The 882164-nt window shown below is 65.9% G+C and carries 831 protein-coding genes, 12 tRNA genes, 1 other RNA gene, 20 pseudogenes and 1 riboswitch (2 of these 865 cut by a window edge); of the genes and pseudogenes, 389 read left to right on the top strand and 475 right to left on the bottom strand.

The window, feature by feature from the left end; genetic code table 11:
- Both ACMVY4_RS15510 and ACMVY4_RS15505 read left to right on the top strand, forming a co-directional pair.
- On the top strand, positions 1-1084 hold the 3' portion of the coding sequence (locus ACMVY4_RS15510) for a toll/interleukin-1 receptor domain-containing protein (protein WP_416896914.1). 542 nt of this gene lie to the left of the window's left edge; 1084 of the gene's 1626 nt are visible here — the last part of the coding sequence; its start codon lies beyond the left edge, outside the window; its stop codon occupies positions 1082-1084.
- A complete protein-coding gene (locus tag ACMVY4_RS15505; RefSeq protein WP_416896913.1) occupies positions 1081-1647 on the top strand; it encodes a hypothetical protein in 567 nt (188 codons plus the stop codon). Before ACMVY4_RS15510 ends, ACMVY4_RS15505 begins: the two co-directional genes overlap by 4 nt.
- 105 nt (positions 1648-1752) lie before the next feature.
- Here the strand turns inward: ACMVY4_RS15505 and ACMVY4_RS15500 are convergent, their stop codons facing one another.
- The 10 genes from ACMVY4_RS15500 to ACMVY4_RS15455 form a co-directional block, all read right to left on the bottom strand.
- Positions 1753-2511 (bottom strand): MBL fold metallo-hydrolase, encoded by a 759-nt coding sequence (locus ACMVY4_RS15500; protein ID WP_416896912.1) that lies wholly within the window; start codon positions 2509-2511, stop codon positions 1753-1755.
- A 2-nt stretch (positions 2512-2513) separates the two neighbouring features.
- On the bottom strand, positions 2514-3290 hold the full coding sequence (locus ACMVY4_RS15495; protein ID WP_416896911.1) for a TatD family hydrolase: 777 nt from the start codon (positions 3288-3290) through the stop codon (positions 2514-2516).
- Between the two features lie 48 nt (positions 3291-3338).
- Entirely contained in the window at positions 3339-4901 is a 1563-nt protein-coding gene (gene metG, locus ACMVY4_RS15490; protein WP_416896910.1) for a methionine--tRNA ligase, read from the bottom strand.
- 23 nt (positions 4902-4924) lie between these two features.
- Positions 4925-6049: a DNA polymerase III subunit delta' gene (locus tag ACMVY4_RS15485; protein ID WP_416896909.1), complete on the bottom strand. Its 1125-nt coding sequence runs from the start codon at positions 6047-6049 to the stop codon at positions 4925-4927.
- Positions 6046-6690 carry a dTMP kinase gene (tmk, locus tag ACMVY4_RS15480; protein WP_416896908.1) on the bottom strand — a complete coding sequence of 215 codons (645 nt, stop codon included), beginning with the start codon at positions 6688-6690 and terminating at the stop codon, positions 6046-6048. Before tmk ends, ACMVY4_RS15485 begins: the two co-directional genes overlap by 4 nt.
- Positions 6687-7826, bottom strand: coding sequence for a D-alanyl-D-alanine carboxypeptidase family protein (locus tag ACMVY4_RS15475; protein WP_416896907.1), 1140 nt, complete (start codon positions 7824-7826; stop codon positions 6687-6689). Before ACMVY4_RS15475 ends, tmk begins: the two co-directional genes overlap by 4 nt.
- A gap of 39 nt (positions 7827-7865) precedes the next feature.
- Positions 7866-8834 (bottom strand): septal ring lytic transglycosylase RlpA family protein, encoded by a 969-nt coding sequence (locus ACMVY4_RS15470; RefSeq protein WP_416896906.1) that lies wholly within the window; start codon positions 8832-8834, stop codon positions 7866-7868.
- A gap of 37 nt (positions 8835-8871) precedes the next feature.
- On the bottom strand, positions 8872-9891 hold the full coding sequence (locus ACMVY4_RS15465; RefSeq protein WP_416896905.1) for a lytic murein transglycosylase: 1020 nt from the start codon (positions 9889-9891) through the stop codon (positions 8872-8874).
- A 91-nt stretch (positions 9892-9982) separates the two neighbouring features.
- On the bottom strand, positions 9983-11221 hold the full coding sequence (locus ACMVY4_RS15460; protein WP_416896904.1) for a hypothetical protein: 1239 nt from the start codon (positions 11219-11221) through the stop codon (positions 9983-9985).
- A 128-nt stretch (positions 11222-11349) separates the two neighbouring features.
- Positions 11350-12393, bottom strand: a complete 1044-nt coding sequence (locus ACMVY4_RS15455) for a hypothetical protein (protein ID WP_416896903.1) — start codon at positions 12391-12393, stop codon at positions 11350-11352.
- 116 nt (positions 12394-12509) lie between these two features.
- On the opposite strand from ACMVY4_RS15455, the gene ACMVY4_RS15450 reads away from it, so the two are divergent.
- A tRNA-Ser gene (locus ACMVY4_RS15450) sits at positions 12510-12599 on the top strand.
- Positions 12600-12615: 16 nt separating this feature from the next.
- Here ACMVY4_RS15450 and ACMVY4_RS15445 read toward each other — a convergent pair.
- Complete coding sequence (locus ACMVY4_RS15445; protein ID WP_416896902.1) at positions 12616-13500, bottom strand: MBL fold metallo-hydrolase; 885 nt, start codon at positions 13498-13500, stop codon at positions 12616-12618.
- A 106-nt stretch (positions 13501-13606) separates the two neighbouring features.
- Between ACMVY4_RS15445 and ACMVY4_RS15440 the strand changes: the two genes are divergently transcribed.
- Positions 13607-14413 (top strand): sulfite exporter TauE/SafE family protein, encoded by an 807-nt coding sequence (locus ACMVY4_RS15440; RefSeq protein WP_416896901.1) that lies wholly within the window; start codon positions 13607-13609, stop codon positions 14411-14413.
- A 13-nt stretch (positions 14414-14426) separates the two neighbouring features.
- On the opposite strand, the gene ACMVY4_RS15435 is transcribed toward ACMVY4_RS15440, so the two are convergent.
- Positions 14427-14867 (bottom strand): DUF6691 family protein, encoded by a 441-nt coding sequence (locus ACMVY4_RS15435; RefSeq protein ID WP_416900327.1) that lies wholly within the window; start codon positions 14865-14867, stop codon positions 14427-14429.
- Complete coding sequence (locus ACMVY4_RS15430; RefSeq protein ID WP_416896900.1) at positions 14867-15316, bottom strand: YeeE/YedE family protein; 450 nt, start codon at positions 15314-15316, stop codon at positions 14867-14869. The genes ACMVY4_RS15435 and ACMVY4_RS15430 overlap by 1 nt, the downstream gene beginning before the upstream one ends.
- 187 nt (positions 15317-15503) lie before the next feature.
- Between ACMVY4_RS15430 and ACMVY4_RS15425 the strand changes: the two genes are divergently transcribed.
- Positions 15504-16343 (top strand): class I SAM-dependent methyltransferase, encoded by an 840-nt coding sequence (locus ACMVY4_RS15425; RefSeq protein WP_416896899.1) that lies wholly within the window; start codon positions 15504-15506, stop codon positions 16341-16343.
- A 9-nt stretch (positions 16344-16352) separates the two neighbouring features.
- Here ACMVY4_RS15425 and ACMVY4_RS15420 read toward each other — a convergent pair whose 3' ends face one another.
- The 5 genes from ACMVY4_RS15420 to ACMVY4_RS15400 all read right to left on the bottom strand — a co-directional run bounded on the left by ACMVY4_RS15420 (position 16353) and on the right by ACMVY4_RS15400 (position 21361).
- Positions 16353-16925: an NADPH-dependent FMN reductase gene (locus ACMVY4_RS15420; RefSeq protein WP_416896898.1), complete on the bottom strand. Its 573-nt coding sequence runs from the start codon at positions 16923-16925 to the stop codon at positions 16353-16355.
- 7 nt (positions 16926-16932) lie between these two features.
- Positions 16933-17724 carry an amino acid ABC transporter ATP-binding protein gene (locus ACMVY4_RS15415; protein ID WP_416896897.1) on the bottom strand — a complete coding sequence of 264 codons (792 nt, stop codon included), beginning with the start codon at positions 17722-17724 and terminating at the stop codon, positions 16933-16935.
- Positions 17725-17738: 14 nt separating this feature from the next.
- Positions 17739-19049, bottom strand: a complete 1311-nt coding sequence (locus tag ACMVY4_RS15410) for an amino acid ABC transporter permease (protein ID WP_416896896.1) — start codon at positions 19047-19049, stop codon at positions 17739-17741.
- A 1-nt stretch (position 19050) separates the two neighbouring features.
- Positions 19051-20265 (bottom strand): amino acid ABC transporter permease, encoded by a 1215-nt coding sequence (locus ACMVY4_RS15405; RefSeq protein WP_416896895.1) that lies wholly within the window; start codon positions 20263-20265, stop codon positions 19051-19053.
- A gap of 103 nt (positions 20266-20368) precedes the next feature.
- Positions 20369-21361 (bottom strand): amino acid ABC transporter substrate-binding protein, encoded by a 993-nt coding sequence (locus ACMVY4_RS15400; RefSeq protein ID WP_416900326.1) that lies wholly within the window; start codon positions 21359-21361, stop codon positions 20369-20371.
- A 284-nt stretch (positions 21362-21645) separates the two neighbouring features.
- On the opposite strand from ACMVY4_RS15400, the gene metC reads away from it, so the two are divergent.
- The 4 genes from metC to modC are packed head-to-tail and all read left to right on the top strand — an operon-like array spanning position 21646 to position 25324.
- Positions 21646-22818: a cystathionine beta-lyase gene (metC, locus tag ACMVY4_RS15395; RefSeq protein ID WP_416896894.1), complete on the top strand. Its 1173-nt coding sequence runs from the start codon at positions 21646-21648 to the stop codon at positions 22816-22818.
- A gap of 1 nt (position 22819) precedes the next feature.
- A complete protein-coding gene (modA, locus tag ACMVY4_RS15390; protein WP_416896893.1) occupies positions 22820-23590 on the top strand; it encodes a molybdate ABC transporter substrate-binding protein in 771 nt (256 codons plus the stop codon).
- Positions 23587-24285, top strand: a complete 699-nt coding sequence (modB, locus tag ACMVY4_RS15385) for a molybdate ABC transporter permease subunit (protein ID WP_416900325.1) — start codon at positions 23587-23589, stop codon at positions 24283-24285. Before modA ends, modB begins: the two co-directional genes overlap by 4 nt.
- Positions 24278-25324: a molybdenum ABC transporter ATP-binding protein gene (gene modC / locus ACMVY4_RS15380; protein WP_416896892.1), complete on the top strand. Its 1047-nt coding sequence runs from the start codon at positions 24278-24280 to the stop codon at positions 25322-25324. The genes modB and modC overlap by 8 nt, the downstream gene beginning before the upstream one ends.
- On the opposite strand, the gene ACMVY4_RS15375 is transcribed toward modC, so the two are convergent.
- Both ACMVY4_RS15375 and ACMVY4_RS15370 read right to left on the bottom strand, forming a co-directional pair.
- Complete coding sequence (locus tag ACMVY4_RS15375) at positions 25321-26613, bottom strand: adenylosuccinate synthase (RefSeq protein WP_416896891.1); 1293 nt, start codon at positions 26611-26613, stop codon at positions 25321-25323. The two genes, modC and ACMVY4_RS15375, sit on opposite strands and share 4 nt — an antisense overlap.
- 25 nt (positions 26614-26638) lie before the next feature.
- On the bottom strand, positions 26639-27775 hold the full coding sequence (locus ACMVY4_RS15370) for an ATP phosphoribosyltransferase regulatory subunit (protein WP_416896890.1): 1137 nt from the start codon (positions 27773-27775) through the stop codon (positions 26639-26641).
- A 179-nt stretch (positions 27776-27954) separates the two neighbouring features.
- Here ACMVY4_RS15370 and ACMVY4_RS15365 point away from each other — a divergent pair, with 179 nt between their 5' ends.
- The 7 genes from ACMVY4_RS15365 to ACMVY4_RS15335 all read left to right on the top strand — a co-directional run bounded on the left by ACMVY4_RS15365 (position 27955) and on the right by ACMVY4_RS15335 (position 33909).
- On the top strand, positions 27955-30522 hold the full coding sequence (locus tag ACMVY4_RS15365) for a helicase-related protein (protein WP_416896889.1): 2568 nt from the start codon (positions 27955-27957) through the stop codon (positions 30520-30522).
- Entirely contained in the window at positions 30519-30800 is a 282-nt protein-coding gene (locus tag ACMVY4_RS15360; RefSeq protein ID WP_416896888.1) for an RNA-binding S4 domain-containing protein, read from the top strand. The genes ACMVY4_RS15365 and ACMVY4_RS15360 overlap by 4 nt, the downstream gene beginning before the upstream one ends.
- A 178-nt stretch (positions 30801-30978) precedes the next feature.
- A complete protein-coding gene (locus ACMVY4_RS15355; protein WP_416896887.1) occupies positions 30979-31596 on the top strand; it encodes a class I SAM-dependent methyltransferase in 618 nt (205 codons plus the stop codon).
- Between the two features lie 29 nt (positions 31597-31625).
- Complete coding sequence (locus ACMVY4_RS15350) at positions 31626-32396, top strand: exodeoxyribonuclease III (protein WP_416896886.1); 771 nt, start codon at positions 31626-31628, stop codon at positions 32394-32396.
- Between the two features lie 7 nt (positions 32397-32403).
- The gene (locus tag ACMVY4_RS15345) at positions 32404-32592 is read left to right on the top strand and encodes a hypothetical protein (protein ID WP_416896885.1); all 189 of its coding nucleotides are present in this window, start codon (positions 32404-32406) and stop codon (positions 32590-32592) included.
- Between the two features lie 5 nt (positions 32593-32597).
- The gene (locus ACMVY4_RS15340) at positions 32598-33014 is read left to right on the top strand and encodes a hypothetical protein (protein ID WP_416896884.1); all 417 of its coding nucleotides are present in this window, start codon (positions 32598-32600) and stop codon (positions 33012-33014) included.
- Positions 33015-33018: 4 nt separating this feature from the next.
- Positions 33019-33909 (top strand): sterol desaturase family protein, encoded by an 891-nt coding sequence (locus tag ACMVY4_RS15335; RefSeq protein WP_416896883.1) that lies wholly within the window; start codon positions 33019-33021, stop codon positions 33907-33909.
- Positions 33910-33918: 9 nt separating this feature from the next.
- Here the strand turns inward: ACMVY4_RS15335 and ACMVY4_RS15330 are convergent, their stop codons facing one another.
- Positions 33919-34725 carry a crotonase/enoyl-CoA hydratase family protein gene (locus ACMVY4_RS15330; protein ID WP_416896882.1) on the bottom strand — a complete coding sequence of 269 codons (807 nt, stop codon included), beginning with the start codon at positions 34723-34725 and terminating at the stop codon, positions 33919-33921.
- A gap of 106 nt (positions 34726-34831) precedes the next feature.
- Between ACMVY4_RS15330 and cysD the strand changes: the two genes are divergently transcribed.
- Together cysD and cysN are read left to right on the top strand one after the other, a co-directional pair.
- Entirely contained in the window at positions 34832-35734 is a 903-nt protein-coding gene (cysD, locus tag ACMVY4_RS15325) for a sulfate adenylyltransferase subunit CysD (protein ID WP_416896881.1), read from the top strand.
- Positions 35734-37620, top strand: a complete 1887-nt coding sequence (gene cysN, locus ACMVY4_RS15320) for a sulfate adenylyltransferase subunit CysN (protein ID WP_416896880.1) — start codon at positions 35734-35736, stop codon at positions 37618-37620. Before cysD ends, cysN begins: the two co-directional genes overlap by 1 nt.
- 7 nt (positions 37621-37627) lie before the next feature.
- Here the strand turns inward: cysN and ACMVY4_RS15315 are convergent, their stop codons facing one another.
- Positions 37628-38635, bottom strand: a complete 1008-nt coding sequence (locus ACMVY4_RS15315) for an asparaginase (protein ID WP_416896879.1) — start codon at positions 38633-38635, stop codon at positions 37628-37630.
- Positions 38636-38686: 51 nt separating this feature from the next.
- Between ACMVY4_RS15315 and ACMVY4_RS15310 the strand changes: the two genes are divergently transcribed.
- On the top strand, positions 38687-39217 hold the full coding sequence (locus ACMVY4_RS15310) for an RNA methyltransferase (RefSeq protein WP_416896878.1): 531 nt from the start codon (positions 38687-38689) through the stop codon (positions 39215-39217).
- Here ACMVY4_RS15310 and ACMVY4_RS15305 read toward each other — a convergent pair.
- On the bottom strand, positions 39214-39969 hold the full coding sequence (locus ACMVY4_RS15305; RefSeq protein WP_416896877.1) for an EAL domain-containing protein: 756 nt from the start codon (positions 39967-39969) through the stop codon (positions 39214-39216). The genes ACMVY4_RS15310 and ACMVY4_RS15305 overlap by 4 nt on opposite strands.
- Positions 39970-40033: 64 nt before the next feature.
- Between ACMVY4_RS15305 and ACMVY4_RS15300 the strand changes: the two genes are divergently transcribed.
- A complete protein-coding gene (locus tag ACMVY4_RS15300) occupies positions 40034-40957 on the top strand; it encodes a ketopantoate reductase family protein (RefSeq protein ID WP_416896876.1) in 924 nt (307 codons plus the stop codon).
- A 6-nt stretch (positions 40958-40963) separates the two neighbouring features.
- Here the strand turns inward: ACMVY4_RS15300 and ACMVY4_RS15295 are convergent, their stop codons facing one another.
- Positions 40964-41809 (bottom strand): universal stress protein, encoded by an 846-nt coding sequence (locus tag ACMVY4_RS15295; protein ID WP_416896875.1) that lies wholly within the window; start codon positions 41807-41809, stop codon positions 40964-40966.
- Positions 41810-42047: 238 nt separating this feature from the next.
- Between ACMVY4_RS15295 and ACMVY4_RS15290 the strand changes: the two genes are divergently transcribed.
- Complete coding sequence (locus tag ACMVY4_RS15290; protein ID WP_416896874.1) at positions 42048-42776, top strand: Crp/Fnr family transcriptional regulator; 729 nt, start codon at positions 42048-42050, stop codon at positions 42774-42776.
- Here ACMVY4_RS15290 and ACMVY4_RS15285 read toward each other — a convergent pair whose 3' ends face one another.
- Positions 42777-43277, bottom strand: a complete 501-nt coding sequence (locus tag ACMVY4_RS15285) for a hemerythrin domain-containing protein (RefSeq protein WP_416896873.1) — start codon at positions 43275-43277, stop codon at positions 42777-42779.
- Between the two features lie 178 nt (positions 43278-43455).
- Between ACMVY4_RS15285 and ccoN the strand changes: the two genes are divergently transcribed.
- From ccoN to ccoS, 9 genes are all read left to right on the top strand, one after another.
- Complete coding sequence (gene ccoN, locus ACMVY4_RS15280) at positions 43456-45048, top strand: cytochrome-c oxidase, cbb3-type subunit I (RefSeq protein WP_416896872.1); 1593 nt, start codon at positions 43456-43458, stop codon at positions 45046-45048.
- A gap of 12 nt (positions 45049-45060) precedes the next feature.
- Positions 45061-45786, top strand: a complete 726-nt coding sequence (gene ccoO, locus ACMVY4_RS15275) for a cytochrome-c oxidase, cbb3-type subunit II (RefSeq protein WP_416896871.1) — start codon at positions 45061-45063, stop codon at positions 45784-45786.
- Positions 45787-45791: 5 nt separating this feature from the next.
- A complete protein-coding gene (locus tag ACMVY4_RS15270) occupies positions 45792-45956 on the top strand; it encodes a cbb3-type cytochrome c oxidase subunit 3 (RefSeq protein ID WP_416896870.1) in 165 nt (54 codons plus the stop codon).
- On the top strand, positions 45953-46822 hold the full coding sequence (gene ccoP / locus ACMVY4_RS15265; protein WP_416896869.1) for a cytochrome-c oxidase, cbb3-type subunit III: 870 nt from the start codon (positions 45953-45955) through the stop codon (positions 46820-46822). Before ACMVY4_RS15270 ends, ccoP begins: the two co-directional genes overlap by 4 nt.
- 4 nt (positions 46823-46826) lie before the next feature.
- A complete protein-coding gene (ccoG, locus tag ACMVY4_RS15260; RefSeq protein WP_416896868.1) occupies positions 46827-48302 on the top strand; it encodes a cytochrome c oxidase accessory protein CcoG in 1476 nt (491 codons plus the stop codon).
- A 2-nt stretch (positions 48303-48304) separates the two neighbouring features.
- Positions 48305-48643, top strand: a complete 339-nt coding sequence (locus tag ACMVY4_RS15255) for a FixH family protein (protein WP_416896867.1) — start codon at positions 48305-48307, stop codon at positions 48641-48643.
- Complete coding sequence (locus ACMVY4_RS15250; RefSeq protein ID WP_416896866.1) at positions 48627-48797, top strand: hypothetical protein; 171 nt, start codon at positions 48627-48629, stop codon at positions 48795-48797. The genes ACMVY4_RS15255 and ACMVY4_RS15250 overlap by 17 nt, the downstream gene beginning before the upstream one ends.
- A gap of 68 nt (positions 48798-48865) precedes the next feature.
- Positions 48866-51022: a heavy metal translocating P-type ATPase gene (locus tag ACMVY4_RS15245; protein ID WP_416896865.1), complete on the top strand. Its 2157-nt coding sequence runs from the start codon at positions 48866-48868 to the stop codon at positions 51020-51022.
- Complete coding sequence (gene ccoS, locus ACMVY4_RS15240) at positions 51019-51171, top strand: cbb3-type cytochrome oxidase assembly protein CcoS (protein ID WP_416896864.1); 153 nt, start codon at positions 51019-51021, stop codon at positions 51169-51171. The genes ACMVY4_RS15245 and ccoS overlap by 4 nt, the downstream gene beginning before the upstream one ends.
- Here ccoS and ntrC read toward each other — a convergent pair.
- The 3 genes and pseudogenes from ntrC to dusB form a co-directional block, all read right to left on the bottom strand.
- Positions 51168-52611, bottom strand: a pseudogene (ntrC, locus tag ACMVY4_RS15235) (nitrogen regulation protein NR(I)). The gene ccoS and the pseudogene ntrC sit on opposite strands and share 4 nt — an antisense overlap.
- Positions 52608-53699 (bottom strand): two-component system sensor histidine kinase NtrB, encoded by a 1092-nt coding sequence (locus tag ACMVY4_RS15230; RefSeq protein WP_416896863.1) that lies wholly within the window; start codon positions 53697-53699, stop codon positions 52608-52610. The pseudogene ntrC and the gene ACMVY4_RS15230 overlap by 4 nt, the downstream one beginning before the upstream one ends.
- Complete coding sequence (gene dusB, locus ACMVY4_RS15225; protein WP_416896862.1) at positions 53696-54676, bottom strand: tRNA dihydrouridine synthase DusB; 981 nt, start codon at positions 54674-54676, stop codon at positions 53696-53698. Before dusB ends, ACMVY4_RS15230 begins: the two co-directional genes overlap by 4 nt.
- A gap of 123 nt (positions 54677-54799) precedes the next feature.
- On the opposite strand from dusB, the gene ACMVY4_RS15220 reads away from it, so the two are divergent.
- The 3 genes from ACMVY4_RS15220 to ACMVY4_RS15210 are packed head-to-tail and all read left to right on the top strand — an operon-like array spanning position 54800 to position 56939.
- Positions 54800-55978 carry a bifunctional 2-C-methyl-D-erythritol 4-phosphate cytidylyltransferase/2-C-methyl-D-erythritol 2,4-cyclodiphosphate synthase gene (locus ACMVY4_RS15220; protein WP_416896861.1) on the top strand — a complete coding sequence of 393 codons (1179 nt, stop codon included), beginning with the start codon at positions 54800-54802 and terminating at the stop codon, positions 55976-55978.
- A complete protein-coding gene (locus ACMVY4_RS15215; protein WP_416896860.1) occupies positions 55975-56445 on the top strand; it encodes a phosphatidylglycerophosphatase A in 471 nt (156 codons plus the stop codon). Before ACMVY4_RS15220 ends, ACMVY4_RS15215 begins: the two co-directional genes overlap by 4 nt.
- On the top strand, positions 56445-56939 hold the full coding sequence (locus tag ACMVY4_RS15210; protein ID WP_416896859.1) for a CinA family protein: 495 nt from the start codon (positions 56445-56447) through the stop codon (positions 56937-56939). The genes ACMVY4_RS15215 and ACMVY4_RS15210 overlap by 1 nt, the downstream gene beginning before the upstream one ends.
- Here ACMVY4_RS15210 and ACMVY4_RS15205 read toward each other — a convergent pair whose 3' ends face one another.
- Complete coding sequence (locus ACMVY4_RS15205; protein WP_416896858.1) at positions 56940-58367, bottom strand: NAD-dependent succinate-semialdehyde dehydrogenase; 1428 nt, start codon at positions 58365-58367, stop codon at positions 56940-56942.
- A gap of 86 nt (positions 58368-58453) precedes the next feature.
- Here ACMVY4_RS15205 and ACMVY4_RS15200 point away from each other — a divergent pair, with 86 nt between their 5' ends.
- Positions 58454-58960, top strand: coding sequence for a DinB family protein (locus ACMVY4_RS15200; protein WP_416896857.1), 507 nt, complete (start codon positions 58454-58456; stop codon positions 58958-58960).
- A 6-nt stretch (positions 58961-58966) separates the two neighbouring features.
- Here ACMVY4_RS15200 and ACMVY4_RS15195 read toward each other — a convergent pair whose 3' ends face one another.
- The 3 genes from ACMVY4_RS15195 to ACMVY4_RS15185 are packed head-to-tail and all read right to left on the bottom strand — an operon-like array spanning position 58967 to position 61934.
- The gene (locus ACMVY4_RS15195; RefSeq protein ID WP_416896856.1) at positions 58967-60127 is read right to left on the bottom strand and encodes a cobalamin-independent methionine synthase II family protein; all 1161 of its coding nucleotides are present in this window, start codon (positions 60125-60127) and stop codon (positions 58967-58969) included.
- Entirely contained in the window at positions 60124-60672 is a 549-nt protein-coding gene (locus ACMVY4_RS15190; protein ID WP_416896855.1) for a cupin domain-containing protein, read from the bottom strand. Before ACMVY4_RS15190 ends, ACMVY4_RS15195 begins: the two co-directional genes overlap by 4 nt.
- Before the next feature lie 53 nt (positions 60673-60725).
- Positions 60726-61934 (bottom strand): winged helix-turn-helix domain-containing protein, encoded by a 1209-nt coding sequence (locus ACMVY4_RS15185; RefSeq protein WP_416896854.1) that lies wholly within the window; start codon positions 61932-61934, stop codon positions 60726-60728.
- Between the two features lie 146 nt (positions 61935-62080).
- Here ACMVY4_RS15185 and ACMVY4_RS15180 point away from each other — a divergent pair, with 146 nt between their 5' ends.
- On the top strand, positions 62081-62611 hold the full coding sequence (locus ACMVY4_RS15180; RefSeq protein WP_416896853.1) for a hypothetical protein: 531 nt from the start codon (positions 62081-62083) through the stop codon (positions 62609-62611).
- Between the two features lie 296 nt (positions 62612-62907).
- On the opposite strand, the gene ACMVY4_RS15175 is transcribed toward ACMVY4_RS15180, so the two are convergent.
- The 7 genes from ACMVY4_RS15175 to ACMVY4_RS15145 form a co-directional block, all read right to left on the bottom strand.
- The gene (locus ACMVY4_RS15175; protein ID WP_416896852.1) at positions 62908-64014 is read right to left on the bottom strand and encodes an ABC transporter substrate-binding protein; all 1107 of its coding nucleotides are present in this window, start codon (positions 64012-64014) and stop codon (positions 62908-62910) included.
- A 218-nt stretch (positions 64015-64232) separates the two neighbouring features.
- A complete protein-coding gene (locus ACMVY4_RS15170) occupies positions 64233-65402 on the bottom strand; it encodes an ABC transporter substrate-binding protein (protein ID WP_416896851.1) in 1170 nt (389 codons plus the stop codon).
- Positions 65403-65483: 81 nt separating this feature from the next.
- The gene (locus ACMVY4_RS15165; RefSeq protein ID WP_416900324.1) at positions 65484-67265 is read right to left on the bottom strand and encodes an AMP-dependent synthetase/ligase; all 1782 of its coding nucleotides are present in this window, start codon (positions 67263-67265) and stop codon (positions 65484-65486) included.
- Between the two features lie 127 nt (positions 67266-67392).
- A complete protein-coding gene (locus ACMVY4_RS15160) occupies positions 67393-68166 on the bottom strand; it encodes an ABC transporter ATP-binding protein (RefSeq protein WP_416896850.1) in 774 nt (257 codons plus the stop codon).
- A gap of 3 nt (positions 68167-68169) precedes the next feature.
- A complete protein-coding gene (locus ACMVY4_RS15155; protein WP_416896849.1) occupies positions 68170-68928 on the bottom strand; it encodes an ABC transporter ATP-binding protein in 759 nt (252 codons plus the stop codon).
- Positions 68925-70100, bottom strand: a complete 1176-nt coding sequence (locus ACMVY4_RS15150; RefSeq protein ID WP_416896848.1) for a branched-chain amino acid ABC transporter permease — start codon at positions 70098-70100, stop codon at positions 68925-68927. The genes ACMVY4_RS15155 and ACMVY4_RS15150 overlap by 4 nt, the downstream gene beginning before the upstream one ends.
- Positions 70101-70104: 4 nt before the next feature.
- Positions 70105-70989, bottom strand: a complete 885-nt coding sequence (locus ACMVY4_RS15145; protein WP_416896847.1) for a branched-chain amino acid ABC transporter permease — start codon at positions 70987-70989, stop codon at positions 70105-70107.
- A gap of 178 nt (positions 70990-71167) precedes the next feature.
- Here ACMVY4_RS15145 and ACMVY4_RS15140 point away from each other — a divergent pair, with 178 nt between their 5' ends.
- The 9 genes from ACMVY4_RS15140 (at position 71168) to ACMVY4_RS15100 (ending at position 81714) form a co-directional block, all read left to right on the top strand.
- Positions 71168-72061: an MBL fold metallo-hydrolase gene (locus ACMVY4_RS15140; protein ID WP_416896846.1), complete on the top strand. Its 894-nt coding sequence runs from the start codon at positions 71168-71170 to the stop codon at positions 72059-72061.
- Between the two features lie 10 nt (positions 72062-72071).
- On the top strand, positions 72072-73118 hold the full coding sequence (locus ACMVY4_RS15135) for a peptidase M29 (RefSeq protein ID WP_416896845.1): 1047 nt from the start codon (positions 72072-72074) through the stop codon (positions 73116-73118).
- Positions 73115-73888: an alpha/beta fold hydrolase gene (locus tag ACMVY4_RS15130; protein ID WP_416896844.1), complete on the top strand. Its 774-nt coding sequence runs from the start codon at positions 73115-73117 to the stop codon at positions 73886-73888. Before ACMVY4_RS15135 ends, ACMVY4_RS15130 begins: the two co-directional genes overlap by 4 nt.
- Entirely contained in the window at positions 73885-75111 is a 1227-nt protein-coding gene (locus tag ACMVY4_RS15125; protein WP_416896843.1) for an acyl-CoA dehydrogenase family protein, read from the top strand. Before ACMVY4_RS15130 ends, ACMVY4_RS15125 begins: the two co-directional genes overlap by 4 nt.
- Before the next feature lie 14 nt (positions 75112-75125).
- A complete protein-coding gene (locus ACMVY4_RS15120) occupies positions 75126-77261 on the top strand; it encodes an acetate--CoA ligase family protein (protein ID WP_416896842.1) in 2136 nt (711 codons plus the stop codon).
- A 69-nt stretch (positions 77262-77330) separates the two neighbouring features.
- Entirely contained in the window at positions 77331-78140 is an 810-nt protein-coding gene (locus ACMVY4_RS15115; protein WP_416896841.1) for a sterol desaturase family protein, read from the top strand.
- Positions 78137-78814: a TIGR04283 family arsenosugar biosynthesis glycosyltransferase gene (locus tag ACMVY4_RS15110; protein WP_416896840.1), complete on the top strand. Its 678-nt coding sequence runs from the start codon at positions 78137-78139 to the stop codon at positions 78812-78814. The genes ACMVY4_RS15115 and ACMVY4_RS15110 overlap by 4 nt, the downstream gene beginning before the upstream one ends.
- Entirely contained in the window at positions 78811-79398 is a 588-nt protein-coding gene (locus tag ACMVY4_RS15105; protein ID WP_416896839.1) for a TIGR04282 family arsenosugar biosynthesis glycosyltransferase, read from the top strand. The genes ACMVY4_RS15110 and ACMVY4_RS15105 overlap by 4 nt, the downstream gene beginning before the upstream one ends.
- 12 nt (positions 79399-79410) lie before the next feature.
- Positions 79411-81714 carry a xanthine dehydrogenase family protein molybdopterin-binding subunit gene (locus ACMVY4_RS15100; RefSeq protein WP_416896838.1) on the top strand — a complete coding sequence of 768 codons (2304 nt, stop codon included), beginning with the start codon at positions 79411-79413 and terminating at the stop codon, positions 81712-81714.
- A 29-nt stretch (positions 81715-81743) separates the two neighbouring features.
- Here ACMVY4_RS15100 and ACMVY4_RS15095 read toward each other — a convergent pair whose 3' ends face one another.
- From ACMVY4_RS15095 to ACMVY4_RS15045, 11 genes are all read right to left on the bottom strand, one after another.
- Complete coding sequence (locus tag ACMVY4_RS15095; RefSeq protein ID WP_416896837.1) at positions 81744-83837, bottom strand: acetate--CoA ligase family protein; 2094 nt, start codon at positions 83835-83837, stop codon at positions 81744-81746.
- A gap of 17 nt (positions 83838-83854) precedes the next feature.
- Positions 83855-85201, bottom strand: a complete 1347-nt coding sequence (locus ACMVY4_RS15090; protein ID WP_416896836.1) for an MmgE/PrpD family protein — start codon at positions 85199-85201, stop codon at positions 83855-83857.
- Positions 85202-85215: 14 nt separating this feature from the next.
- Complete coding sequence (locus ACMVY4_RS15085) at positions 85216-85998, bottom strand: enoyl-CoA hydratase/isomerase family protein (RefSeq protein WP_416896835.1); 783 nt, start codon at positions 85996-85998, stop codon at positions 85216-85218.
- Positions 85999-86006: 8 nt separating this feature from the next.
- Positions 86007-86465, bottom strand: coding sequence for a MaoC family dehydratase (locus ACMVY4_RS15080; RefSeq protein ID WP_416896834.1), 459 nt, complete (start codon positions 86463-86465; stop codon positions 86007-86009).
- Between the two features lie 31 nt (positions 86466-86496).
- Positions 86497-87678, bottom strand: a complete 1182-nt coding sequence (locus ACMVY4_RS15075) for an acyl-CoA dehydrogenase family protein (protein ID WP_416900323.1) — start codon at positions 87676-87678, stop codon at positions 86497-86499.
- A gap of 22 nt (positions 87679-87700) precedes the next feature.
- Positions 87701-88648, bottom strand: a complete 948-nt coding sequence (locus tag ACMVY4_RS15070) for a hydroxymethylglutaryl-CoA lyase (protein WP_416896833.1) — start codon at positions 88646-88648, stop codon at positions 87701-87703.
- 142 nt (positions 88649-88790) lie between these two features.
- Positions 88791-89594 (bottom strand): enoyl-CoA hydratase-related protein, encoded by an 804-nt coding sequence (locus tag ACMVY4_RS15065; RefSeq protein WP_416896832.1) that lies wholly within the window; start codon positions 89592-89594, stop codon positions 88791-88793.
- 24 nt (positions 89595-89618) lie between these two features.
- Positions 89619-90731 (bottom strand): CaiB/BaiF CoA transferase family protein, encoded by a 1113-nt coding sequence (locus tag ACMVY4_RS15060; RefSeq protein WP_416896831.1) that lies wholly within the window; start codon positions 90729-90731, stop codon positions 89619-89621.
- 57 nt (positions 90732-90788) lie between these two features.
- Positions 90789-92411 (bottom strand): FG-GAP-like repeat-containing protein, encoded by a 1623-nt coding sequence (locus ACMVY4_RS15055; protein ID WP_416896830.1) that lies wholly within the window; start codon positions 92409-92411, stop codon positions 90789-90791.
- 227 nt (positions 92412-92638) lie between these two features.
- Positions 92639-93031: an MAPEG family protein gene (locus ACMVY4_RS15050; protein ID WP_416896829.1), complete on the bottom strand. Its 393-nt coding sequence runs from the start codon at positions 93029-93031 to the stop codon at positions 92639-92641.
- A 107-nt stretch (positions 93032-93138) separates the two neighbouring features.
- Positions 93139-94782: a 3-(methylthio)propionyl-CoA ligase gene (locus ACMVY4_RS15045; protein ID WP_416896828.1), complete on the bottom strand. Its 1644-nt coding sequence runs from the start codon at positions 94780-94782 to the stop codon at positions 93139-93141.
- A gap of 168 nt (positions 94783-94950) precedes the next feature.
- Between ACMVY4_RS15045 and ACMVY4_RS15040 the strand changes: the two genes are divergently transcribed.
- From ACMVY4_RS15040 to ACMVY4_RS15030, 3 genes are read left to right on the top strand one after another with little or no spacing between them, the layout of a single operon-like run.
- The gene (locus tag ACMVY4_RS15040) at positions 94951-96291 is read left to right on the top strand and encodes an alpha/beta fold hydrolase (RefSeq protein WP_416896827.1); all 1341 of its coding nucleotides are present in this window, start codon (positions 94951-94953) and stop codon (positions 96289-96291) included.
- Between the two features lie 56 nt (positions 96292-96347).
- On the top strand, positions 96348-97061 hold the full coding sequence (locus ACMVY4_RS15035) for a DUF1194 domain-containing protein (RefSeq protein ID WP_416896826.1): 714 nt from the start codon (positions 96348-96350) through the stop codon (positions 97059-97061).
- Entirely contained in the window at positions 97054-97425 is a 372-nt protein-coding gene (locus ACMVY4_RS15030; protein WP_416896825.1) for a hypothetical protein, read from the top strand. The genes ACMVY4_RS15035 and ACMVY4_RS15030 overlap by 8 nt, the downstream gene beginning before the upstream one ends.
- On the opposite strand, the gene ACMVY4_RS15025 is transcribed toward ACMVY4_RS15030, so the two are convergent.
- Together ACMVY4_RS15025 and ACMVY4_RS15020 are read right to left on the bottom strand one after the other, a co-directional pair.
- Complete coding sequence (locus ACMVY4_RS15025; RefSeq protein WP_416896824.1) at positions 97426-97860, bottom strand: PaaI family thioesterase; 435 nt, start codon at positions 97858-97860, stop codon at positions 97426-97428.
- Positions 97861-97873: 13 nt separating this feature from the next.
- Positions 97874-99046 carry an acyl-CoA dehydrogenase family protein gene (locus ACMVY4_RS15020; RefSeq protein WP_416900322.1) on the bottom strand — a complete coding sequence of 391 codons (1173 nt, stop codon included), beginning with the start codon at positions 99044-99046 and terminating at the stop codon, positions 97874-97876.
- A gap of 66 nt (positions 99047-99112) precedes the next feature.
- Between ACMVY4_RS15020 and ACMVY4_RS15015 the strand changes: the two genes are divergently transcribed.
- Positions 99113-99427, top strand: coding sequence for an NIPSNAP family protein (locus tag ACMVY4_RS15015; RefSeq protein ID WP_416896823.1), 315 nt, complete (start codon positions 99113-99115; stop codon positions 99425-99427).
- Positions 99428-99487: 60 nt separating this feature from the next.
- On the opposite strand, the gene ACMVY4_RS15010 is transcribed toward ACMVY4_RS15015, so the two are convergent.
- Both ACMVY4_RS15010 and ACMVY4_RS15005 read right to left on the bottom strand, forming a co-directional pair.
- Positions 99488-100183: a phosphate/phosphite/phosphonate ABC transporter substrate-binding protein gene (locus ACMVY4_RS15010; protein ID WP_416896822.1), complete on the bottom strand. Its 696-nt coding sequence runs from the start codon at positions 100181-100183 to the stop codon at positions 99488-99490.
- Positions 100180-101085 (bottom strand): fatty acid desaturase, encoded by a 906-nt coding sequence (locus tag ACMVY4_RS15005; RefSeq protein WP_416896821.1) that lies wholly within the window; start codon positions 101083-101085, stop codon positions 100180-100182. The genes ACMVY4_RS15010 and ACMVY4_RS15005 overlap by 4 nt, the downstream gene beginning before the upstream one ends.
- Before the next feature lie 136 nt (positions 101086-101221).
- Here ACMVY4_RS15005 and ACMVY4_RS15000 point away from each other — a divergent pair, with 136 nt between their 5' ends.
- From ACMVY4_RS15000 to ACMVY4_RS14990, 3 genes are all read left to right on the top strand, one after another.
- A complete protein-coding gene (locus ACMVY4_RS15000; protein WP_416896820.1) occupies positions 101222-102064 on the top strand; it encodes a helix-turn-helix domain-containing protein in 843 nt (280 codons plus the stop codon).
- A gap of 61 nt (positions 102065-102125) precedes the next feature.
- The gene (locus ACMVY4_RS14995; protein WP_416896819.1) at positions 102126-102635 is read left to right on the top strand and encodes an L-2-amino-thiazoline-4-carboxylic acid hydrolase; all 510 of its coding nucleotides are present in this window, start codon (positions 102126-102128) and stop codon (positions 102633-102635) included.
- Positions 102636-102721: 86 nt separating this feature from the next.
- On the top strand, positions 102722-103447 hold the full coding sequence (locus ACMVY4_RS14990) for an SIMPL domain-containing protein (protein ID WP_416896818.1): 726 nt from the start codon (positions 102722-102724) through the stop codon (positions 103445-103447).
- Positions 103448-103454: 7 nt separating this feature from the next.
- Here the strand turns inward: ACMVY4_RS14990 and ACMVY4_RS14985 are convergent, their stop codons facing one another.
- From ACMVY4_RS14985 to pqqB, 5 genes are all read right to left on the bottom strand, one after another.
- The gene (locus ACMVY4_RS14985) at positions 103455-103832 is read right to left on the bottom strand and encodes a DUF4112 domain-containing protein (protein WP_416896817.1); all 378 of its coding nucleotides are present in this window, start codon (positions 103830-103832) and stop codon (positions 103455-103457) included.
- Positions 103816-104091, bottom strand: a complete 276-nt coding sequence (locus ACMVY4_RS14980) for a hypothetical protein (RefSeq protein WP_416896816.1) — start codon at positions 104089-104091, stop codon at positions 103816-103818. The genes ACMVY4_RS14985 and ACMVY4_RS14980 overlap by 17 nt, the downstream gene beginning before the upstream one ends.
- On the bottom strand, positions 104091-104327 hold the full coding sequence (locus ACMVY4_RS14975) for a hypothetical protein (protein ID WP_416896815.1): 237 nt from the start codon (positions 104325-104327) through the stop codon (positions 104091-104093). Before ACMVY4_RS14975 ends, ACMVY4_RS14980 begins: the two co-directional genes overlap by 1 nt.
- 64 nt (positions 104328-104391) lie before the next feature.
- Complete coding sequence (gene zapE / locus ACMVY4_RS14970; RefSeq protein ID WP_416896814.1) at positions 104392-105546, bottom strand: cell division protein ZapE; 1155 nt, start codon at positions 105544-105546, stop codon at positions 104392-104394.
- On the bottom strand, positions 105543-106472 hold the full coding sequence (pqqB, locus tag ACMVY4_RS14965) for a pyrroloquinoline quinone biosynthesis protein PqqB (protein WP_416896813.1): 930 nt from the start codon (positions 106470-106472) through the stop codon (positions 105543-105545). The genes zapE and pqqB overlap by 4 nt, the downstream gene beginning before the upstream one ends.
- A gap of 136 nt (positions 106473-106608) precedes the next feature.
- Here pqqB and ACMVY4_RS14960 point away from each other — a divergent pair, with 136 nt between their 5' ends.
- On the top strand, positions 106609-107676 hold the full coding sequence (locus tag ACMVY4_RS14960; protein WP_416896812.1) for an MBL fold metallo-hydrolase: 1068 nt from the start codon (positions 106609-106611) through the stop codon (positions 107674-107676).
- Between the two features lie 7 nt (positions 107677-107683).
- Here ACMVY4_RS14960 and ACMVY4_RS14955 read toward each other — a convergent pair whose 3' ends face one another.
- Positions 107684-108115 carry a CBS domain-containing protein gene (locus tag ACMVY4_RS14955; protein ID WP_416896811.1) on the bottom strand — a complete coding sequence of 144 codons (432 nt, stop codon included), beginning with the start codon at positions 108113-108115 and terminating at the stop codon, positions 107684-107686.
- A 212-nt stretch (positions 108116-108327) separates the two neighbouring features.
- On the bottom strand, positions 108328-108708 hold the full coding sequence (locus tag ACMVY4_RS14950) for an acyl-CoA thioesterase (protein WP_416896810.1): 381 nt from the start codon (positions 108706-108708) through the stop codon (positions 108328-108330).
- Positions 108709-108830: 122 nt separating this feature from the next.
- On the opposite strand from ACMVY4_RS14950, the gene ACMVY4_RS14945 reads away from it, so the two are divergent.
- Complete coding sequence (locus tag ACMVY4_RS14945) at positions 108831-109775, top strand: D-2-hydroxyacid dehydrogenase (protein ID WP_416896809.1); 945 nt, start codon at positions 108831-108833, stop codon at positions 109773-109775.
- Between the two features lie 12 nt (positions 109776-109787).
- Here the strand turns inward: ACMVY4_RS14945 and ACMVY4_RS14940 are convergent, their stop codons facing one another.
- The 33 genes and pseudogenes from ACMVY4_RS14940 to ACMVY4_RS14780 all read right to left on the bottom strand — a co-directional run bounded on the left by ACMVY4_RS14940 (position 109788) and on the right by ACMVY4_RS14780 (position 140541).
- The gene (locus ACMVY4_RS14940) at positions 109788-110060 is read right to left on the bottom strand and encodes a DUF1467 family protein (protein ID WP_416896808.1); all 273 of its coding nucleotides are present in this window, start codon (positions 110058-110060) and stop codon (positions 109788-109790) included.
- 4 nt (positions 110061-110064) lie between these two features.
- The gene (mce, locus tag ACMVY4_RS14935) at positions 110065-110469 is read right to left on the bottom strand and encodes a methylmalonyl-CoA epimerase (RefSeq protein ID WP_416896807.1); all 405 of its coding nucleotides are present in this window, start codon (positions 110467-110469) and stop codon (positions 110065-110067) included.
- A complete protein-coding gene (locus ACMVY4_RS14930; RefSeq protein WP_416896806.1) occupies positions 110469-112184 on the bottom strand; it encodes a ribonuclease J in 1716 nt (571 codons plus the stop codon). The genes mce and ACMVY4_RS14930 overlap by 1 nt, the downstream gene beginning before the upstream one ends.
- Positions 112181-112960 (bottom strand): type III pantothenate kinase, encoded by a 780-nt coding sequence (locus ACMVY4_RS14925; protein WP_416896805.1) that lies wholly within the window; start codon positions 112958-112960, stop codon positions 112181-112183. The genes ACMVY4_RS14930 and ACMVY4_RS14925 overlap by 4 nt, the downstream gene beginning before the upstream one ends.
- Positions 112961-112977: 17 nt before the next feature.
- A complete protein-coding gene (locus ACMVY4_RS14920) occupies positions 112978-113733 on the bottom strand; it encodes a biotin--[acetyl-CoA-carboxylase] ligase (RefSeq protein ID WP_416896804.1) in 756 nt (251 codons plus the stop codon).
- Entirely contained in the window at positions 113730-114218 is a 489-nt protein-coding gene (locus ACMVY4_RS14915; protein WP_416896803.1) for a GNAT family N-acetyltransferase, read from the bottom strand. The genes ACMVY4_RS14920 and ACMVY4_RS14915 overlap by 4 nt, the downstream gene beginning before the upstream one ends.
- Positions 114215-115651 carry an NADH-quinone oxidoreductase subunit NuoN gene (gene nuoN / locus ACMVY4_RS14910; protein ID WP_416896802.1) on the bottom strand — a complete coding sequence of 479 codons (1437 nt, stop codon included), beginning with the start codon at positions 115649-115651 and terminating at the stop codon, positions 114215-114217. Before nuoN ends, ACMVY4_RS14915 begins: the two co-directional genes overlap by 4 nt.
- Positions 115648-117210, bottom strand: a complete 1563-nt coding sequence (locus ACMVY4_RS14905) for an NADH-quinone oxidoreductase subunit M (RefSeq protein WP_416896801.1) — start codon at positions 117208-117210, stop codon at positions 115648-115650. The genes nuoN and ACMVY4_RS14905 overlap by 4 nt, the downstream gene beginning before the upstream one ends.
- A gap of 5 nt (positions 117211-117215) precedes the next feature.
- A pseudogene (gene nuoL, locus ACMVY4_RS14900) lies at positions 117216-119185 on the bottom strand (NADH-quinone oxidoreductase subunit L).
- Positions 119186-119195: 10 nt separating this feature from the next.
- Positions 119196-119504: an NADH-quinone oxidoreductase subunit NuoK gene (gene nuoK, locus ACMVY4_RS14895; RefSeq protein WP_416896800.1), complete on the bottom strand. Its 309-nt coding sequence runs from the start codon at positions 119502-119504 to the stop codon at positions 119196-119198.
- Positions 119505-119521: 17 nt separating this feature from the next.
- Positions 119522-120136, bottom strand: a complete 615-nt coding sequence (locus tag ACMVY4_RS14890) for an NADH-quinone oxidoreductase subunit J (protein ID WP_416896799.1) — start codon at positions 120134-120136, stop codon at positions 119522-119524.
- Positions 120137-120180: 44 nt separating this feature from the next.
- On the bottom strand, positions 120181-120669 hold the full coding sequence (nuoI, locus tag ACMVY4_RS14885; protein ID WP_416896798.1) for an NADH-quinone oxidoreductase subunit NuoI: 489 nt from the start codon (positions 120667-120669) through the stop codon (positions 120181-120183).
- A gap of 12 nt (positions 120670-120681) precedes the next feature.
- The gene (nuoH, locus tag ACMVY4_RS14880; protein WP_416896797.1) at positions 120682-121740 is read right to left on the bottom strand and encodes an NADH-quinone oxidoreductase subunit NuoH; all 1059 of its coding nucleotides are present in this window, start codon (positions 121738-121740) and stop codon (positions 120682-120684) included.
- Positions 121733-123802 (bottom strand): NADH-quinone oxidoreductase subunit NuoG, encoded by a 2070-nt coding sequence (gene nuoG / locus ACMVY4_RS14875; protein WP_416896796.1) that lies wholly within the window; start codon positions 123800-123802, stop codon positions 121733-121735. The genes nuoH and nuoG overlap by 8 nt, the downstream gene beginning before the upstream one ends.
- A 35-nt stretch (positions 123803-123837) precedes the next feature.
- Positions 123838-125116 (bottom strand): annotated as a pseudogene (nuoF, locus tag ACMVY4_RS14870) (NADH-quinone oxidoreductase subunit NuoF).
- A complete protein-coding gene (gene nuoE / locus ACMVY4_RS14865) occupies positions 125116-125733 on the bottom strand; it encodes an NADH-quinone oxidoreductase subunit NuoE (RefSeq protein ID WP_416896795.1) in 618 nt (205 codons plus the stop codon). The pseudogene nuoF and the gene nuoE overlap by 1 nt, the downstream one beginning before the upstream one ends.
- A complete protein-coding gene (locus ACMVY4_RS14860; RefSeq protein WP_416896794.1) occupies positions 125730-126905 on the bottom strand; it encodes an NADH-quinone oxidoreductase subunit D in 1176 nt (391 codons plus the stop codon). The genes nuoE and ACMVY4_RS14860 overlap by 4 nt, the downstream gene beginning before the upstream one ends.
- Before the next feature lie 2 nt (positions 126906-126907).
- Entirely contained in the window at positions 126908-127528 is a 621-nt protein-coding gene (locus tag ACMVY4_RS14855) for an NADH-quinone oxidoreductase subunit C (protein ID WP_416896793.1), read from the bottom strand.
- A gap of 27 nt (positions 127529-127555) precedes the next feature.
- Positions 127556-128110 carry a NuoB/complex I 20 kDa subunit family protein gene (locus ACMVY4_RS14850; protein WP_416896792.1) on the bottom strand — a complete coding sequence of 185 codons (555 nt, stop codon included), beginning with the start codon at positions 128108-128110 and terminating at the stop codon, positions 127556-127558.
- Positions 128101-128475 (bottom strand): NADH-quinone oxidoreductase subunit A, encoded by a 375-nt coding sequence (locus tag ACMVY4_RS14845; protein ID WP_416896791.1) that lies wholly within the window; start codon positions 128473-128475, stop codon positions 128101-128103. Before ACMVY4_RS14845 ends, ACMVY4_RS14850 begins: the two co-directional genes overlap by 10 nt.
- Before the next feature lie 176 nt (positions 128476-128651).
- Positions 128652-128728: transfer RNA gene (locus ACMVY4_RS14840), tRNA-Asp, on the bottom strand.
- Positions 128729-128869: 141 nt separating this feature from the next.
- Positions 128870-128945, bottom strand: a tRNA-Val gene (locus ACMVY4_RS14835).
- A 62-nt stretch (positions 128946-129007) separates the two neighbouring features.
- Positions 129008-129283, bottom strand: coding sequence for an HU family DNA-binding protein (locus ACMVY4_RS14830; RefSeq protein WP_416896790.1), 276 nt, complete (start codon positions 129281-129283; stop codon positions 129008-129010).
- Positions 129284-129438: 155 nt separating this feature from the next.
- Positions 129439-131862 (bottom strand): endopeptidase La, encoded by a 2424-nt coding sequence (lon, locus tag ACMVY4_RS14825; RefSeq protein ID WP_416900321.1) that lies wholly within the window; start codon positions 131860-131862, stop codon positions 129439-129441.
- Between the two features lie 107 nt (positions 131863-131969).
- Positions 131970-133235 carry an ATP-dependent Clp protease ATP-binding subunit ClpX gene (gene clpX / locus ACMVY4_RS14820; RefSeq protein WP_416896789.1) on the bottom strand — a complete coding sequence of 422 codons (1266 nt, stop codon included), beginning with the start codon at positions 133233-133235 and terminating at the stop codon, positions 131970-131972.
- Positions 133236-133394: 159 nt separating this feature from the next.
- Positions 133395-134030 (bottom strand): ATP-dependent Clp endopeptidase proteolytic subunit ClpP, encoded by a 636-nt coding sequence (gene clpP / locus ACMVY4_RS14815; RefSeq protein WP_416896788.1) that lies wholly within the window; start codon positions 134028-134030, stop codon positions 133395-133397.
- A 103-nt stretch (positions 134031-134133) separates the two neighbouring features.
- Positions 134134-135573, bottom strand: coding sequence for a trigger factor (gene tig, locus ACMVY4_RS14810; protein WP_416896787.1), 1440 nt, complete (start codon positions 135571-135573; stop codon positions 134134-134136).
- A gap of 121 nt (positions 135574-135694) precedes the next feature.
- Positions 135695-135779, bottom strand: a tRNA-Leu gene (locus ACMVY4_RS14805).
- Positions 135780-135874: 95 nt separating this feature from the next.
- Positions 135875-136120, bottom strand: a complete 246-nt coding sequence (locus ACMVY4_RS14800) for a hypothetical protein (protein ID WP_416896786.1) — start codon at positions 136118-136120, stop codon at positions 135875-135877.
- A 113-nt stretch (positions 136121-136233) separates the two neighbouring features.
- The gene (locus ACMVY4_RS14795) at positions 136234-137415 is read right to left on the bottom strand and encodes a malonyl-CoA decarboxylase domain-containing protein (protein WP_416896785.1); all 1182 of its coding nucleotides are present in this window, start codon (positions 137413-137415) and stop codon (positions 136234-136236) included.
- Positions 137369-137644 (bottom strand): hypothetical protein, encoded by a 276-nt coding sequence (locus ACMVY4_RS14790; protein ID WP_416896784.1) that lies wholly within the window; start codon positions 137642-137644, stop codon positions 137369-137371. Before ACMVY4_RS14790 ends, ACMVY4_RS14795 begins: the two co-directional genes overlap by 47 nt.
- Before the next feature lie 23 nt (positions 137645-137667).
- Positions 137668-139131 (bottom strand): NAD(P)H-hydrate dehydratase, encoded by a 1464-nt coding sequence (locus ACMVY4_RS14785; RefSeq protein WP_416896783.1) that lies wholly within the window; start codon positions 139129-139131, stop codon positions 137668-137670.
- Positions 139132-139134: 3 nt separating this feature from the next.
- Positions 139135-140541 carry an amidase gene (locus ACMVY4_RS14780; RefSeq protein ID WP_416896782.1) on the bottom strand — a complete coding sequence of 469 codons (1407 nt, stop codon included), beginning with the start codon at positions 140539-140541 and terminating at the stop codon, positions 139135-139137.
- A 162-nt stretch (positions 140542-140703) separates the two neighbouring features.
- Between ACMVY4_RS14780 and ACMVY4_RS14775 the strand changes: the two genes are divergently transcribed.
- Positions 140704-141837, top strand: coding sequence for an NAD(P)/FAD-dependent oxidoreductase (locus ACMVY4_RS14775; RefSeq protein WP_416896781.1), 1134 nt, complete (start codon positions 140704-140706; stop codon positions 141835-141837).
- A gap of 23 nt (positions 141838-141860) precedes the next feature.
- Positions 141861-142895, top strand: coding sequence for a cyclase family protein (locus ACMVY4_RS14770; protein WP_416896780.1), 1035 nt, complete (start codon positions 141861-141863; stop codon positions 142893-142895).
- A 9-nt stretch (positions 142896-142904) separates the two neighbouring features.
- Here ACMVY4_RS14770 and ACMVY4_RS14765 read toward each other — a convergent pair whose 3' ends face one another.
- Entirely contained in the window at positions 142905-146741 is a 3837-nt protein-coding gene (locus tag ACMVY4_RS14765) for a molybdopterin-dependent oxidoreductase (RefSeq protein ID WP_416896779.1), read from the bottom strand.
- A 219-nt stretch (positions 146742-146960) separates the two neighbouring features.
- On the opposite strand from ACMVY4_RS14765, the gene rimO reads away from it, so the two are divergent.
- Together rimO and ACMVY4_RS14755 are read left to right on the top strand one after the other, a co-directional pair.
- A complete protein-coding gene (gene rimO, locus ACMVY4_RS14760; RefSeq protein ID WP_416896778.1) occupies positions 146961-148277 on the top strand; it encodes a 30S ribosomal protein S12 methylthiotransferase RimO in 1317 nt (438 codons plus the stop codon).
- A gap of 3 nt (positions 148278-148280) precedes the next feature.
- Positions 148281-148928, top strand: coding sequence for a ferredoxin (locus ACMVY4_RS14755; RefSeq protein WP_416896777.1), 648 nt, complete (start codon positions 148281-148283; stop codon positions 148926-148928).
- Positions 148929-148936: 8 nt separating this feature from the next.
- Here ACMVY4_RS14755 and ACMVY4_RS14750 read toward each other — a convergent pair whose 3' ends face one another.
- Both ACMVY4_RS14750 and ACMVY4_RS14745 read right to left on the bottom strand, forming a co-directional pair.
- Positions 148937-149998 carry a M24 family metallopeptidase gene (locus ACMVY4_RS14750; RefSeq protein WP_416896776.1) on the bottom strand — a complete coding sequence of 354 codons (1062 nt, stop codon included), beginning with the start codon at positions 149996-149998 and terminating at the stop codon, positions 148937-148939.
- Positions 149999-150034: 36 nt separating this feature from the next.
- Positions 150035-150208, bottom strand: coding sequence for an aminopeptidase P family N-terminal domain-containing protein (locus ACMVY4_RS14745; protein WP_416896775.1), 174 nt, complete (start codon positions 150206-150208; stop codon positions 150035-150037).
- A gap of 135 nt (positions 150209-150343) precedes the next feature.
- Here ACMVY4_RS14745 and ilvD point away from each other — a divergent pair, with 135 nt between their 5' ends.
- The 6 genes from ilvD (at position 150344) to ACMVY4_RS14715 (ending at position 155543) form a co-directional block, all read left to right on the top strand.
- Complete coding sequence (gene ilvD / locus ACMVY4_RS14740) at positions 150344-152194, top strand: dihydroxy-acid dehydratase (protein WP_416896774.1); 1851 nt, start codon at positions 150344-150346, stop codon at positions 152192-152194.
- A 217-nt stretch (positions 152195-152411) separates the two neighbouring features.
- Positions 152412-152897 (top strand): hypothetical protein, encoded by a 486-nt coding sequence (locus tag ACMVY4_RS14735; protein ID WP_416896773.1) that lies wholly within the window; start codon positions 152412-152414, stop codon positions 152895-152897.
- Positions 152898-153241: 344 nt separating this feature from the next.
- Positions 153242-153547: a hypothetical protein gene (locus ACMVY4_RS14730; protein WP_416896772.1), complete on the top strand. Its 306-nt coding sequence runs from the start codon at positions 153242-153244 to the stop codon at positions 153545-153547.
- 299 nt (positions 153548-153846) lie between these two features.
- On the top strand, positions 153847-154350 hold the full coding sequence (locus ACMVY4_RS14725; RefSeq protein WP_416896771.1) for a PRC-barrel domain-containing protein: 504 nt from the start codon (positions 153847-153849) through the stop codon (positions 154348-154350).
- Between the two features lie 155 nt (positions 154351-154505).
- Positions 154506-154760, top strand: a complete 255-nt coding sequence (locus ACMVY4_RS14720; protein WP_416896770.1) for a hypothetical protein — start codon at positions 154506-154508, stop codon at positions 154758-154760.
- A gap of 252 nt (positions 154761-155012) precedes the next feature.
- Positions 155013-155543 (top strand): hypothetical protein, encoded by a 531-nt coding sequence (locus tag ACMVY4_RS14715; RefSeq protein WP_416896769.1) that lies wholly within the window; start codon positions 155013-155015, stop codon positions 155541-155543.
- A gap of 63 nt (positions 155544-155606) precedes the next feature.
- Here the strand turns inward: ACMVY4_RS14715 and ACMVY4_RS14710 are convergent, their stop codons facing one another.
- The 5 genes from ACMVY4_RS14710 to ACMVY4_RS14690 all read right to left on the bottom strand — a co-directional run bounded on the left by ACMVY4_RS14710 (position 155607) and on the right by ACMVY4_RS14690 (position 159649).
- Entirely contained in the window at positions 155607-156380 is a 774-nt protein-coding gene (locus ACMVY4_RS14710; RefSeq protein ID WP_416896768.1) for a polyphosphate kinase 2 family protein, read from the bottom strand.
- A gap of 7 nt (positions 156381-156387) precedes the next feature.
- Positions 156388-156702 (bottom strand): 2Fe-2S iron-sulfur cluster-binding protein, encoded by a 315-nt coding sequence (locus ACMVY4_RS14705; protein ID WP_416896767.1) that lies wholly within the window; start codon positions 156700-156702, stop codon positions 156388-156390.
- Positions 156703-156750: 48 nt separating this feature from the next.
- The gene (locus ACMVY4_RS14700; RefSeq protein WP_416896766.1) at positions 156751-157962 is read right to left on the bottom strand and encodes an NAD(P)/FAD-dependent oxidoreductase; all 1212 of its coding nucleotides are present in this window, start codon (positions 157960-157962) and stop codon (positions 156751-156753) included.
- 45 nt (positions 157963-158007) lie between these two features.
- Positions 158008-158880, bottom strand: a complete 873-nt coding sequence (locus ACMVY4_RS14695; protein ID WP_416896765.1) for a nickel/cobalt transporter — start codon at positions 158878-158880, stop codon at positions 158008-158010.
- A gap of 130 nt (positions 158881-159010) precedes the next feature.
- Entirely contained in the window at positions 159011-159649 is a 639-nt protein-coding gene (locus ACMVY4_RS14690; protein ID WP_416896764.1) for a DUF1007 family protein, read from the bottom strand.
- 237 nt (positions 159650-159886) lie between these two features.
- Here ACMVY4_RS14690 and wrbA point away from each other — a divergent pair, with 237 nt between their 5' ends.
- Positions 159887-160531, top strand: a complete 645-nt coding sequence (wrbA, locus tag ACMVY4_RS14685) for an NAD(P)H:quinone oxidoreductase (RefSeq protein WP_416896763.1) — start codon at positions 159887-159889, stop codon at positions 160529-160531.
- Here wrbA and ACMVY4_RS14680 read toward each other — a convergent pair.
- Positions 160491-160928 carry a hypothetical protein gene (locus ACMVY4_RS14680; RefSeq protein WP_416896762.1) on the bottom strand — a complete coding sequence of 146 codons (438 nt, stop codon included), beginning with the start codon at positions 160926-160928 and terminating at the stop codon, positions 160491-160493. The two genes, wrbA and ACMVY4_RS14680, sit on opposite strands and share 41 nt — an antisense overlap.
- Positions 160929-160982: 54 nt before the next feature.
- On the opposite strand from ACMVY4_RS14680, the gene ACMVY4_RS14675 reads away from it, so the two are divergent.
- Positions 160983-162008, top strand: a complete 1026-nt coding sequence (locus tag ACMVY4_RS14675) for a hydroxyacid dehydrogenase (RefSeq protein WP_416896761.1) — start codon at positions 160983-160985, stop codon at positions 162006-162008.
- Here the strand turns inward: ACMVY4_RS14675 and ACMVY4_RS14670 are convergent.
- Positions 162005-163198: a hypothetical protein gene (locus tag ACMVY4_RS14670; protein WP_416896760.1), complete on the bottom strand. Its 1194-nt coding sequence runs from the start codon at positions 163196-163198 to the stop codon at positions 162005-162007. The genes ACMVY4_RS14675 and ACMVY4_RS14670 overlap by 4 nt on opposite strands.
- A 146-nt stretch (positions 163199-163344) precedes the next feature.
- Here ACMVY4_RS14670 and ACMVY4_RS14665 point away from each other — a divergent pair, with 146 nt between their 5' ends.
- Positions 163345-164898, top strand: coding sequence for a sensor histidine kinase (locus ACMVY4_RS14665; RefSeq protein ID WP_416896759.1), 1554 nt, complete (start codon positions 163345-163347; stop codon positions 164896-164898).
- On the opposite strand, the gene ACMVY4_RS14660 is transcribed toward ACMVY4_RS14665, so the two are convergent.
- On the bottom strand, positions 164875-165336 hold the full coding sequence (locus ACMVY4_RS14660; protein WP_416900320.1) for a YHS domain-containing (seleno)protein: 462 nt from the start codon (positions 165334-165336) through the stop codon (positions 164875-164877). The genes ACMVY4_RS14665 and ACMVY4_RS14660 overlap by 24 nt on opposite strands.
- A gap of 156 nt (positions 165337-165492) precedes the next feature.
- Here ACMVY4_RS14660 and ACMVY4_RS14655 point away from each other — a divergent pair, with 156 nt between their 5' ends.
- Positions 165493-166260 (top strand): alpha/beta fold hydrolase, encoded by a 768-nt coding sequence (locus tag ACMVY4_RS14655; protein ID WP_416896758.1) that lies wholly within the window; start codon positions 165493-165495, stop codon positions 166258-166260.
- A 6-nt stretch (positions 166261-166266) separates the two neighbouring features.
- On the opposite strand, the gene ACMVY4_RS14650 is transcribed toward ACMVY4_RS14655, so the two are convergent.
- Positions 166267-167166, bottom strand: coding sequence for a metallophosphoesterase family protein (locus ACMVY4_RS14650; RefSeq protein ID WP_416896757.1), 900 nt, complete (start codon positions 167164-167166; stop codon positions 166267-166269).
- A 256-nt stretch (positions 167167-167422) separates the two neighbouring features.
- Here ACMVY4_RS14650 and ACMVY4_RS14645 point away from each other — a divergent pair, with 256 nt between their 5' ends.
- Complete coding sequence (locus ACMVY4_RS14645) at positions 167423-169483, top strand: methyl-accepting chemotaxis protein (protein ID WP_416896756.1); 2061 nt, start codon at positions 167423-167425, stop codon at positions 169481-169483.
- Between the two features lie 70 nt (positions 169484-169553).
- On the opposite strand, the gene ACMVY4_RS14640 is transcribed toward ACMVY4_RS14645, so the two are convergent.
- Both ACMVY4_RS14640 and ACMVY4_RS14635 read right to left on the bottom strand, forming a co-directional pair.
- Positions 169554-170579: a hypothetical protein gene (locus ACMVY4_RS14640; RefSeq protein ID WP_416896755.1), complete on the bottom strand. Its 1026-nt coding sequence runs from the start codon at positions 170577-170579 to the stop codon at positions 169554-169556.
- A gap of 80 nt (positions 170580-170659) precedes the next feature.
- On the bottom strand, positions 170660-171541 hold the full coding sequence (locus tag ACMVY4_RS14635) for an alpha/beta fold hydrolase (protein ID WP_416896754.1): 882 nt from the start codon (positions 171539-171541) through the stop codon (positions 170660-170662).
- Between the two features lie 224 nt (positions 171542-171765).
- On the opposite strand from ACMVY4_RS14635, the gene ACMVY4_RS14630 reads away from it, so the two are divergent.
- From ACMVY4_RS14630 to ACMVY4_RS14605, 6 genes are all read left to right on the top strand, one after another.
- Positions 171766-172944 carry a CaiB/BaiF CoA transferase family protein gene (locus ACMVY4_RS14630; RefSeq protein WP_416896753.1) on the top strand — a complete coding sequence of 393 codons (1179 nt, stop codon included), beginning with the start codon at positions 171766-171768 and terminating at the stop codon, positions 172942-172944.
- Positions 172945-172953: 9 nt separating this feature from the next.
- Complete coding sequence (locus ACMVY4_RS14625; protein ID WP_416896752.1) at positions 172954-173748, top strand: enoyl-CoA hydratase; 795 nt, start codon at positions 172954-172956, stop codon at positions 173746-173748.
- 7 nt (positions 173749-173755) lie between these two features.
- Positions 173756-175390 (top strand): tetratricopeptide repeat protein, encoded by a 1635-nt coding sequence (locus ACMVY4_RS14620; protein WP_416896751.1) that lies wholly within the window; start codon positions 173756-173758, stop codon positions 175388-175390.
- Positions 175391-175403: 13 nt separating this feature from the next.
- The gene (panB, locus tag ACMVY4_RS14615; protein WP_416896750.1) at positions 175404-176204 is read left to right on the top strand and encodes a 3-methyl-2-oxobutanoate hydroxymethyltransferase; all 801 of its coding nucleotides are present in this window, start codon (positions 175404-175406) and stop codon (positions 176202-176204) included.
- A 97-nt stretch (positions 176205-176301) separates the two neighbouring features.
- Positions 176302-177093 (top strand): dihydrodipicolinate synthase family protein, encoded by a 792-nt coding sequence (locus ACMVY4_RS14610; protein WP_416900319.1) that lies wholly within the window; start codon positions 176302-176304, stop codon positions 177091-177093.
- An 88-nt stretch (positions 177094-177181) separates the two neighbouring features.
- A protein-coding gene (locus ACMVY4_RS14605) for an IS5 family transposase (RefSeq protein ID WP_416896749.1) occupies positions 177182-177948 on the top strand; the annotation gives its coding sequence in 2 pieces (ribosomal slippage) (positions 177182-177506 and positions 177506-177948; 768 coding nt in all).
- Here the strand turns inward: ACMVY4_RS14605 and ACMVY4_RS14600 are convergent.
- Positions 177945-178517: a peroxidase-related enzyme gene (locus ACMVY4_RS14600; RefSeq protein WP_416896748.1), complete on the bottom strand. Its 573-nt coding sequence runs from the start codon at positions 178515-178517 to the stop codon at positions 177945-177947. The genes ACMVY4_RS14605 and ACMVY4_RS14600 overlap by 4 nt on opposite strands.
- Before the next feature lie 112 nt (positions 178518-178629).
- Here ACMVY4_RS14600 and ACMVY4_RS14595 point away from each other — a divergent pair, with 112 nt between their 5' ends.
- Entirely contained in the window at positions 178630-179226 is a 597-nt protein-coding gene (locus ACMVY4_RS14595) for a glutathione S-transferase family protein (protein WP_416896747.1), read from the top strand.
- 290 nt (positions 179227-179516) lie between these two features.
- Here ACMVY4_RS14595 and ACMVY4_RS14590 read toward each other — a convergent pair whose 3' ends face one another.
- The 20 genes and pseudogenes from ACMVY4_RS14590 to ACMVY4_RS14495 form a co-directional block, all read right to left on the bottom strand.
- Positions 179517-180164: a hypothetical protein gene (locus ACMVY4_RS14590; protein ID WP_416896746.1), complete on the bottom strand. Its 648-nt coding sequence runs from the start codon at positions 180162-180164 to the stop codon at positions 179517-179519.
- Positions 180165-180372: 208 nt separating this feature from the next.
- Positions 180373-182049, bottom strand: coding sequence for a formate--tetrahydrofolate ligase (locus ACMVY4_RS14585; RefSeq protein WP_416896745.1), 1677 nt, complete (start codon positions 182047-182049; stop codon positions 180373-180375).
- A gap of 68 nt (positions 182050-182117) precedes the next feature.
- Complete coding sequence (gene fdhF, locus ACMVY4_RS14580; RefSeq protein ID WP_416896744.1) at positions 182118-184892, bottom strand: formate dehydrogenase subunit alpha; 2775 nt, start codon at positions 184890-184892, stop codon at positions 182118-182120.
- Position 184893: 1 nt separating this feature from the next.
- On the bottom strand, positions 184894-185439 hold the full coding sequence (locus tag ACMVY4_RS14575; RefSeq protein WP_416896743.1) for a Spy/CpxP family protein refolding chaperone: 546 nt from the start codon (positions 185437-185439) through the stop codon (positions 184894-184896).
- Positions 185436-187129, bottom strand: a pseudogene (locus ACMVY4_RS14570) (NAD(P)H-dependent oxidoreductase subunit E). The gene ACMVY4_RS14575 and the pseudogene ACMVY4_RS14570 overlap by 4 nt, the downstream one beginning before the upstream one ends.
- Positions 187130-187258: 129 nt before the next feature.
- On the bottom strand, positions 187259-187750 hold the full coding sequence (locus tag ACMVY4_RS14565; RefSeq protein ID WP_416896742.1) for a hypothetical protein: 492 nt from the start codon (positions 187748-187750) through the stop codon (positions 187259-187261).
- Complete coding sequence (locus ACMVY4_RS14560) at positions 187743-190658, bottom strand: sarcosine oxidase subunit alpha family protein (protein WP_416896741.1); 2916 nt, start codon at positions 190656-190658, stop codon at positions 187743-187745. Before ACMVY4_RS14560 ends, ACMVY4_RS14565 begins: the two co-directional genes overlap by 8 nt.
- Before the next feature lie 151 nt (positions 190659-190809).
- A complete protein-coding gene (locus ACMVY4_RS14555; RefSeq protein ID WP_416896740.1) occupies positions 190810-191097 on the bottom strand; it encodes a sarcosine oxidase subunit delta in 288 nt (95 codons plus the stop codon).
- Between the two features lie 10 nt (positions 191098-191107).
- Entirely contained in the window at positions 191108-192358 is a 1251-nt protein-coding gene (locus ACMVY4_RS14550; RefSeq protein ID WP_416896739.1) for a sarcosine oxidase subunit beta family protein, read from the bottom strand.
- A 106-nt stretch (positions 192359-192464) separates the two neighbouring features.
- Entirely contained in the window at positions 192465-193130 is a 666-nt protein-coding gene (locus ACMVY4_RS14545) for an SDR family oxidoreductase (protein WP_416896738.1), read from the bottom strand.
- 9 nt (positions 193131-193139) lie between these two features.
- Positions 193140-195392, bottom strand: a complete 2253-nt coding sequence (locus ACMVY4_RS14540; protein ID WP_416896737.1) for an arylsulfatase — start codon at positions 195390-195392, stop codon at positions 193140-193142.
- A 118-nt stretch (positions 195393-195510) separates the two neighbouring features.
- Positions 195511-196317, bottom strand: a complete 807-nt coding sequence (locus ACMVY4_RS14535) for an enoyl-CoA hydratase/isomerase family protein (RefSeq protein ID WP_416896736.1) — start codon at positions 196315-196317, stop codon at positions 195511-195513.
- A 186-nt stretch (positions 196318-196503) separates the two neighbouring features.
- Positions 196504-196580, bottom strand: a tRNA-Pro gene (locus ACMVY4_RS14530).
- Between the two features lie 151 nt (positions 196581-196731).
- Positions 196732-196980 (bottom strand): annotated as a pseudogene (locus tag ACMVY4_RS14525) (MerR family transcriptional regulator); the annotation flags it as partial.
- A 16-nt stretch (positions 196981-196996) separates the two neighbouring features.
- Complete coding sequence (locus ACMVY4_RS14520; RefSeq protein ID WP_416896735.1) at positions 196997-197314, bottom strand: integration host factor subunit alpha; 318 nt, start codon at positions 197312-197314, stop codon at positions 196997-196999.
- A gap of 123 nt (positions 197315-197437) precedes the next feature.
- The gene (locus ACMVY4_RS14515) at positions 197438-198409 is read right to left on the bottom strand and encodes a beta-ketoacyl-ACP synthase III (RefSeq protein WP_416896734.1); all 972 of its coding nucleotides are present in this window, start codon (positions 198407-198409) and stop codon (positions 197438-197440) included.
- Positions 198406-199452 (bottom strand): phosphate acyltransferase PlsX, encoded by a 1047-nt coding sequence (gene plsX / locus ACMVY4_RS14510; protein WP_416896733.1) that lies wholly within the window; start codon positions 199450-199452, stop codon positions 198406-198408. The genes ACMVY4_RS14515 and plsX overlap by 4 nt, the downstream gene beginning before the upstream one ends.
- A gap of 25 nt (positions 199453-199477) precedes the next feature.
- Complete coding sequence (gene rpmF / locus ACMVY4_RS14505; RefSeq protein ID WP_416896732.1) at positions 199478-199663, bottom strand: 50S ribosomal protein L32; 186 nt, start codon at positions 199661-199663, stop codon at positions 199478-199480.
- Positions 199664-199688: 25 nt separating this feature from the next.
- Positions 199689-200228, bottom strand: coding sequence for a YceD family protein (locus ACMVY4_RS14500; protein ID WP_416896731.1), 540 nt, complete (start codon positions 200226-200228; stop codon positions 199689-199691).
- Between the two features lie 20 nt (positions 200229-200248).
- Entirely contained in the window at positions 200249-200800 is a 552-nt protein-coding gene (locus ACMVY4_RS14495; protein ID WP_416896730.1) for a ubiquinol-cytochrome C chaperone family protein, read from the bottom strand.
- A gap of 105 nt (positions 200801-200905) precedes the next feature.
- On the opposite strand from ACMVY4_RS14495, the gene ACMVY4_RS14490 reads away from it, so the two are divergent.
- A complete protein-coding gene (locus tag ACMVY4_RS14490; RefSeq protein ID WP_416896729.1) occupies positions 200906-201358 on the top strand; it encodes an outer membrane protein assembly factor BamE in 453 nt (150 codons plus the stop codon).
- Positions 201359-201379: 21 nt separating this feature from the next.
- On the opposite strand, the gene ACMVY4_RS14485 is transcribed toward ACMVY4_RS14490, so the two are convergent.
- The 4 genes from ACMVY4_RS14485 to ACMVY4_RS14470 form a co-directional block, all read right to left on the bottom strand.
- Positions 201380-202960: a lysine--tRNA ligase gene (locus ACMVY4_RS14485; RefSeq protein WP_416896728.1), complete on the bottom strand. Its 1581-nt coding sequence runs from the start codon at positions 202958-202960 to the stop codon at positions 201380-201382.
- Positions 202961-203030: 70 nt separating this feature from the next.
- Entirely contained in the window at positions 203031-203894 is an 864-nt protein-coding gene (locus tag ACMVY4_RS14480) for a hypothetical protein (RefSeq protein WP_416896727.1), read from the bottom strand.
- An 11-nt stretch (positions 203895-203905) separates the two neighbouring features.
- The gene (locus tag ACMVY4_RS14475) at positions 203906-204259 is read right to left on the bottom strand and encodes a DUF6285 domain-containing protein (RefSeq protein ID WP_416896726.1); all 354 of its coding nucleotides are present in this window, start codon (positions 204257-204259) and stop codon (positions 203906-203908) included.
- A gap of 87 nt (positions 204260-204346) precedes the next feature.
- Positions 204347-205465: a DSD1 family PLP-dependent enzyme gene (locus ACMVY4_RS14470; protein WP_416896725.1), complete on the bottom strand. Its 1119-nt coding sequence runs from the start codon at positions 205463-205465 to the stop codon at positions 204347-204349.
- 89 nt (positions 205466-205554) lie between these two features.
- Here ACMVY4_RS14470 and ACMVY4_RS14465 point away from each other — a divergent pair, with 89 nt between their 5' ends.
- The 7 genes from ACMVY4_RS14465 (at position 205555) to ACMVY4_RS14435 (ending at position 212942) form a co-directional block, all read left to right on the top strand.
- Positions 205555-206577, top strand: a complete 1023-nt coding sequence (locus tag ACMVY4_RS14465; protein WP_416896724.1) for a S1C family serine protease — start codon at positions 205555-205557, stop codon at positions 206575-206577.
- Positions 206578-206756: 179 nt separating this feature from the next.
- Positions 206757-208529, top strand: coding sequence for a putative bifunctional diguanylate cyclase/phosphodiesterase (locus ACMVY4_RS14460; RefSeq protein WP_416896723.1), 1773 nt, complete (start codon positions 206757-206759; stop codon positions 208527-208529).
- Between the two features lie 22 nt (positions 208530-208551).
- The gene (locus tag ACMVY4_RS14455; protein ID WP_416896722.1) at positions 208552-209418 is read left to right on the top strand and encodes a tetratricopeptide repeat protein; all 867 of its coding nucleotides are present in this window, start codon (positions 208552-208554) and stop codon (positions 209416-209418) included.
- A gap of 89 nt (positions 209419-209507) precedes the next feature.
- Positions 209508-210098 (top strand): gamma carbonic anhydrase family protein, encoded by a 591-nt coding sequence (locus ACMVY4_RS14450; RefSeq protein WP_416896721.1) that lies wholly within the window; start codon positions 209508-209510, stop codon positions 210096-210098.
- A gap of 8 nt (positions 210099-210106) precedes the next feature.
- Entirely contained in the window at positions 210107-211102 is a 996-nt protein-coding gene (gene dgcN, locus ACMVY4_RS14445; protein WP_416900318.1) for an N-acetyltransferase DgcN, read from the top strand.
- Entirely contained in the window at positions 211099-212079 is a 981-nt protein-coding gene (gene dgcA / locus ACMVY4_RS14440) for an N-acetyl-D-Glu racemase DgcA (RefSeq protein ID WP_416896720.1), read from the top strand. The genes dgcN and dgcA overlap by 4 nt, the downstream gene beginning before the upstream one ends.
- 11 nt (positions 212080-212090) lie before the next feature.
- Positions 212091-212942 carry a DMT family transporter gene (locus ACMVY4_RS14435; RefSeq protein WP_416896719.1) on the top strand — a complete coding sequence of 284 codons (852 nt, stop codon included), beginning with the start codon at positions 212091-212093 and terminating at the stop codon, positions 212940-212942.
- Between the two features lie 7 nt (positions 212943-212949).
- Here the strand turns inward: ACMVY4_RS14435 and ACMVY4_RS14430 are convergent, their stop codons facing one another.
- On the bottom strand, positions 212950-214707 hold the full coding sequence (locus ACMVY4_RS14430; protein WP_416896718.1) for an ATP-binding protein: 1758 nt from the start codon (positions 214705-214707) through the stop codon (positions 212950-212952).
- Between the two features lie 198 nt (positions 214708-214905).
- Here ACMVY4_RS14430 and ACMVY4_RS14425 point away from each other — a divergent pair, with 198 nt between their 5' ends.
- Both ACMVY4_RS14425 and maiA read left to right on the top strand, forming a co-directional pair.
- Positions 214906-215715, top strand: coding sequence for a phytanoyl-CoA dioxygenase family protein (locus ACMVY4_RS14425; RefSeq protein ID WP_416896717.1), 810 nt, complete (start codon positions 214906-214908; stop codon positions 215713-215715).
- Positions 215712-216356, top strand: coding sequence for a maleylacetoacetate isomerase (maiA, locus tag ACMVY4_RS14420; RefSeq protein ID WP_416896716.1), 645 nt, complete (start codon positions 215712-215714; stop codon positions 216354-216356). Before ACMVY4_RS14425 ends, maiA begins: the two co-directional genes overlap by 4 nt.
- A 4-nt stretch (positions 216357-216360) precedes the next feature.
- Here the strand turns inward: maiA and ACMVY4_RS14415 are convergent, their stop codons facing one another.
- Positions 216361-217239, bottom strand: coding sequence for a LysR family transcriptional regulator (locus tag ACMVY4_RS14415; protein WP_416896715.1), 879 nt, complete (start codon positions 217237-217239; stop codon positions 216361-216363).
- Between the two features lie 97 nt (positions 217240-217336).
- On the opposite strand from ACMVY4_RS14415, the gene ACMVY4_RS14410 reads away from it, so the two are divergent.
- Complete coding sequence (locus ACMVY4_RS14410) at positions 217337-217807, top strand: c-type cytochrome (protein ID WP_416896714.1); 471 nt, start codon at positions 217337-217339, stop codon at positions 217805-217807.
- 119 nt (positions 217808-217926) lie between these two features.
- Here ACMVY4_RS14410 and ACMVY4_RS14405 read toward each other — a convergent pair whose 3' ends face one another.
- Entirely contained in the window at positions 217927-218292 is a 366-nt protein-coding gene (locus ACMVY4_RS14405; protein WP_416896713.1) for a TfoX/Sxy family protein, read from the bottom strand.
- A gap of 67 nt (positions 218293-218359) precedes the next feature.
- Between ACMVY4_RS14405 and ACMVY4_RS14400 the strand changes: the two genes are divergently transcribed.
- From ACMVY4_RS14400 to ACMVY4_RS14360, 9 genes are all read left to right on the top strand, one after another.
- Positions 218360-218821: a DUF3291 domain-containing protein gene (locus ACMVY4_RS14400; RefSeq protein WP_416896712.1), complete on the top strand. Its 462-nt coding sequence runs from the start codon at positions 218360-218362 to the stop codon at positions 218819-218821.
- Positions 218822-218840: 19 nt separating this feature from the next.
- On the top strand, positions 218841-220373 hold the full coding sequence (locus ACMVY4_RS14395; protein WP_416896711.1) for a hypothetical protein: 1533 nt from the start codon (positions 218841-218843) through the stop codon (positions 220371-220373).
- Entirely contained in the window at positions 220370-221029 is a 660-nt protein-coding gene (locus ACMVY4_RS14390) for a class I SAM-dependent methyltransferase (RefSeq protein WP_416896710.1), read from the top strand. The genes ACMVY4_RS14395 and ACMVY4_RS14390 overlap by 4 nt, the downstream gene beginning before the upstream one ends.
- Before the next feature lie 10 nt (positions 221030-221039).
- Positions 221040-221951: a 4-hydroxybenzoate octaprenyltransferase gene (gene ubiA, locus ACMVY4_RS14385; RefSeq protein WP_416896709.1), complete on the top strand. Its 912-nt coding sequence runs from the start codon at positions 221040-221042 to the stop codon at positions 221949-221951.
- A complete protein-coding gene (locus ACMVY4_RS14380) occupies positions 221948-222976 on the top strand; it encodes a cobalamin-independent methionine synthase II family protein (protein ID WP_416896708.1) in 1029 nt (342 codons plus the stop codon). Before ubiA ends, ACMVY4_RS14380 begins: the two co-directional genes overlap by 4 nt.
- 102 nt (positions 222977-223078) lie before the next feature.
- Positions 223079-223435 carry a hypothetical protein gene (locus tag ACMVY4_RS14375; RefSeq protein WP_416896707.1) on the top strand — a complete coding sequence of 119 codons (357 nt, stop codon included), beginning with the start codon at positions 223079-223081 and terminating at the stop codon, positions 223433-223435.
- Positions 223436-223615: 180 nt separating this feature from the next.
- Complete coding sequence (locus ACMVY4_RS14370) at positions 223616-224710, top strand: LLM class flavin-dependent oxidoreductase (RefSeq protein WP_416896706.1); 1095 nt, start codon at positions 223616-223618, stop codon at positions 224708-224710.
- 144 nt (positions 224711-224854) lie between these two features.
- The gene (locus tag ACMVY4_RS14365; protein WP_416896705.1) at positions 224855-225637 is read left to right on the top strand and encodes a VOC family protein; all 783 of its coding nucleotides are present in this window, start codon (positions 224855-224857) and stop codon (positions 225635-225637) included.
- Between the two features lie 10 nt (positions 225638-225647).
- Positions 225648-226442 (top strand): enoyl-CoA hydratase, encoded by a 795-nt coding sequence (locus ACMVY4_RS14360; RefSeq protein ID WP_416896704.1) that lies wholly within the window; start codon positions 225648-225650, stop codon positions 226440-226442.
- Between the two features lie 49 nt (positions 226443-226491).
- On the opposite strand, the gene ACMVY4_RS14355 is transcribed toward ACMVY4_RS14360, so the two are convergent.
- The 3 genes from ACMVY4_RS14355 to ACMVY4_RS14345 all read right to left on the bottom strand — a co-directional run bounded on the left by ACMVY4_RS14355 (position 226492) and on the right by ACMVY4_RS14345 (position 234698).
- Positions 226492-233658 carry a FecR domain-containing protein gene (locus tag ACMVY4_RS14355; RefSeq protein WP_416896703.1) on the bottom strand — a complete coding sequence of 2389 codons (7167 nt, stop codon included), beginning with the start codon at positions 233656-233658 and terminating at the stop codon, positions 226492-226494.
- Positions 233558-234031, bottom strand: coding sequence for a hypothetical protein (locus ACMVY4_RS14350; protein ID WP_416896702.1), 474 nt, complete (start codon positions 234029-234031; stop codon positions 233558-233560). Before ACMVY4_RS14350 ends, ACMVY4_RS14355 begins: the two co-directional genes overlap by 101 nt.
- Before the next feature lie 226 nt (positions 234032-234257).
- Positions 234258-234698: a MarR family winged helix-turn-helix transcriptional regulator gene (locus ACMVY4_RS14345; protein WP_416896701.1), complete on the bottom strand. Its 441-nt coding sequence runs from the start codon at positions 234696-234698 to the stop codon at positions 234258-234260.
- A 125-nt stretch (positions 234699-234823) separates the two neighbouring features.
- Between ACMVY4_RS14345 and ACMVY4_RS14340 the strand changes: the two genes are divergently transcribed.
- The gene (locus tag ACMVY4_RS14340; protein ID WP_416896700.1) at positions 234824-235396 is read left to right on the top strand and encodes an inner membrane-spanning protein YciB; all 573 of its coding nucleotides are present in this window, start codon (positions 234824-234826) and stop codon (positions 235394-235396) included.
- A gap of 9 nt (positions 235397-235405) precedes the next feature.
- Here the strand turns inward: ACMVY4_RS14340 and ACMVY4_RS14335 are convergent, their stop codons facing one another.
- From ACMVY4_RS14335 to ACMVY4_RS14320, 4 genes are all read right to left on the bottom strand, one after another.
- A complete protein-coding gene (locus ACMVY4_RS14335; RefSeq protein WP_416896699.1) occupies positions 235406-236578 on the bottom strand; it encodes an iron-containing alcohol dehydrogenase in 1173 nt (390 codons plus the stop codon).
- A gap of 72 nt (positions 236579-236650) precedes the next feature.
- On the bottom strand, positions 236651-239308 hold the full coding sequence (locus ACMVY4_RS14330) for a TRAP transporter large permease subunit (RefSeq protein WP_416896698.1): 2658 nt from the start codon (positions 239306-239308) through the stop codon (positions 236651-236653).
- Positions 239309-239318: 10 nt separating this feature from the next.
- The gene (locus ACMVY4_RS14325) at positions 239319-240314 is read right to left on the bottom strand and encodes a TRAP transporter small permease subunit (protein WP_416896697.1); all 996 of its coding nucleotides are present in this window, start codon (positions 240312-240314) and stop codon (positions 239319-239321) included.
- Between the two features lie 137 nt (positions 240315-240451).
- Positions 240452-241546, bottom strand: coding sequence for a TRAP transporter substrate-binding protein (locus tag ACMVY4_RS14320; protein ID WP_416896696.1), 1095 nt, complete (start codon positions 241544-241546; stop codon positions 240452-240454).
- Positions 241547-241853: 307 nt separating this feature from the next.
- Between ACMVY4_RS14320 and ACMVY4_RS14315 the strand changes: the two genes are divergently transcribed.
- Positions 241854-242348 carry a rhomboid family intramembrane serine protease gene (locus tag ACMVY4_RS14315; protein ID WP_416896695.1) on the top strand — a complete coding sequence of 165 codons (495 nt, stop codon included), beginning with the start codon at positions 241854-241856 and terminating at the stop codon, positions 242346-242348.
- Here the strand turns inward: ACMVY4_RS14315 and ACMVY4_RS14310 are convergent.
- Complete coding sequence (locus ACMVY4_RS14310) at positions 242345-242866, bottom strand: acyloxyacyl hydrolase (protein WP_416896694.1); 522 nt, start codon at positions 242864-242866, stop codon at positions 242345-242347. The two genes, ACMVY4_RS14315 and ACMVY4_RS14310, sit on opposite strands and share 4 nt — an antisense overlap.
- A gap of 79 nt (positions 242867-242945) precedes the next feature.
- Here ACMVY4_RS14310 and ACMVY4_RS14305 point away from each other — a divergent pair, with 79 nt between their 5' ends.
- Both ACMVY4_RS14305 and ACMVY4_RS14300 read left to right on the top strand, forming a co-directional pair.
- Positions 242946-243719 (top strand): thermonuclease family protein, encoded by a 774-nt coding sequence (locus tag ACMVY4_RS14305; RefSeq protein ID WP_416896693.1) that lies wholly within the window; start codon positions 242946-242948, stop codon positions 243717-243719.
- On the top strand, positions 243716-245179 hold the full coding sequence (locus ACMVY4_RS14300; RefSeq protein ID WP_416896692.1) for a M48 family metalloprotease: 1464 nt from the start codon (positions 243716-243718) through the stop codon (positions 245177-245179). Before ACMVY4_RS14305 ends, ACMVY4_RS14300 begins: the two co-directional genes overlap by 4 nt.
- Before the next feature lie 3 nt (positions 245180-245182).
- Here ACMVY4_RS14300 and ACMVY4_RS14295 read toward each other — a convergent pair whose 3' ends face one another.
- The 7 genes from ACMVY4_RS14295 to ACMVY4_RS14265 are packed head-to-tail and all read right to left on the bottom strand — an operon-like array spanning position 245183 to position 249796.
- Entirely contained in the window at positions 245183-246346 is a 1164-nt protein-coding gene (locus ACMVY4_RS14295) for a pyridoxal phosphate-dependent aminotransferase (RefSeq protein ID WP_416896691.1), read from the bottom strand.
- Positions 246343-247293: a methylmalonyl Co-A mutase-associated GTPase MeaB gene (gene meaB, locus ACMVY4_RS14290; RefSeq protein ID WP_416896690.1), complete on the bottom strand. Its 951-nt coding sequence runs from the start codon at positions 247291-247293 to the stop codon at positions 246343-246345. Before meaB (ACMVY4_RS14290) ends, ACMVY4_RS14295 begins: the two co-directional genes overlap by 4 nt.
- The gene (locus tag ACMVY4_RS14285; RefSeq protein WP_416896689.1) at positions 247280-247570 is read right to left on the bottom strand and encodes an HPr family phosphocarrier protein; all 291 of its coding nucleotides are present in this window, start codon (positions 247568-247570) and stop codon (positions 247280-247282) included. Before ACMVY4_RS14285 ends, meaB (ACMVY4_RS14290) begins: the two co-directional genes overlap by 14 nt.
- Positions 247567-247974 carry a PTS sugar transporter subunit IIA gene (locus tag ACMVY4_RS14280; RefSeq protein ID WP_416896688.1) on the bottom strand — a complete coding sequence of 136 codons (408 nt, stop codon included), beginning with the start codon at positions 247972-247974 and terminating at the stop codon, positions 247567-247569. The genes ACMVY4_RS14285 and ACMVY4_RS14280 overlap by 4 nt, the downstream gene beginning before the upstream one ends.
- Positions 247975-248026: 52 nt before the next feature.
- A complete protein-coding gene (gene rapZ, locus ACMVY4_RS14275) occupies positions 248027-248911 on the bottom strand; it encodes an RNase adapter RapZ (RefSeq protein WP_416896687.1) in 885 nt (294 codons plus the stop codon).
- Positions 248908-249381, bottom strand: coding sequence for an HPr kinase/phosphorylase (locus tag ACMVY4_RS14270; RefSeq protein ID WP_416896686.1), 474 nt, complete (start codon positions 249379-249381; stop codon positions 248908-248910). Before ACMVY4_RS14270 ends, rapZ begins: the two co-directional genes overlap by 4 nt.
- A complete protein-coding gene (locus tag ACMVY4_RS14265; RefSeq protein ID WP_416896685.1) occupies positions 249359-249796 on the bottom strand; it encodes a PaaI family thioesterase in 438 nt (145 codons plus the stop codon). The genes ACMVY4_RS14270 and ACMVY4_RS14265 overlap by 23 nt, the downstream gene beginning before the upstream one ends.
- 303 nt (positions 249797-250099) lie before the next feature.
- Between ACMVY4_RS14265 and ACMVY4_RS14260 the strand changes: the two genes are divergently transcribed.
- Positions 250100-250357, top strand: a complete 258-nt coding sequence (locus tag ACMVY4_RS14260) for a ribbon-helix-helix domain-containing protein (RefSeq protein ID WP_416896684.1) — start codon at positions 250100-250102, stop codon at positions 250355-250357.
- A gap of 10 nt (positions 250358-250367) precedes the next feature.
- Here the strand turns inward: ACMVY4_RS14260 and ACMVY4_RS14255 are convergent, their stop codons facing one another.
- Complete coding sequence (locus ACMVY4_RS14255) at positions 250368-253505, bottom strand: AsmA family protein (RefSeq protein WP_416896683.1); 3138 nt, start codon at positions 253503-253505, stop codon at positions 250368-250370.
- A gap of 262 nt (positions 253506-253767) precedes the next feature.
- Between ACMVY4_RS14255 and ACMVY4_RS14250 the strand changes: the two genes are divergently transcribed.
- The 8 genes from ACMVY4_RS14250 to ACMVY4_RS14215 all read left to right on the top strand — a co-directional run bounded on the left by ACMVY4_RS14250 (position 253768) and on the right by ACMVY4_RS14215 (position 260602).
- Entirely contained in the window at positions 253768-254001 is a 234-nt protein-coding gene (locus tag ACMVY4_RS14250) for a DUF4169 family protein (protein WP_416896682.1), read from the top strand.
- 37 nt (positions 254002-254038) lie between these two features.
- Positions 254039-255697: an acetolactate synthase large subunit gene (locus ACMVY4_RS14245; protein WP_416896681.1), complete on the top strand. Its 1659-nt coding sequence runs from the start codon at positions 254039-254041 to the stop codon at positions 255695-255697.
- Between the two features lie 126 nt (positions 255698-255823).
- Complete coding sequence (locus ACMVY4_RS14240) at positions 255824-256405, top strand: YqaA family protein (RefSeq protein ID WP_416896680.1); 582 nt, start codon at positions 255824-255826, stop codon at positions 256403-256405.
- Positions 256406-256440: 35 nt separating this feature from the next.
- Positions 256441-256926, top strand: coding sequence for a disulfide bond formation protein B (locus ACMVY4_RS14235; protein WP_416900317.1), 486 nt, complete (start codon positions 256441-256443; stop codon positions 256924-256926).
- Positions 256923-257462, top strand: a complete 540-nt coding sequence (locus ACMVY4_RS14230) for a demethoxyubiquinone hydroxylase family protein (RefSeq protein ID WP_416896679.1) — start codon at positions 256923-256925, stop codon at positions 257460-257462. Before ACMVY4_RS14235 ends, ACMVY4_RS14230 begins: the two co-directional genes overlap by 4 nt.
- Before the next feature lie 14 nt (positions 257463-257476).
- Positions 257477-258085: a phytanoyl-CoA dioxygenase family protein gene (locus tag ACMVY4_RS14225; protein WP_416896678.1), complete on the top strand. Its 609-nt coding sequence runs from the start codon at positions 257477-257479 to the stop codon at positions 258083-258085.
- 3 nt (positions 258086-258088) lie between these two features.
- Entirely contained in the window at positions 258089-258289 is a 201-nt protein-coding gene (locus ACMVY4_RS14220; RefSeq protein ID WP_416896677.1) for a hypothetical protein, read from the top strand.
- A 96-nt stretch (positions 258290-258385) separates the two neighbouring features.
- On the top strand, positions 258386-260602 hold the full coding sequence (locus ACMVY4_RS14215; protein ID WP_416896676.1) for an ATP-binding protein: 2217 nt from the start codon (positions 258386-258388) through the stop codon (positions 260600-260602).
- Here the strand turns inward: ACMVY4_RS14215 and ACMVY4_RS14210 are convergent.
- Positions 260592-262016: an FAD-binding oxidoreductase gene (locus ACMVY4_RS14210; RefSeq protein ID WP_416896675.1), complete on the bottom strand. Its 1425-nt coding sequence runs from the start codon at positions 262014-262016 to the stop codon at positions 260592-260594. The genes ACMVY4_RS14215 and ACMVY4_RS14210 overlap by 11 nt on opposite strands.
- Complete coding sequence (locus tag ACMVY4_RS14205; RefSeq protein WP_416896674.1) at positions 262013-264028, bottom strand: hydantoinase/oxoprolinase family protein; 2016 nt, start codon at positions 264026-264028, stop codon at positions 262013-262015. The genes ACMVY4_RS14210 and ACMVY4_RS14205 overlap by 4 nt, the downstream gene beginning before the upstream one ends.
- A 129-nt stretch (positions 264029-264157) precedes the next feature.
- Here ACMVY4_RS14205 and ACMVY4_RS14200 point away from each other — a divergent pair, with 129 nt between their 5' ends.
- From ACMVY4_RS14200 to ACMVY4_RS14190, 3 genes are all read left to right on the top strand, one after another.
- The gene (locus ACMVY4_RS14200; protein ID WP_416896673.1) at positions 264158-265438 is read left to right on the top strand and encodes an acetyl-CoA hydrolase/transferase family protein; all 1281 of its coding nucleotides are present in this window, start codon (positions 264158-264160) and stop codon (positions 265436-265438) included.
- Position 265439: 1 nt separating this feature from the next.
- Positions 265440-266105: a class I SAM-dependent methyltransferase gene (locus tag ACMVY4_RS14195; RefSeq protein WP_416896672.1), complete on the top strand. Its 666-nt coding sequence runs from the start codon at positions 265440-265442 to the stop codon at positions 266103-266105.
- A gap of 89 nt (positions 266106-266194) precedes the next feature.
- Positions 266195-266830 (top strand): cytochrome P460 family protein, encoded by a 636-nt coding sequence (locus ACMVY4_RS14190; RefSeq protein ID WP_416896671.1) that lies wholly within the window; start codon positions 266195-266197, stop codon positions 266828-266830.
- 6 nt (positions 266831-266836) lie between these two features.
- On the opposite strand, the gene ACMVY4_RS14185 is transcribed toward ACMVY4_RS14190, so the two are convergent.
- From ACMVY4_RS14185 to ACMVY4_RS14175, 3 genes are all read right to left on the bottom strand, one after another.
- Entirely contained in the window at positions 266837-267289 is a 453-nt protein-coding gene (locus ACMVY4_RS14185) for a cupin domain-containing protein (RefSeq protein ID WP_416896670.1), read from the bottom strand.
- 52 nt (positions 267290-267341) lie between these two features.
- Positions 267342-267644, bottom strand: coding sequence for a hypothetical protein (locus ACMVY4_RS14180; RefSeq protein WP_416896669.1), 303 nt, complete (start codon positions 267642-267644; stop codon positions 267342-267344).
- A gap of 194 nt (positions 267645-267838) precedes the next feature.
- Complete coding sequence (locus ACMVY4_RS14175; RefSeq protein WP_416896668.1) at positions 267839-268228, bottom strand: metallopeptidase family protein; 390 nt, start codon at positions 268226-268228, stop codon at positions 267839-267841.
- Positions 268229-268318: 90 nt separating this feature from the next.
- Between ACMVY4_RS14175 and ACMVY4_RS14170 the strand changes: the two genes are divergently transcribed.
- From ACMVY4_RS14170 to ACMVY4_RS14160, 3 genes are read left to right on the top strand one after another with little or no spacing between them, the layout of a single operon-like run.
- On the top strand, positions 268319-269092 hold the full coding sequence (locus ACMVY4_RS14170) for a (Fe-S)-binding protein (protein ID WP_416896667.1): 774 nt from the start codon (positions 268319-268321) through the stop codon (positions 269090-269092).
- Complete coding sequence (locus ACMVY4_RS14165; RefSeq protein ID WP_416896666.1) at positions 269092-270513, top strand: LutB/LldF family L-lactate oxidation iron-sulfur protein; 1422 nt, start codon at positions 269092-269094, stop codon at positions 270511-270513. Before ACMVY4_RS14170 ends, ACMVY4_RS14165 begins: the two co-directional genes overlap by 1 nt.
- On the top strand, positions 270506-271015 hold the full coding sequence (locus ACMVY4_RS14160; protein WP_416896665.1) for a hypothetical protein: 510 nt from the start codon (positions 270506-270508) through the stop codon (positions 271013-271015). Before ACMVY4_RS14165 ends, ACMVY4_RS14160 begins: the two co-directional genes overlap by 8 nt.
- Positions 271016-271035: 20 nt before the next feature.
- On the opposite strand, the gene ACMVY4_RS14155 is transcribed toward ACMVY4_RS14160, so the two are convergent.
- On the bottom strand, positions 271036-271581 hold the full coding sequence (locus ACMVY4_RS14155; RefSeq protein WP_416896664.1) for a hypothetical protein: 546 nt from the start codon (positions 271579-271581) through the stop codon (positions 271036-271038).
- Between the two features lie 190 nt (positions 271582-271771).
- Here ACMVY4_RS14155 and ACMVY4_RS14150 point away from each other — a divergent pair, with 190 nt between their 5' ends.
- Positions 271772-272974 (top strand): pyridoxal phosphate-dependent aminotransferase, encoded by a 1203-nt coding sequence (locus ACMVY4_RS14150; protein WP_416896663.1) that lies wholly within the window; start codon positions 271772-271774, stop codon positions 272972-272974.
- A gap of 171 nt (positions 272975-273145) precedes the next feature.
- Here the strand turns inward: ACMVY4_RS14150 and ACMVY4_RS14145 are convergent, their stop codons facing one another.
- From ACMVY4_RS14145 to ACMVY4_RS14135, 3 genes are all read right to left on the bottom strand, one after another.
- Entirely contained in the window at positions 273146-274678 is a 1533-nt protein-coding gene (locus tag ACMVY4_RS14145) for an acyl-CoA carboxylase subunit beta (protein ID WP_416896662.1), read from the bottom strand.
- Between the two features lie 82 nt (positions 274679-274760).
- Positions 274761-275456: an ATP12 family chaperone protein gene (locus ACMVY4_RS14140; RefSeq protein WP_416896661.1), complete on the bottom strand. Its 696-nt coding sequence runs from the start codon at positions 275454-275456 to the stop codon at positions 274761-274763.
- Entirely contained in the window at positions 275453-276133 is a 681-nt protein-coding gene (locus ACMVY4_RS14135; protein ID WP_416896660.1) for an HAD-IA family hydrolase, read from the bottom strand. The genes ACMVY4_RS14140 and ACMVY4_RS14135 overlap by 4 nt, the downstream gene beginning before the upstream one ends.
- A 28-nt stretch (positions 276134-276161) precedes the next feature.
- Between ACMVY4_RS14135 and queF the strand changes: the two genes are divergently transcribed.
- The 5 genes from queF (at position 276162) to ACMVY4_RS14110 (ending at position 280136) form a co-directional block, all read left to right on the top strand.
- Positions 276162-276611 carry a preQ(1) synthase gene (queF, locus tag ACMVY4_RS14130; protein WP_416896659.1) on the top strand — a complete coding sequence of 150 codons (450 nt, stop codon included), beginning with the start codon at positions 276162-276164 and terminating at the stop codon, positions 276609-276611.
- Positions 276611-277480, top strand: coding sequence for a TauD/TfdA dioxygenase family protein (locus ACMVY4_RS14125; protein WP_416896658.1), 870 nt, complete (start codon positions 276611-276613; stop codon positions 277478-277480). Before queF ends, ACMVY4_RS14125 begins: the two co-directional genes overlap by 1 nt.
- A gap of 37 nt (positions 277481-277517) precedes the next feature.
- On the top strand, positions 277518-278015 hold the full coding sequence (locus ACMVY4_RS14120) for a PAS domain-containing protein (protein ID WP_416896657.1): 498 nt from the start codon (positions 277518-277520) through the stop codon (positions 278013-278015).
- A 95-nt stretch (positions 278016-278110) separates the two neighbouring features.
- On the top strand, positions 278111-278611 hold the full coding sequence (locus tag ACMVY4_RS14115; RefSeq protein WP_416896656.1) for a PAS domain-containing protein: 501 nt from the start codon (positions 278111-278113) through the stop codon (positions 278609-278611).
- Positions 278612-279299: 688 nt separating this feature from the next.
- Complete coding sequence (locus tag ACMVY4_RS14110; RefSeq protein ID WP_416896655.1) at positions 279300-280136, top strand: mechanosensitive ion channel family protein; 837 nt, start codon at positions 279300-279302, stop codon at positions 280134-280136.
- Positions 280137-280143: 7 nt separating this feature from the next.
- Here ACMVY4_RS14110 and ACMVY4_RS14105 read toward each other — a convergent pair whose 3' ends face one another.
- Entirely contained in the window at positions 280144-280287 is a 144-nt protein-coding gene (locus tag ACMVY4_RS14105) for a hypothetical protein (protein ID WP_416900387.1), read from the bottom strand.
- Between the two features lie 112 nt (positions 280288-280399).
- Positions 280400-280612 (bottom strand): annotated as a pseudogene (locus tag ACMVY4_RS14100) (PAS domain-containing protein); the annotation flags it as partial.
- A gap of 281 nt (positions 280613-280893) precedes the next feature.
- Between ACMVY4_RS14100 and ACMVY4_RS14095 the strand changes: the two are divergent.
- Both ACMVY4_RS14095 and ACMVY4_RS14090 read left to right on the top strand, forming a co-directional pair.
- Entirely contained in the window at positions 280894-283356 is a 2463-nt protein-coding gene (locus tag ACMVY4_RS14095; protein WP_416896654.1) for a mechanosensitive ion channel family protein, read from the top strand.
- Positions 283357-283374: 18 nt separating this feature from the next.
- Entirely contained in the window at positions 283375-283692 is a 318-nt protein-coding gene (locus tag ACMVY4_RS14090; RefSeq protein WP_416896653.1) for an NIPSNAP family protein, read from the top strand.
- Positions 283693-283708: 16 nt separating this feature from the next.
- On the opposite strand, the gene ACMVY4_RS14085 is transcribed toward ACMVY4_RS14090, so the two are convergent.
- From ACMVY4_RS14085 to ACMVY4_RS14070, 4 genes and pseudogenes are all read right to left on the bottom strand, one after another.
- Positions 283709-284863 carry a phytanoyl-CoA dioxygenase family protein gene (locus ACMVY4_RS14085; RefSeq protein ID WP_416896652.1) on the bottom strand — a complete coding sequence of 385 codons (1155 nt, stop codon included), beginning with the start codon at positions 284861-284863 and terminating at the stop codon, positions 283709-283711.
- 90 nt (positions 284864-284953) lie between these two features.
- Positions 284954-285847, bottom strand: a pseudogene (locus tag ACMVY4_RS14080) (NAD(P)-dependent oxidoreductase); the annotation flags it as partial.
- Positions 285826-287335 (bottom strand): annotated as a pseudogene (gene tcuA / locus ACMVY4_RS14075) (FAD-dependent tricarballylate dehydrogenase TcuA). The pseudogenes ACMVY4_RS14080 and tcuA, both read right to left, overlap by 22 nt.
- Before the next feature lie 72 nt (positions 287336-287407).
- The gene (locus tag ACMVY4_RS14070) at positions 287408-288124 is read right to left on the bottom strand and encodes a Crp/Fnr family transcriptional regulator (RefSeq protein WP_416896651.1); all 717 of its coding nucleotides are present in this window, start codon (positions 288122-288124) and stop codon (positions 287408-287410) included.
- 487 nt (positions 288125-288611) lie between these two features.
- On the opposite strand from ACMVY4_RS14070, the gene ACMVY4_RS14065 reads away from it, so the two are divergent.
- From ACMVY4_RS14065 to ACMVY4_RS14045, 5 genes are all read left to right on the top strand, one after another.
- Positions 288612-289745, top strand: a complete 1134-nt coding sequence (locus ACMVY4_RS14065; RefSeq protein ID WP_416896650.1) for a TIGR03032 family protein — start codon at positions 288612-288614, stop codon at positions 289743-289745.
- Positions 289742-290416: an NADPH-dependent F420 reductase gene (npdG, locus tag ACMVY4_RS14060; protein ID WP_416896649.1), complete on the top strand. Its 675-nt coding sequence runs from the start codon at positions 289742-289744 to the stop codon at positions 290414-290416. The genes ACMVY4_RS14065 and npdG overlap by 4 nt, the downstream gene beginning before the upstream one ends.
- 8 nt (positions 290417-290424) lie before the next feature.
- Positions 290425-291177 carry a coenzyme F420-0:L-glutamate ligase gene (gene cofE, locus ACMVY4_RS14055; protein WP_416896648.1) on the top strand — a complete coding sequence of 251 codons (753 nt, stop codon included), beginning with the start codon at positions 290425-290427 and terminating at the stop codon, positions 291175-291177.
- Positions 291174-292103 carry a 2-phospho-L-lactate transferase gene (gene cofD, locus ACMVY4_RS14050; RefSeq protein ID WP_416896647.1) on the top strand — a complete coding sequence of 310 codons (930 nt, stop codon included), beginning with the start codon at positions 291174-291176 and terminating at the stop codon, positions 292101-292103. The genes cofE and cofD overlap by 4 nt, the downstream gene beginning before the upstream one ends.
- Positions 292104-292178: 75 nt before the next feature.
- Complete coding sequence (locus ACMVY4_RS14045; protein ID WP_416896646.1) at positions 292179-293030, top strand: ABC transporter ATP-binding protein; 852 nt, start codon at positions 292179-292181, stop codon at positions 293028-293030.
- 10 nt (positions 293031-293040) lie between these two features.
- On the opposite strand, the gene gloA is transcribed toward ACMVY4_RS14045, so the two are convergent.
- From gloA to ACMVY4_RS13960, 17 genes and pseudogenes are all read right to left on the bottom strand, one after another.
- Complete coding sequence (gene gloA, locus ACMVY4_RS14040; RefSeq protein ID WP_416896645.1) at positions 293041-293442, bottom strand: lactoylglutathione lyase; 402 nt, start codon at positions 293440-293442, stop codon at positions 293041-293043.
- A complete protein-coding gene (gene lpxB, locus ACMVY4_RS14035) occupies positions 293439-294608 on the bottom strand; it encodes a lipid-A-disaccharide synthase (protein WP_416896644.1) in 1170 nt (389 codons plus the stop codon). Before lpxB ends, gloA begins: the two co-directional genes overlap by 4 nt.
- A gap of 1 nt (position 294609) precedes the next feature.
- Positions 294610-295440 carry an LpxI family protein gene (locus ACMVY4_RS14030; RefSeq protein WP_416896643.1) on the bottom strand — a complete coding sequence of 277 codons (831 nt, stop codon included), beginning with the start codon at positions 295438-295440 and terminating at the stop codon, positions 294610-294612.
- Positions 295430-296234 (bottom strand): annotated as a pseudogene (gene lpxA, locus ACMVY4_RS14025) (acyl-ACP--UDP-N-acetylglucosamine O-acyltransferase). Before lpxA ends, ACMVY4_RS14030 begins: the two are co-directional and overlap by 11 nt.
- 2 nt (positions 296235-296236) lie before the next feature.
- Positions 296237-296710, bottom strand: coding sequence for a 3-hydroxyacyl-ACP dehydratase FabZ (gene fabZ, locus ACMVY4_RS14020; protein WP_416896642.1), 474 nt, complete (start codon positions 296708-296710; stop codon positions 296237-296239).
- Positions 296707-297738 carry a UDP-3-O-(3-hydroxymyristoyl)glucosamine N-acyltransferase gene (gene lpxD, locus ACMVY4_RS14015; RefSeq protein WP_416896641.1) on the bottom strand — a complete coding sequence of 344 codons (1032 nt, stop codon included), beginning with the start codon at positions 297736-297738 and terminating at the stop codon, positions 296707-296709. The genes fabZ and lpxD overlap by 4 nt, the downstream gene beginning before the upstream one ends.
- Complete coding sequence (locus ACMVY4_RS14010) at positions 297738-298298, bottom strand: OmpH family outer membrane protein (RefSeq protein WP_416896640.1); 561 nt, start codon at positions 298296-298298, stop codon at positions 297738-297740. The genes lpxD and ACMVY4_RS14010 overlap by 1 nt, the downstream gene beginning before the upstream one ends.
- Before the next feature lie 9 nt (positions 298299-298307).
- Positions 298308-300563 carry an outer membrane protein assembly factor BamA gene (gene bamA / locus ACMVY4_RS14005; protein WP_416896639.1) on the bottom strand — a complete coding sequence of 752 codons (2256 nt, stop codon included), beginning with the start codon at positions 300561-300563 and terminating at the stop codon, positions 298308-298310.
- Positions 300564-300605: 42 nt separating this feature from the next.
- On the bottom strand, positions 300606-301727 hold the full coding sequence (rseP, locus tag ACMVY4_RS14000) for an RIP metalloprotease RseP (RefSeq protein WP_416896638.1): 1122 nt from the start codon (positions 301725-301727) through the stop codon (positions 300606-300608).
- A 2-nt stretch (positions 301728-301729) separates the two neighbouring features.
- The gene (locus ACMVY4_RS13995; protein WP_416900316.1) at positions 301730-302926 is read right to left on the bottom strand and encodes a 1-deoxy-D-xylulose-5-phosphate reductoisomerase; all 1197 of its coding nucleotides are present in this window, start codon (positions 302924-302926) and stop codon (positions 301730-301732) included.
- Positions 302927-302945: 19 nt separating this feature from the next.
- Complete coding sequence (locus ACMVY4_RS13990) at positions 302946-303746, bottom strand: phosphatidate cytidylyltransferase (RefSeq protein ID WP_416896637.1); 801 nt, start codon at positions 303744-303746, stop codon at positions 302946-302948.
- Positions 303739-304473: an isoprenyl transferase gene (locus ACMVY4_RS13985; RefSeq protein WP_416896636.1), complete on the bottom strand. Its 735-nt coding sequence runs from the start codon at positions 304471-304473 to the stop codon at positions 303739-303741. Before ACMVY4_RS13985 ends, ACMVY4_RS13990 begins: the two co-directional genes overlap by 8 nt.
- Positions 304473-305033 (bottom strand): ribosome recycling factor, encoded by a 561-nt coding sequence (frr, locus tag ACMVY4_RS13980; RefSeq protein ID WP_416896635.1) that lies wholly within the window; start codon positions 305031-305033, stop codon positions 304473-304475. Before frr ends, ACMVY4_RS13985 begins: the two co-directional genes overlap by 1 nt.
- A gap of 44 nt (positions 305034-305077) precedes the next feature.
- Positions 305078-305800, bottom strand: a complete 723-nt coding sequence (gene pyrH, locus ACMVY4_RS13975; protein ID WP_416896634.1) for a UMP kinase — start codon at positions 305798-305800, stop codon at positions 305078-305080.
- A gap of 22 nt (positions 305801-305822) precedes the next feature.
- Positions 305823-306749 (bottom strand): translation elongation factor Ts, encoded by a 927-nt coding sequence (gene tsf, locus ACMVY4_RS13970; protein WP_416896633.1) that lies wholly within the window; start codon positions 306747-306749, stop codon positions 305823-305825.
- Positions 306750-306814: 65 nt separating this feature from the next.
- Positions 306815-307675, bottom strand: a complete 861-nt coding sequence (rpsB, locus tag ACMVY4_RS13965) for a 30S ribosomal protein S2 (protein ID WP_416896632.1) — start codon at positions 307673-307675, stop codon at positions 306815-306817.
- A 201-nt stretch (positions 307676-307876) separates the two neighbouring features.
- Positions 307877-309205, bottom strand: a complete 1329-nt coding sequence (locus ACMVY4_RS13960; RefSeq protein ID WP_416896631.1) for a diguanylate cyclase — start codon at positions 309203-309205, stop codon at positions 307877-307879.
- Positions 309206-309352: 147 nt separating this feature from the next.
- Here ACMVY4_RS13960 and ACMVY4_RS13955 point away from each other — a divergent pair, with 147 nt between their 5' ends.
- Positions 309353-310477, top strand: coding sequence for a PQQ-dependent sugar dehydrogenase (locus tag ACMVY4_RS13955; protein ID WP_416896630.1), 1125 nt, complete (start codon positions 309353-309355; stop codon positions 310475-310477).
- A 1-nt stretch (position 310478) separates the two neighbouring features.
- Here ACMVY4_RS13955 and ACMVY4_RS13950 read toward each other — a convergent pair whose 3' ends face one another.
- Positions 310479-311606: an alpha-D-ribose 1-methylphosphonate 5-triphosphate diphosphatase gene (locus ACMVY4_RS13950; protein ID WP_416896629.1), complete on the bottom strand. Its 1128-nt coding sequence runs from the start codon at positions 311604-311606 to the stop codon at positions 310479-310481.
- A gap of 109 nt (positions 311607-311715) precedes the next feature.
- On the opposite strand from ACMVY4_RS13950, the gene ACMVY4_RS13945 reads away from it, so the two are divergent.
- The 4 genes from ACMVY4_RS13945 to ACMVY4_RS13930 all read left to right on the top strand — a co-directional run bounded on the left by ACMVY4_RS13945 (position 311716) and on the right by ACMVY4_RS13930 (position 315095).
- Entirely contained in the window at positions 311716-312570 is an 855-nt protein-coding gene (locus ACMVY4_RS13945; RefSeq protein ID WP_416896628.1) for a PhnD/SsuA/transferrin family substrate-binding protein, read from the top strand.
- Positions 312557-313351 carry a phosphonate ABC transporter ATP-binding protein gene (locus tag ACMVY4_RS13940; protein ID WP_416896627.1) on the top strand — a complete coding sequence of 265 codons (795 nt, stop codon included), beginning with the start codon at positions 312557-312559 and terminating at the stop codon, positions 313349-313351. Before ACMVY4_RS13945 ends, ACMVY4_RS13940 begins: the two co-directional genes overlap by 14 nt.
- On the top strand, positions 313344-314138 hold the full coding sequence (gene phnE / locus ACMVY4_RS13935) for a phosphonate ABC transporter, permease protein PhnE (RefSeq protein ID WP_416896626.1): 795 nt from the start codon (positions 313344-313346) through the stop codon (positions 314136-314138). Before ACMVY4_RS13940 ends, phnE begins: the two co-directional genes overlap by 8 nt.
- A 102-nt stretch (positions 314139-314240) precedes the next feature.
- On the top strand, positions 314241-315095 hold the full coding sequence (locus tag ACMVY4_RS13930; RefSeq protein ID WP_416896625.1) for a CmcJ/NvfI family oxidoreductase: 855 nt from the start codon (positions 314241-314243) through the stop codon (positions 315093-315095).
- A gap of 45 nt (positions 315096-315140) precedes the next feature.
- Here the strand turns inward: ACMVY4_RS13930 and ACMVY4_RS13925 are convergent, their stop codons facing one another.
- From ACMVY4_RS13925 to ACMVY4_RS13905, 5 genes are all read right to left on the bottom strand, one after another.
- Positions 315141-315566, bottom strand: a complete 426-nt coding sequence (locus ACMVY4_RS13925) for a GlcG/HbpS family heme-binding protein (protein ID WP_416896624.1) — start codon at positions 315564-315566, stop codon at positions 315141-315143.
- Positions 315567-315614: 48 nt separating this feature from the next.
- Positions 315615-316337, bottom strand: a complete 723-nt coding sequence (locus tag ACMVY4_RS13920) for a GNAT family N-acetyltransferase (RefSeq protein WP_416896623.1) — start codon at positions 316335-316337, stop codon at positions 315615-315617.
- 51 nt (positions 316338-316388) lie between these two features.
- On the bottom strand, positions 316389-316847 hold the full coding sequence (locus ACMVY4_RS13915; RefSeq protein ID WP_416896622.1) for a hypothetical protein: 459 nt from the start codon (positions 316845-316847) through the stop codon (positions 316389-316391).
- Between the two features lie 70 nt (positions 316848-316917).
- Entirely contained in the window at positions 316918-317433 is a 516-nt protein-coding gene (locus ACMVY4_RS13910) for a MarR family winged helix-turn-helix transcriptional regulator (RefSeq protein WP_416896621.1), read from the bottom strand.
- Positions 317430-318593 (bottom strand): Acg family FMN-binding oxidoreductase, encoded by a 1164-nt coding sequence (locus ACMVY4_RS13905; RefSeq protein ID WP_416896620.1) that lies wholly within the window; start codon positions 318591-318593, stop codon positions 317430-317432. Before ACMVY4_RS13905 ends, ACMVY4_RS13910 begins: the two co-directional genes overlap by 4 nt.
- Positions 318594-318726: 133 nt before the next feature.
- Between ACMVY4_RS13905 and ACMVY4_RS13900 the strand changes: the two genes are divergently transcribed.
- Together ACMVY4_RS13900 and ACMVY4_RS13895 are read left to right on the top strand one after the other, a co-directional pair.
- Entirely contained in the window at positions 318727-320295 is a 1569-nt protein-coding gene (locus ACMVY4_RS13900; protein WP_416896619.1) for a sulfatase-like hydrolase/transferase, read from the top strand.
- Positions 320296-320355: 60 nt separating this feature from the next.
- Positions 320356-320907: a phosphonate degradation HD-domain oxygenase gene (locus ACMVY4_RS13895; RefSeq protein ID WP_416896618.1), complete on the top strand. Its 552-nt coding sequence runs from the start codon at positions 320356-320358 to the stop codon at positions 320905-320907.
- Here the strand turns inward: ACMVY4_RS13895 and ACMVY4_RS13890 are convergent.
- Together ACMVY4_RS13890 and ACMVY4_RS13885 are read right to left on the bottom strand one after the other, a co-directional pair.
- Entirely contained in the window at positions 320904-321674 is a 771-nt protein-coding gene (locus ACMVY4_RS13890) for an enoyl-CoA hydratase/isomerase family protein (protein WP_416896617.1), read from the bottom strand. The genes ACMVY4_RS13895 and ACMVY4_RS13890 overlap by 4 nt on opposite strands.
- Positions 321675-321791: 117 nt before the next feature.
- A tRNA-Leu gene (locus ACMVY4_RS13885) sits at positions 321792-321878 on the bottom strand.
- A 184-nt stretch (positions 321879-322062) separates the two neighbouring features.
- Between ACMVY4_RS13885 and rpmE the strand changes: the two genes are divergently transcribed.
- Entirely contained in the window at positions 322063-322284 is a 222-nt protein-coding gene (gene rpmE / locus ACMVY4_RS13880) for a 50S ribosomal protein L31 (protein WP_416896616.1), read from the top strand.
- A gap of 251 nt (positions 322285-322535) precedes the next feature.
- On the top strand, positions 322536-322994 hold the full coding sequence (locus tag ACMVY4_RS13875) for an Hsp20 family protein (RefSeq protein ID WP_416896615.1): 459 nt from the start codon (positions 322536-322538) through the stop codon (positions 322992-322994).
- 75 nt (positions 322995-323069) lie between these two features.
- On the opposite strand, the pseudogene ACMVY4_RS13870 reads toward ACMVY4_RS13875, so the two are convergent.
- Positions 323070-323653 (bottom strand): annotated as a pseudogene (locus ACMVY4_RS13870) (2-hydroxychromene-2-carboxylate isomerase).
- 218 nt (positions 323654-323871) lie between these two features.
- Here ACMVY4_RS13870 and ACMVY4_RS13865 point away from each other — a divergent pair.
- From ACMVY4_RS13865 to ACMVY4_RS13840, 6 genes are all read left to right on the top strand, one after another.
- The gene (locus ACMVY4_RS13865) at positions 323872-326091 is read left to right on the top strand and encodes a marine proteobacterial sortase target protein (RefSeq protein ID WP_416896614.1); all 2220 of its coding nucleotides are present in this window, start codon (positions 323872-323874) and stop codon (positions 326089-326091) included.
- Positions 326088-326663: a class D sortase gene (locus ACMVY4_RS13860; RefSeq protein WP_416896613.1), complete on the top strand. Its 576-nt coding sequence runs from the start codon at positions 326088-326090 to the stop codon at positions 326661-326663. The genes ACMVY4_RS13865 and ACMVY4_RS13860 overlap by 4 nt, the downstream gene beginning before the upstream one ends.
- A 52-nt stretch (positions 326664-326715) precedes the next feature.
- The gene (locus ACMVY4_RS13855) at positions 326716-327495 is read left to right on the top strand and encodes a coniferyl-alcohol dehydrogenase (RefSeq protein ID WP_416896612.1); all 780 of its coding nucleotides are present in this window, start codon (positions 326716-326718) and stop codon (positions 327493-327495) included.
- A 10-nt stretch (positions 327496-327505) separates the two neighbouring features.
- A complete protein-coding gene (locus tag ACMVY4_RS13850; protein WP_416896611.1) occupies positions 327506-328300 on the top strand; it encodes a citryl-CoA lyase in 795 nt (264 codons plus the stop codon).
- Between the two features lie 4 nt (positions 328301-328304).
- Positions 328305-329390: an SDR family oxidoreductase gene (locus tag ACMVY4_RS13845; protein WP_416896610.1), complete on the top strand. Its 1086-nt coding sequence runs from the start codon at positions 328305-328307 to the stop codon at positions 329388-329390.
- A gap of 128 nt (positions 329391-329518) precedes the next feature.
- Positions 329519-330457: an aminotransferase class IV gene (locus ACMVY4_RS13840; RefSeq protein WP_416896609.1), complete on the top strand. Its 939-nt coding sequence runs from the start codon at positions 329519-329521 to the stop codon at positions 330455-330457.
- Between the two features lie 108 nt (positions 330458-330565).
- Here ACMVY4_RS13840 and ACMVY4_RS13835 read toward each other — a convergent pair whose 3' ends face one another.
- The 3 genes from ACMVY4_RS13835 to ACMVY4_RS13825 form a co-directional block, all read right to left on the bottom strand.
- Complete coding sequence (locus ACMVY4_RS13835) at positions 330566-332935, bottom strand: transketolase (protein WP_416896608.1); 2370 nt, start codon at positions 332933-332935, stop codon at positions 330566-330568.
- A 105-nt stretch (positions 332936-333040) separates the two neighbouring features.
- Entirely contained in the window at positions 333041-334111 is a 1071-nt protein-coding gene (ada, locus tag ACMVY4_RS13830; protein WP_416900315.1) for a bifunctional DNA-binding transcriptional regulator/O6-methylguanine-DNA methyltransferase Ada, read from the bottom strand.
- 55 nt (positions 334112-334166) lie between these two features.
- Positions 334167-335981, bottom strand: coding sequence for an acyclic terpene utilization AtuA family protein (locus tag ACMVY4_RS13825; protein ID WP_416896607.1), 1815 nt, complete (start codon positions 335979-335981; stop codon positions 334167-334169).
- 170 nt (positions 335982-336151) lie between these two features.
- Between ACMVY4_RS13825 and ACMVY4_RS13820 the strand changes: the two genes are divergently transcribed.
- On the top strand, positions 336152-337468 hold the full coding sequence (locus ACMVY4_RS13820; protein WP_416896606.1) for a mechanosensitive ion channel family protein: 1317 nt from the start codon (positions 336152-336154) through the stop codon (positions 337466-337468).
- A gap of 40 nt (positions 337469-337508) precedes the next feature.
- Here ACMVY4_RS13820 and ACMVY4_RS13815 read toward each other — a convergent pair whose 3' ends face one another.
- From ACMVY4_RS13815 to thyX, 5 genes are all read right to left on the bottom strand, one after another.
- Positions 337509-338501 carry an MDR family oxidoreductase gene (locus tag ACMVY4_RS13815; RefSeq protein ID WP_416896605.1) on the bottom strand — a complete coding sequence of 331 codons (993 nt, stop codon included), beginning with the start codon at positions 338499-338501 and terminating at the stop codon, positions 337509-337511.
- A 68-nt stretch (positions 338502-338569) separates the two neighbouring features.
- The gene (locus tag ACMVY4_RS13810) at positions 338570-339538 is read right to left on the bottom strand and encodes an ATP-grasp domain-containing protein (protein WP_416896604.1); all 969 of its coding nucleotides are present in this window, start codon (positions 339536-339538) and stop codon (positions 338570-338572) included.
- Between the two features lie 3 nt (positions 339539-339541).
- Positions 339542-341086 (bottom strand): acyl-CoA synthetase, encoded by a 1545-nt coding sequence (locus ACMVY4_RS13805; protein ID WP_416896603.1) that lies wholly within the window; start codon positions 341084-341086, stop codon positions 339542-339544.
- A 72-nt stretch (positions 341087-341158) separates the two neighbouring features.
- Positions 341159-341596, bottom strand: coding sequence for a YybH family protein (locus ACMVY4_RS13800; protein ID WP_416896602.1), 438 nt, complete (start codon positions 341594-341596; stop codon positions 341159-341161).
- Positions 341597-341731: 135 nt separating this feature from the next.
- Positions 341732-342664: an FAD-dependent thymidylate synthase gene (thyX, locus tag ACMVY4_RS13795; protein WP_416896601.1), complete on the bottom strand. Its 933-nt coding sequence runs from the start codon at positions 342662-342664 to the stop codon at positions 341732-341734.
- Between the two features lie 71 nt (positions 342665-342735).
- Between thyX and ssrA the strand changes: the two genes are divergently transcribed.
- From ssrA to ACMVY4_RS13775, 4 genes are all read left to right on the top strand, one after another.
- Positions 342736-343060: a transfer-messenger RNA gene (ssrA, locus tag ACMVY4_RS13790) on the top strand.
- A gap of 74 nt (positions 343061-343134) precedes the next feature.
- On the top strand, positions 343135-343635 hold the full coding sequence (locus ACMVY4_RS13785; protein ID WP_416896600.1) for an SspB family protein: 501 nt from the start codon (positions 343135-343137) through the stop codon (positions 343633-343635).
- Positions 343636-344080: 445 nt separating this feature from the next.
- Positions 344081-344809, top strand: coding sequence for a DUF4197 domain-containing protein (locus ACMVY4_RS13780; RefSeq protein WP_416896599.1), 729 nt, complete (start codon positions 344081-344083; stop codon positions 344807-344809).
- A 97-nt stretch (positions 344810-344906) separates the two neighbouring features.
- Complete coding sequence (locus tag ACMVY4_RS13775) at positions 344907-346133, top strand: response regulator (protein ID WP_416896598.1); 1227 nt, start codon at positions 344907-344909, stop codon at positions 346131-346133.
- Here the strand turns inward: ACMVY4_RS13775 and ACMVY4_RS13770 are convergent.
- Genes ACMVY4_RS13770 through ACMVY4_RS13745 form a run of 6 tightly spaced genes read right to left on the bottom strand, consistent with a single transcriptional unit; the run spans position 346130 to position 351284 of the window.
- Positions 346130-346918 (bottom strand): nitrilase-related carbon-nitrogen hydrolase, encoded by a 789-nt coding sequence (locus ACMVY4_RS13770; protein ID WP_416896597.1) that lies wholly within the window; start codon positions 346916-346918, stop codon positions 346130-346132. The genes ACMVY4_RS13775 and ACMVY4_RS13770 overlap by 4 nt on opposite strands.
- Positions 346897-347883 carry an aldo/keto reductase gene (locus ACMVY4_RS13765; protein WP_416896596.1) on the bottom strand — a complete coding sequence of 329 codons (987 nt, stop codon included), beginning with the start codon at positions 347881-347883 and terminating at the stop codon, positions 346897-346899. The genes ACMVY4_RS13770 and ACMVY4_RS13765 overlap by 22 nt, the downstream gene beginning before the upstream one ends.
- A 13-nt stretch (positions 347884-347896) precedes the next feature.
- Positions 347897-349033 carry an aminotransferase class V-fold PLP-dependent enzyme gene (locus ACMVY4_RS13760; protein WP_416896595.1) on the bottom strand — a complete coding sequence of 379 codons (1137 nt, stop codon included), beginning with the start codon at positions 349031-349033 and terminating at the stop codon, positions 347897-347899.
- Positions 349030-349500 carry a MaoC family dehydratase gene (locus tag ACMVY4_RS13755; protein ID WP_416896594.1) on the bottom strand — a complete coding sequence of 157 codons (471 nt, stop codon included), beginning with the start codon at positions 349498-349500 and terminating at the stop codon, positions 349030-349032. Before ACMVY4_RS13755 ends, ACMVY4_RS13760 begins: the two co-directional genes overlap by 4 nt.
- Positions 349497-350669, bottom strand: a complete 1173-nt coding sequence (locus ACMVY4_RS13750; protein WP_416896593.1) for an epoxide hydrolase family protein — start codon at positions 350667-350669, stop codon at positions 349497-349499. The genes ACMVY4_RS13755 and ACMVY4_RS13750 overlap by 4 nt, the downstream gene beginning before the upstream one ends.
- Positions 350670-350696: 27 nt before the next feature.
- Positions 350697-351284 carry a YqgE/AlgH family protein gene (locus tag ACMVY4_RS13745; RefSeq protein WP_416896592.1) on the bottom strand — a complete coding sequence of 196 codons (588 nt, stop codon included), beginning with the start codon at positions 351282-351284 and terminating at the stop codon, positions 350697-350699.
- 119 nt (positions 351285-351403) lie between these two features.
- Here ACMVY4_RS13745 and ACMVY4_RS13740 point away from each other — a divergent pair, with 119 nt between their 5' ends.
- Together ACMVY4_RS13740 and ACMVY4_RS13735 are read left to right on the top strand one after the other, a co-directional pair.
- Positions 351404-352216: a protein-disulfide reductase DsbD domain-containing protein gene (locus tag ACMVY4_RS13740; protein WP_416896591.1), complete on the top strand. Its 813-nt coding sequence runs from the start codon at positions 351404-351406 to the stop codon at positions 352214-352216.
- 104 nt (positions 352217-352320) lie between these two features.
- Positions 352321-352806 carry a peroxiredoxin gene (locus tag ACMVY4_RS13735; protein ID WP_416896590.1) on the top strand — a complete coding sequence of 162 codons (486 nt, stop codon included), beginning with the start codon at positions 352321-352323 and terminating at the stop codon, positions 352804-352806.
- Positions 352807-352873: 67 nt separating this feature from the next.
- On the opposite strand, the gene gshB is transcribed toward ACMVY4_RS13735, so the two are convergent.
- The 6 genes from gshB to rsmI all read right to left on the bottom strand — a co-directional run bounded on the left by gshB (position 352874) and on the right by rsmI (position 356600).
- Entirely contained in the window at positions 352874-353815 is a 942-nt protein-coding gene (gene gshB, locus ACMVY4_RS13730) for a glutathione synthase (protein WP_416896589.1), read from the bottom strand.
- A 62-nt stretch (positions 353816-353877) separates the two neighbouring features.
- A complete protein-coding gene (locus ACMVY4_RS13725; protein WP_416896588.1) occupies positions 353878-354060 on the bottom strand; it encodes a hypothetical protein in 183 nt (60 codons plus the stop codon).
- A complete protein-coding gene (locus ACMVY4_RS13720) occupies positions 354057-354671 on the bottom strand; it encodes a SirB1 family protein (protein WP_416896587.1) in 615 nt (204 codons plus the stop codon). Before ACMVY4_RS13720 ends, ACMVY4_RS13725 begins: the two co-directional genes overlap by 4 nt.
- A gap of 12 nt (positions 354672-354683) precedes the next feature.
- Positions 354684-355292 carry a BON domain-containing protein gene (locus ACMVY4_RS13715; protein ID WP_416896586.1) on the bottom strand — a complete coding sequence of 203 codons (609 nt, stop codon included), beginning with the start codon at positions 355290-355292 and terminating at the stop codon, positions 354684-354686.
- A 71-nt stretch (positions 355293-355363) separates the two neighbouring features.
- On the bottom strand, positions 355364-355738 hold the full coding sequence (locus ACMVY4_RS13710) for a YraN family protein (protein WP_416896585.1): 375 nt from the start codon (positions 355736-355738) through the stop codon (positions 355364-355366).
- Entirely contained in the window at positions 355725-356600 is an 876-nt protein-coding gene (gene rsmI / locus ACMVY4_RS13705; protein ID WP_416896584.1) for a 16S rRNA (cytidine(1402)-2'-O)-methyltransferase, read from the bottom strand. Before rsmI ends, ACMVY4_RS13710 begins: the two co-directional genes overlap by 14 nt.
- 20 nt (positions 356601-356620) lie before the next feature.
- Between rsmI and ACMVY4_RS13700 the strand changes: the two genes are divergently transcribed.
- Positions 356621-358018 (top strand): penicillin-binding protein activator, encoded by a 1398-nt coding sequence (locus ACMVY4_RS13700; protein ID WP_416896583.1) that lies wholly within the window; start codon positions 356621-356623, stop codon positions 358016-358018.
- Here ACMVY4_RS13700 and ACMVY4_RS13695 read toward each other — a convergent pair.
- Positions 358015-359412, bottom strand: coding sequence for a LysM peptidoglycan-binding domain-containing protein (locus tag ACMVY4_RS13695; RefSeq protein ID WP_416896582.1), 1398 nt, complete (start codon positions 359410-359412; stop codon positions 358015-358017). The genes ACMVY4_RS13700 and ACMVY4_RS13695 overlap by 4 nt on opposite strands.
- Before the next feature lie 92 nt (positions 359413-359504).
- On the opposite strand from ACMVY4_RS13695, the gene ACMVY4_RS13690 reads away from it, so the two are divergent.
- From ACMVY4_RS13690 to ACMVY4_RS13675, 4 genes are all read left to right on the top strand, one after another.
- Positions 359505-359831 (top strand): hypothetical protein, encoded by a 327-nt coding sequence (locus ACMVY4_RS13690; protein WP_416896581.1) that lies wholly within the window; start codon positions 359505-359507, stop codon positions 359829-359831.
- Positions 359832-359876: 45 nt separating this feature from the next.
- On the top strand, positions 359877-360461 hold the full coding sequence (locus ACMVY4_RS13685) for a TIGR00730 family Rossman fold protein (RefSeq protein WP_416896580.1): 585 nt from the start codon (positions 359877-359879) through the stop codon (positions 360459-360461).
- A 355-nt stretch (positions 360462-360816) separates the two neighbouring features.
- A complete protein-coding gene (locus tag ACMVY4_RS13680; RefSeq protein WP_416896579.1) occupies positions 360817-361857 on the top strand; it encodes a helix-turn-helix domain-containing protein in 1041 nt (346 codons plus the stop codon).
- 111 nt (positions 361858-361968) lie between these two features.
- Positions 361969-362793: a sterol desaturase family protein gene (locus tag ACMVY4_RS13675; RefSeq protein ID WP_416896578.1), complete on the top strand. Its 825-nt coding sequence runs from the start codon at positions 361969-361971 to the stop codon at positions 362791-362793.
- A 7-nt stretch (positions 362794-362800) separates the two neighbouring features.
- Here the strand turns inward: ACMVY4_RS13675 and ACMVY4_RS13670 are convergent, their stop codons facing one another.
- Entirely contained in the window at positions 362801-364138 is a 1338-nt protein-coding gene (locus ACMVY4_RS13670; protein ID WP_416896577.1) for a dihydroorotase, read from the bottom strand.
- Between the two features lie 44 nt (positions 364139-364182).
- Here ACMVY4_RS13670 and ACMVY4_RS13665 point away from each other — a divergent pair, with 44 nt between their 5' ends.
- Positions 364183-365361 (top strand): NAD(P)/FAD-dependent oxidoreductase, encoded by a 1179-nt coding sequence (locus ACMVY4_RS13665; protein ID WP_416896576.1) that lies wholly within the window; start codon positions 364183-364185, stop codon positions 365359-365361.
- Here the strand turns inward: ACMVY4_RS13665 and gcvA (ACMVY4_RS13660) are convergent.
- A complete protein-coding gene (gene gcvA / locus ACMVY4_RS13660) occupies positions 365358-366260 on the bottom strand; it encodes a transcriptional regulator GcvA (RefSeq protein ID WP_416896575.1) in 903 nt (300 codons plus the stop codon). The two genes, ACMVY4_RS13665 and gcvA (ACMVY4_RS13660), sit on opposite strands and share 4 nt — an antisense overlap.
- A 103-nt stretch (positions 366261-366363) precedes the next feature.
- Between gcvA (ACMVY4_RS13660) and ACMVY4_RS13655 the strand changes: the two genes are divergently transcribed.
- A complete protein-coding gene (locus tag ACMVY4_RS13655) occupies positions 366364-366561 on the top strand; it encodes a hypothetical protein (RefSeq protein ID WP_416896574.1) in 198 nt (65 codons plus the stop codon).
- A gap of 3 nt (positions 366562-366564) precedes the next feature.
- Here ACMVY4_RS13655 and purB read toward each other — a convergent pair whose 3' ends face one another.
- From purB to ACMVY4_RS13625, 6 genes are all read right to left on the bottom strand, one after another.
- Positions 366565-367869, bottom strand: coding sequence for an adenylosuccinate lyase (gene purB / locus ACMVY4_RS13650; protein ID WP_416896573.1), 1305 nt, complete (start codon positions 367867-367869; stop codon positions 366565-366567).
- A 90-nt stretch (positions 367870-367959) separates the two neighbouring features.
- Complete coding sequence (locus ACMVY4_RS13645; protein WP_416896572.1) at positions 367960-369138, bottom strand: HlyD family secretion protein; 1179 nt, start codon at positions 369136-369138, stop codon at positions 367960-367962.
- A 128-nt stretch (positions 369139-369266) separates the two neighbouring features.
- Entirely contained in the window at positions 369267-370151 is an 885-nt protein-coding gene (locus ACMVY4_RS13640) for a c-type cytochrome (RefSeq protein WP_416896571.1), read from the bottom strand.
- Entirely contained in the window at positions 370152-370571 is a 420-nt protein-coding gene (locus ACMVY4_RS13635) for a c-type cytochrome (RefSeq protein WP_416896570.1), read from the bottom strand.
- A gap of 133 nt (positions 370572-370704) precedes the next feature.
- Positions 370705-371016, bottom strand: a complete 312-nt coding sequence (locus tag ACMVY4_RS13630) for an AzlD family protein (RefSeq protein WP_416896569.1) — start codon at positions 371014-371016, stop codon at positions 370705-370707.
- Positions 371013-371696: an AzlC family ABC transporter permease gene (locus tag ACMVY4_RS13625; RefSeq protein WP_416896568.1), complete on the bottom strand. Its 684-nt coding sequence runs from the start codon at positions 371694-371696 to the stop codon at positions 371013-371015. The genes ACMVY4_RS13630 and ACMVY4_RS13625 overlap by 4 nt, the downstream gene beginning before the upstream one ends.
- Before the next feature lie 143 nt (positions 371697-371839).
- Between ACMVY4_RS13625 and ACMVY4_RS13620 the strand changes: the two genes are divergently transcribed.
- Positions 371840-373867 carry an ASKHA domain-containing protein gene (locus ACMVY4_RS13620; protein ID WP_416896567.1) on the top strand — a complete coding sequence of 676 codons (2028 nt, stop codon included), beginning with the start codon at positions 371840-371842 and terminating at the stop codon, positions 373865-373867.
- Positions 373868-374123: 256 nt separating this feature from the next.
- Here the strand turns inward: ACMVY4_RS13620 and ACMVY4_RS13615 are convergent, their stop codons facing one another.
- Positions 374124-374669 (bottom strand): carboxymuconolactone decarboxylase family protein, encoded by a 546-nt coding sequence (locus tag ACMVY4_RS13615; RefSeq protein ID WP_416896566.1) that lies wholly within the window; start codon positions 374667-374669, stop codon positions 374124-374126.
- Between the two features lie 72 nt (positions 374670-374741).
- Here ACMVY4_RS13615 and ACMVY4_RS13610 point away from each other — a divergent pair, with 72 nt between their 5' ends.
- Positions 374742-375089 carry a winged helix-turn-helix transcriptional regulator gene (locus ACMVY4_RS13610; RefSeq protein WP_416896565.1) on the top strand — a complete coding sequence of 116 codons (348 nt, stop codon included), beginning with the start codon at positions 374742-374744 and terminating at the stop codon, positions 375087-375089.
- Positions 375086-375442: a cupin domain-containing protein gene (locus tag ACMVY4_RS13605; protein ID WP_416896564.1), complete on the top strand. Its 357-nt coding sequence runs from the start codon at positions 375086-375088 to the stop codon at positions 375440-375442. The genes ACMVY4_RS13610 and ACMVY4_RS13605 overlap by 4 nt, the downstream gene beginning before the upstream one ends.
- 30 nt (positions 375443-375472) lie before the next feature.
- On the opposite strand, the gene ACMVY4_RS13600 is transcribed toward ACMVY4_RS13605, so the two are convergent.
- Both ACMVY4_RS13600 and pdxY read right to left on the bottom strand, forming a co-directional pair.
- Positions 375473-376063, bottom strand: coding sequence for a hypothetical protein (locus ACMVY4_RS13600; RefSeq protein WP_416896563.1), 591 nt, complete (start codon positions 376061-376063; stop codon positions 375473-375475).
- Between the two features lie 26 nt (positions 376064-376089).
- Complete coding sequence (pdxY, locus tag ACMVY4_RS13595) at positions 376090-376929, bottom strand: pyridoxal kinase (RefSeq protein WP_416896562.1); 840 nt, start codon at positions 376927-376929, stop codon at positions 376090-376092.
- 78 nt (positions 376930-377007) lie between these two features.
- On the opposite strand from pdxY, the gene ACMVY4_RS13590 reads away from it, so the two are divergent.
- Positions 377008-377886, top strand: a complete 879-nt coding sequence (locus ACMVY4_RS13590) for an HpcH/HpaI aldolase/citrate lyase family protein (RefSeq protein ID WP_416896561.1) — start codon at positions 377008-377010, stop codon at positions 377884-377886.
- Here the strand turns inward: ACMVY4_RS13590 and ACMVY4_RS13585 are convergent.
- From ACMVY4_RS13585 to ACMVY4_RS13575, 3 genes are all read right to left on the bottom strand, one after another.
- Complete coding sequence (locus ACMVY4_RS13585; RefSeq protein ID WP_416896560.1) at positions 377883-378389, bottom strand: PAS domain-containing protein; 507 nt, start codon at positions 378387-378389, stop codon at positions 377883-377885. The two genes, ACMVY4_RS13590 and ACMVY4_RS13585, sit on opposite strands and share 4 nt — an antisense overlap.
- A 64-nt stretch (positions 378390-378453) precedes the next feature.
- The gene (locus ACMVY4_RS13580; RefSeq protein ID WP_416896559.1) at positions 378454-380454 is read right to left on the bottom strand and encodes a hypothetical protein; all 2001 of its coding nucleotides are present in this window, start codon (positions 380452-380454) and stop codon (positions 378454-378456) included.
- 106 nt (positions 380455-380560) lie between these two features.
- Positions 380561-382075, bottom strand: coding sequence for a sensor histidine kinase (locus ACMVY4_RS13575; protein ID WP_416896558.1), 1515 nt, complete (start codon positions 382073-382075; stop codon positions 380561-380563).
- A gap of 156 nt (positions 382076-382231) precedes the next feature.
- Here ACMVY4_RS13575 and ACMVY4_RS13570 point away from each other — a divergent pair, with 156 nt between their 5' ends.
- Positions 382232-383509 carry an MFS transporter gene (locus ACMVY4_RS13570; RefSeq protein ID WP_416896557.1) on the top strand — a complete coding sequence of 426 codons (1278 nt, stop codon included), beginning with the start codon at positions 382232-382234 and terminating at the stop codon, positions 383507-383509.
- Here ACMVY4_RS13570 and ACMVY4_RS13565 read toward each other — a convergent pair whose 3' ends face one another.
- From ACMVY4_RS13565 to ACMVY4_RS13555, 3 genes are all read right to left on the bottom strand, one after another.
- Positions 383510-384292: an enoyl-CoA hydratase/isomerase family protein gene (locus ACMVY4_RS13565; protein ID WP_416896556.1), complete on the bottom strand. Its 783-nt coding sequence runs from the start codon at positions 384290-384292 to the stop codon at positions 383510-383512.
- Positions 384293-384299: 7 nt separating this feature from the next.
- Positions 384300-385259 carry a TauD/TfdA dioxygenase family protein gene (locus tag ACMVY4_RS13560; protein WP_416896555.1) on the bottom strand — a complete coding sequence of 320 codons (960 nt, stop codon included), beginning with the start codon at positions 385257-385259 and terminating at the stop codon, positions 384300-384302.
- Between the two features lie 103 nt (positions 385260-385362).
- Entirely contained in the window at positions 385363-385773 is a 411-nt protein-coding gene (locus ACMVY4_RS13555) for a FecR family protein (protein ID WP_416896554.1), read from the bottom strand.
- A gap of 16 nt (positions 385774-385789) precedes the next feature.
- Here ACMVY4_RS13555 and ACMVY4_RS13550 point away from each other — a divergent pair, with 16 nt between their 5' ends.
- From ACMVY4_RS13550 to ACMVY4_RS13540, 3 genes are all read left to right on the top strand, one after another.
- Entirely contained in the window at positions 385790-386329 is a 540-nt protein-coding gene (locus ACMVY4_RS13550) for an ATP-binding protein (protein ID WP_416896553.1), read from the top strand.
- 118 nt (positions 386330-386447) lie between these two features.
- Complete coding sequence (locus ACMVY4_RS13545) at positions 386448-388880, top strand: GcvT family protein (RefSeq protein ID WP_416896552.1); 2433 nt, start codon at positions 386448-386450, stop codon at positions 388878-388880.
- Between the two features lie 73 nt (positions 388881-388953).
- A complete protein-coding gene (locus ACMVY4_RS13540; RefSeq protein ID WP_416896551.1) occupies positions 388954-389685 on the top strand; it encodes a hypothetical protein in 732 nt (243 codons plus the stop codon).
- 6 nt (positions 389686-389691) lie between these two features.
- On the opposite strand, the gene ACMVY4_RS13535 is transcribed toward ACMVY4_RS13540, so the two are convergent.
- The 5 genes from ACMVY4_RS13535 to ACMVY4_RS13515 form a co-directional block, all read right to left on the bottom strand.
- Positions 389692-390135 carry an ester cyclase gene (locus tag ACMVY4_RS13535; RefSeq protein WP_416896550.1) on the bottom strand — a complete coding sequence of 148 codons (444 nt, stop codon included), beginning with the start codon at positions 390133-390135 and terminating at the stop codon, positions 389692-389694.
- Positions 390132-392459, bottom strand: coding sequence for a xanthine dehydrogenase family protein molybdopterin-binding subunit (locus ACMVY4_RS13530; RefSeq protein ID WP_416896549.1), 2328 nt, complete (start codon positions 392457-392459; stop codon positions 390132-390134). Before ACMVY4_RS13530 ends, ACMVY4_RS13535 begins: the two co-directional genes overlap by 4 nt.
- 13 nt (positions 392460-392472) lie before the next feature.
- On the bottom strand, positions 392473-392856 hold the full coding sequence (locus ACMVY4_RS13525; protein ID WP_416896548.1) for a RidA family protein: 384 nt from the start codon (positions 392854-392856) through the stop codon (positions 392473-392475).
- A 39-nt stretch (positions 392857-392895) separates the two neighbouring features.
- Positions 392896-393486, bottom strand: coding sequence for a VOC family protein (locus ACMVY4_RS13520; RefSeq protein WP_416896547.1), 591 nt, complete (start codon positions 393484-393486; stop codon positions 392896-392898).
- Positions 393487-393605: 119 nt separating this feature from the next.
- Positions 393606-394283 carry a hypothetical protein gene (locus tag ACMVY4_RS13515; RefSeq protein WP_416896546.1) on the bottom strand — a complete coding sequence of 226 codons (678 nt, stop codon included), beginning with the start codon at positions 394281-394283 and terminating at the stop codon, positions 393606-393608.
- A 280-nt stretch (positions 394284-394563) separates the two neighbouring features.
- Between ACMVY4_RS13515 and ACMVY4_RS13510 the strand changes: the two genes are divergently transcribed.
- The 6 genes from ACMVY4_RS13510 (at position 394564) to ACMVY4_RS13485 (ending at position 399829) form a co-directional block, all read left to right on the top strand.
- Positions 394564-395064, top strand: coding sequence for a PAS domain-containing protein (locus ACMVY4_RS13510; protein WP_416896545.1), 501 nt, complete (start codon positions 394564-394566; stop codon positions 395062-395064).
- A gap of 243 nt (positions 395065-395307) precedes the next feature.
- Positions 395308-396495, top strand: a complete 1188-nt coding sequence (locus ACMVY4_RS13505; RefSeq protein WP_416896544.1) for an acyl-CoA dehydrogenase family protein — start codon at positions 395308-395310, stop codon at positions 396493-396495.
- Between the two features lie 140 nt (positions 396496-396635).
- Positions 396636-398606: an acetyl/propionyl/methylcrotonyl-CoA carboxylase subunit alpha gene (locus tag ACMVY4_RS13500; RefSeq protein ID WP_416896543.1), complete on the top strand. Its 1971-nt coding sequence runs from the start codon at positions 396636-396638 to the stop codon at positions 398604-398606.
- Between the two features lie 3 nt (positions 398607-398609).
- Entirely contained in the window at positions 398610-398960 is a 351-nt protein-coding gene (locus ACMVY4_RS13495; protein ID WP_416896542.1) for a Lin0512 family protein, read from the top strand.
- Positions 398957-399295, top strand: coding sequence for a Lin0512 family protein (locus tag ACMVY4_RS13490; RefSeq protein WP_416896541.1), 339 nt, complete (start codon positions 398957-398959; stop codon positions 399293-399295). Before ACMVY4_RS13495 ends, ACMVY4_RS13490 begins: the two co-directional genes overlap by 4 nt.
- A gap of 33 nt (positions 399296-399328) precedes the next feature.
- Positions 399329-399829 carry a CinA family protein gene (locus ACMVY4_RS13485; RefSeq protein ID WP_416900314.1) on the top strand — a complete coding sequence of 167 codons (501 nt, stop codon included), beginning with the start codon at positions 399329-399331 and terminating at the stop codon, positions 399827-399829.
- A gap of 9 nt (positions 399830-399838) precedes the next feature.
- Here ACMVY4_RS13485 and ggt read toward each other — a convergent pair whose 3' ends face one another.
- The 3 genes and pseudogenes from ggt to ACMVY4_RS13470 form a co-directional block, all read right to left on the bottom strand.
- Positions 399839-401431, bottom strand: a complete 1593-nt coding sequence (gene ggt, locus ACMVY4_RS13480) for a gamma-glutamyltransferase (protein WP_416896540.1) — start codon at positions 401429-401431, stop codon at positions 399839-399841.
- A 65-nt stretch (positions 401432-401496) separates the two neighbouring features.
- On the bottom strand, positions 401497-403788 hold the full coding sequence (locus tag ACMVY4_RS13475) for a response regulator (protein WP_416896539.1): 2292 nt from the start codon (positions 403786-403788) through the stop codon (positions 401497-401499).
- 173 nt (positions 403789-403961) lie between these two features.
- A pseudogene (locus ACMVY4_RS13470) lies at positions 403962-404570 on the bottom strand (ATP-binding protein); the annotation flags it as partial.
- A gap of 82 nt (positions 404571-404652) precedes the next feature.
- Between ACMVY4_RS13470 and ACMVY4_RS13465 the strand changes: the two are divergent.
- The gene (locus ACMVY4_RS13465) at positions 404653-405432 is read left to right on the top strand and encodes a hypothetical protein (RefSeq protein WP_416896538.1); all 780 of its coding nucleotides are present in this window, start codon (positions 404653-404655) and stop codon (positions 405430-405432) included.
- Here ACMVY4_RS13465 and ACMVY4_RS13460 read toward each other — a convergent pair.
- A complete protein-coding gene (locus ACMVY4_RS13460; protein WP_416896537.1) occupies positions 405429-405659 on the bottom strand; it encodes a DUF6471 domain-containing protein in 231 nt (76 codons plus the stop codon). The two genes, ACMVY4_RS13465 and ACMVY4_RS13460, sit on opposite strands and share 4 nt — an antisense overlap.
- 103 nt (positions 405660-405762) lie before the next feature.
- On the opposite strand from ACMVY4_RS13460, the gene ACMVY4_RS13455 reads away from it, so the two are divergent.
- On the top strand, positions 405763-406716 hold the full coding sequence (locus tag ACMVY4_RS13455; RefSeq protein WP_416896536.1) for an IS1595 family transposase: 954 nt from the start codon (positions 405763-405765) through the stop codon (positions 406714-406716).
- Between the two features lie 393 nt (positions 406717-407109).
- Here ACMVY4_RS13455 and ACMVY4_RS13450 read toward each other — a convergent pair whose 3' ends face one another.
- The 3 genes and pseudogenes from ACMVY4_RS13450 to ACMVY4_RS13440 all read right to left on the bottom strand — a co-directional run.
- Positions 407110-407295, bottom strand: coding sequence for a hypothetical protein (locus ACMVY4_RS13450; RefSeq protein ID WP_416896535.1), 186 nt, complete (start codon positions 407293-407295; stop codon positions 407110-407112).
- Positions 407296-407385: 90 nt separating this feature from the next.
- Positions 407386-407808 carry a hypothetical protein gene (locus ACMVY4_RS13445; RefSeq protein ID WP_416896534.1) on the bottom strand — a complete coding sequence of 141 codons (423 nt, stop codon included), beginning with the start codon at positions 407806-407808 and terminating at the stop codon, positions 407386-407388.
- Between the two features lie 72 nt (positions 407809-407880).
- Positions 407881-408795: pseudogene (locus ACMVY4_RS13440) on the bottom strand (YifB family Mg chelatase-like AAA ATPase); the annotation flags it as partial.
- Between the two features lie 148 nt (positions 408796-408943).
- On the opposite strand from ACMVY4_RS13440, the gene ACMVY4_RS13435 reads away from it, so the two are divergent.
- On the top strand, positions 408944-409567 hold the full coding sequence (locus tag ACMVY4_RS13435) for a DJ-1/PfpI family protein (RefSeq protein WP_416896533.1): 624 nt from the start codon (positions 408944-408946) through the stop codon (positions 409565-409567).
- A gap of 9 nt (positions 409568-409576) precedes the next feature.
- Here ACMVY4_RS13435 and ACMVY4_RS13430 read toward each other — a convergent pair whose 3' ends face one another.
- From ACMVY4_RS13430 to ACMVY4_RS13410, 5 genes are all read right to left on the bottom strand, one after another.
- On the bottom strand, positions 409577-410008 hold the full coding sequence (locus ACMVY4_RS13430) for a hypothetical protein (RefSeq protein ID WP_416896532.1): 432 nt from the start codon (positions 410006-410008) through the stop codon (positions 409577-409579).
- A gap of 136 nt (positions 410009-410144) precedes the next feature.
- Complete coding sequence (locus ACMVY4_RS13425; RefSeq protein ID WP_416896531.1) at positions 410145-410522, bottom strand: hypothetical protein; 378 nt, start codon at positions 410520-410522, stop codon at positions 410145-410147.
- 157 nt (positions 410523-410679) lie between these two features.
- Positions 410680-411078, bottom strand: coding sequence for a hypothetical protein (locus tag ACMVY4_RS13420; protein WP_416896530.1), 399 nt, complete (start codon positions 411076-411078; stop codon positions 410680-410682).
- 95 nt (positions 411079-411173) lie between these two features.
- Positions 411174-412559, bottom strand: a complete 1386-nt coding sequence (locus tag ACMVY4_RS13415; RefSeq protein WP_416896529.1) for a glutamate--cysteine ligase — start codon at positions 412557-412559, stop codon at positions 411174-411176.
- 83 nt (positions 412560-412642) lie between these two features.
- A complete protein-coding gene (locus ACMVY4_RS13410) occupies positions 412643-413386 on the bottom strand; it encodes a 16S rRNA (uracil(1498)-N(3))-methyltransferase (RefSeq protein ID WP_416896528.1) in 744 nt (247 codons plus the stop codon).
- A 122-nt stretch (positions 413387-413508) separates the two neighbouring features.
- Here ACMVY4_RS13410 and ACMVY4_RS13405 point away from each other — a divergent pair, with 122 nt between their 5' ends.
- The 5 genes from ACMVY4_RS13405 (at position 413509) to ACMVY4_RS13385 (ending at position 417754) form a co-directional block, all read left to right on the top strand.
- On the top strand, positions 413509-414315 hold the full coding sequence (locus ACMVY4_RS13405) for an enoyl-CoA hydratase (protein WP_416896527.1): 807 nt from the start codon (positions 413509-413511) through the stop codon (positions 414313-414315).
- Between the two features lie 4 nt (positions 414316-414319).
- Complete coding sequence (locus ACMVY4_RS13400) at positions 414320-414826, top strand: CoA-binding protein (protein ID WP_416896526.1); 507 nt, start codon at positions 414320-414322, stop codon at positions 414824-414826.
- The gene (locus ACMVY4_RS13395) at positions 414823-415371 is read left to right on the top strand and encodes a carboxymuconolactone decarboxylase family protein (protein WP_416896525.1); all 549 of its coding nucleotides are present in this window, start codon (positions 414823-414825) and stop codon (positions 415369-415371) included. The genes ACMVY4_RS13400 and ACMVY4_RS13395 overlap by 4 nt, the downstream gene beginning before the upstream one ends.
- A 60-nt stretch (positions 415372-415431) precedes the next feature.
- Positions 415432-416718 carry an O-acetylhomoserine aminocarboxypropyltransferase gene (locus ACMVY4_RS13390; RefSeq protein WP_416896524.1) on the top strand — a complete coding sequence of 429 codons (1287 nt, stop codon included), beginning with the start codon at positions 415432-415434 and terminating at the stop codon, positions 416716-416718.
- Positions 416719-416800: 82 nt separating this feature from the next.
- A complete protein-coding gene (locus tag ACMVY4_RS13385; RefSeq protein ID WP_416896523.1) occupies positions 416801-417754 on the top strand; it encodes a ParA family protein in 954 nt (317 codons plus the stop codon).
- A gap of 3 nt (positions 417755-417757) precedes the next feature.
- On the opposite strand, the gene cysQ is transcribed toward ACMVY4_RS13385, so the two are convergent.
- Positions 417758-418543, bottom strand: a complete 786-nt coding sequence (gene cysQ, locus ACMVY4_RS13380; protein WP_416896522.1) for a 3'(2'),5'-bisphosphate nucleotidase CysQ — start codon at positions 418541-418543, stop codon at positions 417758-417760.
- A gap of 1 nt (position 418544) precedes the next feature.
- Complete coding sequence (locus ACMVY4_RS13375; RefSeq protein ID WP_416896521.1) at positions 418545-419291, bottom strand: SDR family oxidoreductase; 747 nt, start codon at positions 419289-419291, stop codon at positions 418545-418547.
- 99 nt (positions 419292-419390) lie between these two features.
- On the opposite strand from ACMVY4_RS13375, the gene fdhD reads away from it, so the two are divergent.
- Genes fdhD through ACMVY4_RS13355 form a run of 4 tightly spaced genes read left to right on the top strand, consistent with a single transcriptional unit; the run spans position 419391 to position 422463 of the window.
- Positions 419391-420266 carry a formate dehydrogenase accessory sulfurtransferase FdhD gene (gene fdhD, locus ACMVY4_RS13370; RefSeq protein ID WP_416896520.1) on the top strand — a complete coding sequence of 292 codons (876 nt, stop codon included), beginning with the start codon at positions 419391-419393 and terminating at the stop codon, positions 420264-420266.
- Positions 420263-420865 (top strand): molybdenum cofactor guanylyltransferase MobA, encoded by a 603-nt coding sequence (gene mobA / locus ACMVY4_RS13365; RefSeq protein ID WP_416896519.1) that lies wholly within the window; start codon positions 420263-420265, stop codon positions 420863-420865. Before fdhD ends, mobA begins: the two co-directional genes overlap by 4 nt.
- A 57-nt stretch (positions 420866-420922) precedes the next feature.
- A complete protein-coding gene (locus tag ACMVY4_RS13360; protein WP_416896518.1) occupies positions 420923-421702 on the top strand; it encodes a hypothetical protein in 780 nt (259 codons plus the stop codon).
- Entirely contained in the window at positions 421699-422463 is a 765-nt protein-coding gene (locus ACMVY4_RS13355; protein WP_416896517.1) for an FkbM family methyltransferase, read from the top strand. Before ACMVY4_RS13360 ends, ACMVY4_RS13355 begins: the two co-directional genes overlap by 4 nt.
- Here ACMVY4_RS13355 and ACMVY4_RS13350 read toward each other — a convergent pair.
- From ACMVY4_RS13350 to ACMVY4_RS13340, 3 genes are read right to left on the bottom strand one after another with little or no spacing between them, the layout of a single operon-like run.
- A complete protein-coding gene (locus ACMVY4_RS13350; RefSeq protein WP_416896516.1) occupies positions 422451-422918 on the bottom strand; it encodes an NUDIX hydrolase in 468 nt (155 codons plus the stop codon). The genes ACMVY4_RS13355 and ACMVY4_RS13350 overlap by 13 nt on opposite strands.
- The gene (locus ACMVY4_RS13345) at positions 422915-424318 is read right to left on the bottom strand and encodes an ATP-binding protein (RefSeq protein ID WP_416896515.1); all 1404 of its coding nucleotides are present in this window, start codon (positions 424316-424318) and stop codon (positions 422915-422917) included. Before ACMVY4_RS13345 ends, ACMVY4_RS13350 begins: the two co-directional genes overlap by 4 nt.
- Positions 424312-425031 (bottom strand): response regulator, encoded by a 720-nt coding sequence (locus ACMVY4_RS13340; protein WP_416896514.1) that lies wholly within the window; start codon positions 425029-425031, stop codon positions 424312-424314. Before ACMVY4_RS13340 ends, ACMVY4_RS13345 begins: the two co-directional genes overlap by 7 nt.
- Positions 425032-425214: 183 nt before the next feature.
- Here ACMVY4_RS13340 and ACMVY4_RS13335 point away from each other — a divergent pair, with 183 nt between their 5' ends.
- Complete coding sequence (locus ACMVY4_RS13335) at positions 425215-425730, top strand: Spy/CpxP family protein refolding chaperone (protein ID WP_416896513.1); 516 nt, start codon at positions 425215-425217, stop codon at positions 425728-425730.
- Between the two features lie 160 nt (positions 425731-425890).
- On the opposite strand, the gene ACMVY4_RS13330 is transcribed toward ACMVY4_RS13335, so the two are convergent.
- Positions 425891-426526, bottom strand: a complete 636-nt coding sequence (locus ACMVY4_RS13330) for a phasin family protein (RefSeq protein ID WP_416896512.1) — start codon at positions 426524-426526, stop codon at positions 425891-425893.
- A 143-nt stretch (positions 426527-426669) separates the two neighbouring features.
- The gene (locus ACMVY4_RS13325; protein ID WP_416896511.1) at positions 426670-427368 is read right to left on the bottom strand and encodes an orotate phosphoribosyltransferase; all 699 of its coding nucleotides are present in this window, start codon (positions 427366-427368) and stop codon (positions 426670-426672) included.
- 78 nt (positions 427369-427446) lie between these two features.
- On the opposite strand from ACMVY4_RS13325, the gene ACMVY4_RS13320 reads away from it, so the two are divergent.
- Positions 427447-429531, top strand: a complete 2085-nt coding sequence (locus ACMVY4_RS13320; protein WP_416896510.1) for a S9 family peptidase — start codon at positions 427447-427449, stop codon at positions 429529-429531.
- Positions 429532-429562: 31 nt separating this feature from the next.
- The gene (locus ACMVY4_RS13315; protein ID WP_416896509.1) at positions 429563-430357 is read left to right on the top strand and encodes a YgfZ/GcvT domain-containing protein; all 795 of its coding nucleotides are present in this window, start codon (positions 429563-429565) and stop codon (positions 430355-430357) included.
- Here ACMVY4_RS13315 and ACMVY4_RS13310 read toward each other — a convergent pair.
- Genes ACMVY4_RS13310 through purM form a run of 7 tightly spaced genes read right to left on the bottom strand, consistent with a single transcriptional unit; the run spans position 430344 to position 436247 of the window.
- Entirely contained in the window at positions 430344-431315 is a 972-nt protein-coding gene (locus tag ACMVY4_RS13310; RefSeq protein WP_416896508.1) for an alpha/beta hydrolase, read from the bottom strand. The two genes, ACMVY4_RS13315 and ACMVY4_RS13310, sit on opposite strands and share 14 nt — an antisense overlap.
- Before the next feature lie 10 nt (positions 431316-431325).
- Positions 431326-431946, bottom strand: a complete 621-nt coding sequence (locus tag ACMVY4_RS13305) for a glutathione S-transferase family protein (RefSeq protein WP_416896507.1) — start codon at positions 431944-431946, stop codon at positions 431326-431328.
- A 28-nt stretch (positions 431947-431974) separates the two neighbouring features.
- Complete coding sequence (locus ACMVY4_RS13300) at positions 431975-433138, bottom strand: MFS transporter (RefSeq protein WP_416896506.1); 1164 nt, start codon at positions 433136-433138, stop codon at positions 431975-431977.
- The gene (locus ACMVY4_RS13295; RefSeq protein WP_416896505.1) at positions 433135-433791 is read right to left on the bottom strand and encodes an NUDIX hydrolase; all 657 of its coding nucleotides are present in this window, start codon (positions 433789-433791) and stop codon (positions 433135-433137) included. The genes ACMVY4_RS13300 and ACMVY4_RS13295 overlap by 4 nt, the downstream gene beginning before the upstream one ends.
- Positions 433788-434513, bottom strand: coding sequence for an NUDIX hydrolase (locus ACMVY4_RS13290; RefSeq protein ID WP_416896504.1), 726 nt, complete (start codon positions 434511-434513; stop codon positions 433788-433790). The genes ACMVY4_RS13295 and ACMVY4_RS13290 overlap by 4 nt, the downstream gene beginning before the upstream one ends.
- A 40-nt stretch (positions 434514-434553) precedes the next feature.
- Positions 434554-435204, bottom strand: coding sequence for a phosphoribosylglycinamide formyltransferase (gene purN, locus ACMVY4_RS13285; RefSeq protein WP_416896503.1), 651 nt, complete (start codon positions 435202-435204; stop codon positions 434554-434556).
- Positions 435192-436247, bottom strand: a complete 1056-nt coding sequence (gene purM / locus ACMVY4_RS13280; RefSeq protein WP_416900313.1) for a phosphoribosylformylglycinamidine cyclo-ligase — start codon at positions 436245-436247, stop codon at positions 435192-435194. Before purM ends, purN begins: the two co-directional genes overlap by 13 nt.
- 63 nt (positions 436248-436310) lie before the next feature.
- On the opposite strand from purM, the gene ACMVY4_RS13275 reads away from it, so the two are divergent.
- The 5 genes from ACMVY4_RS13275 to pdeM all read left to right on the top strand — a co-directional run bounded on the left by ACMVY4_RS13275 (position 436311) and on the right by pdeM (position 440482).
- A complete protein-coding gene (locus ACMVY4_RS13275) occupies positions 436311-437408 on the top strand; it encodes a DUF2066 domain-containing protein (protein ID WP_416896502.1) in 1098 nt (365 codons plus the stop codon).
- The gene (locus ACMVY4_RS13270) at positions 437405-438487 is read left to right on the top strand and encodes an AI-2E family transporter (RefSeq protein ID WP_416896501.1); all 1083 of its coding nucleotides are present in this window, start codon (positions 437405-437407) and stop codon (positions 438485-438487) included. Before ACMVY4_RS13275 ends, ACMVY4_RS13270 begins: the two co-directional genes overlap by 4 nt.
- Positions 438484-439161, top strand: a complete 678-nt coding sequence (locus tag ACMVY4_RS13265; protein WP_416896500.1) for a chromosomal replication initiator DnaA — start codon at positions 438484-438486, stop codon at positions 439159-439161. The genes ACMVY4_RS13270 and ACMVY4_RS13265 overlap by 4 nt, the downstream gene beginning before the upstream one ends.
- Before the next feature lie 90 nt (positions 439162-439251).
- A complete protein-coding gene (locus ACMVY4_RS13260; protein ID WP_416896499.1) occupies positions 439252-439689 on the top strand; it encodes a DUF2147 domain-containing protein in 438 nt (145 codons plus the stop codon).
- A gap of 19 nt (positions 439690-439708) precedes the next feature.
- Positions 439709-440482: a ligase-associated DNA damage response endonuclease PdeM gene (gene pdeM, locus ACMVY4_RS13255; protein WP_416896498.1), complete on the top strand. Its 774-nt coding sequence runs from the start codon at positions 439709-439711 to the stop codon at positions 440480-440482.
- Here the strand turns inward: pdeM and pelG are convergent.
- The 10 genes from pelG to ACMVY4_RS13205 form a co-directional block, all read right to left on the bottom strand.
- On the bottom strand, positions 440390-441766 hold the full coding sequence (gene pelG / locus ACMVY4_RS13250) for an exopolysaccharide Pel transporter PelG (RefSeq protein WP_416896497.1): 1377 nt from the start codon (positions 441764-441766) through the stop codon (positions 440390-440392). The genes pdeM and pelG overlap by 93 nt on opposite strands.
- Positions 441766-443328 (bottom strand): GT4 family glycosyltransferase PelF, encoded by a 1563-nt coding sequence (gene pelF / locus ACMVY4_RS13245; protein ID WP_416896496.1) that lies wholly within the window; start codon positions 443326-443328, stop codon positions 441766-441768. Before pelF ends, pelG begins: the two co-directional genes overlap by 1 nt.
- Complete coding sequence (locus ACMVY4_RS13240) at positions 443321-444481, bottom strand: tetratricopeptide repeat protein (RefSeq protein ID WP_416896495.1); 1161 nt, start codon at positions 444479-444481, stop codon at positions 443321-443323. The genes pelF and ACMVY4_RS13240 overlap by 8 nt, the downstream gene beginning before the upstream one ends.
- Positions 444478-445986, bottom strand: a complete 1509-nt coding sequence (locus ACMVY4_RS13235; protein ID WP_416896494.1) for a GAF domain-containing protein — start codon at positions 445984-445986, stop codon at positions 444478-444480. The genes ACMVY4_RS13240 and ACMVY4_RS13235 overlap by 4 nt, the downstream gene beginning before the upstream one ends.
- The gene (locus ACMVY4_RS13230; protein WP_416896493.1) at positions 445986-448136 is read right to left on the bottom strand and encodes a tetratricopeptide repeat protein; all 2151 of its coding nucleotides are present in this window, start codon (positions 448134-448136) and stop codon (positions 445986-445988) included. The genes ACMVY4_RS13235 and ACMVY4_RS13230 overlap by 1 nt, the downstream gene beginning before the upstream one ends.
- Positions 448137-448306: 170 nt before the next feature.
- Complete coding sequence (locus ACMVY4_RS13225) at positions 448307-449236, bottom strand: homoserine O-acetyltransferase/O-succinyltransferase family protein (RefSeq protein WP_416896492.1); 930 nt, start codon at positions 449234-449236, stop codon at positions 448307-448309.
- Between the two features lie 3 nt (positions 449237-449239).
- Entirely contained in the window at positions 449240-450148 is a 909-nt protein-coding gene (locus ACMVY4_RS13220; RefSeq protein ID WP_416896491.1) for an ATPase, read from the bottom strand.
- A 79-nt stretch (positions 450149-450227) separates the two neighbouring features.
- Entirely contained in the window at positions 450228-451667 is a 1440-nt protein-coding gene (locus ACMVY4_RS13215; RefSeq protein ID WP_416896490.1) for a tetratricopeptide repeat protein, read from the bottom strand.
- Positions 451588-455286 carry a hypothetical protein gene (locus ACMVY4_RS13210; protein WP_416896489.1) on the bottom strand — a complete coding sequence of 1233 codons (3699 nt, stop codon included), beginning with the start codon at positions 455284-455286 and terminating at the stop codon, positions 451588-451590. Before ACMVY4_RS13210 ends, ACMVY4_RS13215 begins: the two co-directional genes overlap by 80 nt.
- A 673-nt stretch (positions 455287-455959) precedes the next feature.
- Positions 455960-458182: a polysaccharide deacetylase family protein gene (locus ACMVY4_RS13205; protein WP_416896488.1), complete on the bottom strand. Its 2223-nt coding sequence runs from the start codon at positions 458180-458182 to the stop codon at positions 455960-455962.
- A 140-nt stretch (positions 458183-458322) separates the two neighbouring features.
- On the opposite strand from ACMVY4_RS13205, the gene ACMVY4_RS13200 reads away from it, so the two are divergent.
- A complete protein-coding gene (locus ACMVY4_RS13200; protein ID WP_416896487.1) occupies positions 458323-459606 on the top strand; it encodes an MFS transporter in 1284 nt (427 codons plus the stop codon).
- Here the strand turns inward: ACMVY4_RS13200 and ACMVY4_RS13195 are convergent.
- The 3 genes from ACMVY4_RS13195 to ACMVY4_RS13185 are packed head-to-tail and all read right to left on the bottom strand — an operon-like array spanning position 459603 to position 461945.
- Positions 459603-460619 carry a fumarylacetoacetate hydrolase family protein gene (locus ACMVY4_RS13195; RefSeq protein ID WP_416896486.1) on the bottom strand — a complete coding sequence of 339 codons (1017 nt, stop codon included), beginning with the start codon at positions 460617-460619 and terminating at the stop codon, positions 459603-459605. The genes ACMVY4_RS13200 and ACMVY4_RS13195 overlap by 4 nt on opposite strands.
- Before the next feature lie 7 nt (positions 460620-460626).
- Entirely contained in the window at positions 460627-461706 is a 1080-nt protein-coding gene (hppD, locus tag ACMVY4_RS13190; protein ID WP_416896485.1) for a 4-hydroxyphenylpyruvate dioxygenase, read from the bottom strand.
- Positions 461707-461753: 47 nt separating this feature from the next.
- Positions 461754-461945 carry a hypothetical protein gene (locus ACMVY4_RS13185; protein WP_416896484.1) on the bottom strand — a complete coding sequence of 64 codons (192 nt, stop codon included), beginning with the start codon at positions 461943-461945 and terminating at the stop codon, positions 461754-461756.
- Between the two features lie 22 nt (positions 461946-461967).
- Between ACMVY4_RS13185 and ACMVY4_RS13180 the strand changes: the two genes are divergently transcribed.
- Positions 461968-462222, top strand: a complete 255-nt coding sequence (locus tag ACMVY4_RS13180; RefSeq protein WP_416896483.1) for a MarR family winged helix-turn-helix transcriptional regulator — start codon at positions 461968-461970, stop codon at positions 462220-462222.
- 3 nt (positions 462223-462225) lie between these two features.
- Here ACMVY4_RS13180 and ACMVY4_RS13175 read toward each other — a convergent pair whose 3' ends face one another.
- The 7 genes from ACMVY4_RS13175 to ACMVY4_RS13145 form a co-directional block, all read right to left on the bottom strand.
- Complete coding sequence (locus ACMVY4_RS13175) at positions 462226-462690, bottom strand: PAS domain-containing protein (protein WP_416896482.1); 465 nt, start codon at positions 462688-462690, stop codon at positions 462226-462228.
- A gap of 102 nt (positions 462691-462792) precedes the next feature.
- Positions 462793-463176: a DUF1499 domain-containing protein gene (locus tag ACMVY4_RS13170; RefSeq protein ID WP_416896481.1), complete on the bottom strand. Its 384-nt coding sequence runs from the start codon at positions 463174-463176 to the stop codon at positions 462793-462795.
- Positions 463177-463211: 35 nt separating this feature from the next.
- Positions 463212-463619 carry an HIT family protein gene (locus tag ACMVY4_RS13165; RefSeq protein WP_416896480.1) on the bottom strand — a complete coding sequence of 136 codons (408 nt, stop codon included), beginning with the start codon at positions 463617-463619 and terminating at the stop codon, positions 463212-463214.
- On the bottom strand, positions 463612-464370 hold the full coding sequence (locus ACMVY4_RS13160) for an HpcH/HpaI aldolase family protein (protein WP_416896479.1): 759 nt from the start codon (positions 464368-464370) through the stop codon (positions 463612-463614). The genes ACMVY4_RS13165 and ACMVY4_RS13160 overlap by 8 nt, the downstream gene beginning before the upstream one ends.
- A 19-nt stretch (positions 464371-464389) precedes the next feature.
- Positions 464390-465436, bottom strand: a complete 1047-nt coding sequence (locus ACMVY4_RS13155; protein ID WP_416896478.1) for an Ldh family oxidoreductase — start codon at positions 465434-465436, stop codon at positions 464390-464392.
- A gap of 9 nt (positions 465437-465445) precedes the next feature.
- Complete coding sequence (locus tag ACMVY4_RS13150; RefSeq protein ID WP_416896477.1) at positions 465446-465910, bottom strand: DUF3237 domain-containing protein; 465 nt, start codon at positions 465908-465910, stop codon at positions 465446-465448.
- A gap of 13 nt (positions 465911-465923) precedes the next feature.
- Positions 465924-466385, bottom strand: coding sequence for a DUF3237 domain-containing protein (locus tag ACMVY4_RS13145; protein WP_416896476.1), 462 nt, complete (start codon positions 466383-466385; stop codon positions 465924-465926).
- Positions 466386-466460: 75 nt separating this feature from the next.
- On the opposite strand from ACMVY4_RS13145, the gene ACMVY4_RS13140 reads away from it, so the two are divergent.
- The gene (locus ACMVY4_RS13140) at positions 466461-466835 is read left to right on the top strand and encodes an EthD domain-containing protein (RefSeq protein ID WP_416896475.1); all 375 of its coding nucleotides are present in this window, start codon (positions 466461-466463) and stop codon (positions 466833-466835) included.
- Between the two features lie 3 nt (positions 466836-466838).
- Here the strand turns inward: ACMVY4_RS13140 and ACMVY4_RS13135 are convergent, their stop codons facing one another.
- The 3 genes from ACMVY4_RS13135 to ACMVY4_RS13125 are packed head-to-tail and all read right to left on the bottom strand — an operon-like array spanning position 466839 to position 469258.
- Positions 466839-467696: a sulfotransferase domain-containing protein gene (locus tag ACMVY4_RS13135; protein WP_416896474.1), complete on the bottom strand. Its 858-nt coding sequence runs from the start codon at positions 467694-467696 to the stop codon at positions 466839-466841.
- Between the two features lie 5 nt (positions 467697-467701).
- Positions 467702-468430, bottom strand: coding sequence for a nitroreductase (locus ACMVY4_RS13130; RefSeq protein ID WP_416896473.1), 729 nt, complete (start codon positions 468428-468430; stop codon positions 467702-467704).
- 57 nt (positions 468431-468487) lie between these two features.
- Positions 468488-469258, bottom strand: coding sequence for a hypothetical protein (locus tag ACMVY4_RS13125; protein ID WP_416896472.1), 771 nt, complete (start codon positions 469256-469258; stop codon positions 468488-468490).
- A 95-nt stretch (positions 469259-469353) separates the two neighbouring features.
- Here ACMVY4_RS13125 and gtdA point away from each other — a divergent pair, with 95 nt between their 5' ends.
- Positions 469354-470385 (top strand): gentisate 1,2-dioxygenase, encoded by a 1032-nt coding sequence (gene gtdA / locus ACMVY4_RS13120; protein ID WP_416896471.1) that lies wholly within the window; start codon positions 469354-469356, stop codon positions 470383-470385.
- A 136-nt stretch (positions 470386-470521) separates the two neighbouring features.
- On the opposite strand, the gene ACMVY4_RS13115 is transcribed toward gtdA, so the two are convergent.
- Together ACMVY4_RS13115 and ACMVY4_RS13110 are read right to left on the bottom strand one after the other, a co-directional pair.
- Entirely contained in the window at positions 470522-471088 is a 567-nt protein-coding gene (locus ACMVY4_RS13115) for a UbiX family flavin prenyltransferase (RefSeq protein ID WP_416896470.1), read from the bottom strand.
- Between the two features lie 7 nt (positions 471089-471095).
- Positions 471096-472481 (bottom strand): FAD-binding oxidoreductase, encoded by a 1386-nt coding sequence (locus tag ACMVY4_RS13110; RefSeq protein WP_416896469.1) that lies wholly within the window; start codon positions 472479-472481, stop codon positions 471096-471098.
- 101 nt (positions 472482-472582) lie between these two features.
- Here ACMVY4_RS13110 and ACMVY4_RS13105 point away from each other — a divergent pair, with 101 nt between their 5' ends.
- From ACMVY4_RS13105 to ACMVY4_RS13090, 4 genes are all read left to right on the top strand, one after another.
- Positions 472583-473071, top strand: coding sequence for a DUF2244 domain-containing protein (locus tag ACMVY4_RS13105; protein ID WP_416896468.1), 489 nt, complete (start codon positions 472583-472585; stop codon positions 473069-473071).
- 69 nt (positions 473072-473140) lie between these two features.
- Positions 473141-473341 carry a (2Fe-2S)-binding protein gene (locus ACMVY4_RS13100; RefSeq protein ID WP_416896467.1) on the top strand — a complete coding sequence of 67 codons (201 nt, stop codon included), beginning with the start codon at positions 473141-473143 and terminating at the stop codon, positions 473339-473341.
- A gap of 144 nt (positions 473342-473485) precedes the next feature.
- Positions 473486-473968, top strand: a complete 483-nt coding sequence (gene bfr / locus ACMVY4_RS13095; RefSeq protein ID WP_416896466.1) for a bacterioferritin — start codon at positions 473486-473488, stop codon at positions 473966-473968.
- A 147-nt stretch (positions 473969-474115) separates the two neighbouring features.
- Positions 474116-474571 (top strand): DUF2306 domain-containing protein, encoded by a 456-nt coding sequence (locus tag ACMVY4_RS13090; protein ID WP_416896465.1) that lies wholly within the window; start codon positions 474116-474118, stop codon positions 474569-474571.
- Here the strand turns inward: ACMVY4_RS13090 and dnaE are convergent.
- The 7 genes from dnaE to alr form a co-directional block, all read right to left on the bottom strand.
- Positions 474568-478044 (bottom strand): DNA polymerase III subunit alpha, encoded by a 3477-nt coding sequence (gene dnaE / locus ACMVY4_RS13085; RefSeq protein WP_416896464.1) that lies wholly within the window; start codon positions 478042-478044, stop codon positions 474568-474570. The genes ACMVY4_RS13090 and dnaE overlap by 4 nt on opposite strands.
- Before the next feature lie 291 nt (positions 478045-478335).
- Positions 478336-479886, bottom strand: coding sequence for an amidophosphoribosyltransferase (gene purF / locus ACMVY4_RS13080; protein ID WP_416896463.1), 1551 nt, complete (start codon positions 479884-479886; stop codon positions 478336-478338).
- Positions 479887-479890: 4 nt separating this feature from the next.
- A complete protein-coding gene (locus tag ACMVY4_RS13075; protein WP_416896462.1) occupies positions 479891-480547 on the bottom strand; it encodes a CvpA family protein in 657 nt (218 codons plus the stop codon).
- Entirely contained in the window at positions 480547-481914 is a 1368-nt protein-coding gene (gene radA / locus ACMVY4_RS13070) for a DNA repair protein RadA (RefSeq protein WP_416896461.1), read from the bottom strand. The genes ACMVY4_RS13075 and radA overlap by 1 nt, the downstream gene beginning before the upstream one ends.
- Positions 481914-482690, bottom strand: a complete 777-nt coding sequence (locus tag ACMVY4_RS13065; protein ID WP_416896460.1) for an ABC transporter ATP-binding protein — start codon at positions 482688-482690, stop codon at positions 481914-481916. Before ACMVY4_RS13065 ends, radA begins: the two co-directional genes overlap by 1 nt.
- Positions 482687-483472: an MlaE family ABC transporter permease gene (locus tag ACMVY4_RS13060; RefSeq protein WP_416896459.1), complete on the bottom strand. Its 786-nt coding sequence runs from the start codon at positions 483470-483472 to the stop codon at positions 482687-482689. Before ACMVY4_RS13060 ends, ACMVY4_RS13065 begins: the two co-directional genes overlap by 4 nt.
- Positions 483469-484578 (bottom strand): alanine racemase, encoded by a 1110-nt coding sequence (gene alr / locus ACMVY4_RS13055; RefSeq protein ID WP_416896458.1) that lies wholly within the window; start codon positions 484576-484578, stop codon positions 483469-483471. Before alr ends, ACMVY4_RS13060 begins: the two co-directional genes overlap by 4 nt.
- A gap of 154 nt (positions 484579-484732) precedes the next feature.
- Between alr and ACMVY4_RS13050 the strand changes: the two genes are divergently transcribed.
- From ACMVY4_RS13050 to ACMVY4_RS13030, 5 genes are all read left to right on the top strand, one after another.
- A complete protein-coding gene (locus tag ACMVY4_RS13050) occupies positions 484733-485446 on the top strand; it encodes an SDR family NAD(P)-dependent oxidoreductase (protein ID WP_416900312.1) in 714 nt (237 codons plus the stop codon).
- 75 nt (positions 485447-485521) lie between these two features.
- On the top strand, positions 485522-485902 hold the full coding sequence (locus ACMVY4_RS13045; RefSeq protein WP_416896457.1) for a hypothetical protein: 381 nt from the start codon (positions 485522-485524) through the stop codon (positions 485900-485902).
- A gap of 86 nt (positions 485903-485988) precedes the next feature.
- Entirely contained in the window at positions 485989-487014 is a 1026-nt protein-coding gene (locus ACMVY4_RS13040; protein ID WP_416896456.1) for an NADP-dependent oxidoreductase, read from the top strand.
- A gap of 89 nt (positions 487015-487103) precedes the next feature.
- A complete protein-coding gene (locus ACMVY4_RS13035) occupies positions 487104-487730 on the top strand; it encodes a hypothetical protein (protein WP_416896455.1) in 627 nt (208 codons plus the stop codon).
- Positions 487731-487782: 52 nt separating this feature from the next.
- Positions 487783-489837 carry a CHASE2 domain-containing protein gene (locus tag ACMVY4_RS13030; RefSeq protein ID WP_416896454.1) on the top strand — a complete coding sequence of 685 codons (2055 nt, stop codon included), beginning with the start codon at positions 487783-487785 and terminating at the stop codon, positions 489835-489837.
- 12 nt (positions 489838-489849) lie between these two features.
- Here the strand turns inward: ACMVY4_RS13030 and ACMVY4_RS13025 are convergent, their stop codons facing one another.
- The 5 genes from ACMVY4_RS13025 to otsB all read right to left on the bottom strand — a co-directional run bounded on the left by ACMVY4_RS13025 (position 489850) and on the right by otsB (position 496138).
- Positions 489850-491286, bottom strand: a complete 1437-nt coding sequence (locus ACMVY4_RS13025; RefSeq protein ID WP_416896453.1) for a caspase family protein — start codon at positions 491284-491286, stop codon at positions 489850-489852.
- 101 nt (positions 491287-491387) lie between these two features.
- The gene (locus ACMVY4_RS13020) at positions 491388-492248 is read right to left on the bottom strand and encodes an ROK family protein (RefSeq protein ID WP_416896452.1); all 861 of its coding nucleotides are present in this window, start codon (positions 492246-492248) and stop codon (positions 491388-491390) included.
- Positions 492232-493617, bottom strand: coding sequence for an alpha,alpha-trehalose-phosphate synthase (UDP-forming) (locus tag ACMVY4_RS13015; RefSeq protein WP_416896451.1), 1386 nt, complete (start codon positions 493615-493617; stop codon positions 492232-492234). Before ACMVY4_RS13015 ends, ACMVY4_RS13020 begins: the two co-directional genes overlap by 17 nt.
- On the bottom strand, positions 493614-495389 hold the full coding sequence (locus ACMVY4_RS13010) for a glycoside hydrolase family 15 protein (RefSeq protein WP_416896450.1): 1776 nt from the start codon (positions 495387-495389) through the stop codon (positions 493614-493616). The genes ACMVY4_RS13015 and ACMVY4_RS13010 overlap by 4 nt, the downstream gene beginning before the upstream one ends.
- A complete protein-coding gene (gene otsB / locus ACMVY4_RS13005; RefSeq protein ID WP_416896449.1) occupies positions 495386-496138 on the bottom strand; it encodes a trehalose-phosphatase in 753 nt (250 codons plus the stop codon). The genes ACMVY4_RS13010 and otsB overlap by 4 nt, the downstream gene beginning before the upstream one ends.
- A 246-nt stretch (positions 496139-496384) precedes the next feature.
- Between otsB and ACMVY4_RS13000 the strand changes: the two genes are divergently transcribed.
- From ACMVY4_RS13000 to ACMVY4_RS12950, 11 genes and pseudogenes are all read left to right on the top strand, one after another.
- Complete coding sequence (locus ACMVY4_RS13000; RefSeq protein WP_416896448.1) at positions 496385-497179, top strand: cysteine hydrolase family protein; 795 nt, start codon at positions 496385-496387, stop codon at positions 497177-497179.
- Positions 497180-497319: 140 nt separating this feature from the next.
- Positions 497320-497991, top strand: a complete 672-nt coding sequence (locus tag ACMVY4_RS12995) for a GntR family transcriptional regulator (protein WP_416896447.1) — start codon at positions 497320-497322, stop codon at positions 497989-497991.
- Positions 497992-498325: 334 nt separating this feature from the next.
- Positions 498326-499945 (top strand): ABC transporter substrate-binding protein, encoded by a 1620-nt coding sequence (locus tag ACMVY4_RS12990; RefSeq protein WP_416896446.1) that lies wholly within the window; start codon positions 498326-498328, stop codon positions 499943-499945.
- A gap of 15 nt (positions 499946-499960) precedes the next feature.
- Positions 499961-500985 (top strand): annotated as a pseudogene (locus ACMVY4_RS12985) (ABC transporter permease).
- A 3-nt stretch (positions 500986-500988) separates the two neighbouring features.
- On the top strand, positions 500989-501831 hold the full coding sequence (locus ACMVY4_RS12980) for an ABC transporter permease (RefSeq protein ID WP_416896445.1): 843 nt from the start codon (positions 500989-500991) through the stop codon (positions 501829-501831).
- A 10-nt stretch (positions 501832-501841) separates the two neighbouring features.
- A complete protein-coding gene (locus tag ACMVY4_RS12975) occupies positions 501842-503590 on the top strand; it encodes a dipeptide ABC transporter ATP-binding protein (protein ID WP_416896444.1) in 1749 nt (582 codons plus the stop codon).
- Positions 503587-505005 (top strand): allophanate hydrolase, encoded by a 1419-nt coding sequence (locus ACMVY4_RS12970; RefSeq protein WP_416896443.1) that lies wholly within the window; start codon positions 503587-503589, stop codon positions 505003-505005. The genes ACMVY4_RS12975 and ACMVY4_RS12970 overlap by 4 nt, the downstream gene beginning before the upstream one ends.
- Positions 504947-505429, top strand: a complete 483-nt coding sequence (locus tag ACMVY4_RS12965; RefSeq protein ID WP_416896442.1) for a hypothetical protein — start codon at positions 504947-504949, stop codon at positions 505427-505429. Before ACMVY4_RS12970 ends, ACMVY4_RS12965 begins: the two co-directional genes overlap by 59 nt.
- Positions 505410-506093 (top strand): cysteine hydrolase family protein, encoded by a 684-nt coding sequence (locus tag ACMVY4_RS12960; protein ID WP_416896441.1) that lies wholly within the window; start codon positions 505410-505412, stop codon positions 506091-506093. Before ACMVY4_RS12965 ends, ACMVY4_RS12960 begins: the two co-directional genes overlap by 20 nt.
- Positions 506093-506296 (top strand): DUF4089 domain-containing protein, encoded by a 204-nt coding sequence (locus ACMVY4_RS12955; RefSeq protein ID WP_416896440.1) that lies wholly within the window; start codon positions 506093-506095, stop codon positions 506294-506296. The genes ACMVY4_RS12960 and ACMVY4_RS12955 overlap by 1 nt, the downstream gene beginning before the upstream one ends.
- Complete coding sequence (locus ACMVY4_RS12950; protein ID WP_416896439.1) at positions 506293-507687, top strand: AtzE family amidohydrolase; 1395 nt, start codon at positions 506293-506295, stop codon at positions 507685-507687. Before ACMVY4_RS12955 ends, ACMVY4_RS12950 begins: the two co-directional genes overlap by 4 nt.
- A 3-nt stretch (positions 507688-507690) precedes the next feature.
- Here ACMVY4_RS12950 and ACMVY4_RS12945 read toward each other — a convergent pair whose 3' ends face one another.
- The 9 genes and pseudogenes from ACMVY4_RS12945 to ectA all read right to left on the bottom strand — a co-directional run bounded on the left by ACMVY4_RS12945 (position 507691) and on the right by ectA (position 516224).
- Positions 507691-508608, bottom strand: coding sequence for an ABC transporter permease (locus ACMVY4_RS12945; RefSeq protein WP_416896438.1), 918 nt, complete (start codon positions 508606-508608; stop codon positions 507691-507693).
- Positions 508605-509678 (bottom strand): ABC transporter permease, encoded by a 1074-nt coding sequence (locus tag ACMVY4_RS12940; protein ID WP_416896437.1) that lies wholly within the window; start codon positions 509676-509678, stop codon positions 508605-508607. The genes ACMVY4_RS12945 and ACMVY4_RS12940 overlap by 4 nt, the downstream gene beginning before the upstream one ends.
- The gene (locus ACMVY4_RS12935; protein WP_416896436.1) at positions 509675-510397 is read right to left on the bottom strand and encodes an ATP-binding cassette domain-containing protein; all 723 of its coding nucleotides are present in this window, start codon (positions 510395-510397) and stop codon (positions 509675-509677) included. The genes ACMVY4_RS12940 and ACMVY4_RS12935 overlap by 4 nt, the downstream gene beginning before the upstream one ends.
- Before the next feature lie 391 nt (positions 510398-510788).
- A pseudogene (locus tag ACMVY4_RS12930) lies at positions 510789-511208 on the bottom strand (ATP-binding cassette domain-containing protein); the annotation flags it as partial.
- A 68-nt stretch (positions 511209-511276) separates the two neighbouring features.
- Positions 511277-512209: a BMP family protein gene (locus tag ACMVY4_RS12925; RefSeq protein ID WP_416900311.1), complete on the bottom strand. Its 933-nt coding sequence runs from the start codon at positions 512207-512209 to the stop codon at positions 511277-511279.
- A 316-nt stretch (positions 512210-512525) separates the two neighbouring features.
- Positions 512526-513953, bottom strand: coding sequence for an aspartate kinase (locus tag ACMVY4_RS12920; protein WP_416896435.1), 1428 nt, complete (start codon positions 513951-513953; stop codon positions 512526-512528).
- 2 nt (positions 513954-513955) lie between these two features.
- Positions 513956-514339, bottom strand: a complete 384-nt coding sequence (locus ACMVY4_RS12915; protein WP_416896434.1) for an ectoine synthase — start codon at positions 514337-514339, stop codon at positions 513956-513958.
- A 5-nt stretch (positions 514340-514344) separates the two neighbouring features.
- Positions 514345-515631: a diaminobutyrate--2-oxoglutarate transaminase gene (gene ectB, locus ACMVY4_RS12910; RefSeq protein ID WP_416896433.1), complete on the bottom strand. Its 1287-nt coding sequence runs from the start codon at positions 515629-515631 to the stop codon at positions 514345-514347.
- A gap of 41 nt (positions 515632-515672) precedes the next feature.
- Positions 515673-516224 (bottom strand): diaminobutyrate acetyltransferase, encoded by a 552-nt coding sequence (ectA, locus tag ACMVY4_RS12905; protein WP_416896432.1) that lies wholly within the window; start codon positions 516222-516224, stop codon positions 515673-515675.
- A 216-nt stretch (positions 516225-516440) separates the two neighbouring features.
- Between ectA and ACMVY4_RS12900 the strand changes: the two genes are divergently transcribed.
- The 3 genes from ACMVY4_RS12900 (at position 516441) to ACMVY4_RS12890 (ending at position 520425) form a co-directional block, all read left to right on the top strand.
- Positions 516441-516935, top strand: coding sequence for a MarR family winged helix-turn-helix transcriptional regulator (locus ACMVY4_RS12900; RefSeq protein WP_416896431.1), 495 nt, complete (start codon positions 516441-516443; stop codon positions 516933-516935).
- Between the two features lie 225 nt (positions 516936-517160).
- Positions 517161-518387 carry an ATP-grasp domain-containing protein gene (locus ACMVY4_RS12895; RefSeq protein WP_416896430.1) on the top strand — a complete coding sequence of 409 codons (1227 nt, stop codon included), beginning with the start codon at positions 517161-517163 and terminating at the stop codon, positions 518385-518387.
- Between the two features lie 37 nt (positions 518388-518424).
- The gene (locus ACMVY4_RS12890) at positions 518425-520425 is read left to right on the top strand and encodes a hypothetical protein (RefSeq protein ID WP_416896429.1); all 2001 of its coding nucleotides are present in this window, start codon (positions 518425-518427) and stop codon (positions 520423-520425) included.
- A gap of 28 nt (positions 520426-520453) precedes the next feature.
- Here ACMVY4_RS12890 and ACMVY4_RS12885 read toward each other — a convergent pair whose 3' ends face one another.
- The 5 genes from ACMVY4_RS12885 to ACMVY4_RS12865 form a co-directional block, all read right to left on the bottom strand.
- Positions 520454-522409: a methyl-accepting chemotaxis protein gene (locus ACMVY4_RS12885; RefSeq protein ID WP_416896428.1), complete on the bottom strand. Its 1956-nt coding sequence runs from the start codon at positions 522407-522409 to the stop codon at positions 520454-520456.
- A 176-nt stretch (positions 522410-522585) separates the two neighbouring features.
- Positions 522586-523455, bottom strand: coding sequence for a pirin family protein (locus ACMVY4_RS12880; RefSeq protein ID WP_416896427.1), 870 nt, complete (start codon positions 523453-523455; stop codon positions 522586-522588).
- Positions 523456-523511: 56 nt separating this feature from the next.
- Positions 523512-524732 carry a CaiB/BaiF CoA transferase family protein gene (locus ACMVY4_RS12875; protein WP_416896426.1) on the bottom strand — a complete coding sequence of 407 codons (1221 nt, stop codon included), beginning with the start codon at positions 524730-524732 and terminating at the stop codon, positions 523512-523514.
- A gap of 5 nt (positions 524733-524737) precedes the next feature.
- Positions 524738-525877, bottom strand: coding sequence for an FAS1-like dehydratase domain-containing protein (locus tag ACMVY4_RS12870; protein WP_416896425.1), 1140 nt, complete (start codon positions 525875-525877; stop codon positions 524738-524740).
- Between the two features lie 19 nt (positions 525878-525896).
- A complete protein-coding gene (locus tag ACMVY4_RS12865; RefSeq protein WP_416896424.1) occupies positions 525897-527459 on the bottom strand; it encodes an acyl-CoA synthetase in 1563 nt (520 codons plus the stop codon).
- Positions 527460-527584: 125 nt separating this feature from the next.
- Here ACMVY4_RS12865 and ACMVY4_RS12860 point away from each other — a divergent pair, with 125 nt between their 5' ends.
- Positions 527585-528364, top strand: coding sequence for an IclR family transcriptional regulator (locus tag ACMVY4_RS12860; protein WP_416896423.1), 780 nt, complete (start codon positions 527585-527587; stop codon positions 528362-528364).
- Between the two features lie 96 nt (positions 528365-528460).
- A complete protein-coding gene (locus ACMVY4_RS12855) occupies positions 528461-529441 on the top strand; it encodes an NADPH:quinone oxidoreductase family protein (RefSeq protein ID WP_416896422.1) in 981 nt (326 codons plus the stop codon).
- A gap of 9 nt (positions 529442-529450) precedes the next feature.
- Here the strand turns inward: ACMVY4_RS12855 and ACMVY4_RS12850 are convergent, their stop codons facing one another.
- Positions 529451-530542, bottom strand: a complete 1092-nt coding sequence (locus ACMVY4_RS12850; protein ID WP_416896421.1) for a GlxA family transcriptional regulator — start codon at positions 530540-530542, stop codon at positions 529451-529453.
- A 93-nt stretch (positions 530543-530635) separates the two neighbouring features.
- On the opposite strand from ACMVY4_RS12850, the gene ACMVY4_RS12845 reads away from it, so the two are divergent.
- Both ACMVY4_RS12845 and ACMVY4_RS12840 read left to right on the top strand, forming a co-directional pair.
- Entirely contained in the window at positions 530636-531067 is a 432-nt protein-coding gene (locus tag ACMVY4_RS12845; protein WP_416896420.1) for an EthD family reductase, read from the top strand.
- 146 nt (positions 531068-531213) lie between these two features.
- Positions 531214-532173, top strand: coding sequence for a LysR substrate-binding domain-containing protein (locus tag ACMVY4_RS12840; protein ID WP_416896419.1), 960 nt, complete (start codon positions 531214-531216; stop codon positions 532171-532173).
- Here ACMVY4_RS12840 and ACMVY4_RS12835 read toward each other — a convergent pair.
- The 8 genes from ACMVY4_RS12835 to ACMVY4_RS12800 all read right to left on the bottom strand — a co-directional run bounded on the left by ACMVY4_RS12835 (position 532109) and on the right by ACMVY4_RS12800 (position 541496).
- Positions 532109-533548, bottom strand: a complete 1440-nt coding sequence (locus tag ACMVY4_RS12835; protein WP_416896418.1) for an amidase — start codon at positions 533546-533548, stop codon at positions 532109-532111. The two genes, ACMVY4_RS12840 and ACMVY4_RS12835, sit on opposite strands and share 65 nt — an antisense overlap.
- Positions 533549-533559: 11 nt before the next feature.
- The gene (locus ACMVY4_RS12830; protein WP_416896417.1) at positions 533560-534366 is read right to left on the bottom strand and encodes an FAD binding domain-containing protein; all 807 of its coding nucleotides are present in this window, start codon (positions 534364-534366) and stop codon (positions 533560-533562) included.
- 11 nt (positions 534367-534377) lie between these two features.
- Positions 534378-536765 carry a xanthine dehydrogenase family protein molybdopterin-binding subunit gene (locus ACMVY4_RS12825; protein WP_416896416.1) on the bottom strand — a complete coding sequence of 796 codons (2388 nt, stop codon included), beginning with the start codon at positions 536763-536765 and terminating at the stop codon, positions 534378-534380.
- Positions 536762-537244, bottom strand: coding sequence for a (2Fe-2S)-binding protein (locus ACMVY4_RS12820; protein ID WP_416896415.1), 483 nt, complete (start codon positions 537242-537244; stop codon positions 536762-536764). Before ACMVY4_RS12820 ends, ACMVY4_RS12825 begins: the two co-directional genes overlap by 4 nt.
- A 16-nt stretch (positions 537245-537260) precedes the next feature.
- A complete protein-coding gene (locus tag ACMVY4_RS12815; RefSeq protein ID WP_416896414.1) occupies positions 537261-538364 on the bottom strand; it encodes an ABC transporter ATP-binding protein in 1104 nt (367 codons plus the stop codon).
- Positions 538365-538373: 9 nt separating this feature from the next.
- Positions 538374-539204, bottom strand: coding sequence for an ABC transporter permease (locus tag ACMVY4_RS12810; RefSeq protein WP_416896413.1), 831 nt, complete (start codon positions 539202-539204; stop codon positions 538374-538376).
- On the bottom strand, positions 539201-540064 hold the full coding sequence (locus ACMVY4_RS12805) for an ABC transporter permease (protein WP_416896412.1): 864 nt from the start codon (positions 540062-540064) through the stop codon (positions 539201-539203). The genes ACMVY4_RS12810 and ACMVY4_RS12805 overlap by 4 nt, the downstream gene beginning before the upstream one ends.
- Positions 540065-540149: 85 nt before the next feature.
- The gene (locus ACMVY4_RS12800; protein ID WP_416896411.1) at positions 540150-541496 is read right to left on the bottom strand and encodes an ABC transporter substrate-binding protein; all 1347 of its coding nucleotides are present in this window, start codon (positions 541494-541496) and stop codon (positions 540150-540152) included.
- 418 nt (positions 541497-541914) lie between these two features.
- Here ACMVY4_RS12800 and ACMVY4_RS12795 point away from each other — a divergent pair, with 418 nt between their 5' ends.
- Positions 541915-542493, top strand: a complete 579-nt coding sequence (locus ACMVY4_RS12795; RefSeq protein ID WP_416896410.1) for a VOC family protein — start codon at positions 541915-541917, stop codon at positions 542491-542493.
- A 30-nt stretch (positions 542494-542523) separates the two neighbouring features.
- On the opposite strand, the gene ACMVY4_RS12790 is transcribed toward ACMVY4_RS12795, so the two are convergent.
- On the bottom strand, positions 542524-542850 hold the full coding sequence (locus ACMVY4_RS12790) for an ArsR/SmtB family transcription factor (RefSeq protein WP_416896409.1): 327 nt from the start codon (positions 542848-542850) through the stop codon (positions 542524-542526).
- Between the two features lie 10 nt (positions 542851-542860).
- Positions 542861-543277 (bottom strand): hypothetical protein, encoded by a 417-nt coding sequence (locus ACMVY4_RS12785; RefSeq protein ID WP_416896408.1) that lies wholly within the window; start codon positions 543275-543277, stop codon positions 542861-542863.
- Here ACMVY4_RS12785 and ACMVY4_RS12780 point away from each other — a divergent pair.
- From ACMVY4_RS12780 to ACMVY4_RS12740, 9 genes and pseudogenes are all read left to right on the top strand, one after another.
- Positions 543276-544010, top strand: a complete 735-nt coding sequence (locus ACMVY4_RS12780; protein WP_416896407.1) for a cytochrome c biogenesis CcdA family protein — start codon at positions 543276-543278, stop codon at positions 544008-544010. The two genes, ACMVY4_RS12785 and ACMVY4_RS12780, sit on opposite strands and share 2 nt — an antisense overlap.
- 134 nt (positions 544011-544144) lie before the next feature.
- The gene (soxX, locus tag ACMVY4_RS12775) at positions 544145-544618 is read left to right on the top strand and encodes a sulfur oxidation c-type cytochrome SoxX (RefSeq protein ID WP_416900310.1); all 474 of its coding nucleotides are present in this window, start codon (positions 544145-544147) and stop codon (positions 544616-544618) included.
- A gap of 26 nt (positions 544619-544644) precedes the next feature.
- Complete coding sequence (gene soxY, locus ACMVY4_RS12770) at positions 544645-545094, top strand: thiosulfate oxidation carrier protein SoxY (protein WP_416896406.1); 450 nt, start codon at positions 544645-544647, stop codon at positions 545092-545094.
- A gap of 22 nt (positions 545095-545116) precedes the next feature.
- Entirely contained in the window at positions 545117-545443 is a 327-nt protein-coding gene (gene soxZ, locus ACMVY4_RS12765; protein ID WP_416896405.1) for a thiosulfate oxidation carrier complex protein SoxZ, read from the top strand.
- 36 nt (positions 545444-545479) lie between these two features.
- Positions 545480-546304, top strand: a complete 825-nt coding sequence (gene soxA, locus ACMVY4_RS12760) for a sulfur oxidation c-type cytochrome SoxA (protein WP_416896404.1) — start codon at positions 545480-545482, stop codon at positions 546302-546304.
- A gap of 96 nt (positions 546305-546400) precedes the next feature.
- Positions 546401-548086 (top strand): thiosulfohydrolase SoxB, encoded by a 1686-nt coding sequence (soxB, locus tag ACMVY4_RS12755; RefSeq protein WP_416896403.1) that lies wholly within the window; start codon positions 546401-546403, stop codon positions 548084-548086.
- Between the two features lie 70 nt (positions 548087-548156).
- A complete protein-coding gene (gene soxC, locus ACMVY4_RS12750) occupies positions 548157-549437 on the top strand; it encodes a sulfite dehydrogenase (protein ID WP_416896402.1) in 1281 nt (426 codons plus the stop codon).
- Positions 549418-550044 (top strand): annotated as a pseudogene (locus ACMVY4_RS12745) (c-type cytochrome); the annotation flags it as partial. The gene soxC and the pseudogene ACMVY4_RS12745, both read left to right, overlap by 20 nt.
- Before the next feature lies 1 nt (position 550045).
- Positions 550046-550942, top strand: a complete 897-nt coding sequence (locus ACMVY4_RS12740) for an alpha/beta hydrolase (RefSeq protein ID WP_416896401.1) — start codon at positions 550046-550048, stop codon at positions 550940-550942.
- 3 nt (positions 550943-550945) lie between these two features.
- Here ACMVY4_RS12740 and ACMVY4_RS12735 read toward each other — a convergent pair whose 3' ends face one another.
- From ACMVY4_RS12735 to ACMVY4_RS12715, 5 genes are all read right to left on the bottom strand, one after another.
- A complete protein-coding gene (locus ACMVY4_RS12735) occupies positions 550946-551893 on the bottom strand; it encodes an MBL fold metallo-hydrolase (protein WP_416896400.1) in 948 nt (315 codons plus the stop codon).
- Positions 551890-552981, bottom strand: a complete 1092-nt coding sequence (locus ACMVY4_RS12730) for a YeeE/YedE family protein (protein ID WP_416896399.1) — start codon at positions 552979-552981, stop codon at positions 551890-551892. Before ACMVY4_RS12730 ends, ACMVY4_RS12735 begins: the two co-directional genes overlap by 4 nt.
- An 18-nt stretch (positions 552982-552999) precedes the next feature.
- Positions 553000-553596, bottom strand: coding sequence for a thioredoxin family protein (locus ACMVY4_RS12725; RefSeq protein WP_416896398.1), 597 nt, complete (start codon positions 553594-553596; stop codon positions 553000-553002).
- Positions 553597-553669: 73 nt separating this feature from the next.
- Positions 553670-554941 carry an FCSD flavin-binding domain-containing protein gene (locus ACMVY4_RS12720; protein WP_416896397.1) on the bottom strand — a complete coding sequence of 424 codons (1272 nt, stop codon included), beginning with the start codon at positions 554939-554941 and terminating at the stop codon, positions 553670-553672.
- Positions 554938-555222, bottom strand: a complete 285-nt coding sequence (locus tag ACMVY4_RS12715) for a c-type cytochrome (RefSeq protein ID WP_416896396.1) — start codon at positions 555220-555222, stop codon at positions 554938-554940. Before ACMVY4_RS12715 ends, ACMVY4_RS12720 begins: the two co-directional genes overlap by 4 nt.
- A 400-nt stretch (positions 555223-555622) precedes the next feature.
- On the opposite strand from ACMVY4_RS12715, the gene ACMVY4_RS12710 reads away from it, so the two are divergent.
- Complete coding sequence (locus ACMVY4_RS12710) at positions 555623-556309, top strand: type II CAAX prenyl endopeptidase Rce1 family protein (RefSeq protein ID WP_416896395.1); 687 nt, start codon at positions 555623-555625, stop codon at positions 556307-556309.
- A 56-nt stretch (positions 556310-556365) separates the two neighbouring features.
- Here the strand turns inward: ACMVY4_RS12710 and ACMVY4_RS12705 are convergent, their stop codons facing one another.
- Both ACMVY4_RS12705 and ACMVY4_RS12700 read right to left on the bottom strand, forming a co-directional pair.
- Positions 556366-557904 carry a class I adenylate-forming enzyme family protein gene (locus tag ACMVY4_RS12705; protein ID WP_416896394.1) on the bottom strand — a complete coding sequence of 513 codons (1539 nt, stop codon included), beginning with the start codon at positions 557902-557904 and terminating at the stop codon, positions 556366-556368.
- Positions 557905-558082: 178 nt separating this feature from the next.
- On the bottom strand, positions 558083-559006 hold the full coding sequence (locus ACMVY4_RS12700) for an SMP-30/gluconolactonase/LRE family protein (RefSeq protein WP_416896393.1): 924 nt from the start codon (positions 559004-559006) through the stop codon (positions 558083-558085).
- 194 nt (positions 559007-559200) lie between these two features.
- Here ACMVY4_RS12700 and ACMVY4_RS12695 point away from each other — a divergent pair, with 194 nt between their 5' ends.
- The 4 genes from ACMVY4_RS12695 (at position 559201) to ACMVY4_RS12680 (ending at position 565060) form a co-directional block, all read left to right on the top strand.
- Entirely contained in the window at positions 559201-561378 is a 2178-nt protein-coding gene (locus ACMVY4_RS12695) for a TIR domain-containing protein (protein WP_416896392.1), read from the top strand.
- A gap of 108 nt (positions 561379-561486) precedes the next feature.
- Positions 561487-562464 (top strand): hypothetical protein, encoded by a 978-nt coding sequence (locus tag ACMVY4_RS12690; protein ID WP_416896391.1) that lies wholly within the window; start codon positions 561487-561489, stop codon positions 562462-562464.
- Between the two features lie 110 nt (positions 562465-562574).
- Positions 562575-563687, top strand: a complete 1113-nt coding sequence (locus ACMVY4_RS12685; RefSeq protein ID WP_416896390.1) for a zinc-binding dehydrogenase — start codon at positions 562575-562577, stop codon at positions 563685-563687.
- A 146-nt stretch (positions 563688-563833) separates the two neighbouring features.
- Entirely contained in the window at positions 563834-565060 is a 1227-nt protein-coding gene (locus ACMVY4_RS12680; RefSeq protein WP_416896389.1) for an MFS transporter, read from the top strand.
- Between the two features lie 104 nt (positions 565061-565164).
- On the opposite strand, the gene ACMVY4_RS12675 is transcribed toward ACMVY4_RS12680, so the two are convergent.
- On the bottom strand, positions 565165-565944 hold the full coding sequence (locus tag ACMVY4_RS12675) for an SDR family oxidoreductase (RefSeq protein WP_416896388.1): 780 nt from the start codon (positions 565942-565944) through the stop codon (positions 565165-565167).
- Positions 565941-566270 carry a nuclear transport factor 2 family protein gene (locus tag ACMVY4_RS12670; RefSeq protein ID WP_416896387.1) on the bottom strand — a complete coding sequence of 110 codons (330 nt, stop codon included), beginning with the start codon at positions 566268-566270 and terminating at the stop codon, positions 565941-565943. The genes ACMVY4_RS12675 and ACMVY4_RS12670 overlap by 4 nt, the downstream gene beginning before the upstream one ends.
- A 45-nt stretch (positions 566271-566315) precedes the next feature.
- Between ACMVY4_RS12670 and ACMVY4_RS12665 the strand changes: the two genes are divergently transcribed.
- From ACMVY4_RS12665 to ACMVY4_RS12640, 6 genes are all read left to right on the top strand, one after another.
- Positions 566316-566465: a hypothetical protein gene (locus tag ACMVY4_RS12665; protein ID WP_416896386.1), complete on the top strand. Its 150-nt coding sequence runs from the start codon at positions 566316-566318 to the stop codon at positions 566463-566465.
- Between the two features lie 54 nt (positions 566466-566519).
- On the top strand, positions 566520-567428 hold the full coding sequence (locus ACMVY4_RS12660) for a LysR family transcriptional regulator (protein WP_416896385.1): 909 nt from the start codon (positions 566520-566522) through the stop codon (positions 567426-567428).
- Between the two features lie 214 nt (positions 567429-567642).
- Positions 567643-568647, top strand: a complete 1005-nt coding sequence (locus ACMVY4_RS12655; protein WP_416896384.1) for an AraC family transcriptional regulator — start codon at positions 567643-567645, stop codon at positions 568645-568647.
- 103 nt (positions 568648-568750) lie between these two features.
- Entirely contained in the window at positions 568751-569578 is an 828-nt protein-coding gene (locus ACMVY4_RS12650; RefSeq protein ID WP_416896383.1) for an NAD(P)H-binding protein, read from the top strand.
- A gap of 33 nt (positions 569579-569611) precedes the next feature.
- Positions 569612-570022: a DUF4345 domain-containing protein gene (locus tag ACMVY4_RS12645; protein WP_416896382.1), complete on the top strand. Its 411-nt coding sequence runs from the start codon at positions 569612-569614 to the stop codon at positions 570020-570022.
- A gap of 67 nt (positions 570023-570089) precedes the next feature.
- The gene (locus ACMVY4_RS12640; protein WP_416896381.1) at positions 570090-570599 is read left to right on the top strand and encodes a DUF1772 domain-containing protein; all 510 of its coding nucleotides are present in this window, start codon (positions 570090-570092) and stop codon (positions 570597-570599) included.
- Positions 570600-570616: 17 nt separating this feature from the next.
- On the opposite strand, the gene ACMVY4_RS12635 is transcribed toward ACMVY4_RS12640, so the two are convergent.
- Complete coding sequence (locus ACMVY4_RS12635; protein WP_416896380.1) at positions 570617-571531, bottom strand: LysR substrate-binding domain-containing protein; 915 nt, start codon at positions 571529-571531, stop codon at positions 570617-570619.
- A gap of 117 nt (positions 571532-571648) precedes the next feature.
- On the opposite strand from ACMVY4_RS12635, the gene ACMVY4_RS12630 reads away from it, so the two are divergent.
- Positions 571649-572515, top strand: coding sequence for a pirin family protein (locus tag ACMVY4_RS12630; protein ID WP_416896379.1), 867 nt, complete (start codon positions 571649-571651; stop codon positions 572513-572515).
- 265 nt (positions 572516-572780) lie between these two features.
- Here the strand turns inward: ACMVY4_RS12630 and ACMVY4_RS12625 are convergent.
- Positions 572781-572857: transfer RNA gene (locus tag ACMVY4_RS12625), tRNA-Pro, on the bottom strand.
- A 75-nt stretch (positions 572858-572932) separates the two neighbouring features.
- On the bottom strand, positions 572933-573952 hold the full coding sequence (locus ACMVY4_RS12620) for a polyprenyl synthetase family protein (RefSeq protein ID WP_416896378.1): 1020 nt from the start codon (positions 573950-573952) through the stop codon (positions 572933-572935).
- Positions 573953-574079: 127 nt separating this feature from the next.
- Between ACMVY4_RS12620 and ACMVY4_RS12615 the strand changes: the two genes are divergently transcribed.
- The 3 genes from ACMVY4_RS12615 to ACMVY4_RS12605 are packed head-to-tail and all read left to right on the top strand — an operon-like array spanning position 574080 to position 575933.
- Positions 574080-574286: a DUF2007 domain-containing protein gene (locus tag ACMVY4_RS12615; RefSeq protein WP_416896377.1), complete on the top strand. Its 207-nt coding sequence runs from the start codon at positions 574080-574082 to the stop codon at positions 574284-574286.
- Positions 574270-575064: a tRNA1(Val) (adenine(37)-N6)-methyltransferase gene (locus tag ACMVY4_RS12610; RefSeq protein WP_416896376.1), complete on the top strand. Its 795-nt coding sequence runs from the start codon at positions 574270-574272 to the stop codon at positions 575062-575064. The genes ACMVY4_RS12615 and ACMVY4_RS12610 overlap by 17 nt, the downstream gene beginning before the upstream one ends.
- 5 nt (positions 575065-575069) lie before the next feature.
- Positions 575070-575933 (top strand): S49 family peptidase, encoded by an 864-nt coding sequence (locus ACMVY4_RS12605; RefSeq protein ID WP_416896375.1) that lies wholly within the window; start codon positions 575070-575072, stop codon positions 575931-575933.
- On the opposite strand, the gene ACMVY4_RS12600 is transcribed toward ACMVY4_RS12605, so the two are convergent.
- On the bottom strand, positions 575930-577384 hold the full coding sequence (locus ACMVY4_RS12600) for a sensor histidine kinase (protein ID WP_416896374.1): 1455 nt from the start codon (positions 577382-577384) through the stop codon (positions 575930-575932). The two genes, ACMVY4_RS12605 and ACMVY4_RS12600, sit on opposite strands and share 4 nt — an antisense overlap.
- A 49-nt stretch (positions 577385-577433) precedes the next feature.
- On the opposite strand from ACMVY4_RS12600, the gene phhA reads away from it, so the two are divergent.
- The 7 genes from phhA to infC all read left to right on the top strand — a co-directional run bounded on the left by phhA (position 577434) and on the right by infC (position 586665).
- Complete coding sequence (gene phhA, locus ACMVY4_RS12595; RefSeq protein WP_416896373.1) at positions 577434-578219, top strand: phenylalanine 4-monooxygenase; 786 nt, start codon at positions 577434-577436, stop codon at positions 578217-578219.
- A 26-nt stretch (positions 578220-578245) separates the two neighbouring features.
- Entirely contained in the window at positions 578246-580441 is a 2196-nt protein-coding gene (locus ACMVY4_RS12590) for a N,N-dimethylformamidase beta subunit family domain-containing protein (protein ID WP_416896372.1), read from the top strand.
- Between the two features lie 23 nt (positions 580442-580464).
- Entirely contained in the window at positions 580465-581136 is a 672-nt protein-coding gene (locus tag ACMVY4_RS12585) for an EthD domain-containing protein (RefSeq protein WP_416896371.1), read from the top strand.
- 62 nt (positions 581137-581198) lie between these two features.
- On the top strand, positions 581199-582611 hold the full coding sequence (locus tag ACMVY4_RS12580; protein WP_416896370.1) for a sensor histidine kinase: 1413 nt from the start codon (positions 581199-581201) through the stop codon (positions 582609-582611).
- Positions 582608-584005: a sensor histidine kinase gene (locus tag ACMVY4_RS12575; RefSeq protein WP_416896369.1), complete on the top strand. Its 1398-nt coding sequence runs from the start codon at positions 582608-582610 to the stop codon at positions 584003-584005. Before ACMVY4_RS12580 ends, ACMVY4_RS12575 begins: the two co-directional genes overlap by 4 nt.
- A 98-nt stretch (positions 584006-584103) precedes the next feature.
- Positions 584104-586047: a threonine--tRNA ligase gene (gene thrS / locus ACMVY4_RS12570; RefSeq protein ID WP_416896368.1), complete on the top strand. Its 1944-nt coding sequence runs from the start codon at positions 584104-584106 to the stop codon at positions 586045-586047.
- Between the two features lie 96 nt (positions 586048-586143).
- Positions 586144-586665: a translation initiation factor IF-3 gene (gene infC / locus ACMVY4_RS12565; RefSeq protein WP_416900309.1), complete on the top strand. Its 522-nt coding sequence runs from the start codon at positions 586144-586146 to the stop codon at positions 586663-586665.
- A 73-nt stretch (positions 586666-586738) separates the two neighbouring features.
- On the opposite strand, the gene rmuC is transcribed toward infC, so the two are convergent.
- Positions 586739-588133: a DNA recombination protein RmuC gene (gene rmuC / locus ACMVY4_RS12560; protein WP_416896367.1), complete on the bottom strand. Its 1395-nt coding sequence runs from the start codon at positions 588131-588133 to the stop codon at positions 586739-586741.
- A gap of 71 nt (positions 588134-588204) precedes the next feature.
- Between rmuC and ACMVY4_RS12555 the strand changes: the two genes are divergently transcribed.
- A complete protein-coding gene (locus tag ACMVY4_RS12555; RefSeq protein ID WP_416896366.1) occupies positions 588205-588381 on the top strand; it encodes a hypothetical protein in 177 nt (58 codons plus the stop codon).
- Between the two features lie 11 nt (positions 588382-588392).
- Here ACMVY4_RS12555 and ACMVY4_RS12550 read toward each other — a convergent pair whose 3' ends face one another.
- The 9 genes from ACMVY4_RS12550 to ACMVY4_RS12510 all read right to left on the bottom strand — a co-directional run bounded on the left by ACMVY4_RS12550 (position 588393) and on the right by ACMVY4_RS12510 (position 597258).
- The gene (locus tag ACMVY4_RS12550) at positions 588393-588770 is read right to left on the bottom strand and encodes a hypothetical protein (protein ID WP_416896365.1); all 378 of its coding nucleotides are present in this window, start codon (positions 588768-588770) and stop codon (positions 588393-588395) included.
- A gap of 68 nt (positions 588771-588838) precedes the next feature.
- The gene (ppa, locus tag ACMVY4_RS12545; protein WP_416896364.1) at positions 588839-589372 is read right to left on the bottom strand and encodes an inorganic diphosphatase; all 534 of its coding nucleotides are present in this window, start codon (positions 589370-589372) and stop codon (positions 588839-588841) included.
- 52 nt (positions 589373-589424) lie between these two features.
- Positions 589425-591374 (bottom strand): acetate--CoA ligase, encoded by a 1950-nt coding sequence (gene acs / locus ACMVY4_RS12540; protein ID WP_416896363.1) that lies wholly within the window; start codon positions 591372-591374, stop codon positions 589425-589427.
- A 42-nt stretch (positions 591375-591416) separates the two neighbouring features.
- A complete protein-coding gene (locus ACMVY4_RS12535) occupies positions 591417-592028 on the bottom strand; it encodes a hypothetical protein (protein WP_416896362.1) in 612 nt (203 codons plus the stop codon).
- A 24-nt stretch (positions 592029-592052) separates the two neighbouring features.
- A complete protein-coding gene (locus ACMVY4_RS12530) occupies positions 592053-592823 on the bottom strand; it encodes an ABC transporter ATP-binding protein (protein WP_416900308.1) in 771 nt (256 codons plus the stop codon).
- Between the two features lie 57 nt (positions 592824-592880).
- A complete protein-coding gene (locus ACMVY4_RS12525) occupies positions 592881-593636 on the bottom strand; it encodes an ABC transporter ATP-binding protein (RefSeq protein WP_416896361.1) in 756 nt (251 codons plus the stop codon).
- A gap of 10 nt (positions 593637-593646) precedes the next feature.
- Positions 593647-594792 (bottom strand): branched-chain amino acid ABC transporter permease, encoded by a 1146-nt coding sequence (locus tag ACMVY4_RS12520; protein ID WP_416896360.1) that lies wholly within the window; start codon positions 594790-594792, stop codon positions 593647-593649.
- Positions 594793-594796: 4 nt separating this feature from the next.
- Positions 594797-595825, bottom strand: a complete 1029-nt coding sequence (locus ACMVY4_RS12515; protein WP_416896359.1) for a branched-chain amino acid ABC transporter permease — start codon at positions 595823-595825, stop codon at positions 594797-594799.
- An 83-nt stretch (positions 595826-595908) separates the two neighbouring features.
- Entirely contained in the window at positions 595909-597258 is a 1350-nt protein-coding gene (locus ACMVY4_RS12510; protein ID WP_416896358.1) for a substrate-binding protein, read from the bottom strand.
- Between the two features lie 209 nt (positions 597259-597467).
- Between ACMVY4_RS12510 and ACMVY4_RS12505 the strand changes: the two genes are divergently transcribed.
- The 4 genes from ACMVY4_RS12505 (at position 597468) to ACMVY4_RS12490 (ending at position 602492) form a co-directional block, all read left to right on the top strand.
- A complete protein-coding gene (locus ACMVY4_RS12505) occupies positions 597468-599042 on the top strand; it encodes a helix-turn-helix domain-containing protein (protein WP_416896357.1) in 1575 nt (524 codons plus the stop codon).
- 88 nt (positions 599043-599130) lie between these two features.
- Positions 599131-599502, top strand: coding sequence for a response regulator transcription factor (locus ACMVY4_RS12500; protein WP_416896356.1), 372 nt, complete (start codon positions 599131-599133; stop codon positions 599500-599502).
- 13 nt (positions 599503-599515) lie between these two features.
- Complete coding sequence (locus ACMVY4_RS12495) at positions 599516-599773, top strand: hypothetical protein (RefSeq protein ID WP_416896355.1); 258 nt, start codon at positions 599516-599518, stop codon at positions 599771-599773.
- The gene (locus ACMVY4_RS12490; protein ID WP_416896354.1) at positions 599760-602492 is read left to right on the top strand and encodes an ATP-binding protein; all 2733 of its coding nucleotides are present in this window, start codon (positions 599760-599762) and stop codon (positions 602490-602492) included. The genes ACMVY4_RS12495 and ACMVY4_RS12490 overlap by 14 nt, the downstream gene beginning before the upstream one ends.
- A gap of 101 nt (positions 602493-602593) precedes the next feature.
- Here ACMVY4_RS12490 and ACMVY4_RS12485 read toward each other — a convergent pair whose 3' ends face one another.
- From ACMVY4_RS12485 to ACMVY4_RS12460, 6 genes are read right to left on the bottom strand one after another with little or no spacing between them, the layout of a single operon-like run.
- A complete protein-coding gene (locus ACMVY4_RS12485) occupies positions 602594-603823 on the bottom strand; it encodes a cytochrome P450 (RefSeq protein WP_416896353.1) in 1230 nt (409 codons plus the stop codon).
- A gap of 58 nt (positions 603824-603881) precedes the next feature.
- Positions 603882-604547: an HAD family hydrolase gene (locus ACMVY4_RS12480; protein WP_416896352.1), complete on the bottom strand. Its 666-nt coding sequence runs from the start codon at positions 604545-604547 to the stop codon at positions 603882-603884.
- Positions 604540-605499: an NAD-dependent epimerase/dehydratase family protein gene (locus ACMVY4_RS12475; protein WP_416896351.1), complete on the bottom strand. Its 960-nt coding sequence runs from the start codon at positions 605497-605499 to the stop codon at positions 604540-604542. The genes ACMVY4_RS12480 and ACMVY4_RS12475 overlap by 8 nt, the downstream gene beginning before the upstream one ends.
- On the bottom strand, positions 605496-606572 hold the full coding sequence (locus ACMVY4_RS12470; RefSeq protein WP_416896350.1) for a hypothetical protein: 1077 nt from the start codon (positions 606570-606572) through the stop codon (positions 605496-605498). Before ACMVY4_RS12470 ends, ACMVY4_RS12475 begins: the two co-directional genes overlap by 4 nt.
- Complete coding sequence (locus tag ACMVY4_RS12465; RefSeq protein WP_416896349.1) at positions 606569-607654, bottom strand: sulfotransferase family protein; 1086 nt, start codon at positions 607652-607654, stop codon at positions 606569-606571. Before ACMVY4_RS12465 ends, ACMVY4_RS12470 begins: the two co-directional genes overlap by 4 nt.
- Positions 607655-607659: 5 nt before the next feature.
- Positions 607660-607989, bottom strand: coding sequence for a DMT family transporter (locus ACMVY4_RS12460; protein WP_416896348.1), 330 nt, complete (start codon positions 607987-607989; stop codon positions 607660-607662).
- 76 nt (positions 607990-608065) lie between these two features.
- Between ACMVY4_RS12460 and ACMVY4_RS12455 the strand changes: the two genes are divergently transcribed.
- Positions 608066-608593 (top strand): gamma carbonic anhydrase family protein, encoded by a 528-nt coding sequence (locus tag ACMVY4_RS12455; protein ID WP_416896347.1) that lies wholly within the window; start codon positions 608066-608068, stop codon positions 608591-608593.
- Here the strand turns inward: ACMVY4_RS12455 and ACMVY4_RS12450 are convergent.
- Positions 608590-609024, bottom strand: a complete 435-nt coding sequence (locus ACMVY4_RS12450; protein ID WP_416896346.1) for a DUF3429 domain-containing protein — start codon at positions 609022-609024, stop codon at positions 608590-608592. The two genes, ACMVY4_RS12455 and ACMVY4_RS12450, sit on opposite strands and share 4 nt — an antisense overlap.
- Positions 609025-609159: 135 nt before the next feature.
- Here ACMVY4_RS12450 and ACMVY4_RS12445 point away from each other — a divergent pair, with 135 nt between their 5' ends.
- From ACMVY4_RS12445 to ACMVY4_RS12410, 8 genes are all read left to right on the top strand, one after another.
- Positions 609160-609315: a hypothetical protein gene (locus ACMVY4_RS12445; protein ID WP_416896345.1), complete on the top strand. Its 156-nt coding sequence runs from the start codon at positions 609160-609162 to the stop codon at positions 609313-609315.
- 100 nt (positions 609316-609415) lie between these two features.
- Positions 609416-610363, top strand: a complete 948-nt coding sequence (locus ACMVY4_RS12440; RefSeq protein WP_416896344.1) for a GNAT family N-acetyltransferase — start codon at positions 609416-609418, stop codon at positions 610361-610363.
- Between the two features lies 1 nt (position 610364).
- Complete coding sequence (locus tag ACMVY4_RS12435; protein WP_416896343.1) at positions 610365-610907, top strand: DUF1190 domain-containing protein; 543 nt, start codon at positions 610365-610367, stop codon at positions 610905-610907.
- Between the two features lie 13 nt (positions 610908-610920).
- Positions 610921-612075: a glutathionylspermidine synthase family protein gene (locus tag ACMVY4_RS12430; protein ID WP_416896342.1), complete on the top strand. Its 1155-nt coding sequence runs from the start codon at positions 610921-610923 to the stop codon at positions 612073-612075.
- Positions 612076-612177: 102 nt separating this feature from the next.
- On the top strand, positions 612178-613476 hold the full coding sequence (gene ugpB, locus ACMVY4_RS12425; RefSeq protein ID WP_416896341.1) for a sn-glycerol-3-phosphate ABC transporter substrate-binding protein UgpB: 1299 nt from the start codon (positions 612178-612180) through the stop codon (positions 613474-613476).
- A gap of 73 nt (positions 613477-613549) precedes the next feature.
- The gene (gene ugpA / locus ACMVY4_RS12420; RefSeq protein ID WP_416896340.1) at positions 613550-614428 is read left to right on the top strand and encodes a sn-glycerol-3-phosphate ABC transporter permease UgpA; all 879 of its coding nucleotides are present in this window, start codon (positions 613550-613552) and stop codon (positions 614426-614428) included.
- Positions 614428-615276, top strand: a complete 849-nt coding sequence (gene ugpE, locus ACMVY4_RS12415; protein WP_416896339.1) for a sn-glycerol-3-phosphate ABC transporter permease UgpE — start codon at positions 614428-614430, stop codon at positions 615274-615276. Before ugpA ends, ugpE begins: the two co-directional genes overlap by 1 nt.
- Before the next feature lie 14 nt (positions 615277-615290).
- Complete coding sequence (locus tag ACMVY4_RS12410) at positions 615291-616346, top strand: sn-glycerol-3-phosphate import ATP-binding protein UgpC (protein ID WP_416896338.1); 1056 nt, start codon at positions 615291-615293, stop codon at positions 616344-616346.
- 14 nt (positions 616347-616360) lie between these two features.
- Here ACMVY4_RS12410 and ACMVY4_RS12405 read toward each other — a convergent pair whose 3' ends face one another.
- From ACMVY4_RS12405 to ACMVY4_RS12390, 4 genes are all read right to left on the bottom strand, one after another.
- Positions 616361-617272: a class I SAM-dependent methyltransferase gene (locus tag ACMVY4_RS12405; protein WP_416896337.1), complete on the bottom strand. Its 912-nt coding sequence runs from the start codon at positions 617270-617272 to the stop codon at positions 616361-616363.
- Positions 617273-617433: 161 nt separating this feature from the next.
- Positions 617434-620763, bottom strand: coding sequence for a TIR domain-containing protein (locus ACMVY4_RS12400; RefSeq protein ID WP_416896336.1), 3330 nt, complete (start codon positions 620761-620763; stop codon positions 617434-617436).
- A gap of 15 nt (positions 620764-620778) precedes the next feature.
- Positions 620779-622377 carry a thiolase C-terminal domain-containing protein gene (locus tag ACMVY4_RS12395; RefSeq protein ID WP_416896335.1) on the bottom strand — a complete coding sequence of 533 codons (1599 nt, stop codon included), beginning with the start codon at positions 622375-622377 and terminating at the stop codon, positions 620779-620781.
- Positions 622378-622390: 13 nt separating this feature from the next.
- Positions 622391-623005 carry a glutathione S-transferase family protein gene (locus tag ACMVY4_RS12390; RefSeq protein ID WP_416896334.1) on the bottom strand — a complete coding sequence of 205 codons (615 nt, stop codon included), beginning with the start codon at positions 623003-623005 and terminating at the stop codon, positions 622391-622393.
- A gap of 160 nt (positions 623006-623165) precedes the next feature.
- Here ACMVY4_RS12390 and ACMVY4_RS12385 point away from each other — a divergent pair, with 160 nt between their 5' ends.
- Positions 623166-623978, top strand: a complete 813-nt coding sequence (locus ACMVY4_RS12385) for an enoyl-CoA hydratase/isomerase family protein (protein ID WP_416896333.1) — start codon at positions 623166-623168, stop codon at positions 623976-623978.
- Here ACMVY4_RS12385 and ACMVY4_RS12380 read toward each other — a convergent pair.
- Genes ACMVY4_RS12380 through ACMVY4_RS12355 form a run of 6 tightly spaced genes read right to left on the bottom strand, consistent with a single transcriptional unit; the run spans position 623975 to position 641958 of the window.
- On the bottom strand, positions 623975-625945 hold the full coding sequence (locus ACMVY4_RS12380) for a hypothetical protein (RefSeq protein ID WP_416896332.1): 1971 nt from the start codon (positions 625943-625945) through the stop codon (positions 623975-623977). The genes ACMVY4_RS12385 and ACMVY4_RS12380 overlap by 4 nt on opposite strands.
- Positions 625918-627603 carry an efflux RND transporter periplasmic adaptor subunit gene (locus tag ACMVY4_RS12375; RefSeq protein WP_416896331.1) on the bottom strand — a complete coding sequence of 562 codons (1686 nt, stop codon included), beginning with the start codon at positions 627601-627603 and terminating at the stop codon, positions 625918-625920. Before ACMVY4_RS12375 ends, ACMVY4_RS12380 begins: the two co-directional genes overlap by 28 nt.
- A complete protein-coding gene (locus ACMVY4_RS12370) occupies positions 627572-627874 on the bottom strand; it encodes a DUF3467 domain-containing protein (RefSeq protein WP_416896330.1) in 303 nt (100 codons plus the stop codon). Before ACMVY4_RS12370 ends, ACMVY4_RS12375 begins: the two co-directional genes overlap by 32 nt.
- Before the next feature lie 17 nt (positions 627875-627891).
- Positions 627892-639384 (bottom strand): beta strand repeat-containing protein, encoded by an 11493-nt coding sequence (locus ACMVY4_RS12365; RefSeq protein WP_416896329.1) that lies wholly within the window; start codon positions 639382-639384, stop codon positions 627892-627894.
- A 16-nt stretch (positions 639385-639400) separates the two neighbouring features.
- Entirely contained in the window at positions 639401-640291 is an 891-nt protein-coding gene (locus ACMVY4_RS12360; RefSeq protein ID WP_416896328.1) for an efflux RND transporter periplasmic adaptor subunit, read from the bottom strand.
- Between the two features lie 5 nt (positions 640292-640296).
- Positions 640297-641958: a TolC family protein gene (locus ACMVY4_RS12355; protein ID WP_416896327.1), complete on the bottom strand. Its 1662-nt coding sequence runs from the start codon at positions 641956-641958 to the stop codon at positions 640297-640299.
- 475 nt (positions 641959-642433) lie between these two features.
- Here ACMVY4_RS12355 and ACMVY4_RS12350 point away from each other — a divergent pair, with 475 nt between their 5' ends.
- From ACMVY4_RS12350 to ACMVY4_RS12295, 12 genes are all read left to right on the top strand, one after another.
- Positions 642434-642739, top strand: coding sequence for a hypothetical protein (locus ACMVY4_RS12350; RefSeq protein ID WP_416896326.1), 306 nt, complete (start codon positions 642434-642436; stop codon positions 642737-642739).
- Between the two features lie 231 nt (positions 642740-642970).
- Entirely contained in the window at positions 642971-644254 is a 1284-nt protein-coding gene (locus ACMVY4_RS12345; RefSeq protein ID WP_416896325.1) for a tyrosine-type recombinase/integrase, read from the top strand.
- 186 nt (positions 644255-644440) lie between these two features.
- Complete coding sequence (locus ACMVY4_RS12340) at positions 644441-644821, top strand: helix-turn-helix transcriptional regulator (protein WP_416896324.1); 381 nt, start codon at positions 644441-644443, stop codon at positions 644819-644821.
- A 228-nt stretch (positions 644822-645049) separates the two neighbouring features.
- The gene (locus ACMVY4_RS12335; RefSeq protein WP_416896323.1) at positions 645050-645391 is read left to right on the top strand and encodes a winged helix domain-containing protein; all 342 of its coding nucleotides are present in this window, start codon (positions 645050-645052) and stop codon (positions 645389-645391) included.
- Positions 645391-645624, top strand: coding sequence for a PC4/YdbC family ssDNA-binding protein (locus ACMVY4_RS12330; protein ID WP_416896322.1), 234 nt, complete (start codon positions 645391-645393; stop codon positions 645622-645624). The genes ACMVY4_RS12335 and ACMVY4_RS12330 overlap by 1 nt, the downstream gene beginning before the upstream one ends.
- Positions 645621-646439: a hypothetical protein gene (locus ACMVY4_RS12325; protein ID WP_416896321.1), complete on the top strand. Its 819-nt coding sequence runs from the start codon at positions 645621-645623 to the stop codon at positions 646437-646439. The genes ACMVY4_RS12330 and ACMVY4_RS12325 overlap by 4 nt, the downstream gene beginning before the upstream one ends.
- Before the next feature lie 3 nt (positions 646440-646442).
- A complete protein-coding gene (locus tag ACMVY4_RS12320; RefSeq protein WP_416896320.1) occupies positions 646443-646889 on the top strand; it encodes a DUF5681 domain-containing protein in 447 nt (148 codons plus the stop codon).
- Positions 646876-647094: a hypothetical protein gene (locus ACMVY4_RS12315; RefSeq protein WP_416896319.1), complete on the top strand. Its 219-nt coding sequence runs from the start codon at positions 646876-646878 to the stop codon at positions 647092-647094. Before ACMVY4_RS12320 ends, ACMVY4_RS12315 begins: the two co-directional genes overlap by 14 nt.
- Positions 647091-647453 carry a hypothetical protein gene (locus tag ACMVY4_RS12310; RefSeq protein ID WP_416896318.1) on the top strand — a complete coding sequence of 121 codons (363 nt, stop codon included), beginning with the start codon at positions 647091-647093 and terminating at the stop codon, positions 647451-647453. Before ACMVY4_RS12315 ends, ACMVY4_RS12310 begins: the two co-directional genes overlap by 4 nt.
- Positions 647454-647481: 28 nt before the next feature.
- The gene (locus ACMVY4_RS12305) at positions 647482-648801 is read left to right on the top strand and encodes a hypothetical protein (protein ID WP_416896317.1); all 1320 of its coding nucleotides are present in this window, start codon (positions 647482-647484) and stop codon (positions 648799-648801) included.
- Between the two features lie 9 nt (positions 648802-648810).
- Positions 648811-651495 (top strand): hypothetical protein, encoded by a 2685-nt coding sequence (locus ACMVY4_RS12300; protein ID WP_416896316.1) that lies wholly within the window; start codon positions 648811-648813, stop codon positions 651493-651495.
- Between the two features lie 21 nt (positions 651496-651516).
- Positions 651517-651756, top strand: a complete 240-nt coding sequence (locus ACMVY4_RS12295; RefSeq protein ID WP_416896315.1) for a hypothetical protein — start codon at positions 651517-651519, stop codon at positions 651754-651756.
- An 83-nt stretch (positions 651757-651839) separates the two neighbouring features.
- Here the strand turns inward: ACMVY4_RS12295 and ACMVY4_RS12290 are convergent, their stop codons facing one another.
- Positions 651840-652397 (bottom strand): ATP-dependent Clp protease proteolytic subunit, encoded by a 558-nt coding sequence (locus tag ACMVY4_RS12290; RefSeq protein WP_416896314.1) that lies wholly within the window; start codon positions 652395-652397, stop codon positions 651840-651842.
- A gap of 65 nt (positions 652398-652462) precedes the next feature.
- Between ACMVY4_RS12290 and ACMVY4_RS12285 the strand changes: the two genes are divergently transcribed.
- Both ACMVY4_RS12285 and ACMVY4_RS12280 read left to right on the top strand, forming a co-directional pair.
- Positions 652463-652678 carry a hypothetical protein gene (locus tag ACMVY4_RS12285; RefSeq protein ID WP_416896313.1) on the top strand — a complete coding sequence of 72 codons (216 nt, stop codon included), beginning with the start codon at positions 652463-652465 and terminating at the stop codon, positions 652676-652678.
- A gap of 51 nt (positions 652679-652729) precedes the next feature.
- Positions 652730-652816, top strand: a tRNA-Leu gene (locus ACMVY4_RS12280).
- A gap of 5 nt (positions 652817-652821) precedes the next feature.
- Here the strand turns inward: ACMVY4_RS12280 and ACMVY4_RS12275 are convergent.
- The 3 genes from ACMVY4_RS12275 to ACMVY4_RS12265 form a co-directional block, all read right to left on the bottom strand.
- Complete coding sequence (locus tag ACMVY4_RS12275) at positions 652822-653226, bottom strand: MucR family transcriptional regulator (protein WP_416896312.1); 405 nt, start codon at positions 653224-653226, stop codon at positions 652822-652824.
- Positions 653227-653354: 128 nt separating this feature from the next.
- Positions 653355-653699 carry a S24 family peptidase gene (locus ACMVY4_RS12270; RefSeq protein WP_416896311.1) on the bottom strand — a complete coding sequence of 115 codons (345 nt, stop codon included), beginning with the start codon at positions 653697-653699 and terminating at the stop codon, positions 653355-653357.
- Between the two features lie 161 nt (positions 653700-653860).
- On the bottom strand, positions 653861-654496 hold the full coding sequence (locus ACMVY4_RS12265; protein WP_416896310.1) for a hypothetical protein: 636 nt from the start codon (positions 654494-654496) through the stop codon (positions 653861-653863).
- Between the two features lie 110 nt (positions 654497-654606).
- Between ACMVY4_RS12265 and ACMVY4_RS12260 the strand changes: the two genes are divergently transcribed.
- From ACMVY4_RS12260 to ACMVY4_RS12250, 3 genes are all read left to right on the top strand, one after another.
- A complete protein-coding gene (locus tag ACMVY4_RS12260) occupies positions 654607-654831 on the top strand; it encodes a helix-turn-helix domain-containing protein (RefSeq protein ID WP_416896309.1) in 225 nt (74 codons plus the stop codon).
- Complete coding sequence (locus ACMVY4_RS12255; protein ID WP_416896308.1) at positions 654828-655295, top strand: hypothetical protein; 468 nt, start codon at positions 654828-654830, stop codon at positions 655293-655295. The genes ACMVY4_RS12260 and ACMVY4_RS12255 overlap by 4 nt, the downstream gene beginning before the upstream one ends.
- A gap of 395 nt (positions 655296-655690) precedes the next feature.
- Positions 655691-655930 carry a hypothetical protein gene (locus ACMVY4_RS12250; protein WP_416896307.1) on the top strand — a complete coding sequence of 80 codons (240 nt, stop codon included), beginning with the start codon at positions 655691-655693 and terminating at the stop codon, positions 655928-655930.
- 22 nt (positions 655931-655952) lie between these two features.
- Here ACMVY4_RS12250 and ACMVY4_RS12245 read toward each other — a convergent pair whose 3' ends face one another.
- On the bottom strand, positions 655953-656147 hold the full coding sequence (locus tag ACMVY4_RS12245) for a hypothetical protein (RefSeq protein ID WP_416896306.1): 195 nt from the start codon (positions 656145-656147) through the stop codon (positions 655953-655955).
- 197 nt (positions 656148-656344) lie between these two features.
- Here ACMVY4_RS12245 and ACMVY4_RS12240 point away from each other — a divergent pair, with 197 nt between their 5' ends.
- Both ACMVY4_RS12240 and ACMVY4_RS12235 read left to right on the top strand, forming a co-directional pair.
- Positions 656345-656872, top strand: a complete 528-nt coding sequence (locus ACMVY4_RS12240) for a hypothetical protein (protein WP_416896305.1) — start codon at positions 656345-656347, stop codon at positions 656870-656872.
- Positions 656873-656958: 86 nt separating this feature from the next.
- Positions 656959-657360 carry a thermonuclease family protein gene (locus ACMVY4_RS12235; protein WP_416900307.1) on the top strand — a complete coding sequence of 134 codons (402 nt, stop codon included), beginning with the start codon at positions 656959-656961 and terminating at the stop codon, positions 657358-657360.
- A gap of 648 nt (positions 657361-658008) precedes the next feature.
- Here ACMVY4_RS12235 and ACMVY4_RS12230 read toward each other — a convergent pair.
- The 7 genes from ACMVY4_RS12230 to hemC all read right to left on the bottom strand — a co-directional run bounded on the left by ACMVY4_RS12230 (position 658009) and on the right by hemC (position 664155).
- Positions 658009-658084 (bottom strand) — tRNA-Thr (locus ACMVY4_RS12230).
- Between the two features lie 107 nt (positions 658085-658191).
- Complete coding sequence (locus tag ACMVY4_RS12225; RefSeq protein WP_416896304.1) at positions 658192-659193, bottom strand: NADPH:quinone oxidoreductase family protein; 1002 nt, start codon at positions 659191-659193, stop codon at positions 658192-658194.
- Between the two features lie 10 nt (positions 659194-659203).
- Complete coding sequence (locus ACMVY4_RS12220; RefSeq protein WP_416896303.1) at positions 659204-659491, bottom strand: putative quinol monooxygenase; 288 nt, start codon at positions 659489-659491, stop codon at positions 659204-659206.
- Between the two features lie 81 nt (positions 659492-659572).
- The gene (locus ACMVY4_RS12215) at positions 659573-660973 is read right to left on the bottom strand and encodes a heme biosynthesis protein HemY (RefSeq protein WP_416896302.1); all 1401 of its coding nucleotides are present in this window, start codon (positions 660971-660973) and stop codon (positions 659573-659575) included.
- A 3-nt stretch (positions 660974-660976) separates the two neighbouring features.
- A complete protein-coding gene (locus ACMVY4_RS12210) occupies positions 660977-662167 on the bottom strand; it encodes a mitofilin family membrane protein (RefSeq protein ID WP_416896301.1) in 1191 nt (396 codons plus the stop codon).
- Between the two features lie 312 nt (positions 662168-662479).
- Positions 662480-663220 (bottom strand): uroporphyrinogen-III synthase, encoded by a 741-nt coding sequence (locus ACMVY4_RS12205; protein WP_416896300.1) that lies wholly within the window; start codon positions 663218-663220, stop codon positions 662480-662482.
- Positions 663217-664155: a hydroxymethylbilane synthase gene (hemC, locus tag ACMVY4_RS12200; RefSeq protein WP_416896299.1), complete on the bottom strand. Its 939-nt coding sequence runs from the start codon at positions 664153-664155 to the stop codon at positions 663217-663219. The genes ACMVY4_RS12205 and hemC overlap by 4 nt, the downstream gene beginning before the upstream one ends.
- Positions 664156-664212: 57 nt before the next feature.
- On the opposite strand from hemC, the gene tsaD reads away from it, so the two are divergent.
- From tsaD to ACMVY4_RS12175, 5 genes are all read left to right on the top strand, one after another.
- Positions 664213-665268, top strand: a complete 1056-nt coding sequence (gene tsaD, locus ACMVY4_RS12195; protein WP_416896298.1) for a tRNA (adenosine(37)-N6)-threonylcarbamoyltransferase complex transferase subunit TsaD — start codon at positions 664213-664215, stop codon at positions 665266-665268.
- Positions 665265-666242, top strand: coding sequence for a methylmalonyl Co-A mutase-associated GTPase MeaB (gene meaB / locus ACMVY4_RS12190; RefSeq protein WP_416896297.1), 978 nt, complete (start codon positions 665265-665267; stop codon positions 666240-666242). The genes tsaD and meaB (ACMVY4_RS12190) overlap by 4 nt, the downstream gene beginning before the upstream one ends.
- Positions 666243-666326: 84 nt before the next feature.
- Positions 666327-666686, top strand: coding sequence for a 50S ribosomal protein L28 (gene rpmB, locus ACMVY4_RS12185; RefSeq protein ID WP_416896296.1), 360 nt, complete (start codon positions 666327-666329; stop codon positions 666684-666686).
- 123 nt (positions 666687-666809) lie between these two features.
- Positions 666810-667307 (top strand): PAS domain-containing protein, encoded by a 498-nt coding sequence (locus tag ACMVY4_RS12180; RefSeq protein ID WP_416896295.1) that lies wholly within the window; start codon positions 666810-666812, stop codon positions 667305-667307.
- Between the two features lie 115 nt (positions 667308-667422).
- Entirely contained in the window at positions 667423-667968 is a 546-nt protein-coding gene (locus ACMVY4_RS12175; RefSeq protein ID WP_416896294.1) for a PAS domain-containing protein, read from the top strand.
- A gap of 3 nt (positions 667969-667971) precedes the next feature.
- On the opposite strand, the gene ACMVY4_RS12170 is transcribed toward ACMVY4_RS12175, so the two are convergent.
- Positions 667972-668685: a glutathione S-transferase family protein gene (locus ACMVY4_RS12170; RefSeq protein WP_416896293.1), complete on the bottom strand. Its 714-nt coding sequence runs from the start codon at positions 668683-668685 to the stop codon at positions 667972-667974.
- A gap of 13 nt (positions 668686-668698) precedes the next feature.
- A complete protein-coding gene (locus tag ACMVY4_RS12165; RefSeq protein WP_416896292.1) occupies positions 668699-669460 on the bottom strand; it encodes a dienelactone hydrolase family protein in 762 nt (253 codons plus the stop codon).
- 268 nt (positions 669461-669728) lie between these two features.
- On the opposite strand from ACMVY4_RS12165, the gene ACMVY4_RS12160 reads away from it, so the two are divergent.
- The 5 genes from ACMVY4_RS12160 to ACMVY4_RS12140 all read left to right on the top strand — a co-directional run bounded on the left by ACMVY4_RS12160 (position 669729) and on the right by ACMVY4_RS12140 (position 676563).
- Positions 669729-670976, top strand: a complete 1248-nt coding sequence (locus tag ACMVY4_RS12160) for a polyhydroxyalkanoate depolymerase (RefSeq protein ID WP_416896291.1) — start codon at positions 669729-669731, stop codon at positions 670974-670976.
- 12 nt (positions 670977-670988) lie between these two features.
- The gene (locus tag ACMVY4_RS12155) at positions 670989-672203 is read left to right on the top strand and encodes a hypothetical protein (RefSeq protein ID WP_416896290.1); all 1215 of its coding nucleotides are present in this window, start codon (positions 670989-670991) and stop codon (positions 672201-672203) included.
- 36 nt (positions 672204-672239) lie between these two features.
- A complete protein-coding gene (locus tag ACMVY4_RS12150) occupies positions 672240-673754 on the top strand; it encodes an acyl--CoA ligase (RefSeq protein WP_416896289.1) in 1515 nt (504 codons plus the stop codon).
- A gap of 86 nt (positions 673755-673840) precedes the next feature.
- Entirely contained in the window at positions 673841-675943 is a 2103-nt protein-coding gene (locus ACMVY4_RS12145; RefSeq protein ID WP_416896288.1) for a 3-hydroxyacyl-CoA dehydrogenase NAD-binding domain-containing protein, read from the top strand.
- Positions 675944-676125: 182 nt separating this feature from the next.
- Positions 676126-676563 carry a glyoxalase superfamily protein gene (locus ACMVY4_RS12140; protein ID WP_416896287.1) on the top strand — a complete coding sequence of 146 codons (438 nt, stop codon included), beginning with the start codon at positions 676126-676128 and terminating at the stop codon, positions 676561-676563.
- 161 nt (positions 676564-676724) lie between these two features.
- Here ACMVY4_RS12140 and ACMVY4_RS12135 read toward each other — a convergent pair whose 3' ends face one another.
- From ACMVY4_RS12135 to eutB, 4 genes and pseudogenes are all read right to left on the bottom strand, one after another.
- Positions 676725-677486, bottom strand: a complete 762-nt coding sequence (locus ACMVY4_RS12135; RefSeq protein WP_416896286.1) for a sulfite exporter TauE/SafE family protein — start codon at positions 677484-677486, stop codon at positions 676725-676727.
- A pseudogene (locus tag ACMVY4_RS12130) lies at positions 677483-678849 on the bottom strand (aspartate aminotransferase family protein). Before ACMVY4_RS12130 ends, ACMVY4_RS12135 begins: the two are co-directional and overlap by 4 nt.
- Positions 678850-678866: 17 nt before the next feature.
- Positions 678867-679856 carry a cyclodeaminase gene (locus ACMVY4_RS12125; protein ID WP_416896285.1) on the bottom strand — a complete coding sequence of 330 codons (990 nt, stop codon included), beginning with the start codon at positions 679854-679856 and terminating at the stop codon, positions 678867-678869.
- Positions 679849-680856, bottom strand: coding sequence for a hydroxyectoine utilization dehydratase EutB (eutB, locus tag ACMVY4_RS12120; RefSeq protein ID WP_416896284.1), 1008 nt, complete (start codon positions 680854-680856; stop codon positions 679849-679851). The genes ACMVY4_RS12125 and eutB overlap by 8 nt, the downstream gene beginning before the upstream one ends.
- 86 nt (positions 680857-680942) lie before the next feature.
- Between eutB and ACMVY4_RS12115 the strand changes: the two genes are divergently transcribed.
- From ACMVY4_RS12115 to ACMVY4_RS12085, 7 genes are read left to right on the top strand one after another with little or no spacing between them, the layout of a single operon-like run.
- Positions 680943-682136 carry a M24 family metallopeptidase gene (locus tag ACMVY4_RS12115; RefSeq protein WP_416896283.1) on the top strand — a complete coding sequence of 398 codons (1194 nt, stop codon included), beginning with the start codon at positions 680943-680945 and terminating at the stop codon, positions 682134-682136.
- Positions 682133-683671, top strand: a complete 1539-nt coding sequence (locus ACMVY4_RS12110; RefSeq protein ID WP_416896282.1) for a sensor histidine kinase — start codon at positions 682133-682135, stop codon at positions 683669-683671. Before ACMVY4_RS12115 ends, ACMVY4_RS12110 begins: the two co-directional genes overlap by 4 nt.
- A gap of 2 nt (positions 683672-683673) precedes the next feature.
- Positions 683674-684057: a response regulator gene (locus ACMVY4_RS12105; RefSeq protein WP_416896281.1), complete on the top strand. Its 384-nt coding sequence runs from the start codon at positions 683674-683676 to the stop codon at positions 684055-684057.
- Positions 684057-686531 carry a PAS domain-containing protein gene (locus tag ACMVY4_RS12100; protein WP_416896280.1) on the top strand — a complete coding sequence of 825 codons (2475 nt, stop codon included), beginning with the start codon at positions 684057-684059 and terminating at the stop codon, positions 686529-686531. The genes ACMVY4_RS12105 and ACMVY4_RS12100 overlap by 1 nt, the downstream gene beginning before the upstream one ends.
- On the top strand, positions 686528-687682 hold the full coding sequence (locus ACMVY4_RS12095; protein WP_416896279.1) for a PP2C family protein-serine/threonine phosphatase: 1155 nt from the start codon (positions 686528-686530) through the stop codon (positions 687680-687682). The genes ACMVY4_RS12100 and ACMVY4_RS12095 overlap by 4 nt, the downstream gene beginning before the upstream one ends.
- Positions 687683-687690: 8 nt before the next feature.
- Complete coding sequence (argE, locus tag ACMVY4_RS12090; RefSeq protein ID WP_416896278.1) at positions 687691-688845, top strand: acetylornithine deacetylase; 1155 nt, start codon at positions 687691-687693, stop codon at positions 688843-688845.
- Between the two features lie 38 nt (positions 688846-688883).
- Complete coding sequence (locus ACMVY4_RS12085; RefSeq protein WP_416896277.1) at positions 688884-689288, top strand: cupin domain-containing protein; 405 nt, start codon at positions 688884-688886, stop codon at positions 689286-689288.
- A gap of 7 nt (positions 689289-689295) precedes the next feature.
- Here the strand turns inward: ACMVY4_RS12085 and ACMVY4_RS12080 are convergent, their stop codons facing one another.
- Together ACMVY4_RS12080 and ACMVY4_RS12075 are read right to left on the bottom strand one after the other, a co-directional pair.
- Positions 689296-689781, bottom strand: a complete 486-nt coding sequence (locus ACMVY4_RS12080; RefSeq protein ID WP_416896276.1) for a PAS domain-containing protein — start codon at positions 689779-689781, stop codon at positions 689296-689298.
- A 47-nt stretch (positions 689782-689828) separates the two neighbouring features.
- Positions 689829-690812: a zinc-dependent alcohol dehydrogenase family protein gene (locus ACMVY4_RS12075; RefSeq protein ID WP_416896275.1), complete on the bottom strand. Its 984-nt coding sequence runs from the start codon at positions 690810-690812 to the stop codon at positions 689829-689831.
- Between the two features lie 150 nt (positions 690813-690962).
- Here ACMVY4_RS12075 and can point away from each other — a divergent pair, with 150 nt between their 5' ends.
- A complete protein-coding gene (can, locus tag ACMVY4_RS12070; RefSeq protein ID WP_416896274.1) occupies positions 690963-691598 on the top strand; it encodes a carbonate dehydratase in 636 nt (211 codons plus the stop codon).
- 1 nt (position 691599) lies between these two features.
- Here can and ACMVY4_RS12065 read toward each other — a convergent pair whose 3' ends face one another.
- Positions 691600-692034, bottom strand: coding sequence for a copper chaperone PCu(A)C (locus ACMVY4_RS12065; protein WP_416896273.1), 435 nt, complete (start codon positions 692032-692034; stop codon positions 691600-691602).
- 106 nt (positions 692035-692140) lie between these two features.
- On the opposite strand from ACMVY4_RS12065, the gene ACMVY4_RS12060 reads away from it, so the two are divergent.
- From ACMVY4_RS12060 to ACMVY4_RS12040, 5 genes are all read left to right on the top strand, one after another.
- Positions 692141-693016, top strand: a complete 876-nt coding sequence (locus ACMVY4_RS12060; protein ID WP_416896272.1) for a helix-turn-helix domain-containing protein — start codon at positions 692141-692143, stop codon at positions 693014-693016.
- A 19-nt stretch (positions 693017-693035) separates the two neighbouring features.
- Positions 693036-693467 carry a VOC family protein gene (locus tag ACMVY4_RS12055; RefSeq protein WP_416896271.1) on the top strand — a complete coding sequence of 144 codons (432 nt, stop codon included), beginning with the start codon at positions 693036-693038 and terminating at the stop codon, positions 693465-693467.
- Between the two features lie 79 nt (positions 693468-693546).
- Positions 693547-694707 carry an aromatic ring-hydroxylating oxygenase subunit alpha gene (locus ACMVY4_RS12050; RefSeq protein ID WP_416896270.1) on the top strand — a complete coding sequence of 387 codons (1161 nt, stop codon included), beginning with the start codon at positions 693547-693549 and terminating at the stop codon, positions 694705-694707.
- A 6-nt stretch (positions 694708-694713) separates the two neighbouring features.
- Complete coding sequence (locus ACMVY4_RS12045; protein ID WP_416896269.1) at positions 694714-695505, top strand: aromatic ring-hydroxylating oxygenase subunit alpha; 792 nt, start codon at positions 694714-694716, stop codon at positions 695503-695505.
- Between the two features lie 63 nt (positions 695506-695568).
- Positions 695569-695850, top strand: coding sequence for an SRPBCC family protein (locus tag ACMVY4_RS12040; protein ID WP_416896268.1), 282 nt, complete (start codon positions 695569-695571; stop codon positions 695848-695850).
- A gap of 162 nt (positions 695851-696012) precedes the next feature.
- Here ACMVY4_RS12040 and queG read toward each other — a convergent pair whose 3' ends face one another.
- Together queG and ACMVY4_RS12030 are read right to left on the bottom strand one after the other, a co-directional pair.
- Positions 696013-697167: a tRNA epoxyqueuosine(34) reductase QueG gene (gene queG, locus ACMVY4_RS12035; protein ID WP_416896267.1), complete on the bottom strand. Its 1155-nt coding sequence runs from the start codon at positions 697165-697167 to the stop codon at positions 696013-696015.
- Positions 697148-697819: a glutathione S-transferase family protein gene (locus ACMVY4_RS12030; RefSeq protein WP_416896266.1), complete on the bottom strand. Its 672-nt coding sequence runs from the start codon at positions 697817-697819 to the stop codon at positions 697148-697150. The genes queG and ACMVY4_RS12030 overlap by 20 nt, the downstream gene beginning before the upstream one ends.
- 102 nt (positions 697820-697921) lie before the next feature.
- Here ACMVY4_RS12030 and ACMVY4_RS12025 point away from each other — a divergent pair, with 102 nt between their 5' ends.
- Positions 697922-698728 carry an undecaprenyl-diphosphate phosphatase gene (locus ACMVY4_RS12025; RefSeq protein WP_416896265.1) on the top strand — a complete coding sequence of 269 codons (807 nt, stop codon included), beginning with the start codon at positions 697922-697924 and terminating at the stop codon, positions 698726-698728.
- A gap of 5 nt (positions 698729-698733) precedes the next feature.
- Here ACMVY4_RS12025 and ACMVY4_RS12020 read toward each other — a convergent pair whose 3' ends face one another.
- From ACMVY4_RS12020 to ACMVY4_RS12010, 3 genes are read right to left on the bottom strand one after another with little or no spacing between them, the layout of a single operon-like run.
- A complete protein-coding gene (locus ACMVY4_RS12020) occupies positions 698734-700098 on the bottom strand; it encodes a hypothetical protein (RefSeq protein ID WP_416896264.1) in 1365 nt (454 codons plus the stop codon).
- A complete protein-coding gene (locus ACMVY4_RS12015; RefSeq protein WP_416896263.1) occupies positions 700095-702359 on the bottom strand; it encodes a hypothetical protein in 2265 nt (754 codons plus the stop codon). Before ACMVY4_RS12015 ends, ACMVY4_RS12020 begins: the two co-directional genes overlap by 4 nt.
- A 4-nt stretch (positions 702360-702363) precedes the next feature.
- Positions 702364-702738 carry a hypothetical protein gene (locus ACMVY4_RS12010; protein WP_416896262.1) on the bottom strand — a complete coding sequence of 125 codons (375 nt, stop codon included), beginning with the start codon at positions 702736-702738 and terminating at the stop codon, positions 702364-702366.
- 155 nt (positions 702739-702893) lie between these two features.
- Between ACMVY4_RS12010 and ACMVY4_RS12005 the strand changes: the two genes are divergently transcribed.
- Both ACMVY4_RS12005 and ACMVY4_RS12000 read left to right on the top strand, forming a co-directional pair.
- Positions 702894-703646, top strand: a complete 753-nt coding sequence (locus ACMVY4_RS12005) for an SDR family NAD(P)-dependent oxidoreductase (RefSeq protein ID WP_416896261.1) — start codon at positions 702894-702896, stop codon at positions 703644-703646.
- 35 nt (positions 703647-703681) lie between these two features.
- Entirely contained in the window at positions 703682-704638 is a 957-nt protein-coding gene (locus ACMVY4_RS12000; protein ID WP_416896260.1) for an acetyl-CoA carboxylase carboxyltransferase subunit alpha, read from the top strand.
- Between the two features lie 3 nt (positions 704639-704641).
- On the opposite strand, the gene ACMVY4_RS11995 is transcribed toward ACMVY4_RS12000, so the two are convergent.
- Positions 704642-705445: a rhomboid family intramembrane serine protease gene (locus ACMVY4_RS11995; protein WP_416896259.1), complete on the bottom strand. Its 804-nt coding sequence runs from the start codon at positions 705443-705445 to the stop codon at positions 704642-704644.
- Between the two features lie 127 nt (positions 705446-705572).
- On the opposite strand from ACMVY4_RS11995, the gene ACMVY4_RS11990 reads away from it, so the two are divergent.
- On the top strand, positions 705573-706241 hold the full coding sequence (locus ACMVY4_RS11990; protein WP_416896258.1) for a DUF6134 family protein: 669 nt from the start codon (positions 705573-705575) through the stop codon (positions 706239-706241).
- Positions 706242-706387: 146 nt separating this feature from the next.
- On the opposite strand, the gene bmt is transcribed toward ACMVY4_RS11990, so the two are convergent.
- Positions 706388-707386, bottom strand: a complete 999-nt coding sequence (gene bmt, locus ACMVY4_RS11985; RefSeq protein ID WP_416896257.1) for a betaine--homocysteine S-methyltransferase — start codon at positions 707384-707386, stop codon at positions 706388-706390.
- 86 nt (positions 707387-707472) lie between these two features.
- Between bmt and ACMVY4_RS11980 the strand changes: the two genes are divergently transcribed.
- The 3 genes from ACMVY4_RS11980 to ACMVY4_RS11970 are packed head-to-tail and all read left to right on the top strand — an operon-like array spanning position 707473 to position 710754.
- Complete coding sequence (locus ACMVY4_RS11980; protein WP_416896256.1) at positions 707473-708654, top strand: acyl-CoA dehydrogenase family protein; 1182 nt, start codon at positions 707473-707475, stop codon at positions 708652-708654.
- A gap of 59 nt (positions 708655-708713) precedes the next feature.
- Complete coding sequence (locus ACMVY4_RS11975) at positions 708714-709871, top strand: CaiB/BaiF CoA transferase family protein (protein WP_416896255.1); 1158 nt, start codon at positions 708714-708716, stop codon at positions 709869-709871.
- Positions 709872-709881: 10 nt separating this feature from the next.
- Positions 709882-710754: an EamA family transporter gene (locus tag ACMVY4_RS11970; protein ID WP_416896254.1), complete on the top strand. Its 873-nt coding sequence runs from the start codon at positions 709882-709884 to the stop codon at positions 710752-710754.
- Between the two features lie 70 nt (positions 710755-710824).
- Here the strand turns inward: ACMVY4_RS11970 and ACMVY4_RS11965 are convergent, their stop codons facing one another.
- From ACMVY4_RS11965 to ACMVY4_RS11950, 4 genes are all read right to left on the bottom strand, one after another.
- Positions 710825-711238, bottom strand: coding sequence for a DUF2852 domain-containing protein (locus ACMVY4_RS11965; RefSeq protein WP_416896253.1), 414 nt, complete (start codon positions 711236-711238; stop codon positions 710825-710827).
- Between the two features lie 123 nt (positions 711239-711361).
- A complete protein-coding gene (locus tag ACMVY4_RS11960; protein WP_416896252.1) occupies positions 711362-712006 on the bottom strand; it encodes a TetR/AcrR family transcriptional regulator in 645 nt (214 codons plus the stop codon).
- Between the two features lie 87 nt (positions 712007-712093).
- Positions 712094-712181, bottom strand: a tRNA-Leu gene (locus ACMVY4_RS11955).
- Positions 712182-712233: 52 nt separating this feature from the next.
- Positions 712234-712320: transfer RNA gene (locus ACMVY4_RS11950), tRNA-Leu, on the bottom strand.
- A gap of 139 nt (positions 712321-712459) precedes the next feature.
- Between ACMVY4_RS11950 and ACMVY4_RS11945 the strand changes: the two genes are divergently transcribed.
- From ACMVY4_RS11945 to ACMVY4_RS11870, 16 genes and pseudogenes are all read left to right on the top strand, one after another.
- Positions 712460-713203, top strand: coding sequence for a phytanoyl-CoA dioxygenase family protein (locus tag ACMVY4_RS11945; protein ID WP_416896251.1), 744 nt, complete (start codon positions 712460-712462; stop codon positions 713201-713203).
- Positions 713203-713985, top strand: coding sequence for a TylF/MycF/NovP-related O-methyltransferase (locus tag ACMVY4_RS11940; RefSeq protein WP_416896250.1), 783 nt, complete (start codon positions 713203-713205; stop codon positions 713983-713985). Before ACMVY4_RS11945 ends, ACMVY4_RS11940 begins: the two co-directional genes overlap by 1 nt.
- A gap of 13 nt (positions 713986-713998) precedes the next feature.
- Entirely contained in the window at positions 713999-715201 is a 1203-nt protein-coding gene (locus tag ACMVY4_RS11935) for a glycosyltransferase family 4 protein (protein WP_416896249.1), read from the top strand.
- Positions 715201-716283: a glycosyltransferase family 4 protein gene (locus tag ACMVY4_RS11930; RefSeq protein ID WP_416896248.1), complete on the top strand. Its 1083-nt coding sequence runs from the start codon at positions 715201-715203 to the stop codon at positions 716281-716283. Before ACMVY4_RS11935 ends, ACMVY4_RS11930 begins: the two co-directional genes overlap by 1 nt.
- Positions 716283-716846, top strand: coding sequence for a histidine phosphatase family protein (locus tag ACMVY4_RS11925; RefSeq protein ID WP_416896247.1), 564 nt, complete (start codon positions 716283-716285; stop codon positions 716844-716846). Before ACMVY4_RS11930 ends, ACMVY4_RS11925 begins: the two co-directional genes overlap by 1 nt.
- Positions 716843-717958, top strand: coding sequence for a glycosyltransferase family protein (locus ACMVY4_RS11920; RefSeq protein WP_416896246.1), 1116 nt, complete (start codon positions 716843-716845; stop codon positions 717956-717958). The genes ACMVY4_RS11925 and ACMVY4_RS11920 overlap by 4 nt, the downstream gene beginning before the upstream one ends.
- A gap of 5 nt (positions 717959-717963) precedes the next feature.
- Positions 717964-718473 (top strand): hypothetical protein, encoded by a 510-nt coding sequence (locus ACMVY4_RS11915; protein WP_416896245.1) that lies wholly within the window; start codon positions 717964-717966, stop codon positions 718471-718473.
- Positions 718470-720365, top strand: a complete 1896-nt coding sequence (locus tag ACMVY4_RS11910) for an ABC transporter ATP-binding protein (protein WP_416896244.1) — start codon at positions 718470-718472, stop codon at positions 720363-720365. Before ACMVY4_RS11915 ends, ACMVY4_RS11910 begins: the two co-directional genes overlap by 4 nt.
- Positions 720362-722266 carry an ABC transporter substrate-binding protein gene (locus tag ACMVY4_RS11905; RefSeq protein WP_416896243.1) on the top strand — a complete coding sequence of 635 codons (1905 nt, stop codon included), beginning with the start codon at positions 720362-720364 and terminating at the stop codon, positions 722264-722266. The genes ACMVY4_RS11910 and ACMVY4_RS11905 overlap by 4 nt, the downstream gene beginning before the upstream one ends.
- A 23-nt stretch (positions 722267-722289) precedes the next feature.
- Positions 722290-723316, top strand: a pseudogene (locus tag ACMVY4_RS11900) (ABC transporter permease).
- Positions 723313-724485: an ABC transporter permease gene (locus tag ACMVY4_RS11895; RefSeq protein ID WP_416896242.1), complete on the top strand. Its 1173-nt coding sequence runs from the start codon at positions 723313-723315 to the stop codon at positions 724483-724485. Before ACMVY4_RS11900 ends, ACMVY4_RS11895 begins: the two are co-directional and overlap by 4 nt.
- 15 nt (positions 724486-724500) lie before the next feature.
- Positions 724501-726387, top strand: coding sequence for an asparagine synthase (glutamine-hydrolyzing) (asnB, locus tag ACMVY4_RS11890; RefSeq protein ID WP_416896241.1), 1887 nt, complete (start codon positions 724501-724503; stop codon positions 726385-726387).
- 13 nt (positions 726388-726400) lie between these two features.
- Positions 726401-727237: a class I SAM-dependent methyltransferase gene (locus ACMVY4_RS11885; RefSeq protein ID WP_416896240.1), complete on the top strand. Its 837-nt coding sequence runs from the start codon at positions 726401-726403 to the stop codon at positions 727235-727237.
- 92 nt (positions 727238-727329) lie between these two features.
- Complete coding sequence (locus tag ACMVY4_RS11880) at positions 727330-727968, top strand: DUF1194 domain-containing protein (RefSeq protein WP_416896239.1); 639 nt, start codon at positions 727330-727332, stop codon at positions 727966-727968.
- On the top strand, positions 727961-728815 hold the full coding sequence (locus ACMVY4_RS11875; RefSeq protein ID WP_416896238.1) for a 50S ribosomal protein L11 methyltransferase: 855 nt from the start codon (positions 727961-727963) through the stop codon (positions 728813-728815). Before ACMVY4_RS11880 ends, ACMVY4_RS11875 begins: the two co-directional genes overlap by 8 nt.
- Positions 728812-730575: an aminopeptidase P family protein gene (locus ACMVY4_RS11870; RefSeq protein ID WP_416896237.1), complete on the top strand. Its 1764-nt coding sequence runs from the start codon at positions 728812-728814 to the stop codon at positions 730573-730575. The genes ACMVY4_RS11875 and ACMVY4_RS11870 overlap by 4 nt, the downstream gene beginning before the upstream one ends.
- A 132-nt stretch (positions 730576-730707) precedes the next feature.
- Here ACMVY4_RS11870 and ACMVY4_RS11865 read toward each other — a convergent pair whose 3' ends face one another.
- The 3 genes from ACMVY4_RS11865 to ACMVY4_RS11855 are packed head-to-tail and all read right to left on the bottom strand — an operon-like array spanning position 730708 to position 732966.
- Positions 730708-731391 carry an SDR family oxidoreductase gene (locus tag ACMVY4_RS11865; protein WP_416896236.1) on the bottom strand — a complete coding sequence of 228 codons (684 nt, stop codon included), beginning with the start codon at positions 731389-731391 and terminating at the stop codon, positions 730708-730710.
- Positions 731388-732335 carry a hypothetical protein gene (locus ACMVY4_RS11860; protein WP_416896235.1) on the bottom strand — a complete coding sequence of 316 codons (948 nt, stop codon included), beginning with the start codon at positions 732333-732335 and terminating at the stop codon, positions 731388-731390. The genes ACMVY4_RS11865 and ACMVY4_RS11860 overlap by 4 nt, the downstream gene beginning before the upstream one ends.
- A 16-nt stretch (positions 732336-732351) precedes the next feature.
- Positions 732352-732966, bottom strand: coding sequence for an ABC transporter substrate-binding protein (locus tag ACMVY4_RS11855; protein ID WP_416896234.1), 615 nt, complete (start codon positions 732964-732966; stop codon positions 732352-732354).
- 102 nt (positions 732967-733068) lie between these two features.
- Between ACMVY4_RS11855 and ACMVY4_RS11850 the strand changes: the two genes are divergently transcribed.
- Both ACMVY4_RS11850 and hpnH read left to right on the top strand, forming a co-directional pair.
- The gene (locus ACMVY4_RS11850; protein ID WP_416896233.1) at positions 733069-735636 is read left to right on the top strand and encodes an MMPL family transporter; all 2568 of its coding nucleotides are present in this window, start codon (positions 733069-733071) and stop codon (positions 735634-735636) included.
- Between the two features lie 72 nt (positions 735637-735708).
- Positions 735709-736851 (top strand): adenosyl-hopene transferase HpnH, encoded by a 1143-nt coding sequence (gene hpnH, locus ACMVY4_RS11845; RefSeq protein ID WP_416896232.1) that lies wholly within the window; start codon positions 735709-735711, stop codon positions 736849-736851.
- Here hpnH and ACMVY4_RS11840 read toward each other — a convergent pair.
- Positions 736816-737535, bottom strand: coding sequence for a hypothetical protein (locus tag ACMVY4_RS11840; RefSeq protein WP_416896231.1), 720 nt, complete (start codon positions 737533-737535; stop codon positions 736816-736818). The two genes, hpnH and ACMVY4_RS11840, sit on opposite strands and share 36 nt — an antisense overlap.
- A 53-nt stretch (positions 737536-737588) precedes the next feature.
- Here ACMVY4_RS11840 and ACMVY4_RS11835 point away from each other — a divergent pair, with 53 nt between their 5' ends.
- Positions 737589-738506, top strand: a complete 918-nt coding sequence (locus tag ACMVY4_RS11835) for a DMT family transporter (RefSeq protein WP_416896230.1) — start codon at positions 737589-737591, stop codon at positions 738504-738506.
- Positions 738507-738517: 11 nt separating this feature from the next.
- On the opposite strand, the gene ACMVY4_RS11830 is transcribed toward ACMVY4_RS11835, so the two are convergent.
- The gene (locus tag ACMVY4_RS11830; RefSeq protein WP_416896229.1) at positions 738518-739807 is read right to left on the bottom strand and encodes a response regulator; all 1290 of its coding nucleotides are present in this window, start codon (positions 739805-739807) and stop codon (positions 738518-738520) included.
- A 203-nt stretch (positions 739808-740010) separates the two neighbouring features.
- On the opposite strand from ACMVY4_RS11830, the gene ACMVY4_RS11825 reads away from it, so the two are divergent.
- Genes ACMVY4_RS11825 through ACMVY4_RS11815 form a run of 3 tightly spaced genes read left to right on the top strand, consistent with a single transcriptional unit; the run spans position 740011 to position 743009 of the window.
- Positions 740011-741390 (top strand): class II 3-deoxy-7-phosphoheptulonate synthase, encoded by a 1380-nt coding sequence (locus ACMVY4_RS11825; protein WP_416896228.1) that lies wholly within the window; start codon positions 740011-740013, stop codon positions 741388-741390.
- Positions 741365-742543: a nicotinate phosphoribosyltransferase gene (locus ACMVY4_RS11820; RefSeq protein ID WP_416896227.1), complete on the top strand. Its 1179-nt coding sequence runs from the start codon at positions 741365-741367 to the stop codon at positions 742541-742543. Before ACMVY4_RS11825 ends, ACMVY4_RS11820 begins: the two co-directional genes overlap by 26 nt.
- Positions 742536-743009: a GNAT family N-acetyltransferase gene (locus tag ACMVY4_RS11815; RefSeq protein ID WP_416896226.1), complete on the top strand. Its 474-nt coding sequence runs from the start codon at positions 742536-742538 to the stop codon at positions 743007-743009. The genes ACMVY4_RS11820 and ACMVY4_RS11815 overlap by 8 nt, the downstream gene beginning before the upstream one ends.
- A 125-nt stretch (positions 743010-743134) precedes the next feature.
- On the opposite strand, the gene ACMVY4_RS11810 is transcribed toward ACMVY4_RS11815, so the two are convergent.
- Positions 743135-743923 (bottom strand): OmpA family protein, encoded by a 789-nt coding sequence (locus tag ACMVY4_RS11810; RefSeq protein ID WP_416896225.1) that lies wholly within the window; start codon positions 743921-743923, stop codon positions 743135-743137.
- Positions 743924-744211: 288 nt separating this feature from the next.
- Positions 744212-744952, bottom strand: a complete 741-nt coding sequence (locus ACMVY4_RS11805) for a GGDEF domain-containing protein (RefSeq protein WP_416896224.1) — start codon at positions 744950-744952, stop codon at positions 744212-744214.
- 160 nt (positions 744953-745112) lie between these two features.
- On the opposite strand from ACMVY4_RS11805, the gene purE reads away from it, so the two are divergent.
- The 4 genes and pseudogenes from purE to ACMVY4_RS11785 all read left to right on the top strand — a co-directional run.
- Positions 745113-745613 carry a 5-(carboxyamino)imidazole ribonucleotide mutase gene (purE, locus tag ACMVY4_RS11800; RefSeq protein WP_416896223.1) on the top strand — a complete coding sequence of 167 codons (501 nt, stop codon included), beginning with the start codon at positions 745113-745115 and terminating at the stop codon, positions 745611-745613.
- Complete coding sequence (locus tag ACMVY4_RS11795; protein ID WP_416896222.1) at positions 745610-746716, top strand: 5-(carboxyamino)imidazole ribonucleotide synthase; 1107 nt, start codon at positions 745610-745612, stop codon at positions 746714-746716. Before purE ends, ACMVY4_RS11795 begins: the two co-directional genes overlap by 4 nt.
- A 62-nt stretch (positions 746717-746778) precedes the next feature.
- Entirely contained in the window at positions 746779-747759 is a 981-nt protein-coding gene (locus ACMVY4_RS11790; RefSeq protein ID WP_416896221.1) for an NADPH:quinone oxidoreductase family protein, read from the top strand.
- A gap of 23 nt (positions 747760-747782) precedes the next feature.
- Positions 747783-748307: pseudogene (locus ACMVY4_RS11785) on the top strand (glutathione S-transferase family protein); the annotation flags it as partial.
- Positions 748308-748546: 239 nt separating this feature from the next.
- On the opposite strand, the gene ACMVY4_RS11780 reads toward ACMVY4_RS11785, so the two are convergent.
- The 9 genes from ACMVY4_RS11780 to ACMVY4_RS11740 form a co-directional block, all read right to left on the bottom strand.
- Entirely contained in the window at positions 748547-749746 is a 1200-nt protein-coding gene (locus ACMVY4_RS11780) for a multidrug effflux MFS transporter (RefSeq protein ID WP_416896220.1), read from the bottom strand.
- Positions 749747-749959: 213 nt separating this feature from the next.
- The gene (locus ACMVY4_RS11775) at positions 749960-750244 is read right to left on the bottom strand and encodes a hypothetical protein (protein WP_416896219.1); all 285 of its coding nucleotides are present in this window, start codon (positions 750242-750244) and stop codon (positions 749960-749962) included.
- 291 nt (positions 750245-750535) lie between these two features.
- Entirely contained in the window at positions 750536-753358 is a 2823-nt protein-coding gene (gene uvrB, locus ACMVY4_RS11770) for an excinuclease ABC subunit UvrB (protein WP_416896218.1), read from the bottom strand.
- A gap of 183 nt (positions 753359-753541) precedes the next feature.
- Positions 753542-754774, bottom strand: a complete 1233-nt coding sequence (locus ACMVY4_RS11765) for a bifunctional folylpolyglutamate synthase/dihydrofolate synthase (RefSeq protein ID WP_416896217.1) — start codon at positions 754772-754774, stop codon at positions 753542-753544.
- A complete protein-coding gene (gene accD, locus ACMVY4_RS11760; RefSeq protein WP_416896216.1) occupies positions 754771-755769 on the bottom strand; it encodes an acetyl-CoA carboxylase, carboxyltransferase subunit beta in 999 nt (332 codons plus the stop codon). Before accD ends, ACMVY4_RS11765 begins: the two co-directional genes overlap by 4 nt.
- Positions 755770-755777: 8 nt before the next feature.
- Positions 755778-756614 (bottom strand): tryptophan synthase subunit alpha, encoded by an 837-nt coding sequence (trpA, locus tag ACMVY4_RS11755; RefSeq protein ID WP_416896215.1) that lies wholly within the window; start codon positions 756612-756614, stop codon positions 755778-755780.
- Positions 756611-757831 carry a tryptophan synthase subunit beta gene (gene trpB, locus ACMVY4_RS11750; protein WP_416896214.1) on the bottom strand — a complete coding sequence of 407 codons (1221 nt, stop codon included), beginning with the start codon at positions 757829-757831 and terminating at the stop codon, positions 756611-756613. The genes trpA and trpB overlap by 4 nt, the downstream gene beginning before the upstream one ends.
- A gap of 14 nt (positions 757832-757845) precedes the next feature.
- A complete protein-coding gene (locus ACMVY4_RS11745; RefSeq protein WP_416896213.1) occupies positions 757846-759201 on the bottom strand; it encodes a phosphoribosylanthranilate isomerase in 1356 nt (451 codons plus the stop codon).
- A gap of 74 nt (positions 759202-759275) precedes the next feature.
- Positions 759276-760391, bottom strand: coding sequence for a ferritin-like domain-containing protein (locus ACMVY4_RS11740; protein WP_416896212.1), 1116 nt, complete (start codon positions 760389-760391; stop codon positions 759276-759278).
- A 152-nt stretch (positions 760392-760543) separates the two neighbouring features.
- Here ACMVY4_RS11740 and ACMVY4_RS11735 point away from each other — a divergent pair, with 152 nt between their 5' ends.
- Positions 760544-761887 carry an MFS transporter gene (locus tag ACMVY4_RS11735; RefSeq protein WP_416896211.1) on the top strand — a complete coding sequence of 448 codons (1344 nt, stop codon included), beginning with the start codon at positions 760544-760546 and terminating at the stop codon, positions 761885-761887.
- On the opposite strand, the gene ACMVY4_RS11730 is transcribed toward ACMVY4_RS11735, so the two are convergent.
- The gene (locus ACMVY4_RS11730) at positions 761884-763533 is read right to left on the bottom strand and encodes a thiamine pyrophosphate-dependent enzyme (RefSeq protein WP_416896210.1); all 1650 of its coding nucleotides are present in this window, start codon (positions 763531-763533) and stop codon (positions 761884-761886) included. The genes ACMVY4_RS11735 and ACMVY4_RS11730 overlap by 4 nt on opposite strands.
- A 169-nt stretch (positions 763534-763702) precedes the next feature.
- Here ACMVY4_RS11730 and ACMVY4_RS11725 point away from each other — a divergent pair, with 169 nt between their 5' ends.
- Genes ACMVY4_RS11725 through ACMVY4_RS11715 form a run of 3 tightly spaced genes read left to right on the top strand, consistent with a single transcriptional unit; the run spans position 763703 to position 767930 of the window.
- Positions 763703-764848, top strand: a complete 1146-nt coding sequence (locus tag ACMVY4_RS11725) for a TAXI family TRAP transporter solute-binding subunit (RefSeq protein ID WP_416896209.1) — start codon at positions 763703-763705, stop codon at positions 764846-764848.
- A gap of 14 nt (positions 764849-764862) precedes the next feature.
- Positions 764863-766905, top strand: a complete 2043-nt coding sequence (locus ACMVY4_RS11720; RefSeq protein WP_416896208.1) for a TRAP transporter permease — start codon at positions 764863-764865, stop codon at positions 766903-766905.
- Complete coding sequence (locus ACMVY4_RS11715; protein WP_416896207.1) at positions 766902-767930, top strand: ABC transporter substrate-binding protein; 1029 nt, start codon at positions 766902-766904, stop codon at positions 767928-767930. Before ACMVY4_RS11720 ends, ACMVY4_RS11715 begins: the two co-directional genes overlap by 4 nt.
- 14 nt (positions 767931-767944) lie before the next feature.
- Here ACMVY4_RS11715 and ACMVY4_RS11710 read toward each other — a convergent pair whose 3' ends face one another.
- A complete protein-coding gene (locus ACMVY4_RS11710; protein ID WP_416900306.1) occupies positions 767945-769252 on the bottom strand; it encodes an ABC transporter substrate-binding protein in 1308 nt (435 codons plus the stop codon).
- A 168-nt stretch (positions 769253-769420) separates the two neighbouring features.
- Between ACMVY4_RS11710 and ACMVY4_RS11705 the strand changes: the two are divergent.
- Both ACMVY4_RS11705 and ACMVY4_RS11700 read left to right on the top strand, forming a co-directional pair.
- Positions 769421-770440, top strand: a pseudogene (locus ACMVY4_RS11705) (GH3 family domain-containing protein); the annotation flags it as partial.
- Between the two features lie 70 nt (positions 770441-770510).
- Positions 770511-770936 carry a GH3 family domain-containing protein gene (locus tag ACMVY4_RS11700; RefSeq protein WP_416896206.1) on the top strand — a complete coding sequence of 142 codons (426 nt, stop codon included), beginning with the start codon at positions 770511-770513 and terminating at the stop codon, positions 770934-770936.
- Between the two features lie 26 nt (positions 770937-770962).
- Here the strand turns inward: ACMVY4_RS11700 and ACMVY4_RS11695 are convergent, their stop codons facing one another.
- The 10 genes from ACMVY4_RS11695 to ACMVY4_RS11650 form a co-directional block, all read right to left on the bottom strand.
- Positions 770963-771850, bottom strand: coding sequence for a 3-hydroxybutyryl-CoA dehydrogenase (locus ACMVY4_RS11695; RefSeq protein ID WP_416896205.1), 888 nt, complete (start codon positions 771848-771850; stop codon positions 770963-770965).
- Between the two features lie 44 nt (positions 771851-771894).
- On the bottom strand, positions 771895-772824 hold the full coding sequence (locus ACMVY4_RS11690) for an electron transfer flavoprotein subunit alpha/FixB family protein (RefSeq protein ID WP_416896204.1): 930 nt from the start codon (positions 772822-772824) through the stop codon (positions 771895-771897).
- Positions 772824-773573 carry an electron transfer flavoprotein subunit beta/FixA family protein gene (locus tag ACMVY4_RS11685; protein WP_416896203.1) on the bottom strand — a complete coding sequence of 250 codons (750 nt, stop codon included), beginning with the start codon at positions 773571-773573 and terminating at the stop codon, positions 772824-772826. Before ACMVY4_RS11685 ends, ACMVY4_RS11690 begins: the two co-directional genes overlap by 1 nt.
- A 208-nt stretch (positions 773574-773781) precedes the next feature.
- Positions 773782-774024, bottom strand: a complete 243-nt coding sequence (locus ACMVY4_RS11680; RefSeq protein ID WP_416896202.1) for a hypothetical protein — start codon at positions 774022-774024, stop codon at positions 773782-773784.
- A gap of 54 nt (positions 774025-774078) precedes the next feature.
- On the bottom strand, positions 774079-774993 hold the full coding sequence (locus ACMVY4_RS11675) for a DMT family transporter (RefSeq protein ID WP_416896201.1): 915 nt from the start codon (positions 774991-774993) through the stop codon (positions 774079-774081).
- Positions 774994-775017: 24 nt separating this feature from the next.
- On the bottom strand, positions 775018-776520 hold the full coding sequence (locus tag ACMVY4_RS11670) for a chloride channel protein (RefSeq protein WP_416896200.1): 1503 nt from the start codon (positions 776518-776520) through the stop codon (positions 775018-775020).
- Positions 776521-776633: 113 nt separating this feature from the next.
- On the bottom strand, positions 776634-777365 hold the full coding sequence (locus ACMVY4_RS11665; RefSeq protein WP_416896199.1) for a DUF1194 domain-containing protein: 732 nt from the start codon (positions 777363-777365) through the stop codon (positions 776634-776636).
- Between the two features lie 54 nt (positions 777366-777419).
- Positions 777420-778412, bottom strand: a complete 993-nt coding sequence (locus ACMVY4_RS11660) for an alpha/beta fold hydrolase (protein WP_416896198.1) — start codon at positions 778410-778412, stop codon at positions 777420-777422.
- A 95-nt stretch (positions 778413-778507) separates the two neighbouring features.
- A tRNA-Glu gene (locus tag ACMVY4_RS11655) sits at positions 778508-778583 on the bottom strand.
- Positions 778584-778630: 47 nt separating this feature from the next.
- Positions 778631-779263 carry a class I SAM-dependent methyltransferase gene (locus ACMVY4_RS11650; protein WP_416896197.1) on the bottom strand — a complete coding sequence of 211 codons (633 nt, stop codon included), beginning with the start codon at positions 779261-779263 and terminating at the stop codon, positions 778631-778633.
- A gap of 215 nt (positions 779264-779478) precedes the next feature.
- On the opposite strand from ACMVY4_RS11650, the gene ACMVY4_RS11645 reads away from it, so the two are divergent.
- Positions 779479-780942: a hydroxymethylglutaryl-CoA synthase family protein gene (locus ACMVY4_RS11645; RefSeq protein ID WP_416896196.1), complete on the top strand. Its 1464-nt coding sequence runs from the start codon at positions 779479-779481 to the stop codon at positions 780940-780942.
- A 280-nt stretch (positions 780943-781222) separates the two neighbouring features.
- Here the strand turns inward: ACMVY4_RS11645 and ACMVY4_RS11640 are convergent, their stop codons facing one another.
- The gene (locus ACMVY4_RS11640; protein ID WP_416900305.1) at positions 781223-782446 is read right to left on the bottom strand and encodes a PLP-dependent aminotransferase family protein; all 1224 of its coding nucleotides are present in this window, start codon (positions 782444-782446) and stop codon (positions 781223-781225) included.
- An 89-nt stretch (positions 782447-782535) separates the two neighbouring features.
- On the opposite strand from ACMVY4_RS11640, the gene ACMVY4_RS11635 reads away from it, so the two are divergent.
- Positions 782536-783015, top strand: coding sequence for a hypothetical protein (locus tag ACMVY4_RS11635; RefSeq protein WP_416896195.1), 480 nt, complete (start codon positions 782536-782538; stop codon positions 783013-783015).
- 160 nt (positions 783016-783175) lie between these two features.
- Here the strand turns inward: ACMVY4_RS11635 and ACMVY4_RS11630 are convergent, their stop codons facing one another.
- Positions 783176-783838 (bottom strand): DUF2161 family putative PD-(D/E)XK-type phosphodiesterase, encoded by a 663-nt coding sequence (locus tag ACMVY4_RS11630; RefSeq protein ID WP_416896194.1) that lies wholly within the window; start codon positions 783836-783838, stop codon positions 783176-783178.
- 101 nt (positions 783839-783939) lie between these two features.
- Here ACMVY4_RS11630 and ACMVY4_RS11625 point away from each other — a divergent pair, with 101 nt between their 5' ends.
- A complete protein-coding gene (locus tag ACMVY4_RS11625; RefSeq protein WP_416896193.1) occupies positions 783940-785664 on the top strand; it encodes an N-acyl-D-amino-acid deacylase family protein in 1725 nt (574 codons plus the stop codon).
- Between the two features lie 178 nt (positions 785665-785842).
- Here ACMVY4_RS11625 and cobO read toward each other — a convergent pair.
- The 5 genes and pseudogenes from cobO to ACMVY4_RS11600 form a co-directional block, all read right to left on the bottom strand.
- Positions 785843-786461, bottom strand: a pseudogene (cobO, locus tag ACMVY4_RS11620) (cob(I)yrinic acid a,c-diamide adenosyltransferase).
- Positions 786458-790285, bottom strand: coding sequence for a cobaltochelatase subunit CobN (gene cobN, locus ACMVY4_RS11615; protein ID WP_416896192.1), 3828 nt, complete (start codon positions 790283-790285; stop codon positions 786458-786460). Before cobN ends, cobO begins: the two are co-directional and overlap by 4 nt.
- 22 nt (positions 790286-790307) lie before the next feature.
- Positions 790308-791339 (bottom strand): cobalamin biosynthesis protein CobW, encoded by a 1032-nt coding sequence (gene cobW, locus ACMVY4_RS11610; protein WP_416896191.1) that lies wholly within the window; start codon positions 791337-791339, stop codon positions 790308-790310.
- A gap of 82 nt (positions 791340-791421) precedes the next feature.
- Entirely contained in the window at positions 791422-792057 is a 636-nt protein-coding gene (locus ACMVY4_RS11605; protein WP_416896190.1) for a HupE/UreJ family protein, read from the bottom strand.
- A gap of 35 nt (positions 792058-792092) precedes the next feature.
- A riboswitch (cobalamin riboswitch) is annotated at positions 792093-792311 on the bottom strand.
- A gap of 66 nt (positions 792312-792377) precedes the next feature.
- Positions 792378-793082, bottom strand: coding sequence for an SDR family oxidoreductase (locus ACMVY4_RS11600; RefSeq protein WP_416896189.1), 705 nt, complete (start codon positions 793080-793082; stop codon positions 792378-792380).
- Between the two features lie 110 nt (positions 793083-793192).
- Here ACMVY4_RS11600 and ACMVY4_RS11595 point away from each other — a divergent pair, with 110 nt between their 5' ends.
- The 6 genes from ACMVY4_RS11595 (at position 793193) to ACMVY4_RS11570 (ending at position 799416) form a co-directional block, all read left to right on the top strand.
- A complete protein-coding gene (locus tag ACMVY4_RS11595; RefSeq protein WP_416896188.1) occupies positions 793193-794707 on the top strand; it encodes an ABC transporter ATP-binding protein in 1515 nt (504 codons plus the stop codon).
- Positions 794704-795777, top strand: a complete 1074-nt coding sequence (locus tag ACMVY4_RS11590) for an ABC transporter permease (protein ID WP_416896187.1) — start codon at positions 794704-794706, stop codon at positions 795775-795777. The genes ACMVY4_RS11595 and ACMVY4_RS11590 overlap by 4 nt, the downstream gene beginning before the upstream one ends.
- The gene (locus tag ACMVY4_RS11585) at positions 795777-796697 is read left to right on the top strand and encodes an ABC transporter permease (protein ID WP_416896186.1); all 921 of its coding nucleotides are present in this window, start codon (positions 795777-795779) and stop codon (positions 796695-796697) included. The genes ACMVY4_RS11590 and ACMVY4_RS11585 overlap by 1 nt, the downstream gene beginning before the upstream one ends.
- A gap of 62 nt (positions 796698-796759) precedes the next feature.
- The gene (locus ACMVY4_RS11580; protein ID WP_416896185.1) at positions 796760-797833 is read left to right on the top strand and encodes a BMP family ABC transporter substrate-binding protein; all 1074 of its coding nucleotides are present in this window, start codon (positions 796760-796762) and stop codon (positions 797831-797833) included.
- A gap of 25 nt (positions 797834-797858) precedes the next feature.
- Complete coding sequence (locus ACMVY4_RS11575) at positions 797859-798254, top strand: rhodanese-like domain-containing protein (RefSeq protein WP_416896184.1); 396 nt, start codon at positions 797859-797861, stop codon at positions 798252-798254.
- A 43-nt stretch (positions 798255-798297) separates the two neighbouring features.
- Positions 798298-799416 carry a serine/threonine protein kinase gene (locus tag ACMVY4_RS11570; protein WP_416896183.1) on the top strand — a complete coding sequence of 373 codons (1119 nt, stop codon included), beginning with the start codon at positions 798298-798300 and terminating at the stop codon, positions 799414-799416.
- Here the strand turns inward: ACMVY4_RS11570 and ACMVY4_RS11565 are convergent.
- Positions 799398-800525 (bottom strand): iron-containing alcohol dehydrogenase, encoded by a 1128-nt coding sequence (locus ACMVY4_RS11565; RefSeq protein ID WP_416896182.1) that lies wholly within the window; start codon positions 800523-800525, stop codon positions 799398-799400. The genes ACMVY4_RS11570 and ACMVY4_RS11565 overlap by 19 nt on opposite strands.
- 163 nt (positions 800526-800688) lie before the next feature.
- Between ACMVY4_RS11565 and ACMVY4_RS11560 the strand changes: the two genes are divergently transcribed.
- The 7 genes from ACMVY4_RS11560 to ACMVY4_RS11530 all read left to right on the top strand — a co-directional run bounded on the left by ACMVY4_RS11560 (position 800689) and on the right by ACMVY4_RS11530 (position 812781).
- The gene (locus tag ACMVY4_RS11560; protein ID WP_416896181.1) at positions 800689-801894 is read left to right on the top strand and encodes an acyl-CoA dehydrogenase family protein; all 1206 of its coding nucleotides are present in this window, start codon (positions 800689-800691) and stop codon (positions 801892-801894) included.
- Positions 801895-802049: 155 nt separating this feature from the next.
- Complete coding sequence (locus ACMVY4_RS11555) at positions 802050-804335, top strand: NADP-dependent malic enzyme (RefSeq protein ID WP_416896180.1); 2286 nt, start codon at positions 802050-802052, stop codon at positions 804333-804335.
- 101 nt (positions 804336-804436) lie between these two features.
- Complete coding sequence (locus tag ACMVY4_RS11550; RefSeq protein ID WP_416896179.1) at positions 804437-806590, top strand: PAS domain-containing sensor histidine kinase; 2154 nt, start codon at positions 804437-804439, stop codon at positions 806588-806590.
- Between the two features lie 103 nt (positions 806591-806693).
- Positions 806694-808340 (top strand): Na/Pi cotransporter family protein, encoded by a 1647-nt coding sequence (locus ACMVY4_RS11545; protein ID WP_416896178.1) that lies wholly within the window; start codon positions 806694-806696, stop codon positions 808338-808340.
- Between the two features lie 44 nt (positions 808341-808384).
- On the top strand, positions 808385-809521 hold the full coding sequence (locus ACMVY4_RS11540) for an amidohydrolase family protein (RefSeq protein WP_416896177.1): 1137 nt from the start codon (positions 808385-808387) through the stop codon (positions 809519-809521).
- On the top strand, positions 809514-811196 hold the full coding sequence (locus ACMVY4_RS11535; protein ID WP_416896176.1) for an N-acyl-D-amino-acid deacylase family protein: 1683 nt from the start codon (positions 809514-809516) through the stop codon (positions 811194-811196). The genes ACMVY4_RS11540 and ACMVY4_RS11535 overlap by 8 nt, the downstream gene beginning before the upstream one ends.
- The gene (locus ACMVY4_RS11530) at positions 811189-812781 is read left to right on the top strand and encodes an acyl-CoA carboxylase subunit beta (RefSeq protein ID WP_416896175.1); all 1593 of its coding nucleotides are present in this window, start codon (positions 811189-811191) and stop codon (positions 812779-812781) included. Before ACMVY4_RS11535 ends, ACMVY4_RS11530 begins: the two co-directional genes overlap by 8 nt.
- A gap of 4 nt (positions 812782-812785) precedes the next feature.
- Here ACMVY4_RS11530 and ACMVY4_RS11525 read toward each other — a convergent pair whose 3' ends face one another.
- Together ACMVY4_RS11525 and ACMVY4_RS11520 are read right to left on the bottom strand one after the other, a co-directional pair.
- The gene (locus ACMVY4_RS11525; RefSeq protein ID WP_416896174.1) at positions 812786-813346 is read right to left on the bottom strand and encodes a tyrosine phosphatase family protein; all 561 of its coding nucleotides are present in this window, start codon (positions 813344-813346) and stop codon (positions 812786-812788) included.
- Positions 813347-813396: 50 nt separating this feature from the next.
- The gene (locus ACMVY4_RS11520; protein WP_416896173.1) at positions 813397-814683 is read right to left on the bottom strand and encodes a nucleotide sugar dehydrogenase; all 1287 of its coding nucleotides are present in this window, start codon (positions 814681-814683) and stop codon (positions 813397-813399) included.
- 562 nt (positions 814684-815245) lie between these two features.
- On the opposite strand from ACMVY4_RS11520, the gene ACMVY4_RS11515 reads away from it, so the two are divergent.
- The 5 genes from ACMVY4_RS11515 (at position 815246) to ACMVY4_RS11495 (ending at position 825069) form a co-directional block, all read left to right on the top strand.
- Positions 815246-817456: a hypothetical protein gene (locus ACMVY4_RS11515; RefSeq protein ID WP_416896172.1), complete on the top strand. Its 2211-nt coding sequence runs from the start codon at positions 815246-815248 to the stop codon at positions 817454-817456.
- Between the two features lie 487 nt (positions 817457-817943).
- Complete coding sequence (locus ACMVY4_RS11510) at positions 817944-820355, top strand: S8 family serine peptidase (protein WP_416896171.1); 2412 nt, start codon at positions 817944-817946, stop codon at positions 820353-820355.
- Positions 820297-821796 carry a calcium-binding protein gene (locus tag ACMVY4_RS11505; RefSeq protein WP_416896170.1) on the top strand — a complete coding sequence of 500 codons (1500 nt, stop codon included), beginning with the start codon at positions 820297-820299 and terminating at the stop codon, positions 821794-821796. The genes ACMVY4_RS11510 and ACMVY4_RS11505 overlap by 59 nt, the downstream gene beginning before the upstream one ends.
- A 23-nt stretch (positions 821797-821819) precedes the next feature.
- Entirely contained in the window at positions 821820-824144 is a 2325-nt protein-coding gene (locus ACMVY4_RS11500; protein WP_416896169.1) for a hypothetical protein, read from the top strand.
- 178 nt (positions 824145-824322) lie between these two features.
- Positions 824323-825069 (top strand): hypothetical protein, encoded by a 747-nt coding sequence (locus tag ACMVY4_RS11495; RefSeq protein WP_416896168.1) that lies wholly within the window; start codon positions 824323-824325, stop codon positions 825067-825069.
- Between the two features lie 18 nt (positions 825070-825087).
- Here ACMVY4_RS11495 and ACMVY4_RS11490 read toward each other — a convergent pair whose 3' ends face one another.
- Both ACMVY4_RS11490 and ACMVY4_RS11485 read right to left on the bottom strand, forming a co-directional pair.
- Positions 825088-826992 (bottom strand): HAD-IIIC family phosphatase, encoded by a 1905-nt coding sequence (locus ACMVY4_RS11490; protein ID WP_416896167.1) that lies wholly within the window; start codon positions 826990-826992, stop codon positions 825088-825090.
- A gap of 114 nt (positions 826993-827106) precedes the next feature.
- The gene (locus ACMVY4_RS11485) at positions 827107-827727 is read right to left on the bottom strand and encodes a hypothetical protein (protein ID WP_416896166.1); all 621 of its coding nucleotides are present in this window, start codon (positions 827725-827727) and stop codon (positions 827107-827109) included.
- Between the two features lie 99 nt (positions 827728-827826).
- Between ACMVY4_RS11485 and ACMVY4_RS11480 the strand changes: the two genes are divergently transcribed.
- The 5 genes from ACMVY4_RS11480 to ACMVY4_RS11460 are packed head-to-tail and all read left to right on the top strand — an operon-like array spanning position 827827 to position 833197.
- Complete coding sequence (locus ACMVY4_RS11480) at positions 827827-829284, top strand: SDR family NAD(P)-dependent oxidoreductase (protein WP_416896165.1); 1458 nt, start codon at positions 827827-827829, stop codon at positions 829282-829284.
- Between the two features lie 47 nt (positions 829285-829331).
- Positions 829332-829577, top strand: coding sequence for an acyl carrier protein (locus tag ACMVY4_RS11475; RefSeq protein WP_416896164.1), 246 nt, complete (start codon positions 829332-829334; stop codon positions 829575-829577).
- Between the two features lie 33 nt (positions 829578-829610).
- Complete coding sequence (locus ACMVY4_RS11470) at positions 829611-830474, top strand: hypothetical protein (RefSeq protein ID WP_416896163.1); 864 nt, start codon at positions 829611-829613, stop codon at positions 830472-830474.
- Entirely contained in the window at positions 830471-831751 is a 1281-nt protein-coding gene (locus ACMVY4_RS11465) for a hypothetical protein (RefSeq protein WP_416896162.1), read from the top strand. Before ACMVY4_RS11470 ends, ACMVY4_RS11465 begins: the two co-directional genes overlap by 4 nt.
- Positions 831752-831760: 9 nt before the next feature.
- Entirely contained in the window at positions 831761-833197 is a 1437-nt protein-coding gene (locus ACMVY4_RS11460) for a hypothetical protein (RefSeq protein WP_416896161.1), read from the top strand.
- Between the two features lie 58 nt (positions 833198-833255).
- Here the strand turns inward: ACMVY4_RS11460 and ACMVY4_RS11455 are convergent, their stop codons facing one another.
- Positions 833256-833489, bottom strand: coding sequence for a DUF1127 domain-containing protein (locus ACMVY4_RS11455; protein WP_416896160.1), 234 nt, complete (start codon positions 833487-833489; stop codon positions 833256-833258).
- 175 nt (positions 833490-833664) lie between these two features.
- Between ACMVY4_RS11455 and gcvA (ACMVY4_RS11450) the strand changes: the two genes are divergently transcribed.
- From gcvA (ACMVY4_RS11450) to ACMVY4_RS11440, 3 genes are all read left to right on the top strand, one after another.
- Positions 833665-834573, top strand: a complete 909-nt coding sequence (gcvA, locus tag ACMVY4_RS11450; protein ID WP_416900304.1) for a transcriptional regulator GcvA — start codon at positions 833665-833667, stop codon at positions 834571-834573.
- Between the two features lie 67 nt (positions 834574-834640).
- Complete coding sequence (locus ACMVY4_RS11445) at positions 834641-836065, top strand: sigma-54-dependent transcriptional regulator (protein ID WP_416896159.1); 1425 nt, start codon at positions 834641-834643, stop codon at positions 836063-836065.
- A 77-nt stretch (positions 836066-836142) separates the two neighbouring features.
- On the top strand, positions 836143-836784 hold the full coding sequence (locus ACMVY4_RS11440; RefSeq protein ID WP_416896158.1) for a hypothetical protein: 642 nt from the start codon (positions 836143-836145) through the stop codon (positions 836782-836784).
- Between the two features lie 6 nt (positions 836785-836790).
- Here ACMVY4_RS11440 and ACMVY4_RS11435 read toward each other — a convergent pair whose 3' ends face one another.
- Complete coding sequence (locus ACMVY4_RS11435; protein ID WP_416896157.1) at positions 836791-838206, bottom strand: pyridoxal phosphate-dependent decarboxylase family protein; 1416 nt, start codon at positions 838204-838206, stop codon at positions 836791-836793.
- Positions 838207-838296: 90 nt separating this feature from the next.
- Here ACMVY4_RS11435 and trxB point away from each other — a divergent pair, with 90 nt between their 5' ends.
- Both trxB and ACMVY4_RS11425 read left to right on the top strand, forming a co-directional pair.
- Complete coding sequence (trxB, locus tag ACMVY4_RS11430; RefSeq protein WP_416896156.1) at positions 838297-839259, top strand: thioredoxin-disulfide reductase; 963 nt, start codon at positions 838297-838299, stop codon at positions 839257-839259.
- A 62-nt stretch (positions 839260-839321) separates the two neighbouring features.
- Entirely contained in the window at positions 839322-840212 is an 891-nt protein-coding gene (locus ACMVY4_RS11425) for a LysR family transcriptional regulator (protein WP_416896155.1), read from the top strand.
- Positions 840213-840501: 289 nt separating this feature from the next.
- Here ACMVY4_RS11425 and ACMVY4_RS11420 read toward each other — a convergent pair whose 3' ends face one another.
- Entirely contained in the window at positions 840502-841674 is a 1173-nt protein-coding gene (locus ACMVY4_RS11420; protein ID WP_416896154.1) for a pyridoxal phosphate-dependent aminotransferase, read from the bottom strand.
- 95 nt (positions 841675-841769) lie between these two features.
- Between ACMVY4_RS11420 and ACMVY4_RS11415 the strand changes: the two genes are divergently transcribed.
- The 3 genes from ACMVY4_RS11415 to ACMVY4_RS11405 are packed head-to-tail and all read left to right on the top strand — an operon-like array spanning position 841770 to position 844636.
- Entirely contained in the window at positions 841770-842630 is an 861-nt protein-coding gene (locus tag ACMVY4_RS11415; protein ID WP_416896153.1) for an SDR family oxidoreductase, read from the top strand.
- Positions 842631-842639: 9 nt separating this feature from the next.
- Positions 842640-843449 carry a GNAT family N-acetyltransferase gene (locus tag ACMVY4_RS11410; protein ID WP_416896152.1) on the top strand — a complete coding sequence of 270 codons (810 nt, stop codon included), beginning with the start codon at positions 842640-842642 and terminating at the stop codon, positions 843447-843449.
- Positions 843446-844636 carry an MFS transporter gene (locus tag ACMVY4_RS11405; protein WP_416896151.1) on the top strand — a complete coding sequence of 397 codons (1191 nt, stop codon included), beginning with the start codon at positions 843446-843448 and terminating at the stop codon, positions 844634-844636. The genes ACMVY4_RS11410 and ACMVY4_RS11405 overlap by 4 nt, the downstream gene beginning before the upstream one ends.
- On the opposite strand, the gene ACMVY4_RS11400 is transcribed toward ACMVY4_RS11405, so the two are convergent.
- A complete protein-coding gene (locus ACMVY4_RS11400) occupies positions 844599-844802 on the bottom strand; it encodes a DUF1289 domain-containing protein (RefSeq protein ID WP_416900303.1) in 204 nt (67 codons plus the stop codon). The two genes, ACMVY4_RS11405 and ACMVY4_RS11400, sit on opposite strands and share 38 nt — an antisense overlap.
- A gap of 62 nt (positions 844803-844864) precedes the next feature.
- Positions 844865-846427: a hypothetical protein gene (locus tag ACMVY4_RS11395; RefSeq protein ID WP_416896150.1), complete on the bottom strand. Its 1563-nt coding sequence runs from the start codon at positions 846425-846427 to the stop codon at positions 844865-844867.
- Positions 846428-846503: 76 nt separating this feature from the next.
- On the opposite strand from ACMVY4_RS11395, the gene ACMVY4_RS11390 reads away from it, so the two are divergent.
- Positions 846504-847430, top strand: coding sequence for an SMP-30/gluconolactonase/LRE family protein (locus tag ACMVY4_RS11390; protein WP_416896149.1), 927 nt, complete (start codon positions 846504-846506; stop codon positions 847428-847430).
- A 3-nt stretch (positions 847431-847433) separates the two neighbouring features.
- On the opposite strand, the gene ACMVY4_RS11385 is transcribed toward ACMVY4_RS11390, so the two are convergent.
- Genes ACMVY4_RS11385 through ACMVY4_RS11375 form a run of 3 tightly spaced genes read right to left on the bottom strand, consistent with a single transcriptional unit; the run spans position 847434 to position 849411 of the window.
- Positions 847434-848054: a TPM domain-containing protein gene (locus tag ACMVY4_RS11385; protein ID WP_416896148.1), complete on the bottom strand. Its 621-nt coding sequence runs from the start codon at positions 848052-848054 to the stop codon at positions 847434-847436.
- Positions 848054-848803 (bottom strand): TPM domain-containing protein, encoded by a 750-nt coding sequence (locus tag ACMVY4_RS11380; RefSeq protein WP_416896147.1) that lies wholly within the window; start codon positions 848801-848803, stop codon positions 848054-848056. The genes ACMVY4_RS11385 and ACMVY4_RS11380 overlap by 1 nt, the downstream gene beginning before the upstream one ends.
- On the bottom strand, positions 848803-849411 hold the full coding sequence (locus tag ACMVY4_RS11375; protein WP_416900302.1) for a LemA family protein: 609 nt from the start codon (positions 849409-849411) through the stop codon (positions 848803-848805). The genes ACMVY4_RS11380 and ACMVY4_RS11375 overlap by 1 nt, the downstream gene beginning before the upstream one ends.
- 251 nt (positions 849412-849662) lie before the next feature.
- Between ACMVY4_RS11375 and ACMVY4_RS11370 the strand changes: the two genes are divergently transcribed.
- A complete protein-coding gene (locus ACMVY4_RS11370) occupies positions 849663-849974 on the top strand; it encodes a hypothetical protein (RefSeq protein ID WP_416896146.1) in 312 nt (103 codons plus the stop codon).
- Positions 849975-849993: 19 nt separating this feature from the next.
- Here the strand turns inward: ACMVY4_RS11370 and ACMVY4_RS11365 are convergent, their stop codons facing one another.
- Positions 849994-851232: an acyl-CoA dehydrogenase family protein gene (locus ACMVY4_RS11365; RefSeq protein ID WP_416896145.1), complete on the bottom strand. Its 1239-nt coding sequence runs from the start codon at positions 851230-851232 to the stop codon at positions 849994-849996.
- Positions 851233-851354: 122 nt separating this feature from the next.
- Here ACMVY4_RS11365 and ACMVY4_RS11360 point away from each other — a divergent pair, with 122 nt between their 5' ends.
- A complete protein-coding gene (locus tag ACMVY4_RS11360; RefSeq protein WP_416896144.1) occupies positions 851355-852257 on the top strand; it encodes a DMT family transporter in 903 nt (300 codons plus the stop codon).
- Positions 852254-852940: a 2OG-Fe(II) oxygenase gene (locus tag ACMVY4_RS11355; protein WP_416896143.1), complete on the top strand. Its 687-nt coding sequence runs from the start codon at positions 852254-852256 to the stop codon at positions 852938-852940. The genes ACMVY4_RS11360 and ACMVY4_RS11355 overlap by 4 nt, the downstream gene beginning before the upstream one ends.
- Before the next feature lie 5 nt (positions 852941-852945).
- On the opposite strand, the gene ACMVY4_RS11350 is transcribed toward ACMVY4_RS11355, so the two are convergent.
- The 6 genes from ACMVY4_RS11350 to ACMVY4_RS11325 form a co-directional block, all read right to left on the bottom strand.
- Positions 852946-853182 carry a hypothetical protein gene (locus ACMVY4_RS11350; protein ID WP_416896142.1) on the bottom strand — a complete coding sequence of 79 codons (237 nt, stop codon included), beginning with the start codon at positions 853180-853182 and terminating at the stop codon, positions 852946-852948.
- Between the two features lie 116 nt (positions 853183-853298).
- A complete protein-coding gene (locus tag ACMVY4_RS11345) occupies positions 853299-853928 on the bottom strand; it encodes a MarC family protein (RefSeq protein WP_416896141.1) in 630 nt (209 codons plus the stop codon).
- Between the two features lie 122 nt (positions 853929-854050).
- On the bottom strand, positions 854051-856363 hold the full coding sequence (locus tag ACMVY4_RS11340) for a xanthine dehydrogenase family protein molybdopterin-binding subunit (RefSeq protein ID WP_416896140.1): 2313 nt from the start codon (positions 856361-856363) through the stop codon (positions 854051-854053).
- 102 nt (positions 856364-856465) lie between these two features.
- Complete coding sequence (locus ACMVY4_RS11335; protein ID WP_416896139.1) at positions 856466-857317, bottom strand: carbon-nitrogen hydrolase family protein; 852 nt, start codon at positions 857315-857317, stop codon at positions 856466-856468.
- Positions 857314-857574, bottom strand: coding sequence for a glutaredoxin 3 (gene grxC / locus ACMVY4_RS11330; RefSeq protein ID WP_416896138.1), 261 nt, complete (start codon positions 857572-857574; stop codon positions 857314-857316). Before grxC ends, ACMVY4_RS11335 begins: the two co-directional genes overlap by 4 nt.
- Positions 857575-857612: 38 nt before the next feature.
- Complete coding sequence (locus ACMVY4_RS11325) at positions 857613-858356, bottom strand: ComF family protein (RefSeq protein WP_416896137.1); 744 nt, start codon at positions 858354-858356, stop codon at positions 857613-857615.
- A 45-nt stretch (positions 858357-858401) separates the two neighbouring features.
- On the opposite strand from ACMVY4_RS11325, the gene ACMVY4_RS11320 reads away from it, so the two are divergent.
- The gene (locus ACMVY4_RS11320) at positions 858402-859292 is read left to right on the top strand and encodes a methyltransferase domain-containing protein (RefSeq protein WP_416896136.1); all 891 of its coding nucleotides are present in this window, start codon (positions 858402-858404) and stop codon (positions 859290-859292) included.
- 9 nt (positions 859293-859301) lie between these two features.
- Here the strand turns inward: ACMVY4_RS11320 and boxB are convergent, their stop codons facing one another.
- From boxB to ACMVY4_RS11225, 19 genes are all read right to left on the bottom strand, one after another.
- Positions 859302-860750, bottom strand: coding sequence for a benzoyl-CoA 2,3-epoxidase subunit BoxB (boxB, locus tag ACMVY4_RS11315; protein WP_416896135.1), 1449 nt, complete (start codon positions 860748-860750; stop codon positions 859302-859304).
- 48 nt (positions 860751-860798) lie between these two features.
- Positions 860799-862460, bottom strand: a complete 1662-nt coding sequence (boxC, locus tag ACMVY4_RS11310; RefSeq protein WP_416896134.1) for a 2,3-epoxybenzoyl-CoA dihydrolase — start codon at positions 862458-862460, stop codon at positions 860799-860801.
- Between the two features lie 95 nt (positions 862461-862555).
- The gene (gene ureG, locus ACMVY4_RS11305) at positions 862556-863188 is read right to left on the bottom strand and encodes an urease accessory protein UreG (RefSeq protein WP_416896133.1); all 633 of its coding nucleotides are present in this window, start codon (positions 863186-863188) and stop codon (positions 862556-862558) included.
- Positions 863185-863868 carry an urease accessory protein UreF gene (locus ACMVY4_RS11300; RefSeq protein WP_416896132.1) on the bottom strand — a complete coding sequence of 228 codons (684 nt, stop codon included), beginning with the start codon at positions 863866-863868 and terminating at the stop codon, positions 863185-863187. Before ACMVY4_RS11300 ends, ureG begins: the two co-directional genes overlap by 4 nt.
- Positions 863858-864352 (bottom strand): urease accessory protein UreE, encoded by a 495-nt coding sequence (locus ACMVY4_RS11295; RefSeq protein WP_416896131.1) that lies wholly within the window; start codon positions 864350-864352, stop codon positions 863858-863860. The genes ACMVY4_RS11300 and ACMVY4_RS11295 overlap by 11 nt, the downstream gene beginning before the upstream one ends.
- Positions 864352-866064, bottom strand: a complete 1713-nt coding sequence (ureC, locus tag ACMVY4_RS11290; RefSeq protein WP_416896130.1) for an urease subunit alpha — start codon at positions 866062-866064, stop codon at positions 864352-864354. Before ureC ends, ACMVY4_RS11295 begins: the two co-directional genes overlap by 1 nt.
- Positions 866064-866372 (bottom strand): urease subunit beta, encoded by a 309-nt coding sequence (locus tag ACMVY4_RS11285; RefSeq protein ID WP_416896129.1) that lies wholly within the window; start codon positions 866370-866372, stop codon positions 866064-866066. Before ACMVY4_RS11285 ends, ureC begins: the two co-directional genes overlap by 1 nt.
- Before the next feature lie 14 nt (positions 866373-866386).
- Positions 866387-866689: an urease subunit gamma gene (locus ACMVY4_RS11280; RefSeq protein ID WP_416896128.1), complete on the bottom strand. Its 303-nt coding sequence runs from the start codon at positions 866687-866689 to the stop codon at positions 866387-866389.
- 22 nt (positions 866690-866711) lie between these two features.
- Entirely contained in the window at positions 866712-867434 is a 723-nt protein-coding gene (locus ACMVY4_RS11275) for an urease accessory protein UreD (RefSeq protein WP_416896127.1), read from the bottom strand.
- A gap of 133 nt (positions 867435-867567) precedes the next feature.
- Positions 867568-868263, bottom strand: a complete 696-nt coding sequence (urtE, locus tag ACMVY4_RS11270) for an urea ABC transporter ATP-binding subunit UrtE (RefSeq protein WP_416896126.1) — start codon at positions 868261-868263, stop codon at positions 867568-867570.
- Positions 868264-868266: 3 nt separating this feature from the next.
- Positions 868267-869019: an urea ABC transporter ATP-binding protein UrtD gene (gene urtD / locus ACMVY4_RS11265; RefSeq protein ID WP_416896125.1), complete on the bottom strand. Its 753-nt coding sequence runs from the start codon at positions 869017-869019 to the stop codon at positions 868267-868269.
- 4 nt (positions 869020-869023) lie between these two features.
- Positions 869024-870169 (bottom strand): urea ABC transporter permease subunit UrtC, encoded by a 1146-nt coding sequence (gene urtC, locus ACMVY4_RS11260; RefSeq protein WP_416896124.1) that lies wholly within the window; start codon positions 870167-870169, stop codon positions 869024-869026.
- Between the two features lie 4 nt (positions 870170-870173).
- Complete coding sequence (gene urtB / locus ACMVY4_RS11255; protein WP_416896123.1) at positions 870174-871781, bottom strand: urea ABC transporter permease subunit UrtB; 1608 nt, start codon at positions 871779-871781, stop codon at positions 870174-870176.
- Between the two features lie 116 nt (positions 871782-871897).
- The gene (gene urtA, locus ACMVY4_RS11250) at positions 871898-873172 is read right to left on the bottom strand and encodes an urea ABC transporter substrate-binding protein (RefSeq protein WP_416900235.1); all 1275 of its coding nucleotides are present in this window, start codon (positions 873170-873172) and stop codon (positions 871898-871900) included.
- A 227-nt stretch (positions 873173-873399) separates the two neighbouring features.
- Positions 873400-874209 (bottom strand): SDR family NAD(P)-dependent oxidoreductase, encoded by an 810-nt coding sequence (locus ACMVY4_RS11245; RefSeq protein ID WP_416900234.1) that lies wholly within the window; start codon positions 874207-874209, stop codon positions 873400-873402.
- Positions 874206-874769: a carboxymuconolactone decarboxylase family protein gene (locus tag ACMVY4_RS11240; RefSeq protein WP_416900233.1), complete on the bottom strand. Its 564-nt coding sequence runs from the start codon at positions 874767-874769 to the stop codon at positions 874206-874208. Before ACMVY4_RS11240 ends, ACMVY4_RS11245 begins: the two co-directional genes overlap by 4 nt.
- A gap of 67 nt (positions 874770-874836) precedes the next feature.
- Positions 874837-876156, bottom strand: coding sequence for a TRAP transporter large permease (locus ACMVY4_RS11235; RefSeq protein WP_416900232.1), 1320 nt, complete (start codon positions 876154-876156; stop codon positions 874837-874839).
- 1 nt (position 876157) lies between these two features.
- Positions 876158-876640, bottom strand: a complete 483-nt coding sequence (locus ACMVY4_RS11230; protein WP_416900231.1) for a TRAP transporter small permease — start codon at positions 876638-876640, stop codon at positions 876158-876160.
- 53 nt (positions 876641-876693) lie between these two features.
- Positions 876694-877518 (bottom strand): TRAP transporter substrate-binding protein, encoded by an 825-nt coding sequence (locus ACMVY4_RS11225; protein WP_416900230.1) that lies wholly within the window; start codon positions 877516-877518, stop codon positions 876694-876696.
- A gap of 389 nt (positions 877519-877907) precedes the next feature.
- Here ACMVY4_RS11225 and ACMVY4_RS11220 point away from each other — a divergent pair, with 389 nt between their 5' ends.
- Positions 877908-879017, top strand: coding sequence for a 5-methyltetrahydropteroyltriglutamate--homocysteine S-methyltransferase (locus tag ACMVY4_RS11220; protein WP_416900229.1), 1110 nt, complete (start codon positions 877908-877910; stop codon positions 879015-879017).
- 6 nt (positions 879018-879023) lie between these two features.
- Here ACMVY4_RS11220 and ACMVY4_RS11215 read toward each other — a convergent pair whose 3' ends face one another.
- The 5 genes in view from ACMVY4_RS11215 to pcaC are tightly spaced (at most 9 nt apart) and all read right to left on the bottom strand, a layout consistent with a single transcriptional unit that may run on beyond the window.
- The gene (locus tag ACMVY4_RS11215) at positions 879024-879365 is read right to left on the bottom strand and encodes a GYD domain-containing protein (protein ID WP_416900228.1); all 342 of its coding nucleotides are present in this window, start codon (positions 879363-879365) and stop codon (positions 879024-879026) included.
- Positions 879365-880693, bottom strand: a complete 1329-nt coding sequence (locus ACMVY4_RS11210; RefSeq protein WP_416900227.1) for a class-II fumarase/aspartase family protein — start codon at positions 880691-880693, stop codon at positions 879365-879367. Before ACMVY4_RS11210 ends, ACMVY4_RS11215 begins: the two co-directional genes overlap by 1 nt.
- A gap of 9 nt (positions 880694-880702) precedes the next feature.
- Positions 880703-881296 carry a protocatechuate 3,4-dioxygenase subunit alpha gene (pcaG, locus tag ACMVY4_RS11205; protein ID WP_416900226.1) on the bottom strand — a complete coding sequence of 198 codons (594 nt, stop codon included), beginning with the start codon at positions 881294-881296 and terminating at the stop codon, positions 880703-880705.
- Positions 881293-882003 carry a protocatechuate 3,4-dioxygenase subunit beta gene (gene pcaH, locus ACMVY4_RS11200; protein WP_416900225.1) on the bottom strand — a complete coding sequence of 237 codons (711 nt, stop codon included), beginning with the start codon at positions 882001-882003 and terminating at the stop codon, positions 881293-881295. Before pcaH ends, pcaG begins: the two co-directional genes overlap by 4 nt.
- Positions 882000-882164, bottom strand: the 3' end of a protein-coding gene (gene pcaC, locus ACMVY4_RS11195) for a 4-carboxymuconolactone decarboxylase (protein ID WP_416900224.1). Its footprint extends 225 nt past the window's final position; the window shows 165 of its 390 coding nt (coding positions 226-390); the start codon falls outside the window, past its right edge — the gene reads right to left on this strand; its stop codon occupies positions 882000-882002. The genes pcaH and pcaC overlap by 4 nt, the downstream gene beginning before the upstream one ends.

The raw sequence follows: 882164 nt of genomic DNA, 5'->3' as shown, positions 1-882164 counted from the left end.
CCGCCATGAACGGGACCGCCGCCGCCGCCGCGCCACCCTGGCCGGGCTCGTCACGGGCGCCGTCCTCTTCGCAACCGTGCTATCGGGCTACGCGATCTATCAGAGCAATCAGGCCGAGCTTGCATTGTCCCGCACGGGCTTCGCCATCTCGACGATGATGCGGATCTCCGAGAGCCTCGACGGTGATGAGGACGTGCGGCGGGACCTGTTGCTGGTTCAGTGCGATCTGCTGGAAGGGCTCAGCGGGAAGAAGGGCCTGCGGCTGCCGGCAGACCGCGCGACATGCGCGATCCAACGGGCCGTGGCTCATCTGGCCGTGGGGGAGGTGACAGAGGCGCGGGGACTACTTGAGACGCTCCATGCGGAACTTGAGTCCCTTGTTGCCCGCAGGATCTCCGAAGTGGCCGCGCAGAAGGGACCCGAACGCAGGACATCGGGCGAACACGAACTGGCGGTTGCCTTGCACAATGTCGGTCTCGCCCTCGACCGGATGCGTCAGGTCGTGCCGGAAATCGACGCGGGCCATCCCCGGCGGGCGTTCGAGAGCGTCAGCGACCTCGCAATGGCCTGGCCGGATCATGAGCAGCTCGTGTCGGCCTATGCCGGGATCGTCTGGCGACAGCTTTCGCATACGGATGGGGCTGCGGAAGAGATCGAAGTGATGCGCCGGGCTTCGCAGGTGCGGGAAACACAACTCGAAGCGGCTTTCGATCCGGACCGCGATCTGGTGCTCGACACAGTCGTGTTGAATCGGCGTCTTGCCTATTTCGTGCTCTGGGAAGGTGAGGGGGCCGCGGCGGCTTTGCCCCATGCCGAGCGCGCACTGGCACGTGCCGATGTTCTGATGTCGGCCCCGACAAGCGTCAACGACCTTATCCAGCTCATGCTGGCGCAGTCGGTGCTGGGTGTCGTGCAACGGCAGCTCGATATGCCGGATGCTGACGTGCGGTTGAGTGCTGCCGTGTCGACCGGCGCGAGGATCCTGGCGTCCGAGCACGCCTCACCGGACGAGCGTTCGACGGCCGAAGCAGAGATCCGTTACCTCAAAGAGAACTTCGGCGCGAGAGAACCGGGGGGCCAATGATCCTGCGTTTCCTGATATCGGCCACGGCCGTGTTCGCGGGTCTGACCGCTACCGGGATTGCGCTCGCCTGGGTGTTACTGCCTGCGGAACCCAACTACTACCGGACCCCGCATTTCGAACTCTCCGTGCCGCATGGCTGGGCGTGCTGGCAGGAGGGCGGGGAGTTCGTCTGCCTCGAGGAAGGCAAAATTCCGGCGTCCGAGATCATTGTCTTTGCATCAAAGGCGCGGAACGAAGACGACGATCTGGACGATTACGAGAGTCATCTGAAGACGCCGCGGATCTTCGAAGAGGACGGTGAGACCCGGCGCTCCGAGGTCGTTCATGTGCACCGACGGACGATCGACGGACGCAGCTGGGTCGACGCCATGCATCTCGGTTCCGAAGTTCCGGGCTACTACACGCGCTATCTGGCGACCGTGACGGCACAGACCGGGCTGGTCATCACGGTTTCAGCCCGCAAGTCCGGCATGGAGGATGTCGCCGATGAACTGGAACAGATGATCGGCAATATTCACGTCTATCAGAATGCGCTGCCCATCAGCGGGGCGCGGGCACGCTGAGCATACCTAAGGTCACCCCCCGTGGCGAAGTCTTTATCGTATAATATACATTATGGAATATATGGGCATGAGAAATGGAAACCCGCCCGAGCGAAAACGCCCGGCTCAGACGTCGACGATCATCCCGTCATAGGCAGGTTCGATCCCGTCCGGCAGTTCTGCCTTCAGGGTCTCGTAGTCCAGGTCCACATGCAGATTCGTCAGCACGGCCCGTTCGGGTCCCACACGCGCAATCCATTCGAGCGCCTGCTCGACGTTGGCGTGGGTCGGATGCGGCGTGTAGCGGAGCGCGTCGACAATCATCACCCGGGCCCCGGCCATGGCTTCGAAGGCGGCATCGTCGAGGCGCACGACATCATTGGCGTAGGCCAGATCGCCGATACGAAAGCCCAGCGATTTCATGGTGCCGTGATCCTGTTCGAAAGGAACCAGGTGCATGTTCCCGACCGCGAACGGTCCCTCGATCAGGTGATCGTTCAGGATTGCAGGGTAAGCGCCTGTCGTACCTTCGGGAAAGCAATAGCCGAACTTGGCTTTCAGCCGCCGTAGTGTCTCCGCATCGCCCCAGACATTCACCCGGCGGCGATGCCGGATTGCAATCACCCGGAGATCGTCGAGACCATGGGTCTGATCGGCGTGATCATGGGTCCAGACGACGCCGTCGAGATCGCCGACGCCGGCATCCAGCAGCTGCTCGCGCATGTCGGGCGCGGTGTCGATCAGAACCGTCGTCCCGGCATCCTCGACCAGGATGGAACAACGCCGCCGGCGGTTCTTCGGATTGGACGGATCGCAGGCGCCCCAGTCCCCGCCGATGCGCGGGACCCCGCCCGAACTGCCGCAGCCCAGAATGGTGACCCGCATGCTCAGATTTCCGCCTTGGCGAACAACCGGCGGAAGTTGTCGGTCGTGACCGAGGCAACCTCGGCGGCGCCGAGTCCCTTCAGTTCGGCGACCTTCGCGGCGGTATGCGCTGTGTATGCCGGTTCGTTCCGTTTGCCGCGTCGCGGCACCGGCGCCAGGTACGGGCTGTCGGTCTCGACGAGCAGACGCTCCGCCGGGACAGTGGCGATGACGGTGCGCAGGTCTTCCGCTGTCTTGAAGGTCACGATCCCGGAAACCGAAATGTAGAAGCCAAGGGCCAGTGCGGCGTCGGCAAGCCGTTGCGTGCCGCTGAAACAATGGATCAGCCCCGGAAACGGTCCCTTCCCCGTTTCCTCTTCCAGGATCCGGATTGTGTCCGCCTCGGCGTCGCGCGTGTGGATAATCAGCGGCAGTCCGGTCTCGCGGGCGGCTGAAATGTGGGCGCGGAACACGGCCTGCTGCACATCGCGCGGACTGTGTTCGTAGAAATAGTCCAGTCCGGTCTCGCCGATACCGATCACCTTCGGATGCGCGGCCAGCCGGATCAGTTCGGCGGCCGCGGTGTCGGGTTCGCTCTCGGCCTCATGCGGATGGACGCCGACCGAGCAGTAGATATCGCCCGCGCTCTCGGCGATCGAACGGACGACATCGAATTCCCGGAGCTTGGTCGAGATCGTCAGCATCGGCGAGACACCGGCCTCGCGTGCGCGCGCCAGGACCTCGTCCAGATCGCCGTCGCGGGCGAGATAGTCGAGATGACAATGGCTGTCGATCAGCATTTGGACTCCTTCCTGCCTGGGTCGGCCGGGCTCGTGCGGCCCCTGCCCTCAGGCCGCTTCCGAGTTGTAGCGCGGGAAGACCGGCGTCGGACGTGCGACCGGCGTGCCCGGCGCGAGACGCGCCTTGTCGCCCAGACTGTCGAAGCCGCGGCCGGCCTCGGGAATGTCCAACTGGCCCAGGATCGCCGCGCCGGAATCCGGCATGATCGGCTGAATCAGGATGCCCAGCTGCCGCACCGTTTCGGCGAGGACATAGAGCACGGTCTTCATCCGCTCGGGATCCTGCTTGCGCAACGCCCATGGCGCCTGGGCGTCGACATAGCGGTTGGCATCGCCGACGACCGTCCAGATCGCGCCGATGGCGCGGTGCAGCGCCTCGCGGTCGATTTCGGCCCGGACCTTGTCCAGAGCGCCATCGATCGTGGCCAGCATGGTCTCGTCCTCGGCCGTGTACGCGCCCGGTTCGGGCACGGCCGCGTCGCAGTTCTTGTGGACCATCGACAGCACGCGCTGACAGAGATTTCCCAGATCGTTGGCCAGGTCGCCGTTCACGCGGTGCACCATCGCGGCGTGGCTGAAGTCGCCGTCATTGCCGAACGGCACTTCGCGCAGCAGGAAATAGCGCGTCTGATCGAGGCCGTAGGTGGCCACGAGTTCCTCCGGCGCAATCACGTTGCCGAGCGATTTCGACATCTTCTGGCCTTCGATGGTCCACCAGCCATGGGCGAAGATCCGCTTCGGCGGCTCAAGCCCGGCCGACATCAGGAAGGCCGGCCAGTAGATGGCGTGAAAGCGGAGAATGTCCTTGCCGACCATGTGGACGTCGGCCGGCCAGTAGCGCGGATAGTCGCCGGTCTGTGTCTCGGGATGACCTATTGCCGTGATGTAGTTGGTCAGTGCGTCCAGCCACACATACATGATGTGCTCGTCGTCGCCCGGCACGGGGATGCCCCAGTTGAAGCTGGTGCGCGAAATCGAGAGATCGCGCAAACCCGACTTCACGAAGCTGACGACCTCGTTCCGCCGCGCCGCCGGCAGGATGAAATCCGGATTGGCTTCGTAGAATGCCAGCAGCCGCTCACCCCAGGCGGAGAGCCGGAAGAAATAGCTCGGTTCCTCGACCCACTCGACCTCGGCGCCGGAGGGCGCGATCCGCCGCCCGTCCTCGGTCTTCGTCAGTTCGTCCTCGCCATAGAACGCCTCGTCGCGGACGGCATACCAGCCGGAATAGGACCCCAGATAGATGTCGCCGGCTTCCTGCAGTTTGACCCAGAGCGCCTGCACGCTTTCGACGTGGCGCTGCTCGGTGGTGCGGATGAAGTCGTCATTGGAGATGTTCAGCACCGGCATCATGTCGCGGAAATTCTGCGAGACCCGGTCGCAGAAGGCCTGCGGATCGACCCCGGCGGCCTCGGCCGATTTCTCGACCTTCTGGCCGTGCTCGTCGGTGCCTGTCAGGAAATGCACGTCGAAGCCGTCGAGCCGCTTGAACCGGGCCAGCACATCGCAGGCCAGCGTGGTGTAGGCGTGCCCGATATGGGGCCGGTCATTCACATAGTAGATCGGCGTGGTGACGTAATAGCTCGGCTTGTTCGCGTCTGCGTCCGACATGGTGTCTTCCGGCTCTTGTGGCGTCAGGTCGCCGCGGCGCGGGCGGCGTCCTCGAACGCGGAAACGAGGGTCAGGGTTACCGCCTTGCGGTTCAGATTCACGGCAAGCGTGCGGGCCCGCAGGCGTTGCAGGTTGTCACACAAGTCGAACCATTGATCAAGACGACCCCCGGCCAGCCTTTCCCGCAGTCCCGCCTCCTCCGGCGGCCCGGGCCGATTCAGGATCAACCGCCTCAGCATGCCTTCCAGCAGTTCGGTGAACAGCACGAAACGGCGTTCGGCCTGCGCGCCCCGGTCCAGGCTGCCAGCCAGTTTCTGCGCCGCGGCGCGCGAGATCCTGGGCGCCGAGGCCAGCAGCGCCATCATTTCACGGTAGAGCGCCAGCCCGTCTTCCTCGGCCAGGCGCAGCGCCCGACCCGGAGACTGTTCCGACAGTTCCAGCAGCAGGCCCGCGGCGTCCCTGTCCAGCGCCGGCGCCAGCCGGGTCATCGCCTCCAGCGCCTGATCCGGCGACGGCGGACGGAGATCGAGCCGGCGGCATCGCGAGCGGATGGTGCCGATCAGCGCGCCGGGCTGATGGCAGATCAGGATGAAGACCGCGTTCGGGGGCGGTTCTTCCAGCGGCTTCAGCAGCGCGTTGGCGGCGTTCTCGTTCATCTCGTCGGCCGCATCGACCAGCACGACGCGGCGTCCTGCCCGGCTCGCGCTCTGCCCGAGGAAGCCGTGAAGCCGCCGGACCTCGTCTACGACGATCTCGGTTCTGTACTTCTTGGCCTTCCAGTCCCAGGGACGGGTCAGGCGCACCATGTTCGGATGCGAACCGGTCGCCACCTGGGTGAAAAGTTCGCGTTCGGGATCGGTATGCAGATCCGACGGCGGGTCGCCGAAGAGACCGCCGCCAGCAGCCTCCGGGTCAAGCAGGCGCCGCGCGAAACGGTAGCCCAAAGTCGCCTTGCCGATACCGAACGGACCGCTGATCAGCCAGGCGTGGTGCAAACTGCCGCCTGATACGGCCGCGGCCAGCGCCGCCTCCGCTTCGCGATGTCCGGAAAGGAACGTCGTTCGGGAAGGATGCAGGGCCTCCGAAACCTCGTCCGGCGCGGGCCGGTCGGGGGAGTTGGAAGCGCGGGGTTCGACGACGCGGCTCATCCGGACACCTCTTCCAGCCGCCGCTCGACCGTCTTTCGGACCGTTTCCCAGACGGCTTCAGGTTCCGGGGCGGCGTCGATCACCGTGACCCTTCCGGGCTCGCCGGCGGCGATCTCCAGAAAGGCCTGCCGCAGATCGCGGTGAAACGACATGTTCCGGGCTTCGAAGCGGTCGTCAGGCCCCCCGCGCGCCGAGCGCCGTTCCAGCGCCGCCTCGACCGGCAGGTCCAGCAACAATGTCAGATCGGGCCGGAACCCGGCCAGGGTCTGGCGGTGCAGTTCGTCGATACGTTCCCGACCGAGCCCGCCGGCGAGACCCTGATAGGCCATGGTGGAGTCGCTGAAGCGGTCGCAGATGACGATGGCGCCGCGCGCAAGCGCCGGACGGATCAGGGTACGGACGTGATTGGCGCGGGCGGCCAGCAGGACCAAGACCTGTTCCAGCGGATCGAGATCGTTGGCCGGGTCCAGCAGCAGGGTACGCAGCGCCTCGGCCGCCGCCGTACCACCGGGTTCCCGGGTCAGGACGGCTTCATGTCCGGCCCGTGCGAGATACTGCGCAAGCCGCGCCGCCTGGGTGCTTTTGCCGGTCCCCTCCCCGCCCTCGAAGGTGATGAACAGCCCTTTCGACGCGGCGGTCACTCCTTTTCGTTGCCGAAGACCATGTAGGAGATCGCGGCCGCAATCTGGCCCACCGTGCCCAGCTTGTCGACGTCCTCGCCCGCCAGCAGCGGCACGCGGAGCGGCTCGGCGTCGGGAATCCGGACGATCATCTCGCCGACCTGCTCGCCCTGCCGTATCGGAGCCGGCACCGGCGCCTCGTAGACGGCGGTGACCTCCATCGCCTTGCGGGCAGCCTCGTCCATGGTGATGTTCACATCCTCGCCGACGACAAGCGGGACGCGGACCTTCTGGCCCAGCCACACGTCGGCTTCGTCGACCGCCTTGCCGGCCCGGACGATCGTGTAGTTCTCGAATGTCCGGAACGCCCACTGCATCAGCTTGTTGGCTTCGACCGAGCGCTCCCGGGAACTGCCCAGCCCCGTCAGCACGACGATCAGCCGATGGCCGTCCCGTTCGGCGGAGGCCGTGAGACCATAGCCGGCCTCTTCCGTGTGCCCGGTCTTGAGGCCGTCGGCGCCGTCGAAGGAATAGAGGACCGGATTCCTATTGCCCTGCTTGATGTCGCTGAAGGTGAAGCTCTTCTCCGAGTAGATCTCGTAGTGCTCGGGAAAGTGCCGGATCGTCAGCTGGGCCACGCGGGCCAGGTCGTGCACGCTCATCCGGTGGTCCGGGTCCGGCCAGCCGGTCGCGTTCTTCAGGGTCGTGTCGGTCAGCCCCAGTTCGCGCATCCGCGCGGTCGCCTTTGCGGCGAAGGCCTCCTCGGTTCCGGAAAGTCCTTCCGCCACAACAATGCTGGCATCGTTGCCGGACTGCACGATGATGCCGCGGAGCAGGTCGCCGATGCGGACCTGATCGTTCACCCGCACGAACATCTTCGAGCCGCCCTTCTTCCAGGCCTTCTCGCTGACGGTGAAGGTGTCGTCCTCGGTGACCGAGCCGTTCTTCAGTTCCTCGAGCAGCATGTAGACGGTGACCATCTTGCTCATCGAGGCGGTGGGGATCGGTTCGTCGATGTTCTTGCCGTAGAGCACCCTGCCCGTTCGGTGATCCATCACGATCGCATGCGAAGCGGGCGTGTCGAACGCCGCGGCCGCAGGGCTGAACGGCGCGACAATCAGCAGAAGCAGAAATACGATGGAAACTTGACGCAGCATGACGTGTATCCGGGGAACGCTATTGAGACTGCGCCCAGTCTATTCGACCACGATGCGGGCGTCATCCGTGCCGGTGGAAATGACCCTGGCCAGCGTGCGGTCGGCAGCCGCGACATCGGCCAGAGGGCCGACACGGACACGGTAGAAATCGCGGTTCCGGACCAGGGCATGGCTGACAGCCACGTCGCCCAGCGCCGCAAGACGCGCCCTCAGGCGAAGCGCATTCTGGTAATCGGAAAACGCGCCGGCCTGGACGAAAATCTGGGTCGGCGGCGGCACCGCGCGGCGGATTTCCGCCGTCTCGGGCGCCGTGGCCTTCGGTGCAGGCGGTGTCACCCTTGCTGTCTCAGGTATCGCAGGTTTGGGCGCCTCGACCCCGGGAAGCGGCTCGGCCGACACGGTGGCCCGAGGGGCGGCGGCGACCTGGGTCCGCTCCTTCGGCGCCGTCTTGACCGGCCGCATCACGAACTGGTCGTCGGGCGACGAGGCCAGCCGGACCCGGACCCGCGCGACACCATCCTTCTCGAAACCGAGCAATTGCGCGGCGCGGCGGGACAGATCGATGATCCGGCCCTGGACGAAGGGACCGCGGTCGTTGACCCGCACCGTCAGGATGCGCCCGTTCTCGAGGTTCGTGACCTCGACGGTCGCCGGCAGCGGCAGCGTCTTGTGCGCCGCCGAGATCTTGTTCATGTCGAAGATCTCGCCGGTGGACGTCGCCCGCCCATGGAACGGTTCGCCGTACCATGAGGCGATGCCGGTCTCGTCGTATTCGGGATCTTCGACCGGTGTGTAACGGACGCCCTGGATCGTGTAGGGCCGCATGCTCGCGCGACGCACCCGCTCGGCCTGGATCTTCCGTTCACCCGCCGACGGCTGCGTCGACTGGCTCACCTTCTTCGCGACATGCACGGCAAGCTGGGTTTCGGTGCAGGCAGTCATACCGAACAAAACGGCGCCGATGGCCATTCCGGAAAGGCTTGTCCGCAGGACCATCTGCAGCCGCATGGCCGAATCTCCGCACTACCGAAAGTAGGGCAAAAATTTACCTGTCGTCCAGGGCGTCCGCAAGCGTCGATACGGCCAGCCCGTAGAGGTGCGCGCAGTTATACCGGAGGATCGAGTGGTAGTTCCGGTAAACCAGGAAGGCGGGTCCGTCCGGTCCGTCCGGTACGACCAGCGACGCCTCCAGATTGCGGCCCGGAAGATCTCCCCCGTCGGCGCGCCTTACGCCGAGCGCCTGCCAGTCGTTCAGCCCCATGCTGCCGGACATGGATTTCAGGGCGCTGCAGCCGCGCTCGCGGTCATTGGCCGGCACCGCCGCCCGGAACGCGGCCTGATCGGCCGGCAGCAGGACCCTGCGGCCCCAGGTCTGGTCGTTGTGCCAACCGTGGCTCTTCAGATAGTTGGCGATGGAGGCGAAGACATCGGCCCGGCTGTTCCAGATATCGCGGCGGCCGTCGCCATCGAAATCGCGGGCATAGGCCATGTAGCTGGACGGCATGAACTGCGGCTGGCCCATGGCGCCGGCCCAGGAACCGGTCATGCTGCCGACGTCGATATGCCCCTTCTCCGCCATCCACAGCGCCTGCAGGAGCTCCTTGCGGAAGAAGCTGGAGCGACGGCGGTCGAAAGCGAGTGTCGCCAGGGAGGGGAACACCGACTTCGTCGGCTTCACGGCGCCGTAGCGGGTCTCCATGCCCCAGATGGCCACGATGAAGCGGGGCTGCACCTGATAGGTCTCCGCGACCCGCGCGAGGGTCGCCGCCTCGCTCTCCATCAGGCTGCGGCCGACACGGATGTTCGTCGGAGTCAGCAGGCGGTCCGCGTAGATCTGGTAGGTGAGCTTGAACTCGGCCTGGCTGCGGTCCTGCTTGACCACCCGGCGCTGCAGTACGACGCCATTGAGCGCTTCGGCCACGATGGCGGGTCTGATGCCTTCCGCGATCGCCTCGGCCCGCATCTCGCCCAGCCATACCTGGAACTGTTCGGAGTCCGACTGGGCATTCGCCGCAGTAGACCCTGGTGCACAGGAAAGTAGGGCCAGCGACAGAACAGTGGCCAATCCAGATCTTCTCACGACACTACCCCTTGGACATCCGGTCCGGTGAGGATGGATATCCATACCCGGATTCGCAACCGGGACACACGGAAATTTACGCGGCCGCCGCGTCCGAGCCGCTCTTCATCCGCCGCAGACGCCGCCACAGGGGCATCGCCGCTGCCGTGCCTTCCAGGATCTCGAGCAGACGCAGGGCCGCGCCGGCTTCGAACCAGAGACGCAATTGAGCACCGCCCGACGCTTCGACTGCCTCGGCACTTGTTGCGTCGATCCGTTGCCGCAGGGCTTCTGCAGCCTCACCGCCTGCGCGGACGGTTTCCATCCGCAATCCGATAGCCGTCAGGTCCGGTTCCAGTTCCGACAGCATGCCGAGACGGGACTCCAGAGCCGCAAACGCCTGCACACGGCCGGCAATCCATCGCGCGTGAGACGCGTCATCTGTCTCCGTACATGCGCCCTGCCCGATCTCTTCCACGTCGGGTGCGACCGCGCGGACGATGCCCGCCACCGGTTGCAGGACGGCCTTGTGCAGGTAGCCCTTGGCAGAACGCCGGAATTCACGCTGGGCCCCACTGTCGATCCCGGCCGCCTTCGCCTGTCTGAGCGCCCGCAGCGCCTCGATGACCGTTCGCAGTTCTTCTCCGGACGGTGCCGTTCCGCTCTCTGACATCGCCGCGCCGGCGGACGCAATCTGCGCAGAGAGCCGCTCCTGCAGGTGATGCGCTGCAATATCTATCATGCGCCGGCGCATGATGGGCTCCATTGCCAACCCCGGATCCTGGAACAGCGCCAGCACGGCGAACGGATTCGCCATGCGGCCGGCCAGCGCCATCGCGGCAAACCGCAGACGGCGCACTTCGGTTACCGGTGTCTGGCGCACCATGCGCGCGGCGAACGCCTTGATGTGCTCATCGGGCAGGCCGAGCTGTCCGCGTGGCAGCCGCAACACGATTTCGGCCAAGGGTTCTCCGCATTCCAGGCAGCCGATGATCAGGTCAAGGCAATCCCGCGTACCCCCGCGTTTCCGGTCGATGCGCGCGCGCCGCAGCTTCGCCGCCGCCTCGCGCCAGATCGGCGCGCCGGCGCGGATCGTGGCCATGTGGTCGCCTGCCTCGATTGACGACAGCGCTTTCCGGTGCGCATCCACACGCTTGCGGCCCAGCAGCGCCTTCACCAGGCGGACATAGGGCAGGCAGAACTGGCGGGGCACCTGCTGTTGAGCGGGCAGGTCGGCTTCGGTGATGAAGGGTTCGAAGGGAAGACACAGCAGCCGGTCCAGCGTCGGCGCGCGCCGCGGACGCAGTTCGCGCAAACGGTCGCGGAAGACCGCCATCTCGTCCTCGACCTGCATCTGGCGGCCCAGCTTCTCATAGAGCCTGTAGACGGCAAGGAACCGGTCCGCCGGCAGCCCCGCCGCCTGACGCGCCAGGTCGCGGGCCTCCGGCAGGTCGAACGCGCCGCTCATCGACCGCGTCCGGGCAGCACCCCGGCCTCGCCCGGCGGCGTCGCCGGAAGAACGCGCCGCATCTCGGCTAGGGTCGCCTCGACGGGCAGGCGGCCGTTCATCACACCGTTCCAGAGATTCAGCATGTGATCCCAGCCATTGGTCAGCCAGTACAGCCGCTCGACCGCTTCTGTCAGCGCGGGTCCGGCCGTGTCCGGCTTCGAGATCGCAATTGGCGTGAGGACATCGATCCGATGCAGCGTCTCTTCGGCGAGACGGGCCGACAGTCCGGCGCAGGCCCCACAGATCTCCGCCAGCGTGCCGGACTCGGAGATGGTGTCGTGGCTCCAGAAGCTGAGCGAACGGGCGCCGTCGGCCATGCGTGCAGCGAGCCGTCTCAAAGGCGATCTGCCGGTACAACCCGGCGCCCCTACCCCCCAAAGCGTGCCGGCAAGAGTGGAGAACTGCCGCTCAAGCTGTTCCGGCGGCAGCGAAGCGGACCTCGCCAGCGCATCCACCGCGGCCCGGAAGATGGCCGGGCTCTCCGCGGCGCGCTGCAGATCGAAGGCGGCATCGTCGAATCCGAACCCCATCGCCGTGCCCGCGGTCCGCAGGATCCAGACGCGGGTCGCCGCCTGCGCATCCTCCGCCTGGATCACCCATTCGGCGGCGCGCAGGGTCTCTGCGGTCTCGGCCAGCCCGCTGGTCGTCACTTCCAGCCAGCAGCGGAGCATCCGGCGCGGGGAGATGTCGCCCGTTTCGACCAGCAACTCGGACAAGGCCCGGTCGCGAAGGCTCATGCTGACCACTTCGCCCAGAAGGGCCAGCGGCGCGACATAGATGCTTCGCCCGCCTGCATAGCCGGGCAGAAGGACCTCGAGATGCTCGTCCTGTCCCGGGGCACGGCGTTCGCCGGCGCGGATCCTGGCCTGGGAGAGGACGCCGGTCAGGAATGGCGCGACCGCGCCCCGCTGTGCGAAGGTGTCGGGCAGATAGGGGCTGCGGCGCAGGACCGGACCGAGCCTCTGGCTCCTTGCGGTCAGTGCGGACTCTGGAAGCATGGTGCCGGCATTCCGAACGTTCGTTCGCATCCTGCCGGACCGGGCTTAAGAATATCTTTCCCGGCTGCCGGGCTGCTGGACCGTGCCAGGCCCCGGTGATAGATCAGCCCCGCAACGGACAGGTGGCCGAGTGGTTGAAGGCAGCGGTCTTGAAAACCGCCAAGGGCTAACACCCTTCGTGGGTTCGAATCCCACCCTGTCCGCCAGCGGCGCCGGCCCGGTTCAGACCTTGTTCAGCGGAATTTTCAGGTAGACGGTGCCGTTGTCCTCGGCGGGCGGCATTTCGCCGGCGCGGATGTTGACCTGGATCGACGGCAGGATCAGCGCCGGCATGCCCAGACCGGCATCCCGCTTCTCGCGCATCGCAACGAAGGCGTCCTCGGTCTTGCCGGCGCCGACATGGATGTTGTTCAGACGCTCCTCGCCCACCGTCGTTTCCCAGGCGTAGGCATCGCGCCCGTCGGGCAGATAGTCGTGACAGGTGAACAGCCGCGTCTCGTCCGGAAGTTCGAAGATGCGCTGGATCGAACGGTAGAGTGTGCGCGCATCGCCGGCCGGGAAGTCGCAGCGGGCCGTGCCGTAGTCCGGCATGAAGATGGTATCGCCGACAAAGGTCGCGTCGCCGATGACATAGGTCAGACAGGCCGGCGTGTGGCCGGGCGTGTGCATGACGCGCGCCTCGATGTTGCCGACAGCGAAGGTGTCGCCGTCCTCGAACAGACGGTCGAACTGGCTGCCGTCGCGCCGGAAGCCGGGTTCGGCGTTGAACAGCGTGCCGAAGGTTTCCTGGACGACGCTGATGCGTGCGCCGATCGCCAGCGCGCCGCCCAGCTTCTGCTTCAGATATGGCGCCGCCGACAGGTGATCGGCATGAGCGTGGGTTTCCAGCAACCAGTCGCAGGTCAGACCCCGGTCTCGGACATAATCGACCACACGGTCCGCGGAGGCGGTAGAGGTGCGCCCCGACGCGGCGTCGTAGTCGAGCACTGTGTCGATCACGGCGCAGCGACGGGTCTCGGGGTCGGAGACGACATAGGTGACCGTATTTGTCGCGCCCTCGTCGAAAAAGGCCTCGACTTCAGGGCTGGCCTTGTCCTGTTGGGTCATCGGGTTCCCCCTCAATCTTTGGAGCCGGTTGCTTCCGGGTCATAGACATATTCTTTTAAATGAATATATCAAGCCACAGAGATCGAGCCTGCATCGGATATCGAAAATGGAACCCACGACATGGATCCTGGCCGCGCTGCCCGCGCTTCTTTCAGGCGGCATCGTCGGCTTCTCGCTTGGCCTGATCGGCGGCGGCGGCTCGATTCTGGCGGTACCGTTGCTCATCTATGCCGTCGGCGTGGGCGACACCCATCTGGCGATCGGCACCTCGGCAGTCGCAGTGGCCGTCAGCGCCTTCGCCAACCTTGTGGCGCACTGGCGCGGCGGCAACGTCAAATGGCCCTGCGCCATCTTCTTCGCCATCTTCGGCGTGGCCGGCGCAGCGCTGGGCTCCACTATCGGCAAGCTCACCGATCCGGAATTGCTGCTCGGCCTGTTCGGCGGGGTGATGATCGTTGTCGGCGCGGCAATGCTGCGCCGGAAATCCGGCGGTGAGGATCCGGACGTTCACATGGACCGGACCACGTTGAGGCGGTTGGGCCCGCGCCTGGCGGTCAGCGGTACGCTGGTGGGCAGCCTTGCCGGGTTCTTCGGCATCGGGGGCGGGTTTCTGGTCGTGCCCGGCCTGGTCGGCGCGACGGCCATGCCCCTGTTGAATGCGGTGGGTTCGTCGCTGGTATCGGTCGCGGCATTCGGCGCGACGACGGCCGTCAACTACGCGCTGGATGGTCTGGTCGACTGGGCCATTGCCGGAGAGTTCGTCGCCGGTGGTCTGGCGGGCGGCATCGCCGGCATGATGCTGGCCGGCCGGCTCGCAGGACGCGGGCGCGGCCTGACCATCATCTTCTCGGCCGTGGTGATCGTTGTGGGCATCTACGTGACCGGACGCGCGGTGCTGCCCCTGATCTCCTGATCGGGTTCGTCTTCTACCGGCCGGCGGTTGAAGTGCCCGACGGCAGAAGCGCCGTTGTCCGTTGCGCCAGGAAGAAGCCGGCGAACATGGCGATCAGGAACGCCCAGACCGGCCATCCGCCGAGGGTCGCGGACGTGATGGCCGGGCCGGGGCAGAAGCCCGCAACGCCCCAGCCAGCGCCGAACAAGGTAGCGCCGGCGAGGAGACGCGCATCGACATCGCGCCGTGTCGGCAGGTGAAACACGTCGTCGAAGACCGGTCGGCCACGGCCTGCGGCGAGCCGGAAACCTGCAAAGGTGACGGCGAGCGCCCCGCCCATCACGAAGATCAGGCTGGGATCCCAGTTTCCTGCAATATCGAGGAAATTGAGTACCTTGGCCGGGTTGTACATGCCGGAAATCACCAGCCCGGCGCCGAAGATCAGGCCTGTGACAAGGCCCCCCACTGCCCGCATCATGCGCCCGCTCCCAGAACATGTCGGATGACGAACACGGTGACGCCGCCAGCGGCCATGAAGGTCATCGTCGCGACGATCGAGCGGGCCGAAAGCCGCGCGATGCCGCAGACGCCGTGGCCGCTTGTGCAACCGCCGCCGATGGCGGTTCCAAAACCGACGAGCAGGCCGCCCGCCGCCATCCAAACGGCATCGCCGGGGAGAGCGGGCGCGGGAGCCGGTGCACCGGAGATCGCTGCGACCAGCCAGGGCGCCGCGACGAGCCCGGCGACGAAACAGAAGCGCCAGAACAGGTCGTTCCGGTCGGCAAGGCGAAGCAAGCCGCCGGCGATGCCGCTGATACCGGCGATGCGGCCGTTGAGCATGAACAGCATCACGGCCGAGGTCCCGATCAGGATGCCGCCGGCGAGTGCTGACAAAGGTGTGAATTCGGTCAGTTTGTCCTCCATCCGCCGGGGGACCCGGCCGCTTGGTTGCAACAGGATTTTCGACAATATATTCGTTATTATGAATATATCAAATTCGAGCCCCCCCCCTCTTCCCGATCTCCCGTCCGGTCCAGGTTATCCCTCCGGGCGAAGTCCGGCCGCGTGTGCTAGATTTGCGGCGTTGCAAACAAGACCCGGGGCATCAGGAATGGCCGACGACGAGATCGAGGCCGCCGTCGCGCGGCATTACGGAAGCGGTGAGTTGCTGGAACGCATCCTGGCCGGACTCGAGCAACTCGGCCTGGACGCCGGACGGATCGATCCGGTCGAACTCGCGCCCGTCGACGAGTTCCACACCGCGGGCCGGACCATGACGGTGAAGGCGCTCGACATGACGCCTCTGGAAGCCGGCATGCATGTGCTCGACGTCGGCTGTGGCATCGGCGGCACCTCTCGCTACCTTGCCCACGAGCGCGACTGTCAGGTCACCGGCATCGACCTGACCCCGGAATATATCGAGGTGGCCCGCGATCTCACCAGCCGGACGGGGCTGGCCGACAGGTGCCATTTCGAACTGGCCAGCGCGCTGGAGATGCCCTTCGAGGACGGAATCTTCGATGCGGCGGTGACCTTTCACGTGGCCATGAACATCGAGGACCGGCAGGGGCTCTATGGCGAAATCGCCCGCGTTCTGAGGCCCGGCGCACCTCTGTGCATCTTCGACGTCATGAAGGGACCGGCGCTGGGCATGCATTATCCGGTGCCTTGGGCGGAAACTGCGGAGACGAGCTTCCTGCGGTCGCCCGACGACATGCGGGTCCTGCTCGACCATGCCGGCTTCACCCTGCTGGCGGAGGAAAGCCAGAAGGACTTCGCATCCGAGTTCTTCCGCAAGGCCTTTGCAGCGCAGGCCCAGGCCGACGGTCCGCCGCCGCTCGGACTGCATCTGCTGACCGGCGCGAATTCGCCCGAGAAGTTCCGGAACTATGCGACGGCGCTCGACGAGAACATGATCGAACCCTGGATCATGGTCGCCACGAGGCGGTGACGCCGCCCCCTACCCCTTCATCGCCGCGGCGAGTTGCGCGGTCTTCTTGCCGACGAGTTCGAGCGATTCGCGGATCTCGTCCTCGATCACCTCGCCATTCTTGATATGGCCCGGTGCGCCGCTGACCGCCCGCTGCTGGGGCACGACGATTGTGCCGATGTTGCCGAGGATCGCGCGGACATGGACCAGGCCCCGCAGACCGCCAAGCGCACCGCCGGAGCCGGCGACCAGGCCTGCCACCTTGCCCGTGAAGGCGTGAAGCGGCGGCTGCCCCTCTATGGGGCGCGAGACCCAGTCAATGGTGTTCTTCAGCAGCGGCGTGATCGAGGAATTGTATTCGGGACAGCCGATGACGAAGCCGTCATGGGCGTCGAAGATGTCCTTCAGTGCGACGACGTTGTCCGGAAAGCCCTCGTTTGCCTCAAGATCGCCGTTGTAGAGCGGCAGCTGGTAGTCGGCGAGTTCCAGCCAGGTGACTTCGGCGCCGGCCGCCGCCGCGCCGTCGAGTGCGGTCTTCGCCATGACGCGGTTGACCGAAGCCCCGCGGATGCTGCCCGCGAAGCCGAGAATGCGTGCTTTCATGATGCGCCTAGTGGTGCAGGATCTGGCTCAGGAACAGCTTGGTCCGTTCGCTCTGCGGGTTCGTGAAGAACTCCTCCGGCTCGTTCTGTTCGACGATCTGGCCCTGGTCCATGAAGATGACACGGTTCGCCACCTGCCGGGCGAAACCCATCTCGTGGGTCACGCAGATCATGGTCATCCCGGTCTCGGCCAGGTCGACCATCACGTCCAGCACTTCCTTGATCATTTCCGGATCGAGCGCCGAGGTCGGCTCGTCGAACAGCATGATGCGCGGCTTCATGCAGAGCGAGCGGGCGATCGCCACACGCTGCTGCTGACCGCCGGAGAGCTGTCCCGGATACTTCTTGGCCTGATCGGCGATCTTCACCCGCTCGAGATAGGTCATCGCCGTCTCTTCGGCTTCCTTCTTCGGGGTCTTGCGGACCCAGATCGGCGCCAGCGTGCAGTTCTCCAGGATCGACAGATGCGGGAACAGGTTGAAGTGCTGGAAGCACATGCCGACTTCCGAACGGATCCTGTCGATGTTCTTCAGATCCGACGACAGCAGGGTGCCATCCACTGTGATCTCGCCCTTCTGGTGTTCTTCCAGCGCGTTGATGCAGCGGATCAGCGTCGACTTGCCGGAACCGGACGGTCCGCAGACGACGATCCGTTCGCCGCGATAGACGGTCAGGTTGATGTCCCGGAGGACGTGGAAGTCGCCATACCACTTGTTCATGTTCGTGATCTGGATGGCGACCTCATCCGAGACCTTCATCTGTGACCGGTCGACTTCGCGTTCGGTAACGATATCGGACATTGATGGACCCTCTCTTAGCGGTGGCCGGTCTGAAGCTTGCGCTCCAGGTACATGGAGTAGCGGGACATGCCGAAGCAGAAGATGAAGAAGAACAGCGCGATGAAGCCGTAGAGCTCCCACACGATGCCGTTCCAGTTCTGGTCGGCGCGGATCGGGCCGAGCAGGCCGACCGGATCGAGCAGGCCGATCACGATCACCAGCGTCGTATCCTTGAACAGGCCGATGAAGGTGTTGACGATGCCCGGGATGGAGATCTTCAGCGCCTGCGGCATGATGATCAGGCGCATCGACTTCCAGTAGTCGAGCCCCAGCGCATCCGCCGCTTCGTACTGGCCGCGGGGCAAGGCCGCCAGTCCGCCGCGGATCACTTCCGCCATGTAGGCCGAGGCGAAGGCGGTGACCATGATGACCACGCGCAGGATCAGGTCGAACTCGGTACCCGGCGGCAGGAAGTAGGCCAGCAGCACCGAGGCCACGAACAGCAGCGTGATCAGCGGCACGCCGCGGATGAACTCGATGAAACCGGTGCAGACGGCCCTGATGATGAGCAGGTTGGACCGGCGGCCGAGCGCCAGGCAGATGCCGATCGGCAGCGAGGCTGCGATGCCGCTGACGCCGAGAATGAGCGACAGCAAGAAGCCGCCGATCTTGGCCGATTCCACGGGTTCCAGACCGATCGGGATGATCGCGCTCAGCGCATCGTCAAACGGCACCACGCCGAACAGGAACCACAGGACCGCGGCAAGCATGCCTATGCCGACGGATGCCAGGAACGCCAGGCCCTCATCCATGACATTGGAGAGCGGCACAGGCAGATAGCGGACGATGGCGTATCCGATGGCGAAGCCAACAAGCACGCCGACCGGCCCCCAGATCTCGCCGCCCCAGATCAGCCAGTAGGCGACCAGAGGATAGAGCGCCGAGAAGATCAGCAGCTTCCGTGGCGCGGAACTGAACAGCGCGGGCCACACCGCCAGGCCCAGCAGAATGAAGGCCAGCAGCGGACGCCAGCGCTCCTCGGCCGGGTAGAAGCCGAACACGAACTGCTGGAACCGTTCGCGGATCACGGCAAAACAGGCGCCGCTGTCGATCTCCCGGCATTCCTGAAGCGAGCCCGCGCTCCAGACCGAGTTCCAGAACCAGGGCACGATCGCCCAGAAGACATAGGCGATGAAGGCCAACGCCAGGATGGTGACGATCGAGTTTGCGATGCCCGAGAACAGGTTGAGGCGAAGCCAGCCGATGACGCCGGTTTCCCTCCCAGGCGGAGGCGAAGCCGGGATCTGCTTGTCGGCGACGAACCGGGCGGTATGTTCCTGAACCATCCTACCGCTCCTTCAGCTTCACGCGTTCGTTGTAGACGTTCATCACCGCCGAGATCAGCAGGGACACGGCAAGGTAGAAGGCCATCAGCAACAGGATGCATTCCATCTCGCGGCCGGTCTGGTTCAGCGTGATGCCGCCCAGGGTGCCGGTTGCGTCCATGTAGCCGACGGCGATCGCCAGCGACGAGTTCTTGGTCAGGTTGAGATACTGGCTGATCAGAGGCGGCACGATCACACGCAGCGCCTGGGGCAGGATGATCAGGTTCATGGTCCGGTTGGGCCGGAGACCGAGCGCGAAGGAGGCCTCCGTCTGGCCCTTGCTGACGGAGAGGATGCCCGCCCGGACAATCTCGGCGGTGAAGGCGCCGGTGTAGATCGACAGCGCCAGCCAGAGGCCGATCAGGCTGTCGCGCATGAAGACGCCGCCCTGGAAGTTGAAGCCCTTCAGCTCCGGATACTCGAGCGAGATCGGCATCCCCAGGATGAAGAAGACCAGCAGCGTCGGCACGAAGAAGATCGCCAGCTTGATCCGGAAGACCGGCAGGATCTGGCCCGTCGCCTCCTGCCGCTTCGCTGCGTAGCGGCCGAAGATCGATATCCCGACCAGAGAGAGCAGGAAGACGATGACCACGAATGTCGACCCGCCCTCGAAGACCGGGGCCGGTATGTAGAATCCGCGATTGGTGAAGAATGTCGTGTCGAACAGGAACCCTGTCAGCCCGTCATCGCCGCGGAACGCATTCGGCGCCGGCAGGCTCTCGTTGATGACCGCGACCACGATCAGGATCCAGACCAGTACGGGCACGTTGCGGAAGGCTTCGACATAGACCGTCATGATCTTGGCGACGAGCCAGTTGTTGGACAGCCGAAGCACGCCGGCGGTAACGCCGATGATGGTGGCGGTGATGCAGCCCATCAACGCAACCAGAAGCGTGTTGAGGATGCCGACGATGGCGGCGCGGCCATGAGACGACGTGGAGTCGTAGTCGATGAGACGCTGGTTGATGTCGTAGGCGGCAGTCTCGAACAGGAAGCCGAATTCGAAGGTCTTGCCCAGACGGGCCAGATTCTGGACCGCGTTGTCGATCAGCCAGGCGAACGACAGCATCAACACGAGCAGCGCAAAAATCTGGATCGTGTACGACCTGTAGCGCGTGTCGTAGATCAGCTGGCTGATGCGGAAGCCGTCAGACGGACTTTCTGCCGCTACGGACATGCGTCACCCCCTCAGCAGTAATACCTCGGATTAGAAAATCTAAACTAATAGGTCAGAAAAAAGGCGCGTCCCCGATATGGCGACGCGCCTTCTTCCCTAAGCCTTAGCGGAACGGCGGTGCGTAGAGAATGCCGCCCTTGCTCCAGAGCTGATTGAGACCACGAGAGAGGCCGATGGCGGTCGCTTCGCCAATGTGCTTCTCGAAGATCTCGCCGTAGTTGCCCCCGGCCTTGATGGCGTGGACAGCCCACAGCTTGTCGAGACCAAGCATCTCGCCGTAGTTGCCTTCGGAGCCGAGCAGACGCTTGACTTCCGGGTCGGTGGAGCTGGTGGCCATCTCCTCGACATTGGCGGCGGTGATGCCCTTCTCCTCGGCGATGATCAGCGCGTTCATCACCCAGCGGCCGATGTCACCCCAGCCGTCGTCGCCATGACGGACCAGCGGGCCCAGCGGCTCCTTGGAGATGATTTCCGGCAGGATCGCATGCTCACCCGGCTTTTCGAAGGTCGCGCGGGTGGCGGCCAGGCCGGAGGCGTCCGTGGTGTAAACGTCGCAGGCGTTGGACAGATACTTCTGCTGCGCCTCGGCGTTGGTCTCGATCGGAACCGGCTCGTAGCTCATGTTGTTGGCACGGAAGTAGTCGGCCAGGTTGAGCTCGGTGGTGGTGCCGGTCTGGATGCAGACGGTCGCGCCGTCCAGTTCCTTGGCCGACTTCACGCCCAGATCCTTGCGGACCATGAAGCCCTGACCGTCGTAGTAGTTCACACCCAGGAAGGTGAACTTCAGATCGACGTCGCGGCTCAGCGTCCAGGTCGTGTTCCGGTAGAGGATATCGACCTCGCCGGAAGCCAGCGCCGTGAAGCGGGTCTTGCCGGTCGTCGGCGTGAACTTGATGGCCTTCGGATCGCCGAACACCGCAGCCGCGGTCGCACGGCAGAACGCGACGTCGAAGCCGTCCCACTCGCCGCTCGCGTCGGTGAAAGCAAAGCCCGCCAGGCCGGTCGAGACACCGCACTGAATAAAGCCCTTGGCCTTCACGTCGGCCAGCGTGCCCGCTTCCTGTGCGGCCGCGGGTACAGCTGCCGTGGCCGCCATAGCGACCGCAGCTGCAACAATTGCGCCCTTGAGTTTCATGTTACCTAATGACTCCCTGTTTGCGTTTGACGTCCCACAACGGGGGTTGATTTCACGCCGCCGCCTGGCCCGAGGTTCCGTTGCGGAAACAGGGACAAAGCGGGTTTGCAACCCGTTGCGGGTGCGGTAACCGGGAAAAACCCTATGACTATGGTCACAACAACACAACAGTCATTTCGCAGTGCACATCAAACCATCCGGCGCCCGGCCGGCCAGTGGTCTCAGTCCCTTGAACGGATATCCTCATGAAACGCGACACCATCATTGTAAGTGCCTGCCGCGACCCGGAAGCAAATCTCGGCATCGTCAATCCACCTGTGTACCACACCTCCACGATTATTCAGGAAAGCGTGGGCGAGATGCGGCGCAAGAGCGAAGCCCGCGCCCGTGGTGAACAGGTCACGATGTACGGCCGTATCGGCCACCCTACCAGCCTGGCGCTCGAAGAGGCGATGGCCGAGCTTGAGGGCGGTTACCGTTGCTTCGCGTTCCCGTCGGGCCTGGCGGCGATCGCGGCGGCCCTGACCGCCTATGTCGGCACCGGCGACCACGTGCTGGTCAGCGACAGTGCCTACCGGCCGACCCGCAGCTACTGCGACACCATCCTGAAGCGCATGGGCATCGAGACGACCTATTACGACCCGTTGATCGGCAGCGGGATCGCCGAACTGATCCGGCCCGAAACGAAGATCGTCTATGTCGAGGCCCCTGGCTCCCAGACCTTCGAAATGCAGGATATTCCTGCCATTGCCGAGGCCGCGCATGCCGCCGGCGCCGTCGTCATGATGGACAACACCTGGGCCACGCCGCTCTATTTCCGTCCCTTCGAGAAGGGCGTGGACGTCTCCATCCACGCCGGTACTAAGTATGTCGTCGGGCACTCCGACGCGATGCTGGGCCTGGTCACGACGACCGAAGCGGCGTGGCAGCCGTTGTGCGCGACGGCGCAGGCTCTGGGCCAGTGCGTCGGCCCCGACGATGTCTATCTCGGGCTGCGCGGCCTCAGAACCCTGTCGGTCCGGCTGGAGCGCCACATGAAGAACGGGCTCGATATCGCCCGCTGGCTCGAAGACCGGCCGGAAGTCGACCGGGTCCTGCATCCGGGCCTGCCGAGTCACCCCGGGTACGAAATCTGGAAGCGGGACTTTCTCGGCGCCTCGGGACTGTTCTCGGTGGTCCTCGACGAAGCCTATGGCGATGAGGGGCTGCAGCGCATGATCGACGGCTACGAACTCTTCGGACTCGGCGCCAGCTGGGGCGGTTACGAAAGCCTTGTCATCGCCCAGAAGCCCGAACAGTTCCGCACTGCAACAAAGTGGGACGGTCCCGGTCTGCTCGTCCGCTATCACATCGGCCTGGAAGACCCCGACGATCTGAAGGCCGATCTGGCCGCCGGTTTTGACCGGTTGCGCGGCTAGGATGCGGCTTCCACTTATACTGATCTCTGCGCTGCTCGTTCTCTGCACCGGTGCGCGCGCAGCGGATGTGACGGTCTTCGCGGCCGCCAGTCTCACGGAGGTGATCGGCGATATCGCCGACGCCTTCGAGGACCGGACCGGGCTGGATGTGGAAATCTCCTTCGCCGGCAGTTCCGTTCTCGCCCGCCAGATCCGCCGGGGCGCGCCGGCCGACGTCATCGTAAGCGCCAATACCGACTGGATCGACTATCTGGAAGACGGCAACGCCATCATCGCCAGGAGCCGCAGGGTGTTCGCGGGCAATCGACTGGCCCTGGTGACGCGTGAGGACAATGCAGAGGCGGCTCCGTCCCTTGCCGCGCTTGCCGCCGATCCGGACTTCGGCCTGCTCGCCATCGGCGATCCCGATCATGTTCCGGTCGGCACCTATGCAAAGGAGGCCCTTCTGGAACTGGGTCTCTGGGAGCGGCTGTCGGAACGCGCCGTGCGCGCCGGCAACACGCGCGCGGCCATGGCCTATGTGCAGCGCGCCGCCGCGGGATACGGGATCGTCTACCGCACCGATGCGTTGGCCTTCAGCGGCATCCGCATCATCGAACTGCTGCCGGCGGAGACGCACGACCCGATCCGCTACGAGGCCGCCATCACCTTCCAGGGCAACGCGCTGAACGGCGAGAACGCTCGGCTGTTCCTCGCCGCCCTGCTGTCGCCGGAGGCCGCCGGGATCCTCGGCAAGGCCGGCTTCTCGACCTGTCCCGAGGACGGCTGCTGATCATGCACCCGCTGGAGACCGCCGCACTTCTGTTGTCGCTGAAGGTCTCCGTCGTCGCGGTCCTGTTCATTCTGCCGCCCGGCATTGCGGCGGGCTGGCTGCTGGCCCGCCGTGAGTTCCGGGGCAAGGCCCTCTTCGACGGGCTGGTCCATCTGCCGCTGGTCGTCCCGCCTGTCGTGATCGGATATGTCCTGCTCTACCTGTTCAGCCCCGCAGGACCGCTCGGCGGACCGATCCGGGATCTGACCGGCCTGACCGTCGCCTTTACCTGGCAGGGCGCCGCGCTGGCCGCGGCCATCGTCGCCTTTCCGCTGCTTGTGCGTTCGGTGCGGCTGTCGGTCGAAGCGGCGGACCCGCGGCTGGAACAGGCCGCGCGGACACTCGGCAAGGGGCCTTGGCAGGTGTTCTGGCGGATCACCCTCCCCCTCTCCGCCCCCGGTGTCCTGGCCGGGGCAGTCCTGGCGTTCGCCCGTTGCCTGAGCGAGTTCGGCGCGACGATAACCTTCGTCGCCAACCTGCCGGGCGAGACCCGAACCATCCCGATCGCGATCTACTCAGTGTTGCAGACGCCGGGCGGCGAAGCGGCCGCGACCCGTCTGTCGGTACTGGCCGTGCTGCTGGCGCTCGTCGCCCTGCTGATCTCCGAATGGCTGGCGCGCCGCATGCGTCGCCAGATCGGCCTCGCCGATGCTTGATTTCGACCTCCGCAAGAGTCTTGGCGACCTCGGCATCGACGCCGCCCTTACTGTCGAACGCGGGGTCACGGTGCTCTTCGGTCCGTCAGGGTCTGGCAAGACCTCGATCCTTCAGATGATTGCCGGGCTGGTCCGTCCGGATTCAGGTCGCATTGCGGTCAATGGCCGCCCGCTCTTCGGAGAAGGAACCGACCTGCCGCCGGAGGCGCGCGGTGTCGGCTACGTGTTTCAGGAAGGCCGCCTGTTTCCACACCTGAATGTCCGCCGGAACCTTATGTTCGGCGCCCGCAGCGGACAGCGCTTCGACGAAGTTGCCGAGATGCTCGCGCTCGATCCGCTGCTGGAGCGCCGGCCGCGGACTCTTTCCGGCGGCGAGGCTCAGCGTGTCGCCATGGGGCGGGCGCTTCTCCGGGAGCCAGCGCTGATCCTGATGGACGAGCCGATGGCCAGCCTCGACGTGGGTCACAAGGACCAGCTGCTGCCCTATCTCCGCCGCTTCTGCGCCCAAGCGGGCTTGCCCGTGCTCTATGTCACCCACTCGGTGGACGAAGCCTTCCGGCTGGGCGACCGGATCGCACTGATCGAACAGGGCCTGATCGTCGCCGAAGGCGCGCCCGAAGATATCTTCGGCGGATCGGGCGCTGCACCGCGCCGGGGCGCTTTGCTCAAGGGCCACGTCGTCGGCCATCATCCCGCAGACGGGCTGACCGAGATCGACATTGCCGGGACGCCTGTCTTCGTATCGTCCTCGGCGCTGGAAGCAGGGGCGAGCGTCCGCATCCGGCTCAACGCCGCCGACATCGCCATCGCGCTGGAGTCTCCCGAAGGTCTCTCGATCCTCAACCGCTTGCCGGCCCGGATCGACGCCATCGATATCGCCGAGACCGGGCGCGCATCGCTGTCGCTGGCTCTCCAGGACGGACAGCGCTTCGGGGCCGGCCTGACAGCGCGGTCGGCCCGAGAACTCCGACTGGCGCCCGGCAGGGAGGTGCTGGCGTTGTTCCGGACCGTCGCGGTGACGCCCGACCGGCTGGACTAGCCCTCGAAGGGATGCCGGACGACGATGGTGTCATCGCGCTCGGGGCTGGTCGAAAGCAGCGAGACCGGCGCGCCGGTCAGTTCCTCGATGGCGCGGACATACTTGACCGCCGCGGCCGGCAACTTGCTCCAAGACCGCGCGCCGTATGACGACTGATCCCAGCCCTCGAACGTTTCGTAGACCGGCACGACGCGGGACTGCTCCGACTTGTTGGCGGGGTAGTAGTTGATGCGGTGCCCGTCGATCTCGTAGGCCGTGCAGACCTTCAGTTCCTCAAAGCCGTCCAGCACGTCGAGCTTGGTCAGCGCCACGCCGTCGATGCCGCCGGTGAGGATCGCCTGGCGCACCATGACCGCGTCGAACCAGCCGCAGCGCCGGGCGCGCCCGGTATTGGTGCCGAACTCGTGGCCCCGCTCGCCCATTCGCCGGCCGATCTCGTTCTCCTGTTCGGTGGGGAACGGTCCGGCGCCCACGCGGGTGGTGTAGGCCTTCACGATGCCAAGAACGAAGTCGATGGTGCCCGGGCCCGTACCGGAACCGGTCGCCGCCTGCCCGGCGACGGTGTTGGACGACGTGACGAAGGGATAGGTGCCGTGATCGATATCCAGCATCGCGCCCTGCGCGCCCTCGAACAGGATGCGCTTGCCGGCCCGGTTGGCCTGATCCAGCACCAGCCAGACGTGATCGGCATAGGCCATGATCTCGTCGGCGACATCCTCGAGTTCCTTCAGGAGATCTGCATGGGCGATCTCGGGTTGTCCAAGGCCGCGCCGGAGGGCGTTGTGGTGTACCAGCAGCCGCTCGATCTTCTCGTCCAGCGTATCGCGGTCGTCGAGATCGGCGACGCGGATGGCGCGGCGGGCGACCTTGTCCTCATAGGCGGGGCCGATGCCGCGCCGGGTCGTGCCGATCTGTCCGCGGCCCGCGGCTTCCTCGCGAATGGCATCAAGGTCCCGGTGCAAGCTCATGATCAAGCAGGCATTTGCGGCGATCTTGAGGTTGTCCGGAGTCACTCTGACCCCTTGCTGATTGAGCCGGGCGACCTCGTCCAGAAAGGCCCGCGGATCGAGAACAACGCCGTTCCCGATGATCGAGAGCTTCCCCGGCCGGACGATGCCGGAGGGCAGCAGCGCCAGCTTGTAGGTGACGCCGTCGATGACCAGCGTATGGCCCGCATTGTGACCGCCCTGGTAGCGGACGACGACGTCAGCCTTGTCGGAAAGCCAGTCGACGATCTTGCCCTTGCCTTCGTCGCCCCACTGGGCGCCCACGACGACAACATTGGTCATGGCATGCCTGCCTTTGCTTGAGGGTTCAGACCAGCGCCGAAACGGCGCCGTTTCGAAGAATATGGCTGCAGCCGAGCGCCTGCGCCTCGTCCGCGGGGTCCGTTTCCGGATCCAGACCGCTCACCACGGCGAAGCCGTTCTCGCGCGCTGCCGCAATGTGCGCCTCGGACGTGCCGTAGGGCGCATAGGCCAGCGGCGCCTGTTCCGACGGCGTCAGGGCCCGGACGACCGCATCGAGATAGACCGTGGCGCCGACGGCGGTCTCGCCGGCATCCGTTGTGTAGCGACCGCCGCGTGCGATCTCGCCACGAACGCCGCGCGCGAAGATCGCGAAGGCGACCCCGCTCTGATACTCGAAGCCGCGATACTCGCCCGGGTCCACGGTCAGCGAGAGCGCCGGATCGGCGGCGGCGACCATATCGACCAGTTCGGCGAGCCGGTCGATCAGCTGTCCGGCCTGTCCCGAAACGCCGAGCGCCTTAAGCCGCGCCATGCCGTCCGCGGCGACGCCGACGGCATCCAGCAGCGCAAAAACGGTCGCGTCGTCGCCCACGACCGCCTTGAGCTCGCCCGCATCCTTGCCGTCCAGGGCCTCCCGCGCGGCGGCGATGGCTTCGGGATCATACCCCTGCCCCTTCAGCACCATCGGCGCCAGCGCCGGCAGGGTCAGGTCGACGGTGATGTGGTCGACGCCGGCCTTGCGGAGCCCTTCGACGACCAGCAGCAGGACTTCGGCCTCGGCGGCGACCGTGTCGCTGCCCAGCAACTCGATGCCTGCCTGGGTGAACTGACGCTCGGGCCGCAGCTGGTCGCCGCGGACGCGCAGAACCTGTCCCGAATAGCAGAGGCGCAGCGGCCTCGGCGCGGCGGCGAGCCGCGTCGCGGCCAGACGGGCGATCTGAGGCGTCATGTCCGCCCGGAGGCCCATCATCCGCTGCGAGATCGGATCCATGAGCCGGAAGATCTGGGCGGTCAGGCCCGCGCCCGGGCCGGTCAGAAGGTTCTCCTCGAACTCCAGAAGCGGCGGCTTCACGGCGCGGTAGCCACGGCCGCGGAAGGTATCCTGCAGGCAGCGGACAGCGTCGAGCTCCACCTCTGCCTGTTCGGGCAGGGCGTCGGTCAGTCCGGTGGGCAGCAGCGCCTTGTGCATCTGGTCGTTCATGGCGGGGCTTCTGGTATCCAAAGCGTCCGGCGGAGGCAATGGATATCGGCGTCCAGCGACAATTCGGGACGGCCGCCCTACATCCCCGCCGACATCCGATTCGCAGGAATTGGACGTTCCGTCATGCAAATGACACACTATCTTGGCTCGAAAGCCTTGGATTTGCTGGATTCTGCTTCATGGCCCTTGCACCGCCGAAAGACGGCGCGGACACTTCATCCATGACCTTCACGGGTGCCGATTCTTTGAAAGGGCACGTGGTCGCGCTCCTGGGCCCGACCAACACCGGGAAGACTCACCTTGCTGTCCAGACCATGTTGCGTCACTCGAGCGGAATCATCGGCTTTCCGCTTAGGCTGCTGGCGCGCGAGGTCTATGACCGCGTCGCGGCCGAGGTGGGACGCTCGAACGTGGCGCTGGTGACGGGCGAAGAGAAGATCATTCCGCCCAACCCGCACTATTTCCTCTGCACCGTCGAGGCGATGCCGGTCGGGCGCAGCTACGATTTCGTCGCCGTCGACGAGATACAGCTCGCGGCGGATCCCGAGCGCGGACATGTCTTCACCGATCGGCTGTTGAACGCCCGCGGTACGGAGACGACGATGTTCCTCGGCTCCGAGACGGCGCGCCCGCTGATTCAGCGGATGCTGCCCGACGCGATGATGACCGGACGCGCCCGGCTGTCGACGCTCTCCTATGCCGGCAAGACCAAGCTCTCGCGCCTGCCCCGGCGCAGCGCGGTCGTCGCCTTTTCGGCCACCGACGTCTACGCCATCGCCGAGCTGATGCGCCGCCAGCGCGGCGGTGCGGCGGTGGTTCTCGGTGCGCTGAGCCCCCGCACCCGCAACGCCCAGGTCGAGATGTACCAGGCGGGCGAGGTCGATTTCCTGGTGGCGACCGACGCCATCGGCATGGGCCTCAACATGGACATCGATCATGTCGCCTTCGCCGCCGACCGCAAGTTCGACGGCCACCGCCGCCGGTCGTTGACGCCCGCGGAAATGGGCCAGATCGCCGGGCGCGCCGGCCGCTTCATGCGCGACGGCAATTTCGGCGTCACGGCGGATGTCGAGGATCTCGACGAGGAACTGGTCTCGGCCATCGAGAACCACCGCTTCGAGGATCTGAAGCAGTTCCGATGGCGCTCGGCGCGGCTGAACTACGACAATCCGCGCGCCCTGCTTCGCTCACTGGAATCGCCGCCGCCCTTTCCCTGGCTCGCGCCGCCGAGGCAGCCCGAGGACCTGATGAGTCTCAAGGCGCTGTTGAAGGACGAGAAGGTCCAGGCGCTGGCCGAAGCCAACCGTGAGCACCTGATCCTGCTCTGGGACGTCTGCCAGATCCCGGACTTCAGAAAGACCATGCACGACAGCCATGTGCGGCTGCTCGGCCATATCTTCGATCATCTGACCGGCAACGGCGTCATCGGCCGCGACTGGATGGCGCGCCAGCTCGACCATCTCGACCGCGTCGATGGCGATCTGGATACGCTGCAATCCCGCCTCGCCCATGTCCGGACCTGGACCTACATCTCCCACCGTGCCGCCTGGCTCGACGATCCCGCCGAGTGGCAGGGCCGCGCCCGGGCCATCGAGGACCGCCTCTCCGACGCACTGCACGCCACCCTGACGCAACGCTTCGTCGACCGCCGCACCGCCGCGCTGGTCAAGAAACTGCGGGACGCCGACGAGGTCGACGCTGCGATCGACGCCGAAGGCAACGTCACGGTCGAGAGCCAGTTCGTCGGATGCCTTAACGGCCTGCGTTTCGTCGCCGACCGGTCTGCGCTGGACAACAAGGCCATGAAGACGGCGGTCCGTCAGGTACTGGCGGGCGCGCTGTCTGTCCGCGCGAAGAAGATCGCCCAGGCCGGCGACGACGAGTTCGCGCTCAACGATGACGCCACGATTTCATGGCACTCCGAGACCATTGCCCGGCTGATCCGCGGACAACACGTGCTGGCCCCGGAAATCACCCTGATCTCTGGCAATCAGCTGGGCCGCCGGGAAGCCGACCGGCTGAAGCAGCGGCTCGAGGCCTGGCTGAAGAAGCGCATCGGATCGCTGTTGCGCCCGTTGGTCGGACTGGAAGACGCGCCGTTCAGTCCCCAGGCGCGGGGCGTGGCCTACCAGCTTGTCGAGAACCTGGGGATCCTGCCGCGGGACCGGGTCGCCGATCATCTCCGGCAGTTCGACGCCAAGGACTACGGCCGCTTCAAGTATCGCGGCGTGCAACTCGGCCACAGCACGATCTACTGCCCGGCGCTGCTGAAACCGGAATCGACCCGCTGGCGGCAGATTCTTCACGACTGTGGCAAGGACGACTGCGAACCCCTTGATCTGGCAGGTCTGGTCTCGATCGACATTGATAAGGATGCCGACCACGGCCGGCTGCTCCGCGCCGGGTACCGCAGCTTCGGCAAGGTCGCCGTCCGGGTGGACATGCTGGAGCGGATCTCCGCCCTCGCCCACCGCAGCGCGAAAAAGGGCGAGGCCGAAGCCGATCATGAAATGCTGTCGCTGCTCGGCGGCGGCGTCGAGCAGCTGGTGCCCGTGCTCACGGGCCTCGGCTTCGTCACCGAACGCCAGGGCGAGGATTCGCCCCTGAAATACCGCGCCCGCGGCCGCCGCGCGAAGCCCAAGAACCAGCGGCGCCGCAAACCCTCCGATCCGGTCAAGAACAAGAGGCCGACCCGGATCGACCCGCACTCACCCTTCGCAGCACTCATGGAACTGAGGTCCAAATGACAGCTAGCGCGATCCGCCTCGATCTCTGGCTCTGGTACGCCCGTTTCTACAAGAGCCGTTCACTGGCCGCCAAGGCCGTCCGGGACAGCCGGTTCAGGATCAACCGCAGGATCGTCAGCAAGCCAAGTCAGCAGGTGAAACCAGGCGATATTCTCACCTTCCCGCGCGCCAACGAGGTCTGCATCGTCGAAGTGGTGCAGACCGGGGAACGGCGCGGTCCGGCCGCCGAGGCGCGGGCGCTGTACAAGGATCTGGAAACGGCCGCCGCCAGCGGCTGAGTCCCTCCGAAGGGAGACTCTCGCGCCCGGCGGGAACCTTGCGGTCACGTGGCGCGTTGCGTATGCCCGGGAGGCCGTCTGCCGCCCGGGCGGCGAACGGCGATGGCATCAGGACCATCGCGACGGGTCCGGGGAGGACACCGATGACTGCAGACACCCTCGCACCGGGGCCGGGTTCATGACCGACCCGACCGCAATCACGATCGACACCTATCGCCGCCACGTGGCCGCCTTCAACCGCGACCGCGACCGCAGCCTCTTTGAACGCAGCTGGCTCGACCGGTTCCTGGCCGCGATGCCCGAAGGCCGCCGGGTGCTCGACATCGGCTGCGGCATGGGCGAACCGATCGCCCGCTATCTGATCGACAAGGAATGTCAGGTGACGGGTGTCGACACCTCGCCCGGCATGCTGGATCTCTGCCGTTCGCGCTATCCGGAACATGAGTGGATCGAGGCCGACATGCGCACCCTCGATCTGGGACGGAGCTTCGACGGGCTGATCGCCTTCGACAGCTTCTTCTTCCTGACCTGGGCTGAGCAGCCGGAGATGTTCCCCGTTTTCGCCGCACATGCGGCGCCCGGCGCGCCGCTGCTGTTCACCAGCGGCCCGGAATACGGCGAGGCGTTCAGCATCTTCGAGGGCGAACCGGTGCATCATGCCAGCCTGGCCCCCGAGACCTATCGGGAATTGCTCGACGGCAACGGCTTCGACGTGATCGACTTCGTGCCCGAGGATCCGGACTGCAACGGCCACAGTGTGTGGCTGGCCAAACGCCGTTATGATCCGGCCTCCTGATCGCCCACCGGATTCGCCGAGGCCCGCCCATGCGCATCGCCACCTGGAACGTCAATTCGATCAAGGTCCGGCTGCCGCACGTCACCGAATACCTGAAGACGGCGGCGCCCGACGTCGTCTGCCTCCAGGAAATCAAGTGCATCGACGAGAACTTCCCGGCGCTGGAGATCGAGGATCTCGGCTACAACGTCGCCGTCCACGGGCAGAAGACCTACAACGGCGTCGCTCTGCTCTCCAAGCTGCCGCTGGATGATGTGTCCACCGGACTGCCCGGTGACGATGGCGACGAGCAAGCGCGTTATATCGAGGCGACGGTCGGCGGGGTCCGGGTCTGCGGTCTCTACCTGCCCAACGGCAATCCCGTGCCTGGCGAGAAGTTCGACTACAAGCTCGGCTGGATGGACCGGCTGATCGCGCGGGCGAAGGAACTGCTGGCCGAGGAACAGCCCTTCGTCATGGCCGGCGACTACAATGTCTGCCCGACCGACGGCGACGTCTGGGATCCGAAGGGGTTCGCCGGGGATGCGCTTTGCCAGCCGGAAAGCCGCAACCGCTTCCGGCAGCTGATCAATCTCGGCCTCACGGACGCGGTGCATCTGCACAACCCGCAGGACCACTTCTACACCTACTGGGACTACACCGCCGGCGCATGGCAGAAGGACCACGGGCTCAGGATCGACCACCTGCTGCTCTCGCCTCAGGCCGTCGACCGGCTGGAGGCGGCCGGTGTCGACCGCGGTCCGCGTGGCGAGGAGAAGCCGTCGGACCACACGCCGGCCTGGGTCGAGCTGTCGGAGTAGTAGGCCAATGGGTGCACTGACCGGCGGCTGCCTCTGCGGCGCACTCCGTTACCGCATCGAGGCCGACGCCACGCTGGACGATCCGGATGCGTTCCGGCCGAGCGAGCATCTCTGGACGGAGAAAGCCGTCCGGTGGGGGCTGATCGACGATGGACTGCCGCGCCATCCGCGGGAGCGCGGCTCGGGTGCCGGCTGAGAGAAATGGACCCCACCGAATTCATTCTGCCCATCGGCGGCATCCTGCTGATTGTCGTTCTGGTCTGGGTCACAGGCGGCAGCCGCGGCAAGCCGGTCGACCGGGATGCGGTTTCAGCGGCCCTTGCGGCGGACGGACACGAAGCCGCGGCGATCGAGATATCGAGAGACGGCCGCGCCGCCGTCGCCTGGATCGACGGCATGGACCGCATGGCCGTCGTCCGCGCGATGGGTGACGATACCGGCGTCACCCTGCTCTCGTCGGGTGACATCCGGCAGTTGAAGCTGGACGGCGGGGACAACGAACTGCATATCCGGTTCCGCTCCTTCGGCCAGCCGCCACTCACGCTGCGGTTCACCGACGAGACGGCGCTGGAAAAGTGGCGCAAGGCGCTGATGCTGTACGCGGAACTGGAAGGCTGAACGGATGGAACTGCCCGATCCAGTGAAACTGGCGATCCCGGCCTTCATCGTTCTGATGATCGTCGAGATCCTGACCTTCCGGCTGGGGCTGGCGAAGGGCAGATATGAACTGCGCGACACGGCTTCCAGCCTGGTCATGGGACTTGGCAACCTGGCCTTCGGCATCCCCTTCGGGATCCTGATCTTCGCAATGACGGTCTGGGTGCACCAGTTCGCCGTCTTCGACATCGGCTACCAGTGGTGGGCCTTCGCGCTGATCTTCGTCGCCGAGGATTTCGTCTACTACTGGTTCCACCGGCTGAGCCACGAGCACCGGATCTGGTGGGCGGCGCATGTGAACCACCACTCCAGCCGCCACTACAATCTCTCCACGGCGCTGCGTCAGACCTGGACCGGCAACATCGCCGGCACCTTCGTGCTCTGGCTGCCGCTGGCGCTGATCGGCTTCCCGCCGCTGCTGATCGTCTTCCAGAAGGGGATCAGCCTCGTCTACCAGTTCTGGATCCACACCGAGGCCGTCGGGCGGCTGCCGCGGCCAATCGAGTGGTTCTTCAACACGCCCTCGCACCACCGGGTGCACCACGCGACGAACCCCCGCTATCTGGACCGGAACTATGCGGGGATCCTGATCATCTGGGACCGGATGTTCGGCACCTTCGTGCCCGAGGATGACGCCGAACCCTGCCGCTACGGGATCGTGAAGCAGATCGGCAGCTTCAACCCGATCCGCATCGCATTTCACGAATGGGTCGACATGATCCGGGACGCCCGCCGGGCCGGTTCGTTCCGGTCCGCCATGGGTTACATCTTCGGCCCACCGGGCTGGAGCCATGACGGCAGCCGCGAAACATCGGCCCAGATCCGCGCGAAGGCCGCCGCCGACCCGTCCGTCTGATCGACGGCGTCAGATATCCCCGTAATCGCCACCACGGCCCTTGCCCGCGGCGAAGCGGGCGGCGCCGGCGATGCCTTCCTCCGCCACCATTGCGGAACTGATTGTCCACTCGCTGTGCAGCGCTGCCCGCATGGGCAGGCCATGCTGCGCCTTCAGCGACCGGCGGTCGGCGTTCATGCATTTCTGCGGAAAACGGGAGATCTGGCGCGCGAGTTCCTCGGCCTTCGCCCTCGCCTCACCTTCAGGGACCACATACTCGCAGAGGCCGATCTGCAGACACTCCTCGGCATCGACGCGCCGGCCGGTCAGGATCAGGTCCATCGCCCGTCCCTCGCCGACCAGGCGCGGCAGGCGCACTGTGCCGCCGTCGATCAGCGGCACACCCCATCTGCGGCAATAGACGCCCATGAAGGCGGTTTCGGCCATCACCCGCATGTCCGCCCACATGGCGAGTTCCATGCCGCCGGCGACCGCCGGCCCTTCCACCGCCGCGATGACGGGCTTCGAGAGCTCAAGCCGGCTCGGGCCCATCGGGCCGATGATGTGGCCCCGTTCATCCGGTGCGAGAGCGAGATCGCTCATGCGGCCGTCCGTGCCGTCCGGATCGCGCTGCGCCGCATTCTTCAGGTCCCAGCCAGCGCAGAAGGCACCACCATCGCCCCAGAACACCGCAACGGATGCGCTGTCGTCCGCTTCGAATGTCAGGAACGCATCGTACAGGGCCTGCGCGTGTTCCGGGTCCATCGCATTCCGCGCCTGCGGTCTGGAATGGATGATGGTCCAGACACCCCCATCCTTCTCGGTCCGTATGGGCATCAATTTCCTCCCGTTGTCGGCAAACGATTTGCATAGCGGACAGTCGGGCGCTAATTCCGTGCCTCCGCAACTGTAATCCCGCTGAATCACGGTAATTTCCCGTAAAATGACACAGCTTTCCCATCTCGACCGCCTCGAATCCGAGAGCATCCACATCATCCGCGAGGTCGCGGCCGAGTTCCGCAATCCGGTGATGCTCTATTCCATCGGCAAGGATTCGGCGGTGATGCTGCACCTGACGATGAAGGCCTTCGCGCCCGGCAAGCCGCCCTTCCCTCTCCTGCACGTCGATACAACCTGGAAGTTCCGCGAGATGATCGAGTTCCGGGACCGGCTGGCCGGGCAGCTGGGCTTCGATCTGATCGTCCACATCAATCAGGACGGTGTGGAACGCGGCATCGGACCGTTCACGCACGGGTCCAAGCTGCACACCGACGTGATGAAGACCGAAGCGCTCAAGCAGGCGCTGGACAAGTACAGGTTCGACGCGGCCTTCGGCGGCGCCCGCCGGGACGAGGAGAAATCCCGCGCCAAGGAGCGTGTCTTCTCCTTCCGCTCGAAGGCCCACCGCTGGGACCCGAAGGCGCAGCGGCCGGAACTCTGGAACCTTTACAACACGCGTGTCGCACCCGGCGAGAGCGTCCGCGTTTTCCCGCTCTCCAACTGGACCGAGCTCGACATCTGGCAATACATCCATCGGGAAGGCATCCCGCTGGTACCGCTCTATTTCGCCGCCGAACGCCCGATCGTGGAGCGCGATGGCGTGCTGAATATGGTCGACGACGACCGGATGCCGCTGCATGACGGCGAGGTTCCCGCGCAGCGGCTGGTCCGCTTCCGCACTCTGGGCTGCTATCCGCTGACTGGCGCCGTTGAATCCAGTGCTGCAACAGTGCCGGATATCATTCTGGAATTGCTGCAATCCCGCGCTTCGGAGCGGCAGGGCCGCGTGATCGACCAGGACCAGATCGGGTCCATGGAGAAGAAGAAGCAGGAGGGCTATTTCTGATGGCCGACACCACGCCGCCGATCGATATCGACGCCTTCCTGGCCGCCCAGGACGCCAAGGACCAGCTCCGCTTCATCACCTGCGGCTCGGTGGACGACGGCAAATCCACCCTGCTCGGCCGCCTGCTCTACGATTCCAAGACCGTCTTCGAGGACCAGCTGGCCGCTACCGAGAGCGAGAGCCGGAAATACGGCACCCAGGGCGAGAAGGTGGATCTGGCGCTGCTGGTCGACGGCCTGCAGGCCGAGCGCGAACAGGGCATCACCATCGACGTCGCCTACCGCTACTTCGAGACCGACCGCCGCAAGTTCATCGCCGCCGATACGCCGGGCCACGAGCAGTACACCCGGAACATGGCGACCGGCGCCTCGACGGCAGACCTCGCCATCATCCTGATCGACGCCCGCAAGGGTGTCCTGGTCCAGACCAGGCGGCACAGCTACATCGTCTCGCTGCTGGGAATCCGGCACGTGGTGTTGGCCGTGAACAAGATGGATCTGGTCGACTACGACCAGGCCACCTTCCACGCCATTGTCGCCGAATACCGGCAATTTGCTGCCCGGCTCGGCATCGAGGACGTGCATGCCATCCCGCTTTCGGCGCTGGACGGCGACAACGTCTTCGAAAAGCAGGGCAAGACGCCATGGTACGAGGGGCCGACGCTGATGCGTCTGCTGGAAGAGATCGAGATCCGTCACGAGGAGGCCGATGCGCCCTTCCGCCTGCCGGTCCAGTGGGTCAACCGCCCCAATCTCGACTTCCGCGGCTTTGCGGGCCTGATCCCCTCGGGAAGGGTGAAGGTCGGCGATACGGTCGCGGCGGCGCTGACCGGCCGGACCTCGACGGTCGCCAGAATCGTCGGGCCGTCGTCGGAGCTGCAGGAAGCGGTGGCCGGGCAATCCGTGACCGTGACCCTCGCCGACGAGATCGACATCAGCCGTGGCGACGTGCTCACCCTGCCCGCCGAAGCGCCTCAGGTCGCCGACCAGTTCGCCGCCCACATCATCTGGATGGATCAGGACCGGATGCTGCCGGAGCGTACCTACGTGATCCGTTTCGCCACCGCGCAGGCCACGGCCCAGGTCACCGACCTGACCCACAAGGTCGATGTGAACACGCTCGATCATCATGCGGGCAAGAGCCTTGAACTGAATGAGGTCGGCTACTGCAAGCTGGCCCTCGACCGCGCCGTCGCCTTCGACCCCTACCGGGAGAACCGCGCGACCGGGTCGTTCGTGCTCATCGACCGATTCTCCAATGCCACCGTCGGCGCCGGCGTCATCAGCCACGGCCTGCGCCGCGCCAGCAACATCGAATGGCACAACATGTCCATCGACAAGCAGGCGCGCGCCACGGCCAACAACCAGAAGCCCCGCGTCCTCTGGTTCACCGGACTCTCGGGTTCGGGCAAGTCGACAGTCGCCGACCGGCTGGAGCAGAAGCTGCATGCGCTCGGCCGCCGCACCTATCTGCTGGATGGCGACAATGTCCGCCACGGTCTGAACAAGGACCTCGGCTTCACCGACGCCGACCGTGTGGAGAATATCCGCCGTGTCGCCGAGGTGGCGCGTCTGATGGTCGACGCCGGCCTGATCGTGCTGACATCGTTCATCTCGCCCTTCCGCTCGGAGCGGCAGATGGCGCGCGACCTGGTCGAAGACACCGAATTCGTGGAGATCTTCGTCGATACGCCGCTGGAGATCTGCGAGCAGCGCGACCCGAAGGGCCTCTACAAGAAGGCGCGCGCCGGGCAGCTGAAGAACTTCACCGGCATCGACAGCGCCTACGAAGCGCCGGAAAGCGCGGAGATCGTGCTCAAGGCCGGCGAAGCCAGCCCGGACGAACTGGCCGACCAGATCATCGCCTGGCTGGACGCCAACGCCTGATCCGAGCCTAACTGATGTCGACGATCTCGCCGGTGACCAGGCCGTCGCAGTTGCGGATTTCTGGGCGGCAGTGGTGGCGGAGTGCGTTCTCGGCCTGACCGTCGAGCAAGCCAAGCCGTTCGAGGACTGACCACACGGCGGCAGTCGACGCGCGCGGCGTCCCGTCCTCGGCCTTGAGTGCGATCCCGAGCCGCCTTTCGGGCAGATAGAGCATGTAGAACCCCTCTGCCCCGGTCTTGCTCATGACGCGGCCGCTGTAGACCCGGATGAGATCGGTGTCGAAGCGATCGGTGCCGCCGACCATCTCGGGCGCGGCGACCATGGCATTCAGCAGCCGGCGGCAGGCATCGGCCCTGGCATGGCCCAGCCGTTCCGGCGACGCTTCGGCAAAACGCGCCGCGGCGACCGCCAGGGAGCGGATCGGAAGGGCGGGATTGGGCGCCGAACAGCCGTCGATCCCCACCGGCGCATCGTCGAGGCTCTCGCCGGACAGGGCCTCCACTGCCTCGAAGACGCGCTTCTGGACGTTATGGGCGCGGCTGGCATACCCCGCCGGCGCTTCGCCGAGATGCAGCGCCGTCGCCAGCATCCCGGTGTGTTTGCCCGAGCAGTTGTTGTGGACCCGGCCAGGCTCTTGCCGGGCAAGCACCATCTCACGGTAGTCGACATCCCGCCTGGGCCATTGCGGACCGCAAGCCAGTGCCTCCGGATCCAGTCCGATGCGGTCGAGCCAGGCCGTGACCGTGTCGGTATGGAATCCCTCGCCCTCATGGCTGGCGCAGGCCAGCGCCAGTTCGGCGGGGCTGCAGACAAAGTGGTCGGCTGCGCCGCTCTCGATCAGCGGCAATGCCTGGATGGCCTTCAGCGAGGAACGCGGAAAGACGACCCGGTCGGGGTCGCCGAAGACATGCGTCGCATCCCCGTTCGGTCCGGCGACGACCGCGTGGACGCTGTGCACACTCTCGACCGCCCCGCCCCGCGTGGCTGCGATCCGGATTGGGCCGTTGCTTGTCATTCTTTTTCTCCCGGTCCATAGCAGGGGCAAGAGACTATGGAGCATGAATCGGTGCGCGGCTATTTCGGGATCGGCGTCTGGCGTTTTTCCAAACCGATGAATGCAGGCAACCTGTTCCGCACAGCGCACGCTTTCGGTGCCAGTTTCGTCTTCACGATCGAGGCCGATTACAAGGTCTGGAAGGCCAGGTCCGACACGTCAGCCGCGCCCCGGAACATCCCCTGGTATGCTTACGAAAGCCCTGAGGATTTCCGGCTGCCGCACGAGTGCAAGCTGGTGGGCGTCGAACTGACCGACGAGGCGGTCGACCTGCCGCGCTTTCACCACCCGCTCGCGGCCGCCTATGTGCTGGGGCCCGAGCGGGGCTCCCTGACCGGAGAGATGCTGGCGCGCTGCGACCACGTCGTGCGCATCCCGACGAGCTTCTGCATCAACGTCGCGACCGCCGGCGCCATCGTCATGTACGACCGCGTCATGGCCCACGGGCAGTTCGGACAGCGCCCGCTGACCAACGCCACGCGTCCGGGCGACCTGCCCGACCATGTCCACGGCCGACCGAAGTCCCGAAGCAAGCCGGCCTAGATCCGGGTGCCGAAGTCGGCGGCGCTCATCGGCAGGCCGTAGAAAAAGCCCTGCGCAAGGTCGCAGCCCTCGCCATCCAGGAACGCCCGCTGGCCTTCGGTTTCCACACCCTCGGCGACGACCGTCATCCCGAGTTCGTGGGCCAGGCGCACCACCGAGGCGACAATCACCCGTGCCTCGCGCACGTCGGGCAGGTCGCGGACAAAGGAGCGGTCGATCTTGATGGTCCGGAACGGCAGCTTGTGGACATAGGCGAGTGAGGAGAACCCGGTCCCGAAATCGTCGATCGAGAGGTGGAACCCGGCCCGGTGGAGGGCCTCGATCTGATCGACTGCCTTGTCCAGCGCCACCGGCGAGGTTTCGGTGATCTCCAGATGCAGGGCCTCCCGCTCCAGGCCGCTCTCGGCCAGCAGGAACTCGCAGGCGCCGGTGAAATCGTCGGAGAGCAGCTGGGCCGGCGACAGGTTGACGGCGACGAACAGCTCCTCGCGCCCCCGGTCGCGCCAGTCAGACAAGGCGGTCAGCGCCTGTTCGACCATCCAGACGCCAGGGGCATCAAGTGAGCCGTCGCGTTCACTGAGCGGAATGAAGGTGTCGGGGCCGACAGCGCCATGAACCGGATGCCGCCAGCGCATCAGCGCCTCGGCGCCCGCCAGCCGACCGGCCCCCAGCTCGCAGATCGGCTGAAATGCCGGACTCAGTTCCTGGCGCTCCAGCGCCATGCGGAAATCTTCGGTCAGCCGTTCGTTCATCGGTCCCGCCCCATGTGCACGCATGATACACGGTCGGGGTGACGGAAGCACGGAAGGGCAAAGGATGAAGATCGCCATCGTCGGAGCCGGCGCAATGGGCTCTGTCTACGCCGCGCTTCTGGCCGATGCCGGCAACGAGGTCTGGGCCATCGATATCTGGAAGGAACACATCAATGCCATCGCGTCCACCGGACTCCGGGTCGAGGGCGCGAGCGGCGACCGGACGGTGACCGGCATTCATGCTGCCACCAGCCTGTCCGATGCGGGCGCCTGCGATCTCTACATCATCGCCACAAAGGCCGACGGCGTCGGGCCGGCCGCCCGGGACGTTGCGGCTTCGATGCGGGACGATTCCCTTGTGCTGACCATTCAGAACGGGCTGGGTGCGGGCGAACGGATCGCGGAGCACATGGACACCGCCAACGTGCTGCTCGGGGTTGCGGCAGGCTTCGGCGCCTCGATGCGCGGCCCCGGTCACGCGCACCACAACTCGATGAGCCTGATCCGGATCGGCGAGATCAATGGCGGCCTGACCGAACGCGTCGAAAGGATTGCGCAGGTCTGGCGGGATGCCGGATTCAACGTGAAGGCCTATGACGACATCGAGCAGCTGGTCTGGGAGAAGTTCATCTGCAACGCGACCTACAGCGCGCCCTGCACCGTGTTCGGCTGCACCATCGGCGAGATCCTGGACACCCGCGACCGCTGGGAAATCGCGAAGGGCTGCGCGCTGGAAATCCATGCGCTGGGTGTCGCACGGGGCGTGCGCTTCGGCTTCGACGATCCGGTCGCCTATGTCACCGAATTCGGCCGGAACATGCCGAACGCCAGGCCGTCCATGCTGCTGGACCACATGGCGGGAAGGCGCTCGGAGATCGGCGCCATCAATGGAATGGCCGAGGTGCTGGGTGCAGAACTGGGGATCGCCACGCCCTACAACCAGACACTCTCGGCCATCATCCGCGACCGCGAGAGCCGCTTCGGCTGACGCCGGTCAGTGCGACAGCAGGACCGGCACGGTCATCTGCTGCAGGATCGACCGCGTGACGCCGCCGAACAGCGTCTGCTGGATCCGGGAATGCGCGAAGGCGCCCATGACCAGAAGATCGGCTCCGATATCGGCGCAGCGCGACAGGATGAAGTTCGCCGGATCAATATCGCGGGCATTCTCGACATCCAGTTCCACCTTGAGGCCGTGCCGGGCCAGATGCGTGGAGATGTCTGCGCCCGGCATCTCGCCATGCGCGCCGCGGCGCTTGTCGGGGTTGACCACCATGACATGCACCTTGTCGGCCTTCTCGATCAACGGCATCGCGTCGCCGAGCGCCCGGGCGGCCTCACGGCTGCCGTCCCAGCCGACCACGACGTTCTTCGCGAAGGTCTGCCGGGTCCCCGTATAGGGCATGACAAGCACCGGCCGTCCGGCCGCCAGAATGGCCTCCTCGACAACTTCATGCCCGCCGGCCCGCGTCGTGTCGGGGCGCGACTGCCCCATGATCAGCAGGTCCGAGTGCCGGGCGTGCTGACCGATGACATCGGCGACCGCGGCCGCGCTGCCCGAATCGCGGCGGTAGTCGACCGCGATCGAGGAACGCGAGAGCGCCTCCTCGTAGATCTTGTGGACGGCGGCCTCCGCTTCGCGTTCGCGCGCCTCGATGGACTCCATGAGGTCCGGCGGCAGGCCGACCATCGTGAAGGCCGGCACCTGGCTCGCCGGCACCGACACATACAGGCCTGCGAGATGGGCGTCGTTGGCCTCGGCCAGCGCGACGGCTGCCGCGATGTCGGTCTTCATGTCGGTGTCGGGGTCGAGATGCAGAAGAATGTCCTTGATCGCCATGGCGAACCTCCGTTCGTGTGATGGGTTCAGTATGGCGGTGCGCCGAGGCCGGCTTTTGATCCGGGTCAAATTCTGCAAGTTTTCGCGGCGCCGCCCATCCCGCGCCTTGCCGCTCTAAAAGGGGACGCCGTTTCGGGTCCGGTCAGTTTGTCGCGCTGTCTCTCAACGTTTGGATGCGCGCCCGGCTGGCGTTAGTCTTTGCCCCTGCAACAATGGGGTGGAGCGCCGGACCTTGCGCATGCAGACCGAGACCAGGACCGTCAGCCGCTGCCAGATCTGCGCAGTGCGTCACAAGTCCGTCTGCGGGGCCCTCGACGAGCGCGAGCTCGCCGCCCTGAACGCGATCGCTCATCAGAAACTCCTGGCGCGTGGCGAGCCGATCATGAATGCCGACGACCATGTCGACTACTTCGCCAACATCGTGCACGGGGCGGTCAAGCTCACCAAGCTGCTCAGCGACGGCCGGCAGCAGATCGTCGGCCTGCAGTTCGCGCCGGATTTCCTGGGCCGCGCCTACAAGGACCGCAGCCCCTACTTCGCCGAGGCGGCGACCGATCTGGAGCTTTGCATCTTTCCCCGGGCGGGCTTCGAACGGTTGCTGAAGGAGTATCCGGGACTGGAGATGCGGCTGTTTCAGGACACGCTGAACGAGCTGGACGCCGCCCGTGACTGGATGCTGCTGCTGGGACGCAAGACCGCCGCGGAGAAGGTCGCGTCTTTCATCGAGTTGATCGCCCGGCGGACACCCATGATCGGCTGTGCACATTCGGACGACATGAAGGAAGTCCGCTTCGAGCTGCCGCTCAGCCGGACGGAAATCGCCGACTATCTCGGGCTGACCATCGAGACGGTCAGCCGGCAGATCGGCAAGCTGAAATCCTCGGGAATCATCCGCCTGCACGCGACCCGCGAGATGTCTGTGCTCGACATGGAGGCCTTGCGGGACGCGGGCAGCGTCGACAGCTGATCAGTCGACTTCGGCGTCGGTGAACAACCTTGACGCGACAAATTCCTCCCAGGCCAGGTGGCGTCGCATGGTATGGAAGTAGAGACGCATCAGATAGCCGAGCGCATCCGGGTTCCGGATGACACCGACTTCCGCTGCATGGTCCAGAATGTCGGCCAGTTCGAATCCGAGCGGCTCGTTCTCGGCATGATCGGTGGCCAGCTGCTCGACCGCCGCGATCAGATAGGGCGGCGCGTCCGGCCAGCGCGCGAGGTATCCGCGCAGTTCCGATTCTTCCTGCCGGCAATGCGCCGGGATCCCGGCCTTCAGCGCCGCGGAGATCAGCCGCAACTGCTGCGGCCGGGGCGGCGTCGGCAGACCGTCGGCAATCTCTTCCAGTTCGTCGCAGAGCTCGTTGATCATCCGGTGTTCGGCGGCGAACGTCGTGGAGCGTTCGGCCTCGAGCCGCAGGTGCTCGCTGATCGCGAGACCGAGCGGCGAATGGGTCAAAGCCTTTTTCATGTGCGAACCGTCTCCGTTGGCGCGGCCCGGCCGGGGGACCTGTGGCGCGCGAAGCCCTTCAAAACGTCTCACATACGGCGATTGCCGATTTGACCCAGATCAAGACCGGCTCGCGCTGTCCGTCCTATTTGCTGCACCGCCGCAAGTAAGTTGAACGCGGAGAAGAAGGGGGACTCCCATGTCCAATGTTATAGTCATGGTTCTCATGGCCCTGGGGGCGGTCGCCGGCCTGTTCGGCGCAGCCCGCGGCCATGACGAACTGTTCCAGGCCCACGCCTGGGTTTTCACCATTGCCTGTCTGATCGGCCTGTGGGCCATGCTTCGCCGCTTCGGCGAGGCCCCGAAGGAAGATCCGGCCGGTTATGCCGACGGCGTTGTCCGCTTTGGCGCGATCGCGACCGTGTTCTGGGGTCTGGCGGGCTTCCTCGTCGGCCTGGTGATTGCGCTGCAGCTGGCCTTTCCGGCTCTCAACCTGGGACTGGAATACACCACCTTCGGACGTCTGCGGCCGCTGCACACCTCCGCGGTGATCTTCGCTTTCGGCGGCAACGCACTTCTGTGCACCAGTTTCTACGTCGTGCAGCGCACCTGCCGCACGCGTCTGGCGCTCGGCGGCCTGCACTGGTTCGTCTTCTGGGGCTATCAGCTATTCATCGTGCTGGCGGCTACCGGCTACCTGCTGGGCGTTACCCAGTCCAAGGAATATGCCGAGCCCGAGTGGTACGTCGATATCTGGCTGACCATTGTCTGGGTAGCGTATCTCGCGATCTTCCTGGGCACGCTGTTCAAGCGCAAGGAACCCCACATCTACGTCGCGAACTGGTTCTATCTCGCCTTCATCGTGACCATCGCCATGCTTCATCTGGTCAACAACATGGCGGTGCCTGTCTCGTTCCTGGGCTCCAAGAGCTACGTCGCCTTCTCCGGCGTGCAGGATGCCCTGACCCAGTGGTGGTACGGCCACAATGCTGTGGGCTTCTTCCTGACCGCGGGCTTCCTGGGCATGATGTACTACTTCGTGCCGAAGCAGATCGAACGGCCGGTCTACAGCTACCGCCTGTCGATCGTGCACTTCTGGGGCCTGATCTTCCTCTACATCTGGGCGGGCCCGCATCACCTGCACTACACCGCCCTGCCCGACTGGGCGCAGACCCTCGGCATGGTGTTCTCGATCATGCTGTGGATGCCCAGCTGGGGCGGTATGATCAACGGTCTGATGACGCTCTCGGGCGCCTGGGACAAGCTGCGGACCGATCCGATCATCCGCATGATGGTCATCGCCATCGCCTTCTACGGCATGTCGACCTTCGAGGGTCCGATGATGTCGATCAAGACGGTGAACGGGCTCAGCCACTACACCGACTGGACCATCGGGCACGTGCATTCCGGCGCGCTCGGCTGGGTGGGCATGATCAGCTTCGGCGCGATCTACTACCTGGTGCCGCGGCTCTGGAACAAGGAAGGGCTGTACAGCCTCAGACTGGTCAGCTGGCACGTCTGGCTCGCCACCATCGGCATCGTGATCTACGCGGCCGTGATGTGGGTCAGCGGCATCATGCAGGGCCTGATGTGGCGCGAATACGATGCGAACGGCTTCCTGGTCTACAGCTTCGCCGAGACCGTCGCGGCCATGCATCCCTTCTACGTCATCCGTGCGCTTGGCGGGGCGCTCTACATCGCCGGCGCGGTCCTGATGGCCTTCAACATCTGGAAGACCATCACCGCGGTACCGGCGAAGGCCCCGGCCGACGCCGTCGGCCAGGCCGCCTGATCGGGAGAGAGAATGATGTTCAAGCATGAAATCATCGAAAAGAACGCCACGCTCATGATGGTGCTCAGCCTGATCGTGGTCTCCATCGGTGGCATCGTGGAGATCGCCCCGCTGTTCTACATGCAGAACACGATCGAGAAGGTGGAGGGGGTCCGTCCCTACTCCCCGCTCGAACTGGCGGGACGGAACGTCTACATCCGCGAGGGCTGCTACACCTGCCACAGCCAGATGATCCGGCCGATGCGGGACGAGGTGGAGCGCTACGGCCACTACAGCCTGGCGGCGGAGAGCATGTACGACCACCCGTTCCAGTGGGGGTCCAAGCGGACGGGCCCGGATCTCGCCCGGGTGGGACAGCGCTACTCGAACGAGTGGCACGTCCAGCACCTGATCGATCCGCGCTCGGTCGTGCCCGAATCGATCATGCCGCCCTACGCCTTTCTGGCCGAGAAGGACCTCAGGACGGACGACATCGTCGCCCACCTGAAGTCCAACCGGGCGGTCGGAGTGCCCTACACCGACGAGATGATCGAGCTGGCCGAGGCCGACATGCGCGATCAGGCCGATCCGGATGCCGACTGGGAGGGCGTTCAGACGCGCTACCCGAAGGCCCAGGTCGGCGATTTCGACGGCGACCCGAGCCGGCTTACCGAGATGGACGCTCTGGTGGCCTATCTGCAGATGCTCGGCACGCTGGTGGACTTCTCCGCCTACCAGGCCGACGAGAACTACAGGTGAGCGGCATGGATCACGAAATCGCACGGCACCTCGCCGACACATGGGGACTGGTCCTGCTGGTCCTCATGTTCCTGGCTGCGGTCGGCTTCCTCTTCCGGCCCGGCGCCAAATCCTACTACCGCAAGTGCGGACACATCCCCCTTTCGGACGATGAAAGGCCCAAGTCATGAGCAGCAAAGACAAGGACGACGTCACCGGCATCGATACGACCGGCCATGAATGGGACGGTATCAAGGAACTCAACAACCCGCTGCCGCGGTGGTGGCTCTACACCTTCTACATCACCATCATCTGGGCCATCGGCTACACGATCGCGTTTCCTGCCTGGCCGCTGATTTCCGAGGCCACCCCCGGGCTGCTGGGTTACTCCAGCCGCGCCGAGGTGGAGAAGGAGATCAGCATCGCGCGGGCCGAACAGGCCGACCTGATCCAGAATGTCGAGACCCTGCCCTTCGACCAGATCCGGTCCGACGCGGCGACCTTCAGCTACGCCGTCAGCGGCGGACGGGCCGCATTTCTCGTCAACTGCTCCCAGTGCCACGGTTCCGGTGCGCAGGGCAGCCCGGGCTATCCGAACCTGAACGACGACGACTGGCTCTGGGGCGGCACCGTGGAAGACATCTACGCCACGCTGCAGCATGGCATCCGTTACGAACGGGACGATGACACCCGCTTCTCGCAGATGCCTGCCTTCGGACGGGACGGCATTCTGGACGCAGAGCAGGTCGAGCAGGTCGCCCACTACGTCGTTGCGCTGAGTGGCGGCGAGCACGAGGCCAGCCTCGCCGAGGCCGGCAAGACGGTCTACGACGAGAACTGCGCCGCCTGCCATGGCGAGAAGGGTCTGGGCGACCAGAGCCAGGGTGCGCCCAACCTGGCCGACCCGATCGCGCTCTACGGGTCCGGCGTGCGGGACATCCAGCGTCAGGTCCATGCGCCGCAGCATGGTGTGATGCCAGCGTGGAACTTCCGTCTGCAGGACGCCACGCTCAAGCAGCTGGCGATCTACGTCCACTCTCTCGGCGGAGGCGAGTAGATCCATGAGCGTGACGCCCGAAGTCGACAAGATCGACGTCGAAGCCGTCAACAACCGGCGGAAGCGGTCCCTCTACAAGGCCCGCCAGGCGATCCATCCGATGCGGGTGTCCGGAACCTTCCGGCGCCTCAAGTGGTGGATCATGGGCGTCACGCTCGCGATTTACTACATCACGCCCTGGATCCGCTGGAACCGCGGTCCCGGGGTCCCGGACCAGGCGGTGCTGATCGATCTGGAGCACCGCCGGTTCTTCTTCTTCTTCATCGAGATCTGGCCGCAGGAATTCTACTACGTGGCCGGCCTGCTGATCATGGCCGGCATCGGCCTGTTCCTGGTTACTTCCGTGCTTGGCCGAGCCTGGTGCGGCTATACCTGCCCGCAAACCGTCTGGGTCGACCTCTTCGTCCATGTCGAACGGTTCATCGACGGCGACCGGAACGCCCGCTTCCGTCTCGACAAGGCGCCCTGGGGTTTCACCAAGATCCGAAAGAGACTGTCCAAGTATCTGATCTGGGTACTGATCGGCGTGGCGACCGGCGGCGCCTGGGTGTTCTATTTCGCCGACGCGCCGACGCTCTTCGTCGACCTCTTCACCGGCGAGGCGAGCAGCGTCGCCTACACCACGGTCGCCATCCTGACCGCGACGACCTTCATCTTCGGCGGCATGATGCGCGAACAGGTCTGCACCTACATGTGCCCCTGGCCGCGCATCCAGGCGGCGATGCTGGACGAGAACTCGCTGACCGTCACCTACAACGACTGGCGCGGCGAGCCCCGCGGCCGGCACCGCAAGACGGCAGACGCGGCCCGCCTTGGCGACTGCATCGACTGCAACCAGTGCGTAGCCGTCTGTCCGATGGGCATCGACATCCGTGACGGCTCCCAGCTGGAATGCATCAACTGCGCGCTCTGCATCGACGCCTGCAACAATGTGATGGCGAAGACCGGCGGCACGCCGGACCTGATCTCCTACACCAGCCTGAACTCCTACGAGACGGCGGCCGAGGGCGGCACCCCGCCGCCGGTCCGGAAGACCATCTTCCGGCCCCGCACTCTGGTCTACACCAGCATCTGGGCGGCGGTCGGCGTGGCGATGCTGGCCGTCCTGATCAGCCGCGACCGGCTGGACATCAATGTCCTCGCGGACCGCAATCCGCGTTACGTCCAGCTGTCCGACGGCCAGATCCGCAACGGCTACACAATCAAGATCCTGAACATGGAGCAGCAGGCCCGCCGGGTCCTTCTGCAGGTCTCCGGCATACCGGACGCGCTGATGACCGTTGCCGGACAGGATCTCTGGCCGAGCCGCACGCGCGAATTCGAACTCGAGGCCGACAAGGTCCTGAGTCTCAAGGTCTTCGTCGCTGCCCCGCGCGAACAACTCGAACCCGGCGAGAACCCTTTCAGCTTCAGCGTCACCGACCTGGTGGGCATCGAACAGGCCCACTACGGCGCCCGCCTCTACGCACCGGAGGACTGACCATGGCACATGCCACCCGTACCCCCCGCCCCGTCACCGGACGCACCGTGCTCATCACAATCGTCGCCTTCTTCGGGGTCATCATCGCGGTCAATCTGACGCTGACGGTGTTCGCGCTCCGGTCGGACAACGGCCTGGTCGTGAAGAACAGCTACGTCGCCAGCCAGAACTTCAACCGCAACATGGCCGAGGCGCGGGCCCAGGAAGAACTCGGTTGGCGTCTCGCCGCCATCCGCGAGAACGGCGAACTGATCGTCCGTCTCCACGACCGGGACGGGATCGCGGTCGAAGGCGCGACCGTCACTGCGAAGGTCGGCCAGCCCGGTGACCGCGCGCGATGACCGGACCGTCGAACTGGCGTTGGCTTCAGACGGCGCCTTCCACGCCGACCTGCCGCTCGGCGGCGGCAAGTGGCAGGCCGATATCCTGGTGACCGGCCCCGCGGGCGAGACCTACCGCAAGATCTTCCACTTCGAGGTGGAGCCGGGCAGATGAGCTGCTGCACCGTCGCCCCAACCCAGACGCGCCCGCCACAGGCCCGCAGAACGGCGGCCGGCGGGGACGTGGTCGAGCTCATTGTCCCGGATGTTCACTGTGCCGGTTGCATCTCGAAGATCGAGGGCGCGCTCTCCAGGCGGGAGGACGTGCGCGACGCCCGCCTCAACCTCACGACGCGCCGCCTCCGCGTCACCCTGGGTCCGTCCGGCGACGCCGGATCGATCATCGCCGCCGTCGAGGCGCTGGGCTATGACTGCCGCCGGTTCGACGCCGCGGAAGCCGGCACGTCCAACGAGGACCGCGAGGGCCGCGATCTCTTGCGCTCGCTCGCCGTCGCCGGGTTCGCCGCGGGCAACGTGATGCTGCTGTCGGTTTCCGTCTGGTCCGGCGCCGAGGGCGCCACCCGCGACCTGTTCCACTGGATCTCGGCGCTGATCGCCCTGCCCGCCATCGCCTATGCCGGCCAGCCCTTCTTCCGCTCGGCCTGGAAGGCGCTGAAGGCGCGCAGCCTGAACATGGATGTGCCGATCTCGCTGGCCGTCATCCTGGCCGGCGCGCTCAGCCTCAAATCCGTGTTCCTGAGCGGCGAGGAAGCGTTCTTCGACGCGGCGGTCATGCTGCTCTTCTTCCTGCTGGTCGGCCGCTATCTGGATCACCGGGTCCGCGCCCGCGCCCGCTCGGCCGTCAGCCAGTTGCTCTCGCTCTGGTCGGCCGAAGCCACGCGCATTTCCGGCGAAATAAACGAGCGGGTTCCGATCGATGCCATCCAGCCCGGCGACCGTGTGCTGGTTGCCGCAGGCGAACGGATTCCGGTCGACGGGGCGGTGGTTTCCGGACATGGCGACATCGACCGTTCGGTCGTGACCGGCGAATCCGAGCCTGTGCACATCACCGCCGGCGACAAGGTCCAGGCGGGTTCCATGAACCTCAACGCGCCGCTGGAGCTGCGCGTCACAGCAACCGGCGACGACACCTGGCTGGCCCAGGTCGTCCGCCTGATGGAGAACGCCGAATCCGGCCGCGGACGCCATGTCCGTCTGGCCGACCGCGCCGCAAGGATCTACGCGCCCGCGGTGCATCTGGCAGCTTTGCTGACCTTCATCGGCTGGACGGTTGCCGGCGCAGCCTGGGGCGATGCCCTCTGGATCGCCGTGTCGGTGCTGATCATCACCTGTCCCTGCGCTCTCGGACTGGCCGTTCCGGCGGTCCAGGTCGTCGCCAGCGGCGTACTGTTCCGGGCCGGCATTCTGGTCAAGGACGGCGGCGCGCTGGAGCGGCTGGCCGAAGCAGACCGTGCCGTGTTCGACAAGACGGGCACGCTGACGACGGGATCGCCCGTCGTGAACGCATGCACCATTCCGGAGAAGGACCTGCCGCTGGCGGCCGCTCTGGCCCGTCAGAGCCGCCACCCCCTCGCCCGCGCGCTCGCGGCCCATGCCACTGACGCGCCGGCGCCGCGCCTATCCGAAGTCCGAGAGCATCCGGGCGAAGGCCTGTCGGCCATTGCAGACGGACACGAGGTCCGTCTCGGGGCGCGGGCATTTGCGGGTCCCGGCGGGGCCGCGCCGGACAGCGGAGAGTCCGAAATCTGGTTCTCGATCGGCGGTGAGCCGGACGGATACGCCGTGCTTGCCGATTCACTGCGGCCGGGCGCCGCCCGGACCATTTCCGAGCTCAACGCTGCGGGGCTCGAACCGTCCATCCTTTCCGGCGACAATGAAGGAGCCGTCATCCGTACCGCCCGCGCCGCCGGCATCGCGCACTGGCGCGCGAACCAGCGCCCGGAAGACAAGATCGCCATCCTGGAAGCAATGAAGGCCGAGGGCCTGAAGCCGCTGATGGTCGGCGACGGAATCAATGACGGTCCGGCGCTGGCCGCGGCCCATGTGTCCATGGCGCCCGCCGAGGCCACGGATGTCGGCCGCGCTGCAGCTGACCTGATCTTCACCGGCGGCAGTCTCGAAGCCGTGCCCGTGGCGCGGTCGGTGGCCAGGCTTGCCCGGCGGCTGATCCTTCAGAACTTTGCCATCGCAGCCGTCTACAACATGGTCGCTATCCCGATCGCGGTACTGGGCGGCGCATCGCCGCTGGTCGCGGCCATTGCCATGTCCGGTTCGTCGATTGTCGTTACACTCAACGCGCTGCGGTTGCGCGGGAGAAGCGGCGTTTCGGCCCGCCGGGCGCTTGACACGGTTCCCGGAGCGAGGGAGGTGCATGCATGAACGTCCTGGTGATTCTCATCCCGATTGCCCTGCTGCTGGGCGGCGCGGGTCTCGCCGCCTTCCTCTGGGCCTTGCGGTCCGGACAATACGAGGATCCGGAGGGTGCCAGTCAGCGCATCCTGATGGATGACAGCATGCCGAAACCCTAGAGCGACGAGCCGCGGATGACCTTGATGTCCAGTTCGCGGATCTTCTTGCGGAGCGTGTTCCGGTTCAGGCCCAGCAGGTCCGCCGCCCGAAGCTGATTGCCGCGCGTCGCGGCCAGGGACAGCGACACCAGCGGCTTCTCGATTTCCTTCAGGACCCGGTCGTAAAGACCCGGCGGCGGCAGTTCGTCGCCATGCGCCTCGAAGTAGCGGCTGAGATGGTACTCGACCGCCGCGCCCAGAACTCTCGCTGGCCGGATTGGTCTCGGTCGCCACGGCGGGCGACGGCTCGGCCAGCTCCCGTTCGATGATCTCGACGGTGATGATGTCCTCGGAATAGAGCGCCGCGAGACGCCGGACGAGGTTCTCCAGTTCGCGGACATTGCCGGCCCAGCGATAGGCGACGAGGCGTTCCATGGCCGCCGGATCGATCGACTTCTGCGGCAGACCTTCCTCGATCGCCCGGTTCATGAAATGGCGGATGAGATCCGGAATGTCCTCGCGCCGCTCCCTGAGCGGGGGCAGTCGGATCGGGACCACGTTCAAGCGGTAGAACAGGTCCTCGCGGAAAAGACCCTGCCCGATCTGCTGGCGGAGGTCGCGGTTGGTCGCCGCAATGATGCGGACATCGGTGCGGATCGGCCGGCGGCCGCCGACAGTGGTGTACTCGCCTTGCTGCAGCACACGGAGCAGCCGCGTCTGCGCCTCCAGCGGCATGTCGCCGATCTCGTCGAGGAACAGCGTGCCGCCCTCGGCCTGCTCGAAACGGCCAACATTGCGCTGCGCGGCGCCGGTGAAAGCCCCCTTCTCGTGGCCGAACAGCTCGCTTTCGATCAGTTCACGCGGGATCGCAGCCATGTTCACCGGCACGAAGGGCCCGTTGCGGCGGCGGCCATAATCATGGAGTGCGCGCGCCACCAGTTCCTTGCCGGTGCCCGACTCGCCGGTGATCATCACTGTCAGGTCGGTCGTCATCAGACGCGCCATGACGCGGTAGATCTCCTGCATCGCTGCCGACCGGCCGATCAGCGGCAGCACGTCGTCGCTGGAATCCTGCTTGCGCTTCTCGCTCTGCGCCGGCTGGTTCAGCGCACGGTCGACGATGGCCAGAAGTTCCTTCAGATCGAAGGGTTTGGGCAGGTATTCGTAGGCGCCGCGTTCCGTCGCCTTCACCGCTGTCAGCAGCGTGTTCTGCGCGCTCATCACGATGACAGGAAGTTCCGGACGCCGTTTCCGGATACGCGGCAGCAGGTCGAGCCCGTCCTCGTCGGGCATCACCACATCGGTGATTACCACGTCGCCCGAGCCGTCCGAGACCCAGCGCCAGAGCGTGGCCGCGTTTCCGGTGGTCCGGACATCGAAGCCGGCTCGGCCCAGCGCCTGCCCCAGCACGGTTCGGATGCTGCGGTCGTCGTCGGCGATCAGAACGGATCGGGCGCTCATGACTTGTCCTTCCTCTTTCCGGACTTGGCGACAGGCAGGTAGATGCGGAAGACCGCGCCCCGTCCGGAGGCGTCGTATTCGATGATTCCGCCGTGGTCGTTGATCGTCTTGGCCACCAGCGCCAGGCCGAGGCCGGTGCCGCTGGGCTTGGTCGAGACGAAGGGATCGAACATGTGCTGGCGCAGGTCTTCGGGCACGCCGGGGCCGTTGTCGGCGATGGTAACCTCGAGCGGCAGTTCGACTCTCTCGGCGCTGCCAGGAACCGCCAGCCGCACGCCATGCCGGTAGGCCGTGCTCAACGTGATCTCGCCCTTGCCGTCGGGCGCAGCCTCGCAGCCGTTCTTGACCAGGTTCATGAACACCTGGATCAGCTGGTCCTGATTGCCCAGCACCATCGGCAGCGAGGGATCGTAGTTCTCGATGAAGCGGACGGACTTGCCGAACCCGCTTTCGGCGACCTTCTTCACCCGTTCCAGAACCTGATGGATGTTGCAGCCCTTGCGTTCGGAAGGCCGGGGATCGCTGAAGGCCTCCATGCGGTCGACCAGCGCCACGATGCGCTGGACCTCGTCGATGATCAGGCCGGTCAGCTCCCGGTCGTCTTCCTCGAGCCCCGCTTCCAGCAATTGCGCCGCGCCGCGGATGCCTGACAGCGGGTTCTTGACCTCATGGGCCAGCACGGCGGCCATCCCTGTGACGGCCCGCGCTGCGCCGCGATGGGTCAGCGACCGGTCCATCTTCGAGGCCATGGTTCGTTCCTCGATCTGGATCACCACCGAGCCGGGCTGTTCGACAATGGGCGAAAGCTGGATGTTGACGGTCTTGACCTCGGATTTCGGCGTCCCGAGCAGCACGCCATATTCCGAGATCGCGCCAAGTGCTTCCGTGGCCTGCCTGAACAGGCTGAGCAGCGGGCTGCCGAACGGCGCGATGTCGCTGATCGTCTGGCGGCGCAGCATCGACTGGCCGACGCCGAAGAATTCCTCGGCCGCCGGATTGGCCAGCATGATGCGGCCGTCCCTGTCGGCAACGAGCACCGGATCCGCAAGGGCGTTGACGACGGCCTCGTGCAGCTTCGGAGGCTTCATGCCGCGGCCCTGCCGGCATCGGCGACGAAATGGCGCTCGATGGACCAGAGAACCCGGTCCGGATCGGTCTCGGTCATGACCTCGCTGCGGAAGCCCGCCGGATCGGCCAGATGCTCGCCATACCAGCCGAGATGCTTTCGCGCGATCCGGACGGTCTGTTCCAGATCGCCCATCGCAATGAGGTCGGCGTAATGGCGCATCGCGATCTCGCCGATCGAGACAAGGTCCGGCGCGCCAGTCATCCCGCCGCCCAGTTCCGCTTCGATCGCAGCCGGAACCCAGGGCCGGCCGCGCGCGCCGCGGCCGATCATGACCCCGTCGGCTTGGGATTCGGCAAGGCAACGACGCGCATCGCCGGCGTCCAGGATATCGCCGTTGGCAATGACGGGGATCGACACCGCCCGCTTCACCTCCCGGATGAAACGCCAGTCGGCGCGCCCCTTGTAGAACTGGCAGCGGGTGCGGCCATGGACGGTCAGCATCCGGATGCCGCATGCCTCGGCGATCCGCGCCAGTTCGGGGGCATTCCGGCTGTCCTCGTCCCAGCCCGTCCGCATCTTCAGGGTCACAGGCAGATCCACGGCACCGACAACGGTCTCGATGATGCTGCGCGCCTTGTCCAGATCGCGCATCAGCGCCGAGCCGGCATAACCGCCCGTCACCTGCTTCGCCGGGCAGCCCATGTTGATGTCGATGATCTCTGCGCCGCGGTCCTGATTGAACCGGGCGGCGTCCGCCATTATGACGGGGTCGCAGCCGGCCAGTTGAACAGCGCGGATACCGACGCCGTCGCCTTCCATCATACGCGTGGCGCGGTCCTGGCCTGTCAGCGCCTGCCGCCCCGCGACCATCTCGGAGAAGGCGAGCGCGACCCCGAACCGCTTGACGGCGCGCCGGAACGGCGGGTCCGTGATGCCCGACATCGGGGCCAGCAGAACCTTGCCGTCCAGCTTCAGCCGTCCAATCAAAATGCTCATTCGATGACCATTTTACGGGACTGATTAAAACTAAGACACTTATCGCGCAGGATTCCCTTCCGCGCAAGCAGCGCGTCACTTTTGCTGGCGCATCAGAGCCATGCGTGGTGTAGCGTCCCCGCCATGACAAACGCCGCCGTCATCGTGGCTGCCGGGCGCGGGACGCGCCTGGGTGCGCCGCTGCCCAAACAGTATGTAGCGCTTGGCGACGGCCCCGTACTTCGGCGCACCGTCCGCACGTTTCTTGAGCATCCGCTGATCGATCTGGTGCTGGTGGTCTACACGCCGTCGGACGAAGCGCTCTATCTGTCGGCAGTCGGCGATCTGCCTCTGCTGCCCCCCGCAGCCGGCGGCGACAGCCGGCAGCAATCCGTCCTCAACGGGCTGGAGGCGCTACAGGACCACAGCGTCGGAAAGGTCCTGATCCACGACGCCGCCCGCCCCTTCGTCGATGCCGCGACCATCACTGCGGTGATTGAGGCGCTCGAAACCGAAGACGGCGCTCTGCCCGTCCTGCCGGTGGCGGACAGCATCAAGCTGATCGACGGCGGACGCGTGGCCGGCGAAGTCGACAGGGATACGCTCGGGCGTGCGCAGACCCCGCAAGGGTTTCGCTTCGAAGCGATCCTGACGGCCCATCGCGCCGCGGCTGGCCGAAACCTGACCGACGACGCAGCCGTGGCGCGCGCAGCGCAGCTGAGCGTGACGGCGGTGCCCGGCTCGGAACGAAACTTCAAGATCACCACGGCCGAGGATCTGGAGCGCGCCCGCGGCATCGCCAGCGACGGGACAGCGACCACCGCGCCGGCGATCGAATACAGGACCGGCAGCGGCTTCGACGTTCACCGCCATACCGAGGGGCGGCCGATGATCCTCTGCGGCATCGAAATCCCCTACAGGCTTGGTCTGGCAGGACATTCGGACGCCGATGTCGGGCTTCACGCCATCACGGATGCCCTGCTCGGTTCGCTTGCCGACGGCGATATCGGCGATCACTTCCCGCCCACCGATCCGCAATGGAAGGGCGCGCCCTCGGACGCATTCCTGCGCTTCGCCGCCGAACGGGTCACGGCGCGCGGCGGCGAGATCGTCTCGATCGACGCGACGCTGATCTGCGAGGCGCCAAAGATCAAGCCGCACCGACAGGCCATGCGGGCCCGGATCGCCGGGATCTGCGGGCTGGAGATCGACCGGGTCAGCGTCAAGGCGACCACGACCGAGAAGCTGGGCTTCACGGGCCGCGGAGAAGGTATCGCCGCCCAGGCGGTCTGCACCGTTGCCCTGCCGCGGGACAGCGCGTGATCAACCGCGTCGCGACCTTTGTGGCCACCTGGGGCTGGACCGGATTCATCCGCCCGGCGCCCGGGACATGGGGCACGGTTGCCGGTGTTCCGGCAGGCTGGGCGATCCTGGAGTATGGCGGGCGATCCTGGCTGGCAGCCGGCGTGGTGCTCGCCTTCCTGATCGGCTGGTGGGCCGCACACCGGCACATGAAGCGCGTCCGCAACCAGAACGACCCCTCGGAAGTGGTCATTGACGAGGTTGCCGGTCTCTGGACCACCTATCTCGCCGCGCCCGACGCCGGCTGGGTCTGGCTGCTCGCCGGTTTCCTGTTGTTCCGGCTGTTCGATATCTGGAAGGCCGGCCCCGTCGGCTGGGCGGACCGGCGCGTGAAGGGCGCGCTCGGCACCATGATCGACGACATCATTGCGGGCATACTCGCCGCGATCTGTCTCCTTCTCATCCACTGGCTCTGGAGTTTGTTCTGATGTTCGATCCCGCCATGACCGCCGCCTCGGCGCGCCTGCTCGACATCTTCCGGGCTCGGGGCCTCAAGGCCGCCAGCGTCGAAAGCTGCACCGGCGGCCTGATCGCCGGACTGCTGACGGAGATCGCCGGTTCCTCGGACGTGGTCGACCGCGGCTTCGTCACCTATTCCAACGAGGCGAAGAACGAACTGGCCGGCGTGCCCATGGGCCTGATCGAGCGCCACGGCGCGGTCTCCGAGCCAGTCGCCATCGCCATGGCGGAAGGCGGTCTGCAGCACTCGAACGCCGACGTCGTGGTGGCGGTCACGGGTGTCGCGGGTCCGGGCGGCGGCAGCGCCGAGAAGCCGGTCGGGCTGGTCCATCTGGCCTGCGCCCGCAAGGGGCGAACGACCCTGCACCAGCGTCACGTCTTCGCCGATCGCGGCCGCACCTTCATCCGCCGCCAGACCGTTCTCCAGGCGCTGCGGATGCTGGAGCAGCAGACAGGCGGCTGATCAGATCGAGAAGCCGCCCATCTTGGTTTCCAGATACTCGCCAAGACCCTCCCGGGCGCCTTCGCGTCCCAGGCCCGAATTCTTCCAGCCGCCGAAGGGCGCCGCCGCGGACGTCGGGTTGATGTCGTTGATGCCGATGATGCCGAACTCCAGCCCCTCGAACATGCGCATCGCCCGGGTGATGTCGCGGGTGTAGACGTAGGCGGCGAGGCCATATTCGGTGTCGTTGGCAAGCGCGAGCGCCTCTTCCTCGTCTTCGAAGGTGATCACCGGCGCGACCGGCCCGAAGGTCTCCTCGCGGTAGATGTCCATCGACGGGTCGACCCCGTGCAGCACCGTCGGCGCATAGAAGTAGCCGCGTCCGAGGTCGCCCTCGGTCAGGCGCTTGCCGCCGGTGACGATCTCGGCGCCCTTCGCGGCGGCGTCCTCGACCTGACGGGCGACCTTGTCGACGGCCGCCGGGTTGACCAGCGGCCCGATAGCGACGCCCTCCTCGAATCCCGAGCCGGCCTTCAGCTTGGAAACCCGGCTCGACAGCGTCGACAGGAAGGCGTCCTCAGCGCTCTTGTGGACATACATGCGGTTCGGACTGATGCAGGCCTGGCCGGTGTTCAGGAACTTGACCGCCTGGGCGCCCTTTGCCGCGTGCACCGGATCGGCATCCTTGAAGACCATGAACGGCGCGTGGCCGCCGAGTTCGCAGGAAACGCGCTTCATGTTCGCCGCGGCCTTGCCGGCCAGCATCCGGCCGACAGCCGTGGAGCCGGTGAAGGTCAGCTTCCGGACCTTCGGATTGGTGCAGAACTCCTCGCCGATGGGTTTCGGGTCCAGCGCCGTGACCAGATTGATGACGCCGTCCGGCACGCCCGCATCGATCAGGATCTTGAAGGTCTCGATGGCGCAGAGTGGCGTCGCCTCGGCCGGCTTCAGCACAACGGTGCAGCCCGCGGCGAGCGCCGGCCCGACCTTGCGGGTGATCATCGAGACCGGATAGTTCCAGGGCGTGATGGCGGCGACCACACCAACCGGCTGGTGCAGCACGATGAAGCGCTGGTCGGCGCGGGCCGAAGGAATGGTCTCGCCGTAGTTCCGCTTCGCCTCCTCGGCGAACCAGAGCAGGTAGTCCGCGCCGTACTGAACCTCGGTGCGAGCGGCCTTGATCGGCTTGCCCTGCTCTTCCGTCATGGTGCGGGCGAGATGCTCCTTGCGCTCGATCATCAGATCGTAGGCCCGGCGCAGGATCTCGGCGCGCTGATAGGCGGTGGTGTGTTTCCAGGACTGGAAGGCTGCATGCGCGGCGTCGATCGCGCGCTTCGCAGCTTCCTGCCCGCCGTCCGGCACGGTGGTGATTTCCTCGCCCGTCGCCGGGTTCAGGACGCCGAATTCCGCGCCCGACTTTGCCTCGCTCCACGCACCTGCGATGAACATGGCCTTCTCCTCCCGCTCGCCCTAGTTCTGTTGCGGCGGCACGTTAGTCGAAACGCGCCCGCGAAGGAATGCGGTGGGGGTATGGCATGGACGCGCAAGGCTGGGGCATCGAGATGGCCCGCTACAACGAATGGCAGAACGAGAAGCTGTACGGAATCTGCCGGGAGATCGGGCAAGAGGCCCGCGAGCAGGATCGCGGCATGTTCTTCCGCTCGATCCGGCTGACCCTCGATCACATCCTGATGGTCGACGACCTGCTGTTCCGGCTGGCCGACAGCGGCGAGGCGCCGACGGTATTCGAACCCGGCAAGCCGTTCTGTGCCGACTGGAGCATGCTCTGCGACGCACGGCGCGACTTCGATGCGGCGGTCGAAGCACGTTTCGGCGAGGTCGATGCCGACTGGTTCGCCGAGACGGTCACCTTCACGCGACCGGCGGCCAACAGGCGCACCAGCCTGCCGCGCCAGTTCCTGCTGATGCAGATGTTCAATCACGCCACCCATCACCGCTCTCAGGTGACGTCCGAACTGCACCGGATGGGCGTGGACTATGGCAATACCGACCTGCCCTACAACCCGAATTCGACCATGTAGGCGGCGTCAGAACAGGCGCTGACTGGCGAGCGCCGCGCCCTCGGTCAGCGCCTCCAGCTTGGCCCAGACCACATCCGGGGACACGGCCACAAAGCCGGATGCGGTCTCGAAGCCGCAGTCGGTGCCGGCCATGATCCGCGAAGGGTCACCGACCGCCGTCGCGATCCGTTCGATGCGGTCCGCGACCACTTCCGGATGCTCGACATAGTTCGTCGTCGTGTCGATCACCCCGGCGATCAGCGTGGCGCCTTCCGGCAGCGCATGGTCGCGGAAGTGCTTGAATTCATGGGCATGGCGGGGATTGGCCATGGACAGCAGATAGTATCCGGCGCGGGCCGTCGACACATCGTCCCAGATGTCCGCCAGCGGCACGTCGAAGACATGCGGCCCCTCGTAGTTGCCCCAGCAGACATGCAGCCGGACCTTCTCCTGCGGCAGCCCTTCCAGCGCGCGGTTGATCGCGGCCAGAACCGCGCGAACGAAGCCGAGAAACTCCTCCAGCGGCTTGCCGTGAAACAGCGTGTGCCGCTCCAGCGCAAGATCGGGCGCGTCGATCTGCAGAAGGAAGCCGGATCCGATGGCCTGCCGGTACTCGTTGCGGAGCGCCTGCGCCAGGGCTTCGATGTAACTAGCCATGTCCGGATAGTGGTCGTTCTGCATGGCGGCAGCGATGATCCCCGGCGACGGCGCGGTCATGAAGGCGCCCGCGAAGCCCGTGCGTTCGGCCAGAACGCGGTTCAGCCGGTCGCATTCGGCGGTCATGGCCGCACGCCCGGCATCGGTGTAGGCGATCTCCCCGACGGCCCTTGGCGCGGCCATCAGACTCACCCGGTCGGCAGCCATCGCCTGGGCCACGCTGCGTTCGGCGAATTCCTTAAAATGGATGCGGTCGGCCATGAAGGCGCGTTCGCTCTTGCCGCCGAAACCGGTCATGCGGTGCTGGACATAGGTGAAGAAGCTCTCCCGGCCCTGCTCACCGTCGTTGATGAGGTCGAGCCCGACCGATAGCTGTCGGTCGACCGTCGCCGCCGTGGCTTCCTCGATCGCGGCCCGCATTTCGGTCTCGTCGACGGCCTCGCCCTTCGACTGGGCGGCGAACAGCGGCCGGAGACGCGGGTCGCGCGGCAGGCTGCCGGCATGGGTGGTCAGGATCCGGCCGGCACTCATGACAGGCTTCCTTTCGCACCATGTGTGTCCATGAGGACGGCGATCAGCAGTGCCGGCTCGTCCGACAGGTTCTCCCACGCATGGTTGGTCTCGCGCTGGATGACCACGTCGAAGGGCTCCAGGACCGCTTCGTCATCGTCCAGGATCAGCTTCACGCGCCCTTTCAGGAGAATGATGTAATCGATTGAAATCGTGCGGTGCATGTTCGGGTGACGCGAGGTATCCACCCGCGCCTCGGGGTCCCCCATCGCGGCGAAGGCCTTCGCGGCCTCGACTTCCGCCGCCGCCTTGTCGCCATCCGGATTTCGGGGCGGCAGCTGGAAGAAGCGGAAGGCGCTGCCGCCGTCCGGCGGGCTGAGGCGCGTCACGTGCTTCGCCCCGTCCGTGTCCGTCATGTCCGGCGGCGCACCGTCGATACCCCAGATGTTGATCAGGCCCCGGTTGGGCGCCGATTCGATCGTGTGCGGCGTCGGCGCGTCCGACAGGATCCGGGACCGCCCGTTCGCGTCATTGGTCGTGATGATCCGCCGGATCTGATGCAGCATGCCGGGCCTCCCCTCCCTTGTTCGAGACAGGGTCGGACAAGGCCGTGCCTCCGTCAATCCAGCGCGTCTGCCGCCCAGGTGACGTCACTGCATCCTGCGAAGCGCCGAATCCGCTCCAGCTCGCTCTCCAGCCGCTGCAGGCGTCCTTTCGACCGCCGGACACCCGGCTCCCACCAGAGTTTCCGGACATGCAGGGGTCCACCCGGCGCGGTCCGCTTCATGTCGATGCGCCCGACGAACCGGTCGTCTTCAAGCAGCGGGAAGACGTAGTAGCCATATTTGCGTTTGGCTTCGGGCACGAAGATCTCGATGCGGTAGTCGAAGCCGAACAGCCGCTCGGCGCGCTTGCGGTCGCGCAGGACCGGATCGAAGGGGCTCAACACGCGGATACGGGACGGCAGGTCGATCCCGCGTGCGTCGTGTTCCAGGACCGCCGGATCCGCAAGCGCCACCCTGGGGCGCGAGCCATCGATGGCGCGGACGTTCACTCTTGGCAATGACAGCCCTTCCGTTTCCGCCCATTGCTTTGCCTCGGCCGGCGAGATCAGGCCCCAGAACGCGGCCAGTTCACCCGGCGTGGCGATGCCGAGGCGGTCCAGCGCACCCCGGCAGCACCAGTCGATGAAGGCGTCATGCCCGACCTCGGCATCGTGGTGATCGGGTGGAATCACCCGGTGCGACAGGTCGTAGAACTTCTCGAACCCCTCCCGGTGACAGACGGCCAGTTCACCCGTTCGCCACAGGAACTCGAGTGCCGTCTTCGAGGGATGCCAGTTCCACCAGCCGGCCTCCTGCTTCTCCTCCGGCGCCAGCTCGCGCGCGCGGGTCGGTCCGTTCTCGGTCACATGGCCGCGCATGTCGTCGAACAGCTCCTCGAAGCCTTCCCGCCGCCATTTCCGCCAGCGTTCGGTCAGTTTCTCCGCATGCCGCGCGAACCGGTGCTTCCAGTAGGGATAGAATTCGGTCGGGATGACGGACGCATCGTGCGTCCAGTTCTCGAACAGCGCCCTGTCCTTCTCCACCAGCCGCTCCAGCATCTTCGGGCGATAGGACTGGCTGCGCGCATGCAGGATCATGTGGTGCGCACGTTCCACCGTATTGACGCTGTCGACCTGCACGAAGCCCATCCGCCGGATCACGTCCCTGAGTTCGTCGACCTCGATGCGGCGGCCGGGATCGCGGGAGAGCTGTTGACGGTCCAGAAGAATGCGCCGCGCTGCGTCTGCCGGGACTTCAGCCGCGATTTCCTGGCGCACCACCATTGCGAATCCTTCCGTACTGATCCGGGCCGCGGAGCATATATGTTCCGTGAGCGTTCTCACACCGCATCGCATCGTGATTTGCCAATTCGAGGCCGTAGCGGAACCATGGACGCAGCCCCGTGAAGCAGAGCTCAGGAGCAAATGACATGTTCAGAACCGTTCTGATTGCATCCGCTGTCGCAATTGCGCTGGCCGGTCCTGCAAGTGCACAGGTCCGTATCGGCGATCCGGTCGATGCGCAGGAAACGCTGGAGGAGATCCTCAGCGTGCCCTACTACGGGTCCACGTCGACCGGATACGGTCGGGCCCAACGTCCCATTGTGGACCGCGTGCCCATGCGGATCCTGTCGGGCACCGGCTATCACTACACGAATGCGAAGTATTTCCGTGTTGTCGGCAAGATTCTGACCGATCTGCAGGACATGACGCTCTACGCGAGCAAGCAGGATCGCGATTTTGGCGTCTCATCGGTCGAGGACACCAGCACCTGGAAACCGATGATCATCTCGGAGAACACCCGCCTCACCGGTTTGTGGGGCAAGGCATGGAACGAGTCGCTGAATGCCTGGGTGCTGACCCTGGTCGACAAGCCGCTCTACCGCTATGTCGGCGACGATGCGCCGGGCCAGGCCAAGGGTGACACCGGCGATTTCTACAAGCTGGAAGTTGTGGGCTGAACCTCAGACCGTTCCGCCTCGACCGTCACCGGAAAGCCGCGCGGCCAATCCGGCAGGCCGTCGGGTGACGGTCGCGTCCGCGAACACATGCGCTTGCACGATCTTCAGAAGTAACGGCTGCCAACGTCGCCGCTGATCGCGATCCCTGTCCGACACCCCGAAAAGAAGAAGGCCCGGCCGCCACTGGGGCGACCGGGCCTCCGGTCAGGTCAACCGGTATGCGAACCGGCGATCAGTAGCCGATGTTCTCACCGATGCGGATCCAGCGGCCGTTCTCCACCTTGGCGAGGAACAACTCATTGGAGCCCTGACGCTTCTCGGGTCCGAAGCTGGCCACCGGTCCGCCAAAGATGTCGCGGTACTCCTTGATCTGCTCGAAGCCCGAGACCAGCGAGTTCGACGGTGAGATCGCGGCCAGCATTCTCCAGCGCGATCACGGTCATGTCGGCCAGGATGTAGGCCAGCTGCGCCGGGAAGTCCGGGGTCTTGCCATACTTGTCGGAGTAGGACTTGGCCCAGGTGCGGACCTTCTCGTCTTCCGCGTCCGGATAGGCCATCTGGAACCCGGTCATGGCCATGTAACCTTCGGTCACGCCGCCCTTGGCGCCGGAGGTGAAGCCGTTATAGGTGGCGATGGAGCCGACGAAGTCGACATCCCAGCCCATCTTCCGCGCGGTCACGTAGGGGATGATCGTGTCGGAAACGATGGTGCCCATGTAGACGACATCGCAGCCGGCCTCACGCAGCTTGGTGACAGCGGCGGTGAAGTCCTTGTCGGTCGGCTTGTGGGCTGTCTCGGCGATGATCGAATGGCCCATGACTTCGGCCTGATCCTTGGCGCCTTCCTCGATCTCACGGCCGAAGTCGGTGTCCTGATACATCACGCAGGGCTTGGACTTGCCCCTGGTCTCGGCGAACAGCTTGTAGCCGGCCCGGATCTGATCGTAGTAGCTGGAACCACCGGCGAACTTCAGCTTGTGAAGCGGCTGGTACATCTGGCGGGCCGACGAGAACGGGAACAGGTTCGGCACGTTCGCCGAGAGCTGACGCGGCAGAACCGCATTGTTCATCGGAGTGCCGAGACCGATCAGCATCGCGAAGATGTTGTCGCGGTTGATCAGCTTGTTGGCCGCCTGAACCGCCTTCGGAACCTGGTATTCGTTGTCCTCGACCACCAGCTTCAGCATGCGGCCGTGAACGCCGCCCGCGTCATTGACCTCGTCGAAACGCATCTTCGCGCCTTCGACCGACGGCACGCCCCAGACCGCAACAGGTCCGGACATGGCGGTGTGTGTGCCGAAGACGACCTCGTCATCGGTGACACCGCGAGTTTCGGCGAGGGACGTTCCCGCCCAGGCCGCAGCCGCTGCAACAGCGGCAATGAAAGTGATCTTCCGTTTCATGGACTTCCTCCCGTTGAGCGCCGCGCTGTTCTTGTTGTTCGCGACCGTTTCTCCGGGTGGCAGCTTAGCAGACATGCTGAAAACGCAAAGGCTTCCGTGCACCGGTGTTTGAAGGAACGCCGGCGGGATTCATGGACCGAAATTGCAGGAGCAGGGCGGCGAACGGGACCGGACCGACTGAAGGTTCCTGCTCCGTCCGCCGCCTCTCGGAACGCGGCCTAGTAGCCGATATTCTCGCCGATGCGCACCCAGCGGCCGTTCTGTACCTGGGACAGGAAGGATTCGTCCGACCCCTGGCGCTTGTCCGGTGCGAAGCTGATCGCCGGCCCGCCGAACAGATCGTGGTATTCCTTGATCTGGTTGAAGCCGTCGATGAACGAATCGAGCGTCAGATCGGTGCCCGCATTCTCCAGCGCCTTGACGGTCAGGTCGGCATAGACGTAGCCGATCTGGGCCGGAAAGTCGGGGTTCTTGCCGTACTTGTCCGAATAGGTCTTGAACCACTCGCGGACCGCCGGATCCTCGGCGTCCTCATAGGCGATCTGGAAGCTGGTCATCGACATGTAACCCTCGGTGACCCCGCCCTTCGCACCGGCGGTGTAGCTGGTGTAGGTCGAGACCGAGCCGACGAAGTCGACATTCCAGCCCATCTTGCGGGCGGTCACATAGGGGATGATCGTGTCGGAGACGATGGTGCCCATGTAGACGACATCGCATTCTGCCTGCCGCAGCTTGGTGACGGCGGCGGTGAAGTCCTTGTCCGTCGGCTTGTGCGCCGTCTCGGCGACGATCGACTGCCCCATGGCGGCGGCCTGGTCAGCAGCGCCCTCTTCGATCTCACGCCCGAAATCGGTGTCCTGATGCATGACACAGGGCTTGGTCTTGCCTCTGATCTCGGCGAACAGCTTGTAGGCGGCGCGGATCTGATCGTAGTAGGTCGAGCCCGCAACGAACTTCAGATCGTGGGTCGGCAGATACATCTGCCGGGCCGACGAGAACGGGAACAGGTTCGGGATACCGGCCGAAATCTGGCGCGGCAGCACGGCGTTGTTCATCGGGGTGCCGAGCGCGCCGAGCATCGCGAAGATGCCGTCGCGGTTGATCAGCTTGTTGCCCGCCTGCACGGCCTTGGGGACCTGGTATTCGTTGTCCTCGACCTGCAGGCGAATCATGCGACCGTTGATGCCGCCGGCATCGTTGACCGCATCGAACCGCATCTTCATGCCCTCGACGGACGGCACGCCCCAGACCGCGACAGGTCCGGACAGGGCTGTGTGGGTGCCGAAAACGATCTCGTCGGCCGTGACGCCGCGGGTTTCGGCGTTGGCCGCCGCAGTCATCGCCAGCGCGGCAGCAGCCGCACCGGTCAACAGGAATGACCTCGTCATAACTCCTCCTTTACGCTAGGTTACCCGCCGGTATGGCAGGAACCCGGAAAGTAGGAGCCTAACAGGTTGAATCAGCGGGACTTATGCAGCGTCCGCATACATGCCGTCGATCAGGTCCTGATACTTCTTCTCGACGAAGCTGCGCTTCAGCTTCATCGTCGGCGTGACCTCCTCGTCCTCCGGATCGAGCTGCTTGTCGATCAGGCGGAATTTCTTGATGGTCTCGACCTGCGCGAACTTGGTGTTCGCCGCCTCGACGATTCCGTCGATCAGTTCGATCACAGCCTGGGCCCGCGCCAGCGATGCAAAGCTGGTGAAGGCGATGTCGTTGTCCTGCGCGAACTTCTCGACATTCTCCTGATCGAGCATGATCAGCGCCGTCAGGAACTTGCGCCGGTCGCCGATGACCACGGCGTCGGCCACGTAGGGGGAGAACTTGAGTTCGTTCTCGATCTCGGACGGGGTGATGTTCTTGCCGCCGGCGGTGATGATGATGTCCTTCATCCGGTCGGTGATCTTCACATAGCCCTGGTTGTCCATGTGCCCCACATCGCCGGTATGTAGCCAGCCGTCGACGATGGTCTCCGCGGTCTTCTCGGGCTGGCCCAGATAGCCCATGAAGATGTGGTGGCCCTTCAGCAGGATCTCGCCCTCGGGTGAGATCCTGGTTTCGCCGTAGGGCACGCTCTTGCCGACGAACCCGAGCTTGATGTCGCCCGGCACGTTCGTCGTCGCGAGGCCGGTGTTCTCGGTCTGGCCGTAGAGTTCCAGCATCTCGATGCCGAGCGCCATGTACCAGCGGATCAGTTCCGGCGAGATCGGCGCGGCGCCGGTGCCGACCCAGTCGACCCGGCTGAGGCCCATCAGCGTCTTGATGTTGCGGAGCACGAGAAAATCGCCGATGCGGAAGCGGAGCTTCTCGATTCCGCTCGGCTCCTCGCCCGCCAGCTTCTTGTCGGCAACGGCGTAGCCCCACCCCAGCGCGGTCTTGTAGGCCAGCTTCTGGAAGGAGGTGGCGTCCTTGACCGCGATATTGATGGTCGAAAACAGCTTCTCCCAGATGCGCGGCACCGCAAAGAACGTGGTCGGCTGGATCTCCTGAATGTTCTCGAAGACGGTTTCCGGGCTTTCGACGAAGTTCGCGATATTGCCGGTGTAGAGCGAGAAATAGGTCAGCGTCCGTTCCGCCACATGACACAGCGGCAGGAACGCCATGCGCTCGCCATTCGTCTCCTGGGGCAGGATCTGGGTGCCGTTGACGATCTGGAAGACCAGATTGTTGTGGCTGATCATCGCGCCCTTCGGCGGACCGGTGGTGCCGGAGGTGTAGACCAGGATCGCCAGATCGCCGGGCTCCGCCGCCTTGAGCATATCCTGCCAGCGGGAGTCGTGCCCCTGGGCGGCCTGCAGACCGCGGTCGCGGAAGCTCTCGTAGCTCTCCGCCATCTGGTCGTCGAACTTCTCCAGACCTTCCATGTCGAAGATGACGATCTTCTCCAGCGTCGGGCAGTTGCCGCGGATCGACAGCACCTTGTCCAGCTGCTCCTCGTCCTCGACGAAGATCACCCGGCACTTCGAATCGTTGACCAGATACTCGACTTGCGCCGCGGCGTCGGTCGGATAGATGCCGGCGCAGACCGCGCCGATGCACTGTACGCCCATATCGGCGTACATCCATTCCGGCAGCGTGTTCGACAGCACGCAGACGACATCGCCCTTGCCGATGCCCATCTGGTCGAGCGCTATGCCGACACCCTGCGCCTCGCGACCGAAATCGGCCCAGCTGATCTTCTGCCAGATGCCGTATTCCTTCTTCCGCATCGCGGTGCGGCTCGCCCACTTCTGGACGCGGGTCCAGAACATCTGCGGCACCGTGCGCGCATCCGGGTCCTCGTGCCAGACGATCGTCTCGCCGTTGTCGCCCTTGTAGGAATGCTCGATCAAAGGGGCCGTCATCATTGCGGTGTCTCCTCCGATGCCCGGCGCCCGCTCAACGCCAGAGCTTCTTCTTCTTCCAGCGCCGCTCGCCGCGCGCGCCCTCGTCCTTCACGCCCAGATAGAATTCCTGGATGTCTTCCTTCTGCAGAAGCTTCTCGCAGGTGTCTTCCAGCACGATACGGCCGACCTCGAGCACATAGCCGAACTTCGCCGTCTTCAGCGCCATGTGGGCGTTCTGCTCGACCAGCAGCATGGTCACGCCCTGCTCCTGGTTCAGGCGGACGATGATCTCGAAGATCTCCTTCACCAGACGCGGCGAAAGGCCCAGTGACGGCTCGTCCAGCAGCATCACCTTCGGCCGCGACATCAGCGCCCGGCTGATCGCCAGCATCTGCTGCTCGCCGCCGGAGAGCTGACCTGCGGGCTGGCTCTGCCGCTCCTTCAGGACGGGAAAATAGTTGAAGACCATCTCCATGTCCTGGGCGACGCCCTTCGGATCCTTGCGGGTGAAGGCGCCCATCCTCAGGTTTTCGAGCACGCTCAGGAACGGAAAGACCTCACGGCCCTCGGGCACATGGCTGATGCCCTGGCGCATGACCCAGTCGGGTTCCTTCGAGGTGATGTCCTGCCCCTCGAAGGTGACCTTGCCCTTGCGCGGGTCCATGACGCCCGAGATCGTCTTCAGGATGGTCGTCTTGCCGGCGCCGTTGGACCCGAGCACGGTGACGATGTCGCCCTTGTTGACCTCCAGGCTGACGCCGCGGATGGCCATGATCGGACCGTAGTAGGTCTCGACATTGGCTACTTTCAGCATCGGTTCGCTCATCCCTCAGCCCCCCAGATAGGCGCGGATGACTTCGTCGTTGGACTGCACCTCGGCAGGGCTGCCCATCGCGATCACGCGGCCGTAGTTCAGCGCAAGCACCCTGTCGGAGACACGGTTCACCAGGCTCATGTCGTGCTCGACCATCAGAACGGTGATGCCAAGAAGGTCACGGATGTCCTTGATCCAGAACGCCATGTCGCCGGTCTCTTCGACGTTGAGGCCGGACGAGGGTTCGTCCAGAAGCAGCAACTTCGGCTCCGTGCAGAGCGCGCGGCCCAGTTCGACCACCTTCCGGACGCCATAGGGCAGGTTCGCGATGCGCTGGTCGCGGTAGCGCGCGAGGCTGAGGAATTCGATCACCTCCTCCGCCTTCTCGCGGTGCTCCAGTTCGTGGCGGCGCACCGACGACAGGAACAGGAGATCGGTCAGGAAGTTGCCGCTTCGGTGGGCGTGACGCCCGATCAGCAGGTTCTGAAGCACCGTCGCCTGTTCGAACAGTTCGATGTTCTGGAAGGTCCGGGCGATGCCCATGCCCGCGATCCGGTCCGGCGGCGTGTTGGTGATGTCCTGATCCTGATAGATCAGCTTGCCTTCCGTCGGCTCGTAGATCCGGCTGATCAGGTTGAAGATGGTCGTCTTGCCTGCGCCGTTCGGTCCGATGATCGTGAAGACCTCGCCTTCGCCGATGTCGAAGTTGACCCCGTCGACGGCCTTCACGCCGCCGAAGTGGATCGCCAGATTGTCTGCCTTGAAGAACGTCACCGCAGCCGCTCCGTCTTAACGTAGGACTTCTGCCGCGCGAAGGTCGCCTTCTTGTAGAGCGGGAAGAGGTCGAAATAGGTTTTCACCTTCAGCCAGCGGCCGTAGAGGCCGAACGGCTCGAAAATGATGAACAGCACCAGCAGCAGGCCGAACAGGCCGGCTTCCAGGCCCGGCGCGTTGACGAAGCGGACGATGCCCGACAGCATTTCGGCATCGCCGAACCAGGCCGTGACACCGTCTCGAGCGATCGGAATGAAGCTGCGCAGGGCGATCAGGAACAGCGCGCCGAGCATGGCGCCCTGGATGGTCCCGATGCCGCCGACGACGCAGATCAGAAGCAGTTCGATCGACAGGAAGATGTTGAAGGCGTCGGGCGCCAGATGCGTGATCTGATGGGCGAACAGGCCGCCGGCCAGTCCGGTGACGAAGGCCGAGATGCCGAAGGCCGTCGTCTTGTACTGCGCCAGATGGATGCCCATCGACTGCGCCGAGATCTCCGAGTTGCGGATGGCGACGAAGGCCCTGCCCGTCGGGCTGCGGAGCAGGTTCTTCGCCAGCAGCGCCGAGATCGCCAGAACGAACAGGCAGATGAAGTAGAGCGATGACGGATCCCAGAGTTCCGCCCAGCCCACATGCACACCGCCGACGGCAAACCATTCGCCGCCGTAGATCTCGTTCGCCTGGATCGAGAGGAACTTCGGCGCCGCCACGGGAAGGCCGTCGAAGCCGCCGGTCACGGCGCTCCACTTCGACATCACCTCCTGGGTGATCAGCGCGAAGGCGAGCGTGGCGATGGCCAGGTAGATGCCGTGCATGCGCAGGGTCGGACGGCCGACCACGACGCCCATGATGCCGGCCAGCAGCGCGCCGAGCGGCAGCGAGACCAGAAAGGGCACGCCCTCCTGCATGAAATAGGCGTGCGCGTAGGCGCCGATGCCGAGAAAGGCCGAGTGCCCGAGGCTGACCATGCCGGTGAAGCCGATACCGATCATCAGGCCCAGCGCGGCGACCGAGTAGATCAGCCACAGATTGGCCTCGCCGACATAGTAGGAGCCGGCGACGAAAGGAAACAGCACAAGGACAATGCCCAGCAGACCGTAGGCGATCAGGTCGCCGCGGTGGCGCCAGAGGCGGAGATCCTGCTCGTAGCGGGTGCGGAAAACGAATCTCATGGCGTCAGACCTTCTTCCGGCCCATCTGGGAGAAAATGCCTTCCGGCCGGAAGACCATGACGGCGAGCAGCACCGAGTAGACCGCGATATCCTTGTAGCCCGCAGGCAGGATGTAGTCGGAGAATTGCTCGACCATGCCGATGATGATGCCGCCGACCAGCGCGCCCGGGATCGAGCCGAACCCGCCGACGACGGCGCCGGCGAAGGCCTTGATCGCGACGAAGCCGATCGAGGGGTCCATCACGTTGGCGATCGGCATCAGCATCACGCCGGTGATGCCCGCGACGCCGGCCGAGATGCCCCAGATCAGCGAGAAGATGAACGCGACCGGGATGCCCATGTAGTAGGACGCCAGCTGGTTCTGCGACGACGCCTGCATGGCCACGCCGATCCGGGTCCGCTGGAAAAACAGGTACAGGATCGTGCAGAGCACGAGGGTACCGCCCATGGCCGCCAGCTTGCCGGAGTCCAGCGTGACGTCGCCCACCTGCATTGCGCCGCCGGTGAACGGCGTCAGGAAGGCGATCTGCTCGACATTGTAGGCGTACGGCATGACGAAGCGCAGCACGTAGCCGATGCCGATGGTCGCCATGACGATCGAGAACTGCGGCTGCCCGATCAGCCTACGGATGACCACGACGTCCAGCAGGAAGCCGAAGACGATCATGATGATCACGGTCAGCAGGAAACCGAGCCAGAAGTTGAGGCCGAGGCCCGCGATGAGCCCGAAGGCGATGAAGGCGCCCACCATCATCACGTCGCCCTGGGCGAAATTCACCATCTCCGTCGCCTTGTAGATCAGCACGAAGCCGAGCGCGATCAGGCCGTAAATGCAGCCCAGCGACAGCCCGTTGATCAACAACGAGATGTAGATCTGGAAACTATCCAATCTGTCCTCCCCGCCGCGCGGCCTCTCCCCTTTCAGAGGCAACGCGGTTTGTATTTGTCCTGCCGTTGTCAGCGCACGCCCGGTATTCCGAATCCGTACGCCCTTCCGGCAGGTTGCCGCAGAATAGGGGAAGCGGTATCCCTGTCAATTCATGGAGCACGAGGGGAGCGCGACCGCCATGGCCTACGCCATTCCATTCATCCGGGAACTGGACATCGAGTACGGCGAGGTGGATCGGCTCACCCCGCTGATCCGCCGCGTGGTGTGTCCCAACCCCGGCGCGTTCACCTTCAAGGGCACGGGCACCTACATCATCGGCGAGGGCAATGTCGCCGTGATCGACGCCGGCCCGGCGGATCCGAAGCATGTCGACGCCATCCTGCGGGCGACCGAGGGCGAGACGATCACCCATCAGCTGGTCACACACACCCATGTCGACCACTCGCCCGGCGCGCGTCTGCTGAAGGAGAAGACCGGCGCGAAGACCTGGGCCTACGGGCCGCACGGTTCCGGCAAGGACGGGCCGAAGGTCGAGGAAGGCGGCGATTTCGACTTCGATCCCGACCATCAGGTCCGCGACGGCGACGTGATCGAAGGCGACGGCTGGTCGGTGGAATGCGTCCACACGCCCGGCCACACCTCCAACCACATCTGCTTCGCGCTCCGCGAGGAGAAGGCGCTGTTCACGGGCGACCACATCATGGGCTGGTCGACCACCATCGTCTCGCCGCCCGACGGCGACATGACCGACTATTTCAACTCGCTCGACAAGCTGCTGGCCCGCGACGACGCCATCTACTACCCGACGCACGGGGCGCCGATCCGGGACGTCCACAACTACGTGCAGGCCTACAAGTCGCACCGGCAACTGCGCGAGAACCAGATCCTCGACGTGTTGAAGAGCGGGCCGAAGACGATCCCGGAGATGGTTGCCGTCATGTATGCCGACGTCGACAAGTCGCTGCACCGTGCCGCCGCCCGTTCGGTCTACGCGCATCTGGTGCACATGACCGGCGACGGCCGGGTGAAGACCGATGGCGCGCCGACCGAAAAGTCGGTCTACTCGGTCTGAGGAGACGGCCATGCTGCAGGAACGCATCGAGGGCAAGTGGATCGAGGCCTTCGTCAACACCTTCCGCCTGTGCGACGTGAAGGAGGGCGAGGTCTGCGCCATCCTTTCCGAGACCCAGAGCCGCCCCGTCATCGTCCATCTGGCGGAACTGGCGCTGCTGCAACTGGGCGCGAAGCCGTTTCACGTCGTGCTGCCGACGCCCAAGCAGTCGGCCCCCGCCCCGGTCCGTTCGACCGGCGCGTCGGACGCCATCCAGGGACTGGAGCCGGTCATCGGCGCGCTGGGATCGGTCGGCTTCGTCGCCGACTGCACGGTGGAAGGCCTCCTGCACGCCCCGGAACTGCCGGCGATCCTGAAGGGCGGTTCGCGGGTGCTGATGGTCTCCAACGAGCATCCGGAGCTGCTGGAGCGGCTCGCGCCGACGCCGGAACTCGAGGCGAAGGTGAAGACCGGCATCAAGATGCTGCGCGATGCGAAGGAGATGCGCGTCACCTCGCCCGCCGGCACCGACCTGACCGTGGATGTCGAGAAGGCGCCCGCGGGCGGCGGCTGGGGCTACACGAAGCGCGCCGGAACGATCACGCACTGGCCGGGCGGGCTCTGTCTCTGCTTCCCCGCGCCCGGATCGGTGAACGGCACCATCGTCATGGACACCGGCGACGTGAACCTGACCTTCAAGCGCTATGTCGACCGTCCGATCCGGCTGATCGTCGAGAATGATTTCGTGACCTCGATCGAGGGCGACGGCGTCGATGCAAACCTGTTTCGTAGCTACATCGCCGCCTGGGGCGACCGCGAGGCCTATGCCGTCAGCCATGTCGGCTGGGGCATGAACCCGAGCGCGCGCTGGGACGCCATGGCGGCCTACGACCCGTCGCAATACAACGGCACCGAGATGCGGGCCTTCGCCGGCAACTTCCTCTACTCCACCGGCGCCAACGAGGTGGCCGGCCGCCATACGCTGGGCCATTTCGACCTGCCCATGCGCAACCACACGGTCAGTCTGGACAACGTCACGGTCGTCAAGGACGGCGTGCTGCAGGGAGAACTCGCTTGAGAGAGCCAGCCTTCATCGACGAGGGCCAGGGCCCCGCGATCCTGTTCCTGCACGGCATCGGCGGCAATGCCGACAACTGGAAGCTACAGATCGACGCGCTTAAGGACCGCTACCGCTGCATCGCCTGGAACATGCCCGGCTATGGCGGCAATCCCGGCAAGGGTCAGATGAGCTTCGACGGCATGGCCGACGCGCTGGCGGGTCTGCTCGACAAGCTCGGCCTGGAGAAGGCCGTCATCTGCGGCCTGTCCATGGGCGGATATCTGGCGCAGGAGTTCGTGGCCCGGCATCCGGAACGCGTCCGCGGGTTGATCCTGACCTGCACCAGCGCGGCCTTCGGCAAACCCGGCGGCGACTTCCAGACCAAGTTCCTTACCGCGCGGCTGAAACCGCTGGACGAGGGCAAGACCCCGGCGGACATCGCCCCGGAACTGGCGGCCGGCATGAAAGGTCCAGAGGCCGGCCCGGAGGTCGAGACGGCGCTCATCGAATTGATGAAGCGCATCCCCGTCGATACCTACCGCGCGGCGCTGAACTGCCTTGTCACCTTCGACCGCCGTGAGGCCGTGAAGGATATCGGCTGCCCCGCCCTGCTGATCGCCGGCGAGAACGACACCACCGCCCCCGCTGCGGTGATGGAACGGATGGCCGCCCGCATTCAGGGCGCGCGCTTCCATGTCATCCCGGGCGCCGGCCACATCGCCAACCTGGAAGCGCCGGCGGAGACGACGCGGCTGATCGCCGGGTTCATGGAGGAGTTGGACGCATGAGCATGTGGGCCGAACATGATCTGACCGAGCGCCAACGGGAGCTGGTGGGCATCGTCAACGAGATCGGCCCCGCCTTCCGCGACCGCGCCGAAGAGAACGACCGCGAGGCGAAGTTCCCGCATCAGAACTACCGCGAGATGCGTGACGCCGGCCTGCTGGCGCTCTGCATTCCCTCCCAGTACGGAGGGCTTGGTGCGGACTACGAGAGCTACTTCTACGCCGCCTCGGAACTCGGCCGCTATGACGCTGCCACCGCGCTCACCTTCAACATGCACTCCTGCTCGATGCTCTGGTCAGGGCCGCTGGCCGACGACATTCCGATGACCGACGACCAGCGCCGGGAGCACGAGGCCAACCGCGCCGCCATGTACGATCTGGTGCTGAACCACGAAGCGATCTTCGCCCAGCCCTTTTCCGAGCCGAACACCCAGGCCGCCTCGGGCAAGGCGCCCTTCGGCACAACGGCGCGGCGGGTCGGGGGCGGCTACCGGGTCACCGGCAAGAAACACTTCGCCTCGCTCGCCGGCGCCGCCACGCACTACGCCGTTCTCTGCACCGAGGAGACGTCGGAAGGCGGCGAACTGGACGCGCGCGACACCATCATGCTGGCCGTGCCGGGCAATGCCGAGGGCTTCGAGGTCGTGGGCGACTGGGACACGCTGGGCATGCGGCCCACGGTCTCGAAGTCGCTCGACATCAACGACGTCTTCGTGCCCGACGCGCATCAGATCATGCCGCGCGGCGTCTATTTCCAGGCCGCGACCAACTGGCCGCACATGTTCCTGACCCTTTCGCCCAGCTACATGGGACTGGCCCAGGCCGCCTATGATTTCACTGTCGCTTTCCTGCGCGGCGAGGTCCCAGGGGCCAAGGGCTCGAAGCGCGCGAGCCCCATGAAGCAGTACGCGGTCGCCGAAATGCGCATCAAGCTGGAGCAGGCCCGGGCCCTGTTCGTCCAATCGGCTCGCGAAGCCCGCTACGAACCGTCCAAGGGCGCCCGCCTCCGCGCCTATGTGGCCGGCTACACCATCATGGAGCACGCCAACGACGTCTGCCGTCTGGCGATCCGGACCTGCGGCGGCAGTTCGATCATGAAGAAGTTCCCGCTTGAGCGCTTCTACCGCGACAGCCGCTGCGGCTCGCTGATGCTGCCCTGGTCGGCCGAGGCCTGCCTTGAGCGACTCGGCAGGGAATCACTCTACGAGAAGGGAGAGCGGGACTGAACCCGCCCGGCCGAATGGCTCCGGATATCGGAGCTTATCTTTCGCCGAAGTCCGTCGCCGTCATCGGTGCGTCCGGCGACGACACCATCCTGCGCGGCCGGCTGATGAAGGTGCTGACCAGCCAGCCCTTTCCGGGCGCGATCTGGCCGATCAGCCGTAGCGCAGACGAGGTGATGGGCCTGAAGGCCTACCGTTCTGTCGCCGACACGCCGGAACCCGCCGATCTCGCCATCGTCATCGTGCCTGCCGAATTCGTACCCGCTGTCCTTCGGGACTGCGGCGAGGCCGGCGTGAAGTCCGCCCACATCATCACCTCCGGTTTCGCCGAAGAGCCCGGCGGGGCCGGCGCGCGCCTGCAGGACGAGATCCGGGAGATCGCGGAACGCTATCGCATGGTGGTGGTCGGGCCGAACAGCCAGGGTTTCATGAACACACGGCTGAACCTGACGGCCACCTTCAGCCCGGCGGCGCGGCATTTCCAGGGCGCGCTGATCCCCGAATACCGCAAAGACGGTTTCGTCACCGTGGTCGCGCAGAGCGGCGGGCTGGGGTTCTCGCTGTTCGACCACGGACGGCCGCGCGGCCTGCCCTTCAACTATGTCGTCACCACCGGCAACGAGGCCGCGCTCGAGCATCTCGACATCGTCGATCACCTGCTGGACACCGGCGAGACCGAGGTCTTCCTGATCTTCATGGAGGACATCAAGACGCCGGAGAAGCTGAAGGCAGTCGGTGCGAAGGCGCTCCGGGCCGGCAAGCCGCTGATCGTCGCCCGCGCCGGCCGCTCCGAAGCCGGCGAGCGCGCTGCTGCGTCCCACACCGCCGCGCTCGCCGGATCGGACAGCGCCTATAGGGCGATCTTCGAGCGCTATGGCATCATCGAGTGCAACGAACTCGAGGAGATGGTCGATCTGGCCGCCGGGTTCTCGCACATGGCCGGGCGGCTGCCGGCTGGCCGCCGGGTCGCGGTGACGACCTCATCGGGCGGCGCAGGCGGTCTGCTGGCGGATGCCCTGTCCGAAGCCGGTCTGGAACTCCCCGTTCTCGACGACGCCACCCGGGCCGAGATCGACCAGCACCTGCCCGCCTATGGCAGTTCGCAGAACCCGGTCGACGCCACCGCCCAGGCCGTGCGTCAGCTCGGTCATTTCCGCCTCAACATGATGGTCGCCGCCTCGCCGGCGATCGACGCCATCGTCTGCATCACCACCGCCCGCGACGGCCCGGCCGCCGTGACCGCCCGTCCCGATCTGGAGCGCCTTAGGGCGGAATGCCCGAAGCCGGTGATCTTCTGCTCCTACACCGCCCCTGCGGAGGCCTCGATCGAGACCTTCGCCGGATGCGGCATCCCGCTCTACTGGAACATGCGCCACTGCGCCCGGACGCTGTCCGAGATGGCGCGCTACCGTGAAGTCCGGGAACGCTTCCTGGAGCCCGCCGGGGCCACAGCCGTCAAGCACACAGCGATCGCCCTGCCCGTCCGGGACCGCGTGCTGACCGAGGCCGAGGCGGGCCCCCTGCTCGCCGGCTTCGGCCTGCCCTGGGCTGGCGGCGCGCTTGCCGGCACGGCGGAAGCCGCGCAACAGGCGGCGAAAACGATGGCCGGTCCTGTAGCCATGAAGATCCAGTCGCCCGACATCCTGCACAAGACCGAGGCCGGCGGGGTCCGGCTCAACGTCGAAGCTGTCGATGCAGCGGAAGCCTATGGCGCGTTGCTGACGGCCGCCGCGGCGTACAATCCGAACGCCACCATTCAGGGCGTGCTCGTCCAGCCAATGACGACGCCCGGCGTGGAGGTCATTCTGGGCCTCCGGCGCGATCCGCAGTTCGGTCTCATACTGATGGCGGGTCTCGGCGGCGTGCTGGTCGAGGTCCTGAAGGATGTCGTCTTCGTACCGCTGCCCGTCACTTCCGGCGAGGCCCGCCACATGCTGGACCGGCTGAAGGGACGCGCCCTGCTCGACGGCCTACGCGGCGCGCCGCCGGCAGATGTCGACGCGCTTTGCAGGACAATCGAGATGCTTTCACGTTTCGCCGAGGCACTTGGCGACGGCGTTGACGAGATCGACCTGAACCCTGTGATCGTCCATCCGCATGTACAGGGCGTCACCATTGCAGACGCCCTGATCCTGCCAAGCGGCTGCGGTTGACGCGGCACCCACGCGGCTGTGACCGCAGCGCGACTGGCGTGGCCGCGTCCCTGCCGCTAAATGGCGGGCATGGGCAATTTCCTGCTGGCCAATGAAGGAACCATCCGGCTTGCCATCTTCGGCGGCATGCTGGCGCTGATGGGCGGGCTCGAACTGCTTGCGCCGAAACGGCAGCTCAGTCTCGGACGCGTGCGCCGGTGGTTCCAGAATATCGGCGTCGTGGTGGTCAATACCGCCGCCGTCCGGGCCGCCTTCTTTTTCCTGCCGGCCCTGGCTGTCGGCTTCGCCGCGCTGATAGCCGAACGCGGCATCGGGCTGTTCAACTTGGTCGACCTGCCCTTCTGGCTGGAAGTCCTGCTAGCGATCGTCTTCCTGGACGGGGTGATCTACGCCCAGCACGTCGCCTTCCACCTGATCCCGCCGCTCTGGCGCATTCACCGGATGCACCATGCCGATCTGGATATCGACGTGACGACGGCGCTCCGCTTCCATCCGGTCGAGATCGTGCTGTCGATGGTGCTGAAACTCGCCGTCATCGCCGTGCTCGGCCCGGCGGCAGTCGCGGTGCTGATCTTCGAAATCCTCCTGAACGGCGGCGCAATGTTCAATCACGCCAATGTCGATCTGCCGCGCTGGCTGGACCGGAGCCTGCGCTGGCTCATCGTCACGCCGGATTTCCACCGGGTGCATCATTCCACAGTCGTTGGCGAGACCAACTCAAACTACGGCTTCAGCCTGTCGCTCTGGGACCGCCTTTTCGGCACCTACCGGCCCCAGCCGGAAGCCGGCCACGTCGGCATGAACATCGGGCTGGCCGAGTATCGCGACGGCGCAAGACAGGGCTTCCTCTGGATGCTGGCCCTGCCCTTCCGGCGATGAGCCGCATCGCCGTCATCATCCCGGCGCTCAACGCCGAGGCGGGGCTGGCCAAGACGATCGAGAGCGTCGCCGGCGATCCGGTATCGGAGATCGTCGTCAGCGACGGCGGGTCCGCCGACCGCACCCGGGAGATCGCAGAGCCTCTGGCGACAACAATCGTGATCGGACCGAAGGGACGCGGCGGACAGCTGCGGCGCGGCGCCGAAGCGGCTTCTGCGGACTGGCTTCTGTTTCTCCACGCCGACACCGTCCTCAGCCCCAGCTGGCGTGCCGTCGCCGGGAATTTCATATCCATCCCGACCAACGCGGAACGAGCCGGCGTCTTCACCCTGAGGCTCGACAGCAAAGCGCCCGGCGCGCGCCGGGTCGAACGCGGGGCGAACTGGCGGACGCGCCGATTTGGCCTCCCCTATGGGGACCAGGGGCTGCTCATTTCGCGAAGGCTCTACGAGAAGACCGGCGGCTTCCGGGACATGCCCTTGATGGAGGATGTCGACATCGTCCGCCGTATCGGCAAGCGCCGGCTGCACCTCTTCGACGCACAGGCCATCACCTCCGCCGCCCGCTATGAACGCGATGGCTGGATTGCGCGTCCGGCGCGGAACCTGTTCTGCCTCGGTCTCTACTTCCTCGGCCTGCCGCCCTCGGTCATCGCCCGGATCTACAGCCGGTGAAGCGTGTCCTGATCGTCTTCGCAAAGGCGCCGCGCATGGGCTCGGTGAAGACCCGGCTGGCCAGTGGAATTGGCGATGCCGCCGCCCTCGCCTTCTATCGCCGGAGCCTCGCCCGGACCGTTGCACAGGCGCGCGAGTTCCCGAACGTCGAGACGGTCATCTGGACCGCACCGGACAGTGCGGCGCGGGGTCGATACTTCCCGCCGTCACTCTGTGTCCTGCGGCAGGGCATCGGCGATATCGGCGTCCGCATGGCGCGGGCGCTGGACCATCATGGCGATGCCGACCGCCTGCTGATCGGCGGGGACATTCCCGGCGTGACGCCCGGCACCCTGTCCGGCGCCTTCGAACAACTGCGCACGCACGATGCCGTCTTCGGGCCGGCCGAGGATGGCGGCTTCTGGCTGGTCGGGCTGAAACGCGGCTACCGGCCCCGGAGATTTTTCGCGGGCGTGACATGGTCGGCACCGACGACCCTCGACGAATCCGTGGCTACGCTGCCCTCCCATGCGCGCGTTGCCTTTGCGCCGACCTTGAACGATATCGACGATCTGGAGGACTATCGTCGTCTGAAGTCGCTTTGAGGGAGGGGAGCCATGCAATTCGGCATCGGTCAGTCGGTCACGCGTGTCGAGGATCAGCGGTTCATCACCGGCAACGGACGCTATCTCGACGACATGGCGCCGGAAGGCTGCCTGCATGCCATCATGGTGCGCTCGCCATCGGCCCATGCCCGGATCGCCAGGCTGGACGTATCCGCTGCGAAGAAAGCGCCCGGCGTGGTCGCGGTCTATACAGGTCAGGACTGGAAGGCCGACAAGCTGCCGCCCGTCCCGATCCGGCCATCCATCGCCAATGCGGACGGCAGCCCGCTGGTCGTGCCGCCACGCTGGCCTCTGGCGATGGAAAAGGTCCGTCACGTCGGCGACGGCGTCGCCTTCATCGTGGCAGAAACCCGGAAGCAGGCGCAAGACGCGGCTGATCTGGTCGAGGTCGAATATGACGATCTCGGCGCGGTCACGGATTCGAAGGCCGCGCTGAAGTCCGGCGCGCCGCTGCTGCATGATGAGGTGCCGGGCAACAAGGCCTTCTACTGGACCAAGGGCGAAAGGGAGCCGGCGGCGAAGGCTCTGACCGGCGCGGCCCATGTCGCCGAGGTCGAACTGGTCAACAACCGGATCGTCATCAATCCGATGGAACCGCGCGGCGCGCTGTGCTTCTGCGACGAGAAGAGCGGCTGCTACACGCTGTCGGGCTCCATCCAGCACGTCTTCATGTTCCGGGAGATGCTGGCCAAGCAGGTCTTCGACATGCCGATGGAGAAGCTCCGAGTCGTCGCTTACGACGTCGGCGGCGGCTTCGGCGGCAAGAATCAGGTGCAGCCCGAACACGCGCTGGTGCTGTACGCGGCGCGCAAGCTGAAGCGGCCGGTGAAGTGGGTCTGCGACCGGACCGAACTGTTCCTGACCGACGGCCAGGGCCGTGACCAGCAGACCGTCGTACGGCTGGGTCTGGACAAGGATTACCGCTTCACCGGCCTGCATGTGCAGACCACCGCCAATCTCGGTGCCTATGTCTCGACCAACGGCCCGGTGGTCCCGACCATGGCGACCTCGTCCGTGATCGGCGGCGCCTATGACATTCCGTCGGTCTTCTACGAGGTCGAGGCAGCCTTCACCAATACGGTGCCCACGGACGCTTACCGCGGCGCGGGTCGGCCCGAGGCCTGCTACCTGCTGGAGCGCGCCATCGAACAGGCCGCGGCGGATCTCGGCGTGGACGCCATCGAGTTGCGGCGGAAGAACCTGATCCAGCCGGCGAAGCTGCCCTACCAGGCGGCCCTGGGCCACGTGATCGATTCCGGCGGCTTCGAGACCGTGCTCGACCGCGCCATCGCCCAGTCGGACAAGGGCGGCTTCGCGAAGCGCAAGGCAGCCTCCGAGGCGGCGGGCAGGCTGCGCGGCTACGGCCTTGCCTACTACCTGGAGGCGACGCTGGGCGTGCCGACGGAATACGCCCGGCTCGATTTCGACGAGGACGGCTTCGTCACGGTCTCGGTCGGAACGCAGTCCAACGGTCAGAGCCACGAGACGACCTTCGCCCAGATTGTCCGCCAGCGCCTCGGCGTGAGTTTCGAGAAGGTGCGCTTCCGTCAGTCCGACACGGCCAACACGCCCATCGGACACGGCCATGGCGGCTCGCGGTCGCTGCAGGTGGCCGGCAGCGCCATTCTGGGCGCATCGGCCAAGGTGATCGAGAAGGCGAAGTCGATCGCCGCCGAGATCCTGGAGACGGCGGCGGCCGATATCGAATTCGACGCCGGCACCTTCCGCGTCGTCGGCACCGACCGCTCGGTGGACTGGCAGTCCGTCGTCGATGCGGCCTTTGCCTCGGGCCGCTCGGAAGACGAGCGCGGGCTCACCGGGCACGAGGAATACACACGCTCCGGCAATGCCTATCCGAACGGCTGCCACATCGCGGAGGTCGAGATCGATCCGGACACCGGCACCGTGCGGGTCGACCGTTACACGGCCATCGACGATTTCGGCATCATCGTGAACCCGATGGTCGTTCGCGGACAGGTCATGGGCGGCATCATCCAGGGCCTCGGCCAGGCGGTGCTGGAACACACGGTCTACGACGAGGAGTCGGGGCAGCTCGTCTCCGGCAGCTTCATGGACTACTGCATGCCGCGCGCCGACGATCTGCCGGAGACGGAGATCGACTTCTACGAGGACGCGCCGACCGAGACCTCACCCATGGGTGTGAAGGGCTGTGGCGAGGCCGGCACAATCGCCGGGCCGCCGGCGATTGTCTCCGCCGTCTGCGACGCGCTGGGAGTCAGCCATGTCGACATGCCGCTGACGCCGGAAAAGATCTGGCGGCTGGCAAACGGCTGACACCCGAGGTACCCGGGCTTGACCCGGTATCAAGCCTTCGGCGCGATCACCGCGTCGAGCGCCACGCCGCCATCACCGCGGGCGACGAAGGGGTTGATGTCGATGCTTTCGAAGCGGTCGGCGTTGGCGGCAGCGAAGACCGAAAGCTTCGACAGCATCAGCGCAAGCCGTTCCAGATCGACGGGTTCGGTTCCCCGCGCTCCCTCCAGCATGGGCAGGCTCTTCAGTTCCCGGATCATCCGCATGGCCTCTTTCGGTCCGAACGGCGCGACGCGGAAACTCACGTCCCGGAAGACCTCGACGAAGATCCCGCCGAGGCCGAACATCACGGTCGGACCGAACACGGGATCGTTCTGAACGCCCAGAATGGTCTCGACGCCGGACGCCGCCATCGGCGCGACCAGCACGCCGTCGACCGTGGCGGAAGGCGCATGTTCGGCAGCACCGGCCATGATCGCCTCGAAGGCTGAAGCGGCCCCGTCCGGTATCACGTTCAGCTTCACCCCGCCGATATCTGACTTGTGCTGGATATCCGCCGAAAGGATCTTCATCACGCAACGGCCGCCCAGCGCCTCGACGGCCGCCCTGGCTTCATCGGCCGTGGCCGCGACCCGCATGTCGGGATAGGGCACACCGATCCGCGACAGCAATTGCGCCGCATCGAACTCGTTGAGAAGTGACTCCGGAATAACGGCATCGGACGGCGCCTCCGGCAGCGGGTCGTCGTCGCTGCCGCGGTCGAAGCCCTCTCGCACCCGTGCCAGCGCTTCCATGGTCCTGAGCCCGCGGTTCATCTCCTCGCAGATCAGATAGCCATGGCTTTCCAGATGCCGCCGGTTCTCGTCCGAGCAGAGCATGGCGATCGACATGATGGCGTCGGGATATCGCTCGCGGATTGCCGGGAAGATCTCGTTCAACCCTTCCATGATCCGCTCCGAGAAACCGACGGCGGAAAGGAAGATCATGGTCATGTCGACCTTGCCGTGCTCCAGCATGGCCTCCAGGCCCTCGCGCAGCAGGTCGAACTGGTTCGTCGCCATGGCGGTCACATCGACCGGATTGCGCGCAGCCGCATAGGGCATGGCCGCCTTCACGGCATCCTGGGCGATCTTCGGCAGTTCAGGCACCTCGAGCCCGATATTCTCCGCCTCGTCGGAGGCCATCACACCGGCCCCGCCCGAGACCGTGACGATGCCCAGACGCCGGCCCTTCGGCAGCGGACTTACCAGTGCCGCGGCAGCTTGGTCCATCATTTCCTCGAGACTGTGGACGCGGACCACGCCGAACTGCCGGAAGGCCGCATCGAAGACGGCGTCCGCGCCGGCCAGGGACGCGGTGTGCGTCGCCGCCGCCGCCGCCCCCACTTCGGACGAGCCGACCTTCATGCAGAAGACGGGTTTGCCGGCCTCCCGCGCCATCTTCAGCGCCGTGATCAGCCGCTCCGGGTTCTTGCAACCTTCCATGTAGGCGGTGATGACCTTCGTCTCAGGGTCAGTCGCGCCATAGGCAATGCAGTCGGCGATATCGACGTCGACCTCGTTCCCCGTCGCGACCCAGGTGCGAATTCCAAGCCCCAGTTCGCGCGCCTGCACCAGGATATGCGCACCGACAGCGCCTGACTGGGTCATGATCGTCAGCCCGCCGGGCTTCGGCCAGCCGTGGTCGAACATGGAACTGAACGTCCCGATGGCCCAAGTGGCCGGCGTCAGCGTGCCGAGGCAGTTCGGCCCGCAGATGCGCATGCCGCTTTCCTCGGAAACCTGCCGCAACCGTTCCTGCCAGACGGCGCCGTCCCCGCCGACCTCGGCGAAGGAAGAGGAGAAGATCACCAGGGACTTCACATTGGCTTCGGCGGCCGCTTCCACGACCCCGACAACCGCCGGGGCAGGCACCGTGACGATGGCCATGTCGATGGGCTGGCCCACGTCCCGGATGTCCGCATAGGCCTTCAGACCCTGGATCTCCGGTTCGCGCGGGTTGATCGGATAGATCGGTCCCTGGAAGGGCGCCATCTTCATGTAGCGGATCGGCCGTCCACCGAACTTGTAGGGTTCGTTGGACGCGCCGATGACCGCGATGCTCTTCGGGTCGATCAGCGCCGTGAGATCGCGGGGCTGGCTCATTCTGTTCTGGACCTTCTTCAGGCGGAAAGCTGCATCAGCTGGGCCGCCGACGGTTGCGATTCCAGCGCCAGCACGGCCTCGCGCAGCGCGCCGGCACGGTTGTCGCCGATGACCGGCTCCGCCAGCATGCGGAACTTGTGGGCGATGCGTTCGCCCTGCCCGGCCACGTCGCCGGCGGGTATGCCGCTGTCGTGCTCAGCCGTCAGCGTCCGGCCGTCCGTCGTCGTGACCGTCAGCTCCGACCAGGTCTGCGGCTGTCCCTCGACCAGATCGACCTCGATCCGGTCGCGGAGCGCGGTCAACGCCGGGTCGGTCGCGTTCGCGGCGACGTAGTTGGTCATGCCGGACGTGTCGATGCCGGCCAGTGCGAAGGCCGCCGTCATCCGCAGAGAGAACTTGGTCTCCAGACCCGTCGCCGGTTCCGGAATGTTGCAGACCCGGTCCGCGCCTCTCTCGACGCGCAGCTTCACCGAGGCGATGTCATCGGGTTTCAGCCCGTGCTCGGTGCGTAACTTCATGCCGCATTCGATGGCGGCGTGGGTCAGATAGCAGGCCGCATGGTACTTGAAGAGATTGTTGCGGACGTGGAAACCGCCGCCCGGCGCATCGCCCGTCGCGGCGTCCGCCCGGAAGTCGGTGCCATGAGTTTCGGCGAAACCCTGGGCACAATCGAGGATGTCGCCGCGCGAGGTGAAACCCCGCTGCGCCATGGTCGCGGCCATCAGCCCGGCCTCGGTCGCCCGCCCGGCATGGAAGGGCTTGCAGTCGGTGCCGAACTGGCTCTTCAGCCCGGCCGCCATGGTGCCGGCGATCCCGAAGGCACGCGCCATCCTGTCGGTATCGAGTTCCAGCAATCGCCCGCACGCTGCCGCTGCGCCAAAGGTCCCGGCGGTGGCCGTTGCGTGAAAGCCCATGGCGTAATGGCTCGGATTGACCAGCGCACCGACCCGGCAGGCCGTCTCGTAGCCGGCAACGAAGGCGACCAGCAGATCCTGACCGGTCGAATCCAGCCGTTCGGCCAGAGCCAGCAGGCCGCCGGCCACCGCCACGGTGGCGTGACCGGAGAGCGTCATGTTCACGTCGTCATAGTCGTGCGCATGGCTCGCCGTGCCGTTGACAAGCGCCGCCTGGCGGCTGGCCATGCGGACGCCACGGCCGACCAGGGTCGCCTGCGGGTGCCCGCCCTGGTCCTCCGCATCGCCCGCGACGATGGCTGTACAGTTCTCCGAGGCGCCGGCCAGCGTCACGCCGAACCAGTCCAGCAGGCACTGGCGGGCCACGGCCCTGGCGTCGTCGTCGATATCCTCGTAGCGCAGCCCGGCGGCCATTTCGGCCAGCCGGCGGGTGACGTCGGTTTCCGCCATGGGTTTCCCCTCCCTCAGCGTCCCTTGAAGACGGGCTTACGCTTCTCGGCGAAGGCCAGCATGGCCTCCTTCGAGTCCTCGCTCTTGCCCAGTTCCCAGGTCATGGTCTGCTCGAAACGATAGCCGTCGCGCAGGCTCATTTCCTCGAAGGTGTTCGCCGAATGCTTGGCGATCTCCACCGCGACAGGGCTCTTGGACGCGATCTCCGCGGCGATGGCGTGCGCGGTCGGGATCAGTTGGTCGCGCGGCACGCAGGCCTCGGCGACGCCAAGGCGGTAGCACTCCTCCCCCGAGACGCGCATGCCGGTGAACATCATCCGCCGCGTGCGGCTGTGGCCGAACAGGCGCATGCAGTGACGCCCGCCGCCGGCCAGCCCGACATTGATCTCCGGCAGGCCGATCGATGCGTCGTCGGCGCAGACGATGATATCGGCGGAGGCCACCAGTGCGAGACCGGCGCCGAGGGCCGCGCCGCCGACGGCGGCGACAACCGGAATCCGGCATTCCATGATCGAATGGAAGCACTCCCGCGCCCTGCGGCTGTGCTGCCAGTGGTCCCCTGCCCCGCGTTTCGACTTCGCGCGGTCCTTGATCTCCGCGCCGGCCGAGAAGTGCTTGAATGCCGAACAGAGCAGGACGGCGCGCGCTTCCGGAAGATCGGAGAGCGTGTCGAAGACCTGCATCATCTGGTCATGGAAGGGTTGCGACTGCGCGTTGACCGGCTCGGCCGCCATGGTCACGGTCGCCACGAAATCGTCGCCGATCTCGCAGCGGATCAGGTCTGTGCTGATATCCATCTGCGCGCTCAGGGGAAGTAGGCCGTGATGGTTTCGGCGACCAGCGCGGGGCGCTCCTGGCCATCGATCTCCATCCGCGTCTCGGTGATCAGCTGGATGCCGTTGCCGGCGATGTCATTGACTTCCTTGATCTTCATGCCGAGACGCACCTTGCTGCCGGCCGGCACCATGTTGGTGAAGCGCAGCTTGTTGGAACCGTAGTTGATTCCGTTCTTCAGCTTCTCGACCTTGATCATCTCGTACATCAGCTGCGGGATCAGCGAGAGCGTCAGGAAGCCATGCGCAATGCACTTGCCGCCGGGCATTTCCTTCTTCGCGCGTTCGACATCGACATGGATCCACTGGTGATCGCCCGTCGCGTCGGCGAAGGCCTGGATCATCTTCTGATCCACTTCCACCCAGCGCGAGGTGCCCAGATCGGCGCCGACATGGCTCTTCAGATCGTTCGGCGTTTCAACCGTCAGCATGCTTGTCCCCTCCCCGGAACGTCGTTCTTGTTCAATAGGATCGCGGCAGGCCCAGGATGTTCTGCGCGACGTAATTGAGAATCATGTTGGTCGAGATCGGCGCGGTCTGGAAGAGACGGCATTCGCGCCACTTGCGTTCGATGTGGTACTCGCGTGCGAAGGCGAAGCCACCATGAGCGGTAAAGCAGGCTTCCGCCGCGTGCCACGCCGCTTCCGACGCCAGCATCTTGCCGATATTCGCCGCCTCGCCGCAGTCCAGCCCGGCCTGGAACAGGGCCGCGCCCTGACGGATCATCATGTCGGCGGCCTCGAGTTCGGCATAGGCGCGCGCGATCGGATGCTGGATCGCCTGGTTGCGGCCGATGGCGTTGCCGAAGACCACGCGGTCATTGGAGTACTCGACGCCCTTCCTGATGAACCAGCGGCCATCGCCCAGCGCTTCCGACGCCACCAGCACGCGCTCGGCGTTCATGCCCGACAGGATGTACTTGAAGCCGCTGCCCTCCTCGCCGATCAGGCTGGAGGCGGGAATGCGCATGTTGTCGAAGAAGACCTCATTGGTGTTGTGGTTCACCATGGTCTTGATCGGCCGGATCTCGCAGCCATTGCCCACCAGATCGCGCAGATCGATCAGGAAGACCGACAGGCCCTGGGTCCGCTTCTGCACCTGATCCGCTGCAGTGGTTCGCGCCAGCAGCAGCATCATGTCCGACTGCAGCGCACGGCTGGTCCAGATCTTCTGCCCATTGACGACGTATTCATCGCCTTCGCGCACGGCCCGCGTCTTGAGCTGCGTCGTGTCCGAACCGGTCGTCGGTTCGGTGACGCCGAAGGCCTGCAGCCGCAACTCGCCCGTCGCGATCTTCGGCAGGTACTGTTCCTTCTGCGCCGGGCTCCCGTGACGCAGAACGGTGCCCATGATGTACATCTGGGCGTGGCAGGCGGCTGCCGAACAGCCATTGGCGTGGATGGTCTCCAGGATCACCGACGCCGCTCGGAGCGGCAGGCCGGAGCCCCCGTACTCCTCCGGGATGAGCGCGGCGAGATACCCGCTCTCGGTCAGGGCATCGACGAAGGCGTGCGGATATTCCGACTTCTCGTCGAGTTCGTGCCAGTAGCTCTCGGGGAACTTCTCGCAGATCTTGGTGACGCTTTCCCTGAGGTCGGGCCAGTCCTTGCCGAGTTCCAGCACCGGGTTCTCGGTCGTGCGCATGGTGGTGTCAGCTGCCATGAGACTACTCCGCGGCCAGGGGCTGGGATGCGGGGCGAAAGCCCTTGGGCGGGCCTGCCTTCGAGATCATGCCGTGCAGCGGTTCGTCCGCCGGCAGATTTTCCCGCAGCACCTCCCGGATCGACAGCAGGCGGTCCAGATCGATACCCGTTCTCACACCCATTGCCTCGAACATGAAAACGAGATCGTCCATCACGACATTGCCGGTCGCCATCGGCGCGAAGGGACAGCCTCCCAGACCGGCCAGCGAGGCGTCGAACTTGCGGCAGCCGGCCTCGTAGGCGGCCAGCGAATTGGCGAGACCGAGACCGCGCGTGTCGTGGAAATGCGCCACGACCCTGTCGGCGCCGAACTCAGCGATGGCGTCGATGAAAAGCGCTTTCACCTGGCCCGGATTGGCGTAGCCGACGGTGTCGGCGATACCGATCTCGGTCGCGCCGCGCTTGACCAGTTCGCCCATCAGCCACAGCGCGCGCTTCGGATCGATCTCGCCCTCCAGCGTGCAGCCCAGCGCCGTCGAGACGCCGCTGCAGACCTCGGTCTTCGCATAGTCCGGGTTGGAGGCGCGGACTTCCATGATCTGCTCGAAGCGGACCAGCGAGTCCTCGGTCGAGCATTTCACGTTCTTCTGGTTGTGCGTTTCGGAGGCCGAGACCACGAAGTTCAGCTTGTCCACGCCCAGCATGAAGCCCCGTTCCGCGCCCTTGGCGTTGGGGACCAGAGCGGAGACCGTCAGGTCGGACAGCGACTTCGCGTGCCGGACGACTTCCTCGTGATCCTGGAACTGCGGGACCACATGCGGCGGCACGAAGGAGCAGACCTCGATCTCCGACATGCCGGCTGCGACCTCTTCAGAGATCCAGCGCTTCTTGGCGTCGGTCGGGAACATCTCCTTGACCAGCTGGAGGCCGTCGCGGAGACCGACCTCGCGCAGGATGACGTCACGTTCCATGGCAGATACCTCCCCAGGTAACCATTGACCTCCGAAGGCGCTGCAGGGTGCCTGGAGGATGCGGTGAGTTCATGGCGCCATTGTGGACGCGTTCCCCGCCCCCCGCCAAGGGGCGTTCGGGGATGCCACCCCTGCGACGCGATCAACGTCCCTTGAAATCGGCCTTCCGCTTTTCGTTGAAGGCGCGGACGCCTTCCAGACGATCCTCGGTCGGAACCATGCGGTTGTAGGCTTCGATCTCGTAGAGATAGCCGGTGTGATAGCCGAGCTGGGTCGACATGGAGACCGACTTCTTGGCCTGCCGCACCGCGATCGGCCCGTTGGAGGCGATCTTCCGCGCCGTCTCCAGCGCAGCGGGGATCAGTTCGTCAGGTTCGCAGACCTTGTTGACCAGACCCCAGTCGAAGGCCTCCTGCGCGCCGAAGGGCGTCGCCGTCAGGATGATCTCCTTGGCCCGCCGCACGCCCACGGCTCGTGGCAGATTCTGCGTTCCCATTGCGCCCGGCATGATGCCCAGCGAGGTCTCGGTCAGCGCGAACCGCGCCGTCGTCGAGGCATAGGCGAAGTCCGCCCCGCAGACGAACTCACAGCCGCCGCCGAAGGCCGCGCCGTTCACCGCCGCGATCACCGGCACGGGACAATCCATCATCGCCATCATGCCCCGCTCGAACAGCGCATGCTGCTGCTGCCACTGTTCGTCGGTCATGTTGTTGCGCTGCTTCAGGTCGCCGCCGGCGCAGAAGGCCTTGTCTCCGGTCCCGGTCAGAATGATGCAGCGCGTGTCGCCCGGATCGACATACATCTGCTCCCAGACCATCTTCATGTCCGCGCCCATCTGCGTGTTCATGGCGTTGCGCGCCTCGGGCCGGTTGAACTTCACCACCAGCACATGCGGCTCAGGCCGCTCCAGCAGGATGGTCTCGAAACTCTCAGGCAGAAGATCCATCAGCCGGCGCTCCCCATGATCTCATCATTGTCCTGGCCCAGATCCGGCGCCTTCGAGCGCAGGCCCTGGCCGCTCGCGGTCGAAGCTGAGCGGCAGGCCGATCAGGCCGAAGGGCGCGCCCGCGACCTGCTGGACCATGCCCGCGGCGACCGTCTGCGGATGCTCCAGAACCTCGTCGATCGACTGCGTCGGCGCATTGGGCACCCCGGCCTCGTCCAGAATGGACTGCCAGTGCGCACGAGGCTGCTGGATCAGCATGTTGCTGAGCTGCCGCTTCAGTTCCACACGGTTCGCATCCCGCTTCGGATTGGTGGCGAAACGCGGGTCCGCCTTCCACTCCGGCTGGCCGATGGCGTCGGCCAGCTTGATGAACAGCCGGTCGTTCGAGGCCGCCACGATCAGGTAGCCGTCGGCGCATTCGAAGGCCTCATAGGGCGCGATGCCGCGCACACCGGAGCCATGCCGCTTCGGCGGATTGCCGGTGGTCTGGTAGTCGGCGGAATAGAAGGTCATCCACTGCACCGCCGTCTCGAACAAAGCCGCATCGACCAGCCCGCCCTTGCCGCTGACGCCGCGGCGGAACAGGGCCGAAAGGATACCGATGGCGCACCACATGCCGGTGCCCATGTCGATCACCGAGATGCCGCAGCGGACGGGTGCCTGCCCCTCCTCGCCCGTCACCGACATGATGCCGCCGAAGGCCTGCATCAGCGCGTCATAGCCGGGCCGGTCCTTCAGCGGACCATCGGCACCGAAGGCGTTGAGATTGCAGTAGATCAGCCGCGGGTTCATCTCCAGCAGCGTTTCGGAGTCGAGGCCGAGCCGCTTCATGGCGCCGGGGCGCATGTTCTGGACGACAATGTCGCCATCGGCAGCGATGCGTTCGCGCAGTTTCTGCAACTGGGCCGGATCCTTCAGATCGACGGTGACCGACTTCTTGTTGCGGTTCAGCGCGTGGAAGATGGTCGCCGTGCCGTCCGGCGCGAAGGGCGGCCCCCAACTCCGCGCATCGTCGCCCTCGGGCCGTTCGATCTTGATCAGCGTCGCGCCGAGTTCGGCCAGGATCGAGCCGGCGAACGGCCCGGCCACATTCGATCCGAATTCATAGGCGACAAGCCCGTCCAGCGGTAACGCCACGTCGTTCCTCCCCCAGAGACGTTGAGCGAGGAACGTAGCCGCGGCGGGCTCCGGCGGTCAATTCGCGCCGAAGAACGGGCGGGTACCGGGCTGACTGAAGGCCGAGCCGAATGCGTCGCCATCCTCGTCCGCATCGAGGGGCATCTGCGAAAGCTTCTGGACCGGCGTGAGGCCTTCGGCGCCGCCCAGATAAACGAAGACGCCTCCGGAGCGCACACCGCCATTCCCGAGCACGTCGCGGGACGAGGCGCCGACCACGAGATCGCCGACGCCGTCGCCATTCAGATCGCTGCTCGTCAATGCATCCCCGAACCGCTGTCCCGCCTGCCATTCGCTGCCATTTCCAATGGCCTGAAAGTGGATCAGCCCCCCGGCGGTCGAACGGTACATATGCACCATGCCTGTCCGTTCGGCGAGTTTCGGCGCCGCTGTCCCGACCGGCGGCGGACCGGTCACATCTCCGCACAGCGGAGAATCGGCGCGACGCCGCTGCATGCCCCCCGGCCTGTCGGGGCATGGTCTGGTCATGCGCCTTCCTGTCTCCGCCAGGTCGCGGCGATGCAGTCCGCCGGCATCCACGACCGCCGGCATGCCGGACTGAGAGCTGCGGTCGCCAGGTGCGCCAATGGCCAGATCGGTTCTTCCGTCACCATCGAAATCGCCGGTCGCCAGGCTGCTGCCGAACAGCATGTAATCCGATGCCCCGCCGGGCACGTCGCGCGGGTCGAGCGCGGTATCGATGCTCAACCCGTCCGGCCCGCCGCGGAAGAGAAGGACCAGCCCCTGTTGGGCCGCGCCACTGCCGACGCTTTCGCGGGCTGCGGACACGGCAAGGTCGTCATAGCCGTCTCCGTCGAAATCCCCGGCGGCCAGGACTTCGCCGAACAGGTCGCCCGCTTCGTCGGGACTGAGACCGGACTGGTCCAGTCGCCGGATCCCGGAAAACGACTCGTCATGTCCGTGGAACTCGAAGACCGAACCGGAACCCTCCCCGTTTCCGGTATCGGCATTCGGCGCGCCCACGGCCAGATCGATCCGGCCGTCGCCATTGAAATCGCCGGCCGCCATTGCCAATCCGAACTGCGACTGATTGCCTTCGCCCATCAGCGTCTGCGCATCGAGAATCGCAGCCATCGGAAAGAAGATGAAATCGGTATTCGGCGCCAGTTCGCCCTTGTTGCGAAACAGGAAGACGGCGCCTGGTCCTGCGCCTTGCGCGCGCGGATGGCCGGGCGACCCGATGATCAGATCCGGATAGCCGTCGCCGCTGAAGTCCGCCGAAAGCATGGCCAAGCCGAACAGGCCCGGAAGACCGAGTTCTCGCCCCGTACCCTTCCGAAGAGTCCGGTCAGGCTGGAAACGGCCCTGCTGCAGGCGGTAGAGATGCGCCAGCCCGGGCCGTTGATCATTCGGCGGCAGGCCTGCGCCAGGATTGCCGACGACGAGTTCAGGCTGACCGTCCAGATCGAAGTCCTCGAGCACGCTGGCCGCGCCGAAATTGTCCTTCGCGCCGTGCACTTCGGACCCGAAGGCAATGAGGCGTTGAAGCGGGACGAGTTCCGGTTCGGATCCGGCCGTGACGACCGCGCGAATCTGCCGCCGCAGTCCGAAGACGAATGCCGCACCTTCCCGGACGGGCACCCCGTCATGCTCCATGACTTCCAGAGGCGCGCCGACCACCAGAACCGGCCATGCAATGCTGGCGTTCAGGTCGAGTCCCGGTGGCCGGTCGCGCCGTTCGAGAACCTGGCCGTCCGCGGGAAGCGAGAGCAGAAATAACGCAGACGCCGCGAGGGCGGCTGAAACGGAACGGGAAACCCGTCCAGAGAAACTAGCAGACCCAGACATCGCAACCCCCACGCGTTCGGACGTGTGGATTCTACGCGTCGGGTTGACGCCGGGTCAAACTAGCCGAACAGCGCCGCCAGCAGCATCACGATCGTCGCCAACAGCCCGACGAACCAGATCAGCGACCGTGCCGGCGACCAGCCGAGCGCGTAGGCCGGGATGTAGAGCAGACGCGCGCCGAGAAAGATGCCGGCGCACATCTCGGTGACCGGCGAATTGGACCCCGACAGATGCACGACAACGGCAGCCACCGCGAACAGCAGCAGGCCTTCGTTGTAGTTTTCCATCGCCCGCTTCAGCCGGGCGGGAACGCCGCTGAGCTGCTTCTGCTCGTCGCGCGGGCTGAAGAGGTAGCGCGGGCCGAGCTGGCGGTGAGCCACCATGGCGACAAGAAGGAAATGCAGGACCCAGATCAGACCGGCCCAGGCCAGGGCGTAGAGTTCATAGGTCATGTCATCCCTCCCACAGACCTGCCCCGGGACTTGATCCCGGGACCCAGTGCGGTAGCAACGCCGTTCCGGCTTCCGGGGTCAAGCCCCGGAAGAGACCCGGTTTCCCTTTACTCCGCCGCGTCCTGCGCCGTCGGCAGGGTGTAGTCCTTGAACTGTTCGCGCAGGGTGACCTTCTGGATCTTGCCGGTCGCGGTATGCGGGATCTCGTCGACGAAAGCGACGTCGTCGGGCATCCACCACTTGGCGATCCTGCCCTCCAGCGACTGCATGATGCTTTCCTTCGACGGCTCCTTGCCGGCCTTCCTGACGATCACCAGCAGCGGGCGCTCGTCCCACTTCGGATGGAAGATGCCGATCACGGCCGCCTCGGCGACCTCCGGGTGCGCCATGGCGGCGTTCTCGAGATCGATCGAGCTGATCCACTCGCCGCCGGACTTGATCACATCCTTCGCCCGGTCGGTGATGGTCATGAAACCGTCCTCGTCCAGGGTGGCGACGTCGCCGGTGTCGAACCAGTTGCCCTCGTCCAGGATCGAGCCGCCCTCGCCCTTGAAGTAGCCGGCCGTGATCCAGTAGCCACGGGTCTTCAGATTGCCGAAGGCGACCCCGTCGCGCGGCAGCTCCTCGCCCTCGTCGCCGGTGATCTTCAGGTCCACGCCATAGATCACCCGGCCCTGCTTGGACTTGTAGGGCAGCTGCTCGGCGAAGGGCTTGCTCTCCAGTTCGCGGGTCATCACGCCGGTCGTGCCCAGCGGGCTCATCTCGGTCATGCCCCAGGCGTGGATGACGGTCACGTCGTAGACGGTCTCGAACTTCTCGATCATGGCCGCCGGCGCCGCCGAGCCGCCGATCACCGTGCGGTTCATGTGCGGCAGCTTCAGGCCCTTCTCTTCCATGTGGTTGAGCAGCATCAGCCAGACCGTCGGAACGCCCGCGGACATGGTGACCTCTTCCTTGTCCATCAGCTCGTAGACCGACTGGCCGTCGAGATCCTTGCCGGGCAGCACCATCTTGGCGCCGCACATCGGCGCGGCGTAGGCGAGGCCCCAGGCGTTGGCGTGGAACATCGGCACCACCGGCAGGATGGTGTCCTTTGACGACAGGCCCAGGCAGTCGCCCATGCAGGCGGCGAAGCTGTGCAGCACCGTGGTGCGGTGGGCATAGAGCACGCCCTTCGGATTGCCCGTGGTGCCTGACGTGTAGCAGAGGCTGGAGGCCGTCATCTCGTCGAACTGCGGCCACTCGAACGCGGCGCTCTCGGCGGCCAGCATGTCCTCGTAGCAGATGACGTTCTTCAGCGAGGTCTCGGGCATGTGTTCGGCGTCGGTCATGACCACGATGTGCTCGACGGACTTGAGCTCGTCCTGGATTTTCTCCAGCAGCGGCACGAAGGTCAGGTCAGTGAAGATGACCCGGTCCTCGGCGTGATTGGCGATATAGACAATCTGCTCGGGGAACAGGCGCGGGTTGATGGTGTGCAGCACCGCGCCCAGTCCGGACACGCCGTAGTAGCACTCGAAATGACGATGGGTGTTCCAGGCCAGGGTGCCGACCCGGTCGCCCAGCTCGATCCCGAGCCGCTGCAGGGCGTTGGCCAACTGCTTCGCGCGCGCCTGCGCGTCGCGGTAGGTGTAGCGGTGGACCGGTCCCTCGACGGTGCGGGTCACGATCTCGGTCTTGCCGTGATACTGCGCGGCGTAGTCAATCAGGGTGTGGATCAGAAGCTGCTTCTGCTGCATCAGCCCTTGCATGGGGTCCTCCCGAGGCTTGGTGTCATTTCCGGATTGGCGCGGAACTTATGTTTTCCGCGGGGATCGGGCAAGCGCGCACGCAGTCCGCGCCGGACAAAGTGTAATGCCTTCGTCTGACGTGGCGGCTAGGCTCTCTCCTCCGAATATCCGAACAGGGAGAGTAACGGGATGAAGCGGATCGGAATGACAGTCATGGCGGCGGCGGCCGCCCTCGCCATCGGCGGTCCGGGGGCCATGGCCGCCTCGCACGAGGAAAAGCCGATCCCGATCGTCTTCGTGCATGGCGACAGCGACACGGCGGCGACATGGATCAGCACGATGTGGCGCTTCGAATCCAATGGCTATCCGAGCGACCGGCTGTTCGCCGTCGATCTCGACAACCCCGGCGCGCGCAGCGACAACACCAAGCAGCAGCCCAACCGCTCCTCGACCACCGACGTCGCCGCGCAGCTCGGCGGCTACGTGACCCGGGTGCTGATAAACACCGGCGCGAAGAAGGTGGCGCTGATCGGGAATTCCCGCGGCTGCCAGACCATCCGCAACTATGTCGAGAACGGCGGCGGCGCGGCCCATACCGAGACGCTGGTGCTGACCGGCTGCGTTCACCACGGCGTCTTCGTCGCGCCGGGCGTGGCCATGGGCAGCGAGTACAATGGCGCCGGCACCTTCCTGACCCAGCTCAATGCCGACGGCGAGGTGGTCGAGGGCGTAAAGACGGTTACCATCCGCTCCGACAGGTTCGATCTCTACAGCCAGCCGATGGGCGACTTCATCGGCCGTCCGGGTCAGCCGACCGGCGCAACCTTCGAGGGGCCCGAACTGGACGGCGCGGAGAACCTGGTGCTGCCGGGCGTCGATCATCGCGAAACCGCCTATTCCCCCAAGGCCTTCGCCCTGATGTACAAGGCGATCACCGGCATGGAACCGGCATCGACCGGGATCACCCCGGAGGCGCCCATCGTCCTGAACGGCGAAGTCAGCGGCTGGGCCAACGACCGCCCGACCAACCTGCCGCTGGCCGGCGCGCGGATCCGGGTCTGGGCCATCAACGGCTCGACGGGCGCGCGGATCGGCGACAAGCCGGTGCATGAGGCGACCGCGGGCCGCCGCGGCCGCTGGGGTCCCTTCGAGGCCGAGGCGGGTCAGGCCTACGAATTCGTCGTGCGCCAGGACAATTACCCGGTCCACCACATCTACCGATCGGCGTTTCCGCGCTCGTCGGAATACGTGAACCTGCGCCTCTACCCGCTGGAGGACGCCGCCAAGGGCAAGCCCGCGGCGATCGGCTTCATGCGGCCGCGCGGCTATTTCGGCATCGACGACACGGTCACGATCAATGGCAAGCAGGTCGACGGGCTGGGCGAAAGCGAGGTCCCGAACGTCTGGCGGGTCTGGCATACCTCCGAGAAGCCAAACGAGCCGGTCGTGGCCGTGTTCAACGGCGAGACCATCGCCGCCCGCACATGGCAGACCGAAGGACACGTCGCCTGGATCGAACTCCACTACTGAGCCGCATCCGCCGGGAGGGCTGGACCGCGGCGGGCTGCCGCCCCACCCTCTCGGCCATGCTGACCGTGCTCCTGATCATCGGCCTGACCGCCGCGCCGGCCGCGGCCGAGCAGACGCCGGTCGATCTCGAGCTGGTTCTGGCCGTCGACGGCTCCGCCAGCGTGGATTTCGAGGAGTTCCGCCTGCAGATGCACGGCATCGCGGCGGCGTTCCGCGATCCCGGCGTCCTGGAAGCCATTTCGAGCGGTCCGTTCGGCGGCGTCGCCGTCAACCTGATGGTCTGGTCGGGGCTGGATGCGCCCGTCGCCGGCACGGACTGGTATCTCATCCGGGACCCTGTCAGCGCCTACCGTTTCGCCAGTGACGTGCAGGATCTCGACCGTCCGGTCCGGCCCGGCGCCACGGCCATCAACTACGCGATCCGGAACGCGCTCACCCGGCTCAGAACCAACGGCTTCAACGGTCTCCGCCGCATCATCGACGTGTCCGGCGACGGCAAGGAGAACAACCTGATCGACGCACTGGCCGCCATCGACGTCGGCCGGCAGGAAGCGCTGGCCGAGGGCGTCGTCATCAACGGTCTGCCGATCATGACCGACGACCCGTTTCTGGAGCGCTATTATCTGGAATATGTGGTCGGCGGCCCCGGATCCTTCCTGATTCCGGCGCGGAACTACGGCGATTTCGCACGGGCGATGCGGGAGAAGCTGTACCGGGAGATCAGCGGCGAGATGCTGATCGGTCGTAGCGGATTGCCGCCCGATGGCTGAGGCGCGGACAATCTGGATCGCGGTCGCCGCGGCCGTGCTGCTGCCGCTCGCCGCGCTGGCGGTGATCGGCGCCGCAGCGCGTGCACCCGACGGTCACACCGGCCGTATCCTGGTGATCTTCGACGGCGCGCCCGGCGACACGGAGGCCTTCGCAACGCTGGCCCGACACGATGCCCGCCCCCTTCGCGTGATCGCCTCGGTCGGCGGCTGGATCGCAGAGGCCGAGGGGGCCGGCACGGTGGAAGGCCTCAGAGAGGATGGTTCCGCCCGCTTCGTCTTCCGCGATGTCGGACTCGGCCGGGCCATGGCGGGCTGCCTCGGCCTCGCCAACGGCCCGGCGAGGCCGAAGGGAATCGTGCCCTAGCTAGCGCTGAAGCGTCTCGACGGGAACCAGGCGGACACTGCAGCTCGCGAAAGCGAGAAGCTCGCCCGCCTCGTTGGTCAACCGGCCATCAACGAAGGCGACCGTGCGACCCATCTGCACCACCGTCGCCTCGCCGATCAGACGGCCCGGCTTCGCCGCCCTGGCGAAACTCACATTCATGTTGATCGTCGGCGAGTAGAGCTTGCCCTTCGAGGCGACCAGAACCGCCGGTCCCATGGTGTCGTCCAGCATGGCGGCCAGGATGCCGCCCTGAACATTGCCGACCGGATTGCGGAACTGGTCGATTGCATTGAAGGCCACGCTGATCCAGCCGCGGTCCGGATCGAGATCGACCAGTTCCCATCCGAGAAGGTCGGCGATCGGGGGCTTCTGGATGCTGAAGAATTTCTCCAGTTGCTGCCTGGCGTCGGTCACGGGCTCAACTCCTTCAGCGGCGCTTGATCTGCTTCGCCAGCGACCAGCGGTGCACCTCGGAAGGACCGTCATAGATGCGGAAGCCACGCATCTCGCGAAAGATGCGCTCGACCTCGGTGTCGCGGGTCATGCCGAGACCGCCAAGGGTCTGCAGCGCCCGGTCGGCGACACGGTAGAGCGCCTCCGAGCAGATGACCTTCGCCATCGAGCTCTCGCGGCCGCCCTGCCCGCCCTGATCCAGGACCCAGGCGCAGTGCCAGATCGCCAGCCGCGCGATGTGCATGTCCATCTCGTTGTCCGCCAGCATGAAGCCGACGCCCTCGTGATCGATCAGCTTGGTGCCGAAGGCCTCGCGCTGTTTGGCATAGTCGCAGGCAATGTCATGCGCCCGCTGCGCGGCGCCGAGCCAGCGCATGCAATGGGTCAGCCGCGCCGGCGCCAGCCGGACCTGGGCATAGCGGAAGCCCTTGCCGACCTCGCCGAGCACCGCGTCGCCATCGACCCGCAGACCGTCCAGATCGACCACGGCATGACCGCCGGTGAAGCTGGAATCCATCGTATCGAGGACGCGGTCGACCTTCACTCCGACGGCCGGCAGCGGCGTCAGGAACATGGACGCGCCGATATCCTCGCCCTTCTCGTCGAAGGTGCGGGCCATGACGATGCCGATCTTCGCGCCCTCGGCGCCGGTGATCAGCCATTTCCGGCCGGAGATCTTCCAGCCGTTTCCATCCGGCCGGGCCTCGGTCAGCATCGCGCCCGGATCGGAACCCGCGCCCGGCGACGGTTCGGTCATCAGAAAGACCGAGCGCTGTTCGCCCGCGGCCAGCGGCTTCAGGTAACGCGCCTTCTGCGCCTCGGTCGCGACCTCGTCGAACAGGTGCATGTTGCCTTCGTCGGGCGCGGCGATGTTCATCGCGATCGGCCCGAGCATCGAATAGCCCGACGCCTCGAACATGATCGCCTTGGTCATGTGATCGGCGCCCATGCCGCCCCAGGCTTCGGAGACATGCGGGCTGAGCAGGCCCTCGGCCTTCGCCAGCGCCACCAGCTCGTCGCGGAGATCGTCGGTCGGGCCGTGAGAGGTCCGGCGCGGGTCGGTCTCGAAGGGAATCACCTTGTCGCGGACGAAGCGCTCGACCCGCTCCTTCAGTTCAACCTGTTCCGATGTCAGCTCGAATTCGATCATGGTCTTCCCCTCCCCCTGCCGATCCGGTCAAATGCGGGCACACCATTACCAAGGGGGGAAGCCATGATCTACGACGTTCGCACCTACACCTGTAAGCCCGGCACCGTTCCGGCTCAGCTCAAGCTCTACGAGGAGTTCGGCATGGCGCCGCAGAAGAAGCATCTCGGCGAGCCGGTGATGTACGGCTGGTCGGAAGTCGGCGAACTGAACACCTATACCCATGTCTGGCGCTACGACAGCCATGCCGACCGCGAGACCAAGCGCGCGGCGATGCAGGCCGATCCGGACTGGCACATCTTCCTCGCGAAGTCCCGTGAGGCCGGCCACATCACCGATCAGCGCAATCAGGTCATGGTCGCGGCGCCCTGGATGAAGTGATCGATCAGGCCGTCGGGACCATGCCGTCATAGGCGTCCGGCGGCAGGATGACAGTGGCCTTCAGCCGGAGAGCATGACGGACCTCGGCATCGCTGGCGATGGCGGCTGCGAGCGCGTTGGCAAGTGCCGACACCAGACCGTCGGCGGCATTGCCCCCCGTGATGAACGGCATGGCCAGCGCGTCTCGGTCCAGTCGACGACATGAAGCCGGTCCGTCAGGTCCGGCAGGTGCCGCTGCGCCAGGCCGAGCGCGATGGAATCGATGGCGGCTCCATCCGCCTCGCCCTCGGCGACGGCCTGCATCGAGAACAGATGCCCGCCGGAGACCATAGCAGGTTCGGGCATGGCTTCGCCGCGGGCGCGGAACCAGCGGTCGAGCGCCACGCATCCCGACCAGGAATCGGGGCCGTTGATCGACAGCCGCATCGCGCCCAGCCGTTCCGGATCGAGCCCGGCGCGGTCGCGGTGGACGACGATGGCGCTCGAGTAGGTGCCTTCGCCACAGCCCTCGACCTCGTGCCATGGCGTCGCGACATAGCGGACCCTGCCCTTCAGACGCGTGTTGAAGGGCAGTCCGCAGGTCTGTGCGAAGAGGAGATCCTTGCGTTCCCACAGAGGTGCATAGCGATCCTCCCGGGTCAGCCGTTCCGGCGCGTCGATGCCCTCTGCACGCAACAGCGCCGCCACCGCCGACCACAGACGGTCATTGACCGGCTGCAGTACCGGCCAGTCGTACATCGGCAGGGCCGCGATCAAGAGTTTCGCCGGCCCGGGTCTGTAACGGTCTCGCGCATGGTGAAAAGATAGCGCCGGACGATCTCGCCGTAACCGGCGAAGACGTCGCCCGTCGGCGTACCCTCCATCCAGAGCTTCTGATGCAGGTTCGGCAGCCGGTACCAAGGAGCCGAGGGCCAGCGGTGATGCGCCGAATGGAGGTTGTTGTTGAGGAACAGCAGCGAGAATACCCCGCCCCGCTCGACGATGGCGGTCCGGGCCCGCCGGTCGGCGTCCCAGCGGTGCTCGGCGAAGGTCCTGAGCATCAGGATCGACATGCCGGGCCAGGCCGCCAGCAACGCATAGGCCCAGAGCGGCACACCGCAGATCCAGAGCCAGGCCAGCACCGGGAGCAGCGCCGGAAGATGCCAGAGCCAGTCGGCGATCACGGACCTGTCGCCGCGCGAAGCCGACCGGATGTCCCCGCCGATCAGGCCGGCCGTGTTGATCACCGGTCCAATTACAAGACGCCCGGCGAGCGTGTTGTTGGCGTTCAGCACCAAACGGCGCCAACGCGGCAGCGCCGTCCATCTCGAGGCCGTCAGATAGGGCGTCTCGGGATCGAAGACCGGATCGGTGAGATCACGGCTTCGGTGATGGCGCAGATGCAGCCGCCGAAAGCGGCGGAACGGCAGGAACAGCCCGATTGCCGGCGCGACCAGCAATTCATTCAACCAGCGCCAGCGTGTCGGGTGGCCGTGAATGATCTCGTGCTGCAGGGACGAGTGCAACGCCACAGGGAGCGCCAGCACCGGCAGGAGAAACCATGTCTCTATGCGTCCGATGAGCCAGATTCCGGCGATCCAGCTGGTGCTGCAGGCCCCGATCAGCGCAATTGTCAGCCATTCCGGCCCCGATCGACCGGTTCGCCCCTCACGTTTCATGCAATCAGCGATAAACCGGCTGACCTGCGGTGCAGAGGGTGATTCGGTGCAACATCTGTTAATTCGGCACGACAAATACCGCAATGATGTGCAAAGTCGACAAATATCATCATTTCCAAACAGGGTGGGATCCCGCTTGGACAAGCGCGAACTCGGACAGATCTTCCGCGAACGGCTGGAGGCCGTGCTCGGACGTTTCCGCGGCAGCAATGCCAAATTCGCCGAGTCGGTCGGACTGGACCGCTCGGCGCTGAGCCAGCTTCTGTCGGGCCATTCCACCCGCCTGCCGCGGGCCGAGACCCTGCGCGCCATCTCGCAGAACCATCACGTCAGCCTCGATTGGCTGCTGGGTCTGTCCCAGGACGACCGCTTCGGGACCGAAGTCGCCCGGACACTCGAGATCGAGGAAGAAGCTGGCAGCGCCGACGATACGCGGCTGGCGCAGTGGCATGCGGAAGCCGCGGGCTACAAGATCCGCTATGTGCCGGCGACCCTGCCTGACCTGCTGCGCACCGACGATGTCATCCGCTACGAGCACCGGGAGACCGCCGATCCGGAGCCGGACATCATCATCCGCGAGGCCGGCCGGCGCCTCGCCTACAGCCGCCGCCCCGAGACCGACATGGAAGTCTGCATGCCGATGCAGCGGCTGCAGGGTTTCGCGCGCGGCGAAGGCGTCTGGTCCGGGCTCACTGACGCGCAGCGGACGCATCAGATACGCCAGATGGCCGGGTTGCTGGACGAGCTCTATCCGACCTTCCGGATCTTCCTCTATGACGGCCGGGAGGCCTTCTCGGCGCCCTACACCGTGTTCGGGCCGCTGCGCGCCGCGATCTATGTGGGCGACATGTATCTGGTGCTGAACGGCACCGAGCAGATCGCCGCGCTGACTTCCCATTTCGACCGGCTGATCAAGCGCGCCGTCGTAAACCCCCATGAGGCCGGCGGCTGGGTCCGCGGTCTTCTGGACGCGGCCTGACTGGCCCGACAGACCGCCCCGCCCTATCATCGCCACCGGATCGAACAGGGGAGAACGGGACATGAGCGACGAAGCCGAACCGCTGCCGGATACACTGACCCAACGTATCGGTGTCCTCGCCCGGCGCGAGACAGAAGCCCGCGTGCTGGCGCCGGTCATAGAGGCGCTGGCCGGCGCCTTCGGCCGCGATCAGGTGCTCGACATCGTCCGCGACACCATCATCCGCATCGCCAACGAACAGGGCGGCGAACTGGCGGAGGCGATGGGGGGCGACGGCTCCGGGGAGTTCCTGGACTCCATGAAGTACTGGCGGCAGGACGGCGCGCTGGAAATCGATGTGCTGGAGCACACGGACGCGAAGCTGGACTTCAACGTCACCCGCTGCCGCTACGCCGAGATGTACCGCGCCCTCGGCATCCCCGAACTTGGCGCGATCCTGTCCTGCAACCGCGATTTCGCCTTCGCCGAGGGCTTCAACAAGGATGCGAAGCTGACACGGACCCAGACCATCCTCTCCGGCGCCGGCCATTGCGACTTCCGCTTCCGCTTCCCCGAAGACGGCGACGGCTGACGGCCCCATTCGGGTCACATTCAGCTTTCAGGTTCATCTCTCCGCCCGGCCCCGATGCAGGCCGCAACGAGAAGAAGGAGCGAAACATGCCTACCCCATCCGTCCGCCACCTTGCCGCCGCCCTCGTCCTGTCCGCCGCTGCCCTGTCCGGCAGCGCGGCGATGGCGCACGACACGGAACCCGGCCAGCTGCATATCGCGGTCGAGGGAACAGCCAGCGCCACCCCTGATCTGGCCAACCTGACTGCCGGCGTCGTGGCCGAGGCGAAGACCGCCGCAGAGGCCATGGCCGACCAGCGCGAGCGCATGACCCGGGTCATGGAAGCGATCCGCAAGGCCGGCATCGCCGACAAGGACATCCAGACCTCCGGCATCAACCTCTCGCCGGTCTACGCCCGCGACGAAGGCCGCAACCAGGTCCCCCGCATCGCCGGCTACCGCGCCGCCAACCGGGTCAACGTGACCGTCCGCGAGATGGCCAAGGTCGGGCCCGGCCTGGACGCGCTGGTCAATGCCGGGGTCAATGATATCGGTCAGGTGTCATTCGGTTTCTCCAACACCGAGAAGCTGATGGAGGCGGCCCGCACCGACGCCATCGAGAAGCTGACAGCGCGCCGTGACTTCTTCGCCGAGAAGGCCGGACTGAAGCTCGGCCGTCTGATCAGCCTGTCCGAATCCGGCGGCGGCCGTCCGCCCATGCCGATGATGGCGATGGACCGCGCCGAATCCATGCGTGCCTCGGCGACGCCGGTTGCGCCGGGCGAGTCCGAGATCCGCGTCGGTCTGAACGCGGTCTATCAGATCCTGGAGTAGCGGCCGTTCAGTTTGCCGCTTCGAGATCGCGGCGGATGAGTTCGATGTTGCGCCGGTTGCAGCCGAAGACGAAGTCGAAGACGTCGCCGGCCACCGGGATGATGCCGATCATGTAATCCACGGCGACATTGACCAGCATCTGCAGCACTGTCCGCTTGCGTACGCCCAGCATGTACCCCTGCAGCACGATGTAGAGGCTGAGAACCGCTGTCGCCGTGTCGCCGATCCCCGGGATCAGGCCGACGATGCCATCGAGGCCGAAGCGGATGCCGGTGCCGGGTATGGCGAAGCGGCTGTCCAGCAGCTGCGCGAGATCGTCGAGACGTTGCAGCCTGGCTGCGCGCCCGGAACCTTCGCCGAAATGCAGATCAGTTCGAGCGCTCACGCGCCACCTCGGACGGCCGGCGGATGGTCACGCCCGATCCGTCATGGCCATCGCGGGACTTAGGCGCACCACGGTCGCCAGCGCCGGTCTGGCCCGGCCAGCCCTTCGTCGCGGCCAGATACCAGAGCGCCACCAGTCCGATCGGCGGGATCAGGGCGGTCAGCCCCCAGAAGCCGGAATAGCCGGCCTTGGCGGCGATGCGCCAGCCGAACCAGGCCAGCAGGAAGAGAACGGGAGAACCGGGCCAGAGCAGTTCCATCAGAAGTGCTCCTTCGCGCGGTCGAACTCGTCGAACGGCCCGCGGATGCGATGCTCGCCGTTCGGCCATGGCTTGAAGGCGAGAAACCCGAGGGCCAGCGGCAGTCCGGCGAACGGGATCAGCGCAAAAAGCGAATAGTATGGATTGAGGCCGGCGCGTTCGTTGATCCGCCACAGCGGCAGCACGAACAGGATGCCGATGACGACCGTCCAGCCAAGTAGACCCATTCCGAACAAGAACCTGCTCCGATCATTGACAACATGTCGCATATGGGAACGGCGGGCGGCCGTTGCCAGAGGCTCAGTGGTCGCGGAGGGCGTGAGGCAGGCTGAGATACTCCTGCGACTGCATCTCCATCAGGCGGCTCGCCGTGCGATGGAACTCGAAGCTGCCATCTCCGGCCGGATAGAGGTCTTCAGGCTTCGCCCCCGCCGAGCAGATCAGCTTCGTCCGGTTCTCATACAATGCATCAATGAGCGTGACGAACCGTTTGGCTTCGTTGCGTTTTTCCTTGGTCAACTTCGGCACGTTGGCAAGGATAACCGTATGGTATTTCGCCGCCAGCGCGAGATAGTCCGCCGCCCCGAGCGGCCGGCCGCAGGTGGCGCTGAAATCGATGAAGGCGACGCCCTTCGCGGCGCGCGGAATTTCCGTCGTCCGGCCCTGCGCCTCGATCGTCGCGGGCGCCGGGTCCTCGCCCTCGGTCAGGGCGGCGAAGTCCTTCTCCAGCGCCGCGTCGGCCTCGGGTCCGAGCGGGCTCACATAGACCGGCATCTGGTTCAGCCGGTCCATGCGGTAGTCGGTCGGGCTGTCCAGGTGCAGGATATCCAGCTTCCGCTTCAACAGTTCGATGAAGGGCAGGAACAGCTGCCGGTTCAGACCGTCCTTGTAGAGGTCGTCCGGCGGGCGGTTGGAGGTCGAGACGACGACGATGCCGCGCTCGAACAGCGCCGTGAAAAGACGGCCCAGGATCATGGCGTCGGCGATGTCGGAGACCTGGAACTCGTCGAAACAGAGCAGCGTCGCCTGCCCCGCCACGCGGTCGGCGATGGGTGGAATGGGGTCGTCCCCGTCCCGCTCGCCAGGCTTCGCCTTGCGGAAGGCGTGGGCGTCGGCGTGCACCTCCAGCATGAACTGGTGGAAGTGGATGCGCCGTTTCTTCTCCACCGGCGCGGTATCGTAGAACAGGTCCATCAGCATGGACTTGCCGCGCCCGACGCCGCCATACATGTAGAGTCCCGACGGCACCTCGGCCTTCTTCTTCGGCGCCCCGAACTGGAAGATGCGCCGGATCCCGCGGTCCGCCTGGGGCGTGTAGCTCTTCAGCGTGTGATGCAGCGCCTGCAGCTTCTCCACGGCCACTTCCTGCGCCACGTCGGGCTTGATCTCCCCGGCGCGGATCAGGTTGCGGTAGCTGTGGATGGGGCCTTCCGGCGAAAGATGTTCGACCGTCATGCCCGAACCGTCATCCCGTCTTCGGCGATTGTCCACCCCGCAGCCTCGGTTTCGGCCCGTTCGGGCGACGAGCGGCGCAGGACGGGGTTGGTGTTGTTGATGTGGATGAAGATCTTGCGGCCGACCTTCAGGTCCCGGAAAGCCGCGATCGAGCCGTCGTCCCCGCTCATCGAGATGTGGCCCATCCGCTGACCGGTCTTGATGCCGACCTGCTGGCGGATCATCTCGTCATCGGTCCAGAGCGTCCCGTCAAAGAAGACCACGTCGGCGCCGTCCAGCCGGGCGGCCAGGTCCTCGGTCATCCGCGCGCAGCCGGGAATGTAGTAGACCCGGCGTCCCGCGTTGTCGGCGATCTCCAGCCCCACCGTGTCCTCGTCGACCGTGCCGAAATTGCCGCCCTCGGCGTTCTTGTCCTCCAGCCAGAGCGCGACCTTTCCGGGCACGGGAAACACCGTCACCGTCAGACCCAGCGGCGTCCCGTCGCCCTCCTTCAGCTCCACCGCCTCGTTCAGGCGGAAGGTCCGCCGATCGACGAAGTCCGGGTTCAACACGTTGAAGACGGTGTTGGCGGCAAGCACCTCGTGAATGCGGCTGGTGGCGTAGAGCCCGAACGGCTGGCTCTCGCGGAGGTTCAGCAGTCCCGCGACATGGTCCACATCCCCATTGGTCAGCACCGCCGCCCGAATCGGGCTGTCCCGCAGACCGGTCTTCGGATGCAGGGCCGGATTTCGCTCGATCTGCTGGCGAAGATCCGGCGAGGCGTTGAACAGCGCAAAGCGCGCACCGTCGGCCGATACGGCGATGGACGACTGGGTCTGCGCCTGCAGTTCCGGATCGCCGGACCAGAAGGCCCGGCAGTTCTCGCAATTGCAGTTCCATTGCGGAAAGCCGCCGCCCGCGGCGGCGCCAAGCACCTGAATTTCCAAACCGACCCCCTCAGCGGAACCGCCCAACCATCTCTTGAAGCCGCGTGTCGGGCAAGTCCCCATGCGGCAGCGGACGTTGACCGCCAAAGGCTGGTGGACGACATTGCTGCGACGCAATAGCAGGCTGGAGCGGATCTTGGACAATCATCCCGTCAAACCGGAACTGGACTATGTGTTCGGCGATCAGCGGCCAGAGGGTCCGGAAACCTTCGAGGTCGCGAAGGGCGTCTACTGGATCCGCATGGCCATCCCGATCCCCGGCCTGGACTACATCAATCTCTGGCTGCTGGAGGACGACGACGGCTGGACCATCGTCGATACCGGCCTGCGTTCGAAGAAGATCATGGCCTGGTGGGAAGAGATCTTCGCCAGCAAGCTGATGGCCGGCCGTCCGGTGAAGCGGGTGATCTGCACCCATTTCCACACCGACCATCTGGGCCAGGCCGGCTGGCTCACCGAACGCTGGGGCTGCCTGCTCTGGATGTCTCTCGGCGAATGGGCGTTCGGCCGCACCATGGCGCTGGACGTGACAGAGCGGGTGCCCGACGACGTCGTCGATCACTACCGCCGCATCGGCTATTCCGAGACCATGCTGGAGGCGCTCCGCGAACGCGGCTTCAACCGTGTCGCCAAGATGATGACGCCGATCCCGCGCGCCTTCCGGCGGCTGACGCATGACCAGCGCTTCAAGATCGGCCAGAACACCTGGCGCGTCATCATCGGGCGCGGTCACTCGCCCGAGCATGTGGCGCTGTTCTGCGAGAACCTGAACGTCCTGATCTCGGGCGACCAGATCCTGCCGGCGATCACACCGCATATCGGGGTCTATCCGGCAGAGCCCGACGCCAACCCGCTGCAGCTCTATCTGGAGACGCTGGACAATTTCCGCCCGCTGCCCGACGACGTGATGATCCTGCCGGCGCATGGCGATCCGTTCCGCAACCTGCATGCGCGCATCAACTATCTGCAGGACCACCACCGCTTCAGGCTGAAGACGCTCTGGCAGGCCGCGCCCGACTGGGTGACGGTGCGGGAGACGCTGCCCTTCCTGTTCCGCCGGGAACTGCAGGAAGACGACATGAGCCTCGCCTTCTCGGAAGCGATCAGTCACATCCACATGCTGATCGGCCGCGGCCGGATGGAGCGCAAGATGGGCGACGACGGCGTCTACCGCTACCGCTCGACAGGACTGGAGGCCGCCTGAACCGGGCTCAACCGGTCTGGATGTACTCCTGCAGCGCCTGGGCGTCGCTTTCCAGTTCCTCGACGCGGTACTTGACGACGTCGCCGATAGAGACGAGGCCGACCATCCGACCGCCTTCCGTAACCGGCAGGTGACGTACGCGGTTCTCGGTCATCATCCGCATCAGATCGCCGATATTGTCCGACGGGCTGCAGGTCACGACATCGCCGGACATGATCTCGGTGACGCCGCAATCCAGCGCCGCGGCGCCCCGTGTCGCCAGGGCCCGGACCACGTCGCGCTCCGAGACGATGCCCTGGATGCGTTCGCCGTCCTCGCTGACGACCAGCGCGCCGACACGCAGTTCCTTCAACTTGTCACAGAGATGCAGAACGTCCGTGTCCGGACGAATGGTTCCGACACTGCCGCCCTTGGCACGTAGCATGGATGAAACAAGCAACTCTCGCCTCCCATCAATCATGGGCCTGCGGAGCGCCCGTCGGGCAACCGGAAGCGTTCGGGGTCAGAATGTGTTGCGCTTCCCGCGCCTTCTCGCTGCCTTTCCGTCAGGCCATCTGGTTCACGACTACGCCCCGAGTATGACAGCGCTACCGCGGCGGCGCGAACGAAAATCGGCGCATGGCCAATATTCCCCAACGTCATTTCGCTGTGTCAAAGGCCCTCTCTGGCCTCGAACGTGGTCGGATGACCCTGTTCGTCGATGGCCACGAAGACGAAATCCCCGTCGGTCACCTTGACCGTTTCCGTGCCGAACTTGCGCTGGACGAAGGTGTCGATATGCACCGTGACCGAGGTCCGGCCGACGCGGGTGATGCGCGTGTAGAGGGAAACGACATCGCCGACGCGGATCGGCTGCTCGAAGGTCATCGCCTCGATCGCCCGGGTCACGCAACGGCTGCGCATGAAGCGAGAGGCGGCCGTTCCGCCGGCAATGTCCATCTGCGACAGCACCCAGCCGCCGAAGATGTCGCCATTGGCGTTGCAGTCCGACGGCATCGGTGCCGCCCTCAGCGTCGGTTCGCTTGCGTCCACCTGTTGTCCCCCTCGTATCCCGCCGGTCATGCCGGCTCCGCAGAGCCCGTCCCGGCGCGTTGCCCTCGTCATCGCCAGCCTATCCGAATAAGGTGCCGGCGGGCCACGGGGGAGACCAGACCATGCCGAAGACCATCCACGTCTATTCCAAGTTCAATGATCGCGTCGTCGGACCGCTTCAGGACGCCTTTCCCGAGGCCGAGATCGTGGCGCTGGAAGGCGATGAAGGGTTTGCGGCAGGACTGCCCGACGCCGAGTTCCTGATGGCCCTGAAGCCGCCGCGCGGACACTGGGCGAAGGCCACCAATATGAAGCTGCTGCAGAGCTTCGGCGCCGGTATCGACCATCTGATGCCGATCGACGAACTACCCGCATCGGTGAAGGTCTGCAACGCGGCCGGCCTGGCGGCGGAACCGATGAGCGAATACGCGCTGACCCTGATCCTGATGTGCATCAAGCGCGCCTGCTGGGCCTTCACAGGGCACCGGGGCGGCTATTGGCGGCAGTACATGCCCGGATCGGCCCGGGGCTCGACCGTCTGCATCCTGGGCCTCGGACGTATCGGCGAGGCGACGGCCGAGCGCTGCGCCGCGATGGGCATGCGGGTAACCGGCACGAAGCGGACCCCCCGTCCCTCGCCGCATGTCGACAAGGTCTACGGGTTCGACCAGACCGCCGAAGCCATTGCCGATGCGGATGTCGTGGTTTCCATCCTGCCGCTGACCGACGAGACGCACGGCATCCTGGACGAGGCGATGATGCGGAAGATGAAGCCCGGATCCTACGTCATCAACCTGGGCCGCGGCGGACAAGTCGACGAGGCGGCGCTGATCAAGCTGCTGAAAGAAGAGCATCTGGCCGGCGCGGCGCTCGATGTTGCCGAGCAGGAACCGCTGCCCGAGGGCGATCCGCTCTGGACCGCCCCGAACCTGATCATCACGCCGCATGTCGCCGGCGGTTTCCCGGATTACATGGGCGGGATCAGCCGGCTGTTCGCGGAGAATGTCAGGGCTTTCGAAGCCGGACAGCCGCTGAAGACCGAGATCGACCGGGCGCGCGGCTACTGACCGCGCAGCGGCTCAGAACCGTTCCGAGAGGTCGTACATCAGCTGGCGCCACTCGACCCAGTCGAAATAGTCGCTGGCCCAGATCAGGCCGAAGACGACTGTGGTCACGGCGGTCGTCAGCGCGAACTTGAACAGGATACGCGGCCGCACCGGGGCGCCGTCGGCCTGCCCTGGCACCATCTCGACGCCCTCCTCGTAGGAGTTGCGCACGCCGATCGGCAGGATGGTGAACAGGATCACCCACCAGAGAATGACGTAGATGACGATGCCGCCGGCGACGGACATCGGGTCAGACCTGTTCGATCTCGACCAGCGTGCCGCAGAAGTCCTTCGGGTGCAGGAACAGCACCGGCTTGCCGTGTGCGCCGATCTTCGGCTCCCCGTCGCCCAGCACGCGGGCGCCTTCGGACTTCAGCTTGTCGCGCGCCGCGATGATGTCCTCGACCTCGTAGCAGACATGATGCATGCCGCCCGACGGGTTGTTCTTCAGGTAGTTGGCGATCGGCGAGCCCTCGCCCAGCGGATGCAGCAGTTCGACCTTGGTGTTGCCCAGATCGACGAACACCACGGTCACGCCGTGATCGGGTTCCGGCTGCGGCGCGGATACCTTGGCCCCAAGCGTGTCGCGATAGGTCGCGGACGCCGCGTCCAGATCGGGAACGGCGATGGCGATATGATTCAAGCGTCCGATCATCAGACGGCCTCCTTCCACTTGTCCTTCGAAACCTGCTCGCCCTCTTCCAGGCGCACGATCTCGCATTCCGTAATCGGCCGGCGATTGGCGATCTGCCGCACCACCCGGCGGGCGGCGCGTGTCGCGGCTTCGGCCAGGGTGTCATCATCCGCCGGACGGCGACCGTTGACCTTGGCCACCTCCCTGTCGATCGCAACAGAGATGTCACCCCGGAGGCGGCCAAGTTCGGCCCCCTCGGCCACACCCACCAGCAAGATGCGCGGATCCTCGACCAGTTCGCTCTCCTCGTCGACGACAAGCACGAGCATCATCACGCCGTTTCCGGCCAGCTTGCGGCGGTGCTGCAGCATCGCCGACGCCGTCACCACCAGCCCGGCCGGATCGACAGCAAGACGTCCGACCGGCACCTCGCTGACGATCTCGGGCTGACCCGGCGCCAGCCGGAGCACATCGCCATTCAGGATCACCTGTGAGGCGTTGACGCCTCCCTCCTCGACCGCGAAACGGGCCTGCTCGATCAGATGCCGGGCTTCGCCATGAACCGGCACGAGGATCTCGGGCCGCACCAGCTCATACATGCGCTTGAGTTCCTCGCGCGCGGGATGGCCCGAGACGTGAACGAAATGGTCCTTCTCGGTGATGACCTCGACGTCGTTCAGGGCCATCGCGTTGTGCATCCGGTAGAGCGTCCGCTCGTTTCCGGGAATGATCTTGGACGAGAAGATCGCCGTGTCTCCCGCGCGCAGATCGATGGAGGGATGATCGTCCATCGCGATCCGGGCCATCGCGCCGCGCGGCTCGCCCTGACAGCCTGTGCAGAGCATCAGCGTCTTGTGGCGCGGCATGCGGGCGGCGTCCTTGTCGGTCAATGGCGCCTTGACGTCCTCCAGATAGCCGACGGCGCGCGCCGCCTGCCAGAACTTCCAGAGCGAGCGCCCGACAAGCACGAACTCACGGCCCGACGCCTCCGCCGCGCGCGCGACGCTTTCGATCCGCGCCACGTTCGACGCGAAGGTCGTCACCACGACCCGGTTGTTCGGACGGGCCTTCACCAGTTCGATCAGGGACTTGCGGACATCGGCCTCGGAACCGGATGTGCCGGGGTCGAACACGTTGGTCGAATCGCAGACCAGCGCCAGCACGCCCTTGTCGCCCCAGGCCTTCAGCGCCACCTCGTCCGACTTCGGCCCGATCAGAGGGTCCGCATCAAGCTTCCAGTCGCCGGTGTGCAGCACCGTACCGTGCCGAGTCTCGATCGCGAGCGCCTGCATCTCCAGCGTGGAGTGCGTCAAACCGACCGGCGTGATGCGGAACGGATCCAGCTCGATGGCGGCATCGCCCTCGAAGATCCGGACCGTCACGTCGTCGCGCAGCCCCGCCTCGTCCAGCTTGGCGTAGAGGGACTGGGCCGCGAACGGCGTCACCCAGACATCGCAGCGGAACCGTTCCCAGAGGTGGTGCACCGCGCCGATGTGATCCTCGTGCGCATGCGTGATCACCAGACCGACCAGATCCTCGGCTTCAGTCTCGATGAAGGCCGGATCGGGCACGATCAGATCGATACCGGGCAGGCTCTCGTCGGCGAAGGTCATGCCGCAGTCGACCATCAGCCACTTCCCCGCCGCCCCGTAGAGCGTCAGGTTCATGCCGATCTCGCCGCAGCCGCCCAGCGGCGCGATCACCAGCCCGTCGCGGTGCGGATGCGCGGCGCTCAAGCGAGCGTCCTCGGGTTCCGGCGGCTGATCTCCAGCAGGCCCTTCATGGTCAGGTCGCGGTCGATGTTGTCGAAGGCGTCCGTTCCGTCGGAGAACATCACGGCCAGACCGCCGGTTGCCAGAACCTTCATCGGCGCGCCGTAGTCCTGTTTGATGCGGGCCACCAGGCCTTCGATCAGCCCCACATAGCCGTAGTAGACGCCAGACAACATGGCCGATTCGGTATCGTCGCCGATCACCTTGGACGGCCGCTCGACGGCGATCCGGGGCAGCTTGGCCGCCGCCATGTGCAGCGCCTGCAGGCTGAGATTGATGCCCGGTGCGATCACGCCGCCATGGTAGTTGCCGTTGTCGTCGATAACGTCGAACGTCGTCGCGGTGCCGAAATCGAGAATGATCGCCGGCCCGCCATAGAGAATGTGGGCGCCGACGGCGTTCACCAGGCGGTCCGCGCCGACGTCGCGGTGGCGCTTGATCATCACCTTGATGCCGATATCGACATCTTCCTCGCCGACCACCAGCGGCTCGCAGTTGCAGTAACGCCGGCAGAGGGTGCGCAGGTTGAACAGGCTCTGGGGCACGACGCTGGCGATGATGGCGCTGTCGATGTCGCCGAATTTCAGGTCCGACAGCCCCATCAGGGCCGACAGCCAGACCGCGTATTCATCGGCCGTGCGGGCCGCATTTGTGCCCGAACGCCATTCGCCGACGATCTCGTCGCCGTCGAAGACCGCGAAGGTCGTGTTTGTGTTGCCCGCATCGATCGCGAGAAGCATGAGCCGGTCCTAACCCTTCAGGATACAGGGCGGAAAATGTCCGCAGCGGCGATCCGTACCACGTCCCCGGACTCATTTTCCAGCATCAGCGCGCCATCCTCGCCGAGCCCGTGAAAACGACCGTGCAGTTCCCGGTCGGCAAGCCGCGCCACCACGGGCTGCCCCAGGCCGTCGGCCCGCTCGAGCCATGCGTCACGGATCACGGCAAACCCTTCTGCACGCCACCGGACAATCCAGGCCGCGAAACGGTCGGAGAGCGCCCGCAGGACGGCATCGACAGACAGCCCGGCCGCCCGCGGCTCCAGCGATGCGGTCGGATAGGGTGTTCCGGCCGGCGACGAGACGACGTTGACGCCGATACCGGCGATGATCGCATAGTCCCCGTCGGGCAGGCGCGCCGTCTCGAGTAGGATCCCGGAGACCTTGGCACCGTCGATCAGGACGTCGTTCGGCCACTTGCATCGGACGGCCTCCGGATCGGGCACGAACAGCCGCGCCATGTCGCAGACGGACAGGGCCGCAACAAAGGAAAGTTCCGGCAGCCGCGCGACGGGCGCGCCCGGTCTGAAGGTGAAGGAGGCGTACAGATTGCCTTCGGGACTGACCCAGTCCCGTCCCCGCCGGCCCCGCCCCTGAAGCTGGCGTTCGCCAGTCACGACGAAGGGGCCGTCATCCAGTTCTCCGAGCCGGGCCCGCGCCTCGTCATTCGTGGAGCCGACATCGCCGAGCGCGATCCGCCGAAAGGCGAAGGCCGTCATCCCGCCGCCGCTCACCGATCCAGTTCCAGACACATGAAAACGCTGTTCGGATCCAGACTGTAGTCGCCGAACGGTCCGCATTCGGTGAACCCGCGTCCGAGATAGAGCGCCCGCGCGGCGGCATAGCCCGCCATCGTCCCGGTTTCCAGCAGAATGCGGCAAAACCCTTGCGCACGCGCATGGTCAAGAGCGTGCTCCATTACAAGACGGGCAACGCCGCGGCCCCGGTGCGCCTCCGCCGTGTGCATCGACTTCAGTTCCGCGCTCTCAGCGTCCAGACGCTTCAGCGCGCCGCAGCCGACCACCTCGTTGCCATCGCGCGCCGTCCAGAAGGTCACGTCCGCAGCGGCGAGCGCCTCGGCATCGAAGGTGTGGTTGCTGGTCTCCGGGGTCTCGTCCCAGGAATGCGCCAGATGCGCCTCCAGCAGGCGTGTGGAGCCCGGCGCGCGTGGATCGTCGGTCTGGATCGAAATGGCGCCGGCGTGTGCCGTCAGCGTCACCCGAACAGAACCTGGGCGGCCGACAGCGTGTTGTCGACCAGCCAGAACGGCAGCACCGAGAAGCCCACGATCAGCACGGCGGCGACGCCCATCACCACACCCAGTTCGCGCCCCGAGAGACGGCCGAGAGGTTCCTGCGCATCGTCGAAATACATCAGCTTGATGATGCGCAGGTAGTAGAACGCGCCCACGACGCTGGCCAGAACGCCGATCACGGCCAGCACGTAGAGTTCCGACGCGATCGCCGCGCGGAACACGTAGAGCTTGCCGAAGAACCCGGCCAACGGCGGAATGCCTGCCAGCGACCACATGAAGATCGACAGGCAGAGCGCCATGCCGGGATGGGTCTGGGCCAGTCCCTTGAGATCGTCGAGGCTCTCGACCGGATGCGTGCCCCGGCGCATGCCGAGAATGCAGGCGAAGGCCCCGAGATTCATCACCAGATAGATCGCCAGATAGATCAGCACGCCCTGCACGCCCTCCGGCGTGGCCGCCGCAAGGCCGACGAGGGCGTAGCCGACATGACCGATCGAGGAATAGGCCATGAGGCGCTTGATGTTGGTCTGGCCGATGGCGGCGAAAGCGCCCAGCACCATGGACAGCGCCGAGATCAGCCAGATGATCTGGACCCAGCTGTCCTCCAGCCCGCCGAAGGGCTCCAGCACCGCACGAATGAACAGCGCCAGCGCCGCGACCTTGGGCGCACTGGCGAAGAAAGCGGTGACCGGCGTCGGCGCACCTTCGTAGACGTCCGGCGTCCACATGTGGAACGGCACGGCCGAGACCTTGAAGGCGAGACCGGCGGTCAGGAACACGATACCGACGACGAGGCCGATGCCCGCGGTCTCCTGCCCTTCCAGCGCCGCGGCAATGCCGTCGAACCCGGTCGAGCCGGTGAAGCCGTAGATCATGGAGCAGCCGTAGAGCAACATGCCGGACGACAGTGCGCCCAGGACGAAGTATTTCAGCCCGGCCTCGGTCGCGCGCACCGAATCGCGGCGGAACGCGGCCAGCACGTAGAGCGGCAGGCTCTGCAGTTCGATGCCGATATAGAGCGCGATGAGATCGTTGGCCGAGACCATCATCATCATGCCGAGCGCGGCGATGGTCATCAGCACCGGGAACTCGAAGCGGTTCATCTGCTCGCGCTCGTTGAAGCGGATGGCCATCAGCATCGAGACCGCGGTGCCGGCCAGGATCAGCACCTTGGCGAAACCCGAGAAGGCGTCGGTCACGAACATGCCGGCGAAGGTGACGCCGTCGTCGGTCAGGGTCACGAGCACCAGCGCGACCAGAAGGACGGCGATGCCGATCCATGAAACCATGCGCGCCGCGTTCTCGCTCTTCGAGAAGACGCCGATCATCAGCATCGCCATGGCCGCAACGGCCATGAAGATTTCCGGTGTCGCGAGTGCGTAGTCGTGGCTGATCATTTGTGCGTCCCCGCAGCATCCGCGGCCAGGTTCATCGTGCCGGCCTGCGCTTCGGCGGCGGCGATGGCCTTGTCATGATTCTCGATGAGATGCACCACCGACGGTTCCATCAGATCGAGGAACACCGACGGATAGATGCCCATCCACAGCACGGCCACGACCAAGGGTGCGAAGATGGCGATCTCGCGCGGGCTGAGGTCGAGCATGCCGCGCAGGTCTTCCTTTTCCAGCTTGCCGAAGACCACCCGGCGATACAGCCAGAGTGCATAACCCGCGCCCAGGATGACACCCGTGGTCATCAGCAGCGCGACCCAGGTGTTGGCCTCGAAGGCGCCGATAATGGCCAGAAACTCGCCGACGAACCCGGCGGTGCCCGGCAGGCCGATGGACGCCATGGTCATCAGCATGAAGACGAAGGCGTATTTCGGCATGTTCTCGACCAGACCGCCGTATCGGGCGATCTCGCGGGTGTGCAGCCGGTCGTAGATGACGCCGACGCAGAGGAACAGCGCGCCCGAGATCAGTCCGTGCGCCAGCATCACGAACAGCGCGCCCTCGATGCCCTGCACATTGAAGGTGAAGAGCCCGATGGTCACGAAACCCATATGCGCCACTGACGAGTAGGCGATCAGCTTCTTCATGTCCTGCTGCATCAGCGCGACCAGCGAGGTGTAGATCACCGCCACCACCGAGAGCGCAAAGACGAACGGTGCGAATTCCAGCGACGCCGCCGGGAACATGGGCAGGCTGAAACGGATGAAACCGTAGCCGCCGAGCTTCAGCAGCACGCCGGCAAGAATGACCGAACCCGCGGTCGGCGCCTCCACATGCGCGTCCGGCAGCCAAGTGTGCACCGGCCACATCGGCATCTTCACGGCGAAGGAGGCGAAGAAGGCCAGCCAGAGCCAGGTCTGAACGCTCGCCGGGATGGCCGTCTCGGGATCCGTCGCGCGGGCGATCAGTTCCGGAATGCTGGTGGTCTCGGCGTAGAAGTACATCCACAGGATCGCCAGCAGCATCAGCACCGAGCCGAGCAGTGTGTAGAGGAAGAACTTGAAGGTCGCGTAGATGCGCCGCTGCCCGCCCCAGATGCCGATGATCAGGAACATCGGGATCAGGCCGCCCTCGAAAAAGAGATAGAACAGAACCAGGTCGAGCGCGCAGAAGACGCCGATCATCAGCGTTTCCATCAGCAGGAACGCGACCATGTACTCCTTCACCCGGACGGTGATCGATTCCCAGCTGGCCAGGATGCAGATCGGCATCAGGAAGGTCGTCAGCATGATCAGCGGCATGGAGATGCCGTCGATGCCCATGCGGTAGGTGATGCCGAAGCCGATCCAGTCGCTTTCCTCGACGAACTGGTACTCGTGGGTCGAGCCGTCGAACTGGAACCAGACCACCAGCGAGATCAGGAAGGTCGCGCCCGTGGTCCACAACGCCGCCCAGCGGTAGTTGCGGTTCACCTGTTCATCGCTGCCGCGGATCAGCAGCAGAATGATCAGCGCGCCGGCCAGCGGCGCGAAGGTCAGGATGCTCAGCAGGGGGAAATCCGTCATCGCACTCACACCCCGATGGCGTAGATGTAGAAGGTCACCAGCGCCGCCACGCCGATCAGCATGGCGAAGGCGTAGTGATAGACATAACCGGTCTGTACCGAGGTGATCCGGCGCGTCGCCTTCAGCACGGTCGCCGAGATGCCGTCAGGCCCCAGCCGGTCGATGATCCAGCCGTCGCCGCGCTTCCAGAACAGCTGGCCGAGACCCTTGGCCGGACGGACGAAGATCCAGTCGTAGAGCTCGTCGAAGTACCACTTGTTCAGCAGGAACAGGTAGAGCGGCCGGTGGGTGCGCGCGACGCCCTGCGGCAGATCGGTGTTCCGGATGTAGAACAGCCAGGCGATGGCGATGCCGACGATCGAGGCGACCAGCGGCGAGAGCTTCACCCAGAGCGGCACCTCGTGCGCCATCTCCATGGCGTTGTTCTGTTCCAGGATCAGGATCGAAGTCGCCCCAGAAGTCGTGCCAGTGGTGACCCGTCAGCGGCCCGATGAAGAGAATGCCGGAGAGCACCGCGCCGATGGCGAGGATGTAGAGCGGGATCATCATCACCGGCGGCGAGTCATGGATGTGCTCCATGGTCTCGCGCGGCGCGCGCGGCTTCCCGTGGAAGGTCATGAACAGCAGACGCCACGAGTAGAAGGCGGTCATCACCGCGGCGGCCACACCCATGATGAAGGCGAACTGGCCCAGCGACCCGCCAGCGGCGAAGGCGCTCTCGACGATCATGTCCTTGGAGTAGAAACCGGCGAAACCGAAGATGTAGGGGATACCGATGCCCGCCAGTGCGAGACGTGCCGATCCACATCATCACGTAGGTCTTCTGGATGTGGGGCGCGAGCCCGCCCATCCGGCGCATGTCCTGCTCGTCGGATACCGAGTGGATCACAGACCCGGCGCCGAGGAACAGCAGCGCCTTGAAGAAGGCGTGGGTGAACAGGTGGAAGATCGCCACCGGATAGGCCGAGACGCCGGCGGCGAAGAACATGTAGCCAAGCTGCGAACAGGTCGAATAGGCGATGACCCGCTTGATGTCGTTCTGCACCAGCCCGATCGTCGCGGCGAAGAATGCGGTGAAGGCGCCGACGATGGTGACCACGGCAAGCGCGTCCGGCGAATACTCGAACATCGGCGAGCAACGCACGACCATGAAAACGCCGGCGGTGACCATGGTGGCGGCATGGATCAGCGCGGAGACTGGCGTCGGGCCCTCCATCGCATCCGGCAGCCAGGTATGCAGCGGCACCTGGGCGGACTTGCCCATCGCGCCCATGAACAGCAGCAGGCAGATCGTCGTCAGGACGTCGACCTGATAGCCGAGGAACTCGAAGGTCTGGCCCGCCACGCCCGGCGTTGCCGAGAAGACACCCTCGAAGGTCACCGAATCGTAGACCAGGAAGATGCCCGCGATGCCGAGCGCGAAGCCGAAGTCGCCGACGCGGTTGACGATGAAGGCTTTCATGGCCGCGGCGTTGGCGGACGGCTTGTGATACCAGAAGCCGATCAGCAGGTAGGAGGCGAGACCGACGCCTTCCCAGCCGAAATAGAGCTGCACGAAGTTGTCGGCGGTCACCAGCATCAGCATGGCGAAGGTGAACAGCGACAGATAGGCGAAGAACCGCGGCTTGTGCGGATCGTGGCTCATGTAGCCGATCGAGTACCAGTGCACGAGGCAGCTGACGGTATTGACCACGATCAGCATGATTGCGGTCAGCGTGTCGATCTGCAGCGCCCAGCTGATGTCCATGTCGCCGGAGCGGATCCAGGACAGCAGCTCGACATGGGCGGTATGGGCGTGCGCCTCGCTCGACAGGATGCCGGTGATGTCGAAGAAGGCGATCCAGGACAGCACCGCGGCGACGGTCATCAGCCCCGACGTGGTCAGCATCGACCCGCGGTCGCCGAAGGCCCGTCCGAAGAAGCCCGCGAGAATGGCGCCGAGCAGCGGCGCGAAGACGATCAGAACGTAGATCATGCGGTCCGCCTCAGCCCTTCATCATGTTGATGTCTTCGACCGCGATGGAGCCGCGGTTGCGGAAATAGACCACCAGGATGGCCAGGCCGATGGCCGCCTCGCCCGCCGCGACCGTGAGCACGAACAGCGCGAAGATCTGACCGACCAGATCGTTCAGGTGGGTCGAGAAGGCGACGAGGTTGATGTTGACCGCCAGCAGCATCAGCTCGATCGACATCAGGATGATGATGACGTTCTTCCGGTTCAGGAAGATGCCGAAGATCCCCAGCGTGAACAGGATCGCGGCGACCGTCAGATAATGTCCGAGACCGATTTCCATGATTGCCCCCTGCCCGTTCAGACGCCCTGGCCCGGCTGGACCTTCTTGAGTTCGACCGACTGGGACCGCGTGCGGCCGATCTGGTCCGAGATGCGCTGCTTCTTCACGCCCGGCCGAGTGCGGAGCGTGAGGACGATGGCGCCGATCATCGCGACCAGCAGGATCATGCCCGCCGCCTGGAAGAGATAGACGTAGTTGGTGTAGATCAGGTCGCCCAGCGCGGCCGTGTTCTCACGGACTTCCGGCGCGGGCGCCGGGGCCGTGGCATTGGCGGCGATCTCCGGGCTGATAACCCAGGCGCCGACGACCAGCAGGATCTCCACCAGCAGGATGATGCCGACCAGAAGGCCGATCGGCAGGTACTGGATGAAGCCCTGACGCAGTTCGACGAAATTGATGTCCAGCATCATGACGACGAACATGAACAGCACCGCGACGGCGCCGACATAGACGATGACCAGGATCATCGCCAGGAACTCGGCGCCCATCAGCACGAACAGCCCGGCCGAATTGAAGAACGCCAGGATCAGGAACAGCACCGAATGCACCGGATTCCGCGACGCGATGACCATGACGCCGCAGGCCACGGTCATGATCGCGAACAGATAAAATGCGATCGACGGCAAGATCACCGTTCGGTCCCCTCTCGTGTCTTCCCTTCAGACGCCATGCCGCCTCAGCGGTACGGCGCGTCCGCCGCCAGATTGGCCGCGATTTCCCTCTCCCACCGGTCGCCGTTCTCCAGCAGCTTGTCCTTGTCGTAGAACAGCTCCTCGCGGGTTTCGGTGGCGAACTCGTAGTTCGGTCCCTCGACGATGGCGTCCACCGGGCAGGCTTCCTGGCAGAAGCCGCAATAGATGCACTTCGTCATGTCGATGTCGTAGCGCGTGGTCCGGCGGCTGCCGTCCTCCCGCGGTTCGGCCTCGATGGTGATGGCCAGCGCCGGGCAGATCGCCTCGCACAGCTTGCAGGCGATGCAGCGCTCCTCGCCGTTCGGATAACGACGCAGGGCATGTTCGCCACGGAAACGCGGGCTGAGCGGCCCCTTCTCGTAGGGATAGTTCAGCGTCGCCTTCGGCTTGAACATGTATTTCAGCGTCAGCCAGAAACCGGCGCGCAGGTCCGATAGCAGGATCGAACGCGCTGTCTGATCGAGAACACCCATCGTTCGGCCTCCCTAACCTTCCATGCCGGGCAGCCAGCCCGCATAGACCAGAACGCCCGCATAGAACGCCACCGCCGCCAGCGAAATCGGAAGGAAGACCTTCCAGCCGAGCCGCATGAGCTGGTCATAGCGGTAGCGCGGCAGCGTCGCGCGGGCCCAGATGAAGACGAAGAGCAGCAGGCTGATCTTCAGCGCGAACCAGATGATGCCGGGCACGAAGGTCTCGCCGGGGATCGGCGAATGCCAGCCGCCCAGGAACAGGATCGCGGTCAGGCCGCTCATCAGGATCATGTTCATGTACTCGCCCAGGAAGAACAGGGCGAAGGTCATGGACGAATATTCGACCTGGTAGCCGGCCACCAGCTCGGCTTCCGCTTCCGGCAGGTCGAACGGATGCCGGTTGGTCTCGGCCAGGGCCGAGATGAAGAAGATCACGAACATCGGGAACAGCGGGATGAAGTACCAGCCCAGAATGCCGCCGTTTTCCAGCCCCAGCAGCGAGGCGATGCCGGCATTCGCCTGCGCCTCAACGATCTCGGAGAGGTTCAGCGTGCCCGCGCAGAGCAGCACGGTGATGATCACGAAGCCGATCGAGACCTCATAGGAGACCATCTGCGCCGCCGAGCGCATGGCGCCAAGGAAGGCGTAGCGCGAGTTCGATGCCCAGCCAGCCATGACGATGCCGTAGACGCCGAGCGAGGAGACGGCAAACAGGTAGAGCACGCCCACATTGATGTCGGCCAGCACCCAGCCGGAATCGAACGGGATCACGGCCCAGCCGATCAGCGCGAGGATGAAGGTCAGCATCGGCGCGATGACGAAGACCGCCTTGTCCGCGCCGGTCGGGATCACGGTTTCCTTGAAGAACAGCTTGGCGCCGTCGGCCAGCGGCTGCAGCAGGCCGAACGGGCCAACCACGTTGGGACCCCGGCGCAGCATGATCCAGCCCATGACCTTGCGCTCGGCCAGGGTCAGATAGGCCATGGCGAGCAGCATCGGCACGGTGATCAGCAGCACCTTGCCCAGGATGATGATGCCGGGCAGCAGATAAGCGCTCCAGAACTCAGCCATCGGTGCCGGTCCCCTTCGCCTCGCCGCCACCGACCGAATAGAGCTTCGAACACTCGGCCATGGTGGCGCTCGCCCGCGCGATCGGGTTTGTCATGTAGTAGTCGCCCACGGGCGACACGAACGGCGCGTCCTCCATATCGCCGGCAACGCCGCTACCCGGCTCGCCGGGACGCGGGACGTCAACCATATCAATATCTTCGACAATTTCCTTCATGCGCTCACGAAGCGCATCGAGGCTGTCATAGGGCAGCGTATGCCCCATCACGTCGGAGAGCGCACGGAAGATTTTCCAGTCCTCGCGGGCCTCGCCCGGCGGATGGACGGCGAAATCCGCGATCTGGATACGGCCTTCGGTGTTGATCCAGGTCGCGGACTTCTCGGTGTAGGCGGCACCAGGCAGGATGACGTCGGCCGCATGGGCGCCGGCGTCGCCATGGCTGCCCTGATAGATGACGAAGGCTTTCGACAGCTTCGCCGTGTCGATCTCGTCCGCGCCCAGCAGCCAGACCGCCTCGATGTCGCCGACTTCGGCCGCGTCCAGTATGTCGTTCGTCGCCTTGCCGCCCTCGCCGGGCAGGATGCCGAGTTCCAGACCGGCAACGCGCGACGCCGCGCTGTGCAGCACGGAGAAACCGTTCCACTCGCCTTCGAACGCGCCGACGTTTCGCGCCAGACTCAGGGCGGCGGCCTGGATCGCCTGACCGTCTGGCCGTGCGAGAACGCCTGCGCCGACGATGATCAGCGGATGTTCGGCATTCTTCAGCGTTTCCGCGAAGCTCACAGAACCGTCCGCCAGACCGGCCAGCGTCTGCGCTCCGGCGCCGAGATACTCGACCGGATAGGTCAGGTCGGTGTCCTCGCCGATGACGCCGATCTTCAGCGCGCCGCTGGAATTCATCCAGGTCTTGCGGATGCGGGCGTTCAGGACCGCCGCTTCCTTGCGCGGGTTGGTCCCGATCAGCAGGATCGCATCGGCGTCCTCGATCCCGGCAATGGTCGAATTGAACAGGTAGTCGCCACGGGCGCCGCCGCCGATCAGCGATCCGTCCTGGCGGCAGTCGACATTCGCCGAGCCCAGCGCCGTCATCAGGTCCTTCATGGCGACCATGTCTTCGGCACCGGCCAGATCGCCGGCAATGGCGGCGATCTTCGAGCCATCCAGCCCGCCGATCTTCGCCTTGATCGCCTCGAAAGCCTCGCTCCAGCTCGCCGGCTGCAGGCGTCCTTCGCGGCGGACATAGGGCTTGTCCAGGCGCTGACGGCCCAGGCCGTCGCAGGCGTATCGGGTCTTGTCGGAGATCCACTCCTCGTTGAGGTCGTCGTTCAGCCGCGGCAGCACGCGCAGGATCTCGCGGCCGCGCGCGTCGACGCGGATATTGGAGCCGAGCGCATCCATCACGTCGATGGTCTCGGTCTTGCGCAGTTCCCAGGGCCGCGCCTCGAAGGCATAGGGCCGGCTGGTCAGCGCGCCCACCGGGCAGAGATCGATGACATTGCCCGAAAGCTCCGAATCGACGACCTGCTCCAGCGCCGTGATTTCCATGTTCTCGCCGCGGAAGATGGCGCCGATATCCGGAGCACCGGCCACTTCCTCGACGAAGCGGACGCAGCGGGTGCAGTGGATGCAGCGCGTCATGATCGTCTTGATCAGCGGGCCCATGTATTTCTCGGAGACCGCGCGCTTGTTCTCCTCGTAGCGGCTGCCGCCGCGGCCATAGGCCATGGCCTGGTCCTGCAGGTCGCACTCGCCGCCCTGATCGCAGATCGGGCAGTCCAGCGGATGGTTGATCAGCAGGAATTCCATCACGCCCTCGCGGGCCTTCTTCACGGTCTCCGTCTTGGTGTGGATGACCATGTTGTCGCCGGCCGGCATGGCGCAACTGGCGATCGGCTTCGGCGAGCGTTCCATCTCGACGAGGCACATGCGGCAGTTGCCCGCGATCGACAGGCGTTCGTGATAGCAGAATCGCGGAATCTCGGCCCCCGCCGCCTCGCAGGCCTGCAGCACCGTGGCCCCGGCCGGGACCTCAACCTCAATTCCGTCAACCGTCAGTTTCGGCATGGTTCTCCGCCGTGTCCTTCAGTCCGTTCCGCCGCTCAGGCCGCCCGCTTGCGGAAGTCGATGATCCGCCGTTCCAGCACGGGCCGGAAATGCCGGATCAGGCCCTGGATCGGCCACGCAGCGGCATCGCCGAGCGCGCAGATCGTGTGCCCCTCCACCTGCTTGGTCACTTCATAGAGCTTGTCGATCTCGTCGACCGACGCCTCGCCCCGGACCATCCGCGTCATCACCCGGTACATCCAGCCGGTACCCTCGCGGCACGGGGTACACTGTCCGCAGCTCTCGTGCATGTAGAAATGCGCCAGGTTGGCGATGGCCTCGACGACATCGGTCGACTTGTCCATCACGATCACCGCCGCCGTACCCAGGCCCGACTGCGCCTCCTTGAGGCTGTCGAAATCCATCAACTGCTCGTCGCAGACATGTTTCGGGATCAACGGCACGGAGGACCCGCCCGGAATCACCGCCAGCAGGTTGTCCCAGCCGCCGCGCACGCCGCCGCAGTGCTTCTCCAGAAGCTCCTTCAGCGGAATGCCCATCTCCTCCTCGACATTGCAGGGCGTGTTCACGTGCCCCGAAACGCAGAAGAGCTTGGTACCGGTGTTGTTGGGCCGCCCAAGGCCGGCGAACCATGCCGCGCCGCGCTTCAGGATCTCCGGCGCGACGGCGATGGATTTCGACATTGTTCACCGTGGACGGGCAGCCATAGACGCCGACCGCGGCCGGGAAGGGCGGCTTCAGCCGGGGCTGGCCCTTCTTGCCTTCCAGGCTCTCGATCAGCGCGGTTTCCTCGCCGCAGATATAGGCGCCGGCACCGCGGTGCAGGATGATATCGTAGTCGAAGCCCGAACCGCAGGCATTCCTGCCGATCAGCCCGGCGTCATAGGCCTCCTCGATCGCGGCCTGCAGCACCCGCGCCTCGGCCACGAACTCGCCACGGATATAGATGAAGGCCGCGGCCGCGCGCATCGCGTAGCCCGCCACCAGGCAGCCTTCCAGCAGCCGGTGCGGATCGTTGCGCATGATCTCGCGGTCCTTGCATGTGCCAGGCTCCGATTCGTCGGCATTGACCACCAGATAGGAAGGACGGCCATCGGATTCCTTCGGCATGAAGGACCATTTCAGGCCCGTCGGGAAACCGGCGCCACCGCGCCCGCGCAAACCCGATTCCTTGATCTGGTCGATGATGGCGCTCTGCTCCATCGCCAGCAGATCCTTCGTGCCCTCCCAGACGCCGCGCTTGCGCGAATCGGCCAGGTTCCAGGACTGGTCGCCGTAGAGATTGGTGAAGATGCGGTCCTTGTCTTCCAGCATCAGGAACCTCCCTCCGCCTGCGCCAGCAGGGTCTTGCGGCCCTCGGCCGGCGCCGAGAACCTGCGGTCGATAGACGGTCCGGGCTTTACCTCCCGGCCGGCCGCCAGGTCGTCCAGCAGCTTCGCGCAGCGGTCGTAATCCAGATCCTCGAAGAAATCATCGTTGATCTGGATCATGGGGGCGTTGCAACAGGCGCCGAGGCACTCGACCTCGACAAGCGAGAACTTGCCGTCCTCGGTGACCCCGTCATGCTCCAGGCCGGTCTTGTCCTTGATCGCCCGGCGCAGGTCGTCGGCGCCGCGCAGCCAGCACGGCGTGGTCCGGCAGAGTTGCAGGTGGAACTCGCCGACCGGCGCCAGATTGTACATCGTGTAGAAGGTCGCGACCTCGTAGGCGCGAATGAACGGCATGCCGAGCTTGTCGGCGATGGTCTTCACCGCTGCGCGCGGGATCCAGCCGTGCTGGCGCTGCGCCAGATCGAGCAGCGGCATCACCGCGCTCTGCTGCCGGCCTTCCGGATAGCGGGCGATGATCTTCTCGGCCTGCGCCCAGACCTCGGGCTCGAACTCGAAGCTGTCCGGCTGCTGCTCGGCCGGTGCGACGGGACGTGCGCTCATCGGTCGATCTCCCCGAATACGACATCCAGCGAGCCGACGATCGCGACGGTGTCGGCCAGCAGATACCCCTTGGACATGAAGTCCGTTGCCTGCAGATGACGGAAGCCCGGCGCCGAAATCTTGCACTTGTACGGCCGGCTCGACCCGTCGGAGACCAGATAGACGCCGAACTCGCCCTTCGGCGCCTCGACGGCGGCATAGGCCTCGCCTTCCGGCACGTGAAAGCCTTCGGTGTAGAGCTTGAAGTGATGGATGAGCGCCTCCATCGAGCGCTTCATGTCCCCGCGCTTCGGCGGCGTCACCTTCTTGTCGACCGAGGCGTAAGGTCCGTCGGGCAGCGTCTCCAGCACCTGGCGGATGATGGCGATGGACTGCTTCATCTCCTCGACCCGGCAGAGGTAGCGGTCGAAACAGTCGCCGGTCTTGCCGACCGGAATGTCGAATTCGTACTTCTCGTAACCGTCATAGGGCTGCGCCTTGCGCAGGTCCCACGGCACGCCCGAGCCGCGCAGCATCACGCCGGTAAAGCCCCAGTCGAGGGCGTCGTCGGCCGAGATGATGCCGATGTCGGCGTTGCGCTGGCGGAAGATCCGGTTCTCGGTCAGCAGTTCCTCGATATCGTCGAGGAAGGTGAGCTTGTCGGCCCAGGCAAGGATCTTCTCCGGCATGTCCGCCGGAATGTCCTGATGGACGCCGCCCGGCCGGAAATAGGCCGCGTGCATGCGTGCGCCGGAGGCTGCCTCGTAGAACTCCATGAGCTTCTCCCGCTCTTCGAAGCCCCAGAGCGTCGGCGTCATCGCGCCCACATCCATGGCCTGCGTCGTGCAGTTCAGCAGATGGTTCAGCAGCCGTCCGATCTCGGCGAAAAGCACCCGCAGCGCCTGGCCGCGCGCCGGCACTTCGAGGCCCAGCAGCTTCTCGGTCGCCAGCACGAAGGCATGTTCCTGATTCATCGGCGCGACATAGTCGAGCCGGTCGAAATAGGGCATCGCCTGCAGATAGGTCTTGTGCTCGATCAGCTTCTCTGTGCCGCGGTGCAGTAGACCGATATGCGGGTCGGCCCGCTCGACGATCTCGCCGTCCAGTTCCAGCACAAGGCGCAGCACGCCGTGGGCCGCAGGGTGCTGCGGCCCGAAATTCATCAAGTAGTTCTTGATCTCGACCTCGGCCATGATCAGGAAGCTCCCTCTGCCGCATCCTCGGCCTTCTCGTCGCCCGGCAGGATGTAGTCCGCACCCTCCCAGGGGCTCATGTAGTCGAAACGGCGGAACTCCTGGACCAGCTTCACCGGCTCGTAGACCACCCGCTTCTGCTCGTCGTCGTAGCGCACCTCGACATAGCCGGTCAGCGGGAAATCCTTGCGCAGCGGATGTCCCTCGAAGCCGTAGTCGGAAAGGATGCGGCGCAGGTCCGGATGGCCGGAGAACATGATGCCGTACATGTCCCAGGTCTCCCGCTCGAACCAGTTGGCCGAGCTGTAGACGTCGCAGATGCTGGGGACCGGAGTCTCCTCGTCCGTGCGGAGCACGACGCGGACCCGCATGTTGTGACGGATCGAGAGCAGGTGATAGACGACGTCGAAGCGCGGGCTGCGGCCCGGGCGGTCGACCGCGGTGATGTCCATCAGCAGCCGGAACAGGCAGGACGGGTCGTCCTTCAGGAAGGTCATGACCCGCCCGATGTGATCCGCGCGGACGCGGATGGTGAGTTCGCCGAGCGCTTCCGTCCGCTCGATCATCGAATCGCCCAGGCCGGCTTCGATCAGATCGCCGGCTTCCTTCAGTGCTTCATCCATAAGTCGCGTCGTCGCCCTGTCGATGCGTCAGCGTGTGATGGTGCCGGTGCGGCGTATCTTCCGCTGCAGTTGCAGAATGCCGTAGACCAGCGCCTCCGCCGTCGGGGGACAGCCCGGGACATAGATGTCGACGGGCACGATCCGGTCGCAGCCCCGGACCACGGAGTAGGAATAGTGGTAGTAGCCGCCGCCATTGGCGCAGCTGCCCATGGAGATGACGTAGCGCGGCTCCGACATCTGGTCGTAGACCTTGCGCAGTGCCGGGGCCATCTTGTTGGTCAGCGTGCCGGCGACGATCATCACGTCGGACTGGCGCGGGCTGGCACGCGGCACGACGCCGAAACGGTCCAGATCGTAGCGCGGCATGTAGGCGTGGATCATCTCCACACCGCAGCAGGCCAGGCCGAAGGTCATCGGCCACAGAGAACCGGTACGCGCCCAGTTCACCAGCTTGTCCACCTGGCTGATGATGAAGCCCTTTTCGGACAGCTCTTCACCGACATCGCGGTAGAAGGCGTCCTGGTCGCCGGCGGCGGCCTTCGCGTTCAGCGCGGTCTCGGGCAGTTTGGCGTCTACTCCCATTCCAGCGCTCCCTTCTTCCATTCGTAGATGAAACCGATGGTCAGGATGCCGAGGAAGATCATCATCGACCAGAAGCCGAAGGTCCCGATCTCGGCCAGGCTGACCGCCCAGGGGAAGAGGAACGCGACCTCGAGATCGAAGATGATGAACAGGATCGCGACCAGATAGAACCGGACGTCGAATTGCCGGCGCGCGTCGCCGAACGGCTCGAAGCCGCATTCATAGGACGACAGCTTCTCGGCATCCGGCCGCTGGCGCGCAATGATGAACGAAGCGATCACCATGATTGATGCCAGGCCGACGGCCACGCCGAGGAAGATAAGAATAGGCAGGTATTCCGCCAGCAGACTGTCGATGCCAGTCATTGCAGATCCTTCCGGTACCCCATGAGTTCGCGCGGAGTATAGGGAGGTCGATACCGTTCCGAAAGCGCCAAACTGGCGCATATCCGGGAAAAATAGTGAGGTATTTCCGATACTTTGCGCGGTTGTTGTGCAACTGCTAAGTGCGCGGAAGCACTCGCGAAATTCGTGAGGGAAAGTGGCGGGAGTGACGGGACTCGAACCCGCGGCCTCTGGCGTGACAGGCCAGCGCTCTAACCAACTGAGCTACACCCCCGCTGGGTGCCTTTGGCGTCGCGGGGAGATACGCCCCGCCCGGCAGGCTGTCAAGGCCGCCCCGCCCGTTCGCGAAAGAAAAATGACATGCCCTTGCGTCAGGTCGCGGTCCTGTTGCGGCGGGCTGCCGTCGACGGACGGCTGGTGGGCGGTGACAGGCTCGAACTGCCGACCCTCTCGGTGTAAACGAGATGCTCTACCAACTGAGCTAACCGCCCGGAAACGAATCCGCCGGCCGCTCAGGGAACGGCCGGCGGATCCTGGAACCGGTCAGGTAGGGTCAGCCGTTGACGGCGTCCTTCAGACCCTTGCCCGCCTTGAATTTCGGCTGGATCGACGCCGGGATGTCGATTTCCGCACCGGTCTGCGGATTGCGCCCCTTGGAGGCAGCGCGCTTGCTGACCGAGAAGGTGCCGAAGCCGACGAGGCGAACTTCGTCAGACGACTTCAGCGCACCGGTGATCGCCTCGAACACCGCATCAACAGCTTCGCCCGCATCGCTCTTCGAGAGTCCGGCCTTGTCGGCCACCGCAGCTACCAGCTCGTTCTTGTTCACGTGAATCCCCTTTATCGTTGTGCCGTCGGCACATCGCCAGCCCCGGCGATGCCCTGTTTCCGCGGCCAACATAGGCACAGCCCCACAGGGCCGTCAAAAGGAAAAGCCGCCATTTCGGCGGCTTTCCCCAAGTTTCTGAACCGCTGCGACGACGGTCAATGCGTGACCACATCTCCCCTGTCGTCGCCACCCCGCGCGGCGGCCAGCCGCTCGGCCTCGTAGGCGGCCTCATCCCACTCAACGGCCGTGAGCGGCTGCGTCAGCGCCCGCGGCAGGACATCGTCGACGGTCGCGACAGGCACGATCTCGATGTCCTTCTTCACATTGTCCGGAATGTCCTGGAGATCCTTCTCGTTCTCGCGCGGGATCAGCACCGTCTTGATGCCGGCCCGGTGCGCGGCGAGCAGTTTCTCCTTCAGGCCGCCGATCGGCAGCACGCGGCCACGGAGCGTGACCTCGCCGGTCATGGCGATATCACGGCGCACCGGAACTTGTGTCAAAACCGAAACGATCGATGTGACCATTGCAATACCGGCGGACGGACCGTCCTTCGGCGTCGCGCCCTCGGGCACGTGGATGTGGATGTCGCGCTTGTCGAAAGTCGGCGGAATGACGCCGAAATCCAGCGAGCGGGCGCGCACGAAGGATTTCGCCGCCTGAATGGATTCCTGCATCACGTCGCCGAGCTTGCCGGTGATCGTCATGCGGCCCTTGCCGGGCAGCGTCACCGCTTCGATCGACAGCAGTTCACCACCGACTTCGGTCCAGGCCAGACCGGTGGTGACACCGATCAGGTCCTCTTCCTCCATCATGCCGTAGCGATAGCGGCGGACGCCGGCGTATTTCTCGAGGTTGCGGGTCGTCAGCTTCACCGTGCTGGTGTCGCCGCTGACGATCTCCTTCACCGACTTCCGCGCCAGATTGGCGATCTCGCGCTCCAGATTCCGGACGCCGGCCTCACGGGTGTAGTAGCGGATCAGGTCCCGAATCGCGTTGTCCGAGATGTCCCATTCCTTCTTCTTCAGCCCGTGGTCCTTGACCTGCTTCGGCACCAGATGGCGCTTGGCGATCTCCACCTTCTCGTCCTCGGTGTAGCCCGAGAGCCGGATGATCTCCATGCGGTCCAGCAGCGGCTGCGGCATGCGCAGCGTGTTGGCGGTGCAGATGAACATCACGTCCGACAGGTCGTAGTCGACCTCCAGATAGTGGTCGCTGAAGGTGTGGTTCTGTTCCGGATCCAGCACTTCCAGCAGGGCCGATGACGGGTCGCCCCGGAAATCCGCGCCCAGCTTGTCGACCTCATCCAGAAGGAACAGCGGGTTGGACTTCTTCGCCTTCTTCATCGACTGGATGATCTTGCCGGGCATGGAGCCGATATAGGTCCGCCGATGACCGCGGATCTCGGCCTCGTCGCGAACGCCGCCGAGCGACAGGCGGACATATTCGCGGCCCGTGGCGTGCGCGATCGACTTGGCGAGCGAGGTCTTGCCGACGCCGGGCGGTCCGACGAGGCAGAGGATCGGGCCCTTCAGCTTCTTCACGCGCTGCTGCACGGCGAGATATTCGAGGATTCGCTCCTTGACCTTCTCCAGACCGTAGTGGTCGTCGTTCAGCACATTCTCGGCGCCGCCGATGTCCTTCTTCACACGGCTCTTCTGGCTCCACGGAATCGAGAGCAGCCAGTCGAGATAGTTGCGGACGACGGTCGCCTCGGCCGACATCGGGCTCATCGCCTTCAGCTTCTTCAGCTCGGCGTCGGCCTTCTCGCGCGCTTCCTTCGACAGCTTCGTGTTGGCGATGCGCTCCTCGAGTTCGGCAAGCTCGTTGCCGCCATCGTCGCCGTCGCCCAGCTCCCGCTGGATCGCCTTCATCTGTTCGTTGAGATAGTACTCGCGCTGGGTCTTCTCCATCTGCCGTTTCACGCGGCCACGGATCTTCTTCTCGACCTGGATGACGTCCAGCTCGCCGTCCATCTTGGACAGGATGTGCTCCAGCCGCTCCTGCACGCTCAGCCGCTCCAGCAGATCCTGCTTGTCGGCCAGCTTGAGCTGCAGGTGCTGCGCCACGGTGTCGGCCAGCTTGCCCGGCTCCTCGATCTTCTCGACCGTCGCAAGCACCTCGTTCGGCACCTTGCGCGAAACCTTCACATACTGTTCGAACTGGTCGCGCAGCGAGCGCACAAGGGCCTCGACCTCGTTCGAGCTGCCCGGCTCCTCGTCAAGGAGTTCGGCACGGGCCTCGAAATAGTCCTTCTCGTCGATCAGCTCGTCGACGCGGGCGCGTCGCCGGCCCTCGACCAGGACCTTCACCGTGTCGTCAGGCAGTTTCAGAAGCTGCAGGACGGTCGATACCGCACCGAAGCGGTAGACGTCGTCGGCGCCCGGCTCGTCGACCGATGCGTCCTTCTGGGCGACGAGCAGGATTTCCTTGTTGCCCTGCATCACCGCCTCGAGGGCGCGGACGGATTTCTCGCGCCCGACGAACAGGGGCACGATCATGTTGGGGAACACCACGATATCGCGCAGCGGCAATACGGGCAGAATCTGGGTGTTGTCAGGATCAGACAAAGCAGCCTCCATCACGCGCGGCGAGGACCTCCAACGAGCATCCCGTCCGCTCTCAATGATCTATTGCGAAATGCGCGCGCTTCAAGCGGCGCAGGATCGGTGTCGGGGCTTCGGCGCACTCAGGCCGAGCTGTCCATCTCGCCGGCGCGGTCCGCGTAGAGCTTCAGCGGCTTCGCGTTGCCCTCGACCACCTCGCCGTTCACGACCACCTGTTCGACGCCGTCCATCGTGGGCAGGTCGTACATGGAATCGAGCAGGATGTTCTCCAGGATCGAGCGGAGACCACGCGCGCCGGTCTTGCGATCGATGGCGCGTCGCGCGATCGCGTTCAGCGCGTCGTCGTTGAAGGTCAGGCCGACATTTTCCATCTCGAACAGCCGCTGGTACTGCTTGACCAGCGCATTCTTCGGCTGGGTCAGGATCTGGACCAGCGCATCCTCGTCGAGATCGTTGAGCGTCGCCAGAACCGGCAGACGCCCGACGAATTCCGGGATCAGGCCGAACTTCAGCAGATCTTCCGGCTCCACCTCGGAGAGGATCTCGCCCGTGCCGCGGTCGTCCGGCGAGCGCACATCGGCACCGAAGCCGATCGAGGTGCCCTGCCCGCGCGCCGAGATGATCTTGTCGAGACCCGCGAACGCGCCACCGCAGATGAACAGGATGTTGGTCGTGTCCACCTGCAGGAACTCCTGCTGCGGATGCTTGCGCCCGCCCTGCGGCGGCACCGAAGCGACCGTGCCTTCCATGATCTTCAGCAGCGCCTGCTGCACGCCCTCGCCCGAGACGTCACGGGTGATCGACGGGTTGTCGGACTTGCGGCTGATCTTGTCGACCTCGTCGATATAGACGATGCCGCGCTGCGCACGCTCGACATTGTAGTCGGCGGCCTGGAGCAGCTTCAGGATGATGTTCTCGACATCCTCGCCGACATAGCCGGCTTCGGTCAGCGTCGTGGCGTCCGCCATGGTGAACGGCACATCGAGAATGCGCGCAAGGGTCTGCGCCAGCAGGGTCTTGCCGCAGCCGGTCGGCCCCATCAGCAGGATGTTCGACTTGGCCAGTTCCACGTCGCCGTTCTTGGCGCTGTGGTTGAGGCGCTTGTAGTGGTTGTGAACCGCCACCGAGAGAACGCGCTTGGCCTTGTCCTGACCGATCACGTAGTCGTCGAGGACTTTGCAGATTTCGCCCGGCGTGGGAATACCGTCACGGGTCTTGACCAGGGAGCCCTTGTTCTCTTCGCGGATGATGTCCATGCAGAGTTCGACGCATTCATCGCAGATGAATACCGTCGGCCCGGCGATGAGCTTGCGGACCTCGTGCTGGCTCTTACCGCAGAACGAGCAGTAGAGAGTGTTCTTCGAGTCGCCGCCGCTTAGTTTGGTCATATCCGCTCCGATTCCTCAACTTGCTCGCATACTAGACAACCGTCCGGCGTTCCGTACAGCCCCTTACGTTGTGCGCTGATCACAGATCACCGCATGGCTGAAGGGCGTCCCGGCACCATATGCCGGGACCCTCAAATTCCGGTTAACGAAGGCTAAGACCTAGTCGCCCTTCGTGTCGCCGATGACGGGACGGCTGTTCACGACCTCGTCGATCAGCCCGAATTCCTGAGCCTGCTCGGGAGTCATGAAATTGTCGCGGTCCATGGCCTTTTCAATGGTGTCCATGTCCTGACCGGTATGCTGGACGTAGATCTCGTTGAGACGCTTGCGCAGGGCTATGATCTCGCGGGCGTGGATCTCGATGTCCGAGGCCTGGCCCTGGAAGCCGCCGGAGGGCTGGTGGATCATGATCCGGGAGTTCGGCAGGCTGAACCGCATGCCCTTCTCGCCGGCCGACAGCAGCAGCGAACCCATGGATGCGGCCTGGCCGATGCAGAGCGTCGCCACCTTCGGACGGATGTACTGCATGGTGTCGTACATCGCGAGACCGGAGGTCACCACGCCGCCCGGCGAGTTGATGTAGACCGAGATCTCCTTGGTCGGGTTCTCGGCCTCCAGGAACAGCAGCTGCGCGGTCACCAGCGACGAGACGCCATCATGGATGGGCCCGACGATGAAAATGATCCGCTCCTTCAGCAGGCGGGAATAGATGTCGTAGGCCCGCTCGCCGCGGTTGGTCTGCTCGACCACCATCGGCACCAGGGTATTCATGTAGACTTCGCGGGGATCCTTCATCGTAGCTCCTCGGGACTGAAGGGCCGGCCCGGAACGGGCGCCGCGGGCCGGCTGGCAGGGTGGGACGCGACTAATATGGCGCTCATGGCGCCGCCGGAAAAGGTCAGGCGGCCGAACCGGCCTCCGCTTCGCCGTCGCCGTCCGGATCCGCTGACAGCTCCTCGGGGCTGACCGAGCGCTCGGTCACCTTCGCCATCTCGGCGATGAAGTCGATGACCTTGTCCTCGAAGATCGGCGCGCGAAGGTTCTGCATCGCCTGCGGGTTCTGCTGGTAGAACTCCAGCACCTGACGCTCCTGGCCGGGGAAATTCCGCGCCATCTTCATGATCTCGCGGTTCACCTCGTCGGGGCCGACTTCCAGCTTGTTGGTCCGGCCGATCTCTGCCAGCACCAGGCCCAGGCGCACGCGGCGCTCGGCGATCTGGCGGAACTCGGCCTTCTTCTCGTCGTCCAGATGTTCGTCGACCGGCTTCTTCTCATGATCGTGGTCATGATCGTGATCGTGGCCGTGATCATGGTCGTGGTCGTGGTCGTGGTCGTGATCATGGCTGTGGTCATGATCATGGTCGCCCTGCTCCTCGCGGTGCGCCTCGGACACGATCTGGCCGTACTCGGTCTCGACCATGCCGGGCGGGACTTCGAAATCGTGGCGCTCGGCCAGACGGTCGAGCACTTCCCGCTTCAGGCGCATGCGGCTGATCTGGCCGTATTCCTCCGAGATGCGGCCGCGCATGGTCTCCTTCAGCGCATCGAGATCCTCGAGGCCAAGCTGCTTGGCGAAATCGTCGTTGATCTCCGGATCCTTCGAGACGCGGACCTCACGCACGGTCACGTCGAAGGTCGCCGCCTTGCCGGCCAGATGATCGGCGCCGTACTCCTCGGGGAAGTTCACGCTGACCTCGACGGCGTCGCCGGCCTTCTTGCCGACAAGCTGCTCCTCGAAACCCGGAATGAACTGGCCCGAACCCAGCACCAGCTGGACTTCCTCGCCGGCGCCGCCCTCGAAGGGTTCACCGTCGACCTTGCCGACGAAATCGATCAGCACGGCATCGCCGTCGGCGGCCTCGCGGCCTTCATCCTCGGCCTTCTCGTAGACCTTCTGATCCTCGGCCAGACGCTTCAGAGCCTCGTCGACCGTCTCGTCGGCGACGTCGGCGACCAGCTTCTCGACTTCCATGCTGCCGAGATCGGTCACTTCGAACACGGGCAGGATCTCGAGCGACATCTTGTATTCCAGCTGCTCGCCCTCATCGAACTTCTCGATCTCGATGGACGGCTGAACGGCAGGACGGACGTCATTTTCCTCAAGCGCCTTCTGGCTGGTCTCGTTGATGGTCTCTTCGAGAACCTCGCCCATGACGTTCTTGCCGTACATCTGCCGCAGCAGCTTCGGCGGCACCTTGCCGGGCCGGAAACCCTTCATCTGGACCTGCTGACTGAGTTCCTTGAGCTTGGCGTTCACCCGGCCCTCGACCTCGTCTGCCGTCACGACGATCTTGTATTCCCGCTTCAGCCCTTCCGACACCAGCTCTTCGACCTGCATCGACGCATCATCCTTCCATGTTCGCCCCGTCCGCCGGGGCCGCCGCAGGCCGGTGCGCCCGCGGCAAGATCCTTCTCACAGTTGTCCCGGCCGGGCTTGATGGAGCTGGACCGGGTGCGGCTGGTGCGGGCGGAGGGACTCGAACCCCCATGACTTGCGTCACCAGGACCTAAACCTGGCGCGTCTACCAATTCCGCCACGCCCGCGATGAACGGTCCTGCGACGGCCGCACGTCAACCGGCGGCGGAGCCATACGCGGCCCGCAGGATGGCGTCAAGCGGCGGCGAGTTGCGGGTTGGGATCAGGCGGCCCGGTCGAGCTGGCGGAACTGCTCTAGGAAACAGGAAAGGGCCAGAATCCGGAGCCCTCCGGCGGCGTTGCGGCCGCTCTGAAGATGCCTCACGCGGTAGCTGACATGCGGAATGCCCATGCCGTCGACGGACACGTCGACAACCTCGGCTTCCTCAACTGCCCGTCCTCCGATCTGCCGCACATGGCGCGTGCCGGGCTCCAGGGTCGTCTGCTGTCGTTTGCGCGAAAAGAACATTCAGATGTCAGCCTCCGCGAGAGAAACCTTGCCTGTGATCGAGGAGTCACAGATTCCAGAAAGCAAACCTTTTGTAAACCTTGCCAGGTAAACAAAATCATAACACCGGGTTACTACGCACTTTTCGCGAGCCTGCGGACTTCAGCGGAGACGGCAATGCGGCCATCGCCGCGGAACAATTCGTGGTTACGCTCGATCTGATCCAGCTTGTAGAGGTAGTTCACCATCAGTCCGGCCGAGGCCCGGATGCCCGCACGGGACCGGTTTCCGAGCCAGTTGAGCCGCTCCACCCGGGCGCCGTTGTTGAGGTGGAACCGGGCCACCGGATCGAGCGGCAGGCCGCGCCCGTCCTTCTCGGCCGTCAGGTAGAGCGCGCCCAACCGCATCAGCGCCGCCTCGGCGGGCGCAGCGGTCTTGTCGTCACGCCACCAGTCCTCGTCCCACAGGAACGCCAGCAGCGCTGCATTGCCGCTCTCGGCGCCGGTCGCGGCAAGCAGAACCTTGCGCTCGGCGTCGGTCAGCACCTCGTCCTCTCCGGCGAGGCATCCCTCCAGCCAGCGGCGGAAGCCGGGCATCGGCGACAGCGTGGCGAAGTCCTTGAGGTTGGGCAGCCGCTGGCTCAGGCGGTCGACGACGCGTTTGATCAGGAAGTCGCCGAAGCCGACCCCGGCCAGCCCCTTCTGGCAGTTGGAGATCGAATAGAAGATCGCGGTGTCGGCGCTCGCCGGATCCATCGGCGGCGCATCCTCGTCGAGCAGCGACTGCACGTTGCCGGAAATGCCGTTCACCAGGGCGACCTCGACGAAGATCAGCGGCTCGTCCGGCATGTTCGGATGCACGAAGGAAAAGCAGCGGCGGTCGGAGTCGAGCCGGTTCTTCAGATCGGTCCAGGACCGGATCTCGTGCACGGCTTCGTACTCGATCAGCTTTTCCAGCAGCGAGGCCGGCGAATTGAAGGTGATCTGCGCCATCTCCAGGAAGCCGATGTCGAACCATCCGCGCAGCAGGTTCTGCAGGTCCTCTTCCAATCCTTTCAGTTCCGGATGCTCCGGCAGCGCCTCCAGCATGTCGGCGCGCATGTCGACCAGAAACTTCACGCCGTGTTCCAGGCTGTTGAACTGGGTCAGCAACTGTACCCGCGGGGCCACCAGCGCATCCCTCAGCCGCCGGCGGGCGCGGCGCCGTTCCTGATCGCCCTCGGCCGAGGCCAGCGCGGCGCTGGCCTTCTCGATCTCCTCATGGTCGACATCATAATGTTCGGCCAGCAGGCCGAAGAAGCGGAACTCGACCGGCATTGTCGAAGTTCAGATAGGCCCGTCCCAGTTCCGCCGCGCGCAGCCGCGCGGAAACAGCGCCGCCCGTATGCGCCAGGCAGGCGTCGATCTGCTTGCGGATCAGGGGCAGGTCGCCATCCGCCAGTTCCGGCGACACGTCGACCGGACGGATGGGATCGATCCCCGACCCGCGCCAGTTGCGGACCTGGTTCAACGCCCGGTTCCAGAAGCTCGACTGCTGCTTCGACATCTCCGTCTCCCGACAACTCGAGGTCAGATTTCCATCAGGGACCGCAGGACACCCGGCAAGGCGGGCGCGAGGTCCTCGGCGATCAGCCCGGGTCCGAACGCCGCGGCCGCCGCGCCATGCATCCAGACAGCCATGCAGGCCGCCTCGAAGGCTGGCACGCCCTGCGCCAACAGCCCCAGCGCGATGCCGGCCAGGACATCGCCGGAGCCGGCCGTGGCCAGCCAGGGCGGCGCATTGTCGTTGACGACGGCGCGGCCGTCAGGAGCGGCGATCACGGTGTCAGGTCCCTTCAGCACCACGACGGCGCCGCTGGTTCCGGCCGCCGCGGTGGCGATGCCGATACGGTCGCCGTCGGTACTGAAGAGCCGCCCGAACTCGCCGACATGCGGTGTCAGGATACAGGGCCCGGCAATGGCGCTGAACAGCTCCGTCGGATCGTTCTGGAAGACAGTCAGTGCGTCGGCGTCGAGCACTACCGGACGCCGCGTCTCCAGTGCGGCCAGGGCAAACGCCTTCGTCCGGTCGGTGAGCCCGTTGCCCGGACCGACGGCGATGGCGTTGCGGCGCGGATCGGCGAGGAACTCCGTCCACGCCGTGGTGTCCTCGACCGATTTCAGCATCACGGCCGTCAGATGGCTGGCATAGACGATGGCCGCCGACGGTGGCGCAGCACAGGTCACCAACCCCGCTCCGCTTCTCAGCGCTGCCTCCGCCGTCAACCGCGCCGCGCCCGACGCCGTGACGCCACCGCCCGCGACGACGGCGTGACCGCGCCCGTACTTGTGCCCGCCGGCTTCCGGGCGTGGCAGCACATCGCTCCACAAGTCCGGCGAATTCCGCCAGCCGACTGGCCGGGTTTCCTCGAGCGCCGACAGCGGCGTGCCGATGTCGATCACCTCGACCGCGCCGCAGAGTTCGCGGCCCGGCATCAGCAGATGTCCGGGCTTCAGGGTGAAGAAGGTCGTCGTCAGATCGGCCCGGAAGACCGCGCCGTCGAACTGGCCGGTATCGCCGTCCACGCCGCTGGGCACATCGACCGCGACGACGGCCCGTCCGCGGGACGCCTCGGCAAGTGCAGCGGCCGCGCCTTCCAGCGGACGCGCCAGTCCTGCCCCGAACAGCGCATCGACCACCAGTGTCGCGTCGCCGAGGCAATCGCCGGTCAGGGGCTCGACCCCGCCATCCCAGCGTCGGGCCATGATCGCCGCATCGCCCTTCAGGCGTCCGGCGTCGCCCAGAAGCGCCAGCCGGACGGGCCAGCCGGCCGCCTTCAGATGCCGCGCGATGACGAAGCCGTCACCGCCATTGTTTCCGGGCCCGCAAAGCACTACCGCCGGCTGCGCATCGTAGCGGGCGAGGATCTGCTCTGTCGCACCGCGCCCGGCATTCTCCATCAGGGTCTCGCCCGAAACCCCGTGACGCACAGCATGCGCGTCGGCGGCATACATCTGCCGCACCGACAGGATCGCGTCTGCCGCCTTCGGCATCGCTCAGAGCTCCGGACGCCGTGAAGTTGCCACGGGGTTCGCTTCCTCATAGGCGCGGGCGATGCGGAGCACGGTCGTGTCATCGAACATGCGGCCGACGACCTGCAACCCGACCGGCAGGCCTGCCTTCGTGAAGCCGCACGGCACCGAACAGGCCGGCTGCTGCGTCAGGTTGAAGGGATAGCTGAAGGGGGTCCATACGATCCAGCCGTTGGAGGCGTTCTCGTCCCAGTCTTCCGGCACAAGCCGCCCGGCCTCGAAGGCCGGCACCGCCAGAGACGGCGTGATCAGGGCGTCGTAGTCCGCCATGAACAGCTTCACCGAGGTACCCAGATCGGCGCGGGCCTTCTGGGCATCCATGTAGTCGCCCAGCGAGATGCCTTCGGCGACCTCGAGAACCTTCTGGAGGCCCGGATCCATCTCGGCCTTGCGGGCGGCGTCGAGATGGCGGAACGAACCATGCGCGCCCGACTGCCAGAGGACGTTGAAGATGTCCGCCGGATCGTCGAAGCCCGGATCCACCTCGATAATCTCGGCGCCAAGTTCGGCGAGGGTCTCGGCGGCCGCCTTCACGGATGCGGCCACCTCTTCGTCGACACGGGCATAGCCGAGGCGCGGGCTGTAGGCGATCCGCAGGCCCTTCACGCCACCCTCGATCGCGCGGCCATGAATCTTCGGCGACGGAATCGAGAACCAGTCATGGGTGTCCTCGCCCATCATCGCGTTCAGCATCAGCAGCGTGTCCGAAACCGTGCGCGCGAGCGGTCCCGCATGGGCCAGCGTGCCCATGGCGCTGGCCGGATAATAGGGCACCCGCCCGAAATGCGCCTTGTGACCGACGATCCCCGCGAAGGCGGCGGGGATACGGATCGAACCGCCGCCGTCGGTGCCGATATGCAGCGGTCCCATCCCCGCCGCGCAGGCGGCCGACGCGCCACCTGACGATCCGCCTGGCGTCGTGTTCGTGTCCCACGGGTTCCGGGTAATCCCGGTCAGAGGGCTGTCGTTGACGCCTTTCCAGCCGAACTCGGGCATGTTCGTCTTGCCGGTGATCACAGCGCCCGCGGCCCGCAGCCGGGCGACGGCCGGGCAATCGAAGCCGCTCGGCTCGTCTGGTGTCGTCTTCGAGCCCTTGCGGTTGCGCAGGCCCTCGACCTCGAACAGGTCCTTGATGCCGGTCGGCACCCCGTCGATCGGCGAGAGCGGCGCCCCGGCCTTCCACCGCGCGGCAGAATCGGCTGCCGCCGCCATGGCGCGGTCCTGATCCAGTTCACGGAAGCAGTTCAGCTTGCCGTCGACGGCATCGATGCGCGCAAAGACCGCCTCCGCGGCTTCGACGGGCGTGAAATCCCCGCGCTCGTAGCCGCGGACCAGATCGGCGGCCGTCATCCAGTGCAGTTCTTCGGTCATCGCCCCTCTCCGTTGCGCGGGCGCATTCTTGCCCGCCCGGTGCGCCGACGGCAACGGCATGCGGCAACGCAGCACGGATACGACGCGCTGCTTTCCGCTCCACCGATTGCCTCGAAGCGTCCGCAGACCGCATATTGAGGAGAGAGCGCAGGGGGAATTGGCTTGATCGAGTGCGAGATTGCGGTGATCGGCGGCGGGATCGCGGGCTATGCGGCAGCCTGCTTCCTGGCGGAAGCGAAGGGCAGCGGATCCGAAATCGCCCTGATCGAACGGGAAAGCCAGCCGGGCTATCACACCACAGGCCGCTCGGCGGCGATGTACACCGAGGTCTATGGCAACGCCACCATCCGGGCGATGGTCCGCGCCGCCCGGCCCTTCCTCGAAAATCCCGAACGCCGGTTCGCCGACCGGTCCTTCCTCGCCCCGCGCGGCGCGCTGATGGTGGCCAACGAAACTCAGGCGGCGCGGATCGATGCCTTCCTGGAAGAGATGAACCGCCCCGACCTACTGGAAAAGGTCGGGAGGGACCGGTGTCTCGACATCTCGCCGGCACTCGATCCGGAACGAGTCGTCGGCGGCGTCTACGAGGCGGCGGCCATGGATATCGACGTCCACGCGCTGCTGCAGGCCTATGTCCGGGTCTTCAGGGGCCTTGAGGGCCGCAGCCTGCATGACGCCGAGGTCCGCGGCATCTCCGGTCAGGCAGGCGCCTTCGAGATCGAGACCGCCGTGGGGACCGTGAAGGCCGGACTGATCGTCAACGCTTCGGGAGCCTGGGGCGACATGATCGGCCAGATGGCCGGCGCGGCGCCGGTCGGCCTCGTTCCGATGCGGCGGACGGCGATCACCTTCGATCCGCCCGCCGGCATGGATCCGTCGAAATGGCCGCTGACCTTCGACATCGACGAGGAATGGTATTTCAAACCCGATGCCGGACGGATCCTCGCCTCGCCTGCCGACGAGACGCCCGCCGGGCCGTCGGATGCACAGCCGGAAGAACTCGACATCGCCATCTGCATCGACCGGATCGAGACGGCCACGACCTTGCAGGTGCGCCGCCCCGCCAGCCGATGGGCCGGCCTGCGCTGCTTCGTGGACGACCACAGCCCGGTCAACGGCTTCGACGACAAGGTGGAGGGCTTCTACTGGCTGATTGGCCAGGGCGGCTACGGCATCAAGACATCGTCGACCATGGCGCGGATCGCGGCGGCCAGAATCACCGCTCAGCCGATACCGGACGACATACTGGCGCAGGGGCTCGACCCTGCGAACCTGGCCGTGGAACGGCTGAGATAGAGATCATTCCTGGGGAGGAAACCATGACGAAACGCTGGCAGAACCGGCCCGAGGGCTCGGAATGGGGCGATCACGGCGCGGACGACGAGCTGGGCCGCGTCAACCTGATCACCGCGGAGAAGGTGAAGCAGGGCGTGGCCGAGGTGAAGGAGGGCAAGACCTTCTGCCTCAGCCTGCCGCTGGACTATCCGGGCGGGAACATCCTCAACGTCCGACGTCACCCGCCGCGCTGGAGCCCGACCTTCCTGGAGGACCAGCCCTACATCAATTTCCCGCTGCACAAGCTCGACCAGCAGAACACCGACGTCGTCAGCGACGATCAGGTGACGATCTGTTTGCAGTATTCCACCCAGTGGGACGCGCTCAGCCATGTCGGTTCGTTCTACGACGCCGACGGCGATGGCGCGGACGAGAAGGTCTACTTCAACGGCTACCGCGCTGGCGAGCACGTCGTCGGACCGCAGTCCTATGACGGCGAGGCCACCAATGGCGACGCCCCGGCTGCGCGCCGTCTCGGCATCCAGAACTTTGCCGAGCACGGCATGCAGGGCCGTGGCGTGCTGATCGACCTGGAAGCCCATGTCGGGCGGGACCGGACCTTCGTCGATTTCGACATGCTCTCGGACATCATGAAGAAGGACGGTGTGACCGTGGAGAAGGGCGACATGGTTCTCTTCCGCACCGGCTTCGCCGACGAGATCCTGTCGATGAACCGCAACCCGTCGAAGGAGCGGCTCGAGAATTCCTGCGCGGTGCTGAACGGCCGCGATCCGAAGCTGCTGGAATGGGTATCGGACAGCGGCGCGTCAGCCCTGATCGCCGACAACTACGCGGTCGAGGGCATTCCGCCGATGCCGGCTGACGGCAAGCGGCCAATGCTGCCGCTGCACCACCACTGCCTGTTCAAGCTGGGCCTGCCGCTCGCGGAACTCTGGTACCTGTCGGAGCTTGCAGACTGGCTGCGCGTGAACGGCCGCAACCGCTTCCTGCTCACCGCCCCGCCGCTCCGCCTGCCGGGCGCCGTCGGCAGCCCGGCAACGCCCATCGCGACGGTGTAGCCGCAGACCTCACACAATCGGGGCCTGAAGTTCCTCGACTTCCTTCTCGCGCGGCTTGGCGCGGTGGACGACGCGCTGGATGCCGGGGATCGCGAGCAGGGTCGGCTTCACGATCTGCTCCATCGAGAGCAGCGAGTACGGGCAGTTGGCGCAGGACCCGACGAAGCGGATGCGGAGTTCGCCGATGGGCTCGTCGATCTCAAGCACGTCCAGTCGGCCGCCGTCATTGGCGAGCACCGGCGCGATGATCTCCTCGACCACCCGGTCGACACGTTCCTGCAGCGTGCCGGCGTAAAGCCTTTCGTCGTCAAAGACCGGCGGCGGCGGCGTGTCGGTGTCGGTGCAGGCCCGGATGGCATCGAGAACCTCGGCGTCCCTGGTCGCATCCAACACCTTCATCTGCACAAAGGCATCCGCCAGCGCCGGCGAGATCCGCTGATGCACCAGATACTTCACGAAGCCCGACTTGTTGGCCGGCGAGAAGGACAGTTTGGTGCGGTACTCGTCCCAGTCCAGATCGACCACGGGCGAGATGTCGAAGTGCTCGTCGCCGCGGCGGACATAGTCGACGATCAATTCGCCCAGCCGGTCGAAGAAGCGGCAGTGTTCGTCGGCCGTCGCCGAGCGCTTTCGGTTGATCACCATGCCGCGCAGGCGGGTCAGTTCCTTGTCCTTCGGCAGGACGCCGGTGACGACATCGACGCGCACAGCCTTCGAGCGTTTCTTGTCGACGATGATCAGCGCCGAGTTACCGATGGCGCGCGAATGCACCAGCAGGGCCGAACCGATGTCGGCAGGCGAGATGCCGAGGAAGTGGGCCGGGACATCGCCCGCGCAGGGGATCGCCACGCCGCTGACAAAGGCCAGATCCTCGCGCTGCACCGTCGCGCCCTCGCCGAACAGCATGTCCAGGCCACGCTTGGCGGCCACGAAGAGCTGAATGGCGACGATCTCTTCCTTGAACTCGAGCACAGCTGAACGGTGCGCCGACAGCAGGTCGAGGGTCTGTTCCTGGCCATTCTCGTCCACCACCTTCACGCCGCCCACGAAGTCGGCCAGCACCTGATGCATCACGCTCTGATAGTCGAGGCGGCGGAGCAGCGGCAGGAACACCTTCAGGAAGCGGTCGCTGTCCTCGTCGGACAGGCTGCGCAGCATCTCCCCGGCCTCGGCCCGGTAGCCGCTGCCGTCGCCATAGCGCTGGAAGAAGGCGGTCATCGCACCGACGGCCTCGCTCAGGTCGCGTTCAGCGTCCGTCTGGGGAAAACGCAGCGTATCGGTCGGCAGCCAGAGGATCTCGTGGCGCGCCTCGCGCTGGGTATCGACCCAGGCCTCGTCGGTCGGGAAGGTCTTCCGCCAGTCGGCGAAGATAACATCCGTCGCCCTGACAAGCGCTTCGGCGTCTGGCGCTTCCCAGAGCGCCGCCTCGAGCGGACGCAGGCTGTCGAGCTGCACGGGCGTGCGCTTGATCAGGCTCTGATGTGTGAAGGCGTCCGATTCCTTGTAGTCGGTCAGACGGTTCACCTCACCGGGCACGAAATCGATAAAGGCCGTCCCGCGGGCCACGCGGTCATTGAAGGCGATGTTGGCGATGACGGCGCCATGACCGGCGACCAGACGCACGGCCTCGCCTTCGGAAAGCCCCCGCTCGGCGGCCTCGTCGGGATGGATCTCGACGAAATGCTCGTCCGGGTCGAGGCCGTAGATCGGCAGCGTCTTGATGCCCGAATTGTAGCGTCCCCTGCCCCGCATGGCCTGACGGCCGGGACGGCCGCGGCCGCTGATCAGCGACAGCGTTCCAGGCGGCAGCGGCGCTTCCAGCTTCGCCATGAACTCGTCGGGCGGGCAGACCAGCTTGGCCTGCGCCGTGGCCGACTTGCGGATGCCCGGGAAAACCGAGCCCTGATCCTGCTCCTCAATGCGGTAGCGGCCATTGCCGCCCCACTGCACGCCCATGCCGGCATTGCGGCGCAGCAGGTCGTGGCTGATTGGTTCGCCGTCTTCGCTTTCCAGACGGCAGTACATGTCGAGCTTACGGCTGACATCGACCAGATGGTCGAAGACCTGCGCCGGCATGATCTCGCCCTGGTTGTCGATGTAGCGGGCGAAGGTGCGGTGGACGACGTCGGCGTCCAGATTGTTCAGCGCTGCCGTGTCCGGATTGCGCAGCCGTTCGGCGATCTTCAGCGCCAGACGGGCGAGGATCTGCTCGTCCTGCCAGGCCATCTCCGGCGGCTGGGTGAGGCGCTGCTGCAGCTGCATCGTGCGGTCGCCGCGCTGGATGACGCCGTTCCGCTCGGTATAGGTCATGGACGGCAACAGCACGTCCGCATGTTCCAGCACGCCGTCGGCCAGGAAGCTGTCGATGACGATGTTGAAGGCCCGGCCCATGCGGCGCGACCAGTGGCCCATGCGCGGCATGTTCTTCGTCATCTGCGTGCCGACGAAGATGAAGCAGTAGATGCGGTCGTCGGCGGCCATGCGCGCGACGGGCGTGCCCTGATGCGAGGGAATGTTGTCCTCGGGCAGGTCCAGGATCTGCGCCAGCGCCTCGCGGTGCGCCGGATCGGCCGGGTCATGGTTGAAGACCAGCTTGCGGCCGTTGAAGCCCATCATCAGTTCGCTGGTGGCATTGGACTGACCGGCGATACGCATGGAGCCGGCGCCGGGACGGCCGACATTGCCGGTCAGCAGCAGCAGGTTGAGGTTGGTCGAGAAACCGAGCGCACCGGTCGACTGGTTGATGCCCATCGATGAGACGAAGGCCGGCTTCGGCCGGACGCCATCGACCGGCTTCGCGATCAGTTCGGCATAGGCGCGGATGGTGTCGGCGAGTTCGGCCGGATCCTGCGCCGGCAGCGCGATGCGCTTCGCCACCTCGTCTGGCTTGCATCGGTCCTGCATCACCAGATCGCGGAAGGCCTGAAGGCTGTCGGCATCGATGCGCCGGGAGATGTAGTCGTCGTCCTGCCAGCCATTGTCGATGACATGCCGGGCCACCGCGAGGTTGAACATCACGTCGCCGCCCTGGCGGAAACGGATGTGCATGGTCCGCGGGTCTTCCTCCAGGAAGGCCGCGGCGGTGTCGTTCAGCGTCGGATCGATGACCACCTTCACCGCGCGTTCGTTGCGGCGGATCTTCTCGTAGGCCTGAGGGAATGTCACATACGGATTGGTGCCGTGCATGATCGCAACGTCGCATTCCAGCAGTTCGTCGAACTGGCGCCAGGTGAAGCTGGCCTCGTTGCCGAAATTGAGCTGGTGCGCCGCGCCGGCGCTGGTCAGGCAGTGTTCGGAATTCGCGCCGATGGTCGGTAGCTTGAAGACCAGCTTGTAGAGGCTGGCCATCCAGATCGCCTCGATGGTCTTCTGGCCATTGCCGTAGATGGCGCAGGCATCGGGGCCCACCCATTCGCGGGCGTGCAGGAACAGCCAGGCGGCGCGATCCAGCGCCTCGTCCCAGCTGACTTCCTTCATCTTGCCGTCATGGCCGCGGATCATCGGCACGCGGATGCGGTCGTCGGCCAGGCCACGTCGCTTCATGCGCTTGGTGCGTTCGGCGTCGCCGCCGGTGAACAGCGAGGTCTTCCCCTTCACGCAGAGACCGAGCGGCGACATAGGCACCACCCTGTCCTCACCGCGGTGATCGGTCTCGACACTGTAGGGGCAACCGACGCCGCAATAGCTGCAGACGCTGGAGCGGTTCTGGAGCGATTCGTGCCGCGCCCGGACGTCCGGATCGGCGAGCAGCCGCCCATCGGCCGCCACCGCTATCATGAAGTCGCTGGCCTCCAGCGCCAGCGCCTCATCGCGTTGCAGTGCAGGTCGGACAGAATCCGGCGACATGGCGGTCTCCAGGGCAAGAAAACGTGAAAGAATTCAGGCGCAGGCGTGGTGCGACATTACGTCATTTCCGGGCCGCATGGCAATTCAAACCATTAACTTCTTGTTAAGAGTAACTCTCATGAACAACAGATTTGAGAGTAAGTCGCAGTCGAAAGAAGTCGGGACAACGACACCGATGCGCGCTTCCCCTGAGACCTTGGATCGACTACATCCCCGCGCATGAACGTCTCCTCACCCAAGATCGGCATCGTCAGCCTGGGCTGCCCCAAGGCCCTGGTCGATTCCGAACGCATCATCACCGCCCTCAGGTCCGAAGGCTATGAGCTCTCCCCCGATTATCAGGGCGCCGATGCCGTCATCGTGAACACCTGCGGCTTCCTCGACAGCGCCAAGGCCGAGAGCCTCGACGCCATCGGCGAGGCGATGCGGGAGAACGGCCGCGTCATCGTCACCGGCTGCATGGGTGTGGACGAGACAGCCATCCGGGAGACTCATCCCGGCGTTCTGGCGGTCACCGGTCCGCATCAGTACGAACAGGTCGTGGAGGCGGTCCATGCCCACGCGCCGCCGCCCCCCGATCGCTTCGTGCAACTGGTGCCGGAAGCCGGGCTGAAGCTGACGCCGCGCCACTACGCCTATCTGAAGATATCCGAGGGCTGCAATCACAGCTGCAGCTTCTGCATCATCCCCTCGATGCGCGGGAAGCTCTCCTCGCGGCCGGCCGCCAAGGTGCTCTACGAAGCCGAACGGCTGGTCGAGGCCGGGGTGCAGGAACTGCTGGTGATCTCACAGGATACCTCGGCCTATGGCGTGGACCTGAAGCACGCAGCGACACCCTATCGGGGGCAGGACGTCCGCGCGCACATCACGGATCTCGCCGAGGCGCTTGGCCGCTTCGGCCTCTGGGTACGGCTGCACTACGTCTACCCCTACCCCCATGTCGACAGCCTGATCCCGCTGATGGCGGAGGAGAAGATCCTCCCCTACATCGACATTCCCTTCCAGCACGCCAGCCCGTCGGTGCTGAAGGCGATGAAGCGCCCGGCGCATCAGGAGAAGACGCTGGACCGCATCGCCGACTGGCGGCAACAGGTGCCGGACCTGACCATCCGCTCCACCTTCATCACCGGCTTCCCGGGCGAGACCGAGGAAGACTTCCGGTACCTCCTCGACTGGCTGAAGGAAGCGCAGCTGGACCGTGTCGGCTGCTTCAAGTTCGAACCGGTCGCCGGCGCCGCGGCGAACGATCTGCCGGGAGCCGTGCCCGAGGAGGTCAAGGAAGAGCGCTGGCACCGCTTCATGCAGGCGCAGGCCGACATCTCCGAAGCGCGCATGAAGCAGAAGATCGGCTGGGAGATCGACGTGCTCATCGACGAGGTTGACGAGGAAGGCGCCATCGGCCGCTCGAAGGCCGACGCCCCGGACATCGACGGCTGCGTGTTCCTGAACGGCGAAACCGAACTGGAGCCGGGCGACATGGTTCGCGCCGAGGTCGTCGAGGCGGACCACTACGATCTCTGGGCCCGGCTCGCCTGACCCATGAGCGGGTTCGCACGGCTGCACCGGGAACTCGGCAAGGCCGGCATGACGGTGATCGGCGCGTTCGAACCTGATGAGGGCGAAATTGGCGACGCCCGCGCGGTGGTGCTGATCGGCAATGCCGGTTCGGCCATGTGGCGACGGTTCGATCCCAGACCCCACGATCCGCGCGACCACACCATCGACTGCTGGACCCGGGATGTCCTCACGCCCCTGGCCTCGAAGGCCGGCGCCGACATCGCCTTTCCCTTCGACGGACCGCCCTATCATCCCTTCGTCAGCTGGGCCTTCCGCACCGGCCGCTGTCACAGGTCCCCGCTCGGCATGGCGATCCATGACCGCTTCGGCCTCTGGTTCGCACTCCGGGCGGCATTCCTGTTCGACGAAGAGCTGGAGCTGCCCGCGGGCCCGGATGCCTCACCCTGCGAGACCTGTGCGGACAAGCCTTGCCTGACGGCCTGCCCCGTCAGCGCCTTCGATGGCGGGAACTATGATCACGAAGCCTGCCGGAAGCATGTCCGGACACCACCGAACGACTGCGCTTCGGCTGGCTGCCGCGCACGCCATGCCTGCCCCACTGGTCGCGAGTTCGTCTACGAGGCGGCGCATGCTGCCTATCACATGCGGAGCTTCGCGCAGAACGGCTGAACGGACCGTCAGCCCTTGCCGGTCAGCGCCTCGAACCCCCAGGAGAACATCGGAAGGCCGCCATCGGCGCCGATAGCGACAACCTCCTCCAGCCAGAGCCGCTCCTTCTGACCGCCGGGATAGAGCAGGTGCAGCGGCACGACCATGCCCTCCTCCAGCGTCCAGTCCGTGTTCGGTTTTCCGTCAGCGGTCTCCTGCTCGATATCCATGTGCGACAGACCAAGGCCGTGGAAGAAAATGACCGCCTCGTCGGCATCCGGAACGCCCGACCTGCGGTACGCCGCACGCGCCGTCGCCTGAAGCTGGCTGACCCGAGCGCCCGGCTTCATTGCCGCCAGCAAGGTCTCGGCCACGTTGCGTGTCGCCGCGTCGAGGGCCTTTGCCGGACCCTCCGGTTCGCTGCCCGCCACCCAGGTCTTGCCGCCGTCCCAGCAATAGAGGTCGATGGTGCCGTGGCAGTCGAACATGACATGCGTGCCCTCGCCGACCACGCCGTCATCCAGCGCCGTGGCCAGCACAAGCGAGCGGTCCGCGCCACGCGGGTGTCCCCAGACCATGCCGGATGGATCGCGCACGAACCCACCGAGGTCGGCGACATGGCGCACATAGGTCCGGTCCATCTCGCTCCAGGTCGTCTCAGGCGTCCAGTCCGCGATGGTGCGTCGTATGGCGGTCTCGTTCAGCGACGTGGCGCGCTGCAGCTTCGCCAATTCAGACGGCGTCTTCACCGCGCGGGCGTACATCAGCGAATCACAGGCGTCGCGCAACCGAGTCCCCTCGAGATCCAGCCGGAACCCGAGTCCGGGATCGTCGAAGCCGATGGCCCGGTCCTCGAGACCGAGATCCCGCAACGCCCCGGTCAGCGATTCCCGCATCGAGAAGGTGAAGGTGCGCCGCGCCTGCTTACCCCGCTCGCCGTCCCGCAGCCCGTCCGGCAGGAACCATTCGATGTCATCCGCCTTGGCAGGCAGGTCCAGCGGCATCATCACCGCGCGGTAGGGACGGATGTCTTCGATCCAGCCCGCACGGGCGACCGCCGACGAGAAATAGTAGTCGGCCACGATCAGCACCGGATGGTCCGGCGCGTGGCGGGAATAGACCAGCGCTTAGGGCCGCGGCTCGTCCGCCTTGTGGGCGACGCCGTGAAATCCGGTCAGGTAATGCAGGTTCAGCGGCTGGGTGATCACCAGCCCGTCGATGTCCCGCGCCGCCATGGCGTGGTGCAGACGCCCGAACTGACAGTTCGCCGCTTGGCCGTCGCGTGTCGTCGCCGTTTCCATGGTCTGCTCCCTGCCCCGGACCTGTTTTCAGGCAGTCCATCACGAGGCTGCCGAAGAGGGCAAGATGCACGGCGGCCTTGCCCCCGTCTTCGGTCTGCCTATTGTCGCCGCTGGCACAAACCCGGGAGGATCGAGATGCCCACCTACCGTTCGCACCGCACCACGCAGGGCAAGAAGCAGGCGGCCGCCCGTGCGCTCTGGCGCGCCACCGGCACCAGCGACGAGGACATGGCGAAGCCGATCGTCGCGATCGCCAACTCCTTCACCCAGTTCGTGCCCGGCCACGTGCACCTGAAGGACCTCGGTCAGCTGGTCGCCGGCGAGGTCCAGAAGGCCGGCGCGGTCGCCAAGGAATTCAACACCATCGCGGTCGATGACGGCATCGCCATGGGCCACGAGGGCATGCTCTACAGCCTGCCCAGCCGCGAGATCATCGCCGACGCCGTGGAGTACATGGTCAACGCCCACTGCGCCGACGCGCTGGTCTGCATCTCCAATTGCGACAAGATCACCCCCGGCATGCTGATGGCGGCGATGCGGTTGAACGTGCCGACCATCTTCGTCTCCGGCGGCCCGATGGAGGCTGGCAAGGCCGTCATCGCCGACCAGGACATCAAGGTCGATCTGGTCGACACGCTGGTCGCCAGCAACAATCCGAACATCGGCGAGGAGCAGCTGCAGGCGATGGAGAACGTCGCCTGCCCGACCTGCGGCTCCTGCTCGGGGATGTTCACCGCGAACTCGATGAACTGCCTCGTCGAGGCGCTGGGTCTCGGCCTGCCGGGCAACGGCTCGGTCCTGGCCACCCACGCGCTGCGCCGGGGCCTGTTCGAGAAGGCCGGCCAGCAGATCGTCGAGTTGACCCGCCGCTACTACGAACTTGGTGACGAGGACGCCCTGCCGCGCAACATCGCCAACCGCACGGCCTTCGAGAACGCCATGTCGCTCGACATCGCCATGGGCGGGTCCACCAACACCGTGCTGCACCTGCTGGCGGCGGCCTTCGAGGGCGAGATCGATTTCTCGATGAGCGACATCGACCGGCTGTCCCGCAAGGTCCCCAACCTCTGCAAGGTCTCCCCGTCCGTGCCGCACTACCACATGGAGGACGTGCACCGGGCCGGCGGCATCATGGCCATCATGGGCGAGATGGAACGCGGCGGGCTGCTGAACACCACAACCACCGACGTTCTCGGGCTTTCGCTTGACGAGAAGCTGGCGCTCTACGACGTCCGGCGGACCCGGGACGACAACATCCGGCGGTTCTATACGGCCGCGCCGGGACGCCGCCGCCTGCTACAGGCCTTTGCGCAGGACAGCTACTACGAGAGCCTGGACGAGGACCGCGCCGGCGGCTGCGTCCGTGACATCGAGCATGCCTATTCCAAGGATGGCGGTCTCGCGGTGCTGACCGGCAACCTGGCGCTGGACGGCTGCATCGTGAAGATGGCCGGCGTCGATGAATCGATCTTGGTGTTCGAAGGCACCGCCAAGGTGTTCGAGAGCGAGAACGCCGCCGCCGCCGGCATCATGGGCGGCGAGGTCGAGGAAGGCGACGTGGTCATCGTCCGCTACGAAGGCCCTCGCGGAGGCCCCGGCATGCAGGAGATGCTGATGCCGACCTCGATGCTGAAGGCCATGGGCCTGGCGACCACTTGCGCGCTGATCACCGACGGCCGCTTCTCCGGCGCCAGTTCGGGGCTGTCCATCGGCCATGTCTCGCCGGAAGCTGCCGAAGGCGGACTGATCGGGCTGGTCCGGAACGGCGACCGCATCGCCATCGACATCCCGCAACGCCGGATCGACCTGCTTGTCGGCGATGCCGAGATTGATGACCGCCGCAAGGCCATGGACGCCCGCGCCGACGGCGGCTGGAAGCCCGAGAACCGCGACCGCACGGTCAGCCGCGCGCTTCGGGCCTATGCGGCGCTGGCCCGATCAGCGGCCTTCGGCGCTGTCCGCGACCCGGACGTGCTGAACGGCTGAGGCGGGAACACCCCCCCGAAGCTGCGACAGAACGCCAGCTACTGCACCCCGGCGGGGCCGCCGCTGTCGGCATGGTCGGCTCCGACACCAAGGCAACGTGGACGCCGTTGTAAACTCGAGAGTCGAGTCCGTGACCGAGGGCGCGATCAAGGTCGAATAGGCCAAATTCCGGCCCCGTCGGCTTATGCCTTGGGCCGAAAGTGCACAGGAGGCGGGGATGGCTGTGATGGCCATCCCCGTTTTCGTTGGACTCCCTGTAACGCCGCCGATTTTTCAAGGACGGCGGTCATCTGCCGCCCGCAGATCAGCAACGAAATTCTCGCAATTCGGCGCAACTGCGCATCAGGACTATATTCCTCGGCGCCGGCCGAATCGCCGGTCGGCCGCATACGCGCCGTCCGGCGAGACCGGCGGCGGTTGCGAAGCACCTCGCGTGTGGAGAACGACCGTGACCCGCCTTGCCCTTCTGAGTTCCGCCCTGCTCCTGGCCCTTTCCGGGTATGCCAGCGCGGCCGAGCCCGCCAACAAGGCTGACGCCCCTGCCAAGGCCGCCGAGAGCACCGTTTCCGAGAGCGCAGACGCCCTGAAGAAGCCCGTTGAAACGGTGGACGAAAACAAGTCCGCCGCCGAGGGCGAAAAGTCGGACATCGGGATCGGCGCCAATGTCGGTCAGGCAATCGAGGGGTCGACCAACTCCGAATAACCTCCAGGTCCGGCTGACTGCCGGAAATCGCAAAGTCTTCATGAGGGGACGGTTCGAACGGACCGTCCCCGTTTTTTCACTACTGACCCGGACAGGCATGCACGTCGCCGGACCCGGACCTTCAGGAACAGGGGAGCGTCAATCCCGCGCGGAATTCCGGAAAGTTCCGCAAGACCAGCACCTTGACCGCGCATGACGGTTGTCTGCCGACGATGTCGTGTCCGGAGATCCGGCGCCACCGGGTTCAATCCGGCGCTCGTCCGGCCATGTGACGGGGACGCTCGGATGAAGCCAAGGCTTTGAACCGAAAGCGTATTTCCACCCAGAACACGGGAGGACAAGCCATGTTCAGGACAATAGCAGCCACAACAGCACTGGTGCTGATGACGGCGCCTGCTTCGGCACTGGCACCGACGGCCACAGGGACTGCAAACATCACGACACCCGCGTCGCCACTTCAGACGATCGACTTCGATCGCACGGACCTCGTGGATCCCGGCGATCTCGCGATCCAGGACTGGCAGAGCGATCCTGCCGGTGACAGCGCAGGCGGTCCCGGCGGAGATGGCGCGGGCGATGCCGGCGCGGCCGGCGACGGCGCGGGCGTCGACGGTGCCGGGCCGGGCGGGGACGGCGCTGGCGCCGAATAGGCCGCCCATGACGCCGGCGGCGGTGACCGATTTGTGGCACCAACCACGGCGCGCGCACCTGGATCTGGCCATAATTGCAATAATAACAGCCAGTTAAGGCATGCGCCCCTTCCGCCACATCAAGGTCACCGACCCGGCATCTTCAATCTGGAAGAGACCTTCCCCAGCTTGATGTCAGCGGCGCAAAGACAGACGGGTGCCGTCGTACAACAAGAGCAAGAAACCGCAGATCAGCACCCGATCAAGAAACGTCATCGCCGATTTGAGCGCGCGGGAGACCCGCGAGAAGGAGAAGAAAAATGTATCGCAAGGCTCTGCTGAGTACCGCACTGATCATGGCGCTTTCGGGCGCCGCGGCCCATGCCGAAACCGGCGTGAAGGCCGAAACCGACACCCAGACCGGCGTCAGCGTCGGCAAGGTGCTTTCCTCCGAGACCGAAGCCGGCGCCGGCGCTGACGTGAAGTCGGCGGCGGAAGCCCGCAACTCGACGGCCGACGAGATGGACAAGGCCGCGGACATGAATGCCGGAGCCGCGACAACGGCCGGCGTCAAGCTGAGCGCCGAAAGCATCGGCTCCGACGCCGTGGACATCACCGGCGAAAAGGTCGGCAAGGTCGTCGATGTCGTGAACAACGCCAATGGCGACGCCGATACCGTGGTGGTGGCCACCTCCGGCATCCTGCTGGGTCTTGGCGGCCGTGATGTGGCGGTTCCTGCCGAGAGCGTCTCGCTGGATTCCGAGGCCTCGATCATTTCGATGACCGGCGCCCAGATCGACGAACTGCCCGACTACAACCGCTGACCCGATAACGGCCGGACGATTGGATCTCTGCGACCAATCGCCCGGTTCCGGGCGGCCGGACCGCTTCCCACCTCGCGGTCCAGCACTGGGCCGGTGACACAACGGACGCCGACCGGTGCCGCCTGATCATGCAACCCAAAGAAGGAGAAAAAACAATGACCCGCATTCCGATGATTGCCGCCGCCGCCCTCATCGCCATGACCGGCGCGGCCGCCGCGGCCTCGCACGCCAAGGAAGGCATGATGGCCAAGGACTTCCCGAATACGGTGGTCAACCAGGACCCGTATCTCGCGACCCTGATGGGCGCGGCGCTGCTGAACGGTACCGGCGACGCCCACTCCGGCATCATGAAGCCGGACGGCACCGTCATGATGGATGACGGCACCGTCATGGAGCGCTTCCCGCGCTGATACCGACACATGCGCCGGGCGGCTGGATGATTTCCCGCCGCCCGGACCGTGACAATCCAGGGGCGGTCCGCACGGGCCGCCCCTTCCATTTTCGGCACTCACGAAAAACGTGATTGAAATTCAGGGGCATGCGACCGAACGACCGGTCAAAGTCCTGCCCCGCATCCCCACGTGGGGGCTATCGGCTGACAACACGCCGAATGAGTAACGGGCCGGTCACGCCGGTCCGCAAGTACAAGAAGGGAGATCGAAATGATCCGCAAGACACTCGCATCCACCGCCGTGCTTCTCGCCATGACCGGCGGCGCGCTCGCCGCCTCCACCGACACCACTGTCGATGTGGACGTGAAGCCGAACGAGCAGGTCTCCGAGAAGATGAAGCCCAGCGAGGGCCTCGAGGCCGCGAACAAGACCCTGGGCCGGGGCACGAAGACCGATGCCGGCGTCACCCATGACAACAAGGCAACCACCGCCGACGTGGATGTCGATGTGATGGAGACCCGGGACGGCGACATGAACTCCGAAGGCAAGCTGGTCGTCGACACCGATGGCGACCCGGACGAGGCCAAGGTTATCGTCGACGGCAAGACCCCGGATCGCCGCGGCACCAAGACCAAGGCCGGCGTCACGCATTCCGAGGTGAGCGACAAGAAGACCGCTGACCCGAATATCGACGCCACCGCTGCGGCGGACGGCAGCGTCGAGGTTGATGAGGATGGCAATGCCAAGGAGCCGATCACCGCGGGCGACCAGGCCCCGGTCGATCAGGACACCGTCAGGTAATCGCCTGACCATCCGACAGAGGAAGGCGGTCCCTCCGGGGCCGCCTTTTTCTTTGCGCGGGTGTCAGCCGTAGCGCGACTTCGCCAGTTCGGCGACAGCGGGATCGAGGGGCGGCGGCGAGAGATCGACGTCCCGGCCAAGGATCCCGGCAATCGTCTCCAGCGCCCGGATTCGCCCGTGCCGCTTGTGCTCGGCCGAAATCACCGACCAGGGTGCGCCGTCGGTCGAGGTCCGGACCAGCATGTCGTCGATGGCCGCCTCGTAGTCCGGCCGGCGGGCGCTGTTGCGGAAGTCCTCGACCGTCAGCTTCCAGCGTTTCCATGGGTCGTCCAGCCGGGCCCGGAACCGCTTCTCCTGCTCTTCCGCCGAGAGGTGAAGGAACAGCTTCACCAGCCTCACGCCATCGTCGGTCAGCATGCGCTCGAAGGCGTTGATCTCCTCATAGGCGCGGTTCCATTCGGGCGCCGTGGCGAAGCCCTCCACCCGTTCGACCAGCACCCGGCCGTACCAGGACCGGTCGAAGATCGCGATCAGGCCCGGCTCCGGCAGCTTGTGCCAGAACCGCTCCATGTAATGGCGTCCGCGATAGTGCTCGGTCGGCGCCGCGATGGGCCAGACCTGGAACCCGCGCGGGTCCATCTCGGCGGTCATGCGCCGGATGGCGCCGCCCTTCCCGGCCGCATCCCAGCCCTCGAAGATGACGCAGGCCCTCAGGCTGAAGCGCCGGTAGGCGAGTTCGATGGTCCGGAGCCTGTGCTGCACGTCGACCAGAAGTTCGTCGTGCTTTTCCTTCGAGAGCCGAAGGGAGAGGTCGATATCGGCCAGGCCTGGCGCCATGCGCAGATCAGGCTTCCGGCGCGATGGTCAGTTTGAGGCCGTCCAGCGCATCGGTCATCTCGATCTGGCAGGACAGGCGAGAGTTCGGCTGATAGGTCGGCTCGTCCGAGACGAGATCGCGCTCGTCCTCTTCCTGGGCGGGCAGCTTCGCCAGCCAGTCGGCGTCAACGTAGACGTGGCAGGTAGCACAGGAGCAGGACCCGCCGCAGATCGCCTCGACTTCGTAGTCGTTGTCGCGCAGGTTCTCCATCACCGAGATGCCGCTCTCGGCTTCCAGGGTGGACGCTTCGCCGGCGCGGTTGGTGACGTGAATGGTCGGCATGAGGATCGCTCTCCGTGTCGGTATCTGGATGGAAGTCGGGAAGTCCGGTCAGACTTCCTTGATCGGGATTGTCGTATCGGCCAGCCGTGCGGGATCGACCTCCCGGCCTTCGCCGATCCACTTGCGGCCGCGGACATAGTCGCTGCCCTGGTTCACCGCATTGACGCCGGTGACCTTGCCGCCGCGCAGATAGAAGATCGAGAAGCCGTCGATCGACGGCTCGCCGCGGACAATGGCCTCGTCGGATGCGTCGGGCAGCCCGGCCATCTGCAGCTTCAGATCGAACTGGTCGGACCAGAACCACGGCACCTCGGCATAGTCGGCGCCCTTGCCCTGCCATTCGTTGGCGATGCAGCGGGCCTGATCGACGGCGTTCTGCACCGATTCCAGTTTCAGCTGACGACCGAGAATGGCGTTCGGATGGCTGGTGCAGTCGCCGGCCGCATAGATCGCCGGATCGGAGGTCTGCGCGCGCGCGTCGACGACAATGCCGCCGTCGGTGTCCAGGCCGGCCGCTTCCGCGAGCTCGATGTCCGGAATGACGCCGATGCCGACAATCGCCAGATCGCAGTCATGCCGCACGCCATTGGAGTCGATCACGGCCTCGATCCGGTCGTCGCCCTCGAAGGCGGTGACGCCGGTGTTCAGCAGGATCTCCACGCCGCGCTTGCGGTGCTCGTCCTCGTAGAAGCGCGACAGCGGCTCGGCGACGGCGCGGGCCATCACCCGGTCCATCATCTCGATCACCTTCACCGCGCAGCCGTTCCTCGTCAGGGCCGCGGCAGCCTCGAGGCCGATATAGCCGCCGCCGATGACCACCACCTTCGCACTGGGCTTCGTCTCGGCCCGGATGGCCTGGGTGTCGTCGATACCGCGGATGTAGTGGACGCCCTTCAGATCCGCGCCCGGGATCGGCAGCCGCCGCAGGCGCGCGCCGGTGCAGAGCGCCAGCTTGTCATAGGGCAGCGTGGAACCGTCGGAGAGCGCCACCGTCTTCGCCGCACGGTCGATGGCCGTGACGCGGACGCCAAGCTTCAGCGCGATGTCCTTCTTCTCGTAGAAGTCGGCGGGCCGGAGAAAGGTTTTCTCGACCTCGATCTCGCCCATCAGCAGCTGTTTGGACAATGGCGGACGCTCGTAGGGCGGCCAGATCTCCTCGCCGACCAGGGTGATCTCGAAGGCGTCGCCGGCGCGCGCGAGTTGCTGCGCCAGGATACCGCCCGCATGGCCTCCGCCAATGATGACTGCCTTCTCCGCCATGGCGTCGTTCTACCCCTTCCTGACCGGTCCGCAAGTCCTGCCGCGTCAGACACCGAAAGGCGCGCGCGGCTGATCGAGAGACGCAAGAAGGAAAAGCACGCCGAAGGCGATCAGGGCAAGCGCTCCGAGCAGCTTGAGGCCGGTTTCGATACGGCCCGCCCATTTCATGTCCCGGGAGGCGAAGCGCAGCGCGGCCTTCTTCGACGTCAGCGTCAGAACGGCCAGCGCCGATACCGTCGCCGCCGTTCCGAGCGACATGGCGAATGTCGCGCCGATGCCGGCAAGGTAGAGGCCGTTGGCGATGGCGAAGACAAGTACGATCAGTGCGCCGCCGCAGGGGCGGATGCCGACAGCCGCGACGATCGGGAGCGCGCGGCGGATGGTCAGCGGTTCGCTCGACAGGGCGGCGACATCGGGTCCGTGATGGTGATGATGGTGGTCATGGTCGTGACCCTCATGGCCGTGACCGTGATCGCCGTGATCGTGATGGTCATGTTCGCCGTGGTGATGGTGGTGTCCCCTGCCCGTCACCACCTGCCAGAGCAGGAATCCGCCGATCAGGGCGATGACGCCGAAGCTGATCTGTTCCAGCGACCAAGCCGCATCCATCAGCCGCTGCCCGGCAAGGCCGGCCAGCCACGCACCGCCGAAGACGAGCACCACGGCGCTGACGCCCTGGGCCAGCGACGACAGCACGGCAAGCAGAATGCCCTGCTTCACCGCCCGTTCGTTGGCCAGCAGATAGGAGGTTATGACGGCCTTGCCATGTCCCGGCCCGACCGCATGAAAGACCCCGTAGAGCAGGCTGATCAGCACCAGCGCCCAGGCGGTGCCGAGGCTGTAGTCCTTCTTGAGTGCACCCACGGCCTGCCCGAGCTGCCGGTAGAGGCGGCTCTGGATGACGCGGACCTCGTTCATCAGGCTGGTGTAGAGGCCCGGCTCTTCGGCGGCGCGGCCGACGGCGCAGGTTTCTGGAACGGCGACGGCGTCTGGGCCGTCGCGGGTACCTGCCAGAGGATGAACGCTGCCAGTACGGTCAGCAGCAGCCTCAGCCGCACGTCAGATTGACCACCGGCGCGAAGTCTGCTGCCCAGAGGGCGTCCTGCGTCACGCGTGCGACCATATCGTCAGAGACGTTTTCGGGCCGTTCTCCGGCAGCCACGCCGACCGCGCGGCAGCCATCGGGCGCCGGTCCTTCGAGCGCCACCGTCTTCTCGGGATCCGTATCGAAGGCCACGTAGTAGCTGGGATCGAAGGTCCGGAAGCGGATCGCGGCGCTGCGCGGATCGACCGGATGATCCAGCGGCAGCACATACCAGTAGACGAGGATACCGTCCTCGTTGCGCCCGCCGAATTCCGTCACGTCGCGGTAGGCCGCATCGCCGAGGCCGACCTTCATGTTGGTGAAGTAGTCCCATTCGGCCAGGTGTTCGCGGTTGATCCCGGCCTGATGCGTCAGTTCCGCTTCGGTCGTCTCCCCGTCCCGGTTCTCGTCTGCGCCCTGGATCGCGAAGGCGGAGTACAGCTCGTCGAACTTCCAGACGATCCGGATCGCCTCCACGCGGCCCTGCTCGTCGAAGAGGAAGGCGGATTCGGTATCGACCCAGACATGGGGATGCGCAGATGCCGGCTGAGGCAAGGCCACAGGCCCGAGCATCGCCAGGGCCGCGGCAACCCGTTTCCACATGTTCGGAACTCCAAGCGTTGCGGATGGACCGATCCTAGCCGAAGGGCCTTCGTGGCGAAAGGGCCCAGACAGCGCCGGGAACATCACTGTTTCCGGAAAGAAACCTGTTTCAAATCAAGGCATTGAAGCTGTTTTCGGGCCATTCGGGAAAGCCCTCCGGACGGACCCGTTCCAAAGCCTTCGGCACGCCCCACCTCTGCCTCATCGCAACCCGCAAACCCGAAGGGAATCAATCCGATGACGAAGGTGCTCGTGCTCTACTACTCCTCCTACGGCCACATCGAAACCATGGCCAATGCCGTCGCCGAAGGCGCCGCGTCGGCCGGCGGCGTCGAGGTGACGGTCAAGCGCGTGCCGGAGCTTGTGCCCGAGGAGCGCGCGAAGGACGCCGGCATCAAGCTGGACCAGGAAGCCCCCGTCGCGGATCCGTCGGAACTGGCCGACTACGACGCCATCATCTTCGGCACGCCGACCCGCTTCGGCATGATGTCGGCGCAGATGCGCAACTTCCTCGACCAGACCGGCGGCCTCTGGGCCCAGGGCAAGCTGGTCGGCAAGGTCGGCGGCGCTTTCACCTCCTCGGCGACCCAGCATGGCGGGCAGGAAAGCACCCTGCTGAGCTTCCACACCACGCTGCTGCATCAGGGCATGGTCGTCGTCGGTCTGCCCTACGCCTTCCAGGGCCAGATGGGCATCGACGAGATCAAGGGCGGTTCGCCCTACGGCGCGACGACAATCGCCGGCGGCGACGGCTCCCGTCAGCCCTCCGAGGTCGAACTCGAAGGCGCCCGCTTCCAGGGCCGGCACACAGCCGAGATCGCCAAGAAGCTGAGCGCGACCGTCAGTCGTTCGGACGCGGAGGTGGCGGAGGCGGCAGATTGAGGACCACGATACCGCCGTTCCCGTCCTCCTCGCAGAGCAGGAACTGCGGCTGGTCCAGACGCTGGCCGTCATAGGTGAGATAGCCGGTCTCGACATCCACTAGGACGAGCCCGGCATCCACCTCGACCTGATCCAGGAAAGGCGGGCGAACCGCAAGGAACTCGGCAATGGGGATGTTCAGGGGAATGGGCACGAAACGCGGTGTCCGGACCGCGTTGCCACCGTTCAGGTCCGCGGGGACCACTGCCTTCCCGTTGACATCGACGCCCGGTTTGTAGGCCACATCCGGCGCCGCGACATGCGCAGAAACCAGACGGCACCGCCCGTCGTCCACCACGATGGTCTGGGCGGCGGCGGGACATGACAGCATCAGGGCAAGCAGAAGAATTGGTCGCATCGGCCCATGATGACGGCCTATCTTTCGCATTCCGTTAACGACGATTGCCTGCCCATGCCCCGTCTCGTCTATCTGGACGCCTTCCCGGCACCCAACGCCCTCGACATTCTCAAGCCTCACGGTTCGATCGATGTCATCCGCATCGACCGGAACGACCCGGTCGCAACGAACTTCGGCGTCCTGTCGCGCGCCCATGCCTATCAGTGCGTGCCGGCGCGTGACGAGGTGCCGGAGCCGTTCCGTATCCATCGCGACTTCCTCTCGCAGACGCCCGAATTGCTCATCGTCTCTTCCGGCGGCTCCGGCGTCGATCCGTTCGACATCGAGGCCTGCACCGAGGCCGGCGTGCTGGTGGTCAACCAGGCTGGCGGCAATGCCGAAGCGGTTGCCGAACACGCGCTCGGCATGATCCTGACATTGCTGAAGCGCGTGCCCGAGGCGGACCGCGCCCTCCGGCGCGGCTGGAACGGGGCGCGGACAGATCTTCGCGGCCGCGACCTGCTCGGCAAGACCGTCGGCATCGTCGGGCTGGGCCATATCGGCCGCCGGCTGGCCTGGCTCTGCCGCCACGGTTTCGGCTGCGAGGTGCTGGCCCATGACCCCTACATCACCGCGGAGGATTTCGCGGCCCGCGACGCGGTCTCCACGCCGCTCGACGAACTGCTGGCGCGCTCCGATGTGGTCAGCGTCCATACCCCGCTGACCGGCGAGACCCGCGGCATGTTCGCGGCGAAGGCCTTCGGCGCCATGAAACCGGGCGCGATCTTCATCGCCACGGCGCGCGGTTCGATCCACGAGGAGCCCGCGCTCACCGAGGCCCTGGCGTCCGGGCATCTGGCCGGCGCGGGCCTGGACGTCTGGGACGAGGAACCGCCCGCGGCAGACCATCCCCTGCTCGGCTTCGACAACGTGATCTGCAGCCCGCATACGGCCGGCGTCACGAAGGACAGCCGCGAGCGGATGGCGGAATACGCCGCGACGCAACTGATCGACCTGCTGGGCGGCAAGGAGCCCGCCCGGCCCGTCAACCCCGAGGTCCTGCCGCGGTACCGCGAACGCTTCCGCGAGATCCTGGGCTAGGGCGCAAGCGGTCTGCGGAAGAAGGCCCCGGCCGGAAACCCCGCCCCGAAGGCCGGCCGCTGAACCACCGTCGCTGCACAGGTCCCGAGGCTCGGCCCGGCGAAGAAGTCGGCGGGCGGCGTTGTCGTCGGCGCCAGATTGCACGCGCTGACCAGCGGCACGGCGCCAGGCGTCGTGAGCCAGATATGGATGTCCCAGAGCCTGGGATGCCAGACCCCGAAACGCCTGATATCGATGATCGGCAGACGCGGCTCGCGCGCCGGCGCCGCATCTCCGGGCGTCACTTCCGGCAACACCTGATTGATGAAGCTGCCATCGGGCATGTGCCACCCGGCATTGTGGACGAACCAGGCCTCCCGCGGCAGGCAGCCGAAGGCCGGAGGACCCGCGGGCGTGTATGGACGCGCAAAGGCGATCCCGATCAGGGTCATGGGGATGTCGGCGAAAAACGGCTCGGTGACCTGCGCCAGGTTCGAGGCCGGGTTCGGCGCGTAGAACAGCAGGCTCGGCGTCAGCGGTGTGTTCTCAACTCCCAGGCTCTCGACCAGATCCATCAGGTTCGGCGGCAGGATCGCGCTCGCATGGGCGAAAGCGACGCCCATGCCGCGGAAACTGACGAACTGGTGCGACGGAACGAAGCCGAGATCGATCAGGCCGGCGACCTCGCCGAGCGAATTGAGCGTCGCCGGTATCGTCGGCGACGCCCTGACGATGGCGTTGATCGCGGTCAGCGTATTGTTGACGTCCTGCGCCCGGCAATCCAGCCGGTTACTGACCACCTGAGAGGTCACGGTGGCGATCTCCGTGCCCTCGTTGAGCCGGTAGTTGACGTTCCATTGTGCGCTGAGCAGTTGCGCCCGTGACAGGCGATAGCTGGCCGGCAAGGTGACGGAAACCTGCCCGCCGGAGGCCGGAACCGACGCCACCGGGAACGCCCGCGCCGTCGTTGCATCGAAGCGCGAGGCGTCGCGGTCGCGGGCGACCCTCAGTTCCACATCGACGATCTGCTGGGCCGCACCGGGCGGAGTGAGCGCGGCGGTCAGCGTGCGCCCGCCGCCGAACCTCAGATCCCGCGGTATCGGATCAGCGGTGATTGCCGGCGGCTGCAGCGCCGTCACCAGAGGCCGAAGATCGGATTCACAGGCCGCCGCGAGCAGGCCGCAAAGCAGTAAAAATATCCGTTTCATCACCAATCCCCCCATTGGATCGAAACGCCCGCTTCATCCTCCCCGGCTCAAGGCGACCTGTCAATTTCATCGCCTGTGGACAAACGGGTGCGAAACCCGCCGCGACCCGGCATGATGCGGCCGACCTTGAGGAGGGAGCCGACAGGCAAGTGAGCGCGAACCGCCCGGACTGGAAGATGCAGGACGGCACCGGACCGGAAGGGCCGGCGCCGGTGCGGTTCCGGCATTCTGTCCGGCTCCGCTTCCTGCTGGTCAATCTGCCGATCGCCTTCCTGCTGGTGTTCCTGATCCTCGGCGCCTTCTACGTCATCGAGCACCGGCAGACCCTGCGTGAACTGACAGCCAAGCTCGACCGGATGGTGGTGAACTACGGCATTCTCGTCGCCGATCCGCTGCTGGACGGCGATACGGAGCAGGTGGCGCTGATCCTTGCGGCCTCGACCGACGATCCGGATCTGATCGGCATTTCGGTCAGCGACGCCGGCGGTCGCGTCGTCGCCCGCATCGGCACGTTCCAGGGCGTGTCCCGGCCAGACCTGATCCGCACGAAGCCGCTCCGCATGGCCACCGCCGACGGCATGCAGCGGATCGGAACGCTGCATGTCATGCTGGACGACACCAGACTGCAGCAAACGACGACGCGGCTGGCCGAACTGACCGCGCTTCTTCTCGCCGCCATGCTGGTGGCCACGCTGATCAGCAGCCTTGTGGCGCATGAGAGCGTCATCGGCGGCCCTCTCCGGCGTCTGCTGGTGCATATCCGGGCCTTGCAGAGCGGCAACCCCGGACCGCCCCCCAGGCCGGGCCGGCGCGACGAACTGGGCGTCCTGACAGATGCCTTCAACCGCCTGCAGGACCAGCAGCAGAAGCAGGGCGAAGCCCTTCGCGCCGCCCACGATACCCTGGAAGCCCGCGTCCGGGAGCGCACGACCGAGTTGCAGGTGGCGCTGGAGGCGGCCGAAAGCGCAAGCCGGGCCAAGAGCCAGTTTCTCGCCAATCTCAGCCACGAACTCCGCACGCCGCTGAACGCCATATCCGGCTTCGCCGAAGTGCTGAAGACACAGCCCCACGGTCCGCTCGGCGATTCACGCTATCTCGAATACGCCGCCGATATCGGCGTCAGCGCCGATCACCTGATGGTCCTGATCAATGGGTTGCTCGACCTGTCGAAAGCGGAAGCGGGCAAGATGGAGCCATCGCTGCGCGAACTGGATGTCGGACGTGCGCTGGAGGAGCCGATGCGGCTTCTGCGGGTGCAGGCCGAGGCCGCGCGGCTGAGGCTTTCCGGCGAGATCCCCGACGATCTGCCACCCGTGATCGCGGATCCCCAGATGGTGCGCCAGATCGTGCTGAACCTGCTCTCGAACGCGATCAAGTTCACGCCGCGGGGCGGCCATGTGACACTCTCGGCGATGCGGACCGACAACGGCTTCGTCCGCTGCGAGGTCCGGGACACGGGAATCGGCATCGCCGAGGCCGATATCCCCCGCCTGCTGCAGCCCTTCGAGCAGGCCGACAACGGCCTCGACCGCCGCTATGCCGGCACGGGACTCGGCCTGCCGCTGGCCAACGTCTTCACCGAGTTGCTCGGCGGCGAGATGCAGATCGAGAGCGTGCGGGAAGGCGGGACCTGCGTCAGCTTCACCCTGCCGGCCGCCGATGCCGAGGACGGCGCGGCCTCACTCCTTGAGCGGCAGGCGTGACTGCGGCACGTCGCGGATCCGCTCCCAGACCTGATCGCTGAGCGCCAGGTTTTCCGCAGGCTTCTTCACCCACTGGGACTTGGTTCCGCCGCTGAAGAAGACCAGCAGCCGCCCGTCTACGAAGCGGTAATGGGTCGGATCGATATCGACCTTCTCCCCCATCAGCACACCGAAGGCGCAATAGCCGCCATAGGACGGCGCATAGGCCGCCGGATCGGCCACGAAGGCCGCACGGTTCGCTTCCGAGACGAAGCGGTAGACGGCCCCGTCATGCTCGGCGGTGATGTCCGAACGCCCCGGCATGGGGGTGCCGCCATCGCGGTAGACGACGACGTCATAGCCCTTCATCACCACCCCGTCCGCATCGAGGTTCTTGGGACGGATATCGTCGGCGGACGCACCGGCGGCGACAAGAACGAATATCAGGCCCAGCAACATCTGACGCACGGCACACTCCTTCATCGGAATCGAGAACAGCAAGTTAGCACGGCCGGATTGCCGACGGCACGATCCGACATTGCCGGATGCGGCCGCCGGTTCCCGTGGCTAGGCTGGAGCCGGTGCCGGGCCGACCGGCCAATGGGGAGAGACACCATGCCGATCGTGAGCCGCGGAGAGACCGATCTCTATTACGAAGTGCATGGTCGCGAAGACGGTCCCGGGCTGGTCTTCGCCCATGGCGCCGGCGGCAACGCCGCAAGCTGGTGGCAGCAGGTGCCGGCTTTCGCGGATCGATACCGGATTGTCGTCTTCGACCACCGCGGTTTCGCCCGCTCCCCCTGCCCGCCCGGCGAACAGGTCGCGACCGAGTTCGAGGACGATCTGATCGCCGTCATGGACGATGCCGGCCTCGAGAAGGCGCATCTGGTCTGCCAGTCGATGGGCGGCTGGACCGGCGCACGCGCCGCAGTGAAATATCCGTCCCGGATCGGCGGCGTGTTGCTGGCCAACACCCCCGGTGCGATCGAGACACAGGAGACCAGGGCAAACCTGCATGTCCTGCGTCAGCGCATCCAGAATGCGGGCGGCCTCGGCGGGCTCGCCATCAGCCAGGAATTCATCACGCGCTGGCCGGCCGGCGGGCTGCTCTACAAGCAGCTGTCGGCCTTCAACGCGGGCAACATTCCCGACATCGCCGATCCGGCGGTCTGTGTCTCGCCCGAGCAGGTGACGGCGAGCGGTGTGCCCTTCTGGGTGCTGGCGAGCGATCTGGATCCGCTGTTTCCCGACGCGATGCTGAAATCGGTCGCCGCGGCCATCGGCGCGGAATACCGCCACGTCGCTGGCGCCGGCCATTCGACCTATTTCGAGATGCCGGACGCGTTCAACGGGATCGTCGCGGCCTTCCTGGCGGCGACCTGAACCGCATCATTTCTTCAACAGCCTGTCGCGAGCCGCGCGGGCCTCGGCGGAGAGCGCGGGCGGCTTCGGCGCATAGTCCTTTGTGCGGTGGGTCCAGTGGCTGCCGGTCTCGCGCCGCGGCAGCACGAAGCGCGCAGGGTCGCGGCCGAAGACCTGGATGTCGACGGTCTCGCCGATCTCTGCGACGCCCCAGGCGCCGGTCGGCTTGCCGCCGGTGGTGAAGCTCTCGGTCAGGGAATGCACGGTCACATAGGGAATGCCGTCGACGACGTTCAGCGCGTTCCAGTGCGTGTGCCCCGCCAGGCAGAGCGCCACCTTGCCCGAGCGCTCGATCACCTCCCGCGCCAGCGCGCCCTCGGCCTCGTAGCAGCCGAACTGGCGATGGTTCTCGAAATAGAAGTTGCCCACCAGCGAGCCGTTGTCGAGCGGCGCATGGGTGCAGATCACGGTCGGCAGTTCCGTCGCCGCCAGATCGTCGCGGAGCCAGTCCAGATCGCCCTCGGCGAAGCGGAAGCCCTCGGACGAGGCCAGATGGGTGTGGGCGTTCCAGATCACGATGTGGAAGCCGTCCCGGTCGAAGCTGTAGCTGGCGAAGCTCTTCTGGAAGGCCTCCTCAGCCTCCTCGCGGCTGATCACATGGTTGTCGTGATTGCCCAGCAGATGCGCTGCCTCCAGCTTCGCGAGGCCGAAGGCGTCGCCCACCTCCCGCTGAAGCAGGATGTCTGTATCATGGTCGACATCGTTGATGCGGTCGCCCAGCTCGATCACGGCATCGGCGTTCAGCGCCTTCAGTTCCGGCAGCACGTCCTTCATCAGCGGCACCGCGGCCGAGCCGATCTTGGTGCCGGTATCCGGGCCGTGATGGATGTCGGCGATGAGGCCGAGGCGAAGTGTGCGGGCCGTCATCTGGCACCTTCCCACCTGATCGAAAGAGCCCTTACGTTACCCGGTACGGGTGCGGTTCACCATGCGCAGGAAATTTTTTCCAGGACCAACTTTCGCCGCCCCTGTCTTGCCTATTTATTGGTCAAGTACTTCACACCTCATCACGTTTTTCAATTCGTGATCAGTTATTTACACCTTGTTTACAGCCAAGGTTGACGTTGCGGATCGCCAAGCAACCGCCCGTCCCGGGCCATGCCGACCGCAACGGAATTCATTCATGATCAGACTCGTCAACAATCTCCCGATCTCCGCAAAGATCGGCCTGATTACCCTGCTCCCGCTCTTCGCCGCGCTCGGGCTGGCGCTGTTCGAACTGATGGAATACCGGTCCCGCGCGGACGCCGCCCACCGCCTCGCGCGGACCGTCGACATGGCGCCGGATGTGATCGGCGTGGTCCATGGTCTGCAGATCGAACGCGGGAGCTCGATCGGCCTCATCGGCGACCGCGGCGACCCGTTCAGGCCCTTGCTGACGGAAACCCGGAAGGATGTCGATCAGGCGATCCTGTCGCTGAAGGCGACGCTCGCCGACCACGGGGATGTGCTGGCATTCGAGGCTTTCGGCACGCCGATCCGGAAGGGTCTGGCGGCTCTGGCGCGGCTGGACGACATCCGCAGCCGCGTTGACGCCGGGTCCGTCACGGCCGACGAGATCAAGTCGATCTACACGCCGATCATCGGCCAGCTGATGGACGCCGAGGACAGCTTCCGCAGCCTGGCAACGGGCGCCCGTTCCGCCGAGCGTCTGGTTGCGTTCACCGCCCTGACGGCTGGAAAGGAGGCCGCGGGCCTCGAGCGCGCCATCGGCGCCAACACGATCGCCAGCGGCGCGATGACCCTCGCCCGCCTCCAGACGCTGATGGAATTGCGAGGGCGTCAGAACGCCTCGTTCGCCAAGTACCTTTCCTTCGCCGACGACACCAACGCCCGGCGGCTGCGCGATGTCCAGGCGCATCAGGTCACCCGGACAATGGACAGCCTGAGGGAGCTGGTTGCCGGCACGAAGCTGGGCGAACCGGTTCAGGCGATCGGACCGATCGACTGGTTCCAGACCGCGACGCAACTGATCAATGCCCTGCATGAAGTCGAGATCGGACAGGCGGAATACCTGGTCCGGGCGGCGCATGCCGACGAGGAAGCAGCCGAGAACAGCTTCCTGGTGCTGCTCGTCGCCATCGCCGTCATGCTGGTCTTCGTCTCGCTGATCTGTGCGCTGGTCGTCCGGTCCCTGACCGGCGGACTTCGCCGGGTCAACAAGTCGATGTCGGCGCTGGCCGACGGCGACACCGAAACGCACATCTCCGGCAAGGCCCGCAAGGACGAGATCGGCCACATGGCGCGCGCGCTCGAGGTGTTCAAGCAGAACGCCATCGAGAAGATCCGGCTGGAGAAGGAGCAGGATGCAGCCGAGGCCCGCGCCGAGGAGCAGCGCAAGGCCGCGATGCAGGAACTGGCCGCCGAGTTCGAGATCGCCGTCGGCCACATCGTGCAGACGGTGTCCGGCGCCGCAGAGGAACTTCGCGCGACCGCCGAGGGCATGAGCTCGACCATCGCGGAGACCAGTCACCGCTCAACCGCCGTGGCCAGCGCCTCCCAGCAGGCCTCGGTGAACGTCCAGTCGGTCGCGGCCGTGGCCGAGCAGATGTCGGCCTCGATCGACGAGATCGGCCGGCAGGCCGGCGAATCCTCGACCCGCGCCCGGGACGCCGAGCGGGAGGCCGACGAGACCGGCAATACGGTCGCCCAGCTTTCGGATGCGGCGACGCGGATCGGCGATGTCGTCGCCCTGATCCGAGAGATCGCCGAACAGACCAACCTGCTGGCCCTGAATGCGACCATCGAGGCCGCCCGTGCCGGGGAAGCCGGCAAGGGCTTCGCCGTGGTCGCCACCGAGGTCAAGGAACTGGCCAACCAGACGGCGGCGGCCACCACCGACATCGCCGAGCAGATCAAGGCCATCCAGAACGCCACCGGCACGTCGGTCTCGGCGATCCAGAAGGTGACCGGCGCCGTCAAGGAACTGAACGGCATCGCCACCATCATCGCATCGGCTGTCGAGGAGCAGTCGGCGGCCACCCGCAGCATCGCCGAGAACGTCCAGCAGGCCGCCAGCGGCGCGCAGGACGTGACCCACAACATCAGCGGCGTAACCCAGGCGGCGAGCGAGTCCTCCGAGGCCGCCCGTCACGTCCTCGACTCGGCGGGCGATCTGGCCACCCAGGCGGCGAACCTCAACACCGAAATGGGGAACTTCCTCGCCCGCCTGCGCGCGGCGTAACCGGTCAAGGCAAGGTAGCGTATCGTTCGTGAAGTGGCCGCCGGACTACGGGTCCGGCGGCGTTTCTTCCCTACACCGCGTCCGGCAGCGTTACGGCCTTCCTGAAGTCCGACGGTGTCGCGTCGCGGGACTTGTAGATGTGCAGCACACAGCCGCCGTCTTCCCGGGAAGCGTCCGAGTAGACCCATTGCGGATAACCGAACCAGCGGATCGAGGCCGAGCCGTTCCAGATCGGGCAGTGGCTACAATAGACCGGCAGGCGGTCCTTGCCGAAGGTCAGCGGGCCGGCGTTCTCGACGAAGGGCAGCGCTTCCGGCCCGTCGTAGGCGCCGTTGATCCGGAGCCGGCCGCCGCTGCCACAGACCGCCTGGTCGATGGTGAACTTCTCGTCATCCTCGGTGACCGTGGCCTCGCCCATGTGCTGGCGCAGCAGGAAGGCGCTGACCCGGGCGAAGTCGCGCGCCGAGAGCTTGTCCCAGGCCTCGAAACCGTGCCGTTGTCCCTCGGCCATCGCCATCTGGAAGCGGGTCAGTTCGTCATCGCCGAAGCAGCGCAGCGCCCAGCCCATGCCGTCCGCCATCAGGCGGATCATCGCGTCATGGAAGGGCAGATAGCTTTCCTCGTCCTTGGCGACGAGCAGCGCCCTGGCTCTGGCCGCATCTCCGCCGTCGATGGCCGCCACGGCCTGATCGGTGATCGCGGCCTGCGCCTTCTCGAAGGCGGCGACGGCGGCATCCAGCGTGTCGGCCGCAAGCTTCGCTTCGTCCGCGAGTACGGCCTTCGGTGCCAGTTCGAGATCGAACCGGTCGGCGAGGAAGGCCCGGAAGCGGTGGATGGTCTCAGCCGCCTCATCGACGGCCCGTTGCGCGCCGGGCTGCCCCTCGAAGCGGGCCGCGGTCGCAACCATGGTCTCCAGCTCGACCCGGATGGTGATCGCAAGGCCCCGGGCCATCAGCGAAAATTCCTTGGCGAGATTGCGGGTCAGGCCGTCGCCTTCCAGCGCCAGCCGCCGCGCCTCATCGGTCTCGCCCGCGTCCAGCGCCGTCCGGACTGCATCGCCCAGCCGCCGCGACCAGATTTCCATCGGTGCGTCCATGATACCGTCTCCTCCCCTTGAAGCTGAAAGGGTGAGACGGCGGCCGGTCCCTGTCAAACGCAGGCCCGGCAGGGCTGCCCCTACGTCGCGATGAACCCCGCCACCTTCTCGCAGAAGTCGTCCAGGCGGTCGTGGTGGACCCAGTGACCGGCGCGGTCGTAGGTGACGACCTCGGCGGTGTTGAAATGCTCGATGCGGCCGTCCTTCACCGGGTTGGAGGCCCAGCTGTCGGCGCCGTAGACCAGCAGTGTCGGGCACGCGATCCGGTTCCAGAGCTCGTGCAGCCCTTCCTCCGGCATGTCGTAGGGCGGCCAGTTACGGACATAGTTGTCGAACTTCCAGGAATAGGTGCCGTCCTCGTTCTGGATCACGCCCTGCTCTGTCAGGTGCCGGGCCTGCTCGGGCGAGAGGTGCTTGTTCTCCTCCTGCATCCGGCTGAAGGCCTCCTCGATCGAGGGGTACTTGCGCGGCGTCCGGCCCGAGGAACTGCGCGTCTGGTCGATCCAGGTCTTCATCCGGGCGTCCATGGTCTCGCCGGCGCGTTCGGCCATGACCTTCGGGCTCGGACCCAGGCCCTCGATGGCGACCAGGCGGCGGACGTTTTCGGGGTAGATGCCGGTGTAGCGGAGCGAGATGTTGCCACCCAGCGAGTGCGCCACGATGGTGACCGGCGCCAGGTCCTGCTGATGGATCAGCTGCGCGAGATCGTAGACGTAGCCCATCATGTTGTAGTTGCCGTCGGCCGACCACTGGCTGTCGCCGTGCCCGCGCAGGTCTGGCGCGATGACGTGCCAGTCGTCGCGGAAGCGCTCGGCCACCCAGTCCCAGTTGCGGCAATGGTCCCTGCCCCCGTGCACCAGCAACAGCGGCGGCTTTTCCGGATTGCCCCAGTCGACATAGTGCAGCCGGAGCCGCTGGGAGAAATAGGTGCGCGAGGTCGGGCCGGCGGTGGTGAGCGGCATGGGCGGTTGTCCGGAATCGGTGGCAGTCGGAGGAAAGGTAGCGCAGCCGTGGCTCCACGCCCAGACTGTCACCCCCGCCTTGTGCGGGGGTCCGGTGCGGCTGTGCCGCAAAATCATGACTGACCGGATGCCCGCATGAAGCGGGCATGACATCGGCGTCCCGCAGGCCCTTCCTTGCGTCCTCACCCTCACCGCCTAAACTCCGGCGCAGGGAGGACACCGCCATGACCGACATGCCACTCGCCGGAATACGGGTGCTGGATCTGACGCGCGTGCGCGCCGGGCCGACCTGCGTCCGGCAGTTCGCCGACTGGGGTGCGGACGTGATCAAGATCGAGGTGCCGGACGCCGCCGGCGGCGATGGCGGGCTGGGCGGGCCGCGCAAGGGACCCGACTTCCAGAACCTGCACCGCAACAAGCGTTCGATGACGCTGAACCTGAAGTCGCCGGAAGGCCACGCGGTCCTGCTGAAGCTGGCCGAGACCGCCGACATCGTGGTGGAGAACTTCCGTCCCGACGTGAAACGCCGCCTCAACATCGCCTTCGAGGACCTCTCGACGGTGAACGAGGGCCTGATCTACGTCTCGATCTCCGGCTTCGGTCAGGACGGCCCCTACGAGAAGCGCCCCGGCGTCGACCAGATCGCGCAGGGCATGGGCGGGCTGATGTCGATCACCGGCGAGCCAGGCCGCGGGCCGATGCGCGTCGGCATTCCAGTCGCCGACCTCACCGCCGGGCTGCTGGCGGCCCAGGGCGCGATGATGGCGCTGATCCAGCGCCAGCGCACGGGCAAGGGCCAGTGGGTCCAGACCAGTCTGTTGCAGGCGCAGGTCTTCATGCTGGATTTCCAGGCTGCGCGCTGGCTGGTCGACGGCGACGTCGCGGGCCAGGTCGGCAACGAGCATCCGACCGGCGTGCCGACCAACGCCTGGGCGACGGCGGACGGACACATCAACGCCGCACCGGCGGGCCAGCGGCTCTATGAACGCTTCTGCCACGCCATCGGCACGCCGGAGCTGATCGACGACCCGGATTATGTCGACGGCGGCCAGCGCTACCGCAACCGCGCGGCGCTCAACGACCGCATCGCCGCGATCCTGAAGACGAAGACCAGCGCCGAATGGATCGACATCCTGAACGAGGCCGGGGTTCCCTGCGGCCCGATCAACGGCATCGACCAGGCCTTCGCCGACCCGCAGGTCGCACATCTGGGCCTGGCGCAAGCCGTCGAGGATGGTGGCAAGCCGCTGACGCTGGTCGGCCAGCCCATCCGCATGTCCGCCGCCGAGGCGCGGCTGAAGCACCGCATCGGCGACAAGGGGGCGGAATCGGGCGACATCCTTGCCGAGGCGGGTTATGACGGCGCCGAGATCGACCGCTTCCGCCGCGACGGCGTGATCTGAGGAGACCACATGCAGCTCGAAACCACCAAGATGCTGGCCGAGAAGGAAGGCGGCATCGGCTGGATCACCTTCAACCAGCCGGAAAAGCGCAACGCCGTCTCGGTCGAGATGTGGGCCGCAATTCCGGCGATCATGGAAGACTTCCTTGCCGACGACACCGTGCGCGTGATCGTGCTGAAGGGCGCCGGCGACAAGGCCTTCATCGCCGGCGCCGACATCTCGGAATTCGGCGAGAAGCGCAACTCGCCCGAGGCGACGAAGATCTACGACTCGGTATCCGCCAAGGCGCATCAGGCACTGGTGAACTCGCCCAAGCCGGTGATCGCGATGATCAACGGCTTCTGCATCGGCGGCGGCGTCGCCGTGGCGATCTCGACCGACATCCGCATCGCCGCCGACAACACCCGCTTCGCCGTCCCCGCCGCGCGGCTCGGCCTCGGCTATGGCTGGCCCGGGATCAAGCGGCTGATGGACCTCGTCGGCCCGGCCTTCGCGAAGGAAATCTTCTTCACCGCCCGCCAGTTCGACCACGGGGAAGCGCTGGCCATGGGCCTGGTGAACCGTGTCGTCCCGGCCGCCGAGCTGGACGCCTATGTCCGCGACTACGCCACGAAGATTGCCGAAAACGCGCCGATGACGATCCGGGCGGCGAAGATGAGCATCGACGAGTTGCTGAAGGATCCGGACCGCCGCGACCTCGCCGCCTGCGAGGAAGCGACCACCGCGTGTTTCGCCAGCGCCGACTATGTCGAGGGCCGGACCGCCTTCATGGAGAAGCGCAAGCCGGCCTTCCAGGGCCGCTGAGGCGCCGATGGCGGATCAGGCACAGATCGACCGCATGCTGGGCGAGGCGAAGTCGGCGCTGCAGGCCAACAGACCGAAGGAAGCGCTGAAGGCAGCGAAACAGGTGTTGCAGGTCGCGCCGAAGAACGCGCCGGCGCTGTTCATGTCCGGCATGGCCGAGAGCCAGCGGGGCCGTCAGGACGTCGCGCTGAACTTCCTGGAGATGGCGGCGAAGGAAGCGCCCGACCAGCCGGAAGTGCTGTTCAATCTGGGTGTCGCGCTGGGACTCGCCGGGCGCACGGTCGAGGCGGAGGCCGCATTCGAGCGGCTGCTGCCCCGCTTCCCCGATGACATCAACATCCTCGGAAATCTGGGCCGGGCACAGTATGCCAACGGCAAGTGGCTGGCGGCGGCGGAGTCGCTGCGCAAGGCGCTGAAACAATCGCCGGGCCATGTCGGGCTGCTGGAGCAGCTCGGCGCCTCGCTGCAACAGGGCGGCGATTTCGCCGGCGCGGAAAAGGCCTATGCCTCTGCCCTGAAGGTGGCTGCCGGCAATCCGGATGTGCACTACAATCTGGGCACCGTCCGTTCGCGCATGAACGACGTCGAGGGTGCGATCTCGGCCTACAAGCAGGCGATCCGTCTCAATCCCAATCATGCCGGCGCACAGCGCAATCTGGGCCACCTGCTCAGCAAGATCGGCCGCTTCGAGGAGGCGATCGAGCCGCACCGCCGCGCCCACCGCCATTTCCAGGGCGATCCCGGCATCGCCTACGATCTCGGCTACGCGCTGGCGGTCACGGGCCGCGAGGATGAGGCGCTGAAGGTGTTGCGCCGCGCCTCCGAAGCCAACCCCAATGTCGCGGACTTCCAGACCATGACGGCGCTGGCGCATTTCCGCGCCGGGGACCACGAGAGCGCGGTCGCCGCTTCAGAAAAGGCGCTGGAAATCCGGCCGGGCGACAACACCGCCCTCGCCTACAAGGCGATGGCCCTGAACGAGATGGGTCGGTCCGATGAAGCGGCCTCGATCTACGACATCGAGGGGCTGGTCATGCCGATGCGGGTCGAGCCGCCCGAGGGTTTCGACAGCGTCGAGGCCTTCAACACAGCATTCGAAGCCTATATCCGTCAGCATGCGAGCCTGGCCTATTCCGAGCTCAACCGCTCGCTGAAGGGCGGCCAGAGCACACGCGAACTGCTGGACAGCGACGATCCGGCGGTCGTCGCCTTCCGCGTCATCGTCGAGAAGGCGGTGGCGCAGTACCGGGATCTGCATCCGGTGAACGCCGACCATCCGTTTCTCGCTCGCCGGCCCGAGCGGACCGAGATCGCCTGCTGGGCCAACATCATCGACCGCGGCGGCTTCCAGGATGTCCATTTCCACCCGCCGAGCTGGCTGTCCGGCGTCTACTACCCGAAGCTGCCGTCGGCGGTGAACGATCCGGCGCGCGAACCCGAGGGCTGGCTGGAATTCGGCCGCGCCTATTATATGCTCGGCGCGAAGAACGAACCGCCGCTGCGGCTGGTGAAGCCCGAGGAAGGGCTGATCGTGCTGTTCCCGGCCTATTTCGGTCACCGGACGATACCGTTCGACACCGACGAGGAACGGATCAGCGTCGCCTTCGACGTGATGCCCGCCGACAGCGCCGTGACCTTCTGAGGGAGGCCGACCGATGGCACCGAAACGGATGACCGTGCCCGGGATCCGGGCCCGCAAGGGCAAGACGCCGCTCGTCTGCCTGACCGCGTACGACTATCCCACGGCGCAGGAGATCGACGACCTCGTTGACCTCATCCTCGTCGGCGATTCCCTGGGCATGGTCGTCCACGGTTTGCCGAACACCCAGGGCGTGACGCTGGAGATGATGATCCTGCACGGACAGGCGGTGATGCGTGCCGCGAACCATGCGCTGGTCGTCGTCGACATGCCCTTCGGCACCGTCGAGGAAAGTCCCGAGACCGCCTTCCGGAACGCCGCGCGGGTCATGCGGGAGACCGGCTGTTCCGCCATCAAGCTGGAAGGCGGCACCGAGATGGCGCCGACCGTGAAGTTCCTGACAGAGCGCGGCATCCCGGTACTCGGTCATGTCGGGCTGATGCCCCAGAAGGCCGCCATGCTGGGCGGGTTCCGCACCCAGGGCCGCAAGAGCGAGATTGCCGAGAAGGTCACACGCGACGCCGAGGCGATCTCCGAGGCCGGCGCCTTCGCCGTCGTGATCGAGGGCACCATCGAACCGCTGGCCCGGGAAATCACCGGCCGGATCGCCGCGCCGACCATCGGCATCGGCGCCTCGGCCGGCTGCGACGGCCAGATCCTGGTTATCAACGACATGCTCGGCCGGGCCAGTGAATATGTGCCCACCTTCGTCAGGCGCTACGCCGAGCATGGCGAAGGCGCGCGGGCCGCGGTCGCCGCCTATGCGGAAGACGTGCGCGAGCGACGCTTCCCGGGGCCGGAGCATGTCTTCGAATAATCCGCCCTTCGGCGGCGTTTACGCCATTCTCTACGCCTTTTTCGGCGCGGATGGCGCGCTGGACCGGGAGGCCATGCGCCGCTAGACCGAGGCCTGCATCGCCGCCGGCGCGCATGGCATGGCCGCACTCGGACTGGCAACGGAAGTGCACAAGCTCAGCCCGGCCGAGCGCCATCAGATCATGCGCTGGCTCGTCGAAGACGTGGGGGATCGGGTCCCTGTCGCCATCACAGTCTATGGTAATACCTCCGCGGAACAGATTGAATTCGTTGGGACTGCGGCCGAACTGGGTGTCGACTGGGTGATCCTTCAGCCGCCTCGCGACAGGCATGTCGAGGAGGATGAACTCGTCGACTTCTTCGGCGGTGTGATGGCGGCATGCCCCCTGCCCGTCGGGATCCAGAATGCGCCGCATTATCTCGCCAACAGTCTTTCCGATGACGGGCTTCGGGAACTCGCGCGCCGGCATGAGAACTTCCGGCTGCTCAAGGGCGAAGGCTCGGCGCTCGATATCCGCGCCACCATCGAGACCCTCGGCGACCGCCTTTCCGTGTTCAACGGACGGGGCGGTCTGGAACTCACGGACAACATCCGTGCGGGCTGCGCCGGGATGATCATCGCGCCTGAACTGGTCGACATTCAGGTCCGCATCGTCGAGGCCATCTGGCAGGGCCGACACGAGGAGGCCGACCGCCTTTACCGGGACATGCTGCCGCTGGTCACCTTCCTGATGCAGTCGATCGACCGGTTCGTCTGCTACGGCAAACGGCTGACGGCCCGGCGTCTGGGGCTCGGCGAGGTTTTCGACCGCACGCCGTCGGAGCCGCCGACTGATTTCGGGCTGGCGGCACTGGAACGTCACGCAGCGGGCATCGGCCCGCTTCCCTGATCCGCCCTAGGTTCTGAACCCATAAAGGGGATTCTGTTTCGGTTCTTTGGGTGATTCACTCTGGTGGGTGAATCGCAGGAGGTCCGGAATGGCACGCTTTGATCTGACCGATTTCGAATGGGAGCTGATTGAGCCGCTGCTCCCGAACAAGCCGCGGGGCGTTCCCCGGGTGGATGACCGCAGGGTTCTCAACGGCATTTTCTGGGTGCTGCGCACCGGCTCGCCCTGGCGCGACCTGCCGGAGCGCTATGGCCCGCACACCACGGTCTACAACCGCTTCAACCGCTGGGCGAAGGCGGGCGTCTGGGTGCGGGTCTTCGAAGCGCTGGCCAGGAAATCGCCGGATTCGATGCAGTTCATCGACAGCTCCATCATCCGCGCCCACCAGCACGCCGCCTCCGGCAAAAAGGGGGCGCGGATCACGCCATTGGCCGTTCTCGTGGAGGACTGAGCACCAAGATCAACGCCATGGTCGACGAGCGCGGCCTGCCGGTCGCGCTGGTGCTCAGCCCGGGCCAGGCCTCCGACAAGGCGGCTGTTGCGGAACTCCTTGCCGCCCATCCGGCGACGGGCGACGTGGTGGCCGACCGGGGCTATGACGCCCGGGCCGTGCTGGACCTGATCGCGGCGCAGGGCGGTCGCGGCCACATTCCCACCCAGCGCGACCGCAAGGTCCAGCGCAGCGTCGATCCGGCGCTCTACCGCCGACGCAATGTCGTCGAGCGCTTCTTCAACAAACTCAAACACTTCCGGAAGATCGCAACACGCTACGAGAAATCCGCCCGGAACTACCTCGCAGCCGTCCTCATCGCTTCAACCCGGATATGGCTCCGCGTTTATGAGTCCGCGTCCTAGCCGCGCCCCATCGCATAGAACTCGTCATTCGGGCGCATCGACGTGAAATTGGCGATCCGGTTGGACATGCCGAAGAACGCCGTGATCCCGGCGATGTCCCAGATGTCCTCATCGTCGAAGCCGTGCCCGCGCAGGGTCTCGAAGTCCTCGTCGGAGATGTTGCGGCTGTCGAGGCAGACCTTCATCGCGAAATCGAGCATCGCCATCTGGCGCGGCGTGATGTCGGCCTTCTTGTGATTGATCGCCACCTGATCGGCGATCTGCGGGTTCCGGGCCCGGATCCGCAGGATCGCGCCATGGGCGATGACGCAGTACTGGCAGCCGTTCGCGTTGGAAGTTGCGACGACGATCATTTCCTTCTCGGCCTTGGTCAGGTTGCCTTCGCGCTCCATCAGCGCGTCGTGCATGGCGAAGAAGGCGCGCATCTCATCCGGGCGGTGGGCCAGGCCGAGAAACACGTTGGGCACGAATCCGGACTTCTCCTGCACCTTCAGGACCATTTCCTTCAGGTCGTCGGGCAGGTCGTTGATGTCCGGCACGGGATAGCGGCTGATCGATTTTGCGGTCATGGGGCGTTTCTTCCTGTTGGGTTCGTGTCTGTCTCTGTCTATCGTCCGGCCAACCCGAAGGATCAACCCGTTAAGGTCCGGCACAGGCCGGCCATGCAGAAATGAGGCACGAATGAAGCTCTTCTACACCCAGAACTCGCCCTACGCCCGCCGCCCCCGTCTGGTCGCCCGCACGGCGCGGCTGGAGATCGAGGAAGTCGATATGTCGCCGCTGGCCGACCGCGTGGGCGAACTGCTGGATCTCGGCCCCGGCGGCAAGGTGCCCGGCCTGCTGACCGACAGCGGCGTCTACCTGACCGAGACGCTGCTGATCACCCGTTATCTGAACGACGCAGCCGGCGGCAAGCTGACACCGCGCGAAGCAGACCGGGCCGAGAAGGTGCTGGAGATGGAGGGCATCGGTTCGCTGCTGATGGATTCGCTGTTCACCCGCAGCCACGAGAAGCGCCGCGACGACGGCGAGAAGTCCCAGGCGCTGATCGACAAGGAAGGCGCACGCGCCGCCCGCTGCTACGACGCGCTGAACGAGCGGCTGACCAATCAGCCGACGGTTCTGGACTTCGGCACCATCGCGGCGATTTCGGCGCTGGGCTACGCTGACTGGCGGCACGCCGACGACAACTGGCGCGAGGGCCGGCCGGGTCTGGCCAACTGGTTCAACGAGATGATGGTGAACCCCGCCGTCGCCGAGACCGCGCCGAAGTTCTGATCGTGGCGGTCACCCCCGATGGCGCGACTGCGCCACTCGGGGGTCCGGAGCAGCTTCGCTGCAAGGCTGGACGATTGACCGGATCCCCGTGTCCGGCGTCGCCGAAACGGGGATGACCGGCATCCGGCCGGTCAGAACAGTCCTTCGATCTCGCCCTGCGCGTTCAGCATGATCTACTTGGCTGCCGGCACCCTTGGGAGGCTTGGCATGCTCATAATCACGACGATGATACGGGCAACCGTACGCTCCAGCAAACCGCGCCTGAGCAAATCGACTCCCACTCACGATATTCAAGGTTTGACCCATACATTAAATGGCAACCCGCCGCTCGCATCAATACAGGTGACATAAAAAGAATTTGGATAACGAGAACTATGATATCCAGTAATAATCTTTGCACAATTCTTACTATTTTTTAGTATTTCCAAAGACTTTCTTATCAGAAAGCGCTTCTCATTGTCCGTAAAAGCATTCTCTGATGAAATATCCCATAATAACCCAGCTGATTGCTCCGACGATGGTCGACTCGACACAAAATCCTTGTGAACCCAACCAGCACCCCAATTCACCGATGCTCCGTCGGCCTCAACGATCTCTGCATTCAACCAATCCGAGGTTTCGCAGCGCCCCTCCAATACCATATATTTTGAGAGCGTTCGAAATGTGATGGTTCCAATTATATTGGTAGCTCTTTCATTGACAATTTTGTCAAATTTAACACCTGGACCACTCCTAAAATTCACGTCTTGTGCATTTACATAAAATCTCCCACTTGTGACTTCTCCAAATTTGCACTCATTTTGGTTGGAATATGCGCCTGATATTCGCAATTTTGAAGTATTATCTGAAATTCCTTCTTGCCTTTCGCCTCCCCCAAAAATCCCGAGATAATAAAGAACGGCAATCGTCGCTATCAGCGCAAGCAAATTTTTGATCACCGCCCAGCCTTATTCTACCTATTTGATACCAATATCGAAGCAGGCCAAAAAAGCTCTGACAACCCGAAAAATCCTCACACCAACACCTTAAACGGAACTTCATTGACGGTTGACAGTTGAGGTCAGGAACACACTCGGCCCAGAGGGAGGTGGGCGGCAAGGTGGAAGGCAGGGGCCGGCCCGCCACCGCCCGCACGCCGGCCTGTCCTCAGAACAGACCTTCGATCTCGCCCTGCTCGTTCAGCATGATCTGCTCGGCCGCCGGCACTTTCGGCAGGCCGGGCATGGTCATGATCTCCCCGCATATGACGACGATGAAGCCCGCACCGGCCGAGAGGCGGACCTCGCGGACCGGAATGCTGTGGCCGGTCGGCGCGCCTCGGCGGTTCGGATCAGTCGTGAAGCTGTACTGGGTCTTGGCCATGCAGACCGGCAGGCCGCCATAGCCGTCGGCTTCCCACTTCTTCAACTGGTTCAGGATCTTCTGGTCGGCCACAACCTCGTCGGCGCGGTAGATGCGCCTGGCGATGGTCTCGATCTTCTGGAACAGCGGCATGTCGTCGGGATAGAGCGGGCTGAACTGCGCCGCGCCGCTGTCGGCGATCTCCACGATGCGATGGGCGAGATCGGTGATGCCCGCCGAACCATCCGCCCAGTGGCGGCAGACGATGGCTTCAGATCCCATGCTCTCCGCATAGGCCTTCACCGCCTCGATCTCGGCATCCGTGTCCGAGACAAAGTGATTGATGGCGACGACGGCCGGCACGCCGAAGCTCTTCACGTTCTCGATGTGGCGCCCCAGATTGGCGCAACCCTTCTGCACGGCCTCGACATTCTCGGCGTTGAGGTCGTCCTTCGCCACGCCGCCGTTCATCTTCATCGCGCGGACCGTGGCGACGATGACCACGGCATCGGGCGCCAGACCCGCCTTGCGGCACTTGATGTTCATGAACTTCTCGGCCCCGAGATCGGCCCCGAAGCCGGCCTCGGTCACGACATAGTCCGCAACCTTCAGCGCCGCGGTCGTCGCCGCCACCGAATTGCAGCCATGGGCGATGTTGGCGAACGGGCCGCCATGGACGAAGGCCGGATTGTTCTCCAGCGTCTGCACCAGATTGGGCTGCATCGCATCCTTCAGCAGAACCGTCATGGCGCCGTCGGCATTCAGATCGCGGCAGTAGATCGGCTTCCGGTCACGGGTGTAGGCGATGATGATGTCGCCCAGCCGCTTCTGCAGGTCCTCCAGATCGGTGGCCAGGCAAAGGATCGCCATGACCTCGGAGGCCACGGTGATGTCGAAGCCGCTCTCCCGCGGGTAGCCGTTGCCGATGCCGCCCAGGCTGTGAACGACCTGCCGCAGCGCGCGGTCGTTCATGTCCAGCACCCGCCGCCAGGCGACGCGGCGGGCATCGATGCCCAGCTTGTTGCCCCAGTGGATGTGGTTGTCGATCATCGCCGACAGCAGGTTGTGCGCCGAGGTGATGGCGTGGAAGTCGCCGGTGAAGTGGAGGTTGATGTCCTCCATCGGGATCACCTGCGCGTAACCGCCGCCGGCCGCGCCGCCCTTCATGCCGAAGCACGGGCCCAGCGAGGCCTCGCGGATGCAGATCGCCGCCTTCTTGCCGATCGCGTTCAGGCCATCGCCGAGACCGACGGTGGTCGTGGTCTTTCCTTCGCCGGCTGGAGTCGGATTGACGGCGGTGACGAGGATCAGCCTGCCGTCCGGCTTGCCGCGGTTGGAATTGATGAACTCCTGGGAGATCTTCGCCTTGTCATGGCCGTAAGGCAGCAGCGCCTCGGACGGAATGCCGAGTTTCAGCCCGACCTCCTGGATCGGCTTCTTGGTCGCCGCCCGCGCAATCTCGATGTCGCTCTTGTGAGCCATGACGACAATGCTCCCTGGTTCGCCGCCTGCAGATGAGCGGCAGTTAGCGGGAGCCGGTCCCGCGGGGCTTATTCAGCCGCGACAGGTGCGGACGCTTTCTCGACACGCACCGCGGAAAACTTGAACTCCGGGATCTTGCCATAGGGGTCGAGCGCCGGATTGGTCAACACGTTGGCCGCCGCCTCCACGAAGGCGAAGGGCATGAAGACATTGCCTTCCGAGACCGCGCGGTCACCGCGAACCATGACCTCGACCGATCCGCGCCGGGTCGTCAGACGCACCATGTCGCCCGGCCAGAGGTCGAGATCCTTCAGCGTCTTCGGGTTCATCGAACAGGTCGCTTCCGGTTCGATCCCGTCCAGCACCTGCGTGCGGCGGGTCATGGAACCCGTGTGCCAGTGCTCCAGCTGACGGCCGGTGATCAGCACCATGGGGAAGTCGGCGTCCGGCGTCTCGTCCGGCGCGACGATGCTGGCCGGCGTGAAGCGCGCGCGGCCGTCGGGCCTGGGAAAGCCGTCGCCGAAAACGATGGGCTGGCCAGGGTCGTCGGGGCTGAGGCTCGGATAGGTGACCGCGCCTTCGGCCTCCAGCCGGTCCCAGGTGATGTTGTTCAGCGACTTCATCGACAGCTTCATCTCGGCGAAGACGTCGCGCGGGTGCGCGTAGCTCCAGCCGAGGCCGAGTCCATTGGCGATCTGGATCGTGATCCACCAGTCCGGTTTCGCCTCGCCCGGCGGCGGGACAGCGGGCCGGCCCATCTGCACCTGCCGGTTCGTGTTGGTGACCGTCCCGGCCTTCTCGGCCCAGGCCGTCGCCGGCAGGATGACGTCAGCGTAGTTCGCGGTTTCGGTCAGGAAGATGTCCTGCACCACCAGATGGTCCAGCTTCGCCAGCGCGTCGCGGGCGTGCTCGACGTCCGGGTCCGACATGGCCGGGTTCTCGCCCATGATGTACATGCCGCGGATCCGCCCGGCATGAATGGCGTCCATGATCTCGACCACTGTCAGGCCGGCCTTGTTCGAGAAATCGTCGGATTGCCAGATCTCGTTGAACCTGGACCGGACGCCGTCATCGGCGACCGGCTGGTAGTCCGGCAGGAACATCGGGATAAGGCCGGCATCCGAGGCGCCCTGCACGTTGTTCTGTCCGCGGAGCGGATGCAGACCAGTGCCCGGACGGCCCACCTGCCCCGTCATCAGCGCCAGCGAGATCAGGCAGCGGGAATTGTCGGTGCCGTGGATGTGCTGGCTGATGCCCATGCCCCAGAAGATCATCCCCGCCTTGGCGGTGGCGAAGGTCCGCGCGACCTCGCGCAGCAGCTCCGCGTCCACCCCGCAGACCTCGGCCATCTTCTCGGGCGCGAAACCGGCGAGATGCGCCTTCTGGGCGTCCCAGTTCTCGGTGAAGGCCTGGATGTACTGCGCGTCGTAGAGTTCCTCCTCCACGATCACATGCATGATCGCGTTCAGCATCGAGACATCCGCACCGGGCCGGAAACGCAGCATGTGCGTGGCGTACTTGCCCAGGCCGACCCCGCGGGGATCCATGACGATCAGTTTGCCGCCGCGCTTCGCGAACTGCTTGAAATAGGTCGCCGCGACGGGGTGGTTCTCGACCGGGTTGGCGCCGATGACGATGGCGCAGTCGGCATTCTCGATTTCGTTGAAGGTCGCCGTCACCGCCCCGGAGCCGACATTCTCCATCAACGCCGCCACCGAAGACGCGTGGCAGAGCCGCGTGCAGTGATCGACATTGTTGTGCCCGAAGCCCTGACGGATCAGTTTCTGGAACAGATAGGCTTCCTCGTTGGAGCACTTGGCCGAACCGAAACCGGCCACCGACGGCCCACCGTGATCGGTGCGCAGCTTCGACAGGCCGCCAACGGCCATTTCCAGCGCTTCTTCCCAGCTGGCTTCGCGGAAATGCGTCGACAGGGTCGAGGGATCGACGTTCAGCCCCTTCGCCGGCGCGTCATCGCGCCGGATGAGCGGTTTCGTCAGGCGGTGATCGTGGGCGATGTAGTCGAACCCGAAGCGGCCCTTCACACAAAGCCGCTGCTCGTTCGCCGGCCCGTCCACGCCATCGACCCATGCGATCTTCTCGTCGCGGATCTTGAAACTGAGCTGGCAGCCGACGCCGCAATAGGGGCAGACCGACTTCACCTCCCGGTCGAAGGCCCGGCTGTCGCCCTGCTGCGCAGCGTCCACCGCCGTGGCCGGCATGAGCGCGCCCGTCGGGCAGGCCTGCACGCATTCGCCGCAGGCGACGCAGGTGCTCTGGCCCATCGGATCCTCGAAATCGAAGACGATCTCGGCATCGTGGCCGCGGAAGGCCATGCCGATCACGTCGTTGACCTGGACCTCGCGGCAGGCCCTTACACAGAGATTGCAGTGGATACAGGCGTCCAGATTGACCCGCATGGCAACGTGGCTGTCGTCCAGCAGCGGGACCCGGTCCTTCTCCAGCGCCGGATAGCGGCTTTCGGACACGCCCTGCATCTCCGCCATGTCCCAGAAATGGGACGAACGGTCATGCGCCGCCTTTCGCTCGGGCTGGTCGGCCAGCAGAAGCTCGATCACGCCCTTCCGCGCCCTCTCCGCGCGATCCGTCGCCGTATGAACCGTCATGCCTTCAGCGGGCTGGCGGATACACGATGCGGCCAAGGTTCGTTCGCCCTCGATCTCGACCATGCAGGCGCGGCAATTGCCATCGGCCCGGTAACCCGGCTGATCGGCGTGGCAGAGATGCGGGATCAGCGTCCCTTCCCGCTTCGCCACATCCCAGATACTCTCGCCGTCCCGGGCCTCGACCTCGCGGCCATCCAGCGTGAAGCTCACCGCCATGCTACTGGCTCCCATGTCGTCCGTGCGCGCTGCCGCCATAGCCGCGCAGCATGCCATAGGTCTGCCGCTGATGTTCCGTCAGCAGCGGCGTCACTTCCAGATGAGCGGCCAGGTGCGTTTCCCGAAGCGCAAGCTTCGCCTGCGCCGCGCGGTTCAGCGCCGCCCGCAGAGAACCGGCATCGGCCTTCCGCTCCCGGAACAGCCGATCGACGTCGGCTTCGGCCGCCAGCAGTTCCGCCCCCAGTTCCCGCGCCTTCTGGCGCATCCGGTCGTGGATGGACTGGATCGCGGCCATCTGGCCATCATCCAGTTCAAGTTCCTCGTGCAGTTCAAGCAGATGGGCCGGACCGGGATAGCCGTTCAGCTCTGCCGGTTTCGCCAGACCCCAGCCATGGCCAGCCTCCAGCGCCGCAATATCTGCAGCGCTCAAACTGCTGATATCCCGCGCGTGCTGGCCGGCATAGGGCTGGCCGTGGCCATGCTGCTGGGCATGAGCGCCAGCCGCCGCCAGGACGATCGCCGCACCGGCCAGCAACCGTCTGATCATCGGACTTCCTCCGGGAAATGCTTCAGGGTCAGCCGGATCGGGTTCGGCGCCGCCTGCCCCAGACCGCAGATCGAAGCGTCTTCCATCACCTGGCAGAGTTCTTCCAGAAGTTCTCCGTCCCAGGCATCCTTCTGCATCAGCTTGACCGCCTTTTCGCAGCCGACCCGGCAGGGCGTGCACTGCCCGCAGCTTTCGTCCTCGAAGAAGCGGAGCATGTTCAACGCCGCGGCCTTCGCACTGTCCCGATCGGACAGGACCACCACGGCCGCCGAGCCGATGAAGCTGCCATGGGGCTGCAGCATGTCGAAGTCCAGCGGCACGTCGTCCAGCGAAGCCGGCAAAAGGCCCGAGGACGGGCCGCCCGGCTGATAGGCCTTGAAGATATGGCCGTCGAGCATCCCGCCCGACGCCTCGATGATGTCGAGGATCGTCGAGCCGGCCGGCAGCAGCTTCACGCCCGGTTCCTTCACCCGTCCGGAAACCGAATAGGCGCGCAGTCCCTTGCGGCCATTCTTTTCCACTCCCGACAGGATCTCCGGGCCTTCCCGGCAGATCCGGGCGATCCAGTAGAGTGTCTCGACATTGTGGACCAGGGTCGGCCGCCGAAGACACCGTCTTCGGCGACATATGGCGGGCGGTGCCGGGGCAGGCCGCGCTTGCCCTCGATACTCTCGATCATTGCGCTCTCTTCGCCGCAGATATAGGCGCCGGCGCCGCGGCGAAGTTCGATATAGCCCTTCTCGATGATCCCCTCGTCCTCGAGCGCCAGGATGGCGATGCCGAGCACCGCCAGCGCGACCGGATACTCATCGCGGATGTAGAGAAAGATTCTCTCCGCCTCGACCGCCCAGGCCGCGATCAGCACCCCTTCGAGGAAGACGTGGTGTTCACGCTCCAGCACTTCCCGGTCTTTGAATGTCCCCGGCTCGCCCTCGTCGCCGTTCACGGCCAGATAGCGCGGGCCTTCGTAGCCGCGCACGAAGGACCATTTCCGGCCCGAGGGGAAACCCGCTCCGCCCAGACCGCGAAGACCCGAGGACAGCACGAGGTCCTGCACTTCGTCCGGCGTCTTCTCGCCGCCCCGGAGAGCCTTCAGCGTGTCATAGCCGCCGACGGCGATGTAGTCCGGCAACAGCTGGACATCCGGAATCCGGACGTAGGTCTCGCCGGACTCGATGGCCTCGGCGACCTTATCCGGCGTTGCATGGTCGATGTGGTTGTGTCCAAGCTCCAGCACCGGCGCCGTATCGCATCGTCCCATGCAGGGCGCCCGGACCACGCGAACCTCCGCCGGATCAAGTCCTTCCCGGAGGTTTTCCATCAACTGCTGTGCACCGGCCAGTTCGCAGGAGAGGCTGTCGCAGACCCGGATCGTGAGCGGCGGCGGCGGGGTCTCGCCTTCCTTCACCACATCGAAATGGGCGTAGAAGGTCGCGACTTCGAAGACCTCGGCCTGGGCGAGACGCATTTCCTCGGCGAGAGCGCGCAGATGGGCCGCCGACAGGTGCCTGTAGCGGTCCTGGATCAGATGAAGATGCTCGATCAGCAGGTCGCGGCGGCGCGGCCGTTGGCCGAGCAGGTCCTGGACTTCTTCCAGCGCGGTCTCGTCGAGTTGCCGGCCCTTCGGCGTGCGGCGCCCCTTGCCCTTGCCGGACTTCCACACGCCCTTGCGTTCGACTTCCGCGTTCACCCGCCATCCCCCATGCGTGGCTGTACGATACCCTGTCACGAACCCGCCCAGCGGGTCAGTGGGGCAATATGTTCCGGACGGATGTCATCACCGCGTCGAGGAACGACTCCGCAGACGATCTGGGCGACATCAACAGCCAGCTCGCCGGCCCCTCGCGCAGCAGGATGACCGAAAGGTGCTCCATCTGCGTGCGGCCGGCGCGCCCTCGGGAAATGCGGCATCGTCCAGATCGAGCATGCAGATCCGCTCCAGCGCGGCGCGGCAGCGTGCGCCCTCCATGCGCAGAACCGCCCAGGCATCCGACTGATCGAACAGATACGCCGTCTCGCCGAGCTTTCCGGCAACCACGGCTTCCGCGCCATGCCCGTCATGACGGAAGATCAGAAAGGCCTGGTCCGGCGAAAGGCCGATCAACCGGGTCCTTTCCCCGCTTGAACGCCCAGTGCCCGGCCACTCCAGATCATATCCCGCCTGCAGAGCCTCACCGAGCGCCGCCTGGCCGTCACCGGGCACGGATACCGCGACGATAGCGAGATCCTCGACAGCCTCGACCGAGATGCCGTCGCCGGAGAAGGCGAAGCCGTCGAGCGGTGCTGTCGCCATCAGACCTGTCTCAGACACGCAGCCTCTCCCCGTCCGGATCCACAAAATGGGGCGACACGATCTCCACCTCGATGGATTGACCGCGCAACGGATCGGCGGCGATGACTGTCTCGCCCACCCGTTCCGCACCATTGCGGATGAAGCCCAGCCCGATGGCATGGCCGAGTTCGGGGGAGTGGGCGACCGAGCTCATCCAGCCCTCGTCATTGTCCATCACCGCCGCGAATCCGTGGCTGATGAAGTGGGCGCCGGCCTTGAGTTCCTGCGCGCGATCGACGGGGCGGAAGCCCATCAGCCGGAGATCATTGTCCGCAGTGAAGGCTTCGCGGTCGCAGAGCACATTGCCGACGGCGTCCTTCTTCCTGGAGACCATGCGGTCGAGACCGAGTTGCCGCGCTGTCGTCTGGCCGTTCAGTTCGTTGCCGGCGGGGTGGCCCTTTTCCACACGCATGACGCCCAGCGCTTCGGTGCCGTAGGGCACGATCCCGAACTCCTCGCCGGTTTCCATGATCTTCCGGATCAGCGCATCGCCGTAGCGCGCCGGCACTGCGATCTCGTAGGCCAGTTCCCCGGAGAAGGAGATGCGGAACAGCCGCGCCGGCGTGCCGCCGCAGACCGAAATCTCGCCGCAGGCCATGTAGGGGAAAGCCTCGTTGGAGATGTCGTGATCCGGGTCGACCAGCTTCTCCAGCACCTTCCGGCTGTTCGGCCCGGCGATCGAAAACTGCGCCCATTGGTCGGTGCCCGAGATCAGGTGCACGTCGAGCCCGGGCCAGATGCACTGGCGGTAGAATTCCAGATTCCGGTAGACCAGCACCGCATTGGCCGTGGTGGTGGTCATGACGTAATGATCCTCGGCCAGCCGCGCCGTGGTGCCGTCGTCGTAGACGATGCCGTCCTCGCGGAGCATGAGCCCGTAGCGGACCTTGCCGACCGGCAGCTTGGCGAAACCGTTGGCGTAGACCCGGTTGATGAAGGTGGTCGCGTCGCGCCCCCGGATCTCGATCTTGCCGAGCGTGGTCACGTCGCAGACCCCGACCGAGCCGCGTGTCCCCTTGACCTCGCGGTCCACGCTTTCGCGCCAGTGCGTCTCGCCGGACAGCGGATACCATTGGGCGCGGAGCCACAAGCCGGCCTCGACGAAGACCGCGCCGCGTTCCTCGGCCCATCTGTGGCTCGGCGTTTTCCGCGTCGGCATGAAGTGCTTGCCGCGTCCCCGGCCCGCAAGGGCCGAGATCGCCACCGGCGTGTAGGGCGGCCGGAAGATCGTCGTTCCGGTCTCGGCAATCGACTTGCCCGCCGCTTCCGCCAGCACAGCGAGTCCGCCGACATTCGCCGTGCGGCCCTGGTCGGTGGCCATGCCCAGCGTCGTGTACCGCTTCACGTGCTCGACGGAACGGAAGCCCTCGGCATGGGCCTGCTTCACATCCTTGACCGTGACATCGTTCTGCAGGTCCAGCCATGCGCGGCCACGACTGGCCGGGACATGCCAGAGCGCCTTGATGTCGCGCGGCTCGTCCCCGGCCTCCGGAACCTCGGTCCCGCCGCCCGCCTCGGCGCCCTCGCGCAGGGCCGCCGCAAGGGTCAGTGCGCCATTGGCGGCGCCGGCGACACTCATGCCAGGCGGCAGTTCGCCGCCGGGCACGAAGGCAGCGATGTCCTCACGCCAGACCGGCTTGCCGCGGTGGTGGCAGGTCAGATGGACATTCGGGTTCCAGCCGCCGGAGACGGCCAGACAATCCGCCTCGATGCCCTCGCCGCTAGCCAGCCGGATTTCCGTCAGGCCGAGTCGGCCGCGCGTGCCGGCAACCTGACCGCCGAGCACCACTTCCGACCCTTCCGGCGAGATGTGCTGCACGTCGGGACGCGAATCGATCACGGCTGTAACCTGAACGCCCTTCGCGGCCAGATCATGGGCCGTGCGCCAACCGTCGTCATTGTTGGTGAAAACGGCCACCTTGCGGCCCGGCGCGACGCCATAGCGGTTGACGTAGGTCCGCACCGCGCCGGCCAGCATGACGCCCGGCCGGTCGTTCATGCCGAAGGCGATGGACCGCTCGGTCGCGCCGGCCGCCAACACGGAGCGCTTCGCATGGATACGCCAGTGAATCTGGCGCGGCTTGCCGCCGCCGTCTGCAAGGTGATCGGTGCAGCGCTCCAGCGCACCGAAGACGCCGTGGTCGTAGACGCCGAAGATCGCGGTCCGCGTCATCAGACGGACATTGGGCATGGCCGACAGTTCCGCAGCCGTCTCTGCAGCCCACTGGTGACCCGGCCCGCCACCGACCTCGAGAGTCTCCGCGTTGAGGCGGCCGCCCGGCAGGAAGTCCTCGTCGGCCAGGATCACCCGATCGCCTCTACGGGCCGCCGACAGCGCTGCCATCAGGCCCGCCGGCCCCGCACCGATGACCAGCAGGTCGCAGTGCCTGTAGCCATGATCGTAGGTATCCGGATCGGGCTCGCCCGACAACCGCCCAAGCCCGGCAGCGCTGCGGATCATCGGCTCGTAGATGCGCTCCCAGAACTTCCGCGGCCACATGAAGGTCTTGTAGTAGAAGCCGGCCGACAGGAACGGATAGAGAATGTCGTTCACTGCCAGCAGGTCGCGCTTCAGCGATCCCCGGTAGTTCTGGCTCCGCGCTTCCAGCCCGTCGAACAGCTCGGCGACGGTCGCCCTTGTATTGGGTTCGTCGCGGGCGCCCGAGCGCAGCTGAACCAGCGCGTTCGGCTCCTCCGATCCAGCCGAGAAGATGCCGCGCGGACGGTGATACTTGAACGACCGCCCCACCAGCCGGACGCCATTGGCCAGCAGCGCCGAGGCCAGCGTATCGCCCGGATGGCCGGTCATGTTCCGACCGTCAAAACGGAAGGAGAGACTGCGGCCCCGATCAATCAGACCACCCTCGACACGGAAGGACTGGCTCATGCAACCGCCTCCCGTCTAAATCCTGAACCTGTCATCCCCGTCCGAGCGAAGCGAGGCGCGGGGATCGCGATCAGAATGGAGCGCAGTTCGGCACCCGATCCCCGTGTTCGCTGACGCAAAACGGGGATGACATCTCTGGCCGATGGCTGGCTCATGCGCCCCGCCCCTGCGCCAGCGCGACATCGCGGGCCAGTTCGACCTTCGTGATCTCGTGGGTCAGCGTGTTCCGTGTGACCACCAGCCAGGACCGGTCGCCATGCTCGTGATACCAGAGCTCGCGGTGCTCGCCGGCCGGGTTGTCGCGCAGATAGACGTAGTCATGGAACCGTTCCATCGCGTCCGGGGCATCGCGGTCCGGCCGGTCGATCAGCGAAGCGTCGCCCAGATAGGTGAATTCCGACGCGTCGCGCGGGCCCAGCAGCGGATGGTCGATGATCATGCCCGGCGCCTCAATGCAGGTTCGGCTGCGGGCCGCGGCCCGTCTCGTCGATCAGGTGCCCGGTCCTGAACCGGTCCAGCCGCATCTTCTCGGCCACCATGTGCGGCCGGTCCGTCGCCAGCAGATGCGCATAGCACCAGCCGCTAGCCGGCGTCGCCTTGAAGCCGCCATAGCACCAGCCGCCGTTGAAATAGAGGCCATCGACAGGCGTGCGGTCGATGATCGGCGAGCCGTCCATCGACATGTCCATCACCCCGCCCCACATGCGCAGCATCCGCGCCCGACCGATGGCCGGGAACATCGATATGCCGCCCTCGCAGACATGCTCGATGGTCGGCAGATTGCCGCGCTGGGCATAGGTGTTGTAGCCGTCGATGTCGCCACCGAAGACCAGCCCGCCCTTGTCGGACTGGGAAATGTAGAAGTGCCCGGCGCCGTAGGTGATGACGCCCGGCACGACCGGCTTCAGACCCTCCGAGACGAAGGCCTGCAGCACATGGCTCTCGATCGGCAGGCGCAGTCCCGCCATCGACATGATCCGGCTGGAGGACCCGGCGACGCAGGACGCGACCTTCCTCGCCCGGATTGTACCGCGGCTGGTCTCGACGCCGGTGCAGCGGCCATCCTCGATCAGCAGGCCGGTGACCTCGCAGTTCTGGATCAGGTCGACGCCGCGGCTGTCGGCCCCGCGGGCATAGCCCCAGGCGACGGCATCGTGCCGGGCCGTGCCGGCACGCGGCTGCCAGAGCCCGCCCATGATCGGGAAGCGCGCATTGTCGAAGTTCAGGAAGGGGCACTTCTCCCGCACCCCGTCGCGGTCCAGCAGCACCGCGTCCGCGCCGGCCATCAGCATGGCGTTGCCGCGCCTGGCATAGGCGTCCCGCTGGGCGTCGGAATGGTAGAGATTGATGATGCCGCGCTGGCTCACCATGGCGTTGTAGTTGAAGTCCTGCTCCAGCCCTTCCCAGAGCTTCATCGACCATTCGTAGAAGGGCTCGTTGCCCGGCAGCAGGTAGTTGGAACGGATGATCGTGGTGTTGCGTCCGACATTGCCCGAGCCGAGATACCCCTTCTCGACCACGGCGACATTGGTGATGCCGTGTTCCTTCGCCAGGTAGTAGGCCGTCGCCAGCCCGTGTCCGCCGCCGCCGATGATGACGATGTCGTATTCCGCTTTTGGCAGCGGATCGCGCCAGACCGGTTGCCAGTTCCGGTTACCGGTCAGCGCGTTCCAGGCGATGCTCAGCGCCGAATAGCGCATGCCGTCCGACTCCCTCGATTGTCAGGCCCCGAGTTTCGCGAGGCAGGCCCAGCCTGACTATCCCAAAATGGACGCCCGATGTCCGATTGGAGACCCTGTTTGCCCGTCAGGTCGTCCAGCCGCCGGCCAGCGGGATGATCTGCCCGACCATGTGGTTGCATCTTTCGCTCGCGAGATAGGCGGCCAGTTCGGCGGTCTCGGAGGCGGCGCCGACCTTGTTGGTCGGCACGTTGCGCTTCACGTGGTCCAGAAACTTCGGATCGTCGAGAACCCCGTCGGGAAAATAGGTGTCGTTGTTGATGTAGTTCTGGGCGATGGCGTTCACGTGGATGCCCGACCGCGCCAGTTCCAGCCCGACCGCCTTGATGAAACCGTTCTGCGCCCCGCGCGCAGCACAATAGGCGGCGTTGTTGGGAATGCCCCTTAGCGGCGCTGCGCTCGTCACGGCGATGATCTTGCCGGAGCCCCGCGCGAGCATCTGCGGCGTCACCGCGCGGACCAGATACATCAATGGATGAACAAGCGAATTGAACAGCTTGTTCCAGTTATCGTTTTCGATCTTTTGTATCGGGCCCGTCATGGGTGGCTCTGCGAGGTTCGCGACCAGGATGTCGATCTCGCCGGCGCCGGCGATCAGGTCCTCGCAGTCCCGCTGCGTCGTCATCGGATAGTCGCCGGTGACGACACGGATGCCGTCTGCCTCGAAGCGCTCGCGGATCGCCTCCCCCATATAGCGCTGGACGCAGGTGATCAGTGCCGTGCGTTGGGTCATCCGGGCCTCCTACTGCCGCGCCATCTCGGCATTGCCGATCGCCTCGCCGTCCAGGGCCTTGCCGCGTGGATGCAGGTCGACGGTCACCTTTTTCAGGATCTGGGTGAAACTGAAGGGCGCGGCGTAGTTGCCCACGGGGGACGAGCGGTCATGCTCCAGATCCAGACCCGACCACGAAACGAAAGGCCCGAAGCTGTGCGGCATGGCGCCCGATCCCGAGGCCTCGCCGTTCACCAGCAGCTCATAGGACGTCCCCGGATCGGTGAAACGGGCCTTCAGCGTGATCGAGACGTCACCGGCCGGTACCGGGCCTGCCGAGCGGACCTCGCATTTCTCGCCGCCGATATTGGCGACATGGACTGCGTGACCGTCCTGGAGATAGAGGGCGTAGCCCGAGGTCATGTCGCCATGGGCCAGCATGATGCCCTCGGCCGGTCCCTCGCCCACCGCGATCTCGGCGGTGATGTCGTAGCTGCGGCCACGGACGTCGGGGCAGACCTCGGTCGGCAGATGTCCCATCCCCTTGTGGAAGACGAAGCGCGTGCGGTTGCCCTCGTGGCGCTCCGCGTTCTCGGCGAAGCGCGGCGCGAAGCGGTCGTCCAGCGGCAGCACGTGATACTGCTCCGCCTTGCACCACCATTCGTCGAGCAGGGACTTCAGCCTTTCCGGCTGTTCCGCTGCAAGATCCCGGCATTCGGAGAAGTCCTCATCGAGGTGATAGAGTTCCCACTGATCCTCGTCGAAGGGCGTGCCCGGCGGGTGAAAGGCCACCGCCTTCCAGCCGTCCAGCCAGATGCCGCGGTGTCCGAACATCTCGAAATGCTGGCCGCCGGACTTCGACGGCGCGTCCGCATCCGTCAGGCTGGCGGCGAAGCTGACGCCCTCGACGGGCATCTGTTCGACGCCCCGGATACTGGACGGCGCCTCGATGCCGAGTACATCCAGCAGGGTCGGTGCCAGATCGCAGGCGTGGGCGAACTGGTGACGCAGTTCCCCGCGCGCCGCGATGCCGTTGGGCCAGGAGATCACGAACGGATCCCGGATTCCGCCGCCATGGGTGTTCTGCTTGTAGCGCTTGCAGGGCGTGTTGGCCGCCATCGCCCAGCCCCAGGGAAAGTTGGAGTGGGTATCCGGCCCGCCGATATCGTCGATCCGGGCCAGTTTCTCGGCGAAGACTTCCTTGCGGCCATTGTAGGGACCCATGGCGTTGACGAAGCCCATCGGGCCGCCTTCCTGACTCGCGCCGTTGTCGGACATGACGATGACGAGGGTGTCGTCACGGACGCCTGCCGTCTCCAGGAAGCCGATCAGCCGCGCCAGATGCTGGTCCGAATGGTCCAGCATCGCCGCGTAGGCGGACTGCAACCGGGTGAAGAAGCGGCGCTCGTCGTCCGAATGCGCTTCCCACGGTCTCACCATGTCGTTGCGCGGCGGCAGCTCTGTGCCTTCGGGCACGATCCCGCGCTCGATCTGGCGAGCCAGCCGTTCCGCCCGTTCCTTGTCCCAGCCCCCCTCGAACAACGCGTCATAGCTGCGGACCAGATCGAAGGGTGCCTGATGCGGCGCGTGACAGGCGCCGAAGGACAGCATGGTGAACCACGGCGTGTCGGGCCGCTCGGCGATATGCCCGGCCAGGAAGCCGATCGCCTGATCCACAAGGTCCGCAGTCAGGTGATAGCCGGTCTCGAATGTGCCGGGCGGATCGATATGGCTGTTGTCGCGGACCAGTTCCGGCGCGTACTGGTCTGTCTCGGCGTCCATGAAGCCATAGAAGCGGTCGAAGCCGCGCCCCAGCGGCCAGCCGTCGAATGGCCCCGTCGCGCCGGTCTCGGTCAGCGGCGTCACGTGCCACTTGCCCAGCATGTAGTTGCGGTACCCGCTTTCGCGCAGCATTTCGGCGATCGTCCCGGCCTCCTTCGCGATCTTGCCGCGATAGCCGGGAAAGCCGCTGTCGAAATTGGCCAGACTGCCGACGCCCACCGAATGGTGGTTGCGCCCGGTCAGCAGCGCCGCCCGCGTGGTCGAGCACATGGCGGTCGTGTGGAAGCCGGTATACGTCAGCCCTTCGGCGGCGATCCGGTCGATGGTCGGCGTCCGGATCGGCGAGCCGTAGCAGCCGAAGTCCGAGAAACCCACATCGTCGTAGAGCACCAGCAGGATGTTCGGCGCGCCGTCCGGCGCCTTGACCGCCTCGGGCCACCAGGGCTCCGACTCGCCGATGGTCAGCCCGACCTTCCCCCTGTAGCCGCCAGTATTGCTCACCGATTGTCCCTCCCCGTTCAATCGGCGGCAGTCTGGAACGGTCGGCGACGCCTGTCACCTGCGGCGCGGACATGTCCGGGACGCGAGCAACAGACATCAATCCGTCGGACCTGGGCTTCTACCGCCCCTTGAAGCGCGGCGCGCGGCGCTCACGGAAGGCCGTGACAGCTTCCTGATGGTCGTGGCTCGCATTGGTGATGGTCTCGTAGCCCAGCGCAGCGTCCGTCAGCGCGGCATGGATGCGCAGCAGTTCGAGGTTCATCACCGTCTTGGTCCAGCGGATGGCCTGCGTCGCGCCCTCGACCAGTTCGGTCGCCAGGTCGTCGACCTTCGCGTCCAGCTCCTCGAACGGCACGACGTGATTGATCAGGCCCAGGTCGCAGGCTTCCTGCGCGCCGAGCATCTTGCCGGTCAGCAGCATCTCCTTGGCTCTGGCGAAGCCGATCAGCTGCGGCCAGATGATCGCGCCGCCGTCGCCGGCAACCAGACCGGCCTTTACATGCGGATCGCCGATCTTGACGTTGTCGCTGGCAACGATGATGTCGCAGAGCAATGCGATCGAAGCCCCCAGCCCGGCCGCGGGACCGTTCAGACGGCAGATGACCGGCTTCTCGATCTCGAGCAGTCCGGAGATGATCCGCTTCGCCATCGGAACCACATCCTTCAGCCAGAGGTCTTGACGGTCGATCATGTCCTGGAACCACGCGAAGTCGCCGCCGGCGCAGAACTGCCGCTCCTTGCCGGTCAGGATGATGACGTCGCTGTCCGGGTCGTCCTTGGCGTCATAGAAGATGCTGCCGAGCTCGTGGTGAAACCGCTCGTTCACGCCGTTCAGCGGCGAGCCGGTGTCAATTTCCAGGGTCAGGATCCGGCCCTTCCGATGGAAATTGAAGGTCTCGTAGCGGTCGAACAGTCCGTCTTTCATGGGTCTCGCTCCCCTCCCCGGGATGGCTGACAGGGACGCCGATGCCCGGCGCCGGGCCGGCCTATGGCAATGGCCGCCAGCGAGCTTACGCCGCACAACCGGCGCACGGGAAGTGACGCACGCCCGCTACAGGCCGCACATGCTCAAACAGACATGTCTGCCAAGTCATTGTGAATGTTGGAAAAATGGTCGGAGCGGCGGGATTTGAACCCACGACCCCCACACCCCCAGTATGGTGCGCTACCAGGCTGCGCTACGCTCCGACGCGGCGGACCATAGTGCCTTCACTGAATCGTTTCAATCGCCCGATGCAAGCGCCAGGAGACCGGTCCGTATGCCGGTCAGTTCCTTGCGCAGTTCGTCGATGGCGCGGCGCTGAACAGCGGAGAGCGCATCGGCCGGCTTCGGCTGCGTCTTCGCCGCGCCCTGTTCCTTGAACAGCTGCTGCACGCCCTTGATCGTGTACTTGTCCTCGTAGAGCAACTTCTGGATGTGCTTGAGGAAGTCGACGTCCTCGGGCCGGTAGTAGCGCCGGCCGCCGCCGCGCTTCAGCGGCTTGATCTGCGGGAACTTGGTCTCCCAGAAGCGCAGGACGTGCTGCTGCACGCCCAGCTCCTCGGCGACCTCGCTGATGGTCCGGAAGGCTTCGGGTGATTTCGCCAAGACGGGTCCGCTCGCCTCAGCCGCGTGACGGGCGGCCGAGCAGGCCTTCGTTGATCGCGTCCTTCAGGACGTGGCTGGCGCGGAACACCAGCACCTTGCGCGGATCGATCGGGACTTCCTCGCCGGTCTTCGGATTGCGTCCCACCCGTCCGCCCTTCTGGCGCACCTGGAAGCTTCCGAAAGACGACAGCTTGACTGTCTCGCCCTCGGCCAGACAGTCGGAAATCTCCTTCAGGATCGATTCGACAAGCTCCGCACTCTCGTTACGCGAGAGCCCGACTTGCTGATAGATCGCTTCCGCGAGTTGCGCCCGCGTGACCGTGGAGCCTTCCATCGCACCCCTCCCTCGCGTCCCCCCTGTCGGACACGGTGGCCGGTATTACGCGCGAAACGCTCGGCAGAGTCAAAGGGTTGAAGCGTCTTTCGTTTCTGGTCCGGAAGAAGCGTTGCCGCTCGATCACCAGCGGACGAGCGAGGAACCCCAAGTGAATCCGCCGCCCATTGCCTCGAGCAGCAGCAGGTCGCCCTTCTTGATCCGGCCATCGCCGATGGCATGTGCCAGCGCCAGCGGCACCGAGGCCGCGGAGGTGTTGCCATGACGGTCGACGGTGACCACGACCTTGTCGGGATCCAGACCGAACTTGCGCGCCGTGCCGTCCAGGATCCGCTTGTTGGCCTGATGCGGCACGACCCAGTCGATGTCGTCGGCCTGCAGGCCGGTGGCGTCCAGCGCCTCGTTGATCACGGCCGACAGGTTGGTGACGGCGTGCTTGAAGACTTCCTTGCCCGACATGCGCAGGTGGCCGACGGTCTGGGTCTTCGACGGGCCGCCATCGACATAGAGCAGATCGTGATGCCGGCCGTCGGCATGGATGTGGGTGGTCAGCACGCCCGGCGCGTCATTGCCACCCGCCGTTTCCTGACCCTCGACCACCACGGCGCCGGCGCCGTCGCCGAACAGCACGCAGGTCGTCCGGTCCTCCCAGTCGAGGATGCGGGAGAAGGTCTCGGCGCCGATCAGCAGCGCACGGTCGAACTGGCCGGCCTTCAGGAAATTGTCGACCGTCGCGAGACCGTAGATGAATCCCGAGCACACAGCCTGGATGTCGAAGGCCGCGCCCTTGCGGACCCCGAGGCGCGACTGCACCGTGGTGGCCGTCGCGGGGAAGGTGTTGTCCGGGGTCGCAGTCGCCACGACGATCAGATCGATGTCGTCTGCGCCGACGCCGGCGGCTTCCATGGCCTTGGTCGCGGCCTGAACGGCCAGATCGGAGGTCGTCTCGCCTTCGGCGGCGATGTGGCGCTGCCGGATTCCGGTCCGGGCCACGATCCATTCGTCGGAGGTGTCGACCATCGCCGCCAGATCCGCATTCGTGAGCACGCGATCGGGCAGATGCCCGGCGCAACCGGTGATCACGGATCGGATCATGCGCTCTCCGCCCCCTTGAGCTGACGGGCGTCGAAGCCCTTGTCCTGAAAGTCCTTGGTGATTCGGTCGATCATCCCATCCTGCACCATGTCGGCGGCGAGCCGAAGGGCGGAGGCGAAACCGGTCGTGTTGGCGCTGCCGTGGCTCTTCACGACCACGCCGTTCAGGCCAAGGAAGACGCCGCCATTGTAGCCGTTGGGGTCCAGCCGGTCGCGCAGCCGCTTGAAGGCGCCGCGGGCGATCCAGGCGCCGATCTTGCCGGCCCAGGTCGCGGTCATGGCCTGCCGGAGCGTGTAGGCGACCATGCGCGCCGCGCCCTCGTGGCTCTTCAGCGCGACATTGCCGCTGAAGCCGTCGGTGACGATGACATCGACCGTGCCGCGGGTGATGTCGTTGCCCTCGACGAAGCCGTGATAGCGGAAGGCGTCGCCCTGCAGGCTGCGCAGCTTTTCAGCCGCGGCGCGGACGGTCTCGTTGCCCTTCACGTCTTCCTCGCCGATGTTCAGCAGGCCGACGGACGGCGTCTGACGGCCCAGCACGGCGCGGCAGAAGTCCGCGCCCATCAGCGCGAACTGCACCAGATTGGTGTCATCACATTCGGAATTGGCGCCGAGATCGAGCATGACGCTCTCGCCGCGCATCGTCGGCATGAAGCCGGCGATGGCGGGCCGGTCGATGCCGGCGACGGGCCGGAGCGAGAACAGCGACATCGCCATCAGCGCGCCGGTGTTGCCGCCTGAGACGACGCCCTGCGCCTCACCGGCCTTCACGGCGTCGATGGCCAGTCGCATGCTGGTGTTCTTGCCGCGGCGCAGCGCCTGGCTCGGCTTCTCGTCGGACGCCACGACCTCGTCGGTGTGGCGCACTTCGACATAGTCCTTCATCTCGCTGTCGAGATGCCGGACGATCCGGTCGCGGTCGCCGAACAGGATGAAGCGGATACCCGGATACTGCAGACGGACTGGCCGAAGGGCTTCGACCACGACGCGTGGTGCATGGTCGCCGCCCATGGCGTCCAGCGAAATCACCGTCGATGTGTCCATGGCAGGCTCCCGGCAGCGACGATCGTCAGATCGCGTCGCTGCCCTCGGTCACTTCGCGGTCCTTGTAGTGCCCGCACGATGCGCAGACATGGTGCGGGCGCTTGATCTCGCCGCAGTTCGGGCACTCGTTGACCGCCGAAGCAGCCAGCGAATCGTGGGACCGCCGCATGCCGCGCCGCGAACGGGTCACCTTACTCTTGGGTACAGCCATCTCTCTCGTTCCTTCAAACCGTCCGTCAGCCGCCGGAACTGCCGCCCGCCGGATCGTCGCCGTTCATCCGTTCCTTCAGCCGCGCCAGAACCGCAAACGGGTTCTCGCGGGCGTCCGCCGTGTCCGTGCCTTCCGCCGGCATCTCGGCATCGAGCCGTCTGGGCCAGGGATCCAGTCCAAGCGCCAGATGCTCGGCCATCGCCGCGCCGATATCGATCCGTCCGTCCACCATGGGCTCGGGCGGGTCATCCTCATCATCGATGTCGATAACGGTCGGGCTGGCAGACACGGAAGTTGCAGGCGTGTAATGCAAGCTGATCCGCTCGTCAACCATCTGGCCCACCGGCTCGAGGGTGACCACACAGGCCTGTTCCAGGGCCGCTTTCAGCTGGAAATCCACGAATACGCCATCATCGGCCGGCCAGATCCGCCCATCCGCCTCCAGCCGTTCCAGCGAGACGAGATCCAGCTGCTCGCACAGCGCCTGACGCGCCGCCTCGTCCATCTCGACATGGAAGTTCATGCCGTCCGCCCGTATCGCGCTGACATCCAGCCAGCGGGACACGGCATCGCTCCCACCCGCGCTCACGAGGTTCCCTCCGGTTCGGGAGCGCCGAACTCGATCCGTCCGTCCAGCAGCGCCGCATCCGGCAGTTCCTTCAGGCTGCGCTCCAGCGCCATGACATAGTCCGTCACCGCCGCCTGAACGGCCTCGGGCACATCGCGGCCGCGGTAGAGATTCCGGTGCAGCGCCTGCCGCAGCACCTCGGCGTCTCCAGCATCCAGCGCCTCGTCATAAGCGACCGCGCGGCCGTAATAGGCGTGAGTCATCTTCTTGACCCGGTGGCCGATGCCGATATCGCCGACGCCCGACAGCCTGAGCCCCTGATCCAGATCCTGAATGAAGACGTCGAACAGGTGCTGCTGCGCTGCCTTCGCCTTCTCCGGCAGCGCCCGAAGGCGCCGGATCAGGAGATGGACATGCAGCACCAGCATGTCGAAGCGACCGTCGAAATCGTCCTGGACGGCCATCTTCTCGAAGAACAGCGGCTCCCGCGCCTGCGATCCGGCGGTGCGATACATCGCATAGGCCGCTTCCTTCAGGGGGTCGGCGCCGAAAAGGCCGAACAGAGCCACGATCATTCCTCTCGGTTGACAAGCCGCTGCCAAGGGGGCAATCGGAGACTTTCAGCTAGGCGCGCCCGCGCGCGCCGTCAATGGTCTTAGGGAAGCGTAACGTCCATGCCCATGCGCCGTTCAGGCATTGTTGCCGTGCTGCTGCTGTCCGCCCTGGTGGTCGTGCAGGGCTGCACGCAGACCCGGACCACCCGCGGCTATCATCTGGAACTTGAGGACGTGGACAAGATCCAGTCCGGCGTCACCACGCAGCAGCAGGTCGCCCAGATCCTCGGCAGCCCCTCCAGCGTCGCGGCCTTCAAGGCCCATGCGGACACCTGGTACTACATCTCCAAGAAGACGGAGAAGTATACAGAGCTGGACGAGAGCGTCGTGGAACAGAAGATCGTCGCGATCTCCTTCGACGAGGCCGGCCGCGTCGCCGAGGTCAAGCAGTACGATCTCGCCGACGCCCAGGATATCAGCTACTCCAGCCGCGAGACCCCGACCCAGGGCGCGAAGCTCGGCTTCCTCGAGCAGCTGTTCCAGAACTTCCTAGGCGGCAATATCGGGCGGTAGCCACGGCGCCGCCGGTCAACCTCAGGCCGCTTCCCGCGCCAACCCTTCTTCGATCAGCGCAATCGATTCCGAGACGCCGTAGAGCGCGACGAAGCTGCCGAAGCGCGGCCCCTGGGATTGGCCGAACAGGACCTCGTAGAGCGCCTTGAACCAGTCGCGCAGGTTCTCGAAGCCGTGCGCCTTGCCGACCTCGTAGACTAGGTTCTGGATCTCCTCGCCGCTCGCGCCGGCCTCGACGCTGCCGAGTTGCGCCGCCAGATCGGCCATGGCCGCCCGCTCTTGCGCCGTCGGGTCACGGTACGCCTTCGAGGGCTTCACGAAGTCCCGGTAATAGGCCAGCGCGTAGCCGACCAGATTGTCGAGCACCGGGTTGCTTTCCGGCGTCGCATCCGGCGCGTAGCGGGTGATGAAGCCCCACAGTACCGCCTTGTCCTCGGTGTTGCAGACGCTGGCCAGGTTCAGAAGCATGCCGAAGCTGACCGGGCTGTCGACGACAGGCGGATGACCGGAATGGATGTGCCAGACAGGGTTCTGGAGCTGCTTCGCCGGATCCTCGTCGCGGTACTTTTCCGAAAAGCTCAGATACTCGTCCACCGCCTTCGGAATGACGTCGAAGTGCAGGCGCTTGGCGCGCTTCGGCTGCTGGAACATGAACAGCGACAGGCTCTCCGGGCTGGCATAGGTCAGCCACTCCTCGATCGACAGGCCGTTGCCCTTGGTCTTGGAGATCTTCTCGCCGTTCTGGTCCAGAAACAGCTCGTAGGTGAAGCCGTTCGGCGGCGTGCCGCCGAGAATGCGGCAGATCTGGCTGGACAGCTTGACCGAGTCGATCAGGTCCTTACCCGACATCTCGTAGTCGACGCCCAGCGCGCGCCAGCGCATGGCCCAGTCGGCCTTCCACTGCATCTTCACCGCGCCGCCGGTCACCGGCGTCTCGATCTTCTTCCCGTCCTCGCGCTGGTAGACGATGGTCCCCGCGTCTGCATCCCGCTCGATCACCGGCACCATCAGCACCCGGCCGGTTTCCGGGCAGACCGGCAGGAACGGGCTGTAGGTAGCGCGTCGCTCCGGACCCAGCGTCGGCAGGATCACGTTCAGCACGGCGTCGTAGTGGACGAGGAACAGCTTGAGCACCTCGTCGAACTCGCCGGCCTTGTAGCAGTCGGTGGCCGAGCGGAACTCGTACTCGAAGCCGAACTGGTCGAGGAAGGCCTGCAGCCTCGCATTGTTGTGCTGGCCGAAACTCGGATGCGTGCCGAACGGGTCCGGCACCACGGTCAGCGGTTTGCCCAGATGCGGTTCGATCAGCTCCCGGTTCGGGATGTTGCCGGGCACCTTCCGCAGACCGTCCATGTCGTCGGAGAAGGCGATCAGGCGAGTCTTCACGTCCGGCGCAAGGGCCTGGAACGCAATGCGCACCATGGTCGTCCGCGCCACTTCGCCGAAAGTGCCGATATGCGGCAGGCCGGACGGCCCGTAGCCGGTCTCGAACAGCACCTCGCCTTTCGGGTTGCCCGATTTCTCCACGCGCTTGAGAAGATCCCTCGCTTCCTTGAAGGGCCAGGCGTTGGATTCCATCGCGATATCGCGGATGTCGGACATGTCGGTTTCTCGAACTGGTTGGCGCCGCCCGCGCGGGCGCGGCGGACCCTATGCCCCGGGCGCTTTCAGGTCAATTGCCGCCCAGATCGCCGTGCGCCAGCACCTGGAACGGCTCGCCCTGTGCACGGCTGACGCGGATCCGGTAGTAGCCCGAGCTGTGAATCTCGCAGAGGAACTTCTCGCCGCGGTTCGAGTTCAGGAAATAGGTCACGTAGAGCTGGCTGCGCTCCGGCACCGGCTCGCCGTCGATCTGGACGCCTTTCAGCGCCGGAATGTTGGCAAGTATGTAGCGGCACCTGTCGAAGCCCGGGCGGGCCTGCTTCTCCTCGCTCCCGGCGAGCGCCTGGAAGTTGCCGTCCCGGAGTTCGATGTCGTTGTGGACGTAGCCCTGCCGCTTGATCACGGTCACGATGGCGATGAACGGCCCCTCGGAGACGAGGCCCGTCCGGCCTTCGGTGAACAGCTGCATCAGTTCGGTGGCGTGGTTCGGGACGTAGAGTTCGGCGAAGCGGGTCAGGGCCTGCCGCGCGTCGGCGCGGTCCGCATGCCGCGGCGCCGCCTGCCCGCGGGCGTTTCGGCGTTCGTTGTCGAGCCAGGTGAACTTCACCTTGCGCGTGATGTTTTCCTGGTCAACCGGTTGATAAATCGAAATCCGGGCCGTCTCGTATTCACCGATGGTGCAGTGACGGCGGAGATCGCTGAATTCGTCGCCGGCCAGTTCCACGAACCGGCGGCAGGCGAAGCTGTCCTCGATCCGCTGGCTCTCTTCCCGGAACGGTCCGAAACCCTTGTTCGGCCGGAACTCGGGCGCCTTGCCGAAGACCGCGAGCCAGGCCCGCTGCACCGGCGCCGGACCGGAATCGCCGAGCATCAGGAAAGCGAAGAACAGGATCGCGAGGCCGGCCAGGACGGGGATGAAGAGACGCTTGAACACGGGTGCGGCGCTCAGGCCTCTTCGCGGTATTTCGGATTGGCCACGGCAAGTTTCTCCCGCGCCGTCTGCTGCAGATGGGCAAGCACCGCGCCCTCGCCGTCCGCCATGCCGCCGCGCAGGGCCTCGGCCAGCTTCGCGTTCAGCCCCGCCCGGCCGCCATCGACGTCGAGCAGGTCCCTGAGCCGCGCGGTCTCGGCATCAGCCAGAGCTTCGTCCTGCGCCAGCTCCCGCCGGACGATGGCCACGGCATTGGCCGCGACACGGGCGTGAAAGGCCGGCTGCCCCTCCAGCTTCGGCACCGCGACGTCGCGCAGGAAGCCTTCGACCGCGTCCAGCAACTCCTCGACAGTCGGCCTGTCCTGCATGACCTCTACTCCCAGATCGCCGCGCCACTGCGTTCGCCAATCATATCCATTTCCACTGCCGTGGCGATGCAGGGACGCGGATCACCTTCAGAACACGGCGCCGCGGGCCGTCACGGGCCAGAGCGCCTCAACCACATCGCCACGGACGGCGACATACCAGTCATGGAGATTGACCGTCGGATCGCAGTGCCCGGGAATCAGCCGCACCTTGCCGCCCAGCGGCGGGCTGTTGCCGGAACCGGTGTCCAGCGTGCCGTGCTCGTCCGAGGCGCCGAGATACCGGACGCCCGGCGGATCGGCGACCGCCGGCAGCCCGGAGTCCACGGCCAACGATTTCAGCCCTGCGTCGACGACCGCGCGGCCGCTGCGGGCAGCGCTGACGACCCCCGCGAGCAAGTAGAGGCTGTGGTCGAAGACCGAGACCGCCTCGCCGCCTTCGTCCAGATTGGCCGCATAGTCGGCATCCATGAAGACGTAGGACCCGCATTGCAGTTCGGTCCAGATGCCGCTTGCGGCCTCGAACTCGAAGCTGCCGGTTCCAGCGCCGGTCACAGCAGGACAATCGACACCGGCCGCCGCCAGATCGGCGAGCACCCGCCGGACGATGACCCCGGCCCCGGCGATGGCCGCGCCGCGCTCGCCGTGATCGCGGATATGCTGGGCGCGGCCGTGATAGGCCTGCAGGCCAGCGAAGCGGACTCCTTCCAGCGCGGACACGTGGCGGCATAGCGCGGCCGCGCCCTCCGGATCGACGCCGCAGCGCCCCATCCCGACATCCACCTCGACCAGCATCGCGATCTCGCCGCCGAAATGCCGGGCCGCAGCCGCGATCTCGGCCGCGTTCCCCGCATCGTCGACACAGACGCCCAGCCGGACATGCCGGGCCAGCGAGGCGAGCCGGCCGATCTTCTTCGGGCCGACGACCTGATTGGAAACCAGGATATCGCCGACCCCGCCCGCGGCCAGCAGTTCGGCCTCCGAGACCTTCTGGCAGCAGACGCCGACGGCCCCCGCCTCGATCTGTTTCAGAGCGATGTCGGCGGATTTGTGGGATTTGGCGTGGGGCCGCAGCGCGACGCCTGCCCTGTCTGCCGCTCGCTGCATCAGGGCGATGTTCCGCTCCAGCGCGTCGAGATCGACCAGAAGCGCCGGCGTATCCACCTCATCGACAGGCTGGCCGGCCCGGACCGGCGGCGGCAACGTCATCGGTACTCCCCATCGCCGAAGCGTGATCGCGCGCCATCTTGGCGGTGCCGAGCGGGACGCGCTACGATCCTGAACCTGGAGGCTTTGCCATGACAAGAAGGTATCGTTTTCTCCGTTCGGCAGCCGCGCCGCTTGCTGCCCTCGTTCTGTTTTTCGCCGGACCGGCAGAAGCGCAGACAGGCCAGGAACCCGCGTCCGGCATCTACGAACAGGCGATGCGCGGCATCGTCCGCGTCGAGGCCGAGGTGCCCGGCGACGCGCGGACCGCGAGTTTCCTGGGCACCAACCGCGACGGCAGCGGCATCGTGATCGACGATTCGGGACTGGTGCTCACTGTCGGCTACCTGATCCTTGAGGCGATGTCCGTCACGGTCACCGACGCCGAGGGCGCGCCCGTCCCGGCCGAGATCGTCGCCTATGACTACGACACCGGGTTCGGTCTGGTCCGCGCCGAGCGCCCCCTCGGCAGGCCGGCGGTCCCGCTCGGCATCTCCGCTGGCGTCACTGACGGCGACACCGTGCTGTTGCTGACCGAGGCCGGCCCCTCGTCGGTCCAGCCCGGATCGATCGTCGATGTGCGGCGCTTCACCGGCTACTGGGAATACCTGCTGGAGGACGCGATCTTCGTCTCGCCGCCGCATCCCGACTGGCAGGGCGCAGCGCTGATCGGCGCGGACGGACGGCTTCTGGGCGTCGGCTCCCTTTTCGTCGAGGACGCACAGCGACGGCCGAGCCGGCTGCCCGGCAACATGTTCATCCCCGTGGACGCGCTGAAGCCCGTGCTCGCGGATCTGCTGACGGAAGGCCGCTCCACCGCCTCCGACCGGCCATGGCTCGGCGTCTTCACATCGGAGCATAGGGGCTATGTCGTGGTCACGTTCGTCGCCCCGGACGGGCCGGCAGCGGAATACGGCCTGCAGCGTGGCGACGTCATCCTGCAGGTCGGCGAAACGCCGGTCCGCACCATGGCCGAGTTCTTCCAGACCGTGTGGAAGCAGGGCAAGGCAGGCGTCACGGTGCCCCTGACCATCGGCCGGCAGGACGGCATCGCCAGGGTCGATGTGGTATCTGCAGACCGCTACGCCTACATGAAGATCGGCAGCACGTTCTGACCCGCGACGGCCTTTCGACCCCGCCCATTAAGACCTTCTTTACGTCATGCGAGTAGTTCTGAGGGGGTGAGACGGACCGGTCGGCCCGACTCGCATTCCCGGGAAGGAAGCATTCCTTTCCTTTCAGCCTCGCGACGCAGAAGGCCGTTGGCGAAAGGCGGAAGAAGTTGAGAACGGGCATGCACAAAGGCCGCTTTCAGGTCCTGACTGTCGCGTCGGGGCCGAGTGTTCTGGACAACATCGCACCCAGGCTCAGCGTTTCGGGCGCGACCGTCGTCGCCGAACGCGTAGCCAGCGCCAATGAAGCGATCATGGCGCTCGACGTGTCCGACTACGACTGCATCCTGTTCGACGTCGCCCACGATCCCGAGCCGGCGATCCAGCTGAAGGCCGCCCTTGGCGAACTGAAGCGGGTCGTGCCGATCATCGTCGTCGCCGACAAGCTTTCCTCGACCGACATGGTCGGCCTGCTGAAGTATGACATCGCCGACTGCATCAATTCCGACGACCTGCGCATCGACAAGGTCGTCCGCGCCATCTGGAACGCGACCCGCGCCGCCCGCACCGAGCGCGCGCTCTCCATGGCCGAGAACCAGCGCGCCCACAATGCGCTGCACGATCACCTGACCGGCCTGCCCAACCGCTCGCTGTTCTTCGACCGTCTGGAGCAGGCGATCTCGATCTCCGACCGCACCCGCGATCCGGTCGCCCTGCTGACCCTGGACATCAACGGCTTCAGCCGCGTCAATGGCGAGATGGGCCACGAGATCGGCGACATCCTGCTGCAGCAGCTGTCCCGCCGCCTGGCCAAGGCGCTGCGCCGCTCCGACACGCTGGCCCGCATCGGCGACGACGAGTTCGCCGCGATCCTGCCGACCGGCGCCACCGAGGAAGGCGCCGAGCAGGCCGCCCAGAAGCTGATCAAGGCGCTCGAGGCCGCCTTCGAGATCGGCGATCACAGCTTCTCCATCGGCGTCCGGATCGGCATCGCCTTCTACCCGCATCACGCCACCCGCGCCTCCCATCTGATGGTCCGCGCCGAGAACGCGATGCGAGACGGCCGACGCAGCAATCACCGTTTCGCCGTTCACATGGCCGGCGGTCCGGGCGACGAGACCGGCAGCCGTCCGCTGGTCGAGGACCTGCGCCGCGCCCTCAACGACGGCGACCGCCAGCTCTTCGTCACCTTCCAGCCCAAGATCGACCTGGCCACAAACCGCGTCGACGGCGTCGAGGCGCTGGTGCGCTGGCGTCATCCGACCCGAGGCATGGTCTTCCCCGACGCCTTCATTCCGCTGGCCGAGGATGCCGGTCTGATCGACCGCCTGACATTCCACGTCTTCAACCATTCCCTCGCCCAGCAGGCGGCCTGGCGCGCCGAGGGCATCGATCTGGCCATCTCGGTCAATGTCTCGCCGAAGACGCTGCAGAATCCCCGCCTGCCCGATCACGTCGAGAACATGATCCGGTCCTGGTCCGCCGATCCCTCCCGGGTCATGGTCGAGATCACCGAAGGCGCCATCATCCTGGATGTCGACCGCGCGACCCGCACCCTGGAGGCGCTGGACAAGCTGGGCGTCGGCATCTCCATCGACGATTTCGGCACTGGCTACACCTGCCTGTCCTATATCCGCCGCCTGCCGGTGAGCGAGATCAAGGTCGACAAGTCCTTTGTCCTCGGCATGTCGCAGTCGCCCGACGACTGGGTCATCGTCTCCTCGCTGATCGAGCTCGGCCACAATCTGGGCATGTCGGTCGTCGCCGAGGGCGTCGAGGACCAGCGCACGCTGTCCGCATTGTCCGAGATCGGCTGCGACATGGGCCAGGGCTACTTCATGTCCCGCCCCGTTCCGGCCGACGAACTGACCGAGTGGCTGGCGACTTCCAGCTGGGGTCTCAGGACGCCTTCGCTGGGCGGCGGCGGCAACATACATCAGTTGCACGCCAGCTAGTCTTCATGAGATTGTCCCCCGCATGGCGGAGGGAACGACGAACCGGCCCGCCCCGGCCGGCTCACGGCTGGGCGTACTTCTCGCGATCGCGATCGCCGCGGTCGCGCTCGGATTCCTGAACCCCCGCCCCGCCGCGGCAGACGATCCCGGACGTGACGCCTTCATCCGCGGCGCCTATGCGGAAGCCATGGACGTCTGGCTGCCTCTAGCGGAGGCTGGCGACGCCCACGCCCAGTTCAACATCGGTCTGATGCATGACGAGGGTCTCGGTACCGCGCCCGACCAGGAACTGGCGCGGATCTGGTGGACCCGGGCCGCGGAGCAGGGTCTTGCCGAGGCGCACCACAACCTCGCGCTGCTGGAGATCGAACTGGCCAGCCGGGATCTGGGCGGCGATATCGCGGCCGCCGTCGGCCATCTCGAATCGGCGGCCGAGACCGGACATCTGCAATCCCACTACACGCTCGGAAAACTCTACGAGGTCGGGCTGGGCGTCGAGAAGGACATGGAGAACTCCGTCCGGCATATCCTGACGGCGGCGGAGGGCGGCTTCGCACGCGCCCAGTACAATATGGGCAAACGCTATCGCGACGGCGACGGCGTCGAGCAGGATTCGAAGATCTCGACCGAATGGTTCCGGCGCGCCGCCATGCAGGGGCATCCGGGCGGCATGGATCATCTCGCCCGCCGGCTTCATGAAGGCGACGGGGTGGAACAGGACGACGTCCAGGCGATGGCCTTCGCCATCCTGGCGGCCCGCAAGGGTTATCCGGATGCACGGGAACTGGCGGATTCGCTGAAGGCGCCGCTCTCGATCGACCTGCTGGACGAGGCCTTCAGCAAGGCCAACGCCTTCGAACCCGAGGTGGTCACCGGCCCGGTGGATTGACCTCGCTCTGCACCTGCCGCGCTTTCCAAGCCGCCAGTGCCGTGCCAACCTGTGCGCCCATCAGCGACCCCAGTCCCGCAGGAGCATCGATGCCGTTTCACGGTCCCGACATTGTCATCAAGAACCCGGCCTTCATTCACGACACCGTCCAGGTCTACGGCAAGGTCACCATCGAGGACGGCGTGTCCGTCTGGCCGAACGTCGTCATGCGCGCCGAGAGCCAGCAGATCGTCATCGGCAAGCGCAGCAACATCCAGGACTTCACGATGATCCATGTCGGCGCCGGCTCGGATTCGATCATCGGCGAGGACTGTTCCGTCACCCATCATTGCACCATCCATGGCTGCACCATCGGCGACGCCTGCCTGATCGGCATCAATGCGGTGGTCGCGGACGGCGCCGTGATCGGCGACAACTGCATTGTCGGACAGAACGCATTCGTCCGCGAGAACCAGAAGATTCCCGCGAACTCGATCGTCGTCGGCGTCCCGGCGGCCATCAAGGCCACCCGCGACAACGAACTGCCGAACCGCATGAACGCGTTCATGTATTACGAGAACGCCCTGGCCTATGCCGCTGGAAACTATCGCCGCTGGAGCGAGGAAGGCTTCATGAAGCTGGCCGCCGACGAGATGGACCGGCTGAAGGCGATGATCGCCGGAAGAACGGAGAACGCATGATGGCCGCCATCGATATCCAGAGCCCCTATCTGATGTTTCTGGGCGACGTGCACGATCAGCTGGCGGCCAAGACCGCGACGGGCGTGGTGCACTGGCGCCGCGGCGACTGCATCGGACAGGTCCGCTTCGAGAACTGCGGCGCAGACCTGGGACTCGAGGACATGGACATCGCCGCCGGCAAGGCCGCGGGCGCACGCACCCTCGTGATCGGCGCGGTCAACCCGGGCGGCGTCCTGCCCGACCACTGGGTCGCCGCCATCGTCGAGGCTCTGGAAGCGGGCATGGATGTCGCTTCCGGCCTCCACACCCGGCTGACTTCCAACGAAACCGTTGCGGCGACAGCGAAGCGTCTCGGCCGCAGGCTGTTCGACGTACGCCACGCGGACGGCACGTTCCCGACCGGCAAGGGCACGAAGCGCACCGGGAAGCGGCTGCTCACCGTCGGCACCGACTGTTCCGTCGGCAAGATGTACACCTCCCTGGCAATCGCGGCCGAACTGCGCGCCCGCGGCGTCGCCGCCGACTTCCGCGCCACCGGCCAGACCGGGATCCTGATCGAGGGTACCGGCGTGTCGGTAGACGCCGTGGTCTCGGATTTCATCTCCGGCGCGACCGAGGGCCTCAGCCCTGACAACGATCCCGATCACTGGGACATTGTCGAGGGTCAGGGCTCGCTTTTTCATCCTTCCTTCGCCGGGGTCACCATCGGTCTGATCCACGGCAGCCAGCCCGACGCGCTGGTCATGTGCCACGAGCCGACGCGCAAGAAGATGCGCAATGTCGAACACCCGATCCCGGACATCCGCAAGTGCATCGAAGCCCATGTCGAGGCGGCGCGGCTGACCAATCCGGACGTCCGCTGCATCGGCGTCGCCGTTAACACCAGCGCACTCGACGATGTCGGCGCGACCGACTGTCTCAAGTCCATCGAGCAGGAGACCGGTCTGCCGACCGTCGATCCCGTCCGCACCGGCGTTGCGCGGCTGGTGGACGCGCTGCCTTGAGGACACTCGGCGTCGAACGGCAGGAATGGCCGATCCGAGGCGCGTTCCGGATTTCCCGCGGCTCGAAGACCCGGGCCGAGGTGTTGGTGGCGAACGTTACCGCCAACGGCGCGACGGGTCGTGGCGAATGCGTGCCCTACCGCCGCTATGGCGAGACGTTCGAGAAGGTCAGGAAGCAGATCGAGGATGCCCGCAAGGCCATCGAATCCGGCGCATCCCGCGAGGACCTGCTCGACCTGATGGCCGCCGGCGCGGCGCGGAATGCCGTCGACTGCGCGCTCTGGGATCTGGAAGCCAAGCTCTCCGGCGCGACCGTCCACGAACTGGCAGGCCTGCCCGCGCCCGGACCGGTCACGACAGCCTTCACGGTCACGCTCGAGACGCCCGAGAAGATGGCCGAGGAAGCCGCCCGGAACGCACACCGCCCGCTGCTGAAGCTGAAACTCGGCGAAGGCGATGCGGACATTGCCCGCGCACGCGCCGTCCGGGACGCCGCGCCAGACTCCACGCTGGTTGTCGACGCCAATGAAGGCTGGAAACCGGAACAGCTCGACGAGCTGTTCGCTGCCTTCGCGGAGCTGGACGTGAAGATGGTCGAGCAGCCCCTGCCCGCCGGCGGAGACGAGGCCCTCGCCGGTATCGCGCGCAAGGTGCCGGTCTGCGCCGACGAGAGCTGTCACGACAGCAGCAGCCTGCCGGCGCTGAAGGGCCGCTACGACATCGTCAACATCAAGCTGGACAAGACTGGCGGCCTGACCGAGGCGCTGCGTCTTCGCGAGGCGGCGCGCGCCGCGGGCTTCCAGGTCATGGTCGGCTGCATGGTCGCCACCAGTCTGGCCATGGCGCCGGCGCTTCTGGTGGCGCAGGGCGCGGACTTCGTCGACGTCGACGGGCCTCTGATGCTGAAGCAGGACCGCGAGCCGGGTCTCCGCTTCGACGGCTCCATCGTGGCCCCGGCCGGCGATCTGTGGGGCTGACCGGAACCATCATGCCGACAGCGCTGGTCGTCGCCCTCTGGATGGTCTTCTCCGCTGCCGGCTTCGCTGCCATCCTGGTGATCGTGCGGGAACTGTCTCAGGACCTGCCGGTTTTCGTCCTGAACTTCTGGCGCAACATCTTCGCGGTGATGTTGTTCCTGCCCTGGCTGGCCCGGAACGGCTTCGGCGCCATGCGGACCCGCCGCCTGCCGCTGCTGTTTCTGCGGTCGGTGGTCATGGTGACGTCGTCGATCATGCTGTTCTACTCGGCGGTGCTGATCCCCATCGGCGAGGCGACGGCGATCACCTTCACCTCGCCGCTGTTCACCACGCTGCTGGCCGCACTGCTTCTGAAGGAACATGTCGGCTGGCGGCGCAGCCTCGCCCTCGGCGCCGGGTTCGCCGGCGTCCTGATCATTCTCCGTCCGGGCATGGAAGCAATCACGCCGGGCGCCTTGCTGGCCATCGGCTCATCGATCCTGTTCGCCTTCGTGGTGATCATCGGCAAGCGGCTTTCGGAAACCGAGAGTCCGGGTCTCGTCATCCTGATGCTGTCGCTGATCAACCTGCCGATCTCCTTCGTCCCGGCGCTGGCTGTCTGGCAGTTTCCGGAAGGCAGCGACTGGGTCTGGCTGCTGGCGCTCGGCATCGCAGCGACGATGAACATGTACGGTATCCAGCGGGCGATCTCCGCCGGTGACGCCAGCCTGAGCCAGGTCTTCGATTTCGTCCGGCTGCCGCTGGCCGCGCTGGCGGCCTGGCTCGTCTTCTCCGAAGTGCCGGATCCGTGGACCTGGGCGGGCGCAGCGGTAATCTTCGCCGCCGCCGTCTACACCACTCGCCGCGAGGCCCGCGCGCGCTGAGCTGAGGTCAGGCCGCGTTGGCGTGCACCGTCTTCTCCGGCTGACCGCCATTGGCCGAAACCGGCAGGCGGACCTGAACCGTGGTGCCCTCGCCCACCTGACTGGTCAAAACCAGTTCGCCGTCATGGGCCTCGACGAGCGCCCGGCAGATTGCCAGGCCGAGGCCGGTGCCTTCCGCCGCCATGCGCCGGGCATTGCTGGCCTGCTCGAAGGGCCGGAATATCCGTTCCTGCTCCTCCGGCGCGATACCGCAGCCGGTATCGGAGATGCTGAGTTCGATCCGCCCGTCCGGGGTCTGCTGCAGCCGCACCGCGATCCGTCCGCCCTGCGGCGTGAACTTGACCGCATTGGTCAGCAGGTTGAGCGTGACCTGCTTGATGGCGCGCTCGTCCACCCTGGCCGTCACGTGTTCGCCAACGTCCCGGGTATCCAGGGTGATCTCTGCCGCGGTCGCTCTGGGTGTCAGCATCCGGACCGACGAGCGCACGATCTGCGCCATGTCGCATTCCTCGCGACGGAGCGCCAGCATGCCCGCCTCGATCTTCGACAGGTCGAGAAGGTCGTTGATCAGGCCGAGCAGATGGCTGCCGCTGTCGAAAATCCCCTCGGCGTCGCGTTTGTACTCGGGTGATCCGAGAGGGCCGCGCATCTCGCGCCGCATGAGGTCGGCAAACCCGATGACCGCGTTCAAGGGCGTGCGGAGTTCGTGGCTCATCTGGGAAAGGAAGGTGGTCTTGGCCCGGTTGGCCTGCTCGGCTTCCAGCAGCGCATCCTCCAGACGAATCTGCGCCTTCACCTCATCGGAGACCTCCCGGCCGCTGCCGCGATAGCCCTGGAAGTTGCCGTCCTCGTCGAACACGGGCTTGCCGGAAATGCTGACATACCGGCGCGAGCCGTCCGCATGCGGCAGCGAGTAACGGAAATCGACGAAGGGCTCGTACTTCCGCAGCATGTCCTCGTAGATCAGCACTTCCTGCCGGTTGTCGTCGGTGGCGAGGTCGGAGCGCCGCTTGCCGTAGTAGTATTCGACCGGCCGGCTGAAGACGTTCCGGAAGCTCTGACTGATATAGGTGAAGCGGAGATCGGCATCGGTCTCCCAGAACCAGTCGGTGGAGACATCCAGCACATCGCGCAGCTTGGCTTCGGTCTCGCCCTGTCGCTGCACCGCTTCCCGCCGCCGCTGGTCGATCATCAGCAGTCCCGACAACAGGACCGATCCGGCAACATAGGAAACCAGATAGGCCGGCGCATATTTCACCATCAGGCTGAAGCCGTGCGACAGCTCGCCGACGCCCAGGAACCAGGGCAGGATGGCCGGGCAGAGAAGCAAGCCGCCGATGACCGCGCTCCGCGTCGTCCGCAGGCCGCCGCCCCAGCGGGTCATCATCCAGCCCAGCGCCACAGTGGCCACGATGGCGCCCAGTCCCGGCCACATGCCGATGCCGCCGAGATAGATGCGGTAGGCGCCCGTCGCAGCCCCGGCGAAAAGCGCGGCGACCGGTCCGCCGAACGGCCAGGCGAACAGAAGCATCAGCCCGCGCTGGTCCAGCAGCAGTCCCGGCTGCGGCTCCAGCGGCATGTTCATGCAGGCGATTGCGGCGGCGGCGAAAAGCGCGCCCATCACAAGCTGACGCACGACGTCCGAAGCCGGCCGCAGATGTGAAGAGATCAGCCCGAATACGTAGGTGAGTACGACCAGCAGGGCGAGGTTCTGGAGAAACGCCTCCGAAAGACTCCATACAGCGCTGGTGTCGAAGAGATTCATGGCCTTACGCCGAGCATTCGCGGTTTTAGTTGTACCATGATCAGCCTACCGGGGCTAATGACGCGTTAACAAGCGAGTATTCGCGGCGAATTGAACGCGGTTCACGCGTGCGGCGCGCGCGCTGGTGCGCACGCTTCCCTTTTGCGGTGATCCGGCGACGCGGGTAGTCTCGGTCATCCCGAACGACGCGAGGCGGAGATGGTTGAACAACGGCTGATCGAGGAATTCCGACGGGACGGCGCGATTCTTCTGAAGGGCGTGGCCGACGAGGGATGGCTGGCCCGCCTGCGCGAGGCGCTGGAGCAGAACATCGCCAGTCCCGGCCCCACCGGAAAGGTCTACACCAAGGAAGGCGAGAGCGGGTTCTACTTCGGCGACTACTGCAACTGGGACCGGTTCGACGGCTATCGCGACTTCGTCCGCGACAGCGGCATCGCCGGCAAGGTCGCCGCCCTGCTGGGTTCGGAGAAGGTGAACCTGTTCCACGAGCATGTACTGGTGAAGGACCCCGGGACCGAGAACCCGACGCCCTGGCATCACGATCAGCCCTACTGGGTGGTGGACGGCGACCAGGTATGCTCGACCTGGGTGGCGCTCGACCCCGTGCCGGCCGATGTCGCGATGGAATTCGTCGCCGGCTCGCACAAGCCGGGCACCCATTACCGGCCGCGATACTTCATCGATCACCGGGACTACGAGGATCATGACGGTCCCTCGGTGCCGGATGTCGATGCCGACCGCGGCAGTTACCGCATCCTGAACTGGGCGCTGGAGCCGGGCGACTGCGTCGTCTTTCATGCGCGCACGCTGCATGCGGCGCCGGGTAATCGCGGCAAGCATCGCCGCCGTGCGGTCGCCTATCGCTGGACCGGCGACGATGCGCGTTTCGCGCGGCGCAAGGGCCAGATGTCGCCGCCGTTTCCCGATGTGCCGCACAAGCCCGGCGACATCATGGACAGTCCGATATTTCCGGTCGTCTGGCCGCCCGAGCGGAGCATGATCCGATGAGCCTGCACCTGCATGATTTCTACCGGTCCTCGGCCGCCTACCGGGTCCGGATCGCGCTGAACCTGAAGGGTCTCGAAGCCGAACGGACCTACGTCAACCTGACAGCCGGCGAACAGCACGCCGAAGGCTTCCAGGAACTCAGTCCCTCCGGGCTGATGCCCGTGCTCCAGGACGGCGATGTGCGGGTCTATCAGTCGCTGGCGATCATCGACTATCTCGATGCGAAGTATCCCGAACCGTCGACCCTGCCGGCCGATCCGGCTGCCCGCGCACGGGTGCTCGGCCTCGCACTGGCTGTCGCCGCCGACACGCATCCGCTGACAAATGTCCGGGTGCTCAACTTCGTCGAGAAGGAGATGGGCGCCGGCAAGGATGGCCGCGCGCAGTGGATCGAACACTGGTGCCGCAAGTGTTTCGCCGGTCTGGAGACGCGCCTTGTCCGCGAGAGCGAAACCGGTGTCTTCATGCATGGCGACAGCCCTACCCTCGCCGACATCTGCCTGATACCGCAGATGTTCTTTGCGCGCCGCTTCGATCTCGATCTGTCGGACTACCCGACGCTTCTGCGCATTGAGGCCGCGTGCAATGAGTTGCCGGCCTTCGCCGCAGCGCATCCGTCGCAGCAGCCGGACGCCGCCTGACGCATCAGTCGGTCAGTTCCGGGTCGGCCCTCAGCGCCTGTGTGAAGAAATCGATGAGCGCCGCGATCGGCTCCATGCGCCGCAGGTCGCTGTGGGCGGCCACCCAGAGCGGATTGGTCAGTTCGACATCGAACTGCGCCGCGCGCACCAACCCACCGAAATTGCGTCCGACAAAGGTCGGCATCATCGCCAGGCCGAGACCGGCCCCCGCTGCCGCCGCAAGCGCCATGAAACTGTCCGCCGTGATATCGGCTTCACCCGGCAGATGCGCCTTCAACCAGGCCGCAGGGGCTGTGTGTGACAGCGATGGACCGAGACCCAGCCAGCGGTGGGCCGCCATGTCGGCAGAGGTGTTCGCGGAGAGATAGTCGGGCGAGCCATACACGCGGAAACGCAGCAGACCGGCGCTTTCGCCCTCCATGCCGTCGGGCAACTGAGGCACCGGCAGCACCGCGATCTCCGCGAGCGGCCGCGTCATGTCGATCCGCATGTTGGTGATCGCGAGTTCCAGACGCACGTCGGGATAGGTTCGGCGCAGCGCAGCCAGATGCGGCGGCAGCAGCAGGGCGGCGATGGTGTCGGTCGTGGTCAGCCGGAAACTGCCTTCGACGGTCCGGCGGACGCCGGCAAAGGAACGCTCGATCCGGTCGGCTGCCCGACCGATGGATTCCAGCGCCGCCAGCACGTCGCGGCCCTCGGGGCGCAGGCGGTAGCCGCCTGGCAACCGCTCGAACAGGCTGATGCCGAAACGCGTCTCCACCGCGCCGATCCTTCGTTGAACGGTCGCGTGATTGACGCCGAGAGACCGGGCAGCCGCCGACAGGGATCCATGCGCGACCACCGCGTGGATGTATTGCAGGTCGCTCCAGCTCATCCTGTGCATGGACGCACAACTTCCCTTGCGTAAATGGGGAATTCTTCCGCGAAAACACACAAGGCATGCTGATGGCCATCGGAGTCAAGATCATGGGAGTACCGACATGAACCGCCTTCTGAAACTGGCCTTGCCGCTCGCGCTGCTGGCAGCCACGGCCTCGACCGCCCTCGCCGACAAGGCCGCAGAGAATGCCATCAAGGCGCGCAAGGCGCAGATGCAGCTCTACGCCTTCAACCTGGGCAGTCTCGGCGCCATGGCCAAGGGCGACGCGCCCTACGAGGCCGAGGCTGCCTCGGCGCTGGCCGCCAACATGAACGCGCTGGCCAATCTCAAGACGATGACCATGTGGCCGCAGGGCAGCGACAGCACCGCGATGCCGGACATGACCCGCGCCAAGGCCGAAGCCTGGACCACCTGGCCGGCGATCGGCGAGAAGCAGAAGGATCTGGAGACGGCGGTGGCCGAACTGATCAAGGTGGCCGGGAACGGTCAGGCCGCGCTGGGCGAGGGCCTGAAGGCGGTCGGCGGCGCCTGCGGCGGCTGTCACAAGGCCTACCGCGACGAGAACAAGTAGCGGTAGGGGCGGGCCGGCGGCCCAAACGCCGAAAGTTGCGCCTTCCGCCGGCGCTCGGGAACCGGCAGGCCCGCTTCAACCACCCACAGGGGGCTCCGCCGACCGCCGGGGCTTGTGTCTCAGGCCCGCTTCCGTTTGGACGGCGGCTTTTTCGCGTCCGCCCGCCAGGCCGCCTCGATGGATGGCCGCGCCCAGCCGCAGAAGGCCTCTCCGTCGTCCAGCGCATCCGACGGCAGTTCGTAGAGACCGGGGATCGTCCGCTCGCCGTCCCGGGTGCCGTAGCTGAACGGCCCCTGCCCCAGCGCCTCGAATTCGCCGCGGTTGTGATCGTCAACCTTCATGTAGACAACATCGTTCACGACGATGGCGAACATCAGGTTCGTATGGAAAAGGCCGACGCCGCCGAACATCCGGCGGTCCTCGACCGCTCCGATCGATTCGAGCAGTTCCAGCAGGTGTTCGACAAAGTTTCGGCTGACCGGCATCGGCACTTCCCCTCGGACCCCGGCGATACCATATCGAAACCGGAGACGGCGAAAAGGGGAGCGGCGTATGAACGGCCACCATCTTGCGCAGTTGAACATCGCCCGCTGGAAGGTGGACCCCGATGGCGCCGCTGCCGCCGATTTCGTCAACAGTCTCGACCGGATCAACGCGCTGGCCGAAGCCAGCCCGGGGTTCGTCTGGCGCCTGAAGGACGACGACACCGGCAACGCCATGAGCGTCGAGCAGCCCTTCGGCGAGGGCCACATCGTCAACCTTTCCGTCTGGACATCCATCAAGGCGCTCCGCGCCTTCGTCTATGCCTCGGGTCATCGCGATGTCATGGCCCGGCGCCGGGAATGGTTCGCCAATGCCGGCGCACCGCACATGGTCCTCTGGTGGGTGCCGGCCGGACACCGGCCCGACGTCATGGAGGCCCGGGATCGCCTGCAGACGCCGGCCGCGCTTGGCGCCGGCCCGGACGCCTTCACCTTCGCCAGGTCCTTCCCCGAGCCCGCCGCCGCAGCGTGAATCGGGATATGCTGGCCGGATGACAGTCCGGTCGCTTCTCCTTGTGTTGGCATGTCTGGCTGCATGGCCTCTGGCGCATGCCGCCGAGCCGCTGCCATTGCTGACCCAGGCCGGTCCGTGGACCTATGCCGCGCGGCCCATCGGCTATGACGGCCGTCTCTGGTTCGCCAATGCCAACCGCTGGCCCGACCACAACTCCGCCGATATCTGGTCGGTTCGGCCGGACGGCGGCGATCTGCGGCGCGAGCGCCGGCTGTTCAGCCAGGATGCCGGTGAGCCCGTCGTGCACGGCGGCCTCCTCTACTGGCCGCTGGAAGATCCGCGGGTCAGCCTCGGCTGGGGCCAGATCGCGGTCACCGACGGAAAGCGCTGGTCGATGCTGGAGACCCGCACCGGTCGGCAGTTCCACCTCCATGGTCTCTTCGCGGACGGCGATGAACTGCTCGCGGCAGGCTCGTCCTGGGTGGCGCAAGTTCTGCGTTCTCCGGACGGCGGGGTCACATGGTCCACCTTCTACGAGGACGAGCGGCGCGAGAGCCGCCTCAGCCGGACCCATCAGCTTGTGCCCTTGCCGTCGGGCCTGTTCGGCGACCGGATGAGTTTCAGCGATGGCGAACGCCGTTTCACCATGCTTCGTCACGAAAACTGGGGCGCGACGCCCTTGCCGGACTGGCCCGACGACGGATGGGTCCGGCGCGCCGTCCCCTGGCGGGGTGGCGGTCTGGCGCTGACGGGATCCGGGCCCGGCCAGCATCTCCGGGTCTTCGGCGCTGACGCGGCTGTCTCGGATCTGCCGGACAGGGTGATCGGCATCGACATTGATGCCGATGGCGACGGCACGGTCTGTCTGCTGGGCAAGCGGCAACCGCGGCTGCACGAGATCTGGCGATTGTCCGGCGACACCTGGGAACTGGCGTTCGAGTTCGTTGCCGACGAGGCCGTCGAACTGCGCCTGATCGGCGGCGCCCCTGTCGTCGCCGGCACGCTGGAAGGAGTAGGTGCGGTCTGGGGCCGGCCCGGCGTCATCCCGACCGCCCGGACGGGCACCCTGCCCCGCCAGATCCGTGAACAACGACCGGACCGGGATGCCGCGCTGGAGGAAATCCGCCGCGCGCTGGACGACCCGGATTCCTATCGCGGCCACGGGCTCATTCTGCGCAACCTGCTGGACCGGTGGATCGTGCGCGGCCTGCCGGGAACCGAGCTGGAGCCGCTTCTGGACGGCCCGTTTCCGGCAGGCGAGGTGCGGCTGATCGGCGGCCGCAACAATGCGGGCTATCCGCGCTTCGGCCGGTGGGTCCTGACCTGGGCCATGCGGCGGAGCGGAACCGGACGGGTACCCGCATCGTGGATCGGGCAGGCTTTCGACGAGGAGCAGAACGCCAGCGAGAAGTACTTCTCCGAGCCTCTGGCGGCGATCCTGACGGCCGGCGCCAACGGGCAGGACGACGGCGAAACCGCCGCAGCCTTGCGGGAGCGGTTGACCCGGACGACCGATCCGGATTGGTTGCGGGCCGATGCCGAGGAAGCCCTGAGACGCCTGCAAGAATGAACGCCCCCATCCTGGACCGCGCCGCCTTCATCCGCGAGAACACACAGCTGCTGCCCTCGCCGCTGGTACCGGAGATCGGCCTGCACCTTGCCACCGAGGCCGTGGCGCTCTGGCAGATGACCGAGGAGGCACTGGCGGAGGCCGGCCTGCCGCCGCCCTACTGGGCCTTCGCCTGGGCGGGCGGCCAGGCCCTTGCCCGCTATGTACTCGACAACCCCGAGACTGTCGCCGGCAAACGCGTGATCGACTTCGCGGCCGGTTCGGGACTGGTCGCCATCGCCGCGGCCCGGGCCGGCGCATCGTCCGTGACCGCCAACGATATCGATCCGTTCAGCCATCACGCCATGCGGATGAATGCCGAAGCCAACAGTATCGCCATGGACATCGTCGAGGACGATATCGTGGGTGATCCGCTGACAGCCTACGACGTCATTCTGGCGGCGGACATCTGCTACGAGCAGCCGCTATCCGGTCAGGTCGAGGCCTGGTTCCGGACACTGGCCGCCAGCGGGCGCCCGGTGCTGATGGGCGATCCGGGGCGCAATTTCCGGCCCAGCGAACGCATGGAGAAGCTGGCCCACTACGCGGTTCCAACGACGCGGGAACTGGAAGACAATGACGTCCGTTCCACCGACGTCTGGCGGATATTGCCATGAGGTCAGAGACATGAGCGTCATCGCCGACGCGCGCGCCGACAACTGGGTCGACCGCCACGCGCCCGATTTCGCCAAGCCCTATCTGAAGCTGGCCCGCTTCGACCGGCCCGTCGGCACCTGGCTGCTGCTCTGGCCCTGCTGGTGGTCGATCGTTCTCGCCCGCCCTGTGCTGGATCTGGAAACGCTCCGGCTCTTCGTGCTGTTCGGCATCGGCGCGCTGGTCATGCGAGGCGCCGGCTGCACCATGAACGACATCGCCGACCGCAACTTCGACGGGGCGGTGGAGCGGACACGGCTTCGCCCGCTCCCGTCAGGACAGGTCAGCGTGCTCCAGGCCGTGATCTGGATGTGTGCGCTCTCGCTGATCGGTCTGGTGATCCTGCTGCAGCTCTCGCCGCTCGCCATCTGGCTGGGCATCGGCTCGCTGGCGCTGGTCGGCATCTATCCCTTCATGAAGCGCATCACCTGGTGGCCGCAGGCGTGGCTGGGCCTGACCTTCAACTGGGGCGCGCTTGTCGGCTATGCGGCGGCGAGCGGCGAACTCGGATGGCCAGCCTTCCTGCTCTACGCCGGCGGCTTCTTCTGGACGCTGGGCTACGACACGATCTACGCCCACCAGGACAAGGAAGACGACGCCCTGATCGGCGTGAAATCGGCCGCGCGGCGGATGGGCAAGCACTCCCGGACCGGTATCGCCATCTTCTACACCCTGACAGCCATCCTCTGGGGCCTCGCGGCGCGGCAGGCCGGTTTCAGCCACTGGTTCCTCCTCCCCTTCGCCGGCGTGCTGCTGCACTTCACCTGGCAGACATGGCGGGTCCTGTTCGACGACCGCGAGGACTGCCTGCAGAAGTTCAAGTCCAACATCTGGCTCGGCGCTGTCATGCTGACGGCGCTTGCCACGGGAGGGTTGCTCGCATGATCGAGGGATTGCCGCTGCTGCCGGTGATGGGCGTGGGTTCCTACGCGGTGCCGGGCTGGTTCATCTCGGCGCAGAAGCAGACCCGCGAGGGCGCCTTCGGGCCGCACGACATCGAGGAAGCGACCAATGACGCCGTCCGGGTCATCGTCCAGGATCAGGTCGAGGCCGGGGTCGATGTGCTCTCCGACGGTGAAGTCCGCCGCCAGCGCTTCGTCTACGAGATGTTCCAGCACATGACCGGCCTGACCCGCGTGCCGCCGAAGCGTCGGCTCGGCATCGCGGGTTACGATCAGGCGCCGGGCTTCATCTCCGGCGAACCGATCGCCGCGCCCCACGGCCTCCGGCTCCGGGAGGAACTCGAGTTCCTCAAATCGGTCGCTGGCGGCCGCCCGGTCAAGATGGCGCTGCCCGGACCGCTCACCTTTGCCATGCGCGTCGAGCCGGAAGGCCGGTCCGCGGATTCGGTGCTCGACGAGATCGTCGCCATCCTCCGCGACGAGGTCACGGCGCTGAACGGCGCTGGCGTCGACATCTTCCAGCTGGACGAACCCTCCCTGCCACGCCCCGTCCACGGCCTGTCGCTGACCGAAGCCGCCGAGCTGTCCAACCGCGTCCTGGACGCTTTCGACGGCTACAAGGCGGTGCATGTCTGCTTCGGCAACAATGCGGGGCGTCCCTTCGCCGACCGGCGCTTCGGCCGGCTGATGGACGCCATGCAGAACCTGCGCGCCGATCAGCTTGTGCTCGAATTCGCCAACCGCGAGATGGCGGAAATCGAACTTCTGGCGGAGCTGCAGCGGTCGTTCGAGATCGCGGCCGGTGTGGTCGACGTCAAGAACTATCAGGTCGAGGAACCCTATGACGTCGCCCGCCGGATCGAGCAGGTCATGGCGCATGTCGCACCGGCCCGGCTGACCGTGACCGCCGATTGCGGCTTTTCTGCCCTGCCCCGCTACATCGCTTTCCAGAAACTGCAGGCGATGGTCCGCGGCGCCCATCTGGTCCGGGACAGCCTGAACAGTTAACAGTAATGGTTAACGCAATTGGTTAACGACGGCGCGTCGCGTTAACAACTTTTTTATATTAATTCTTTATTTACCTTGATCGCCCGCCTATAGTTATGGGCAATGCGAATAGAAGGCCCGTCATATCTGCCCGTACGCAGCGCCGGCCCGGTCATCGATCTGGCGCCCGTACACGAGAGCACGCCCCAGCGGGACCACCGGGAGCGGCAGGTCGCCGCCACACGGCGTCACGGCGCCATTGCCGACGGGTTCGCAGATGCCCTGATGAATGTCAGCGTGCAGAGCCAGCCGATCAGCCAGATCGCCATGCTCTACGAAGTGCAGCGCCTGGCGCAGTCTGCTGCCGGTTCGGCCAGCCTGGCCGCCCGTTCGACGGATGCGGTGGTCGCCTACCGCGACTCCATCGCCCGCTACCAGAACGGGCGCTCATCGCACGCTCTCGCATCGATGCGCGCCTGACGCAGACGGCTACGCGCCTCGCGCGTATCTTTCAAACCATTGAAAATGAACAGGTTCCGGGGGAAATCCCGAAATCCCCAGCGGCGTCGGCGTTGTCGGCCGGATGTGGCGGCTTGACGCAGATAACGGCTGAGTGCACACTTCTACTCAAGAGTAATAAACACGACTAGGGAGTTGGCCATGCAGGTGGGCATGGGCGTGATTTTCCAGAATCCTGGAAAAGAGCGGACTGATCGCGAGGTCTATGAAGCCGACATGGCGCTGGCCAAGATGGCCGAGCCGATGGGTTTCGATTCCGTCTGGTCCGTCGAACACCACTTCACCGACTACACCATGTGCCCGGATCCGACGATGTTCCTGAGCTACATGGCCGGTCATTCGAAGACCATCCAGATCGGCTCGATGGTCGTGGTGCTGCCCTGGCATGACCCGGTCCGCGCTGCCGAACAGATTTCCATGCTGGACAACATGTCGGACGGCCGCTTCATCCTCGGCATCGGCCGCGGCGCAGGCAAGGTCGAGTTCGACGGCTTCCGTCTCGACATGGGCGAGAGCCGCGAGCGCTTCGTCGAGGCTGCCGAGATGGTTCTCGAGGGCCTTGAAAGCGGCCAATTGGAATATGACGGCAAGCACTACAAGCAGCCGAAGGTCGAGCTCCGGCCGAACCCGTTCAAGAGCTTCAAGGGCCGCACCTACGCCGCGGCCGTCAGCCCGGAATCGGCGCGCATCATGGCGCGGCTCGGCGTCGGCATCCTGATCATCCCCCAGAAGCCCTGGGCGCATGTGAAGCAGGAACTGGACGAGTACCGCACCATCTATCGCGAGGTGAACAACGCCGAGGCCCCCGCCCCCATCGCGGGCGGCTGGGTGTTCTGCGACGAGAACCCGGACCGCGCCTACGAGATGGCGCTGCAGTATATCGGCGGCTACTGGAAGACGGTCATGGACCACTACCAGTTCGACGGCGACCACATGCAGAACATGAAGGGCTACGAGTATTACGCCAAGTTCCGCGAGAACCTGCTGAAGGCGGGGCCGGACGGCGCCACCGAGTTCTTCATGAACCTGCAGGTCTGGGGCACGCCGGACATGTGCCTCGAGAAGATCCAGAAGATCGTCGACACGATCGGCGCGGACGGCTTCAACGGCGTCTTTTCCTACGCCGGCATGAGCCATGAGGAATCGGTGCGCAATGCGACCCTGTTCGCGAACAAGGTCATGCCCGAACTCAAGAAAATGGGGCCGGCCGCCGAAAGGCTGAGGAACGCCGCCTGATCTGATCCCTGATTTCAAGTTTCCGCTGGGCCGACTGGGGAGGAGGCCTTGTTCGGGGAGGAGCGCGGCCGGAGAGCAATCTCCGGCCGTGCCACTTTCCGGCCCGGGAAACTTTCGCCAGAATGCGGCCGGGGAGGACAATCGATGAGACTGAGACAGATCGCCTTTGCCGCGCGCGACCTCGCGCCGGCCGAAGATGCGCTACTTGATGTGCTGGGACTGAAGACCGGATTTCGCGACCCTGGCGTGGGCGAGTTCGGCCTGCACAACGCCGTCATTCCGGTGGGCGGCAATTTCCTCGAAATCGTTGCGCCGAAGCCGGGTGCGGAGAATACGGCCACCGGCCGCTACATCGACCGCCGCGGCGGCGATACCGGCTACATGGCCATCTTCCACACTGCGGATGCACGCGAGGCCCGCGCCAATGCCGAGAAGCTGGGCATCCGCGCCGTGTGGCATCACGATCATGACGACGCCACGGCCACCCATTTCCATCCCGTCGACATGGGCGGCGTCATCGCTTCGGTCGACAGCTTTCCCGCGGCGCCAGATCCGGATGCGGAATACGCCTTCTGGAAGTGGGCCGGCCCGGACTGGGAGAGCCATTCGGACACGTCCGTCACGCGCCGGATGACAGGGCTTGAACTGAGCCATCCGGACCCGGCGAAACAGGCCGCCGGATGGTCGTCGCTGCTCAGACTGCCGGTAAGAGCCACAGATTTCGACGGCTTCGACATGGCCACCAGCGACGGCGGCGAGATCCGCTTCCGCAAGACCGAGGGCCAGGAACAGCCATGCATCCGGGAACTGGATTTCGAGATGACCGACCGCGCCGAAGCCCTGCGCCGGGCGAAGGCCCGCGGGATGAAGTGCGATGATGGCGGCTTCACGCTGATGCAGGTCCGCTTCAATCTGAAAGACGTCTGAGGAGACACACATGACCGATCACCTGCTGGTCGAGAAGCGCGGCGCCGTCGCGATCATGACCATGAACCGTCCCGACCGGCTGAACGCGCTGTCGGGCGAGATGCTCGACGCACTGGTCGAGAACGCCCAGGCCTTCTGGCACGACAGTTCCGTCCGTTGCGTGGTGATCACCGGTGCCGACCGCGGCTTCTGTGCCGGCGGCGACGTGAAGTCGATGGCCGAGGGCCGCGAGTTCGCCGACAACTCGGTACAGGCGAAATCAACCGCCCTGCGCGGCAAGATGGAAATTTCGCGGCTGCTGCACGAGATGCCGAAGCCGACCATCGCCATGGTCCGCGGTCCCATCGCCGGCGCCGGCATGTCGATCGGGCTCAGCTGCGATATCCGCGTCGCCTCCGACACGCTGACCTTCACCACCGCCTTCGCCAATGTCGGCTACGCCGGCGATTTTGGCGGCAGCTACTTCCTCTCCCATCTGGTCGGCACTGCCAAGGCGCGCGAGCTCTACTACACGGCCGCCAAGGTGAAATCGGAAGAGGCGCTTGCGCTCGGCATCGTCAACCGCGTTGTCCCGGACGCCGACCTGGAGCGCGAAACCATGGCGCTGGCCGAACAGCTGGCGAGCGGTCCGACGGTTGCGCTGGGCTACATGAAGCGGAACTTCAACGCCGCCGAGAACGAATCGCTGGCGCGCTGCCTTGACATGGAGGCGATGCACCACACCCTCGCCGGTGAGACGGAAGACCACAAGAACGCGACCAAAGCGTTCGTCGCAAAGGAAAAGCCCGTCTTCAACGGCCGCTGAACTGGTGAGCGGGCGGCCAGCGGCAGTGCTGGCCCTCGCCCCCGAAAGGCTAGAATTGCAGGTTCTGAACGTTGACGTCGCTGGCGGCGACGGCATCGCCGCGGACTTCCGCGATGACGGTGTAGCCCGCAACGTTCACATCGGCATCATGGATAAGGTGCGTGCCGTCGAAGATGAAGGTCTCGCCGTCGCCGACGCCTGAATTCGTGCCGTCATAGGCTTCGCCGATCGTGGCGAAACCAACCTCGACGCCGAAGTCGCCCTCGGCGAACTCGAACGTATCCACGCCGGACTGGAAGTCCTCGACCAGATCGACCCCGACACCGGCCGCGGCAACCGTCTGATTGGCGGCGATGGCCGTGCCCTCGTTCGCATTGCCCATGAAGAACTGGTCAGCGCCCGCGCCGCCGCTCATGACATCGACGCCGATACCGCCGGTAAGGGTGTCGAAGCCGTCACCGCCGAACATCTGGTCGTCATTGTTGCCGCCGACAACGAGATCGTTGCCGTTGCCGCCGACGAGGAAGTCGTCACCGTCATTGCCGAACAGCGTATCGTCACCGTCGGCGCCGCCCAGAGCGTCGGCCGTCGCCCCGCCATTCAGGGTCTCGTTGCCGACTGTCCCGAACTGAACCGCCACGGTTTCATCGCCGAAGGAAATCTCCTCGACGTCATTGGCGATGGTGTCGGTGCCTTCTGCGCCGACCGTGTCGGCCAACACGACATTGCTGCCGTCATCGGCGAAAGTCGCCTGGAAGTTGCTTGACGGACCCTGGTAGGCCGCCTCGTCGGTGCCAGCGCCACCCTGGATCAGGTCATCGCCACCACCGCCGACCAGGACGTCGCCACCTGCGTCGCCCGACAGCGTGTCGTTGCCGCCGGCGCCCGCCAGTACATCCTCGGCTGCGGTGCCCGTCAGGTTGTCCGCGCCCGCGGTTCCGTACTGCGCCAGCAAGGTGCCATCGGCAAACTCGATCTCCTCGATGCTGCTGCTCAGCGTGTCGGTGCCTTCGATGTTCAGGTCGTCGGTCAGCACCACGCCGCTGCCGTCGTCGGCGAAGACTGCGCTGAAGTTCTCGCTGTTGCCTGTGTAGACAGCCCGGTCGGTTCCGGCGCCGCCTTCCATGAGGTCATTCCCGGCGCCGCCGGTCAGGGTGTCGTTGCCATCCTCGCCCTGCAGCGTGTCGTTGCCGCCATTGCCCTCGATGAGGTCATTGCCGCCCCGGCCTTCGAAGCGTTCGTCAACGCCGGCACCGCGCAGCGTGTCGTCGCCCAGCAGGCTGCCGCGGAAGCGTTCCATGTTGAGGAAGAAGTCCTGGGTCAGAACCTCCCCTGTGTAGGTGACGTTGGCAATGCCCTCGCTGGCGTCGAGATTGACGACGTCGACATTCGAGCGGTCGTAGCGGAGCAGGTCGAACCCGCCGAGGCCATTGACCGTGTCGTTGCCGAGCCGGGTGATGAAGCGGTCGTCGCCGACCGAACCGAGCAGGCTGTCGGCAAAGTCGGAGCCGCGCACCTCGTCGATGTTGGAGAAGGTGTCGGTCCCGCCGTCGCCGTCGAGCCCAACGCCGGTCGAACCCGCGCCGACATCGATGGTGATGCCGGACGTCGCCTCGACATAGTCGAGCCGGTCGAAGCCGCCGCCGCCGGTGAAGCTGTCATTGCCGCCCCGGCCGCGGAACTGGATGAACTCGTTCTGGTCGATCAGATCGGCCGTCAGCGTGTCGTCGAAGCCTGAGCCGGTGATCTGCAGCCCGCCCAGCCCGCTGCCGTCGATCAGATCGACATTCTGCAGCGTGTCCGTGCCGGTGGCCTTGGCGATGGTACCCGACGTGTTGCCGATATTGGCGTTGATGCCGGCCGTCTGATCGCCATAGGCCAGCACGAAGAAGCCCTGGCCGGGATCGGAGAAATTGACCGTGTCGCTGCCGGTTCGGGTCTCGATGAAATCGAAGGTGGTGTTCTGGCCGGGATCGATCGTGTCGTCGCCGTCGCCGCCGATCAGCGTGTCCTGTCCGGCGCCGCCATTGATGATGTCGTTGCCGCCACGGCCGTCGATCTGTTCGTCCGCCGCCGAACCGCTCAGCGTGTCGTTGCCGGTCCGGCTGCCACGGAAGCTTTCGATGTTAGAGAAGGTATCGGTGAATACCGAACCGTTCTGGTTGACCGTCGCCGTGCCCGCGGTTGCATCCAGATTGACTGTCTCGACCGTCGCACGGTCGTAGCGCAGCAGGTCGAAGCCTCCTGCGCCGTCGACGGTGTCGTTGCCCTCGCGGGTGATGAAACGGTCATTGCCGGCCGAACCGAGCAGGCTGTCGGCATTGTCGGAGCCGCGCACCTCGTCGATGTTGGAGAAGCTGTCGATGCCGCCGTCGCCGTCATTGGAGGTCGTGCCAGCGCCGATATCGACGCTCACGCCTGCGGCCGCGCCGACATAGTCGAGACGGTCGAAACCATTGCCGCCGGTAAAGGTATCGTTGCCGGCCCCGCCGCGGAACTGGATGAACTCGTCGCCGTTGGCCAGGTCGGCGGTCAGCGCATCGTTGAAGTCGGTGCCGGTGATTTGCAGCCCGCCATTGATCCCGTCGATATCAAGGATACCGGTCAGGGAATCCGTGCCGTTGCCCTTGGTGACGGTGCCCGTGGTGTTGCCGATATTGCCGTTGATCGCCGCCGTCTGATCCGAATAGTCCAGCACGAAGAACCCGGCGCCCGGGCTCAGGAATTCGACCACGTCATTGCCGTTGCCGGTGCCGATGACGTCGCCGTCGCTGTCATTGGTGCCCGGCCGGAGCGTGTCGTCGCCATCACCCCCGAAGATGCTGTCGAAACCATCGCCGCCGTCGATGATGTCGTTGCCAGTACCGCCGGCCAGAAGATCCCGCCCCGCCAGGCCCGAGATCGTGTCATTGCCGCCCAGGCCGAACAGCGAATTGTCGTTGGCGTCGCCAGTCAGGTTGTCCGCGCCGTCGGTACCCGGGGTCACGACGATGGTGACGTCCGAGAACTGGACTTCCTCGATGCCGATCAGCGTATCCGTGCCTTCGGCGCCGGTGTTGTCGGTGAGGACGACATTGCCGCCCTGGTCGGAGATGGTGAAATTGGTCGATGCGCCGGCATAGACGGCCCGGTCGGTGCCCGCGCCGCCATCGATCTCGTCATTGCCGGCGCCGCCGGTCAGCGTGTCGTTGCCGTCACCGCCAATCAGCTCGTCATTGCCGACACCGCCATCGACGCTGTCCGTTCCGCTGCCCCCGTCGATGAAATCGTCGCCGGTACTGCCCGCGATGGTGTCGTTGCCGTCGCCGCCGCCGATCGCATCGGCCGTCTCGCCGCCGGTGAGGTTGTCGGCGCCGGCCGTGCCGAAGACCAGGGCGAAGGTCTCGTCGGAGAACGCGACGACCTCGACCGTGTTGTCGATGGCGTCAGCGCCGTTGCCGAGCAGCGTGTCACCTTCGATGCCGACCGTATCGGTCAGCAGAAGCTGGCTGCCGTCGCCGGCGAAGACCGCATCGAAATTCTCGCTGGAATCGGCGTAGGTCACCGTGTCGGTGCCCGTCCCGCCGGACAGGGAATCGTCGCCGACATCGCCGGAGAGGGAATCGTTGCCGTCGCCGCCCTGAAGCGTGTCGTCGCCGTCACCGCCGGCCAGTACGTCATTGTCCGCGCCGCCGAAGATGATGTCGTTGCCGCCCGCGCCATTCAGCTGGTCATTGCCGGCCAGACCGAACAGGGCGTTCTGGTTCGCGTCACCGGTCAGCGTGTCCACGCCCGCAGTGCCCACCTGAACGGTGACCGTGATATCGGCGAACTGGATCTCCTCGACATCGGAACCGATGGTGTCCTCGCCCTCGGCGCCGACGGTATCCCGCAAGATTGCCTGCGCGCCGATGTCGACCACTTCGAAATTGTCCGACACACCGGCATAGATGGCGCGGTCGGTGCCTGCGCCGCCCTGGATCAGGTCGTTGCCGTCGCCGCCCGTCAGGCTGTCGTCGCCATCATCGCCCGACAGGACGTCATTGCCGGTGTTGCCGAGCAGCACGTCGGTGCCGGCCCCGCCAAACAGGGTGTCGGACGACGCGCCGCCATCCAGCTGGTCGTTGTCGGCGCCGCCGAACAGCGCATCCAGACTGCCAAGGCCGGTGATGGTGTCATTGCCGCCGAGTCCGAGAAGACGGTCGAGCCCGCCGGTGCCGGTGATGACATCGGCGCCGGCCGTCCCGAGCTGAAGCGCCAGCGTGAAATCGCTGAACTCGAGGTTTTCGACGTCGCTGTTCACGGTGTCGGTGCCATCGCCGCCGACGGTGTCGGTCAGGATCAGGCTGGTGCCGTCATCGGTGATCGTGAAATCGGTCGACGCGCTGGTGAAGACCGCTGTATCGGTCCCCGCTCCGCCGGAAATGCTGTCATTGTTGTTACCGCCGATCAGACGGTCATCCCCGTCCCCACCCTGCAGGGTGTCCAGCCCGAATCCGCCGTCCAGCGTGTCATTGCCGCCGGCGCCCTGCAGCACGTTGTTTCCGATATTGCCGGTGATCGAGTTCGCGTCCGCATTGCCGACACCGTCGATGTTGTCGCTGCCCACCAGCTCGAGATTCTCGACATTGTCCGGCAACGCGAAGCCGATGCCGCTCTGCACGGTGTCGTCGCCGCCATTCGCCGCCTCGACGATGGTGTCGTCGCCGCCGGTGATCGCGCTGACGGATTCCTCGAAATTCTGGTCGAGGCTGCTGAAGAAGGTCAGCGTTGCGGACTGACCCGCCGTCAGCGAGCCGACATCGAAATTGATGACGATGGCCTCGTCGGCCTGAACCTGGGTGCCTTCGGCCTGCGGTGAGTCGTGGAGAACCGCCTCGAACACGTCGCGGTTGAAGAAGGAATTGGTGGCGACGCGGGCACGTGCGTCATCGGCCAGGAAGAAGAACGGCACACCCAGGTTGACTCCGGTTGCGCTGACGATCGCAAGATTGTCGCCGCCGCCGTCACCGGGCTGGTTGATCACCTCATTCAGCGTCACGGCGCCGGCACCGCCCGGAATGCCATTCGATTCCTGATCCGGGTCGAAGCTGCGCATGTAGCGGACCGAATCCAGGGTCACGTCGCCGACATTGGTCAGCGTGATCGTGGTCTGAAAGAACTTGCCGTCCTCGTCGAAGGTCACGACCTGATCGACCTCGAGACGGTTGCCGTCGCCATTGGTGACGCCTTCCCAGAGCGCCTGCAGCGTGCTGCCCGACGACTGGTTCACGACGTTCTGCTGGGTCAGTTCGACTTCGCCTGACCGTTCGGCATTGGTGAAGTTGAACTGGGATGCAGCACGGATGTAGCCGACCGTGAAGCCTTCCTCAGGCGAACCCGGCAGGAAGAAGTCCGTTGTATTCGGCGCGTCGCCGATGCCGAAGCCGTCCTGGTCGACGGACATGCCAAGCTGTGTCTCGCCGAAGCCAGGATTGAACCCGGCTGGCGCGGCATTGGCGGTGCCGAAGGAACCGGCACCCGAAACGCCGATCGAAAGGAAAGTGCCTTCCAGGAAGATGTCATCGTCCAGCTGGGCGCTCTGCACAGCCGTGCCGCCGAATTCGGGCACGTCGAGAAGGGAGGTTTCCTCACTGATCAGACGATCACCGATGACTTCGATCAGGTAGAGATCGTTGCCGGCGCCGCCTTCCATGGAATCGCCGCCGTCGCCGCCATCCAGCGTGTCGTTGCCGGCCCCGGCGAGAAGCGTGTCGTTGCCGTCGCCACCGATCAGCGTGTCGTTCCCGCCACCGCCGCTCAGGCTGTTGGCGTTGGCGTCGCCGGTGATGGTGTCGTCGAAGGCCGACCCGAGAATATTCTCGACACCGGTGATGGCGTCGACATCGCCGGTGCCGTCGGTCGCCGACCCCTCGGCGAGATTGATATTCGACCCGGCGATCGTGCCTGAGAAGTCGGCCGTGTCGGTGCCGACACCGCCATCCAGCGTATCCGCGCCGGCGCCGCCCGTGAGCGTGTCGTTGCCGGTCTCGCCATTGAGGACGTCGTCGCCATCCTCGCCGTCCAGCGCATCGTCGCCGTCATTGCCGTTCAGCGTGTCATTGCCGGCGCCGCCGCGGATGTTGTCATTGCCGGTGCCGCCCTGGACGGCATCGTTGCCGCCCTGTGATTCGACATTGTCGTCACCGCCCAGCGCATCGATCGTGTCGTCGCCTTCGGTGCCGGCCAGCGTGTCGTTGCCATCGGTCGCGACGTTGTTGTTTTCCTCGACGACGACTTCCTCGTCATCGGGCGGCGGCGGAGGCGGCGGCGGGGGCGGCGCACCGGCATCTTCACCGCCACCGCCAGGGTTGCCGGCCTGATCCACCAGATCGTTCAGCGCGTCGCCGAAACTGTCGCCTGCAGGCTTGGTCGCGGGCGGGCGGCTCGCGGGCGGCGGCGTGGCCTCAGCAGCGGCCTGTTCGCCCTCGCCGTCGCCGCTCTCGCCTTCACCGTCGGCGTCCGCGGAGCCGTCTTCCTCGCCCTCGCCTTCGCCTTCTCCCTCACCGTCCTCGCCTTCGCCCTCGGCCTCGTCCTCGGCGCCTTCCTCTCCCTCGGAGTCGGCATCCCCGCCGCCGTCACCGTCATTGGAATCGGAATTGCCGTCGCGGCGCTGGGAATCGACGTCCTGCTGGCCCTCGCCGCGGCGCACGTCCGGCGTCGGCGGCAGGAAGTCCAGCGCATTGGAAAACTTCTGGTTGATCTCGTCGGGGCTGTAGATCCGGGGAGTGCCGGGCGCCTGAAACTGGCTGTTGGTCTGGGTGCCCTCGTTCGCCTGGTCCAGCAGCACGCCACCGGCGGAGTTGGAGGCCCAGATCGAACCGACATTGCCCTGATCGTCGGGCAGATTGACGACCTCGGTAGTCTCGCCTTCCTGACCGCCCTGCCCCGTTACGTAGGTGCCGCGGACGCCGATGGTCAGCACCGGTGTCCGGACGGTCAGCGCATCGTCGCCGGTCTGCGCCACGGCGCCGGAAACGAAGGAAAACGAGCCTTGCAGAACGCTGACGACTGCGTTGCCGGTGTTGGCGGACGGGTCGTAGACGAAATCGTCCAGCACCAGCCGCGCGCCGGAACCGACGGCGAATGTGGTGTCGTCATTGAAGCGGAGACCGACCGCGCCGGCGCCGGCGGTCTCGATGACATCGTCCTGATAGACCGGGTCGCCCGGATTGAGCTGTGCCGTGCTGCCGTCCACGCGGTTGACGGTGACGCTGCCATCGGCCGAACTCGACGATACCGATCGGCTGCCCGAGCGAACCGCTCGCCTGCGCCAGCCCGTCGGCTGCCGGACCCGCCAGCAGCGCAACCGTCTCCGAGAGCACCTGGGCGCCGCCCATGGTGTAGAGATCCGGCGGATTCTCCTGACCAAAATAATCGACGATGAGGACGCGCTTGCCGTCCGTGCCGACCAGGATCAGGTCCGGCCCGGAGCGAACATAGTCGGCGGTCAGCAACATCGCGCCGATATCGACCACCAGCGCAGGATTGCCGGTCGCTTCGACGACCTTGGCGAAACTCTGATCCGCGCCGGCATTGCCAACGCTGGAGATGAAATCGTTCCGACTCATCGGTGCTACCCCGCTACTCACGCCCCGAATAGTGGATATACGGCTCTACGATGTCCGGGTGCGCCTTCGAGGTCTCTCACGCCCACCCTCACCAGACGCCGGGACCCAGTTCCCTGCACGCCCGCCTGCTATCACGCTACGGCATTAACTGTACCTGAATACAGCCGAATTTCCTGCAACAGTGATCACAAAAAGATGCAAACCCGCATCGTCAGAGGTACAATAGTCACACTGCCCCGGCCGCAAAGTTTCCCTTTGCGCGCATCAGCAGACGAACCAGCTCGTCCTGCTCATTCCGGTCGAGTCCGCCAACCATCTGCCGGTGGACGTCCCGCGCCCGATCCTGCATTTCGGTGATCAGGGGCCGGCCGCGGTCCGTCAGGAACACGCGCTTCGCCCGGCGGTCGTCCGGATCGGGGCGGCGTTCGACCCAGCCACGCGCCTCCAGCCGGTCCAGCAGCCCGCCAAGCGCCACCTTCCCGATGTCCAGTTCGTCCGCCAGCTGGGTCTGGTTGCAACCATCGTAGCGGATCAGATGTACCATCACCCACCACTGCGAACGGGTCAGGTCCATGTCGCGCATGCGGCGCCCGAACTCCCGTTTCAGCAGCCGGGAAAGATCGGAGATCAGGAACTCGAGATTGCGGTCCAGGGGGTCTGTCGTCATGCCGCCAATCTAATATCGAATCCGTACAATATCCATACTGTACTATCTGCAATTGACTTGCGCTGCTGGATCAGGGGACTACGTCATCCCAACGCCATTCTGGCACAGTGGACGGGAGGTGCCCGATGACCGCGGCCGCGCGCTTACGCGAACGGTATCTGAACCAGAACATGATCGTTGAGATCGCACCCGCCGCCGTCTTTCTCATTGCGAACTTCGTGTGGGACATATTGACGGCCACGGCAGCGGTGATCGCCGCAACCGTTGTGGTGGTGGTGTACGCATCGGTCAGGACCGGGCGCATGCCGGCGCTGGCCATCACGACCCTGCTTCTGGCGCTCACTCTCGGCGGCGCCAGCCTGATAATGCAGGATGAGACCTTCATCCAGATCAAGCCGACTCTGGGCCGGGCGCTCTTCGGCGCCGCGGTATTGGTCGGGCTGTTCTTCCAGCCCACTTTTCTGGAAAGAGCGCTGGGAGCACAGCTTCATCTCTCGCCAAAGGGCTGGCGTATCCTGACGTACCGCTGGGCAGGTTTCGCATTCATGACAGCAGTCGCCAACGAGGTTTTCCGGGGCGTACTGACCACTGACAACTGGGTCCTCGTCACGACCGTGTCAGGCCCCTTGTCGATCCTCGGCTACATCTTGATCACTCGGCTGACTGCGCCGCGTTACTGGACCGGACCGGTTTCTTGAAGCACAGCATCACGACGCCATGCGAAGCAGCGTCAGCACGTCCTCGACCCCGTTCACCTTGCGCGGATTGGTATGCAGCCAGCGGTCGTGCAGGCTGTTCCTCGCGATCAGGTCGAACTGGTCCTGGCCGACGCCGGCCTTGCCGAGTGTTCCGGGCAGCCCCAGACCGGCAACGAACTCGCGGACCGCGTCGCCGGCGGCCATGCCGGGCCGCCCGAAAGCCTCCGCCACGATCTTCTGGCGTTCGGCATGCTCCGGCATCTCGGCATTCCAGCGCAGCACCGCCGGCATCATGATACAGCTGGTGTATCCGTGCGGCACGTCGCAGGTGCCGCCCAGAATATGACCGATGGCGTGGCTGGCGCCCATCGGCACGCCGGCGATCACCGCCGTCATGGCCATCCAGGCGCCCAGTAGGCAATCGAGCCGCGCGTCCATGTCCGCCGGATCGGCCTTCACCCGCGGCAGCCCCGAAGAGAGCAGCCGGATCGCATGCAGCGCATCGGCGTCGCAATAGGGATTGGCCTGGGGGCTGCAGATCGCCTCGACACAATGATCCACCGCCCGGATGCCGGTCGAGAGAAAGACCCATTCCGGCGTGTGGCGGGTCGGCGCCGCATCCAGAATGACCGACACCGGCACCAGCGAGGGATGCCGGTAGCCCTGCTTCACCTTCTTCACCGGATCAGTACAGCCGCCAAGCGGGTTGAACTCGCCGCCCGACAGGGTGGTGGGCACGCTGATCTGGCGCACGCCGACCAGCCGGAGATCGGGAATGACCGTGCGCCCGTCCTCGCTGGTCTGGATGCAGTAATCGTCCAGCTGGGACATGTCGGTCACGCCGTATTCCAGACAGATCTGGATGACCTTGGTGCCGTCGGTCACCGAGCCGCCACCGAAGGTGACCAGCAGATCGGCGCCGGCCTCGCGGGCCGCATTGGCCGCTTCGACCACCGCATCGCGCGGCGAATGGGGCGGGATGCCGGCATGACGCCCGGCATAGGCGCTGCCAAGGGCATCGGCCATGCGGTCCACTTCGTCGGTGGTGTCGTTCATGGTCCGGCCGGCGATGATGAAAACGCGCGACTTGTTCAGCCGCGCCGCCTCCTTCGCCACCGCCTCGGCCGCGGGCCGTCCGAAAACGACCTGTTCCATCTCGGTAAACCGGATCGCACCCTGCATCCGCCGCTCCTCCCCTGACGTGTTGTCAGGGGAGTGTGCGACAGGCCCGGCACTCCGGCCAAGCGAGAAGGATCAGAAGTTCATCGAGATGTCCCGGTGGCTCGCCGAGCACTGCGCCACGAAGAGCGCCTGATCGCGTGACAGACGCTGCTGCTGGCGGGCGCCGAGCGTTTCCCGGATGCCATCCAGATAGGCGGCGACACCGTTCCGGAACGAGCCTTCGGCGTTCGCACGCCAGACCAGCTGCGCCTCATAGGCGGCCACCGCCTTTTCGAAGTGCTCCATCGCCTTCTCGCGGTCCGGCTCGTCGCCCTTCATCTCCCGGCGGGCGCGGGATAGCTCGTTCTTGACGTCGTCGCTGCCCTCGATGTCGCGCAGGGTCCGCTCGAAGTTCTGGATGGTCTCCATCGCCTCTTCCGATCCGGCGGTCTCGATCACCTGGCGCAGTGCGCGAAGTTCGCCCTCGACCTCACGGAAGGCCGGCGTGGCGTCCAGCACCTGCAGCACCTTGGCAGCGTCTTCATACGAGCTGTCGGCGGCGCGCTGGTAGGAGCGCCGCGCATCCTGCTCGGCCTTGGTCAGCTTGGCGAAGGTCGCGTAGTCGTCCTTCCAGGTGCCGGGGATTTCCGACTTCAGGCGCTCCACTTCGGCCAGCAGGCCTTCGCGGGTCTGCTCCAGGCTCGCCTTCTCGGCCGCGAATTCCGGCGAGTTCATCCGGCTGATACGGACGCGAAGCTCATCGGCTTCCTCGTTCAGCTTCCGCATCTCCTTCTCGATATTGCGGACGTTGCGCAGCTTCGGCCGGTAGGAGTCGGTCGCGGCATCGACGGCCGCTTCCGCCTTGAAGGATTCGTCCAGCGCCGCAATCGCCGCTTCGGCGTTCTTGACCGCTCCCGTGAAGTCGCGGGCGATGTCCTTCGGCAGCCCCGAAACGTCGAGGCCCTTTGCTGCGGCAATGGCGTTCCGGACACTGTCGTCCTCGGCCAGCGTGTCGGCCACATACTGCTCAAGGCAATACTGCAGCTTCGGATTCCGTGGCGGCGGCGCCGTGTCGGACAGGTAGCTGACCCGGTTCGGCAGATAGTTCACCAGCTGCGGGAATGTGCCGACGATGGCGAGCGCCAGCAGCTGCAGCGAGATGAAGGCAATCACGCCGCGGTACATCTGCACCGTTCGCACGACCGCCGGAGCCACGCCGCGCAGATAGAACAGGGCGAAGCCGAACGGCGGTGTCAGGAACGACGTCTGGATGTTCAGGCCGATCATGACGCCGAGCCACACCGCGGTGATGTTGGCCGACGGATCCGCCAGCAGGATCGGGGCGACGATCGGCACCACGACCACGGCGATCTCGATGAAATCGAGGAAGAAGCCGAGGATGAAGATCACCGCCATGACGATGATGAACTGGGTCCAGAAGCCGCCCGGCAGCGAGTTCAGGAACTCGCGCACGAGGTCCTCGCCGCCGAAGGCGCGGAACGCCGCCGTCAGCATGGCCGCGCCGAGCAGGATGATGAAGACCAGCGACGTGGTCTTCGCCGTTTCCAGCATCACGCCCTGCAGCGTGTCCTCGATCCGGAAGACCCGTATGCCGCTCCAGATCAGCGCGACGACGAGAACGATCGCGCCGATGACGCCGATCAGGATGCCGGTGCTGTCCTCGGGCGTATCGACGGCCTTGATGTTCATCTCGTAATTGCCGATAACGTAGCCGAGCAGCGCCAGCGCCACCAGAGCCATGATCGCGGGGACATAGGTCATGCCGCCGCCGCCCTCGGTCAGGCGGTAACCGGCCATGATCAGGGCGCCCGCCGCGCCGATGGCGCCGGCCTGGTTGACGGTCGCGATGCCGCTGATGATCGAACCCAGCACCAGGAAGATCAGGGCGAGCGGCGGCACGAGGGTCAGGAACACCTTGCCCCAGAAGGCGGCGTCGAAATTGCCCTGGAACCGCACTGCCGGGGCCGCGCTCGGCCGCAGGATCGCGAAGATCAGGATGTAGAGCATGTAGAGCCCGACCAGCACCAGGCCGGGAACGAAAGCGCCCAGGAACATCTCGCCCGCACTGGTCGAGGACACATCGAAGATCGACGGCATCGACAGTTCGCCGGTGGCTTCCTTGTGCAGCGCCTTGCGGGCCGTGCTGGCCTGATCGGTCGCCGACGCCAGCTGGTCGGCCAGGATGATCAGGACAATTGAGGGCGGGATGATCTGTCCCAGCGTGCCGGATGCGGCGATCGTGCCGGTGGCCAGCGAGGGCGAGTACTTGTTGCGCAGCATGGCCGGCAGCGAGATCAGGCCCATCGCGACAACGGTCGCGCCGACGATGCCGGTGGTCGCAGCCAGCAGCGCGCCCACGAACACGACGGAGATTCCGAGGCCGCCCGGCACCGGGCCGAACAGCTGGGCCATGGTCACCAGCAGGTCCTCGGCGATCTTCGAACGCTGCAGCATGATGCCCATGAAGATGAACAGCGGAATCGCTATCAGCGTGTCTCGTTCGACTTCCCAGTAGACCGCGCGGAGGTTGGTCACGCCCGCCGACAGCCATTGCGACGGCCCGCCAGTGTGGAAGTACGCATCGACATTGCCTTCGGCCACGTAGCCGGCGCCGGCGGCGAGGCCGATGCTGATGATGGCCGCGCCCGGCAGCGCGAAGGCGACGGGGAAGCCCGATCCCAGCGCCACCGCCATGATCAGGACCAGAATTGCGAGGAAGAGGAGCTCCATGATCAGAACCTCACTGGGTCACGGGCTCGTGGTCGCGGTGCCCGGGTTCATCCCGGTAGTCGGCGACAGCCTCGAAGAAATAACTCACGAACTGGATCAGCATGGTGATGGCGAAGATCCCGATGAAGGCGGCCATCTGGTACTTGATGAACATGCCCACAGCGCCCGTCTGGCTGATCTCGAAATTGCCGACGGGGCTGTTGATGATCGACCGCGGCCCGTCGAATCCGATCTCGATGATGATCCAGCTTGTGGTCATGCCGAGCGCCAGGGCGCCGACGGCGTTCACCCAGCCCTTGGTGCGGCGGCGGAAGCCCGAATAGAGAACGTCGACGCGGACATGGCCCTCGTCGAACAAGGTGTAGGCGGACGCGAACAGGAACAGCGCGGCGTACCAGTACCGCACCAGATCGCCCATCAGCGCCTGCTCGTAGGAAAAGACGAAGCGCGTGATCACGATCAGCAGTTCGGCGATCACGATCAGCAGCGCGAGCCAGGTGAAACCGAGCGTCCGCGTGAACGCGCCGATGATGAAGCTCGCCGCGATCAGCGGCATGTGGATCCAGGTGCCGACGAACCGCGCGCGGCCGAGCGCGCGCACGCTGTCTTCGCCCATGAAGTAGGACAGCAGGTCTTCGACCCGCATGAAGGCGATGGTCACGTCCACGGCCCCAACCAGCAGCACCGCCCAGAAGCACACCCGGACCAGATAGAGATTGAAAAGGTGGATCGAATGCGATTCCCAGCGCAGCGACCTGTCACCCGTTCTGAGGACGTAGATGACCGCGAGCGCGATGCCGATCAGGTAGATCGCGACCTGAAGGATCGAGAGCCCCCCGCCCTCGCCGAACACCGCCGACGCGCCGGGGAAATCGTAGGCCACTGTCAGCACGTTGTTGATCAGGAAGGCTGCCAGAATGGCAAGCATGGCCCAGCCGAAGCTCCGGACTATCGGGGCCGGCAAGCCGTATTTCGGAATCTCGATGCTGTCGCTGCTGGAACTCATGAATCAATCGCCGGGGCCTGCTTCCCGTGTCCATCGGTTGATGCCGTCATTGCCGGCGGGCCGTTCACGGGTCTGGAAAATCAGAAAAGGGCGGGACCGCAGTCCCGCCCTTCACCTGTTCTAGCGTTCGGAATGGATCAGACCAGTCCCAGAACGCGGTTGCGCTGATTGACGAACGTGCCTTCGAATTTGGCCATCGTACCGCCGATCTCGCGCAGGTTGGCCTGGAAGGAGTCGTCGATCTTCGCAGCCAGGGCGGAGTGATCGCGGGTTTCCGCGAAGACCTCGGCCGCGCCTTCGCCCATCGCGTCCCAGACCTCGTCGTTGAACGCGCGGACCTGGACGCCATGCTCGTTGACCAGCTTGTCCATGTACTCGCCGTTCTTGGCCATGGCCTCTTCGAACTGCGCCGCATGCTCTTCCATGCAGGCCGCCTCGATGATCGCCTTCTCCCAGTCGGTGAGGCTGCCCCACCAGCTGGCGTTCATGCCGAAGGCCAGGCCGCCGCCCGGCTCATGCATGCCGCCGGTGTAGTAGAACTTGGCGGCCTCGTAGAACTTCATGAAGTAGTCGTTGTACGGCCCCACCCACTCGGTCGCCTCGACGGCGCCGGAAACCAGGTTTTCGTAGATCTGGCCGCCCGGCAGGGAAACGGTGGAGACGCCCAGCTTGGACATCACCGAGCCGCCCAGGCCCGGAATACGCATCTTCAGACCCTTCAGGTCGTCCGGCGATTCGATTTCCTTGTTGAACCAGCCGCCGGCCTGGGTGCCGGTCGCGCCGCACATCAGCGACTTGATGCCGAACCCGCCCGAAAGCTCGTCCCAGAGCGCCTGACCGCCCTTGAACTTGATCCACGCGTTCCACTCGACGGTGGTCATGCCGAACGGCACGGACGTGAAGTAGGCCAGGCCCGGATGCTTGCCGACCCAGTAGTAGTCAGCGCCGATATAGGCCTGCGAGTTGCCCGAGGCGACCTCGTCGAACACGTCGAACGCACCGACGCGCTCGCCGGCCGCGAAGTACTCGACGTTGAAGGCGCCCTGCGACAGCTGGCCGATGCGCGCGGCCAGCCGCTGCGCGGACACGCCCAGGCCCGGGAAGTCACGCGGCCAGGTCGAGACAATGGTCAGGGTCTTGCCGCCCTGTGCGATCGCCGGCGCGGCCAGGGTGCTGGCGGCAGCGGCGGCGCCGGCCATCGCGGCGCCCTTCAGAAATTTGCGACGTTCCATCTTGAGTGGAGTCCTCCGTGTTGAAACCTTGTTTCTTGTGCAGCATGTATCGGGGCATCTGCATCTGCAGCCGAGAAACTGCTGGGCCGCAAATTGGCGGATTTCAGGCGTACTATGCAAGGGCTTTCGGCCCTTGACGGGCTTCCCGCGCGACCAGGAGGGGATCAGATGGGGAATGTGAACAATCTTTAATCAGTCTTCCGGCACTCCGATCATCAATGCGCCGAAAGCCGTCGTATGGCTGTGCGGACTCCTGATCGCCGTCCATGCCCTGCGCGCGCTCATCCCGGCCGAATGGGATCAGGAGATGTTCGTCCGGGTCGCCCTTATCCCGGCAATCATCCAGGATGGCTACCCGTTCTACTGGACCCTGCTGACCTACACATTCCTGCATGCCGATTTCGGCCATGCGCTGATCAATTCCGCGATGATTCTGGCCGTCGGGGCCGGCGTCGCACGGATGACCGGCGGCGGCGTCTTTCTCGCGATCTTCCTGCTGTCCAGCCTGGGCGGCGGGCTGGCGATCTTCTTCCTTTCCGCACCGTCCGCGCCGACCATCGGGGCCTCCGGCGGCCTCAGCGGCCTGATCGGCGCCGCGGCCGTGTTGCTCTACCGCTATCGCGATACGGACCCCCGCGCCCGGATGATGGGCGCCATGGTGGCGATCGTGGTGGTGATGAACCTGGGGCTGGCCCTGACCGGCGGCGGCGGCATCTCGTGGCAGGGCCACATCGGCGGCCTGCTGGCCGGGATCGTCTACGGCTACGCCGCGCTGGGGCGCAATCCGGCGGCCGGGCGCTAGAAAAGCTGACCGAACGGCACCAGCAGCGAGATCACGACCGATTCGGTGCCCGGGTTCCGGTTGCCCATGCCCGCATTGGAAATGTGATTGATGCTGACCGAGGTGCGCAGACCGCTCTCGAAACGCCAGCCCAGCTCCATCTGGGATCGGAACTCGATCGGGTGGCCGAGATTTTTGCTCTGGCCGCGCAGGAAGACGCCCGGCGTGAAACTGGGCGAGAGATAGAAATTTTCGGTCAGGAAGATCTCGGAATAGATACCGATGCCGGCAAAGGCGGCCCCGTCCGTGTTCGCCATGAAAGTGGCCAGCGGCTTGAACCACCAGTCATTGTTCTGGCGGTACTCCAGACGGCCCTCGATCGCCGCGTCCTCGCCCTGGGTAAGGTCGAAGGCACCGGCGCTGAAGCCCAACAGCGGCCCTGCTTCGTAGCGGGGAACGGACTCGGCATGTGCCGTCAGGGAGCACAGCGCAATCAGTCCGGCAACCGTGATCAGACGTCGAAAAAGTCTGACGATCATGCGATTCTGGCCCCTCTCCACACGCGGCATCGGGTGTAGGCAATTGATCGGACAAGGTAAAGCCCCGTTGTGCGCAGGTGTGTCCGCCATCCTGTTTTTTTGGGCCTGCGTCGTTTCTGCGGAACAGCTGCCCGGATTCGAGGGCCTTCCCGGCCGGGCCGGCGGCACGGTGACAGAGGTGATCGACGGCGACACCGTAGTACTGAGCAATGGCGACGAAGTCCGGATGGTCGGCATCCAGGCCCCCAAGCTGCCATTGGGCCGGGCCGGTTTCCGGACCTGGCCGCTGGCCGAGGAAGCCAAATCGGCGCTGGAGGCATTGTCCCGCAACCGACGGTTCGACGCCTATTTCGGCGGTCAGCGCAAGGACCGCCATGGGCGGGCCCTGGCCCATCTGGTCTCGCCCGACGGGATCTGGCTGCAGGGCGAGATGCTGCGCCTCGGCATGGCGCGCGTTTACTCCTTCCCCGACAACCGCGCCCTGATCGACGAGATGCTGCAACTCGAGCGCGAGGCGCGCGCTGGAAGCTTCGGCATTTGGTCGCATCCCTTCTACCGGGTGCTGACCCTATCTGGGCTGGAAGACCGGGCCGGGACGTTCCAGATCGTCGAGGGCACGGTCGCCGACGCCGCAGATGTCAGGGGAACCGTCTATCTCAACTTCGGCGCCGACTGGCGTACCGATTTCACAGTCGCGATCCGCAAGCCCGCGCGCCGGTTGTTCGAAGCGGACGATCCCGCAAGCTGGACAGGACGGGCGTTGCGGGTCCGGGGCTGGCTCAGGGAGCGCAACGGCCCGATGATCGAGGCGACGCATCCGGAACAGATCGAACTGAGGAAAGAACAAGAATGAAGAACACACTCAGGATTACAGCTATCGCGTCGCTGCTGCTGTTCGGCAGCGCCTGCCAGACGGTGCAGAACCCGGCGACGGGCGAAGAGCAGTTCACCACCATCTCCCAGGAACAGGAACGGGAGATCGGGCGCCAGCAGCATCCGCAGGTGCTGGCCGAATTCGGCGGCGCCTACAACGATCCCCAACTGCAGGCCTATGTCGACCGGGTCGGCCGGCGGCTGGCGCAGAACGCTGAACTGCCTGCGGAACAGTTCACCTTCACCGTTCTCGACACGCCCGTGGTCAACGCCTTCGCCCTGCCCGGCGGCTATGTCTACATGACCCGCGGCATGATGGCGGTGCTCAACACCGAAGCCGAGCTCGCAGGCGTGCTGGGGCATGAGATCGGGCACGTCACCGCGCGCCACGGCGCCACCCGCCAGACCCGCGGTCTCTTCGCCAACCTGGCCGTCATCGGCGCCGCAGTCCTTACCGGCAGCCAGGAGATCGCCCAGCTGGGCCAGGTTGCCGCCCAAGGCTACCTCGCCAGTTACTCCAGAGATCAGGAAAGCCAGTCAGACAGTCTCGGGATCCGCTATCTCAGCCGCTCCGGCTACGATCCGCAGGGCATGACCGACGGGCTGCGGGCGCTGCAGCGCCATGGCGACCTGATGGCGCGCATGAGCGGACAGCAGGCGCAGCAGATGAGCTTCTTCTCGACCCACCCCCAGACGCCGGAACGGATTTCCGCCACGCAGCGGGAAGCGCGGGCGGCAACTATCGACGGCGAGGCCAGGGTCGGCCGTGAAGCCTATCTGGATGCACTGGACGGCATGATCTACGGCTCCAGTCCGGCCCAGGGTTTCGTGCGCGGCAACCGCTTCTCGCATCCGGAACTGCGTTTCACCTTCACGGTGCCTGAGGGCTACCGGATGGACAACCTGCCCCACGCCGTGATCGCCAGCCCGTCGAACGGCAGGGATTTCATCGTCTTCGATCAGGAACCCGACCGCCGCACCGCCGCTTCCGCCGGCAGCATGAGTGGCTATATCTCACAGCGCTGGGCCGCGGAGGCCCAGTTGTCGAACCTGCAGCGCTTCACCGTCGACGGCATGCCGGCCGCAACCGCGGTCGCCCAGGCCACAGCGAACGGTCAGCCCGTCAGCGTCCGGCTGGTGGCGATCCGCTACGACGCCGAGCACATCTACCGGTTCATGTTCGTTGCCCCTCGAGGCAGCCTGAACGCGCGAAGCTCGGAAAACACGATCAACAGCTTCCGCCGGCTCTCCGCCTCCGAGGCCAGTCAGCTGCAGCCGCTTCGGATCGAGGTCGTCCGCGTGCAATCGGGCGACACCATCCAGAAGCTGACACGCTTCGACATCCAGGACGGTTTCGAGGACGACCGCTTCCGGGTCATCAACGGCTTCGACCGCGGCGACGGTCTGCGCGCCGGGATGGACGTGAAGGTGATCCGCTAGCGGTCAGTCCAGATACGGGCGCAGTCGCTCCATCGCCTCGGAGAGCGCCCGCTCCGAACTGGCGAAGCAGAGCCTGAGGTAGCCCTCGCCCGACTGACCGAAGGCGATACCCGGCGCCACGCCGACACCGGCCTCGTCGCGCAGGCGCAGCGCGAACTTCAGGCTGTCGGCCATGCCCTCGACCGCGAAGAACGCGTAGAAGGCCGCATCCGGCGGCGTGTATCGCACGCGGGAGAAACGGCCGAGCGACTGGGTCACCAGATCGCGCCGCCGCCGGAGCCGCTCCACCAGCCCGTCGACATAGGGGTCTCCGTCGCGGAGCGCGGCCACGCCGGCATGCTGCACGAAGGTCGTCGGGCCCGCGATGTTGTACTCGTTCAGCTTGGCCAGATCGTGCTCCAGTGCAGCCGGCGCCGTGATCCAGCCGAGCCGCCAGCCGGTCATCGACCAGCTCTTCGAGAAGCTGTTGATGGCAATGAGCCGGTCTTCCGGCTCTGCGATCTCGATGAAGGCGGGCGCATGCGCACGGTCGTAGACCAGGCGCGCATAGACATCGTCGGCCATGATCCAGATACCGCGCTTGCGGGCCCAGAGCAGGATCTCGTCGCGTTCGCCTTCCGACATCATCCACCCCGTCGGATTGCCCGGCGAGTTGATGAAAAGCGCCTTCGTCTTCTCGTCTGCGGCGTCGAACAGCTTCTGCAGGTCCAGCGACCAGGCCCCGTCCCGCTCGTCCAGAACGACCGGCCTGATTTCCCCGCCCATGATGCGGATGGTCTCGGAGCAGTTCGGCCAGACCGGACTGACGACCAGCACGTTGTCGCCCGGATCGACCAGCGCCTGGAAGGACAGCATGATCGCGTTCATGCCAGAGGCAGTGACCGTGAAGCGGTTGAGGTCGAGATCCCGACCATAGACGCGGCCCATGTAGTTGCGGATTTCCGCCCGAAGCGGCTCGATACCGGAATTCGGGGAATAGAACGTTTCGCCGCCGTCCAGCGCCGCCTTGGCCGCATCCCGGATGAACTCCGGTGTCTCCTCGTCGGATTCGCCGAACCAGAGCGCGATCAGGCCGGGCTTGCCGATCGAGTTGAGCGAGACTTCGCGGATCTTCGAATCCGGCAGTTCCATGATCAGGTCGCGGACCTGGGCGGGCATGCGGCTCATGTCGTCTCCCTCATGGCCAGGCCGAGCAGGTCGGCAGCGGCGGCTTCGACGGACTTTTCGCCCGTCGTCAACGCCTGCGCAAGCGCCTCGATATCGGCATCATCAACGCGGTCCAGCCGGCGCTGCGTCAGGTCGACGGCGGCGCGGCGGATCAACCGTCTCGCCCGCGCCAGCGGCGCCGAAACGCGCCGCGAACGCCCGATCTCGTCGACCGCGTCGGCCAGCGCCTCGACCCCCTGCCCCGTCACCGCGGTCGCTTTCAGCACCGGCGGCCGGGCGTCGGCCGGACGCATGTTCGCCATCGACTTCAGATGCCGCACGGTCTGGCTCGACAGCGGATGGTCGCCCTTGTTGACCAGCAGGATGTCGGCGATCTCGAGGATACCGGCCTTGATGGCCTGCACGTCGTCGCCAAGGCCCGGCGCGGCGACGACGACCTTCACGTCGGCGATATCGGCGATCTCGACCTCGGACTGACCGGCGCCGACTGTCTCCAGAATGATGATGTCCAGACCAGCCGCATCCAGGCAGTCCATGACCCGGACGGCGCTGCGCGACAGACCGCCCAGATGGCCGCGGCTGGCGAGCGATCGCACGAAGACGCCGTCATCGCCGGAGTGACCGGTCATGCGGATGCGGTCGCCCAGGATCGCGCCGCCGCTGACGGGACTGGACGGGTCCACCGCCAGCACGCCGACCGTCCGTCCGCGCCGGCGCTGTTCGGCCACGAAGGCGTTCACAAGCGTCGACTTGCCGGCGCCCGGCGGGCCGGTGAAACCGACCGACATGGCCCGGCCGAGCAGCCCCTGCATGGCCTTCACCAGCGCCGGGCTCTCGCGCCCCTCGTTCTCCAGGATGGTAATGGCCCGGGACAGCGCGCGGCGGTCGCCGGCCAGCCAGTCGTCAACCCACGCCGGCGCCTCGGGCCCGGCCTCAGCGTTCCTCATCGAAACGGCCGTCGACCAGCGTCTTCAGCGCCGCAACGGCATCCGTCGCGTCGGATCCGACCGCCGTCACCTCGATGGTGCAGCCCTTGGCCGCGGCGAGCATCATCAGGCCCATGATGGAATCGCCGCCGACGGCGACCCCGCCCTTCTCGACGGTGATGTCGGAACGCCAGGCCGCAGCGCAGCTGACGAACTTGGCGGCGGCGCGGGCGTGCAGCCCCTTCTCGTTGCAGATGGTCAGGGTCTCGCGAACCACCGGTTCGCCGCCGGCGTTCATGACTCGCTGCCCGAAAGCACGGATGACGCGATATTGATGTACTTGCGGCCGTATTCCTGCGCAGTCGCGGCGGCATCCGCCAGCGAACTGTTCTCGCGCACCGTGGCCAGCTTGATCAGCATCGGCAGGTTCATGCCGGCAATCACCTCGACGTCACCCTGGTCCATGATCGAGATTGCCAGATTCGAAGGCGTTCCGCCGAACATATCGGTAACGACAATGACTCCGGCACCGTCGTCCACGTCCGAGACGGCATCCATGATGTCGTTGCGGCGCTGTTCCATATCGTCGTCGGGACCGATGGAGACCGCACGGACATTCTGCTGCGGCCCGACCACATGCTCGGTCGCCGCGATGAATTCATCCGCGAGCCTGCCATGGGTGACCAACACCATGCCGATCATGACTCTGCCATTCCGGTTGTTTTCTCGTTCGCCCGTCGCATCGCACCACCAACTATTGCCGGAGGTCGCGGTGACGAACCGTCACATGGTGGCCCTCGGCGCGCAAGCGCTCTCCAAAGAGCTCGGCCGAGAACACCGATCGGTGCCGTCCGCCGGTGCAGCCGAAGGCGACGGTCAGATACGACTTTCCCTCGCGGCCATAGCGCGGCGTCAGGAAGCCGAGCAGTCCCTCGATGCGCTCTCTGAACTCCGGCCAGGCCGGATCCGTCTGGATGAAGTCCTGGACAGGCAGATCGGCGCCGCTCATCTCGCGCAGGTCCGCCTCGTAGTAGGGATTGCGGAGGAACCGGACGTCGAAGACCAGGTCCGCCTCGCGCGGCAGGCCGCGCTTGAACGAGAACGAGGTGACAAACACCTGCAGGCCCGGCGGGCGGCTGGGAGAGAAGCGCGTCTTCAGCAGTTCGCGGAGCTCGGGCAGGGAAACGTCGGAGGTATCGATAAGCTGGCTTGCGCGGTCGCGCAGCCGGCTCAACAGCTGGCGCTCGTGGCGGATGCCGTCCATCACCGATCTGTCGTCGGCCAGCGGGTGACGGCGACGGGTCTCGGTGAACCTGCGCTGCAGCACTTCGCCGTCGGCATCGAAGAAGCAGAGCGTGGCCGCATGCCCGATCCGGTCGCGGAAACGGTCCAGATGCTCGATCAGTTCCGCCGGATCGAAGCCGCGGGTCCGCGAATTGATGCCAATGGCCAGTGGCGGACGGCTCTCGTCGCTTTCCTCCAGCGTGATCAGCATGCCCAGCATGGATTGCGGAACGTTGTCGACCACCTCCCAGCCGAGGTCTTCCAGCATCTTGAGCGCCGAACTCTTGCCCGCGCCCGACATGCCGGTCACCAGCATGACCTGGCTCGGTTCGACGTCTCCGGTCCCTGTTGTCATTCGACCAGCCTTGCCGTCCCGTTCAGCGTGAGCGCAAACATCCGGAGTTTCACTGCGGCCGACGCCTCGAAGGGCCAGAACTCCAGCAGGGGCAGCCGCACGCCTTCTATAGCGGATTCATCGATCCGGGGCATACGCTGTATCGACGTCGGATCGCCGACAAGATCGACGACGGCCGAAAGGCGGCATTCCGCCAGACACCTCTCTGCCGGCAGGCGAATGACGCCAAGACCACGCACCTCGATCAGTTCGCGGAGAACCGACGGCGCGCGCGCCACAAGGCGTTCCCCCTCTACACGGACTTCTGTTCGGTCGTCCGCCACCAGCAGCGCGCCGGCCTCTACGAGGCGCAGAGTAAGGTCCGATTTTCCGCTGCCGGCCGGACCGCGGATCAGCAGGCCCTGCCCCGCGACCTGGACCGCATTGGCATGAAGCGGGCCGGCGGCCTCAGCGTTTCGGGATGACGGCATAGACCACGGTCGCCTGTGCTGCCGGCTTCTCGCGTTGCCCGTCGGCATACATCACGCAATCGCCGAACATCATAGTGCGGCCCTCCTTGGTGATCGTGACCTCGCAGATCAGATCCGCATCGGCGACGGCGCGGAAGAAGCTGGTGGACTGCTGCACCGTCGCGATGTCCTGGCCATCGCTGAGACAGGAGCGGATCGCGAAGACCATGACGGTGTCGGCGACCGCCATCATCGCCTGTCCGGACATGATCCCGCCAATCCGCGTGAGACGGTCGTTCTTCGGAACGCGGGCGGTCACCCGCCCCCGGGCGATGTCCTCGATCTCGATTCCCAGGTCCTTGACCCATGGCGCGAACCAGCTCGACGCCCCTTCACGCGCGGCTTCCAGCGAAATCTCCGACGGCCTTTCCGCCATGCCCTGTCTCCCTTCTCCCCAGTTGCGGGCGGCACTGTATCAGCCTCTGTCCGACTGCAAACAGCGGTGCCGAATTCAACTGGTCCGAGGGGCTGGTGCGGAGCTTGCAAATTTCCCGGCAACGAGGACGAACAGGCGTTGGATTGATGCAAATTGCAAGAACGAGTTCTCGCATTGCTGATTTCCTCCAACTACCGGTCCGGCGTTGCGCTGCATCGTGCGCACCCGGGTCCAGCAAAGGATGGCGCGTAGATGGATTCCCAAACCCCCGACCCCCGACCCCAAAGAGAACTGGTACAGGACATGGCGTTGATTGAAGCAGGGAGCAGCGGATCGTCCAGCGCGATCCAGAAGCGGTCCGTCCGGATCGCCGGACACCCGACCTCCATTTCCCTGGAGGATGCATTCTGGGAGGCGCTGCGCGAAATTGCGGCGGTCCGGAAGCTCAGACTGAGCGAACTGGTGGAGGAAATCGACTCGCGGCGTGGCAGTCAGAACCTCTCCAGCGCCATCCGCGTCTATGTACTGGGTTCCTATCGCGGCGGACAGCGCGACAACTGACCCGGCCCGTTCAGCTGCCGGACTGAAGTTCCAGTTGATCCGGCCGCCCGCGGAAGAGCAGAACGCCACCGTCCGCGGGCACGATTTCCATTTCCGCAGTCCAGTCAGGCAGGTCGATGCTACCCCGCAGCTCGACCGCCTCGCCATTCATCGACCCGGTCAGCAGTTCCCCGGCTCGCAGAACGCCGCCGGTCACCACAATTTCCCCGGCAAGGTCCTGAAGGCTCCGGTCGCCCTCCGCATCAGCCCAGATCAGGGTCAGATCGCCGATACGCCCCTGCCCCTCAAGCGATCCGACCAGATCGTAGGGGGTCACGCCGGTGCCCGCGACGGTCAGAGCAATATCGCCGGTACCCGCCGGCCCATCCGCAAGACCTGCGAAGGGACCGATCCACGCAGCCGTCGAAGCGTCATTGATATCGAGGCTCAGATTCAGCGACGGCGTCTCGGCCAGATCCAGCGCCGCCCGAGCTTCGATCCTGCCGCCGCCGATAGCGGCATCGAGCGATTTCAGGTCGATGCGCGCCCGGTCCAGTTGCAACGCCATGCTGCCGGGCCCCATGGCCAGACCGGCGGCGGACAGACGTTCGAACCCGGCCTCGACGACGCCATCCCAGCCTGTCAATCCGGTCGCCCGCACCGGCAGTCGGGACCAGCGCCGGGAACGGTCGCCACTGCCTGCGACGGCTGCCGCGCCGTAGCGGCCTTGCGGCAGGTAGGCGTCGAGGTCCAGCACGACGCCCGTCAAGGCGGCGTCCAGCCTGGGCCGGTCTCCGCCCCAGTCCACCGTCATCTCGCCGCCGAAGGAGGTCTCGCCATGAAGCGCCGCAATGTCGGCAAGCGAAACCGAGGCAGCGCCACCACTGACATGCGCCGACAGGTCGAGCGGCGCCGACAAGGGCCTCGGCGGCGCATAGTCCGGCCATAGCGACTGCGCCAGAACAATACCGTCACCGTGCCGGAGCCGGACATTGAAATCATATGTCCTGTGGTCGGTTAGCGACCCGAATTGACCTGTTGCATCAAGCCGGGCGGACATGGCGTCGAGCTTTCCAGCGATATCGAGACGCTCCGCCCGCCCGTTGATCCTGGCTTCGACCAGCAAGGGGCCCGCAAGCCGTCCGGTCCAGCCTTGTCCGGGAAAGAGTGCACTTGCGACCGCCCCGGTGTTCGAACCGGTCAGCGAGAGGTCGAAATCGAACTCGGGCGTTTCGAAGGCATTGCTCACACGGCCGACTATCCGGCCGCCGAGTTCCAGCGTCCGCAGGTCCACGTCGAGGCCGAACGCATTGAGGCCGCCCTCGATGGCGAAATCGGCGGCCACTTCCCTAAGCCGTCCGAGCGAGGGTTGCGGCGGAATACGCAGCGTCTGGAGCCCCGCGGCCAATGTCGGCGCCTGCAGCGTGCCCTTCAGCAGGACCTGCGGGTTCTCCGGCGTGTCGATGCGCCCGGCGACATTCAGGGAAGCACCGTCAAGATCGCCAAACGCCAGCGTCTTGATATCCAGGACACCGCCGATCAGGGCTGCATCGATCTCGACGTCACGGGCGACGGACGGACCGAAGATCAGCCGGCCGGCGCGCAGCGTCAGATTGGTGTCGAATTCGCCCAGAAAAGGCAGCCTCGGCTCCGTCAGGTCGCCGACAATATCCGCGGCCTGAACATCTTCGGCCCCGAGCAGCGGCGCATAGGCGTTCAGGTTGATCTGATCGACGACGAGATTGGTGCTGAAGGACGGACGCCGGACGAGGGCGATGGCGACACCGCCCGTCACTCTCGACTGATCCACCCTGAGGTCGATTTCGGAGATCTGCGCCACGCCGCTGCTGACCATCAACTGCGCCGAGGCCGTCATGTTGCGCAGACGGCCGTGCCCTTCGGCCGCGACCGGCGCCCCGAGCCAGGCCGACAGGCCGGCCAGATTGTCGGAAGCCGCCTCGACCGACCCGGCCAGCCGGAAGGCGCCGCCGGCAAGCCGGACGTCGCCGGCAAAGGCCACATCGGATCCGCCGGGCAGCAGCGCCGCGGCTCTCTCGACCGTCAGCTTGCCGTCCCTGTAGGCGCTGGTCAGCGCGAACTGCCTGACGAAGCCCTCCCGGAACGCGATCAAACCGAGATCCGCTCTCAGCTTCACGGCGACCGGCCACGAACCGTCGTCCGCGGCGCCTGCAGCCAGCGCGGCATCGGTCAGACGGTTCGCCCAGGCCCGGAGACGCTCTCCATTGATCTGTTCCAGCGCCACGGCGGCGTCGATCCCGATCCGCTCGCCGAATGCAATGTCAATCCGGCCGCCCGCCTGCGCCCCGCCGATGAGCCCGTCGAGCCCTTCCACCCGCACACCGCCCGGTTCGACAACGGCATGGCCCTGCAGGCGGGCCGGTACGGCCTCGTCGCCGGCCGGTGCAATGACAAGGAGGTCGCGCAACCCGCCAAGGTCGTCGGATGTCAGTTCGATCCGGCCTTCGCTCCGCATCGTCGCTGCGTCCGTGATGCGGCCGCGATAGACCAGCCGTCCCGCGTTCTCCACCAGCATGTCGAAGATGAAGGAGGTCCGCTGCGCGGTGGTCGAGCGAATTTCGAGCTGGATCGCACGGCCGCGCCAGACAGCCGAACCGCCGCCTCCGACCAGACCGCGGGCTGCATCGTGTTCGATCTCACCGGAGACTTCGGCAATTTCCACCTGGCGCCCGGTCTTCTGGTCCAGCAACCGGAAACGTCCGCCCTCGAACCCGACATGCCGGATCGACCCCGATCCTTCCAGCGTGATGCCGTGATTGCTGTGACCGGCGAGGCTGGTCTGGATGACGACATCGGGCGAAGCGATCCTGAGGTCGTCGGCGATCAGGCGGCCGCCCAGCAGACCCGACAGCGAGAAGACGAACTCCATCTGCGGCGAGGCGAGGACGGGCAGGAGGTCCGGGCGCCCTCTCGGCGGTCCTACCCGGACATCGCGCACAAGCAGACGCGGCGTGGGAAGGATGGAGAACTCCAGAGCGCCGTTGATCTGCACGGGCTGGCCGAGGACCTCGCTCGCCGTCCGCTCGATATCGTCCCGGTAATCGCCCGCATTCACCAGCGCCGGCGCCGCAAAAAGCAGCCCCGCCACGGCGATGGCAAGAACACTCACCAGGATCAACAAAATACGCAAGACGGTTCCCGCTTTCTCCCGGCGTCAGCTTCGCCTAGAGCGCCCGTCTCTCACGGCGCCGCCGGCTCAGGGCTATAAATCACGCGCTCCGGTCCGACGCAATTGTGGTGACGGCGGTTACCGTCGGGACCGCGGTGCTTGCGTCGCCAAGGCGATCCGCTAAGCTTTTAATCGATATGAGGGGTTGGATCAGTCTGCGCGACATGTGTTTCGGGTGCACCGTCACGAATCCGCCTTCCGAGCAAGGCAGGATCGGCGGCAGGTGAGCGTGGGCGACGTCGTCAATCTCAACAGGATCAGAAAGCAACGGCGCCGCAAGGCGGCCGAGGCGAAGGCAGCCGAAAACCGTGTGCGCTTCGGACGGAGCAACGCGGAGAAGGCGCGTCAGAAGGCGGATGCCAGCCGGCAACGGAAGGAGCTGGATGGCGCTGAACTGAAGGCCGGCAACGGCATCGAGGGGGATCCCGGGTCACCCGGCGCATCCGGCAAGACTTGAGAACAGGCCCTCGAGGGGGGCACAAGGAGGGAATGCCATGAAAGCATCCGATCTATTCGTCAAATGCCTGGAAGAAGAAGGCGTCGAGCGCATCTTCGGCGTTCCGGGTGAGGAAAACGCCGACACCATGATCTCGCTGATCGACAGCAAGATCGAATTCGTGCTCTGCCGTCACGAGCAGGCCGCGGCCTTCATGGCCGACGTCTATGGCCGCCTCACCGGCAAGTCGGGCGTCTGCCTGGCGACGCTGGGCCCGGGCGCGACCAATCTGGTCACCGGCATCGCCGACGCCAACATGGACCGCGCGCCGGTCGTTGGCATCATCGGTCAGGCCGGCACCTACCGCCTGCACAAGGAAAGCCACCAGAACATGGACTCCATCGCCATGTTCCGCCCGATCACCAAGTGGGCGCAGACCGTCAGCAATGCCGGCGCCATCCCCGAGATCGTGCGCAAGGCCTTCAAGGTCGCCGAAGCCGAGAAGCCCGGCGCGGTGATGATCGAACTGCCGGAAGACCTGGCCAAGCACGACGTCAAGGACAAGAAGCCCCTGACGCCCGTGCGCACGCGCCGTCCCGGCGCCGACCACAAGGCGGTGAAGGAAGCGATCGACGTCATCATGGACGCCAAGAAGATCGTGATTCTGGCAGGCAACGGCGCAATCCGGAAGCGCGCCGCCGCGCAGCTCGCCATCCTGGCCGAGAAGCTGGGCGTCGGCGTGATCAACACCTTCATGGGCAAGGGCGCGGTGCCTCGCGATTCGAAGTACTGCCTCTTCACCATGGGCCTGCAGGGCAAGGACCACTCGAACGTCTTCATCGACAGCTGCGACACGGTCATCTCTGTCGGCTACGACCTGGTCGAGTACAGCCCCAGCCACTGGAACAAGACGCCGGGCAAGAAGTTCGTCCATGTCGATTTCTGGCCGGCGGAAATCGACAGCGACTATGACGTCACCGTCGATGTGCAGGGCGATATCGCCGACGCGCTCTGGCAGATGAACGAAGAGCTGGACGCCCGCGGCGTCACCAAGCCGCCCTTCGACATCGAGAGCGTGCAGCCGCTGCGCCAGACCATTCTGGACGACTTCGCCATGGAGAAGGACGACACCTCCTTCCCGATGAAGCCGCAGAAGGTGCTCTGGGACGTGCGCGAGTTCCTGGGTCCGGACGACATCCTGCTGTCCGACGTGGGCGCCCACAAGATGTGGATCAGCCGCTACTACCAGTGCGACACGCCGAACACCTGCATGATCTCCAACGGCTTCTGCACCATGGGCTTCGCGATGCCCGGCTCCATCGGCGCCAAGATCGCCAAGCCCGACAGCAAGGTGTTGGCGATCAACGGCGATGCCGGCTTTATGATGAACGTCCAGGACATGGAAACCGCGGCGCGCCTCGGCATCAACGTGGTCTGGATGGTCTGGTGCGACGGCGAATACGGCCTGATCAAGTGGAAGCAGCAGAACGGCTTCAACGGCAAGCACTCCAAGCTCGACTTCACCAACCCGGACTTCGCGGCCATGGCGGCGGCGTTCGGGATCTGGGGCAAGAACCTGGAGAAGGCCGAGGATCTGCCGGCGGCGCTCGAAGAGGCGTTCAGCCAGAAGGGCCCGGCGCTGATCGCGATCCCGATCGACTACTCGGAGAACGTGAAGATGACCAAGCGTCTCGGTGCGATCGAGGCCGTCATCTGACGACATACCCCTGAGGGACACGGGAAAGGCGGGCCGGAGACGGTCCGCCTTTTCTGTTTCGGCGAATGCCCTTACATGTGGGCGGAGGCCCGATTCGGGGCCGCTTCCGGAAGCAGGACGCCGCCGATGATCCGACGCCTCTACGACTGGACGATGGGCCTCGCCGGACACCGGCGCGCCACATGGGGGCTCGCGGGGGTCAGCTTCGCAGAGTCGAGCTTCTTCCCGATTCCGCCGGACGTATTGCTGATCCCGATGATCCTGGCCAATCGGCGGAAGGCCTTCTTCTATGCCCTGATCGCCACCATTGCCTCGGTGCTTGGCGGCCTTGCCGGGTACGCCATCGGCTATTTCCTCTTCGACACGCTCGGCCGCTCGCTGCTGGAGATCTACGGCGCGCTGGAAAAATTCCAGGAGTTCAGCGCCCAGTACAACGAACAGGGCGCCTGGATCGTCTTCTTCTTCGGCGTGACACCGTTCCCCTACAAGGTCATCACCATCGCGTCCGGGGCCACGGCGCTCGACCTCGCCACCTTCACAGCCGCATCGGTGGCCGCCCGGGGCCTGCGGTTCTTCATTGTCGCCGGCCTGCTGTGGTGGCTGGGCGAACCCATCCGGAACTTCATCGAGAAGTATCTCGGCATCCTGACAGTCGTCTTCATGGTCTGCCTGATCGGCGGCTTTGTCGCCGTGCGCTATTTCTTCTGATTGCCGCCCGCTCCGCACTGTCCTAGTTGACCGACATGTTCACCACCCTGAGAGACAATCTGGCCGTCGCCGTCGCCGGGATCGCGGTTCTGGCGCTCGGCACGGCGCTGGTGGCGCAGTACGTGTTCGGACTGGCGCCATGCGCGCTCTGCGTCTGGCAACGATGGCCCTATGTCGCCGCCCTCGCCGTCGCCGCGCTGGCCTTCCTGCTGAAAGGCCACGCGCGATGGTGGGCGCTCGCCGCCGCCGCCTGCTTCGCCGCCACAGCCGGGGTCGGCGTCTTCCATGCGGGTGTCGAACAGGGTCTCTGGCAGGGCCTGGAGACCTGCTCTGGCGCGGGCACGCCGGACAGCCTCGACAGCCTGCGCGCCCAGGTGCTCGGCGCGCAGCCGGCGCGCTGCGACCAGATTCCCTTCGAGTTTCTCGGCCTCTCGATCGCCGGCTGGAACGCGGTCTATGCAGGCGCCGCCGCGCTGGTCATGCTGGCGGTTGCAGCGACGTCACGACGGAGTGCGGCATGAAACCCGGTCTGCCCGGCGAACTGACCAAGGAAGAACGCCTCGCGCGGATTCTCCGCGTCGATCATGCAGGCGAGTACGGCGCCAAGCGGATCTATGCCGGTCAGCTGGCGGTCCTGGGCAGCTCCGCCTCGGCAGAAACCATACGGCACATGGCCGATCAGGAAGAACGTCATCTCAAGACCTTCGATGATCTCCTGACCGAACGGCACGTGCGCCCCACCCTGCTCTCTCCGGTCTGGCACGTCGCCGGCTACGCGCTCGGCGCCGCAACGGCGATGATGGGCGAGAAGGCGGCCATGGCCTGCACGGAGGCCGTCGAGGAGGTCATCGACGAGCACTATGCCGGACAGGCCGCCGAACTGGGCGACGATGAGGCGGCCCTGCGGGATACGATCGAAGACTTCCGGGCCGATGAGCTCGAACACCGCGACACGGCCCGCGAACACGACGCGGCCGGCGCGCCGGGCTACGAACTGCTGACCGCGGGCGTCAAGGCAGGCTCCCGTCTCGCGATCTGGCTCTCGACACGCTTCTGAGGCAGGATCGGGGCATGAACAGGAACCCGCCCCGTGACGTGACCGCCGACGAAATCGAGACCTTCCGGCGCTACGGCGTCGTCTGCCTCAGACAGATGTTCGACGCCGACTGGATCGCACGGATGCAGGACGCCGTGGACGACGCCATCGCCAATCCGGGGCCGATGGCGCTGAACCTGAACCAGGGCATGAAGGGCAAGTTCCACGGCGACAGCTTCGTCTGGACCTGGCAGCCGGACTTCCGGGCCTTCATCTTCGACAGCCCGGCCCCGCGCATCGCCCAGCAGATCCTGGGCGCCAGCGAGCGGGTGACGCTGTTCTTCGACACGCTGCTGGTCAAGGAACCCGGATCGCAGGCCGTGACGCCCTGGCATCACGACCAGCCTTATTGGCCAATCGAGGGCGAGCAGGTGTGTACGGTCTGGACGCCGTTCGACGCTGTCACCCGCGACTCCGGCGCCGTCGAGTATCTGGTCGGCTCGCATCGCTGGGGCCGGCGTTTCCAGCCGCAGAGTTTCACCGGCGACAGCCGCTACGGAGCGAGCCTGGAGCCTGTTCCGGATATCGAGGCCGAACGCGACCGGCACGAATTCGTGCTCTACGAGACCGAACCGGGCGACTGACTGGTGCATCACGGGCTGATCCTGCATGCGGCGCCGGGCAATGCCCATGTCGGCCGCCGCCGGCGCGCCCTCGCCGCCCGGTTCTGCGGCGACGACTGCACCTACCGGCCCGAAGGCAGCTTCCAGCCGCTGATCCGTGATCCCGGTATCGCTTCGGGCGCGCCGCTGGAATGCGAACTCTTTCCGAGGGTCTGGCCGGCCTAGAACATTCCGCGACGCAAACGTTTCCGACTTGGTAACCTTGTTGCTGATAATCGAAACTGCAATGTACCGGCCGAGGTCCGAGCCAGCGGGGAGGAAATGGGCGAATCCCTGTCCACGACTGAATGGAAACGCGTGATCCGCGCGATCGACGCGCCCGTCGCCGTCGCGTCATCGGACGGTTCCCTGGGCGTAACCGTCCTGGCAGTCAGCGCCCGTTTCCGGGAGCTGTGCTCTTCGATCGGAAAGACCGTCGAAGAGCTGATCGCCTCATTGGATCCGGCCGGCTTCGCCATCACGCAGCGTTTTCCCGGACAGGACGACTGGCAGCTGCACGCCCGCGAACTCGAAGACGGTCGTGTCTGGCTGTGGGAAGCGGCCGCCATGCCGCCGGAGACTGCATTCGACCATCTGGTCCGCTGGACCGCCTCGGCGACGCTGGGCGATCTCGGCGTGTATCTGTTCGACCGCGACTGGCGCCTCCGCGCCTACAACGGCGCCATCCGCCGCTATTTCCCGGAGAAGCCCGGGTTTCCGGTAATCGGCGGCACGCTCGAAGACCAGATGACGGCGATCTTCGACACCTACGACATGGGCAACGAGGCCGCAGAATTTCGGGAGGCATGGCGCAGCGACGTCGGCGCCGCGCTGAGGGAACCGGGCGCCGCGCGCCTCGGCCTGACCCCAAGCGGCCGATGGGCGCTGATCACCGCCTCCCGCATGGAGGACGGCTCGCACCTCGCCTTCATGAACGACGTGACCGAGTTCCGGCAGCGCGACCAGCAGCTCAAGCTGTTCATGCGCAACGCCCAGGGAATCCTGTTCTCCCGCCGGGAGCTCAAGCCGGGCGGCAAGCTTCAGGTCTGGGGCGACATGCGCGGGCTGTCGCAGAGCGAGCCGGTCAAGGGCAATTCCAGGGAACATCCGGCCGGCTGGTACGACCTGATCGATCCGCGCGACCGCGAGCGCTACATGACCTTCATGGAGGCCATCAAGCCCGGCGACAAACCCTACGCCATGGAGTTCCGCTACCGGCTTCCGGGCGCCGACCGGACACGATGGATGCGCGAGATCGGCTGGACGGTGCGCGACCGCGGCGGCCGGGACTTTCTGGATGCGATCTACTTCGACATCTCGGCCAACAAGGACGCCCACCAGGCTCTGGAAGCGAGCGAGGAGCGGTTCCGCCAGTTCGCCGACCTGGCGTCGGACTGGTATTTCGAGACCGACGGCGATCTGCGGGTGACCTTCGTCTCCGACCGCTACGAACAGACCAGCGGCACATCCAACGAGATCCTGATGAACACGCCCTATGAAGATGTTGTGGCGATGCGGACGCGCGGCCTCCCGGAGGAACTGGCAGCCCATTGGCACGACATCCTGGACAAGTGGCGGCGGCGGGAAAGCGTTCGCGAACACCGGCTGCGGTTCTTCAATGAAGGCGGCCGCATGGTGACCGTTTCCGTCAGCAGCGAACCGCGCTTCGATGACGACGGCGCATTTCTCGGCTACCGGGGCATCGGGCGCGACCTGACGGCGCTGACCGAAGCGCAGTACCGCGCCCTGGAGTCCCTCGAGCGCGCCGAGAAGGCCAGCGCCGCCAAGTCGGCCTTCATCGCCAATGTCAGCCACGAACTCCGGACCCCGCTCAACGCGATCATCGGCTTCTCCTCGATCATGAAGGACGAGGTTCTGGGCGCGGTCGGCAACGACCGTTACCGCCAGTATTCCGCCGATATCAACGCCAGCGGGACGCATCTGCTCAGTCTGGTAAACGATCTGCTCGACATGTCGAAACTCGAAGCCGGCCGGTTGAGCGTGAACGACGAGGTGATCGACATCGCAAAGGAGACGGCACAGGTCATCCAGATCCTGTCTTCCCAGTCGGGCAAGCGGCGGATGACAATGGCGTTTCCCGACAGCCTGCCCGCTCTCCTTGCTGACGCGCGCGCGTTCCGCCAGGTCCTCATCAACCTGATCGGCAACGCCATCAAGTTCACGGACGCCGAAGGCAACATCGAGATATCGGCAAGCCACGAGCCGGGTTCCGGCATCTCGATCTCGATCTCCGACGACGGCGTCGGCATCGACGGCGACCAGATCGAGGAGATCTTCGAACCGTTCGGCCGCGCGAAATCCGACATTGCCGCCGAGGGAACCGGCCTCGGCCTGCCCCTGAGCCGGAACCTGATGCGCCTGCATGGCGGCGACCTGGAGATCACCAGCGAACGCGGCCGCGGCACGCATGCGCGGATGATCTTTCCGGAAAGCCGTGTCGCCGAACCCGGCGCGGACGCTCGGTCCGCTACGGCGTGACGGTCTTGTCCGGGTTCATGATGTTCTTCGGATCCAGCGCCCGCTTGATCGTCGACATCAGTTCCATCTCCACCGCGGACTTGTAACGCCTGACCTCGTCGACCTTGAGCCGGCCGAGGCCGTGCTCGGCGCTGATCGAACCGCCCATGTCGTGGACGATGCCGTGCACGACGTCGGCAACGTCCTGCCACTTCGCGAGAAACGCAGCCGCGTCCGCGCCTTCGGGCTGCAGCGGATTGTAGTGCACGTTGCCATCTCCGATGTGGCCGAAGGCCATGCTCCGGAATCCGGGTATGACCTGCTGCAACGCCTGATCCGCGCGGCGGATGAAGGCCGGCATGTCGGGCACCGGGATCGAGACATCGTGCTTGATCGAACCGCCGCCGATCTTCTGCGCCTCCGACAGACCTTCCCGCAGCGCCCAGAGATCCATGGTCTGCTGTTCGGACTCCGCGATCACGGCGTCGGCGACGAGGCCATTCTCGAAGCCCGTCTCCAGCGCCCGCTCGATCGCGCCCCGGAGCGCGCCACCGGAGTCGCCCGATGACAGTTCCATCAGGACGTACCAGCCGTGTGCATCGGCGAACGGATCCCGGGCGTCCGGCAGCAGCTTCAGCACCAGATCGAGGCCAAGCCTCGGCATGATTTCGAAGCCCGTCACCTGCCCGCCCGATGTCTGCTTGGCGACCGCCAGCAGTTCGACCGCGCTCTCCGGATCCGGCACGGCGATGAAGGCCACCTGCCGCTCGGCCGGCATCGGATAGAGCTTCAGCACGGCTGCCGTGATGATCCCGAGCGTGCCTTCGGCGCCGATGAACAGTTGCTTCAGATCGTAGCCGGTATTGTCCTTTCTCAGACCGCGAAGCCCGTTCCAGATGCGCCCGTCCGGCAGCACCACTTCCAGTCCCAGGACCAGATCGCGCATGTTGCCGTAGCGCAGCACGGCGGTCCCGCCGGCATTCGTCGAGAGATTGCCGCCGATCTGGCAGGTCCCCTCCGAGGCGATGCGCATCGGAAACAGCCGTCCCGCTTCCTCGGCGGCACCCTGCACATCCTGCAGGATACAGCCGGCCTCGACGGTGATGGTGTCGTTCAGCGGATCGAGGTTGCGCACCCGGTTCATCCGGCCGAGCGAAAGCACGACCTCATCGCCGCGTTCAAAGGGAATGGAACCGCCGACAAGCCCGGTATTGCCGCCCTGAGGCACGATGCGGGTTCCGGTCTCGGCGCAGATCCGGACGACTTCGGCGACCTCCTCCGTCGAGCCCGGACGAACGACCAGCGCCGCCTTGCCCTGCCATTTCTCCCGCCATTCGACCAGATAGGGCGTCATGTCCTCGGGGTTGTCGATCACCCCCTTCGGCCCGACCGCCGCCTTGAGCCGCTCGATCACCGTATCGGGGATGCCGCTCATCGCCGCCTCAACACCAGATTGCCGGCATCGTCGACCTCGCCGCCCCAGCCCGACGCGACCAGCAGCGTCGAGGTGCCGTCCTCGATCAGCGCAGGGCCTTCGACGGCTTCGCCCGGCGCAGGCCGGCCGCCGCAGAGCGCGTCCTGGCGCTGTCCGCGTTCGAACAGCCCGGTCTTCTCACGCGGTCCGTCACCGGCCGCGCCAGAGAGTTCCGGCGGCGCGCCCGGCGACACGGACGCCCTTGCCCGGAATGCGACGATCTCGATCGCAGCGCCGCCTGCCTTGTCGAACTCGAACACCCGGTGATGGGCCTCGGCGAACAGCCGGGCGATCTCGTCGACGCGGGCGGTGCCGCCGTCCCCCGGCAGTTCGACGGCGATCTCGAAGGCCTGTCCGACATAACGCATGTCCAGCGATATGGTGATCGACGGGGCGCCCTGCAGACCGAGCATGCGCAGATGCGCAGCGGCCGCCTCGGCGACATTGGCGATGACATGGCGGATATCCGGCTCCGCGGCCGCATCAAGCCGGAGCTGGTGGGTGCGGCTCTCGAAATGGACGAAATCGGAGGCCAGCAGGCCGTAGGCGGACATTACGCCTGCTGCCGGGCTGACGATGACGGACCCGATACCCAGTTCCTCGGCGATGCGGCAGGCCAGCATCGGTCCTGCTCCGCCGAACGGCGCCAGCGCGAAGTCGCGCGGGTCATGTCCGCGCTCCGTCGAGATGCGCTGGATCGCGCGGACGATGCTTGCTTCCGCGACACGGATAGCGGCGTCCGCAGCTTCTTCAAGCGACAGGCCCAGCCATTCGGCAACAGGCGACAGCACTTTTTCCGCCGCCGCCTTGTCGAGCTTCATGTCACCGCCCAGAAACGTCTCGGCCCGGATGGTGCCGCGCACCAGATGGCAGTCGGTGATCGTCGCCCGCTCGCCCCCCCGCCCGTAGCAGGCCGGTCCGGGATCGGCGCCCGCCGATTCCGGGCCGGCGCGCAGCAGACCGCCATCGTCGATCCAGATGATCGAACCGCCGCCCGCGCCCACCGTGGCTATGTCGATCACCGGCGTCTTCACCGGCAGGCCGTCGATCTCGGTCGAGGCCGCCAGATCCGGCTGCCCGTCGCGGACCAGGCAGACATCGGTCGAGGTACCGCCCATGTCGAAGGTGATGATGTTGCCGAATCCCGACCGCGCCGCCTGACGCGCGGCGCCGACGACGCCAGCGGCCGGCCCCGAGAACAGTGCCGTGATGGCCGAGCGGGCCATGCCCTCCGCCGGCAGCCGCCCGCCATTGGACTGCATCACCGAGAAATTGCCGCGGTGGCCCCGCGCCGACAGCGCCTCGGAGAAACGGCCGAGATAGGCGTCGATCACCGGCTGCACATAGGCTGCCAACGCAGTTGTGGAGGCGCGCTCGTACTCCCGGAACTCGCGGCAGACATCGGAGGAGCAGGTGACCTTCAGATGCTGGAACCGACCGCGGATGGCGTCGGCCATGCGCTGTTCGTGATCCGGCGCGACGAAGGCGTTGAGGAAGCAGATCGCGACCGCGCCGAAGGAATCGTCCTCCGAGAGACGCGCGGCAATCCGCTCCAGCGTCGCATCGACGTCCAGCGGCGTCACGACGGCCCCTTCCGCGCCGACGCGCTCCGACGCCTCGATCACGTCGCTGCGGCGCACGACCGGTTCCGGCTTGGCATAGGCCAGATCATAGATCCGGCGGCGGTTGTGGCGCTGGATGTAGAGAATGTCGCGCATCCCCTCCGTGGTCACCAGCATCACCCGCGCGCCCTTGCGCTCCAGAATGGCGTTGGTGGCAACTGTCGAGCCATGCACGAGATCGCCGACCTCCGCCAGGTCCAGCCCGGCCGCTTCGATCGCGTTCAGGGCGCCCTCGTCCGGTCGTGAGGGCGTCGATGGCACCTTGGCGACCTGAAGCGACCCGTCCGGTCCGATGGCGACCAGATCGGTGAACGTGCCCCCGACTTCGACGCCGACCCGCGTCCCGCTCATGGGCAATCTCCCGCCGTCTCAGGCCGGCGCCCGCCATAACTCATGTGTCGGCTTGCGTTGCGTCTCATGCTCTGTCCTCCGCCCCGCGGCGACTGTAACCTCTTGATGCGACGAAGGGGAGGCGCAGTTATGACCGAATTTCTGAGCGCGGCCGAAGCGGTGAAACGCATCCCGCCGGGCAGCACCGTCTATGTGCAGGGCTCCGCGGGCGAGCCGACCGATCTGATCCGCGCGATCACCGAGGATCCGGACGTGGGCCGCGACTGCACCTTTGTCGGCGTCGCCGTTCCGGGCATGAACCGGACGGACTACTCGACCCTGCACGAGACCGCGAATGCCATCGCCTTCTTCGGCACGCCGGACAACCGCGACAGCATGGCGTCGGGAAAGACGCTGCTGATACCGAAGCAATACCACGCGCTCTATCGCTTCCTTGATGAGGATCTGGAGATCGACGTAGCGCTCGTCTCGCTGCGCGACGCCGGCGACGGCAGCTTCCGCCACGGATTCGGCCTCGACAGCCAGAGCCCGGCGCTGGCAAAGGCGAAGCTGGTGATTGCCGAGGTCAACGCTGCGATGCCCGACGGGGGCGTCGCACCTCATGTGCCGGGCGGCCGGGTCAACATCGGGGTGAGGACCGATCACCCGGGTCCGACGCTCGGGATCGGCGAGATCACGCCGGATGTCCAGGCGGTCGCCGACAATGTGGCGGCCATGATCCGGGACGGCGACTGCATCCAGATCGGCATCGGCACCCTGCCCGTCGCCCTGCTGCGCGCGCTCAGGACCAAGAACGATCTGGGCATTCATTCGGGGATGCTGGCCGACGGCATGCCGGAGCTGATCGACGGCGGCAACGCGACCGGCAAGGCCAAGACCGTCGACAGGGACGTTCACATCGCCGGCGTGCCCAACGGCTCCCAGGCGCTCTATGACTGGACCGACGGGCGCCGGGATATCCACTACCGTCCGATTTCCTACACGCATGATTCGGCGATCATCGGGCAGATCGACAACTTCATCTCGATCAATTCCGGGCTGCAGGTGGATCTGTTCGGCCAGCTCAACGCCGAGACCGTCAAGGGCCGCCAGATGTCCGGCACCGGCGGCTCGGTGGACTTCATGCGCGGCGCGCAGCGCAGCAAGGGCGGCAAGGCGATCCTGGCGATGACGGCAACCGCGGCCGGCGGTAAGATCAGCCGCATCGTGTCCGGACTGGACCCGACGGGCGTGACCACGGGACTCAGGACGGACATCGACTATGTCGTGACCGAGCACGGCGTTGCCCATCTGAAAAATCTGGCCGTGAACCAGCGGCCGGATGCATTGATCGAGATCGCCGGCCCCGGTTTCCGCGATCAGTTGAAGGACGATTGGCGCGAAATGGCAAAGGGGAACTGGCCGGCCTGAAATGCTGAAACCGTCCGATGCGCGGACTCACTACGACAAGCTCGGCGCCGGCCAGAACCGGGAACTGCGCTATGCGGCGCCGGCCTTCGACGCGATCCTGCGGCACGGGCGGTTCGCTGAGGCGGATGCGGTTCTGGAACTGGGCTGCGGCACCGGCATCCTTGCACGGGACCTGCTGAAGGCCCGGGCGCATCTGTCCTATCTCGGGCTGGACATTGCGCCCGCCATGACCCGCCTCACCCGGGATGCGCTGCGTCCCTTCTATCGACGCTATCTTGTGGCCGAAGCGGACGCGACGGCCATGCTGCCGCTTGCGAATCGAACTGTGGACCGCGTCGTTGCGGCCTACTTCCTCGAGATTCTGCCCCCGGCCATCCAGACCGAGGTCCTGTTCGAGGCCGCGCGGGTGCTGCGGCCCGGCGGACTGCTCTGCGCCGCGTCGCTCGGCCGCGACGGTTCCCTTCCGGAACGCATGCGGATGACATTCTGGGACCTGGTCCACGCCGTCGCGCCGGCGCGCGTCGGCGGTTGCCGGCCAATACGTCTGCGCCATCGCCTCGAGGCTGCCGGCTGGAGGATCGTTCACCACGAGGCGGTCAGTGCGGCAGGCCTGCCTTCGGATGTCGTGATAGCCCGGCCGCCCTCACCCGATGACAACAGATCGTGATGCGCGCTTCTGCCACTGGAAAGCGGGGCGCACCGACCTGACATCTCCGGTTTCAGACATCCCGCCCGAACTGCAGGTGTATCGTCATCATGGTCAGCCGTCCGGTTATCGGCATCGTATCCGTCGCAGCGATTGCTGCGGTGGCCTTCTATGTCATCGATCCTTCATCCAGCGCCGACAGTGCGGATCAGCCCGCCAACGCCCACTTCCGGACCATGGACTCGGCGCAACTGACGGCCGAAGCGGCAAGAGGCGTCTACGAGGCCCTGGCGGCCGACATGCGGACCCGTTACGGCGAGGCCGACATCCCGCACGCCAGCGCCTACCAGCAATGGACACGCTTCAGCAGCGCGCCCTACCGGTCCGCCTCGCATGGTCAACGCTACGTCAGCAACTACGGAAACGAACTCGCCGCCGACTACCCGCAAGTGCTCGACGGCGTGGCCATGCCGCCCGGCGCGGTCCTGGCGAAGGACGCCTTTGCCGCCACCACCGATGGCGACGTCTACGCACAGTCGCTCTTCCTGATGGAAAAGCTCGCGCCCGGCGCCAGTCCGCAGACCGGCGACTGGCGCTACGTCATGATCACGCCCGCAGGCGAGGTCTACGGCGACACCACCGGCGCCGAACCCGCCAATGTCACCTTCTGCCACACCTGTCATGCAGCGCAGGCGCACACGGACTACCTGTTCTACATACCGGAAGCCTTCAGAGCCGCCCGCTAGGACCGGTCAGGCCGCGGCCTTCTGCTGGCGTTCGAGCCCGCGCTGGAAATCGTCTATGGTGATGACCCGGTCGATCTGGCCGTCGGGCGTCAGGATCTCGTAGATCACACCATCGACCGCGGTCATCATCAGCAGGATGATCGCGCCTTCGTCCCCGCCACCCTCGATATGCGTCTCGTCGCCGCGGTTGCTGCCGAACCCGGAAGCAGTCCGGACCGTGTTGGCGTCGCCATGGTCGAGGACCGGATCGTAGAGCCTGTGCTCACCCTGAAGCACCAGCGTCTTGGTCGGCCCGGCATGGCGGTGCGGCACGCATTCGGCGCGCGGATCGAACTTCATCAGCATGTCCACCACCTGTGCGTCATGATCGACGGAGAGCAGGTGATAGTAGAGCCCCTCGAAACCGGCGAAGGGCTTCCAACTGATGGTACGGTCATCGAAGCGATAGGTCTCAGGCATTGTTTCCTCCCCTGCCTTGCCACCTTCCATGATCCGCCCGCAGGGGGTGCTGTCAACGGCCCGCCAGCCGGTTGATGCGTTCGATATGCGCCGTCACGAACAGTTCGGCCTCGTCGTAGTCGTCAGTCGCAATCAGCTCCCCCTCAAGGTTCAGGCGGCCCAGATTGGCGGATGCGAGCTTCACGATGCCGTTGTAGGCGGTATCGGGCGTGACCGTGGCACCGTAGAAATGGCGGATCCCGGCATTGGCGACCATCTCGCCGACGAACTTGATGTCCTCGATGGAGAACCTGTTCTCGTGGTTCGATCGGTTGTCGAGAACGCAGAAAATCTTGTCGGTCTCGTTGATCCGCAACAGAGCTTCGTAGAGCGAGACCCGTTGCGGTCGCGTAAAGGCCCCGGTCAACGTGACACGATGAAATATTTCGGAGCCGATACGATAGGACGCGTAACGGCAGGACCGGAGAATTCCGTGCCCCGCGGCCGACTTTTCTGAATTGACCACCATTGGTTGTGACTCAGGGAATCCGAATATTGTCTTCCTCAAGTCTAGTCCAATGATTCAATGGTATCCATGTCATCGTCGGAAAAGCCGAAATGGTGACCGATTTCGTGGATCATCACATGCCGGACGATATGGCGGAGGCTTTCGCCGCTCTCGGTCCAGTAATCCAGGATCGGCCGCCGGTAGAGCCAGACGCAGTCATTCTCGCCACCCGGATCCATCACCGACCGATACGGCAGGGCGACGCCCTGATAGAGGCCCATCAGTTCGAACGGGTCCTCGATCCCCAGATCCTGCAGTACCTCATCGTCGGCAAAGTCCGCCACGCGGATCACCAGCCCCTCGCAATGGCGCCGGAGTTCGGCCGGGATCTGGTTCAGCGCTTCCTCGCCCATTCGGGCGATGACATCGAGATCGGGAGCGGTGTCGGTCATGCGGCGACGAAACCACAACGGATGCCGGCTGGAAAGCCGCTCCGGATTGACGCTTAGCAGCCCCTGCCATCTGGACTATAAATCGGCACCATGACTGCGAGACCCAATGCGCGCCCCGATGTCGGGCTTTTCGTGACCTGCCTGGTCGATCTCTACCGTCCCAGCGTCGGCTTTGCGGCGGACAGGCTGATCCGCCAGACCGGCTGCACCGTCACGGTGCCGCTGACGCAGACCTGCTGCGGCCAGCCGGCCTACAATTCCGGCGACCGCAAGACGGCGAAGGCCATTGCCAGACAGGTCATCGCGGCTTTCGAAGGCTTCGACTACGTCGTCGCGCCGTCCGGTTCCTGCATGGGCATGATCAGCCATCACTACCCCGCCTTGTTCGGCGACGAACCGGACTGGAAGGCCCGGGCGGAGACGATGGCTTCAAAGTCCTACGAGTTGGTCAGCTTCCTGACCGGCGTCTGCGGTGTCACCGAAGTCGATGCGAAGCTGGACGCCACCGTGACCTATCACGACAGCTGTTCCGGACTGCGCGAACTCAAGATCAAGGAGCAACCGCGCCGTCTGCTGGCCACCGTCGACGGGCTGAGCCTCACGGAACTGCCGACGGCAGAGACCTGCTGCGGCTTCGGCGGCACTTTCTGCATCAAGTACTCCGACGTCTCGACAGAGATGGTCCGCCGCAAGGCCGCCGACATCGCCGCGACCGAGGCCGACCTGCTTCTGGCTGGCGACATGGGCTGCCTGCTCAACATGGCCGGCAAGCTGAAGCGCGACGGTTCCACAGTGAAGGCGCGACACGTCGCCGAGGTGCTCGCCGGGATGACCGACCGCCCCGCCATCGGGGAGGCTGAGTGATGCAGACGACCTCCCACCGTTTCAAGGAATCGGCCGCCGAGGCGATCAACGACACCCACCTGCAGCAGGCGCTGAAAAATCTCCAGACAGGCTTCGTCGCCGCCCGGCAACGCGCCGCCGACGGGCTCGACGAGTTCGAGGCCATGCGCGACGCCGGCGTCGAGTTGAAGAACCACATCCTCGCCAATCTCGACCACTATCTGACGCTGTTCGAAGAACGGGTCACGGCCCAGGGCGGCACGGTGCATTTCTGCGCCACGCCCGAGGAGGCGCGGCAGACCATTCTGGATCTGTGCCGGACCTATGGCGCGAAATCGGTGACCAAGGGCAAATCCATGGTGGCCGAGGAAATCGCGCTGAACGACTTCCTGGAAGCCAACAGCATCGAACCGGTCGAGACCGATCTGGGCGAGTACATCATCCAGCTGGCCAAGGAACCGCCGAGCCACATCATCGGGCCCGCCGTACACAAGACCAAGGACCAGGTCTCGGACCTGTTCCACGCGCATCACGGCAAATACGGCAAGACCGAGCGCCTGACGGAAGCCGAGGATCTGGTCGCCGAGGCCCGCGAGGTGCTGCGGCAGAAGTATTTCGACGCCGATGTCGGCATCACCGGCGCGAACTTCCTGATCGCGGAGACCGGCTCCACCATCATCGTCACCAATGAGGGCAATGGCGACCTGACGCAGATGCTGCCGAAGGCGCACATCGTCATTTCGGCCATCGACAAGGTCGTGCCGACGCTGGAGGACGTCTCGACGATCCTGCGGGTGCTGGCGCGGTCTGCAACGGGTCAGGAAATGTCAGCCTACACGACGCTGTCGACCGGTCCGAAGCGCGAGGGCGACCTGGACGGCCCGGAGGGCTTCCATGTCGTGCTGCTGGACAATGGCCGCTCCGACCTGCTGGGCACCGAGAAGCAGGACATGCTGCGCTGCATCCGCTGCGGGGCCTGCATGAACCACTGTCCCGTCTACACGGCCGTCGGCGGGCACGCCTATGGCTGGGTCTATCCCGGGCCGATCGGCGCGGCGCTGGACCCGCATTTCATCGGCATCGAGGAAGCGCGGCACCTGCCCAACGCCTCGACCTTCTGCGGCCGCTGCGAGCAGGTCTGCCCGATGCGCATTCCGCTGCCGAAGATCATGCGCCACTGGCGCGAGGAAGCTTTCGAGAAGAAGCTGCCGCCGGCGCGCGAACGCTATGGCCTCGCGGCCTGGGCCTGGCTGGCGAAACGCCCGGCCATGTACCGGCTGGCCGCCCGGCTGGGCATCGCGGCGCTCGGACGCGCCGGCGAGGTCCGTGGCGGCCGGTTCGAGAGCCTGCCCTTCGCCGACGGCTGGACGAAGGGCCGCGACATGCCTGCGCCCCAGGGCGGCACCTTCATCGACCGCTGGAAGGCGGGCGAGCGTGGCTAGGGAGGGCGACGCCGAACTTGTCGAGGCCATACGGCGGGGACATGAGGCGGGCGCCGTCTCGATGCATGTCCACTACCGCCGCGCCCGCAAGGTCGAAGGCTTCCGGGAAGCGCTGGTCGAGCAGGTCGGCGCCCGCGCGGTCACGGTCCGGGATCATTTCATGAAGGGCGCCTTCGCGGCGCTGTTCGTCTGGTTCGCCGCCGCCCAGATATTCCTGCTGCAGGAGATCGAGATCACCCTGATGGGCTCGCCGGTCACGCTCAGCATGCTGACGTTCCTGCTGCTCCTGCTGGCGCTGGTGCTGTTCTACAGGGACCGTATCAAGCCGGTCCAGGGCGCGCCGATGCACCGGGCCGCGCTGAGCGATCCGGAGCTCTTCGGCCGCCTCTGGCTCGGCGGCGCGGTGGCGCTGATGCTGCGGGAAGGGCGCGACCGGATCTGTCAGTCCCCGCGGGACGACTGGCGGCAATTCGTCCGCCGCACCCTGATGCTTCAGGGCTGATCCGGCCGCAGCCTCACCTGTTACAGGTCCCGCGGGTTCTCGCGGCGGCGTTCGCGGCCGCTGTCGAAGCGGTCACGACGGTTGTCGCGGAACCGATCACCCCGGTCACTCCGTCCATCACGGTCGAAACGGCGATCGCGCTGATCTCGGAAGGCCTGACGGTCGTCCCGGCGCTCGCGGAACTCGCGCAGTTCGCGCCGGGTCTGGCGCGATTCCCGGCGTTCCTGACGCAATTCACGGCGGGTGTCGCGGAATTCGCGGCGCAGTTCCCGGCGTTCATTGTGCAGGCGCCCGAAACGGTGGCCACGGTTGCGGAAGTCATCGTGACGGCGCGTGTGAACGCGGCCCCGGCCGAAATTGCCGAAGCGATCGCGCAATTCGCGGCGGTCGCTGCGAATATCGGCCAACCGGTCCCGCAGTTCCTGCCGCCGTTCGCGGCTTTCCCGAAGGTCCTGGCGGAGTTCGCGCTGGAACTGGTGGCCGTGTCCGCGGCCGCGGTCGTCGGCCAGTGCTGGCGTCCCGACCGCGACTGCAAGCAGCAGCGGAATGAGAAGGTTGAGTTTCATGACAGTTTCCCCGTTGTCGATTACCAACGGGAACAGCGTCTTCCGGGGCATTGAACGGCACTTGAATACCCCGGAAAGGTTCAGGTCAGGTTCGACATTGCCTTGAGTTGGTCACGCGCGCGGCGTAGGGTCCGCGCGGCCTTTCCGAGGGGGGAAGGCCTTCCGCAACCTGACAATCCGGAGACAGACCATGTCGATACTTGCGTCGTCGCTCAGCCGCATCAAGCCCTCGCCGACCATCGCGGTCACGGCGAAAGCCCGTGAGCTGAGGGCCGCCGGCAAGGATGTGATCGGTCTCGGTGCGGGCGAGCCCGATTTCGATACGCCCGACAACATCAAGGAAGCCGCGATCAAGGCAATCCGCGAAGGCCAGACGAAGTACACCGACGTCGGCGGTACGCCGGAGCTGCGCAAGGCGATCTGCGGCAAGTTCAAGCGCGAGAACAACCTGGACTACACGCCCGATCAGATCATCGTCGGCACCGGCGGCAAGCAGGTGCTCTACAACGCGCTGATGGCGACCCTGAACCCGGGCGACGAGGTTCTGATCCCGGCGCCCTACTGGGTTTCCTATCCGGACATGGTGCTTCTCGCTGGCGGCGAACCGACCTTCGTCGAGGCCGGGCCGAACCAGGGCTTCAAGCTGTCGGCCGAAGCGCTGGACAAGGCGCTGACGCCGAAGACCAAGTGGCTGATCCTGAACAGCCCGTCCAACCCCACCGGCGCGGCCTACACCCGAGACGAGCTGGCGGCGCTGGGCGAGGTGCTGAAGAAGCACGAGCATGTCTGGATCATGACCGACGACATGTACGAGCACCTTGTCTATGACGGCTTCGAGTACACCACGATCGCCGAGGTATGCCCGGCGCTCTACGACCGCACGCTGACGGTCAACGGCGTCTCGAAGGCCTATGCGATGACCGGCTGGCGGATCGGCTATGCCGGCGGCCCGGTCGAACTCATCAAGGCGATGAACAAGATCCAGTCGCAGTCGACCTCCAACCCCTCCTCGGTCAGCCAGGCCGCGGCGGTCGAGGCGCTGTCAGGACCGAACGACTACATCGCCGAACGCAATGAGGTCTTCCAGGCCCGGCGCGATCTGGTGGTGAAGATGCTGAACGACGCCGAGGGCCTGCACTGCCCGACGCCGGAAGGCGCCTTTTACGTCTATCCGTCCTGCGCAGGCTGCATCGGCAAGACCACGCCGGACGGCAAGAAGATCGAGAACGACACAGACTTCGTCACCTATGTGCTCGAAAGCGTCGGCGTCGCCTGCGTCCAGGGCGAGGCCTTCGGGCTGTCGCCCCACTTCCGCATCTCGTATGCGACCTCCACCGAGGCGCTGACCGAGGCCTGCACGCGGATCCAGAAGGCCTGCGCCGCGCTGAAGTGACTGCGCGCCGCCACACCTGAAACGAAGAAGCCCCCGGATTGCGCCGGGGGCTTTTTTTTCTTGCGCTGGCTGTCATGCCCGCTTCGTGCGGGCATCCGGACAGTCGAAAAGCCGCGGCGAAGCCGCACCAGACCCCCGCACAAGGCGGGGGTGACAATCAGTACCCGTTGATCAAAGCGGAATGTTGTCGTGCTTCTTCCAGGGATTGCTGAGCTCCTTGGACTTCAGCATCCGCAGCGACTTGATGATCCGGAAGCGCGTGTTGTGCGGCATGATGATGTCGTCGATGAAGCCGCGGGCGCCCGCGATGAACGGGTTCGCGAAGGTCTGGCGGTATTCCTCGGTCCGGGCCGCGATCTTCTCGTCATTGCCGATATCGGCGCGGAAGATGATCTCCACGGCGCCCTTGGCGCCCATCACCGCGATCTCGGCGTTCGGCCAGGCATAGTTCACGTCGCCGCGCAGATGCTTGGAGCTCATGACGTCATAGGCGCCGCCATAGGCCTTGCGCGTGATGATCGTGACCTTCGGCACCGTCGCCTCGGCATAGGCGAACAGCAGCTTTGCGCCGTGCTTGATGATGCCGTTGTATTCCTGGCTGGTGCCAGGCAGGAAGCCGGGCACATCGACCAGGGTGACGATCGGGATGTTGAAGCAGTCGCAGAAGCGCACGAACCGCGCGGCCTTCTTCGACGAATCGATATCCAGGCAACCCGCCAGCACCATCGGCTGGTTGGCCACGATGCCGACCGTATGGCCTTCCATGCGGCCGAAGCCGGTGAGGATGTTCTTGGCGTAGGACGGCTGGGTCTCGAAGAAGTCGCCCTCGTCGACGATCTTCTCGATCAGTTCCATCATGTCGTACGGCTTGTTCGGGTTCGCCGGGACCAGCGTGTCCAGCGAGGCTTCCTGCCGTTCCGGATTGTCGAACGTCGGACGCCGCGGCGGCGCCTCGCGGTTCGACGCCGGCAGGAAATCGATGAACCGCCGCGTCTGGGTCAGGGCGTGGACGTCGTTCTCGAAGGCCAGGTCGGCGACCGAGGATTTCGTCGTGTGGGTGATCGCGCCGCCCAGTTCCTCGGCGGTCACGGTCTCGGCCGTCACGGTCTTCACCACGTCCGGGCCGGTCACGAACATGTAGGACGTGTCCTTCACCATGAAGATGAAGTCCGTCATGGCCGGGCTGTAGACGGCACCACCGGCGCAGGGGCCCATGATCAGGGAGATCTGCGGCACCACGCCGGAAGCCAGCACGTTGCGCTGGAAGACATCGGCATATCCGGCAAGGCTGTCGATGCCTTCCTGGATGCGGGCGCCGCCGGAGTCGTTCAGGCCGATGACCGGCGCGCCGACCTGCATCGCCTTGTCCATCACCTTGCAGATCTTGCGCGCATGCATTTCCGACAGTGCGCCGCCGAAGACGGTGAAGTCCTGGCTGAAGACGAAGACCAGACGGCCATTGACGGTGCCGTAGCCCGTGACAACGCCGTCGCCGGGCACCTTGTTGTCCTGCATGCTGAAATCGGTGCAGCGATGCTCGACGAACATGTCCCATTCCTCGAACGAGCCTTCGTCAAGCAACAGCTCGATGCGCTCACGCGCCGTCAGCTTGCCCCGGCCGTGCTGCGCCTCGATGCGGCGTTCGCCGCCGCCCAGCCGCGCCTTGGCCCGCTTCTCCTCCAGCATCTGGACGATGTCCTGCATTCCTGTCCCCCGGCAGCCGCTTCAGTACTTCCGGCTGGATAGCATCGGGCCAGCAGCCCCGCCAGTGTTTTGGCGGCAGCCGTCAGCTGCGGAGCGCGCGGATCATGGCCTCGACGTTGCGGAACTCGGCCAGCACCCCCGCCCTGCGGGTCGCCGCGATCTCGTCCTCGCCCCATTCGGCGATCTGATAGCTCTCGTCGAGCTGCGCGGCTTCGAAGGCAGCCTCGGCGTCCAGACGCTGTTCGACAAGCGCCAGCCCGATGACCAGGGAACTTGCCGTGCCGGCCGCGACCGACAGCCCGACCAGGCGGAAATCGTCCAGTTCGTCCACGGCAGACCGGAGGCGCGCCAACGTGTCGGGATCCTGCTCGATCGGCAGAATGCCGGACGTCACCAGCAGTCGCGCGCCGTAGCGCTCCCCGACCCAGTCGATCAGCGGCCGCCATGCCGCCTGCTGCTGCTCGATCAGCGTCTGCGGATGCTCGGCCCAGTAGCAGACCATGTCTGCACGGGCGTAGTTCGCGACCGCGGCCGCCGTCGCCGCGCGCCGTCCGGCCAGCTCGTCGATGGCGGTGCCCGTCATCCGGTTGAGCGGCATCGCCATACGGTCGATCTCGTCGTCCTGCGCGTTCCACTCGGCGGCGACCGCCTCGGCCAGCGGCCGCGTCGGCAGACGCATGACCTTTTTCGCCGGGGTGCGGATCGCCCGGCCGTCCAGCTGGACGTCGAAACCGTCCTCGGCCTCCACAACACCGGCTGCCTTGTAGAAGCGCTTCATGATGCAGCCTCACTGAAATGGTCGTCGACGAGACCTGGCAGATCCCGCCCGTGCCGGGCGATGCTCCGCGCGCCTTCCGCCTGCAGTTCCGCCGGCGGGTGATAGCCCCAGGCGACCCCGATGGCCCCGGCCCGCGCGCTGAGCGCCATGGCGATGTCATAGGTGGTGTCGCCGATGACGACAGCGTCCGCGGGATCGACACCGGCCTCGGCGCAGGCCTGCAGGCACATGTCGGGCGCGGGCTTGCCGGCCATGACGTCGTCGGCGGTCTGCAGCGTGACGAACCTGCCATCCAGTCCCAGGCGCTCGACGACGGCGAAGAGACCGCGCCGCGACTTGCCCGTCGCCACGCCGAGGAGATAGCCGCGCCGTTCCAGCTCCGCGACGGCGTCAAGCACGCCGGGAAAGGCCGGCTCGGGCAGGTCCCCGCCGCGCCGCAGCTCACTGAACAGCGCCTTGTAGGTGCCGGCGACCTGACTCACATCCGACGATCCGAGTTCAGGGGCAAGCGTGCTGACCGCATGATCGAGGCTCAGCCCCACCACGCGCTTGACCGCCTCCGGCTGCGGTGCAATCAAGCCGAAGCTCAGGAACGCCTGCTGCATCGAGCGGACGATACCGTGCTGACTGTCGACGAGCGTGCCGTCGCAGTCGAAGATGACCAGCCTGAGCGCCATGCGCGGAACCTGCCACAGGAGGCGGCAGATGGATGATGCGATAAAACATCTCGGCAGGCAGAGCGACCTGCCCGACAACCCCGACGACGCCATACTCGATGCGGTGCCGAACCCGCATCAGGGCACGCCCTATGTCGTCCGCTTCACCGCGCCGGAGTTCACCTCGATCTGTCCGGTCACCGGCCAGCCGGACTTCGCCCGCCTGATCATCGATTACGTGCCGAAGGCCCACATCGTCGAGAGCAAGAGCCTGAAGCTGTTCCTCGGCTCCTTCCGCAATCACGGCGCCTTCCACGAGGACTGCACCCTGCTGATCGCCAAGCGGATCGTCGACGCCATCGAGCCGGAATGGCTCAGGATCGGCGGCTACTGGTATCCGCGCGGCGGCATCCCGATCGATGTCTTCTACCAGACCGGCGAACCGCCGAGCGGCGTCTGGCTGCCCGACCCCGATGTCGAGACCTACCGGGGACGATAATGTCCGCGTTCGACATTCGGCCCCTCACCCGCTGGACCGGCGCCGAGATCTTCGGACCCGACCTGACCGGGCCCATCGGCGAGGAACTGGCGGCGGCGCTGAGAGACGCACTGGCGAGTTGGCAGGTGATCTTCCTGCCGGACCAGCATCTCGACATTCCGGCACAGAAGCGCCTGACGCAGGTTTTCGGCCCGCTGGAACGCTGCCCCTATGTCGTGCCGATGGACGACGAGCCGGATGTGATCGCGGTGCTGAAAGAGGCCGGCGAGGTCAATGTCGGCGTCTTCGGCGGCGACTGGCATTCCGATTTCAGCTTTCTGCCGGTTCCGCCGCTGGGCTCCGTGCTCAATGCGGTCGAGGTGCCGCCCTTCGGCGGCGACACGCTCTGGGCCAACCAGGTGGCGGCGCTGGACGCCTTGTCGGCAGATCTCCGCGCCGAAATCGATGGCCGGGACGCGATCCATATCGGCAAGCCCTATGGCGTCAGCCACGCCCCGAAGGAGGAAGAGCGGTCCGGCGGCTCGATCCGCATGGTTCGCGACGACCCGCAGGCAGACCGGGAAATGCCCCATCCGGCGATCCGCATCGATCCGGTTTCCGGCAAGCCCGCACTGAATTTCAACCCGACCTACGCGCTCCGGCTGTCGGGCAGGACCGAGGCCGAGAGCGCACCGATACTCGACGCCATCCAACGGCACACGACCCGGCCCGAATTCTGTGTCCGCCATCGCTGGCGCGCCGGCACGGTCGCGGTATGGAACAACTACACAACCATGCACTACGCGGTGAACGACTATGACGGTCACCGCAGGCTGATGTACCGGACGACTTTCGGAATAGCCGACGACAGACAGACCTCGCCGTCGTAGTGTCCGCCTCGGATCAGTCGCATCGGAATACCCCAACTTGGCAGAAACTCCCGAAATCAGAGAAGAAAGCGGATTCGGCGCGCCGCCACCGTATTTCGATGCCCGCATCCATCAGCTCTACCGATACTGGGATGACAAACGCGGCGACCGCGACATCCCGGACCGCAAGGATCTGGACCCGTTGATCGAGATTCCGAAGCTCCTTTCGGCGGTCTGGCTGCTGGACGTCGAGCACGATCCGCTCCGGCTCCGCTTCCGGCTGATCGGCAACGATCTCGTCCGAAGCGGCGGCCCGTCCCAGGTCGGGCAGTACGCCGAGGAACAGCCGCAGGACGAGGCCGGTTTCGCGACCATTACGGCGTTCAAGCGTTGCTGCACCGAGAGGATCGTGTTCTGGCGCCGCGGCCGCCCCCAGCTGGCGCACCACAACCACATCTCCGGACTACAGAACCTCGCCTTGCCGCTCACCGTCGGCGGATCGGAGGACGTCCGGTTGCTGCTGATGATGACGATCTACGACCGGCCGGCCTCCTGACGGTGAAGGCATTCCTTCTCTCGGCTCCGCTCCGTGTCGCGGTATCCGGCTAGTTCATTGTCCGTTTACACCCTGCAGCTACATCAACCGATACGATGACGAAACGACGGGATTTCAACGAGGACAGCGAACACGGCTTCGGTCCGCCGCCAGCGTGGATGCACGCAGACATCCTGGCCCTGCACCGCTACTGGCTGGCCAAGATCGGCGATGCGCCGATTCCCGACCGTGCCGACATCGACCCCGTGATCGAGATCCCGAAACTGCTCGCCAATGTCTGGCTGCTGGACGTCGTGGGCGAACCGCGCCGCTTCCGTTACCGGCTGATGGGCAGCAATCTCACCCGCGCGACCACGCGTCCTCGCATCGGCCAGTATCTGGACGAACAGGAGGGCGCCGGCGATATTCCGGAGACGGTCGCCGCGCTGAACACCTGCTGTGATCGTCAGATTCCCTACTGGCGGCGCGGCCATCCGCAGCTGATCCGCGACCGCTTCCTGCCGATGCTGGAATATGTGGTTCTGCCCATGAGCGTCGAGCATTCCGCCGAGACGCGCATGCTGCTGAACATGACCATCTATCACTGGAAGGACTGACGCCACGGTCGCCCAGCCGCGGCTCCGGTCATTCGCTGCGCGGCGGGGGGGAGCCGCAGGCGGTTCGGTCGACAGGTTGCCGCCCACGACGTCCAGCAATTGCCGCGTCATCTGCCGGAGAATATGCGTCTTCTGGCGCGACGCGCTGACGGCGATGACCTTGCCCTTCCATATCTCGCCGTCGCCATCGGCCAGCGACGCGCCGAGCGAGTACGTCTCTTCGCCCTCGTTGGCGGCTGGCACGCCCAGCGTGATCGCAAAGCCGAGTTCGGTACGTGAGTCGCTGCCACCCTTCCCGCGCGCCTGAAAGCGGGAGGGCTGGTCGGTCTCGCTGAAGGATCCGCGCCAGCGGATGGTCAGAACCGTCGAAGAAACCGGGTCCAGGCGATAGCCGCGCAGCTGCATTTCCTCGTTGAAGATGGCCCGCATCTGCTCGCTCGGCCCCGGTATGCCGTCGAACTCGACCTTCAGCGCCTTGCCGATCGGCGCCTCTCGGACAAGTTGCGCATTGACCGCGGTCCTGTAGACATCCTCGGCAGCCCTCGCCGGGGCGCATGCCGGCCCGAAGGCCAGTAAGGCTGCGGCAAGGGCGATCCAGATTCGGTTGGACATTCCGGTCCTCTCCCATCTACTGGTGAGCGTCGGCACAATAGCAACAAGCAACGGATCACGGCCAGACGGCGAGGCCATGCTCGACTTCTATGACCAGTTGGGAACATGGCAGCGCGTCGCCCTGGCGGCGGGCCTGGCCGTGCTTGGCCACCTGCTCGTTCGGCTGATCCGCTGGGGTAGCGGTCGGGCGACCACGTCGCAGATCGCCCGAAGCTCGAGCAAGGCGCTGACGCTGATCAGTCTGCTGACCAGCATCGCCGTGTTCGTGATCTACTTCACCGCCTTCGGCTTCGTGATGACCGAGGCGGGCGTGCCGCTCTCGACCTATCTGGCCAGCGCCTCGATCATCGGTCTGGCGGTCGCCTTCGGCTCCCAGGGCATCGTGCAGGATGTCGTCAGCGGCGTGACCATCGTCTTCACCGACCTGTTCGACGTCGGCGATGTCGTCGAGATCAGCGGCCAGGTGGGCGTGGTCGAACGCTTCGGCATGCGCTTCACCGTGCTTCGCAGCCCGCTCGGGGCCGAGGTCTTCGTCCCGAACCGTTCGATCCTGAACGTCGTCGCCTACCCGCGCGGCTATGTCCGCTGCTTCGTCGACGTGACCCTGCCGCAGGACGCGGACGCTGCAGAGCGGATGGAGGACAGGGTACGCGTACTCAGCGCTGCCGCCGAAGGACAGTTCGCGGGCATCTTCCGCGCGCCGCCCGAAGTCATGGATCCCGCCACGACGGCGGCGGGCCGGCAGTTCATCCGGATCAAGTTCCGCATCTGGCCCGGCCGCGGCGGTCCGCTGGAGACCGCGTTCCGCCAGGAGCTGGTCCAGGCCGGGAAGTCGATCGATCCGGACTATGCGGAATGGATGGTGATGGTGAACAACGAGGTCGAGACGTACCGCGCGCCGAAACGCAATTGAGGCGGCCTCAGGCGACCGCGTCGTCCTTCACGAAATCGACCGTGACGAAGAGGTAATCCGCGAGTTCGCCGGTCGCCGACAGCGGCATGATCAGCACCTCGATGTCGCGCGCCTTGAACTGCTGTCCGACATAGGGAAGGTGCTCGGGCATCAGGGGCAGACGCGACTCCACAACGCTGGCGCAGGCTTCCCAAACCGCCGAGGGCGGGCGCTGGTGCGGGATCTGGCTCATCCGGCGCCAGGCATCGTTGCTGGCCGAAATGATCCACCCAGCGCGTGCCGACAACGCGGTAGAGGAAGTCCTTTTCCGCGTGCAGGACCTGGAGAAGAATCACGGACGGCAGAACCGACGGAATGGCGAAGGGATCGAAATCCCGCCGCAGGGGCATCGCCCGCTGCCCCCGGATCGACAGCCAGTAGCGGAACGCCCTCCGGTTCAGCGGCTTGCCAACGCGGCTCGCCAGGCGCGAAAGCATCGCGTCGTCGTCCGGCAGCAGATCCTGAATATCGTCGTGGTAGGACATGGTCTGGAGATGGGGGCAAAAGGTTACCGAAAAACTGTCTACGTACGGTTTCCGGACGAATTTTGCTTTACGCGCACGTCAATGTGTCGGCGATCACACGCCCTGGCCCGGAATCTTTGACGCAGCCCGAGATTCCCCTTTGCACGGAATTCACTAGACTGATCATTACGCACAGGTTGCCGGACGGGCGTGGATTGAGGGGACCGGGCCGCAGACAGCTGAGGGGCGATCCGATGCGACAGACTTTCCCGACATTCATTGCCGCGCTGATGCTGGCGCTGACGGCGCTGATGATGGCCGCTGCCGGTGCATCGGCGCAGAATCCGGCGCTGACGGTGCAACAGCGCGCCGCGGTTCAGCAGAATTCCGCCGAAGACCCGGCGGCGCAGCCGGGCAGCCTGGATGCGGCGCTGAAGGAAACCATCCGCCAGCAGGTCCGCGAGGAACTGGACCAGCGGGCGTCCGAGCCCGCCGCGGCCACGGCAGCAGCCGAATCGGGCGGATCCGGCGATCCCTTCGCCCAGGTGATCGACGGCGCCCGGATGAGCGTCGCGACAATCTCCGACAATATCCGCACCACGCTCGCTGTCATTCCTGAGCTGTCGGACCAGATCGACCGCGCCTTCATCCTGCTGACAGACTTCGAAGGCTGGCCGCGGATGTGGACCGGCATCCTGAACCTGGCGGCCATGCTGGCCGGCGGCTTCCTTGTCGCCGGGCTGCTCCGCCGCGCCACACGCCGGATCCTGACGGTGCCGTCCGCGGCCGCGCCCTTCACGATGGACCGGCTGCCGATCGCCGCCGTCGTCTTCCTACGCGATCTGGTCTTCCTGATCGGCTTCGTCGTCACCGGGTTCCTGATCTCGCTGGTCTGGTTCCAGCAATACGACCCGATGCGGATTTTCCTGATCTCCTATCTCGGCGCGGTCTCCGTCGCCTATGCGGGCTGGGTGATTTCAGGCGCGCTCTTTGCGCCAGGCCGGCCGGGGCACCGCCTGATCGACGCAGATGACAGGATGGCGCTGACGCTGGCGCGATGGACCACCGCGGTCGCCGCCGTGATGGGGCTGATCGGCTTCAGCGTCGGCATGATCCGCCTGCTGGGCATGCCGCCGGCGGTCTTCGCCGTTCTGCTCGTCATCGCCGGCCTCGTCGTCACCGCAATCACCTTCTTGCTGGTCACGACGGCCACCGCCAACGATCCGGCACGGCAGCCCGAGGGCATTCTGGACGGACTGTTCGGGCGCTACCGCCGGACCTGGCTGCAGATCGCCAGCGTGCTGTTCCTGCTGATCTGGACGCTGAGCATCTTCTCGGCCGAGGGCAGCAAGATCGTCGCCGTCATGATCGGCTTCACCGCCTTCGCGCTGGCGGTCTATGCCGGCCATGTCCTGCCGGGCCGGGCGCCGGAACCCGAGCCGATCGACCTCAACCGCAGCATTTCGCAGATCCCCATCGATCCGGAAGACGCGGCCGCCGCGGCAGCCGAAGCGCTACCGGCGGAAGTCGTGCCCGAACCGGACCCCGCGCCCCTGCCACTGCAGAAGCGCACCTCGCTGCTGCCCTCCTTCCGGACGATTGCCCGGACGCTGCTCGGCATCGTCGGACTGTTGTCGGTCCTGCACATTCTGGGCGTCGACATGGTCGCGGCCTACCGCAGTCCGCTGGGCCAGCACGCGACCGACGTCCTGATCGAGATCGCGATCATCATCGTGGTCGCCTCGCTGATCTGGTCTGCGGTCAAGCGCACCATCGACCGCTTCATCCGGCGCGAGCACGAGAAGGCGATGGAGATGGCCGCCGAGGCGGTCACCGACGAGGACGGCCTGGGCGGCATGGTCACCTCGCGCTTCGGCACGCTGTTGCCGCTGATCCGCGGCTTCATCCTGTCGGTGCTGGCCGCCGTGACCGTGATGGTCGTGCTGAGTTCGATGGGTCTCGATATCGGCCCGCTGCTCGCGGGCGCCGGCGTGGTCGGCATCGCCATCGGCTTCGGCGCTCAGGCGCTGGTCCGCGACATCATCTCCGGCATCTTCTTCCTGATCGACGACGCCTTCCGGGTCGGCGAGTACGTGGAGTTCGGCGACATCCGCGGTCAGGTGGAGATGATCTCGATCCGCTCCATGCGGCTGCGCCATCACCGTGGCGCCATCCACACGATCCCGTTCGGCGAACTGCGCTCGATCACGAACTACAACCGCGACTGGGCGATCTACAAGCAGGAGTTCCGCCTGCACTACGAGGTGGATACCGACAAGGTCCGCAAGATCATCAAGAAGGTCGGCCTGCGCCTGCTGGAGGATCCGGAACTCGGTCCGAAGTTCATCCAGCCGCTGAAATCGCAGGGCGTGTTCAAGATCGAGGAAGGCGCGCTGATCGTGCGCACCAAATTCATGTGCAAGCCGCGCGAGCAGTTCATCATCCGCAAGGCCGTCTTCCAGGAAGTGAAGAACGCGCTCTACGAGCAGGGCATCGAACTGGCCCAGCGCCGGGTGCAGATCGACTGGCCGGAATGGATGCAGGAGCAGGCCGCTCAGAACGGCGACGGCGACCTGACCCCCGACGCCCCGGCGCCCGCCGAGCCGCCGCATCCCTCCCCGTCCCGCCCGGCGCCGCAGACCGTCGCGGCCGCGGCGGGCGCCGGCCTGGTCGCCACCGAGAACCGGACCAAGCCGGTCTATCCAGACGAGCCGTAACGGCAAGGAGAGGCGCAAATGGCGATCTACGAACTGCGGACGTACACGCTCTACGCAGGGAAGCTGGGCGAGGCAGTGGAGCTCTACCGGTCGGTTGGCTGGCCGGCACTGGAGAAACATGGCGACAAGCTTGTCGGCTACTTCACCGGCGATGTGGGAGCATTGAACAAGATCGTCCACATCTGGAAGTTCGAGGACGATGCCGACCGCCGCGCGCACTGGAACCGGGTCTATGCAGATGACGACTTCATGGCTTTCGCCGCGAAATTCCGCCCGCTGATCCTGACGCAGGACAATCAGTTGATGATGGCAGCGCCCAGGGGCCCGACGCCGTAGCGCCGGGGTTCCGAGGTCAGATACTCAAGTCTTCGAGATTGTAGTCGACCACGTCGGCCTTCGCCTTCTCGTCCCAGGTCCAGGCCTCGCCGCTCTTCTCGTGCGGGCGGTAGGTGAAGGGCGTCTCGTCCGGGAACCGCTGGCGGCGGGCATCGATGGCATAGCCGATCATGCGGGCGCGGCGGCGGATGCGCTCGTCGTCATAGACCGCCGGCGCGTTGTGGATGCCCCCGCCCTGAACGCCCAGCACCGACTGCCTGCGGTGGAAGCCGAAATTCAGCGTCACGCGCCAGTCCGGGCTGGTGTTGGCGAAGGAGCCATGGACGAGCTGGCGGTTGGTGATCGCCACGTCGCCCGGCTTGCAGACCAGCGGGACCGCGTCTGGCAGCCGCTCGCTGCCTGCGTCGGCCACCATCTGCCTGATGTCGACCGTGCGCATCTTGTGTGTACCCGGCACGATCCAGAGACCGTTGGCCGGCGTGCAGCCATAGAGCTGCGCCATGAAGTTGAAGCCGTGCGTGCCCTGATCCCAGTCCGGGGAGTCCCAGTGGGTGACACCGTCCCGGTGCCACGCGACCGACGCGCCGAGACCCGGCGCCTTGATGAAATAGGCCTCGTTGAAGGGTACGAAGTCCTGACCGTTGATCGCCGCGGCGACGCCCAGGATGCCCGGATGGCCGTAGACCCTCAGATGCGCCTCGGAAAATTCCAGCGTGCCCAGCGACAGATAGACGATGTCTTCGGGCGCATCATTGGCGGCGACGGGCTCGTACATCTTCACCGGATGGCGGCCGTTCGCCTTCTCGGTGCCGCCGAACGGGTCGGCCAGCGGCTTCGACCAGAACAGCTTCGGCGCCTTGTTCGACGCGCCCAGCGCCGGACGGCCTTCGGCATCGACATCCGCCCCCTTCTTCACCGGAAAACGGCTCATCATGCTCTGCAGGTCGGCCTCGATATCGGCCAGTTCATCGTCCTTCAGCACGCCCTCGAAGACGTAGAAGCCGCAGCGCCAGTAGGCCTCGACAATGTCCGGATGCAGGATGCCCTCGCCGATGAAGCGGATCGGGCCGCGGTTGCCGAGCGCCATGGCGCGGGCTTCGCCCTCGGCCATGTAGCGCTCCATCGCGCTCTGGTGCTCACCGTAGTTTGATGTCGGGACGGGTGAATTCATGACGTTCCTCCCCAGGTACGCAACGGCGCTCCAGCGCCGGATTTGCCCCTGAGGATACGCTTCCCTGAACGCCCGCTCAACTCGCGGCAGTCATGCGTCCCGTGCGAGTTGCCTGCGGATCACCGGGTGGTAGAGGTCGCCGTCGCCCGCCTCGATGGCCTTCTCGAACAGGTCGTCGACCGTATCGCATCCTGGATGCGGCAACCCCGATTCTTCCGCCATCTCAATGGCATATGAGAGATCTTTGCGGGCGTACTTCACAGAAAAGGACGGGTTCGGATAGTCGCCCGGCAGCATCGCTTTCGTCGCGTGATTGCGCAGCGCGAAGCTGTCGCCCGAGCCCTTCGACATCGCCTGCAGCAGTGTCTCTCCGGCCATGCCCTGCGCCTCGGCGATGTTCAGCGCTTCGGCCAGCGCCACGTTTGTCTGGAACAGCACCATGTTGTTCAGGATCTTCACGATCTGGCCCGAGCCAACCGGACCGCAATGCAGGATGTCCGTTCCCATGCAGGCCAGCACCGGCTCGATGCGGGCGAAGGTCGCGTCGTCGGCGCCTACCATGATCGCCAGCGTGCCGTCGGCGGCGGCCTGCCGCGTCCGGGCGATCGGTGCATCGGCGAAGGCTGCGCCTTTCGCGGCCAGCGCCTCGGCGATCTCCCGCATCAGCCCGGGCTGGGAGGTCGACATGTCGATCAGGACCTGCCCTTCGCGCGCCATCGACGCCAGCCCGCTCTCGCCGAGCACCGCCTCGCGGACCTGCGCGCCACCGGGCAGGCAGGTGATGACGATATCCGCTCGCGCCATCAGGTCGGCAGTATCGGCGGCGGTCTCCGCCCCCTCGCCCGCCAGCCGACTGACCGGATCGGGGTTCAGGTCGAACGCGATGACCGGCTGGTCGGCCTTCTTCAGGATGTTCCGGCACATGGCCTCGCCCATGACGCCGAGACCGATGAAGGCGACGGTCATTCCGCGGCCTCGGCCGTCTGAACTGCCGCTGCAGCGGCCGCGCTGCGGCCCGCGGTGCGTCCGAAGACGGCGCCGGACATCAGCCCCGTGCCGCCCGGATAGTTGTGATAGAAGAGCCCGCCGACCAGTTCGCCGGCGGCGAAGAGCCCCGGGATCGGCCGCATGTCGCTGTCCAGCACCTGCGCATCCGTGGTGACCCGCAGGCCACCGAAGGTGAAGGTAATGCCGCAGGTGACGGCATAGGCCTCGAACGGTCCCTCATCGACGCGGTTGGCCCAGTTGCTTTTCGGCACATCGAGGCCCTCGGTGCAGCGCCCGTCCTTCACATTCGGGTTGAAATCGATGTCGGTCCGGACCGCCTCGTTGTAGCGCGCCATCTCGGCCAGGAAGCCCGCCGGATCGACGCCTTCCATCTTGCCGGCCAGTTCCTCCAGCGTGTCGCCCGTGACCTTCGTGACCTGCTTGATGTTGTATTCGCCGCGCAGCAGGTGCTTCACCTTGGCGTCGAAGACCTGCCAGGCGAACTCGCCCGGCTGGGACAGGATCACCCGACCGTATTTCGCGTAGGTGTAGTTCCGGAAGTCCGCGCCCTCGTCCAGGAAGCGTTTGCCCGTCGCGTTGACCATCACGCCGAAGGGATAGGAATGCTTCTGGAACTGGTCGCCGACGGCCAGATCCCCGAATTCCGGGGCGTTGCGCTCCCAGCCGACGGCGTGGCAGCCGGACCAGTTGCCGGCGGCGCTGGCGCCGATGTCGAGCGCCATGCGGATGCCGTCCCCGGTGTTGAAGCGGCTGCCGCGGACCTTGGCCATTTCCCAGCCCGGCCCCAGATAGCGCGTCCGCCATTCCGGATTGGCCTCGAAGCCGCCGGAGGCAATGACGACGGACCGGGCATGCAACGGTTCCGGTTTCCCGCCGTTCCGGCGCACCATCACGCCGGTGACCGCGACGCCGTCCGTGATCAGTTCGACGGCGCGGGCGTCGTATTCGATGCCGATACCGCGGGCGGCGCAGGATTCGGTCAGTGAGTTCGACCAGTCCCTCGCCGCCGCCCCAGGCCTCGACCGTCAGGCCGCCCCAGAACTTGAACCGGCCGTCGATCTTGAAGGCCTGCCGGCCGTAGATCGGCACGAAGCGGACGCCTTTCTCGCGCATCCAGATCATGGTGTCGCGGGACTGCGTTACCAGCATCTCCACCAGCTCCGGGTCGCAGCGGTACTGCGTCACGCGGAACATGTCGTCGAAGAACTGGTCCCGCGTGTAGCTGCCGAAATCGGTGGTGGCGATCTCCTCGTCCGTCAGGTCGGGCATGACCTTCTGCAGATCGTTCAGTCCGTCATAGGCAAAGCGCATGGCGCCGGCGGTGAAGCGGCTGTTGCCGCCGTTCTCGGCCTTCGGCGCGCGCTCCAGCACGTGGACACGCTCCGCGCTCTCCCGCGCCGACAGCGCTGCACACAGCGCAGCATTGCCTGCGCCGATCACCAGAACATCGATTTCATCGGTCATTCGTTGGCTCCCCACCCGTCAGCGGGGCCCAACATAGAAAACGCATCCGGCCTTGGAAATGGCCTGGCGGTCCTAGCGCGCCTGCGGCTCGTTCGGAGACATCTTCTCGGCGCGGATCGCCAGCGCGTCGCGGTCCCACAGATAGAGGCTCTTGCCCTTCTTCTTCACCAGCTCTTCCTGGGCAAGCTGGCTGATCACACGGGCGACGGTCTCGCGCGTGGTCGAGGCGCGGGCGGCGATATTGCTCTGGGTCGGCATCGGGTAGATGACCCAGGCGCCCTGGGTGACAGGGTCCTCTTCGGCAAGCCGGAGCAGTTCCAGATAGACGCGCTGCACGGCGCCGAGCGTCGACAGATCCATGATGCGTTCGTCGCAGGTGCGGATTATACGCGCCAGACGCTTCATCACCCGCTGGCCGACCGACGGGGACTCGCCGACGAAATCCATGAAGACCGAAGGCGAAACCTGGGCCAGCACGCAGGCGCCCTGCGCCACCGCCGAAGCGGAACGCGGCTCGCCGTCGATCGCGGCCAGTTCGCCGAAGTAGCCGCCGGTCTTCACCGTGGCGTAGGCGATCTCCCGTCCCGAGGCGGAGTAGTTGACGATCTGTACCTCGCCCTCGACGACGAAGAACACGTCGCGTGAGTCGCTGTTGCGGTCGAGAACCTGCTCTCCGTTCTTGAACCGCCGCCAGGTGCACCGGCGTTCGAGCGCTTCAATCTGCTCGGGCGCCAGACCGCCGAGCAGTTCGCAACCATTGAGAGTTCCCAGTGCCTGCTGTTGCGTCATGCTGCCCCATCTACCTTAGCTCGACAGGCGCACGAATCCTTTGTGCGTCTGTCGACTCACCCCGGCGGGCAGTATAACGGTTCGAGAGCGCTTGTCCGCCTTCGATTCCGCACTGCAAACAGAATTTGCCGCGCCGCCCTTGTTCGGACCCTTCTCACGCAGCGTTGAATTCGCTGCAATTATCCCACAATAGTTGTGTACTGTCGGCAACACACGCCAGTGATTCCAATCACAGATGCCTGAACGCGATCACGTTTTTCCGCCTGCCCCGGCGGCTGTGACTTCGATCACAGGCACATTCCCCGACGGCATGCATGGATAACCGCGCGCCTTCCTGGAGAAATCCGGGAAACCCAAAACGCCAAACTGAAAACCCGGTCCGAGTGGCCGGGTTTTTTTGTGCGATCCGCCCGGGAAATCAGCCTGTTGCGCACCGCTGCGCCGTGCTACAGCCGGTCCGGGAGCGACCGGGGGAACCGCAGCGGAAATGACGGACAGCGACACCGCAGGGCAGGAAGACAAGGCAAGCGAAGCTTCCGCCAACGATGAAAAGCTGGTGCTGACCCCGTCGCGTCAGTTCGGCAGCTGGCTTGCCGAACAGCGCATCAGCCTGGCCTTTACCACCTACCAGGCCGGCAAGCTGTTCCTGATCGGGACCCAGGCCGACGGCCGCCTGTCCATCTTCGAACGGACCTTCAACCGCTGCATGGGCCTCTGGGCCGACGGACAGACGCTCTGGATGAGTTCGCTGTTCCAGCTCTGGCGCATGGAAAACATCCTGCCGGCCGGCGAATCCTACCAGGGCTATGACAGGGTCTACGTCCCGCAGGTGGGCTACACGACCGGCGACATCGACGTTCACGACGTCGCCGTGGATACGGACGGCAAGCCGGTCTTCGCGGCGACCCTTTTCGGATGCCTGGCGACGGTCAGCGACCGCTATTCCTTCCGGCCGCTCTGGAAGCCCCCGTTCCTGTCGAAACTGGCGGCCGAGGACCGCTGCCACCTGAACGGGCTGGCCATGCGCGACGGCAAGCCGGCCTTCGTGACAGCCGTCAGCCGCTCCGACGTCGCCGACGGCTGGCGCGACAGGCGCACCGACGGCGGCATCGTGATCGATGTCGAGAGCGGCGAGATCGTCGCCGAGGGCCTGTCGATGCCGCACAGCCCGCGCTGGCACAACGGGAAGCTCTGGCTGTCGAACGCCGGCACCGGCGAATTCGGCCATATCGACCTGAAGACGGGGAAGTTCGAGCCCCTCGCCTTCTGCCCGGGCTTCCTGCGCGGCGCCGCCTTCACAGGTGACTTCGCCATTGTCGGCCTGTCGATGCCGCGCGAGAACCGGACTTTCAGCGGTCTGGAACTGGACGACCGGCTGAAGAAGGCCGATACCGGACCCCGTTGCGCGCTGCAGGTGATTGATCTGAAGTCGGGCGATATCGTTCACTGGCTGAGAATCGAGGGCGTCGTGCAGGAGCTCTACGACGTTTCGGTTCTGCCGGGCGTCCGGCGGCCGATGGCCATCGGTTTCATGACAGACGAGATACGGCGGGTGCTGACCGTGGACGACGAGAACTGGGACACCGCACCGGCCGCCAAGGGAGGAAAGAAGAAGAAATGAGTGACACCAAACCGGCAATCGCAGTGCTCGGCGGATCGGGCGATCTCGGTTCGGGCCTGGCGCTGCGCTGGGCGCGCGCCGGCTATCCCGTCGTTATCGGATCGCGGACCGCGGAGAAGGCCGAGACTGCCGCAAGGGATCTCGCCGAACGTATCCCGGGCGCGGATGTGCGCGGCCTCGACAACGTCGCCGCGGCCGAGGCCGGAGAGATCGTCGTCATGACCGTACCGTTCTCCAACCATGCCGCCACGCTTGGCTCGGTCAGGGACGCCGTGCAGGGCAAGATCTTCGTCGATGTGACAGTGCCGCTGGTGCCGCCCAAGGTCAGCCGCGTGCAGATGCCGCCGGAAGGCTCTGCCGGCAAGGCGGCGCAGGAGATTCTGGGTCCCGAGGTACAGGTTGTCTCGGCCTTCCAGAACGTCGCGGCCGACCATCTGGCCGATCTGGAGCACGATCCGGATTGCGACGTGCTGGTCGCGGGGAATGTGGTTGCGGCGCGCGAAACGGTCGTCGAACTGGTCGAGGCCTGCGGCATGCGCGGCTGGCATGTCGGGCCGATCGACAACAGCGCTGTCGCCGAGGCGCTCACATCCGTGCTGATCTTCATGAACAAGCGCTACAAGAGCCCCGGCGCCGGCATCCGCATCACCAACATCCCCGACGCGGACTGACGACGCCTGTGCCGCCACGGCTGGAGGTCATTGGCCTCGAGGGCCTGCCGGAAGTGCGGCCTGGAGACGACCTGACTGCGCTTGTCCGCGAAGCTGCTGACGGCGCCGGCGGGCTGCGGGACGGTGACGTCCTGGTCCTGGCGCAGAAGATCGTGTCCAAGGCCGAAGACCGCTTCGTCGACCTGCGCGACGTCCGGCCAGACGACCGGGCGCGCCGGATCGCGGCGCAGTGCGACAAGGATCCACGTCAGGTCGCCGTCATCCTGTCGGAGAGCGCCGAGGTGCTGCGCCACCGCCCGGGCGTCCTGATTGTGCGCCATCGCCTCGGCCATGTGCTGGCCAATGCCGGCATCGACGCCTCCAACGTCCCGCAGATGAACGGCAGCGAGCGGGTGTTGCTGCTGCCCGAGGATCCGGACGGCAGCGCCGAACGGCTCCGCGCCGGCCTGGGTGGCCGGATCGGCGTCATCGTCAACGACAGCCCGGGACGGGCCTGGCGGGTCGGATCGGTCGGCATCGCCATCGGCGTGGCTGGAGTCGCCACCGTGCTCGATCTTCGCGGCCGCCGCGACCGTGACGGGCGCGAGATGCAGGCGAGCGAACTGGCTGTGGCTGACGAGATCGCCGCCGCCGCTTCCATCGTCATGGGACAGGCCGCCGAAGGCGTCCCCGCCGCCATCGTCCGCGGTGCGGCGCATTTCCTTGGACAGGGCCGCACGGCCAACCTGATCCGCCACCCGGACATGGACCTGTTCCGATGAGCACCGTCTACCTTTCGGGCGGCGTCGGCGGCGCCAAGCTCGCACTCGGCCTGTCGAAGGTTCTCGACCCGGACGACCTGACCATCATCGCCAATACCGGCGACGATTTCGTTCATCTCGGTTTTCCCGTCTGCCCCGATATCGACACGCTGGTCTACACACTGTCGGGTCTGGCCAATCAGGCGCAGGGCTGGGGCCGCGAGGACGAGAGCGGCCATTTCATGGAGACGCTGAAGACGCTGGGCGGCCCCGACTGGTTCTTCCTTGGCGACCGCGATCTGGCGATGCATGCGGCGCGGAAGTCGATGATGGACGACGGTCTGACGCTGACCGAGATCACGGCCCGGCTGGCCAGGGCGGTCGGCGTGCGCCAGATGATCCTGCCCATGTGCGACGAGGAAGCGCCGACCGCGATCAACACGGAAGACGGCTGGCTGCCTTTCCAGGACTATTTCGTCCGCTACCGCGCAGCGCCCGCCGTCACCGGTCTGAGCCTGCTGGGCGGCGTCGATCTCGCGCTGACGCCGGAAGCGTTCGGCGCCATTGCCACCGCCGAGCGGATCGTCATCGGCCCGTCCAATCCGCTCATCTCCATCGACCCGATCCTCGCGCTGGACGGCATTGAGGAAGCCATTGCCGAAAGCGGCGCGCCGGTCATCGCCGTGTCGCCCATCGTTGGCGGCGATGCGATCAAGGGCCCGACGGCGAAGATGATGCGGGAACTGGGCGTCGAGCCGTCGGTGGTGGCCATCGCCGAACGCTATGCCGGCCTGATCGGCCACCTGGTCATCGACGAGGCCGATGTATCCCTCGCCAACGAGGTCCGCCGCGTGGTCGGCGGCGTTTCGGTGACGGCGACGGTGATGAAGGACCTCGACGACCGCATCGCCCTCGCCCGCCATGTCCTTGCCATCTCGGCAGGATGAGACTGCCACCGCGCGACATCCCGCGCACCGGCGACGACCGGCCCGTCGAACTCGCTGCTGAAGTTCGTCTGGCGGATGAGCGGCGCGCACCAGATCTGGATCTGCCTGCTGGCCGCAATCGTCGCCGCGCTGACGATGCTGCCGCTGGAACTGCAGCGCCGGATCATCGACGGCGCGCTCGACGCCGCCGATCTGAGCGATCTGCTGCTGCTCGGCGGCGTCTATCTGGCGGTCATCGCAGTCAGCACGGTGCTGAAGTTCGCCCTTCGGATGTATCAGGGCTGGCTCAGCGAGAGCGCCATTCTCTACGGCCGCCGGCACCTGATGAAGATCCAGCGGGAACGCGACGTCGGCGACGGCGAGGAAGGCCGGGCCGTCTCGATCATCGGCGCCGAGATGGACAAGCTGGGCGGCTTCGTCGGCGAAGGGCTATCGCAGCCGGTGGTGAATGGCGGCATGCTGTTCGCCATCCTCGGCTACATGCTGGCCGTCGAGCCGCTTGTGGCGCTTCTTGGCGCAGCGCTTCTGGTTCCGCAGGCCTTGCTGGTGCCGGTCGCCCAGGCGCACATCAACCGCCTGATCGAAGAGCGGCTCGGCCAGATGCGTGAGATGAGCGACGCCATCGGCAGCAGGGAAGACGACGATGCCGCATACAGGGCCGGCGACCTCTACCGCAACCGGATCCGGACCTTCGCGATAAAGTTCCTGATGAAGGGCCTGATCAACGCCATGAACGCGCTCGCGCCGCTGGGCGTGCTGATCTTCGGCGGAATCATGGTGATCCGCGGCGAGACCAGCGTCGGCGTGGTCGTCGCCTTCATCTCCGGCTTCGACCGGATGGGCAGTCCCCTGCGCGAACTGCTCACCTACTACCGCGTCGCCGCCCAGGCAGCCGTGCAGCACCGCATGATCGCGAAGTGGATGTAGCGCCCGACCCTCAGGCCGCCTTGCGTTCGATCAACTCGATCTTGTAGCCGTCCGGATCCTCGATGAAGGCGATGACCGAACCGCCATGCTTCATCGGCCCCGGCGGCCGCGGAATGGAGACGCCTTCCTTCTCCAGCTCCTCGCAAGTGCCATAGATATCGGGCACGCCGATGGCCAGATGACCGAAGCCGTTGCCGAGATCGTAGTTCTCTTCCTGGCCCCAGTTGTGGGTCAGTTCGATCACGGTGCTGTCGGTCTCGTCGCCATAGCCGACGAATGCCAGGGTGAACTCGCCGGTGGGGAAATCCTTCTTCCGCAGTTCCTTCATCCCGAGCAGCCGGGTGTAGAAATCCAGCGAATTGTCGAGATCCTTCACCCGGATCATCGTGTGCAGCAGACGCGCGTCCTTCATGTCTCGCCTCCCGAAGTTCTGTCTGCGAGGTTGAGTACCACACGGGCCGCCTTCGCCGAAGGCCAAAGCGATCCCGGCTTCAGCATGTCCCGGACCAGATTGCCGGCTTCGATCTGGGCATCGCGATGCACCGGATCGGTCAGCAGCTTCTCCAGCCATGCCGCGATCTCGGGTCCGCTGCAATGCTCCTGCAGCAGTTCGGGCACCACGGCGCGGTCCAGCAGGATGTTCATCAGGCTCGCGTATTCGATCCGGATCAGCCGCTTCGCGATCATTGCCGTCAGCGGGTTCAGGCGGTACGCGACAACCGTCGGCAGGCCGGCGAGACCCGTCTCAAGGGCGACCGTCCCCGAGGCCGCCAGCGCGACATCGGCGGCATGGAAGCTGTCCATCTTGGCGTCCGACCCGACGACGGTGAAGTCGTAAGGCTGGCGCTTCAGCAGACCTTCCACTTCCTCGCGGAGATGCGGCAGCGTGGGCGAAACGATCCTGCCGACCGGCACATTGCTGTGCAGGCGGCGCAGCGCATCGACGAAGACGGGCCCCAGCCGGCGAACCTCGCCGAGGCGGCTGCCGAACAGCACGTTGATCAGCGGACCGTGGGGCGGCGCACCGATGTCGGCGCGGAAGCGCCGCGGATCACCCTTGAACCGGTGCTCCGCCTCGACCGCCGGGTGGCCGACAAAGGTCGATGGAAGTCCTTCCCGTTCGAAGAGCGGCGGTTCGAAGGGCAGCAGGGTCAGGAGATGATCGTAGAGCTGCGCCATCTTCTCGGCGCGCTTCGGCCGCCAGGCCCAGACCGAGGGCGCGACGTAGTGCACCTTCACGGTGTCCAGATCCTGAAGCCGCGCGATCAGCCGCTTGTTGAAGCCCGGCGAATCGATGGTCAGGATCAGATCGGGCCGCTCCGCCCGGGCGAAGGCCTCCGCCTCCCGAAAGCAACGCCGGATGGCCGGATATCGGGGCAGGATCTCGAACAGGCCCATCACCGAGAGCGTGTCCATCGGGAAGATGCTTTCGAGCCCCTCCGCCGCCATCAGTTCGCCGCCGACACCTGTGACCCGCACCGTGTCCCCGGCCAGCGCCTTCATGGCGCGCATCAGATGTGCGCCGAGCGCGTCGCCGGAGGGTTCGCCGGCGACCAGCATGATGCGTTTCTGGCGCATGTCAGACGGCGGCCGGTCGCCTGACGCCGACAATGAAGATGCCGGCGCGGTCCGCAGCCTCGACGGTTGCAGCACGGTCGATGACCAGCGCCGCATCCGCCTCCACGGCAATGCCGTTCAGCCCCGCCGCCGCCACGCCCTCGACTGTCGTGACGCCGATGGTCGGCAGATCGACGCGGTGGTCCTGTCCGGGCTTGGTGAGCTTGACCAGAACGCCGCCGAGCCCGTTGGTGAGGTCGCGGCAGCGCTGCAGCATCCGGTCCGTGCCTTCGGCTGCCTCGACCGCCAGCACCAGGCCCTGCTGGATCACCGCGCCCTGACCGATATCCAGCGCGCCGACCGCATCGACGACGGCTATCCCCTTCTCGATATCGGCGCGGTTCTCGTCGGTGGGCCGGACTCCGCCCATCAGTCCCTCGACCACGAGCACATCGCCCGCGACCTCGTGCGCGCCCAGCACGGTGAACCCCTTCTTCTGAAAGAAGTCGACCAGAACCTGCAGCAGCGCATCGTCGCCCTGCTTCGCCGCCTTCAGGACCTTCGGCAGCAAGCTGATGCCCGCCATGTCAGGCCGAAGCTTGCCGAAATCGGGCCGCGCCACCTTGCCGACCATGCAGACACTGTCGCAGCCGTTCTTCTTCAGCGCGTCGACCGTTCCGCCGACCTTGTCGAAACGGATGAAGCTGTGGGGGTAGCACGCCAGAAGATCCGGGTCGGTCACGCCCTCGAAGGCCAGAACATGCACCGCCATCCCCGCATCCTCGGCGGAACGGGCGACGCTGGCCGGGACGTCACCGCCCCCGGCGATCAGACCCAGGCGCTCAGGCGGCATCCTGTTGCGCGGGCGTGCAGAGCCCGCGCGATCCGCTGAGGCGGATGAACTCGAGGACCTCGGAAACGCCGGCCTCGCCTTCGAAAAGCTTGGCCGCATCGGTGACCTTCTCCTCCATCGTGCCCTCGGGGCCGAAGAGGAAACGGTAGGCGCGGCGCAGCGTCTGGATCTGATCGCGGCTGAAGTTGCGGCGCTTCAGTCCGACGAGATTGAGGCCGTCGAGCGTCGCCAGATTGCCGCGCGCCAGACCATAGGGGATGACGTCGCCGCCCAGCGCCGATGCGCCGCCAATCATGGCGTGCTTGCCGACCTTCACGAACTGGTGGATCGCGGTCATGCCGCCGACGATCGCCCAGTCGTCGATCTCGACATGGCCGCCGAGGGTGACGTTGTTCACCAGGATGCAGTTGCTGCCGATCTGGCAGTCATGGGCGATATGGGCGCCGATCATGATCAGGCTGCCATCGCCGACGCGCGTATGCAGCCCGCCCGAACTCGGTGCCCGGGTTCATGGTCACGTGCTCCCGGACGACGCAGTTGGCGCCGACGGTCAGAAAAGATTCCTCGCCCTTGAACTTCTGGTCCTGGGGGGCGTGGCCGATCGACGCGAACGGGAAGATGCGAGTACCGGCGCCGATCTTCGTGCGGCCGGCCATGGCGACGTGGGAAATCAGTTCCACGCCGTCACCGAGCTCGATATCGCCCTCCACGACGCAATAGGGTCCGATCTTCACGCCATCACCCAGCCGGACGCCGTCGCTGACGATCGCGGTGGGATGGATTGATGCGGACATGATCAGAGGTTTTCCTGGATCATGGCCGCGAACTCGGCTTCGGCCGCCAGCTTCCCGTCCACGAACGCCTCTCCCCTCATCCGCCAGATCAGCGTGCCCCGGCCGCGGACCTTGTGCACATGCACCTTCAGCTGGTCGCCCGGCACGACGGGACGGCGGAAGCGGCAATTGTCGATCGACATGAAGTAGACGACCTTGCCTTCCATCTCCTTGCCCAGCGTCACGGCGAACAGCACGGCCGACGTCTGGGCCATGCTCTCGATGATCATCACGCCCGGCATGACGGGCGCCACGGGGAAATGGCCAACGAAGTGCGGCTCGTTGACGGTCACGTTCTTGATGCCGACGGCACTGACGTCCGGAACGATGTCGACCACCCGGTCCACCATCAGCATCGGATAGCGGTGCGGAATCATGTCCATGATCCGCCGGATCTCGACCGGACCGACCACGCCCTCCTGCACAGCTTCCGTCATTTGCCCGCTCCCTTTCGGCTACCGAGGCGGCGCAGGGCCGCAACCTGCCGCCAGAATTCCTTGACGGGAATCGCCGGCTGTCCGATCAGGGTAGCGCCTTCCTCCACATCATTCATCACACCGGCCTTGGCGCCGATGCGGGCCTGATCGCCGATCCGGATATGACCGGCCAGTCCCGCCTGGCCGCCCATCTGAACGAAGCGGCCGACCTTTGTGGAACCCGCCATGCCGACCTGGCCGACCAGGATCGAGCCGTCGCCGATCTCGCAGTTGTGGGCGATCTGGACCAGGTTATCGATCCAGACATTGCGGCCGAGGACCGTATCGTGGCCCGAGCCGCAGGCGATGCAGGTATTGGCGCCGATATGACAGTCGTCGCCGACGAGAACGCGGCCCAGCTGGGGCACCGTGCGATGGCGTTCGGGATGAGGGGCAAATCCGAAGCCCGGCGCGCCGATCCGCGCGCCCGCCTGCACGTCGACGCGGTCGCCCAGAATGCAGAACTCGAGCGACGCATTCGAGCCGATGCGGCACTCGCGTCCCACGACCACACCGCGTCCGACCGTGGCGTTGGCGGCAACGACCGTGCCGTCACCGATTTCGGCGCCGGCCTCGACGACGGCATTCGCGGCGATCTCGACACCCTCGCCCACCTTGGCGGACGGATCGACATACGCGGCCGGATGGGTGCCGGGGCGAGTTGCCGGCGCAGGATAGAGCGCCTGCGCGACCAGTGCGTAGGCGAGATAGGGATGCGGCGTCGCCAGAGCGACGGTGCCCGTCGGGACCCTGTCGATCAGTTCCGGTTCGATGACGCAGAATCCGGCGCTGCTGCCTGCCAGTTGTTCCAGATACTTCCGGTTCTCCAGGAAGGTCAGGTCGTCCGGGCCGGCCGTTTCCAGCGGCGCCACATCGACCACCTTCCGGGCAGGGTCGGCCCCTTCGGGAATCTGGAAAAGGCGGGTCGCCTCGGCCAACTCGCCGAGGCTGAAGGGACCGCGGCGCTCATGAAACCGGGCGTCCGCCATCAGAACCCCTCAGGCCGTTCGACCTTGACCGACGGCAGACGCTTGTCGAGGCGGCTGACGATCTCCTGGGTGATGTCGAGTTCGGCGGCGACCCAGGAATACGAAGTCCGGTCCAGCACCAGATTGAACTTCCGCTCCTTCTGAAGCTCCTCGATGATCTCCAGGATCTGGGCCTTGATCACCTCGAGCGCCTGCTGGCGGGTCTTGTCGATGGCGATGCGGCGGTCCTGGACCATGCGCTGGGCATCGTTGAAGCTCTTCTGCAGTTCGAGGCGGCGCTGCTCCATCGCTTCCGGCGACAGGATCGCGCTCTGCTTGCGCAGGTCCTGCTGACGTTCGCGAAGTCCGTCTTCCTCCTGCTTCACCACCGCCTGGAAGCTGTCGATATAGGCCTTGATCTGCTTGGCGACGCTCTGCCCGGCCTTGGCGTCCCGCAGGATGCGCTGGCTGTCCATGACTGCGACGACTGCATTCGGCATCTGCTGCGCGAACGACGCCCCGGGCGCCGCGGCCAGAACCGCGGCAGAGACGATCAGGATGACGCACAGACGACGCAGCATGGAAACTTCCTAGAACCGGGTCCCGAAGCTGAAGCGGAACACTTCGGTTTCGTCGATATCATTCTTGATGACCGCCTGCGACAGGTCGAACAGCATCGGACCGAAGGGCGACCGCCAGGTCACGCCGACGCCGACGGACATGCGGGGCGTGATGTCGTCCTCGACACCGCCGGTCGCCACCACGCCGAAGGCCGTACCATAGTCGGTGAAGACACGTCCCGACAGGCCAAACTCGTCCGGCAGACCGAGCGGGAACCGCAGTTCCGTGGTGCCGACGGCAAAGAACTCGCCGCCCAGCGCGTCGCCGGTGGCGATGTCGCGCGGGCCGATGCCGCTGGCCGCGAAGCCGCGGAAGGAATCGCCGCCGACGAAGAACCGTCGGTTGATCCGGATGTCCTTGCCGACGCCAACCACGGCGCCGCCGCGGCCGGAGACCTGCAGCACCCAGTTGTCGGTGATCGGGAAGAAGTGGGCGTGCCTGAGCTGGGTGCGGACGTCGCGGACGTTGCCGCCCAACCCTGCGAATTCCTGCTCCAGCGTGCTGATGAAACCGCTCGACGGCGTGATCGGGTCGTCCGACTTGTCATAGCGCAGGGTATAGCCCACCGACGACGTGACGGAGACGCCCTGCTGCTGCTTGATGAACTGCGAGGCGTTGTTCCCGACATTCTTGATGTTGTCGCGGCGGAACTGGTAGTTGACGTTGAAACGCGTGGCCTCGCTGAGCGAGACGCCGCTGCGCAGCTTCAGACCGGTCGTGTTCTGGTCGAACGACGACTCGTCCTGGAAATCCAGATTGGTGTTGAAGATGTCGAAGCCGGCCGCGATCGGCTGGCCCAGGAAATACGGCTCGGTGAAGGAGAGATCGACCTCGCGGCGGCGCAGCGACAACGACAGGCCGAGGCGGATATCCTGACCGCGGCCCAGCAGGTTGCGCTCACGAATGGAGATGTCGCCGATGATCGCCTCACTGGTCGAGAAGCCGGCGCCCAGCGAAAGCTCGCCGGTCGGCTGTTCCTCGACCTCGACCTTGACCACCGCGCGGTCCTCACGGCTGCCGGGCTCCGGCTTGATCTCGATGTTGGAGAAGTAGTCGATGGCCCTGAGACGCCGCCGCGACGCCTCCAGCTTGGCCGTGTCGAAGGCGTCGCCCTCGATCAGCCGCATCTCGCGGCGGACCACCGGATCCAGGGTACGCGTGTTGCCCTCGATATCGATCCGCTCGACATAGACGCGCGGCCCTTCGGAGACCCGGTATGTCAGTGCGATGGTCCGGTCTTCGCGGTTCCGTTCCGTGCGCGGGCGGACCTCGACGAAGGCGAAGCCCTTCTCGCCCAGACCGAACTTGATGTCCTGGATCGCATCCTCGATCCGCTTGGCGCTGTAGGTTTCGCCGGCCTGGTCCTCGACCTGCCCCCTGATCTCTTCCGGATCGACGTTGCGGATATTCGCTTCGACATCGACGGTGGAGACCGCGTACTGCTCGCCCTCCTCCACCGTGAAAGTGATGAAGAAGTCCTTCCGGTCGGGCGTCAGCTCTGCCACGGCGGACACGACGCGGAAATCGACGTAGCCGTTATTCAGGTAGTGCTGGCGCAGCCTTTCGCGGTCCAACGCGAGCAGGTCCGGATCATAGTGATCCGTCGTCGCCAGAATCTTGTACCAGGCGCTCTCGCTGGTCGCGATCACCTTGCGCAGATCGCTGTCGTCGAAGGCGCGGTTGCCGAGGAAGCGGATGGCCCGCACATCGGTCGGCGAGCCTTCATCGATCTCGAAGACCAGATTGATGCGGTTCTGCGGCAGCTGGATGATCTTGGGTTCGATGACGGCGGCGAAGCGTCCGCTGGCGCGGTAGAGCTGCAACAGCCGCTGCACGTCGCTCTGCACGCGTGAACGCGTGTAGACGATGCGTGGTCTCAGACGGACCTCGGAATCGAGCGTCTCGTCGTCGATCGCCTTGTTTCCCTCGAAGGCGATGCGGTTGATGATCGGATTCTCGACCACGGCCACGACCAGAACGTCGCCCTGACGGCGGAAGGTGACGTCCGCGAACAGTCCCGTCGCGTAGAGCCTCTTCAGCGCCTCGTCGAGCTCGCCACGGTCGAAGGGCTGGCCGGATTCGACGCGCATGTAGGACCGCACGGTCTCGGCGGAGACGCGTTGGTTACCTTCGACGGCAATGTCCCGGATGAATGCCGATTGAGCGGCCACGGCGACAGGCAGAAGCAGGCACAGCGACAGATAGATGGCAAATCGCCGAAGCACGGTGCGCGTACCACTCCCACGTCTGGTCCCGGCGCTGGCCGGTCAGGAGAACAGGCCGCCAATGAATTCGACGAGCCCGAACTGATCAAAATCGTTCACCGTGGCGACGACCATGAGAGCGACGACCAGTCCCAAGCCGATCCTGTATCCGATCTCCTGGGTCGCCTCGCCCAGCGGCCGACCACGAATTGCTTCGACGGCATAGAACAATAGATGCCCGCCGTCCAGCATCGGGATGGGAAACAGGTTGATCAGCCCGAGGCTTATGGAAATGAATGCGGCGAAATTGACGAGGGACACAATACCGAACTGCGCCACCTCGCCGGCCAGATGAGCGATTCCGGCGGGCCCGCGCAGCTCGGACACCGACCGCTCCCCGATGATCATGTCGCCGAGCGCCTTCAGGGTCGCGGTAACCGTATCCCAGACCCGCTCCACGGCTGCGGCGACCGCCGTCAGCGGCCCCATCTCGATGAATTCGCCACCGGCGGCCGATTTCACGCCGACACGCCCGATTCGGCTGGTGCGGCAGAAGCCGTCATCGACCTCCACAACATCCGGACGCAACTGGACGACGACCGTGCGGCCGTCGCGCTCCAGCACCAGATCGAGTTCGCGGTCGAGATTGATCGCCACGATGCGGCGCAGGTCGTCGAAGCCGTCGACGCTTTCGCCGCCCGCCTCGACAATCAGATCGCCGGGCTGGAGACCCGCGGTGGCGGCCGGCGTGTCAGGCAGCACCTCGCCGACCCGGGCCGGAGTGTGCGGCTGACCCAATGTGACAAAAAGAGCCGCGAAGATCACGATTGCAAAGAGGAAATTTGCTGCCGGGCCGGCGAAGACGACAGCCGCGCGCTGCCAGAGCGGCTTGTTGTGGAAGATGTCGGGATCGTCCGCATCGATGGCCGCAACGTCCGGCGCACTCGCCGCATTCTGATCGCCGGCGAACTTCACATAGCCGCCGAAGGGGAGCCACGACACCTTCCAGCGCGTGCCGGACCGCGCGTTCCAGCCGAAGATCTCGGGCCCGAAGCCGATCGAGAACGCGTCAACCTTCACCCCGCACCACCGCGCGACGAGGTAGTGGCCCATCTCGTGGACGAAAACCAGAACGGTCAGCACACCGAGAAACGGCAGCACCCAGGTCACCAGCATGTCGATCATGTTCAGTGTCCAGCCTTTTCGATGATAGCGCGGGCGACGCGGCGGGCCTCGGCGTCCAGCGCGACGACCTCGTCCAGGGTCGATGTGGTCTGCCGGCCCACCGTTTCCAAGGCGCGTTCGACGGTTTCCGCGATCTGCAGGAAACCGAGCCGACGGTCGAGGAAGGCTGCGACGGCGATCTCGTTCGCGGCATTGAGCACGGTCGCCGCCTCGCTGCCGCTTTCCAGGCAGTAGCGCGCCAGACGCAGTGCGGGGAAGCGTTCGAAGTCGGGCCGCTCGAAGGTCAATTGTCCGAGCGCCGCCAGATCCAGCTTCGGCGAGGGCGCATGAATGCGCTCCGGCCAGGCCAGACAGCTGGCGATCGGCGTCCGCATGTCCGGGCTGCCCAGCTGCGCCAGGGTGGAGCCGTCGACATACTCGACCATCGAATGAATGACAGACTGCGGGTGCACCAGCACGTCAATCTGCGCCGGCTCGACCGGGAACAGGTGGAAGGCCTCGATCATCTCGAGGCCCTTGTTCATCATGGTCGCGGAATCGACCGAGATCTTGGCGCCCATCGACCAGTTGGGATGCGCCACGGCCGCCTCGGGCGTCGCCTCACCCATCGCCTCGCGTGTCCAGGTGCGGAACGGCCCGCCCGACGCGGTCAGTATGATGCGTTCGACCTGTGCCGCGCGCTCGGTCTCGAAGACCTGGAAGATTGCATTGTGTTCGGAATCGACCGGCAGCAGCTTGCCGCCGGCCCGCGCGACTTCGGCCATCACGATGTCCCCGGCGCAGACGAGACATTCCTTGTTCGCCAGCCCGACATCGGCGCCGCGGCGGACCGCGGCCAGCGTCGGCGCCAGTCCGGCGGAGCCGACGATCCCGGCCATCACGAACTCGCTGTCGCCCTGAGCGGCCTCGACCAGCGCTTCCGGCCCGGCGGCAGCGCGAACACCTGTGCCCGACAAGGCGTCCTTCAGGTCCCGGTAGCGGTCCGGATCGGCCACCACGGCCAGTGCAGCGCCATGATCGACTGCCAGACGCGCCAGTTCAGCGACGTTGCTGTTGGCCGTCAGCGTGTCAACGCGGAACCGGTCGGGATGGCGCGAAACGAGATCGAGTGTGCTGAGCCCGATCGATCCCGTCGCACCCAGTACCGTGACGCCCTTGCGGGCCGAGGGCGCCAGCGCGGCACCGTCCATGGCAGGCATTCCGCTCACCGTTTCGGCCTCAAATCGATACTCCCGCAAAAGACTGCAGCATAAACAGAACGACGGCTGCGCCAATGACGCTGTCCAGCCGGTCCATGACGCCGCCATGACCGGGAATGATACTCCCCGAATCCTTTACATTGAATGCCCGTTTGCCGGCTGACTCGAGCAGGTCGCCAAGCTGGGCGGCAACGGACAGCACTGCCGAGAGGAGGACCAGCCCGGCACCCGGCGGCGTCGCGCCGATCCAGGCCATGAGCCCGACACCGGAAGCAGTGCCGATGACCAGACCGCCGACAGCGCCGGACCAGGTCTTGCCGGGACTGACACGTAGCCACAGCTTCGGGCCGCCGACCTTCCGGCCAACGAGATAGGCCCCTGTATCGGTCGCCCAGACCACGACAAACAGCCAGATCACCGGCTCGGCGCCTGGCAGACGGATTGCCCCCAGCGCGGCGCAGGGCAAGGCGACGTAGAAGCTGCCGGCGATGGCCCAGCCCGGCGAGCCGCCGCGCCAGATGACCGTCATCAGCGCGACCGCCATCGCCACCGGAATGACTGCCCAGGCGGTGTTGACCTCACCGTACCAGGCCAGCACGGCGACGGCCCAGCACACCGCAAGCACGCCGAAGGACCAGGGCATGGCCGGTGCGCGGGTGATCCTGTGGAGTTCCCAGTGAACCAGAGCAGCGAAGACGAGGATCAGCGCCAGATAGGCCAGACCGCCCGCCAGTGTCGCCACCAGCGCCGCCGAAGCGAGAACAACGGCCGAGAAGACACGGCTGACGATGACCTGTCGGCGCGGCTCGCGGTCAGCCAACCTGTCCGCCGAAGCGGCGCTCCCGGCCGCAATAGGTCGCGACGGCGCGCTCCAGCGCGGCACGGTCGAAGTCGGGCCAGAGCACGTCATCGAACACGAACTCGGTATAGGCCGTCTGCCAGAGCATGAAATTGCTCAGCCGCTGCTCGCCGCTGGTGCGGATCAGCAGTTCCGGCTCCGGCACGTCCGGTGCGTAGAGGCAGGACCAGACCGCGGCTTCGTCGATATCCTCGACCTTCAGCTCGCCGCGCGCGACCCGTTGCGCCAATTCCCGCGCGGCCCGGGCGATCTCGGCCTGGCCGCCGTAGTTGAGTGCGATGATCAGGGTCACGCGGCCGTTGTTGCGGGTGGTCTCTTCGGCCCGCTCGATCAGGCCGCAGATGTCGGGATCGAGTTCGTCCCGCTCCCCGATGATGCGGACGCGGACACCGTTGGCGTGGAGTTCGGCGAGTTCCCGCCGCAGATAGAGCCTGAGCAGACCCATCAGGTCCCGGACTTCCTGCTGCGGTCGGCTCCAGTTCTCCGAGGAGAAGGCGAACAGCGTCAGATACTCGATCCCCATTTCGGCGGCCGCACGCACGGTGTTGCGGACCGCTTCGGCGCCGCGCCGATGCCCTTCCAGGCGCGGCAGGTTGCGCCCGCGCGCCCAGCGGCGGTTGCCGTCCATGATGATGGCAACATGGCGTGGGACGGGCGCGCCGCCGAACTGGGGTTCGGGGTTCGCCATCAGACCTGCATGATCTCCTGCTGCTTCTGTTCGACGATCTCGTCGACCAACTTGATCGTGCGGTCCGTGACCTCCTGGACCTCGTCGCTGTAGAGGCGGTGATCGTCCTGGCTGATGTCGCCGTCCTTTTCCTGCTTCTTCAGCTCGTCCATGGCGTGACGGCGGATGTTGCGGACCGCGACGCGCGCGCTCTCGGCATACTGGCCGGCAACCTTGGTGTAGTCGCGGCGGCGCTCCTCGGTCAGGTCCGGAATGGGAACCCGGATCAGGCTGCCTTCGGCGGCGGGGTTGAGGCCAAGGCCGGAATTGCGGATCGCCTTCTCGGCGGCCGAGGTGTTGTTGCTGTCCCAGACCTGCACCGAGATCAGGCGCGCTTCGGGCACGCTGACGGTCGCGATCTGATTCAGGGGCATCTCGGTGCCATAGACATTGACGTGCACCGTATCCAGCATGCTGGCGGAGGCGCGGCCGGTCCGGAGGCCGGAAAGCTCCTTGCGCAGGGCGTCGACGGCGCCGTTCATGCGGCGTTCGATATCGTCGAGATCCAGTTCCTCGGCCATCCTGTCCCTCCCAGTCGCTCTCGTTCTGTTGCCGCCGCTGCCGGTCAGCCGACGGTGATGGTTGACGACCGGCCCCTGCCCGTCAATGCCGCGGCAAAGCCGCCTTTCCGATGAAGATCGAAAACCATGACAGGAATGCGGTTTTCCTGCGTCAGGGCGATGGCCGCGGTGTCCATGACGCTGATTCCGCGCGCCAGGGCGTCCGAATGGCTGATGGTCTCCAGCCGAACCGCGTCGGGATTCGTCTTCGGATCGGCCGAATAGACGCCGTCGACCTGCGTGCCCTTGGCCAGCAGGTCGCATCCAAGTTCGGCTGCTCTGAGCGCCGCCGCTGTGTCGGTCGTGAAAAACGGATTGCCGGTGCCGCCGGAGGAAATCATGACCTGCCCGGTTTCCAGCGCGGCGACGGCGTCGCGACGTGTGTAGGTCGGGCAGACCGACGTCATCGGGATCGCCGACATGCAGACCGCCGGCGCGCCGCCGCGCTGCAGCGCGTCCGCCAGCGCCAGTCCGTTCATCACGGTCGCCAGCATGCCCATCTGGTCGGCGCTGGCGCGGTCCATGCCGCTGGCCGCCGTCTTCACGCCGCGGAACAGGTTGCCGCCGCCAACGACGACGGCGACCTGAACGCCAAGCGCGCGGACCTCGGCGATGTCACCGGCGATCCGCTCAAGCGTCTTGAAGTCGATACCGAAGGCGCCGTCGCCCATCAGGGCTTCGCCGGAACACTTCAGAAGCACCCTGTTCCAGGCGGGACGGTCGTCCATGGCTCGGTATCTCCGTCCGATATCAGCCGGAGGTGGCGGCGGCCACCTCGGCAGCGAAGTCCTGCTCCTCGCGCTCGATCCCCTCGCCCAGGGCGAAGCGGATGAAGCCCTTGACGGCAATCGGCGCGCCGACGCCGCTTTCGGCGTTCTTCACGGCCTTCTTCACCACGGTCTCGCCGTCGATGACGAAGGTCTGCTCCAGCAGCACGACTTCCTGGAAGAACTTGCGGATACGGCCCTCGATCATCTTCTCGACGATCTCGGCGGGCTTGCCGGAGGCCAGCGCCTGCTCGCGCAGCACGTTGCGCTCGCGCTCGACAATCTCCTGATCCAGATCGTCCGGCGAGACCGACTGCGGGTTGGCGGCAGCGACATGCATCGCCAGCTGCTTGCCCAGCTCTTCCAGCTTCGCCTTGTCGCCGGTCGATTCCAGCGCCACCAGAACGCCCATCTTGCCGAGACCGTCGGACACCGCATTGTGGATGTAGGTGGCGACCACGCCGTCGGACACGGTCATGGCAGCGGCGCGGCGCAGCGACATGTTCTCGCCGATGGTGGCGATGGCATTGGTCAGTTCGCCCTCGACGTCGCGGTCCGAACCCGGATAGGGCGCGGCCTTGACGGCGTCGAGATTGCCGTCCTTCTCCAGGGCGATCGCCGTGATATCGGCAACCAGCTTCTGGAACTTGTCGTTGCGGGCAACGAAGTCGGTTTCGGAGTTGAGCTCCAGAATGGCGCCCTTGCCGTCGGCGGCGGCAACGCCGACCAGGCCTTCGGCAGCCGTGCGGCCGGCCTTCTTCGCGGCGGCAGCAAGGCCCTTCTTGCGCAGCCAGTCGACCGCAGCCTCCAGGTCGCCGTCGTTCTCCTGCAAGGCCTTCTTGCAGTCCATCATTCCGCCGCCGGTCTTCTCGCGCAGTTCCTTGACCAGCGCAGCAGTGATCTGAGCCATGATCAGCCTCTTTCGGTTATCCGGGTCCAGTAGATCGGCGGGTCGGCGACCCGCCGGTTCCTCGATCAGTCCTTGGCCGCGGTCTCGGCCGGCTCGGCAGTCTCGGTCGGCTCTTCGGCCGGAGCAGCCTGCTCCTCCGCCGCAGGCGCCTCTTCCTCGGCCGCTGCGATCTCCTCCTCGGAGGGCACGTCGATCATCGGCTCTTCAAGCTCGCCGATGTCCTGATCGCTGGCGCCCATTTCCGCCTGGATACCGTCCAGCACAGCCTGACTGAACAGTTCGCAGTAGAGATTGATCGCCCGCAGCGCGTCGTCATTCGCCGGGATCGGGAAATCGATGTGGGTCGGGTCGGCGTTGGTGTCGCAGATGCCGACGACCGGAATGCCCAGCTTGCGGGCCTCGGCCACGGCGATCTTCTCCTTGCCGGTGTCGATGACGATCATGACGTCCGGCAGGCCGCCCATTTCCTTGATGCCGCCGAGCGAACGGTCGAGCTTGTCGCGCTCGCGGGTCAACTGCAGCAATTCCTTCTTGGTCAGACCGGTCTCCGACTGCACCAGCAGTTCCTCGAGATCGCGCAGACGGCGGATCGAGTTGGACACGGTCTTCCAGTTGGTCAGCGTGCCGCCGAGCCAGCGGTGGTTGACGTAGAACTGGGCGCAGCGGCCGGCCGCGTCGGCGACCGACTGCGAGGCCTGGCGCTTGGTGCCGACGAAAAGCACACGGCCACCGCCGGCGACGATGTCGCGGGTGACCTTCAGCGCCTGATGCATCAGCGGCGCGGTCTGCGACAGGTCGATGACATGGACACCGTTCCGCTGGCCGAAGATGTACGGCGACATGCGGGGGTTCCAACGCTGGGTCTGGTGGCCGAAGTGAACGCCGGCTTCCAAAAGCTGACGCATCGAGAAATCAGGCAATGCCATGGCCTGTATGCTCCTGTTGTTCCGGTTTCGCCTCCGCGGGTGCATCGGTCCGGTCGCGCCGGACACCGGAATGGACGAAGGGGATTTCGGCCCGTCGTCCCAGACCCGCGTGTGTGATCGCGGCGGGACATACGCCGGACCGCCGAAGAAAGCAAGGGCCGGGTTTCGCGGTTGCGGAAAATCCGGCCCGGACCGCGCGGCTCAGCCCGCCATGCGCCGCAGCATCTGACCTTCCGGCCCCATATAGACAACACGGTTCCGGCCGCTGTTCTTGGCTTCGTAGAGCGCCTCGTCGGCACGATCGACAGCGGCGCCGAGATCTTCCTCGTCGGGCTGCCAGCTGCTGACGCCGAAACTCGCCGTCAGCCTGAACTCCGTATCGCCGTAGCGGACGATATTCATTTCGACCGAGGCGCGGATCCGCTCCGCGGCGGTCAGACTGCCCTTGGCGCCGGTCTCGGGCAGGATGGCGACGAATTCCTCGCCGCCTGTGCGCGCAAGATGATCGACGGGACGCCGCAGGGACCAGCCCATCACATCGGCGAAACGCACCAGGGCCGCGTCCCCGGCCGCATGGCCGTAGGTGTCGTTCACCGCCTTGAAATGATCGATGTCCGCGACGATCACCGAGAGATCGTGCTGATAGCGGCGGGCCCGCTTCACCTCGCGCTCGGCGAAGGTCGTGAAGCCCAGCCGGTTCGAGACCCCCGTCAGCGGATCGGTGCCCGCCAGCCGACGCAGTTCCTGCTCGGTCTCGTAGCGGTCCTTCATGTCATAGACGACCGCGGAAACGCCGGCATACTCGCCATTCTCGTCGAAGACCGGCGCCGTGCGCAGCTCCACCGGAATCCGGTGTCCGTCCTTGTGGATCGCCTCGGTCTCGATCTTCCGCGCCTTGCCTGTCTCGCGCATCTTTTCAAGATGCTCGGCCATGATCTCGACCCGGTCGTCCGGCCGCAGGATCGCCGAGGAACGGCCGACAAGTTCGTGCGGCTCGTAGCCGTAGACCCGGCGCACGGCATCGCTCGCGAAGGCGATGGTGCCGTCCGGTTCGATGAAGAAGAGCGGCTCGGTCAGGTTGGCGGTGATCTGTTCGAAGATGCGTTGACGCCGCTCCGCGGCCCTTGCCCGGCCCTCGGCCTGGCGGGCCTCGGTCAGGTCGATTGCGGTGCCGATCCGAGCAACCTCGTTCCCGTCATCGTCGTGCAGGATCTGGATCGACCAGGCCAGCAGCAGGTCGCCGCCGTCCTTGCGCCGCCACAGGGACGGCTCCCGGCGCATCACCTGCGGACCGCGGGCGCTGTTGAAGTTTTCCCGCGCCGCCGCGATATCGTCGAGCGCACGGAACGCCCATATGGGCCGTCCGATCACGTCGCGCCCCGAATATCCCAACCGGTTTTCGAAAGCATCGTTGACCATTGCGATCCGGCCCGACGCATCGGTCACCACCACAATGGATTCCGTCGAAGCCACGAGCGCGTCGAAGAACTTGGCCTCGCCAAGCCGGCCCACAATACTCTGAAGCGGCATGTCTCCGATCCTTGCCCGTGCAATCCGCTAGGTCGCACAGGCAGCATTACAATGACGTTAACGATGTCAATCCGAGGTGGGGGCTGACGCCGCGCGTTTCCACACCCATATCCCCCGGAACGCCTTCAGACGCCGAGGACCGAATCCATGCGCCACCTGACCGCCGTTGCTGCGGCCGCCGCCTGCTGGCTGGCCGCTCTTCCCGCTTCCGCCGAAGATTTCCACGATACGTCCGCCGGCAAGGTCAGTGTGGAGAAGATGGCGGACGGGCTGAGCTACCCCTGGTCCTTCGCGTTCCTGCCGGACGGGGACGTGCTGGTGACGGAGCGGGACAACGGCAAGCTGCTGCGCATCACCCCCGGCACGGACCGGCGTACCGAGGTGGCCGGCGTTCCGGAGGTATCGAACGCCGGTCAGGGTGGCTTCTTCGACGTCGTGCCCGCCCGCGATTTCGGGACCACAAGGGAACTGTTCCTGACCTATGCCAGGCCCGAGACCTCAAGTCTGAAGCGCACCGCGCTCGCCATCGCCAGGCTGTCGGACGACGGCAACAGCCTCGAGAATTTCCGCGTCATCTTCCAGCTCAAGGATGCGACGAGTTCCAATGCCCATTTCGGCGGCCGGGTGGTCGAGGCCGATGACGGCAAGCTGTTCCTGACCGTCGGTGACCGCGGCGACGCCCAGCGGGCGCAGGACCCGAACGCGCACAACGGCAAGCTGATCCGGGTCAACCGCGATGGCTCGATACCGTCCGACAATCCGTTCGCGAACGGCCCGCTGCTGCCGGAGATCTGGTCGATGGGCCACCGTAACCCGCAGGGCGCTGCGCTGGACGAGAAAGGACGCATCTGGACCGTCGCGCATGGCGCCCGGGGCGGCGACGAGATCAACCAACCGCAGGCCGGGCTGAACTACGGCTGGCCCATCATCTCCTACGGCACGCATTATTCAGGCGGCAAGATCGGCGTCGGCACCGAGGCGCCGGGCATGGAGCAGCCGAAGCACTACTGGGATCCGTCGATCGCGCCGTCGGGCATGACGATCTATTCCGGCAAGCTGTTTCCCGAATGGCAGGGCGACATCTTCGTCGGCTCGCTGAAGTTCGACCTGATCAGCCGGCTCGACCGCGACGACGACCGGATCACGGGCGAAGAGCAGCTGTTCGAAGGCGACTACAACCGCATCCGCGACATCCGCGAGGCGCCCGACGGATCGATCTGGTTCCTTTCCGTCGGCGACAGGTCGCTCTACCGGATGACGCCGGCGAACTGACTCAGGCCGCCTCGTAGACCTTTCGCCCCGCGACGAAAACCGCCCTGACCCGCGGCAGAGCCGGGTCGCTGTCATCGACCAGGATCAGGTCGGCCCGCTTTCCAGGCTCGATGACCCCGCGGTCGGGGAGACCCGCCGCCGCAGCAGCGTTTGCGGAAACCAACGGCCAGGCCGCTTCCAGCGAGGCGACTCCTTCGGCGGCCAGCCGGAACGCCGCCTGAAGCTGGGCGGGATAGAAATAGTCCGACGCGAGCACCGTACAGAGCCCCTCGCCCACCGAATCCGCTGCGTTCAGCGCACCCGTGTGGCTGCCGCCGCGAAGCACGTTGGGCGCGCCGAGAACCGTGTGCTCGCCGGCTTCGCGGGCGGCGGCGGCCGTCTCGGGCGTCATGGGAAATTCCGAGGTGATGGCGCCCATGGCGCGGAACTGTTCCCGCTCCGCCGGCGACCGTTCATCGTGGGCCAGCAGCACCAGCCCCTTCTCCCGCGCCCGTTCGGCCAGCTTCGAGATGGCGGCCGGCACTTCCTCCCGCCGCGACCAGACGTCGTTGACGAGTTCGACATAGGCGTCCGAGGTGACGCCGGCCCGCGACGCCCACTGTTCCAGCTTGTTGCCGGGACGGAGCGCCTGCACCGTCAATGTGGTGTGATCGTTGAAGGCCAGGATAGGCGGCGGCTCCAGATCGAACCACCCGGCAACCAGGTCAACTGCGTCGAGCGCGAAGGTTTCCCAGCGGAGATGAAGCCGCGTGTCGCAGGCCAGCAAGGGCCGCGTCGCCTGCAGCGCATCGACGAAGGCTTGCGCGTTCTCGATGCTGCGCAGACCCGGCTCCCATGAAACGGTCAGACCATGGAAGGCCGTGGTGATGCCGTTGGCGATCAACTGCCGGTCGGTCTCGACCAGCGCGAGCGGCAGACCGAAGCCGACGCCCTGCCGCGGCATGATTTGCCGCTCGAAACCGTCGCCGTGAATATCGACGATCCCGGGAAGCACCAGCAGACCCTCGGCATCGATATGGCGGGACGCCTTGCCTTCATCGGCAATCCGGCAGCCATCGACCGTGACGCTTGTCCGCACGATCTCGCCACCCATCAGCACGCGTCCGCCCCGAATGACCCAGTCCGCCAAATCCTGTCTCCCACGTCTTCGTCTGTCACCGCGCTGTCACGCGAGCGGCCTATGAGAAAGGGCCTTTTTACAGGGCTTTGTGACATCCGTGGGACAGGGAGAACAGGGAATGTTTCGCGCAATGATTGCGGCGCTGGCACTTGCCTTTGCAATGCCGGCCGCCGCCGAGACGGTCCGGATGGCCGTCACCGACATCGAGGGGCTGGAAGCGCTGCAGCAGGAGTTCGACGCATTCGATTCGGCGCTGGAAGAGGCCACGGGCCTCGACATCGAGCTCTTCCCGGTAAGCTCGCGCACCGCCGCCGTCGAGGCCATGAAGGCGGAGCAGGTCGACTTCGTGCTGACCGGCCCGGCCGAATACGTCGTCATCAAGCAACTGACCGATCCGCAGATCGTGGTCGCCTGGCAGCGGCCCGAATACTACGCGCAGATCGTCGTGTTGACCGACGGCCCGATCGGCTCGGTCCAGGATCTGAAAGGCCAGACGGTGACCTTCGGTTCCGTCGGTTCGACCTCGCAGCATCTCGGCCCGGCCCAGGTGCTGGCCGACATGGGTCTGAAGATGGGCACGGACTACACGGCCAGGATCATTTCCCGCAATGTCGCCGTCGAGGCACTGATCCGCGGCGACGTCCAGGCCGTCGGCATGAACCGCAGCCATCTGTCCCGGATCCGGGCCGCCTTCCCGGATCAGTCCTTCACCGTGGTCGCCCGCGGCCGCGACCTGCCGAACGACATTCTCCTCGCCCGGAAGGGCGTGTCCGACGACGTGGTCGCCAAAGTCCGCGACGCCTTCGTGAATGACGGCAAGAAGCTGATGGCGGCCGTCCTGAAGGGCGACGACAACAAGAAGTACGAAGGCGGCTTCTTCCTGAGCAAGGTGAAGGACGCCAACTACGACTATGTGCGCGACATGTACCGCACCATCGGCGTCGAGACCTTCGGCAATTTTGTCGGCAATTGACGTCAACGCGATTGGGGCCGCCGTCCCGTGCGGCGGCGCCCTTCTCGCCTGCACCCGTCTCGCCAAGAGCTACCGGAGCGGCCAACCTGTTCTGGACGGCGTCACCCTCGACGTGCCTGCAGGACAGCGGGTTGCGCTGATCGGCGCGAACGGGTCGGGCAAGTCCACGCTGCTGCGTTGCCTCATCGGGCTGACCCCCGTATCGGGCGGCGAGATCCTCGCCCTCGGCGAACGCTTCGGCGATACCCTGCGGGCGGCGCAGCGGGCCCGGCTGCGGCGTCAGACCGGATTCGTCTTCCAGAACCACTGTCTGGTCCGCCGCCGCTCCGTGCTCTCGAACGTCGTACAAGGCATGCTGGGCGAACCCGGCAGCTGGCGCGGCTTCAGCCAGATGACCGCGCCGCACGCCTGGCGGGAACAGGCCATGGAGGCGCTGGATGCTGTCGGGCTTGCCGACCGCGCCAGAGCCCGAGCCGACCAGTTGTCCGGCGGCCAGCAGCAGCGCGTCGCGATCGCAAGGGGGCTGGCGCGGACGCCGAAACTGCTGATTGCCGACGAGCCCGCTGCCAGCCTGGACCCGGCGGCTGGCCGGGACATCATGGCGCTGTTCACGCGCCTGGTCGACGAGCGGAACCTGACCCTGCTGTTCACCACCCATGACATGGAACACGCGGTCTCCTACGCCGACCGCATCGTCGGTTTGAAGGATGGCGTGATCGCGCTCAACGTCACGGCGGACATCGTCCAGGCCGCCGATCTCGCCCGGTTCTTCGATGGCTGACCGTGCCACCCCCCGCCGCGTCGAGCGCATCTCACCGGTCAGTTTCACCCTGCTGGTGGCGGTCGCGGCCCTGATCGTCGCCTCGCTCGGCGATGTCGCCCCGTCGGTCGAGCGGCTGTCCGACGGGCTGCCGCGCATGGGCAATCTGATCGGCAGGATGCTGCCGCCCAATACCGAGGCCGAGTTCCTCAGCCGGATCTCCTGGACGATGGTCGAGACCTTCCAGATCGCCCTGGTCGGCACGGCCATCGGTATCCTGTTGAGCCTGCCGATCGCCTGGGGCGCGGCGCGGGGCATCTCACCGCTCGGACCGTTCGCCTTCCTGATGAAGGCGCTGGTCTCGCTGTTCCGGACCATCCCGGACCTCGTCTGGGCGCTGCTGTTCGTTTCGGCGGTCGGCCTGGGCGCGGTCGCCGGGACCATGACCATCATCGTCGACACCATTGGCTTCTGCGGACGATTCTTCGCCGAAGCGATGGAGGATGCCGAGAAGGAACCGCAACAGGCCCTGTCGGCCATCGGCGCCAACCGGCTCTCGATCCTGAGCGGTGCGATCCTGCCGGACGCCCTGCCCTCGATGATCAACACCTCGCTCTTCGCGCTGGAGAAGGCCGTCCGTTCGTCGGTCGTGCTGGGCCTGGTCGGCGCCGGCGGGATCGGTCAGGAGTTGAAGGTCGCCTTCGACCTGTTCCAGTACCAGAACGCGGCGGCAATCATCCTGGCCATCTTCGTCATCGTGCTGGCGATGGAATACGTCACCGACTGGCTCCGCACCCGGGTCCAGTAGAGACAGTTTTTCTATCTCAATGCGCGAGAACTCCTCGCTGGAAAACGTCGGGTCGAGGCGCAATCTTCTGAGCCAGCAACGCATTCACGATGGAGCAGGTCTATGTTGAATACTGCCGAGGTCCGGGAGACCCGCGCGCCCGTCGCCGAGGATTTCGTCGAGGCCGACGTGGTCTACACGCCCGAGGACGGCCGACGTCACCAGGTCTTCATTCCGCCGATGGGCAGCGGCGCCTACCGCCGTTCGCACCCGGACATGCCGACCACTGTGAAGATCCACAACGGCTGGCCGCATCAGGACGATATCAATCTGGAAGAGCACGGCATCGCGCTCCGTGAAGCGCCGACCGCGGTGAAGGACTTCTTCGATAATGCGGAAGTCGAGCAGGTCTACTATCCGGAGGTCGAGGCCCTGCTGAAGCGGGAGACCGGCGCCAGCCGCGTGATCATCTTCGACCACACCATCCGCATCGACGACGGCGACCGCAGCGCGGCGCTGGGTCAACGCCTGCCCGTCCGGCGCGCCCATGTCGACTACACGGTCAAGTCCGGTCCGCAGCGCGTCCGCGACCTGGCGCCCGAGGAGGCTGATGACCTGCTGAGCCGCCGCGTCTCCGAAATCAACGTCTGGCGCTCCATCGCCGGAACCGTTCAGCGCGCACCGCTGGCAGTTGCTGAAGCGACATCGATCGCCTTCGAGGACCTGATCGCAACCGACCTCGTCTATGACGACCGCGTCGGCGAGATCTACGAGTTCGCCCACAAGCCCGGTCACCGCTGGACGTATTTCCCGGACATGACCGCGGACGAGGTGCTGCTGCTGAAGAGCTACGACTCCGAGACGGACGGGCGCGCGCGCTTCACGCCGCACACCGCCTTCGACCACCCCGGCACGCCCGCCGACGCGCCAGCACGGGAAAGCATCGAGGTCCGCGCGTTCCTGTTCTTCGACGAATAGGTCCAGCCTTCCGCCGATCCGAGGCCCCTGCCCCGCGCGGGGGCCTCAGAGCGCCTCGAACACCTTCTTGCCCAGCTGACCGATCTCCTCGTCCTGCTGGTAGGTCCCGCCGCTCTCGCCAAGCGCGCCGAGCATCGTCCCGTCGGATGACCGGAGCACGATGCCGCCCCAGACAGGGGTGTAGAGCGGATCGCCGAACCAGGTGATGTCGCGCCGTTCGTCGCCGAGCGCATTGTCGAACAGGCGGTCCTTGATCCGCTTCGTGTCGCGCTGCCACTTCGTCGACGTGTAGGCCTTGTTGTAGCTCATGCGCGCGTTCAGCGCCGAGGCGCCGTCCATGCGCGACATGTGAATCAGATCGCCGCCCGCATCGACCACCGAGACGGCAAATTTGAGCCCCTGTTTCGCGGCCTCCTCGAGCATCGCGTCGACGATGATCCGGGCCTGCTCCAGACCGAGTTTCTCAGCCATTTCCCTCTCCCCTGGCTTGCGCCTCAAATGTTCAGATTGCCGAACCGGTCAGGGTTCGCGTCGGACAATTGGCGCGGTGAGTTCGCTCAGGCTTTGCCGCTGCCGGCCTTTCGCATCAAAATTGTCAGGCTCCAGCCAGGTCTCGTAGGCGGCCTTCAGCGCCGGCCACTCACCATCGATGCAGGCGAACCACGCCGTGTCGCGGTTGCGGCCCTTCACGACGTAGTGCTGGCGGAAGAGGCCCTCCCACGAGAAACCGAACCGCTGCGCGGCTCGGCGCGAGCGCAGATTGCAGGAATCGCACTTCCATTCGTAGCGCCTGTAGCCGCTCTCGAAGGCGCGCCGCATCATCAGATACATCGCCTCGGTCGCGACGGGCGAGCGCTGGATCGCCGGCGAGAAGTGGATATGGCCGACCTCGATCGTACCCATCGCCTGCCCGATGTTCAGATAGGACGCCACACCGACCGTGCGGCCGCCCGCGCCTTCGCGGATGGCGAAGAAGAGAGGATCGTCCAGGCCGCTGAACTTGCCGATCCAGGCGTCGAAATCGGCGTGTGTGCCGAACGGGCCGTAGGGCAGATAAAGCCAGTCCCGGACATCGTCGCCCCGCTGGAACACAGCAAACAGGTCGTCGCCGTGCCGCTCGGGATCCATCAATTCAAGGGTACAATACCGGCCCTGCATCGGATCGCGGGAGACCGGTTCGGCGCCCGTCCAGCCGGGCACCGGCGCACCCGTCTCGTAACGCACTTCCGTCTCGTCAGCCATGGTCCCCTCCGTCTCCGGCGGGGAGGCTAGCGGCCGGGCCGGATCAGGTCATCAGGATTCCTTCGGTGTCATCGGCAGCGGCGCGCAGCTGGTTTCGGCGAAACTGCGCGGGCGGGCGAACATCCAGGGCAGCTGCCCGAAATCGCCAACGCCGGAGCGGAAGAAGATGCTGCGGGTATCGAACCGGGCCCGGCACGAGCACTTGAAGCCGAGTTCCGGGTCCGCGCCCTCCTGAACGACCGCAGGCATCACGGCCTCGACCGCGCCGCGCCGCGACAGGAATGCCGGATCCAGGCGCGTCTCGAAGACACCACGGCCGACCATTCGGCCCTCGTGGTCGCTGATCCGGCAGCTGAGCTGCAAGGCGTTGATCAACTGGTGCTGCGAGGCCCATTCAAGCTTCACGGCGAACGGCACGTTGGTCGCCTTCTTGTAGGGCTTGGCCGAGGCGGCACCGGCGGCGGCAACCACCGCGGCAAGAATGGTAAGGATGGCGAGGCGCTTCATCATGCTGTCCTCCGGAATTCCACGCCCTGTTCAGGATGGGGCCGGAACCTCGCCGGGGCAACGCCAAGACCGATCACGATTTGGCGTCGGGTCCGGCATCGGCTCGTGTCTCGCGGTTCTCGTCGAGCCAGCGGCGCAGGCGGAAGATCGGCTTCTGCAACTCGGCAAGCTCCTCGGTCGACCAGGAACCGAAGACCAGTTCGGCATCCGGTCCGAGGCCCATCAGCGCCTTCCGGTGCGCTGCCGCACCCTCGTCGGTGATGAAGAGCCGCTTGCGGCGGGCGTCCTCCGGATCCCCCTCGACGCGCAGATAACCCCGGTCGAGCAGCTTCTGGACGGATTTGGTCATGCCAGGCTGCGGCGTCTGGAAGGCGCGCGCCAGATCGGTGACGGTCCTGTCGCCGCCCAGCCGGACGAAATGGTTGAGGATCGAGAAGAGCGGGCGCGGCAGGTCTGCTGGGAGTACCCGCCGCGCCCGGTCCTCGAACAGTTGCGTGATGATGCCGAAGCTGGTCAGCAACTCCCACTGGAGCCGCTGACGCTCGCTCAGGCTGTCATCGCGAAAGCTGTTGGGATCTGAATGGGTCACGCGGCGATGATAGCATCCACGGGCCGGCGCGGGCTCGGCCCCGGCCGTTCGGCGTGGCCCAGCCGGACCAGCATCTGCGGATGCGCCGGCGCTTCGACGCCCATGGCGGCGACAGCCTTTGCCTGCAGGTCCGTCATCTCCTGATATTCCTGCAGCAACTGGCTCATGGGGTGCATCGCCACACCAAGCTCCGCCGCCTTCAGGTTCAGCCTGAGATAGTCCATGCCGGCCTTCAGCTGGCTGAGCCGGCTGTTGTCGCGGGTCACCAGCCAGGCATGGGCCATCGCGGTCTGGGCCTGGTCGCTCGCCATGTCGAGGCCGACCTGGAAGGACTGGGTGCCCGGCGTGGCGATGTCTTCCCTGCTGACGATCCCGAGCCGTGGCCCCCACCACATGATCGGGCCGAGCAGGTCGATACCGTCGGGGTTGGCCGCCACCTCGGCCGGACCGATCCGCATCAGGTCGATGCTCTCCTTCAGCGTCCGCGGCGTCTCGATTTCCAGTACCAGCGCCTGCTGGGTCAGATCGCGGAAGGTCTGGACCCGCTGCGGATTCGCCGTGGTGCTCAGGATCGCCTCGTTCCGCGTCGCGCTCTTCAGCGCCTCCAGATCCGAGGGCGCGACCGGACGGGCCGTGTCGAATGGTTCCTTGATGCTGCGGCGCTGACCGGCGAAGCGGAACAGAGGATCCTTCTGCGCCGAGGCATCCCGCACCAGCCGGATCCGCGCCACCGCCCGGCCATCGAGGCGGTTCGGCGGGAAAGGGCCGTCGGGCAGCAGGTCCATCTCGGCCCGGTAGCCCAACTCGGCCGCCGCCATGCGGTAGAGTTCCAGGAACGTCCCCTGCCCGATCAGGATCTGCCGGCCCGGCGGATCGGTGTGCGGCAGGGTGCGCGCCAGATCGACGTGGAGGGTCAGCGCGTCGTCGCCTTGCAGCCGGATCTGCCACGGCTGGATGTTGTGCGGGTTCGGCGCGAGCATCGCGTGTGCCGCCGCCTTCAGCCGCGGGTCGTCCAGACCAGCGCCAGGGTCGCGCCACGGCGCCACTGCGCTTTCCGGCATCGCCCCGCGCGTACCCGCCCAGAAGCCGCCGCCGGCGACCAGCACCCCGGCCGCGCCCGCGCCGCCAATCACCCGAATGAACCTGCGTCTGGAGATCATCTCTCGCTCCCATAAACATTCCTGCGAATATAAATAACATTCCCAAGAATGTTTCAAGGTGCAAGGCCGGATTTTTTCGCAGCCTGTCGGGCAGGCGCGATATGCTGACAGGGAGGCGCAGGGGGGAAACAAGATGGCGGCGCGGAACATCCTGTTCGTGATGGCGGACCAGCTCCGGTTCGACTTTCTGGGGTGCACCGGACATCCGACGATCCGGACGCCCACCATCGACGCCCTGGCCAGACGCGGCGTGCGGTTCGCCAACACCTTCGTGCAGGGCGCGGTCTGCGGCCCGTCGCGGGCGTCGTTCTATACCGGCCGCTACGTCATGAGCCACGGCGCGACCTACAACAACTATCCCCATCGCGCCGACGAATGGGGCCTTGGCGACTACATGCGACCGCTGGGTCTCAGGACCGCACTGGCGGGCAAGACGCACATGAAACCCGACCTCGCCGGGCTGCAGCGGCTGGGCCTCGACCCCGCGGCGGGCCCCGGTCTGCTGGCCGCCGAACTCGGTTTCGAACCCTGGGACCGCGACGACGGGCTGCAGCGGCTGGCGCCCTACGTGCCCGATACGCAATACGAGGCCTATCTCCGCTCCCGGGGCTATCAGGGCGTGAACCTCTGGCACGAGGCGGCGAACTCGGTCCGCCGAGAGGACAGCGCGGACAATTCCGGCTGGCTGATGCGCAACGCCGTCTTCCCGACCGTGGCCGCCGAGGAAGACAGCGAGACCGCCTACATGACGCGGCGCGCGATGGATTTCATCATGGCTGCCGGCGACACGCCCTGGTGCCTCCATCTCTCCTACATCAAGCCGCACTGGCCCTATGTCGCGCCCGATCCCTACCACCGGAAATACGCGAGGACCGACGTCCTGCCGGGCAATCGCGGTGAGGGCGAGGGCGAGGCCCATCCGGTCGTCGACGCTTTCCGCCAGCACCCGGAATCGATCGAGTTCCGCCGCGACGAATGCCGCGACACCGTGATCCCGGCCTATATGGGCCTGATCGAGCAGATCGATGATCACCTGGCGCGGATGATCGATTTCCTGGACCGGCGCGGGCTGCTCGACGACACCGTGATCGTCTTCACGAGCGACCATGGCGACTATCTCGGCGACCACGGCCTGGGGGAGAAGGAGCTCTATTTCGAGGAGGCGCTGCGCATCCCGCTGATCGTGACCGATCCCTCGCCCGAGGCCGATGTCTCGCGCGGCATGGTCGTCGAGGACATGGTGGAGGCTATCGACCTGATCCCGACCCTGATCGAGTTGATGGGCGGCGAACCTGCCTGGCAGCGGCTGGAGGGCCGGTCTCTCGCCCCCTACATCCGCGGGCACGGACCCGACGGCTGGCGGGACGCCGTCTTCGCCGAGCACGATTACTCGCTCAGACACGCCCGCCTGACACTGGGTCTGGAGCCGGGCGAGACCAGGTCCTGGATGGTGCGGACTCCGCGGTGGAAGTACGTACACCACGCCCGCTTCCGGCCGGAGCTCTACGATCTGGCAAGCGACCCGCTGGAGCAGCAGGATCTGGGCGGCGACAGTGGCCACGCCTCGGTCTGCGACGATATGGAACTCCGCCTGATGCAATGGATGTCAGAACGGAAATCGCGGGTCGGACAGACTGACGACATCATCCGCAATTCGACCGGCAAGGCATGGGAACGGGGGTACAGGTTCGGCATCTGGTGAGGTAGACTGACCGGGTCGTTTCAGCGCCCTCCCTCATCGCCGAAATCGGGAGAATTTCCTGTGTCCATCGCCGACGATCTGATCATGCTGCTCGCCGAAAGGGGCGGCGCGATGTACGGCAACGAGGCCGTCACCCAGCTCGCCCATGGCGTCCAGTGCGCCCTGCTGGCCGAGCGCTCGGGTGCGACGCCCGCCACCATCTCGGCCGCCCTGCTGCACGATATCGGGCATCTGGTGCTGGAAGACGATGCCGAGGCCGCGTCGGACGGGATCGATCTTCAGCACGAGAAGATCGGCGCCGATCATCTGGCGCAGTGGTTCGGCGACGACGTCATCCAGCCCGTCCGTCTGCATGTCGACGCCAAGCGCCTGCTCTGCGCGACCGATCCCGAATATTTCGCGACCCTCTCGCCGGCATCCGTTACTTCTCTGGAGGTCCAGGGCGGCCCCTTCACGGGCCGGGAAGCGGAATACTTCCTTTCACGGCCCTATGCGCAGGAGGCGGTGTCACTGCGGCGCTGGGACGACCTCGCCAAGGATCCGGGGGTGCAGACCCCACCGGTCCAGCACTTCCGGAAATATCTCGAGCAAAGCCTGAAGAAGGCTGCCTAACCACCCAGCCTCTTGAGGATTTCGGCCATCCGCTCGCGGACATCGGCGATCTCGTACTTGGTCTCGTATTCGTAGGCCAGGCCGGCATCGAGACCCGCGTTCTCCGACTTCCGGTAGAGATCCTTGTAGGCGGCGATGGAGCCCGGGCTGTTCTTCGCGATGGCCTGTGCCAGCTCGTCCACACGGCTGTCCAGTTGCGCCAGCGGCACCGCCTCCATGGCCAGGCCGTATGCCGCCGCTTCGACGCCGGTGATGGTCCGGGCGGTGAAAGAGAGCTCCCTGGCGCGCTGCATGCCGACCTTCCGGCCCAGCCGCTGGGTCATGCCCCAGGTCGGCCGCAGCCCGATCATGGCGTGGGTATCGCCGAACTTTGCCTCTTCGGCCGCGATAATGATGTCGCAGGCCAGCATCAGTTCCACGCCGCCGGTGAAGCAGAAGCCGTTGACCTTGGCGATCACGCATTGTGGCATCCGCTCGATCAGTTGCTGCACCCAACGCGCGGCGCCATTCAGCGCATCGCCGACATTGCCCTCGGTCAGATCCTGCCCGCTGTCGCGCAGCGCCTTCAGATCGACCCCGGCGGTGAAGGCGCGGCCTTCGCCCGTCAACACGACAACCGAAATGCCCTTATCGCCGGCAATCGCCTCCAGTTCGTCGCCGAGCAGGGACAGCATGTCCGCGGTCAGGGCGTTCATGGCGGCGGGCCGGTTGAGCCGCAGCGTTGCGATACGGCCATTACGTTCGGTCAGAACGGTCTTGTCGGTCATTTCGGATCCTCCCAGGACCAGCCGAGCCTATCCCGCGCCGCAGGGGCGGCCAAGCCATTGCATTTCATGAGAAACGCCCGGCCCGGCGGCATGACGGCGATTGCATGGCAGAAAAGCTGGTGCCCCGGGTCCGACTCGAACGGACACTCCCTTGCGGGAAACAGATTTTGAGTCTGTCGCGTCTACCGGTTCCGCCACCGGGGCAATGCCGCACGATGCGCGGCGGCGCGGATCATAGCCGCCGAATTCGCCGGTTCAAGCAAAAGGCCGAATAGCCGCAAATCCGGTGCTTGCCCCCTACTCAAGCCTTATGTATAAGCCCGGCTTCCGGATTATCCGGGCGTGTCCGCATGGGCGGCGCGCCCCTGACAGACAAGCGGTGAGCGCCATGAAGCCCGACATTCATCCCGACTATCACGAGATCACGGTCCAGATGACCAACGGCGAGTCCTATGTGACCCGTTCGACCTGGGGCAAGGAAGGCGACACGCTCGTCCTCGATATCGACCCCACCAGCCACGGTGCCTGGACCGGCGGTCAGCAGCGCATCATGGAGAAGGGCCGCGTTGCGAAGTTCAAGCAGCGCTACGCCAATCTCGGCCTGAAGTAGGGTTTTCGCCGGAAATATCCGGCCGAAAGACGGCCCGTTGCGGAGACCCGCGACGGGCCGTTTTTTTGTGCGCGAAAAGCTCTTGAACCGTAAATCCCGGTTCCTAAATCTTCCAGCGACGGCGGCCCGCACGGGCGTCGTCGATGAACCCCGCCTTCGCCGGATGACCGGGTTGGCGGATTGCCAAAGGGACCCGAGCGCGGTTGTGCGCGACCGGTCTCACTGACGCATTGCTTCTAGGAGGATGTGACATGCGCACTTTTGACCTTTCCCCCCTGTTCCGCCAGTCCGTCGGCTTCGACCGCTTCGACCGTTTGTTCGACGTGGCTTTCAACGCCAACAATGACGGTCCGGCCTTCCCCGCCTACGACATCGTCAAGCATGGCGAGGACAACTACCGCATCACGCTGGCTGTGGCCGGCTACGGCGAGAGCGACATCGACGTCGTTCAGGAAGGCCGCGTGCTGACGGTGACCGGCAAGGCTTCGGAAGAGTCCGACAGCCAGGAAGGCGCTGCGATCCTGCACCGCGGCATCGCCCGCCGCGCGTTCACGCGGCGCTTCCATCTGGCCGACACCGTGAAGGTGACCGGCGCCGAGATGGTCAACGGCCTGCTGAACATTGATCTGGTCAACCAGATCCCCGAGGCCGAGAAGCCCCGCCAGATCGCGATCAACGGCAACCAGAAGGCCCTGCCGGAAGCCGCGTAACGCACAGGGAGTGGCGTCCCGCGACGCCATACGATAACGGGCCCCGCCGGCGCGATCCGGCGGGGTTCTTTCGCTTCAGACGTGGCTCTGCTTGCGGACCGATGCTGTCGGGACTGTCGCGAGACGGCCGTATTCGCCCTCGTCCAGCATGGCGGGGTCGTCCAGCCAGTCGAGCATCATGCCCGTCAGATCGTCGCCCCAGAACAGCGTCTCGCCGATGCGGAAGGTCGGCACGCCATAAACGCCGGCGGCCACCGCGTCGTCGGTGTTCTGCTTCAGCTGCGCCTTGACCGCCGGATCGTTGACCGCCGCCGCCATGTCGGTAATGCCGAGTTCGGCAGCAAGGCCCGCCAGCGCATCCGGGTCCTGGCCGTCCCGGCCCTCCCCCAGACGTGATCGAAGACCTTCTCCGCTGCTTCGACAGTCCCGCCGGCGGCGATGGCCAGCCGGAGAATGCCGAGCGGATTGAAGGGATGCCGCGGCGGCGCCTTGAACTTCACGCCCCGCTGGCCAGCCAGCCAGTGCGCATAGCGGTAGGTCTGGATCCGCTTGGCGGGAATCTCTGCCGGTCCAAGCTGCCCCCAGGCCCCGAGCAGCCCGGCGAACAGCACCGGTACGGCGCGGATCTCCAGCCGGTCTGACAGCTCCCCGAAGCGCATCAGCTGCAGATAGGCGTAAGGAGAGACAGCGTCGTAATACCAGTCCGCCTGCCGTTTCATGCCTCGCCTCCTCCCCGTGCCCGCATGAGCGCCGCCGCGTAACTATTGCGGCGGCCCCGCCCCGACAAGACCCCGTTTCAGCCACATTTCGGCAAGCTGACGCCCCATTGCGCAGCTTTCCTGTCTCAGTCACCCAGCAAGAACAAGGAGGCGGGACAATGGGTAGTGTGTTCATCAGGCTCATTTTCGGCGCGGCCATCGCGCTCACTGTCGTTCCAGCGGCATTCGCCAATCCGGCCGGCGGCACGGCGAACGCTGCAGGCGCCGCCGGACTGGTTACCCTGGACGATGTCGGCACCGGCAGCCTGCTGCTGAAGTCCGACATCCCCGGCCGCTATGTCCGGGCGCCGCTGGTTTCCAGCAGCTTCGATATCGACATCAGCGGCCCCGTGGTCCGCGCCACGCTGAGCCAGCGCTTCATCAACCCGTCCGAGCAATGGGTCGAAGGCCGCTACGCCTTCCCCCTGCCCGACGAGTTCGCAGTGGACGGGCTGAAGATGCGCATCGGCGACCGCTTCATCGAGGGCGAGATCAAGGAGAAACAGGAGGCCCGCGAGACCTACGAGCGGGCGAAGGCCGAGGGCCGCAAGGCTGCGCTGGTCGAACAGCACCGCCCGAACCTGTTCACCAATGACGTGGCCAATATCGGCCCCGGCGATGTGGTCGTCGTGCAGATCACATGGCTGCAGACCTTGGCGCCCGAGGCCGGGGCCTGGGAGATGCGCCTGCCGCTGGTCGTTGCGCCGCGCTACAACCCGAACCCGATCGTCCAGACCGTGGATTTCGGCCCCAATGGCTGGGCCATCAGCGATCCCGTGCCCGACCGCGACCGTATCGAATCCCCGCTGATCGATCCCCGCACACAGGACCCGGAGACGATCCACAACCCGGTCACGATCAGCATCGATCTCGACGCCGGATTTCCGCTGGATCTGGTCGAAAGCCGCCACCACACGGTCGAGGTCGGCCGCCCCGCCGATACGCGCGCCGAGATCGAGCTTTCCGGTCCGGTAGCCGCCGACCGGGACTTCATCCTGCGCTGGACCGCAGCGGTCGACGGCGTTCCGCATGCCGCGCTGTTCCGTGAAAGTTTCCAGGGCCGCGACTACTACCTGGCCATGCTGACACCATCCGAGGCGGATGACGTCACCGACCGCGGCCCCCGCGAGGTGATCTTCGTCCAGGACGTCTCGGGATCCATGGACGGCGAATCGATCCGGCAGGCGCGGGAGGGCCTCGCCCTGGCGCTCAAGCGGCTGCGGCCCGAGGACCGCTTCAACCTGATCCTGTTCAACGATCAATACTGGACTTTCGCCAACGACCCGGTCCCGGCCACCCCCGAAAACATGCGCCGGGCGCTTGCGACGGCGGCGCGGATGGAAGCGGGCGGCGGCACCGAGATGCTGCCCGCCCTGAAGGAAGCCCTGATCGACCGCGGCAGCGACAACGGGCCGTTGCGCCAGATCGTCTTCCTGACCGACGGCGCCGTCGGCAACGAGGCGCAGATGCTGGAAGCGATCTCCACCGGCCTCGGACGGTCGCGGCTGTTCACCGTCGGCATCGGCTCGGCGCCCAACAGCTACTTCATGACCCGCGCCGCCGAGCTCGGCCGTGGCTCGACCGTCTATGTCGACGACCTGACGAAGGTCGCCGGGCAGATGGCCGGGCTGTTCGCCAAGCTGGAGACGCCGGTGCTGACTGATGTCGCCGCGGTGCTGCCCGATGGCGCGGCAGACATCTCCCCCAACCCTCTGCCCGATCTCTACGCGGGCGATCCGGTCGTCTTCGCCTTCCATGCACCCGAAGGCGATGCCGGCCAGCTCCGGCTGGTGGCGAACCGGGCCGGCGGCTCCTTCACCTGGCAGATCGATCTGGCCCGCGCCGCCGAGCGCGAGGGCGTGGCCAAGCTCTGGGCGCGCAAGCACATCCGCGCGCTCGAGGCGCTGGCCTACAGCCAGATCGGCTGGGAGATGGGTCAGGAAGCGCTGGAGGCGCAGATCCTGGCGACCGCGCTGAACCACGGGCTGGTCAGCCGGCTCACCTCGCTGGTTGCCGTGGACGCGACGCCCAGCCGTCCGGCGGACGCGCCGCTCGGTACGGCGAAGGTGCCGCTCAACCTGCCCGCGGGATGGAATCCTGGTGTGTTCCTCGACAAGGCGGCGCCGGCGCCCCAGCCGGCGATGAAGCGCGCCGCCCTGCCGCAGGCGCAGATCGCGCGGCTGCAGACCAGCGCCCCGGCCGCGGAGGCCGAGGCAGCGGCCCCGCCGCGCGGATCGCTGAACTGGCGGCGGCAGTTCTGGGCCGGCATCGCCCTGATCGTCCTGGCGCTGGCGGGGTGGCTCCTGACCCGCCGGCGCGACCCGGCCGGCGCGGAATGATCCGCCGCCGGAAACGGGTCCGGTGGCCGCTGCGGGCAGCTCTCCTCGCAGCGGCCATCGTCGGCGCTCTGATCGCCGGCAACGGGCTGTTCATGGCGGTCAAGGCCTCCTTCGGGCAGGTGCTTCTGGAGCGCGCCTATGACAGCGGCGGAGAGCCGTGGCCGGGGGCGGACCTGAAGGCGCTTGCCCGGCTCGAAATCCCGAAGCTGGGCGAAGCGGTCATTGTCCTCGACAGCGCCACTGGCAAGGCCATGGCCTGGGGGCCGGGCCATGTGCGCGGCACCGTCCTGCCCGGCGAACCGGGTCTTTCCGCCGTCGGCGGACACCGCGATTCGCACATGGCCTTCCTCGGAAAACTGGCACCCGGCGACGAGGTGATCCTCGAGCGACCGGGCTCGCCGAGCCGGGCCTTCGCGGTCACCCATGCCGAAGTGGTCGACGGCCGGACATGGCGCTATCCCGCCGCAAGCGGCGGCGTCCCGCGTCTGGCCCTGACCACCTGCTGGCCGCTGGGCGCCGAGACTCCCGGTCCGCTCAGGCTGATCGTCTATGCGGATGCTTTCCCGGACTAGGTCCATCGCCTAACCTGCCCGTCTGAACGTCATTCACCTGGGGAGGAAGAACATGGCGATGAAGCATCCTGTCCTGCTGACCGGCTCGGCCAGCGGCATCGGCGACGCCACGGCGAAGCGGCTGCTGGACGCCGGCAACACGGTCATCTCGGTCGACATCAAGGAACCGAAACAGGCGGTCCACGAGCACCACAATTGCGATCTGGGGGATCCCGCGGCCATCGACGCGCTGCTGGGCAAGCTGAAGGGGCCATACTCGTCGCTGCTGAACGTCGCCGGCGTGCCGGAATCGGTCGGCGGCGCCAAGTGCATGGCGATCAACGTGTTCGGTCTGCGCAAGCTGACCGAGGCCGTCTTCGATGACATCGCCGACGGCGGCACGGTGGTCAGCGTCTCGTCGATCGCGGGCAACAACTGGCGCAAGCGCCGCGCCGCCATCGCCGACCTGCTGACGACCGGCAGCTTCGAGGACGGCATGGCCTGGTGGGAGAAGAACGGCGCCGAGGTCGGCACCGACCCCTACACCTTCAGCAAGGAAACCGTCGTGGTCTACACGATGATGCTGGCCGGCCGCGGCCTGGCGCGCGGCATCCGAGTCAACGATGTCGGCCCCGGCCCGGTCGACACGCCCCTGCTGCCCGACTTCACCCACTTCGCGGGCGAGGACACCATGAAGACGATGATCGACATGACCGGCCGCGCCGGTCAGCCCGATGACATCGCCGAAGCGCTGGTGATGCTGGCCAATGGCCAGCCGAGCTGGGTCAACGGCCATCACCTGGTGGTCGACGGCGGCATGACCGCGGGCTTCTCCGCCGGCTGGAAGAAGTAGGAGCAGCGCCATGATGGGTGACAAGGGCGCCGGAGCCTCGGCCATCGCCAAGGCCAGCCGGACGAAGATCCGTATCCGCGGCTACGACCTCTGCGACGACCTGATCGGCAAGGTGGATTTCTCCAGCTTCTTCTTCATGCACCTGACGGGGAAGATGCCGACCGAAAACCAGCTGTTCTTCCTGAACGCGCTGCTGGTGGCGCTGGCCGAGCACGGGCTGACGCCCTCGGCCCAGGCCGCGCGCATGACCTTGCAGGCCGGACCGGACGCCATGCAGGGCGCCGTCGCCGCCGGCATTCTGGGCTGCGGTTCCGTAATTCTCGGTTCCGCCGAAGACGCAGGCCGCTTCCAGGGCGAGGGTGTGAAGCGTGTCGCTGCCGGCGAAGACCGCGCAGCTGTTGCACGGGACATGGTGCAGGGCCTCAGGGACGCGAAGAAATTCCTGCCGGGCTTCGGCCATCCGATCCACAAGCCGGTCGATCCGCGCGCGGTACGCATCCTGGAACTGGCCGACGAGCGTGGCGCGGCTGGGGAGCATGTCGCATTCCTGAAGGCCTGCGCCGAGGTCGCCGACGAGATCTACGGCCGGTCCATGGTGATGAACCTGAACGGTCCCCTGCCCGCCGTGCTGCTGGACCTCGACTTCCCGCCTGCGGCGCTGAAGGGTATCTCCATCCTCTGCCGCACTGCCGGTCTGATCGGCCATTGCGTCGAGGAACTGGAGCGGCCCATCGGCTTCCGCCTGGCGCATCTGGGGGATCAGGGCACGACGTACGACGGCCCCAACCCGCCCGAAGACCTCTAGTCCCATGGGCGGCAAGGTCCTGATTGCGGGCGCCAGCGGCATCGTGGGCGGCGCGGCGGTGCGCCATTTCGGTTCGCTGCCGGACTGGGAGGTGGTGGCCCTGTCGCGCCGGGCGCCGGATTACGACCACGACGCCGAGCACCTTTCGCTGGACCTGACGGACGCCGGCGCCTGCGAGGCTGCGGCGGCAGAACACTTCGGCGACGTCACCCATCTCGTCTACGCCGCCCTCTACGAGAAGGAGGACGTGATCGCGGGCTGGCGCGATCACGAGCAGATGCGCATCAACGACCTGATGCTGCGCAACCTGTTTGGGCCGCTTGAGCGTTATGCGAAGGGCCTGCAGCACGTCTCCCTGATGCAGGGAGCAAAAGCCTATGGCGTCCACATCCGCCACATGGAAAGCCCGGCCAAGGAACGCTGGCCGCGCGACCCGCACGACAATTTCTACTGGCTGCAGGAAGACTATCTGAAGGCCCGACAGGCGGCGGGCAAGGGCTGGTCGTGGACCATCTGGCGGCCGCATCTGGTCACCGGTTTCTCGCCGGGCAGCCCGATCAACATGATCTTCGCCGTCGGCGCCTATGCCGCCATCTGCCGGGAGCTGGGCGAACCGCTGATCTTCTCCGGCGGCCCGCCCTTCATCCAGCAGATGTCGGATTCGCGGCTGATCGCGAGGGGCTTCGCCTGGGCGGCGGACAACCCGGCGGCAGCCGGCAACCAGATCTTCAACGTCGCCAATGGCGACATCGTCATCTGGCAGAACCTCTATCCCGCCATCGCCCGGCATTTCGGCCTCGAACTCGGGCCCCCGCGCCCCTTCTCGCTGGCCGAAACCATGCCGGCGAAGGAAGCGGTCTGGCGTGACATCGTCCAGAAACACGGGCTGCAGCCGCTCGGCCTGGCCGAGACCGTAGGCGCGTCGTGGCAGTTCGCCGACTTCGTGCTCGGCCACGGCAAGAAGCCCTCGGCAACCGTGCTCTCGACGGTCAAGCTGCAACAGGCCGGGTTCCATGACTGCCTCGACAGCGAGGACGCGCTGATCGACTGGTTCGAGGACCTGCAGGAGCGGCGCATCCTGCCACGCTGACGGAAGCCGGCTGTCCCTGGCCCGCCCCACCGCTTGTCATCCGGCGCATCCGTGACGGGCGAGACTTGACCCTTCCTGCGCGCATGAGACGATAGCCGTCTCGATTGACCTGCCCGGGGAGACCCGCCATGAACGAAGTGAAACCTTTCCGAGACGACGTTACCGACCGCAACATGTCCGGCGGTTGCGGCTTTCAGGACGGGGTCTACAAGCCCATCGCCGATGTCTCGGTCAACGTGCTCGACTGGGGCTTCAACAAGTCCGACGTCACCTATGACGTGGTGCATGTAAAGGACGGCGCATTCTTCCGCCTGCAGCATCATCTCGACCGCTTCTGGGCCTCGATGGCCGGCCTGCGCATGTCGATCCCCTACAGCCAGGAAGAGGTCGCGGAGATCCTGACCGAATGCGTCCGCCGGGCGCGGCTGCGCGACGCCTATGTCGCCATGGTCACCACCCGCGGCGTGCCGAAGCCCGGCATGCCCCGCAAGCCGGGTCTGATCGAGAACCGCTTCATCGGTTACGCCATCCCCTGGGTCGACGTCATCAAGCCCGACGTGCAGGAACGCGGCGCGCATCTGATCATCGCCAAGACGCCGCGCATCCCTTCGGCCTCGGTCGATCCGACCATCAAAAACTATCACTGGGGCGACCTGATCCGGGCCCAGTTCGAGGCCGACGACGCCGGCGCCGACACGGCGGTGCTGCTCGATCTGGACGGCTACCTGACCGAGGGGCCGGGCTTCAATGTCTTCGCCGTCATCGACGGCACGGTGGTCACGCCCGACCGCGGCGCGCTGGAAGGCGTCACGCGGCAATCGGTGCTCGATCTCTGCGCCGACATGGGCATCCCGACCGAGATCCGCCCGATCACGGCGGACGAGTTCCGCGAGGCCGACGAGATCTTCACCGCAACGACGGCGGGCGGAGTCATGCCGTGCAGCCGCGTCGATGGACGCATCAAGGGCAATGACCGCCCCGGCCCGATCAGTGCGAAGCTCAAGGACGTCTATTGGCAGCGCCACGCCGAGGGCTGGGACACGACCCCGATCGACTACGGGGACTGATTGCACCCTCTGGCGTCATGCCGGACCTGATCCGGCATCCGGCCAATCAAACAGCCTTGCGGCGAAGCCGCTCCGGACCCCGGCTCAAGGCCGGGGTGACGGCCTCCCCTACGACCACCCGGCGACCTTCTTTCCCGCCGTCAGGCCACTGACGGCATCCACGATGGTGTCGGCGTCGATGCCGAAATGGCGGTAGAGGTCTTCGATGGTGCCGGTCTGGCCGAAATGCTCGACGCCGAGCGGTACGGTCTTGTGGCCTTCGACCGAACCGAGCCAGCCGAGCGTCGCCGGGTGCCCGTCGATCACGGTGATGATCGTGCAGTGACGCGGCAGCGGCATCAGCATCCGCTCGATCAGGCTGCGGGCATTGGCGTCGCCGCGCTTGCGGGCGCGCTGCGCCGCGGTCCAGCCGGCTATCAGGCGGTCGGCAGAGGTGATGGCCATGACCCCGATGTCGCGGCGGTGCCCGCCGATACGCCCGGCGGCCTCGATCACCTCCGGCGCCACCGTGCCCTGATAGGCGATGACGACATCCGCGTTCGGCCCGGGTTCGCGCCACCAGTAGGCGCCGTCGATGACGCCCTGACGGAAGGCCTCGCCGTCCCGCTTCATGGGCTGTTCCAGCGAGCGGGTCGAAAGCCGGAGATAGACCGAACCGCCAGTCTCGTCGCGCAGCCAGGTGCGCTCATCCGGATCGCCCTCCCCGTCGCGCTGCATGTAGGCGAAGGCCCATTCCATGATCGCGGCGAGTTCGTCGGCATAGGCCGGCTCGAAGGCGGCCAGCCCGTCCTGGCTCATGCCGATCAGGGGCGAGCCGACCGACTGGTGCGCCCCGCCCTCCGGCGCCAGCGACACGCCAGAGGGCGTGCCCGCGATGATGAAGCGCGCGTCCTGGTAACAGGCATAGTTCAGCGCATCGAGACCGCGGGCGACGAAGGGGTCGTAGACCGTGCCGACCGGCAGCAGTCTCGTCCCGAACAGGCTGTGCGACAATCCCGCCGCGCCGAGCAGCAGGAACAGGTTCATCTCGGCGATGCCGAGCTCGATGTGCTGCCCGTCGGGACGGAAGCGCCATTTCTGCGCCGAAGGCACGCGTTCGGCCTGGAAGGTGTCGTCCATGGCTTCGCGGGCATAGAGGTGACGGCGGTTCACCCATGGCCCCAGATTGGTCGAGACCGTCACGTCCGGCGACGAGGTAACGATCCGGTCCGACAGCCCGCTCTTCGACTTGGCGATGGCGTCCATGATCTTGCCGAACGCCGCCTGGGTCGAGATCGACCCGTCCTTCGGCACTTCCAGCGGCGGCACCTCGACCGCGGCGTCCGAATAGCGCCGCGTACCCTTCGCGAAGAACGGGACATCGGCCAGGAAGTCTTTCAGCGCCTCCGTATCGTCGACTGTCGCGAACGGCTCCCATTCCTCGCCCCCGGCGACGCCCATGCGCTTCTGGAACTCCGCCATCTGGGGCGGATTCATGATCCCGCCGTGATTGTCCTTGTGGCCGGCCAGCGGCGTACCCCAGCCCTTGATCGTGTAGGCCAGGAAGCAGGTCGGGCGGTCGTCGGAGATTTTCGAGAACGCATCCGCCAGCGTCTCCACGCATTGCCCGCCGAGGTTCTGCATCAGCTCGGCCAGTTCGTCGTCGGAGCGCCTGTCCAGTAGCGCGGTGATGTCGCCCTGATCGCCGATCTCGTCCATCAGGCGCTTGCGCCAGGCCTTGCCGCCCTGGAAGGTCAGCGCCGAATAGAGCTGGTTCGGGCAGGCCTCGATCCATTCCTTCAGCCGCTCGCCGCCGGGTTCGGCGAAAGCCGCCTCCTGAATGACGCCGTGGCGCAGGCGGACGACGTTCCACCCGAAAGCGTCGAAGATCTTCTCGATCCGCTCCCACAGCCCCTCGCGGATGACGCCGTCGAGGCTCTGGCGGTTGTAGTCGATCACCCACCAACAGTTTCTGAGGCCGTGCTTCCAGCCCTCCTGCAGACATTCGTAGACATTGCCCTCGTCGAGCTCGGCATCGCCGACCAGCGCCACCATGCGGCCCATGGGGCTGTCCGGCGCGAAGCTCTTGGCGGCGATGTAGTCCTGCACGATGGAGGCGAAAGCGGTGATGCCGACGCCGAGGCCGACCGAGCCGGTGGAGAAATCGACATCGTCGATATCCTTGGTCCGGCTGGGATAGGACTGCACACCGCCGAAGCCGCGGAAGGCCTCCATCTTCTCGCGCGTCTGGTTGCCCATCAGATACTGGATCGCATGGAAGATCGGCGAGGCGTGGGGCTTCACCGCCACCCGGTCCTCGGGACGTAGCGCCGAGAAGTAGAGTGCGGTCATGATCGACACCATCGACGCCGACGATGCCTGATGACCGCCCACCTTCAGCCCGTCCTCGTTCGGACGGATGTGGTTGGCGTTGTGGATCATCCAGTGCGACAGCCAGAGCAGCCGCTGCTCGATGGTCTTCAGGTGGTCGATGCTCATTCCAGGCTCCGCCTCGGCCGCGGATTGCCCGATCACCGGAAAGGGCGCGGTCCGTTTCCCGCCGGAGTGTAGAGAAACGGACCGCCGGCTTGAAGGCCCGGGCGCCTAGCCCTGCCGTTCCATCTCCAGGAGGGCCTGCTTGCGCTCGAGGCCCCAGCGGTAGCCGTGCAGTTTCCCGTCCGAGCCAAGCGCCCGATGGCAGGGAATGGCCAGCGAAACCGGGTTGCGGCCGCAGGCGGTGCCGACGGCGCGGACGGCCTTCGGATTGCCGATCATCTCGGCGACCTGCTTGTAGGTCCGGGTCTCGCCATAGGGGATCTCCATCAGCGCCTGCCAGACCCGCCATTGGAACGCTGTGGCGCGGACATCGAGCGGCAGTGCCGGATGCGGTCCGTTCCGGTCGAGATAGGCCGTCAGCGCCGCAAGCGAGCCGCTGAGCGCGCCGCCATCTTCCTGCAGCGCGGCGCCCGGATACTCGTCCTTGAGTTCACGCGCGAGCGCGGCCGGGTCGTCGCCCAGATAGACAGCCGACACGCCCTTCTCGGTCGCCGCAGCCAGGACAAGGCCGAGATGGCAGTCGGCGAAGCCGTAGGCCAGCCGGATCCCCGGTGCGCCTTTCGCGTAGACGCCGGGCGCCATGCCCATCTGCCGTCCGGCGTTCTCGTAGACCCGGCTCGGCGAGCCGTATCCGGCGGCATAGATAGCGTCCGACACGCCGCCCCCGGACTTCAGACCGCCCTTCAGCAGAGCCATCCGCCGGGCGTCGGCATACTGCTTCGGGCTGACGCCGAGCGCCTTCTTGAACGCCTTCTGGAAATGCTGGGCATTGAACCCGGCACGCTCCGCCAGCTGCTCCAGCGTCGGCACCTCGCCGGCCTCGATCAGCCGGGTCTCGATCTGACGCGCCGCGTCCTCGATGGACGCCATCATCGGGTCGACCAGGTGCTGATGCTGCGGATGACAGCGTTTGCAGGGCCGGTAACCGGCGGCCTCGGCCGCGGCCGGCACGTCGTAGAAGACGATGTTCTGCCGCTTCGGCGTTCGGGCCGGGCAGCTCGGACGGCAGTAGATGCCGGTGGTCTTCACGCCCAGAACGAAGTGGCCGTCATAGTTCGCGTCGCGCGTCTCGACGGCGGTCCAGTATCGATGCTCGGTCATGGCTTGCTCCTTCTCCATGACCGCAAGATCGTCCTTTCCGCTCAACCCCGCCATCCGGGGCTTGTCGTCAATATCAGGCCGCCGCTTCGCGAACGTCCTCGTGCACACCCCAGGCCTTCGGCACCTCGACCGGCATGTCCATCAGGATCTGGGCGTAGGCCTTGCCCTGCGGATCGTTGCGCAGACTGGCGACGCCGCCGCCGCCCAGCGCCTCGTAGAGCATGAAGTTCATGGCGCCAATGCCTGGCAGGTCGAAGCGGTCGATCTTCACGCCGTCGTCGAAGACATGGGACATGTAGGCGCCCACGGCTTCCGCGGTCAGCGCATGCCGCAGCACCGGCAGATACTCCGGCTGCCGCGCAATGACGCCGATATTGGCGTGCGCGCCCTTGTCGCCGGAGCGGCCGTGCGCGATCGCCAGCAGCGGCACGGTCACGGTCTCGCCTGACGGCGCCTCGGCCGCAACGGGTTCCGGGCGGGACGCGGTGGACGCATCCAGCGGCTGACCCGCCGGCACCTCGACGTCGAAGCTCCGGTCGTCGACATGCACCTGCACAGGCACTTCGGTCTTCTTCGCAAGGAATGAGAACAGACGGATCACCGGCTGGGCCTTCGGGCGGCCGCCGCCGAAACCGGTCGTGCCCTGGGAGAACGACGTGCCCGCCGGCGCGATCTCTTTCACGAAGATCGAGAGCGCCTTCGGATCCGGATGCTTCACGGCCAGCTTCATCACCGCCTCGCGGGCGTTCCGGGTGCGCGAATGCGGCCCGTACATGGCCTCCCCGCCCAGCACCTCGACCAGCGCCTCGGTATAGTCGCCCATGTTCCGCTCGGCGAGCATGCGCCGGGTCCGCTTCAGGATCGCGTCCGCGGTCTTCTCGCATTTCTGCACCGCATCCCAGCCGCCGATGGTGATCAGCGCCGTCGCCCGGAAACCGTCCTGAAAGGTCGCGGAGACCTTGTAGCTGTCCGTGGCCGGACGGCCCTTCGCGCCAGAAACCTTCACGCGGTGCTCGCCCACTTCCTCGACCTTCACCTGGGTGAAGTCGCAGACCACGTCGGGCAGGATGTAGGCGGTCGGATCGCCGATCTCGTAGAGCAACTGCTCCTTGACCGTCCCCGCCTCGACCAGTCCGCCGGTGCCGTCCGGCTTGGTGACGACGAAGCTGCCGTCGGCAGAACATTCGGCGATCGGATAGCCGATATCGTCCCAGCCGGGCACGCGGTGATAGTCGGTGTAGAGACCGCCCGTCGCCTGCGCGCCGCATTCCAGTATGTGACCGCAAAGGCTGCCGGCCGACATCAGGTCGAAATCGTCTGGCGACCAGCCGAATTCGTGGATCAGGGGACCGAGGGTCACGGCGCTGTCGACGGCGCGGCCGGTGATGACGACGTCGGCGCCCTCATCGAGGGCCTTCGCGACAGGAACGGCCCCAAGATAGGCGTTCATCGACCAGCACTTCTCGGGGAAACCGGCGCCCGAGAACATCTCGGTCGTCCCGGCCTTGCGGTAGTCATCCTCCTGCGGCAGCAGGTCGTCGCCGGTCACCCAGGCGATCTTCAGCTTCACGCCCGCAGCCTCGCAGACTTCCCTCAGCGCGACGGCACAGGCCTGCGGGTTCACACCGCCGGCATTGCTCACAACCTTGATGCCCTTCTCGGCGATCTCCCGGATCACCTGCTTCATCGCCACGGAGACGAAGTCGACGGCATAGCCGGTATCGGCATCCCTGGCCCGCATCCGGGCCATGATCGACATGGTGATCTCGGCCAGATAGTCGAAGACGAGGTAATCGATCTCGGCCCGGCGGACGAGCTGAGGCGCGGCAACACCGCTGTCGCCCCAGAATCCCGAAGCGCCTCCGATACGTATGATCTTGTCGGCCATGACTGATCCTCCCCTGAATCCGGCGGCCCTGATGAGCCACATGGTCCGACGAACGGCCCCATCAAGGCAAGGGGGGCGGATGCGGACCAGCCATCAGCCCGACACTGCGACGGTGCGGCACGGTGGGCTGCAATTGCCCCGACACTTTTGTCTCCATATTCTCCGCCACCATGACTGACCTGACAGCGTTCTGGCAGGAGATCGAAGCGGTCTGGCGCCGCGGAGTCTTCGGCGTGGAGATCGACAGCATCCTGCTCGCGATCGCCATCTTCATCGTGTTCGTGATCCTACGCGGGCTCTTCACCTGGATCGTGATCACCTCGCTCGGACGCCTGACGGCGAAGACCGAAACCACGGTGGACGACCAGATTCTCGCGGCCATGAAGGAGCCACTGCGCTTCACCTTCTTTGTCGCCGGGCTGTTTTTCGCGATGCGGGTGGCGCCGCTGCCCGAGGGCGTCGATGCCTATGTCACCAAGGTGATCCGCTCGCTGATCGCCTTCACGATCTTCTGGGCGATCTACCGGATGGCCATCCCGCTTTCCTTCGCGCTGGATCGGGCCTTCACCGCGATGCGCGGCCAGGAACTGGGCGCGGCGCTGAAGAACTTCGCGGTCCGGGTCTTCCGGGTGATCATCGTGGTGCTGGGTATCGCCGCGATCCTCGAGGAATGGGACTTCGACATTGCCGCCGTGCTCGGCGGTCTCGGCCTGATCGGCATGGCGGTCGCCTTCGGCGCGCAGAACCTGATTTCCAACCTGTTCGGCGGCCTGGTCATCTTCCTGGACAAGATCTTCGTCGAGGGTCACTGGATCCGTTCCGCCGACGTCGAGGGCACGGTCGAGAAGATCGGCTTCCGCACGACCAAGATCCGCCGGTTCGACAAGGCGCTGGTGACCGTGCCGAACGCCAAGCTGTCCGACGACGCCGTCGTCAATTTCTCGTTGATGACCAACCGCCGGATCTACTGGATGATCGGCGTCGAGTACCGCACGACGCAGGAGCAACTCGCCCAGGTCGTTCGCGGCATCAACGACTACGTCTACGGCAATGACGATTTCGAGACCGATCCGAACCGCGTCTCGACGCTGATCCATGTCGACAGCTTCAACGACTCCTCGATCGACATCATGCTCTACTGCTTCACCAAGACAACGAAGTGGGCCGAGTGGATGGAGGTCAAGGAGCGGCTGCTCTACCACATCAAGGGTCTTGTCGAGGACGCCGGCACCGGCTTCGCCTTCCCGTCGTCGTCGCTCTATGTGGAGACCCTGCCCTTCGGTCGGCCCGAGGCCATTCCGGGCACCGAGGACAACGCACCGGAAAGGCCGGCCAGTCCGGACTCCGGCGGCGGCCAGCAGGCGCAGATCACCGAGAAGCGTCCGGCGCGCGGCCCCTCGCCCGGTCAGGACCAGGCGGAGGAAGGCCGGAAGTCGTCGGCCCACCACACCGGTCCGGATACCGGCGACGAGGGCGAGGGCTCATAGCGGTCGACGCCGGGCGGGACGCTCCGCCCGGCTGTCAGCCTCAGGCGTTCACGTCGACGATGACGCGGCCGCGGACCTGACCCTTCAGGATCTCGGGCGCGAGTTCCAGCACCTTCTCCAGCGGCACTGTCTCGGTCATCGCGTTGAGCTTGTCCATCGGCAGGTCAACCGCCAGACGGGCCCAGGCCTCGGTCCGCGCGGCCATCGGCGCCTCGACGGAATCGATGCCGGCCAGGGTCACGCCACGCAGGATGAAAGGCAGCACGGTGGTCGACAGATCCGGCCCGCCGGCGAGGCCACAGGCCGCGACGCAGCCGCCATATTTCGTCTGCGCCAGCGCATTGGCCAGGGTGTGGGAGCCGACCGTGTCGACGACGCCGGCCCAGCGCGGCTTCTGGAACGGCTTGCCCTGCTCGGACAGCGTGTTGCGGTCGATGCACTCCGCCGCGCCGAGGCTCTTCAGATAGTCATGGGTGCTCTCGCGGCCCGTCGAGGCGACGACCGTGTAGCCCAGCTTCGCGAGAACGCTGACGGCGACCGAGCCGACGCCGCCGGCCGCGCCTGTGACCAGAACCTCGCCGTCCTTCGGTCCGACGCCGTGCTTCTCCAGCGCCAGCACGCAGAGCATGGCGGTATAACCGGCGGTGCCCACAGCCATGGCCGATTTCAGATCGACCCCATCCGGCAGCTTGACCAGCATGCCCGACCGCACGCGCGCCTTCTCGGCATAGCCACCGGAGTGATTCTGGCTGAGACCGTAGCCGTTCAGCACGACCTGATCGCCGGGCTTGAAGTCGGCGGAGTCCGACGACGCCACGGTGCCCGAGAAGTCGATGCCGCAGACCATCGGGAAGCTCTCGCAGATCTTGCCCTTGCCGGTGACCGCGAGGCCGTCCTTGTAGTTCAGCGTGGAATAGGCGACGTCGACGACGACATCGCCTTCGGAGAGCTGATCGAGGCCGATCTGCTCGATCTTCGAGACGTACCCGTCATCGGTCTTGTTGGCGACGATCGCCCTGAATGTGTCGGCCATGATGCGCTCCCCCGGCTTCGAAACTGCGTTGGCGTTAGTTAGAGCATCCGCGGCGTGCGGCGCAATGCTCAGCCGGGGAAGGCGCGCGCAAGCGCCGCGGTGTAGATGCCGAGCGCGGTTGCACGGGCCTCGGGATCGCGCCGGCCGAAATGCTCCAGCATCACGCCGGCATTCACCTCCATGACGACGGGCGCGCCGTCCATGGTCTCGGCGATGTCCACGCTGCCGAAACGGAGCGCCACGGCCTCCGCCGCCCTGAGGGCGAGACCGGCGGCGGCGGCATGCGCCGGCGCTTCCGGGTCGATGCGCTCGGCCTGCGCCCCGTGCCCCAGATTGTGCCGCCAGCCCAGCACGACGCGCTCTCCGGCCGTCGGCACACGGTCCAGTTCGGACCGCGGAACGCCGGCAAGCCAGTCGGCGAATTCCTCGGCGCCGGCGGGGTCCATGGCCGCCGCCGCCAGCTGCCGGATAGCTGTCTTGCCGTCGCCTTCGACCGAAAGCCGTTCCTTGGCGTAGGCGAGCAGGATCTCGCCGTCGAGCACCACGAAACGCTTCTCCGCAGTCAGCTCGGTGAAGGGCGAGACAGCGACCGACCGGCAGGACTGCAGCAAGAGGTGCACGACCCGCTCCAGTTCCGCCGTCGAGGTCACGCGGTGCACGTCATTGCCGCTGGTGCCCTCATTGGCCTTCACAACGACATCGCGCGCGAAGGCCTCGAATGCCTCGAGCAGCCGTGACCAGTTGCCCGGCAGGCCGGTGAAGCGGTGCATGATCGGCTCGAGAAACAGCCGGTGCTCGATCATCGGCACAGCAGCGGCGGCGAGCACGTCGTATGTCGCCGCCTTGTCGTTGCAGACCCTGAGCGTCGTGGCCCCGTTCAGGCCCAGATCATAGCCGAAGACAAGATGCCTTCCCGCCGGTCCCTCCAGCGCCATGACCCAGTCCTGGGACATGCGCACCAGTTTCAGACCCCGGTCCCCGGCGAAGCGGACGACCGCCTCGACCAGCAGCCGCTCGTCATTGCGGATCGGCGGCAAGCGTCAGGCGACCCTGGCGTCGGCGGCCGCAAGGTCGTCGCGGAGCGTGCGCTTGAGCACCTTGCCCGTCGCATTGCGCGGCAGGGCCTGGATGAACTCGACCCGCTTCGGCGTCTTGAACGTGGCCAGATTGGCCCGGCAATGGGCGATGATCTGATCCGCCGTCAGTTCGGCGCCCTTCTTCAGCACCACCACAGCACAGCCGATCTCGCCCCACTTGTCGTCAGGCAGCCCCACCACCGCTGCCTCTGCGATGTCGTCGAGGCGGTAGATCACGTTCTCGACCTCGGCCGGATACACGTTCTCGCCACCGGAGATGTACATGTCCTTGGTGCGGTCGACGATGTAGTAGAAACCGTTCTCGTCCATCCGGGCGGCATCGCCGGTGTGGAGCCAGCCATCGGTGATGGTCGATGCCGTGGCCTCCGGACGGTTCCAGTAACCCGGCGTGATGTTCGGACCCTTCACCCAGAGTTCGCCCATCTCGCCGACGGGAACCTCCTTGCCGTCCTCGTCGACGATCTTGACCTGATTGTGCAACACGGGCTTGCCGGCCGAACCCGGCGCGCGCATGGCGTCGCGGGCGTCCAGCGCCAGCACGGAGGGGCTGGTCTCGGTCATGCCGAAGCCCTGGGCCAGACCGAGGCCGCGCTTGTCCCAGATCTCCAGCAACGGCACCGGCACCGGCGCGCCGCCGACGCCGGCCATCTGCAGCCGCGACAGGTCCGCATCCGCGAAGCCAGGCTGCTGCGCCATGAACTGGTAGTTGGCCGGCACGCCGAAGAAGTGGGTGATGCCAAGTTCGGGATCGTTGATCAGGTCCAGCGCCACAGCCGGATCGAAGGCCTTCATCACCAGCACCGTACCGCCGGCATGGAGCACGGGATTGGAGTAGCAGTTGAGGCCACCGGTGTGGAACAGCGGCAGCACGGTCAGTTGCACGGTGTCGGGCGAAATGCGGTGCGGATGTCCCAGATTGACCGTGTTCCAGAAGGTCATGCCATGGGTGATCATCGCCCCCTTCGGCAGGCCCGTCGTGCCGGAGGTGTACATGATGGTCCAGAGATCGTCGTGGGTGAGATCGACCATCTCGACCGGTCCGGCCTGCGCCTTCAGCCCGCGCTCATAGGCGCTGTCGGAACCGTCGCAGGCGGTTTCCAGCAGATGCGCGATGCCGGCTTCCTTTGCGACAGCCGCCGAGGTCTCTGCGAATTCGGGGCCGTGGATCATGATCTTCGGGCCGGCGTCGCCAGCGATGAAGGACAGTTCCGGAACCGTCAGACGCCAGTTGAGCGGCAGGAACACCGCGCCCAGCTTGGCGCAGGCGAATTGTATCTCCAGGTAGTCGGTGCAATTTGACGCCAGGATGCCGACCCGGTCGCCGCGCTTAATGCCGAATTGGTGCCGCAACAGTGCGGCGGCGCGGCCTGCCCTGTCATTGGCCTCGGCATAGGTGAACCGGCGGCGGCTCTCCAGATCGACCAGCGCCAACCGGTCACCGCCGAACTGCGTGTGGTGCGCCAGCCAGTCATAGACCTTCACGGACATGCGTTCTCCTCCCCCGCTGAACGGCGCGGGATGATAGCGTTCCGTGGGTTCAGGACAATGGGCCGATCGGCCTCAGGCTGCGGAGTTGCGCTTCGGCGCCTCGCGGTCATGCCACCAGAGCCGCAGCAGGCGGGCGTCGCCGCTGTCGCCCAGTCGGCATTCCAGCATGCCGTCGAACTCGATCCGGACGCCGGCCTCGATCAGGTTGAACTGCGCCGCCCAGCGGGCCAGACCCAGATCGCCGTTAACCGCGAGCGCGCGGTACATGAAGACGACGTCGGACTGTTTCGACAGCGCCTCGCGCCAGTGAGCCAGGATGGCCTGTTGCCCGCGCTTCGGCGGACCAAAAGGCGTTTCGAAGAACGCCGCCTCGGGATCGAAGAGAGCTGCGACCTGCTCCGCGTCAAGATTCTGCCAGGCCGCGCCGAAGTCCTGCAGCCAGCGGTCGAATTGCTCCATGGTCACAGCGTCGGGCTTCCCGGAATAGTCATCGCGTTCTGCCTCACTCATGACGCCCCAGCACTCTTTCGGCTGCCAATCCACACCGATCCGGCACCCCGGCTTGCAGAATGCGGATAGTTAACGGTTCTCTCGCCTCTCTAGCAAGGCGCGTACCGCTTCGAAACCCATACGGGTATTGGGGTGTTATACGTCCAGAATTGCGGCCAGTTCACGCCATTCGCGCGCGGACATGCCGCTGGACTTCTGATCGACGGCCTCGCCCTTCAGCATCCGCTTCACGGCGTCGAGGCCCCTCGCCGACAGGTTCGCGCCGCCCAGACGGTACTCCTCGAAGGCGGCTGCGGTCAGCGGCACCCAGGCGCGCATGGTGTCGATCATCGCGTCAGCGAACACACGGATCTCGTACTGCGCGTGGCTGTCGGCGCGCAGGGACAGGAAGTGCATGAGGTTGTGCAGATCGGTCTTCCAGTACCACTGGGTATAGAAGTTCAGCGACAGGTTCATGCGCGCCAGTTCGCGCGCCAGACCTGAGCGCCCGGCATCCAGCGGTTCGCCGTCCGCTCCTTCGTTCAGCATATCCTCGTAATGTGCATAGGCCCGCTCGCTGTCCTCGCGCAGCAGGTCCATGACGCGCGCCGCCTCCTCGCCTTCCAGCACGTCGCCACGGCCCTGCCGGTTCGACGACGACTGCGCCGACAGATGCTCGGGCGCCGGAATATAGAACTCCTTGTCCAGGATGGAGTAGCGCGCCGAATATTCGTTCACGTTGGCCGTGCGATGGCGGATCCACTGACGGGCGACGAAGATCGGCAGCTTGATGTGATACTTGATCTCGCACATCTCGAACGGCGTCGAATGACGGTGCCGCATCAGATAGTTGATCAAGCCGGCGTCCTGGCTGACCTGCCGCGTCCCGCGCCCGTAGGACACCCGCGCCGCCTGCACCACCGCCGCGTCGTCACCCATGTAGTCGACGACGCGCACGAAGCCGTGGTCCAGCACCGGAATGGCCTTGTAGAGCACGTCTTCCAGCGCAGACGATACCGCGCGCCGCGTCGGCTGGGTTTCGGCCCGCTGCGCCTCGATCTGGGCGAGCTGTTCGTCGGTAAGCGGCATCCGGCTCTCCGTGGACTGGGTGGCCGCACATCTTATGCGATTCGACGCACCGCGTGGCCGCCACATCGCCCACGGTGGAAATCGGGCCGCAAACAGCCTATATGTTGCGGCGTCGGGTAACCGACTATGGCGATAAACGCTTCATGGAATAAGCGTAGCGGACCCGGGGGCAGTACCCGGCGCCTCCACCAAATCTTCCGGCATGTTCGCCGGTCGGCAGCTGACGGGGGCGAAACAGGATCGACGCGCGTGGTAAAGATGTAGTTTTCGCTCGGCATGGTACCGCCGATATCGGACCATTTTCACAAGTGCCAACGACAACGAAATGGCGCTCGCTGCCTAATATAGCCAGGTAAGCGCGGCCCGGGGGGCGCCGGGCAACAGAAGCCCCCCACTGATTTGCGGCCGCTGCCGAACCGGTGGCCGGACGATGAAGCGACGCCCGGGCGGTCCGGGCGCCAGGAGGTGGCATGGATTATTCGCAGATGGTGGAGAACGCGCTGAAGGGCGTGGTCCGTGCCGCCATGGAGAAGGCGTCCACGGACGGCCTGCAGGGCAACCACCACTTCTATGTCACTTTCCTGACCCGATTCGCAGGGGTCGAACTGCCCGATCACCTGCTGGAACGGTATCCAAATGACATCACCATCGTGCTGCAGCACCAGTTCTGGGACATGGAAGTCGGCGACGAGGCCTTCGAGGTATCGCTGAGCTTCAACAAGCTGCCGACGCGTATCCGCGTGCCCTATGATGCGATCACGTCCTTTGCGGATCCCAGCGTTCAGTTCGGTCTGCAGTTCCAGCCGGCGGGCATGGCCGCCCTTCCTGTCGAGGGAGATAACGGGTCCTTTCCGGAGCCCGCCCCGACCAGCCAGGACGACGCCGAGGAACGGGGCGAAGCGGAGGCAGCGGCGGAATCCGACACCACCGGCGAAGTCGTCTCGCTCGACGCGTTCCGCAAGAAAAGCTGATTTCGCGAAAGTTCCATTCGGTTAACCAACCGGGTCGCAAATTGCACCAGTAAATGGGACAGACGCCTTCCTGTTTCGCCACACGCGCGACCATACCCGGTAGAGCTTCCGCAGGGGAAATCGGCTCGCGGAACGGGTAATGTGATGCCGCTCACGCAATCTTGGCCGCCAAACGGGAACGCCGGACGAATTTAAATTTCGGCTTTTCAACGCGTTACGCATCGAATCAGCGTTTTTCCACCCACCAGACAGGCCGGGATGGCCCCAATCTGGCCTGATGCTTGCGGTATCCAGATCAGCCATGAGGCTCCCGGCGGCCGGTTCGGTGGACAGGATCCCCGACCCCCCAAATCCAGGCCGGATCGGTCGCCGCGGTCCTCTGGCTTTCCCTTCCCCCCAAGCTCTGCGACCATCGCTCTCCGGGTGTTGAAAACGGAGACCGACGATGCGCTTCATCCATCTGTTCCTCGCGGCAGCACTTTTTGCCGCCCCACCGGCTTTGGCCGACAACCTCTTCGGCAAGGCAAAGAACCTGCTCGGCGGCGTCACAGGCGGCTCGAGTTCCTCCGGCCTGTCGCAGGCCGAGATCGGCGCTGGGCTGAAGGAGGCCCTAAGCGTCGGTTCGGGCCGTGTGGTCGAGCAGGTCAGCGCAGCCGGCGGCTTCGACGGCGACCCGGCAATCCACATCCCACTGCCTGACAATCTCAGGAAGGCGCAGTCGATCCTGAAGCGGCTCGGCATGTCGAACGAGCTGGACGTGCTTGAGGACCGCCTCAACAGCGCCGCCGAGGTCGCCTCCGCCAAGGCCAAACCGCTCTTCCTCGACGCCATCGAGGCCATGACCCTTCAGGATGTCATGGACATCTTCAACGGTCCGGACGACGCGGCAACGCAGTATTTCCGCCGCCAGATGACCCCTGGCCTGAAGTCGGAGATGCGCCCCGTCGTCGACAGCAGCCTCGCCGATGTCGGCGCCATCCAGACCTACGAGCAGACCGTCGGCGAGTTCTCGAAAGTCCCGCTGATGCCGGACCTGAAGGCCGATCTGACAGAGCATGTTCTCGACCTGGGGCTGGACGGCATCTTCCACTATCTGGCGCAGGAAGAGGCCGCGATCCGCAACAATCCGGCAGAGCGCACAACCGCCCTTCTGCAGAAGGTCTTTGCGCGTTAACCAGTTACCGCCACGAAAATTGCATCGACCGGGTTTTTCGGCCATTTTGCCCGGACCCTGGCCGGGAGGGCGGCCAAGGCTGAGCAGGGGGTGACGCTTGGAGCCGAAGCGGTTCATCATCATCGACGACGACCGTCTGACGGCGGGCCATGCAAAGGCCGTCCTGCAGAAGGCGGGGCACAAGGTCGATGTTCACAATTCCAGCATCCAGGGTCTCGAGGCGATCCGGTCCGAGCGGCCCGACGCCGTTCTGACCGATGTCATGATGCCGGACATGGACGGCATGGAACTCACGCAGAAGCTGCGCGAGGACCCGTCCTTCGACGAGATGAAGATCTTCGTCTTCTCGGGCAAGGCATTCGAATACGACCGCGCCCGCGCCATGGAACTCGGCGCCGACGCCTACATCCTGAAGCCGATCAAGGCGGAGAGCTTCCTGTCGACCGTCGACCGCATACTGGGCGACCGGGTCGAGGTGAAGTTCTGGGGCGTGCGCGGCACGCTGCCGAAGCCGGGACCCAACACGCTGCGCTATGGCGGCAACACGTCCTGCGTGACGCTTTCGTTCCCGCGCGGGCAGTTCTTCATCTTCGACGCCGGCAGCGGGATCAGGGAGGTCGGCTCCAATCTGCTCGCGAGCGGCAAGACCCGCACCGAGGGCAAGATCTTCATTTCCCATCCGCACTGGGACCACATCAACGCCCTGCCCTTCTTCGCGCCGCTGTTCATCCCCGGCAACGACTACGAGGTGCTGGGGCCGATGCATGGCTCGCTGGGCATCGAGAAGCTGGTCTCCGAACAGATGAGCGGCGCCTACTTCCCGATCACCGTTCGGGAATTCGGCGCGCGGGTGACCTACCGCGACCTGCGCGAGGGCACCTATGACGTCGGCGGGCTGCAGGTGAAGACGATGCTGCTGTCGCACCCCGGCTACTGCCTCGGCTACCGCGTCGACTATGGCGGAAGGTCGGTCTGCTACATCACCGACAACGAGATGTTCCTGCCCGATTCCGACTACCATTCGCCGGGCTACATGGATCAGCTCGCCGACTTCGTCCGCGGCACCGAGATGCTGATCACGGACACGACCTACACCGACGAGGAATACCGCTCGAAGGTCGGCTGGGGCCATTCCTGCCTGAGCCAGGTGGTCGAACTCGCCTGCCGTGGCGAGGTGAAGGGCCTCTACCTGTTCCACCACGACCCGGACCAGGACGACGACGCCATCGACGCCAAGCACGCCATCGCGAGGATGATGATCGAGAAGCGCGGCGCGGACGTGCCCTGCTACTGTCCAGCTGAGGCCGAGACGGTGATGGTCTAGAAGCCGAGCTGCGGGAGATCCTTGAGGAACGGCAGCCGTTCGCGCGCCCGTTCGACTTCCGAATGATCGATGCCGGCCATGATCAGTTCGGAGTCGACCGCAGCACGTGCAACCACCTCGCCGAAGGGCGCAACGATGCAGCTCTGTCCGGCATAGTCGATGCCGTTCTCGTGGCCGGCATGGTTGGCGTAGAGGAGCCAGAGGCCGTTCTCGAAGGCTCGCGACGGAACGAGTTTCTCCGGCACCAGCGGCCAGGTGGTCGAGATCGCCGTCGGCACAAGCAGGATGTCCGCCCCAGCCCTTGCCGCGGCGCGGGCGCTCTCGGGGAACTCGATCTCGTAGCAGATCACCAGCGCGACCTTCGCGCCGGCCATCTCGAACATGGTCAGCGGACTGTCGCCGGGGACGAACATCTCCACCTCGAAGCCGGGTGGCAGCACCCGTTTGCGGCGATGCGCCAGCAAGGTCCCGTCCGGCCCGAAACAGGCCGCTGCATTGTAGATGCCGGACGGACCCGGTTCGGGGAAGCCATAGGCGATGGCCGTGCCGGTCCGCCGGGCCAGCCCCGATACCCGCGCCGCGAAAGGACCGTTGACGGGTTCGGCCCGGTCCCGGATCGCCTGTCCGGCATTGTATCCGGACAGGAACAGCTCCGGGCAGAGCAGCAGATCGAGTTCGGCGCCCTGCAACGCCGCTTCCAGCGCGGCGAACCGGGCGGCCGGATCGCCGAGATCGCCGGCGCTCTGGAAGACACCCGCGCGGATCAGCGGTGACCCTTCGGCCATTGCGGCTGGTAGGCGTCCTCGATCTTCTTGCAGTCCTCGGCAGACAGCTCGACAGACATTGCGGCAAGCGCGTCCTTGAGGTGCCCGTCCTTCGAGGCGCCGATGATCGGAGCGGTGATCGCAGGGTTCTTCAGCACCCAGGCCAGCGCCACCTGCGCCGGCGGCACACCCATCGCATCGGCGACGTCGCAGACGGCATTGGCGACATCGAAATCGGCGTCCCGGCCGAACACCCGCGCCGCCACGGGGTCGGACTTTGCGCGCTCTGTGCTGCCGAAGGACTTGCCTTCCGGCCGCCGGGTCAGGAACCCGCGGGCCATCGGGCTCCAGGGGATCAGGCCGATCCCGTTGTCCTCGCAATACGGGATGACCTCGCGTTCTTCCTCGCGGTACGCGGCGTTGTAGAAGTTCTGCATCGAGACGAAGCGGGTCCAGCCGTTCAGATCGGCGACGTGCTGCATCTCAATGAACTGCCGCGCCCACATCGACGACGCGCCGATATAGCGGACCTTGCCGGCCTTCACACAGTCATGCAGAGCCTCCATCGTCTCCTCGATGGGCGTGTCGTAGTCGAAGCGGTGGATCTGGTAGAGATCGACATAGTCCGTATCGAGACGGCGCAGACTGTCGTCGATACCCGCCATGATGTGCTTCCGGGACAGACCGCGGTCGTTCGGCGCATCCGACATCGGATTGAAGACCTTGGTCGCGATCACGACCTGATCGCGCGGCGCCAGTTCCTTCAGTGCCCGGCCGGTGACTTCTTCCGAGGCGCCGATCGAGTACATGTCGGCGGTGTCGAAGAAGTTGATCCCGGCCTCCCAGGCTTCCCGGAAGAAGGGCTTCGAATCTGCCTCGCGCAGCACCCAGGAATGGTGCCCGCGGTCGGGATCGCCATAGGTCATGCAGCCGAGGCAAAGGCGGCTGACTTTCAGGCCGGTCTGGCCGAGACGCACATATTCCATTCGAATTTCCCCCTCAGAGTACCGCGCCCAGCGCATCCATCAGCCGGGCGACATCATCGTCATTGTTATAGAGATGCGGCGTCACCCGCATGGACTGTCCGCGGACGCTGACATGGACATTGCGCGCCGCCAGCGTGCCGACAAGGTCCGGCGGCATGGCCTCGGGAAAGCTCAGCCCCAGGAAGTGCGGCGCCCGCGCGCCATCCGGCGGCGATCTCAACCCGAGGCGCGCGGCCCTTTCGGCAATATCACGCGTCCGGTTGCCCAGCGTCTCGGCAATGGCCTCCGGCGTCCACTCCAGCAGCTTCTCCATCGCCGCGATGGCGCCCGGCATCAGCGCGAAGTTGGAGAACTCCCCCATGTCGAAGCGGTGGGCGCCGGGACGGAAACCGTCGACGTAATTGACCAGCCCGGCGAAATCCTCGGCATTGGAACGGATCATCCAGCTCTGCTCGATCGGTTCGCCGCCATGCCATTTCGGATCGGCGTAGAGAAAGCCGATCGTGTAGGGGCCGAGCAGCCACTTGTAGCAGGCCGCCACCATGAAATCGGGCTTCACCGTCTTCACATCGAAGGGCATGGCCCCGAGGGACTGGGTCAGATCGAGCACCAGCGCTGCGCCCGCATCCCGCAGTTGTGCGCCCACCCGCTCCAGATCGATGAGGCTGCCGTCGGTCCAGTGGTTCTGCGCCAGCGCCGCCAGCGCTGTCCGCTCGTCGATGGCGTCGAGAATGACGCGCGTCCAGTCGCCGTCCTGACCGCGTTCCAGCGTCACGACCTCGGCGCCATTGGCGGCGGCGAGTTCCCGCCAGCCATAGACGTTGGAGGGGAACTGGTCCTTCAGCACGATGATGCGCTGGCCTTCGCCCACCGGGATGTTCCGCTGGGCGACGGCAAGCCCGTAGCTGGCAGCGGGCACGACGGCGATGTCGTTGGCGGTCGCGCCGCAGAGCCGGGCGAACAGGCTGCGCGCGTTCATGGTCTCGGTGAAGAAATCTTCCGGCGAAAGGGTCCACGGCGTCGCCTTCCGCGCGGCCCCCATTGCCACGGCATCGACCACGTCGTGCATCAACGGGCCCATGTAGGCGCAGTTCAGATAGGCGCGGTCGTCCGGAAGATCGAACAGGTGTCGCTGGCAGGGAATGATCACGAGGCCGGCCGTTTCCGGATGAACTGGGTCGCCCCCCAGGAACAGACGACCTCGTCGCGCTGGTTGAAGACGCGGCACTGCATCGCCACAAGCCCGATCCCCGGACGCGACTGACTCTCGCGCATATCCACCACCTCGACCTCGCCCCGGATCGTATCGTCCGGACGCACCGGCGCATGCCAGGTAAGGTCCTTCAGGCCATTGGCGCCCATAGACGCCGAACCGGCGAAACCGCCCTGGATCAGCATGCGGAACGACGTGACGAGGACCTGCAGGCCGCTGGCGATAAGACCGCCATATATCGACCGCTCGGCAGCTTCCTTGTCGATGTGATGCGATTGCGGATCGTAGCGGAAGGCGAAATCGATGATGTCCGCTTCCGTGAGGGTCACGCCCGGCCCGAAGAATTTCTGACCTACCGAGTAGCTCTCATAGTACTGAGCCCGGTCCTCCGGCGTCTCGATCATCGCAGGCCCTTGAAGAACTTGAAAATATCGGCCGCCAGCTCTTCCGGCTTCTCCAGCGCCGCGAAATGCCCCCCGTCGGCTTCGGCGGTGAAGTGCTTCACATTGTAGGCGCGGTGCAGCCAGCTCTCGGGCGGGATCGGCACCAGATCGTAGGGGAACAGGCAGAAGCCGGTCGGCACCTCGATCCGGTCCGGCGTCCCGTCGTCCCGAACCCCGAGTTCCATACCGCCCTCATGCGTGACCGAGGTGTAGATCCAGCTGGCCGAGTTGTGGGCGTTGTTGACCCAGTAGATCATGATGTTGGTCAGCAGCTCGTCCATCGAGTGCAGCGACAGCTCGCCGGGCCCCTCCTTCATGCGGTACTGGAACTTCTCGACGATCCAGGCCGCGAGTCCGGCCGGGCTGTCCGCAAGACCGTAGTTCAGCGTCTGCGGCTTGGTCCCCTGAATCTGGAAGTAGCCCATCGCGCGGGCCGTCCGCTTCTTGAAGGCGCCGATCCACTTCCGCTCGTCGTCGGAGACCGGCGGAGCGCCGTCGCCCAGATATGGCCGCAGCGGCACCATGTTGAGGTGGATGGCGTTCAGCCGCTCCGGATGCCGGTGCGCCAGCCAGGAGGTGACGATCGAACCCCAGTCGCCCCCCTGCGCCGAGAACTTCTCGATGCCGAAAACCTCGGTCATGAAGCGCGCCCAGAGATCGGCGATCAGCTTCGGATGCATCGGCTTGTCCGGCGCACTGGACCAGCCATAGCCGGGCAGTGACGGGCAGATAACGGTGAAGCCGTCTTCCGCATCGCCTCCGAAGCGTTCCGGATGCGCCAGCCGCTCGATGATCCAGTGGAACTCGAAGATCGATCCCGGCCAGCCATGGGTAACCAGCAGCGGCTCGGGATTGCTGCCGGAACCCGGCTCGCAGAGGAAGTGGATGTCGAAGCCGTCGACATGCGCCATGTAGCCGGACCAGCGGTTGATCTCGGCCTCCCAGCGCCGCCAGTCGTAGCCCGCACGCCAGTACTCGACCAGCTTGCGCACATAGGTCAGGTCCGCGCCGTAGAACCAGCCGCCGCCCTCGGGCTCGTTGGGAAAACGTGTGCGTTCCAGACGCGCCTTGAGGTCGTCCAGCACCGTCTGGTCGACGTCGATGGCGAACGGCGTCGCGTTGATCTTCATGGTATTCCTCCCCCCGGCAGGCTCGCGTCAGGCGCGGCCGGCCTCCGACGACAGCAGCGCCGGATCGATGCCGATGCGGGCGACCGCCGCGGTCCACTTGTCATCCAGCGAGGAATCGAAAAGCAGTCCGGGATCGCCGTCGCAATGCAGCCAGTCGTTGCGCTGGATCTCCCCTTCCAGCTGGCCCGGCGCCCAGCCGGCATAGCCGAGCGCCAGTACGGCCTTCTCCGGCCCGTGATTGCCCGCCATAGCGCGCAGGATATCGACCGTCGCAGTCAGGCAGACGCCCTCGCCCACAGGGATCGTGCCGTCGCGGCCATAGTCCTGGCTGTGCAGGACGAAGCCCCGGCCGGTCTCGACCGGCCCGCCGTAGTGGATCGGGATCAGCGGCATGTCCTCCGGCCGTCCGAGATCAAGCTGTCCGGCCAGATCGGCGAAACTCAGATTGTTCAGCGACTTGTTGACGATCAGTCCCATCGCCCCGCCGTCGGACGAATGCGCGCACATGTAGATCACGGAGCGCTCGAAGCGCGGATCCGCCATGGTCGGCATTGCGATGAGGATCTGGCCCTCCAGGCTGTCGCCGCCGCGGGAGGCCTTCGTGTCACTGCTCATGATGGCAGGATGGTACGCCCGCCGGCGGCTTTCAAGCAATGACAGCCCTGCGCGTGACGACACGGCTTTGTGTGCGCAGGTCATTGGAAGCCGGACGTCCACGTGCCTATAGAAGGTGCATGAGATCCCTTCGTTCCATCCTGATCGCCGCCGGTCTGCTGGCGGCTGCCGGCACGGCAAGCGCGTCGGAGTTCGCCTCGAACTGGGCGGGCATCGCCGAGGCGGAGGTGCGGCTGATCGCCGGCCGCACGCCGGATGGTCAGGACATGCTGGGCATGCATTTCGCGATGGCGCCGCACTGGAAGATCTACTGGCGCAGCCCGGGCGATGCCGGCTTTCCGCCGCAGCCCGACTGGAGCGGTACGGAAGGTGTCGGCAACGAGCGGATTGCCTGGCCGATTCCGAAGCATTTCGTCTTCTACGGCCTCGAGACCTACGGCTACGAGAACGAGGCCGTGCTACCCGTCCGGATCGAGCGGGATGGCGCGGCCCGAATCCGCCTCAACCTGGTCTACGCGGCCTGTGCGGAGATCTGCGTGCCGGCCGAGGCGGCGCTGACGCTCGACCTGCCTGGCGGCGACTGGCCGGTGAACCGTCACGGCGCGACCATCGCCGATGCTCTGCTTCAGGTGCCGGAACGTCCGGTCCCCGCTCCCTCTGCCAGCGCCATGGCCATGCCCGATGGCGTCGTGAAGGTGGAGCTACAGCCCGGGGGCGCTGTCACTTCGCCAGGTGCGATCTTCGAGCCGCCGGCAGGATTCGTGCTCGCACGGCCGGCCTGTGAGGCCGCAGCGGCAGCCGTCCGATGCCAGGCGCGGATCCTCGACGCCCCGGGCGGACGCACCCTGGATGGCGAAACGCTGACGGTGACCCTGCATGACCGCGGATGGGCGCTGGAGACCGATGTGACCGTGGACAAGCGGGCGCGATAGGTCGCACAATCTGGACAGGGGAGGTCGACGACACTACCTGCCCCCTCGACCGCGCGGGACGGCGCGGAGCGACAGAATCAAATCCAGAAAAAGGGGGTGTTCCCATGACCATTCAGGTAGGCGAGAAGGTACCCGAGGGCGGCTTCATGCACATGACCGAAGAGGGCCCGGCGCCGATCACGTCGGACGAGCTCTTCAGCGGCAAGAAGGTGGTGCTGTTCGCGGTTCCCGGCGCGTTCACGCCGACATGCTCCGCAAAGCACGTGCCCGGGTTTCTCGCCAAGGCCGATCAGCTGACCGCCAAGGGCGTCGACACGATCGCCTGTCTGTCCGTCAACGACGTCTTCGTGATGGACGCCTGGGGCAAGGACCAGGCCGCCGGCGGCAAGATCATGATGCTGGCCGACGGCTCCGGCGACTACGTCTCCCGCCTCGGCCTGACGCTGGACCTGACGCCGCGCGGCATGGGCAAGCGGGCCACCCGCTTCGCCATGGTCGTCAATGACGGCAAGGTCGAGCACCTCGCCGTCGAGAGCAATCCGGGCGAACTGACCGTCTCGGGCGCCGACGCGATCCTCGAGAAGCTCTGATATCCGGCCCTCCAGGGCACGGAACGGAGAAGGGGGCCTGCCGGGCCCCCTTTTTCATGCGTGAGAATCAACGGACCTTGGCTTCGATGGCGTCCCAGATCAGACCGCTCAGGTTGGAGCCGTCATAGCGGTCGATCTCCTGGATGCCGGTCGGACTGGTGACGTTGATTTCCGTCATCAGACCGCCGATCACGTCGATGCCGACGAAGATCATGCCCCGGGCCCGGAGTTCCGGCCCGATCCGGGCGCAGATTTCCTGCTCCCGTTCGGTCAGCTCCGATTTCAGCGGCGTGCCGCCGACATGCATGTTGGAGCGCGCCTCCCCCTCCGCCGGTACGCGGTTGATCGCGCCCACGGGCTCGCCGTCGACCAGAATGATGCGCTTGTCGCCCTTGCGCACGTCGGGCAGGAAGCGCTGCGCGATCACCGGTTCACGGAACATCTGGAAGAAGGTTTCCAGCAGCGAGCTCAGATTGTCGTCGCCCGGCTTCAGGTGGAAGACGCCGGCGCCGCCATTGCCGTAGAGCGGCTTGATGATGATGTCGCCATGCTCGCGGTAGAAATCGCGGATCATGGCCTCGTCGCGCGTGATCAGCGTCTCCGGCATCAGATCGGCGAAACGGGTGACGAAGATCTTCTCCGGCGCGTTGCGGACCTCGGCCGGGTCGTTGACCACAAGCGTCTTCGGATGGACCCGCTCCAGCAGCCAGGTCGTCGTCAGATATGACATGTCGTAGGGCGGGTCCTGCCGCAGCAGCACCACATCCATGCTGGTCAGATCCACGACCGTGTCGTCGCCGAGTTCGTAGTGGTCGCCATGCTCGCGGCGGACAGCGACCGGCCGCATCCGGGCGCGCACGGTGCCACCCGCCCACGCCAGTTCGCCGGGCATATAGTAATAGAGATCGTGACCCCGCTTCGAGGCCTCCAGCATCAGCGCGAATGTCGAATCCGCGTCGATGTCGATCAGGTGGATCGGGTCCATCTGGACCGCGACTTTCAGGCTCATGCGGTGACGCTCCCCTCCTCGGACCGGCGGAATGATAGGGCGGCTGCCGGGCCGGTAAAGCCTCAGTTCAGCCGCCGGCCCAATGCCTGGCGCGCATCGGCCATTGCCTGCAGCGAGTCCTCGTCCGGCGCGTGGTCCGCACCCTCCTCCAGCAGCGAGATCGCTTCCTTCAGATTGCCCTGCCCGGCCATGACGCCCGACCATTCCAGCCAGACTGAAGCTTCCGAAGGCGCAAACAGACTCATCCGCTCCAGGATCTCGATGGCGCGGCGACATCGCCGGCCTTCAGCGCCCGGATCTTGATGTTGTTCTGCAGCCGCACGATGACCTGGCGGACCGGCACGCTGCCCATGTAGGCCGGGTGCAGCCGCGCGTCCCCGCCGGCCATCACCGTCAACATCTGTTTCATGTCTGCGGGCGTGACCACTTCGCCGCCGTTGAAGGGATCCATGATCTGGTGTCCCTCTCCGGTCGTCAGGCGGATCAGGAAATGACCGGGGAAATTGATCCCGGACAGTTCCCAGCCCAGCTGCCGCGCGGTCACGATGTAGAGCAGGCCCAGCGCCACCGGCAGGCCGCGGCGGCGCCGGATGACCTCGGCGACATCGGCGTTGCGCATGTCGTCATAGGTCTCGTTGTCGCCCTGGTATCCCAGTTCGCCCGACAACCTCTGCGCCAGAGCCAGAGCCGAGGGCGGATCGGTCATCCCGAACGAGAGCGACGCGAGATGCTCGCGTTCCGCATCGAGATCGCGGTCCGGATTGTCGGCGGCGGACAGCGCCAGCAGTGTCTCCGCGACGTCGAGTTCGTCGTCTTCCAGAAAGGATTGCCGCTCCAGCACGGCCCGCCAGTCCACGGCTCCCGCCGATCAGCCGGTGCGGCGCGGGTCGTCTTTCAGTCGGACATAGCTCTCGACCTTCTTGACGCCCTTGATCGACCGCGCGTGGGCGATCACCCGGTCCAGTTCCTCCTGCGACTGCGCGATACCGATCAGATACACGACCTGACTGACCGTCTCGATCGAGTAGTTGATCCCCAGAATGTCGCCGTCGCCGATGATCTTCGCCCGCAGTTCGTTGGAGATGCGCACGTCGCTGGCGTAGGATCCAATTCCGCCCTCGCTGGTGACCTGGATCGCGTTGGCAACTTCCGTCACACCATTCACCGACCAGGCCAGTTCCTCGGCCTTCAGGCGCGACGCCTGCTCCTCGACCTTGCCGGTCAGCAGCACACGGCCCTCCACGACCTCCAGATCGACGTCGCGGAACAGCTTGAAGCTTTCATCGAAGAGTTTGGCGGAAAGCTTTGTCGCAATTGCCGTATCGTCGATTGCATTGCCGACCGAGCGTTCCTGCGCCACGCCGATCCCGCCGGCCGCGGCGCCGCCGACGAGGACACCGCCACAGCCATGCAGCAGCACTGCACTGCCCAGAACACCGGCGACCGCCAGCACGCGAATAAGAGGGAATTGGTTCACCGCTACCGTCCTTTCAGTCCAACGAATCGTTGAATCGTGGGCGGAATCATACGGGAAACGGTGTGGCAATTCTAAGACCGCCAGGCATCGGTCAGATGCTCGGGCCAGCGTCCCGGTCTGAGCAGCAGGAGATCGATACGGAAACAGTCGCCGAGGCTGCTGAAACGCGGGGTGCCGGAGAGGTACTCGGCGGCGCGGGCGATGCGTTGCTGCTGGCCGCGGGCGACCGCGACACCGGCTTCCGCGCGACCGGTCCGCTGCTTCACCTCGACGAATACAACCGTACGTCCGCGCCTCACCACCAGATCGACCTCGCCGGCCGGTGTGCGGACATTCCGCGCCAGCACCCTGTAGCCCTTGCAGCGCAGGTAGAGCGCCGCCAGGGTCTCGGCCCGCCGGCCGCCCTTCTCCGCCGCCTGACGCGCCTGGCGGTCAGGCCTGGCCATCGCGGTCCTTGATCGCCAGCGCGCGCTGATAGACCTCACGCCGCGGCGCACCTGTCTCTGCGGCCACCCTGTCGACCGCGTCGCGGGGACTCATCTGCTGCATCAATTCGGCCAGTTGCCGGTCAATCGCCGCGTCGTCGACCGCCTCCGGTTCGGTCCAGCCCACCAGCACCACAATTTCGCCTTTTGGCGGGCCTACCGTCGCGTAATGCTCAGCCAGCCCTGCAAGCCCGTCCCGGCGGACCTCCTCATGCAGTTTCGTCAGCTCGCGCGCCAAAGCCGCCGGCCGGTCGCCCAGCACCCCGTGCAGATCTTCCAGCAGCCCCGGCAGGCGTTTGGGCGATTTGTAGAAGACCAACGTCGCACGGACCGCGCGGACTTCCTCGATCGCCCGGCGCCGCGCGGTCTGCCTAGGTGGCAGGAATCCGGCAAAGAGAAACCGGTCGGTCGGAAGTCCTGCCACGGACAGCGCGGCCGTCACCGCCGAGGGTCCCGGCACGGCATGCACGGGAACCCCGGCTTCCCGGGCCTCGTCGACCAGCTTGTAGCCCGGATCGGAGATCAGCGGTGTGCCCGCATCGCTGGTCAGCGCAATGGCAGCGCCTGCCGCGAGGCGCTCGAGAATCCGCGGGCGGACGCTTGCGGCATTGTGGTCGGCATAGTTCTCTATGCGAACGGACGCGCCTATATGGGACAGCAGGCGCGCCGCGAACCGACGATCCTCGGCCAGAAGGAGGTCGCATTGGGACAGCACAAGGCGAGCCCGGTCGGTGATATCGCCCAGATTCCCGATTGGTGTCGCAACCACGTAGAGACCGGGGGACAGTCTGGGAGGGCTCCGGTCGTCGGCGGCGTTGGACAACTCTAACTCCAGGTGAACAAATGATAACGACAAGAAACCTCACACACCTCACCGCCATTCTGTCGATCATGGCCGGCGCTTCGATGCTGGCGTCCTGCAGCAGCAGTTCGTCGGACAAGGCTAGCACGTCGCAGAAGCCCGCCGCGACTGCGCCGGCGCCGTCGAAGCCGGCCCCGCAGCCTCTGCCCCCGGGTCTGGCGACCGGCTCGCTGGACGACATCGACACCGCGCGTCAGGACAACGAGGTCGACCGCCTGTATCGCCGCAACCGTCCCGTCGGCACACCGCTGCCGCTCAAGGTGGCGATCCTGCTGCCCCAGTCCGGACAGGCCGGCGCGGCGGGCGAGATCATTCTCAAGGCCGCCCAGATGGCCGTGTTCGATTCCGGTCAGGACCGCATGACGCTGATGCCCTACGACACGGAATCCACGCCCGCCGGCGCCCGCGCAGCCGCGATGGCGGCCGAACAGGACGGCGCACAGCTTGTTCTGGGTCCGCTGTTCGGCGCCCATGTGCAGCCCGTCGCCCAGATCATGTCGGCGCGCAGCGTGCCGGTTCTCGCCTTCTCCAACGACCACTCCGCCGCCGGCAACGGCGCGGCCGTGCTGGGCCTGACGCCCGAGAACGAGGTCCGCCGCATTCTCGGCCACGCCTCCATGCAGGGCCTGCAGCGGATCGCGGCCTTCCTTCCCGATTCCCCCTTCGGCCTTCTGGTCGCCGACAAGCTGCGCGAACTGGCGCCGTTGTCCGGTCTGGAAGCCGTGCGGATCACTCACTATCCGGCCGGCGCCTTCGCCGACAATCAGGTACTGCTGGATACGGCCCGGCGCTTCGCCGACTACGATGCACGCAGAGCGGCGCTCCAGCGGGAAAAGGCGAACGCCACCGGCAGCGCCCTGGCCCGTCTGGAGAACCTCGATACCTTCGGCGATCCGCCGTTCGACGCCGTCCTGCTTGCCGAACCGCAAGACCGGCTCAGCACCGTCGCCCCGCTACTGGCCTATTACGACGTCGATCCGAAGCGGATCCAGTTTCTGGGTTTGAGCCGCTGGTATGGCGAGGGGCTGGAGCGCGAGCCGACGCTGATCAACGCGGTCTTCCCCGGTCCCAGCCCGGACGAGTTCGAGCAGCTGATGACCCGCTACGTTGACCGTTACGGCGTCTACCCCGGCCGGCTGGCCGCGCTTGCCTATGATGCTGTCGCTGTCGCCGCCGATCTGGCCGGACGCGTCGGCTCGGACGGCCGCATCACCTCCGACATGATCCTGCAACCGGATGGCTACGCTGCCTATTTCGGGGCGTTCCGGATCCAGCGGGACGGCACGGCCGAGCGGCTTCTCGCCATCATGCGGGTAACGGAGTCCGGCCTGGTCGTCGCCGATCCGGCGCCGCTCCGGTTCCAGCCGCTGCTGAACTAGTTCGAGGCGCCGCCGCTGATTGCCGGCAGGCGGAAGACCTGGCCGGGATAGATCAGGTCGGGATCGCGGATACGGTCCGAGTTGGCCTGATAGATGACCGAGTACTGGACGCCGGCGCCATAGGTGCGCCGGGCGATGCGCCACAACGAATTACCCGGCTGCACGATGATCTGGTCTTCGGAGAGGTCGAGCGTACCGGGCCGCGCCCGCGCGAACGGCAGTTCGATCCGGGCCAGCACCTCGCCGGCAGAATCGACCTGATCGACGCGCAGGACATGGAGGCCGGGGCTGATCTCGGTCTCCGGCACCAGCTTCCACTGACCCTCGCTGTCGACGGCCGCGCGACCGATGAGCTTGTCGTCGACATAGGCGCGCACTTCGCGCTCCGGATCGCTGGAACCGGACACGGAAATGTTGCCCTTGTCGTCGTAATCGACCTTGCCGACATTCAGGCCCTTGGGCTTCGCGCCGGGCTGTTCCGGCTCGGGCGATTGCAGGAGCCGGGTGCCGCCGCCGGACTTCGGCGTCAGCACGGCAATGGCCGTATCGCTGTCCCCGCCTTCCCTGCAGTCAGGCACGATCAGCACGACGTCGTCCGACGCGGCGGCCTGCCGCCCGTCCAGCTCGGCCACCAGCGAGAGACTGATCGAGCCTGGGGTGAGCGGATCGTGGATCAGATGCGCCCACTCGCCCGACGATTCCGCGACCACCGTCGCCAGCGGCTGGCCGTTCGCCAGCAGCGTCACCGTCGCGCCGGGATCCGCGCGCCCTGCGAGGACCGCCGTGCAGTCGCGGTTCGAAATCCGGACGATGTCGAAGCTCGGCGGCGTCAGCGCCGGCAGCGCGGCCACCTTCGGCTCATCCTCGGTCGCCGATTTCCGGCTGGGCGTCACCGCCTCGGGTTCGCCCTTCGATTCGCCTGACGTCTCGCGGGTTGCCGGATCCGGTTCGCGCTTTTCATCGCGCTCGTTCCCGGCCTGCTCGGCGACGTCGTCGGCACCGACAGCCTTGGCCACCTCCTCGCCCGCCTTGCCGACTTCCTCGGAGGCCGAGCCGGCGGCCCTGGACAGCGCCTGGCCAGCCTCGCGAACACGGTCGCCGACATTCTCGACAGCCTTGGCGACGGCGTCGCCCGCCTTGTCGACGGCGCCAGCCACGCCATCCTTGTCTTCGTTCACGGCTGTCTTGTCGGACTGAGCGGCACCACCGGATTCCGGGGCCGTGGCCGCATCTTCGGACGCTGGCTGCGCCGGCGCCGCAGGTTCCTGGGTGGTGACCTTCACGCTGCCGTTATCGGCAGTCGATTCGGGTTCGTCACCGCCACGCGACAGCAGGAACGCCGCGACAACCGCCACGACGAGCACGACAAGGACGGCGCCCACAGTTCTGTTCAAGACGGTTCCGATCCAAAAACTGTCACAAACCCGGACTAACTAATCCACGGCCCTGACAACCGCAATGATTCCCTTGGCTTCGCCTATTCTTCATGGGGTATTTTGACCTGCATTTCCTTGCCGCCGAAGCCATCCACCTTGTCATGCGCCCTGACGGTGACGCGCGCGACCGATGCCGGTATCTCGAGGTCAGTGCTGCGGGTGAAGGGCTGTTCGTCCACATGAGGATGCAGGAGGACGCGCCGGCCGAGCACGGTGCCGTCGGGCCCGACCACTTCCCATGCATCGGCATAGTGGTCCCAACCGGTGTCGGCATGGGCGACGGTGACGCGGAAGCGGAATACAGTATTGCCGGACGATGTCAGCCGGACGACCTCGACGCCGACAACATCCGCCTCGCCCGCCGCGCTGGCCCCTGAGGAAGGGCAACCAGCAGCATCGCGAACACCAGCAACAGGACTTTCATGACGGACCTCAAATCGATCTGTGTATACTGCGGCTCCAGCAGCCGGGCCGCCCCCGATTTCCTTGACGCCGCGGAGCGCCTCGGCCGGCTGATCGGCAGCAGCGGCCGCGCACTCGTCTATGGCGGCGGCCGGCTGGGGCTGATGGGACGGGTCGCCGACGGCGCGCTTTCGGAAGGCGGCAGAGTGATCGGAATCATTCCGGAACACCTCCACAAAGTCGAGGTGCAACACGACGATGTGACCGAGTTGCTGATCGTCGACACGATGCACACGCGCAAGGCCGAGATGGTCCGCCGATCGGACGGTTTCGTTGTCCTGCCCGGCGGCATAGGCACCCTGGACGAACTGATCGAGATCCTGTCCTGGCGCCAGCTCGGGCTGCACGGCAAGCCGATCGTGATCGTCGATCAGCACGGCTACTTCACCCCGTTCCGCCAGTTGATGGATCATATCGTGGCGGAGAACTTCGCGGCGCCGGCCGTCGCCGACTACGTCAGTTATGTGGACACGGTGGAGGCTGCCGTCGATGCGCTGGAAGACGCCCGCAGCGCCGGGATCGAGGTGCGGCTCGACAAGATCTGAAGCGACTAGGGCAAAATGAACGCCCGCCGTCCGGGAGGAATTGAGGGGGGATTCCATGGCGGACGACGGGCGATCGTGTCGGACGGTATGTCAGTCATCCACCCCGGGGGAGGGTGATTGGGGGGTACCCCGGGGCGGCTCCTGACGAGGGTTTCGTCCGGTATTTGAGGGGTGGACCGGCCGGCGCGCTCTGGCAGGTGGAGGGGGACACCTGGGGATCAGGTTGCGCACCGGCCAGCCCGTTCCCTGACCCGGCATATGTGTGCTCGACCCCGGTCCGCCAAGGGGCGGAAATGCGGCAATTTGGTGTCACACGAAAGGGTGATGGGGCGACGCCGCCGAAGGGAGAATTCCGATGTTCGAGGCAATCGACGGACCCGTCCGGATTATCGTGCTGGGCGAGTACCTTATGCTCGCTGCACTGACGCTGTCGGCCTGGCCGCGTCCGCGCTTCGGTCCGGCCCTGCTTGCGGCGATGATCTGCGTTGCCGGCTATCTCTGGCTGTCCGGCCCCTGGCCAGCGCCGTCCGGGGTCCTGCGGGCGCTGCTGATCGCCCTTTCGGTCGCCGTGCCGCTGGCGCTCTGGGCGCTGTCGCGGCAGGTCTTCGACGACGCGCCCGGCGGCATGCCCCGGGCAGCCGGGGCGGCGCTCGCTGTCCCTGGCGCCGCATTCGCCGCTGCCCTGACCGCCTGGTGGGAGCCGCTGTTCTGGAACGGTATCCGGCTGTTCGGCCTCGCCGTGCTGGCGCATGCGATCTGGCACCTGATCGCCGACTACCGAGGCGATCTGGTTGAAGGCCGGCGCCGCGCCCGGATCTTCGTCGTCGGTGTCGCCGTTCTCTACACGGCTGTGACGCTGTCGGTCGAACTGATCCTCAGCGATCCGGCGGACCGGACACCCCTGGAGCCGCTCGCCGCGATATCGATCCTGACGGTGACGACCCTGCTCGGCATGGCGCTGTTCGCACCACGCCGGGCCTCCTCCCCTGCACCTGCAGTGGCGACAGTAGCCGAAAGTGCCAAGCCGGCAGAAACAACCGATCCTGAGGCTGGTCTGCTGGACCGGTTGCAGGCTCATGCCGACGAGGGAGGCCTGTTTCGCTCCGGCATCACGGTGGCCAGCCTGGCCGGCGACCTCGGCGTGCCCGAGTATCGCCTGCGGCGCGCCATCAATGGCGGACTCGGCTTCCGCAACTTCAACGCCTTCCTGAACAGTCATCGCATTGCCGAAGCAAGACGGCGGCTGCGGGACCCGGCCATGACGCGCCTGCCCATCCTCACCATCGCCATGGATCTGGGATACGGCTCCGTCGGTCCCTTCAACCGCGCCTTCCGCGACATCACCGGCGAGACGCCGTCGGCGTTTCGGCAAGGCGGAAACAACGCCGAAACCTGAAAAACCTCGCCGATTCCGGAAACGGCGAGCGCTTTCAGGCAATCGGCGAGATGCTTCCTCGCCGTCCCGTCAGGGTTCCGTCATCTGCACCCGCAATGACGGAGAATTGCAATGTCACAGGATACCAGAAGCCCCGCCGAGGTGCTGGCGCTCTTTCCCGACGTCTGGCCAACCATCCTGATGCTCGATGCGGGTCGCTACCTGCTTTTCGGCCTCGCCGCAGCCATCCTGATCAATGTCTTCAGGAAGCCGCTGGCGCCGAGACGGATCCAGAACCGAATCCCGTCCTCGACCGACCGGCGGCGGGAATTCGCATGGTCCCTGCTGACTTCGGTGATCTTTTCGCTGAACGGATTCTTCCTGGTCTTCGGTCTCGCCCAGCTGGGTCTGGCCGACATCCTGCGGGACTCGCCGGCCTGGCTGATCCTGGTGCACACGCTCGGCCTGATCGTCGCCCATGACGCCTGGTTCTACTGGATCCATCGGGCGATGCACTGGCGGCCGCTGTTCCGGGCCGCGCACATCACGCATCACCGTTCGCGGACTCCAAGTCCCTGGGCCGCCTACGCCTTCGCGCCGCTGGAAGCGGTTCTGGAAGCGCTGTTCCTGCCGATCTACCTGCTGATCCTGCCGGCCGACGGGATCGCCATCTTCATCTTCCTGATGCATATGCTCGCGCGGAACGTCATCGGCCATTGCGGCTACGAGTTCCTTCCCGCGGGCTGGATCGACTGGAAGCTGACGCGATGGATGACGACCCCGACCCATCACGACATGCACCACCAGCACGGGCGGTTCAACTACGGCCTCTACTTCACCTTCTGGGACCGGCTGATGGGGACCGAACACCCCGAATACCGGACCCGCTTCCTGAACCGGGCGGATGCCTGCCGCCGGGCGCAGGACGCCGCGCCCGCCGGCATCTGGAGCGGATGAGGACCGGTCAGCCGCGCGGCAGCGTTTCCTGGAAGCGCACTGGACGGCCGTGGTCCCGGCCCAGCACCTCGCCTTCGCGCATGGCCAGCGTGCCGCGGACCACGGTCATGACCGGCCAGCCGGTGACCTGCATGCCGTTGTAGGGCGTCCAGCCGGACCGGTTCGCCATCATCGCATCGGTGATGGTCTCGGTCCGCTTCATATCGACGATGGTGAGGTCGGCATCATAGCCCATGGCCAGACGCCCCTTCCCGGCCATGCCGAATACCCTATTCGGCCCGGCGCTGGTCAGATCGACGAAACGCTGCAGTGACAGCCGACCTTGTGAGACATGGTTCAGCATGATCGGCACCAGCGTCTGCACGCCCGGCATGCCCGACGGGCTCTGTGGATAGGGTTTCGCCTTCTCCTCCAGCGTGTGTGGCGCATGGTCGGAACCGATGACGTCGACCACGCCCTGCTGCAGCGCCCGCCACAGCCCCTGTCGGTGGGCGTCGCCGCGGATGGGCGGATTCATCTGTGCGCGCGTGCCGAGTTCCGGATACGCCGTCTCGGCCGCCAGGGTCAGATGCTGCGGCGTCGCCTCGACGGTGGCGATGTCCTTGTGACCGGCCAGGATGTCCATTTCGTCGGCGGTGGTGACATGCAGCACGTGGACCTTGCGGCCGGCACGGCGCGCCAGCGCCAGAATGCGGCGTGTCGCCAGGATCGCACTCTCGTCGTCGCGCCAGACCGGATGCGTCGAGGGATCGCCCTCGACCCGCAGATCCTTGCGCGCGTTCATGCGCGGTTCGTCCTCGGCGTGGACAGCAACACGGCGGACGCCGGCACGCAGCACTTCAAGCAGGGTCTCGTCGTCGGAGACCAGCAGGCTGCCGGTCGAGGCGCCCATGAATATCTTCACGCCGCAGACGCCCGGCATCCGCTCGAGTTCGGGCAGCATGCCGATGTTCTCGGCCGCCGCCCCTGCATAGAAGGCGTGATCCACCGCGGCGCGGCCCTTCGCGCGGGCCAGCTTGTCCTCGATCGCCGCGGCGTCGGTCGTCGAAGGCGAGGTGTTCGGCATCTCGAATATGGCCGTGACGCCGCCCAGCGCCGCTCCGTCCATGCCGCATTGCAGGTCTTCCTTGTGCTCCAGCCCCGGCTCGCGGAAATGCACCTGGCTGTCGACCACGCCGGGCAGCACATGCAGCCCGGCGGCGTCCAGCAGCTGTCCCGCATCCGCCTGTCCCAGGTCGCCGATCTCGGCGATCCGGCCGTCCACGATCCCCACATCGGCGAGGCCCTCGCCGTTCTGGTTCACCACCGTGCCGCCATGCACGATCATGTCGAATGTCCTTCTCATGGCGGCACCTTGCGGGAAGCCACCGCCGACCGCAAGCTGGCGCAATGAAGCGGACGGACATCCTGATCGTGGGCGGCGGCGTCATCGGCAGCGCCGTCGCCTGGTGGCTGAAAGGCGCGAAGGGATCGGACGCGCGGGTGACCGTTCTGGAACCCGACGTCACCTATGAACGCGGTTCGACGGGGCGCTCTCTCGGATCGATCCGGCAGCAATTCTCGACGCCCGAAAACATCCTGATTTCCCGCTTCGGCATCGACTTCATCCGCCGCTCGGGCGAGATTCTGGAAGTCGATGGCGAGCGGCCCGACGTCCAGTTCCGGCCCGGACATTATCTGTTTCTCGCGACCGGCAGGGGCGCGGAGACACTGGCTGAAAATGTCCGGGTCCAGCGGGAGACCGGCGCGGACATCACCCTGATGACTCCGGCCGAGCTGTCGGAGCGCCTGCCCTGGATCCGGAACGACGACATCGCCGCCGCTGCGATCGGGGAACGCGACGAGGGCTGGCTCGATCCCTACGCCCTGCTGCGCGCCTTTCGGGCTGCAGCCATCCGGGCGGGCGTCGTCTATTTGCAGGACCGCGCCGTTGGGCTGGTTCGGGAAGTGAATCGCATCGTCGGCGTCGAACTGGCCGATGGCGGAAAACTGGCGGCAGGCCATGTGGTCAATGCTGCCGGCCCGTGGGCTGGCGACCTCGCTGCAACCGCGGATATCGACCTGCCCGTCCGGCCGCGCAAGCGGACCGTCTTCAGGGTCACGACGCCGGAGCCGCCGCAGGACCCGGTGCTGATCGTCGATCCGTCCGGCGTCTACGTCCGACCGGAGGGTGACGGCTTCCTTGCCGGATCATCGCCGCTGGCAGGCGATACGGACCCGGACACCTTCGATCTCGATCCCGTCTACACGCAGTTCGACGACATCTGCTGGCCCGCTCTCGCCCACCGTGTTCCCGCTTTCGAGCGTCTGAAGATGGCGGGCGCCTGGGCCGGGCTCTATGCGGTCAATACCTTCGATCACAACGCGGTCCTGGGTCCGCATCCGGAGATCGGGAACCTCTACTTCGCCAACGGCTTCACCGGCCACGGGCTGCAACAGTCGCCTGCGGTGGGGCGGGCGCTGGCAGAGTGGATACTCGACGGCGCCAGCACTTCTCTGAACCTCGACCGCTTCCGTTTCGACCGCATCGCGGCAAACCGGCCCATTGTCGAACGCGGCGTGATCTAGGATTCGATCTCCACATGCGCCTCGGCGCGCATCCAGTCGAGGAAGGCCGCCACATTGGCGCGGTCCACATCCTGCTCCCGGTAGACAAGATAATAGCCGGCCTGACTGTTCTCGGCCTCCTCGGAAAGGCCGATCAACCGCCCGCTGGCAACTTCCTCCTCGACGAAGGGTTCGACCATCAACGCGACGCCGCGGCCGGCGATGGCCGCCTCGAGACCCAGCGTCGTCATGCCGAAGACATCGCCCCGATCCACGTTCACATCTTCCCAGCCATTGAACCGCACCCAGCTGCGCCATTCCTCGTAGTCCGTGTCGTGCAACAGGTTCAGCCGGTCGAGGTCAGACGGCTCGAGCGAGGTCTTTCCGGGCGGCAGCAGCGACGGACTGCAAACCGCGACCAGACGCCCTGCCAGGAACGGTTCCGAGATCAGACCCGGCCAGTTGCCCTCACCGAAGCGGATGGCGACGTCGACCGGATCGCGGCGGAAATCGACCAGATGCCGGCTCGGCGAGAGCCGGATAGCCACTTCGGGGTGGGCCATCTGGAACCGTCCGAGGCGCGGCGTCAGCCAGCGAGAGGCGAAGGCGAAGGTCGTCGCGACCTCCAGCAGCCGGGTCTCGACATGGCGGCGCACCGCGCGGGACGCGTCTTCCATCCGCTGGAACGCGCCGCGCAGTTCCTCGGCATAGGTGGCGCCTTCGGCGGTCAGCGTCAGCCGGCGGCCCCGGCGCAGGAAAAGTTGCACCCCCAGCCAGTCCTCGAGTGCACGCACCTGCTGGCTGACGGCTGCATGAGTGACGTTCAGTTCGCTCGCCCCGCCGCTCATGCTCTGGTTCCTAGCGGCTGCCTCGAAAGCGCGCACTGCCGTCAGAGGCGGCAGATCCCAGCGTATGGTCATGTCAGTTCATCTTACATATCTGGAGAGTATTCCTGACTGGCGAACCATGCGGTTCCGCTCCAAATAGGCGGCATCGAAACCTGCCAGCCAATGGAGGCAAAAAATGTACGATATCTTCGCCAAGTCAATGATCACCGCGGCCCGAGCCGACCTGCACGCCATCGGTTCGCCCGCTGCACGCCAGGCCCGTCCGGTCGCCGACAACGTCACCGTGACCGACATCACGCTGGAAGCCGGCGCCGGTGGCCGTAAGCCTGTCTATCGGCTGAGCCGCATGGCCCGCAACCTGTTCGCGTCCTGAATGTCAGTTCGCGCCGAAGACCCGCTCGAAGATCGTGTCGACATGCTTCAGATGATAGTCGAGGTCGAACATGGCTTCGAGCTGGGTCTCGGTCAGGGCGGCGGTCACCTCCGCATCGCCCTTCAGAAGGGTCAGCAGATCCTTTGATCCGTTCGCTTCCCACACCTGCATCGCATTGCGCTGCACCAGACGGTAGGCGCCTTCGCGGCTGACCCCGGCCTGGGTCAGCGCCAGCAGCACCCGCTGCGAATGGATCAGGCCGCCAAGACGGTCCATGTTGGCCTTCATCCGCTCCGGATAGATCACCAGCTTCTCGACCACACCCGCCAGCCGCATCAGTGCGAAGTCCAGCGTCACCGTGACGTCCGGGCCGATCATGCGTTCGACCGACGAATGCGAGATGTCCCGCTCGTGCCAGAGCGCCACGTTCTCCATCGCCGGAATGACCTGGGCGCGGACATAGCGCGCGAGGCCGGTCAGATTCTCCGTCAGCACCGGATTGCGCTTGTGCGGCATCGCCGACGAGCCCTTCTGCCCCGGTGAGAAATACTCTTCCGCTTCCAGGACTTCCGTCCGTTGCAGATGCCGGATCTCGGTCGACAGCCGTTCGACGGACGAAGCGATGACGCCCAGCGTGGCGAAGAACATGGCGTGACGGTCGCGCGGAATGACCTGCGTCGAGACCGGTTCAATCTCCAGACCCAGCTTCTTCGCGACATGGGCCTCGACCGACGGATCGATGTTGGCGAAGGTGCCGACGGCGCCGGAAATGGCGCAGGTCGCGACGTCCTTCCGCGCCGCGACGAGGCGCTCGCGGTTGCGCTCGAACTCGGCGTAGAAGGTCGCCAGCGTCACCCCGAAGGTCGTCGGTTCGGCATGGATGCCATGGCTGCGGCCGACCTTCACCGTCATCCTGTGTTCGAAGGCGCGTTTCTTCAGCGCGGCCAGCACGGCGTCGAGATCCGCAAGCAGGATGTCGGCGGCCTGCGTCAGCTGAACCGCGAGACAGGTATCGAGCACATCCGACGAGGTCATGCCCTGGTGAACGAAACGGGCCTCGTCGCCGACATGTTCGGCCAGCGACGTGAGGAAGGCGATGACGTCGTGCTTCACCTCGCGCTCGATCTCGTCGATACGGTCGACGTCGAAGCCGCCCCGGTCCCAGACGGCCTTCGCGGCATCCTTGGGCACGATACCCAGCTCGGCCTGGGCGTCGGTGGCGTGGGCTTCGATCTCGTACCAGATGCGGAAGCGGTTCTCCGGGGACCAGATTTCGGTCATCTCCGGGCGCGAATAACGCGGGATCATGGCGCTCTCCAGCTGTTGAAGCGCTCAGCTATCACGATTTAGGACTGTGGCAAATGGACGGGCTGTCGCGGCAGGCCTCAAGGCCTGCGGTCAGCGCTGCTCGGCGTCGTTTCCGATGCGGGCGATGGCCGACCGGACGAAGACCAGCAGCTCACGCTCCCGCAGGGTGTCGATGGCGACCTGCGCTGTCATGCCGGCACGCAGCAGCGGCCGGTCCTGACCCGGGTTGAGTTGCAACTTGACCGGCACGCGCTGGACGACCTTCACCCAGTTGCCCGAGGCGTTCTGCGGCGGAAGGATCGAGAACTCGGCGCCAGTGGCGGGCGCGATGCTGGCGACGGTCGCGCGCCACTTCACGCCCGGATAGGCATCGACCTCGACCTCGACCTCCTGACCGACCTCGACATGGGTCAGCTGGGTCTCCTTCAGATTCGCCTCGACCCACGGCACGCGGTCATCGACCAGAGCGAACAGCGGCTCGCCTTTCTCGACAAACTCGCCCGGTTCCAGATTCAGTACGGTGACGATGCCGTCGACCGGCGCGCGCAGCCGCGTGCGGTCCAGTTTCAGCAACGCCTCGTCACGCTCTGCCTCGGCCTTGAGATAGAGCGGGTGTTCCTCGACGGGCTTGTCCAGGCTGCCGCCGATGGTCAGCAGCGCCTGGCCGACCCGCTCCTGCTGGGTGGCGACACGCCGCTGGGCGACCTTCAGTTCGGCCTCGACTTCCTCGAGCTTCTGGGACGGCGCGATACCGCGCTCCGCCAGCTTGCGGAAGCGGTCGTACTGGCTCTGCAACTGGTCGATGCGGGAACGCTCTTCGGCCAGTTGCGCCAGCTCGGCCCGGTAGTTCGCCTGCAACTGCCGGATGGCGCTCGCGGTACGGACGATCTCGGCTTCGGCCTCGCGGAAGGCGATCTCCCAGTCGCGGCCGTCCAGTTCGACCAGCATGTCGCCAGCCTTCACGCGCTGGTTCTCGCGGACATGCACGGCGGCGACCCGGGCGGCGATATCGGACGACACCGCGATCTTGGTCGACTTCACATAGGCGTTCTCGGTCGTGACGTAACGCCCTGACTTGGCGTAAAAATATCCACCGACAAGCAGCGCAGCCACAGGCACGACCAACAGCAGGAAGGTACGCAGCAGACGCCGCCCGCGCGGCTGGCGCGGGGTCAGATCCTCGACTTCGATGACGCCGTTGTCCCGCGCTTCGATCACCAGATGGTGGTCGCTGGACGATGACGGCAGATTGCGATGGATGTCGGCCAACTCGGCTGTTCCGTTACGTTTCCCCGGTATTCCACAGTCAGACATAGATGATCGGCGGCCCGTGAACCAGTGGGCACGGACGCATGGGCACCCTACGTCAGGTCATACGTGACGGGTCAATGACGGCCCTAGCCGCCGGAGCCGACCTTGTTGTCGATCGGTGGCACAGACTTGAGATAGGCGGCGATCGCCGCCCTGTCCGCGTCGGTCAGATATTTGAGCCCGTCCTCAATGGCTTCGTCCATCGTCCCCTGGACATTGTCGAAATCGGGCTTGAAGCCGCTCTTCAGCAGTTCGGCGATGTCGGCCTCGCTCCAGTCGCCAATGCCGGTCGAATGGGGCGTGATGTTGGGCGCCACCTCGCCTTCGGGGCCGTCGGGCGTGCCGGCGAGGTACATGTCCTCGTCGGTCGCGCCCATCATGTTCCGGGGGGTGTGGCACTCGCCGCAATGGGCCAGCGCCTGGGCGAGATAGGCGCCTCGGTTGACCGGATCGCTGGCGCCCGGATCGGGCTCGAACCGGCCCGCCTCGAAGTTCACCATCTGCCAGCCGCGCTGCAGGATGCGCATGGAAAACGGGAACATGATGCCATGGTCCCGGTTGGGCTGGCTGACCGGGTCGAGCGAGAACAGGTAGGCCTTGATGGCCAGCGCGTCCTCCCGGGTCATCTTCGTGTAGCTGGTATAGGGGAATACGGGGAAATAGCGGCCGCCGGCGGGCCGCTTGCCTTCATGCAGCGCGCCGACGAAATCCTCGTCGGTCCACGCCCCGATCCCGGTCTCCCGGTCGGGCGTGATGTTGGGGCTGTAGAAGGTGCCGAACGGCGTTTTCAGCGCATATCCGCCCGCGAACAGCTGGCCGCCGTCCTTGGCCGTATGACAGGCGATGCAACCCGCGGCGCGTACCAGGTACTCGCCGCGCTCGACCGCGTCCTGCGCAAATGCGTCAGGTGCGCCGGCCAGGGCCACTGCCCCGGCTAGCGCCGCCAGACCTGTAAGTGCGGTGCGCCTCACCTATTCGGGCTTCGGACCGCGGTACTCCTCATGGCAGCCCTTGCAGGTGCCGCCGAGATTCTTCAGCGCGTTGCCGATCTCGCTGCTGTCGCCGCCTTCGGCCGCGGTCACCAGCTTGGCCGCCGCGTCATTGCTCTTGCCCATGGCGGCCTCGAAGCCGCTCCAGTCGGTCCAGATGTTGGCTTTCGCGCGGTATTCCATCGAGCCTTCGGGGAACTTCTCGAGCATGTCGCCGAACTGCATCTTGATGTTCTGGGCGTGCTGGACCGCGTCGCCATTGCCCTCGCCGATGGCCTTCATGGACCCGCCGATGCTCTTCATCGCGTCAACGCGCTTGTCGGACATCGAGCCGTGCGCACCGGCCCAGGCCGCGCCGGCCGCAAACATGACCGCCGCGGCGGAAATCAGGAACTTGTTCATCAGATGCTCTCCCATGGAACGCCAAAGAGGCCGATCCTCAAGGCCCCTTGCCTTTTTATTGTCGTCGCGCCTCCGGACGTTAACAAGATCGGCGCTGTGATTATTCGGAGACCCGCACATCAAGGGATCGTGATCATCCGAGCCCGAAGATATGGGCGCCCGCGACCAGCAAGGCCAGCCCGCTGGCCAGCGCCAGCCCGATGCTTGCCGTGAACCAGAGCAACAACGACGCCACCGCCAGCGCGACCATCTCGACGGGCTGCGCCCGGACAATCATCGGCGCGACCACGGCGGCGATGGCGCATCCGGGCAGCACGTCGAACAGGCGCCGCAGCCGTGTGCCCTCGCGGACGGTCGAACCCAGCAGGTAGCCCCCGAGCCGCGACGCGAACACGATCGCGGTGATCATGGCGATGGCGGCATAGCCTTCGGACAACTCGCTCATGCACGCCGCCCGTCGAACAGCAGTGCGAAGCTCGCGCCGGACCCGACAGCACCCAGCAGCACCACCTCGGGACTGGCGACGAACGACAGGCTGATAGCCACCACGGCCGAGACAGCCCAGGGCAATCTCGGCCCCATTCTCGCCCTGGCCAGCATCACCAGCACAAGCGACAGGAACAGCACGCCGCCGAACCCGATCGCCGCCATCGTGACCGCGTCCATCGCATCGGGGAGCAGTACGCCGATGGCCACGCCCACCATCCAGGTCACGTAGAGGCTGGCGGCGCTGCCGAAATAGAAGGCCGCCATGTCGCTCCGCCCGCGGTGGCGCATCGACATGGCCCAGCTGGCATCGACCAGCATGTGGATGATAATGAGCCGGAACGGCCACGGGGCCTTGCCGAAATCGGAGGACAGGCTCAGGCCCATCAGCACGTTGCGCGTCGAGACCAGCGCCACGGTGATGGCGACGGCCAGCCAGGGCATCGGATGATCCCAGACCGCCAGCGACGCGAACTGGGCCGCGCCGGCGAAGGCCGTGGCGCTCATGATCACGGCTTGCGCTTCGGTCAGGCCGGTGGCGATGGCCGCCGAACCGAACACGATGCCGAACATGCTCGACCCGATGGTGAAGCCCGCGGTGGCGCGCGCGCCCTGTTGCATGCTGTTCAGAAGGGACATGTCGGGATGATCCGGTGCCGGAGAGATGGTCCAGACTGTGGCGGCACGCCGCCGAAAATCAAGCGGACGTCGCAATGACGCTGGCGTTCGGCCTGCCGGTCCTCTAATCGCGGACACAGCAACCGAGAGGATCGAACCGTTCCATGACCGAAACCGGCGACGCCCTGGTCCTGTTCATGCCGTCCGGCCGCCGCGGCCGGTTCGAGATCGGCACGCCGCTGCTCGATGCGGCGCGCTCGCTGGGCGTCTATGTCGAGAGCGTCTGCGGCGGCCGCGGTCTCTGCGGGCGCTGCCAGATCACCCCGACACCCGGCCAGTTTGCCAAGCACAAGATCACGGCGAGACCGGAAAACCTGTCGCCACCGAACGAGGTCGAAGCCCGATATTCCGGCCGCCGCGCCCTGCCCGCCGACCGGCGGCTTTCCTGCCAGGCGAAGATCCTGGGCGACATGGTGGTCGACGTGCCGACGGATTCGGCGGTCAACAAGCAGGTTGTCCGCAAGCGGGCCGAGAACCGCAGCATCGACCGCGATACCGCCACGCGTCTGATGTATGTCGAGGTCACCGAGCCCGACATGGCCAACCCGTCCGGCGATCTGGACCGGCTCTCTGAGGCGTTGGAACGGGAGTGGATGGTGAAGGGCGCGCGGCTCGATCCGCCGCTTTTCGCCAAGCTCCAGAAGACCCTCCGCAAGGGCGAATGGAAGGTGACGGCGGCGGTGCATGATGACGGCGACGGGCCGCTGATCACCGCGCTGTGGCCCGGCCTGCAGCAGCGTGCCTTCGGCCTCGCGGTCGATATCGGCTCGACCACCATCGCCGCGCATCTGGTCGACATGATGAGCGGCCGGACCGTCGCCTCTGCCGGCACCGCCAACCCGCAGGTCCGCTTCGGCGAAGACCTGATGAGCCGGGTTTCCTACGTGCTGATGAACCCCGACGGCCTTCCGGCGCTGACCGAGGCGGTGCGGGGCGCGGTCAACGGGCTGGCCGAGAAGGTGGCCCGGGACGCCGGCGCCACACGCGACCTGATCGTCGAGGCGACCTTCGTCGGCAACCCGGTGATGCACCACATCTTCCTGGGCATCGACCCGACCGAGCTTGGCGGCGCGCCCTTTGCGCTGGCGGTCTCGGGACCGCTGGCGCTGGCGGCGCGCGATATCGGCGTGGAGATCATGGACGGCGGCCGGGCCTATGTCCTGCCCTGCATCGCCGGGCATGTCGGCGCAGACGCCGCCGCCGCGACCCTGGCCGAAGCCCCGCACAAGACCGACAGGATCACGCTGATGGTCGATGTCGGCACCAATGCCGAGATCGTCCTGGGCAGCCGCGACCGCCTGCTCGCCGCTTCCTCGCCAACCGGACCCGCTTTCGAAGGGGCCGAGATATCCTGCGGCCAGCGCGCGGCGCCGGGCGCCATCGAACGCGTGCGGATCGATCCGGAGACGCTGCAAGCGAAGGTCAAGGTAATCGGCTGCGACCGGTGGTCGGACGAGCCCGAATTCGCCGAAGAGGCCCCGGCGGTCGGCGTCACCGGCATCTGCGGGTCGGGCATCGTCGAGACCATCGCCGAGATGTTCCTGGCCGGGATCATTTCCGAGGACGGGGTCGTCAACGGCGCCCTCGCCGAATCCTCCGACCGCGTCGTCGCGAACGGCCGCACCTTCACCTACGTGCTCTGGCGTGGCGCGACCATGGACATCACCGTGACCCAGAACGATGTGCGCGCGATCCAGCTTGCCAAGGCCGCGCTCTATGCCGGCGTGCGGCTGCTGATGGACAAGCTGGGCGTGGACCACGTGGAACGCATCCGCCTCGCCGGGGCCTTTGGCAGCTACATCGACCCGAAATACGCCATGGTGCTCGGGCTCATTCCCGACTGCGAACTCGATCAGGTCGCCGCCGTCGGCAATGCCGCCGGCACAGGCGCGCGCATGGCGCTGCTGAACCGCGGCCACCGCCGCGAGGTCGAGGAATTGGTCCGGGAGGTCGAGAAGATCGAGACGGCGCTGGAACCCCGCTTCCAGGAGCACTTCGTCAACGCCATGGCGCTGCCCAACAAGACCGAGCCCTTCCCGCATCTATCCGAAGCTGTCGCCCTGCCCGCCCGGCAGCAGCCCGCAGGCGACACCGGCGCCCCCCGCCGCCGCGGCGGACGGCAGCGGCGGTAGGTTCTCATCGGAACAACCAGCCTCTGAGTGTCACCCCCGATTCATTCGTGGGTGACAACATGTGCGCGGCATCGCCAATGCTACTTGCTGTCGTCCACCGGTCTGCAACCGCATTCAAAGGACCACACCGTCATCCCGGCCTTGAGCCGGGATCCGGGACGGAGGATCATTGCAAGCGCATGCTTTTGAAGGTGCGTCGGCATCCGGACCCCGGCTCGGGGGCCGGGGTGACGACAGTGTCAAAGCCCCGACCGAGCTACACCGGAAACCGGGCGGCGAAGTCTTCCAGCTCCAGCTCCGCCGTCTTCGCGACGAAGCTGATCGTGTGGTAGTTGCCGCAGAGTGCCAGGATCTCGAGCTGTTGCTCGACGGTCCAGGCCGACCGGAATGCGGCCTTCCGGATCTCGTCCGGGTGGCCGTCGCGACAGATGCCATCGACGACGGCCAGCAACAGCGCTTCCTCAGCGGGCCAGCAGGGATCATCGGCCGCGCCGCTCCTCGTCGCCGCGATCTGCTCCGGCGTGAAGCCGACATGCTGGCCGAAGGCCGTCACGTGCACGCCCCATTCGTATTCGCAGCCGAGATTGGCCGTGACCCGCAGGATGACGATCTCGCGCTGGCGCATCGGCAGCGGGCTCTCGCGGTCCAGCAGGTTGGCAACGCCCTTCGCCAGGAAGCGCTCGGAGTTCGCGAAGCTGCGGAACAGCTTCAGGATGTAGCCGTCGCGCTGCGGGTAGCGGGCCAGCCTCTCGGCGACGGCCGGCGGCCAGGGTTCGGGCAAGGGTGAAAGGGGGTTCGACATGGCGCAATCCTCTGCTACCAATTACGTAGCAACCAGTATGCTACAATATCTGTAGCGTCAAGGAGGTCCGCATTGCCGACACCGAAGCCCGGAATCCCCGTTCGCGGCTCCAGCACCGGCCGACCGATCATGGTCCTGCTGGATCTGCTCGGTCGCCGCTGGGTTCTGCGCATCCTCTGGGAGCTGCGCGACGGCCCTCTCACATTCCGCATGCTCCGGGAGCGATGCGACGATGTCTCGCCGACGACGCTCAATGCGCGTCTGAAGGAACTGAGGGAAAGCGGGCTGGTCGAGCTCCTGGACGACGGCTACGCGATGACGGAAACGGGTAGCGAACTGGCCGCGAAACTGGTGTCCTTGACGGGATGGGCCGACCGCTGGGCGGAAAGCCTGGATACGCAGAAGGAGGACCGGACATGACCGAGATGTTTTCGAGCGAGACCGCGGGCCTGCCGCGTCCCGACGCCGGCACGCTGGTCGCCCGCACCGCCGGTCAGGACTGGCAGTCGAGCGGATCCGACGGATTTCTGGTCAAGCCGCTGCACGAAGACCCGGCCACGGGCCGCCGCACGTGGCTGATGAAGGTCGAACCTGGCGCATACGCCCCGGCGCATGCCCACGAGGAGTTCGAGGAGCTCTATATCCTGGAAGGCTCCTTCGACGACGGCGAACACACCTATCACGCCGGCGACTACGCCATCCGCGCACCGGGCGCGATGCATGAGTCCAAGAGCGAAGCGGGTGCGCTGGTGCTGGTGATTTATTCTAGATAGGAATTGCCAGCAATATTGAGTCAATAACTACTATCTGGATCGGACCGGTCGCCAAACCAGCCCATATCGACCGACAAAATAGAAACAATATGCAGTGGCAGTTGCCATGAGAGAATCCACAAATGCGTCAGAGACATTCGATTCTCGAGAGTGATACGAATCCGTATCGAAGATCAGAACTTCAAACAACAATAATATCAAATACTGCAAAACAAGGACTACAATTCCAAGAAAAAAGACCGAAATGTTCCAACGCTCCAAGATAAATCCAATCAATGGGATATAAAAAAGTGAGAATGTAATAAAAATTATAGGAAATTCGATAAAGATTGCCATAAGCAGCCAGTCAAAAAGTGCAAAAATAGATTCGTCTAGATACTGGAGATCGCTCTCATATTTAATTAATGCGACAATAAAAAAATATGCAAAAATACCAGCCACCAGCGCCCAGACACCTCTCGCGGATCGCCGTCGCGTATCGATATCGACGACCTCACCAAAAGAACTCGACGGCCATCTAACTGCCCGCATGGTGATAAAAATCAAAACGAAAGCGGAAATCGTCCACAAAACAGAAAGAACAAAGAATATTATAATTCCCATGCCAACCAAATATTTCAACTATAAAATTTCACTGTTGTATTGCGCTAGTTATTGGAGGAGAGCGTCTCGATCTCCGGCAGCACCGGCGGGTCGCCTATCGAGGCCTGTGCGGGGACCAGCGCCAGATCGTCGAGCCCCATCGCCTTCGACCAGGCCGCGACGGCATGTACCGCGCCGGCGCCATAGCCCGCGGCCTCATGGATCGGCATGCCGTCCAGCGACTTCGCCAGCACGACGCCCGCGAACAGGTCGCCCGTCCCGTGCGGCGCGTCGGGGACCTCCGGCATCGAGACCCGCCAGACGCTGTCGGTGGTGACGATCTGCGCCGAGACCTTGCGCGCCGGCGCCGGCGACGAGGTGCAGATCACCGCGCGCGGCCCCTCGGCGATCAGTTGCCGGCAGGCCGCGGTGCAGTCTTCGACGCTCGTGATCTCCCGACCGGTCAGGAAGGCCAGTTCGAAACGGTTCGGCAGCACGATGTCGGCCAGTGGCAGCAGGGTGTCGCGAACCCCCGATGCGACATCCTCCCCGACATAGAGGCCGGTATGGGCATCCCCCAGAACCGGGTCCAGCACATAGGGCAGATGGCCGGTGAGACGCAGCCGCCTGGCCACCGCGGCTATGGTGACGGCGTTCTCCGCATTGGCCAGGTAGCCGGAGAACAGCGCCTCCGGCCGGCCCCGCGCCAGCACCGATTCGATCATGGCGCGCACCGTCTCCGGCGGCATCGCCATGCCGGCCGGCTTCGCATGGCCCGGATGGTGGCTCAGCACGACCGTCGGCAAATCCCAGACATCCCGGCCGAGACGCCGCATCGCAAATGCGGTCGCCGAATTGCCCACATGTCCCTGCGCGACCTGGCTGGAGATGCTGAGGACCGCCATTTCCGGGCCTCTCCCGATTGCAGAACGATCCGCCGACCTTATAGTGCGCCGGAACATTTTCGAGGGAGATTTACAGACATGTCCGCACCCGTCCGCCCGCGCCGTTCCGTCCTCTACATGCCGGGCTCCAACGCTCGCGCGCTGGAGAAGGCCAAGACCATCGCCGCCGACGCGCTGATCCTGGACCTGGAAGACGCGGTGTCGCCGGACGCCAAGGCCACGGCGCGGGAACAGGTCTGTGCGGCGATCACCGGCGGCGGCTATGGCAAGCGGGAGATGATCATCCGCATCAACGGCCTCGACACCGCCTGGGGCAAGGACGACATGGAAGCCGTCGCCAAGGCAGGCCCGGACGCGATCCTGGTGCCGAAGATCAACAACGGGCAGATGGTGAAGGATCTGGTGGCCGCGATGGACGCCGCCGGCGCGCCGAAGACGACCGCGCTGTGGTGCATGATGGAAACCCCGATCGGCATCCTGAACGCGCAGGAAATCGCCGCCGCTTCCGACCGGCAGGCGGTCTGGGTCATGGGTACCAACGACATCGCCAAGGATACCGGTGCGCATCACACGCCGATGCGCCTGCCGATGATTACCGCGCTGGGCCTCTGCATGCTGGCCGCGCGCGCCTACGGCATCCAGATCCTCGACGGCGTCTACAACGACATCAAGGACGACGAGGGCTTCCGGGCCACCTGCGTGCAGGGGCTGGAACTGGGCTTCGACGGCAAGACGCTGATCCATCCGAGCCAGGTCGCGCCCTGCAACGAGACCTTCTCGCCGACCGAGGCGCAGCTGGAGACCGCAGCCCGCATTGTTGCCGCCTTCGAGGAAGCCGAGCGCGAGGGCAAGGGCGTCGTCACCGTCGACGGCCGCATGATCGAGAACCTGCATGTCGAACAGGCCAAGAAGCAGCTGGCGCTGGCCGAGGCAGTAAAGGAACTGGCGGCGGCCTAACCGCGGATTTCGTGCAGCGTGTGGGGTTCGACCGCCTTGAAGAAGCGGTCGATCTTCACGCCGTCCGAGGACAGCGGCAGGATCAACCGCACGTAGCCCCAGAGCCGGTCGTCTAGACCGATATACTCGCGCCGCGCCAGGGTCGGCTGCCGGGTCTCGGCCGCCACCAGCGCGGCGTCGACGACGGCGCGGGCATCGTCTTCCAGAAAGAAGTCGTCGGTCGTCTTGCCCTTCAGTTCGCCGCCATGCTTGTCGCAGACGGCGGTCCCGGCCAGCCGCACGCGGAGGCGGCGGGGTTCCTCTTCCAGGTCCAGCAGCATGACGTAGGGCATCAGCTTGGCCGGCACGTCGAACGGCTCGATCCTGACGGGCACGTCGCCGTCATTGGCCTCGCGCCAGAACCGGCACATGTGATCGAGCAGGGGAAAGTTTCCGATCTCGCCGATGTCCAGTTCGGTGTGCTTGCTGGGGATCAGCGGTGCAATTCGCGACGTTCTGTTCATACTCACTCTGTAACCCGTGGCCGTCTGACAGTTCAAACGGGCAAATTCTCACAAGCTGGTTAATCTACTGTTGAGGCGAATGTTCCGCGGTCACGTTCATTTTCTCCAGCACCTCGCCCGGTCCGGCGGTCTGGGCGGCGAGCATCAGCTGCAGCAGCGGCACCGGCGGCGTTATGTCGGCCGCCAGCCGGATTTCCCCGCCGGACAGCAGGAACTGCGCCACTGTCTCGCCGATCGCGACAGCGCGGGGCGATCCGAATCCGGCGGCGATCTGCTCGGCCTGCAATGCCAGCACATGGGCAACCTCGTCGGCTTCCGCACCGCTGTTGCCGCTGACGACCTTGAGCATCAGCCGCCGAAGCCCCCTGTCGGAAAGCGTCACGCCGGCGGAGCTGAGCGGAGCCAGCATCATTGCCTGACTGCGCTGCTCCGCCGGCATGCCCCGGAGCTGCTCGAAATCCAGGCCATTCACCTCCGCTGAAAACTGCAGGTCCGCCAGACGGTCGGCGGTCAGCGCCAGCTTCTCCACCCGGATGAGACCGTCCGCGAGACCGGCCCGCACAGCAACGCCAACATCCAGCTCGATCTCCTCGATACCGTCAGCGCGCATGGCCTCGAAGATTGCAACCGCTTCCGGCGAAGCGGGCGGCACCGAGTCCAGGCTGACGCCGATCCCGGCGACCGAGAAGCTCATTTCCAAATTGCCCTGTCCATCCGCCTTCATCGCATCCATGGAGAGCCGCTCGATGTGGAACGTGCCGCTGCTGGCCGTCGAGATCGTCTGGTCCTCGGAATGCCAGGCGCCGAAGTCGAAAGGCGGTACGGTATCGGCCAGAGGCCGGGTCCTGAAAAAATCGCCAGCCGCCTTCAACGATCCGGCCGTGACCGGCGCGCCAAGCACTTCGCGCAGATAGGCCGGCACCCCATTCAGATCGACACCAGTGATGACGCTGCGCCGGACACTGGTGCGATTGCCGAGCGCGTCTGTCTGCTTCTGCCCCAGCGTCTCGACGCTGGTCAGGGACAGACCGCGGACAGGGCCGCCCGAGATGCTGTCCATGTGCTGTTCCTGGACCCCCGGCATCTCGACGGCCAGGTCGTTCAGCGAGAACCGTTCCGCGCCGGTCTCCAGCGCGACAGCGCGTTCCAGACTGGCGATCACCAGTTCGATCGCTGCCGCGGTCTCTTCAGGAGACGGCTCCCCTTCCCGTTCGCCCGCCAGCTTGAGTATCGCCGCATAGGTGCCCAGAACACGTTCGTCGAACCGAGCCTTCTCGACCGCGTAGGCGCCATAGGCGAAGCGGCCCTTCAACGGCGTGCCGTCGGCATCCCGGACGTCGAAGTCGACAAACATGCCTCTATGCTCGCCGCTGTCGAGCGTCGCCGGCTCGCCGCGCGCCAGGCCGTTGAGGACAAGGGTCTCCCAGCCCATGGCAATGCGGTTCTCGCGCGTTCCTTCCGACGCCTGAAGGTCCAGTGCTGCCGGACCGGCGCTGAACCGGCCGATGGCGCTGCCCGCATAGTCCGTCACCTCGATACCGCCGAGACGGCCGGTTCCAGAGAGCCCGTCGCTGGCGACCACGAGGTCTAACGGGTCCTGGATCAAGGTCGCGAAACGGATATTCTCGGGCCCGTAGAGACCGCCGGTTCCGGCCAGCGAGAGCGCCTCCATGCGCCCCGCCCCGCCGGTCGCGACCACAGCGCCGTCGCCCATCGAGATCACCACCCCGGTCCAGGATGCGGAACGGGCGACATCGCCGGCCGTGGCGTCCTCCAGGGCGTCCAGATCGACACCGTCGATGGCCAGCCCGTCAATCCGGACGGATACGGCGAGCATGGCATCGCCGAAGGGCAAGACGACCACATCACGGAAGGAGCCGATCCGCGCCGCGCCTGTCCAGTAGTCGTAGGCGGCGTCGCTGTAGCCGGCGGCATCGGAGCCCCGCGCGGCGACATGGACATCGAGGGCCTTGCGGAACTGGCGGTCGGCGAAGGCCGGCAGCCCGAAATAGACACCGGCGGCTATCACGGCCAATCCAATTGCCAGCAAGGCGACTTTCTTCATGACCGGCAGCTCCCGTTGCGAAGCCGGAAGCCTAGTTTGAAAGACCCGCAGCGGGAAGACCGGAGCGCGGCGCCGAACACCCGCCGAGCCGGCCGGAACTTCCGGCTCAGCGCGCGCCGGCAGCCTTCCCGAGCACGGCCGGAAGCGCGACGGTGAACACCGCACCTTCGCCTTCGATACCGGTCGCGGTGATGCTGCCGCCGGCGTGTTCGACGATCTTCTTGCAGAGAGCCAGACCCAGCCCGGTGCCCTCGTAGCGGTCACGGCCATGCAGCCGGCCGAACAGTTCGAAGATCCGGCCGGCATGCTCGTTGTCGAAGCCGATGCCGTTGTCCGACACCCGGAGAAACAGCATCTCGCCCCTGCGCTCGACATCGATGCGCACCTCGGGCGGCCGGTTCGGATCCCTGAACTTCAGGGCGTTTGCGATCAGGTTCAGCAACAGCTGGTAGTAGTGCGTCGGCTGGCCGGTCAGCCGCGGCAAGGGACCGCGCTCGACCGTTGCGCCGGAGCCCGCAATGGACAGTTCCAGATCGGAGATGACCTGGTCGAGGATATCGGACAGATCCACGACCACGTCCGGATCGTCATGGCGGCCGACCCGGGCAAAGTCGAGCAGACCGTCGATCAGCCCGCTCATCCGCTTCGAGGCCGCGGTCATGCGCGAGAGGTAGTGCGCGTTCAGTTCGTCCAGCCCGTCGCCCAGCCCCTCCTGAAGGCTTTCGCCGAAGGCGACGATCTTGCGCAACGGCTCCTGCAGATCGTGCGAGGCGGCGTAGGCGAAATTCTCGAGGTCACGGTTGGACCGCTTCAGTGCTTTCTCACGCTCGACCGACTTGGTCACATCGCGGGAGACGCCCCTGTAGCCGGCGAAGTTGCCGTCGGCATCGAGCACGGGCGTGCCGCTGAAGGCGATCCAGACATGGCCGCCATCCCTGCGCCGCCGGACCTGAACCCGGTCGTAGAATTCCTCCAGTTCGTCGACCTTGAAGTAGAGGTTCTCCATCAGCTCGGCGTTGCCGTCGTCCAGGCCCAGTTCCTGCCGCGTCTTGCCGACATGCCATTCGGGCGGGTAGCCGGTCGCTTCCTCGACCTGGGGCGACATGTAGGTGAAGCGGAGGTCCTGATCGATCTCCCAGAACCAGTCGGCGCCGCATTCGGCAAAGTCGCGGAACCGGGCCTCGCTGCGAGCAAGCTTCTCCCGCTCCTCGGCCAGTTGAAGGCTCTCGTCCCGCATCGAGAGATCGCGCAGGATGGCGACATAGCGGCGTTGGCCGTCGCCCGGCAGCGGATCGAGTATCAGTTCGACATGCCGTTCCTCACCGGTCCGGGTCAGCACGGTCAGTTCCCGCGGCACGCCTGTCAGATCGGTGTATCCTCGCGCGGCAAACGCGTCGATATGACCGTCATGGCGGCTCGCGGCCGCCCGGGGAAGCAACTGCCTGACCGACATGCCGGCCATCTCATCGGCACTGTATCCGAGCAACGCCGTGGCCGCACGGTTGCACCAGCGGATGTTCGCCTCGGCATCGGTCGTCAGCACGGCGTCGGAAACCGCATTCAGGATTGCCGCGAACGGCGCCGTGCTTGATGTTGGCTCTTGTCCGTCGCTGAACGGCATCAATCGCTCCCGCAAATCCGGTCATCATGGCCGGAAGCAACCGGTAGGCGGCCAGCCATTAACGAAAGGTTAACCACGTGATCACATTGCCGATGATGGCCCCGGGGCGGGCGCGGCCACGGGTCAGCCATCGCGCCGGCGGGGGCCGCTGACGGAATGCCGAGACTGCCGATCTATTATGGCTGGATCATCGTCGCGATCGTCTTCGTGACGGTCGGGATTGCGGTGACCGCGCGGACATCCTTCTCGCTGGTGGTCCCGCCCCTGATCGACGAGTTCGGCTGGGAGCGCGGCCTCGTCGCCGGGGCCTTTTCCGCCGGGTTCCTGCTGACCGCGGTGCTCGGTCCGCTGACCGGCCGGATGATGGACCGCTACGGGCCGGTTCTCGTTATCGAGGTCGGCGTGGTCTGCGTCGGCGGCGGTCTGATCATGGCGCAGTGGATCGAGACCCCCTGGCAGCTCTACGCCACACTGGGCCTGCTCGTCGTGACCGGCGTGAACTTCATGGCCTACACGGCGCAGTCCATGTATCTGCCGAACTGGTTCGAACGGCACCGTGCGCTGGCCATCTCAATCGCCTTTTCCGGTGCGGGCATCGGCGGGATCGTGCTGCTGCCCGTGTTCCAGACCGTGATCGAGACCGAAGGCTGGCGGCAGGCCTGTCTCTATCTCGGCATCCTGACCATCGGCCTGCTGCTGCCGCTCAACCTGCTGATCCGGAAGCGCCCCCAGGACCTCGGCCTGCGCCCCGATGGGGGCCGCAGCGACGACCCGGACGCCCCTGCGGGCAGCCGTTACCGCATCGTCGATCCCGACTGGACCGCCATCGAATGGTCCCTGCCGCTGGCGCTTCGGACGGCCCGGTTCTGGTGGATCGCCATCGGCTATTTCTGCGCCCTGTTCGTCTGGTACTCGGCCCAGGTGCATCAGACCAAATACCTGCTCGACATCGGCTTCGACGGTGCGCTGGCGGCCCAGGCCCTGGGCATGGTCGTGGTCGTCGCGATACCCGGCCAGATCGGCCTGGGCGCCCTGTCCGACAGGATCGGGCGCGAGGGCGTCTGGATGCTGTCGTCGGCCGGCTTCGTCATCTGCTTCGCCTGCCTGATCGCCATGCGGCTTGAGCCGTCGGCGGCGCTGCTCTGGACGATGGTGATCAGTCAGGGCCTGCTCGGCTACGCCATGACCTCGGTGCTTGGCCCCATTGTCGCCGAGATCTTCGAGGGTCCGCACTTCGGCACCATCTTCGGCGCCGTGACGGTGGCCCTGATCGGGGGCGGCGCCGTGGGTCCCTGGTTCACGGGCATGATCCACGACGTGACCGGCAGCTACGATATCGCGTTCGCGGTGTGCATGGGCATGGCCGCCCTGTCGGGGTTCTCGATCTGGAAGGCCGCGCCACGGAAGGTACGGTCTGTCGTGCCGGCTGCCTGATCAGCGGCCCTTGAAGTCGGGCTTGCGCTTCTCGACGAAGGCGGTCGTTCCCTCGACGCGGTCCTCGCTTTCGAAGGCGCGGCCATAGGCGTCGATCTCGACCTCGCGGGCGGTTGCGAAGTCCAGTTCCAGCGATGCGTTGAGTACCGACTTGAGCTCGCGGATCGCGACCGGGCTGTAGCCCGCCAGCGTCGCCGCAACGTCAGCCGTTTCCGCCACAAGCAGCCCCGGTTCGACCAGCCGGTTCACCAGCCCGAGCTGATACGCCCGTTCGGCCGGGAAGCGGTCCCCGAGGAGGCAGATCGCACGCGCCGCTGCGGGTCCGATCAGCCTGTCGATCAGCACTGTGCCACCGGTGCCCGGAAAGATGCCCAGCCGGATCTCGGGATAGCCGAAGGTCGCCGCCGTCGAGGCCACGCGGATATCGCAGGCCATGGCGATCAACATGCCGCCGCCCAGCGCATAGCCCTGGATCGACGCCACCAGCGGCTGCGGCATCCTTCGCATCTGGTCGTAGAGCCGCATGCCGGTCCAGCTGCGCGCCTCGGCCTGCTGGCGGGTCATGCCTGTCATTTCCTTGATGTCCGCCCCGGCGACGAAGGACTTCTCCCCCGCACCCTTCAGGACGATCACGCGCACGTCCGGATCGACAGCGATCTCGGAAAACAGTTCGGACAGCTCGGCGAAGACCGTCGTGTTCAGCGCATTGAGCGCATCGGGACGGTTGACCGTGACGGTCCCGACGTGACCGTCACGGTCGTAGAGCAGGGTCTGCCAGGCCATTGGGCAGTCAGTTGAACTCGCGCGCCGGACGGTGCCCGATGATGGAGACGCGCTCGCCGTAGCGGCTGTACGGCCAGTAGTCCCAGGATGCCTGGTGCTGCAGGCAGCGGTTGTCCCAGAACATCAGCGTGTTCGGCCGGTAGCTCATGCGGACCTGCAGGTCCAGCCGGCTCTCGACGTGGCGATACAGCATCTCGAGCAGGTGCTTGCTCTCGAACCTGGTCAGCCCGACGATGTGCGAGGTGAAGCCCGGATTGACGTAGAGCAGTTCGCGTCCGGTCTCCGGGTGGCGCACGATCACCGGGTGCTCGTTGCGCGGATAGCCGCCATCGGGTGCGACGGTGTTGTAGGCGCCGATGTAGGGGATCGCGCCGTCATGCACGGCGGTCAGCGTCCGCAGGTAGTCCTTCATCGAGTCCGACAGGGTGTCGAAGGCGCGGTACATGTTGGTGAAACAGGTATCGCCGCCGCAGCCGACCTCGGGCACCTGCTTGATCAGCAGCATCGAGCCCATCGGAGGACGTTCGTCGCAGGTCACGTCGGCGTGCCAGGCGCCACCGGCGGTGTATTTCGAATTCCGGGTCGTCTTGATCTCGAGGATCTCGGGATCCGGGTCTTCGGAGCCTGCCTGGTTCAACGGATGCTCGGGATCGATATGGGACAGGCCGTTGTTGCCACCGGACTTGTTCTTGTCGTGCTTCAGCGGATGTACGTGCAGGGTGCCGAACAGGCGGCCGAACGCCTTGTGCTGCTCCCGGTCGATATTCTGGTCGGGGAAGGCCAGCACGTGATGCGCCAGGAAGGCCCGCTTGATCTCCTCGAGCTGCTTGCCCGAAGGCGTCACGGTCAGATCGACACCGTGAACCTCGGCCCCCACGACGGGGGTAACCGGACGCACATCAATGGTGTCGTAGCCTTCGGTCTTCCAATGATCCTGATAGGTCACGGTCGGGCGCTGCATGGTCATGGCGCATTCTCTCCCAGAATTAATTCTTGTGAATTAGACTACCACAGAGGCTTCCCCTGCGACAGCCGCGCTGGACGCGCGCCGGATATGCGCGGCCTGCGGTCTACTGGTCTTCCGGATCGACGCGGACCATGAAGCGCGTCCCGCGGACGCCCAGAATGGTCGCCGGTGTGCGGACCCGCATGCGGTCGACGCCCTTCTTGGCGATGCGGCCCGAACGGATCGACAGCGTGCCGCGGCTTATGCTGCTGTCGAAACTGCCCCGGTCGGCGGCGGCATCGAACTCGTAGCTTTCAAGCGCGTATTCGGTCTCGGAACCGAGCGCTACCAGCGCCCCGTCCGTGAACTGAAGCCCTGCCGCGGAGTCCGGACCGGTGTGGATGACGTCGGAGACTTCCAGCCCGTAGCCCGAGGTGACGCTCTGCCGTTCGCCGTCGCGGGCGACCTCGACGTCACCCTTCATCTGCTGGATGACGGCGATCACATCCTGAGCCGAGGCCCCGGCAGCTGGCATCAGAACTGCTAGTGAGATGGCAAGAAATATCGCCGACCATGATACGGAGATCACTTTTGCCATGTTTGTCACCCTTTACGATTCAAATGGCGATCAGCGTTCTAGCTTTGAGAATGGATGTTATACTTCGGCCATGACGGGACGCCATAGCGCATCGTTCAAATGTTCCGCCGATCAGGTGCAGCCTGCGGCGCTCTGGGTCGAGGAGACCTCGTCCGCCCTTGGTCTGCCGGAAAAGGATTCGCTGCGTCTCGCGCTCGTCGCCGAGGAAATGTTCGCCAATTCCCTGCATCACGCCAACCTGACGCCCGGCGGCGAGGTGAACATCAGCCTCTCCCGCGAAGGCGACGAGGTGCGGCTGGACTACCGGGAACCCGGCGCGGCCTTCAACCCGCTTTCTGTCGAGGTCGCCGAAGCTCCCGAACTGGACCGCTGGCCGATCGGCGGCCTGGGCCTGAGGCTGATCCATAATGTGTCTTCGCGTGCAGATTATGAGCGGGAAGGCGACTTCAACCGGCTCAGCATCTGGATGGAAGCCCCGCTCAACGCGGCCTGACCCCGCCCCGATATTCATTCTGCGTCACGCCGTGGTCGTCGGCAGCGCAGACGCGCTTGCTCCGAACGGGCATTGACTGCCATCAACTGGCGTCGAGGTCGGAGCGGGAGCGAGAACAATGCAGTCACATGCGCGCGCGGTGGTCATCGGAGGCGGCGTCGTCGGCGTGTCGACGCTCTATCACCTGGCGAAGAAGGGCTGGACCGACTCGGTCCTGCTCGAGCGCAACGAACTGACTTCGGGCTCGACCTGGCATGCGGCCGGCCTGCTGCCGCTGTTCAACATGTCCTATTCGGTCGGCCAGATTCACAAGTATTCCGTGAAGCTCTACGGCGAACTGGAATCCGAAACGGGACAGGATGTCGGCCTGCGCCGCGTGTCCAACATCCGCCTCGCCCAGACGAAGGACCGCTGGGACGAGTACATGCAGTATGCCGGCGTGGCCGAGACCATCGGCGTCGACGTCCGCGTGCTGACACCGGCCCAGGTCAAGGAGATATGGCCGCTTTGCAATACCGAGAACCTGATCGGCGCCATCCAGCATCCCGATGACGGCTATATCCAGCCCGCCGACCTGACCCAGGCGCTGGCCACCGGCGCCCGGAACCTGGGCGCCACGATCCATCGGCGCACCCGCGTCACCGCCATCGAGCAGACCGCGTCGGGCGAATGGAAGGTCACAACCGACAAGGGCGAGATCACCTGCGAACACCTGATCACGGCCACCGGCAACTTCGTGCAGCAGACGGCGAAGATGCTGGACCTGAAGATCCCGGTGATCCCGGTCGAGCACCAGTACATCGTCACCGACGACCACCCGGAGATCGTCGCCCGCAAGGAGCAGGGCCTGCCGGAGATGGGCGTGCTGCGCGATTCCGACGCCAGCTGGTACCTGCGCCAGGAACGCGGCGGCCTGCTTCTCGGTCCCTATGAGGTCGGCGCCCCCTGCTGCTATGTCGACGGCCCGGCCGACGACGCCGAATACGAACTGTTCCAGGAAGATCTGGAGCGGCTGGAGCCCCATATCGAGAGCGCCATCTTCCGCGTGCCGGCCTTCGGCGAGGTCGGCGTGAAGGAGGTCTACAACGGCGCCATCTGCTACACGCCCGACGGCAGCCCGATCATCGGTCCGGCCTGGGACAAGCGGAATCTCTGGCTGAACGAAGGCCACAGCTTCGGCATCACCGCCGCCGGCGGCGCCGGCTGGCAGCTGGCCGAGTGGATCGTCGAGGGCGAGCCGACCATCGACATGCTGGGCGTCGAGCCGCGGCGCTTCGGGGACTACGCCACCCGCTCCTATCTTCGGAAGAAGAACGAGGAAGCCTATGCCAACGTCTTCACCGTCCACTTCCCGGACGAGGAGCGCGAGGCCGGCCGTCCGCTCCGTCAGGCGCCCTGCTACGACCGTCTGAAGGATCTCGGCGCCGTCTTCGGCCAGAAGTTCGGCTGGGAGCGCGCCAACTGGTTCGCACCCGAAGGCGTCGAACGGAAGGACGACTGGTCCTTCCGCCGCTCGGGCTGGTTCGAGCATGCCAAGGCCGAGGCGCTCAACGTCGCCGAGAATGTTGGCGTGCTCGACATGACCGCCTTCGCCAAGTGCCGCATTTCGGGCCCCGGCGCGCTGGATTTCCTCCGCTGGATGCTGGCCAACCGCATTCCGTCAAAGGGCCGCATCGGCCTCTGTCATTCGCTGAACAGCCGCGGCGGCGTGCATTCGGAATTTACCGTCGTCCGCGAGGCAAAGGACAGCTTCTATCTGGTCTCCGCCGGCATGTATCAGCGCCTGGACCATGACTGGCTGAAGAAGCACATGCCGACCGACGGCTCGGTCCAGTTCGAGAACATCACAAACCAGATGGGCGTGCTGGTCGTCGCCGGTCCGAAGTCGCGCGAACTGCTGAACCGGGTTTCCGACGCCGACCTCTCAAACGAGGCCTTCCCCTGGCTGACCTCGCAGTGGATCGATGTCGGCATGGCCCCTGCCCTGGCCTGCCGCGTGAACTTCGTCGGCGAACTCGGCTGGGAACTGCATCACCCGATCGAGTACCAGAACCACATCTTCGACGCGCTGATGGCCGCGGGTCAGGACCTCGGTATCAAGCCCTTCGGCATCCGCGCCATGGACATGCTGCGCATCGAGAAGTCCTACCGCATGGTCGGCACCGAGATGTCCATCGAGTATGCCGCCTATGAAAGCGGGCTGGAGCGCTTCGTCCATCCGAACAAGGGCGACTTCAAGGGCCGCGACGCGCTGGTCGCCTGGCAGCAGAAGGGCTTCGCCAACGCCTTCGTCACGCTTGAGGTACACGGCGTCACAGACGCCGACCCGCTGGGCAACAACCCGATCTACAAGGACGGCAGGCTGGTCGGCCGCGCCACCTCCGGCAATTACGGCGCGCGGACGGACAAGTCCTACGCATTGGCGGTCGTCGGGCCGGAATACGCCGAACTGGGAACCGAGCTGGAGATGAACATCCTCGGCGACATGCACCGGGTCACGGTGATCCCGGAGAGCCCCTTCGATCCGGAGAACGAGCGGCTTCGGGCCTGAGCGGGAGCCGCTTGACACCCCGGCCGCCCACGGCCTGCAATGTTGCAACGATAATCCGGCGGGGGAGGAAAACATGGCGGATGAGAACGGAATCCGGGACGTCCTGACGCCGGAGATCGAGGCGGCGCTGATGGAGGTCGCCACGGCGACGCTGACGCATCAGCTGCAGAAGCGGGGCATCCGGACAACCTTCTTCGCCGGTCTGAAGCCGCTCAATCCCGGCAAGCGCATGGTCGGACGCGCGCGCACGCTCCGATACGTGGCGGTGCGCGAGGACGTCCAGAAGGACTACAGCGCAGGCATGAATGCGCAGCGTTCGATCGTCAATTCGATGACGCCCGGCGACGTGCTGGTGATCGAGGCGCGCGGCGTGCCCGACGCCGCCACCATCGGCGACATCTACGCCACCCGCGCCTTCCATCTCGGCTGCCGCGGCATCGTCACGGACGGCGCGCTGCGGGACACGCCGGCGATCCAGGCGCTCGGCCACCCCGTCTATCACCTCGCCTCCCACGGCGCCGTCCTGGGCCGCCAGCACATGCCCTTCTCCGCCGATGAGCCTGTGAGCTGCGCCGGCGTGTTCGTCGTGCCCGGCGACATCGTGGTCGGCGATGGCGAGGGCGCTGTGGTGATCCCTGCCGATCTTGTCGAGGAAGTCGTCCGCGACACGGTCGAGCAGGAGGATCGGGAATCCTTCGCCGCTGAGCGTGTGGCGGCAGGCGAGTCTTTCGTCGGGCTGTTCCCGCTCACCGACGCCCGCATGGCCGACTACGAGGCCTGGAAGGCCGCCCGCAACGGCGGCTGATCGGGTTCAGCCGCCCGGCAGGACCGGGTTGGAGGAATCGAACACGACCGCTTCGTCGAACTGCGCGCAGAACCAGACGCGGTAGCGGCTGATCAGGCCGTCCTTCAGGTCGAAGAAGCTGAAGCAGTCGCCCGAGACCTCGTCGCCATCCGGCGTGCGGCCCAGCCACGGCCCGACAAGCCGCCCCCTGAACGACCACTTGGCCATGACCTCGTCCTCGCCCGCGACGATCCGGTCGACGGTGACTTCCAGGTCCCCGATATTGCGCCGGAATCCGACGACATGTGCGATCAGTCCGGCCCGGCCCGGCGGCCCGCCGAAGGCCTGGTTGGCCTCGTCCACCATGTCCGGCTGGGCCAGTTCGTCGATCAGCTCCAGACGGCCCTTCTGGGCGACTTCCGTCAGATAGGTTTCCATCAGTTGCGACGGCGTCAGTTTCGTCTTTGTCATTCCCGGGCTTCCCTGATAGCGCGCCAGATCCGGTCGGGCGTGGCCGGCATCTCGATATCCCGGACCCCGACCTGTTTCAACGCGTCCATGATGGCGATCATCACCGCCGGCATCGCGCCGACCGTCCCCGCCTCACCTGCGCCCTTGGCACCCAGCGGATTGCGGTCGGTCGGATGCGGGTTCGATTCAATCACGATGTTGCAGACATCGTCGGCCCGCGGCATGGCGTAATCCATGAAACTCGCCGAGACGAGTTGGCCCGACTCCCGGTCGTAGGCCACCTGCTCCATCAGGATCTGCCCGACGCCCTGCACCACGCCGCCATGGATCTGGCCGGCCAGCGTCTTCGGATTGATGACCGTACCGACATCGTCGACGACCCAGTATCCGATCATGCGCACGGTGCCGGTATCCGGGTCCACCTCGACCTCGCAGGCATGGGCGCTGTTCGGGAAGGTCGGCAAGGCCGGGGCATATGTGGCGGTTTCATGTAGACCCGGCTCGATGCCGGCCGGCAGTTTCGCCGGCAGGAACGCGGCCCGGGCGACTTCCTTCAGAGTGATGCTCCGGTCCGTACCGGCGACCGAAAACACACCGTCCTCGAAGGCCAGATCGTCTTCCGCCGCCTCCACCAGATGCGCAGCGATCCGCTTCGCCTTGGCGACGATCTTCTCCGCCGCCAGCACCAGCGCCGACCCGCCGACGGCCATCGACCGCGAGCCGTTCGAGCCCATGCCGAAGACCACACGGTCGGTGTCGCCGTCGATGAACTGGACCTCGCCGGGATCGATCCCGAGATGCTGGTTGAGGATCTGCTTGAAGACGGTCTCGTGGCCCTGGCCGTGCGACTTGGTGCCCATCATCAGCAGCGCCGTGCCGCTCGGGTTGAAACGGATCTCGGCCAGTTCCGGCACCGGTCCCGCCGCCTGCTCGATGGCGTTGGCCAGTCCGTAGCCGCGTAGCAGGCCATTCTGCCGCGCCGCATTCCTTCGTTCTTCGAAGCCAACCGCGTCCGAGATATCGAGAACCCGCGCCATGTTGCCGGCAAAATCACCGCTGTCATAGACGACCGGCTTGATCGCCGCCCTGTAGGGCAATTGCTCGCCGCGGATCAGGTTGCGGCGGCGGAGTTCCATACGGTCGATTCCGAGTTCATCGGCCGCTTCCTCCAGCAACCGCTCGATCAGATAGATCGCCTCCGGCCGGCCCGCCCCGCGATACGGTGCGGTCGGGTTGGTGTTGGTCAGCACCGCGTCGATATGGATGAAGGCCGCAGGGACATCATAGACCCCGGTCACCGTCGCGATCATGCCGAACGGCGTCAGAAGCTGCCGGTCGGAGGCGACATAGGCGCCCAGATTGGCGATCATCTCCAGCCGCAGCCCGAGGATCTTCCCCTGGTCATCGAAGGCCACCGAGATGTCGCCGACATTGTCACGCCCGTGCTCGTCGGCGAGGATTACCTCGGAGCGCTCGCACTTCCAGCGCACCGGCCGTTCGAGCTTCTTCGCCGCCCAGAGCGTGAGCCGGTGTTCGATATACTGCCAGCCCTTGGCACCGAAGCCGCCGCCGACATCCTGCACCACCACACGGACATCGCTTTCAGGCACGCCGAAGACGTCGTTCGCCAGCATGCCCCGGACCCGGTGCGGATAGTTCACATCGGCATAGAGCGTGTAGCGCCCCTCGCCCGCATCCCAGACGCCGATGGCGCCGCGCGGCTCCATGTACTGCGCGTGCACGCGGCTGATGACGTAGCGTCGCCGGACGATGTGGCTCGCCGTCTCAAACGCAGAAGCCGTCGCCACTTCGTCGCCACGCTGGTGGATGTGAGAGATGTTGTCAGGATTCTCATCCCAGAGCCGCAGCGATCCGGACTCGGCGGCATGCGCGGTATCCGTGACCGACGGCAACGGTTCGTAGTCGACATCGACCAGTTCGGCGGCATCCTTCGCCTGGGCGAGAGTCTCGGCGATCACCATGACGACCGGATCGCCGACATAGCGTGCGCGGTCGCTGACCAACGGCGGCCGCTGCGGTGCGAACATGGGCGAGCCGTCGGCCCGCTTCCGGGGCTGCTTCGCCCGCGGCATGCCGAGCCCGTCCGCCTCGACGTCTTTGCCGGTGTAGACCGCAAGCACACCCGGCGCCTGCTGCGCCTCGGCCGTGTCGATGTTCCGGATGACCGCATGCGCATGCGGCGAACGCAGGAAGACCGCATGCGCCTGTCCGGGCAGCACCCGGTCGTCCTGGAAGTGGCCGCGGCCCTGGACGAGCCGCACGTCTTCCAGCCGTGAGGCCGGCTGTCCGATGCCGAATTTCATGCTTGCGCGCCCGTCAGCCGAGTACGGCAACGAAGGTGCAACTGACCTTCGAGGCCCCGCCGGCACCGCGCTGGGTGTGGCGCGCGGGGCGGGAATCCGCATCGGGGAACATCTTCACCCATTCGTCGTTGAGTTCCGCCCGGCCGCTTGCCGGGTCCTCCACCCAGAAGGTTACCTTGATGATGTCGTCCACCGAGCCGCCGGCAGCCTCCATGGCGCTGCGGATATGGGCGAAGACGTTGGCGACCTGCTCGGCCATGCCCTCGGGCATGCCGCTGCCGTCGGGATTCCGGCCCGAGATCACGCTGGACATGACGATGTTGCCGATCCGGCTTGCGCCGGGAATGGGATTGCTGTGCGAGAATCCCGGAATCTCGACACTGACGCGTTTCGCCATGACCTTCCCCTCCCCTGGCCGGCCCGAAATCGCCGGCGTCTATTCGGCCGCCTGTCCGTCGAACACCGGCACGTCGTCCGGCTCGTCCTCCAGCGCCGCCTCGCCTTCGGTCGACCGCACCTTCACATAGTTCAGCGCCGCATCGATATCGCCTTCCCAGACCTCGCGCGGCAGCTCGTAGATCAGTTCGACGCCATAGCCGTCCGGATCGTTGATGTAGAGGCTGTGGGTCATGCCGTGATCGACCCGGCGGTTGAAGCGGACGCCCAAGTCCTGGACATGCTTCAGCCGCGAAAGCCAGGCTTCCCGGTCCGGAAAGGTGATGGCGATGTGGTTGATCGCGTGCGGCATGCCGAACATGGCCCAGTCCTCCGGCGGAGCCGGCAGGTCAGGATTCTCGACCAGCGCGATGTCGTGATGGTCCATCTTGCCGTCATAGTCGCCGCTGTAGAACCGCATCTTCGGCGGGTTCGGCCGGGCCTCGCTCGGCTTCAGTTCCCCGACCTGCACATAACCCACGACTTCGGTCCAGAACCGGTGCGATGCCTCCAGATTGCGGACATTCAGCACCAGATGATTGATCCCGCGCGGGCGACCCGGCCCGCCGCTTCCGGCAGTCTCTGCGGTCATGGCGTCCTCCCAGACGTATCGCCGGTCCGGCGGTTCTGTGCCGCCGCTCGCCAGCATGTCTGGAATCCTACATAGCGTGCCGACCGCGGATCAAGCCGCATCCGCGGCGCGCGACCGGCCTAGTAGCCGGAAAACGGCGGCAGGCCCTCGCCGGCCGAGAAATCGATGGTGAACGCCAGTTCCCGGCCGTCGCTGCCGGTCCCGGACCCGTGGATGACGCGGGGAGCCGACTTGTACTGACCGCTGACGGCATATCCGTCGGGGCATTGTATGGAAAAGCGGCCTCCCTCCCGGCCCCGCGGCTGCAGGTTCGAGCGGCAGGGCTTGTCACCCGAGAGTCCCTCGACCCAGCGGCGTCCGTTGGACACGACGACCGTGGCCCCGGCCGCGGGTTCGCCTTCCCGCCGGATTTCGACCGGCCAGCGGCCATGCCAGGGAATGGCCTGCCGCACGGCCCGGTTCATGACATAGATCGGCCCCTGCCAGACAATGTCGTCATTGTGAAAAAGCACGTAGCACTCGAAGCGTCCATCCTTCTCACAGAGGTCGATGGCCTGGATTCCGGCGTCCTGCAGGCAATTGCCTGCACCGACGGCGCAATGGCTGGCGCCCATCGAGCGCGAGTTCCGCTCGATCGCCACCGTCATGTCGGTCAGCCGTTCCGGCCCGCGCCAGGTACGCAGTTGATCGCGCGCCTGCTCGCTCATGATCAGCGGACCTTCTCCAACCCCGCTCACCTGGCTCTGGCAGGCAACAGCCATCAGGCCTGCGGCCAGACAGACAACCCAACGCATCATGTGAAACGCCCTCACGCCCTGAGGCGCCGCCGCCGCGGCCGCCTTCCCTCACAGACAAGCAAGCCGCCCCCATGACCGCCTGTCAAGAAGCCGGCGCGCCGACCGCAACACATGCCATGGTTGCAACCCGACCGCCAGCCGGGCGGCATTGTCCTTGACCTGTCAATGATCTCGCACGCGGCGCGTCCATGATTTACGGAACCTTCACCTCTTTCGGTTGTGCTTGGGGATCAGAGGTGTTGCCAGGCGCGGCGCGCCGCCCGCAAGTCAGACTGGCACCGTGAAACCCGACACCGTCATCCTGGAATCGCGCAACTTCCGGCGCACATTCCTCCCCCTGCCGCCGGATCCGGCGCTGGGACCCAACCTGCTACGTGTCTGGTCGTACTGGAACGAGCTGAAGGGAGACCTGCCGGGGCCGCCACGGAACGCCATCGACCCGGCTGACCTGACATCCTGCCTGCCCGGGCTGATGCTGATGCAGCCGGAAGGCACGCCGCAACGATTTCGTCATCGTCTGGCCGGTACCGCCGCCGAATCGGTGCATGGCCGCCCGCTGACCCGGATCTACATCGACGAGATGCAGCCGGAGAGCTTCGCCCGTTCGGTGCATGCCGATCTGACCAGGGTGGTGGAAGAAAGAACGCCCCAGCTGGCCCGCCTCTCCTTCGAGAACCGCGAGGGCAAGCCGCGGCAGTTCGAATCGCTCAGGCTGCCGCTGTCCGACGATGGAGAGAGGATCGACATGATCCTCGTCTATGTGAGGTTCCGGCAGGGCTGAGCCCTGCTGCATCGCCGCCAGCAACACTGCACGCACGGCACTCCCGAACCACGCGACATCTCCGGTGATCCTGGCGGTGTCCACGAAGTCTCTTCTCAACGACGCCGTCGCACTTCGACGACCGGCTCGGAGAGAAGCCCCGACCTGCCGAATAGCACCGCTGCCCCGAGCGCCCTTCCCCCGCCGCTGCGGCCCGCGTAGATTGCCCGCATCACTCGCAACGCGGTCTGGGGAGGGCGCGGCATGGGCGTCTATACGCACGAGCACCACGAGATCATCCGGTCGGCGAAGAAGCTGATCGAGGAGGAGATCAATCCCCATGTCGACGACTGGGAGGCCGACGGCGCGTTCCCGGCGCATGAGGTCTTCCGGAAGTTCGGCAAGCTGGGCTTTCTCGGCATCCACAAGCCCGAGGCCTATGGCGGGCTGGGACTGGACTATTCCTACAACCTCGCCTTTGCCGAGGCGCTGGGCCATATCGACTGCGGCGGCGTGCCCATGGCCGTCGGCGTTCAGACCGACATGGCGACGCCTGCGCTGGCGAAGCACGGCTCCGACGAGCTGCGCGCCGAGTACCTCGCCCCCGCCATCGCCGGCGACATGGTGGCCTGCATCGGCGTCTCCGAACCCGGCGCCGGATCCGACGTCGCCTCGCTGAAGAGCTACGCGAAGAAGGACGGCGGCGACTACGTCATCTCCGGCCAGAAGATGTGGATCACCAACTCATGGCAGGCCGACTACATGACCATGCTGGTCAACACCGATCCGGACGGCCACATCCACCGCAACAAGTCGCTGATCGTCGTGCCGATGGACAGCCCCGGCATCGAGAAGGCGAAGAAGCTCGACAAGATGGGCATGCGCTCCTCGGACACCGGGCTGATCTTCTTCGACGAGGTCCGCGTGCCCCAGAGCAACCGCATCGGCGACGAGGGCAAGGGCTTCACCTACCAGATGGAGCAGTTCCAGGAAGAGCGCATGTGGGCCATCGCCTCGGGACTTCCCGGCCTGGAGAAGGCGATCCAGGAGACGATCGAATACACCAGCCAGCGCATCGCCTTCGGCAAGCCGTTGATCAACAACCAGGTCATCCACTTCCGTCTGGCCGAGATGCAGACCGAGGTCGAGATGCTGCGCTCCCTGATGTACCGCTGCATCGAGGAGTATGTCGCCGGCGAGGACATCACCAAGCTGGCCTCCATGGGCAAGCTGAAGGTCGGCCGGCTGAAGCGGGAGGTCTATGACGGCTGCCTGCAGTATTTCGGCGGCATGGGCTTCATGAACGAGACCCCTATCAGCCGCCGTTACCGCGACGGCCGCCTCGCCTCCATCGGCGGCGGCGCCGACGAGGTGATGCTGTCGATCATCTGCAAGTACATGGGCACCCTGCCCGGCAAGAACCAGAAGACGGACGACCAGGACCAACGTTGAAGCCCGGCACCTGCTGTCATGCCCGCCTTGTGCGGGCATCCGGTCGAACCATCGAATTCGCGGCGAAGCCGCACCGGACCCCCGCATGAAGCGGGGGTGACAGTGAGAAGCGGGCCGGAAAGCGCGGAGCAAATGCGACCATGACCATCAAGACCCTGCTGATCGCCAACCGCGGCGAGATCGCCTGCCGCGTCATCCGCACCGCGAAGCGGCTGGGCATCGCCACCGTCGCCGTCCATTCGGAGGCCGATGCCGGCGCGCCGCATGTGCAGATGGCGGACCGGGCGGTGCTGATTGGTCCGGCGGCGGTGGGCGAAAGCTATCTGGTCGCGACGAAGATCATCGACGCGGCGAAACTGACCGGCGCCGACGCCATCCATCCGGGCTACGGCTTCCTGTCGGAGAACGCCGGTTTTGCGCAGGCCTGCGCCGATGCCGGCATCACCTTTGTCGGTCCGCCGATCCCGGCCATCGACCTGATGGGCGACAAGGCGCGCTCGAAGCTGCGCATGATCGACGCCGGGGTGCCCACCGTCCCCGGCTATCAGGACGAGGACCAGTCGGACGGGAAACTGCTGGCCGAGGCGGAGCGGGTCGGCTTCCCGCTGATGGTCAAGGCCAGCGCCGGGGGCGGCGGCCGCGGCATGCGTCTCGTCGAGGATCCGGCGAAGCTGGAGCGGGCGCTGAAGACGGCGCGGTCCGAGGCGAAGAACGCATTCGGAGACGACCGGCTGATCCTGGAGAAGGCCGTCATCGAACCGCGCCACGTGGAGATCCAGGTCTTCGCAGACAGTCAGGGAAACGTCATTCATCTGGGCGAACGCGACTGCTCGGTCCAGCGCCGCCACCAGAAGGTGATCGAGGAAGCCCCCTCGCCCGCTGTCACACCCGAAATCCGGGCCGCCATGGGCGAGGCGGCGGTTCAGGCCGCGAAGTCCATCGGCTATCTGGGCGCCGGCACCGTGGAGTTCCTGCTCGACCGCGACGGCAATTTCTACTTCCTGGAGATGAACACCCGCCTGCAGGTGGAACATCCGGTCACCGAACTGATCACCGGGCAGGACCTGGTCGAATGGCAGATCCGGGTCGCCGAGGGCGAACCGCTGCCGCTCTCGCAGGATGAGGTGACGCTTTCCGGCCACGCCATCGAGGTCCGGCTCTACGCCGAAAGCCCGCCGAAGAATTTCCTTCCGCGCACCGGGACGGCGCATCTCTGGCGCGAGCCTTCCGGTGAAGGCGTGCGTACCGATGCTGGTCTGCGCGAAGGCCAGGAGATCACGCCCTTCTACGATCCGATGATTGCCAAGATCATGGCGCACGGCCCGAGCCGCGAAGCCGCCCGCGCCCGGCTGATCCGGGCGCTGCAGGGCACCGTGCTGCTGGGCGTCGAGACCAACCGGCGCTTCCTGATCGAGGCGCTGGGCGACGAGGTCTTCGCCGGTGGCGGCGCGACCACCGCCTTCATCGGCGAGCGCTTCCCGAAGCAACGGCTAGCGCTGGCCGCGCCCGCTCCGGCGGAAATTGCGCTGGCCGCCGTGCTGTTGTTCGACCGGCAGCGCAGCGACGCCCCGAAGGCCCTTCTCGGCTGGCGCAGCTCCGGCCAGACGCCGCGCAGCCCGATGATCGTGCGCATCGGCGAGGACGATCATGCGGCCAGCGTCGTCTGGCATGGCGGCGAGGACCACGAGGTCACTGTCGGCGATGAAATCTTCGTCTTCGAAGGTCTCTGCATCGGCGGCAACGAGGCAGCCTGGCGCCGCGGCGGCGCGACCGAACGCGTCTGGTTCGCGGAAAGCGGCGGACGCATCCTGATCCAGACCGCGACCCACGACTTCGCCGCCGAGGAGACGACCTATATCGACCGCGCTGCCGAGGCCGCGGCTTCCGACGGCGCTGTCGTCTCGCCGATGAACGGCCGCGTGCTGCGGATCGAGGTCACTGCGGGCGATACGGTCAAGAAGGGCCAGCTGGTCGCCGTGCTGGAAGCCATGAAGATGGAGCACGAGATCGTCGCGCCCGTCGCAGGCACCGTCGCCGAAGCGCCCGTTGCCGCCGGTCAACAGGTCGGCTCCAACGCCCTGCTGGTCCGGATCGATACGGGCGAGGGCTGAGCCATGGCCTGGAAACGCATGTGCCTCGAGATCGGCATGGGCACGGACATCCGCGGCGGCGACAGCACCAAGGCCGCCGTCCGCGCGCTGAAGGACGCACTCTGGCGCAACGCGCTGACCATCGGTCCTGCCATCGGCCAGGACGCCGACGACATGCGGGTGAAGGTCTGGATCGGGGCGCCGAACCCCGAGAGCGTCGACAAGGCCCAGATCCTCGCCGTCCTGCCCCACGGCGCCGGCGAGGTCGAGGTCGTCGAAGGCGGCCTCGTCATGCCGAACGATCCCGGCACCGACGTCACGGTGATGGCCCATGCCGCCGCCGAGGTCTTTCTGAACGTGGGAGACCCGGCATGAGCGGCCCGCGCGCCATTCTGGAGATGGGCGCTGGCACCGATCTGCATGGCCGCGACTACACCAAGGCCGCCATCCGGGCGGTGCAGAACGCCCTGCAGCACAGTTCACTGACCTTCGTCCGCACGCTGGGCATCGACCCGTCCGAAATGACCGTGGACGTCACCATCGGCGTCCAGAAGCCGGATCAGGTCGATTGCGGCCGCGTCGCCGAGGCGCTGCCGGTCGGCAAGGTCTCGGTCACGGCCACGCTCGGCGGGCTGGATGTCAACGATGCGGAGAACAACGACCTCGCGGTGATCGCGAGCGCCATGATTGCGGTCCGGCTTCCGGCCTGACCCGAAGGAGACGACATGACCATTTCAGCCGATATCAACGACCTCTGGGCCGCGGGCGAGCGCGTCGCCGCCAAGCTGAAGGCGCGCGGCGAGACCGTCGCGGTGATCGAGAGCTCCGCCGGCGGTCTGATCTCGGCCGCGCTGCTGCGCGTGCCCGGGGCGTCGGCCTATTTCCTGGGCGGCGGCGTGATCTACACGAAGACGTCGATCCGCGAATTCGCCGGGCTGGACATGAAGCAGCTCTGGAAGGAGCACAAGATCCGCTCCAGCTCCGAGCCCTTCGCGAAGCTGCTGTCGGAGCGCATCCGCGCCAGCCACGAGACCACCTGGGGCCTCGCCGAAACCGGCGCCGCGGGGCCGGGCAACGGCTATGGCGACGCGGCCGGGCACAGCTGTCAGGCCGTGACCGGACCGGCCAATGTCGTGGTCACGCTGGAGACCGGCGAGGAAGACCGCGGGGACAACATGGTCCGCTTCGCCATCCACGCGCTGGACCTGTTCGCCAGGCAGCTCGACGAACCGCTGACCGCCTGATCCGCGGGCTCAGAAGCCCATTGCGCAGCCGTCCTTGCGCGGGTCGGAACCCGCGGCCATCGTGCCGTTGCGGTAGTCGATCATGATCGCCTGCGCGCCGCCCCAGGGCATTTCGGGAGTTTGGGTCTCGTGGCCGAGCGCCGCCAGCCCCTGACGCACGTTGTCGGGGACCGAACGCTCGACATCCAGCTTGCCGGCGACGTGGAAAGTGCGCGGGCAGTCGATCGCCTCCTGCACATCCATGCCGTAGTCGAAGATGTTGGTGAGCAGATGCGCGTGGCCGACCGGCTGATAGCCGCCGCCCATGACGCCGAAGCTGATCTCGCAGCGCCCGTCCCCGCCCAGCACCATGCCGGGGATGATAGTGTGCAGCGGCCGCTTGCGCGGGGCAACGCAGTTCGGGTGTTCCTTGTCGACGACGAAGCCGGCGCCGCGGTTCTGCAGCAACACGCCCGACTTCGGCGCGGTCAGGCACGACCCGAAGGAGAAATAGAGCGAGTTGATGAAAGAGACCGCGTTGAGGTCGCGGTCGACCACCGTCAGATAGACGGTATCGCGGTAGACCGGGCCGGTGACCTTGGCCGGATCGGCCATGGCCTTGCCGAGCGAGATCTTCTCCCGCAGTTCGGCGGCCAGTTCTTCCGACAACAGATGCTCGACCGGCACGTTGGACTGACGCGGGTCGGCGACATACTTGTCGCGCTCCGCGAACGCCAGCCGCGTGGCCTCGGCCTCGATATGCAGCCGCTCGACGCTGACCGGGTCGTAGGCCTCCAGATCGAAGCCCTTCAGGATGTTCAGCATCAGAAGCGCGGTGACGCCCTGCCCGTTCGGCGGGATCTCCATGATCTGCCGGCCCGCATACTCGCTGGAGATCGGATCGACATAGTCGCAGGCCTGGGCTGCCAGATCGTCCAGCTCGTGCACGGCGCCGTGGCTCTGCAGATGGGCGACGATGTCCTCGGCCACCGCGCCCTCGTAGAAGCCCGCCCGGCCCTTGCTCGCGATCGCTTTCAGCGTGCCGGCAAGCTCGGGCGATCTCCACACCTCGCCCGCCGACGGGCTGACGCCGTCGCGGAGATACTGGGCCGCGGAGCTGGCATCCAGCGACAGCCGCTTCACATTGCGCGACCAGTCGACCGAGATGCGTGGCGTAACGGCGAACCCGCTCTCGGCATAGGCGATGGCGCGCTGCAGCACCCGGTCGATGCCCATGGTGCCGTGGTCATCCAGCAGCCGGCACCATGCGTCCACCGCGCCCGGCACGGTCACCGAATGCGGGCTTTCCAGACCGATGCTGTCGATGCCCTGATCCAGCAGGTGATCGGCGGTCAGCTTCGCCGGCGCGTGGCCGGACCCGTTGAGACCGATGACCGGACCCTGCCCGCCCTTCTGCAGCAGCACGAAGCAGTCGCCGCCGATGCCGGTCGACATGGGTTCGACGACGCACTGCACGGCGCAGGCCGCGACCGCCGCGTCCACGGCATTGCCGCCGGCCTGGAGAATCTCCATCGCCGCGAGGGTGGAAAACGGATGGCTGGTCGCCGCCGCACCGTTCGTCGCATGGACGACGGAACGGCCTGGTTGCTGAAGATCGCGCAAATTGGCCTCCCGGAAGGACGAGACGGCCTTCCTATCACGCTCTCGACGGATTGGGGAAGCGCCGCTCAGACACGCGGGCCGGCCGCCCGTCCCGGACGCCAGTGTTCCAGCGCCTTGTTCAGTTCCGCCTCGTTGATCGGCTTGGCAAGGTAGTCGTCCATGCCGGCGTCGAGGCACATCTGCTTGTCCTCGGCCATGGCGTTGGCGGTCAGCGCGACAATCGGCAGGTCGAGGTCGCCGCCATTGATCTCGCGGATCTTCCGCGTGGCCTCCAGGCCGTCGACCTCGGGCATGTGGATATCCATCAGAACGAGGTCGAACTCGTCCTTCTTGACCGCCTCGATCGCCTCCGCCCCATTCACCACTGCAGTGACCTGGTGGCCGTGCTTGCCGAGCAGGGCAAGCGCCAGCATCTGGTTGATCTCGTTGTCTTCGGCCAGAAGGATCCGGAGCGGCCCCGACGAGACTTCGGCCGCCGGCTTCGCGGCCGCCGCGGCTTCCACCGCTTCCGGAATGTCGGACTCAGGCTCCTCGACGATATGCCGCTGCAGCGACTGACGCCGGATGGGCTTGGTGAGATAGGCGTCGAAACCGGCCTGTTTCAGGTCGTCCGTGTCGCCGCGCCGCGTTGCCGGCACTGAAACGACCAGACGGGTGCCGGCCAGGGCCGCATCCTTGCGCACCTCGGCTGCGAAGGCCTCAGGTGTCATGTCCGAAACGGCACCGTCATAGAGCACCGCGTCATAGGCCTCGAAGGTGCCTGCGGCCTCACGCAGTTTCTGCAGCGCCAGCGCGCCATTCGCCACGGCATCGGCCATGCCGCCGGAATCGATGATGTGGTCGCTCAGCACCCAGCGACTGACATGGTTGCCGTCCACGATCAGCACCCGGGCGCCGGCCAGCGAGTTCTCTTCCTGGGTCTCGACGGCGCCGCGGGCGCGCTGCAGCTTGATTTCGAACCAGAAGGTGCTGCCCTGCCCCGGCTCGGAGATGATGCCGATCTGGCCGTCCATCTTCTGGACGATGCGCTTGGTGATGGCGAGGCCCAGGCCGGTGCCGCCATAGCGGCGAGAGACCGAGGAATTGACCTGGGTAAACTCCTCGAACAGGGTCTTCTGCTTTTCGGGCGGGACACCGATGCCGCTGTCGATGACCTCGACACGCAGGGTCACCGTCTTCTTCGCCTCGGCCATCTTGCGGATGGCGATGACCACGCCGCCTTCGTGGGTGAACTTGACGGCGTTGCCGACCAGATTGACCAGCGCCTGCCGCAGACGGCCGGGATCGCCGACCAGATGCCGCGGCACGTCGGGGTCGATCTGGGTCACCAGTTCGATGCCCCGCTCGAACGCCTTTGGGGCCAGCAGTTCGGCGATCTTCTCGGCCAGGCCGGCGATGTCGACGTCGATCTCCTCCAGCTCCAGAAAGCCGGCCTCGATCTTGGAGAAGTCGAGAATGTCGTTGATCAGGGTCAGCAGCGACTGACCGGACTCCTGAACCGCCTCGGCGTAGTTCTTCTGCTCGGCCGTCAGCCGGGTGTCCAGCAGCAGGCTGGTCATGCCGATGACGCCGTTCATCGGCGTCCGGATCTCGTGACTCATGGTCGCCAGGAAGCCCGACTTGGCGCGGTTGGCGGCCTCGGCGAGATCGCGGGGCTCGGCCAGTTCCTGCTCCTGCACCTTGCGGTCCGTGATATCGCGTCCGACCCGCTGGATTTCCAGGATCCGGCCGTCCGGATCACGCAGCGCTACATCCTCCCACGAGATCCAGCGGAAGCCGTTGTCGGTGCGGACGCGCTGATCGTAGACGCGGCGGTAGGGGGGCAGCAGCACGGCATCGAGATCGAACGGCTCAGAGCCTTCGTCATCGGAGACTTCCGGCGAGAAGGACTGGCCGATTGTGGCGTCGCCGCCGAGCCCGAAGCTGCGTGTCAGCGCCTCATTGGCGAAGGTCAGCTTGCCATTGGTGCCCAGGCGCATGATCAGGTCGTGCTGGGTCTCGACAAGACCGCGATAGCGTTCCTCGTTGGCGCGCAACGTCGCGTTCATGTCGTTCAGCGCCTCGACGGTCTCCGACAACCGGTCGGCCATCTCCCCCATCCGGCGTGCCTGGACGTTCAGGCGCATGTATTTCCGACGGGCGTCCTCGATCAGGATGCCCATGACCAGGACCACGACGATGACGATGGCGCTGATCGACTTCGGACCGAGCGTGATGTCGTCCTCACCGGCGAACAGGTCGGCGTTGAAGATCCAGACGATCGCGGCAATCCCGGCAATGACCAGCAATGGCCCGAAATAGCGCAGCCGTCCAAGGCTGTGCCGCCGTTGAATCCGATCCTGTCCGATATCGATCACGCGGATCTCCGCTCAGGTCCCCGTTTCGCGAAATTGTACCATATCGCGACCCCTTTGCCGCCCGCGGGGCAGCAAACCCCAAATAGGATGCAATTTCCGTGCTGACAGTTGAAAAATGGTGAGCAACTGCCCGTCGTCACAGGATTTTCCGCGAACGGCGCGGAAATGCCACGTCAGTTGACAGGTCCGCGTCTGCGGTATGTGAGTGCTTCGGCAATGTGGGGACGGGCGATCGTGTCGGCGCCGGCGAGGTCGGCGATGGTGCGTGCCACCCTGATGACACGGTTGTAACCGCGCGCCGACAGCTTCAGCCGGTCGGCCGCATCGGTCAGCAATTGCTGCGCGGCCGGTTCGGGTGTCGCCACCTCGATCAGCGCCTCCCCGTCCACCTCGGCATTGGTGCGGGCCTTCAGGCCGAGGCGTTCGGCGCGGCGGGTCTGAACCCTGCGCGCCGAAGAGACCCGTTCGGCCACGGTGTCCGATCCTTCCGCCGCCGGCGGCAAGGCGAGATCGGCAGCGGAGACGGCCGGCACGTCGATGATCAGGTCGATGCGGTCGATCAGGGGGCCGGAAATCTTCGCCTGATAGTCGGCGGCGCAGCGCGGGGCGCGGCTGCAGGCGCGCTCGGGATCGTCCAGATGCCCGCAGCGGCAGGGATTCATGGCGGCCACGAGCTGCACCCGCGCCGGATAGGTGACATGGGCATTGGCGCGCGCCACCACGGCCTCAGCCGTTTCAAGCGGCTGACGGAGCGCCTCAAGCGCCGGGCGCGGGAACTCCGGCCTTATGTAGCAGACACACCTGTTCCGAAGTGGATCAGGTTGCTGCGCGACAAGGCAGAAAGGGGAACGCTATGATCCAAGGATGCTGGATTGGGTCGGGAACTGGTGGCAGCGGCAACGGGGGAGAGTGCGCTTTCCCGCACTTGGCCTCGTCGGCTACGGCCTTCTGTGGCTCCTGGACCGCGCAGCAACGCTGCTCTACGAGCAATGGCTGGAGACCAGCGGCACCGACAAGGAATTGGCCAGCAGAGGGGAACGCCTGATGTCCCTCCTCTCTGACTTCCTTTCAAACGAGTATGTCATTGGAGCCGCAGCCGCCACGGCGGTTTGGGTTGTCGTATCAGTGGTCGCTGACAGGAATTGTGGCAAATCCGGGAACGTCGCCAAGGGCAAGAAACCGACGCCCGAGTTCATCGATATTCTCCGGCACGACAGGGCGCTTGCGACACGCGCCGACAGCGAGGCCGATCTGCTATCCCAGGCGCTCTCGCAAGATGTCGTGATAGCGCAAATGGCGGTCGATCTTCCTGCGGGCCTTGAAGGCCATGCGGTCGGTCTGGAAACCGCCTTGCGTGAGGCGATCACCGAGCACGGAGACGGGCAATTGTCATTCGAGCGGCAAGTGGCCTACCGGGCCCGGCTCCGCGAACATCTTGTAATGCTCAAAGGGAACGACATTCGCGTTTTTGCCTACGAGCACGAAAAGACCCTTCCGGAACGCTGGTCGGAACGAGAACCCGGCGACGAGTGGACCTGGGAGCGCCAGCTAGTCATCGCCTTTGGCCCCGCCGATGCTGAGTCCGTAGAAGTCGAGATCGACAACGGCCAGCCGAGGCGAGTTCCCTACGAGCCGCAGTTCTAGGACTCACTAAGCCGAAGACTGGTGCAGCCAACCGCCTCTAGACACTGCACCATGAAGACAGCCGTGAACTTCCCGCGCGCCAACTTGTTGCGCACGTTCGGCTCTGTCTCCTTCACTCCAATCTCCGCCAGCTTCTCGACCAGTTGGGCATAGGTCACGCCCCGGCGCTTTAGCTCGGCCTTGAGCAGCCCCTTTACCCGGTCTTCCCATTCCTTCTGATCTGGCATTCAAGCCTCCGTTATGGCGAATGCCATCATATAAGATGCTTTTGCCCTTGTCATCGCCACATATCGCCATTATATACGATGCATAAGCATCGGAAATGGTGACATGTCGCAGCACTTCCTTCTCTCAGCCAAGGCCCGGACGCTCAGCGTCGTGAAGGTCGCGCGTATGAGCGATGAAGAAGCGCGTCAGGTCTTCCGTTCGATCCGCTGGGCCGATACCGATGGCGAGCCGGTTTGCCCGCAGTGCGGCTGCGCTGCCTGCTACGAGTACAAGTCCCGCCCGATCTTCAAGTGCAAGGGCTGCGGCCACCAGTTCAGCGTCACCAGCGGCACGATCTTCGCCAGCCGCAAGCTGCCTGTCCGCGACTACCTGCTGGCCATCGCGATCTTCGTGAACGCGGTCAAGGGCATTTCCGCCCTGCAATTGGGCCGCGATCTGGATGTGCAGTACAAGACGGCTTACGTCCTGGCGCACAAGCTGCGGGAAGCCATGGCGGCGGATCATGCCGACATGACACTCTCCGGTGAGGTTGAGGTCGATGGCGCGTATTTCGGCGGCTATGTGAAGCCGGAGAACCGGAAGGAAGACCGCAAGGATCTCCGCTTGAAGCGCAACCAGACCGGCAAGCGCCGCGTCGTGGTCGTCATGCGGGAACGCGGTGGCCGCACCCTCCCGTTCGTCTTCAAGCACGAGAGCGACAGCATTGAGACTATCCGCGCCCGCGTCGAGACCGGAACCACTGTCATTGCCGATGAGGCTTCAAGCTGGGATGCGCTGCACGCCCGTTACGATACTCGCCGGGTCAATCACTCGGTTGCGTTCATGGATGAGGGCGTCTGCACCAACATGGCGGAAAGCTACTTCTCCCGCCTGCGCCGCGCCGAGATCGGCCAGCATCACAAGATCAGCGGCGCATACCTCTACGCTTACGCGGGCGAGATGGCTTGGCGGGAAGACCATCGCCGCATGGATAATGGCAAGCTGTTCGCCCTGACCGCTGCGGCAGCGGCGGCGCATCCGGTCAGCCGGGCTTGGAAGGGGTATTGGCAGCGGTAGGCCCCAGATGTGCACGCACGGAAGGCCGCACACACAAGATGTCGGATTTTCCTGTTGCCCGGAGATAGTTAACCGTCTAGGAATCCGATTCGTCATAAACGGCAAGAGGCCGGGAACTCCCACTCCCGGCCTCTCAGTCGTTGTCCGCAAAAAGTTTGGTGGAACCGCTGCGGACAGGTCTCATATGACGTGTGCAATATGCACGCCGAGTCCTCATGGTCAAGCGGTTCCTTTCTCTAGTGCGGCGATGCCGCAGAAAGGCGATGACCAGTGTCTACGCAAGTGAAATGGACCGGAGCATCCGGCATAGAGTACACGTTTTTTGTTCGTCCAATTGGTGACGACTATCTCCCGGTCGGCGGCGTGTATGTGCTTTGCCGAAAGACCGCAGGCCTACTCCCGAATCGGTGGGATGCGCTCTACGTAGGTCAGACGGAAAACCTCAATGACCGTCTCTATGTCCGCATCGGGCAGCACGAGGGGTACAAACGCGCCATCCAGTATGGGGTCACACATATCGGTCAGTTCCGGGTCGACAGTTCTGCCGACCGCCTTCGGATTGAAACTGATCTTCGGCATGGGCTTGATCCTATCTGCAATCGTCAGGGTATCCCAACAGGTCTTAACGATCTGTTCTGAGTGAGCAAGGGGGCGGGCTTCGGCTCGCCCCTAAGCCACACTCCAAACCAACAGCCCCTCCGGCCCATGCTCTGATTTGAGCACGCCCCGTGTCCTGTGGTGGCGCAGGATGGACATGACGCGCTTGGTGACGGTCTTCCGCATCCGCTGGTCATTGGTGTTCATGCCGCGCGCTGCCATGGTGTGCAGGGCGATCTCCGGGGCCGTCATGCGCCGGTGCTGCCTCAGGGCGGACAGGATGATGCGTGTCATCTCGCCCTGCGCTGCGCCCTGCCTCGGGGGCATCGGTTTGGGCCGCACGTCCTGTAGGTCTATGTCCGGATCGAAGACGCGGATGGTGTGGTCGATGCTGTCCAGGTCGATGAGCAACTGCCGAACGCGATCCTGCGTTGCCTCAATGTCACCGGCCAGTTCGGATCGCTTGCGGAGTAGCCCGGAAATCGTGTGTTCCATGGCCGGAAATGCTAGAATCCCTGCGGATTCAACACCACTGAGGAAAAGGTGTGTTTGCTACACAATCCCGGGGAACTCCGGCAGCTCGTCGAGGAACAGCACGCCGCGGTGCGCCAGGCTGATCTCGCCCGGTTTCACGCGCAGGCCGCCGCCGACCAGCGCCGGAGTCGAGGTGGAATGATGCGGGTTGCGGTAGGGCCGCCGCCGGCTCAGCCGGCCTTCGGCCAGTTCGCCGGCGAGGCTGCGGATCATCGAGACCTCCAGGGCCTCGGCCGGCTCCAGCGGGGGCAGCAGGCCCGGCAACCGCGCCGCCAGCATTGACTTGCCCGACCCTGGCGGGCCCATCATCAACAGATTGTGGCCGCCGGCCGCCGCAATCTCCAGCGCCCGCTTGGCGCTTTCCTGTCCCTTGATGTCGCGCAGATCCGGACCGCCGGCCCCGGTATCGACGGGACCGGGCGCAGGCGGCTGCAGAACCTGTGTCCCCTTGAAATGATTGACAATGGCCAGCAGGTCGCGCGCCGCGACGATATCGAGATCCCCGGCCCAGGCCGCTTCGCCGCCGCAGGCCGCGGGGCAGATCAGCCCCATGCCCTGCTCCGCCGCCGCGACGCCCGCCGGCAGCACACCGGCAACCGGCGCGATCTGCCCGTCCAGTGCCAGTTCGCCGAGCGCCATGTAGCCGGCCATCTCCTCCGCCGGCAGCACGCCCATCGAGGTCAACAGCGCCAGCGCGATGGGCAGGTCGTAGTGGCTGCCTTCTTTGGGCAGGTCCGCGGGCGACAGGTTCACCGTGACCCGTTTCGCCGGCAGGCTGAGCCCGATGGAGTCCAGCGCCGAGCGGACGCGCTCCTTGCTTTCGGCCACGGCCTTGTCGGGCAGGCCGACGATGGTTATGGCCGCCATCGCCGGCGACATCTGCACCTGGACATCGACATGCCGGGCGCGAAACCCCTGAAAGGCGACTGTGGCGATACGGGCGACCATGACGGCGCAACCATAGCTGTAGCGCATTCAGAACGAAAGCAGAACTTTCACCGCCGTCATCCGACCGCGCAGCCGCCGCGATTGCGCCGCATTCAGGTTGAAAGTAGGTCTCCCATCGGGTTCGCCCGGCAATTGCGGAGATGACGTCATGCAGATCGCGGTCCTGACCTTCGAAGGCTTCAACGAACTCGACTCCTTCGTCGCCGCCAGCATTCTCAACCGCCTGAAGCCCAAGGGCTGGAAGGCATGGATCACCTGCTCCGCCGATACGGTCACCTCGATGAATGGCGTTACTGTCGAGGCGCAGAAGCCGCTGGAGTTCGCCCGCGAGGCCGACGCCGTCATCGTCGGCAGCGGTATCATGACCCGCGCCATCGCGCAGGACACGGCGCTGCTCGACCGGCTGCAGTTGGACCCGGCACGCCAGATGATCGGGGCCCAGTGCTCCGGCACGCTCCTGCTCGCCAGACTCGGCCTGCTGGGCGGGCGCCCCGCCTGCACCGACCTGACCACGAAACCCTGGGTCATCGATGCCGGCGTCCGGGTGCTGGATCAGCCCTTCCACGCCGACGGCAACATCGCCACCGCCGGCGGCTGCCTGGCGTCGCAATACCTGGCCACCTGGCTGATGCTGGGTCTGGGCACGCGCGAAGACGCGGAGGCGGCGCTGCACTACGTGGCGCCGGTCGGCCAGAAGGAGGAGTACCTGTTGCGGGCGATCGGGGTGGTCGGCCCGTTCCTGCAGCCACCGGCGATGCTGGCCGGCGCCTGACGAACGGCGTCAGATTTCGATCTCGAGCACCAGGGCGGGTTCGGCCGGAAATGCCGGACGGGCGCCGGACAGCAGCCAGTCATAAGCCTCGTCCAGGGTCCGGAACGATCGGAGATCGATGCCCGACGACGGATCTGCGACCGCTTCGTAGAGTTTCAGCAGGGCGCGCTTTCCGGCGTCATCGACGACATGCGCGGTGCGCGGATTTCGGCGCCGGCCCGCCGCCTCGCGCGAACGCATGGCAATTTCCTTGAGCGCCCCGACATCGATGCCGCTGACATTGGCCGCCCGGAGATCCCAGACCGAGTTGGCCGTGCCATGCGGGCCGAAATGGCCGTCGCCGGCGCGGACGATGGCATCGAGTGTCATCTCTCCGATCAGTGTGAACAAGACGATGTCGGCGGCAGGGTCGTGCCGAATCTCGATGCGATCCATTCTCATCTGTTAACCGAGCCCTCCGGCCCGGGCAAGCGGCAAGGCGACCGGCATCAAGTCATGTACCGGATCCGGAACGACATCGGATATGCGAGGGGCCGCCTGCGCTGACCGGCGGGCCGGGACGACACGTTGCAGATGGTCACCGGGCGCGACGCATGGCGCGGATCTGTCTTTCCGCCGTCATGCTCTCGAGCCAGCCACGGGCCTGACGGGCGGTGATGAAAAAGCCGAACTGAACCGGCGACCCCTTCATTTCCGCGACGGCCTGAAACACACGGGCCAAATTGAGTTGCAGGTCGTCCCGCACCAGGATTGCGGTGTAGCGGCGGCGGGCGGATGGACGGAAGCCCCGCTCCGGACCGTAGGCCGCGAGCATGTCCCGGATGGTCAGTTCCGATGTGTCGGCAGATGTGAAATCCCAGATCGCCTTGTCGACGGTACGACGGCGATGGAACGCGTCCGCAACCGAAACGGCCTCCCGCATATCGACGCGGCCTGACACGGTGAACGTGACCACGTCGCCTTCCGCACTCAACTCGACAGATATGGTCATGACCACTCGAACTACGCGAACACCTCAGTACGGGACCATGACACGGATCATTCCTGCACGCAAAAGATGAGGCCAGGCAACGGCCCTTCCATCGACGGGAACGGGTTGCCGGCGGGACCGGCTAGGTCTGGTCGACTGCCGACCCGCCCCTGGCGCCGGTCCAGTCCAGCGCGTCGTCCATGGAGCGGAACACCTCCATCTGCATGCCACCGCCGGCGTTTCGGACCATGGCGCGGTAGAGATGGGCCAGGCCTGTATGCAGGTCGCTTCCAATGACGATTGCCATGCGGTGCGTCTCGGGCCGGTGCGGGTTCTTACGGTCCTTGATGTAGGCGCAGGTCATGTCGTCCAGCGTGAGTTCGGAGGCCTCAATCTCTGTCAGATTCCAGATCACCCGGGCCGTGCCATGCTGCGCGTAGTGGGAGTCGGACAAGGCGAACGACTCCCGCAGGTCGAGAGCGCCTTTCGGGGTGAAGATGACCAGATCGTGTTCGGGACGGTGGCAGGTGAGAATGCGCATCGGTTCGGCTGTCGCGGAGGCGGAGCGCCAAACCTAGTGCCGCAGCGTTAAGGAAGGACGAACAGGGAGCCTGGCAACCGAGGAAAACGGTGGAGCTAGTAGGCGTACTCAGCGAACACCCTGGTGACGTCGCCTGCCCACTCGCCTTCGTACTTCGCCATCATCTCGTCGGCCAGCGTGCGGCCCTCGGCGACCATGTGCTTCAACGTGCCCAGGAAGTGGCGTTCGTCCTGTCCCATCTGGTCCTCGCGCGCCCGGGCGCCGAGGCCCTTCTCCGCGATGGTCAGCATGTCGGCGGCCACTTCCCGGACGGTCCGGCCGTCCGGCGTCGCCGCGGCAAAGCCCTGCGTCGGCACCGCGGCGCGCAGCGCATCGACATCGGCTGCGGTCCAGGTCTTCACCAGATCCAGCGCCGCATTCTGCGCCGGCTGATCGTAGAGCAGCCCCACCCAGATCGCCGGCAGCGCGCAGATCCGCGCCCACGGACCGCCATCGGCCCCGCGCATTTCCAGGAACTTCTTCATCCGGACTTCGGTGAAGACGGTGGTCAGGTGGTTGTCCCAGTCCTTCAGGGTCGGTTTGTGGCCGGAATAGCCGGGCAGCTTGCCGGCCAGGAAATCGCGGAACGACTGGCCCGCCGTGTTGATGTACTTCCCGTCCCGGAAGACGAAATACATCGGCACGTCCAGCGCGTAGTCGACATAGCGTTCGAAGCCGAAACCGTCATCGAAGACGAAGGGCAGGTTGCCGCAACGGTCCGGGTCAGTGTCGGTCCAGACGTCGGAGCGCAGGCTGACCATGCCGCCGGTCTTGCCTTCCTTGAACGGCGAGTTGGCGAACAGGGCGGTGGCGACAGGCTGCAGCGCCATGCCGACGCGGAACTTCTCCCGCATGTCCTTCTCGGAGCCGAAGTCGAGGTTCACCTGCACGGTGCAGGTGCGGAACATCATGTCCAGTCCCTTGGAGCCCTTCGTCGGCATGTAGGCCTTCATGATGTCGTAGCGGGCCTTGGGCATGGTGTCGAAGTCAGCGCGCGTCGCCGTCGGGTGGAAACCCATGCCGATGAAGCCGATGCCGAGTTCGGCCGCGACCTGCTTCACCTGGTCCAGATGGGTGTTCACCTCGGTACATGTCTCATGAAGGTTCTTGAGCGGCGCGCCGGAGAGCTCGAACTGTCCGCCCGGCTCCAGGCTGATGGTCTGCCCTTCCATGTGCATGGCGATGGTGAAGCCGTTCTCGACCACCGGCTGCCAGCCGAAACGTTCCAGACCGTCGAACATCGCCTTCACACCGGCGGGTCCGTCATATGGGATGGGCTGCAGGGTCTCGAGATTGAAGCCGAACTTCTCGTGCTCGGTACCGATGCGCCAGTTCTCGCGCGGCTTGGACCCGGATTCGATATAGGCCACCAGCTGATCGCGGTTCTCGACCACTGTCGAGGAGAGGGCCCGCCCCTCCTCAGAATCGATCATGGTCGACATGCACGGCTCCGTCTTCCTCACCCAAGTGCCTGCGAACCTAGGGCGGATTCGAGCAAAAGGGAATCCGCGCTCGGTCGCACCCCCTACCCGTCGCCGTCGCGCCAGTCGCCCAGATGCGCCTGCCAGACCGAAAGGGCCGCGAAGGCCGCCGTGTCGGCGCGCAGAAGCCGCGGTCCCAGGCTGACCGGAACCGCCTGGGCGAGCCCCCGGACAAGCGTCTGTTCCTCCGGCGAAAAGCCGCCCTCCGGCCCGATCAGCACCGCCCACCTGCCGCCCGGCGCCTTGCCGGCCAGCGCCTGCGCGATGGGCGCCGCGTTCGCACGTTCGTCGGCGTAGAGCAGACTGCGGTCCGACGGCCATGCGGCCACGATGTCGGTCAGCTTCACCGGATCGTGTACCGCCGGCAGGGTCAGCCGCTCGCATTGCTCGGCGGCCTCGCGGGCATTGGCCTGCAGCCGCTCGGTGTTCACCCGCGCGACCACGGTCCTCTCGGTCAGCACCGGACGGATCTCCGACGCGCCCAGTTCCCCGGCCTTCTCGGCGATGGCGTCGATGCGCTTGCCCTTGATCGGGGCGAACAGCAGCCAGAGATCGGGTTCGGCCACCTGCGGCCTGAGCCGGTCCATGACCGCGATGTCAACGCGGCTCTTCGAGACATGGTCGATGGCGGCCCGCCACTCCCCGTCGCGGCCGTTGAACAGCTTCAGCGTCGCGCCATGCCCCAGCCGCATGACGTTCTTCAGGTAATGGGCCTGATCCTTCTCCAGCGCGATCTCGGCGTTCTCGGCCAGATCGGCGTCGATGTAGAGGCGGGGCTCGGCGGACATTCGGGCTTCCTTGCTCTCGTTACGCTGGTCCGGCATGCCCTGTCCGCATGCGGCGGGGCTGTGAACGGCGCCGGTCCTGCCCTATCCTTGTAGCAATGAGAGACGAACCCGGGGAGGGTCCGATGACCGCCGAAGCTGCCGCCACGAACGAAGACATCCTGCTGCGCGAGGACCGCGACGGGATCGCCTGGCTGACCCTGAACAGGCCCAACGCCTTCAACAGCCTCTCGCGCCCGCTGATCGCGCGGCTGCAGGAAGAGCTGGACCGCATGGCCGACGACCCGTCGGTGCGGGTGATCGTGCTCGCGGGTGCGGGGCGCGGCTTCTGCGCCGGCCACGACCTCCGCGAGGTCCGCGGCAACCAGGACAACCAGCCCTTCATCAAGGAACTGGTCGGGGCCTGCTCCAACATGATGCAGACCATCGTGCATCACCCCAAGCCGGTGATTGCCCGCGTGCACGGCATCGCCACGGCGGCGGGCTGCCAGTTGGTCGCCAGCTGCGATCTGGCCATCGCCGAGGACGGCGCGCGTTTTGCGACGCCGGGGGTGAATATCGGCCTGTTCTGCCACACGCCCATGGTCGCGCTGTCGCGCAATGTCAGCCGCAAACACGCCATGGAAATGCTGCTGACCGGCGAAATGATGGATGCCGATGACGCGGTGCGTTTCGGCCTGATCAACCGCGCCGTCCCGGCGGCCAAGCTGGATGAAGCGGTGCGCGAGATGGCGGGCCGGATTGCCTCGAAATCCTCCTACACGCTGAAGATCGGCAAGCGCGCATTCTACGACCAGCTGGAACAGCCCGACCTGAAGAGCGCCTATGATCACGCCTCCATCACCATGGTGGAGAACATGGCCGCGCGGGATGCCGCCGAGGGCATCCAGGCTTTCATCGACAAGCGCGAGCCGGTCTGGGAGGACCGCTGAGGCCATGCCCGACACCGCCGCCCTGCCCGACGAGGTCTACGCCGACGACGAGATCCGCAGCGTGCTGCGGGAGTGCCGCACCATCGCCATGGTCGGCGCCTCCGCCAACTGGAACCGCCCCAGCTTCTTCGCGATGAAGTACCTTCAGGAGAAGGGCTACCGCGTCATTCCGGTGAACCCGAAGGAGGAGGCGGCGGGCAGCGAGATCCTGGGCGAGAAGGCGGTGGCGGGCCTGAAGGACATTGACGTGCCCGTCGACATGGTCGATTGCTTCCGCAACTCCGACGCCATCCCGCCCATTGCCGACGAGGCCATCGGGATCGGCGCCAAGGTGCTCTGGCTGCAGCTCGGCGTCCGCCATGACGAGGCCGCCGCCAAGGCGCGCGCCGCGGGCCTCACCGTGATCCAGAACCGCTGCCCCAAGATCGAGTACGGCCGCCTCTCGGGCGAGATCGGCTGGATGGGGGTGAACACCGGCGTGATCTCCTCGCGGCGGAACCGACGGGTATGAAGACGATCGACCGCATCGTCGAACCCGTCAGCCTGCGCGACGCCGATCCGGAGCAGCGCGCCGTGCTGGACGACCTCCGCAAACAGTGGTCGAAGGTGCCGATGTCCTTCGCCTTCATGGCCGCGCAGCCGGACGCGCTGAAGGCGTTCTCGGCTTTCTCCCGATCGGTCATCTACGACTGCCCGCTCGACCCGAAGCTGCGGGAAATCGTCTATCTGCGCACGGCCATGTTGGCCGGCTGCAAGCTCTGCGTCGCCAACCACACGGCAGAAGCGCGGAAGGAAGGCGCCAGCGAAAGGCAGATCGCGGAGCTCGACCGGGCCGCGGACAGTGACGCCTTCACCGCGCTGGAGAAGGACGCCATCCGCTACGCCGAGCATGTTGCCGGCAAGCCGGGCCGGACGCCCGAGGACCTGCTGGCGCGGCTGCGCGACGGGCTGGGCAATGACGGCGTCATCGCGCTCACCCAGGTGATCGGTCTGGCGAACCTGTTCTCGCGCTTCAACAATGCGCTGCACACCTATGACGAGGCCGACTACGCCTGACGCACATTGCGCCCGGCTGCCTGCCCCTGCCATGCTCGGGCCGCCGAGGGAGGGGCAGAGATGACAACCAAGAACGACTACGGATTCGAGACCATCGCGATCCATGCCGGGGCCGCCCCGGATCCGGTGACCGGCGCGCGCGCCACGCCGATCTATCAGACCACGTCCTATGTCTTCGAGGATGTCGATCAGGCCGCGAGCCTGTTCAACCTGCAGACCTTCGGCAACATCTACTCCCGCCTGACCAACCCCACCGTATCGGTGCTGGAGGAGCGCGTGGCGACGCTGGAGGGCGGCGCCGCAGCCTTGGCCGTCGCCTCGGGCCACGCGGCACAGATGGTGCTGATGTTCGCGCTGCTGGAGCCGGGCGAGAATTTCATCGCCTCGACCAAGCTCTATGGCGGCTCGATCACCCAGTTCGGCGTCACCTTCCAGAAGATGGGCTGGACGTGCAAGTTCGCCGACCCGGACCGGCCCGAGGACTTCAAGGCCCGGATCGACGAGAAGACCAAGGCGATCTTCATCGAATCCAGTTCAAACCCGGGTGGCGTCATCACCGATATCGAGGCCTTCGCGAAGATCGCCCATGACGCCGGCATTCCGCTGATCGTCGACAACACCTGCGCGACGCCCTGGGGTTGCCGCCCGTTCGAATGGGGCGCCGACCTGATCACCCATTCGGCGACCAAGTATCTCGGCGGGCACGGCAACTCCGTCGGCGGCGTGATCGTCGAAAGCGGCGAGTTCGACTACGCCGCGAGCGGCCGCTTCCCCTCTGTCGCCGCCCCCTGCCCCGCCTATCACGGGCTGAATTTCTACGAGACCTTCGGCCGTTTCGCGGTGACGGCCTACAGCCGGGCGGTGGGCCTCCGCGATCTCGGACCGGCGCTCTCGCCGTTCAACGCCTTCATGCTCCTGACGGGCATCGAGACCCTGCCGCTCCGGATGGAACGCCACGTCGCCAATGCCCTGAAAGTCGCACAGTGGCTCAAGGGGCACGACAAGGTTTCCTGGGTCTCGCATCCGGGCCTGCCGGACAGCAAGTACCGGGAATTACAGGAGAAATACCTGCCCAGGGGAGCGGCTCCGCTGTTCACCTTCGGACTGAAGGATGGCTACGAGGCCGGCATCCGGCTGGTCGAGGCGGTCAATATTTTCTCGCACCTCGCCAATATCGGAGACACGCGCAGCTTGATTTTGCACCCCTCCTCCACCACCCACCGCCAGTTGACCGAAGAACAACAGAATGCAGCCGGTGCGGGGCCTGATGTAGTCCGAATATCGATCGGCATCGAGACCGTCGAAGACCTGATAGCCGATCTTGACCAGGCTTTGTCTCAGGTCTGAATACTTCGGAATGCTTGCCAAGCCGGAAGATAAGTGAGACCGTAGCGCCTTCGTACCACTCCTTCGGGCGAGGAGTTGCAGATTGGCGACGGTTCTGGCGATCGCGAACCAGAAGGGCGGCGTGGGCAAGACCACGACCGCCATCCATCTTGCCGCCGCCTTCGCCGTCGCCGGTCAACGCACCCTTCTGATCGACCTCGACTCCCAGGCCAACGCCACCTTCGGGCTGGGCGTGGACGAGGCCACCGACGACACGCCGGGCATCTATGCCGCCCTGGCCGGGCAGCCGGTCGCCGCCGACTGGTGCCGCCGCACCTCGGTCGTCGGGCTGGAGATCCTGCCAGCCTCGCTTGAACTCGCCGGCCTGGACATCGAACTCGCGCAGGACCGGGACGCCCCGGCACGGCTGCGGCGGGTGATCGAGCGGCTGGCGCCGTCCTTCGACTGGATCGTCATCGACACCCCGCCCTCGCTCGGCGCGGCGCCCGTATCCGCGCTCGGCGTCGCCGATCTGGTCCTGACGCCGCTTCCCCCGGAACGGTTCGCGGTCGAAGGTCTCCGCAGGCTGGAACACACCATGGCGCGGCTGAGGCGTGCGGGCCGGATCACTGCGCCCGATCCGCTGATCCTGTTCACGCGGGTCCAGCCCTGGCTCGAGGCGCATGTGAGCCTGGTGTCGCAACTCCGCGCCGAACTGGGCGAGCGCGCGCTCGTCGCCTCGGTTCCCTTCTCCGCATCGATGGAGGAAGCGACGGAGCACCGGTTGCCGGCATTCCTCGACCGGGCCGGCGGCGCGGCCGGCAACGCCTATCTCTATGCCGCCGCCGAAGTCATGCTGCTCCGCCAGGAGCGCATACCCTCGCCGCGCGAGATCGAGGTTCAGGTGCAGCGGATGCAGGCAACAATAGAGGACCGGCTGCCGGCGCCCGCGAGAAGCCGCCGTCCCGTACAGCCGGGCGGCGCCTTCGGGCCAGCCGTCGCCAACACCCCGGCCAGCTGGCTCTCCCGCCTGTTCCGCCGCCGCGAGCCGGTCTGACCCTCAGCCGCCGCGGGCCACGAAGAACGGATTCTCGAAGCCCGGCTTTCCGTAGCTCAGCGGCTTGCCGACATCGCCCCTCACGTCACCGCCCTCGATGACCTGCACGAGGCCCCCGGCGGCGGCCAGCACGGCATGGCCCGCAGCGATGTCCCACTCCATGGTGCGGCCGAGCCGCGGATACATGTCGGCCTTGCCCTCGGCGACACGGCATAGCTTCAGCGACGAGCCCGCCGAGACCAGCTCGAGTACCGGAACGTCCTTCAGATAATCGTCGGTGGCGCTGTCGCGGTGGGAACGGCTGGCGACCACGACATAGCCGTCATGATCGACGGGCCGGACCCTGATCGCCTCGGCTGCGCCCGCTCCGGAGCGGCGGAAGGCATTGCCCTTGCCGTAGCCCCAGTAGCTCTGGTCCAGCGCCGGCAGATGCACCGCGCCCAGGGTCGGCGCGCCGTTCTGGATCAGCGCGATGTTGACCGTGAACTCGCCGTTGCGGCTGATGAATTCCTTGGTCCCGTCCAGCGGGTCGACCAGGAAGAACCGCCCGCCGGAAATGTCCGGCACGCGGCCGGCGGCGACGGATTCCTCGGCGACGACCGGGATGCCGGTGCCCAGTTCGGCAAGCCGTTCCAGAATGATGGCCTCGGCCCGCTCGTCGGCCTCGGTCACCGGCGACGAATCGTCCTTCGTCTTCGCATCGAAATCGGTGCCGTAGATCTCCAGGATGGCGTGACCGGCCTCCTCGGTGATCTGGACGAGCGCCTCCGCCAGGGTCTTCTGATCCATCTCAGCGCCCTCCCGCGACGTCGATGAGCGCACCGTTGACATAGGAGGCGCCGTCCGAAAGCAGCCAGGCGACCGCCTCTGCCACTTCCGCCGCGCTGCCCGCCCGCTTCATCGGCACGTTGTCCTTGAACCGCTCGACCCGGTCCGCATCGCCGGCGCTGGCGTGGATCTCGGTCTCGATGAGGCCCGGACGGACGGCGTTGACGCGGATGCCTTCGGGACCGACTTCCCGGCTGAGCCCCAGCGTGAAGGTATCGATCGCGCCCTTGGTGGCGGCGTAGTCGACGAACTCGTTGGGCGAGCCGAGCCGGGCCGCCGCAGATGACATGTTGACGATGATGCCGCCCTCCCCGCCGTGCTTCGTCGACATGCGCTTGATGGCCTCGCGTGCGCAGAGGAAGGACCCGGTCACGTTGACGGCCAGAATGCGGCTCAGACGCTCGGCGTCCATTTCGTCGACGCGTGAGATCGGCTGGACGATACCGGCATTGTTGACCAGCGCCGTTACCTTGCCGAGCTCGTTCTCGACCAGGCGGAACATCGATTTCACCCCGGTCTCGTCGGAGACGTCGCAACCATGCGCGATCGCCTGCCCGCCGGCGTCCTCGATCTGCTTCACCACCTCCAGCGCGGCATCCCGCTTCGAGGTGTAGTTGACGCAGACGGCGTAGCCCTGCGCTGCGGCAAGGCGGCAGACCTGCGCACCGATGCCCCGGCTGCCGCCGGTCACGATCACCACACCCGCCATCGGATTCCCCCAGAGCGTTGAAAGAGCGGCGGAGCAAACCACCGGGGGCATGACCGGTCAAGGCTGGCAGAATGGCCCGAACTGCCCCACATTCGAGCGATGAGCGAGCCAGACCCCTACATGTTGCGGCCCGACCCGGAAGACGGCCGTCTGACCCGCCGCATGGCCGGAATAGACCACACCGGCGCGCCGGCCGAACAGGATGTGGCGGTCGAGACCGCGCTGACCCTGTTCCTGAACGGGCAGGAAATCGTCACCATGATGACGATCGGCGACTACCCGGACTGCCTCGCCGTCGGCTACCTGCTGAACCAGAACATGCTGAACGCCGACGACACGATCAGCGGCATCGAGATCCATGACGAGAAGCCGCATATCTTCGTCTCGACCGCCCGGCGCACCGACTACGAATACAAGCTGAAGAAGCGCACGCTGACCTCCGGATGCGCCCAGGGCACCGCCTTCGGCGACGTGATGGAGAAGTTCGACAGCGTGCGCCTCGATCCCGCCGCGACGCTGAAGACGTCCTGGCTCTACGCGCTGACGAAGGCGATCAACACCACGCCGTCGCTCTATCTGCAGGCCGGCGCGATCCATGGCTGCGTCCTGTGCGAGCGCGACAAACCCTTGATCTACATGGAAGATGTCGGCCGCCACAACGCCGTGGACAAGATCGCGGGCTACATGCACCTGAATGGCATCGGGCCCGAGGGCAAGATCTTCTACACCACCGGCCGGCTCACCTCGGAAATGGTGATCAAGACGGTTCAGATGCGGATTCCGGTGCTGATCTCGCGTTCCGGTTTCACTGCCTCCGGCGTCGAGCTGGGGCGCCGGGCAGGCCTCACCCTGATCGGCCGCGCCCGCGGCAAACGTTTCGTCTGCCTGTCGGGTCAGGACCGCATCGACTTCGACCTCGACCCGGAAGAAGTCCCCGACGAGCCCGCGAAGTTGCGCCGGAAAGCGGCGGAATGAGCGTCGCCGGAGTCATCCTCGCCGGCGGACAGGCGCGCCGGATGGGCGGCGGGCAGAAGGCCCTGCTCGAACTCAAGGGCCGCCATCTGATCGGGCATGTCATCGCACGGATAACGCCGCAGGCCGATCCGCTGGCGCTCAACGTCAACACGCCTCACCCGGCCTATGACGCCCTCGGCCTGCCGCAAATCGCCGATTCGGTGAGCGGCTATCCGGGACCGCTCGCCGGTATACTGAGCGGGCTCGAATGGGCCGCGTTGCAGGAGCCTGCGCCGGACTGGCTGCTCTCCGCCCCGACCGACGCACCCCTGCTGCCCGACGATCTGGCCGAGCGCCTCATCGAAGCGGCGGACCGCGAGGATGCCGAGATCGCCGTGGCGACGAGCGGCGGGCGCACCCATCCGGTCGTCGCGCTGTGGCGCGTCGGCCTCGCCGCGCCGCTTCGGCAGGCGCTGGTCGAGGACGATGTCCGCAAGATCGACCGCTTCACCGCCGGACGGCGGACCGTCCATGTCGAATGGGACACCGCTGGCGGCGACCCGTTCTTCAACATCAACCGCCCGGAAGATCTGGCGGAGGCCGAGACGATTTTGGGGTGACCGCGCCCGGCGCATTGGCTATGTCGCACCTGCAGCATTCCTGCCGCCGGAGACATCATGTCCGACACGTCCAGCCCCGAAGCCGTCAACATCGTCACCCTGAAATGGGGCGACCGATACGGGCCGGAATTCGCCAACCGGCTCTATAACGGGGTCGCGAAGAACCTCACCCGGCCCTTCCGCTTCATCTGCTTCACCGATAACGGCGACGGCCTCCACCCGGAGGTCGAGGTGCACCCGCTGCCGCCCATCGTGCTGCCCGAGAGCCACCAGCGCACGACCTGGCTGAAGCTGGGCCTGTTCATGGACGGGCTGGCCGACATGCAGGGCGACTGCATGTTCCTGGATCTCGACCTGCTGATCACCGGCAATATCGACTGCTTCTTCGAGTACATGCCGGGCAAGCGCTGCATCATCCACAACTGGATCCAGCGCCATCTGATCTTCAAGAAGCGGCCCGATATCGGCAACTCCTCGGTCTTCCGCTGGCGCGCGAACACGACGCAGTTCATCGTCGACAAGTTCTACGCCGAGGCCGAATGGGCGATGGCCAACTTCAAGCCGCCCCAGACCTATCTGACCTACGGGCTGGGTGAGAAGTACTGGTGGCCGGAGGAATGGGCGCAGAGTTTCAAGCGGCACTGCATCCCGCCTTTCCCGCTCAACCTGATCCAGACCCCGAAACTGCCGCCGGACGCCCGGATGGTCGTCTTCCACGGCCTGCCCGATCCGGACCAGGCGCTGGAGGGCTACAAGGCGAAACGGCTGCACCGCCGTTGCCTGCCGACCCCCTGGATCCGCGACTTCTGGGACGAAAGCGGGGCGGACGGCGCGTGATCCGGCGGCTGAAACGGGCGCTGGGCATTCACTTCTCGTCCAAGGCGCTCGTCCGCAACCCCGACATCGCATGGCGGCAGTATCTCGGCCGCTTCCGCAGCTTTGCCGAACTGGCGTCGGAGCTGGCGTCGACACGGCCGGTGACGCTGGTTCAGGTCGGCGCCAATGACGGTTCCGCCAACGATCCGCTGGCCCGCATGATCGCGGAGGACCCCGAACGCATCGACCGTGCGTTGCTGATCGAACCGCAGACGGCCGCCTTCGAGCGGCTGACGGCGCGCTACCGTGGCTTTGGCGAGATCCACTGTCTGAACGCCGCCATCGACCGGGAAGCCGGTGAGCGCACGATCTGGTCGATCGACCGCGATGCCGTGAAGGCGCGCCTGGGGCGGAACATGTCCGACGGCATCGCCTCCTTCGAGCGCGATCATGTCATTCAGGTGCTGCGCCAGAACGGGATCGGGGATGCCGAGACCTTCCTGACCAGCGAACCGGTGACGCTGTCGACGCTGGGCGGTGCTGCCGCCTCGGTCAGCATCCGCGATCCGGACATCCTGCTGATCGACACCGAAGGCTTCGACGCCGAGATCCTGCGCATGGCGCTGGACACCGGCTGGCGGCCGCGGCTGCTGCAATATGAACACAAGCATCTGTCGACACCTGACAGGCGGGCGGTTTCGGCGCGATTGCGCGCGCTGGGCTACCGGCTGTGGGCGGACCATGCCGACGCCTGGGGCCGGCTGGAAGGTCAGAGCGACTGAAGATAGCGCCGGGTCGGCCCGAACAGCGGCAGGCCCATCGCTTCATGAGGGGTCGCCCAGCGGGTCGCGGCGATCTCGACCGGCTCAGGCGTGACCTTGGGCCGCCTCTCAACGTCGACCGCAAATATCTCCACCCGGTCGCGGCGGAGCACGTGTCCCAGAAACTCGCCATGCACGAACGCAAGGTCTCCGGCATCGACAATGACGCCCGTCTCTTCATGGAGCTCGCGGGCGGCGGCCTGCCGGTAGTCCTCCCCGGCATTGAGACGCCCGCCCGGCATGGACCAGAAATCGTTGTAGCTGTTCTGGACCAGCAGCACCTGGCCATCGCACCAGACGGCCGCCATGGCGCCGTTCATGTGCGGCCAGGGCAGCAGCCGGACGCCCCTGCGGACGACCCAGGCGGCACGGTAGGCGGCGCGCCAGGCCCGGATCCGCGGCGTCGGGCCGCTCACTTCGCGCCGTCGCCGGGCAGCCACGCCTCCGCCAGCAGCCCACCGCCCGGCCGGTTCGCCAGCGTCAGGTCGCCCCCGAGGCGGCGGAACACGTCGCGGGCGACGGCCAGCCCCAGGCCGCTGCCGCCGGTGTCGCGGTTGCGCGAAGTCTCGACGCGGTAGAAGGGCTGGAAGACCTTCTCCAGTTCCCCCTCCGGCAGTCCCGGACCGCCGTCCATCACCAGCAGCGTCACCCGTTCCTCGTCCCGGTCGAGGACGATCTCGGCCTGGCCGCCATAGCGCACGGCATTGTCGATCAGATTGCCCACAGCCCGCTTCAGGGCCACCGGCCGCCCGAACATAGGCAGCTTCTCGGGTCCCGAGAGTTCGACATCATGGCCCTGCGCCTGATGATCGTCGGCCATGTCGCGCACCAGAGAGGCCAGATCGATGCGCGAGACGGTCTCGTTGGCCTGGTCGCCCCGCACGAAGCTCAGCGCCGAATCCACCATCAGATCCATGTCGTCGATATCGCGGATCGCCTTCGCCTGCTGCTCCGGGTCCTCGATGAACTCCGCACGCAGCCGCAGACGCGTCAGCATGGTCTTCAGGTCGTGGCTCAGGGCCGCCAGCATCAGGGTACGGTCATCGACCAGCCGTTTGATGCGCTGCTGCATGGTGTTGAAGGCCCCGGCGGTCTTCTTCATCTCCCGCGAGCCGGTTTCCTCGAGCGGCGGCGCATCGACGTTCAGGCCCAGCCGCTCGGCGGCCTCGGTCATTTTCCGCAGCGGCCGCGTCGCCCGGTTCGCCGCCCAGATCGAGAACAGCATGATCACGACACCCAGTGAGATCACCCAGAACGCCATCCGCACCGCCCATCGGAGCGAGGTCAGGTCGGTGGCGAGGATGAAATGCACCCACTGGCCGTCGTCCAGCGTCGTGGCGATGACCATCTTGGCCCGGCTGGGCAGAATGTCGGGCTCGGGGTGTGAACGACGGCGTCCCTCGTTCTCATCGTCGTCATCGCGGCCGAAAAGCGGGCGCTCCCAGTCGCCGATGCGCGAAATCACCAGCGGCCGGTCGCCAAGGCGCTGCAGCATCCGCCGCGCATGCCGCTTCGCCTGCCAGTGCTCTGAAAACTCGGGGTCGTCCGGCGGCGGGCCGGCTTCGAGGCGGACGCGAAGCGTCGGCCCCGAAATTGCCCGGATCAGTTCACGGCGTTCCGCAACGCCGGCCTTGTCCAGCAGGGGCACGATGTTGTCGATGCGCCGTGTCGCCGAAAAGGCGAACAGCTTGGTCGCTGCCTCGGTCCGCTCCTTCACGTACCAGCCGACCGACAGCCCGACGGCGATCAGCATCAGGATCATCAGGATCAGCGCGAGCCGGGCGGCGACCCCGGTATCGCGGAACCGGCTCAGCATCCCTCGACTTCCGCGGCGAAATAGTAGCCGCCGTGCCGTACCGTCTTGATCAGCTGCGGCGACTTCGGATCCTCGCCGAGCTTCCGGCGCAGGCGGCTGAGCGCAACGTCGATCGAGCGGTCCAGCGGCCCGAGCTGGCGGCCGGAGGTCAGGTCGGCCAGCTGATCGCGGCTGAGGATCTGCTGCGGCCGTTCGACCAGCGCTTCCAGCAGATCGAATTCGCCGGAGGTCAGGGTCACCAGCGTCCCTTCCGGATCGCGCAACTCACGCTTCCTCAGGTCGACCTGCCAGCCGTCGAAGGTGAGCGTCTTGGCGCTGGTCCCGGACGCCGCCTCCGGCGTCGCCTCCACCCGGCGCAGGACGGCGCGGACACGGGCCAGCAGTTCGCGCGGATTGAACGGTTTCGGCAGATAGTCGTCGGCGCCGATCTCCAGTCCGACGATGCGGTCCGCCTCCTCGCCCAGAGCGGTCAGCATCACGATCGGGATCGAGGTGTCGTTGCGCAGTCGCTTGCAGATCGCCAGCCCGTCCTCGCCCGGCATCATCAGGTCCAGCACGATCAGATCGAAACGCCCACCCGCCAGAACCTTGTCCATCTCGCGCCCGTCGGCTGCCGTATCGACACGGAAGTCATGACGCACGAGAAACCGGGCCAGGAGATCGCGGATCTCGCGGTCGTCGTCGACGATCAGGATGTGCGGACGGCGTTGCATGACCCCGATTTATAGCCGTTTCGGCGTCCAGGCCCGGGTTTTTCGTAACCCTTCGTAACGATCCCCGCTGCGCTTACCACCGGTTACACCTGGTTGCCCCCGGCGGGCTGAACGGTGCCCGCTCCGCACGTAGATAGGCCATGTCAGACACTGACGACCGAGAGATTTCGAAAGGGAAATGGAATGCAGACCCGTATGAAGATTCTGGTGGCCAGCGGCATTGCGGCTCTGGGCATCGCCGGCGCCGCCGCCACCCTCAGCGCCGCCTCGCCGGACGGCTTCGAGAAGGCCCGCTACGGCGGCGGCCATCACCGCGGCATGCACATGATCTGCACGCAGGGCGAGGACCGGCTGGAGGACATCGTGACCTTCGCCGAGATCCGACTGAGCATCACCGACGACCAGCAGGACGAATGGGACGCCTTCGCCGAGGCTGTGCGCACTGGCGGGCAGCAGATGCTCACCGCCTGCGACCGGATGGAGACCCTGCGCACCGGCAACGCGCCCGAGCGTCTCGCCGAGGTCGAGCAGGTCATGGAGACCGCCCTGGGTGCGACGAAGACCATCAGGTCCAAGTTCGACCCGCTCTACGCCGTTCTCAGCGACGAGCAGAAGGCCACCGTCGAGCGCCTGACCCACAAGCGTCATGGCGACGGCCACCACCGCCGGCACAAGGAAGACGGCGAGAAGGACGGCTGATCGAGGTTCCCTGACCCTGGATGGGCGTCCCGCCCGACCAGGCAACTCCCGGCCGGCCAAGCCCCCTCGGACCGGCCGGGAGTCCCCACGAAAAAGGCCGCCGGAGCGATCCGGCGGCCTTTGACGTTTCAGGAGGGCATTGCCCGAAGCGAAATACGCCTCAGACGCCCACCGCCTTGCGCCACTGGTCGCCGGCGTCCTTGAAGCCCGACAGCATCGGGTCGAACGAGGCGGTCATCAGGCTCTGGCAGTAGCCCTGCATGGTCTCGATCTGCTTGGCATAGGCCTTGGCCGCGCCGTCGACGTAGCGCTGCTGCGCCTCGAGAAAATCGGTCGGCGAGGTGATGTCCTGCATGCCGTTCAGGAAGGCGATGTTCTCGTCCAGACGCGACTGCACGAACTTGGCCACTTCCGCGGTCATCTCGGTCGTGATCTCGGTCGCGGAAACGGCGGCGTCCGGGGCCTTCTTTGTGGCGGTCTTGGTCGCCGTCTTGGCAGCGGCCTTCGTCGCGGTCGCGGTCTTCGCAGCCGTCTTGGCCGTCGTCTTCACAGCAGCCTTCGCAGCGGTCTTCGGCGCGGCAGCGGCCTTGGCAGGCGCCTTGGGCGCAGCCGGCTTCTTCGCAGCGGCCGGCTTCTTCGCGGCGGTCTTGCGCGGCGCAGGCTTCTTTGCCGGAGCAGCGGCCTTCCTGGCCGGCTCGGCAGCCTTCACTTCGGTCTTCGCCTCGGCGGCGGGGGTCGCGGTTTCCGCCTTGGCCGGCGCTTCGGCGGCCGGGGCCTTTTCGGTTTCGTCAGTCATCGGTCTGATCCTATGTCTCGGTCACGAAATCATGCGCAGCGCGCCTCAGGCATCGCCGCTCGATTCCGTTACATAGGCGCATTTGCTGCGCCGCACAATAAAGCATTGCGCGACGCAGCATCGCAGGCCGGTCGAGGCTGTCGTCAAGCCGGGGCTTCGGACCTGCCGCCATGTGCACCGGACCAGCCGACCGGGTCGTTCAGGAATTTCTCGACCTCGTCCAGGGTGCGGCTCTCGAAGTAGCCGCTGGCCCGCGCCGCCTCCAGCACGTCCCACCAGGTGGCGAGGTAATGCAGTGTGATCCCCGCCTTCTCGAAGTTGGCGTTCGCGTGCGGGAAGATCGAATAATAGAAGACCACGAAGGCATGCTCGACCGAGGCGCCCGCATTCCGGATCGCCTCGCAGAAATTGATCTTGGACCCGCCGTCGGAGGTCAGGTCCTCCACCAGAAGCACCCGGTCGCCCTCGTCCAGCTTGCCCTCGATCTGGGCCATGCGGCCGAACCCCTTGGGCTTCTTGCGCACATACTGCATCGGCAGCATCAGCCTGTCGGCGATCCAGGCGGCATACGGAATGCCGGCGGTCTCGCCGCCTGCGACAGCGTCGAAGCTCTCGAATCCGACTTCACGGCCGAGGTTCTCGTCGGCCAGTTCGACCAGCTTGCGGCGCACGCGCGGGAAGGCGATCAGCCGCCGGCAGTCGATATAGACCGGGCTCGCCCAGCCGGCCGTGAAGATGAAGGGTTTGTCGGCATTGAAATGCACCGATTCCGTTTCGATCAGCATCCGGCTGACCAGCCGCGCCGCCTCGATCGCGTTGGGGTGTTCTCTGACCGGCTTCATCCCATATCCCTCATCACTGACCTCTGCGCCGTTTATAGTCGCCGCCACCCGATTCCCGAAAGCATTGGATCGCACCGCATGACAGACAGCCCGCCTATCGCCGAACGCCGCCCGCATACCCTCTCCGCCCACGGCGTGGACCGGGAAGACCCCTACTACTGGCTGCGCGACGAGAACTGGCGGGACGTGATGCGCGATCCTTCGGTCCTGCAGGCCGACATCCGCGCCTATCTCGAGGCCGAGAACGCCTGGACCGAGGCACAGCTTGCCGATGTCGAGCAACTGCGCGCCGACCTGTTCGAGGAACTGAAGGCGCGGATCAAGCCCGACGACGCCTCGCCGCCGGTGAATGACGGGCCCTTCGCCTACTACATGCGCTACGAGACCACTGGCGAGCACCCGCTCTACTGCCGCACGCCTCGGGACGGCGGCGAGGAGTCGGTGCTGCTCGACGGCGATGCGGAATCGAAGCCACATGCCTTCTATCGCCTCGGCGCGATCCGTCAGTCCTTCGACCATGGCCGGCTGGCCTGGTCCGAGGATGTGAAGGGCTCGGAGCTCTACCGGATCCGGGTACGCGAGATCGAAACCGGCGCCCTGATCGACGACGTCATCGAGGGCACGTCCGGCGCCGTGGTATGGGCGCGCGACGGCGAGCACATCTTCTACACGCTGCTCAATGACGATCTGCGGCCCGACAAGGTCTTCTGTCACCGGATCGGGACGCCGCAGGCCGACGACCGGCTGGTCTATCACGAGCCGGACAGCGGTTATTTCCTCTCGCTGGAGGAGAGCGACAGCCGGAGCTTCGTGTATCTCGCCTCCCATGCGTCGGAGACGACCGAATGGCGGTTCCTGCGGTCCGATGAGCCGCGTGGTGAACCGGTGCTGATCGCGCCCCGCCGCGAGGGGCACCAGTACGATGTGACCGATCAGGGCGGCCGCTTCGTCATCCGCACCAATCGCGACGGCGCCATCGACTTCAAGCTGATGGAAGCGCCGATCTGGAGCCCCTTCGAGAGCAGCTGGTCGGATCTGGTGCCCGCGCGCGACGGCGTGCTGGTGCGCGGGGTGCTGGCCTTCCAGAAATGGCTGGCGCGCCTCGAGACCGTCAACGCCCTGCCCCGGCTGGTTGTGACCGACACCGAAGGCGGCGGCGAGCACGAGATCGCCTTCGACGAGGAAGCCTATGCCCTTGGTCTCTCGGGCGGACAGGAATACGGCTCGGACAATCTCCGCTTCAGCTATTCCTCGCCGACGACGCCGGAACGGATCTTCGAATACGGCATGTCGGACCGCGAAAGAACGCTACTGAAGGAACAGGAGATTCCCTCGGGTCACGACCCGGCGGCCTATATCGTGCGCAGGGTTCAGGCGACGGGCCATGACGGCACCGGGATTCCGATGACGGTCCTGCACCGCGCCGACGCGAAACTCGACAGCTCGGAGCCGGTACTGCTCTACGGCTACGGCTCCTACGGCATGTCGATGCCGGCCGGGTTCAGTCCGCATCGCCTCAGCCTGGTGAACCGCGGCTTCATCTACGCCGTCGCCCATATCCGCGGCGGCATGGAGAAGGGCTACCAGTGGTATCTCGACGGCAAGCTGGAGAAGAAGACCAATACCTTCCGGGACTTCGTGTCCGCAGGTGAGGAACTGGTTCGCCGCCGCTGGGCGGCGGAAGGCGAGATCGCCATTCATGGCGGCAGCGCCGGCGGCATGCTGGTCGGCGCGGCTGCTAACATGCGGCCGGATCTCTGGAAGGCCGTGGTCGCGGAAGTGCCTTTCGTCGACTGCCTGACGACGATCCTGGACGACAGCCTGCCGCTGACCCCGCCGGAATGGACCGAATGGGGCAATCCGATCGCGTCGAAGGAAATCCACGACCTGATGCGGGCCTACAGCCCCTACGACAATGTCGAGGCGAAGGCCTATCCGGCAATGCTGATCACCGGCGGGCTCACCGATCCCCGCGTCACCTACTGGGAGCCGGCCAAGTGGGCGGCGAAGCTCAGGGCCGTGAAGACCGACGAGAACCTCCTGCTGCTGAAGATCAACATGGAGGCCGGACACGCCGGTTCGGCAGGCCGCTTCGACAAGCTGAAGGAGGTCGCGCTGAACTACGCCTTCCTTCTGAAGGTCTTCGGAATGGCTGGCCGTTGATTTCCGTACCGCGCCGGGCCAGATCATGGGCATGAGCGAACCGACCTATGTCCGACTGCCCAATCGTGGCCTGCTGCGCGTCGCCGGCGTCGAAGCAGAGGACTTCCTGCAGAATCTGGTGTCCAACAACGTGAAGCCGGCAGGAGCCGACACGGGCGTCTACGCGACGCTGCTGACGCCCCAGGGGAAATTCCTGCACGACTTCTTCGTCGTCCGCGACGAGGGCGGGTTTCTGCTCGATTGCGAGGCGGACCGCCTGGCCGACCTGAAGCGGCGGCTGACCCTCTACAAGCTGCGCGCGAAGGTCGAGCTGACCGATGAGAGCGACCGCTGGCAGGTGCTTGCGGTGCAGGAAGGCGAAGTCAAGGCCCCGTTCCTCTTCACCGACCCGCGCCATGACGGCATCGGACAGCGCGCCATCCTGCCGGCCCAGTCCAGGCCCGGCGGACAGGAGGCTCCGTTCGAGGCGTATGAAGCCCGGCGCATCGACCTGGGCCTGCCCGACGGCAGCCGCGACATCGAGGTCGAGAAGTCGTTCCTGCTGGAACACCGGATGGACGAGTTCCACGCCATCGACTTCAAGAAGGGCTGCTACGTGGGCCAGGAGCTGACCGCGCGGACCAAGTACCGGGGCAATGTCCGGAAGCGGCTGACCTGTGTCGCCGTCGATGGCGACCTGCCGGAACCCGGCACGCCGGTGCTGGCCGACGGCATCGAGATCGGCACGATCCGGACGGGTCTGGGCGGCAAGGCGCTCGCGGTCCTGAGGATCGAGCGCACCGAGGGCGACCTCGAAGCCGGATCGGCCCGGATCACGCCTCTCTGAACGCCCGGCGCAATGCGGCTGCCGCGTCGTCCAGCGCGACCTGCGCCATGGCGACAGGCTTCAGCATCCGCATAAAACCATGCACGACGCTCGGATACTCGATCAGGTCGACATGCACGCCGGCTTCCCGCAGCTTGCCCGCATAGGCCACGCCCTCGTCACGGAGGGGATCGTAGCCGGCGATCTGCACCAGCGCCGGCGGCAGAGCCGACAGGTCCTCGCACAGAAGCGGTGAGGCATCCGGGTTCGAATAGTTGTCACGGTCGCCCAGATACATCTCCGCCATCGCGTCGATCTGGTCCTTGGTCAGGAAATAGCCGCTGCCGTTTTCCGTCAGCGACCCGCCGGAAGCCGTGAAGTCGGTCGCCGGATAGATCAGAACCTGAAGGACCGGCAGGGGTCCGCCGTCGCGCTTCAGCCGCTGGCAGGTCGCCGCGGTCAGGTTGCCGCCGGCGCTGTCGCCGCCCATCGCCATGCGGTCGGGATCGATGCCGTAGCGGTCCGCGTGCGCATGGAGGTGGTTCCATGCGAGTTCGCAATCCTCGAGGCCGGCCGGAAACGGGTGCTCCGGCGCAAGCCGGTAGTCGACCGCGATCACCACGGCATCGCTCCGCTTGGCCAGGATACGGCACATCGCGTCGTGGGATTCCAGATCGCCCAGCACCCATCCGCCGCCGTGATAGAACACGATGGCCGGCGCCGGATCGGATACCGCATCCGGCCGATAGATCCGGATCGGCACGGCCGGCTGGTCGCTGCCGTCACCGGGGATCGTCACGTCCTCGACGCGTCGCAACTCGGTGTGAGGCGGGTTGAACACGGCGTTGGCGGCGTTGTAGCCCGCCCGCATCTGGTGATGGTCCGGCTTGCTGAACATGCTGCCGCCCCGTTCGACTTGACGGATCAGTTCGGCGCAATCCTCGTCAAGCGGCGGGCGGCTGGATTTCATGACATTCATGGCGTGCCCCTCAGGTCAGCGGAATCATCACGTGGTCGGCAAAGGCCGGGCGTTCGGTCAGGCGCTGGTAGTAGGCATCGATGTTGTGCGCCTCCGGACGTTCCATCGGCAGGTGCAGCCAGCGGTAGACCAGCGCCCCGATCGGGATATCGCCCATCGTCATCCGGTCCCCTGCCACCCAGGGCAGCTGCGACAGATGCGCGTCCAGGATGCCCATCTGGTTGTTGAGACGCGTGGCCGCATCGCCGATGGCGATCCAGTCCCGTTCCGGCTCCGGCGTGCGGATCAGTCCCCAGAACACCGTCACCAGATCGGCAATCAGGCTCGACGCCTGCCAGTCCATCCAGCGATCGGCATGGCTGCGCGCGGCCGGATCGGCCTGCCAGAGCGCCCCCTCCGAATGCTTGGCGCAGAGATAGCGGACGATGGCGTTGCTTTCCCAGATGACGAGGCCGTCATCGTCGATCACCGGCACCCGCCCGTTCGGGTTCATCGCCAGGTACTCGGCGGAGTCGTTTCCGCCAAAGGCGCCGCCGACATTGGTGTGCTCATGCGGGAGCCCCAGCTCGGCGATCGTCCACATCACCTTCTGGACATTGATCGAGTTGGTCCGTCCCCAGACTTTCAGCATCGGTTTTCCTCCCCGGAATACGGCTTGCTCACCCCTTCTTCATCCTCTGGCGGATCGCCGTGAAGATCAGGAAGGAAGCGCTGATGAAGATGACGGCCCACGCGAAACCGTGCGGGTCATCGTAGTCCATGCTGACGCCGATGAACAACGGACCGGCAAGCGCGCCAAGGCCATAGATCGTGCCGAACGCAGCATTGGCGGTGACCAGATCTGCCCCACGGAACCGTTCGCCCTGAAGCGCCATCGCGACGGTGTAGATCGAGGACGCTGACGCCCCCCAGCAGAACAGGACCGCCAGCCGGACCACCGGCATGTGCAGGGTCAACGGGATCAGAACCGTCATGACCGTTGCCAGGAAGGCCAGGATCAGCATCAGCCGGATCCGGTCCATCCGGTCCGCCAGCCAGCCGACCGGAAACGCCATGACCATGCCACCGAAGACGACGGCGCTGATCAGGGTGACTGCGGCGGGCTCCGGCAATCCGGCGCGGGCGCCATAGACAGCCAGCAGCGACGTCGAACCGTTCTCGACCATCGCGAACATCAGCATGGCGCCGGCCAGCGTCGGCGCCACCAGGAAATACCTCAGGACGCTGAAGCTGGGCGTTCCTTCGAAATCCGGTGTCACAACGGGTGTCAGCGCCATGGGCATCGCCGCCACCAGCAGCACCGCGGCGCTCGCGAGAAACGGTGCCCAGCCCTCGGTTCCAACCGCGAGCAGGATCAGCGGGCCCGTCGCGAACCCTGCCGACAGCATGATGTTGTAGATCGCCATCACCCGGCCGCGGTTGTGGTTCTCGGTGACCTCGTTGATCCAGCTCTCGGAGGCCACGAACAGTGCGGAGACGGCGACGCCCATCGCCAGCCGGATCGGCAGCCAGAGGTAATAGTTGTCCGTAACCTTCAGCATCAGCATCAGCACGGCGTCGCCGATGGCCGCCGTCAGGATCACGCGCCTTGCGCCGAAGCGCGCCACCAGCCGGGGCACGAAGGGCGAGGCGAACAGGATGGCCAGCGGCGCCGCGGCCGAACTGATACCGATGGCCGTACGGCTCCAGCCGTCCTGTTCCAGCAGCAGTCCGAGCAGCGGCAGGGTCAGCCCGAAGGCCAGCGCTGCCGAAGCCACGCAGGCGGTTGCAACGACGATTCCGGCGCGGCGCTCACCGGGCGTGAGGGCCGCTGCGTCCGTCATTTTCCGTCCAGCTTCTGGTAGCGGATGATCGGCGCGTTGTTCTGGTAGCTGAAGATCGGCACCGCCTCGATCGACGTGCCGCGGACCCGGCGGAGCACCTCTTCGAGAACGAACTCGGTCACGTCGGCGATGGGCATGGAAAGGCACTCGAGCAGCGGCCGAAAGGCCAGGTCGAGCAGTTCTCCGGAGCCGCCGAGCGGCGCATCCGAACCGCCGACAGCCCGTTCGGCCTCGGTGACGAAGAAGCGGGCGTGGAAGCGGATCGGCGACGGCGGCGGCGTGATTGCCCGCGCCACATAGTCCATGCCGGAAAGGTCGGGCAGGAAGTCGCCGTTCTCGACGGCGCCGAAGACCAGTCCGGTCTCCTCCCATGTCTCGCGGGCAGCAGCGACCGCCAGGCCACGGGCCACATCCTCGCGGCCCGTCTGGAAGGTCAGGCGCGCCAGCGGCGTCTCCGGCAGATCGCGCAGGACGGGGGCCTTGCGGTCGCCACGGTCCAGCCGCCCGCCGGGAAAGACGTACATGTCGGGCATGAAGCGGTGACGGCGCGCCCGCTGGCCCATCAGAACCTCGGTGTCCGGCCCCTCGCCGCGCAGGATGATCAGCGAAGCGGCGTCACGGGGGCGGACTGGCCGCTTCGGGGTCTCGCTCATTCTTCGAGATCCAGATGCTTGCCGTGGAGATAGCGGAACAGCGGCACCTTGTGCTTCGACGTCTCCGGCGGCGGGTTCTCGACCAGATCCTCGATGCGGCGAAGGACGACGCCCGTGATCCTCGGGATCGGCAACGTCAGCGCCTTCTCGATGGTCACCCAGTGGATATCCAGCAGTTCGCCGTCGGACTCGATCACCTCGTTGGCGAGACGGTCCGCATCGGCCATGAAGAAGCGGGCGTTGAAGCGCCGCGGCCGGTAGGGCGGCGTGATGGCGCGGTAGACGTAGTCCAGCGCCTCGAAGTCCGGCGCGAAGCCGGTGGCGAAGAAATCGCGCCAGTTCCGCGGCACGGCGCTGCCCGGCTCCGGATCCTTCACACCCAGGATCAGGCCCGTCTCTTCGAAGGTCTCGCGGATCGCGGCGGCGGCCAGCGCACGGACCCTCGCCGGCGTCGCCGCCTTGCTGAGATGGCCGGCGACATGCGGCTTCAGTTCGGTGCCGGCGCGCACGCGCCAGTCGGTTCCGTCGACGCGCCCGCCCGGAAACACCCAGTTGTTCGGCATGAAGGCGTGCTTGGCGTGGCGTTCGCCCATGACCACCTCGACGGTGTTCTTCGACTTGCGGTAGAGGATGAGCGTCGCGGCGTCGCGCGGGCGCATTGCCCTTGTTCCGGGCGCGCGCACGTTCTTGTCATTGTGGTCGCGCGGCGGTTCAGCTGCCATGTCGGTCCCTCCCCAGGTTTTGCAGTGGCGCGCCGGACGGTCAGGTGCGCGGATTGATCAGCGGCCCGCCCGGATCCCCGATATCGACATAGGGCACGGTCTCCCCGGCGACGCGCACCTTGCCCTCGGCGATCAGCCGGACTGCCAGCGGATAGAGCTGATGCTCGATCTCCAGCACCCGGTTGGCCAGCGTCTCGGGCGTGTCCTCGGCGCTGACGGCCATGGCGCCCTGACAGATGATCGGCCCCTCGTCCATCTCGGCGCGGATGAAGTGTACCGTCGCGCCGGTAATGCGCACACCCGCATCCAGAACACGCTCATGCACGTTCAGCCCCTTGAAGGACGGCAGCAGTGACGGATGGATGTTGATGATCCGGTCGCGCCACCGCTCGACGAAATTCCGGGTCAGCAGCCGCATGAACCCGGCGAGGCAGATCAGCCCGACCTCATGGGTATTCAGTGCCGACGCGACGGCCTCGTCGAAGCTCTCGCGGCTTTCGAACTCACGGTGATTGATCACCAGCGACCGGATCCCGGCCTCGCGGGCGCGCTCGAGTCCCTTCACGTCGGCCACGTTGGAAATCACGATCGCGATCTCGGCCGGATAGGCCTCGTCCGCGCAGGCGTCGATCAGGGCCTGCAGATTGGTGCCGCGGCCCGAGATCAGGACCCCCAGCTTCAGCTTCGCCACGCGTCCAGTCCCTCGATCTCGACGCCCTCTTCGGCAGTGACCTCGCCGATCTGCCAGACCGTTTCGTTCTTGTAGGTCAGCAGCGCCTTCACCTTGTCGGCCTCGGCGGCCGGCACGATCAGCACCATGCCGATACCGCAGTTGAAGGTCCGGGCCATCTCGGCCGGCGCCACACCGCCCTCAGCGGCAAGCCAGCGGAACACGGGCGGCAGCGTCCAGGCGGCTGCATCCAGCCGCACGCCCATGCCTTCGGGCATCACGCGCGGGATGTTCTCGGTCAGGCCGCCGCCGGTGATGTGAGCGAGAGCCTTGATCTGGTCGAGCCTCAGCGCCGACAGCAACGGACGGACATAGATCCGGGTCGGCGTCAGAAGGGCCTCGCCGAGTGTCTGTCCCGCGTCGAACGGCGCCGAAGCCGCAAGGTCGTGCTTGCCGTCATCCACGATCCGTCGGATCAGCGAATAGCCGTTGGAATGCGGGCCGCTTGAGGCCATGCCAAGAACGGCGTCGCCGGGCTGGATGGACTCGATCCTGGGCAGCAGCCGCTCGCGCTCGACCGCACCGACGCAAAAGCCCGCCAGATCGTACTCTCCGGGACGGTACAGGCCCGGCATCTCGGCGGTTTCGCCGCCGATCAGGGCGCAGCCCGCCAGCTTGCAACCATCCGCGATGCCCCGGACAACTTCCGCCGCCTGATCGACGGACAGCTTGCCGGTGGCGAAATAGTCGAGGAAAAACAGTGGTTCGGCGCCCTGTACCACAAGGTCGTTGACGCACATCGCCACAAGATCCTGGCCCACCGTGTCATGGCGGCCGACCTGCCCGGCAAGCGTCAGCTTGGTGCCGACCCCGTCGGTCGCCGCGACCAGCAGCGGATCCTCGTATCCCGCGGCCTTTGGATCGAACAGACCGCCAAAGCCGCCCAGACCACCGACAACGCCGGGCCTGTTCGTCGCCTTCGCATCGCCGCCGATCCGATCGACCAGCTCGGCACCGGCGTCGACGTCGACGCCAGCGTCCCTATATGTCAGCCCAGCCGTAATGACGCTCGTCCACCCGTCGTCTAAAGTGCGCCGAGTCTATGCCGCCAAAGGAGCCGGATTGCAATGCTTGCCCGTCTGAGCCGCGCCCTGCCGCTGGCCATCGCGTGTGTTCTCCTGACGGCAGCCGCCGCCCGCGCTGACCTCTACACGATCGCGGGCGTGCCGGTCGATGTCCGCGCCGAAAGCGCCGCCGCCGCCCAGGCCCAGGGTCTTGCCGCGGCGCGTGCCGCGGCCCTGCTGAAACTGATGCAGCGGCTGACGCGCGAAATCGACCATCCAAGACTGCCATCCGCACCCGACGACCAGATCCAGACGATGATCGATTCGTTCCAGGTGGTGGACGAGAAGCGTGGCCCTGACCGCTATATCGCCAGCGTTTCCTTCGAGTTCTCGGCCCAGCCCGTGAAGGCGCTGCTGGCGCTCAACCAGATCGAATACACCGAATCGCGATCCCGTCCGGCGCTGATGGTGCCGGTGATGACCATCGGCGGCGAACCCGCGCTCTGGAACGACCCGAACCTCTGGCTCGATGCCTGGGCCGGCATCGACGCCAGCCAGCATCTCGTGCCGCCGCTCGCCCCTTTCGGCGACATTGAGGATGTGGTGATGCTCAGCGCCGACCAGGCGCTTGGCGGCGACGAGGCCGCGATACTGGCTCTGGCCGACCGCTACGAAGCCGACACGGCGTTCGTCCTCGACGCAGCGCTGGTGCTGTCGCCGGACGGCGGGTCGTCCCGCCTGTCGGTGCAGGTCACGCCCTATGGCAGCAGCGACTTCCAGCCCTTCCAGCGCGAATTCGAGAGCGAACCCGGCGCCGAGGTGGCCGCATTTCTGGCCACCGCAGCCGAAGAGCTGGCGGTCCAGTTGGACAACCAGTGGAAGGAAGCCACGGTCCTTCGTTTCTCGATCATCAACAAGCTGACCGCCCTCGCGCCGGTCTCCGGCCTGCAGGACTGGCTGGACCTGTCACGGACAATCGAGGGCATTCATGTCGTCCGGAGCACCAAGCTGCGCGGCCTGACGGTCAGGGATGCGCTGATCGAGCTGGAATATGGCGGCGATCCGGAAGATCTGCAGAAGGCCATGCGGCGCGCGGGCCTCGACCTGCAGCCCGAAGACGAAGGCTTCTGGCTGCTGCTTCGGGGCGGCGCAACACAGTGACCCCCCGGCGGCAGGCGACGTGGTGGATCGGGATCGCCGTCGGCTTCGGCCTCATGATCTGGCTGCTCCGCGACATGCTGCTGCCCTTCGTGGCCGGCATGGCGATCGCCTATCTGACCGATCCGCTCGCCGACCGTCTTGAGCGCCTGAAACTGTCCCGCACCCAGGCGACGACCGTGATCACGGTCGGCTTCCTGGCCCTGTTCATCATCGCGTTGCTGCTGATCGTGCCTGCCATCGTCCGCCAGACCAACGCGCTGCTCGCCGCCCTTCCCGACTACATGGAGCGCGCGGCCCAGCTTCTGAACCTGCTGGCGGCGAACGTCATGGTCGTGGCCGAGAACCAGGGCCTCGACATGTCGGGCGGCGACAGCAAGGAGGCGCTCAAGGGCTACGCGCGCCAGGCCGTCAATTTCTTCGGCCAGCTGGCAGGCGATCTGCTGCGCGGCGGCGTTGCGGTGCTCAACTTCTTCTCGCTGCTGGTGATCACCCCGATCGTGACCTTCTACCTGCTGCTCGAATGGGACCGCATGGTCTCCGCCATCAGCGGCTGGCTGCCGAAGGGTCAGGCCGAAGAGATCAAGGATGTCGTCCGCCGCATCGACCGCACGCTGGCCGGTTTCGTCCGCGGCCAGGGCACCGTCTGCCTGGTGCTGATCATCTACTACTCGGTGGCGCTGTCGGCGGTCGGGCTCAATTTCGGCTTCGTCATCGGCCTGCTGTCCGGCGCGTTGTCCTTCATTCCCTTCGTCGGCGCGATCTTCGGCGCACTCGCGTCCATCGGTCTGGCCGTCGTCCAGTTCTGGCCGGACGACTCGCTCCGCATCGGCATCGTCGTTGGCATATATGTCATCGGCCAGGTCCTCGAGGGCTATGTGCTGACGCCGAAGCTGGTCGGCGATTCGATCGGTCTGCATCCGGTCTGGGTCATGTTCGGCGTGCTGGCCGGCGGCGTCCTGTTCGGCTTTGTCGGCATGCTGCTCGCCCTGCCCGTCTCGGCCGTGATCGGCGTGCTTGCCCGCTACGGACTGGAGCGCTATCTCGCCAGCAGGCTCTACGATCCCGACAATCCTGCATGACTTCCGAACAGCTTCTGTTCCAGTTCGCCGAAACCACAACCTATTCGGCGGACCAGTTCCTGATTTTTCCCGGCAACCGCGAGGCGCACCGCTGGATCACCAGCGCCGACGAATGGCCGTCGCACGCCCTGGTGCTGACCGGGCCGCCCCGATCGGGCAAGACGCACCTCACCCATATCTGGGCCGCCGCGCATGACGCTCAGATCGTCCAGGCTTCCCGCCTGACGCAGGAGAACGTTCCCGAGTTCGCAGGCGGCAATCTCGCCATTGAAGGCGCCGACGGCATCAGTGACGAACGGGCCCTGTTCCACCTCTATAACCTTGTCCGCGAAAACGGGGGGCTGTTGCTGATGACGGCGCGGCTCAGGCCCGCCGCCTGGAACATCGAACTGCCGGACCTCTCTTCCCGGGTTGCGGCGACGCCACAGGTTGCGATCGGCGCGCTGGACCACGAGATGGCGGGACCGCTGATCCTGAAGCTCGCCGCGGACCGTCAGCTTTCCATCTCGCCACCGGTGGTGCAGTACCTGTCGACCTGGCTCGACCGGACATACGCAGCCTGCGAGGACGCCGTCACGCGGCTGGACCGGGCAGCCGTCCGCGAGGGCCGCAAGGTCTCCCGGCAACTCGCCGAGCAGGAGCTTGGCCTCAAGAGCGGCCGCGAAGGCTCTTGAACGCAGCGGGCCGACAGCAAACGTGTTACTGGACGCCGGCCCCGATCCGGGCCCCTATGGACCTCCCCAGTTGAATCCGGAGATCGAACGATGAATTTTCGCCTGACCGTCACGGCAGCCGCCTTCCTTCTCGCACCTCTGGCGGCTTCGGCCGCCGCCGACGATCCGGTGGTCGGCACCTGGTGGAACGAGGAGAAGACCGCGCACATCACCATCGAACCCTGCGGCGATTCCGTCTGCGGCAAGATTTCCTGGATGAACGAGCCGAACCGGCCCGACGGCACGCCCAAGCTGGACGTGAACAACGAGGACGAGGCCAAACAGAGCCAGCCGATTCTGGGTCTGCAGATCATCGGCGGATTCGAGAAGGAAGAGGTCGGCCGGTGGGAAGACGGCGAGATCTACAATCCGCAGGACGGCAACTCCTACAACTCGAACATCTTCATCAACGATGACGGCAGCCTGGGCGTCGAAGGCTGCGTGCTGTTCCTCTGCAAGGAGCAGACCTGGACTCCCGTCACCCAGTAGCCGGAGCCGGGGGCAGGGAATGCTGGTCAACGGGGCGCGGCTGGTCGCTGATCCGTCCGGTGCGCTGTTCTGGCCCGCCGAGCGGCTGCTTGTCGTTTCCGATCTCCATTTCGAGAAGGGCTCGGCCATGGCGGCGCGCGGCCATGGCCTGCTGCCGCCCTACGACACGATCGAGACGCTGACCCGGATCGAGCGGTTGCTGAAGCGGTTCACGCCGGCCCGGCTCATCTGTCTCGGCGATTCCTTCCACGACATGGCCGCGTACGCCCGCATGTCCGGGGAGGAACGTCAGCGGCTCGCCGCCATATCGCTTGCCCAGGACACGATCTGGATTGCCGGGAACCACGATCCCGAGCCCCCGGCAGAAATCGGCGGCACCGTCGCCGGCGAGGTCGCGATGGGCCCGCTGGTCTTCCGTCACGAACCGACGCCGAACCGCATCGCGCCGGGCGAGGTGGCCGGCCACCTCCACCCCAAGGCGCGGATCCGCCGCCGCGGCCGCAGCGTCTCGGCCCGATGCTTCGCGACCGACGGGTCCCGGGTAATCGTACCGGCCTTCGGCGCCTATACGGGCGGGCTGGATGTCACGGACCCGGCCTTCCGCGGCCTGTTCCGGGGCGGATATCACGCCTGGATGATGCTGCCCGAGAAGGTCTACGCGGTCCCGGCGGCGCGGCTGGCGCGGCGCGATCCGCCGCCGTCAGACGGACGCGTTGTTTCGGACGAAGGTGAGATACGGCAGCCGGCCGACATTCCACGCGCACAGCGCATAGGCCAGCACGAAGGTCAGTAGCGAGGCCAGGAAGTAGCCGTAGCCGTACCAGGCGAAGCCCAGTTCCAGCGTCGCCCAGGTCAGCAGGCCGTTCAGCGCCAGATAGATGACCTGGATCAGCAGCATCGTGCGCCGCAGGTCGAAATAGGCCAGCACGATGCCGACGAACATCAGCAGCACGTGGAACAGCGCACCGAGCACGCCGAACCGGAAGATTCCGAGTTGCAGGGTCGGGATCGACAGCAACTCGAACAGCTGGCCGGCGACCAGTATGACCGCCACCGCGATGCAGAACTGAAGCACGATCACGTTGCGCGACGCCATCAGCAGCGCCTGGATGATGTTGGAGTGGTTGGCCTCGATCCGGGCGTAGTTCGCGTGGTGCTCGATATCGCGGTAGAAGCGCTGATAGTGCTCGAAGAAGCGGGTCTCGATATTGACGATGAATATCGCCATGGCCGGCACGATGCTGAGATAGGCCAGGAACATCGCGCCGTCGTAGACCGGATATGAAATGAAGTTGGACGAGGTGACCTCACGTTCGGGCGCGAACCACATCACCCACTTGTCGACCCAGATGGCCAGGTTGTAGGCGAGGCCCGCCAGCGCCAGGTCCCAGTACTTGCCGAAATACTTCATGAACCGCCAGGGCCGGGTGATGCGGTAGGGATACTCGGCGTAGACCCGCGCAATCAGCGCGAAGAAGATCACCGCAAGCCCGATATTGAAGCCCATGGTGATGCCGACAGCGCCGAAATACTGCGCCAGCCCCAGCGCGCCCGAACCGGCGACGATCATGCCCAGCAGGAAGGCGACGGTGACCGAGCGGTAGTCCTTCAGCGCGGTCAGGAAGACGTTCACCAGCCAGATCGCGGTGACGAGGAAATAGTTCACCAGCGCGGCGGCGGTCAGGTCGGGTGGCAGATCGAAAATGAAGAGATAGGCCGGCACGACGACCAGCGCCTGCGCGCCGAGCAGCAGCAGCATCGACCCCAGCAGCATGCCCGGCGCTTCCTCGACCTCCTTGCGGAAGATCATGTCGGCCAGATACCGGGTGGAAACCAGCAGCACCGGCCCGGAGAAGGCCAGGCTGAAAGCGAAGTTGTAGATCAGGATGAGGCGGAAGTTGAGCAACTGGGCCTGGTCGGTCAGATAGTTGCCGAACAGGCTGATCGAACCGACGGCCAGGATCGTGAACAGCCAAGGTCCGGACGAGACGATCGCCGAATGGGTATAGCCCTGGACGATGCCTATCAGGTCGTCGCGGTTGGTCAGCCGCCGGAGTGCGAAACCGATGCCTGCCATCAGGCGGCCTCGCCCTGGGTCTCTTCCGGGGGATCCTCCGGCGCGTCCTTCAGCCGTTCGCGGATGTCATCGACCGGCATGGCGATGTGCTCGAGATAGAGCTCGTTGTAGATCCGGTCGATCTCAACCTTGTTGTAGTAGAGGCGGACACGCTCCCGAATGGCGTTGCAGGCCGAGTTCAGCGTGTCAGGGTCCTTCAGCAGCGCCGCCAGCGCGCGGCCGGTTTCGGCGGGGTTCGCAAGCGGCGTGATCGCCCCGCCCCTGCCCAGCTTCGGTTCCTCGTCCGGCATGCCGTAGAGCATGTCACGGCAGGATCCGACATCGGTCGATACGCAGGGAATCCCTGCCGCACCGCCTTCAAGGATCACAAGCGGCTGGGCTTCCGAAATCGATGTCAGCACCATGACGTCGACCTTGCCCAGATACTCGTCCAGCTTCACGCGGCCGGTGAAGACGAAGCTGTCCTGCAGCTCCAGGTGCTCGACCATCTGGACGCATTCCCGGTAGTAATCCTCGTCTTCTTCCGTCGGCCCCATCATCAGGGCCAGAACGTCGGGGATCTCCTGCTTCAGCACCGCCACGGAGCGGATGAAGGTCTTGATGTCCTTGATCGGCACGACTCGCCCGATCAGCGCCACGGTCGGTCGGTCGTGGGGCTCACGTGGCACCTGCGAATAGCGTTCGTAGTCGACGCCGTTGGGCACGATCCTGAGCTTGGTGTCCTGCGCCCCGTCGCGGCGCTGAAGATCCTGATTGCCCGAATAGAGCGTGATGATCTCGTCGCAGGCCTGATAGCAGCAGCGGCTGTAGGCGACGAAGGTGTCGATCCAGAGATCCTTCAGGTCCCGCTTCGGCTTCTCCAGACCCAGGCTGCCCGCCGGCCCCTCGTAGAGCCAGTCCGCCATGGCGATCTCAATGCGGCGCTCGTTGGTATAGATGCCGTGTTCGGTCAGCAGCACCGGGCGGCCGGTCTCCATCCGCGCCCGGGCGGCGAACAGCCCGGCATAGCCCGTGGAGACGGTGTGGAACACCTGGGCCTCCGGCATCGGCGACAGCAGCACGCTGAAAAGCCCGCCCAGCAGCGAGCGCCAGGTCCAGAAATAGTCGAGGAAGGATCCGTCCGGCATGTCCTTGCGGTACATGCGCAGCAGCAGGTCCCAGGCTTCGGGCGAATCCATCAGCGTGTCGCGGCCATATCGGCCCCGGCCTTCCGCGAGCGCACGGATCAGACGGTCGAGGTCGCGCAGGTCCCCATCCGACTGCATCGCCCGGAGCGGCATTTCCATCGCCGCGAGCCGCTTGCCGAGACGTCGGATTCCAGAACGGCCCTCCGGCAGATCCTGCAGGAAAACGTGATTGATGCCGCGCACATTGTCCGGCATCTCGTAGCGGCGCTCGGGCGGCTTCTTGCCTGGCAGAAGGCTGACGATGTGGAACTTGAGGTCCTTCTGCGCCGTGACCAGATCGTGCACCCACGTCGAGACGCCGCCGGCAACGTAGGGATAGGTGCCTTCCAGCACCAGACAGACGTCCACCGGTTCGAAATTGTCGATCCTATACAAGGCGCATCTCTCCCGGCGCCGGCGCCGAGGGCTGCGCCTTGCCCATCCATAGGCGGATCACGTCGCGCAGGCGCTCGCTGGTGCGCGGGTCGGCGAGAATGTCGTCGCCGAACCCGGCGACGGCATAGCGCAGACGGTCCAGATCGCCGAGCCTGTAGGTCGCTTCCAGGTACCAGGTGAGTTCAGCCGGCCCCACGAGGCCACGGTCGAAGCCGGCCTCGAACCAGTCCTCAGCCTCCTGCAGCCGCCCCAGCCGGACCAGCAGCCGTCCGATGCCGAGCGAGGCTGCGGCAGATTCCGGATCAAGGTCGAGCGCCGCGCGGTAGTAGGTCTCCGCCTTTCGCCGGTTCTCGGCCTGACGGTCGCCGTCCAGGATGCCGCTGAAGGCATAGTCGTCGAAATGCCGGGCCGCCTTGATCTGTGTCGTCGAGTCGTTCGGCGCGCGGCGGGCTGCCGTTTCCAGCTCGATCGCCCGTTCCAGAAAATCGCCTTCGATGTTGGCCGCGGCCGTCGCAGCCTGAACGCGAACCGCCGGGTTCGGATCGGCAAGCGCACTCTGCAGCGCCGGGGCGAATTCCGGACGGAAATCCCGGGACAGGAGCGATATGACGGCACGCTTCTGTTCGATTGAGCCGTATTGCAGGACGTCGGTGAACGAGGTCACGTTTTCCTGGCTTGCCGCGTCGGCCAGTCCGCGGGTCAGCATCTCGTAGAGCTTGCGTGAGGGCTCATCGACCTCCTCGGGGAACAGCGACTGGTACCATTCGTCGAAGGGCGTGGCGCTCCGGCGGAAGATCGCATGCAGCACCATGGCGAACAGCACGCCGGGCGGGCCGATCGGCCCCATGAAGAACAGCGACAGCGCCATCAGCATCATGAAGCGCGAAACGCTGCCGCCCGGACGCACATACCAGGCTAGCGCGAACGCAGCGGCACAGGCCAACAGGTGCAGCACCGGTGGCAGCCAGATCGGCTGGAACTCGTTCCAGAGGAGCCACACGATCAGGCATTCGACCGCAAAGGCAGCCAAGCCGACACCCGCGACCAGCAGCGTGCGCCCTGCCCCGCCCTGGGCCTGCACCTGCCGGCGGCGGCGTTCGGATTCGATGCGTTCGATCTCTTCCTCGACCGCGTCGACGACCGGCGCGCTCATCCCGCCACCTTCTCCTTCGGCTGCCCTTCGGCGCCTCCTGGCGTGTGCAGCGCCTTTACCGTCGTTGAAATGTCCACGCCTTCGATGCTGGCTTCCTTCAGATAGTGCTCGACCGCCTTCTCGACCTTCGCGGCCAGTTCAGGTCCGGCGGTGACGGGATTGGCGCCGGGCACGATCAGCGCAAACTCGCGGCCGGCCTGGCGGTATTCATGCGCCATGACGGTCGGCGGCATGTGGTTGTCGAGCACCTGCTTCAGGGCACGGATCACGGCCTGACGGCGCTCGGCGTGAAGGACATCCAGCCCTTCGGCCTTCACGATGACCGCGGTCACGCCCAGACCGAACCGTTCGCCGAACTGTTTCATCAGCTTGGCGTTGGTCCGGTAGACCACGTCGGTGAACAGTGTCCGGTCCTCGTTCATGAACATGTTGCCCTGGGCCTTCCGGAATCGCCGCGCATTGGCGAAAGCGGTGCCGACCCAGTCGCTGAGGATGCGGAAATTCTCCAGCGAGGAGACGTGAAGCTCCAGAAACCCGAGTTGTTCGATCTTCAGCATGCCAACGACTTCGCCGGTATCGACCGAAGTGAGCGGGCCGGCCAGGATGCCCTCGCCGCCGAGAATGCGCTGCTCCTGGGAGTTCACCGCCGACAGGAAGCGCTGGCGTCCGACAACCTCCTGAAAGAGCGGCGTGCCGGAATCGAAGACCCGCTGGAAGGTATCGTCATCCTCCCAGCCGTCATTTGTCACCGCCTCCAGCACGCTGCCATTCAGCAGGTAGAGCGAGAACTTGGTCGGCTGCATCACCGCCCTGACCAGGTCGGCGATGCCGATCAGCACCTCGCCGGGGCCAAGCTTCTCGATCGCCTTGGCGGCCTGGTAGAGCGTGAAGACCGTCCGCAGCTGGCCGGCGACGCGGACCTCCAGCTGCTCCTTGGTGTCGAGCAACTGGTTGTAGGCGTCGGACAGCACCTTCTCGCGGTGCGTGGTCTGGCCCAGATTGATCGCCAGCTCCCGGTTCCGTTCCCTCAGCCGTTCCCGCAGCAGGCCAATGAAGAGCGCGGTTATTACCCACAGCAACGGCTGGGCCGCATAGTCCCAGGCGATCAGGTAGTCCTCGTTGGTGAAGGTCTCGAAACTCGCGCCGGCCGCACGGTCGAGTGCGGCGCCGGGCCCTTCTGACAGGATCAGTTGATAGATGTCTGGATCGATGCCGGACAGGATCGAAACCACCGCGCAGACAACCGCGGCGATCAGCCCCTCGAACACGCCGTACTGCACCGACAGCAGGATGATCGGGATCCAGTAGGGGTTCGGGTTGAGCGTCTCGAACCCGTCCATCGATCCGAAGGCGTAGTCGATCGCCAGCAGCAGCGCGATGCCGATGACGAGCTCCAGATAGGCGATCGAGCGGCGGGGCGGCGTCAGGTAGGCGCCGGCATAGGTCGCCCGATCGATCTCCGCCGAGCCGGTCAGTTTGATGTTCGGCTGCAGCTTGTTCGCCATCAGAACCGAACCAGCAGATGACCGCCGACACGCGTGAAGACGGCGTCGTCTCCGCGGCCGGAAACACGCGAATGCCCCGCCCGGAGCCCGAACTGGAAATCCTCGTCGGGTTCCCAGATCAGTTCGCCGCCCACGCTGGGTCCAATGCCGTCGCCCACCCGGTCGAGGCTGAAGCTGGCGAAGACCAGATATCGCCAGTCCTCGCCGATGACGTCGCCAAGCGAGACGTTGATGGCATGGAATTCGGTATCCGTCAGCGGCAAGGGGTTGAAGGCGTTGCCGTTGGCGTCGATGCGGGTTTCGATGGAGCCGACATACTGGCCGTCGAAGGAGTATCCGACGCTCAGGTCCGCGGCTTCCCACGGCACCAGGTAATTGACCGCAGCCGAGAGATCCAGCGATGTCGCCGCGGTGTCGATGTCGTCGATGCTGTAGCGGTTGACCGCAACCTCGCCGTTCGCGCTCCAGCGCGGATTTAACTGCCGCTCATGGCTCAGCACCAGCCGGTCCTGCGCCGCATCGTCGGCGATGCCTTCGACAAGATCCCAGTAGGCGCGGTTCCAGGTCGCCGAGATGCCGGTCAGGGTGTCAGGCGTGCGGTAGTTGTAGCGAAGCGCAGCCCCCGGCCCGGCGGCCGAACCGAGCAGCGCGCCCTCGACACGGTGTCCCGAGGACGGACTGCCTCCGATCCAGGCTTCGCCGCGCTGGCGGTGTATGGTCACCGCCTCGGTCACACCATTTGCGCGCAGCACCTGATCGTCGTCCAGGTAACGGTTCTCGAACCGGAAACCCGCATCGATCATGTCGGTCGGCAGAAACTGTCCGCTCAGGACTCCGATGATCTGGAGGTCCCCGTCCTTGACCTGCTGGTAATCGATATCCAGCCGCAGCTGGGAGCCGAATTCCCGGTCGAGCGCGCGGGAAGCGGCAGCGGCGTCACGCCGTTGCGGATCGACGCCGATGGCCCGGTCATACAGGTTGGACGCGCGCCGCCACGATCCGACACTGGCCTCGATGCTCGCCATCTCGATCAGCACGTCGGCGTTGTCGGGATTCTCGGTCTGAAGCGATTCCAGCTTCTGCCGGGCCTCGCCGGTCTCGCCCTGCCGGGCCGCAAGACGCGCCCGCAGGATATCCAGCCTGACATCGGAAGCATCGCGACCGGCCCCCTCCTCGGCGCTGGCACGGCGCAGCAGGATGCTGGTATTGGCGCCCGCGTGCTCCGTCTCGAAGCGGACATCCGCCTCGCCGATCAGCAGCACGGTGTCGTAGCCGGTGCTCACGCCCTGCAGCCAGTCGGGCAGCTTCTCGGCCAGACCATCTGTCAGCCCCTCTTCCAGAGGCCGGTCGAGCCGGAGAAGCAACTCCCGGCCCTCTTCGCTCGCTGTCACACCGACAGGCCGCAACCAGTCGATATCGATCCGGGCGTTGTCGGCACCGATCTCGACACTGACCCGGGAAACCGCTTCCATGTGGGACACGAAACTGTCGGTCACGGTGACCGACTGGGACGCCTGGCTGCGCGAAAGCGACCCGCTCCGCCGTTCGCCGGAAATCCGCAGCCGGTCCGCCGCCTCGCGGGCCCGGTCGTCGATTGCCCCGGCGGGCGGATCGTCAGGCCGCTCGGGTGGCGGCGGCGGCGCTGCAACGGCCTGCTGCCGCGCGGTCGGACCGGGGGTTTGAGGCGCTGCGGCGCCCGGCGGAGTCAGTTCGATCCGGTCAACGCCCGGATTCCTGCGGCCGGCGATGCCCGGCAGGAAATTGCTGGCGTAGGTCATCTCGATGGTGAGTTGCCGCCGGTCCTTGTAGACGTCGAAGAAGACATCCTGCGCCGCCCTGATCTCGATGCGGTCGGCGCTCTTGGAAATGCCGGCGATCCAGTTGCCAAGCCGCTGGCGCAGCGCTCCGAGATCCGGCGCGTTGAAGGGCTGATCGAAGGTCAGCACCAGCAATCGCCGATCATCGGTCGACTGCACGTCGAAATGCACCGGCCAGGTCAGTTCGATCCGCGCCATGGGTCCCAGATCGGCAGAAAGCACGGACACCCGGGGGGCGCTGATGGGAGCCAGTTCCCGCTGCGTCTGGGCTGCCGACGGCATCGCGGCGCCGGCAGCAGCAAGCGCCGCAAGCGCGATCGCCCCCGTCCGCATGGTCCGCCTATCGAATATGCCCCGGATCACAACCTGCACCGCTCTCGCAACAAAACGCCCGACTACGGTCATGCCGCTCGGATACCGCCCTGATTCTGCAAGAAATACGCCGCGTCAACCAGTCTCGAATGCCGATCTGTCGCAAATCAGCCGCTACTGTCGCCGCAAGATCACTCGATGGTGGCGTCCTTGTCGGCCTCGATCGTGGCCAGCCAGTTCTGGTACATGCGGCGTCCGTCCTCGCGCCAGTCCTCCACCGGCGGCTGGCCCGGATCGTCGTCCGGATAGTAGTGGGCGGGCAACTGGATGGCGTCGCCCGCCTCGACGTCACGGTCGTATTCGCGCTTCAGGGTGTCGGCGTCGTACTCGAAGTGATTGAACATGTAGTGGTGCCGCAGGCGCCGGTCCTCCAGCAGACCAAGCCCCAATTCGTCCGAATCCGCGAGCACGACGAGATCGGGAGAATCCGGCAGATCTTCGCGGTAAATCTCGGAATGGCGCGAGACAGGAATGCGGAAACTGTCGCCGAATCCGGCCAGCAGGTCGCCATGCCGCTCGATCCGGTGTTCGAAGACCCCGAACATCTTCCGATCGAGCACGTATTTGGGGACCTCGTGGAAGTGCCGCAGCGCGGCCTGCGCCGCCCAGCAGATACTGAAGACGCCGGTCTGCCGCTGCTGCGCCCAGGCGTAGACATCCAGCAGCTCCTCCCAGTAGGGCACATCCTCGAAAGGTTCCCTTTCCACCGGCGCACCGGTGACGATCAGACCGTCGATGTCCATATCCCGGACCTCGTCGAAACTGCGGTAGTAGCGCCGCATGTGCTCGACCGGCGTGTTGGCGGAAGTGAAATCCGGGTCGCGGACCCGTGCCATGTAGGCATTGGTGGCGAACAGCACGATCTCGACCTGGCGGTGGCCGTCGCCCAGCATCCGGATCAGCTGGGTCTCGGTGGCCACCTTGTCCGGCATCAGGTTCAGGATCGCAATGACGAGATCGGGTTCCTTCGCCCGCAGCACCGGATCGTGCTCGACGACCTCGATGCCCTCGTTGCGCAGCAGGTCCGCGGCCGGAAGACCGCCTTGAAGCAGAGCCGTCATCGCTCAGGCGCCCGCCTTCTGCCGCCGGTCGATGGCGCCGGCGACAAGATCGGTGAAATCATGGCCGTCGCGGACGCTCGCCGCCTCGTCGGCCTCGATGACATATCCCAGCCGGTCCGCGATCGCCTGATAGCGCGGGATCCGGTGACGCCAGAGCTTCGGGAAGATCCACTTCACGAAATCGTCCGGATCGATGTCGTCGACATGGCTGACGGGCGATGGCGGCAGTCCGGCTTCGGACCGGTACTCCGGTATCGCTGCCTGGAGGAAATCATCCCTGTAGAACAGGGGCTTGGGATTGCGCATTGCCGCTGCTTCAACCCGCTTGTAGTCCGCTTCGCCTGCCCGGATATAGAGCAGCAACGTGTCGCGGGACAGGATGTCGAGCACGGGATCGTCGGTGCCGGCCTTCGGATCGACGATCTCGCAGATGCTGCCGGACGCGTCGTTGATGAAGTTCGGATAGCCGTAGATCTCAAGCGCCTTGGCCTTGAAGCGGGCGACGTCGATCATCGAGGCGATCTCGGCCTGCTCGTGCAGGTCCTGACGGTGCCGGAACTCCTCGTAGGACAGGCCGCCTTCCTCGGCGCCGACGGAATCGGGGCGCCCGATCTTGCCCAGATAGGTGGAGATCGGGTCCAGATTGTCGACGGTGATGTTGGAGCAGATGTAGATCGAATCCGAGAGCAGCAGCTTGCGCAGGAACGGCACCTGCATCGCCTTGCGCTTGATGTTGTCTAGGATGTCCTCTTCCAGATACTTCGTGCCGATCCGGTAGTCGGCCGAGTAGTGGAACCATTCGGCCTTGGGCAGACGGTCGGCCAGCATCGTCTTGCCGACGCCGGACATGCCGAGCAGCGTGATCGCCTTGTGCGGCGCCCTGCGGAAGGCTTCGCCAAAATCGTAGATCATGAACGCACCAATGGAACCGGTTGGATCGGGGCGGAGCGGCGGAACCTAGATCACTTCGCACGCTGAGGGAACCGCCGCTTCAGTTCTGGCTGAGCAGCGTTTCCGCCCGTTCGAACTGCCGGAGTTCGATCAGAAGCGCGGCGAAGTCCGCCACCAGCGACCGGTCGCGTGGTCGCTCTGCCAGCAGGCCCTCATAGATTTCGACCGCCCGCTCGCCGTCGCCCAGCGCCTCATGGCCGGTCGCCGCCATGCGCCGGCTGTCGAAATCGCTGGCGCCGTTCTGCTGCATGTTGGAAAGCATCCGGCGGTAGGCCTCGCGCGCCTCCGGCTGGCGGTTCATCTGCGACAGCGACTGGCCGTAGTAGTACCAGGGCCGGTGATCGGTATCGCCCTTGTTGCCCGGCGCGCGGAAGTACCGCTCCAGCGTCTCCTTCGCCAGTTCGGCCCGGCCCGCAAAGGTGAAGGCCCGTCCGGCCCGCAGCAGCGCCTCCGGATCGTCGCCGATGCGCGTCATCGCACGCTGATAGGCGGCGACGGAGGTGTCCGATCTCTCGGCCTGCTCGGCCCAGTCGGCCATCTGCAACAGGTCCTTCGGATCGTCGGTCTTCGCGATCAGCGGATCCAGCACGGCGCTGACCTCGGCGCGGCGCCGGGTGGCGATCAACGCATTGATCAGCGGCGCCAGAGCCGGGTCCTTCGCCGATGCAGGTCCCGGACGGCTGCCCAGCGCGACGATCTGATCCCAGGCGCGCATGTTCGCCAACAGACCGAGCCAGCGGCCGCGGTCCTCGGCCTCGGCGCCGCGGGTCCGGGCGACCAGCCACTCGATGCCACGCTCCGGCGGCTTCGGCCCCCAGAGATAAAGCAACTGCTGGACGTCCGGCGACGTCGTGGGCGCGCCCGTCGCCAGGTCCAGGAAGACGGCCTCGGCCTGACGCAGAGCGTTCAGATCCAACAGACGGAACGCCAGTTCGCGGCGGACCCGTTCCGGCGTGCCCGGCAGCTTCGCACGCGTCGTCAGCCAGGCGACAAGTTCTTCGGTGCGGCCGAGTTCGGCCAGCGCCGCCTCGTAGCTGGCGGGCCAGGTCCCGTCCGGATCGCCTTCAGCTGCGCGCTTCAGGTAGGGCAAGGCCGCCGCCGGGCCGCCGGCTTCCAGAAGCTCGAACAGCAGTTGATCCCTTGCCGCCGGCGCGGGATTGGCGTCGAGGCGCGCCGTGAGCACGCCCACCCGCTCCTCGATGGTTCCTGCGCGGCGGAGCGCGTCGAAATAGGCAAGCTCCCAGGTCTTCGGATCGCGGCGCGCAAGCTCGCGGAGCCTCGGCAGGGCCATGTCCGCGGCGCCGTTCTCCAGCAGCGCGAACAGCAGCGCCGAGCGGATCTCGGGCTCAAGGTCCGGATCGTCGAGCACCTGTTCGGCGAAGGCCTTCAGGTCCCGCGTCTCACCCCCCTGCCCCAGTGCTGCCACATAGGCCGAGCGGACCTCGGGCGTGCCCGGCAGCAGGGGCTGCAGGATCGCCACCGCCTCCTTGCCGCGTCCGGCAGCAACCAGCGCCTGACCGCGGATGAGACGGGCCTCCTGACCGGGGAACCGCTCGAAGAGCCGCGCCGAGGTGTCGAGAGCGAGGTCGGTCGCGTTGCGTTCGGCCGCCAGGTAGTAGATGTCGGTCAGCGCCTGCCGGCCGGGCTCCGCCGCGTCCTTCAGCCAGCGCTGCACGCGCGCCGGATCGCCCGCCTTCGTCTCCAGCCGGGCCCAGCCCTCGGCGATCTGGGGTTCGCCGCGCCGCTCGATCAGACGCCGCAGCACCGGGAGTCCCTGTTCCGCCTTGCCCAGCCGCAGATACTGGTTCGCGAGATCGGCCATCGCGAAAGCCGGTGTTTCGGGGTCGCCTGCAAGCCGCTCGAGCAGCGCCAGCGACCGTTCTGTCTCGCCCAGATCGTTGAAGACTCGCGCCAGCCTTAGCGAATCGGCGTTCTCCAGATTTCCCGCTGCCAGCGCCTTCTCGGCCCAGCCTCGGGCCGCAGCCTCGTTGCCGCGCGCCAGTTCGATCCGCGCGGCCATCACCGGCCAGGGCTTCCCAGAACACGGCCTCCGTCTGGCCCACGATCTGGTCGATCAGTTCCAGATCATTGTCCTCGGCGGCGTTCTCGGCCAGCGAGGCAATGGTGTCGCCGTCGAACTTCGACAGGTCGTGGCGGCGGGCTTCGGCATAAGCGAGCTTCGGCTGGTCCAGTTCGATCGCCAGCGCCATGTAGTCGTCGGCGATCCGCACCGGCAACCGGCCGCCCTCGGAGCGGCGCGAGAGGAACGCCAGCGCTTCGGCCTTGCGGTTGACCGCGGACAGTGCGCCGGCATAGGCCTCGGCCAGTTCGTCATCGCCCGGCAGCAGTTCTTCCAGCACCGGAATGGCATCCTCCGCCCGGCCGCGCGCGACCAGCGTGGTGCCGTAGATGCGGCGGGATTCGGGGCCCGGATAGGTCTGATAGTACCGTTCGCCGGCCTCGAACGCGAGATTGTCGGCGCGGCGCTCGGCGGCGATATAATGAATATCTGCAAGAGCTTGTGCGGAAACATTGTCCGCCGACTTCAACCAATCCCGCACCCTGTCGGATTGGCCTTCGGCCGTTTCCAGTCTGGCCCAGCCTTCCAGCACGCCGGGCGCAGTCCGGGTCTCGATCAAGGAACGGAAGACGGGCAGGCCCTCCTTCGCCCGCCCGAGCGTCAGATAGGCGTTGGCGAGATCGACAAGCGCCGTGTCCGGCGTTTCGGGGTCGCGCGCCACGCCGGACAACAGCCCCAGCGCCCGTTCAGGATTGCCGAGCGCCAGGAAGACATTCGCCAGCTGGATGGATTCGCTGTTCGTCCGCCCTTCCCGCGCAAAGGCCTTGTCGGCCCAGTCGCGGGCACTGGCTTCCTGTTCGCGCGCCAGAGCCAGCGACGCAGCCAGCACCGGACGATCCGCCAGGAACTCGTCACCGAGTTCGGCCACGATCCGGTCGAAGAGCTGGAAGGCCCGGTCGTTGGCCGCGCTCTGCGCAAGCGCAATCAGCACCTCGTCGGGCAGTTCGGACAAGGCGTGACGGCCAGCCTCGGCATAGGCCAGTTGCGACCGTCCCTGATCAAGGGCCAGCGAGATATAGTCGTCGGCCAGGCGCAGCGGCAAGGCGCCTTCGGACCGGCGCTTCTCCAGCCAGGCAAAGGCTTCGGCGTTGCGCCTGAGCGCCGTCAGCGCCCCGACATAGGCCTCGGTCAGATCGTCATCGCCGGGCAACAACGGCTCGATCAGCGGCAGCGCCTCGGCCGCAAGCCCCTGCGCAAGCAGCGCATTTGCAAGAATTCTGTCCGAGGACGGTCCCGGCTGCACGGCCGCAAGACGCCGAGCCGCGAGCAGAGAGAGTTCGGGCGCTGGCCGTTCCAGCGCGATGTAGTGGATGTCGGTCAATGCCTGGGGAGACACGCCGCTTGCCCCCTCAAGCCACGCCAGCGCCTGAGCGGGATCGCCGGCGGCAGTCTCGAGCCGCGCCCAGTTCTCCATCACCGGCGCATCGGCGCGCCGCTCCTTCAGTTCCCTGAAGACCGCCAGTCCCTCCGCTTCACGCCCGAGCCTGAGATAAGCGGCGCCCAGATCGGCCAGCGCGAAGGCCGGGGTCTGATCGTCACGCGCCATGCTGCGCAACAGCTGGAGGGCGTTCCCTTGCTCGCCCAGCCGGTCCCAGAGACGCGCCAGCCCGAGCTTCTCCGCCAGTCCGAGATCCGGCCAGGCCGCTTCGTAGGCCCAGAGCCTGGCATCCACTGGGTTGCCCCGCGCCAGTTCCACCTCGCCCGCAAGAACCGGCCGGGCCTGCAGGAAGGCCGGCCCGGTCTGCGCGACGATCCGGTCGACGATTTCGAGACGCTTGTCCTCGGCGGCATTGGTGACAAGCTCGACCAGCGCCGTCTCCTCGATCTTCCGCAGGTCCCCGCGGTCCGCGACAGCGTAGGCGATATCCTTCCGCTCCAGCTGGAATGCCAGTGCGACAAGCTCGTCGACCAGCGCCGGCTCCAGCGGCCTTTCGGCCTGGCGCTGCAGAAGGAACTCCAGCGCCGCCTGATCCCGGCCGAGTGCATTCAGCGCAGTGACGTAGGTGCTCGCTTCCTCGGAGTCGCCCGGCAACAGCGCCTCGACTATCGTCAGCGCCTCACCGGCACGGCCATTGGCGATCAGCGCCTCCGCCAAAAGCCTGTCCGACTCGCGGGATGGATGATCGCGGGCAAGGCGCCGCGCAGCCTCGAGCGCCGAGGCCGGCGCCCTGTCGGGCAGGCCCAGCACGGCGATGTCCGACAGAAGATCCTCGCCCAGGCCCTCGCGCTCGTTCATCCACGCGAGGACCTCGCTGTCGAGCCCCTCCCGCACGGCAAGACGGGCCCAGCCGGCCGACGCGGCGAAGGAGGGCCGCTCGGTGCGGATCCGTTCGAAATCTTCCAGTCCCTGCCGCGTCCGTTCGGTGTCGATATAGAGCTGCGCCAGGGCACGCATCGAAGTCTCGTCGAGGTCGGCGGCCCTGGCGATCCGGCGGAGCGTCACCGCGGCGTCGTTGTCGAGACCGAGGCGGATTTCCGCCCGCGCGAGCCGGATCAGCTGATCGAGGCGCGGGATTTCCTGCCGGCGGGCATGCTGGACGCGGAAGAGACCTTCATCAAGCTCGCCCAGCGCAATCAGGATCTCGGCCATGAGAGCCGGTTCATTGTCCCGGAAGCTGGGCAAGGTCTGATCGAGGATCTGCTGCAGCAGATCCGACCGCCGTTCGAAGACCGCGAGATCGGCGATCGCGCGGACCCGGACGTCGGTCATCTTCGCAACGCTCCGGTCCTCCAGCACGGTCGCGATCAAATCAATGTCGCCCTTCGCCAGTGCGAGATCCAGGAGAACCGGCACCGCCAGATCGGGAAGATCGCCGGCTTCCTCCAGCTTCGTCAGCCGCTCCAGCGCCACCGCATCCTTGTCGAGGGACATCTGCATCCGGGCCCAGGAGACCAGAAGCTGTGGCGTCAGATGCAGCGTCTCCTCGAACTGCCGCAGCAGACGCAGGCCGAAGGCGGCCTGATCGCGGTCCGAGACTTCCTGAATGACCGGCACGATGGCGGCCAGGGCCGCCCTCACCCGCAGCCAGACGTCCGACAGCCTCCACCGCCTTGTCCGGCACGCCTGCAGCCTCGGCGACCATGACGTAGAGGCGGATGCTGCGCGCATCGAAGGATGCGGGCAGCGCACGCCACATCGCCTCGGTCAGTGCGAGCGACTGGTCGAGTCGCCCCGCGGAGGCCGAAAGCGATGCGGCTTCGGCGAAGTCGGGACGCTGCGCCAGGCCGCGATCGATCAGGTCCTTCAGCGCACTCAGCAGCAGATCGTACTCGCCGCGCAGCCGGTAGAGATTGACCAGTTGCCGCCGCTCCTGCGGGGTACCGTCCCGGCCGACTACATCGGCGAGCATGTCGACATAGTCGCCGCGGCGCTGGTCGAAGCGGTAGTACTCGGCGAGACGGCGTCGGGCGCCGATATCCTTGGGGTTCTTCTGGACATAGGCCTCCAGAAGCTCCACCGCGGTCGGGATCTCGCCGTCGCCGATGGCAATCTCGGCCAGTGAAGCGATGACGGCGACAGACCTGTCGCCGCGGTCGTACTGGTCGAGCAGCACCTGCCGCGCCTCGTCCGAAGCGTCGCTTCGCAGCTTGAGCAGCGCGACGTCCTTCTCCCGCGGCACCAGAAGAAAGCTGATGCCGAGGCCGAGCACGACCATCAGCGCAAGCAGGATGAGGTTGAGACGCACTGCGGGCTACTCCGGATCGACGAGCGTGAGCGTCACGTCGAGCGGCTCGACCGCATCGGCGGCCAGGACAATGTTCAGGACGCCCTGCTCATCCGTCTCGGCCTCGGTGCGGGCCAGTTCGGCGCCGTTCCGGCGCGCCACGGCTTCCCAGTTGCCCCGGGACATGGCACCCCAGCGCATCTGGCCATCGCCGAAACCTTCGGCACGGAAAGTCAGCGTGCGGCCCTGCCTCTCCAGATCGCGGAGGTCCCAGCGCGCGTCGATCAGATAGGGCGCGGCCGGAGTCGGAGCCTGCGTCAGCGCGATCACCGGCGTCTCCGTCCGCGCGTCCAGGGCGACGTAGAGGCTGCCCTGATGCCGGTTCTGGCCGAGCACACCTTCGGACGCCGCGAGGTCGATGGAGAGCGCGTCGGCATTGTCGAAGCGGACCGTCTGCAACATGCCCCGGTTCAGCACGCGCCAGCGCATCGGACCCAGCTGGTCAAACCGCGTCGTGAAGTAGCCCTCGCCGATCCGCGCGAAGCGGCTGGCCTTGACCGGCGTGAGCCTCTCGCTGCGGGCATATTCGAGATTGGCGAGAAGCCCGTTCAGCGCGTTCGTCCGTTCGCCCGAATACATGTGGTAGTAGACGTTGACCGGCTTGAGACGGCGCGGCATCTCGGTGTTCCGGAAGGTATGCACCAGATCGCGGAAACCGAAGAACCGTCCCGACCAGAGATCTGTGTAGGTATTCTCGTTGCTGTTCGCGGCATAGATCTGCTGCTGGCTGCCGGCCGTGAAACCAACCGGCGGCACAAAGCTGACAGACGGGAACTCGGGGTCGAAGCGCGAGTCGCCGCCGTTCAGGTTCAACAGGCCCGCCTCTCGCGACACCCGGATCATCTCTTCCGACGGCGAGGTGTCCCCAGACCACAGCACCAGTTCGACCTTCTTGCCGGGCGGTGCGAAGCGGTTGACGAAATCCGCGGCGGGGCCGAATTCCAGATTGATGTCGAACGGCAAGGTGCCGAAACCGCGCGGCTGGTCGTAGGCCTGTTTCAGGGTCACGGTCCGCACAGCGCCCGTCTTCACGACATCCGCGCCCCAGGCCGAGATGTTCGCATTCTTGTAGAGCGGGACGAAGGGCGCTTCCTTCTCCGGCGTATAGTCGTTGAAGAAGCGCCACTCGAAGGGATGGCTGTAGGTGTGGTGCGCAATCTCCACCTGCGGCAGGGCGAAGATCTCGCGGGCGATCTGCTGCGCTTCCTCGTCGCCGGACCAGGCCGGGTCGAGATCGGCGACAATCGGCCCGACCGTGATCGGCAGGTCCGGATAGGGCTTGATCGCCTCTTCCATGACGACGCGGGCCGAGTAGGTCTGATCCTTCTTGTATTTCTGCACCAGGCTGACATTCCGCCAGCCGTCGCCGTCGATATGGCTGAAATACATGCGCCGGCCCGACAGCGTCGTGATGTCGGGAACCGGCTTCACCTCCTCGCCGAACACCCGCCGGAACATCGCGAACGGATTGACGTACCACTGCGTCTTGAAGAAGACCGGATCCTTGTAATAGACCCAGCCGCCCTCGACGAAGGCGCCGTGCGAGGAAACGATCATCAGCGCGCTCTCGGCGCCCGAGGTCCGGTTGCGGACCTTCAGCATCACTTCGGTATCGTCGCCGACCGCCCGATAGAGTTCGTAAGGCGGCAACTGCCCGCCCATGCGGCGCTCGTAGTCGTAGAAGTCAGCATTCCGCTCGACGATGTCGGTGTCAAAGGTCACGTCCGTCCAGTCGCCGCCGAGCTGCACGCCCATCTTGTTCAGGAACTCGTTTACCAGCCGAACATCGGTCACCGGCGCGCCACCGGACTGCGCCAGAAAGCCGAAATCGCCGAGGATGACGAACTTCTTGCCGGCGTCCGCCATCCGGTTGGCCCACTTCAGATAACCGAGCGGGTCCTCCATGCTGCCCTGTTCGAACCAGGTGATGACGCCGGCGACGTCGGGGTCGTCGACGGCATCCTCCGGGAAGCCATCGTCAAGTTCCCGGTAGTCCAGCACGTAGCCGAGCCAGTTCAGGGGCATCTCGGCCAAGCGGTGCAGGTCGTGCAGCTTCAGGATCTCGTCCTGCGGGTGATGCAGCGCGATGATCCGCCGCGGCTGCTCCGCGGCCGCAAGCTGCGAACACAGGCCGAGTGCCGCCACGACCAGCATGACGCTCAGGAAGGTTTGTGCAATTCGTATCGGCATCCGGCTCATATGCCTCACTACGCAACTCCTTTGCCAGATATCGCACAACTTGCCGTGAGATGTTCACAGTCTAACATGCCGGCATGCTTGCCGCCCTCGCCCCCGTCGCAGCCCTTCTCCTGTCTGTCGCCATGCTGCTCATGGGCAACGGACTCCAGTCGACCCTGCTTCCGCTGCGCGCGCAGATCGAGGCGTTCGGGCCGCTCGAGATCGGCATTCTCGGCTCGGCATATTTCGTCGGTTTCACCCTTGGCTGCTGGCGCGGCGCCGTCATCATCCGGCGCGCCGGCCATATCCGGGCATTCGCCGCCATCGTCGCCATCGCCTCGACCTCGGCGCTGGTCCACGCACTGATTCCCAACTCCGTGGTCTGGTGGATCGTGCGCCTGCTGTCCGGCGCCTGCGTGGCCATGCTGTTCATGATCATCGAAAGCTGGCTGAACGAGAAGGCGACCAACGAGACGCGTGGCACGGTCTTCTCGGTCTATACCGCCATCAACCTGTCCATGGTGTCGGCCGGTCAGGTGCTGATCGCCCTCGGCAATCCGCAAGGCTTTCCGCTTTTTCTGATCGCCTCGATCCTGATCTCCTGGGCTGCCGTGCCGCTGGCGCTGTCACGATCCGAAAGCCCGGCGCCGGTCGAGCGCGTCGGCGTCCGGATCGGCTACCTGCTGAAGCTCTCACCTGTGGGGTTCATCGGCAGTTTCGCCGTCGGACTGGCAAACGGCGCCTTCTGGGCGCTGGCTCCCATCTTCGCCCAGAACGGCCACAACGACCCGAGCCTGGCGGCCATCTTCATCGCGGTATCCGTGGTGGCGGGCGCCGCGGCCCAGTACCCGCTGGGCAAGCTCTCGGACCGCATGGACCGCCGCAAGCTGATCATCGCGGTATCGCTGCTATCGGCAGCTGCCGGACTGGCGCTGGCCTTTTTCAGCGCAAGTTCGCAGACGCTGCTGATGGTGACCGGCTTCGCCTTCGGCATGTTCGCCTTCCCGCTCTATTCGCTCTGCGTCGCGCACGCCAACGACTTCGTCGACAACAAGAGCTTCGTCGAGGCGGCCAGCGGGCTGCTGCTGACCTGGGCCGCCGGCGCCGTGATCGGCCCCATCGGCGCCTCGGCGCTGATCTCCGGCATCGGACTGCAGGGACTGTTCTACTTCACCGCCGGCGTGCACCTGATCTTTGCCGTCTTCGTCTTCTACCGCCTGCGGCAGCGGACGGTGGTACCGGAAGAGACCCGCGGCGTCTTCTCGGAGGCGGCCAACGCGGCCTACACGCTCACGCCCGTCGATGTCGGCATGAGCGAGGACGCGCAGCCATCAGAAGCGGCTGCGCCGGACGACGCGGCGCCCGAGGCTGCTACGCCAGCAGAAGAGACCGCCAGCGCGCCGGAGTCAGAGAATGGGCAAGACCCGAAGACCTAGCCGCCGTAGCGGACAACCGTCTGATCGATGGCGCCGAAGATCGATGCGCCATCGCCGTCTTCCATGTCGATACGGATGCGGTCGCCGAAACGCATGAAGGGCGTGGACGGCTTGCCGCTGGCGATGGTTTCGATCATCCGGATTTCCGCGATGCAGGAATAGCCCAGCCCGCCTTCGGCGACCGGCTTGCCCGGGCTGCCATCCGCATCGCGGTTGGACACCGTGCCGGAGCCAACGATGGTGCCCGCGGACAAAGGCCGCGTCGCCGCGGCATGGGCGATCAGTTGCGGGAAGCTGAAGGTCATTTCCTCGCCCGCCTCAGGCTTTCCGAAGGGCGCGTCGTTGAGAAAGGACAGCAGCGGCCTGTGCAGCTTCGCGCCATCCCAGGCACCGCCCAGTTCGTCCGGCGTCACCGCGACCGGGCTGAAGGCGCTGGAGGGTTTGCCGTGGAAGAAGCCGAAACCCTTGGCCAGTTCGGCCGGGATGAGGCCGCGCAGCGATACGTCGTTGACCAGCATCAGCAGGCGGACGTGTCCACCGGCTTCTGCTACCGGGACTCCCATCGGCACATCCCCGGTGATCACGGCGATCTCTGCCTCGAAATCGATACCATGATCTTCGGAGATCGCCCTGATGTCCTCGCGCGGTCCCAGAAAGCTGTCGGAACCGCCCTGATACATCAGCGGATCTGTCCAGAAACTCTCCGGCAGTTCAGCGCCGCGGGCTTTCCGGACCAGTTCGACGTGGTTCACGTAGGCCGAGCCGTCGGCCCACTGGTAGGCGCGCGGCAGCGGCGCGGCGCAGGCCGCCGGATCGAAGTCGAACACGTCCCGTCCGCTGCCGACATTCAGCGCATGGTAGGTCGCGTCCAGCAGCGGCCGGCAGTGATCCCAGTCGTCCAGCGCCGCCTGCAGGGTCGGCGCGATGTCGCCGGCCGGCACGGCCTTCTTCATATCCCTGGACACGACGACAAGCCGGCCGTCGCGCCCTTCCTTCAGCGATGCGAGTTTCATGATCCCCCTACTGCGCTTCGGCGCCGTCCTTGATGTAGCCGCGCCGAATCTGGTCGAGTTCGATCGACTCGAAAAGCGCCTTGAAGTTGCCCTCGCCGAACCCCTCGTTGCCCTTGCGCTGGATCAGTTCGAAGAAGATCGGGCCGATCACCGTCTGGGTGAAGATCTGCAGCAGCAGGCCGCCGCCCTGGTCCGGGCCACCGTCGATCAGGATGGCGTTCTTCTTCAGCCGGTCCAGATCCTCGCCATGGTCGGGCACGCGGGCTTCCACGCCCTCGTAATAGGTCGCCGGCGTGTCCTGGAAGGGCATGCCCAGTTCGCGCAGATGCTCGACCGTCGCATAGATGTCGTCGGTGCCCAGCGCGACATGCTGGATGCCTTCGCCGCGGTACTGCTCCAGATATTCGTGGATCTGCGACTTGTCGTCGGAGCTCTCGTTGATCGGGATGCGGATCTTGCCGCAGGGGCTGGTCATGGCCTTCGATTTCAGGCCGGTGACCTTGCCCTCGATGTCGAAGAAGCGCACTTCGCGGAAGTTGAACAGCCGCTCGTAGAAGTCCGCCCACTCGGCCATGCGGCCGCGGTGCACATTGTGCGTGAGGTGGTCGATATAGGTCAGCCCCGCCCCCTTCGGCCGGCTCTCGACACCCGGGATCGGTTCGAAATCGACCTCGTAGATGGAGCCCTTGTCGCCATAGCGGTCCACCAGATAGATCAGGCTGTCGCCGATGCCCTTGATGGCGGGAATGTTGAGTTCCATCGGGCCGACATGGGTCTCGACGCCCCAGGCGCCGTTCTCAAGCGCGCGCTTGTAGGCCTTGGCGGCATCCTTCACGCGGAAGGCGATGGCGCAGGCGCTGGGGCCGTGGAGCCGCGAGAACGACCGCGGGAACCCGGTCTGCTCCCCGTTCACGATCAGGTTTATGTCGCCCTGGCGGTAGAGCGTCACATTCTTGGACCGGTGCTTCGCCACGGCGGTGAAGCCCATCTTCTCGAATAGTTCGCCAAGGGGTTCGGGTTCCGGCGCGGTGAATTCGATGAACTCGAAGCCGTCCGTCGCCATCGGGTTGTCCCAGAGATCGGCCATGGATGCGTTCCTCCACTGACGCGTTTTGACTTGACCGGATATTAGTTTCAATTGAAACTAATTGCAACATGGATGATGAACCGCTCGATCTGCCGGCCTTTCTGCCCTACCGGCTGGTCGTCGCCGCCAACCGGGTCGGCGACGAACTCGCCCGGCTCTACGCCGACCGTTTCGGCCTGACGATCCCGGAATGGAGAGTGATGGCAGTGATCGCCCGGTTTCCAGGACTTCTCGGCCAACGAAGTCGCCGAGCGCGGCGCCATGGACAAGGTGCAGGTCAGCCGGGCCGTGGCGCGGCTGATGGCGGCCGGGCGGCTGGAGCGGCGGCTCTCGCCCGACGACCGCCGGCGGTCGACGTTGCGGCTGACAGACGCGGGCGAGGAAACCTATGGCCGCATTGTGCCGCTGGCGCGCGACTACGAGAGACGTCTGATGGATCGCCTGCCGCGCGAAGACCGGACGAAGCTGATGGGCATGCTGGAGACGATCAGCCTGCCGGGGGAAGACCGCGGGTAACCGTCAGCAGTTGCGGTATTGCCTGGCGCCGAATTCCTGATCCGACGAGACGACGAACTCCAGCGTCAGGATGAACATCTCTATCGTGTCACCACCCCGTCGGAGCGGCATGACGGTTGCTTCGATACGCACGAACGACGGAGCAGAACCGAAATTCGCGATGTCGCTCTCGACGGGTCCGCCGGAAACGGTGCATGTGTCGAGCAACCGCGCCAGATCCGCCAGACCCTCGTTCGCGTGGCCTTCGCCGAAGACGATGCCGGTCGGTTCGACACCGCAACGCTGCGACACGCGGGTGCCGGCAAGCCGGATCCGGTACGTTCCGTCGCCGGCCCGTTCGATCATCGCCAGGTCCGGAAGCACGCCACGGATCTCGGCCGGATCGATGTCGGCGCGGTCCGGAATCAGCCCGGGACCGGACTTCGATTCCCAGTAAGCCTTCAGAATGGGTCCTGCGGTGCGGGACATGGCCCTTCCCCGTTTGCGTGTATAATTGCCTGTAGCAACTTCCGCAAAAGACGGGCCAAGTCTGTAAACGTGACGTTAACGGCAGTTAGCGTGTGACGGGTATCACCCCTTGAGACGCCGGAGCCAGTCCTCGATCCGCTTCCGGTTTACGCCGAAATCGCGGATTCCGATCTTGGCGCGCGAGTAGACGGCCAGGGTCGAGCGGCCCTCGCCAGCATCCAGCACCAGCACGTCGATGATGTCGGGAAAGCGGAAAACCTTTGATCTGGCGACAAAAACGGCCTGCAGCCTGTTTTCGTCGATCCGGGTTTCGGTGACGCGCGGTTCCGATCCGGCGAGTTTCCGCACCGCCGAGAACAGTTCCACCGGCGTCAGATCGAAGATCGGACTCTCGGCATGCGGTTCCGCGTTCCGGCACAAATCCCGTGGCGCGGTCAGAAACTGGTTGGGTTTCCAGTTGAGTTCGAATTCCCGGAAATCGATCACGAATTGTGACCCCTTCTCATTACACGAATCTCATTTCACATTCTGTCGCGGATCGTGACGACCAGCCGCTCGCGTTCAGCGTGCATGTACGGCTCCGCCTCGCCCACGCCCCAGATCGGGCCGGGCCATCCCGCATCGCCCTTCAGCCGGCCGATGACGTGTACGTGCATCTGCGGCACCTGGTTTCCCAGGGTGGCGACATTGGTCTTGTCGGCCTGGATCAGGTCACGGACGATTTCCGCCGCCCGCGACGCTTCCTCGACCAGCACCGCGCGGTCCTCGGACGACAGGTCGAACAGTTCCACCGCGCCGGCCCGCCGCGGAATCAGCAGCAGCCAGGGCCAACGCGCATCGTCGGCCAGCCGCACATGACAGAGCGGCCAGTCGCCGACCTCGACGCTGGTTCCGGCAAGCCGCGGATCGAGGCTGAAGCCATCAGCCACGCGCCAGACCGATCTCCGCGGTCGCGGCCTTGCGCATCAGCGCCACCTCGTTGGCGATGGTGCAGAGCCGGAAGCCCTGGGCGAACAGACGGTTGGCGTGATCGCCGCCGGCGGCGTGGATGCAGGGCACGACGCCATTGTCGACGGAGACCTTGCGGATGTGCTCGATGGCTTCCAGCACCTCCTTCTCCGTCGGGTCCGGCAGCGGCTGATAGCCCAGGCCCAGCGCCAGGTCGGACGGGCCGATATAGACCGCGTCGAGCCGTTCGGTCGCGCAGATCTCCTCGATATTGTCGAGCGCGGTCTTGGTCTCGATCATCGCGAAGCTGATCACCGTGTCGTTGGCGATTTTGCCGTAGTCCGGCCCCATCAGCAGCGGGCCGCGCACGCCGGCATAGGAGCGGAAGCCGTCCGGCGGATAGCGCATGCACTGCACCAGATGCTCGGCTTCCTCGCGCGTGTTGACCATCGGGCAGATCAGGCCCAGCGCGCCGGCGTCCAGCGTCTTCATGATCCAGACGGGATCGTTCCAGGGGATGCGCGCCAGCGGCGTCGCGTCCTGGATCGAGATCGCCTGCAGCATGTGGATGCCCTGGTCGAGATCGATCATGCCGTGCTGCATGTCGACGCCGACGCTGTCGAAATCCAGCGAGGCCATGATCTCGGCCGAATAGGAGCTGGCGCTGGCCAGCCAGCCGTTCACGACGTTGCCGCCGGCATTCCAGATATCCCGGACCTTGTTGGTGCGCATTGAAATTGTCCCCTTCTTCTCAGAGCGCCCGCGGCGCTTCGACCCCCAGCCTTCCGGCCCATTCGATCAGTCGCGGCATGATGCCGTCGAAAAGCGCGACGCCGTTCTGTTCGCCGTCACGTTTGCGTTGCAGCGCCCGCTCGCCCGGCAGGCGGACGCCCGGCGCTCCCTCGGCCGTGCGCGCAGCCCGGCAGGCGGCGCCGAAGAAGCCTGTCTCGGCGGCAAAGGCGCCGAGGCCGCCGAACGCTTCCGGATCGATCAGCAGCACCAGCACGGACGCGCCGTGCTGTTCCGGCCTGTCCTTGCGCCCGAAGCCGCCAAGGCCCGAGGTCATGGCCTCGATCATGATTCCCAGGCCGAAGCCCTTGTGACCGCTTTCGATGCCACCCAGCGGCAGCAATGCGCCGCCGTTGCCGAAGGCCGCCGGATCGTCGGTCTCGCGGCCCTCGGCGTCGACGAGCCACTTGCCCGGCATGCGCTCGCCGTTTGCCGCAGCGCGGCCGGTCAGCCCCATGGTCGTGATCGAGGCCGAGATGTCGATCAGCACCGGATCGCCGTCCGTCGGGATGCCGACGCCCATCGGGTTCGGCGTGTAGATCGGCTCGACGGCGCCATGCGGCGCGACGCCAGCATTGGCCGGGTCCGACGACAGCAGCAGAAGCATCTGCCCCGCCGCCGTGGCAACCGGCAGGAAACTCGCCAGACAGGCGATGTGGCCGGAGCGGCGGATCGAGACGCCGCAGAGCCCGTATTGCCGCGCGCGGTCCATGGCCAGATCCATGGCGTGACGGACCAGCCAGACGCCGGAGAGATAGCCGCCGTCCCAGAGCACCGAGGGGCCTCGGTCGGAAATCACCTCGGGATCGCCGGTCTTCGGCATCTCGCCGCCTTCCAGCGCGGCGAGATATTGCGGCGCCAGGTTGAGGCCGTGGGTGTCGTGGCCCATCAGGTCGGCGTCGACCAGCATCTCGGAGACGGTCGCCGCGCGGTCTTGGGGCATGCCGGCCGCGGCAAAGAGATCCGCGCCGAAGCGCTTCAGACCGGCGGCATCGTAGCGTTCCGCCACCCCCGCGCCTCAGAGAACCTGGTGGACATGGTAGAGCGGCCCGCCCGGATGACGGTCGCCCAGCCCGACGGCAAGGATGTTGTTCATCCAGTAGTAGCGCTCGTCGCCGGTCTCGAACGTCGGCGCCGTGCGGAAATAGTATTCGGACGCGTCGACCGCCTCGCCGCTGTCGAGACGCTTCAGCACCTCCTTCGGGCCATGCCGGAAGCCGTGATACTTCATCAGGATCAGCGCGCCGTCACCGGTCTCGATGGTCAGCCGGACATCGAGGCGAAGTTCCCCGCCCGAACCGACCACGACCCAGTCGCCCGCCGCGCCGGGCAGCACCTTGCCGTTCAGTTTCGGCCCCTCGACCCGGCCGCCGGTGACCTCGGCGATCAGCCGCCGTCCGGCCCCGGTATCGCCGATCATGGTCCGTCCGCCAACGTCGATGATGATGTCGAACATGTGCTCGAAGGAAAGCGCCGTCGTCATCGTCCCCTCCCCCTCAGAGTATCCGGTGCACGTGATAGACCGGGCCGCCCGGCGTCCGGTGGCCGGTGCCGATGAACACCGTGCGGTTCATCCAGCCGTATTTCTCCGCCCCGGTCTCGAACCGCGGCGCGATCCGGAAATAGTAGAGCGAGGGATCGACATCCTCGCCGGCCGCCAGCCGCTGCATCACCTCTGGCGGGCCATGACGCCGGCCGCCATAGGTCATGTAGATCAGCGCATCGTCATCGGTCTTCAGCGTCAGCCGCACATCCAGATGGGTGGCCCCGTCGGCGGTGAAGGTCAGCCAGTCCCCGCCCGGCGCCGCCAGCGCGGTCCCCTTCATCTCCGGGCCTTCGAAACTGCCGCCGGTCACCGTCGCGATCCGGCGCGTGCCGAACGGGCCCGCGCCCAGGTCGCGGATCTCGGGCACGTCGAAACGTGCGGTAAAGACATACTCGGATTGCACGTCCGCCATGCGGCTCCCCTCCCGGCGCAGAACTCGGGCATTATAGAAACCGATCAGGTCCGGTTAACAGGGGAGAATGCCGCGATGATCAAGATCACCTTTTGTCTGAAGCGGAAGCCGGGACTGACGCTGAAGGAGTTCCACGACTACTGGCTGAACCATCACGGACCCCTGGTGCGGAAGCATCAGAAGGCGTTGCGGATGGTCCGCTACGTCCAGGTCCACGCCATCGAGACGGCGCTGTCGGCCGGCATGCAGAAGGCGCGCAAGGCGCCCGAAGGCTTCGACGGCGTCGCCGAGCTCTGGTGGGAATCGGTCGAGGAACTGGAGAAGTCGCTGGACGATCCCGCGGCCCGGGAGGCCGGGCGCATCCTGCTGGAGGACGAGGCGAAGTTCATCGACCTGCCCAACTCGCCGCTCTGGTTCGGCGAGGAGCATGTCGTGGTCGGGGACGACTGAGTCCTATTCGAACCAGTCGAATCTCTCGCCGGCGAGTTGCCTGAGCAGGGCGTAGTCCCCGGCCAGCAGTTCCTTCAGCCGCGCCACGGTCTCGGGCGGGATCTCGTCGCCGTAGGAGCCGACATTCTGTGGCGCGTAGTCGATGCCGTCGGCCCGCGGGAGACCGAGGAACTCGAACACACGCTCGGTCTCCGCGGCCGGGTCGGTGAAGAAGGCCTCGGACTTCACCAGGCAGACATTCTCCCGCCCCAGCACTTCGAAGAGCCGTTGCACCTGCGCGCCGTAGCGGCTGCGGTCGACATAGGAGAAATGCTGGTGGGCATAGGAGTGATAGCCCGCCGTCTCCCTGATCTTCTCCGCCTCACCGGCCAGCCGCCGCGGTTCCCGCTCGATGGCGTCGGCGAGGGAGAGATCGTCCTGATCCTTGTTGTGCTCGTGCCAGTAGTGGGAGTAGGTCCGCGCCACCGGATCGCGCAGCATGGCGACGGCCTTCACCTCCGGCAGGTCCGCCTTCATCCGTTCGATGGCGAGCGGGTGGTACATGTAATAGGGGCTGGCCTCGAAGTTCAGGACCAGGGCGCCGAGTTCCTCCTCCTGCCTCGCCTTCTCGTCGGCGCGCTGGAAATGCGCCCGGTACCAGCTCTCGCCGCGGTGGTAGTTGTAGTCGAAGTAGTGGACTTCCTTCGAGGAGGGCGTGGCGATCCGCGGGTGCTGCTGCAGGTAGTGGAACAGCGAGGTCGTCCCCGCCTTCTGTGCGCCGACAATGACGAAGTCCGGCAGCACGCGCGATGCGCCGCTGGCGATCGCCTTCGCGCTGTGCGCCGCCTGCCGCAGCGCTTCCTTCGCCGCCTGCCACGCCATCGGCGTCAGTCCTCGTGGAAGGTGATGTAGTCGTCCAGGTCAGCACGCTCCGTCCGCAGCGCATTCTCGGGACGCGACGTGTCCTCGTAGCCCAGCGCCATGCCGCAGAGCACCGTCAGGCCCTCCGGAATGCCGAGGATGCGCTTGATGATGACGTGATAGCTGGGCCAGGCCGCCTGCGGACAGGTGTGCAGCCCGTACTGCCGCGCCACGATCATGAGGTTCTGCAGATACATGCCGTAATCCAGCCACGAGCCGATCTCGAGCCGCTTGTCGACGGTGAAGATCATGCCGACCGGCGCGTCGAAGAAGGTGAAGTTGCGCGCGCCCTGCTCCTTCATGCGCTGGGTGTCGCCCTTCCTGATCCCGATCAGGTCGTACATGCCGAAGCCGACTGTCCGGCGCCGTGTCAGATAGGGCTCGAAGAACTGGTCCGGGTAGTACTTGTACTCGCGCTCGTAGTCCCCGCGCTCGTGCAGGGAGGCATGCACCACCGCGTCGCAGAGCTCCTGGCGCTTCCTGCCGACCACGACATGGCCCTGCCAGGGCTGCATGTTCGTCCCCGACGGCGCCCGGGCCGAGACCTCAAGGATATGGCGCACCAGCTCCATCGGCACCGGATCCGGCAGGAAGCCCCGTACCGACCGGCGCGAGACAATGGCCTCCTCCGCCGTCTCGGCCACTTCGGCCGCGGGATGCTCCGTGACCGGCGCAAACGGGTTGGAAACATTCATCGGGTCTCTCCTCCACTCTCCCCAGCAGCCGACATTAGCGGGACAGGCTACCCGCCGTCACGTGCCTGCAGACGAGGTCCGCGGCGGACCGATCTCCCGGTAGACGTATGCGGTTGTGGCGACGATGGGGAGGATGGCGCAGAAGGCGGCCACGAAATCGAGCAGCAGCAGCACGCTGCCCGCATCGGGGAAGGCGTTGAAGACGGCGAAGGTCAGACCCCAGGACGGAATGATCGGCAGCGCGAAGATCCAGATGATTGTCGTGAACCGCCGCTTCGAGGCAGGGCCGGCATGGGAATCCGCAGCCCGCATGTCCGCGCCCCAGATCACCATGACGATCGGGACCGTGATCCGGTTGGAGAGATACTTGAGGTAGATCACGAAGGTGACGAGCAGGATGACCAGAAAGATCGCGATCTGCCGCGGCGACCGCATCGCCTCGGCCATCGCCGCCTCGTTCTCGATCGAGACCTGGCTGCCCAGGACGCTCGCGATCACGATGCTGCCGATCAGCCAGACCGGCATCGAGACCAGCATGCCCCAGAGCATGGCGAGGAACGGGTAGAAGACGCTCGCCACCAGTGCCTGCAGGTCGACCTGCAGGAACGCCAGCGGCCGGGAGGCCTGTCCCGACAGCACCTGGGCCGTCAGACGCATGCCCCAGTAGTAGTAGAGGATCGAGTAGCTGATCCCGAGCGCGATCCAGCCGAATCCGCCGGGAGAATAGTAGCCGATGGCGGCGCTCGCTGTGATCAGCGCCAGGAACAGTCCCGGCGCCTGCCTCATCAGCAGCATCCCCTCGATCAGATATGCCAGCGCGTCCTTCATGCCGGATGCGACCTCCTTTGACGGCGGCGCGATCTTGTCCGAAGATCGCCGTCCGCACAAATCCAAGCGATACAACGCCCGCCGGAGCCTGTCCCATGTCCCAAGCCAGCGACCGCAAGGCCTTCTACGAGACCATCGGCAAACAGAACCTGACGCCGCTCTGGGAAGTGCTGCACGGCCTTGTGACGCCTGAGCCCGTGCACCGGGTTCAGCCCGCGATCTGGCGCTATGACGACATCCGCGACCACATCATGGCGTCGGGCGAACTGATCACCGCCAAGGAGGCCGAACGGCGCGTGCTGATCCTCGAGAATCCCGGACTGCCCGGCGAATCGAAGATCACCACCTCGCTCTATGCCGGGCTGCAGCTGATCCTGCCCGGCGAGGTCGCGCCGGCGCACCGCCACACCCAGTCGGCGCTGCGCTTCGTGGTCGAGGGCCAGGGCGCCTACACCGCCGTCGACGGGGAGCGCACAAGCATGAGCCCCGGTGATTTCGTCATCACGCCGTCCTGGACCTGGCACGATCACGGAAACGATTCCGATCAGCCCATGGTCTGGCTCGACGGGCTGGACATCCCGACGGTCAGCTTCTTCGGCGCCAGCTTCGCCGAGAAATGGCCCGAGGACAGCCAGCCGCTCTCCCGGCCCGAAGGCGACTCGCTGGCCCGTTATGGCCAGGGCCTGATGCCGGAGGGCTACGAGGCCCGGTCCCACACCTCGCCGGTCTTCAACTATCCCTACGCGCGTACGCGCGAGGCGCTGGAAACCATGCGCGCCCACGAGAAGTGGGACCCCGCGCAGGGGCTGAAGCTGAACTACGTCAATCCGGTGAACGGCGACTTCGCCATGCCGACCATCGGCACCTTCATGCAGCTGCTGCCGAAGGGCTTCGCCGGCATCCCCTACCGCGCCACCGACGCCACCGTCTTCTCGGTGGTCGAGGGCACGGGCGAGATCGAGATCGCGGGGCAGACCTTCGCCTTCGGCCCGCGCGACCACTTCGTCGCCCCGTCCTGGGCCTGGTACCGCCTCAGCGCCGCGGAAGACTGCGTGATCTTCTCTTTCTCCGACCGGCCGGTGCAGCAGAAGCTCGACCTCTGGCGGGAACAGCGGGGCAACTGTTGAGGCAGCGGCGTTCGTTGTGCCCGACGTCCCGGGCTTGACCCGGGACCCATTCCGGAGCCTTTCCGCTGCCGCTGACCATCCATCGACGCTCAGGAATGGGCCCTGGATCAAGTCCAGGGCACGCCGGGGGGCAAGTTCACCCCTCCTTCCAGCGTTTCACCAGTCCGTTGTCGATGTCGAAGAGGTCGAGCACCCGCCCGACCGTGTGGTCGACCATGTCGGCGAGGCTTTCGGGCTTGGCGTAGAAGGCCGGGACCGGCGGCATGATCACCGCGCCGCTTTCCGACGCCTGGGTCATCATACGCAGGTGCCCGGTGTGCAGCGGCGTCTCGCGTACCAGGAGCACCAGCCGCCGGCGCTCCTTCAGCGTCACGTCGGCCGCCCGGCTGAGCAGATTGCCCGTGTTGCAGGTCGCGACCTCCGACAGCGTCTTGATCGAGCACGGCGCAATGACCATCCCCGCCGTCCGGAAGGAACCGCTTGCGATGGCGGCGCCTATATCGCCGACCGGATGGCTGACATCGGCCAGCGCGCGGACCTGATCGGCGGTGCGGTCGGTCTCCTCGGCGATGGTCATGGCCGCTGCCTTGCTCATCACCAGATGGGTCTCAACCGGCGTGTCCCGCAGGACTTCCAGCAGGCGAATGCCATAGGCCGCGCCCGAGGCGCCCGACATGCCGACGATGAGACGCGGAGCGGTCAAGTCTGGCTCAGACCGTGAAGATCTTGCCCGGATTGAAGATGTTCTGCGGGTCCAGCGCCTTCTTGATCTCCCGCATCACCGAGACGGCGTCCCCATGCTCGGCGATCAGGAACTTCATCTTGCCGGTGCCGACGCCGTGCTCGCCGGTGCAGGTGCCGCCCATGGACAGCGCCCGCATGACCATGCGGTCGTTCACTTCCTCGGCCTTCTTCATGCCCTCGTTGTCGCCCTCGGCGAAGACGAAGGCGAGGTGGAAGTTGCCGTCGCCGACATGGCCGACGATCGGCGCCGTCAGGTCGTTGGCGACGATGTCCTTCTTGGTCTCCAGGATGCACTCGGCCAGCCGGGAAATCGGCACACAGACGTCGGTCGCCCAGATCGAGGCGTTGGTCTTCAGCGCCTTGGCGGCGTAGGCCGCGTTGTGGCGCGCTTCCCAGAGCTTGTTGCGGTCCTCGGCCTTGGTCGTCCACTGGAAGTTCGAGCCGCCATATTCCTCGCAGATCGAACCGACCATCTCGGCCTGTTCCTTCACGCTGGCCTCGGAGCCGTGGAATTCCAGGAACAGGGTCGGCTGCACCGGATAGTCGAGGCCCGAATGGCGGTTGACCGCGTCCATCTGCACATCGTCCAGCAGCTCGATCCGCGCCACCGGAATGCCGGACTGGATGGTCAGAATGGTGGTGTTCACCGCGCCTTCCAGATCGGCGAAGGACACCACGGCCGAGCTGATCGCCTCGGGGATGCCGTAGAGCCGCAGCGTGACCTCGGTGATGATGCCGAGCGTGCCCTCGGAGCCGACCATCAGACGGGTAAGGTCGTAGCCGGCGGCCGATTTCCGGGCCCGGCGGTTGGTCCTGATCACCCGCCCGTCGGCCATGACGACGGTCAGCGCCAGCACGTTCTCCCGCATCGTGCCGTAGCGCACGGCGTTCGTGCCGGAGGCACGCGTCGCGGTCATGCCGCCGATGGAGGCGTCGGCGCCCGGATCGATCGGGAAGAACAGCCCCGTCGCGCGCAGATACTCGTTCAGCTGCTTGCGGGTGACGCCCGGCTGCACGACGCAGTCGAGATCCGCCTCGTTGACCTCCAGTACCTCGTTCATCTGGCTGAGGTCGACGGTGACGCCGCCGAGTTCGGGGATGACGTGACCTTCCAGCGAGGTGCCGACGCCATAGGGCACGATCGGCACCCCGTGTTTCGCGCAGATCTTCACGATCTCCGAGACTTCCTCGGTCGAATGCGCGAAGCAGACCGCGTCGGGCAAGGCCGGATGGTGATAGCTCTCGTCATGGCTGTGGTGCTCGCGGACGGCATTGGCCGTGCTGCAGCGCTCGCCCAGCAGGGCGGTCAGATCGGCGACGACGCCGTTCACCTTTTCGGCGGGGAGACCCATGTCGGCTTCCTCCAGAATACCTGTTCTGATTGCCGGCCACATTATGACGCGGACAGGTGTTCCGCAATTGTATCCCGGCAGTTGCGAACTAGTATCGTCCCATGCTGGAAACCCCGCCCGACTATGATTTTGTCCTGCATCCCCACCGTTCGCTGGGCATGAAGGGGTTTTTCCTGGTCATGGGCCTGATCGGCGGCTTCAGCTTCATCGCCGGCATCGTCTTCATCCTGCAGGGCGCCTGGCCGGTGATGGGGTTCCTGGGTCTCGATGTCTTCCTGATCTACGTCGCCTTCCGCATGAGCTACCGCACCGGCCGAATCCGGGAGCGGGTGGTGATTTCCGGCGGCAATGTCACCGTCGTGCGGCGCGACGCCCGGGGCCGCGAACAGTTCTGGGAGTTCCCCGCGTACTGGGCGCGCGCCGACATGGAAACGGACCGGCGCGGCTTCGGTAAGCTCTATGTCGGCAGCCATGACCGCCGCGTCCGGATCGGCGCCTTCCTGACGCCGGAGGAGCTGTCGGAGTTCCGGTGGACGCTGGAAGACGCGCTTCAACTCTCCCGCGCGACGGCCGCCCCCGGGCGGGGATAGCCGATCACGTCTCTTTGTTGTTGACACTCATTCGCATTCACAACAAATATGGGTGCAGAGGAGACGGATATGTACGTGTGCATCTGCAATGCCCTTTCCGACAGACAGGTCAGCGGCGCCATTGAAAGCGGCGCGGTCCGCGACGCTCATGACCTGCATCCGGCCCTCTCCTGCCGGGTCCAGTGCGGCCGTTGCCTGCCGACGATCGCCGACATGCTGGACGAGACGTTAAATCATTCCCCCGGCCACACAGCAATCGCAGCGGAATAGCCATGTTCGCGAGCCAGCAGCTCATCCACTATATGAAGTGCCGCCGCAACGGATCCCTGCGGCCTGCCGACAGCAACAACCCGGAAGGCGAAAGGTCCCGGCCCAGGGCGGTCACGCGCAACGGAACATGGGAAGGCAAGACGCATGAAGGGCAACCCGGAGATCATCGGTCACCTGAACAAGGTGCTGTATAACGAGCTCACGGCGATCAACCAGTACTTCCTGCACAGCCGGATGCTGAACGACTGGGGCCTCAAGCGGCTCGGTCACTACGAATACGAAGAATCCATCGACGAGATGAAGCACGCCGATCAGTTGATCGAGCGGATCCTGTTTCTCGAGGGCCTGCCCAACCTGCAGGACCTCGGCAAGCTTCGCATCGGCCAGGACACCAGGGAGATCCTGGAATGCGATCTGGCGATGGAGATGGATGCCCACCCGGCCCTGAAGGAAGCCATCGCCGCCAGCGAGAAGGCCGGCGACTACGTCTCGCGCGAACTGTTCGAGGACATTCTCAAATCCGAGGAAGAGCACATCGACTGGCTGGAGACCCAGCTCGGTCTGATCGAGACCGTCGGGCTGGCGAACTACAACCAGTCCCAGATGGGAACCGGCGAGAGCTCCTGACGGCCTGACAGGCCGCGTGCATTTCACGAAGCGCGAGCCGAACTCAGGCGCTTTCACGCATTTCCGGCGCACCTCCCGCACCCAGCGTGGCGGCGCCGGACACGTCTCGCCATTGCTTTCCGCATCCAACCAATGCGGAGGCAGACAATGGAATACGCACACACGGTGCTCGCCCTCGCCGCCCTCGTTCTCGGCGGCATCCAGATGGCCCGGCGCAAGAGCGGCGGCGCCCACCGGCGGCTCGGCCAGGCCTATGTCGGAGCCATGGCGCTGACGGCGCTGAGTTCCTTCTTCCTGACCGGACTGACCGGCGGCATGAACGGGCTTCACGTGCTGTCGGTCTGGACCCTGATCACGCTGGCCATCAGCATTCGCGCACGCCGTCGCGGCAATATCATGGGCCACGGCTACAGCATGATCATGCTCTATGGCGGACTGCTCACCGCCGGCCTGTTCGCGGCGCAGCGGCACGGGCTCGACCTGCCGGTCTGGCTCGTCGTCGGCATGCTGGTCGCGATGTGGGCAGGCCTTCTCGTCATGGCGGAGCGCATGCGGCGGCGCTTCTCCCGCCGCGGCGAAACCGCCGACGCTGCGGCGGCCTAGATTTCGGCCACGTCGATCACGCCGGGCATCGATTTCAGCGACTGGCGCAGCGCACGGTCGATCCGGAAGGTCTCTTCCGGGTCGATCTCGATCTCCCGCGGTTCGCCCCCGGGGCGGATCACCAGGCGGATCAGGCCCCGCCCCGGCCCGGCCCGGTCCAGCACCGCCCGGATCGGCTTCAGCGCCGCCGGCTCCGACAACACCACGCGCGCCCCGGCTTCGGCGTCGGCCACGTAACCATCGAGATCTCGGAGATCCGTCATCACCAATGTCGGCTCCTCCCTGTCGCGCATGACATCGGCATAGATCACCGCGTTGCGGCCGGATTCGAGGTCGTCGCGGAAGCGGTTCAGCACCTCGGAGAAGCACAGGACCTCGCATTCGCCGCTGGGGTCAGACAGGCCGATGAAGGCGTAGGAGTTGCCTTTGGCGTTGCGCCGGATCTGCACCGACGAGACCGTCCCGGCCAGACCGATATTGGTCTTCTGCTGCGCGAAGGCCTCGGGCAGGTTCTCGATCCGGGTGATGCCCTTCTGCGCCAGCCGCTTCTGGTAATCGTCCAGCGGGTGACCCGACAGGTAGAAGCCGATGGCCGCCCGCTCTTCCGCCAGCCGCTCCAGATCGTCGAACGGCGCCACGGCAGGCAGCGGCGGCCGGTCCTCGCCGTCTGCCTCGTCATTGCCCCCACCGCCACCGAACAGGCCCATCTGGCCGCTGGCGCGGTCCTCGGCCTGCTGCTGGGCGTAGCGGGCCAGGATGTCGATGGAGGACAGCACCCGCTTGCGGTTGCGGTCGAGGCCGTCCAGCGCGCCGGCGCGGGTGAGATTCTCCATCTGGCGCTTGTTCAGCGCCAACCCGGCGGTACGGACGGCGAAGTCGAACAGATCGGCAAAGGGGCCGTCCGCGTCGCGGGCCGCCACGATCGCCGCCATGGCGTCGCGGCCGACATTCTTCACTGCCGCCAGCGCGTAACGGATGCCGGATACTGCGCCTTCGCCGTCCCGCTCGACGTTGAAGGCGACGCGGGACGCGTTCACATCCGGGGGCAGCAGCGGGATGCCGAGCCGTTTCATCTCCCGCTTGAAGACCTCCAGCTTGTCGGTATTGCCCATGTCGAGCGTCATCGACGCGGCCAGGAACTCGGCCGGAAAATTGGCCTTCAGCCACGCCGTCTGCCAGGCCACGAGGGCATAGGCCGCGGCGTGGGACTTGTTGAAGCCATAGCCGGCGAACTTGCCGATCAGGTCGAAGATCTGGTTCGCCTTTTCGGGCGAGACGTCATTGTCGGCGGCGCCCTCGACGAAGCGGGCGCGCTGGGCGTCCATCTCCGCCTGGATCTTCTTGCCCATGGCCCGGCGCAGCAGGTCAGCCTCGCCCAGGCTGTAGCCCGACAGCACCTGCGCCATCTGCATCACCTGTTCCTGATAGACGGGGATGCCGTAGGTCTCGGCCAGGATCGGTTCCAGCAGCGGATGCGGATAGCTGGCGCTCTCCCGCCCGTGCTTGGTGGAGATGTAGGTCGGGATGTTGTCCATCGGGCCAGGGCGGTAGAGCGCCACGATGGCGATGATGTCCTCGAACTTGTCGGGCTTCATCTGCCGCAGCACGTCGCGCATGCCCGAGCTTTCCAGCTGGAACACGCCGACCGTGTCGCCGCGCCCCAGCATCTCGAAGGTCGTGCCGTCGGCCTCGGGGATCTGCGCCAGATCGAAATCGGGCAGCGGCCCCTTGCGGACGAATCCGACGGCGCGGTCCAGCACGGTCAGGGTCTTCAGACCGAGGAAGTCGAACTTCACGAGGCCGGCACTCTCGACGTACTTCATCGAGAACTGGGTGACCGGCATGTCCGACTTCGGATCGCGGTAGAGCGGCACTAGCTGTTCCAGCGGCCGGTCGCCGATGACCACGCCGGCGGCATGCGTCGACGCGTGGCGGTAGAGGCCTTCCAGCTGCAGCGCCAGATCGACCAGATGCTTCACCGAGCCGTCATTGTCGTATTCGTGCGACAGGCGCGGTTCGGTCTTCAGCGCCTGGTCCAGCGTCACCGGATTGGCCGGATTGTTCGGCACCAGCTTCGAGATCCGGTCGACCTGGCCGTAGGGCATCTGCAGCACCCGGCCGACATCGCGGATCACCGCGCGCGCCTGCAGCTTTCCGAAGGTGATGATCTGCGCGACCTTGTCGTGGCCGTACTTGTCCTGGACGTAGCCGATCACCTCGTCCCGCCGGTCCTGGCAGAAGTCAATGTCGAAGTCCGGCATCGACACGCGTTCCGGATTGAGAAACCGCTCGAACAGAAGACCGTAACGTATTGGGTCCAGATCGGTAATCGTCAGTGCGTAGGCCACAAGTGAGCCGGCGCCGGAGCCGCGCCCCGGTCCCACCGGTATCCCCTCGGCCTTGGTCCACTGGATGAAGTCGGCGACGATCAGGAAGTAGCCCGGAAAGTCCATCTGGATGATGATGTCGAGTTCCAGCTTGAGCCGCGCGCGGTAGGCGTCCTCATCCAGTTCCTGGCCCTTGCCGCGCAGGAAGGCGATGCGTTCGGTCAGCCCCTCCTCGGCCATCTTCCGCAACTCGTCCGCCTCGGACCGGCCCTCGCCCGTGTCGAAGCGCGGCAGGATCGGTCCCCGCTTCGGCGCCGCGAAGCCGCAGCGCCGCGCGATCACCAGCGTGTTCGAGACCGCCTCAGGCAGGTCGGCGAAAAGCGCCGTCATTTCCTCGGCCGACTTGAAGCGGTGATCCGGGGTCAGCCGCCGGCGTTCCTCCTGGCTGACATAGGCGCTCTCGGCGACGCAGATCAGCGCGTCATGCGCCTCGTACATGCGCTCTTCGAGGAAGTAGCAGTCATTGGTCGCCACCAGCGGCAGGTCGAACTCATAGGCGAGATCGACCATCGGCGCCTCGACCCGGTCCTCGTCGGCCAGTCCGTGCCTGTAGAGTTCGACATAGAGCCGGTCGCCGAAGAGATCCTTCATGCCGGACAACCAGGCGCGCGCCGCGGCCGTCTCGCCTTCCGCCAGCAAGCGCCCGAGGGGCCCGCCCGCGCCGCCGGTCAGGGCGATCAGTCCAGCCGTCCGCCCCTTCAGACCGCCCTGCGGCAGATGGGTCGAGAAGGCCGGATCGCTGTCGAGAAAGGCCGAGGAGATCAGCGCCATCAGATTGGCGTAGCCCTCGGCGTTCTGGGCCAGAAGCACGACCGGCGCAGAAAGCGGACGGATGACGCCCGCGGGCGCGCGGCTGTCGAGCCCGTACTGGACCGCAAGCTGGCAGCCCATGATCGGCTGCACGCCCGCACCGGCCATCGCCGGACCGAACTCCATCGCGCCGAACAGATTGTTGGTGTCGGTCATGGCGACCGCCGGCATCCGCGCCGCCGCAGCCGCCTTCGCCAGATCGCCGGTCCGGATCGCTCCCTCGGAGAGCGAGTAGGCCGTATGCAGCCTCAGATGAACGAACCCGGCATGGGACATGGCGCATCTCCGGTCAGGGGAATCGCCTCATTGTCGCAAAGCCGCCGGCGCGAGTCCGCCACCGGCGGCCGAAAAGTTGTGGATAAGCCCGTGTCCGGGAGCCGTCAGCCGATCATCCCCAGAACGCCAAGCACCTGGGACCATGCCACGATCACGCCCCAGAACCCGATCAGCGCCACTGCCGCGCCCACATCCTTCAACCAGTCCATGTCCGCCTCCATCTGATGATGGACGCAAGTTCCTTTATTGTTCTTTTTCTGTCAACCGGTGTTCCGGAACAAATTTGGAACTTCAGTTCCCGAATTCGCGGAACAGGTCCTTCTGGCGGTCGCGCTCGGCGGAGGAGTCGATCAGTTCGATCGGATAGACTCCGGTGAAGCAGGCATCGCAATAACCGGCCTGCCCCCCGCATTCGCTCTCGTTCTCGGGGATGTTGTTCTCGCCAACCGCGCGGTACATGCCGTGCACCGAGAGATAGCGCAGGCTGTCGACGCCGAGATGCCGCTCCATCTGCTCCAGATTGGCGTACTGATTGTAGATCAACTCACCCTTCGACGGGGTGTCGACGCCGTAGTAGCAGGGGCTGCGGGTCGGCGGGCTGGCGATGCGCATGTGGACCTCGCGCACGCCGGCATCCCGGAACATGCGCACCAGGATCTTGGACGTCGTGCCACGGACGATGGAGTCGTCGACCAGCAGCACCCGCTTGCCACGGACCATGTCGCGGTTGACGTTCAGCTTGCGGCGCACGACCTGCTCGCGGCTTTCCTGGTCCGGCTCGATGAAGCTCCGGCCCGAGAGCTGGCTGCGCGTCACCGCCAGTTCGAAGGGAATGCCGCTCTGCTGCGCGTAACCGATGGCCGCGGGTGTGCCCGAGTCGGGGATCGGGATCACCATGTCGACCTTGTGGGTCTCCTCCATCGCCAGTTCGCGCCCGATGGCCTGGCGGATGGCGTAGACATTGTGCCCCTCGACGAAGGAGTCGGGCCGGGAGAAATAGATGTACTCGAAGATGCAGAAACGCCGCGGCGCCGGGGCGAAGGGGCGGAAGGTCTGCAGCCCGTCCTGATCGATCACCACCATCTCGCCAGGATCGATATCGCGGACATAGGTCGCGCCGACGATATCGAGCGCACAGGTTTCCGAGCAGATGATCCAGGCATTGTCGAGCCGCCCGAGCACGAGCGGGCGGACACCGGAAGGATCGCGGACGCCGATCAGTTTCTTCGCCGACAGGCCGACGATGGAATAGGCGCCGACGACCTGGTTGAGCGCATCGATCAGCCGGCTGGCCAGCCTGCGCTCCCGGCTCCGCGCCATCAGGTCCAGGATCACCTCGGTATCGACGGTGGACTGGAAACGGCGGCCCTCGCCGCGCAGCTTCGCCTTCAGGACATTGGCGTTGGTCAGGTTGCCGTTGTGCGCCAGCGCAAAGCCGCCGGTCTCGTCCAGATCGGTCCAGAGCGGCTGGATGTTGCGCACCGGCGCGGGCCCCTCGCCCTTGCCCGAGGTGGCGTAGCGCGTATGGCCAATGGCCGCGGGGCCGACCAGGCGCTGCAGCCGCCCGCCGCCGGCCGCCGTATCGGCCTTGCCCTTGCCGAAGACGTCGCCGACAAGACCGATGGCGCGGTGAACCAGAAACCGCTCCCGGTCGAAGGCGACGATGCCGCAGGCCTCCTGGCCGCGGTGCTGCAGCGCGTGGAGCCCCATGGCGGTGATGGTCGCCGCGCGGGCCGGATTGTCCTCGTCCTGCTCGACGCCCCAGACGCCGAACACGGCGCATTCCTCGTGGAAGTGATCGTCGTGGGACTGGAAGGGATGCGCACTGGAAAGGTCGATCATTCGCTCACTGATCCTCGGTCGAGTTCTCGATCATGCGTTCGAGCTGGCGATTGTCCTCGCGCTTATAGCCCTTCTCGGCCTCCCCGTCTCCGCCCTGCAGCCGCCGCCCGGCGTCCATCATGTCGCGCGCCGCGCCGGCCTTGTCCGACGTGTCGTCGGCGGTCGAGCGGGCCCGGTCCCTGAGCGCCTGCGGCACCTTCGACAGCACGAACGCCGAGGCCTGCTGGACATAGGGCAGGCTCCACGCGTCCCGCACGGTCGCGGGCGGATCCTTGGGCGCGGCGTAGTCGATCACGAGCCAGATGGCAATGACGACGAGCGCACCGCGGGCCGCGCCGAACAGCAGGCCCAGCACGCGATCCGCGATGCTGACGGCGCCGCTGCGGCGCACGCGCGCCGATATCGTCTGCGTCAGGATCATCAGCACGATCAGCGCGGCGACGAACAGCACCAGCGCAGTGATGATGTCACTGGCAAGACCGTAGCCGATCTGCTCCTCGACGAAGGGGCTGACATAGGGAAAGCCGAAATAGGCGGCCAGTCCGGCGCCGACCCAGCTGCCGAAGAACAGCACCTCCCAGACGAAGCCGAAGAAGAAGCTGAACAGGATGGAAATGCCGATGATGCCGAACACGATGATGTCGGCGAAGGTGAATTCCATCACCCGTCCTCCAGCGGGAACAGGCCGAGCAGGCGGTCCAGCCCGCCGATCTCCGTCGTCCGGATCAGATCCTTCCCTTCCGATCCCGCCGGCAGGATGGCGTGCTCGAAGCCCAGCCGCGCCGCCTCGCGGATCCGCGCCTCGGCGCGCGCCACGCGGCGGACCGCGCCTGAAAGCCCGATCTCGCCGAAGACGACTGTCGCCTGCGGCAGCGGCCTGCCGCTGAGCGACGACAGCAGCGCCGCCGCCACCGCGAGATCGGCCGCCGGCTCCGAGATGCGGAGACCACCGGCAACATTGAGATAGACCTCGTTCTGGCCGATCGACAGGCCAAGACGGGTGTCGAGGACAGCCAGGATCATCGCCAGCCGCCCGCTGTCCCAGCCGACGACAGCGCGCCGGGGGGTCGCCAGCGGCGACGGCGCGACCAGCGCCTGAACCTCGACCAGCAGGGGCCGGCTGCCTTCCATGCCCGCGAAGATCGCCGCACCCGCAACAGGTTCGTCCCGGTCGCCCAGGAACAGCGCCGACGGATTGGGCGTCTCGATCAGCCCCTGCTCGGCCATCTCGAACACGCCGATCTCGTCGGCGGCGCCGAAGCGGTTCTTGACCGAACGCAGGATACGGAAGTGGTGGCTCCGGTCGCCCTCGAAATAGAGCACCGTGTCGACCATGTGCTCCAGCACGCGGGGGCCGGCGATCTGGCCGTCCTTGGTGACGTGCCCGACGAGAAACACCGCCGCGCCCGACTTCTTGGCGTACTGCACCAGGTCGTGGCCGCAGGCGCGCACCTGCGCGACCGTGCCCGGCGCGCTGTCGAGGTTCTCGGAAAAGACGGTCTGGATGGAATCGATCACCAGCAGGTCCGGCACCGGGCCAGCGTCCAGCGCGGCCATGATCTCGCCCAGCGCGTTGGCGTTGGCGACACGGACAGCGGCGCCGTCGAGGCCCAGACGGCGCGCACGCATCGCGACCTGCGCCGTCGCCTCCTCGCCGGAGACGTAAACGACGTTGCCGCCCGCCCCTGCCAGCCTCGCCGCCGCCTGAAGCAGCAGGGTTGACTTGCCGATGCCGGGATCGCCGCCGATCAGCACCGCCGAGCCCTGCACCAGCCCGCCGCCGAGCACCCGGTCCAGTTCGCCCATGCCGGTCGAGCGCCGCGGTTCGTCCATCGACTGCACGGAAAGATCGGTCATCTCGGCCGGCCTGGACTTGCCGCCCTGGACGACGCCGAAGGCCCGGGGGCGGGCCGAGACCGTCTCTTCCTCGACCGAGTCCGCGGTCCCGCAGGCATCGCAGAAGCCGCGCCATTTTGGAAAGTTCGCGCCGCACTCCCGGCAGACATATCGGCGCGTGGCGCGGGCCATCAGGTCTTTCGGACCTGCATCTTGATGGGCCCGTCGGCCCGGCCGTGGACGAACTGGTCGACATAGTCGTTGCCGGCGCTGTCGATTTCGGAGGCCGGACCCGACCAGATGATCTGCCCCTCGTAGATCATCGCGATGCGGTCCGCGATCTTCCGGGCCGACGCCATGTCGTGGGTGATCGACAGCGTCGTCGCGCCCAGTTCCTTGGCGCATTTCACGATCAGGTCGTTGATGACGTCCGCCATGATCGGGTCGAGGCCGGTGGTCGGCTCGTCGAAGAAGATGATGTCGGGGTCGGTGGCGATGGCGCGGGCCAGCGCCACGCGCTTCTGCATGCCGCCGGACAGCTCGGCTGGGAACAGTTCCGCGACATCCTCGCCAAGGCCGACCTGACCGAGCTTGGAGATCGCCGTGGCATGGGCCTCGTCCCGTTTCGCCTTCTTGCCCTGGATCAGGCCGAAGGCGACATTCTCCCAGACCTTGAGGCTGTCGAACAGCGCGCCGCCCTGGAACAGCATGCCCATCTTGGAGAGATGCGCCTCCCGCTCGGCGGAGGACGCCGTCATCATCTCCTCGCCGTCGATGCGGATCGACCCGCCGTCGGGGCGGATGATGCCCAGTACGGTCTTGATCATCACGGACTTGCCGGTGCCCGATCCGCCGATCACGACCAGCGACTCGCCTTTGGCGATCTCCAGGTCGATGCCGCGGAGTACCTGCTTGGGTCCGAAGCTCTTGGTGACGCCCTTCATGGCGATCTTGGGGGTAGCGGTCATGACGCGAAGAAGATTTCGGTGACGATGTAGTTGGCGATCAGGATCATGATCGAGGCGGAGACGACGGCGTTGGTTGTGGCGCGGCCCACACCCTGCGCGCCGCCCCGGCTCATGAAGCCGTGGTAGCAGCCCATCAGCGAGATCAGGAAGCCGAAGATCGCGGCCTTCACCAGGCCGGAGACGACGTCATCGGCGTGCAGGAAATCGATCGTGCTGTCGATGTAGTTGCCCGGGTTGAAGCCCAGCTTCTGGGTGCCGACGACGAACCCGCCGAAGACGCCGATGATGTCGGCGACCAGGACCAGGATCGGCAGCATGGTCGCGCCCGCGATCAGCCGCGGCGCGACGAGATACTTGAAGGGGTTTGTCGACAGCGTGGTCAGGGCATCGATCTGCTCGGTCACGCGCATGGTGCCGATCTCGGCGGCCATGGCGGCGCTGACACGGCCGGCCACCATCAGGCCGCCGATGACCGGACCCAGCTCGCGGGTGATGCCCAGCACCACAATCGAGGAAACGAGGTTCTCGGCATTGAAGCGGTCGCCGCCGATATAGATCTGCAGCGCCAGCACCGCGCCGGTGAAAAAGGCGGTCAGCCCGATGACCGGCAGCGAGAAGTAGCCGATCTGGATCATCTGCCGGAGTAACTGGCGGAAGTACCAGGGCGGCGTCACGCAATGCTGCAGCCCATGGCCGGCAAAGATGCAGAGCCGTCCCAGGGCCGCCAGAAACTCGAGTACGACCCGCCCGACCAGGGCGAAAATGTTCCAGCTACCGCTCAAGCACCAGCTCCGTCGACATATGCGCGCGTGAATCGGTCCCCCAGACCGGTCAGCAGTTCATAGGCGATCGTGCCGCCCAATGCAGCAAGTTCGTCCAGATCGACGCCGCCGCCGATGATCGCGATCTCGCTGTCCGGCCCGATATCGCCTGGCGGCACGGCGGAGATGTCGAAGGTGATCAGGTCCATCGAGACCCGCCCCACCAGCGGCACACGGCGGCCCGCCAGCACGCCGTAGCCGACATTTGAGAGCGAGCGGATATAGCCATCGGCATAGCCCACGCCGCAGGTGGCGATCCGCGAGCCCTGCTCCACAGTCTGCGTCGCGCCATAGCCGACATTGCGCCAGCGTTCGACCTCGTGGATCTGCAGGATACGGGCGTCCAGCCGGATGACTTCCTCCATCGGCAGCTCGGCGAGCGGCGACGGCGTCGACCCGTAGAGCGCCACGCCGGGCCGGCAGAGATCGAAATGCCATTCGGGTCCGAGGAAGATGGCCGGCGAGTTGGCGGCGCTGGACCGCGCCTTCGGCAGGATCGCCAGCCGGTCCCGGAACAGCGCCAGCTGCTCGTCGTTGAGAGCGTGCCCGGGCTGGTCGGCACAGGCCGGGTGGGTCAGCCAAACCTGGACATCGGCGCCTTCCAGAAGCCTTGGATCGGCCGCGATCGCCTCCACGTCCGCGCCCAGCAGACCCAGCCGGGTCATGCCCGTGTCGATGTGAACCGCACAGGGCAGCGCCTGCCCACGCCGCCTTCCTTCTGTCGTCCATTCAATGACTTGCGGCATTGTATTCAGAACTGGCATCAAGCCGGCTTCGGCATAGTCGGCAGCCGCGCCGGGCATCAGACCGTTGAGGACGAAGACATCCGCCTCCGGCAGTCCGGCCAGCACCCGCTGGCCCTCATTGGCCTGGGCGACGAAGAATGTACGGCAGCCGGCCTGCCAGAGCGCCGGCGTCGCCTGTTCGATCCCGAGACCGTAGGCGTTGGCCTTGACCACCGCAGCCGTCTCCGACGGTCCGGTCATGGCATCGAGCCGGCGCCAGTTCCGGGCCAGCGCGCCGAGGTTCACCGTCAGTCTGGCCGAAGCGAGTTGCGGGGGGATCATGGAACGTCCAATTGCACGGCGTATCGGGCAAATTCAAGGCGGTGGCTTTGCAAGCGGCGATATGTCGGGCAAACCTGCGCTTTCGCACGAGCCGAGCCGGAGGAGTGACCCGAAATGAGCGAGCAACCGACGCTGAAGCGTCTCGAAGGCCGAAATCGCCCTGGTAACCGGAGCCTCCCGCGGGATCGGCCGCGCCATCGCCCGCCGCTACGCCGTCGAGGGCGCGCATGTCATCGCCGTCGCCCGCAACACCAAGAAACTCGAGGAAGTGGACGACGAGATCCGCGAACTCGGCGGTACCGCCACGCTGGTGCCGCTGGACCTGGAGAAGTGGGAACAGGTCGACGGCCTGGCAGCCCCGCTGGCCGAACGGTTCGGCAAGCTGGATATCCTTGTCGGCAATGCGGCGATCCTGGGCACGCTGACGCCTGTGCCGCAGATCGACCCGAAGGAGTGGGAGAAGGCGTTCCGGATCAATGTCCATGCGAACTGGCGGCTGCTGCGCGCGCTGGACCCGCTGCTCCGCCGTTCGGACGCCGGCCGGGTCCTGTTCGTCACCTCCGGCGTCACGCGCCGCGCGGCCGCCTTCTGGGGCGTCTACGCCACCACCAAGGCCGCCGTCGAGAAGCTGGCACAGACCTACGCCGCCGAGATGGAGAAGACGTCGGTGCGGGTCAATGTGATCAATCCCGGCGCCACGCGGACGCAGATGCGGGCCACCGCCTTCCCCGGCGAGGATCCCGAGACCCTGCCGCACCCGGACGACATCATGGAGGCCTTCGTGGCCGCGGTGACACCCGATTTCGACGGCAACGCGCTCTGGATCGCCGCGGACGAGACGGCGCAGGCGGCCGGCCCCAAGAACTGAGACAACCTGACCGTCCTGTTCCCCGCCTGGCCGATGTAGAATTGCGCATCTGGCGGCAGGAACCGGGGGCGGAACATGACCATCGGAGACGGACTGGCGGCGCTGGCCTTCTGGGGCTTCGTCACCGCCATCATTCTGGCCGGCATCGTCTACAGCGCGTCCAACCGCAAGCTGCAGCATGACACGCTGCGGCGGCTGATCGAGAGCGGTCAACCGGTGGACGCAGCGCTGCGTGACCGGCTGCTGGCCATGGGCGACGATGGCGGCGAGCGTCTGGTACGCGGGCTGAAGATCGGCGGCATCGTTGTTCTCAGCGCCGCACCGGGGCTGGCGATCCTCGGCTTGCTGCTCTCCGAACTGGCGGCATGGCTTCAGCCGGCGCTGATGGGCACTGCACTGCTGGCGGCCTGTATCGGTATGGGCCTGCTGATCGCAGGGCGGATGGTGCGCGCCTGAGGCGTCAGGTCCGGCGCTTTACTTGACCGGTCGCTCCACTACCCTCCGCGGCCAACAAGCCGGTTCGCATTCAGGGAGAGACGACCATGACCAACACCACCCGCCAGGTGATCTTCGCCAAGCGCCCCAGGGGCTGGGTCAGCGACGACTGCTTCGAGATCAGGGATGTCGCGATCCCGGAACTGGCCGACGGCGACGTGCTGGTCCGGAACATCTACATGTCCGTCGACCCCTACATGCGCGGGCGGATGAACGACGCCAAGTCCTATGCCGCCGGTTTCGAGCTCGGCAAGGTGATGCAGTGCGGCGCCATCGGCGAGGTCGTGAAGTCGCGGAACGACAAGATCCCCGAAGGCACCGTCGTGACCGGCATGCTGAACTGGGAAACCTACACCCTCGTCAAGGGCGGCGACGGTCTGATGCCGGTCGATCCCAAGGCCGCGCCCCTGCCCTACTACATCAGCGTCCTCGGCATGCCCGGTTTCACCGCCTGGTACGGTCTGCTGAAGATCGGCGAGCCGAAGGCCGGCGAGACGGTCTATGTCTCCGCCGCCTCGGGCGCGGTCGGTCAGGTTGTCGGCCAGATCGCGAAGATCAGGGGCGCGACGGTCATCGGCTCGGCGGGATCCGACGACAAGTGCGCCTATGTCACCGAGAAATGCGGTTACGACGCCTGCTTCAACTACAAGACCGTCGACAGCTACGCGAAGGCGCTGCACGAGCACTGCCCGAAGGGCATCGACGTCTATTTCGAGAATGTCGGCGGCAAGATGCTGGACGCGGTGCTGACCGTGCTGAACCAGCATTCGCGCATCGCGCTCTGCGGTCTGATCAGCCAGTACAATCTCACCGAGCCCGAGGGCATCAAGTACGTCCAGAGCCTTCTGATCAACAAGGTCAGGCTGCAGGGCTTCATCATCTCCGACCACTACGACCTGTTCCCGGAGTTCGTGAACGACGTCGCCGGCTGGCTGAAGAGCGGACAGATGACCTACCGCCTCTCCGTCGCCGAGGGCATCGACAACGCGCCTGGCGCCTTCATCGGCATGCTGAAGGGCGAGAACTTCGGCAAGCAGGTGGTGAAGCTCGGCGACGACCCCTACGCGGCCTGAGCCGCCGGGTTGTGATCGGCGGCCTTGCCCCGGACCTGCGAATTCGCGAGATTCGGACACATCGGAACAACAGTCCGGGACGGGGTCGGATGCGGATTGCCCGAATGGTCTTCCTGACAGGGATGCTGTGCACCTCTGCGTTCGCTGCGTTGGCGAACGACGCTCTCGTCCAGTCGGCTGACCCGGCGACGGGTCTCCAACCGTTCCAGTTCCTGCAGCAGGGCGAACGCATCGACCTCGCAGGCGGCCTCAGTGTCGTGCTCGGTTATCCGGCCTCATGCGTCGAGGAGAACATCACCGGCGGCACCGTCACCGTCGGATCGGCGGAAAGCCGGATTGACAGCGGCAAGGTCGAGCGCCTGAAACTGGAATGCGTCACAAGGGTTCAGCTTTCGAATGGCGAGCGTCAGGAAAGCGGGGCCAGCGCCTGGCGCGATCCCAATTCGATGCAGCCTGTGCTGCTCGATAATCTGACGCCGTTGCTTCGGTTTTCTGCGCTCCCCGACCGGTTGATCATCGAACGGACCGACCGGCCGTCGGATCCCGTGACGCTGGAGAGCCCCGGCACGGCAATCGATTTCGCCGAGCGCGGGATCGTGCTGGAAGCCGGTGGGATCTACGTCATGCGCGCGGGCGACCGGACCCGAACGGTCGAGATCGACTTTGACGCCCGGACCGTCGGCGGCCCCGTGCTGACCCGTCTCATCTTCTTCTGATCGGGTGGGCTGGCTCCGCACCGTAACCGCGGCTGTAGCGATCAGTGCGGTCGTGACGCTGTTCCTGTTCGCAACCCCCGCCGCTTCCTGGCTCAACGGGCTGTCGACGGACCTTCTGTTCGCGGCGCGTCACGCCGCGGGTTTCGAGCCCGTATCCCCGGACCGCCCACCCGCGGTCGTCATCGCGATCGACGAAGAGACCTATCGGCGGCCGCCCTTCGAGGCCACGCCGAAGGTCGCCTGGACGCCCCTGCTGGGAGAGGTCGTCTCTGCGGTTCTGTCGTCCGGCGCGTTGGTCATCGGTCAGGACCTGATCCTGCCCACCAGTCTGGAGACCCTCGTGCCCGGACATGACCGGCCTTATCTGGCGGCGCTCGCCGCGGGCGCTGCCGGCAACCGGATCGTCCTCGGCGCCGTGCGGCACCAGGGCGAGCAGGTCGGCCCTCACCCGGCGCACCAGCTGCTGATCCGTGGCGCCGCGAACATCCGGCTGCTCAACCTGCTGACCGACCCGGACGGCGTGATCCGCCGGGCGCCGGTCCTCTTCGGTACCGAAGGGGACAGTGTGAGTTCCTTCCCGGCAGAGCTCGCGGCGCGGGCGGCAAAGGCTGCGCCTTCTGTCGGGCCGGACAGTATCGGGCCTGGCGACAGGACGTCGCCGCTGCATCCCGACGGCGGGCTGCTGCTCGACTTCAGAGGCCGGCCCGGAGCCATTCCGGTCCACAGCCTGGCCGATATCCTCGCCTGCATCCGGGAAGACAGGACCGGATATCTGAGAAATGCCTTCGAGGGGCGCGTGGTGTTGATCGGATCGATGCTGGATATCGAGGACCGCAAGACCACCTCGGCGCGTTATCTCGGACGGCAGGACGGCGAAAGCTTCGCGCCGCGTTGTGTGCACCCGGTGATGGCCAGCATCTACGAAGACGCCGTCGTCCGCGCGACGATACCGGGTGTCCTGGTCCATGCCCGGGCCGTGACCGATCTGCTGGCCGGGGGCGGGTTGCGCGCCCTCCCCGCCTGGCTGCAGGCGGCTGCAATCCTTGCTCTGGGCCTGCTGGCCGCGGCGGTGGTTCTTGCCGCATCGCCCGCTCAGGCCGTCGCAGCGATGATCGCGCTGGTGCTCCTGACCGCCTGCGGCGCACTCGCCGCCTTCGTGGGCGGTGTCACGACGCCGTGGCTGACCGCCGAGGCGGCCCTGCTGGCGGTCGCCGGCGTCAGCTACGGCTTCCGCTTCGCCGTGACAGACCGGAACCGCCGCTATCTGCGCCGCACTTTCGCCCGCTATCTCAGTCCGGCGGTCGTGGAAGAACTGGCCCGAAGCGGAAGGGCGCCGGAACTCGGCGGCGAAACCCGCGAAGTGACGATCTGGTTCTCCGATCTTGCGAGTTTCACGAAGCTGTCCGAGAGCATGAGCCCGGAGGAGCTGGTCGCCGCGCTGAACGAGTATCTCGACATCGTCTCGGATATGATCGTCTCCAACCGGGGCATGATCGACAAGTATATCGGCGACGCCGTCGTCGGCGTCTTCGGCGCTCCTGTCGATGATCCCGATCACGCGCGTCACGCGCTGGACGCGGCGCGGACATGCCAGGCCCGGCTGGAGACCTTCGCCGCCGAGAGGCTGGCCCGCTCCGGCAGGCCATGGCCGCATACGCGGCTGGGTCTGAACACCGGCCCCGCGCTGGTGGGCAATATCGGGTCCGCGCAGCGCTTCGACTACACTGTCATGGGCGATGCCGTGAACCTCGCCGCCCGGCTGGAGAGCCTGAACAAGCGATACGGTTCGACTGTCCTGATCAGCCGGGCAACGGCAGAGGCCGACAACGGCCCGGACCTCCGGCTGATTGACCGGGTCCAGGTCGTCGGACGCAACGAGGCGACAGATGTCTACGGCCTGGCCACGGGTCTGAGCCAGGCCCAGATCCAAGGCTATGAAGCGGCCCGGCAGGCCTATGAGGACGGCGACTTCGAGGCGGCGGCGAAGGGATTCGCGGCACTGGCGGAGGCGGACCCGGTGTCCGGGCGCATGCAGGCGTTCGCCGAAGACCTCGCAGCTTCACCGCCCCCTGAATGGACCGGTGTCAGCGTCCTCGACAAGAAGTAGGCCCTGATCCGGTCAGTCGGGCTCGCGCAGCCTGACGAAGCGAAGTTCCGGCTCAGGCACCACGATGACCCAGCCATCATTGCCGCTCACACCGTCCGACGGACTCTCCGCAATCCAGTAGCAGCGGGTCTCCTCGCCGTAGAAGTGGATGGAGCGGGTTTCGGACACCGCAACGAAGCTGCCCTCGGTCAGGACAGCCGTCTTTTCCTGCCCCCGATTGTCGCTGAGACCCCGGGTCGATATGGCTCCGCACTTCTCCGAGACCTCGTAGCGGCCGGTCCGCCGGATCTCCAGGCAATAGGGCGGCGGTGTGCCTGAAGTCAGCCGGAAAAGGCCAGCGCAATCGGCAGGACGTTCGGGCGCGGCCGGCCGCGCGGGAACGGCGGGCTGCGGCTTGGGTTGAACGGCAGCGACCTGCGGCGGGTTCCTGGCAGGCCCCGCCCCGGAAAGCGCCTCGATCCGCGCATCCGCGATGGCCGCGAATATGCCATCCGGGAAACGCCGTTTGTAATCGCGGAACAGTGCGGGATTGGACGAGTCCTTGATGCTGTCCCAGTAGAGCATCTCGACCTCGCGGTCGTTCGCGGGCAGCGGTGCGGCGAGCGGGGCCTGCGCAGGTGGCGCGGCTGCCGCCGCAGCCCCACCGCGGAAGGCGAAATCGCCGATCAGCGACGACGATGACCACGGGATCTGCCGTTCCTCCGAGAACCGCGCGACTTCCTGCCGGACCGTCTTGAAGACCTGCTCGATGCTCAGGCCAGGCCGTTGCATGGCGTTGGTCAGCGAGAGCGTGAACGGGCTGTTGGGGCCGTCCCCGTCCATCGCCAGCTGACCCGGCGCCGTCGAATAGGCGATGTAGCTGCCCGTCGGCGCCTCCATCCGCGCCAGCCCCCGGCTCGCCGAGCGGAAGCCCTGCTGGAACGGGTTGTTCCGGCAGGCGTCGAGGATGACGATGTTCACGCCGGTGTTCGCGTGCTCCATCTGCTCGAGGATGCTGTCGGCGGCGACGGATTCGATGTCGACGTCGCCCTCGGCCAGGATCTGCGCCTCGACCGGCAGCAGGTAGTTCCGGCCCGACACCTGAACGCCGTGTCCGGCATAGTAGAACAGCGCCACACCCTCGGGGCCGGCGCGACGCAGCCAGCGGCCGAAATCGCGCACGCCGCGCTTCATCTCCTGCTGGTCGGCGTCGATCAGTTCGATCACCCGGAAGCCGACGTCGCGCAGCGTCTGTGCCATCAGCCGCGCATCGTTGACCGGGTTCTTCAGCCGTCCCATCGCGCCGTAGTCGGCATTGCCGATCACCAGCGCCACGCGTGTCTCCGCAGCCGCTGCGCCGCCAAGAAACAGGGCGAGCGCGAAGACGATGGATGCCACGAGACGCCGGAAGCCGTCACCGTCCACAGGGCGGCTTGCGCCGCCATCAATCGCGATGTTCCGGTCGGACAAGCGCCCTCCAGGAAACGTCAGGTCAAACGGGGTCCTGTCCGCCATGCTAACAGCGGCGTTTCCGGCTTGTCAGGTCAATTTGCGGGGCATGGTGGCCTTGGTCACGCCGCCGCCAGGCCCATCAGGGCGGGATACTCGGCAACGATGCGGAGGACAGGCACCGCCGCCATGCGGCCCCTCATTGGCCCCTTGGCATCGAAGGCCGTGAGAAACCGCGCCGGATCGACATGCTCCTCCCAGTCGTCGAGAACGCCGCCGCAGAGACAGAGACCGTCCCAGGCGCCGGCCGCCAGCACCATGTCGCCCGCGAACCGGCCGAGAAGACCGGAGAACAGCATCCGCCGCACCGCTGCATCGGGCTCGCGACCGGCAAGCCGCCGCAGGCCGGGCCCGGACAGCAGCGCCTCGTAGGTCTCTGCCTCACCGAGCCATTCGGCCTCCGCCGCGTTGGCTGCCGCATAGGCCATGTGCCCGGCCTCGGTCGAAAGGCTGGTCCAGGTTTCGCCCTGCCGGACGGCGATGGCCGCCCCGAGGCCGGTGCCGACATTCAGGGCGATCATCCGCTCCGGGCGTCGCGTGACAACAGCCTCCCGAACAGCAGCCGTATCACCTGACCCGAGAACGGGAAGCGACAGCCCGACGGCCTCCAGATCGTTGAACAGCCGCGCCCTGCCCATCCCGGCGGCCTCAATGCCGGCCGCCGAAATGCGCCAGTCGGCATTGGTCAGATCGATCGTCTGGCCGTCGACGGGGCCTGCCGCGGCGACAGCGGCCTCCCCGACCGGCGCTTCCGGCAAGACCAGGTCGATATAGGCCGCCATGGCAGCTTCGAAGCTCGGGTAGCCCGAGACCGGCAGCTTGCGGACGCTCCGGATGTCGCCCGGCCCCGCCGAGAGCGCAAACCGCGCATTGGTGCCGCCAACATCGGCCAGCAACCGGAGGCGGTCAGGCCGCTTCGTCATCCGCCTCGCCTCTCAGGGCCTTCAGGAAGGATGTCCTCCAGGCGGCGATGTCGTTGCGGCGCACGCGCTCGAGCAGCTTTGCCTGCCGTTCCTTGCGTTCGGTCAGGCTCATGGTCAGCGCCGCGTGCAGCGCGCCGGCCATCTCGTCCGTGTCGTGCGGGTTGACCAGCAGCGCTTCCTTCAGGTCGGCTGCCGCGCCTGCGAAGCGAGAAAGAACCAGAACGCCCGGATCGTCCTCGTCCTGTGCCGCGACATACTCCTTGGCGACCAGATTCATGCCGTCCTGAAGCGGCGTCACCAGACCGACGCGCGCCGCCCGGAACAGTGCCGCCAGCACCTCGCGCGGCACCGAGCGGTGGATGTAGCGCAGCGGCGTCCAGTCGAAGTCGCCGAACTCGCCGTTGATGTTGCCCGACAGCCGTTCCAGTTCGCTGCGGATGTCCGCATAGGCTGTCAGTTCCTCACGCGTCGGCGGTGCGATCTGCGTCAGGATCGTCGTCTTGTGATGCTCGGAGAACCGGTCGAGCATCCGGTGATAGGCGAGGAAGCGGTCGGGCAGTCCCTTCGAATAGTCCAGCCGGTCCACCCCGATGATGTGGTTCCGGATGCCGCCGCGCTGGAAACGCCGGATCCGGTCCTCGGCCTCCGGCGTGGTGGCCATCTGCCGGAAGGCGTCGGGGTCGATCCCGATCGGGAAGCTGCGCGCAAGCGGCATGCGGCGCATCGAGCGGAACGGATGATCTATGGCATCGATGCCGTCCGCCGTATCCGCCGCGTAGCGCTTGAAGTTCTCGACGTGCTGATCGGTCTGGAAGCCGACCACGTCATAGGCGAACAGGGAATCGATGATGAATTCGTGCCTCGGGATCGCGCTGACGATTTCCGGCGGGGGAAACGGGATGTGCAGGAAGAAACCGATGCGGTTGTTGCAACCCATCCGCCGCAGCTCCGCCGCCAGCGGAATCAGGTGGTAGTCATGGATCCAGATCAGATCATCGGGTTGCACCAGCTTCGCCAGCATGCTGGCGAAGCGGCGGTTGACGGCCTTGTAGACATCGAGACCGGCCGGATCGAACTCGGCAAGGTCGAGGCGGTAATGGCAGACGGGCCAGAGCGCCTGATTGGCATAGTCGAGATAGTATTTCCTGTATTCCCGCGGGCTCAGCGGAAAGGTCGCCAGCGTGACCTTCCCCGCCTGCGAGATCTCCGGCGCCTCCTCGTCGCCCTTCACCACGACATCGCCGTTCCAGCCGAACCACAGACCGCTGCTTTCCTGCAGCGCCTCGCCGAGCGCGACAGCCAGCCCGCCGGACTGGGCGCCGGCCGTCGGGTCCGATACGCGGTTGGATACGGCGATCAGTCGGCTCAAATCGTACTCTCCCAGCTCTTCGACAGACGCGTCGCGCCGTTGATGATGCCGACCATCGAATAGGTCTGCGGGAAGTTCCCCCACGCTTCCCCGTTGCGGAAATCGGTGTCCTCCGACATCAGGCCGAGCGGATTCCGCGCCGCCAGCAGATCAGTGAAATGCTCGCGCGCCTCGCCGTGCCGACCCACCTTGGCCAGCGCGTCCAGCCGCCAGAAGGCGCAGACGTTGAAACCGACCTCGGGCTCGCCGAAATCGTCCGCCTCCTCGTAACGCAGCATGAAGGCGCCGCGTCCCAGCGTTTCCGACAGCCGCTCGACGGTGGCCACAAAACGCGGGTCCTTCGGTTCGATCATGCCCACCTCGCCCATCAGCAGCACGCTGGCATCCAGCGTCTCGCCGCCGAAGCTCTCGACGAAGGCCTGGCGCTTCTCCGACCAGGCCTCCTCGTAGATGCGCTTGCGGATATGGGCCGCGCGGCCGCCCCAGTGCTGGGCGCGGTCGGCCAGTTCAAGGCGGTCGGCGATCTTGGCCAGCCGGTCGCAGGCCGCCCAGCACATCAGCGACGACGAGGTATGAACCCTGGCGCGGGTGCGAAGTTCCCAGATTCCGGCATCTTCCTTGTCGTGCAAGCGCCACGCCTGCTCGCCCAGCGGCTCCAGCATCTGGAACGCCTCCACGCCGGTGTTCATGTAGAGGCGCTGATCGAAGAAGGCTGGCGCGGCGCCAAGGATGATGTTGCCGTAGGTGTCGTGCTGGAAGTGCTCGAAGGCCTGGTTGCCGACACGGACCGGCCCCATGCCGCGATAGCCCTGCAGGTTCTCCGCGAAGGTTTCCGTCAACTGGCGCTCGAGCCCGACGCCGAGAACCGGCTGGATGTGCCCGCCGGCTGCATCTGCGACCACATTCATCAGCCACTGGAAATAGTTCTCCAGCGTCCGTGTCGCCGCCAGGCTGTTGAGCGCCCGGACGGTGAAGAAGGCATCCCTGACCCAGCAATACCGGTAGTCCCAGTTGCGGCCGCTGTTGGCGGATTTAGGAATAGAGGTCGTGACCGCCGCGATGATGGCGCCGGTCGGCTCATAGCTGCAGAGCTTCAGCGTGATCGCGGCGCGGATCACGGCGTCCTGCCATTCCAGCGGGACGGCCAGACGGCGGCTCCAGCGCTGCCAGTAGGTCCTCGTATCGGTCAGGAAGCGCTCGGCCAGTTCGCCGGGATGCTCGCTGAGCGATTCATCGGGGCCGAGCACGAAGTGATAGGGCCGGTCGAGATTGATCACCCGCTCGTCGAGGATGTGATCGACGGGCGCGGTGGTGGTCAGCCGTATGGTGTCGTCCGGCCCGACATAGCGGATGTGGTTCGACCCGCGCGTCACCGTCGGCTTCGCCGAGCCCCAGTTGAACCGGGGCCTGAGCCTGATGCGGATGCGCGGCCAGCCCGACACAGGACGGATCACGCGGACGATCATCTGCGGGCGGAACATGCGGCCGCGGGCTTCGAAGCGCGGCGCGAAGTCGATCACCTCCACCGAACCGGATTCGGCTTCAAGGACCGTCCGGATGACCGCGGTGTTGACGTCGTAGCTCTGGCTGGTCGCCTTCAGCCCTTCCAGTTCGATCGCGAAGGCGCCGTCGCCGGGCTCGCCAGCACCGTGGCCCAGCAGGGCGTGAAACACCGGCTCGCCATCGAACCGCGGCAGGCAGAGCCAGTTCATGGCGCCGTCCGCGTCGACCACCGCCGCGATGGCGCAGTTTCCGATCACGCCAGCCTTCATGGCGCCGTCGCCCCGATCGTCATGGCTTCATCCCTTGATACGGCATCGAGCCAGGCGAGAAATTCGTCGATGCCGGCCATCCTGATGCGGGCCTCGCTGTCGCCGTCGCCGATGCGGATACCGATACCGCCCAGCGCCTGGGCGGCCCGGATCGCATCCTCGTCCGTCGTGTCGTCGCCCGCGGCAACAGGTGTCCGGCCGAAGAACGGCGGTTCGGACATGAAGGCGCGCAGCGCCGTGCCCTTGTCCAGGTCCCTCAATGCGATCTCCACGACCATATGACCTTCCATCAGTCTCAGTTCCGGGTGCGCGGCGACCTCCCCGCGTCCGGCATCAAGGCACCGTCCGGCGAGTTCGGCCCGGCCGCGATAGTGAAGGCATACGGCGCCGTGCTTGCGTTCGATCAGCAAGTTCTCCGCCACTGCCAGCTGACCCAGCCCGGCATGGACCTCATCCAGCGCGGCCTGGGCCGCCTCGCCGAGCGTGCGGATGCTGCCGTCGATACCGCGGAGTTCGGCCCCGTGCGACCCGGCGACAGGCAGTTCCAGGGGATGCAGCAGCGCGTCGAGCTGCGCCAGCGGCCGCCCGGAAATCACCGCGACCGCGCCCCCGGACGCCGCGGCGACGCGGTTCAGCGACGCTCGGGTCGGCGCTGCCATCGCCGCAAGTTCGGGCCTGGCCACAAGCGGCGCGAGCGTGCCGTCGAAGTCGAGAAACAGCGCCGCGTCCGTCAGTCCGATCCGATCCAAGGCCCACCCGTTTCATCAGCCAGATTCCCGGCAAGAGTAGCGGCATCGCCTCGGCGGCGCGACCCGGCAGCCCCCGGCGCTTCTGCCCAGATTTTGACCAGAGGACGCCATTCTCTGGGCATCCCGGCCCGGTTCCGGCGCACATGACGCGCAACTGCGCCTTTGCATGCGGCCCCGGCCATGGTCCGCCTCTTGCTATTGCATACAACTGAAAGAACCGAACTTCTGGACGGGAGACAGGACGCCATGGCCGACACGATGGACAGCAGCAAACGGGCAAAGCTGGGCAATTCCCCGACATTCTACTGGCGCGTCGACGAGAAGACCGTCGACATGTCGATGCCGCTTCCGGAACCGCGCCGCATCACCATCGCGGGCGAGCCGCAATCGGTGATCTGCGACCTGAACCGCACGGCGCTCATCGTCATCGACATGCAGAACGACTTCTGCGCCAAGGACGGGTGGGTCGACCAGCTGGGTCAGGACTACACGCCGGACCGCAGGCCGATCGAACCGCTCAACGGGCTGATCCCGCCGCTCCGGCAGGCCGGCGTGCCGATCATCTGGGTCAACTGGGGCAACCGGCCCGACCTGATGAACATGGCGCCGAACCAGATCCACCTCTACAAGCCCGAAGGCACGGGCGTCGGGCTCGGCGAGCCCCTGCCCGCAAACGGCGCCCCGGTGCTGCAGAAGGACAGTTGGGCGGCGGCCATCGTCGACGAACTGGATACAGATCCCGCCGACATCTATGTCGACAAGTACCGCATCAGCGGCTTCTGGGACACGCCGCTGGAAAGCATCCTGAAGAACCTGGGCACGCGCACCATCCTGTTCGCGGGCGTGAACACCGATCAGTGCGTCTTCTGCTCGCTGACCGACGCCAACTTCCTGGGCTATGGCTGCATCCTGCTGGAGGATTGCTGCGCCACCACCTCGCCCGACTTCTGCACCGAGGCGACCCTTTGGAACGTGAAGAACTGCTACGGCTTCGTCAGCGATTCCGGTCGGGTCCGCGCTGCGCTGGAAGAAGCGGGCTAACATGCAGATCCCGGTGCGGCGTTGCGGACTGGCGAAACGCGTGGCGCATGCCCATAGTCGTGGCGGGACGGAAACACTGACGGAAACCAGACGTGGCCCCTAAGCCGCCGGCAAGAAAGAACGGTCGAGGTCCGGCGCGGATGACCCGCGTCGACTGGCTGACCCAGACGCTCGCCGAGGAAATCGTCGACGGGCGGCACGGGCCTGGCACGCGGCTCGACGAGCAGGGCCTGGCCGACCGATTCAATGTCTCGCGGACACCGGTCAGGGAGGCGATCGGGCAGCTGGTCGCGATGGGCATGCTGGAAAAGCGCCCCCATGCCGGCGCGGTGGTCCGCAACGTCACCGTCGATCTGCTGAACCAGATGTTCGAGGTCATGGCCGAGCTGGAAGCCGCCTGCGCGCGACTCGCCGCCGAGCGGATGAGCGCCGACGAGCAGCAGAGCCTGATGGCGCTGCACCGGGAGACGCTGGCCGCGGTCAACGCCGATGACCACGACGCCTACGAGATCCTCAATCGCCGGTTCCACAGCGCCATTTACGGCGGCACGCACAACGAGATGCTGGTGGATACCACGATGGAGGCCCGCCGCCGGGTCGCGCCCTACCGGCGTGCGCAGTTCAATGTCAGGGGCCGGGTCGGCTCCTCCTATCAGGAACATGGCGAAGTCATCGCGGCGATCCGCGAACGCGACGGCGAGCGGGCCTACCGCGCCATGCGAGCGCATATCCTGACCGTCCGGGACGCTTCGGTCGTCTATGTCGCCCGGACGCTGCAACTCGACGCCGGTATCGACAAGAAGTCGGCCTGAAACCCTGTAATTTCAATAAATTATCACTAATTGCATACAACATGCCTGTTTGCGCGACAGGCTGCGGAGGATTTGTGCACTGCACATATTCTGCCGAAATTGCGGGCAAATCAGCCCTTAACCAATTGTAAATGCACGCATCTGGCCCGGCCGTATCTGACCGGCGAAGATGTATGCAATCCATGCGACTGCCGAACAATGAGGCGACAGTCTCCGTTAATTGCATACAATGAATTTTATATAACTGATTTAATTGACTAATTTTTCTGGCCCATCAATTGCGTTGGCGCTTCCAGGGTCGCGGCACACGCCGCGGAAACAAGGGAGTGGCAAGATGGACAGGCGGAACTTTCTGAGGCTGACGGCCTATGGTGCGGGTGCGGCGGCGATCCCCATGCTGGCGCCTTTCGGGACGCCGCGCGCGGCGGGCCGCGAGGACACGCTGCTGGTCGTTGTCGGCAGCACCATCAACAGCATGGATATCCACCGCGCCGGCACAAACCGGCCCAGCTACGCGATCGCGGTGAACCTCTACGACCGTCTCGTCGGTTTCGCGACCAAGACGCTGGAAGACGGCACCGAGATGTACGACTACGAGGCCCTCACGCCGGAACTGGCGGAGAGCTGGGAAGTCGCGCCGGACGGCGGCTCCGTCACCTTCAAGATCAAGGCCGACGCGACCTTCTGGGACGGCAGCCCGGTCACCGCCGAGGATGTCAAATGGTCCTTCGACCGTGCAGTGTCGGTCGGCGGCTTCCCCACCACGCAGATGAAGGCCGGCTCGCTGGAACAGCCCGAGCAGTTCGTGGCCGTCGACGAGAAGACCTTCCGGATCGAGTTCGTCCGCAAGTCGAAGCTGACGCTGCCGGACCTGGCCGTCCCGGTGCCGATCATCATCAACTCGAAGATCGCCAAGGCGCACGCCACGGCCGACGATCCCTGGGCATCGGAGTACCTGCACCGCAACCCGGCCGGCAGCGGCGCCTTCATGCTGGAGCGCTGGGACCCCGGCCAGCAGGTCGTCTACAAGCGCTTCGACGGCTGGAAGGGCGGCGCCCTGCCCGGCGTGGAGCGCGTGATCATGCGCGAGATCCCCTCGGCCTCCACCCGGCGCGCCCTGCTGGAACGCGGCGACGCCGACATCTCGCTGGACCTGCCGCCGAAGGACTATGCGGAGCTTCTGGCCTCGGGCAAGTACACGGTCGCCGCAGCCCCGATCGAGAACTCGATGATCGCCATCGGTCTCGACACCACCTACGGCCCCTTCCAGGACAAGCGCGTCCGCCAGGCCGTGGCCTACGCCATCCCCTATGAGCAGATCTTCAAGCAGGCGACCTTCGAGCGCGGAATCCCGATGTGGGGCGGCGCGTCCTTCGAGCCCGCCACGCTGGCCTGGCCGCAGCCCTTCCCCTACTCGACCGACTACGACAAGGCGAAGGCCCTGCTGGCGGAAGCCGGCTACGCCGACGGTTTCGAGGTCCCGTTCGCCTTCAACCTGGGTTTCGCCCAGTGGTCGGAGCCGATGGCGCTGCTGGTCCAGGAAGGTCTCGCCAAGGTCGGCATCAAGACCGCGGTCGAGAAGGTGCCGGGCGCCAACTGGCGGACCCAGGTGCTGATCGAGAAGAAGTGGCCGATGCACATCAAGAACTTCGGAGGCTGGCTCAACTACCCGGACTACTACTCCTACTGGGTCTATCAGGACGGCCGGCTGTTCAACTCGATGAAGTACCGCAACGAGGATGTCGAGAAGATCACCGACGAGATCCTGCACCTACCGGTCGACGATCCGACCTACCAGGCGGGCGTGAAGAAGCTGATCTCCATCTTCTTCGACGAAGTGCCGCTGATCCCGGTGTTCCAGCCCTTCCTGGACGTGGCGATGCAGAAGAATGTCAGCGGCTACAAGTACTACTTCCACCGCCAGCTCGACGCGCGTTCGCTCGACAAGGCCTGAGCGGAGGCACGCTGAATGGCACGGCGTTCCACTGCCGCGCTGATCGGGGGACGGCTGATCCAGGCCGTCCCGTCGATCGCCGGCGTCATCATCGTCACTTTCATCCTGACGCGCGCCCTGCCGGGCGATCCGGCGGTCTACTTCGCCGGACCCGCCGCCGACGAGCAGTCGATCCAGCAGGTCCGGGTCGCGCTCGGGCTCGACCGCTCCCTCCCGGAACAGTTCCTGATCTATCTGGGCGACCTGTTCACCGGTGACCTGGGCCAGTCCATCAGCACCGGCCGGTCATGGAGGAGATCATCCACCGCCTGCCGGCCTCGCTGGAACTGACGCTGCTGGCCCTCATCTTCTCCCTTTCGGTCGCGCTGCCTCTGGGCATCCTCGCAGCGACCCGCCCCAACAGCTGGATCGATCATCTCTGCCGGGTGATCGTGACGGCCGGCGTCTCGCTGCCCGTCTTCTTCACCGGCCTGTTCCTCGTCTACATCTTCTACTTCATCCTGGGGATCGCGCCCTCGCCACTCGGGCGCATCGACATCTTCTTCATCGACCCGCCGCACGTGACCGGCTTCTTCACCGTGGACGCGCTGCTGGCCGGTGACATGTCGACATTCACGGCGGCTTTCTCGCAGCTCATACTGCCCGCGATCACGCTCGGCCTGTTCACCCTGGCGCCGCTCGCCCGCATGACCCGCGGCGCCATGCTGGCGGTGCTGTCGAGCGACTTCATCCGAACGGCTCGGGCCTCCGGCCTGTCGCGCTCGACGGTGCTCTACACCTACGCGCTGCGCAACGCGATGCTGCCCATCCTGACCACGCTCGGCATGGTCTTCTCCTTCATGCTCGGCTCCAACGTACTGGTGGAGAAGGTCTTCGCCTGGCCGGGCATCGGCTCCTTCGCCATCGAGGCGCTGATCGTTTCCGACTATGCCGCCGTGCAGGGCTTCGTGCTGACCATGGCGTTCCTCTACGTCGCGCTGAACCTGGTGATCGACATCCTCTACACGGTGGTCGATCCGCGCATCGGCCTGGAGGCCTGAGCCATGCCGGAGTTCTTCAAGCACCTGAAATACATCCTGACCGAGAATCCGGTGACGCTGATCGCCGGCTCGATCTTCCTGCTGCTGGTCCTGTTCGCGCTGTTCGGGCCCTGGATCGCCCCCTACGACCCGCTGGCCAGCTCACCCAACGCGCTGCAGCCGCCGAGCGCCCAGCACTGGTTCGGCACGGACCAGCTGGGCCGGGACGTGCTCAGCCGGGTCATCGTCGCCACGCGGCTGGACCTGACCATCGCCATCGTCGCCGTCGCGCTGTCCTTCATGGCTGGCAGCGTGCTGGGCAGCGCCGCGGGCTATTACGGCGGCTGGATCGACCGCGTCGTCGGCCGGCTGACCGACACCATCATGGCGTTCCCGCTGTTCGTGCTGGCCATGGGCATCGTCGCAGCCCTGGGCAACACGGTGGAGAACATCGTCTACGCCACCGCGATCATCAATTTCCCGTTCTACGCCCGCGTCGCCCGCGCCGAGGTCAATGTGCGCCGCGACGCCGGCTTCGTCATGGCCGCCCGGCTGGCCGGCAATTCCGACGTCCGGCTGCTGGCGACCCAGATCTATCCCAACGTCCTGCCGCCGATGATGGTCCAGGTCTCGCTCAACATGGGCTGGGCGATCCTGAACGCTGCCGGCCTTTCCTTCATCGGCCTCGGTGTCCGTCCGCCGACCCCGGAATGGGGGATCATGGTTGCCGAGGGTGCGACCTACATCGTCTCGGGCGAATGGTGGCTGGCCCTGTTCCCGGGCGCGGCGCTGATGATCGCCGTCTTCTGCTTCAACCTGCTGGGCGACGGTCTGCGCGACCTTATCGACCCGCGGCAGCGCACCTGAGGAGGCCAGAATGACGGCTTCGAACAACCCGGTCCCCATCCTCTCGGTCGAGGGTCTGAGCGTCGACTTCAAGACCCGTGGCGGCACGGTGCACGCCGTGAAGGGGGTCGATTTCGAGCTCTTCCGGGGCGAGACGCTGGGCGTCGTCGGCGAGAGCGGTTCCGGCAAGTCGGTCACCGCATTCAACATCATGGGCATTCTGGACGCCGCCGGCCGCGTCGCCGAGGGGCATATCACCTTCCAGGGCCTGAACCTGACCACGGCGTCCGAGCGGGCGCTGCGTGAGATCCGGGGCCGCGAGGCGTCGATGATCTTCCAGAACCCGCGCGTGGCGCTGAACCCGATCCGCACCGTCGGCGATCAGATCGAGGACGTCCTGCGGCGGCACACGACCACGCTCTCCCGCGACCTGAAGAAGAAGGCGATCGAGGCGCTCGACGCGGTCCGCATCCGCAATCCCGAGCAGCGCTATTCCGCCTACCCGTTCGAACTTTCCGGGGGCATGTGCCAGCGCGTGATGATCGCCATCGCCCTGGCCTGTGCGCCGAAACTGCTGATCGCCGACGAACCGACCACCGGCCTCGATGTCACGACGCAGAAGACGATCATGGACCTGATCCGGGACCTGGGACGCGAGCGCAACCTGGCGACAGTCCTGATCACCCACGATCTCGGTCTGGCCAGCCAGTACTGCAATCGTCTGGTGGTGATGAAATCGGGTGAAGTGGTGGAGGCCGCGACGACACTGGATCTCTTCGAGAACCCCCAGCACCCCTATACGCAGAAGCTGATCCGCGCGACCCCGCGGCTGGACAGCAAGCTGGAAGAACTCTCCGACGATGTCCCGGCGAGCCGCCCCTCCGCCGTGGCGGCGCCCCTTCCCGACAGCGGCGAGCCGATGCTGTCGGTGCGCAATCTGGTCAGGGAATTCGGCGGCTCCGACGGTGGCGGCTGGTGGAAACGGATCACCGGCCGCTCGACGGAGCCGGAAAAGCCCTTCCGCGCGGTCGACGATGTCAGCTTCGACATCCGTGCGGGAGAAAGCGTCGGGCTGGTCGGCGAGTCCGGCTGCGGCAAGTCCACCACGTCGAACATGATCACACGGCTTCTCGACCCAACCGAAGGCCAGATCCTGTTCGAGGGCCAGGACCTTGCCGCCATTCCCGCGTCCGGTTTCGCCGGCCGGCCCGAGCGCAAGCTGATCCAGATGGTCTTCCAGGACCCGACCGAGAGCCTCAACCCGCGGTTCACCGCCCGCCGCTGCATCGCCGACCCGCTGATGCGGCTCGAGGGCATCTCGAACGCCGCCGAGCGCGAGGCGCGCGTTGTCGAACTGGCCGGCATGGTCGGGCTGCCGGAACACCTGCTGGGCCGCTTCCCGCATCAGCTCTCCGGCGGCCAGAAGGCCCGCGTCGGCATCGCCCGCGCCATCTCGGTCAGTCCGAAGCTGCTGATTCTGGACGAACCGACCTCGGCGCTGGACGTCTCGGTTCAGGCCATCGTGCTCAACCTGCTGGGCGATCTGCGGCGGCGGCTCGGTATGAGCTATCTTTTCGTCAGCCACGACCTCAACGTGGTCCGGCTTCTGTGCAACCGTGTGATCGTGATGAACGGCGGACGCATCATCGAGGAAGGACCGTCGGAGGAGATCCTCTCCAATCCGAAGGATCCCTACACGCGCACGCTGATCGACGCGGTGCCGCATCTGGACATGGACCAGGCGGCCCGGCAGCCGGTCCTGGCGGAGGAGGTGTCGTGAGTGTCCTCGACGATGAGGTGCTGACTGTTGCGGGTCTGCGCAGCGCGGTTCTGGACGGCGGGATCAAGCCGTCGAACATCGCCGCAGAGGTGCTGAAGCGATGCGACGCCGCCGATCCGGCGATCTGGATCAGCCGGGCATCGTCGCAAGACCTGATGGCGGAGGCGAAGCGGCTCGACGGTCTCGATCCTGCCGATCACCCCCTGCTGGGCATCCCCTGCGCCGTGAAGGACAATATCGATGCCCGGGGCTTCGCGACGACCGCCGCCTGCCCCGCCTTCGAATACCGGCCCGAAGCCGATGCCGAAGTCGTCCGCCGCCTGCGCGCCGCGGGCGCACTGGTTGTCGGCAAGTCCAATCTGGACCAGTTCGCGACCGGCCTCGTCGGCGTCCGCTCGCCCTATGGCATCCCCGGCAACAGCATCGATCCCGAGTTCGTGCCCGGCGGCTCCAGTTCCGGCTCGGCAGTCGCAGTGGCGATGGGGCTGGTGGCCTTTTCGCTGGGCACCGACACCGCCGGCTCCGGCCGCGTGCCGGCCGCCTTCAACAATCTGGTCGGATGGAAGCCCACCAAGGGCCTGCTCAGCACGACCGGTCTCGTCCCCGCCTGCCGCTCGCTCGACTGCATTTCCGTCTTCGCGCTGACCGCCGGGGACGCCGCTGCCGTGGCGGAGATCGTCAGCGGCTTCGATGCTGCCGATGCCTTCTCCCGCCCGGCGCCCGAGAACATCTCCGGTCCCTCGGACTGGGAACACTGCCGGGTCGGCGTGCCGCTCGACGCCAATCTCGATTTCTTCGGCGACGCGGAGGCCGCGGCCCTCTTTGCCGGTGCGGTGACAACCGCGGAGCGGCTGGGTGCTACGATGATCCCGGTCGACATCACCCCGCTGCTCGATGCGGCGCGGCTGCTCTATGAAGGTCCCTGGGTCTCGGAGCGCTACATCGCCATCCAGGAGCTCATCGAGTGCGATCCCGACGCCGTGCATCCGGTGACGCGGGAGATCACGCTGGGCGGGCGCGACCCGAAGGCGACCGACCTCTTCCGCGCCGAGTACCGGCTGGCGGAATTGCGGCGGGCCGCGGACATGTTGATTGCGGAAATCGACGTGCTGCTGCTGCCGACGGTGGGCACGATCTACCGCATCGCCGAGGTGGAGGCTGATCCGATCCGGCTGAACTCCAATCTCGGCCAGCTACACCAACTTCATGAACCTGCTGGATCTGTCCGCCGTCGCCGTGCCGGCAGGGTTCCGGCCCGATGGCATGCCGCTCGGCGTGACGCTTGCCGCACCGGCCTTCCACGACAGCCGGCTGCTGGCGCTGGGCGGCGCTTTCCATGCCGCGCAGGACCTGCCGATGGGCGCCAGCCGGATGCCGCTCAACGCTTCGGCTCCGATCGTGCCGGTGCCGGGTGACAGCATCGAGATCGGTGTCTGCGGCGCGCACATGACCGGTCTGCCGCTCAACGGGGAACTCAAGGCGCTGGGCGGCACCTATGCCCGCACCGTGAAGACCGCCGGCGACTACCGCCTCTATGCGCTGGCCGGACCCAAGCCCGACCGGCCCGGCCTCGTCCGCAGCCCCGGCAAGGGGGCGCCGATCGAGATCGAGGTCTGGCGCCTGCCGGTCGCCGCGGTGGGCAGCCTGCTGACCGCGATTCCTGCGCCGCTGGGCCTCGGTACGATCGCGCTGGCGGACGGTACATCGGTGAAGGGCTTCATCTGCGAGGCCAGCGCGGTCGCGGATGCCCGCGACATCACCCATCATGGCGGGTGGCGCAGCTATCTGGCCGAAGCCGGAGACGGAGGGGAGACGGAACTTGCCGCGATTGCAGATTGACGCCGATCCGGCGCCCATCGACATCGATCCGGCGCGGACGGCGCTGATCATCATCGACATGCAGCGGGACTTCCTGGAGCCCGGTGGTTTCGGGGAGACCCTGGGCAATGACGTCAGCCTGCTCGGCGCGGCCATCGAACCCTGCCGCAAGGTGCTCGACGCGGCGCGCGATACCGGGCTTCTGGTGATCCATACCCGGGAGGGCCACCGGCCCGATCTGAGCGACGCGCCGCCGGCCAAGGTGGAACGCGGCGCGCCGTCGATGCGGATCGGCGATGCCGGATCGATGGGCCGGATTCTGGTCCGCGGCGAACCGGGCCACGACATCATCCCGGCGCTGGCCCCCGAACCCGGCGAACCGGTGCTCGACAAGCCCGGCAAGGGCGCCTTCTACCAGACCGATCTGGAGCTGATGCTGAAGAACCGGGGTGCCGAGACGCTGCTGGTCTGCGGCGTCACCACGGAAGTCTGCGTGCACACTACGGTCCGCGAAGCCAATGACCGCGGCTTCCGCTGCATCGTCGTCGGCGACGCCTGCGGATCGTACTTCCCCGAGTTCCACGCCATCGGGCTGAAGATGATCGCAGCCCAGGGCGGCATCTTCGGCTGGGTTTCGAATTCGGATGCCGTCGCGGCCACGCTCGCCAAGGCGGAGGCGGCCTGATGGCGGCCGGATTCGATGCCGAGGCGCACATCGCGGCGATGGCGGCCACACTCGGTCTGGAGATATCCGAGGCGCAGAAGCCGGGCGTGAAGCAGTTTCTCGAACTCGCCGCCCGCATGAACGGCCTTCTGGAGGCCGCGCCTGTGCCCCACGACACGCTGGAACTGGCCCCCGTCTACACGCCCCTGGAGCGCGGGACTTGAGCGTTCCGGACTGGCTGACGGCAGCGGAGATCGCCCAGGGCGTCCGAAGCGGCGCACTGAGCGCGCGCGACGTGGCCGAGCATCATCTGGCGCGGATCGCGGCGCTGAACCCGACGCTGAACGCCTATACCGACGTGACCGCCGAGCGCGCCTGCTTCCGGGCCGCAGAGATCGATGCCGCCGTGACGGGTGGCAGCGATCCGGGACCGCTGGCCGGCGTGCCCTTCGCGGTGAAAAACCTGTTCGACATCGAGGGGCTGGTCACGCGCGCGGGCTCGAAGATCAACCGGGAGAACCCTGCCGCGATGGCCGACGCCGAACTGATCCGGCGGCTGGAAGCGGCCGGCGCGGTTCTCCTCGGCGGGCTGAACATGGGCGAGTACGCCTATGACTTCACTGGCGAGAACGCGCATGACGGCGCCTGCCGCAACCCGCACGACACGGACCGCATGTCCGGTGGATCCAGTTCAGGCAGCGGCTCGGCGACGGCAGCCGGGATCGCGCCGCTCAGCCTCGGCTCCGACACCAACGGTTCGATCCGGGTCCCTTCCTCGCTCTGCGGGATCTTCGGGCTGAAGCCGACCTATGGCCGCCTGACCCGGCACGGCAGCTTTCCCTTCGTCGACAGCCTCGACCATCTCGGCCCCTTCGCCCGCTCGACAGGCGATCTGGCGCTGGCCTATGACGCGATGCAGGGGGCCGACCCGCGCGATGCGTCCGTGGCCGGACGGCCTGTCGAAGCCGTCACCGGCCTGCTGGACGAAGGCATTGATGGACTGCGCATCGCGGTCGCCAGCGGCTGGTTCGACACGGACGGCCTGCCGGACGCCGCCGCCGCTGTCGAGACGGCCGCGAAGGGTCTGGGCGCAGGCCGGACCGTCGAGGTGCCGGGCGCCGCGGCGGGCCGCGCAGCCGCCTTCATCATCACCAATGCCGAAAGCGCTGCACTCCATCTCAACCGCCTTCGGGACCGCCCGGACGATTTCGACCCGGATACCCGCGACCGCTTCCTCGCCGGGGCAATGCTGCCTGCAGGCTGGCTGGTACGGGCGCAGCAGGTAAGGCGCTGGTATCTGGAACAGGTGACGGCGCTGTTCGAGGAGGTCGATCTGCTGATTGCACCGTCGACGCCGTTCAGCGCCCCGCTGATCGGTCAGAAGACGATGGAACTGCGCGGCGACGAGCTGGCCGTCCGGCCCAATCTCGGCCTCTTCACCCAGCCGGTCTCCTGCATCGGCCTGCCGGTCGCCGCGACGCCCATCGAATGCGGCACCGTCATGCCCATCGGCGTCCAGATCATCGCCCCGCCCTGGCGCGAGGACCTGGCCCTCCGCGCCGCCCGCCACCTGGAACGTGAAGGCATCGCCGCCGCGCGACGGCCGGCGGTCTGAGGCCTACTTCCAGTACGGCTGGGCCAGCGTGCGCGGTGCGCTCTGGCGGCCGACGAGGCCGGAGACGGCGATGAAGGCCAGCAGGTAAGGCATCATGATCAGCAGCGCGTTGGGCGCATCGACGCCCAGCGCCGGGAGCTGGAACTGCAGCGCCGTGGCCGCGCCGAAGACCAGGCAGGCGATGATGGTCTGGCCCAGCTTCCAGTTGCCGAAGATTACCGCCGCGATGGCGAGATAACCCGCGCCGCGGGTCATGCCCTCGGTGAAGGTGTGGATGTCGCCGATGGAGAGAAAGATCCCGCCCAGCGCGGCCAGCAGCCCTGTCGCCAGGGTCACGCCGTAGCGGATCAGGGTCACCGACAGGCCGGAATGCGCAACTGTCCGCGGCGCGGCGCCTGCGGCCTTGATGGCGACCCCGAGGCCGGTCTTAGCCAGCACGTACCAGACGATCAGCGCTACCGGCACGACCAGATAGACCAGCCAGACCTGCTCGAAGATGGTCGGGCCGATGACCGGAATGTCGCCCAGGATCGGCGGGCTCCACTTGTCGAAGCCCGGAATGACCTCGCGGGAGCGCGCGCCGAACAGCTCGCGGTATCCGAGCGTCGTGGCGCCAAGAACGAAGATGTTGATACCGAGACCGGTGACGATCTGGTTGGCGCGCAACGTGTTGGTCAGGAAGGCCTGAAGCAGCGACAGCGGGATCACGGCGATCAGGCCGCAGAACAGGCCGATCACGGGGCTGCCCGACAGCGACGCGCCCGCCGCGGCGGCGAAGGCCCCGGTCAGCATCATGCCCTCGACCGACATGTTGAGCACGCCGGCCTTCTCGCTCAGCAACTCGCCGATGGCCGCCAGCAACAGCGGCGTGGCGAGGCGGATGGTGGAGGCGATGAAGACCGCCAGCAGTTCCTCGGTCATGCGTTGCTCCTCCGGTCCATCCAGTAGGCAGCGCCCGCGATGGAAATCACGATCAGGCCCTGGACGATCTGCACCAGCGCCGTGGGCACGCCTGCGGCCATCTCCATGGTGATGCCGCCCGAGCGCAGGAAACCGAACAGCAGGGCGCCGGCGATGACGCCGGAGATCCGCCCCCGCGCCAGCAGTCCGACCACCAGCCCGTCAAAGCCGTAGCCCGACGAGAAGCCGGTCTTCAGCGAGTGCTGTTCCCCCAGCAGCATGATCGCGCCGGCCAGGCCGCCAAGCGAACCGGCGATGAACAGCGCCAGCACCGTCATGCGTTCCACCGGAATGCCCGCTCGCGAGGCGGCGGTCGGATTCATGCCGACGAACTTCAACTGAAAGCCGAAGGTCGAACGGGCCAGCGCGATCGCGGCGATGACCGCCAGGATGAGCGCGATGACGACGCCGATAGTCACCGGCGCGGCGTAGGAGCCTGTCAGCAGCGGCACCTGCGTCGACATCGGCACGGTGGGCGATTCCGGCAGGGTCGCCGCACTGGTCATCGGCTGGCGCAGCAGGTCGGTGGACTGCACGGTCCAGTAGACGATCCAGATGGCGATGAAGGAGAGCAGCAGGGTCGAGATGACTTCGTTGGTGCCGGCCTTCACCTTCAGCACGCCCGCGAGGCCGCCCCAGAGGCCGCCGGCCAGCGAGGCGGCGAGCACGGGAATGATGACGGCGAGCCCGAGCGGCAGGCCGTCGACCCCGCCGTGCACGGCGACGGCAGTGGCGATGATGCCCCCGACGGCGATCTGCCCCTCGCCACCGACATTGGTCAGCCCGGCGCGGGCGGCAATGACGAAGCCGATGCCGACAAGGGCGTAGACGGTCGCCCGGTTGAGCGACACCGAGATGGCGTAGGAGGAGCCGAACGCCCCTTGGCTGAAGGCCGAGATCGCCTGCCCCAGCGAGGAGCCGGTCGCCACGATCAGCAACAGTCCGACGATGAAGGCGGCGAGCACGGCCAGTACCGGGATCACCGCCGGCAGGCGCGCGATCCGGCTGCCCATGGCCAGCGCCGCGCTCATGCCGTCTGTCCTGCCATCATGGCGCCGATGGCGTCCTTCTCGGACGGATCGGCGGGCCGTTCGTTGACGATGCGGCCGCGGTACATGACAAGCACGCGGTCGGCCACGGCGAGGATTTCATCCAGTTCCGAGGATATCAGAAGCACCCCCGCCCCCTTGTCGCAGGCCGACCGGATCAGGCCGTAGACCGCTTCGACCGCGCCGACATCGAGACCGCGCGTCGGCTGCGCCGCCAGCAGGAAGCTGAGGCCGGGCATGGTCAGTTCGCGGGCCAGAACGGCCTTCTGCTGGTTGCCGCCCGACAGGCTGCCGAAACGCACGTCGGGCCCCGCCGTCCGCACGTCGAAACGCCCGATCAGCTCATCGGCCTCCTTGCGGACGGCGCGCCGGTCGATCAGCCCAAAGCGGGCATAGCTGCCCATCCGGTTATTCAGCATGGTCTCGGCCAGCGACATGTCGTCGGCGGCGGCCACCAGGTGCCGGTCTTCCGGCACGATGCCGACGCCCGCGGCCGTGATCCTGCCCGGGCTGGCCTTCGTCAGTTCGGTGTCGCCGACAAACCAGCGCCCCGTGTTCGGATGCGCCAGGCCGGCGAGAATGTTGCCAAGCTCGCTCTGACCGTTGCCCTCGACGCCGGCGATGCCGACGATCTCGCCGGGCCGGACGGTGAGCGTGACATTGTCCAGCCGCTGTGCGCCGCTGGCGTCCCTGAAGGACACGCCATCGACCTGCAGGGCCAGCTTGCCGGTCGAGGCGATTTTGCGCCGTTCCTTCGGCGCCGGCCGCCTCCCCGCCCATGCCGAGCGTGGACATCATGGAGGCGTCCAGCGATTCCGTGTCCCGCCGGATCATCGCCTTGACCAGGCGGTCGATCTCCTCGGACGGGCGGTCCGACGTGGTGACGATCTCGCCCGCGCGCAGGACCGACACCCTGTGGGCCGCCTTCTTGATCTCGGCCAGCTTGTGGGTCACCAGCGCCACCGCCGTGCCTTCGGCCGCGACCCGCTGGCAGGTCTCCAGCAGAGCAGCGATCTCGTCGGGCAGCAGCACCGCGGTCGGCTCGTCCAGGATCAGCAGGCGCGGTTCGCGCATCAGGCACTTGACGATCTCGACGCGCTGGCGCTCGCCGATGGAAAGGTCGCCGACGGTGCGGAACGCCTCCAGCTTCAGGCCATAGCGCTCAGAGAGCTCCTTGAGCTGTTCGGCATAGGCCGCGCGGTCGACCCGCCCGAGGCCACGCCCGAGCAGCAGGTTGTCGACCACGGAAAGTTCGTTCACCAGACTGAAGTGCTGGTGGACCATGGCGATGCCGTTTTCCAGCGCCTCACGCGGTCCGGCCGGCGCCCAGGACGCGCCCTCCAGAGCCATCTCGCCCGAGGTCGGCTGATGCACGCCGAATATCAGATTGCAGAGCGTCGACTTGCCCGCGCCGTTCTCGCCCAGCAGGCAATGGATCTCACCTGCCCGAAACTCGATATCGACGCCAGAAAGCGCATCGAAGTCGCCGAAGCGCTTGCCGACGCCGCGCATCGAGAACCGGGCTGCGCCGGCGGCAGCATCGCTCGCTGCCACCGGCGCCGCGGTTCCCGCGTCGGGTGTCACCCTTCGAGGACCTTGATCTTGCCGGACAGGATGTCGGCCTTGATCTCGTCCAGCTTCTGCTTCATCTCCGGCGTGCCGTCGCAGACGACCATGTCGGAGGCCGACGATCCCATCGCCAGGCCGAACGGCTTGTAGCCCGGCGCCCAGGAGCCCGACATCAGTTCGTCGATGGCGTACTGGACCTGGAAGCCGACGCCCGTGATCGAATAGGCGATGTAGAGCGGATCCGTGCCGCACCGGTCGGTGTAGCTGCCGATGATGTGCGTGCTCTTTTCCTTTGCCGCCTGCTCCATGCCGCGCAGGCCGAGGTTGAGAATGTGGTAGTGCACATCCGCACCCTGGGCGATGGCCGCCAGGGTCGCTTCCTTGGACTTCGCCACGTCGTCGAAGTCGCCGGTGTAGTTCTCGAAATACTTGATGTCGGGGTTGATGTAGCGCGCGCCATTGCCGAATTCGGTGCCCGCATTGACGATCGACGGGATCTCGAGGCCGCCGACATAGCTGACGGCGCCGTTCTTCGAGAGCATCGCGGCGGCCGCGCCGGCGACGAAGGCGATTTCCGCCTGCTTCACGTCATAGCCCGCGACATTGGCCGGCGAGTCACCTTCATTGCCACCGACGATGGAGAACTTGGTGTCGGGAAAGCGCGGCGCGATCTTGTAAACCGCGGCCTGGGTCTGGCCGCCGACGCCGATGACAAGCTCGTTGCCGACGGCGAGTTGGGTGATGGCCTGCTCCATGTCGGCGTAGTTGATGTTCTCGATCATCTGGACCTTGAGCTTGTCGCCGTACTTCTCTTGCGCGGCGACCAGCCCGTCATAGCCGGATTCCATCCAGCCCTTGTCCGATTTCGAGCCCGGAATGAGGATACCGACCGTCTTGGCGTCATCGGCCATCGCGGCCGTGCCGAGCGTCATCATGGACGCCATGCCGGCGGCGATAAGGGTACGGCGGGTCAATCGCATGGTGTGTCTCCCTCTCTGCGTTCTGACCGGCCCGACGGCAGCAGGCGTCCGCGGGCGGATTGCACACAATCCAAAGCAATCGCCACGCCGGAAGCTAGGATATTGTTTTAATTATGATTTTTCCAAAATCACTCCTCACACCACCTTGATTGCATACAATTTGTGCAGCTCGAGAAAGCCGCTGCAAAGTTTTTCACCAATGCCGAAAACAGAAGCAGCCGGCGAAGCCCTCTGGCCGCGCCGGCTGCTCTCCGGATCTGTTCCGATGTCAGGAGTGCGGTCAGGCGGCCCGGGAAAGGGCCGGTTTCTGATCCTCGACCAGAGCAGCGTGCAGGGCGCGGATGCCCGGCTCCAGAAGATCGCGCTCGAAGATGAACTGAACGTCCACATTCCGTGGTCCCTGGCTGGCGCCGACCGCCTCGAGGCCTGCCCCGGCAATGGCCTGCAGGCCGCGGGTCAGAACCGAGAGGCCATTCAGATCGCGCCCGATCACAGAAGCCATCGCCATCGGACGCGCGGAAATGCACGCCGACGGGTAGAGCTTCTGCAGGTCCTTCTCGACCCGCCGCATGGTCTTCAGCGATGAGTCGAGGTAATGCGTGATCGTGTTGGCGTTCGAGACCTTCGAGACGATGCGCACATTGTGGCGCTTCAGAACGTCCAGAATGGCGGCGTCGTAGCCCTTCACACCGACCATGTCCTGCTCGAACACTTCCAGCGTGATGATGTCGAGACCGGTGACCATCTCGACCGCCGCCGATTGCGCCGGCTGGTCGTCGATCAGCGTACCGGGATCCTCCGGCTCGAAGGCATTGGTGACGCGCAGCGGCACCTCGGCGCGGCGCAGGGTCCGTGCGGCCTTCGGATGGATCGCCTCCATGCCCATGTTCGAAAGCTGGTCGGCGACATCGTAGTTGGTTCGGCCCAGCTTGCGGACGGCCTCGTGCCCGACCGTCTTCGGATCGGCCGAGGAGAGATGGAATTCCTTGTGGATGATCGCCTCGCTGGCGCCCGACAGGGCCGCGAGCCGGGAGAAGGTGACCTCGGAATAACCGCGGTCGAACTCCCGCATCAGACCCTCGGCGCACTGTGCGTAGCCGGTGACGATGGGGATCTCGCGCTCCGGATCAACGCCCGCCAGGCCGTCGTTGATACGCTCCTCAAGCGAGACGTTGCCCTCGTCGCCCTCGTCCCGCCAGCCGGTCAGATCGACGAAGCAGGCGTTCACGCCGGCGCGCTTCAGCATCAGCGTCGCGACATAGGCCGAATGCGCCTCGCCCAGGCCCGACAGCAGTTCGCGGATCTGCAGCATGTACTGGGACAGGCGGAAATGGCCGTAGCCGCAGAGCCGGTGCAGATCGGTCAGGCAGCTGCGCGCGCCCTCGATCCGCTCCCGTACGAAGGTCCCGGCATCCGCCAGGTCGTCGGGATGATCCAGAACGGCCGCATGGGCGTCGGACATGGCTCCCTTCACCCGGCCCAGTGCGTCGTGCCAGCTGCGGTCGTTGTCGGCGTTGGCGAAAAGCGCATAGACGCCCGGCTCACCCGTCTTCTTGTGCTCCAGCAGCAGGTCGGTGATGCCGCCGAAGGCCGAGACGACGAAGATCCGGCCATAGGGGTTGTCCGGGTCCCGCAGGAACAGGTTCTCGCGCAACTCGTCCAGGCGCGACATCGACGTGCCGCCGATCTTTTCGACAGTGTGAGCCATGGTCAGTCGGCCGGTGCATAGGACCCGTCCTCGCGGTGCACTTCCGTTCCGGTGACCGGCGGGTTGAAGCAGCACGCCATCACCAGTTCCTCCTCGGCGCGGAGGGTGTGCTGGTCATGCAGGTTGAGCGCATACATCACGCCAGGGCGGATCTGATGCGTCTCGCCGGTGCCCAGATCGGTGATCGAGCCCTTGCCCGAGATGCAGTAGACGCTCTCGAAGTGGTGCTTGTAGTGGAAGGTGTGCTCCGAGCCGGCCTGCAGGATGGTGATGTGGAAGGAGAAGCCCATCTCGTCATCTGCCAGCAGCATCCGGACGGATGTCCACTGCTTGTCGGAGACGGCACGGTCGGTGTTCATCAGTTCATTCAGGTCGCGTACAATCATGAGTGCTACTCCGCTGCCATTCGGGTTTCGCCCTGGACGTCACGGGCTGCCTGTTCGAGGATCGCCAGACCCTCGTCGAAGATCTCCGCCGGGGTCGTGAGGGGCGCGAGGATCTTGACCACCTCGTCCCGCGGACCCGAGGTCTCCACGATCAGGCCCATCTCGAAGGCCCGGCCGCAGATCTCGCCGGCCAGTTCGCCGGAGCCCACATCGACACCCTGCATCAGGCCACGGCCCTTCAGCCGCGCGTTCGGCACGGTGGCGGCGATGGCGGTCAGCGCCTCGGTCAGCCGCTCGGCCTTGCCGGCCAGTTCCTTCTGGAAGCCGTCATCGGCCCAGAACTTCTCGATCGCCACCCGCGCGGTGACGAAGGCATGGGTGTTGCCGCGGAAGGTGCCGTTGTGCTCGGCGGGTCCGAAAACGTCGTGCTTCGGACGCACCAGCACCATCGCCATTGGCAGGCCGAAACCGGAAAGCGACTTGGCCATGGTGACCAGATCGGGTTTGACGCCCATTTCCTCGAAGGAGAAGAACGTGCCCGTCCGGCCGCAACCGGCCTGGATGTCGTCGATGATCAGAAGCGCGCCATGCGCCTGGGCGATCTTCGCGATGCGCTTCACCCAGCCGGCCGACGCAGCGTTCAGGCCGCCCTCGCCCTGCACGGTCTCCAGCATGATCGCCGCCGGCGCATCGACGCCACCCGAGGGATCGTTCAGCATCTGCTCCAGCAGCGCGGCGCTGTCGACGCCTTCCGCATAGCCGTCATAGGGCAGCCGCGTCACGCCGGACGTATCCATGGCGGCGCCACCGCGGTGGTAGCCGTTGCCGGTCGCGGCCAGCGCGCCCATCGTCACGCCGTGGAAGCCGTTGGTGAAGGCAATGATGTTGGTGCGGCCGGTCGACTTGCGGGCGATCTTCATCGCCGCCTCGACGGCGTTGGCGCCGGTCGGGCCGGTGAACATCACGCGGTGGTCCATGTCGCGCGGCTTGAGAATGTGGGACTCGAAGGCCGCCAGGAACCGGCGCTTGGCGTCGGTATGCAGATCCAGACCATGGGCGATACCGTCGCCGGCGATGTGGTCGATCAGCGCCGCCTTCATGTCCGCATCGTTGTGGCCGTAATTCAGCGACGAACAGCCGGCCAGGAAGTCGATGTACCGGTTACCGTCGGCGTCGAACATCTCCGATCCGCGCGCTTCGGTGAACAGCTGCGGGATCGCACGGCAATAGGAACGCGCCTCGCTCTCGCGTCGCGCAAAGACAGACGTCGGGCTGTCCATGTCATAGGGCATGGGGAAATCCTTTCGGGAACTCGGAAATTCAGTGGGGTGGTTCAGGCCGCCCGCTTCAGCTGGGCCTCGTCGCCCGGCAGCGTGATCGTCACCATATGTTCGGTGTCGTGACGCCCCTCGAAATGCGCACCTTCCTCGAAGTGCGGCTCGTCGGTCAGCTCGCCGCCGACCGACCGTGCGAGGCTTCGGAACATGGCCCAGGATGCCTCGTTGTCCTTGGTGATGGTCGTCTTCAGCGCCTCGGCGTCGGCACAGGCATCCCGATCGAGAAGGTGCAGCAGCATCTTCTTGCCGAGACCCATGCCGCGCGCCTTCGGGCTGACGGCAACCTGCCAGACGAAGAACGCGTCGTCGTTGGGGATCATGTGGCCGGAAATCCAGCCCACGACGTCGCCGTCCAGCTCCGCGAGCACGCAGGTGTCCCGGAAATGGTCGGCCTGAATCAGGTTGCAGTACATGGAATTTTCGTCGAGCGGTTCGCATTCGCGAACCAGGGACCACACCGCGGCGCCATCCGTGGCGTCCGGTTTGCGCAACCGGGGCGTGCGGGCGGTTTCTCGGGCGGTCAGTTCATGTGCGATGTTCTTCGGCATCGTCGCATCGTCTCCGCTTCAATTTGAATAGCTAAATAGATGTTGCCCCATCAAACTTCAACACCGCGGCGCAGAAATCTCGGTCAGCTTTGTCGCACCTGCATATATATCTGATATCATTGAAATTTTATGAACAGATCGGCATTTGATCCGCGTGAATCGATTGATTCACCAACGTTTCAGAAATCGAAGCATTTCCTCTGGTAGTATATCCGCATGACCGAATCCGTTCACGATCGGACCGATGCCAGCCTGATCGCCCTGCGGCGGATCCTGCGCGCGACGGAACTCTACGAGCGCAGTCTGGCCCAGTCGGCCGGCGTGACGCCGGCGCAGCTTCGGGTGCTGCAAATCGTGGACAGCCGCCCCAGCGCGACGCCAAAGACGCTGTCGCAGCAGATGAGCGTCAGCCAGGCGACGATCACGGCGCTGGTCGACAAGCTGGTCGCGCGGGACATGGTGGCGCGGACGCCGTCGGTGACCGACCGGCGCCAGACCGACATCACCATCACCGAGGCCGGCCACGCCTGCCTAGCGCAGGCGCCCGACGCCCTGCAGCAGCGCTATGTCCGTGCTTTCGAGGGGCTGGCGGACTGGGAACAAGCGCAGCTGGTCGCATCCCTGGAAAGGGTCGCAGCCATGCTGGATGCCGCAGAAATCGACGCATCGCCGGTGCTGTCGACCGGCCACATCCACCCGAAACAGAAGTAGCGCCGCCGGCCATCCTTCACCGCAGCCGGGGTGCAACGCATCGTCGCATTCGCCCCTTGTCACTGTTGCCATTCCGCCGCCGCCCCCTCACCTTCCGCCGCGACTTGCACAAGCAAAGCAGTCCGCCGCTGCCGGGTCTTCGGGCCGGGGCAGACCGTCCCCGGCCGCACGAGCGGCTGCACATGCGTCCCTCACGATCCGGACCGGCGGACCAGAAGAGGAGACATGACCGACTACAATCCCGACAAGGGTTACATCGCACTGCTGGGCTGGAGCCTGAACGCCATCGATGCGGTCGACCGTTTCGACCGCCGCTACGTGGTCGTCGCACCCCCCTGGGCCGAGGCCTACTGCAAGGAACACGACATCCCGTTCATCCCCTGGAACTTCGACCGGCTGAACGAGCGGTCCCACGAACTTGCGCATCAGCTGAAGGACGAAGGCGTCGATGTCGCCATCCCGCTGTTCGAGGAAACCGTCGAATGGGCCGGCGCCATCAACTCGGTGTTGCTGAGCAATCCGCGTCTGCTGGGTCAGTCCATGCTGTTCCGCGACAAGTCGCTGATGAAGCGCCGCGCGCAGCTGGGCGGCATCCGCGTCGGCGTCTTCGAGGAAGCGATGGACCGCGGCGATGTCATCCGGTTCCTGAAACGCGTCAACCAGACGCTGCTGAAGCTGGACGGCGACCCCAACGACCCGATCCACTTCAAGGCCTTCGACAAGTCCGGTACCGCCGGGCACCGTGTCATCCGCACGCCGGAAGACGTCGACAACATCCCGATGGAGGAATTCCCGGCGCTGCTGGAATCGCACCTCGACGGCTGGGAGTTCGCGGTCGAGGCCTGGATCAAGGACCGCAAGATCCAGTTCCTGAACATCTCCGAATACGTAACGCTCGGTTATTCGGTCTTCGTGCCCGCGACACCGGAACTCGAGGCGCACCGCGAACGCATCACCACCGAGATCGAGAAGCTGATCGAGACCTTCGACATCGATTTCGGCTTCATCCATCCGGAGTACTTCCTGACCAGCGACAACACGCTCTACTTCGGCGAGGTCGCTTTCCGGCCGCCGGGCTTCAACGCGCTGGAACTGATCGAGCGCGCCTACGGCTTCAACGGCTATCAGGGTATGGTCCTGGCCTTCGATCCGAAGGCGACGCAGGAGGAGCTCGATGCCTTCTTCCCGAAGCCGGTCACCGACGCGAAGGGCCATGCGGGCTGCTTCGGCGTCTATCCGCGCCGCCGCGTGGTCAGCCGGCTGGAGGTACCGAAGGAAACCGCCGATCATCCCTATTTCGAGTTCCACGAACTGTCCGATCCGATGGAACAGAAGGTGGCGAAGCGGACCGCTTTCGGCACCCACTGGGGGCTGGCCTATTTCTTCGGCGACAACCCGCACCAGATGCGGGACCTGCTGAAGAGCCAGGAAGAGCTGGACTACTACGTGTGACTACCGAACACGGCGCACCGGAGAGAGCCGGGCCGCCATGATGCAGTCCACACAGGACAGCCTGCGCCTTTCGGAGACGCTCGATAACGCCATCGAGCGCCTGGAGCGGTCGCGCGCCTTCGCGAAGGCCCGGCACCAGCGGCCGGCGCTCGACGTGATCGGCCGGCTGTTGCAGGCGCCGGGCGGTGTCCAGGCGGTCTACGAGCGGGCAGCCCGCCTGGACGAGGCCGGCCTGTTTGCCGGCTCCGACTGGGCGACGCCCGCGGCACTGCTGCCGCAGCTTGTCGCGAACACGCTCGACGGCGACGACAGGGCGCTGGCCAGCCTGGAAGCGGCCAGCCTGCTGCGCTTTCTGGCCGCGGCCTGCAGCGGCTGGAACCATCCGGCACTCACTGCCGATCACGCCCGGCATTTCCTGACCCAGGTTCTGGCGCTGAACCTGAAGCGCTTCTTCCGGCTCTCCGATGAGGCCAGCCGCAGCGACGGCGGCCGCGACGAGGCCAACGAACGGCTGATGCGCTTCATCGCCGAACGCATCGGACTCCGCGACGTTCTGGGCGTGCTGGTCGCAGAGATCTGGCGCATCCTGGAGCAGCGGCCGGTCCAGGTCGGACCCGTCAAGGACATGGTCACCCAGATCGCCGTCGCCCTGAACCGTCAGGGCAGCGAGCCGGGAGCCGAGCGGCTGGGCGCGGAGCGGCTTGTCAGCGCCCTGTTCGGGCCGACGGCGGAGACTCTCGACGATCCCGGCCTCGACGCCTATCTGGATCGGCTCTCGCACATGGATGAGACCGGTCTTTCGCGCGAGGCCATGGGGTTCGCACGCTCGATGCACGACACCGGCCTGGTCTCGGACTATCACGCGGCCTTCGTCCGCTGGGCGCTCGACTACCCGGACCGCCCCCTTCTGGTCGAGGCGCTGGGCCTCGGCACAACGGGTCTGGACGGCTGGCGCAACTACCGCGGCCTGATCGAGGAACTGATCGAAGCCGCAGTGACACCGGCAACGCCGCAGGCCGTTCACGGTCTCGCATCGCTGCTGGAGCGGGGCGTGCTGCACCATGAACCCGTCGCACCGTCGCTACGGCGCGTCATGCGGATGGAACTGACGCCAGCCGTGCGGGAACGGCTGTCACTCGTCTTTGTCGGCGCCGATCCGGAGACGCACCTGCTCGCCGGTGCGCTGGAGATCCTGGGTCAGCCGCTGGGCGTCGGTCAGGGCGCCAATCCGACCTGCCAGTCCGCCCGCGCGATCGCCATGTGGGCGCTGATCGATCCGGACTACCTGCTGCATCTGATCGTCCAGGCCGCCGAAACCGACACCGTGCTGATGCATTTCGAGGGCGGCCTGATCAACGCCGCCGACCTGCCCCATGGCCTGGCCGGCTTCGGACCGATCGACGCCGATCCCGTGTCGGTGCTTCTGGTGCCGCATCTCGACAGGGTCTATGCCGAGATGGGCCGGCAATGCGCCGACCGGCAGGGCGATCCGCACCGCTGGATCAATCCGGAATTCCACGGCTGGTGGGTGGCGCGAGACTGCGCGGTCGCGGTCGATATCGTGTCGGGCAAGCTGTCGGACTATGACCGCTTCGTCGGCCGGTTCCACGAGACCTACCACCCCGACTACAATGGCGGCCGACCGCTGATCCACCCGCAGCCCGCCGGGGTTGCGTCGACGGATGCGACCGGCGCCTTCGTCGGCTGGCACGCTATCGCCATCCTCAGGGTTGCGCCGGGGCGGAACGGCGAAATGCGGGTCTATTTCTACAATCCCAACAACGACAGCGGTCAGGACTGGGGCCAGGGCGTCACCGTCACGACCGGCGGCAATGGCGAGCGCCACGGCGAGGGATCGCTCGAGTTCGAGCAGTTCCTCTCGCGGCTCTACCTGTTCCACGACCCGCCGCTCCGCCGCACGGGCGAGACGACCGTTCCGCACGACGTCATCGCAAGGGTCGGCCGGATGGCCGTCGAGAGCTGGGCCGCCGACCGGTTACCGCCGGATCAGCTGGCCGCCCGGGCCGTCGAGGCCTGAGACGCCGCCAGCTTCCCGGGACCGTGGCTCAGGCCGCCTTGATGCCGTGCAGGAAGGTCTGGACCTCACCGCGCAGGTCGCCCGACTGCTTCGCCAGGAGACCGGCGGCATCAAGCACCTGACCGGCTGCCATGCCCGCCTCGCCGGCATGGCTCGTGACTTCCATGATATTGCTCGAGACCTCACGGGTGCCCTGAGCGGCTTGCTGGACGCTGCCGGAAATCTCGCCGGTGGCAGCGCCCTGCTGCTTCACGGCCGCAGCGATGGCCGAGGCGATCTCGCTGACCTGCCGGATGGTCTCGCCGATGGCCTGGATGGCTTCGACGGCCCGTCCGCTCGATTCCTGAATGGCGCCGATCTGATCGCCGATTTCCTCGGTCGCCTTCGAGGTCTGATTGGCGAGCGACTTCACCTCTGACGCGACGACCGCAAAGCCCTTGCCGGCCTCACCTGCCCGCGCCGCCTCGATCGTGGCGTTCAGCGCGAGCAGGTTGGTCTGTGCGGCGATCCCGTTGATCAGGCCGGAGACCTCGGCGATGCGCTGGGACGCCTCGGAGAGGCTCTGCACCGTACCGTTGGTCGATTCGACCTGATTCACTGCAGCCTCCGCGATCTTCGCGGACTCGGCTACCTGACGGCCGATCTCACTGATGGAGACGTTCAGTTCCTCGGTGGCGGCAGCCACAGTTTCCACGCTGATCGAGGTCTCCTCCGCCGCACCGGCGACGGTGGTGGCCTGCATCGAGGTCCTTTCGGCGGTCGAAGTCATCGCTTCGGCCGTCGACTGCAGCTGCGTGGACGCTGCGCCGAAACCGTCGAGAAGGCTGCCAACTGCGGTGTCGAACCTCGCTGTCAGAGCCTCGATCCGTGCGGACCGCTCGGCCTTGGCGGCCTGATCCGCCTTCTGCTCCGCGCCCAGCCGGTCAGCTTCGATGATGTTGTCGCGGAACACCTGAACCGCACGGGCCATCTCGCCGATCTCATTGCGGTTGTCGGCATTGGGAATTTCAGTCTCAAGACGATGTGCCGCCAGATCGCTCATGACCCCGGTCAGCTGCTCGACCGGAGCGGAGATGCCACGGCTGATCCACCAGGACGCGCTGGCCAGCCCGGCAAGCGCCGCGAAGAACGCGCCCAGCATCAGGTAGAAGGTCATCTCGATGTTTTCGGCCTCGGCGGTCTCGAAAGTGCGGTGATGATCGAGATGGACCTCCTCCATCTGCGCCAGCAGCGGGGTCAGCGCGGCGAAGCTCTGATCCATCGCCACCGCGATCCGGTCGCGCTCCAGATAGCCGTCGGCCATATTCCGGAAATCCCGGTGATAGGCGTCCAGCTTCTCCAGGATGGCCTTCTGGTTGGCCCGCGGAATGCCGCTTGCCGGCAGAAGCTCGACAAACTCGGCGACGCGCTGATCCAGCCGGGTCACGTATTTCTCGTCGCCGCGCGCCAGGAAATCCTTCTCGTGACGGCGCATCATCAGCATCTTCACCGTCAGCTTGTCGGCCTCGAACTGCTTGAGTTCCGTTTCGACGGCATGCACCGATGCTCTCAGCGCCCCCAGCAAGCCCGATTTTTCATCGAGGCCAAGCGACTTCTGCGCGTCGGCAAGGGCCCCGAACAGCTCGGAATACCGGTGCGCACCGGCGACGACCCTGGTCCGGGTCTCGTCATCGAGTTGTTCGGCGTTCAGCTTGTCGAGGGTCTCCAGCGCGACGGCTGCGGACGCATTGAATGCCTGAATGGCGGCCTCATCCCGGGACAGCATGAAGGTCATCTGCTCGCGGCGCGCCTTCTGCAAGGCGGCCTCGGCAGCCTTGCCGGTGAGGAACTCCCTCGCCATTTCCTGCCGCGCTTCCCGCAGAGATGCCCCTCGCGTGTCGCTGATCTGATAGACCACCCCAACCGCCAGGAGCGCGATGCCGCCTACCAGCGCCAACGTCCCGATCTGCAGCTTCAGCCGCAGGTTCTGGAACCAGTTCCGCATGAAAATTCTCCGCCGAGCAAATACCGTGACGCGCACCGGTCAAGCGACCGGAGACGTCAACGCTGTTTCGTTACGGCTGCGGTATGCATCAGGGGAACTGAAGAGAGTGTTAATATGAATTAGAATTCTTGTTTTGACAGCCGAGCTTCGTTGGCGGCGGCTGGATCGCCGGCCCGTCACCGCCGTTCGATCGTGCCCATGCCGCCCGACTGGTAGTCGCGTACCGCGGCCATGATCTCGGCCTCGGTGTTCATGACGAAGGGGCCGTAGCGCGCAACCGGCTCGGCAATGGGCCGGCCCGCCAGCAGCAGGAAGCGCCCGCCCCCGTCGCCCGACGACGCAACCCCGATCTCGCTGCCGGGGCCGAGGACGGCCAGCTGGCTCCGGGTCACCGGCGTCCGCTCCGGTCCCAGCGCAATCGATCCATCGAAGACATAGACCGCCGCATTGAAACCGGGATCGATGGCGACACGCGTCTCGCCGCCCGCCCGGACGCGCCAGTCCTGCAGCCAGACCGGCGTCCGTGTGCCGATGGCCGCGCTGACGCCCAGCGCCTCGCCCGCGACGACGGTGACCTCGATCAGGCCATCCTCGCTCACGGCCTTCGGGATGTCGGCGGCCTGGAGGTACTGGTAGCCCGGCTCGGCGAACTTCTCGCTCGCGGGCAGGTTCACCCAGATCTGGAAGCCATGCGCGCGGCCGCCGTTCTTCCGCATCGCCGGTGACGGCAGTTCGGAATGCACGATCCCTGAACCGGCCGTCATCCACTGCACGTCACCAGGCCCGATCAGCTGGGTCTTGCCGGTCGAATCCTCATGCAGCTTCTCGCCCTGGACGATGTAGGAGACGGTCTCGAAGCCGCGGTGCGGATGATCCGGCGCCCCGATCGCCTCGCCCGGCCCGTAGTCGACCGGTCCGACCTCGTCGAGCATCAGGAAGGGATCGACCAGATCGATGCCATGCGTCGGAAAGGCCCGCCGCACCAGAAACCCGGCGCCCTCGCGTTGCTGGTGAGCGGTGACCACACCCAGAACTTCCCGGCTCATTCAGACCTCCCGTCAGGCATTCATTCGCCGAAAGACTAGTGCGCAGCGCGCGGAAGTCACCCGGCATCAGCCACCTGGCCGCCGATGACGCCACGCGCGGCAAGGTCGCCGAGCTCTGTCTCCTGGCAGCCGAGAACATCCCGGAGCACCTCGACCGTGTGCTCGCCGAGGCGCGGCGGTGCCGTGAGGGCCGTCTGCGGCGCGCCCGGGAACTTGACCGGGCGTCCGGTCATGCGAATATCCCCGGCGCTCGGATGCTCGGCCGTGACAACCATCTCCCGCACTTTCGCGTGCGGATGATCCAATGCAGCGCCGACGCCGAGGATCGGCGCATGGGGCACATCATGTGCCTCCAGCCGCGCCTCCCATTCGGCCACGGTCTGTTGTGCGGTGATTCCCGAGACAATGGCCTCCAGCTCGTCGCGGTTCTCGCGCCGGTCGGCCAGCGTCGCGAAGCGCGGTTCCCCGGCCAGGTCCGGACGGCCCAGCGCCCGGCAGAGCTTGGGCCAGAAAGCCTCCGACAGCACGGCGATGACGATCTGCCCGTCCGACGCCGGAAACGCGCCATAAGGCACCAGCGTCGGATGCATCGATCCAACTGGCTGCGGGTCCTCGTCGGTGACGAAGGCGAGCTGAGCGAGATAACCGAGCATGCCGATCAGCCCGTCCTGCAGGCTGATGTCGATCAGACGCCCGCGCCCCGTCGCGTGACGTTCGTGCACGGCGGCCAGAATGGCGATGGGCCCGTAGACGCCGCCGACCATGTCGCCGAGCGGCAAGCCAAGCTTGACCGGCGCCCTGCCCTTCTCGCCATTCACCGACAGCGCGCCGCTCATCGCCTGGGTGACGATGTCGAAGGCCGGCTTGTCCTTCAGCGGCCCGGTCTGCCCGAAGCCACTGATGGAACAATAGATCAGCCCCGGATTGAGCGCCGACAGCGTCCCGTAGTCGAGACCCAGCCGGGCCATCACCCCCGGGCGGTAGTTCTCGACCAGGATGTCGGCCTCGGCTGCCAACCGCCGGAGCAGCGCCTGCCCGTCAGCCTGCTTCAGGTCGATCGCCAGCGACTTCTTGGAACGATTGAGCGCCAGGAAGTAGTGGCTCTCCCCGCCAACGAAGGGCGGAAAGCGCCGCGTGTCGTCACCGTCCGGCGGCTCGACCTTCCAGACCTCGGCGCCCAGATCGCCGAGGCTCTGGGTGGCGTAGGGGCCGGCCAGCACCCGGGTCAGGTCGAGCACCTTCAGCCCGGCAAGCGGCCCGGCCCAGCCCGAAGCCATGGCCGTCAGCCCGCGCGGCTCGGCAGTTCCACAACGCCCGAACCGAGAACCGAGAGTTCGTCGTGCTGGTTGTGCGCGGCCTGCTCGATCTCGACGAGATGCCGGCCGTACTCGACGAATTTCCGCGTGACCTTGCCGGAGATCACCAGCATGTCGCCGACCGGGTTGTGGCGGCGGATCTTGCAGGACGCCTTGCGCAGGAAGCCGTCGTCTCCCATCCAGTTGGTCATGTGGTGGGTCAGCCAGGAACACCGTTCCGGCCCGTAGTCGTAGGCGCCGGGCGTGCCGACCATGTGCGCGAACTCGTCCTCCCAGTGGACCCGTTCGGGGCAGTCAGGCACGCCGAACCTGTTCTTGATACCCAGGCCCGGATGCGCCGTGATCTGGCGCCAGTTGAGCTTGTTGGCGCGGATGTAGAGCCCGCCCCAGCCCTGGGCATAGGCGATGAAGCCGGTCACGGTCATCGGGCCCTTGGCCATCTTCGGCAGATCGTCGCCCTCGGAAACGTCCTCCCAGTAGCGCGGCGTCGATCCACGGACCTCTTCCTTCGCATAGAGGTCGTAGAACGCCTCGAGCTGGGCGTCGGTATAGGGCTCCGGCGCCCGCGCCTTGACCTCCTTGTACTTGGTGCCACGTTCGCGGGCCTCGTCGCGGTCGGTGCGGAAGCACCAGCTGTCCGCCTCGGCGACCTTTGTGCCGTCCTGCTTGAAGAAGTCGACGTGGTAGATCTGCTGGATCGCGCGGCCGGCGAAGCGGGTCTGATGCTCGATCAGGTCCTTGAGTCGCGCCTCGGTGGTGATCTCGTCATTGCGCAGCACCGGTTCGTGCCAGGTCCAGTCGGCGCCGGCCCACATGGCGTGGACGCCGCTCAGACCGCCGACATAACCGGAGACGATACGATCGCAGGCGAACAGGAAACTCGGCGGCGCGACGATGGTGCCGAAGCGCGATTTCGCCGCGTAGTCGGGATCGCACCAGAGCGGATTGTCGTCGCCGATGCCGTGGGCGTAGTGGCGGATGTTGTCGCGGGTCGCCTCGTGGCACCAGGGCTCCAGCGAACCGGTGATCAGCTTGCCCGTGCGGCGTCGAAGCTGCTCCAGCCCGTCGTCGGTGATCTTCGGAAAGATGTCCGTCTGCGCGTTCATTCGTCTCGTCTCCCTGGAGTTACTGGCTGGCGGCAGCCTGTTGTTGTTCGCGGTCCCGCAGGAACTTGCGGTTGACCTTGCCCGCGGGCGTCTTCGGCAGTTCGCTGACCACCGCAATCTGCCGCGGGTATTCATGCTGGCTGAGCCGGTTGCGGACGAAGTCCTGCACCTCGCGCCGGAAGACCTCGTCATTGGCGCGCGGCGTGACCAGAAAGGCCTTCACCACCTGGCCGCGGGTCTCATCGGCGACGCCGATGGCGGCGGCCTCGCGGATGTCGGGATGGGCGAGCAGCGCGTTCTCTATCTCGACCGCGCTCATGGTCCAGCCGGCCGAGATGATGACGTCATCCGCCCGGCCGTCGTGATAGAAATAGCCGTCCTCATCGGTGTGGCCGAGATCCTTGGTTGGCACCCAGGTGTCGCGGCGTTTCAGCATGATCTCGCCGATCTCGCCCGGCGCGGCGCGGCTGCCGTCGGATCGCTGGATCTCGACCTCCATGTTCGGCACCGGCTTGCCCAGCGAACCGGGACGAACGTCGAAATCCTTCGCGCCCGGATAGTTCACCAGGATCACGCCAACTTCGGTCGTGCCGTACATGCTGCAGACCCGGTGACCGAAGGTCCGCTCGGCGAAGGCAGCGGTCTCCTCATCGATGGGTTCACCGGTGAAGGAGAGCTTCTCGAGCCGGAAGCGGTAACGGTCCGCCGTCCCCGCGTTCTTCATCATGCGGTAGTGGGTCGCCGCCGCCGACAGGTTGGTCACGCCATAATCCTGCAACGCGCGCATCAGACGGTCCGCATCGAAGCGGCCGGCATAGACACCGGTGGTCACGCCCATCGCCAGCGGCGCCAGCGTGCCGTGCCACAGGCCGTGTCCCCAGGCCGGCGATGACGGGCAGAAGAACTCGTCACCCGGCCGGATGCCGGTGCCGTAAAGCGCTGCGATGGTGACCAGAACGATGGCGCGATGGGTATGGCGGATGGCCTCCGGCAGTTCCCGCGTGGTGCCGGAGGTGTACTGGTAGGCGGCCATGTCGTTGGCGCCGGTGGCGAAGTCGCAGACGTCGGAATACCCCGCAAGCCGGTCGAGAAATGCATCGTCCGGCACCACGGTCTCGATGCCGTCGATGGCGCCCAGTGCGTCGGCCTTCTCCCGACTGGTGAGCAGCAGTTTCGGCGCGCTGTCGTCCAGCCGGAGCCGCGCACCTTCGGGACCGAAGAGCGTGAACATCGGCACCGCTACTGCACCTGCCTTCATGCAGCCGAACATGCCCGCATAGAAGCCGAGCGACGGTTCCAGCATCACGGCGACCCGGTCGCCCGGCTCGACGCCCCGCGCCGTCAGCCAGTTGGCGAAACGCGACGACCACGCAGCCAGGTCGTCGAAGCTCAGGAACTCGTCGCGGCCGTCCTCATGCGCGATCCGCACCGCGATCCGGTCCGGGTCGCCCGCATGCCGGTCTATGCATTCATGCGCGATGTTCAGCCGGTCCCGGTCGCCGTCGAACAGGTCCCATAGCTCAGCCGTCGAGAACTGCGACAGGGCATCCGCCCAGGACGTGTAGCCGGTAAGCCTCCCCATGATCGCCTCCGCCCTCCCCAAGCGGGTTTCGACCCTTGTTGCCACAAGGGTATCGGCGGTGCGTTTTTATTGTCAATAAGCGCATACTATTTTATATATACAATGAAATCGCCCTGGAGACCTCGATGCCCGATACCGCATCCGCCCGCCGGCCGGTCCCGGCCGTGGCGCGAACCATCGCCATTCTCCGCCACCTCGGACGCGCCACCGAGCCGGTCGGCGTGAACGCGCTGGCGCGGGAACTCGGCCTTGTTCCGAGCACCTGCCTGCACATCCTGCGCGCCCTGACCGACGAGGGGCTGGTCGCCTTCGATCCACATTCGAAGCGCTACACCATCGATGTCGGCATCCTGCCGATCGCGCGGAACGCCATTCACCGCAACGGTTTCGCCAGCCTGATCGAACCGCGCCTGACCGAACTGTCGGTCGCCTTCGGCGGTACGGCCGTCGCGACGCAGATGACGGACAGCGAGCACATGGTCGTCGTCGCCCTGTCGCGCGCGCCGCTGCCCTTCCGACTTCAGGTCGACCTCGGCAGCCGCTTCCCCGCTCTGATCAGTGCGACGGGCCGCTGCCACGCCGCTTTCAATCTCGGCGATCTCGACGAGAGCGCCCTGCGCGAGCGTTTCGGACAACTGAACTGGGACGACGAACCGGACTTCGCCGAATGGCAGGAAGACGTGGCCCGGACACGGCAGGACGGATTCGCCATCGACCGCGGTCGCTACATCGGCGGCGTGACCATCGTCGCCGTCCCCTTCTTCGACCGGCCGGAACGGATGAGCCACAGCATCGTCGCCATCGGGATCAGCGAACGGCTCGAGGCCATGGGCGTCACGGAACTTGGCAGGAAGATGATCGCCATCCGCGACCAGGTTGCGGCGATGCATGTCACCGGCGGCTAGAACCGGCTGGAAGCGGCCGCCCGCCTCGCTATCGGCCCGGCAGGTTCCGGTCTAGAGTCGAGCCACGACGCGGACGTTTGGAGGGCCGGAACCGACATGAAAGCCATCACCGCTACCGAGTTCGGGCCGCCTGACGTGTTCAGCTATCGGGACGCGCCGGACCCCGCGCCAGCGCCCGATGGAATCGTGATCAGGGTACGCGCCGCCGGAATCAGCTTCGTCGATCTGCTGGTGGCGCAGGGCAAGTATCAGGTCCAGCCGCCCCTGCCCTACGTCCCGGGAACGGAATTCGCCGGCGAGATCGTTGCCGTGGGCGATCAGGTCAGCGCATTCAAGCCGGGGGACCGTGTCGTGGCCGGCAACATGGGCGGCGGCTACGCCGATCTCTGCGCGGTGCCGGCAAAGGCCGCCGTCAGGATGCCCGACGGCATGAGCTTCGAGCACGGCTCGGTGTTCCGCGTCAGCTATGGCACCGCCTACTACGCACTGGTGCAACGCGCGGAGACGCAGCCCGGCGAGACGGTGCTGGTGCTCGGCGCGGCGGGCGCCATCGGCACCGCCTGCATCCAGATGGCGAAGGCGCTCGGCGCACGGGTGATCGCATCCGCCTCCAGCGAGGCAAAGCGGGCGCTGGCCCGTCAATGCGGCGCAGACGAGGCCATCGACAACAACGCCGAGGACTGGCGCGATCAGCTGAAGGCGCTGACTGCCGGCAAGGGCGTCGACATCGTTGTCGATCCCGTTGGCGGCGACGTCACCGAAAGGGCCTTCCGCTCCCTCGGCTGGAAGGGGCGGCATCTGGTGGTCGGCTACGCGGCGGGCTCGATCCCGAAACTTCCCGTGAACCTGGCCTTGCTGAAGGGCGCGGCGCTGGTCGGCGTCGATTACCGTCAGTTCGGCATCTTCGAACCCGACCTGTTGACCGAAAATCTGGCGCGTCTGTTCGAGCTGTACACCGCCGGCAAGGTCACGCCGCCGGTCCACGCCACGCATGCCATGGCAGATTTCAGAACGGCCATGAAATCGGTAATCGACGGCAGCGCCACAGGCGGCCGGGTCGTGCTTACGAACAGCTGACGCCCGCGCTCAGGCCTGCGCCGTCGCCGCCAGCCGCGCGGCGGTCTGGAACCGCGTCCGGTATTCCGCAGGGGGCAGGCCGACGGCCTCACGGAAGGCTTTGGCGAACGACGAGCGGTCGGCGTAACCCACACGCGCCGCTACGTCCTCGATCGGCATCCGGCTGCCCGCCAGCAGCCGCATCGCCCGCTCCATCCGGAGCCCGGTGACATAGGCCCGGGGCGCGATGCCGGTTTCCCGCTGGAAACGGCGCGAGAAGGTCTGAACGTTCAGATTGGCGAGATCCGCCGCAGCACCCACGAGGCCGGCATCGGCCAGATGCATATGGAAGAACTGCTTCGCCAGCGCCACCACGTGGTCGCCGCCATCCGCCTCCGCGGCTGTGGCCAGCGACCACTCGTGCAGCGCCTCACTCCAGGTCCGCCCGTAAAGGGTCGCGAACTCGATGGCCAGCGGCGCGCCATGGAAATGCGCGATCATGAACAGGCTGACATCGGCGGAATAGACCGACTGTCCACCGGTCACGATCTCGCGCCGCGCCCCCGAGACCACCAGCGTCCGCTTCCGCAGCACCCGGACACGGGGGTAGCGGGTCTGGAACGCCTCGGCATAGAGACCGTGCATGGCGCTTTCCCGGCCGTCGAGCAGACCCGCTTCGGCCAGACCGTAGGCGCCCGAGCACATGGTCGACATGAAGGCGCCCGCCTCGTGCTGACGGCGCAACCAGTCGCGCTCGGCATTGCCCAGGATCGGACCGTAGTCGGGATCCGACAGGCACCCGTCGTCATAGAGCGTCGGTACGACGACGGCGTCGTAGACATCGTCCTGGTCCAGCGCCGCATGCGGCGTCAGTCCCAGCCCGCTTATGGTCCGGCGGGGATCGATATCGGCAGCCACGATACGCGGCAGGAAGCGGCGGCCGCCGGACGGTCCCGGCGGCAACACGTTGACCGCCTGAAGGTCCTCGTAGACCGCGGCCATGTTGGCCATGCTGGCCTGGGGCAGCGCCAGGATGGCCACGCGCACGGGCGGCCGCGCGGCGGCCTCGTCGCCGGCTCGCGACGACGGCCAGGTGCGGTAGCGATCCGCTTCGACGCGCATCCGTTTCGCCCCCTGTTTGACGCCTGGCGACATATGACGCCGCCGGCCGCATTCCTAACCTCTCCGGGAACCCTAACACAGAGGAGTCCCGACATGATCGCCCGACACGCCGCCCTGCTCACCGCCGCCCTGGTCGCCACATCGACCGGCGAGGCACTCGCCGACGCCATGAAGACCTCCGACGCACCCTATGTCGCGACCTATCTGGTGAAGAAGAAGGACGGCATGAGCTTCGACGCCTTCAAGGCCTACCAGTTGGACACCCATGTCCCGCTGGCGCTGTCCCTGCCGGGGCTGATCGACTACCGGCTGACCTTCTTCCCGCCCTACGGCGGCGACGACCAGCCGGTCGACGCCATCGCCGAGGTGACCTTCGGGAACCAGCACGCCTACGAGGCCGCCATGGCTTCCGAGGCCGGCCAGCGCGCGCTCGCAGACCTGCCCAACATGCTGGATCTCACCGCCGTCATCGTGCTGACCGCGAAGACCGGCGACATCTACGTCGCCCGCATCGCGCAGGACTGATCGGGGGTCAGGCTGGCGGCCGGAACGTCCCGTCGCCCAGGCGGTGGTGCGTTCCGGCTCGCACGCGGGTCTGGTGCGGTTCTTGCGGAGCAGTTAGCCAGGACAATGACTGAGGCGGACTGGCGTGTCCGCCGGGACCGGTTGCCATGGCCAGCTTTTCGCTCGATATCCGCACGCTCCGCTCGTTTATCTCGGTTGTCGAGACCGGCTCGATCACCGAGACCGCGCGTCGTCAGGGCCGGACCCAGCCCGCGATAACGCTCCAACTCCAGCGGCTGGAAGACATGATCGGCAAGAGCCTGTTCGAGCCCGACAGCCGTCGGCAGAAGCTGACCGACGACGGCGAGATGCTGCTTGGCTACGCCAAGTCAATTCTGCGGATGCACGACGAACTGCTCTCGCGCCTGCTCAGCCCGGACATTGAAGGCCACGTGATCCTTGGCACGCCGGACCTTTACTCCGCCTATCTGCTGCCCGCGATCCTGGCGCGCTTCCGGCAGACCTTCCCGCGGGTCCAGGTCGAACTCCGATGCGCACTGAGCACACCGCTGGTAAGCCTCGTCCAGCGCGGCGAGGTCGATATCGCGCTGGTGACACGGATGCGGGACTTCACCGGGGGCGTCCTCGTGCGTCAGGAACAGCTCGTCTGGATCATGGGCGAGGGTCAGGACACCCATCTGGCCAATCCGGTGCCGTTGGCGCTGCTGCCGCATGGCAACATCTACCGCGATCACGCCATCGAGGCGCTGGAACAGATCGGCCGCAAGTGGCGGATCGCCTGCGTGAGCGAAAGCGTCGGCGGACTTCAGGCTGCCGTATTTTCAGGCATGGCGGTTACAATTCTGGCAGAAAGCGCCGTCGTGCCGGGGATGCGGCGCATCGGCGTCCGCGAGTATTTCCCGCCGCTGCCGAAGGTGGATCTGCTGCTCTACCACGCGCCGGGAACGCCGACACCGGCGGCGACGGCTCTGCACAACTACCTGGCGCGCTATCTCGGCAAGAGCGCAATCGACGGCGACCAGACCGACAGCACGGTCACGGCTAACGGGACGGCCACAGATGGCGCCACGGCCGGGCCGCCTCAAAAGCTGCAGCCAGCCGAATGATCAGGCCTTCGTCCATCCACGGCGCCACGATCTGAAGCCCGATCGGCAGACCGTCACGGTCGAAGCCGGCCGGCACCGACGCGGCTGGCAGACCGGCAAGATTGATCGGCCATGAGAAAGGCGACCAGCCGAGATGCCGGTCCACCGGCTTCCCGTCGATCGTGTCTGTTCCGAGCGTTCCCGCGGCAAAGGCAGTCACGGCCACAGTTGGTGTCAGCAGGGCATCGACGCGGCCAAACAGATCGAGGAACTTTCCGCGGACTTGCGTCCGGCGATGCAGCGCATCGACATAGTTCGTGCCGCTGAATGTCCGGCCCCTGGCAACGACATCACGGAACTCGGCGTCCGATTTCGCCAGAATTTCCGGGTCCCGGTCGCCGACGGCGCTGGCCTGCTCAGTGTAGCCGATGGGCTTGAGCACGCCTTCCAGGATGTCTTCAGGCAGGCCCGGATCGTCGTCCATGACTGTCGCGCCGAGGTCCTCGAATACACGGGCCGCCGCCAGAAACGCGGTCCGGACCTCCGGATCGACCGCGGCGTAGCCCAGATCGGGCGAACAGGCGATCCGGACGCCTTTCAGCGGCCCGGGTGTCACATCGAATTTCCGGCTCTGGAGAGGCAGGCTGACGGCATCGCGGCTGTCGAAGCCTGCGACCGTTTCCAGCAGCAGCGCGGTATCGGCAACCGTGCGGCCAATGGGCCCGGTATGGGCCAGCGAGCCCCATGACGGCGGAAAGAAACCTGGCGGGCGCGGCACGAGGCCGAAGGTCGGCTTGATTCCGAACACGCCGCAGAAGGACGAAGGGACACGGATGGAACCCACCGCGTCGGTCCCGAGCGCAAGAGGCCCTGCACCCGCCGCAACGCCGGCAGTCGCACCGCCGCTGGAACCGCCGCTGGTCCGGTCCGTGGACCAGGGATTGCGGGTCACGCCCGTCACCGGGCTGTCGGCTGTCAGCTTGTACCCGGACTCGCAGGTCGTGGTCTTGCAGGTCAGCACGGCGCCGGCCTTGCGCAGCGCGGTGACCGCCGCACCATCCGCCTCGGGCACATGATCAGCCATGATCGGCGCACCGCCGCTGGCGCGGACGCCAGCGACATAGATCAGATCCTTGACCGATACAGGCACACCGCAGAGCGGTCCCGTCGGTTTGCCGCTGCGCCACGCCTTCTCGGCTTCCGCCGCCTGGTGACGCGCCTGATCGAACATGGGCGTGACCATGATGTTGCAGGTCTCGTCGACTTGCTCCAGAGCCGAGATGACATCCTCGATCACTTCGGTCGGCGAGAAGCGTCCTTTGCGATAGCCATCGACGAGTTCTGTTGCCGGGAGACGGGCGAGTTCCGTTCCCGAGGCGGCTGGAGCCTCTGACATGTCTCCGGTCCTCAGGACGCTGCGGTCTGGATGGCCATGACGGCGCGCCGGGCCAGGACACGGACGAGATTGGCCCGGTAGGCGGCGTCGGCGTGGATATCGCTGTTGAAGCCGTCCGGAGAGATCCGGACCCCATCCAGCGCTGTCGGCTCGAAACGCTCATCGAGCGCCTGTTCCATCGCCGTCGCGCGGAACGCGGAGGCTGCAGCCCCGGTCACCGCGATGCGCACGCAATCCGGGAACCGCGCGACAAACACACCGACGATGGCGTAGCGCGAGGCCGGATTGGCCATCTTGAGATAGGCAGCCGCCTCGGGCACCGGGAAGGAGATCGACACGATCACCTCGTCGTCCTCGAGCGCGGTCTCGAACAGGCCGGTGAAGAAGGCATCCCCGGCGATCTCCCGGCGGTCGGTCGTGACAGTAGCGCCCAGACCGACGACAGCCGCAGGGTAATCGGCAGCCGGATCTGCGTTGGCGATCGAGCCGCCGATCGTGCCGCGGTTGCGCACCTGAGGGTCGCCGATGCCGGCGGCCAGGGACGACAGCGCCGGGATCGCGCCGATGACCTCTTCGGAAGTGGCGACCGCACCGTGTTTCGCCATGGCGCCGACCTTCACAGTCCCACCGCCTGCCGTGATTCCGGTCAATTCCGGGATCGCCGTCAGATCGATCAGGTCCGACGGCTCGACGAGACGCTGCTTCATGGTCGGCAGCAATGTCATACCGCCGGCAAATATCCTGGCGTCCTCGGAGCCACCCAAGAGGGCGACGGCCTCGGCGACGCTTCCGGGCCGGTGATAGGCGAAGGTCTTCATGCGCGCGCTCCCTATTCGGCAGCCTGACGGCTGGCCGCCTCGTTGATGATCCGCCAGACCCGGCTGGGGGAGGCCGGCATGTCCACATGGGTGACGCCGAGATGCGAAAGCGCATCGACGACGGCATTGATGACGGTGGCCGGCGAGCCGATGGTTCCGACCTCGCCGCAGCCCTTCACGCCAAGTCCGTTGTGGGTGCAGAACGTCGAGTGCGTCTCCACCACCATGTTCGGCAGCCGATCTGCACGCGGCATGCAGTAGTCCATGAAGGAACCTGACAGGATCTGGCCGGACTCCTCGTCATATACGCAGTTCTCGAACAGGGCCTGCCCGACGCCCTGGACGATGCCGCCATGCAGCTGCCCCTTGACGATCATCGGGTTGATCACCGTGCCGATGTCGTCGACGGCGACATAGGAGAGCAGATCGACGATGCCGGTCTCGGGGTCGATCTCGACCTCGGCGATGTGCGCGCCGCCCGGATAGGTGAAGTTCACCGGATCGTAGAAGGACTGCTCCTCCAGACCGGGCTCCAGCACCTCCAGCGGATAGTCGTGCGGCATGTGGGCTGCCAGCGCGATCTCGGCGAAATCCTTCTTGCGGTCGGTGCCCGCCACCGAGAAGGTCGCGTTCTCGAAGACGATATCGGAAGCGTCGGCTTCCAGCATGTGGGCCGCGATCTTCTTGCCCTTCTCGATCACCTTCTCGGTCGAGCGGACCAGCGCCGGACCGCCGACGGCCAGCGAGCGCGACCCGTAGGTGCCGAGACCGAACTGGATCTTGTCGGTATCGCCAAAGACGATCTCGATCTTGTCGGTCGGCAGGCCGAACCGCTCGGAGACGATCTGGGCGAAGGTTGTCTCGTGGCCCTGGCCGTGATTGTGCGTGCCCATCAGAACGGTGATGTCGCCGGTCGGATGCACGCGGACCGTGGCGCTCTCGAACAGGCCGCCACGCACACCCAGCGCACCGGCGATGCGCGACGGCGCCAGCCCGCAGGCCTCGATATAGGTGCAGAGACCGATACCCCGGAGCTTGCCGTTCCGGGCGGACTCGGCCTTCCGCGCCTCGAAACCGTCCCAGTCGGCGGACGCCAGCGCCTGGTCCAGGCAGCCCTCGTGGTCGCCGCTGTCGTAGTTGACCATCACCGGCGTCTGATAGGGATAGGCATCCTTGGGGATGAAGTTGCGGCGGCGGATATCGACCTTGCTGAGCCCCATGTCATCGGCGGCGACATCGACCAGACGCTCCAGCAGGAAGGTCGCCTCCGGCCGCCCGGCGCCGCGATAGGCGTCGACCGGCTGGGTATTGGTGAAGACGCCCTTCACCTCGCAGTAGATGGCAGGCGTCGTGTAGACTCCCGCGAGCAGCAGACCGTACAGGTTGGTCGGGATGTTCGGGCCGAAGGTCGAGAGGTAGCCACCCATGTTGGCGATCGTCTTGACCCGAAGGCCCAAGAAGGTGCCCTTCTCGTCCAGCGCGAGTTCGGCTTCCGAAATGTGGTCCCGGCCATGGGCGTCGGAAATGAAGGCCTCGGTCCGCTCGCAGACCCATTTGACCGGCCGTCCGAGCTGCTTCGCGGCGTAGGTGACCGCGGCCTCCTCGGCATAGTGGAACTGCTTCACGCCGAAGCCGCCGCCGACGTCCGGCGAGATCACGCGCAGCTTGTGCTGCGGGATGCCGAGCACGAAGTTGCCCATGAGCAGCTTGACGATGTGGGGGAACTGGCTGGTCGTCCACATGGTGAACTGGCCCGTGCCGGTGTTGTAGTCGCCGATACAGGCCCGCGGCTCCATCGGATTACCTGCCAGACGGTTGTTGACCAGGCTGAGATGGGCGACATGCGCGGCCTTCTCGAAGGCGGCATCGACAGCCGCCGCGTCGCCGACTTCCCAGTCGAAGCAGAGATTGCCCGGCGCATCGTCATGGACCACCGGCGCGCCCGGCGCGAGCGCCTCCAGCATGCCGACTGCTGGTTCCAGCACCCCGTATTCGACCTCGATGGCCTCGGCGCCCGCGGTCGCGGCTTCCAGCGTCTCGGCCACGACGATCGCCACCGGGTCGCCGACGTGACGGACCTTGCCGACGGCCAGTACCGGATGCATCGGTTCGATGGTCGGAACACCGCCCTTGCCGGTCACCGGCCAGGCGCAGGGCAGTCCGCCCACCTCGGCCGCCTGCATGTCCTCGCCGGTATAGACGGCGATGACGCCCTCGACCGCCAGCGCGCCGGAGATGTCGATGGAATCGATGGTCGCGTGAGCGTGCGGCGAACGCAGGAACATGCCGCGTGTCATGTGCGGCAGGCTGTGGTCGGCCACGTAGTTGCCGCGCCCGGTCAGGAAACGCAGGTCTTCCTTGCGGCGTACCGAGGCGCCAATGCCGGTCTGGATTGTCATGCTCCGCTCCCCTTCGCCGCATTCATGCGTTCCGTCCCGTCCAGCACCGAAGCGACGATGTTCTGGTAGCCGGTGCAGCGGCAGATGTTGCCTTCCAGCCAGTGACGGACGTCCTTCTCGCTCGGCGCGTCATTGCGGTTCGCGAAATCGATCGCGCTCATCACCATGCCCGGCGTGCAGAAGCCGCACTGAAGCCCGTGGTTCTCGTGGAACGCCGCCTGCATCGGATGCAGTTCGGCGCCTTTCGCTAGACCTTCGATCGTGGTCACCTCGGCGCCGTCGGCCGAGACCGCCAGCATGGTGCAGCTCTTCACGGAAACGCCGTCGACATGGACAACACAGGCGCCGCACTGGCTGGTGTCGCAGCCCACATGGGTGCCGGTCAGACCGAGCCGCTCGCGCAGCAGGTCGACCAGAAGAAGTTCCGGTTCCGCTTCGGCCTTCACCGGCCGACCGTTGATTTGGAGAGCGATCTGCAAGCGATCCATCCTTTCGTCAGCTCGAAGCCAGCAGGCGCGATACATCGGCCGGCCAGGTCGCGAGCGCCTGGTCGCCGACCTCGAAGGGATCGGCGAAGAAATCCTTTTCAGGGACATAGACGACGAAGCCCGGCACATGGGCGACGTCCAGCATCACCTTGACGAAGCTGCCCTGGTACTCCACCGCGTCAATGCGCGCCCCGACGGAGTTGGTGCCCGGCGGCAGTCCGTCACCGCCCGGCCGCAGCAGCCGGATGTGGTCGCGGCGCACGGCGAGATCGACGGTCTCCCCGTCGTTCAGCTTCCGCTGCGCCGGCAGCGGCACGAAGATGCCGCCGTGATCAGGCGCCCTCACCTCGACGGAAGCCCCGTTGACCCGCTCGACCTTGCCGCTGAGCACGTTCTGACCGCCGATGAACTCGGCGACGTACCGGTCCCGCGGCGAGCCGTACACCTCTCGGGCGGGTCCAGCCTGACGGATCTTGCCCTGCTCCATGACCACGACCGTGTCGGCCAGGGCGATGGCCTCCAGCTGCGTGTGGGTGACGTGGATGAAGGTGATACCGAGTTCCCGCTGCATGTGCCGGAGCTCGGTGCGCATTTCCAGACGGAGCTGTTCGTCCAGCGCCGAAAGCGGTTCGTCCAGCAACAGCACGCGGGGTTCCGTGATCGCTGCACGGGCGAGAGCCACACGCTGCTGCTGCCCCCCGGAGAGCTGACCCGGCAGGCGGTCGGCCAGAGCCGAGAGGCGGACCTTCTCCAGCATCTCGTCGGCCGCCTTGTTGCGCTGGGTCTTCGACTGCCCGCGGACACGAAGCGCGAAACCGACATTGTCGCGGACGCTCAGATGCGGAAACAGCGCATAGGACTGGAACATCATCGCCGTGCGCCGCTCGGTGGCCGGCAGACCGACAACGTTCTGGCCCCCGATCAGGATTTCGCCGGCCGTCGGCTCCTCATGGCCGGCGATCATGCGCAGGATCGTGGTCTTGCCGCAGCCGGACGGTCCCAGGAAGCAGCAATAGGCGCCGTCGGGGACCTTCAGATTGACGCCGTCGACTGCAACCGTGCCGTCGAAACGTTTCACCAGGCCTGCCAGTTCGATGTCACCGTTCGCCATTCCCCGCCCCTACCGAAAGGTGGCGCGCCGGGCGCGGCGCTTCTGGATGGCGGCGATGGAATAGAGGCTGCCGGCGATGATGGCGAAGGACAGCAGGGTCGTGACCGTGCCGAGGGCGTAGAGGGAAGGCGACGTGACGTTCAGGGTCATGCTCCAGATCTCGAGGGGCAAGGTGTTGAGCGGCCCGGCGGTCTGCAGGGTGCGGGCAAATTCGTCGTAGGACAGCGTGAAGCCGAACAGGGCGACCGCCACGAGACCGGGCGTCAGGATCGGCACCACGATCATCCATGTGGTCTGGCGGGCGCTGGCGCCGAGATCGCGCGCCGCCTCCTCCCAGGACCGGTCGAAGCGCGACATCACGGCGAACATCACCAGCACCCCGAACGGCAGGGTGAAGCTGAGTTGCGCGCCGAGACCCGACGTGGCCCAGTGGGTCGGCACGCCCGAGAACTGGAACAGCAGACCCGTGCCGATGGACAGAACGAGGCCGGGTGCCACAAGGCTGCCGATCATCAGATAGAAGACGAAGCCGTCGCCGCGGAACCGCTGGCGGAAACCCATGCCGGCCATGAAGGAGACGATCACGGTCACCAGGGTCACCAGCAGCGCCAGCATGATGGAGCGCTGGAAGCTGCCCTTCACGTCGCCGGTCCGGACCTGGCTGAACAGGTCATCGAACCAGTGCAGCGAGAAGCCTTTCATGGGGAAGACGAGACCGCCACGCACGTCCTGGAACGACAGGATGTAGATGCAGATCATCGGCCCGTAGAGCGCGGCGACATAGAGCACGAACAGCCCGCCGAGCACATAGAAGGTCCAGGGGCGCTTGCCGGACTTCATCGGGCGAGCTCCTTGCGGATATCGACCGTGCGCAGGATCAGGACGATCACCGCCATGACGGCCACGGTCAGGACCACGGCCGCGGCCGCGGCGGGCGGATACTGCAGCACCGTGATGTCCTCGTAGAGCGCGCCGACGATGGAGGCGGAGCCGCCGCCGCTCATCACCCGTACCACCAGGAAGTCGCCCATGACGATGGAGAGCACGAAGATCGAGCCCAGCGCGAGACCGCTGCGGGTCAGTGGCAGCACGACCAGCCGCACGACGTCCCAGCGCGTGGCGCCGTTGTCGCGCGCGGCCTCGATCAGACGCGGGTCGATGCGGGACATGGAATTGAACAGGGGCACGATCATGAAGATCGTGAGCTGGTGGACATAGGCGACCACCACCGCGAAATCGGAGAAAAGCAGGAACTCCAGCGGCTGGTCGATGACACCGACGCCCTGCAGACCGGAATTGATCAGGCCCTCCTTACCCAGCAGCGGAATCCAGGAGATCATCCGGATGATCGTCGAGGTCCAGAAGGGCACGGTGCAGATCAGGAACAGTCCGATGGCCAGCAGCTGGCTGCGGACGTGGAAGACCAGAAAATAGGCGATCCAGAAGCCGAGCAGCGCGGTGAATATCCAGGTCAGCGCCGCGAACTTGAAGGCCGAGAGGTAGAGCCGGAGCGTCAGATCCGACGTCAGCACACCGATATAGTTCTCGAAGGTCAGTTCGTAGATGAAGCCGCCGAAGCCGTCGCTTTCGAAGAAGCTGGCGATGGCGACGACACCGATCGGCGCAAGAAAGAACGGCACGAGCACCACCAGCAGGGGAGATACGTAGAGCCAGCCGGTGAGATTGCGTGAAAGTGTCATGAGTGCCCGGTTTCGCTGATCCGCCGCCGCGCCGGCTCAAGAAGCCCGGACACGGCGGCGGAAGTCATGGGAAGCTTCACCTGGATCAGGCGACCTTGAACTCGTTCCAGCGCTTGTTCATGTACGCGGCCTCGTCCATCAGCGTGTTCCAGCAGGAGATGTTGGTCACGCGTTCCAGGAACGAGCCGCCGTCGCGCTGGGCGCCGGTCTCTTCCATCGGCACGCCGTACGGATCCGGGATCGGCGCGGAGGCGGGCTTGCCCTCGTACCAGAACTCCCATTCTTCCGGCGTCAGGTACTTCTTGGCCGTCGACGGGACCGGGCTGTAGTAGCCGTAGCGTGCCACGAAGCCGCCCTGCCAGCCCGACAGATACCAGTTCAGGTACTCGTAGGCGGCTTCCAGCTTCTTGCCGTCCAGGTGCTTCATCAGCGCCATGCCGTTGCACCAGCCGCGATAGCCTTCCTTGTCGCCCTTCTTGTTCACGGGCGCGTAGATGCAGGGAATGTCCTTCACGCGGACCGCGGCGACGGCCGGCGACCACATCGACTGGATGATCACCTCGCCGGCGGCCATCAGCTGCACCGACTGGTCGAAGGTGGTCCAGGTGGCGCGGAACTGGCCGTCACGCTTCAACTGGATCAGCGCGTCGATCGTCTTGTCGATCTCCTCGCGGGTCATGTTGCCCTTGTTGCCGTACTTGATCATGTCGGCGCTCTCGAAGCAGAGCGCGGCGTCCATGATGCCGATGGCCGGGACGTCCAGAATGGCGGCCTTGCCCTTGTATTTCGGGTCGATCAGCTCTTTCCACTCGGTCACCGGCTTCTCGACCAGGTCGGGGCGGTAGCCGATGGAATCGGCGTTGTAGACCTGGGGCAGGAAGGTCATCCAGTCGGTGACGCCTTCATGCAGGTCCCGGGAGTCCTTCTCCTCGATATACATGGCCTCGTAGGGCGAGATGCCCTGACGGGACACGACATTTCCCTCGATCTCGCCCTTGGTGAAGATCGGCAGGATGTTGTCGAATTCCTTGATCCGGGCGCGCTCGATGCCCTGGATCACGCCGCGCTTGGTGGCCAGCTTGGCCTGCCAGCCCTCGACGTCGGCGATATCGACCGTGTCCGGCTGAGTGACGAAGCGGTTGATGGCGGCCGTGGTGTCGAGGTTCTGCATCGTCACCTTGAAACCCAGGTCCTTGGAGGCCTGGTCGCCGATCGCCTTCACTACCGAATAGGACACGCCGACATGGCGCAACTCGATGTCCTTGATCTCCTGCGCCCAGATGGTCGGGAAGCCGGTCATTGCGCCGGAACCCGCCGCAGCGCCGGCCAGCGCGGCCGCGCCCTTGATGATTGTGCGGCGCGAAAACTCCGGCGTTTCCGCCGCGCCTGTCACCTTGCTGTCCTCGGGAGTTTCATTCGAATTCTTCGACATTTGCAGCCCTCCTGCTCCCGATATTCAAAAATATCGAGCATTGATCGACGTATTCGGAAAATCTGTTTCCTAAATTCATCCTATTTGAGGGTCTGGAAAGCCAGAAATCGCAAATTCTAATCCTGAAAATAAATTTCAGTTATGATGTTTATTTTACGAGCACAATGCACCGAAACTGATCGATGCATGATATCAATGTGAGAAAAATTGGTGCAGCGCAGCAATACGCTTGGGTCGGATCCGGCCGGCAAGTGCTTGGCCCGACAGGGGAAATCGGATTCCACGGAATCCAGCCACCGATCCGACCGAACGCCGGCGGCGGTGCAAGGAAGGCTGCGGCCGGCAACCCTGCCCGGAGCGCCGAGGCCGGATCGCGGTTGCACGCCAGATTCTTAAGATCAAATCATTGGATATATTTGTGGCAGAACTTACGGTCGCGGGAACGGAACTGCGGGAGGAGCTGCCGATGACCTCGTTGCCGATGGAGCGCAACAATCTCCAGATCTTTCACATCAACCTGAATGTCCGCGATCTGGAGGCGTCGGCCAGGTTCTACGCCGCGCTCGGCTTCCGGATCGTCAACGATTTCGGCGTCGGCGGCGTGCCGACGGAGGCCCGGCGGGTGGGCGACAAGGACCCGGCGCTGCCACGCATCCTGGGTGTCGATCCCGACAGCCGCTCGCGGGCCATCCTGATGCGCCTCGGCGAAGATCCCCGCGCCACACTGCTCGACCTGATCCAGTGGGAGGAGCCCCGCACCGGGGGAGAGCCGGCTCATATGAGCCAGGCCGGCATGGCGCGCCTCTGCTTCAAGGTGAAGGATGCGGATGGCGCCTACGCCGCCGCACAGGCGGCCGGCGCCCAATGCCTGAGCGAGCCGCTGACGATCGACCTCGGCGGCACAAGGCAGAAGGTCTTCTGCTGCCTCGACCCAGACGGCGCCATTCTGGAGTTCATGGAGTTCATCAAGACCGGGAAGCGGGAATCGTCAGACTGATTTCCGGAGGCCGGGCGCCGGCGCCCTGACTTACTTGGCGCAGAACATCTGGTAGACGATGCCGACCACGGCGCGGGCCTCATTGCTGGACAGGGAGTAGTAGACCTGCTTGCCGTCGCGCCTCGCCTGGACGAGGCCCTCTGCCCTCAGGCGCGCGAGCTGCTGCGAGATGCCCGCCTGACGCTGCTTCAGAAGCCGCTCCAGCTCACCGACGGATTTCTCGCCCTCGGCCAGGGTGCAGAGGATGACCAGCCGGCTCTCGTGCCCGATCGCCTTGAGGAACGAAGCCGCACGGCGCGCATTCTCCATCAGGGAATCCGTATCGTCCTCGCGCTCGAGTGCTGTAATGATCGACATGGCTCTTCCTTCAACCCTCCGGCGGCAGCTTCTGCATCATCTGGCCTAGGAGGCCCCAGAAGAAGTCCTCGCCCGGATACCCTCTGATGCGCCCGATTTCCACCCCCTCGTGCATCAGCACGAAGGTGGGCGTGAAGCGTGAACTTTCAATATGTTCAAGGTCATCAGGCATCGGAGCGTGAATGTCCACGCGGCGTATCGGCGCCCGCCGGCCTTCCGTGGTCTTCGGATAGATCGGCCCGATGACCCGCAGCCATTCCTCGCACCAGTTGCAGTTCTGCTGTTCGAACATGATCAGTTCGGTGCGGCTTTCGCCAGCCGTCGACGGCCCGGACGCAAGCAGCACAACAAGGATGGCGATTGACGCGAACCATGGTTTCATGCCGCATAGATAGTGTAATTGGAATATTTGGGCAAACGACGTCATGGGATTCGACATCACGACGGGAGGCGCGCTGGTCGCGGGACTCCTCTCATTTCTGTCTCCCTGCGTGCTGCCCCTCGTGCCGCCCTACCTCTGCTACCTCGCGGGGATCAGCTTCGAACAGTTGACGGGCGAGGTCGAATTCGGCGACCGGCGCGCGATCATCCTGAAGGCTGTGCTCTTCATCCTCGGCTTCTCGACGGTCTTTGTCGCGCTGGGCGCTACGGCAAGCACCGTCGGCAAGGCGATCTCAGCCTATTTCGATGTCCTGGCAATCGTCGCCGGCGGGATCCTGATCGCGATGGGACTCCACTTCATGGGCATCCTCCGCATCGGAATCCTGTTCCGGGAAGCGCGCTTTCACAGCAGCGGCACGTCGGCGGGCTGGTTCGGCGCCTATCTGGTCGGGCTCGCCTTCGCCTTCGGCTGGACACCCTGCGTCGGTCCGGTGCTGGCCGGAATCCTGTTCATGGCCGGGGCGGAGGATTCTGCCGGCCGGGGCGCAATGCTTCTTGGCGCCTATGCCGCGGGGATCGGCATTCCATTCCTGCTGGCCGCAATCTTCTCCTCGGCCTTTCTCGGCTTTCTCGCCCGTTTCCGGCGCCACCTCGGCCGGGTCGAGAAGGCAATGGGCGCCCTGCTCGCCCTCACCGGCATCCTCATCATGACCGGATCGATGAACGCGATCGGGTTCTGGTTGCAGGAAATGATCCCGGCACTCGGGCAGGTCGGCTGAATCTCCACCACATTCAAATATTGCAATATTTGTGTTGATATGTCGCACTGCGTGGCGTAAGCCATAGGGCAATTCACAAAACAAAAGCGTGAAAGCTGCCTGTAGCAGGGCCGCAAACACCACCAGGGAGGACAATCGTGAAAGCTCGCATTCTAGTCATCGCCGCCGCGCTGGGCGCCGCCGGTCTGGCCAGCGCGGCGTGGGCCGAGAGCAAGGTCGCGCCGGACGACGTCAAGCTGACCGACGATCTGACGGTTCCGGCAATGCTGACCGACAGCGCCGGAGATCCGGCGGCCAGCCGCGCAGCGTTTCTGGACCGCAAGCAGGGCAACTGCCTCGCCTGCCACATGAACTCGGACATGGCGACCGAACCGTTCCATGGCGAGGTCGGTCCGCCGCTTGATGGGGCCGGATCCCGCTGGGAGCCCGCCCAGATCCGGGCCATCATCGTGAATCCCAAGAAAGTGTTCGGCGATCAGACGATCATGCCGGCCTTCTACCGTGTGTCCGGCTTCAACCGCACCGGCAAGGACTTCAAGGGCGAGACCATCCTGACCGCACAGCAGGTCGAGGACATCGTCGCCTACATCACCACCCTCAAGGAATAGTCCGGAAACATCGGAGGTTTCGGCACATGAAACTCAATCGCCGGGAAGCACTCGCCCTAGGCGCTGGCGCCCTGTTCATCTCGCTGACGCCCTTCAGGGGCGGCGCTCTGGCCAATACGGCCGACGAGGAAATCAAGGCCTTCACCGGAGGCGCGGATGTGGTGGAGGACAACATCGTCACCCTGACCGCACCGGAGATCGCCGAGAACGGCAACACGGTCCCGATCACCATCAGCGTCGACAGCCCCATGACCGCCGACAACTACGTCAAGCGCGTCCGGATCCTGGCTGACGGCAACCCGCGCTCCGCGGTCGCCACGATGCATTTCAGCCCGATGAGCGGGACGGCCGAGGCCAACACCCGCATGCGGCTGGCCAAGACCCAGAACGTCATCGCCATCGCGGAACTGTCCGACGGCACGTTCCACATGTCGAAGGCCGAAGTGAAGGTCACCATCGGCGGCTGCGGCGGCTGACGGAACAGGGGAGAACAGAGAAATGGCAGACGCAAAACCCCGTGTGAAGGTCCCGAAGAGCGCCGCGGTCGGCGAGATCATCACCATCAAGACCCTGATCTCGCACAAGATGGAATCGGGCCTGCGCAAGGGCAAGGACGGCAACCTGATCCCGCGCCAGATCATCAACCGCTTCACCGCCGAGTTCAACGGCGAGACGGTCTTCGCGGTCGATCTCGACCCGGCGATCTCGGCCAACCCGTTCCTGGAATTCACCATGAAGGTGCCGGGTCCGGGCGAGTTCACCTTCACCTGGGTGGACGATGACGGTTCGACCTACACGAAAAGCGAAAAGCTGAAGGTCGGCTGACCGGAAGGAACGGCGAAAGCCAACAGGGAGGGAAACATGAAGAAGATCCTGAGCGCCGGCGCGATCGCCGTGCTCGCAGCATTCTCGCTGCCGGCACTGGCGGAGATGGACACCGACAAGCTCGAGGGCGTGAAGCCGGTCAGCGCCGACCATCCGCTGCCGAAGATCATTTCGGGCTACCAGTTCCGCAATGCGGAAACCCAGGCCCTGCAGGACGATGACTTCGACAATCCCGGATTCATCTGGGTCGACCAGGCCGAACAGCTCTGGTCCCAGGTCGACGGCGCCGCAAACAAGTCCTGCGCCGAGTGCCACGGCGACGCTGCCGACAGCATGAAGGGCGTCCGGGCAACCTATCCGAAGTGGAACGACGCCAAGGGCAAGCCGGTGACGCTGGAACAGCAGATCAACGCCTGCCGGACCGAGCGCATGGAAGCGCAGGAATGGACCTGGGAATCCGACGAGATGCTCGGCATGACCGCCTATGTCGGCGCCCAGTCGCGCGGCATGCCGATGAACGTCAAGACCGACGGTGAGGCAGCGCCCTGGTTCGAGCGCGGCAAGGAACTCTACTACACCCGCTTCGGTCAGCTCGACATGGCCTGCTCCAATTGCCACGAGGACAATTACGGCAAGTACATCCGCGCCGACATGCTGAGCCAGGGTCACACCAACGGCTTCCCGGTCTACCGGCTGAAGTGGCAGAAGCTCGGCTCGATCCACCGCCGCTTCAAGGGCTGCATGGGCAGCATCCGGGCCGACGGCTTCGCCGTGGGCTCCGATGAGTTGATCGCTCTCGAGCTCTACGTTGCCTGGCGCGGCCAGGGACTTCCCGTCGAAGCTCCGTCGGTCCGTCAGTAGTCTCCTCCCCCGTCGCGGCCCCCGCCGCGGCACAGGAGCCGTGGGCCCCGGATCCACAAAGGTCCGGGGCCCTTTTTCTTCCCCGATGAGGCACCCATGATTTCTCGACGCGAATTCGTTCAGATGGGCATCGCTGCCGGCACGCTGCTGGGCGCCGGCGCCAACTGGTCCCGGCTGGCTGCTCAACAGGCGCTGACCCAGGACGATCTGCTCAGATTCGACCCGCTGGGCAATGTCACGCTGCTGCACATCACCGACTGCCATGCCCAGCTGGTGCCGCTCTATTTCCGCGAACCGACCGTCAACATCGGTGTCGGCGAGGTGCAGGGGCTGCCGCCGCATGTCACCGGCGAGGCGTTCCTCAAGCGCTACGGTATCGACCCTGGCACGGCAAGGGCCTACGCCCTGACGGATCAGGATTTCGCAGCGCTGGCGCAATCATATGGCCGCGTCGGGGGGATGGACCGGCTGGCAACGCTGATCAAGTCCGTCCGCGCGGAACGTCCGGACGCACTGTTCTTCGACGGCGGCGATACCTGGCAGGGGTCGCTGACCAGCTATCGCACCCAGGGCGAAGACATGGTCAAGGTCATGCAGGCGCTCGGCACCGACGCCATGACCGCCCATTGGGAATTCACCTACGGCACCGACCGGGTGAAGGAACTGGTCGAACAGCTCGGATTCGATTTCGTCGCCGGCAATGTGGTCGATACCGAGTGGGAGGAGCCGGTATTCGAAGCGACCGCCACCTATGAGCGCGGTGGCGCGAAGATCGCCGTGATCGGCCAGGCCTTCCCCTACACGCCGGTCGCCAATCCCCGCTACATGATCCCCGAATGGTCCTTCGGCATCCGCGAATCGCTGGTGCAGGAGCGGGTCGACGCGGCGCGGGCGGACGGCGCCGATCTGGTCGTCCTGCTTAGTCACAACGGGTTCGATGTCGACCGTAAGCTGGCCAGCCGCGTCAACGGCATCGACGTCGTTCTGACCGGTCACACGCATGACGCCTTGCCCGCCGCCGTCGAGGTCAACGACACGCTGCTTATCGCCAGCGGCAGCCACGGCAAGTTTCTGTCGCGGATCGATCTGGATGTGCGCGATGGCGAATTGAAGGGCTACCGCTACAAGCTCATTCCGGTGTTCGCCGATGTCATTCAGCCGGATCCGGAGATGGCGGCGCTGATCGAGAGCATCCGCGCGCCCTACAAGGCCGAGTTGGAGACTGTGCTGGGCCGGACGGATTCGGTTCTCTACCGGCGCGGCAACCTGAACGGCACCTTCGACGACGTGATCTGCAATGCGCTGATGGAACAGCGGGACGCCGAGATTGCCCTTTCGCCCGGCTTCCGCTGGGGCGCCAGCCTGATTCCGGGTCAGGACATCACTGTCGAGGACGTCCACAACATGACCTCGATCACCTACCCTGCCACCTACCGCACCGGCATGACCGGCGAACTGCTGAAGACGATCCTGGAAGACGTCGCCGACAACCTGTTCAACGTCGATCCCTACTACCAGCAGGGCGGCGACATGGTCCGGGTCGGCGGCATGGGCTTCACCATCGATCCCCTGAAGGAGATCGGCAGCCGGATCGGAAACATGACCATGCTGAAGAGCGGCGACCCGGTCGATCCGTCCCGCGAATATACTGTCGCCGGCTGGGCCAGCGTGAACGAGGGCACCGAAGGACCGCCGGTCTGGGATGTGGTCTCGGATCACATCCGCCAGCACGGCACGGTGACCGCAGAACCGCATGACAATGTGCGTCTGATCGGCGGATGACGCTGGACATATTCCAAATACAAAATATGATTGTGGAATAACAACGCGATCAATTCAGGGAGGTCTGAAAATGTCACGGGATCTCGACAGACCGCCGGCGGACATGCCGTCGCGGCGGCGATTTCTCAGCGGCGCAGCGGCGCTGGGCGCCGGCGCGCTTGCCGGCTCGGCCGCCAGGGCGGCGAACCCCGAAAACCTGCCCCCGCATGTGCCGGACTGGTCCAGATACCTCGGCGACGGAGTCGATGCGCGGCCCTATGGCATGCCGTCCGAACATGAAGCCCATGTGGTGCGCCGGAATGTCGAGTGGCTGACGGCCGACCCGGTCTCCTCGGTCAACTTCACCCCGTTGCACGAACTGGACGGCATCATCACGCCGAACGGCCTCTGCTTCGAGCGCCATCACGGCGGCATCGCCGAGATTGATCCGGCCGACCACCGGCTGATGATACACGGCCTGGTCGATCGCGACCTGATCTTCACCGTGGACGAGATCAAGCGCTTTCCGCGGACCAACAGGGTCTACTTCCTGGAATGCGCCGCCAATTCCGGCATGGAGTGGCGCGGCGCCCAGTTGAATGGCTGCCAGTTCACCCACGGCATGATCCACAACGTGATGTACACCGGTGTCATGCTGAAGGACGTGCTGGCGCATGTCGGGTTGAAGCCCAACGCGAAGTGGCTGCTGCCCGAAGGGGCCGACGCCTCGGCCATGACCCGCTCGATCCCGATGGAGAAGGGGCTCGACGACTGCATGATCGCCTGGAAGATGAACGGCGAGGCGCTGCGCCCGGAGCAGGGCTACCCGCTGCGGCTGGTCGTGCCCGGCTGGGAAGGCAACATGTGGATCAAGTGGCTGCGCCGGATCGAGGTCGGCGACATGCCCTGGCACCACCGCGAGGAAACCTCGAAATACACCGACCTTCTGGCGAACGGCAAGGCGCGGCGCTTCACCTGGGAGATGGATTGCAAGTCGGTCATCACCAACCCCAGCCCGCAGGCGCCGCTGACCGCGAAGGGCCGCAACGTCATCACCGGGCTGGCCTGGTCGGGCCGCGGCACCATCCGGCGCGTCGACGTGTCGATGGATGGCGGCGCCAACTGGCAGACCGCCCGCCTCGACGGCCCCAGTCTCGACAAGTCCGCGCACCGCTTCTACATCGATTTCGACTGGGACGGGCGGGAGATGCTGCTGCAGAGCCGCGCGATCGATTCCACCGGATATGTCCAGCCGACCAAGGACCAGCTCCGCGCCGTCCGCGGCGAAAATTCGATCTACCACAACAACGGCATCCAGACCTGGCTGGTTCGGTCCAACGGGGAGGCGGAAAATGTCGAAGTTTCTTCTTAGGACAGTTCTGACCGCGGGCCTGCTGGCCTGCATGGCGGCCCCGGCGCTGGCTGCGGATGCGGAACTCGGCCGCCCAGCGACGCCGGAGGAGATCGCCGGCTGGGACATCGACGTCCGTCCGGACGGCATGGGTCTGCCGCGCGGCCAGGGCTCGGTCGAGGAAGGCGAAGCCTTGTTCGCCGAGCAGTGCGCCGTCTGCCATGGCGATTTTGCCGAGGGCGTGGACCGCTGGCCGGTCCTGGCCGGCGGCATGGACACGCTGAAATCGGACCGCCCGGTGAAGACCATCGGGTCCTACTGGCCCTATCTCTCGACGGTCTGGGACTACGTCAATCGCGCCATGCCTTTCGGCAATGCGCAGTCGCTGACGCCGGATCAGGTCTACGCCATCACCGCCTATCTGCTCTATTCGAACAACGTCGTCGATGACGAGTTCGTGCTATCGAAGGAGAACTTCACCACGGTCCATCTGCCCAACGAAGACGGCTTCATCGAGGACGCGCGCCCCGACACGCCGATGCTTTCGGACGGCGAGCCGTGCATGTCGAACTGCAAGACCGACGTGAAGGTCACCATGCGGGCCCGCGTGCTCGACGTGACCCCCGACAATGATCTCGACTAGCCGGGGCGCACTGTTCGGCGGGGCGCTCGCCTGCCTGCTGGCCGGCGGCGCACTCGCGGCCGATCCTGTCACCGTCGAGCAGACCATTGGCGGCCGCACCGCGCTCGCCGACTGGGTCGAGGGCGATGGCGCCGAGGCGGGTACGCCGGTCGTCCTGCTGCTGCACGGCACGCTGGCGCACCGGGATCAGGAACTGATCGACACGCTGCAGGAGCTGCTCGCCGAGCGTGGTGTCTCGAGCCTCGCACCCGGCCTGACCTTCGGGCAGGACCGCCGCGAAGGCATGTATGACTGCGCGGTCCCGTTCCGTCACACGCATGAGGAAGCCGTCGACGAGTTGGCGGTCTGGGCCGCATGGCTGAAGGCCGAGGGCCATGGCCGCATCGTCGTCGCCGGTCACAGCCGGGGCGGCAACCAGGCGGCGCTGTTTGCACGCGCCCATCCTGACCTGACCGAGAAGCTGGTGGCAATCGCCCCTGCCGTCGGCCACGACGACGCCGAGCGCGACCGGCGCTATCAGGGCCGCTACGGCGCCAACAGGTCAGAGGTGATCGCGATGGCGGATACGGCCGGCGAACTGACCGATGTGCCCGGCATCGTCTATTGCCGTGATGCGAAAGCGACACCCGCGGCGATCCGATCCTATCTCGGCGGCGCCTTCCAGGACCGCGACACGCCGACGGTGATCTCCGGGCTGACGATGCCCGTGCTGGTGATCGCCGGATCGAAGGACACGGTCGTGCCCGAAGTGCCGGACCGCATGACCGGCATTGCCGACGGCAAACGTGTCCGGCTGGAGGTTATCCAGGATGCCGGTCACATGTTCCTCGACTTCTTCGCCGAAGATGCGGCCGATCTGATCGCGGAATTCGTCGCAGACTAGCGGCTACTCGAACTCCATCGCGGTGAACACGCGGCCGGCATTGCGTGTCGCGAGTTCGTCGAACGTGTGCAGATGCGCATAGGGCGACTGGTCGACGTAATAGCTGTCTTCCAGACCCTTGCCCTCATCCAGCACCTCCCGGATCTTGCCGCGGAGGTAGACGAGGTAGTCATAGGTGTAGCGCCGTACCTGCGCGTAGTTGGTCGGGTGCCCATGGCCGGGGATGACGTAGGTCGCACCAAGTGCCTCGAACAGCGGCCAGGTCTCGACCCAGCCCGCCGTGTCGGTGTGATCGAAGATCGGCAGCAGGCGTTCGTGGAAGGCCATGTCGCCGGCGATCACGATCTTCTGCTTCGGAAGCCACACCTGGGTATCGCCCGGCGAATGTGCAGGACCGAGGTACAGGGCCTCGATCGTGAAGTCGCCCATCTCGATGACATGCCTGTCGCTGAACGTCTCGTCCGGTCCTTTCAGGCAGGTTCCGTCGGCACGCTCCTTGAGCCTGCTCTTCGCCGCCTGAAGGATCTGGGCGCCATATTCCTCGAACTCGGCGGCAGCGTCCTCGTGCGCCAGGATCGGCACGCCCTGTTCGGCCCAGTAGCAGTTGCCAAGCATGGCGTGGCCCTGACCGTTCTCGTCGATCACCTGTTTCACCGGCTGATCGGTGATCTGCCGGATCTCGTCGTGCAGGGCCCTGGCCAGCAGGTAGCTTCCGCCGCCATTGATCACGACGACCCCGTCGCCGGTGACGATGAAGGACAGGTTGTTGTTGTGCCCGCCGTTCTCGTAGGTCGGCGGCGCCGTAGCGCCGATGGCCGACCAGACATGCGGGATCACCTCGACCGGCGGGCTGTAGAGCATCGACTGCGGATACTGGTCCGCGATGTTCTGGTTCGCAGAAGCCGCCGTAGCGAGCATCAGGGCGCCGGCGAGCGTGGCCGTCAGTTTCATGGTTCCCTCCCCTGTTCAGCCGAGCCGAGCAGACTACCCGTCGTCAGATAGCGAATGCCGAGCACCGATCCCGCAACGATCGACGCCATCGCCAGCGGGGCGCCAAGCGACAGCGTCGACATCGCCGAGACGCCCTGGCCGACCGTACAGCCGAGCGCCGCAACACCGCCGAATCCCATCAGGAACGCGCCGACGACATGCCGGCGCATCTCGCGCGCATCGTCATAGGCCTCGAACCGGAAATTCATCCGGGTCGATGTCGTCAGGAAGGCGCCGAAAACGGTGCCGAGTGTCGCGCCGATGCCGAAGGTGATTTCCGCCCCGGTGAAGGTCAGCAGATACATGATCGTCTCGCCCGGCGGCAGCACGTAGGTCAGCGACTCCACACGCTGCGGATCGAAGTCGTCATTGCCGAGAATGCCGGTCGCAGCGAACCCGCCTGCCACGGCCACGCCGACCGCCAGACCGGATGCGACGCCGTATCCGGATTGGCGGAACCGCCGGTCCGACAGGCACCATAGGATCAGCGCCGCACCGATGGCGAGGCCGAGAAAAAGACCGGTTCCTCCCGGTGAGAGGCCGGTCGCGGCGCCGATCACATGACCGAGCCCCTGTCCGCCAGCCCCGCCCAGATCCAGCCGCAAAGGTTCCAGCAGATTGACCCGGGCGAGGGCGGTCAGTCCGCGCGCCGCCATGTAGGCCGAGAGCCCCATGACCAGCACCATCAGCACCGCCCGCATGTCGCCGCTGCCCAGACGCACCAGAATCCCGAATCCGCAGGTTCCGACCATGGCCATGCCCCAGCCGAACAGCAGGCCGCCGGCAATGGCCCCGCCCCAACCCAGCGAGGGGGCCAGATAGAAGCTCTCGCCGATGCGTGCGATATCCGCCGCGAACATCGCCTGAACCGCGATCATGGCAACCGCGACAGCCAGCGCCCAGGTCCGGAGCCGGGCCGTATCGCCGACGAGAAACCAGTCCTCTATGGCGCGATAGGTACAGAAATCCGCGCCGCGGGCCGCCAGCCCGGCGACCGTCCCCAGAGCGAAGCCGCAAAGGGCCATCAGGATGGGAAGTTCGAGCTCCATGACGTTCAGGTCCGGCAGTCAGCCGGATGAAGCACCGTCATTCTCCAGCAGCCGAGGATTGTCCTTCAGATAGCGCTGGAAGGTCTGGTCCTTGTAGACGCCCTCATGCACGTAGCGGAACATCGCCAGATAGGCGGCCGGCTTGAAGTAGCCGGGCATGCGCGCGATCTCGGCGTCACGGCCGTTCATGCCGGCCACGGCGTCCCTGTCCATCGGAAAGAAGACAACGGTCGGCGTAAAATTGATGCGCCACCGGCGGGCGATCTCGCGTTCTTCCATTTCCTCGCCGTCGAAGTCCGTGACGCCGCGGCTGCCATAGATGTCGAGTTGCAGGATGCTGAAATTGGTCTGCAGGTAGTCCGCGACATGCGGCATCTGCAGGTTCACCTCATGCATCTCGCGGCAATAGGGGCAGCCGCGCTGTTCGAAGAAGACGGCGAGATGCTTTCCGCCGTCCGCCGCTTCGGCGAGGTCGTCCCCCAGGTCCAGAAAACTGTCCAGAAACCAGCTCTGGACATGCAGGCCGTTGTCGCCGACCTCGACGGCGGCAGCCGGCAGTGCCGGAACGGCCGACATCGCGGCGGCTCCGGCCACGAAAGCGCGTCTGTTGATCATCGTCTCCCCCTGTGAGCGGCCCGCGTTTTTCCTTTCCGGAAACGCGGGCCGCAATAGTGCGGCGGATATCCGGTCAGCCGAACATGTCCGCCGTAATGCCGTTGTACCATCCGACCGATTCCTCATAGGTCTGCTTGCGCAGATCGGCGCTCTCGCCGGTCTTTGAGATGAAGCTGTCGGTGCTGGCGATCTTCTCGTCCGTGGCTTCATAGTTCGCGCCGACCTTCACGCCGTCATCGGCTTCGATCAGCGACCAGCAGGTGTTGCGGAAGCGGGCCGGGAAGGTCTTCGAACCTGTCAGCGCGCCGCGCACCGTCATGGCGCAGACCTTGGCCTGGCTGTTGGCCGAGAAGCCGGATTTTGGCATGTCGCCGGCGATGGTGGCATCGCCCAGTACCCAGACTGCCGGATCCATCTTCGACTGCATGGTCGCCGGGACGATCGGGCACCATCCGCTCTCGTCGGTGAGGCCCGCAACCTTGGCGATGTTGCCGGCCCGCTGCGGCGGGATGACATTGACCACGTCGCCCTTGAAGGTATCGAAGTCGGTCGTCACGGACATGTCGTCGGCATTGACCGACTTGATGCCGCCATGAACGTCATTGCCGATCCATTCGACCATGCCCGTGTAGTGCTTCTGCCATCCCTCAGAGAAGAGCGCGCCCTTCGAGAACTTGGTCTTCGGATCGATGATCAGGATCTTCGCCGTCGGGTTCTTCTGCTTCAGAACATGCGCCACCATCGACACCCGCTCATATGGCCCGGGCGGGCAGCGGTAGGGGTTCGGCGGCGCCACCATCAGGAAGGTGCCGCCTTCCGGCATCGCGTTGATCATGTTCTTCAGCAGCGTGGTCTGGGTGCCGGCCTTGTAAGCGTGCGGCATCCTGTTGGCGGCCTCCACGGAATAGCCGGGCAGGTCCTTGAACTTGAAGGCGATACCGGGCGAAACCACCAGCGCGTCGTAGGAAAGCACGCCGCCGCTGGAGAGGGTCACGGTCTTCGCGCCGCGGTCGACCCCGGTGGCCACGTCGTGGACGACATTGATGCCGTACTCGCTGGCCAGCTTGTCGTAGGTGTGACCGATCGATGGCAGATCCCGGAAACCGCCGAGATAGAGGTTGGAAAAGAAGCAGGTGTAATACTTGCGGGTCGGCTCGATCAGGGTCACGTCGATCGCGCCTTCCGAGTCCTTGGCGATGTATCGGGCTGCCGTGGCGCCGCCGGCGCCGCCGCCGATCACCACGACCTTCGGCCGCGCCTGCCCGCGGACGAAGCCGACAGGTGCGGCGGCCGTTACCGCAACCGCACCGGCAAGCCTGCCGAATCGACGACGTGATATGGTCATTGTTTCTCTCCCTGTGACATTTCCCTGGCTTCCAGGCGCGCGAAATAGGCGGCAAGCGCCTCGATCTGTTCCTGGTCGAGCGAGCGGGCGACGTTCTGCATCACCTCGTTCTCGCGGCCACCCTGCTTGTAGGAGAGCATCACGGCGACGAAGCTGATCTCGTCCCAGCCGATGATGGAAGGAATGCCGTCCGCTGCGCCGCTCTTCTGATGGCAGGCGACGCATTCACCGGAGAGGTATTCGCCATAGGCGGGATCGCCCGCCAGACTGTGGTGTGTCATCGCCGATGAAATCGCCGCCGCCGTCAACCCGAGGCGCAATTGCGAACGCAACCCTGTACCCTCCCGAGAAATTCATTATTTTGAATATTTCTATGTGAATTCCACACATTGTCAATGGGGAATAGGGCCTCGTGAAACGATGACCCTGCCGGGTCAATCCGGCCGGTTGCGGCGTCATGGCGCCGGCTATCGTCGGCGGCGCGGGATATTCTCCGGGGGCATTGTCAATGCGGTTCCGGCTGATACCCTGACCGCAACGCCCTCACTTCATCCTCGCAGGCATGACAGCGAAATTTGCGATGCAAGACCGCCCGGCGGACGGTCCCCGCCGGACCCTGCCGAACGACAGGCCGCCCGGGAATCCGCTTCCGCCGCCCTTCGGTCCGTGCAGGAGCACCCGATGAACGACACCGCCACGGCCGCCCCAGTGGACAGGCGGCTCAATTGGCGCTGGCTCGAATTCGCGGCGATCTACTTCCTTGCGCCCCTGCTCATGGCAGCATTCGTCGCCACCGGCACGATCTCGGCCAGCAATGCGCCCAACGCATTCGCAGCCCTCTTCGTCATCGCGATCGTCCTGACGGCCCTGACGCCCGGCTTCTCGCTCAGGCGCATGCTGCTCAGCAATCCGGTCGCGGACTGGAAGGCCATGCTCCTGTTCTTCGCGCTGACAGCCGCCGTCACAATCGGCCTGACCTGGTGGCTGGTGCCTGGGCGACTGTTCTCGATGCCGCGCTATTCGCCGGATCTGTGGCAGCGCATCATGCTCTACTACCCGCTCCTCTCGGTGCTGCCCCAGGGCATCATCTACCGGACGCTCTTCTTCGAGCGCTATCGCGTGCTGTTCCCCAGCAACGCCGCGGCCATCGCCGTGAATGCGCTGGCTTTCGGCCTGGCGCACCTCTTCTTCCTGAACTGGGTCGCAGTCGCGCTCACCGTCGCCGGCGGCGCGGCCTTCGGATGGGCCTACCTGGAACGCCGGTCATTCTGGTTCGCCAACGTGCTGCATGCCTTCGCCGGCTGGTCGATCTTCACCACCGGCCTTGGCACCTACTTCTACCACGGCGCGATCCGAAGCCCGTTCTAGGGCACCGGCGCATCGGAGATGACCCCGAGGCTGGCTTCTCCGACCGCCTCGGCCCCTCAGTTGCCGGCGACCCGGCGGGTCTGGCCGCGCCAGTGGGGTTCGCGGAGGTCCTTTCGCTTCACCTTGCCGACGGGCGAGCGGGGCAGCGGATCGGTCTGCATCTCGATCCTTGCCGGCCGCTTGTAGGAGCCCAGCCGGTCGGCGCAGAGCTGGATCAGTTCCTCCTCCGTCACCGGCGTCTTTCCGTCGGTGACGCAGATGCCCATCGGGCTCTCGCCCCATCGTTCGCTCGGAATGCCGAAGACAGCCGCCTCGATCACCGCGGGGTGGGAGGCCAGGACGTTCTCGATCTCGGCGGGATAGATGTTGAAGCCGCCGGAGACGATCATGTCGCCGGCACGGTCCAGCATGTAGACATAGCCGTTCTCGTCGATGCGCCCGATATCGCCTGTCCGGACCCAGCCGTCGATCATCCGTTCGGCCGTCCCTGCCGGATCGTTCCAGAAACCGGTCATCTGCCCGTCGCAGCGCGCGACCAGTTCGCCGGCCTCACCGGGCGGCACCTCGTGGCCGTCCTCGTCGCAGACCTTGAGATCGGCGAAAGGCAGGGGCATGCCGCAGGCCTGCAGCGGGTTCGAACCCTCGACCTTCGCGAACCACTGGTCCGGACCCATGACGGTGATCGGCACCGCCTCCGTCTGGCCGTAGACCTGCCAGAGTCGATGCCCGAAGATGTCGTGCGCCTTCAGCGCGGTCGTCTCCGTGATCGGCGCCGCCCCGATCTGCATGCATTTCAGCTTCGGAAACTTTCGACCCTCGACGCCGGGGTGATGGACCAGCAGGTTCACCATGGTCGGGACGGCGAACATGATGCTGATCCCCTCCTGCTCCATGATGTCGAGCGTATCGCCTGGATCGAAGTGGTCGAGCAGCACATTGCAGCCGCCGCTCAGCCAGACGGGCACGAAGGAATAGCCCGAAGCGTGGCTGATGGGGCCGATGTGCAGGCACTTGTCGCCGGGCATGATCGGCGGGAAGAGGTAATGCCAGTCGCGGCCGGCAGACAGCCAGGCCTTGTGGGTGTAGGCGACACCCTTTGGCAGGCCGGTCGTGCCGCCGGTATGGCGGATGATGAACAGGTCATCGGCATCCGCCTCGATGCCCGGATCGCTGTCGTCCTGTCCGGCGAGCCAGTCCTCGTAGCCGTCATCGCGGATCAGCACGTGCTCCAGCGACGGCACCTCGTCCTCCAGCCCGGCGGCCTCCGCCGCATGGTTGCCGGAAACCACGAGCACGCGGCAGTCGGTATGCGAGAGCATGTGCACATGGGCTTCCCGGGCATTGCGCGGATAGAGCGGCACACGCACGAGGTTCGCCGCCGCCGCGCCGAGAAACATGTCGGACGCCCCGATCGAGTTGTCCTCCAGAACGCCGACACGGTCGCCGGGTTTCAGGCCCAGCGCCAGCAACGCGTTCGCCATTCTGAGACCGCGATTCCAGGCCTCGCCGAAGGTCAGCCGCCGGTCGCCCCAGACCACCGCCTCATGATCGGAATAGTAGCGCGCCGAACGCGCCATCAGGCCGCGTATGTCCATCCAAGTGTCCTCCCCTGACAACCCGGTATGCAGATGCAGCCGGCATGCTAGCCCGGAACGACCGGAGGATGCACGCCGACCCGGCGGTTGGCGGCCCTGTCGAATTCGCGGCGCTCATTGCCAACACATCCGAACGTCCGGCTGGCTGAGGGAAATTCACCGCCGGCCGGCCTGCGCTTCAGAAGTTCAACGCGGTTCCGGGGCGTGCCCAGTCGCAGGAGACCAGTCGGCCGGTCGCAGACAGGGTGATGAATGCTGTCCTGAGGTCACCACCGCCGAAGCAGATGTTGGTGGTCATCGGATCGGGCAGCGGGAGGTGCTCGACCGAAGTCCCGTCCGGGCTGACGACCGTGATCCCGCCGTTGATCAGGGTGGCCACGCAGACATTCCCGTTCGCCTCGACGGCGAGCGAGTCGTAGCGCTGATACCCCGCAGGCGCCGCCAGCACTTCGCCGCCGCCATGCGCAGGCCAGGGGTCCATCCGGAGTTCGCCCGGCGCGGTCACATCCCACGCGAGCACGCGGGCGGGCTCGGTCTCGGCCACGTAGAGGCGCGTTCCGTCCGGTGAGAGACCGATACCGTTCGGCGTGATCAGCGGATGGACGACTTCACGGATCTCGCTGCCGTCCGCCTTCGCATAGTAGACGCCGCCGAGATCGATCCGGCGCGGATGCCGCTTGCCGAGATCGGTGAACCAGAACCCGCCATGGGCATCGAAGACGATGTCGTTGGGTCCCTGCAGCGGGTGCCCGTCGCAGGCCTCGTAGAGAACCTCGACCTCGCCGGTCTGCAGATCCACTCTCTCGATCCAGCCGTTCGTGTAGTCGGCGGGGGCGCCGGTCGGGCGCAGATATTCCCCGTCACGGCCCTCATGTCCCCAGGTGAAGCCGCCATTGTTGCAGATGTAGCATTTCCCGTCGGGACCGATGGCCGCGCCATTGGGTCCGCCGCCGGTTTCGGCGATGACGTCGATGCGGCCATCCGGGGCGACCCGGCTCAAGGTGCCGCGCTGGATTTCGACCAGGATGACGCTGCCATCCGGCATCCAGATGGGTCCTTCCGGAAACTGCAGACCCGACGTGATCTCGACGAATTCGATCATGCCCCTCCCCCTTCTTGTTCGTTCCGACGCCAGCATTGTTACACCAACGCATCCCCGGCGCACTTCGGACAGGATTGCATGGGCCTCCGCCACTCGGACGTTCGGCTTGGCGCAGTTGAAATGCCGGAACGGATTGGCTATCCGGCCAGCCTGACGGGCGCTTCGATGCCGATCGGGAGTACTATCGCTTTCAGATGAACAAGCTGAGCGACGCGAGAATCTTCTTTTCCTACGCCCGCCGCGACAAGGCGCGGGCGGAAGGTATCTATGAGGCCCTGGAAGCAGCCGGCCTGACGGTCTACCGCGATACCGAGGAGATCCTGCCGGCTGAAGACTGGCGCGGACGCCTCAAGGGGCTGATCACCGGGGCCGACGGCATCGTCTTCGTGATGTCCCCCAACTCGGTCCGGTCGACCGTGTGTTCGTGGGAGATCGAGACCGCGGTCGAGCAGAACAAGCGGATCATCCCTCTGGTCATCGAAGACGTGGACAACGCCCTCGTTCCGCCAGAAATCGAGAAGCTGAACTACATCTTCGCCACGCCCGACAGGGACTTCGATGCAGCGATCCTGCTCGTCCGGGATGCCTGCACGACGGATATCGACTGGGTCCGGAACCATACGAAGTTCGGCGAGCGAGCCGACGAATGGCATCGGACAGGCAAGTCGTCGCGGACCCGGATACTGCGCGGTGACGAACTGAGCGAGGCCGAGACATGGCTCTCGGTTCAGCCCGACACCGCGCCGCCGCCGACCGCCCGCCACCGGGAGTGGATCGGAGTCAGCCGCGCCGCAGCGAACCGGCGGCAGCGGAACTGGCTTGTCGGCGCGATCACGGTTGCCGCGATCTCCATCGGCCTCGGCATCTTCGCCGAGTTCAACAGGCAGATCGCCGCCGAACAACGCGACCGGGCCGAGACCATCCTGGACCGGGGCAGCCAGACGGCCAACGATCTGGTGTTCGACCTCGCGCAGAGATTCCGGGACCGGGAAGGCATTCCCCAGGAGCTGGTCAGAGACATCCTCGAGCGATCTCGCGGACTTGTGGACCAGCTGGCGCTGGAGGGCGAGCACAGGCCGGACCTGCTGCGAAGCCGGGCGGCCGCCCTGACGGAAATGTCAGTGACGCTGGCGCGACAGGGAGACCTCCAGGCCGCCCTGTCTGCTGCCAGCGATGCCGCCGCCGGATTCGCCGCGTTGTTGGCGGCGGAGCCTGAAGAAGAACAATGGCGGAAGGACAGGGCCGCAAGCCTGGACCGGCTCGGCGATATCCTGTTGTCCCTGGACCAGAGATCGGAAGCCGGTACCGTCTTCGCCGAAAGCCTCGCCCTGAACAGGGAACTGGTCGCGGGCCGCCCCGGCGACCCGGCATCCGGCCTCAATCTCGCCGTGGCTTTCGAGAAAGTCGGAACGCTCGCCCTGCTGCGCGACGACATCGATGCGGCGCTGACCAATTACGGCCAGGCACTTGCGTTGCGCGAAACCCACGAGCCGGACGGCCGGGGCATCGCCGTCGTGCTCGAAAAGATCGGCCAGGCCCAACTGGCCCGGGATGACATCGAGGCGGCGGAAGACGCCTACATGCGCAGCCTGTCGATCACCCGGACCCTTTCGGCGCTGGATCCCTCGAACACCAGCCTGTCGCGGGACCTGTCCGTGATAAACCAGAAGATCGGTGAACTTCGGCTCATACAGAACGACCCGGAAGGCGCGCTCTCCTTCTTCAAGGCAGATGCAGAGATCGCCAGACGGCTCTACCGATCCGATCCAGGTCGCGTCGAGTGGGCCGAAGACCTCGTGGTCAGCGAGGACAGGCTGGGCCAGGCCTACTGGCGTGTGGGAGCGTATTCGGATGCCGAGGCCCGCTTCTCCGGCGCCTTCGAGGTGGCGCGTGCAATAGCCCACGCCGAAACAGGCCGCACGGTCCAGCTCGATGCCGCGTCGCGTGCTGCCCAAAAGCTGTCGCTGGCGCGGTTCAGCACCGGCGATACCGGCGGCGCGCTCGAGACCGCGGAGATGAACGCGGCAGATCTTCGCCGGTCCGGCGAACTGACCGGAAACCTGGCCGCCGCCCTCAACAACGTCGCCTGGTACGGGCTTTTCTCGGGCGATACGGAGCGGGCTCTGGCGGCGGCGGAAGAAGCCATCGGTCTCCAACCCGATAACGAAGCCTACGCCCTGAATCGCGCCCACGCGCTGATGCTGTCGGGACGGACCGAAGACGCAAGGGCAGCCTACCTTGAGCATCAGGGCGCCGTTGTCGGGGGCCAGCCCTGGGCTCTGCTGGTCTCGGACGATTTCGGCGTCCTGCGGGAACATGGCATCGAACGCAGCCTCATGAGCGAGATCGAGGACCGGTTCGCATCGAACTAGAGCGGTTTCTTCCTGGTCGAGGGGTGACATCCGGCGACCGCCATGACATCCCCCTCAATGAAACCGAACCCGACCGAGACATCGAACACAGATACCGGAGCAATGCCAATGTCGGCCCTTCCTTCCAGAGCGTCATTCCTAGTGGCGATGGCGAGCCTGCTCTCGTTCCTGCAGCCCGCCAGCGCGGATCAGCACGACGTGATGGAAGGGTGGCTGTGGGGTGTGCTCTGGAATTACATGGAGGGTGGCCCCTCCTCGCCGCCGCATCCGACCTATCCGGTGCTTCTGACGGACGTCGATTCGCAGTACCAGCTCGGCCTCATGGAGGAGAACTACGGCCCCCACAGGGACGAGCCGGCTCTTCCGAACAAGTGCTTCTACTACGGCGACGGCGGAAACCTGCTGTCGGTGTCCGACACGTTTCTGGAGGTCTACGAGTCCCGCGGGTTCTCGAAGTCGACCATGTGCATGGGGCTTGTGAGCGGTATCCGCTTCAATCCGGAGAACGGTCAACGGCTGGCGACCGTGATCATGGTCGATCTGAAGGAGGTCGAATCCCCGAACTACTTCGGCGAACCGGGCCCCATCACCGAGGAGATTCCGGTCGAGCTGCCCGACTGCTTCCGCCGCGGCCTGCCACTTGTCGACTGCCGCTTCGACTTTCACCCCATCACGGGAGCGCCGATGGAGCCCGCCGATACCGATCGCATTGCAGCTGCCGGCGAAAGGGCTCTGGCGGCCGGCCGCGCGCTGGTCGCGGCCGGGAAATACAGCCGCCCCTGCACGGAACAGGACACCTCCCGCCCCGCCGAAGACGAGAGCTGCTACTCCACCGGCAGCGAAGGCGTCAGGGACTATCTGACCTGGGAATACCGCGTGAACATGCTGCACCCCGAAATGGTCCCGTTGGGCGGCTTCTACCGGTTCGGTCCGGCATTCGAGGAGGGCTTCGCCTACGCCATCATGGCCGACGGCGCCGCCGGGCCATCCGCATCGATGGAGAGCGTGGACCTCGCCCTCAGCGGCAAGAACCGCGCGACGCGCGCCAGCCTCAACGCGCTGGTTGTCGCGGCGAAGGGCCAATAGGACAGTCCTCAGCCGCATGGCTCTTGCCGTCTTCGAGACAGGGCAGGAAGGTGGAGAAATACGGCAGGTCGTCGAGTCCGGCGCCTGAACCGAAACAGGGAGATACCGATATGGGAACCACCGGCAAACAACTGTTCACCACCCTCGAGGCAGATGGAACGCTGACGGTCGCGATCGAGGATGTGACCTTTCCTGATCCCACGGGCAACAAGGTGCTGGTGAAAATGGAGGCGGCGCCGATCAACCCGTCGGATCTCGCGATCCTTACCGGCGCCGCCGATCTCGAGAACGCCGAATATTCGCCGGGCAAGTATGTCGCCAACATGCCTGAGCCGTTCAACACGGGCTCGAAGGCGCGCCATGGCCAGAAGCTGCCCGCCGGCAATGAAGGCGCCGGCACGGTCGTCGCCACCGGCGACAGCGACATGGCGAAGGCGCTGATGGGCCAGCGCGTCGCCTGCGTGCCGGGCAACGCCTACAGCCAGTACTGCATCGCCGATGCGGCCATGTGCCTGCCGCTTGGCGATCACACAGCGGAAGACGGCGCCAGCGCCTTCGTCAACCCGATGACCGCGCTCGGGTTTGTCGAGAACGCGAAGATGGACGGGCAGAAGGCGATCATTCACACGGCGGCCGCCTCCAACCTTGGCCAGATGCTGATCAGGATCTGTGAAGAAGACGGGATCGATCTCGTCAACATCGTCCGCAAGGCGGAGCATGTCGACATGCTCAAGGGGCTTGGCGCGACGCATGTCGTCAACTCGTCGGACGATGACTTCAAGGCACAGCTTCGGAACGCCATCGATGCGACCGGCGCATTCTACGGTTTCGATCCGATCGGCGGCGGGCAGACCGTCGACACTGTCTTCAAGGCGATGGAGCAGGTCGCGGTTTCGAGGATGAGCGAGTATTCGCGCTACGGCTCGAACCAGGCCAAGCGCATGTTCATCTATGGCAGGCTGGATCTCGGGCCGACGATCCTTACACCCAGCTACGGCTTCGGCTGGACCCTGTCCGGCTGGCTGCTCACCCCGTTTCTCGCCAACGCCGGCCGGGAGACGATCACGCGGATGCGCCAGAGGGTCCTCGGCAGCCTCACCACGACCTTCGCCAGCAGCTACAAGAAGCGGGTCAATCTCGAGCAGATGCTGACGAAGGAAGCCGTCACCGACTATCGCCAGGTGAAGACGGGCGAGAAGTACCTCGTCACGCCGTGGTCCTGACCCGAAGCCGTCCGGCGTCAGGCCGCCACAACTGCGAGCATGGCTGCCAAGCGGCCTGACATCTTCCAACGCGCTCTCAGGCCACGCATCATCCCGGACAAGTGCGCCGGAGAGCGCGACACGCCTTTGGGCAAGGGGAGGACCACGTGGCGTCCGGTACGCATACGCCGCCGCGGCTGTTCTACGGCTGGATCGTCGTGGCCGCCGCATTCGTCGGGACATTCTTTGCCTTCGGCATCGCCTATTCCTTCGGGCCGTTCTTCCCCGCCATCGAGACTGAGTTTCAGGCCAGCCGCTCCGACGTCGCACTGGTATCCGCGATTGCCGGCGCCCTGCTGTTCGCGCTGGGTGCGGTCAGCGGCCCGCTGGCCGACCGCCTCGGCCCCGCCGCCCTCGCCGCCACGGGCATGGCGCTGGTCGCAGCCGGTCTCGCCGGCGCGGCGAAGGCGACGGCGCTCTGGCATGTCTATCTGGCCTATGGGCTGGGGGTCGGCGTCGGCACCGGCTTCATCTACATCCCCGTCATCAGTGCGGTGCAGCGCTGGTTCGTGCTTCGGCGCGGCCTGGCGTCGGGTCTCGCGGTCATGGGGATCGGCGCCGGCGCGCTGGTCACCCCGCCGGCGGCCAACTGGCTGATCGAGCATCACGGGTGGCGCGACGCGATGACATTGCTCGCCGTCGTGGTTGCGGTGGTCGGCGGACTTGCCATGCTGGCGCTCCGCCACTCGCCGGAGAAGCGCGGCCTCTACCCTGACGGCGGGCCGCCGCCGGACGCCAGTGCGCCCCCCGGTCCGGCAGCGACCCTTCGAGAGGCCCTGCGGACGCGTGACTTCTGGCTGCTCGGCGCGGCCGGTCTGTTCATCTCCTTCTCCCTGTTCGTGCCGATGGTGCACATGGTCCCCTATGTGCTGGACCACGGCATGGACGAGGCCATCGGGGCCTGGCTGCTGAGCCTGATCGGCGTGTCCAGCCTTGCCGGGCGCTTCCTGTTCGGGGTCGTCGCCGACCGCCTCGGGCGTCTCAGGACACTGATCGGCGTCTATCTGGCTCTCGCCGTGATGATGGCCTTCTGGTACGTCGCCCGCGACGCCTGGACGCTGACGTTCTTCGCCATCATCTTCGGGACGCTCTATGGCGGCTTCGCGCCACTGATGCCGGCGATCATCGCCGACGTCTTCGGCGTCCGGCATCTCGGCTCGATCCTGGGCGTGAACTATTCGGGCGCCGGGCTGGGCGTGCTCACCGGCCCGACGCTCGCCGGCTTCCTGTTCGACCTGACCGGCAGCTACGCGCTGGCGATCGTCGCTGCTGTCGTCGGCCTTCTCGCCGGCGCCGCCTGCCTGCTGGCGGTCCGCCCTCGACAACCGGGCTGAACTACTTCGGCCCGGCTTCTGTGGCGGCAAACCATCGTTCGGAATCGCCGAAACAGATTAGATTGGGGCTGACCCGCTCCCCTGGCCTTGTCCCAAATTGCGCCTCACACCGTGGGCACGGTACCGCCATCGATGACATATTCGGTGCCCGTTATGCTGCCCGCGCGGTCGGAAGCGAGAAAGGCGACAAGGTTCGCGACCTCCTCGGGCTTCGACGGACGCCCGATCGGGATCCCGCCCAGCGAGTCCATGATCATTCGCTTCCCCTCTTCGACGTCCACGCCGTGTTCCGATGCGAGGCGGGTCGCCAGTTCGACGGAGGACTCGGTCTCGATCCAGCCCGGAGACACACGCACGACGCGCACACCTTTCGACGATACCTGTTTCGACAGGCTCTTGCTGTATGTGGAGAGAGCAGCCTTGGCCGCGGCGTAGGCGGTTGTCGCCTCGGGCAGCGGCAATTCACGCTGGATGGATGTCACATGAATCACGACGCCGGAGCCCCTCGCCTCCATGCCGGGGACCAGCACGCGATCGAGGCGGACCGCCGGCATGAGATTCAGGTCAAGCTCCGACTTCCACTCGCTGTCGCCGAGCGCCGTGTAACCGCCGGCCGGCGCCGAGGAGCCGCCGAGCATGTGGACGACGACATCCACCCCGCCAAGCCGATCCAGTACTGCCGCTGCCACCGCGGCACAGCCTTCCGGCTCTGCGAGGTCAGCCGCCACAAAATGAGCCTCCGGCAACTCCGGCGGCCTGGTCCGCGCTGTCGTCAGAACTTCCGCCCCGAGTTCCCTGAACAACGCGACGGTTGCCCGTCCGGCACCACGTGTGCCCGATGTGATGAGAGTCCGCTTTCCCGCCAGGGTCACGAAGGGGGTCATGGCGCGATCTCCAGTTCGGCGATCCTGTCTTCGCGGAGGACGAAGAAGTAGCGCAGGTCCACCGGGCTTCCGGGAAAATCGCCGACCAGGTGACCGGTCACGACGGTGCGCTCCTCGTCCCGTGTCAGCGCAAACGGCTCGACAGTGTAGGTGTATTGCGTGGACGCATTCTCCATCCACGACCGGATCGCATCGCGGCCCGTGTAGGTGTTGCCTTCATCGACAACGACGGCATTCTGCGTGAAACATTCCGCTATCGCATGCGCGTTGCCCTTCTTGTCAGCCGAGAAATAGGCGGCGATGGCGGTTGGCAGCTCGATACTCATGATCCGTCTCCTTTTCCTTGTTCGGGGTTTCCGCGGCAGCTGCCGATGTTGGCGCTCGCATTCCAGGGTCCGGACGGGATCAACGCCTTCGACACGTTGGCCGGGACGGCGACGATCTGCTCCGCACTGATGAATGGCCGAGATTGCGGCGTTCCTTCGATCCACTGCTTTGGCGACATGGATCTGGGGCTTTGACATCGTGTGGATAAGCAGGATTATTCTGCATGTTGAATTTCGGATTTCGGGACAATGTCGACTTACAAGCTGACCGATTTCGATGCGGTCATCGCGATCTCCCGCAGAGGTTCGTTCCGCGCCGCAGCGCCGGATGTCGGGATGTCGACAAGCGCACTCAGCAACGCGATTTCGCGGCTAGAGGAGCAGCTGGGCGTCAGACTCTTCAACCGCACGACGCGCAGCGTCTCACTGACCGAAGCCGGGCAGCGCTTCATCGATCAGGTCAGTCCGGCACTCAAGGACATTCACCTGGCGCTCGACACCGTACGCTCGCAACAGGATACACCGTCCGGCACCTTGCGAATCAACACCTTCGCCACAGCCGGAAGAGAAATCCTGTCGCCGCTCGTCCTCGAGTTTCTGCGGCGGTTTCCCGAGGTTCGGATCGACCTCGTGACCGAGGGAAACCTCGTGGACATCGTGGCTGACGGTTTCGATTTCGGGGTGCGCAGCAAGAGCCTCGTGCCTGCCGACATGATCGCCATCCCGCTCGGGCCGGATCGGCGATATGCCGTGGTCGCCTCTCCGGCCTATTTCGATACCCGCGAACCGCCGCGCCTGCCCTCCGACCTGCTGACACATGCTTGCGTCCGGACGCGCTTGCCGAACGGCGCCATGTTTCGCTGGCAGTTCGAGGCAGACGGGCAACCGGTTCAGGTCGATGTAGACGGGCCGATCACGCTGGACGAAGCCAGTCTGGCACGGCTGGCTGTGCTCGATTCCGTGGGTATCGGCTTCTTCATGGAGTCCGATGTCCTCGATGACATCGCGGCGGGACGGCTCCTGCGCGTTCTCGACGAATGGACGCCCCCGCTCTCGCCCCTGTGCCTCTACTATCCGAGCCGGCGCAATCCGCCGGCTGCCTTCAGGGCCTTCGTTGAACTGGCGCGCGAACTGGCCCGTTCATCGCGAAACCGATGATGGTCGCCTGGACCTCAAACAGCACCGCGATACAGAGCCAACGGACCGGCGACATATAACAGTTTGATATCAAGGGCCTTTAACAACCGCTCCGGTCGGTCATTCTAGTCTGACAATACCCAAATGGCGGCCTGTCAGTTGGAACGAAGCCTTCTCGATTCCGGCCGATCCACGCAGCTTTGCCCACCCGCCCATCCGCCATAGGATGGACATCATGGGCTATGTCACCTCTCTCTTCGCGCGGAAGATGGTTGCCGCGGCTGGCGACACCATCGACGGCACGGCACTTTTGCGCGGAGCGGGCATCGACCCCGAAGGCGCCTGGGACCCGAAGGTGATGATCCCGGATCGTGCCTATTACGACATGCTCGAAGAAATGGCGGCTGAGTTCGATGTCACCGATCTGCCGCTTAGAGTGGGCGCGTCCATGCGCCTTGACGAATACGGCGCACTCGGCCTCGCCTTCAAGGCGGCCACGACGTTGGGCGCGTCCTACGCGCGCGTCGAGCGCTACGCCCGCCTCTGGACCAGTGTCGTCGAGTACGAACTGCGCCCCGACGCGCGCGGCACGCTGTTCATCCTGCATCGCCAAGGCGAGCGTCGTTTGGGCATGCGGTTGTCGAACGAGGCGACGCTCGCGAGCGCCATCTCGATCGCCCGGCAAGTCTGCCCGACGCCGGTGTTGCCGCTCGAGGTCCTGATTGCGCATCCTGCCCCAAGATCTCTCGCCGCCCACGAGGAGTGGTTCTGCGGTCCGGTCCGGTTCGGGGCGGACCTCGACGCCATCCTGTTCTCGCCCGAGACGCTGGCGCAGCCAAACATTCTCGGGGATGCGGGCATTTCCGGATACCTCGCGACCCATCTCGAACGCGAACTCTCGGAGATCGCCGACGAGGCCCCACTGGTTACCCGGACGAAGGATGCCATCGCGCAGGCGCTCAGCGAGGGTGCACCGAAAATGGCGGAGATCGCGCGTGATCTCGGGCTCAGTGCGCGGTCGTTCCACCGAAGGCTCTCGGAGCACGGGATGAGCTTTCAGACCCTGACCGAAGAGACACGCCGCGACCTGGCCGAGGGGCTCCTGTGCGACGAGCGGCACTCGCTGGCCGAGATCGCATTTCTGACCGGGTTCGCCGAGCAAAGCTCCTTCACTCGCGCGTTCAAACGCTGGGTCGGCATGACACCGGCAAGCTACCGCAAGGCGCACGCGCAGCGCTGACCGCGTCTGGCGGCAACGGTCAAAATGCTGGCAATCCCGGTCAATACCGTGCCTACGACGGTCGCCTATCCCTTGGTCGTCAACTCGAACAAGGGAGATACCCATGCAACCGAATCCCATCCTCGTCATCGGCGCCACCGGCAAGACCGGTTCACGCGTTGCCGCAAAGCTGGAAGCCCGGGGCCTTCCCGTCCGCCGCGGTTCGCGCAGCTCGGCCACGCCCTTCGACTGGGAAGCGCCCGAAACCTGGGCCCCCGCGCTGACCGGTGCCCGGGCGGCCTATGTCACCTACTTCCCCGATCTTGCGTTTCCCGGCGCGGTCGAAAAGCTCGAATCCCTCGCCGAGACAGCGAAAGACGTCGGCGTCGAGCATCTCGTCCTGCTGTCGGGCCGGGGGGAGTACCACGCCCGGCTTGGCGAAGAAGTCGTCCGCAACTCCGGTGTGGACTTCACCATCGTCCGCGCCGCGTGGTTCGCGCAGAACTTCTCCGAGGGTTACCTGCGCGATCCGGTTCTGGCCGGCGTACTGCCGATGCCCGGCGGCGATATCGCGGAGCCCATCATCGATATCGACGACATCGCCGACGTGGCGGTGGCGGCACTGACGGAAGAGGGTCACAAGGGCCGGCTCTATGAAGTGACGGGGCCTCGGCTGATGACCTTCGCCGAAATGGCCGAGGTGATGAGCGAGTCCATCGGGCGGAGGATCCTGCATGTTCCCATCAGCTTCGAGGACTTCCACGCGAACGTCGCGGCTGCGGGTGGCGACTTCGTGGCCGATGTCTTCACTGCGATAGCGCGCGAGACGCTGGACGGCCGCAACGCCCACACGACCGATGGCGTCATGCAGGCCCTCGGCCGCCCGCCCCGCGATTTTGCCGAGTTCGCCCGGTCAGCGGCCAGGGCGGACACGTGGCCGGCCGCTGCCTGACCCTGGGCGCCTGCCCAACCAGGAGAAAACCCAATGACACCTGTCCAGAAAATCGCACTCGGCGTCGCCGGTTTCACTTCACTCGGCATCGGCGGCTTCATCCTCGCAGCGCCACATGCCTTCTACGCAAGCTACGGGATCGCTCTGGGGCAAGACCCCGGCCTGCTGAGCGAATTGCGCGCGCCCGGCGCGGGTCTTGCCGCCTTCGGAGCTGTGATGCTGGCCGGGATCGTCAGGCCGGCGCTGCGGCAGAGCGCGGTCGTGGCTGCGCTGACCGTATTCCTCGCGTTTCCGGCGGGTCGCCTGGTCGGCCTTGCAATCGACGGCATCCCGTCGAGCAGCATCGTGGGCGCGCTGGTCCTCGAACTCGCCATCGCCGCGCTGTGCCTGTTCGCATTCCGGCGGGGCGCTGGGCCCGTCGTCTCCGGCCTCGCCGCGCGATGACCGCAATCCGATGCGGCGGGAGGGCAAGGACTCCCGCCGCATCCGTTGCAATCGAAGGAGTCAACCAATGTCAGCTGTCATCGTGATCCTGATTCATATCTCGATCCTGGCCTATGCGCTGGTCGCGGGGGTGTTCCTCGCGTTCTCGGACTTCATCATGCGGTCGCTCGCCCGCACCGGGGGCGTCGGCGGCGTGGAGGCCATGCAGGTCATCAATCGCGAGGTCTTCCGCTGGGTCTTCATGGCTCTGTTCCTCGGCATGGCCGCCGTATCGGTCCTGATCGCGGGCTACGCCTGGATCGGGGTTTCCGGCCCGGCGGGCACGCTGATCGGGTTCGCCGCGCTGATCTACCTCATCGGCTGCTTCGGTGTGACGGTTGTCTTCAACGTGCCGTTGAATGAGGCGCTGGCCGGCATGGACCTGACCTCGGAAGCGACGCGGAATTACTGGAGCCGGACCTACGTCCCGCGCTGGACCTTCTGGAACTCGGTGCGGACCGGCGCGGCGACGCTTGCCGCCGCACTGCTCCTTCTCGGGCTGCTATGGATGACGCACGGTCAGGCGCAACCGGCCTGAAGTCTGACAGTGACGCCTTACCCGCTGCCGCCGCCGTTCATGACCTCCGGCAGTTCGCGGCGCAGAAAGGCGGCCAGGGCATCGACCTGCGGCGGGTTGCCCCTGCGCTCGTGCATCAGAAGGCTGATCTCCGGCAGTCCGGCGATCCATTCCGGCAGGAGGCGCGTCAACCGACCTGCGGCGAGATCCTCGGCGCAGACATAGGCCGGCAGGGCCACCACACCGAGCCCGGCTGCGGCCGCCTGTTTCAGGGCGACCATGTCATCGCTGCGCATTCGCGCCGCAAAGGGAACCGAGGCGCTGCTGCCGCCGGGCCCCTGCAACGACCAGGAGTCGCCCCCGGGCCGCCAGCCATGCGCAAGTCCGGGCTGGCCCTCGAGTTCGGTCGGTGAAGCTGCAGTACCGATCTGTTGCGCAATGCCGGGCGAACCGAACAGGTGCCACGGGACTTCGGTCAGGCGCCGCTGGATCAGCCCCGAGTCGGGCAGCAGACTGAGATGCCCCCGAACGGCCAGGTCGATGCCCTCACTGATCAGGTCGGCATAGTCGTTGGAGGCCTGAAGTCGCAGGACGACGCGCGGGTTCTCGGCCAAAAAACGTGGCAGGATCGGGCTGAGTGCGAACTGCGCGACACCGACCGAACAGGACAGTGTGACGGTGCCTTCCAATACGTCCCGATCCCTGCGCACCGCAGCTTCGGCAGCCATCATGCATTCCATCGCCGCCTTGGCGTGACCATAGTAGGCCTCGCCCGCCTCCGTCAGCGACATGCGTCTTGAATCCCGGTTCAGGAGCCGCGTGCCCAGGGACTCCTCGAGGCTCTTCACCTGCCGGCTGATCCTCGATTTGGGAATACCCAGCGCCCGCGCCGCTGCCGAGAACCCCTGTTTCTCAACCACATTCACCAGATAGCGGGCCTGATTGAGATCCATGATCCGGACATCTCCCTCGCAGTTATCGTTCCAAATACAGAACGATATGTTCCAGTTTCAACATATTTCACCCGTATCGTTCTGATCTTAGCTTCAAATTCAGCAATGGAGGCGAAAATGACCGTTCAGAACATCATTCCAACCCACAAGTCCCACGCCACGATCAACGCGTTCCAGCAAGGGGAGAAGATGACCAGAGGCGATGGCTTCGAAGCTCTCAGCTTCATCCATCGTCAGCTTGACGGATTGATGGACCCGCTGATCATGGTCGATCACTTCACCATGACCGAACCCACCTTCGGCCCACATGCCCATGCGGGAATCTCGGCGGTGAGCGTGCTGTTCGAAGACAGCACGGGCACCTTCCGCAATCGGGACTCGCTGGGCAACGACATCGAACTCGCCCCTGGCGATCTCTACTGGCTGAATGCCGCCCGCGGCGCGATCCATGACGAGGCGCCCACGCCCGGTTCGCGGACCCACGCCCTGCAGATGTTCGTCAACCTGCCGGCAGCAAGGAAGCTGGAGGCACCCGGTGCGCGACATGTACCCGCCACGGAGATGCCGGTGATCGAAGGCCCGGAACATCGGGTGCGGGTGATGACCGGCAATAGCAATGGCGTTGTCGGCGCCGCCCCGCCTGCCCTGCCCCTCACGATCCTCGATATCACCCTGCAGCCGGACGGCAGTTTCGCCCATCGTCCCGACTCCGGCGACGCTGTCTGGCTGCACGCGATCCAGGGCGACATCGAGGTTGAACTGGACGGAATCCGCCACCGGCTCAGCGGCAACGCAGCGCTTGCGGCCCATGGCGTCGAGGAGGTCCGCCTGCTGAGCGGTGAAGGCGGTCAGGCCGTGCTCCTGAGTGGCACCCCGTTGCGCGAACCTTTCGTGCAGAAGGGCCCCTTCGCGATGAGTGACGCCGACCAGCTGGCGGCGGTGATCGACGCCCACGAGGCTGGCAAACTCGGCGCTATCGACTGAGCTGCTGACCTCGATTCACCCGCGAGGCCTTGTCCGTTTTCGTAGACGGCAAACAGATCACCGTCCGCCACTCATGAATCGACTGTAGGCCGGCCCGGTGATGGTACGATCACCGAACAGCAAAAGGAATCGTGGGATCATTGGGATGAAGAAGGAGCCGAAAACAACAGCCCCAACAGAGGCGCAACTGACGAGAACCGGAGGAACTTCGAAGCCCCAGGTTCTCTGGCCCCGTTATCACGGCTGCTGGTTTCTTAAGACTAGTTGGTCGGGGAGAGAGGATTTGAACCTCCGGCCCCCGCCTCCCGAAGACGGTGCTCTACCAGGCTGAGCTACTCCCCGACCGGTGCCTGCGCGCCCAGGGCGCGCCGGGAGGCGAGCGGCTGTATAGCGGCTGCCTTCCAACCCCGCAAGGCCTCAATAGGCGCGTTCGATGGTGAATTGCACGGCGTCGTTCAGCGCCGTCTTCAACTCGCTGTCGGGGAAGAGTTCCAGCGCGTCCCGCGCCTTGGCGCCGTAGTGGCGCGCGCGTTCGATCGTGTCGTCGATCGCGGTGTGGCGGCCCATCAGTTCCTGGGCCACTTCCAGGTCCCCGTCGCGCTGGTCCAGATCCTCCAGGCAGCGGCGCCAGAAGCGGCGTTCGTCCTCGCTGCCGCGCCGGAAGGCCAGCACCACCGGCAGGGTGATCTTGCCTTCCTTGAAGTCGTCGCCGACCGACTTGCCGAGCTGGGCGTTGCGCGAGGAATAGTCCAGCGCGTCATCCACCAGCTGGAAGGCGATGCCGAGGTTGCGGCCATAGGCGTCCAGCGCCTCGACCTGCGGCTTCGGCGCCTCGGCGACGACGCCGCCGACCCGGCAGGCCGCAGCAAACAGGGCTGCGGTCTTGGACGAGATCACGTCCAGATAGGCGTCCTCTGTGGTCTCCGTGTCGTTGGTGGTGATCAACTGCATCACCTCGCCCTCGGCAATGATCGCCGATGCGCGGGAGAGAATCGCCAGAACCTCCAGCGATCCGTCGGCGACCATCAGTTCGAAGGCGCGGCTGAACAGGAAGTCGCCCACGAGCACGCTGGCCTGATTGCCGAAGACGGCGTTGGCGGTGGCGTTGCCGCGGCGGAGGTCGCTCTCGTCGACCACGTCGTCATGCAGCAGCGTCGCCGTGTGGATGAATTCGACACAGGCCGCGAGATGGATGTGGCGTTCGCCCTCATAGCCGCACAGATCTGCCGCGGCGAGGGTCAGCATCGGCCGGAGCCGCTTGCCGCCGGCGGCGATGATATGGCTGGCGAGTTGCGGAATCAGGACGACGTCGGATTGCATCTTGTCCAGGATGACCGCGTTGACCCGGTCCATGCCGTCATCGACACGCCGGCGCAGGATCTCGAGCCCGTTCGGCTTCTCCGGCTCTCCCCCCTTCAGGGAAACGACATTGCTCAAGTCCGCTGCTCCTGCACGTTCCGCCGCATCATCGTCGGCCATCTGACCATAATTACGGCAGTGATACGGTCAAGCGGACCGGCGCGGACCAGTTGTCGCCTCCCCCCGCCTCCCGTATGTGATCGCCATGAAGGAACTCTTCCGCTCCAACGATCCCGTCGAGATCTCCTTTGCCGAGGCGGTCCTGAAGGCCGAAGGCATCGAACCACTGGTCCTCGACCAGCACATGAGCGTGCTCGAGGGCTCTCTCGGCATCCTGCCGAAGCGCCTTGCGGTCGCAGACGACGACGAAGCCGCGGCCCGGGCGCTGCTGCAAGATGCCGGACTGCTTTGATATCGACATGCCCGCCGGCGCCGACAACAAGGTGCTGGACGGTCGGATCCTGCTGCGCCAGCCGGTGAAGGGCTTCCGCAGCGGCACGGACGCCGTGCTGCTGGCTGCCGCGTCGCATCCACGGCCCGGCGGGAAAGTACTGGAGCTGGGCTGCGGTACAGGCTCGGCGATGCTTTGTCTGGGCTGGCGGCGGCCGGATGTTTCGCTGACCGGCCTCGAGATCGATCCGCCCACCGCCCGGCTCGCCGCCTTCAACGCCATCCGGAATGGCATGGCCGGACGGACCGCGGTGCTATGCGGCGACATCGCTGTCTCTCCGGCGCCGCCGGGCGGCTTCGATCTGGTTCTCGCCAACCCGCCCTATTTCGTCGAGGGCCGCTACCGCCGGTCGCCCGATCCCGACCGCGACCGGGCGCGGGCGGAGACCGGCGCGTCGCTGGTCCAGTGGATCGCGGCCGCTGTTGCCGCGCTGAAACCCGGCGGCGAGGCCGTTTTCATCCTGCGCGCCGAACGAACGGGCGAGGCGCTGGCGGCGCGCCCCGTGACCTTTGACGCCGAGGTCCGGCCCGTTCTGGGGAACCCCGCGAAGCCGGCCAAGCGGAACCTGTTGCGGCTTCGGCCGGGCAGCGGCCGGGTGGCAACGCTGGAGCCGTTGCGGCTGCATCACCAGGACGGCCGTGAAACGGCCCTGGCCGCAGCCATATTCCGCCATGCCGCGCCGGTTTTCTGGTCCGAAGGGCCTGTACTTCTTGCAAGCCGCGCCAGGCGGGATACATAGGCGAAATGTCCGACCGTCCGAAAATCTACCGCAATCCCCGCCAGTGGCTGCAGCACCGCCGCAACCGGCCCGTGGTCACCGTGCTGCGCCTGGAGGGCGTCATCGCCCCGGGACGCGGCACTCCGCTCCGCCCCGGCTCGCTGAACATGAACGCACTGCAGTCCATGATCGACCAGGCGTTCAAGCCTTCACGCCTCACCGCTGTGGCGCTGCAGGTGAACAGCCCCGGCGGGTCGCCGGTCCAGTCGGCGCTGATTTCCGATGCCATCCGCCGCCGCGCCGAAGAGAAGAAGGTCCCGGTTCTCGCCTTCGCCGAGGATGTCGCAGCCTCCGGCGGATACTGGCTGCTGGCAGCCGGCGACGAGGTCTTCGCGCACTCCGCCTCGGTGGTCGGCTCCATCGGCGTGATCTCGGCCTCATTCGGCTTCCAGGAACTGATCCAGCGCTATGGCATCGAGCGGCGCATCCATACCGCCGGCGAGAAGAAGGTGATGATGGATCCCTTCAGCCCGGAGAAGGAGGAGGACGTCGCCCGGCTGCACGAGATCCAGAAGCAGATTCACGAGCAGTTCATGGACCATGTGAAGGCGCGGCGCGGCGACAAGCTGAACCGCCGCCGCTACAAGGAAATGTTCTCGGGCGAGATCTTCCTCGGCGCGGAAGCGCAGCGCATGGGCCTGATCGACGAACTGGGCGACATGGACTCGGTGCTGCGGGCGCGGTTCGGAAAGGATCTCGTTCTCAAGCGGCTGACGCCCCGCTCCTCGCCGATCCGGCGGCTGCTGGGCGGCGCCTCGGCGCCCGATCTGGCCGCCCAGGCGGCTTCCGAGATCGAAGCGCGGACAAGCTGGGGCCGCTTCGGCCTCTAGGCCGCCGGCGCGGCGTCCGGAAAGAACAGCCGGGCAAGGGTGCCGCCGCCCTCGGCCGGTTCCAATTCGATGCGGCCGCCATGCGCCTCGATCATCTTTCGCACCAGCGACAGCCCCAGGCCGAGACCGTCGTTCCGGCGGTTCAGGTCATCGTCGGTCTGGACGAACGGGTCGAACACCGTGCCCAGCGCGCTGGCGTCGAGGCCGTCGCCCCGATCGGTCACCGACAGGCACACGCCGCCCTCACCCCTGCCGACGCTGAGGCTGATCTCGCTGCCGGCGCGGGAAAACTTGATCGCATTTGTGAGCAGTTCGCCGACCATCCGCTCGGTCATCCAGCGGTCCGCCGTGATCTCGACCGGCGGCAACTCCCCCGGCGCGTTCAAACTGATCGACCGCTGATCGGCCCGGTCCTGCAGGCGCGCCGCGACAGCGGAAGCCGTCACGGCCAGATCGAAACGCTCGGCATTCAGGCGCAGCGGCGACTGATCGTCCCGGACCAGCATGAGGACGTTCTCGATCTGATGGTGAAGCTTGGCGGCGCTGTGATGGATATCGTCCAGGTATTCCGGCCACTTTGCCGCCGAAAGCGCATCCGGCGGCGTGGTGGCGCGCATCAGCTCAGAGTATCCGATGATCGCGTTGAGCGGGGTCCGGAACTCATGCCCCAGGATCGCCATGAAGCGCGACTTCGCCTCTGACGCAGCCTGGGCCGATCGGGCCAGGATCTCGGCATCGCGCCGCGCCGCCTGCTGCATCTGGCTGGCGCGGTAATTCCTTCGGACCAGCGTGTCCTTCGAATAGGCCGCCGCGATGCCTGCCGCCGTCAGGCCGAGCAACAACATGGTCTGAACGGCGATGGCATCCCAACCCTGACCGGCCGCCAGCCAGACGCTCCAGAAGGTCACGAACGACATCGCCGTGCCGATCACGATGAACATCAGCAGCGGCACCAGCAACATCGGGAAATAGAAGATGGAACAGACGAAAAGCGACGCCATCTCATAAAGGTAAAGCAGCGACTCCTCGCCCCCGGTCGTCGCATAGGCAAAGCAGGCATTGCCGAAGGGCGCCGCGGTCACGATCGGGAACAGGGTGTTGAGCATTGTCGGCGTCGCCCGTCCGGAGACCGTTACGCCCGCCACAAGTACGAGAATCGGCAGGCAGACCAGGAAACGGAACCAGTGCAGGTCGGCAAAGCCGTGGGCCGACGCGCCGAGGATCAGCGTCGAGTAGAGGCCGTAGACCAGAATAGCGCCGATGGCCCAGAACCGCCGCATGGGCATGGTGCCCCGCAACCAGCTCGTCTGGAACGCGGCCTCGACCGTCCGGTCGCGAAACCGGAGCGTGAGCGGGTGGATGGCGAAATCCGGCTCTTCCATTAATGCCGCAAACTCCGGGCGAATCCCTGCTGACACCGTTGTACAGAACAGCGCCGGGGAACTGAACATCGTGCGGACACACGCTTGAAGGGGCGCATGGCGGACCTACACTGGAGCCATGTCACGCGACGCGATCATCGATCAGGGCTACGAGGCCTACACCGACCAGGATCACGAAACCTGGCGGCTGCTGTTCGAACGCCAGGCTGCCATGCTGCCCGGTCGGGCCGCCCCGGAATTCGTTGACGGCCTGGACGCGCTGGGCGTCGACGCCGGAGGGATACCGAACTTCGAAAGGCTTTCCGACCGACTGGAGGACGCCACCGGATGGCGGATCGTCGCGGTCCAGGGTCTGATATCGGACGAGGTCTTCTTCGACCTGCTCTCACGCCGCCGCTTTCCGGTCACCAACTGGATCCGCAAACCGGAGCAGCTCGACTATCTGCAGGAACCCGACTGCTTTCACGACTGCTTCGGTCATGTGCCGATGCTGTTCAATCCGGTCTTCGCCGACTACATGGCCGCCTACGGGCGCGGCGGCCTCAAGGCACTTCGGCTTGGCGCGCTGAAGAACCTTGCGCGGCTCTACTGGTACACAGTGGAATTCGGTCTGATCGCGACGCCCGAAGGCTTGAGGATCTACGGCGCTGGCATCGTTTCCTCGAAGGGCGAGAGCATCTTTGCGCTGGACGATCCCGCGCCGAACCGCCTCGCGTTCGATCTGATGCGGATCATGCAGACCGACTACATCATCGACCATTTCCAGCAGACCTATTTCGTCATCGACAGCTACGATCAGCTGTTCGAGGCGACACGTCCCGATTTCTCGCCTTACTATGATGAATTGAAAGGCAAACCCGCCATCAGTCCGGACACGGTGCTGGAGACCGACAGGCGGGTTTGACGTTCGGTCCGGCAAGGGGGAGGAACATGCGGGACAAGACCATCACGGGCTATTGCGATCCATTCTCGGTCGAGACCGGCGGCACGGTGCGCTTCATGGTGTCGACCTACGCGCCGGGCGGTTACCGGGCCAGCCTCGTCAGGATCCGCTCGGGCGAACGCGGACCCGATGGCGGCATGATCTACGACGACGTGCCTTCCACCTTCGAGGGCGAACATGCGGGCCGTCATCAGCCCGTCCGGACGGGTTCCTACGCCGTCACCGGGGCGGTGCCGGACCCCGATCCTTCGAACGGTGTGACCCTCGCCGCCTGGATCTGGCCGACACGGCCCGGCAACGGGGTCCAGACGATCATCGGCTGCGGTGACGGCATTTGCCTCAATCTGGACGAAACCGGCGCGGCAGCGTTGCAGATCGCCGGCCAGACGATATCGACCGGCGCTCCCCTGCGGCCCCGGTACTGGTATCGCGTGTCGGCCAGCTACGACCCGGCGAGCGGCGAGGTGACGATATCCCAGCAGCCGCAAAGCCTCTCGCCAGGACAGGCGGTCAGCGTCCACGCCGCCGTCAGGATTGCGGCGTTGCAGGACGCGGCACCAATCCGGTCATCGGACCAGCCAGTGACCATTGCCGCCCGTATCTCGAACGGTGAGGCCGTTGCGCACTTCAACGGCAAGATCGACCGGCCGCGCATGGCCGGACGGGCGCTGGATGCCGCGGGCATCGACCGCCTGCTTTCGGCCGAACCCGACGCGGCCCTGCGCGACGAACTGCTCGGCCATTGGGATTTCAGCCGCGATATCGACACACAGTCCGTTACCGACCTTGGGCCAAGGGGCCTGCACGGCACACTTGTCAACATCCCGACCCGCGCCATGACCGGCCACAACTGGGACGGCAGCACCCACAACTGGCAGGAAAGGCCCGGGCAGTACGGCGCGATCCACTTCCACGACGACGACCTCTACGACGCGGGCTGGGAAGCGGACTTCAGCTTCGAGGTGCCGACGGACCTTCCAAGCGGTCTGTATGCGGCGCGGCTGGAGCATGGCGAGGATGTCGACTACATCCCCTTCGCCGTGCGCCCGCCACTCGGTACGGCCACGGCGCCGGTGGCCTTTCTGGTGCCGACCGCTTCCTACCTCGCCTATGCGAACTACCGGCTCAGGCTGAAGGCGAACCCGATCTTCGGCGACGGGCGCCCGAACAACGCCAACGACGCTTTTCTCGGCACGCATCCGGAGATGGGCAACTCGACCTACGATCTGCACAACGACCGTTCCGGCGTCGCGATTGCCTCCCGGCTCCGGCCGGTGACCAACATGAAGCCCGTGGACAACCGGCTCTGGGGGCTGCCGGCCGACTGCAACATCATCGGCTGGCTGGAACATGCCGGTCAGGCCTATGACGTGATCACCGACGAGGACCTGCACACCCACGGCGACGCCCTGCTGAAGCCCTACAGGGCCGTCATCACCGGCTCCCACCCCGAGTATCACTCGACGGCGATGCTGGACGGCTTCGAGGCCTGGCTCGGTCAGGGCGGGCGGCTGATGTACATGGGCGGCAACGGCTTCTACTGGCGCGTCGCCTTCCATGACGACCTGCCCGGCGTGCTGGAAGTCCGCCGCGCCGAGGACGGCACGCGGGCCTGGATCGCCGAGCCCGGCGAGTACTATCACGCCTTCAACGGGGAATATGGCGGCCTGTGGCGCCGCATCGGCCGCGCGCCCAACCGCCTGGTCGGCGTCGGATTCGCCGCGCAGGGCTTCGACAAGAGCGGCTACTATCGGCGCATGCCGGGCGCCGACGACCCCCGCGCCGCCTTCATCTTCGAAGGTATCCGTGCCGACGTGGTGGGCAATACCGGCCTGCTCGGCGGCGGTGCGGCCGGGGAGGAGATCGATCGCTGCGACGGCCGGCTGGGATCGCCGGCGCACGCGCTGGTGGTCGCCACCTCCGAGGATCTCGGGCCCGACATGCTGCGCACCAAGGAGGAGTTCCTTTCCACCATCCCGCCCTTCGACGATCCGAAGGTGCGGGCGGACATGACGTTTTTCGAATGCCCGAATGGCGGCGCGGTCTTCTCGACCGGGTCGATCGCCTACGCCTCAGCGCTGCCGGTCAACGGCTTCGACAACGATCTCGCGAAGCTGACGACCAATGTCGTGCGCCGCTTCGCCGATCCGGCGCCGTTCGAAATGCCCGGCGAGACCGGCTGAAACCGCACCTGGGGAGGAGCACCATGATCAAATCCGTACTTGCCTTCAAACGCCGGCCGGGGATGCCGGTCGACGAGTTCCAGGACTACTGGCTGAATGAGCATCCAAAGGCAGTGCTGAAGCTGGACGGCCTGCAACGCTATGTTCAGGACCATCCGCTGAAGCAGGGCTACGACAAGCGCGCCCTGCCCCACGACGGGTTTGCCGAAACCTGGTGGCCGGACACCGAGACCATGAAGCGCAATGCCGAGAGTCCGGTCTGGCCGGAGCTGGTCGCCGACGAGGAGAAATTCATCGACCGCTCCTCGATGCAGCTGTTGCTGGTCGAGGAACTTGTGATGAAGGACGAGCCCGTCGCCGCGGACGGCTTCAAGATCATCGAGATCGTGCACCGCAGGAAGGGCATGACCGTCGAAGATTGCCAGCGCCACTGGCGGGAGATCCACGGCCCCCTCGGCGCATCCATTCCCGCCGTCCGGCGCTACATCCAGAATCACGCAAGACTTTCGGCCTACGCCAACGGACGTCAGCCGTTCTGCGACGGCTTCGCGATGGTGTGGTTCAACTCCATGGCGGACATGCGGGCCTCGCCGGAGACGAAACAATACAAGGCGACCATGGCCGACGAGCCGAATTTCATTGACCACGACAAGCTGGATTTCGTCATCACGAAAGAGCACGTGATCCGCGGATGACAGGGGATTCAGGGCCCGCGCCGCTTACCTCGGCTTAAGAGTTTCCGGCGCATGATGCGCCGATGAGCGTTACGGTTTCAGACGGGCCCTTTCAGGAGGATCTGGCGCGGCAGTTCGCGCTCAAGGCCGTGCCGCTCCGATTCCGCGACGACCGCACCGAACGCGCCTACCGCGAGAGCTGGCTTCAGGTCACGCGGAAGGTCAACACGGTCTGGAAGACAGCCGCCTTTGCGGGCTATGCGGGCATGGCCCTGTTCCTTGCCTTCGTGAGCAGTCCCGGCTTCATCGAATTCCAGTGGTTCCGCTTTGCCGTTGTCCTGCCGCTGATGGGCGTCAGCCTGATCTACGCCTTCTCCGATCGCCCGCGCGAAGGCCTCTACTACGGCCTGTTCCTGGCCACCGCATTCGCGGCATTCGGCAATGCCGTCTACAGCTACACGCTGGCCGAGATCGTGGACCGGCGCATGTATCTGTTCGAATGCGCCATGATCTTCATCTTCGTCCAGTGCTACTTCGCCGCGCGCTGGGACATGATCATCGTCTTCACGCTGACCGGCACGGCCGGCGCCGTTGCCGCCTTCTCGCTCGGGACGGCATTCGGCCGGACGCCCGACGTGCCTGCCCCCATGCTGGTCCTGACAACCGTCGGTCTGGCCCTGACATGCAGCTTTGCAACCTACGCCCGGGAGGTGATGGCGCGCCGGAACTTCCGCGAAATCCAGCGCTCACGAATGCTGAGATCGCGGGCGGCGCAACTGGCAGACCGGTCCCGCGCCGCCGCCGAGGCCAAATCGCGCTTCCTTTCGATGGCCGCGCATGAATTGCGGACGCCGCTGAACGGCATCAGCGGCTATGCCGAGATAGCTCAGCTGGGCGTCGGCGGCGCATTGTCACCGCAGGTTGCAGCCCGCTTCCGCCAGATCGAGAACAATGCCCGCCAGCTGCGCAACCTGGTCGAACTGGTCCTCGCCTCGGCGGAGTCCCCGCTCGGCAGCGCGCCCGAACCCTGGATGCATCTCGATCTCGAGGAAGCCGTGAACGATGCCTGCGCCCGGGCCTCGGGCGCCGATCCGGCGCTCCGGTTCCGGACATCCGGCGACCTGTCGCAAAGCCGGCACATCGTCCAGGGAGACCCCTCGGTCTACGCCTTCGTTCTCGACAGCGCCCTGAACGCTGCGATCCGCACCGGCGACGGGCCCATCGTTCAGCTGGCCTCGACCGCCACCGCAGACGGCGATCTGGTGCTCTGGGCATTGAGACAGAGCGGCGAGTCCGGACTGCGCCCAGGAACCGCCTGGCCCGCCAGTGCCGCCGACCCGGGCGGACTGGCCGCCATTCAGGCCCGGACGCAGGGCGCAAGGTTCTGCGTGATCCGACGGCAGGACGGCGACACCGTGCACGCGCTCCGGATACCGGCCAGCCTGGTGAACCGTCTGCCCCTGTCGCCGGACAGCAACCAGAGGAAGGCCGGATGAGCGCCGCTACCGACAGCGCGGCCGAACTGCCGGAAGGCCGGGCAGGCGGACGCATCCGCACCGGCTCGCTGAACTTCGTTTCGCCCAAGATGGAGGCTGCCTTCCGGCGCAGCTGGCGCACGGCCGGGCTTCGAACGAACCGGATCTGGGCCGCTTGCGCGCTGAGCTACTATATCTGCATCATCATCGTCATGGGCGTGATGGATCCGGCGTTCCTGCTCGCCGAGCAACCTGTCCGGCTTTTCGTCTGCCTGCCGCTTCTCGTCTTCGAACTGACAGTCTCGGTGATGATGGTTCGGCGCTGGTGGCTTCTGGACGTATCCTTTCTTGCCGCCGCATCGGCAGCATTCGCCAACGCGGCGGTCGGGCACGCCTGGGCCGAAAGCGACATCATCTGCTACTTCTTCCTGATGGAGATGGCGGTCACCTACGCCTTCTGCGCCAACTACTTCCGCGCCGGCTTCCGGCTGATCCTGCTGTTCTCGGCGGTCTCGGTTCCGCTGGCACTGTGGTCGATCCTCGCAGCAGCACAGGCCAAGGGACTGCCGGAATCCAAGACCTTCTTCGAACTGATGATGGTCGCCGGCATTGCGGCAACGACAACGCTGAACGCCTACTCGCGCGAGATCCTGACCCGGCGCAACTACCGCGAACTGCTTGCCGCCAGGGCGGAACTCGACCACGCCCGCGCCTTCGCCGCGGCGGCGGTGGCCGACGAGCAAACGAAGTCGCGTTTCGTCGCCGCCGTGGGGACCGAGTTCGAACTGCCTGTGCGACGGGTGCTGGACGCCGCATGCGGCGAAGGCCGTGCAGCGATCGAGCCGGCCCGCGCCCAAGGCTATATGGACGACATCGCCGCCAGCGCGCAGCGCCTGAGCAGCATCATTTCCCAGGTCAATGCGATTGCCACAGCCACGCCGGTCACGCCGAACCGCATCGGCATCAACGCCGCCGGCTATCTCGAACGCGGCGTGCTCCGCTGGTCCGATGCCCTGGCCCGGCGCAGCCTTGCGCCAGCGGTGGAGGCGGATCCGGGCATCGCGCTCCTCGCCAACCAGAGCATGGCCGACCGCATGCTCGACAACATTCTGTCGAACGCAGCGAAATTCTCGCCCGAGGGATCGATCATCGAACTCGTCGCCCGGCGAACGCCGGACGGACGGATCGCGATCTCGGTCGCCGACCGCGGGCCCGGCATCCCCGAAGGCCGGCTCAACGCCGCCATGGAACCGTTCATGCAGCTCGACAGCGGCCTCAACCGCCAGCATGAGGGGCTGGGTCTGGGCCTGGCCCTGACCGGGAGTCTGGCCAGTTCCAACGGCGCATCGGTGGAGCTGAGCCGGCGCGAGGGCGGCGGCCTGGAGGTACGGCTGGTCTTCGAGGCCGCAAGCTGAGGCATTCCGGCCCCTCCGCCCTTGACTAAGGGCCATGCAACCATAAAGTCCGCCCGCCGGGGCCAGCCCGGCATGATGAACCATTGGAGTCCGGAGAGATGAACGTCCAGAACCCCGCGCGCGTCACCGTCACCTTGCCCGATGGCAAGCAGATGACGTTTGACAAGACGCCGACCGGGCTGGACGTCGCCGAAGCGATCGGTCCGGGCCTGGCGAAGGCCGCGCTGGCGGTCCGGCTGGACGGCCGGCTCTGGGACCTGAAGCGTCCGATTCCGGGCGACTGCGATCTGGAGATCGTCACCGTCAAATCCGACGACCAGACCGTGCTGCCGCTGCTGCGGCACGACGCGGCGCATGTGCTCGCCCAGGCGGCGCAGGAACTGTTTCCCGGCACCCAGGTGACCATCGGTCCGTCCATCGAGAATGGCTTCTACTACGACTTCGCCCGCGACGAGCCCTTCACCCCCGAAGATGTCGAGGCGATGGAGCAGCGGATGCACGAGATCGTGGACCGGGACCTGCCCTTCGAACGCGAGGTCTGGGATCGCAACGCGGCCATCGAAGAATTCCGCGGCATGGGCGAGGAATACAAGGCGGAGATCATCTCCGACCTGCCGGCCGATGACGAGATCTCGGTCTATACCCAGGGCGACTGGAAGGACCTGTGCGTCGGACCGCATCTGCCGTCGACCGGCAAGCTGGGCCATGCCTTCAAGCTGACCAAGCTGGCCGGCGCCTACTGGCGCGGCGACGCGAAGAACGCCCAACTCCAGCGCGTCTACGGCACCGCCTGGCGCAACGAGAAGGAGCTCAAGGCCTACCTGACCATGCTGGAAGAGGCGGAGAAGCGGGATCACCGCCGCCTCGGCCGGGAGATGGACCTCTTCCATATCCAGGAAGAGGCGCCGGGCATGGCCTTCTGGCATCCGAAGGGCTGGAAGTTCTACCTGCAGCTGGAACAGTACATGCGCCGGCGGCTGGACGCGGCCGGCTACAAGGAGGTCAGGACCCCGCAGCTCGTCGACCGCAAGCTCTGGGAGGACTCGGGGCACTGGGAGAAATTCCGGGAGAACATGTTCATCTCGGAATCGGACGAACGCTTCTACGCGCTGAAGCCCATGAACTGCCCGGGCCATGTGCAGATCTTCAACCAGGGCCTGAAGAGCTACCGCGAGCTGCCGCTGCGCATGGCGGAGATGGGCTGCTGCCACCGCTACGAGCCTTCGGGCGCGCTGCATGGTCTGATGCGGGTGCGCAACTTCACCCAGGACGACGCGCACATCTTCTGCGAGGAAAGCCAGATCAACACCGAGAGCGCGATCTTCTGCGAGCTCCTGCTGTCGATCTACAAGGACTTCGGCTTCGAGGATGTCCGGATCAAGTTCTCAGACCGTCCGCCCGTGCGCGCCGGCTCCGACGAGGTCTGGGACCGGGCCGAGGCCGCGCTTCAGGAAGCCATCGACAAGGTCGGCCTGCCCTACGAGATGAATCCCGGCGAGGGTGCCTTCTACGGACCGAAGCTGGAATTCGTTCTGCGCGACGCCATCGGCCGCGACTGGCAGTGCGGAACGCTGCAGGTGGACTTCGTCCTGCCGGAACGGCTGGACGCGTCCTATGTCGGCGAGGACGGCGCGCGGCACCGGCCGGTGATGCTGCACCGCGCGATCCTGGGATCGTTCGAGCGCTTCGCCGGTATCCTGATCGAGGAACATGCCGGCCGCTTCCCGCTCTGGCTGGCGCCGGTGCAGGCGATGGTTGCGACCATCACCTCCGAAGGCGATGCCTATGCGAAGGAGGTAGCCGAGGCCGCCGCCGCTGCGGGCATCCGCATCGAAAGCGATTTGCGGAACGAGAAGATCAACTACAAGGTCCGGGAGCACAGCATGGCCAAGGTCCCGGTCATGCTGGTGGTCGGCAAGCGCGAAGCCGAGGAGCGCACCGTTTCCGTGCGCCGGCTCGGCGACAAGCAGCAACAAGTTCTTGCCCTTGATGAGGCGATTGATATCCTTGTCAGAGAAGGGACACCTCCCGATCTAAGGTAGCGGGAAGTGCCTCCGGCCGCGCTTTGACATCGCGGCAAGCAGGAATACTACGAGCAACAACAGACACGAAGGAAGGTTCTCATAGCTCGTCCGCCTATTACTTCGGCCCCGGTCCGCGATGGACCGCGCGCCAATGACATGATCGACGCCCGCGAAATCCGGCTGATCGATCACGAAGGCAACAATCACGGCGTCGTCGCCACCGTCGATGCGCTGCGCGCGGCGCAGACCATCGGGCTCGACCTGGTTGAAGTCTCGCCCAATGTGAAACCGCCTGTCTGCAAGCTGATGGACCTCGGCAAGTACAAGTACGAGGAGCAGAAGAAGGCGAATGCTGCCCGCAAGCGGCAGAAGACGGTCGACGTCAAGGAAATCAAGATGCGGCCGAACATCGACGACCACGACTACGAGACCAAGATGAAGAAGGTCGTCGAGTTCATCGGTGACGGCGACAAGGTCAAGGTCACGATGCGCTTCCGCGGTCGCGAGATGGCGCATCAGGATCTCGGCATGGTCGTGATGAGGCGCGTGCAGGAGGAAATGGCCGAGACTGCGAAAGTCGAGAGCCATCCCCGCACGGAAGGCCGCCAGATGACCATGGTGCTGGCCCCGCGCTAGACCGCGTTTCGGCCGGTTCTTTTTCCGGAGCCCGCGCAGGCGACTGCGCGGGCTTCGTTCGTCCTGACCAGATTCAGTCGTCCGCGGCTTCGATGGCCTCGACGCCGGCCCGGTCGACGAGTTCCTGCGGCAGGGTCTTCTTGGTCCTAGCGCCCAGGTCCTTCAGCATCTCCGCCTGGCGCACCAGATTGCCGCTACCGCCGGCCAGCTTGCCGACCGCTTCTCCATGCGCCTTCTGAGCCCGTTCGAGATGGGTACCGATCAGCGTCATGTCGCTGACGAAGCCCTCGAACTTGTCGTAGAGCTTGCCTGCCCGGTCGGCGATCTGTTCGGCATTCTTCTGTTGCCGCTCGACCTGCCAGAGCCCGCCCACGGTGCGCAGCGCCATCATCAGGTTGGTCGGTGTCGCGATGGCGATGTTCTTTTCGATCGCGAAGGCGGTCAGCGCGGGATCGGCCTGCAGGGCTGCCGAGACCGCGGCCTCGATAGGTACGAACATGATCTCGTAGTCCAGCGTTTGGCCGGAGATGCGGCTGTAGTCCTTCTTCGCCAGCTCGTTCACATGGGCACGCATCGAGGTCACGTGACGCTTCAGGGCGGCGTCACGCAACTCATCATTCTCAGCGTTCACAAATTCCTCGAATGCAACGAGAGAAACCTTTGAATCCACGATGATCTTGTGATCGTTTGGCAGATTGATGACCACGTCGGGACGCAGCCGCTGTCCGTCGATGGTCTCGCTCTGCTGCGTGACGTATTCCTCGCCTTCCCGAAGACCCGACTTCTCCAGAATCGTCGCCAGCACCATCTCCCCCCAGGCGCCCTGGGTCTGCGCCCTGCCCTTCAGAGCGCGGGTGAGATTGACCGTCTCCTGGGTCATGCGGCTGGAATGCTCGCTGAGGTGCCGGATCTGTTCCGAGAGCTGAGCCCGACCCGCCGCCGCCTGCTTCTGCGCGTCGGTCATGCCGGTCTGGAACTCCACGATCTTCTGGCGCAGCGGATTCAGGAGCACGTCCAGCTGCTCCCGGTTCTGCTGCTTGAAGGTCTGGCCGTGCTTCTCCATGACCTCTTCGGCCAGCAGGCGGAACTCCTTGCTCATCTTCTCACGGGCCTCGCCCAGCTCCCGGATCCGGGCCTCGGCGTGCTCGGCGTCCTTCTGCTTCTCGATGGTCAGCGTGGCGATCTCGCGGGCCTGAGCGGAAATCTGATCCCGCGCTTCCTGAAGTCGATCGACCTGTTCCCTGAAGGCCTTCTCGTCCCCCGCCTTCTCGACCTCGAGCCGCCGCACGGCCTCGTCGAGCCGCTCGGCCCGGCCTTCCGCCTCGCGCCGCGCCGTCTCGGCTGCGTCGAGCGCGGAGCGGCCGTCCAGGCTCCGACGCACCGCAAGCCAGAGTGCGATCCCGACCAAGAGAGCCGCCGCACCTGCCGCCAGAACGACCTGCCAGAACTGTATGCCTGTCTGTTCCATCACTGCCTCCGGAGAATCGGAGACAGCTTACATCACTGGCGAACGGACTGCGAACATGCTAGGCGTTCGGCATGAGCGAAGAAGGCCGACTGATCGCCGGTGTCGTGTTTCTGCTCTGCCTGCTGGTGCTGGTGGTGCCGGGTTATCTTTCGCGGCAGACAAGCTTCCGGACCGGCCTTCGATACGCTGCGATCTGGGTCGGAATCGGCGCCGGTATCGCGCTCGCCTATGATCTCTGGAAAGGCTGACGCCCGGCGGATCAGGCGGCCTTGTCGACGGCCCGGCGGTCCATCTGGAACTTGCGCTCGACCTCGCGCGCGGCCTTGAAGGCCGGCTTCAGCCGCGCGGCCAGCGAGACCTTGCCCTGCTCCAGCGCCTGCTCGGCGGCCGCGGCGATCTTGTCGGTCAGACGCCGCATGTACGGATCCTTCTGGCCGATCTTGCGGATGCAGCGCCGGAGACGGAGCTGGGAGATGATTGCGGTGACATCGCCGTCATCCAGAACCTCGATCATCCGCTCGGTCGCCATGTTCTCGGCTTCCGCGCCGAAGCGGCGGACCATGTCCTCGGCTTCCCAGCGCTCGGCGTCGGTGAAATCGTCGAGGTCGATCTTGTTTACTGCCAGCGTCTCGGCCATCGGAAATGCCCTCTTTTGCCCGTACATTCGAGGGTAGCGCCGACTGTGTGAAGAAGACGTAAATGCCGTCAGTCGGCCTCGGCGCCCGCCTTGATGGCCGTCTCGATGATCCGGCAGGCTTCGTCCGGTTCCGCCCAGCGATGGACCTTCACCCACTTGGTCGGCTCCAGATCCTTGTAGTGCTCGAAGAAGTGTGAGATCTGGTCGAGCAGGATCTTCGGCAGGTTCCGGTAGGACGAGATCCCGGTGTAGTAGGGATGCAGGGCGTCGACGGGCACCGCCAGAAGCTTCTCGTCCATCCCCGCCTCGTCTTCCAGGATCAGGGCGCCGACCGGCCGCGCGCGGACCACGGCGCCGGGTATCACCGGCTGCTGACCGGCCACCAGCACATCGACCGGATCGCCGTCATCGGCCAGGGTGTGCGGGATGAAGCCGTAATTGCAGGGATAGTACATCGCCGTATGCAGGAAGCGGTCGACGAACAGCGCACCGGAGTTCTTGTCGACCTCGTACTTGACCGGCTCGCCGCCGATCGGGATCTCGATCACGACGTTGACGTCCCAGGGCGGGTTCTTGCCGACGGGTATCTGGTTGATGTTCATGCGCGCGCTCCCGCAAATGCAGAGGGGCCGCCGCAGCGACCCCTCTCCAGGCTCACCGGCGGTTTTGCCGGTTCTCGATCAGGTCATCGACCACGGCCGGTTCGGCCAGTGTCGAGGTGTCGCCCAGACTGCCGTAATCGTCCTCGGCGATCTTGCGCAGGATGCGGCGCATGATCTTGCCGGACCGGGTCTTTGGCAGCCCCGGAGCCCACTGGATCAGGTCGGGCGAGGCGATCGGTCCGATCTCCTTGCGCACCCACTGCACCAGTTCCTTCTTCAGGTCGTCGGACGGGTTCTGGCCCGCCATCAGCGTGACATAGGCGTAGATGCCCTGCCCTTTCAGATCGTGCGGATATCCGACGACCGCCGCCTCGGAGACCTTGTCATGCGCGACCAGCGCGCTTTCGACCTCGGCGGTGCCCATGCGATGGCCAGAGACGTTGATCACGTCGTCGACGCGGCCGGTGATCCAGAAATAGCCGTCCTCATCGCGCCGCGCGCCGTCGCCGGTGAAGTAGCGGCCGGGATAGGTCGAGAAGTAGGTCTGGATGAAGCGCTCGTGGTCGCCATATACGGTGCGCATCTGGCCGGGCCAGCTGTCGGTGATGCAGAGATTGCCGCTGGTCGCGCCGTCCAGTTCCTTGCCCTGCTCATCCACCAGTATCGGCTTGATACCGAAGAACGGCCGCGTCGCCGAGCCGGGCTTCAGCGCCGTGGCGCCGGGTAGCGGCGTGATCAGGATGCCGCCGGTTTCCGTCTGCCACCAGGTATCGACGATCGGGCAGCGGCCCTCGCCGACCACATCGTAGTACCAGTTCCAGGCTTCAGGATTGATCGGCTCGCCGACGCTGCCGAGGATGCGCAGCGACTTCCGGCTGGTCTTCTTCACCGGATCGGAGCCGGCGCCCATCAGGGCACGGATCGCCGTCGGCGCGGTGTAGAAGATGCTGATGTCGTGCTTGTCGCAGACCTGCCAGAAGCGGGAAACGTCCGGGTAGTTCGGCACGCCCTCGAACATCACCGTCGTCGCGCCGTTGGCCAGCGGTCCGTAGACGATGTAGCTGTGGCCGGTGACCCAGCCGACATCGGCTGTGCACCAGTAGATCTCGCCGTCCTTGTAGTCGAAGACATACTTGTGGGTCATCGACGCGTAGACGATATAGCCGCCGGAGGTGTGCATCACGCCCTTCGGCTTGCCCGTCGAACCCGACGTGTAGAGGATGAACAACGGATCCTCGGCGCTCATCTCCTCCGGCGGGCAGTCGGCCGAGGCGTCGGCCATGATGTCGTGGTACCAGACGTCCCGGCCTTCCTTCATCGACACATTACCGCCGGTCCGCTTCACGACGATGACGGTGTCGACCTTCGCGTCGGCGTGATGCTCCAGGGCCTCGTCGGTGTTCTTCTTGAGCGGTACGGTGCGGCCGCCGCGGAGGCCTTCGTCGGCCGTGATGATGCAGTTGCTGGTGCAATCCTCGACCCGTCCGGCCAGCGCCTCGGGCGAGAAGCCGCCAAACACGACCGAATGGACTGCGCCGATGCGGGCGCAGGCCAGCATGGCCACCGCGGCCTCGGGGATCATCGGCATGTAGATGGTGACGCGGTCGCCCTTCTTCACGCCACGGGCCTTCATCGCGTTGGAGAACCTGCAGACTTCCTCATGCAGTTCGCGATAGGTGATCTTCTTGTCGTCCGCCGGGTCGTCGCCTTCCCAGATGATCGCCACCTGATCGCCGCGTTCGGCGAGGTGACGGTCGAGGCAGTTGGCGGCCACGTTCAGCGTGCCGTCGGCGTACCAGCGGATATGCAGATCGGACTGGTCGTAGGAAACGTCCTTCACCTGCGTGTAGGGCTTGATCCAGTCGATCCGCCTGCCCTGCTCGCCCCAGAAGGCTTCCGGGTCGGCAACCGACTTCTCGTACATCTCGAGATAGCCGTCATTGTCGATCAGCGCGTTCGCGGCGACCTCCGCCGGCACCTCGTGGATCGCTTCCTCACTCATCATTGCCCTCCGTAGTCCGGTTCTTCTCTGCCGGCCGGTCCATTATGACGGACCGTTCCGGCGCTTCGTCAGAAATTCGATGGCCGCAGCCCTGGATTGCAGCATGCCACCTTCCGTCCGGGCCTCGGCCGCGCTTGCGTCGGCGCTGTAGCGCGCAGTGCCGAGCGCATGGCTCATCTGAAGCCGCTTCGCACGATGCGCGTAGGCCACCCAGGCCTCCGGCCAGACGGCGCAGTTCCTGTAGTTGACGGTAAAGTACCAGTCCTGCCCGGTCTCTTCGACCAGCCTCTCGACATAATCGTAGAACTCATCGACGACGGCCGGCCCGGAGAACACGAAGCCGCTGAAATCGAGATCGATCACCTGCCGGTCCCTCAGCACCTCCACCCGGTCGGCATAGACGCTCGGTGCGACCGGCTCGGCCACCGGCGCCTCGGTGTCCGCATAGACGCGCACCGCCAGGTCGTCGATGCCGCGTTCCAGCCGGAGGCAGTCCTCCAGGGCCGATTCCGCGAACCGCCGCCGTTCCTCTTCCGTCAGATCGTCGAAGTCCCGGAAGATCTCGAGCACGCCGCGCAGCGCCGTCAGCGGCGTGATGAAGTCTTCTTCAAGTTTCGTACTGAGTGCGAGCGGTTGCTCGGCATCGGTCGGCATGACTGTCGGGTCTCCGGCGCCCCGTCAGATGGCGAGGTATTGCTGGCGCAGCTCCGCGTTGTCCAGAACCTCCTGCGACGTGCCATCGAACACGACCTGGCCCATGTCCAGGATGATGGCGCGGTCTGCGAGATGCAGCGCGGCGATCGCGTTCTGCTCGACGATGACGGTGGTCATGCCCAGCTTCTTGATCTGGTCCAGCGTCTTCTCGATTTCCTGCACGATGACCGGTGCCAGCCCCTCATAGGGCTCGTCCAGCAGCAGCAGCTTGACGTCGCGCGCCAGCGTGCGGCCGATCGCCAGCATCTGTTGCTCGCCGCCCGACAGCGTCGTGCCTTCCTGCTGCCGGCGTTCGCCGAGCCGCGGAAACAGGTCGTAGATGCGCTCGATCGACCAGCCGACCGGCGGCGCGATCTGGGCCAGCTGCAGGTTTTCCTCGACGGTCAGACCCTGAATGATGCGCCGGTCCTCCGGCACCAGGCCGATGCCCAGCCGGGCCGCCTGATGCGCCCGCATCTCGTGGAGCGGTTCATGGTCCAGCCAGATCTCGCCGGAACGCAGCGCCGGGTCGTCGACCCGCGCGATGGCGCGCAGCGTCGACGTCTTGCCGGCGCCGTTCCGCCCCAGCAGCGCGACGATCTCGCCCTCCCGGATATCGAAGCTGACGCCCTGGACGATGTAGCTCTCACCGTAATAGGCGTGGATATCCCAGCACGAGAAGTAGGCCGGCTGACCGCCCTTGTTGGTGGTCGGCTGCTTGCCAGGCACCTTGCCCTTGTAGAGTTCCTCGCTCATCACGCCCTGAGTCTGAGTTGCCGCCTGCATATTCATATCTCCAATGGCCCCCTTTGCCTACAGGTGCGCGCCGCCCAGGTAGGCTTCCTGGACCTTCGGGTTGCCCTTGATCTTGTCCGGATGGTCCTCGACGATCACCGTGCCCTGGGCCAGAACCGAGATGCGCTCGGCCAGCGAGAACACGACGTGCATGTCATGTTCGATGACGACCATGGTCTTGCCGGTCGAGGCGATGTCCTTCATCAGATCGATGGTGTTGTTGGTGTCGGCGCGCGCCATGCCCGCCGTCGGCTCGTCCAGCAGCAGCAGCTTCGGATCCTGAACCAGGCACATCGCCAACTCGAGCCGCCGCTTGTCGCCGCGGGACAGCGTGCCGGCCAGTTCGTGGGACTTGCCGTGCAGACCGAGGTCCTTCAGCAGGCTGACCGCCTTGTCATGCACGTCTTCCTGCTCATCGACCGACGACCATGCGTTCAGCGTGAAGGCGCCGTCGCGCTTGGCGAAGGCCGGGATCATGACGTTTTCCAGCAGGGTCAGGTCGCCGAAGATCTCCGGCGTCTGGAACACGCGGCTGACGCCGGCCTGGTTGATCTCGTGCGGCTTGATGCCCAGCAGCGAGGTGCCGTCGAACATGACCGAGCCCGTATCGGGGACGAGACGGCCGATGAAGCAGTTGAGCAGGGTCGACTTGCCCGCGCCGTTCGGGCCGATGATGGCGTGAACGGTGCCTTCCTCAACGCTCAGATTGACCTCGTGCAGTGCCTTCAGACCGCCGAAGGACTTGTTGACGTTGCTGACTTCCAGAATGCCCATGTGCGTTCCCCTACTCGGCCGGCTGCGCCGAAGCGCGCCCGCCACCGCCGCCGGATCGGCGGACCAGCGCTATCAGGCGCTTGATGCCTTCCATCAAACCGCCCGGCAGGAAAATCACGATGATCATGAACAGCGCGCCGAGGGTCAGGTGCCAGCCCTCGCCCACGAACAGCGAGGAGATCGAGACCATGGCGTGCTGCAGGGATTCCGGCAGGAAATCGTAGATCGACAGCAGGATGCCCTCGTTGAAAGCGGAGAAGATGTTTTCGAAGTACTTGATCACCGCTGCGCCGATCACCGGCCCCAGCAGCGTGCCCGTGCCGCCCAGGATGGTCATCAGAACCACCTCGCCGGATGCGGTCCACTGCATGCGCTCGGCGCCGGCCAGCGGGTCGGTCACCGCCAGCAGGCCGCCGGCAAGGCCGGCATACATGCCGGAGATCACGAAGGCCGCCAGCGCATAGGGCCGGGTGTTCAGGCCGGTGTAGTTCATGCGGTTCTGGTTCGACTTCACGGCGCGCAGCATCATCCCGAACGGGGAGCGGTAGATGCGCATGGCGATGAAGAAGCAGATGATCAGCACGACGGCGCAGAAGTAGAAGGCGGGCCATTCGCGCATGGGGGCGCCGAACAGGTCCGACGGCGGGAGCACCGCGCCGTAGTCGCGGCCAAACGCTGTATCCAGAACACGCGGGTCCGACTGGTCCAGCTGCAGGCCGGTTTCACCGTTGGTGATCGGCGTCAGCACGGAATAGGCGAGATTGTAGCACATCTGCGCGAAGGCCAGCGTCAGGATCGAGAAGTAGATGCCCGTCCGCCGCAGCGAGATGTAGCCGATCAGGGCCGAGAACAGACCGCCGACCAGGGTCGCCAGGATGATCGCCGGGATCGGGTTCATGCTGAACAGCTTGAAGGTCCAGACCGCCGTGTAGGAGCCCACGCCCAGGAAGGCCGCGTGGCCAAAGGACAGGTATCCGGTAAGGCCGAACAGGATGTTGAAGCCGATCGCCAGGATCCCGTAGATCGCGAACTTCTGCAGCAGGTCCGGGTAGCCGGCGCCGATCGGCGCGAACAGCACCGGCGCAGCGAGCACGACAGCCGAGAAGCAGACGAGCAGGATGATGTCGTTCCGCTGCATGTTGAACAGGCTCTTCATGGGATCAGTTCTCCATCACGCCCTTGCGGCCCATCAGGCCACGGGGGCGAACCAGAAGGATCACGACGGCGATCAGGTAGATGATGATCTGGTCGATACCCGGGAGGATGTTCTTGACCTCGTTCATCGAGGCGAAACTCTGCAGGATGCCGAGCACGAAACCGGCGAGGACGGCGCCGGTCAGCGAGCCCATGCCGCCGACCACGACGACGACGAAGCTCAGCACCAGGAAATCCATGCCCATGTGATAGTCAGGGCTCAGGATCGGCGTGTACATCACACCGGCCAGACCGGCGACGATGGCCGCAATGCCGAAGACGATGGTGAAACGCCGGTCGATGTCGATCCCCAGCAATCCAACCGTTTCGCGGTCCGCCATGCCGGCGCGGACGACCATGCCGAAGGTGGTGAACTGCAGGAAGGCGAACACGCCGCCGATGACGATCAGCGAGAAGAGGAAGTAGACCAGCCGCCAGGTCGGGTAGACGACGCTGCCGGCGTCGAAGCCGATGGCCGCACCGAAGTCCAGCATGCCCTGCGCCGCATCGGGGGCGGGCTGCGGAATCGGGTTCGCTCCGAACTGCGACTTGACGATCTCCTGAATGACGATGGCCAGACCGAAGGTGACAAGGATCTGCTCGGCGTGCGGACGCTTGTAGAAGAAGCGGATCAGACCCCGCTCCATGGCGATGCCGATCAACAGCATCACGGGAATGGCGATCAGGATTGATACCGGGACCGAGTAGTCCAGCAACAGCGTGCCGAAATCGCCGAACCAGTCCTCGACATAGGGGGTGCGGATCTCGAGCGGCGAACCCCATGCCGTCTTTTCGGTCGGATGAATGGCGATCTTCTCGGCGCCCAGCAGGGCCTTCACGGTCACGGCGCAGAACGCGCCCAGCATGAAAAGGGCGCCGTGGGCGAAATTCACCACGCCGAGGGTGCCGAAGATGACGGTCAGGCCAAGGGCGATGAGCGCATAGGCGCCCCCCTTGTCGAGGCCGTTCAGCAACTGCAGCAGAATGACATCCATCGTTCAGTTCCCGGTTGAATTGAAAAAACGGCCGGTCCGGGGGGAGGACCGGACCGGCCAGTCTTCAAATCAGTTCCTGTCTATCAGCAGGCACCGTTGTTGTACGGGCCGAGCTCACCGCCCAGCATGCCCGCTTCGTACTCGACCTGGGCGCGCGGGGTGACTTCCACGACCTCGAGAACGTCGAACTTGGAGCTCGGGTTTTCCTTGCCCTTCACGACCAGCACGTCCTTGAAGCACTGGTGGTCGGCGGCGCGGTACTCGGTCGGGCCGTTGCCAAGGCCGTCGAAGGTGAAGCCTTCCAGGGCGGCGCCGATGCCGTCCGGACGGAAGGTGCCGGCCCGCTGCGCGGCGTCGGCATACAGGATCGCCTGGCAGTAGGTGGTGTGGGCAGCCTGCGACGGCGGGAAGCCGTACTTCTGGCCGAAGGACTTGACGAACGCCTGCGAGCCCTCGTCCTGCAGCGACCAGTGCCAGTTGGTCGAGCCGAAGATGCCCTTGACGTTCTCGCCGGCGCCCTGCGCCATCAGACGCGAGTAGAGCGGAACGACGATGGCAAAGTCCTTGCCGTTCACCTGCTTGTCGCGCAGGCCGAACTGGACCGCCTGGGTCAGCGAGTTGACCATGTCACGGCCGTAGTGGTTCAGCACCAGCACGTCGGCGCCCGAGTTCAGGACCGGCGTGATGTACTGCGAGAAGTCGCCGGCGCCCAGCGGCGTGCGGACTGCGGCCGCCGTCTTCCAGCCCAGAGCCTCGGTGTACTTCTTGATCGAGCCTTCCTGCGACCAGCCCCAGGTGTAGTCGGCGGTCAGGTGGTAGGCGGTGCGGTCGGTGCCGAACGCGTTCTTGAGCACCGGAGCCAGCGCCGCGCCGGACATCTCGGTGTTGAAGAAGTGACGGAAACCGTTGGCGCGCTTGTCCTTGCCGGTCGTGTCGTTGGAGTGGGTCAGGCCGGCCATGAAGATGACGCCGGCGTCCTGGCAGAGGCCCTGCACCGCGATGGCCACGCCCGAGGACGAGCCGCCGGTGATCATGATGGCGCCGTCCTTCTCGATCATGCGCTTGGCCGAGGCGCGGGCGGCGTCCGACTTGGTCTGGGTATCGCCGGTGACGAACACGACCTTCTTGCCGTTGACGCCATTACCCTGCAGCGCCTTGGAGGAGAAGGTGTTCAGCATGCCGCCGTCGCCTTCGCCGTTGATGTGCTCGACGGCCAGCTGATAGGCGCGCAGTTCGTCAGCGCCCTCGTCGGCATAGGCACCGGTCTGCGGCACGTTGAAGCCGAAGGTCACGGTCGATCCCTTGGGCTCGTTCGCATAGCACTGCGCCCAGGCCTGACTGGAGAAGATGGTCGGAGCCGCGATGCCCGCGCCGAGGGCCGTGCCGGCCTTCAGCAGCGTACGCCGCGACAGGTTGGATTTCTCGATGGTCATTCATTGCCTCCCAAGACGGGTGTTCGTTGACGTCATTTGAACAGATAAGCGGAGGACCACCCCGCCCAATCCATCACTGCCTTTACGGAAAGTTGTAAATCTCATCAAGCAGGCCCCAGAAAACCGGGAAACCTTTGTAAATTTCGACTTGCTGCGGCGCAGCAAATTGTAAATAATTTACAGGCGCGAAACACGTTGGGAGGCCAGCAATGGCAGTCGCCGGTCCCGTCGGAATCCGGATACGCGGTCAGCGGAAGGCAATGGGGCTGACCCAGGCCGAACTGGCGCGCCGCGTCGGCATCTCGGCCTCCTACCTGAATCTGATCGAGGCGGACAAGCGGGCCGTCGGCGGATCGCTGCTGCAGCAGATCGCCGGAGAGCTGGGCGTCGATCTCGACATCCTCTCCGGCATGCAGGAACGGCGGCTGGTCGAGCGGCTGTCCGAGGTTGCCGCCCAGCCGGAGCTGCTCGAGCACGGCATCGATCCGTCCAGCGCCAACAGATTTGTCAGCCGCCACCCCGAATGGGCCCGCGCGATGCTGGGTCTGTGGCGGGCGCACCGGGACAGTGAACAGCACATTTCGGCGCTGGCGGACCGGCTCGATCAGGACCCGACCCTGGCCGAGGCCGTGCACGACATGCTGACGAGCGCGACGGCCATACGGTCGACCTCGGAAGTGCTGGATACCGTCGACGACCTGACCGGCGACGAGCGGGACCGTTTCATCGACATCATCCTGTCCCACAGCGGCGCGCTTTCCAGCCAGGCCGAGGTTCTGGTCAAGCTGTTCGAGACCGGCGCCGCGCGGCGGACATCGCGCACGCCCGCCGAGGAAGTCGACGACCTCTACATCCAGAACCGGGCCTGGTTCCCTGAGCTGGAGGAGGCCGTCGAGGACCTGCGCAGCGAGTTTGGCCTGCCGGACCGCATCGACGACGATGAACTTTACCGTGCGCTTGGCGAACGCCTGGGCATCGAGGTCCGCACCCTGCCGGCGGATGCCGCCGGTCGCTTCCGCAACTCGGCCCGTTTCGATCCGGAAGCCGGACGTCTGGATCTGCTGACCACGGCGCCCGCGGCGACCCGCCGGTTCCAGCTTGCCCGCGCGCTGGTGATTCGCGCCCAACCCGACTGCGCCGACGGCGTGCTGGTGTCAGATATCCTGACCACCGACGCGGCGCGGCAACGGGCGCGTTCGGCGCTCTATTCCGCCGCCGCCGCATCGCTGCTGATGCCCTACGACCTGTTTCTGGCCGATGCCGAAGCGCTGCGGTACGACATCGAGGCGCTGAGGCAGCGCCACGCCGCCAGCCTGGAGCAGGTCTGCCTGAGGCTGCTGTCGCTGAAGAAGCCGGGCGCCGAAGGCGTACCGTTCGCCCTGATGAAGACCGACCCGTCAGGCTTCATCAGCAAGCGCTACCCCCTGCCCGGCCTGCCGCTGCCGCGCAGTGGCAGCGCCTGCCCGCTCTGGCCGCTCTATGCCGCATTCCAGACACCCGAACGTATGATCCGGCAGCTGGCGGAGTTCCCCAACGGCTCGCGCTTCCTGTTCATCGCCCGGACCGTGCGCCACGAACCCGCGGCCTATCACGAGGCGCCATTCTCCAGTTCGATCATGCTGGCCTGCGATGTCGCCTATGCGGACCAGACGATCTACGCCGACGGGATGAACCTCTCGTCCCAGCGGATCGCCACGCCGGTCGGTCCGGCCTGCCGGCTCTGCCCCCGCGGCGCCTGCGCCCATCGCGGAGAATCCTCTTTCCTGGCCAGCCAAAATCTGTAGATGACGGGCCTCGAAACCCGAGTGTATGATTCCGAAGTCCAAACAAAATCGGCGAAAAAGCCGGTCCTACGACCCCTGGGAGGAACGGATGGTGGCGGCAAGCGTGCTGATCGCCGAAGACGAACCGCATCTGGTCGAACTTCTTACCTTCATCCTGAAGCGTGAGGGCTACGAACCTGCGGCTGTGTTCGATGGCGAGGCCGCGGTCGACAGCCTGATGCGCGAAGCGCCCGATGTGATGATTCTGGATCTGATGCTGCCCAAGCTGGACGGCTACGAGGTTCTCAAGAAGGTGCGAAGCGACGCCCGTCTCAAGAAGCTGCCCGTCCTGATGCTGACGGCAAAGGGGCAGGACCGCGACCGCAAGGTCGCCGAGGATCTCGGCGTCAACGCCTTCATCACCAAACCCTTCTCCAACCGCGAGGTGGTGGACTGCGTCGCGGGCCTTTGCGGGCGGTAGCGTCCGTGAGCCGGTGAACCGCCAGAAGCTCCGCGACGCCGCCCTTCTGCTGCCCCTGATGGGGCTGCTGCTGCTGATGCCGCCCTTCGTCGGCCTGTTCCGCCGGTCCGGCGAGATCGCCGGCGTGCCGTCGCTGGTCGTCTACATCTTCGCCGTCTGGGCGGTGCTGATAGGCCTCGGGCTGTTGTTGTCGCGCAAGCTGGCGACGACCGACGAACCGCCGCCGGTCAACCATCCGGCGGCGGAGGACGCGGACGATGCTGACCGCTGACGTCGTCATCATCATCGCCATCGGCTATGTCGGCCTGCTGTTCCTGCTGGCCTTCCTGAGCGACCGCTGGGCGCGGCGCGGCCAAGGCTGGATCGGCAATTCCGCCATCGTCTACACGCTCTCGATCTCGGTCTACTGCACGTCCTGGACCTTCTACGGCGCCGTCGGTTCGGCCGCGCGCAGCGGCCTCGACTTCGCCACCATCTATCTCGGGCCGACGCTGGTCTTTCTGGGCTGGTTCTACCTGCTCCGGAAACTCGTCCGCATCGGTCACACGCACCGCATCTCGTCGATCGCCGACCTGATCTCGTCCCGCTTCGGCAAGTCGAACACGCTGGCGATTCTGGTGACCCTGATCGCGGTCATCGGCACCACCCCCTACATCGCCCTGCAGTTGAAGGCGGTGACATCCAGCTTCGACGTACTCAGCGCACCGCCCGGCACCGGATTCGCCCCGCTGCCGCCGGTTGAGAGCGGCTTCTTCGACGGCGCCTTCTGGGTCGCCGCCGGCATGGCGCTGTTCACCATCCTGTTCGGCACGCGCAATCTGGAGACCAACGAGCAGCATCCGGGTGTCGTCGCCGCCATCGCCTTCGAAGCCCTGATCAAGCTGCTGGCGCTGGTGATGGTGGGAATCTTCGTCGTCTACTCTGTCGGCGGGCTGGAGAAGCTGTTCGACAATGACGCCGCCCGCCGGATGATCACCGAACGCGAGGAGATGTTCGGAGGCCGCTGGACGGCGCTCACCTTCCTTTCGGCGGCGGCCGTTCTCTGTCTGCCGCGCCAGTTCCAGGTCACCGTGGTCGAGAACGGACGGGAGAGCCACCTGAAGACCGCCGGCTGGCTGTTCCCGGCCTATCTGTTCCTGATCAGCCTGTTCGTGCTGCCGATCGCGCTGGGCGGTCTGACCACCCTGCCGCCGGGCGCTGATCCGGACATGTTCGTGCTGACCCTGCCGCTGGCCGCGGATCAGGAACTGCTGGCGCTCTTCGTCTTCATCGGCGGCTTCTCCTCGGCGACGTCGATGGTGATCGTCGCCTGCATCGCCCTGTCGATCATGATTTCCAACCACATCGTCATGCCGATCGTGCTGCGCATGAACGCGATGGGCGTTCGTCAGTCGGATGACCTGAAGACCTTCGTCCTCAACAGCCGTCGTTTCAGCATCGTCTTCGTGCTGTTCATCGGCCTGATGTACTACCGTTTCAGCGCCCAGACCGAGGCGCTGGCCTCGATGGGTCTGATCGCGTTCGCCGGCGTCGCCCAGTTCCTGCCGCCCATGATCGCCGGCCTCTACTGGCGGCAGGCGACCGCGACGGGCGCCAAGCTCGGGCTGATCGCAGGTTTGGTGCTCTGGATCTACACCCTGTTGCTGCCCAGCCTGGCGCTGCCCGGCAACTGGGTGTCCGACATCGTGGCGCAGGGGCTGTTCGGCGCGGTCTGGCTGAAGCCGCAGGCGCTGTTCGGCATGACCGGCATGGATCCCCTGGTCCATTCGGTGCTCTGGAGCCTCTCGGCCAACACCTTCCTTCTCGCACTGGGATCGCTGTTCAGCGAGGCCAAGCCGCTGGAGCGGCTGCAGGGCGCGCTGTTCGTCGATGTCTTCCGCAATCCGGAAGGCCGCGAATCCACGGCGCTGGTCCGCACCGCGGCCATCGACGACCTGCGCATCCTGTCCAGCCGCATCCTGGGCCGCCCGACAGCGAACCGCCTGTTCGACGATTACGCCCGGAAACAGGGCCGCGAGCGCGGCAACCCCATTCCGGACGCGACGCTGATCGCCAATCTGGAACGCGAGATCGGCGGCAGCGTCGGCGCCGCCTCGGCCCGCGTGATGATCTCGGAAGTGGTTTCCGGCGAAAGCATCAGCCTGGACGAGATCATCAAGATGGTCGACGAGACCCAGCAGGTGATCGAGTACAGCCAGGCGCTGGAAGCCAACTCACAGGCCCTGGAGCGGACCGCGCGCCAGCTCAGTCAGGCGAACGAGCGGCTGATGCGGCTGGACACGGAAAAGGACGACTTCCTGAGCCAGGTGAGCCACGAGTTGCGGACCCCGATGACCTCGATCCGGTCCTTCTCGGAACTGCTGCTCAACTCGGACGACCTGACCGAGGAAAAGGTCGAACGCTTCGTCCGCATCATTCACGAGGAAAGCATCCGACTGACCGGCCTGCTGGACGAGATCCTCGACCTCAGCCACCTGGAGCGCGGCGAGGTGCAGTGGAAGTCGGAGCGCCTGACGCCCGAGAGCGCCGTCGCCTCCGCCGTCTTCGCCTGCGAGGGGCTGGCCACGGAACAGGGTATCACCATCGAGCATGTGGCCTGCAACACGCCCGCGACTGTGCTCGGCGACCGCGACCGCATCACCCAGGTCGTGATCAACCTCGTCTCCAACGCCATCAAGTACAACGACAACCCACGGCCCTGGGTCCGGGTCAGCCGCTATCTCGACGAGGACCACTTCATCATCGATGTGGCCGACAACGGTCCCGGCGTCGGCGATGTCGAGGAAGGGCACCTGTTCTCGAAGTTCTCGCGCGGCTGGCGGCAGATCGAGAAGGGCCGCTCCGGCACCGGCCTGGGACTCGCGATCAGCGCCGAGATCGCCCGCAAGCTGGGCGGGCGGCTGGAGCTGGTGCGCGGCGGCGCCAACGGCAGCTGCTTCCGCTTCGCCATCCCGCTGGCCGACGCCAGCGCCGCGACAGCGGCTGACTAGCGCAACCGGACACATCATTCGTCACCCCGGCCTTGAGCCGGGGTCCGGAGCGGCCTTGCCGCAAGACAAACGGTACGAAGGCCTTGGACCGTGCGTGGTCCTCAAACGTCCCAGGCCAGCGGAAGGCCGGTGAGGCCACGCAGGGTGAAGGTCGGCTTGAAGTCCGCATCGCCCTCGAAGCCGAGGCGCAGGTTCGGCAGACGCTGCAGCAGGGAGCGGAACGCCACCTCGCCCTCGACCCGCGCAAGCTGGGCGCCGAGGCAGAAGTGGATGCCGCCGCCGAAGGACATCGGCCGCACGTTGACGCGGTCGACGCGGAAGTCGTCCGGGTCCTCGAACTGTTCCGGATCGCGGTTGGCGGCGCCCAGCAGACAGAGCACATGCTCGCCCTTGCCGATGGTCACGTCGCCGACCTGCACATCCTCGAAGGCGGCGCGGCCGGTCATCTGCACCGACGAGTCGAAGCGCAGCATCTCCTCGATGGCGCCCGGGATCAGATCGGGATTGTCGCGCAGTTTCTCGTACTGGCCCGGCGTCGACAGCAGCGCCAGCATGCCGTTGCCCAGCAGGTTGACGGTGGTCTCGTGGCCCGCCCCGAACAGCAGGATCATGTTGCCGACCAGTTCGTCCTCGCTGAGGCGGTCGCCGGCCTCCTCGGCCTGGACCAGCACCGTCGTCAGATCGTCCTGCGGCTCGGCGCGGCGGGCGGCGAACAGCTCCTTGAAGTAGTCGGCCTGCTCCAGGAAGCCTTCATTGGACGACTGCAACTCTTCCGGCGTCAGCGGCGTGGGGTCGATCAGACGCCCCGACATCTTGCCGCCGACCTCGAAGCGGGCGCGGTCCTCGGCCGGGATGCCGAGCATGTCGCAGATGACGTTGACCGGCAGCGGATAGGCGAACTCGCGGATGAACTCCATGCCGCCGCGTCCGACGACGCCGTCCAGCAATTCGTCGACCAGCGCCTGGATCTGCGGACGCAGCCCCTCGATACGCCGGGCGGTGAAGGCCTTGGAGACCAGGCCGCGCAGACGGGTGTGATCCGGCGGATCCTGCGTCAGCATCCAGTTGCGCATCGAGTCATAGGCCGGGTTCTGAAAGATCTGCTCGCCATAGCGCTGGATCGTGCGGGCCTCGAAGCCCTTGCCGAAACGCTTGTCCTTCAGGATCTGGGCGACGTCCTCGTAGCGGGTGGCGACCCAGAAGCCGAGCGGGGTCTTCATGGTCGGCTGGCTCGCCCGCAGCATGTGGAACGACGGATAGGGGTTGCGCACGAACTCCGGCGAGAACGGATTGAACATGGCCTGACTGTTCGACGGCGATTGATCGTTCATGGGTGCCTCCCGTGGCGGCGCAGTCTTTAACTGACTGGCATTCATTTATCCACGGATGCTAGCCTATCGAAACGATCCCCGGCAAGCGCCGCATGTCGTCGAAGACAATGTCCGCCCCGGCGCCCACCAGCAGTGGCGCATCGCGTTCCAGATCGCGGTGGCCGCCGCCGCAGAAGCCCAGCGCCCGCATGCCCGCCGCCCGCGCCGCCTCGATGCCGAAGGGGCTGTCCTCCACCACGGCGCAGCGCGCAGGCTCGACGCCCATGCGTTCCGCAGCCAGCAGGAAGAGATCCGGCGCCGGCTTGCCGCGGCTCACCTCGGTCGCCGAATTCAGCCGGCCCTCGAACAGGTCGAGCAGGCCGGTGCGTCCCAGCGTCAGCCGCATCTTGCCGAACTCCCCCGAAGAGGCGACGCAGGTGGCGCAGGCCAGCAACCCGACGGCGCCGCGCACATGCGGGACCGGCTGCACCTCCTCTGCCAGCACGATCTCGGTGCGACGCCGCAGTTCTGGAATGAAGTCGTCGGGCAGACGGACGCCATAGCGGTCCAGCGCGATCTCGACGCAACTCTTCAGCGACAGGCCGACGAAGGTGCGCATCACCTCGTCGACCGTCAACGCCAGTCCGTGTTCGTTCAGATAGGCGGCGAAAACGCGGTTTGCCGGCGGCTCGCTGTCCACCAGCACGCCGTCGCAGTCGAAGATCACAAGTTCGGTGTCAGCCATCGCGTCGCCAGTGCCTCTCTTCCTCGAGCCACCCGATGGCGTCGCGGAGCATCGCTTCAAGCGGCCACTCAGGCAGACCGAGCACCGCAGCCGGATCGTCGGCCACCGGCATCAGCCGCCGCGCCAGCCGCACGCCCTCGAGCGACGCCCGGGGCGGCTTCCGCGTGATCAGGGCCCCCGCCTCCATCACTGCCGCAGAGGCCCAGGCCAGCGCGTAGGGGATGGTCCGCTTCGGCATCGCTCTGCCGCTGATCCGCTCCACCATTGCCAGCATGTCCGAGAGCATCAGGTTGTGCCGGCCCAGCACGTAGCGGACACCGGCCTCCCCGCGTTCGGCGGCCAGCACATGACCCTCGGCCACCTCCCGGACGTCGATCAGGTTGACCTCGAAATCGAGGAAGGCCGGGTTCTTCCCCTGCAGGAACTCCAGCAGCATCCGCGTCGGCGGGGTGAGGTTCCGATCGCCGGGTCCGAGCGGCATGGTCGGCGCGACCGCAATGACCGGTGCGCCCTCGCCCACCCGCCGAAGCGCGAACTGCTCCGCGCGGAACTTGGCGCGGGTGTAGGGGCCGGGCATCGCGGTCTCCGTCGGCCTGCCCTTCACGTCAATGGCGTGGGAGGAGGTCAGCACGATACGGCTCGCGCCCGCCTCGACGGCCGCGTCGATCACGGTCTCGGCGCCCGAACGGTTGGTGCGGTCGAAGGCCTTGCCGCCCCTTGCCCAGAGCGACGGATCGCCCGCGACATGGAACACCCGCTCGGCGCCGGCGACCGCCGCATCGACGGCGGGCACGTCCAGTATCGAGGCCCGATGGTGATCGATGCCGGTCATGCCATCTGGCAGTGGCGCCGTGTCCAGCACCCGCACCGCCCGCCCCCGCGCCTGCAGCGCCGCCACCAGATGCCGGCCGATGAAGCCGCAACCGCCGGTGACGAGATCGATGCCGGTCATTTCTCCTCGCAGACCGCGATGCCCTCGTCGAAAGCGGCGCCTCCAACCAGAAGATCGCGCGCCTCGACGAACGACGTGACGCCGGAGAGCGGCTTGCCATCCTGGCTTTCCAACAGGATCTCGCGCTCCTCGCCGTCCGGGCTGAACCGGACCATGCGGGTCGGCGCAGAACCGAAGCCCCAGACCCGGAGGGTGTAGAGGCCGAAATCGAAGAGGTCCGGATGAACCGCGAGCAACAGGCGGCCTGCGGAATCGAATGCCAGGTTGTCACCGCCACCGTTCAGCGGCCAGCTTCCGGTCTCGACCAGGCCGTCTGCTGTCAGCCGATATCGCGCAAGCCGTTCCTCTCGGCTGAACGCCACGAATGTCTCGTCATCCCGGACCGCGACGCCATTCGGAAAGCCGAGCTTCTCCGCGAGCACGAAAGGTTCTCCGCCACCTGCAAGATCAACAATCGCCAGCCGCCCGCGCCACTGCCCACGCGCCAGTTCCAAGAATCGGGAAAGGCCGCCGCAGTTTGTCCGATCGAGGCTCACGAGTGCGCGGTCGCCATCGATCCAGTCGAGATCATTGGCCGGACACAGAGCCGGATGGCCAACCGACCGGAGCGCGGTCAGATGTCCTTCAGGATCGACCTCGAACTCCTCGATCATTGTGCCCGGCAGCCCGAGGGGGCCGCTTTCTTCCTCGAGGAAACGATGGTTGATCACCAGCAGTCGCCACGAGCCGTCGTCTATCTGCCGCAGGGCGATGCCATGCGGCTTCATCTCGTCGAGAAACGCCTCACCCTTCCGGGCCGGATCGGCCCTCACGCTTGATTGACCGGTCTCCAATTGATCAAGCGGCAGGCGAAAGAGACCCCATTGCGCCTCGAAACGACCATCCCTGTCGCCCCAGCGGTCGTGAACAGACAGGATCAGGTTGCCACTCGGCGGGTGGTAGGCGAGATCCTCGATCCCGGCGAGCTTCACACCTGTCAGGGTGCTGACCACATCTACATGGCGGCACTCGTACGCCGCCATCGCAGGCAGCGCGAACAGCGTCAGGAGTGCTGCCGCCGCCAGCCGTTTCACGGCACCCGCACCTCATAGCCTAGCGCCTCGATCTCGTCGGCCCAGTGTCTGTTCACCAGTTCGATCACGTCCGCCGGCATCCTGAATTCGTTCTTCCTGTAGGAGCGGATACCACCGAGATAGGCTCGGAAGGATTCAACACTTGTTTCAAAGCCTTGCAGGCCGAGCGCCTCATAGGCGCGGCGGACCGTGTCCACCGGCTCGGCGTCCAGTTCCTCATAGCGCAGTTCGACGAAGTCGCCGCCGGCCAGCGCCGCCCGGTCAGCGCGCAGGCGCTGCATCAATTCCGGAAACACGGTCAGCACGGCCCGGTCGATATCGACATCGGCATAGTTCTGCAGCGCCAGTTCCGGCAGCAGCTTGACGTAGAAGTTCCGCATCGAGACGAAGATGTCGTAGGGATCGCGGACCATGTTGATGAACTTCGCGCCCGGAAACATGCGGGCCAGATGCGCGACCCGGCCTGTATAGACCGGGTTCTTGATCAGCAGCCGCCGCCCGCCCTGAGCGTGCACCAGCTTGGCGTAGAGCCGCCGCACCTGCCGTTCCCACTCTGCGATCCCGGCGTCGTCCACACCCTCGAAGAAGAGCCCTGCGCGCAGATGATCCTGAAAGCGGCCGGGGAAATAGAGCGCGTGATAGAAGGACTGCCGCGTCATGTTGGCGAGAGCGATCTCGTCCTCCTGCGGCGCGTCCGGCGTGACGGGCACGTTGTCGATGGCCCGGCTGTCGGGCAGCGCCCGGTCCAGCAGCGGCCGGAACAGCCCGCCGATCAGCAACAGGTCCCAGGGCAGACCCGTCGCCAGCGGCGGGACAAAGGCGAACTCGCCCTTCGACATGATGTTGTAGAGATGCGTCGTCCCGCTGCGCCAGTGGCCAACGATGAATACCGGCGGCTCGGGCAGGTTCCTCGGCACGCGCGCGGCGCACCAGAGCCGTTCGGCCAGGCTGAACGGCGTCCGCCCGATCACCGCGCCGGCCATACCAAGCGTCCGGAGCGCCTGACCGCCCGCGACGCCCCCATTGGCTGCCAGCGCGCCGAAGAAAGTCGCCGGATCGGCGCCGGACAGCGGATGCTTCATCCCGCTCAATGCCGCACCGTCTCGGAGAAGAGCTGGATCACCACCACCCCGCCCAGGATCATCGCCATGCCCAGGATCGCAGGCAGATCGAGCCGGTCGCCGTAGAGGACGAACCCGGCCACCGCGATCAGCACGATACCAAGGCCGGACCAGACGGCGTAGAGCACGCCGATGGGAAACCGCTCGACCGACAGCGACAGCAGGAAGAAGGCGATACCGTAGCCCGCGACCACGATCAGCGACGGCCCGAGCCGGGTGAAGCCCTCGGTCGCCTTCAGCGCGCTGGTGCCCACGACCTCACCCACGATCGCTCCGAAGAGGTAGAGATAATGCATGGCCGGGTTCCCGTGACTTGGCGCGCCGCACCAGAGCGGCTACAGCAGGCGGCAGATAGCACGAAAGGCGACCGACATGGAAAGAGGCTCCTGCCACCCCTTCCGCGACACCTGGCCGGAGATCGACGACAGCGTTTTTCTCGCGCCGGGATCTCATGTCATTGGCGATGTGAAGATCGGCAAGGGCTCCAGCATCTGGTTCAACTGCGTGCTGCGCGGCGATGTGAACTTCATCCGGATCGGCGAGAGGACCAACCTGCAGGACGGCACGGTCGTCCACGTCAACGGCAACGGCACCCCGACGGTGATCGGCAATGACGTGCTGGTCGGCCACAACGTGATGCTGCATGGTTGCGAACTGCAGGACGACGCCTTCATCGGCATGAACGCCGTGATCCTGGATGGCTGCGTGATCGAAGGCGGCGCGCTGATCGCCGCCGGGGCGCTGCTGCCTCCGGGCAAGGTTGCGCGGAAGGGCGAGATGTGGGCCGGCTGGCCCGCCAAGCCGCTGCGCGAGGTCACCGAGCGCGACATCGCCATGATCACCCGCGGCGCTTCGCACTATGCCGAACTGGCGGCCGAATACCGGAATCAGCAGGCCTAGTAGAGACTGCCGAGCACCAGACAGCCCGCCGCGACGACGGTGATCGGCCATCGCAGCATCGCGTACCAGTCCGGCGCCCAGCCGCGGCGCACGTAGATGTGATCGATGGCTGCCCAGGCCACCAGCAACGCGGCGAAGATCAGATACTTGTTCTGCGGCGCCGTGAACGGCAGCGTCATCATCACCCAGCCGGCGATCGAGGGAATCATCGACACCAGCAGCCGGATCGCCCGGTTTCCATCCGGTGCGCCAGGCGCGAGCGCCATGCCCCACTGCGCGCCGCCCAGAAAGGACAGGATCACCGCGGCATAGATCGGCATCGAGAATCGCGCGATCCCGAGCCAGCCACCTTCGCCGAAATGGGCGGTCCATGCGCCCCAGGCGAACGGAACGAGGCCGAGAACGGCAAGAACGAGCGGCAGTCTGGGCACCGGAAACCTCCGATTTCGCAACGATTGCGGGAGGGTAGCGCGGCGCGGCGCATTCGCAAGCGGACGGCGTTAGCCGTGTTGACCCTCATCGCTGCTTCGGACTACGATTCAGTCCCGCCAACATGAGGTGAGATCATGCGCTCTTTCGTCGTTGCGATCGCTCTGGCCGCCGCCTTCGCGCCTGCCATTGCCGCCGCCTGCCCCTTCGGCGCCACGGCGTCCAAGAAGGCTCCGCAGACCGTAATGCAGGACACGGGGTCCGAGACGGCCACCAAAGACAAGAAGGGCTGATCCGCCCTCGTAGACCTGAATGAGCGCTATCCGTAAATTGCCGCGCGCGTTGCGGCGGGTCCGTCCTGCGCGTCCGAAAACGCCCGGCAAGCGGCGGACGATGATCAAGAACGTCATCTTCCTGCCGAAGGTGGCGGCGACCAAGCTGAAGGAACGCCGGGCCGCAAAGCGCGCCGCCCGGGACGGGACGACGCTGGCCGTCGTCGAACCCATCGCGCCCGCACGCCCCGCACCGACCGCCCGTCTGCGCTGGAATCTTCCGGCGTCGGGACCGGTCTGTTCAGCCGGCAATCTGGAGGTCTACATCACCCGCGACCGCGACGCGATCCGCGCCGCGCAGTCGCTGCGCTACACCGTCTTCTACGAGGAGATGGGCGCGCGCCCCGATCCCGTGGCGCGCCGCCTGCGCCTCGACATGGACCGCTATGACGACATCTGCGACCACCTGATCGTCATGGACCGCAGCATGGACGAGCAGGACCAGCTGGTCGGCGCCTACCGTCTGCTGCGCGGCAGCGTGGCGAAGGAGAACGGCGGCTTCTACTCGGCCGACGAGTTCGATCTCGCACCCCTGATGAACCAGCCGATTGAATCGCTGCTGGAACTCGGCCGCTCCTGCGTCGCCTCCACCCATCGGTCCAAGTCCACGATCCAGCTGCTCTGGCGGGGCATCGCCGCCTATCTGGCCGAGCATGAGCTGACCACGCTCTTCGGCTGCGCCAGCTTCCAGGGCCGGGACCCGAAGGCGCATGCCGAGGCGCTCTCCTATCTCCGCCACTTCCACGGCGCGCCCGAGGGCCGGACGGTCCGCGCGCTGGAAGAGCGCTATGTGGATATGGAGATCGTCGAGAAGGACGACATCGACGCACGGCGCGTCTGGAAGGCCATGCCGCCGCTGATCAAGGCCTATCTGCGTCTCGGCGGCGTGATCGGCGACGGCGCTGTAATCGATCACCAGTTCGGCACGGTCGACGTCTTCGTCACCGTCGAGATGGACCGGGTCGGTTCCCGCTACTATGCCCACTTCGACAAGCGCGAGGAAAACTGAGGTGAAACGCTCAAGGCGCGTGGCGCTTATCTCGATGGGTGCGGCGACGCTCTCGCTGGCCGCCTGCGAGGAGGAAAAGACCGCCACGCACATCTACGAGTTGGCGGAGCAGTGCATCCAGGGCGGCTTCTTCTCGACCGAACAGTGCGAAGCCGACTTCAAGGTGGCGCGGGAACAGCATGCCGAGGTCGCGCCGAAGTACCTCTCGAAGGCCGACTGCGAGGCCGATTTCGGCAATGGCCAGTGCGAGACATCGCCCTACGAGACCTCCTCCGGCGGCAGCGTCTTCATGCCCCTGCTTGCGGGCTATCTGATGGGATCGATGCTCTCGGGCGGCGGCCGGACGGCGGCTACCCAACCGCTCTACCGGTCCGGCGACGACCGCAGCGGCTTCCGGACCGGCCAGAACGTCCGCGTCGGCGACAAGGTCGGCCTGAACCAGTCGCCGCGCTCGGCGGTGTCCAGCGTTCAGCCGAACATGCGGCCGGTGCCGCGTGGCGGCTTCGGCTCGCGGGCCCGCGCCTTCGGCAGCGTCGGCAGCTGATACCCCACCCAGCGTGCAGCGCATCGACATCGAAGCCCGGCCGGACTGGCGTATGACCGCCGAGGCCCACGGCTTCGACTTCCATTCCCCCAACGATACCGTCTACTGGGAAGAACGCGCCTGCTACGCCTTCAGCCTCACCCAGATCGAGGACGATCTCGAGGCCGCCGTCGAGGCCATCGAGGGGTTCTGCTTCGATGTGGTCGACCGTGTGGTCTCCGAACCGCTGCTGATGCGCCGCCTCCGGATTCCGGAAGCGTTCCACGGCATGATCGCGCGTAGCTGGAAGGACGGAGAACGCAACCTCTACGGCCGCATGGACTTCGCCTATGACGGCAGCGGCCCGCCCAGGCTGCTGGAATACAACGCCGACACGCCGACCGCGCTCTACGAGGCCTCTGTTTTCCAGTGGGTCTGGCTGGAGCAGCAACTGGAGCGAGGGGCGCTGCCGGCCGGCGCGGACCAGTTCAACTCCCTGCACGAGCGGCTGGTCGATGCGCTGGGCGGGCTGGGCATCGACGGCATGCTCTACCTCGCATCCGTGGCGGATCACGCGGAAGACGGCGGCACGGTCGAGTACCTCGCCGACTGCGCGCGGCAGGCCGGCCTGGCGACCGAACGGCTGAACATCGAGGATATCGGCCTGGCCGCCGACGGGCGTTTCGTCGATCTCTGGGACCAGCCGATCTCGTGGCTGTTCAAGCTCTATCCCTGGGAATGGCTGATGGCCGAATCCTTCGGCGCGCACATCCCGGGTTCGGGGTGCCGTTTCATCGAGCCGCCATGGAAGGCGATCCTGTCGAACAAGGGGCTGCTGCCGCTGCTCTGGGAGATGTTTCCCGATCACCCCAACCTGTTGCCGGCGTGGTTCGCCGACGACCCTGCCGCGGCGAATCTCGCGGCCAGCGTGCGCAAGCCGTTGCTGGGGCGCGAGGGCGCGAATGTCGAGATCTCGGCCCCCGGCGTCGAAGCCAGCAAGGGTGGCGAGTACGGCGCCGAGGGCTTCATCGTCCAGCAATATCATCCCCTGCCCGACTTCGCCGGCAACCGTCCGGTCTGTGGCTGCTGGGTCGTGGCCAGCGAACCGGCTGGGCTCGGCGTTCGGGAGGATGACGGGCCGATAACCGGCGACGGCGCGCGCTTCGTGCCCCACTTCATCCGCCCCTGAGCGGCCGCGCCGACACATTTCCGTAAGAAGACCTTCATCTGGCCGCAACAGCGCCCGGCTAACCAGCTTCCTGTTTGCAATCCCAACAAGGGGGTAGTCGAGATGATGAAGCGCGTCGGCGTCATCGCCGCTGCGGCCATGCTCTATTCGGGGCTGGCGCAGGCGGCGACCGAGATCGAATGGTGGCATGCCATGGGCGGCAGCCTGGGCGAGAAGGTCGAGGAAATCGCCAAGAAGTTCAACGAGAGCCAAGGCGAGTACACGGTCAAGCCGGTCTACAAGGGCAACTACACCGAGACCATGACAGCCGCGATCGCTGCGTTCCGCGCCAGGGAACAGCCGCATATCGTGCAGGTCTTCGAGGTCGGAACCGCCTCGATGATGGCCGCCAAGGGCGCCGTCTATCCGGTCCACGAACTGATGGCCGACGCCGGTGAGGCCTTTGACCAGTCAGCCTACCTGCCCGCGGTGATTTCCTACTACACCGACACCGACAACAAGCTGCTGTCGCTGCCGTTCAACAGCTCCACACCGGTCCTCTGGTACAATCAGGACCTGCTCGACAAGGCCGGCATCGCCGAGGTCCCGACGACCTGGGGCGGCGTCTATCACGCGGCGACCAAGCTGAAGGAAGCCGGCCATGACTGCGCCATCTCCTTCGGCTGGCAGTCCTGGGTGATGATCGAGAACATGTCCGCCTGGCACAACCTGCCCATCGGCACCAAGGCCAACGGCTTCGAGGGTACGGACACCGAGTTCACCTTCAACAACGACACCATCGTCGGGCTGCTGCAGCGTCTGCGCGATTCCATGGCCGATGGCACCTTCAAGTATGGCGGCCGCCGCGGCGAGAGCCTGCCGCTGTTCGTCACCGGCGAATGCGCCATGTGGATGAACTCGTCGGCCTACTACGCCTCGATCCAGGATCAGGCGAAGTTCAGGTTCGGCCAGGCGATGCTGCCCTACTCGGCCAGCGTCGTGGAGAAGCCGCAGAACTCGATCATCGGCGGCGCGACCCTGTGGGTGCTGCGCGGTCACGAGGCGCCTGAATACAAGGGCGTCGCCAGGTTCTTCAAGTTCATGTCCTCGGCCGAGATCCAGGCCGACTGGCACCAGTTCACCGGCTACGCGCCGATCACCACGGCCGCCTACGAGCTGTCGAAGGAGCAGGGCTGGTACGAGAAGAACCCGGGCACCGACACGGCGATCAAGCAGCTGAGCCTGAACACGCCGACGCCGAACTCGAAGGGCCTGCGCTTCGGCAACTTCGTCCAGATCCGCGACATCATCAACGAGGAGATGGAAGCGATCTGGGCCGGTCAGAAGGACGCCCGGACGGCGCTGAACGACGCCAAGGCCCGCGGCGACGAGCTGCTGCGGAAGTTCGAAAAGACGAACTGACCGAGGCGACGGAATGTGTGGCCGCCGGCGGATCAAGCGACCCGCCGGCGGTCGCCGTTTCTCACGACCCTGAATGAAACGCGCCCTCTTCCGACATCCCTGGCTGCCCTATGCGCTGGTGCTGCCCCAGCTGGCGATCACCTTCGCGTTCTTCATCTGGCCGGCGAGCCAGGCGCTCTGGCAGAGCGTGCTGCGCGAGGATGCCTGGGGCCTGAAGACCGAGTTCGTCGGACTGGAGAATTTCGCCGACCTGTTCGGCAGCGCGCAGTACCTCGCCTCGTTCGAGATCACCCTCGTCTTCTCCGTGCTCGTCACAGCGCTCTCGATGGGCCTGTCCCTGCTTCTGGCGGTCAACGCCGACCGCATCATCCACGGCAGCTCCGCCTACAAGACCCTGCTGATCTGGCCCTACGCGGTCGCGCCAGCCGTGGCGGGCGTGCTCTGGTTCTTCATGTTCAACCCGACCATCGGCATCCTCGCCTGGATGATCAAGGGGCTGGGCGTCGACTGGAACCACTACCAGAACGGCGGCCACGCCATGGCGCTGATCGTCTTCGCCGCGGTCTGGAAGCAGATCAGCTACAACTTCCTCTTCTTCCTGGCCGGCCTGCAGGCGGTGCCGAAAAGCCTGGTCGAGGCCGCGGCCATCGACGGCGCCGGCCCGGTGCGACGCTTCTGGACGATCATCTTCCCGCTGCTGTCGCCGACGACCTTCTTCCTGCTGGTCGTGAACGTCGTCTACGCCTTCTTCGACACCTTCGGCATCGTCCATGCGACCACCGACGGCGGCCCGGCCGGGGCCACCTCGATCCTGGTCTACAAGGTCTACAATGACGGCTTCATCGGCCTCGATCTGGGCGGATCGGCGGCGCAGTCGGTGGTGCTGATGGCGATCGTCATCGCCCTGACCGTCGTCCAGTTCCGCTACATCGAGCGGAAGGTGCAGTACTGATGGTCGAGAACCGCCCCTTCCTGAACATCATCACGCATCTGGTGCTGATCCTCGGCGCAGCGGTCACCCTGCTGCCGATCTGGATCGCCTTCGTCGCCTCGACCCACCCGCCCGATGCGCTGACCCAGGCGCCGATCCCGATGCTGCCGGGTCCGCTGTTCTTCGAGAACTACGGCCGGGTCCTGTCGGGCGGCATCGCCGACGCGGGCGGCGTGCCGGTCTGGCTGATGATGATGAACAGCCTGGTGATGGCGCTGCTGATCACCTTCGGCAAGATCGCGATCTCCCTGATCGCGGCCTACGCCATCGTCTACTTCCGCTTCCGCTTCCGGATGGCGTGCTTCTGGATCATCTTCATCACCCTGATGCTGCCCGTGGAGGTCCGCATCCTGCCGACCTACAAGGTCGTCGCGGATCTGGGGATGCTGAATTCCTATGCCGGCCTTTCGGTGCCGCTGATCGCGTCGGCGACGGCCACCTTCCTGTTCCGGCAGTTCTTCATGACCGTGCCGGACGAGCTGGCCGAGGCGGCGCGGATCGACGGGGCCAGCCCCATGCGGTTCTTCCGGGACATCCTGCTGCCGCTGAGCCGAACCAACATCGCGGCGCTGTTCGTGATCCTCTTCATCTATGGCTGGAACCAGTATCTCTGGCCGCTGCTGGTGACCACGGACGAGAGCTTCTACACCGTCGTCATGGGCATCCAGCGCATGGTCAACGCCGCCGAGCAGCTGCCGGTCTGGCACTACGTGATGGCGACAGCGACGCTGGCGATGATCCCGCCCGTCCTGATCGTCATCTTCATGCAGCGCCAGTTCGTCCGCGGTCTGGTGGAAACCGAGAAGTAGAGCCGGAGAAGCAGATGGGTTCGATCAGTTTCCGCGATGTCCGGAAGTCCTATGGCGACAACCAGGTCATTCACGGTGTCGATCTGGATGTCGCCGACGGCGAGTTCATCGTCATTCTGGGACCCTCCGGCTGCGGCAAGTCCACGCTTCTGCGCATGGTGGCGGGACTGGAGCTGATAACCGGCGGCGAGATCGCCATCGACGGCAAGGTCGTGAACAATCTGGAACCGGCCGAACGCGACATCGCCATGGTGTTCCAGAACTATGCGCTCTATCCGCACATGACAGTCTACCGGAACATGGCCTACGGGCTGACCATCCGCGGGATGCCGAAGGCGGAGATCGAGACCCGGGTAAACCGCGCGGCCGAGATCCTGGAGCTCGGCCCCTTCCTGCAGCGCAAGCCCCGCGAACTCTCCGGCGGCCAGCGACAGCGCGTCGCCATGGGCCGCGCCATCGTGCGTGAGCCCCGCGCCTTCCTGTTCGACGAGCCGCTCTCGAACCTCGACGCCAAGCTTCGCGTGCAAATGCGCCTCGAGATCCACAAGCTGCAGTCCGAGCTCGGCACCACCTCGCTCTACGTCACCCACGACCAGGTCGAGGCCATGACGCTGGGCCACCGGATCGTGGTCATGAATGCGGGCGTCGCCGAACAGATCGGCACCCCCGACGAGGTTTACGAGACACCGGCCACCACCTTCGTCGCCGGCTTCATCGGCACGCCGCCCATGACCCTGACGCCGGGGCGCGTCGCCGCCGACGGCACTGCGGTCGACCTGGCCGGGCATGTCCGGCTGCCGCTCGCCACGCCGCACGAGGCAGGCCGGCCGGTGGTCGCCGGTGTCCGGCCGGAGAACATGACGCCTGACCCGAACGGCGCGATCGAGCTGAAGGCGGACATGATCGAAGTGCTAGGCGCCGACCAGATCGCCCATCTGCGCGCCGACGGCATCGACCTGCCCGCACGCTTGCCGCGCCAGATGGCCGTGACCAGAGGCGACATGATCCGGCTCTCGGTGGAGCCATCGGCCGTGCGCCTGTTCGACCCGGAGACCGGCCGCGCAATCTGAAACGCGACGGACGCCTACGCCCGTTCGGCGATCACCAGACAGCTGATCGTCAGCTGCATCTTCAGTGCGCGCTCCAGCGTGTAGCCGAGCATCGGCGCGGCCTCGCTGTCGATCACGCGGAAGCCCGCACTCTGGACGAACGCCGAGACGTCCTCAGGAGAGTCGAGATTGAACAGATGGTCCGGTGCCGGCGCATTGATCGGCATGTGAATGTAGATCTTGCCCTCGGCGCTGAGCAGCTCGCGGAGTGCTTCCAGCGCTTCCTTCGGCCTGTCCAGATGCTCCAGCACCTCCGAGAAGATGAGGGCATCGAACCCGCCCGCATAGCTGGCGGCGTCGAACAGGTCCTGCTGCTTCAGTGCGGCCTTGCCGCCGACACCGAGATTGCTCAGCGACTCCCGTGTCGCCTCGATGCTGGTCTCGCTGAGATCCCAGCCTTCGAGATGGCTGCAGCGTGGGTCGATGGCCGGGAAATACATGAAGAGGCCGTGGCCCGGCCCGATCTCGAGCATCCGGTAGCCGTCCCTGCAGCGCGGCAGGAAGCCGTTCTTCAGGAACTCGACGGACCTCGTGTGGTTCGGCCACCAGACCTGGGTCATCAGCAACCCGTTCATGTAGGGCGCCATGACCTCGGGTCTGGAATAGACCTCGGCGACGGCGTCCTCGAAACGGGAGAGGCGATAGGCGCCATTGCGGCGAAAATGGATCTCCTCGCGCAGGATGGTGTCGCAGATCCAGCCGTAGTCCTTGCAGAACCGGGCCAGTTCGCCGCCCGCCAGACGGATGACCATGTCGGCGAGCCCGTCCAGAAACGCCAGATCGCCGGCCTCCGTGGCCTTGATCCGCTTGTCGATAGAGTCCTTCAGCTTCGGTGTCTGCTCGATCTGGCAGTCGTAGAGACGCTGAAGCGTGGGTCCCATGTTCATCAAGTCTGCTCCCGAACCTTCGCACTGGCAGTCAGTCGGGCTCGGCCGGAACGGCGCCCGGAACTCCTCACACCCGCCGCGCAGAGATCACACAGTCGGAGGGCCTGCGCAACGCCTTGTGGCAAGCCTGCCGGCCATCCCGACACCATTGTGACCGGTGCTCAATCCGCGTCCTTGCGATGCATGCTGGCGTGCAGCTCCAATGCACGGCGATGCAGTTCGGCGAGATTGGTCTCCAGGCGCTGGATCCGCGCGTCGCCTGCGTCCGAAAGCAGCCAGAGATGCGCCGCATCGCCGAAGACCATGCGGCCGCCATTATGGGCGACCTCCATCGGAATGGCCTGCAGGACGTCGCAGCTGTCGACCGCATGAATGCGGGTATCGCCAGCCTCGCCGCCGCTGACCGCCAGGTGACCCCCGTCCGGGTCGAAGGCCACCGCGCTGGCGGGCTTGCCGTGCAGTTCACTGCAGAGGATGGCGTCCTGCCCAAGCGGATGCGCGGTGAAGACATCGCCGCCGGTGCTGACCACCGCCCGGGCATGCGGGTCGTCGCTCCGCCAGGGGTCGAGCAGGCTGGCCGGGCTGACCGGCGCCAGGTTCCCGATCCCGGCGGGAAGCTCCCCGCCCCTTTCGGGCAACTCGATTGTCTGCGGTGGCACGGTGTTGTCCGAAAAGAACAGCGCCAGCTTGCGTCCATCCGCGAAGAACCGCGCATGCTGCAGTTGCTCGCCGACGGCCCGCGCGAACGGCATGGCGAATGCCGGCGACAGTTCCCCGTTCTGGATCAGGCGGTAGAGCGGCCGCGAGTCGGTTGCGTGGATGACATCAAGCGAAACGATCGCACCGTGTCCGTCGCCCGCGGCGAACAGCTGGGCACGTTGCGCGCGGTCCTGCCCGGCAATCTCGAACCCGTCGTCTCCGAGACGCAGGACGAATTCGCGGCGGTCCGAAGGTTCATCAGCCGAGTCGTCGGCCACGGCCCAGATGTTGTCGCCCGCCCAGACGGCCTGGCTGACCTCAAGCCCGTCCGGAACCGCGTATTCGGTGACCGTGGCACGCGAAACGTCGACCGAGAAGACGCCGCCGTCGCGGCGAACGCCGACCAGGCGGTTCCGCGCCGCATCTGCATCCAGCGCCGCCGGCATCCGCTCCAGGAATCCGCCCGCGGCCAGATCCTCCAGCACCAGACCCCCTGCCCCGTTCGACACATCACCGAGAACCGCCCGCCGCGGCGTTCCGCGCGGGCAACCCAGCATGCCGCAATCCCAGCTCTCGACTGTCAGCACGGCGTTGCCCGCCAGAGCAAATGCGGCCAGCTTCAGCCGACCCCTGATCGGCGGGTCGGCGTCGAGCCCGGCGATGGGGACCGGGACCGGCCGGCCAAGCGGTTCGCCCGACGCCGTGAAGACGCGCACATCCGTGCCGTCGGCGCCATGATGCAGGACCGCGACCTTCTCACCCCAGCTCGAGATCTCCAGGGCGCGACCGGGCAACGGCACAGGCCGGGCCAGACGTCGCGTATCCCATATTCGAACCGTGCCGTCTGCAGAGCCGGAATAGATCAGGCCTGACCGCTGGTCGACCGCGAGCGCGCTGACGTCCTGTTTATGACCTTGCATGATCAGTTCGAAATCCATCTCGTGGCCGGTTTGCAGCCGGATGTCGGTGCCGATGGAACAGACCGACCAGCGCGCGCCATCCATCACCCGCCACCGCGCGTCGTCGACAATGGCGTCAAGGCCGCTCGATCGCCCGGCCCCGCAGCCGATCTCGGTCAGATACTCGGCGCCGCGGCGCCAGACACCGTTGTCGGCAAATGCCGAGTGCCCGACGACGACCAGCGTATCCTGATCGACAGCATCGAAACTTGCGGGAGCCGGTACATCGACCTCGATCGGATCGTGCATCTCGCCGCTTGCCGCCTCCCAGAGGCCGACGCACCAGCCGCCGCCCAGCATGGGCATGGCGTGGCTGATCAGACCGCCATTCCCGGACAAGATCAGACTGTCCTGCTTCCGACGGTCCTCGTCGCGCGGCGCGCCACAGGGCGTGGGCGAATCGGCGGGCCAAAGAATGCGGACATCGCCCGTCGCGAGGTTCCAGTAAGCCGCACGGGAGCGCGGGCGACCGTGAAACATGACGACCGCGTCGTTGCTGACGAAAGCATGTCGGACGAGACTGTCATCATCCGCGAAAGGTGAGCGGATGCGGGCGACGATCATCGGTTGGCCACCGGGCGCGTCGGGCAGTTCCCAGACCGCCAGATCGTTCTGCTCGTCTTCCGGCACCGCCAGTGACGCCTGTACCACGATACGCCTGCGGTCCGGAGAGACGGCCGCCCAGGGGCCGGCGTACCAGCGGATATCGTCATGTCGGAAATCACGTTCGATCCGCCCGGTTTCGAGATCCCGGATATTGACCGTATGGGTCATCCGGAGGACGCCGCCGGCATCAGTTCGTTCATCCGTGTACGTCCGCAATGCAAACCGGCCGGCGCGATCGAAATCCAGCCCGTCCTCAGCCGCAAGGCGTTGCCTGACCTCGCCGGAGACGCGATCGAGGACCTGAATTGAGCTGTCATTCAAGCGAACCGCGATCAGATCGTCACCGACCAACCTCAGATCATCGACCGGCTGGCCGAAATCGGCCAGCACGCCGGCAGCCGGATTGCCGCCCATCAGCCTGCGCAGCGCGGCGGCGGCCTCCGGGACGAGCGGTCTTTCCGGTGACGCCAAATCCGATGGCAGCGCGTCGAGCACAAATTCCAGCGCTTCGTCGAACCGCCCGTCATTCATGGCCTGCTGCGCCTCGGCCGCATGGTTGCGCGACTCCTCGGCCAGCCGCTTGCGCTCGGTATCCTGATAGAAGATGTACTGTGCGACCCCGGCGGCCGCGATGGCGAGCGCGCCCACCGCCACCAGCGCCGCCCGCCGTCGCCGACGGCGCTTCTCGCGCTGCCAGAGTTCGTCGAAGCGGACGCCGACAATCCCCGCCACCAGCCGGGCGACCAGCCGGGGGAAGGATTCCTTCTGGGCATCGGGCGCAAGCGGTTCATCGGGCTCGTCGGTCAGTTCCCCGTCCGGTCCAACCTTGCGCAGCAGGGACGGCGGAAAGCACATGACGTCCGGATCGTCGCTGTCCGGCTTGCCGCCGACAATGACGGCCAGGATCTTCGTGTCCGGTCCACGCGACTTGAAATGCCGGACTTCGGCATCGACCCATTTGGACTTCGCCGCGTTGGGACTGCAGATCACGACCAGCGTGCGCGAGTCCTCCAGTGCGCCTTCCAGCGCGCGGCCCAGGCTCGGTTCCCCGGCCAGTTCGTCATCATCGCGGAAGAATCGCCCGAGCTTGCGCCGCTTCGGGTCGGCGCCGGGCAGGCCGACGGGCAGCCGGTAGGTCTCCAGCGCCCTGTGGATGCGCTTCGCCCAGGACTTGTCCTTCTGGCTGTAGCTGATGAAGCCTGCGAACCTGTATCCCGGCTCCGCCACCCTGCCCCCCGTCTGTCAGCTCCGTGCTGCCGGCCGGAACCGGGGCAGATACATTCCGTCGCCCACGTCGTCCCACCAGAGCTTCAGCTTCATGCCAATCTCGACAGTATCGGCATCCGTGACGTTGCTGACCAGCTTTACGCCGGGCAGGGCCGGAAACACCACCAGACCGATGACATAGGGCAGGCTGCCCTTCACCGCGGGATGGCTTGGGTAATGGACCCGGGTGTAACTGAACAGCTCCGCATCGGCCGGCGCCCGCAGCCACTTCACCTTCATCGAGTGGCAGGCCGGGCAGACCGGCGTGGGCGGATGCCGCGGCGCACCGCAATCGGCGCAGGCCTGGAAGTTGAGCTCGCGCCTGCGGCAATGCTCCCAGAAATCGTGATCATCCCAGACCGGATCGACCTTCGGCATCTCGTCAGGAAACAAGGCCATCACGAGAACTCCCAGGATGGCGGCGCTGGTTGGCGACACGCCCAGTCCGCCGGTGACAAGGCACGTCCGTGCATCGGCAACCTGCGAGGTCGACTGGCCGCGCAGTTGCCGGACGCCCTCGATGATCAGGTTCACGCCATGGACATAGGCCTCCGAGAGCTGTCCGCCCGACGTGTTGAGCGGCAGGCTCCCGCCCTCGAAGCGGATGTTCCCGGCAGCGACGAAGTCACCGCTCTCGCCCCGGCCGCAGAAGCCGAAATCCTCCAGCGCCATCAGCACGAGGCCGGAAAAGTGGTCGTAGATCTGGGCCACGTCGATGTCAGCCGGCGTCACACCGGCCTTCGCGAACAGCTCCTTCGCGATGCGGCGATTGTTGGTCGAGGCATAGGTCTCATCCGGCATGTTCTGGGCGCCGAGCGGCCCGGTGCCCCAGCCCGCGCCGGAACCGTGCGCGGCGGCCATCACTTCGACGGGCCGTTGCTTCAGATCGCGGGCCCGCTCGGCGGTCGTGACCACCACGGCAGCCGCGCCGTCGCTCTCCAGACAACAGTCGAACAGGCGGAACGGTTCGGCGATCCAGCGGCTGGCGAAGTAGTCCTCCTTCGTCAGGGCGCGGTCATGCATGATCGCGTTCGGATTGCGGTTCGCGTTGGCGCGGAAGCTCAGTGCGATCTCGGCCATGTGCTCGTGCGAGGCCGACGTCTCGTGCATGAAACGCTGCATCATCAGCGCCAGCATCTGCGAGGGCGCAAACAGGCCGAAGGGCATGATGAAGTTGCCGTGCGTCCGGCCAAGTCCGGCCTGACCGAAGCGCCGCCCCTGCCCCTGACAGAGCCCGCGATAGACCACGACCACATCGGCCTGGCCCGATTCCACGGCGGCCGTCGCCAGCGAGAGGGCGCCGCAGGAACCGCCGCCCCCGCCGCCCCAGACCATGGCCGAGAAGCGAAGCTCGGGCACGCCGAGCGCGACCTGCATCGACGGCGCGTCGTTGCCGTCATTGGAGAACGAGGTGAAGCCGTCGACGTCCGCCGCCGAGAGGCCCGCATCCGCAAGCGCGGCCAGGATCGCCTCGGCGGTCACCTGGAACTGGCTGCGGTCCATGATGCCGCCCCAGCGGGTGTACTCGCTCTGGCCGATGCCTGCGATATGCGCCTTGCGGCCGCCGCCGTTCAACGCCGCCGTCCGGTCAGGCCGCGGCTGAAGGCCGGGCCTTCATCCGCTCCATCCATGCGATCACGTTCTTGTTGTTGTCGTTGACAGCCTGCCCGACATTCGCGCCGAACTCCAGGAACGCGAACAGCAGGATGTCCGCCATGGTGAACCTATCGCCGCAGACCCACTCCTTGCCGTCCATCTGATCGTTCAGCCAGGCGATCTTCTCCTGCGCGATCTGGGCGAAATCCTCGGCCGCCGCCGGGATGCAGTGGATGCGGCTCTGGAACATCTTCAGCCCGGGGCCGAAGCGGAACGCCGCGCCCATGGTCTCGCAGATATGCAGGTCGATCCGGCGGGTCCACATGCGGGTCTCGGCGCGCTCCCTGGCGTCCTTGCCGATCAGGCTGTCGCCCTTGCCGATTTCGTCCAGATACTCGCAGATCGCCGTGATCTCGGTGATCACCTGCCCGTCGTCGAGCACGAGCGCCGGCAGCTGGCCCATCGGGTTGACCTTGGTCATGTAGTCCGACTGGCGGTTCTCGCCGCCGCGCAGATCGACATCGACCAACTCCGGCGTCACGCCTTTCTCGGCCATGAAGATGCGCACCATGCGCGGATTCGGACCGACGGAATTGTAGAATTTCATCTGCGGAGCCTCCCCTGCTGCAGCCACATTGGGGTACGGCCAGTCAGCCGGAGCGTCAACCGGATAACGCCGCTGCAGGGCAGCCATTCCGCCGTTGTCCTTCAGCGCCGGGCGGGCCAGTCTTGGCGCACGAGGCGCACAGGACACCGGGGGAGGACGAATGAGCGCGATACCCGAGACGAAAACCCTGATTCTGGAAGAGTCCGACGGCTGGCTGACCATCTGGTTCAACCGGCCGGAGGCCCGAAACGCCCTGTCGCAGGAGCTGACGGCCGAGTTCCGCGCCGTGCTGTCTGCGGTCCGCGACAACCGGAGCATCCGGGGCATCACCGTCCGCGGCAAGGGTGGCATCTTCTGCGCTGGCGGCGACCTGAAGGGCTTCCGCTCGAACTATCAGGGCGGCGCGCAGGGCATCGCCGACGTGGCTGCCTCCAGCCGGGATGGCGGCGAGATGTTCGACCAGATCAACGAGATGCCGCAGGTGGTGGTGATGCTGGTCGAGGGCGCGGCGATGGCCGGCGGTCTCGGCATGGTCTGCACTGCCGATGTCGTGGCGGTGACGTCGGATGCGAAGTTCGCCATGACTGAGACGACGCTCGGCATTCCGCCGGCCCAGATCGCGCCCTTCGTGGTCCAGCGGCTCGGACTCAGCACCGCACGGCGGCTGATGCTTACGGCGGCCCGCTTCGACGGAACGGAAGCGGGCAAGCTGGGTCTCGCCGACTTCGTCGTGGAAGATGCAGCAGGTCTGGAGGCTGTCGAGGCCGATGTGAAGAAGCAGGTGATGCGCTGCGCGCCCGGCGCCAATGCGGTGACGAAGGAGATCGTGCTGGCGACGCGCCATCTCGACCGCCCGGCCATGCTGGACTTCGCCGCACAGGGCTTCGCCCGCTGCATGCTGAGCGACGAGGGCAAGGAAGGCATCGCTTCCTTCCTGGAGAAGCGCAAGCCGGTCTGGGCCGGACGCGGCTAACCGGACGGCGCGTTGGCGCGGAGCTGCGACGACCGGAAGGCGAACCAGATCTTGCGCGCCCAGAACGCGATATGATCGCTGAGCGGTGCGGTCCCGAAGATCAGCCGCGCCGTTGCCGGACCGGCGGCGGATTGTGCCGCGCCATCCTGCAGGACAACCTGAAAGCGGTAGGTTCCGGCCCCGCCGTCGCGCGGGGCCGTGCGTTCGTCGGTCAGGCGTGCAGCGACCCCGTCCCCGTCGAAATAGCGCGCGCCGATCTGCAGTTCCGCGCCCTGCAGGTCATCTCGGAACATGCTGACATAGAGCTCATGGATGTCTCCGCTGAAGACCAGCGCTCCGTCATCCGGCAGCAGAACCCCGACCGCCTGCCCCGGTTCGATCCGCGCGCCGGCGGGATTGGCGCGCCAGGGGCGGAAGCGCCCGTCATGGGCAGCGCGGATTTCGCGCGCAGCGGCCTGCTGTTCCAGCAGGGCAATCGCGGTGCCGGCCGTCTTCAGACGCCGCTGCGCCCCCTCGACCGCCAGAGGGCCGGAGCCGCGTGCCGCCTGCAGCGCTTCCTCGGCGAGGGCCATACGGCGCTCGGCGACGACCATCTCGCCTTCGGCCTCCGGATCGGTGAGCTTCAGCAGCAGATCACCCTCCCGCACGAAACCGGCGGGCGCAGCGCTTTCGACCACCCCGCCGCTCGCGGCCCGCAGGGCGTAGACGTTCTCGAAGTCGATGCGCACGGGCACGGCCTCGACAAAGGGCAGCCGGATGATGAACAGCAATCCGACCAGGCTGCAGAAGATCGCGCCCCAGATCGCCAGCTTGCCGCGCGGCACCCGCTGCGCGCCGGGATTGCGCTCGCTGCCGAACGAGGCCGATAGCAGCGGCGAGAAGAACATGCCGCCGATGCCCCAGATCACCAGCAGCGTGCCCAGACCGAAGACCTGGGGCAGCACCTGCCAGGCAATGAAGATGAGGATCCAGATCTTCAGGGCGAAGGATGCGAGCGCGTAGGCGATATTCGGCCCGTACTCGGCGATCACCGACCCGGCGCCCGGCATGTCGAAACGGACGATCCTGCCCATCAGCACGCGCAGCGCCATGAAGCTTCGGGAATAGAGGTTGCGCAGCCCAAGCAGGTCCAGCAGCGCGAAATAGCCGTCCAGCTTGAGCAGCGGATTGATATTGAACATTAGCGTGTGGACGGAGTTGAACAGGAACACGCTCGCTGCGATCGCCTTGGCCGTCTCGCCTTCCATGACATGCCAGAGGATCAGCGCTATGGCCGCCACCGTGAAGTCGGCGTAGAGCCCACCCAGCGAGATGGTCAGCCGTTCCTTCCTCGAATCCAGCAGTTCCGCCTCGCTGCAGTCGACGAAGGGCAACGGGAACAGTCCGACGAGGTAGAAGCCGCAATAGCGCACCGGCACACCCCGGCGCGTCGCCACCAGCACATGCCCGAATTCGTGAAAGATCTTCAGAAACGGCGTCAGAAGGGCGAAGGTCAGCAGCGTCTCGGCCGACAGCGTCGCCTCCGGCCCCTTGAGGATCGCCCAGTCGTTGGCCACCGACAACCAGAGCCCGACAAGCCCCAGGAGGACGATGAAGATGACCGCCGGCCGGGAACAGTAGAACCGCGCCAGCCCGGCGAGCCGCGGTTGCAGCGGTCCGACCTCGAACAGCTTCACCTGCATGAAGAGCGGGTTCATCTGCCGCCGCGCCGAGAGCCGGCTGTCGTCGGTCAGCCACTCGGCAAAGCGCGCTGCGCGCATCTCCGCATCCGGCGGCGGCGTGCCGCGGAGTTCGGCCCGGCGGCCCCGCGCCAGATTCTGACGCCGCCAGATCTGGCTGGCGACAGAGGCCTCCAGATCGAAGAATTTTTCCGACCGCGGATCCGACAGCAGCACATGGTGCCGGTTTCGTCCCGGCAACAGGTGCAGGCGGACCCAGCCTAGAGCCGAAGACCCAGCTGTTCCCATGCCGTCAGCCTCACCCAGTCCATCATGTATCTTCCGACGATCTCGAAATTGTACCGCCGTCCGGCGGTCAGTCGCACGATCCCGCTCATGCCGTTGGCCAACCCGGAGGCCCGCTCGGAGACAACATCGGCGGTGGTGCGGAATTTCATCCGCTCGGCCTTTTCATCGGCATAGGCGAAGGCCGGTTCGATGACCTCGACGCGGAACTCGCCATCCACCAGGCCGCGAACCACGAACCGCCCGGTTTGCCCCGGCTGTACGAAGCGCACGTCTTCCTGCGCAAGATCGATTTCGACACGCATGCCTTCGGAAAGCTGGATCTCGGCCAGCCGTTCGCCGCGGGCAACGATATCGCCAACCCGGTTCTGGGGGATCAGGTCGATGACGCGGCCGGACTGTGGCGCGGCAGCGGAGAGCCACGACAACCGCTCCCGCACCTGCTCCAGACGCGCCTTCGACAGGTCCGCCTTGCGGGACGCAATCTGGAACTCGGCATAGGAACCGCTGGCCCGCGCGTCCCGGGCGTTCAGTTCGGCCAGCAGATGATCCAGCTCCGCCTGGGCTTCCTCGGCGGTCAGTTGCTCTGAATCCAGCCGGACCAGCGGATCGCCCGCGACGACGCTCTGTCCGATCTTGACAGTCCGCTGATCCAGACGGGCCTCGAGAGGTGCAGCCACGGTCACGCTCTGCGCCGGGATCGCCCGCGCCTCCGCGGTGATCTCGAAGTCGCCCGGCAGCAGCAGCCAGACCAGCAGGGCCAGCGGGATGGCCGCAACCGCCGCCCATTGCATCCACACTGCGACCGGTTTCCTGCCTTCCGTAACGCCCAGGTTGAGCATCTCGACAAAGCGCGGAAGCGCCGAGGCAGCGTCGGCGCTTGCGTCCTCCAGACAAATGCCGATCCGTTCGCCGCCGGACCCGCCTTCCGGCAGACCGATGGCGACGTTCCGCAGACCGAACTTCTGGCAGTAGAGCGGTCCCTCGATGCCGATCTCGCCCTCGCTCTCGGTCGAGGCGGTCAGCACGTTCACGCCATCCTCGAGGCCGCGATCCGCCAGTATCCGGAGCGAACGGTTCCGCGCCGAGCTGCGGCTCTCGTCGGACACCACCCGGTCGACCTTGCCGTTGCGGATCAGCAGCAGCCGCGCGTTGGAGTTCAGCAGGCGCCGGACCAGTTCCAGAGTGGCGTAGGCGCGGGCCTTGCCCTTGCGCGTGCCGATGGCGGCAAGTCCGGCAAGCAGATCGCCGGATGCCGTCTCAAGCGGATCGGCAGGCGCCGGCTTTTCCGTCAGCAGACGGGCCAACGCGAGAAAGATACGTGTAAGGCGGCCAACCGGGGGTGCCTGATCCTTGCTCAGCGCCGCCAGCACGACCCGTTCCGGCGTCCCCGTTCGAACGGCCAGCACCAGCATGCTTCCGGCCGCCATGTGCGCCGTCTGTCCTGCAGAACGCCGCGAGGTTTCGCGCGCTGCGCTCTCGCACAGATCCGGATCCGGCGCAGGGCCGCTGACGGCTTCGATCAGCCCGCCATCGGCCGGCTGCAGCAGGGCCACATGCACCAGTCCGGGCAGCGCCGGCGCAGCAAGTTCCAGGACGGCGGCGAAACGGCCGTGCGGCGGCGTCGGATCAGACCTTGATGGTGCCGAAGCGCTCTTCATAGGCCGCCACAGTCTGGGACAGCACAAGCTGCAGGCGCTTGGCTGCAAAGGGGCTGAGGATCATGCGGTCCGAGAGTTTCACGGTCACGCGTCCGTCGCCGGGCTTGCCCTGCCAGTTCTGGTGGGTACCGAACAGCAGAAAGAACTCCTCGCGGCTGGCCGTCGCCGTGGCGATGTTGGCGTAGTTGCTCTCGACCTCGCTGTCGTCCCAGGTCAGCATCACGTCGCCAAACCGGGTTTCCTTGAAGCTCTCTTCGGGTCCGTTGCTCATGAAATATCCTCGCTGTCCTAGTTGACCGCCGCCAGCGGCGCCTCGGCCTCAACCGGCGGCGGCGCGCCGTCAACCGGCGGCTCCTCGTTCTCGGACGGCTGGGCCGGCTCCGCACCGCCATCCGGCGCCGTCCCGGGAACGGATTCCGAAATGATGCGCGGCAGGGCCTCGTCCAGCATCTTCTCGACCATATAGGTTTCCATCGTCGTCGGCACCCGCCCGCCGAAGATCGACATGATGGCGTCCCGGCGATAGCTCTCGACGGCGATATCCGACTGGACGCCAAGTTCGATGCTGGCGGCGAGGTCTTCCAGGAAGTCGTTTCCGCTGACGAACTCGCTCAGATGCGTGGACGCCTCCCGCGCGGCCCGGGCGATTTCCCGCGCGAGTGTGCGGACATCCTGATCTGTCTGCAGTTGCCCGCCGTCGAAGAGGCCGCGTTCGAATTCGAGCGCGCCGCCGCCGGCCGAGCGTTGCTGGCTTCCGAAATCGGCCTTGCGGATGCTGAGCGTCGACGAGGTGGATTCGTTGATCTGGGCATCCGAGACGAGGTCGTTGGCGCCAAGGCCCGGGAAGTTGCTCTGGATCACGCGCAGGAAGGCCGGCGTGGACAGACCGTCCACAGCCGGATCGCCGGTTCCCCGGTCGGTGTTCTGGGTGCCCAGCAGACGGAAGAAGGCGGAATCGCCGGCCAGGAAGTCGTTCGCCGTGTCGCCGACGAAATCGTCGGGACCCAGGCCACCAATCAGCACGTCCGGGTCCAGACCGCCGATCAGCGTGTCGCGCCCGCCATCCAGGAAGGCGAAGTTGGTCGAAAGGCGAACCTCTCCATCCTGCGGCAGCCTTACGCCGTTGAAGCCGGGACGGCCGTCCTGCTCGATCTCGACGATGAAGCCGTCGCCCATGATGATGTCCTGCCCGGCGCGCCCCTCGAAGAAATCGGCGCCAAAGCCGCCCAGCATGACGTCGCGGTCCCCGCCGCCGATCATTCTGTCATTGCCGCGGATGCCCGGCTGGATGGATTCGATCAGCGTCAGACGGTCGTTGGCGCTCTGACCGACAACGACATCGGCGAAGTTGACGAAGCGGAGGATCGCCACGTCGCCGACCATCAGGTTCTCGTCGGCGCCGCCGATCATGGTGTCGTTGCCGATCTGGCCGACCATGATGTTGTCGCCGAAACCGGACCCCACGATCAAGTCGTTCGCGCCCAGCGTATGGTCGGTCAGCACCAGCCGGTTGGTATCGGTGTTGTTGACGAAGTCGAGTTCGGCGAAGTCGCCGACCGCCACGTCCTCGCCCGAGCCGGTATTGATCGTGTCCTCCAGCCCGTTGCCGAAGGCGATGTCGTTGTCGGTGCCGAGATCGATGCTGTCCCGCCCCTGCACGGCCTGGTCGGTGGGCCGGATCAGGCCGTCCGCGCCGGTGAAATCCGGGAAGTCGATCCGCATCCAGTCGCCGACGGCGATGTCCTCGTCGGCCCCGGAACTCAGCGTGTCGTTGGCCGTGCCGCCCATCAGCACATCGTCACCGCCGGTCGAGATCAGCAGATCGGCATCGCCGATGGCGGGGCTGAGCGACTGGATCTGAAGCCGGATGTTCTCGGTGACGACGGGCGTGTGCAGCAGCACCGCGGAGTTGCCGACCACCAGATCGTCGCCATCGGTCGAGCGGATGGTGTCCTGACCGAAACCGCCGAAGATGAAGTCGCGGCCGCTGCCGCTGTCGATGGTGTCGTTGCCGCCGCGGTCGAAATCGGTCGAGACCATGCGTCCGGAAGTGCCGGTCTCCAGCGGGTCCATGACGCCGCTGTCGCCCAGCAGCCGGTTGTCGCCGTCGCCGATATTCGCGATGTCGCCCGCGCCGCCCATGATGACGTAGTCGCGGCCGCTGCCCGAGGTCAGGCTGTCGGCGCCGTCCAGTTCCTGGAATGCGGACGTCATGTCGACCAGCGACAGGTCCGCCGCGTGGTTCAGTGTGCCCGTGTCCGTCAGGATCAGGTTGTCGCCGTCGCCGGTGTTCAGCGTGTCGTTGTCGGACCCGGAGAGCACGAAATCGATCCCCGCGCCGGTCACGATGTTGTCCTGACCGCCCTGATCGTCATTGTCGGTCCGCATCTGTCGATTGGTGACATCGATCAGACCGCTGTCGCCGAGGACGCGGTTGTTGCCCTCGCCGCCGCCCAGCGTGTCGTTCTTGCCGCCCAGGATGATGAAGTCGTTGCCGGTTCCGGAAGTGACGCTGTCATCGCCGTCCCGCCCGTTCGCATCGGAGTCCGCGGAGAGCGTATCGGCCGCCAGGTCCCTGTCGTGATCGATCAGGCCGATATCGGCGAGGATCAGGTTGTCGCCGTCGCCCGCCGAGATCGTGTCGTTGTCGGAACCGCCTGCAATCAGATCGATGCCGGATCCGGTGGTGATCTGGTCCTGTCCCGCCTGCGCATCGGAAGCGGTGGTCATCCGGGTACCGGTCACCTCGATGAGGCCGCTGTCGCCAAGCACCCGGTTGTTGCCGTCGCCGGCGCCCAGCGTGTCGTTTGCACCGCCCAGGATGACGAAGTCGTTGCCCGAGCCCGAGGTCACGCTGTCATTGCCGTCCCGGCCGTCGACGTCGGAGTCCGCACTCAGGGTCTCTGCGCTGAAGGTCCCGGTGTGATCGATCAGGCCGATGTCGGCGAGGATCATGTTGTCGCCGTCGCCGGCGGAGATCGTATCGCTGCCGGAGCCGCCGACGATCATGTCGATGTTGCTGCCGGCCGTGATCACATCGTCGCTGCCGAAGGCGTAGGAGGCCGAGGTCAGCGAGGTGCCATTGATGTCGATCGCGCCATTGTCGCCGATGACGCGGTTCACGCCATTGCCGATGGAAATCGTGTCGGAGCCCTCGCCGCCGATGGCGAACTCGTTGCCGCGGCCGCCGGTGATGCTGTCCGCACCGCCGCGCAGCGTCGCGTCGACGGAGACGATATCCGTCGGCGCCTCCAGAATGCGTGCGCCGTCCACATTGGCGTAATCGCCGATGAAGATGTTCTGCCCCAGCGTGTCGTTGAGGATTTCCACCGTCCCGGCCGCATCGGTGCCGCCGGCCACCAGCAGGTCGTTGGCGTCGCCGCCGTCCAGCGTGTCCGGACCGGCATTGGTCGAGTTCACGTCGATGGCCGTGAACTGCTGCGCCACCTTGTTCGACGACAGCTGGATCTGGCCGAAGTCGCCTGCCAGAAGATCGTTGCCGGCCCCGCCGTTCAGATTGTCGTTGCCGCCGCCGCCCAACGCCACGTCCAGCCCGCCGTCGCCGATCAGGATGTCGTTGCCGTCGGCGACGTCCAGGGTCTTCACGATCAGGGTCTGGGTCTGGTTCACATGCAGGTTGGCGGTCACCAGATCGATGTCCGCCCCGGCGCGGGTCTCGATGTCGAAGATGCCGCCGGTCAGGATGTCGTCCTCAAGGCCGCCGCGGACGGAGTCCGCACCCAGCCCGCCCTGCAGGATGTCGTCGCCGGTCTGTCCGACCAGCGTGTCGGTGCCGGCGCCGCCGATGATCAGGTCGCCGCCGTCCTGCAGCACCAGCGCGTTCAGCCGTTCGTTCGAGCCCAGCCCGCCCTCATCCGCCTGCGCGCCCCAGCCGAAGGCCCTGTTGGTGCCGTCGCCCAGGACGATGATGTCGGACCCGGCGCCGCCCTCGACGAAGACATCCGCGCCGCGCGCTGTGATGGTGTCCGTGCCAGCGCCACCCAGAACGGTGACATTGCCGGTGTCGGTGGTGCCGGTGATTTCGATCAGGTCGTCACCCGCGCCGGCGAAGATACGATGGTTGAAGCCCGAGGCAACACGGATCACGTCGGCCGCGTTGTCGGCGACATCCTGCGTCTGCGCCGTGTAGTTGGTGGTCATGTCGGCGAGGCTCTGTTCGAAATCGCCCAGCTGGGTAGCCAGGAAGGCGTCAACGGCGGCCTGGTCGAAGGTATTGGCGCCGCTGCCGAACTGCGCGGTGAAGGCCCGCGCCATGCCGAAGGAGTCGGAACCGAAGATCACGGTGTTGCCGCCGTCGATCTCGATCGTATCCGCCCCGCCCTCGCCGAAGATGTAATAGGTGCCGGTCGCCGCGCCATCGACCTGGATATTGTCAGCGCCATCGCCGGCGAAGACAACGTGGAAGCCCTGGTTCGGCAGGGTGATCCGGTCCGCGCCTGCGCCCGTGGTGATGAAGGTCGGCGTGTTGTCGACGATGCCGGACAGGTCGATCACATTGTTGCCGATGCCTGCCGGGATGATCAGCGCAGTCGCCGCGTCGTCGATCTGGCCCGTATTGGTGACGTTGCCGTTCTGGTAGTTGATGTCGAAGGGCGAGTTCGGGCCGGTGATGGTGATGATCTCGTCGCCGTCCTGGGTCGCATCCGAGAAGCTCTGACCGACGCGCGCGCCGACATTCAGCACTGCCGCGCCGCTGCCGCTCAGCTCCGGTGCGAACTCGACCGGCAGCGGCAGGCCGCCGAAGCTGATGCTCTCGCTGATGCTGAAGAGTTCAATGGTGCCAGAGAAGATCGTCGCCCCGAACGCCTTCACCTTGCCGAAGACCTCGGCGAACAGCGAGAAACCGGCCGTGCCCTTGAACATGGTCTCGATGGCTTCGATGAACTCGCCTTCGCTGAACAGGTCGCCGACGACCTCGCCGATGCGGATGATCTCCGGGACGCGCAGCTTGTCGTCATTGTTGGGATCGTTGAATCCCATGGTGAAGAAGATCTCACCGCCGCCGCTGGCACCCGCCTCGATGCCCGTGCCCAGAACAGAGATGTCGATCGAGGCTCTGATATTGGCGCCGAAGAACAGGTCGATCAGGCCGCCGTCAGAACTGTCGATGAAGATACCGTCGAGCAACCGTTCGGGATCGAGCGTGTTCAGGAAGTTGGAGACACCGCCCAGATCGTAGCCGACCGTGAAGCCGGCAAAGGCCCGGGCCTTGAGTTCGGCGGTCAGGAAGCTGCCAAGCGCATCGGCCAGTTCCTCTGGCATGGAAACGGCCGCCAGCAGGTCGCGGACCAGATCGAACTCGAAGTCGAAGTCGATCAGCGTGAAGGTGGCTTCGACGAGATCGACCTCGTCGAAATTGCCCAGGATCAGACTGAAGATGTTCGTGGGGTCGGACAGGATCGGGAGATTGATCTGCAGGCCCGCGCCGCCGAACTGCCCGTTGCTCTGGACGCTGCCGGTGTCACTACGCTGCGCCTCGTCCAGTTCCAGATCCGACGAGCTGGTCTCGCCGCTGGCCAGGTCCTCGCCGGAACCGGAGAAGTCGAAATCGCCGAAGCTGATAAACCCGCCGGAATCCTGCAGCTGGTCCTGCAGGTCGCCCAGGGCGCCGAGAATGTTGATGATCGTGTTCGGGATCGCCAGCACCGGATAGATCTCTTCCAGCGCCCCCAGCGCCAGGCTGATCGGGAATGTGTTGGTGATCTCGGCGATGGCCTGGAACGGATCCAGGATCGGCTCGATCGGGTCCGTGATCGGCCGGATATAGGTATCGAAGATGCCCGAGGCGTCGACACGCAGGTCGTTGAACATGAACGTGTCGAGCGAGAACTTGTCGCCGTCGCGTGCGGTGTCGAAGCTGGCGTCGATGACCAGCTCGGTCACGGCCTTCGGCACGATCTCGGCGCCGTTCACCGTGATCGGATTGCCGGTCGTCGGATCGATCACCTCGGCGATCAGCTGCAGGTTGACGTCAGCCTCGGCGGTGAAGGAAATGCCGGCCAGCTCAGCGAATTTCAGCTGTCCAATGAGGACCGATTTCTCGTAGCCGATGTCCTCGCCGTTTTTCTGGACGGTGATGCCCGAAAGATCGCGCTCCTCGTCCTCGCCCTGGTCCTGGAACAGGTCCACGCCGAGCGAGGCGGTCAGGCTGAGATCGCCGCTTTCGCCGCCCTCGAAGTCGGGGCGCTGCGCGAAGGTGTTCTCGGGCAGGTCGAGCGGATCCTCGACCGCGAAGGCGGTCAGCTCCAGCAGCTGTGCAACGGTGAACGAGCCCTCGAAATCGCCAGCATCGACAATGAAGTCGATGGAGATCTCGGTCTCGTCGGTGTCGTTCAGGAAGAACAGGCCGCGGCGGTCGATGCCGAAGCCGATATTCGCGGTGTAGGTGGCGGCCAGCACGATGGCGGAGCTGTCGGAAACCTCGAATTCCAGACCCGGAATGCCGAAGTCGAAGCCGATATCGAGGGCCTCGCGGAACAGCTCGCCGGTGAAGGAGAAGGCGCCGTAGAGGAAGCTCTCCTCGGTCGATCCCGAGGTGTCCAGGAAGGCCTGCAGATAGGTGACGCCGTCGGTCTCGAACAGGTCGTTCATGGCGTCGTTGACGAAGCCGGTCAGCAGATCGACGGTCGTCGGCAGGTTGCCGTCGTCATCGGGCTGGCTGGCGAAGTCCAGCGCCGGCTGGATGATGTCGAAGCGCAGCTGATCCAGCACCGACAGGCCCGCGCCGAGATTGTCGCCGATGATCGGCAGCGAGATCGCGTCCAGGAAGGCCCCGACCGCGCTGGAGACATTGCTGACGATGGTGTCCAGGCCGCCGAGCACCAGCCGCGGATCGTTCAGGATGTCGAGGACGTTGATGTTCGCCAGCGCATCCGCGAGATCCGGCAGGTTGATCTCGATGTCGTCCAGATTGATCGAGCCGTCGACGAAGATGTCGACCAGCGCGCCGTCGAAGAAGTCGCCGACATTGTCGATGTCGAAGCTCGAGAAGTCCGCGCCCTCTACCGTGTTCAGCAGCCCGGCATTGAAGGTGATGCCGTCGGTCGCGGGATCGAACAGGCCAGTCGTGTCCGACAGGGGCAGGTCGATGCTGATGCCGAAAGCGGTGGTGAAGGAGAACAGCTCCAGCAGGCTCCGGTCCGGATTGCCGAACAGGTCGGCAAGGTCGCCCAGATCGTACTGGCCGTCATTGTCGTCGCCGTCGATGTCCAGGATGCCAAAGCGCATGGACCCAGGCGTGCCGTCGCCCGCCCCGCTGCCGAGCAGCGCCGTGCCGTCGACGATGTTGACGCTGAACGGGCCCATCGCGACCTGCACGTTCAGCCCTTCGGCGACGCCGGCCGTCAGCTGCAGTTCGATGCCGGTGTTCTCGACATCCAGGAAGACGCGCGCCGACCCGGCGGTGCCGAGGGTCTCCGAGACGACACCACCCGACGCATCGACCGCCAGACCGTCGGTGAAGCCGATCAGCTGGGAGGCGTTGGAACCGCCCAGATCGTCGAACCGGAACTGGATGTCCTGGCTGGCGTCGTTGCCCTGCACGGCGAAGGTCGCGTCGTCGAAGCCGTTTGCCGCCGTGAAGTTGGTCTGGGTCAGCGTCAGTGCGTGGCCGTCCAGCGCCGCCACGATCAGCTGCGACAGCGGCACCGTGGAGGTCGGCATCGCCGTCGGCGTGATGTCCGCACGGGCGACGTCGATGTCCCGGAACGCCGCATTGAGCGCATCGACGAACGCCGCCGGCGTGTTCCGCGCCGCGTCCGCCTCCAGGCTGACGGTCACCGGATCGCCGTCGTTGAAGACGAGGTCGAAGCTGATCGCGCCGGTCAGATCGACGCCGCCGAGATCGACCGCACCGGTCTGGGCGTCGGCCGCCTCCAGCTCGCCGCCGAAGACGAGGTCGGCGCCGGCGGTGTCGCGGGCATCGGCCTGGGTATCCTCGACGATGAAGGTGCCCGCCTCGGCGTCGAAGCTGACGGAGGCGTTGGCGAAGGCCGTGTTGGCAGCGAAGGCGTCGCCGATGGCGGTGACGACGCTGTCGATATCGGTGAGATCGGAGAAATCGATGCTGACCGTCGACCGGCCGCCATCGGTCTTGTTCAGCCGGGTGATGCGCAGTTCGTTGCCGGTGCCTGGCGCGTTGGCGATCGCCGCGACGCTGGACAGGGCCGACAGCAGGGTCGCGCCGTCCACCGCGCCGCCTGCGCCGAGCACGCCGGACAGGTCGATGCCGATGGTGAAGTCCAGCAGCAGGTCCGGATCGAAGGTGAGCGCCGCATCGCCCTTCACGTCCACCAGGCCGGAGACGAACTCGGCCACCTCGGCGCCCAGCACTGTCGCCAGGCTGTCGCCCAGCAACTGGCCCAGGTCGAAGCTGAAGGGTGTCGTGCTCTCGACATCGTCGAGGAAACTGAGGCTGAGCGCCATCGTCAGCGTCTGCAGCCCGGTATCCCAGCTCAGTTCGACGGTGTCGTCGCCGAAGGCCTGCTCCAGGATCGTGTCCAGCCGCCCGAGGGTCTGCTCGGGATTGTTCCGGGCCTCCTGCGCCGCCTGCAGAAAGTCTTCCGCGAAATCCACCGAGTCGAGCAGGCTGACATTCAGCAGCGGGATGGGCGTATCCAGCAGCGCGAAGTCCTGGCTGAGCGACTCGCCCAGTTCGACCAGGACGCCGGCGATATTGGTCGCCGTGTCGAGGATATCATTGCCCTGGATACTGGTCAGCGTCTCGGCGATCGGTGAATCGATCGCCACGATCCAGGTCGTGGTGTCGAAGATGTCGGGGCTCGCGATCCGCACACCGTTCAGCGCATCGGCGGCAATGCCGGAGAGACCGGTCACATCGATGGTCACATCGTTCAGCGCCACCAGCGCGATGGCGGCGATCTCGCCCTCGCCCGGCGCGGCGGCGAAGACGTTCGCCTCCTGCCGCTGCAGCGCCGCGTCCTCGTCGACGATCAGACCGCCCTGCAGTTCGAAGCGGCCGAGCAGATCCTGCGGCCGGCCGTCCTGATCGGTCAGCGCCGTGGCGATCTGGGTGAAGGTCAGGGTGGAATCGAAGCTGCCGTCGTTCTGCCGTTCGACCAGCGTGACATTGACCTGCGCGTCGACGCTGATGCTGTTCTGCGCGGCGTCGTTGGCGCCGAACGTGGCGCTGACAATGCCCAGATCGGCTGTGCCCGATATCGAGGCCGCCGTCGCCGTGATGCGGCCGAAGAGCTCGACGTCGCGGAAGGACGCGTGATCGGCCAGATCGACGCCGCCTGCCGCGGGGCTGGCCGCCGCGCCCAGACTGCCGCCATTCTGCGCGCGTTCTGTCAGAACCGAGCCGGTATCCTGCGCATCGTTGCCCAGATCGTCAGCCAGTTCAGAGATGAATCCGGCGACATCGAAGCCGAAGACGCCGTTCAGCGTCGCCGTGGCGCTGGCGGTCAGGTCCGCAGACAGCGACAGGCTGTCCGCAATGCCGAAGCCCAGATCCGCCGCTGAGAAATCGCCCGGATCGCCGATATCGACCGTGCCGCCGATCTCCGGCAGCCGGAACAGGATCTCGCCCTGCTGGGTCAGGATCACGCGGCCGTCCGGCACGATATCGGCGAGACGTCCGTTGACCCAGGTCACCAGCCCCGAAACCGTCAGCGCCGCGGCGGCCTCGGCCGGATTCACGCTGATCGTGACGCTGTCGCCGCCCGCGTCGACCAGTGCGAAGGCCAGCGCATCGCCATCGGCGCTGGCCACGGCGTTCGTGCCCGCCAGCGCCGTGTTGAAGGCATCGACCAGTTCGGAGATCGACGCAAACCCGCCATTCTCGTTCGGGGAAAGGACACGGATGCTCGTGTCGATATCGCCCTGGCTGACGATGAATGAAAGCTGCGGGAAGCCGTCGAGGACAGCGCCGGATGCGAAATCCAGCGCCGTGCCGGTGACGGTGTTGGCGCCGGAAATGGCGATCGAGCTGCCCAGTCCGATATCGTTCAGCTGGAAGGTGAAGAGATCCGCCAGTTGCTCGCCGAAGGACACCACTGTCTGGAATGCGTCGAGCAGCTTGAGATCGGTGAACGGCAGATCGATGTCGAAGATGGCCGCCGCGGCCACTTCCTCCAGATTGTCGCCGAGCTGGCTGAGGAAGTTCGCGACATCCGCAGAGCTGGTCGCCGCGAGCTGACCGACGAAGGACTCCAGCGCCGCTTCCACGCCGGCATCCAGGCCGCCCGTGGTCACGTCGAACCCGGCGCCGATATCGGCAGCGTTCAGGAAAGCCGTCAGGAAATCGTCGCCCGCCGTCGAGAGCAGGCTGGTGAAGGTCGCGCTGGCCGTGAACTCGATGGCCGACTGGTTCTCCGGCTCGAAGTCGGCGGCCACAAGCTCGCCGTCATCGTCCTGCGTGTTCAGCGCGCCATCGACATCGACCCGCAACAGGTTGAAGGTCGCTTCGTTGGTGATGGCTGTCTGGACGCCGCCGACCGGCGTCACGAAGGCACCGACCCCGACGCCGGCGACATTGCCGGCAAAGGAAATGGCCGGATTGGCCGCGTCGAAATCGATCACAGCCGAAAAATCGATGCTGTCCAGGCCGGTGATGTCGATGGTGAACTCTGCCGTCCGCACATCGGTCAGCGTCACGTCCAGGAAGCCGAAACGGGTTTCCACCGGATTGTCGGGATCGGGATCGAAGACGTCGCCGCCGACCGTCAGCAGCTGCGGTGCGGCGAAGTTGTTGGCCGAGAGCGAGAATTCGCTGTCGCCCCCACCGGTGTTCGCCGGATCGACGACAAGATCGAAGGTGAAGCTGGGCTGCACCGAGAAGCTGACCGCATTGTCGATATCGGCGCGGGACAGGCCGAAATCGCCCTCCTCCAGCAGCGAATCGAGATCGAAGGTCATCTCGGGCAGGGTCACCTGGACATTCACCGTGGCGCCGCCGCCGCTGAACGCGACTGCCAGGTCTGCCGGATCGTCGCTGGTAGGGTCGTCGATATCGGCGAGCGTGATCGAGAACAGGTCGCCCAGCGATCCCGCGGTCTGTGTCACGAACACACCGCTCAGGCCGTTGGCCAGCGTGGTCACGTCGCCCTCGTCGAAGGCGCCGCCGAGACCGGCCTGCAGATCGGCGCGGAAGACGTCGCCGACGCCGGTCACGAAGTCGTCGGCGCTGGTCAGATTGTCGAAGGTGAAAAGCGCCGAGAGGTCCGCGGCCTCGACGAAGCTGTTGCCGACGGTGGCGCCGCCGCCGAAATCGATTCCGGCCACCTGCGCGTTGAAGGCGCTGAGCAGGCTCGCGGTCTCGTCCGCGATGAACTGATCCAGATTGGATTCCAGTTCGGCAACGATCCGGTTCACGGTCTGCTCGACGAAGCCGAAGAGATTGTCGCCGAAAGCCGCATCCGCCGAGGCCGAGGCCGCCTGGGCCACGGTGATGTCGTCGGCGGTGTTGTCGGGCGTGTTGTTGGGGTCGAGGTTCGGGTTCTGCAGGTCGAACGTGTCGCCGGCGATGTCGAGCAGCGGCGCAACGAAGGCGACCTGGGCGTTCAGGTCGTCTGTGAACTGCTGGAACTCGCCCAGTGCCTGCTGCCGCTGCGCATCGACCGCGCCGAAGACCGCGTGGAAGAGATCGATCGTGTCGGTGATGCCCGGATCGAGGTCGAGCGTCGCATCCAGCATGATGCGCGGCTCCAGCGGCTGGATCGGCGGTTCGATCTCGGCGCGGGCGCGGAGGCGTCCGCCTGAAACCCGGGCGGTCGGCTTCTTGCGGCGGAACAGTCCCATCAGACGCTACCTCTGGTCAGTTCCGGTCCGGCGCCGCCATGGCGGCGTCTCCGGATCCGGTGATGAAGACGCACTGCATGCCGGGCGCCACGGCGTCGGTTTCGAGCTTGAAATAGGCCTTGATGGTCCGCGAGGACTGGTCGGCCAGCGGCGAGACATAATCGAAGGCGACGGTCAGGCGTTCGGCGAAGCCGGGGCCGGCGGCGATTTCGTAGGCGTCGCGGGACAGCAGTGTCCGCGAGCGCTCCAGCGGGATGAAGACCTCGACCCGCATCGGATTGACCTGGACGATATGGGCGACGGGCCGTTCGAAGGTGGACTCGCCCGGCGCGATCAGTTCCTCGCCCACCACGCCGGCCACAGGCGCGCGGATCTCGCCCTTCGCCACAGTCAGCTTCGCCCGCTGCGCCTCGGCGCGCGCGATCGCCTGGGCCTCCTTTTCCGAGGTCACCCTGCTCTGCGCCGCCCGGTACTCGCCCAGCGCCTCTTCATACTGCACCCGGCTGATGACGTTGGATTTCAGCGCCTTTTCCGCCGACTGGTATTTCGCTTCGGCGGTCTTGAGCTGTTCGGTGGCCAGCGCAATGGCGCCCTTGGCCTCCGCGCGCGCCTGATAGAACTTCCATTCCGCGACAAGCAGATCGGTGTCCAGCTTCGCGATCAGGTCGCCCTTCTCCACGCGCTGGCCCGGCACGACCTCGACGCTGTCGACGACGCCGTTCAGATCGGAGGCCAGTTCCACGCTGCGGGCGGGAAAGATCGAGCAGTCGAGCCCGTTCATCGCCAGCTCGTCGCCGAACCGCGTGTCGGAACCGGCGGCAAGAACCGGGGCCGCCAGTCCCGCCACCAGGGCGAGGACACCGCTTCCGACCCACCAACGCAACACTCCTCGGGGACGGGTATGCATGTCTTTCATCCTCCGGCCGCTGAGGGCACCCCCAGGAAATCGGACAACCGCCGGCCAGTGACGTAGGCGATCCGAGACCATGCCCGCATGGCCTCGTAACGCGACTGGTCGAGCTGTTCCTTCGCCCGCCGTCTCTGCAGTTTCTGTACCAGCACAATGGGCGCCGACGCCTGGCCCGAAGCCACGGCGTTGGAATCCGCCTCGACCAGCCGCTGCGAAAGATCCAGCGTCTTCTGCGCGATGCCGATGGCCCGCTTCAGGATGCGGATCCGCTCCAGCTGCGTCTTGAGTTCGGCCTCGATGCTCCGGCGGGTCGTGACCTCGTCCAGGATCGCCGCACGGAGGTCGCTGGCCGCCTCGCGGTTCGCATAGCCGGTCGCCGAAGCGTTGAAGATCGGCATGCGCATGCGGACGCCGAAGGAGAAGTCCTGCGTCACTGATCCGCCGCCGAAACGCGAGGCCTTGCGCTTCTCGCGTTCGCCGGTGCCGAAGAAGTCCAGCGTCGGCATGTAGTCCTCGGCCTGCGCCCGACGCAGCTCGCTGCGCTGCCGCTGGATCTCGTAGAGCCGCTGCATCATGGCCGGGTTCGCATGCAGCGCTTCGGTGAACAGCTGCTCGAGTTCCAGCGCCGCCAGTTCGTCGATGAAGGCCGGCGGCACCTCGTAGGGGATCACCCGTTCGAAGTAGACGCCGGTCAGCCGCGACAGCGTCGCCACCGCCTCGGCATATTCCTGCTCGAACTCCGGTCCCTCGATATCGGCCTCGGCCTGTTCCAGGCGCAGGGCGACAAGGGCCCGTTCGACACTCTGGCCGGCCGCGACCAGTTTCTCCTCGGCCGCGATCTGCTCCGAAATCAGCGCCGAGCGTTCGCGCGCGCTGCTTGCGCTGGCCTCGGCGGCCAGGGCGCGGAAGTAATTGTCGACGACCTCGAAGGAAATGCGGTGAACTTCGGACAGATAGGCCGCACGTGCGACGTTCTCGTTGCCCTTGGCGGCGTCGATCTCCAGAAGCCGCGAAATATTGAAGATCGGCTGGCTGACATTGACCTGATTGTTCAGCACCGGGAACTTCGCGACGCCGGCCTGGAACACCGCGTTGTCCGTCTCGATGACGTTCTGGATCACTCGCGTGTAGGTTGTCTGAAACGAAATGCTCGGCAGATAGCCGTAGATCGCGTTCAGGTGTTCCTTCTCCGCCAGGGTGATGTCTTCTGCGGCTTCGGCAAGTTCCGAATTGTTGTCCAGCGCGAACTGAACCAGATCGATGACCGTCAGCTTGTCGAGCCGGAACGGTTCGCGGCCCTGCGGCGCCGGACGGGGTCCGCCGAACTGGTTCTTGAAGGGGGTCATTGTCTCGGTCAGGTCGTTCGGCGTCGACGGGTCCGCGACGTCGACCGGGGCCTTCTCGATCAGCTTGCCGCCACCGTCATCCGGCTCCTCGACGACCTTCACGGTCTCTGGCACCGGACCGGTGAACGGATCCGGAAACCGGTTCGCAAGACGCTGATATGTCGGGGAAATCGCCGCCGTCTCGGCAGAATCCATGGGCGGCGGCGCCGCGGATTCGGCGTCGGGAATATCCGCATGCTTGTTGCTCGCGCAGCCGGAAGCCAGCAACGCGATCATCGCGGCGCTCGCCAGCAGCCGCGCGGAAGTCCGGTCAAACAATACTCACGCCCTACTCACTGGTCCGAAGACGCCGGGAACGTCCTGGATTCGGAACCCTAACCCCCACGAAGAAGGTTAATACCACCCGCAGAACATGTGCGGCAACACATGATCATGCGTTTGACTTGCAAAACTGCAGCATTTGCCGGCGAGCGGGTCCTGGTGCAATCGGGCAAAATATTCGGTTAAAGCCATCTCGCCTGCTGGTTGTGCGGATGCCAAATTTTTCAGGGGCAGAGCCCGGGCCGGCTTGAGGGCCGGTGAATTCGCCGCGCCCGGCGAGCGCGCCCCGTTTCGCCATTCGACAACAACGCCTTGCCGGTTTACCATACGGAAAGCAGGGCAACCCGGTCACGCACGGTCAGCGGGTGCGATCGAAGCGGACGGTGTGGCGGCCGGTTGGCGTATGTAGCGGTCTTGCTGGGTGATCCGGAACAGGGCGCAGACACATTTCCCGATACTCAGAGGAGTCACCATGCCAGCCTCCCCGCTCGTCGCCGATCTCGAAAGGGCGCTCGAACTCCTGAGCCAGGTCGATGAAAGCAGGCTGGGCTTCTCGCCCAGTCCGGACGTCTCCGGCGACGTCCAAAAACTGACAGGCGTGACGCAGTATCCGGTGGATTCCCACCGCGCCAATGTCCGCGCCCGGCTGGAAGCGGTCGTCAAGGCCGGCGACCAGCTCCCGACCCGCCATCCCTCGGACTATGTCTCGAAGGTCATCGTCGAGTGCGTCCGCCTCGCGCCATCCAGCGACGACATGATGCACGGCCCCAGTTCCTGAGCCTGACCTGAAGGGGAAAATGGTGCCGTCGAGAGGACTCGAACCTCCGACCTACTGATTACGAATTACGAAGGCGGCGTTTCCGGGACTTTCCTGGATTTGGCGGGACATCCCGAAATCCCATAGATTCCAACCATATCGCTTGTTGGACGTTTCCCACGCTTTCCTGTAGTTTCTTTTCTGGTGGTGGACCGGTGGTGGACAGAGCGCCGGTCCCCACCGGAGGACAAGATGACCGACAAGCGGAAACTGACCAAAAAGGCCGTCGATGCCCTTCCCGTCGAGAAGGGGCAGCGCGCTGTCGTCTGGGATGATGTCGTCAACGGTTTCGGCGTTCGCGCCACCGGAGGGGGCCGCACCTACTTCGTACGGTATCGAGTGGGTACGGGACGGGCCGCACCCCGGAAGGACTTCACCATCGGCAAGCATGGCGCGCCCTGGACGGTCGAGCAGGCCCGCACGGAGGCAACCCGGATTCTCGGCATGGTTGCGGACGGCAAAGACCCGCAGGGCGAAAAGGTCTCGAAACGAAGGAGGGACGACAACCGGACCTTCGAGACCGTAGCGAACACCTTCCTGACCCGGCACGTGGAACGAAACCTTCGCCCCTCCACCGCGAGGGATTACCGACGAATCATCGAGAAGCGCCTGATCCCGCGATGGGGGAAGAAGGACATCGCCGAGATTGGCGGCTCAGATGTCCTGGAACTAATTGACGAGATCGAGGACGGCGCTCCCGTCATGGCGCGGCTTGTGTTCAGCGTGACACGCCGCCTGTTCGGCTATGCCGTCGAGCGCCGGATTATCGAGAGCAACCCTTGCTTCGGTCTCAAGGCAGCCCCTGCCCCCAAGGCCCGCGACCGGGTTCTGACGGATGACGAGTTACGACTGGTCTGGCTGGCAACCGAGAAGCTGGAGTTCCACTATCGGCAGGCATTCCGCGCCCTGATCCTGACGGGCCAGCGGCGCTCAGAGGTGAGCAACCTTGAAGCTTCGGAGCTTGATCTGGAAAAGGCCGAGTGGACCATCCCCCGCGAGAAGTCGAAGAACGACAAGGCGCACGTGGTGGATCTGTCCGACGAGATGTTGGACGTCCTGCGTGATGCGATAGGTGACAGCGTTCTCGGTCAACGTCCCCGGCTAGGCCCCTTCGTCTTTGGCGTGACAGGCGAGTACCCGCCGGCAGAGTGGGGCAAGGCCAAGCGGCAACTCGACGAGGCTGTTGCCGAACTGGCGAAAGATGAAGGAATCGAGGCCCCTGCCCCGTGGCGGACACATGATCTGCGGCGGACGGCAGCCAGCGGCATGGCTGGAATGGGCTTCGGTCCGCATGTCGTCGAGCGCGTTCTGAACCATGTCTCCGGCGCCCAGGGCGGCCTCGTCGGCGTCTATCAGCGCCACGACTACCGGAAGGAGCGGAGGGCAGCGCTAGAGGCCTGGGGCAAGCATGTAGCGGGACTGATTGAGCCGCGGACGGGCAACGTTGTCGATATCAGTTCGCGGCAGCCGGCGTGATGAAGCCCTACGAACCAGAGACGTTGTATTCCGCCAGCACCTCGGATTTCCAGCGGCCGTTAACGGATCCTCAATCTTTTCGACCGCACACTGGCGAACGGTGGAAACCATGGATTGTTGTTAAGCAAATCTTCACCGTGAAGCCGCACTCTGTCGCCAATACAGATCGACATGGAGTGCCCAGAGATGGCATCCGACACAACCACCAGCGTCGCATCCGCCACAAACACGGCCGAAGGCCCTCTTCTGCCAGTTGAGGTCCGCGAAGCCATCGCCCGCGAGGTCCAGCAGGCCGTCGCAAGGGCGTCTGCCGCTTCCAACTTGTCAGGCCCCTGGCTCCAAAATCGCACAGGTGACCGCGGCGACCCTGACGACGAACTCGTCAACGTCGCGGAAGCCGCAATTATCCTCGACCTGTCTCCCAGCCATCTGAACAAGATGCGCTGTCGTGGGGACGGTCCGAAATTCGTCCGGCTTGGCCGTCGGGCGATCCGCTACCGCCGTTGCGACCTCCGTTCTTACGCGGAAGGCCGTCTCGCAGACAGCACCAGTGAGTACGCGGCCTAGCCAGCTATCGACAGCAAAGGCGAGGGCCGCCCCTTGATGGCCGCGCTGATGACGCGACCGGGTACGGCCCTCGAAATAGTTGCAAATGAAACATATCACATTCGACCGTATCGGCAACCAGCATCCCGACTGGCGACCGGGTTTTCTCAGCCGCCGGCATCGCATCGATCCGCGGCTCGCGGAGATCTACCTGGGCGACTGGTCCCGCCCTCATTGGGAGCCGAAGTCTTGAGCGCCCGCGTGGAACCGGCAGCGCAGCCGGAACGCAGACAGCGCCCTCGCAACGAGCCTGTTGCGTACATCGTCACCGAGGATGGTGAGGAGCGTATCGAGTGGATCAGCGAACCGAGGGTCGTTCAGACCGTTGACGATCTGATTGAGAGCGGAGCGCGAGGCGTTTCCTCGCTCGAATGCAAGGGCGTCCGGTTCTCCTCCTACGTCCACAAACTCAGGCGCAACCACGGCATCACCATCGAGACCAAGCGCGAACGGCACGGCGGGAAATTCGCCGGAAATCACGGGCGCTGCATCTTGATTTCCAAGGTGCGCCGCGCTCAGGGGGTTTCGTGATGGTGATCCGGGAAATCCAGAAGAACAGCCGCGAGCGCCTGCGCGTGTCATTGGATCAGTTCAGGGGCCACGACCTGATCGCGATGCGCGTCTGGATCGACGGCGATGAAGGACCGATTCCGACCAAGTCGGGGTTCGGACTTCGCGTGCACCAGATTCCCGAACTCCGGGAGGTACTGGCCGAAGCCGAACGGCAGGCCCGTGCAAACGGGATGCTGGAGGACGCGGCATGATGCGAACCATCAGTGAAGTGATGGCTGAGACGGCTCTGGGGGAAACCCCGGAGCCTACCGGCGAGGTCATCGAGCATCCGAAGAAGGACGCCGCACCCAAACCCGTCTACGCGCCCATCCCGATGCGCGCCTGCGTCGATAGCCGTCTGTCTGCGCGCCACTACCGGACTCTCGCCGTCATCGCCGCTCATGACCGGTTGGGGGCGAATGGCGCCGGCTGCTGGGCATCTCACAAGCGGTTGGCGGAGATGATCGGCTGCAACTACTCCCGCCTGTCAGAGAACATTCGTCAGTTGGCGGAATGGGGATATTTGCTCAAAGACAAGCACCCGGTGAACCCACGGATGCGCGTCTACCGCGTCGTCTACACCGCCGACGATGCCGCCGTGATGAAGGGCAATGGTTTGCCAGATGGCAAAGCTCCCAGGGCCGACGATAGTTTGCCAAAAGGCGACGACGACGCCGGCATAGTTTGCCAGAAAATTTCTGAGACGCCCGGTTTCCGCGGGACACAGCGTGTAAATATATTCCGTGAAACGGGGAATACATCTCGTAGAAACGACGGAATAGATACCCCTGAAGGGGCGCGCGCTTCGCGCACGCCACGCAATCGCCATGACGAAGAGTTTGTCGGGGAACGCCTGCGCGTCCTAGAGAAGGGCATGGCGGAAGGCGCATTCGTCAAGGACAGCGAAAAGGTGCTCGATTGGCTGCTGGAGGTCGAGGAAGGCTACGCCGGCACTGATCTGGACCGTCTGAGCTACTGGGCGCAGCGCCTCTACACAGATCTCGAAACCTACGAGCAGCGGAGGTGACGAGTGCCTGAAAATACAGATCAGAAACAGGCGAACGCCGGGCAGTTCCAGCCGGGCCAGTCCGGCAATCCGGCAGGCCGACCGAGAGGCGCGCTGAACAAGACAACATTGGCCGTGCTGGAGCTTCTGGACGGCGAAGCCGAGGGCCTGACGAGAAAAGCCGTCGAACTAGCGCTTGATGGTGACACGACCGCCTTGAGGCTCTGCCTCGAACGCATCGCGCCTCCGGTCAAGGATCGGCCCGTCAGCTTCGACCTCCCGGCCATCGAGACCCTGAACAATGCCGCTGACGCAATGGCGGCCCTGCTCAAGGCCGTCTCCGAAGGCCAGGTGACGCCGAGCGAGGCGACCGGCGTCGCGAGCATCGTTGAAACCTACCGGCGCACGGTCGAGAGCGCGGATCTGGAAGACCGAATCGCAGCATTGGAGGCACGTCATGCCGAAGCTTGATCACCGTCTGACGAAGCTGGAACGCCACGGCCGCGCTACCCCCTATGTTGCCTATGTCCGCGACGGCGAAACAGACGACGAAGCGATAGCCAGGCACCGCACGGAAACGGGCCACGCATCGGCGGTCATTCTCGTACCGGGTGGCGACAGCCCCATGACGGATGACGAATGGCTGGCCCGCTTTGCCCCGGAGAAGAACTCGTGACGCCGGCCGATCTCGCCCGACAGATGGCAGACCATGCGGCGGCGTTTCAGGATGCCGTCGCCGAGGACGACATGCCGGCCGCGCGAGAGGCGGTGGACGCCACGGCGCAGGCGCTCGACGCGCTGGCCTTCGCGACTTCGACAACGCCTGAAGATGTGACCGCCCAGATTGTCGGCATCATCGCCGCCCTTCGTTCGGCCCGCTTCGGGACAGGAGACCATTACATCGACATTGCAGAGCGCCTCGCCTGGGGCGCACTCGAAGGCATCGAACAGATCACCCACACGAAACGAGACGATTACGGCTCGCAACATTTCATCGGCCCGGAAGATGACCCGCGCGCCGTTCGGAATCTCTGACGCCTGATCACCGGATCAGGAGGCACCAATGACAGTGAACCAGTACGGACAGACGGACCTGACCGCAGCCCTTCTGCGGCAGGGTATGCAGCCCAACCCATACAAGACGGCGCTGGGGCAGGGCCTGCGGCTTGGCGCGGTTGCCCTGGCGCAGTACGGCGACCGGAAGCGGCAGGAGAATCAGCGCAACGAACTCGCGAGCGCCTTGCGCGGCATCCTCCCGCAGGAGACCTCGACGCAGGGCGGAGCGGGCATCGGCGACATTGCCACGACCCCGAACCCGAGGGCGGACCAGATCGCGACGATGTTGTCGAACCCGGCCACCTCACAGATTGCCACGGCCTTGCTGGGCCGGGAACTGAACCCGCCCCAGCGGCAGACCGAGAAGGATGCGGGCGGATACCTCCGGTATCTCGACACGGGCGACCGCGTGTTTCCCGACGCACAGGCACCGGGGCCGAAGCCAACATCTTCGATGCTCGAATACCAACTCGCGCAGCGTCAGGGTTTCGAGGGCAGTTTCGCGGACTTCCAGCGATACATGGGCCAGACCACGCCGAGCGGCTTCCGGGAAACGGACAACGGGCTTGCCCCGATCCCCGGCGGTCCTGCCGATCCTGCCTACATCGCGCAGACGGCCCCGTTGAAGCGTCCGCAGACGACCGTGAACGTGGGCAAGGGCGAGACCGAGTTCGAGAAGGCGACCGGCAAGGATCTGGCCGCAGCCAGGACGGCGATTGTCGATGCTGGCCAGCGTGCCGTCGGGACGGAACAGACCTTCCGCCAGTTGGGCGACCTTCTGGAAGGCGGTGTCCGGACAGGCTCACTGCAGCCGACCGTGGCCGCGCTTCAGGGTATCGCCGAGGATATGGGCGTCGATCTTTCGGCGACGGCGCAGGGGCTCGGTATCGAGCTTGGCGACCTTTCCAACCAGCAGAACTTCCAGCGCCTGGCGACACAGGTGGTCATCGACGGTTTCGAGCAATTCAAGGGCAACCTCAACACCCGCGAGGTGCAGCTTGCCGAGGGTGCGTTCGGTGGTCTGGGAACGACCCCGGAAGCGAATGCCGACGCTATCGCGGCAGGCATTGCTGCAAGCCAGATTGCCCGCCAGCGTGCCGTTCAGGCGTCCCGCGCCCAGACGCAGGCAGATGTTCGGGCGCTCCAGGAATCGCTCATCTCCGGTGACGTGACCGAGTTCGAGCGCATGAAGGACGCCATCAAGCGCGACCTTCTGGCGAAGCGCGGCGCGGACCTCCCGACCATCTCCGGCGATGCCGACTACGACGCCTTGCCTCCGGGGACGCAATTCCGCGCGCCGGACGGTTCAATCCGAGTGAAGCAGTAGGAGGCCGGCATGGGATGGCAGGACGCACCCGTAGTCGAGGAAGCACCCAAGCAGCCCCCACAGGGCGGCAAGCCGAAATGGCAATCCGCCCCGATGGTCCGCTCGCCTCTGGCCGATGACGACCCCGTGCCGAAGCGTGGCATTGAGGGCGTCATCCAGCAGGGCCGATTTGCCGAGACGACCGAGCAGACGGCGAACCGCACCGGCATCGGCACGGAAGGCGCGGGCGCAGGCGCGCGGTTCAACTTGAACCTCCCCCTGACCGGAGACGAGAAGCCGGAGCAGGAGGCGGAGATTGCCCGCCGCGCTCTCTCCCGAAGCCTTGGTGCACCCGTCGAGACCAGAATCGGGCCGGACACAGGCGCGCTTGAGTTCAGGAATCAGGGCGCGGATCAGTGGGGACTCGTCAACGCCCCCGGAGCCGATTGGGGCGACCTGGGGGCCATCGCACCCGAAGCGGCCACCATTGGCGCAGGCGTCACCGGTGGCGGCGCTGTAGGCCTTGCAGGCGGCGCAGCAGGTACGGCGGTCAGCCCGGGCGCAGGGACCGCCGTGGGGGCCTTCACGGGCGCTGTGAGTGGCGAGGCGACCGGAGAGGGCCTTGCCCTTGGCGGACGGCTTCTGGAAGCGCGCAGACGTGGCCTGATCGACATGAACGACGAGCAGATCTTCGACGCCTCGTTGAAGCGTGCACGTGACGCCGCCATCGCGGCGGGCCTGGGCGGTATCACCGTCGCCATGTTCCGGGCTGCGTGGAAGCGCATCCACGGGGCTACACCGGTTGGCAAGGTTGTCAGCGACCCGAAGTCCATCCGCGACGGCATGGCGTCTGTGGAGCCCGTACAGCGCGACGTAGAGGCCCTGACGGGTGAACCCTTCCCCGTCAGCCCCGGACAGGCTTCGCGCAATGACGGCCTGTTGGCGGGCGAACGGGCGGCACTCCAAACCGAGCGCACTGGCAAGCCGGTTCGCGACATCCGCGACAAGCAGGAAAAGGCCCTCGACCTGATCGGGGACAGCATTCCCGGAGGCGAGGCGGATCAGGCTCGCGCCGGCCGGGATCTGCAATCCGCGGTCGTTGAACGGGAACGCCGCGCCCTGCGTCCGGCTTCCGAGCGTGTAAGCCGTGCCCTGGCTGCCGCACAGAAGGCAGAGGCCGAAATCCTCAACATCGCCCGCGACCCGTCATCGGCGGTGACCTCGATGCGGGCGAACATCGATGAGGCGCGCGAGCGGGTGTTTGCACCGTTCGATGAGCAGTTCGCCGAGCTTCACCAGAACTCCGCCTTCACCATCGACCTGGAGCCGTTCGCGAAGCGTGTCCGGGAAGTCGTGGCGCGTGAAGGTCAGGATGTATTTCCATCCATCAGCCTACAGACCCGCAACACGCTCATGCGGGAGGCCGGAGAGGCTGGCGAGCGCGAGACCCCGGCAACGCTCGGCGATGTGCAGCGGGCGTTGAGAGACATCCGCAGGGAGCTTCGGCGGCCCGGCATGGCGGACGAACCGCAGCGCCATCGGATGCTGGTCAATCTCAGGACGGAACTTGAGCAGGCCCGTGACGCGGCGCTGATGAAGGCCGATCCGACCGGAGGCATTGTCAGTGAAGTCCGACAGCTTGAAGCCGCGCACCGGGCAGCCATTGAACGGTTCGACCGTGGCATTGTCGGCAAGTACGCCAAACGTGACCAGTTCGGCACGCCGCGCATGTCCGGTGACGACGTGGCGTTCAGCCTTCTGAGAAACACCGACGACGCCCGCGCCTTCATCGAGGCCGCATCGGACATGCCCGGTGGTCGCGCCATCGTCACGGACGCACAGGACGCGGTTCTCGGCATGATCGAACGCCGCACCCTGGACAGTTCCGGGGAGATCAATGCCGGCCGCCTGAAGCAGCTTCTGCGGACAAACCGAGACGCGCTGGAACAGTTGTTCGCCAGCCGCCCGAAGGTACTCAGGTCTCTTCGGAACGTCGAAAGCTTCAAGGCCGCTGTGCAGCGTCATGCCGACACCATCGAGGCAACCAAGGCGCGGTTCGAAAGGGCCTTCGGCTTTGCCTCTGCCGATCCGACCGTCATCGTCCGCAACCTGATCCGTGACGGCAACGCGGGCAACTTCAACACCGCGCTTCGCATCCTGGAGCGCACCCGCCCGGATCGTGTGCCAGCCTTCAAGCAGGCCGTCGCCGCAGAGCTTCGCGAGCAGATGTCCAGCGGTGGACAGGTGACGGTGAAGAGCATCGACGCCTTCCTGAACAGCCGGGGACGGACCATCGCCCAGCAGGCGCTTGGAGCCGACTACATCCGAAACCTGCGGACATGGCGGAACGCGCTGGAAATCGCCGGACGGAAGCCCGGACCGGATGCGCCGAAGGACCTCGCACGCCTGTTCAATACGGGCATCCCCGCCTTGGAGGGGTTCGCCCGGCTCTATCGCGTATCGCTGTTCGCACCTCTCTCCCGTGCCGGCCGCATGTTCACGGCAATGCTCGGCATCAGCCGCCGGCATGTGCAGGAGCGCGTTGCGGAGGCCCTGGCCGATCCGGAGAAGCTTGAGAAGCTGGCCCGGCTCTCACGGTCATCGGCAGGCTCGCACACAGCGCGCGTTGTGTTCGCGGATCTCGGGTTGGAAGGGCTGAGCCTGCTGGCAGAGAACCCGGACATCCTGCTCGGTGTCGAGCTTCCAAACGAATGAGGCCGACCCCATATCAAGTGAATGGCGACCCTTACCAAACGTCAGGAACGGACCGGAGCCTTCATCGAATGGCTCGGCCATGTCGTCGCCTTCATCCCCGTGCTGGGCGTCTTCCTGGCCGTGTGGGGCGGCCTCTCGCTCTGGCTGGGCATATGGGGCATTGCACTCGGCTGGCTACCTGCGCTGTGGCTGGCGGGCGTCGTGGGCTACGTCTGGCCGTTGGCTTGGGTTGGGCTTGGCGCGCTATTGCTGGCCATCTGAACACCCTACTCGATTGTCGCGATGACAAGTTGTCGATATGGTCACGACGTTAGTGGAGGAATCGAATGGACGGCACTCGGAAACTAAATTTGAGTGATCTGGTTCCCGTTTGGGAGCGAAAACTCCCGCACCCCATTCACCAGCCCCCAATCGACGGCATCTTGCGGTCGGATATAGAAGTCCTTGAACCGTCTGGCGTTCAGAACCTCTTGGGGCAAGGACGTCCGGTTACGCAAGATTTCTTCAGTGCGACTGTCGTCAAACAGGGCCGCGTTGAGTGAAGCCTGCAACCTTTCAGAGGTCATTCCATCCTGTCCCGGAAATAGCATCGTCGGGTGGATCATGAACATCGAATGCTGTGAACAATACCGAGTCTCTGCCGCCACAAAAATCGCTACGGCGATAGATGAAACGGACCCCGTGTTGTAAATCGTGACCTTTATCGGCAGGGATTGAATGTGGTTGTACAGGAAGATGCCGTCCGCGACATAGCCACCATTGGAACTGAACGATAAAACAACCTCGTCGAAATCATTATTCACGGCATGATTCATCGCTGCCGCAATCCGTGAGGCGCCATTTGGGTCGATGGCTCCGGTGAAACCGAAGAAGGCTATTTTGCTTCCTGCGAGGTCGGGCATCGAGTGACATTGGTGCGAATCGCTGATTCGGTCCAGACTTTCGGTCCTGCATCGGTTTCAGATGGGTGTGGACAATCAGCATCGCGGACATCGACATCTGGCGCACCGCCTGGCTGATGGTCGAGCGCTATGGCGACGGCGCCGGCTTCGAGACGGCCGCACGCGCCGATGAACTGATGGAAGCTGGGGATCTGGACGGCGCTGCCACCTGGCAGCGGATACTGGATGCCGTCGATGAGTTGCAGCGAACTCAACGGACCGCTGATGAGTTGGTCAATTGACCCCGGCCTCTCGCGTGTGAGACACGCGTGACCGTCATCCTTCCAGACAAGCCGGGCGTGGCGGAATTGGTAGACGCACCAGACTTAAAATCTGAGGGGCAGATGCCCGTGCCGGTTCAAGTCCGGCCGCCCGGACCAGACTATCAGGACTTGCCGCCCCGCCCTTTCCGCCCAAGGCCGAAGGATTTTGCCATCTCGGCCCGCTTGGCCGCGTAGTTCGGGGCCACCATTGGGTAGTCCGCCGGGAGGTTCCACTTCGCGCGATACTCTTCAGGCGTCATGTTGTGATGGGTCATGAGATACCGCTTCAGCATCGTCATCTTTTTTCCGTCCTCCAGGCAGACAAGATGGTCCGGCTTGACCGAGTTGCGAATAGAGACGGCGGGCTTCTGGGGTTCCGGCTCTGGTTCTGGTGCCGGACTGGCAAAAGCCTGACTGACTTTGGCAATCAGGTCGGGAAGCTGGTCAGAAGGTACAGCGTTGTTTGAGACATACGCGGAAACAACCTCTGCCGTCAGTCTTACAATTGCCTGAGTTTCGTCTTCCACGACAATCTCCCGAATCAGAACTGTTCGCTCGAAACTACAGCTTCGGACAGCATTCGCAAATGTCACCGACAGAGAAGGGGCCGCCCCGAAGGACGGCCCCACCATGCCAGCGATGTGCGAGGGTCAGTTCAACTGGAAGCGTTTAGTCGCCGACGATGCGGCAGCTTCCAAGCCTCACCGAAGTACTGTTCGAAGCAGGAATTGGAGGGACGCACCCTGCCGCCCCCGTAGATCTCTCCCACTGCCACAAGTCGGCGAACCCTAAGCACAAAGGCGGAGCGGATCGCGGACGACTTTCCGGTGCCCCATTGGCCGACAAGCCAGAAACGAGGGTTCCGGTCCAGCAGAACGCCAGCGACCATCGAACCTTCGAAGATGACGATGCAGTCTTCGCCGATCTTCGGCTCATCGTCGGGGTGCATGAAGGCAAAGTCTCCATTGCTGTATCTCGGCCACATGCTGTCTCCGATCATCCGGACAGCTACCAGCCGGTCGGTTTGGAGTTCTCTCATCTCTGCCGCGCCTACGGTCCGAGGCGCTCCGGCGTTGTCCTGACGAGTGCGTTCTAGCGCTACTGTCATTTGAGTCCCCTTTCAGAGTGGAGGGGCGAGCCGAGGCCCGCCCCGTTGGGTTGTCAGGAAAGAAGGCGGCGCAGGTCGCTGTCGATGGCATCGCGCATGTGGTCGCCATCGTCGTCCGCGAATCCGTCGATATCCGTGTCGTGCAGTTGAGCCGCCATCTTGATCCGGATGCCGCGATAGGTGTTCGCAGGTGTATCGAGAATGGTGGCCCGAAGGCTGTCGGCGCGGGAGTGCAGATCCTCCTTTCGCGCCTTCGCTGCTTGTAGCTCCGCCTGACGTGAGTCGGCCTTCATCTGCGCACGGATGAAGTCGCCTTCCGCTCTTATTTCTTTCGCCTGAGCGTCACGGAACGCCCGCAGGGTCTCCCCCTGATAGAGCAGGCTGTTCGGATCGGTCACCGCGTCGAACAGATACGCGGGACGGGTGCGGTACCACTCGTACTCGGCCGGCACTTCGAGACTGGACGGCGGCAGCTTCCGCGAAGCCGCGCGCTTCATCTCTCCCTCAATGGTGTCCGCCTGATGGTCGGCCTCGATAGCCGCCTCGCGGGTCTCCACCCATTGGTGCCAAAGGCTCTCCAGCTTGTCGTCAGCGGCCTTGGAGGCCCTCGGATGGAACGCACCTCCGATGATGGTGGCGAGTGCGGCAACGCCGGTCAGCGCTGTGCGGCGGTTGATGTTGGTCTGCATATCTGTATCCCCTTTGATTGTCGCGTGACGGAGTGTTTGTTCTCAAATCGTCACGGTGTTATCATAATGGGAATGTGATATCAGATCAACTAAATGATAACAGAGTTACTATGATTGCTTCTCAGTGCAGAATGGCCCGCGCCGCTCTCGGCTTGGGGGTCCGGGAGCTTGCAGGGCTTGCCAAGGTGTCACCGAACACCATCGCGCGCCTAGAGCGTGGCGAAGATCTGCGCGAGCGGACGGTTGATGACATCCGCGCGGCGCTTGAAACGGCCGGCGTTGAGTTCATCCCGGAGAACGGTGGAGGGCCTGGCGTCAGGCTGCGGAAGGGATGAGCCGACTGCCCCTTGCCGCCGCACTGGCCATTTGCCTCGCAGTGGTCGCACAAGCGGAGCCGCTCTCACGATCGATGGACGAAGCCCAGTTGGATCTGGAAAGCACATTCTCGCCGACCGACCAGTTCGTGCGCTGTGCAGGTCTTCAACGTGCTCAGGTCGGCCTCAGAGAGCTGTCGGGCGATCAGGCTGCCCGTCTGGCTGACGCCAGCAACCTGATCGCAGCGGCGCAATTCGTCAGTTCCGGTCTTTTCGACGATCCGAACGGCCTCTCCAAAGAAGAGGCAGATCGGGCAGCGGACGTGATGGCAAAACAGTATGAGTTCCGGATTCTCGGACTTCGCGCCATGACAAATGACCCCGGCGCGATGCCGGAACTCGTGATTAATGATGAACGCGCCTGCCGATCGTTGATCGCCGCATCGGAACGGATCGTCGAACGGGCTGCCGAACTTCGGCAATAGCCTCTCAAGACCGGTCTCGAATGCCACAGCGAGCACTCCCTTGGTAAGGGAGTAGCCCACTGTCCTCCGCGGGCAGTGCTCGGGACCCCGCACCATCTTGAAAAGGCAAGGGATACTGCGGAGTTGGCTCGGAGGGCTATTCGCGCCGGACATGAACGGAAGGGGAAAATGAACCCCCTTGAACCCCCAGAATTGGGGGGAACCACCCCCAAATCACTAGGGTCGATTCGCCTTCTGTTCCGGCCAAAGAATGAAGCCAATGTTGTGGCGGCCGAGATGGCAGAGCCGTACAAGTTCCGCATTATTTTTGCGTAAAATGATTGGCTTGGTGCTATCGTTGATCAGCATCCGGGCGAAAATCGATGTTTACGCGACGCTTTGTAGGCAGAGCGGCCATGCTCTTGGCCGCGGCTGCAATATTGGCGATTGCGCTTCTGGACTTGGATCCCTGGCTCCTGTCGGGCGTCATCGCAGTGTCCATATACGCAAACCTGACGCGCCACCCCGAGGCGTTCAGGCGGAGGGTAGATTTTGGCCTGATCCTCAAGACGCTGTTCATCTCAATTGCAACGCCGCTCTTATGGTACGGCATTGCCGAGATTGCTGAGCAGATCGTGGTCGGCCTGCTGTCGTAAACCGAACGCTCTGACACAATCACTACTCCGGCGTCTTGTGCAGTGGACGCGGCTCCCGCTGGACGACACTCATGCCGCAGAGCTTCAGGTGCGCGACCACCGTCCGGGCGTAGTGGCGCGTCTCGTCCAGGCTCTTTCGGCGGGGGCGGGCCTGATGATTGCGCCAAAGCGCATAGGCGATGGCTTCGGTCAGTTCGTGTTCGTCAACGGGTTCCATCCGCAAAGCGTCTCCTGAGAACATGGCAGGAACAACGTGGCGGGCGGTCGCGCTTCAGAGTGCCTGCACATCCAACCCTTGAGCGTGTTCGGCAATACAGCAACCATCGGATCATGGCCTTGCGATTTGGGCGAGCTTCGTAAAGATTGGAGCGAAGGCCGCTGCGTCAGTGGCGATTGATTTTTGCAGGTGTTTAGATGCATAGGTTACTTGTGCTGGCTTTTTGGGTGATGTTTCTGTCAACCTCTAAGTACTCATATTCAAACGAGGCAGAGAAGTTCCCAGGTTTCTATGACAGAGAAGCCGTGATTTCTGCGAAAGGTGCCAGTGTTTTAGTATTTGATCATGTTTCGGGCGGCTGTTGGACCAATATCGACGCGGTAAAGAACACAGCCATACTTTCTCTGCGGAATATTTTTAAGATATCAGCGGTGGGCCGTCCGCAGGAATTTCCCGCCATACAAGTCTGGATCACAGCGGTTGGCCTGCCCCTTACTCAGGGTGGTAGAGAAGTTGGGTGCGCCGGATCATTGAGTATTGAATTTGTCCAAGCAAGGAAAATATTTCCAAACACAAACAGGGAAACTATTATATTCTCAATAGTTTCAGATAATCAATTGAGGATTTTTGTTGGAAGTGGCAATTTGAATGATGAGTTTCGGCAAGCGGTTGGCGAATCTATGGATCAATTTGCCATTGAGACGCTGAAGGTTAGAGGGCAGTGATTGATTATAGACTGAGTGCAGCTGCCTTATCTTTGTTTTTCTTGTTTCCAAACTCGGGAGGCTCGGGAGAGCTGCATAGTAGTTTGGTGGGCGTTGCATCTGTCGTTGATGCCGACACCATCGAGATCCACGGGCAGCGCATCCGCTTCCACGGCATCGACGCGCCGGAGGGCCGGCAACTGTGCGGCTCTGACGATGGGGACTGGCGGTGCGGCCAGAGGGCATCCAATGCGCTGGCGGAGAAGATCGGCCGAGCACCTGTGGCGTGCGAGGTCTCGGGCTCAGACCGCTACGGGCGATTCATCGCCGTGTGCTTCCAGGGGCGGGTGGATCTGAACGGATGGCTGGTCCGAAACGGCTGGGCGATGGCTTACCGACGGTATTCGACCGACTACGTGGACGACGAGGACGCGGCGCGGCGCAACCGTCTCGGCATCTGGCGCGGTCGGTTTGTGCCGCCGTGGGATTGGCGACGGGGCAAGCGCTGATCGTAATCCAGTCCGAATCGCAAGCGCCGACCATCTCCATGACATCGTGGAGTTCCAACGGCATTAACCATTCGTTCAGCAGGCGTCGCCTAGGTTGCTCGCACAGTGAGTTGCACCACGAGTAGCGTACCAACTCCGCGGAGCCGCATCCCCCAACGCTGCGGCTCCCACATTCCAGACAGCGGCGAGCCGTCCTTCTGTTCCACGGAAGGGCGGTTTGTCGTTTCGGGGCTGTGCAGATCCCGAAGCCAGGCGGCTCTTGAGGCGACGAGGGGGCCGCCCTGCCCAGACTTGTGGGGAAAGGACAGGACGGCCGGTAGGCCGGACGGGTTCCATTCGGGGCCCGGCCCGCTATGAGCCTGTGAGAGTGCGAGAGAATTGTCTAGGGGATAGCGCCGCTCGAATCGGGCGACCCGAGGCGCCACCCCGCCCCAAAACCGGAGGGCTGAGCGGAGCGGCGCAGGGGTCGGTTGGTTTCAATGAGCCATCCGAGCCGCAATCGTGCGAACGTCAGGGTTCCATGTCCAGACAGTCGAGACCCATGGCACCGACAAGCTTTCGTGATGGCCAAATCGCTCGATGTGGTGGACAGGTGGGGACTGAGGGGCGGCGCCAGTGCCCGATTTTCCGCTAAGTCATTGAAATAAATGGTGCCGTCGAGAGGACTCGAACCTCCGACCTACTGATTACGAATCAGTTGCTCTACCAGCTGAGCTACGACGGCGCCGGAGCGGTGCATCGCACCGTTTCGGAAGGCCGCGTCTATAGCCCGAAGCGGCGGCTCCGGCAAGGGTGGAGGCTGCGTCCGGAGCGCGCGCCCTTCGCCCCGCCTCAGGGCGCCAGGCAGACGCGCCCGAGGGCCTTGCGATCCCGCACATCGGCCCAGGCCTCACGGAACTGCGCCAGCGGATAGGTCGCGTGGATCTGCGGACGTATCGCGCCGCTTGCATGCAGCTCGGACAGCGCATCCATCACCCGTTTCCGGACGCCCTGGAAGCGGACCCGCTCGTCGGCCGGGCTCCAGCCCCAGTAGGTGCCCCAGTTGAAGCCCATCACGGAGATGTCCTTCACCAGCAGCAGGTTGATCCCGATCTCCGGGATCGTGCCTTCGGCATAGCCGATGGTCAGCACGCGCCCGCCCCGGTCGAGCGCGCGCAGGCTTTCATGGAAGACCTGTCCGCCGATGGGGTCGTAGACGATATCGACGCCGAGGCCGTCCGTCAGGTCGAGCACATCCTGCTTGAAACCATCGGCGCGGCTGTCGAGCACGTGGTCGGCGCCGCGCTCGGTCAGATAGGCCCGTTTCTCGGCCGTGCCGGCGCGCGCAATCACGGTGCAGCCATGCGCCTTGGCGATCTCGACGGCCGCCAGACCGACGCCGCCGCCGGCGCCATGCACCAGCACCTTTTCGCCGGGTTCCATCCGCGCCCTGAGATGCAGCGCGCCGTAGGACGTGCCGTAGGAAGAGAGCAGCGGAATGCCCTGCGGGTAATCCAGGCCGTCGGGCAGGCGATAGACCTGCCCGGCCCAGATCGAGACCCTTTCGGCCATGCCGCCCCAGTCGACAAAGGAGATCACCCGGTCGCCAACGGCGAAACCTGTCACCTCGCTGCCGATGGCAGCGATCTCGCCGGCAACCTCGGTCCCCGGCGTGAACGGCCGCGGCGGCTTGCGCTGGTACTTGCCCTGGACGACCAGATTGGTCGCGAACGACATGCCCGTCGCCCGGACCCGGATCGTCACCTGATCGGGCTTCAGTTCCGGTTCGGGCAGGTCGTCGGCGAGTTCCAGTTCCTCGAAGGGCCGCCAGTCGCGGCAGACGAGTCCGCGCAAGGCGCCCGCCTCAGGAGGCGCCTTCCATGCGCACCACGTCCGGCGGGCCATCCATGAAGGCGCCCATCTCCTTGCCGATTGTGCGGAAATGGTCGGCGGCGCGGTGGGCGCCGACGGCGTCCATGTCCTTGTAGGCTTCCAGGAAGCGGTAGGTGTTCTCGTCTTCGGTGCGGAACAGGCGATAGAAGAGGCAGCCCTCCTCGTTCGCGTTCACGGCTTCGACCAGCCGGTTCGCGGTGGCTTCGAAGTCCTTGCCCATGCCGGGCTTCACCTTGATCGTGGCAACAACGCCGATCATGTCATCCTCCCCTTGAATTGACGGCGGGAGGTTAGAACAGCGATCCGGACGCCGGAAGGGGCAATCCGGGCATGGCGGGCATCAGCGCCGCGTGGGGGGGCCGTCCTCGTCGGTCACGGCTTCTTCCAGCGGCACATCGGCCGGAGAGTGGTCATCCCGCTGCTCGACCAGCAGCACCGCCTCCGGTATCGGCTCCGCCTCCCGCCATTCCAGCCCGTCGAACTGGTGGCAGGACGGGCAGTGCGGCTCCCAGGCCGCGGCCACGGCGTTGCAGCTGACGCATTGCCAGCGCGGCGGCTGCGGGGCGTCCGCCAGCTTCACCAGCCAGTCGCGCGCCTTCTCGGCCCCGTCCTTGGTGCGCTCGAAGGCGTCCACCACCAGACGGCAGAAGCGCTGATCGACGATATGCGCGCGGCTGGCGGCCGACAGCGCGTATTCGCGGGCGAGTTCCGGATTGTCGGCTTCCAGCGCGAGGCGGCCCAGCACCAGCTGGACCTCGGCATTGTCCATGTCGGACTTGTTGATGTCCTCGAACCGGCGGAGCCGTGCGATGGGGTCTTCGTCGGGCTTCAGTTCGGCCATGGCCTGCGCCAGCGCAGGGTGGTGCAGCCGCGCCCAGGCGTCCTTCAGGTGACGGGCGGCCTTGCGGTCGTGCCCGGCCGCCTTGTGCAGCCGGCCTTCGGCGACCAGCGCGGGCACGTGGTCGGGGTCATGCTTGATCGCCGCCTCGGCATAGGACAGCGCCGGCCTGAGATGCCCGGCATTCTCCTGCTCGCGCGACTGCGCCAGTTCGATGACGGCGCGCAGATGCTGGCCGCGGTCCTTGTCGTAGACGCCGCTGCGGATGGCAGCGACCAGGGTCTGGGTCGCCCCGTCCCAGTCGGCGCCGGCGGTCTGCAGATCGAACAGCGCCCGCTGCGCCCAGCCGGCGTCGGGCCTGAGCCTGTGGGCGCGCTTCGCCAGTTCCAGTGCGCGGTCGTGATCGCCGCGGTGCCCGGCCTGGATCAGCAGGCCGCGGACCGCAACCAGTTCGGTTTCCGGCGAATCCAGCATCGAGCGGAAATGTCCCTCGGCTGCCGGTTCGTCGCCGGCCAGTTGCGCCGCCTGCGCCTTCAGCAGGCGCGCCATGGGCGGATTGTCGAGAAACTTCTCGGCCCGGTCCGCCGCCTTGTTGGCGCGGCGCCAGTCGCCGGAGGCGATGGCGGCCATGCCCTCGGTCAGCGCCTTGTGGCCCTTCTCGCTGCGTCCGCCCTCGAAATAGGCGCGGATCCGCGACGGGCCGGCCAGCACCCAGCCGATGATGCGGTAGATCGCCAGCACGATTCCGACGAGCACGATCAGGCCGACGATGACAACGGGCGCAGATGTCTGGATCCGCCAGCCGCCCCACTGGAAGTCGACGAAGCCGGGATTTTCGACAAGCCAGACCGCGCCGGCGGCCAGCGCAACGATGAGGACAAGGGCGACGATCAGACGGAGCACGGATCAGTTACCCTTCGCGAGACCGTCGAAAAGCGCGACCTGCAGCGCTCCGACCGCCTTGTCCAGTGAGAGACGGGCCTCGGCATCGGCCTTCCACGGAGCGATCTCCTTGGCGGCTGCGCCTTCCAGCGCGGACAGTTCGCCGACCGCCGCGTCCAGATCGCCCTCGTTCAGCCGGGCTTCGGCCCGCGCCAGCACCGCCTCGACACTGTCGCCCTCGAGCTCGCCGGTCCGCCGCACGTTCACCAGATTGCCGACACGGCGCAGTGCGCCGCCGACCCAGCTTTCGTCCTCACCCACCTGGTTGGCCACCATGGTGCGGCTGGCCGCAACGGGGAAGCGGTCCTGCAACGCGTCCAGCGTCGGGACGCCCGTCGCCGCGTATCCAGCGACTGCGGGATGGGCGGCAGGGTCGACGCCAAGTTCGACCACGGCGTCCCAGGCGCCCGAATAGGACTTTCCGGTGCCGACGGCATCACGCAGGCGTCCGACCGCCAGCACCAGCGCCGCCTGTTGCGCCAGCCGGCCCTGCCGCGCATCACCCGCGGCCTCCGCCTTTGCCGACAATTCCTCCAGCCGGCCCATGACCTCCTGGGTCTCGCGTCCGATTTCGCCTTCCAGATCGGAGCGCAACCCGGATATCCGGCTGTCGAGGCTCTGATCCAGTTCCTTTTGCTCGGACTTCACCGTCTCCAGCTGCCCTTCCAGCGAACCGAGCTTCGACGCGAGATCGTTCAGTTGCTGGTTCAGGCCGGCAATGGTCTCCTCGCTGACGCCGGAGCCCACGGTGGTGTTGATGCTCGGCGGGGTTTCCGGCCGGTCTTCCAGCGTCTTCAGCCGGTCGGCCAGCGCGGCCAGGTCACCGGACAGATCGGGACCGGCTTCGGCAGGCGCCGACGCGGTCTCCCGCAAGGTCTCGACCGATCCGGTCAGATTTTCAAGCTCGCCCCTCAACGTTCCCAGCTGTTCCCGCAGCGCGGCGATCTCGGCGGCGGACTCGTCGCCCCCGCCCGCAGGCTGTCCCGCCAAGCCGCGGACCTCGTCCTGCAGGCTTGCCAGTTTCGCCGCACTGCCCTGCGGCACCTCCGGCAGCTGGGACATGGCGAAGGTCACGCCGGCGCCGACAAGGGCCACGAAGGCGAGAACCCGTGCAAAACCGTCGCTCCGTTTCTCGATCACCTGCGGCGGCGGCACGGGCGCCGGTTCCTCGGACGCGGCTTCTTCCGGTGTCTCGTCTGCCTGCTTCTGGCCCGACCCGGAGCCGGAATCGGCCGGCGTCGGAATCAGGCACCGTGGTCGTCGCCATCGCTGCCGGCTCCAGACGGTCGAGCATCTCGTTCTGGTCTGGCGTGTCTTCCGATGTCTCACCGATAACCGTGTCATCCGCGGCAACAGTGTCATCTGCCGTCACCGTGTCGTCCACGTCGCCCTCGCGCTCGACCGCCTCGGCGGCATCGACCGGCGGCTCTTCGGTTTCGGCTTCGGGTTTCTTGTCCTTGTCCGCTGTCATTCGGGCCGTCCGTGATCTCGCTCGCCGCCAATGGCCGGGAGGCAGGCCATCAGGGCATCCTGATTGGGCCGTCCGGCGACCCGCACGTCCCGGAAGGACAGCGGATGAAGCGACCGGACGGTCCGTTCGCTAATGCAGATAGCGGCCATATCCCCACACGCAAGCCGCACCCCGTCATTCGGCAGAGCCAGCCTAGCAAACGCCTCCGCCGAGCGCGGAGAGAAAAAAAGTACCGCGTCAATCTGCCGGTATTTCAATGCTTTCTCGGCTTCAGGGGAGAATGCGGAGGCCTGAACAGCCTCGTAAAGCGCCTCCCGCCGGACCGAATACCCCGCAACCTCCAGTTCACCCCTCAGATCGCCGGTACGGTCGCTGCCCGCTGCATGGAACAGCGGGGCGCCGTCCGGTTTCAGGCGACGCTGAACCAGCGCCGCCAGATCCTGTACGTCGCCATCGGCGTCATGGACCTCCACAAAGCCTGATTCCCGCGCCAACGCGGCCGTGCTCCGTCCGACGGCCATCAGCGGCATGTTGCGTGGCGCACCGGCATGGACAAGGGCGCGGACGCCATTGCGGCTGGTAGCGAGAAAGGCCTGGAAGCCCGCGAGATCCACCGACGCCGGCCGCAGGAACCGGATATCCAGCACCGGTTCGATGAGCACTTCGTGCCCCAGGTCAGCCAATCGGCGCGCCGTATCCTCGGCGTCATCGCGCGGTCGGGTGACCAGAACCCTCACAGGATCTCGGCGAGGAAAGCCGGACCGGCCTGCCGTTTCAGTTCGGCCCCGGCGTCGTCGCCCATGCGGAAGGCGTCCGCGGTGCTGCCCCGGCGTTCGGTGACACGCCGTTCGGAACCGTCGGGCATCACGATCTCGGCCCGCAGCCAGAGCCCGCCCTCGCCATCCGGCAGCGCCAGCCCCGCGATCGGTGTCCGGCACGATCCGTCCAGCGCCGCCAGCATGGCCCGCTCGGCAGTCACAGCATGTTCGGTCGCAACATCGTGCAGCGGCGCCAGCCGCGCCCGCGTCGCATCGTCATTGCTGCGGATCTCGACGCCGACCGCACCCTGCGCGACCGCCGGCAGCATCTCCTCCGGCTCGATAACCGCTGTGATGCGCTCGGTCCGTTCCAGCCGCCGAAGTCCGGCGTTGGCGAGGAAAGTCGCCGCGACATCGCCCGCATCCAGCTTGGCGATGCGGGTATCGACGTTGCCGCGGAAGGTGATGACCTTCAGATCCGGCCGCTGAAACAGCAGTTGCGCCTGCCGCCGCAGGCTGGCGGTGCCGACGACGACGCCCTCAGGCAGATCGGCGATGCCGGATGCGATATTGGACAGGAAGGCGTCCCGCGGGTCCTCGCGCGGAAGCAGGCAGGAAATCTCCAGCCCGTCGGGCAGTTCCGTCGGCATGTCCTTCATGGAATGCACGGCGAGATCGATGTCGCCGGCGTGGAGGCTCTCCTCGATCTCCTTCGTGAACAGACCCTTGCCGCCCAGCGCCGCCAGCGCCCGGTCGCGAATCCGGTCGCCCGTGGTGGTGATGACGACGATCTCGACGGCCTCGTCCGGCAGATCGTCATGCGCGGCATGCAGCCGCCGCTTCACCTCGTTCGCCTGCCATAGCGCCAGCGGGCTGCCCCGCGTCCCGATTCGAATGCTTGCTTGTTCGTTCATAGGCTTGGGTGTTACCTCCCGTGCGGCCCGTTGACCAGTCCGAGGAAGCCGACCGGCGTGCGAATTCTGGGTATCGAGACCAGTTGCGATGAAACCGCCGCCGCGATCGTCAGCGGCGACGGGGATATTCTCGCCAATATCGTGCATTCGCAGATCGATGAACACACGCCGTTTGCCGGTGTCGTGCCCGAGATCGCTGCGCGCGCGCATGTCGAGAAGCTTGACGGGGTTATCGACGCGGCGCTGAACACGGCGGGCATGGGGTTGGACCGGATCGACGCCATCGCCGCGACGGCTGGACCGGGCCTGATCGGCGGCGTCATCGTCGGGTTCACGACGGCCAAGGCGCTGGCCCTGTCGGCCGGAAAGCCCCTGATCGCGATGAACCATCTGGAAGCTCATGCGCTGACGGTCCGGATGACCGACACGGTCGCCTTTCCCTATCTACTGCTGCTGGTCTCGGGAGGCCATTGCCAGATCCTGCTCGTCCGCGGCGTGGGCGACTACGAACGGCTCGGCGCCACCATCGACGACGCCGTCGGAGAAGCCTTCGACAAGACGGCCAAACTTCTGGAACTCGGCTTTCCCGGCGGCCCCGCCGTCGAGCGGTGCGCGCTGGAAGGCGATCCGGCCCGGTTCGATCTGCCTCGGCCGATGTTGGGCCGGGAGGCGCTCGACTTCTCATTTTCCGGCCTCAAGACCGCGGTCCGCCAGACTGCGCTCGGACTGGGCGCCGGTATCGGTGCGCAGGACATGGCCGATCTCTGCGCCGGCTTCCAGGCCGCGATCGGCGATGTCCTGTCCGACCGGATCGAACGCGCCATCGGCCAGTGCAGGAGCCGCGAGGACGCCCCAACTGCCTTCGTTCTGGCCGGCGGTGTCGCGGCCAATCGTTATCTCCGGACCCGGCTTCAGACCGTCTGCGCGGACGCGGAACTGCCCTTTCTCGCGCCGCCGCCCGCCCTGTGTACCGACAACGGGGCGATGGTCGCCTGGGCCGGGGTCGAGCGCTTCCGTCTCGGGCTGACCGACGGACTGGCGACGGCGCCCAGGGCGCGCTGGCCGCTGGATGCCGAGGCCGCTCCCCTTCCCTTCGCCGGAGTGAAGGCATGACGGAGATGGCCGACGGCGTTCTGGCCGGCAACCGCCGGGCCCTGGCGCGCGCCATCACACTGGTCGAATCCAGCCGCGCCGATCACCGCGAGCAGGCAAAGGCTTTGCTGGAGAAGGTCGTTCCGAGTTCGGGCAATGCCGTCCGCCTCGGCATCTCGGGAACACCCGGCGTCGGCAAGTCGACCTTCATCGAGGCGTTCGGGCAGTTCCTGACCGCCCAGGGACTGAAGGTCGCCGTCCTGGCCGTCGACCCGTCCTCGAAGCGGACCGGCGGCTCGATCCTTGGCGACAAGACCCGCATGGAACAGCTGGCGCGGGACCCGAACGCCTTCATCCGTCCCTCGCCCTCCGGCGGCACGCTGGGCGGGGTTGCGCGGCGGACCCGGGAGACCATGATCCTGGTCGAGGCGGCGGGCTATGACGTCGTGCTTGTGGAAACCGTCGGCGTCGGCCAGTCGGAAACGACCGTCGCGGACATGGTGGACATGTTTCTGCTGCTGCTCGCACCGGGCGGCGGCGACGAGTTGCAGGGCATCAAGCGCGGCGTGATGGAACTCGCCGACCTGATTGTCATCAACAAGGCCGACGGCGACCTTCTGGGCGCCGCCAGGCGGGCAGCAACGGAGTATCGCGGCGCACTCGGCCTGATCCGGCCCAAGCACGCCGCGTGGCGGCCGCGCGTCCGGCTCGCCTCGGCCCGCGAGGGCACCGGTATCGACGAGATCTGGCGCGATATCGGCAAATTCCGCGATGCGCTGGCCGAAGACGACGCGCTCGAGGCCCTCCGCCGCGAGCAGGCGCGGGCCTGGATGTGGCAGGAACTGATCGACGGCCTGGTGCAGGCGCTGATCGCAGACGCGAGGGTTGCGAAGGCGCTTCCGGACTGGGAAGAACGGGTTGCGGCAGGCGATGCGACGCCCGGCGCCGCGGCGGATGCGCTGCGTGAGCTGTTTCTCGCTCAAACCAAGGGTTGACCCCCGCGTGAGGCTTGGCTAAACACCGCCGCTCGGGTCCCTGGGGCCCATGTCAATCAATCCTTTCGGGCAGGAGAAGAGCAGATGGCTCGGCGCTGCGAGCTGACAGGCAAGGGTGTGCAAACCGGCCACAATGTCAGCCACTCCAATATCAAGACGAACCGGCGGTATCTGCCGAGCGTCCGGCGTGTGAAGCTGGTTTCGGACGCGCTGAACCGCATCGTGACCCTGAAGATCTCGACCCACGCGCTGCGTTCGGTCGAGCACAATGAGGGCATCGACAACTACCTCGTGAAGCAGCCGGACGCGAAGCTGTCGCTGAACGCCCGCCGCCTGAAGCGCGACATCCTGAAGGCCCGCAAGGACCGCGGCACCGCAGCCGATCTGACGCTGCCTGCCGAGGCCGATGCCGAAGCCGTCGAGGTCGACGAAGCCAACGCCTGAACTGCCGCGCCCAGCGCCGGCCTGCATCGCCCCGGCCCGACGGCCGGGGTTTTGCTTTGACCGGACTGGCGCCGGTTGTCATCGCAGGCCGCCTGAACGGAACGCCGCTGGAGAGGACGCCGATTGAGCGAGGAGGCCCCGACGCACGACCTGGGGTTCGGCCCGCCGCCGGCAGACATGCCCCGACCAATCCGGGAGTGCTACGCCTACTGGGATTCCAGACGCGCCGGCCGCGCGGTTCCGGACCGCCGCGACTTCGATCCCGTGATCGAGATCCCACGACTGCTGAGATACATCTGGCTGCTGGACGTTGTTGGACCGCCAAGGCGCTATCGCTACCGCCTGATCGGCGAGGAACTCACCCGCGCCGGCGCCAGCGCCAGAGTCGGTGAGCACCTGGACGAAACCGAGCGGGTCGGGAATTTCGACCCGGTGCAGTCCGCGCTGGACCGCAGTGTCGACGAGCGGGTGAGCTTCTGGGCCCGCGGAACTCCGCGGCTGGCGCATGACCGCTACGTCGCCCGGATCGAGACCATGTCCATGCCGCTGACGGTCAACGGATCCGGGGATGTCAGGATGATCATGAACGCCACCGTCTACACGCGTCTCTACGCCGGTTGACCGATCAATCGACAGGCATGATTGACGGAAAATCAACCACTCGGGCGCTACATGAAGCCCAGTCTTGATCGTCACCGCCGCGAGGCGGCAACCAGAACCCGATGGAGCGCCGCCGGTGCAGCATCTACACGAACCCGCAAGCGACGGTGACTTCCGGAACCGCTTCGGGGGACCCCCGTCCGACGCCGACGCGATCATCCAGGAAATCCATGATTACTGGCTGGACAAGGCGGGCGACCGGGACGTGCCCGACCGCCGCGATCTGGATCCGCTGCTGGAGATTCCAAAGCTGACGCCGCACATCTGGCTGCTGGACGTCGTCGGCGATCCGCCGCGTTACCGCTACCGCCTGCTCGGCTCGCAACTGGTGGCCGCCGGATCCGCGAGCAGGATCGGACAGTTTCTCGACGAGGTGAAGCCGGTCCGAGACAACACGGCGGTGCACGAGGCGCTGCGGCGGGTCTGCGCCGAGCGCATTCCCTACTGGTACCGCGGCCGCCCGACCCTCGTCCATGACGGCTACGTCTCCGGCCTCGAATACATCATGCTGCCGCTGACCGTGGACGGCTCGGCGGAAATCCGGATGCTGATGAATCTGACCCGCCACTACTGGAGCGAAAAGCGGCCGGCGGTCCTGCGTCGCGGACTGGCGCGGAGCTGATCTTCAGGCAGCCGCGCTGTCGGGAAACCACATCAGGCGTCCCCGTTCCACATAGTCCATCAGATTTGCGTGGGTGCGGACTGCGGCGTCGAGCGGACTCGCGGCATGTTTCGGCACGACGATGTTGGCGAGATGCGCCCAGGCGGTGGCGTCGAGATATGACGGCGTCTCGCCCATCATCCAGCTGTTCGTCCCCAGCCAATCCGCCAGGGCGCTGATATCCTTCGCGCCGAAGGCCGCGATCTCTTCGGGCGTGTGCCGTCCCAGGCCGTGCCCGTGCAGGTATCCCTTCACCTGCCGGCGGGCGACGATGGGGACGATGTTCCGCACCACCGGCGGCATCGACGAGAAGAAGCTCTCCCGGATGCCGGCGAAGGAGGCGTCGTCGACCCAGCGGGTATGGACGATGGCCCAGTACAGCCGCTCCTCGATCATCCGGGCCATGGCGTGGCTCACGGCCTTCTGCCGGTCATCCAGACCGGGTTCGAAATCGAAGCCCGTCCGCTTCTCGATCTCGTAACGGATGATCTCCGAATCGCCGATCAGCCTGCCGTCGATCTCCAGCGCCGGCAGCTTTCCCTTCGGCCCCTTGCGGGGATCGTTGACGCGGACATCCTCGAAATCGATGCCCGCCATCTTCAGCAGGATCTCGGCCTTGGTGCAGAAGGGGCTGGGGCATGGAAGCCCGAACGCGCCCGGATACTGGAAGAGCCTCATGACCGGGCCGTCGTCAACCGAGATTCGCTGTCAGGAACCGCGTGGTCCGTTCCCATGCCAGCGCGGCGTCCTCGGCGTCGTAGCGGGCTGTGGTCGGATTGGCGAAACCGTGCTCCGCGTCGTACCAGAAGGCCTCGAGCGGCTTGCCGACCTTGTCCATCTCGGCCTCGAAGCCGGAGACCATGTCCCTGTTGATCCATTGGTCCTTCTCGGCGAAGTGCCCCATGACCGGACCCGCGAGCTTCTGCAGATCCGCAGCCTGCTTCGCAACGTTGCCGTAATAGACGACAGTGGCGTCCACCGGCCGGACCAGCGAGGCGTTCAGCGACCAGCCGCCGCCGAAGCACCAGCCGACGGTTCCGACCTTGCCGGTCGCGGCTTCGTGCGCACGGACCCAGTCGATCCATCCGGCCAGCGTCTCCGTCGCCTCCGCCGGATCGACCGCGCTCATGTAGGCGCGGGCATTGGTCGGGTCGGTCGCCACCTTGCCGTCGTAGAGATCGACGGCGACGGCGATGTATCCCGCCGCGGCGAAATCTGCGGCGACTGCCTTGATCTGGTCGTTCAGACCCCACCATTCGTGGATCAGCAACATCGCCGGCGCCGGGGTGGTTTCCGGCATCGCGACGAACCCGGTGACGGTTCGGCCGCCCGCCGTCGTCAGCTTCGTTTCCGTCAGGGTCGCGGCGGCGGCGCGCGACAACAGCGGGTCGGCCAGGATGGCAGTCAGCGGCAGGGCGGCGGCCCCGCGCAGGATGGTGCGTCGAGCGTACATGGTACCGGTGCTCCGTTCGGGAATTGTCGGGAAGCCCGGAGTGTAGCTGCGGTTCGGCGGATTCAAACTCACGCCCGCGTCAACGAACGGCCGATTCAAGTAGTTTTCAAATACCTCACTGCTGATCGAATCTTGCGAATGCCGGCTTCAACAGATTGAAATCATTGCAAAACGCCCACGCAGGACGCCCTGCAAGAACGGCAAGTGACATTGTGCAGCGCACTATGAAATACTCCTTTCACAATTGGCCCAGTCAGGAGCCCCGCCCTTGCTCTATCAGCTCTACGAAATGAACCATGCCGCGATCACGCCCTTCCGGGCCGCGGCGCAGGTCACCCAGGCGCTTCTCCGCAATCCGATGAACCCGGCGGCCTACACGCTGCCGGGCCGCACCGCGGCTGCAGCGGCTGACGTTTTCGAGAGCATCACCCGGCGCTACGGCAAGCCATCCTTCGGCATCGACGAGGTACTGGTCGACGGCCACCCCGTTCCGGTGACGGAACAGATCGTGATGCGCAAGCCGTTCGGTCAGCTGAAATACTTCAAGAAGGACCGGACCGTGATGAGCAGGAAGACCGCGGAAATGCCGCGCGTCCTCATTGTCGCGCCGCTTTCGGGCCACTACGCCACCCTGCTGCGGGGCACGGTCCAGGGCATGCTGCCGGAGCATGACGTCTTCATCACCGACTGGCGCGACGCGCGTCAGGTGCCGGTGTCAGACGGCAGTTTCGGCCTGGCGGACTATGTCGACTACGTGATCGACTTCCTGCATGTGCTGGGCCCGAACACGCATGTGATCGCGGTCTGTCAGCCCGGCCCGGCAGTTCTCGCGGCGACGGCGCTGATGAGCGAGGACAACGATCCCTGCGCCCCGGCCACGCTGACCATAATGGGCAGCCCGATCGATCCGCGGAAGAGCCCGACGGTCCCGAACGAACTGGCCACCTCGCGGCCGCTGGAATGGTTCAAGAGCCACGTCATCACCCCGGTTCCGCTACCCCATCCGGGCTTCACGCGCCGCGTCTATCCGGGCTTCCTGCAGCTGACCGGCTTCATGACCATGAATCTGGACCGCCACATCGACGCCCACCGCAACCTGTTCGACAGCCTGATCAAGGGCGACGGCGATTCGGCGCAGGCGCACCGCACCTTCTATGACGAGTATCTGTCGGTGCTCGACCTCGACGCGGCCTTCTATCTCGACACCATCGAGATCGTGTTCCAGAAGTTCGACCTGCCGAACGGCAACATGCTGCACCGCGGTCGGAAGGTGGACACCTCGAAGATCAAGAAGACCGCGCTGTTCACAGTCGAGGGCGAGAACGACGACATCTCCGGCATCGGCCAGACCCAGGCGGCGCACGACATCTGCACGGGCATTCCGGACAACCGTCAGGCCGACTACATCCAGGCCAATGTCGGCCACTACGGTGTCTTCAACGGCAGCCGGTTCCGCAACGAGATCCAGCCCCGCATCCGCGACTTCATCCGCTCCTTCCGCACGCTCGGGGCCTGACCGGGCCGCGTCATGGCGGCAGACCTCTTCTCCATCGGATTCCGCGGCGTCTTCGCCGCATGGATCGCCCGCCGCACGGCCCTGATGGGCATTGGCGGCGTCTGGGTCACAGGCGGTCAGGATATCGTCACGAGCCGGGGCCACCCGACCACCGGTGATCTGCTCTATCCAGCGCGGCCTGCGCCGAAGGGACAGCGCGCGGACGCCGATCTGGCCGCCGAGATAGAACGGCTCGCGCCGCATCTGATCCGGCCTGTCCGTCTGGTCAATCTCGACACCAGCAAGCCCGGCCTGCTGAAAAGGCTGATGGGCGCTTCGGAAGACCCGGGCGAACCGGTCAACCTGGAGGGGCATCAGGCCGGACGGCCGCTGGTGATCGACAAGATGCCGGCCCGGATCGAACGCTGCGTCTTCATCGACAGGCAGCGTCTGACCGTCGCGCTGGCCCGTGACTTCGTCGCCCGCGGCGGCACGATCCAGCCCGAAGGCCCGAAGGATGCGGCCTACAACCTGACCGACGACCAGCAGGATGCGGACAGGTTCGAGCCCCGCGCCGCCTTCATCGTCCGCCGCCCCTACCGCGAGGAATACGCCTACCGGTTCCGCTGCGATGACGGCGAACCGGCCATCGCCCTGCCGCTCGATCAGGACATGCTGCTGGTCGAACGGACCGTCGGCAACGGCGATCCGGAAGACGCGTTCCGCGCACTTATGGTCGGCTACCATTTCTGGTTCGCGCAGGAACCCGACGACGACGACCTGATCGATTCCGTCTACTACGACGACGGTCGGGACTATTCCTGCATCCAGCATCTGCGGCAGGACGACAGGTTCCTCGACCGGTTCGGCAAGATCATTTCGCAGTATGGTGTCGGCTCCAACCCGGACACGGCCGGGCTGATCGACGGCCTGATCGAGGAAAACTACGGCCAGTTCGCCAACAAGCTGGCCGCCAATTACAGCCATCTCGACGCCGCCTATATCCGCGGTCTGGTCGCCCGGCACGGCCCGCTCGCGCCCGACGTTCTGGGCGAGTGCCATCGCGACGCCGATCTGGGCGAGGATTTCGGCGGCGGGCTCAGGGCGCGGGAGGCGCGCTGGATCAGAGACAACGAATTCCCCCGCATGGCCCAGGACATCGCCGGACGGCGCGGCCCGTTCGCGCTGAAGGGCGCGGACGTCGATGCGTTGCAGGCGTGGATGGACCGGGGCGCGCCGGTGGGCTAGGTAACCATCCGGAATTTTCAGCCGGAGAGACCTGCCATGACCGATACCGTGCGCGCACTGCTCGACACGGGCGCCGAGAACGCCCCCGCCATCGGCGGCGAGGACCGGCCGGACCTGACACATGGCGCACTCCGCGCCTTCGCCGACGAGACCCGCGCGAAGCTTAACGAGCTCGGCATCGGCCGCGGCGACCGTGTGGCCATCGTGCTGCCCAACGGTCCGGAAATGGCGACCGCTTTCCTGACCGTCGCGACCGCCGCGACGACGGCGCCGCTGAATCCGGCCTACCGCGCCGAGGAGTTCGACTTCTACCTCTCCGACCTGAACGCGAAGGCCATCATCGTCCCCCACGACTATGACGGCGAGGCGCTTGGCGTCGCCGAAGGCCGCGGCGTCGGCGTGATCCGTCTGACCGCGCGGGCCGGCGAAGCCGCCGGGCTGTTCGATCTGGACGGCGCGCCGCTGGGCGGAGACGCCGCCGCCGGCGCAGCCGAGCCGGACGATGTCGCGCTGATCCTCCACACCTCGGGCACGACCTCGCGGCCGAAGATCGTGCCGCTGAGCCAGAAGAACCTTGCCGCCAGCGCCGGCAATATCGGCGAGGCGCTGGCACTGACGCCGAACGACCGCTGCCTCAACATCATGCCGCTGTTCCACATCCACGGCCTGATCGCGGCGGTGCTGTCCTCTGTCGCCGCCGGCGGCAGCACCTGGTGCAGCCCGGGCTTCAATGCGCTCCGTTTCTTCAACTGGATGGAGACCGCGAAGCCGAGCTGGTACACGGCGGTCCCGACCATGCATCAGGCGATCCTGACCCGCGCCGGCCGCAACATGGAGACCGTGAAGGCCGTGCCGCTCCGGCTGATCCGGTCCTCTTCCTCGTCCCTGCCGCCGCAGGTGATGGCGGAACTGGAGGAGACCTTCGGCTGCCCGGTGATCGAGAGCTACGGCATGACCGAGGCGACCCACCAGATGGCCTCCAACCCGCTGCCGCCCGCGGCCCGCAAGCCCGGCGCGGTCGGCATCGCCGCCGGCCCCGAGGTCCGGATCATGGATCTGGACGGCAAGCTGCTGGGCTCCGGCGAGACCGGCGAGGTCGTCATCCGCGGCGCCAACGTCACCACCGGCTACGAGAACAATCCGAAGGCCAATGCCGAGGGCTTCACCGACGGCTGGTTCCGCACCGGCGACCAGGGCGTGATCGACGCCGAGGGCTACCTGACCATCACCGGCCGCCTGAAGGAGATCATCAACCGCGGCGGCGAGAAGATCTCTCCCAGGGAGGTCGACGAGGTCCTCATGGATCACCCGGCCGTGGCGCAGGCCGTCACCTTCGCCATGCCGCATCCGAAGCTGGGCGAGGAGGTCGCCGCCGCGATCGTGCTGCGCGAGGGCGAGGCAACCGATGAGCGCAGCGTCCGCGACTTCGCGTCGAAGCGGCTGGCCGACTTCAAGGTGCCGCGCAAGGTGCTGATTCTGGAGGAAATTCCGAAGGGCGCCACCGGCAAGCTGCAGCGCATCGGCCTGGCGGAGAAGCTGGGCCTGGGCTGACGCCGCCGGCCGCCTGTTCCCTGCCCGTCCGCTTTGGTCTAAGGCAGGGCCAAGAAGACAACAATTCCTGAGGGGAGGAAACCGCCATGACGTCACCTGTGGTGCTGGAGAAGCACGGCGAGATCGGGGTCATCCTGGTCCAGAATCCGCCGGTCAACGCGCTGAGCCAGGCCGTGCGCCAGGGCCTCGCCGACCGGCTGGCCGAAGCCAATGCCGACGACGAGATCAAGGGCATCGTGCTGGCCGGCGACGGGCGCACCTTCATCGCCGGCGCCGACATCCGCGAGTTCGGCAAGCCGATGCAGGAGCCGGATCTGAACTCGGTCATCCGCGCCTATGAGGAAAGCCCCAAGCCCGTGGTCGCCGCGATCCACGGCACCGCCCTGGGCGGCGGCCTGGAGACGGCCTTCGCCGCCCACTACCGCGTGGCCGTGCCGAAGAGCTTCGTCGGCCTGCCGGAGGTCAAGCTGGGCCTGCTGCCCGGCGCCGGGGGCACGCAGCGGCTCCCGCGCGTGGCCGGCGTCGAGACGGCGCTGAAGATGATCACCTCGGGCGACATGGTTCCCGCCCCGATGGCGGCGAAGGCAGGCATCGTCGACGAGATCGTCGATGAACTGATCCCCGGCGCGGTCGCCTTCTGCGAGAAGCTGGTCGCAGAGGGCGCGCCAAGGAAGGTCATACGCGAGAGCCGCGGCAAGCTGGACGAGGCCGATCCGGCCATCTTCGAGACCTTCAAGTCGGACCTGGCCAAGAAGCAGCGCGGTGTACTGGCGCCGCAGAACTGCACCCTGGCCGTCGAGGCCGCCTACAGGGCCGAGAGCTTCGAGGCGGGCCTCGCCGAGGAGCGCCGGCTGTTCGGCGAACTGATGGAAAGCCCGCAGCGCGCCGCGCAGATCCACATCTTCTTCGGCGAGCGCGAGGTCGCGAAGATCCCCGACCTGCCCAAGGACACCCAGGCGAAGAAGATCGGCAAGGTCGCCATCATCGGCTGCGGCACGATGGGCGGCGGCATCGCCATGAACTTCGCCAATGTCGGCATCCCGGTGACCATCGTCGAGAACGAGCAGGCGGCGCTGGACCGCGGCTTCGGCATCATCCGTAAAAACTACGAGAATTCCGCGAAGCGCGGCCGCTTCCCCATGGAAGAGGTCGAGAAGCGCATGGGCCGCCTGAGCGCGACCACCAGCTACGAGGACATCGGCGACGCCGACATCGTCATCGAGGCCGTCTTCGAGGAGATGGAGCTGAAAAAGGAAATCTTCGCGAAGCTGGACAAGGTGATGAAGCCCGGCGCGGTGCTGGCCTCCAACACCTCGACGCTGGACATCGACGAGATCGCCTCGGCCACCAGCCGGCCGGAAGACGTCATCGGCACCCATTTCTTCAGCCCGGCCAACGTGATGCGGCTGCTGGAGAACGTGCGCGGCGAGAAATCGAGCCCCGAGACCATCAAGACCGCAATGGACATGGGCAAGGCCATCGGCAAGGTCGCCGTGCTCGCCGGCAACTGCCACGGCTTCATCGGCAACCGTATGCTGCACCCCTACCGCCGCCAGGCCGAGTTCCTGGTCGAGGAAGGCGCGCAGCCCGAAGACGTCGACCGCGTGATCTACGATTTCGGCTTCGCCATGGGCCCGTTCGCGATGGGCGATCTGGCCGGGCTGGACGTCGGTTACCGCGTCCGTCAGCACCAGCTCAAGACCTGGCCGCAGGGCAAGCGCTACTCCTCGCTGGCCGACAAGATCGTCGAGATGGGCCGCCACGGCCAGAAGACCCAGGCCGGCTGGTTCCTCTACGAGGAAGGCAGCCGCGCACCGAAGCCGGATCCGGTGATCAAGGAACTGATCGCGAAGCATGCCGCCGAGGCCGGCGTGAAGCGCCGCGAAGTCTCGGACGAGGAGATCCTGGAGCGCTGCATCTACGCGCTGGTCAACGAGGGCGCGAAGATCCTGGAGGAAGGCATCGCCATCCGTCCGGTCGACATCGACATCACCTATGTCTACGGCTACGCCTTCCCCAAGCACCGGGGCGGGCCGATGCACTACGCTGACGCGGTCGGGCTGGACAAGGTGCTGGCGCGCATCCGGCATTTCCACGAACAGTCCGGCGACGGCGACGACTGGGAACCGGCGCCGCTGATCGAGCGGCTGGTGGCCGAGGGCAAGGGCTTCCGCGACTTCACGCGCTGACACCTGCCCATTGACGTGGGGGCGCAGGCGTCCTATCTGCCGCTTCGGCTGAAGGCGCCTGCCGCTCGCACTCACGGTGAAGCCTTCTCGACGATCCCTTTCGATACCCGGACCGACCGCGGCCCGGATGGCAATGCGAGCCCCATCCCGATTTCGCGGACGGAGAGAAACGGAGTATCGGGATGACTGAGACCGTCCTTCCCACCATCGAGAACGCCAAGGCGCAGGCGAAACGGCTGCGTCAGGATCTGAATGCGCGCGGGGTCGAGATCGGCCACGGCCAGGCGCTGGAGATGATTTCGCACCAGCTGGGCTACCGCGACTGGAACACCCTGCACGCGGCCATCGGCAACCGCCCGCCCGGCCCGCCGATTACCGTCGGCCAACGGGTCAGCGGCTTCTACCTGGGCCATCCCTTCAGGGGTGAAGTGCTCGGTGTCCGCAGTATCGGACCCGACGGGCCGTACCGCGCCACCATCCGCTTCGAAGAGCCGGTGAACGTCTCGGCGTTCGAGAGCTTCGAGGTGCTGCGCCGGCAGGTCAGTGCCACCATCGGCCGCGACGGCCGCACGGTGGAGCGGATCTCCAACGGTACGCACCAGATGGCGATCGACCTGTAGCAGCCGGGCCGATCGTCATTCCGGAAACGCTGCGGTGTCCCGGGCTTGACCCGGGACCCATTCCGGAGCGCTTCCACCGCCGCCGGTCATCCTTCGAGGCTCAGGCATGGGCCCTGGATCAAGTCCAGGGCGCCGCAGAGGCAATACTGGGCTTCGTCACGTCACAGTCCAAACGTCCCGATGATCCCGTCGCGCAGCAGCTTGAGCCCGACGATGAACACGAAGACGTAGCAGATCAGGTAGAAGGGCCGCTCCGGGATGCGGTGGTGCAGCCAGACCCCGGCGAACATGGCAAGCGGGCAGATCGGCGCCAGCACCAGCGCGGTCAGCAGGTTCTCCTGCGTCAGCAGGCCGAGATAGCCGTAGGGCACGATCTTGGCGTAGTTCACCAGCATGAAGAAGACCGTGGTCGTGCCGACGAACACCGTCTTGTCCAGCTTCAGCGGCAACATGTAGACCTGCAGCGGCGGGCCCCCGGCATGGCCGACAAAGCTGGTGAAGCCGCTCACCGCCGACCAGAAGACGCCCTTCGGCCTGCTCTCCGGTTTCGCGTCGCCGTTGCGCCGGCCGCCCAGCCAGTAGTTGAGCGAGAACAGCACGGCGATGGCGCCAATGATCAGGCGGATCATGTGCTCGTCGACATAACCGGCCAGCGCCGTGGCGATGCCGATACCGATCACCGCCCCGGGTCCCAGATAGAGCATCAGGCGGCGGCTCCACTGGCGGCGGTAGCTCCAGACGCCGAAGATGTCCATCAGGCACAGTATCGGCAGCATGATCGCCACGGCCTGCAGCGGCGGAATGACCAGCGACAGCGTCGGCACCGCCACGATGCCGACGCCCGAGCCGAAGCCGCCCTTGCCGATGCCGGTCAGCAGCAGGACCGGTACGGCGACGGCATAGAAGACCGGCTCCGCGATCAAAGAACCTGGCCGACAGCCTCCGCGGTGACCTCGACGATGCGGTCGGCCTCCTCGCGGCTGAGACAGAGCGGCGGCGCGAAACCGATGATGTCGCCCTGGGGCATGGCGCGGGCGATGACGCCGCGCTTCGTCATCTCACCGACAATCGTCGGGCCGATCTTGCGCGAAGCGTCGAAGAACCTGCGGCCGCCCGGATCCTCCATCAGTTCGACCGCAGCCAGCAGACCCTCGCCACGAACCTCGCCGACATTGGCGTGGCCGCCCAGCGCATCGGCGAGCGTCTTCCGGAAATAGGCGCCGGTGTCGGCGGCATTGGCGACCAGCCCCAGTTCGTCCACCAGCTTCAGGTTGGCGATCCCGGCCGCCGCCCCGATCGGATGGGCCGAATAGGTCCAGCCATGGCCGATCGGGCCCAGCTCGTCGGTGCCGCGCATCAGGACCTCGTACATGTCCTTCGACACGATCGAGCCCGAGAGCGGCGCGTAGGCCGAGGTAAGCCCCTTGGCGATGGTGATCAGGTCCGGCTTGATCCCGTAGTGCGTGGATCCGAACATCGAGCCGAGACGTCCGAAACCGGTCACCACCTCGTCGGCAATCAGCAGGATGTCGTGCTTCTTCAGCACGGCCTGGATCGCCTCCCAGTACCCCTCCGGCGGCGGCACGATGCCGCCCGTGCCCAGAACCGGTTCGCCGATGAAGGCGCCGATGGTGTCCGGTCCCTCGGCCTGGATCAGCTCTTCCAGCTTCTCCGCACACCAGGCGGAGAACTCGCGCTCGGACATCGACGCGTCCGGACGGCGGAGAAAATGCGGGGCTTCCGTGTGGATGACCTGGGCCAGCGGCAGGTCGAACTTCTTGTGGAACAGCTCCAGCCCGGTCAGCGACCCGGTCATCAGGCCCGAACCGTGATAGCCGCGCCAGCGGCTGATGATCTTCTTCTTTTCCGGCGGCCGAGGACGTTGTTGTAGTACCAGACCAGCTTCACATTGGTCTCGTTGGCGTCAGAACCGCCCAGACCGAAATAGACCGTCTGCATGTGATCGGGCGCGCGCTCGACGATCATGTTCGCCAGCGTGATCGAGGCCTCGGTGCCGTGGCCGACATAGGCGTGGTAGTAGGCGAGTTCCTTCGCCTGCTCGGCGATGGCCTCGGCGATTTCCTTCCGCCCGTAGCCGACATTGACGCAATAGAGCCCGGCGAAGGCATCCAGCAGCCGGTTGCCGTCACGGTCCTGGATGTAGACGCCCTCGCCGCCCGTCACGATCCGGTTCGGCGCTTCGCCGCGCGCGTGCTGGCCCAGATGGGTCGAGGGGTGGAAGAAGTTCTCGCGGTCCCATTGATCGAGCTGATCGTTCTTGAGCATGGGTGTCCCTTTCCTTTTCAGGTCTGGATGACCGATCCGGCGCCGGCGCTGCGTGCACAGGCCAGCGCATGCGTTGCGATGGCCGTGTCCTGCGCGCCGGTTCCGGTCAGGTCAACAATGGTGATGTCGTCCGGCCGCCTGCGGCCAGCTTCCGCCCCGGCGATCACCACGCCGAGTTCGGGAGGTGTGCGGCCGCCGTCTAGCCCCTTCGCCAGGACGGCCTGCCATTCGCCGGAGACGGCGCACTGGCTCAGCCTGTCGGCGACATAGAGATCCGCGGCGGCGATTGCGGTGGGATCGATCTCGTTCTTGCCGTCCTGATCGGAGCCCATTGCGGTGATGTGCAGGCCGGGATGCAGCCACTCCGCCTGGATCAGCGGCTCACGCGACGGCGTCGAAGTGACCACGAGATCGCTCTCGCGGACCACAGTCTCCGCCGACGCCGCAACCGTGGTCTCGACACCCAGCGCCCGACCGATATCGCGGGCGCAGGCATCGGCCTTGTCCGCATTCCGGCCCCAGACGAGCACCTTGCGGAAGGGCCGGACCAGATACGCCGCCTCAAGTTGCAGCCGCGCCTGCACGCCTGTGCCCACGACCCCCGCGGTCTCGACCGTCTCGGGGGCCAGGTGACGGGCCGCGACAGCCCCGGCGGCGGCGGTGCGGACATCCGTCAGATAGCCGTTGTCCAGTAGCAGTGCATCGACCAGTCCGGTCTTCGCGTCGAACAGGATCATCAGCCCGTTGAGGCTGGGGATGCCCTGTTTCGGATTGTCGAAGAATCCGGGCGAGACCTTGATGGCGAAGCCGTCGAAGCCCGGGATCCAGGCAGTCTTCACATCGACCTCGCCGTTCACCATCGGCAGGTCCATGGACAGGATCGGCGGCATCACGACCTCACCGGTCGCCAGCGCCCGGAAGGCCGCCTCGACCACGTCGATGGCGGCCAGGTTCAGTGGCACGCAGGCGCGCAGATCCGTTTCGGTCAGAACCGTCACATCACGCATGTCCGCCTCCTCTGACCTCCAGATTGCCGAGCCGCACGGTCTCGCCGGCGATCACGGCAGAAAACTGGCCCATATCGACATTCCGTCCCGTGATCAGAAAGGCAGTCGGGCCATCGAGTTCCAGCTTGCCGACCAGCAGCGCGGCATGGCCCACGGCGGATGCGCCCTCGGCGACGATCCGGTCTTCCCGGTAGAGCGCCCGCATGCCGTCATAGATCTCCTGTTCGCTCACCAGAATCACCTCATCCAGAAGATCGCGGCAGAGCGCGAAGGTGAAACGGTTGGAAAGACCGATACCGCCGCCCAGACTGTCGGCGAGCGAGGGCAATTCCTCGACCTCGACCGGCTTGCCGGCGGTCAGGCTCGCCTGCATTGCGGCGCCCCGGTCCATGCTGATGCCGACGAGACGGATGGAAGGCTTGATCGCCTTCGCCGCCAGCGCAACGCCAGCCGCCAGCCCGCCGCCCGAAAGCGGAATGACGATGCAGTCGAGGTCCGGCGCCTGCTCCAGCAATTCCAGCCCGACGGTTCCCTGTCCCGCAATCACGTGCCGGTCGTCGAACGGCGGTATCTCGATCAGGCCCTTCTCCCGGACCAGCCGGTCGGCTTCCAGCTGCGCCTCGTCCTGGCTGCGCCCGGCGCGCACGACCTCGGCGCCCAGCGCCTCGATTGCCTTCACCTTCACATCCGGCACCAGTTCCGACAGGCAGATCGTGGCGTTCAGTCTCGCCCGTTCCGCTGCATAGGCCACGGCACGGCCGTGGTTGCCGGTCGAAACGGAAACGAATCCCGCCGTCCGCCCCTCGGATTGATGCACCGCAACAGTATTCGCCGCCCCCCTCAGCTTGAAGGCGCCGGTGGGCTGCATGCATTCCAGTTTTAGCGATATCGGGGCCTTTCCCGGCCCGGAAAGCGCGGACGGGACAAGGGGCGTCGTCTGGACAACACCCACAACCCGTTGCCGCGCTGCAAAAATATCGCTCAAATTGAGGTTCGGCATGATCTCATCCTTGCGCGCATGTCCTCGCATGGGCAGCCGGGAGTTTCAACGCCACCGGATTGCGACTGACGAAAGCGAGCCCCGCGATGCCCGACGTCCAACTGCCTTTCACCCGCTTCGAGTACCAGGACCGGCTCGAGAAGGTGCGGGCGGCGATGGACGCGGCGAACATCGACGTGCTGTTCGCCTGCGATCCGTCGAACATGGCCTGGCTGACCGGCTATGACGGCTGGAGCTTCTATGTTCACCAGGGGGTGATCGTCGGACCCGAAGGCGATCCCGTCTTCTGGGGCCGCAAGATGGACGCCGCCGGCGCGCTGCGCACCTGCTACATGGATGCCGAGGATATCGTCGGCTACTCCGACGACTACGTCATGTCCGCCGACCGTCACGCCATGCAGCATCTCGCCGACATCCTGCGCGAGCGGGGCTGGGCGGCCAAGCGCATCGGCGTCGAGATGGAGAACTACTACTATTCGGCCCGCGCCCACACGGTCCTCGTCTCCCAGCTCGGCAGGGAGCCGGCGGACGCCACGGGGCTGATCAACTGGCAGCGGGCGGTGAAGTCGGACACGGAGATCGTCTACATGCGCCGCGCCGCGCGGATCGTGGAGCGGATGCACAACCGCATCCTGGAGATCATGGAACCCGGCAAGCGGCGCAACGAGATCGCCGCCGAGATCTACAAGACCGGCATCTGGGGCGCCGAGGAGAACGGCGTCAGCTTCGGCGGCGACTATCCGGCCATCGCGCCCCTGATGCCGACCGGGCTCGACGCCACGGCGGCGCATCTGACCTGGGACGACCGGCCCTTCGAGACCGGCGCGGCGACGTTCTTCGAGATTGCGGGCTGCTACCGCCGCTATCACGCACCGCTCTGCCGGACCATTCATCTGGGCGAACCGCCGGACGACATGCGGCGCGCCGAAGAGGCCGTGCTGGAGGGAATCGAGGCCGGCGTCAACGCCGCCCGGCCCGGCAACACCGCCGGCGATGTCGCTGCCGCCTTCTACGCCGTGCTGGAGAGACGAGGTGTCGAACGTGAGGGTCGCTGCGGCTACCCCATCGGGATGTCCTATCCGCCGGACTGGGGCGAGCGGACCTTCTCGATCCGCCCGACTGACACCACCGTGCTGGAACCGGACATGACCTTCCACTTCATGCCAGCTCTCTGGATGAAGGACTGGGGGCTGGAAATCACCGAACCGCTCCGGATCCGCGACGAGGGACCGGCCGAGTTCCTCGCCGACTACCCCCGGCAGCTGTTCGTCAAGAAATGACCGCCGTCGAGGACACGCCCGCCGAGACCGGTGCGGGGCGGACGCTGGAAGAGGAAATCCGGATCCAGCAGGCCGTCAGCATGCTTCGCCAGCAGCCGGGGTTGATCCTCGGCAACATGGTGGTGACCTTCGTCGCCAGCGCCACCTTCTGGGGCACGGCGCCGGCGCTGTTCCACATCATCTGGCTGGGCGCGATCTGGCTGATGATGGTGCCCGTGACGATCCGGTATTTCCGCTACCGCGACCGCCCGCCGCCGGAACGCGTGAGCAAGGTCCACATCCGCAACATCTTCATCTGGTCGATGCTGCTCGGCACCATCATCGGCGCCGGGGTGATCTATCTCTACCCGCTCAACGGGGCGGTCGGCGAAATCATCACCTATGTCATGGTGGTGGCGCTCTGGGGCGGCGCGCTGGGTTCGGTCTGGATGGTGCCGCGCGCCTGCCTCGGCTTCAGCATCCCGACTGTCGTCGCAACCGTCATCGCCATCCAGATCTACGACGGCATCGGCGGCCTCGCCAGTTCCCTCATCCTGATCGTCACGATCATGACGATGGGCCTGTTTCTTCGCATAAATTACAACAGCTTCCGGGAAAATGTTCGCACGATGGTCGAACGGGACAACCAGTCCGCCGAGATCAAGCGCCGCCGGGAGGCGGAGGCCCGGCTGGCGGAGTCGCTCGAGGACCTGAAGCGGGCGCAGGGCCAGTTGATCGTGCAGGAGAAGATGGCTTCGCTGGGCCAACTGACCGCCGGCATCGCCCACGAGATCAAGAACCCGCTCAACTTCATCAACAACTACGCCGAACTCTCGGTCGAACTGATGGAGGAAATGCGCGACATCGTCCGCCGACGCATCGACAGCTACTCGGAGGAAGAGATCGGCGAACTGGCGGAACTGGCCCCGACGCTGAAGGCCAATCTGGACAAGGTGGTCGAACACGGTCACCGGGCCGACCGAATCGTGAAGAGCATGCTGCAGCACTCGCGGGGCGAACCGGGGAAGTGGGAATCGGTGCAGGTTAACGAGATGGTCGACGAGGCCCTGAACCTCGCCTTTCACGGCGCGCGCGCCCAGGACCAGTCGTTCAACGTCACGATCGAGAAGGACTACGACTGGGACGCCGGCAGTATCCGACTGATGGCACAGGAGATGAACCGGGCGCTGCTCAACATCCTGAACAACGCCTTCTACGCCGTCCGCGAGCGGGCCCGGACCGAGACCGGCAGCTACACACCGACGGTCAGGATCTCCACCCGGCGATCGGTGCCCTACTCCCGCCTCTACATCCGCATCCGCGACAACGGTACGGGCATTCCGTCAAGCGTCCGCGAGCAGCTGTTCGAACCCTTCTTCACCACCAAGCCCGCCGGATACGGAACGGGCCTCGGCCTCTCTCTGGTCTACGACACTGTCGTCCACCAGCATCAGGGAACCCTGGACGTCGAGACCGAAGTGGGCCGGTTCACGGAGTTTATTGTCTCGCTTCCCCTTGTGGTCAGGGATACGATGACCGCTCAAGAAAAGGGATGACCATGGCTCCCCGTCTTCTCGTCGTCGATGACGAACTGGACGTGCCCGACCTGTTCCGCCAGCGCTTCCGCCGGGAAATCAAGGCGGGAACGGTGAAGCTTGTCTTTGCGGCGAACGGCGTCGAGGCGCTGGAGAAGCTGCGCGCCTGCACCGGCTTCGACGTGGTCCTGTCCGACATCAACATGCCGGAGCTTGGCGGTCTGGAGCTTCTGGAGGAAATCCGGCGGGAATGGCCCGAACTGCCGGTTGTGCTTGTCAGCGCCTATTCGGGGCAGACGAACCGCGAGAAGGCCATCTCCCACGGCGCCCGGGAGTTCGTTTCCAAGCCCGTCGATTTCCAGCGTCTCCGGAGCATCGTCGCGGAGATCGGCGGCAGGCCGGCCTGATGGCCGAAACCCGCGCCGCGTCTGCCGCAGATGGCCGGACCGGGCCGAAACGGGGACTCGCACGGATCCGCGCCGGGATCGTCCGGGTGCTGCAATCGCCGCTGATCCGCAGGATCACGCTGATCATCTTCATCGTCATCCTGATCGCGGAAGCCGTGATCTTCGTGCCGTCCTTCTTCAACAGGCGCGAGGACCTGACGCTGTCACTGATCAATTCGTCGATGAAGACCCTGCACCTGACGCGCGACCTGCTCGATGCGCAGGCGCCGCCGCAGCTGGTCGCGCGCGCCCTGATGCGGCACCCGGAAATCACAGGCGTCGCGCTTCTGGACGGCACCGGCCGCACAACCCTGATGCTGGGCGAAGAGCTGGAGACGGACTGGACCGAGGCAGGACGCCGTGCGGACCCATACGATTCCCACGTCCACGCCGGCGAGACGCGGATCGAGATCTTCGTCGACGCGGGCCGCAGCGGCATGGCGAGACCGATCGCCCTGCGGCTGGACGCGGATCACATCCCTGAGGAGCTTCTCGCCTACACCCTCAACATTGCAGGTCTGGTGATACTGCTGACGGCCCTGCTGACCCTAGTGACGATGGCGACCCTGCTCACAGCCGTCCTGCGGCCACTGCTCAGGCTGCAGCGGGCGCTGAATCAGGGCGAGAACATCGGCGACGAACCGCGCTTCGCCGGCGAGTTGACCCGGCGCGACGAGATCGGCGACGTATTCCGCGCCACTGCGGGCCTGCTGGAGCGGATTGCGGCGCATCAGCGCGATCTGGAAGACCGGGTCGAGCAGCGCACGCGCGAACTGGCTCGGGCGAACCAGCGTCTGATCACCAGCGAGCAGCGGCTGCGCGATTACAGCGACGCCATCTCGGACTTCTATTTCGAGATGGACGCGAACAACGTCATGACCTTCGTCTCTGACCGCTATTCCGAGATCACCGGCGTGCCGACGGAACGAATCCTTGGTCGGCGGCGCGACGAACTCCGGCTGGAAGGCGACGAGAACGACGAACAATGGCTGGCGCACATGGAGGACATCCGCGCACGCCGGCCCTTCCGGAACTTCCTTCGCGTCCATCAGCATCCGGACGGCTACCGCGCCTTCGTGGCCATCAGCGGCCACCCGATCCATGACGTCGACGGGGTCTTCGCCGGCTATCGGGGCGCCGGCGCCGACGTAACCGCGCTGATCGAGACCGAGAAGGCGCTGAAGGAAAGTCAGCAGCTCCTCGCTGCCATCATCGATCACATCCCCGCCCCCTTCACCATCACTCTGAAGGACCCGGAGGGCCGGTACGTGCTGGTCAACCAGCACTTCTGCGACCGTCGCGAGATGGACATGGCCGATGTGCTGGGCAAGACGACGGACGAACTCTATCCGCCCGAGATCGCCGCCAGGATCAGCGCCCAGGACGAGGAGGTCATGCGCTCGTTCAAGCCGCTGGCCTACGAGTTCGAAAGCCGTGGCCCCGGCGGTTCCGTGGATACCTTTTCGACCGTCCGATTCCCGATCTTCGACGCCGACGGCAACGCCATCGGCCTGGGCGCGGTCAACCTGAACATCAGCGAACGCAAGAGGGTCGAGACCGAGCTGGCCGAGGCCAAGGCTGCCGCCGAGGACGCACTCGAGGATCTGCGCACCACACAGGCCAGCCTGATCGAGGCCGAGAAGCTGGCCTCGCTGGGCCAGATCACCGCCGGCATCGCCCACGAGATCAAGAACCCGCTCAACTTCATCGGCAACTTCGCCGAGATTTCGGTCGAGCTGATGGCCGAATTCCAGCAATTGGCGACCGAGGCTGTCCGGAACCTGCCGAGAGACCGTGCCGGGGAGTACGACGAGCTGCGCACGACGATCGAGGGCAACCTTCAAAAGATCGTCGAGCATGCGCGCCGTGCCGACGATATCGTCAAGGGCATGCTCATGCATTCACGCGGCGAGGTCGGCGGGGCCGAATGGTGCAACCTGGCCGAGGTTGTCGACGAAGCCGTGAACCTCGCCTGGCACGGGGCGCGGGCGCAGAACCGGGGCGCGGATATCCGCATCGAACGCGACTACGATCCGGGCACCGGCCGGGCCGAGATCTCCCGCCAGCAAATCGCACGCGTGGTCATCAACCTGGTCGCCAACGGAATCTATTCGGTGAACCGCAAGCGCGAGACCGCCGGCGAAGGCTACAGGCCGACCATCACGGTGGCGACGCGCGATCACGGCGAGTCGGTCGAGATCGCTGTGCGCGACAACGGCATCGGCATCGAGCCCGAGGTAAAGTCCCGCCTGTTCCAGCCCTTCTTCACGACAAAGCCGGCCGGCGACGGGACCGGGCTGGGCCTCTCGCTCAGCTATGATATCGTCGTCCAGCAGCACACGGGCGGCATGAGCGTCGAGAGCGACCCCGGCGAGTATGCGCTCTTACGCGTCGTGCTGCCGCGGCGGCGAAGCCTGCGTGAGGAGCCGACATGACGACCAGAATCCTCGTCGTCGACGACGAACCCGATCTGGAGATGCTGTTCCGCCAGCGTTACCGCCGTCAGGTGCGGGAAGGCCGCTACCAGTTGCTGTTCGCGCGCAACGGCGCCGAAGCGCTCGAGGTGCTGGGGCCACAGCCGGACGTCGATCTCGTGCTGACCGATATCAACATGCCGCAGATGGACGGCCTGACCCTGCTCAACCATCTAGGGCCGTTTCGCCGGCAGCTGAAGACGGTCGTGATCTCGGCCTATGGCGACATGTCCAACATCCGGACCGCGATGAACCGCGGCGCGTTCGACTTCATCACCAAGCCGATCGACTTCGCCGACCTGGACCGGACCATCGAGAAGACCATCGCCGAAGTCTTCGAGATGCGCGAGGCGGCGCGCCGCCTGACCGAGATGGAAAGCGCGCAGCGGCTACAGAAGGCCATCCTGCCGGCACCGGACCATTCCCTCGATTCCGACCCCAGATTCTCGGTCGCCGCCACGCTGAAACCGGCCACCGAGGTCGCCGGCGACGTCTACGACTACTACATGGCCGACGACGAGCGGCTGTTCTTCATGGTCGGGGACGTCTCCGGCAAGGGATTGCCCGCGAGCCTGTTCATGTCGGTCGCCAAGGTGCACCTGAAGAGCGCCGTGCTGCGCGACCGGGGCCGCGATCTCGACACCATCATCTCGGAGGTAAACCGGGAGATCGCGCGCGAGAACCCGGAATGCTTCTTCGTGACACTGTTCGCCGGGCTGCTGGATTGCGCCAACGGGGAACTGCAGTACTGCAATGCCGGTCATCCGCCGGCCTGGCTGGTCGGTCAGGACGGCAAGAAGCTGCAACTCGGTTCGGAGGGCGGGCTGCCGCTGGCGCTGGAGGAGAGCTATGCCTACCGGGCCACGGAGGTACGCCTGAACATCGACGACCTGCTGGTGATCGTGACCGACGGCATCACCGAGGCCGAAGCCGTCGGCGAGCGGTTCGGCGATGACCGCATCGGCGATTGCGTCGCCGGACAAGACAGCACCGCGACCACCCGCGAGGTCTGCGATGCCGTGATCGACGCGCTCAGCCGCTTTGCCGACGGCGCCGTCGCGACCGACGACCTGACAATTCTTGCCGTGCGCTGGCATGGCCGGCGGAACTGAGGAGACCCATGCTCGACGACAGCTGCACCATCCTGGAAGACCTGATCGCCATCCCCACGGTTTCCGCCCAGAGCAATCTGGAGTTCATCGCCTATGTCAACGAGCGGCTCGACCGGCTCGGGGCGCGGACCTATCTGACGCTGAACCGCGAACACACGAAGGCCAACCTGTTCGCGACCATCGGGCCGGATGTCGACGGCGGCGTGATCCTGTCGGGTCATACCGACGTCGTGCCGGTGGAAGGACAGGAATGGTCGACCGACCCGTTTTCGCCCCATCGCGCCGATGGCCGCATCTTCGGGCGCGGGGCCTGCGACATGAAGGGTTTCATTGCCTGCGCCATGGCGATGGCGCCGGTCTTTGCGGAATCGGAACTGTCGCGCCCGCTGCACCTGGCCTTCACCTTCGATGAGGAGGTCGGCTGCATGGGGGCGCCGCTGCTGCTGGAGGCGCTGGGCCGCAGCGGACGCCGTCCCGGCATCTGCATCATCGGCGAGCCGACCGGGATGAAGGTCATCGAAGGCCACAAGGGCTGCTTCGAATACACGACCCGCTTCGACGGGCTGGAAGGCCACGGCTCGCAGCCCGATCTGGGCGTGAACGCCGTCGAATACGCGGTCCGCTATGTCACGGAATTGATGGCGGCAGGCGAGGATCTGAAGCCGCGGGCGCCTGCCGCCAGCCCCTTCGATCCGCCATGGAGCACGATATCGGTGGGCCGCATGACAGGCGGCATCGCCCACAATGTCATTCCCAACCACTGCCAGGTCGACTGGGAGTTCCGGCCGGTGAACCGCACCGACGCGGATTTCGTCCGCGACCGGATGCGGGCCTATGCCGAGAGCGTGTTGCTGCCCAGAATGCGGGAGGTCGGCGCAGACGCCGATATCAGGCTCGAGATCGTTGGCGAGGTCGGCGGGCTGGAGCCGATGCCGGCCTCCGAGGCGGTTGCGCTGGCCCAGGCCTTGACCGGGGACAACGCCGCGGGCGTCGTCAGCTTCGGTACCGAGGCAGGGCTTTTCCAGGAGTCCGGTATACCCACCGTGGTCTGCGGGCCCGGCGGCATCGAGCAAGCCCACAAGCCTGACGAATACATCTCGCTGGACCAGATGAACCAATGCCTGGACATGATCGGCAATCTGCATGCTCGGCTTGCCGCCTGAACAGTGATACGGTCGAAAAACCACATGGGGAGAATGTGATGAACGATCAGTCCAACCGACCGAAAGTGGGCAAGATGGTCCACGCCAATCCGGCGACCGCACCGAAGGTCGAGGGCCGCCGCGCCTTTTTCAGCTACACCGACCTGGGTGTGACCGAAGCCACCGCCGGCAAGATGCGGGCGCAGCTGACCACGGCCGACCGCGGCATGACCGAACCGACCGGCTGGCACTACCATGTCTGCGACGCGCAGTTCGTCTACTGCACCAGCGGCTGGGTGGACCTGGAGTTCGAGACCGGAGAGACCGTGCGGGTCAGCAAGGGCGAGTCGATCTTCATCCCCGGCGGGCTGAAGCACAACGAGATCGCGACCTCGGACGATTTCCAAATTCTCGAGGTCTCGATGCCTGCGGATATGGGCACGATCCCCTGCGAAAAGCCCTGACAGGCGTCTAGCGCCGCCAGTCGAGGATCTTTTCGGTCCGCTGGTCCGCATAGGCCAGCCGGGTATCCCCTTCGAGAACGTCGAGCGACGACACGATCGTGTCGAGCGTCCCGCCCTTCCGACTGAACGGGACGAACAGATGCTCCAGGGTCAGCCAGTCGCGCTCGGCGAAATGGACCCGCCCGATGGTGGCCAGCGGCTCGGCGGTATCGGCGCAGCGCCGGAACGTCCAGATCATTTCGTCCAGCAGGTCGCCGTAGAGATCGGCATCGAGGTTTCGCCCGGTGGCATCACGTCCGGCAATCTCCGTAACCCGCGTTCCAATCACGCGATAGCGGAACCGCGGCTCGGCATCCGAGACATCGACCACGACCGTATTGGGCAACAGCTTGCGGACATGCGTCGGGTCGAAGTCGCGCCACAATGGCACCGCCTTGTCCTTCGCGAGTTCCAGCCAGTAGTCGCGCAGTCCGATATTCACCTTCGACTGCATCGGTTCGCCGGTTTCGGGACGCAGGAGATTTCCGGAACCGCCCCGCATCACGGAACCAGCACGGCGGCGCCGGTCAGGCGGCCGTCCCGGAGATCGGAAAGGGCGCGGTTCGCATCGGCGAGCGGATATTCCGTGACATGCGTGCGGATCGGCACCCGTGCCGCAATCGCCATGAAGTCATCGCCGTCCCGGCGAGTCAGGTTGGCCACGGAGCGGATGCTCCGCTCCTCCCAGAGTATGTCGTAGGGAAAGGCCGGAATCTCGCTCATGTGGATGCCCGCGCAGATCACGCTGCCGCCCTTGCGCACCGCCCGCAGCGCGACTGGCACCAGGGCGCCGACGGGCGCGAAGATGATCGCGGCATCCAGCGGCTCGGGCGGCGCCTCGGTCGAGGAGCCCGCCCAGACCGCGCCGAGTTCCTTCGCCAGCGCCTGCGCCGCATGATCGCCTTCGCGTGTGAAGGCATGGACCTTTGCGCCCTCGGCCACGGCGACCTGCGCGATGATGTGGGCAGCCGCGCCGAACCCGTAGAGGCCGAGCGACGTGGCGTCCCTGACCATGGCCCATGAGCGGTAACCGATCAGTCCGGCGCAGAGCAGCGGCGCCGCCTCGGCGTCCGTGTAGCGGTCGGGGAGCGGAAACACGAACCGGGCGTCGGCGACGCAGTACTCGGCGTAGCCGCCATCGATGGTGTAGCCGGTGAAGGCTGGCCGGTCGCAGAGATTCTCCCGCCCGTCGCGGCAGTAGCGGCATTCGCCGCAGGTCCGGCCCAGCCAGGGCACGCCGACGCGATCACCGGCTGCGAGACCTTCGACGCCGTCGCCCAGCGCATCGACGACACCCACGACCTCGTGGCCGGGCACGATGCCCGGGGGGACGTCCTTCAGGTCGCCATCGACGACATGCAGGTCCGTGCGGCAGACGCCGCAGGCGCTGACCCGGATCCGGACCTCTCCCCTGCCCGGCTCCGGCACCGGAACCGTCGCGTCCTCCAGCGCGCCGGCCCCGGCCAGGCGCTGGATCCTCATCATGCCCATTTCGCTCCCCGAGGATGGTTTCGGCGACCGTATCACGGAAATCCGACAATCCGACCACCGCCAGTTTCGCATTTCTGACCTTCGCGCCTATAGTCCCGGCGAACCGGGTGCGCACCGGTGGGTTCGGAACGGAGAAGGAAACGCATGACCATCAAGACGCCGGCCGATCTTCTGGAAGAGAACGTGCGCTGGGCCGACGAGCGTACGTCGGAGGACGCTGACTACTTCAAGCATCTCTCGGAACTCCAGACCCCCGACTTCCTATGGATCGGCTGCTCGGACAGCCGTGTGCCCGCCAACGTCATCACCGGGCTGGCGCCGGGCGAGGTGTTCGTCCACCGCAACGTCGCCAACATCGTCTACACCGCGGACCTGAACTGCATGTCGGTCGTCCAGTTCGCGGTCGAGAGTCTGAAGGTCAAACACATCATCATCTGCGGCCACTATGGCTGCGGCGGCGTGAAGGCGGCGCTGGAAGACGCCAGCGACGGCCTGGTCGAACATTGGCTTGAGCCAGTCCGCGACCTGAAGCGCGTGCATCGAAGCGAACTCGACCAGCTTTCCGACCACGCATCCCGCCTCGACCGGCTCTGCGAACTGAACGTCAAGGCGCAGGTCGACGCTCTCTGCCATTCGCCCATCCTGAACCGCGCCTGGGAGCGCGAGCAGGATCTGACCGTGCACGGATGGATCTATGGCCTGAAGAACGGCCGCTTGCGCGATCTGGAGTGCACCCGCTCCGGCCCGCCCGCCGATGCACGTTCTTCAGGCGCCAGCTGACCTACTGCTTCGCACGGACGGTGAAGCGGACAGGCATCTCGCCGGCCTTCTCGAAGATCAGGGTGACCGGAATCCGGTCCCCCGGCTTTACCGTCTGCTTCAGGCCCATGATCATCAGATGGTGACCGCCTGGCTGGAGGTCGCCGCCGCCCATCGGCTTGATCTCCAGCGCCTCCAGCGGCCGCATCCGCATGACGCCGTCAACCTGGGTGTGGGTGTGGAGTTCCACCCGGTCAGCCATTTCCGAGCGCGCACCGATCAGCCGGTCGCCCTTGCCGTCCATCTCGAAGATTTCCAGGTAGCCCGCCGTCGAGGTGCCTAGCCCGATCGGGGCCCGCGCCCAGGCATCGCCGACGTGGATGCCGCCCTTTTCGTAGTCATGTGCCTCGGCGGCCAGGGGCAGCAGGACTGCCGCCAGGACAATCGGAAGTCGCATTCTCATCCTCCGGTAGTCAGTTGATCGCGTCCGGCCAGCATTACTGTGCAACAATCCGGCGGCTCAATCTGTAGCCGTCATATCCGGGAGATCTGAAGGTTTCGCCATGGACAACGAACTTGTGGCGTCAGGGTTTGCTTCTGTTTCCAGTGCCGAGGTTGCTGACAGTTTCGCCATGATCGAAGCTCGCCCGGCTCCGGATATCGGCGACCTTGTCCTGAGATATCAGGGATTCGAGGCGCACCGGCCGACCGTGTTCGACGACCGCCAGCCAGCCGGACTGTTCTTTCCGCTGATCGTCAATTTCGGGCCGCGCTGGACCATCGCATCCGGGGGTGTCCGTCCCGGCGACCACGACAGTTTCGCCGCCGGCCTGATCGACCGCTTCACCGATATCCGTTGCGATGGCGCGGCGGCCTGCCTTCAGATCGACTTCACGCCCTTCGGCGCCCGCGCCTTCTTCGGCCTGCCGCTGAACGAGATCGCCGAACAGGTCGTGGCGCTGGACGATCTGATGGGCCAAGAGGGCCGCGACTTCATCGACCGGCTCGGCCATCTCCGCGACTGGCGGGCGCGGCTGGACCTTGCCGACCGGTTCGTGCGCGGCCGTCTGCGTCAGGCGCCGCCTGCCGAGCGCCGCATCGCAGCGGCCTGGCGCGCCATCGCCGCCAGCCACGGCGCTGCACGGATCGCAGATGTCGCCGCTTCGCTCGATTGCAGCCGGGAGCATCTGACCCGCCGGTTCCGCGACCAGATCGGGCACGGACCGAAGACCGTCGCCCGCATCTTCCGTCACCGGAACGTGTGCCGGCTGGCCGGAGAACTGGATTTCGACTGGGCCGCCATCGCCCACGAAACCGGCTATGCCGATCAGGCCCATCTGGTGCGGGAGTTCTCCCGGATGCAGGGGCGCACGCCGACGGCCTGGGCTGCATCACATTCCTTCAATACGGAGCGCGGCGGGCACGGCACCCTCGGCTGACTTCAACAAGGAGAACCCGATGACCGAGATCGAACCGCCCCGCATTTTCGTCAGCCGCCGCTACCGCGACACGAAGAAGATGATTGCCTGGCTGGAAGAGGCCTTCGGCTTCGAGACCCATTTCGTCGTCGAGGGCGAGGATGGCAGCGTCATGCATTCGCAGCTCTCCTTCGGATCCTCCATGATCATGCTCGGCGACGACCGCGAGGACGACCATGCCGGCACTGTCGGACGGCCCGACGGAGCTGCGGGCGGGCAGTCGATCTACATTGCCATCGACGATGCCGACGCCGCCTATGCGCGGGCGAAGGCCGCTGGCGCAACCTTCTTCCGGGAACTGATGGACACCGACTACGGCAGCCGGGATTTCGGCTGCTACGACCCTGAGGGCCAGGCCTGGAACTTCGGCACCTACTGGCCGAAGGCGCACGAGGCCCCTGAGCACGGTTGACCGGGTCTGCAACCTTGACATTCACGCCGCCCCCGGAAATAGTACGCTAGTGTACTAATTTGGTCTGGGGAGGCCTGACATGCGCCGCGACAAGCAACTCGACCTCATGCGCCGGCTGATCCGGCACATGGACGAAGGTTCGACGGCGACCACCGAGCGGACCTTCCGCAACGAGATGTCCTGCTACACCGACGCCGAACGGCATCGTCGCGAGCGGCAGACCTTCTTCCGCGACATGCCGGTGGTGATGGCCATGACCCCGCGGATCAGGAATCCCGGCGACTACGTCACCGACACCATCGACGGCGTGCCGCTGGTGCTGGTCCGCGGCAAGGACGGCGTCGCCCGCTGCTTCGCCAATATCTGCCGCCATCGCGGCGCGCGGCTTGTCGAGGGCGAAGGTTGCGGCTTGAAGATGTTCACCTGCCCCTATCACGCCTGGACCTACAATCTGGACGGCCGCCTGAAGGCCATCCCGGACGCCCGCAGCTTCGACAGCGTCGACAAGGAGACGCACGGCCTGCGCGAGATCCCGGTGCATGAATCCCAGGGGCTGATCTGGGTCGGACCGATCAATCCTGATGCGACGTTCGAGGGCAATCCGCTGGGCACCCTGGAGGACGAGATCGACGAGTGGGGGTTCGAGAACTACCACTTTTTCGACAGCGTCCGGATGGTGCGTCCGATGAACTGGAAGTTCGTGCTGGATACCTTCATGGAGACCTATCACATCTCCACCCTGCACAAGAACACGATCGACCCGATCATCCAGTCCAACCTGACCACCTTCGACGGCTATGGCGACCACCACCGCATGGTCATCGCCCGCAAGACCCTGCCGGAACTGAAGGGCGTGCCCGAGGAAGAGGCCCAGATCCTGCCGCATATCGGCTTCGTCTACGGGCTGTTCCCGGCGGCCGCCCTGATCATCCAGGGGTCGGTGCAGGCCGAGATGTGGCGCGTCAGCCCGTCGAGCGAGAATCCCGGCGAGGCGGTCATCGAACTGTCGATGTGCGTGCCCGAGAAGCCGACGACGGAGAAGGCGGAGAAGTTCTGGCGCAAGAACTTCACCCTGGCCACACGCACGGTCGAGAGCGAGGACTTCCCGCTCGGCGCGCTGATCCAGGAAAACGTCGATTCCGGCATGCAGGACTATGTCTACTACGGCAAGAACGAGCCCACGCTGGCGCATTTCCATGGCGCCGTCCGCCGCCACCTCGGACTGTCCGAAACCGTCTGACGCACCATGAAGCATGAAGATCAGGTGGCGATGGTCCGGCGGGTCATCGCGCATGTCGAGGACGGCACCACCACCTATGCCGAGGCGAACCACCGCAATCCGGTGAGCGTCTACACCTGCCCCGACCGCTTCCGCCGCGAACAGGAAACGATCTTCCGCAAGTGGCCGCTGCTGGTCGGCCTCAGTGGACTGGTCGGCAAGCCCGGCGACTACGCCACCGAGGATCTTGCCGGCATCCCGCTCCTGCTGACCCGCGACCGGGACGGCAGGGTCCGCGCCTTCGCCAATATCTGCCGCCACCGCGGCGCGCGGCTGGTCGAGGGCTGCGGTCATGCCAACCGCCTCGTCTGCCCCTATCACGCCTGGACCTACGGCCTCGACGGCGCGCTGAAGGGCGTCCCGTCGGGCAAGGATTTCGATGCGGTCGACAAGGCCGGCCACGGCCTGAAGGAATTGCACGCCGTCGAGAAATACGGCCTCATCTTCGTCCAGCCCGAAGGCGAACCAGTGGATATCGACGAGGCCATGGGCGGCCTGCAGCGCGACATCGAGGATTACGGCTTCGAGAGCTTCCATCCCTACCGGCACGCTACTATCCGCCGGGAAATGAACTGGAAGCTGAGCCCCGAGACCTTCATGGAGGCCTACCACTTCGAGACGCTGCACCGGAACACGGTGGCGCCGATCTTCTTCCCCAACCTGATGCCGTTCGACGCCTTCGGGCGCAACTCGCGCCTGATCGTGCCGCGCAAGCGCATCCTGGAACTGAAGGACCGGCCGAGTCCCAGTGGGACCTGATCCCGGAGACGGCAATCGTCTACACCTTCTTCCCGCACGTGACCCTGGTCATGCAGGCGGGTCATGTGGAGATGTGGCGCTCCTATCCCGACGGCGGACCCGGCCAGGGCCCGGATCGAGGTCTCGGTCTACACGCCGGAAAGGGTCGAGACCGACAAGGCGAAGGCCTATTACGACAAGAACATCGATCTCGCCATCCGCACCGTTGACCAGGAGGACTTCCCGACCAGCGAGGGAATCCAGGCCGGGCACAACGCGGCGATGCAGGACTCGGTCGTCTACGGCCGCAACGAGCCGGCACTGATCCACTACTGCACCACGATGGAAGCCGCGCTGCAGGCCTGAACGCCGGTTCGGGCAGGACTCGCACCGCATCACATGACCAATTGGTCATCCCCGATGGCCCGGCGGGCCACTCGGGGGTCCGGAGCGGCTTCGCCGCCTGTCTCATGGTTCGACCGGATGCCCGCGCAAGGCGGGCATGACTGACAGGTTCGAGGCTGCCGGTCAGTCTGATCCGGAAAGCGGCTCGAAGCGGCCCCACTCCCTGCGCACGTCCTCGTCGGTTTCGTCAGGCAACCGTGCGTCACGTTCGACCGCGAAGCGGCCGGCATCTGCGAGCCGCCCCAGGGCCCAGACCGCGGCGCCGCGCACGAGCGGCGCTGAATCATCCAGTTTCTCAGAAACTGATCTCAATAATTTGATTTCATTTGAATTTCCTGCTGCAATCAGCACGTTCCTTAGAAACCGGGCGAGGCCCAGCCGCTTCACCGGAGTCTGGGCGAACAGGGTCCGGAACCCGGCATCGTCGAGTTCAAGCAGTTCCTCAAGCGGCGGGTCGAGCAGACCTTCGCGCACGGCCAGACGCTGATCACGGCTGGCCTCGGCGAACTTGTTCCAGGGACAGACCGCGAGGCAGTCGTCGCAACCGAAGATCCGGTTGCCCATGGCCGCGCGGAACTCGACCGGGATCGGTCCCTGATGCTCGACCGTCAGATAGGCGATGCAGCGCGTCGCATCGAGCTGATAGGGCGCCGGAAAGGCGTCGGTCGGGCAGATGTCCTGGCATCGGCGGCAACTGCCGCAACGGTCGGCTCCAGGCTCATCGGCAGGCAGGTCCAGCGTCGTGAAGATGGCGCCGAGATAGGTCCAGGATCCATCGCTGCGGCTCACCATGTTCGTATGCTTGCCTTGCCAGCCAACGCCCGCCGCGGCCGCCAGCGGCTTCTCCATCACGGGAGCGGTGTCCACGAACACCTTGATTTCACAGTCATGTTCCGCGACCAGCCAGCGCCCGAGCGACTTGAGACGTTTCTTGACCACGTCGTGGTAGTCGCGCCGGGCGGCATAGGCCGAGACCGCGCCGCGGTCCGGCCGTTCGAGCAGGCTCAGCGGATCGTGCGAAGGCGCGTAGCTTGTCGTCAGCATGATCACGGACCGCGCGGCCGGCCAGAGCGCGGCAGGATCGCCGCGCCAGCCCATCCGCTCCTCCAGCCAGTGCATGTCGCCGTGCCGGCCGGCCTCGACGAATGTCTTCAGGCGATCGGCGGCCTCGGGAATCGCGTCGGGCCGGGTGATGCCGACAGCCGAGAACCCTTCCTCTCCGGCGCGGCGCCTGAGCGCCGCTGCAATGGCGTGCGGATCAGAAGTCGAGATCGTCATAATGCTTCGGCGGCGCGAAGCCCGAGACCCGGTCGGCCAGGATCGGCCGGAAGGCGGGACGGGACTTCACGCGGCTGTACCAGTCCTTCGCCGCGGGATAGTCCTCCCACGGCGCCTCGTTCAGATAGTCAACGGACGACAGATGCGCGGCGGCCATCAGATCGGCCAGCGACATCACGTCCCCGGCCAGCCAGCGCCGCTGGTCCGCCATCTGGCTCAGATGCTCCATGTGGAAGCGGATATTGCGCCGCGCCGCCCGGATCGTCGCCGGGTCCGGCGGGCCGCCGCCCATCTCGTTTCGGTAGACCTTCTCGTAGAGCAGCAGGTCGGAAACCTCGGCGGCGAAGCGAGTGTCGAACCAGCCCAGCAACCGGCGAACCTCGGCGCGGATGATCGGGTGATCGCCCAGCAGCGTCCCCTGACCGTGTGTCTCCTCGATGTATTCGCCGATGGCGCGCGCGTCGGACAGTGCCGGCACGCCGCCGCCGAGCACCAGAACCGGCGGCCAGCCGGACGGGCAGAGCTTGAGGAAACCCGGACGCCGCTCCCACGGCTTCTCGAGCACGAGATCGAAGGTGATCTCGCGCTCGGCCAGCAGGAGCCGGACAAACCGGCTGCCCTGGGACAGCCAGTAGTGATAGAGCGTCGCCATCGCCCGTGTCGGTCCCCGTTCGGCCAAAGAGTTTCGGGTTTCTAAACCGCTCTGATATGACATTTTCCCAGTCGTGCTGGCAATCGAGGGGATTCGACAGCCTTGACGCTCTTCCAGTTGATCGTGATCGCCGTCGTCCAGGGCGTGACCGAGTTTCTGCCGATCAGTTCATCGGGCCACCTGTTCCTGACGTCCAACCTGCTGGGCTGGCCGGATCAGGGTGTGCTGGTCGACGCGTCCGTGCATGTCGGCACGCTGCTGGCCGTGCTGCTCTATTGCTGGCGGGATATCGGACGGATGCTGGGCGGTCTCGGCCAGGCACTGGTGTTCCGCGACAGCGCGGGCGGCCGGCTGCTGCTCTACCTTGCGATCTCATCGGTGCCGCTGGTCGCCGCCGGCGGCGCGCTTGCCGTGCTGGACCGGACGGAGATGTTCCGCTCGATCGAGATGGTGGCATGGGCGACCATCGTCTTCGGCATCCTGCTCTGGCTGGCCGACCGGTTCGGCATGACCCTGCGCCGCGTCGAACACATGACCGCGGCCAGCGCGCTGATGATCGGCATCTTCCAGATCATCGCCCTGATTCCCGGCGCCAGCCGCGCCGGCATGACCATGACCGCGGGCCGCATGCTCGGCTTCGAGCGGGCCGAGGCGGCGCGGTTCTCGCTGCTGATGTCGATCCCGGCGATCCTGGCCGCCGGCGGCTACAGCCTGGTGAAGATCTGGCAGGCCGGCGATCTGACCTTCGGGCTGGAGGTGCTGGTCGCGATGGGCGTCGCCTTCCTGACCGCCCTGCCCGCCATCGCGCTGATGATGGCCTGGCTCCGGCGCGCGGGTTACGGCCCCTTCGTCCTCTACCGCCTGGCCCTTGGCGCCATCCTGCTCAGCGTTGCCTACGGCGGGGTCTGAGCGGGCTACTTCTTCCGCCGCGGCGAGGTCTTTCGCATCTGCGCCGATGGCCCGGAACCGTCGGGGCTGGAGTCGTCGCCGTCGAGCACGATGTTCCGCTCCTTGCGCCAGGCCCAGATGGCACGCTGGCCCTGCGAAACGGCGTCCTCGAACGTCTGGGGCACGCGGATGATGGGGTTGGTCGCCAGCAACAGCGCCGAGGGGTTATCGGCCAGCATGACGGCGAAAGCACGGTCATTGGGATCGGCAAGGTATGTGTCGCCAAACTCGTCATGGGCGTCCTGGAAGATCAGCGACACGAGGTGTTCCAGCCGATCACGATGCTCGACCTGTGCGCTATCGTACTTGTCGCGGATATGGTTCGGTTCGACCCGATACGCGGCGTCGACGGCGACGCCAGTCATGCCCCTGCGGTAGGGCGCAATCCCCTCATAGCGCCACACATCGTTCGGGAACATGATCGTCACGGAGTTCGTCGCGTCGGGCGCGTTCCTGACCCGCTCGACCACCCACTCATCGACGCCGTTGTTCACGAAGCCGTAGTGGAAATTGACGGTATCCAGCGCCTGCATCTGGGTCGCCATGTCTCCGAGGCCCAGTTCGCGAAGAAACCCGCCATAGCCGAGTTCGACTTCCGCCCAGACCACAGGCCAGGCTGGCGGCACCAGTTGCGACAGCGCAAAGCTTTCCGCAGAGCGGTTGCCGATGCGTTGAACTGCGACCAGCCCCCTGATCGTCCGCTGCCGCAGCCCCTCGACGACGAATTCTATCCCGCCTTCGCCGCAGGTGAGCACGACAAGCTCGGCGAAGCCCACCGGGTACTCTCCCCGCCGCCCGTCCGTCTCCTCCCGGATGCGCTCCTCCCACTCCGACCAGAAGACTTCGGCCCACTGACCGAGGTCCCGGTCCGATCCCGACATCGAGGCATCGCGGAGGCGTTCGGTCGCCGTCTTGAGGTCATCGACCGTCACCTCGTCCGGCAGGATCAGCGCCTCGGCCCAGCCGCCCTCCGCCTCGAGCATGCCGCGGACCCGCGCCGTCGCTTCCGGGACCGGCATCTCGCGCAGTTCCAGACACTCCAGAATCGTCAGGATGTAGTCGCTCAACGGCGCGGCGAAGCCGTGCACGCGCCGGCACTCCAGCGCGATGCCCCAGACCATCAGCGCCATCGGCGCGTTGCGCAGCAGGTCGCCCTCATATTCGTCGATGGAGCTCAGCAGGGTGCGGATCTCGTTCTGGTCCACATCCTCCGGATCCTGGGCCGCGTGCATCAGCCGGCTTTCGAAGTCGCGCACCGATTTCCAGGTCGATCCGCGCCGCAGGATCAGAACATCGTCGAGGAGCGCCAGTCCGTAGTCGTCCAGGTTCATGACAGGTTGCTCCGGAGCAGCTCGTCCAGCTCCGACAGGGCACGGAGCCGGGCCAGCCGGTCCTCGACGTCCGCCTTGAACTCCTGGGCGCGCTCGTCCGGCTTGCCGAAGGCGCGGTTGTACTGGTCCCACTTCCACGCCCAGACATCGTCGCCGGTCTTCTCGATCAGCGCCTGATCCTCGCGCAGGAAGAAACGCGTGATGTGGCTGTGCAGATCGCCGAGGATGCCATCCTCCATCAACCGCTCGGCGAGGAGGTCCGGCTGCGACAGCAGTTCGGGGACCTCGCGCGCCGCTTCCCGGAGCATCTCCACATCGAGCTCCGGCAGGCATTCGCCGATGGTTTCCGGCCTGGCGGCATCCTCGGGCGTTTCGACCGGGGAACCGGCCGTCATGGGATCGCTGACCGGCGGAGATGGCGGTGGCGGCGATGTATTCGCATCCAGGCGGGTCACCAGATGGTCGTCGATCATGACGTCGGTCGTCTGCAGCACCTCCTCGCCCCGCTCCCATGCGCGCAGGGCGTAGTAGAGCGCGTCATAGGCGAACTGGCCGAAGGACGGTTCGCTGTCGATCCGTTCCTTCAGCGGGCTCTGCTGCAGCAGGTGCTCCACGGCGAGCTGCGCCATGATCTGCGCCCGGCGTCCAACGCGGTCTGAACCGAAATCCTCCTCGGACAGCTGCACCACGCCCGCCTCGTTGCAGGCCCGCGCCAGTTCCCCCTGCAGATCGAACACATGAAGCTTGGCGCGGTAGCGGACCCAGATCGAAACCAGCTCCTTCAGCACCCGCTCGTTGTCCTGCAGGAAGGATTCGTCCCTGCGCGCCGGCGACAGGTCGTCCTCCGGCGCCAGCGGGGCCGGATCGGACGGCCCTGGCGGGAAGTAGAGCACGTCGCGGAGGTAGTCCCTGAGATCGTCCGGCCGGTAGAGGATGAAAAGCCGCTGGCTGAAATAGGTGTGCTCGCGGGGATAGGGCAGCTCGCGCGCCTGCCGTTCCAGCTGCTCGAAGTAGTCCCGGTCGGTCAGGAAGCAGAAGAAGAACCTGTCGGCGACCATGTGCTTCAGGCGCCGCACCAGCTCGGTCATCATGAGTTCGAGATCGTCGACCTTGTCCAGCTCGTCGACCACGAAGACCGGCGCCAGCCCGGCCTGGCGGATGCGCTGGATCACCACCGGCATCTCCCGGTCCAGGGTGGCGACATTGGCGTCCTTGATGAAGGAGTAGTCGGCGGTCCGGCTGCGCTTGCGGTCCCGGCTGGCCGTGTACTTGAAGGTCCAGGCCGACAGGAACGCCGTGACCAGCCCGGCGGCGGCGGCCAGCCACGGCCCGCCCCCGCCGCCGGCCAGCACGGCACCGCCCACGAGACCACCGGTGACAACCCCCAGCGCCTTGTCGGCGATCACCTTCACGTCGGGCGACATGGTCGTCGTCACCGTCACATTGTCGCTCGCCGAATCCTTCGTCGTCAGCGAATGGGTGTACTGGCCCGAGATGTAGCGATAGGCCTGCGCAGCCGTGGACAGCGCCACCAGTTCGTTGCTGCCCTGAAAACTGTCGCGGTTGTAACGGGGCACCGGCTTCGCCATGCCGGGGGCCGGCGGCGCAGTCTCGTCACCGTCATCCGGCCAGAAGACCCCCTTCTCCAGCGCATCGGCACGCCGCCAGTATTCGCGAAGCTCCTCCGGCGGCGGCGCGTTGTCGAGGGCGAGCGCGAACTGCGCCACGGCCTCCTCGACGCCGCCATACTGCCGGACCTTGCCGCGGACACGGTCCATCCGGAAGCGGTAGCCGCGCACCGCTTCCGAGGCCAGTTCCCGGTAGACGAGGTTCATCAGCTGCGAAAGGATCCGCGCCATCGCCTGGCTTTCGGGCGAGTTTCCGTCGTCTGACGCGCCCGACTTGCGCGACCGGGCGTCCTGCAGCATCTCCAGCAGGGTCGGACCGTGCAGCTTCACCGGAATGGGCCGCTGCGGCGGCGGATTCTCTCCGGGTTCGGGGTTGAGCGTCCAGTCCTGAACGTCCTCGATCACGCGGAGGACCATCGAGGTCTTGCCCGCGCCCCGGTGGCCGCTGACGAGGAAGGACCGGCCACGGGTCTCCCCGTTCAGGTACCGGATCAGTTCGCGCTTGATGGTTTCGTAGGCCGGCGACTTGGCGAAGGCAGGACGGCTGCGGTTCCGCTCCAGCCCATCCGTGTTCCAGGACCGGCCGAGATCGACCATCAGGACCGGCGCCGACGGATCCGGTGCCGCAACCATGATCTCAGCCCTGCTGCTGCTTCTGACTGTCGGGCGCCGCCGCCGGCTTGGCCGCATCGACAGCGACCACCGCCGCGGTCGCCCCGCCGAAGAAGAGCGTCAGCAGCAGGAAGACCAGCGGCGCCGTGACCCGCCAGCCGCCGACACCGCCGCCGATGCCGCCCCAGTGGCTTTCGATGCCGACCGGCTCGCCCCGCAGCAGCAGCCAGACGAAGACCCAGAACGATCCCAGCGCCAGACCGCCGAGCAGCAGCGCCACAGCGGACGAGGCGCCGGACAACTTGTCCAGCACCAGCGCGATGAAGATCAGCAGCACATAGGCTGCGGCGACCAGCACCATCAGCGCGTGCAGGAACTCGGCATTCTTGATCGAGTTCATCCAGGCCCCCCTGAAACCCCCGAACGCTCAGTGTGGGAAATTCCAGAGGGTTTGTCACCTTGGCTGCGGTATGCCCGCACCGCGTCCGGGGCACTAGCCGGGGCGCGGGCGCATGCCCATGATGGGGCCGCAAGAAACCGGAGAGGAGGCGCGCCATGGAAATGGGACTGAAGGGCAAGAACGTGATCGTGACCGGCGGCAGCCGGGGCATCGGCTTCGGCATCGCGAAGGGATTCGCCGCCGAGGGCGCAAATGTCTCGATCTGCGCCCGCGGGGCCGACAGCCTGAAGACGGCGGTCGCCGAACTGGAATCCAGCGGCGTGAAGGTTCACTCGGCGACCTGCGACGTCTCCGACGCCGACAGCCTTTCCGCCTACATCTCCGCCGCCGCCGAGACGCTGGGCGGGCTCAACGTGCTGGTCAACAACCCGTCCGGCTTTGGTCGCACAGACGACGAGGAAGGCTGGAAGAACAGCCTGGACGTCGATCTGATGGCGCTGGTCCGGGCGGGATGGACGGCCATCCCGCTGATCGAGAAATCTGGCGGCGGCAGCCTGGTCCACATCTCCTCGATCTCCGGCCTGACGCCGTCCACGCGCACCCCGCCCTACGGCGCTGTCAAGGCGGCCGTGATCCAGTACACGCTCACCCAGGCGGCGCAGCTGGCGAAGAAGAACATCCGGGTGAACTGCATCGCCCCCGGCTCGATCGAGTTCGAGGGCGGCGTCTGGGACATGGCGAAGAAGAACGCGCCGGACCTCTACAAGTCCATCCAGGCGTCGATTCCCTTCGACCGGCTGGGGACGCCGGAGGAAGTCGCCAATCTCGCGGTGTTCCTCGCCTCCGACGCCGGGCGGTGGATCACGGGCCAGACGGTGGCTGTGGACGGGGGCCAGATGCTGAGCTAGACGTGGCGGCATCGAACACCCATCTCGGGCGGGACATGAAAACCTACCTCGACTTCGAAAAGCCGATCGCCGAACTGGAAGGCAAGATCCGGGAGCTGAACCACCTCGCCGAGGATGAAGGCAAGGTGGATATCGCCCAGGAGATCGACACGCTGGAGGCGAAGGTCGGCAAGCTGCTGACCGACACCTACCGCTCGCTCAATCCCTGGCAGAAGACCCAAGTCGCCCGGCATCCGGAACGGCCGCACGCGCAGAGCTATGTCGATGCGCTGATCTCCGACTTCACGCCGCTGGCGGGCGACCGGTCCTATGCCGACGACAAGGCCATGCTGGGCGGCATGGGCCGCTTCCGCGGCCGCGCCGTCATGGTCATCGGCACCGAGAAGGGCGCGACCACCGAGACCCGGCTCAAGCACAATTTCGGCATGGCCCGGCCCGAGGGCTACCGCAAGGCGCAACGTCTGATGAAGCTGGCCGAGAAATTCGGCCTGCCGATCATCACCTTCGTCGATACGGCGGGCGCCTATCCCGGCGTCGGCGCCGAGGAGCGCGGCCAGGCCGAGGCCATCGCGCGCTGCATCGAGGTCGGTCTGAACGTCCGGACGCCGCTGATCGCCTGTATCATCGGCGAAGGCGGTTCGGGCGGCGCCGTGGCGCTGGCCACCGGCGACCGGGTGATCATGCTGGAGAACTCGGTCTATTCTGTGATCTCGCCCGAGGCCTGCTCGTCGATCCTGTTCAAGACCTCGGACCGTGCCAAGGACGCCGCCGAGGCGCTGAAGATCACGGCGCAGGACATGAAGGATCTCGGCGTCGCCGACCAGATCATCACCGAGCCTGTCGGTGGTGCGCACCGCGATCCCGGCGCAGCGGTCATGGCCCTGGGCGATGCGATCGCCGAGGCGCTTGCCGAATTCGGCAAGCTGGAACCCGAGAAGCTTCTGGAGAGGCGGCGCGAGAAGTTCCTCAAGATGGGCCGCGCGCTGAGCTGACGCTCAGCCCCACGGCCCCTTCTTCCACGGCCCGCTGCCGTTCGGCGCGTCCGGATGCGGGTCGGGCCGCATGATCCGCAGCGCGGACGGTTCGGTTGCCGGCGAGAGCGCCATCGCCGTCTCGTCCGAGAACAGCTTGTGGCGCTTGTCGCGCATGAACAGGATCAGCACGCCGCCCGCAATGAAGCCTGCGATATGCGCCAGCCACGCGGTTCCCGACCCGGCCACGCCACTGGAGATCACGTTGAAGATCTGCAGTCCGAACCAGATGCCGATCATCACCCAGGCCCGCAGACGGATGGGCAGGAAGATCGGCCCGAGCGGAATGCCGACCAGAATGCGGGATCTCGGGTAGAGCAGGATATAGGCCCCGAGCACGCCCGACACCGCGCCGGACGCGCCGATCAGCGGCACGGTCGAATTCATGTCCCAGGCGGCGTGGGTGAATGCCGCGACCGCGCCCGTCACCAGAAAGAAGATCACGAAGCGGCCGTGCCCCATGCTGTCCTCGACATTGTCGCCGAAGGTCCAGAGGAACAGCATGTTGCCGATCAGATGCAGGAAACCGCCATGCACGAAGATCGTCGTCGCCAGCGTCGCCCAGGCGGGGATGACAGCGACCTCGTCCGGCAGTTCGGCAATCCCGAACAGGGAGGCCGGGACGACGCCGAAGCTGTAGTTGAACAGCGCCACGTCCCGGGCATTCAGGGTCAATTCATAGAGGAAGACCAGAACGCAGACCGCGACCGCGCCGCGAACGACCCAGGGGGTCAGATGGGTGCTGCGATCGTCGTGAAGCGGTATCATGGAAGCAATCCGGCTGCGGCGGTCGGCAGGGTCATCGCAGACTAGATGGCGCATCGGGCCGCCGGCAACAAGCAGGCCGCTTCCTTGAAGGCGGCGGCAGGACACGCACATGAAGGAGATGGGCATCATGTCGGATCCGGATATGAACCGGCGTCGGCTGCTGACCGGCAGCGCCGCGCTGCTGGGCGCGGCGGCGTTGTCGGGCACGGCCCTCGCCCGCAACAACTGGACCTATGATTTCCGGATCATCGCGCTGGGGTCCGATGTGGGCCATCACCGGATCGCCCTGTCGCGCGACGGCGAACAGCTCAACGTGACCATCGATATCCGCCTTCAGATACGCGTGCCCCTGATCGGCACCTTCGGCTACGTGCAGCGTGTCGATGAGATCTGGCGCGGCGACCAGCTGCTGCAGATGCGGGCCGAGACGGATGACGACAAGCGCCACGACATCGTCGAGGCCGAACTGAACAATGACGGCAAGCTGGCCACGACCTCGACACGGCTGGGGCTGAAGATGCTGCCCGGCGAACTCTGGCCGGCTTCGGCGATCTGGCGCTCTGATTCGGCCGACCGCGACCGCTTTCTGGACCTGACCCGGGGCAATATACGCCCGACCGATATCCGCTATCTCGGCAAGGAGATCGTCAGCGTCCTGGGCCGGGAACGCACCGCCCATCGCTGGTCGGTGAAATCAAGGCGGGAGCTCGAGGTGCTCTACGGTCTCGACGGCGAATGGCTGGGCCTGGAGTGGTCCGAATACGGCTTCTCCGCCCGCTACGAGCGCGTCGCCTGATCTCGAATGGATTCGGTTCCCATCACGTCACCCCGGCCTTGAGCCGGGGTCCGGAGCGGCTTCGCCGCAAGGTTCACAATTGCCGGATGCCCCCGGATCAAGTCCGGCATGACGAAGAGGGCAAGGCCTAGCCATACGACGACAACCTAGGCGCGGCGGCGGCGGCGCGGACGTTCGGGCCGGCCGGAGTCATTGGCCGCGGCGGGCGGTGCGATGAGTGGGCCCAGCTGCGCAACAATCTCGTCGAGCTCCGGCTTCTCGCCCCTTTTCCAGCCATCCAGCGCAGCGCGCATCGCGCGGACATGCTCGGGCGTCGTGCCACAGCAGCCCCCGATGATCCGCGCGCCGGCATCGGCCGCCAACAGCGCGTAGGCCGCCATCAGTTCGGGCGTGCCGGTGTATTCGACCTTGTCGCCCTTCACCTGCGGGATGCCGCAATTCGCCTTGGCGACGACGACGTGGTCGTCGGTCGGCATGCCGGAGACCGCGAGCAGGAGGTCGGACGCCCCCACCCCGCAATTGGCGCCGAAGGCCACTGCCGGCTGCGGCAGCCCGTTCTGGACGCCGGCCAGCATCTCCGGCGGCAGGCCCATCATGGTGCGGCCCGCCGTGTCGAAGCTGGCGGTGTAGACATAGGGCAGGCCTTCGGCGATGGCGGCCTCGGCGGCGGCGCGCATCTCGTCCGGCGCGGACATGGTCTCGATCCAGGCGACATCGGCGCCGCCGGCCTTCAGGCCGCGCGCCTGATCGCGGAATGCATCGACGCAATCCTCGTAGGTCATCGAACCCAGCGGTACCAGCAGTTCGCCCGTCGGCCCCATTGATCCGGCGACGACGATCCGCCGGCCAGATTCGGCCACCACCTGCTGCGCCAATTCAGCGCCCAGACGGTTCAGTTCCTCGACCCGGCTGTCGAGGCCGTGGAGCTTCAGCCGGTAGCGGGTGCCGCCGAAGGTGTTGGTCAGGATGATGTCCGACCCGGCATCGACGAAGGTGCGGTAATGCGCCTTCACCTTCCCGGGCTCGGCGGCGTTCCAGTCCTCGGGCGCGTGTCCGGCGGGCAGGCCCAGCTCGAACAGGTTGGTGCCGGTGGCGCCGTCGGCCAGCAGCACGCCCTTCTCGTCAAGAAGCTCTTTCAGCAACATCGCATTCCACTCGTCGGATTGACCGCGGCATCTATCATGGCCGACAAGGGGAAACTATCCATGAAACGACGGGGAGGGTCGCAGACATGGACGCCGTTATCCGCAGCCGCTCGGGCGCGGAACTGACCGTCGAGGACGAAACCCAGCTGCTGGACACGATCCGCACGTGGCTGAGGCGCGACGTCGAAGACAAGGTTCTCGAACTCGAACACGCCGACGAATACCCGTACGAGATGGTCGAGCAGATGAAACAGCTCGGCCTGTTCGGCGCCACCATCTCGCAGGATTACGGCGGCCTCGGCCTGCCCGCCCAGACCTACGCGAAGATCGTCGCGATGATCTCCGAGACCTGGATGTCGCTGACCGGAATCTTCAATTCCCACCTGATGATGGCCGCCGCGGTCGAGCGCTTCGGCACGGAGGAACAGAAGTCCCGCTTCCTGCCCCGTTTCGCCACCGGCGAACTGCGCGGCGGACTGGCGCTGACCGAACCCCATTGCGGGACCGACCTGCAGGCGATCCGGACGAAGGCGGTACGCGACGGCGACGACTATGTCGTCAATGGCGGCAAGACCTGGATTTCCAACGGCATCGAGGGCGGCGCGGTGGCACTGCTGGTGAAGACCGACACCGAGATCGAACCCCGCCACAAGGGGATGAGCCTGTTCGTCGCCGAGAAGGGTCCGGGCTTCACCACGGGCCGGAAGCTGAAGAAGCTCGGCTACAAGGGCATCGATTCGGCGGAGCTGATCTTCGAGGACTACCGCCTGCCCGCCGCCAACCTGATCGGCGGCGTCGAGGGCAAGGGTTTTCAGCAGACCGTCGGCGGGCTGGAACTCGGCCGCATCAACATCGCAGCGCGCGGCGTCGGCGTTGCCACGGCGGCGCTGATGAAGGCGGTCGAATACGCCCAGATCCGCGAGACCATGGGCAAGCCCATCGGCCAGCACCAGGCCATACAGCTGAAGCTCGGCGAGATGGCGACCAAGCGCCGGGCCGCCGAACTGCTGATGCTGGACGCCGCCCAGGCCTATGACCGCGGCGAGCGCTGCGACATGGAAGCCGGCATGGCCAAGCTTTTCGCTTCCGAGACCGCGCTGGAGAACGCGACCGAATGCATGCGCATCCACGGCGCCTACGGCTACTCGGCAGAGTTTCCCGTCGAGCGCTATTTTCGCGACGCGCCGCTGATGTGCATCGGCGAAGGCACCAACGAGATGCAACGCATCATCATCGCCCGCCAGATGCTGGCCCGGCATCCAGCGTGACACCATCTGCCGCCTCCGGATCTGACCCGAGGACGACAGACAAGAAGAGAGAAATCCGAATGAAACTCGAAGGTATCCGCGTCCTGGACCTGTCGCTGTTCCTGCCCGGCCCGCTGCTGACCCAGATGATGGCCGACCACGGCGCCGAGGTGATCAAGCTGGAGCCGCTCTCGGGCGAGCCGAATCGGCAGATCGGCGAGAAGCGCGACGGGATGACGGTCTATTTCGCCAACACCCACCGCGGCAAGAAGTCGGTCCAGCTCAACCTCAAGACCGACGAGGGCAAGGAGGCGCTGATGCGTCTCGTCGAGACCTGCGACGTGATGGTGGAAGCGTTCCGGCCGGGCGTCGTCAAGCGGCTCGGCTGCGACTACGAGACCGTCAGCAAGCGTAACCCGAAGCTGGTCTACATCTCGATCTCCGCCTTCGGGCAGGACGGCCCCTATGTGAAGAAGCCGGCGCACGATCTGGCGACCGAGGCGCTGGCCGGCGCGCTGTCGCTGAACGAGGGTCGGGACGGCAAGCCCGCCATCCCCGGTATCGCCAATGCCGACATGCTTTCGTCGATGATGGGCCTGTCCGGCGTACTGATGGCCCTGCTGCGCCGCCAGACCACCGGCAAGGGCGACTACATCGACCTCGCCATGATGGATTCGCTCTTCGCGGCCATGCCCAACCTGATGGGCACCACCTTCGCCGAGAAGCGCCCGCCGAAGCCGAAGGAGGAGCGCACCGGCGGCGGCTACGCCTTCTACGACATCTACGAGACGAAGGACGGCAAGTTCGTGGTGCTGGGCGCCTCGGAAATGCACTTCGCCGAGAACGTGATGAAGAAGTTCGGCCGGCCCGACCTGATCGAGGCGTGCCAGCCGCCGCCCGGCCCGACCCAGGAACCGGCCAAGGCCTTCCTGCGGGAGACCTTCAGGACAAAGACGCGGGCCGAATGGGTCGAGTGGTTCGACGGCGTCGATGCGGCCTTCGCGCCGGTGAACTCGCTGCGCGAGGGCTGCGACGACCCGCAGGTCCGCCACCGCGGCATGATCTTCGAGGACGAGCGCGGCTGGGAGCATATCGGCGTGCCGATCAGGTTCGCCGACGAACCCGGCGGGCCGACACTCACCTGGGCCGAGATGGGCGAACACACGGCCGAGACACTGAAGAGCCTCGGCTACGGCGATGACGAGATCGCCGCCATGAAGAACGCCGGCGTATTCTGAGCCACACCCCGTGAACCGGCGCGACGCCCTTTTGGCGGTCCTCGCCGCCCTGATCTGGGGCGGGACCTATCCGTTCTCTGCTCTCGCCCTGCAGGACACGCCGCCGATGTTCTTCACGGCGCTGCGGTTCAGCTGCGCTGCCTGCTTCATCCTGATCGTGCCGCGGCCGCGGATCCCGGTGCTGAAGCTGCTTCTGCTTGGGCTGTTCCTGGGTGCGGCGCTGTTCGCCCTGACCTTCATCGCCATGACACAGGGCCTGAGCGCTTCGCTGGCGTCGGTGCTGGTGCACGTGCAGGCCTTCTTCACCATCCTGATCTCTATGGTGGTCTTCGGCGAACGGATGAACCGCCGGCAGCTGTTGGCGCTGCTGATCACCGGCGCGGGCATCACCGTTCTGGCTGTCGATCGCGGCCAGGCCGGATCGGCCGTGGCGCTTCTGCTGATCATGCTGGCGGCGCTGTCCGGCGGAATCGGCAACAACATCATGAAATCGCTCGGCCAGACCGACATGTTCCGCGTCTCGGTCTGGATGACGGCCGTCCCGCCACTGCCCCTTTTCGCGCTGTCGTACGCGCTGGAGGGTGACGGCACGGTGTCCGGCCTGATCGACACGATCACCTGGCCCACCATCATCGCACTGGCCTATTCCAGCGTGCTGGCGACCATCGTCGTCTTCGCGATCTGGGGCCGGCTGCTGGTCGCCTACTCGTCGGCTGCGGTGGCGCCCTTCTTCCTGCTGGTGCCCGTCTTCGCCGTGGCGTTGTCAGCGATCATCCTGGGCGAGACCCTGTCGGCGATGCAGATCACCGGCGGGGTACTGGTCTTCGCCGGACTGGCGCTGGCGCTGCTGCCGGCGCGCAAGCCGCCGCTGCCAGTCACCTGAGCTGCCCGCAAACGGAAAGGGACGGCGCCGATCCGGCGGCCGTCCCCTGAGGTGCAAATTCGGTCCGCGGTCAGGCAGCGCCCGGCGCGGCCTCCGCGTCGCCATTGTCCGAGCCCTTGCGGGACTGGCGGTCCGCCATGAACTGGTCGAACTCGGCCTTGTCCTTGGCCCGGCGCAGGCGGTCGAGGAAGTCGTGGAACTCGTCCTGTTCCTCCTCCAGCCGCCGGATCATGTCCTCGCGGTACTCGTCGAAGGCGGTGTTGCCGCTGGAGCGGTGCTTGCCGCGCCGGAAGCCCCGGTTGCGGCGGCCTTCTTCACGATTGTACCAGCGACCGAAGTCGCGCTTCGAACATCCCATTCTTCCACTCCAGATCAGATAGGCCAGCACCGCCAGGCCAACCGGCCAGAAGACGATGAAGGAGACGACCATCAGGCCAATCCACGCGGGCTTGCCGTAGTCGTCGATTTTGGCTGCTAGTTCCATCACGGCCCCAAGTTAATGTTATCAACATTAACATAGATGGCTGGAAGCGGCGGGGGTTTCAAGCGTTTTCGAACGGGGGAAGGCAACAAATCGTAACGGCGCGGAACACGCGGCCTTCAAGGCTCATGTCGGCCCGCGACCGTCGTCGCGCAAGCCCTGGAAATAGACCAGTGTCGCCGCTTCCAGCAGCGCCTCGGCCGACATGGGCAAAGGCCGGCGTCCGGGATCGCCGCGCCCGAACAGGGACGCGATACCGTGGGCCATGGACCACATGTGCAGCGCGACCATCATGGCGGGCGGGCGGCGTCCTTCCGGCATGGTCGCAGCGACGGCCTCGGCGGCCCGGCGCAGCACGCCGAAGGCGGCATCGCCGGCGCGGTTCATCTCCGGATAGTCGGCAGGCGCCAATTGGGATTCGAACATGGCCACGTAATAGGCCGGTTCCTCCCGCGCGAAGTCGAGATAGGCCCGCCCCAGCGCATCGAAGGCCTTCACCGGTTCGGGCCGGCCGTCGTCCCAGGCCTCATCCAGACGTTCCGCCAGCGCCTCGAAGCCGCGCTGGGCCACATCGGCCAGCAGGGCGTCACGGTCGCGGAAATGGCGGTAGGGCGCGGCCGGGCTGACGCCGGCGGCGCGGGCGGCCTCGGCGAAGCTGAATCCGCCCAGACCCTTCTCGGAAATCAGGCTCAGCGCCGCGTCCACCAGCGCCTCGCGCAGGTTGCCGTGATGATAGCCTTTCCGGGATCTGGACTTCTTGGACCAGCTCATACCGAAGGCTCATGCCTGAGCGGCGCGGATAACGCCAGCGGATTCAATTGCAGGAATACCGGTTGCCGGAAGATCGCGTGAGGGGGGTGGTGCCCAGGAGAGGACTCGAACCTCCACTCCGAATTTCAGAACCAGCCCCTCAAGCTGGCGCGTCTACCAATTCCGCCACCTGGGCATCGGGTCCGCTTCAGGTCTGCGGCCCCTTCGATCGTTCGTCTTCCCGAGAATGGTGCCCAGGAGAGGACTCGAACCTCCACTCGGATACCCGAACTAGCACCTGAAGCTAGCGCGTCTACCAATTCCGCCACCTGGGCCGGTGCGAACGTCGAGCCGCGGTATCTAGCGGCACGGTCCCCCTGTTGCAAGCCCCGATTTGCACCTATTCGCCGCTATTTGCACAAACGCCATGCATGGGTGGTTTTCGCCCCGCACCAAAAGGACTAGATAGCGGGCATGGCTATCGACGACTTCATCGAACCGCAGGCGTTCCAGCCTGCGAAACCCGGCCCCGGCCTCGATGCGGAGACCGCGGAGTTCTTCAACGCGAACGGCTTCGCGATCCTTCGCGGCCACGTGCCGGCGGAGACGCTGGACGCCATCCGCGGCGACGTCGAGACACTGGTCTCGAAGAACCACCGTTCCCAGAAGGACATCAATTCCAAGTCGGCCGCGGTCGACCGGATGCTCAATTCCGACATCGTGAAGGGCACCGTCGAACGCTTCAACGGCCCGTCGGAGCTGCTGCAGAGCTTCGCCTTCACCAAGCTGCCGAATGAGGTCCGGACCAAGCACTGGCACCAGGACGGTGTCTACTGGGGCCTGTCCGACAGCCGGGTCTGCTGCCTGTTCGTGCCGATGACGGCGACCAACGAGGACAATGGCTGCATCTGGTTCGTGCCGGGCACACACAAGCTGGGCCGCATGTATCACTGGGTCGCGACCGACGAATTCGGGCTGCAGAACCTGGAATGCGAGATGAGCGCCTTCCGCGATCCGGTGCCGATGATCCTGGAGCCCGGCGACGCCGTCATCGCAAACACCTATACAGTGCACGGCTCCTTCCACAACCGGACGGACGAACCGCGGATCAGCCTCGGCTTCCACTTCCGCAACAAGGGCACGGAACTGAACCTGCCCCAGCCCTATCGCAAGGCGCAGGCGGAGCGCCTGGGACGCGACCCGGCGGCCGCCGCCTGATGGCGAAACAGCCGCTGAAGAAGCTGGCGCTGCGGTTCGGATACGACTTCACCTTCCGCAAGCTGCCCCAGCACGCGCTGCGCAACCGCCAGATCAAGCTGCCCAGGGACGTCGAACCCGAATTCGCCGACATCTTCGAGCAGGTCGGCGACTACACCATGACCACCCCGGACTGCGTCTATGCGCTGTTCAACGCCACGCGCCACGTGATCCAGCAGGACATCCCAGGCGATTTCGTCGAATGCGGCGTCTGGCGCGGCGGCAGCGCCATGACCATGGCGCTGACCCTGAAACATTTCGGCGTCACCGACCGGAAGATCTGGCTCTACGACACCTATGCCGGGATGGTGAAGCCGGAGGAAATCGACGTTCGTCAGCGCGACGGCAGCGACACCATCAAGCGCTGGGAGATGCAGCAGAAGGACGACCACAACGAATGGGCCTACGCGCCGCTCGACGAGGTGAAGCGGAACTTGGGCGCGACCGGTTATCCGGCAGACCTGGTCGGCTACATCGAAGGCACTGTCGAGGAGACCATACCCGCCGCGATGCCCGGTCAGATCGCCATGTTGCGGCTGGACACGGACTGGTACCGCTCGACCTACCACGAGCTGACGCATCTCTACCCGGCTCTGGTGCCGGGCGGCTTCCTGATCATCGACGACTACGGCGCCTATGAAGGCGCGCGGCAGGCCACCGACCAGTATTTCGACGAGCAGGGCGGCCGGCCCTTCATGCATCGGATCGACACCGCGGCGAGGATCGCGGTGAAGCCCGGCTGAGGCGGCCGGGGCGATGGGGGACCGCATCGGCTTCGTGCTCAAGGGCTACCCGCGCCTGTCGGAGACCTTCATCGCGCAGGAAATCCGGGCGCTGGAACAGCGCGGCCTGCCGATCACACTTTATTCGCTCCGTCATCCGACCGACACATCGGTCCATCCGGTCCATCGGGAGATCGAGGCGCCGGTCCACTACCTGCCCGAATATCTGAAGGACGAACCCGACCGCGTGAAGGCGGCCATCGCCGCATGCCGCAGCATGTCCGGCTACGGCGATTTGCTGGCGCTCTGGGAAAGGGATTTCGCCCGCGATGCGACGACCAACAGGGTCCGCCGGCTGGGACAGGCCTTCGTGCTGGCGGCGGAGCTCGATCCGGCTATCACGTGGCTGCACGCGCATTTCCTGCACACGCCAGCCTCGGTGACGCGTTACGCGGCGATGCTCCGCGGCCTGCCCTGGTCGGTCTCCGCCCATGCCAAGGACATCTGGACCAGCCCGGACTGGGAGAAACGGGAAAAGCTCGAGGACTGCGCCTGGGCTGTCACCTGCACCCGCGCCAATGCCGAGCATCTCGCATCACTGGCGCCGGCGGACCGGGTCGAATGCGTCTATCACGGTCTCGATCTCAGCCGCTTCCCGGTCCCCGGTGCGAATGCCGCGAACGATGTACCTGTCATCGTGTCCGTCGGCAGGGCCGTCCCCAAGAAAGGGTATGACGACCTGCTGGCGGCGCTTGCGCTGATCGAGCGGCCCTTCCGTTTCATCCATATCGGCGGCGGCGGGCTTGTCGATGATCTGAAGACGCAGGCAGCGGAGCTGGGCCTTGCCGACCGGATCGAATGGCGCGGGGCGCAGCCGCAGGAGGCCGTTCTGCAGGCCTATCGCGAGGCCGACATCTTCGCGCTGGCCAGCCGCATCACCGATGATGGCGACCGCGACGGCCTGCCCAATGTCATCGTCGAGGCGCAATCCCAACGCCTGCCCGTGGTCGCCACGGCAGTCTCCGCCATCCCGGAACTGATCAGGGATGGCGAAACCGGCCTGCTGGTCCCGCCAAAGGACCCGACAGCCATGGCCGCGGTGCTGACCCGCCTGCTGGACGATCCGGACCTTGCCCGCCGCATGGGCGCCGAAGGCGAGATCACCGTCCGGCGCGACTTCGATCTCGACGCCTGCATCGGCCGGCTCGCCGAGCGCTTCGGGCTGCAGGCCGCCTGATGCGCATCGCCTTCCATGCCCCTCTGAAGGCCCCGGATCACCCCTCGCCGTCCGGCGACCGGACGATGGCGCGGTTGCTGATGCAGGCATTGAAGGTGGCCGGTCACGATGTCTTTCTAGCCAGCCGCCTCCGGACGCGCGAAGCGAAGGGCGACGCCGGCGAACAGAACCGCATCCGCCTGATTGCGCGGCAGGAAGCCTCCATGCTGTCGGCGAAACTGCTGAACGATCCGCCCGATCTCTGGTTCACCTATCACCTCTACTACAAGGCCCCGGACCTGATCGGACCGGACGTTGCACGCGCACTTGGCATCCCCTATGTCGCGGCCGAGGCCAGCCATGCCGAGAAGCGTCTGAAAGGTCCGCACGCCCATTTCGCCGCCGATGCGCTGGTCGCGATCCAGCAGGCGGACGCGCTGGTCTGCATGACCGACCGGGATCGGCGGGGCCTGCTGGAGGTCGTGCCCTCCGAACGCCTCTACAGTCTGAAGCCATTCGTCCCCACGCGCCCCCGCCCCTCGCTCGGCCATGGCAGCCGGCCGCTTCGGCTGCTGGCCGTCGCCATGATGCGGCCGGGCGACAAGATGGAATCCTACCGCCTGCTCGCCAGCGCGCTCGGCCGTCTGCGCAACCGGTCCTGGACCCTGACCATCGTCGGCGACGGCATCATGAAGCGCCGGGTTCGGCAGACCTTCGCCCAATTCGGGGGCCGCGTCCGTTTCACGGGCCGCGTGCCGGAAAGCCGGCTGAAGGGACTCTATGTCAGCCACGACCTGCTGCTCTGGCCGGCGGTAAACGAGGCCTATGGGCTGGCGCTGCTGGAAGCGACGGCGCATGGCCTGCCCGTGGTCGCCGGTGACGAGGGCGGCGTGGCCGACATCATCCGCCACCGAGTCAACGGATTGCTGGCGCCGCCGCGCGACCCGGCGGCCTTCGCCGCCCTGACGCGGCGCCTGCTGGACGACCGCCAGCAGCTCCACCGGCTGAAGGTCGGAAGCTGGCGTCAGATCGAGCGCGGCCACCGCCTCAATCAGGCGGCGCATACGCTCGACGGCATCGTGCGGTCACTGTGCGAGTCCTGATGATCCGTCATGGCCGCACGGGCTGGAACGCCGAACGGCGGATCCAGGGCCGGACAGATGTGCCGCTCTCGCCGGAAGGCCGGGCGGAACAGGCGGCACGCCGCATCCCCGCAGCGTTTGCGCAAGCGCCGGCCTACAGCAGCCCCCTCGCCCGCGCCGTCGAGACCGCCCGGCTGCTCGGGCTCGACCCCGTGACGGATGCGCGGCTGACAGAGATGGACTTCGGCGACTGGGAAGGCCGCACACATGCCGAACTGACGGCTGAGGACGCCGACGGCATGGCCCGGCTGGAGGCGCGGGGCATCAACATGCGTCCGCCCGGCGGCGAGACCCCGCGCGAGGTGCAGACGCGGCTCGTGGAATTCCTCCGGTCGAAGGACGGCGGCGACCTGATCGCGGTCTGCCACAAGGGCGTCATCCGCGCCGCGTTCGCACTGGCGCTGGACTGGGACATGACCGCGGACATGCCGTTCCGGGTGCGATGGAACGAGGGCCAGCTTTTCCGCTTCGACGATGGCCGCCTGTCGCTCGAACAGGCCAATCTGAGCCTGTCGGCAGCATGACACGGCGCGTGATGATCCATGTCCAGCACCTGCTGGGCACGGGCCACCTGAAGCGCATGTCGCTGCTGGCGAATGCACTGGCGAAGGCCGAACAGGATGTCACGCTCGTCTCCGGCGGTCTCCCCGCGCCACAGATCGCCGTGGCGCCGGAGGTGCGCTTCGTTCAGCTTCCACCCGTCCGGACCATCGACGCCGCCTTCTCGGGGCTGGCCGATGATCAGGGCAAGGCCATAGACGACGCCTTCAGATCGGAGCGGACCGGACGTCTGCTGGAGGTTTTCGATCAGGTGCGGCCCGATGCGCTGATCGTCGAACTCTTTCCCCTTGGCCGCCGTCAGCTGCGTTTCGAACTGCTGCCGCTTCTGGAACGCGCCCGGCCACGGACCGGACTGATCGCCTGCTCCGTCCGCGACATCGTCAATCGCCGCCCGCACCGCGAGGCGGAGGCGCTGGACTGGCTGAACGCCTTCTTCGACCTGCTGCTGGTTCATGGCGACGAGGCGCTGACACCGATAGCCGACAGCGTCCCCGGCATCGCGTCGTTCGGTGGCGAAGTGCTTCACACCGGCTATATCGCGGAGCCGCTGCCGCCGCCGCTCAAACCCGGCCAGCCGGAGATCCTCGTCTCCGCCGGCGGCGGGGCATCGGGCGCCCAGATCTTCGAGGCCGCCGTGGGCGCTTCGGCCCTGCATGACGGACCCGAGGTCTGGCGCATCCGTCATGGCGCCGGTACATCGGAAGACGTTCTGGCGCAGTGGCGGCAGCAGGCGGCGCCTTCGGCGATCCTGGAACCTGTTGCCGCCGACTTCACCGCGCGGCTTCAAGGCGCATCGCTTTCCGTCTCCCAGTTCGGCTACAACACCGCCGTCGAACTGATGCAGACGACGACGCCCGCGCTGGCGGTTCCCTACCGGGGCGAAGGGGAAACGGAGCAGTCGAGACGGGCCGAGGCGCTCGCCCCTCTGGGGTTCGGGATCATGTCCGAAACGGCGCTTTCGGCCGAGGCTCTGGCCGCTGCCGCGCGCAGGGCTCTGGACGTGCCGGCACGGCAGGCGGGCGGCGTCAATCTGGGAGGAATCGGCGCCGCCGTGCGCCGCATTGCGGGGGGATGATCGGGGTGGGGGCACGCGAATACCGCTACCCGAAATCCGCCTCCCTGCGGGACATCGGCGCGGCGGTGATCGGCCTCACATTCTTCGGTGCTCCAGCATTGTTTGTGCCCCTGTCTTCTGTCATGGTCGCCGTGTTCGGGGGGCTCGGAGCTCTCTTTGCCGCGTTCGGGGTACGAACGGTTCTGCGCCATTTGAGCCGCTACGAAACGGACGGAAACGGCCTGAGGGTTGCGGGTCCGGTCAACCGGAGCATCGCGTGGGACGGGTTGAGCGAGGTCCGGTTAAGATACTTTTCAACCTGGCGCGATAGAAAGTCAGGATGGTTGCAACTGAGTCTGAAGGGTAACGGCACAGTAGTCCGCATCGACCAGGCGCTTGACGGGTTCGAGGAACTCGTCAGGACCGCCATCGTCGAGGCACGGTCCCGCGGGATCGGCTTCGACGCGACAACGCGTCAGAACGCGGGCGCACTGGGCCTCGACCTCTCGGATGATGCAGGGAGCTGGGCTGAATGAGCACCAACGTGCTTAGGGTGCGCGATCTGAAGGTCGAGTTTCACGTTTCCGAGGGCGTCATCAAGGCGGTCGACGGTGTGTCGTTCCGCGTCCCGCAAGGCAAGACGGTCGCTCTGGTCGGCGAATCCGGTTCCGGCAAGACGGTCATCTCCCAGGCCATCATGGGCATTCTGCCCAAGGCCGCGAAGATCGCGCAGGGCGAGATCCTGCTGTTCGACCCCGAGAAGCCCGGCAGTTTCGTCGACATCACCAAGCTGAAGCGCGACGGGCCGCAGATGCGCCAGCTCCGCGGCAGCAAGGTCTCGATCGTGTTCCAGGAACCGATGACCAGCCTGTCGCCGCTGCACACCGTCGGCGATCAGGTTTCCGAAGCGCTCCGGCTGCATTCCGACAAGTCGGACAAGCAGGCTGCCGAGATTTCCGAGGAGATGCTCGGCCTCGTCGGCTTCCCGAATCCGTCCAAGGCGATGCGGACCTATCCGTTCGAGCTTTCCGGCGGCCTGAGGCAGCGCGCGGTCATCGCGATGGCGCTGGTCTGCCGACCGTCGCTACTGATCGCCGACGAGCCGACGACCGCCCTGGACGTGACCATCCAGGCGCAGATCCTGAAGCTGATGAACGATCTTCAGTCCGAACTGAAGATGGCCATCCTGATGATCACCCACGACCTCGGCGTGGTCGCCAACATGGCCGACGAGATCGTCGTCATGTATCACGGCCGGGTCATGGAGCGGGGCACGCTGCAGGACCTGTTCGCCGCGCCCCAGCATCCCTACCTGCAGGCGCTGCTGCGCGCCGTCCCGCGCTTCGACATGGAGGCCGGGGAGCGGCTGGTCCCGATACGCGAGATCACGACCGATTCCGCCGGCGCCATGATGCAGGCCAAGGAACCCTGGCCGGCGGACGCCCCCGATATCGACAAGCCGATACTGGATGTCCGTGGCCTGTCCAAGAGCTTCACCATCAAGAAGGGCGGCATGCTTGGCGGCGACGACGCGCGCGTCATCGCGGTCGACGATGTCAGCTTCAATATCCGCCGCGGCGAATGCCTGGGCCTCGTGGGCGAGTCGGGCTGCGGCAAGACCACCACTTCCAAGGTGCTGATGCGCGCCCTCTCGCCCGACAGCGGGCAGGTGCTCTACAACGACCGGGGCCGGCAGGTCGATGTGCTGAAGCTGAAGGGCAAGGAACTCTTCAACTACCGCCGCAAGGTGCAGTTCATGTTCCAGGACCCGTTCAGCTCGCTGAACCCGCGCATGACGGTCCTCGACATCATTTCCGAGCCGCTGATCATCCACAAGGTCGCCACCAAGAAGGACCGGATCGAACGGGTCCGCGAACTGATGCATCTGGTCGGCCTCGACGAACGGTTCCTGCGCCGCTACCCGCACAGCTTCTCCGGCGGCCAGCGTCAGCGCATCGGCATCGCCCGCGCCCTCGCCCTGCAGCCCGACCTGCTGATCTGTGACGAGCCGGTCTCTGCGCTGGATGTCTCGATCCAGGCCCAGGTGCTCAACCTGCTGAAGGATCTGAAGGAACAGCTCGGCCTGACCTATCTGTTCATCTCACACAACCTGGCGGTCATCGACTACATGGCCGACCGCATCGCGGTGATGTGCCAGGGCCGGCTGGTCGAGACCGCCGAACGCCAGACGCTGTTCAACAACCCGGTCCACCCCTACACGCGCGCGCTGCTGAACGCGGTGCCGAAGCCCGATCCGAACGACCGGCTCGACCTGACGGCGCTGATGGAGGGCAAGGCTTCCATCCCGTCCGAATGGCCCGCACCATTCACCATCGACGGCAGCCACGAACTCGAGCTGGTCGATCTCGGCGACGGCCACTATGTGCGCGCCCGGCGCAACGCCAGCATCTCGGAGATTGCGGCATGAGACGGTGGTTCGCAGGATTGGTTGCCGCGGCGCTGCTGCCCCTGCAGGCGGCGGCGATGGAGACCCCCTGGTTCGAGAAGGCCGTGGCCGAAGGCAAGCTGCCGCCGGTCGAGGCCCGACTGCCGGAAGAGCCGCTGGTTGTCAGCTTCACCGGCGACAAGGCGCCGGGCGTCCATGGCGGCGACCTGAACATGCTGATCCCGCGCGACCGGTATCTGCGCCGCATGGTGGTCTACGGCTATGCGCGTCTGGTCGGCTACAACGAGGACTACGATTTCATCGCCGACATCGCGCGCGACTACACGGTCGAGGAAGGCCGCAAGTTCACCTTCCATCTCCGGAAGGGCCACAAGTGGTCGGACGGGCATCCCCTGACCGCCGAGGACTTCCGGTACTGGTGGGAGGATGTGGTCCTCAACGAGGAACTCAATCCGGGCGGCGTGCCCGCCTACATGCAGGTCGATGGCGAGCCGCCCCAGGTCACGTTCCCGGACCAGTGGACCGTCGTCTACACCTGGCCGGGACCGAACCCGCACTTCCTGCCGCGCATCGCCAGCGCTTCCCCGCTCTTCATCTACCGGCCGGCGCACTATCTGAAGCAGTTCCATGTCAAGTATGCCGATCCAGAGGAACTGGCGGTAAAGGTCGAGGAGAGCAAGCGTCCGAGCTGGGCGTCGCTGCACAACCGCCGCGACCGCATGTACCGCTTCGACAATGTGAAGCTGCCGACGCTGCAGCCCTGGCGCAACATCACCAAGGACAAGTCCGCCGGCCGCTTTGAAGGGGTCCGCAACCCCTATTTCCACAAGGTCGACGAGAACGGCCGGCAGTTGCCCTATATCGACAGGCTGATCCTGACCGTCGCCTCGCCGGCGCTGATCCCGGCGCAGGCCGGTTCGGGGCAGACCGACCTGCAGGCCATCGGCATCCGTCTGGTCGACTGGACCTTCCTGAAAGAAGCCGAGGACCGCGGCAATTACGACGTGCACGCCTGGGAAACCGCGATGGGTTCGACCATGGCGCTGTTCCCCAACATGAATTACCAGGATCCGGTCTACCGGGACCTGTTCCGTGACGTCCGCTTCCGGCGCGCCCTGTCGCTCGCGATCGACCGGGAACTGATCAACGAGGTGGTCTATTTCGGCGACGCCCGTGAGGCCAACAACACGGTCCTGCCGCGCAGCAAGCTGCATCAGGCGGACATGACCACGCGCTATGCCGTCTACGACCCGAAGCGGGCGCGTCAGATCCTCGACGAGATTGGCCTCGACAAGAAGGGCCCGGGCGGCATCCGCAGGCTGTCCGACGGCCTGCCGCTGGAACTGATCGTCGAGACTTCCGGCGAGGATCCGCAGCAGACCGATATCCTGGAGCTCATCGGGGAGACCTGGCGCGAGGTCGGGATCAAGCTGTTCATCAAGCCCACCCAGCGCGACACCTTCCGCAACCGCGTGTCGGCCGGCCTGTCGCAGATCGCTGTCTGGACCGGCATCCAGGCCGGCCTGGCGACACCAGACATGAGCCCCGAGGAACTGGCGCCGACCAGCCAGCTCGGGCTGCAGTGGCCGAAATGGGGCCTCCACTACGAATCGGGCGGCACCATGGGCGAGGCGCCGGACATGGAGCTGCCGAAGAGGCTGGTGGCCCTGACCGAACAATGGAACCGGGCCACCGAGCGCGCCGAGCGCGTCCGTGTCTGGAAGGAAATTCTGGATATCAACACGGAACAGGTCTACTCGATCGGTGTCGTCACTTCGGTGCCGCAGCCGGTCGTGGTGCGCCGCGGCCTGCGGAACGTGCCGGCGAACGGGGTCTATCACTGGGACCCGGGCGCCTATTTCGGACTCTATCGGCCGGACAGTTTCTGGTACGAGACCGAAGCCCTGCGGCAGACCAATTGACGAACCGGGACGCGACCTGACCGATGTTCTCCTACATCATCCACCGCCTGTTGATCATGATACCGACGATGATCGTGATCTCGATCGTCACCTTCGTGATCATCCAGCTGCCCGAGGGCGACTATCTGTCGAACCTCGTCAAGGAACTGCAGGCGCAGGGCGAAGCTGGCCGCGCTTGAGAAGGTCGAGTTCCTGCGCAAGCAGTACGGCCTCGATGAACCGGCCGTCATCCAGTACGGCATGTGGATGGGCTTCTGGCCCGGACCCAGCGGCTTCGACGGCATCCTGCAGGGCAACTGGGGCTGGGCCTTCGAACAGGACCTGCCCGTGGCCGATGTGGTCGGCGACCGCCTGTTCCTGTCGATGCTGCTGAACTTCGTGACCATCCTGTTCATCTACGTGGTCTCGTTCCCCATCGGCGTCTATTCGGCCACCAGGCAGTACTCGTGGGGTGACTACGGGTTCACCTTCCTCGGCTATCTCGGTCTCGCCACGCCGAACTTCCTGCTGGCCCTGATCATCATGTATTTCGGCAATCTCTGGTTCGGCGTCTCGATCGGCGGCCTGATGGATCCGGAATATCTCGGCGAGGAATGGACGATGGGCAAGATCGGCTCCGTCTTCGCCCACCTGATCGCGCCGGTCATCGTCATCGGCACGTCCGGCACGGCCGGCATGATCCGGCGCCTGCGCGCCAACCTGCTGGACGAGTTGCAGAAGCAGTATGTCGTCACCGCACGCGCCAAGGGCGTGCCGCCGGGCAAGCTGCTGGTCAAGTATCCGGTGCGCATGGCCCTGAACCCGTTCATCGCCGATATCGGCAACCTGCTGCCGTCGGTGGTTTCCGGTTCGGCCATCGTCGCCGTCGTCATGCAGCTGCCCACGCTGGGTCCGATCCTGCTTCAGGCGCTGCAGAGCCAGGATCAGTATCTGGCCGGCTCGATCCTGATGTTCCTGGCCTTCCTGACGGTCGTCGGCATGCTGATTTCCGACCTGCTGCTGGCCATGCTCGATCCCCGTATCCGTCTGGGCGGAGGTGTCGCCAAATGAGCGTGTCCGATCCCGAAGGCGGCCGCCTGCAGCACTGGGTCGACGACCAGCCGTTTGATCCGCATTCCCGCGAGACCCTGACGCCGGAACAGGAAAAGTTCTATCTGGCGTCGCAGTGGCAGCTGATGTGGTGGAAGTTCCGCCGCCACAAGCTGGCGATGATCTCGGGCCTCGTCCTGCTGTTGTTCTATCTCTCGGTGCTGATGAGCGAACTGATCGCGCCCTACGATCTGAATGCGCGCGATTCCAAGCACATCCTGGCCCCGCCGCAGATGGTCCACCTCTTCCACGAGGGCTCGTTCGTCGGCCCGTTCGTCTATGGCTACGACCTGACCAAGGACCGCGACCTGCGGCAGCGCATCTACACGCCCAATCCGGAGAAGGTGCAGCCGCTCCGCTTCTTCTGCCTGGGCGACGAGTACCAGTATTTCGGCATGATCGAGGGCCGGTTCCACTTCGTCTGCCCGGCCGAGGGAGGAACGTTCTTCCTGCTCGGCACCGACCGGCTGGGCCGCGACATCCTCAGCCGCATCATCTACGGCGCCAGGATCTCGCTCACCGTCGGCCTGATCGGCATCACGCTCAGCTTCATCCTCGGCATCGTGCTGGGCGGCATCTCCGGCTATTACGGCGGCTGGGTCGACAACATCATCCAGCGCATCATCGAGATGATCCGCTCCTTCCCGGAGCTGCCGCTCTGGATGGCGCTGTCCGCTGCCCTGCCGGCCAACTGGTCGCCATTGCTCGTCTTCTTCGGCATCACATTGATACTTGCGCTGTTCGACTGGCCATCGCTGGCCCGCGCCGTCAGATCGAAGCTGCTGTCGTTGCGCGAGGAGGACTTCACCGTCGCCGCGCAGCTGATGGGCGCCAGTCCGAAGCGCATCATCGGTCGGCACCTGCTGCCCAGCTTCATGAGCCACCTCATCGCCAGCGCCTCGCTGTCGATCCCGGCGATGATCCTGGGCGAGACGGCGCTCTCCTTCCTCGGCATTGGCCTCAGACCGCCGATCACATCGTGGGGCGTGCTGCTGAACGAGGCGCAGAACCTGAATGCCGTCGTGCTGACGCCATGGCTGCTCTGGCCGATGGTGCCCGTCATCATCGTCGTGCTGGCCTTCAACTTCCTCGGCGACGGACTGCGCGACGCGGCCGACCCCTACAAGTAGGCGCGGCCGCGGCGGATGTGCGGCATAGCCGGCTGGTATCTGAAGACCGACCGCGCACCCGACCCGTCCGTCCTGAAGGCGATGACCGACGCCATCGCCCATCGCGGGCCCGATGGCGAAGGACAGCTTGTCCTGCAGAGCCCTGACGGATCGCGACGGGGCGGGCTCGGCCACCGGCGTCTGTCCATCATCGATCTGGCCACCGGCGATCAGCCGATGCACTACACCGCGCCGGACGGACGGCAGCTCTCCATCGTCTTCAACGGCGAGGTCTACAATTTCCGCGAACTCCGCGCCGAGCTCGAGGCGCTGGGCCACACCTTCCGGACGACATCCGACACCGAGGTCGTCCTCGCCGCCCAGGCCGAATGGGGACCGCAATCGGTCGAGCGGCTGCGCGGCATGTTCGCCCACATCATCTGGGAACATGACAGCGGCCGGATGACCGTCGTCCGCGACCGCTTCGGCAAGAAACCCGTGTTCATGGCCGACCGCCCCGAAGGCGTCTATTTCGCCTCCGAGATCAAGGCGCTGCTCGCCGTGCCGGGGATCGAGGCGCGACTGAACCTCGGCGCCGTTCCGCACTATCTGAACTTCCGCTACGTGCCCGGCCCGCTCACCTTCTTCGACGGAATCGTCAAGCTGCCGCCGGCCTCCGTCGCGGTCTGCGAGAACGGCAAGGTCGAGATCCGCCGCTACTGGACGACGCCGGACAGCCGCGTCTCGCCCGAGCCGCTGACCGGCGATCCGGTATCCCGGTTCATGGACGTGCTGCACCAGTCTGTCGAGCTGCGTATGATCGCCGACGTGCCCTTCGGGGCGTTCCTGTCCGGCGGTATCGATTCCTCGGCGATCGTGGCGCTGATGAGCCAGATCAGCACGGTCCCGGTGAACACCTTCTCCGTCGGATTCGCCGAAGGCGCCTACAGCGAACTCGGCTATGCGAAGGAGATCGCCGATCAGTTCGGCACCAACCACCACGAGCTGGAAGTCTCTGCCGACACGCTGATGGACTGGCTGCCAGGCCTTATCGGCTTCCGCGACGCGCCCGTCGCCGAGCCTTCGGACATTCCGATCTACCTGCTTTCGGAAGAGGCGCGGAGAAGTGTGAAGATGGTGCTGACCGGCGAAGGCTCGGACGAACTGATCGCGGGCTATCCCAAGCATCGGGCCGAACGCTACGCCGCCCGCTACCACGCTCTGGTGCCGGGCTTCGCGCATACCGGCCTGATACGCCCGCTGGTGGCTGCCCTGCCCTACAGCTTCCGGCGCATCAAGACGCTGTTCGACAGCCTGTCCGAACGCGATATCCGCGACCGCTACCCGCGCTGGTTCGGGGTGCTCGGCCCCGCGGCGCGCGACCGGCTGCTGGCCCAGGCCATCGAAGCCGCGCCGTTCGACACCACCCCCTTCGAGGCGCCCGCCGACGTTGGCACGCTGCGGCGTCTGCAGCATTTCGACCAGACCTCATGGCTGCCGGACAACCTGCTGGAGCGCGGCGACCGCATGACCATGGCGGCCTCCATCGAAGGCCGAATGCCCTTCATGGATCACGTCCTCGCCGAGACGGTCTCGAAGCTGCCGGACGACTGCCGGATCCGGGGCGGCGAGGACAAGTGGGTGCTGCGCGAAGGGATGCGCCGGATCCTGCCTGAGAAGATCCTGAACCGCCCGAAGGTCGGCTTCCGCGTGCCGGTGAACGAATGGTTCCGGACGACGATGCGCGACTGGGTCCGAGACCACCTGACCGGCGCCGACAGCCGCTCGGCACCGCTCTACGACCGCGGCGAACTGGCCCGCATACTGGACGAACACGCGTCTGGCCGCCAGAATCAGGAAAAGCTGATATGGACCCTGATCAGCTTCGAACTTTTCCTGCGCCGCTACGGCCTGAATCCGTAAGGACCGTCTCCGCATGAACGAACAGCAAGTCGCGTCCTTCTGGGAAACCCACCCGTGCGGCGATCATCAGGTGGGCGGTCTGAAGGACGACTATCTCGACTTCTTCAACCGCTACGACGCCTTCCGCTACCGCAAGGAAGGCCACATCATCGGCTGCCTCGACGGCATCGACTGGCGCGGCAAGGAGGTGCTCGAGATCGGGTTGGGCCAGGGCGCCGATTCCGAGCAGATCATCCGCCGCGGCGGGCGCTGGTCGGGCCTCGACCTGACGCAGGAGGCCGTGGACCGGACCTCGACGCGCATGGCGCTCCGGGGCCTCGATTTCGGCGCCGTCAAGCAGGGCTCGATCCTCGACGCCCCCTATGACGACGACAGCTTCGACATCATCTTCAGCCACGGCGTGCTGCATCACGTGCCCGATATCGCCACGGCCGAGACCGAGCTTCGGCGCCTGATCCGGCCGGGCGGCGAACTGATCATCATGATGTATGCGAAATGGTCGCTGAACTACCTGGTGGCCATTTCGGTGCTGCGGCGGCTGGGGCTCGCGGCCATGGTGACGCTGGGCGTCCGGGGCGGCGGCATCTACGCCGAACACTACGACAACGCGAAGCAGATGGGGCTCGGGCGCTATCTGGCTATGGACAACTTCATTCACCGCTCGACGGACGGCGCCGGCAACCCCTACTCCAAGGTCTACGACCGCGCGGAGGTCGAGAAGGACTTCCCGCATTTCCAGGTGACGAAGACCTACAAGCGCTTCATGTACGCCCCGCCCCTGCCGGTCACCAACTGGCCGGGTGGACGTCTGATGGGATGGCACCTCTGGGCGCATCTGACACCGCGATGAACCGAATGCACCGAGGATGGACCGGTAGGGCGGCCGGCCTCGGCCTCCTGCTCCTCGCGGCGTCGTCCGCGCTGGCGCAGGAGCGCATCGACATGGCGCTTGTGCTCGCGGTGGATACCTCCCGCAGCGTCGACAACAAGGAATACAGCCTGCAGATGGCGGGACTTGCAGCCGCCTTCCGCGATCCGTCCGTGCAGTACGCCATCACCACCGCCGCCCCGCGCGGCCTCGCGGTCACGCTGGTGCAATGGTCGGCGGTCGACGAGCAGGTGCAGGTCGTGCCCTGGACCCTGCTGCAGAGCTTCGAGGACATCGACCGGCTGGCAGGCCGCATTTCAAGCGCTCCGCGTGCCATGACCGGCGGCAAGACCGCGCTGGGCGAGGCCATGGCCCACAGCGTCGGCCTGATCCGGGACCTGGGCTTCATTGCGCGGCGCAACGTGATCGACATCTCCGGCGACGGCGGCTCGAACGAGGGACGCCTGCCGCAGGAGACCCGCGAACTGGCGCGCGAGGCCGGCATCGTCATCAACGGCATCGCGATCCTGAACGAGGAGCCGCGACTGGATCACTACTTCCGCAGCGACGTCATCACCGGCAGCGGGGCTTTCATCATCACCGCGACGGATTATGTGGACTTCGCGCGCGCCATCCGCATGAAACTGCTGCGCGAGATCATGGGCACGCCCATTGCCCGGGCCGAGGAAGAGGAACCGCGCCACATTGAGTGAGATCGGCGAAGAGACCGGATACTGGCAGGTGGTCACGCTGACCGCCCTTTCCGGGCTGGAAGAGATCGAGGACCTGCTCGGCGACCTGCCGCTCTCGACCTCCGTGTTCAGGGCCGATGACGGCCGCTGGCGTGTCGAGGCCATCGTCGAGGCGCGCCCGGACGACTGGCCGCTGCCGGGCGAGACCACCATGGAGCCGCTGATCCAGCAGGACTGGGTCGCCCAGTCGCAGGCGGCCCTGCCCGCCATCCGCATCGGGCGCTTCCACATCCGCGGCGGCTGGGACGCGCCGCCGCCGGTCGGCATCATCGATCTGGTGATCGAGGCCGGGCAGGCCTTCGGGACGGGCCGCCATGAGAGCACGACCGGCTGCCTGGTGATGCTGCAGCGGATTGCGAGGCGGCGGAATGTCCGGCAGGTGCTGGATGTCGGTACCGGCGCCGGGATCCTTGCCATCTGCGCCGCCCGCCTGACCAACGCCCGCGCCGTCGGCACCGACATCGACGCGAAATCCATCGATGTCGCGCGCGAGAACGCCTGGCTCAACGATGCGGGCCATCTCTGCGGCTTCGAACATGCCGACGGTGTCCGGCACGGGCTTGTCGTCCGCAATCGGCCCTACGATCTTGTCTTTGCCAACATCCTGGCCCGGCCGCTGGTGGCCATGGCTGCGGATGTCGCCCGCGAGGTCGCGCCCGACGGCGATCTGGTACTGGCCGGGCTGCTGACGCGCCAGGTCCCGATGATCATGGCGCGATACCGGCTTGAGGGCCTGCAACTGGCGGAGGAATGGCGGTCGAACGGCTGGAGCGTGCTCCGCCTGCACCGGCCCGGAGGAGTAACATGAAGGATCGCGTAGCGGCCCTCAGGGCCGAACTGGAGCGTCAGGGTGTGGACGGGTTCATCGTGCCCCGGAACGACGAGCATTTCGGCGAGTGGGTGCCGGCCTCCGCCGAGCGGCTGGCGTGGCTGACCGGCTTCACCGGCTCGGCCGGCATGGCCATCGTGCTGACGGACCGGGCCTCGATCTATATCGACGGGCGCTACACGCTTCAGGTGGTGGATCAGGTCGATACAGGCATCTTCGAGACCCGGCACGTCACCGAGGAACCCGCTACCGCCTGGCTGAAGGAAGCGCTCGGGAAGGGTGCGAAGCTCGGCTTCGATCCTTGGCTGCACACCGAGGCAGGTATCCGCCGGATGGAGACGGCCGCCAAGGCCGCCGGTGCGGAACTGGCGCCTCTGGCGAAGAACCCGGTCGATGCCATCTGGATCGACCGGCCTGCACCGCCAACGGAGCCAGTCGTTCCGCATGATCTGCGGTTTGCGGGCAAACCACATGGCGAGAAGCTTGCGGATCTCGGCGAAAGCCTCGGGGCGCACGGTCTGGACGCAACGGTGCTGACCCTGCCGGAATCCATCGCCTGGCTGCTCAACATCCGCGGCTCCGACGTACCGCGGACGCCGCTGCCGCTCGGCTTCGCCATCGTGCATGCCGATGCGACCGTCGATCTCTACATGGCGGCGACGAAACTGTCGGACGAAACGCGCGTACATCTCGGCGACGACGTCCGCATTCACGAACCCGACACGCTGCTTGCCGGACTGGACGGGCTGAAGGACAGGAAGGTGCTGGTCGATCAGACCACGGCCGTTGCCGCTGTCACCACCCGCCTCAGGGAGGCCGGGGCGGAGCTTTTCATGGGCGACGACCCGACGGCGCTGCCGAAGGCGCGCAAGAACGAGGTTGAGGTCGCCGGAACGCGCTCGGCGCATGTCCGCGACGGCGCGGCAGTCTCGAAGTTCCTCGCCTGGATCGACGCCCATGACCCCGGCAGTCTGGACGAGATGACCGCGTCGGACCGGCTGGAACAGTTCCGGCGCGAGGACAACCTGCTGCGCGATCTTTCCTTCGACACGATTTCCGGCGCAGGACCGAACGGGGCCATCGTTCATTACCGCGTGACCGGCGAGACGAACCGGCCGCTGGGGCCGGGCGAGCTCTTTCTGGTCGATTCAGGCGGGCAGTATCTCGACGGGACCACCGACATCACCCGCACTGTCGCCATCGGCGAGCCGACGCCGGAAATGCGGGACCGTTTCACCCGGGTGCTGAAGGGCCATATCGCCCTGGCCACCGCGCGCTTCCCGAAGGGTACGACGGGCAGCCAGCTAGACACGCTGGCGCGGCTGCCGCTCTGGCAGGCCGGGCTGGACTTCGATCACGGTACCGGCCACGGCGTCGGCAGCTATCTGAGCGTCCATGAAGGCCCGCAGCGGATCTCCAAGATCCCGAATTCGGTGGCGCTGGAGCCGGGTATGATCGTCTCCAACGAGCCCGGCTACTACAAGACCGGCGAATACGGCATCCGGATCGAGAATCTGGTCTGTGTGCGGGAGGCCGAAGCCGCGGACGGCGAACGCCCGACGCTCGAGTTCGAGACCCTGACCCAGGCGCCGATCGATCTCAGGCTGGTGGACCTGGACCTGCTGAACGGCGACGAGAAGGCCTGGCTCAACGCCTATCACGAAGGCGTCCGCGAGAAGCTCAGGCCGCTGGTCGGCGATGCCGCCGGCTGGCTTGAAGCTGCGACCCGGCCGGTCTGAGCCGGGCGCCCCCCTGGACTTGATCCAGGGCCCAATCCGGAGATTCGACCAACGATCGGCGGCGGCGGCAGCGCTCAGGAATGGATCCCGCGTCAAGCCCGGGATACGGAAGTGTTCTGCAGTCCGGCTCCGCTACCAGCCGATTTCCTCGCGCTGGTAGTCGAACAGCTGCGCGGAATCCCTGGCCTTGAGGCCGTCGATTACCTTCGCCAGCCCCTCGGCGCTGTCCTCCGGCGTCACGGGCGCGCCGGAACCACCCATGTCGGTCGAGACCCAGCCCGGATGCAGCGGCACGACAATGGCGCCCTTCGACGCCAGGCGGTTGTGCAGGCATTTCCAGACCATGTTCACGGCCGCCTTGGACGAGCGGTAGATGATCTTGTCCGGCGCCGTGTTCTGCGAGATCGAGCCCATCCGGCTGGAAATCACGATGAACTTCTTCTCGGTGCTGGCCATCACGTTGTCGATCAGCGCCTCGGTGATGGCGAAGGGCGCGAAGACGTTGATCCGCATGGTCTCGGCCCAGTCATCCATGATCAGATCGCCGAAGGTCTGCGGGCCCGGCCCGCCTATGATGCCGGCATTGTTGATCAGGATGTCGATGGGACGGCTGCCCAGCGCGGATTTCAGCTGCGCGATATCGCCGGCATCGGTGACCTCGAGCTTGAAGACCTCGGCGCCGCCCGCGGCCAGATCGTCCAGCGTCGAGGGATCGCGGGCCGTCAGCAGCACGTTCGCGCCGTCGCCCATGTAGTGCTCGGCCAGCTTGCGCCCGATGCCGCGCCCGGCGCCGGTGATCAGTACGGTCCTGCTCATGTCGCTTCCCTTTCGCTGTGCTCGCGGATCAGCCGACGGTAGAGCGGCGTCAGCAGCATGGGCAAGGTATACATGGGCAGCTGACCGACCGCGAAGAACATGGCCGTGTCGGCGTCCGCCCCCTGCCCCAGCGTCACCAGCACCAGCCCCATGTTGCAGTTGCCGGCCATCAGCCCGACGGAGAGCGCAACGCGCGGCCCCAGCTTCCAGAACACCGCGGCCGACACGGCCTGAAGACCGATGTTGAAGACGTAGCCGAGCAGGGCGGCCAGAAGCACATGCCCGGGCTGCGCCAGCGTCATCTCCGTCACCCCGTCGAAGACGCCGACGACGAAGCAAAGCATCATCAGCACCGCCGCCCCGTCCAGATGGATCTTCGCCCGCGAGAGGCGCTCCCGCCCCAGCAGCCAACGGCCGATCCAGGCGGCCGCGAACGCGACCGCGATCACCAGCGCCAGCCGGCCCATGAACACCGCAAGCGGGATATCGATGTGCAGATCCAGGAGATTCAGCGCCATGGGCGGCAGGATCAGCGGCGTCAGCCACATGGCCGCCACCGTCGTCACCACCACGATGGCGCCGTCCAGCCCAAGGATCAGCGCGATCGCCGCCGCCGAGACTATGGGCGGTGCGGCCGCCATAAGCACGATCCCCGCCACCACGCCCGGCGCAACACCCGAGCTGTACAGCGACAGGAAGACAGCGACCGGGCTGACGATCAGCATCCAGACGCAGAGCACCAGCATCAGCCGCCAGCGCCGCGCATAGGCGATGATCTCGCCCCATTCGATCCGCATCAGGGCGATGACCAGCGGTCCGACGATGAAGATGGCCAGCCACGGCCGCACAAAGGCGGCCAGCGAAGGAATGGCGAAACCGAGAAAGACGCCTAGTGCGAGAACAATGGTGGCGTTGCGTCCGACGAAGGCGAGACCCGAGAGCATGCTCCCGGGACCGCCCCTATCTGGCGGCCAGTTCGGCCGACTTCGCGTTCAGGGAGGCGATCAGCCCCTCAGCGCCCTCGCGGCTGTAGACGGAGGACATCTCCGCCCGCTGCCGCGCCAGTTCGCTGAACTTGCCCTGTGCCAGAATGTCGATCACCACCGGCCCCTTGTCGGTATTGCGCATGACGTAGGTCAGCTTGACGGAGTCCTTGCCGGCGCGGTGAATGACACTCGGGACGAGCACCAGTCCGCGCGGTCCGGGCTGCTCCCCCTCAACCTCGAAACGCTCGCCATTGTAGGCGTCGAACCGGCCCGCGAAAGTGGCAATCGACATGCGCTCGAAGGCCTCGGTGATCGCCGTCCGTTCGGCCTCGGCGAGATCGGACCAGTACCGTTGCAGCCCGACCTGGGTCATGGTGCGGAAGTCGAACAGCGACGACAGCGGCGCGTCGAGCTGCTCGTAGCGCCAGTCGAAGCCCTTCGCCTCCCCGCCCTTCATGGTTTCGACGAGGACCGAATTCAGGCGCTCGATGGCCTCCCGCTCGCCGGCGGCGGAAGCCGGCACGGACGCCAGCGTCAGGGCGGCGGCCAGAGCCAGAATAGGCAGGCGGAATTTGAAGCTGCGGATCACGTTGCTTTTCCAGTTCTCGACGGCAGGTTGACGGTCGGCTAGAGCATCATATGTGCGCGGCTTCGATCTGCGCCAACCCGTCCGGAGGAGAAGCCGCGCCACATGCAGGATCAGCCAGCCACTGTGACCGGTTTGCCCGCGCGGATCGCCGTCTGGTCGGCCCGCCGGCGCTGGCTGACGGTTGCGCTGGTGCTGATGATGACCGTCCTGTCGGGGGTTTATGCCGCCCGGCAGCTCTCGATCAACACCGACACGCTGGACATGATCTCGCCTGAGACGCCGTTCCGGCGGGCCAATCTCGATTTCCGCGCCGCCTTTCCCTGGTACGGCAATCAGATCGCCATCGTCATCGACGCGCCGGCGCCGGAACTGGCCGAACTGGCCGCCCGCGATCTTGCCGAACGTCTGGAGAGCCGGCCCGAACGGTTCGAACACGTTCAGGCCACAGGAATCGACCCGTATCTGCGGCGGCAGGGCCTGATGTTCATGCCGCCGGAGCGGCTGCAGGACCTGCTGGACCGGCTGGCGGCCGCGCAGGGGCTGCTGGCCGTGCTTGCCGAGCGGCCGGATCTGACCGGCCTGCTGGACATGCTGGAACTCGCGCTGGCCGAGGCCGATCCGGAGAGCGTGCAGACCGCGCAGCTGACCGAACTGGTCGCGACCCTTGCCGACATGGCCGAAAACGACCCCGATGCGCCCCGGGTGCTGTCCTGGCGGCGTCAACTCGCCGTGGAAGGGCAGCGCGGACTGGACGGCCGCCAGATCGTGGTCGCGAAACCCGTCCAGGACTACGCCTCGCTCTCACCCGCCAAGGCCGCGATCGGCGATCTGCGCACCATATTCGCCGATCACGGGATCGAGGGCGTCAGCTACCGGCTCACGGGCAATGCCGCACTCAACACAGAGGAACTGGAGAGCGTGAAACTCGGCGGCTCGACCGCCGGCATCGTATCCGGCATCGGCATCCTGCTGCTTCTGATCATCGGGCTGCGCGGCATCCGGCCCGTGCTCGCCACGCTGGCGGTTCTGGTTTCGGGACTGGTGATCAGCCTCGGCTTCGCGACACTGGCGGTGGGTCAGCTCAACCTGCTCTCGGTCGCGTTCGCCGTGCTGTTCATCGGCCTCGCCGTCGATTTCTCGATCCATTTCAGCCTGCGCTTCCGGGAAGCAACGGGTGAAGACGGCGACCCGGTCCGGCGGACCGCCGCCAGCGTCGGCGGATCGCTGACACTGAGCGCCCTGGCGGCCGCCATCGGTTTCCTCGCCTTCCTGCCGACCGACTATCTGGGGCTCGCCGAACTGGGCATCATCGCGGCCGGCAGCATGGTGATCGCGCTGGCGTTGAACCTGACCCTGCTACCAGCCCTGCTGACCGGTGCTGCGCCGACCGGTGCAACAGTTGCAGCGCAGCCGAGCCGGTTCGACAGTCGCAGCATGCCGGCCCGCCCGCTGGTCTTCGCGGGGATCATCCTCGCCGTCGCCGGTCTGGCCACCGCGCCCCTGGTCCGCTTCGATTCCGATCCGGTCAATCTGAAGGACCCTGCCTCGGAATCCGTTCAGGCCTACCGGGATCTCGAGAGCGCCGAGAACCGTTCGGTCCACGCCATCGACGGTCTGGTGTCGGCCGATACCGACATGACCGCAGTCGAGGATCGGCTGAAGCTCGTCTCGAGAGGTGGCAGGGTCGTCTATCTGGAAAAATTCATCCCGGACGATCAGGATCAGAAGCTGGCGGCGCTGGAGAACGCGGCGCTGTTTCTCTTCCCGGTCCTGATGGCCCAGCCGGCCGAGCCGCCTTCCGCGGAGGCCCGCCGCGCCGCCATCGAGAGCTTCACGGCAACGGTCGGCGACACATCGCCGTCACCGCTGCAATCCGAGGCCAGCCGTCTGGCCAGCGCCCTCACAGCGCTCGACGATCCGGGTCTCGATCGCCTCGAGGGGCGCGCCACCGGCCTACTCGGACCCTGGCTGGACGATCTTCGGCTGGCCTTCGAGGCCGGTCCGGTAACCGAGGCCGACCTGCCGGACAGCCTGCGCACGCAGTGGATCGCCGAGGACGGACGACGCCGGATCGAGGTCTTCCCGGGCGCGCCGTTCTCTTCGGACTGGACGATGACGGACTATGCGGAAGCCACGCAGGCGGCGATGCCGTCGGCGACAGGCGCGCCGGTCATGGTCACCTTTGCCGGCGAGGCGGTTCGCGGCAGTTTTCAGGAAGCTGCCATCATCGCGGCGGTTCTGGTGCTTCTGCTGATGGGCGCCGTGCTGCGCCGGATCGACGACGTCCTGCTCTGCGCCGCGCCGGTGGCGATGGCGGCGCTTTCGACCTTCGCAGCCGCCTGGGCGCTGGGCATCCAGTTGAACTTCGCCAACGTGATCGTGCTGCCGCTGCTGTTCGGACTCGGTGTCGCCAGTTCGGTGCATCTTGTGATGCGCCGCCGCGGGACCGGAGATGCTGCCAGCCTGATGCGCACCTCGACGCCGAGGGCCGTGCTGTTCAGCTCCCTGACCACCCTCGCCAGCTTCGGAAGTCTGGCATTATCGCAACACATGGGCATGGCTTCGATGGGTATGCTGTTGACCATCGCTATCCTGTCCATACTTTTCTATACGCTGATCTGGACGCCGGCTCTTATCCGGTTGATCGACAGGCGAAATACGCCGATGTGATCAACCGCATGTTGCGGGTGCGAACAGTAGCGTGTATCCAGCCGGTTCGAGATGTCATCCTGGGAGGCAGCCTTGGGCGTACCCCTGCGGCAACAGATACGTGTCGGAGCCTACATCGTGAAGCAGCGCCTGCGTCGCAACGAGCGCTATCCGCTCGTGCTGATGCTTGAGCCGCTGTTCCGCTGCAATCTCGCCTGTCCGGGCTGCGGCAAGATCGACTATCCCGACCACATCCTGAACCGGCGCCTGTCCGTGGACGAGGCGGTCGGCGCCGCCGAGGAATGCGGCGCGCCGATGGTGTCCATCGCGGGCGGCGAGCCACTGATCCACAAGGAAATGGGCGAGATCGTCGCCGAACTCGTGAAGCGCAAGAAGTTCGTCTATCTCTGCACCAATGCACTGTTGCTGGAAAAGAAGATCGACCTCTTCGAACCGTCGCCCTACCTGACCTTCTCGATCCATCTGGACGGCCTTGGCGAGCACCATGACCGCGCCGTCGACCAGAAGGGCGTCTTCGACAAGACCGTGCAGGCGATCAAGCTGGTCAAGTCGAAGGGCTTCCGCGTCAACATCAACTCGACCCTGTTCGACAACGCCTCGGCCGACGACGCGATCGCGCTGTTCGACTTCGCGACCGAGTTGGGCGTCGAGGGCATCACCGTCTCGCCGGGCTACGCCTATGAGCGCGCGCCCGACCAGCAGCACTTCTTCACCCGGCAGAAGACCAAGAACTTCTTCCGCGAGATCTTCGCCAAGCAGAAGGCGAAGGGGGCGAAATACGCCTTCAGCCAGTCGCCGCTGTTCCTCGACTTCCTGGCCGGCAATCAGGAATACCGTTGCACGCCGTGGGGCAACCCGACGCGCAACGTGTTCGGCTGGCAGCGGCCCTGCTACCTGCTGAACGAAGGCTACGTATCGACCTTCCGCGAGCTGATGGAAGAGACCGAATGGGAGGCGTACGGCACCGGCAACTACGAGAAGTGTGCCGACTGCATGGTCCATTGCGGCTATGAGGCGACCGCCGTTCAGGACATGGTCAAGAACCCGCTCAAGGGCCTGAAGGTGGCGCTGAAGGGGATCAGGACCGAGGGACCGATGGCGCCGGAGATCAATCTGGAGAACCAGCGCCCGGCCGAGTACGTCTTCGACCGGCTGGTTTCCCAGGCGGACAAGCCCGGATCAAAGGCCGAGGCCGGCGCGTCCGACGCGGCGTAGGGTCCGGAACGCCTTCCCGCTGAAAAATGCGAGCTTGATCAGGGCCTTGATCTCGTTGGGCCGGTGCGCCAGCGACGACAGGACCTGAAAGGGCCGCTCACGGCCGTCCGGTCCCACGCCGACCATCGCCGCGCGGGGGATCAACGACCGCCGGTCGTCCGCAATCGCCCGAACCACCAGAAACGGCAGGCCATGCTCGACGGCGGTGCGCGCCAGGTGATGGCTTTCCATGTCCACCGCAGCGGCGTCGAAAGCCGCACCCAGAAATACCTTCTGGCCGACAGTCCGTGCCGCGAGATCGAGACCGAGAAGATTCGCCTCCCGCGCATCGGGAATGCCCGCGGCGGCGGCAGCCCGCCAGGAAGGATCGGGTTCGAACCGTTCGTCATCCTGCGTGAGCACCAGTTCCGGCAGCAGCAGATCGCCGGGGCGCATGTCGTCGGTCAACGCGCCTGCGACCCCGAAGCTGAGAAGACGCGACGCGCCCTCGTCGATCAGGGCCCGGGCCGCACGGCGGCCGCCCTCGGCCGTGGCGCCGGAATAGCGCACGAAGGCCTGTACGCCGCTGCCGCGCAACAGTTCGAGGGCGATGCGCCCTTCCCGCTCGATGCCGCAGAGAATGCCCAGGCGGACGCCCGGCTCCGCGTCCGGCCGGTCTGCGGAAATGGCATGGGCTTCGGTCATCGGGACAGGTTAGACAGGGACGCGATGCACACAAGCCGTTTGGAAGCCGCCGGTTGACTGAGCCCTCCCCCCAGTACCGACCGGCCGACGCGACGCGTCTGGCCGAAAGCCCCATGGTCGGGATCGCCTTCATGCTGATGGCAGTGACGGTGATGTTTCCGACGATGAATGCGGCGGTCAAATACCTGGCTGCAGAGGGCTATCCCTACGGCCAGATCGTCTGGGCCCGCTATTTCGGGCATCTGGTGTTCATGGTGATCGCGTTCATGCCCATGCATGGCTGGGCGCTGTTCCGGACCGAACGGCCGGGTGTGCAGGGGATCCGCTCGCTGCTGCTGTTCGGCTGCACGGCGCTCTACTTCTTCGCCATCCAGCATATCGACCTGACGGTCGCGGCCTCGATCAGCTTCACCAGCCCTATCCTCGTGACCGCGCTTTCGGTTCCGTTTCTGGGCGAGAAGGTCGGGGTCCGCCGGTCGATCGCCGTCGTCATCGGCTTCATCGGCGCCATGATCATCATCCGCCCCGGCGGCACGGCCTTCCACTGGGCCATGCTGCTCGTGGTCCTGAACACCGTCTGCTACGCCTTCTACCAGTTGCTGACGCGCAAGATCGCCTCTGCGGACAACCCGGAGACGACCATCACCATGACCGCCGTCGTCGGCGCGGTGATCTCCTCCTTCTTCCTGATCAACGGAATGGAGATGCCGCATTCGGTGCTGCACTGGGTGATGTTCGTCGGCCTCGGCGCGCTGGGCGGCTTCGGGCACTACATGGTCGTGAAGGCGTTCCAGTACACCGAAGCGTCGGTCGTGGCGCCGTTCTCGTATGGGCAACTCGTGGGCGCGACATTCTTCGGCTACGTGATGTTCGGCACCTTCCCCGATGAGTGGGTCTGGGTCGGCGCCGCCATCGTCGTGGCGAGCGGCGTATACATCGCGTCGCGGGAACAGAAACTGCGGAGCGGCTGACCGCCCGGACTTCAGGCGGCCGAGTTCGCAGCCACGCCGCCGGCCGCCGCATCTTTCGGCAGGACCAGTCGTTCGCCCGGCAGTATCAGGGTCACGGTCGTGCCCACGCCCGGCTCGCTCTCGATCTCGAAGCGCCCGTCATGCAGTTCGACCAGTGACTTGGTCAGCGGCACGCCGAGTCCGGTGCCGACATGCGAACGCGACAGCTCGGAACCGGCCTGCCCGAAAGGCTCGAGGACCTTCGGAATGTCTTCCTCGGCGATGCCGATGCCGCGGTCGGTCACCGAAATGCGCAGATCGCCCTCCGAAGGGACGGCCCGAACGTCGATCCGCTCCCTGGGCTCGGAGAACTTCACGGCGTTGCCGATCAGGTTGACCAGCGCGCGGCGCATCAGGATCTCGTCGCAGAACACATCGGCCTCGTCCAGGGCGGGATCGACATGAACGGCAACTTCGTGATGCGTGGTCGATGTGTTGACCATGCGGACGCTGCGTTCGATCAGATCGGCGACGGCAATGTGGGACTCGTTGAGCTCCGTCCGGCCGGCGTCGATCTTCGACAGGTCGAGGATATCGTTGACGATACCGAGCAGGTGGCTGCCACCGTCGTTGATGTAGCTCGCATACTCCGCCAGCCGCTCGCCTTTCTCCAGAGTGCCGGCCTGAAGCTGAATCAGGTCGCTGAACCCGATGATGGAATTGAGCGGGGTGCGGAGTTCATGGCTCATCGTCGCCAGGAACTCGGACTTGGCCCGGTTCGCGGCCTCGGCCCGGCGGCGGGATTCCCGAAGCTCGGTCTCCAGTTCGCGGCGACGGCGGATCTCGCTGCGCAGCTCGTCATTGATGGATTCCAGCTCCTGGGTCCGTTCCTCCACCTGCCGGCGGATCGAGCGGTTGCGGTCCTTCAGTTCGCGGACGGCGCGGCTGCGCTCGACCTGGGAGCGGATGCGGGCGACCGTGACCGGCACATCGACCGGCTTTGTGAGATAGTCGTTCGCGCCGTTCTCAAGACACGTCCGGACGGTCTCGGGCGTCACATCCGCGGTCACCATGAGAACCGGCAGTTCGGCGTGTTCGGGATGCGAACGGATCAGACGCAGCGTTTCCGTCCCGTTCATGCCCGGCATCATGATGTCGAGCAATACCGCATCGACCGGCCCGTTGGCGATCATGCGAAGCGCTTCGGGGCCGCTTCTGGCCTCCAGCACGGAAAGCCCCCGGACGTTCAGCCCCTTGACCAGCGCCCGGCGGCTCATCTCCAGATCGTCGACGACCAGTACTGTGATGTCGTCAAGGTTCACGTGCCGACTCCGCGCGGGCTAGGGACAGGTTCATGGCGCAATCTGTCAGAGCCGCGTCAAGAAAGGGTAAAGGCCGCCTATCGGCATCTGCGCTGGGCTGTTTCCTTTCGGGCAGCCACGCACTATAAGTCCGGCGGCGGATGCCGGGTGGCGACATACCCGGCCTGGCCGCCCGCCTGCGTGGTCGAGGACAGGAGAGTGACATGGCTGCGACCGACTGGAGCCCGAAGAGCTGGCGCGACAAGCCGATTCGGCAGGTGCCGGAGTATCGCGACGCCGACGCGCTGAAGACCGTCGAGAAGCAGCTCTCGAGCTTTCCGCCGCTGGTTTTCGCCGGCGAGGCCCGGAGCCTGCGCAAGTCGCTGGCCGAGGTTGCTGCCGGCCGCGCTTTCCTGCTCCAGGGCGGCGACTGCGCCGAGAGCTTCGCCGAGTTCCATCCCGACAACATCCGCGACACATTCAAGGTGCTGCTGCAGATGGCCGTGGTCCTGACCTTCGGTGCGCAGTTGCCGGTGGTGAAGGTCGGGCGCATGGCCGGTCAGTTCGCCAAGCCGCGTTCGTCCGGCACCGAGAAGGTGGACGGCGTCGAGCTGCCCAGCTACCGCGGCGACATCATCAACGGGATCGACTTCACGCCGGAAGCGCGCGAACCCGATCCGCAGCGCATGCTGCAGGCCTACAGCCAGGCCGCCAGCACGGTGAACCTGCTGCGCGCCTTCGCCCAGGGCGGTTTCGCCGATCTGCACCGCGTGCACCAGTGGAACCAGAGCTTCGTTGCCGACAGCCCGGCCGGCGAGCGCTATCAGGAGACGGCCGACCGGATCGCCGACTCGCTGGCGTTCATGGCGGCCTGCGGCGTCAACGGCCAGAACACGCCGTCGATCGCCAAGGTCGACTTCTACACCAGCCACGAGTCGCTGCTGCTCTGGTACGAGGAAGCCATGACCCGCATGGATTCCACCAGCGGCGACTGGATCGACACCTCGGCGCACATGCTCTGGATCGGCGACCGGACCCGGGACCTGGACGAGGCGCATGTCGAGTTCCTGCGCGGTGTCGTGAACCCGATCGGCATCAAGTGCGGCCCCTCGCTGGAATCCGACGACCTGCTGCGGCTGCTGGAGCGGCTGGACCCGAAGAACGACCCGGGCCGTATCACGCTGATCAGCCGCTTCGGCGCCGGCAAGGCGGGCGAGCACCTGCCGAAGCTGGTGCGCGCCGTCCAGAAGGCCGGCCGCAATGTCGTCTGGTCCTGCGATCCGATGCACGGCAACGTCATCAAGTCGGAGAGCGGCTACAAGACGCGCCCGTTCGACCGCATCCTCCGGGAGGTTCAGGAGGTCTTCCAGGTCCACCAGGCCGAGGGCACCTTCATGGGCGGCGTCCATTTCGAGATGACCGGCAAGGACGTCACCGAATGCATCGGCGGCGCCCACGGCCTGAGCGACAAGGATCTTTCGGATCGCTATCACACGCATTGCGATCCCCGTCTGAACGGCAGCCAGGCGCTGGAACTGGCGTTCCAGATCGCGGAGATGCTGAAGGAAGGCCGCAGAGATGTCAGTTTCCGGGAAGCATCCTGACCTGAAGGTCGTCGGTTCCCCGTCACAACGGGCAACCGAACTCGAACAGGCGATCGCCAGCCGGACGGACCACTATTTCCGCCGGACGAAGGCCATCGTGCAGCGCTTCGGCGACGTGAAGGTCCGCTATGCCGTCTTCATGCGCCGGCCGGTGATCTTCTCGCCCCGCATCGCGCTGGAATGGATCGAGCAGGTGGCCGAGGAACGCGGTGTGGCGTTCGACATCGAGCTCTGCCATCAGGAAGGCGAATGGGTCGGCGCCGGCGATCCGTTGCTCTACCTGTCGGGCGGCCTGCAACACCTCGTCGATCTGGAGACCCTCTACCTGCAGAAGCTGGGTGCGGCCTGCGTCGCCGCCCACAACGCGTTCGTCATGTGCTGCGACATGCCGAAGACGGCATTCCTGGCCATGGACGCGCGGCACTGCACCGGCGCCGACATGGCCGAGATGATGGCCTACGCGGCTTCCGTCGGATCCGAGGCCGCCCGTCGTGACAAGGACGCCGTCGGCTTCATCGGCAACGCCACGGACGCCACGGCTCACTTCTTCGGACGCGATAGCGGTCTCGGGACGATGCCGCATGCGCTGATCGGCTATGCCGGATCGACGCTGCGGGCGGCGGAGATGTTCCGGGAAGTCTTTCCCGACGATCCGCTGACGGTTCTGGTCGACTATTTCGGCCGCGAGATCACGGACGCCCTGACCGTCTGCCGCCGCTTCCCGGACATCGCCAGCCGCGGCGACCTGGCGATCCGCCTGGACACCCACGGCGGCCGGTATGTCGAGGGGCTGGACCCGTCGAAGTCCTACGCGGTGCTGGAACGGCACGTGCCGAAGGCGACCCGCCAGTACCGGTCGGAGTCCGAACTCCGCTACCTGATCGGCACCGGTGTCTCAGCCGCTGCCATCTTCCACCTGCGGGAGCGGCTGGACGCGGAAGGCTTCCAGCATGTGAAGATCGTGGCCTCATCAGGGTTCGGACCCGAGAAATGCCGTGTGATGGGCTCGATCAATGCGCCCATCGACGTGGTGGGCACCGGTTCGTACCTGCCGGACAGCTGGTCGGAGACCTACGCGACGGCGGATGTCATCGAGTATGACGGCGCGCCTCGGGTGAAGGTCGGCCGCGAGTTCCTGCTGCGGCATGTCTGACGCGGTCCGGATCCGCGACGCCACCGACGACAGCGACATTGCCACGGCCCGGAGGCTCTTCCTCGCCTATGCGGGCAGCCTTGACGTCGATCTCTGCTTCCAGGGCTTCGATGACGAGATGGCCCGGTTCCCCGGCGAGTACCAGCCGCCCGGCGGCGCCTTGCTGTTGGCCGAGGTCAGCGGTACTGCCGCCGGCGTGGTCGCCCTGCGGCCGGCCCCGGACGGGTACGCCGAAATGAAGCGGTTGTACCTGGGCGATGCCGCGCGGGGCATGGGTCTGGGCGCGCGGATGGCCGAAGCGGTCGTGGCGCGGGCCCGCGATCTGGGCTATCGCGGCGTCGTGCTGGACACCCTGCCGTCGATGGAGAGCGCGCAGCGCATCTATCGCCGCATGGGCTTCGAGACCTATGTGCCGCCGGCGGATGGCGGCCATCCCGACCTGATCTACTTCCGCCTCACCTTCTGAGAACTCGCCGCCGCGCCTTCCGATGGACGGCGGTGTCCCGCGCTGATCTCCAAAAGAGAACGGGGCCACCGCTTTCGCGGCAGCCCCGTCCCTGTTGACTTGCGTCAGTCGACGCGCGTCGCCGGTTACTCGCTCGTGATGGTCACGACCACACGGCGGTTCAGCGGCTCGCGGACGCCGTCGCCGGTCTGGACCGCCGGAGCGATCTCGCCGACACCGGCTTCGTCGATCAGAGCAGGCGACAGGCCTTCACCGACCAGCGCCTCGGCAACCGACCGGGCACGACGCTCGGACAGGCCGACGTTGTAGTCGGACGGACCCGAGGTATCGGCATGGCCGACGACGTCGACATTGTCACCGTCACGCTGGGCGTAGGCCGCAGCGATCGCCGTGATGGTGTCGAGGGCAGCCGGGCTCAGAGCCGCGCTGTCGAAGGCGAAGTACAGGGTGAACTCCTGGGCCGGCAGGGCCTCCGGCGGCTGCGGGGCAGCAACCTTCGGCGCCTCGATGGCGTTCAGGGCAGCATTGGCGGCATCGCGGCAGCGCCAGATGTGCAGCAGCTGATAGCCTTCTTCCGACTCCTGCAGCCAGCAGTCATAGGCCGCCTGGGCAGTGGCCAGCTCACGCGGGTGCGTGTCGGCGGCGCCACCGGCATAGGCAGCGTTGATGCGGCCATAGGTGTTGTCGGCATAGGCCTGATCGGCAGCCTGCAGCGCGCGGCTGGACGGCGCGTCCGGCTTCACCGAATGACCGGCAGCAGCCTCGGCGGCCTTGGCGCTGAAGTGCGCCTCGTCCGCGGCATCCTTTTCGATGGCTTCTTCAGCGGCCATGGCGCCGTATTCGCGCGCCAGGTTCTCAGCCAGCGTCGGGTTCTCCGTCGCCATCGCGGCGCCCTTCTCATGGGCCGCAGACATGGCGGATCCTGCAAACAGCATCGACGCTGCGATTACCGCAGCCGGCGTTGCAAACTTTGCCATCGTGTTCATTGTGGTTGCACCTCTTGTTTTTTGCATTCATTAGCGATGCAGGGTCTTGCTGCACGTAACGACCACCGGAAGGTGGGCCTGATCGCTGATGATTCAAGATATCGTCGCTGTATGTCCCCGCCATGACAGCGTAGTGGCCGTTTGGTGACTTGCGCCCATTTTCGGCCACAATTCAGGAAATGCAAGGGTTTCCTCGAGGTGCATCTGCCCCGGGGATCAGGCGGCGTCGGCCTTCATGCGACGTTTTCGCTCATACATGCGGCGGTCGGCTTCCGCGAGCGTCGACGATGCATCCTCACCCGGCCGGAAGGGGAAAATGCCGTAGGCGACGGAGATCGGCACCGTCTCGCCGTTGACCACGACCGGTTCGGACTGGATCGCCTCGACCAGTTCCTCCGCCTTCATCATGGCGGCTTTCTCGTCGGCCTGGGCCAGCACGACGGCGAACTCGTCGCCGCCCAGCCGCCCGACCACGTCGGAATCACGTGTGTTCGCGACCAGCTTGTCGGCAACGGTCAGCAATGCGTCGTCACCCGCCTTGTGGCCATGGGTGTCGTTGATCTGCTTCATGCCGTTGACGTCGAAGAAGATCAGGCTGGCCGGCACGCCATACCGTTCGGAATAGGAGATCATCCGCGAGAGATCGCGCACGAAGGCGCGGCGGTTGGAGACAGGGGTCAGCGGATCCTGGTCCGCCACCTTCTCGGCTTCCTCGGTGCGGCGCTGGGCATCGTGCAACTGGCTGCGCAGCGACTCGACCTCGGCCATCAGGCTCATGATCGCGTCGCGCACCTTCGGGGTCAGTTCATGTGCGGGAATGCCCGCAACTTCGGCGGTGTCGTTGATTTCGCGGGCAGCGGACCCGCTGCTGCTGTCGGACACAGCGGCGGCCGTCCGGCCGCGGGCCGGTGCCGCGGGACGTGAAGACTGGATATTGCTGTAGCCGCCGATCTTCATTCTGCACTCCCGATGGGGAACCCCGCACTGCGCCGCCCGGCGACCATCATGGCCGCAGTCAGTTAACAAACTTCTACCGCGCCGAACCGGGCGCTTGCCTCGGCAGTCGCGGCCCGTATACTCCGCCGCTTTCCGAAATCTGGGGATAACGGACGCAAGCATGAACGGCGCGCAATCGGCACCGAAAGTCGGAGTGATCATGGGCAGCCAGTCCGACTGGGAGACCATGGCCCACGCCGTGGAGATCCTGGAGAGCCTGGATGTGCCGCATGAGGTAAAGATCGTCTCCGCCCACCGCACGCCCGCACGCATGGCGGATTACGCTGCAAGCGCCCGCGCCCGGGGACTGATGGCGATCATCGCCGGCGCCGGCGGCGCGGCGCATCTGCCGGGCATGGTGGCCGCACAGACCCAGGTGCCGGTGCTCGGCGTCCCGGTCGAGAGCAAGGCCCTGTCCGGCATGGACAGCCTGCTCTCCATCGTCCAGATGCCTGGCGGCGTGCCCGTCGGCACGCTGGCGATCGGCAAGGCCGGCGCCAAGAATGCCGGCCTGATGGCCGCCGCCATCGTCGCACTGCAGGACGAGGCGCTGGCCGAACGGCTGGCGGCATGGCGGGCGAAGCAGACCGATTCGGTCGCCGAGGAACCGGACCGCGGATGATGCCCCTGCCGCCCGGATCGGTGATCGGCGTCCTCGGGGGCGGGCAGCTGGGCCGCATGATGGCGCTGGCTGCCGCGCGGCTAGGATATCGCGTTCACGTCTACACCCCCGACGCGGACAGCCCCACCGAACAGGTCTGCGCCTCGGCCACAGTCGCCGGATGGGAGGACGAGGCGGCGCTGGACGCGTTCGCGGACGCGGTCGACGCCGTGACGCTGGAATTCGAGAATGTGCCCGTTTCGGCGGTCGAACGGCTGGAGGCCCGCGTGCCGGTCCGGCCGGGATCGCATGTGCTGGCCGTGGCCCAGGACCGGTTGGCCGAGAAGACCACGGCGCGGAATCTCGGCGTTCCCGTCGCCCCCTTCGAGGCGGTGACCAGCGACACCGATCTCGAAGATGCGGTGGAGTTGATCGGCGCACCGTCCGTGCTGAAGACCCGCCGGGAGGGTTACGACGGCAAGGGACAGCGGATCATCCGCACCGCCGCCGACGCCGCCCCCGCCTTCGCGGATCTCGGCCGGCCGGCGGCCATTCTGGAAAGCTTCGTCGATTTCACCGCCGAGATCTCGGTCGTCGCAGCGCGCGGCCTGGACGGCGACGTGAAGTCCTACACCGCGGTCGAGAACCGTCACGAGCATCACATCCTGGCCCTCACCATCGCTCCGGCGGCCGTCGCCTCGTCGGCGGTGAAGCAGGCCGAGGAGGCCGCGCGCACGCTGATCGAGGCGCTGGACGTCGTCGGTCTTCTGGCGGTCGAGTTCTTCGTCACGCCCGAAGGCGGGGTCCTTTTCAACGAGATGGCGCCGCGGCCCCACAATTCGGGCCACTGGACCATCGAGGCCTGCCGCGTCAGCCAGTTCGAACAGCAGGTGCGGGCCACCGCGGGCCTGCCGCTGGGCGCGACCGGCTTCCACCACCGCGCCGTGATGCGGAACCTGATCGGCGACGATGCCGACCGCTGGTCGGACCTCGTGGCCGGCGGCGACAGCCTGTACCTCTACGGCAAGGCCGAGGCCCGGCCCGGACGCAAGATGGGTCATGTCACCCGCCTCTACGCCCCCGACCGGCCCAACTGGCCACCGCAGGACGCGGAACTGCCCTGAGCGCCTGAGCGGTTGACCGCCCTCCCTGCCCGTCGGACATTCGGCCCAGGGGAGAGCGCGCCATGAAAGCCATTGTCTGCAGCAAGATCGGATCCATCGACGACCTGACGGTCGGCGACCTGCCGAAGCCGTCACCGGGACCCGGAGAGGTTCTGGTGCAGGTCAAGGCGGCGGCGCTCAACTTCCCGGACGTGCTGATGCCGGAGGGCAAGTACCAGTATGCCGGCGAGCCGCCCTTCGCGCCCGGCATGGAGGCCGCCGGCATCGTCGCGGAACTCGGCCCTGGCGTCAGCGGGGTTTCGGTCGGTGACCGGGTCGCGGTGCATCCGTGGGTTGGCTGCTTCGCCGAGTATGTCGTCTCGCCCGTCGACTGGCTGTTCCGCCTGCCCGACGAGATGGACTGGAAGACCGCCGCCGCCTTCTGCCTGACCTACGGCACCATCCGGCACGCCCTGGTGGACCGCGGCGAACTCAAGGCCGGCGAGAGCCTGCTGGTGCTCGGCGCCTCCGGCGGCACAGGCCTCGCCGCGATCGAGGGCGGCAAGGCGCTCGGCGCGACGGTGATCGCCGCAGCCAGCAGCGCGGAGAAACTCGCCGTCTGCAAGGGGCGCGGCGCCGATATCCTGATCAACTACGCGGAAGGCCCCGAACTGCGCCACCAGGTGAAGGAGGCCACCGGCGGCCAGGGCGCGGACGTGATCTTCGACAGCGTCGGCGGAGATTTCAGCCAGCAGGCGATCCGCTCCATCAACTGGGGCGGACGGATGCTGGTGATCGGCTTCGCCGCGGGGTCCATCGCGCAACTGCCAGCCAACCACATACTGATCAAGCAGATCGAACTGGTCGGCGTCGCCTATCAGGGCTTCTCCCGCCGGATGCCCGACAAGAGCCGCGCCAACATGGCCGAGATGTTCGACTGGTGGCAGCAGGGAAAGCTGCACCCCCATATCGGCGGCATCTACAGCCTGGACACCGGCATCGACGCGCTGAAGGCCATGCGCGACCGCAAGGCCGAGGGCAAGCTGATCATCGAGATCGGCTGATACCCCGCGGGAAAGGAAACCCGATGCATCTCTACGAACACCCGCTGTCGTCCTACGTCCAGAAGGTGAAGATCGCACTGCGCGAGAAGGGCATCGCATTCACGAAGGAACTGCCGGAAGGTCTCGGCTCGGGCCGGTCCGGCGGCGCCTTCGCAGAATCCAGCGTGCGTCTGGAGGTCCCGTCGCTGATCGACGGCGAGGCGCAGATCTTCGATTCCACGATCATCCTCGAATATCTCGAGGACAAGTTTCCCGAGCCGGCGCTGCTGCCGGCCGATCCGTTCGCACGCGCCGAAGCGCGCATGATCGAGGACGTCTGCGACACGCTCTACGAGGCCGTGAACTGGGGCATCGGCGAGATCCGCTGGTTCCGACGGGCGACGGGCGCCGATGCCGACGCGATGCTGGCCGAGGCTGCGCGCCAGACCCGAGACCTCCAGGACTGGCTGACCGCGAAGCTGGGGGACGACCCATGGTTCGGCGGCAATGAGTTTGGCTGGGCGGACGTTTCGGTCGCGGCCTACGTGAACCGCTCCTTCCACTACGGGCTCGGCACGCCCGACGGCGCGCCGCTGACGCTCTGGCGGGAGCGGTTGATCCAGCGCCCCTCGGTGCAGGCCACCTTCGCCGAGTTCGAAGCCGCCGCGGGCGGCATGAGCGCTGGCCGCCGAGCGGCTGGCATCGGGCGAGATCAAGCGGGAATACCGCGATCACCGGCTGGAATGGATGATGAAATCCGGCGGGGTGAAGATCGTTCTCGAGGGGATGGAGAAGGGGACGATCCGCTTCACGTGGCCGTAGGCGCCGGTGGCGCCACCCGCCGCAACCGCCGCACCCAGAGCGTGGCCGCCAGACCGGCCACCGACAGCGCCAGCATGATGGCGAGCAGCATCGCCGGCGGATCGGTCCGGACCAGCACGACCGCCGTGAAGGTTGTCAGCACAGCGCCGCCTGCGACCGTCAGCGCGCCGTTGAAGCCCGCCGCAGTGCCTGCCAGATCGGGCCGGACCGACAGGATGCCGGCATGGGCGCTGGGCATGGTCAGACCGTTGCCCAGGCCGAGCATGATGGTCGATGCGAAGTAGCTCCAGAGCTCGACGTGTCCGCCGAGCACGGCCGCCAGCCCGACCGAGAGGCCGATGCAGGCGACGATTCGCCCGAGCAGCATCATGGTCGTGACCTCGAACCGGCGGGTCAGGCGTCCCGACAGGAAACTGCCGAACATGAAGCCCGCGGTAATGGACCCGATGATCATGCCGAGCGTGGCCGAGGTGATGCCGAAGGTCTCGGTGGCGACCAGCGGCGCGCCGGCGATGAAGGTGTAGAACGCGCCGGTCGAGGACATGGTGCACAGCGCGAAGCCCCAGAAGCGCGGCTCGGCCAGCAGTTCCAGATAGCCGCCCTTCCGCTGGCCCGGACCCTTGTGCTGACGGGTCTCGCCGAGATCGGCCCAGGCGAGCAGCAGCATCGCCACGCCGGCGGCGGCGTAGAACCAGAAGTTCGCGCGCCAGCCCAGCAATGTGTCCAGCGCACCGCCCAGCACCGGACCCAGCATCGGCGCAACGGCCATCGCCATGGTGATGTAGCTGATCAGCCCCGCCGCCTTCTGCTCCGCGGTGGTGTCGCGCACGATGGCCATCGACATGGCGAAGCAGGAGATCACCACCGCCTGCAGCACCCGGAACGCCAGAAAGACCTCGATGCTGCCGGCCATGGCGCAGCCGGCCGATGCGGCGATGAAGATGGCCAGCGCGCCCAGCACCACCGGACGCCGGCCGATGCGGTCCGACAGCGGCCCGGCGAACAGCTGCACCACCGCCGTCACCGCCAGATAGCCGCCGATGGAGAGGCTGGCCGTGGCGTAGTCGGTCTCGAGGGCCTCGGCCATATGGGCCAGGGCCGGCAGGAACATGTTCAGCGTCAGGATTGCCAGCGCGGTGAGCAGGATCAGTGTCGGCAGGCGGGGCGGCGAAGAGGCGGGGCGCATGGGACTGTCTCGGAAATCGGTGCAGAAAGAAAACGCCCCCGGCGGAGAACCGGAGGCGCATGGGGTGCCGTCATGGCTGCCGGTGCTACCGGCCCACGCGCCTTACCAATACGTCTACCGCCCTATACGGATGCATGGAACTGGCTCCCCTGCGTTGCGGGAGAAAGCTAGGCCTGCCCGGCGAAGCGGTCAACGCCGCGCCGCGCATGGCGGTCACTCCGCCAGATCGGGGAAGGCCACGGCGAGGCGGCAGCGGATCTCCCGGCCCCGCACCCGCTCCGGGCTGACCGCCCGCTCGACCCAGACCGCCAGTTCCGGCAACCCGTCCAGAAAATCCTCGAAGCGGCTGTCCGGCAGGGCGAAGTTGAACAGGCCCACCGTCCCGTCCGAGAGCTTGTGATCGGCGATCCGGCCCTGCTGGCGTGCGATGGCGTCGCGGATGCGCGACATGGCGTCAGGCGGCTCCAGCCGGGTCATACAGTCGATGCTGTGGATCATGGGGTCCGAAGGGCCTGCTTCACGTTGGTTCCCGGCCCCGGATCGTCACCCCCGCCTTGTGCGGGGGTCCGGAGCGGCTGCGCCGCCAGTCTGACGAGTGACCGGATGCCGGATCAAGTCCGGCATGACGCCATTGCTCGGCCAATGCCCCCGCTTACACGTCACCCCGGCCCCCGAGCCGGGGTCCGGTGCAGCGGTCAATCGCAGACCTTGGCAGTCGCCATCAACTCACCAGCCGGACCCCCGCATGAAGCGGGGGTGCCAGACTGAGCAGACGGGACCCAATGGCGCTCAGACGCGCGGCGCGGAGTAGAGCGGGTTCCAGCCGAACTGGTCCTCGGTCACCGGCGTGCCGGTCTCGATCCAGTGCCTGATGCCCTTCACCACGCCGTCGAGATAGTGCTGCAGGTCGGCGCCGAATTCCTTGTCCAGGATCGCCTGCTTCCTTGCCTCGGGCATGTCGCCGGGCAGCAGCGGGAAGACGCGTATGTCGACCCGCGTCCGGTCGTCGCCTTCGGGAATGAATCGCCAGAGCACCCGCGCCGTCCGGCCCGCGCCCTCGCCGAGCTCGATGTCGTAGCCCTCGCCCTCGATCCAGCGCGCGAAGTTCCGCACGTAGCGGCGGCCGGAATAATAGGTGATCGAATCCCGCGCCCCCTCGCCCGGCCAGCGCTCGACCTCGGTGGCAGAGCAGAACGGATGGCACTTCTTCAGATAGCCTTCCTCGGTCAGACGGTCCCAGACCGCGGATGCAGACGCGGCCACCGTCGTTACCGCGTCCACAGACGGGCCAATGGCGAGGCCGGCTTCCCTTGTTTCGGCAGTCCAGGCGTCTTCCATTGTCACTTCTTCCGGCTCTTGACGCTCGGGCGCGCGCCCGGCCGCCCGGACTTGGTGCTGGCCGCGGCTGTAGCGGCCCTTGCCCTGGGCCTTGGAGTTTGCGGCCTTCGTCGCGCCGGGGGCGTAGGACGCCATGGCCTCGGCGAGACCCTTGGGGCGGGCCATGGGGTCGGCGGCGATTTCCAGTTCGGCGTTTTCGAGATGCTTGATCTGGTCGCGCAGCCGGGCCGCCTCCTCGAATTCCAGATCGGCGGCCGCATCGCGCATCCGCTTCTCCAGATCGGCGATGACGGCTTTCAGGTCCTTGCCGGTCAGCAGCGCCGGCGCGTCGTCGCCGACATCGACCGTCAGCGAGTCCTTGGCGTAGACCGACTGCATGACGTCGGCGATGTTCTTCTTCACCGACTGCGGCGTGATGCCGTGCGCCTCGTTGTAGGCGATCTGCTTGTTGCGGCGGCGTTCGGTCTCGTCCAGCGCGCGGGTCAGGCTGTCGGTCATCCTGTCGGCATAGAGCACGACGCGGCCGTCCACGTTTCGCGCCGCGCGGCCAATGGTCTGCACCAGTGAGGTCTCGGAGCGGAGGAAGCCCTCCTTGTCCGCGTCCAGGATCGCGACCAGCCCGCATTCGGGAATGTCCAGCCCCTCGCGCAGCAGGTTGATGCCGACCAGCACGTCGAAGACGCCGAGGCGAAGGTCGCGGATGATCTCGATCCGCTCCAGCGTGTCGATGTCGGAGTGCAGATAGCGGACCTTGACCCCGTTCTCGTGCAGATACTCGGTCAGGTCCTCGGCCATCTTCTTGGTCAGCGTGGTGACCAGCACGCGCTGGCCCTTCGAGGTGACCTCCCGGCATTCGGCCATCAGGTCGTCCACCTGATCAGCGACGGGCCGGACGATGGTGACCGGATCGACCAGGCCGGTCGGGCGGATCACCTGCTCGACGATGACGCCCTGGGTCCGCTCCAGTTCCCACCCGCCGGGCGTGGCCGAGACATAGACCGTCTGCGGGCGCATGGCGTTCCACTCGTCGAACTTCAGCGGCCGGTTGTCGACGCAGGAGGGCAGCCGGAAGCCGAACTCCGACAGCGTCCACTTGCGCCGGAAGTCGCCGCGGAACATGCCGCCTATCTGGGGCACGGTGACGTGGCTCTCGTCGACGAACAGCAGCGCGTTCTCGGGCAGGTATTCGAACAGGGTCGGCGGCGGTGCGCCGGGTGGGCGGCCGGTCAGATAGCGGGAATAGTTCTCGATGCCGGGGCAGGAGCCGGTGGCCTGCATCATCTCCAGGTCGAACAGGGTCCGCTGCTCCAGCCGCTGCGCCTCCAGCAGCTTGCCTTCCCCGTGCAATTGCTCCAGCCGCACGCGGAGCTCCTCCTGGATGTGCTTGGCGGCCTGCTGCAGCGTCGGCTTCGGCGTCACATAGTGGCTGTTGGCGTAGAGCTTGATCTCGGTCAGATCCTGCGACTTCGAGCCGGTCAGCGGATCGAACTCGACGATCCCCTCCAGCTCGTCGCCGAACAGCGAGAAGCGCCAGGCGCGGTCTTCCAGATGGCTCGGATGCACCTCGACGGTGTCGCCGCGGACGCGGAAGGCGCCGCGCTGGAAGGCGTTGTCGTTGCGCCGGTACTGCAGCTCCACCAGCCGCTGGATCAGGGCGCGCTGGTCGATGCGCTGCCCCGCCTTCACGGTCATGGTCATGTCGGAATAGGTCTCGACCGAGCCGATACCGTAGATGCAGGAGACCGAGGCCACGACGATGACGTCGTCGCGCTCCAGCAGCGCCCGGGTGGCGGCGTGGCGCATCCGGTCGATCTGCTCGTTGATGGAGGCGTCCTTCTCGATATAGGTGTCCGTGCGCGGGACGTAGGCCTCCGGCTGGTAGTAGTCGTAGTAGCTGACGAAGTACTCGACCGCGTTGTCGGGGAAGAAGCTCTTCATCTCGCCATAGAGCTGCGCCGCGAGCGTCTTGTTCGGCGCCAGGATCAGCGCGGGCCGCTGCAGTTCCTGGATGACATGGGCAACGGTGAAGGTCTTGCCCGAGCCGGTGACGCCGAGCAGCACCTGATCCCGGTCGCCGTTGCGCCCGCCCTCGATCAGTTCCGCGATGGCTTGCGGCTGGTCGCCCGCCGGCGCGAAGTCCGACGAGATGACGAGTTCGTGGCCGCCCTCGGATTTCTCCGGCCGGTCAGGCCGTTCGGGCAGCCAGATGGGGGCTTCGGCCTCTTTAAGCGCTTGCTGGAAGGAACTGTCGATCTGTCCGAGGGAGGTCGCCATGCCGGCAATATGGGCCAGCCCGCCGCGCGGGGGAAGGCCCGGGAACAAAAAAGGACCGGGCGGACCGCAACGTCCGGCGTCCCGGGCCTGACCCGGGACCCATTCCTGAGTGCTTCCGCCGCCGCTGATCTGCCAGCACCGCTCTGGCATGGGCCCTGGATCAAGTCCAGGGCGCGCCGGTAATCAATCGGAACGGCTGAGCTCTTCCGCCGCCCGGCCCGCGAGATAAAGGGAACCGGTGACGAGGATGCGCGTCTCCTCCCACGCGCCCGGCATCTGCTCCAGCGCCTCGGCCGGTGAACCGGCGACCAGCGCATTAAGGCCGAGGTCGTGAGCTGCGGCGGCGATGACTTCAGGCGCCATGGGACGCCCGACCGAATAGACCGGCTGCCCCGGCAGCGGCACGCCGATCACCAGCGGTTCGAAGCTGCGGAAGGCGGAAAGAAATTCGCCCACCGGCCGGTTGTCCAGCATGCCGACAATCATCACGAGCGGCTTCGGCGGCAAGGCCGCGATTGCAGCCGACATCGCGCGCGCGGCGTGGGGATTGTGTCCGCCATCGATCCAGATCTCGACATCGTCGCGGTCGAGGCGCTGCATCCGGGCAGGCCAGCGCGCCTCCACCAGCCCCGCCAGCGCATCCGGCAGCAATTCCGGTGCGAAGCGCCGCATCGCGGCGACGGCGAGCGCGGCGTTGCGTTGCTGGTGCGGACCTGCGAGGCCCAGCGGCGGCAGGTCATGATCCGCTTCTGGCGGAAGCAGGTCGAGCTCGATGCCGAGTTCGGCGGCCCGGCGTTCGATCACCTCGACGGCATCCGGATGCTCCGGATTGGCGACGCAGGGCGCGCCGAGCTTCAGAATGCCGGCCTTCTCGCCCGCGATCTTCGCGATCGTGTCGCCCAGGAACGCCTGGTGATCCAGTGCGATGGGGGTGATCACGGTCAGCGCCGGATCGGGCACGACATTGGTGACGTCCAGCCGCCCGCCCATCGCCGTCTCCATCAGCAGCACGTCGGCATCGTCCTCGGCAAAGGCCAGGAAGGCAGCGGCGGCCAGCGCCTCGAACGAGGTCGGGCCGATGCCGTCGCTCGCCTCGTCGACCCGCGTCAGCAGCCCGGCGAGCCGGTCGTCGGCGATCTCGCCGTCCGCCAGCTCGATCTCCTCGGTGACGCGCAGCAAATAGGGCGACGTGAAGCACTGCACCCGCTTGCCGGCGTGGCGCAGCATGGCGCGCAGGAAGGCCAGCGTGGAGCCCTTGCCGTTGGTGCCGGCGATGTGGATGACCCGCGGCAGACGGAGATGCGGGCGTCCCAGCCGCTCCAGCAGCGTCGGCAGACGTTCCAGATCAAGTTCGATGCGGCTCGCCGAGCGGTCGGCGATACGGGCAAGGATCGCCTCGCTCTGCAGCGCCGTCACTTCTTCTGGTCGCCCCCTTCGGCAGCCGCCGCGGCTTCCTTCTCTTCCGCCGCCGGCTCTTCCGCGGGCGCCTCGGCCTCCGGCGCGGCCTCCGGCTCCGGCATCGGCGGGATGGATTCCGGCTTCGGCAGCGGCTTCGGCGGTTCCACCACCTTCACGCGGAACAGCGAGATGATGCGCGCCACCGTCTCCGGCAGCTCGTGACGGTGGACCACCATGTCGACCATGCCGTGATCCAGCAGGTATTCCGCCCGCTGGAAACCGTCGGGCAGCTGCTCGCGGATGGTCTGTTCGATCACGCGCGGACCGGCGAATCCGATCAGGGCGCCCGGTTCGGCGATGGTGACATCCCCGATCATGGCGAAGGAGGCCGTGGTGCCGCCCGTCGTCGGATCGGTCAGGATGCAGATGTAGGGCAACTTCCTGTCCTTCAGCCGCTGCAGCGCCACGGTGGTCCGCGGCATCTGCATCAGCGAGAGAATGCCTTCCTGCATGCGCATCCCGCCCGAAGCGGCGCAGAGCACCAGCGCGGCGTCCTTCTCCACCGCCTTGTCGGCGGCAGCAATGATCGCTTCGCCCTCGCCGGCCGAGACCGACCCGCCCATGAAGAAGAAGTTCTGCGAGGCGACGACGGCCTTCTGGCCACCGATCTCCCCATAGCCGACTTCCACGGCGTATTCCGAACCGGACTTCTGCTTCGCTTCCTTCAGCTGATCCGTGTAGCGCTTCTGGTCACGGAACTTCAGCGGGTCCAGCGGCGGCTGCGGCGTGTTGATCCGGCTGTACTTGCCGCCATCGAACAGGTGCTGCAGACGCGCCTTCGCGGTCAGCCGCATGTGATGATCGCAATGCGGGCAGACCCTGTGGCTCTGTTCCAGATCGCGGTGGAACACCATCTGGCCGCAGGACCGGCACTTTTCCCAGAGATTGTCGGGCGAGTCCTTCTTGCGGCCGAACCCGATCTTCGGTAGCACCGTGTTGGTGAGCCAGCTCATGCGCTCTCCTATTCCGCTGCGGCGGTATTGTCTGTCCGGGCGTCCCGGACAGCCTGCGACAGTTCGCGGGCGAGGTCCAGAAGGCCCGAAACGGCAGCCTTCCTGTCCTCGCCGGCGTCCTTCACCTTGTTCACCAGTGCCGAGCCGACGACCGCGGCATCCGCAACCGCGGCCACCGTCGCCGCCTGCTCCGGCGTCTTGATGCCGAAGCCGACCGCGATGGGCAGATCGCTGTGCGACTTCAGCCGCCGGACCGCCTTCGCCACCGCTTCCGTATCCAGGCTCGCCGCCCCGGTGATGCCGGCGATGCTGACGTAGTAGACGAAACCGGCAGTATTGTTCAGCACCGTCGGCAGACGGTTGTCGTCGGTTGTCGGCGTCGCCAGGCGGATAAGCGAAATGCCTTCGGCCCGCGCGGCCGACAGGATCTCGTCATCCTCCTCGGGCGGCAGGTCGACGATGATCAGCGCATCCACGCCGGCCTGAGAGGCGTCCTTCGAGAACCGCTCCGCCCCGTAGGAGAAGATCGGATTGAAGTAGCCCATCAGCACGATCGGCGTGTCCGGATCGCCTGTCCGGAAGTCACGGACCATGTCCAGCGTCCGCACCAGCGTCTGCCCGCCGGCCAGGGCGCGCAGACCCGCTTCCTGAACCGCGGGGCCGTCTGCCATCGGATCGGTGAACGGCATGCCGAGTTCGATGATGTCCGCCCCGGCGCCGGGCAGGCCCTTCAGGATCTCCGCCGAGTGCGCGGGGTCCGGATCGCCGGCCATGACGAACGGGATGAAGGCCGCGCGGCCTTCCGCCTTCAGCTTGGCGAAGCGGGCGTCGATACGGGCGCTCATATGTCCGCTCCCAGAGCCTTGGCGACGGTGAAGACATCCTTGTCGCCGCGTCCGCACATGTTCATCAGGATGATGTGGTCCTTCGGCAGGTCCGGGGCAATCCGGGCGACATGCGCCAGTGCATGCGCGGGCTCCAGCGCCGGGATGATGCCTTCCAGCTTCGAGCAGAGCTGGAACATCTCCAGCGCCTCGTCGTCGGTGGCGGAGACATATTCGACCCGGCCCATGTCCTTCAGCCAGGCGTGCTCCGGCCCGATACCCGGATAGTCCAGGCCCGCCGAGATCGAATGCGCCTCGGTGATCTGGCCGTCGTCCGACTGGAGCAGATAGGTCTTGTTGCCATGCAGGACGCCCGGCCGACCGCCGGTCAGCGAGGCGGCATGCTCGCCGGTCTCGATGCCGTGGCCCGCCGCCTCCACGCCGAAGATCCTGACATCCTCGTCGTCCAGGAAGGGGTGGAACAGGCCGATGGCGTTGGAGCCACCGCCGATGCAGGCCACCAGGCTGTCCGGCAGCCGGCCCTCGCGCTCGAGCATCTGCTCCTTCGCCTCGTTGCCGATAACCGACTGGAAGTCGCGCACCAGCTCCGGATAGGGATGCGGCCCCGCCGCCGTGCCGATGATGTAGAAGGTGTTCTCGACATTGGTGACCCAGTCGCGCAGCGCCTCGTTCATCGCGTCCTTCAGCGTGGACGATCCGGAGGTGACCGGAATCACCTCGGCCCCCAGCAGCTTCATGCGGAAGACGTTGGGCTGCTGCCGTTCGACGTCCACCGCGCCCATGTAGACCGTGCAGGGCAGGCCGAAACGGGCGGCCACCGTCGCGGCGGCGACGCCGTGCTGGCCGGCGCCGGTCTCCGCGATGATGCGGGGCTTGTTCATCCGCCGGGCCAGCAGGATCTGGCCCATGCAGTTGTTGATCTTGTGGCTGCCGGTGTGATTGAGCTCGTCGCGCTTGAAGTAGATCTTCGCGCCGCCGAAATGCTCGGTCAGCCGCTCGGCGAAATAGAGCGGGCTCGGCCGACCGGCGTAGTGCTTCAGATACTCGTCGAGTTCGGCCTTGAAGTCGGGATCCTTCTTCGCGGCATTCCAGTGCTTCTCGACCTCCAGCAGGAGCGGCATCAGCGTCTCGGCGGCATAGCGGCCGCCATACGGGCCGAAATGGCCCCGCTCGTCCGGACCTGTCCGGAAGGAATTCGGTTTCGTCGGTACGTTCATCGGTATGTCGTCTTTCAGATCGATTTGGCGGCGGCCAGGAATTCGGCGATGCGCTTCGGATCCTTCCGCCCCGGTTCGCTTTCGACGCCGGAGGAAACGTCCACCCAGCCCGCCCCGGAGGTCTCGACGGCCTCGCGGACATTGTCCGCATGCAGGCCGCCCGAGAGCATCCATGGCTGCTGGCAGGTGCGTCCCTGCATGAGGCGCCAGTCGAAGGCGACTCCGTTCCCGCCGGGCAGGCCCTTGCCCTGCCCCTTCGGCGGACGGGCGTCGAACAGCAGCCAGCTTGCGGCGCTGTCATAATCCCCGACAGCGCCGAAATCCTCCGCGTCCGAAATCTTGATGGCCTTCATGGCCGGCAGGCCCGTCCGGGCGCGGATCTGCTCGACCCGGGCCGGCGTTTCGCTGCCGTGAAGCTGGATGATATCCAGCGGCACCTTGGCCAGAACCTTGTCCAGCCAGGCGTCCTCGGGGTCGACGAAAAGGCCGACCTTTAGCACCGCGCCGGCGCGTTCGGCCAGCGTTGCCGCCGTCTCGGGATCCAGATTGCGCGGCGAAGGCGGATAGAAGACGAAGCCGACAGCATCGGCGCCGCCTTCCAGGGCGGCATCCACGTCAGCGGGTGTGCCGAGGCCGCAGATCTTGACCGAAACGCTCATCGGCCCAGCGCCTCGTCGGCCACCGCCCTTGCCGCAGCAGCTGGATCGCCGGCCGCCGTGATCGCCCTGGCCGACGACGATGTAGCTCGCGCCCGCCTCCACCGCCTCGCGCGGCGTCATCACGCGCTTCTGGTCACCCACCGCGGAACCGGCAGGACGAATCCCCGGCACGACGAGGATCGGGGTCATGCCCAGCGCCTCGCGCAGAGGGCCGATCTCCATGGGACTGCAGACAAGCCCGTCGGCGCCGGCCTCGACGGCCATCCGCCCGAGACGGACAACCTGCTCCTCGGTGGAGCCGGCGACGCCCATCTGCGCCAGATCGCTGTCGTCCAGGCTCGTCAGCACTGTGACCGCGATGATGCGGGGCCGGGCATCGCCGAATGCGTCCGAGGCCTCGCGCGCCGCCCGGATCATGGCCGGACCGCCCTGGGCATGGATCGTCATCAGATCGGGCGTGCAAGCCTGCGCCGCCGACGAGACTGCGCCGGCCACGGTGTTGGGAATGTCATGCAGCTTCACGTCGAGGAACAGCGGCACCCCGCCGGGCGCGGCCTTGCGCACGCCTTCCGGCCCGTTGGCCATATAGTATTCGAGCCCGAGCTTCACGCCGCCGACATGATCGGTGGTCGCGGCGATCAGGCCGGACGCCGCGCGGATATCGCCGGTGTCGATGGCGATCAGAACGGGATTGGTGCGTTCGCGGGACATGGCCGCGTCTATAGAGCAAATCGGGGGCGGTTGGAAACCGCTCGCAGCCCCTGTCCCGCGAAAGTCTTTGCTTTTCAGATCGGCTTCTGGCCGATCACCTTCCGCCCGGCATTGAGTTCCTTCAGATAGGCCATGCCGTCGGCGGCGATCGCCTCGCCGATATGCAGCCCCTGCTCGCGCTCCAGATCGTCCACGTCGATCCAGTTGGCGTAAAGCGGACGGGTCCTGTCGGTGATGATTCCGGCGTTGAGCAAGGTCTTCACCAGCACCCGCATGATGTTGGTCGGGTCCCGCAGGCTCTCGCGGCGGGTGGCGTCGCGGTCGGTGTAGACCTCCCGCACGGCATCGCGGACCCATTCCCATTCCAGGCCGAACTGCGGATAGATGTGCCGCTTCTGGCGGATGTTGGTCAGATTGTAGAGCAGGGTCTCGAAGCACTTCGCCGCCCAGTCCTCGACGATCTCGTGCTCCTTCTCCGACAGCTTCGGAATGGTCCGGTCCGCCCAGATCTTGCCGAACTTGTGGTGAAAGGCCTCGTCGGTCATCACCAGCTGGACCAGGCGCTTCAGCACCGGATCGTTGGTGTGACGGTGCAGATTGGCGAAGGCGCCCATGGCCAGCCCCTCGATCAGCATCTGCATGCCGACCAGCTTCTTGTAGACCTCCGGCGCGAGAACCAGTTCCTCCATCAGCGTGCCCAGGCTGTCGCCGACCGGATAGGCCGTACCCCAGCGCGACTTGATGTACATGGCGAAGGCGGTGACGTGCCGTGCCTCCTCGCGCGCCTGGTTGGAGGCGTATTCCTGCGCGCCCGGGTCGACAAGGATGTGGCAGAGGCTGGCCGACAGGCTCAGCGCGCCCTGCTCGCCATGCAGGATCGACGACAGGCCCCAGCGGGTGGATTCGTTCGCCAGCCGGATCTGCTGGCCCTCGTCCAGATGCTCGAGGACGGCGCCGGTGAGTTCCGGCACCTGTTCCAGCGGCATCAGATAGTCCTTCTCCAGATCGAAGGACTGGCTGTAGTCGACATACTTCGCGTCCAGCGGATCCCAGAAGTGGTCATGCGTCGCCGAAATGATCTGATCGAAGGCGTCGGTGCGGCGGTTGTAGCGCCCGACATCCATCATCACAGGGAAGGCGTCGCGATCGACGGTGTCGTAGGACGGATCGTGCGTGATGTGCTGGGCCATGAATTCTCTCCCCGAACTGGCGCTGCACCGACACGCAGTACGGGAAGTTGACGTTAACGTCAACGGTGACGCAACGTCAGCGAATCGGGTTTCCCGGAACGGACATTCGGCTAATGTGCCGCCGGTCACGACGGCGACGGGGAGACCACCGCATGCAGGCCGGTTTCAAGGGACGGTTCGGCTGGGCAATGTACGACTGGGCGGCCCAGCCCTTCTTCACCATCATCTTCACCTTCATCTTCGGTCCCTATTTCGTCGGTCACGTCGTCGCCGATGAGGTTCGCGGCCAGGCGCTGTGGGGCGACACCCAGACCATTGCCGGCCTGATCATGGCCTTCATGGCGCCGGTGCTCGGCTCGCTGGCCGATGCGACCGGGCCGCGCAAGCCCTGGGTACTTGGCTTCACGCTGCTCTGCATCGCCGCCTGTTTCGGTCTCTGGTTCGCCGTGCCCAATGCCGACGGCGGCACGCTGGCTCTGGTCATCGCCTGCGTCGTCCTCGGCGTCATCGGCGCCGAGTTCTCCATCGTCTTCAACAACGCCATGCTGCCGGATCTGGCGAAGAACGGTCAGGTCGGCCGCCTTTCCGGCTTCGGCTGGGCCATGGGCTATGTCGGCGGCCTGATCGCGCTGATCATCATGCTGATCGTGACCGGTCAGATGCCCGGCGTGCCCGGGCCGTCCTTCCCGGAAGGCAGTTTCATCGCCGAGCGTCTCGCCGGTCCGTTTTCCGGCATCTGGTTCCTGATCTTCATCATTCCCTTCATGATCTGGACACCGGACACACCGAAGCTTGTAAACGACCGCGTGCAGGCGATCCGCGACGGACTGAAGGATCTGCGGCACACCATCGCGACCCTGCCGCAGCGGCCCAACATCTTCCGCTTCCTGATCGCGCGGATGATCTACTACGACGGCCTGAACGCCATCTTCGCCTTCGGCGGCATCTACGTCGCGGCGCAGTTCGGCTGGGGCCTGACCGAGCTCGGCCTGTTCGGCATCGTCGCCCTGATCGCCGGCATTCCGGGCAGCCTGGTCGGCGGCTGGCTGGACGACCGGATCGGCTCGAAGGCAACGCTGTTCCTGTCGGTGGGCGGGCTGACCCTCGTGGTGATCGGTCTGATCTCGGTCGGCGACGGCATGGTCTTCTTTGCCGTGCCGATGGACTTCCCCACGCCGGACGACGGCCTGTTCGCCTCGACGGCGGAGCAGGTGGTGATGCTGATGACCGCCGTGCTGGGCATCGTCGCCGGACCGGCGCAGGCCGCCAGCCGTTCGATGGTTACCCGCCTCGCACCGCCGGACCGGCTGGGCCAGTATTTCGGCCTGTTCTCGCTCTCCGGCAAGGTGACGGCCTTCCTAGCCCCCTTCGCCATCGCGCGCGTCACCGAGGCCTCCGAGAGCAGCCGCATCGGCATCTCGGTGATCATCATCTTCCTGATCGTCGGTCTGGCGATCCTCTCGACGGTGCGCGAGGAACAGGACGCGGAAGTCTAGCCCTTCAGGTCGCCCATCGAGACATAGGCCGAGATCCGCTCCAGGCTGGAGTGCACGTCCACGACCACCGGACCGTCATGGGCCATCGCCTCGGCGACCTTGGCCTCGATGTCGTCGTCCTTGGTGATCGTCACGCCCTTGGCGCCAAAGGCCGCGCCGTACTGCGCGAAATCCGGATTGGCGAGCCCGGTGGCCGAGATCGTGCCGGGGAAGAACTTCTCCTGATGCAGGCGGATGGTGCCGTAGGAGGCGTTGTTGGAGACGAAGACCTTAGCCTTGACGCCGCGGGCCATCGCCGTCGCCAGTTCGTTGCCGGTCATCATCGCGCCGCCGTCGCCCAGGAAGGTGATCACCTGCCGGTCCGGGCAGCGCAACCCCGCGGCCACAGCCGCCGGCGTGCCCATACCCATCGCGCCCGAGACCGCGCCGACCATCGCCTGCCTGCCGTTCAGACGGACATGGCGGTGGATCCAGCTGGAGAAGTTGCCGGCGTCGGTGATCAGGATGGCGTCGTCGGTCAGATGCGGCTTCAGCGCCTCGACGATCAGCCCGAAATTGATGCCGTCATCGGCCGGTTCCGGCTCGCCGCCCATCAATCCGTCGATATAGCCCTTGATGCGCGCGATCCAGGCTTCCCGGCCCTTCGCAGCGCCGCCGCCTGCTGACGCCAGCGCCTCCAGAAACAGTGCCGGATCCGCCACCAGACCGGTCTCGGCCGCGAAGACGCGCCCGATGACGTTGGCGTCGGGGTGGACGTGGATCAGCGGCTGCTTCGGCGGGATGGAGGGGAAGACATAGCCCTGCGTGGTGGTGTCGCCCAGCCGTGTACCCACGGCCAGGATCAGGTCCGCGTCCGAGAGCAGCTCAACCTGCGGCTTTGGGATGTTGAAGCCCAGATGCCCGGCGAAGAGCGGATTGTCGTTCGGGAACATGTCCTGGTGCTTGAAGCTCATGGCGGCGGGGATCCGCAGCGCCTCGGCCGCCGCCAGCAGCGCCGCCCGGCCCTTCGCGTTGTCAAGCAACCCGCCCGCGATGATCAGCGGCCGCTCGGCGGCGGCGATGCGGGCCGCGATGTCGGCCACCGCGGACTCCGGGGCGCCGTGGCGGGCGACCGGCATCGGGTCCAGCGGCTTTGCCTCGGTCATGTCGAACTGCATGTCCTCGGGCAGCACGATGACCACGGGGCCCGGCGTACCGCTGCGGGCGATCTGGAAGGCGCGGGCCACGATCTCGGGGATGCGGTCGGCGTCCATGATGGTCCAGACGGCTTTAGCCATCTCGCCGAACATTTTCGAATAGTCGATCTCCTGGAACGCGCCGCGGCCGATCTCGTCGCGCGACACCTGGCCGATGAACAGAACCATCGGCACGGCGTCCTGTTCGGCGGTATGTAGCGCGATCGAGGCGTTGGTGGCGCCCGGCCCGCGGCTGACCAGCGCCACGCCGGGCTGTCCGGTCAGCTTGGCGTCGGCCACGGCCATGAAGCCGGCGCCGGATTCGTGACGGGTCTGGACCAGGTCGATACGGTTGCGCCGCGCGAAGGCATCCAGCGTCGCCAGATAGCTCTCGCCGGGCACGCAGAAGGCGCGGTCCACGCCCTCGGCTTCAAGACAGGCCACAATCAGATCCGCTGCCGTACCGCTCATTGTCCCCTCCCCAAGGAATGCAAATTTTCTACCTGCCGGTAACATTCGGATATCAACCGGTTAGGCCGTACTACCATAGTTGCAGGATCGGACAGCCTCTGCGAATATTATTGCAGAAGCGCGCCGGCACTAAGATCGGCGCGTTGTCTTACAGGGAGGAGTAGACCCGATGAAGTTCGTTACCCGAATTGCGGCTGTTGCGGCCTTGGCAGCGGCCCCGACGCTGGCGCTGGCCGAGGCTGGCCTGCCGGACAAGATGACCTGGACCGCCTATGGCACCACCGCATCGGGCTATGCCCAGTCGGTCGCCATCGGCAACGCGCTGCAGGAGACCTACGGCACCAAGATGCGCGTGATCCCCGGCAAGAACGACGTCAGCCGCATGGCCCCGCTGCGCGACGGCCAGGCCGACTACTGCGCCTGCGGCGCCGCCGCCTATTTCGGCCAGGAAGCCGCCTTCCTGTTCGCCTCCGAGGAATGGGGCCCGCAGCCGCTGCGCGTGGTCATGACCGCCATCGGCGCGAACGGGCTGGCGCTGGCGACCGCCAAGGACGCCAACATCACCACCATGGCCGACCTGAAGGGCAAGCGCGTCTCGTGGGTCGTCGCGGGCGACGCCCTGAACTGGAACGCCGCGGCGAACATGGCCTTTGCCGGTCTGACCTGGGACGATGTCCAGAAGGTCGAGGTTTCGGGTTTCAAGGCTTCCGTCGACGCGATCATCAACGGTCAGTCCGACGCCGCCTTCATGTCGACCGTGACGCCGCATGCGCAGCGTCTGGCCGCCAGCCCGCGCGGCATCCACTGGCCGCCGCTGCCGCATGACGACGTGGAAGGCTGGAAGCGCCTGAACGCCGCGCAGCCGATCGCGCTGCAGCACACCATCACGGTTGGCGCGGACCTGTCGGCGGACAACCCGCTGATCGGCTACACCTATCCGTACCCGATCCTGGTCACCAACGCCCCGCAGGACGCCGACGAAGTCTATGCGCTGGTGAAGGCGATCCACTCGACCTACGACAAGTACAAGGACGCCGCGCCGGGCGCTGCCGGCTGGGCACTGGCGAACCAGAACCTCGTCTGGGGCATCCCGTACCATGACGGCGCCATCCGCTTCTACAAGGAGCAGGGCATGTGGACCGACGAGGCACAGGCCAACCACGACACCCTGATCAAGCGTCAGCAGATCATCGCCGACACCTGGAAGTCGATGGGCGACATTTCGGGCATGAGCCCGGAAGACATCAGCGCCAAGTGGATGCCGATGCGCAAGAAGGCCCTCGAGGACGCCGGCATGCCGGTCGTCTTCAACTGATCCGGGCAACCTGAATGACAAATCAGGCTGGCTCAGGGCCGGCGGACCCCTCGGGGGGAACGCCGGCCGCCGGTCAGAAGATGGTGGCGGCGGATACCGAGTTCCGGTATCGGCCGCTGTCGCCTTTCTGGCGGACGGTGATGATCGTCATCACCGTCGTGACGGTGCTGCTGTCCGTCTACAAGCTGTTCAATCTGGGCCACACCTTCGGCTACGTGCCGATCGACACCCAGTACTTCTTCATCCTGCTGGCGCTGCTGCTGCCGCTCTGCATCCTGGTCTTCCCGATCCGGCCGGTGCGGGAGGGCGGATCGCCGATGGACGGCGCCTACTTCGCCTTCGACCTGCTGCTGATGGCGGCCGCGGTCGGCGCGAACCTCTATCTGTTCGTCTACGCCAAGGACATCGTGAACCTTGGCTGGGAGTGGGCCGCGCCCACCCATATCCAGATCGCGGCCGGCATCCTCTGGGTGCTGGTTCTTGAAGCGACGCGGCGGTCCGCGGGCTTCTCGGTCTTCATCATCGTCCTGATCTTCTCGCTCTATCCGCTGTTCGGCGAGAACCTGCCGGAGCCGCTGGAGACCTTCGAGAACGAGCCCTTCGGCAAGACGGTCGCCTATCACGCGATCTCATCGGAATCGATCCTCGGCATCCCCTTCCGGGCCTTCGCCAATCTGGTGATCGGCTTCCTCATGTTCGGCGTCGCACTGCAGTACACCGGCGGCGGCAAGTTCTTCCTCAACCTCGCCTTCTCGCTGCTCGGTCATGTCCGCGGCGGTCCGGCGAAGGTGGCGATCTTCTCCTCGGGCCTGATGGGTTCGATGAGCGGCTCGGTCATCACCAACGTGCTGACCACCGGCGCGCTCTCGATCCCGGCCATGAAGCGGACGGGATTCAAGGCGCACTACGCCGGCGGCGTCGAGGCCTGCGCCTCGACCGGCGGCGTGCTGATGCCGCCGATCATGGGCGCGACCGCCTTCATCATGGCGATCTACCTGAACGTGCCCTATTCGGAGATCATCATCGCGGCGGCGATCCCGTCCTTCCTCTACTTCTTCGGCCTGTTCATGCAGATCGACAGCTACGCCGCCCGCGCCGGGCTGGAAGGGCTGCCGAAGACCGAGATGCCGCGCCTGCGCGACACCATCAAGGAAGGCTGGCACTACATCTTCGTCTTCTTCCTGCTGGTGTTCATGCTGCTCTACCTGCAGCGGGAAGCGCTCGCGCCCTACTACGCGACGGTGCTGCTGGTCGTGATCAACCAGATCACGCCGCACAACCGCTGGAAGATGGCCGATCTGAGCAAGTTCGTGATCGGCGTCGGACGGCTGTTCGCCGAGCTGGCGGCGATCCTGGCCGGCATCGGCATGATCGTCGGTTCGCTGTCGATGACCGCGAAGATCTCGACCCTGGCCAACGAACTGCTGTCGCTGGCCGGCGGCGATGTCTTCCTGCTGCTGCTGATGGGTGCGCTCGCCAGCTTCATCATGGGCATCGGCGTGACCGTCACGGTCGCCTACATCATCCTGGCGATCACCCTCGCGCCCGCGCTGACGCAGTCAGGCCTCAATCCGATGGCCGTGCACATGTTCATGCTCTACTGGGGCATGCTCAGCTTCATCACGCCGCCCGTGGCGCTGGGTGCGTTTGCGGCGGCCAGCCTTGCCGGGTCCAACCCGATGCGGACAGGCTTCGAGGCAATGCGGCTGGGATCGGTGATCTACTTCATCCCGTTCTTCTTCGTGCTCAATCCGGGCCTGATCATGCAGGGCACGGTCGCACAGGTGCTGACCGTGACGGTAACCGCCGTCATCGGCGTGATCCTGCTGGCCTCGGCGCTGCAGGGATACCTGATCGGGATCGGACGGCTGAACGGCAACCAGGTGCTGCAATGGCCCATCCGGCTGGCCATTGGTATCGCCGCCATTCTGTTCCTGGCGCCGGGCGGCAAGCTGACCGGCTTCACCCATGTCGAACTGGTGATCGCCGGCCTGGTTCTGGCGGTGCCGGCCATGGCAGTCGCCTGGTTCACGGGCCGCCAGCCCGCCAGGGCGTGACGGGCCGGAGGAGCATTCGAAACCTCCTCATTGCCGCGGGTATCGCGCTGGCTTCGCTCGGGACGGGCGAAGCCAGCGCCGCCTGCGAAGTCGACCGGCCCGTCGTCATCGCCGGACTGAACTGGGACTCCAACGCCTTCCACGCCGCCCTCGCCGCCCGCATCCTGAAAGACGGCTTCGGATGCCGTGTCGAGATCGCGACAGGCAGTACACGGCCCCTGTTCAGGATGCTGATGCGCGGCGAGATCGACGTGATGATGGAAGTCTGGAAAGACAACCTGCCCGGCCTCTGGCAGCGGAGCCAGAGCGACGGTTCGGTCGTCGAACTCGGAATAAACTATCCCGATGCGATCCAGGGCTGGTTCGTGCCCCGCTATGCGGTCGAGGGCGATGATGCTCCTGCAGCCGGCCTGACCGCAGTTGCCGACCTGCCGCGCTACAAGCAGGTCTTCGCCGACCCGGAGAACCGGCGCAAGGGGCGCTTCTACAACTGCATGCTCGGCTGGGGCTGCGAGGCCATCAACACCGCCAAGCTGTACGCCTACGGGCTGAACGCGCATTACAACAACTTCCGCCCGGTCTCGGGCGACGCACTGATGCGCGCCATTTCCGAACTCTACGCAAGACAGGAGCCGTTCCTCACCTACCACTGGGGGCCGACCTGGGTGCTGGGCGCCTACGATCTGGTGATGCTCGAGGAACCGCCCTACGATCCGGATGTCTGGGCGAAACTGGGACGCAGCCGCAAGCCTGAGGCCGCGACCGCCTACCCGGTCTCCGAGATCAGCATTGCCGTCAATCGGGGCTTTCGGAAGGCCGCGCCGGAGATCTCGGCGTTTCTGGGGCTCTACCGGACCAGCAATCGCCTCACATCCGAAGCGCTCGCCGTGATGCACCGGCAAGGAAAGGCGCCGCAGGAAGCTGCCCTGTGGTTCCTGCGCCAGAAACCGGACGTCTGGCAGGCATGGCTGCCTGCGGACATCGCCGCAAAGGTCGCGGCGTCAGCAGGCGGCGACGAGGGCTAGCGGGCGCGTCGATCTCAGCCGCAGTCCCGCGGCGTGATTTCCTTTTCCTTGGCCCAGGCCGCGGCCGACGCCTCGACCATCGGACGCACGATGGTCTGATCCGTCTCGATCCAGCCGGATGCGGATTGCCAGGCGCCGTCCCGCCACTGCATGAACCGCACCGGCGCACCACCTTCATGATCCTTGCAGGTGATCGAGAATTCCGGCAGCAAGCCGGCCGCGCCGAGGCGCTCCAGCCGTGCCTTGTCGAAGGTCAGCTGTTCCAGAGCCGCCTGGACTTCCGCGCCGGTCACGGGCCGGTTCTCGCCCACCATCGCCATGGCGTCGCGGATGGCCTCTGTGCCGATCATGGCCATCGCATAGGCGCGGTTGACGTATATGGTGCCGAGCCGTTCCTTGGTCACGGTCCCCAGGCCCTTCGAATAGAAGGTCTCGATCATCTCCTGTATCAGCGGGAAGCCGGTGCCCGCGGCCGGGAAACCCGCGGCATAGTAGCCCTCGGCGGCTTCGCCGGCGGAGCGGGCGTCATCCTCCGAGCCTGACCACCAGACCCCGACGATCCGGTCCGCGGGGTACTGGACACGCGCAGCTTCTCGCAGGGCGGTCGGATTCATCACCCCCCAGCCGCGCAGGATCACGTAGTCCGGCTGGAACTGACGGGCGATCTGCAGCCAGACCGCCTTCTGGTCCAGGCCGGGATGCGGGACCGAGAAGCTGCGGATCTCGAAGCCGAATTTCCGCGCCTGCTCCTCCAGGATGGGGGTCGTCTCCTTGCCATAGGCGGAATCGTGGCGGAGATTCGCGATCTTCAGCCCCTGAAGCCTGTCCATGCCGCCGGCACGCTCGCCGATGAAGCGGATGATCGCCGTGGACTGGCTCCAGAAGTTCGTCAGCGCCGGAAACAGATAGGGAAACACCCGGCCGTCCGAGGCGTCCGAGCGCCCGTAGCCCATGGTGATGACCGGAATCTGTTCCTTCTCCGCGCGCTCGAAAACGGCATAGGCGCCATCCGTCGACAGCGGATGGAAGAATGGCAGCGCGCCGGCAGCCTTCTTCTTCAGGCGCTCATAGCACTCGACCACACGGTCGGCCCGGTAGGCCGTGTCGCATTTCTCATAGGTCAGTTTGACGCCGTTGATGCCGCCATCGCGGACGTTGAGGAACTCGTAGTAATCGGCCATGCCGTCGCCCAGCGCGGAACCGCCAACGGCATAGGGACCGGTCCAGTAGGCGGCAATGGGAATGAACTGTTCGGCGGCGCAGACGGGGCCTGACAGAAAGACGGCGGCGGCCAGTCCAAGTACAAGTCTCCGAAGCCCCATATACCTCTCCCCGCCTCGTACCGTTCTTGTTGCACACGCCCCTGATCGAATGTCGATCAATAACATCTCCCCCGATCTTCCGCCATGCGCCCGCAAGTCTTGCCCGGACAACGGAAAGACATGGATTGCAGGTCTTGATCCAGCGGCGGCCGCGCCAACCTGAAGCGCATGCCCGACCTTTCCTTTCTTCTTCGACCCTATGCCCGCTGGCGCATCGGCCGTCTGCGCAACATGGATCCCGCCCGCGCCCAGAACCGCGAACTGATGCGGCTGCTCGACTGGGCAAAGGACACCGCCTTCGGCCGGGCTCACGACTTCGCGAAGATCCGGACCGTCGCCGATTTCCAGAAGGCCGTCCCGCTCGGCGCCTATGAGGACTTCTGGCAGACCTGGTGGAGCGACGCCTTTCCCGTCCACGAGAATCTCACAAGTCCGGGCCGGACGCGCTACTTCGCCGTCACATCGGGCACCACCAGCGGCGCCACGAAATACATCCCGGTGACCGACCGCATGGTGGCCGCGAACAAGCGCGCCGCGATCGACGTCGTCGTGCATCACCTGGCCAATCATCCGAAGAGCCATCCGCTCGGCGGCAAGACCTTCATGATGGGCGGCTCCACCGATCTGGTGGAGGAGGCTCCGGGCATCTTCTCCGGCGATCTCAGCGGAATCGCTGTCAAGACGCAGAGCGCCTGGACCCGGCCCTTCGCCTGGCCGCCCGAAGACACAGCCTTGCTGGCCGACTGGGAAGAGAAGCTCCGCCGCTTCGTACGTGACGGTTTCGACCAGAACATCGCTATCTGGACCGGCGTGCCGAGCTGGATGCTGATCCTGCTGGAGCGGATGAAGGCCGAACATCCGGACCGCAAACCGTTCCCCAACCTGCAGCTGCTGGTTCATGGCGGCGTCGCCTGGGACCTCTACAGGGACCGGTTCGGGGATTTCCTGGCGCAGACCGGTGCGGCGACCCGTGAAGTCTATCCGGCCTCGGAAGGGTTCATCGCGATCCAGGACCGCGGCGAGGGCGAAGGCCTCGCCCTGATCCCCGACAACGGCATCTTCTTCGAGTTCGTGCCGGTCGAGGAACTGGGATCCGACAATCCGACGCGGCACTGGGCCGGCAATCTGGAAACCGGCGTGAACTACGCCATCGCGGTCTCGTCGGTGGCCGGCCTGTATGCCTATCTGATCGGCGATACCGTGCGCTTCGTCGACCGCGATCCGCCGCGGCTGCTGATCACCGGCCGGCACCAGCTACATGCTCTCGGCCTTCGGCGAGCATCTGATCGGCAGCGAGATCGAGCAGGCGGTGCACGAAGCGGCCGGCAAGCAGTCAATCGATATCGTCGAGTTCACCGTCGGACCGGTGCTGAACGGCGGCAGCGGCGGGCGCGGCGGCCATGTCTATCTGGTCGAGGCGCGGGGCGAGCCGGATGCAGCGCAGTTGGCCGCCGATATCGACGAAACACTCAACCGGACCAACGACGACTATGCCGCCCATCGCGGCGGCGGAACCGGGATGGACGCACCGGTCCTCCGCCTGATGCCGCCGGGCGCGTTCGAGCGGTGGATGGAGATGAAGGGCAAGGCCGGCGGGCAGCACAAGGTGCCGCGCGTCATAGCCGACGCATCGAAATACGCGACGATGCTGGAAGAGTTCGAAGAGATCGCGGGCGGCGTCTGAGCGCCGCCCGTCGGATCGTCAGGCGATCAGCGCGTCGGAACCGGCGCGTCGCCGCGGTAGTCGTAGAAGCCGCGGTTCACCTTGCGGCCGAGCCAGCCGGCCTCGACATACTTTACCAGCAGCGGGCAAGGACGGTACTTGGTATCGGCCAGGCCGTCATAGAGCACCTGCATCACGGCGAGGCAAGTATCCAGACCAATGAAGTCGGCCAGTTCCAGCGGCCCCATCGGATGGTTCGCGCCGAGCCGCATGGCGGTATCGATCGCATCGACCGAGCCGACGCCTTCGTAGAGGGTGTAGACGGCCTCGTTGATCATCGGCAGCAGGATTCGGTTGACGATGAAGGCCGGGAAATCCTCGGCGGCCGTCGGGGTCTTGCCCAGCTTCACCACGACCTCGCGGACGGCGGAGAAGGTGACATCCTCGGTGGCAATCCCGCGAATCAGCTCGACCAGCTGCATCATCGGCACCGGGTTCATGAAGTGCATGCCCATGAACCGCTCCGGCCGGTCGGTGACCGATGCCAGACGGGTGATCGAGATCGACGAGGTGTTGGAGGCGATCAGCGTGTCTTCCTTCAGATGCTCGGTGAGCCCCTGAAAGATCTTCTTCTTGAGCGCTTCGTCTTCGGTGGCCGCCTCGATGACCAGATTGGTGTGCCCGACCTCGCCCAGATCGAGGCTGGGTTTGATGCGGGCCAGCGCCTCGGCGTGGTCCGCCTCGGAAATGCGCTTGCGGGCCGCCTGACGGGCGAGGTTCCCGTCGATGGTCTTGATCGCCTCGTCCAGGCGATCCTGGTCGATGTCGTTCAGCACCACGTCGTAGCCGGCGAGGGCGCAGACATGGGCAATGCCATTGCCCATCTGACCGGCGCCGATGACGCCGATCGAACGGATTTTGACGGGATCGCTCATGCCGCGTCCTTCATGCTGAAGCGTGCCGGGGCCCGCAGGTGCGTTCAAAGCTTGCCTTCCAGTTCCGGCACGGCCTGGAACAGGTCAGCCACAAGGCCGTAGTCGGCGACCTGGAAGATCGGCGCCTCTTCGTCCTTGTTGATGGCGACGATGACCTTGGAGTCCTTCATGCCGGCCAGATGCTGGATGGCGCCGGAAATGCCGACGGCGACATACAGCTCCGGCGCGACGACCTTGCCGGTCTGGCCGACCTGCATGTCGTTCGGCACGAAGCCGGCATCGACCGCGGCGCGCGATGCGCCGACGGCGGCGCCCAGCTTGTCCGCCACCTTGTAGAGCATCTCGAAATTGTCGCCGTTCTGCATGCCGCGGCCGCCGGAGATGACGATCTTGGCGGTCGCCAACTCGGGACGGTCCGATTTGGAGAGGCGCTCGCCGACGAAGGACGACAGGCCCGGATCGTCGACCGCGGAGACGCTCTCGACAGACGCGGAGCCGCCTTCGGTCGCCGCCTTCTCGAAAGCCGTCGGACGGACGGTGATGACCTTCTTCTCGTCCGACGACTGCACGGTCGCCAGCGCGTTGCCGGCATAGATCGGGCGGACGAAGGTGTCGGCGCTCTCGACCGCCGAGATCTCGGAAATCTGCTGCACGTCCAGCAGCGCGGAGACGCGCGGCATGACGTTCTTGCCCGACGTCGTGGCGGGCGCGACGACGTGGCTGTAGTCCCCGGCCAGGCTGACGATCAGTGCGGCGCGGTTCTCGGCCGTCGCATGCTCGTAGCCGGCGTCGTCGGCATGCAGCACCTTGGCGACGCCCGCCACCTTGGCGGCAGCCTCGGCGACGGCGCCGGCATTGTGGCCGATGACCAGAACGGCAACGTCGCCGCCCATGGCGTTCGCCGCGGTGATCGCGGACAGGGTGGCCGGGTTCAGCTCGGAATTGTCGTGTTCGGCAACAACAAGAATGCTCATCAGATCACACCCGCTTCGTTCTTCAGCTTGTCGACCAGCTCATCGACGGTCTCGACCTTGACGCCGCCCTGGCGCTTCGGCGGCTCGGTCACCTTCAGCGTCTTCAGCCGCGGCGCGATATCGACGCCCAGATCTTCCGGCGACTTCGTGTCGATCGGCTTCTTCTTCGCCTTCATGATGTTCGGCAGCGACGCGTAGCGCGGCTCGTTGAGGCGCAGGTCGGTGGTGACGACCATCGGCATCTTCAGTTTGATGGTCTGCAGGCCGCCGTCGACCTCACGGGTGACCTCGGCGGTGTCGCCATCGATCTTCACCTCGGAGGCGAAAGTGCCCTGGCTCCAACCCAGCAGCGCGGCCAGCATCTGGCCGGTCTGGTTGCTGTCGTCATCGATGGCCTGCTTGCCCAGAATGACCACGTCGGGCTTCTCTTCGTCGCAGATCGCCTTCATCAGCTTGGCGACCGCCAGCGGCTGAACCTCGTCATCGGTCTTCACCAGAATGCCGCGGTCGGCGCCCATGGCCAGAGCGGTGCGGATGGTCTCCTGACACTGCTGAACGCCGATCGAAACGGCCACGACCTCGCTCGCGGTGCCGGCTTCCTTCATCCGGACAGCCTCTTCCACACCGATTTCGTCGAACGGGTTCATCGACATCTTCACGTTGGCGAGTTCTACGCCACTCTGATCGGCCTTCACGCGCACCTTGACGTTGTAGTCAACGACGCGCTTGACAGCGACGAGTACCTTCATCTCCCGCGATCTCCAGAATTCATGTCAGCATTTGCCGGATCGGTTCCGGATCCGGCTGGATCCGCCCTCCCCGAGGCGCACTCGACCGGACAGGCAAGCCTGCCGGATGGTGCGCCGCACAATAGTTAGGCACTTTGGTACTGTCAACGAACCGCAACGCGGCACTGCTACGCACCCCTTTCGCAAACCTGCAGCGCCCAATTCGGCATCAGTTTGCCGGGCCGTTGCCTCCACCCATGACATTGATCATGTCGCGCAGCGCGTCCTGGGCGGCGGTGCCGAGGCTGGTCTGCATGGCCTGCATCAGCGTCGCCATGACCGCCGCCGAGAAAACCTCGCGGCCGATACCCTTCTCGGTGCACTCCTCGAAGGCCGCATCCAGGTGCCGCGTCACAATCTCTGCGGCGTCCGAAAGCTGTGCCTGCACCTGGTCGTCGGGCAACCCGTCCATGTCTCGCTCCGTTGGTTTGACGTGCCGCATCAGGCCATGAGGCATTGCGGCAAGTCAAACCCGGCGGTTCAGCAGCCCCACCGCCAGCACAAGGCCCGCGGAAGTCACCGCGACACCAACGATCTGGATCGCGGAGGGGTACTCCCCCAGCAGCGGCGCGCCGGCGAGAACCGCGGTGGCCGGGATGGCCGACGGAAAGACCGCGCCGCGCGACGGACCGAGCCGTGCGACAGCCGCCATGAAGGCTGCGGTGGCAATGCACCCGGCAAAGACGCCCTGCCCCAGCCACTGCAGCGCCAGTTCGTCCCAGCCGATGGCCGCAATGGCGTCGATGTCGGCCAGCACAAGGTAGACGGGCAACATGGCGAAGAGCGAAAGGACGGTGACGACGGCGGCGCCCTTCAGTGGCGGCACCGACCAGACCCGCAGCAGGATGGCGAAGACCGCGAAGAAAAGGTTGGCGGCAACCAGGCAGAGATCGCCGAGCAGGATTCGCCCGGTCACCGGCGTGAGGAAGGCGCCGCCGCCCACCAGCAGGATACCGGCGACGATGATGCCCAGCCCGGCAAGCCGAAGCGCACCGGGACGTTCGGACAGGAATGCGATCGACAGGACAGTGGTCCCCAGCGTCAGCACCGCCGGGCCGATGACCGCGCCATGGGTGACCGGCGCCAGGGTGAACCCGCCCGCCATCAGGAAGCCGAATCCCGGCCCCCCGAACAGGGCAAGCGTCAGTCCGCGGCGCCAGCCGATACCGCCGAGATCGGCAATGCCAACCTGAAGGAGGTACGGCAGGAACACGAGGCCCGCCGGAACCAACCGCGCCACGGCGAGGTCAAGGGGCGAGAAGCCGGCCAGCGCCCCGTGTCTGGCGACGACCACATAGGCGGTCCAGCCGGCCAGCGCGATCAGGCCGAAGCCGAGACCGGCCCCATCCAGACCGGGGTTGGATTTCGAACTCGCTTCCAAGGATCGAGATTCCCGATTGAGGCCCTAGTTGTCCGGCGTCCTCTGCGCAGCCTGCGCCGCGGCCTCTGCTTCAGTCTCCGCCTTTCTCGGCGCCGGCGGCGGCGTCAGATACAGACGCCAGCGCCGTGCCAGCTTGTAGGTCAGGACGCAGGCGACGATGGCGGGCGGACCGAAGCTGGCGCCGAAGACTTCCATCGAGAACACGATAGCCGCGAGCGGGACCTGAACCACCGCGACAAGCGCAGAGCTGAGTCCCGCGACAACATAGATCGAGGGATCGTTGACCGTCGTCAGGCCGAACTGGTCCAGCAGGTGGAACATGCCGGCGCCCGAGATGCCGCCCATGTACATCGCCGGCACCAGTGCACCGGCCGACCCGCCGGCCATCAGCGTGAAACCGGTCGCCACGGCCTTGGCGATCACCAGCACGAACAGCACCCACCAGACGGTCAGCAACGGATTTCCCTCGCCCGCGATGACTTGGACGATGGTGTGCTCGGAGACGCCCATGACATGCTGCGGCTCGATCCCGAGACCGTACCAGAGCGCCATGGCGATGGCCGCCACCACGGCCGCACCGACAACCGGCTTCGCCACCGGGGCCAGCGGCGAGATCAGCTTCTTCAGGAAGGTGAAGAGCGCCGTGATGCCCAGACCCGCAGGCGCGCTGATCAGAAGGGCCACGACCGCGACCTCGGCGTACTCCAGCGGCGTATAGCGGTGGCTGTGGAACGGCACCGAGAACAGCGGCTGCATGTCCAGGAAATGGTTGTTCATGGCATAGGCCACGACCGCCCCGATCAGCGAATACATCAGTGTCCGGTAGAGGATGCGGGCGTTGTAGACGACCTCGGCGGCGAACAGGGCTGCCGTCATCGGCGCATCGAGCAGCGTTGCCACCGCCGCGGCGATACCGGCCATCTGATAGATGCGCAGATCGTCCGGCCGAACGACGCCAATGACCTTGGACCACCAGGCGCCGAGGTTCTCGCCGATGGGCACGACCGGCGCCTCGATACCGCCGGACCCGCCGGTGCCGACCGTCAGCACTGTCAGGACAGCCCGTCGCAGCGCTTCGAAGATGGTCGGCTGGGCGTAGCGGTCCTTCGCCCCGTTCTCGTTGAAATAGGTCGCGTGGAAGGCTTCCAGCGACCGGCCCATCCCGTCGCCCTCGGAGCTCTTCCAGGAAGGCAGTTGCAGCAGCAGACCGCGCAGCAGCGCGCCGATCAGGATGACGCCCACAAGGATCGCGACGGCGTAGTCGGCGTGCCAGGCCGGCAGACCCGATTCGGCGCCATGGCCACCGTGTTCGCCGTGTCCGCCATGGCCGTGGAAGGGCGCGAAGGTGAACTCGGCGCCGAATTCGATGCCGAACCTGATGAGGGTGCAAAGTACCCAGACGCTGGCGGCAATGACCGCCACGACGACCAGATTGACGATCAGGCGTCGCCAAGTGTCGACAATGTCGTGCGACGTGTCGAGCTGCGCGCTTTCCCGCTTGACCCTGTCGGACGGACCCCCGGCCATGCGGCTGGCCCCCTCAAATCGTTCCGTCCGGCGCGCTGCCCCTCAGCCCGCCGGTGCCCGCCATCATTCAGGGAATGCCGCAGTCCGGCAAGCCGCGGTCCGGCGTTGCGGGTTCAACCCTTGCGGTCTCGCGCCGCCGGCAAGCGCGCCGCGATCTCCAGGACCAGCTTCTTGACCAGCGCTTCCTTGAAGCCGCGGGGTTCGTCGACCTCCAGCGCGAAGGACCAGGGTCCGCCAATCACGTCGCGCCGGAAATGCTCGGCCAGCGGACCGCCGAACGGTCCGGTCATGCCGCCGCTGCGGTAGTTCAGCGCCAGGGCGTTGATGGTGATTCCGGCGTTCAGCGCCGCGCCACGGGCATTTGGCAGCGGCATGCCGCCCCGCTGCCCGGCGTCGGCGGAGACGTCGATGACCATGCGTTCAGCGCGGTAGTCATTCTCCTCGATCCAGGCGTGACAGAAGGCGATCGCATTGCTGATCGAGTTCCAGCCGAAGGCCTGCCGCGGCGCGGCCAGAAGCTCCACGGCGAAGGCGTCCGCGTCTTCCTTTGAGGCGATGCGGTGCCAGGTGGTGACCGGATGCATGCTGTCGGCCCCGCCCCACTCCATCATCGCGATGGCGATGCTCTGCTTGTAGCCGCTCCGGATGATCTCCAGCACCCGGCTGTCGGTGATGGCCGCGGCATAGGCCTGCCGCTGCAGGGTGAATTCATCGGGATCGATCGAACCCGAACCGTCGACGGCGAGGCAGATCTCGACGTCGACTTCTTCCCGGTCCTCCTGCGCGAAGACAGCCGGCGGCAGGACGAGAAGCGCCAGCAAAGCGGCGCAGCGGAGCATAATCATGGGCCGAACCTCGAATGGTCCGGCAATTCTAGCGGAACCTGAGCGTCTGTCTCATCACACCTTGCGGTCGAGCCCGGCGAGCCAGTCGAGCAGCAGGCTGTTGACCTCGTCGGGCGCTTCCTGCTGGGTCCAGTGGCCGATCCCGTCCAGCAGATGCGCGCCACGCAGGTCGGTCAGGTTCGGCTTCATCATCGCCAGCATGTCGGCGCCGGGCAGCATCTTCAGCACAAGATCGCGCGTGCCCCCGATGAACAGCGAGGGCTGGCCGATGGGCGTCGCCGCATGCGGGCGCAGATAGGCATGATCGCGGTAATGGTTGCGGTAGCGGTTGAGCGGCCCGCGGAAGCCGGAGTGCTCGAACTCCGCGGTGTAGTAGTCGATATCGGCGTCCGTCAGCCATGCCGGGAAGGGATCCGGGTCCGGCAGCCGGTCCAGCACGGTCGCGCCATGCGGTTTGTCGACCGGCCAGGTGCCGTCGGGCGCGTCGCCGGAAATGGCGTAGTAGAAGCGCCGGAGCGCGCCGCGCACATCCGCCTCCAGTTCGGCCTCGGCGACGCCTTCGTCCTGGAAATAGACCTGGTAGAAAAACCGCCCGCGTTCGGTGAAGGCCTTGCGCACGACGTCGATGAAGGCGAACTCGCCCTGCGGCAGATAGGGCACCGAGAGTCCGGCCACCGCCCTGATCTTCTCCGGATAGAGCAGCGCCGTGTTCCAGACGATGGGCGCGCCCCAGTCGTGCCCCATCAGGATCGCCTTGCCGCCGCCCAGCGCGTCGGCGACGCCGGCCACGTCGGCGGTGATCTGTTCCAGGCTGTAGGCTTCCACCGGCTCCGGCTTCGCACTGCCGCCATAGCCGCGCACATCGATGGCCGCGACCGTATAGCCGGCGGCCGCCACCGGCCCGATCTGGTGCCGCCACGAATACCAGCTCTCCGGGAAACCATGGACCATGATCACCAGCGGCCCCTCGCCGGCCACCGCCGCCCGGAGCTCGATCCCGTTCACCGGAATCTGCCGGAATGTCACCTCGTCCATGATGCCGCTCATCGATCCGCCTCCCCGTTGCACAGAGGCGCAACCATCTCATGTCCTGACGGGCGCGCAAGGCGCAGCGGGCGGAAATCGGCGATGTTCGGAAAGACTGGTACCCCGTAGGGGAATCGAACCCCTGTTTCCAGCGTGAGAGGCTGGCGTCCTGGGCCACTAGACGAACGGGGCAGGGACCAGTTGCGAGGCGCGGGTTCTAGCGCCGCGCGGGGCTGCCGTCAAGCGCCTGACGTCAGGTCCGGCGGGCGACAATGTAGCGGCTGTGCGGAGCGCCGTCGAAGGCCGTCGCCTCCACGATCTCGAAGCCCTCGGCCGCGATCAGGCTCTCCAGACCGGCCGGCGCGGAAGAAGCCGACATGGGGCGCCTTCCCCAGCAGTTGCATGATGAAGATCATCGGGCGGAACATCACGCTGGCCTCGGCGAGGCACATGGTCTTGGAGATGAAGACGCCGCCGGGCTTCAGCATCTCCCGCGCATGCCGCACGGTGGCGGCAGGATCTTCCAGCAGATGCAGCAGATTGAAGGCGAGCACGGCGTCATAGCCGCCCTCGCCTGCCGCGCGGGAATCGGTGGTGGCGAACTCGACGTTCGAGACCCCTTCCGTCAGCCGCTTGGCCTCGGCGATGACGATCATCTCGCCGGAGATGTCGGTCGCCGTGATGTGGCCGGCGGCGTCCGCCAGCTTCAGCGCCGTCGTCCCGGTGCCGCAGCCGATCTCCAGCACGCGCGCCTCCGGGCCGAGATAGCTGCGGGTCCGCTCGAGCGTCTGCTCGTAGGCCCGGACGTTCTTCACCGGCGATTTCGCGTACTTCGCCGCCACCTTGTCCCAGAATGCCGCTGCCGTGGTCATCCGCTCCCCCTCTGATGCCGGCGACAGAACTGGGGCCGCCGCCGCGAATCGCAAGCCTTCATCGAGCCATTCCGTTTCCGCACGCGCCATGAGCCGGGCGGGACGCGGCCATCGGCTGGCGCAACCCCTGTCCCCCTTGCAGCGCACCGGGCCTTGGGCTTTATTGCCAGCAAGTGCGCGTTCGCGCACGGGGGAGACAAGCGACAGAGGAAATCATGGCAGGGATTACCGGCTTCGGCGGCTACGTGCCGCGACTGCGGCTGCAGCGAAAGGCTGTGGTCGAGGCGAACGGCTGGTTCAACCCGGCGCTGGCAGGGCTGGCGAAGGGCGAACGGTCGATGTGCAACTGGGACGAGGACAGCCTGACCATGGCGGTCGAGGCGGCCCGCGACTGCATGGGCGAGACGCCCCCGGCGGATCTGCGCTCGATCTATTTCGCGTCCACGACCATGCCTTTTGCCGACCGTCAGAACGCCACCGTTGCCGCGACGGCGCTGAACCTGGGCGAGGACATCCGCACCGTCGACATGACCTCCTCGCAGCGCGCCGGCACCTCGGGCCTGATCGACGCGCTGGAGAACGCCGAGGGCCGTGACGGCACCGTCCTGTTCCTGGCCGCCGACACCCGCGAGACCGCCGCGTCGGGCCCGCAGGAGCTGCAGATGGGCGACGCCGCCGCGGCGTTCACCATCGGCAATGACGGCGTCATCGCCGAGTTCCTGGGCAGCCACCAGGTCTCGACCGACTTCGTCGACCACTACCGCGGCCAGAACCGCTCCTTCGACTACAACTGGGAAGAGCGCTGGATCCGCGACGAGGGCTATTTCAAGATCGTCCCGCCGGCCGTGAAGGCGCTGCTGGACAAGACCGGCGTCGCCGGTTCGGACGTCGACATGATGGTCATGCCCGCCCTGATCCGCGGCGTGCCGCAGCGCATCGCCAAGGGTGCCGGCATCGCCGAGGAAGCCGTGCAGGACAATCTGCATGCCGTCATGGGTGAGGCTGGCGCCGCGCACGCGCTGGTCATGCTGTCGAAGGCGATGCAGAACGCCGGTCCGGGCAAGACCATCCTGGTGATCGGCTGGGGCCAGGGCTGCGACCTGATGCTGTTCCGGACCACCGATGCGATTGCGAAGTTCAAGCCGGCGCTTGGCGGCGTCGAGGGCTATCTCGGCCGCAAGAAGGCGGAGAGCAACTACAACCGCTACCTCGCCTTCAACGACCTGATCGACCGCGACAAGGGCATCCGAGCCGAGGTCGACGCGCAGACCGCGCTGACCACGCTGTACCGGAACCGCAAGAAGGTCCTGGGCTTCGTCGGCGGCAAGTGCACCAAGTGCGGCACCGTGCAGTATCCGAAGTCGCATATCTGCGTGAACCCGAACTGCGGCGAGTGGAAGAGCCAGGAGGACTACCCCTTCGCGGACGAGCCCTGCACCGTGCAGTCCTGGACCGCGGACGGCCTGACCTACTCGCCGGACCCGCCGACCCATTTCGGCATGGTCACCTTCGAGGCCGGCGGCCGGCTGATGGCCGACCTGACCGACGTCGACAAGGGCGGCGTCGAGGTCGGCATGCCGCTCCGCATGGTCTTCCGCGTGAAGGTCGAGGACGAGCGCCGCGGCTTCAAGAAGTACTTCTGGAAGGCCGCGCCCGACCACCGCAAGACCGCGGCGTAGACACCCGCCGCACCGGCGAACGAAAGAGGGCGCTCCGGTTTCCGGGGCGCCCTTTTCCTTTGTGGCTGCTTGTCTGTTGCCCCCGGGCTCGACCCGGGGGCCTCGGCTCGCCACCTCCGAGGCGTTGGAAAGGTCAGGTCCCCGGGTCAGGCCCGGGGACGGCAGTGTTCGGGGACAATCGGAGCCGCTTACCCTTTCCCGTCCCCGGGCATGCCCAGAGGACCTTGTCGTCCGCCTGCGCCGGAGGCCTTCGGATCAGGTCCGAAGGCAGAAAAAGGCGCTAAAGCCGCCGGTTCGCGCTCACCTCGGGCACGCCGAACTCGGCGTGGCAGACCTCGGCCAGTTTCGCGACGCCTTCGGTGATGGCGTCCTTCGGCGGATTGGCGAAGCAGATGCGGATCCAGCGCGTCCGGTCGTCTTCCAGCGACCATTCGCTGCCCGGATTGACCGCGATACCTGCCTGCCCCGCTACCGCTGTCAGCCGGTCGGTGTCGACGCCGTCAGGCATCCGGACCCACAGGAAGATGCCGCCCGGCGGCTTGGTGTAGTGCACCGAGGTGCCGAAATTCTCGTCCAGCGCGGCGATCAGATTGTCGAGCTTGTCTTCCAGATGCGCGTTCATTGCCATCAGATGCGCGTCGAAATGGTCCGGCAGGTACTCGGCCAGCACCATCTGCTCCAGCGCGCCCGAGCCGGCGTCGTGCTTCACCGACAGGATCCGGCTCATCATGCTCCAGGGCGCGGCGATGTAGCCGACGCGGAGCGCCGGCGCGATGGTCTTGGAGAAGGTGCCGATATGGACGACGCGCCCGTCCGGGTCCATCGCCGCCAGGGCGGGGGGACGTTCGCCGGACCAGACCAGATCGGCATAGCATTCATCCTCGAAGACGGCGGTGTCGTATTCGCGGGCCAATTCCATCATCCGCTCACGCCGGTCCAGCGGCAGGATCGTGCCCGTCGGGTTCTGCACCGTCGGGATGGTGTAGATGCATTTCGGCCGGACGCCGTTGGCCGCGAGACGCTTCAGCGCATCTTCCAGCGCATCCATCCGCATGCCCTCGCCGTCGACCGCGATCGGCACCACCGTCGCCTGCCTGCGGGCGAGGCGCGGGAAGACGCCGCCATAATTCGCGGCCTCGATCAGCACCGTGTCGCCGGGCGCCAGCAGCACCTCGTTGATCAGGTCCATCGCCTGCAGCGAACCGGAGGTAAGCATGATGTCGTCGGCCGGGCAGTCCATGCCGGCATAGCGCTTCAGCTTGCCCGACAGCCATTCGCGCAATGGCAGATGGCCCTGCGGCCCGGAATGGAGATTGTACATGCCCAGGCTCGCGCCCTCACGCGCCAGCACGCGGTCGGCGGCCGCGCGTAGCGCATCCACCGGCACCATCTCCTCCGCATTGTTGCCGCCGACGAAATTGTATGGCGGATGCCCGCCGAAACGCTGCGCCGGCGCCGGCAGCCCCGCGCGCGCCACGCTGGAAAAGTCGAATGTCATGTGAATTCCGCCCATCGATTCATTATTTTGGGAAAGGCTCGCACGGGCCGGCCCGCCGGCTCAAGCGCCCCGGACGCGGAGGAAGGATGCACGAGATGAAACACCTGACAGCCGTCGCCCTCGCGGGCCTGATCGCCACGCCCGCGGCAGCCGGGCTGCCGGAGGATGTGGAACTGGTCGGCCAGAGCTACGGCACCTTCCGCGCCTGTACGGCCTACTACGCCGAGCGGGGCGGCCTCGACGCGCTGAGCTTCCGGGTGCCGCGCGAGGACCGGAACCGCAAGGCGCTCGACGCGCCCGGCATCCCCGACGCCGACCGCGAGACCCTCGTCGCCGCCTACGAGACGGCGCGGGAACGGGCCGCCGCCGTGGCGCTCAACCGCATCCGCATCCTGCGCCTGCAGGCCGAAGTCCGGGATAGCGACGACGGCGTGCTGGACTACTGCAGCGCCGCGGCCGGCACGTGTCGAACCCTGCCTGGAGAACGGAAACGACGACGGCTACTTCCCGGCCTGCGCCGCAGCGATCAAGGCGTCGGCGAAGGGTTAGCCCCAGCCCAGTTGCCCGTGGGTTGACGCCGAGGATCGGTTTCCCGGCGGTTCCACCCGTGACTGCGTCACCCCGGCCTTGAGCCGGGGTCCGGTGCGGCTTTGCCGCAAGTTCGACAGTCGGACCGGATGCCGGATCAAGTCCGGCATGACGGCTGAAGAGGCGGCACTGCCGTCCCGAGACGGCCTACTCCGCCGCCCGGCGTACCACCTCAGCCGCCCCATTCGGCGTCAGCCGGTACACCCCGCGTTCCACCCGCTCGAACCAGCCATAGTGGTCGGCGCGGAGCATGTCGCCGGCGCGCGGGACCTCCATGGCCTTCGCCAGGTCGGACGCCTTGGTCGGACCATGCTCGGCCAGATGAAGCGCCAGCCGGATGGCGTCCTGGCGGTAGGCGGTCATGCGCTTCACCCCGGTGACGCCGCCGGTGTTGGGGTCGCCGACGCGGCGTTCGAACTCGCGCAGCAGCCGGCCGGCCCGCCTGTTCCGTTTCCTCGGCGCATACGGTCCGGGATCGAGATGCGCCTCGACACCGACCTTCCTGCCCGTCCGCACCGCCAGCAGCCCGAGCCCCAAGCGGCGGCACAGCGCGACGATGTCCCTGTACTTCAGCTTCCAGCCCCGTTCGCCCGAGACCGGCACGGCCAGATAGACATGGTCGAACAGGGTCTGCCGCTGCACGCCCTGCATGACCAGTTGCAACGATAAGGTGGTCTTCAGCTCAACGATCAGAGGCGGTTCCTCGCCGCGCACGGCCATCACGTCGCAATCGCCGATCTCGGCCTTCACCTCGTAGCCCTGCGCCTCGAGATAGGCCTTCACCGGGGCGTAGAGTTCGGATTCGCGCATTCCGGAATCATGCCCGCCTGCATGGCCGGGCGGAAGGCTGTGCATTTGTGACCGCTTCGGAATTCGGGCATCATCCGCGCGCTTCACGGGAGGAGCGCGACATGAGCGAACATGATCTGGTCATCCGCGGCGGCACGCTGATCGACGGCACCGGCGCCGGGCGCCGCACCGCCGACGTTGCGGTGAAGGACGGCGTCGTCACCGAGGTCGGCAAGGTCTCCGGCCACGGTCACCGCGAGATCGAGGCGGACGGGCGGCTGGTGCAGCCCGGCTTCGTCGACATCCACACGCATTATGACGGTCAGGCGACCTGGGACGAGCAACTCGCCCCGTCGAGCTGGCACGGCGTCACCACCGTGGTCATGGGCAATTGCGGCGTCGGCTTCGCGCCGGTGAAGCCCGGCGACCGGGATCGCCTGGTGCAGTTGATGGAAGGCGTCGAGGACATTCCCGGCACCGCGCTGCACGAAGGCCTGCCCTGGGCCTGGGAGAGCTTCGAGGAGTATCTCGACTATCTGGGCGCGCGGGCCTTCGACATCGATGTCGGAGCGCAGCTGCCCCACGCCGCCGTCCGCGTGAACGTGATGGGCGAGCGCGGTGCGCGGCGCGAACCGGCGACGCCGGACGACATCGCCGCCATGGCCGAGATCGCGCGCCGCGCGGTCGAGGCCGGGGCCATCGGCTTCACCACCTCGCGGACGCTGAACCACCGTTCCTCGCTGGGCGAGCCAACGCCGACCCTGCAGGCGGAACTGGACGAGATGCTGGGCATCGCCGGCGCCTTGGGACAGGCGAAGAAGGGCGTGATCCAGCTGGTCAGCGATTTCCTGGAATTCGACGAGGAATTCGCGCTGGCCCGCGCCATGGGCGAGCGTTCGGGCCGGCCGGTCTCGATCTCGGTGGCCCAGGCCAAGGCCAAGCCGGACAACTGGTGGATGCTGCTGGACGCGATCAAGCAGGCGAGCGATGCCGGCGTCACCATGCGCGCGCAGGTCGGCTCCCGGCCGGTCGGCGTTATCCTGAGCCTGCGCGGCACGGTCAGCCCCTTCATGCATTGCGAGACCTACAAGGCGCTCAAGAAGCTGCCCTTCACGCAGATGGTCGCCGAGATGCGGAAGCCGGACGTGCGCGAGCGCATCCTGAGCGAGGCGACCGTCGACAAGGACAGCCACATACTCGCCGGCCGCATGGTCGACCGCTTCCACCTGATGTTCGATCTGGGCGATCCGCCGGTCTACGAGCCGAACCCGCGGGACAACCTGGCCGAGCGCGCAAAGGCGCAGGGTGTCAGCGCGCCAGAGCTGGCCTACGACCTGCTGATGCAGCGGGATGGCTGCGGCCTGCTCTACATCCCGATCCTGAACTTCGCCGACGGCAATCTCGATTCCGTCCGCAAGCAGCTGCTGCACCCCTGGGCGGTGCCGGGCCTGTCCGACGGCGGCGCGCATGTCGGCACGATCTGCGACGTCAGCTTCCCGACCACGCTGATGCAGTGGTGGGGCCGCGACCGCCCGCGCGACCGTATCCCGCTGGAAACCCTGGTGGCGAAGCAGGCGCGGGCCACCGCCGAAGCCGTCGGCTTCATGGACCGCGGCATCATCGCGCCGGGCTACAAGGCCGATATCAACGTCATCGATTTCGACCGCCTGACCCTGCACGCGCCGGAGATCGCGGGCGACCTGCCCGCCGGCGGCAACCGCTTCCTGCAGCGGGTCAGCGGCATCGACCACACCTTCGTCTCGGGCGTCGAGGTGGCGAGCAATTCCGAGACCACCGGCGCCACGCCGGGCCGCCTCGTCCGCGGCGCACAGGCAGGGCCGGCGTAGGACAAATCTGGCAACGACGTCGCCGATCCAGAGCCTCCCCCTGGCAGGGGGAGGCCGGCGCGCAGCGACGGGTGGGGGTCGGCTGCGTGAATGGAAGAATGGCGAACGCCTGAGCTACTCCCACCCCCACCCAACCCTCCCCCTTGGAGGGGGAGGGCCAATTCGATTCTGACCTGCCCTAGAACTCCACGCCCTGCTGCGCCTTGATGCCGGCGCGGAAGGGATGGGCAAGCTGGGTCATCTCGGTGGCCAGATCGGCGATCTCCAGCAGCTCGTCCTTGGCGTTGCTGGCCGGTGATGACGACGTGGGTCATCTCCGGCTTCTCGTCACGCAGGAAGGCCACGATCTCCTCGACCGGGATGTAGTCGTAGCGCAGCGCGATGTTGAGTTCGTCCAGCAGCACCATCTTCACCTCGGGGTCGAGAATGCGCTGCTTCGCGAGGTCCCACGCGGCGCGGGCATTGGCGATGTCGCGCTCCCGGTCCTGCGTCTCCCAGGTGAAGCCTTCGCCCATCGTGTCGAAGGTGCAGAGGTCGGAGAACCGCTCCTCGATCAGCCGCCGTTCGCCGGTGTCCATGCCGCCCTTTATGAACTGCACGACCGCGCAGGGCATGCCATGGGCAATGCAGCGGAAGATCATGCCGAACGCGGCCGTCGACTTGCCCTTGCCCTTGCCGGTATGGACCACGATCAGGCCCTTCTCCCCGGTCTTGGCGGCCATGATCTTGTCGCGCGCGGCCTTCTTCTTTGCCATCTTCTCGTTGTGGCGCTGATTGACGTCCTGGTCTTCGCTCATGTGCCGCCTCCCTGTCTGATTGCCGCCAGCCGGTCCCGGGTGTCGTTGGCCCGGGGCTGCCAGAGCCCGCGTTCGATCGCCTCGTCGAAGCGGTCGGCCATCTCCGCCAGCGCCGCCGGATTGTGTTCGGCGATGAAGTCCCTGACTTCCGTATCGCCCAGATAGGCGTCGTGGAGCAAATCGAAGTGATGGCTCTGTACCGCGGTCGTCGTCGCCGCGAAGGCGAAGAGATAGTCCACCGTCGCAGCCATCTCGAAGGCGCCCTTGTAGCCGTGCCGCATCACGCCGGCGATCCATTTCGGGTTCGCGGCGCGGGAGCGGACCACGCGGCCGATCTCTTCCGACAGGGAGCGGATCACCGGCCGCTCGGGGCGGGAATGATCATTGTGCCAGTTGACCGGCGCACGGCCGCGGAGCCGGGCTACCGCCGCCGTCAGACCGCCCTCGAACTGGTAGTAGTCGTCGGAGTCCAGCAGATCGTGCTCGCGGTTGTCCTGATTCTGGATCACCGCCTCGACTGCGCCGAGCCGCGTCTCCAGATCCGCGCGCGCCCGCGTGCCCGCAGCCCTGGCGCCATAGGCGTAGCCGCCCCAGTTCAGGAAGCTGTCGGCCAGATCGCCGGCATCGTCCCAGAGACGCTCGTCGATCATCGCCTGCAGCCCGGCCCCGTAGGCGCCGGGTTTCGAGCCGAAGATGCGGTGACCGGCGCGCAGCTCCGCCTCTGCTTCCGGCACGCCGTCCGCCACCAGCGCCGCCGCATCCCGTCGGAAGGCGGCGGCCAGCGGATTGTCGTGCTCGCTCTCGTCCAGCGCCATCACCGCCCGCACGGCGGAATCGAACAGGTCGATCTGGGTCGGGAAGGCATCGCGGAAAAAGCCGGAGATCCTGAGCGTGACGTCCACCCGCGGCCGCCCCAGCGCCGTCGCCGGGATGATCTCGAAACCCGTGACGCGCCGCGAGGCCGGCTCCCAGACCGGGCGGACGCCAAGCAGCGCCATGGCCTGGGCGATGTCGTCGCCGCCGGTGCGCATGTTCGACGTGCCCCAGACCGTCAGCGCCGCTGTCCTGAGCCAGTCGCCCTCGGTCTGCATGTGCCGGTCGATCAGGCGGCTTGCCGACATCCAGCCCAGCGTCCAGGCGGCCTCGGTCGGCATGGCGCGGCTGTCGATGGAAAAGAAGTTCCGGCCCGTCGGCAGCACGTCGAGCCGGCCCCGCGTCGGCGCGCCGGACGGTCCCGGCCGGATGAAGCGGCCGTCCAGCCCGGCCAGCAGCGCGGTCATCTCGGCGTCACCACAGGCGTCGAGGGCGGGGGCGATGTCGGTAGCAATTTGTTCGAGAACCGCCTGAGTTCCACCCCCACCCGGCACTGCGTGCCGACCTCCCCCTCCAGGGGGGAGGTTTGGGAATCGCGCATCTTCTCCCTCCCCCTTGAGGGGGTAGGGTTGGGGTGGGGGTGATGCGGCCTCGACCAGTTCGGCCGCCAGCAACTCGATCCGCTCCACTGTGTCGCCATTCGTCCGCCATGGATCGTCCGAGACCGCCACGAGCGCATCCGGCCTCGGACCGCCCCAGGGCGCGCCGAGTTCGCAGTCCAGCGGGTCGAAGCCGAGGTCCAGATCGTCCGCGATGGCCCGCTGCAGCGACGCCCGCCCCCGGCCCGGCACCCGCGCCAGCGCCGCCAACAGGTCGCGCCGCTGCGGCCCTTCCGGCGATGCCCCGAAGACATGCAGACCGTCCCGGATCTGCGCTTCCTTCAATTCGCAGAGATAGTTGTCCAGCTTGGTGAAGGCGCTGTCCGGCGCCTCGTCCGGCGCGATCCCGGCGTCCGCGTCCAGCCGCTCGGATCGGATCAGCGACAGGATTTCCTTCCGCAGATACTCCAGACGCCGCCGGTCCAGCCCTGCCGCGTCGTAGTACTCGTCGACCAGCGCCTCGAGGTCCTTCAGCGCGCCATAGGTCTCGGCGCGGGTCATGGGCGGCGTCAGGTGATCGACGATCACGGCGGAGGTCCGGCGCTTGGCCTGGGTCCCCTCGCCCGGATCGTTGACGATGAAGGGATAGAGGTTCGGCAACGGCCCCAGCGCAGCCTCGGGGAAGCAGGCTTCCGACAGCGCCAGCGCCTTGCCGGGCAGCCATTCCAGATTGCCGTGCTTGCCCATGTGGACGATGGCGTCGGCGTCGAACGCATGCCGCAGCCAGGCGTGGAAAGCCAGGTGGTTGTGGGGCGGCGGCAGGTCCGGGCTGTGATAGCTCTCCTTCGGATCGATCTGGTAGCCTCGCGCCGGCTGCACCGCGACGACGATGTTGCCGAATTCGAGCACGGACAGGACGAAGCCGCCGCGGTCCACATCGAAGAAGGGATCGTCCTCGGCTGCGCCCCAGCGTTGGTCGATGGATTCCGCTGTCTGCGGCGGCAAGGCTTCCAGAAAACGCCGGTACGACGCCACCGGCAGGACGACACCGCCACGGCGTTCGGCGCGGTCGGTGAACCAGTTGGTCGGGCCGGCCATGATGGCGTCCATCAGCACCTTCGCATCGGCCGGCATGTTTTCGATGTGGTAGCCGGCAACGGAAAGGGCTCGCAGCGCTGCAACCGTGCTCGCAGGCGTGTCCAAACCGACGCCGTTGGCCAGCCGCCCGTCGCGGTTGGGATAGTTTGCCAGGACAAGAGCTACTCGCCGGTCGGGTGCGGATTTCCGCCGCAGACGCACCCAGGCGGCCGCCTGGGCGGCGACGAAGTCCACACGGTTATCCACAGGCTGGGGGACGACGATGCCGCACTGGACCGCGGGGTCGTAACGGGCCTCGGCCTTGAAGGCGATGGCCCGCGTCAGCACCCGGCCATCGACCTCTGGCAGGGCCGCATACATGGCGATATCGCGCGGGCCGAGACCTTGCGCGGAGTCCTGCCAGGCCGCTTCCCCGCTGGAGGCCACAACGGCCTGAAACACAGGCGTACCGCGGCTTTCGAGAACCGTCGCGACCGGCGCCGCCGTGCCGTCCGCCTCGCCCGGGCGGCCAACCGCGAAAGCTGTGAGGTTGATCACTGCATCGACATCCGCCGCGGCCAGCAGCTCGCCCAGCACCTCCGACGACACGCCGTCCTTCAGACTGGAGACGAAGACGGGCAGCGGCTGGAGGCCCTTCCGCTGCAGCGCGCGGAGCAAAGAATCCACTGGCGCCGTGGCGCCGCCCTGCAACAACGCACGGTAGAACACGACGGCCACGGCAGCGCCGCGAGCGCCAGGAATTATTTCCTTGATCGAGGGATTTTCACGCCCCGGCCAGTAAAGACCCGCACGAAACAAGGGCTTCGGCGAAGGGGGTAACTCGATACCGTTGAGCAACGACCCACAACCTGACAGGAAATGTCTGGCGTTGGCCGGCCCGCCTTCACGCAGATAGCGCCAGAGCAGATCGGCCATGTCCGGATCGCCGACTGACACGGAAAGCAGCTCCGGATCCGGCTTGTCGTCGCCCGGCAGCGCCAGGAAGGTGACGCCGTGTTCGCGACAGGTCCGCGCGATCTCCTCGATGCAGTACGACCAGTAGCCGATACCGCCGAGGAACCGGCCCACGACCAGTCTCGACCCGGCGACAGTCCGCTCGGCAAACAGGTCCACCGACATCGGATGTTTCAGGAAGGTCAGGTTGGCCAGCCGGAGCGACGGTGCGTCCGCCCCGAGCTCGGCCCGTGCCGCGGCCAGGCTTGCGATCTCGGTGTCCGCGGCGGTCAGTACCACCACATCCGCCGGATCCTGGGCCAGATCGACGGCCTCTTCGCCGTCGTCGATCGCCCCGGGCTGCGCCTGGAGAAGATGCATCAGACCGTCGCGGCCGGACCGCTCATCCCTTCAGATCAGCCTCGATCGCGGCGCGGTCGAAGCCTGTCTCGCCAATGACCACCAGCCTGGTCGACCGGGCCTCTTCCGGCTTCCAGGGCCGGTCGAAATAGGTCTCGATCCGCGGACCGACCGCCTGGATCACCAGCCGCATCGGCTTGCCCGCGACCGAGGCGAAGCCCTTCAGCCGCAGGATACCGTGACGGCGGATGACGGTGGCGACATGCTCGGCGAAGGCATTGGCGTCCGCGATCTCGGACAACGCGACGTCGAAGCTGTCGAAATCGTCATGGTCATGATCCTCGGCCCCCTCGCGCTCGTGATGCGTCGGGCGATTGGCGATATCGGCCTCGGCGCCGATGCCCAGCCCGATCAGCGCCGAGGGCGGCACGTCGCCATGACTGGCCCTGATCACCTTCACGCCGTCGCGCATGTCGGGTTTGATCTGCGCCATCACACGCTCGATGCCGTCCTCGGCCAGCAGATCGGCCTTGCTCAGCACGACGATGTCCGCGCAGCCGAGCTGGTCCTCGAACAGTTCCGAGATCGGCGTTTCGTGATCCAGCATCTCGTCCGCCGAGCGCTGGGCGTCCAGCGCCGCCTCGTCATGGGCGAAGCGGCCCTCGGCCACGGCCGCGCCGTCAACCACCGTCACGACGCCGTCGACCGTCACACGGGTGCGGATATCGGGCCAGTTGAAGGCCTTCACCAGCGGCTGCGGCAGCGCCAGCCCCGAAGTCTCGATGACGATGTGGTCGGGCCGGTCGGGGCGCTCCAGCAGCGCGGTCATGGTCGGCACGAAGTCGTCGGCCACCGTGCAGCAGATGCAGCCATTCGCCAGTTCGACCACGTCCTCCTCGCGGCAGGTCTCCTCGCCGCAGCCCTTCAGCACTTCGCCATCGACGCCGAGGTCTCCGAACTCGTTGATGATCAGCGCGATGCGCTTGCCGTTGGCGTTCTGCAGCAGATTGCGAATGAGCGTCGTCTTGCCCGCGCCGAGAAAGCCCGTGACGACAGTCGCCGGAATCCTGGACATGCCAGCCTCCGTGAAATGGGAAACAGGGTGGTCCGGCCCACGCTGGACCGGACCGTCAATTGTTCGTGGCGCGCCCGGGCGATCAGCCCAGGATCATGCCCTCGACATTCTCGAACAGGAACGCGAAGCCGACGCCGGCGATCAGGGCGCCCGCGATGCGCGGCTGCAGCGCCTTCGTGTCCGCCGCCCGCCACACCAGCGTCACCAGCGCCATGGCGCCGAGCGCGATGGCGTACTGGGTCATGGCGAAGCTGGCGAGATAGGCGACCAGCGGGGTCGTCTCTGCGCCGATGATTGCACCGCCATAGGCAAAGCCGTGGAACAGGCCCGCAACGCCGAAGAAGGCCATCTGCGGCAGTGCGGCCATGCGGCGGCCCGACAGGATGAACGCGCCCAGCGCGACCACCGAGGCGGAAATGAAGAGCTCCGGCAGCGGCAGCATGACGCCGGCCACGTGCAGCATGCAGCCCGCCATGGTCGCAATGACGAAAACAGCCGGCGTGAAGAAACGGTAGGCGGAGAACGCCGCCACCAGGCCGACAGCCAGGATGAAGGCGAAATGATCGATGCCGATCATTGGGTGTCCGACGCCGGACAGAAAGCCGTGCCAGAAGGTTTCCGGCGTGCCGCCGCCCAGCGGGTGATGCGCCTGGGCCGCGGTCGCGGTCAGGGTGATAACGGCAGCGCCGAGGCCGGCGCGGTTGAAAATGCGGTTCATGTCTTGCTCCCTCTCCGCCCCACCGGCGGATAAACGGTTTCCCTCATTGCAGCGGCAGGTTTCCTGGCTCGCGTCTCGGCCGGACCGCCCCGCCTTCCCGAACCTTGCGGCCAGTGGCGTGATGGGGCGTCCTCGACGCTTACAGTTGCGGGGGCAGCCACGGAGTTGGTCCCTGATGGGTACGCCGCACCGTGTTCCCTTGTTACACCGCCTGCCCGTTCGGACACGGCGGAACCGCTGCAAGACGTCATCGTGGCGAATGCGGCTGGAGTTGGCAAGCGTTTCAGCGTCCTGCCGCGTCGCGGCGGGGACAGAGCCCGTCAGGAAAGCAGCCAGCCACCGTCGACATCGACCGTCGTGCCGGTGACGAAGTCGTTCTGCACCAGGAACACGATGGCCTGCGCCACTTCCTCGGGCCGGCCGGCGCGCGGGATCAGGTGGTTCTTCGTGGCGTTGGCGTACATCTTCGCACGCTCCTCGCCCTGCAGCGGCACCATGGGCGTATCGATCTGGCCCGGCGCGACGGTGTTGATGCGCTTCGGCGCGATCTCGCGGGCGACGATACGGACGAACTGCTCCACCGCGCCGCCGACCGAGCCGATGGCGATCTGGCCGGGCTTGGCGTTCCGCGCCGGCGTGCCGCTGACCAGCACGATGGCGCCATCGTCAGGCAGATGTTCCGTGCCGAAGCGGACGACGTTGGTGTAGCCCCAGAGCTTGTCGAAGGACTTGCGGTAGCCGTCCATGTCCATCGACAGGAACGGGCCAACGGCGCGGTCGCCGCCGGTCGCGGCGCTGATCAGAATGTGGAAGGGCGCGTGGTCGGCGAAGAGCTTCTGCAGCGCCGCCTCGTCGCGGACGTCGCACTGCGCCAGCGTGATGCCGGCAGGCACATCGCCGGCCCGGTCCGGATTGCGGCTGACCGCGATCACGTTCGCGCCCTGCTCTGCGAGCATCTTCGATGTCGCCAGCCCGATGCCCGAGGTCCCCCCGAACACGATCGCCTTCTTGCCCTTGATGTCCATTGCCATCTCCCCCCGGGTATCTGCTATCGGCGCAAGCTATCAGGCGGACGGCCCGCGCAACAAGCCAGAGCGCTTGCGCAGGGCGCGATGGCCATGGGAAAAAGCCGCACATGGACCCGACGCCCCTTCTCCAGATCACCGGAATCTCGAAGTCGTTTCCCGGAGTCGTGGCCAACAGCGATGTCTCGCTCCGGGTCGCGCCGGGCAGCATCCACGCGCTGCTGGGAGAGAACGGCGCGGGCAAGTCGACGCTGGTCAAGATGATCTACGGCGTCCTGAGGCCCGACGCCGGCGAGATGCGGGTGGACGGGAATCCCTACCTCCCTCAACGCCCCTCCGACGCACGCGCTGCAGGGATCGGCATGGTCTTTCAGCACTTCTCCCTGTTCGAGGCGATGACGGTCGCCGAGAACGTGGCGCTCGGCCTGCCGGCGGAGGAAGGCGGCTACGGGCTGGACGACCGCATCCGCGAGACTTCGGCCACCTACGGCCTGCGCGTCGACCCGCTGCGCCGGATCGACGACCTGTCGGTCGGCGAAAAGCAGAGAGTCGAGATCGTCCGGTGCCTGCTGCAGAAGCCGCGCCTGCTGATCATGGACGAGCCGACATCTGTCCTGACACCGCAGGAGGCGGAGAAGCTGTTCGAGGTCCTGCGGCAGCTACGCGAGCGTGGCTGCTCCATCCTCTACATCTCCCACAAGCTCGACGAGATCCGCGCCCTCTGCGACCGGGCGACCATTCTCCGCCGCGGCGCCGTGGTGGCGAACTGCGACCCGACCCGCGAGACTGCCGCCAGCCTGGCCGCCATGATGATCGGCAACGAACTCGTACGGAGCGACCGCACTCCGGCCGAGACCGGCAAGACCCGTCTGGCCGTCCGTGGCCTCTCCCTCAGGGCCGACGATCCGTTCGGCATCAGCCTGAAGGACATCTCATTCGAGGTGCGGGCCGGTGAGGTACTGGGGATCGGCGGCGTCGCCGGCAACGGTCAGACCGAACTCATGGAAGCGCTGATCGGCGAACGGCGCAGCGCCCCGGATGCCATCGAACTGGATGGCGCGCCCGTCGGGGCGCTCGGTCCGATGCGGCGGCGCAGCCGCGGCATGGCCTTCGTGCCGGAGGAGCGGCTGGGCCATGGCGCAGTCGCCGGTCTTTCTCTGGCCGAGAACACGCTGATCGCGGGCCGCCGGGAACGCGGCCTTGTTCAGCGCGGGTTTCTCCGTTTCTTCCGCGCGACGGCCTTCGCCACCGAGATCATCGAACGCTTCCGCGTCGTCGCCGGCGGCGCGGCCGCGCAGGCCGGCAGCCTGTCGGGCGGCAACCTGCAGAAGTTCGTCGTCGGGCGGGAGATGCTGCAGGCGCCGGATGTCCTGATCATTTCCCAGCCGACGTGGGGCGTCGATGCGGGCTCGGCCGCCGACATCCACCGCGCCATCGCCGATCTGGCAACGGCCGGCGCCGCGGTCGTGGTGATCAGCCAGGACCTGGACGAACTGATGTCGATCAGCGACCGCTTTGCCGTCCTGAACGAGGGCCGGCTGACCGCGGCGAAGCCGACGGCGGCGCTGACCGTGGCAGAGGTCGGCCTGATGATGGGCGGCGCCGGGCGGGAGAAAGCGGCGTGATCGTGCTGGAGCGCAGGCGCGCGCCATCCCGCGCCGTGATCTGGCTGACGCCGGTGGCATCCGTGCTGCTGACCGTGCTGGCCGGCATGGTGCTGTTCGCGGCGCTTGGCGTCGATCCGGTCCGCGCCGTCGGCATCATCTTCCTGTCGCCCTTCGCGGACGCCTTCTCGGTCTCGGAACTGATGGTGAAGGCGACGCCGCTCATCCTTATCGGCACTGGACTGGCGCTGGGGTTCAGGGCCGAGGTCTGGAACATCGGCGCCGAGGGCCAGTTCATCCTGGGCGCCATCGCATCCAGCGCCGTCGCGCTGGCCTTCTACGACCAGCCGGGATTCTGGCTGCTGCCGCTGATGTGCCTGGCAGGGATCGGCGGCGGCATGGCGTGGGCCGCCATCCCGGCGGCGCTCAAGACCCGCTTCGGGGCCAGCGAGATCCTGGTCAGCCTGATGCTGGTCTATGTCGCCTCCCTGCTGCTGAGCGCGCTGGTCACCGGGCCTCTTCGGGACCCCGACGGCTTCAACTTCCCCGAAAGCCGGATCTTCCACGACAGCGCGCTGCTGCCAAAGCTGTTCGAGGACGGCCGCGCCCATGTCGGATTCCCGATTGCCCTGATTGCCGCCGCCATCGGCTGGGTGCTGCTGGGACGCCATGTGATCGGGTTCCAGATCCGCCTGCTGGGCCAGTCGCCCCGGGCCGCGCGGTTCGCCGGCTTCGGTGAGAACCGGATCGTCTGGTTCTGCCTGCTGGCCTCCGGCGGGCTGGCGGGCCTGGCTGGCGCCTTCGAGGTCGCGGGACCGGTGGAACAGTTGGTGCCCAGCCTGCCCGCCGGCTACGGCTTCACGGCGATCATCGTCGCCTTCCTGGGCCGCCTGAACCCCATCGGCATTGTCCTGGCCGGCATCGTGATCGCCGTGACCTATATCGGCGGCGAGGCGGCGCAGATCGAGATGCAGGTCTCTGCCGCGGTCACAAGTGTGTTTCAGGGCCTGCTGCTGTTCTTTCTTCTGGGGATGGATCTGCTGGCGGTCTACCGCATCCGTCTCAAACCGCGGGCGGAGGCAAGCGCCTGATGGATCTCGCGATCGACATCGTCATCGGCATGATGCTGGCCGCGACACCGCTTCTGTATGCCGCGCTGGGCGAACTGGTGGTCGAGCGGTCCGGCGTTCTCAATCTGGGGGTCGAGGGCATGATGGTGGTCGGCGCCATTGCCGGCTTCGCGGTCACCGCCGACAGCGGCTCCCATGCGCTGGGCCTGCTTTCCGCCGCCGTCGCCGGCATGGCGATGGCCCTGATCTTCGGCGTCATGACGCAGTTGCTTCTGGCCAACCAGGTGGCGACCGGACTGGCGCTGACGATCTTCGGACTCGGTCTCTCCGCGCTTCTGGGTCAGGGCTATACGGGCTATTCGGTGCCGCCATTGCCGAAGCTGGACGTAACGCATCTCAGCAACCTGCCGCTGATCGGCCCGCTCCTCTTCTCGCATGAGATCATGTTCTATCTTTCGATCGTGCTGACCGGCGCCGTGGCCTGGTTCCTGACGCAGACCCGCGCCGGCATGATCCTGCGCGCCGTGGGCGAGAACCACGACGCCGCCCACGCCATCGGATTCCCGGTGATCCGCATCCGGCTGGCCGCCATCGCCTTCGGCGGTGCGATGGCCGGGCTCGGCGGCGCCTATCTCTCCATCGGCCTGGCGCCGCTGTGGTCGGAGGGGATGACCGCCGGCCGCGGCTGGATCGCGCTCGCCATCGTGGTCTTCGCGAGCTGGCGGCCGGGCCGGGCGATGCTGGGCGCCTACCTGTTCGGCGGCGTCACCATCGCCCAGCTGCACATCCAGGGCGCGGGCGTGGACATCCCGTCGCAATACCTCTCGATGCTGCCCTATGTGGCCACCATCGTGGTGCTGGTGCTGATTTCCGGCGGTCCGGCGCGCAAGGCGCTGCGCGCGCCCGGAAGCCTTGGCCGCACCTTCCACGCTTCCGCTTGACCGCGGCGTCTCATAGGCTACTCAAGGGTTCCGGTTCCAGCGCAGCAGGGAAGGCGATGACGATGAAACGATGGATGCTCACTCTGGCGGCGGCAGGCCTCGCGGCCGGCCTTTCCCTGACCGCTTCGGCGCAGGAGAAGCTGAAGATCGGCTTCGTCTACTGCTGCCCGGTCGGCGATCTCGGCTGGTCCTACGAGCATGACGAGGGCCGCAAGGCCATCGAAGAAGCCCTGGGCGACAAGGTCGAGACCACCTTCGTCGAGAGCGTCGCCGACGGCCCGGACGCCGAGCGCGTGATCCGGCAGCTGGCACAGGGCGGCAACGACCTGATCTTCACCACCTCCTTCGGCTTCATGAACCCCACGGTGAAGGTCGCCAAGCGCTTCCCGGACGTGAAGTTCGAGCACGCCACAGGCTTCAAGCGGGAAGACAACGTCTCGACCTATTCCGCGCGCTTCTACGAAGGCCGCCACGTCATCGGCCTGATCGCCGGCAAGATGACGAAGACCAATACCGTCGGCTACATCGCCTCCTTCCCCATCCCGGAAGTCGTGCGCGGCATCAACGCGGCCTATCTGGCGGCGAAATCGGTCAATCCGGACGTGTCCTTCAAGATCGTCTGGGTGAACACCTGGTTCGATCCGGGCAAGGAAGCCGACGCGGCCCGCGCGCTGATCGACCAGGGCGCCGACGTCCTGATGCAGCACACCGACAGCCCGGCCGCGATGAAGGTGGCCGAAGAGAAGGGCATCCACGCCTTCGGTCAGGCCTCCGACGTCTCGCGCTTCGGCCCGAATGCGCAGCTGACCGCGATCATCGACGACTGGGCGCCCTATTATGTCGCCCGCACGAAGGCGGCGCTGGACGGCAGCTGGGCCTCGGAAGACACCTGGGGCGGCATCAAGTCGGGCATGGTGGCATTCGCCCCCTATGGTCCCGCGGTCCCGGAGGACGTTCGCAAGATGGCGGACGACGCCCGAGCGGCAATCGCGGCAGGCGATCTGCATCCCTTCACCGGCCCGATCAACAAGCAGGACGGCACGGTCTGGCTCAAGGCGGGCGAGACCGCGCCCGACGGCGATCTGCTGGGCATGAGCTTCTATGTCGAGGGAATCGAAGGCAGCGTCCCGCAGTAACTTCAATCATCAGGGGAGAACCGACATGCCGAAGGGTGTGCAGAACATGATCGACACGGCGATGGCCAAGGTCGAGACCATCAGCGTGGAAGAGGCGAAGGACCTCGTCGGCAAGGAAGGCGTGACCATCGTCGATATCCGCGATGTCCGCGAACTCTGGCGCGAGGGCAAGATCCCCGGGGCCTACCATGCGCCGCGCGGCATGCTGGAGTTCTGGATCGCCGAGGACAGCCCCTACACCAAGGACGTGTTCCAGAGCGGCAACCGCTTCGTCTTCTACTGCGCCGCAGGCGCGCGCTCCGCGCTGGCCACCTCGGTGGCGATGGACCTGGGCCTGGAGAACATCTGCCATATCGGCGGTGGTTTCGGCGCCTGGAAGAAGGCCGGCTTCGAGATCGAGCCGGTCGAGCAGAAGAAGTAGGACCCGTCCCGGGACCCGGTCCCGGGACTCCTCTGGCCGAGCCATGACCGACACCGAACCGACCGTCGTCCAGTCCTGGAACGAGTGGGATCCGCTGCGCCACGTGATCGTGGGCCGCGCGGACGGCTGCTGCATCCCGCCGCCGGAGCCGGCGCTGGACGCCAAGGTGCCCGAGGACAGCGACATGCGCGGTCAGTGGGGACCGCGGCCGCAGGAGACGGTCGACCGCGCCAACGAGCTGCTCGACAACTTCGCCGACATGCTGAAGAAGCGCGGCGTCAGGGTGGACCGACCAGACCCGCTCGACTTCAACCAGCCCGTCGCCACGCCGGACTGGGAAACCGAAAGCATGTTCGGCTGCATGCCGCCGCGCGACGTGCTGCTGACGGTCGGCAAGGAAATGCTGGAAGCGACCATGTCGTACCGCTGCCGGTGGTTCGAGTATCTCTGCTACCGCCCGCTGCTGCAGCGCTACTACGAGGAAGACCCCGGCATGCGCCACGAGGCGGCGCCTAAGCCCCGCCTGACCGACGCGGACTACCGCCCCGACTACCTGTCGGAGAAGATCGGCGTCGAGAAGCGCCTTCAGTGGACGGCGGAGAAATACTTCGTCACCACAGAGGAGGAGCCGCTGTTCGACGCGGCCGACGTGCTGCGCTTCGGCAAGGACCTTGTGGTCCAGCACGGCTTCACGACGAACCTGAAGGGCATCGACTGGCTGCGACGGCACTTCCCCGATCACCGGGTGCACGCGGTCAACTTCCCCGGCGACCCCTACCCCATCCACATCGACGCGACCTTCACGCCGATCCGTCCCGGCCTGATCATCAACAATCCCGACCGCCGCCTGCCGGACGACCAGCGGAAGATGTTCGAGCGGAACGAGTGGGAGATCGTCGACGCCGCCCGCCCGGCGCACAACTCGCCGCCGCCGCTCTGCTACTCGTCGGTCTGGCTGTCGATGAACGTGCTGGTGCTGGACCCCAAGACTGTCTGCGTCGAGGCCTCGGAGGTCCACCAGATGGACCAGCTCGACCGCCTCGGCATGGAGGTCGTACCGGTCGACCTGCGCGACGCCTACGCTTTCGGCGGCGGCCTGCACTGCTGCACGGCCGACGTCCGGCGCGAGGGTTCGCTGGAGGATTACTTCCCGAAGGGCTGACCCGCCGCTACCAGACGGACTCCAACAATCCGATCAAAGCTTCCGGCGTGGCGATGTCGCTGTCCGGCGCGCCGAGATGCTTCAGCTCGTCGGAAACCGCCTTGGCAACCAGCGGGATCTCGTCGCGCTTCGCCGTGGTCTGCGAAAGCCGCCTGGGCACGCCCAGCGTCTCGAAGAACGCCTCGATGCCCGGCGCCGCACCCTCGGGACTCTCCAGTTCCATCGCCGCCGCGATCTTCGCCTGCGCCTCGGCCGAGCAGGCCGTGGAGGAAGCGCGCCGCCGCCGGCAGCGAGATGCAGGAGGTGACGCCATGGGGCACGTCCCAGCGCGCGCCGATCTGGTGCCCCAGCGGATGGCTCAGCCGGAAGCCGACATTCTTCGCGCTCAGCAGGCCCCAGATCGATTTCCAGGCCGCGTGCATGCAGGCCAGCCGATCATCGAGCGCGTCCGGGTCCTTGGAGGCCTCGAGATGCCGGCGCAGATCGGCGATGGCGCCCAGCCGCAGGGTCTCGGTGAAGGGATGACCGTTCGGCCACCAGACACCCTCGACCGCATGATCCAGCGCCTTGATTCCGGTCGTCAGCCAGAGATCGACGGGCGTCGGCCGGGTCAGTTCCGGGTCGTAGACGATGACCTCCGGCTGCATCACCGGATCGACCACGACCGCCTTCACGCGGGTCGTCTCGTCGGTGATCCCGGCGGCATAGGTGAACTCGCCGGCGGACAGGGTGGTCGGCATGACGAATTGCGTGACGCCGGTCCTGCCCGCTTCGGCGAGGCGCTTGACCACCAGCTTGGCCGTGTCGATCGGACTGCCGCCGCCGAACACCACCAGCGAGTCGGCATCCGCATCCAGCGCCGCCTGCTGGCAGGCGTCGACCGTGCCGGACGGTACGTGCTGGGCGCAGCCGCTGAAGGTGCCGGCGTGGCGGCTGCCCAGCGCCGCCTCGACCTGCGAGACGAGATCGGTCTTCGTCGCCAGGCTGTTGCCGGTCAGGATCAGCGCCCGCTTCGCGCCGCGGGCGTCCATGGCGCCGGGTAGCTCCTGCAATGCGCCGATGCCGCTGATGATCCGGTCCGGGCCGGTAATGGTGAAATCGTAAGCCATGTCTCTCCCCTTGGTCTCCCCGCCGGGAACTCTAGCAACACCGCGCCGGCCCCGCCATTCCGGACCTCGTGAAAGCTTGACGTTACGGTAAACCGATCCGCTTGATCGGACCGTAGGATTGGGCGACATTGCGACCAATCAATCGAGCCGGGAGACGCCCAGGATGGACCTCAATTTCGCCCCCGAAGACGAAGCTTTCCGCAAGGAAGTCCGCGATTTCCTCGACGAGGCCTTCGACGACGAGCTGCGCGCCGCGATGAAGAAGACGCGCGCCGGCTACATGCCGAAGCATCTGCACGTGCGCTGGCAGAAGGCGCTGCACAAGAAGGGCTGGGCCACGCCGAACTGGCCGGTCGAGTATGGCGGCTGCGGCTGGTCGCCGACGCAGAAGTACATCTTCGACGCCGAGATGTCGGCCGCCGGCGCGCCGATCACCATCCCCTTCGGCCCGCGCATGCTGGCCCCGGTGCTGATGAAGTTCGGCTCCCAGAAGCAGAAGGACGAGTTCCTGCCGAAGATCCAGTCTACCGACATCGTCTTCTGCCAGGGCTATTCCGAGCCGGGCTCGGGTTCCGACCTGGCCAGCCTGAAGATGAAGTGCGAGGACAAGGGCGATCACTGGCTGCTGAACGGCTCCAAGATCTGGACCTCTGTGGCGCAGTATGCCGACTGGATCTTCTGCCTGGTCCGCACCTCCAACGAGGGCAAGCCGCAGGAAGGCATCTCCTTCGTGCTGGTGCCGATGGACGCGGACGGCGTGACTGTCGATCCGATCATCACCGTCGACCTGCCCGAGAAGGGCTTTCAGGAGGTCAACCAGGTCTTCTTCGAGGATGTGAAGATCCCGAAGGAAAACATGGTCGGCGAGCCCAACAAGGGCTGGACCTACGCCAAGTACCTGCTGGAGTTCGAGCGCGGCGGCACCTACAGCCAGGGCCTGAAGCGGGGCATGGACAAGGTGCGCCTGATCGCCTCCGAGGAGCAGGAGAACGGCGAGCGGGTGCTCGACGATCCGGTCTTCCAGAAGAAGATGGCGGACGCCGAAAGCCTGATCCACGCCATGGAGTTCACCGAGCTGCGCGTGCTCGGCCGCCTGTCCTCGGGCCAGAACCCGGGCCCCGAAAGCTCGATGATCAAGTGCCGCGGCTCGGAGCTGCAGCAGCTGGTCTCCGAACTGGCCTTCGAGGCCGCGGGCATCAAGCAGTCGCCCTTCCAGCCGCTCAAGTTCGGCGACAACGAACCGCCGATCGGCCCGGAATGGGCCTCGGCGGTCGGACCGCGGATGTACAACTACCGCAAGGTCTCGATCTACGCGGGCTCCAACGAGATCCAGCGCAACATCATGGCGAAGCTGGTTCTCGGTCTCTGATCGACAAGTCGACCCGATGCGAGAGGGCGGCCCCTGCGGCCGCCCTTTTTCGTTTCCACCGCGACAGGTTTGCCCTTTCGGCGCGCGGCCAGCCGTGTGTATATCGTCGCTTCGAAGCAACCAATCACCGGGCCTGAACCCGGGCGGGGAATACCATGAGTGACGAGCGCAACCGGAGCCTCAATCAGGAGGCGCTGCTTTTCCATTCGACCGGACGGCCGGGCAAGATCGAGATCGTGCCGACCAAGCCGGTCGCCACGCAGCGCGACCTGTCGCTGGCCTACAGCCCCGGTGTGGCCGAACCCTGCCGCGTCATCGCCGCCGATCCTGACACCGCCTACGACTACACCGCCCGCGGCAATCTGGTCGCCGTCGTCTCCAACGGCACCGCCGTGCTGGGCCTGGGCAATCTCGGCGCGCTGGGCGGCAAGCCGGTGATGGAAGGCAAGGCGGTGCTGTTCAAGCGCTTCGCCGATGTGGATTCCATCGATATCGAGGTCGATTCCGAGGATGTCGATGAGATCGTCAACACGGTCCGCCTGATCGCGCCGACATTCGGCGGCATCAATCTGGAAGACATCGCCGCGCCGGAATGCTTCATCATCGAGCAGCGGCTGCGCGAGGCCCTCGACATCCCGGTCTTCCACGACGATCAGCACGGCACGGCGATCATCGCCGCCGCCGGCATGATCAACGCCTGCGAACTGACCGGCCGCAACCTGGCCGACTGCAAGATGGTGGTGAACGGCGCCGGCGCCGCCTCCATCGCCTGCATCGAGCTGGTCAAGGCGATGGGCATCAGCCACGACAACGTCATCATGTGCGACAGCAAGGGCGTGGTCTACAAGGGCCGGGAAGAGAACATGAACCAGTGGAAGTCGGCTCACGCCGCCGACACCCCTGCCCGGACCCTGGCGGAGGCGATGGAAGGCGCCGACATCTTCTTCGGCCTTTCCGTGGCCGGCGCGGTCTCCAAGGACATGGTGCGCGCGATGGCGCCGAAGCCGATCATCTTCGCCATGGCCAACCCGGATCCCGAGATCACGCCGGAGGACATTCACGAGGTCCGCGACGACGCCATCATCGCCACCGGCCGCTCCGACTATCCGAACCAGGTCAACAACGTCCTGGGCTTCCCCTACATCTTCCGAGGCGCGCTGGACGTGCGCGCGCGGACGATCAACGACCAGATGAAGATCGCCGCGGCCGAAGCCCTGGCCGATCTCGCCCGCGAGGACGTGCCCGACGAGGTCGCCCGTGCTTATCGCGGCACCCAGCTCCAGTTCGGCCCGGAATACATCATCCCGACGCCCTTCGATCCGCGCCTGATCGCGGCGATCCCGCCCGCCGTGGCGGAGGCGGCGATGGCGAGCGGCGTCGCCCGCCGCCCGATCGTGGACATGGAGCAGTACACGCACGACCTGAAGGCGCGGCTGGATCCGACCACCGGCATCCTGCAGATGATCCTGAACCAGGTGCGCGCCGCGCCGAAGCGCGTCGTCTTCGCCGAGGGCGAGGAAGAGAAGGTCATCCGCGCCGCCCTGGTCTTCAAGCAGGAGGGCTATGGCGAGCCGATCCTGATCGGCTATCCCGACCGCGTGCACGAGAAGCTCCGGGCCATGGGCCACTCGCCGGACGAGGTGCAGGTGGTCAGCTCCCGCGATTTCGACCGCCGCGAGGCCTATTACGATGTGCTCTACGAGCGCTGGAAGCGCCGCGGCCTCCTCTACCGCGACTGCCAGCGTCTGGTGAACACCGACCGCAACGTCTTCGGCGCGCTGATGGTCTCGCAGGGCGACGCCGACGCCATGGTCACAGGCGTGACGCGGCGCTTCTCGGTCGCCTATGACGACGTCCGGCGCGTCATCGACCCGCGCCCGCGCTGCCGCGTCTTCGGCCTGTCGGTTCTGCTGGCGCGCGGGCGGACGGTGTTCCTGGCCGACACTTCGGTGAACGAACTGCCGAGCTCGGTGGAACTGGCCGACATCGCCATGCAGTCCGCCGAGTTCGCGCGCCGCATGGGCCACGAGCCGCGGGTCGCGATGGTCGCCTTCTCGACCTTCGGCAACGCCCCGCACGCAGCTTCGAAGCGGATCAACGATGCGATCTCGCTGCTGGAGACCCGTGACACGGATTTCGAGTTCGACGGCGAGATGGCGGTCGACGTCGCGCTGAACTCCGAGCTGATGGAGCTGTATCCCTTCTGCCGCCTTTCCGGTCCGGCCAACGTGCTGATCATGCCGGGGCTGCAGTCGGCAAACGTCGCGTGGAAGCTGCTCCAGTCGCTGGGCGACGCCACGGCCATCGGCCCGATGCTTGTCGGTCTCTCGCATCCGGTGCAGGTCGCGCCGATGGGATCGACGGTCTCGGATCTGGTCTCTCTGGCCGCACTGGCAGCGCATGAGGCGGAGCAGAACGCCAACCGTCCGGACGTGATCTGAAGGGGCGTCGGCGTCCGGCCCGCTGAAGCGGGCTTAAGTCTCCGTTTACAGTCAGCAGGTTAAGGTTTCCTCGGAACAGTTCGTTCCGTCAGGAGATCGGCTTGCTGGCCACCGACGAACAACACAGCCGGAACCGCGAACTGGTGCAGACCGCCGCGGTCTGTCTCGCGGCTGCCGCTGCCGCGGCAGGCGGCGGCTACTGGTTGTTCGCCAATGCCGGCGAGATGGCCGGCGCGGCGCTGGCCGCCATTGCCGCCGGTCTGTCTGCGGCGGCCGGTTTCCTGGCCGCCGCGCTGTTGACCCGGTATCGCCGCATCGACCGCGTGCGGGAGATGACAGAGGGCCTGTCGGGCCTGATCCGTGGCCTGGGCGTCTACCGACCGCGCGGTCCCGCCCTGGTACCGCCGGTCGGCGAACTCACCCGCCTGCCCGGCGCCGGTCATCATCTCGATCTTGCCACCGGTTTCGCACGCGACGCCGAGACCCTCGAAGCCCTTGACGGCGAGCTGTTGCCGGAAGAGCGACTGGTGGCGGGCGAAGCCGTCCGCGTCCGGGCTGCAATGCCATCCGGCGCGATCGTCGAGCTGGCCCAGCATCCCGCGGCCGACGGCATGCTCTACGTCGTCACCGAGGACGTCACCGATGCGGTCGCCCGCGAAGCGGACCGCCAGCTCAAGGAAAAGAAGCTGGCCGAGTTGACCGAGCTGGCATCCGACTGGACCTGGGAAACCGACACCGGCCACCAGCTGACCGCCGTATCGGACCGCTTCACACGTCTCTCCGGCCTGCCGACCGAGCGTCTCTCGGGACGCCGCATGATCGAAATTCTCGACGTGCGCAGCGCGCCGGTGGAGATCCGGTCCCTGATCCGCCATTTCCAGGATCAGGAAGCCTTCAGCGACATCGTCGTGCCGCTCCGGTTGACCGGCAAGCACGGCCGCATGTGGGTGCGCTTCGCGGCGCGGCCGCGATTCTCGAAACATGGCGGCTTTCTGGGCTTCGTCGGCGTCGCCGCCGATGTCACCCGCGAACGCAACGCGATGGACCGCGCCCGCGACGCCAGCCAGGCCCTGCAGGAGGCGCTGGTCTCGATCTCGGAGGGACTGGCCCTGTTCGGCCCCGATGGCCGGTTCGTGATGTGCAACGCCCGTCTCGCCAACGATTTCGCGCCGGCGGCGCATCTGCTCCGGCCGGGCTGCACGCTGCAGCAGCTGATGAACGAATTGCTGATGACCGGTCTGCTCAGGCTGCCCGAGGTCTCGCCGAAGGGCGCGATGGCGACGGTGGCCGCGGAGGTCGAGAACGCGCGCATGCGCCGCGACTTCCTCGCCAGCAACAACCGCTGGTTCTCGGTCTCGCTGAACCGCAGCGTCGATGGCGGCGCCGTGATGGTCCTCTCCGACATCAGCGGGCACAAGAACCACGAAGCCGAACTCGACGCCAAGATCACTCAGCTGGAGACCGCCAAGGCCGAGCTGATGGAGCAGCGCGAGGTGCTGCAGGACCTGGCCGACCGTCTGGCGACCGCCCGCAACGAGGCTGAGGGCGCCAACCGCGCCAAGTCAGAATTCCTGGCCGCCATGAGCCACGAACTTCGGACGCCGCTGAACGCCATCATCGGGTTCTCGGAGATGATGGCGAGCGAGGGCCTGGGGCCGCTGGGCAACGACCGCTACAACGAATACGCCCACGACATCCTCAGTTCCGGCCAGCACCTGCTGACGCTGATCAACAACATCCTCGACCTCTCCAAGGCCGAGGCCGGCAAGCTGGAGCTGCATGCCCAGGCCATCTCGCTGACGTCCATCATCGAAGCCAGCGCCCGCATGGCCTGCCCGCGCGACCGCGAGGCCGCGATGCAGATCGAGATCGAGCCGGACGCCGAGGAGATCGTCGCCGACGGCCAGAAGGTGAAGCAGATCCTGATCAACCTGATCTCCAACGCCATCAAGTTCACCCCCGAGGGCGGGCGTATTTCCATTCACGCCGGCCACCGCAACGGGTTCACCGAGATCCGGATCGCCGACACGGGCATCGGCATGAAGAAGTCCGACGTCACCAGCGCGCTTACCCCCTTCAAGCAGATCGACAGCTCTCTGGGCCGCAAGTTCGACGGCACGGGGCTCGGCCTGCCGCTGGCCCTCCGCTTCGCCCAGCTGCATGGCGGCGATCTGAAGGTCGAGAGCGCGCCGGGCCAGGGCACCACCGTCATTGTGACCCTGCCGGACCGGACACCGAAGGCCGCCGTCGCCTGACGCGGCCGCAGCCTCTCTCCCCTTCCACGTCGGCTGTCCGCTGATGTTTACTGTCGATTCCATCCGGGCCTGACGACGCCCGGACCGTTGGAGCGGCGGAACCATGATCGAAGCGGCATTCAATGCAGCGGGCGGACTGGCGCTGTTCATGCTCGCCATGACGATGATGACCGGGGGGCTGAAGCTCTTCGGTGGCGCCGGGCTGAAATCGATTCTCCAGAACTGGACGTCGAGTCCGATAAAGGGCGTCCTGAGCGGCGCCCTGCTTACCGCTGTGGTCCAGTCCTCCAGCGCCGTGACCGTGGCGACCATCGGCTTCGTGAATGCCGGCATCCTCAGCCTTCACCGTGCTCTCAGCGTGATCTTCGGCGCCAATGTGGGCACGACGATGACCGGCTGGCTCGTCAGCCTTGTCGGGTTCGGATTCAAGATCGAGGCCTTCGCCCTGCCCCTGCTCGCGATCGGCGTCGGGCTGCGGCTGCTGTCGCCCGGCGCAAGGGTTAAGGGCCTCGGCGAGGCCCTTGCCGGGTTCGGCCTGTTCTTCCTCGGGCTGTCGATCCTCAAGGACGCCTTTTCCATCTATGCTTCCGATGCCGGAAGCATCGACTTCGAAGCCGCGGGCGAGACCGCCCGGCTGCTGGCGTTCCTGGGCATGGGCGTCGTCGCGACGGTGCTGACGCAATCCTCCAGCGCGGCCATCGCCATCGTGCTCACCGCGGCCTCCCAGGGCGTGATCGGTCTGGAAGAAGCCGCGACCGCCATCGTCGGCGCCAATATCGGCACGACATCGACGGCGATTCTGGCCGTCGTGGGCGCGACCCCCGCCTCCCGCAGGGTCGCGGTCGGTCATGTCCTCTTCAACGCGTCCACGGCCGTCGTCGCGCTGCTGCTTCTGCCGCTCGTCCTGGCCGGCCTTCGGGCGTTCGGCGGCGCGACGGGTTTCGGCGACCAGCCGGCGCCGCTGCTCGCCCTGTTCCATACGGTCTTCAACCTGCTTGGGGTCTGCATCTGCCTGCCCTTCCTCGACAGGATCGCCCGGATGCTGGAACGGCTGTTCCGAAGCGCCGAGGAAGATCTGGCGACGCCCCGGTTCCTGGACCGCAACGTCCTCGGCATGCCGGTGATGGCGGCGGAAGCCCTGCATCAGGAACTGAACAGGCAGCACGAGGCGGTGGAGCAGCTGGCCGCCGACGTTCTCACGCCGTCTCCGCCTCCGCCCTCCTCGCTTCGGCGGCGGGCGGATGCGGTCGTGGCGCTGACCGACGCCATCAGCGCCTTTGCCACGTCGTTCCGGATGGAAACCCTGCCGCGCGACCTCTCCGAGCAGTTGCCGGAGATCGTCAGGGTGGCGCGGCATCACGAGACGGCAGCACACCTTGCGCAGGGCGTGATCGGTCTCAGGGCGCAATTGCCGGGCCGGGGCCAGCATCCGAGACTCGTCGAGAAAGCCATGTCGACGGCCGCCGGCACCCTCGACAGCAGTCTCGATTCCGCGGCCCGCGAGGCGCGTGTCGCCCTGTTCAGGGAGGCCTACCAGTCGGCGAAGTCCGCCCTGCTGCAGGACGCCGTCGCCCGGGTCATCGGGGTCGACCAGGCCGAACAGATCCTCGACGACCTGAGCAGCCTGCGCCGGATGGTGGAAGAGCTTCAGGCGGCCCATGCGCGGATGCTGCCCCGGCAGCCGGAGACTGGCAGCGACGGGGAGCAGACCGGTCATTCCGCAATGTCTGCTGACAGCCCATCCGGGTGACCCTACGATATCGGCCACTCTGCGCTTCTGGGGAGGACTGCAGCATGTCCATCACACCGATTTCCGCCGACTCGCACATCACCGAGCCGCCCGACTGCTATTCGGCCCGCATCGACAAGGCCTGGGCCGAGAAGGCGCCGCACATCGTCAAGGATCCGAAGTTCGGCGAGATCTTCGTCATTCCGGGTTTCGACAAGCCGATCCCGATGGGGCTGGTCGCCGCCGCCGGCCGCGATCCGAAGGATCTGAACTTCAAGACCCAGAGCTATGGCGACCTGCATCCGGGCGGCTACGACCCGAAGGCGCGGCTGGCCGATCAGGACCGCGACGGCGTCTATGGCGAGATCATCTATCCCTCGGTCGGGATGATGCTCTGCAACCATCCGGACTTCGACTACAAGCGCGCCTGCTTCGACGCCTACAATCTGTGGCTGGAGGAGTACTGCGACTTCGCGCCGGGTCGTCTGTTCGGCATGCCGCAGCTTGCCATGCGCACGGTCGAGGAAGGCATCGCCGACCTGAAGGACCTGAAGGCCCGAGGGTTCCGCGGCGTGATGATGCCCGGCAATCCGGCAATCGCGGACTATGACGATCCAATCTACGACCCGTTCTACGAGGCCGCGGTCGATCTGAAGATGCCGCTCAGCTTCCACATCCTGACCTCGTCGGACAGCTCGGTCGCCAAGACCCGCGGCCCGAAGATCAACAGCTTCCAGACCATCATCCGGGGCAACCAGGACATTCTGGGCCTGTTCATCTTCTCCGGCGTGTTCGACCGCCATCCGGACCTCAAGGTGGTCTGCGTCGAGGCCGACGCAGGCTGGGCGCCGCACTGGATGTACCGCGCCGACCACGCCTACAACCGCCACCGCTACTGGATGAAGTGCGACGAGCTGCAGAGGCTGCCGTCGGACTATTTCAAGGAAAACATCTACCTCACCTTCCAGGACGACTGGTCGGCCTTCCAGTTCAAGGACCACCTGAATGTGGACCGGCTCATGTGGGCCAACGACTTCCCGCATTCCGACGCCACCTGGCCCTGGTCGCAGGAAATCCTGGCCGAACAGACAGCCGGCCTGACCGAGCACGAGAAGCAGCGGATCCTGCGCGACAATGTCCGCGAGCTTTACGATCTGCCGATTTCGGACACACCCGCCATCGCGGAGGCCGGCCATGCTTGACCTGAAGATAGAGAACGGAACCATCGTCGACGGCACCGGCGGCGCCAGCTATTCGGGCAACGTCGGCATCAAGGACGGCAAGATCGTCGCGCTGGGCAATGTCGAAGGCGACGCGGCGCGGACCATCGACGCGAAGGGCCACGTCGTCGCGCCCGGCTTCGTCGACATCCACACCCACTATGACGCACAGGTCGTCTGGGACCGGATGCTGTCGATCTCGCCCTGGCATGGCGTCACGACAGCCGTGATGGGCAATTGCGGCTTCGCCGTCGCGCCGACCCGGCCGAGCCACCGCGAACTGATCATGCGCACGCTGGAGAACGTCGAGGGCATGAGCGTGGAGGCGCTGAAGACCGGTCTCGGCGACTGGGGCTTCGAGAGCTTCCCCGAGTATCTCGATGCGCTGGAGAAGCTCGGCACCGCTATCAACATCAGCGTCTTCTGTGGCCACACCCCGCTGCGCCTCTACGTCATGGGCGAGGAAGCCACCGAACGCGAGGCCACGGCCGACGAACTGGCGGAGATGAAGCGTCTGGTCGAGGAGGCGATCGACGCCGGCGCCATCGGATTCGCCACCTCCAAGGCCGTTACCCATACCGGCTATGCCGGCCGGCCCGTTCCCAGCCGTCTCGCCTCGATGGAGGAGATCGAGACCCTTGCCGGCGTGCTGGGCGAGAAGGGCAAGGGCATCCTGCAGGCCACCATCGGCCGCGACCTGTTCATCCCGGAATTCGAACGGATCGCCCGGCAGACCGGCCGCCCGGTGACCTGGACGGCCATGCTGGCCGGCACACAGCTCGCCGACGGCACGGCGGAAGAGCACCTGAAGCGAACCCGCGAACTGAAGAACCAGGGCCTCGACATCGTGCCCCAGGTGACGCCGCGGGCACTGATGTTCGAGATCCAGATGAAGGCGCCCTTCATCTTCGAGCCCGTTTCGGTGTTCAAGCCGGTCCGCGGCGCCAGCTTCGAGGAGAAGAAGCGGCTCTACGCCGATCCGGACTTCCGCGAGGCCTTCCGCCACAAGCTCTCGGGCAATATTCGCCCCGGCTTCCAGCGCAGCTTCGACATGACCATCATCGCCGATGTGCCCGGTCATCCGGAGCTGTCGGAGAAGACGCTGGCGCAGGCCGCAGAGGAAGCCGGCAAGCACGCGACCGAGTTCATGCTCGACATCTCGTTGGAGACCGATCTGGAAGCCCGCTTCCGCATGCCCGTCGCCAACCATTTCGAGGACGAGGTGGAACCGCTGCTGAAGGAAGACACCACCGTGATCGGCCTGTCGGACGCCGGCGCGCACGCCAGCCAGCTCTGCGACGCCTGCCTGCCGACCCACCTGCTCGGCCGCTGGGTCCGCGAGAAGAAGGTGTTCTCCATCGAGGAAGCCGTGCGCATGCTGACCAGCCGTCCGGCCGAGGTCTTCGGCATTACCGACCGCGGCACCCTGGCCGAGGGCCGGCCCGCCGACGTCGTGGTGTTCGATCCGGAGACGGTCGGCTGCGGGCCGGTCAAGCGCGTCTGGGACTTCCCGGCGGGCGCAGACCGGCTGATTTCGGATGCCGACGGTATCGATGCGGTGGTTGTGAACGGCACGCTGATCCGGCAGAACGGCGTCGATGCCGTGGCCGCGGACGGTCCGCTGCCCGGCAAGCTGCTCAGAGGTGGACATGCCTGACTCGACGAAACCGGAACCGCCGAAAAAGGGCTGGCAGCCGGAGCTGGACGAACTCAATCGCCGCAAGGCGATGACCGCCACCATGGGCGGCGCGGACAAGGTTGCGCGGCAGCACGCCGGCGGCCGGCTGACCGTGCGCGAGCGCGTCGAGAAGATGCTCGATCCGGACAGCTTCCACGAGATCGGGCGCATCGTCGGCCGGGGCGAGTACGACGAGAACGGCGAACTCATACACCTGATGCCGAACAACTCGGTGATGGGCCGGGGCAAGGTGAACGGTCGCCCCGTCGTCATTACCGGCGACGACTTCACGGTCCGTGGCGGCTCGGCGGACGCCACCAACAAGGGCAAGGCGCTCTACCCCGAGATCCTCGCCCGCGACATGCGCGTGCCGATCATCCGGATTATCGAGGGGTCGGGCGGCGGGGGCTCGGTCAAGACCATCGAGACCACCGGCCACGCCAACCTGCCCGGCGGCTGGGGCCAGTCCTTCGGCGCCGAGCAGCTGATGTACAACATGGGTGAGGTGCCGACTGTCGGCCTCGGGCTGGGCTCGGTTGCGGGTCTGGGCGCGGCGCGCCTCGCAGCGACGCATTTCTCGGTCATGGTGAAGGAACAGGCGGCAATGTTCGTCGCCGGCCCGCCGGTCGTGAAGGGCATCGGCCAGAATCTGGACAAGCAGGAACTCGGCGGCTGGCGGATCCAGCTGGCGGCCGGCGGCGTGGACAACGCCGTCGACACAGAGGATGAAGCCTTCGAGGAAGCACGGAAATTCCTGTCCTACCTGCCGCAGTCGGTCGATGAACTGCCGCCCCGGACCGATCCCGTCGACCCGGTGGACCGCAAGGAAGACAAGCTCTTCACCATCGTCCCGCGCGATGTGCGGCAGGTCTACAAGATGCGGAAGATCATCGAGATGGTCGCCGACCGCGACAGCTTCTTCGAGATGTCGCCGCTGTTCGGCCGCTCCGTGATCGGCGGCCTCGCCCGTTTCGACGGCTGGCCGGTGGTGCTGCTCGCGTCCGATCCGTTCCACTACGGCGGCGTCTGGACCTCCGATGCCTGCCAGAAGGTCGTCCGCATGGTCGATCTGGCGGAGACCTTCCACCTGCCGGTCGTCTATCTCTGCGACTGCCCCGGCTTCCAGGTCGGACTGGAGGCCGAGCAGAACGGCACGATCCGTCACGGCGTCCGTGCCATGGCGGCGATCGAGCAGTGCTCGGTCCCCTGGTGCACCATCATCGTCCGCAGCGCCTTCGGCGTCGCCGGCGGCGCCCACGCCCCGTCGGCGCGCATGGTCTACCGCTATGCCTGGCTGTCGGCGCGCTGGGGCTCCCTGCCGCTCTCGGGCGGCGTCGAAGCGGCCTACCGCGCGGAACTGGACGCGGCGGAGGACGAGACGGCGAAACTGGCCGAGATCACCGATCGGCTGGAGAAGCTGCGCTCGCCCTTCCGCACGGCCGAGACCTTCGCCATCGAGGACATGATCGATCCGCGCGAGACGCGGCCGCTGATCTGCGACTTCGCGAACATCGCTGCGCCGCTCCGGAAGCCGGGCAAGATGAACGCCTGGATGCGACCGTAGCCAGCTACAGCCCGAGGTCTTCAGCCTCGGCGCGACGGTGGGTGGTGCGGATGTAGTCGGCGAAATCCGGCTGCATCCTCGCCGTATTGCGACGGATCGCCCGTCCCGCCTCGATCAGCCGACCGCCGCGATCCAGTTCGCGGTCGGCGAGCTCCAGAATGAGCGAATTCGGCCACGCCTGCGGCCGGCGCTCCATGATCCGTTCGGCAACGGTCATCTCCTCGCCGGGATGCCCCTCCGCGAGAATGATCAGTGTCGCCGCGCTGGAGCGGGAAACACCCATCTGGCAATGCACCAGCAGATGCCGCGGATCGTCGTCGCGAATGGCCCGGCCCGCCTCGATGATGCGCGCGACCGACGACGCATCCGGCAGGGTGTCATGCTCGTCGCGCGGGGCGATCACGTCGTTGAAGTTGAAGCGGTGCACGCGGGAGGCCGGCAGGCGCGACAACGCCCCGATCGACGGCCAGCCAGGATCGATGATCGAGACGACATGGCTGACCTTGGGCGTCACCAGCCGGTCCAGATCGTCCACGCCGCAGATGGTGAAAGGCAGATCTCTCATGTCGATCCATAATACAACGAGGGATGACCGCGACGTGACAGCCGAATTGATCAGAGGCTCCAGTACTGCTGGCCCGGCTTCAGCAGGGTCCGGTCCAGCTTGCTCTTGATGTCGACGACGATGGCGTCATCGTCCAGCCGGTCCAGAATCCAGGCAGAGCCATCCTTGAGGTAAGCCTCGTGCGGCACAGCGAGGATCACGCAATCGGCGTCGCGGATCTGCTCGGGATCGCATACATCCATGCCCATCTCCGCCATCGCCTCCTCGGTGGTGACGACCGGATCATGGGTGACAACCTCCAGGCCGTAGGTCCGCAATTGCCGGACCAGGCCCGCGACCTTGCTGTTGCGCAGGTCCGGCACGTTTTCCTTGAAGGTCAGGCCCAGCACGGCGGCCTTGCGGTTCTTCGCCTTCTCGCCGGAGCGGTAGACCAGTTCCAGAACCTTCTGCGCGATGAAGCCGGAAACGCTGTCGTTGATACGGCGGCCGGCGCTGATCATCTGCGTGTGATAGCCCAGCTGGTCCGCGCGATAGGTGAGGTAGTAGGGATCGACGCCGATGCAGTGGCCGCCCACCAGACCGGGCCGGAAGGGCAGGAAGTTCCATTTGGTGCCGGAGGCGCGCAGCACCGCCTCGGTCTCGATCTCCATCTTGTCGAACAGCATCGCCAGTTCGTTGACGAGCGCGATATTGATGTCGCGCTGGATGTTCTCGATCACCTTCGCGGCCTCGGCGACCTTGATCGATTCGGCCGCGTGCGTGCCGGCGGTGATGATGCTGTCGTAGATCGCCTTCACCCGCGTCAGTGTCTCCGCGTCCTGGCCGGACACGACCTTCACAATGCGCTCCAGCGTGTGTTCCCTGTCGCCGGGATTGATCCGCTCCGGCGAGTAGCCGAGCTTGATCTCGTCGAACAGCTTCAGGCCCGAGACACGCGCGAGTTCGGGCCCGACGACCTCTTCTGTCACGCCTGGATAAACGGTCGATTCGATGATTGCCAGATCGCCCGGATTCAGATGCGGCCCGATCAGTCGGGAGGCGCCCAGCAGCGCGCCGAAATCCGGCACGTTGGCGGAATCGACCGGCGTCGGCACGGCGATGATATAGGCCGTGCAGTCGGCCAGGCTGGCCGGATCGGCAGAGAAGAAATCGCCCAGCTTCGCCATTTCGGCGTCATCGACCTCGCCGGTATGGTCGTGACCGCCCTTCAGTTCGGCAACGCGGGTTTCGCTGATATCGAAGCCGACCACGTCCAGTCCCGCCCGCGCGAACGCGACCGCCAGCGGCAATCCCACATAGCCAAGACCAATGACCGCGATCCGTTCCGGCACCGACATGGAACCTCCTTGCACGCCCTCAGCAATCTCAAGTCCGCGGCAGCCCGCGGCGTGCACCGTATAGTGGCTCGCGCGGCAACAATCCATAGCGGCGGCTCGCTGAGTCATGCCTCTGTCACAGACGCCGGCGGCAAAGTTTCAAGTATGCTGATACCTGTCACCATTGCGCCGGGTGCGGCATTGATTTTTGGTGACATACCAGCTTAATACGCCCGTCCAAGCGCCCCTCAGGCAGCCGCCCCGACGGCCACGCGACGGCGGCGCGCACCAGTAATCGGGTCCGGAGGGTGTGTGATGGCCTCAGACGATAGCAGTTCGCCCGGCGGCGCGGCCGACGAAGAGAAGCGCCGGCAGATCGTGAAGGAACTGATCGAGTCCGCCGCGCCGGCGCCAGCGGCGCAGTGAACTTGCCCCAATCCTGATCACAAGACATGAAGGTCATACAACCCGACTCGGCACAGCTATGCGTATAATTCGATCAGACGATATCCTAAACGATAAGGGCAAACCCGCGTCCATCGGTATCATCGGCAGCTGCCGCGTTCATGAACCCATCCAGAAGATGGTTGATAGCAAACGCGCTACGCCGGTCGCGTTCCCATTCAATACTTATACACACACACCCCAAGAAGCCGCACAGTACATCAACTACTGCCTCGGTCGACTTTTCGTACAACCCGCATTGGCTAGCATCGTCTTCGGTCGGGAAAGGATCACCCCGACGACTTGGCCCTTTGCAGCAATGGTCAGCGAGATTGATCTGTTCGTCGTTGAGATCAGCAGCGTAATGCAACTCTCGGCTTGCGGACTAGAGATGCAGAGCAACTACTTCTCGGCAAACCTGATTCGCCATGGCGGCCGCCCCTATCTTGATTGGTGGCGGGCGGTGACAATTGAAAGCAGTGACCGCATCGAAATCTCTGATTCCTTAATTCATTCTATAAAAACCTCAAATACAAAAGGAATTGAACCCTGGCGAGAGGAACTTCTACTAACAACCAAATACCGTGAGATGGATATCAACTGCAGCGACGCGGCGATGAAATCGCTCATAAAAATTCAGCCTTCGCGTTTTCTTTTCGTTTCACACTTCGATTTGCCGGGCGCAGACTCTTTGAATATTCGCCGAAAGATCGCCGAACACGTTGGTCTGTTCTGTAGTGGGCAGGAAATTCCATGGTTCGATCCGACACCTCTCGTGGCCAAAATTGGACGGACAAACGCTCTGAAGGGTGGTGGGAAGGATATCTACCATTACGAAAGTGGCTTTGAGTCGATAATTGGCGAACATCTGCTGAATAAATGCGCCGATGCCATGCAAACGAAGCGCCCGGCATCGATGCAGAACAGGACTGAGAACCCACTTCAAAAGCTCTATCGACCTTCTGAACTGTACGACATGCCGCTAGATATGCTGCGTACCTTGTTGACACGTCAAGACCTGCCGGAATCGGTACGCGAATTTATCGGTCGACGGCTTCTCGAATTGGCACCATTCGATGAGATCGCGTTGGCCTCCGTCGCAAAGGCGGCAATATCGAGGAATTTGCCGGTATCTGCTCTTGTCTATTCAAATCGCGCACTGGAACTGAACCCAAACAACAATGATGCTTCCAGTATTCGATTGCAGGCGATGACGGAACTCGGGGCAGGAGATCACGAAGATCACCTCGACGAAGCCATTGAACGTGACGATCCGAAGGCTCTGGCTCGCGTGTGTCTGCTCATCCGAAGCCTCTACCAACAGAGTGAACCGATTCGGCGACGGATCGACGATCTTGTTGCTGAAAGAGTTCGGCACGCCGATGAACTGGAGCAGGAGGGCGACCTCGCCGCGGCCTGCCGGCGGTTGACGGAACTTCGAGAGTTGGATCCCAGAAACGGCGACCGTTGGAAACGCCGCGCTGACGAGTTGCATCGCCAAGTTCTCAAGGATCTGCGCGACCTCACACTTGCCGGAAAGAATGGCGAAGCAGCCACCCTAGCGCGATCCATGATTTCGGCCCACCTCTCGCTATCAACAGCCTATGACACGCTGGGCCGCGTAGCCGTTGCAGATGGCGATCTGAATGCTGCCGAACAGGCGTTCCGATGCGCGATAGCCGAGGCCGCGGATGATCCCATTTCGCATCTCAATCTTGCCCGGGTACTTGGCCGCAGAGGCGAGATTGCCGCTGCCGCCGAGGCCCTGGTTCACGCGCGCGATTTGCTGGAGGATACCGACAAGATCGCCGCTTTCCGAGAGGCAAAGAAATCGCTTAGAGCATTAGCCACGCCTCTAGTCCAGAAGGGGCGTGAAATTGAAAACAAGGCATCCGATTTCGAAGAGTACTTAGACGCTTTTAGATACTACAAACTTGCATCGTCGGAAATGTCGACCCGGGATTTGGACGGGTGGTCATCAAATCTGCGTCGCACCGCTCTTCTCGACGTCCTTCGCCGCTACCGGGAAGAAGCCGCTACATTTGAGGAAGCCGCGATCCACTACCTGATGATGGCCCCAAAAGACAAACGGGTCCTTGGCATGCTTGCCCACTTCATAAGTAGCAGTCGCCGACATGAAGAGGCCATCCCATATTGGGAACAATTGCTCAAGATTGACCCAACCGACGCCAACGTGTTTTTACAGCTGGCCAGATGCTACCAGCGGCTCGCCATGCGGGAACCAATGCAAGAGGCGGTGAAACACGCCTTGGCGCTCGATCCCAACAACAGTGTAGGCCGGGAACTTCTGGAGAAGGTCTCAGAGGTCGATCATCGAGACTTGGAATAGCGAATCTGACTACAACAAAGACCGGATTCTTTTCGAATCGGTCGGGCGGCTGGCCATTTACTCATCATGGTTCAGGAAGAGCCTGTCCTGAGTCTATAGAATCGGCGCTTCACCTGGATAATGCAAATCGAAATCCGGCAGATTTCCGAATGTTGACCTGAGGAGTCAACACGAGGGCTAATCGCCCCAAGTCGGTCGATCTGGCAAAAAAATGTGTCGGGCAATGGATGCCATTGTCCCATATCGTGCGGCAGCGTGCCAACCACCGTCCTAAATTATTGCTATTATCAACTATTAGTGACACACATCACGTCAGCAGGCTTTCTCAGGCTGTCCGCGGATAGTTTCGGATTGGGTGTTCAGTGCCCGTTCACATATCCAAGGATAGGATCAGGGATCGGCAGCCGAAAGCGGTGGCAGATTGGGTAGCGGCAGAACAGGGTCGGAGACGACGGCGACGGAACCGCTGGTTCCGCTCAGTTTCGCTTTGCCTTCAGACCCCCTGCTCGGCAGCCAGTTCAACCTCAACAACACCGGCCAGACCGGCGGGATCGCCGGGATCGACATCAACGTCTTTCCGGTCTGGGAAGACTATCGCGGCGAAGGCGTCACCGTCGGCATCATCGACGACGGCGTGGAGCATACCCACCCGGATCTGATCGCCAACTACGACACCACGATCGACAATGATTCCCGCGACGGCGATGCGGACGCCATGGCCGTCGGCGACGACCGCCACGGCACGGCAGTGGCCGGCATCATCGCCGCCGACGACAATGCGCTGGGCGGCAGCGGCGTCGCGCCGGACGCCACGATCGCCGGTTTCCGCATGGGCTTCGGCGCCAACGGCACGCTGCAGCAGATCACCGAGAACATCGCGCTGCAGGTCAATGTCGACGTCTCCAACAACAGCTGGGGCTTCGGCGGATTTTTCGGGGACAACTTCAAGTCCAGCATCTTCCGCCCGCACGCCAATGCGCTGGAGGACACGGTCGAGTTCGGCCGCGAGGGCCTGGGCACCGTCTGGGTCTTCGCCGCCGGCAACAGCCGCACCTCGGGCGACGACGTCAACTATCACAACTTTCAGAACTCCCGGTACACCATCGCCGTGGCCGCGGCGGAAGACGATGGCGACGTCACCTTCTACTCCACGCCCGGCGCGGCGCTGATCACTACGGCCCCGGTCGCGGCGGGCGGCGGCCTGGGGGGCGTGATCTCGACGGACCGGACCGGTTCGGCCGGCTATGCCGGCGGCGACTTCACGTCGGGCTTCAACGGCACCTCGGCGGCGACGCCCATGGTCTCCGGCGTAACGGCGCTGATCCTCGAGGCCAACCCGAACCTCGGCTACCGCGACGTCCAGGAGATCCTGGCCTACAGCTCCCGCCAGATCGACGCGGCGGACAGTGGCTGGGCCGTCAACGCGGCCGGCGACTGGAACGGCGGCGGCCTGCACGTCAGTCACGATTTCGGCTACGGCCTGATCGACGCCCACGCCGCGGTGCGGCTCGCCGAGAGCTGGACGACGCAATCGACCTTCGCCAACGAACAGGTCGTCACCGCCTCGAGGACCCCTGTCCTCACCATCATCGACAATGCCACGGTGACCGACCAGATCACGATCACCGACCCGATCGACCTGCAATGGGTCGAGGTCGATATCCTGATCGACCACAGCTGGATCGGCGATCTGGTGATCACCCTGACCTCGCCCGACGGCACGGTCTCGACGCTGGTCAACCGCCCCGGCGTCTCCGCCAGCAGCCAGTGGGGCACGGACCAGGACGATATCAACTTCGTGCTGACCAGCGCCCGGCACTGGGGCGAGGACGGCACCGGCGTCTGGACGCTGGCGATCGAGGATCACTACCAGGAAGACGACGGCACGCTGCTGACCTGGAGCCTGAGCCTCTACGGCGACGCGCTCACGGCCGATGACGACTACGTCTACACCGACGAGTACGGGGTCTTCGCCGCGCAGGACGCGTCGCGCCGCACGCTGAGCGATGCCGGCGGCATCGACCGGATCAATGCCGCTGCGCTGACCGCCGGCGCGCTGATCGACCTCAATGCCGGGCAGACCGGCATGATCGCCGGCCAGAGCTTCACCGTGGCCGAGGGCACGCTGATCGAGGACGCCTTCGGCGGCGACGGCGATGACACGTTGATCGGCAACCTGGCCGCCAACGACCTGAACGGCGCGCGCGGCGACGATGTGCTGGACGGTGGCGGCGGCGACGACACGCTGACCGGCGGCGCGGGCGCCGACACGTTCCGCTATGCCGCCGGCAGCGGGCTGGACACGGTGACCGACTTCGACGCCGCTTTCGACACCATCCTGCTGGAGGGCGTCGCCGGCATCTTCGACGTCGACAGCTTCATCGGCGCCGGCCGGCAGGTCGGCGGCGACTTCCAGCTGGACTTCGGCGCGGGCAACGGCCTGACGCTGCTGGGGGTGCTGATCGAGGAGCTGGCCGGCGACTTCCTGAGCCTGCTGAATGCCCCGGAGCCGGAACCGGAGCCTGTTCCCGAACCGCTCGGACCGCTCTCCTTCGTCGGAACCGACGAAGCCGACGATGTCATCGGCACCGAGTTCAGCGATACCATCAGGGGCCGCGGCGGCGACGATGCGCTGCAGGGCGGCGACGAGGCGGACACCATCCTTGGCGAAGCGGGCGCAGACAGCCTGGACGGCGGAGACGGCAACGACCGGCTGGCCGGCGGCGACGGCATCGACAGCCTGACCGGCGGACTCGGCGACGATGTCATTTCCGGCGACGGCGACGACGACACGCTGGACGCGGGCGCCGGCGACGACCGTCTCTACGGCGGTGACGGCAATGACTTCATCGACGCCGGCGATGGACTCGAACTCGCTCTATGGCGGCTTCGGCAATGACGATCTCTGGGGCGGCAGCGGTGCCGATACGCTCAGCGGCGAGGCCGGCGACGATACGCTGATGGGCGGGTCCGCCGCCGACCGGCTCGATGGCGGCGACGGCGCCGACAGCATCCTCGGCGGCACCGACGACGACCTGATCCTGGGCGACGGCGGTCAGGACGTCCTGAAAGGCGATGACGGCGCCGATTCCATCTACGGCGGCCTGGACGCCGACACGCTGATGGGCCTGAACGGCGACGACTTCCTGCGCGGCGACGAAGGCAATGACCGCATCGTCGGCGGGACCGGTGCCGACACCGTACTCGGCAGCGACGGCGACGACATCCTGACCGGCGATGCCGGCGACGATTCGGTCTCCGGCGAGGCCGGCGACGACATGATCCAGGGCGGTATCGGCTTCGACCTGCTGACCGGCGGGGACGGGACAGACACCTTGCTCGGCGGCGCAGACGTCGACACCCTGGAAGGCGGCAGCGGCGGCGACAGCCTGCTTGGCGATGACGGCGACGACCTGATCGAGGGCGGTGCCGGAAACGATATCGCCCGCGGCGGCAACGGCGCGGACCTTGTGTTCGGCGGACTGGACAACGACACGCTGCTGGGCAACTCGGGCAACGACACCCTCTCCGGCGGCGACGGCGCGGACCGGATCGCCGGCGGCAGCGGCAACGACTCGCTGCTGGGCGATGGCGGCGCGGATTTCATCACCGGAGACGGCGGCAGCGATATCGTTCGCGGCGGCAGCGGGGACGATCTGCTGTTCGGCGGCGGCGAGGCCGACACGCTTCTGGGCGATTCGGGCGCCGACACACTGGACGGCGGCGACGGCGGAGACCGTCTGGCAGGCGGCAGCGGCGGCGATTCGGTTCTCGGCGGCAGCGGCAGCGACGTCATCACCGGCGACGACGGTCAGGACACCCTGCGCGGCGGCGGCGACAGCGACCTCATCTACGGCGGCGCAGAGTCCGACACCTTGTTCGGCGACGATGGCGACGACCAGTTGAATGGCGGCAGCGCCAATGACCGGCTGCTGGGCGACGAGGGCAACGATCTCATCGACGGTGGCGCCGGCGATGATCTCATGACCGGCGGCGGCGGGGCGGACCGGTTCGTGTTCTCCGCCGCAGACGGCCCCGCCCACGACATCGTCTCCGATTTCGTCACCGGCGAGGACACACTTCTTCTGATCGGTCTATCGATCGGCGCATTGTCGGAATCCGACCTCAACCTCGACGGCGTTGCGGACACACGAGTTCAGCTTCGACGACGGTTCTCTGGTCGATCTGCTGGGCGTTTCCGGCGCAACCGTGGACGATCTGATCTGACGGACGCGGGATTGACCGCCGTCAACGCATCGTCAAACATCCCGCGCTCTTGTGCCGGCGGCATGCGCGTCCGCGCCGGCCCGGCACCGTCCGCGGGCATCATTCAACCCTGAATCCGGGAAGACCGACCCAGACCATGCGTATCGTTCGCTCCGAAAACGTAGTGACGGCCGAAGGCCAGGCCACCATCGGCGTTATCGGAAGCTGCCGCGTCCATGGTCCCGTGCACAGCCTGATCGGCCAGGGCGAAGCGGAGCTGGTTGCATTCCCATTCAACGCTTACATGCACTCGCCGCTCGAGGCGAAGCAGTACATCGAATACTGCCTTGGCCGCCGGTTCGTCCAACCAGCGCTCTCGCCCTACATCTTCGGCCGTGATCAGATCCGGCCGACAACCGAACAGTTCGCGGAACTGGTTGCGGGTCTCGACGTGATCGTCGTCGAGATCAGCGCCCTCGCCCGGCTCACGGCCTGCGGTCTGGAGGTCCAGAACAACTATTTTTCCACCAACTTCGTGCGCTCGGGGGGCAAGCCCTATCTCGACTGGTGGCGGACAGTGGCGACCGAAAGTCCGGACCGCGAGAGCGTGGCGCACGAACTTGTCGAGAGGTCGCGGACGGAAAGTTCGGGACCGGCGGAACTCTGGCGCGACGAACTGATCCTCACCGCCCGCATGAAGGAGATGGACAAGGACGCGTTCAGTGAGGCCATGGACCGCCTCGTCGAGACGCATCCGGCCCGTTTCCTGTTCGTGTCGCACTTCAACCTGCCCGAACCGAGAGCGATAGACGCTCGGGCAAAGGTCATCGAGCTGACGTCCCGACATACCCGGCAGAGCGGCGACGCCTTCTTCGATCCTTCCGCCCTGATTGCCGAGGTCGGGCCGAAGAAGGCGCTCAAGGCCGACGGCAAGGACATCTTTCACTACGCCGCCGAGTTCGAATTCCTGCTCGGACAGGAATTGATGTCCCGATGTCAGGCCGCTCTCCTCGAACCGCTACCGGTCAGGGCGGGTGCTGAATTGGCGCCGGCTGCACAATCTCCGGAAATCGGGCGGCCCGGGAAGCTCTACGAACTCGATCTCCCCGGACTGCGGCGCCTCGCACAGGACGAGGCCGGGAACGCCACCGAAGTCAAAGATCTGATCCACAGGCGCATTCTGGAGCTCGATCCGCTTGACGGCGCCTCGGCCGCGGCGCTCGCGACGATTTCGCTGGAACGTGGATTTCCGGAATCGGCACTGGTCTACGCCAACGATCTCCTGCGACGCGATCCCGCCAACGCAGCGGCAAGACACATCCGGCTGCAGGCCCATGCAGCGATCGGTGACGGCGACATGGAACGCCATCTCGACGAGGCGATCGAGAACGGCGACCGAAAGGCCATGATCGAGCTGAGCAATGCGATCCGGAGGAAGTTTCCTGTCGGGGCACCGCTCAGGGATCGCGTCAACCGGCTCGTGGCGGACGCCGCCCGGCGGGCTTCCGATCTTTCCGAAGCCGGTCGCGGGGCAGACGCATTTCGCCTGATGCTGGATCTCGCCGACTGGGACACCGCCAATTCCCGCGACTGGCGGCTCCGCGCCCAGGCGGAACACCGGCGCGCCCTGCGGCGTCTGCGTGAGATGGACTGGAACCGATGTCCCGACGAGGCCCGCCAACTGGCCCGGGCGATGATCGATGCGAACATCTCCGTGTTCACGGCCCACGAAACCCTCGGCCGGCTGGAACTAACAGAAGGCAATCTGGAGAAGGCCGCAGACGCGTTTCTGGAATGCATCAGGCTCGAGCCCGGCACCCCGCTTCCCTACCTCAATCTTGCGCGGACACGGATCCGCCAGGGCGACGTCACCGGCGCAGCACGCGCTCATCTCGAATTGGTCCGCCGGGCCGAGGATCCGGCATTCAAGGACATGGCCGACGAGGCCCGGAAATCCCTTCGCGGTCTGGCGGCGTCTCTGGTCTCGGAAGGCCGGAGGATCGAAGCCGGCAGCAGCCGGATCGATGATCTTTGGGAGGCCCATACGTGCTATCGGCTTGCCGCCGCCGAGATCGAGGAAAACGACAAGCTGCAGCAGTGGACGGCCGGTCTGAAACGGAAAGCCCTGATCGAGGCACTGCGCCTGGATCGTGAGAACCCGGAGGCGTTCGAGGCGGGTGCGCGGACCTATCTGCGCATGGAACCGGACAATACCCGTATCCTCGTGATGCTGGCGCAGCAGCTCAGCCGCGCACGGCGGCACGAGGAGGCGCTTGAACTCTGGCAACGGCTGGTCGGTCTGGAGCCGCAGAACGCCATTTTTCCCCTGCAGGTAGCCCGGTGTTACGACTGGCTTGGCATGGTCGAACCGATGCGCCGCGCCGCGGCGCGCGCGCTAGAACTGGATCCGGGCCTCGAGCCGGCAGCCATGCTTCTGGCGAAAGCCCCCGAACCTGAGCTGGACCCCGAGAGCCCGGAATGACCGGGAAACACGTGGCAGTCGGGAAAGGCATACGCTATATCGAGGCCGTCATGGCGCTCACCTGCCGGCAACCGAGTACGGCCCGGTCCGACGGAGAGCGCCGGCGTTTCGGCCGTACCGCGGATGCGGTTCGTGACATCAGGTAGGCAAGCAGACCCGTTTGATTGAGGTTCGGTCCATGAAAGCGCTCAAGATCATTGTCCTGTTGATCGCAATTGCCGGCGTCGCCGCCATCGGTTGGTATCTGCTCGGCAAGAACGAGACTGGGACCGAAGTGGCCAATCAGGTGTCGGATGCCGTGAAGGTCGAGCGAACCGCCCCGGCGGAGACCACGACGGGCGGCGAAGCCCCCGCACCGGCCCAGGAACAGCCGGCGGCGGAACCGCAGCCGGCCGCCGAGCCTGTCCCTTCCGCGCCGGAGGCCCTGCCCGCCGAGGTGCTTGCCGCACTGAGTGCAGACGAGGTCGAAGCCCGCTTCTCAGCGGTTCACGAGGTCGAGCAGGCGGCCTTCATCACCGATTTCGTCCGCGCCGCTGGCGAGAATCGCGCCGTCGAAGTGGCTCGCACCCACATGAGCGGTCCCGCCGAGGAGCGGAACTACGAACTCGCGAACGTGATCGTGCGCGCCACGGCGGCCGAGTTCGATTCGCGCTTGGGCTCCTACCTCGCCGGGACCATGGCGGTTCGCGGCGACGGCATCGAACGCGATCTGGAAGCGGCGAAGCGCTATCTGGAACATGAGGGCCTGACGGATGCGCCCAGCGCCCTCTACTGGCGCGCCATGGTGATGCTGGACCCCGAATATGCCGGTCAGGACCGCGAGGCAGGCATCGACCTGCTGAAGAAAGCGGTGGAACTCGGCGACCCCAAGGACAACGGCGTCGTCCTCGCCCGGCAGAAACTGACGGAACTCGGCGTCAACTAACGCCGTTTGGGCCCGCGCCTAGCTGCGCCAGGTCAGATCGAAGGGCAGATCAGCAGGTTCGTAGGCCTCAAGGTCGAGCACGAAGCCCTTCTTGTCACCGGCTGCGTTCTCATCGATCGGGGCGAAGCCCAATTTCGGATAGTGCTCGGCGACCATGCCGTTCTTCGCGGTCGGGACGTAGGTGCCGGCCAGCCGGGTGAAGCCCTTCTGCCGGGCGATATCGGCCAGCGCCTCCAGCATCGCCTCTTCGACCTTGCGCCCCAGCGCCCGGCAACTCATCAGCCAGGTGTCGATATCCAGCGTCGCGCCGTCCGAACCGTCCGGACGCGCGATGATGATGCCGATCAGCCCCATCTCGCCGAATTTGTCGGAGACACGCGCCTGCAGGGTCACGACGTCCGGGTCGTTCTGCATCGCAACGGTCTCGGCTTCGGTATAGCGCCGCGTGGTCAGGTTGAACTGGTTGGTCTTGTTGATCAGCTGCACCGTGCGCTTCATGTCCAGATCGTTGAACTGCGTCAGTTCCAGTTGCATCTGCAGCGACTTCAGATACTCGCCGATGTCCCGCGACTTGCTGCGGACATCCAGCCGCATGGCTTCAGCTGTATAGGACTCCGCACGAACGACATCCTCGCGGGAGAACGAGATCGCCTCGAAATAGCCTGCAGCCTGCAGGAACCATGGGAAGTAGCTCGGATCGGACGGCAGATCGGGAATACCGACCATAGGCAGGGCGGCCCGGATCTGGGCGCGTTCGGCCGGGTTGTCGTCCAGCATGACGAAGGCGTCCAGCCCAAGGTTCAGCGTCGCGGCGATCTGTTCGATGTTGCTGGCCTTGTCCTGCCAGTTGGCCTGAAAGACCGCGATATCGGATTCCTTCAGGTGCATTTCCGGATGGTTCCGGAAGGCGGACCGGGCGACATCGTCATTGTTCTTGGAAACCACGGCGAGCACGATTCCCCGGCGACGGAGATCGCCGGCTGTCTTCTGGACCTCAAGATAGGCCTCGCCCAGGGCCGAACCCGGGCCGAGAACGATGCCCTCCACGCCTTCATCGCCGACCGCTCCGCCCCAGCAGGTGAAGTCGAGGTCCAGCACCAGGCATTTCCGGGACTTGCCCCTCAATGCCGCCAGCAACCGTCCGAGATGATCGGCATAGAGCGGAACGCAGTCGGCGCTGACGGGGATCTTGTGACCGGCCCATTGAACGGGATCGAACCATCTCGCCGCGCCGACCTGCGCCGCAACATGCTCGACATCCAGCAGGCAGCAACCCGGTTGGCCGGCGATCCGCGCGATCTCTTCATTGACGGTCGCGATCATGGATCGGGCCGTACCCTCGGCCACCCTGTCGAAGCTTCCGAAGCTGCTTACAGGCGGAGTGGCCAGCGACTGCAGTATGACGGTCGCATTGCAGCGCTCGCGGATCCCGTCGACGACCTGGACCAGACGACCCCTCGCGGCCTCGATCACGGACCGGGCGTCGGCGCCGTAGGCGGGCCGGTCAAGGCTGAACCAGCGATAGTCCAGGGCGAGCAGAACGGCATCGGGCGTATCGGCGAATACGGGCGACGCAGGGTCCAGAACCTGCTGTTCGACCTGATCGAAGCCGCCCGGCACCAGGTCCAGCAGCACGCCGTGACGGGCCGCGGCCGTACGGAAATAGTCCTCGAAGGTGTCGGTCGTCGCATTGGACAGGACTGCAAGACGCAGCCTCGACAAGGGGTCCGTGCGCCCCTCGCTTGCCGACAGCTTCCGCAGTGCCCTGGAAAGGCTCTGGGTCTGAAGGAAGCTGTGCGCGTGGGTCGCCAGATGCTGCAGTTGGGCCGCCTGCCCGTCCTGCAGGTCCGCCGCGGCGCGGCACAGCTTGCTGAAATCCGGCGAGGGCTCCGGAAGCCACGGCAATTCCTCGATCTTGAACACGCAGAACCCCCGCAGCAGCGGAACATGTGACTGGTTGCGAGACGCAAATATCAGCGCCGCTGACGGGCGGTCAACCGAAGCCTTCGGCGCCGCCATCCGCGATATGGGGCGGCTCTAGACGGTGTCGACTCTGGCGACCGCGGCCACGCCGTGTTTCGTGAAGGACGTCACGATACTGCAGACCCGGCCGCTGCGCACCGATACGGCCGAAAGCCCTTGCGCGCCGTACTGGAGCCGAAGGTGCCAGAGCGACTGCGCCGCATCGCCAGCGCCGACAAGGGCCTTGAGGGCAGCCTCCTTGGCACTGAACAGAGCAGCAGGCGCGGCTCCTTTCGGTGTCGGCTCATCCGGACTGGCCACACGGTCGAGGACCGGCTGGAAATCCATGCCGGCGGCCCTCTCCGGGTCGATGATATCGAGCCCGATGCCTCTCCGTTGGCTGCTCCTGTTCGCTGCGATCGCATAGGCGCGTCCCCCGTCATGGGCGATCGAAAGGATGTATGGGCCCTCCGGAACCGGTCTGCCATCGGATCCGCGGGACACCGGCTGCCGCGGCGCGCCGAGAGCGGTCAGGGCGGACCGCGCCGCGGTCCGTCCGGCAAGAAAGTCGAGCCGCCGTCCTGCGGCCAGTCCCGCCGCCATCTGCAATTCGGCGGGCAGCACGTCGAAGTCGTCCCGGTGACCGCAACCGAAGACGACTTCGTCTGGACGCAGGAGTCCGCAGATGTCATTCAATAGGGACAGAACACGCTCCCGCCGGGTGATGGTGCTGCGACAGCGGACCGCCGAGGATGCACTATCCGGCCGATCCTACAGGTTTCAGGACAGTCGAACATGGACGTGCATACCCGGATCAACCCGGCCGATCTCGCGCGCTTCGCCGATCTCTCCGAAGACCGGAACCCCATTCACACAAGGCCCGAGATCGCCCGCTATACCCATTTCGGCCAACCGATCGTCTTCGGCGTGCAGACGGTTCTCACGGCCCTGGAGCACCACTTGCGCGAGGCGCCGGACGAGACCGGCCTTCGCCTGCGGAGACTGGCCGTCAAGTTGCCGCAGCCGTTGTATGTGGACGAGGTGTTTGTCGTCACGGCGACCGACCGAAGCGATGGCAGCCGCATGCTGCGGGCGGCCGTGGGCGACACCACGGTGGCGCAGGTCAAGCTGGAGTTCGGTGAGCACGCGCGTGCTGCGCCCCCGTCCGGTTCCTTCCGCGCCGGACCGGTCGAGTATCATGCCGAACCGCTCAATCGTGACATCGCGGAGGCCTTGCCGGTGCGCGGATCGCTGCCGCTGGGCGCCACAACCTCTCCGGAATCGCTGTTTCCTGCCTGCTGCGGCGCGCTGGGGGCCATGACAGTGATGTCGATCATCCGGCTTTCCACGCTTGTTGGTATGGAATGGCCCGGCATGTATTCGGTACTTTCGGAATTCGAGGTCAACCTGGAACCCGGCGCGGCTGAGGGCGGCGGTCTCGACTATGAGGTCGCCCGCGTCGACGACCGGGTATCCATGACATGGATCGACGCCCGGTCGCCCTTCATATCGGCGTCAGTACTGGCGATGTTCCGGCCGGAACCGGTGGCGCAACCGGACTATGCCGGGATTGTCCGCCGACTTGGCGGCGCCCGGCCCTACGCCGGCAAGCACTGTCTCGTGGTCGGCGGCAGCCGGGGTCTCGGCGAAGTCGCGGCCAAGCTGGTCGCGGCAGGCGGCGGCCGGACGACGCTGACCTATCGCAGCGCCGCGGATCGCGCCGGGGCGATCGCCGAAGAGATCTCGCAAGGCGGCGGGCAGTGCGCCACTGCGCCACTCGACGTCCTGGACCCGACTTCCGTCTCCGCTCTCCCTGCCGAGGAGGATCCGTTCGACGCGGTCATGTACTTCGCCACCCCGCACATTTTCAGACGCCGGGTCGAGGCCTTTTCGCCGACCGTTCTGGAAAGCTTCATGGACGTTTATGTGCATGCCTTTCACAGGCTCGTCGCAAGGCTGACCGGCGGGTCGAAACGCCATCTCTCGGTGCTGTACCCTTCGACGGTCGCGATCGACGAACCTGTCAGGGACCTGCTGGAATATTCCGTCGCCAAGGCGGCGGGCGAAACGCTCTGCCGCAACCTGGACCGCCAGTCCAGACGGCTGGACATCGTCATCGAGAGGTTTCCACGGGTGCAGACCGATCAGACCAATACCATCGCCACCGCGGAATCGGCCGATCCAGTCGATCTGCTCCTTCCGGTCGCTGCACGGCTATTCGGGATTGAAGACCGCCCGGAAATGTCGCACTGAGCGACCGCAGAGAGACCACCCCGGACAACATGTGAGGAAAGCAGCAGATGCAAGAGAGCGACGTTCTGCCGGTAATCGAGGAGATCATGCGGGAACTTACCGACGATCCCGATCTCAATCTGGACCGTGACACCACCGCGGACGATGTCGACCTCTGGGATTCCGTCCTGCATGTGAAGATGATGATCGCGATCGAGAGCCAGTTCGGTATCCGCTTCGAGACCGAAGAACTCAACGCGCCAGAGTTGGTCGGCGAACTGATCGATCTTGTCATTGCCAAGAAGCAGGCCTAGGTCAGCCTTTCACCGCGCCAAGGAGGACATGAGATGAGCCAAGTCAGCGTATTCCTGCTGGGCGGATGCCTGCTGCACGGCCCCGTCAACGCGCGGGCCAATTCCAGCGGCGGACGCATAAACAATGTCAGGCTCGTCTCCCGCGGCAACCTTCCGCCGACCTACACCTTCGACGAGATGATCCAGGTGGTCGAACTGCTCCGCAACGAGAGCCGGATGGACAAGACGGTGCGGTTCATCCACGGCATTGCAGACGATTTCGAGCCCAAGCCCGGCGCGGGCACGCTCGAGGCGGTCGATGTCGTGCTGCTCGAACCGGCGACACCCTATGAGCTCAAGTTCCACGGCTGCAGCATTCACCGGGCCTGCCTCTTCGATCTCGTGAACCCGATCAAGGCGATCAATGTCGACCTCGCCCGCCTGACCAGCGCCTGGTACAACCGCGGCATCATCAAGCATGACGACGAATTCCGGCTCGAGGCCGCAGAGAAGCTGTCGGATGCCCTGCCCGATGACTTCCCGAACCGCGACCTGGTCAGGGAACTGCTGAACGACACGGTCATGGTCGAGGGTGACGTGATGGCCGGTCTGCGGCGGATGCAGGAACTGATCGACCGGCCGATGGGCATTCTGACCTTCATCAACCAGTACATGCCGGACGGACGCCCGGTCTCCTGGCCCGCGAATTTCCGCGAGGACGTCCTCAACGCGGCCAACACGCTCGGCATACCTGTGCTGGAGCCCTACGAACTTGTCGGCGAGTACGGGGTCGAGCGGGCCCTGAAGGAGGATCTCCGACACTACCGCGACGATTTCATGCCGGTCGTGGCCGACTCCATCGAGGAGTTCGCGGTCGGGATCGCAAGTCCGGAAACCGCCGAGGCGCGGTCCGCGTGAGCGAAAGCCCACCGCGGATCGAGGAATCGGCTGCCGTCAACTTCGACGACAGGATCGAGCAGTTGATCGGCAGTCTGACAATGCCGGAAAGCGGCCGTCATAACATGCCCCAGGGCCAGGTCTCGCTCCGGGACTATCCGTTTCCCTTCAAGGGTGTGGTCTCCGTGACAGCCGGTGTCACCGGCATGACCGCCCGCGCCTGCCGCACGTTCCTGAACTACTTTGCGAGAGAAGGCGACGACGCACCGGCGGCGGAGCTGGAGGTCTCGGCCGCCTTCGGTTTCGACACGGAGACAGACCGCCTCAGCTTCGGCCATCGCGATGGCGGAAGCGGTTCCCCGGAGGCCGAGGAAGAACAGGTCGCCGAACTGGTGCGGTGCGGCGCGCTCGACACGATCCGCTGTGTCTCCGGCCACCGCGACTGGGAACGCGCACAGGAGCGTCTGCAGGTTCTCGGCCTCTCGCCGCGCATCGCCATCGACACCCCGTCCGGCCTGCCCGGCGCAAGCTTCCGGTCGGACGACAGCCTGCTCGAACGCTACAAGTTCGGCGACCATCTGGACTACCGGATCAAGCCGGACTTCCGGAACAAGCTGCACGCCTATCTTTGGGAGCAGTGGGCGCATGAAGCGCATGCCGGGCAGACGGAACTGGTGGCCCGGTTCAACAGGACGATCCAGACGCCCGTCGGCGGCGAAGATGCTACCCTGCCCTTCAAGCGCTACGCGGGACCCATGCGGGGCACCGCCACCACCCTGCCGGCGCTGCTGAACGCCCACGATCTCGACTGGCTCGTCTACTGGCGGGGCGCCGCCCTGGTCGATTTCGAACCGGCCCTTTGGTCGATTGTCGGCAGAACCCCGGACCGCGACGAGACCCGGAACATCGACGACCCTCTGGCGGACTATCACCAACGGGCCTGCTGGACCGACATCGAGAACCGTCAGGCGAAGGGAGAGTTGCTGGTCATGCCCCCTCACCGGCTGCTCGGCTGGCTGAGGCTTCGCCAGGTCCTGAAGCTCGAGGTCGAACGCGCCGAAGACCGCTGGACCGTCCGCATGGCCTGCGACCCGGCGGACACGGACTACAGCGCACTGGCCGAGAACGGCTTCGACGGTCTCGCTCTTGTCGTGCCTTCCGATGCGCCCGAGATCGAGGTCCTGCCGCAGGGCGCCGACCATCCGATCGAGATGATCCGGGAGAAGGACCCGACCCTTGTCAATCTCGACTGCCTCTACCGGACGTGGCGGCCGCTGCGTTCCGGCCTGACCGGATAGGCGGCGCCGATGACCGACTTCCTCGATCCGCCTGCGCTGCTTCACGACCTGACCGTCGACGAGTTCAACGGCGGTCGCGCCACCGCCGGCGGCGTCAGCGTGCGGGACTTCCCGTTTCCCTACCGCGCCGGCTTCGCCATCAGCAATGACTGCGACAGCTTCGGGCGCGCGGCCTTCGAGGACTGGCACGCGGTCCTGAACGGTTCGGGAACCATCGGAGGACGCGACGGTCTGAACCTCGAGATCGGCGACAGCTACTGGGGCTGGATCGGCCATGTCGTACCCGATGGCATGGGACTCCATGATCACTACCCGGACGACGAGCCGCGCAAGGATTCAGCGAATCTGGCGCGCATCGTCGAACTCGGGCAGGCCGGATGGCTCGACACGATGCATTCGCTCGGCAACTGGCGGCTGGGTCCCGGCGGCGCGCCCGTGGACATGGCCCGGGATCAGGTGGTCTATCTGCTCGACCGGCTCGACAGTCTGGGGCTTTATCCCAACGTCCTGGTCAACCATTCCGCATCGCCGAGCAATGTCGGCGGCCCCTGGGGCTGGTACCAGGGCGCGGACGATCCGGAACATCCGCTCTACTGTCTCGATCTGCTGAAGTCGTTCGGGTTCCGCTTCCACTGGCTGGACGTCTTCACCATCTTCGACGGCTTCGGGTCCGATCTGCAGCTCGAGAGCCGCCGTGAGGTGCGCCAGCGGCTGCATCAGTTCAACTGGGGTCCCTGGCTACGGCGGCGGAAGCCCGAAGGCGGGATCGCGCCGGTCGTGCTCGGCGCAAACGACGCCGAGATTCGCCAGAACCTGATCGGTTTCCTGAATCGCACCCTGATGCACGTCGAAGGGCGCGACGGCACGCCGATCCTGGCCTTCAAGCGACAGCGCGGCTGGGATCAGCCGGTGATGGACGGGTTCCCGGTCCAGGTGACCGAAGCCGATCTCGACATGCTGGAACGCCGGCGCGGCGCGGCCATCATCTACCAGCATTTCGGTTTGAGCGCCGCGCGCGGGCGCTGGCCGTCGCCCCACGCACCAAAGCGGACGGCGACTGCACCGCCGGTGCTCGACGAACACGCCTACGACCGCTTCCGCGAACTCTCCGACCGTCACAGGAACGGCCGGATCCTCGTCGCAACAACCGGACGGCTGCTGCAATATCTGCACCTCAGAGACCGGCTGGACTTCGGCATCGACCGAAGTGACGAGCGCTGGGTCCTTCATGTCCACGGAATCGATTGCCCGGTCTCGGGACACCGAAAAGTCGAAGCTGCGGAGATCAACGGTCTGAGTTTCTGCGTGCCCGCCGACGCGCCGGAAATCGCAGTCGAGATCGCCGGCGCTTCACGAGAGTTCCCTTTCCGACGGCAAGCCGATCCCGACAGTCCGGACCGGACTGTCCTGTTCCTGCCCTGGTCCCAGCTGGAGTGGCCCAACTAGGCCCCAACGAAAAGGGCCGCCCCGGGGGGCGGCCCTTTCCATTTCGGTCCGGTGCGGATCAGCGCTGGCGGCGCGTCGGGTCGCCGACATTGTGCGCCACCGAGGTCAGCTCGGCGCGGCCGAGGCCGATGTCGCGGAGCGTGCGGGCGTCCAGGGCCGCAAGCTGCGCCAGCCGTCCGCGCTCCGCGTAGAAGTCGCCGATGGCGTGAATGCGGGCCGAGATCCAGTCGCCGATACTGCCGGGAACGCTGTTCCGGGCCGCAATCCGATGATCATAGGTCTGGTAGGCCATCTTCCTGTTCCTTTCACGGCAAGAATTGTTTGCCTCTGCAACTTTCCGGGGGCTGTGTGCTCCCGCCTTTCGATGACTTGGATTTGGGGCGTTGCTGCGATGCAGCAAGCGACTTAAACTTGTCTTTCGGAATACCAAAAGTATATCGGGTTCATGAGACGCAGAACTCCCTCCACTGAACGCCCTGCGCGCCTTCGAAGCCGCCGCCCGCCACGAGAGTTTCAAGGCTGCGGCGGAGGAACTTTCGGTCACGCCGGCCGCTGTCGGACACCAGATCCGGACACTGGAGGACTACCTGGGCGTCGAACTGTTCACCCGGCTGAACCGCTCGGTCGAACTCACCGACCGCGCGCGGCGCGTCCTTCCCGGCCTCACGGCCGCCTTCGATTCGATGGTCGACACGCTCGCCATCCTCGACGACCCCGACGAGAGCCACGTGATCAACGTCTCGACGGTGCCGTCCTTCGCGGTGAAATGGCTGATACCGCGGCTGGAACGCTTCAACCGGTCCTATCCCGACTACGATGTCCGGATTTCGGCGTCCGTGGACCTTGCCGACTTCCGCCGCGACCACATCGACTGCTCGATCCGCTTCGGCCGCGGCATCTATCCGGGCCTGAAGGTCTGGAAGATTCTCGACGACACCATCCTGCCCGCCGCCAGCCCGAGCCTTCTGGAACAGCAGGGGCCGGCGGAAAGCCCGGCCGATCTGGCGCGGTTTGCGCTGGTCCACGACGATTCGCTCCGCTTCGACCCGATGACGCCGGACTGGCGGGCCTGGCTGACCGCCGCCGGCGTGGACGACATCGTCGACTGGCGCCGCGGCGCGCATTTCTCCTTCGCCGACCACGCCCTGCAGGCGGCGATCGACGGGGTCGGCATCGTGCTGGCCCGGCGTTCGATCGCGGAACAGGACATCGCCGACGGCCGGCTGGTGCCGCTTTTCGCGACGGAGCAGCCGCTGACCATGTCCTACTGGTTCGCCACCGTCCCGGAAAAGGCCGAGCAACCGCGCATCGTCGCTTTCCGCGACTGGATGCTGGCGGAGGCTGCAGAGGAGCGCGGCGTCACACACGGCGGCTAATCTGTTTGCATTTTGCAAGGGGCGATGATTCACTCGGGTGGCGGGTGTGTTCTAACGGGGAGAGTCGATGACTGCCGGCGAACGCCAGCCCGTCCTGCTGGTTGAAGACAGCCGCTCGCTGGCGCGTGCCTACGAGCTGTATCTCGAGAAGGAGCCCTACGACCTGACGCTGGCCGAGACCGGCCGCCAGGCGCTGGAGGCATTGGATGCGCACGAGTTCGAGGCCGTGCTGCTGGATCTGCGGCTGCCCGACATGGACGGCATGGAAATCCTGGAACGGCTGCACCGGCAGCCGAGCGCGCCGCGGGTCGTCGTGATCACCGCGCACGGCTCGATCAACGTGGCCGTCGAGGCGATGCGGCTCGGCGCCTTCGATTTTCTGGTGAAGCCGTTCAACAACGAGCGGCTGATCGGCGCCCTGCGCAGCGCGCTGAAGGCCGGACGCAGCCAGGACATCGCGCCGGAAGGCGATGCCGGGGAGCCGGAATCGGACGAACGATTCTACAGCTTCATCGGCGCGTCGGGCGCCATGCATACCGTCTACAAGACCATCCGCATGGCTGCGCCCAGCAAGGCGACGGTGTTCGTCGTCGGCGAATCAGGCACGGGCAAGGAACTGGCGGCCGAGGCGGTTCACGCTGCCAGCCCCAGATCGAAGGGCCCGATGGTCGCCATCAACTGCGCCGCGATCCCCAAGGGCCTGATCGAAAGCGAGATCTTCGGTCATGTCCGCGGCTCCTTCACCGGCGCCGTGCAGGACCGCGAAGGCGCCGCCGCCCGCGCCCATGGCGGCACGCTGTTTCTGGACGAGATCTGCGAAATGGATCTGGACCTGCAGACCAAGCTGCTGCGGTTCGTCCAGACAGGGGCTTTCGAACGCGTCGGCGACAATCGTTCACGCAGTGTCGATGTCCGCTTCGTCTGCGCCACCAACAAGGATCCGATGGAGGCCGTACAGCAGGGACGTTTCCGCGAGGACCTGTTCTACCGCCTGCACGTGATCCCGGTGCAGATGCCTCCGCTGCGCGAGCGGGGCGACGACATCATGCTGATCGCGACCAACTTCCTGGCCCAGTACACCAAGGAAGAGAAGAAGTCCTTCTCGGGATTTTCAGCCGAAGCCGCGGCCGCGCTGCAGGCGCACCGCTGGCCGGGCAATATCCGCGAACTGCAGAACGTCATCCGCTCGATCACGGTGCTCTATGACGGCGACCGGGTCGAACTGGACATGCTGCCGCCCAACATCAATGCCGGCTACGGTCCGGGTGTCGGGGCTGCGCCTTCCGTTACTCCGTCGGCGCAGCCGGAAGCCGCGCCAGCGCCGCCACGTCCGAAGACCGAAGCCGACATCCGGCCGCTGGAAACGGTGGAGCGGGAAGCGATCGAGGACGCCATCGGCATCTGCCACGGCAACATCGCCAAGGCCGCTTCGCTGCTGGGCGTCAGCCCTTCGACGATCTACCGGAAGAAGCAGGCCTGGGAAAACGGCTGATCCGCTCCGGCGCCTCCCGTGTAAAACCCGACGGATGCACTATGTGATGGTGCAACCCAACGCGATGGAGGTTTGGCATGCCCCGGAAGAAGGACGTCACCGGCGCCTGCATGGATGCGGCGCTGTCACTGGCCGCCATCGGCGGCTGGAACAACGTCACGCTCTACGACATCGCCACCGAGGCCGGAATAGAGGTCGGTGAGGCCGCAAAAGCCATCGGCGGGCGCAATGGCGCGCTGAGACACCTCACCACGCGCGCCGACGAAGCCATGCTGGCCGCCGTCGACGAGGACTGGGGCGAGGAATCGGTCCGCGACCGGCTCTTCGCGCTGCTGATGGCCCGTTTCGACTTCCTGAAGACCCGCCGGGAAGGCCTGCGGGCTGTTCTCGCCGGCCTGCCCGGCGACCCCGCCGTGGCCGTGATGACGGCCGCTGGTCCAGGCCTGAAGTCGATGCGTCTAGCGCTGGAAGCCGCCGGCGTCACGTCCGCCGGGCTGCAGGGGCGGCTCAGGGCGCGGGCGCTTGGCCTGGCCTACGCCTCGGTGATGCGGACCTTCCTCGACGACGACAGCGACGACCTCTCCCGCACCATGGCGGCGCTGGACCGCCAGCTCGGCCGGCTGCAGAACATGGCCGAACGCTTCCGGTTCGGCCGGCGGCGGCTGCGCGGCGAAGCCGGGAATGGTGGCGAGCCTGAGTCCGACACGCTGGAGGGCTGACGGCGCTCAGAGCGCCCGGGCGGTCCGGCGGATCAGGTCCCAGGCGGCATCGACATGCCGCGCCTTGGTCCGTGTCTGGCCGATGGAAATGCGGATGGCGTAGCGGTCGCGGACGCGGTTCGGCGTGAAATACGCCTCTCCCGACGCATTCAGCGTATTGAGAAGCCGCTCGTTCAGCGCATCGGTCTCCGCCTCGCTTGCCGAACCCGCAGGCCGGAACCGGAAGTTGAGCAGGGAGAGAACGCGCGGCGCCACCAGTTCGAAATCCCGCTCCGCGGCGATTTTCGCCTCCAACTCCTCCGCCAGGGCGATATGACGGCGCAGGAAGGCCTGCAATCCCTCGATGCCGTAGCTGCGGATCACGAACCACAGTTTGAGCGCACGGAACCGCCGCCCGAGCGGCACCCCCCAATCACGGTAGTCGATCACCTGCCCGGCCTCCGGTCCGGCGTAGTAGGAGGCGTCGATGGCGAAGGTGCGGATCAGCGCCTCCGGATCGCGGACGAAATGGGCGGCGCAGTCGAAATTGGTCAGCAGCCACTTGTGCGGATTGAAGACAAGGCTGTCGATGGTCTCCTGCCCTTCCAGCATCCAGCGGTATTCCGGCAGGATCAGCGCCGAGCCGGCCCAGGCGGCGTCGACATGGAAGAAGACGCCGTAGCGGCGGCAGATCTCGCCCATGGCCGCCAGATCGTCGATGGCGCCGACACCGGTCGCGCCGAGCGAGGCGACCGCGCAGGCAGGCTTCCGCCCGGCGGCGATATCGGCCTGGATGGCTTTCTCCAGCTCTGCAGGGATGATCGCGAAGGTGTCGTCCGTGGCGATCTTGCGGACGTTCCGGCGGCCATAGCCGGCAATCTTAGCGCCCTTCTCGGTGGCCGTATGGGTCTGGTCCGAACAATAGGCGACCAGTTCCGGGCCACCGGTCAGTCCGGCCTCGTTGGCCTCAAAGCCCGTCGCCTTCTCCCGCGCCGTCAGCAGCGCCGCCAGGATCGCACCGGAGGCCGAATCCTGGATCACGCCGGTAAAGCCCTCTTCCAGCCCGATCATCTGGCGCAACCAGTCGAGGACCCGCGTTTCCATTTCGGTGGCCGCCGGCGAGGTCTGCCACATCATGCATTGCGCCCCGATAGTGGCGGTCAGCATCTCCGCCAGCACCGAGGGCGGGCTGGAATTGGCGGGGAAGTAGGCGAAGAAGGAGGGATGCTGCCAATGGGTCACGCCCGGCAGCACATCGCGGGCGAAATCCGCCATGATCCGCTGCACCGGCTCGCCGGCCGCAGGCGCGCTGGCGGACAGCTTCCCGGCGACCTCTCCGGGATGGGTCTGGGCGCGCACGGGATACTGTTCGATGCCCGCCAGATAGTCGGTCATCCAATCCACCATCTGATGCGCATGGCTGCGGAATTCATCCAGATCCATCACTTTCCCTCCGTCGGTCGGGCGCGAACTTGACATGCGGGGGCGTTAGACGAAATAGGTTGCTCTTTCCGGGCAAGGAGGCGGGCGGACATGGCGGAGACGATTTCGACGAAGGTGCTGATCATCGGCTCCGGCCCTGCGGGCTGCACGGCCGCGGTCTATGCGGCGCGCGCCGGCCTGGAGCCCGTCATGGTCCATGGCATCCAGCCCGGCGGCCAGCTCACCATCACCACCGATGTCGAGAATTACCCCGGCTTCGCCGATGTCATCCAGGGCCCATGGCTGATGGAGCAGATGGAGAAGCAGGCGTCCAATGTCGGGACCCGCATCATCAACGACATCATCGGCGACATCGACCTGGACAAGCGCCCCTTCGTGGCGACAGGGGACGGCGGCGACACCTATGTCGCCGACAGCGTGATCGTGGCCACCGGCGCCTCGGCCAAGTGGCTCGGTCTGCCCAGCGAGCAGAAGTTCCAGGGATTCGGCGTCTCGGCCTGCGCGACCTGCGACGGCTTCTTCTATCGCGGCAAGGAGGTCTGCGTCATCGGCGGCGGCAACACTGCTGCCGAGGAGGCGCTGTTCCTGACCAATTTCGCAACGAAGGTCTGGCTGATCCACCGTCGCGACGAACTCAGGGCCGAGCACATCCTGACGAAGCGGGTTCTCGCACACGACAAGATCGAACCGCTCTGGGATCACGTCCTGGACGAAGTCGTGGGCGATGCCGATCCGCTGGGCGTCACCGCGGTCCGGGTGCGCAACGTCAAGACCGGCGCCATCCGCAATATCCCGATGCACGGCGTCTTCGTCGCCATCGGACACGACCCGAACACCTCGCTGTTCAAGGGAAAGGTCGAGATGGACGCAGAGGGCTATATCGAGACCCGGCCCGGAACGACATCGACCAGCGTGCCGGGCCTGTTCGCCTGCGGCGACGTCCAGGACCGCATCTACCGGCAGGCCGTGACCGCCGCCGGGACCGGCTGCATGGCCGCTCTGGAAGCCGAGAAGTTCCTCGCCGAATCGGAGATGGCCGACGCCGCCGACTAGGCGCGGATTTCCGCTGTCGCCTTTTCTCTTGTCGATTCGATCCGGGCGGATATTTTCGTCGGATGGATTGGGACAAACTGCGCATTTTTCATACAGTCGCTGATGCCGGAAGCTTCACTCACGCTGGTGAACTGCTGAATCTGAGCCAGTCGGCTGTGAGCCGTCAGGTCAGCGCTCTCGAAGACAGCCTGCGGACAACCCTGTTTCGCCGCCACGCGCGCGGACTGATTCTCACCGAACAGGGCGAACTGCTCTACAAGACCGCCCGCGAGGTCTTCTCGAAGCTCGCCATGGCCGAGGCCATGCTGACGGACGCCAAGGAGAAGCCCCGCGGCGACCTGACCGTATCGACCACGGTGGGCCTGGGGTCCATGTGGCTGACGCCACGCATCCGCGAGTTCATCGAAGCCTATCCCGACATTTCAGTCCATCTGGTGCTGACCGACGGCGAGGTCGACCTGACGATGCGAGAAGCCGATATCGCCCTGAAGCTCTGGCCGCCGACCCAGCCCGACCTGATCCAGCGCAAGCTGATGGCCGTGAACTTCCACCTCTATGCGTCGCCGGAATACATCAAGCGGCGCGGATCGCCGAAGCGGCAGGAGGACCTCGACCGCCACGCCCTGATCACCTATGGCGACGACAACATCAGCCCGGTGCGCGCCGGCAACTGGCTGATGGATCTCGGCGCCTCGCCCGACAAGCCGCGCGAGCCGGTGCTGACCGTGAACAATGTCTATGGCCTGCTGCAGGCCGTGGAGAGCGGCCTCGGGATCGCCACCCTGCCTGATTACATCGTGCAGGATCACAGCAAGGCCGTCCGCGTGCTCGACGACATCGCCGGACCGAGTTTCGACACCTTCTTCGTCTATCCGGAGGAGCTCAGAAACTCCAAGCGCATCGCGGTATTCAGGGATTTCCTGATTCGAAAGGTCAACGAGACACAATTCTGACCGATGCAATATTGATACAGGTCACATTCATTCGAATTCTGAAACAAGTTTCACGTTAAAAATCAATACCTTATAGGCATGCATGAGACGCATGGGTAATTTGTGCCTGTGCCACTTTATTTCACGTCCCATGAGTCCTACATCTCCAGTCATGAGATGTTGCGTTGCAACATCGACGGGCAACTCCGGCGCCTCCCTGTCGTGATTTGTCCGACGTCTCTTGAGACGTGAAGCCTCCCTGTTAGACTCGGCGGGTTCTTCGGAACCCGCCATTTTTATGTCTGCGGGGTCAGGCGTTGTCGGTCAGCCACGCACCGATACGGTCCATCGCCTCTTCGATGTTCTCCAGCGAGTTCGCGTAGGAAAAGCGCAGATACCCTTCGCCCAGGATGCCGAAGCTGGTGCCTGCGATCGCAGCCACGCCGGCCTCTTCCAGCAGACGGTTCTGCAGCGCCCCCGAACTCAGGCCCGTGCCACTGATGTTCGGGAAGGCGTAGAAGGCGCCCAGCGGCGTGACGCAGGAAACGCCGGGAAGCTGGTTGAGCCGTTGGACGATGAAACTGCGGCGGCGGTCGAACGCCTCGACCATTGAGGCCACAGCGTCCTGCGGCCCTTCCAGCGCCTCGATGCCGGCATACTGGGTCGCGGCATTGACGCAGGAATGGGTGTTCACGGCCAGCTTTGCCGCCAGCGGCGCCAACTTCGACGGCCACAGCCCCCAGCCCAGACGCCAGCCGGTCATGGCGTAGGTCTTCGACCAGCCGTCCAGCACGATCAGGCGGTCCCGGATGGACGGATAGTCCAGCAGGGTCACGTGATCGAGCCCTTCATAGGTCATGCAGGAATAGATCTCGTCGGACATGATGGCGACGTCGGGGTGCTTCTCGAGACCGGCCACAAGGGCGTCAATCTCGCTGCGCGGCACCACGCCGCCGGTCGGGTTGGCCGGCGAGTTCAGGATGATCAGCCGTGTGCGTTCGTTGATCTGCCCCAGCACCTCATCGGCGGAGAAGGCGAAGCCGGCGCTTTCGTGCAGCTTGATCGGAACGGCCTTCGCGCCTGAAAACTCGATCATCGAGCGATAGATCGGGAATCCGGGATCCGGATAAAGGATCTCGGCGCCCGGCTCGCCGAAGATCAGCATGGCGAAGGCCATCGTTACCTTGCCGCCCGGCACGCAGACGATCAGGTCGGGATCGACCTCGTGGCCATAGCGGCGGTGGATATCGGCGGCGACGGCACCGCGCAGCTGGGGGATGCCGTTCGCAGGCGTGTAACCGTGATGGCCGTCCGCCAGCGCCTTGCGCCCGGCCTCGACGACATTCTCCGGCGTCGGGAAGTCGGGCTGGCCGATACCGAGATTGATGATCGAGCGGCCCTGCGCCGCCAGCGCGTTTGCCTTCGCCAGCACCTCGAACGCCGTTTCGGTCCCGAGATGGCTCATCCGTTCGGCCAGAATCATCGCGTTCCCCCCTCGTCTCTGGTCCGGATTCAATAGTGGCTTCCCAAGCGGGCCGCAATTGTGGTCATTGAAGTCAAAGAACAAGGGAGGACAGGATGCAGGATCTGCAGGACAAGATCGCCTTCGTTACCGGCGGCGCCAGCGGCATCGGATTCGCCATCGCGCGGGCGCTGATCGACAGGGGCGCGCGGGTCATGCTCGCCGATATCGATGAGGAAAGGCTGGCCCAGGCCAGGGCCGAACTCGGCCAGGCCTCGGAGACGGTGGTCTGCAACGTCGCCAGCAACACAAGCGTCGAGGACGCGGCCCAGGCCACCATCGACGCCTTCGGCAAGGTCCATATCGTCGTCAACAATGCCGGCGTCGGCCTGGGCGGCAAGCCGGGCGACGCGACCATCGAGGACTGGCGCTGGATCGTCGACATCAACTTGATGGGCGTGGTCCACGGCGTCGAGACTTTCACGAAGCTGATCCGCGAGCACGGCGAAGGCGGTCACATCGTCAACACGGCATCCATGGCCGGACACTGGGCGAACGAGAACATGGGCCCGTACTGCGCCACCAAGTTCGCCGTCGTCGGATATTCCGAGTGCCTCCGCCAGGCTCTGGCCCCGGAGAATATCGGCGTCTCGATCCTCTGCCCGGGCTGGGTGAAGACCGACATCGCCGGCAGCAGCGCCCGTCGTCCATCCGGGCCGGCCGGAACGCCGAACCCGCTGACGAACGCCGAGGATGTCGGTGGCGGTCAGCAGGTCACGGCCTCCGACCTGATCGCCCACGGCATGCCGCCCCACGTGCTGGCGGACTGGGTGATCGAGTGCATCCGCGACAACCGGCTCTACATCTTCAGCCACGCGATGATGGAGCCCGTGATCGACATGCGCCACGAAGCGATCAAGGCCGACTATGCCGCCGCCATCGCCAACGAGACGCTGACCAAGAACCAGACGAGCTAGGCCGCGCGGATGAGTTCAGGGCAGCGCTTTTTCGGCACACCCTCCCAGCAGGCGGTGACACGGCGTGCGGCTGCGCTCTGGTGCCTGGTGAAAGACGACCCGAGATACAGCACGCATGGGCGCGCCATCGGGCTCAATGCAAGGCTGTCCGACGATATCGAGTTGCACCTGGCGCTGGCCCGGCTTCAGGGGATCGGGCCGATCGACGATATCGCCGACGCCGACGCGGACATCCGAGACACCGAACTGCGCGAACTGGGACTGATCACGGACCGCTACGCTTACTGGCTGACCGGCGATACGTCGCTCAGAACCTGCGCCGATCTCGTCGCGGCGTTCCGTCTGCCAGACGATCTGGAACCGGAGTGGATAGATCCGGACACTCCGATCGACCGTCTTCATGATCTGGCCGAACTCCTCGCCGCCTGCGAGATGATGCTGCCGATGGAGAATGTGGTTCGCGGCATCGCCCTGCCATCCGTCTATGTCCTGCTGAAGGACCGCTCCGGACGCCCTGTTGCCCATGCCTCTTCGACACGTGCCCATCACCCGGACGCCCCGAATGGCGGCGAGGCGCACTGGGGCATGCTGGCCACATTGCCGGAGCGCCGGGGTCAGGGTCTGGCGGCCTATCTGGGCGCGCTCGCCATGGTGGAGATGAACCGCCGATACGGGTTCCGCTCGTTCGGGACCGGTATTCGGGAGGGCAACACACCCTCGGAAGCGCTCTGCACGCGTCTCGGGCTCGCCGCGACCGGCCGTTCGGTGCTGCTGGCCATCGACCCTGCTCTCCTCGACGGGGACAAGCTGACGAAGTGAGTGCGCCCGACCTCAGCCGGACGACCGGATCGCCGCTCGGCTGGTCGGTGCGGCTGTCGCTGTTCTACGCCGCGATCTTTCTGGTCGCCGGGGTATCGATGCCCTGGTTTCCGGTCTACTTGCAGTCGCGCGGCCTGTCGGCGGACCAGATAGGACTGATTCTCGCCATAGGCTTCTGGGTCAAGCCGCTGGCGAACCCCGTCGGCAGCCGCTGGGCCGATCTGTCAGGCGAGCGGCGCCGCCCCCTGATCGTGTTCCTGATCGGCGCGGGCGCAGCCTATGCGCTGTTCGCGGCCGGCGACGCCTTCTGGGCCTTCTTCCTCGCTGCGGTGCTGGCGTCCTGCTTCAACTCGCCGATCCTGCCGCTGGCAGACAATCTGACCATGACCGCCGCAGCCGAGCGCAATCTGGACTACGGCCGCGTGCGGCTCTGGGGCTCCGTGACATTCATCGGCGCGGTCTACGCCGCCGGATGGCTGCTGGAAGGCGCAGCCCCGTCGATCATCCTCTGGCTGATGGTGGGTGGCTACTGGCTGACCGCCATCGTCGCCGCGAACCTCCCCGATATCCGCTTCCCGAAGCCGCAGTTCCGAAGACGCAACCCCTTCGCCCTGATCGGGCACCCGGTCTTCGCGTTGTTCCTGCTGGCCTCGGGCCTGAACAGCGCCGCCCACGCCGTGCTCTACGGCTTCGGCTCGATCCACTGGCGCGCGGTCGGTCTGGACGACGTGCAGATCGGCATTCTCTGGGCTATCGGTGTGGTCGCCGAGATCGTACTGTTCTGGCTGTCGCGGCGCATCGTGGGACGGACCGGGCCGCTTCGCCTGATGCTGGCCGGCTGCGCCGCTGGCCTGCTGCGCTGGACCCTGACGGCGGGGGCCGAGGACTTCGCCGGACTGGCCCTGCTACAGGTCCTGCACGCGCTGACCTTCGGGGCAGCACACCTGGGCGCCATGCACTTCATCCAGCGCGCCGCGCCCGAAGGCATGTCCGCCACGGCGCAGGGCCTGTTCTCCGCTTTCGGCATGGGCCTGTTCATGGGGTTCGGCGCGCTGGCCGCCGGCTTCCTCTATGACGGGCTGGGCGGCAGCGCCTACTACGTCATGGCCATCGTGTCGGCAGTCTCGACGCTGGCCGCGCTGCTGCTGATCAGGCGCTGGGACGGGTCGCGGCTGACGCTCGGCTGACCGCCTGCTCACGGCGCGCGGCGCAATCCCTGACGATCTCCCTTCGCCGGTCATCCGAAGCGCGCATCCATTCGCCGATTTCCGCCATCGTCCGGTAGCAGCCGACGCAATGGCCCGAATTGCGGTCCAGATAGCAGACGGAGATGCATGGCGACGGTACGGTCATCGGGCAGGCCGGAATTCGTTCGGGACCGCCCACCTCCACCACGGCCAGCGCCGAAATGCAAGTCAGGCGGCAGTCCAGGGACCGATCTTCTCACCTCGGGCGTAGCGCATTTCCAGCTTGTCGAGCAGGTCGAGATCGCCGGCGGCATTGACCTGCGTGACGATGGTCTCGATGCCCTTCTCGCGCCAGGTACGGACCAGCGAACGGAGCAGGAAGGCCCCGTCCTTCTGCTTCGACAGTTCCTGCAGCCGCGGCGCATCGACCTCGATATAGGCATGGGCATCGCCTTCCCGGTGCCCCGTCGCGCCGACGGCGGCCTCGCCCTTGATGAAGGCATAGAAGTCCGGAACCACGATCCGCCACGCCGTGCCGCCGGCTTCTTCCAGCCAGCCGTCGCCGCGTCCCGTCAGATCGCCGCCCAGCTTCCGTTCGGGGCGCAGCAACAGCTTGCCGGCCGACACGTTGTGGCGGCGGATCAGTTGATCCACCTGCTTGCGGACCCCGCCATCGGCAAGGCTCTCGGAAGCGATGGAGACCAGCACGCGCAGTGAGACGGCCTTCCAGACCTTCCACTCGACCTGCTGTTCCAGGGCCTTGGCGAACGTCGCGATTTCCATCTCTTCCCGGAACCCCGGGGCATCGGCCAGGGCGGTCAGCATGGACGGCGCCAGCGGGCGGCCGTCGACGACAGGCATGGACTTGACTTGCCGCATGGCGACGGCGGATTTCCTGAGGCTGAGGACCGGCCGGCTCTCGACCATCATCTGTCCGGTCTTGACGGCCTTGCGGGCCGCACCAATCAGCTTGGCCACGCGGACCTTGGCTTCATCATGACGCGCACCCAGCCCGACACGGCGAAGGCCCGAGCTCAGACGGTCGCGGAGGCCGCTGCCCGAGAAGCTCAGCGTGGCCCGGATTTCTTCGGGGGAGATCGCCGAACCATCGGCGTCGATGCGCTCCGCCGCGACGGTTGCGGGATCGGAGATGATGCCCTGATCGGCGGCCATGCCTGATACCGCGGCCAGCATCTCGCCTTCGTCGGCGGCGGCGTCATGCAGGATGCCGTAGCGGGCATTTCCGAAGCGGGAGGTGGCCCTGGCGCCGCGGCGCTTCGCTTCCTGTTCGACCACGCGGCCGAACTCACGGTCGGCGAAATCGTCCAGCCCGCCGGCCACTTCAAGTGTCGTCATCGCCGCGCCGCCATCGGCCATGCCGGTCGCGGCCTGATCCAGAAACTCGTCGGCGCCGAGCTGACCGTCGGCATGGCGGGCGGCGTCTTCCTCTTCCCACCAGTCGGTCTCACCGGAAAGCCGGTAGACGTGAATGGTGATTCCGTCGCGCTCATGCGCTGAGCGCATACGTCCTACCAGCATGATCTCGCCGCCGTGGCCGTCGCCGCAGATCTTCGGCTCCTTGCCGCCCTGACGGGCGCCGACGATGACCTGCATCATCGCGTCGGCAATCGACGCAGGAAAGGCCTCGGCCACCGGTTTCCGCCAGTATTCGATCGCCGTGCGGCCGAAAATCCGCTCGGTCTCGCCCGACATCTCGTTGATGGTCATGTCACCCATGATGCGCATGGTGACGGAAGGTCGGCCCGTACCGATTGGCAGGCTGGCGTTCATGCTTCTGTTCCCGTAACCCGATCCTTCCGTATGCTGACCAGAAGTTGATCAAGGTTCCGTAAACGGGGAGGCGGACATGACGGATTTTCGCGTGGTCACAGAGGGATTGCGGTTCCCGGAAGGGCCGATCGCGTTGCCCGACGGCGACGTGCTGGTGGTGGAGATCGCGGCAGGGCGTCTGACCCGAGTGCACCCGGATGGCTCCAAGACCGTGGTCGCCCAGCCGGGCGGCGGACCGAACGGCGCCGCGATGGGCCCGGACGGCAAATGCTACGTCTGCAACAATGGCGGCTTCCGCATCTTCGAGCGCGACGGGCGGCTGTTCCCTCTCGATCAGCCCGACGACTATTCCGGCGGCCGGATCGAGCGCATCGACATCGAGACCGGCGAGGTCGAAGTGCTCTACACCCATTGCGACGGCGTCGCCCTGAAGGGGCCGAACGACATCGTCTTCGACAAGGAAGGCGGCTTCTGGTTCACCGACCACGGCAAGATGCGCAAGCGCGACCGCGACACGACGGGCGTCTACTACGCGCTGGCGGACGGTTCGAAGATCGTCGAGGCGATCTTCCCCTCGGACGGCCCCAACGGCATCGGCCTCTCGCCGGCCGAAGACGAACTCTATGTCGCAGAGACCCATACCGGGCGGCTCTGGGCCTATCCGCTGTCGGGGCCGGGGCAGCTCGCGTCGCCGAAAATGCCGATGCGCGGGCCGCAGGGCCGGCTGGTGGTCGGCCTGCCGGGCCATCAGCTGTTCGATTCGCTGGCCGTCGACGGCGCCGGCAACGTCTGCGTCGCGACCATCCACAATGGTGGCATCACGGTGGTTCCGCCGGATGGCAGCCATGTCAGCCACGTTCCGATGCCCGACGCGATCACCACCAACATCTGCTTCGGCGGCGAGGACCTGACGACCGCCTACATCACGCTGAGTTCGACCGGCAAGCTGGTGGCAATGGACTGGCCCCGCCCCGGCCTGGCGCTGAACTTCCTCAACAAGTAGCGCTCAGATCTCCACAAGACGGTCCGGCAGCTCGTTGGCGTTGCCGGGCGTCTTCGGGAAATGCTCTGCCAGCGGTGCGCCGCACTGACCGATGGCGTCGACAAAGGCATCGATGGTCTCGCCGCGCTTCATCTGCGCGGTGAAGCCGTCGACAACGGTCTGCCAGGTGGCCGGGTCGACTTTCGCATCGATGCCCTCGTCGGCGAGGATCTCGACATGGTGCTCGGCCATGGCGGCAAAGATCAGGATACCAGTGCGGCCTTCTGTCCGGTGCAGGCCCTGCTCAAGGAACTGCGCGCGCGCCAGCCGTTCGGCCCTGCGGCGCTTCACCGCCTCCGGAACCATCGCCATGCGCAGCGGCGTGATCTGAAGCAGAAGCATCAGCAGGGCAACGACGGCAACCTGCAACAGCGGCAGACAGAACACCGGCAGTCCTGACCAGAACGGAACCGCGACCGCACCGGCCAGCAAGCCGCCCAGCGCACTCCACATCATGGCGATGATGGCGTAGGGCTCGCACTGACGGGCGACGACGCAGACGATCTCGCCGGTGGTGCGGTTCTCGGCCTCGCGGATGGCGTCGGCGATTCGCTTGTGTTCGGTCTCGGAGAAAATGCCGTCCATCACCAGCCTCCCGAAGCGCCGCCGCCGCCGAAGCCGCCGCCACCCCCGCTGAATCCGCCGCCGCCGCTGCTGCCACCGCCGCCGAAACCGCCGGCAAAGCCGCCGGCCGATCCGCCGAGCAGAATACCGCGGCGACGCCGGCGGCGCCCGACCGCGCCATCCCGCCGGGAGAACGACCGCGCAAGAACGATGAAGACGAAGAACAGCAGGACCGGCAGGAAGGTCAGGAAGCTGTCCTCGGGACCCGGATCGTCCGAATAGGCGACCGGCTCGTAGGCGCCGTCGATGGCCGCGAGGATCGCGGTGACACCCGCCCGGATCCCGCCAGGCATGTTGCCGCTCCGGAACTGCGGCAGGATCTCGTTCTCGATGATCAGTTTCGCGGTCGCGTCAGGCAGATTGCCCTCCAGGCCGTAGCCGACCTCGATCCGGACCTTGCGTTCTTCCGGCGCGACGATGAGAAGGACGCCATTGTTTCGGCCTTCCTGGCCGATACCCCAGTGGCGACCGAGCCGGTAGCCGTAGTCGGCGATGTCGTGGCCTTCCAGCGAGGCGATGGTGGCGACCACGACCTGGTTGCTGGTTGCCTGCTCATGCGCCGCCAGCTGATCGGCGATCGCCGCCTCGGTTTCCGGACCCAGTATCCCGGCCTGATCGACCACCCGGCCGGACAGGGCGGGAAACTGCTGCGCGAGCGCCGGCAGCGCTGCGGCGAGCAGCAGGAAACAGAGAGCCGCCGCGCGGAGCATCAGAACTTGACGGCCGGCGCCTGATCCGCGCCCTCGGCGGCCTGGAAGCTTTCCTTCGGCCCGAGATCGCCATAGAGCAGGTTCGCCCAGATGATGCCGGGGAAAGTCCGGTACTCGGTGTTGAACAGGCGCACGGCCTCGATGTAGTCGCGGCGCGCCACGGCGATGCGGTTCTCTGTCCCCTCAAGCTGCGCCTGCAGGGTGACGAAGTTCTGGGAGCTCTTCAGTTCGGGATAGCGTTCGACCGTGACCAGCAGCCGCGACAGCGCGCTGGTCAGCTGACCCTGGGCGGCTTCGAACTGTTTCAGCAGATTCGGATCGTTGAGCGTCTCGGGCGTGATCTGGGCCGTGATCTGGGTGGCTTTCGCCCGCGCTTCGACAACCGAGGTCAGCACGTCCCGCTCCTGCGCCGCGAAGCCCTTCACGGTCTCGACGAGGTTGGGGATCAGGTCGGCCCGGCGCTGGTACTGGTTCTCCACCTGCGCCCAGGCGGCCTTGACCTGTTCGTCCAGCTTCGGGATTTCGTTGACGCCGCAGGCCGAAAGCAGCATCGCCATCGCCGCGGCCGCCAGCAGCCTGGCGGACCCGCCGCGCCATGTCCGGATCATCGTCAACGTCATCGGCGTTCTCCCTGTTCGCCTGTCGGCGGATATGGGCATTTCAGACGGCCCGGGGCAAGACCCCCGCAGGAAAGCATGGAGCCAGGACAAAACTGTGACCGGTTTCGCACCAGGCCCCTTTGCCAAAGTGCCGCATCTTCCCTTTACCGCTGTCGCCCCCATCTCGAAGAAAGATTGTCAGGCCGCCAATCCGACAAAGAATCAAAACAATCCCGAGCGGCCGGAAAGGAGCAACAATCATGCGGACCATTACAACCGGCCTGATTGCAGCTGCAGCTATCTTCTCTATCTGTTCGGCCGCCAGTGCGCAGATGTTGTGCAAGGAGCGGGCACAAGTTCTCGACAAACTGTCGAACAACTACAAGGAAGCGCCGGTCGCCATGGGCATCGCGTCCAACGGCGCCGTACTGGAAGTCCTGACCTCATCGGAAGGCGCCCAGACGTGGACCATCCTGATCACACAGCCCAACGGCATCAGCTGCGTCATGGCCACCGGCGAAGACTGGACCGATGTCGAGCGCGTCGCGCTGACCACCGATCCGGTCTCCTGACCGACCGGACGCGCCGCCGTCAGTCGCGGAACTTCTTGAACAGGTCCGAGGCGACCTTGCGGATCTGGATTTCCTCGGTCCCTTCGGTGATCCGGTAGCGCCTGTGGTGGCGGTAGATGTGCTCGAAGGGCTTGTAGCGGGTATAGCCCATGCCACCATGTACCTGCATCGCCCGGTCCGCCGCCTCGCAGACGAAGCGGTTGGCGCGATAGTTCGCCATTGCGACCCAGTGCGTGACCGCCATGTGGTCCTGCTGGTCCAGATGCCAGGCTGACTTGTAGACCAGATTCCGAAGCATCTCCGCTTCGGTGTTCAGTTCCGCCAGCGGCCACTGGATCGCCTGGTTGCGCGACAGCGGCTTGCCCCAGGTAATGCGGCTGTTCGCCCACTTCACCGCCTCGTCGACGCAGTACTGCCCGGCGCCCAGGCTGGACGCCGCCTGCCGGATCCGGTTCTCGTGGAAGAAGGCCTGCATGCATTCCAGCCCCCGCCCCTCCTCGTGCAGGATCGCCGAGTTCGGCACCCGCACGTCGCGGAAATGCACCTCGGCATGGTCGGAGGGCATGTTGAAGGTCCAGTGCATGTAGGCGATGTCGACGCCCGGCGTTTGCACCGGCACGATGAAGGCGGTGATGCCCATCGGCTCGCCTGGCGTTCCCGATGTCCGTGCGAAGACAACGTCGTGGCTGGCGTTCGACATGCCGGAGTTCCAGCGCTTGGTGCCGTTGATCACCCAGTCGTCGCCGTCGCGCTTCGCCTCGGTCTCCATGAAGGTCGCATCGGAGCCGTGATTTGGCTCGGTCACGCCGAAGGCGACGCGCTTCCGGCCCGTGATCATGTCCTCGATGAATTCTTCCTTCTGCGCCTCGGTGCCGACCGTGGCGAAGATATGGACGACGGGGAAATTGCCGACGACCGAACTCTCGTTCTGCAGATCGTTGTGCAGGCCGAGGCCCTTGTGCGCAAGGTGCTCGCGGATGATCGCCATGCCGAGGTTCGATCCGCCCGAGCCGCCATATTCCTTCGGCAGCGCCCAGCGCAGATGGCCGGCCTTGTCGGCGCGGTTCTTCATCTCCCGCAGCAGCTGTTCCCACTCTTCCTTGGGCGCGCCGCCGTTCTCCCAGTCCGTCCGCTCGTATTCGCGGCGATGGTCGAAATACTTGATGTTCTCTTCCTCGAGCGGCTTGATCTCCTTGGCGATGAAGTCGTCGAGCACCGCCAGATAGTCGGCGATATCCTGCGGAATATTGAAATCCATGATGCGTCCTCCCCGGCGCCGAGTGTACGGCATGGGGCCATCGCGGCAACCGCCACAAGAACCGGAAAGCCATGCCGGCAGCGCTGCGCTATCCCGTAGCGGACGAACAGCTGGAGGACAGGATGACCGGCAGACAGATGGGCGCGGCAGAATGGGCGATGATGCTGGCGCTGTCGCTTCTGTGGGGCGCGACCTTCTTCTTCGTCGAGATCGCGTTGCGCGACCTGGGGCCGCTCACGCTGGTGCTGGGCCGGGTGGCGATGGGCGCGGCGACGCTCTGGCTGCTGGTGCTGGCCAGCGGGGCGGTATTGCCGAAGACGCTCCGCGACTGGCGTGAACTGGCTGTCATGGGCCTGATGAACAACGCCATACCCTTCACGCTGATCTTCTGGGGCCAGACCCAGATCACCTCGTCGCTGGCGTCGATCCTGAACGCAACGACACCGATCTTCGGCGTCATCGTCGCGCACCTGTTCCTGGCCGACGAACGCGCCACGCCGAACAAGGCGCTGGGCGTCCTGTTCGGGATCGGCGGGGTCATCCTGCTGATCGGTCCCGACGCGCTCGCCGGCGTCGATGGCAGCCTGCTGGGTCAGCTGGCCCTGATCGGGGCCGCCATCTCCTATGCCTTTGCCGGTGCCTGGGGCCGCAGGCTGGGCCGTTTCGCCCCGCCGGTTGCCGCGGCCGGCATGCTCACCATGTCGACGCTGATGATGGTGCCGGTTGCCCTGCTCGCCGAGGGCCTGCCCGGCACCGCGCCCGGACTCTACCCGGTCTTGGCCTGGGTCGCGCTGGGAGTCGCCGGGACCGGCCTCGCCTATATCCTCTATTTCCGCATCCTCGAGCGGGCCGGCGCGACCAATCTGCTGCTCGTCACCTTCATGATCCCGCCCAGCGCGATCCTCCTGGGCGTGTGGTTCCTCGACGAAAGCCTGTCACTGACCGCGGTGGGTGGCCTCGTCCTGATCTTCATCGGGCTGGCCTGCGTCGACGGGCGGTTTCTGCGGCGACGGGCAACGGCATGACCGGGATCGACTGGGTAAAGGTTCGCGGCGATCTGGATGAACGCGGCTTCGCGCGCACACCGAGGGTCCTCAGCCCGGACGCCTGCGAAGCCATTGCCGGACTCTATGACGACACCGAGCGCTTTCGCAGCCGCATCGTCATGCGCCGGCACGCCTTCGGCGAGGGCGAGTACAAGTATTTCGCCTATCCCCTGCCCGATCCGGTGCAACGGCTCAGGGAGACCGCCTATCCGGAGCTGGCGCCGCTGGCCAACCGCTGGGCGGAGCAACTGGGCTGGCAGAACCGCTTTCCCGGCAGCCATGCCGCCTATCTCGATGAGTGCCACGCCGCCGGGCAGACGCGGCCGACGCCGCTGGTGCTGAAATATTCGGAAGGCGGCTACAACCGGCTGCATCAGGATCTGTACGGCGACCTGCACTTTCCCGTGCAGATGGCGGTCCTGCTGTCAGACCCCGCCTCATTCGAGGGCGGCCAGTTCGTGCTGACGGAAACGCGCGCCAGAATGCAGAACCGGGCCGAGGCGATCTCGCTGGGCCAGGGCGATGCCGTCTTCTTCGCCGTCAATCAGCGTCCCGTCCGGTCGGCGCGCGGCTACAGCCGGGCCACAATGCGCCACGGGGTCTCGACACTGCACAGCGGCTCCCGAATGACCCTGGGCGTCATCTTCCACGACGCGCGTTAGGGCTCTCAGCGTTTCGGCGGGCGGCAGCTCGGCGCACCGTGCAGGCTGCCCGGGCTGGCGGACTGATCCATCTTGTTGAAGTTCTCGACGATACCGCGGAACTGCGCCTCGGGCGCATGCGGATCGTGACTTTCCTCGACCTCGGCGCGGCGCGGGATCATCAGCCAGAAGGCGACCGCGAGAAGCAGGCCGATCGCCGCCGACACCAGCAGGTACAGATCTTCGCCAAACAGTTCGACCACAACGCACCTCGTCTACCGAGGCTTCGACAGTAACCCGAAAACCGCCCTGAGCGTGTGCCCGGCATCAAGTGTCAGGAGACTGAAGCGGAATTTTCCCGCCCCTGTGACCGGAAACACTACACACCGAAGGTGTTGCCAATGGCGTCGAAGATCAGCTGCACCGCCAGTGCGGCCAGGATCACGCCGAGGATCCGGCCGATGGTCTGGGCCACGGTGTCGCCGACCAGCCGCATGATCGGGCCGACCAGCAGGAGCACGGTGAGGCAGAGAAGCAGCACGGCGCCGGCGGCGCCCAGCACGGCCATCTGCGACTGGGCGTCGCCGCCCGCCTGCTTCATGTAGAGCATGATGGTGGCGATGGCGCCCGGCCCGGCCATCAGCGGGATCGCCATCGGAAAGACGGAGATGTCGCTCGCCGCCTCGTGATGTTTCTCCTGAAAGTCGGAGGTCCGCTTCTCGCGCCGTTCCGAGCGTTTCTCGAAGATCATGTCCATGGCGATCAGGAACAACAGCACGCCACCCGCGCCGCGGAAGGCGTCGAGGCTGATTCCCATCGCGCCCAGCAGATACGCGCCGCCATAGGCGAAGCCGGTGAGGATCAGCGCCGCCAGAACCGTCGCCCGGACCGCCATGCGGATCCGGTGCGCCCGGCTCGCGCCCTCCGTCAGGGTCGCGAACACCGGCGCGATCCCGATCGGATCGATGATCACGAAGAAGGTCACCAGCGCCGGCAGAAATGCGTCCATGGACCGCCCCTTCCCATAAAGGTGTCATGCCCGCTTCATGCGGGCATCCGGTCAATCGGAAACCTGCGGCGCGGCCGCACCGGACCCCCGCACAAGGCGGGGGTGACACCGGTGGCAGCAGACTAGCGCGCGGCCTGGATCGCCCGCCAGACCGCCTGCGGCGTCGCCGGCATGTCGATCTCCGTCACGCCCATATCGGACAGCGCGTCGATGATGCCGTTGACCAGCGCCGGCGGACCGGCGACGCAGCCGGCTTCGCCGCAGCCCTTGGTCCCCAGCATGTTGGACTTGCAGGGCACGACCTCGCGTTCGAACTTGATGTTGGGCAGGTCGGACGCGCGCGGCATGGCGTAGTCCATGAAGGACCCCGCCACCAACTGGCCGTCATCGTCGAACAGCCCGTGCTCCAGCATGGCCTGACCGACGCCCTGAGCGATGCCGCCATGCACCTGGCTTTCGACGAAGAGCGGGTTCACGACGTTGCCGAAATCATCGACCACGGACCAGCGGTCGATCGTCGTGATGCCGGTCTCCGGATCAACCTCGACCTCGCAGACATGACAGCCATTGGGATAGGTGACCGGGTTGAACTTGGTCGTCTCGCGGGTGTCCAGGGTCTCGATCTGACCGGCCAGCGCCATCGACTTGGCTTCCTCGGCCAGATCGATGATGTCGATCTTCCGGTCGGTGCCGGCGACCTCGAAGGTGCCGTCGTTGAACTCGATATCGACGGCGTTGGTCTCGAACAGCTGCGCCGCGGCCTGCTTGCCCTTCTCGATCACGCTGTCTGACATGGCGTGGATCGCGGTGCCGGTGGAAACCAGCGAGCGCGAGCCGCCGGTGCCGCCGCCCGACGGGATCTCGTCGGTGTCGCCCATGACGATGCTGATGCGCTCCGCATCGATCCCGAGCCGGTCGCAGATCAGCTGCGTGAAGGCGGTCTCGTGACCCTGGCCGTTCGACTGGGTGCCGACCAGCACGGTCACCTTGCCGCCTTCCTCGAAACGGATGGCGGCGGATTCCTCGGGCATGCCCGCCGTCGCCTCGACGTAGTAGCAGATGCCGCGGCCGCGTTTCAGGCCCTTCGCCTCGGTCTCGGCCTTGCGGGCGTCGAAGCCGTTCCAGTCGGACTCCTCCAGCGCGCGCTCCATCACCTTCAGGAACTCGCCGGAATCGTAGGTCTCGCCGGTCGATGTCTTGTAGGGCAGCTGCTCGGGCTTGATGAAGTTCCGGCGACGCACCTCGTCGGGACCGAGGCCCGTCTCCATGGCGATCTTGTTGACCAGCCGTTCGATCAGATAGATCGCCTCCGGCCGACCGGCGCCGCGATAGGCGTCGACCGGGGTCGTGTTGGTCAGCATGCCGTGGACGTCCAGATACATCACCGGCACGTCGTAGACGCCCGCCAGCACCTTGGCGTGGGCCGCGGTCGGGATCAGGCAGGACATGGTCGACAGATAGCCGCCCAGATTGGCGGTCGTGTGGACGCGCAGTCCGAGGAACTTCGCATTCTCGTCGATCGCCATTTCCGCCCAGGACCAGTGATCCCGGCCCTGCGTGTCGGTCAGGAAAGCCTCCTGCCGCTCCGAGACCCAACGCACCGGGCGCTTGAGCTTCCGCGCGGCAAAGGACGACAGGATGTGCTCGGGGTAGAAGAACAGCTTCATGCCGAAGCCGCCGCCGACGTCGGGCGTGATCACCCGGACCTGGCTTTCCTCGATACCCAGACAGCCGGCCAACTGGCGCTTGATGCCCCAGCCGCCCTGGGTCGGCGTGTACAGCGTGATCTTGTCGGCATCGGCGTCGTAGTCGGCGATTGCAGCGCGCGCCTCCATCGAGTTCGCGACGACGCGCTGGTTGATCACCTCGACGCGGACGACCTTGTGCGCCTTCTCGAAGGCGGCCTTCGTGCCGGCCTCGTCGCCGTTCTCGAAGTCGAAGACCATGTTGCCCGGCGCGCCGTCATGCAGCAGCGGCGCCCCGTCCGCCTTCGCCTTGCGCGCGTCGGAGACCGCGTCCAGCGGCTCGTAGTCGACCATCACGGCCTCAGCCGCGTCCTTGGCCTGGGCCAGGGTCTCGGCGACCACGAAGGCGACGCCGTCGCCGACATGGCGGACCTTGTCGTGGGCCAGCGCGAAATGCGGCGGCTCGGCGCGCTTGGAGCCGTCCCTGTTCTTGACCGGCCAGAGGCTCGGCAGGCCCTTCACGTCCGCGTCCTGCAGGTCCTGCCCGGTGATGACGTCCAGCACGCCGGGCATGCCCTTCGCGTCATCCACGTCGACCGACAGGATCTTCGCATGGGCATAGGGCGAGCGGACGACGACCGCATAGGTCTCGCCGTCGAAATGCAGATCGTCGGAATAGCCGCCGGTCCCGGTGATGAAACGGATATCCTCGACGCGGCGGACCGCCTGCGCGACACCGAACTTGGTCATGTCGAACCCCTCCCCAATGCTTCCGCAACAACAAAACGGCCCCGCATGGACGGGACCGGACTGATCAGAATGTTAATGGCCGACCGCCGGATGGCAAGCGCCCTACTCGGCCGCCGCGGCGTCAGATTGTCCCTCGAGCCGGTAGACCCGGTCGTTCGAAAGCGACGGCACCGACTGCCGCGCCTTCCGGACAGCATCCATGTCGAGCTCGGCCGTGACATAGCCGGGCGCCTCACCGCCATCCGCGAGCACCTCGCCCCAGGGGCTGACGATCAGCGAATGGCCGTAGGTTTCCCGCCCGCCGTCATGACTGCCCGTCTGGGCCGCGGCGATCATGAAGCAGCCGTTCTCGATGGCGCGGGACCGCAGCAGCACATGCCAGTGCGCCTTGCCCGTCTCGGCGGTGAAGGCAGATGGCGCGGTCAGGATATCCGCACCCGCCTTGGCCAGATCGCGGTAGAGGTGCGGAAAGCGCATGTCGTAGCAGATGGTCATGCCGAGCCGTCCGAACGGCAGATCGACCACACTCACGCTCTCGCCCGGCCTGTAGGCGCGGCTTTCGGTGAATTTCTGGCCCGACGGCAGTTCCACGTCGAACATGTGGATCTTGTCGTAGCGGTTGGCGATGCCGCCCGACGGATCGATCAGGAAGGAACGGTTGACCAGCCGGTCGTCCATCTCCCCGCGCAGGGCCAGCGAACCGATATTGATCCAGACACCCAGCTTCGCCGAAAGATCGCGGTAGGCCTTCAGCGACGGGTCTTCCGCTTCCGGGTGCGTCGCGGCCATGGTGTCCTGACGGCGACGGTAGATGAAGTTGGTGACTTCCGGCGTCTGGATGAAGGTTGCGCCATCCTTGGCAGCGGCCTCGATCCAGCCCGTGCACGCGGCCAGATTGGCTTCCCAGTCCGTGCCCGTATTGGGCTGGATGCAGGCGGCGGTGACCCGGGTCATGCGCCCTGCAGCAGCGGGTCGAGCCCGCCGGAGCCGTCCAGCGCCGCCAGATCGTCATAGCCGCCCACATGGGTCTCGCCGATGAAGATCTGCGGCACGGTGCGGCGGCCGCCCGAGCGCTTGATCATCTCGTCGCGCTTGCCTGGCGTGAACATCACGTCGAATTCCTCGTAGGCCGCGCCCTTGTCGTCGAGCAGTTTCTTCGCCCGATAGCAGTAGGGGCAGAGGCCGGTCGTGTAGATTTCGATCTTGCTCATCTTCGTCTTTTTCAGTGGCTGCGGTACTGCCACCTAATCTAGTGCACCCGGCCGCTCTGAACAACGCGCGCCACGGTCAGAACGCTCACCGTTTCCGCGCCGCCGAGCCGCAGGACCCGCGCGCAGGCCTCGGCGGTGGCCCCGGTGGTGTAGACATCGTCGACCAGAACCACATGCGCGCCCTGCAGCCGGGGCCGCCAGCGGTCGTCGACGGCGAAGGCGCCGCGCACGTTGCGCCGCCGGGCGGTGGCGCTGAGCCCACCCTGGCTGGGCGTCCGGCGCTTACGAAGCAGGGCATCCGGCGCGGCCGGCAGATCGGTCTGCTCCGAAAGCGCCAGCGCCATCAGCGCCGACTGGTTGTAGCGCCGCTGCCAGAGCCGCCGGGGATGCAGCGGCACGGGCACGATCAGATCGGCCGCAGGCAGGATGTCGCGCCCGGCCCGGCGCAGCAGATTGGCCAGACCGCTGGCCATGTCGGTACGGTCGCCATGCTTGAACTTCAGCACCGCCGAGCGGAGCGGCTCGTCGTAGCGGACGGCGGCGCGGGCATGATCGAAGGCCGGCGGGGACGCCGCGCAGAGACCGCAGAGGCGGCCTGCTTCCGACTCGAACTCGAAAGGCAGACCGCAGGAGATGCACATCGGCTCGGCGATGAAACTGCTGTCGGCGAAGCAGCCGGCGCAGAGCCGCCCGGGTTCGGCGACCGGCGCGCCGCAGCTGAAACACTGCGCCGGCAGCAGCAGGTCCAGCGCGCGCCGGGCATATGCGGTCATGCGGCTCATGGCGAAACTCTGGCATGACGGGCGGCGCTGCGCCATATCGGGGGCATGGTGGACGCCATCGACATCTTCGACCGCCGCCGGCACCGGGAGAACCGCGCCCGCGCCGCGCGGAACTTCGCCGAGCACGACTTCCTGTTCCGGGAGGTCGGCGAGCGGCTGTTCGACCGGCTGCAGGACGTGAACCGCCGCTTCAGCCGGGCGCTGGTGGTCGGGTGCCGCGCGCCGCTGCCGCCCGGGCTGGTGGACGAGACGGTCGGCATGGATCTCACCCCGCCCTTCGCCACCCATGTCGTGGCGGACGAGGAGGCCCTGCCCTTCGCGCCCGCCAGCTTCGACCTGATCCTGAGCCCACTGGCGCTGCACTGGGTCAACGACCTGCCCGGCGCGCTGATCCAGCTCCGCCGTGCGCTGAAGCCCGACGGTCTGCTGCTGGCGGCGCTGTTCGGCGGCGGCACGCTCTACGAGCTGCGTCACGCGCTGCTGGAAGCCGAGATGGAGATCGAGGCCGGGGCCAGCCCCCGCGTCTCCCCCTTTGCCGAGATCCGCGATGCGGGCGGACTGCTGCAACGGGCCGGCCTGGCCCTGCCGGTCGCCGACATGGACACGATCACGGTGACCTACGACAACCCGCTGAAACTGCTGGCCGATCTGCGCGGCATGGGCGAGCAGAACGTGATCCGCGAACGCCGCCGCTCCTTCCTGCGCCGCGCCACCCTGCTGCGGGCGATGGAGATCTACGCCGAGCGCCACGCCGACGCGGACGGCCGTGTGCCCGCGACCTTCGAGGTGGTCTTCCTGACCGGCTGGGCGCCGCACGAGAGCCAACAGCAGCCGCTCCGCCCCGGCTCGGCGGCGCAACGGCTCGCCGACGCGCTGGACGCCAACGAAATCGGGGCAGGCGAAAAGATCCGCCCGCCCCGGAAGGGAAGCTCCTGACGGCCTGGATCAGGCGTCGTGCAGCTGGACGTATTCGAACTCGCCGGGCTTGTTGTTGATGCCGCGGCGCGGCGGGGCGATCCAGCCGGCGTACTGGCCAGGCTCGGTGACCTGCACCATCAGCGACTGGATGAAGTCGCCGTCGGCCTTCGTCGGCAGCCACTCGTCGCGCTTCGCGTTCCACTCGTCCTTGCTGACGATGTTGCCCTGCGGATCGACCGGCACACCGGAGAAGTAGCCGATCTGGCGGTGGAAGCCCTCATGCGGCAGGGTCAGCTCGAAATCGATGCCCGCCTTGCTGATGGTCTTGTTCCAGCGGGTGACGCCGATGGCCGCGTCCTTCGAATAGTCGTCGCGGAGCCGCATGTTGATCGCCGACAGCGCCGGCATGTCGACAACCTTGATGGCGCCGTCGACGATCTGGCGCACCGGATAGGTGGCGTCCTTCAGCCGGTGATCGTCCTCGATCCGCGTCTCCATGAAGCGGCCCTTCAGGCCGGCGTTGAAGGCGTTCGCGGCGTTGGTGGAGACCTCCTGACCGAAGAGGTCCAGCGACAGCGTGTAATGCAGGTTCAGCTTCCGCTGGATCGTCGGCAGGTCGATGACGCCCAGCTCGCGGATACGGTCCACGGCGTAGGGGTCGGTGATGCCGGCCTCGTTCATGGCGTCGCAGGTGCGCTGGACGACGCGGCCGACGCCGGTCTCGCCCACGAACATGTGGTGGGCTTCCTCGGTCAGCATGAAGCGGCAGGTGCGCGACAGCGGGTCGAAGCCGGACTGCGCCAGGCTCTCCAGCTGCATCTTGCCGTCACGGTCGGTGAAGTAGGTGAACATGAACAGCGAGAGCCAGTCCGGCGTTTCCTCGTTGAACGCGCCCAGCATGCGCGGGGCCTCGTCGGAGCCGGAGCGGCGGCGGAGCAGCATGTCCGCTTCCTCGCGGCCGTCACGGCCGAAATACTTCTGCAGCAGGTAGACCATCGCCCAAAGGTGACGGCCTTCCTCGACATTGATCTGGAACAGGTTGCGCATGTCGTAGAGCGACGGCGCGGTCTTGCCGAGGTGGCGCTGCTGCTCGACCGAGGCGGGCTCGGTGTCGCCCTGGATGGTGATCAGACGGCGCAGCATGGCGCGGTACTCGCCCGGCACCTCCTGCCAGGCCGGCTCGCCCAGATGCTCGCCGAAGGGAATGGTGCGGCCCTCGACCTCGGGGGCCAGCAGGATGCCCCAGCGGTAGTCGGGCATCTTCACATAGTCGAACTTGGCCCAGCCCTTCGGGTCGACGCCGACGGCGGTGCGCAGATAGACCGGCACGTCCTGGAAGCCCTCGGGGCCGAGCTGCTTCCACCAGTCGATGTAGCCGGGATGCCACTTCTCCAGCGCCTTGAGCACACGGCGGTCGCCGGACAGGTTCACATTGTTGGGGATCATGGTGTCGTAGCTGACGCTCATCTCGCTCATGGCGTTGTCCTTTCAGCTCAATTGCTCAGAGGCATTTCATGTCGTGTTTCACACGCGCTTCATATCGTATTCGCCGCGGACGCCGGTGCCGTAGCGCCGTAGGGCGCCGGCCTCGCCAACCGCGTTGGGACGCTGGAAAATCCAGTTCTGCCAGGCGGTCAGCCGCCCGAAGATCCGGGTCTCCATGGTCTCGGGACCGGGGAAACGGAGATTGGCCTCCATGCCGGTCATGGCGTCGGGGGAGAAGCTTGCCCGCTCCTCGATGAAGATGCGGACCTCGTCTTCCCAGTCGACGTCGTCGAGCGCCTCGGTGATCAGACCCAGTTGGTCGGCGTCTTCCGCCTCCAGCGCCTCGCCCTTCGCGGCCTCGGCCTTCTCGACCATCTCCGGCTCACCAAGGAAACGGGTCTGCAGGCGGGTCAGGTCGTTCGACATCGGCATCAGGCCGAAATTGGCGTCGGTCAGTGTGACGGTGGCAACGGGGCGGTTGTCGCCCTCGAACTCGTCCAGCATCATGTAGCTGCGGTCGACGGCGAACAGGATCTCGGCCAGCACGCCGGCGAAGCAGGAGCCGTGCTCGACCAGCGCCACCAGCGAGCGCGAGGTCAGATCGACCCGCTTCAGGACCCGCTTCCAGTAGAGCAGGATCTCCTTGGCCAGCCAGTCGTCGGCATTGTCCAGCAGCAGCTTCTCGTGCGCGATCAGCTTCTCCGGATCGCCCTGGGACTTGAAGATCAGCACGCCGGTCTCAAGCTCGTTCAGGCGCAGATGCAGGATGGCGTCGTCCAGTTCCCGCGCCAGCTTCAGCATGTAGGTCTCGGCGCCCTGCGCATGCAGGTCGGCGATCGAGGCCGGCGCATCCTCTTCGGGGCCCGACAGGCTGATGGTGGCGACGCCTTCGTCGCGGTCCATCGCAACCTCGACCAGCGAGTATGTGACGGAGCCGTCGTCCTGGAAGGTCCGGTCCAGCGGGGTCAGTTCGATGCCCTTCGCGTCGCGGGCCCGCGGCGACTTTTCGGCAAATTCGGCGGCGCGCTCGGCCACGGTCTCGTCGAAGGTCGAGTTGCGGACGACCTCGTCGACCAGTCGCCAGTCCTGGGCGCGCTGGCCCCGCACACCCTCCTCGGTCGAGCAGAAGATGTCGGCGCGGTCGCGGCGGACCTTGCGCTTGTCGGTGACGCGGGTCAGGCCGCCGGTGCCCGGCAGCACCGCCAGCAGCGGCACCTCGGGCAGGGCCACGGAGGACGAGCCGTCATCGGTCAGCATGATGTAGTCGCAGGCCAGCGCCAGCTCGTAGCCGCCGCCGGCGCAGGCGCCCTTCACGGCGCAGATGTAGTGCTGCCCGCTCTCCGCGCCCGCCGCCTCGAAGGTGTTGCGGGTCTCGTTGGTGAACTTGCAGAAGTTGACCTTGTGGGCATGGGCCGCGCCGGCCAGCATGCGGATGTTGGCGCCGGCGCAGAAGACCTTGTCCTTGCCCGACTGCATGACGATGGCACGCACTTCCGGGTGCTCGAAGCGCATGCGCTGGACCACGTCGGCGAGTTCGATATCGACGCCGAGGTCGTAGGAATTCAGCTTCAGCTCGTAACCGTCGAACAGACCGCCATTCTCGTCGACATCCATGTAGAGGTTGGCGACGGGGCCGTCATACTCGATGCGCCAGTGGCGGTACTTCGACGGGTCGGTCTGAAAATCGATGCGTTTGGACACGCGGCATCCTCCCAAGGGTCTGTCCCTGTGAAGATGCAGTATAGTGCAATTTTTAACCGACGCAAGTGTGGATCGATAGCTGCATTATAATGCAGTCATGCCGCGTCAGACGCCTCCAGCCCACCTCGGGCAATGACGAAATCGCGGATCTCGGGCACGCCCTTGCCCGACTTCACCTGGGCGAAGACGAAGGGCCGTTCGCCGCGCTGGGCCTTCGCGTCGCGATCCATGCGGCCCAGATCGGCGCCGACCAGTTCGGCGAGGTCCGTCTTGTTGATGATCAGCAGGTCGGAGCGCGTGATGCCCGGTCCCCCCTTCGCCGGAATCTTGTCGCCCGCCGAGACGTCGATGACATAGAGCGTGATATCGGCCAGCTCCGGGCTGAATGTCGCCGCCAGATTGTCGCCGCCGGATTCGATCAGGATCACGTCCAGATCGGGAAACCGGCCCCACATGTCGGAGACCGCCTGCAGGTTGATCGAGGCGTCCTCGCGGATGGCCGTATGCGGGCAGCCGCCGGTCTCGACGCCCATGATCCGGTCGGGCGGCAGTGCGCCGGTGCGGGTCAGAATCTCCGCATCTTCCTTGGTGTAGATGTCGTTCGTGATGGCCGCGACCGAGTAGCTCTTGGACAGCTCGCGCGAGAGCTGCTCCATCAGGGCGGTCTTGCCGGAACCGACAGGCCCGCCGATGCCGATGCGCAGGGGGCCGTTGGGGGATGACGTCATGAGCGGAAGAGCCTCGTTCTCTGGGTTTCGTGCTGCATCGACTTGATATCGGCCATGAAGGTGGTGGTGGAAAGATCCTGCAGCGGCGTCGCCAGTGCGACCGCAGCGACCTGCGGCAACAGCGGCTCAAGGCCCTTGGTCAGGATCAGCCCGTCGGTCTGGCCGAGGGGCACCAGCCGCACGACCGCCGAGATCAGGTTGGCGGAATAGGCGTGCAGATAGGCGACCGCGGCCTCGGTGAGCGGCACGTCATGGCCGGCCGCGGTGACGCCAACCGCCACCGGATAGGCGATGGGGCCGTCATGGACGGCCCGCAGCATGTCCACCGCTTCGGTCGGCCACGCGGAATCGACCGCCTTCAGGAAGGCCTGGCCCTGGGCTTCTGTTTCCAGCGAGAGTTCGGCGGTCGGCGACAGCGCCTCGGCCTGTTCTGCGACCGCGGCCAGCGCCGCCCGGTCGTTGTTGAAGACGGCGCGCCACGCATGGGCCAGCAACACGGCATCGGCCCGGCCGCCGCCCTGGCCGACCAGATCGACGATCCAGCTTGCCGCGCTCTGGCGGTCATGGATCGCGCCTTCCTCGACCGCGGCCTCCAGGCCGTGGCTGTAGGTGTAGGCGCCCACCGGGAAGGCGGGCGATAGCCAGCTCATCAGACGCATCAGATTGACGTCAGTGGGCATGGGTGTGTCCTCCTTTGTCGTGATGGTGGTGGTGATGGTCGTGAACGGGTCCCTGTCCGTAGGCCCCGCCCTCGGGGTCAAACGCCGCGCGGATGGCGGCCGTGGTACCGCCGAGCCGGCGGACCATTTCCTCGATGACATGATCGGCGCGAATCCTGAGCCGTCCATCCAGCAGTTGGGTCGGCAGGTGGCGGTTGCCCAGATGCCAGGCGATCCGGACCAGATGCGCTGTATCGTCGGCGGTGATCTCGATCAGGTCCTCTACCGCCGCACGGACCTGGACGATGCGGCCGTCCGTCAGCTTCAGGCCGTCGCCGTCCCTGAGCGCCGGCACTTCCGCCATGTCCAGCAGGAACGCGAGCCCCTTCTCCCCGGTCAGGGCAAGACGGCGGCGGCGGCGGTCCTCGAGATCCAGCACCACTCGGTCAACCGCGGCCGCAGCCTCGAAGTGGCCCCGCTCGACGATCTCGTGGCACTTCAGCATCAGAACAGGAAGTAGCGCTGGGCCATCGGCAGGACTTCGGCCGGTTCGCAGGTCAGCAGCTCGCCGTTGGCGCGGACTTCGTAGGTCTCGGGATGCACCTTGATCTCCGGGCAGAGGTCGTTCAGGATCATCGAACTCTTGCCGATCCCGCCGCGGGTGTTCTCGACCGCGAGCACCTGCTTCTGAAGCCCCAGCCCCTCGCCGATGCCCGAATGTGCAGCGACCTTCGACACGAAGGTCACGGACGATTCCGTCAGCGAACGACCGTAGGAGCCGAACATGGGCCGATAGTGCACCGGTTGCGGCGTCGGGATCGAGGCATTCGGATCGCCCATCTGCGCCGCGGCGATGGTGCCACACTTCAGAATCATGTCCGGCTTCACACCGAAGAAGGCGGGTGACCAGACGACCAGATCGGCCAGCTTGCCCGGTTCGATCGAGCCGATGTGCTTCGACATGCCGTGGGCGATGGCGGGATTGATCGTGTACTTGGCGATGTAGCGGCGGACGCGGAAATTGTCGTTGTCGCCCTTTTCCTCGGGCAGCGGCCCGCGCTGACGCTTCATCTTGTCCGCGGTCTGCCAGGTCCGGATGATCACCTCGCCGACACGTCCCATCGCCTGGCTGTCGGAGGCGATGATCGAGAAGGCGCCCATGTCGTGCAGGATGTCCTCGGCGGCGATGGTCTCGCGCCGGATCCGGCTTTCAGCGAAGGCGACGTCCTCAGGGATGTTCGGATCCAGGTGATGGCAGACCATCAGCATGTCGAGATGCTCGTCGATGGTGTTCACCGTGAAGGGCCGCGTCGGGTTCGTCGACGACGGAATGACGTTCTTCTCACCGCAGACCTTGATGATGTCCGGGGCATGACCGCCGCCAGCGCCTTCGGTGTGGAAGGCATGGATGGTGCGGCCCTTGAAGCTGGCGACCGTGTTCTCGACGAAGCCCGACTCGTTCAGCGTGTCGGTGTGGATCATGACCTGCACGTCCATGGCGTCGGCGACACCGAGGCAGCAGTCGATGGCCGCGGGCGTGGTGCCCCAGTCCTCGTGGAGTTTCAGCGAGGACGCCCCGGCCATCACCATCTCTTCCAGCGCCTTCGGCGTCGAGGCGTTGCCCTTGCCCGACAGGCCCAGGTTCACCGGAAAGGAGTCGAAGGCCTGAAGCATCCGCCCGATGTGCCACGGGCCCGGCGTGCAGGTCGTCGCATTGGTGCCCGTGGCCGGACCGGTGCCGCCGCCGAGCATCGTGGTGACGCCGCTCATCAACGCTTCCTCGATCTGCTGCGGGCAGATGAAATGGATGTGCGCGTCGAAGCCGCCGGCGGTGATGATCTTGCCCTCGCCGGCGATGGCTTCGGTGCCCGGGCCGACGATGATGTTCACGCCGGGCTGGGTGTCCGGATTGCCGGCCTTGCCGACCGCCGCGATCCTGCCGTCCTTGATGCCGATATCGGCCTTGATGATCCCGGTGTGGTCGACGATCAGCGCGTTGGTGATGACGGTATCGACGGCGCCCTCGGCCCGGCTTGCCTGCGACTGGCCCATGCCGTCGCGGATCACCTTGCCGCCGCCGAACTTCACTTCCTCGCCGTAGATCGTGCGGTCTTCCTCAACCTCGATGATCAGTTCGGTGTCGGCCAGACGCACCTTGTCGCCGACGGTGGGGCCGAACATGTCGGCATAGGTCTCGCGCCCGATGCGATAGGCCATCAGTCCAGTCCCCCCATGATCTTCTGGTTGAAGCCGTAGACGGTACGCTTGCCGAGCAGGGGCACCAGCGTCACCTCACGGCTCTGGCCCGGCTCGAAGCGGACGGCGGTGCCGGCCGGAATGTCGAGGCGCATGCCGCGGGTCTTCTCACGGTCGAAGTCGAGGCCCGGATTGGTCTCGTAGAAATGATAGTGGCTGCCGACCTGCACCGGTCGGTCGCCGGTATTGGCCACGGTGACGGTGACCGTCTCGGCGCCCGCGTTCAGTTCGATCTCGCCGGGTTTGATGAAGTATTCGCCAGGTATCATGGGTCGCCCTCCCCTCAGCGGATCGGTTCGTGGACGGTGACCAGCTTGGTCCCGTCGGGGAAGGTGGCCTCGACCTGCACGTCGTGGATCATCTCGGCCACGCCTTCCATCACCTGATCGCGGGTGATGACCGAGGCGCCCTCGGCCATCAGGTCAGCGACCGTGCGGCCGTCCCGTGCGCCCTCGACCACGAAATCAGTGATCAGCGCGATCGCTTCCGGGTGGTTCAGCTTGACCCCTCGCTCCAGCCGCTTTCGTGCGACGACGGCCGCCATCGCGACCAGCAGCTTGTCCTTTTCCCTGGGCGTCAGGTTCATCTACTGCCCTCCCCTCGAGCCTTCAGATCTGAAACGGCCTCGGCAAACGCGCGGACCTTCCGAATACGATGTGGCGCAGCGCCGGGATCAGCCCTGTCATGATCCTGCGCAGCGAGTCGCCATCTTCCGCCGCCAGCCGCGCAAGCACCAGCCCGCGCATCGCCGACGCACCGCCATGGGCGCCGGCATGTTCCCGGATCAGGCCTGCGCAGGCGTCCGGGTCGGCCGTCTGGCAGACGATGGTGGCGTAGGCGCGGTTGGCGCCCAGAACGGCGGGCCGCGGCGGCGGGCCGAAATGTGTGTCGTCCAGCCGGAGACTGTCCCGCCAGACCAGACGGCCATCGCGGCGCAGCTGCCATTCATCATCGATCAGGCCGCCCATGACGGTTTCGCCCATGGCCTTGCGGCCGAGCACCATCGATTCGACGGCCAGGAAACGGGCGCCTGCGGCGAGATGCACGGACGTGCGGCGGTGGAAGCGGCCTTCATCGAACAGGATCGTTTCCTGGGGCAGCCATTCGGCTCTGGCGTCTTCGCCGGCGACCAGCCTGTTGGTGACCACCGCATCGCCACCGGTGGATCGGTAGACCCGTTCGGCCGCCTGTGTGGTGAGGCAGGCGGCGACGCCGTCGCCCCAGGTCGCGTCGACAGAAACACGATCACCGCCGGTCAGTCCGCCGGCAGTATTGATCAGGACGGCCGTGCGCGGTTCGTCGAGATAGACTTTCGGCAGGCGTGCCTTCATGCAACCTTGCTGATGGAGATCGGCCAGCGCGGTCCTTTCACCTACCCCCAGGAAGGCGATACGGACCGCGCCGACCGACCGCGGCAGCCCCGGACTGCCTGCCAAATCGCCCGGGGCTGCCGATTCCGCCGGCTCAGACGGTGAGGTGTCGGCGAACATCGTCCTCATCCATCTCGTCGGCCTTACCCGACAGCACGATCTCGCCGCGGTCCATCACATGGAACGTGTCGGCCAGATCGCGTGCGAATTCGAAATACTGCTCCACCAGCAGGATCGCCATGTCGCCGCGATCCCTGAGCAATTTGATGACCCGCCCGATATCCTGGATGATCGACGGCTGGATGCCTTCCGTCGGCTCGTCGAGCAGAAGCACCCGCGGCCGGGTTACCAGCGCGCGGGCGATGGCGAGTTGCTGCTGCTGACCGCCGGACAGGTCGCCGCCGCGGCGGCCCAGCATGTCCTTCAGAACCGGAAACAGGTCGAAGAGATCCTCGGGAATCGAACGCTCGGCGCGCGGGAGACAGGCGTAGCCGGTCTCAAGATTCTCCCGCACGGTCAGCAGCGGGAAGATCTCGCGGCCCTGCGGCACGATTGCGATGCCTGCGCGAGCGCGCTCGAACGGCTTCATACCGGTCAGGTCGGCATCGTCCAGCGACATGCCGCCCTTCATGATCGGTTGCTGCCCGGCGATGGCGCGGAGCGTGGAGGTCTTGCCGACGCCGTTGCGGCCCATCAGACAGGTCACCTTGCCCGGCTCGGCCTCCAGCGAGACGCCCCAGAGCGCCTGGCTGGCGCCGTAGGACAGGTCGATATCGTTGACCATCAGCATCGTTCAGCGCCCCAGATAGACTTCGATGACGCGCTCGTTGGCGCTGACGGTGTCCAGCGAACCTTCCGCCAGAACCGACCCTTCGTGCAGCACCGTAACCCGGACGCCGAGATCGCGCACGAAGGTCATGTCGTGTTCGACCACGACAACGGCGTGGCTCTTCGCGATGTCCTTCAGCAGCTTCGCCGTTTCCGCGGTCTCGTCGTCGGTCATGCCCGCCGCCGGTTCGTCGACCAGCAGCAGCTTCGGATCCTGCGCCAGCAGCATGCCGATCTCCAGCCACTGCTTCTGTCCGTGGCTGAGCGAGCCCGCAAGCTGCCCTGCATGATCGCCGAGACGGGTGATCTCCAGGATGTCGTCGATCCGCTTCTGGGCCTCGTTGCTGCGGTTCCAGAACAGCGAGGTGATCACCGACCGGTTGGCCTTCAGCGCCAGCTCCAGATTGTCGAAGACCGTCTGCGTTTCGAAGACCGTCGGCTTCTGGAACTTCCGCCCGATGCCCAGCTGCGCGATGGCCGCCTCGTCATGCTTTGTCAGATCGATCGAGCCCTCGAAGTAGATGTCGCCCTTGTCGGGACGGGTCTTGCCGGTGATGACGTCCATCATGGTCGTCTTGCCGGCCCCGTTCGGCCCGATGATCGCGCGCATCTCGCCCTTGGCAAGCACCAGCGACAGCTCGTTCAGCGCCTTGAAGCCGTCGAAGGAAACGCTGACGCCGTCGAGATAGAGCGTGCTGTCTGTCAGTTCGACTGCCATCGCCCTACTCCGCTGCCGCCGGTTTCGGTTCGGCCTGGCCGGATCCCGGATCCGGCTTCCTTCGCCGTTTCTCCCAGAAGCCGTTGACGGCGCCGACGATGCCCTTGGGCAGGAACAGCGTGGTGCCGACGAACAGCGCACCCAGCGCGAACAGCCAGATCTCCGGCACCGCGCCGGTGAAGTAGGTCTTGGCGTAGTTCACCAGAATGGCGCCGATGACCGCGCCGTAAAGGGTGCCTCGGCCGCCGACCGCGACCCAGATCACCACCTCGATGGAGACCGGCGGCGCGAACTCGGAGGGATTGATGATGCCGACCTGGGGTACGTAGAGCGCACCGCCGACGCCGGCCATGCAGGCCGACAGGACGAACACGGCCAGCTTGTAGCGGTCGACGCGGTAGCCCAGGAAACGGGTCCGGCTCTCGGCGTCCCGGATCGCGGTGATCACCTTGCCGTACTTGGAACGCGTGACCGCCTTGCAGATCAGGAAGCCCAGACAGAGCGCGATGCCCGAGGCGACCAGCAATCCGACGCGCGTCGCATCAGACTGCAGATCGAAGCCGAGGATGTCCTTGAAGTCGGTCAGGCCGTTGTTGCCGCCGAAGCCCATGTTGTTGCGGAAGAAGGCAAGCATCAGGGCGAAGGTCATGGCCTGGGTGATGATCGACAGATAGACGCCCGTGACCCGGCTGCGGAAGGCGAACCAGCCGAAGATGAAGGCCAGCAGACCGGGCACCAGGACCACCATGATCATGGCGAACCAGAACATGTCGAAGCCGTGCCAGTACCAGGGCAGCTCCTGCCAGTTCAGGAAGACCATGAAGTCCGGCAGTTCCGGATTGCCATAGACTCCCCGGTCGCCGATCTGGCGCATCAGATACATGCCCATGGCGTAGCCGCCGAGCGCGAAGAAGGCGCCGTGGCCCAGGCTCAGGATGCCGCAATAGCCCCAGATCAGATCGACCGACAGCGCCAGCAGCGCGTAGCACAGATACTTGCCGATCAGCGCCACCATGTAGGTCGGAGCGTGAAGCGGCGAGGAAGGCGGCAGCAGCTGGTTGGACAGGCCGATCAGGATGACGAGGCCCATCAGGACGCCGAGGAAGATCAACCCGCCGCGGTCGAAGGCGCGGAAAACGAAACCCTGCATCGTCTTACGCCTCCACCGCGCGGCCCTTGAGCGCGAACAGGCCGCGCGGCCGCTTCTGGATGAACAGGATGATGAAGACCAGGACGAAGATCTTGGCCAGCACCGCACCCGAGAACGGTTCGAGGAACTTGTTGGCGACGCCGAGCGACATGGCAGCAACCAGCGTGCCCCAGAGGTTTCCGACCCCGCCGAACACCACGACCATGAAACTGTCGATGATGTAGGACTGGCCCAGATTGGGGCTGACATTGTCGATCTGGCTGAGCGCCACGCCGGCGATGCCGGCGATGCCCGAACCGAGGCCGAAGGTCATCGCATCGACCCAGTCAGTGCGGATGCCCATGGCCGCAGCCATGCGCCGGTTCTGGGTGACGGCGCGCATCTGCAGGCCCAGCGGCGTCTTGCGCAGGACCAGCATCAGCGTGAACAGCACCACCAGCGAGAAGACGATGATCCAGATCCGGTTGTAGGTCAGGGTCATCTCGCCCAGTTCCACCGCGCCGGACATGAAATCGGGGTTTCCGACTTCCTGATTGGTGGGACCGAAGACCGAGCGGACCGCCTGCTGCAGAATCAGGCTGACACCCCAGGTCGCCAGCAGGGTCTCCAGCGCGCGGCCGTAGAGATAGCGGATGATGCCGCGCTCCATCGCCACGCCCACCGCGCCCGAGACCAGGAAGGCCAGCGGTATCGCGATCAGCAGTGAGAATTCGAACAGGCCGGGTGCGTTGTTGCGGATGATCTCCTGCACCACGAAGGTCGTGTAGGCGCCCAGCATCACCATCTCGCCGTGGGCCATGTTGATGACGCCCATGACGCCGAAGGTGATGGCCAGACCGATGGCAGCCATCAGCAGCACCGAACCGAGGCTGATGCCGTAATAGATGTTCTGGGCCATGGCCCAGAGTTCCTGCCGCTCCTGGATGAGTTCGGCCGCGCTGACGGCGGCGGCCCGGACCGCTTCCGTCTCGGTCTCCGGCACACCCTTGAGCAGCGCCATGACATCGCGCCCGCCGCGGTCGGCGAGCGTCTCGATGGCGGCGAGCTTCGCGTCCTCGCCCAGATCGGAGCGCATCACGGACGCCGCGCGGGCGACGGCCATGGCGTTCCGGATGCCTTCGTCGGTCTCGGCGGCGATGGCCGCGTCAAGCGTCTCGATCGCTTCAGGATCCGGGCTCTTGAACAGGGAGGCGGCCGCAGCGCGGCGCACCCTCGGTTCCGGGGACTGCAGCGTCAGCGCGCCCAGCGCGCCGCGGATGGCGCGTCTCAGGCTGTTGTTGATCCCGATGCGGCGGGCGTCGCGGCGTCCGACGTTCTCGACGAACTCGCGGGTCAGCGGGTCCAGCAGGTCGGTGCCTGAATCGGCGTCGCGGGCGATGAAGACCTTGTCGTCGTCCTTGCGGTAGTAGAGGTCGCCGTCGCCCAGCGCCCTGAGGACCCCGGCGGCCCTCTCGTCGCCGGTTGCAGCGATCTCGGCGACGGTTTGCTCCATCGCCGCGTAATCCTTGGTGTTCAGTTTCTGAACGAGCCCTGAGAGATCTTCGGCGCGCGCCTCGAATATGGGCAGGCAGAGGCAGAGGCCGAGAAACAGGGCGAGAAAGCGGGGCATCATGCCGATCTCGCTTCTTGACTGGGGGTGTGCGTCACTTCCTCGAGCCGGTTCGGGCGGCGGCGGAACCCTCTTCCACCGCCGCCCTCGCCAGGCATTGTGTTGCGGTCAGAGCGCAATCAGTACATCGGCTTCTCGCAGCCGCCGCAGACCCACGGATAGGTCCAGTCGGCGGTCAGCTTGGAGCTCTCCGGGATGAAGTCGGACCAGGCGTCGCCCTTGACCACGCCTTCGGTCGACCAGACGGTCTGGAACTGGCCGTCATCCTGGATCTCGCCGATCAGGACCGGCTTCGACAGGTGGTGGTTGGTGTTCATCACCGCGATGCCGCCGGTCAGGTTCGGAACGGTCTGGCCGTACATGGCCTGACGCACGGCATCGACGTCGGTGGTGCCGGCCTGCTGGACGGCCTGGACCCACATCTTGAAGCCGATGTAGTGGGCTTCCATCGGATCGTTGGTCACACGGTCCTCGTTGCCGATGAACTTGTGCCACTTGGCGATGAACTCGTCATTCTCCGGCGTGTCGACCGACATGAAGTAGTTCCACGCGGCCAGGTGACCGACCAGCGGGCCGGTGTCGATGCCGGCGAGTTCTTCCTCACCCACGGAGAAGGCGACGACGGGGATGTCCGCCGCGTTGATGCCCTGGTTGCCCAGTTCCTTGTAGAACGGCACGTTGGCGTCGCCGTTGATGGTCGAAACCACGGCGGTCTTCTTGCCGGCCGAGCCGAAGGTCTTGATGTCCGACACGATCGTCTGCCAGTCGGCGTGACCGAACGGCGTGTAGTTGATCATGATGTCCTCGGCGGCGACACCCTTGGCCTTCAGATAGGCCTCGAGGATCTTGTTGGTCGTCCGCGGATAGACGTAGTCGGTACCGGCCAGAACCCAGCGCTCGACGCTTTCGTTCTTCATCAGGTAGTCGACAGCCGGGATCGCCTGCTGGTTCGGCGCGGCGCCGGTGTAGAACACGTTCTTCGAGCTTTCCTCGCCTTCGTACTGCACGGGGTAGAACAGCATGCTGTTCAGCTCTTCGAAGACCGGCAGGACGGACTTGCGGGACACCGAGGTCCAGCAGCCGAACACCACGTCGACGCCGTTGACCGAAATCAGCTCACGAGCCTTTTCGGCGAACAGCGGCCAGTTGGAAGCGGGATCGACAACCACGGCCTCCAGCTTCTTGCCGAGCAGGCCGCCCTTGGCGTTCTGGTCTTCGATCAGCATCAGCATGACGTCCTTGAGGGTCGTCTCACTGATCGCCATGGTGCCGGAAAGCGAGTGCAGGACACCGACCATGATCGTGTCGTCCTGCGCCTGCGCAGCGCCGGCAGCGAGCCCCGCCGCCATGGCGGCGCCTGCTGCGAGCGCCTTGAATTTCCTGAAACCGAACATCGTCTGTCTCCACCTCCTGTAAGCGACGAGTAATGCTCATCACATTCCAAGAGGCGTGCCAAAGCTGCATTTTTCAGCAGATAGCCCGAATTCCAATTCTTATCAGAGTGTTAAAGCCTTTCTCTGAGACCCGATCTCCATTGTGCATATGCACAAATGCTCATCAGAAAGGCATTTTTTCTGCCTTAATTGTATGCAAACGTCAATTTTGAACAAAAAACAGACATCTATCCGACCCGCGCACCGCCGCCGCCATCAACCGGCAACACGATACCCGTGATGAAACGCGCCTCGGCCGAAGCGAGAAAAAGGGCCGCATGCGCCGTGTCCCAGCCATTGCCCATTTTCCCCTTCAGAGGCACGCGGGCATTGCGGGCCGCCCGCACCGTCTCGTGCGACGAACCGGGCTCGGCGGCGCGCCGCTCGATGGCCATCGGGGTGTCCATCAGCCCGGGCGCGATGGCATTGCAGCGGACACCGTACTTGGCGTTGCCCAGCGCGACATTGACCGTGAGCCGGTTCAACGCCGCCTTGGTCACTTCGTAGGCGGTCATGCCCGAGGTGGCGATCGCGGCCAGTGACGAGATGTTGATGATGTTGCCTTCTGTCTCCCTGAGGGCCGGGATCGCCGCCGCGGTCATGCGCCACGCGCCCTTCAGGTTCACGTCGATCATGCGGTCGAAGACATCCTCGGGCAGCCAGTGCGCCGACGTATCCCCGCCGCCCCCGATGCCGACATTGTTGAGCACGATGTCCAGACGCCCGGTCTCGTCGAGCGCCCGCTGGACCGCAGCCTCGCAGCTTTCCTTCGAGGTCACGTCCAGTTCGATCGCGACCGCCTTGCCTCCCTCACCGGCAATCATCTCGGCAGTCTCGCCGGCCCTGGCGGCATCCCGGTCGCCCACCAGCACCGTGGCGCCGGCGCGGGCGAACAGGATCGAGGCCGCCCGGCCGTTCCCGACGGTCTGGCCCGGCTGCTGGCCGCCGCCCGCGACGATGGCCGTCAGCCCTTCCAGCCGGCCGGCGACGCTGCTCATCGCGTCAGGTCCGGATCGAGGGTCAGCCCGTCGTCAAGCTGCACGCCGAAGCTGTTCAGCATCATGGAGACCTGCGTGTACTGGCCGACCGTGAAGACCACATCCATCTTCTGCTTGTCGGTCAGCGGAGACAGCGCGGCCCAGGTTCCGTCGGAAACAAAGTGGTCGCGCACCAGTTCGTCCGCAGCCGTCAGCATGGCGCGCTCCAGATCGTTCCACAGCGGCGAGGCCGGTCCTTCCTTGATGCGCTGGATCTCGATGTCGGTCAGCCCGCAATCGCGCCCGATAACCTCGTGCTGGGCCCACTCGTAGCCGGACGAGCAGAGATAGCCGACGCGCAGTATGATGATCTCGCGCTCGCGCGGCGGCAGGTCGTTCTTGTCGGACAGCACATAGCCGCCCCAGACGTTGAACCGCTTGAAAGCGCGGGGCGCGCGCAGCAGCGTGCGGAAGATGTTCAGCACCCGGCCCCAGCTGGCCAGCGGCAGCACGGCTTCCTTCTGTTCCTCGGTGAATTCGTCGTCCTGCAGCGGCGCGATGCGCGCTTCCTTCAGTCTCATCTCGGTGATCCTCCCCTGATCGATGCGCGAGCTTAGCCGGAAACGGGCCGTGTGAAGAGCAAAGGCGCTATGCGCCGGACAGGAACCAGACCGTGATGACGGGAAAGGCCGCGAGCAGGGCGACCCGCATGACGTCGCTGATCACGAAGGGGATGACGCCACGGTAGGTCGCCGCCATCGGAATGCCGCCCGACATGGAGTTGATGACGAAGAGATTCATGCCCACAGGCGGCGTGATCAGCCCGACCTCGACGACGATCAGCACCAGGATGCCGAACCAGAGGCCGAAGGCTTCCGGGGTCATGCCGAAGTCCAGTTCGGCAACGATCGGGAAGAAGATCGGCACCGTCAGCAGGATCATGGAGAGCGAGTCCATGAAACAGCCCAGGACGAGATAGAGCGCCAGAATGGCGAACAGCACCCAGTAGGGTCCGAAGCCCTGCTCGGTCACCCAGCGCGCCGCCTCCTGCGGCAGCTGCGCGAAGGCCAGGAACGAATTGAACGCCGCCGCGCCGAGCACGATGAAGAAGATCATGGCGCTGGCGGTCGCCGTCTGCAGCAGGGAGCTCTTCAGCTCCTCCATGCCCAGCCCGCGGTTCAGCAGCGCGATCAGGCCTGTCCCGGCGGCGCCGAAGGCCGCGCCCTCGGTCGGCGTGAAGATACCCGCATAGATGCCGCCCACGACGACCGCGAAGACCGCGAGCACGGGCCAGATGCGGAAGGTCGCGCGCAGCCGTTCGGCCACCGGCGCCGGCTCCCGCGTGCCTGCGCTCTCGGGACGGAGACGCACATAGATGGCAATCGCCAGCATGTAGCCGATCGCCGCCAGCACGCCCGGGATCACGGCTGCGAGGAACAGCTTGGCGATGTTCTGCTCGGTCAGGATGGCGTAGATCACCAGCACGACCGAGGGCGGGATCAGGATGCCGAGCGTGCCACCGGCTGCCAGCGCGCCGGTCGACAGCGCACCCGAATAGCCGAAGCGGCGCAGTTCCGGCAGCGCCACCTGTGCCATGGTGGCCGCCGTGGCGAGCGACGAGCCGCAGACGGCGCCGAACCCGGCGCAGGCGCCGACGGCCGCCATCGCCACCCCGCCCTTTCGGTGCCCGAGCCAGGCCTCGGCGGCCTCGAACAGGGACTTCGACAGCCCGCCGTGAGTCGCGAACTGCCCCATCAGCAGGAACAGCGGGATAATGCCCAGGGAGTAGTTGGAGAAGGTGTCGTAGGGCAGCGACTTCATCTGCGACATGACCTGCAGCCACGACCCGTTGACCAGGACGGACCCGCCGATGCCGATGACCAGCATCGCCAGGCCGATCGGCATCCGGAACAGGATCAGCAGCAGCAGGACCGGGAATGAAAGAAGCGCGATCTCCAGCTTGTCCATTTCAGCCCAGCGCCTCTTTCAGGCTGCGCCAGACGGTCAGCGCCGAGATGACGATGAAAAGCCCCGCAAAGGGGAGACAGGCTGCATAGCCCCACCAGACGGGCAGTTGCAGGATGAAGGTGGTCTCGCTGTAGGTGATCTTGTCCTGCATCCCCGCCCAGAGCCGCCAGAGGATGAAGGCGGCGACCGCCGTCATGCCGAGATTGAACAGGACCGCCAGTGCCGCATCCCGGCGGGGTCCGAGCGGTCCGGCCAGGATATCGACGGCGACGTGTCCCCGCTCCAGCTGGCACCAGGGCAGAAAGCAGAAGATCGCCACCGCCGTGAACATCTCGACCAGTTCGAAATCGCCGGGAACGGGACCAAGTCCCATGCCGGAGAAGGCGCGGCCGATGACGCTGACGACGACCAGCATCATCACGACGAGCAGCAGCGCACCGCCGAACAGCGCCACCGCACGGCAGAGAAAGGCGGCTGTCTTCATCGGACAGGACGCGGGAGCGGCGGAAGGAACATGCGCCGCCGCCCCTGCCCGTCCTAGTTGGAGTACTTGGCGACCAGCGCGCGCGCGGCGTCGACCAGTTCGCCGCCCTGCATGCCCTTGCCGTCCATCTCGGCGATCCACTCCTCGATCACCGGGGCGGCCGCCTCGGCCCAGCGCTTCGTCTCGGCATCGTCCAGGGTGACGATGTTGTTGCCCGAAGCGACGGCCTTCTTGCGCCCGGCCGTGTCGCCGCCGTCCATCGCCTGGCCGGCCCAGGCGGCGGTCTCGATGCCCGAATTGGCGTCGATCACCGCCTTCAGGTCGTCCGGCAGTCGGTCGTAGCTGGCCTGGTTCATAAGGAAGCCGAAAGTCGCGGTGTAGAAGCCGTACTTGCCGGAAAACTCGGTGTGGTTGCCGACCAGTTCGGTCATCTTCAGCGGCAGGGTGATTTCCCAGGGGATCACCGTGCCGTCGATGACACCCTTGGAGACGGCTTCCGGCACCGCCGGCACCGGCATGCCAACCGGCGTCGCGCCGAGCTTGTCCAGCATACCCGTGATCACACGGGTCGGGCCGCGGAGCTTCATGCCGCCCAGATCCTCCAGCTTGTTCACCGGCGCCTTGGTGTGCAGGACGCCCGGCCCGTGGGTGTGAACGGCGATGACCTTCAGGCCCGGGAAGTCGTCCTTCATGTAGGTGTCGGCATATTCCTGGAAGGCGCGCGAGGTGGCTTCGCCGCTGGTCATCACGAAGGGCAGTTCGAAGGCCTCGGCCCGCGGGAAGCGGCCCGGCGTGTAGCCCAGCACTGTCCAGATGATGTCGACGACGCCGTCGGTTGCCTGCTGGACCAGTTCCGGCGGCTTGCCGCCCAGCTGCATCGAGGGATAGTGCTCGATCTTGATCCGTCCGCCCGAACTCCTCCTGGACCTTGGCGATCCATGGCTCGATGAAATTGGCGGGAATGGTGGCTCTCAGAGGCAGCAACTGATGCAGCTTCAAAGTCACCTCCTGGGCGCCTGCCGCCAGCGGCGACAAGGCCAGACCGGCGGCGACAAGGCCGGCGGCCAGAAGTTTCCGGTACATGCGTGTTCTCCCTGGTGAACCCTCTTCGGGGTCGTTGCCGCGCGTCTTCATGCGGACGCGCATTACCCCGACGGTAGTGCAATCCGGAGAGGAATGGAATCATTCCAGACGACCAGACGCGGGATGGCGGGGCCGGATGCCCGGCGCTAGAGTTTCCGGCAAAACAATGACAGGGAGGCCCGCCATGTCCGCCAGCAGACCGCCATACCGCGCCGACGAGGTCGGCAGCCTTCTCAGGCCGCAGAAGCTCAAGGAGGCCCGCACCGCTCATGCCGATGGCGCGCTGGACGACGACGGGCTGAAGGCGGTCGAGGATGCCTGCATCCGTGATGTCGTGGCGAAGCAGGAAGCGGTCGGCCTGAAGGCGGCCACCGACGGCGAGTACCGCCGGTCCTGGTGGCACTTTGACTTCCTGACCGGCCTCGATGGCGTCGAGTGGGTGCAGGGTGCCGCGGCGATCCAGTTCTCCGGCGTCCAGACCAAGTCCGAGAGCATCGGCGTCACCGGCAAGGTCGGGTTCTCCGGCCATCCGATGATCGAGCATTTCAGGTATCTGAAGAGCGTCGCCAACGTGACGCCGAAGATGACCATCCCCTCGCCGTCGGTGCTGCATTTCCGGGGCGGGCGGCAGTCGGTCTCGAAGGAAACCTATCCGGATCTCGACAATTTCTTCGCCGACACAGCGGAAACCTATGCGCAGGTCGTGAAAGCCTTCTACGACGCCGGCTGCCGGTATCTGCAGTTCGACGACACTGTCTGGGCCTATCTCTGCTCTGAGAAGGAGAGGCAGGCCTGCCGTGACCGCGGCGATGATCCCGAAGCGCTGGAAGAAGCCTATGAGGGCATGATCCGCCACGCGCTGGCCGCGAAGCCGGACGACATGACCATCACCACTCATCTCTGCCGAGGCAACTTCCGCTCCAGCTGGATCTCGGAAGGCGGCTACGAACCGGTGGCGGAACGGCTGCTCGGCAGCCTGCCCTACAATGGCTATTTCCTGGAATACGACAGCGACCGCGCCGGCGGCTTCGAACCGCTGCGGTTCCTGCCCAAGGGCGAAAAGCGGGTCGTGCTGGGACTGGTGACCTCGAAGTTCGGTGAGCTGGAGGACCGCGACGGCGTGCTCCGCCGCATCGAGGAAGCCTCCGAGTTCGCGCCGGTGGAGCAGTTCTGCCTCAGTCCGCAATGCGGCTTCGCCTCGACCGAGGAAGGCAACATCCTCTCCGAGGACGAGCAGTGGCGGAAGCTCGGTTTCATCGTCGACATCGCGAAGGAAGTCTGGGGCGAGGTCTGAACCTGCCTACCTTTTCGCTGGCGTGTATTCCGTCGGCGTCTCGTCGGCCAGCCGCAGCAACTCGACGAAGCTGTCCATGCTCATCAGCGGAATGGCCTTGGAATACTTGGCCAGCCCGAATGAGTCCGTGAGATGCAGATTGGCCGCGAGCGCCGAGTCGTCCGGCATCTCGTAGATGTAGACCATGTCCCATTCGCCATAGGAGCCATACTGCGCGATGGGCTTCCCGCCGAAATCGGAAATGGCCTTGCGATGAATGGCCGCCCGGTCACGCATCGTCGGATCGGCAACCATGGCAGCCTTCTGATCGTTCTCGTATTTCACGAGATAGAGCACGAGTTGCCCCATCAGTCCCTCCCTTGTCGGCTGACAACACCATCCAGCCAGCGATCCAGCATCGCGGCCGCAGACGACAGATGGTTCTCCGGCCGCCGCAGCGCGGCCCAGTCGACGGGCGCATCCGTCCGTTCCGCCAGAAGGTCGAACAGGCTCCGGTCCCCGGCGACGGCATCGCGGCAGGCCTGGCTGACCAACTTGTGCGCGTCCGGCCGCGGCATGTGGCGGGCCAGCGCGAAGGTTGCCGCCTCGGCCATGACCGTGCCGCGTGTCGCGTCGATGTTGGTGCGCATCCGGTCGGGATCGACGATCAGATCGGCGACAAGCGCCTCGGCCTGACGCAGCGCCGCGCCGGCAGCCAGCATCAGCTGCGGCAGCGCGAGCCATTCGGTCTGCCACGCCACACCGTCACGGTCATGGGCATGCAGCATCGCTTCCTGCATCTCGCCGGCAGCCGAACGCGCGTGCCGGCCGAGCGTCAGTATGGCCTCCGAGCGGACGGGATTGGCCTTGTTCGGCATGGTCGAGGAGCCGCCCCGCCCTTCCCCGCCCTCGCGCAGTTCGGCGACTTCGTTCTGCGACATGGCGATCACATCCAGCGCGATCTTGCCGAGCGAAAGCGTCACGCCAGCCGCCCAGCCGGCCAGAGCCGCCAGCCCGTCGCGGCGCACATGCCAGGGGAGATCGCTGACACCCAGATCGAGTTCCGCCGCCAGCGCGTCCATGACGTCCAGCCCGCGGTCCTCGAGCGAGGCGAGTGTACCCACAGCGCCGCCGAACGACACGATCAGAACCTCCTGCCTGAGCGCACCAAGTCGGCGTCGCGCGGCGAGCAGCGGCTCGGCCCAGTTCGCCGCCTTGAGACCGAAGCTGGTCGGCGCCGCCATCTGCGCACGGGTGCGGCAGCAGACCGGCGTCAGCCGGTGCATTCTCGCCATCGACACGAGCGAGCCGGCAATCCGTTGAAGCCGCTCGTCGAACAGCGCCAGCGCTTCGCGAAGCTCCAGCACGACGGCCGTGTCCAGAATGTCCTGGCTGGTCGCGCCCCAATGCACCGAAGCCGCGGCCTCGCCACCAACCTCGGTCCGGAGCGCCGTCACCAGCGCGGGCACCGGCACGCCGGTGCGCTCGGTGCCCTCGGCGAGCGCCTCGGCATCGGGCTGGAAGCCGTCGAGACGGCGGTCGATCTCCGCGGCATGCGCCGGTTCGATCACGCCGAGCCGCCCCTCGACGCGGGCGAGCGCACGTTCGACCTCGATCATCAGGGCGATCTGGCGTGTATCGGAGAAGATCGCCGCCGTATCGGCGTCCGACAGCAATCCGCTGTAGAGACCGATCACCGAAGGGCCTCAGACATCGAAGAAGACGGTCTCACGCTCGCCCTGCATGTGGATGTCGAAGCGGTAGACGATGCCATCCGGCGTTTCCTGCCGCTCCGCGACAAGCGTCCCGCGGCGGTCTTCCGGCACCGACTGAAGAACGGCGTCGGCGGCATTGGCCTCAGCCTCGTCGGAGAAATAGGCGCGGGTGTAGACGTGCTGCAGCAGGCCGCGCATGAAGACGATCAGGTTCACATGCGGCGCGCCATCCTCCGGCGCCGCGCCAGGTTTCACCGTGCGGAAGACGAAGCGGTTCTGCGGATCGGTGCCGGTGCCGCAGCGACCGAAGCCGGTGAAGGGATTGTTGCCCGCCCGGTCGTCCGCCGTCCGCCTGTGACGCCCGGCGGCATCGGCCTGCCAGATCTCGATCAGCGCGTCGGAAACGGGATCGCCCTTGCCGTCGAAGACCCGTCCGACGAGGCGGATATGCTCGCCGGCGGTATCGTCTGCCGCCAATTCCGGCCCGGCCGCGCTCGCCATCTGCTTGTAGGCGTACTGATCCGGGGCCAGCCCGTAGGAGAAGAACGGACCGATCGTCTGCGACGGCGTCTGCTTCAGCTTCACGGTCGGTTCTCCATCGGCGTCTCCTTCGGCCCGCGCAGCACGATGTCGAAGACGAAGCCGAGCGCCGTGTCAGGCTCTGTCTCCTCCAGCGAGAACCGGGCGATCAGGCGGTCGATGGCCTCGCTCGGCGTTGCCTGCGCGATAGGGTCGTGGCGGATCAGCGGATCGCCGGGGAAATACATCTGGGTGATCAGCCGGCTCGCCAGCCCGGCGCCGAACAGCGAAAAATGGATGTGTCCCGGACGCCAGGCGTTGGGATGGTTGCCCCAGGGATAGGCCGCCGGCCGGATGGTTCGGAACCGGTAGACGCCGTTCTCGTCGGTGACGCAGCGCCCCCCGCCATAGAAATTCGGGTCCAGCGGCGCATCGTGGCGGTCATTGTCGTCGATGTAGCGGCCGGCGGCGTTGCACTGCCAGACCTCGACCAGGCTGTTGGCAACGGGCCGGCCCAGCTCGTCGAGCACCTGACCGGCCACATTGATCCGCTCGCCGATCACTTCGCCGTTCTTCACCCCGTTGCGGGTCAGATCGTTGTCCAGTCCGGAAACAGCCTCGTGGCCATAGAGCGGGCCCGTGGTTTCTGACGCCGAATGCTTCAAGGGAATCAGAGGCTTCGTCGGCCCGCGCAGGCCAGTCGACTTGTAGTCCGGATCGATGAAGGGCGGATGGCTGTCGGCATCCCGCGGCGTGAAGGAAACCCCGCTCATCGCCCCTGCTCCTCGAGCACGCGGCGAGCGACGCGCATGGCGGCGTTGGCTGCCGGGACGCCAGCATAGATCGCGACATGCAGCAGCGCCTCCCGGATCTCCTCCGGCGTCGCGCCCGTATTGGCCGTCGCGCGAATGTGCAGCGCCAGTTCCTCCTCGCG

It is taken from the genome of Minwuia sp. (assembly GCF_048007105.1).
In the GTDB taxonomy this organism is placed as follows: domain Bacteria; phylum Pseudomonadota; class Alphaproteobacteria; order Minwuiales; family Minwuiaceae; genus Minwuia.
The sequence above is the reverse complement of the archived record's forward strand: the minus strand, read 5'-3'. Positions and strand labels throughout refer to the sequence as shown.

Bases quoted from the DNA above. Each gene is read 5' to 3' on its own strand.
- ACMVY4_RS15505 (WP_416896913.1), top strand. From the start codon at position 1,081: ATGATCCTGCGTTTCCTGATATCGGCCACGGCCGTGTTCGCGGGTCTG.
- ACMVY4_RS15500 (WP_416896912.1), bottom strand. From the start codon at position 2,511: ATGCGGGTCACCATTCTGGGCTGCGGCAGTTCGGGCGGGGTCCCGCGC.
- ACMVY4_RS15495 (WP_416896911.1), bottom strand. From the start codon at position 3,290: ATGCTGATCGACAGCCATTGTCATCTCGACTATCTCGCCCGCGACGGC.
- metG (WP_416896910.1), bottom strand. From the start codon at position 4,901: ATGTCGGACGCAGACGCGAACAAGCCGAGCTATTACGTCACCACGCCG.
- ACMVY4_RS15485 (WP_416896909.1), bottom strand. From the start codon at position 6,049: ATGAGCCGCGTCGTCGAACCCCGCGCTTCCAACTCCCCCGACCGGCCC.
- ACMVY4_RS15475 (WP_416896907.1), bottom strand. From the start codon at position 7,826: ATGCTGCGTCAAGTTTCCATCGTATTTCTGCTTCTGCTGATTGTCGCG.
- ACMVY4_RS15470 (WP_416896906.1), bottom strand. From the start codon at position 8,834: ATGCGGCTGCAGATGGTCCTGCGGACAAGCCTTTCCGGAATGGCCATC.
- ACMVY4_RS15460 (WP_416896904.1), bottom strand. From the start codon at position 11,221: ATGGCGGTCTTCCGCGACCGTTTGCGCGAACTGCGTCCGCGGCGCGCG.
- ACMVY4_RS15455 (WP_416896903.1), bottom strand. From the start codon at position 12,393: ATGCTTCCAGAGTCCGCACTGACCGCAAGGAGCCAGAGGCTCGGTCCG.
- ACMVY4_RS15445 (WP_416896902.1), bottom strand. From the start codon at position 13,500: ATGACCCAACAGGACAAGGCCAGCCCTGAAGTCGAGGCCTTTTTCGAC.
- ACMVY4_RS15440 (WP_416896901.1), top strand. From the start codon at position 13,607: ATGGAACCCACGACATGGATCCTGGCCGCGCTGCCCGCGCTTCTTTCA.
- ACMVY4_RS15435 (WP_416900327.1), bottom strand. From the start codon at position 14,867: ATGCGGGCAGTGGGGGGCCTTGTCACAGGCCTGATCTTCGGCGCCGGG.
- ACMVY4_RS15430 (WP_416896900.1), bottom strand. From the start codon at position 15,316: ATGGAGGACAAACTGACCGAATTCACACCTTTGTCAGCACTCGCCGGC.
- ACMVY4_RS15425 (WP_416896899.1), top strand. From the start codon at position 15,504: ATGGCCGACGACGAGATCGAGGCCGCCGTCGCGCGGCATTACGGAAGC.
- ACMVY4_RS15420 (WP_416896898.1), bottom strand. From the start codon at position 16,925: ATGAAAGCACGCATTCTCGGCTTCGCGGGCAGCATCCGCGGGGCTTCG.
- ACMVY4_RS15415 (WP_416896897.1), bottom strand. From the start codon at position 17,724: ATGTCCGATATCGTTACCGAACGCGAAGTCGACCGGTCACAGATGAAG.
- ACMVY4_RS15410 (WP_416896896.1), bottom strand. From the start codon at position 19,049: ATGGTTCAGGAACATACCGCCCGGTTCGTCGCCGACAAGCAGATCCCG.
- ACMVY4_RS15405 (WP_416896895.1), bottom strand. From the start codon at position 20,265: ATGTCCGTAGCGGCAGAAAGTCCGTCTGACGGCTTCCGCATCAGCCAG.
- ACMVY4_RS15400 (WP_416900326.1), bottom strand. From the start codon at position 21,361: ATGGCGGCCACGGCAGCTGTACCCGCGGCCGCACAGGAAGCGGGCACG.
- metC (WP_416896894.1), top strand. From the start codon at position 21,646: ATGAAACGCGACACCATCATTGTAAGTGCCTGCCGCGACCCGGAAGCA.
- modA (WP_416896893.1), top strand. From the start codon at position 22,820: ATGCGGCTTCCACTTATACTGATCTCTGCGCTGCTCGTTCTCTGCACC.
- modC (WP_416896892.1), top strand. From the start codon at position 24,278: ATGCTTGATTTCGACCTCCGCAAGAGTCTTGGCGACCTCGGCATCGAC.
- ACMVY4_RS15375 (WP_416896891.1), bottom strand. From the start codon at position 26,613: ATGACCAATGTTGTCGTCGTGGGCGCCCAGTGGGGCGACGAAGGCAAG.
- ACMVY4_RS15370 (WP_416896890.1), bottom strand. From the start codon at position 27,775: ATGAACGACCAGATGCACAAGGCGCTGCTGCCCACCGGACTGACCGAC.
- ACMVY4_RS15365 (WP_416896889.1), top strand. From the start codon at position 27,955: ATGGCCCTTGCACCGCCGAAAGACGGCGCGGACACTTCATCCATGACC.
- ACMVY4_RS15360 (WP_416896888.1), top strand. From the start codon at position 30,519: ATGACAGCTAGCGCGATCCGCCTCGATCTCTGGCTCTGGTACGCCCGT.
- ACMVY4_RS15355 (WP_416896887.1), top strand. From the start codon at position 30,979: ATGACCGACCCGACCGCAATCACGATCGACACCTATCGCCGCCACGTG.
- ACMVY4_RS15350 (WP_416896886.1), top strand. From the start codon at position 31,626: ATGCGCATCGCCACCTGGAACGTCAATTCGATCAAGGTCCGGCTGCCG.
- ACMVY4_RS15345 (WP_416896885.1), top strand. From the start codon at position 32,404: ATGGGTGCACTGACCGGCGGCTGCCTCTGCGGCGCACTCCGTTACCGC.
- ACMVY4_RS15340 (WP_416896884.1), top strand. From the start codon at position 32,598: ATGGACCCCACCGAATTCATTCTGCCCATCGGCGGCATCCTGCTGATT.
- ACMVY4_RS15335 (WP_416896883.1), top strand. From the start codon at position 33,019: ATGGAACTGCCCGATCCAGTGAAACTGGCGATCCCGGCCTTCATCGTT.
- ACMVY4_RS15330 (WP_416896882.1), bottom strand. From the start codon at position 34,725: ATGCCCATACGGACCGAGAAGGATGGGGGTGTCTGGACCATCATCCAT.
- cysD (WP_416896881.1), top strand. From the start codon at position 34,832: ATGACACAGCTTTCCCATCTCGACCGCCTCGAATCCGAGAGCATCCAC.
- cysN (WP_416896880.1), top strand. From the start codon at position 35,734: ATGGCCGACACCACGCCGCCGATCGATATCGACGCCTTCCTGGCCGCC.
- ACMVY4_RS15315 (WP_416896879.1), bottom strand. From the start codon at position 38,635: ATGACAAGCAACGGCCCAATCCGGATCGCAGCCACGCGGGGCGGGGCG.
- ACMVY4_RS15305 (WP_416896877.1), bottom strand. From the start codon at position 39,969: ATGAACGAACGGCTGACCGAAGATTTCCGCATGGCGCTGGAGCGCCAG.
- ACMVY4_RS15300 (WP_416896876.1), top strand. From the start codon at position 40,034: ATGAAGATCGCCATCGTCGGAGCCGGCGCAATGGGCTCTGTCTACGCC.
- ACMVY4_RS15295 (WP_416896875.1), bottom strand. From the start codon at position 41,809: ATGGCGATCAAGGACATTCTTCTGCATCTCGACCCCGACACCGACATG.
- ACMVY4_RS15290 (WP_416896874.1), top strand. From the start codon at position 42,048: ATGCAGACCGAGACCAGGACCGTCAGCCGCTGCCAGATCTGCGCAGTG.
- ACMVY4_RS15285 (WP_416896873.1), bottom strand. From the start codon at position 43,277: ATGAAAAAGGCTTTGACCCATTCGCCGCTCGGTCTCGCGATCAGCGAG.
- ccoN (WP_416896872.1), top strand. From the start codon at position 43,456: ATGTCCAATGTTATAGTCATGGTTCTCATGGCCCTGGGGGCGGTCGCC.
- ccoO (WP_416896871.1), top strand. From the start codon at position 45,061: ATGATGTTCAAGCATGAAATCATCGAAAAGAACGCCACGCTCATGATG.
- ACMVY4_RS15270 (WP_416896870.1), top strand. From the start codon at position 45,792: ATGGATCACGAAATCGCACGGCACCTCGCCGACACATGGGGACTGGTC.
- ccoP (WP_416896869.1), top strand. From the start codon at position 45,953: ATGAGCAGCAAAGACAAGGACGACGTCACCGGCATCGATACGACCGGC.
- ccoG (WP_416896868.1), top strand. From the start codon at position 46,827: ATGAGCGTGACGCCCGAAGTCGACAAGATCGACGTCGAAGCCGTCAAC.
- ACMVY4_RS15255 (WP_416896867.1), top strand. From the start codon at position 48,305: ATGGCACATGCCACCCGTACCCCCCGCCCCGTCACCGGACGCACCGTG.
- ccoS (WP_416896864.1), top strand. From the start codon at position 51,019: ATGAACGTCCTGGTGATTCTCATCCCGATTGCCCTGCTGCTGGGCGGC.
- ACMVY4_RS15230 (WP_416896863.1), bottom strand. From the start codon at position 53,699: ATGAAGCCTCCGAAGCTGCACGAGGCCGTCGTCAACGCCCTTGCGGAT.
- dusB (WP_416896862.1), bottom strand. From the start codon at position 54,676: ATGAGCATTTTGATTGGACGGCTGAAGCTGGACGGCAAGGTTCTGCTG.
- ACMVY4_RS15220 (WP_416896861.1), top strand. From the start codon at position 54,800: ATGACAAACGCCGCCGTCATCGTGGCTGCCGGGCGCGGGACGCGCCTG.
- ACMVY4_RS15210 (WP_416896859.1), top strand. From the start codon at position 56,445: ATGTTCGATCCCGCCATGACCGCCGCCTCGGCGCGCCTGCTCGACATC.
- ACMVY4_RS15205 (WP_416896858.1), bottom strand. From the start codon at position 58,367: ATGTTCATCGCAGGTGCGTGGAGCGAGGCAAAGTCGGGCGCGGAATTC.
- ACMVY4_RS15200 (WP_416896857.1), top strand. From the start codon at position 58,454: ATGGACGCGCAAGGCTGGGGCATCGAGATGGCCCGCTACAACGAATGG.
- ACMVY4_RS15195 (WP_416896856.1), bottom strand. From the start codon at position 60,127: ATGAGTGCCGGCCGGATCCTGACCACCCATGCCGGCAGCCTGCCGCGC.
- ACMVY4_RS15190 (WP_416896855.1), bottom strand. From the start codon at position 60,672: ATGCTGCATCAGATCCGGCGGATCATCACGACCAATGACGCGAACGGG.
- ACMVY4_RS15185 (WP_416896854.1), bottom strand. From the start codon at position 61,934: ATGGTGGTGCGCCAGGAAATCGCGGCTGAAGTCCCGGCAGACGCAGCG.
- ACMVY4_RS15180 (WP_416896853.1), top strand. From the start codon at position 62,081: ATGTTCAGAACCGTTCTGATTGCATCCGCTGTCGCAATTGCGCTGGCC.
- ACMVY4_RS15175 (WP_416896852.1), bottom strand. From the start codon at position 64,014: ATGAAACGGAAGATCACTTTCATTGCCGCTGTTGCAGCGGCTGCGGCC.
- ACMVY4_RS15170 (WP_416896851.1), bottom strand. From the start codon at position 65,402: ATGACGAGGTCATTCCTGTTGACCGGTGCGGCTGCTGCCGCGCTGGCG.
- ACMVY4_RS15165 (WP_416900324.1), bottom strand. From the start codon at position 67,265: ATGTTCTGGACCCGCGTCCAGAAGTGGGCGAGCCGCACCGCGATGCGG.
- ACMVY4_RS15160 (WP_416896850.1), bottom strand. From the start codon at position 68,166: ATGAGCGAACCGATGCTGAAAGTAGCCAATGTCGAGACCTACTACGGT.
- ACMVY4_RS15150 (WP_416896848.1), bottom strand. From the start codon at position 70,100: ATGAGATTCGTTTTCCGCACCCGCTACGAGCAGGATCTCCGCCTCTGG.
- ACMVY4_RS15140 (WP_416896846.1), top strand. From the start codon at position 71,168: ATGGCCTACGCCATTCCATTCATCCGGGAACTGGACATCGAGTACGGC.
- ACMVY4_RS15135 (WP_416896845.1), top strand. From the start codon at position 72,072: ATGCTGCAGGAACGCATCGAGGGCAAGTGGATCGAGGCCTTCGTCAAC.
- ACMVY4_RS15125 (WP_416896843.1), top strand. From the start codon at position 73,885: ATGAGCATGTGGGCCGAACATGATCTGACCGAGCGCCAACGGGAGCTG.
- ACMVY4_RS15120 (WP_416896842.1), top strand. From the start codon at position 75,126: ATGGCTCCGGATATCGGAGCTTATCTTTCGCCGAAGTCCGTCGCCGTC.
- ACMVY4_RS15115 (WP_416896841.1), top strand. From the start codon at position 77,331: ATGGGCAATTTCCTGCTGGCCAATGAAGGAACCATCCGGCTTGCCATC.
- ACMVY4_RS15110 (WP_416896840.1), top strand. From the start codon at position 78,137: ATGAGCCGCATCGCCGTCATCATCCCGGCGCTCAACGCCGAGGCGGGG.
- ACMVY4_RS15100 (WP_416896838.1), top strand. From the start codon at position 79,411: ATGCAATTCGGCATCGGTCAGTCGGTCACGCGTGTCGAGGATCAGCGG.
- ACMVY4_RS15095 (WP_416896837.1), bottom strand. From the start codon at position 83,837: ATGAGCCAGCCCCGCGATCTCACGGCGCTGATCGACCCGAAGAGCATC.
- ACMVY4_RS15090 (WP_416896836.1), bottom strand. From the start codon at position 85,201: ATGGCGGAAACCGACGTCACCCGCCGGCTGGCCGAAATGGCCGCCGGG.
- ACMVY4_RS15085 (WP_416896835.1), bottom strand. From the start codon at position 85,998: ATGGATATCAGCACAGACCTGATCCGCTGCGAGATCGGCGACGATTTC.
- ACMVY4_RS15080 (WP_416896834.1), bottom strand. From the start codon at position 86,465: ATGCTGACGGTTGAAACGCCGAACGATCTGAAGAGCCATGTCGGCGCC.
- ACMVY4_RS15075 (WP_416900323.1), bottom strand. From the start codon at position 87,678: ATGCGCACGACCGAGAACCCGGTGCTGGAACTCGGCAAGGACTGGCCC.
- ACMVY4_RS15070 (WP_416896833.1), bottom strand. From the start codon at position 88,648: ATGGAACGTGACGTCATCCTGCGCGAGGTCGGTCTCCGCGACGGCCTC.
- ACMVY4_RS15065 (WP_416896832.1), bottom strand. From the start codon at position 89,594: ATGGATCTTCTGCCTGAGAGTTTCGAGACCATCCTGCTGGAGCGGCCT.
- ACMVY4_RS15050 (WP_416896829.1), bottom strand. From the start codon at position 93,031: ATGACCTATGAACTCTACGCCCTGGCCTGGGCCGGTCTGATCTGGGTC.
- ACMVY4_RS15045 (WP_416896828.1), bottom strand. From the start codon at position 94,782: ATGCAAGGGCTGATGCAGCAGAAGCAGCTTCTGATCCACACCCTGATT.
- ACMVY4_RS15040 (WP_416896827.1), top strand. From the start codon at position 94,951: ATGAAGCGGATCGGAATGACAGTCATGGCGGCGGCGGCCGCCCTCGCC.
- ACMVY4_RS15035 (WP_416896826.1), top strand. From the start codon at position 96,348: ATGCTGACCGTGCTCCTGATCATCGGCCTGACCGCCGCGCCGGCCGCG.
- ACMVY4_RS15030 (WP_416896825.1), top strand. From the start codon at position 97,054: ATGGCTGAGGCGCGGACAATCTGGATCGCGGTCGCCGCGGCCGTGCTG.
- ACMVY4_RS15015 (WP_416896823.1), top strand. From the start codon at position 99,113: ATGATCTACGACGTTCGCACCTACACCTGTAAGCCCGGCACCGTTCCG.
- ACMVY4_RS15005 (WP_416896821.1), bottom strand. From the start codon at position 101,085: ATGAAACGTGAGGGGCGAACCGGTCGATCGGGGCCGGAATGGCTGACA.
- ACMVY4_RS14995 (WP_416896819.1), top strand. From the start codon at position 102,126: ATGAGCGACGAAGCCGAACCGCTGCCGGATACACTGACCCAACGTATC.
- ACMVY4_RS14990 (WP_416896818.1), top strand. From the start codon at position 102,722: ATGCCTACCCCATCCGTCCGCCACCTTGCCGCCGCCCTCGTCCTGTCC.
- ACMVY4_RS14980 (WP_416896816.1), bottom strand. From the start codon at position 104,091: ATGGAACTGCTCTGGCCCGGTTCTCCCGTTCTCTTCCTGCTGGCCTGG.
- zapE (WP_416896814.1), bottom strand. From the start codon at position 105,546: ATGACGGTCGAACATCTTTCGCCGGAAGGCCCCATCCACAGCTACCGC.
- ACMVY4_RS14945 (WP_416896809.1), top strand. From the start codon at position 108,831: ATGCCGAAGACCATCCACGTCTATTCCAAGTTCAATGATCGCGTCGTC.
- ACMVY4_RS14940 (WP_416896808.1), bottom strand. From the start codon at position 110,060: ATGTCCGTCGCCGGCGGCATCGTCATCTACGTCATTCTCTGGTGGGTG.
- mce (WP_416896807.1), bottom strand. From the start codon at position 110,469: ATGATCGGACGCTTGAATCATATCGCCATCGCCGTTCCCGATCTGGAC.
- ACMVY4_RS14925 (WP_416896805.1), bottom strand. From the start codon at position 112,960: ATGCTTCTCGCGATCGATGCGGGCAACACAAACACGACCTTCGCGGTC.
- nuoN (WP_416896802.1), bottom strand. From the start codon at position 115,651: ATGATCAGCCACGACTACGCACTCGCGACACCGGAAATCTTCATGGCC.
- ACMVY4_RS14905 (WP_416896801.1), bottom strand. From the start codon at position 117,210: ATGACGGATTTCCCCCTGCTGAGCATCCTGACCTTCGCGCCGCTGGCC.
- nuoK (WP_416896800.1), bottom strand. From the start codon at position 119,504: ATGGAAATCGGTCTCGGACATTATCTGACGGTCGCCGCGATCCTGTTC.
- nuoI (WP_416896798.1), bottom strand. From the start codon at position 120,669: ATGGGTGTTCTCGATCAGACAGCGCGTTCGATCCTGCTATCGGACCTG.
- nuoH (WP_416896797.1), bottom strand. From the start codon at position 121,740: ATGGCTGAGTTCTGGAGCGCTTATCTGCTGCCCGGCATCATCATCCTG.
- nuoG (WP_416896796.1), bottom strand. From the start codon at position 123,802: ATGCCGAAACTGACGGTTGACGGAATTGAGGTTGAGGTCCCGGCCGGG.
- nuoE (WP_416896795.1), bottom strand. From the start codon at position 125,733: ATGAGCGCACGTCCCGTCGCACCGGCCGAGCAGCAGCCGGACAGCTTC.
- ACMVY4_RS14860 (WP_416896794.1), bottom strand. From the start codon at position 126,905: ATGGCCGAGGTCGAGATCAAGAACTACTTGATGAATTTCGGGCCGCAG.
- ACMVY4_RS14855 (WP_416896793.1), bottom strand. From the start codon at position 127,528: ATGGATGAAGCACTGAAGGAAGCCGGCGATCTGATCGAAGCCGGCCTG.
- ACMVY4_RS14850 (WP_416896792.1), bottom strand. From the start codon at position 128,110: ATGGGAGTAGACGCCAAACTGCCCGAGACCGCGCTGAACGCGAAGGCC.
- ACMVY4_RS14845 (WP_416896791.1), bottom strand. From the start codon at position 128,475: ATGACTGGCATCGACAGTCTGCTGGCGGAATACCTGCCTATTCTTATC.
- lon (WP_416900321.1), bottom strand. From the start codon at position 131,862: ATGGAGGCTGCTTTGTCTGATCCTGACAACACCCAGATTCTGCCCGTA.
- clpX (WP_416896789.1), bottom strand. From the start codon at position 133,235: ATGACCAAACTAAGCGGCGGCGACTCGAAGAACACTCTCTACTGCTCG.
- clpP (WP_416896788.1), bottom strand. From the start codon at position 134,030: ATGAAGGATCCCCGCGAAGTCTACATGAATACCCTGGTGCCGATGGTG.
- tig (WP_416896787.1), bottom strand. From the start codon at position 135,573: ATGCAGGTCGAAGAGCTGGTGTCGGAAGGGCTGAAGCGGGAATACAAG.
- ACMVY4_RS14800 (WP_416896786.1), bottom strand. From the start codon at position 136,120: ATGTTCTTTTCGCGCAAACGACAGCAGACGACCCTGGAGCCCGGCACG.
- ACMVY4_RS14795 (WP_416896785.1), bottom strand. From the start codon at position 137,415: ATGCCGGTCGAGTTCCGCTTCTTCGGCCTGCTGGCCGAACATTATGAT.
- ACMVY4_RS14790 (WP_416896784.1), bottom strand. From the start codon at position 137,644: ATGTCGAAGCAGCAGTCGAGCTTCTGGAACCGGGCGTTGAACCAGGTC.
- ACMVY4_RS14785 (WP_416896783.1), bottom strand. From the start codon at position 139,131: ATGCCGAAGGCGGCAGACGCGATCCTGTCGGTGCGGCAGATGTATGCC.
- ACMVY4_RS14780 (WP_416896782.1), bottom strand. From the start codon at position 140,541: ATGACCGAAGAACTGCACTGGATGACGGCCGCCGATCTGGTCCGCGGC.
- ACMVY4_RS14770 (WP_416896780.1), top strand. From the start codon at position 141,861: ATGACGAAACGCTGGCAGAACCGGCCCGAGGGCTCGGAATGGGGCGAT.
- ACMVY4_RS14765 (WP_416896779.1), bottom strand. From the start codon at position 146,741: ATGTCGCCGGATTCTGTCCGACCTGCACTGCAACGCGATGAGGCGCTG.
- rimO (WP_416896778.1), top strand. From the start codon at position 146,961: ATGAACGTCTCCTCACCCAAGATCGGCATCGTCAGCCTGGGCTGCCCC.
- ACMVY4_RS14755 (WP_416896777.1), top strand. From the start codon at position 148,281: ATGAGCGGGTTCGCACGGCTGCACCGGGAACTCGGCAAGGCCGGCATG.
- ACMVY4_RS14745 (WP_416896775.1), bottom strand. From the start codon at position 150,208: ATGGAAACGGCGACGACACGCGACGGCCAAGCGGCGAACTGTCAGTTC.
- ilvD (WP_416896774.1), top strand. From the start codon at position 150,344: ATGCCCACCTACCGTTCGCACCGCACCACGCAGGGCAAGAAGCAGGCG.
- ACMVY4_RS14735 (WP_416896773.1), top strand. From the start codon at position 152,412: ATGGCTGTGATGGCCATCCCCGTTTTCGTTGGACTCCCTGTAACGCCG.
- ACMVY4_RS14730 (WP_416896772.1), top strand. From the start codon at position 153,242: ATGTTCAGGACAATAGCAGCCACAACAGCACTGGTGCTGATGACGGCG.
- ACMVY4_RS14725 (WP_416896771.1), top strand. From the start codon at position 153,847: ATGTATCGCAAGGCTCTGCTGAGTACCGCACTGATCATGGCGCTTTCG.
- ACMVY4_RS14720 (WP_416896770.1), top strand. From the start codon at position 154,506: ATGACCCGCATTCCGATGATTGCCGCCGCCGCCCTCATCGCCATGACC.
- ACMVY4_RS14715 (WP_416896769.1), top strand. From the start codon at position 155,013: ATGATCCGCAAGACACTCGCATCCACCGCCGTGCTTCTCGCCATGACC.
- ACMVY4_RS14710 (WP_416896768.1), bottom strand. From the start codon at position 156,380: ATGGCGCCAGGCCTGGCCGATATCGACCTCTCCCTTCGGCTCTCGAAG.
- ACMVY4_RS14705 (WP_416896767.1), bottom strand. From the start codon at position 156,702: ATGCCGACCATTCACGTCACCAACCGCGCCGGCGAAGCGTCCACCCTG.
- ACMVY4_RS14700 (WP_416896766.1), bottom strand. From the start codon at position 157,962: ATGGCGGAGAAGGCAGTCATCATTGGCGGAGGCCATGCGGGCGGTATC.
- ACMVY4_RS14695 (WP_416896765.1), bottom strand. From the start codon at position 158,880: ATGAACGAGGTCCGCGTCATCCAGAGCCGCCTCTACCGGCAGCTCGGG.
- ACMVY4_RS14690 (WP_416896764.1), bottom strand. From the start codon at position 159,649: ATGTGGAAACGGGTTGCCGCGGCCCTGGCGATGCTCGGGCCTGTGGCC.
- wrbA (WP_416896763.1), top strand. From the start codon at position 159,887: ATGACGAAGGTGCTCGTGCTCTACTACTCCTCCTACGGCCACATCGAA.
- ACMVY4_RS14680 (WP_416896762.1), bottom strand. From the start codon at position 160,928: ATGCGACCAATTCTTCTGCTTGCCCTGATGCTGTCATGTCCCGCCGCC.
- ACMVY4_RS14675 (WP_416896761.1), top strand. From the start codon at position 160,983: ATGCCCCGTCTCGTCTATCTGGACGCCTTCCCGGCACCCAACGCCCTC.
- ACMVY4_RS14660 (WP_416900320.1), bottom strand. From the start codon at position 165,336: ATGTTGCTGGGCCTGATATTCGTTCTTGTCGCCGCCGGTGCGTCCGCC.
- ACMVY4_RS14655 (WP_416896758.1), top strand. From the start codon at position 165,493: ATGCCGATCGTGAGCCGCGGAGAGACCGATCTCTATTACGAAGTGCAT.
- ACMVY4_RS14650 (WP_416896757.1), bottom strand. From the start codon at position 167,166: ATGACGGCCCGCACACTTCGCCTCGGCCTCATCGCCGACATCCATCAC.
- ACMVY4_RS14645 (WP_416896756.1), top strand. From the start codon at position 167,423: ATGATCAGACTCGTCAACAATCTCCCGATCTCCGCAAAGATCGGCCTG.
- ACMVY4_RS14640 (WP_416896755.1), bottom strand. From the start codon at position 170,579: ATGGACGCACCGATGGAAATCTGGTCGCGGCGGCTGGGCGATGCAGTC.
- ACMVY4_RS14635 (WP_416896754.1), bottom strand. From the start codon at position 171,541: ATGCCGCTCACCACCGCCGGCCCGACCTCGCGCACCTATTTCTCCCAG.
- ACMVY4_RS14630 (WP_416896753.1), top strand. From the start codon at position 171,766: ATGACCGACATGCCACTCGCCGGAATACGGGTGCTGGATCTGACGCGC.
- ACMVY4_RS14625 (WP_416896752.1), top strand. From the start codon at position 172,954: ATGCAGCTCGAAACCACCAAGATGCTGGCCGAGAAGGAAGGCGGCATC.
- ACMVY4_RS14620 (WP_416896751.1), top strand. From the start codon at position 173,756: ATGGCGGATCAGGCACAGATCGACCGCATGCTGGGCGAGGCGAAGTCG.
- panB (WP_416896750.1), top strand. From the start codon at position 175,404: ATGGCACCGAAACGGATGACCGTGCCCGGGATCCGGGCCCGCAAGGGC.
- ACMVY4_RS14600 (WP_416896748.1), bottom strand. From the start codon at position 178,517: ATGACCGCAAAATCGATCAGCCGCTATCCCGTGCCGGACATCAACGAC.
- ACMVY4_RS14595 (WP_416896747.1), top strand. From the start codon at position 178,630: ATGAAGCTCTTCTACACCCAGAACTCGCCCTACGCCCGCCGCCCCCGT.
- ACMVY4_RS14585 (WP_416896745.1), bottom strand. From the start codon at position 182,049: ATGGCTCACAAGAGCGACATCGAGATTGCGCGGGCGGCGACCAAGAAG.
- fdhF (WP_416896744.1), bottom strand. From the start codon at position 184,892: ATGGCGGTGAGCTTCACGCTGGATGGCCGCGAGGTCGAGGCCCGGGAC.
- ACMVY4_RS14575 (WP_416896743.1), bottom strand. From the start codon at position 185,439: ATGATCAGACGGTTGCTGGCCGGTGCGGCGATCGTCCTGGCGGCGGCT.
- ACMVY4_RS14560 (WP_416896741.1), bottom strand. From the start codon at position 190,658: ATGAGCCAGTCCTTCCGTGTCGAGGGTGGTCTGATTGATCGGGGCCGC.
- ACMVY4_RS14555 (WP_416896740.1), bottom strand. From the start codon at position 191,097: ATGATCATCGACCATCCGCTGCTGGGCCCGCGCGACGCGTCGGAATTC.
- ACMVY4_RS14550 (WP_416896739.1), bottom strand. From the start codon at position 192,358: ATGCGCTATTCGGCGCTGAGCATCGCCTGGAACGCGCTGACCGGTAAC.
- ACMVY4_RS14545 (WP_416896738.1), bottom strand. From the start codon at position 193,130: ATGACCCAACGCACGGCACTGATCACCTGCGTCCAGCGCTATATGGGG.
- ACMVY4_RS14535 (WP_416896736.1), bottom strand. From the start codon at position 196,317: ATGAAAGACGGACTGTTCGACCGCTACGAGACCTTCAATTTCCATCGG.
- ACMVY4_RS14520 (WP_416896735.1), bottom strand. From the start codon at position 197,314: ATGGAAGGCTCCACGGTCACGCGGGCGCAACTCGCGGAAGCGATCTAT.
- ACMVY4_RS14515 (WP_416896734.1), bottom strand. From the start codon at position 198,409: ATGATCCGATCCGTGATCACCGGTTGCGCCGGGCATCTGCCCGATCGC.
- plsX (WP_416896733.1), bottom strand. From the start codon at position 199,452: ATGGACACATCGACGGTGATTTCGCTGGACGCCATGGGCGGCGACCAT.
- rpmF (WP_416896732.1), bottom strand. From the start codon at position 199,663: ATGGCTGTACCCAAGAGTAAGGTGACCCGTTCGCGGCGCGGCATGCGG.
- ACMVY4_RS14490 (WP_416896729.1), top strand. From the start codon at position 200,906: ATGCCCATGCGCCGTTCAGGCATTGTTGCCGTGCTGCTGCTGTCCGCC.
- ACMVY4_RS14485 (WP_416896728.1), bottom strand. From the start codon at position 202,960: ATGTCCGACATCCGCGATATCGCGATGGAATCCAACGCCTGGCCCTTC.
- ACMVY4_RS14475 (WP_416896726.1), bottom strand. From the start codon at position 204,259: ATGCAGGACAGGCCGACTGTCGAGGAGTTGCTGGACGCGGTCGAAGGC.
- ACMVY4_RS14470 (WP_416896725.1), bottom strand. From the start codon at position 205,465: ATGACGTTGCCGCCGCCGGTCCGGGCCGGCCAGCCTGTCGATGAGGTG.
- ACMVY4_RS14465 (WP_416896724.1), top strand. From the start codon at position 205,555: ATGACAAGAAGGTATCGTTTTCTCCGTTCGGCAGCCGCGCCGCTTGCT.
- ACMVY4_RS14460 (WP_416896723.1), top strand. From the start codon at position 206,757: ATGCACAAAGGCCGCTTTCAGGTCCTGACTGTCGCGTCGGGGCCGAGT.
- ACMVY4_RS14455 (WP_416896722.1), top strand. From the start codon at position 208,552: ATGGCGGAGGGAACGACGAACCGGCCCGCCCCGGCCGGCTCACGGCTG.
- ACMVY4_RS14450 (WP_416896721.1), top strand. From the start codon at position 209,508: ATGCCGTTTCACGGTCCCGACATTGTCATCAAGAACCCGGCCTTCATT.
- ACMVY4_RS14435 (WP_416896719.1), top strand. From the start codon at position 212,091: ATGCCGACAGCGCTGGTCGTCGCCCTCTGGATGGTCTTCTCCGCTGCC.
- ACMVY4_RS14430 (WP_416896718.1), bottom strand. From the start codon at position 214,707: ATGAATCTCTTCGACACCAGCGCTGTATGGAGTCTTTCGGAGGCGTTT.
- ACMVY4_RS14425 (WP_416896717.1), top strand. From the start codon at position 214,906: ATGGTTGAACAACGGCTGATCGAGGAATTCCGACGGGACGGCGCGATT.
- maiA (WP_416896716.1), top strand. From the start codon at position 215,712: ATGAGCCTGCACCTGCATGATTTCTACCGGTCCTCGGCCGCCTACCGG.
- ACMVY4_RS14415 (WP_416896715.1), bottom strand. From the start codon at position 217,239: ATGCACAGGATGAGCTGGAGCGACCTGCAATACATCCACGCGGTGGTC.
- ACMVY4_RS14410 (WP_416896714.1), top strand. From the start codon at position 217,337: ATGAACCGCCTTCTGAAACTGGCCTTGCCGCTCGCGCTGCTGGCAGCC.
- ACMVY4_RS14405 (WP_416896713.1), bottom strand. From the start codon at position 218,292: ATGCCGGTCAGCCGAAACTTTGTCGAACACCTGCTGGAACTGCTCGAA.
- ACMVY4_RS14400 (WP_416896712.1), top strand. From the start codon at position 218,360: ATGAACGGCCACCATCTTGCGCAGTTGAACATCGCCCGCTGGAAGGTG.
- ACMVY4_RS14395 (WP_416896711.1), top strand. From the start codon at position 218,841: ATGACAGTCCGGTCGCTTCTCCTTGTGTTGGCATGTCTGGCTGCATGG.
- ACMVY4_RS14390 (WP_416896710.1), top strand. From the start codon at position 220,370: ATGAACGCCCCCATCCTGGACCGCGCCGCCTTCATCCGCGAGAACACA.
- ubiA (WP_416896709.1), top strand. From the start codon at position 221,040: ATGAGCGTCATCGCCGACGCGCGCGCCGACAACTGGGTCGACCGCCAC.
- ACMVY4_RS14380 (WP_416896708.1), top strand. From the start codon at position 221,948: ATGATCGAGGGATTGCCGCTGCTGCCGGTGATGGGCGTGGGTTCCTAC.
- ACMVY4_RS14375 (WP_416896707.1), top strand. From the start codon at position 223,079: ATGCGAATAGAAGGCCCGTCATATCTGCCCGTACGCAGCGCCGGCCCG.
- ACMVY4_RS14370 (WP_416896706.1), top strand. From the start codon at position 223,616: ATGCAGGTGGGCATGGGCGTGATTTTCCAGAATCCTGGAAAAGAGCGG.
- ACMVY4_RS14365 (WP_416896705.1), top strand. From the start codon at position 224,855: ATGAGACTGAGACAGATCGCCTTTGCCGCGCGCGACCTCGCGCCGGCC.
- ACMVY4_RS14360 (WP_416896704.1), top strand. From the start codon at position 225,648: ATGACCGATCACCTGCTGGTCGAGAAGCGCGGCGCCGTCGCGATCATG.
- ACMVY4_RS14350 (WP_416896702.1), bottom strand. From the start codon at position 234,031: ATGAGTCGGAACGATTTCATCTCCAGCGTTGGCAATGCCGGCGCGGAT.
- ACMVY4_RS14345 (WP_416896701.1), bottom strand. From the start codon at position 234,698: ATGACGACAGACCCCCTGGACCGCAATCTCGAGTTCCTGATCTCCGAT.
- ACMVY4_RS14340 (WP_416896700.1), top strand. From the start codon at position 234,824: ATGACCGCGGCCGCGCGCTTACGCGAACGGTATCTGAACCAGAACATG.
- ACMVY4_RS14335 (WP_416896699.1), bottom strand. From the start codon at position 236,578: ATGCAGGGTGCGATCCGGTTTACCGAGATGGAACAGGTCGTTTTCGGA.
- ACMVY4_RS14330 (WP_416896698.1), bottom strand. From the start codon at position 239,308: ATGGAGCTCCTCTTCCTCGCAATTCTGGTCCTGATCATGGCGGTGGCG.
- ACMVY4_RS14325 (WP_416896697.1), bottom strand. From the start codon at position 240,314: ATGAGTTCCAGCAGCGACAGCATCGAGATTCCGAAATACGGCTTGCCG.
- ACMVY4_RS14320 (WP_416896696.1), bottom strand. From the start codon at position 241,546: ATGGAACGTCGCAAATTTCTGAAGGGCGCCGCGATGGCCGGCGCCGCC.
- ACMVY4_RS14315 (WP_416896695.1), top strand. From the start codon at position 241,854: ATGTTCGTCCGGGTCGCCCTTATCCCGGCAATCATCCAGGATGGCTAC.
- ACMVY4_RS14310 (WP_416896694.1), bottom strand. From the start codon at position 242,866: ATGATCGTCAGACTTTTTCGACGTCTGATCACGGTTGCCGGACTGATT.
- ACMVY4_RS14300 (WP_416896692.1), top strand. From the start codon at position 243,716: ATGAAGAACACACTCAGGATTACAGCTATCGCGTCGCTGCTGCTGTTC.
- ACMVY4_RS14295 (WP_416896691.1), bottom strand. From the start codon at position 246,346: ATGAGCCGCATGCCCGCCCAGGTCCGCGACCTGATCATGGAACTGCCG.
- meaB (WP_416896690.1), bottom strand. From the start codon at position 247,293: ATGAGGAACGCTGAGGCCGGGCCCGAGGCGCCGGCGTGGGTTGACGAC.
- ACMVY4_RS14285 (WP_416896689.1), bottom strand. From the start codon at position 247,570: ATGAACGCCGGCGGCGAACCGGTGGTTCGCGAGACCCTGACCATCTGC.
- ACMVY4_RS14280 (WP_416896688.1), bottom strand. From the start codon at position 247,974: ATGATCGGCATGGTGTTGGTCACCCATGGCAGGCTCGCGGATGAATTC.
- rapZ (WP_416896687.1), bottom strand. From the start codon at position 248,911: ATGACAACAGGGACCGGAGACGTCGAACCGAGCCAGGTCATGCTGGTG.
- ACMVY4_RS14270 (WP_416896686.1), bottom strand. From the start codon at position 249,381: ATGCCGTCATCCCGAAACGCTGAGGCCGCCGGCCCGCTTCATGCCAAT.
- ACMVY4_RS14265 (WP_416896685.1), bottom strand. From the start codon at position 249,796: ATGGCGGAAAGGCCGTCGGAGATTTCGCTGGAAGCCGCGCGTGAAGGG.
- ACMVY4_RS14260 (WP_416896684.1), top strand. From the start codon at position 250,100: ATGGCGTTGATTGAAGCAGGGAGCAGCGGATCGTCCAGCGCGATCCAG.
- ACMVY4_RS14245 (WP_416896681.1), top strand. From the start codon at position 254,039: ATGAAAGCATCCGATCTATTCGTCAAATGCCTGGAAGAAGAAGGCGTC.
- ACMVY4_RS14240 (WP_416896680.1), top strand. From the start codon at position 255,824: ATGATCCGACGCCTCTACGACTGGACGATGGGCCTCGCCGGACACCGG.
- ACMVY4_RS14235 (WP_416900317.1), top strand. From the start codon at position 256,441: ATGTTCACCACCCTGAGAGACAATCTGGCCGTCGCCGTCGCCGGGATC.
- ACMVY4_RS14230 (WP_416896679.1), top strand. From the start codon at position 256,923: ATGAAACCCGGTCTGCCCGGCGAACTGACCAAGGAAGAACGCCTCGCG.
- ACMVY4_RS14225 (WP_416896678.1), top strand. From the start codon at position 257,477: ATGAACAGGAACCCGCCCCGTGACGTGACCGCCGACGAAATCGAGACC.
- ACMVY4_RS14215 (WP_416896676.1), top strand. From the start codon at position 258,386: ATGGGCGAATCCCTGTCCACGACTGAATGGAAACGCGTGATCCGCGCG.
- ACMVY4_RS14210 (WP_416896675.1), bottom strand. From the start codon at position 262,016: ATGAGCGGCATCCCCGATACGGTGATCGAGCGGCTCAAGGCGGCGGTC.
- ACMVY4_RS14205 (WP_416896674.1), bottom strand. From the start codon at position 264,028: ATGAGCGGGACGCGGGTCGGCGTCGAAGTCGGGGGCACGTTCACCGAT.
- ACMVY4_RS14200 (WP_416896673.1), top strand. From the start codon at position 264,158: ATGACCGAATTTCTGAGCGCGGCCGAAGCGGTGAAACGCATCCCGCCG.
- ACMVY4_RS14195 (WP_416896672.1), top strand. From the start codon at position 265,440: ATGCTGAAACCGTCCGATGCGCGGACTCACTACGACAAGCTCGGCGCC.
- ACMVY4_RS14190 (WP_416896671.1), top strand. From the start codon at position 266,195: ATGGTCAGCCGTCCGGTTATCGGCATCGTATCCGTCGCAGCGATTGCT.
- ACMVY4_RS14185 (WP_416896670.1), bottom strand. From the start codon at position 267,289: ATGCCTGAGACCTATCGCTTCGATGACCGTACCATCAGTTGGAAGCCC.
- ACMVY4_RS14175 (WP_416896668.1), bottom strand. From the start codon at position 268,228: ATGACCGACACCGCTCCCGATCTCGATGTCATCGCCCGAATGGGCGAG.
- ACMVY4_RS14170 (WP_416896667.1), top strand. From the start codon at position 268,319: ATGACTGCGAGACCCAATGCGCGCCCCGATGTCGGGCTTTTCGTGACC.
- ACMVY4_RS14165 (WP_416896666.1), top strand. From the start codon at position 269,092: ATGCAGACGACCTCCCACCGTTTCAAGGAATCGGCCGCCGAGGCGATC.
- ACMVY4_RS14155 (WP_416896664.1), bottom strand. From the start codon at position 271,581: ATGAAACTCAACCTTCTCATTCCGCTGCTGCTTGCAGTCGCGGTCGGG.
- ACMVY4_RS14150 (WP_416896663.1), top strand. From the start codon at position 271,772: ATGTCGATACTTGCGTCGTCGCTCAGCCGCATCAAGCCCTCGCCGACC.
- ACMVY4_RS14145 (WP_416896662.1), bottom strand. From the start codon at position 274,678: ATGCAGGACATCGTCCAGATGCTGGAGGAGAAGCGGGCCAAGGCGCGG.
- ACMVY4_RS14140 (WP_416896661.1), bottom strand. From the start codon at position 275,456: ATGAAGCGCTTCTACAAGGCAGCCGGTGTTGTGGAGGCCGAGGACGGT.
- ACMVY4_RS14135 (WP_416896660.1), bottom strand. From the start codon at position 276,133: ATGGCGCTCAGGCTGGTCATCTTCGACTGCGACGGCACGCTCGTCGAC.
- queF (WP_416896659.1), top strand. From the start codon at position 276,162: ATGGATGATGCGATAAAACATCTCGGCAGGCAGAGCGACCTGCCCGAC.
- ACMVY4_RS14125 (WP_416896658.1), top strand. From the start codon at position 276,611: ATGTCCGCGTTCGACATTCGGCCCCTCACCCGCTGGACCGGCGCCGAG.
- ACMVY4_RS14115 (WP_416896656.1), top strand. From the start codon at position 278,111: ATGACGAAACGACGGGATTTCAACGAGGACAGCGAACACGGCTTCGGT.
- ACMVY4_RS14110 (WP_416896655.1), top strand. From the start codon at position 279,300: ATGCTCGACTTCTATGACCAGTTGGGAACATGGCAGCGCGTCGCCCTG.
- ACMVY4_RS14105 (WP_416900387.1), bottom strand. From the start codon at position 280,287: ATGCCCGAGCACCTTCCCTATGTCGGACAGCAGTTCAAGGCGCGCGAC.
- ACMVY4_RS14095 (WP_416896654.1), top strand. From the start codon at position 280,894: ATGCGACAGACTTTCCCGACATTCATTGCCGCGCTGATGCTGGCGCTG.
- ACMVY4_RS14090 (WP_416896653.1), top strand. From the start codon at position 283,375: ATGGCGATCTACGAACTGCGGACGTACACGCTCTACGCAGGGAAGCTG.
- ACMVY4_RS14085 (WP_416896652.1), bottom strand. From the start codon at position 284,863: ATGAATTCACCCGTCCCGACATCAAACTACGGTGAGCACCAGAGCGCG.
- ACMVY4_RS14070 (WP_416896651.1), bottom strand. From the start codon at position 288,124: ATGACGCAACAGCAGGCACTGGGAACTCTCAATGGTTGCGAACTGCTC.
- ACMVY4_RS14065 (WP_416896650.1), top strand. From the start codon at position 288,612: ATGACGGACAGCGACACCGCAGGGCAGGAAGACAAGGCAAGCGAAGCT.
- npdG (WP_416896649.1), top strand. From the start codon at position 289,742: ATGAGTGACACCAAACCGGCAATCGCAGTGCTCGGCGGATCGGGCGAT.
- cofD (WP_416896647.1), top strand. From the start codon at position 291,174: ATGAGCACCGTCTACCTTTCGGGCGGCGTCGGCGGCGCCAAGCTCGCA.
- ACMVY4_RS14045 (WP_416896646.1), top strand. From the start codon at position 292,179: ATGAGCGGCGCGCACCAGATCTGGATCTGCCTGCTGGCCGCAATCGTC.
- gloA (WP_416896645.1), bottom strand. From the start codon at position 293,442: ATGAAGGACGCGCGTCTGCTGCACACGATGATCCGGGTGAAGGATCTC.
- lpxB (WP_416896644.1), bottom strand. From the start codon at position 294,608: ATGCGCCAGAAACGCATCATGCTGGTCGCCGGCGAACCCTCCGGCGAC.
- ACMVY4_RS14030 (WP_416896643.1), bottom strand. From the start codon at position 295,440: ATGCCGCCTGAGCGCCTGGGTCTGATCGCCGGGGGCGGTGACGTCCCG.
- fabZ (WP_416896642.1), bottom strand. From the start codon at position 296,710: ATGACGGAAGCTGTGCAGGAGGGCGTGGTCGGTCCGGTCGAGATCCGG.
- lpxD (WP_416896641.1), bottom strand. From the start codon at position 297,738: ATGGCGGACGCCCGGTTTCATGAGCGCCGCGGTCCCTTCAGCCTCGGC.
- ACMVY4_RS14010 (WP_416896640.1), bottom strand. From the start codon at position 298,298: ATGCTGCGTCGTCTGTGCGTCATCCTGATCGTCTCTGCCGCGGTTCTG.
- rseP (WP_416896638.1), bottom strand. From the start codon at position 301,727: ATGATCGACATGCTGGTGACCTGGGTGCTGCCGTTTCTCGGTGTGCTG.
- ACMVY4_RS13995 (WP_416900316.1), bottom strand. From the start codon at position 302,926: ATGCCTGCCATGGACGGTGCCGCGCTGGCGCCCTCGGCCCGCAAGGGC.
- ACMVY4_RS13985 (WP_416896636.1), bottom strand. From the start codon at position 304,473: ATGGCGAACCCCGAACCCCAGTTCGGCGGCGCGCCCGTCCCACGCCAT.
- frr (WP_416896635.1), bottom strand. From the start codon at position 305,033: ATGGCCGAGGAACTGGATCTCGACGATATCGAACGCCGCATGAACGGC.
- pyrH (WP_416896634.1), bottom strand. From the start codon at position 305,800: ATGGACGACCGTCCCGCCTGGAACAGGGTGCTTCTGAAGTGTTCCGGC.
- tsf (WP_416896633.1), bottom strand. From the start codon at position 306,749: ATGGCTCAGATCACTGCTGCGCTGGTCAAGGAACTGCGCGAGAAGACC.
- rpsB (WP_416896632.1), bottom strand. From the start codon at position 307,675: ATGGCATTGCCTGATTTCTCGATGCGTCAGCTTTTGGAAGCCGGCGTT.
- ACMVY4_RS13960 (WP_416896631.1), bottom strand. From the start codon at position 309,205: ATGCCGCTTCAGAGTATTGTGGGCCGGCTTGGCGAGGCCAAGTTCTTC.
- ACMVY4_RS13955 (WP_416896630.1), top strand. From the start codon at position 309,353: ATGCGCCACCTGACCGCCGTTGCTGCGGCCGCCGCCTGCTGGCTGGCC.
- ACMVY4_RS13945 (WP_416896628.1), top strand. From the start codon at position 311,716: ATGTTTCGCGCAATGATTGCGGCGCTGGCACTTGCCTTTGCAATGCCG.
- phnE (WP_416896626.1), top strand. From the start codon at position 313,344: ATGGCTGACCGTGCCACCCCCCGCCGCGTCGAGCGCATCTCACCGGTC.
- ACMVY4_RS13930 (WP_416896625.1), top strand. From the start codon at position 314,241: ATGTTGAATACTGCCGAGGTCCGGGAGACCCGCGCGCCCGTCGCCGAG.
- ACMVY4_RS13925 (WP_416896624.1), bottom strand. From the start codon at position 315,566: ATGGCTGAGAAACTCGGTCTGGAGCAGGCCCGGATCATCGTCGACGCG.
- ACMVY4_RS13920 (WP_416896623.1), bottom strand. From the start codon at position 316,337: ATGGCTGACGAGACGGAAGTGCGTTACGAGACGGGTGCGCCGGTGCCC.
- ACMVY4_RS13915 (WP_416896622.1), bottom strand. From the start codon at position 316,847: ATGATGAAGCGCCTCGCCATCCTTACCATTCTTGCCGCGGTGGTTGCC.
- ACMVY4_RS13905 (WP_416896620.1), bottom strand. From the start codon at position 318,593: ATGATCTCCAGACGCAGGTTCATTCGGGTGATTGGCGGCGCGGGCGCG.
- ACMVY4_RS13900 (WP_416896619.1), top strand. From the start codon at position 318,727: ATGGCGGCGCGGAACATCCTGTTCGTGATGGCGGACCAGCTCCGGTTC.
- ACMVY4_RS13890 (WP_416896617.1), bottom strand. From the start codon at position 321,674: ATGACCGACAAGACCGTTCTGACCGAACGTAATGGCCGTATCGCAACG.
- rpmE (WP_416896616.1), top strand. From the start codon at position 322,063: ATGAAGCCCGACATTCATCCCGACTATCACGAGATCACGGTCCAGATG.
- ACMVY4_RS13875 (WP_416896615.1), top strand. From the start codon at position 322,536: ATGCGCACTTTTGACCTTTCCCCCCTGTTCCGCCAGTCCGTCGGCTTC.
- ACMVY4_RS13865 (WP_416896614.1), top strand. From the start codon at position 323,872: ATGGGTAGTGTGTTCATCAGGCTCATTTTCGGCGCGGCCATCGCGCTC.
- ACMVY4_RS13860 (WP_416896613.1), top strand. From the start codon at position 326,088: ATGATCCGCCGCCGGAAACGGGTCCGGTGGCCGCTGCGGGCAGCTCTC.
- ACMVY4_RS13855 (WP_416896612.1), top strand. From the start codon at position 326,716: ATGGCGATGAAGCATCCTGTCCTGCTGACCGGCTCGGCCAGCGGCATC.
- ACMVY4_RS13850 (WP_416896611.1), top strand. From the start codon at position 327,506: ATGATGGGTGACAAGGGCGCCGGAGCCTCGGCCATCGCCAAGGCCAGC.
- ACMVY4_RS13845 (WP_416896610.1), top strand. From the start codon at position 328,305: ATGGGCGGCAAGGTCCTGATTGCGGGCGCCAGCGGCATCGTGGGCGGC.
- ACMVY4_RS13840 (WP_416896609.1), top strand. From the start codon at position 329,519: ATGAACGAAGTGAAACCTTTCCGAGACGACGTTACCGACCGCAACATG.
- ACMVY4_RS13835 (WP_416896608.1), bottom strand. From the start codon at position 332,935: ATGAGCATCGACCACCTGAAGACCATCGAGCAGCGGCTGCTCTGGCTG.
- ada (WP_416900315.1), bottom strand. From the start codon at position 334,111: ATGGAGAAGGAGCAAGCCATGACCGAGCATCGATACTGGACCGCCGTC.
- ACMVY4_RS13825 (WP_416896607.1), bottom strand. From the start codon at position 335,981: ATGGCCGACAAGATCATACGTATCGGAGGCGCTTCGGGATTCTGGGGC.
- ACMVY4_RS13820 (WP_416896606.1), top strand. From the start codon at position 336,152: ATGACTGACCTGACAGCGTTCTGGCAGGAGATCGAAGCGGTCTGGCGC.
- ACMVY4_RS13815 (WP_416896605.1), bottom strand. From the start codon at position 338,501: ATGGCCGACACATTCAGGGCGATCGTCGCCAACAAGACCGATGACGGG.
- ACMVY4_RS13805 (WP_416896603.1), bottom strand. From the start codon at position 341,086: ATGTCCGTGAAGGTCTATGACTGGCTGGCGCACCACACGCAGTTCGGC.
- ACMVY4_RS13800 (WP_416896602.1), bottom strand. From the start codon at position 341,596: ATGAGTGAGGCAGAACGCGATGACTATTCCGGGAAGCCCGACGCTGTG.
- thyX (WP_416896601.1), bottom strand. From the start codon at position 342,664: ATGCCGCTTACCGACGAACAGCTCGCCCAGATCGAGGCGCAGCGGGCC.
- ACMVY4_RS13785 (WP_416896600.1), top strand. From the start codon at position 343,135: ATGGATTATTCGCAGATGGTGGAGAACGCGCTGAAGGGCGTGGTCCGT.
- ACMVY4_RS13780 (WP_416896599.1), top strand. From the start codon at position 344,081: ATGCGCTTCATCCATCTGTTCCTCGCGGCAGCACTTTTTGCCGCCCCA.
- ACMVY4_RS13770 (WP_416896597.1), bottom strand. From the start codon at position 346,918: ATGGCCGAAGGGTCACCGCTGATCCGCGCGGGTGTCTTCCAGAGCGCC.
- ACMVY4_RS13765 (WP_416896596.1), bottom strand. From the start codon at position 347,883: ATGGAATATGTGCGTCTCGGCCAGACCGGCCTGAAAGTCAGCCGCCTT.
- ACMVY4_RS13755 (WP_416896594.1), bottom strand. From the start codon at position 349,500: ATGATCGAGACGCCGGAGGACCGGGCTCAGTACTATGAGAGCTACTCG.
- ACMVY4_RS13750 (WP_416896593.1), bottom strand. From the start codon at position 350,669: ATGAAGATCAACGCGACGCCGTTCGCCATCGACGTCGACCAGACGGTG.
- ACMVY4_RS13745 (WP_416896592.1), bottom strand. From the start codon at position 351,284: ATGAGCAGTGACACGAAGGCCTCCCGCGGCGGCGACAGCCTGGAGGGC.
- ACMVY4_RS13740 (WP_416896591.1), top strand. From the start codon at position 351,404: ATGAGATCCCTTCGTTCCATCCTGATCGCCGCCGGTCTGCTGGCGGCT.
- ACMVY4_RS13735 (WP_416896590.1), top strand. From the start codon at position 352,321: ATGACCATTCAGGTAGGCGAGAAGGTACCCGAGGGCGGCTTCATGCAC.
- gshB (WP_416896589.1), bottom strand. From the start codon at position 353,815: ATGAGCCTGAAAGTCGCGGTCCAGATGGACCCGATCCACCTGATCGAC.
- ACMVY4_RS13725 (WP_416896588.1), bottom strand. From the start codon at position 354,060: ATGAGTCTGTTTGCGCCTTCGGAAGCTTCAGTCTGGCTGGAATGGTCG.
- ACMVY4_RS13710 (WP_416896585.1), bottom strand. From the start codon at position 355,738: ATGGCCAGGCCTGACCGCCAGGCGCGTCAGGCGGCGGAGAAGGGCGGC.
- ACMVY4_RS13700 (WP_416896583.1), top strand. From the start codon at position 356,621: ATGATAACGACAAGAAACCTCACACACCTCACCGCCATTCTGTCGATC.
- ACMVY4_RS13690 (WP_416896581.1), top strand. From the start codon at position 359,505: ATGGGGTATTTTGACCTGCATTTCCTTGCCGCCGAAGCCATCCACCTT.
- ACMVY4_RS13685 (WP_416896580.1), top strand. From the start codon at position 359,877: ATGACGGACCTCAAATCGATCTGTGTATACTGCGGCTCCAGCAGCCGG.
- ACMVY4_RS13680 (WP_416896579.1), top strand. From the start codon at position 360,817: ATGTTCGAGGCAATCGACGGACCCGTCCGGATTATCGTGCTGGGCGAG.
- ACMVY4_RS13675 (WP_416896578.1), top strand. From the start codon at position 361,969: ATGTCACAGGATACCAGAAGCCCCGCCGAGGTGCTGGCGCTCTTTCCC.
- ACMVY4_RS13670 (WP_416896577.1), bottom strand. From the start codon at position 364,138: ATGAGAAGGACATTCGACATGATCGTGCATGGCGGCACGGTGGTGAAC.
- ACMVY4_RS13665 (WP_416896576.1), top strand. From the start codon at position 364,183: ATGAAGCGGACGGACATCCTGATCGTGGGCGGCGGCGTCATCGGCAGC.
- gcvA (WP_416896575.1), bottom strand. From the start codon at position 366,260: ATGACCATACGCTGGGATCTGCCGCCTCTGACGGCAGTGCGCGCTTTC.
- ACMVY4_RS13655 (WP_416896574.1), top strand. From the start codon at position 366,364: ATGTACGATATCTTCGCCAAGTCAATGATCACCGCGGCCCGAGCCGAC.
- purB (WP_416896573.1), bottom strand. From the start codon at position 367,869: ATGATCCCGCGTTATTCGCGCCCGGAGATGACCGAAATCTGGTCCCCG.
- ACMVY4_RS13635 (WP_416896570.1), bottom strand. From the start codon at position 370,571: ATGAACAAGTTCCTGATTTCCGCCGCGGCGGTCATGTTTGCGGCCGGC.
- ACMVY4_RS13630 (WP_416896569.1), bottom strand. From the start codon at position 371,016: ATGAGCGAGTTGTCCGAAGGCTATGCCGCCATCGCCATGATCACCGCG.
- ACMVY4_RS13625 (WP_416896568.1), bottom strand. From the start codon at position 371,696: ATGTCCCTTCTGAACAGCATGCAACAGGGCGCGCGCGCCACCGCGGGC.
- ACMVY4_RS13620 (WP_416896567.1), top strand. From the start codon at position 371,840: ATGACCGAAACCGGCGACGCCCTGGTCCTGTTCATGCCGTCCGGCCGC.
- ACMVY4_RS13615 (WP_416896566.1), bottom strand. From the start codon at position 374,669: ATGTCGAACCCCCTTTCACCCTTGCCCGAACCCTGGCCGCCGGCCGTC.
- ACMVY4_RS13605 (WP_416896564.1), top strand. From the start codon at position 375,086: ATGACCGAGATGTTTTCGAGCGAGACCGCGGGCCTGCCGCGTCCCGAC.
- pdxY (WP_416896562.1), bottom strand. From the start codon at position 376,929: ATGGCGGTCCTCAGCATCTCCAGCCAGGTCGCGCAGGGACATGTGGGC.
- ACMVY4_RS13590 (WP_416896561.1), top strand. From the start codon at position 377,008: ATGTCCGCACCCGTCCGCCCGCGCCGTTCCGTCCTCTACATGCCGGGC.
- ACMVY4_RS13585 (WP_416896560.1), bottom strand. From the start codon at position 378,389: ATGAACAGAACGTCGCGAATTGCACCGCTGATCCCCAGCAAGCACACC.
- ACMVY4_RS13580 (WP_416896559.1), bottom strand. From the start codon at position 380,454: ATGAAGAAAGTCGCCTTGCTGGCAATTGGATTGGCCGTGATAGCCGCC.
- ACMVY4_RS13575 (WP_416896558.1), bottom strand. From the start codon at position 382,075: ATGCCGTTCAGCGACGGACAAGAGCCAACATCAAGCACGGCGCCGTTC.
- ACMVY4_RS13570 (WP_416896557.1), top strand. From the start codon at position 382,232: ATGCCGAGACTGCCGATCTATTATGGCTGGATCATCGTCGCGATCGTC.
- ACMVY4_RS13565 (WP_416896556.1), bottom strand. From the start codon at position 384,292: ATGGCCTGGCAGACCCTGCTCTACGACCGTGACGGTCACGTCGGGACC.
- ACMVY4_RS13560 (WP_416896555.1), bottom strand. From the start codon at position 385,259: ATGACCATGCAGCGCCCGACCGTGACCTATCAGGATCATTGGAAGACC.
- ACMVY4_RS13555 (WP_416896554.1), bottom strand. From the start codon at position 385,773: ATGCCAGCTGCCGGGGCCTCGGCTCAGGATGTGATCGCCGTCATCCAG.
- ACMVY4_RS13550 (WP_416896553.1), top strand. From the start codon at position 385,790: ATGGCAAGAAATATCGCCGACCATGATACGGAGATCACTTTTGCCATG.
- ACMVY4_RS13545 (WP_416896552.1), top strand. From the start codon at position 386,448: ATGCAGTCACATGCGCGCGCGGTGGTCATCGGAGGCGGCGTCGTCGGC.
- ACMVY4_RS13540 (WP_416896551.1), top strand. From the start codon at position 388,954: ATGGCGGATGAGAACGGAATCCGGGACGTCCTGACGCCGGAGATCGAG.
- ACMVY4_RS13535 (WP_416896550.1), bottom strand. From the start codon at position 390,135: ATGACAAAGACGAAACTGACGCCGTCGCAACTGATGGAAACCTATCTG.
- ACMVY4_RS13530 (WP_416896549.1), bottom strand. From the start codon at position 392,459: ATGAAATTCGGCATCGGACAGCCGGCCTCACGGCTGGAAGACGTGCGG.
- ACMVY4_RS13525 (WP_416896548.1), bottom strand. From the start codon at position 392,856: ATGGCGAAACGCGTCAGTGTCGAGATTCCGGGATTCTCGCACAGCAAT.
- ACMVY4_RS13520 (WP_416896547.1), bottom strand. From the start codon at position 393,486: ATGACCGCAGAGACTGCCGGAAGCGGCGGGCCGGGTCGCCCGCGCGGG.
- ACMVY4_RS13515 (WP_416896546.1), bottom strand. From the start codon at position 394,283: ATGATGCGTTGGGTTGTCTGTCTGGCCGCAGGCCTGATGGCTGTTGCC.
- ACMVY4_RS13505 (WP_416896544.1), top strand. From the start codon at position 395,308: ATGGGCGTCTATACGCACGAGCACCACGAGATCATCCGGTCGGCGAAG.
- ACMVY4_RS13500 (WP_416896543.1), top strand. From the start codon at position 396,636: ATGACCATCAAGACCCTGCTGATCGCCAACCGCGGCGAGATCGCCTGC.
- ACMVY4_RS13495 (WP_416896542.1), top strand. From the start codon at position 398,610: ATGGCCTGGAAACGCATGTGCCTCGAGATCGGCATGGGCACGGACATC.
- ACMVY4_RS13490 (WP_416896541.1), top strand. From the start codon at position 398,957: ATGAGCGGCCCGCGCGCCATTCTGGAGATGGGCGCTGGCACCGATCTG.
- ACMVY4_RS13465 (WP_416896538.1), top strand. From the start codon at position 404,653: ATGCTGGATTGGGTCGGGAACTGGTGGCAGCGGCAACGGGGGAGAGTG.
- ACMVY4_RS13460 (WP_416896537.1), bottom strand. From the start codon at position 405,659: ATGCCAGATCAGAAGGAATGGGAAGACCGGGTAAAGGGGCTGCTCAAG.
- ACMVY4_RS13455 (WP_416896536.1), top strand. From the start codon at position 405,763: ATGTCGCAGCACTTCCTTCTCTCAGCCAAGGCCCGGACGCTCAGCGTC.
- ACMVY4_RS13450 (WP_416896535.1), bottom strand. From the start codon at position 407,295: ATGCCGAAGATCAGTTTCAATCCGAAGGCGGTCGGCAGAACTGTCGAC.
- ACMVY4_RS13445 (WP_416896534.1), bottom strand. From the start codon at position 407,808: ATGGAACACACGATTTCCGGGCTACTCCGCAAGCGATCCGAACTGGCC.
- ACMVY4_RS13435 (WP_416896533.1), top strand. From the start codon at position 408,944: ATGCAGATCGCGGTCCTGACCTTCGAAGGCTTCAACGAACTCGACTCC.
- ACMVY4_RS13430 (WP_416896532.1), bottom strand. From the start codon at position 410,008: ATGAGAATGGATCGCATCGAGATTCGGCACGACCCTGCCGCCGACATC.
- ACMVY4_RS13420 (WP_416896530.1), bottom strand. From the start codon at position 411,078: ATGCGCATTCTCACCTGCCACCGTCCCGAACACGATCTGGTCATCTTC.
- ACMVY4_RS13415 (WP_416896529.1), bottom strand. From the start codon at position 412,559: ATGTCGACCATGATCGATTCTGAGGAGGGGCGGGCCCTCTCCTCGACA.
- ACMVY4_RS13410 (WP_416896528.1), bottom strand. From the start codon at position 413,386: ATGTCCGCCGAGCCCCGCCTCTACATCGACGCCGATCTGGCCGAGAAC.
- ACMVY4_RS13405 (WP_416896527.1), top strand. From the start codon at position 413,509: ATGACCGCCGAAGCTGCCGCCACGAACGAAGACATCCTGCTGCGCGAG.
- ACMVY4_RS13400 (WP_416896526.1), top strand. From the start codon at position 414,320: ATGCCCGACACCGCCGCCCTGCCCGACGAGGTCTACGCCGACGACGAG.
- ACMVY4_RS13395 (WP_416896525.1), top strand. From the start codon at position 414,823: ATGAAGACGATCGACCGCATCGTCGAACCCGTCAGCCTGCGCGACGCC.
- ACMVY4_RS13390 (WP_416896524.1), top strand. From the start codon at position 415,432: ATGACAACCAAGAACGACTACGGATTCGAGACCATCGCGATCCATGCC.
- cysQ (WP_416896522.1), bottom strand. From the start codon at position 418,543: ATGGATCAGAAGACCCTGGCGGAGGCGCTCGTCCAGATCACCGAGGAG.
- ACMVY4_RS13375 (WP_416896521.1), bottom strand. From the start codon at position 419,291: ATGGCGGGTGTGGTGATCGTGACCGGCGGCAGCCGGGGCATCGGTGCG.
- fdhD (WP_416896520.1), top strand. From the start codon at position 419,391: ATGAGCGAGCCAGACCCCTACATGTTGCGGCCCGACCCGGAAGACGGC.
- mobA (WP_416896519.1), top strand. From the start codon at position 420,263: ATGAGCGTCGCCGGAGTCATCCTCGCCGGCGGACAGGCGCGCCGGATG.
- ACMVY4_RS13360 (WP_416896518.1), top strand. From the start codon at position 420,923: ATGTCCGACACGTCCAGCCCCGAAGCCGTCAACATCGTCACCCTGAAA.
- ACMVY4_RS13345 (WP_416896515.1), bottom strand. From the start codon at position 424,318: ATGCTGAGCCGGTTCCGCGATACCGGGGTCGCCGCCCGGCTCGCGCTG.
- ACMVY4_RS13340 (WP_416896514.1), bottom strand. From the start codon at position 425,031: ATGCAACGCCGTCCGCACATCCTGATCGTCGACGACGACCGCGAGATC.
- ACMVY4_RS13335 (WP_416896513.1), top strand. From the start codon at position 425,215: ATGCAGACCCGTATGAAGATTCTGGTGGCCAGCGGCATTGCGGCTCTG.
- ACMVY4_RS13330 (WP_416896512.1), bottom strand. From the start codon at position 426,526: ATGACTGACGAAACCGAAAAGGCCCCGGCCGCCGAAGCGCCGGCCAAG.
- ACMVY4_RS13325 (WP_416896511.1), bottom strand. From the start codon at position 427,368: ATGAAGCCGGTCAGAGAACACCCCAACGCGATCGAGGCGGCGCGGCTG.
- ACMVY4_RS13320 (WP_416896510.1), top strand. From the start codon at position 427,447: ATGACAGACAGCCCGCCTATCGCCGAACGCCGCCCGCATACCCTCTCC.
- ACMVY4_RS13315 (WP_416896509.1), top strand. From the start codon at position 429,563: ATGAGCGAACCGACCTATGTCCGACTGCCCAATCGTGGCCTGCTGCGC.
- ACMVY4_RS13310 (WP_416896508.1), bottom strand. From the start codon at position 431,315: ATGAATGTCATGAAATCCAGCCGCCCGCCGCTTGACGAGGATTGCGCC.
- ACMVY4_RS13305 (WP_416896507.1), bottom strand. From the start codon at position 431,946: ATGCTGAAAGTCTGGGGACGGACCAACTCGATCAATGTCCAGAAGGTG.
- ACMVY4_RS13300 (WP_416896506.1), bottom strand. From the start codon at position 433,138: ATGACGGACGCAGCGGCCCTCACGCCCGGTGAGCGCCGCGCCGGAATC.
- ACMVY4_RS13295 (WP_416896505.1), bottom strand. From the start codon at position 433,791: ATGAGCGAGACCCCGAAGCGGCCAGTCCGCCCCCGTGACGCCGCTTCG.
- ACMVY4_RS13290 (WP_416896504.1), bottom strand. From the start codon at position 434,513: ATGGCAGCTGAACCGCCGCGCGACCACAATGACAAGAACGTGCGCGCG.
- ACMVY4_RS13275 (WP_416896502.1), top strand. From the start codon at position 436,311: ATGCTTGCCCGTCTGAGCCGCGCCCTGCCGCTGGCCATCGCGTGTGTT.
- ACMVY4_RS13265 (WP_416896500.1), top strand. From the start codon at position 438,484: ATGACTTCCGAACAGCTTCTGTTCCAGTTCGCCGAAACCACAACCTAT.
- ACMVY4_RS13260 (WP_416896499.1), top strand. From the start codon at position 439,252: ATGAATTTTCGCCTGACCGTCACGGCAGCCGCCTTCCTTCTCGCACCT.
- pdeM (WP_416896498.1), top strand. From the start codon at position 439,709: ATGCTGGTCAACGGGGCGCGGCTGGTCGCTGATCCGTCCGGTGCGCTG.
- pelG (WP_416896497.1), bottom strand. From the start codon at position 441,766: ATGGCAGGCATCGGTTTCGCACTCCGGCGGCTGACCAACCGCGACGAC.
- ACMVY4_RS13240 (WP_416896495.1), bottom strand. From the start codon at position 444,481: ATGAGCGCGCCGGTCGTCGACGCGGTCGAGGAAGAGATCGAACGCATC.
- ACMVY4_RS13235 (WP_416896494.1), bottom strand. From the start codon at position 445,986: ATGGCGAACAAGCTGCAGCCGAACATCAAACTGACCGGCTCGGCGGAG.
- ACMVY4_RS13230 (WP_416896493.1), bottom strand. From the start codon at position 448,136: ATGCGGACGGGGGCGATCGCGCTTGCGGCGCTTGCTGCTGCCGGCGCC.
- ACMVY4_RS13225 (WP_416896492.1), bottom strand. From the start codon at position 449,236: ATGACGGCTCTGCTTCAAGGCGGTCTTCCGGCCGCGGACCTGCTGCGC.
- ACMVY4_RS13220 (WP_416896491.1), bottom strand. From the start codon at position 450,148: ATGATCTACGATTTTGGCGAAGCCTTCCGCAGGGCGCCGCACAAGGCG.
- ACMVY4_RS13205 (WP_416896488.1), bottom strand. From the start codon at position 458,182: ATGCCGATACGAATTGCACAAACCTTCCTGAGCGTCATGCTGGTCGTG.
- ACMVY4_RS13200 (WP_416896487.1), top strand. From the start codon at position 458,323: ATGGGCAACGGACTCCAGTCGACCCTGCTTCCGCTGCGCGCGCAGATC.
- ACMVY4_RS13195 (WP_416896486.1), bottom strand. From the start codon at position 460,619: ATGAAACTCGCATCGCTGAAGGAAGGGCGCGACGGCCGGCTTGTCGTC.
- hppD (WP_416896485.1), bottom strand. From the start codon at position 461,706: ATGGCCGATCTCTGGGACAACCCGATGGCGACGGACGGCTTCGAGTTC.
- ACMVY4_RS13180 (WP_416896483.1), top strand. From the start codon at position 461,968: ATGGACAAGGTGCAGGTCAGCCGGGCCGTGGCGCGGCTGATGGCGGCC.
- ACMVY4_RS13175 (WP_416896482.1), bottom strand. From the start codon at position 462,690: ATGTCCCGCACCGCAGGACCCATTCTGAAGGCTTACTGGGAATCGAAG.
- ACMVY4_RS13160 (WP_416896479.1), bottom strand. From the start codon at position 464,370: ATGCGCACCAACAAGGTCCGGGATATCTGGAATGCCGGCGGCAACGTC.
- ACMVY4_RS13150 (WP_416896477.1), bottom strand. From the start codon at position 465,910: ATGACGACGGCGCTTTCCTTCGAGCACATGTTCGACATCATCATCGAC.
- ACMVY4_RS13145 (WP_416896476.1), bottom strand. From the start codon at position 466,385: ATGGCGGACGTGCAATCCGAGTATGTCTTTACCGCACGTTTCGACGTG.
- ACMVY4_RS13140 (WP_416896475.1), top strand. From the start codon at position 466,461: ATGATCAAGATCACCTTTTGTCTGAAGCGGAAGCCGGGACTGACGCTG.
- ACMVY4_RS13135 (WP_416896474.1), bottom strand. From the start codon at position 467,696: ATGGCGTGGCAGGCGGCGAAGGAAGCGCTGCGGCAGGCGGCGCACAGC.
- ACMVY4_RS13130 (WP_416896473.1), bottom strand. From the start codon at position 468,430: ATGAATGTTTCCAACCCGTTTGCGCCGGTCACGGAGCATCCCGCGGCC.
- ACMVY4_RS13125 (WP_416896472.1), bottom strand. From the start codon at position 469,258: ATGAAGGACGCGCTGGCATATCTGATCGAGGGGATGCTGCTGATGAGG.
- gtdA (WP_416896471.1), top strand. From the start codon at position 469,354: ATGTCCCAAGCCAGCGACCGCAAGGCCTTCTACGAGACCATCGGCAAA.
- ACMVY4_RS13110 (WP_416896469.1), bottom strand. From the start codon at position 472,481: ATGGGTCTCCCCGCCGAAAAGGTGAACGGCGTCGTCGCCGATCTGACC.
- ACMVY4_RS13105 (WP_416896468.1), top strand. From the start codon at position 472,583: ATGCTGGAAACCCCGCCCGACTATGATTTTGTCCTGCATCCCCACCGT.
- ACMVY4_RS13100 (WP_416896467.1), top strand. From the start codon at position 473,141: ATGTACGTGTGCATCTGCAATGCCCTTTCCGACAGACAGGTCAGCGGC.
- bfr (WP_416896466.1), top strand. From the start codon at position 473,486: ATGAAGGGCAACCCGGAGATCATCGGTCACCTGAACAAGGTGCTGTAT.
- ACMVY4_RS13090 (WP_416896465.1), top strand. From the start codon at position 474,116: ATGGAATACGCACACACGGTGCTCGCCCTCGCCGCCCTCGTTCTCGGC.
- dnaE (WP_416896464.1), bottom strand. From the start codon at position 478,044: ATGTCCCATGCCGGGTTCGTTCATCTGAGGCTGCATACGGCCTACTCG.
- purF (WP_416896463.1), bottom strand. From the start codon at position 479,886: ATGATCGACCTTTCCAGTGCGCATCCCTTCCAGTCCCACGACGATCAC.
- ACMVY4_RS13075 (WP_416896462.1), bottom strand. From the start codon at position 480,547: ATGGAATTCACCTTCGCCGACATCATCGTGTTCGGCATCATCGGCATT.
- radA (WP_416896461.1), bottom strand. From the start codon at position 481,914: ATGGCCCGCGCCACGCGCCGATATGTCTGCCGGGAGTGCGGCGCGAAC.
- ACMVY4_RS13065 (WP_416896460.1), bottom strand. From the start codon at position 482,690: ATGACCGCTACCCCCAAGATCGCCATGAAGGGCGTCACCAAGAGCTTC.
- alr (WP_416896458.1), bottom strand. From the start codon at position 484,578: ATGATCCCCCCGCAACTCGCTTCGGCCAGACTGACGGTGAACCTCGGC.
- ACMVY4_RS13045 (WP_416896457.1), top strand. From the start codon at position 485,522: ATGACCATCGGAGACGGACTGGCGGCGCTGGCCTTCTGGGGCTTCGTC.
- ACMVY4_RS13040 (WP_416896456.1), top strand. From the start codon at position 485,989: ATGACCAACACCACCCGCCAGGTGATCTTCGCCAAGCGCCCCAGGGGC.
- ACMVY4_RS13035 (WP_416896455.1), top strand. From the start codon at position 487,104: ATGCGGATTGCCCGAATGGTCTTCCTGACAGGGATGCTGTGCACCTCT.
- ACMVY4_RS13020 (WP_416896452.1), bottom strand. From the start codon at position 492,248: ATGACGAAGCGGCCTGACCGCCTCCGGTTGCTGGCCGATGTTGGCGGC.
- ACMVY4_RS13010 (WP_416896450.1), bottom strand. From the start codon at position 495,389: ATGAAGGCTGGCGTGATCGGAAACTGCGCCATCGCGGCGGTGGTCGAC.
- ACMVY4_RS13000 (WP_416896448.1), top strand. From the start codon at position 496,385: ATGGCCGACACGATGGACAGCAGCAAACGGGCAAAGCTGGGCAATTCC.
- ACMVY4_RS12995 (WP_416896447.1), top strand. From the start codon at position 497,320: ATGACCCGCGTCGACTGGCTGACCCAGACGCTCGCCGAGGAAATCGTC.
- ACMVY4_RS12990 (WP_416896446.1), top strand. From the start codon at position 498,326: ATGGACAGGCGGAACTTTCTGAGGCTGACGGCCTATGGTGCGGGTGCG.
- ACMVY4_RS12980 (WP_416896445.1), top strand. From the start codon at position 500,989: ATGCCGGAGTTCTTCAAGCACCTGAAATACATCCTGACCGAGAATCCG.
- ACMVY4_RS12975 (WP_416896444.1), top strand. From the start codon at position 501,842: ATGACGGCTTCGAACAACCCGGTCCCCATCCTCTCGGTCGAGGGTCTG.
- ACMVY4_RS12965 (WP_416896442.1), top strand. From the start codon at position 504,947: ATGGGCGCCAGCCGGATGCCGCTCAACGCTTCGGCTCCGATCGTGCCG.
- ACMVY4_RS12955 (WP_416896440.1), top strand. From the start codon at position 506,093: ATGGCGGCCGGATTCGATGCCGAGGCGCACATCGCGGCGATGGCGGCC.
- ACMVY4_RS12945 (WP_416896438.1), bottom strand. From the start codon at position 508,608: ATGACCGAGGAACTGCTGGCGGTCTTCATCGCCTCCACCATCCGCCTC.
- ACMVY4_RS12940 (WP_416896437.1), bottom strand. From the start codon at position 509,678: ATGAGCGCGGCGCTGGCCATGGGCAGCCGGATCGCGCGCCTGCCGGCG.
- ACMVY4_RS12925 (WP_416900311.1), bottom strand. From the start codon at position 512,209: ATGGCGTCCATGATGACGCTCGGCACGGCCGCGATGGCCGATGACGCC.
- ACMVY4_RS12920 (WP_416896435.1), bottom strand. From the start codon at position 513,953: ATGGCTCACACTGTCGAAAAGATCGGCGGCACGTCGATGTCGCGCCTG.
- ACMVY4_RS12915 (WP_416896434.1), bottom strand. From the start codon at position 514,339: ATGATTGTACGCGACCTGAATGAACTGATGAACACCGACCGTGCCGTC.
- ectB (WP_416896433.1), bottom strand. From the start codon at position 515,631: ATGCCCTATGACATGGACAGCCCGACGTCTGTCTTTGCGCGACGCGAG.
- ectA (WP_416896432.1), bottom strand. From the start codon at position 516,224: ATGCCGAAGAACATCGCACATGAACTGACCGCCCGAGAAACCGCCCGC.
- ACMVY4_RS12900 (WP_416896431.1), top strand. From the start codon at position 516,441: ATGACCGAATCCGTTCACGATCGGACCGATGCCAGCCTGATCGCCCTG.
- ACMVY4_RS12895 (WP_416896430.1), top strand. From the start codon at position 517,161: ATGACCGACTACAATCCCGACAAGGGTTACATCGCACTGCTGGGCTGG.
- ACMVY4_RS12890 (WP_416896429.1), top strand. From the start codon at position 518,425: ATGATGCAGTCCACACAGGACAGCCTGCGCCTTTCGGAGACGCTCGAT.
- ACMVY4_RS12885 (WP_416896428.1), bottom strand. From the start codon at position 522,409: ATGCGGAACTGGTTCCAGAACCTGCGGCTGAAGCTGCAGATCGGGACG.
- ACMVY4_RS12880 (WP_416896427.1), bottom strand. From the start codon at position 523,455: ATGAGCCGGGAAGTTCTGGGTGTGGTCACCGCTCACCAGCAACGCGAG.
- ACMVY4_RS12875 (WP_416896426.1), bottom strand. From the start codon at position 524,732: ATGGCTTCGGGCTGGGCCGGGCCGCTTGCCGGGCTGAAGGTGCTCGAC.
- ACMVY4_RS12870 (WP_416896425.1), bottom strand. From the start codon at position 525,877: ATGAACGCGCAGACGGACATCTTTCCGAAGATCACCGACGACGGGCTG.
- ACMVY4_RS12865 (WP_416896424.1), bottom strand. From the start codon at position 527,459: ATGGGGAGGCTTACCGGCTACACGTCCTGGGCGGATGCCCTGTCGCAG.
- ACMVY4_RS12860 (WP_416896423.1), top strand. From the start codon at position 527,585: ATGCCCGATACCGCATCCGCCCGCCGGCCGGTCCCGGCCGTGGCGCGA.
- ACMVY4_RS12855 (WP_416896422.1), top strand. From the start codon at position 528,461: ATGAAAGCCATCACCGCTACCGAGTTCGGGCCGCCTGACGTGTTCAGC.
- ACMVY4_RS12850 (WP_416896421.1), bottom strand. From the start codon at position 530,542: ATGCGCGTCGAAGCGGATCGCTACCGCACCTGGCCGTCGTCGCGAGCC.
- ACMVY4_RS12845 (WP_416896420.1), top strand. From the start codon at position 530,636: ATGATCGCCCGACACGCCGCCCTGCTCACCGCCGCCCTGGTCGCCACA.
- ACMVY4_RS12840 (WP_416896419.1), top strand. From the start codon at position 531,214: ATGGCCAGCTTTTCGCTCGATATCCGCACGCTCCGCTCGTTTATCTCG.
- ACMVY4_RS12835 (WP_416896418.1), bottom strand. From the start codon at position 533,548: ATGTCAGAGGCTCCAGCCGCCTCGGGAACGGAACTCGCCCGTCTCCCG.
- ACMVY4_RS12830 (WP_416896417.1), bottom strand. From the start codon at position 534,366: ATGAAGACCTTCGCCTATCACCGGCCCGGAAGCGTCGCCGAGGCCGTC.
- ACMVY4_RS12825 (WP_416896416.1), bottom strand. From the start codon at position 536,765: ATGACAATCCAGACCGGCATTGGCGCCTCGGTACGCCGCAAGGAAGAC.
- ACMVY4_RS12815 (WP_416896414.1), bottom strand. From the start codon at position 538,364: ATGGCGAACGGTGACATCGAACTGGCAGGCCTGGTGAAACGTTTCGAC.
- ACMVY4_RS12810 (WP_416896413.1), bottom strand. From the start codon at position 539,204: ATGAAGTCCGGCAAGCGCCCCTGGACCTTCTATGTGCTCGGCGGGCTG.
- ACMVY4_RS12805 (WP_416896412.1), bottom strand. From the start codon at position 540,064: ATGACACTTTCACGCAATCTCACCGGCTGGCTCTACGTATCTCCCCTG.
- ACMVY4_RS12800 (WP_416896411.1), bottom strand. From the start codon at position 541,496: ATGTCGAAGAATTCGAATGAAACTCCCGAGGACAGCAAGGTGACAGGC.
- ACMVY4_RS12790 (WP_416896409.1), bottom strand. From the start codon at position 542,850: ATGTCGATCATTACAGCACTCGAGCGCGAGGACGATACGGATTCCCTG.
- ACMVY4_RS12780 (WP_416896407.1), top strand. From the start codon at position 543,276: ATGGGATTCGACATCACGACGGGAGGCGCGCTGGTCGCGGGACTCCTC.
- ACMVY4_RS12785 (WP_416896408.1), bottom strand. From the start codon at position 543,277: ATGACGTCGTTTGCCCAAATATTCCAATTACACTATCTATGCGGCATG.
- soxY (WP_416896406.1), top strand. From the start codon at position 544,645: ATGAAACTCAATCGCCGGGAAGCACTCGCCCTAGGCGCTGGCGCCCTG.
- soxZ (WP_416896405.1), top strand. From the start codon at position 545,117: ATGGCAGACGCAAAACCCCGTGTGAAGGTCCCGAAGAGCGCCGCGGTC.
- soxA (WP_416896404.1), top strand. From the start codon at position 545,480: ATGAAGAAGATCCTGAGCGCCGGCGCGATCGCCGTGCTCGCAGCATTC.
- soxB (WP_416896403.1), top strand. From the start codon at position 546,401: ATGATTTCTCGACGCGAATTCGTTCAGATGGGCATCGCTGCCGGCACG.
- soxC (WP_416896402.1), top strand. From the start codon at position 548,157: ATGTCACGGGATCTCGACAGACCGCCGGCGGACATGCCGTCGCGGCGG.
- ACMVY4_RS12740 (WP_416896401.1), top strand. From the start codon at position 550,046: ATGATCTCGACTAGCCGGGGCGCACTGTTCGGCGGGGCGCTCGCCTGC.
- ACMVY4_RS12735 (WP_416896400.1), bottom strand. From the start codon at position 551,893: ATGAAACTGACGGCCACGCTCGCCGGCGCCCTGATGCTCGCTACGGCG.
- ACMVY4_RS12730 (WP_416896399.1), bottom strand. From the start codon at position 552,981: ATGGAGCTCGAACTTCCCATCCTGATGGCCCTTTGCGGCTTCGCTCTG.
- ACMVY4_RS12725 (WP_416896398.1), bottom strand. From the start codon at position 553,596: ATGATCAACAGACGCGCTTTCGTGGCCGGAGCCGCCGCGATGTCGGCC.
- ACMVY4_RS12720 (WP_416896397.1), bottom strand. From the start codon at position 554,941: ATGACCATATCACGTCGTCGATTCGGCAGGCTTGCCGGTGCGGTTGCG.
- ACMVY4_RS12715 (WP_416896396.1), bottom strand. From the start codon at position 555,222: ATGACACACCACAGTCTGGCGGGCGATCCCGCCTATGGCGAATACCTC.
- ACMVY4_RS12710 (WP_416896395.1), top strand. From the start codon at position 555,623: ATGAACGACACCGCCACGGCCGCCCCAGTGGACAGGCGGCTCAATTGG.
- ACMVY4_RS12705 (WP_416896394.1), bottom strand. From the start codon at position 557,904: ATGGACATACGCGGCCTGATGGCGCGTTCGGCGCGCTACTATTCCGAT.
- ACMVY4_RS12700 (WP_416896393.1), bottom strand. From the start codon at position 559,006: ATGATCGAATTCGTCGAGATCACGTCGGGTCTGCAGTTTCCGGAAGGA.
- ACMVY4_RS12695 (WP_416896392.1), top strand. From the start codon at position 559,201: ATGAACAAGCTGAGCGACGCGAGAATCTTCTTTTCCTACGCCCGCCGC.
- ACMVY4_RS12690 (WP_416896391.1), top strand. From the start codon at position 561,487: ATGTCGGCCCTTCCTTCCAGAGCGTCATTCCTAGTGGCGATGGCGAGC.
- ACMVY4_RS12685 (WP_416896390.1), top strand. From the start codon at position 562,575: ATGGGAACCACCGGCAAACAACTGTTCACCACCCTCGAGGCAGATGGA.
- ACMVY4_RS12675 (WP_416896388.1), bottom strand. From the start codon at position 565,944: ATGACCCCCTTCGTGACCCTGGCGGGAAAGCGGACTCTCATCACATCG.
- ACMVY4_RS12670 (WP_416896387.1), bottom strand. From the start codon at position 566,270: ATGAGTATCGAGCTGCCAACCGCCATCGCCGCCTATTTCTCGGCTGAC.
- ACMVY4_RS12665 (WP_416896386.1), top strand. From the start codon at position 566,316: ATGTTGGCGCTCGCATTCCAGGGTCCGGACGGGATCAACGCCTTCGAC.
- ACMVY4_RS12660 (WP_416896385.1), top strand. From the start codon at position 566,520: ATGTCGACTTACAAGCTGACCGATTTCGATGCGGTCATCGCGATCTCC.
- ACMVY4_RS12655 (WP_416896384.1), top strand. From the start codon at position 567,643: ATGGGCTATGTCACCTCTCTCTTCGCGCGGAAGATGGTTGCCGCGGCT.
- ACMVY4_RS12650 (WP_416896383.1), top strand. From the start codon at position 568,751: ATGCAACCGAATCCCATCCTCGTCATCGGCGCCACCGGCAAGACCGGT.
- ACMVY4_RS12645 (WP_416896382.1), top strand. From the start codon at position 569,612: ATGACACCTGTCCAGAAAATCGCACTCGGCGTCGCCGGTTTCACTTCA.
- ACMVY4_RS12640 (WP_416896381.1), top strand. From the start codon at position 570,090: ATGTCAGCTGTCATCGTGATCCTGATTCATATCTCGATCCTGGCCTAT.
- ACMVY4_RS12635 (WP_416896380.1), bottom strand. From the start codon at position 571,531: ATGGATCTCAATCAGGCCCGCTATCTGGTGAATGTGGTTGAGAAACAG.
- ACMVY4_RS12630 (WP_416896379.1), top strand. From the start codon at position 571,649: ATGACCGTTCAGAACATCATTCCAACCCACAAGTCCCACGCCACGATC.
- ACMVY4_RS12615 (WP_416896377.1), top strand. From the start codon at position 574,080: ATGAAGGAACTCTTCCGCTCCAACGATCCCGTCGAGATCTCCTTTGCC.
- ACMVY4_RS12610 (WP_416896376.1), top strand. From the start codon at position 574,270: ATGCCGGACTGCTTTGATATCGACATGCCCGCCGGCGCCGACAACAAG.
- ACMVY4_RS12605 (WP_416896375.1), top strand. From the start codon at position 575,070: ATGTCCGACCGTCCGAAAATCTACCGCAATCCCCGCCAGTGGCTGCAG.
- ACMVY4_RS12600 (WP_416896374.1), bottom strand. From the start codon at position 577,384: ATGTTCAGTTCCCCGGCGCTGTTCTGTACAACGGTGTCAGCAGGGATT.
- phhA (WP_416896373.1), top strand. From the start codon at position 577,434: ATGTCACGCGACGCGATCATCGATCAGGGCTACGAGGCCTACACCGAC.
- ACMVY4_RS12590 (WP_416896372.1), top strand. From the start codon at position 578,246: ATGCGGGACAAGACCATCACGGGCTATTGCGATCCATTCTCGGTCGAG.
- ACMVY4_RS12585 (WP_416896371.1), top strand. From the start codon at position 580,465: ATGATCAAATCCGTACTTGCCTTCAAACGCCGGCCGGGGATGCCGGTC.
- ACMVY4_RS12580 (WP_416896370.1), top strand. From the start codon at position 581,199: ATGAGCGTTACGGTTTCAGACGGGCCCTTTCAGGAGGATCTGGCGCGG.
- ACMVY4_RS12575 (WP_416896369.1), top strand. From the start codon at position 582,608: ATGAGCGCCGCTACCGACAGCGCGGCCGAACTGCCGGAAGGCCGGGCA.
- thrS (WP_416896368.1), top strand. From the start codon at position 584,104: ATGAACGTCCAGAACCCCGCGCGCGTCACCGTCACCTTGCCCGATGGC.
- rmuC (WP_416896367.1), bottom strand. From the start codon at position 588,133: ATGGAACAGACAGGCATACAGTTCTGGCAGGTCGTTCTGGCGGCAGGT.
- ACMVY4_RS12555 (WP_416896366.1), top strand. From the start codon at position 588,205: ATGAGCGAAGAAGGCCGACTGATCGCCGGTGTCGTGTTTCTGCTCTGC.
- ACMVY4_RS12550 (WP_416896365.1), bottom strand. From the start codon at position 588,770: ATGGCCGAGACGCTGGCAGTAAACAAGATCGACCTCGACGATTTCACC.
- ppa (WP_416896364.1), bottom strand. From the start codon at position 589,372: ATGAACATCAACCAGATACCCGTCGGCAAGAACCCGCCCTGGGACGTC.
- acs (WP_416896363.1), bottom strand. From the start codon at position 591,374: ATGAGTGAGGAAGCGATCCACGAGGTGCCGGCGGAGGTCGCCGCGAAC.
- ACMVY4_RS12535 (WP_416896362.1), bottom strand. From the start codon at position 592,028: ATGCCGACCGATGCCGAGCAACCGCTCGCACTCAGTACGAAACTTGAA.
- ACMVY4_RS12530 (WP_416900308.1), bottom strand. From the start codon at position 592,823: ATGAGCGAGGAACTCTACAAGGGCAAGGTGCCTGGCAAGCAGCCGACC.
- ACMVY4_RS12525 (WP_416896361.1), bottom strand. From the start codon at position 593,636: ATGGGCATTCTGGAAGTCAGCAACGTCAACAAGTCCTTCGGCGGTCTG.
- ACMVY4_RS12520 (WP_416896360.1), bottom strand. From the start codon at position 594,792: ATGAAGAGCCTGTTCAACATGCAGCGGAACGACATCATCCTGCTCGTC.
- ACMVY4_RS12515 (WP_416896359.1), bottom strand. From the start codon at position 595,825: ATGGATGTCATTCTGCTGCAGTTGCTGAACGGCCTCGACAAGGGGGGC.
- ACMVY4_RS12510 (WP_416896358.1), bottom strand. From the start codon at position 597,258: ATGACCATCGAGAAATCCAACCTGTCGCGGCGTACGCTGCTGAAGGCC.
- ACMVY4_RS12505 (WP_416896357.1), top strand. From the start codon at position 597,468: ATGGCAGTCGCCGGTCCCGTCGGAATCCGGATACGCGGTCAGCGGAAG.
- ACMVY4_RS12500 (WP_416896356.1), top strand. From the start codon at position 599,131: ATGGTGGCGGCAAGCGTGCTGATCGCCGAAGACGAACCGCATCTGGTC.
- ACMVY4_RS12490 (WP_416896354.1), top strand. From the start codon at position 599,760: ATGCTGACCGCTGACGTCGTCATCATCATCGCCATCGGCTATGTCGGC.
- ACMVY4_RS12485 (WP_416896353.1), bottom strand. From the start codon at position 603,823: ATGAACGATCAATCGCCGTCGAACAGTCAGGCCATGTTCAATCCGTTC.
- ACMVY4_RS12480 (WP_416896352.1), bottom strand. From the start codon at position 604,547: ATGGCTGACACCGAACTTGTGATCTTCGACTGCGACGGCGTGCTGGTG.
- ACMVY4_RS12475 (WP_416896351.1), bottom strand. From the start codon at position 605,499: ATGACCGGCATCGATCTCGTCACCGGCGGTTGCGGCTTCATCGGCCGG.
- ACMVY4_RS12465 (WP_416896349.1), bottom strand. From the start codon at position 607,654: ATGAAGCATCCGCTGTCCGGCGCCGATCCGGCGACTTTCTTCGGCGCG.
- ACMVY4_RS12460 (WP_416896348.1), bottom strand. From the start codon at position 607,989: ATGCATTATCTCTACCTCTTCGGAGCGATCGTGGGTGAGGTCGTGGGC.
- ACMVY4_RS12455 (WP_416896347.1), top strand. From the start codon at position 608,066: ATGGAAAGAGGCTCCTGCCACCCCTTCCGCGACACCTGGCCGGAGATC.
- ACMVY4_RS12445 (WP_416896345.1), top strand. From the start codon at position 609,160: ATGCGCTCTTTCGTCGTTGCGATCGCTCTGGCCGCCGCCTTCGCGCCT.
- ACMVY4_RS12440 (WP_416896344.1), top strand. From the start codon at position 609,416: ATGATCAAGAACGTCATCTTCCTGCCGAAGGTGGCGGCGACCAAGCTG.
- ugpB (WP_416896341.1), top strand. From the start codon at position 612,178: ATGATGAAGCGCGTCGGCGTCATCGCCGCTGCGGCCATGCTCTATTCG.
- ugpA (WP_416896340.1), top strand. From the start codon at position 613,550: ATGAAACGCGCCCTCTTCCGACATCCCTGGCTGCCCTATGCGCTGGTG.
- ugpE (WP_416896339.1), top strand. From the start codon at position 614,428: ATGGTCGAGAACCGCCCCTTCCTGAACATCATCACGCATCTGGTGCTG.
- ACMVY4_RS12410 (WP_416896338.1), top strand. From the start codon at position 615,291: ATGGGTTCGATCAGTTTCCGCGATGTCCGGAAGTCCTATGGCGACAAC.
- ACMVY4_RS12405 (WP_416896337.1), bottom strand. From the start codon at position 617,272: ATGAACATGGGACCCACGCTTCAGCGTCTCTACGACTGCCAGATCGAG.
- ACMVY4_RS12390 (WP_416896334.1), bottom strand. From the start codon at position 623,005: ATGAAATTCTACAATTCCGTCGGTCCGAATCCGCGCATGGTGCGCATC.
- ACMVY4_RS12385 (WP_416896333.1), top strand. From the start codon at position 623,166: ATGAGCGCGATACCCGAGACGAAAACCCTGATTCTGGAAGAGTCCGAC.
- ACMVY4_RS12380 (WP_416896332.1), bottom strand. From the start codon at position 625,945: ATGGGAACAGCTGGGTCTTCGGCTCTAGGCTGGGTCCGCCTGCACCTG.
- ACMVY4_RS12375 (WP_416896331.1), bottom strand. From the start codon at position 627,603: ATGAAGAGCGCTTCGGCACCATCAAGGTCTGATCCGACGCCGCCGCAC.
- ACMVY4_RS12370 (WP_416896330.1), bottom strand. From the start codon at position 627,874: ATGAGCAACGGACCCGAAGAGAGCTTCAAGGAAACCCGGTTTGGCGAC.
- ACMVY4_RS12365 (WP_416896329.1), bottom strand. From the start codon at position 639,384: ATGGGACTGTTCCGCCGCAAGAAGCCGACCGCCCGGGTTTCAGGCGGA.
- ACMVY4_RS12360 (WP_416896328.1), bottom strand. From the start codon at position 640,291: ATGCATACCCGTCCCCGAGGAGTGTTGCGTTGGTGGGTCGGAAGCGGT.
- ACMVY4_RS12350 (WP_416896326.1), top strand. From the start codon at position 642,434: ATGCCAGCCTCCCCGCTCGTCGCCGATCTCGAAAGGGCGCTCGAACTC.
- ACMVY4_RS12345 (WP_416896325.1), top strand. From the start codon at position 642,971: ATGACCGACAAGCGGAAACTGACCAAAAAGGCCGTCGATGCCCTTCCC.
- ACMVY4_RS12340 (WP_416896324.1), top strand. From the start codon at position 644,441: ATGGCATCCGACACAACCACCAGCGTCGCATCCGCCACAAACACGGCC.
- ACMVY4_RS12330 (WP_416896322.1), top strand. From the start codon at position 645,391: ATGGTGATCCGGGAAATCCAGAAGAACAGCCGCGAGCGCCTGCGCGTG.
- ACMVY4_RS12325 (WP_416896321.1), top strand. From the start codon at position 645,621: ATGATGCGAACCATCAGTGAAGTGATGGCTGAGACGGCTCTGGGGGAA.
- ACMVY4_RS12315 (WP_416896319.1), top strand. From the start codon at position 646,876: ATGCCGAAGCTTGATCACCGTCTGACGAAGCTGGAACGCCACGGCCGC.
- ACMVY4_RS12305 (WP_416896317.1), top strand. From the start codon at position 647,482: ATGACAGTGAACCAGTACGGACAGACGGACCTGACCGCAGCCCTTCTG.
- ACMVY4_RS12300 (WP_416896316.1), top strand. From the start codon at position 648,811: ATGGGATGGCAGGACGCACCCGTAGTCGAGGAAGCACCCAAGCAGCCC.
- ACMVY4_RS12295 (WP_416896315.1), top strand. From the start codon at position 651,517: ATGGCGACCCTTACCAAACGTCAGGAACGGACCGGAGCCTTCATCGAA.
- ACMVY4_RS12290 (WP_416896314.1), bottom strand. From the start codon at position 652,397: ATGCCCGACCTCGCAGGAAGCAAAATAGCCTTCTTCGGTTTCACCGGA.
- ACMVY4_RS12270 (WP_416896311.1), bottom strand. From the start codon at position 653,699: ATGATCGGAGACAGCATGTGGCCGAGATACAGCAATGGAGACTTTGCC.
- ACMVY4_RS12265 (WP_416896310.1), bottom strand. From the start codon at position 654,496: ATGCAGACCAACATCAACCGCCGCACAGCGCTGACCGGCGTTGCCGCA.
- ACMVY4_RS12260 (WP_416896309.1), top strand. From the start codon at position 654,607: ATGATTGCTTCTCAGTGCAGAATGGCCCGCGCCGCTCTCGGCTTGGGG.
- ACMVY4_RS12255 (WP_416896308.1), top strand. From the start codon at position 654,828: ATGAGCCGACTGCCCCTTGCCGCCGCACTGGCCATTTGCCTCGCAGTG.
- ACMVY4_RS12250 (WP_416896307.1), top strand. From the start codon at position 655,691: ATGCTCTTGGCCGCGGCTGCAATATTGGCGATTGCGCTTCTGGACTTG.
- ACMVY4_RS12245 (WP_416896306.1), bottom strand. From the start codon at position 656,147: ATGGAACCCGTTGACGAACACGAACTGACCGAAGCCATCGCCTATGCG.
- ACMVY4_RS12240 (WP_416896305.1), top strand. From the start codon at position 656,345: ATGCATAGGTTACTTGTGCTGGCTTTTTGGGTGATGTTTCTGTCAACC.
- ACMVY4_RS12220 (WP_416896303.1), bottom strand. From the start codon at position 659,491: ATGATCGGCGTTGTTGCCACGATCAAGGTGAAGCCCGGCATGGGCAAG.
- hemC (WP_416896299.1), bottom strand. From the start codon at position 664,155: ATGAACGAACAAGCAAGCATTCGAATCGGGACGCGGGGCAGCCCGCTG.
- meaB (WP_416896297.1), top strand. From the start codon at position 665,265: ATGACGGAGATGGCCGACGGCGTTCTGGCCGGCAACCGCCGGGCCCTG.
- rpmB (WP_416896296.1), top strand. From the start codon at position 666,327: ATGGCTCGGCGCTGCGAGCTGACAGGCAAGGGTGTGCAAACCGGCCAC.
- ACMVY4_RS12170 (WP_416896293.1), bottom strand. From the start codon at position 668,685: ATGAGGCTCTTCCAGTATCCGGGCGCGTTCGGGCTTCCATGCCCCAGC.
- ACMVY4_RS12165 (WP_416896292.1), bottom strand. From the start codon at position 669,460: ATGTACGCTCGACGCACCATCCTGCGCGGGGCCGCCGCCCTGCCGCTG.
- ACMVY4_RS12155 (WP_416896290.1), top strand. From the start codon at position 670,989: ATGGCGGCAGACCTCTTCTCCATCGGATTCCGCGGCGTCTTCGCCGCA.
- ACMVY4_RS12150 (WP_416896289.1), top strand. From the start codon at position 672,240: ATGACCGATACCGTGCGCGCACTGCTCGACACGGGCGCCGAGAACGCC.
- ACMVY4_RS12145 (WP_416896288.1), top strand. From the start codon at position 673,841: ATGACGTCACCTGTGGTGCTGGAGAAGCACGGCGAGATCGGGGTCATC.
- ACMVY4_RS12140 (WP_416896287.1), top strand. From the start codon at position 676,126: ATGACTGAGACCGTCCTTCCCACCATCGAGAACGCCAAGGCGCAGGCG.
- ACMVY4_RS12125 (WP_416896285.1), bottom strand. From the start codon at position 679,856: ATGCGTGATGTGACGGTTCTGACCGAAACGGATCTGCGCGCCTGCGTG.
- eutB (WP_416896284.1), bottom strand. From the start codon at position 680,856: ATGCCGAACCTCAATTTGAGCGATATTTTTGCAGCGCGGCAACGGGTT.
- ACMVY4_RS12115 (WP_416896283.1), top strand. From the start codon at position 680,943: ATGCCCGACGTCCAACTGCCTTTCACCCGCTTCGAGTACCAGGACCGG.
- ACMVY4_RS12110 (WP_416896282.1), top strand. From the start codon at position 682,133: ATGACCGCCGTCGAGGACACGCCCGCCGAGACCGGTGCGGGGCGGACG.
- ACMVY4_RS12105 (WP_416896281.1), top strand. From the start codon at position 683,674: ATGGCTCCCCGTCTTCTCGTCGTCGATGACGAACTGGACGTGCCCGAC.
- ACMVY4_RS12100 (WP_416896280.1), top strand. From the start codon at position 684,057: ATGGCCGAAACCCGCGCCGCGTCTGCCGCAGATGGCCGGACCGGGCCG.
- ACMVY4_RS12095 (WP_416896279.1), top strand. From the start codon at position 686,528: ATGACGACCAGAATCCTCGTCGTCGACGACGAACCCGATCTGGAGATG.
- argE (WP_416896278.1), top strand. From the start codon at position 687,691: ATGCTCGACGACAGCTGCACCATCCTGGAAGACCTGATCGCCATCCCC.
- ACMVY4_RS12085 (WP_416896277.1), top strand. From the start codon at position 688,884: ATGAACGATCAGTCCAACCGACCGAAAGTGGGCAAGATGGTCCACGCC.
- ACMVY4_RS12080 (WP_416896276.1), bottom strand. From the start codon at position 689,781: ATGCAGTCGAAGGTGAATATCGGACTGCGCGACTACTGGCTGGAACTC.
- ACMVY4_RS12075 (WP_416896275.1), bottom strand. From the start codon at position 690,812: ATGATGAGGATCCAGCGCCTGGCCGGGGCCGGCGCGCTGGAGGACGCG.
- can (WP_416896274.1), top strand. From the start codon at position 690,963: ATGACCATCAAGACGCCGGCCGATCTTCTGGAAGAGAACGTGCGCTGG.
- ACMVY4_RS12065 (WP_416896273.1), bottom strand. From the start codon at position 692,034: ATGCGACTTCCGATTGTCCTGGCGGCAGTCCTGCTGCCCCTGGCCGCC.
- ACMVY4_RS12060 (WP_416896272.1), top strand. From the start codon at position 692,141: ATGGACAACGAACTTGTGGCGTCAGGGTTTGCTTCTGTTTCCAGTGCC.
- ACMVY4_RS12055 (WP_416896271.1), top strand. From the start codon at position 693,036: ATGACCGAGATCGAACCGCCCCGCATTTTCGTCAGCCGCCGCTACCGC.
- ACMVY4_RS12050 (WP_416896270.1), top strand. From the start codon at position 693,547: ATGCGCCGCGACAAGCAACTCGACCTCATGCGCCGGCTGATCCGGCAC.
- ACMVY4_RS12045 (WP_416896269.1), top strand. From the start codon at position 694,714: ATGAAGCATGAAGATCAGGTGGCGATGGTCCGGCGGGTCATCGCGCAT.
- ACMVY4_RS12040 (WP_416896268.1), top strand. From the start codon at position 695,569: ATGTGGAGATGTGGCGCTCCTATCCCGACGGCGGACCCGGCCAGGGCC.
- queG (WP_416896267.1), bottom strand. From the start codon at position 697,167: ATGACGATCTCGACTTCTGATCCGCACGCCATTGCAGCGGCGCTCAGG.
- ACMVY4_RS12030 (WP_416896266.1), bottom strand. From the start codon at position 697,819: ATGGCGACGCTCTATCACTACTGGCTGTCCCAGGGCAGCCGGTTTGTC.
- ACMVY4_RS12020 (WP_416896264.1), bottom strand. From the start codon at position 700,098: ATGAACCTGGACGACTACGGACTGGCGCTCCTCGACGATGTTCTGATC.
- ACMVY4_RS12015 (WP_416896263.1), bottom strand. From the start codon at position 702,359: ATGGTTGCGGCACCGGATCCGTCGGCGCCGGTCCTGATGGTCGATCTC.
- ACMVY4_RS12010 (WP_416896262.1), bottom strand. From the start codon at position 702,738: ATGAACTCGATCAAGAATGCCGAGTTCCTGCACGCGCTGATGGTGCTG.
- ACMVY4_RS12005 (WP_416896261.1), top strand. From the start codon at position 702,894: ATGGAAATGGGACTGAAGGGCAAGAACGTGATCGTGACCGGCGGCAGC.
- ACMVY4_RS12000 (WP_416896260.1), top strand. From the start codon at position 703,682: ATGAAAACCTACCTCGACTTCGAAAAGCCGATCGCCGAACTGGAAGGC.
- ACMVY4_RS11995 (WP_416896259.1), bottom strand. From the start codon at position 705,445: ATGATACCGCTTCACGACGATCGCAGCACCCATCTGACCCCCTGGGTC.
- ACMVY4_RS11990 (WP_416896258.1), top strand. From the start codon at position 705,573: ATGTCGGATCCGGATATGAACCGGCGTCGGCTGCTGACCGGCAGCGCC.
- bmt (WP_416896257.1), bottom strand. From the start codon at position 707,386: ATGTTGCTGAAAGAGCTTCTTGACGAGAAGGGCGTGCTGCTGGCCGAC.
- ACMVY4_RS11980 (WP_416896256.1), top strand. From the start codon at position 707,473: ATGGACGCCGTTATCCGCAGCCGCTCGGGCGCGGAACTGACCGTCGAG.
- ACMVY4_RS11975 (WP_416896255.1), top strand. From the start codon at position 708,714: ATGAAACTCGAAGGTATCCGCGTCCTGGACCTGTCGCTGTTCCTGCCC.
- ACMVY4_RS11965 (WP_416896253.1), bottom strand. From the start codon at position 711,238: ATGGAACTAGCAGCCAAAATCGACGACTACGGCAAGCCCGCGTGGATT.
- ACMVY4_RS11960 (WP_416896252.1), bottom strand. From the start codon at position 712,006: ATGAGCTGGTCCAAGAAGTCCAGATCCCGGAAAGGCTATCATCACGGC.
- ACMVY4_RS11945 (WP_416896251.1), top strand. From the start codon at position 712,460: ATGGCTATCGACGACTTCATCGAACCGCAGGCGTTCCAGCCTGCGAAA.
- ACMVY4_RS11940 (WP_416896250.1), top strand. From the start codon at position 713,203: ATGGCGAAACAGCCGCTGAAGAAGCTGGCGCTGCGGTTCGGATACGAC.
- ACMVY4_RS11935 (WP_416896249.1), top strand. From the start codon at position 713,999: ATGGGGGACCGCATCGGCTTCGTGCTCAAGGGCTACCCGCGCCTGTCG.
- ACMVY4_RS11930 (WP_416896248.1), top strand. From the start codon at position 715,201: ATGCGCATCGCCTTCCATGCCCCTCTGAAGGCCCCGGATCACCCCTCG.
- ACMVY4_RS11925 (WP_416896247.1), top strand. From the start codon at position 716,283: ATGATCCGTCATGGCCGCACGGGCTGGAACGCCGAACGGCGGATCCAG.
- ACMVY4_RS11920 (WP_416896246.1), top strand. From the start codon at position 716,843: ATGACACGGCGCGTGATGATCCATGTCCAGCACCTGCTGGGCACGGGC.
- ACMVY4_RS11910 (WP_416896244.1), top strand. From the start codon at position 718,470: ATGAGCACCAACGTGCTTAGGGTGCGCGATCTGAAGGTCGAGTTTCAC.
- ACMVY4_RS11905 (WP_416896243.1), top strand. From the start codon at position 720,362: ATGAGACGGTGGTTCGCAGGATTGGTTGCCGCGGCGCTGCTGCCCCTG.
- ACMVY4_RS11895 (WP_416896242.1), top strand. From the start codon at position 723,313: ATGAGCGTGTCCGATCCCGAAGGCGGCCGCCTGCAGCACTGGGTCGAC.
- asnB (WP_416896241.1), top strand. From the start codon at position 724,501: ATGTGCGGCATAGCCGGCTGGTATCTGAAGACCGACCGCGCACCCGAC.
- ACMVY4_RS11885 (WP_416896240.1), top strand. From the start codon at position 726,401: ATGAACGAACAGCAAGTCGCGTCCTTCTGGGAAACCCACCCGTGCGGC.
- ACMVY4_RS11880 (WP_416896239.1), top strand. From the start codon at position 727,330: ATGGCGCTTGTGCTCGCGGTGGATACCTCCCGCAGCGTCGACAACAAG.
- ACMVY4_RS11870 (WP_416896237.1), top strand. From the start codon at position 728,812: ATGAAGGATCGCGTAGCGGCCCTCAGGGCCGAACTGGAGCGTCAGGGT.
- ACMVY4_RS11865 (WP_416896236.1), bottom strand. From the start codon at position 731,391: ATGAGCAGGACCGTACTGATCACCGGCGCCGGGCGCGGCATCGGGCGC.
- ACMVY4_RS11860 (WP_416896235.1), bottom strand. From the start codon at position 732,335: ATGCTCTCGGGTCTCGCCTTCGTCGGACGCAACGCCACCATTGTTCTC.
- ACMVY4_RS11850 (WP_416896233.1), top strand. From the start codon at position 733,069: ATGCAGGATCAGCCAGCCACTGTGACCGGTTTGCCCGCGCGGATCGCC.
- ACMVY4_RS11840 (WP_416896231.1), bottom strand. From the start codon at position 737,535: ATGACCGAAGCCCATGCCATTTCCGCAGACCGGCCGGACGCGGAGCCG.
- ACMVY4_RS11825 (WP_416896228.1), top strand. From the start codon at position 740,011: ATGGCTGCGACCGACTGGAGCCCGAAGAGCTGGCGCGACAAGCCGATT.
- ACMVY4_RS11820 (WP_416896227.1), top strand. From the start codon at position 741,365: ATGTCAGTTTCCGGGAAGCATCCTGACCTGAAGGTCGTCGGTTCCCCG.
- ACMVY4_RS11815 (WP_416896226.1), top strand. From the start codon at position 742,536: ATGTCTGACGCGGTCCGGATCCGCGACGCCACCGACGACAGCGACATT.
- ACMVY4_RS11810 (WP_416896225.1), bottom strand. From the start codon at position 743,923: ATGTCTGCGGCCCATGAGAAGGGCGCCGCGATGGCGACGGAGAACCCG.
- ACMVY4_RS11805 (WP_416896224.1), bottom strand. From the start codon at position 744,952: ATGAAGATCGGCGGCTACAGCAATATCCAGTCTTCACGTCCCGCGGCA.
- purE (WP_416896223.1), top strand. From the start codon at position 745,113: ATGAACGGCGCGCAATCGGCACCGAAAGTCGGAGTGATCATGGGCAGC.
- ACMVY4_RS11795 (WP_416896222.1), top strand. From the start codon at position 745,610: ATGATGCCCCTGCCGCCCGGATCGGTGATCGGCGTCCTCGGGGGCGGG.
- ACMVY4_RS11790 (WP_416896221.1), top strand. From the start codon at position 746,779: ATGAAAGCCATTGTCTGCAGCAAGATCGGATCCATCGACGACCTGACG.
- ACMVY4_RS11780 (WP_416896220.1), bottom strand. From the start codon at position 749,746: ATGCGCCCCGCCTCTTCGCCGCCCCGCCTGCCGACACTGATCCTGCTC.
- ACMVY4_RS11775 (WP_416896219.1), bottom strand. From the start codon at position 750,244: ATGATCCACAGCATCGACTGTATGACCCGGCTGGAGCCGCCTGACGCC.
- uvrB (WP_416896218.1), bottom strand. From the start codon at position 753,358: ATGGCGACCTCCCTCGGACAGATCGACAGTTCCTTCCAGCAAGCGCTT.
- accD (WP_416896216.1), bottom strand. From the start codon at position 755,769: ATGAGCTGGCTCACCAACACGGTGCTACCGAAGATCGGGTTCGGCCGC.
- trpA (WP_416896215.1), bottom strand. From the start codon at position 756,614: ATGAGCGCCCGTATCGACGCCCGCTTCGCCAAGCTGAAGGCGGAAGGC.
- trpB (WP_416896214.1), bottom strand. From the start codon at position 757,831: ATGAACGTACCGACGAAACCGAATTCCTTCCGGACAGGTCCGGACGAG.
- ACMVY4_RS11745 (WP_416896213.1), bottom strand. From the start codon at position 759,201: ATGTCCCGCGAACGCACCAATCCCGTTCTGATCGCCATCGACACCGGC.
- ACMVY4_RS11740 (WP_416896212.1), bottom strand. From the start codon at position 760,391: ATGGCCCAGCACATCACGCACGATCCGTCCTACGACACCGTCGATCGC.
- ACMVY4_RS11735 (WP_416896211.1), top strand. From the start codon at position 760,544: ATGCAGGCCGGTTTCAAGGGACGGTTCGGCTGGGCAATGTACGACTGG.
- ACMVY4_RS11730 (WP_416896210.1), bottom strand. From the start codon at position 763,533: ATGAGCGGTACGGCAGCGGATCTGATTGTGGCCTGTCTTGAAGCCGAG.
- ACMVY4_RS11725 (WP_416896209.1), top strand. From the start codon at position 763,703: ATGAAGTTCGTTACCCGAATTGCGGCTGTTGCGGCCTTGGCAGCGGCC.
- ACMVY4_RS11720 (WP_416896208.1), top strand. From the start codon at position 764,863: ATGACAAATCAGGCTGGCTCAGGGCCGGCGGACCCCTCGGGGGGAACG.
- ACMVY4_RS11710 (WP_416900306.1), bottom strand. From the start codon at position 769,252: ATGGGGCTTCGGAGACTTGTACTTGGACTGGCCGCCGCCGTCTTTCTG.
- ACMVY4_RS11700 (WP_416896206.1), top strand. From the start codon at position 770,511: ATGCTCTCGGCCTTCGGCGAGCATCTGATCGGCAGCGAGATCGAGCAG.
- ACMVY4_RS11695 (WP_416896205.1), bottom strand. From the start codon at position 771,850: ATGAGCGATCCCGTCAAAATCCGTTCGATCGGCGTCATCGGCGCCGGT.
- ACMVY4_RS11690 (WP_416896204.1), bottom strand. From the start codon at position 772,824: ATGAGCATTCTTGTTGTTGCCGAACACGACAATTCCGAGCTGAACCCG.
- ACMVY4_RS11685 (WP_416896203.1), bottom strand. From the start codon at position 773,573: ATGAAGGTACTCGTCGCTGTCAAGCGCGTCGTTGACTACAACGTCAAG.
- ACMVY4_RS11680 (WP_416896202.1), bottom strand. From the start codon at position 774,024: ATGGACGGGTTGCCCGACGACCAGGTGCAGGCACAGCTTTCGGACGCC.
- ACMVY4_RS11670 (WP_416896200.1), bottom strand. From the start codon at position 776,520: ATGGCCGGGGGTCCGTCCGACAGGGTCAAGCGGGAAAGCGCGCAGCTC.
- ACMVY4_RS11665 (WP_416896199.1), bottom strand. From the start codon at position 777,365: ATGATTATGCTCCGCTGCGCCGCTTTGCTGGCGCTTCTCGTCCTGCCG.
- ACMVY4_RS11660 (WP_416896198.1), bottom strand. From the start codon at position 778,412: ATGAGCGGCATCATGGACGAGGTGACATTCCGGCAGATTCCGGTGAAC.
- ACMVY4_RS11650 (WP_416896197.1), bottom strand. From the start codon at position 779,263: ATGACCACGGCAGCGGCATTCTGGGACAAGGTGGCGGCGAAGTACGCG.
- ACMVY4_RS11645 (WP_416896196.1), top strand. From the start codon at position 779,479: ATGGCAGGGATTACCGGCTTCGGCGGCTACGTGCCGCGACTGCGGCTG.
- ACMVY4_RS11635 (WP_416896195.1), top strand. From the start codon at position 782,536: ATGAAACACCTGACAGCCGTCGCCCTCGCGGGCCTGATCGCCACGCCC.
- ACMVY4_RS11630 (WP_416896194.1), bottom strand. From the start codon at position 783,838: ATGCGCGAATCCGAACTCTACGCCCCGGTGAAGGCCTATCTCGAGGCG.
- ACMVY4_RS11625 (WP_416896193.1), top strand. From the start codon at position 783,940: ATGAGCGAACATGATCTGGTCATCCGCGGCGGCACGCTGATCGACGGC.
- cobN (WP_416896192.1), bottom strand. From the start codon at position 790,285: ATGCATCTTCTCCAGGCGCAGCCCGGGGCGATCGACGACGGCGAAGAG.
- cobW (WP_416896191.1), bottom strand. From the start codon at position 791,339: ATGTCCAGGATTCCGGCGACTGTCGTCACGGGCTTTCTCGGCGCGGGC.
- ACMVY4_RS11605 (WP_416896190.1), bottom strand. From the start codon at position 792,057: ATGAACCGCATTTTCAACCGCGCCGGCCTCGGCGCTGCCGTTATCACC.
- ACMVY4_RS11600 (WP_416896189.1), bottom strand. From the start codon at position 793,082: ATGGACATCAAGGGCAAGAAGGCGATCGTGTTCGGGGGGACCTCGGGC.
- ACMVY4_RS11595 (WP_416896188.1), top strand. From the start codon at position 793,193: ATGGACCCGACGCCCCTTCTCCAGATCACCGGAATCTCGAAGTCGTTT.
- ACMVY4_RS11585 (WP_416896186.1), top strand. From the start codon at position 795,777: ATGGATCTCGCGATCGACATCGTCATCGGCATGATGCTGGCCGCGACA.
- ACMVY4_RS11580 (WP_416896185.1), top strand. From the start codon at position 796,760: ATGAAACGATGGATGCTCACTCTGGCGGCGGCAGGCCTCGCGGCCGGC.
- ACMVY4_RS11575 (WP_416896184.1), top strand. From the start codon at position 797,859: ATGCCGAAGGGTGTGCAGAACATGATCGACACGGCGATGGCCAAGGTC.
- ACMVY4_RS11570 (WP_416896183.1), top strand. From the start codon at position 798,298: ATGACCGACACCGAACCGACCGTCGTCCAGTCCTGGAACGAGTGGGAT.
- ACMVY4_RS11565 (WP_416896182.1), bottom strand. From the start codon at position 800,525: ATGGCTTACGATTTCACCATTACCGGCCCGGACCGGATCATCAGCGGC.
- ACMVY4_RS11560 (WP_416896181.1), top strand. From the start codon at position 800,689: ATGGACCTCAATTTCGCCCCCGAAGACGAAGCTTTCCGCAAGGAAGTC.
- ACMVY4_RS11555 (WP_416896180.1), top strand. From the start codon at position 802,050: ATGAGTGACGAGCGCAACCGGAGCCTCAATCAGGAGGCGCTGCTTTTC.
- ACMVY4_RS11545 (WP_416896178.1), top strand. From the start codon at position 806,694: ATGATCGAAGCGGCATTCAATGCAGCGGGCGGACTGGCGCTGTTCATG.
- ACMVY4_RS11540 (WP_416896177.1), top strand. From the start codon at position 808,385: ATGTCCATCACACCGATTTCCGCCGACTCGCACATCACCGAGCCGCCC.
- ACMVY4_RS11535 (WP_416896176.1), top strand. From the start codon at position 809,514: ATGCTTGACCTGAAGATAGAGAACGGAACCATCGTCGACGGCACCGGC.
- ACMVY4_RS11530 (WP_416896175.1), top strand. From the start codon at position 811,189: ATGCCTGACTCGACGAAACCGGAACCGCCGAAAAAGGGCTGGCAGCCG.
- ACMVY4_RS11525 (WP_416896174.1), bottom strand. From the start codon at position 813,346: ATGAGAGATCTGCCTTTCACCATCTGCGGCGTGGACGATCTGGACCGG.
- ACMVY4_RS11520 (WP_416896173.1), bottom strand. From the start codon at position 814,683: ATGTCGGTGCCGGAACGGATCGCGGTCATTGGTCTTGGCTATGTGGGA.
- ACMVY4_RS11515 (WP_416896172.1), top strand. From the start codon at position 815,246: ATGGTTGATAGCAAACGCGCTACGCCGGTCGCGTTCCCATTCAATACT.
- ACMVY4_RS11505 (WP_416896170.1), top strand. From the start codon at position 820,297: ATGACTTCATCGACGCCGGCGATGGACTCGAACTCGCTCTATGGCGGC.
- ACMVY4_RS11500 (WP_416896169.1), top strand. From the start codon at position 821,820: ATGCGTATCGTTCGCTCCGAAAACGTAGTGACGGCCGAAGGCCAGGCC.
- ACMVY4_RS11495 (WP_416896168.1), top strand. From the start codon at position 824,323: ATGAAAGCGCTCAAGATCATTGTCCTGTTGATCGCAATTGCCGGCGTC.
- ACMVY4_RS11480 (WP_416896165.1), top strand. From the start codon at position 827,827: ATGGACGTGCATACCCGGATCAACCCGGCCGATCTCGCGCGCTTCGCC.
- ACMVY4_RS11475 (WP_416896164.1), top strand. From the start codon at position 829,332: ATGCAAGAGAGCGACGTTCTGCCGGTAATCGAGGAGATCATGCGGGAA.
- ACMVY4_RS11470 (WP_416896163.1), top strand. From the start codon at position 829,611: ATGAGCCAAGTCAGCGTATTCCTGCTGGGCGGATGCCTGCTGCACGGC.
- ACMVY4_RS11460 (WP_416896161.1), top strand. From the start codon at position 831,761: ATGACCGACTTCCTCGATCCGCCTGCGCTGCTTCACGACCTGACCGTC.
- ACMVY4_RS11455 (WP_416896160.1), bottom strand. From the start codon at position 833,489: ATGGCCTACCAGACCTATGATCATCGGATTGCGGCCCGGAACAGCGTT.
- ACMVY4_RS11445 (WP_416896159.1), top strand. From the start codon at position 834,641: ATGACTGCCGGCGAACGCCAGCCCGTCCTGCTGGTTGAAGACAGCCGC.
- ACMVY4_RS11440 (WP_416896158.1), top strand. From the start codon at position 836,143: ATGCCCCGGAAGAAGGACGTCACCGGCGCCTGCATGGATGCGGCGCTG.
- ACMVY4_RS11435 (WP_416896157.1), bottom strand. From the start codon at position 838,206: ATGGATCTGGATGAATTCCGCAGCCATGCGCATCAGATGGTGGATTGG.
- trxB (WP_416896156.1), top strand. From the start codon at position 838,297: ATGGCGGAGACGATTTCGACGAAGGTGCTGATCATCGGCTCCGGCCCT.
- ACMVY4_RS11425 (WP_416896155.1), top strand. From the start codon at position 839,322: ATGGATTGGGACAAACTGCGCATTTTTCATACAGTCGCTGATGCCGGA.
- ACMVY4_RS11420 (WP_416896154.1), bottom strand. From the start codon at position 841,674: ATGATTCTGGCCGAACGGATGAGCCATCTCGGGACCGAAACGGCGTTC.
- ACMVY4_RS11415 (WP_416896153.1), top strand. From the start codon at position 841,770: ATGCAGGATCTGCAGGACAAGATCGCCTTCGTTACCGGCGGCGCCAGC.
- ACMVY4_RS11410 (WP_416896152.1), top strand. From the start codon at position 842,640: ATGAGTTCAGGGCAGCGCTTTTTCGGCACACCCTCCCAGCAGGCGGTG.
- ACMVY4_RS11400 (WP_416900303.1), bottom strand. From the start codon at position 844,802: ATGACCGTACCGTCGCCATGCATCTCCGTCTGCTATCTGGACCGCAAT.
- ACMVY4_RS11395 (WP_416896150.1), bottom strand. From the start codon at position 846,427: ATGAACGCCAGCCTGCCAATCGGTACGGGCCGACCTTCCGTCACCATG.
- ACMVY4_RS11390 (WP_416896149.1), top strand. From the start codon at position 846,504: ATGACGGATTTTCGCGTGGTCACAGAGGGATTGCGGTTCCCGGAAGGG.
- ACMVY4_RS11385 (WP_416896148.1), bottom strand. From the start codon at position 848,054: ATGGACGGCATTTTCTCCGAGACCGAACACAAGCGAATCGCCGACGCC.
- ACMVY4_RS11380 (WP_416896147.1), bottom strand. From the start codon at position 848,803: ATGCTCCGCGCGGCGGCTCTCTGTTTCCTGCTGCTCGCCGCAGCGCTG.
- ACMVY4_RS11375 (WP_416900302.1), bottom strand. From the start codon at position 849,411: ATGATCCGGACATGGCGCGGCGGGTCCGCCAGGCTGCTGGCGGCCGCG.
- ACMVY4_RS11370 (WP_416896146.1), top strand. From the start codon at position 849,663: ATGCGGACCATTACAACCGGCCTGATTGCAGCTGCAGCTATCTTCTCT.
- ACMVY4_RS11365 (WP_416896145.1), bottom strand. From the start codon at position 851,232: ATGGATTTCAATATTCCGCAGGATATCGCCGACTATCTGGCGGTGCTC.
- ACMVY4_RS11360 (WP_416896144.1), top strand. From the start codon at position 851,355: ATGACCGGCAGACAGATGGGCGCGGCAGAATGGGCGATGATGCTGGCG.
- ACMVY4_RS11355 (WP_416896143.1), top strand. From the start codon at position 852,254: ATGACCGGGATCGACTGGGTAAAGGTTCGCGGCGATCTGGATGAACGC.
- ACMVY4_RS11345 (WP_416896141.1), bottom strand. From the start codon at position 853,928: ATGGACGCATTTCTGCCGGCGCTGGTGACCTTCTTCGTGATCATCGAT.
- ACMVY4_RS11340 (WP_416896140.1), bottom strand. From the start codon at position 856,363: ATGACCAAGTTCGGTGTCGCGCAGGCGGTCCGCCGCGTCGAGGATATC.
- ACMVY4_RS11335 (WP_416896139.1), bottom strand. From the start codon at position 857,317: ATGACCCGGGTCACCGCCGCCTGCATCCAGCCCAATACGGGCACGGAC.
- grxC (WP_416896138.1), bottom strand. From the start codon at position 857,574: ATGAGCAAGATCGAAATCTACACGACCGGCCTCTGCCCCTACTGCTAT.
- ACMVY4_RS11325 (WP_416896137.1), bottom strand. From the start codon at position 858,356: ATGAGCCGCATGACCGCATATGCCCGGCGCGCGCTGGACCTGCTGCTG.
- ACMVY4_RS11320 (WP_416896136.1), top strand. From the start codon at position 858,402: ATGGTGGACGCCATCGACATCTTCGACCGCCGCCGGCACCGGGAGAAC.
- boxB (WP_416896135.1), bottom strand. From the start codon at position 860,750: ATGAGCGAGATGAGCGTCAGCTACGACACCATGATCCCCAACAATGTG.
- ureG (WP_416896133.1), bottom strand. From the start codon at position 863,188: ATGACGTCATCCCCCAACGGCCCCCTGCGCATCGGCATCGGCGGGCCT.
- ACMVY4_RS11300 (WP_416896132.1), bottom strand. From the start codon at position 863,868: ATGCCCACTGACGTCAATCTGATGCGTCTGATGAGCTGGCTATCGCCC.
- ACMVY4_RS11295 (WP_416896131.1), bottom strand. From the start codon at position 864,352: ATGCTGAAGTGCCACGAGATCGTCGAGCGGGGCCACTTCGAGGCTGCG.
- ureC (WP_416896130.1), bottom strand. From the start codon at position 866,064: ATGGCCTATCGCATCGGGCGCGAGACCTATGCCGACATGTTCGGCCCC.
- ACMVY4_RS11285 (WP_416896129.1), bottom strand. From the start codon at position 866,372: ATGATACCTGGCGAATACTTCATCAAACCCGGCGAGATCGAACTGAAC.
- ACMVY4_RS11280 (WP_416896128.1), bottom strand. From the start codon at position 866,689: ATGAACCTGACGCCCAGGGAAAAGGACAAGCTGCTGGTCGCGATGGCG.
- ACMVY4_RS11275 (WP_416896127.1), bottom strand. From the start codon at position 867,434: ATGAAGGCACGCCTGCCGAAAGTCTATCTCGACGAACCGCGCACGGCC.
- urtE (WP_416896126.1), bottom strand. From the start codon at position 868,263: ATGCTGATGGTCAACGATATCGACCTGTCCTACGGCGCCAGCCAGGCG.
- urtD (WP_416896125.1), bottom strand. From the start codon at position 869,019: ATGGCAGTCGAACTGACAGACAGCACGCTCTATCTCGACGGCGTCAGC.
- urtC (WP_416896124.1), bottom strand. From the start codon at position 870,169: ATGCAGGGTTTCGTTTTCCGCGCCTTCGACCGCGGCGGGTTGATCTTC.
- urtB (WP_416896123.1), bottom strand. From the start codon at position 871,781: ATGATGCCCCGCTTTCTCGCCCTGTTTCTCGGCCTCTGCCTCTGCCTG.
- urtA (WP_416900235.1), bottom strand. From the start codon at position 873,172: ATGTTCGGTTTCAGGAAATTCAAGGCGCTCGCAGCAGGCGCCGCCATG.
- ACMVY4_RS11245 (WP_416900234.1), bottom strand. From the start codon at position 874,209: ATGAGCAGCGTCGCCGGCCGGCTGGAAGGGCTGACGGCCATCGTCGCG.
- ACMVY4_RS11240 (WP_416900233.1), bottom strand. From the start codon at position 874,769: ATGAGACTGAAGGAAGCGCGCATCGCGCCGCTGCAGGACGACGAATTC.
- ACMVY4_RS11235 (WP_416900232.1), bottom strand. From the start codon at position 876,156: ATGGACAAGCTGGAGATCGCGCTTCTTTCATTCCCGGTCCTGCTGCTG.
- ACMVY4_RS11230 (WP_416900231.1), bottom strand. From the start codon at position 876,640: ATGAAGACAGCCGCCTTTCTCTGCCGTGCGGTGGCGCTGTTCGGCGGT.
- ACMVY4_RS11225 (WP_416900230.1), bottom strand. From the start codon at position 877,518: ATGCAGCTGGGCGGCAAGCCGCCGGAACTGGTCCAGCAGGCAACCGAC.
- ACMVY4_RS11220 (WP_416900229.1), top strand. From the start codon at position 877,908: ATGTCCGCCAGCAGACCGCCATACCGCGCCGACGAGGTCGGCAGCCTT.
- ACMVY4_RS11215 (WP_416900228.1), bottom strand. From the start codon at position 879,365: ATGGGGCAACTCGTGCTCTATCTCGTGAAATACGAGAACGATCAGAAG.
- pcaH (WP_416900225.1), bottom strand. From the start codon at position 882,003: ATGAGCGGGGTTTCCTTCACGCCGCGGGATGCCGACAGCCATCCGCCC.